General features: G+C 58.8%; 674 protein-coding genes, 3 tRNA genes, 5 pseudogenes and 1 riboswitch (1 of these 683 running past the window's edge). Of the genes and pseudogenes, 409 read left to right on the forward strand and 273 right to left on the reverse strand.

The window, feature by feature from the left end; translation table 11 throughout:
• The 5 genes from ACR1XU_RS05975 to ACR1XU_RS05995 all read left to right on the forward strand — a co-directional run.
• Positions 1-1,076 carry the 3' portion of an ABC transporter ATP-binding protein gene (locus ACR1XU_RS05975; protein ID WP_170615669.1) on the forward strand. The gene continues 454 nt to the left of window position 1, outside the view, so 1,076 of the gene's 1,530 nt are visible here — the last part of the coding sequence; the start codon falls outside the window, past its left edge; its stop codon occupies positions 1,074-1,076.
• 1 nt (position 1,077) lies between these two features.
• Positions 1,078-2,172, forward strand: coding sequence for an ABC transporter permease (locus tag ACR1XU_RS05980; RefSeq protein ID WP_480904195.1), 1,095 nt, complete (start codon positions 1,078-1,080; stop codon positions 2,170-2,172).
• Positions 2,172-3,140 (forward strand): ABC transporter permease, encoded by a 969-nt coding sequence (locus tag ACR1XU_RS05985; RefSeq protein WP_480490855.1) that lies wholly within the window; start codon positions 2,172-2,174, stop codon positions 3,138-3,140. The genes ACR1XU_RS05980 and ACR1XU_RS05985 overlap by 1 nt, the downstream gene beginning before the upstream one ends.
• Before the next feature lie 338 nt (positions 3,141-3,478).
• Positions 3,479-4,399, forward strand: a complete 921-nt coding sequence (locus tag ACR1XU_RS05990) for a sulfite exporter TauE/SafE family protein (protein WP_170615663.1) — start codon at positions 3,479-3,481, stop codon at positions 4,397-4,399.
• 2 nt (positions 4,400-4,401) lie between these two features.
• A complete protein-coding gene (locus ACR1XU_RS05995; protein ID WP_170825255.1) occupies positions 4,402-5,169 on the forward strand; it encodes a TIGR02186 family protein in 768 nt (255 codons plus the stop codon).
• Between the two features lie 4 nt (positions 5,170-5,173).
• Here the strand turns inward: ACR1XU_RS05995 and ACR1XU_RS06000 are convergent, their stop codons facing one another.
• The 4 genes from ACR1XU_RS06000 to ACR1XU_RS06015 all read right to left on the reverse strand — a co-directional run bounded on the left by ACR1XU_RS06000 (position 5,174) and on the right by ACR1XU_RS06015 (position 8,947).
• Complete coding sequence (locus ACR1XU_RS06000; RefSeq protein ID WP_480904191.1) at positions 5,174-5,902, reverse strand: SDR family oxidoreductase; 729 nt, start codon at positions 5,900-5,902, stop codon at positions 5,174-5,176.
• Entirely contained in the window at positions 5,899-7,431 is a 1,533-nt protein-coding gene (locus ACR1XU_RS06005) for an ATP-dependent DNA helicase (protein ID WP_321250349.1), read from the reverse strand. Before ACR1XU_RS06005 ends, ACR1XU_RS06000 begins: the two co-directional genes overlap by 4 nt.
• Positions 7,432-7,491: 60 nt before the next feature.
• Positions 7,492-8,130: an acyl-homoserine-lactone synthase gene (locus ACR1XU_RS06010; RefSeq protein WP_480813656.1), complete on the reverse strand. Its 639-nt coding sequence runs from the start codon at positions 8,128-8,130 to the stop codon at positions 7,492-7,494.
• A 94-nt stretch (positions 8,131-8,224) separates the two neighbouring features.
• Positions 8,225-8,947: a helix-turn-helix transcriptional regulator gene (locus ACR1XU_RS06015; RefSeq protein ID WP_480904186.1), complete on the reverse strand. Its 723-nt coding sequence runs from the start codon at positions 8,945-8,947 to the stop codon at positions 8,225-8,227.
• Between the two features lie 83 nt (positions 8,948-9,030).
• Here ACR1XU_RS06015 and ACR1XU_RS06020 point away from each other — a divergent pair, with 83 nt between their 5' ends.
• Both ACR1XU_RS06020 and ACR1XU_RS06025 read left to right on the forward strand, forming a co-directional pair.
• Complete coding sequence (locus ACR1XU_RS06020) at positions 9,031-9,729, forward strand: glutathione S-transferase family protein (RefSeq protein WP_480904183.1); 699 nt, start codon at positions 9,031-9,033, stop codon at positions 9,727-9,729.
• Complete coding sequence (locus ACR1XU_RS06025) at positions 9,726-10,112, forward strand: DUF1801 domain-containing protein (RefSeq protein ID WP_480904180.1); 387 nt, start codon at positions 9,726-9,728, stop codon at positions 10,110-10,112. The genes ACR1XU_RS06020 and ACR1XU_RS06025 overlap by 4 nt, the downstream gene beginning before the upstream one ends.
• Here ACR1XU_RS06025 and rnr read toward each other — a convergent pair.
• The 3 genes from rnr to dapE are packed head-to-tail and all read right to left on the reverse strand — an operon-like array spanning position 10,103 to position 14,138.
• Positions 10,103-12,361: a ribonuclease R gene (gene rnr / locus ACR1XU_RS06030; RefSeq protein ID WP_480904177.1), complete on the reverse strand. Its 2,259-nt coding sequence runs from the start codon at positions 12,359-12,361 to the stop codon at positions 10,103-10,105. The genes ACR1XU_RS06025 and rnr overlap by 10 nt on opposite strands.
• A gap of 58 nt (positions 12,362-12,419) precedes the next feature.
• Positions 12,420-12,995 carry a TIGR04282 family arsenosugar biosynthesis glycosyltransferase gene (locus ACR1XU_RS06035; protein ID WP_480904175.1) on the reverse strand — a complete coding sequence of 192 codons (576 nt, stop codon included), beginning with the start codon at positions 12,993-12,995 and terminating at the stop codon, positions 12,420-12,422.
• 3 nt (positions 12,996-12,998) lie between these two features.
• Complete coding sequence (dapE, locus tag ACR1XU_RS06040; RefSeq protein ID WP_480904173.1) at positions 12,999-14,138, reverse strand: succinyl-diaminopimelate desuccinylase; 1,140 nt, start codon at positions 14,136-14,138, stop codon at positions 12,999-13,001.
• Positions 14,139-14,346: 208 nt separating this feature from the next.
• Here dapE and ACR1XU_RS06045 point away from each other — a divergent pair, with 208 nt between their 5' ends.
• Positions 14,347-15,405, forward strand: coding sequence for a transporter substrate-binding domain-containing protein (locus ACR1XU_RS06045; protein WP_480527030.1), 1,059 nt, complete (start codon positions 14,347-14,349; stop codon positions 15,403-15,405).
• Here the strand turns inward: ACR1XU_RS06045 and ACR1XU_RS06050 are convergent.
• Genes ACR1XU_RS06050 through ACR1XU_RS06090 form a run of 9 tightly spaced genes read right to left on the reverse strand, consistent with a single transcriptional unit; the run spans position 15,402 to position 23,086 of the window.
• Positions 15,402-15,746, reverse strand: a complete 345-nt coding sequence (locus tag ACR1XU_RS06050; RefSeq protein WP_480904172.1) for a hypothetical protein — start codon at positions 15,744-15,746, stop codon at positions 15,402-15,404. The genes ACR1XU_RS06045 and ACR1XU_RS06050 overlap by 4 nt on opposite strands.
• A 52-nt stretch (positions 15,747-15,798) precedes the next feature.
• Entirely contained in the window at positions 15,799-16,641 is an 843-nt protein-coding gene (locus ACR1XU_RS06055; protein ID WP_480904169.1) for a fumarylacetoacetate hydrolase family protein, read from the reverse strand.
• Between the two features lie 18 nt (positions 16,642-16,659).
• Positions 16,660-17,415, reverse strand: a complete 756-nt coding sequence (locus ACR1XU_RS06060; RefSeq protein ID WP_480904166.1) for an SDR family oxidoreductase — start codon at positions 17,413-17,415, stop codon at positions 16,660-16,662.
• A gap of 8 nt (positions 17,416-17,423) precedes the next feature.
• Positions 17,424-18,926 carry an aldehyde dehydrogenase (NADP(+)) gene (locus tag ACR1XU_RS06065; RefSeq protein ID WP_480904163.1) on the reverse strand — a complete coding sequence of 501 codons (1,503 nt, stop codon included), beginning with the start codon at positions 18,924-18,926 and terminating at the stop codon, positions 17,424-17,426.
• 14 nt (positions 18,927-18,940) lie between these two features.
• Positions 18,941-20,053, reverse strand: a complete 1,113-nt coding sequence (locus tag ACR1XU_RS06070; protein ID WP_480904160.1) for a fumarylacetoacetate hydrolase family protein — start codon at positions 20,051-20,053, stop codon at positions 18,941-18,943.
• Between the two features lies 1 nt (position 20,054).
• The gene (locus ACR1XU_RS06075) at positions 20,055-20,885 is read right to left on the reverse strand and encodes an amidohydrolase family protein (RefSeq protein WP_480904157.1); all 831 of its coding nucleotides are present in this window, start codon (positions 20,883-20,885) and stop codon (positions 20,055-20,057) included.
• Complete coding sequence (locus ACR1XU_RS06080) at positions 20,882-21,310, reverse strand: RbsD/FucU family protein (protein ID WP_480904154.1); 429 nt, start codon at positions 21,308-21,310, stop codon at positions 20,882-20,884. Before ACR1XU_RS06080 ends, ACR1XU_RS06075 begins: the two co-directional genes overlap by 4 nt.
• Positions 21,300-22,352 (reverse strand): aldo/keto reductase, encoded by a 1,053-nt coding sequence (locus ACR1XU_RS06085; protein ID WP_480904151.1) that lies wholly within the window; start codon positions 22,350-22,352, stop codon positions 21,300-21,302. Before ACR1XU_RS06085 ends, ACR1XU_RS06080 begins: the two co-directional genes overlap by 11 nt.
• The gene (locus ACR1XU_RS06090; protein ID WP_480527044.1) at positions 22,349-23,086 is read right to left on the reverse strand and encodes a GntR family transcriptional regulator; all 738 of its coding nucleotides are present in this window, start codon (positions 23,084-23,086) and stop codon (positions 22,349-22,351) included. The genes ACR1XU_RS06085 and ACR1XU_RS06090 overlap by 4 nt, the downstream gene beginning before the upstream one ends.
• An 83-nt stretch (positions 23,087-23,169) precedes the next feature.
• On the opposite strand from ACR1XU_RS06090, the gene ACR1XU_RS06095 reads away from it, so the two are divergent.
• Genes ACR1XU_RS06095 through ACR1XU_RS06110 form a run of 4 tightly spaced genes read left to right on the forward strand, consistent with a single transcriptional unit; the run spans position 23,170 to position 28,285 of the window.
• On the forward strand, positions 23,170-24,723 hold the full coding sequence (locus ACR1XU_RS06095; RefSeq protein ID WP_480904148.1) for a UxaA family hydrolase: 1,554 nt from the start codon (positions 23,170-23,172) through the stop codon (positions 24,721-24,723).
• A 42-nt stretch (positions 24,724-24,765) separates the two neighbouring features.
• Entirely contained in the window at positions 24,766-26,292 is a 1,527-nt protein-coding gene (locus tag ACR1XU_RS06100) for a sugar ABC transporter ATP-binding protein (RefSeq protein WP_480904146.1), read from the forward strand.
• A complete protein-coding gene (locus ACR1XU_RS06105) occupies positions 26,289-27,296 on the forward strand; it encodes an ABC transporter permease (RefSeq protein ID WP_480904144.1) in 1,008 nt (335 codons plus the stop codon). Before ACR1XU_RS06100 ends, ACR1XU_RS06105 begins: the two co-directional genes overlap by 4 nt.
• A 44-nt stretch (positions 27,297-27,340) precedes the next feature.
• Positions 27,341-28,285, forward strand: coding sequence for a substrate-binding domain-containing protein (locus ACR1XU_RS06110; protein ID WP_480904142.1), 945 nt, complete (start codon positions 27,341-27,343; stop codon positions 28,283-28,285).
• Between the two features lie 299 nt (positions 28,286-28,584).
• Here the strand turns inward: ACR1XU_RS06110 and ACR1XU_RS06115 are convergent, their stop codons facing one another.
• Complete coding sequence (locus tag ACR1XU_RS06115) at positions 28,585-30,162, reverse strand: DUF5928 domain-containing protein (RefSeq protein ID WP_480904140.1); 1,578 nt, start codon at positions 30,160-30,162, stop codon at positions 28,585-28,587.
• A 143-nt stretch (positions 30,163-30,305) separates the two neighbouring features.
• Between ACR1XU_RS06115 and ACR1XU_RS06120 the strand changes: the two genes are divergently transcribed.
• Positions 30,306-31,124 (forward strand): sulfotransferase family protein, encoded by an 819-nt coding sequence (locus ACR1XU_RS06120; protein ID WP_480904138.1) that lies wholly within the window; start codon positions 30,306-30,308, stop codon positions 31,122-31,124.
• Between the two features lie 203 nt (positions 31,125-31,327).
• Here ACR1XU_RS06120 and ilvD read toward each other — a convergent pair whose 3' ends face one another.
• On the reverse strand, positions 31,328-33,160 hold the full coding sequence (ilvD, locus tag ACR1XU_RS06125; protein ID WP_480915593.1) for a dihydroxy-acid dehydratase: 1,833 nt from the start codon (positions 33,158-33,160) through the stop codon (positions 31,328-31,330).
• Positions 33,161-33,267: 107 nt separating this feature from the next.
• Here ilvD and ACR1XU_RS06130 point away from each other — a divergent pair, with 107 nt between their 5' ends.
• From ACR1XU_RS06130 to ACR1XU_RS06145, 4 genes are all read left to right on the forward strand, one after another.
• Positions 33,268-33,828, forward strand: coding sequence for an XRE family transcriptional regulator (locus ACR1XU_RS06130; protein ID WP_170681875.1), 561 nt, complete (start codon positions 33,268-33,270; stop codon positions 33,826-33,828).
• A complete protein-coding gene (locus ACR1XU_RS06135) occupies positions 33,828-34,100 on the forward strand; it encodes a CBU_0592 family membrane protein (protein ID WP_170681876.1) in 273 nt (90 codons plus the stop codon). The genes ACR1XU_RS06130 and ACR1XU_RS06135 overlap by 1 nt, the downstream gene beginning before the upstream one ends.
• Before the next feature lie 70 nt (positions 34,101-34,170).
• Positions 34,171-35,025 carry a 3-mercaptopyruvate sulfurtransferase gene (gene sseA, locus ACR1XU_RS06140; protein ID WP_170681877.1) on the forward strand — a complete coding sequence of 285 codons (855 nt, stop codon included), beginning with the start codon at positions 34,171-34,173 and terminating at the stop codon, positions 35,023-35,025.
• On the forward strand, positions 35,025-36,209 hold the full coding sequence (locus tag ACR1XU_RS06145; protein ID WP_321250411.1) for an amino acid aminotransferase: 1,185 nt from the start codon (positions 35,025-35,027) through the stop codon (positions 36,207-36,209). Before sseA ends, ACR1XU_RS06145 begins: the two co-directional genes overlap by 1 nt.
• A gap of 66 nt (positions 36,210-36,275) precedes the next feature.
• On the opposite strand, the gene ACR1XU_RS06150 is transcribed toward ACR1XU_RS06145, so the two are convergent.
• Together ACR1XU_RS06150 and ACR1XU_RS06155 are read right to left on the reverse strand one after the other, a co-directional pair.
• The gene (locus ACR1XU_RS06150; RefSeq protein WP_170615601.1) at positions 36,276-37,601 is read right to left on the reverse strand and encodes an ammonium transporter; all 1,326 of its coding nucleotides are present in this window, start codon (positions 37,599-37,601) and stop codon (positions 36,276-36,278) included.
• Positions 37,602-37,635: 34 nt separating this feature from the next.
• Positions 37,636-37,974 carry a P-II family nitrogen regulator gene (locus tag ACR1XU_RS06155; RefSeq protein ID WP_170615599.1) on the reverse strand — a complete coding sequence of 113 codons (339 nt, stop codon included), beginning with the start codon at positions 37,972-37,974 and terminating at the stop codon, positions 37,636-37,638.
• Positions 37,975-38,232: 258 nt separating this feature from the next.
• Here ACR1XU_RS06155 and ACR1XU_RS06160 point away from each other — a divergent pair, with 258 nt between their 5' ends.
• Positions 38,233-40,416, forward strand: coding sequence for a transglycosylase domain-containing protein (locus ACR1XU_RS06160; protein ID WP_480904131.1), 2,184 nt, complete (start codon positions 38,233-38,235; stop codon positions 40,414-40,416).
• A gap of 52 nt (positions 40,417-40,468) precedes the next feature.
• Here the strand turns inward: ACR1XU_RS06160 and leuB are convergent, their stop codons facing one another.
• On the reverse strand, positions 40,469-41,572 hold the full coding sequence (gene leuB / locus ACR1XU_RS06165) for a 3-isopropylmalate dehydrogenase (protein ID WP_480904128.1): 1,104 nt from the start codon (positions 41,570-41,572) through the stop codon (positions 40,469-40,471).
• A 91-nt stretch (positions 41,573-41,663) separates the two neighbouring features.
• Between leuB and ACR1XU_RS06170 the strand changes: the two genes are divergently transcribed.
• Positions 41,664-42,191: a redoxin domain-containing protein gene (locus ACR1XU_RS06170; RefSeq protein ID WP_480904125.1), complete on the forward strand. Its 528-nt coding sequence runs from the start codon at positions 41,664-41,666 to the stop codon at positions 42,189-42,191.
• Between the two features lie 4 nt (positions 42,192-42,195).
• Here ACR1XU_RS06170 and ACR1XU_RS06175 read toward each other — a convergent pair whose 3' ends face one another.
• Positions 42,196-43,089, reverse strand: a complete 894-nt coding sequence (locus ACR1XU_RS06175) for a LysR family transcriptional regulator (RefSeq protein WP_480904122.1) — start codon at positions 43,087-43,089, stop codon at positions 42,196-42,198.
• 83 nt (positions 43,090-43,172) lie between these two features.
• Here ACR1XU_RS06175 and ACR1XU_RS06180 point away from each other — a divergent pair, with 83 nt between their 5' ends.
• Positions 43,173-44,072 carry a Rossmann-fold NAD(P)-binding domain-containing protein gene (locus ACR1XU_RS06180; RefSeq protein WP_480904119.1) on the forward strand — a complete coding sequence of 300 codons (900 nt, stop codon included), beginning with the start codon at positions 43,173-43,175 and terminating at the stop codon, positions 44,070-44,072.
• 12 nt (positions 44,073-44,084) lie between these two features.
• Here ACR1XU_RS06180 and ACR1XU_RS06185 read toward each other — a convergent pair whose 3' ends face one another.
• From ACR1XU_RS06185 to ACR1XU_RS06210, 6 genes are all read right to left on the reverse strand, one after another.
• On the reverse strand, positions 44,085-45,113 hold the full coding sequence (locus tag ACR1XU_RS06185; protein ID WP_480904116.1) for an endonuclease/exonuclease/phosphatase family protein: 1,029 nt from the start codon (positions 45,111-45,113) through the stop codon (positions 44,085-44,087).
• Complete coding sequence (locus tag ACR1XU_RS06190) at positions 45,110-45,940, reverse strand: hypothetical protein (protein ID WP_170615584.1); 831 nt, start codon at positions 45,938-45,940, stop codon at positions 45,110-45,112. The genes ACR1XU_RS06185 and ACR1XU_RS06190 overlap by 4 nt, the downstream gene beginning before the upstream one ends.
• Before the next feature lie 330 nt (positions 45,941-46,270).
• Positions 46,271-46,876 (reverse strand): 3-isopropylmalate dehydratase small subunit, encoded by a 606-nt coding sequence (leuD, locus tag ACR1XU_RS06195; protein ID WP_480904113.1) that lies wholly within the window; start codon positions 46,874-46,876, stop codon positions 46,271-46,273.
• A gap of 42 nt (positions 46,877-46,918) precedes the next feature.
• Positions 46,919-47,470, reverse strand: a complete 552-nt coding sequence (locus ACR1XU_RS06200; RefSeq protein WP_321250428.1) for an HdeD family acid-resistance protein — start codon at positions 47,468-47,470, stop codon at positions 46,919-46,921.
• A 38-nt stretch (positions 47,471-47,508) separates the two neighbouring features.
• A complete protein-coding gene (gene leuC, locus ACR1XU_RS06205; RefSeq protein WP_170681888.1) occupies positions 47,509-48,912 on the reverse strand; it encodes a 3-isopropylmalate dehydratase large subunit in 1,404 nt (467 codons plus the stop codon).
• Between the two features lie 43 nt (positions 48,913-48,955).
• Complete coding sequence (locus ACR1XU_RS06210) at positions 48,956-49,051, reverse strand: isopropylmalate isomerase (RefSeq protein ID WP_480441683.1); 96 nt, start codon at positions 49,049-49,051, stop codon at positions 48,956-48,958.
• 114 nt (positions 49,052-49,165) lie between these two features.
• Here ACR1XU_RS06210 and ACR1XU_RS06215 point away from each other — a divergent pair, with 114 nt between their 5' ends.
• The 4 genes from ACR1XU_RS06215 to ACR1XU_RS06230 all read left to right on the forward strand — a co-directional run bounded on the left by ACR1XU_RS06215 (position 49,166) and on the right by ACR1XU_RS06230 (position 52,045).
• Positions 49,166-50,518: a mechanosensitive ion channel family protein gene (locus ACR1XU_RS06215; RefSeq protein ID WP_480713930.1), complete on the forward strand. Its 1,353-nt coding sequence runs from the start codon at positions 49,166-49,168 to the stop codon at positions 50,516-50,518.
• Between the two features lie 165 nt (positions 50,519-50,683).
• On the forward strand, positions 50,684-51,043 hold the full coding sequence (gene rsfS, locus ACR1XU_RS06220) for a ribosome silencing factor (RefSeq protein ID WP_058276550.1): 360 nt from the start codon (positions 50,684-50,686) through the stop codon (positions 51,041-51,043).
• Between the two features lie 44 nt (positions 51,044-51,087).
• Positions 51,088-51,558, forward strand: coding sequence for a 23S rRNA (pseudouridine(1915)-N(3))-methyltransferase RlmH (rlmH, locus tag ACR1XU_RS06225; RefSeq protein WP_480904110.1), 471 nt, complete (start codon positions 51,088-51,090; stop codon positions 51,556-51,558).
• 1 nt (position 51,559) lies between these two features.
• The gene (locus tag ACR1XU_RS06230; RefSeq protein WP_480904107.1) at positions 51,560-52,045 is read left to right on the forward strand and encodes a flavodoxin family protein; all 486 of its coding nucleotides are present in this window, start codon (positions 51,560-51,562) and stop codon (positions 52,043-52,045) included.
• A gap of 3 nt (positions 52,046-52,048) precedes the next feature.
• Here ACR1XU_RS06230 and ACR1XU_RS06235 read toward each other — a convergent pair whose 3' ends face one another.
• Positions 52,049-52,396: a hypothetical protein gene (locus ACR1XU_RS06235; protein ID WP_170615572.1), complete on the reverse strand. Its 348-nt coding sequence runs from the start codon at positions 52,394-52,396 to the stop codon at positions 52,049-52,051.
• A gap of 203 nt (positions 52,397-52,599) precedes the next feature.
• On the opposite strand from ACR1XU_RS06235, the gene ACR1XU_RS06240 reads away from it, so the two are divergent.
• The 6 genes from ACR1XU_RS06240 to ACR1XU_RS06265 all read left to right on the forward strand — a co-directional run bounded on the left by ACR1XU_RS06240 (position 52,600) and on the right by ACR1XU_RS06265 (position 58,862).
• The gene (locus ACR1XU_RS06240; protein WP_480904104.1) at positions 52,600-54,039 is read left to right on the forward strand and encodes an FAD-linked oxidase C-terminal domain-containing protein; all 1,440 of its coding nucleotides are present in this window, start codon (positions 52,600-52,602) and stop codon (positions 54,037-54,039) included.
• Positions 54,040-54,095: 56 nt separating this feature from the next.
• On the forward strand, positions 54,096-55,223 hold the full coding sequence (locus ACR1XU_RS06245; protein WP_480904102.1) for an FAD-binding protein: 1,128 nt from the start codon (positions 54,096-54,098) through the stop codon (positions 55,221-55,223).
• 4 nt (positions 55,224-55,227) lie between these two features.
• A complete protein-coding gene (gene glcF / locus ACR1XU_RS06250) occupies positions 55,228-56,553 on the forward strand; it encodes a glycolate oxidase subunit GlcF (RefSeq protein ID WP_170681894.1) in 1,326 nt (441 codons plus the stop codon).
• A gap of 116 nt (positions 56,554-56,669) precedes the next feature.
• Positions 56,670-57,455 (forward strand): trypsin-like serine peptidase, encoded by a 786-nt coding sequence (locus ACR1XU_RS06255; protein WP_321250447.1) that lies wholly within the window; start codon positions 56,670-56,672, stop codon positions 57,453-57,455.
• Positions 57,452-58,270, forward strand: coding sequence for a trypsin-like serine peptidase (locus ACR1XU_RS06260; RefSeq protein WP_480904099.1), 819 nt, complete (start codon positions 57,452-57,454; stop codon positions 58,268-58,270). Before ACR1XU_RS06255 ends, ACR1XU_RS06260 begins: the two co-directional genes overlap by 4 nt.
• A gap of 124 nt (positions 58,271-58,394) precedes the next feature.
• Positions 58,395-58,862, forward strand: coding sequence for an Hsp20 family protein (locus tag ACR1XU_RS06265; RefSeq protein ID WP_170681897.1), 468 nt, complete (start codon positions 58,395-58,397; stop codon positions 58,860-58,862).
• Positions 58,863-59,037: 175 nt separating this feature from the next.
• On the opposite strand, the gene ACR1XU_RS06270 is transcribed toward ACR1XU_RS06265, so the two are convergent.
• On the reverse strand, positions 59,038-59,931 hold the full coding sequence (locus tag ACR1XU_RS06270) for an AraC family transcriptional regulator (protein ID WP_480904095.1): 894 nt from the start codon (positions 59,929-59,931) through the stop codon (positions 59,038-59,040).
• A 168-nt stretch (positions 59,932-60,099) separates the two neighbouring features.
• Here ACR1XU_RS06270 and ACR1XU_RS06275 point away from each other — a divergent pair, with 168 nt between their 5' ends.
• Positions 60,100-61,053 (forward strand): SDR family oxidoreductase, encoded by a 954-nt coding sequence (locus tag ACR1XU_RS06275; RefSeq protein ID WP_480904092.1) that lies wholly within the window; start codon positions 60,100-60,102, stop codon positions 61,051-61,053.
• Between the two features lie 362 nt (positions 61,054-61,415).
• Here ACR1XU_RS06275 and ACR1XU_RS06280 read toward each other — a convergent pair whose 3' ends face one another.
• Positions 61,416-62,891 (reverse strand): NAD-dependent succinate-semialdehyde dehydrogenase, encoded by a 1,476-nt coding sequence (locus ACR1XU_RS06280; protein ID WP_480904089.1) that lies wholly within the window; start codon positions 62,889-62,891, stop codon positions 61,416-61,418.
• A gap of 270 nt (positions 62,892-63,161) precedes the next feature.
• Here ACR1XU_RS06280 and ACR1XU_RS06285 point away from each other — a divergent pair, with 270 nt between their 5' ends.
• The 7 genes from ACR1XU_RS06285 (at position 63,162) to ACR1XU_RS06315 (ending at position 70,527) form a co-directional block, all read left to right on the forward strand.
• Positions 63,162-64,241, forward strand: a complete 1,080-nt coding sequence (locus ACR1XU_RS06285) for a hypothetical protein (protein ID WP_480904087.1) — start codon at positions 63,162-63,164, stop codon at positions 64,239-64,241.
• Between the two features lie 298 nt (positions 64,242-64,539).
• Entirely contained in the window at positions 64,540-65,658 is a 1,119-nt protein-coding gene (locus ACR1XU_RS06290) for a hypothetical protein (RefSeq protein ID WP_480904084.1), read from the forward strand.
• A gap of 57 nt (positions 65,659-65,715) precedes the next feature.
• Complete coding sequence (locus ACR1XU_RS06295; RefSeq protein WP_480904081.1) at positions 65,716-67,647, forward strand: AAA family ATPase; 1,932 nt, start codon at positions 65,716-65,718, stop codon at positions 67,645-67,647.
• Positions 67,647-68,267: a hypothetical protein gene (locus ACR1XU_RS06300; protein WP_480904078.1), complete on the forward strand. Its 621-nt coding sequence runs from the start codon at positions 67,647-67,649 to the stop codon at positions 68,265-68,267. The genes ACR1XU_RS06295 and ACR1XU_RS06300 overlap by 1 nt, the downstream gene beginning before the upstream one ends.
• The gene (locus ACR1XU_RS06305) at positions 68,267-69,604 is read left to right on the forward strand and encodes a DUF6638 family protein (RefSeq protein ID WP_480904075.1); all 1,338 of its coding nucleotides are present in this window, start codon (positions 68,267-68,269) and stop codon (positions 69,602-69,604) included. The genes ACR1XU_RS06300 and ACR1XU_RS06305 overlap by 1 nt, the downstream gene beginning before the upstream one ends.
• Positions 69,605-69,871, forward strand: a complete 267-nt coding sequence (locus ACR1XU_RS06310; protein ID WP_170805816.1) for a hypothetical protein — start codon at positions 69,605-69,607, stop codon at positions 69,869-69,871.
• 11 nt (positions 69,872-69,882) lie between these two features.
• A complete protein-coding gene (locus tag ACR1XU_RS06315; protein ID WP_170805817.1) occupies positions 69,883-70,527 on the forward strand; it encodes a DUF1523 family protein in 645 nt (214 codons plus the stop codon).
• Between the two features lie 30 nt (positions 70,528-70,557).
• On the opposite strand, the gene ACR1XU_RS06320 is transcribed toward ACR1XU_RS06315, so the two are convergent.
• The 6 genes from ACR1XU_RS06320 to ACR1XU_RS06345 all read right to left on the reverse strand — a co-directional run bounded on the left by ACR1XU_RS06320 (position 70,558) and on the right by ACR1XU_RS06345 (position 77,806).
• Positions 70,558-71,652 carry a flagellar basal body P-ring protein FlgI gene (locus ACR1XU_RS06320; RefSeq protein ID WP_480904071.1) on the reverse strand — a complete coding sequence of 365 codons (1,095 nt, stop codon included), beginning with the start codon at positions 71,650-71,652 and terminating at the stop codon, positions 70,558-70,560.
• Positions 71,649-72,656 carry a flagellin gene (locus tag ACR1XU_RS06325; RefSeq protein ID WP_480904068.1) on the reverse strand — a complete coding sequence of 336 codons (1,008 nt, stop codon included), beginning with the start codon at positions 72,654-72,656 and terminating at the stop codon, positions 71,649-71,651. The genes ACR1XU_RS06320 and ACR1XU_RS06325 overlap by 4 nt, the downstream gene beginning before the upstream one ends.
• Positions 72,657-72,658: 2 nt before the next feature.
• Positions 72,659-74,110, reverse strand: a complete 1,452-nt coding sequence (gene flgK / locus ACR1XU_RS06330) for a flagellar hook-associated protein FlgK (protein ID WP_480904065.1) — start codon at positions 74,108-74,110, stop codon at positions 72,659-72,661.
• A gap of 33 nt (positions 74,111-74,143) precedes the next feature.
• The gene (locus ACR1XU_RS06335) at positions 74,144-75,439 is read right to left on the reverse strand and encodes a flagellar hook-basal body complex protein (RefSeq protein ID WP_170805821.1); all 1,296 of its coding nucleotides are present in this window, start codon (positions 75,437-75,439) and stop codon (positions 74,144-74,146) included.
• Positions 75,440-75,537: 98 nt separating this feature from the next.
• On the reverse strand, positions 75,538-76,377 hold the full coding sequence (locus ACR1XU_RS06340) for a flagellar motor protein MotB (protein WP_480904062.1): 840 nt from the start codon (positions 76,375-76,377) through the stop codon (positions 75,538-75,540).
• Between the two features lie 91 nt (positions 76,378-76,468).
• Positions 76,469-77,806 (reverse strand): FliI/YscN family ATPase, encoded by a 1,338-nt coding sequence (locus tag ACR1XU_RS06345; protein WP_480904059.1) that lies wholly within the window; start codon positions 77,804-77,806, stop codon positions 76,469-76,471.
• An 86-nt stretch (positions 77,807-77,892) separates the two neighbouring features.
• On the opposite strand from ACR1XU_RS06345, the gene ACR1XU_RS06350 reads away from it, so the two are divergent.
• From ACR1XU_RS06350 to ACR1XU_RS06390, 9 genes are read left to right on the forward strand one after another with little or no spacing between them, the layout of a single operon-like run.
• Positions 77,893-78,282, forward strand: a complete 390-nt coding sequence (locus ACR1XU_RS06350) for a FlgB family protein (protein ID WP_480904056.1) — start codon at positions 77,893-77,895, stop codon at positions 78,280-78,282.
• A 12-nt stretch (positions 78,283-78,294) separates the two neighbouring features.
• Positions 78,295-78,681 carry a flagellar basal body rod protein FlgC gene (flgC, locus tag ACR1XU_RS06355; RefSeq protein ID WP_170805825.1) on the forward strand — a complete coding sequence of 129 codons (387 nt, stop codon included), beginning with the start codon at positions 78,295-78,297 and terminating at the stop codon, positions 78,679-78,681.
• 11 nt (positions 78,682-78,692) lie between these two features.
• Positions 78,693-78,983, forward strand: coding sequence for a flagellar hook-basal body complex protein FliE (gene fliE / locus ACR1XU_RS06360; RefSeq protein WP_170805826.1), 291 nt, complete (start codon positions 78,693-78,695; stop codon positions 78,981-78,983).
• A 3-nt stretch (positions 78,984-78,986) separates the two neighbouring features.
• Positions 78,987-79,259 (forward strand): flagellar biosynthetic protein FliQ, encoded by a 273-nt coding sequence (locus ACR1XU_RS06365; protein WP_170805827.1) that lies wholly within the window; start codon positions 78,987-78,989, stop codon positions 79,257-79,259.
• Entirely contained in the window at positions 79,259-79,969 is a 711-nt protein-coding gene (locus ACR1XU_RS06370; protein WP_480904052.1) for a flagellar hook-basal body complex protein, read from the forward strand. The genes ACR1XU_RS06365 and ACR1XU_RS06370 overlap by 1 nt, the downstream gene beginning before the upstream one ends.
• Before the next feature lie 24 nt (positions 79,970-79,993).
• On the forward strand, positions 79,994-80,779 hold the full coding sequence (gene flgG / locus ACR1XU_RS06375) for a flagellar basal-body rod protein FlgG (protein ID WP_480904050.1): 786 nt from the start codon (positions 79,994-79,996) through the stop codon (positions 80,777-80,779).
• Positions 80,779-81,195 carry a flagellar basal body P-ring formation chaperone FlgA gene (gene flgA / locus ACR1XU_RS06380; protein ID WP_480904241.1) on the forward strand — a complete coding sequence of 139 codons (417 nt, stop codon included), beginning with the start codon at positions 80,779-80,781 and terminating at the stop codon, positions 81,193-81,195. The genes flgG and flgA overlap by 1 nt, the downstream gene beginning before the upstream one ends.
• Positions 81,195-81,926, forward strand: a complete 732-nt coding sequence (gene flgH, locus ACR1XU_RS06385; RefSeq protein ID WP_480904047.1) for a flagellar basal body L-ring protein FlgH — start codon at positions 81,195-81,197, stop codon at positions 81,924-81,926. The genes flgA and flgH overlap by 1 nt, the downstream gene beginning before the upstream one ends.
• Positions 81,927-81,971: 45 nt before the next feature.
• Positions 81,972-82,424 carry a flagellar basal body-associated FliL family protein gene (locus tag ACR1XU_RS06390; RefSeq protein ID WP_480713919.1) on the forward strand — a complete coding sequence of 151 codons (453 nt, stop codon included), beginning with the start codon at positions 81,972-81,974 and terminating at the stop codon, positions 82,422-82,424.
• Positions 82,425-82,443: 19 nt separating this feature from the next.
• Here the strand turns inward: ACR1XU_RS06390 and ACR1XU_RS06395 are convergent, their stop codons facing one another.
• The 6 genes from ACR1XU_RS06395 to ACR1XU_RS06420 form a co-directional block, all read right to left on the reverse strand.
• Positions 82,444-82,821 (reverse strand): hypothetical protein, encoded by a 378-nt coding sequence (locus tag ACR1XU_RS06395; protein WP_480813705.1) that lies wholly within the window; start codon positions 82,819-82,821, stop codon positions 82,444-82,446.
• A complete protein-coding gene (locus ACR1XU_RS06400) occupies positions 82,821-83,906 on the reverse strand; it encodes an EscU/YscU/HrcU family type III secretion system export apparatus switch protein (protein ID WP_480904044.1) in 1,086 nt (361 codons plus the stop codon). The genes ACR1XU_RS06395 and ACR1XU_RS06400 overlap by 1 nt, the downstream gene beginning before the upstream one ends.
• Positions 83,906-84,676 carry a flagellar biosynthetic protein FliR gene (locus ACR1XU_RS06405; protein WP_480904041.1) on the reverse strand — a complete coding sequence of 257 codons (771 nt, stop codon included), beginning with the start codon at positions 84,674-84,676 and terminating at the stop codon, positions 83,906-83,908. Before ACR1XU_RS06405 ends, ACR1XU_RS06400 begins: the two co-directional genes overlap by 1 nt.
• The gene (flhA, locus tag ACR1XU_RS06410; RefSeq protein ID WP_480904239.1) at positions 84,673-86,700 is read right to left on the reverse strand and encodes a flagellar biosynthesis protein FlhA; all 2,028 of its coding nucleotides are present in this window, start codon (positions 86,698-86,700) and stop codon (positions 84,673-84,675) included. Before flhA ends, ACR1XU_RS06405 begins: the two co-directional genes overlap by 4 nt.
• Positions 86,701-86,770: 70 nt before the next feature.
• Complete coding sequence (locus tag ACR1XU_RS06415) at positions 86,771-87,463, reverse strand: lytic transglycosylase domain-containing protein (RefSeq protein ID WP_480904038.1); 693 nt, start codon at positions 87,461-87,463, stop codon at positions 86,771-86,773.
• A 73-nt stretch (positions 87,464-87,536) separates the two neighbouring features.
• Positions 87,537-87,965 (reverse strand): Lrp/AsnC family transcriptional regulator, encoded by a 429-nt coding sequence (locus ACR1XU_RS06420; RefSeq protein ID WP_170615533.1) that lies wholly within the window; start codon positions 87,963-87,965, stop codon positions 87,537-87,539.
• A gap of 177 nt (positions 87,966-88,142) precedes the next feature.
• Between ACR1XU_RS06420 and ACR1XU_RS06425 the strand changes: the two genes are divergently transcribed.
• The 7 genes from ACR1XU_RS06425 to ACR1XU_RS06455 all read left to right on the forward strand — a co-directional run bounded on the left by ACR1XU_RS06425 (position 88,143) and on the right by ACR1XU_RS06455 (position 92,927).
• The gene (locus ACR1XU_RS06425) at positions 88,143-88,757 is read left to right on the forward strand and encodes a ribonuclease D (RefSeq protein ID WP_480526600.1); all 615 of its coding nucleotides are present in this window, start codon (positions 88,143-88,145) and stop codon (positions 88,755-88,757) included.
• Positions 88,754-89,722, forward strand: a complete 969-nt coding sequence (locus ACR1XU_RS06430; protein ID WP_480904035.1) for a KpsF/GutQ family sugar-phosphate isomerase — start codon at positions 88,754-88,756, stop codon at positions 89,720-89,722. The genes ACR1XU_RS06425 and ACR1XU_RS06430 overlap by 4 nt, the downstream gene beginning before the upstream one ends.
• 12 nt (positions 89,723-89,734) lie before the next feature.
• Positions 89,735-90,334, forward strand: coding sequence for an LPS export ABC transporter periplasmic protein LptC (gene lptC, locus ACR1XU_RS06435; protein WP_170681929.1), 600 nt, complete (start codon positions 89,735-89,737; stop codon positions 90,332-90,334).
• A gap of 3 nt (positions 90,335-90,337) precedes the next feature.
• Positions 90,338-90,829: an LptA/OstA family protein gene (locus tag ACR1XU_RS06440; protein ID WP_170681930.1), complete on the forward strand. Its 492-nt coding sequence runs from the start codon at positions 90,338-90,340 to the stop codon at positions 90,827-90,829.
• On the forward strand, positions 90,829-91,587 hold the full coding sequence (lptB, locus tag ACR1XU_RS06445; protein ID WP_170615523.1) for an LPS export ABC transporter ATP-binding protein: 759 nt from the start codon (positions 90,829-90,831) through the stop codon (positions 91,585-91,587). Before ACR1XU_RS06440 ends, lptB begins: the two co-directional genes overlap by 1 nt.
• 252 nt (positions 91,588-91,839) lie before the next feature.
• The gene (gene hpf / locus ACR1XU_RS06450; protein ID WP_170615521.1) at positions 91,840-92,403 is read left to right on the forward strand and encodes a ribosome hibernation-promoting factor, HPF/YfiA family; all 564 of its coding nucleotides are present in this window, start codon (positions 91,840-91,842) and stop codon (positions 92,401-92,403) included.
• Between the two features lie 59 nt (positions 92,404-92,462).
• Entirely contained in the window at positions 92,463-92,927 is a 465-nt protein-coding gene (locus ACR1XU_RS06455; RefSeq protein ID WP_480904031.1) for a PTS sugar transporter subunit IIA, read from the forward strand.
• A gap of 57 nt (positions 92,928-92,984) precedes the next feature.
• Here ACR1XU_RS06455 and dalA read toward each other — a convergent pair whose 3' ends face one another.
• Entirely contained in the window at positions 92,985-93,500 is a 516-nt protein-coding gene (dalA, locus tag ACR1XU_RS06460; RefSeq protein WP_170615517.1) for a divisome-associated lipoprotein DalA, read from the reverse strand.
• A 168-nt stretch (positions 93,501-93,668) separates the two neighbouring features.
• Here dalA and ACR1XU_RS06465 point away from each other — a divergent pair, with 168 nt between their 5' ends.
• Positions 93,669-94,268 carry a L,D-transpeptidase gene (locus ACR1XU_RS06465; protein ID WP_480813711.1) on the forward strand — a complete coding sequence of 200 codons (600 nt, stop codon included), beginning with the start codon at positions 93,669-93,671 and terminating at the stop codon, positions 94,266-94,268.
• A gap of 139 nt (positions 94,269-94,407) precedes the next feature.
• Positions 94,408-94,590 (forward strand): hypothetical protein, encoded by a 183-nt coding sequence (locus ACR1XU_RS06470; protein WP_010442520.1) that lies wholly within the window; start codon positions 94,408-94,410, stop codon positions 94,588-94,590.
• Positions 94,591-94,662: 72 nt separating this feature from the next.
• Here ACR1XU_RS06470 and hemH read toward each other — a convergent pair whose 3' ends face one another.
• Complete coding sequence (hemH, locus tag ACR1XU_RS06475) at positions 94,663-95,712, reverse strand: ferrochelatase (RefSeq protein WP_480904028.1); 1,050 nt, start codon at positions 95,710-95,712, stop codon at positions 94,663-94,665.
• A gap of 55 nt (positions 95,713-95,767) precedes the next feature.
• On the reverse strand, positions 95,768-96,598 hold the full coding sequence (locus tag ACR1XU_RS06480; protein WP_170681935.1) for a methyltransferase domain-containing protein: 831 nt from the start codon (positions 96,596-96,598) through the stop codon (positions 95,768-95,770).
• Here ACR1XU_RS06480 and ACR1XU_RS06485 point away from each other — a divergent pair.
• From ACR1XU_RS06485 to ACR1XU_RS06500, 4 genes are read left to right on the forward strand one after another with little or no spacing between them, the layout of a single operon-like run.
• Positions 96,597-97,343 (forward strand): double zinc ribbon domain-containing protein, encoded by a 747-nt coding sequence (locus ACR1XU_RS06485; protein WP_480904024.1) that lies wholly within the window; start codon positions 96,597-96,599, stop codon positions 97,341-97,343. The two genes, ACR1XU_RS06480 and ACR1XU_RS06485, sit on opposite strands and share 2 nt — an antisense overlap.
• 36 nt (positions 97,344-97,379) lie before the next feature.
• Entirely contained in the window at positions 97,380-97,637 is a 258-nt protein-coding gene (grxC, locus tag ACR1XU_RS06490; RefSeq protein WP_170615509.1) for a glutaredoxin 3, read from the forward strand.
• Positions 97,637-98,467 (forward strand): carbon-nitrogen hydrolase family protein, encoded by an 831-nt coding sequence (locus ACR1XU_RS06495; protein ID WP_480904021.1) that lies wholly within the window; start codon positions 97,637-97,639, stop codon positions 98,465-98,467. The genes grxC and ACR1XU_RS06495 overlap by 1 nt, the downstream gene beginning before the upstream one ends.
• A gap of 14 nt (positions 98,468-98,481) precedes the next feature.
• The gene (locus ACR1XU_RS06500) at positions 98,482-98,922 is read left to right on the forward strand and encodes a MarR family winged helix-turn-helix transcriptional regulator (protein ID WP_170428429.1); all 441 of its coding nucleotides are present in this window, start codon (positions 98,482-98,484) and stop codon (positions 98,920-98,922) included.
• A 100-nt stretch (positions 98,923-99,022) separates the two neighbouring features.
• On the opposite strand, the gene ACR1XU_RS06505 is transcribed toward ACR1XU_RS06500, so the two are convergent.
• Together ACR1XU_RS06505 and ubiG are read right to left on the reverse strand one after the other, a co-directional pair.
• Positions 99,023-99,604: a hypothetical protein gene (locus tag ACR1XU_RS06505; protein ID WP_480904018.1), complete on the reverse strand. Its 582-nt coding sequence runs from the start codon at positions 99,602-99,604 to the stop codon at positions 99,023-99,025.
• Positions 99,605-99,614: 10 nt separating this feature from the next.
• Positions 99,615-100,361 (reverse strand): bifunctional 2-polyprenyl-6-hydroxyphenol methylase/3-demethylubiquinol 3-O-methyltransferase UbiG, encoded by a 747-nt coding sequence (gene ubiG / locus ACR1XU_RS06510; protein ID WP_480904015.1) that lies wholly within the window; start codon positions 100,359-100,361, stop codon positions 99,615-99,617.
• A gap of 48 nt (positions 100,362-100,409) precedes the next feature.
• Here ubiG and pip point away from each other — a divergent pair, with 48 nt between their 5' ends.
• From pip to infB, 6 genes are all read left to right on the forward strand, one after another.
• A complete protein-coding gene (gene pip / locus ACR1XU_RS06515; RefSeq protein WP_480904012.1) occupies positions 100,410-101,390 on the forward strand; it encodes a prolyl aminopeptidase in 981 nt (326 codons plus the stop codon).
• Positions 101,387-102,208, forward strand: a complete 822-nt coding sequence (locus tag ACR1XU_RS06520; protein WP_480904010.1) for an ABC transporter substrate-binding protein — start codon at positions 101,387-101,389, stop codon at positions 102,206-102,208. Before pip ends, ACR1XU_RS06520 begins: the two co-directional genes overlap by 4 nt.
• A 160-nt stretch (positions 102,209-102,368) precedes the next feature.
• Positions 102,369-102,959 (forward strand): ribosome maturation factor RimP, encoded by a 591-nt coding sequence (rimP, locus tag ACR1XU_RS06525; RefSeq protein WP_170805848.1) that lies wholly within the window; start codon positions 102,369-102,371, stop codon positions 102,957-102,959.
• The gene (gene nusA, locus ACR1XU_RS06530) at positions 102,959-104,572 is read left to right on the forward strand and encodes a transcription termination factor NusA (protein ID WP_170615497.1); all 1,614 of its coding nucleotides are present in this window, start codon (positions 102,959-102,961) and stop codon (positions 104,570-104,572) included. Before rimP ends, nusA begins: the two co-directional genes overlap by 1 nt.
• A 22-nt stretch (positions 104,573-104,594) precedes the next feature.
• On the forward strand, positions 104,595-105,218 hold the full coding sequence (locus ACR1XU_RS06535) for an RNA-binding protein (protein WP_170615495.1): 624 nt from the start codon (positions 104,595-104,597) through the stop codon (positions 105,216-105,218).
• A gap of 8 nt (positions 105,219-105,226) precedes the next feature.
• Positions 105,227-107,701, forward strand: coding sequence for a translation initiation factor IF-2 (infB, locus tag ACR1XU_RS06540; protein WP_170619595.1), 2,475 nt, complete (start codon positions 105,227-105,229; stop codon positions 107,699-107,701).
• A gap of 64 nt (positions 107,702-107,765) precedes the next feature.
• Here the strand turns inward: infB and tdh are convergent, their stop codons facing one another.
• From tdh to ACR1XU_RS06555, 3 genes are all read right to left on the reverse strand, one after another.
• Positions 107,766-108,794 carry an L-threonine 3-dehydrogenase gene (tdh, locus tag ACR1XU_RS06545; protein ID WP_480904236.1) on the reverse strand — a complete coding sequence of 343 codons (1,029 nt, stop codon included), beginning with the start codon at positions 108,792-108,794 and terminating at the stop codon, positions 107,766-107,768.
• 14 nt (positions 108,795-108,808) lie between these two features.
• Positions 108,809-109,993, reverse strand: a complete 1,185-nt coding sequence (locus ACR1XU_RS06550) for a glycine C-acetyltransferase (RefSeq protein WP_480904007.1) — start codon at positions 109,991-109,993, stop codon at positions 108,809-108,811.
• 110 nt (positions 109,994-110,103) lie between these two features.
• Positions 110,104-110,667: a helix-turn-helix domain-containing protein gene (locus ACR1XU_RS06555; RefSeq protein WP_170615489.1), complete on the reverse strand. Its 564-nt coding sequence runs from the start codon at positions 110,665-110,667 to the stop codon at positions 110,104-110,106.
• Positions 110,668-110,784: 117 nt separating this feature from the next.
• Here ACR1XU_RS06555 and ACR1XU_RS06560 point away from each other — a divergent pair, with 117 nt between their 5' ends.
• Positions 110,785-111,960, forward strand: coding sequence for an acetyl-CoA C-acyltransferase family protein (locus ACR1XU_RS06560; RefSeq protein ID WP_480904004.1), 1,176 nt, complete (start codon positions 110,785-110,787; stop codon positions 111,958-111,960).
• Positions 111,961-112,056: 96 nt separating this feature from the next.
• On the opposite strand, the gene ubiB is transcribed toward ACR1XU_RS06560, so the two are convergent.
• Together ubiB and ubiE are read right to left on the reverse strand one after the other, a co-directional pair.
• On the reverse strand, positions 112,057-113,586 hold the full coding sequence (gene ubiB, locus ACR1XU_RS06565) for a 2-polyprenylphenol 6-hydroxylase (RefSeq protein WP_480904001.1): 1,530 nt from the start codon (positions 113,584-113,586) through the stop codon (positions 112,057-112,059).
• A gap of 3 nt (positions 113,587-113,589) precedes the next feature.
• Positions 113,590-114,342, reverse strand: a complete 753-nt coding sequence (gene ubiE, locus ACR1XU_RS06570; protein WP_170615483.1) for a bifunctional demethylmenaquinone methyltransferase/2-methoxy-6-polyprenyl-1,4-benzoquinol methylase UbiE — start codon at positions 114,340-114,342, stop codon at positions 113,590-113,592.
• An 86-nt stretch (positions 114,343-114,428) separates the two neighbouring features.
• On the opposite strand from ubiE, the gene mutM reads away from it, so the two are divergent.
• The 6 genes from mutM (at position 114,429) to recF (ending at position 121,073) form a co-directional block, all read left to right on the forward strand.
• Positions 114,429-115,280 (forward strand): bifunctional DNA-formamidopyrimidine glycosylase/DNA-(apurinic or apyrimidinic site) lyase, encoded by an 852-nt coding sequence (gene mutM / locus ACR1XU_RS06575; RefSeq protein WP_480903998.1) that lies wholly within the window; start codon positions 114,429-114,431, stop codon positions 115,278-115,280.
• 66 nt (positions 115,281-115,346) lie between these two features.
• A complete protein-coding gene (locus ACR1XU_RS06580) occupies positions 115,347-116,123 on the forward strand; it encodes an enoyl-CoA hydratase (RefSeq protein WP_170681949.1) in 777 nt (258 codons plus the stop codon).
• A 231-nt stretch (positions 116,124-116,354) separates the two neighbouring features.
• The gene (gene rpsT / locus ACR1XU_RS06585) at positions 116,355-116,618 is read left to right on the forward strand and encodes a 30S ribosomal protein S20 (RefSeq protein WP_170575014.1); all 264 of its coding nucleotides are present in this window, start codon (positions 116,355-116,357) and stop codon (positions 116,616-116,618) included.
• Positions 116,619-117,176: 558 nt separating this feature from the next.
• On the forward strand, positions 117,177-118,568 hold the full coding sequence (dnaA, locus tag ACR1XU_RS06590) for a chromosomal replication initiator protein DnaA (RefSeq protein ID WP_170805857.1): 1,392 nt from the start codon (positions 117,177-117,179) through the stop codon (positions 118,566-118,568).
• Positions 118,569-118,794: 226 nt separating this feature from the next.
• Positions 118,795-119,916, forward strand: coding sequence for a DNA polymerase III subunit beta (gene dnaN, locus ACR1XU_RS06595; RefSeq protein ID WP_480903994.1), 1,122 nt, complete (start codon positions 118,795-118,797; stop codon positions 119,914-119,916).
• Between the two features lie 59 nt (positions 119,917-119,975).
• Positions 119,976-121,073 (forward strand): DNA replication/repair protein RecF, encoded by a 1,098-nt coding sequence (gene recF, locus ACR1XU_RS06600; protein WP_480903991.1) that lies wholly within the window; start codon positions 119,976-119,978, stop codon positions 121,071-121,073.
• On the opposite strand, the gene ACR1XU_RS06605 is transcribed toward recF, so the two are convergent.
• The gene (locus tag ACR1XU_RS06605) at positions 121,070-121,636 is read right to left on the reverse strand and encodes a carboxymuconolactone decarboxylase family protein (protein ID WP_480903988.1); all 567 of its coding nucleotides are present in this window, start codon (positions 121,634-121,636) and stop codon (positions 121,070-121,072) included. The genes recF and ACR1XU_RS06605 overlap by 4 nt on opposite strands.
• A gap of 100 nt (positions 121,637-121,736) precedes the next feature.
• Here ACR1XU_RS06605 and ACR1XU_RS06610 point away from each other — a divergent pair, with 100 nt between their 5' ends.
• The 3 genes from ACR1XU_RS06610 (at position 121,737) to ACR1XU_RS06620 (ending at position 126,262) form a co-directional block, all read left to right on the forward strand.
• Complete coding sequence (locus ACR1XU_RS06610) at positions 121,737-122,309, forward strand: TetR/AcrR family transcriptional regulator (protein ID WP_480903985.1); 573 nt, start codon at positions 121,737-121,739, stop codon at positions 122,307-122,309.
• Between the two features lie 102 nt (positions 122,310-122,411).
• Positions 122,412-124,829, forward strand: a complete 2,418-nt coding sequence (gene gyrB / locus ACR1XU_RS06615; RefSeq protein WP_480903982.1) for a DNA topoisomerase (ATP-hydrolyzing) subunit B — start codon at positions 122,412-122,414, stop codon at positions 124,827-124,829.
• A 323-nt stretch (positions 124,830-125,152) separates the two neighbouring features.
• Positions 125,153-126,262, forward strand: coding sequence for an adenylate/guanylate cyclase domain-containing protein (locus ACR1XU_RS06620; RefSeq protein WP_480903979.1), 1,110 nt, complete (start codon positions 125,153-125,155; stop codon positions 126,260-126,262).
• A 177-nt stretch (positions 126,263-126,439) separates the two neighbouring features.
• On the opposite strand, the gene ACR1XU_RS06625 is transcribed toward ACR1XU_RS06620, so the two are convergent.
• Together ACR1XU_RS06625 and ACR1XU_RS06630 are read right to left on the reverse strand one after the other, a co-directional pair.
• Positions 126,440-126,832 carry a methylglyoxal synthase gene (locus ACR1XU_RS06625; RefSeq protein WP_480903976.1) on the reverse strand — a complete coding sequence of 131 codons (393 nt, stop codon included), beginning with the start codon at positions 126,830-126,832 and terminating at the stop codon, positions 126,440-126,442.
• A complete protein-coding gene (locus ACR1XU_RS06630; protein WP_480903973.1) occupies positions 126,829-127,752 on the reverse strand; it encodes a GntR family transcriptional regulator in 924 nt (307 codons plus the stop codon). Before ACR1XU_RS06630 ends, ACR1XU_RS06625 begins: the two co-directional genes overlap by 4 nt.
• Before the next feature lie 390 nt (positions 127,753-128,142).
• Between ACR1XU_RS06630 and ACR1XU_RS06635 the strand changes: the two genes are divergently transcribed.
• From ACR1XU_RS06635 to ACR1XU_RS06685, 11 genes and pseudogenes are all read left to right on the forward strand, one after another.
• Positions 128,143-129,123 carry a Bug family tripartite tricarboxylate transporter substrate binding protein gene (locus ACR1XU_RS06635; RefSeq protein WP_366553845.1) on the forward strand — a complete coding sequence of 327 codons (981 nt, stop codon included), beginning with the start codon at positions 128,143-128,145 and terminating at the stop codon, positions 129,121-129,123.
• 72 nt (positions 129,124-129,195) lie between these two features.
• A complete protein-coding gene (locus ACR1XU_RS06640; RefSeq protein ID WP_480903970.1) occupies positions 129,196-129,627 on the forward strand; it encodes a tripartite tricarboxylate transporter TctB family protein in 432 nt (143 codons plus the stop codon).
• Positions 129,628-129,636: 9 nt separating this feature from the next.
• A complete protein-coding gene (locus ACR1XU_RS06645; RefSeq protein WP_480903967.1) occupies positions 129,637-131,181 on the forward strand; it encodes a tripartite tricarboxylate transporter permease in 1,545 nt (514 codons plus the stop codon).
• A 50-nt stretch (positions 131,182-131,231) separates the two neighbouring features.
• Positions 131,232-132,317 carry an isocitrate/isopropylmalate dehydrogenase family protein gene (locus ACR1XU_RS06650; protein WP_480903964.1) on the forward strand — a complete coding sequence of 362 codons (1,086 nt, stop codon included), beginning with the start codon at positions 131,232-131,234 and terminating at the stop codon, positions 132,315-132,317.
• 105 nt (positions 132,318-132,422) lie between these two features.
• The gene (locus tag ACR1XU_RS06655) at positions 132,423-133,067 is read left to right on the forward strand and encodes an aspartate/glutamate racemase family protein (RefSeq protein WP_480915594.1); all 645 of its coding nucleotides are present in this window, start codon (positions 132,423-132,425) and stop codon (positions 133,065-133,067) included.
• 10 nt (positions 133,068-133,077) lie between these two features.
• Complete coding sequence (gene otnK, locus ACR1XU_RS06660) at positions 133,078-134,355, forward strand: 3-oxo-tetronate kinase (RefSeq protein WP_480903958.1); 1,278 nt, start codon at positions 133,078-133,080, stop codon at positions 134,353-134,355.
• Positions 134,352-134,993 (forward strand): 3-oxo-tetronate 4-phosphate decarboxylase, encoded by a 642-nt coding sequence (otnC, locus tag ACR1XU_RS06665; protein ID WP_480903955.1) that lies wholly within the window; start codon positions 134,352-134,354, stop codon positions 134,991-134,993. Before otnK ends, otnC begins: the two co-directional genes overlap by 4 nt.
• Positions 134,994-134,999: 6 nt before the next feature.
• Entirely contained in the window at positions 135,000-135,473 is a 474-nt protein-coding gene (rraA, locus tag ACR1XU_RS06670; protein WP_480903952.1) for a ribonuclease E activity regulator RraA, read from the forward strand.
• A complete protein-coding gene (locus ACR1XU_RS06675; RefSeq protein WP_480903949.1) occupies positions 135,419-136,525 on the forward strand; it encodes an AbrB family transcriptional regulator in 1,107 nt (368 codons plus the stop codon). Before rraA ends, ACR1XU_RS06675 begins: the two co-directional genes overlap by 55 nt.
• Before the next feature lie 399 nt (positions 136,526-136,924).
• Positions 136,925-137,173 (forward strand): annotated as a pseudogene (locus ACR1XU_RS06680) (SLC13 family permease); the annotation flags it as partial.
• A 229-nt stretch (positions 137,174-137,402) separates the two neighbouring features.
• On the forward strand, positions 137,403-138,308 hold the full coding sequence (locus ACR1XU_RS06685; RefSeq protein WP_480903946.1) for a haloalkane dehalogenase: 906 nt from the start codon (positions 137,403-137,405) through the stop codon (positions 138,306-138,308).
• Between the two features lie 203 nt (positions 138,309-138,511).
• Here ACR1XU_RS06685 and ACR1XU_RS06690 read toward each other — a convergent pair whose 3' ends face one another.
• Complete coding sequence (locus tag ACR1XU_RS06690) at positions 138,512-139,399, reverse strand: LysR family transcriptional regulator (protein WP_480903943.1); 888 nt, start codon at positions 139,397-139,399, stop codon at positions 138,512-138,514.
• 104 nt (positions 139,400-139,503) lie between these two features.
• On the opposite strand from ACR1XU_RS06690, the gene ACR1XU_RS06695 reads away from it, so the two are divergent.
• From ACR1XU_RS06695 to ACR1XU_RS06735, 9 genes are all read left to right on the forward strand, one after another.
• Positions 139,504-139,794, forward strand: a complete 291-nt coding sequence (locus tag ACR1XU_RS06695; RefSeq protein WP_480903941.1) for a putative quinol monooxygenase — start codon at positions 139,504-139,506, stop codon at positions 139,792-139,794.
• 26 nt (positions 139,795-139,820) lie between these two features.
• Positions 139,821-140,834: a zinc-binding alcohol dehydrogenase family protein gene (locus ACR1XU_RS06700; RefSeq protein WP_480903938.1), complete on the forward strand. Its 1,014-nt coding sequence runs from the start codon at positions 139,821-139,823 to the stop codon at positions 140,832-140,834.
• Entirely contained in the window at positions 140,835-141,215 is a 381-nt protein-coding gene (locus ACR1XU_RS06705; protein WP_480903935.1) for a VOC family protein, read from the forward strand.
• Positions 141,216-141,360: 145 nt separating this feature from the next.
• Positions 141,361-141,744 (forward strand): nuclear transport factor 2 family protein, encoded by a 384-nt coding sequence (locus tag ACR1XU_RS06710; RefSeq protein WP_480903932.1) that lies wholly within the window; start codon positions 141,361-141,363, stop codon positions 141,742-141,744.
• 136 nt (positions 141,745-141,880) lie between these two features.
• Positions 141,881-142,384, forward strand: a complete 504-nt coding sequence (locus ACR1XU_RS06715; RefSeq protein WP_480903929.1) for an aggregation factor core — start codon at positions 141,881-141,883, stop codon at positions 142,382-142,384.
• A 52-nt stretch (positions 142,385-142,436) separates the two neighbouring features.
• The gene (locus tag ACR1XU_RS06720) at positions 142,437-142,850 is read left to right on the forward strand and encodes a TspO/MBR family protein (RefSeq protein ID WP_480915595.1); all 414 of its coding nucleotides are present in this window, start codon (positions 142,437-142,439) and stop codon (positions 142,848-142,850) included.
• Between the two features lie 65 nt (positions 142,851-142,915).
• Positions 142,916-143,416 carry a CIA30 family protein gene (locus tag ACR1XU_RS06725; RefSeq protein ID WP_480903923.1) on the forward strand — a complete coding sequence of 167 codons (501 nt, stop codon included), beginning with the start codon at positions 142,916-142,918 and terminating at the stop codon, positions 143,414-143,416.
• Between the two features lie 171 nt (positions 143,417-143,587).
• Complete coding sequence (locus ACR1XU_RS06730) at positions 143,588-144,769, forward strand: adenylate/guanylate cyclase domain-containing protein (RefSeq protein ID WP_480903921.1); 1,182 nt, start codon at positions 143,588-143,590, stop codon at positions 144,767-144,769.
• A 161-nt stretch (positions 144,770-144,930) separates the two neighbouring features.
• Positions 144,931-145,629, forward strand: coding sequence for a hypothetical protein (locus tag ACR1XU_RS06735; protein WP_480903919.1), 699 nt, complete (start codon positions 144,931-144,933; stop codon positions 145,627-145,629).
• Between the two features lie 538 nt (positions 145,630-146,167).
• Here the strand turns inward: ACR1XU_RS06735 and ACR1XU_RS06740 are convergent.
• Both ACR1XU_RS06740 and ACR1XU_RS06745 read right to left on the reverse strand, forming a co-directional pair.
• The gene (locus tag ACR1XU_RS06740; protein WP_480903916.1) at positions 146,168-146,728 is read right to left on the reverse strand and encodes a CHAP domain-containing protein; all 561 of its coding nucleotides are present in this window, start codon (positions 146,726-146,728) and stop codon (positions 146,168-146,170) included.
• Positions 146,729-147,175: 447 nt separating this feature from the next.
• Positions 147,176-147,433, reverse strand: coding sequence for a YjhX family toxin (locus ACR1XU_RS06745; protein ID WP_480903913.1), 258 nt, complete (start codon positions 147,431-147,433; stop codon positions 147,176-147,178).
• A gap of 333 nt (positions 147,434-147,766) precedes the next feature.
• Here ACR1XU_RS06745 and ACR1XU_RS06750 point away from each other — a divergent pair, with 333 nt between their 5' ends.
• The 5 genes from ACR1XU_RS06750 to ACR1XU_RS06770 all read left to right on the forward strand — a co-directional run bounded on the left by ACR1XU_RS06750 (position 147,767) and on the right by ACR1XU_RS06770 (position 156,687).
• Positions 147,767-148,063 (forward strand): ArsR/SmtB family transcription factor, encoded by a 297-nt coding sequence (locus tag ACR1XU_RS06750; RefSeq protein ID WP_480903910.1) that lies wholly within the window; start codon positions 147,767-147,769, stop codon positions 148,061-148,063.
• Positions 148,064-148,071: 8 nt separating this feature from the next.
• A complete protein-coding gene (locus tag ACR1XU_RS06755) occupies positions 148,072-148,473 on the forward strand; it encodes a VOC family protein (RefSeq protein WP_480903907.1) in 402 nt (133 codons plus the stop codon).
• A 380-nt stretch (positions 148,474-148,853) separates the two neighbouring features.
• Positions 148,854-155,324 carry a GAF domain-containing protein gene (locus ACR1XU_RS06760; protein ID WP_480903905.1) on the forward strand — a complete coding sequence of 2,157 codons (6,471 nt, stop codon included), beginning with the start codon at positions 148,854-148,856 and terminating at the stop codon, positions 155,322-155,324.
• 3 nt (positions 155,325-155,327) lie between these two features.
• A complete protein-coding gene (locus ACR1XU_RS06765; protein WP_480903902.1) occupies positions 155,328-155,669 on the forward strand; it encodes an Hpt domain-containing protein in 342 nt (113 codons plus the stop codon).
• Positions 155,662-156,687 (forward strand): adenylate/guanylate cyclase domain-containing protein, encoded by a 1,026-nt coding sequence (locus ACR1XU_RS06770; RefSeq protein ID WP_480903899.1) that lies wholly within the window; start codon positions 155,662-155,664, stop codon positions 156,685-156,687. Before ACR1XU_RS06765 ends, ACR1XU_RS06770 begins: the two co-directional genes overlap by 8 nt.
• A 201-nt stretch (positions 156,688-156,888) precedes the next feature.
• Here ACR1XU_RS06770 and ACR1XU_RS06775 read toward each other — a convergent pair whose 3' ends face one another.
• Complete coding sequence (locus tag ACR1XU_RS06775; protein ID WP_480903896.1) at positions 156,889-158,079, reverse strand: NADH:flavin oxidoreductase/NADH oxidase family protein; 1,191 nt, start codon at positions 158,077-158,079, stop codon at positions 156,889-156,891.
• 101 nt (positions 158,080-158,180) lie between these two features.
• Here ACR1XU_RS06775 and ACR1XU_RS06780 point away from each other — a divergent pair, with 101 nt between their 5' ends.
• A complete protein-coding gene (locus ACR1XU_RS06780; RefSeq protein ID WP_170805868.1) occupies positions 158,181-159,086 on the forward strand; it encodes a LysR family transcriptional regulator in 906 nt (301 codons plus the stop codon).
• A 240-nt stretch (positions 159,087-159,326) separates the two neighbouring features.
• On the opposite strand, the gene ACR1XU_RS06785 is transcribed toward ACR1XU_RS06780, so the two are convergent.
• Positions 159,327-161,720, reverse strand: a complete 2,394-nt coding sequence (locus ACR1XU_RS06785) for a 1-deoxy-D-xylulose-5-phosphate synthase N-terminal domain-containing protein (protein WP_480903892.1) — start codon at positions 161,718-161,720, stop codon at positions 159,327-159,329.
• A gap of 14 nt (positions 161,721-161,734) precedes the next feature.
• Complete coding sequence (locus ACR1XU_RS06790; RefSeq protein ID WP_480903889.1) at positions 161,735-162,934, reverse strand: methionine gamma-lyase; 1,200 nt, start codon at positions 162,932-162,934, stop codon at positions 161,735-161,737.
• A 116-nt stretch (positions 162,935-163,050) separates the two neighbouring features.
• Here ACR1XU_RS06790 and ACR1XU_RS06795 point away from each other — a divergent pair, with 116 nt between their 5' ends.
• Both ACR1XU_RS06795 and ACR1XU_RS06800 read left to right on the forward strand, forming a co-directional pair.
• On the forward strand, positions 163,051-163,506 hold the full coding sequence (locus ACR1XU_RS06795; RefSeq protein WP_170805871.1) for an Lrp/AsnC family transcriptional regulator: 456 nt from the start codon (positions 163,051-163,053) through the stop codon (positions 163,504-163,506).
• A gap of 359 nt (positions 163,507-163,865) precedes the next feature.
• A complete protein-coding gene (locus tag ACR1XU_RS06800) occupies positions 163,866-165,167 on the forward strand; it encodes an aspartate aminotransferase family protein (RefSeq protein WP_480903886.1) in 1,302 nt (433 codons plus the stop codon).
• A gap of 19 nt (positions 165,168-165,186) precedes the next feature.
• Here ACR1XU_RS06800 and ACR1XU_RS06805 read toward each other — a convergent pair whose 3' ends face one another.
• On the reverse strand, positions 165,187-166,125 hold the full coding sequence (locus tag ACR1XU_RS06805; protein WP_480903884.1) for a GlxA family transcriptional regulator: 939 nt from the start codon (positions 166,123-166,125) through the stop codon (positions 165,187-165,189).
• Positions 166,126-166,242: 117 nt separating this feature from the next.
• On the opposite strand from ACR1XU_RS06805, the gene ACR1XU_RS06810 reads away from it, so the two are divergent.
• From ACR1XU_RS06810 to ACR1XU_RS06840, 7 genes are all read left to right on the forward strand, one after another.
• The gene (locus ACR1XU_RS06810; protein WP_480903881.1) at positions 166,243-168,711 is read left to right on the forward strand and encodes a CoA transferase; all 2,469 of its coding nucleotides are present in this window, start codon (positions 166,243-166,245) and stop codon (positions 168,709-168,711) included.
• Positions 168,712-169,049: 338 nt separating this feature from the next.
• On the forward strand, positions 169,050-169,493 hold the full coding sequence (locus tag ACR1XU_RS06815) for an SRPBCC family protein (RefSeq protein WP_480903878.1): 444 nt from the start codon (positions 169,050-169,052) through the stop codon (positions 169,491-169,493).
• On the forward strand, positions 169,486-170,190 hold the full coding sequence (locus ACR1XU_RS06820; protein ID WP_480903875.1) for a maleate cis-trans isomerase family protein: 705 nt from the start codon (positions 169,486-169,488) through the stop codon (positions 170,188-170,190). Before ACR1XU_RS06815 ends, ACR1XU_RS06820 begins: the two co-directional genes overlap by 8 nt.
• A complete protein-coding gene (locus tag ACR1XU_RS06825) occupies positions 170,191-172,599 on the forward strand; it encodes a GcvT family protein (RefSeq protein WP_480903872.1) in 2,409 nt (802 codons plus the stop codon).
• Positions 172,600-172,828: 229 nt separating this feature from the next.
• Complete coding sequence (locus ACR1XU_RS06830; protein ID WP_480526103.1) at positions 172,829-174,751, forward strand: DUF3604 domain-containing protein; 1,923 nt, start codon at positions 172,829-172,831, stop codon at positions 174,749-174,751.
• Between the two features lie 162 nt (positions 174,752-174,913).
• On the forward strand, positions 174,914-175,744 hold the full coding sequence (locus ACR1XU_RS06835) for a peptidylprolyl isomerase (RefSeq protein ID WP_321250719.1): 831 nt from the start codon (positions 174,914-174,916) through the stop codon (positions 175,742-175,744).
• Positions 175,741-176,730: a HupE/UreJ family protein gene (locus tag ACR1XU_RS06840; protein ID WP_321250721.1), complete on the forward strand. Its 990-nt coding sequence runs from the start codon at positions 175,741-175,743 to the stop codon at positions 176,728-176,730. Before ACR1XU_RS06835 ends, ACR1XU_RS06840 begins: the two co-directional genes overlap by 4 nt.
• A 184-nt stretch (positions 176,731-176,914) precedes the next feature.
• On the opposite strand, the gene ACR1XU_RS06845 is transcribed toward ACR1XU_RS06840, so the two are convergent.
• The gene (locus ACR1XU_RS06845) at positions 176,915-177,766 is read right to left on the reverse strand and encodes a Hint domain-containing protein (protein WP_321250723.1); all 852 of its coding nucleotides are present in this window, start codon (positions 177,764-177,766) and stop codon (positions 176,915-176,917) included.
• A gap of 304 nt (positions 177,767-178,070) precedes the next feature.
• Between ACR1XU_RS06845 and ACR1XU_RS06850 the strand changes: the two genes are divergently transcribed.
• The gene (locus ACR1XU_RS06850; protein ID WP_480903867.1) at positions 178,071-179,555 is read left to right on the forward strand and encodes a BCCT family transporter; all 1,485 of its coding nucleotides are present in this window, start codon (positions 178,071-178,073) and stop codon (positions 179,553-179,555) included.
• Between the two features lie 272 nt (positions 179,556-179,827).
• On the opposite strand, the gene ACR1XU_RS06855 is transcribed toward ACR1XU_RS06850, so the two are convergent.
• The 5 genes from ACR1XU_RS06855 to ACR1XU_RS06875 all read right to left on the reverse strand — a co-directional run bounded on the left by ACR1XU_RS06855 (position 179,828) and on the right by ACR1XU_RS06875 (position 184,087).
• Positions 179,828-180,850, reverse strand: coding sequence for a DUF2955 domain-containing protein (locus tag ACR1XU_RS06855; RefSeq protein ID WP_480903864.1), 1,023 nt, complete (start codon positions 180,848-180,850; stop codon positions 179,828-179,830).
• Positions 180,840-181,904, reverse strand: a complete 1,065-nt coding sequence (locus tag ACR1XU_RS06860; protein WP_170612212.1) for an HlyD family secretion protein — start codon at positions 181,902-181,904, stop codon at positions 180,840-180,842. Before ACR1XU_RS06860 ends, ACR1XU_RS06855 begins: the two co-directional genes overlap by 11 nt.
• Positions 181,901-182,980: an AI-2E family transporter gene (locus tag ACR1XU_RS06865; RefSeq protein ID WP_170612210.1), complete on the reverse strand. Its 1,080-nt coding sequence runs from the start codon at positions 182,978-182,980 to the stop codon at positions 181,901-181,903. The genes ACR1XU_RS06860 and ACR1XU_RS06865 overlap by 4 nt, the downstream gene beginning before the upstream one ends.
• Before the next feature lie 167 nt (positions 182,981-183,147).
• On the reverse strand, positions 183,148-183,474 hold the full coding sequence (locus tag ACR1XU_RS06870; protein ID WP_170612208.1) for a potassium channel family protein: 327 nt from the start codon (positions 183,472-183,474) through the stop codon (positions 183,148-183,150).
• Between the two features lie 523 nt (positions 183,475-183,997).
• A tRNA-Ser gene (locus ACR1XU_RS06875) sits at positions 183,998-184,087 on the reverse strand.
• 399 nt (positions 184,088-184,486) lie between these two features.
• On the opposite strand from ACR1XU_RS06875, the gene ACR1XU_RS06880 reads away from it, so the two are divergent.
• The 6 genes from ACR1XU_RS06880 to ACR1XU_RS06905 all read left to right on the forward strand — a co-directional run bounded on the left by ACR1XU_RS06880 (position 184,487) and on the right by ACR1XU_RS06905 (position 192,135).
• Positions 184,487-185,368, forward strand: a complete 882-nt coding sequence (locus ACR1XU_RS06880; protein WP_480903861.1) for a FecR family protein — start codon at positions 184,487-184,489, stop codon at positions 185,366-185,368.
• Between the two features lie 69 nt (positions 185,369-185,437).
• Positions 185,438-187,657 carry a CHASE2 domain-containing protein gene (locus ACR1XU_RS06885; protein WP_480915596.1) on the forward strand — a complete coding sequence of 740 codons (2,220 nt, stop codon included), beginning with the start codon at positions 185,438-185,440 and terminating at the stop codon, positions 187,655-187,657.
• A 162-nt stretch (positions 187,658-187,819) separates the two neighbouring features.
• Positions 187,820-188,869, forward strand: coding sequence for a patatin-like phospholipase family protein (locus tag ACR1XU_RS06890; RefSeq protein ID WP_170612152.1), 1,050 nt, complete (start codon positions 187,820-187,822; stop codon positions 188,867-188,869).
• A gap of 137 nt (positions 188,870-189,006) precedes the next feature.
• Positions 189,007-190,035, forward strand: a complete 1,029-nt coding sequence (locus ACR1XU_RS06895; RefSeq protein ID WP_480903855.1) for a catalase — start codon at positions 189,007-189,009, stop codon at positions 190,033-190,035.
• Positions 190,025-190,741, forward strand: a complete 717-nt coding sequence (locus ACR1XU_RS06900) for a hypothetical protein (protein WP_170681703.1) — start codon at positions 190,025-190,027, stop codon at positions 190,739-190,741. The genes ACR1XU_RS06895 and ACR1XU_RS06900 overlap by 11 nt, the downstream gene beginning before the upstream one ends.
• Complete coding sequence (locus ACR1XU_RS06905) at positions 190,738-192,135, forward strand: Dyp-type peroxidase (RefSeq protein ID WP_480903852.1); 1,398 nt, start codon at positions 190,738-190,740, stop codon at positions 192,133-192,135. The genes ACR1XU_RS06900 and ACR1XU_RS06905 overlap by 4 nt, the downstream gene beginning before the upstream one ends.
• Positions 192,136-192,141: 6 nt before the next feature.
• Here ACR1XU_RS06905 and ACR1XU_RS06910 read toward each other — a convergent pair whose 3' ends face one another.
• The 3 genes from ACR1XU_RS06910 to ACR1XU_RS06920 all read right to left on the reverse strand — a co-directional run bounded on the left by ACR1XU_RS06910 (position 192,142) and on the right by ACR1XU_RS06920 (position 197,786).
• The gene (locus ACR1XU_RS06910) at positions 192,142-195,327 is read right to left on the reverse strand and encodes an ATP-binding protein (protein ID WP_480903849.1); all 3,186 of its coding nucleotides are present in this window, start codon (positions 195,325-195,327) and stop codon (positions 192,142-192,144) included.
• Positions 195,328-195,479: 152 nt separating this feature from the next.
• The gene (locus ACR1XU_RS06915; protein WP_480903846.1) at positions 195,480-196,403 is read right to left on the reverse strand and encodes an SMP-30/gluconolactonase/LRE family protein; all 924 of its coding nucleotides are present in this window, start codon (positions 196,401-196,403) and stop codon (positions 195,480-195,482) included.
• A gap of 195 nt (positions 196,404-196,598) precedes the next feature.
• Positions 196,599-197,786, reverse strand: coding sequence for a YcaO-like family protein (locus ACR1XU_RS06920; protein ID WP_480903843.1), 1,188 nt, complete (start codon positions 197,784-197,786; stop codon positions 196,599-196,601).
• Between the two features lie 38 nt (positions 197,787-197,824).
• Between ACR1XU_RS06920 and ACR1XU_RS06925 the strand changes: the two genes are divergently transcribed.
• Positions 197,825-200,326: an adenylate/guanylate cyclase domain-containing protein gene (locus ACR1XU_RS06925; RefSeq protein WP_480903840.1), complete on the forward strand. Its 2,502-nt coding sequence runs from the start codon at positions 197,825-197,827 to the stop codon at positions 200,324-200,326.
• Here ACR1XU_RS06925 and ACR1XU_RS06930 read toward each other — a convergent pair.
• The 3 genes from ACR1XU_RS06930 to ACR1XU_RS06940 form a co-directional block, all read right to left on the reverse strand.
• Positions 200,320-200,763: a hypothetical protein gene (locus ACR1XU_RS06930; protein WP_170805891.1), complete on the reverse strand. Its 444-nt coding sequence runs from the start codon at positions 200,761-200,763 to the stop codon at positions 200,320-200,322. The two genes, ACR1XU_RS06925 and ACR1XU_RS06930, sit on opposite strands and share 7 nt — an antisense overlap.
• Positions 200,764-200,778: 15 nt before the next feature.
• Positions 200,779-202,449, reverse strand: coding sequence for a peroxidase family protein (locus tag ACR1XU_RS06935; RefSeq protein WP_480903837.1), 1,671 nt, complete (start codon positions 202,447-202,449; stop codon positions 200,779-200,781).
• A 338-nt stretch (positions 202,450-202,787) separates the two neighbouring features.
• Positions 202,788-203,774 (reverse strand): LysR family transcriptional regulator, encoded by a 987-nt coding sequence (locus ACR1XU_RS06940; protein ID WP_480440550.1) that lies wholly within the window; start codon positions 203,772-203,774, stop codon positions 202,788-202,790.
• Between the two features lie 80 nt (positions 203,775-203,854).
• On the opposite strand from ACR1XU_RS06940, the gene ACR1XU_RS06945 reads away from it, so the two are divergent.
• Positions 203,855-205,384, forward strand: coding sequence for a trimethylamine methyltransferase family protein (locus tag ACR1XU_RS06945; RefSeq protein ID WP_480903834.1), 1,530 nt, complete (start codon positions 203,855-203,857; stop codon positions 205,382-205,384).
• Here the strand turns inward: ACR1XU_RS06945 and ACR1XU_RS06950 are convergent.
• Positions 205,375-206,121, reverse strand: coding sequence for a sulfotransferase-like domain-containing protein (locus ACR1XU_RS06950; RefSeq protein ID WP_480903831.1), 747 nt, complete (start codon positions 206,119-206,121; stop codon positions 205,375-205,377). The two genes, ACR1XU_RS06945 and ACR1XU_RS06950, sit on opposite strands and share 10 nt — an antisense overlap.
• Positions 206,122-206,168: 47 nt before the next feature.
• Here ACR1XU_RS06950 and ACR1XU_RS06955 point away from each other — a divergent pair, with 47 nt between their 5' ends.
• The 3 genes from ACR1XU_RS06955 to ACR1XU_RS06965 are packed head-to-tail and all read left to right on the forward strand — an operon-like array spanning position 206,169 to position 212,232.
• Positions 206,169-208,535: a GcvT family protein gene (locus ACR1XU_RS06955; RefSeq protein WP_480903828.1), complete on the forward strand. Its 2,367-nt coding sequence runs from the start codon at positions 206,169-206,171 to the stop codon at positions 208,533-208,535.
• Positions 208,532-210,910 (forward strand): GcvT family protein, encoded by a 2,379-nt coding sequence (locus ACR1XU_RS06960; protein WP_480903825.1) that lies wholly within the window; start codon positions 208,532-208,534, stop codon positions 210,908-210,910. Before ACR1XU_RS06955 ends, ACR1XU_RS06960 begins: the two co-directional genes overlap by 4 nt.
• A complete protein-coding gene (locus ACR1XU_RS06965) occupies positions 210,907-212,232 on the forward strand; it encodes an aspartate aminotransferase family protein (RefSeq protein WP_170612124.1) in 1,326 nt (441 codons plus the stop codon). The genes ACR1XU_RS06960 and ACR1XU_RS06965 overlap by 4 nt, the downstream gene beginning before the upstream one ends.
• Before the next feature lie 226 nt (positions 212,233-212,458).
• Here the strand turns inward: ACR1XU_RS06965 and ACR1XU_RS06970 are convergent.
• The 5 genes and pseudogenes from ACR1XU_RS06970 to ACR1XU_RS06990 form a co-directional block, all read right to left on the reverse strand.
• A pseudogene (locus ACR1XU_RS06970) lies at positions 212,459-214,139 on the reverse strand (Na/Pi cotransporter family protein).
• A gap of 195 nt (positions 214,140-214,334) precedes the next feature.
• A complete protein-coding gene (gene pbfA, locus ACR1XU_RS06975) occupies positions 214,335-215,687 on the reverse strand; it encodes a (R)-1-hydroxy-2-aminoethylphosphonate ammonia-lyase (RefSeq protein ID WP_480903822.1) in 1,353 nt (450 codons plus the stop codon).
• A 106-nt stretch (positions 215,688-215,793) separates the two neighbouring features.
• Positions 215,794-217,257: a phosphonoacetaldehyde dehydrogenase gene (gene phnY, locus ACR1XU_RS06980; protein ID WP_480903820.1), complete on the reverse strand. Its 1,464-nt coding sequence runs from the start codon at positions 217,255-217,257 to the stop codon at positions 215,794-215,796.
• Between the two features lie 3 nt (positions 217,258-217,260).
• Positions 217,261-218,505 (reverse strand): phosphonoacetate hydrolase, encoded by a 1,245-nt coding sequence (gene phnA, locus ACR1XU_RS06985; protein WP_480903817.1) that lies wholly within the window; start codon positions 218,503-218,505, stop codon positions 217,261-217,263.
• A gap of 20 nt (positions 218,506-218,525) precedes the next feature.
• Positions 218,526-219,713 (reverse strand): 2-aminoethylphosphonate--pyruvate transaminase, encoded by a 1,188-nt coding sequence (locus ACR1XU_RS06990; RefSeq protein ID WP_480903814.1) that lies wholly within the window; start codon positions 219,711-219,713, stop codon positions 218,526-218,528.
• Positions 219,714-219,833: 120 nt separating this feature from the next.
• Here ACR1XU_RS06990 and ACR1XU_RS06995 point away from each other — a divergent pair, with 120 nt between their 5' ends.
• Positions 219,834-220,718: a LysR substrate-binding domain-containing protein gene (locus ACR1XU_RS06995; RefSeq protein WP_480903811.1), complete on the forward strand. Its 885-nt coding sequence runs from the start codon at positions 219,834-219,836 to the stop codon at positions 220,716-220,718.
• A gap of 28 nt (positions 220,719-220,746) precedes the next feature.
• Here the strand turns inward: ACR1XU_RS06995 and ACR1XU_RS07000 are convergent, their stop codons facing one another.
• From ACR1XU_RS07000 to ACR1XU_RS07035, 8 genes are all read right to left on the reverse strand, one after another.
• Positions 220,747-222,768 carry a putative 2-aminoethylphosphonate ABC transporter permease subunit gene (locus ACR1XU_RS07000; RefSeq protein ID WP_170681671.1) on the reverse strand — a complete coding sequence of 674 codons (2,022 nt, stop codon included), beginning with the start codon at positions 222,766-222,768 and terminating at the stop codon, positions 220,747-220,749.
• Positions 222,765-223,898, reverse strand: coding sequence for a putative 2-aminoethylphosphonate ABC transporter ATP-binding protein (locus ACR1XU_RS07005; protein ID WP_480903808.1), 1,134 nt, complete (start codon positions 223,896-223,898; stop codon positions 222,765-222,767). Before ACR1XU_RS07005 ends, ACR1XU_RS07000 begins: the two co-directional genes overlap by 4 nt.
• Before the next feature lie 132 nt (positions 223,899-224,030).
• On the reverse strand, positions 224,031-225,050 hold the full coding sequence (locus ACR1XU_RS07010) for a putative 2-aminoethylphosphonate ABC transporter substrate-binding protein (RefSeq protein WP_170612111.1): 1,020 nt from the start codon (positions 225,048-225,050) through the stop codon (positions 224,031-224,033).
• A gap of 215 nt (positions 225,051-225,265) precedes the next feature.
• On the reverse strand, positions 225,266-225,406 hold the full coding sequence (locus ACR1XU_RS07015; protein WP_480903806.1) for a hypothetical protein: 141 nt from the start codon (positions 225,404-225,406) through the stop codon (positions 225,266-225,268).
• A 44-nt stretch (positions 225,407-225,450) separates the two neighbouring features.
• Positions 225,451-226,290 (reverse strand): EamA family transporter, encoded by an 840-nt coding sequence (locus ACR1XU_RS07020; RefSeq protein ID WP_480903803.1) that lies wholly within the window; start codon positions 226,288-226,290, stop codon positions 225,451-225,453.
• Positions 226,291-226,557: 267 nt separating this feature from the next.
• Complete coding sequence (locus ACR1XU_RS07025) at positions 226,558-229,020, reverse strand: GcvT family protein (RefSeq protein ID WP_480903800.1); 2,463 nt, start codon at positions 229,018-229,020, stop codon at positions 226,558-226,560.
• Positions 229,021-229,106: 86 nt separating this feature from the next.
• Entirely contained in the window at positions 229,107-229,862 is a 756-nt protein-coding gene (locus ACR1XU_RS07030; RefSeq protein WP_480903797.1) for a DeoR/GlpR family DNA-binding transcription regulator, read from the reverse strand.
• A gap of 907 nt (positions 229,863-230,769) precedes the next feature.
• Positions 230,770-231,423, reverse strand: coding sequence for a GntR family transcriptional regulator (locus ACR1XU_RS07035; RefSeq protein ID WP_170612103.1), 654 nt, complete (start codon positions 231,421-231,423; stop codon positions 230,770-230,772).
• Between the two features lie 208 nt (positions 231,424-231,631).
• On the opposite strand from ACR1XU_RS07035, the gene ACR1XU_RS07040 reads away from it, so the two are divergent.
• The 13 genes from ACR1XU_RS07040 (at position 231,632) to ACR1XU_RS07100 (ending at position 246,559) form a co-directional block, all read left to right on the forward strand.
• A complete protein-coding gene (locus ACR1XU_RS07040; protein WP_480903794.1) occupies positions 231,632-232,714 on the forward strand; it encodes a Gfo/Idh/MocA family protein in 1,083 nt (360 codons plus the stop codon).
• Between the two features lie 100 nt (positions 232,715-232,814).
• Positions 232,815-233,825: a sialic acid TRAP transporter substrate-binding protein SiaP gene (locus tag ACR1XU_RS07045; RefSeq protein WP_170612099.1), complete on the forward strand. Its 1,011-nt coding sequence runs from the start codon at positions 232,815-232,817 to the stop codon at positions 233,823-233,825.
• A 30-nt stretch (positions 233,826-233,855) separates the two neighbouring features.
• Positions 233,856-234,431, forward strand: coding sequence for a TRAP transporter small permease (locus tag ACR1XU_RS07050; protein ID WP_170429693.1), 576 nt, complete (start codon positions 233,856-233,858; stop codon positions 234,429-234,431).
• Positions 234,428-235,723 (forward strand): TRAP transporter large permease, encoded by a 1,296-nt coding sequence (locus ACR1XU_RS07055; protein WP_170612097.1) that lies wholly within the window; start codon positions 234,428-234,430, stop codon positions 235,721-235,723. Before ACR1XU_RS07050 ends, ACR1XU_RS07055 begins: the two co-directional genes overlap by 4 nt.
• On the forward strand, positions 235,723-237,609 hold the full coding sequence (locus ACR1XU_RS07060; protein WP_480903791.1) for a bifunctional sugar phosphate isomerase/epimerase/4-hydroxyphenylpyruvate dioxygenase family protein: 1,887 nt from the start codon (positions 235,723-235,725) through the stop codon (positions 237,607-237,609). Before ACR1XU_RS07055 ends, ACR1XU_RS07060 begins: the two co-directional genes overlap by 1 nt.
• A gap of 1 nt (position 237,610) precedes the next feature.
• Positions 237,611-238,483: a shikimate dehydrogenase gene (locus tag ACR1XU_RS07065; RefSeq protein ID WP_480903788.1), complete on the forward strand. Its 873-nt coding sequence runs from the start codon at positions 237,611-237,613 to the stop codon at positions 238,481-238,483.
• Positions 238,480-239,295 (forward strand): citryl-CoA lyase, encoded by an 816-nt coding sequence (locus tag ACR1XU_RS07070; RefSeq protein ID WP_480490706.1) that lies wholly within the window; start codon positions 238,480-238,482, stop codon positions 239,293-239,295. The genes ACR1XU_RS07065 and ACR1XU_RS07070 overlap by 4 nt, the downstream gene beginning before the upstream one ends.
• The gene (locus ACR1XU_RS07075; RefSeq protein ID WP_480915597.1) at positions 239,285-240,472 is read left to right on the forward strand and encodes a Gfo/Idh/MocA family protein; all 1,188 of its coding nucleotides are present in this window, start codon (positions 239,285-239,287) and stop codon (positions 240,470-240,472) included. Before ACR1XU_RS07070 ends, ACR1XU_RS07075 begins: the two co-directional genes overlap by 11 nt.
• The gene (locus ACR1XU_RS07080; protein WP_170612089.1) at positions 240,462-241,136 is read left to right on the forward strand and encodes a hypothetical protein; all 675 of its coding nucleotides are present in this window, start codon (positions 240,462-240,464) and stop codon (positions 241,134-241,136) included. The genes ACR1XU_RS07075 and ACR1XU_RS07080 overlap by 11 nt, the downstream gene beginning before the upstream one ends.
• A complete protein-coding gene (locus ACR1XU_RS07085; RefSeq protein WP_480903782.1) occupies positions 241,129-242,319 on the forward strand; it encodes a Gfo/Idh/MocA family protein in 1,191 nt (396 codons plus the stop codon). Before ACR1XU_RS07080 ends, ACR1XU_RS07085 begins: the two co-directional genes overlap by 8 nt.
• A 154-nt stretch (positions 242,320-242,473) precedes the next feature.
• Positions 242,474-243,388, forward strand: a complete 915-nt coding sequence (locus ACR1XU_RS07090; RefSeq protein ID WP_170460332.1) for a sugar phosphate isomerase/epimerase family protein — start codon at positions 242,474-242,476, stop codon at positions 243,386-243,388.
• Positions 243,369-244,778 (forward strand): aldehyde dehydrogenase family protein, encoded by a 1,410-nt coding sequence (locus ACR1XU_RS07095; protein WP_480903780.1) that lies wholly within the window; start codon positions 243,369-243,371, stop codon positions 244,776-244,778. Before ACR1XU_RS07090 ends, ACR1XU_RS07095 begins: the two co-directional genes overlap by 20 nt.
• Complete coding sequence (locus tag ACR1XU_RS07100) at positions 244,778-246,559, forward strand: thiamine pyrophosphate-binding protein (RefSeq protein WP_480903777.1); 1,782 nt, start codon at positions 244,778-244,780, stop codon at positions 246,557-246,559. The genes ACR1XU_RS07095 and ACR1XU_RS07100 overlap by 1 nt, the downstream gene beginning before the upstream one ends.
• A gap of 103 nt (positions 246,560-246,662) precedes the next feature.
• Here ACR1XU_RS07100 and ACR1XU_RS07105 read toward each other — a convergent pair whose 3' ends face one another.
• Positions 246,663-246,890, reverse strand: a complete 228-nt coding sequence (locus ACR1XU_RS07105; RefSeq protein WP_170612081.1) for a hypothetical protein — start codon at positions 246,888-246,890, stop codon at positions 246,663-246,665.
• Positions 246,891-247,003: 113 nt separating this feature from the next.
• On the opposite strand from ACR1XU_RS07105, the gene ACR1XU_RS07110 reads away from it, so the two are divergent.
• The 4 genes from ACR1XU_RS07110 to ACR1XU_RS07125 all read left to right on the forward strand — a co-directional run bounded on the left by ACR1XU_RS07110 (position 247,004) and on the right by ACR1XU_RS07125 (position 252,958).
• Positions 247,004-248,332: a MobA/MobL family protein gene (locus tag ACR1XU_RS07110; RefSeq protein ID WP_480903775.1), complete on the forward strand. Its 1,329-nt coding sequence runs from the start codon at positions 247,004-247,006 to the stop codon at positions 248,330-248,332.
• A gap of 157 nt (positions 248,333-248,489) precedes the next feature.
• Complete coding sequence (locus tag ACR1XU_RS07115; protein ID WP_480903772.1) at positions 248,490-250,643, forward strand: hypothetical protein; 2,154 nt, start codon at positions 248,490-248,492, stop codon at positions 250,641-250,643.
• Entirely contained in the window at positions 250,636-251,070 is a 435-nt protein-coding gene (locus ACR1XU_RS07120; RefSeq protein ID WP_480903769.1) for a hypothetical protein, read from the forward strand. Before ACR1XU_RS07115 ends, ACR1XU_RS07120 begins: the two co-directional genes overlap by 8 nt.
• A 274-nt stretch (positions 251,071-251,344) precedes the next feature.
• Complete coding sequence (locus ACR1XU_RS07125) at positions 251,345-252,958, forward strand: recombinase family protein (RefSeq protein WP_480904232.1); 1,614 nt, start codon at positions 251,345-251,347, stop codon at positions 252,956-252,958.
• On the opposite strand, the gene ACR1XU_RS07130 is transcribed toward ACR1XU_RS07125, so the two are convergent.
• The 6 genes from ACR1XU_RS07130 to ACR1XU_RS07155 all read right to left on the reverse strand — a co-directional run bounded on the left by ACR1XU_RS07130 (position 252,915) and on the right by ACR1XU_RS07155 (position 258,071).
• Positions 252,915-252,991, reverse strand: a tRNA-Met gene (locus ACR1XU_RS07130). The genes ACR1XU_RS07125 and ACR1XU_RS07130 overlap by 44 nt on opposite strands.
• 72 nt (positions 252,992-253,063) lie before the next feature.
• Positions 253,064-254,044 (reverse strand): alpha/beta fold hydrolase, encoded by a 981-nt coding sequence (locus ACR1XU_RS07135; RefSeq protein WP_480903767.1) that lies wholly within the window; start codon positions 254,042-254,044, stop codon positions 253,064-253,066.
• A complete protein-coding gene (locus ACR1XU_RS07140) occupies positions 254,045-255,508 on the reverse strand; it encodes a flavin-containing monooxygenase (RefSeq protein WP_480440766.1) in 1,464 nt (487 codons plus the stop codon).
• Positions 255,509-255,639: 131 nt separating this feature from the next.
• A complete protein-coding gene (locus ACR1XU_RS07145; RefSeq protein ID WP_480903764.1) occupies positions 255,640-255,900 on the reverse strand; it encodes a hypothetical protein in 261 nt (86 codons plus the stop codon).
• 11 nt (positions 255,901-255,911) lie between these two features.
• Positions 255,912-257,066: an aromatic ring-hydroxylating oxygenase subunit alpha gene (locus tag ACR1XU_RS07150; protein ID WP_480903761.1), complete on the reverse strand. Its 1,155-nt coding sequence runs from the start codon at positions 257,064-257,066 to the stop codon at positions 255,912-255,914.
• 99 nt (positions 257,067-257,165) lie between these two features.
• Positions 257,166-258,071, reverse strand: a complete 906-nt coding sequence (locus ACR1XU_RS07155; RefSeq protein WP_170805922.1) for a LysR substrate-binding domain-containing protein — start codon at positions 258,069-258,071, stop codon at positions 257,166-257,168.
• Positions 258,072-258,570: 499 nt separating this feature from the next.
• Between ACR1XU_RS07155 and ACR1XU_RS07160 the strand changes: the two genes are divergently transcribed.
• From ACR1XU_RS07160 to ACR1XU_RS07175, 4 genes are all read left to right on the forward strand, one after another.
• Positions 258,571-260,394 carry a BCCT family transporter gene (locus tag ACR1XU_RS07160; RefSeq protein WP_170681632.1) on the forward strand — a complete coding sequence of 608 codons (1,824 nt, stop codon included), beginning with the start codon at positions 258,571-258,573 and terminating at the stop codon, positions 260,392-260,394.
• A gap of 154 nt (positions 260,395-260,548) precedes the next feature.
• On the forward strand, positions 260,549-262,096 hold the full coding sequence (locus tag ACR1XU_RS07165) for a trimethylamine methyltransferase family protein (RefSeq protein ID WP_480891048.1): 1,548 nt from the start codon (positions 260,549-260,551) through the stop codon (positions 262,094-262,096).
• A gap of 61 nt (positions 262,097-262,157) precedes the next feature.
• Positions 262,158-262,889, forward strand: a complete 732-nt coding sequence (locus tag ACR1XU_RS07170; protein ID WP_480903757.1) for an SDR family NAD(P)-dependent oxidoreductase — start codon at positions 262,158-262,160, stop codon at positions 262,887-262,889.
• A complete protein-coding gene (locus ACR1XU_RS07175) occupies positions 262,886-263,623 on the forward strand; it encodes an SDR family NAD(P)-dependent oxidoreductase (RefSeq protein WP_480903754.1) in 738 nt (245 codons plus the stop codon). Before ACR1XU_RS07170 ends, ACR1XU_RS07175 begins: the two co-directional genes overlap by 4 nt.
• Before the next feature lie 6 nt (positions 263,624-263,629).
• Here ACR1XU_RS07175 and ACR1XU_RS07180 read toward each other — a convergent pair whose 3' ends face one another.
• The 4 genes from ACR1XU_RS07180 to ACR1XU_RS07195 are packed head-to-tail and all read right to left on the reverse strand — an operon-like array spanning position 263,630 to position 268,102.
• Positions 263,630-264,970 (reverse strand): NAD(P)/FAD-dependent oxidoreductase, encoded by a 1,341-nt coding sequence (locus tag ACR1XU_RS07180; RefSeq protein WP_480903751.1) that lies wholly within the window; start codon positions 264,968-264,970, stop codon positions 263,630-263,632.
• Positions 264,967-266,463 (reverse strand): aldehyde dehydrogenase, encoded by a 1,497-nt coding sequence (locus ACR1XU_RS07185; RefSeq protein ID WP_480903748.1) that lies wholly within the window; start codon positions 266,461-266,463, stop codon positions 264,967-264,969. The genes ACR1XU_RS07180 and ACR1XU_RS07185 overlap by 4 nt, the downstream gene beginning before the upstream one ends.
• A 3-nt stretch (positions 266,464-266,466) precedes the next feature.
• Positions 266,467-267,384, reverse strand: a complete 918-nt coding sequence (locus ACR1XU_RS07190) for a dihydrodipicolinate synthase family protein (protein ID WP_480903745.1) — start codon at positions 267,382-267,384, stop codon at positions 266,467-266,469.
• Between the two features lie 7 nt (positions 267,385-267,391).
• Positions 267,392-268,102: a GntR family transcriptional regulator gene (locus tag ACR1XU_RS07195; protein WP_170612034.1), complete on the reverse strand. Its 711-nt coding sequence runs from the start codon at positions 268,100-268,102 to the stop codon at positions 267,392-267,394.
• 172 nt (positions 268,103-268,274) lie between these two features.
• On the opposite strand from ACR1XU_RS07195, the gene ACR1XU_RS07200 reads away from it, so the two are divergent.
• The gene (locus tag ACR1XU_RS07200) at positions 268,275-269,225 is read left to right on the forward strand and encodes a GlxA family transcriptional regulator (protein WP_170805929.1); all 951 of its coding nucleotides are present in this window, start codon (positions 268,275-268,277) and stop codon (positions 269,223-269,225) included.
• A 322-nt stretch (positions 269,226-269,547) separates the two neighbouring features.
• Here ACR1XU_RS07200 and trmD read toward each other — a convergent pair whose 3' ends face one another.
• The 13 genes from trmD to ACR1XU_RS07265 all read right to left on the reverse strand — a co-directional run bounded on the left by trmD (position 269,548) and on the right by ACR1XU_RS07265 (position 277,578).
• A complete protein-coding gene (gene trmD / locus ACR1XU_RS07205) occupies positions 269,548-270,363 on the reverse strand; it encodes a tRNA (guanosine(37)-N1)-methyltransferase TrmD (protein WP_480903742.1) in 816 nt (271 codons plus the stop codon).
• Positions 270,360-271,163: a hypothetical protein gene (locus ACR1XU_RS07210; RefSeq protein WP_480903739.1), complete on the reverse strand. Its 804-nt coding sequence runs from the start codon at positions 271,161-271,163 to the stop codon at positions 270,360-270,362. Before ACR1XU_RS07210 ends, trmD begins: the two co-directional genes overlap by 4 nt.
• 11 nt (positions 271,164-271,174) lie before the next feature.
• Entirely contained in the window at positions 271,175-271,678 is a 504-nt protein-coding gene (rimM, locus tag ACR1XU_RS07215; RefSeq protein WP_170681611.1) for a ribosome maturation factor RimM, read from the reverse strand.
• Positions 271,671-271,820 carry a hypothetical protein gene (locus tag ACR1XU_RS07220; protein WP_170612024.1) on the reverse strand — a complete coding sequence of 50 codons (150 nt, stop codon included), beginning with the start codon at positions 271,818-271,820 and terminating at the stop codon, positions 271,671-271,673. Before ACR1XU_RS07220 ends, rimM begins: the two co-directional genes overlap by 8 nt.
• Positions 271,821-271,824: 4 nt before the next feature.
• Positions 271,825-272,460: a 5,6-dimethylbenzimidazole synthase gene (gene bluB, locus ACR1XU_RS07225; protein WP_321250883.1), complete on the reverse strand. Its 636-nt coding sequence runs from the start codon at positions 272,458-272,460 to the stop codon at positions 271,825-271,827.
• Positions 272,461-272,473: 13 nt separating this feature from the next.
• Positions 272,474-272,863 (reverse strand): 30S ribosomal protein S16, encoded by a 390-nt coding sequence (gene rpsP, locus ACR1XU_RS07230; protein ID WP_170681598.1) that lies wholly within the window; start codon positions 272,861-272,863, stop codon positions 272,474-272,476.
• A gap of 66 nt (positions 272,864-272,929) precedes the next feature.
• Entirely contained in the window at positions 272,930-273,226 is a 297-nt protein-coding gene (locus ACR1XU_RS07235; RefSeq protein ID WP_039541590.1) for a chorismate mutase, read from the reverse strand.
• Positions 273,223-273,762, reverse strand: a complete 540-nt coding sequence (locus ACR1XU_RS07240; RefSeq protein ID WP_480903734.1) for a GNAT family N-acetyltransferase — start codon at positions 273,760-273,762, stop codon at positions 273,223-273,225. The genes ACR1XU_RS07235 and ACR1XU_RS07240 overlap by 4 nt, the downstream gene beginning before the upstream one ends.
• Positions 273,759-274,295: a GNAT family N-acetyltransferase gene (locus tag ACR1XU_RS07245; protein WP_480903731.1), complete on the reverse strand. Its 537-nt coding sequence runs from the start codon at positions 274,293-274,295 to the stop codon at positions 273,759-273,761. Before ACR1XU_RS07245 ends, ACR1XU_RS07240 begins: the two co-directional genes overlap by 4 nt.
• Positions 274,292-274,843, reverse strand: a complete 552-nt coding sequence (locus ACR1XU_RS07250; RefSeq protein WP_480812479.1) for a GNAT family N-acetyltransferase — start codon at positions 274,841-274,843, stop codon at positions 274,292-274,294. Before ACR1XU_RS07250 ends, ACR1XU_RS07245 begins: the two co-directional genes overlap by 4 nt.
• Entirely contained in the window at positions 274,840-275,397 is a 558-nt protein-coding gene (locus tag ACR1XU_RS07255; protein ID WP_480903728.1) for a GNAT family N-acetyltransferase, read from the reverse strand. Before ACR1XU_RS07255 ends, ACR1XU_RS07250 begins: the two co-directional genes overlap by 4 nt.
• On the reverse strand, positions 275,394-276,899 hold the full coding sequence (ffh, locus tag ACR1XU_RS07260; protein ID WP_480903725.1) for a signal recognition particle protein: 1,506 nt from the start codon (positions 276,897-276,899) through the stop codon (positions 275,394-275,396). The genes ACR1XU_RS07255 and ffh overlap by 4 nt, the downstream gene beginning before the upstream one ends.
• 160 nt (positions 276,900-277,059) lie before the next feature.
• The gene (locus ACR1XU_RS07265; RefSeq protein WP_480903722.1) at positions 277,060-277,578 is read right to left on the reverse strand and encodes a hypothetical protein; all 519 of its coding nucleotides are present in this window, start codon (positions 277,576-277,578) and stop codon (positions 277,060-277,062) included.
• An 86-nt stretch (positions 277,579-277,664) separates the two neighbouring features.
• Here ACR1XU_RS07265 and ACR1XU_RS07270 point away from each other — a divergent pair, with 86 nt between their 5' ends.
• Positions 277,665-278,195 carry a prolyl-tRNA synthetase associated domain-containing protein gene (locus ACR1XU_RS07270; protein ID WP_170612007.1) on the forward strand — a complete coding sequence of 177 codons (531 nt, stop codon included), beginning with the start codon at positions 277,665-277,667 and terminating at the stop codon, positions 278,193-278,195.
• Positions 278,196-278,355: 160 nt separating this feature from the next.
• Here ACR1XU_RS07270 and ACR1XU_RS07275 read toward each other — a convergent pair whose 3' ends face one another.
• Positions 278,356-278,937 carry an FMN-dependent NADH-azoreductase gene (locus tag ACR1XU_RS07275; protein WP_480903719.1) on the reverse strand — a complete coding sequence of 194 codons (582 nt, stop codon included), beginning with the start codon at positions 278,935-278,937 and terminating at the stop codon, positions 278,356-278,358.
• A 119-nt stretch (positions 278,938-279,056) separates the two neighbouring features.
• Here ACR1XU_RS07275 and ACR1XU_RS07280 point away from each other — a divergent pair, with 119 nt between their 5' ends.
• From ACR1XU_RS07280 to ACR1XU_RS07290, 3 genes are read left to right on the forward strand one after another with little or no spacing between them, the layout of a single operon-like run.
• Positions 279,057-279,935: a LysR family transcriptional regulator gene (locus ACR1XU_RS07280; RefSeq protein ID WP_480903716.1), complete on the forward strand. Its 879-nt coding sequence runs from the start codon at positions 279,057-279,059 to the stop codon at positions 279,933-279,935.
• Positions 279,932-280,870 carry a DMT family transporter gene (locus ACR1XU_RS07285; RefSeq protein ID WP_480903713.1) on the forward strand — a complete coding sequence of 313 codons (939 nt, stop codon included), beginning with the start codon at positions 279,932-279,934 and terminating at the stop codon, positions 280,868-280,870. Before ACR1XU_RS07280 ends, ACR1XU_RS07285 begins: the two co-directional genes overlap by 4 nt.
• A gap of 60 nt (positions 280,871-280,930) precedes the next feature.
• Complete coding sequence (locus tag ACR1XU_RS07290; RefSeq protein ID WP_480903710.1) at positions 280,931-281,344, forward strand: universal stress protein; 414 nt, start codon at positions 280,931-280,933, stop codon at positions 281,342-281,344.
• A gap of 6 nt (positions 281,345-281,350) precedes the next feature.
• On the opposite strand, the gene ACR1XU_RS07295 is transcribed toward ACR1XU_RS07290, so the two are convergent.
• Positions 281,351-281,683, reverse strand: coding sequence for an ArsR/SmtB family transcription factor (locus ACR1XU_RS07295; protein ID WP_170619201.1), 333 nt, complete (start codon positions 281,681-281,683; stop codon positions 281,351-281,353).
• A gap of 83 nt (positions 281,684-281,766) precedes the next feature.
• Here ACR1XU_RS07295 and ACR1XU_RS07300 point away from each other — a divergent pair, with 83 nt between their 5' ends.
• The 6 genes from ACR1XU_RS07300 (at position 281,767) to ACR1XU_RS07325 (ending at position 285,433) form a co-directional block, all read left to right on the forward strand.
• The gene (locus ACR1XU_RS07300; protein WP_480903708.1) at positions 281,767-282,678 is read left to right on the forward strand and encodes a DMT family transporter; all 912 of its coding nucleotides are present in this window, start codon (positions 281,767-281,769) and stop codon (positions 282,676-282,678) included.
• Positions 282,679-282,862: 184 nt separating this feature from the next.
• Positions 282,863-283,195 (forward strand): AtpZ/AtpI family protein, encoded by a 333-nt coding sequence (locus ACR1XU_RS07305; protein ID WP_480903705.1) that lies wholly within the window; start codon positions 282,863-282,865, stop codon positions 283,193-283,195.
• A gap of 2 nt (positions 283,196-283,197) precedes the next feature.
• On the forward strand, positions 283,198-283,956 hold the full coding sequence (locus ACR1XU_RS07310; RefSeq protein WP_480903702.1) for a F0F1 ATP synthase subunit A: 759 nt from the start codon (positions 283,198-283,200) through the stop codon (positions 283,954-283,956).
• Positions 283,957-284,004: 48 nt separating this feature from the next.
• Complete coding sequence (locus ACR1XU_RS07315) at positions 284,005-284,229, forward strand: F0F1 ATP synthase subunit C (protein ID WP_005981269.1); 225 nt, start codon at positions 284,005-284,007, stop codon at positions 284,227-284,229.
• Positions 284,230-284,315: 86 nt separating this feature from the next.
• On the forward strand, positions 284,316-284,867 hold the full coding sequence (locus ACR1XU_RS07320) for a F0F1 ATP synthase subunit B' (RefSeq protein ID WP_170611991.1): 552 nt from the start codon (positions 284,316-284,318) through the stop codon (positions 284,865-284,867).
• A gap of 5 nt (positions 284,868-284,872) precedes the next feature.
• Positions 284,873-285,433, forward strand: a complete 561-nt coding sequence (locus tag ACR1XU_RS07325) for a F0F1 ATP synthase subunit B (protein ID WP_170611989.1) — start codon at positions 284,873-284,875, stop codon at positions 285,431-285,433.
• A gap of 82 nt (positions 285,434-285,515) precedes the next feature.
• On the opposite strand, the gene ACR1XU_RS07330 is transcribed toward ACR1XU_RS07325, so the two are convergent.
• Positions 285,516-286,286: a FadR/GntR family transcriptional regulator gene (locus tag ACR1XU_RS07330; protein WP_480903699.1), complete on the reverse strand. Its 771-nt coding sequence runs from the start codon at positions 286,284-286,286 to the stop codon at positions 285,516-285,518.
• 158 nt (positions 286,287-286,444) lie between these two features.
• Here ACR1XU_RS07330 and ACR1XU_RS07335 point away from each other — a divergent pair, with 158 nt between their 5' ends.
• From ACR1XU_RS07335 to ACR1XU_RS07350, 4 genes are all read left to right on the forward strand, one after another.
• Positions 286,445-287,638, forward strand: coding sequence for an aminotransferase-like domain-containing protein (locus ACR1XU_RS07335; RefSeq protein WP_480903696.1), 1,194 nt, complete (start codon positions 286,445-286,447; stop codon positions 287,636-287,638).
• A 42-nt stretch (positions 287,639-287,680) separates the two neighbouring features.
• Positions 287,681-288,067: a hypothetical protein gene (locus ACR1XU_RS07340; protein ID WP_170611984.1), complete on the forward strand. Its 387-nt coding sequence runs from the start codon at positions 287,681-287,683 to the stop codon at positions 288,065-288,067.
• A 141-nt stretch (positions 288,068-288,208) separates the two neighbouring features.
• Positions 288,209-291,664 (forward strand): chromosome segregation SMC family protein, encoded by a 3,456-nt coding sequence (locus ACR1XU_RS07345; RefSeq protein WP_480903693.1) that lies wholly within the window; start codon positions 288,209-288,211, stop codon positions 291,662-291,664.
• Between the two features lie 53 nt (positions 291,665-291,717).
• A complete protein-coding gene (locus tag ACR1XU_RS07350; protein ID WP_480903690.1) occupies positions 291,718-292,068 on the forward strand; it encodes a hypothetical protein in 351 nt (116 codons plus the stop codon).
• Between the two features lie 74 nt (positions 292,069-292,142).
• Here ACR1XU_RS07350 and ACR1XU_RS07355 read toward each other — a convergent pair whose 3' ends face one another.
• From ACR1XU_RS07355 to ACR1XU_RS07380, 6 genes and pseudogenes are all read right to left on the reverse strand, one after another.
• Positions 292,143-292,820 carry a DUF1194 domain-containing protein gene (locus ACR1XU_RS07355; RefSeq protein WP_480903687.1) on the reverse strand — a complete coding sequence of 226 codons (678 nt, stop codon included), beginning with the start codon at positions 292,818-292,820 and terminating at the stop codon, positions 292,143-292,145.
• Positions 292,821-292,975: 155 nt separating this feature from the next.
• Positions 292,976-293,104, reverse strand: a pseudogene (locus tag ACR1XU_RS07360) (peptidoglycan-binding domain-containing protein); the annotation flags it as partial.
• A 21-nt stretch (positions 293,105-293,125) separates the two neighbouring features.
• Positions 293,126-293,704, reverse strand: coding sequence for a carboxymuconolactone decarboxylase family protein (locus ACR1XU_RS07365; protein ID WP_480903684.1), 579 nt, complete (start codon positions 293,702-293,704; stop codon positions 293,126-293,128).
• A gap of 214 nt (positions 293,705-293,918) precedes the next feature.
• Entirely contained in the window at positions 293,919-295,082 is a 1,164-nt protein-coding gene (locus tag ACR1XU_RS07370; protein WP_480903682.1) for a lytic murein transglycosylase, read from the reverse strand.
• Positions 295,083-295,093: 11 nt separating this feature from the next.
• Entirely contained in the window at positions 295,094-296,014 is a 921-nt protein-coding gene (gene cbiB, locus ACR1XU_RS07375) for an adenosylcobinamide-phosphate synthase CbiB (RefSeq protein WP_480903679.1), read from the reverse strand.
• Positions 296,011-296,976, reverse strand: coding sequence for a threonine-phosphate decarboxylase (locus tag ACR1XU_RS07380; protein ID WP_480903676.1), 966 nt, complete (start codon positions 296,974-296,976; stop codon positions 296,011-296,013). The genes cbiB and ACR1XU_RS07380 overlap by 4 nt, the downstream gene beginning before the upstream one ends.
• Positions 296,977-297,159: 183 nt before the next feature.
• On the opposite strand from ACR1XU_RS07380, the gene ACR1XU_RS07385 reads away from it, so the two are divergent.
• Positions 297,160-297,522, forward strand: a complete 363-nt coding sequence (locus ACR1XU_RS07385; RefSeq protein ID WP_170611970.1) for a response regulator transcription factor — start codon at positions 297,160-297,162, stop codon at positions 297,520-297,522.
• Here ACR1XU_RS07385 and ACR1XU_RS07390 read toward each other — a convergent pair.
• Positions 297,504-298,493, reverse strand: coding sequence for a glutathione S-transferase family protein (locus ACR1XU_RS07390; RefSeq protein ID WP_480903673.1), 990 nt, complete (start codon positions 298,491-298,493; stop codon positions 297,504-297,506). The genes ACR1XU_RS07385 and ACR1XU_RS07390 overlap by 19 nt on opposite strands.
• 210 nt (positions 298,494-298,703) lie before the next feature.
• On the opposite strand from ACR1XU_RS07390, the gene ACR1XU_RS07395 reads away from it, so the two are divergent.
• Positions 298,704-299,057, forward strand: a complete 354-nt coding sequence (locus ACR1XU_RS07395) for a hypothetical protein (protein WP_170681560.1) — start codon at positions 298,704-298,706, stop codon at positions 299,055-299,057.
• Here the strand turns inward: ACR1XU_RS07395 and ACR1XU_RS07400 are convergent.
• The 3 genes from ACR1XU_RS07400 to ACR1XU_RS07410 are packed head-to-tail and all read right to left on the reverse strand — an operon-like array spanning position 299,054 to position 300,642.
• Positions 299,054-299,200: a hypothetical protein gene (locus ACR1XU_RS07400; protein WP_480915601.1), complete on the reverse strand. Its 147-nt coding sequence runs from the start codon at positions 299,198-299,200 to the stop codon at positions 299,054-299,056. The genes ACR1XU_RS07395 and ACR1XU_RS07400 overlap by 4 nt on opposite strands.
• Positions 299,201-299,220: 20 nt before the next feature.
• A complete protein-coding gene (locus ACR1XU_RS07405; RefSeq protein WP_480903670.1) occupies positions 299,221-299,466 on the reverse strand; it encodes a hypothetical protein in 246 nt (81 codons plus the stop codon).
• A gap of 3 nt (positions 299,467-299,469) precedes the next feature.
• A complete protein-coding gene (locus ACR1XU_RS07410) occupies positions 299,470-300,642 on the reverse strand; it encodes a PatB family C-S lyase (protein ID WP_170611962.1) in 1,173 nt (390 codons plus the stop codon).
• Positions 300,643-300,736: 94 nt separating this feature from the next.
• Here ACR1XU_RS07410 and def (ACR1XU_RS07415) point away from each other — a divergent pair, with 94 nt between their 5' ends.
• The 6 genes from def (ACR1XU_RS07415) to speB all read left to right on the forward strand — a co-directional run bounded on the left by def (ACR1XU_RS07415) (position 300,737) and on the right by speB (position 304,068).
• Positions 300,737-301,255 (forward strand): peptide deformylase, encoded by a 519-nt coding sequence (gene def / locus ACR1XU_RS07415; protein ID WP_170611959.1) that lies wholly within the window; start codon positions 300,737-300,739, stop codon positions 301,253-301,255.
• Positions 301,252-301,746 carry a peptide deformylase gene (gene def / locus ACR1XU_RS07420; RefSeq protein ID WP_170611957.1) on the forward strand — a complete coding sequence of 165 codons (495 nt, stop codon included), beginning with the start codon at positions 301,252-301,254 and terminating at the stop codon, positions 301,744-301,746. Before def (ACR1XU_RS07415) ends, def (ACR1XU_RS07420) begins: the two co-directional genes overlap by 4 nt.
• 42 nt (positions 301,747-301,788) lie before the next feature.
• Positions 301,789-302,703 (forward strand): methionyl-tRNA formyltransferase, encoded by a 915-nt coding sequence (gene fmt / locus ACR1XU_RS07425; RefSeq protein ID WP_480903667.1) that lies wholly within the window; start codon positions 301,789-301,791, stop codon positions 302,701-302,703.
• Between the two features lie 5 nt (positions 302,704-302,708).
• Complete coding sequence (locus ACR1XU_RS07430) at positions 302,709-302,945, forward strand: hypothetical protein (RefSeq protein ID WP_170611953.1); 237 nt, start codon at positions 302,709-302,711, stop codon at positions 302,943-302,945.
• A 1-nt stretch (position 302,946) separates the two neighbouring features.
• Positions 302,947-303,183, forward strand: a complete 237-nt coding sequence (locus tag ACR1XU_RS07435) for a GlsB/YeaQ/YmgE family stress response membrane protein (protein WP_480903664.1) — start codon at positions 302,947-302,949, stop codon at positions 303,181-303,183.
• 63 nt (positions 303,184-303,246) lie between these two features.
• A complete protein-coding gene (gene speB / locus ACR1XU_RS07440; RefSeq protein ID WP_480903661.1) occupies positions 303,247-304,068 on the forward strand; it encodes an agmatinase in 822 nt (273 codons plus the stop codon).
• On the opposite strand, the gene ACR1XU_RS07445 is transcribed toward speB, so the two are convergent.
• The 5 genes from ACR1XU_RS07445 to ACR1XU_RS07465 form a co-directional block, all read right to left on the reverse strand.
• Positions 304,065-304,667 (reverse strand): COG3904 family protein, encoded by a 603-nt coding sequence (locus ACR1XU_RS07445; RefSeq protein WP_480490657.1) that lies wholly within the window; start codon positions 304,665-304,667, stop codon positions 304,065-304,067. The two genes, speB and ACR1XU_RS07445, sit on opposite strands and share 4 nt — an antisense overlap.
• Positions 304,668-304,744: 77 nt before the next feature.
• The gene (gene rnhA, locus ACR1XU_RS07450; protein ID WP_480903658.1) at positions 304,745-305,212 is read right to left on the reverse strand and encodes a ribonuclease HI; all 468 of its coding nucleotides are present in this window, start codon (positions 305,210-305,212) and stop codon (positions 304,745-304,747) included.
• On the reverse strand, positions 305,205-305,792 hold the full coding sequence (locus ACR1XU_RS07455; RefSeq protein ID WP_170805956.1) for a class I SAM-dependent methyltransferase: 588 nt from the start codon (positions 305,790-305,792) through the stop codon (positions 305,205-305,207). Before ACR1XU_RS07455 ends, rnhA begins: the two co-directional genes overlap by 8 nt.
• The gene (gene ispH / locus ACR1XU_RS07460; RefSeq protein ID WP_480903655.1) at positions 305,792-306,742 is read right to left on the reverse strand and encodes a 4-hydroxy-3-methylbut-2-enyl diphosphate reductase; all 951 of its coding nucleotides are present in this window, start codon (positions 306,740-306,742) and stop codon (positions 305,792-305,794) included. Before ispH ends, ACR1XU_RS07455 begins: the two co-directional genes overlap by 1 nt.
• A gap of 191 nt (positions 306,743-306,933) precedes the next feature.
• Entirely contained in the window at positions 306,934-307,509 is a 576-nt protein-coding gene (locus tag ACR1XU_RS07465) for a LabA-like NYN domain-containing protein (protein ID WP_170611939.1), read from the reverse strand.
• A gap of 144 nt (positions 307,510-307,653) precedes the next feature.
• Between ACR1XU_RS07465 and folK the strand changes: the two genes are divergently transcribed.
• The 10 genes from folK (at position 307,654) to rnc (ending at position 315,372) form a co-directional block, all read left to right on the forward strand.
• Positions 307,654-308,223, forward strand: a complete 570-nt coding sequence (folK, locus tag ACR1XU_RS07470) for a 2-amino-4-hydroxy-6-hydroxymethyldihydropteridine diphosphokinase (protein ID WP_480903652.1) — start codon at positions 307,654-307,656, stop codon at positions 308,221-308,223.
• A 94-nt stretch (positions 308,224-308,317) separates the two neighbouring features.
• Complete coding sequence (gene rpoZ / locus ACR1XU_RS07475) at positions 308,318-308,671, forward strand: DNA-directed RNA polymerase subunit omega (RefSeq protein ID WP_170611935.1); 354 nt, start codon at positions 308,318-308,320, stop codon at positions 308,669-308,671.
• A 26-nt stretch (positions 308,672-308,697) separates the two neighbouring features.
• On the forward strand, positions 308,698-310,830 hold the full coding sequence (locus ACR1XU_RS07480; RefSeq protein ID WP_170611933.1) for a RelA/SpoT family protein: 2,133 nt from the start codon (positions 308,698-308,700) through the stop codon (positions 310,828-310,830).
• Positions 310,831-310,846: 16 nt separating this feature from the next.
• Positions 310,847-311,545, forward strand: a complete 699-nt coding sequence (locus tag ACR1XU_RS07485) for a DUF2062 domain-containing protein (RefSeq protein ID WP_170611931.1) — start codon at positions 310,847-310,849, stop codon at positions 311,543-311,545.
• Positions 311,538-312,284 (forward strand): pyridoxine 5'-phosphate synthase, encoded by a 747-nt coding sequence (locus ACR1XU_RS07490; RefSeq protein WP_480903649.1) that lies wholly within the window; start codon positions 311,538-311,540, stop codon positions 312,282-312,284. Before ACR1XU_RS07485 ends, ACR1XU_RS07490 begins: the two co-directional genes overlap by 8 nt.
• Positions 312,281-312,904, forward strand: coding sequence for a LysE family translocator (locus ACR1XU_RS07495; protein WP_480903646.1), 624 nt, complete (start codon positions 312,281-312,283; stop codon positions 312,902-312,904). Before ACR1XU_RS07490 ends, ACR1XU_RS07495 begins: the two co-directional genes overlap by 4 nt.
• A complete protein-coding gene (locus ACR1XU_RS07500; RefSeq protein WP_170805961.1) occupies positions 312,904-313,374 on the forward strand; it encodes a hypothetical protein in 471 nt (156 codons plus the stop codon). Before ACR1XU_RS07495 ends, ACR1XU_RS07500 begins: the two co-directional genes overlap by 1 nt.
• 4 nt (positions 313,375-313,378) lie before the next feature.
• Positions 313,379-313,798: a holo-ACP synthase gene (acpS, locus tag ACR1XU_RS07505; RefSeq protein ID WP_170805962.1), complete on the forward strand. Its 420-nt coding sequence runs from the start codon at positions 313,379-313,381 to the stop codon at positions 313,796-313,798.
• A gap of 57 nt (positions 313,799-313,855) precedes the next feature.
• Positions 313,856-314,695: a signal peptidase I gene (lepB, locus tag ACR1XU_RS07510; RefSeq protein ID WP_170681526.1), complete on the forward strand. Its 840-nt coding sequence runs from the start codon at positions 313,856-313,858 to the stop codon at positions 314,693-314,695.
• Entirely contained in the window at positions 314,692-315,372 is a 681-nt protein-coding gene (gene rnc, locus ACR1XU_RS07515) for a ribonuclease III (RefSeq protein ID WP_480903641.1), read from the forward strand. The genes lepB and rnc overlap by 4 nt, the downstream gene beginning before the upstream one ends.
• Positions 315,373-315,486: 114 nt before the next feature.
• Here the strand turns inward: rnc and ACR1XU_RS07520 are convergent, their stop codons facing one another.
• Positions 315,487-316,863: a multicopper oxidase family protein gene (locus tag ACR1XU_RS07520; protein ID WP_480903638.1), complete on the reverse strand. Its 1,377-nt coding sequence runs from the start codon at positions 316,861-316,863 to the stop codon at positions 315,487-315,489.
• Between the two features lie 158 nt (positions 316,864-317,021).
• Between ACR1XU_RS07520 and era the strand changes: the two genes are divergently transcribed.
• From era to ACR1XU_RS07535, 3 genes are all read left to right on the forward strand, one after another.
• A complete protein-coding gene (gene era / locus ACR1XU_RS07525; RefSeq protein ID WP_170825208.1) occupies positions 317,022-317,930 on the forward strand; it encodes a GTPase Era in 909 nt (302 codons plus the stop codon).
• Positions 317,927-318,256 (forward strand): DUF1491 family protein, encoded by a 330-nt coding sequence (locus tag ACR1XU_RS07530; RefSeq protein ID WP_170611913.1) that lies wholly within the window; start codon positions 317,927-317,929, stop codon positions 318,254-318,256. Before era ends, ACR1XU_RS07530 begins: the two co-directional genes overlap by 4 nt.
• 113 nt (positions 318,257-318,369) lie before the next feature.
• Positions 318,370-318,693, forward strand: a complete 324-nt coding sequence (locus ACR1XU_RS07535) for a SemiSWEET transporter (protein ID WP_170611911.1) — start codon at positions 318,370-318,372, stop codon at positions 318,691-318,693.
• A gap of 115 nt (positions 318,694-318,808) precedes the next feature.
• Here the strand turns inward: ACR1XU_RS07535 and ACR1XU_RS07540 are convergent, their stop codons facing one another.
• Entirely contained in the window at positions 318,809-319,027 is a 219-nt protein-coding gene (locus tag ACR1XU_RS07540) for a hypothetical protein (RefSeq protein ID WP_480915598.1), read from the reverse strand.
• 126 nt (positions 319,028-319,153) lie between these two features.
• Here ACR1XU_RS07540 and recO point away from each other — a divergent pair, with 126 nt between their 5' ends.
• On the forward strand, positions 319,154-319,879 hold the full coding sequence (gene recO, locus ACR1XU_RS07545; protein ID WP_170681791.1) for a DNA repair protein RecO: 726 nt from the start codon (positions 319,154-319,156) through the stop codon (positions 319,877-319,879).
• Here the strand turns inward: recO and ACR1XU_RS07550 are convergent.
• The 3 genes from ACR1XU_RS07550 to ACR1XU_RS07560 all read right to left on the reverse strand — a co-directional run bounded on the left by ACR1XU_RS07550 (position 319,863) and on the right by ACR1XU_RS07560 (position 322,806).
• Positions 319,863-320,255 carry an META domain-containing protein gene (locus ACR1XU_RS07550; protein ID WP_480812510.1) on the reverse strand — a complete coding sequence of 131 codons (393 nt, stop codon included), beginning with the start codon at positions 320,253-320,255 and terminating at the stop codon, positions 319,863-319,865. The two genes, recO and ACR1XU_RS07550, sit on opposite strands and share 17 nt — an antisense overlap.
• Positions 320,256-320,305: 50 nt before the next feature.
• Positions 320,306-320,860, reverse strand: a complete 555-nt coding sequence (locus tag ACR1XU_RS07555; RefSeq protein ID WP_480903631.1) for a hypothetical protein — start codon at positions 320,858-320,860, stop codon at positions 320,306-320,308.
• 254 nt (positions 320,861-321,114) lie between these two features.
• Positions 321,115-322,806, reverse strand: a complete 1,692-nt coding sequence (locus tag ACR1XU_RS07560; RefSeq protein WP_480903628.1) for an acyl-CoA dehydrogenase family protein — start codon at positions 322,804-322,806, stop codon at positions 321,115-321,117.
• Between the two features lie 144 nt (positions 322,807-322,950).
• Between ACR1XU_RS07560 and ACR1XU_RS07565 the strand changes: the two genes are divergently transcribed.
• Entirely contained in the window at positions 322,951-323,715 is a 765-nt protein-coding gene (locus ACR1XU_RS07565; protein WP_170805971.1) for a sulfite exporter TauE/SafE family protein, read from the forward strand.
• Positions 323,716-323,719: 4 nt separating this feature from the next.
• Here the strand turns inward: ACR1XU_RS07565 and ACR1XU_RS07570 are convergent, their stop codons facing one another.
• From ACR1XU_RS07570 to ACR1XU_RS07580, 3 genes are all read right to left on the reverse strand, one after another.
• Positions 323,720-324,262 (reverse strand): hypothetical protein, encoded by a 543-nt coding sequence (locus ACR1XU_RS07570; protein WP_480440602.1) that lies wholly within the window; start codon positions 324,260-324,262, stop codon positions 323,720-323,722.
• A gap of 33 nt (positions 324,263-324,295) precedes the next feature.
• Positions 324,296-324,586, reverse strand: a complete 291-nt coding sequence (locus ACR1XU_RS07575) for a hypothetical protein (protein WP_480903625.1) — start codon at positions 324,584-324,586, stop codon at positions 324,296-324,298.
• 372 nt (positions 324,587-324,958) lie between these two features.
• Entirely contained in the window at positions 324,959-326,557 is a 1,599-nt protein-coding gene (locus ACR1XU_RS07580) for a phosphoenolpyruvate carboxykinase (protein ID WP_170681513.1), read from the reverse strand.
• 79 nt (positions 326,558-326,636) lie between these two features.
• Between ACR1XU_RS07580 and ACR1XU_RS07585 the strand changes: the two genes are divergently transcribed.
• The 8 genes from ACR1XU_RS07585 to ACR1XU_RS07620 are packed head-to-tail and all read left to right on the forward strand — an operon-like array spanning position 326,637 to position 332,329.
• On the forward strand, positions 326,637-326,882 hold the full coding sequence (locus tag ACR1XU_RS07585; RefSeq protein WP_170611894.1) for a hypothetical protein: 246 nt from the start codon (positions 326,637-326,639) through the stop codon (positions 326,880-326,882).
• A gap of 21 nt (positions 326,883-326,903) precedes the next feature.
• Positions 326,904-327,608 (forward strand): response regulator, encoded by a 705-nt coding sequence (locus tag ACR1XU_RS07590; RefSeq protein ID WP_170611892.1) that lies wholly within the window; start codon positions 326,904-326,906, stop codon positions 327,606-327,608.
• 33 nt (positions 327,609-327,641) lie between these two features.
• Positions 327,642-329,360, forward strand: coding sequence for a sensor histidine kinase (locus tag ACR1XU_RS07595; RefSeq protein WP_170805973.1), 1,719 nt, complete (start codon positions 327,642-327,644; stop codon positions 329,358-329,360).
• Between the two features lie 4 nt (positions 329,361-329,364).
• Complete coding sequence (locus ACR1XU_RS07600; protein ID WP_480903622.1) at positions 329,365-329,835, forward strand: HPr kinase/phosphorylase; 471 nt, start codon at positions 329,365-329,367, stop codon at positions 329,833-329,835.
• Entirely contained in the window at positions 329,820-330,713 is an 894-nt protein-coding gene (rapZ, locus tag ACR1XU_RS07605; protein ID WP_480903619.1) for an RNase adapter RapZ, read from the forward strand. Before ACR1XU_RS07600 ends, rapZ begins: the two co-directional genes overlap by 16 nt.
• On the forward strand, positions 330,710-331,102 hold the full coding sequence (locus tag ACR1XU_RS07610) for a PTS sugar transporter subunit IIA (RefSeq protein WP_170611883.1): 393 nt from the start codon (positions 330,710-330,712) through the stop codon (positions 331,100-331,102). The genes rapZ and ACR1XU_RS07610 overlap by 4 nt, the downstream gene beginning before the upstream one ends.
• A gap of 17 nt (positions 331,103-331,119) precedes the next feature.
• A complete protein-coding gene (locus tag ACR1XU_RS07615; RefSeq protein WP_170611881.1) occupies positions 331,120-331,389 on the forward strand; it encodes an HPr family phosphocarrier protein in 270 nt (89 codons plus the stop codon).
• A gap of 40 nt (positions 331,390-331,429) precedes the next feature.
• Entirely contained in the window at positions 331,430-332,329 is a 900-nt protein-coding gene (locus ACR1XU_RS07620) for a lysophospholipid acyltransferase family protein (RefSeq protein ID WP_480903616.1), read from the forward strand.
• Between the two features lie 79 nt (positions 332,330-332,408).
• On the opposite strand, the gene ACR1XU_RS07625 is transcribed toward ACR1XU_RS07620, so the two are convergent.
• A complete protein-coding gene (locus ACR1XU_RS07625) occupies positions 332,409-333,284 on the reverse strand; it encodes a 3-hydroxybutyryl-CoA dehydrogenase (RefSeq protein ID WP_480903614.1) in 876 nt (291 codons plus the stop codon).
• 162 nt (positions 333,285-333,446) lie between these two features.
• Here ACR1XU_RS07625 and ACR1XU_RS07630 point away from each other — a divergent pair, with 162 nt between their 5' ends.
• Complete coding sequence (locus tag ACR1XU_RS07630; protein WP_480903612.1) at positions 333,447-334,259, forward strand: DUF6473 family protein; 813 nt, start codon at positions 333,447-333,449, stop codon at positions 334,257-334,259.
• Positions 334,260-334,318: 59 nt separating this feature from the next.
• On the opposite strand, the gene ACR1XU_RS07635 is transcribed toward ACR1XU_RS07630, so the two are convergent.
• From ACR1XU_RS07635 to ACR1XU_RS07660, 6 genes are all read right to left on the reverse strand, one after another.
• On the reverse strand, positions 334,319-335,248 hold the full coding sequence (locus tag ACR1XU_RS07635; protein ID WP_170611876.1) for an electron transfer flavoprotein subunit alpha/FixB family protein: 930 nt from the start codon (positions 335,246-335,248) through the stop codon (positions 334,319-334,321).
• Entirely contained in the window at positions 335,248-336,006 is a 759-nt protein-coding gene (locus tag ACR1XU_RS07640; RefSeq protein ID WP_480903610.1) for an electron transfer flavoprotein subunit beta/FixA family protein, read from the reverse strand. The genes ACR1XU_RS07635 and ACR1XU_RS07640 overlap by 1 nt, the downstream gene beginning before the upstream one ends.
• Positions 336,007-336,292: 286 nt before the next feature.
• Entirely contained in the window at positions 336,293-336,865 is a 573-nt protein-coding gene (locus tag ACR1XU_RS07645; protein ID WP_480903607.1) for a cob(I)yrinic acid a,c-diamide adenosyltransferase, read from the reverse strand.
• Complete coding sequence (locus tag ACR1XU_RS07650) at positions 336,866-337,069, reverse strand: twin transmembrane helix small protein (RefSeq protein ID WP_170611869.1); 204 nt, start codon at positions 337,067-337,069, stop codon at positions 336,866-336,868.
• Positions 337,070-337,144: 75 nt separating this feature from the next.
• Positions 337,145-337,972, reverse strand: a complete 828-nt coding sequence (locus ACR1XU_RS07655; RefSeq protein WP_480903604.1) for an SDR family NAD(P)-dependent oxidoreductase — start codon at positions 337,970-337,972, stop codon at positions 337,145-337,147.
• 69 nt (positions 337,973-338,041) lie between these two features.
• Positions 338,042-338,671, reverse strand: coding sequence for an SH3 domain-containing protein (locus ACR1XU_RS07660; protein ID WP_321251022.1), 630 nt, complete (start codon positions 338,669-338,671; stop codon positions 338,042-338,044).
• A gap of 198 nt (positions 338,672-338,869) precedes the next feature.
• Here ACR1XU_RS07660 and ACR1XU_RS07665 point away from each other — a divergent pair, with 198 nt between their 5' ends.
• The 14 genes from ACR1XU_RS07665 (at position 338,870) to rpmD (ending at position 347,794) form a co-directional block, all read left to right on the forward strand.
• Positions 338,870-341,218: a DNA topoisomerase IV subunit A gene (locus ACR1XU_RS07665; RefSeq protein WP_480903601.1), complete on the forward strand. Its 2,349-nt coding sequence runs from the start codon at positions 338,870-338,872 to the stop codon at positions 341,216-341,218.
• 98 nt (positions 341,219-341,316) lie between these two features.
• Positions 341,317-341,907 (forward strand): hypothetical protein, encoded by a 591-nt coding sequence (locus ACR1XU_RS07670; RefSeq protein WP_170681495.1) that lies wholly within the window; start codon positions 341,317-341,319, stop codon positions 341,905-341,907.
• Between the two features lie 116 nt (positions 341,908-342,023).
• Positions 342,024-343,199: an elongation factor Tu gene (tuf, locus tag ACR1XU_RS07675; protein WP_480903598.1), complete on the forward strand. Its 1,176-nt coding sequence runs from the start codon at positions 342,024-342,026 to the stop codon at positions 343,197-343,199.
• A 307-nt stretch (positions 343,200-343,506) separates the two neighbouring features.
• The gene (gene rpmC, locus ACR1XU_RS07680) at positions 343,507-343,713 is read left to right on the forward strand and encodes a 50S ribosomal protein L29 (protein WP_037311745.1); all 207 of its coding nucleotides are present in this window, start codon (positions 343,507-343,509) and stop codon (positions 343,711-343,713) included.
• 4 nt (positions 343,714-343,717) lie between these two features.
• Positions 343,718-343,948, forward strand: coding sequence for a 30S ribosomal protein S17 (rpsQ, locus tag ACR1XU_RS07685; RefSeq protein ID WP_170613768.1), 231 nt, complete (start codon positions 343,718-343,720; stop codon positions 343,946-343,948).
• A gap of 76 nt (positions 343,949-344,024) precedes the next feature.
• Entirely contained in the window at positions 344,025-344,393 is a 369-nt protein-coding gene (gene rplN / locus ACR1XU_RS07690) for a 50S ribosomal protein L14 (RefSeq protein WP_005621870.1), read from the forward strand.
• Positions 344,394-344,395: 2 nt separating this feature from the next.
• Complete coding sequence (gene rplX / locus ACR1XU_RS07695) at positions 344,396-344,707, forward strand: 50S ribosomal protein L24 (protein ID WP_039523375.1); 312 nt, start codon at positions 344,396-344,398, stop codon at positions 344,705-344,707.
• Positions 344,700-345,260: a 50S ribosomal protein L5 gene (rplE, locus tag ACR1XU_RS07700; protein ID WP_480903595.1), complete on the forward strand. Its 561-nt coding sequence runs from the start codon at positions 344,700-344,702 to the stop codon at positions 345,258-345,260. The genes rplX and rplE overlap by 8 nt, the downstream gene beginning before the upstream one ends.
• Before the next feature lie 19 nt (positions 345,261-345,279).
• Positions 345,280-345,585 carry a 30S ribosomal protein S14 gene (gene rpsN / locus ACR1XU_RS07705; RefSeq protein WP_068340744.1) on the forward strand — a complete coding sequence of 102 codons (306 nt, stop codon included), beginning with the start codon at positions 345,280-345,282 and terminating at the stop codon, positions 345,583-345,585.
• 13 nt (positions 345,586-345,598) lie between these two features.
• Entirely contained in the window at positions 345,599-345,991 is a 393-nt protein-coding gene (gene rpsH, locus ACR1XU_RS07710; protein ID WP_155148687.1) for a 30S ribosomal protein S8, read from the forward strand.
• Positions 345,992-346,002: 11 nt separating this feature from the next.
• The gene (gene rplF, locus ACR1XU_RS07715; protein WP_170467582.1) at positions 346,003-346,536 is read left to right on the forward strand and encodes a 50S ribosomal protein L6; all 534 of its coding nucleotides are present in this window, start codon (positions 346,003-346,005) and stop codon (positions 346,534-346,536) included.
• Positions 346,537-346,547: 11 nt separating this feature from the next.
• The gene (rplR, locus tag ACR1XU_RS07720) at positions 346,548-346,907 is read left to right on the forward strand and encodes a 50S ribosomal protein L18 (RefSeq protein ID WP_010437103.1); all 360 of its coding nucleotides are present in this window, start codon (positions 346,548-346,550) and stop codon (positions 346,905-346,907) included.
• Between the two features lie 116 nt (positions 346,908-347,023).
• On the forward strand, positions 347,024-347,593 hold the full coding sequence (gene rpsE / locus ACR1XU_RS07725; RefSeq protein ID WP_480903592.1) for a 30S ribosomal protein S5: 570 nt from the start codon (positions 347,024-347,026) through the stop codon (positions 347,591-347,593).
• Between the two features lie 12 nt (positions 347,594-347,605).
• Positions 347,606-347,794 carry a 50S ribosomal protein L30 gene (gene rpmD, locus ACR1XU_RS07730; protein WP_170613764.1) on the forward strand — a complete coding sequence of 63 codons (189 nt, stop codon included), beginning with the start codon at positions 347,606-347,608 and terminating at the stop codon, positions 347,792-347,794.
• Positions 347,795-348,044: 250 nt separating this feature from the next.
• Here the strand turns inward: rpmD and ACR1XU_RS07735 are convergent, their stop codons facing one another.
• Entirely contained in the window at positions 348,045-348,524 is a 480-nt protein-coding gene (locus ACR1XU_RS07735) for a class I SAM-dependent methyltransferase (RefSeq protein WP_480903589.1), read from the reverse strand.
• 252 nt (positions 348,525-348,776) lie between these two features.
• Here ACR1XU_RS07735 and ACR1XU_RS07740 point away from each other — a divergent pair, with 252 nt between their 5' ends.
• The 18 genes from ACR1XU_RS07740 (at position 348,777) to ACR1XU_RS07825 (ending at position 366,058) form a co-directional block, all read left to right on the forward strand.
• Complete coding sequence (locus ACR1XU_RS07740; RefSeq protein WP_170613762.1) at positions 348,777-348,992, forward strand: DUF1127 domain-containing protein; 216 nt, start codon at positions 348,777-348,779, stop codon at positions 348,990-348,992.
• A 161-nt stretch (positions 348,993-349,153) separates the two neighbouring features.
• Complete coding sequence (locus ACR1XU_RS07745) at positions 349,154-350,017, forward strand: hypothetical protein (protein ID WP_480903587.1); 864 nt, start codon at positions 349,154-349,156, stop codon at positions 350,015-350,017.
• A gap of 145 nt (positions 350,018-350,162) precedes the next feature.
• Positions 350,163-350,636 (forward strand): 50S ribosomal protein L15, encoded by a 474-nt coding sequence (gene rplO / locus ACR1XU_RS07750; RefSeq protein WP_480903584.1) that lies wholly within the window; start codon positions 350,163-350,165, stop codon positions 350,634-350,636.
• Between the two features lie 109 nt (positions 350,637-350,745).
• Complete coding sequence (secY, locus tag ACR1XU_RS07755) at positions 350,746-352,110, forward strand: preprotein translocase subunit SecY (protein ID WP_170613756.1); 1,365 nt, start codon at positions 350,746-350,748, stop codon at positions 352,108-352,110.
• On the forward strand, positions 352,107-352,751 hold the full coding sequence (locus ACR1XU_RS07760) for an adenylate kinase (protein WP_170613754.1): 645 nt from the start codon (positions 352,107-352,109) through the stop codon (positions 352,749-352,751). Before secY ends, ACR1XU_RS07760 begins: the two co-directional genes overlap by 4 nt.
• 201 nt (positions 352,752-352,952) lie before the next feature.
• A complete protein-coding gene (gene rpsM, locus ACR1XU_RS07765; RefSeq protein WP_170613752.1) occupies positions 352,953-353,321 on the forward strand; it encodes a 30S ribosomal protein S13 in 369 nt (122 codons plus the stop codon).
• Between the two features lie 15 nt (positions 353,322-353,336).
• On the forward strand, positions 353,337-353,726 hold the full coding sequence (rpsK, locus tag ACR1XU_RS07770; RefSeq protein WP_008757289.1) for a 30S ribosomal protein S11: 390 nt from the start codon (positions 353,337-353,339) through the stop codon (positions 353,724-353,726).
• A gap of 114 nt (positions 353,727-353,840) precedes the next feature.
• On the forward strand, positions 353,841-354,857 hold the full coding sequence (locus ACR1XU_RS07775; RefSeq protein ID WP_170678545.1) for a DNA-directed RNA polymerase subunit alpha: 1,017 nt from the start codon (positions 353,841-353,843) through the stop codon (positions 354,855-354,857).
• Between the two features lie 180 nt (positions 354,858-355,037).
• Positions 355,038-355,460, forward strand: a complete 423-nt coding sequence (gene rplQ / locus ACR1XU_RS07780) for a 50S ribosomal protein L17 (protein ID WP_170613748.1) — start codon at positions 355,038-355,040, stop codon at positions 355,458-355,460.
• A gap of 581 nt (positions 355,461-356,041) precedes the next feature.
• Positions 356,042-357,427: a trypsin-like peptidase domain-containing protein gene (locus tag ACR1XU_RS07785; RefSeq protein ID WP_480903580.1), complete on the forward strand. Its 1,386-nt coding sequence runs from the start codon at positions 356,042-356,044 to the stop codon at positions 357,425-357,427.
• Between the two features lie 3 nt (positions 357,428-357,430).
• On the forward strand, positions 357,431-358,744 hold the full coding sequence (locus ACR1XU_RS07790; RefSeq protein WP_480903577.1) for a replication-associated recombination protein A: 1,314 nt from the start codon (positions 357,431-357,433) through the stop codon (positions 358,742-358,744).
• Between the two features lie 109 nt (positions 358,745-358,853).
• Positions 358,854-359,897: an RluA family pseudouridine synthase gene (locus ACR1XU_RS07795; protein ID WP_480903574.1), complete on the forward strand. Its 1,044-nt coding sequence runs from the start codon at positions 358,854-358,856 to the stop codon at positions 359,895-359,897.
• On the forward strand, positions 359,894-360,565 hold the full coding sequence (locus tag ACR1XU_RS07800; protein WP_480903572.1) for an HAD-IA family hydrolase: 672 nt from the start codon (positions 359,894-359,896) through the stop codon (positions 360,563-360,565). Before ACR1XU_RS07795 ends, ACR1XU_RS07800 begins: the two co-directional genes overlap by 4 nt.
• 4 nt (positions 360,566-360,569) lie before the next feature.
• Positions 360,570-361,277, forward strand: a complete 708-nt coding sequence (locus ACR1XU_RS07805) for an ATP12 family protein (protein ID WP_170805989.1) — start codon at positions 360,570-360,572, stop codon at positions 361,275-361,277.
• A gap of 206 nt (positions 361,278-361,483) precedes the next feature.
• Entirely contained in the window at positions 361,484-362,500 is a 1,017-nt protein-coding gene (locus ACR1XU_RS07810; RefSeq protein ID WP_170613734.1) for an amino acid ABC transporter substrate-binding protein, read from the forward strand.
• 128 nt (positions 362,501-362,628) lie between these two features.
• Entirely contained in the window at positions 362,629-363,897 is a 1,269-nt protein-coding gene (locus tag ACR1XU_RS07815) for an amino acid ABC transporter permease (RefSeq protein ID WP_170613732.1), read from the forward strand.
• 1 nt (position 363,898) lies between these two features.
• On the forward strand, positions 363,899-365,254 hold the full coding sequence (locus tag ACR1XU_RS07820) for an amino acid ABC transporter permease (RefSeq protein WP_480812528.1): 1,356 nt from the start codon (positions 363,899-363,901) through the stop codon (positions 365,252-365,254).
• Between the two features lie 12 nt (positions 365,255-365,266).
• Positions 365,267-366,058 (forward strand): amino acid ABC transporter ATP-binding protein, encoded by a 792-nt coding sequence (locus ACR1XU_RS07825; protein WP_170613728.1) that lies wholly within the window; start codon positions 365,267-365,269, stop codon positions 366,056-366,058.
• Positions 366,059-366,104: 46 nt separating this feature from the next.
• On the opposite strand, the gene ACR1XU_RS07830 is transcribed toward ACR1XU_RS07825, so the two are convergent.
• From ACR1XU_RS07830 to rpmH, 13 genes and pseudogenes are all read right to left on the reverse strand, one after another.
• Positions 366,105-366,602: a SixA phosphatase family protein gene (locus ACR1XU_RS07830; RefSeq protein WP_480903568.1), complete on the reverse strand. Its 498-nt coding sequence runs from the start codon at positions 366,600-366,602 to the stop codon at positions 366,105-366,107.
• Positions 366,599-367,312, reverse strand: a complete 714-nt coding sequence (locus tag ACR1XU_RS07835) for a ferredoxin (protein ID WP_480903565.1) — start codon at positions 367,310-367,312, stop codon at positions 366,599-366,601. Before ACR1XU_RS07835 ends, ACR1XU_RS07830 begins: the two co-directional genes overlap by 4 nt.
• Positions 367,249-368,043, reverse strand: coding sequence for a sterol desaturase family protein (locus tag ACR1XU_RS07840; RefSeq protein WP_480904226.1), 795 nt, complete (start codon positions 368,041-368,043; stop codon positions 367,249-367,251). The genes ACR1XU_RS07835 and ACR1XU_RS07840 overlap by 64 nt, the downstream gene beginning before the upstream one ends.
• Positions 368,044-368,100: 57 nt before the next feature.
• The gene (gene argB, locus ACR1XU_RS07845; protein ID WP_170613723.1) at positions 368,101-368,964 is read right to left on the reverse strand and encodes an acetylglutamate kinase; all 864 of its coding nucleotides are present in this window, start codon (positions 368,962-368,964) and stop codon (positions 368,101-368,103) included.
• A 60-nt stretch (positions 368,965-369,024) separates the two neighbouring features.
• Positions 369,025-369,678: a ribosome biogenesis GTP-binding protein YihA/YsxC gene (gene yihA, locus ACR1XU_RS07850; protein WP_170619183.1), complete on the reverse strand. Its 654-nt coding sequence runs from the start codon at positions 369,676-369,678 to the stop codon at positions 369,025-369,027.
• Positions 369,675-370,412, reverse strand: coding sequence for an MOSC domain-containing protein (locus tag ACR1XU_RS07855; protein WP_170613719.1), 738 nt, complete (start codon positions 370,410-370,412; stop codon positions 369,675-369,677). Before ACR1XU_RS07855 ends, yihA begins: the two co-directional genes overlap by 4 nt.
• Entirely contained in the window at positions 370,409-372,238 is a 1,830-nt protein-coding gene (gene yidC, locus ACR1XU_RS07860; RefSeq protein WP_480903562.1) for a membrane protein insertase YidC, read from the reverse strand. Before yidC ends, ACR1XU_RS07855 begins: the two co-directional genes overlap by 4 nt.
• A 126-nt stretch (positions 372,239-372,364) precedes the next feature.
• Positions 372,365-373,906: an EAL domain-containing protein gene (locus ACR1XU_RS07865; RefSeq protein ID WP_480903559.1), complete on the reverse strand. Its 1,542-nt coding sequence runs from the start codon at positions 373,904-373,906 to the stop codon at positions 372,365-372,367.
• 70 nt (positions 373,907-373,976) lie between these two features.
• Complete coding sequence (gene ttcA, locus ACR1XU_RS07870) at positions 373,977-374,870, reverse strand: tRNA 2-thiocytidine(32) synthetase TtcA (RefSeq protein WP_480903556.1); 894 nt, start codon at positions 374,868-374,870, stop codon at positions 373,977-373,979.
• 44 nt (positions 374,871-374,914) lie between these two features.
• Positions 374,915-376,531, reverse strand: coding sequence for an acyl-CoA dehydrogenase family protein (locus ACR1XU_RS07875; RefSeq protein WP_480903554.1), 1,617 nt, complete (start codon positions 376,529-376,531; stop codon positions 374,915-374,917).
• Positions 376,532-376,601: 70 nt separating this feature from the next.
• A complete protein-coding gene (gene yidD, locus ACR1XU_RS07880) occupies positions 376,602-376,847 on the reverse strand; it encodes a membrane protein insertion efficiency factor YidD (protein WP_480903551.1) in 246 nt (81 codons plus the stop codon).
• A pseudogene (rnpA, locus tag ACR1XU_RS07885) lies at positions 376,844-377,270 on the reverse strand (ribonuclease P protein component). The gene yidD and the pseudogene rnpA overlap by 4 nt, the downstream one beginning before the upstream one ends.
• Positions 377,271-377,296: 26 nt before the next feature.
• Positions 377,297-377,431, reverse strand: coding sequence for a 50S ribosomal protein L34 (rpmH, locus tag ACR1XU_RS07890; RefSeq protein ID WP_005980833.1), 135 nt, complete (start codon positions 377,429-377,431; stop codon positions 377,297-377,299).
• 296 nt (positions 377,432-377,727) lie between these two features.
• On the opposite strand from rpmH, the gene ACR1XU_RS07895 reads away from it, so the two are divergent.
• The 4 genes from ACR1XU_RS07895 to ACR1XU_RS07910 all read left to right on the forward strand — a co-directional run bounded on the left by ACR1XU_RS07895 (position 377,728) and on the right by ACR1XU_RS07910 (position 381,423).
• The gene (locus ACR1XU_RS07895) at positions 377,728-378,459 is read left to right on the forward strand and encodes a TVP38/TMEM64 family protein (RefSeq protein WP_170678510.1); all 732 of its coding nucleotides are present in this window, start codon (positions 377,728-377,730) and stop codon (positions 378,457-378,459) included.
• A gap of 3 nt (positions 378,460-378,462) precedes the next feature.
• Positions 378,463-379,881: a dihydrolipoyl dehydrogenase family protein gene (locus ACR1XU_RS07900; RefSeq protein WP_480903545.1), complete on the forward strand. Its 1,419-nt coding sequence runs from the start codon at positions 378,463-378,465 to the stop codon at positions 379,879-379,881.
• A 15-nt stretch (positions 379,882-379,896) separates the two neighbouring features.
• Positions 379,897-381,282 (forward strand): ATP-binding protein, encoded by a 1,386-nt coding sequence (locus tag ACR1XU_RS07905; protein WP_170613802.1) that lies wholly within the window; start codon positions 379,897-379,899, stop codon positions 381,280-381,282.
• Between the two features lie 64 nt (positions 381,283-381,346).
• A tRNA-Arg gene (locus ACR1XU_RS07910) sits at positions 381,347-381,423 on the forward strand.
• A 330-nt stretch (positions 381,424-381,753) separates the two neighbouring features.
• Here the strand turns inward: ACR1XU_RS07910 and ACR1XU_RS07915 are convergent.
• A complete protein-coding gene (locus tag ACR1XU_RS07915; protein ID WP_480903542.1) occupies positions 381,754-381,939 on the reverse strand; it encodes a hypothetical protein in 186 nt (61 codons plus the stop codon).
• Between ACR1XU_RS07915 and ACR1XU_RS07920 the strand changes: the two genes are divergently transcribed.
• The 5 genes from ACR1XU_RS07920 to ACR1XU_RS07940 all read left to right on the forward strand — a co-directional run bounded on the left by ACR1XU_RS07920 (position 381,907) and on the right by ACR1XU_RS07940 (position 387,277).
• Positions 381,907-382,290 carry a phage integrase central domain-containing protein gene (locus tag ACR1XU_RS07920; protein WP_480915602.1) on the forward strand — a complete coding sequence of 128 codons (384 nt, stop codon included), beginning with the start codon at positions 381,907-381,909 and terminating at the stop codon, positions 382,288-382,290. The genes ACR1XU_RS07915 and ACR1XU_RS07920 overlap by 33 nt on opposite strands.
• A gap of 302 nt (positions 382,291-382,592) precedes the next feature.
• Complete coding sequence (locus ACR1XU_RS07925) at positions 382,593-383,543, forward strand: ABC transporter substrate-binding protein (protein WP_480903539.1); 951 nt, start codon at positions 382,593-382,595, stop codon at positions 383,541-383,543.
• Between the two features lie 79 nt (positions 383,544-383,622).
• On the forward strand, positions 383,623-384,660 hold the full coding sequence (locus ACR1XU_RS07930) for a quaternary amine ABC transporter ATP-binding protein (RefSeq protein WP_170678494.1): 1,038 nt from the start codon (positions 383,623-383,625) through the stop codon (positions 384,658-384,660).
• Positions 384,653-386,242, forward strand: a complete 1,590-nt coding sequence (locus ACR1XU_RS07935; protein ID WP_480812539.1) for an ABC transporter permease — start codon at positions 384,653-384,655, stop codon at positions 386,240-386,242. The genes ACR1XU_RS07930 and ACR1XU_RS07935 overlap by 8 nt, the downstream gene beginning before the upstream one ends.
• Positions 386,243-386,296: 54 nt before the next feature.
• Positions 386,297-387,277, forward strand: coding sequence for an arginase family protein (locus tag ACR1XU_RS07940; protein ID WP_480903536.1), 981 nt, complete (start codon positions 386,297-386,299; stop codon positions 387,275-387,277).
• On the opposite strand, the gene ACR1XU_RS07945 is transcribed toward ACR1XU_RS07940, so the two are convergent.
• A complete protein-coding gene (locus ACR1XU_RS07945; RefSeq protein WP_480903533.1) occupies positions 387,274-388,245 on the reverse strand; it encodes an agmatinase in 972 nt (323 codons plus the stop codon). The genes ACR1XU_RS07940 and ACR1XU_RS07945 overlap by 4 nt on opposite strands.
• A gap of 73 nt (positions 388,246-388,318) precedes the next feature.
• Positions 388,319-389,839 carry a trimethylamine methyltransferase family protein gene (locus tag ACR1XU_RS07950; RefSeq protein ID WP_480903530.1) on the reverse strand — a complete coding sequence of 507 codons (1,521 nt, stop codon included), beginning with the start codon at positions 389,837-389,839 and terminating at the stop codon, positions 388,319-388,321.
• Between the two features lie 183 nt (positions 389,840-390,022).
• Between ACR1XU_RS07950 and ACR1XU_RS07955 the strand changes: the two genes are divergently transcribed.
• Together ACR1XU_RS07955 and ACR1XU_RS07960 are read left to right on the forward strand one after the other, a co-directional pair.
• Positions 390,023-392,458: a GcvT family protein gene (locus ACR1XU_RS07955; protein ID WP_480903527.1), complete on the forward strand. Its 2,436-nt coding sequence runs from the start codon at positions 390,023-390,025 to the stop codon at positions 392,456-392,458.
• 89 nt (positions 392,459-392,547) lie between these two features.
• Complete coding sequence (locus tag ACR1XU_RS07960) at positions 392,548-393,519, forward strand: LysR family transcriptional regulator (RefSeq protein WP_480527743.1); 972 nt, start codon at positions 392,548-392,550, stop codon at positions 393,517-393,519.
• Between the two features lie 838 nt (positions 393,520-394,357).
• On the opposite strand, the gene ACR1XU_RS07965 is transcribed toward ACR1XU_RS07960, so the two are convergent.
• Together ACR1XU_RS07965 and ACR1XU_RS07970 are read right to left on the reverse strand one after the other, a co-directional pair.
• Positions 394,358-395,683 carry a GH1 family beta-glucosidase gene (locus tag ACR1XU_RS07965; RefSeq protein WP_480903524.1) on the reverse strand — a complete coding sequence of 442 codons (1,326 nt, stop codon included), beginning with the start codon at positions 395,681-395,683 and terminating at the stop codon, positions 394,358-394,360.
• Positions 395,684-395,685: 2 nt separating this feature from the next.
• Positions 395,686-396,717 (reverse strand): LacI family DNA-binding transcriptional regulator, encoded by a 1,032-nt coding sequence (locus ACR1XU_RS07970; protein WP_480526816.1) that lies wholly within the window; start codon positions 396,715-396,717, stop codon positions 395,686-395,688.
• 209 nt (positions 396,718-396,926) lie between these two features.
• On the opposite strand from ACR1XU_RS07970, the gene ACR1XU_RS07975 reads away from it, so the two are divergent.
• Genes ACR1XU_RS07975 through ACR1XU_RS07995 form a run of 5 tightly spaced genes read left to right on the forward strand, consistent with a single transcriptional unit; the run spans position 396,927 to position 403,251 of the window.
• On the forward strand, positions 396,927-398,285 hold the full coding sequence (locus ACR1XU_RS07975; protein WP_170619181.1) for an ABC transporter substrate-binding protein: 1,359 nt from the start codon (positions 396,927-396,929) through the stop codon (positions 398,283-398,285).
• Positions 398,286-398,340: 55 nt separating this feature from the next.
• A complete protein-coding gene (locus tag ACR1XU_RS07980; RefSeq protein WP_170613680.1) occupies positions 398,341-399,348 on the forward strand; it encodes a carbohydrate ABC transporter permease in 1,008 nt (335 codons plus the stop codon).
• A 3-nt stretch (positions 399,349-399,351) separates the two neighbouring features.
• Positions 399,352-400,500 (forward strand): carbohydrate ABC transporter permease, encoded by a 1,149-nt coding sequence (locus tag ACR1XU_RS07985; protein ID WP_480903519.1) that lies wholly within the window; start codon positions 399,352-399,354, stop codon positions 400,498-400,500.
• A gap of 9 nt (positions 400,501-400,509) precedes the next feature.
• Positions 400,510-402,165, forward strand: a complete 1,656-nt coding sequence (locus tag ACR1XU_RS07990) for an alpha-amylase family glycosyl hydrolase (protein ID WP_480903516.1) — start codon at positions 400,510-400,512, stop codon at positions 402,163-402,165.
• Positions 402,166-402,168: 3 nt separating this feature from the next.
• A complete protein-coding gene (locus ACR1XU_RS07995) occupies positions 402,169-403,251 on the forward strand; it encodes an ABC transporter ATP-binding protein (protein WP_480903513.1) in 1,083 nt (360 codons plus the stop codon).
• A 119-nt stretch (positions 403,252-403,370) separates the two neighbouring features.
• On the opposite strand, the gene ACR1XU_RS08000 is transcribed toward ACR1XU_RS07995, so the two are convergent.
• Positions 403,371-403,949, reverse strand: a complete 579-nt coding sequence (locus tag ACR1XU_RS08000) for a TetR/AcrR family transcriptional regulator (protein WP_480903510.1) — start codon at positions 403,947-403,949, stop codon at positions 403,371-403,373.
• A gap of 86 nt (positions 403,950-404,035) precedes the next feature.
• On the opposite strand from ACR1XU_RS08000, the gene ACR1XU_RS08005 reads away from it, so the two are divergent.
• Positions 404,036-404,509: a cupin domain-containing protein gene (locus tag ACR1XU_RS08005; protein ID WP_170806010.1), complete on the forward strand. Its 474-nt coding sequence runs from the start codon at positions 404,036-404,038 to the stop codon at positions 404,507-404,509.
• A gap of 280 nt (positions 404,510-404,789) precedes the next feature.
• Here the strand turns inward: ACR1XU_RS08005 and ACR1XU_RS08010 are convergent, their stop codons facing one another.
• The gene (locus ACR1XU_RS08010; protein WP_170613667.1) at positions 404,790-405,431 is read right to left on the reverse strand and encodes a TetR family transcriptional regulator C-terminal domain-containing protein; all 642 of its coding nucleotides are present in this window, start codon (positions 405,429-405,431) and stop codon (positions 404,790-404,792) included.
• A 189-nt stretch (positions 405,432-405,620) separates the two neighbouring features.
• Between ACR1XU_RS08010 and ACR1XU_RS08015 the strand changes: the two genes are divergently transcribed.
• From ACR1XU_RS08015 to ACR1XU_RS08045, 7 genes are all read left to right on the forward strand, one after another.
• Entirely contained in the window at positions 405,621-406,484 is an 864-nt protein-coding gene (locus tag ACR1XU_RS08015) for an ABC transporter permease (protein ID WP_480903506.1), read from the forward strand.
• Positions 406,481-407,275, forward strand: a complete 795-nt coding sequence (locus ACR1XU_RS08020) for an ABC transporter permease (protein ID WP_170613663.1) — start codon at positions 406,481-406,483, stop codon at positions 407,273-407,275. Before ACR1XU_RS08015 ends, ACR1XU_RS08020 begins: the two co-directional genes overlap by 4 nt.
• A gap of 19 nt (positions 407,276-407,294) precedes the next feature.
• Positions 407,295-408,410 (forward strand): ABC transporter ATP-binding protein, encoded by a 1,116-nt coding sequence (locus tag ACR1XU_RS08025; RefSeq protein WP_480903503.1) that lies wholly within the window; start codon positions 407,295-407,297, stop codon positions 408,408-408,410.
• Positions 408,407-409,462 carry an extracellular solute-binding protein gene (locus ACR1XU_RS08030; RefSeq protein ID WP_480903500.1) on the forward strand — a complete coding sequence of 352 codons (1,056 nt, stop codon included), beginning with the start codon at positions 408,407-408,409 and terminating at the stop codon, positions 409,460-409,462. The genes ACR1XU_RS08025 and ACR1XU_RS08030 overlap by 4 nt, the downstream gene beginning before the upstream one ends.
• A gap of 91 nt (positions 409,463-409,553) precedes the next feature.
• Positions 409,554-411,620, forward strand: coding sequence for an oxidoreductase (locus ACR1XU_RS08035; protein ID WP_480903497.1), 2,067 nt, complete (start codon positions 409,554-409,556; stop codon positions 411,618-411,620).
• An 8-nt stretch (positions 411,621-411,628) separates the two neighbouring features.
• Positions 411,629-412,828, forward strand: coding sequence for an aromatic ring-hydroxylating oxygenase subunit alpha (locus tag ACR1XU_RS08040; RefSeq protein WP_480903495.1), 1,200 nt, complete (start codon positions 411,629-411,631; stop codon positions 412,826-412,828).
• Positions 412,829-412,853: 25 nt separating this feature from the next.
• The gene (locus ACR1XU_RS08045; protein WP_480903492.1) at positions 412,854-414,422 is read left to right on the forward strand and encodes a trimethylamine methyltransferase family protein; all 1,569 of its coding nucleotides are present in this window, start codon (positions 412,854-412,856) and stop codon (positions 414,420-414,422) included.
• A 212-nt stretch (positions 414,423-414,634) separates the two neighbouring features.
• Here ACR1XU_RS08045 and ACR1XU_RS08050 read toward each other — a convergent pair.
• Positions 414,635-415,682: pseudogene (locus tag ACR1XU_RS08050) on the reverse strand (BCCT family transporter); the annotation flags it as partial.
• Positions 415,683-415,852: 170 nt separating this feature from the next.
• Here ACR1XU_RS08050 and ACR1XU_RS08055 point away from each other — a divergent pair.
• From ACR1XU_RS08055 to ACR1XU_RS08070, 4 genes are all read left to right on the forward strand, one after another.
• Entirely contained in the window at positions 415,853-416,740 is an 888-nt protein-coding gene (locus ACR1XU_RS08055) for an adenylate/guanylate cyclase domain-containing protein (protein WP_480903489.1), read from the forward strand.
• 113 nt (positions 416,741-416,853) lie between these two features.
• Positions 416,854-417,318, forward strand: a complete 465-nt coding sequence (locus tag ACR1XU_RS08060) for a hypothetical protein (protein WP_170619178.1) — start codon at positions 416,854-416,856, stop codon at positions 417,316-417,318.
• Positions 417,319-417,333: 15 nt separating this feature from the next.
• Entirely contained in the window at positions 417,334-421,752 is a 4,419-nt protein-coding gene (locus ACR1XU_RS08065) for a WD40 repeat domain-containing serine/threonine protein kinase (RefSeq protein ID WP_480903486.1), read from the forward strand.
• Between the two features lie 77 nt (positions 421,753-421,829).
• Positions 421,830-423,476: a hypothetical protein gene (locus tag ACR1XU_RS08070; RefSeq protein ID WP_480903483.1), complete on the forward strand. Its 1,647-nt coding sequence runs from the start codon at positions 421,830-421,832 to the stop codon at positions 423,474-423,476.
• A gap of 52 nt (positions 423,477-423,528) precedes the next feature.
• On the opposite strand, the gene ACR1XU_RS08075 is transcribed toward ACR1XU_RS08070, so the two are convergent.
• From ACR1XU_RS08075 to ACR1XU_RS08095, 5 genes are all read right to left on the reverse strand, one after another.
• Positions 423,529-423,912 carry a carboxymuconolactone decarboxylase family protein gene (locus ACR1XU_RS08075; RefSeq protein WP_170613638.1) on the reverse strand — a complete coding sequence of 128 codons (384 nt, stop codon included), beginning with the start codon at positions 423,910-423,912 and terminating at the stop codon, positions 423,529-423,531.
• Between the two features lie 28 nt (positions 423,913-423,940).
• Complete coding sequence (locus ACR1XU_RS08080; RefSeq protein ID WP_170806022.1) at positions 423,941-424,681, reverse strand: sulfotransferase-like domain-containing protein; 741 nt, start codon at positions 424,679-424,681, stop codon at positions 423,941-423,943.
• A gap of 52 nt (positions 424,682-424,733) precedes the next feature.
• Entirely contained in the window at positions 424,734-425,552 is an 819-nt protein-coding gene (locus tag ACR1XU_RS08085; protein WP_170678460.1) for an aspartate racemase/maleate isomerase family protein, read from the reverse strand.
• Positions 425,553-425,616: 64 nt separating this feature from the next.
• Positions 425,617-426,705, reverse strand: coding sequence for an aromatic ring-hydroxylating oxygenase subunit alpha (locus ACR1XU_RS08090; protein WP_480903480.1), 1,089 nt, complete (start codon positions 426,703-426,705; stop codon positions 425,617-425,619).
• Complete coding sequence (locus tag ACR1XU_RS08095) at positions 426,702-427,589, reverse strand: MurR/RpiR family transcriptional regulator (RefSeq protein WP_170613630.1); 888 nt, start codon at positions 427,587-427,589, stop codon at positions 426,702-426,704. The genes ACR1XU_RS08090 and ACR1XU_RS08095 overlap by 4 nt, the downstream gene beginning before the upstream one ends.
• 68 nt (positions 427,590-427,657) lie before the next feature.
• Here ACR1XU_RS08095 and ACR1XU_RS08100 point away from each other — a divergent pair, with 68 nt between their 5' ends.
• Genes ACR1XU_RS08100 through ACR1XU_RS08140 form a run of 9 tightly spaced genes read left to right on the forward strand, consistent with a single transcriptional unit; the run spans position 427,658 to position 437,066 of the window.
• Positions 427,658-430,111 (forward strand): FAD-dependent oxidoreductase, encoded by a 2,454-nt coding sequence (locus ACR1XU_RS08100; protein ID WP_480903477.1) that lies wholly within the window; start codon positions 427,658-427,660, stop codon positions 430,109-430,111.
• The gene (locus ACR1XU_RS08105) at positions 430,111-431,193 is read left to right on the forward strand and encodes an alcohol dehydrogenase family protein (protein ID WP_480903474.1); all 1,083 of its coding nucleotides are present in this window, start codon (positions 430,111-430,113) and stop codon (positions 431,191-431,193) included. Before ACR1XU_RS08100 ends, ACR1XU_RS08105 begins: the two co-directional genes overlap by 1 nt.
• Positions 431,190-431,768, forward strand: a complete 579-nt coding sequence (locus ACR1XU_RS08110) for a dimethylsulfonioproprionate lyase family protein (protein ID WP_480903472.1) — start codon at positions 431,190-431,192, stop codon at positions 431,766-431,768. The genes ACR1XU_RS08105 and ACR1XU_RS08110 overlap by 4 nt, the downstream gene beginning before the upstream one ends.
• On the forward strand, positions 431,765-432,871 hold the full coding sequence (locus tag ACR1XU_RS08115; protein ID WP_480903469.1) for a mandelate racemase/muconate lactonizing enzyme family protein: 1,107 nt from the start codon (positions 431,765-431,767) through the stop codon (positions 432,869-432,871). Before ACR1XU_RS08110 ends, ACR1XU_RS08115 begins: the two co-directional genes overlap by 4 nt.
• Positions 432,868-433,152, forward strand: a complete 285-nt coding sequence (locus tag ACR1XU_RS08120; RefSeq protein ID WP_170613622.1) for a cupin domain-containing protein — start codon at positions 432,868-432,870, stop codon at positions 433,150-433,152. Before ACR1XU_RS08115 ends, ACR1XU_RS08120 begins: the two co-directional genes overlap by 4 nt.
• A complete protein-coding gene (locus ACR1XU_RS08125; RefSeq protein WP_480903466.1) occupies positions 433,149-434,255 on the forward strand; it encodes a mandelate racemase/muconate lactonizing enzyme family protein in 1,107 nt (368 codons plus the stop codon). Before ACR1XU_RS08120 ends, ACR1XU_RS08125 begins: the two co-directional genes overlap by 4 nt.
• Positions 434,252-435,355 carry a mandelate racemase/muconate lactonizing enzyme family protein gene (locus tag ACR1XU_RS08130; protein ID WP_480903463.1) on the forward strand — a complete coding sequence of 368 codons (1,104 nt, stop codon included), beginning with the start codon at positions 434,252-434,254 and terminating at the stop codon, positions 435,353-435,355. The genes ACR1XU_RS08125 and ACR1XU_RS08130 overlap by 4 nt, the downstream gene beginning before the upstream one ends.
• 1 nt (position 435,356) lies before the next feature.
• On the forward strand, positions 435,357-436,628 hold the full coding sequence (locus tag ACR1XU_RS08135) for an aspartate aminotransferase family protein (protein WP_480903460.1): 1,272 nt from the start codon (positions 435,357-435,359) through the stop codon (positions 436,626-436,628).
• A 42-nt stretch (positions 436,629-436,670) separates the two neighbouring features.
• Entirely contained in the window at positions 436,671-437,066 is a 396-nt protein-coding gene (locus ACR1XU_RS08140) for a phosphotransferase-like protein (RefSeq protein WP_480903458.1), read from the forward strand.
• A 3-nt stretch (positions 437,067-437,069) separates the two neighbouring features.
• On the opposite strand, the gene ACR1XU_RS08145 is transcribed toward ACR1XU_RS08140, so the two are convergent.
• Positions 437,070-437,903: a prephenate dehydratase gene (locus ACR1XU_RS08145; RefSeq protein ID WP_480903455.1), complete on the reverse strand. Its 834-nt coding sequence runs from the start codon at positions 437,901-437,903 to the stop codon at positions 437,070-437,072.
• A gap of 119 nt (positions 437,904-438,022) precedes the next feature.
• Between ACR1XU_RS08145 and ACR1XU_RS08150 the strand changes: the two genes are divergently transcribed.
• The 5 genes from ACR1XU_RS08150 to ACR1XU_RS08170 all read left to right on the forward strand — a co-directional run bounded on the left by ACR1XU_RS08150 (position 438,023) and on the right by ACR1XU_RS08170 (position 444,394).
• On the forward strand, positions 438,023-438,532 hold the full coding sequence (locus ACR1XU_RS08150; protein WP_170613798.1) for a c-type cytochrome: 510 nt from the start codon (positions 438,023-438,025) through the stop codon (positions 438,530-438,532).
• 174 nt (positions 438,533-438,706) lie between these two features.
• Positions 438,707-440,617, forward strand: coding sequence for an extracellular solute-binding protein (locus ACR1XU_RS08155; protein ID WP_170806031.1), 1,911 nt, complete (start codon positions 438,707-438,709; stop codon positions 440,615-440,617).
• Position 440,618: 1 nt separating this feature from the next.
• Positions 440,619-441,713 carry a microcin C ABC transporter permease YejB gene (locus ACR1XU_RS08160; RefSeq protein ID WP_480903452.1) on the forward strand — a complete coding sequence of 365 codons (1,095 nt, stop codon included), beginning with the start codon at positions 440,619-440,621 and terminating at the stop codon, positions 441,711-441,713.
• Positions 441,714-442,820: an ABC transporter permease gene (locus ACR1XU_RS08165; RefSeq protein WP_170613606.1), complete on the forward strand. Its 1,107-nt coding sequence runs from the start codon at positions 441,714-441,716 to the stop codon at positions 442,818-442,820. It abuts the gene before it with no gap.
• Entirely contained in the window at positions 442,817-444,394 is a 1,578-nt protein-coding gene (locus tag ACR1XU_RS08170; protein WP_321251197.1) for an ABC transporter ATP-binding protein, read from the forward strand. Before ACR1XU_RS08165 ends, ACR1XU_RS08170 begins: the two co-directional genes overlap by 4 nt.
• A gap of 20 nt (positions 444,395-444,414) precedes the next feature.
• Here the strand turns inward: ACR1XU_RS08170 and ACR1XU_RS08175 are convergent, their stop codons facing one another.
• Positions 444,415-446,343: an elongation factor G gene (locus tag ACR1XU_RS08175; RefSeq protein ID WP_170613602.1), complete on the reverse strand. Its 1,929-nt coding sequence runs from the start codon at positions 446,341-446,343 to the stop codon at positions 444,415-444,417.
• A gap of 181 nt (positions 446,344-446,524) precedes the next feature.
• Positions 446,525-447,880 (reverse strand): oxygen-independent coproporphyrinogen III oxidase, encoded by a 1,356-nt coding sequence (gene hemN / locus ACR1XU_RS08180; RefSeq protein WP_480903450.1) that lies wholly within the window; start codon positions 447,878-447,880, stop codon positions 446,525-446,527.
• Positions 447,881-447,941: 61 nt separating this feature from the next.
• Here hemN and fnrL point away from each other — a divergent pair, with 61 nt between their 5' ends.
• Together fnrL and ACR1XU_RS08190 are read left to right on the forward strand one after the other, a co-directional pair.
• Entirely contained in the window at positions 447,942-448,685 is a 744-nt protein-coding gene (gene fnrL, locus ACR1XU_RS08185) for a transcriptional regulator FnrL (RefSeq protein ID WP_170613598.1), read from the forward strand.
• Between the two features lie 26 nt (positions 448,686-448,711).
• Positions 448,712-448,966: a GlsB/YeaQ/YmgE family stress response membrane protein gene (locus ACR1XU_RS08190; protein ID WP_170613596.1), complete on the forward strand. Its 255-nt coding sequence runs from the start codon at positions 448,712-448,714 to the stop codon at positions 448,964-448,966.
• Between the two features lie 57 nt (positions 448,967-449,023).
• On the opposite strand, the gene ACR1XU_RS08195 is transcribed toward ACR1XU_RS08190, so the two are convergent.
• Positions 449,024-449,863 carry a universal stress protein gene (locus tag ACR1XU_RS08195; RefSeq protein WP_170613594.1) on the reverse strand — a complete coding sequence of 280 codons (840 nt, stop codon included), beginning with the start codon at positions 449,861-449,863 and terminating at the stop codon, positions 449,024-449,026.
• A gap of 197 nt (positions 449,864-450,060) precedes the next feature.
• Between ACR1XU_RS08195 and ccoN the strand changes: the two genes are divergently transcribed.
• The 10 genes from ccoN to nusG all read left to right on the forward strand — a co-directional run bounded on the left by ccoN (position 450,061) and on the right by nusG (position 459,042).
• Positions 450,061-451,668, forward strand: coding sequence for a cytochrome-c oxidase, cbb3-type subunit I (gene ccoN, locus ACR1XU_RS08200; RefSeq protein ID WP_170619174.1), 1,608 nt, complete (start codon positions 450,061-450,063; stop codon positions 451,666-451,668).
• Between the two features lie 14 nt (positions 451,669-451,682).
• Positions 451,683-452,411, forward strand: a complete 729-nt coding sequence (gene ccoO / locus ACR1XU_RS08205; protein ID WP_170613590.1) for a cytochrome-c oxidase, cbb3-type subunit II — start codon at positions 451,683-451,685, stop codon at positions 452,409-452,411.
• Between the two features lie 12 nt (positions 452,412-452,423).
• Positions 452,424-452,609, forward strand: coding sequence for a cbb3-type cytochrome c oxidase subunit 3 (locus tag ACR1XU_RS08210; protein WP_170613588.1), 186 nt, complete (start codon positions 452,424-452,426; stop codon positions 452,607-452,609).
• Entirely contained in the window at positions 452,606-453,469 is an 864-nt protein-coding gene (gene ccoP, locus ACR1XU_RS08215; RefSeq protein ID WP_170613587.1) for a cytochrome-c oxidase, cbb3-type subunit III, read from the forward strand. The genes ACR1XU_RS08210 and ccoP overlap by 4 nt, the downstream gene beginning before the upstream one ends.
• Positions 453,470-453,808: 339 nt before the next feature.
• Positions 453,809-455,236, forward strand: a complete 1,428-nt coding sequence (gene ccoG, locus ACR1XU_RS08220) for a cytochrome c oxidase accessory protein CcoG (protein WP_170678426.1) — start codon at positions 453,809-453,811, stop codon at positions 455,234-455,236.
• A gap of 2 nt (positions 455,237-455,238) precedes the next feature.
• The gene (locus ACR1XU_RS08225; protein ID WP_480526870.1) at positions 455,239-455,697 is read left to right on the forward strand and encodes a FixH family protein; all 459 of its coding nucleotides are present in this window, start codon (positions 455,239-455,241) and stop codon (positions 455,695-455,697) included.
• A 4-nt stretch (positions 455,698-455,701) separates the two neighbouring features.
• Positions 455,702-457,879, forward strand: a complete 2,178-nt coding sequence (locus ACR1XU_RS08230; RefSeq protein ID WP_480903444.1) for a heavy metal translocating P-type ATPase — start codon at positions 455,702-455,704, stop codon at positions 457,877-457,879.
• A 4-nt stretch (positions 457,880-457,883) separates the two neighbouring features.
• Complete coding sequence (gene ccoS, locus ACR1XU_RS08235) at positions 457,884-458,042, forward strand: cbb3-type cytochrome oxidase assembly protein CcoS (protein ID WP_170613579.1); 159 nt, start codon at positions 457,884-457,886, stop codon at positions 458,040-458,042.
• Between the two features lie 67 nt (positions 458,043-458,109).
• Complete coding sequence (secE, locus tag ACR1XU_RS08240; protein ID WP_050605011.1) at positions 458,110-458,307, forward strand: preprotein translocase subunit SecE; 198 nt, start codon at positions 458,110-458,112, stop codon at positions 458,305-458,307.
• 201 nt (positions 458,308-458,508) lie between these two features.
• Positions 458,509-459,042 (forward strand): transcription termination/antitermination protein NusG, encoded by a 534-nt coding sequence (nusG, locus tag ACR1XU_RS08245; protein ID WP_170407498.1) that lies wholly within the window; start codon positions 458,509-458,511, stop codon positions 459,040-459,042.
• 129 nt (positions 459,043-459,171) lie between these two features.
• Here nusG and ACR1XU_RS08250 read toward each other — a convergent pair whose 3' ends face one another.
• Entirely contained in the window at positions 459,172-459,936 is a 765-nt protein-coding gene (locus tag ACR1XU_RS08250) for a hypothetical protein (protein ID WP_170613577.1), read from the reverse strand.
• Entirely contained in the window at positions 459,933-460,793 is an 861-nt protein-coding gene (locus ACR1XU_RS08255) for a hypothetical protein (RefSeq protein ID WP_170613575.1), read from the reverse strand. Before ACR1XU_RS08255 ends, ACR1XU_RS08250 begins: the two co-directional genes overlap by 4 nt.
• Before the next feature lie 313 nt (positions 460,794-461,106).
• On the opposite strand from ACR1XU_RS08255, the gene rplK reads away from it, so the two are divergent.
• On the forward strand, positions 461,107-461,556 hold the full coding sequence (gene rplK / locus ACR1XU_RS08260) for a 50S ribosomal protein L11 (protein ID WP_010440985.1): 450 nt from the start codon (positions 461,107-461,109) through the stop codon (positions 461,554-461,556).
• 1 nt (position 461,557) lies between these two features.
• On the forward strand, positions 461,558-462,256 hold the full coding sequence (gene rplA, locus ACR1XU_RS08265; RefSeq protein ID WP_170678416.1) for a 50S ribosomal protein L1: 699 nt from the start codon (positions 461,558-461,560) through the stop codon (positions 462,254-462,256).
• A 101-nt stretch (positions 462,257-462,357) separates the two neighbouring features.
• Here rplA and ACR1XU_RS08270 read toward each other — a convergent pair whose 3' ends face one another.
• Positions 462,358-463,335 carry a phosphotransferase family protein gene (locus ACR1XU_RS08270; protein ID WP_480903441.1) on the reverse strand — a complete coding sequence of 326 codons (978 nt, stop codon included), beginning with the start codon at positions 463,333-463,335 and terminating at the stop codon, positions 462,358-462,360.
• A 423-nt stretch (positions 463,336-463,758) separates the two neighbouring features.
• Here ACR1XU_RS08270 and rplJ point away from each other — a divergent pair, with 423 nt between their 5' ends.
• From rplJ to ACR1XU_RS08300, 6 genes are all read left to right on the forward strand, one after another.
• On the forward strand, positions 463,759-464,277 hold the full coding sequence (rplJ, locus tag ACR1XU_RS08275) for a 50S ribosomal protein L10 (protein WP_170613569.1): 519 nt from the start codon (positions 463,759-463,761) through the stop codon (positions 464,275-464,277).
• 80 nt (positions 464,278-464,357) lie between these two features.
• Complete coding sequence (gene rplL / locus ACR1XU_RS08280) at positions 464,358-464,735, forward strand: 50S ribosomal protein L7/L12 (RefSeq protein WP_170613567.1); 378 nt, start codon at positions 464,358-464,360, stop codon at positions 464,733-464,735.
• Positions 464,736-464,985: 250 nt separating this feature from the next.
• A complete protein-coding gene (gene rpoB / locus ACR1XU_RS08285) occupies positions 464,986-469,122 on the forward strand; it encodes a DNA-directed RNA polymerase subunit beta (RefSeq protein ID WP_480490563.1) in 4,137 nt (1,378 codons plus the stop codon).
• Between the two features lie 50 nt (positions 469,123-469,172).
• Positions 469,173-473,414, forward strand: a complete 4,242-nt coding sequence (gene rpoC / locus ACR1XU_RS08290; RefSeq protein ID WP_170613563.1) for a DNA-directed RNA polymerase subunit beta' — start codon at positions 469,173-469,175, stop codon at positions 473,412-473,414.
• Positions 473,415-473,619: 205 nt separating this feature from the next.
• Positions 473,620-474,399 carry a methyltransferase domain-containing protein gene (locus ACR1XU_RS08295; RefSeq protein WP_480903437.1) on the forward strand — a complete coding sequence of 260 codons (780 nt, stop codon included), beginning with the start codon at positions 473,620-473,622 and terminating at the stop codon, positions 474,397-474,399.
• A 233-nt stretch (positions 474,400-474,632) separates the two neighbouring features.
• Positions 474,633-475,502 (forward strand): DMT family transporter, encoded by an 870-nt coding sequence (locus tag ACR1XU_RS08300; protein WP_480526882.1) that lies wholly within the window; start codon positions 474,633-474,635, stop codon positions 475,500-475,502.
• Here the strand turns inward: ACR1XU_RS08300 and ACR1XU_RS08305 are convergent.
• Entirely contained in the window at positions 475,487-476,293 is an 807-nt protein-coding gene (locus ACR1XU_RS08305; RefSeq protein WP_480903434.1) for a putative rhamnosyl transferase, read from the reverse strand. The two genes, ACR1XU_RS08300 and ACR1XU_RS08305, sit on opposite strands and share 16 nt — an antisense overlap.
• 368 nt (positions 476,294-476,661) lie before the next feature.
• Here ACR1XU_RS08305 and rpsL point away from each other — a divergent pair, with 368 nt between their 5' ends.
• From rpsL to ACR1XU_RS08330, 5 genes are all read left to right on the forward strand, one after another.
• The gene (gene rpsL, locus ACR1XU_RS08310) at positions 476,662-477,033 is read left to right on the forward strand and encodes a 30S ribosomal protein S12 (protein WP_005621086.1); all 372 of its coding nucleotides are present in this window, start codon (positions 476,662-476,664) and stop codon (positions 477,031-477,033) included.
• Positions 477,034-477,048: 15 nt separating this feature from the next.
• Positions 477,049-477,519, forward strand: coding sequence for a 30S ribosomal protein S7 (rpsG, locus tag ACR1XU_RS08315; RefSeq protein ID WP_039529242.1), 471 nt, complete (start codon positions 477,049-477,051; stop codon positions 477,517-477,519).
• Between the two features lie 18 nt (positions 477,520-477,537).
• The gene (gene fusA, locus ACR1XU_RS08320) at positions 477,538-479,655 is read left to right on the forward strand and encodes an elongation factor G (RefSeq protein WP_480526885.1); all 2,118 of its coding nucleotides are present in this window, start codon (positions 477,538-477,540) and stop codon (positions 479,653-479,655) included.
• Between the two features lie 60 nt (positions 479,656-479,715).
• A complete protein-coding gene (gene tuf / locus ACR1XU_RS08325) occupies positions 479,716-480,891 on the forward strand; it encodes an elongation factor Tu (RefSeq protein WP_480903598.1) in 1,176 nt (391 codons plus the stop codon).
• 237 nt (positions 480,892-481,128) lie between these two features.
• Positions 481,129-482,841: an amidohydrolase gene (locus ACR1XU_RS08330; protein ID WP_480909033.1), complete on the forward strand. Its 1,713-nt coding sequence runs from the start codon at positions 481,129-481,131 to the stop codon at positions 482,839-482,841.
• 218 nt (positions 482,842-483,059) lie between these two features.
• Here ACR1XU_RS08330 and ACR1XU_RS08335 read toward each other — a convergent pair whose 3' ends face one another.
• Positions 483,060-484,316 (reverse strand): surface lipoprotein assembly modifier, encoded by a 1,257-nt coding sequence (locus ACR1XU_RS08335; RefSeq protein ID WP_480909034.1) that lies wholly within the window; start codon positions 484,314-484,316, stop codon positions 483,060-483,062.
• Positions 484,317-484,553: 237 nt separating this feature from the next.
• On the opposite strand from ACR1XU_RS08335, the gene ACR1XU_RS08340 reads away from it, so the two are divergent.
• Complete coding sequence (locus ACR1XU_RS08340; protein ID WP_480909035.1) at positions 484,554-485,492, forward strand: transferrin-binding protein-like solute binding protein; 939 nt, start codon at positions 484,554-484,556, stop codon at positions 485,490-485,492.
• Between the two features lie 131 nt (positions 485,493-485,623).
• Here ACR1XU_RS08340 and rpe read toward each other — a convergent pair whose 3' ends face one another.
• Complete coding sequence (rpe, locus tag ACR1XU_RS08345; protein ID WP_480909036.1) at positions 485,624-486,310, reverse strand: ribulose-phosphate 3-epimerase; 687 nt, start codon at positions 486,308-486,310, stop codon at positions 485,624-485,626.
• A gap of 207 nt (positions 486,311-486,517) precedes the next feature.
• Between rpe and phnC the strand changes: the two genes are divergently transcribed.
• The 5 genes from phnC to ACR1XU_RS08370 all read left to right on the forward strand — a co-directional run bounded on the left by phnC (position 486,518) and on the right by ACR1XU_RS08370 (position 491,262).
• The gene (phnC, locus tag ACR1XU_RS08350) at positions 486,518-487,339 is read left to right on the forward strand and encodes a phosphonate ABC transporter ATP-binding protein (protein WP_480909037.1); all 822 of its coding nucleotides are present in this window, start codon (positions 486,518-486,520) and stop codon (positions 487,337-487,339) included.
• Between the two features lie 66 nt (positions 487,340-487,405).
• Positions 487,406-488,308: a phosphonate ABC transporter substrate-binding protein gene (phnD, locus tag ACR1XU_RS08355; RefSeq protein WP_480909038.1), complete on the forward strand. Its 903-nt coding sequence runs from the start codon at positions 487,406-487,408 to the stop codon at positions 488,306-488,308.
• A gap of 66 nt (positions 488,309-488,374) precedes the next feature.
• Complete coding sequence (gene phnE, locus ACR1XU_RS08360) at positions 488,375-489,256, forward strand: phosphonate ABC transporter, permease protein PhnE (protein ID WP_480909039.1); 882 nt, start codon at positions 488,375-488,377, stop codon at positions 489,254-489,256.
• The gene (gene phnE, locus ACR1XU_RS08365; protein WP_480909040.1) at positions 489,253-490,620 is read left to right on the forward strand and encodes a phosphonate ABC transporter, permease protein PhnE; all 1,368 of its coding nucleotides are present in this window, start codon (positions 489,253-489,255) and stop codon (positions 490,618-490,620) included. Before phnE (ACR1XU_RS08360) ends, phnE (ACR1XU_RS08365) begins: the two co-directional genes overlap by 4 nt.
• Positions 490,621-490,644: 24 nt before the next feature.
• Complete coding sequence (locus ACR1XU_RS08370; protein WP_480909041.1) at positions 490,645-491,262, forward strand: LbetaH domain-containing protein; 618 nt, start codon at positions 490,645-490,647, stop codon at positions 491,260-491,262.
• A gap of 142 nt (positions 491,263-491,404) precedes the next feature.
• Here the strand turns inward: ACR1XU_RS08370 and phnF are convergent, their stop codons facing one another.
• Positions 491,405-492,115, reverse strand: a complete 711-nt coding sequence (gene phnF / locus ACR1XU_RS08375; RefSeq protein WP_170807658.1) for a phosphonate metabolism transcriptional regulator PhnF — start codon at positions 492,113-492,115, stop codon at positions 491,405-491,407.
• Positions 492,116-492,218: 103 nt separating this feature from the next.
• On the opposite strand from phnF, the gene phnG reads away from it, so the two are divergent.
• From phnG to phnN, 8 genes are all read left to right on the forward strand, one after another.
• The gene (gene phnG / locus ACR1XU_RS08380) at positions 492,219-492,680 is read left to right on the forward strand and encodes a phosphonate C-P lyase system protein PhnG (protein ID WP_480909042.1); all 462 of its coding nucleotides are present in this window, start codon (positions 492,219-492,221) and stop codon (positions 492,678-492,680) included.
• Entirely contained in the window at positions 492,677-493,252 is a 576-nt protein-coding gene (gene phnH, locus ACR1XU_RS08385; RefSeq protein ID WP_480909043.1) for a phosphonate C-P lyase system protein PhnH, read from the forward strand. The genes phnG and phnH overlap by 4 nt, the downstream gene beginning before the upstream one ends.
• A 3-nt stretch (positions 493,253-493,255) precedes the next feature.
• Positions 493,256-494,347: a carbon-phosphorus lyase complex subunit gene (locus tag ACR1XU_RS08390; RefSeq protein WP_480909044.1), complete on the forward strand. Its 1,092-nt coding sequence runs from the start codon at positions 493,256-493,258 to the stop codon at positions 494,345-494,347.
• A complete protein-coding gene (locus ACR1XU_RS08395) occupies positions 494,344-494,940 on the forward strand; it encodes an HAD family hydrolase (protein WP_480909045.1) in 597 nt (198 codons plus the stop codon). Before ACR1XU_RS08390 ends, ACR1XU_RS08395 begins: the two co-directional genes overlap by 4 nt.
• A 262-nt stretch (positions 494,941-495,202) precedes the next feature.
• A complete protein-coding gene (locus tag ACR1XU_RS08400) occupies positions 495,203-496,063 on the forward strand; it encodes an alpha-D-ribose 1-methylphosphonate 5-phosphate C-P-lyase PhnJ (RefSeq protein ID WP_480909046.1) in 861 nt (286 codons plus the stop codon).
• The gene (gene phnK / locus ACR1XU_RS08405) at positions 496,060-496,830 is read left to right on the forward strand and encodes a phosphonate C-P lyase system protein PhnK (protein WP_170613527.1); all 771 of its coding nucleotides are present in this window, start codon (positions 496,060-496,062) and stop codon (positions 496,828-496,830) included. Before ACR1XU_RS08400 ends, phnK begins: the two co-directional genes overlap by 4 nt.
• A gap of 24 nt (positions 496,831-496,854) precedes the next feature.
• Positions 496,855-497,538 carry a phosphonate C-P lyase system protein PhnL gene (gene phnL / locus ACR1XU_RS08410; protein ID WP_480909047.1) on the forward strand — a complete coding sequence of 228 codons (684 nt, stop codon included), beginning with the start codon at positions 496,855-496,857 and terminating at the stop codon, positions 497,536-497,538.
• Entirely contained in the window at positions 497,535-498,083 is a 549-nt protein-coding gene (gene phnN, locus ACR1XU_RS08415; RefSeq protein ID WP_480909048.1) for a phosphonate metabolism protein/1,5-bisphosphokinase (PRPP-forming) PhnN, read from the forward strand. Before phnL ends, phnN begins: the two co-directional genes overlap by 4 nt.
• On the opposite strand, the gene ACR1XU_RS08420 is transcribed toward phnN, so the two are convergent.
• Positions 498,065-498,748: a DUF1045 domain-containing protein gene (locus ACR1XU_RS08420; protein WP_480909049.1), complete on the reverse strand. Its 684-nt coding sequence runs from the start codon at positions 498,746-498,748 to the stop codon at positions 498,065-498,067. The genes phnN and ACR1XU_RS08420 overlap by 19 nt on opposite strands.
• A gap of 53 nt (positions 498,749-498,801) precedes the next feature.
• Here ACR1XU_RS08420 and ACR1XU_RS08425 point away from each other — a divergent pair, with 53 nt between their 5' ends.
• Positions 498,802-499,944, forward strand: coding sequence for an alpha-D-ribose 1-methylphosphonate 5-triphosphate diphosphatase (locus ACR1XU_RS08425; RefSeq protein ID WP_480909050.1), 1,143 nt, complete (start codon positions 498,802-498,804; stop codon positions 499,942-499,944).
• 20 nt (positions 499,945-499,964) lie between these two features.
• Here ACR1XU_RS08425 and ACR1XU_RS08430 read toward each other — a convergent pair whose 3' ends face one another.
• Genes ACR1XU_RS08430 through ACR1XU_RS08460 form a run of 7 tightly spaced genes read right to left on the reverse strand, consistent with a single transcriptional unit; the run spans position 499,965 to position 506,464 of the window.
• On the reverse strand, positions 499,965-500,441 hold the full coding sequence (locus ACR1XU_RS08430) for a class I SAM-dependent methyltransferase (protein WP_480812602.1): 477 nt from the start codon (positions 500,439-500,441) through the stop codon (positions 499,965-499,967).
• The gene (locus tag ACR1XU_RS08435) at positions 500,428-501,213 is read right to left on the reverse strand and encodes a polysaccharide deacetylase family protein (protein WP_170678360.1); all 786 of its coding nucleotides are present in this window, start codon (positions 501,211-501,213) and stop codon (positions 500,428-500,430) included. Before ACR1XU_RS08435 ends, ACR1XU_RS08430 begins: the two co-directional genes overlap by 14 nt.
• Positions 501,210-502,352, reverse strand: coding sequence for a glycosyltransferase family protein (locus ACR1XU_RS08440; RefSeq protein WP_480909051.1), 1,143 nt, complete (start codon positions 502,350-502,352; stop codon positions 501,210-501,212). Before ACR1XU_RS08440 ends, ACR1XU_RS08435 begins: the two co-directional genes overlap by 4 nt.
• Entirely contained in the window at positions 502,349-502,933 is a 585-nt protein-coding gene (locus ACR1XU_RS08445) for a histidine phosphatase family protein (RefSeq protein WP_480909052.1), read from the reverse strand. Before ACR1XU_RS08445 ends, ACR1XU_RS08440 begins: the two co-directional genes overlap by 4 nt.
• Entirely contained in the window at positions 502,930-504,006 is a 1,077-nt protein-coding gene (locus tag ACR1XU_RS08450) for a glycosyltransferase family 4 protein (protein WP_480909053.1), read from the reverse strand. The genes ACR1XU_RS08445 and ACR1XU_RS08450 overlap by 4 nt, the downstream gene beginning before the upstream one ends.
• Positions 504,006-505,253, reverse strand: a complete 1,248-nt coding sequence (locus ACR1XU_RS08455; RefSeq protein WP_480909054.1) for a glycosyltransferase family 4 protein — start codon at positions 505,251-505,253, stop codon at positions 504,006-504,008. Before ACR1XU_RS08455 ends, ACR1XU_RS08450 begins: the two co-directional genes overlap by 1 nt.
• Complete coding sequence (locus tag ACR1XU_RS08460) at positions 505,250-506,464, reverse strand: glycosyltransferase family protein (RefSeq protein ID WP_480909055.1); 1,215 nt, start codon at positions 506,462-506,464, stop codon at positions 505,250-505,252. Before ACR1XU_RS08460 ends, ACR1XU_RS08455 begins: the two co-directional genes overlap by 4 nt.
• Before the next feature lie 372 nt (positions 506,465-506,836).
• Between ACR1XU_RS08460 and ACR1XU_RS08465 the strand changes: the two genes are divergently transcribed.
• On the forward strand, positions 506,837-509,218 hold the full coding sequence (locus ACR1XU_RS08465; RefSeq protein ID WP_480909056.1) for a mechanosensitive ion channel domain-containing protein: 2,382 nt from the start codon (positions 506,837-506,839) through the stop codon (positions 509,216-509,218).
• A 189-nt stretch (positions 509,219-509,407) separates the two neighbouring features.
• On the opposite strand, the gene ACR1XU_RS08470 is transcribed toward ACR1XU_RS08465, so the two are convergent.
• Genes ACR1XU_RS08470 through ACR1XU_RS08490 form a run of 5 tightly spaced genes read right to left on the reverse strand, consistent with a single transcriptional unit; the run spans position 509,408 to position 516,631 of the window.
• Positions 509,408-510,763 carry a CoA transferase gene (locus ACR1XU_RS08470; RefSeq protein WP_480915599.1) on the reverse strand — a complete coding sequence of 452 codons (1,356 nt, stop codon included), beginning with the start codon at positions 510,761-510,763 and terminating at the stop codon, positions 509,408-509,410.
• Complete coding sequence (locus ACR1XU_RS08475) at positions 510,760-511,914, reverse strand: ABC transporter permease (RefSeq protein ID WP_170613499.1); 1,155 nt, start codon at positions 511,912-511,914, stop codon at positions 510,760-510,762. The genes ACR1XU_RS08470 and ACR1XU_RS08475 overlap by 4 nt, the downstream gene beginning before the upstream one ends.
• A complete protein-coding gene (locus ACR1XU_RS08480; RefSeq protein WP_170613497.1) occupies positions 511,911-512,939 on the reverse strand; it encodes an ABC transporter permease in 1,029 nt (342 codons plus the stop codon). The genes ACR1XU_RS08475 and ACR1XU_RS08480 overlap by 4 nt, the downstream gene beginning before the upstream one ends.
• 13 nt (positions 512,940-512,952) lie before the next feature.
• Positions 512,953-514,866 (reverse strand): ABC transporter substrate-binding protein, encoded by a 1,914-nt coding sequence (locus tag ACR1XU_RS08485; protein ID WP_480905889.1) that lies wholly within the window; start codon positions 514,864-514,866, stop codon positions 512,953-512,955.
• The gene (locus ACR1XU_RS08490; RefSeq protein ID WP_480905886.1) at positions 514,859-516,631 is read right to left on the reverse strand and encodes an ABC transporter ATP-binding protein; all 1,773 of its coding nucleotides are present in this window, start codon (positions 516,629-516,631) and stop codon (positions 514,859-514,861) included. Before ACR1XU_RS08490 ends, ACR1XU_RS08485 begins: the two co-directional genes overlap by 8 nt.
• Positions 516,632-516,864: 233 nt before the next feature.
• Here ACR1XU_RS08490 and ACR1XU_RS08495 point away from each other — a divergent pair, with 233 nt between their 5' ends.
• Entirely contained in the window at positions 516,865-517,362 is a 498-nt protein-coding gene (locus ACR1XU_RS08495; protein ID WP_480905883.1) for a class I SAM-dependent methyltransferase, read from the forward strand.
• Between the two features lie 24 nt (positions 517,363-517,386).
• A complete protein-coding gene (locus tag ACR1XU_RS08500) occupies positions 517,387-518,016 on the forward strand; it encodes a glutathione S-transferase family protein (protein ID WP_480905880.1) in 630 nt (209 codons plus the stop codon).
• 10 nt (positions 518,017-518,026) lie between these two features.
• Here ACR1XU_RS08500 and ACR1XU_RS08505 read toward each other — a convergent pair whose 3' ends face one another.
• Positions 518,027-518,416 carry a DUF3307 domain-containing protein gene (locus ACR1XU_RS08505; RefSeq protein ID WP_170816776.1) on the reverse strand — a complete coding sequence of 130 codons (390 nt, stop codon included), beginning with the start codon at positions 518,414-518,416 and terminating at the stop codon, positions 518,027-518,029.
• 214 nt (positions 518,417-518,630) lie between these two features.
• Here ACR1XU_RS08505 and ACR1XU_RS08510 point away from each other — a divergent pair, with 214 nt between their 5' ends.
• Positions 518,631-521,627 carry a cyclic nucleotide-binding domain-containing protein gene (locus ACR1XU_RS08510; RefSeq protein ID WP_480905910.1) on the forward strand — a complete coding sequence of 999 codons (2,997 nt, stop codon included), beginning with the start codon at positions 518,631-518,633 and terminating at the stop codon, positions 521,625-521,627.
• Here ACR1XU_RS08510 and ACR1XU_RS08515 read toward each other — a convergent pair.
• From ACR1XU_RS08515 to ACR1XU_RS08555, 9 genes are all read right to left on the reverse strand, one after another.
• Positions 521,624-521,917 (reverse strand): metalloregulator ArsR/SmtB family transcription factor, encoded by a 294-nt coding sequence (locus ACR1XU_RS08515; protein WP_170807811.1) that lies wholly within the window; start codon positions 521,915-521,917, stop codon positions 521,624-521,626. The genes ACR1XU_RS08510 and ACR1XU_RS08515 overlap by 4 nt on opposite strands.
• 112 nt (positions 521,918-522,029) lie before the next feature.
• Positions 522,030-523,262 (reverse strand): mandelate racemase/muconate lactonizing enzyme family protein, encoded by a 1,233-nt coding sequence (locus ACR1XU_RS08520; protein ID WP_170807682.1) that lies wholly within the window; start codon positions 523,260-523,262, stop codon positions 522,030-522,032.
• A gap of 24 nt (positions 523,263-523,286) precedes the next feature.
• Complete coding sequence (locus ACR1XU_RS08525; protein WP_480905877.1) at positions 523,287-524,381, reverse strand: Zn-dependent alcohol dehydrogenase; 1,095 nt, start codon at positions 524,379-524,381, stop codon at positions 523,287-523,289.
• 81 nt (positions 524,382-524,462) lie between these two features.
• Complete coding sequence (locus tag ACR1XU_RS08530) at positions 524,463-525,662, reverse strand: TCR/Tet family MFS transporter (RefSeq protein ID WP_480905908.1); 1,200 nt, start codon at positions 525,660-525,662, stop codon at positions 524,463-524,465.
• A gap of 96 nt (positions 525,663-525,758) precedes the next feature.
• Entirely contained in the window at positions 525,759-526,472 is a 714-nt protein-coding gene (locus tag ACR1XU_RS08535; protein WP_480905874.1) for an alpha/beta fold hydrolase, read from the reverse strand.
• A 13-nt stretch (positions 526,473-526,485) separates the two neighbouring features.
• Entirely contained in the window at positions 526,486-527,274 is a 789-nt protein-coding gene (gene pcaD, locus ACR1XU_RS08540) for a 3-oxoadipate enol-lactonase (protein WP_170807685.1), read from the reverse strand.
• Between the two features lie 59 nt (positions 527,275-527,333).
• Positions 527,334-528,308 carry a threonine ammonia-lyase gene (locus ACR1XU_RS08545; protein WP_480905870.1) on the reverse strand — a complete coding sequence of 325 codons (975 nt, stop codon included), beginning with the start codon at positions 528,306-528,308 and terminating at the stop codon, positions 527,334-527,336.
• Positions 528,305-529,132, reverse strand: coding sequence for an alpha/beta fold hydrolase (locus ACR1XU_RS08550; protein WP_480905867.1), 828 nt, complete (start codon positions 529,130-529,132; stop codon positions 528,305-528,307). The genes ACR1XU_RS08545 and ACR1XU_RS08550 overlap by 4 nt, the downstream gene beginning before the upstream one ends.
• Complete coding sequence (locus tag ACR1XU_RS08555) at positions 529,132-529,818, reverse strand: haloacid dehalogenase type II (protein WP_480905864.1); 687 nt, start codon at positions 529,816-529,818, stop codon at positions 529,132-529,134. The genes ACR1XU_RS08550 and ACR1XU_RS08555 overlap by 1 nt, the downstream gene beginning before the upstream one ends.
• Before the next feature lie 126 nt (positions 529,819-529,944).
• Here ACR1XU_RS08555 and ACR1XU_RS08560 point away from each other — a divergent pair, with 126 nt between their 5' ends.
• Positions 529,945-530,373, forward strand: a complete 429-nt coding sequence (locus ACR1XU_RS08560) for an FKBP-type peptidyl-prolyl cis-trans isomerase (protein ID WP_170678317.1) — start codon at positions 529,945-529,947, stop codon at positions 530,371-530,373.
• A gap of 21 nt (positions 530,374-530,394) precedes the next feature.
• Here the strand turns inward: ACR1XU_RS08560 and ACR1XU_RS08565 are convergent, their stop codons facing one another.
• The 4 genes from ACR1XU_RS08565 to fabA are packed head-to-tail and all read right to left on the reverse strand — an operon-like array spanning position 530,395 to position 533,231.
• Positions 530,395-530,586, reverse strand: coding sequence for a hypothetical protein (locus ACR1XU_RS08565; RefSeq protein ID WP_170613469.1), 192 nt, complete (start codon positions 530,584-530,586; stop codon positions 530,395-530,397).
• Between the two features lie 59 nt (positions 530,587-530,645).
• A complete protein-coding gene (locus ACR1XU_RS08570) occupies positions 530,646-531,437 on the reverse strand; it encodes an enoyl-ACP reductase FabI (protein ID WP_170613467.1) in 792 nt (263 codons plus the stop codon).
• Positions 531,438-531,442: 5 nt separating this feature from the next.
• Positions 531,443-532,672, reverse strand: a complete 1,230-nt coding sequence (gene fabB / locus ACR1XU_RS08575; RefSeq protein WP_480905860.1) for a beta-ketoacyl-ACP synthase I — start codon at positions 532,670-532,672, stop codon at positions 531,443-531,445.
• A gap of 49 nt (positions 532,673-532,721) precedes the next feature.
• A complete protein-coding gene (gene fabA, locus ACR1XU_RS08580) occupies positions 532,722-533,231 on the reverse strand; it encodes a bifunctional 3-hydroxydecanoyl-ACP dehydratase/trans-2-decenoyl-ACP isomerase (RefSeq protein ID WP_170807690.1) in 510 nt (169 codons plus the stop codon).
• A gap of 191 nt (positions 533,232-533,422) precedes the next feature.
• Here fabA and irrA point away from each other — a divergent pair, with 191 nt between their 5' ends.
• Entirely contained in the window at positions 533,423-533,842 is a 420-nt protein-coding gene (gene irrA, locus ACR1XU_RS08585) for an iron response transcriptional regulator IrrA (RefSeq protein WP_480905856.1), read from the forward strand.
• Positions 533,843-533,848: 6 nt separating this feature from the next.
• Here irrA and ACR1XU_RS08590 read toward each other — a convergent pair whose 3' ends face one another.
• Positions 533,849-534,739, reverse strand: a complete 891-nt coding sequence (locus tag ACR1XU_RS08590; RefSeq protein WP_480905853.1) for a LysR family transcriptional regulator — start codon at positions 534,737-534,739, stop codon at positions 533,849-533,851.
• Between the two features lie 85 nt (positions 534,740-534,824).
• Here ACR1XU_RS08590 and ACR1XU_RS08595 point away from each other — a divergent pair, with 85 nt between their 5' ends.
• A complete protein-coding gene (locus tag ACR1XU_RS08595; protein ID WP_170807692.1) occupies positions 534,825-535,622 on the forward strand; it encodes a phytanoyl-CoA dioxygenase family protein in 798 nt (265 codons plus the stop codon).
• Between the two features lie 68 nt (positions 535,623-535,690).
• Here the strand turns inward: ACR1XU_RS08595 and ACR1XU_RS08600 are convergent, their stop codons facing one another.
• On the reverse strand, positions 535,691-536,554 hold the full coding sequence (locus ACR1XU_RS08600; RefSeq protein WP_480905850.1) for a glycosyltransferase family protein: 864 nt from the start codon (positions 536,552-536,554) through the stop codon (positions 535,691-535,693).
• A 120-nt stretch (positions 536,555-536,674) separates the two neighbouring features.
• Here ACR1XU_RS08600 and miaB point away from each other — a divergent pair, with 120 nt between their 5' ends.
• From miaB to trmB, 8 genes are all read left to right on the forward strand, one after another.
• Positions 536,675-537,994, forward strand: coding sequence for a tRNA (N6-isopentenyl adenosine(37)-C2)-methylthiotransferase MiaB (miaB, locus tag ACR1XU_RS08605; RefSeq protein ID WP_480905905.1), 1,320 nt, complete (start codon positions 536,675-536,677; stop codon positions 537,992-537,994).
• Positions 537,995-538,175: 181 nt separating this feature from the next.
• On the forward strand, positions 538,176-538,940 hold the full coding sequence (locus tag ACR1XU_RS08610; protein ID WP_480524926.1) for an outer membrane protein: 765 nt from the start codon (positions 538,176-538,178) through the stop codon (positions 538,938-538,940).
• Between the two features lie 148 nt (positions 538,941-539,088).
• On the forward strand, positions 539,089-540,111 hold the full coding sequence (locus tag ACR1XU_RS08615; protein WP_170619426.1) for a PhoH family protein: 1,023 nt from the start codon (positions 539,089-539,091) through the stop codon (positions 540,109-540,111).
• 36 nt (positions 540,112-540,147) lie between these two features.
• A complete protein-coding gene (gene ybeY / locus ACR1XU_RS08620; RefSeq protein ID WP_480905845.1) occupies positions 540,148-540,642 on the forward strand; it encodes an rRNA maturation RNase YbeY in 495 nt (164 codons plus the stop codon).
• 35 nt (positions 540,643-540,677) lie between these two features.
• Positions 540,678-541,565 (forward strand): hemolysin family protein, encoded by an 888-nt coding sequence (locus ACR1XU_RS08625; RefSeq protein ID WP_480905842.1) that lies wholly within the window; start codon positions 540,678-540,680, stop codon positions 541,563-541,565.
• Positions 541,562-543,067, forward strand: coding sequence for an apolipoprotein N-acyltransferase (lnt, locus tag ACR1XU_RS08630; protein WP_480905839.1), 1,506 nt, complete (start codon positions 541,562-541,564; stop codon positions 543,065-543,067). The genes ACR1XU_RS08625 and lnt overlap by 4 nt, the downstream gene beginning before the upstream one ends.
• Positions 543,068-543,109: 42 nt before the next feature.
• A riboswitch (SAM-SAH riboswitch) is annotated at positions 543,110-543,158 on the forward strand.
• Positions 543,159-543,163: 5 nt separating this feature from the next.
• Entirely contained in the window at positions 543,164-544,345 is a 1,182-nt protein-coding gene (gene metK / locus ACR1XU_RS08635; RefSeq protein WP_170807696.1) for a methionine adenosyltransferase, read from the forward strand.
• A gap of 130 nt (positions 544,346-544,475) precedes the next feature.
• A complete protein-coding gene (gene trmB, locus ACR1XU_RS08640; protein ID WP_170807697.1) occupies positions 544,476-545,183 on the forward strand; it encodes a tRNA (guanine(46)-N(7))-methyltransferase TrmB in 708 nt (235 codons plus the stop codon).
• A 3-nt stretch (positions 545,184-545,186) separates the two neighbouring features.
• Here trmB and ACR1XU_RS08645 read toward each other — a convergent pair whose 3' ends face one another.
• Positions 545,187-545,996 (reverse strand): hypothetical protein, encoded by an 810-nt coding sequence (locus ACR1XU_RS08645; protein ID WP_480905834.1) that lies wholly within the window; start codon positions 545,994-545,996, stop codon positions 545,187-545,189.
• 178 nt (positions 545,997-546,174) lie between these two features.
• On the opposite strand from ACR1XU_RS08645, the gene aroA reads away from it, so the two are divergent.
• Both aroA and ACR1XU_RS08655 read left to right on the forward strand, forming a co-directional pair.
• Positions 546,175-547,521 (forward strand): 3-phosphoshikimate 1-carboxyvinyltransferase, encoded by a 1,347-nt coding sequence (aroA, locus tag ACR1XU_RS08650; RefSeq protein WP_480905831.1) that lies wholly within the window; start codon positions 546,175-546,177, stop codon positions 547,519-547,521.
• Positions 547,518-548,135 carry a (d)CMP kinase gene (locus ACR1XU_RS08655; RefSeq protein WP_480905828.1) on the forward strand — a complete coding sequence of 206 codons (618 nt, stop codon included), beginning with the start codon at positions 547,518-547,520 and terminating at the stop codon, positions 548,133-548,135. The genes aroA and ACR1XU_RS08655 overlap by 4 nt, the downstream gene beginning before the upstream one ends.
• Before the next feature lie 17 nt (positions 548,136-548,152).
• Here the strand turns inward: ACR1XU_RS08655 and ACR1XU_RS08660 are convergent, their stop codons facing one another.
• Positions 548,153-548,632 (reverse strand): YHS domain-containing (seleno)protein, encoded by a 480-nt coding sequence (locus tag ACR1XU_RS08660; RefSeq protein ID WP_480905827.1) that lies wholly within the window; start codon positions 548,630-548,632, stop codon positions 548,153-548,155.
• Positions 548,633-548,848: 216 nt separating this feature from the next.
• Here ACR1XU_RS08660 and ACR1XU_RS08665 point away from each other — a divergent pair, with 216 nt between their 5' ends.
• Together ACR1XU_RS08665 and ACR1XU_RS08670 are read left to right on the forward strand one after the other, a co-directional pair.
• A complete protein-coding gene (locus ACR1XU_RS08665) occupies positions 548,849-549,373 on the forward strand; it encodes a hypothetical protein (protein WP_480905825.1) in 525 nt (174 codons plus the stop codon).
• Positions 549,374-549,687: 314 nt separating this feature from the next.
• The gene (locus ACR1XU_RS08670; protein ID WP_480905824.1) at positions 549,688-551,373 is read left to right on the forward strand and encodes a tryptophan halogenase family protein; all 1,686 of its coding nucleotides are present in this window, start codon (positions 549,688-549,690) and stop codon (positions 551,371-551,373) included.
• A gap of 134 nt (positions 551,374-551,507) precedes the next feature.
• Here ACR1XU_RS08670 and ACR1XU_RS08675 read toward each other — a convergent pair whose 3' ends face one another.
• A complete protein-coding gene (locus ACR1XU_RS08675; protein ID WP_480905821.1) occupies positions 551,508-552,986 on the reverse strand; it encodes a sulfatase-like hydrolase/transferase in 1,479 nt (492 codons plus the stop codon).
• Positions 552,987-553,146: 160 nt separating this feature from the next.
• Between ACR1XU_RS08675 and ACR1XU_RS08680 the strand changes: the two genes are divergently transcribed.
• The 8 genes from ACR1XU_RS08680 to ACR1XU_RS08715 all read left to right on the forward strand — a co-directional run bounded on the left by ACR1XU_RS08680 (position 553,147) and on the right by ACR1XU_RS08715 (position 560,819).
• Entirely contained in the window at positions 553,147-553,473 is a 327-nt protein-coding gene (locus ACR1XU_RS08680) for a DUF6525 family protein (protein WP_480905818.1), read from the forward strand.
• A 244-nt stretch (positions 553,474-553,717) separates the two neighbouring features.
• Positions 553,718-555,394: a 30S ribosomal protein S1 gene (gene rpsA / locus ACR1XU_RS08685; RefSeq protein ID WP_170613425.1), complete on the forward strand. Its 1,677-nt coding sequence runs from the start codon at positions 553,718-553,720 to the stop codon at positions 555,392-555,394.
• 272 nt (positions 555,395-555,666) lie between these two features.
• The gene (ihfB, locus tag ACR1XU_RS08690) at positions 555,667-555,951 is read left to right on the forward strand and encodes an integration host factor subunit beta (RefSeq protein ID WP_037310872.1); all 285 of its coding nucleotides are present in this window, start codon (positions 555,667-555,669) and stop codon (positions 555,949-555,951) included.
• Positions 555,952-555,958: 7 nt separating this feature from the next.
• Complete coding sequence (locus ACR1XU_RS08695) at positions 555,959-556,309, forward strand: LapA family protein (RefSeq protein ID WP_170613423.1); 351 nt, start codon at positions 555,959-555,961, stop codon at positions 556,307-556,309.
• 5 nt (positions 556,310-556,314) lie between these two features.
• Positions 556,315-556,959, forward strand: coding sequence for a phosphoribosylanthranilate isomerase (locus ACR1XU_RS08700; protein WP_480905812.1), 645 nt, complete (start codon positions 556,315-556,317; stop codon positions 556,957-556,959).
• A 47-nt stretch (positions 556,960-557,006) separates the two neighbouring features.
• Positions 557,007-557,342 carry a hypothetical protein gene (locus ACR1XU_RS08705; protein ID WP_170678272.1) on the forward strand — a complete coding sequence of 112 codons (336 nt, stop codon included), beginning with the start codon at positions 557,007-557,009 and terminating at the stop codon, positions 557,340-557,342.
• Positions 557,343-557,409: 67 nt separating this feature from the next.
• A complete protein-coding gene (trpB, locus tag ACR1XU_RS08710) occupies positions 557,410-558,657 on the forward strand; it encodes a tryptophan synthase subunit beta (RefSeq protein ID WP_170613418.1) in 1,248 nt (415 codons plus the stop codon).
• 506 nt (positions 558,658-559,163) lie between these two features.
• On the forward strand, positions 559,164-560,819 hold the full coding sequence (locus ACR1XU_RS08715) for an Ig-like domain-containing protein (protein ID WP_321251383.1): 1,656 nt from the start codon (positions 559,164-559,166) through the stop codon (positions 560,817-560,819).
• A gap of 87 nt (positions 560,820-560,906) precedes the next feature.
• On the opposite strand, the gene ACR1XU_RS08720 is transcribed toward ACR1XU_RS08715, so the two are convergent.
• The 7 genes from ACR1XU_RS08720 to ACR1XU_RS08750 all read right to left on the reverse strand — a co-directional run bounded on the left by ACR1XU_RS08720 (position 560,907) and on the right by ACR1XU_RS08750 (position 566,929).
• On the reverse strand, positions 560,907-561,281 hold the full coding sequence (locus ACR1XU_RS08720) for a DUF2237 family protein (protein ID WP_170613412.1): 375 nt from the start codon (positions 561,279-561,281) through the stop codon (positions 560,907-560,909).
• A gap of 9 nt (positions 561,282-561,290) precedes the next feature.
• Positions 561,291-562,454, reverse strand: coding sequence for a serine hydrolase domain-containing protein (locus ACR1XU_RS08725; RefSeq protein ID WP_480905808.1), 1,164 nt, complete (start codon positions 562,452-562,454; stop codon positions 561,291-561,293).
• Between the two features lie 79 nt (positions 562,455-562,533).
• On the reverse strand, positions 562,534-563,217 hold the full coding sequence (gene pth, locus ACR1XU_RS08730) for an aminoacyl-tRNA hydrolase (RefSeq protein WP_170613409.1): 684 nt from the start codon (positions 563,215-563,217) through the stop codon (positions 562,534-562,536).
• Positions 563,218-563,368: 151 nt separating this feature from the next.
• Positions 563,369-564,019, reverse strand: a complete 651-nt coding sequence (locus tag ACR1XU_RS08735) for a 50S ribosomal protein L25/general stress protein Ctc (RefSeq protein WP_170613407.1) — start codon at positions 564,017-564,019, stop codon at positions 563,369-563,371.
• Positions 564,020-564,267: 248 nt separating this feature from the next.
• Positions 564,268-565,434 (reverse strand): alpha-hydroxy acid oxidase, encoded by a 1,167-nt coding sequence (locus tag ACR1XU_RS08740; RefSeq protein ID WP_480905805.1) that lies wholly within the window; start codon positions 565,432-565,434, stop codon positions 564,268-564,270.
• Between the two features lie 139 nt (positions 565,435-565,573).
• A complete protein-coding gene (trpA, locus tag ACR1XU_RS08745) occupies positions 565,574-566,365 on the reverse strand; it encodes a tryptophan synthase subunit alpha (protein ID WP_170613403.1) in 792 nt (263 codons plus the stop codon).
• Positions 566,366-566,443: 78 nt separating this feature from the next.
• A complete protein-coding gene (locus ACR1XU_RS08750) occupies positions 566,444-566,929 on the reverse strand; it encodes an acyloxyacyl hydrolase (protein ID WP_480905802.1) in 486 nt (161 codons plus the stop codon).
• Between the two features lie 198 nt (positions 566,930-567,127).
• Here ACR1XU_RS08750 and ychF point away from each other — a divergent pair, with 198 nt between their 5' ends.
• Positions 567,128-568,225 (forward strand): redox-regulated ATPase YchF, encoded by a 1,098-nt coding sequence (ychF, locus tag ACR1XU_RS08755; RefSeq protein WP_480905800.1) that lies wholly within the window; start codon positions 567,128-567,130, stop codon positions 568,223-568,225.
• Positions 568,226-568,248: 23 nt separating this feature from the next.
• Here the strand turns inward: ychF and ACR1XU_RS08760 are convergent, their stop codons facing one another.
• A complete protein-coding gene (locus ACR1XU_RS08760) occupies positions 568,249-568,605 on the reverse strand; it encodes a YybH family protein (RefSeq protein WP_480905797.1) in 357 nt (118 codons plus the stop codon).
• Positions 568,606-568,761: 156 nt separating this feature from the next.
• Between ACR1XU_RS08760 and ACR1XU_RS08765 the strand changes: the two genes are divergently transcribed.
• The 3 genes from ACR1XU_RS08765 (at position 568,762) to fdhF (ending at position 574,229) form a co-directional block, all read left to right on the forward strand.
• A complete protein-coding gene (locus ACR1XU_RS08765; RefSeq protein WP_170613395.1) occupies positions 568,762-569,643 on the forward strand; it encodes a LysR family transcriptional regulator in 882 nt (293 codons plus the stop codon).
• 85 nt (positions 569,644-569,728) lie between these two features.
• Positions 569,729-571,432: an NAD(P)H-dependent oxidoreductase subunit E gene (locus tag ACR1XU_RS08770; protein ID WP_170613393.1), complete on the forward strand. Its 1,704-nt coding sequence runs from the start codon at positions 569,729-569,731 to the stop codon at positions 571,430-571,432.
• Between the two features lie 13 nt (positions 571,433-571,445).
• A complete protein-coding gene (fdhF, locus tag ACR1XU_RS08775) occupies positions 571,446-574,229 on the forward strand; it encodes a formate dehydrogenase subunit alpha (protein WP_480905794.1) in 2,784 nt (927 codons plus the stop codon).
• 218 nt (positions 574,230-574,447) lie between these two features.
• Here fdhF and ACR1XU_RS08780 read toward each other — a convergent pair whose 3' ends face one another.
• The 3 genes from ACR1XU_RS08780 to ACR1XU_RS08790 all read right to left on the reverse strand — a co-directional run bounded on the left by ACR1XU_RS08780 (position 574,448) and on the right by ACR1XU_RS08790 (position 581,706).
• Positions 574,448-578,533 (reverse strand): translocation/assembly module TamB domain-containing protein, encoded by a 4,086-nt coding sequence (locus ACR1XU_RS08780; RefSeq protein WP_480905791.1) that lies wholly within the window; start codon positions 578,531-578,533, stop codon positions 574,448-574,450.
• Positions 578,530-580,335, reverse strand: a complete 1,806-nt coding sequence (locus ACR1XU_RS08785; RefSeq protein ID WP_480905788.1) for an autotransporter assembly complex protein TamA — start codon at positions 580,333-580,335, stop codon at positions 578,530-578,532. The genes ACR1XU_RS08780 and ACR1XU_RS08785 overlap by 4 nt, the downstream gene beginning before the upstream one ends.
• 147 nt (positions 580,336-580,482) lie before the next feature.
• Complete coding sequence (locus ACR1XU_RS08790) at positions 580,483-581,706, reverse strand: urate hydroxylase PuuD (protein WP_480905785.1); 1,224 nt, start codon at positions 581,704-581,706, stop codon at positions 580,483-580,485.
• Between the two features lie 96 nt (positions 581,707-581,802).
• Between ACR1XU_RS08790 and ACR1XU_RS08795 the strand changes: the two genes are divergently transcribed.
• Positions 581,803-582,723, forward strand: a complete 921-nt coding sequence (locus ACR1XU_RS08795; protein WP_480905782.1) for a LysR family transcriptional regulator — start codon at positions 581,803-581,805, stop codon at positions 582,721-582,723.
• A 211-nt stretch (positions 582,724-582,934) separates the two neighbouring features.
• Here the strand turns inward: ACR1XU_RS08795 and uraH are convergent, their stop codons facing one another.
• Positions 582,935-583,291 carry a hydroxyisourate hydrolase gene (uraH, locus tag ACR1XU_RS08800; RefSeq protein ID WP_170807815.1) on the reverse strand — a complete coding sequence of 119 codons (357 nt, stop codon included), beginning with the start codon at positions 583,289-583,291 and terminating at the stop codon, positions 582,935-582,937.
• Between the two features lie 169 nt (positions 583,292-583,460).
• On the opposite strand from uraH, the gene puuE reads away from it, so the two are divergent.
• The 3 genes from puuE to ACR1XU_RS08815 all read left to right on the forward strand — a co-directional run bounded on the left by puuE (position 583,461) and on the right by ACR1XU_RS08815 (position 586,852).
• The gene (puuE, locus tag ACR1XU_RS08805; RefSeq protein WP_480905779.1) at positions 583,461-584,879 is read left to right on the forward strand and encodes an allantoinase PuuE; all 1,419 of its coding nucleotides are present in this window, start codon (positions 583,461-583,463) and stop codon (positions 584,877-584,879) included.
• Positions 584,876-585,361 (forward strand): ureidoglycolate lyase, encoded by a 486-nt coding sequence (locus ACR1XU_RS08810; RefSeq protein WP_480905777.1) that lies wholly within the window; start codon positions 584,876-584,878, stop codon positions 585,359-585,361. The genes puuE and ACR1XU_RS08810 overlap by 4 nt, the downstream gene beginning before the upstream one ends.
• Positions 585,362-585,424: 63 nt before the next feature.
• Entirely contained in the window at positions 585,425-586,852 is a 1,428-nt protein-coding gene (locus ACR1XU_RS08815; protein WP_480905774.1) for a uracil-xanthine permease family protein, read from the forward strand.
• A 41-nt stretch (positions 586,853-586,893) separates the two neighbouring features.
• Here the strand turns inward: ACR1XU_RS08815 and ACR1XU_RS08820 are convergent, their stop codons facing one another.
• The 3 genes from ACR1XU_RS08820 to ACR1XU_RS08830 form a co-directional block, all read right to left on the reverse strand.
• Positions 586,894-587,880: a glyceraldehyde 3-phosphate dehydrogenase NAD-binding domain-containing protein gene (locus ACR1XU_RS08820; RefSeq protein ID WP_170678224.1), complete on the reverse strand. Its 987-nt coding sequence runs from the start codon at positions 587,878-587,880 to the stop codon at positions 586,894-586,896.
• A 54-nt stretch (positions 587,881-587,934) separates the two neighbouring features.
• The gene (locus ACR1XU_RS08825; RefSeq protein WP_170613375.1) at positions 587,935-588,258 is read right to left on the reverse strand and encodes a hypothetical protein; all 324 of its coding nucleotides are present in this window, start codon (positions 588,256-588,258) and stop codon (positions 587,935-587,937) included.
• 91 nt (positions 588,259-588,349) lie between these two features.
• Positions 588,350-589,183 carry a bifunctional allantoicase/(S)-ureidoglycine aminohydrolase gene (locus ACR1XU_RS08830; RefSeq protein WP_321251420.1) on the reverse strand — a complete coding sequence of 278 codons (834 nt, stop codon included), beginning with the start codon at positions 589,181-589,183 and terminating at the stop codon, positions 588,350-588,352.
• A 178-nt stretch (positions 589,184-589,361) separates the two neighbouring features.
• Between ACR1XU_RS08830 and ACR1XU_RS08835 the strand changes: the two genes are divergently transcribed.
• On the forward strand, positions 589,362-589,715 hold the full coding sequence (locus ACR1XU_RS08835; RefSeq protein WP_170807724.1) for a hypothetical protein: 354 nt from the start codon (positions 589,362-589,364) through the stop codon (positions 589,713-589,715).
• A 15-nt stretch (positions 589,716-589,730) separates the two neighbouring features.
• Here the strand turns inward: ACR1XU_RS08835 and ACR1XU_RS08840 are convergent, their stop codons facing one another.
• Positions 589,731-590,666, reverse strand: coding sequence for a 2-hydroxyacid dehydrogenase (locus ACR1XU_RS08840; RefSeq protein WP_480905771.1), 936 nt, complete (start codon positions 590,664-590,666; stop codon positions 589,731-589,733).
• A 158-nt stretch (positions 590,667-590,824) separates the two neighbouring features.
• Between ACR1XU_RS08840 and ACR1XU_RS08845 the strand changes: the two genes are divergently transcribed.
• The 3 genes from ACR1XU_RS08845 to ACR1XU_RS08855 all read left to right on the forward strand — a co-directional run bounded on the left by ACR1XU_RS08845 (position 590,825) and on the right by ACR1XU_RS08855 (position 593,262).
• Positions 590,825-591,625 carry a thioesterase family protein gene (locus ACR1XU_RS08845; RefSeq protein ID WP_480915600.1) on the forward strand — a complete coding sequence of 267 codons (801 nt, stop codon included), beginning with the start codon at positions 590,825-590,827 and terminating at the stop codon, positions 591,623-591,625.
• A gap of 75 nt (positions 591,626-591,700) precedes the next feature.
• Positions 591,701-592,348: a DUF1007 family protein gene (locus ACR1XU_RS08850; RefSeq protein WP_480905765.1), complete on the forward strand. Its 648-nt coding sequence runs from the start codon at positions 591,701-591,703 to the stop codon at positions 592,346-592,348.
• Complete coding sequence (locus tag ACR1XU_RS08855; protein ID WP_480905762.1) at positions 592,333-593,262, forward strand: nickel/cobalt transporter; 930 nt, start codon at positions 592,333-592,335, stop codon at positions 593,260-593,262. The genes ACR1XU_RS08850 and ACR1XU_RS08855 overlap by 16 nt, the downstream gene beginning before the upstream one ends.
• Before the next feature lies 1 nt (position 593,263).
• On the opposite strand, the gene truA is transcribed toward ACR1XU_RS08855, so the two are convergent.
• On the reverse strand, positions 593,264-594,031 hold the full coding sequence (gene truA, locus ACR1XU_RS08860; RefSeq protein ID WP_170807729.1) for a tRNA pseudouridine(38-40) synthase TruA: 768 nt from the start codon (positions 594,029-594,031) through the stop codon (positions 593,264-593,266).
• Between the two features lie 113 nt (positions 594,032-594,144).
• Here truA and ACR1XU_RS08865 point away from each other — a divergent pair, with 113 nt between their 5' ends.
• The 7 genes from ACR1XU_RS08865 (at position 594,145) to ACR1XU_RS08895 (ending at position 602,159) form a co-directional block, all read left to right on the forward strand.
• Positions 594,145-595,560: a YcjX family GTP-binding protein gene (locus ACR1XU_RS08865; protein ID WP_480905902.1), complete on the forward strand. Its 1,416-nt coding sequence runs from the start codon at positions 594,145-594,147 to the stop codon at positions 595,558-595,560.
• Positions 595,557-596,012 carry an N-acetyltransferase family protein gene (locus tag ACR1XU_RS08870; RefSeq protein ID WP_480905758.1) on the forward strand — a complete coding sequence of 152 codons (456 nt, stop codon included), beginning with the start codon at positions 595,557-595,559 and terminating at the stop codon, positions 596,010-596,012. The genes ACR1XU_RS08865 and ACR1XU_RS08870 overlap by 4 nt, the downstream gene beginning before the upstream one ends.
• Positions 596,005-596,994, forward strand: a complete 990-nt coding sequence (locus ACR1XU_RS08875) for a YcjF family protein (protein WP_480905755.1) — start codon at positions 596,005-596,007, stop codon at positions 596,992-596,994. Before ACR1XU_RS08870 ends, ACR1XU_RS08875 begins: the two co-directional genes overlap by 8 nt.
• Before the next feature lie 59 nt (positions 596,995-597,053).
• Entirely contained in the window at positions 597,054-597,764 is a 711-nt protein-coding gene (locus ACR1XU_RS08880) for a VIT1/CCC1 transporter family protein (RefSeq protein WP_480905752.1), read from the forward strand.
• A gap of 249 nt (positions 597,765-598,013) precedes the next feature.
• On the forward strand, positions 598,014-601,022 hold the full coding sequence (gene ileS, locus ACR1XU_RS08885; protein ID WP_480905749.1) for an isoleucine--tRNA ligase: 3,009 nt from the start codon (positions 598,014-598,016) through the stop codon (positions 601,020-601,022).
• 134 nt (positions 601,023-601,156) lie between these two features.
• Positions 601,157-601,615, forward strand: coding sequence for a methylated-DNA--[protein]-cysteine S-methyltransferase (locus ACR1XU_RS08890; RefSeq protein ID WP_480905746.1), 459 nt, complete (start codon positions 601,157-601,159; stop codon positions 601,613-601,615).
• Between the two features lie 76 nt (positions 601,616-601,691).
• Positions 601,692-602,159 (forward strand): hypothetical protein, encoded by a 468-nt coding sequence (locus tag ACR1XU_RS08895; protein WP_170613349.1) that lies wholly within the window; start codon positions 601,692-601,694, stop codon positions 602,157-602,159.
• Between the two features lie 2 nt (positions 602,160-602,161).
• On the opposite strand, the gene ACR1XU_RS08900 is transcribed toward ACR1XU_RS08895, so the two are convergent.
• The 4 genes from ACR1XU_RS08900 to fsa form a co-directional block, all read right to left on the reverse strand.
• On the reverse strand, positions 602,162-602,857 hold the full coding sequence (locus tag ACR1XU_RS08900; protein ID WP_170807735.1) for a CDP-alcohol phosphatidyltransferase family protein: 696 nt from the start codon (positions 602,855-602,857) through the stop codon (positions 602,162-602,164).
• Positions 602,858-602,944: 87 nt separating this feature from the next.
• Positions 602,945-603,865: a tyrosine recombinase XerC gene (locus tag ACR1XU_RS08905; protein ID WP_480905743.1), complete on the reverse strand. Its 921-nt coding sequence runs from the start codon at positions 603,863-603,865 to the stop codon at positions 602,945-602,947.
• Positions 603,862-604,569: a DUF484 family protein gene (locus ACR1XU_RS08910; protein WP_480905740.1), complete on the reverse strand. Its 708-nt coding sequence runs from the start codon at positions 604,567-604,569 to the stop codon at positions 603,862-603,864. The genes ACR1XU_RS08905 and ACR1XU_RS08910 overlap by 4 nt, the downstream gene beginning before the upstream one ends.
• Positions 604,570-604,763: 194 nt before the next feature.
• On the reverse strand, positions 604,764-605,417 hold the full coding sequence (fsa, locus tag ACR1XU_RS08915; RefSeq protein ID WP_480905737.1) for a fructose-6-phosphate aldolase: 654 nt from the start codon (positions 605,415-605,417) through the stop codon (positions 604,764-604,766).
• A gap of 88 nt (positions 605,418-605,505) precedes the next feature.
• On the opposite strand from fsa, the gene ACR1XU_RS08920 reads away from it, so the two are divergent.
• The 4 genes from ACR1XU_RS08920 to ACR1XU_RS08935 all read left to right on the forward strand — a co-directional run bounded on the left by ACR1XU_RS08920 (position 605,506) and on the right by ACR1XU_RS08935 (position 610,401).
• Positions 605,506-607,701: a primosomal protein N' gene (locus tag ACR1XU_RS08920; RefSeq protein ID WP_480905734.1), complete on the forward strand. Its 2,196-nt coding sequence runs from the start codon at positions 605,506-605,508 to the stop codon at positions 607,699-607,701.
• 80 nt (positions 607,702-607,781) lie between these two features.
• Positions 607,782-609,014 carry an MFS transporter gene (locus ACR1XU_RS08925; RefSeq protein ID WP_170678188.1) on the forward strand — a complete coding sequence of 411 codons (1,233 nt, stop codon included), beginning with the start codon at positions 607,782-607,784 and terminating at the stop codon, positions 609,012-609,014.
• 66 nt (positions 609,015-609,080) lie between these two features.
• Positions 609,081-609,953 (forward strand): 50S ribosomal protein L11 methyltransferase, encoded by an 873-nt coding sequence (locus ACR1XU_RS08930; protein WP_480905731.1) that lies wholly within the window; start codon positions 609,081-609,083, stop codon positions 609,951-609,953.
• A gap of 103 nt (positions 609,954-610,056) precedes the next feature.
• Positions 610,057-610,401 carry a hypothetical protein gene (locus tag ACR1XU_RS08935; protein WP_170613334.1) on the forward strand — a complete coding sequence of 115 codons (345 nt, stop codon included), beginning with the start codon at positions 610,057-610,059 and terminating at the stop codon, positions 610,399-610,401.
• A gap of 89 nt (positions 610,402-610,490) precedes the next feature.
• Here ACR1XU_RS08935 and ACR1XU_RS08940 read toward each other — a convergent pair whose 3' ends face one another.
• Entirely contained in the window at positions 610,491-610,703 is a 213-nt protein-coding gene (locus ACR1XU_RS08940) for a DUF1127 domain-containing protein (RefSeq protein WP_170613332.1), read from the reverse strand.
• 333 nt (positions 610,704-611,036) lie between these two features.
• On the opposite strand from ACR1XU_RS08940, the gene ruvC reads away from it, so the two are divergent.
• The 18 genes from ruvC (at position 611,037) to ACR1XU_RS09030 (ending at position 627,459) form a co-directional block, all read left to right on the forward strand.
• A complete protein-coding gene (gene ruvC, locus ACR1XU_RS08945; RefSeq protein ID WP_170613330.1) occupies positions 611,037-611,534 on the forward strand; it encodes a crossover junction endodeoxyribonuclease RuvC in 498 nt (165 codons plus the stop codon).
• Positions 611,531-612,208, forward strand: a complete 678-nt coding sequence (gene ruvA, locus ACR1XU_RS08950) for a Holliday junction branch migration protein RuvA (protein WP_480905728.1) — start codon at positions 611,531-611,533, stop codon at positions 612,206-612,208. The genes ruvC and ruvA overlap by 4 nt, the downstream gene beginning before the upstream one ends.
• A gap of 4 nt (positions 612,209-612,212) precedes the next feature.
• Complete coding sequence (gene ruvB / locus ACR1XU_RS08955) at positions 612,213-613,232, forward strand: Holliday junction branch migration DNA helicase RuvB (RefSeq protein WP_480905726.1); 1,020 nt, start codon at positions 612,213-612,215, stop codon at positions 613,230-613,232.
• A 63-nt stretch (positions 613,233-613,295) separates the two neighbouring features.
• Positions 613,296-613,919, forward strand: coding sequence for a hypothetical protein (locus tag ACR1XU_RS08960; RefSeq protein ID WP_480812662.1), 624 nt, complete (start codon positions 613,296-613,298; stop codon positions 613,917-613,919).
• Entirely contained in the window at positions 613,916-614,299 is a 384-nt protein-coding gene (gene ybgC / locus ACR1XU_RS08965) for a tol-pal system-associated acyl-CoA thioesterase (RefSeq protein ID WP_480812663.1), read from the forward strand. Before ACR1XU_RS08960 ends, ybgC begins: the two co-directional genes overlap by 4 nt.
• A 105-nt stretch (positions 614,300-614,404) precedes the next feature.
• Positions 614,405-615,100, forward strand: a complete 696-nt coding sequence (gene tolQ / locus ACR1XU_RS08970) for a protein TolQ (protein ID WP_170807745.1) — start codon at positions 614,405-614,407, stop codon at positions 615,098-615,100.
• Position 615,101: 1 nt separating this feature from the next.
• A complete protein-coding gene (gene tolR / locus ACR1XU_RS08975; RefSeq protein ID WP_170807746.1) occupies positions 615,102-615,578 on the forward strand; it encodes a protein TolR in 477 nt (158 codons plus the stop codon).
• Between the two features lie 9 nt (positions 615,579-615,587).
• Complete coding sequence (locus ACR1XU_RS08980) at positions 615,588-616,682, forward strand: energy transducer TonB family protein (protein ID WP_170807747.1); 1,095 nt, start codon at positions 615,588-615,590, stop codon at positions 616,680-616,682.
• The gene (tolB, locus tag ACR1XU_RS08985) at positions 616,679-617,998 is read left to right on the forward strand and encodes a Tol-Pal system beta propeller repeat protein TolB (protein ID WP_170613314.1); all 1,320 of its coding nucleotides are present in this window, start codon (positions 616,679-616,681) and stop codon (positions 617,996-617,998) included. The genes ACR1XU_RS08980 and tolB overlap by 4 nt, the downstream gene beginning before the upstream one ends.
• An 88-nt stretch (positions 617,999-618,086) precedes the next feature.
• Entirely contained in the window at positions 618,087-618,590 is a 504-nt protein-coding gene (gene pal / locus ACR1XU_RS08990) for a peptidoglycan-associated lipoprotein Pal (protein ID WP_170613312.1), read from the forward strand.
• Between the two features lie 4 nt (positions 618,591-618,594).
• On the forward strand, positions 618,595-619,419 hold the full coding sequence (gene ybgF, locus ACR1XU_RS08995) for a tol-pal system protein YbgF (RefSeq protein WP_170807817.1): 825 nt from the start codon (positions 618,595-618,597) through the stop codon (positions 619,417-619,419).
• The gene (gene tilS, locus ACR1XU_RS09000; protein WP_480905720.1) at positions 619,416-620,669 is read left to right on the forward strand and encodes a tRNA lysidine(34) synthetase TilS; all 1,254 of its coding nucleotides are present in this window, start codon (positions 619,416-619,418) and stop codon (positions 620,667-620,669) included. Before ybgF ends, tilS begins: the two co-directional genes overlap by 4 nt.
• Positions 620,670-620,744: 75 nt before the next feature.
• Entirely contained in the window at positions 620,745-622,661 is a 1,917-nt protein-coding gene (ftsH, locus tag ACR1XU_RS09005) for an ATP-dependent zinc metalloprotease FtsH (protein ID WP_480905717.1), read from the forward strand.
• Between the two features lie 99 nt (positions 622,662-622,760).
• The gene (locus ACR1XU_RS09010) at positions 622,761-623,357 is read left to right on the forward strand and encodes an MOSC domain-containing protein (protein WP_480905714.1); all 597 of its coding nucleotides are present in this window, start codon (positions 622,761-622,763) and stop codon (positions 623,355-623,357) included.
• 144 nt (positions 623,358-623,501) lie between these two features.
• Positions 623,502-625,178 carry a formate--tetrahydrofolate ligase gene (locus ACR1XU_RS09015; RefSeq protein WP_480905711.1) on the forward strand — a complete coding sequence of 559 codons (1,677 nt, stop codon included), beginning with the start codon at positions 623,502-623,504 and terminating at the stop codon, positions 625,176-625,178.
• A 57-nt stretch (positions 625,179-625,235) separates the two neighbouring features.
• Entirely contained in the window at positions 625,236-625,541 is a 306-nt protein-coding gene (locus ACR1XU_RS09020; protein ID WP_170613302.1) for a chorismate mutase, read from the forward strand.
• Positions 625,542-625,593: 52 nt separating this feature from the next.
• Positions 625,594-626,484 (forward strand): bifunctional methylenetetrahydrofolate dehydrogenase/methenyltetrahydrofolate cyclohydrolase FolD, encoded by an 891-nt coding sequence (folD, locus tag ACR1XU_RS09025; protein ID WP_170678158.1) that lies wholly within the window; start codon positions 625,594-625,596, stop codon positions 626,482-626,484.
• A 228-nt stretch (positions 626,485-626,712) separates the two neighbouring features.
• On the forward strand, positions 626,713-627,459 hold the full coding sequence (locus tag ACR1XU_RS09030; protein ID WP_170613298.1) for a LytTR family DNA-binding domain-containing protein: 747 nt from the start codon (positions 626,713-626,715) through the stop codon (positions 627,457-627,459).
• 1 nt (position 627,460) lies between these two features.
• Here the strand turns inward: ACR1XU_RS09030 and pdeM are convergent, their stop codons facing one another.
• From pdeM to ACR1XU_RS09105, 15 genes are all read right to left on the reverse strand, one after another.
• Complete coding sequence (gene pdeM / locus ACR1XU_RS09035; RefSeq protein ID WP_170613296.1) at positions 627,461-628,123, reverse strand: ligase-associated DNA damage response endonuclease PdeM; 663 nt, start codon at positions 628,121-628,123, stop codon at positions 627,461-627,463.
• A 40-nt stretch (positions 628,124-628,163) separates the two neighbouring features.
• A complete protein-coding gene (locus ACR1XU_RS09040; RefSeq protein WP_480905708.1) occupies positions 628,164-630,575 on the reverse strand; it encodes a ligase-associated DNA damage response DEXH box helicase in 2,412 nt (803 codons plus the stop codon).
• Positions 630,576-630,615: 40 nt separating this feature from the next.
• Positions 630,616-631,923 (reverse strand): ATPase, encoded by a 1,308-nt coding sequence (locus tag ACR1XU_RS09045; protein WP_170613292.1) that lies wholly within the window; start codon positions 631,921-631,923, stop codon positions 630,616-630,618.
• A gap of 117 nt (positions 631,924-632,040) precedes the next feature.
• Positions 632,041-632,586, reverse strand: coding sequence for a prepilin peptidase (locus ACR1XU_RS09050; protein ID WP_480905899.1), 546 nt, complete (start codon positions 632,584-632,586; stop codon positions 632,041-632,043).
• A gap of 3 nt (positions 632,587-632,589) precedes the next feature.
• Entirely contained in the window at positions 632,590-633,441 is an 852-nt protein-coding gene (locus ACR1XU_RS09055; RefSeq protein ID WP_480490479.1) for a tetratricopeptide repeat protein, read from the reverse strand.
• Positions 633,442-633,471: 30 nt separating this feature from the next.
• A complete protein-coding gene (locus tag ACR1XU_RS09060; RefSeq protein ID WP_480905703.1) occupies positions 633,472-634,053 on the reverse strand; it encodes a tetratricopeptide repeat protein in 582 nt (193 codons plus the stop codon).
• A 7-nt stretch (positions 634,054-634,060) separates the two neighbouring features.
• Positions 634,061-635,035, reverse strand: a complete 975-nt coding sequence (locus tag ACR1XU_RS09065; protein ID WP_170807758.1) for a type II secretion system F family protein — start codon at positions 635,033-635,035, stop codon at positions 634,061-634,063.
• A 10-nt stretch (positions 635,036-635,045) separates the two neighbouring features.
• A complete protein-coding gene (locus ACR1XU_RS09070; RefSeq protein ID WP_170613284.1) occupies positions 635,046-636,014 on the reverse strand; it encodes a type II secretion system F family protein in 969 nt (322 codons plus the stop codon).
• A 12-nt stretch (positions 636,015-636,026) separates the two neighbouring features.
• Positions 636,027-637,472 carry a TadA family conjugal transfer-associated ATPase gene (locus tag ACR1XU_RS09075; protein WP_170613282.1) on the reverse strand — a complete coding sequence of 482 codons (1,446 nt, stop codon included), beginning with the start codon at positions 637,470-637,472 and terminating at the stop codon, positions 636,027-636,029.
• Positions 637,473-637,496: 24 nt separating this feature from the next.
• Positions 637,497-638,732, reverse strand: a complete 1,236-nt coding sequence (locus ACR1XU_RS09080) for a CpaE/TadZ family protein (protein ID WP_480905698.1) — start codon at positions 638,730-638,732, stop codon at positions 637,497-637,499.
• A gap of 197 nt (positions 638,733-638,929) precedes the next feature.
• Positions 638,930-639,559, reverse strand: coding sequence for an OmpA family protein (locus ACR1XU_RS09085; RefSeq protein ID WP_170807759.1), 630 nt, complete (start codon positions 639,557-639,559; stop codon positions 638,930-638,932).
• Positions 639,560-639,576: 17 nt separating this feature from the next.
• A complete protein-coding gene (locus ACR1XU_RS09090) occupies positions 639,577-640,983 on the reverse strand; it encodes a type II and III secretion system protein family protein (RefSeq protein ID WP_170613276.1) in 1,407 nt (468 codons plus the stop codon).
• A 192-nt stretch (positions 640,984-641,175) separates the two neighbouring features.
• Positions 641,176-642,057 (reverse strand): Flp pilus assembly protein CpaB, encoded by an 882-nt coding sequence (gene cpaB / locus ACR1XU_RS09095; RefSeq protein WP_170613274.1) that lies wholly within the window; start codon positions 642,055-642,057, stop codon positions 641,176-641,178.
• Positions 642,058-642,308: 251 nt separating this feature from the next.
• A complete protein-coding gene (locus ACR1XU_RS09100) occupies positions 642,309-642,548 on the reverse strand; it encodes a hypothetical protein (RefSeq protein WP_170678132.1) in 240 nt (79 codons plus the stop codon).
• A 302-nt stretch (positions 642,549-642,850) separates the two neighbouring features.
• Positions 642,851-643,084 carry a hypothetical protein gene (locus ACR1XU_RS09105; RefSeq protein WP_321251503.1) on the reverse strand — a complete coding sequence of 78 codons (234 nt, stop codon included), beginning with the start codon at positions 643,082-643,084 and terminating at the stop codon, positions 642,851-642,853.
• Positions 643,085-643,434: 350 nt separating this feature from the next.
• Here ACR1XU_RS09105 and ACR1XU_RS09110 point away from each other — a divergent pair, with 350 nt between their 5' ends.
• Positions 643,435-644,301, forward strand: coding sequence for a lytic transglycosylase domain-containing protein (locus tag ACR1XU_RS09110; RefSeq protein ID WP_170613266.1), 867 nt, complete (start codon positions 643,435-643,437; stop codon positions 644,299-644,301).
• A gap of 41 nt (positions 644,302-644,342) precedes the next feature.
• Here ACR1XU_RS09110 and ACR1XU_RS09115 read toward each other — a convergent pair whose 3' ends face one another.
• The 5 genes from ACR1XU_RS09115 to tldD all read right to left on the reverse strand — a co-directional run bounded on the left by ACR1XU_RS09115 (position 644,343) and on the right by tldD (position 651,374).
• On the reverse strand, positions 644,343-644,969 hold the full coding sequence (locus tag ACR1XU_RS09115; RefSeq protein ID WP_480812670.1) for a 3-oxoacid CoA-transferase subunit B: 627 nt from the start codon (positions 644,967-644,969) through the stop codon (positions 644,343-644,345).
• Positions 644,969-645,673: a CoA transferase subunit A gene (locus ACR1XU_RS09120; RefSeq protein ID WP_170613262.1), complete on the reverse strand. Its 705-nt coding sequence runs from the start codon at positions 645,671-645,673 to the stop codon at positions 644,969-644,971. Before ACR1XU_RS09120 ends, ACR1XU_RS09115 begins: the two co-directional genes overlap by 1 nt.
• A 102-nt stretch (positions 645,674-645,775) precedes the next feature.
• Positions 645,776-648,397: a type I DNA topoisomerase gene (gene topA, locus ACR1XU_RS09125; RefSeq protein WP_480905692.1), complete on the reverse strand. Its 2,622-nt coding sequence runs from the start codon at positions 648,395-648,397 to the stop codon at positions 645,776-645,778.
• 172 nt (positions 648,398-648,569) lie between these two features.
• A complete protein-coding gene (gene dprA / locus ACR1XU_RS09130) occupies positions 648,570-649,712 on the reverse strand; it encodes a DNA-processing protein DprA (RefSeq protein WP_480905689.1) in 1,143 nt (380 codons plus the stop codon).
• A gap of 240 nt (positions 649,713-649,952) precedes the next feature.
• Positions 649,953-651,374, reverse strand: coding sequence for a metalloprotease TldD (tldD, locus tag ACR1XU_RS09135; RefSeq protein WP_480905686.1), 1,422 nt, complete (start codon positions 651,372-651,374; stop codon positions 649,953-649,955).
• A gap of 176 nt (positions 651,375-651,550) precedes the next feature.
• Here tldD and coxB point away from each other — a divergent pair, with 176 nt between their 5' ends.
• The 11 genes from coxB (at position 651,551) to ACR1XU_RS09190 (ending at position 661,533) form a co-directional block, all read left to right on the forward strand.
• Positions 651,551-652,462: a cytochrome c oxidase subunit II gene (gene coxB, locus ACR1XU_RS09140; RefSeq protein ID WP_480812672.1), complete on the forward strand. Its 912-nt coding sequence runs from the start codon at positions 651,551-651,553 to the stop codon at positions 652,460-652,462.
• An 84-nt stretch (positions 652,463-652,546) separates the two neighbouring features.
• Positions 652,547-653,503: a heme o synthase gene (gene cyoE, locus ACR1XU_RS09145; RefSeq protein ID WP_170613252.1), complete on the forward strand. Its 957-nt coding sequence runs from the start codon at positions 652,547-652,549 to the stop codon at positions 653,501-653,503.
• Positions 653,500-653,661, forward strand: coding sequence for a hypothetical protein (locus tag ACR1XU_RS09150; protein ID WP_170807768.1), 162 nt, complete (start codon positions 653,500-653,502; stop codon positions 653,659-653,661). Before cyoE ends, ACR1XU_RS09150 begins: the two co-directional genes overlap by 4 nt.
• Complete coding sequence (locus tag ACR1XU_RS09155) at positions 653,661-654,236, forward strand: cytochrome c oxidase assembly protein (RefSeq protein ID WP_480905681.1); 576 nt, start codon at positions 653,661-653,663, stop codon at positions 654,234-654,236. The genes ACR1XU_RS09150 and ACR1XU_RS09155 overlap by 1 nt, the downstream gene beginning before the upstream one ends.
• A gap of 22 nt (positions 654,237-654,258) precedes the next feature.
• Positions 654,259-655,074 (forward strand): cytochrome c oxidase subunit 3, encoded by an 816-nt coding sequence (locus tag ACR1XU_RS09160; protein ID WP_170613246.1) that lies wholly within the window; start codon positions 654,259-654,261, stop codon positions 655,072-655,074.
• A 156-nt stretch (positions 655,075-655,230) separates the two neighbouring features.
• Positions 655,231-655,908 (forward strand): SURF1 family protein, encoded by a 678-nt coding sequence (locus tag ACR1XU_RS09165; RefSeq protein WP_170613244.1) that lies wholly within the window; start codon positions 655,231-655,233, stop codon positions 655,906-655,908.
• Positions 655,905-657,293 (forward strand): threonine synthase, encoded by a 1,389-nt coding sequence (gene thrC, locus ACR1XU_RS09170; RefSeq protein WP_480905678.1) that lies wholly within the window; start codon positions 655,905-655,907, stop codon positions 657,291-657,293. Before ACR1XU_RS09165 ends, thrC begins: the two co-directional genes overlap by 4 nt.
• Positions 657,290-658,552 (forward strand): M16 family metallopeptidase, encoded by a 1,263-nt coding sequence (locus ACR1XU_RS09175; protein ID WP_480905675.1) that lies wholly within the window; start codon positions 657,290-657,292, stop codon positions 658,550-658,552. The genes thrC and ACR1XU_RS09175 overlap by 4 nt, the downstream gene beginning before the upstream one ends.
• Positions 658,552-659,136 carry a GNAT family N-acetyltransferase gene (locus ACR1XU_RS09180; RefSeq protein WP_170613774.1) on the forward strand — a complete coding sequence of 195 codons (585 nt, stop codon included), beginning with the start codon at positions 658,552-658,554 and terminating at the stop codon, positions 659,134-659,136. Before ACR1XU_RS09175 ends, ACR1XU_RS09180 begins: the two co-directional genes overlap by 1 nt.
• A gap of 124 nt (positions 659,137-659,260) precedes the next feature.
• Positions 659,261-660,079 (forward strand): MBL fold metallo-hydrolase, encoded by an 819-nt coding sequence (locus ACR1XU_RS09185; RefSeq protein ID WP_480905672.1) that lies wholly within the window; start codon positions 659,261-659,263, stop codon positions 660,077-660,079.
• A 38-nt stretch (positions 660,080-660,117) separates the two neighbouring features.
• Positions 660,118-661,533 (forward strand): FAD-binding oxidoreductase, encoded by a 1,416-nt coding sequence (locus tag ACR1XU_RS09190; protein ID WP_480905669.1) that lies wholly within the window; start codon positions 660,118-660,120, stop codon positions 661,531-661,533.
• 34 nt (positions 661,534-661,567) lie between these two features.
• Here the strand turns inward: ACR1XU_RS09190 and ACR1XU_RS09195 are convergent, their stop codons facing one another.
• The 3 genes from ACR1XU_RS09195 to ACR1XU_RS09205 all read right to left on the reverse strand — a co-directional run bounded on the left by ACR1XU_RS09195 (position 661,568) and on the right by ACR1XU_RS09205 (position 662,975).
• Entirely contained in the window at positions 661,568-662,050 is a 483-nt protein-coding gene (locus tag ACR1XU_RS09195; protein WP_480905666.1) for a fasciclin domain-containing protein, read from the reverse strand.
• Positions 662,051-662,220: 170 nt separating this feature from the next.
• On the reverse strand, positions 662,221-662,760 hold the full coding sequence (locus ACR1XU_RS09200; protein ID WP_170619414.1) for an adenine phosphoribosyltransferase: 540 nt from the start codon (positions 662,758-662,760) through the stop codon (positions 662,221-662,223).
• An 80-nt stretch (positions 662,761-662,840) separates the two neighbouring features.
• Positions 662,841-662,975 carry a hypothetical protein gene (locus tag ACR1XU_RS09205; protein ID WP_480905663.1) on the reverse strand — a complete coding sequence of 45 codons (135 nt, stop codon included), beginning with the start codon at positions 662,973-662,975 and terminating at the stop codon, positions 662,841-662,843.
• 107 nt (positions 662,976-663,082) lie between these two features.
• Here ACR1XU_RS09205 and ACR1XU_RS09210 point away from each other — a divergent pair, with 107 nt between their 5' ends.
• Entirely contained in the window at positions 663,083-663,256 is a 174-nt protein-coding gene (locus ACR1XU_RS09210) for a hypothetical protein (RefSeq protein ID WP_480905661.1), read from the forward strand.
• Positions 663,257-663,258: 2 nt separating this feature from the next.
• On the opposite strand, the gene ACR1XU_RS09215 is transcribed toward ACR1XU_RS09210, so the two are convergent.
• Together ACR1XU_RS09215 and ACR1XU_RS09220 are read right to left on the reverse strand one after the other, a co-directional pair.
• Entirely contained in the window at positions 663,259-663,888 is a 630-nt protein-coding gene (locus ACR1XU_RS09215) for a LysE family translocator (protein WP_480905658.1), read from the reverse strand.
• A 50-nt stretch (positions 663,889-663,938) separates the two neighbouring features.
• Positions 663,939-664,955 carry a DUF418 domain-containing protein gene (locus ACR1XU_RS09220; RefSeq protein WP_480905655.1) on the reverse strand — a complete coding sequence of 339 codons (1,017 nt, stop codon included), beginning with the start codon at positions 664,953-664,955 and terminating at the stop codon, positions 663,939-663,941.
• 222 nt (positions 664,956-665,177) lie between these two features.
• Between ACR1XU_RS09220 and ACR1XU_RS09225 the strand changes: the two genes are divergently transcribed.
• On the forward strand, positions 665,178-666,038 hold the full coding sequence (locus ACR1XU_RS09225; RefSeq protein WP_480905652.1) for an alpha/beta hydrolase: 861 nt from the start codon (positions 665,178-665,180) through the stop codon (positions 666,036-666,038).
• 2 nt (positions 666,039-666,040) lie between these two features.
• On the opposite strand, the gene ACR1XU_RS09230 is transcribed toward ACR1XU_RS09225, so the two are convergent.
• Positions 666,041-666,913 (reverse strand): S-methyl-5'-thioadenosine phosphorylase, encoded by an 873-nt coding sequence (locus ACR1XU_RS09230; RefSeq protein WP_480905649.1) that lies wholly within the window; start codon positions 666,911-666,913, stop codon positions 666,041-666,043.
• Between the two features lie 219 nt (positions 666,914-667,132).
• Between ACR1XU_RS09230 and ACR1XU_RS09235 the strand changes: the two genes are divergently transcribed.
• Entirely contained in the window at positions 667,133-668,767 is a 1,635-nt protein-coding gene (locus tag ACR1XU_RS09235; RefSeq protein ID WP_170807780.1) for a SulP family inorganic anion transporter, read from the forward strand.
• Between the two features lie 139 nt (positions 668,768-668,906).
• Here the strand turns inward: ACR1XU_RS09235 and ACR1XU_RS09240 are convergent, their stop codons facing one another.
• Positions 668,907-669,512, reverse strand: coding sequence for a flavin reductase family protein (locus tag ACR1XU_RS09240; RefSeq protein WP_480905646.1), 606 nt, complete (start codon positions 669,510-669,512; stop codon positions 668,907-668,909).
• A gap of 73 nt (positions 669,513-669,585) precedes the next feature.
• Between ACR1XU_RS09240 and ACR1XU_RS09245 the strand changes: the two genes are divergently transcribed.
• The 5 genes from ACR1XU_RS09245 to ACR1XU_RS09265 all read left to right on the forward strand — a co-directional run bounded on the left by ACR1XU_RS09245 (position 669,586) and on the right by ACR1XU_RS09265 (position 672,643).
• Positions 669,586-670,080, forward strand: a complete 495-nt coding sequence (locus ACR1XU_RS09245) for a GNAT family N-acetyltransferase (protein WP_170678090.1) — start codon at positions 669,586-669,588, stop codon at positions 670,078-670,080.
• A 53-nt stretch (positions 670,081-670,133) separates the two neighbouring features.
• Entirely contained in the window at positions 670,134-670,880 is a 747-nt protein-coding gene (locus ACR1XU_RS09250; RefSeq protein ID WP_321251549.1) for an EcsC family protein, read from the forward strand.
• Between the two features lie 128 nt (positions 670,881-671,008).
• Complete coding sequence (locus ACR1XU_RS09255) at positions 671,009-671,494, forward strand: NUDIX hydrolase (RefSeq protein WP_170807784.1); 486 nt, start codon at positions 671,009-671,011, stop codon at positions 671,492-671,494.
• Positions 671,495-671,545: 51 nt separating this feature from the next.
• Entirely contained in the window at positions 671,546-672,001 is a 456-nt protein-coding gene (locus ACR1XU_RS09260; RefSeq protein WP_480905642.1) for a DUF1178 family protein, read from the forward strand.
• A 3-nt stretch (positions 672,002-672,004) separates the two neighbouring features.
• Positions 672,005-672,643, forward strand: coding sequence for an SDR family oxidoreductase (locus ACR1XU_RS09265; protein ID WP_480905639.1), 639 nt, complete (start codon positions 672,005-672,007; stop codon positions 672,641-672,643).
• Here ACR1XU_RS09265 and ACR1XU_RS09270 read toward each other — a convergent pair.
• Positions 672,637-672,993, reverse strand: coding sequence for a hypothetical protein (locus ACR1XU_RS09270; protein ID WP_480905636.1), 357 nt, complete (start codon positions 672,991-672,993; stop codon positions 672,637-672,639). The genes ACR1XU_RS09265 and ACR1XU_RS09270 overlap by 7 nt on opposite strands.
• Positions 672,994-673,159: 166 nt before the next feature.
• On the opposite strand from ACR1XU_RS09270, the gene ACR1XU_RS09275 reads away from it, so the two are divergent.
• The 6 genes from ACR1XU_RS09275 to ACR1XU_RS09300 all read left to right on the forward strand — a co-directional run bounded on the left by ACR1XU_RS09275 (position 673,160) and on the right by ACR1XU_RS09300 (position 681,942).
• Positions 673,160-674,398 (forward strand): aspartate kinase, encoded by a 1,239-nt coding sequence (locus tag ACR1XU_RS09275; RefSeq protein WP_170613204.1) that lies wholly within the window; start codon positions 673,160-673,162, stop codon positions 674,396-674,398.
• A gap of 46 nt (positions 674,399-674,444) precedes the next feature.
• Positions 674,445-676,688 (forward strand): phosphoenolpyruvate--protein phosphotransferase, encoded by a 2,244-nt coding sequence (ptsP, locus tag ACR1XU_RS09280; protein WP_480905633.1) that lies wholly within the window; start codon positions 674,445-674,447, stop codon positions 676,686-676,688.
• Positions 676,689-676,807: 119 nt separating this feature from the next.
• Positions 676,808-678,253, forward strand: coding sequence for a glucose-6-phosphate dehydrogenase (gene zwf / locus ACR1XU_RS09285; protein ID WP_170613200.1), 1,446 nt, complete (start codon positions 676,808-676,810; stop codon positions 678,251-678,253).
• 2 nt (positions 678,254-678,255) lie between these two features.
• Complete coding sequence (gene edd / locus ACR1XU_RS09290) at positions 678,256-680,061, forward strand: phosphogluconate dehydratase (RefSeq protein WP_480905630.1); 1,806 nt, start codon at positions 678,256-678,258, stop codon at positions 680,059-680,061.
• Positions 680,062-680,064: 3 nt separating this feature from the next.
• Positions 680,065-680,700, forward strand: a complete 636-nt coding sequence (locus ACR1XU_RS09295) for a bifunctional 4-hydroxy-2-oxoglutarate aldolase/2-dehydro-3-deoxy-phosphogluconate aldolase (RefSeq protein WP_170613197.1) — start codon at positions 680,065-680,067, stop codon at positions 680,698-680,700.
• A gap of 51 nt (positions 680,701-680,751) precedes the next feature.
• Positions 680,752-681,942 carry a pyridoxal-phosphate-dependent aminotransferase family protein gene (locus ACR1XU_RS09300; RefSeq protein ID WP_480905627.1) on the forward strand — a complete coding sequence of 397 codons (1,191 nt, stop codon included), beginning with the start codon at positions 680,752-680,754 and terminating at the stop codon, positions 681,940-681,942.
• Between the two features lie 98 nt (positions 681,943-682,040).
• Here ACR1XU_RS09300 and ACR1XU_RS09305 read toward each other — a convergent pair whose 3' ends face one another.
• On the reverse strand, positions 682,041-683,156 hold the full coding sequence (locus tag ACR1XU_RS09305) for a pyridoxal phosphate-dependent aminotransferase (protein ID WP_480905896.1): 1,116 nt from the start codon (positions 683,154-683,156) through the stop codon (positions 682,041-682,043).
• A gap of 127 nt (positions 683,157-683,283) precedes the next feature.
• Here ACR1XU_RS09305 and ACR1XU_RS09310 point away from each other — a divergent pair, with 127 nt between their 5' ends.
• Positions 683,284-684,066, forward strand: a complete 783-nt coding sequence (locus ACR1XU_RS09310) for a crotonase/enoyl-CoA hydratase family protein (protein ID WP_480905624.1) — start codon at positions 683,284-683,286, stop codon at positions 684,064-684,066.
• Here ACR1XU_RS09310 and ACR1XU_RS09315 read toward each other — a convergent pair whose 3' ends face one another.
• From ACR1XU_RS09315 to ACR1XU_RS09330, 4 genes are all read right to left on the reverse strand, one after another.
• The gene (locus ACR1XU_RS09315; protein ID WP_170678066.1) at positions 684,067-684,399 is read right to left on the reverse strand and encodes a DnaJ family domain-containing protein; all 333 of its coding nucleotides are present in this window, start codon (positions 684,397-684,399) and stop codon (positions 684,067-684,069) included.
• Positions 684,400-684,438: 39 nt separating this feature from the next.
• Positions 684,439-685,602, reverse strand: coding sequence for a benzoate/H(+) symporter BenE family transporter (locus tag ACR1XU_RS09320; protein ID WP_321251568.1), 1,164 nt, complete (start codon positions 685,600-685,602; stop codon positions 684,439-684,441).
• A 137-nt stretch (positions 685,603-685,739) separates the two neighbouring features.
• A complete protein-coding gene (locus ACR1XU_RS09325; RefSeq protein WP_480905621.1) occupies positions 685,740-688,901 on the reverse strand; it encodes a valine--tRNA ligase in 3,162 nt (1,053 codons plus the stop codon).
• A gap of 78 nt (positions 688,902-688,979) precedes the next feature.
• Positions 688,980-689,711, reverse strand: coding sequence for a dienelactone hydrolase family protein (locus tag ACR1XU_RS09330; protein WP_480905618.1), 732 nt, complete (start codon positions 689,709-689,711; stop codon positions 688,980-688,982).
• Between the two features lie 115 nt (positions 689,712-689,826).
• Between ACR1XU_RS09330 and ACR1XU_RS09335 the strand changes: the two genes are divergently transcribed.
• Complete coding sequence (locus ACR1XU_RS09335) at positions 689,827-692,118, forward strand: xanthine dehydrogenase family protein molybdopterin-binding subunit (protein ID WP_480905615.1); 2,292 nt, start codon at positions 689,827-689,829, stop codon at positions 692,116-692,118.
• Positions 692,096-693,172 (forward strand): T6SS phospholipase effector Tle1-like catalytic domain-containing protein, encoded by a 1,077-nt coding sequence (locus ACR1XU_RS09340; RefSeq protein ID WP_170816804.1) that lies wholly within the window; start codon positions 692,096-692,098, stop codon positions 693,170-693,172. The genes ACR1XU_RS09335 and ACR1XU_RS09340 overlap by 23 nt, the downstream gene beginning before the upstream one ends.
• Positions 693,173-693,225: 53 nt before the next feature.
• Here ACR1XU_RS09340 and ACR1XU_RS09345 read toward each other — a convergent pair whose 3' ends face one another.
• Both ACR1XU_RS09345 and ACR1XU_RS09350 read right to left on the reverse strand, forming a co-directional pair.
• Complete coding sequence (locus ACR1XU_RS09345) at positions 693,226-693,906, reverse strand: hypothetical protein (RefSeq protein WP_480905613.1); 681 nt, start codon at positions 693,904-693,906, stop codon at positions 693,226-693,228.
• Between the two features lie 63 nt (positions 693,907-693,969).
• Positions 693,970-694,137: a hypothetical protein gene (locus ACR1XU_RS09350; protein WP_480905610.1), complete on the reverse strand. Its 168-nt coding sequence runs from the start codon at positions 694,135-694,137 to the stop codon at positions 693,970-693,972.
• A 560-nt stretch (positions 694,138-694,697) separates the two neighbouring features.
• Between ACR1XU_RS09350 and ACR1XU_RS09355 the strand changes: the two genes are divergently transcribed.
• The 6 genes from ACR1XU_RS09355 to ACR1XU_RS09380 all read left to right on the forward strand — a co-directional run bounded on the left by ACR1XU_RS09355 (position 694,698) and on the right by ACR1XU_RS09380 (position 701,096).
• Positions 694,698-695,444 carry a porin family protein gene (locus ACR1XU_RS09355; RefSeq protein WP_480812697.1) on the forward strand — a complete coding sequence of 249 codons (747 nt, stop codon included), beginning with the start codon at positions 694,698-694,700 and terminating at the stop codon, positions 695,442-695,444.
• Positions 695,445-695,652: 208 nt separating this feature from the next.
• Positions 695,653-696,231, forward strand: coding sequence for a hypothetical protein (locus ACR1XU_RS09360; protein WP_480812698.1), 579 nt, complete (start codon positions 695,653-695,655; stop codon positions 696,229-696,231).
• A 155-nt stretch (positions 696,232-696,386) separates the two neighbouring features.
• Positions 696,387-697,733 (forward strand): metal-dependent hydrolase family protein, encoded by a 1,347-nt coding sequence (locus ACR1XU_RS09365; RefSeq protein ID WP_480905606.1) that lies wholly within the window; start codon positions 696,387-696,389, stop codon positions 697,731-697,733.
• 367 nt (positions 697,734-698,100) lie between these two features.
• Entirely contained in the window at positions 698,101-698,565 is a 465-nt protein-coding gene (locus ACR1XU_RS09370; RefSeq protein WP_321251590.1) for a phosphate-starvation-inducible PsiE family protein, read from the forward strand.
• 657 nt (positions 698,566-699,222) lie between these two features.
• Positions 699,223-700,122, forward strand: a complete 900-nt coding sequence (locus ACR1XU_RS09375) for a tyrosine-type recombinase/integrase (protein WP_480905603.1) — start codon at positions 699,223-699,225, stop codon at positions 700,120-700,122.
• Between the two features lie 305 nt (positions 700,123-700,427).
• Positions 700,428-701,096, forward strand: a complete 669-nt coding sequence (locus tag ACR1XU_RS09380; protein WP_480905600.1) for a dCTP deaminase — start codon at positions 700,428-700,430, stop codon at positions 701,094-701,096.
• Positions 701,097-701,155 lie beyond the last annotated feature (59 nt).

Below are 701,155 nucleotides of genomic sequence, written 5' to 3' on the forward strand. Positions count from 1 at the left end.
TCCTGAAAGCCCTGTATCGCAAGGCCGAGATTTTGATTCTGGACGAGCCGACCGGCGTTCTGACCCCGGCTGAGGCCGATCAGCTGTTCCGCATCCTTGACCGTCTGCGGGCCGAGGGGAAGACCATCATCGTGATCACGCACAAGCTGCGTGAGATCATGGAGAACACCGATACGGTCTCGGTCATGCGCCGCGGGCAGATGACTGCGACGGTCAAGACTGCCGACACCAGCCCCGAGGAACTGGCCGAGCTGATGGTTGGCCGGAAGGTCCTGCTGCAAGTCGATAAAGTGCCCGCCCAGCCCGGCAAACCGGTGCTGGAGATCGAGAATCTGCGGGTGAGCGATCAGGCGGGTGTCGAGCGCGTCAAAGGTATTGATCTGACGATCCGTGCCGGTGAGATCGTCGGCATCGCCGGTGTTGCTGGCAATGGTCAGTCCGAATTGCTGGAAGTTCTGGGCGGAATGCGACCGGGGCAGGGGTCCATCAAGCTGAACGGCACCCCGCTGGCGCTGAGCGGGCCGGGTTCGGACGGGCGCGCGCGCCGCGATCAGCACATCGCGCATGTCCCCGAAGACCGGCAGCGCGAAGGTCTGATCATGAATTTCCACGCTTGGGAAAACGTCGCCTTCGGCTATCACCGTGACCCCGCCTACAAGCGCGGCATTTTCATGGACAACGCTGCCCTTCGGGCAGATACCGAGGCCAAGATCGAGAAATTCGACGTTCGCCCACCGAACCCGTGGCTGACAGCCAAAAGCTTCTCGGGCGGAAACCAGCAGAAAATCGTCGTTGCCCGCGAGATCGAGCGCAACCCCGACCTGCTGCTGGTCGGCCAGCCCACACGCGGTGTGGATATTGGTGCGATCGAATTCATTCACAAACAGATCGTCGCCCTGCGCGATCAGGGTAAGGCAATCCTGCTGGTCTCGGTCGAGCTGGAAGAGATCTTCTCTTTGTCCGACCGGATTGCGGTGATGTTTGACGGACATATCATGGGCGAACGTCTGCCCCATGAGACAGATGAAAAAGAACTGGGCCTGTTGATGGCCGGTGTGGCGGGAGAGGCCGCGTAGTATGGAAAAAATGCCCAAATGGGCCGATGTCGTCCTGATCCCGCTGATCAGTCTGATATTGGCCGCAATCCTCTCGGCACTGGTCATCCTGGCCATCGGTGAAAACCCAGTCGAGGCCGTGAAGCTCATGGTTTCCGGCGCGCTTGGGTCGACCTATGGCTGGGGTTACACCCTGTATTACGCGACGAACTTCATGTTCACGGGGCTGGCGGTGGCCGTCGCCTTTCATGCGCGCATGTTCAACATCGGCGGCGAAGGACAGGCCATGCTGGGCGGCCTTGGGGTTGCCATCGTCTGCCTCTATGTCCCCTGGCCACACTGGAGCATTGCCCTTCTGGCCGCCTGCGCCGCGTCAATGGTTTTCGGTGCGGCATGGGCTGCGATCCCGGCCTATCTGCAGGCCAAGCGCGGCAGCCATATCGTGATTACCACGATCATGTTCAATTTTATCGCAGCGGCGGTTCTGAACTATGTTCTGGTCAATGTGATGCGCCCCCCGGGGGCGCAGGATCCGGCGACCGCCCGGTTCCCCGAAGCCGTTCATCTGCCTACGTTCCAGTCCATGTTCTCGACGGCCGAAAACGTTCTGTTCAAAGGTGCCCCGGCCAACATCACCTTCTTTGTGGCCGTTCTGGCCTGTTTCGTGGTTTGGGCGCTGATCTGGCGCACTCGACTTGGCTATGAAATCCGGGCCTATGGTCATTCGGAAACCGGGGCTGTCTACGCAGGCATCTCACCCGTGCGCATAACCATCATCGCCATGCTGATCTCGGGCGGGCTGGCGGGTCTGATGGCCATCAACAACGTCATGGGCGAGGCAGAGCGGCTGGTTCTGAACTCGACCGAGGGTGCGGGTTTCATCGGTATCGCGGTGGCGCTCATGGGGCGCTCTCATCCGTTCGGGGTGTTTCTGGCGGCGATTCTTTTTGGCTTCCTGTATCAGGGCGGGGCCGAGTTGGCGTTCTGGACCAGTATTCCGCGCGAGTTGATCGTTGTGATTCAGGCGCTGGTGATCCTGTTCACCGGCGCGCTGGACAACATGGTTCGCATGCCGCTTGAAAAACTGTTCCTGGGTATGCGGAAAGGAGCTGAGTGATGGACACATTCCTGATCATCATCCAGGTCCTGGATTCAACCATCCGCCTTGCAACACCGCTGCTGCTGGCCTGTCTGGCCGGGCTCTATTCCGAACGGGCGGGCGTCTTTGACATCGGACTAGAAGGCAAGATGCTGATGGCGGCTTTCTTTTCCGCCGCCGTGGCAGCCGTGACCGGGTCGGTCTGGCTGGGCTTGTTGGCAGGTGTTGCCGCATCTTTGGTTTTGTCCGCCCTGCACGGCGTTGCGTCGATCACATTCCGGGGCAATCAGTTGATCTCGGGCGTGGCGATCAATTTTCTGGCGGCGGGGATGACCGTTCTTGTGGCGCAAAGCTGGTTCCAGCAGGGGGGGCGAACACCTTCACTGATCGGCGGCGGACGGTTTGGACCGATCGAATTTCCCTTTGCCGAAGCACTAAGCGGTGTTCCGTTCATTGGCCCGATTTATTCCGAGTTGCTGTCTGGCCATTCGATTCTCGTCTACGTCGCCTTTCTGATGGTGCCTGCCACTTGGTGGATCCTGTTCCGCACCCGGTTCGGCCTGCGACTGCGCGCCGTGGGTGAAAACCCCGCGGCGGTGGATACGGCCGGTGTTTCCGTTGTGGGGCTTCGCTATGCCGCTGTTGCCATCTGCGGCCTGCTTTGCGGGATCGCCGGTGCCTATCTGGCCACCGCGCTTCAGGCGGGGTTCGTCAAGGACATGACGGCCGGGCGTGGCTTTATCGCGCTGGCGGCCCTGATCTTTGCGAAATGGAGACCCTGGCACGCGATGGGGGCCTGCCTTCTGTTCGGTCTGCTTCAGGCCATCGCCCTGCGATTCCAGAACATCGATCTGGGTGGGGTTGTCATACCGGTGCAAGTCATGGACGCGTTGCCCTATATCCTGACCGTGGTGATCCTTGCCGGGTTCGTGGGCAAGGCCGTGCCGCCACGCGCCGGGGGCGAACCCTACGTAAAGGAACGCTGATAGGTCCAGTTCGGACTAGTATCTCAGTCCTGTTCGCTGCAGAGCGGCATGCAGAGTTGATTTTGCATGTCGCACCCGCTCTAAAGGGGTATGCAAACGCCCCCTTTCATAACCCGGTCTGCAGACAGGCTTTTTTCGCTTTCCGAATCCTCGGACTCTGGCTCCGGGATTGTTGTGCGGGTCGGTCTGTCTTTGCCGCAGGTGGGTCATAAACAGAGATTGTTCGCCCAGAACGCTGCCAAGACCGTGCCGGTGCGTCGCACTTGCGGCCAGACCCATTGCAATAAGACGGGCTTTGTCACATTACACGAACACACCCAGCCCGTTTAGAGAACATCATGCAGATTTATCTTCCAATCGCCGAAGTATCCGTGAACGCCTTTCTGCTGTTGGGTCTGGGCGGAATGGTGGGCATTCTTTCCGGCATGTTCGGAGTTGGCGGCGGGTTCCTTATGACCCCGCTGCTGTTCTTCATCGGCATCCCTCCCGCTGTGGCAGTTGCGACCGAGGCCAACCAGATCGTGGCGTCGTCGTTCTCTGGCGTGTTGGCGCATTTCCGGCGAAGGACCGTGGACTTTCGAATGGGCACCGTGTTGCTGACCGGAGGTCTGATCGGCGCGGCGCTGGGCGTTGTGGTGTTCAACTACCTCAAAAGCCTGGGTCAGGTCGATTTGCTGGTTACCCTGTGTTACGTCGTGTTTCTGGGTGTCGTCGGTAGCCTGATGTTCATCGAAAGCCTCAACGCGCTGCGCAAGTCGAAGAAGGCCGGAGGTTCGCCTCCCAAGCGACGTCAGCGCGGCTGGGTTCACGCCATGCCGCTCAAGATGCGCTTTCGGACTTCGGGCCTGTATATTTCGGTCATTCCGCCGGCGCTGGTCGGTCTGTGCGTCGGCGTGCTGTCCGCCATCATGGGCGTGGGCGGCGGGTTCATCATGGTGCCTGCGATGATCTACCTGCTGGGTATGCCGACCAAGGTCGTTGTGGGAACATCGCTGTTTCAGATCATTTTCGTGACGGCGTTTACAACAATGCTGCATGCCACCACGAACTACACCGTTGATGTGGTCCTGGCGGTGCTTCTGCTGGTTGGTGGCGTTATCGGGGCGCAGATCGGCACTGTTATCGGATCGCGCATGCCGGCCGAGCAGTTGCGTGTTCTGCTGGCGGCCCTGGTGCTTGCCGTATGTGGAAAACTTGCGCTGGACCTGTTGCTTCAACCCTCCGAGTTGTACTCGTTGGGCGATGCGGGAGGACACTGATCATGATGCGTTATCTGATCGCCGTTCTGTGCCTTATCTGCCTGCCCGCGCATGCAGAGGATGAGCAGGTTGTTCTTGGCCTCAGCCAGGACCGGGTTGCAATCACAGCAAACTTTGACGGTTCCGAAATTCTGATATTCGGGGCGGTCAAGCGCGAAGCGCCGATCCCGCCGGGCCCGCCGCTGGAAGTGATTGTTGCGGTTGCCGGGCCATCCAGCCCTGTAACGGTGCGAAGAAAAGAAAAGCGGCTGGGTATCTGGGTGAACACCGACAGCGTGTTGGTCGATCTGGCACCCAGCTTTTATGCCGTTGCAACCAGTTCACCGCTGAATTCCATCCTGTCGGACGTAGAAGACCTGCGCCACCGGGTTTCGATCGAACGTGCCATCCGGTCGGTGGGTGCCGCGATGCATATTCGCGGCGCGCAGGACTTTGCGGATGCGGTTGTTCGAATTCGCGAGCATGAGGGACTTTACTCGATCCGAGAAAACACCGTGGCTGTGGATGAGCAGACCCTGTTCAGAACCTCGATCGACATGCCTGCAGACTTGACCGAGGGCGACTATGTCGCGCGCATTCTGCTGACACGCGGCGGAGAGGTTGTTTCCCAATTCGAGACGGTGATCGACGTGCGCAAGGTTGGACTTGAACGGTTTCTGTTCAACATGTCCCGCCAACAGCCGGTCTGGTACGGTCTGATGTCGCTTGTCATCGCGATCTCGGCCGGGTGGGGCGCCTCGACCGCGTTCAGATTGCTGCGCGAGAAGTAAACCTTTAGCCCCGGCCGATGTAAGGCATCGTGGTGGCCATCACCGTCATGAACTGAACATTCGCCTCGGGCGGCAGCGAAGCCATATGCAACACAGAGCGTGCCGCATCCTCGACAGACATAGTCGGGTCCGGGGTCGTGCCTTCTGCCATCGCCGTGTCGACCAGGCCCTGCACTATTTGCGTGCGCGCGTTGCCGATGTCGATCTGGCCGCAGGCAATTCCAAAGCTTCGCCCGTCCAATGACAGGCTGCGGGTCAATCCGGTGATCGCGTGCTTCGTCGCCGAGTAGTGGACCGAGTTGGGACGCGGGACATGGGCCGCTATCGAACCGTTGTTGATGATACGCCCGCCTTGCGGCGACTGATGGCGCATGATGCCAAAGGCCGCCCGGGCACACAGGAACATCCCGTTGAGGTTCACGTTGACCGAGTTGTACCAGTCGTCCAGCGCGATCTCGTCAATGGTTCCGCCAGGCGCGAAGATGCCCGCGTTGTTGAACAGCACGTCCAGACGGCCAGCCTGTTTGGTGAAGGCATCGAAGGCGGCGTCGACTGCGTCCGCGTTCGTTACATCGGCAACCAATGGGACAGCGTTTTCGTAAGCCTCTGACAATGCCGTCAGAACATCGGCACTGCGCGCCAGAAGGCCGACGCGCCAGCCTTCTTCCAGAAACAACTCGGCGGTTGCCCGGCCGATACCGGAACTTGCGCCGGTTACGATGATGGTCTTCATGTGTCTTCAGCCTCCAGAACCAGAGAAGCCGCGGGCGCTGTGCGCAGGTCATCAACGCGCAGCGGATGAGTCGGCTTGGACAAGCGGTTGCGCACGACCCAGATCAGCCGTTCCTGCGCGCGGGTAATGGCCACATAAGCCAGGCGCTTCCACAGGGGTTGTCCCGCCTCGGTACGACCCATTCTGGCGGCAGCGTAGATATCGGGCGCAAAAACCTGCACCGTGTCCCATTGCGACCCCTGCGCTTTGTGAATCGTCACGGCAGCACCATGCAGGAAGGTTGCCCCCATGCGGGCGGCATAGGGGATAAACGGTTCTTCCTCGTCCGGTTTCTCGATCTTGACGATCGAGGCGGCGCTGACCTGTGGGTCTTCAGCCCCCATCACATGCAGACGTGAAAAACCCGGTTTGCGCCCCGGACCCAGATAGATGACCTGTGCGCCCTTGATTAGGCCGCGCGCTTCCAGATCCAGCCGCTTCTTGCGGTGTTTCAGCGGCAGTTCCAAACCGTCGCAGATCAGGGGTTCACCTTCGAGCAACTCGGTGTCGGGGGCGCCGTGAACATGCCGGAAGGCGTTGATCAGGCGAATGCGCGTGGCGTTGCGCCAGACCAGAACCGGGCTGCGCGCCATCAGGTCAACCTCGACCCGCTGCCCCCAGACGACGCGGTCATCCTGCCGGGCGGTCTGCTCGACCAGCCTTTCGAAATCCTCGAACCCCATCGCCGGGTCCGCCAAGGCATGGGCAAGATCCAGAATCGGGTTATCCGCATCCTGCCGGTGCACCCGGTGTAGTGTCAGCTTCCGAGGCTCGGGCAGAGCTTCGAATACCATGCTGCCGGACTGGTTCACAGGCGCAAGCTGGGCCGGATCTCCGAACAGCAGCAGGGTGGGAAAAATCTCTTTCAGGTCCTCGAACTGCCGGTCATCCAGCATCGAGGCTTCGTCCACAAACCCGATATCGAGCGGTTCGTCCCGGCGTTTCCACCCGGTAATGAAATCCGAACCCCGGAGCCCGGCAGCGGCTAGCGCCCCGGGGATGGATTTGTTGTTGGCATAGAATGCCGCTGCCCGATCCAGCGCCTCATCCGTCAGCCCCTCGATTTCGGGGCGTTCGTCATTGCCTGCCAGCCATTCGGCAATACGCTCATATTCCGGGTCGTATACAGGCGTGTAAAGGATGCGGTGGATGGTTGTTGCGGGAACCCCGCGCAGGCGCAGAACGCTGGCCGCCTTGTTGGTCGGGGCCAGAATGGCAAGGCTGCGCTTGTCCTTTGACTTACGGCTTTCAAAGTCGCCGGACACGATCTGAACACCGGTTTCGGCCAGCGCCTTGAACAATTCAGCCAACAGCAGTGTTTTGCCTGACCCGGCCTTGCCGATCACGGCCATCGTTTCTGTCTTTCCACCTCCGGGCGGCCTGAGCAGCGCGTCATCGTCAAGGTCAACGCCCGCCGATTTCAGCATCTCGGAAATGCTGTCATAGGCGGCGGCCTGATCATCGGAAAAGGTAACAAGAGGCAAGGACATGGCGCGACCCTACAGGGCCGCGTCAGTCACCACCAGACGCGGAGTCCGCTTTTCACGAATTCAGGCCGAAAGCGCGAACCGATGTTGCGCACTGCCCCCGAACGCTGCACGAAACCACAGCCGGGACAGGTCTCGGGAAACCCCCGCCCGTTCAGCCACCCGGTTGCAGTCCTCGGCTGAATAGGGCCACAGCCCGACCGAGATCTGATCCCGGCCCTTGCCCTGCGACCCCAGCACCACCGGCGAAGACCCTATCAGACGGTAGATCCGGATCATCCTTGCGTCGAAGACACCGGCAATATGGGTCAGGCCAAATCCTTCCATCACTTCGCCACCGCTCAGCATTATGGCACCTGCCGTGTGCGGGCTGGCATTGCGCGACAGGCAGAACCGCGTAACCTCCCAGATCAGCGGGCTGCGGATAGGACTGCCGCCCGTCAGATGACCAAAGACATCGTTTACCATGACCGGGCCGGTTGTCGGCAGTATCCGCATCGAACCGCCATGGCTGCCATCGGGTTCTTCCCAGATGACATAAAGCGGGTTCAGATCGTCATACCGATCCCGTTCTTCGCCGTTTTCGTCGACATCAACATCCCACCCCAGCCGGGTCTTGAACTGATCGGCGCGGTCCAGAAACATCCCCTTGGCCAGTTTTGGAAATTTATGCAGTTCGTCAGCATATACATAACGCAACATGACTTGTTCCCCTCGTCGTCCTGTGCAGGAACGAATGGGGTACAAACCCGTGGTTAATTTCCGGTTTGGTGACCGCGCGTTGCTTAAGTGGCTGTTAGGACTCGCCGTTCTGGTTTTCCCGGCTATGCGCCTCACGGTCTTCTCGGATTCGGGCCAGTGCTTGCCGCAGCAAGGGAACGCGATTGGGGCGAAAGCTTTCTTCCGTGATCTTCATGTCCTGCATCCGGTCCAAGCGGAAAAACCGGAAATCCCGGCGCAGGTGGCACCAGCTCAGCAGAATACTGGCCCGATCCATATAGACGATGCTCAGCGGATTGACGCGCCGCGTGGTGGCATCGCCTTTTGCATCGGTATAGGCGAACTCGACCGTGCGTTCATCCCACGTGGCCTGCCGCAGATCAGGGACATGAATCGTGGGCGTGGCCGGGCGGTCAAAACGTGTTGCTGTCAGCACCGCATGACTTAGCCTGTGGGACTGGCGCTGTGGCAGGCGGCCCTGCAATTTGCGCAGCGCCGCGCTGGCTGCGTCGGACAGGGCAGGGTCCCCGATCTGCTGCACTTCGCGCAGGCCAAGAACAAGGGCTTCAAGTTCATCATCGGTAAAACCGAGCGGGGGCAGGGTCGCGTCTTCGATCAGGGTGAACCCAAATCCGGCCTCTCCGTCGATGACCGCGCCAAGGCCGCGCAATGTGTCGATGTCGCGGTGAACCGTACGGGCCGAGACACCAAGATCCTGCGCCAGTTGTGAGGACGTTCTGGGAGACGGGCCCGAGCGCAGGGCCTGCATCAGTTGGAACAGTCGGGTGGTTCGGGCCATGATGCAACTTAGCCTAAACCTGATGTCAGTTTCTGTCATCAGTCGGAGTTATGCATCGACCATCCCACTTAGGAGCGATTTTGATGCTGACCCTTCTCACCTTCCCATCCGCCTTTGGCCAATACAGCGCCAGCCCCTTTTGCGTGAAAACGGCTCTCATGCTGCAGCACTCCGGCCAGTCGTGGCAGCGGTCGGATCTGCTGGATCCCCGAAAGATGCCGCACCACAAGCTTCCGGTGTTGCGCACACCCGACCGGTTGGTGCCGGACAGTGACCTGATCCGGGACTGGCTGGAGGCGCAGGGCGCCGAATTCGACCGGGGCCTGAGCGACATTCAAAAGGCGCAATCGCGGGCTTTGGTGCGAATGGCTGAAGAACACTTGTATTTTCAGATCGTTCTGGACCGCTGGGGCAATGACGAGGTCTGGCCGATCCTGCGTAACACGTTCTTTACCTCTGTACCGGCTTTGATCCGCAAGCCGGTTTCAAATGCCATCCGAAAATCCGTTCTGAAAGGACTGCAGGCGCAGGGGGTTGGCCGATTTTCGGTTGCTGAACGGATGGAACGGATCGAGCGGGATCTGGAATCCATCGCCGCATTTCTTTGGCAATCTCCGTTCCTGCTGGCGGAACACCCGACATCGGCGGATATGAGTGTTGGTCCAATTCTCGCGGCGATGCGAGCGACACCGGCGAACACTCCGCTGACGCGGCGGATCAAACAGGATAAACTGCTGAACAGCTATATTGACCGCATGGAACAGGCGATCCCACTGGTATGAGACCTTTTGAGAATCCGGCAGTTGCACAGGCTTTCGAGGAACTGCCCCAGGGCACTCGAAAGGGTGCCCTGATTCTGCGAGAGCTGGTCTTTGAGACCGCAAGCGATCTGGAAGCCGCGCAGCCGTTGGCTGAGGCGTTGCGCTGGGGCCAGCCTGCCTACCTGGCGCCCAAGGGATCAACGGTCCGGCTTGGTAGCCACAAATCCGCCAGCTTCGCCCTGTTCGTGCATTGCCAGAGCCGGTTGATGGGCGATTTCACCTCGGCCTTTCCCGGTAAGGACCGGATCGATGGCAATCGGGCCGTGTTGTTCGATGACATTGGCCAGATCGACGAAACCCGTCATGGGTGGCTGATCGCGCGGGCGCTGACTTATCACCTCTGACGGCGTTTGCGTTCGACCTTGCGCTTGATCTTGTCCTTCTTGCGCTTGGTACTGACCGCCTTGCGCCGGGTTGCCCGCTTTGCAGGCCCCCGTCCGCGCGGCAGGGCCTGATCGTCAATCGACAACAACTCCAGCTCCAGCCCGCCGGTCACAGGCGTCGCTTCAATCAGACGAACAGTGACACGCTGACCTATGGCGATGATCAGGCCGGAGTCCGACCCCATCAGGGTTCCGGCCTCGCGGTCGAAGTGGAAGAACTCCCGACCCAGTGAGCGCACCGGCACCAGCCCGTCCGCGCCGGTTTCATCCATCTTCACGAAGGCGCCGAACCGGGCGATGCCGCTTATGCGACCGGTGAACTCATTGCCCACCCGCTCGCTGAGATAGGCGGCAAGATAGCGGTCGGTTGTGTCCCGTTCCGCCATCATCGAACGACGTTCGGTGTCCGAGATCTGGGTCGCGGTCTCTTCCAGGCGATCGATGTCATCCTCGGTCAAACCGTCCTTGCCCCAGCCATGGGCCGAGATCAGCCCGCGATGCACGATCAGGTCGGAATAGCGACGGATGGGCGAAGTGAAATGCGCATAGTTCCGCAACGCCAAACCGAAGTGGCCGAAATTCTCAGGGTTATAATACGCCTGCGCCATAGACCTGAGGGTGGTGAGGTTGATCAGTTCTGCATCCTCGGTTCCGGCAGCGGCGTTTAGCAGCGCGTTCAGGTGGCGTGTTTGCAACACTTGTCCCTTGGCCAGGTTGAGGCCCGCGGCCTGAGCCGTTTCGCGCAGGCTTTCCAGCTTTTCGGGGGCAGGTTCTTCATGCACCCGGAACAATAGCGGCTGGCGCTGGGCGATCAGCGTCTCGGCGGCGGCGACATTGGCGAGGATCATGAACTCCTCGATCAGTTTGTGTGCGTCCAGACGTTCGCGGAAGGCCACGCTCAGCACCTCGCCGGTGTCGCTGAGGACGATCTTGCGTTCGGGCAGGTCAAGTTCCAGTGGTTGCCGTACCGAGCGCGCCTTTTTCAGCGCGGTATACGCAGCATAGAGCGGTTTCAGAACCGGTTCCAACAGGGGTCCGGTACGGTCATTGGGATTACCGTCGATGGCCTCCTGCACTTCGGTGTAATTCAGCGAAGCGGCCGAGCGCATCAGCGCCCGAACGAAGCGGTGGCCGATCTTGTTGCCATCCGCGTCGATCTGCATTCGAACGGCGATACAGGCGCGCGGAACACCTTCGTGCAGCGAACACAGATCACCCGACAAACGATCCGGCAGCATCGGCACCACACGGTCGGGGAAATAACTGGAGTTGCCGCGTTTGCGTGCCTCGCGATCCAATGCTGTACCTGGTTGCACGTAAGCTGCCACGTCTGCAATCGCGACCCAGATGACATGGCCGCCGGGGTTCTTGGGATCGTCGTCGGCATGCGCATAGCAGGCGTCGTCATGGTCCCGTGCGTCCGACGGGTCGATGGTCAGCAACGGCATGTCCCGCAGGTCTTCGCGCCCTTTCAGGCCGACGGGTTTGGCCTTGTCAGCCTCATCAATCACCTTGTCCGGAAAATCATCAGGGATGCCGTGCTGATGGATGGCGATCAGCGACACGGCCTTGGGCGCAGACGGATCACCCAGCCGTTCCACGATCCGCGCACGGGGCAGGCCCATGCGGTTCTTTGGCCCGGCCTGCTCGGCCTCGACCAGTTCGCCGTCTTTGGCGCCCAGCACCGCGCCATCGTGAACCAGCCATTCGGTCTGGCCGGTCTTGTCGATGGGAACGATCCGCCCGCCCTCGGCCCCTTTGCGGAAGATGCCGACGATTTTGCGCGGGTTGGTTCCGATTCGGCGGATCAGTCGCGCCTCGTAATTGTGGTCTTCCTCATGTACCACCGTCAGGCGGGCCAGGATGCGGTCCCCTTCGCCCAGCGCCGGATCGCTGGCGCGGGCAATGATCAGGACAATGGGTTCAACGCCTTCGCCATGCCATTCCAGCGGACGGGCAAACAGATCGCCATCCGCGTTCGGAGCCTTCACCTGCAACACACTGACCGGCGGCAACCGGTCTGGATCGCGATAGCTGCGCTTGCGCTTTTCCAGATGACCCTCGGCCTCTAGCTCCTTGAGTATACGCTTGAGGTCAATTCGGTCCGCGCCCTTGATGCCAAAGGCCTTGGCGATATCGCGTTTCGAGGTCAGGGTGGGGTTCGCCGAGATCCAGTCCAGGACCTCCTGCTTGGTGGGGATGCGAGTCATGAATTCGGCCTAGCACGGGGATGCGACCGCGTCATGACCAAAAAAGCAGTCGTGTGGATCAGGTTTGCAGATCTGCGACGGTATCCACGTCGTTCAGATAATCCAGCAGCGCGAAGCTGCGATCGGGGATCGAGGCGAGCGTGTCCGCCAGCGCGTGTTCCGTCGACCAACGCACGTTGTTGAACAATCCGGGTGGCAGCGCCGCTACGCCTTGCGCACCAACCAGCCAGTACCCGCCATCTGTCGCAGGTCCAAATACCATTTGCGTCGCCCCCAGGGCGCGAAAGGCGCTTGCGATGTGGTTTCGGGTAATGCCCGGTATGTCGGCACCGATCAGGCAGACGGGCCCGTCCGGAGCGCTGCGTAGCATCCGGGCCATGCGGACACCCAGATCGCCTTGCCCTTGCGCGACACGCGGCAAATCGGCGGGCCAGATCCGGCTGGCCAGACCCTCCCGATCGGGTGAAACCGCCAGCATGATCTGCCACCGAGGATCGCGTAGCCGCCGGATCAGAGCCCTTGCCTGATGCCGAAACCACCACGCTGCACCAACCATGCCGATATCCCGACCCAGTCGCGTCTTGACCCGACCCGGGCGTGGTTCCTTGATCATGATAATCAAAGTGCGTTGCATGGATCAGGCGAAGTAATCCCCGAGAATGCGCGTATAAATCGCCTTGAGCTGTTCGATTTGCGCGACTTCGACGCATTCGTCGACCTGATGCATGGTGCGCCCGACAAGTCCAAACTCGACGACGGGGCAATGGTTCTTGACGAAGCGCGCATCCGATGTGCCGCCGGTTGTGGACAACTCGGGAGCGATTCCGGTTTCGGCTTCGATCGCGCGCGAAACCAGATCCGACAGGGCCCCCGGCGGCGTCAGAAAGCTTTCGCCGGAGATTTTGATGCGGGTATCGATTGTGACGCCAAACTCTTCGGCAACCCGGTCCGCTTCGGCGTGCAGCCAGTCACTCAGGTTTTGCCCGGAATGAAAGTCGTTGAAGCGGATGTTCACTGCCCCACGACATTGCGCAGGAATCACGTTCGTGGCCGGATTGCCGGTATCGATTGTGACGACCGCAAGGGTCGATGCATCGAAATGATCCGAGCCCTGATCCAGCTCGTGGCTGGCCAGCCGATCCATCAGCCGGGCGATGGCGGGCACCGGGTTCTTCGCGCGATGAGGATAGGCCGAATGGCCTTGTACCCCACTGACAGTGAACCAAGCGGTCATCGAGCCGCGCCGCCCGATCTTGATCATATCACCCATGCGGTTCGGGCAGGTGGGTTCGCCAACCAGACAGACCGACATACGTTCGTCCGCAGCGTCCATGTAATCCAGCAATGCGGTTGTGCCATCCAGCGCATCGGCTTCCTCATCCCCGGTGATGGTCAGGATGATGGCTCCGTCCGGCGGAGTGTCCCGTACAAAATCAATGGCTGCGGCTGCAAACGCAGCGACGCCGGACTTCATGTCCGTGGCGCCCCGGCCATACATGATCCCGTCGCGTATTTCGGCCCCGAAGGGCGGCATGGTCCATGCTGCCTCATCACCTACAGGAACGACGTCGGTATGCCCGTTGAAGCCGAAGCTGCGCGCATGGCCCTTGCTGCCCCAGCGCGCAAACAGATTGCTGATCCCGCCGCGATCCGCCCGGGTGCATTCAAAGCCCGCGTCCGACAGGACTTTCTGCAACAGAACCAGCGCGCCGCCTTCCTCGGGTGTGACCGATGGGCAACGGATCAGGTCTGCCGTCAATTGTACCGGGTCTGTCATCGCGGGCCTCTTGTCTGTATTGCTGGGCAGGTTCGTGCACAGATTCAACGAATTGGCCCGATTGCCAACCCCAGGGCGCAAATTTTCCAACTGTTTTGCCCACGCATGTCTGGTTGAGACGTCCGGAAAACATGGCGCTTTACCCCGCGATCACCTTGCCGCCCGGTCCAAAACTAAGTTAGAGGGCCGCGAAACAGGTATCTTGTCGATGAAACGCCTATTCTTCGCAGTGATCTGCCTGACTTTCGCCGTTCTTGCACAGCAAAGCCAGGCGCAATCGCTTACGGTCTCGACCGTAACTCGCCCCCCGTTTTCCTATGTCGAGGACGGGGACCAGAGCGGTTTTTCCATGGACTTGCTGGAAGCCCTGTCCAGCGCGCTGGGTTGGGAGTATTCGGTCAACCGGTTGGATGCCTTTGGGGACATGCTGAATTCGGTGCAGGACGGGACAGCCGATCTTGCGATCGCCAATATCTCGATCACCGCGTCACGCGAAACGAGTATGGATTTCAGCCAGCCGATTTTCGAATCCGGTTTGCAGATCATGGTTCCGTCCGAAGCAATGCGCCGGCCATCCCTGCTGCAGGCGCTGTTGTCGCGCGAACTGTTCATAGCGATCGGGCTGGCTTTTGCGATCCTGCTGGGCGGCGGGATGCTGATGTGGAGTTTCGAACGACGTGCGCAACCCTATTTTGACCGCAAGCTGAACGAGGCATGGTTCCCGTCTTTCTGGTGGGCGTTGAATCTCGTGGTCAATGGCGGCTTCGAAGAACGCATGCCCCGCACGCCTTTTGGCCGTTTACTGGGGGTCATTCTGGTTGTTTCTTCACTGTTCATCGTGTCCGTTTTCACGGCCCGGATTACATCGGTCATGACAGTGGACGCGATCACCGGCAGCGTAAACTCGGTCAACGACCTCTATGGCAAGCAGGTGGGCACGATCTCGGGCTCGACCGCCGCCAACTTTCTGAACCGTCGCGAAATTGAGTTTACCGGCTATCCCGGACTGGAAGAGATGCTGACATCCTTCGAGAAAGAGGAACTGGACGCGGTCGTCTTCGATGCACCGATCCTGTCCTATTACGCTTCGCATGAAGGCCGGAAAATCGCCTCGGTGACAGGCGGAATTTTCCTGCGCGAAACCTATGGGATCGCCTTTCCGACCGGCTCGCCTTTGGTCGAGGAAGTCAACCAGGCGCTGCTGTCCCTGCGTGAAGACGGTACGTATTCCGAAATCTACCGCAAATGGTTCGGGGCGCGGAACTAGGACTGTTCCTGATCGCCGAAAAATGGCGTCATCTGCGCGACGATGACCGCGTTTTCATCCAGCGCCCGTTGCATCAGAGCACGTTCGTCAGATTCGATGTCATGACCCTGCGCCTCACGCTCGGCCAGTGTGCCATAGCCGGTAACATCCAGCGGAGCGGTATCGGCCTGTTTCAGAATGGCCACGGTTTCCCGTACCGCTTCCGCCTCGTCCACGCCGCTGGCAAAACACATCAGTGCAGCACCGGTCGCGCCCTCGGGCAGACCGTCACCTTCTTTCCGTCCGATCTGAACCAGCAGCGTATAGACCTGCTGGCGAGAGGGTTTCTTTTGCTTGTCCATATCCGGGCCTTAGCGCCGCACCCGGACATGGTCAAGTTCACGGTTGCCCGGATCAGCCAGCAACGACGTTCTGTTTCTGCACGCCCAGACGTTCGATGCCCAGTTCGATTTTGTCACCGGGCTTCAGATAGGTCTGCGGTGTCTGACCCATCCCGACACCCGGCGGTGTTCCGGTGGCGATCACATCGCCCGGCTGCAGGGACATGAACTGGGAAAGGTATGAAACTACTGTCGCAACGGCGAAATGCATCGTCCGGGTCGATCCGTCCTGATAACGATGCCCGTTCACCTCTAGAAACATCGCCATGTTTTGCGGGTCCGAAACCTCGTCCCGCGTCACCAGCCACGGGCCAATCGGACCAAACGTATCCGCCGACTTGCCCTTGACCCACTGGCCCGAGCGATGCAGTTGAAAATCGCGTTCAGACAGGTCGTTGATCACGCAATAGCCCGCCACGTGGTCTAACGCTTCGGCTTCTGACACGTATTTTGCGGCTTTGCCGATAACCACGCCCAGTTCGACCTCCCAATCGGTTTTGACCGAACCGCGGGGGATTTCCACGTTGTCATTCGGCCCCATAATGGCCGATGTTGCCTTGAAAAAGACGACCGGCTCCTGTGGCAGTTCCATACCGCTTTCTTCAGCGTGGTCGGCATAGTTCAGGCCGATGCAGATGAACTTGCCGACCTGCCCGACACAGGCACCGATCCGGGGGTTCGCATCGGCTTGCGGCAATTGAGCGGGGTCCAGCGCGCGGAGTTTTTGCAGGCTTTCATCGCCCAGCGTTTCGCCGGCAATGTCATCCACAACCCCCGACAGGTCCCGAATTACTCCGGTATCATCCAGAAGGCCCGGTTTTTCCTGACCGACAGGCCCAAAGCGCAGAAGTTTCATCCTGTTTCCCTCATTCGTTCAGATCGTCCAGCCGCCATCGATGGCAAAGGGCTGTCCGGTGGTGTATTTGCTGGCGTCGCTGGCCAGGTAGAGTGCGAGTTCCGCGATCTCTTCAGCGGTTCCGATGCGCCCCATGGGCTGGCGCGCGATGAAATCCGTCATCGCCTGCTGATAGTCGCCGGTTTCGCGCAGGCGGTCATGCAGAGAGGGGCTGTCCACAGTCCCTGGACAGATCGCGTTGCAGCGAACCCCTTGTGTGACGAAATCCGCCGCGACTGATTTGGTGAGGCCAATGACTGCCGCCTTCGAGGCGCAATAGGCAAAGCGGTTCGGCACGCCCTTGATCGACGAGGCAACCGACGACATATTGATGATCGAGCCGCCGCCGTTTTCCAGCATGTTCGGCAAGATCAGCCGGGTCAGCCGATACATGGCCTTGACGTTCAGGTCGAAACTGAAATCCCAGTCGCGTTCCTCGCATTCCAGAATGGACCCGTTTGCAACATAGCCCGCGCAATTGAACAGCACGTCCAGTGCCGGCAGATTCGCGACAGCGGCCTGCACAGCATTGGCATCCGTCACATCCAGTTGCAGCGTTGTCACGCCCGCTGTTCCATCAAGCGAGGCCAACGCATCAGAGTTGATGTCGCATGCAATGACCTGCGCCCCTTCGGCGGCAAAAAGTTCGACTGACGCTCGGCCGATGCCTTGGCCTGCCGCTGTGACCAGGGCGGTTTTCCCGGCCAGTCGCGCTGGTGTTCCTTCGTTCGGCATACTGGACCTCATCCCTGTTCCGGCAGCAATTCGGCTGGAATATTCTGATAGCAAACGGGACGCAGGAAGCGCCGGATCGAAAGCGTTCCCACAGAAGTTGCGCCAAAGTTGGTCGAGGCCGGGTAGGGCCCGCCATGGACCATCGCATCGCAAACTTCGACCCCGGTGGGGAACCCGTTGGCCAGAATGCGCCCGGCCTTGCGCTCCAGCAGAGGCAGGAGCGAACCGGCATCCTGCGCGTCGCCCGCATCCATGTGAACGGTGCAAGTCAACTGGCCTTCGATCGTACGGGCGATATCGCGCATTTCGCTGATGTCCTGAACGCGCACGATGATGCCGAGCGGGCCAAACACCTCTTCCTGCAATCGATGGTCCGATTGCCAGTCTTTGCCGGAAACACTGAACAGCCAAGGCCTGGCCGAGCGTGTCTCGCAGCTTTCGCCCAGGATCCGGGTAACACCGTTGCAGGCCGCCACGCGATCTGACCCTTGCCGGTATGCGTTCGCGATTCCGTCGGTCAGCATGGTTTGGGCAGCAACCTCCTGCAGCGCATTTGCTGTGGCGGCTTCCAGCGCGTCCGCATCCGGACCATCGATCACCACGGCGATGCCGGGATTTGTGCAAAACTGACCTGCACCCATGGTGAGCGAACCGGCCCAGCCCACACCGATCTCCGCGGCGCGGGCAGCTGCCGCATGAGGCAGGATAAACATCGGGTTGACCGACCCGAGTTCACCGAAGAACGGAATAGGCTCGTCCCGTTGCGCGCACAGATCGAACAGCGCCCGCCCCCCGGCCAGGCTGCCGGTGAAGCCAACTGCGCGGATCAATGGGTGCTGAACCAGCCGTTCGCCGACTTCACGTGCGTCACCCTGAACCAGCGAGAAGACACCCGGGTGGACCCCGCGAGCCTTGACGGCGGCGTCGATGGCCTGTGCGACGATCTCGCCAGTGCCCGGATGTGCCGGGTGCCCCTTGACGACAACCGGGCATCCGGCGGCCAGCGCCGCGGCAGTGTCACCGCCCGCAACCGAAAACGCCAGCGGGAAATTGGACGCCCCGAATACGGCAACCGGACCCAGAGGGCGCTGAATCATCCTCAGGTCCGGGCGCGGCAGGGGCGCGCGGTCGGGCATAGCTGGGTCATGGCACATGTCCAGATAGTCACCCTGAAGGATGTAATCGGCGAACAGGCGCAACTGTCCCACTGTCCGCCCGCGCTCTCCTTGCAGGCGGGCTGCGGGAAGGCCGGTTTCCTGGCTGCCAATTTCGGTGATTGCATCCCCCCGGGCATCGATTTCGTCGGCGACCCGGCGTAACAGCTCTGCCCGTTCGGCGCGCGAGGACCAGCCGTAGGTTGCAAACGCCTCTTCGGCGGCGTCGACGGCGGCGTCGACGTGAGATGCCTTTCCTGCCGCAAAGTCATGGGCGGGGCCTTCTGCCGGCTGCGAAGCAAAGACAGTGTCCGCGCCAATCCATTCGCCAGCGATCAGGTGTTTTCCGGTGAGCATATTGTGGTTCTTTCTTACAGCAGGCCGCGCCGGGCCAGGTTTCGCATCAGGTGGGACGCCCCGAAACGCCATTCGGGGCACTCAGTCGCCAGACGCACCGTGTTGGTCAGTGTGCCCAGCTTTTCACTGGCGATGGTTACAACGTCTCCCAGCTTGTGTGTAAACCCTCCTCCGGGTGTTTCCCGATCCTGCGTCGGGGCGAACAGGGTCCCGAGGAACAGCATCAGGCCGTCCGGATACTGGTGATGCCGCCCGATCGTCTGGCAAACAAGATCTGCAGGATCGCGGCTGATCTGGGACATGGAGGAGCTTCCGTTCAGGTTGAAACCTTCGGGACCGTTTACAGTCAGTGTCAGTTCGGCCTGCCGCACATCGTCCAGCGAATAATGGTCATCGAACAGCCGGATCAGCGGACCGATCGCGCAGGACGCATTGTTGTCCTTGGCCTTGCTCAGCAACAAGGCCGAGCGCCCCTCGACGTCGCGCAGATTGACGTCATTGCCCAATGTCGCACCCATGATCACGCCTTGCGAATTCACGGCAAGCACGATTTCGGGTTCTGGGTTGTTCCATTCCGAAATCGGGTGCAGGCCAATCTCGGCCCCATACCCCACCGACGACAGGACCTGCGCCTTGGAAAAGACCTCGGCGTCGGGTCCGATGCCCACCTCAAGGTACTGGCTCCACAAACCTTCTTCGATCAGGGCTTGTTTTGCCTTTGCAGCGGCGTCCGATCCGGGGACGATATCGCTCAGTTTCTTGCCGATGCGGACACCGATCCGGTTGCGAATGCTGTCGGCACGGGCCGGGTCGCCACCGGCCTTTTCTTCGATCACGCGTTCGACCATGGAGCCGGCAAAAGTGACGCCGCAGGCTTTGACGGCCTGCAGATCACAAGGGGCAAGCCAGGCAAATGTATCGCGGACAGGGTCCAGCACCTCACCGTCGGCAGTGCGGACATATTCCGCCGCATCTTCGCGTTCGAGGACATCCCGGACCGTGGGCGCGGTTCTTGATGTGATGTCCATCAGGCTTTCGCCGCGCAAGGTGACAACGCACGGTCCAATGCCGGCCCGTTCGACACGACCCAGCCACACTCCGTCGCGGTCAAATTCAGACAGGTTCATTTCAATCCCTCAGGCTGTAGGCGCGCAGCGCATTGCCGCCCAGAATTGCCGAACGTTCTTCAGGGGTCAGACCCGAAAGCAGTATGTCGGTAACCTCGACCCAACGTTCATACCTGCTGGCAAGAGTGCAAACCGGCCAGTCGCTGCCCCAGATCAGGCGTTCGGGTCCGAACACGTTCAGCAGATGATCCACGACGGGGCGCAGGTCGCCGATGTCCCAGTCGGGCTGCGCTTCGGTCACAAGTCCGGACAGCTTGCAAAACGCATGGCTGTTGCTGGCGATTGCGGTAATGTCATCGGCCCAGTCAGATAGTTGACCGTCCCGGATTGCCGGTTTTGATGCGTGATCCACGATAACCCGCATCTGCGGGTATCTGGCCAGCAAACGGCGCAACGGCCCAAGATGCTTGGGCAAGGTCAGCGCATCAAAGGTCAGTTCGTGATCGATGAGCGCCGCAAAGGCCGGGTGCAGAGACTCCCGCAGCATCCATTCAGGATTCTCGATATCCTGAATCATCGGGCGCAAACCGACGAGGAGTGGGTTTTGTGCCAGCGCCTTAATCTGTTGTGGGGCATCGGATGCTTCGAAATCAACCCAGCCCACGACGCCTTTGACAAAGGAAGTTTTGTCCGCCAACGACAACATGAACTCAGTTTCGGCAACTGTCGGGGCAGCCTGAACCAGAACAGTGCCATCGATTCCGGCACGTTCAATCAGGGGCAGCAGATCGGCGGGCAGAAAATCCCTGTAGATCGGCCCGATCTCGGCTGTCAGCCAGCCGTAATCACCCCGATCCAGAGACCAGAAATGCTGATGAGCATCAATTCTCATCCAATCACGCCTTTTTTCAGGATGATATTGCCGTAAAGCCTGCGCTCGCCGGTCTGGACGATGACGAAAGCTTGGGATGCGCGTTCATAGAATGCAAAGCGCTCAAGGCTTTGTATTTCGACGGGGTTGTCGGCTGTCTGGTGAATGATGGATTGAAAGTCGGCCACCGCCTCGGGGATCGCCTCGGGGTTTCCCACCACCTGCATGGTCAGGGCGGGGTCAGGGACAAAATTATCCAGCGGCATGACCGAGAGAACGGCCCGAAGAATATCACTGGCCGAGGATCCATCCGCCCTCAGGCATTCGGGGCCTACGCTGGAGCCGGGAAAATTGGCGTCAGCGATAACGATGTCATCCCCGTGACCCATGGATCGCAAGGCATGTAGTAGGTCAGGGGAAAGCAGTGGATCGATGTTACGCAGCATGGGCCGTCTCCGATGGCAGGGGGGCATCCGCGCGGATCAGGCCTTCGGATTTCAGGTCCGACCACAGCGAAGCGGGAATATTGCGCTCCAGCAAGGCGACATTCGCATTCACCTCGGCCGCACTGACCGCCCCGGGTACAACAGTTTTGACACATGGATGCCCAAGAACGAACTGCAGGGCGGCCGCAATCAACGGGGTGCCGTGAGCGTCACACACGGCCTCGATTTTGCGCACTTTGTCCATGATGTCCGGTGGCGCATCCACGTAATTGTACTTTGCTCCGGGAACCGCGCCGGTCGCCAGAATGCCCGAGTTGTAGGGACCGCCCAGAATGATGCCGACATCGCGCTTTTCGCAGAGCGGCAGAAAGCTGTCCAACGCCTCCTGTTCCAGCAGCGTGTATCGTCCAGCCAGAAGGAAGCCGTCGAAATCACCCAGACCCAGCAATTTCTCGCACACCTGCCATTCATTGATCCCGGCGCCGATCGCGGCGATTTCGCCCGCCTCACGCAATTCAGTCAGTGCGCGGTAGCCGCCGCCGTCAAAAAGCTCTCGGACCTTCGCGTCGGATGCTTCCTGACTGCCCTGGCTGAACACGCAAACATCATGCACCAGAAGAATGTCGGCATTGGCGACACCGATCCGTTCGCGGCTGGCTTCGTAGGATCGCATGACACCGTCATAGGTGTAGTCGAATACGATTCGTTTCCGGGGAACATCCACGAAAGCTTCGGGTGTGACCTCGTGCGGTTCGCAGTCCACAAGAAGGCGCCCGATCTTTGTGGAAAGCTGAATGTTGTCACGTCCAAAGACCGGGATGGCCTCTCCGAAACGCTCTTCAGACCGGCCCAGCCCGTATTGCGGTGCGGTGTCAAAGAAACGGATCCCAGCATCGAAGGCCGCATGCAGCGCGGCCTGTGCGTCGGCATCGGACACCTTGCGATAGAGATTTCCCAAAGGTGCGCCCCCGAAACCCATGCGGGTCAAAGGAACAGGGCGAGAAGTTCGGTTATTGAGGAGTTCGGTCTGAGAAACGGTCATCCTGCGTCTCGTTCTGGGTGGGAGCTGATGTTGAACAGGTGCGGCTTTTCGCGTTCCAGAACCTCGATGCGCGGCATCAGCTGTCCCAGGTGATGGCGCATCGCCTCCTGTGCGGCTTGTTCGTTGCGGTCCTGAACCGCGTCGAATATCGCGCGGTGTTCCTGCAGCGTTTCCGCAACGCGGCCCGGGGTAGGCAACAGCAGCATGCGTGCACGGCTGACCTGCAGTGAAACCGTTTGCGCCACGTCCGGTAGCCGGACAAAGCCGGTAAAGGCCATCAGCAGGGCGTGAAATTCCTCGTCGGCCTGATAGAACCCGGGGATGTCCTCATCCTCGATCAGCAGTTCCTGCAGCCGCATGTTGCGACTCAGGCGCTTACGCTGGTCTTCGGTAAAATCACGGGCGACCTTGGCGACGGTAGCCAGTTCAAGGGCTTCGCGCAGAAAGACGCCCTCGCGGATTTCCGACATCGAGAAATAGGATACACGCGTTCCCGATTGCGGAACCACATCCACCAGTCCTTCGGCCGCCAGCCGGGCAATCGCCTCGGCCACGGGCGCACGAGAGACGCCAAGCCGCTCACAGATCGGCGCCTTCTTCAGATTTGCGCCCGGCAGGAAATCCAGGGACAGGATGGCCTGCTTGATCGCAAGATAAACACGGTGCGCCAGCGAGCCTTCTGTCACGGCAATTTCAGGCAGCAAGGTTGCGTCGATGTCTTGAGGTCGGTTCATGATTTTCGATCTAGCATACTAACATGTTAGTTGACAAGTGTGGGTTCGCTCATTAGCAATTTGTGCAGGCAAGTGGGAAAACAATGCAAGCACAGCAGAAAAACAAGGGCCTTCAGGGCAAGGCGCAGGACACCGTCAGGCTGAACCCGGATGACAATGTGGTCATTGCGCTGCGGGATCTTTCGGCTGGCGACTGCCCGACAGGAGTGCCTGCGCCTTTGCCGGGTTCAATCGGGCGCGGTCACAAGATTGCCGTGGTGCATATCCCCGCAGGAGCGAATGTCATCCGGTATGGCCAGATCATCGGGCAGGCCAAGTCAGATATTGCGCCGGGCGCGCATGTCCATGTCCACAACCTTGGGATGGGAGAGCATCAGCAGGACTATGCGCATGCGTCTGCCTGCGTGCCATTGCCCGAAATACATCGCACCCGGACCTTTCAGGGGTTTCACCGGGCGGACGGTAAAGTGGGCACGCGGAATTACATCGGCATTTTGACCACTGTGAACTGTTCCGGCTCGGTCGCGCGTTTCATTTCCGAGGCGGCCGAAAAATCGGGCCTTCTGGATGCTTACCCCAACGTCGACGGCATTGTGCCGATTGTTCATGGCACCGGTTGCGGAATGTCCGGCAAGAACGAAGGCTATGCCGCCCTGTTCCGCACATTGGCAGGCTATGCGCAGCACCCGAATTTTGGTGGCATTCTTCTGATCGGTCTGGGTTGCGAAGTCATGCAGGTGTCCGATCTGGTCGGGGGGCGTCCGATCCGTCCCGATGGCGCACTGCGCTACATGACGATCCAGAACGAGGGCGGCACGCGCCGAACCATCGAGCGGGGGCTGGAAGAGTTGCGCGGAATTGCCGAACTGGCCAATCAGGCCACCCGGCAACCCGCGCCCGTCAGTGCAATCACCGTTGGAATGCAATGCGGCGGTTCAGACGGGTATTCCGGCATCACGGCAAACCCGGCGCTTGGCTACGCCTCGGACCTGCTGGTTCGCCACGGTGGCACGACCATTCTGTCGGAGACTTCCGAAATCTACGGTGCGGAACATCTTTTGACCCGTCGTGCCGAAACCGTCGAAGTTGGAGAAAAGCTGATCGCCCGAATCCGCTGGTGGGAGGACTACACCGAACGAAACGGCGGCGAGATGGACAATAACCCCAGCCCCGGCAACAAGCGCGGCGGGCTGACGACGATTCTGGAAAAATCGCTGGGTGCGGTCGCCAAGGGCGGTACGGCGCCTCTGCGCGATGTGTACGAGTTTGGCCAGATCGTCGACAAACACGGGTTTGTTTTCATGGACAGTCCGGGGTTTGATCCCTGCTCGGTCACAGGTCAGGTGGCGTCAGGGTCGAACCTGATTGTGTTCACCACCGGGCGGGGCTCGGTTTCCGGCTATCAGCCGACACCCTGCATCAAGCTGGCCACCAATTCCGAAATGTATGCCCGCATGTCCGACGACATGGACCTGAACTGCGGCGACATCGTCACCGAGGGCGTCAGCATCGAAGCCAAGGGCGAGGAACTGTTCGAGATTCTGATCCGCGTCGCATCGGGCGAACAGACGAAAAGCGAGCAGCTTGGCTTCGGAGGGGTCGAGTTTGTTCCGTGGCAGATCGGAGCGGTGATGTGAACCGGATGCGACACGGGGACTGAGGGATAAATGGGAGGAGAAATGACGAAACTGGTCGAAATGACGGGGATTGAAAAGCACTTCCCCGGCGTGCACGCGCTGAAATCCGTGCAGTTCGATCTGGTGCCCGGCGAGGTTCACGCGCTGATGGGCGAGAACGGTGCCGGGAAAAGCACGCTGATGAAAATCCTTTCGGGCATCTATCAGCGGGACGGTGGCGATCTGGTGATCGAAGGTCGTTCGGTCAGCCCGACCACCCCACGCGAGGCGCAGGATCTGGGTATCGGCATAATCCATCAGGAACTGAGCCTGATGAACGACCTGACCGTTGCACAGAACATCTTTATCGGACGCGAACCCCGCAAAAGCTTTGGCCGTCTGGACGAGGCCGCGCTTAACACGCAGACCGCCGAGATTTTCGCCTCGATGAACCTGTCTCTGGACCCGAAGACTTTGGTTGGCCGCCTGACCATTGCCAAACAACAAATGGTCGAGATCGCCAAGGCGCTGTCCTATCGGTCCAGGGTGCTGATCATGGATGAACCCACGGCGGCATTGAACGACGCTGAGATTGCCGAGCTGTTCGTGATTATCCGCCGCCTCAAGGCCGAAGGCGTGGGCATCGTCTATATCAGTCACAAGATGGATGAGCTGAAACAGATCGCAGACCGCGTCACCGTCATGCGGGACGGGGAGTATGTTGGCACCGTGGACGCGGCGGGAACTCCGATCAGCCGGATCATTGCGATGATGGTGGGGCGCGAGGTGAACGAGGAACCGCTGGTCGTGCCGGATCTGGGCGATGCCGAAGTGTCGCTGCAAGTTTCGAACCTGACACGGGGCAAGGACATCCGCGAGGTCAGCTTCTCGGTTCAGAAGGGCGAAATCCTGGGCTTTGCCGGGTTGATGGGGGCAGGGCGCACCGAAGTGGCGCGCGCCATTTTCGGTGCCGACCCCAAGGATAGCGGGGAAATCCGAGTGCATGGAAAACCCGTGTCGATCAAATCCCCCAAGGACGCGGTGCACGCGGGGATCGGGTATCTGTCGGAAGACCGCAAGCACTTCGGTCTGGCGACGGGCATGAACGTGCGAGACAATATCGCTTTGGCCTCGATGGATTTGTTCACCGGCACCGGGGGCGTTCTGAACGACAGTGAAATCAGCACCACAGCCACAAGCTATATCAATCAGTTGGGCATACGCACCCCTTCGGACGTGCAGGAGGTCCGGTTGTTATCTGGCGGCAATCAGCAAAAGGTCGTTATCGCCAAATGGCTTCTGCGCGACTGCGATATCCTGATCTTTGACGAACCCACCCGCGGCATCGACGTGGGCGCAAAATCTGAGATTTACAAGCTGCTCGAAGAACTGGCAGGGCAGGGCAAGACGATCATCGTGATCTCGTCCGAACTGCCCGAGATCATGCGCCTCAGCCACCGCATCGCCGTGATGTGCGAAGGCCGACTAACCGGCATTCTGCCCGGCGGGAAAGACACCACTCAGGAAGACATCATGCATCTGGCCACCCAACGCAAGGCGGCGATGCAGGTAACAGGGACAATGCAATGACCACAGCCACGGATATCGACAAAAAGAAACCCCTTGCGGGTCTGTCGGAGAGCGGCGCTTATCAAAAGTTGCTGGCGTTTGCCAGTTTGATTGCCTTGCTGATCGGGTTCTCGATTGCCTCGCCGAATTTCATGCAGACCTCGAACATGATCGCCATTTTGCAGGCAACCTCGGTCAACGGGGTGCTGGCGGTGGCCGCAACTTTGATCATCATCACTGGCGGGATTGACCTGTCGCTGGGCACGCTGATGACGTTCTGCGCGGTGATCGCAGGGGTGGTTCTGACCTATCTGGGTATGCCTTTGTTGTTGGGTGTTGCCGCGGCCATTGCGGCAGGGGCGCTGTGCGGGCTGTGCTCGGGCACGTTTGTTGCCAAGATGAAAATCCCACCCTTCATCGCCACGCTGGGCATGATGTTGATCCTCAAGGGCCTGTCGCTGGTGATATCGGGCACGCGGCCGATCTACTTCAACGACACGCCGGGTTTCGACCAGATCTCGCGCGGGTCCCTGATCGGTGAGGTCATTCCGGCGCTGCCGATCCCCAACGGCGTTCTGATCCTGTTTCTCGTGGCCATCGCCGCCTCGTACATCTTGGGGCGCACCGTTCTGGGCCGTTATACTTTCGCGCTGGGCTCGAACGAAGAGGCGGTGCGCCTGTCCGGTGTAAACACCGACATGTGGAAGATGCGCATCTATGCGCTGGCCGGCGCGATCTGCGGCATTGCGGGAATCCTGATCGCCTCGCGGCTCAATTCGGCGCAACCGGCATTGGGTCTCGGGTACGAGCTGGAGGCGATTGCAGCCGTGGTGATCGGCGGCACATCCCTGTCCGGCGGGCGCGGCACCATCCTGGGCACGCTGATCGGCGCGCTGATCATGGCGGTTCTGACCAATGGTCTGCGGGTGCTGTCGGTCGCGCAGGAATGGCAGACCGTCGTGACCGGAGCAATCATCATCCTTGCCGTCTATGCCGACATGGCCCGGCGCAAGAAAACCGGCTGATCATTTCAGAAACGAAAAAAAACGACCAACTGGAGGAGAAAATCATGTTTACACGTCGTTTCATTCTGGGGGCGCTCAGTGCTGCCAGCCTTTCCGTTCCGGCCTCGATGGCCGTGGCCGAGGACGTCTATATCCCGCTGGTGTCCAAAGGGTTCCAGCACCAGTTCTGGCAGGCCGTGAAGGCCGGTGCCGAGCAGGCGGCGAACGAATACAATGTCACCATCACGTTCGAAGGGCCTGACAACGAAACCATGGTGGATCGCCAGATCGATATGCTGGCCGCTGCGCTGGCCAACAACCCCAAGGCCATCGGCTTTGCCGCTCTGGACAGCCAGGCGGCGATCCCGCTGCTGAAACAGGCCAATGACAAGGGCATTCCGATCATCGCATTCGACAGCGGGGTAGACAGTGACATTCCGGTGTCCACTGCGACCACAGACAATCTGGCTGCTGCGGGTCTGGCCGCTGACAAGATGGCTGAAATGCTGGGTGGCAAAGGAAAGGTTGCCGTCGTGGCTCATGACCAGACCAGCCGCACGGGCATCGACCGTCGCGATGGGTTCGTCAATCGCATTGCCGAGAAGTATCCCGATATCGAGGTCGTAACCGTTCAGTACGGACAGGGCGACCATCTGAAATCCACCGAGGTGACAAAGGCGATCCTGACAGCCAATCCAGATCTGAACGGCATTTTCGGAACCAACGAAGGATCGGCGATTGGCGTTGTGAACGGTGTGCAGGAACTGGGCACCGAAGGTCTGGTCATTATTGGCTATGACAGCGGCAAGGCCCAGAAGGACGCGATCAAGAGCGGCCTGATGGCAGGGGCCATTACCCAGAACCCCGTCGGTATCGGATACGAAACGGTAAAGGCGGCGGTGGCCGCATCAAAGGGTGAAATTGTACCAGCCCTGATTGATACCGGGTTTTACTACTATGACGCGTCCAATATGGAAGATCCGGCAATCGCCGCCGTATTGTACGACTAAGTCTAAACGCCCCAAAAAAAGCCCGCCGTTCGGTGGGCTTTTTTCTTCGATGGCAACGCACCGAATAGACACCAAGGCTCAGAAGGATCTGCGCATCGAATAATCCCAGCGCGGTGCGTTTCAATATTGAGTTTGATGTGGATTGTTTCGGCTACGTGCTATCGGGGTCAGCAGGTCTCCGGCGAAAAAGTTGGCTGACATTTTCTGCAACAAAAGGAAACCGGGCGTGGGTGCGATTGATTGATTGCCTGAAGACCTGTCTCGACGTCACCCGGATACGGTCGTCAAGCTGCCGTGGCTCAGTCCAGAAACAGATAGTCCAACTGCATGACCGACCGCGCCTTTTCTCGCGAAATCCTCAGAAACGCGGCGATCGCCGCTTCGTTTTCTTCGCGTTCGGCGGATTCGCGAAGGCGAAAATGGCCCTCAAGCCCTGCACCGCGGATCAGTTCGGATTCGTAAGCCAATGAGTTTCTGAGCGCGGGCAACAGGTGGGCGACCCGCTGCGTCGGCGTGTTTTCCCCGGCCAGTCCGACCCGGCGTGCGTGGCCGATCAGGTACTCATCCGAGTAATCGCATTCGATCTCCAGAACACGCGTCCGGGCCTGATCCGCACAAAAATCCTGAATGATCTCAAGGTTTGCAGGGTCCACGCAAAGGGCCAGCCTGTCAGTTTCAAAACATTCGAAAAGCATGCGCACCACGGCGCGCCGATGACGTCCACGTTTGACCAGGGTGGTTTCAATACCTCCCAGGTCCGGCAAAGGCGAATCCTGTTCGTTGAACAGGTATTCAACGCAGGGAATGTCTGTTTCCGACATGATCTGATCGACCAGCCGCTTGGCGACGTGCCACTTCTTGCAGGCGATCAGGTAGATTTCGCGTCCGGGGTCCAGCGTGTTTCCAGCTTCCCAAAAACGCGGGGCATAACGCCGGCCAACGCGCCCGCGCCCGGCCAGAAAGTCATAAAGGCTGCGCCCTTCATTCGAAATCTGGAAGTCAATGCCGTCGCTGGCATAGAGCCTGCCCAGTCTTTCCTTGAGCTCAAGCGCTTCGGGGCTGATCTTGCGGGCGAACAGATAATCCTGACCTAGCAGCATGTCATAATGGTCGTTATAGAACGTCACCGGCATACCGTAATCCGAGAACATCAGAAAGGTCAGCGTCCGGTTTTCGATTTCCTGTCTTGGGATCAGATGGCGAACAAGCGTTTGAAAAAAGGTCTCGTCGGGAATCCAGGTTGTCGCGAAGAACCGGACAACATCGCGTCTCTGGCGCAGGAAATCCAGGATCTTTTCCACGGTCTGGCGTCGCAGGCACCACCATTGGCTACCGATCATGACCTGCAGGTCTTGCGGTATTTCACGGGTCAGGCCCATACGTTTTTGTATTTCGTATGACGCATAGAACCGCCCGCTTTGCGTACGTTCATTGAAATAGTGTCGATAGATCAGCCGGTCCTCCTTCATGCCGGTCTTGATCCAGTTGCTTTCGAAAAAGTCGTGGCTTTCGATGAAATCCAAATCGTTGCGGTTCAGGAAATCGTGAACGTATTCGGCTGTCTTGATCGCCATGCAGTCGCCTGACAGCATGTAGAAATGCGTTGCGCGCGGAAAACTTTCGACCGCTGCCGAAAGCGCGTGGAGCGTTGCCTCAACCAGCGACCAGGCACCCCAGCCGCATTTGATCCGTTTGACCGCGAATGCGACGTTCGGGTTGTCCTTCAGGGCCGTTTGTATTCTGGCGTAATCTTCAGCCTTTGCACGCGCATCGAAATGGATCGCCATGCAGTCACCGGCCGCAGTCAGTTGCCGGGCCTGCGCGATGATCGCGTCGGGGTCTTTGTGGCACAGCAAAATATAGGCAATCTTTGCCATCTGAGTTACGCGATTTCCGTTTTTGCCTGTTCGCAACCGTGATACTGAGGATGAGCGATTGAATAAACAGAATTTTTTTGCTTCTTTGGGGTCCAAAGCCGACGCGTCAATCTGAGACCCGATCGGATAAGGAGGCACAGCAGATGGGTTTTCCCGGCACCTGGATGACCGAAAGTGAAAGCATGGTTTACCGTGTTGTGCCCAAATGTGCCTGCTCGACCATCGGGCAGATCATGTATTATTCCGATCATGGCAGGTTCTTTGATGGCGACATACATGATGCCAAAGATGGCATGCATAAATGGGCTTTTGGCCCGAGTCAGGACCCGATTTCAACCAATGTCCGCTCGCACGCATCTTACTCCTTTACCTGCGTGCGCAACCCGTACACCCGCGTTCTGAGCTCGTTTTTCGACAAGATCTGCGGCATTCAGCGCAATGGGAAACGGTATCGCGGCAACCTTGTGCCGACGCTGGTGTACAATTACGGCATCGAGGTTGGCGGCGACGACGGCAAGGGAGAGTTCGACCAGATCGCCAGCTTTCGCCGGTTCCTGCTTTTTGTGCGTGATACGATTCGCTGGCGGCGCCCGATGGATCCGGACATTCACTGGTCGGCGATGTCCGGGCATGTCTCGACCTTCATCGTGAATGGCGGCCGGTATGACCGGATTTTCTGGACCGAACGTTTCAACGACGGGATGCAGGATGTTCTGGATCACATCCAGACCCCTCACGCCATAGCATTGTCGGATATTCCCCGGTTCAACGAATCCGAAGGACACGGGCCCAAGCGCGCGCATCCGGTCGAGGCTTATTTCGACGACCTGTCGATGCATCTGGTCTATGAGATCTACAAACAGGATTTCGATCTATTCAAATACGATTTCGAAAACCCGGCAAACAAGATGCCGATCGGTGAAATCGATCTGGACGAGGTTCACGCCAAACTTGGTGATTGACCAAACCGCAAACGCTCCTGCCCATCGTCAGTGCTTCTTGCGAAACACCTCCTTTGGTTGGGCCCGGCGCCGCGCAATGCGCGGCGCCGGGCCCAAATCCGAACGTGGCATCGGCAACGCCGATGATGCGATAGGGTGCGGGAGCTTTTGTTGAGTAGGTAGTCCCGCCGGTTCTTCGTGAAAAGAACCGGCCCGTTTCGGGGTCAAACCTGGCGAACGGCCCCTTTGGCTGCACTGGTAGTCAGCTTTGCGTAGGCTTTCAGCGCGGTTGAAACTTTGCGCTTGCGCGGCTGCGTGGGCACCCAGCCATTCTCGTCCTGTTCCTCGCGACGGGCGGCAAGTTCTTCGTCCGACACGGCCAGATGGATGGAGCGGTTTGGAATGTCGATCTCGATTGTATCGCCGTTCTGCACCAGGCCGATCTCGCCGCCCTCGGCGGCTTCAGGCGAGACGTGACCGATGGACAACCCCGACGTGCCGCCCGAGAAGCGCCCGTCTGTCAGCAATGCGCAGGCTTTACCCAGACCCTTGGATTTCAGATACGAAGTCGGGTAGAGCATTTCCTGCATCCCCGGCCCGCCGCGCGGACCTTCGTAGCGGATGACCACCACGTCACCTTCCTTGACCTTGCCGGTGAGGATATCGTTCACCGCCTGATCCTGGCTTTCGCAGACATAGGCCGACCCGGTGAACTTCAGGATGTCTGCATCCACCCCGGCAGTTTTCACGATGCAGCCGTCGCGCGCGATGTTTCCGAACAGAACCGCCAGACCGCCGTCCTGGCTGAACGCATGTTCTTTCGAGCGGATCACACCACCTTCGCGGTCGGTGTCCAGTTCCTTGTACCGGTTCGACTGGCTGAATGCCTGGGTGGTGCGCACGCCGCCGGGGGCAGCCTTGAACAGCTCCTGCGCCTTGGGGTTGTTGGCGATCTTGATGTCCCAATTGGCAATCGCTTCGCCCATCGTGGCGGAATGGACCGTGCTGCATTCTTCGTGCAACAGGCCTGCACGGCTCAACTCGCCCAGGATCGAGAAGATGCCACCAGCGCGGTGAACGTCTTCCATATGCACATTCTCGGTGTTGGGCGCGACCTTGCACAAACACGGCACCTTGCGGCTGAGGCGGTCCATGTCGGACATGGTGAAATGCACCTCGCCCTCATGCGCGATGGCCAGCAGGTGCAGAACCGTGTTGGTCGATCCACCCATGGCGATATCAAGGCTCATGGCGTTTTCAAACGCGTCGAACGTGGCGATCTCGCGGGGCAGGAAACCTTTTTCGTCCAGATCATAGTGGCGTTTGGTGATCTCGACGATGCGGCGGCCGGCTTCCAGGAACAGATCCTTGCGATCCGCATGGGTCGCCAGGGTCGAGCCATTGCCCGGCAGCGCCAGACCCAGCGCCTCGGCCAGACAATTCATCGAGTTCGCGGTGAACATGCCCGAACACGACCCGCAGGTCGGGCAGGCGTTTTCCTCGATGTGCTGAACCTGTTCGTCGGTGTACTTGTCGTCCGCGGCGGCAACCATCGCGTCCACGAGGTCGATTTTCTTGACGTCCAGATCCGCGATGTCGATCTTGCCGGCCTCCATCGGTCCACCTGAGACAAAGATCGCCGGGATGTTCAGGCGCATCGCAGCCATCAGCATGCCGGGGGTGATCTTGTCGCAGTTCGAGATGCAGACCATCGCATCTGCACAATGGGCGTTGACCATGTATTCAACCGAATCCGCGATCACCTCGCGCGAGGGCAGCGAATAGAGCATGCCGTCGTGGCCCATGGCGATGCCGTCATCTACCGCGATGGTGTTGAACTCTTTCGCAACACCGCCTGCGGCCTCGACCTCGCGCGCAACCATCTGGCCCAGATCCTTCAGGTGCACATGCCCGGGCACGAATTGGGTGAACGAATTGACGATGGCGATGATCGGTTTGCCAAAATCGTCATCCTCCATGCCAGTGGCGCGCCACAAGCCGCGTGCGCCCGCCATGTTGCGGCCATGAGTGGAGGTTCTGGATCGGTACAATGGCATGATGCTGTTTCCCTGTTGCCTCGGGTTGCATAGATCGGGTTTCGTGCGTTATAGCGCACGTATCACATGTGCGCTATAACGCACAAGAGGATTCGCGGGACGCTGACATGAACTCTGACGATATTACACTGAAGCTGAGGGATGTGCGCGCAGCATCCGGCCTCAGCCTGTCCAAAGTGGCCGAAATGACAGGCGTCAGCAAAGCAATGTTGGGTCAGATCGAACGCGGCGAATCCAGCCCGACGATCGCTACGCTCTGGAAAATCGCCAAAGGGTTTCAAGTGCCGCTGAGTGCTCTGATCGACACGGCGATCGGCGATCCATCCGTCTTTCAGACGGTCACGTTTCCCGGCAGTATAGAGGTCAAGATCGTGTTCCCTTTCGATCCCGCATTGGGGGCTGAGACATTCCACGTCAATCTGAACCCGAACCAGAGCCACGAATCGCCTGGACATGCGGTTGGTGTTACCGAGGAAGTCTTTGTTCTGGGCGGAACACTTGAAATTCTGCGTGGTGAGGAATGGGTGCCCTTACATGCCGGACAGGGATTGCGTTTTGCAGCCGACGTGCCTCATGGGTATCGCGCGGGGGCGCAGGGTGCTGCGTTTTTGAATATGCACCATTACGGACAGCTCTCTGACAATTCTGAAAACGGCATGGCTCATTGATGACCGATATTCTGAACACCCTCACGATCGTGGATGCAATCGGTTCGTTTGGCGCCTTGATCGTGGTCGCCGCGTATTTCGCAACGCAAATGCGAATGATGAATTCCGACGATCTGGCCTTTCCGGTGATCAACCTTCTGGGCTCGGTGCTGATCGTCTATTCTCTGGTGCACAATTTCAATCTGGCTTCGATGCTGATCGAAGGGTTCTGGATTTTGATCAGTTTCATCGGAATTATTCAGCATTTTCGCCTGCGCCGCGCGGCGGAATAGCCCTATCCAGCCTTGAACCCCTATGCTGCCGGGTATAGGGAAAAATCAAGCTCGCTCAGGGGAGGCATTGATGCAGGACGATCCGAAAACCCTCGTATCTACCGAATGGCTGGCCGCACATATCAAGGACCCGGATCTGCGGATTCTGGACGGGTCGTGGTATTTGCCTTCGCAAAACCGCGATGCCAGGGCTGAATATGACGCGGGTCACATTCCCGGGGCGCGGTTCTTCGATATCGATGAGATTTCAGACCACCGTTCGGACCTGCCGCACATGGCCCCTCCGGTCGAGAAATTCATGTCGCGCCTGCGGGCGATGGGCGTGGGTGATGGTCATCAGGTCGTCGTCTACGACGGGGCCGGTCTTATGTCGGCGGCTCGGGTCTGGTGGCTTTTTCGGCTTATGGGTCAGGAAAACATCGCCATTCTGGATGGGGGATTGCCGAAATGGAACGCGGAAGGGCGCGATCTCGAGGATCTGCCGCCCGTCATCCGCGACCGCCACATGACAGTCCGGGTGCAGAACCATCTGGTTCGGGACGTCACGCAAGTGTCTGCGGCAGCGAAACTGGCAGATCACGAGATCATTGATGCCCGTTCTGCCGCCCGTTTCGCCGGAACTGAGGTCGAGCCGCGGGAAGGCCTGCGTTCCGGTCATATTCCGGGGTCGCGCAATGTCCCGTTTGGCCAGTTGTTGAACGCCAATGGCACAATGAAATCGCCTGAGGATTGCCGTGCCGTTTTCGAGGCCGCCGGCGTTGATCTGTCGAAACCGGCGATCACGTCCTGCGGATCTGGCGTTACCGCTGCAATCCTCAGCCTTGCGCTTGAACGCATGGGCAAGAAAGATCACTCGCTTTATGACGGCTCCTGGGCTGAATGGGGCGCCTTCCCGACCCTGCCCGTCGCAACCGGAGAGAACTGATGTTCGAATTCCTCAAGCCGCAGCCTGCGGATAAAATCCTGATGCTGATGCAGATGTACCGCGAGGACCCGCGTGATCAGAAGATTGATCTGGGCGTGGGCGTCTACAAAAATGCCGAGGGTGTGACGCCGGTGATGCGCTCGGTCAAGGCCGCCGAGCAGCGCATACTGGAAGAGCAGGAATCCAAAGCCTATACAGGGCTGGCTGGCGATCCGGCCTTTGCAGATGTGATGATTGGCCTGATCTTGGGAACGTCTGTACCGCGCGGTAACATTGCGGCCGTTGCGACCCCTGGTGGGACCGGTGCCTGCCGTCAGGCGTTCGAGTTGATCCGCATGGCCAACCCCTCGGCGCGCGTCTTCGTGTCGAACCCGACATGGCCGAACCACCTGTCCATTCTGAATTATCTGGGCATGGAGACGGTTCAGTATCGCTATTTCGACGGCGATACCCGCGGCGTTGATTTCGACGGCATGATCGAGGATCTGAAAACCGCCAATGCGGGCGACGTTGTTTTGCTGCATGGCTGCTGCCACAACCCGACCGGTGCCAATCTGAACATGGTGCAGTGGCAGGACGTCGTAAACCTGATCAACGAGCGTGGTCTGGTGGCGATGATCGACATTGCCTACCAGGGGTTTGGCGACGGTCTGGAAGAAGACGCGCAGGCGGTCCGGTTGGTGGCGTCATCGGTCAAGGAATGCCTGATCGCGGCGTCCTGCTCCAAGAACTTCGGTGTCTATCGCGAGCGTACTGGCCTGTTGATGGCCGTCAGCGCGGACGCGGGGCAGACCGCTTTGAACCAAGCCACTCTGGCCTTCCTGAATCGCCAGAACTATTCCTTCCCGCCCGACCACGGTGCGCGGGTTGTGACGACCATCCTGATGGACGAAGCGTTGCGTGCTGAATGGCAGACCGAACTGGAAGAAACCCGTCTGTCCATGCTGGGATTGCGCAAGCAACTGGCGGACGAGCTGCAACGCCTGAGCGGATCGGACCGGTTCGGTTTCATCGCTCAGCACCGCGGCATGTTCTCGCGACTCGGCGCCTCGCCGGAACTGGTTGAAAAACTGCGGGTCGACCACGGTATCTACATGGTTGGTGACAGCCGTCTGAATATCGCCGGACTGAACGCAACAACCGTGCCGATTCTGGCCAAGGCGATTGTCGACGTTGGAGCTTGAGTTCGCTTGGTTTTAATAAGAAAACCCGGGCAGAACTGCCCGGGTTTTTTTGTTCCGTCTTGCAGCTTAGCCTTTGGAGAATTCCGGATAGGCTTCCATACCCAGCTCGCCCATGTCGAGCCCGTTGATCTCTTCTTCTTCGCCAACCCGCAGGCCGACCGTGGCCTTGAGAACCGAGAAGAGGACATAGCTGACCACGAAGACGAAGATGCCGATGGCGGCAAAGCCGATGATCTGGGTCACAAAGCTGGCGTCACTGTTGGTCCATGCCACGATGAACGTTCCCCAGAAGCCTGCGATCAGGTGAACCGGAATTGCGCCGACCACGTCGTCGATCTTCATGCGGTCCAGCATCGGGACGGTCAGGACGACGATGACGCCACCGATTGCGCCGATGATCAGCGCCTGGAACAGCGACGGGGCCAGCGGTTCGGCGGTGATCGACACCAGACCAGCCAGCGCGCCGTTCAGTACCATCGTCAGATCGACCTTGCCATACATCAGTTGCGTCAGTATCAGCGTGGCGACGGCACCCGCTGCAGCAGCCATGTTGGTGTTGGCAAAGATGCGGCTGATGTCGGCCATGTCTCCAATGGTGCCCATTGCCAGCTGTGAACCACCGTTGAAGCCGAACCAACCCAGCCAAAGGATGAACGTGCCCAAAGTGGCCAGCGCCAGGTTCGAACCGGGGATCGGAACAACCTTGCCGTCCTTGTTGTACTTGCCGATACGTGGGCCCAGCACGATGGCACCTGCCAGCGCCGCGAAGCCACCTGCGGCATGGACCAGAGTCGAGCCAGCGAAGTCACTGAAGCCCATCTCGGACAGCCAGCCGCCGCCCCACTGCCAGGATGCTTCGATCGGGTAGATGATGCCGGTCAGCACGATTACAAAGGCGAAGAACGGCCACAGTTTGACGCGTTCCGCCATGGTGCCCGAGACAATCGACGCAGTGGTGGCGCAGAACATCAGCTGGAAGAAGAAGTCCGAACCGACGGAGGCATAAGACAGGTCGGTTTCCACTCCGGCAAGACCGACGGGTTCTAGCGATGTGGGTGCGATCGCGCCCAGGAAGCCAGGGATCATCCAGCCATCACCCGGATACATCAGGTTGAAGCCGACCAGCCAGTACATGATGGCGGCAAACGAAAACAGGCCCATGTTTTTGATCAGCTGCATCGCCACGTTCTTGGAGCGCACCAGACCGGCCTCGAGCATGGCAAAACCAGCGGCCATCCAGAACACCAGGAACCCGCCAACCAGGAACAGCAGCGAGGTCAGGATGTATTGCGTGTGCTGCGCGGTCTCGCCAGCGGCGGCCTCTTGCGCAAGGCCCATCTGCGGCAGCACGACAAGCGCGGCAGCAGGGATGAGAGATTTCATCAGGTTCATGTGACTTCCTCGAATGACTATGAGTGGGGACGCCTTACAGCGCCTCTTCGTTGGTTTCCCCGGTCCGCACGCGCAGGGCCTGCTCGACATCGAGGACGAAAACCTTGCCATCGCCGATCTTGCCGGTTTTGGCTGTTTTGGTGATGGTTTCTACGATCTGGTCGGTCATCGTGGCGGGAACCACGATTTCCAGTTTGATCTTGGGCACGAAGTTCACCGCGTACTCGGCGCCGCGATAGATTTCCGTGTGGCCCGACTGCGAACCAAAGCCCTTGATCTCGGTTACCATCATGCCGCGCACGCCCGCTTCGGTCAGTGCCTCGCGCACCTCCTCAAGCTTGAACGGCTTGATTGTCGCAATGATCAGTTTCACGTCTTTCCCCTCTGCTTCCCGGGCAGGCCGGTTTGTTTGCACCTGCAGAAAAAGAGCCTGAGCGGGCGTCATAGGAAACGGTCTGATAACCCGGACGCGAGGGAAATCAGGGCAAAGTTGCACATTTTTTGCACAAAATTTCCGGTATGTTTAATTTTTGGGCGCATCTGAGAGGGAAATTACCGGAATTTCACACCTCTACATGACCGCGTTGCCAAGGTAAGGTGACGCAAAAGCACAATCGGGCAGAGTTTGAGCATGACTGAGTCCAAGCGCCGAAAGCCGCCACTGGTCGCAGAAAAAAGGTATCCGTCGAAGGGCCGTAAGCCCACGGCGACCAAGCGGGCTGCAAAACCCGCTGGCAAGAAATCAAGCGCCCGCAAGACGGCGACGCGCAGGACTGGGCGAAAGAAAACCCGGCGCACCGGCGGTGGTGGCGGCGGCGTGTTCCGTCGCATGTTCCGGTGGGTTTTCCGCCTGCTCTGGGGGCTGACGTGGCGTGTCGGCGCAATCGTCGGGCTGTTGCTGATGTTGGCCGTGGGCGTGGTCTATTCTACGCTTCCGGATGTTGATGCGCTGCTGGACGGTCGCGCGCGTGGCTCGGTCACGCTGCTGGATCGCAACGGCAAGGTGTTCGCCTGGCGCGGTGATCAGTTTGGCGGGGTGATAACGGCCAGCACTGTCTCTCCCCATCTCAAAAACGCCGTTGTGGCGACCGAGGACAAGCGGTTCTATCGCCATTTCGGTGTCAGCCCACGGGGTGTGGCCAGCGCGGTTCGCATCAATCTGAGTGAAGGGCGCGGCCCCTTGTCGGGCCACGGTGGGTCGACCATCACGCAGCAGACGGCCAAGCTGTTGTGCCTGGGTGTGCCTTATGTGCCAAGCGAATGGGAATCAGAGGCCGCATATGAAGCTGATTGCCGGCAGGGGTCACTCTGGCGAAAGGCCAAGGAAGCCATCTACGCGATGGCGATGGAAGTCAAATACTCCAAGGATGAGATTCTCACGATCTATCTGAACCGCGCTTTCCTTGGCGCCGGTGCGCGCGGGTTCGAGGCCGCAAGTCAGCGGTATTTCGGGATATCGGCGGCCGAGGTCAATCCGTCCCAGGCTGCGATGCTGGCCGGGTTGCTGGTCGCCCCGACGCGGTTTGCACCCACCAACGATCTCCAACGCTCGCAGGACCGGGCTCGGCTTTTGGTCGGGTTGATGGAGGCGCAGGGCTACCTGACGGCCTCTCAGGCATCAGTAGCGCGAAATAACCCGGCAGAGCTTTCCGAAGCCGCCGCCGCGCGGGCAGGCGGGTACTTCGCCGACTGGGTCATGGCCAGCGGGCCCGAGTTCTTTACGCGCAATACGACCGAGGACGTGGTAATCCGCACCACCCTGGATCAGCGCCTGCAGAAATCGGCTGAAGAGGCGCTGCAGTACATTTTTCAGGAAAAAGTGCGCGACGGGTCCAAGGCGCAAGCCGCGATCGTTGTGATGTCCGCCGATGGCGCCGTGCGCGCGATGGTCGGTGGTCGCAAGACCCGTGTATCGGGCGCGTTCAACCGGGCGACCCAGGCGCTGCGCCAGACCGGTTCCTCGTTCAAGCCCTTCGTTTATGCGACGGCGCTGGAACTGGGGTATTCCCCGTTGGATATCGTCGTGGACGAGCCCTACTGCATCGACATCCCCGGTTCCGGGCAGTGGTGCCCCAAGAACTATACCAAGAAGTATTATGGCCGGGTCACGCTGGCGGATGCGCTGAAGAACTCTCTGAATATTCCAGCAGTGAAAGTCGCCGAGATTTCCGGGCTGGAAAACGTTCGCACGGTTGCCAGCGGTTTCGGTATCGCCAGCGATCTGGCGCAAGGCCCTGCACTGGCGCTGGGCGCGTCGGAAAGCACGCTGATCGAGATGACGGGAGCATATGCCGGTATCCTGAACGGTGGCTCGGCAGTTGAACCGTACGGTCTGACGGAACTCAAGCTGCTGGGTGATGAAACGCCGGTGATGGTAACGACGACAGGGATTGGTGAGCGTGTGATCCGCGATGACGCGGCCCGGCAACTGACCTGGATGATGGAGCGTGTCGTTTCCGAAGGCACCGGCCAACGCGCCAAGCTGCCGGGTTGGCAGGTGGCAGGCAAGACCGGCACGACTCAGGCAGCGCGTGACGCATGGTTCATTGGCTTTACGGCGGATTATGTGGCGGGTGTCTGGATGGGATATGACGACAACACGCCGTTGTCCGGAGTGACAGGTGGCGGTCTGCCCGCAGAGATATGGCGGGAAACCATGCTGCGCGTGACCGAGGGGATGACGCCGACGCCATTGCCGATGATGCTGCCGGAGCAACCCAAGCAGGTGGCAAAACCCAGAAATCCCAAACGCAAACCCGGTGGTTTTGCCAAAGCGGTGGATAACTTGCTGAAGGATATTTTTGGCGGGAACTGACCCGCGCCAAATTAGGGGAAGGCGGCGACCTACGCGCCGCCTTCGGTGTTTTTCAGACGCTGGCGTCCAGCGCGGCCAGAATGGCGTCGCCCATTTCGGTGGTCGAGACCGGCTCGACCCCTTCTTCGGCCAGCAGATCGGCTGTGCGCACGCCGTCGGCCAGAACTTTCTCGATCGCGGCTTCAAGGCGGTCGGCCTCGGCGCCTTGATCAAAGCTGTAGCGCAGCGCCATGGCAAAGCTGAGGATACAGGCAATCGGGTTGGCTTTGCCCTGACCGGTGATGTCCGGGGCTGACCCATGCACGGGTTCATACATCGCCTTGGGGCGGCCATTCGCCATCGGCGCACCAAGGCTAGCCGACGGCAGCATCCCCAGCGAACCGGTCAGCATCGCGGCGCAATCGGACAGCACGTCGCCGAACAGGTTGTCGGTGACGATTACATCGAACTGCTTGGGTGCGCGAACCAACTGCATCGCACCGTTATCGGCATACATATGGCTCAGTTCGACTTCGGGGTATTCCTGGCCGACGCGGGTCACGACCTCGCGCCACAGAATGCCCGATTCCATCACGTTGGCTTTCTCCATCGAGCACAGTTTCTTGTTCCGGCGCATGGCCAGCTCAAAGGCCGAACGTGCGGCGCGTTCGATTTCGGATTCGGTGTAGCGCTGGGTGTTGATGCCCACACGCTCGTTGCCTTCTTCGAAAATGCCGCGCGGCTCGCCGAAGTAGACGCCCGAGGTCAGCTCGCGCACGATCATGATGTCGAGGCCTGCGACCACGTCCTTTTTCAGCGATGAGAAATCCGCCAATGCGTCAAAGCATTGTGCCGGGCGCAGGTTGGAATACAGGTCCATCTCCTTGCGCAGGCGCAGCAGACCGCGTTCGGGTTTCAGGCTGAAGTCCAGATCATCGTATTTCGGACCACCCACGGCACCCAGAAGAACTGCGTCGACCTCCTGCGCCTTGGCCATAGTCTCATCCGACAGGGGCTTGCCGTGCGCATCAAAGGCCGCGCCGCCGACCAGATCCTCGCTCACGTCAAAGTGAAGGCCGCGGTTTTCGCCGAACCAGTCGATGATTCTGCGCACTTCGGCCATAACTTCCGGGCCAATTCCGTCTCCGGGCAGGATGAGGAGCGAGGGGTTGGACATGAAGGGTCTCCTTGCGTTTTGTCGCAATGGCCCTAGCGTCTGCGCCGCATCGGGTCAATGAGACGAACCCGCCAAATCAGAAGGAAAACACATGTTGATACCGGGAAACGCCGTTCCTGAACTGAAAATCCAGACCGTGGAGCACGGAACGTTCGATCTGGATGCCGACAAGGGCGAAAACGGGACACTGGTGATTCAGTATCGCGGTTTGCATTGCCCGATCTGTATCCGGCGGATGGGCGAGGTGGAAGCTGCGCTGGATGACTTCGCTGCGCTTGGTGTCGAAGTGATCATGCTGAGCACAGACACGGCCGAGCGGGCGGCTGAAACTGTTGGAAAAGCAGGCACCTCGCGGCTAAGGGTCGGGCACAGTCTGCCGCTGCCTGCGGCACGAGATGACTGGGGTTTGTATATGTCCAAAGGGCGCGAAGGCACCGCCGAGGCCGCATTTTTCGCCGAGCCCGGGCATTTCTATATTGCCCCGGACCGGACGCTGTATTTCGCATGGCTGCAATCGACCCCATTTGGCCGGCCGTCGGTTGCGGACATGAAAGGCGGTATCAAATACGCGCTCGACAACAACTATCCGCCGCGCGGTACCTACACAGGGGCGCTCTGATCGCTTACAGGCTGGCCCGCAAACCTTCGGCCAACAGGTCCCAGACCCTGCGAATGCGCGGTGTCTGTCGCATCGCCTGAGGGGCGGCCAGCCACACCGGCAATACCGGAATCTCCACGTCCAGCGGCAGAATCTCGACATCCGGATCCGCTTCAGCCACCTGCACCTGGCTGAAACCGATGCCGCAGCCGGCGCGGATCAATTCCCAATAGGCGCTTTGCAGATCGCATCTTGTGGCAAAGTTGTCCCGATTGGCGGGCCAACCCTTGTTGCGCATCTCGGTGATGATCTGTTCGTTGGCGTCAAATCCGACCAGATCATGCCGGAACAGGTCCTCGGGGGTTTGAGGGCGGCCAGCCCGATCCAGATACGAGCGGGCAGCACAGAAACAAAGCGGCACGTCCCCGAGATAGCGGGATACAATGTCCACCTGTTCGGGCCTGTACATGCGCACAGCGATGTCTGCCTCGCGATACAGCAGGTTTTCGCTGGCGTCCGTGGCAACCAGCTCAAGCTGTATGGATGGCTCCTGTATGCGGATCTGGGCCAGAATCGGCGGCAGAAGGTGATGCGAGGCAAAGACCGAAGCCGTAACGCGGACCGACCCTTCCAATTGCGTCGATTGCCCGGCCGCAGTCAGATTGAAGGCATTCATGGCCGCATGCATCTGCTGGGCCATCGGCAAAAGCTGAGCACCTGCATCGCTGAGGCGCAGGCCTCTTGCATGCCGTTCGAACAAGGAAACACCCAAATCGGCTTCCAGGGTCTGTATCTGCCGTCCGAGCGTTGGCTGACTGCGATTGAGCTGACGCGCCGCAGCCGAGAGAGAGCCGGTTTCCGCCACTGACAAAAAGCTTTGAATCAGCGACCAGTCTGAGTGGGTGAGGGATTTATCCATTCACAGATGAATACATGATCTGCTGTTTTCGGCAATTCCCCATGTGATGTGAATGGATATCTTGGCTCTGACAGGAGAAAGCCATGACAAAAACCGTTCTCATTCTGGGGTCCACAGGCCGGTTCGGCCGAAATGCAAAGGCAGCGTTTCAAGATGCGGGCTGGCAGGTCCGCACCTTCGACCGCAAAACGCAGAGTTTGCAGGCGGAAGCCCAAGGCGTGGATGTGATCGTCAACGCGTGGAACCCGAAATATCCGGATTGGGAAAGACAGGTTCCAAAACTGCACAAACAGGTGATTTCCGCCGCAACGGAAACAGGCGCCACAGTTATCGTGCCCGGAAACGTCTATGTTTTTGACGCCAACGCGCCAGGGCCATGGTCTGCGGACACACCGCATGAGGCAACGAACCCCTTGGGTCGTATTCGGGTCGAGATGGAAGACGCGTACCGTTCTTCGCCGGTTCGCACGATCATCCTGCGGGCAGGTGATTTCATAGATACCTGTGCCTCCGGAAACTGGTTCGATCAGGTTATCGCCAAGCCATTGCAAAGGGGTTGGATCACCTATCCGGGTGATCCGGACATTCCGCATTCCTGGGCCTATCTGCCGGATCTTGCAAGAACCGCGGTAGAGCTGGCGGAACGCAGGGCCAGCCTGCCCAGGTTCTGCGATGTTTCCTTTGCGGGGTATACGCTGACCGGCTCGGAACTGGCGAAGGCACTGTCGCGTGTGACCGGAGCCCAAGTCCTTGTGAAGCCGATGCGGTGGTGGCCCATATATTTGGCCCGCCCGTTCTGGCGGCTTGCGCCGCATCTGATTGAGATGCGGTATCTTTGGAATGTGCCGCACAGTCTGGATGGAACTGCGCTGCGCGACTTGCTTGGGCGGATTCCGCAAACTGATCTGGATGTTGCATTGCGTAATGCATCGCCAGAGTTTCGTGTATCGCAATCCCCGTCATCGCACGCAGTCGGCGCCTGACGGGCGCACGCCTCAGGGCGCAGTCAGGTCGACCCAGACCAACCTGTGCCTGCTGGCGCGTTCTGCGGTTTTGCGAAGGGCCGAGTCTTCTGGTGGCCAGAACATCCCCGACCCTGCAACCGTCAGATCCGAGGATGGCAACACATAGTCTACCCGCAGTTCGCCGACCCCTTTCCAGCGAACTGTGTTGGTGTCACCCTCACTATTGCGAGGGATCGGGTCCTGCAAGCGTGGATCGGCCAGCAGTTTCCGGATTTCGTCGCGATGACCCTCGCCACCTCCGGGGTCCAGATTGGCGTCCCCGGCAATGACAAACGGGGCGGTCGGTGCCGGTCCCAAATGCCCGTCCAGAAGCAGTGACCAGAACCGAAGCTCATCGCGGTTGCGCAATCCGTTGCGGTCTTCAGGGCCGTCGAAGACAGGTGGCGTGGCATGAAACGTGAAAAGGCGCAGTTTGCCGATCGGGGTGTCGACTGGCACGACCCAGTGACCGGTTGATGACAGGCGTTGCACGTCTTGCGCCTGAGCTGAGGGAAATGGCCTTCCTGCCTGTTGTGGCAGTTGCGCCCCTGGCAAATCGCGCCACATCAGCGCAGAGAAATCCAGCGTCTCGGACTGAATGATCTTGTATCGTGACAAGACTGCGAGCCCGCCGTGCCCCGTGAAACGCCCCCAGCCTTGTGCATCGCCGGGTCCTTGCGTTTCGCCATCTCCATCCAGATCGACCTCCGCTTCCAGTCCGGAATTGGGCAGTACCGAATAACTATGGGGGTAGTCGAGGCCTTGGATGCGCAATTGTTCGGTGAACGCAGTCAGGGTCAGGCCGTCCAGATCCCAGTCGATACCTTGCAAAGCCACGATGTCGGGGCGAACCGCGCCCAGAACCTCGACCACTGCCTGAACCTGATCGTCACCCCGCTCTATGTCGCGCAGCAAAAGGCCCGGACCTTCCCGGCTGAGTTCTGTGTTGAAAGTCGCGACGCGTACCGTCTCTGCCTGCGCTGCGAAGGGCAGCAACAACAGGACAAGGGCGCGGATCATGCAGTCTGCGTTGACTCGGCTGTGGAGTATGCGCGGCGCTTTTCGACGATCAGCCCGGCGATGCGCAGGGTCGCCATCCCCCGCATGATCATACTGGCGGGCAGGAAGGCCCACGCACACATGGTCCAGATCAGCGTCTGCGGATTGCTGAGCGAGATGGGATTGGCAAAATCGGTCAATAGCTTGATCAGCGCGGGAATCAGGAACGGCAGAAGGATACCGATCGAGATATTCAGACGACCATCGCGCTGCAGGCGGGTGACGACGTCACCGCCCTTGGTCGGGTCGAACAGCGGCAGATTGGTCCAGACATTGAACGCGCCGTTTCCTGTCGGCCAGCCGCGCAGCTTCACGGCATAAGCAAAACTTGCAATTGTTACCAGGGCCGCGACATAGGCCACACTGGCGGTTGCCCGTACCAGTTCGATCATCGACTGCCCGGCGTCAGCAGGAAGCATCAGAACGATCAGCCGAACCGGTGAATATGGAAAGTCAGCCACGTTGGCTACAGCGAGGCCCATGGAATAGACCGCGCGTGTCAGCTCGGTCGGAGCATACATGTTTTTGCAGATCAGCGTCAGAAACGTGACCATCGACAGCAATCCGACAAAGCGCAGCCGGTTTACCGGCGGTGCATCACGGAATTCAATGAAACTGGGGAAGGCAGAGTTGTATTCTGCAAAGGTCAGGAAAAACGCGAGGATCGCGAGAAAGACGACAATCTCGGTTCCGTTCGTCGAAGATATCGGCAGATATAACGCAGGGGTAAGCACCATCAGTGCCACCAGTATTCCACGTATCGCCGCCCCGGTTGTGCGCGCAATCAATATTCCGAACCCTTTCAAACTGGACCAGTCAGTTCTGTGCCGACTTCATTCCAACTTGTGCCTGCCGAGTGAGTCATCGGCGGATGCCTGTTTTGATGCAAGATGAACAAAACCGGTCAATCAGCTCAAGCCAAGGGGCAGAAAACACGTGCTTTCAGGCAAAATGATGGCGCAACTGGTGCGGGATTGCATCATTTTTGACGCAAATCCGACGTGTATGTCAAATTGATACCTACATGTTGTGGGCCGCGCGTTTTCAACCCCAAGAATGCGAGCGGGGCCGCCTTGGCGACCCCGTCAGGTTGAGTATCCCCAGATTCGTTTCCAGAATCAGACCCAGGGGCGGGACTGGCTGGCATGTTCCTCGAATCTGTCGATGTGATGGTCTTTTTCCATCGTCAGGCCGATATCGTCCAGACCGTTCAGCAGGCAATGCTTGCGGTGCGGGTCGATTTCAAACTCGATGACAACGCCGTCAGAGGTGGTGATCTGCTGATCTTCCAGATGCACGGTCATGCGGGCGTTTTCGCCCTTGTGTGCGTCTTCCATCAGGATCGAGTGATGCTCTGCCTCGACCACGATGGGCAGAATGCCGTTCTTGAAGCAGTTGTTGAAAAAGATGTCGGCGAAGCTGGTCGAGATCACGACCTTGATGCCGAAATCCCTGATCGCCCAGGGCGCATGTTCACGCGACGAGCCGCAGCCGAAATTGTCACCGGCTACCAGAATTTCGGTGTTGCGGTAGGCGGGCTTGTTCAGGACGAAGTCTTCGTTCTCGCCGCCATGATCGTGATAACGCATCTCGTCAAACAGCACGACGCCAAGGCCGGACCGTTTGATGGTTTTCAGATGTACTTTCGGAATGATCATATCGGTGTCGATATTGATCAGCGGCATTGGGGCGGCCACCCCGTGGACTTTTTCAAACTTTTCCATGTTCACACTCCTGCGGGAGAGGGCCGCGCCCATGCCCCGCGTTTAAGCTTCTTTCGCTTCTGTCGTTTCGTTAGGTGCGCCTTTGACGAAGAGCGCCATGAAGACCAGACCGAACCCGTTGAACAGCATCTCGATGCCAAGCAGGATGCCCAGCAACCGCAGCAGAACCGTTGGTTCCGCAGCCGCATAAGACCAGATGATGCCTGCCAGGATGATCGACAAGATCCCCGAAATCAGGGTCGGCCAGAAAAATGACGTTCCGCGCATCTGAAATGAAAGGATGATTCGGGCAATCCCGCCTGCCATGAACAGGATCAGAACAACCGTTGCTAGCGTCAGCGTACCTTCCAGCGGGTTGCCCAGAAAGGACCAACCCAGGAACAGCATCACGGCCCCCATGATGAAGGACAGGATCTTGTTACCCGTTCCTTCGACCGAAAACCCCCCGGCAACCTGCAGCACGCCGGAGATCAGCAACAGCACACCCGTAACCAAAGTGACGGCAATCGACGCCACATAAGGCGCGCCCAGCACAAAGACGCCGAACGCTATGGACAGCAGCCCCAGCAGGAGCCATTTGACCCAATCACTCATTTCAGTCTCTCCCTCAAATATCTAGATATGAGGGTAGCTTACATCAGTTCACGGACGTCTGTCAGCCGTCCTGTGATTGCCGCTGCGGCAGCCATTGCCGGGCTCAGCAGATGGGTGCGCCCACCACGGCCCTGACGACCCTCGAAATTGCGGTTCGAAGTCGCGGCGCAGCGCTCGCCCGGTTGCAATTGATCGGGGTTCATCGCCAGACACATCGAGCATCCCGCCAGACGCCATTCGAAACCGGCCTCTTTGAAGATGTCTGCCAGACCTTCTTCCTCGGCCTGAGCACGGACCAGACCCGAGCCGGGCACGACCATCGCGCGCATGCCGTCCTTGATCTTCTTGCCTTTCAGGATCGCGGCGGCGGCCCGCAGATCTTCGATTCGGCCATTGGTGCACGAGCCGATGAAGACGGTGTCGATTTCCACATCGCTCAGTTTCTGACCGGCTGTCAGGCCCATGTACTCGATCGAACGGCGGGCTGCATCGACCTTGCCGCCCTCGAAATCCTCGGGGTGGGGCACGGTTGCGGTGATCGGCAGAACGTCCTCGGGGCTGGTGCCCCAGGTCACGACCGGCGCGATGTCTTCGCCACGCAGGGTGACGACCTTGTCGAAATGCGCGCCTTCATCGGTGTAGAGCGTCTTCCACCAGTCCATCGCGGCTTCCCACTGCGCGCCTTTAGGGGCGTGCGGGCGGCCTTTGACATATTCAAAGGTGGTCTCATCAGGTGCGATCAGGCCAGCACGGGCACCGCCTTCGATGGCCATGTTGCAGACGGTCATGCGGCCTTCCATCGACAGATCGCGGATCGCTTCGCCGCAATATTCGATGACATAGCCGGTGCCGCCGGCGGTGCCGGTCTCACCGATCACGGCCAGCGTGATGTCCTTGGCGGTCACGCCCGGCTGCAATTTGCCGGTGATTTCCACCTTCATGTTCTTGGATTTCTTCTGGATCAGCGTCTGCGTGGCCAGAACATGCTCGACCTCAGACGTGCCGATGCCGTGAGCCAGCGCGCCAAATGCGCCATGGGTGGCGGTGTGGCTGTCGCCACAGACGACGGTCATGCCGGGCAGGGTCCAGCCCTGTTCCGGGCCAACGATGTGCACGATGCCCTGACGAACGTCATTCACCGGGTAGTAGTGAATGCCGAAATCCTTGGCGTTCTTGTCCAGCGCTTCGACCTGAATGCGCGATTCGGGGTTTTCGATCCCGTTTACGCGATCCGGCGTGGTGGGAACGTTGTGATCCGGCACGGCAATGGTCTTTTCCGGCGCGCGGACCTTGCGGCCTGCCATGCGCAGGCCTTCGAACGCCTGCGGGCTGGTGACTTCGTGCACCAGGTGGCGGTCGATATACAGCAGGCTGGTGCCATCATCGGCTTCGTGCGCGACATGGGCATCCCAGATCTTGTCATAGAGTGTTTTGGGGGACATCGGTCCTCTCCCGTAAGTAATGAGAAATAGCTGGCGAGTTGGCTCAGGCGGCCGATAGGCGCGCCAGGACCGTGCGGGCAGCCCCGTAGAACCGTTCACGCAGACGCGCGCGGTCTTCCAGATTCTGAAGTTGGGCCACATTGAGTCTCATGCGGTTCAGATATAACGGCCACTCACGTCAATCAAGGTTCAATACCGGTGCAGTTCGCGTGCGGGCTTGCATCGCCTCGCACAGATCGCCAATCTGGCGGGCATGAACCAGGATTTGCTACCGGAAACGCTGTCCGAGCTTTACGCGAACATGACGGCGGCTTTTTCAGAACAGCTTGAAAATCTGATCGAATTGATCGTCACGCCGGGCTGGAGGCAGTACCAACTCGTCATCATCCTGTTCCTGTGGTTGTTGGCGTTTCTGCTGAAACTGCTGACACAGAGCCGGTGGGAGGCCTGGGCCCGCGCGCGCTCCGGCTGGCCGAAATGGCGACTGCGCATTCTGGTCCAACTGATGCGGCGCCTGACGCTTGTGTACTTCACGCTGCTGTCCTGGGGACTTTACTGGGGGATGCAGCAGGCGACATGGCCCTCGCGCAGTTACATCATCGGTGTTTTTGCCACATTGGGCCTGGCTTGGCTGGCCATCGCGCTGGTCTCGCGGCTGGTGCGGAACCGCACGCTGCGGCAGATTTTTAAGTGGTCTATGTGGGTCTACGCAACGCTGATTGCCCTGGGGTTGACCGATGATGTGGCCGGGTTCCTGGACGGTGTGGCGATTTCCATCGGCGATCTGCATATCTCGGCGCTGGGGATTATCAAGGCTGTCCTGCTGATCGGCATCCTGCTGACGCTGGCCCGGCTTGGAACACGCGCGGCCGAGCGCGGGCTGAAAAGCAACGACGACATTACGCCCTCGATGCAGGTGCTGCTGGCCAAGGGCATTCAGGTGCTGCTTTACGGCGCGGTTTTCATGGCCGCGATCCGCACGCTTGGCTTCGACCTGACGGGGATCGCGTTATTGTCAGGTGCGATCGGTGTGGGTATCGGTTTCGGGCTTCAGAAAGTGGTGTCGAACCTGATTTCCGGGATCATCATCCTGATGGACCGCTCGATCAAACCCGGCGATGTCATATCGCTGGGCGACACGTTCGGCTGGATCAATGCGCTGGGCGCGCGTTATGTTTCGGTCGTCACCCGAGATGGGCGCGAATACCTGATCCCGAATGAGGATCTGATCACCAATCAGGTGGTGAACTGGTCGCATTCTGACAAGTTCGTTCGGCTGGATCTGAAGTTCGGCACCAGCTATGGCGATGACCCCCACAAGGTACGTGCCACGGCCATCCGGTCCGTGAAAACGGTGGCCCGGGTGCTGAGCGGCGGCTCGCACGAACCTGTCTGCCACATCACCGGTTTCGGCGACAGCAGCGTGGACTACGTGCTGCGGTTCTGGATCAGCGACCCGACCAAGGGGCTGACGAATATCCGGGGCAATGTCTACCTGGCGCTGTGGGACGCGTTCAAGGATGAGGGGATATCAATACCCTTCCCACAGCGTGAGGTGCGCTTGCTTCCCGACGACGCAGACGCGCAACAACTCTCGAAAGAGTGAAAGGGCCGGGCGTCCTGAAATCGCCCATTCATTGAAATGTTGCATTCCCCTTGTTACCTTAATAGTACCCCAGCGCCGGGGTTTTGGCGGCGCGCAGCAAAGGAGGACTATGTCCTGTCTCTACATACACAGGCGGGTTTGCCCGCCGATGATGGTGCCAGCGTAATGGCCCACTCTCAGTCAATCAGCGACAAGCTGCTTGAACGCATCCTTTCCTCACTTTCCGATGACAAGGCCGAAGACGTCGTGCAGATCAACCTGCAGGGCAAATCGTCGGTTGCGGATCACATGGTGATTGCCTCGGGTCGGTCGACCCGTCAGGTCTCGGCCATGGCGGAAAAGCTGACGGATCGCATCAAGCAGGAATTCGGTTTCACCTCGAAGGTCGAAGGCAAGGATGCCGGCGACTGGGTGCTGATCGATACGGGCGACGTGATCGTCCATATCTTCCGTCCCGAAGTGCGTGAATTCTACCAGCTGGAAAAGATGTGGCTGCCTCAGGGCGGCAGCGCCTCGGCGAACTGAGGCGCCATCCCGGCCCGCATTAACGGGCCGGAGGCGAGAGAGACATGCGTATCAGCATAGTTGCGGTCGGGCGATTGCGCGCCGGACCGGAGAAGACCCTGCTTGACGATTATCTGACCCGATTTGACCGGACCGGCCGCGCGCTGGGCCTTGGTCCTGTGCGGGTGATCGAAGTTGAAGACAAGAAAAACGCCGGTATGGGCGCCGAGGGCGCGCTTCTGCGCAAGGCACTGCCCAAAGGGGCTGTAAACTGTACGCTGGATGAGCGGGGGCAGGTGTTGTCCTCTCCCGATTTTGCGCGGAAGTTGGGCAACTGGCGGGATGCCGGGCGACAGGATCTGGCGCTAATTATTGGCGGGGCGGACGGAATAGATCCGGGTCTGCGCGCCGAGGCCGACTTTTCCATTTCCTTTGGGGCGATGGTCTGGCCTCACATGTTGGTCCGTGTGATGTTGGCCGAACAACTCTACCGGGCCGCAACTATTCTGTCGGGCGGCCCCTATCACCGGGTCTGACATGGCACAGCTTCTGATCGTTTATCATTCACGCACCGGCGGTAGCCGCCAGATGGCCGAGGCTGCGGCAGAGGCGGGGCGGGCTGAGGCAGATGTGGTGTTGAAAACCGCCTGTCAGGCTGTGCCTGAGGACCTGCTGCGCGCCGATGGATACATCTTCTGCGGACCCGAGAATCTGGCGGCGATTTCGGGTCAGATGAAAGAATTCTTCGACCGCAGCTACTATCCGGTTCTGGGAAAAATCGAAGGCCGTCCGTATGCACAAATGATATGCGCCGGGTCCGATGGCCAAAATGCCGCCCGTCAGATCGCAAGGATCGCAACGGGATGGCGATTGAAAGAGGTGCAGCCCCATTTGATTGTTTGCACCCATGCCCAGACGTCCGAGGCTATACTGGCCGAAAAGACCATCCCGGCCGACCAACTGGACAAATGTTCCGAGGTTGGGGCAGCCATGGCCGCCGGCATCAGTCTGGGTGTGTTCTGATCGTCACTTCAACTGGACGATTGTCGTCTCGGCGTTCCAGCCGTCTACGCTGCAACGGGCCTGCACCTGAACCTGCGACGTGCCCGCCGGTATCGTGATGCCGCTCAGGGATCGCGTGAAAGGCTGCTCGGTCTCGTGTGGATGGTGCAGAACGCGAATGCCAATCTGTTCGCCGTTCATGTTGAGAATACGCCAGCCATCCGCGTAGTGATCCCAGCCGGTGTCAGGGTGACGGATGGTGACATCAAAACGCCACGTATCTCCGTTGCTGCTGGTCGAGACATTTTCGATCACGGGCGGGTCGGCGAGGGCTGGCGCAGCCAGGAGAAGGTTGAGAATCAGGTATCGCATGGTCCGAAGCTACGGTTTTGTAAGCGGATTGTTAATCACGTCTGTGTGTCTGTCCGACCGGTTGTCAGCGCAATGTGAAGAGCTGATCGGTGTGACGGTGCGTTTGGGCGGTACTGTTCATGTGGGGCCGAAGCTGCCACCAGATGAATGCTTGTCAGCTCTCCCTTTTGGTAATATTATTTTACCAAAAGAGAGGGTTCGCCATGGAAATGCCACTGCCTGATCCGGACGTGATTTCACGAAAGCACAGGATCACAATGCGTCTGCAACAGGTTTTGCCAAGCGATGCGATCATTCACGATCAGGCTGAAACCCGGGCCTATGAATGCGACGCCCTGACGGCATACAGGTGCCCTCCGATGCTGGTGGTTCTGCCATCAACCACTCAGGAGGTATCGGAGGTTCTGCGTATTTGCCATCAGGAAGGCGCGCCGGTTGTCCCGCGTGGCGCGGGGACGTCTCTGGCCGGAGGCGCCCTGCCAACCGCCGACTGTGTCATTCTGGGCGTCGCACGTATGAACGATGTGCTGGAGGTAGACTACGACAACCGTTTCATCCGGGTGCAGACGGGCCGAACGAACCTGAGTGTTACCGGTGCAGTCGAAGCCAATGATTTCTTCTATGCCCCGGACCCCTCATCGCAACTGGCCTGCGCGATTGCCGGTAATATCGCAATGAATTCGGGTGGGGCGCATTGCCTGAAATATGGGGTGACGACCAACAACCTGCTGGGCGTGAAGATGGTAATGATGGACGGCAGCGTTGTCGAAATCGGCGGGGCGCATCTGGATTCAGGCCGACTGGACCTGCTTGGCGTCATCTGCGGCTCGGAAGGGCAATTGGGTGTCGTGACCGAGGCAACGCTGCGCATCCTGCGCAAACCGGAAGGCGCCCGGCCTGTTCTGATGGGTTTTGACGATAACGAAGTCGCCGGGCAGTGCGTGTCCGACATAATAAAGTCAGGCATTCTGCCGGTGGCAATCGAATTCATGGACCGTCTGTGCATTCAGGCCTGTGAGAACTTTGCCAAAGCCGGGTATCCGGATTGCGAAGCCCTGCTGATTGTCGAGGTCGAAGGATCCGAGGCAGAAATCGACAGCCAGTTGTCCAAGATCGTCGAGATCGCCAAACGTCACAACCCGGTCGAACTGCGCGAAAGCCAGTCCGCCGAGGAAAGCGCCCGAATTTGGCTGGGGCGCAAATCGGCCTTTGGCGCGATGGGGCAGATGAACGATTATATGTGTCTCGACGGCACGATCCCGGTTTCATCGCTTCCAAAAGTGCTGCGACGTATCGGCGAGATGAGTAAGGAATTCGGACTTCCTGTCGGCAACGTGTTTCATGCAGGCGACGGCAACATGCATCCGCTGATCCTGTTCGATGCCAACAAGCCGGGCGATCTTGAGAAATGCGAAGCGTTCGGTGCCGAAATACTGAAGCTATGCGTCGATGTCGGGGGATGTCTGACCGGCGAACACGGGGTCGGAATCGAAAAGCGCGATCTGATGACGCATCAGTACGGGGCGCAGGATCTTGAAGCGCAGATGGCGGTCAAGGATGTGTTCGATCCGAACTGGCTGCTGAACCCGGCCAAAGTGTTTCCACTGGATGTTTCGGCAACGCGCCGAATTGCTGCAGAGTAGGGGGCACTGCCCTCGTCGCGCGATCGCCCCGAGGATTTTGGAACAGAAGAAGAGACATGAGACCTGAAACAGAGGCCGAATTGGCCGAAATGGTGGCCGGGCTGGCGCAGCCAGTGCGAATTGCCGGGGGAGGTACCCGCGGTGTGACCGGGCCGGATGCGGACCTGAAGGTGTCGGGTTTGCGCGGGATCACCCTTTATGAGCCGGGCGCGCTGACATTGGTCGCCCGGGCCGGAACTTCGGTAGCGGATATCAATGCCGCGCTTGATGCCGAAGGCCAGAGGCTTGCGTTCGAGCCGATGGATCATCGCGCGCTGATGGGCACAACAGGCGAGCCGACAATAGGGGGCGTGGTTGCCGCCAATGTCTCGGGGCCGCGCCGCGTGCAGGCGGGGGCGTGTCGGGATTTTCTTTTGGGCGTGCGCTATGTCGACGGTTTGGGGCAAGTGATCCGAAACGGTGGCCGGGTGATGAAAAACGTCACCGGATACGATCTGGTCAAGCTGTTGGCCGGGTCGTGGGGGACGCTTGGCGTGTTGACCGAGGTCTCGCTGAAAGTTTTGCCGCGCTCGGAAAGTTCGGCAACTCTGGTGTGGAGCGGGTGCGACTGGTCACAATCCCTGAAACTGTTCAGCGAGGCGCTGGCGTCCCCTTTCGAAGTCACGGGTGCCGCGCGACTGCCGGGCGGATCACAGATGAAACAAACAACGTCCGAGACGGTCATTCGTATTGAAGGGTTCAGCGATTCAGTTGCGTATCGGGTTGGCAAACTGGCAGAAATGTTCAACCATCAAAAGCCCGACCGAATAGTGACCGACGCTGCGGAAAACGAGGCGATCTGGAAGGCTGTTCGTGATGTCGAGCCCTTCGCAGACACTGCGGGAAATGTCTGGAAAACGTCCGTCAAACCGACAGACATGCTGCGCGTCGTAGACCAGCCGGGCTGCACTCATCTTCTGGATTGGGGCGGAGGGCTGATCTGGACGCTTGCGCCCGAAGGGTTCGATCTTCGGGCCGCGCTGGAGGGGGTTCCGGGACATTCCACGCTTGTTCGGGGCCGCGATGCTGAAATCGCACAGTTTGGTCGTTTTCAGCCCGAACCTGCAGGGGTGGCCGCGCTGACGCAGGGATTGCGACAGCGGTTTGACCCGAAGGGTTTATTCAATCCGGGCCTGATGGGGTAGGGTAATGCAGACAACCTTTTCCGAAGAACAGTTGCAGGATCCCGCGATCCGAAGGTCCAACGACATCCTGCGGAGTTGCGTGCATTGCGGTTTTTGCACTGCGACCTGCCCGACCTATCAGGTTCTGGGGGATGAACTGGACAGCCCGCGCGGGCGTATCTACCTGATCAAGGACATGTTGGAGAACAATCGCGTTCCGGACGAAAAGACCGTCAAACACATTGACCGTTGTCTGTCCTGTCTGGCTTGCATGACCACCTGCCCGTCGGGCGTGCATTACATGCATTTGGTCGATCACGCGCGCGAGTATATCGATACGAACTACAAGCGCCCCTTCATGGATCGTGCACTGCGCTGGATGCTGGCGCAGATCCTGCCTTACCCGATGCGGTTCAGGTGGGCTTTGATCGGGGCAAAGCTGGGGCGGCCATTTCGCTTTCTGATGCCTGATGCGCGTTTGCGTGCAATGCTGGATATGGCACCAAAACACATCCCGCCAGTTAGCCGAAACGATGATCCGCAGTGCTTTGAGCCCAAGGGCGAACGCAAAAAGCGCGTGGCGTTGATGACAGGTTGCGCACAAAAGGCGCTGAACACCGATATCAATGACGCCACAATCCGCCTGTTGACCAGATTGGGGTGCGAGGTCGTGGTCGCAGATGGCGCCGGTTGCTGTGGAGCGTTGACCCATCACATGGGCAAGACGCGCGAAAGTCACGCTTCTGCCGCGACCAACATCCGGGCCTGGACGCGCGAGATGGACAGCAAGGGACTGGATGCCATCGTCATCAATACATCGGGCTGCGGGACAACCGTGAAGGATTACGGTCACATGTTCCGCAACGACGCGCTGGCTGCGGATGCGGAACGTGTATCTGCAATTGCCATGGATGTCAGCGAGCTTCTGATGCAGCTGGAACTTCCCGAAAGTGAAGGCCGGGGCATGAGTGTGGCTTATCACGCGGCCTGTTCGCTGCAGCACGGGCAAAAGATCAAAACCTATCCCAAGGATTTGCTGAAGCGCGCAGGTTTCACCGTGTCCGAGCCGGCTGACAGTCATCTGTGCTGTGGCAGCGCCGGAACCTATAACTTGTTGCAGCCTGAAATTTCGGCCCAACTCAGACAACGCAAAGTGCGGACACTGGAAGCGAAAAAGCCCGACGTGATCGCCGCCGGAAATATTGGGTGCATGATGCAGATCGGTTCGGGAACAGGTACGCCCGTCCTGCACACGGTCGAGTTGCTGGACTGGGCGACTGGCGGCCCAATGCCCAGGGCCTTGCAACAAAGCCGAACAGCCGACGGCGGTGACGTACCCATTCTGAAGTAGTCGCGGTTGATGCAACGCTGCCTCAATTGTGATGGAAAAACCCCGGCTGGGCCTGCGCCCTATTTTCGCCGCACCGTTTGCGTAACAAACTGTCTTTAGCAATGCCGGAGACATGCGTGCGAAACTGGATCAGGGCCATAGCGTTTGCTGTGTTGCCAATGGCAGCCATGGCGCAGGACACGGGGCTGAAAAGCCTTGAGACTTCGGATTCCGGGCGCGAGTGGATGGCCGTCGGGCGGTTGGATATCGCCGGTACCGGTTTTTGCACCGGGACACTGATTGCACCCGGACTGGTTCTGACTGCAGCGCATTGCCTTTTCGACAAATCGACGCGCCGTCGGATTGACCCCGCGTTGATCGAGTTTCTCGCTGGTTGGCGCCTGGGCCGCGCATCGGCGTACCGCGCTGCCCGGCAGGTCGTAATCCACCCAGAATACCGTTTTGACGGCGGAACCCCGTCAGAACGTGTCCGGCATGATATCGCGCTGATCGAGTTGTGGCAGCCGGTCCGGAACACAACGGTCATTCCTTTCGAAACTGGTGAACGCCCTGTGCAGGGCGAAGAAGTGGGTGTTGTGTCCTACGCACAGGACAGGGCCGAGGCACCATCCCTGCAGGAGGTCTGTTCTGTCGTGACCGGGCAGGGGGGTGTTCTGGTGATGTCCTGCGACGTGGATTTTGGCGCTTCAGGCGCGCCGGTGTTTTCCTTTGCTGGTAATCGTCCCCGCATTGTCTCGGTCGTTGCGGCCAAGGCGATGATGGGCGGCAAGAGTGTCGCGATCGGTACGGCGGTTGAGGATGCGCTGCAATTGTTGCGTGCAGAACTGTCGGCGGGGCGCGGATACGGCTCTAAAACCGGTGATTCAGGCAAAAACATCGGGGCTAGGTTCGTAAGGCCATGATCAGGTTTCTGCTGTTCTTCCTGTTTTGTCAGTCCGTTCTGATCGGTGCAGCATCCGCCCAGACATCAAGCAAACGCACGCTGGTGGACCGCGATGATCTGTATGGATGGGAAGCGGTCGGACGATTGGATGTGGGGTCGCGGTCGTTTTGTACCGGAACGCTGATTGCGCAGGACCTGGTGCTGACGGCAGCGCATTGCGCCCTGGACAAGAAAACCGGCAAACCTTACCGGTCTGGCGAGGTGGTTTTCCGCGCCGGGCTGAGCAACGGCAAGGCGTTGGCCGAACGCAACGTGGTGCAGATCGCCGCCCATCCCGCCTATGGCGCGAATGAACCGCTTTCGCCTGAAGCGGTTCGCGCCGATGTCGCGCTCATGCGTCTGGAAAAGCCAATCCCTTACACGATTGCCGATCCCTTCGCCTTGCATGGCGGGCAAATTCTGAACAAGGAAATCACCATTGCCTCATACGGGTTGGGCCGGTCCGAGGCGATCATGCGCGAGCGTTCGTGCCGAATTCTGGAACGACGTCTGGGTCTGATTACCTTTGATTGCGATATTACCTTCGGGTCATCCGGTTCGGCCATACTGGCGAAAAATGGCCCGCGCTGGCAGATCCTGTCCGTGGTGTCCGCCGTCGGAGTCTATGACGGAAAAAAGGTCGGATTTGGTATGGAACTGGCCGGCGTCGTGTCCGAACTCAAGGCGATCATGCGGCGGGATGCGCCGCAACCCAAGGCCTCGATCCGCCGGTTGCAGGTGGGATCGGGCAAGTCCAGCTCGGGTGCGAAATTCATCGGTGCTGGCGGGTCTTGAACTCGGCGAAATCGCTACCCATGTGAATTGTACCGGATCGCCACAACGGGGTTCGGAAAACATCACCGCCCGTCCGAACGGAGGGCAACAAATCGTGAATCGCTCAAACATGAGGATACGACACATGCGTACATTTGATTTTGCACCGCTGCACCGCGCCACCATCGGTTTCGACCAGATCGCCGACATGATGGACCGCGTTCTGACCAACGACGTGGCTCAGCCCAGCTACCCGCCCTATAACATCGAAAAAACCGATGCCGACACCTATCGGATTTCCGTCGCTGTCGCCGGTTTTTCGGAAGATGACCTGTCGGTCGAAGTGAAGGAAAACGCGCTGATCGTCGCCGGTAAGAAAGCCGCCGAAGACAAACAGCGCAGCTACCTGCACCGCGGCATCGCCACGCGCGCGTTCGAGCGCCGCTTTGCGCTGGCCGACCATGTCCGTGTCACCGGTGCCAGCCATGAAAACGGCATGCTGAACATCGACCTGAAGCGCGAAGTGCCTGAAGCACTGAAACCGCGCCGGATCGAGATTTCTTCGGCGAAAGCCATCGAGAAGGATGTGGTTGACGCCAAGGCCGTGAACTAACGCGCTTTAAGATCCTGCGACGGTCTCCTCCTCCCGGACCGTCGCAACACCCGCCCCGCGTTCCTCCAGACGCGGGGCGTTGTTTTTTTGGGGGGTCAGTGAGTGGCCGTAATGCGGACAAAGCTTCCGTTCGCTGCGGTGGCTCCAAGGTCCGCTCCGCTCCCGCAAGTCAGCTTCATGCAACATCGACCGGAAGTTGATTTGCCTCTCCCCATTGCCTCGGCGATTGCCCATACGTGCGCTTGAACTCGCGACTGAACTGGGACGGGCTGACATAGCCAACGTCCATCGCGGCTTCGTTCACAGGCATCCCGCCCGCGATCTTCATGGCGGCGTTGTTGAGCCGCATCGACTTAACGAACTGGATTGGGGCCATCGTCGTAACCTGCTTGAATTTGCGATGGAAGACGGCCCGGCTCATACCCGCTCGGCTTGCCATATCGTCAATCGAGATCGGCGCATCCAGATTTGACGACACGTGCGCAATGGAACGTGCGATGGCGTTGCCAGCACCGAATGCCTGTCGGGCGAAGGTGCCAGCTTCTCCCTTCAGGATCGAATAGAGCACCTCACGCAATCGCGCCTCGCCGAGAACCGCTGTATCCGTCTCGCTGTATCCGAGGCGCAGTAGCCGCAGCAGCGCATCAGTAAAACCATCGTCCCATCGCGCGAGTCTAATTCCGGGCTCCCGCAGTTCTCTTTTGACCGAAGGCAGAACGCCCCCGGCATTTTCCATCTCCATCGCCAGCTCGGCCATAACACGTTGTTCCAGTGAGATCATAACCCCGTAGAGCGGGTTGTCATGCGAAGCCAAAGGCGTCCCCGCCTTGACCGGCATCGACATCGGACAGCAGAGATACTGGCTGCTGTCGTATTCGTATCTTCGGCCATCCAGGACGGCTTCTTTCACCCCGCTGACAATGGCCACGACACAGGGCTCATAAACAGCGGGAACACAAGGAATTGAAAGCGTGGCGCGAAACAGCCGTACACCCTTGATGCCCGTCTCGGTCAGGCCGTCCATTTCGGTTCGGTCTGCAATGATTTGCTTGATCTGATCCTTGCTCATAAGAGGGATGTAATGGCTCCAGATCGATGCTGGCAACTACTTTGATACAATCGGGCAAGTATTTGTGATGATTTCGCCTGTTTCCGCGTTCTAGCGAGAATTATCTGCATCTCCAAGTTGAAACACAATTCGCTCGGCCCCTGTGCCAACGCAGATAGGAGACAAAAGATGCCAGATACCACATTCGGACCCAAAGGCTGGATGCCCGCGCGCCTCGGCGACCTCTCCGGCAAGACCTATCTCATCACGGGTGCCAACGCCGGTGCCGGGTTCCAAGCCGCGCGGACGCTTCTAAAGAAGAAAGCTAAGGTCGTGATGTTGAACCGCTCGGCTGAGAAGTCTCAGGCAGCTGTTGCAGACCTGAAGAGTGAGTTCGGCAGTGAAGCAGAAGTGATCTTCATACGAATGGACCTGGCTTCGCTCGCAAGCGTGCGTGAAGCTGCGGACGAGGTTCTGAATTCCGTTCCCCGGATTGACGCGCTCATCTGCAATGCTGCGATCGCGCAGGTGCCAACCCGTAAACTGACCGTGGATGGGTTCGAGAGCCAGCTTGGCACCAACCATTACGGTCACTTCCTACTCTGTGGTCTTCTGTTCGAGCGGATCGAAGCCTCGAAAGGTCGGATCGTTGTTGTTGCCAGTCTTGGCTACAACATGGGATTGAAGACGATCAATTTCGACGACATAAACTGGGAAGAGGGTTACGGGCCTAATACCGCATACTCACAAAGCAAGCTCGCGCAAATGATGTTCGCCTATGAACTACAGGACAGGCTTGCAGCCGCAGGGCGAACCAAGGTCGAGGTCTATGTCTGCCATCCCGGCTCGTCGGCAACGTCACTGATCAGTACAAGTGGCAGCCGGACGATGCGGTTCATCTGGTGGCTTATGACCATGACGCCGATGGTTCAAACGGCCGAGCAAGGGTCCTATCCCGAAGTCATGTGCGCCACCGAAGAGAATTTGACCGAACAACGCGCGCTCTACGGACCAACAGGCCGCTTTGAAGCCGTTGGCCCGGTCGGCAAGGGTACATTGAACCCACACGCGTATGACAAACACGTCATGACAAGGCTTTGGGACGTGACTGAACAAGAAACAGGCTTCAAGTGGGAGATTTGATCCAACGGGCCCCGTGCGGCTGGTGAAGCTTCACCCACCATCGGACATTCGTGCTCCGTGCAGCATTTAGTAGAATTGGCTCAAGGCCGACAAAAAAAGAAAAGCCCCGCGCAAATTTCGCACGAAGCACATCTTACTCAGTGTTTGAAAGTTGGATCCTCGACCACCAACCCGATCGACTAGAACACCGTGTCGCCCGCGGGCAGGATGGCCTGTCCTTCGATCTTTTCCAGAAGCTAACCGCCGGTCGAGGCCAGGAAAGGCAGCAGGTCGCGTTGGAAATCAGCAACGCCTATTGAAGGAAGATGACGCTTTGGGTGCGCTATTGTGGCAAGCGCACCCAAATACCAGACCGCGCCGTATCAAACCGACAGGCAGACGTATTTCATCTCCAGATAGTCTTCCATGCCGTGGTGGCTGCCTTCGCGGCCCAGGCCGGATTGCTTGACTCCGCCGAACGGGCCAAGCTCGGTCGAGATGATGCCGGTGTTAACGCCGACGATGCCGTATTCAAGCGCCTCGGCCACTTTGTAGACGCGGCTCAGGTCTTTGGCGTAGAAGTAGGAGGCCAGACCAAAGATCGTGTCGTTGGCCATGGCGATCACATCGTCCTCGTCCTCGAACTTGAACAGCGGCGCGAGCGGCCCGAATGTCTCGTCCTGCGCGACCATCATGTCCTGCGTCACACCGGTCACGATTGTCGGCTGGAAGAAGGTGCCACCCAGGTCATGCGGCAGACCGCCGGTCAGAACTGCACCGCCCTTGTCGGTGACATCCTTGATGTGTTCCTCAACCTTGGCGACAGCTTCGGCGTTGATCAGCGGACCGGTCGTGGTGCCCGCGGTCAGACCGTCGCCGACTTTCAACGCTTCGACCGCTGCTTTTAGCTTGGCTGCAAACTCATCGTAGACACCGGCCTGTACGTAAATCCGGTTGGCGCAGACACAGGTCTGGCCGTTATTGCGGAACTTGCACAGCATGGCACCTTCGACGGCTGCATCCAGATCGGCGTCGTCGAACACGATGAAAGGCGCGTTGCCGCCCAGCTCCATCGAGCACTTCATGACCTGATCGGCGGCTTGGCGCAGCAGGATGCGTCCCACCTCGGTCGAGCCGGTAAAGGTCAGCTTACGCACACCCGGGTTTTCGCAGAACTCCTTGCCGATCTCGCTGGCACGCGAGGACGGCACGACGTTGAACACACCCGCAGGGATGCCGGCCTTTTCGGCCAGAAGGCCAAGAACCAGCGCGGATAGCGGTGTTTCGGCTGCAGGGCGGGCGACAAACGCGCAGCCAGCGGCCAGCGCGGGTCCTGCCTTGCGGGTGATCATCGCGTTGGGGAAGTTCCAGGGCGTGATCGAGGCTGCAACGCCGATCGGCTGTTTCAGAACCATGATCCGCTTGTCGCGCTGATGGCCGGGGATCGTCTCACCGTAAACGCGCTTGGCCTCTTCGCCGAAGAACTCGATGAAGGATGCACCATAGGCGATCTCGCCAACGGCCTCGGCCAGTGGCTTGCCTTGCTCGGCGGTCAGGATTTTGCCCAGATCCTCGGAGTTTTCCATCATCAGGTCGTACCAGCGGCGCAGGATCACGGCGCGCTCCTTGCCGGTCAGCTTGGCCCACTCTTTCTGCGCGGCCTCCGCCTGTGCAATCGCACCAGCGACCTGAGCGCGGCTGAGATCCGCAACCTCGGCGACCACATCGCCGCGCGCGGGGTTGGTCACTGCAAAGGTGCCATTGTCACCGTCCACCCACTGGCCGCCAACATAGGCTTTGGTCACCAGCAGATCGGGGTTTTTCAGGATTGATTTGAGGTCGGTTGTTGCGTCCAGCATGAGTCAGTCTCCGGCAGGAAAAGATTTGCGCGCACCCAACCATGTGCCGCGGGTTTTGTCCATGGCCACTCCGGAGGACGGATCAATCCAGAATATGGACAACAGAACGTCAGGGTCGGCTGATAATACAGCTTTGGATTGTATCGCCGCGCCTATCTTTTTCTGATTGATTTTGCCAAAGTTCTGGTGATTTCGAGACCCATGGGGATGTAAATTGTCATAACATCCACTATCTCATTGGGTAGATAAGAAAAAACAAGGATAGGACAGATGTCGAACCAACAGTTCGAGGCATTGATTCAGGAAACTCAGACCAAAGTGCGTGAAAGTCAGTCACAGATCGAAGGGCTGACCTCGCGGATTGAGGCCGCGCGCGCCAAGATCGGCACTGCCGAGGCGGATATCGACATCGAGAACGCGACGCTTGAGTTCGTGCACGCCCATACTGAGGTGATGAATGCGAATATCGCCGAGCTGATCATGGGCCTGGACGACGTGACCAACGCCTTTTCCAAGGATTTCGACGAGATGCGCTCGAAAACCGGGTGGGAGAGCTTTGTCGGCATCTTTGCCAAGGCCAAGTCCGAGTCGATGCGGCAAGAGAGGATGCGCACGGCCAATATCGACGACAAGCTGCAGGACCTGATCGCCAAATCCGACGTGATCGTGAAATTGCTGGAAGGGCAGCTATCTGTGCTGGAGGAACAGCGCGTCAAGGTCGAGAACAACCTGACCGGTACATTGGATGACCGTGAGGCGACTGTTGCCGAACTGGAAGCCTTGCGCGCTGAAATTCAGAATATGGACCCGACGATTATCACGCTGGAGAACAAGATTTCGGTCGAACAGGACGCCGCCGCGCGCACCCAGCTGGAAACCGAACTGGCCGAGCTGAACAAGCAATACAACGCCAAGGTTCAGGAAGAACAGGTCAAGCTGGCCAAGTCGCAAACGCTGGAGCGCTATATCGAAAAGGGCAAGACTTGGGTCGATTCACTGCAGAACCAGGCGGCGACGCAGATGGTGCTGATCAACAAGCTGCAGACAGACACGCAACAGCGCGTGGTTCTGTATGACGCGCTGACCAAATCTCTGAAAACCGCGCAGCAGCAGGACGTAGCCCACCGCATCAACGAGATCGGCGTGCAGACCGATCAAGAGGCGCAAACCGCCATGGCCGCCATCGGCACCGCGACCAACCAGAAAATGGCCGACATGCTTGAGGCGCATGAGGACCACATGGTCTTTGCCCGCGACGTGCTGGAGAAAAAGGCCAAGGCGGATGAACGCTTTGCCCGCCGGTTCGCCTCGATTGTCGAGAAGCATGATAAGAATTTGTATGGTGGGTAATGCTCAGAAACCCCGTAATCAAATACGTCGGAGTTTTGGCTGCCTTAGGCTTGTCGCTTTACTTTGCGTACTTGGCCAAGGACATTCCAGCGTTCCAACTTGAGGGTTCTGCCCAGTACCTTTGGTACATTCCCGCAGCGATCTGGACGATCGGTTTTGCTTATTTGTTTGTACAGACTTGGTTTGGGATGGTTTGGCTGTTTGTTACCTTCCAAAAAATCTTGGACAGAATGACGGCTAGTTGGCCCCGATCCTTGAGGGATTTGTTTGGTATCCACGACTTTGGGTCGAGAAGAAAATGACTAACCCCACCCAAGACCATGTTGGCTTGACCGATACCTTCGCCTCGCGCCGCTATTTCCGCAAATTCGAGGTGATCACCGTCCACCTCCTGCGCGTGGCCGCGACGATGGAGGCGGAGGGCGCGATCAGCAAGCAAGAGGTGCGGATCGTGTCGCGCTACCTCTCGGGGCTGCTCTACACCTTCCGGGCGCTTTCCATGAAATACCTGCTGGTCGGGCGCGATACCGGGCGGTTCTTTGGCAGCCTCGCCATGGACAAACGCGACAGCGGATTTCCTGTGGCGGCCGAGTTGCTAACCATGGCCAATGACGCGCAGCAGGCGCAGGTGCATCTGGCGAATATGCCCTCGGAAGATGACCTGAAAACCGACATGGTGCGGACCATCATCGGGGATCAGGAAATCCCCACCAAGCTGCAATTCGCGCTGTCCCAAAGGCTCTATTACGAGGAATTGCTGAAAGGTCAGCTGTTCTGGGCCCGCAACGATCCCGAATGCCACTGGATCGGGAATGAGGGGGATCGGCGCAGGTTCATGATCCACTGGGCGGTCTATGACAGCCAGATCAACCTGCCGGTTATCTACCTGATGCAGTTAGAGGATAGCGGCAAAACCGCCCTGCCCAAGGACCAACGCCGCTGGCCCGAAGTGCAGGCTCATCTGATGGCGCAGTCCTTAGGCGGGTTGAAACTGGTGACCATTGCCAAGGGATTTGATCAGGACTTTGACGACCTCCACCCCAAACACCTGCGCCGCATCCATGTGGGACCGATGTATTCCTCGGCCTATACCGAGCAATCAGGCCCCCTTCGGCAGGTGTTGGAGGACGCGCAGGCGCCCGAAGGTCATGACTGGGCACTGGCCTGGACCACGGAAGAGCTGGAAAGCGAAGAGGTCATCGAAGAACGCGCCGGGTGGTTTTCTACCGTCGAGCGCGAGGTTTTTGCGCTGGACCCGTTCGGCGGGCAGGGGGCCGAGACCGGGGCCACGCGTACCCAACGTTCCATCATCCTGCCCCAGCGCCCGTTTCAAGTGCTGGCCGAGCGCAACCCGCCAGGCTTTGCCGATGTGCGCAAGTTCGTCGTCAGTAAAGCCGGGCAGGTGTTGAGGTATTAGATTCTGTGCCTCCGGCGGGAATACTTTTGAAAAGATGAAGCAAGGGCGGTTTTTGAGATGAGTTTGACATCAGATCAGATTGAATTGCGTGAGGCGGATATTCGCAAGCATTATCCGGCGGCGACCGCTTTGCTGAACGGTTTCGAACACGCGCCTCGGATTGCCAATGTGGTAGGGGCGGCAGTTGAGCGGTCTCCGGGTGTATCGACAGGGCGACGGTTTCGGTCGACGACACCGGGTTTGGTGACGCGGCGCACGGTGCGCGCCGACGGGGTGCATCTGGTTGAACGGATCGAAGCCTCGGATGATGGCGATGCATTGGTCTCGCCACCGCAGGCTACAACGCAACAAGCTATTCGACGGGCGATTGCCATCGCTTTGGCCGTGGCCGAGGCCTACGCGGAACAGACCCCGTTAGCCGATCTAAAGCGTGCGAATTTGACCGGGGATTTGCCCGCTGCACGCAAGACCGAGTTCTCGGAACTGCTGACGGCGGAGGCTCTGATCACGTCGCACGTATTCGGCAATGCTTTGGCTTACCTCATGTCATCGCATCTGGGTGAGACCACGGTTGATATCGGCGAGATTGAGGAAGTTCTGACTGACAACGGCCAACTCGCTCTGCATGGCGCGTTGTGGGAACTGGACCAGACCTTTGCCAAACACGCTCCCGATGATGCGCATTTGATCGCCGCAACCAGCGCCTATGCCGAGCAACTGATGGAGAAGGCCGCCCTGCGCGCGCAATCGGCTGGCCATCTGGCCCCGTTCCAGAACGCTGCCTGGCATATCGAGTCTGACGACCTGACGATCCGGGGGTTTGAGCCAGCCTCGAAGGCCAAATCCACCACCCTGACCATGACCTTCAAGAAACCGAACGAAGTGGTCGGCAACCATATCGCCAAATATCAGGCGATGAAGCTGGCCAAGATGCTGATGGCCTATGACTTCGACCGCCGCCTGAACCCGTTTGCCGAGCTTGGCGGGTTCATCTTTACCTTCATGGGTGATGGCAAACCAGGCACCGGCAAGACAACCCTGATCCAGATGATCGCCGGGCTGATCAACGATTATTGCCAGAACGCGGGCTATCCGTTCCGCTATCAGAACCTGAGCACCGACAATATCGACAGCTATCAGGGCAAATCCGGTCAGAACGCCAAGGCGTTTATCAACACGATCATCGACCCCTCGGTTATCGGTTTTGGCACCATCGACGACATCGACCAGCTGGCGGGCAAACGCGGCGACCGGCAGTCGTCAGCCGGTCAACTGGAAATCACTGCCGTGCTGATGGAGAGCTTTGCGGGTGCCAACACCGTCGTGCGCGGCAACTGCACCTTTGGCATGTTCTCGAACTACCCCGAGAATGTGGACGACGCATTGCGCCAGCGAGCAGGCGCGCGGTTCCTGGTGGACGGGCCGCAGACGCGCGAGGATTACATCGACATCCTGCATCTGCTGATGGGCCGCAACCACGACATCCCGCTGGGCGAACACGAAGCTTATGCCGCGCAGGAAATCAAAAAGGCTGTCGCCGCCAGTTTCGAAAGCCACTCCCGCCCGCATGAGGACGCTCTGCTGCAGGTCTATGACCGGGTGTCCGGTGAAATCGGCCAGATGGATACGATTGCCAAGCTGGGCACCTACCTCAAGGCGATCCAGCAGGCGGATGAGCGCTTTACCGGTCGTGCGATCAAGAACATCACCGACGCGGTCAAGGTCCGCGCGATGGATTTCGAACTGCCTGACGAGTGGATGGAGAACCCCGACCTGTTCCTGTTCCGCGACTACGACACCAAGAAAGCGATGATCGAGGACCTGCGCCAGCCGATCACGGTCGAGATGGTGATGCAGGAAATCAACCGCTACGCCGACAGCGAGTTCCGCTATGCCGACAAGAGCGACGAGGTCGCCATCGAGAACGCCGTCCGCGAGATGGGCCGGATGGAGGAGGCCAAGCGGCGGTATCTGGAGGGGAAAGACTAATGGGCGCAGACGGGTGGATGGCACTTGCGAATGTCATTATGGCAATTGCGGCAATCTTTGCAGCAATGGCAGCGTGGGTGGGTTTGCGAACTTGGAAAGCACAGATTTCTTTTCAAACAGATCACAAGCTCGCGACAGATATTCTGAAACTGATTTTTAGGCACAAAGATGCTGTCGCAACGGTACGTCATCCGGCGATCTGGGGTGCAGAAACTGAAGCAGCAATTGAAGGTAAAGAAGAGCCGGATGAAAGCGACTTTGAAAAGAAAAGATTTTTTGAAACCGCCGCAGTCTACGAAAAGAGATGGGAAAAGATCGTGGACGTTCGATCTGACCTCTATCCACTTCTTCTGGAAGCTGAAGCTATTTGGGGGTCCAGTTCTCGAGATCTACTAAATCCCCTTTTTGAGCTAGAAACGGAGTTGAGAATAATTGTTCAAAATTTCCTCCGTGCTTCAAACCCTTCTCTGAGCGAAGGAGCACGAAGTGCTGCCGAGAGGAGCCTCAGAAAAAAACGAGATATTATGTATGATACATTGGCCGAAGACGATGAATTCCGTAAGGACTATGAGAGAGCAATGACCCCCATTGAGGACTTTCTCCGAAAGAAACTCAAATAATGATCCGCCTCATCGAAAAAGGCCTGATGTTCGGCAATCTCGTCCACATCTCCAGCCCGGCTCTGGTCGAGCGGTATAACCGCGCGCTGCAGCATCTGGCGGGCAAGACCACGGAGCTGACGGATTTTCATGTCGATATCTCGGGGTATTCGCCCGAGGTTGGGATTGAGCTGGAGGATGAGCTCTACCTCAACCCCAACGGGGTCAACCGGCAGTTTATCCTGCTGACGACCGAGCAGAAACGCGCGCCTTTGCTGAACGTCAAATTCTCGACCTCGCGCGATATCCTGCGTGAATTCATCGAGATGAACGAGGCGCAGCTGTTCGCTCTGACCGCCACCGATGCGGTGGCCGGAGAGCTGGTGAACTCGGTCATCAAACTCACAACGCCGCGCGATCTGCTGAACCTGCGCAAGATCGAGATTGAGGCCGACACCGCAGGCGGCACTCTGCGCAAGGCACAGCAACTGGCGGGGATGGTCGAACGGTTCAAAACCGAAGAGGATGCCTGGTTCGATGATGTTCTGATCGCGAAGATGATCGAGACAGCCAAGGAGACGGGGGACGTCACGCGCAATCCCGTCCGCCTGCGCCACACCGCATTCGAGCAGCGCAACTTCTGGACGGCGCATTTCGGCGGGCTGTATCTGTTCCCGGATCTGGACCACCCGGCGGCGATTTGCATGGGGGACAGGCCGGATGGCCTGCCGATCAAGTACATCTTTGGTCCGTCGCAGCGGAACCAGATTGCAAAATTTCTCGACTACAATGATCTGGTCGAACCCATCGTCAAGGCGCGCGGCGTGGATGCCGCCGCAATCCTGCAGCAGAAGATGGATTTCCTGACCATCGATGCTGCTGCGGATGCCGATGTCGATCTGACCGGGCTGGACCGCAGCGACATGCGACGTCTGGCGCGCAACAATTCGGACCGTCTGCCCGAGGCTTACCACGGTCTGGCGCAGTTGCTGCGCTGGGCGACGGACGGCGGGCCCTGGCCGCGTATAACTTCGGATCATCCGGCCTATTTCTATACTTTGCGCGCCGCCGATACGCTGCACCGCGATCTGGTGAATATGCTGTTGGCCGAACTGGCCCCGCTGGATCCTCGCCAGATGTTCATTTGCCACAAAGAGCTGTTCTACCGCACTTATTCGACATGGCCGGAAACCAAAAAAGCCTATGTTGCCGAGTTCCTTGCGCGAGAGTATCAGGTGGACAAGGCAGGCGCCCGGGCCGCGCTGTTTGGGCATGAGCCGGACATGAGTGGCAGTGATCGGGTCAGCGATGATATCATCGCGCGCGTTGGTCCCTGGGGCGCAGTAGGGAGAAGTTAAATGTTGGTCGCACTCCGCTTTCTGATCCCGTTGCTGATCGTTCTGACCGTCCTTTACGTTGGCGTGTCGATCTATTCCCGCCGGGTGCGACGCAGTAAACTGATCGCACATTGGGAGAAAAAGGGCATGACAGGCGACAGGGACGCCTTTGTCCAGCGCGGGTTGAAAAAGTACGACGGATCGTTTCGCCGCAAACTGATCCTTGGGATCTATGTCGTGCCGCTGGGCCTGATCGCGATCCTGATTTATGTTTCGAATTTCATGTGAGGGTTTGACTAATGCGTTATGTCAAATGGGCCATCATCATCCTGTTCTGGGGTACGATCGCGGCGGTGTTGAACTACACCCTGCCGCAGCATGACGTGGTTCGGATCTCGGACACCTATGAAAAACGGATCGACCCCGGTGAGAACAGCATCTTCTGGTCGGTTCATGATGTCGGCAGCGACCCGACCACACCGAACCGTGATGTGTTCTTCATCCAGACCCGCAAGACCAACGGCAAGGTCATGGTCTATCGGAACGAGGATACAGGCTGGGGCTGGCCGCCTTACTTCAAGCTGAACTCCTCGAACCTGCAGGCAGAAGCGGCAGACCTGAAATCAACAACCGAGGCGCCGCGTTGGGTGGTGGTACGTCACTACGGCTGGCGCAGTGAATTCCTTTCGATCTTTCCGAACGCCGTTAAGATATGGCAGGTCGACAGCCCGGATGTGCGGATCATTCCATGGTTCAACATCATCTTCCTGACTGTTTTCTTCGCCCTTGTTTGGGCCATCTGGGTGCGCTGGCGCAGGTTCCGAGAAGCCCGCATCGACCCAATGATGGAGAATGTGGAAGACGGCCTGTATGCCGCAGGCGACGCGATCGAGGAACGCAGCAGCAGGTTTCGCAGGTGGCTGAACAGTTGGAAGTCAAAGTAGGGGCCGAATATGACTGGGCCGGCCTTGGTGTCAGCGAACAATGAATTCAGCATGCAGCGCACCGGCGGCTTTGATCGTCTTCAATATGTCGATCATGTCCCGTGGAGAAACGCCCAATGCGTTCAAACCTGCCACCACTTCTGACAAGGTTGTCGCTTCGGGTATTTCTGCCAGCCCGGTGCCTTCTTCTTCGTCAATACCGGCGACGGTTCTGGGAACGACCACCGTTTCGCCACGCGCGAACGGGTTGGGTTGGATTGCGATCGGAGCCTCTTCGACGGTGAGAATCAGATTGCCTTGGGATACCGCCACCCTCGAGATACGCACCTCCTGACCCATCACGATGGTGCCCGAACGTTGATCAACCACGACACGAGCCTTGGTTTCCGGCTCTACCAGGATGTTTTCGATGCGCCGAAGTGCATGCGCAGCTGATCGTGCGCCGGTGGCAGGAATGCTCAGTTCCACCGTGCCGGAATCTCTCATGATGGCCACGGCCTTTCGGAATTCTGAATTGACTGCAGTTTCGATTCGTTCAGCCGTTGTGAAATCCGGTTCTCGCAGGGCCAGGCGGATTTGACTGAGCGACGACAGATCAAATTCGATTTCACGTTCAACCCGGGCGCCGGACGGAATGACGCCAGACGTCGGAACTCCGCGCACAACGGATGCGGCCTCGCCCTCTACCACAGCGCCGCCGGCCAGTACCGTGCCTTGAGCCACTGCATAGATCTGACCGTCCGCCGCGTTAAGCGGTGTCATGATCAATGTCCCCCCAAGCAGGCTTTTTGAATCCCCGATGGCGGATACGGTCACGTCAATCTGTCCACCGACTCGTGCAAATGGGGGCAGGCTGGCGGTGACGAGAACAGCGGCGACGTTTTTGGGGCGAAAGTCTTCTCCGGTAACGTTGACGCCCAGCCGTTCTAGAATGTTGGACATGATCTCTTCTGTGAAAGGCGCATTTCTCAGCCCGTCACCGGTTCCGTTCAGGCCGACGACAAGGCCATAGCCGACAAGGTCATTGCCGCGGACCCCATCGAAATTGACAAGATCTTTCAATCGTATTGCACCTGCGGAAACCATGCCCGGCAACAGAAGCAAAAGGAGAACCAGAGTTTTCATCGCAGGAAGTTCACCAGCGACAGGTTGGCGTTGCGAACCGTAACGGAATAGAGGCTTTCGAGCTGAAACTGTACGGTCTGTAATCGCGCTGCGGTTTCATAGGGATCGGCAGCTATCAGTTGATTCCGGCTGTATTCCAGGCTTGTCCTTGCGGCAGCGTTGCGCGATGACGCCTGGTCGACGCGGGCCTCGGCTGCGCCCACCTGCGCGCGAAGCGTCACGGCGTCGTCACGTGTATTGGCCAAATTGACACCCAATTGCGTGAACAGCGCAGTGCGTTGATCGGGTGCCAGTGCCAATGAAGCATCCGTAGCCAGCGCCGCAAGCGCAATGTCTTTCAAAGCGGTTTTCAAGGATGGGTCCGTTGCTGTTACGGGCAGGGAAATACGTTCGTTTTCCGAAATTTGCATGGGCGCAAGGGGTGTTGCGGAGCCCTGAAAAATGACGGCGTCGAAGCCGAGAGGGTCGTTGAACCAGTTCTCGGCCGCCAACATGATGTCAGATGCCGTGACCTGACCGGCCACTTCCGTGCGAAGCGCTGCCAGCAACGTTTCAGCCGACGGCAGCGGAGAAGTGTCCGTAGCGGTCCCTGAAAACAGGCTGCGTCCACCAATCCTTGTATTCAGCGCCGAAATCATCGTGTCCAGTTCGTTCTGGGCCTGAACCGAAGCCTGTTCATGCGTCACAGTGTGACTTGCGCTGCCGAACGCCAGCAGCGCGTTGGACATTTCTCCGACCGAGTTGCTGAACATGGTCAGGCTTTTCTGCATGGCATCCGCAAAAAGGCCAGCTTCGGCAGTTGCGACTTTGTAAGCGTCAAGCCGGGTCAGTTTGTTCTCAAGATCCAGTAAGTGTGAATAGTCACCGCCCAGTCGGTGCGACATGTTCTGCACTTTTCCACTCGACATCTCATATGAAAGATTTTCGATCTGGGTTTTGATTTCCGTCGCACGAGAGCGAAGCGTCATGCCCCGCGCCAAATCGCCAATGGCAGTCAAATTCATGATTACAACCTCAGCAATGTGTCCATCAATTCGTCCACGACCGAAATCAACCGGGCGTTCGCGGCGTAGGCCTGTTCGATCTGCATCAGGCGTTGCAGTTCCTGATCTGTGTCTACGCCTTGTTCAGCCTCGATCTTTGCCATCTCAAGCTGTGCGTTTGTTGCAAAGACCAGGCGTGCGCTGGCTGTGTGTGCTTTGGCACCGACACGAGAGGTCATCGCTTCGGAAATCTCGGTGGCCCGCATGTTTCCGGTTCCGAACGGTGAACCTGCGACCGGGCGCGCGGTTTCCAGAATCGCTCCAAAAGCCTGTAGTTGAGTGGAATCCCCGGGAGCACCCGGAAGGGTGGCGCCCAAACCGGCGCGCAGTTTCCAACTTGCACCACCCGCGTCAGGGTCAGCGATAGTATTGAACCCTACGCGGGACGCGAGGCCTATGGTGAGCGCTGGGTTCAGACGCACGCCGTCATCGGTGAACAGGCCGGGATCTGTCGGCAGCACGGTTGGATCCAGGCCCGGGGTTTCGAAACGCTCGACAAGGTCGCGCGCGACGGTGTCCAGATCATTCTGTGCGTCGATCGACAGTTCATCGCGGATCTGGAATTGCGCCATCAGCGCACCGCCCCGAATTTGCGCCGAGTCACCGCTGGTGCGTACAGGATTTCCATTCATTTGAAGGCCTGACAACAGTCCGTTCGCCACCGTCATGTGCGGCTTGGTATCACCCGTCGTTGCAAACGAGAATATTGCCGCGCTTCCTTCCAGCAGGATCAGACCACCTCCGGAATAAAGCGAGATTTGACCGTTCTCCCGGGGAACAGAGTTGACGGGGACCAGTTGATTGACCTGATCGACCAGAACCTGTCTTTGATCCAGCAGCGCCCCGATATCGCCGCCTGAATATCGAATTGCAGGGATTTTGGCGTTCAGGGCCTCGATATCTGCAAGCATCTGGTTCAGCTTACTTACATGACTGCCGATCGTGCGATCTGCATCCGACCGAAGTTGCTGAAACCCTTCCGACGCTGCGTTAAGCCCTGCGGCAAGATCCCGTCCGGCCCGGGCGACCTGGTCCAGTCTTTCGGCAGAGTCCGGCAGGCTGGCGGCAGTGATAAGGCTGCCTTCAAACGTTGCAAGACGAGCGGTTAAGGAAGACATGTTGTGGGGCTTTCCGACAAAGGTTTCGAGCCTTGCGTGAAAGTCCGAAATCGCGGTTTGGCGCGCAAGATCGGCATCCGTGACGCGGCGGTTCGCAGTGATCACGGGATCATGGTGGCGGACAACGCCAACTGTTCGGACGCCATTTCCTGAAACCGGGCTGGTCGTCAGTTCAAGGGTTCTGCGTGCGTATCCCGGTGTCAACGCGTTTGCGATGTTTCCCGACACGACTGCGGCCCCGCGGCTTGCGGCCGTCAACCCGCCAAGGGCGTTGTTCAAAGCGGTCGACATATTCATCTGGCAGGTCCTTTCAATCAGCCGTTACAGGGATCAGCGTTTGATATTCGTGGTCTCCTGAAGCATTTCATCCACGGTCTGGATCACCTTGGCGCTGGAGGAATAGGCACGCTGCGTCTGGATCATAGAGGTCAGTTCGGTTGCCACATCCGTCGTCGATTCCTCACGCGCGAATGAGACCAGATCGCCCGTCGGCCCTTCGCCTGCGTTCCAGAGGAAAAAGGTGCCGCTATCGCGGGAAGGCGCGTAGGTCTGGCTGTCCAGGGCGGTCAATCCGTTGGGGTTCGGGACGTCGACCAGCGGGATCTGAAACATGCGGCGACTGACGCCTGTGTCGTAGAAAGCGTAGACATATCCATTTTCGTCAACCTGAACGCTGGTCATCGTGCCGACAGCGGAACCGTCCCGTGTTATCGATACCGGGGCAAACGTGTCGGACAACTGCGTGATGCCGTCCGTATCGCCAATCCGTCCGATATTGATCTCCATTGGACCGCCCGCAACGTTGACGACAACGCTGCCCGTTGCGGGATCATAGGCGCCTCCTGAAACCGCCGTGACACTGGCCAGCGTTCCGCCGGCCGTGCGACTGTCGGTAAAGGTCAGCGTGTACTCTCCGATAATGGTTCCGCCGGACGCGGTATCGCGCAAGGTCATGGTCCATTCGTTGCTGGACCCGGTCGCTGGAACAGTCGGGGCAAGTTCGATATCCACGTTTTCAGACTTACCCAGATTGTCAAAATACTCGACCGACAGGGGCTGGGTATCGCCTGGTGCCCCTGCATCCGTCGCGGTTGCGGGCAGGTTCATGCGCAGGTTCATCTGCGTGGTAGGCGCCCCCGAAAGCTGATTGACGCTAAGCTGGATGGGTTCCAGCGCAGCGGGGGTGTCGCGGGGAACACTGGGGATCGAACCATCGGGTCCGGCACGCCAGCCCAGCAGGACAAGGCCGGATTCCGTGACCAGATATCCCTGATCGTTCGTTCGAAAGGATCCTGTGGTTGTCAGCAGCATCTCATTTGAACTCGACCCGATCTGTGAACTGGAGCGCACGGGCAGCATGCCACGGCCTCGGACGGCCAGATCGGTTGAATTGTTCGTTGTCACCAGCGAGCCGCGCTGATCAATCAGGCGCTGACTGGTGGTTCTGACGCCGCCTGCTGAATAACTGCCGCCCCGACCGGATGTGACCATCGAGTGAAAGTCCGTCTCGACCCGCTTGTATCCGAAGGTGGAAGAATTGGCGATGTTGTCCGAAATAGTGGCCAATCTGTTCGCATTCGCCTTCAATGCAGCCACACCGGCGTTCAGGGATGAAGAAATTGACATTGAAACGCCCTTCTGTTGCGTCAACCGTTGATGCAACACCTAGCGCGCGGCCTCTTAACAGCGCGCTAACAGGTAAAATGCGACCTATCCTTTTGCGGTCATGACCTGCGAAGGAATATGATTTCAACGCGGTTGTTGCGCGTGGCCATGGGGTTTTCGCTGACCAGTTCGCGGTCCGCGTGGCCAGTAACGCGATCCAGCCGGTGCGTTGCCACGCCCTTGTCCTGCAGCATCCTGCGCACGGCTTGAGCACGTGTCGTGGACAATTCCCAGGCGGGGTTATGTGCCAGCACCACCGGCGACGACGCGACATGGCCTTCGGCAGCAATTGCATTGGTCACAAGGTCCGAGGATCTGGCCACCAGCAGCATCAGGGCTCGCAGGACGGGTGTTGGATTGTCCGTTCCCGTTTCGAACAGGGTCTGGTCGTCAGTATCGAACAGCTCCACCACCAACCCTTCATCCGTGACGTGGGTCACGATATGTTTGAGGACCTCGTCCGAGACCAGGCTTTCGCCGGTGCGTCCAAGCAGTTTCGCTTCGAGCGAGGTGAAATCCTCGAATGCGCCCTTGCTTCCGCCGCGGGCATCCACGCCGCTTGCGCCGCGGGCCTGTCTGGCAATGGTAGGCTGTCGGCTGCTGGCACCCGAGCCGTCCATTACCATGGTCTTTTCCGAGAACATGTTGTTGCCGCCAAAAGCGCCGTCGCCACCGCCAGAAACCGGATTCACCGGTATTGTGGGCGAAAAATAATCCGCCAACCCTTTGCGTTGTTTTTCTGTTGTTGCATTCAGCAGCCACATCAACATGAAGAACGCCATCATGGCCGTGACAAAGTCGGCATATGCGACTTTCCACGCGCCACCGTGATGGCCATCGCCACCCGAAACACGTTTCTTCTTGATGATGACTGGCGCCGCATTGGATTGCGCACCCATCTTCACCACCTTTTATCACCCACAACCGGGTTATCAGGGCAGGTCTTAATGGCCGCTTAACACTTAAAACTGTTCCGAAATCTGGCGTCGTTCAACGCATCAATCCGCCAGCGGCGCGGCGTAGGATCAGGGAAAGACGGTTAAAGCTGTTCTCTATCCCTTCGGGATCGGGTCTTGCGAAAAACGCATCCAGATCTTCATGCGCGCGAACGGCCTGATCCAGCAGCGGGTCGGTGCCTTCGGTATAAAGCCCAGCTTTGATCATGATCTCGGATTGCTCATAGCTGCCGACGAGCTTGCGGGTTTCCGAGATCAGCCTGTTTTCGTCTTCTGACGCGGCTTCGGGCAGGCAGCGCGAAACCGACCGGCTGAGGTCGATTGCCGGAAACCGGCCACGTTCCGCGATGTCTCGGCTTAGGACGATATGCCCGTCCAGAACACCGCGCAGAATGTCGGCAACCGGTTCGTCCATGTCGGACCCGGCAACCAACACGCTGAAAACCGCGGTGATATCTCCTTGCCCGGCAGTGCCGGGCCCGGCCCGTTCGCACAGACCGGCAATCAGTGGTGTGACGGATGGTGGAAACCCGCGCAACGATGGCGATTCGCCCGTGGTGACGGCGATTTCACGATGAGCCTCGGCAAATCGCGTAATGGAATCCGCCAAGAACAGAACGTGCAACCCCTGATCGCGCATGTATTCGGCAACCGACATCGCTGCCCAAAGGCAACGCCGTCGAGCAAGGGCGGACTGATCAGAAGTGGCTGCGACGACAACAGACCTTTTCATCGTCTCAGGACCCAGAGCTTTGGCGACAAACGCGTTCACTTCACGGCCCCGTTCCCCGGCCAGAGCGACTACAACCACATCTGCCTGCACTGATTTGGCAAGCGTCGCCAGCAATGTGGATTTTCCGACCCCGGAACCGGCGAACAACCCGATTCTCTGGCCCTGCACGATGGGAAGAACCGTGTTCAGCATCGACAGCCCGGTTTCCAGTCGCTGCCCCAATCCCCGGCGTTCAACGGCGGGAGGGGGAGATTGAACAATGTTCCTCTCCTGCGAACCGCTCAGCAAGGGCTTGCCGTCCAGCGGCTTGCCGAACGGATCGACAACCCGGCCCAGCCAGTGCGTGTCCGGCGCGAAAACTGGTGACGGTTCAAGCTGCACCCGATCCCCAAGGCTGACCCCGTCCGGTGCCGATTCGGGCAGCATGTAAATATGGTCGGCATCCACACGCAGTACTTCACCCGCCAGATCCGGACCTGGCCGGCGCTGCAATGTCAGGGTGTCTCCGATCCGGGCGTGACCCGTCAGACCGGCGACTTCGATCACACCGCCAGAGACGCCTCTGACAAGCCCGACGTTTCGGACGGCCGACATCCGGTCGAATTCACATTTCAGAAGCGTTGGTTCGATCTCGGGCATGGCCGGCCTCCATCCTGGTTCTGAAAACGCTTTCTAAAGGAATCGGGGTTAAGCCTTGATTGAAACGGATCGAGGGAGAAGCCCCGATGTTCTATGACCTGAACGTCTTTAAGACAGCGTACGCAATGGCAACCCATGCCGGGCAAAGGCAGGCTGTCATCTCGCGCAATATGGCCAACGCGGATACGCCGGGATTCCAGCCCCGCGACATTGAGGCCTTTCACACAGCGTATGACAACACAGACCGTGAATCGGTCATGTCTGCGACCCGTCCGGGCCATTTGCACGGAACGACCACCGGTGATCACCTCTGGTCAGAGTACAAGGCAGAACCGACCGGCGACCCCAACGGCAACGGTGTCTCGCTGGAGGAGGAGATGCTGAAAGCCGTCGAGGTCAAGCGCCAGCATGACCGCGCGCTGGCGATCTACAGATCCTCGATGAATGTCCTGCGCGCCAGCCTGGGCCGGTCGTAAAGGGGCGAAGACATGAGTGATTTTTCACATTCCCTGACAGCCTCGGCCAGCGCATTGCGAGCACAGGCGGCTCGTTTGCGCCATGTTTCGGAAAACATATCCAACGCGGATACTCCGGGGTATCGCCGCAAGACGGTTCCGTTCGAAGCGGTTGCGCAAGGCGGCGGGGAAACGGTTCAGGCCGGGCGCGTCAGGCTCGACCGTCGCGACCTTAGCCGGATCTACGATCCTGGCCATCCGATGGCGGACGAGACCGGGCACTACCGGGGGTCGAACGTCGATCTGATGATCGAAATAGCCGACGCGCGCGAGGCGCAGCGCAGCTACGAAGCCAACCTCAAGATGTTCGACCAGACCCGTCAGATGTCGTCGAGCCTGATGGAACTACTCAGAAAATAAAGGAAGCCAGAATGGATGTCCGCTCAATAACCGCCGCCCAGAACTACGCCGTTGCGCGCCCAGCCACTCAGGCTGCCACAGACCACGTTGGAATGGCGCAAGGCTTGCGGTCAACGTTTCAAGATTTTGCGGAAACCCTGAAACATAGCGAGCAGGTGGCAGAGGCTTCGATGGTCGGGCAGGCCGACCCGCACGCGCTGGTGCAGGCCCTTGCGCAGACCGAGCTTGCCGTGGAAACGGCGGTTATCGTGCGTAACAAAGTCGTCGAAGCCTATCAGGAAATCCTGCGGATGCCGGTCTGATCGATGCTGAGCGAGGGGCAGTTCTACGACATCCTGCGGCAGGCACTGTGGGTTGCGGTTATCACGTCTGTGCCGATTCTGGCGGTGGCGCTGGTATCGGGGCTGGTCGTGGGCCTGTTTCAGGCACTGACATCGGTGCAGGAGATGACACTGACCTTTGTCCCCAAGCTGATCGCGATAGTCGTCGTGTTCTGGATTTCCATGGGCTTCATGACCCAAACCCTCGTGACGTTCTTCTCGTCGACACTCATCCCTCTGATCGCAGGAGCCCGCTGATGGATACCGCCTATGTCACCCTGTCCCGCCAATCCGGGCTGATGAACGAGATGCGGCTGGTGGCCAACAATATCGCCAACGCAAACACGACCGGCTACAGGCAGCAAGGCCTGGTGTTTTCCGAGTACGTGAGGGACATGTCAAACGATCCTTCCCTCTCCATGAGCAGGGCCGAAGTCCGCAATACATCGCTGCAACAAGGCGTTCTGACCGAGACCGGCGGGCAGTTCGACTTTGCAATCGAAGGTGACGGGTTCTTCATGATCGAAACGCCCGACGGCAATCGCCTGACCCGGGCCGGGAGCTTTTCGCCCAACGCGGATGGCGATCTGGTGACGATGGACGGGCTGCGGGTACTGGACAGCAACGGCGCCCCCCTGTTTATTCCGCCGGATGCCGCAACACTCGATGTCGGCGGCGACGGCACTCTGAGCGTCAATGGCCAGCTACTGGGGCAGATCGGGGTGTATCAGGTGGCCGACACAGGGGGGCTTATTCGCGAAGGCAGCACCCGGTTTCGCCCGGCGGGCGACGTTGAGCCGGTTTACGAACCCGTAGTCCTGCATCGGTTCCTGGAAGGTTCAAATGTCAACGCGATAGATCAGGTCACTCGGCTGGTCGAAATTCAACGGGCCTATGAGCTGGGACAGAGCTTTCTTGAGGCAGAAGACGAGCGGGTTCGTGGGGCTCTCAAGGCCTTGATGCGCTGATTATTAACCAGGGGAGATTTTGAAATGCGCGCTTTGAAGGTTGCCGCCACCGGAATGACGGCACAACAGATGCGGGTCGAGACCATCTCGAACAACCTCGCGAACATGAACACAACCGGTTACAATGCGCGGCGGGCCGAATTTGCGGACCTGCACTATCAGCAGATGACCCGCGCGGGCGCGGTGAATGCCTCTGACGGCACGGTCTTGCCAACCGGTGTCCAGTTAGGTTTGGGCGTTCGGCCCGCAGCCGTCACCGTCCAACTGGCGCAAGGTGCCTTGTCCGCAACTGGCAACGATCTGGATGTCGCTATCGAGGGGCGAGGCTATCTGGAAGTGACCCTGCCGGGCGGCCAGTCCGCCTATACCCGCGATGGTAGCCTGAAACGATCGCCCGAAGGCCTGATCGTGACTTCGGACGGTTTTACCGTCGCTCCCGAGATTACCATCCCCGATGATGCGCGGTCGATATCCATCAACGCATCCGGCGAAGTATACGCCTATTTCGATGACACAGCCGAGGGTCAGTTGCTGGGAGAATTCACCTTGGCCAGCTTCTCGAATGCCAAGGGGCTGGAGGCGACCGGCAGCAACCTGTTCAAGGAAACCGAAGCCTCTGGTGCACCGGTGACGGGTCCGCCGGGTGAGGACGGGTTGGGAACTTTGCGTCAAGGGTACCTGGAGGACAGTTCGGTTGATGCCGTGCGACAGGTCACGGAACTGATCGAAGCTCAGCGTGGTTACGAAATGAACGCCAAGGTCATATCCGCCGTCGATCAGATGATGGGCGCGACAACTCAGGTGCGATGATGCGCAGTGTTCTTTGGGTGCTGATAGTGATGTCTCCCATGGCTGTTCAGGCCGAGATAGTCGTGCCGACCAGAACCATTCGTGCGAAGGAGATCATTGTGGCCTCGGATCTCGAGCTGACAAACACCGAGGTTGACGGCGTTGTCATGGATCCCGGTCTTTTGATCGGCCAGGAAGCCCGTGTTGCGCTGTATCCGGGTCGCCCTATACGGGAAACGGACGTCGGTCATCCGGCCATTGTGGACCGGAACGATCTGGTTGTCCTGGTATTCAACCGCCAGCCGCTGTCGATCACGGCAGAAGGCCGCGCACTGGGACGCGGGGCTGCAGGTGACCGCATTCGGGTCATGAATTTGTCGTCCAGAACGACTGTAACCGGGCATATCCGGCCCGACGGTCAAATTGAGGTAAGATAATGCCCGTAGAGCCTTACAAACTGCTTGTCACTTTGATTGCCCTGTCCGCGTGCGGGCGCGTGGACCACCTGGGCAAACCGCCGAGCTTTACGCCCACTGATGAGTCTCCGGAACAGGTGGCCATGCTGTGGCCAGGCCTGCCAACACACACTCAGCCGCAGCGGAGTGTGGATCGCGCCTCGCTTTGGAGCGGTGGGCAACAGTCGCTGCTGGGAGACCAAAGAGCGATCAAAAAAGGTGACATCATGACGGTTGTGATCGAGCTGGACGAAAAAGCCGAGATTTCGAATGATACGAAACGATCGCGCGCCGGATCTGAAAGTCTGGCCGTTCCGGGATTGTTCGGCCTGCCCCAGCGCGTGGCAGACAAGTTGCCTGAAGGTGCCTCGATGGATGACGCCGTGTCCATCGATTCCTCATCGGACAGTTCGGGAAAAGGCTCGGTCAAGCGTAAGGAAAAACTGACCCTGCGGGTGGCTGCTACGGTGATTGATGTTCTGCCCAACGGTGTTTTGTCGATTTCCGGTTCACAGGAATTGCGTGTCAATTTCGAACTGCGGGAACTGCTGGTCACCGGCTATGTTCGACTGCAGGATATCTCCCGCCAGAACGAGATCACTTATGACAAGATCGCCTCGGCGCGGGTTTCTTACGGGGGCCGGGGGCAAATCACGGATGTGCAGCAACCACGTTACGGCCAGCAGATCCTCGATTCGCTTCTGCCGTTCTGAGGTGCCGCTGTGGTCAGGAAACTTGTACCGCTGATTTGTCTTGTCTTGGGGCTGGCCGCAGGTATCGGGGCCGGGGTCTTCCTCGGACCGAAAGAAAGCGACAACAGCAAGGCCGCGACAGCAGAGGCTGAAAAGCCAAAAGAAACGAAAGCAAGTCAGAAGGAGGGTGAGGGAGAGTTCGAATATCTCAAGCTCACCAAGCAATTCGTGGTTCCGGTGGTTAAGAAGGACCAGATATCAGCTCTGGTGACGGTGTCCTTGAGTTTGGAAACCACGCCTGGGCTTTCGGAAACGTTTTATGCGATTGAACCGAAACTGCGCGACAGGTTCCTGCAGGTGCTGTTTGACCATGCCAATATCGGCGGCTTTGACGGTGCCTTTACAGAGTCCGGCAACTTGAATGCGTTGCGCAAAGCGTTGCTGGACGTTGCGCGTAAGGATTTGGGCGAAGACGTTTCTCAGGTTCTGATTATGAGTGTCAATCGTCAGAACACCTGACGACTCAGTCGGTTGTGGATCAGAAGCCCTTTGACTGGTTGCAAAACTGATCAGCCATAAGCGACTCCGACAGGCTTTCAACAGCACGTTTGCGCCCGAACGAAAGGCGCAGCGCGTCCAGAGCGCTCAGCTTCTGCACTCGGATGCGCGCCAGTTCCATGTTCAACTGGCGGCGTGTTGCGGCTTCCCAGCCGTTCCACAAGATATCGGTTCCTGTGATTTTGTAGCCTTGGGACTGCGCACTGTCGTGGCGCGCCGCTTTAACCTGCGTGTCCAGCTTCCTCAGCTTCCTCAGAACCAATGTCTCGGCCTCGACCAAGGGGCGAATGGCCTGAAATTCCTTTTGGAACGCGGCCTCCGTCACCCGCACCAATGCTTTGATCTGCGTTTGTCGCATTATACCTGCTTCTTTGCTCGTTTACGCATGGCTTCGGCGAACCGGATAGCGGCGGCAACGGATCGATAGTGCTCTTCCTGGATCTCCTGCCCGATATCGACGGTGCCGTGAAGCGCCCGCGCGGTCGGCGGATCGGAATGGATCGGAACCCCTGCCTGCCCGGCTGCCGACCGGATCGTGGCGGCGATTTCGTCCACGCCCTTCGCGACGCAAACCGGTGCGGTACCGACCGCCCGCGACCATTTCAACGCGACCGCAAAATGCGTCGGATTGACTATGACAACGTCTGCTTCAGGAACCGCCGCCATCATCTGGTTTGCCGCAATGTCCTGTGCGCGCTGCCTGCGCTGTTGTTTGACATGAGGGTCGCCTTCAGCATCCTTGGTTTCGTCCTGAATCTCTTTGCGCGACATACGGTTTTTGCGCATGTGCTCGGAGTTTTGCCAAAGGTAGTCCGCTGCGCCGATGGCCAGAGCGATGACAATCACGATAAACAAGAAGCGAAACAACAGGTTCATCATCAACAGGATTGAAGATTGGGGTGGTGCCGTACCGGCAGACAGGATTTCCGCCAGATTGGCGCGCAGGAAAACGGCAAGGCATGTGCAATAGATTGTCAGTTTGACAAAGGCCTTAAGGAATTCGAACAATCCACCCCGGCCGAACTTGTTCTTGGCGTTCGACACAACGGAAACACGCGACAGCTTGGGTTTGAGTTTGGACGGCGCAAAGACAAGTGCTCGCTGCGCCATGAGGCTGAGCAGGACCGCAGCCGCCGGAATAGCAAAGAGAATCCCGATGGCGACCAGGGTCGCTTTTAGAACGCCGCCGACCGGGCCTGCAGACGGGCCATCGATCATAAGGCGGGACAGGTCGTCGGCCTGATCGATCATTACAAGAAAAAGCGTACCAAGCTTTTCCACGCCGTGGTGACCGACTGTTACCAGCGCGACGAGCAACCCGGAATAACCCGCAACCACCGACAGATCGGCGGACTTGGCCACTTCGCCCTTTTCACGGGCTTTCTTCAGTTTCTGCGGTGTCGGGTCAAAAGACTTGTCGCTGTCGTCGTCTGCCGCGCTCATCAGTTGGTTCCAATCGGGTTGGTTAGAAAACTGTTGAGTGCGTCCGACCAGGCGGACAGGACCAAGGGTGCTCCGGCGAACAAAAGAAAGAGACCGGCAAAGGTGATTGCCGGGGCACCGACAAAGGCGACCATTAATTGAGGCATCGCCCGGTTTATGACCCCAAGCGCAAGATTGTAGATCAGCGAGGCGATGACGAAGGGCATTGCCAGCGCAAAAGCCAGCGCAAAGCTGTGCGCAATTCGTCGCACACCCCAATGGGACAGATCCGCAGCCGCAGGGGGCTGTCCCATTGGAATCAGGGTGTAGCTATCAATCAAAAACTGCGCCGCACGAATGTGCAACCCCATAAGAACTGCCAGAGTGATTCCGGCCAGGGTCAGCAGATATCCCATGGCCGGCACTGGGTCTGCTGCCGCCCCGCCCAGAAGCTGGGATAGCGATGTCGCCTGAGCGGCAATTGATCCTGCTGTCTGAAGGGCAAGCACGAAAAGCCTCAAGCTTAAGCCAAGTGCCAGACCCGTCAGGATTTCGGTGCCGATCAGCCGCACTACGGGAAACAGTCCAGACATCGCCTCGGACGGGTCAATTGCGGAAGAAACCACGAGCGTAAATGCCACTGCTATCGCCAGCTTTACGCGGGCCGGAATGCTGCGCTCTCCGAAGGCAGGCAGAAGGGAAACCAAAGCGGAAACCCGCAGGAAAACGGCGAACAAGTGCTCAAGCTCGCTACTGATAAACGGCAGCAAGTCGGGGGGCAGGTCGATCACGCGGGCACCGTACCGACAAGTGCCGGCCTGGCTTCCAGGCCGATTTCTTCAAATGACAGAACCGGGTTCGAGATGCCGCGTGCGTGCAGGATCGTGCGCAGCAACCTGCGTCGACGGGTCGAAGTCACAACGGCCGCAAACACGCCCCGATCCGCGGTTTGCGCAACGCTTTGCACGACACCGTCTGCAAGCTTGTTGAACAGGTTGGGCGGAAGCGCGACGTCGAGACCTGCGCTTTGGGCGTCGATTTGGTAAGTGGCGAACGTGTCCTCCCACTCCGGTGCCAGTTGGATCAGTGGGATCGACCCATCTTCGCGCTTCATGTCGGCGACCAGCTGGAACCCGAGACGTTGGCGCACCAGTTCGCAAATCCCTTCGGGCAGAGTTGTGGTCAGCCGAGCCTCGGCCACGGTTTCCAGGATCAGGGCCATGTTTCGGATGGACACCCGTTCGTTCAGCAGCAGCCGCAGAACGGAATGTAATGTATCGATCGGGACCTTGTCCGGGATCAGTTCGTCCAGCAACTTGCGGTTGGCCTCGGCCCGGACCGGATCGCTCAGCCGAGTCATTTCGGACAAAAGACGCCGCAGCGACTTGAGTGTCAGCAGTCGGGAGAAGTTCTGCTTGATGATTTCGAGCAGATGGGTCGCCAGGATTTCGGGGGGCGAGACGATCGTTGCGCCGCTCAGGGCCGCAGCCTCCCGATCTTTGGGCAGGATCCAACGGGCAGGTGCGCCGTAGACGGGTTCGGTCACATCATTTCCGTCCGGCAGAATGTCCGGCCCTTCCTGAACCAGCGCCAATACAAGGTCGGGGTTCAGAACACCGCGCGCCTGTTCGACGCCCTGAACTTTGATAACGTAAGTGCCGGTTGGAAGATCGGCGCGATCGGTCAACCGAATTTCGGGCAGGATCAGACCAAAGCCAGAGGCGACATATGTCCGCATATTGGCGATCCGCGCGTCCAGACCGGTGCCTGGGTTTAGAACCATGCTGACCAGATCCGGCGCGAATTCCAGATGAACGTCGTCCAGGTCCAGGATGTCTCCGATGGCCTGCGGGGTCGGGGCATCGGTCTCGGGTGCCGGTGAGTGCGCTTTTGTCAGCTCGGATTTTTGTTTGCTGTAAACGCTGTAGGCTGAGTATCCCAAAACCCCCGCGCCTAGAATGAAGGGCAGAAACGGCAGGCCTGGCACCAACGCAAACAGGGCCATCAGCAGCGAGACTGTGCCCAGCGCAGCCGGGTGCCGCCCCAACTGCGAGAAGATGGCGCTGTCGGTTGCCCCCTGCGTGCCGCCCCGCGCCAGCAGCAGGGCGGACGCGATTGAGATAATGACCGCAGGGATTTGTGAGACCAGCCCATCACCAACCGTCAGGATCGCATAGGTTTCGAAGGCGGATGCAACCGGCATACCATGCACGATCACGCCCATGATCAAACCCATCACAAGATTCAGCAAGGTGATCAGCAACCCGGCAACGGCGTCGCCCTTGACGAATTTGGACGCACCGTCCAGCGAGCCGAAGAAAGTCGTTTCCTGCTGTTCTCTTTCGCGCCGTTCCTTGGCTTGCTGATGGTCGATGGCCCCTGCGGACATGTCGCTGTCAATTGCAAGTTGTTTGCCCGGCATCCCATCCAGCGCAAACCTGGCTCCGACCTCGGCCATGCGGGCGGCGCCCTTGGTGATCACCATGAAATTCACGATCAGCAAAACGCCAAACACGACGAGACCCAGAAAGATGCTTCCGCCCATGACGAATTGGGCAAACCCCTCGATCACATCACCTGCGGCGTTGGTGCCCGAATGTCCCTGACCGATGATCAGCTTGGTGGACGAAACATTCAGCGACAATCGTAGCATCAGGGATGCCAGCAGGATCGTTGGAAAAGAGGAGAAATCCAGCGGGCGTTCGATAAACAGGGTCAAGGTGAAGATCAGAATAGCCAGCGCAAACGACGCTGCCAGCCCCACATCCAGAACCCAGGCGGGCATTGGCAGGATCATCATCACGATGACCGTCATCAGGGCCAGCGCCAGCAAGACGGTCGGCGAGAACACAGAGCGGGCATCGAACCTGAACACGATCACCCCCTTAGTTGAAGACGATAAAGGCGGGGGCACTATCCGCTACCGGAACCAGAGACCCCAGCATTACCCGTTTTGGCGCGGCAGATCGCGATGGAAGCAGTGGAGCAGAGGACTGTGTAAAAGGATCGCGGGCAACTGCCGCATACCTTGTCGGCTCGTCCTCGTTGAGGCGCGCCAACTCGGTCTGAAAACGCTCGGAATAGGTCTGGGCCAGAGCGGGAGTGCGAGAGTGATAAGCTCCGGCCGCTGCGGGCCACGATGCAAACTCTGCAAACAGGCCCTTCAGAAAACGGGCGGCATATCTGGCGTTCTGATCCGGGTCGAACATTTCGTCAATCGACCGGAATGCCTGCCCGTGCCAGCGATAGTTGATCTGGAAGCAGCCGATGTCGAAACTGCGTGCGCCCGCCTTGAAGATTTGGAAAACATGGGATTTTGCCTCGACCTCGGTGTCAAACCAAAGACCTTGCCCCTCGACATTGATCGCCCACGGCCATGGACGCAGGGTGCCAGCGACATTAAGACCGGATTCCACGCGCGCGATGGCCCGTAGAACATCCAGAGGAACCCCTTCCGACAAAGCGGCTTGCCTCATGGCCTGATCACACAGATCGGCGGTTCTTGCGTCAGGTTGTGCATGCAGCGAACGCCCGGCAAGAAGCAGAATCAGAAGAAAGGTGAATATTCGATGGGGCATTCTGCCGGTCCGGGATCTTGATCAGTCCGGGGCAGGCTAGCCGCGCATCGGTTTACATAGGGTTATCGCAGCATCAGTTCCGGTCGATCCGGCGGCCAAACACAACGCTTGTGTTGGTTCGCATGACGCCCGGGATCTTGGCGAGTTCGTCGACGAGGATGTCCAGATCTTCGATATGCGGTGCTTCGGCACTCAGCAGCAGGTCGAATTCTCCGTTAATGGACAGGCACAGTTTGACCTCGGGATAGGCTTCAAGACGTTTGATGATGCGGGCCGTTTCTTTTTGCTGCACTTCCAGCAGAACGATGACTTGTACACGCGGTGTGTCTTGCGGGCTGTGCAAAACCACGGAGTACCCTGCAATTACACCGCGATCTTCCATGCGGCTGATACGCTCGTGAACGGTGGTGCGCGCCACGCCCAGCTTTGCTGCGATCCGGGTAGTTGATTCACGCGCGTTCTGCTGAAGTGCGGCAACGATATTTCGATCAAGTTTGTCCATGGTGGCCAAGGTTTAGAGCATTAGCATACAGATGCTCAAGTTCCTGCTGACCTCATTTGTGTCGCGGCAAAATCCCGTCCCGGCAGCGCCTGGTCACAATGACGCCCGATGGATGGCGTTGAGTTTGCGGACCAAACCTCCTATCTCGTGGTTTGAGACCGAACAAAGGAAAAATCTGTGGCGAACCACTTGTACAAAAACGACCTGCCGGATGGGCTGGATCTGGGCCCGGTCGTGGCGATCGACTGTGAAACCATGGGTTTGAATCCACATCGGGACAGGTTGTGCGTCATCCAGATGTCGGGTGGCGATGGGCACAGCCATATCGTTCAGGTCAAAAAAGGGCAGACATCAGCGCCGAACCTGTGTGCCATGCTGGAAAATCCCGATGTGCTGAAGCTGTTTCATTTCGGGCGATTTGACATCGCGGCCATGTACCACACATTCGGTGCGCTGGCGGCGCCGGTCTATTGCACCAAGATCGCCAGCCGACTGGTACGCACCTATACAGACCGACACGGTCTGAAGAACCTGTGCCAGGAACTGATCGGCGTCGACATCTCGAAACAGCAGCAAATGAGCGACTGGGGTGCGGAAACCCTGACCGAGGCTCAGCTGGACTATGCCGCCTCGGACGTTCTGTACCTGCATCAGTTGCGCGATGCGCTGAACGGGCGTCTGGCACGCGAGGGCCGGACCGAGATGGCGCAGGCCTGTTTTGATTTCCTGCCGATGCGTGCCAAGCTGGACCTCGCCGGCTGGCCTGAAACGGACATTTTTGCGCACTCATGACTGACAACGAATCCTTTCTGAAAACTGCGCGGCAGGTCATCACTGACGAAGCCCGTGCGCTTGACGTTCTGGCGGACGGCCTGGATGAGAATTTCGCCACTGCCGTGCAGATGATCCTGCAGGCAACCGGTCGGATCATTGTCAGCGGGATCGGCAAATCGGGCCATATCGGTCACAAGATCGCGGCAACGCTGGCGAGTACCGGGACACCCGCCTATTTCGTGCACCCGGCCGAGGCAAGTCACGGCGATCTGGGCATGGTGTCGAAGGGCGATGTGGTTCTGGCGATTTCGAACTCGGGCGAGGCACCGGAACTGGCCAATCTTCTGGCCTTTACCCGGCGGTTCGGCATTCCGCTGATCGGTCTGTCCAGCAAGCCCGAAAGCACGTTGATGAAACAGGCGGACGTGCATTTGCTGATCCCGTCGATGGGTGAGGCCTGCGGCTTTGGCATGGTGCCTTCGATTTCGACGACACTGACGCTTGCAATGGGGGACGCGCTGGCGATCGCCTTGATGAAGTACCGCGATTTCCGGCCTGAAAACTTCCGTGACTTCCACCCCGGCGGCAAGCTCGGTGCGCAGCTCAGCAAGGTTCGCGATCTGATGCATACCGACACGCCGATCGTTTCCTCGGGCACGCCGATGAGCGAGGCGTTGCTGGTCATGAGCCAGAAGGGTTTTGGCGTTGTCGGCGTTAGTGATGCCGAAGGGCAGTTGCTGGGCATCGTAACCGATGGCGACCTGCGGCGGCATATGCAGGGTCTCCTTGACCTGACCGTCGATCAGGTGATGACCGCGAACCCGCGTACCATCGGACCGGGTGAACTGGCCGAGAGCGCCGTGGCTCTGATGACGATGCAGACGCCCAAGATCACCTGCCTGTTTGTGGTCGATCCGGCCTCGGGCGGGCGGGCTGAAGGCATTTTGCACATTCACGATTGCCTGCGCGTCGGGTTGGGCTGAAAGGTGGCAACTGTGGACCGCTATTCCCGCATGGTACAGTTCTTGAAGGTGCTGCTGCCGTTGGTGGCCATTCTGTTGCTGTCCACGGTGTTCCTGCTGTCGCGCAGCATCGAGACAGACGTGTCGGTTCCATTCCCGCAAACGGAAATCAACGATCGCCTTGCCGACCAGGTTATTACTCAGCCCGACTACCGGGGCATAACCCGCAAGGGTGAAGACGTGCATATCAAGGCCATACAGGCGGCAAAAGGGGCTGAAGGATCTGTCCCGACCGCGGCCGAGTTTCGTGGGCGCCTGGGGCTGTTGAATGGCGGTGTCATAAAACTGGATTCAAATTCGGGCATGATCCGACCTGACAAAAAGACGGCAACTTTTGTCGGCGATGTTGTCATAACCACTACGGACGGCATCCAGGTCACCACGGATTTGCTGAACACCTCGTTGGATGAAATCCGCGGGGATACACCGGGTCAGGTTAACGGAACCGGACCGATCGGTGATTTCTCGGCTGGGCGCATGACGTTTGGGACTGAAAAAAAGGACGGACCGGTCCATATTGTTTTTACAGATGGCGTAAAGCTGGTGTATGAGCCGGCAAAAGCAGAAAGATGAAGTGTGTTTGATTTTCGAATTGCCCTTGTTTGCATCGCTCTGGTGACGAGTGCCGTTTCCGCGACCGCGCAGGAAACGCAGGTGGCGTTTGGGTCGACCAAGGCGGACCCCAGTTTGCCTGTCGAAGTGACGTCGGAAACACTCAACGTCAATCAGGAAAACGGGTCGGCCGAGTTTCTGGGAAATGTCATCGTGATTCAGGGCGAAATGCGTCTGACTGCAGAACGGGTTCTGGTCATCTACAACAACGAGCGTTCGGCGATCGAGCGGCTAGAGGCCACGGAAGACGTGGTTCTGGTAAGCCCTCCCGACGCGGCGCAGGGGGATTGGGCCGAATACACGATTGATTCCGGTGTGATCCTGATGAAGGGCAATGTTCTTCTGACACAGGGGCCAAGCGTCATCAGCGGCGATCAGATGAATGCCAACCTGACCACCGGTACCGCAACCATGACCGGTCGGGTGAAAACGATCCTGCAACAGGGCAACAACTGATGGCACGACCCAACCTATCCGTTGCCGACGGCACCTCGGGTCTCAGAATCGAGAAACTGCGAAAGTCCTATCGCAAGAAGACCGTGATCCGGGATGTTTCGATGACACTGGGCCGGTCCGAAGTTGTGGCTTTGCTTGGTCCCAACGGGTCGGGCAAGACGACGACGTTCTATTCTGTCGCCGGGCTGGTTTTCCCCGAGGCGGGCACGGTCACGCTGGACGGGCACAATGTCACGACTTTACCGATGTATCGGCGAGCCCGGATGGGGATCGGTTATCTGCCTCAGGAGATGTCGATTTTTCGCGGCATGAGCGTCGAGGACAATATCGCCGCTGTGCTGGACATAACCGTCAGCCACGCCCATCGCCGCAAGGAACGTTTGGAAGAACTTTTGTCCGATTTCTCGATCGAGCATTTGCGGCGGGCCCCGGCCCTGGCTTTGTCAGGGGGGGAAAGACGCCGGGTGGAAATCGCCCGCTGCCTGGCTGCCGATCCCAAGTATTTGCTTTTGGATGAACCGTTTGCGGGTGTGGATCCTATCAGTGTTGGGGATATCCGGCATTTGGTTGCCGACCTGAAAAAGCGCGGAATTGGTGTTTTGATCACGGATCACAACGTCCGCGAAACGCTGGAAATTGTGGACAGGGCCTACATCCTGCATGACGGAAAGATGCTGATGTCCGGCACGCCGGACGAAGTTGTTGAAAACGAGAATGTGCGCCGCGTGTATCTGGGTGAAAACTTCAGGATTTCATAAGCTTGCGCTGATCTGCACTTGCTGCATGTCGGAAATTACACAAATACGGTTTTGTTTTGATTGACTCTTCCGCCGCCTCTTGGCTCAATTGGCTCATGGCAGTTTTGCGGTTCCAGTCTGGATCACGATATCCCTTCTCCGAAGGGCGCGATGGCAGACAACCACAAAACATGTCGCTACCCCCCACCCGATAAAAACAAGCTCGCCGCGTAACGCGGCGTCAGAATGGGTGTGAATTGTGAAGGAGATCACATGCGTTACCAAATCAGCGGAAAACAGATCGACATCGGCGCGGCGCTGCAGACCCACGTGCAGACCGAGCTGGGCGAGGTTGTGGGTAAGTACGCCCAGCGCCCGACGGACGCCGCCGTCGTCTTTTCCCGTTCAGCGCATGAATATGTATGCGAGACCACGGTGCATCTGTCGACGGGCCTGACCGCCCAGGCCAAGGCCCACGCAATCGAGATTTATGCGGCATTCGAGGCTTGCTGCGACAAAATGGAGACACAACTGCGCAGATACAAGCGCCGCCTGAAAGACCACCATAAGGATCGATCCGAGCCGGTTGAACTCTTCGGCGCGTCCTCATATATCCTCGCCTCTAATGAATCGGAGACGGCTGACGAACCCGAATCGCTGCAGCCCATGATTGTGGCTGAGATGGAAACAAAGATACCATCTCTCAGCGTTGGCGAAGCTGTTATGCAAATGGAACTTGCAGGCGCCCCGGTGCTGGTGTTCCGTAATGAAAACAAGGACGGATTGAATGTCGTGTATCGCCGGGATGACGGCAATATCGGTTGGATCGATCCGTAACAGGCAAGATTGAAAGACGGGCCCCGGTTTTAGCCGGGGCAACGTCATGGAGCGTGATCATGGAGCTGTCGAGCATACTGAAGCCCGAAGCCGTACGTGTATTGTCATCTGCTTCCAGCAAGAAGCGGTTGTTTCAGGAAATCAGCGATGTCGCTGCCGCCACCCTTGGGCTGGACGCGCAGGAAGTTGTGGACAACCTGCTGGAGCGTGAAAGCCTCGGCCCGACCGGGGTTGGCCATGGTGTGGCGCTGCCACATGCGAGATTGCCGCAGCTTCAGGCCGTTTCTGGCGTATTCGTCATGCTGGAAAAGCCTATTGATTTCGGCTCGGTCGACCGTCAGCCAGTCGACATTGCCTTTTCGTTGTTTGCGCCGGAGGAAGCGGGTGTCGATCATCTCAAGGCTTTGGCGCTTGTGTCGCGGACCTTGCGTGACACATCTGTCTGCGCAAAGTTGCGGGCAAATCCTGACCCCGTCAAACTTTATGCCATTCTGACCGAAGCGCAGTCGATGCAGGCTGCGTAACCTGGCTCTATTGAAAAAGCCCCCGCTATCCGGAGGCTTTGTTGCGGCCCGAGGCGATCAGCCGCCTGTGCCCATTTCCAGTGTCCACCAGATTTTGCCGCCTTTTTCCTGATGCCAGGCAAAGCCCATCTGGCTTGCCTTCGGATCCATGATGACGGCGCGCGGGCCGGGCTCCTGCATCCATGCGGCCAGGGTTTCGGTCTCGGTCTCGTAGGTTTCCGATATCGCTTCGCCCAGGAAGGTTCCGAAGTAGCCTGCGCGCGCGGCGCGATCGATGGGCGAGGATCCGTCCGATCCGAAATGCCAGGGGCGGTTCTGACGGGCCATGTCTTTGGAATGAGTGGCTGCGGCCGCATTCAGTTGGGCATTCAGTTGAACCGGTTGCAGGCCCGAGGCCTGACGGAGCGCGTTCACCGAATCCAACATGCGGAATTGTAGTTTATCGGTGCTGCCGCGAATCTTATAGACTGTCGGCAGCGGCCGCCCGTCGGCCCCCAAGGCTGTGGTTGAGGTGTCCGTGCATGCCGCCAGCGCGACAAGGCAAATAACTAGCAGAGAAAGGATACGCGTCATGGTCGACCTGATAATTGTGTTATCAACGGGCATAGCGTGACTGAACGCGCTGGGCAAACGTACAATGGCCACAACCCGCGTGATTCTGCCGGTTTGATTTGCGACTGAAGCATTCTGGCAATAAAATGACCGAAATTTCCAAGTCACCTAAGCAAAGGACCCTTTGTCATGGTCAAAAAACGTATTCAGCCCTCGACCCGCCGCGGATTTCTGGCAGGTGCGACGGCCGTGCTGGCCACGCCGGCAATCGCCCAGTACATTCCCGGAGACCCATTGCGTCCTGCTCCGGAAGCAGAACCGGCGGTTCGCCGCAATGTTTCGGGCTTCCGGGCGTTGGACTGGCAACCCTATTTTTCCAATACCAGAAACGGTGCCATTTTGGTCGATACCGTCTCGCGGGCGCTGCATTATTGGTCAGATGATCAATCTGTATACAAACTCTACCCGTCTTCGGTTCCATTGACCGAAGAACTGACCCGCCGCGGACGGACGAGCGTGATCCGGAAGGTCGAAGGCCCAAGCTGGTCGCCGACGCCGTCGATGAAGAGGCGAAATCCGGAATGGCCCGACTATATCCCGCCTGGTCCGGATAACCCTTTGGGAACACATGCTTTGTACCTGAGCTGGAAATACTATCGCATTCACGGCACCCACGACACGCGCAAAATCGGGCGCCGGTCTTCAAACGGGTGTATCGGCCTGTTCAACGAGGACATTGCCGAGCTGTTTTCCATGGCGAAGGTTGGCACGCAAGTGTTGCTAATTTGACGACATTTTCATGCACGAACCCGCTTAGCGATCAAGTTGCAATTGCAATCCCTGCGCATTGCTGATTAGAAAAAAACACGAGGTAAGTCTTAGATGTGTGGCTCCACTAATCGGAATCACGCAAATTCTGGAGGTTAATATGAAAAAACTCGTTCTCGCCGCTGCTCTGACCGCTGCTGCTTCGACTGCCTATGCTGGCAACCTGGAAGAGCCGGTTGTAGAGGCACCTGTCGTTGTCGAAGAAACCCAAGGTTCGTCGCAGGGTATCATCCTGCCGCTGATCCTGCTGGTTGTTGTTGCCGCAGCTGTTGCAGCAAGCTAATTCGACAAGCTGATCAAAGAAAAGGCGGTGGATTTATCCATCGCCTTTTTTTGTGTCCGGTCTGTGGGTCGTTCAGTCCAGCCAGCCCCTGAGATTGTCTTCGATCACCGCGCCAAGTGCGGCGATATGCGAATCATCGGCGTTGAGGCATGGGATATAAGTAAATCCCTCGCCGCCGGCCTCCTCAAAGCTTTCCCGAATTTCTTCGTTGATTTCTTCCAGCGTTTCGATGCAGTCGGCTGAAAAGGCCGGGGCGATTACCGCGATGTTCTTTTTGCCCTGCCGCGCCAGATCGGCGACGTGATCGACGGTGTAGGGCTTCAGCCATTCCTCGGGTCCGAACCGGGACTGGAACGTCGAAACCAGCTGATCGTCTGTCCAGCCCAGCCGCTCTTTCAGCAATCTGGTCGTTTTTGCGCATTGGCAGTGATAGGGGTCGCCTTGCTGCAAATAGCGTTCCGGCATCCCGTGATAGGAACAGACGAGAATGTCGGGCTTCGTCGCCATCTCTGCATAAGCGCGCTCAACCGACCCCGCCAATGCGTCGATGTAGGCAGGTTTGTCAAAATACGCGGGTACGGTCCGGGTGGCCGGTTGCCAGACCTCCTCCATCAGCGCCCGGAAGAACTGATCATTTGCTGTTGCTGTCGTGGCTCCCGCGTATTGCGGGTAGAGCGGGAAGAACAGGATGCGGTCACAGCCCGCCGCCACCATCTCGTGTACTTTGGACTTGGTCGAAGGGTTGCCATAGCGCATGCAGAAATCGACCATCACCTGATCGCCGTAACGATCTTGCATCGCGTTGCGCAGCTTGGCTGTCTGGTCCTTGGTGATCGTCATCAGCGGGCTTTCGCCCTTGTCGTGATTCCAGATCGATTTGTAGGCCTCACCCGAACTGAACGGGCGCTTGGTCAGAATAATCCCCTGCAGGATCGGTTGCCACTTCCACTTTGGATAGTCGATCACGCGTTGATCCGACAGAAACTCGTTCAAATAACGCCGCATCGGCCAATAGCTGTAGTCATCCGGCGTGCCCAGATTTGCCAGCAGGAGTCCGACGCGACCCGTTTTGACCTTTGGGTGGTCGGCTGGTGCATGGGCGGGGCGGGTTGCGTCAGTCATTTGAGCTTCCTGAGTTTCTGTGGTCCGGCCTGAGATAAACGGAAATGCCCGGCGGTCAATCGGACAGTTTGCCTTCTTTCGTCCCTAAAGCTTCAGCTAGTCGCATGCGGGCGGACCCGGGGCGCAACGGTTGCGGTTGGCTGTCGTGCGGGGACCAGCCTGTCAGGCAGATCAATTCGAACGTCGCCAGCAGACGGCCCTGAGGCGACGCAAAGTGGCGGTTGTAGATGGTCTGGGCTTTGTCAAAGACAAGGCGCTGAGTCGGGTATTTCAGACGGGCGATCAGAATATTGGTCTCACCCATTGCGCGAAGATCGTGCATCAGGTGCATCAGGTCACGGTATTCCGCTGTCACGGTTGCCCTGTCGGCCACGGGCAATGCAAAACCGGCCCGCTGCAATAGCCCACCCAGATCGCGCAGTTCTGCCATCGGGGCGATGCGGGGGCTGAGCCCCCCAGTTACTTCGATCTCGGCCTGTCCTAGGGCTGCACGCAGTTCGTGCAGGGTTTCACCACCGGGACAGACGCCCAGCAGAAGCCCGTCCGGGCGCAGGGCGTGACGGCATTGGATCAATTGCCCGACCGGGTCATTGGTCCAGTGCAGCGCCATCGCGTGAATAACCAGATCATGTGATCCGCGCTCCAGCTCCAGAACCTCATTATCCGCGATGATGGTGGCAGCGGGCAGAAAATCACGCCAGAGATGCGGGAACGGAGTGATAATCGCCGGTGCCGTAAAGCTTCTGTTAACCATCAAAAGCCGATCCTGCACCTCATCCATGGCAGCGTGATGCAAGAACAACGCATCGTCCCGGGCACGGGCGCGGCGCATGGTCAGTATCGAGCGATCAAACGGCGAGGGTGCAGTGTCGGCAGGCAGTTTCATGGGTCGCAAGTATCGCATGTGGCAGCGGATTCAAACCGTTGTTGCACTGATCTACCCGCCGCGTTGCCTGGGATGCGGCGTATTGACGGAATCCGACTTTGGTTTGTGCGGCTCCTGTTGGCGTGACACGCCATTCATCGGCGGGACCGTCTGCGAAACCTGCGGAATGCCGATAGAGGGCGAGGCGGATGGTCACAGAATCGAGTGCGACGATTGTCTGGCGAGCCCCCGACCATGGAGGGGCGGGCGCGCAGCGCTGTTGTATCAGGGTCAGGCACGATCGCTGATCCTGAGCTTCAAGCACGGTGACAGGCCCGAACTGGCCCGAACAGCGGCCCTTTGGATGGCGCGGGCAGGCCAAGATCTGTTTCGCGACGAGATGCTGATCGCACCTGTCCCGTTGCACTGGTCGCGCCTGCTGAAACGGCGATACAATCAGTCTGCCCTGCTGGCGCAAAGTCTGGCCCGTGAAACCGGCCTGGACATGTGTCCGGACCTGCTGGTGCGTCGAACAAAAACCCCGGTTCTGGATGGCAAAACCGCAGCGGAACGGGCGGACATCCTGTCAGATGCGATCGCAGTTCACCCCAAGCGGCGAAACCTGCTGACAGGCCGCGATATCCTTCTGGTGGATGACGTGATGACATCCGGCGCGACTTTGGCAGCCTGTACCCGGGCATGCCAGATCGCGGGGGCAAATCATATTTTCGTGTTGGTACTGGCGCGCGTTGCCAAGGATGCCTAATTCGCTCAAGATTGCGCGAAATCTAGGGAACGGAACATGAAGCCGGTAGAAATCTACACCTCGCCGCTATGCGGCTTTTGCCACGCTGCCAAACGCCTGCTCAAGCAGAAGGGTATCGATTTCAAGGAAATCGATGTCCTGATGGACCCCAAGCGAAAACCAGAGATGATCAAACGGGCCTCGGGTAAACGCACGGTGCCTCAGATCTTTGTAGGTGACATCCATGTCGGCGGTTGCGATGACCTGTACGAGCTGGATCGGCAGGGCAAGCTGGACCGACTGCTGGCGGCCTGATGAAAACGGCGCTGTTGCAAATCACTTCGTCGGATGACCCGGCAGAAAACCTCATTATGGTGCGCGCCATGATGGCCGATGCGGCAGCGCAGGGCGCGCAGTTTGTCCTGACGCCCGAGGTCACGAATTGCGTCTCCACCAGCACCACGCGGCAGCGCGAAGTCCTGCAGTATGAAGAAGACGACCAGACGCTTGCTGGCCTGTGCGATCAGGCGGCCGCGCTGGGCGTCTGGTTGCTGATCGGGTCGCTGGCTATCAAAACGCATGATGTGGACGGTCGGTTTGCCAACCGCTCCTACATGATCGACCCGCAGGGACAGATCCTGGCGCGGTACGACAAGATTCACATGTTCGACGTGCAGGTCACCGAGACCGAGACCTTCCGCGAATCGAAAAACTACCGCCCTGGTGATAAGGCGGTAATTGCCGACACCACATTCGGCAAGGTCGGCATGACCGTCTGTTATGACATCCGGTTTCCTGCGCTCTATGCGTCGTTGGCGCAGGCGGGTGCACGTATCCTGACAGTTCCGGCGGCGTTTTCGCCGGTGACCGGGGCCGCGCACTGGGAATCGCTGCTACGCGCGCGGGCGATTGAAACTGGCTGTTGGGTTTTGGCACCCGCCCAGACCGGTGAGCATCCCAAAACACGCGGAAAGACGCGCCATACCTATGGCCACAGCATGGTCGTTGCCCCGTGGGGAGAGGTTGTCATCGACGCAGGGACCGATCCGGGCATTCACATTTTCGATTTGCATGATAGTTCTGTGTCTGAGGCGCGCCGTCGCGTGCCCTCTTTGACTCACGTCCGTCGCTTTGACGGGCCCTGATCCAGAACCGGACCATGACTGACGAACACAATGCCCTTGCGGTCACGCTGTTCAGCGAAATCCTGACCGCCGATCAACTATTGCGCAACCGGCTTAGCCGGGTGCTGCCCAAGGGTATGGAGATCTCGCACTTTTCAGTTCTGAACCATCTGGTTTTTGTCGGGGGCGAACGATCTCCCGCGCAACTGGCCAGCACCTTTCACGTCACCCGAGGGGCGATGACCAACACTTTGGCCAAGCTTGAATGGGCCGGATACATCCACATCCGCCCCGACTGGGACGACGCCCGCCGCAAGATGATCGCCATCAGCCCAGCCGGTCGCCGCGCGCGCGATCAGGCGATTTCCTCGATTGCCCCGCTGATCAACCGTGTCGTCGGAGAGCTGGGGCTGGAACGGGTGCGCAGCACGTTACCCGTGCTGCGGGATTTGCGGTTGCAGTTGGAGGGGGAGTAGGGATCAGCGTACCGTTGTCCCAAGGTGGATCCAGGACTGGTGTGGTCGGGCGCTGACAGGCTTGATGCTCATGCAATGTGCCGCGGACTAAACGGCCACTTCAATCTAAGAGCATTCTATCCAAAAGCTGCCGTAAATCACGGGGATGCAAAACTGGAACATCAGCCAACCAAATTCCGGCCGAAGCCGCCGCCGCGAATAGAAGGCAGGATTCTATTCCATCCACGCCCTCGAATTCACCGCCATGGATAAGCCATATCAAATACTCACCTTTTACATCTTCATTAGTAGAACTTATTTTTCCTACGTTGCATCCTTCGTCAGAGAGTTCGTGTTTGGAAAATGGTTCTGTCATCTCCTCCGTCAGTTCTATTTCGACTGGTTTCACAAACTTGCCATCCGAAACTATCTCGGGGTCAATAAAGACGAAAAAATACAACGCCCTTACCAGATCATAGTTGTTCGAGTTCGAACCCAAGTACCGATCTGCTATTTCCTGAGTCGCCTCAGAAACTTTAGGATCGCTAATGTAGCCAAGAAGCGGAACGCCTTCATGTTCGTACACGAACACGCCCGCATTCTCTTCTGCTGTGGCTAGCGTGTTATTGAACAAGGTAGCAGCGGAAATTGCCGCACCAAAAAATACCGCGCGCCACGGCGCGTAACTTAAAGATCGAGTCAAAAAATCTTCCTTAATTCGGCTTCACACTCGCCGTCACATAATTCACGCTCAGGTCGCGGTCCGAGAGCGACCAACTCCACAGGATCGGGTTGAACACGAAACCCTTGCGGTCCACCGGGTCCAGCCCGGCTTGGCGCAGCAGGTCGAACAGCTCATCGGGGGTGATGAACTTGTTCCACTCATGCGTGCCGCGGGGCAGCCAGCGCATGACGACCTCGGCCCCGAAAATGGCCATCGCATAAGATTTCGGATTGCGGTTGATGGTCGAGCATATCAGCAACCCGCCCGGTTTCAGTAATTGCTGCGAGGCTGTCAGGAATCCCAACGGGTCGGCCACATGCTCGACCACTTCCATGTTCAGCACCACGTCGAACTGTTCGCCTGCGGCGGCCATGTCCTCGGCGGTGGTGTGGCGGTAGTCGATCTCCAGACCGGATTGTTCCGCGTGGATGCGCGCGACGGGCAGGTTGCCTTCGGCGGCATCCGCTCCGACCACTTCGGCCCCCAGTCGTGCCATTGGTTCGCTCAGCAGCCCGCCGCCGCAGCCGATATCCAGCAAACGCAGACCCTCGAACGGCTTTGCGGCCTTCAAATCGCGATCGAATTCGCCTGCAATCTGCTGTGTGATATAATCCAGCCGACAGGGGTTGAGCATGTGCAGTGGTTTGAATTTTCCATGCGGGTCCCACCATTCTGCGGCCATCGCTTCGAATTTTGCGATCTCAGAAGGGTCAACCGTGTTCGGATGCGCTTGCATTCCTGTCTCCGTATGCTCTTTTACGCTTAAGGACTATATAGGGCCATAATGGACAAGTACCCGGACCAAAAGCGCGCAGTTCAATATCTGTACCCGCCGATCGACCCATTCGATCAGCGGATGGTCGATGTGGGCGACGGGCATCGCATCTATATGGAACAATGCGGCAATCCCGACGGGATACCGGTCGTGGTTTTGCATGGCGGCCCGGGTGGCGGCTGTAGTCCGGCGATGCGCCGCTATTTTGATCCCGATGTTTACCGGGTGATTCTTTTTGACCAGCGCGGCTGTGGCCGGTCCCGGCCCCACGCTGCGGTCGAGGACAACACGACATGGCATCTGGTTGACGATATCGAACGCTTGCGGGTTTTGCTGGACATAAATGAGTGGATCGTTTTTGGCGGCAGCTGGGGGGCCACGTTGGCGCTGATCTACGCGCAGGCCCATCCGGATCATGTTGCCCGTCTGGTGCTGCGTGGCGTGTTCCTGATGACAAAGGCCGAACTGGACTGGTTCTATGGGGGCGGGGCCGGAAAATTCTGGCCCGAGCAGTGGGCGAAATTCACGTCCCTGCTGCCCGAATCTGAACTGCACGATACGATCACCGCCTATCACAAACGCCTGTTTTCAGGCGATCGCGCGACCGAAATCCTGTATGCCCGCGCCTGGTCCAGTTGGGAGAATGCGCTGGCTTCGATCCATTCCAACGGATCGACCGGGGAAAGCCCTGGAGAGTATGCGCGCGCCTTTGCTCGGCTTGAAAACCACTATTTCATGAATGGTGGATTTCTTGAGAAAGACGGCCAGATTCTGGATCGGATGGATCGGATCGCACATATTCCCGGCCATATCGTTCAAGGTCGCTATGACATGATCTGCCCGCCGCAAGCTGCCTGGAAACTGGCCGACCGCTGGCCCAACGCCGAGCTGAAAATGGTGCGGCAGGCAGGCCACGCCCTTTCTGAGCCCGGTATCAGCGCCGAACTGGTCCGTATCATGGACCGTGTTGCCGAGGAGGCTGTAGCATGACACGGATCGACCGCCGAGCCCTGTTTGCGTCGGGTGCCGCTGCCGCTCTGCTGGCGGCGACCGGAGCTTCGCTTGCGGATACGCCGAAATCGGGCGGGGCCTTGAGGTTGGCCGTGCCCCGTGATGACAGCCTCGAGCAAGTGGCGCGCGGCGCGGTGTTCGACACGCTGACCGAGATTGCGCCGGATGGCACCTTGCGTGCAGAACTGGCAACCAGTTGGCAAACCGATGCCGAGGCGCGCGTTTGGAATTTCGAGCTGCGCCGGGACGTTCTGTTTCACGATGGCGCGGTTTTGGAAATGGGTGATGTTCTGGCCGTTCTGGAAGAAGTCGGACAGGCCAAAGCGCTTTCCCTGACTTCGATACGATTGGAATTGGCCGCGGCCAATCCGGGCCTGCCGTTTCTTCTGGCCGACAGTCGGTTTGTCATTACACGCAAGGGGCAGGGGGTCACGCCACTGCACGCCGCGAACGGGACGGGGTGTTACCGTGTCGAGCGTGCCGAGGATGGCCGCCATTTCCTCGGGCGCAAGGTGAACGGTCACTACAAGGACGGACGGGCCGGTTGGGCGGACTCCGTGGAAATCATCGTCATTCCGGATCCAAATGTCCGCGCTGAAGCCTTGCGGGACGGATATGTCGACATCGCTGCCTTGCCTGCCTCGGAGGGGCTGAAGGGCCAGAGAGGTTTGCGGTTTTATCCCGCCGAATCGGAGATGGCACTGTCGCTGGCTGCTCATGTGGGAATGCCCCGCCAGATCGGAATGGGCCGCGCGCTGGACGACGGACGCATCGCCGAAAGGTGGTGGGTGGCGTAATTCCGTTCAGTGTGACCTGCCGGGGGTTGCAGTTTCGGGAAACCCTGCGTATATGCAGTTTCAACAGCGGCGTGTCGGGCTAGGGTCCGGGGCTCCACCGGAAAAGATCGACGGGCCGCGCGCCCGTTTTTTTGTGCCCGATTCATGGGTAGAGAACCTGATGACAAACGACCTGATAGCCAAAGCTGCCATCGATCGGCGACTTGCCGAGATCATTACCCCCGTGATCGAGGATCTGGGGTATGAGCTGGTCCGTATCCGCCTGATGAGCGGCAAACAGACCACGCTGCAAATCATGGCCGACAAGCCCGATGGTGGTATCGAAGTGGATGATTGCGCCGAGATTTCAAACGCGGTCAGCGCCACGCTGGATGTCGAGGATCCGATCCTTGACGCCTACACGCTGGAAGTGTCCAGCCCCGGTATCGACCGCCCTCTGACCCGTCTCAAGGATTTTGAGACGTTCGAGGGGTATGAGGCCAAGATCGAAACCGCCGAGCTGATCGACGGCCGCCGCCGCTTTAAGGGTGAGTTGGCCGGGATCGAAGGGGAAGAGGTTCTGATCAACATTCCCGAGGGGTCAGAAACGATCACCATCGGTCTGCAGTTCGACTGGCTGAGCGACGCCAAGCTGGTCCTGACCGACGACCTGATCAAGGAAATGCTGCGCCAGCGCAAGGATGCCGGTGCCCTGAACGAAAACGCTTTCGACGAGATTGAGACCGAAGGGTCCGAAGAGGAGACGAACTGATGGCAATCACCTCAGCCAACCAGCTGGAGCTGCTGCAGACCGCCGAGGCCGTGGCCCGCGAAAAGATGATCGACCCCGGTCTGGTTGTCGAAGCGATGGAAGAATCGCTCGCCCGCGCCGCCAAGAGCCGCTACGGCGCCGAGATGGACATTCGCGTCAGCATCGACCGTAAGACCGGCAAGGCCACCTTTACCCGCGTTCGTACCGTGGTCGAGGATGACGAGCTGGAAAACTATCAGGCCGAGTTCACCGTCGAGCAGGCCAAACAGTACATGGAAGACCCGCAAGTCGGTGACGTCTTCGCTGAAGAAGTGCCGCCGGTTGAAATGGGCCGTATCGCGGCGCAGTCGGCGAAACAGGTGATTCTGCAGAAGGTCCGCGAGGCCGAGCGTGATCGTCAGTACGAAGAATTCAAGGATCGCGCCGGAACCATCATCAACGGTGCCGTCAAGCGCGAAGAATTCGGCAATGTCATCGTCGATCTGGGTGGTGCCGAGGCTGTTCTGCGCCGCAACGACAAGATCGGCCGCGAAAGCTATCGCCCGAATGATCGTGTCCGCGCCTATATCAAGGAAGTCCGCCGCGAGGTTCGCGGCCACCAGATCTTCCTGTCGCGTACCGCGCCGGAATTCATGGCCGAGCTGTTCAAGATGGAAGTGCCGGAAATCTATGACGGCATCATCGAGGTCAAGGCCGTGGCCCGTGACCCCGGCTCGCGCGCGAAGATCGCGGTTATTTCCTATGACGGCTCAATTGATCCCGTCGGTGCCTGCGTCGGTATGCGCGGCAGCCGCGTGCAGGCCGTCGTGAACGAGCTGCAGGGCGAAAAGATCGACATCATCCCGTGGAACGAGGACCAGCCGACCTTCCTGGTGAACGCTCTGCAGCCCGCCGAGGTTTCCAAGGTGGTTCTGGACGAAGAAGCCGGCAAGATCGAGGTTGTGGTCCCCGAGGAACAGCTATCGCTTGCCATTGGCCGCCGAGGTCAGAACGTGCGTCTGGCCAGCCAGCTGACTGGTCTGGACATCGACATCATGACCGAGGCCGAAGAGTCGGCGCGTCGTCAGAAGGAATTCGAAGCCCGCACCAAGCTGTTCATGGAAAGCCTGGATCTGGACGAGTTCTTTGCCCAGTTGCTGGTCTCAGAGGGTTTCACCAACCTCGAAGAGGTTGCCTATGTCGAGATCGACGAACTTCTGGTCATTGACGGTGTTGACGAAGGCACCGCGCAGGAACTGCAAACCCGCGCGCGGGAATTCCTGGAAGCACAGGCCAAGGCCGCGCTGGATGCTGCCCGCGCCCTGGGCGCCGAGGATAGCCTTATTGAATTCGAAGGCCTGACACCCCAGATGGTTGAGGCGCTGGCCAAGGACGATGTGAAGACACTGGAAGACTTCGCGACCTGCGCGGACTGGGAACTGGCCGGTGGCTGGACCACGGTCGACGGCGAACGCATCAAGGATGACGGTGTTCTGGAGCCTTTCGGCGTCACGCTGGAAGAAGCACAGGATCTGGTCATGACGGCCCGCATCATGCTGGGTTGGGTTGACCCGGCCGAACTGGAACAGGCCGAAGAAGACAGTGAAATTGCAGACGAGGAGGCCGAGGCCTGATTTCAGGCCTCGGGTGGCGTGAATGGGTCGCGGTGGCGTCCATAAAGACCGGTCCGAAGGACCTGAACGCAAGTGCATCGCCACGGGCGAAGTTCAGCCTAAATATGGGTTGATACGCTTTGTGACGGGGCCGGACGGTCAGGTCTATCCGGATGTCGCGGCGAAACTGCCGGGACGTGGGGTCTATGTGGCGGCGGATCGCGCCGCACTGGACCGGGCCGTGGGCAAGAAACTGTTTGCACGCGGGTTCAAGGCTCAGGTGACCATACCGCAGGATCTGGCGGATGAGGTCGAGCGGCAGATTTCGCGCCGGGTGATTGAACTGCTGAGCTTGGCCCGCAAGTCCGGCGATGCGGTCGCCGGCTACGAAAAGGTCAAGACGTGGCTGGACCGGGAAGAGGCCCAGGTACTGATTCAGGCCACCGATGGATCGGGGCGCGGCAAGTCGAAACTGAGCACGCCGCATTTTGGAAAATACATCGGTTGGCTGACGGCGGACGAGTTGGGACAGGCATTTGGGCGCCAAACCGTGATTCATGCGGCTCTGGCCTCTGGCGGACTCGCCAAACGTGTTGTAGAGGAAGCGCAGCGCCTGCGTGGCTTGCGCGAAACGGATGACGGCGGCAAGGGCCGCTCGGAAGGGTAAGAAGCTTTATGAGCGATAGTGACGGCAAAAAGACATTGGGTCTTCGTGGCGGGGCACGCCCCGGAAATGTGAAACAGAGTTTCAGCCACGGACGCACCAAGAATGTCGTGGTGGAAACCAAACGCAAACGCGTGGTGGTTCCCAAGCCGGGTGCCAGCAAGCCAGGTGGCGGCGCTGCGCCGTCGGGTGATCCTTCACGTCGTCCGGCCGGCATCTCGGATGCCGAAATGGCGCGCCGCATGAAGGCATTGCAGGCCGCCAAGGCGCGCGAGGCCGACGAGGCTGCTGCCCGCGAGGCGGAAGAAAAGGCGCGTGAAGAAGAACGCGCCCGCCGCCGTGCCGAGCAAGAGGCCAAGGAACGCGAACAGCGTGAGGCCGAAGAACGTGCGCGCCAGAAGGCAGAAGACGAAGAGCGCAAGCGCAAAGAGGCGGAAGAAGCCGCCAAACGCGCCGCTGAGGCCCCGACCCCCGAAGAACCCAAGGCGGCCCGCAGCCCGGCCAGCAAGCCTGCGCCAGCGGCGACTCCGCGCAAGCAGGATCGCGAACGCGAACAACGTGGTCGCGGCAAAGGGCGTGACGACAACCGCAGGTCCGGCAAGCTGACACTGGGTCAGGCCACCGGTGGCGAAGGTAACCGTCAGCGCTCGATGGCGTCGATGAAGCGCAAGCAGGAGCGTGCGCGTCAGAAAGCCATGGGCGGCCCGGTCGAGCGCGAAAAGGTGATCCGCGACGTACAGTTGCCCGAAGCGATCATGGTTTCGGAACTGGCGAACCGTATGGCCGAGCGCGTGGCCGATGTAGTCAAATCCCTTATGCAGATGGGCATGATGGTGACGCAGAACCAGACCATCGACGCCGATACAGCCGAGCTGATCATCGAAGAGTTCGGCCACAAGGTCACCCGTGTTTCCGATTCGGATGTCGAGGACGTCATCAAAGAGGTCGAAGACAGCGAAAAAGATCTGCAACCGCGCCCGCCGGTCATTACGATCATGGGTCACGTTGACCACGGTAAGACCTCGCTGCTGGACGCGATCCGCGATGCGCGGGTCGTCGCAGGCGAGGCCGGTGGCATCACCCAGCATATCGGCGCCTATCAGGTCGAAACTGATGGTGGCACGACGCTGACCTTCCTGGATACTCCGGGCCACGCGGCGTTTACGTCGATGCGCTCGCGCGGTGCCCAGGTCACGGATATTGTGGTTCTGGTGGTTGCGGCCGATGACGCGGTGATGCCGCAGACGATCGAGGCGATCAACCACGCCAAGGCGGCCGAAGTGCCGATGATCGTGGCGATCAACAAGATCGACAAACCGGACGCAAATCCGGACAAGGTCCGCACCGACCTGCTGCAACACGAAGTGATCGTCGAGAAGATGTCGGGTGAAGTTCAGGACGTCGAGGTGTCCGCCATCACCGGTCAGGGTCTGGACGAACTGCTGGAAGCCATCGCGCTGCAAGCCGAGATTCTGGAACTGAAAGCCAACCCCGACCGCGCCGCCCAGGGCGCCGTAATCGAGGCGCAGCTGGATGTGGGCCGTGGTCCTGTGGCCACTGTTCTGGTTCAGAACGGCACGCTGCGTCAGGGCGATATCTTCGTTGTGGGTGAACAGTACGGTAAGGTCCGTGCGCTGATCAACGACAAGGGCGAACGCGTCAAGGAAGCTGGCCCCTCGGTTCCGGTCGAAGTCCTGGGCCTCAATGGTACGCCCGAGGCCGGTGACGTTCTGAACGTGACCGAGACCGAAGCACAGGCCCGTGAGATCGCAGCCTACCGCGAACAAGCCGCCAAGGACAAACGCGCCGCCGCCGGTGCCGCGACCACCCTTGAGCAGCTGATGCAGAAAGCCAAGGAAGACGAGAACGTGGCCGAGTTGCCGATCCTCGTCAAAGCCGACGTGCAGGGTTCTGCCGAAGCCATCGTTCAGGCGATGGAGAAGATCGGAAACGACGAAGTGCGCGTGCGTGTACTGCACTCGGGCGTTGGTGCGATCACCGAGACGGATGTCGGCCTGGCTGAAGCCTCCGGCGCGCCGGTCTTTGGTTTCAACGTTCGCGCCAATGCGTCAGCCCGGAATACGGCGAACCAGAAGGGTGTTGAGATCCGCTATTATTCGGTGATCTATGACCTCGTTGATGACGTGAAAGCGGCCGCATCGGGTCTGCTGAGCGCCGAAATTCGCGAGAAGTTCATCGGCTACGCCGAGATTCGCGAAGTCTTCAAGGTCACCGGTGTTGGCAAAGTTGCTGGCTGTCTGGTCACCGAAGGTGTTGCCCGTCGTTCCGCAGGCGTCCGTCTGCTGCGCGACAACGTGGTGATCCACGAAGGCACGCTGAAGACGCTGAAGCGCTTCAAGGACGAAGTGGCCGAAGTCCAGTCGGGTCAGGAATGTGGTATGGCATTCGAGAACTACGATGACATCCGCCAAGGCGACGTCATCGAAATCTTCGAACGCGAAGAAGTTACCCGCACGCTGGACTGATCCAGACACAATCAGACAAAGAAAAACAGCGGCTCATTCGGGCCGCTGTTTTCGTTTTGTCACTTCAGGTCCAGTCCAGTACCACTTTGCCGGATTGACCGGATTTCATGGCCTCAAACCCTTTGGCGAAATCGTCGACGTTGAACCGATGAGTGATGACCCGGCTGACATCCAGGCCGTTCTGAAGCATGGCTATCATCTTGTACCAGGTCTCGAACATCTCGCGGCCATAGACGCCTTTGATGGTGATCGCCTTGAACACGATGCGCGACCAGTCGACCGGGGATTTGCCGGGCGGGATACCCAGAAGGGCAATCTTGCCGCCCATCACCAGCGCTTCGACCATCTGATCCAGCGCGGCTTGTGAGCCTGACATCTCCAGGCCCACATCGAACCCCTGTTGCATTCCAAGCGCAGCGATAACGTCTTTCAGGTCTTCGCGACTGACATCGACGGCGCGCACTGTGGGTACGACATGTTCGGCAAGCTTCAAACGATCCGGGTTGATATCGGTGATCACCACATGCCGTGCCCCGGCATGACGGGCGACCGCAGCAGCCATGATGCCAATGGGACCCGCTCCGGTAATCAGAACATCCTCTCCCAGCAAATCAAAGCTGAGCGCCGTGTGCACCGCATTGCCGAGCGGATCAAGGATCGCTCCGATTTCATCCGGGACGTCGTCCGGCAAGGGCACAACGTTAAAGGCGGGCAGCTTCAGGTATTGGGCAAACGCCCCCTGTTCGTTTACCCCGATGCCGCGCGTGCCGGGGTCGAGGTGAAACTTGCCTGCGCGGCTCTGTCGGCTGTCGGTCCCGATCAGATGCCCTTCCCCCGAGCACCGCTGGCCAACCTCAAGACCCGTCACGTTGCGTCCGATCTCAACAATCACTCCGGCAAACTCGTGGCCGGTGATCATCGGCACCGGAACAGTATGCGCGGCCCATTCATCCCAGTTCCAGATATGAATATCGGTGCCGCAGATACCGGTCTTGTTGATCCTGATCAGCACCTCATCAGGGCCGATTTCCGGCACCGGAGCCCGCACCATCCAAAGCCCTTCCTCGGGTCTGGACTTCTCGAGCGCTTTCATTGTGTTGGGTCGCATCAGATCACTCCCAGCTCCTTGCCGACCTTACCAAAGGCCGCCAATGCGCTGTCCAGTTCGTCCCTGGTCAGGGCCGCATTCATCTGGGTTCTGATCCGCGCCTTTCCGCGTGGCACGACAGGAAAGAAGAAGCCCGAAACATAGACGCCTTCGTCAAACAGACGTGCGGCCATGTCCTGCGCCAACTGCGCTTCTCCCAGCATCACAGGGATGATCGGGTGCTCGCCGGGCAGCAGGTCAAATCCCAGCTTTTCCAGACCCGCGCGCCAGTATTTCGCATTGCCGAACAGCTGAGCGCGCAGCATGTCGCCCTGTTCGACCAGACGGATCGCTTCCAGACCGGCAGCGACGATGGAAGGCGGCAGCGAGTTTGAGAACAGATAGGGCCGCGCCCGCTGCCGCAGCAGGTCAATCACTGGCTGCGGCCCGGCGATATAGCCGCCGATTGCCCCCCCAAGTGCCTTGCCCAGAGTTCCCGTCAGAATGTCCACGTCGACACCGAAGTGATCCGGTGTTCCGGCACCGTTCGGCCCCATGAAGCCGGTGGCGTGGCAGTCATCTACCATGACGATGGCATCGTACTTGTGCGCCAGTTCGCGAATTTTTGGCAGGTTGGCCAGATAGCCGTCCATGGAAAACACGCCATCAGTAGCGATCATGACATGCCGCGCCCCGTCCTCGCGCGCCTGTTTCAACCAGGCTTCAAGGTCGTTCATATCATTGTTCATGTAGCGATAGCGCTTCGCCTTGCACAGCCGCACGCCGTCAATGATCGACGCGTGGTTCAGACTGTCCGAGATAATGGCGTCTTCCGGGCCTAACAAAGGTTCGAACAGTCCGCCATTGGCGTCGAAACAGGCTGCAAACAGGATGGAATCGTCCTTGTTCAGGAACTTCGCCAACGCCTGTTCCAGTTCCCGGTGAATATCCTGCGTACCACAGATGAAACGCACCGAAGCCATACCGAACCCTTTAGGTCCCATCGCGTTCGTGGCAGCCCCGATCAGCGCGGGGTGATCGGCCAGACCCAGGTAATTGTTTGCACACAGGTTGATAACCTGCCTGTCGCCCACCGTAATCTCACCGCCCTGGGGCGAGGTGATCATTCGTTCGCGTTTGTACAGGCCTTCTGCTTCGATCTGCGCAAGGGTGTCCGTGATGTGGGACAGGAATGCATCTGCCATGGCGACCTCCGTTCATCTGAGTCGCGTTTCTAACATAGCGGACAAGATTCCCAAATAGGGGAATTACAGTATGAAGGAAAAATTTCCGTGAAGGCGGAAATCTGCTGATGTCAGGCGTTTTTCACGATCAGGAAAACCCGTGCCGGGCCATCGGCGGAAATGGAATGCGCAATATCCGCCGCATACCGGGCGGTATCGCCTTGCTTCAAGTCCGAAACGGCGTTCCCCGAAGTGACCCGGACGGCGCCTTCCAAAACGGTAAGCTGTTCCCGTGCGCCCCGCTTATGGGGCTGGCTGTTCAACGCACCGCCGTCTTCGAACTGAATATCGTAAACTTCGTGCCCACCGGCCTCTTCCGGCGGCGACAGGATGTGAATCCGGCATCGCTCGCCCATGTTATCGATACTTGGCACTTCGGTCTTCTTGAGCACCTCGATTTGATCCTTGGCTTTGGAGTCTTCCAGAAGGCCCGCAAAATCCACCTGCAGGGCGCGGGTCAGGTTCCACAGTGTCGAGATGGTCGGGCTGCTTTCGCCCCGTTCGATCTGGCTGACCATGGACCGGGAGACGCCGCTTAAGTTGGCGACCGCTTCGAGGGACAGGCCCTTGGCCCTGCGTGCCTCTTTCAGGCGGGCGGGGAGGCGTGTCAGGATATCGTCTGTGTTTTCCGTCATGACGGAATTTCATGCGCGCTGAGCGGAGCATTGTCAATTCCGTCCGTGACGGGACGTCTTGCGCGACATCATCATTCTGCGTGTGCATACTGCGGTCAAATTCAGGAGGAGTGATCCATGACCGACATCGTAATTCTCGATGGTGCTCGCACCGCGATTGGCACCTTTGGCGGGGCTCTGGCCTCGACCGCGCCGATTGATCTGGCGACCGTTGCGACCGAGGCAGCGCTGGAGCGGTCCGGGGTCGAAGGCGCGCAAATCGGGCATGTGGTTTTCGGTCATGTGATCAACACCGAGCCGCGTGACATGTATCTGTCGCGGGTTGCTGCGATGCAGGCAGGAATTCCAAATGGCACCCCCGCAATGAACGTGAACCGGCTGTGCGGGTCTGGCGCGCAGGCGATCGTGTCGGCGGTGCAGTCGCTGATGTTGGGCGATGCGGAATTCGCCGTTGCAGGCGGCGCCGAAAGCATGTCGCGCAGCCCCTATATCATTCCGCAGGCGCGGTGGGGCGCAAAGATGGGTGATGTCACCTCGCTGGATATGATGCTGGGAGCACTGAACTGTCCGTTCGGAACCGGGCATATGGGTATCACCGCCGAGAACGTCGCGGACGAGCACCAGATCAGCCGTGAGCAGATGGACGCATTTGCAATGACCAGCCAGACCCGCGCGGCGGAAGCGATCGAGGCGGGTTATTTCGAAAGCCAGATCGCGCCAGTGCAGGTCAAGGTCAAGCGCGACATGGTCGACTTCAAGGTCGATGAGCACCCGAAAGCAACCTCGCTTGAGGCGCTGTCAGGTTTGCGACCGGTGTTCAAGAAAGACGGTCGTGTTACTGCCGGAAATGCCTCGGGTATCAATGACGGGGCAGCGGCTATGGTTCTGGCGACGGCAGACGCCGCCGAGAAAGCCGGATTGAAGCCCAGGGCGCGCGTATTGGGATATGCCCATGCCGGGGTTCGGCCCGAAGTGATGGGGATCGGACCGGTTCCGGCGGTTCAGAATCTGCTAAAGAAGACCGGGCTGTCCGCCGAAGAGTTTGATGTCATTGAAAGCAATGAGGCGTTCGCTGCGCAGGCTTTGGCTGTCAATCAGGAGCTTGGGCTGGACGCATCGAAGGTTAACCCCAACGGTGGTGCGATCGCTTTGGGCCACCCGGTGGGCGCGACCGGTGCGATCATCACTTTGAAGGCCCTCTACGAGTTGGAACGCACCGGTGGTTCCAAAGGTCTGATCACCATGTGCATAGGGGGCGGTCAGGGGATTGCCATAGCAATCGAGCGCCTTTGATCTGAGATCGGGCAGGGGGGCTGTCTGCCCCCCATCGCGCCATGGCGCGATTTCCCCCGAGGATATTTTTGGCCAGATGAAGCAGGCGGGCCGGAGTTAACCCAATACTGTAATCAAAAGCACCGCCGCCGCACCGAAAGCGGCGCCAATTGCGGCGGTCAAAAGTGACGCCACGACTCCGTTGCCTTTGGTTTCTTCCTGCTGGGTCTGCGCAATCAGCGCGTTTTCAACCAACCCAGGCAGGCGTGGGCCAAACCGGGCCAGAACCATTGCTGTCTTGCCGAAGTCCCGCATAACGGCGCGCGGGCCGATTGACTGTTTGATGTAATCTTCAACCACGGGACGCGCGACCTCCCAGATGTTCATGTGGGGGTCCAGTGACCGCGCGACGCCTTCGACCACAACCATGGTGCGTTGCAGCAGGATCAGTTCCGTCCGGGTTTCCATCCCGAACCGTTCGGTTACTTCGAACAGGTAGCTCAGCAAACGCCCCATGGAGATATGCGTAGCGTCCATACCGAAGATCGGCTCTCCGACCGCGCGCAGGGCCCGGGCGAACTCGTCAACGTCCTGATTGGCGGGGACATAGCCCGCCTCGAAATGCACTTCGGCCACGCGCTTGTAGTCGCGACGGATGAAGCCGAACAGGATCTCGGCATAGACCCGGCGGGTGTATTCGTCGATATGGCCCATGATGCCATAGTCATAGGCAATGATGTCGCCGTTTGCCGCGACTTTCAGGTTTCCCTGATGCATGTCGGCATGAAAGTAGCCGTCGCGCAGGGCATGCAGCAAAAACAGGCGCAAGACCCGCTGGGCCAGATCGTTGCGGTTGTGATCCGCTGCATCCAGGGCCTCGTTGTCGCCAAGCGGGATTCCATCTGCCCAGCTGAGCGTCATCACCCGGCGTGCGGACAACGACCAAACCACGGGCGGCAGCCAGAAGCCCGCATCGTCTTTGGTGTTGGCGGCGTATTCCGAAGCAGCCGCGCTTTCCAGACGCAGGTCTAGTTCGCCGCGTACGATTCCGTCGAAATGCTCGATGACCTCCATCGGGCGCAACCGGCGCGCGCCGGGGGCAAAGAGATCAACAATGCGGGCGGCAAAATAGAAAGCGTCGACATCCTTTTTGAAGGCGCGTTCGATGCCGGGGCGAAGGACCTTGACGGCGACATCTTCGCCCGTGCTGGTCAGTTTGGCCTTGTGAACCTGTGCGATCGAAGCGGCGGCAATCGGATCACTGAATTCACTGAAGATTTCGGCCACCGGCTGCCCCAGTTCCTTTTCCACTTCGGCCATTGCTGCTGCGCGGGAAAAAGGGGGAAGTTTGTCCTGTAACACACGCAGCTGGCTTGCCAGTTCGTTGCCTACAACATCCGGGCGGGTCGACAGCACCTGGCCAAACTTTATGTAGGCCGGACCCAGCGCGGTCAGGGCACGCGTCGCTGGCGGCATCTTGGGATTGCCTTTGTAACCCAGCCATTGGAAGGGTTTGCCCAACGTATGCGCCAGGATGCGCACGGCACGCGGAGCTTCGAACGCGTCCAGCACGACATTCATGGCACCCGTGCGCTCTAACGTGGCGCCTGTGCGGATCAGGCGGATGATATTATGAGGGCCGCGCATAGGTCAGATCTTCCATCCGGAATGCAGCGCCGCGATGCCCATGCTCAGGTTGCGGTATTTGGCATTCTCAAATCCCGCTGCGCGGACCATGTTCAAAAAGGTTTCCTGATCCGGGAATTTGCGGATCGATTCGACCAGGTACTGATAGCTGTCGTAGTCATTGGCGATCAGCTTCCCCATGCGCGGGATGACGTTGAAACTGTAGAGATCATAGAGCTTTTGCAGCCCGTCATTGGGCAACTGGCTGAACTCCAGCACCATCAGGCGGCCACCGGGTTTGAGAACACGGAACGCTTCGTTCAACGCCTCTTGCGGGCGGGTGACGTTCCGGATTCCGAACGAGATGGTGTAGACGTCAAACGTGTTGTCCTCGAAAGGCAGTGCCATGGCATCACCGACCACCCAGTTGAGGCTGTCCGACATCTGGTCGGCTTCGGCGCGCTGGCGGCCTTCGATCAGCATCGGTTCGGTCAGATCCAGAACGGTGGCGTGGCCGTGGCCCGCGCGTTGTAGGAAGCGAAAAGAAATATCGCCCGTGCCGCCCGCCACATCCAACAGCCGCTGACCGGGGCGCGGAGCCAGCCAGTCCATCATCGCGTCTTTCCAGACCCGGTGGATGCCCATCGACATGACGTCGTTCATCACATCGTATTTCGAGGCGACCGAGTTGAACACGCCCTGTACGCGCCCGGCTTTTTCAGCCTCGCGCACGGTTTCGAACCCGAAATGTGTGGTCTTGTCGCTGTTGTCGGACATTTGCCTTGCCGTTTGTCGAATTTCGCCTCTGTTATAGGGCTCTGGAACCGGGGCACAATGCGGCCCTTTGGATTAGGAGCCGTGTAATGCCGGAATTGCCCGAGGTCGAGACAGTAAGACGCGGCCTGACCCCTGCGATGGAGGGGGTGGTGATCGAAAAGGCGGACGTGAACCGACCGGATCTGCGCTGGCCGTTTCCGGAACGCATGGCCGAGCGACTGACGGGCCAGCGGGTTGACCGGCTGCGACGGCGGTCCAAATACCTTCTGGCCGATCTCGGCAGTGGCGAGACGCTTTTGATCCATCTGGGCATGTCCGGGCGGATGACCGTCTCGGGCGATCCGCTTGGGCAGTTCGTGCACGAGCATCCGATGCCGGCAAAACACGATCACGTCGTGTTTCACATGGCCAATGGCGCGCGGGTGACCTTCAACGACCCGCGCCGGTTCGGGGCAATGGATCTGCTGCCGACGGCCACGGCTGAGGAACACAAACTTCTGTCGGTTCTGGGGCCGGAACCCCTGGGCAATGATTTTCACGAGCAACACTTGGTCGATGCGTTTCGCGGAAAGAACACACCGGTCAAATCTGCATTGCTGGATCAGGGAATCGTTGCCGGGCTCGGCAATATTTACGTCTGCGAGGCGCTTTATCGTACCGGGGTGTCGCCACGTCGCAGGGCCGGGCAAATTTCTGCGGCGCGGGTCGCGGCGCTGGTTCCTGTTATCCGGCAGGTGCTGCAGGAGGCGATTGAGGCGGGTGGATCGTCGCTGCGGGATTTCCGCCAAGCTGATGGAGAACTTGGATATTTTCAGCACAACTTTGATGTCTATGGCCGAGAGGGCGAGCCCTGCCGGACCGAAGGTTGTGACGCCGTGATCAGGAGAATCACCCAGTCCGGTCGCTCATCCTTCTATTGTGCGCAATGCCAAAGATAGCTTGATCCAAGTTTTTCGCATGGTAAGGAATCGTACTTGAACGGAACAACCGGAAGCTTACATCCCATGGCTTTTGAGACGATCATCGTCGAAATCGAAGACCACGTTGCCCTTATCAAGCTCAACAGACCGGACGCGATGAACGCGCTGAACACCCAGTTGATGGGTGAGCTGTACACCGCGCTGGAAGAGGCAGATGAAAACGACAAGGTGCGCTGCATCGTCATCACCGGCTCGGAAAAGGCCTTTGCCGCGGGCGCGGATATCAAAGAGATGTCCGAGATGAGCTTTGTCGATGTCTACAGTCAGAACCTGTTTGGCGAGGCCAATGATCGCGTCTCGGCTATTCGTAAACCGATCATTGCTGCGGTGGCAGGATATGCGTTGGGTGGCGGCTGTGAACTGGCGATGCTGTGCGATTTCATCATCGCCGCTGATACTGCCAAGTTCGGCCAGCCCGAGATCAATTTGGGTGTCATTGCTGGTATCGGCGGCACGCAACGCCTGACCCGCTTTGTCGGCAAGTCCAAATCAATGGACATGAACCTGACCGGGCGCTTCATGGATGCGGAAGAGGCCGAGCGTTCGGGGCTGGTCAGCCGTGTTGTTCCGGCAAAGAAGCTGATCGAAGAGGCGATAGGGGCCGCGCAGAAGATCGCGGAGAAATCGCAACTGACGGCGATGGCGGCAAAAGAGGCCGTGAACCGCAGCTATGAGTTGCCACTGAGCGAGGGAATGCTGTTTGAACGGCGCGTGTTCCACTCGATGTTTGCGACAGAAGACCAAAAAGAGGGCATGGCCGCGTTTCTGGAAAAACGAGCGGCGCAGTTCCGCGACAAGTAAGCGGTGCCCTGACCAGATCGGAACAGGCGGGCCTTTGCCCGCCTTTTTCATACCTGCCTTGCGCATTAAAAGAATCGGCTTGGCAAACCTCGCCAACTTGGATAGTAAGCGCCGCTATACATGCGCGTGCGGCCCGCTCGGCCCGACTCACACTCGTGATTTTTGATCCGGTGCGGATGTTTCCGTGGCGCGCAACCCTAGATAACCGTACCGAACAAAGGTCAGAAACACATGGCTAACTCGCCTCAGGCAAAGAAACGCGCACGTCAGAACGAAAAGCGTTTCGCTGTAAACAAAGCACGCCGTTCGCGCATCCGCACCTATCTGCGCAAAGTTGAAGAAGCAATCGCATCCGGCGACAAGGACGCTGCAACCGCAGCCCTGCGCGCAGCCCAGCCCGAACTGATGCGCGGCGTCACCAAAGGTGTCTTCCACAAGAACACTGCTGCCCGCAAAATGTCGCGCCTGTCGTCGCGCGTAAAAGCACTGGGCTGACGCCGGTGCCTGACCTAGCGTCAGGTAAACAAGGCTGATCCATTTCAGAAGGCGTCGCAATGTGCGGCGCCTTTTTGCTGTTGCCGATATATCGCGCCTTCACAAAACCGAGAGATTCTTTCCGCCGGATTCCTGAGTCAATATCAGAGATTCATTGCCGCCGGCCGTTCGGTCTTGTTACCACTGTTCCAGCGATTCACTCGCTTGGGGGGACAGGCTGTCCTTGCGATCGGACTGACGGGCATCAGGAAGATCCATGGACGAATGTCGGCGACCGGTCTGGCCGGTTTGGCGATCTGCTTCGGGTCTCGGGAAACCGAGGTGCTCAGTCCTGTCTAAAATTGGAAGGTGATGCGTAACCTGGTTTTCGGGCGCGCTCCGGCTGTTGGAGCGTAGCAGTATCAGCGATGCGCAGAAAAAGAAAATCTTACCGCCGTTCTATTTGGTTCGGCGCAAGGGTGCCTTTTGCGTGAGTGAACGCCCAGAAGACCGGGTGATCCGGACAAATTCAAAAAAAGGCCTGAAGGCCTATAAAGAATGGGATGCGTGAGGCGCTGAATGACACAAGAGAAATGGGGACTGCTGCGTAACAAGTTGCTGAAGGTTGTTGGCCGGAACAACTACACCACCTGGATCGAACCTCTTGAATTTCAGGAGTTGGAGGACGGTGTAGCGGTGTTTTCGGTGCCGACGAATTTCATGGGCAACTACGTAAGTCAGAATTTTGCGGATCTCATTCTCTATGAACTGAACACCTCCGGTGAACCGGTGGAGCGTCTGGCTTTTCGCGTCGCGGCCAACTCGCCCGCGCGACCGGCAGTGGAACCCGCAACGGCAGCGCGGGAAATGGCGGAACCCAAAAGGGTCGATCAGTCCTATCAGGATGATGGCAATGGTGCCCTGGATTCGCTGCAGGCGGCACCGTTGGATGCCCGCTTTACGTTTGACAGCTTTGTGGTCGGTAAGCCCAACGAGCTGGCCCATGCCGCGGCGCGCCGGGTTGCAGAAGGCGGGCCGGTTACTTTCAATCCGCTGGTCCTTTATGGCGGTGTCGGGTTGGGTAAAACGCACCTGATGCACGCCATCGCCTGGGAGCTTAAAACCAAGCGCCCTGAGTTGAATGTGCTCTATCTGTCGGCCGAACAGTTCATGTACCGCTTTGTACAGGCTCTGCGCGAGCGCCGGATGATGGATTTCAAACATCTCTTCCGGTCGGTTGATGTTCTCATGGTCGACGATGTCCAGTTCATCGCGGGCAAGGATTCAACTCAGGAAGAGTTCTTTCACACTTTCAACGCATTGGTGGACCAGAATAAGCAGATCATCATCTCGGCCGACCGCGCCCCGGGCGAAATCAAGGATCTGGAGGACCGTGTGAAGTCGCGTCTGCAATGCGGCCTGGTCGTCGACCTGCACCCCACCGACTACGAATTGCGCCTTGGTATCCTGCAGAACAAGGTGCAGCAGTACAGCAGCACATATCCGGATCTGACCATCGCGGACGGTGTTCTGGAATTCCTCGCACACCGCATCTCAACCAATGTGCGCGTGCTTGAAGGGGCTTTGACGCGTCTCTTTGCGTTTGCCTCGCTGGTAGGGCGCGAGATCGATATGGAACTGACTCAGGATTGTCTGGCCGACGTCCTGCGCGCGTCCGAGCGCAAGATCACCGTTGAAGAGATTCAGCGGAAAGTTTCGGATTATTACAACATCCGCCTGTCCGACATCATCGGTCCGAAGCGCCTGCGTTCATACGCGCGTCCGCGTCAGGTTGCGATGTATCTGTGCAAGCAGCTGACCAGCCGCTCGTTGCCCGAGATCGGCCGCCGCTTTGGCGGGCGTGACCACACCACGGTCATGCATGGCGTCAAGCGGATCGAAGAGTTGAAGCTGACCGACGGTCAGATCGCGGAAGACGTTGAAATGCTGCGGCGGTCTTTGGAAGCCTGATTGCAACCCAAGTTTTTCATCAACGCCTCGGTTCACCAGGACCGGGGCGTAATCGTGTGCGCTATTTTCCACGCCTGGCCGGGAACTGTGCTTTGGAAACCACGCGGCCCTTGACGTGTTGGGCAATCCGACCCAGAAAACCATAAAAAATCCTTGTGCCTCAGGGTGGAACCGCTAACGTGCCAGTCCCGCCCATGTCGGCACGCAAGTCAGAGGAATTGAGGGTATGAAGATCAGCATCGAACGCGGCACCCTTCTCAAGGCCGTTTCGCAGGCCCAATCCGTTGTGGAACGCCGCAACACAATTCCGATCCTGGCCAATGTACTGATCGAGGCGGAAGGCAACCAGGTGCAGTTCCGCGCCACCGATCTGGATATCGAAGTGGTGGACAAGGCCCCTGCGCAGGTTGAAAAAGCCGGGGCGACCACGGTGGCGGCAACGACCCTGCACGAGATCGTGCGCAAGCTGCCCGACGGCGCGCTGGTCACGCTGACGGCTGACAGTGCCGCGGGTCGCCTGACGGTTGAGGCCGGGAGATCCAACTTCTCGCTGGCGACATTGCCGAAAGAAGATTTTCCGGTGATGGCTTCTTCGGAGTACCAGTCGAATTTCAAAGCCTCCGCAGCGTTGCTGCGCCGGTTGTTCGACAAGTCCAAATTCGCCATTTCGACTGAAGAAACCCGGTACTACCTGAACGGTGTTTACATGCATGTGGCGGATGGGTCCGAGGGCGGCAAGGTTCTGCGCTGCGTGGCCACCGATGGACACAGGCTGGCGCGCATTGATGCTGACCTTCCGGATGGGGCGGCGGGTATGCCGGGAGTCATCGTGCCGCGCAAGACCGTGGGCGAATTGCGCAAGCTGCTGGACGATGATGAGATGGATATCGCCGTCTCGGTCAGTGAAACCAAGGTGCGTTTTGCGACACCGGATATCACGCTGACCTCGAAGGTGATCGATGGCACGTTCCCCGACTACACCCGTGTCATTCCGCAGGGGAACACTCGCAAGTTGGAAGTCGACGCTGCCGAATTCGCGCAGGCTGTGGACCGTGTTGCAACCGTTTCATCAGAGCGGTCGCGGGCGGTAAAGCTTCAGCTGGATGCGGACAAGCTGGTCCTGTCGGTGAACGCGCCGGATAGCGGTGCTGCCGAGGAAGAACTGGCCGTAGCCTATGGCGACGAGCGGCTGGAGATCGGGTTCAACGCGAAGTACCTGCTGGAGATCGCTTCTCAGGTGGATCGCGAGAATGCGGTGTTCATGTTCAATTCGGCTGGAGACCCGACGCTGATGCGTGAAGGCAATGACCAGAGCGCGGTCTACGTTGTCATGCCGATGCGTGTCTGATCGCGCTGGCGCGCGATGCCTCCGGCGGGAGTATTTTTGAAAAGATGAAGGGAGGGGTCATGGCTTTGGCCCTGACCGAACTTACGGTCTCGCATTTTCGGTCCCACAAACTGGCGCGTTTGTCTTTGGATGGGCGGCCCGTGGCGATCCATGGACCGAACGGGGCCGGCAAGACCAATATCCTAGAAGCGGTTTCATTGTTTTCGCCGGGTCGTGGAATGCGACGGGCGAGCGCGGCAGAGATGACTCGGCGGCCCGAGGCGCTGGGCTGGAAGCTGGCCGGGCTGTTGCAGGCGCAGGGACAGCAATACGAGATTGAGACCTGGTCGGAAGGTGGTGCGGCGCGGCAGGTTCGGATTGACGACAAGGCCGCCAGTCAGATCGATCTGGGCAAGCTGGCGCGGGTGGTCTGGCTGATTCCGTCGATGGATCGGTTGTGGATCGAGGGCGCCGAAGGGCGGCGCCGGTTCTTGGACCGGATCGCGCTGAGTTTCGACCCAAGCCATGCCGAGGCATCGTTGATCTACGAAAAATCCATGCGGGAACGGAATCGCTTGCTGAAGGAGCAGGCGAGGGATGCCCATTGGTATGCCGCCCTGGAAGGTCAGATGGCGGAGATGGGGCACCGGATAAATGTAGCCCGGTTATCGGCGCTGGACCATCTGCGGGCAGCGCAGGATCAGGCAGAAACGGCATTTCCGTCTGCTGAACTGGAGCTGGTGCAGACCGAAGGGACGATGCCCGGGACGGCGGAAGACTTGCGTTACGCATTGAATGAAAGCCGCTTTCGCGATTTGGCGGCGGGGCGGACTTTGGTTGGGCCGCATCGGTCGGATCTGTATGGGGCGTATGCGGCCAAGGGCGTGCCTGCCAGGGATTGTTCAACCGGCGAGCAGAAGGCGCTTTTGGTTTCGCTGATCCTGTCCAACGCGCGGGCTTTGGCCGGGATGGTGGGTGCGCCGCCGATCGTGTTGCTGGATGAAGTTGCCGCCCATCTGGATGCCACCCGACGGGCCGCGCTTTTTGATGAGATCTGCGCGCTTGGTGCTCAGGCCTGGATGACGGGCACCGGGCCTGAGTTGTTTGCGGAATTGGGTGAGAGGGCCCAGACGCTGGTTGTCACGGAAGGCGACGAAGGCTCGGTCGTGACGCCTTAGGCGGGTTCGCTGACCTTGCGTTCCCAAAGGAAGCCGCGCATGACTTCATCCACAGGTGTTTTAGCCATGTGATTGACGTAGTTCGACATGGTCTTCTGAGCCAGACCCAGTACCACGTCCAGAACAGCACGGTGTGAGTAGCCCGAATCAAAGAAGGTTTGCAATTGCGCCTCGGAGACGTTGCCGCGGGTTTGCATCATTTGCAGGGTAAAGGTGCGCAGTGCTTCGAGTTTGGCATTGGGCAGCGGGGTTTCGTTGCGAAGCGCTTCGGTGATCTCATCCGAAACCTTCATCATCTTCGCGATGCCGGTATGAGCGGGCACACAGTAGTGGCATTCATTTTCAACATTGATGGTCTGCCAGACGACGGTTTTCTCGTCATTGTCGAAATCGGTCTGCATGAACAGGCCGTGCAGGACCTGATAACCTTCCAGATGCTGGGGGCTTTCAGCCATCACCTTGTGCAGGCCGGGCAAGCGGCCAAACGCGGCCTGGGATTTCTCGAGAAGCGGTTTGGATCCTTCTGGTGCGGATTCGAGGTCGTGGGAGGGGAAGTTGGCCATGTCGGAACTCCTGTTTTCTGGCGACTGAGTCCGAAATAGTCTTTCTTGAGTGATCACTCAAGTATATATTTGAGCGAGCGCTCAAGAATAGGTGAAGAAGATGCCCCGCAAACCCGCATATGACCGAGACGCTCTGATCGCGAAGGCCAGGGATATTTTTTGGCGTCAGGGCTGGGCCGGGACGTCGCTGAAGGATCTGGAACGCGAACTTGGCCTCAAACCGGGCAGTTTTTATGCGGCATTTGGGTCCAAGGATGCGCTTTATGCGCTGACGTTGGAACGGTACGCGCAGGATGGTGTGGCGCGCCTTATGGCGCTGGCCGAGGAATTAGGGCCGCTTGAAGCATTGAAGGCGCAGCCACGGATCGTGATCGATTCTGCCCAGATGCCTGCAAGGGCCTGCATGTTGGCCAAAACCTACGCCGAGTTGCAGTCGAAGGATCACGAACTGGCCGAAAAGGCGAGCCGTCATATGGCGGATATGAAAGTGTGTTTTGCAACGCTGTTTCGCCGCGCGCAGGAGGCCGGAGAAATCGGCGCGGATCGTGATCCGGACCGTCTTGCGGCGCGGTATCAATCCGACCTGTTGGGGCTGCGTTTGTCAGCCGAGCGCAGCGATGTGAATGCCCTGGAAATCGCGGCGGATATCGCGGCGGATATCGACCGGCTTTGATCTGCTGAAAAAACCAAGTTCCGCCACAAAATGTGGGGGGATCGCGTGACATTCCCCACCAGAAAACGTATAAGTTACCAAAATAATATAGGTACTAACGGCATGTCCGAAGACGCACAGGCATCACAAGAATACGGCGCGGATTCTATTAAAGTTCTCAAGGGCTTAGAGGCCGTCCGCAAGCGCCCTGGCATGTATATCGGTGATACCGATGATGGCTCGGGTCTGCACCACATGGTGTACGAAGTTGTCGATAATGGAATTGACGAAGCTCTGGCCGGTCATGCCGACCATGTGACCGTAAAAATTCACGCCGATTCCAGCGTTTCGGTCAGCGATAACGGGCGCGGGATTCCGGTCGATATCCACCCCGAAGAAGGCGTGTCTGCCGCCGAGGTCATCATGACCCAGTTGCACGCGGGCGGTAAGTTCGACAGCAACTCGTACAAGGTGTCGGGCGGTCTGCACGGCGTGGGCGTATCGGTGGTGAACGCGTTGTCCGACTGGCTGGAACTGCGGGTCTGGCGCAACGGAAAAGAACATATTGCCCGGTTTGAAGGTGGCGAGACAGCCGAGCATCTGAAGGTCGTGGCCGAGTGTGGTGGCCGCACCGGGACCGAGGTGCGGTTCCTGGCTTCGACCAATACGTTTTCGAATCTGGAGTATTCCTTCGAGACGCTGGAAAAGCGCCTGCGCGAGCTGGCCTTCCTGAACTCGGGCGTGCGGATCATCCTGATCGACGAACGTCCGGCGGAGCGGCTTGAGACCGAACTGTTCTATGAGGGCGGCGTAAAAGAATTCGTCAAATACCTGGACCGTTCGAAAACTGCTGCGATGCCCGAGCCGATTTATATCAAGGGCGAGCGCGATGATATCGGTGTCGAAATCGCCATGTGGTGGAATGACAGCTACCACGAGACGGTTCTGCCCTTCACCAACAACATCCCGCAGCGCGATGGCGGGACACATGTGGCCGGATTCCGGGGCGCGCTGACCCGGACGATCAACAACTACGCGCAGTCCAGCGGAATCGCCAAAAAGGAAAAGGTCAGCTTTACCGGCGACGACGCGCGCGAAGGCCTGACCTGTGTGTTGTCGGTGAAAGTGCCTGATCCGAAGTTCTCGTCCCAGACCAAGGACAAGCTGGTCAGCTCCGAAGTACGCCCGGCGGTCGAAAGTCTGATGAACGAAAAGCTGGCCGAGTGGTTCGAAGAAAACCCGAACGAGGCCAAGACCATCGTAGGCAAGATCATCGAGGCTGCTCTGGCGCGCGAGGCTGCCCGCAAGGCCCGCGAACTGACCCGTCGCAAGACGGCGATGGACGTGAACTATCTGGCGGGTAAACTAAAGGATTGCTCCGAGAAAGATCCGTCCAAGACCGAAGTCTTCCTCGTCGAGGGGGACTCGGCTGGCGGTTCTGCTCAGACGGGCCGGGATCGTCTGACTCAGGCCGTTCTGCCCTTGCGCGGGAAGATCCTGAACGTCGAGCGTGCCCGGTTCGACCGGATGCTGTCTTCTCAGGAAATCGGCAACCTCGTCATGGCGCTGGGCACTGGTATTGGCCGCGATGAGTTCAACATCGAAAAGCTGCGCTACCACAAGATCGTCATCATGACCGATGCCGACGTGGACGGCGCGCATATCCGAACCCTGCTGCTGACCTTCTTCTATCGGCAGATGCCGGAGCTGATCGAGGGCGGGTATCTCTATATCGCGCAGCCGCCGCTCTACAAGGTTTCGCGTGGTAAATCAGAAGTTTACCTGAAGGATCAGGCCGCGCTGGACGATTATCTGATCAATCAAGGGGTTGAGGGCGCGGTGCTGAAACTCGGTTCGGGGGAAGAAATCACCGGCCAGGATCTGACCCGCGTGGTCGATGAAGCACGGCAGTTGAAACGTGTACTGGATGCGTTCCCGACCCACTACCCGCGCCATATACTGGAACAAGCTGCCGTTGCCGGGGCCTTTGTGCCGGGCGCGGTTGATGCTGACCTGCAAGGGGTGGCCGACAAGGTCGCCGCCCGTCTGGACCTGATCGCGCTTGAATATGAACGAGGGTGGCAGGGCCGGATCACGCAGGACCACGGCATTCGGCTGGCTCGCATCCTGCGCGGTGTCGAAGAAGTGCGCACGCTGGATGGCCCCATGCTGCGCTCGGGTGAGGCGCGCAAGACGGGCAGCTTCACGCAAAGCCTGCAAGAGGTTTACAACACCCCTGCGACCCTGATCCGCCGGGACCGTATGCAATCGATTCACGGTCCACTGGACCTGCTGCGCGCAATTCTTGAAGAAGGCGAAAAGGGCCTGTCGCTGCAACGGTACAAAGGTTTGGGTGAAATGAACCCCGACCAGCTTTGGGAAACAACGCTGGACCCCGACGCACGCACACTGTTGCAGGTGCGGGTGGATGATATGGTCGAGGCGGATGATCTGTTTACCAAACTGATGGGCGACGTGGTCGAACCGCGGCGGGAGTTCATCCAGAAAAACGCGCTGAGTGTTGAGAACTTGGATTTCTAGTTAGGTGTAGGTTTGCGCATAACGCTTCACGCACCCCATAAGTTTGCACAGTTTCGCGATAATAGTGCAGAGGAAATCGGGCAAGTCGCCTTATGCGGGTGTGGAGGGATAGACTTCAGTTTCTCAAAGATTGAACATCTGTTCGCGATGCCAGGTCAGGTTTTCCTTGTGCCTAGCATTTAGTCCGGAGATTTACCTGTAATGTCCGGGCTAGAGCTAAGTTTCTTTGATCCTCTTGTCCAAGCGACTAGTTTGAGAACATGGCCTCCGTAGCGCAACTAACCGACTGGATGATTACCGAAGGGCGCCGCTCAGGCGACCCCGTGAAAGTGGTTTCTCATTTCTGCTCCTCCTTAATTGAGGAAGGTGTACCGCTCTGGCGGGTCAATATCGGTCAGCGCTTCGCCAATCCGCTACTCATTGCATGGGGGGTCGTTTGGACACCTGATGGGACCGACAGCTACGACGTAACTCATGAAACGATGTTGACAGAAGGCTACGTTGGTAGCTCATTTGAGTACATTTTAGAGCACAGAAAGCCTCTTCACAAAAGTCTGCGACAACTGAACCCAAAGACTGAGCATTCATCGTATCTTGAATTCGCTGGGTTAGGTGGCACAGATTACTATGCCACTTTGATGTATTATGGCGATGGATCCCTGCACGGCTGCACGTTTGTCACGCAGGAACGAGACGGCTTTTCACCACGACATCTGGATATGATAGAGGCCGCACTGCATGCTCTGTCTTGCGCTTTGGAACCTGTCACGATGCGCAAGTCCGCCAAGGGTCTGTTGCGAACATATCTTGGCGATGGGCCCTCCGACGCCGTGTGGAACGGGCGGATCAAGCGAGGCGAGCGAACGACCCTTGATGCAGTAGTCATGTTTTCTGATTTACGAGGTTTCACGGCACTTTCAGAAGTCGCACCAGAGGCAGATGTTTTTGACGCGTTGAGCAGCTACTTTGATCTGGTTGTTCAGTCTGTGGAAGATAACGGTGGCGATGTTCTCAAGTTTATGGGTGACGGGATTCTCTCGATCTTCACGATCGCCACTCAGGCTGATCACGCTGACCGATGCCGAAAGGCAGCACTGGCCGCACAAAGTGTGCTGGTCGGTTTGGCGGCCCTCAACCGTCGCCGCGTTGAGGTTAAAAGGCCGTCATTGGATGTTGGGATCGGGATCAATGTTGGGCAAGTCAGCTATGGTAACATAGGCAGTCCTGGAAGACTTGATTTCACGGTTCTCGGGGGCGCAGTGAACGTTGCCAGTCGAATAGAGGGTTTGACCAAATCTATTGGCCACAGAGTGCTGGCGACATCAGCGATTGCTGAGGCCTCCCCTGATCTGTTTTCCCCTTGTGGGTTTCACGAAGTTAGTGGCCTTGTTCGTCCTATCGAGTTGTTTTCTCTTGTCGAAGGAGAGCTTTGATACGGTGTTGCATTTCCTGGGCTGCATCGCAAAAAGCAGGAACCGGATATCGGGTGCCAAGTGTCAAAAGGCTGGTTTGTCCCGCACAGCGGTCGCTCGAGATACTCAAGCGAACGTCTGCGTCGAGCCCAAAGCAATCATTGTTCCTAGTTGAACTGCCGTTTCGCTTCGTTTGGACTAAACCTCGCTGATGACCTTCGACGCAGTCGCTTCATTGATAGCCAGAACAGTGTTGTACAGCGTAGCCAGTCGAAGAAGTGATTTTACGTCGACGTCGTGTGGTAACGCTGATAGTGGATCAATGAAAAAGATCAGTGTGTCGAGCTTCCCTTCGGCAATCATGGCGCCGATTTGAGCGTCGCCTCCCAGCGGACCACTTTTGAGACGCTTGATAGGCAAGCCGACTTCTTCCGCAATTCGCCCGCCGGTCGTGCCAGTCCCCAAAAGCTCCATTTTGCTCAGTGCGGTTTTGTGGGATTTGGCCCACTCGACCATTGCGTCTTTCATCTGATCATGCGCCACAAGCGCGACTCGTTTGCGGCTGTTCGGGCCGTCGCTCCCATTGCTCATGGTGTTGCTTTCCTCGGTGTTAAGGTGTCCGTAGCCCAACTCCATGCCAGCGGAGATTTACGCTTGAGTGCGCCACTCAAATGCTGCCGCATTCTGTAGGAGGCATCCACGGTGTTACCGGATTCCAGGAGTGTAAGGATCTCAAGATGCTCAGTACATTGTTCTATCAATCGTTGATGGTTCACTTCGGCTCGATACTCCATAAGGCGTCGCATTCTATTCACGCGTTGGAGTGCCATGAGAAAGAACGGGTTTCCGGACAACTTGATGAGCTCCTCATGGAACAAAGCCCCGCTTTCTAGCAGCGCTTCTCCATTCACGGCGTCCATATCCATATCAAGCATTCCCTGCTGAATACGCCGCTGTTCATCCAGGACTTTGTGATCGAGTTCAAACGAGGGCTCCAGCATGGCGGCTGGCTCTATCGCCATTCTAAACCGATAAATCTCATCAAATGCCTCGGGTGTTTTTGCAACCGGAAGAAACCGCCAGCCGTAGCCTTCTTTGCGCTCAGCCCAACCTTCTCGAGAAGCGCGGATCAACAGTTCTCCGACCTTAGCTTTAGTCCAGCCGTACTTCTGCTTTAAGAACTGCTCAGTAACTTCTTCTGGAATTTCATTTGTTAGCCAATCGTTTGCAAGCAGTTGGTATTCGTCTAGCTCGCGCGGGTCGACAGTATCCAGGTTTTCTTTGATAGCCGGAGGCAACTTGTCGGCCACAAAGTACCCGCGGTTTTCCAGGCGGATGAGAACATCTTTTTCCTCTAAAGATATCAGCGCCTCGCGCACTGGGGTTCTGGATACGCCATACCTGTCGGCGACTTGCTGAGCGCTTATATGCTGGCCAACTTCAAGTGTACCCGCAACGATGTCATGCAAAAGACGGTTTGATATCTTCTTTGATAATTCGCTGGCTCGCATGGGTACGCCTGACTCCTCTTGCCACTCTCACCTACGTAGATTGCATCTGACAGCTAACATACAGCCAAATTTTAGGTTTTCTATACGTAAAAAGCCAAAAGTGGGCGGGTTTTACACTGCTTTGACGATGTTGTTTGCGTAAGTTGAATTGGTTTTATGACCGTTTGAGCGAAGTTCTTTCCTTTCAGGTGATTGTCGATTCTTCGAAAATACACAATAAAACATATACTTGAAAAGTATCGGGGAACAGCATGTTCAATCAATTTGGTTTTTTCGATTATAAAAAGCAAAATAAGATTGGCTTTTTGCATGCTAATATGCAATCAAAATAGCCAGTGCGGGATTCGCGCTGAAAAACACTTGGAAAACTGGGGAGGATTACCCGTGTTCATGAAATTTACTCGCATCGGCGTCATTGCTGCTGCGGCAGCCGTCGCCGGCGTGACTGGCGCGTCCGCCGAATTCAAAGCTGAAAGCCCGCAGTGCATTGCGCCCTCAAATCCCGGTGGTGGATGGGACTTTATCTGTCGCACAACGGCGAAGTATCTCTTCGATCTCGGGATCATCGAGGATTCGATGCAGGTTACCAATATGAGCGGTGGGGGCGGCGGAGTTGCGTTCGCGCATGTCACGAAAGAGCGCAACGAAGACAACAACCTTATCGTCGCGGCCTCTATGAGTACCAGCGCTCGAATTGCGCAGGGCATTTACGAAGGCGCCCAACAGGATGACGTTCACTTTCTTGCCACGTTCGGAGCTGAATATGGAGCCATCGCTGTTCCCGCGGACTCCAAGTACACCTCTCTGTCTCAGATGATGGAGGATATTGTCGCAGATCCAAAATCAGTTGGGATCGCGGGTGGTTCGTCTGTGGGCAGTTTTGACCATATCAAGCCTATGTTGGTCGCCCGCGAAGCTGGCCTCGAAGATGTAACCCAGATGAAATATGTATCGTTCGATGGTGGCGGTGAAGCCATGACCGGCCTGCTTTCTGGTTCGGTCGAGGCGTTGTCTGGAGATTTCTCCGAGATGCTGGGCTTCCTGGAGTCGGGTGATATCCGGGTAATCTCGATCCTAGCCCCTGAGCGTCTGAAGAATTATCCGGATATTCCTACTGCAAAGGAGGAAGGCTTCGACGTTGTTGGCGCGAACTGGCGCGGCCTTTACATGCCGGCTGGTGCAACTGACGAAGCTAAAGAGTTCTGGAAGAACGCGATCATTACGCTGACCGAGGATCCTGGCTTCCAGGCAGAGCTCGAAGCAGCTGCCATTGAGCCGTTCAACAACTTTGGCGACGACATGTACACCTTTGTTGAGGGCAGTATTGCGGACGTGACCAAGCTCTCGAAAGAGATCGGTATCATCCAATAAATGTCATGTGTGCCCAACCGGTCGCATCTGGTTGGGCACCTAAAATAAATTCCGGAAATCTGGGAGGAAACTATGAGTGACCGCATCTTCGGCGGTTTCGGGCTGGCCCTTGCGATATTCTATATTTGGGCCGCATCGATCATCAAAGACAGTTTCATGGTCGATGTCGTGGGTCCGCGCGCCTTTCCTTACATCGTGGGCACCGTGTTAGGCCTTACGTCGCTCTACTTCATAATCCGCCCGGATGAAGAGCCTAAGTGGCCAGGGTTGCGCGACTTTGCCGAGATATTGTTCGCCACTGCTGTGATGTTTCTGTACGCATGGTCTCTTTCCGAGATTGGGTTTGTTATCGCGACAACCTTTGCAACTGCCTACCTAACCTGGCGACTGGGAACCGCTCCGCTTTGGTCGCTCGTCGTAGGCCTGCTGACAGCCATCGGTATCTACGTCGTTTTTCACCTAATCCTAGGCCTTGCTTTGGCCGAAGGACCATTGGGGTTCTGAGGGGTCGCCATGGAAACGCTTGCACTTCTTGTTGATGGATTCTCGGTTGCGTTGTCACCGCAAAACCTGTTCCTTGCTGTCGTTGGATGCTTCCTCGGCACTTTGATGGGAGCATTGCCTGGCTTGGGCCCGGCAAATGGGGTCGCGATCCTCATTCCGATTGCCTTCTCGCTCGGGCTTGGGCCCATCCCATCTCTCATCCTTCTTACGAGTGTCTACTACGGCGCCATGTACGGAGGTCGAATTAGTTCGATCCTGCTAAACATCCCGGGCGATGAACCCGCGATGATGACGTGCCTCGATGGATATCCGATGGCAAAGAACGGTCAGGCCGGCGAAGCCTTGTCTTTAGGTGGCATCGCATCTTTCATTGGGGCGTTTGTCGCAACAATTGGCCTGGTGATTTTGGCACCACAGTTGGTCAAAATTGCGCTGCTTTTCGGACCAGCTGAGTACTTTGTCCTCTTTACAGTCGCATTTGCGACACTGGGTGGTGTTTCCTCTACGAACCAAGCCAAATCTGCATTCGCAGCTGCACTAGGGCTGGGTATCGCGATGATTGGCAGTGATAGCCAAACAGGGTCGCAGCGCTTCACCTTTGGTGAAATCCACCTCTTCGATGGCATCGACTTCTTGATCGCTATCGTTGGTTTGTTCGCCTTGAGTGAAGTGTTGATTTTTCTCGAACATCACCGTGGCGGTGCCGTTGGATCAGCTGGCGCGACAAAGGTTGGACGCATCTTGCCTGACTTCGGCATGATCAAGCGTTGTATGCCGTCAATCGCTCGAGGCACTGGTCTTGGTTTCTTTTCAGGCGTCTTGCCAGGTGCCGGAGCATCGCTGGGGTCATTCCTTGCGTACTCACTGGAGAAACAAAGCGTCGACCGCGATGGGAAATCCTTTGGAAAGGGCGATCCACGCGGTGTTGCAGCCCCGGAGGCAGGCAATAATGCGGCCGCTGGAGGCGCGTTGGTGCCGATGCTTTCGTTGGGCGTACCGGGCTCGGGCACGACTGCCGTTCTGTTGGCTGTTTTGTTGCAACTTAACATTACCCCGGGACCACTGCTCTTCACAAAGAATCCGGACGTGGTTTGGGGGCTGATCGCGGCCTTGTTCATCGGCAACATCATTCTGCTTTTGATGAACGTTCCGTTGGTCGGGTTGTTCACGCGCGTGTTGCTGGTGCCGACGCGCATTCTGATGCCTGTCGTCGCCATGATCTCGTTCGTTGGGATTTACTCGATAACGGGCTCCACCTTCGATGTAATGCTCATGGTTGGTTTCGGCTTTGCAGGCTGGCTTCTACGCAAGCTCGACGTGCCGCTGGTGCCAGTCATCTTGGGCATCCTTCTTGGCAACCAGATGGAAGTGAACCTTCGCCGCGCAATGACGATTTCGGACGGGGATTGGTTGGCGCTAGTGGGAAGTCCCCTCGCAATAATCCTCTGGCTTATCGCAATCGCCGGTTTCGTGTTGCCCATGTTTGTTGGCCGTCGGGTTAAGGACCGCATGGATGCGCAGCGCCATGACGAAGAGGCATCGGTGGGGGATTAAACCCACCGGATTTCAAGAATGACTGGCTTCGGCCAACAAGGAGACAAAAGATGCGTATCATGACATTGCCCTGCGACGGCATCGGACCTGAAATCATGGCGGCGACTTTGGAAGTCGTTGAGGCCGCCAACAAGAAGTACGATCTAGGATTGACGTTTGAAGAAGAGGAGTCCGGTTTTACCAGCCTTAGGAACCACGGCATCACTCTGCGTGACGACGTGCTGGAACGTGCACGAACTGAGTTCGATGGAGTCATTTTAGGGACGCAGTCCCATATGGACTACCCGCCAGTCGTTGAAGGCGGTCGCAACGTTTCGGCCGGATTCCGTATCGGGCTCGATCTTTATGCGAATGTGCGGCCGGCCCGCAGCCGTGACTTTCTACCGAACAAAGCGCCCGGGATGGATCTTGTGATCATGCGTGAGGCGACGGAGGGATTCTATCCTGACCGCAACATGTACAAAGGCGTCGGAGAAATGATGCCCGATCCGGACATGGCTTTGTCGGTTCGCAAAATTACGCGACACGGATCAATGCGGATTTGCAGAGAGGCTTTCAAACTGGCCATGCAACGGAAGAAGAAAGTCGCCGCGATACACAAGGCCAACTCTTTTCTCATGACCGACGGCCTGTTCCTGGAATGTTTCCGCGAGGTGGCGAAGGATTACCCTGAAGTCCAAACCGAAGAATTGATTGTTGACGCATTTGCAGCGCTGCTGGTTCGAAAACCGCACGAATATGATGTTGTCGTCGCGACTAACTTCTACGGCGATATTCTCTCGGACCTTGCCTCTGAACTGTCAGGGTCTTTGGGGCTCGCTGGGTCGATCAATGCAAACGCTGAAACGGGCTTATGCTGCGCACAAGCACAGCATGGTTCTGCCCCGGACATCCAAGGGCAAAACGTTGCGAACCCGACATCACTTATTCTTTCCGCCGCTATGATGCTCATCTGGCTCGGCGAGCAGAAGGGTAGTCCGAAGCTTATGGAGGCTGGGCAAGCCATTGCGGATGCAGTTGATGCCGTCATCGATGATCCTGCAAAGCGCACCCGTGACCTTGGTGGCACCGTAAACACCGACACCTTCGGGACGCTTGTGGCCGAAATGGTCTCCAAGGAAACGATCCCGGCGTGATTGGATCTCCCGGTGGGCAAGCGTGCCCACATCAACTGGTGGCGTCGCTTCTTGCGGCGTCACCCGTCTTGAGCTGGAGCAATTATGAGACGACCAAGATTAGCGTTGATCCATGCAACCCGCGTTGCGATTGATCCAATCGAAGTTGCGGCACGCGAGCACTGGCCGGAAGCAGAAACCATTTCGATCCTAGAAGAGGGGTTGTCTTTAGACAGGTCTAAGCAAGTCGAATTGTCCGCCGATCTTTTCCGGCGCATCGTAGACCTTTGCCGGTATGCGGAAGGCGCTGACGCAGATGGTGTATTGTTCACGTGCTCAGCATTCGGAGCCGCAATCGAAAGAGCAAATTTCGAGGCGCTCATCCCAGTCATGAAGCCGAATGAAGCGATGTTCGATGCGGCTTTCTCATACGGTGATCGCATCGCAATGATTTATACGTTTCCTCCAGCTGCGGCAGGTATGGAAGAGGAATTTCTAGATGCTGCTAGGGCGCGCGGCAGCAATGCGGAGATTACGTCATACTATTGCTCCGGCGCGTTGGCTGCAAAGCAAGCGGGTGAAGATGAAAAACACAATCGCCTGATTGCGGAAACCGCATCAAGTATCGACGACGCTGACGTTATTCTTCTAGCCCAGTTTTCGATGTCTGACGCCGTTGAGGATGTCCGTAAGGCAGTACAGATTCCAGTGTTGACCAGTCCACAGGCGGCGATTCACGAAATCCGACGGCGCGTCGAAGGCAATCAGTGAGGGCGGTTCAATGTTAATCGGTGTCATAGCGGACGATTTTACCGGTGCGAGCGATATTGCGAACACCTTGGCGAAAGGCGTTGAGCCGGAGGGTGGATTGCGAACGGCTCAGTTCCCAAGTATTCCAACGACCCCAGCCGACGATGAGATCGAAGCGGGTGTGATCTCACTCAAGAGCCGCACCGCACCGACTGAGGAAGCGGTAGCGGACAGCTTGCGTGCTCTGCGGTGGCTTAAGGATCAAGGATGCCAGCAGTTCATCTTCAAGTATTGCTCCACCTTCGATTCCACTAAAGAAGGAAACATCGGCCCCGTTGCGGAAGCACTGGCCAATGAACTGAGTGCGCAAAAGGTGGTTTTCTGTCCGGCCTTTCCCACCACGGGGCGTACCGTCTATCAAGGTCATCTTTTTGTGCTCGGCAAGCTGTTGCACGAGTCCGGGATGGAAACTCACCCTCTTACTCCGATGACGGACGCCAACATCAAGCGCTGGTTGCAGCATCAAACCGAAGAAGCGGTTGGGTCGGTGCCAGTTGACACCGTGAAGCAAGGGCCAGAGGCGATTGCTGATGCGGTGCAGAACGCAAACGAACGCTTTGTAATCGGTGATGCGATCTCGGACGAGGATTTGCTGGCCTGGGGCGAAGCTCTAAAGGATGCCAAGCTCATCACCGGGGGATCGGGTATAGCACTGGGGCTACCACGAAACTTCCTGAGAAAGGCTTCATCCAAAAGTACTGGCAAAGTGTTCACCGGTATCGCTGGGCCTGCCGCGATCCTTGCCGGGTCGTGCTCGGGTGCGACCCGAGAGCAGATTGATGTTCATGCGAAATCCCATCCGACGTTCGCCATTAACGTTCCGGGTGTCATGTCCGGGCATGTGACCACGCAGACGCTTCTGGATTTCTTTGAAACGCATCCGGGTCAGGCACCGCTCGCATATTCATCGGGAAGCCCGGATGATGTGCGGGCGATCCAAAACAAATATGGTCAGGAAGCTGTGGCGGAAAAGCTGGACAATCTCTTTGCTGAAACTGCCCGGGAACTTGTCCAAACGGGCTATAAGCGCCTTGTCGTTGCCGGAGGGGAGACGTCGGGAGCTGTTGCCAAGGTCGTATCTGAGGCACTGGGGTCTCCTGCCATGTCAATTGGTCCAGAGATCGACCCGGGCGTACCTGTCCTGAGAGTCGGAAAAGCTGAACCCATTGCGCTGGCCCTAAAGTCTGGAAACTTTGGCTCTCCAGGCTTCTTCGCTAAAGCGCTCAGAATGATGGAGGCAGGCAAATGAGTTCGGATGAATCGGCTTTGCGGCAGCAGATGTCAGAGCTATGCGCCTCGCTGTTTGTGCGTGGATTTTCCGTCGGCACTGCGGGCAATGTCTCCGCGCGTTTACATGACGGGATCCTCATGACGCCAACGAACTCGACCTTGGGTGATATCGACCCCGAACGCATCGCCAAGATTAGTTTGGATGGGCACCACGTCTCCGGCGACAAGCCGACCAAGGAGGTTTTTCTGCATCAAGCCTTCTATGAGACAAGACCAGACGCTGGCGCCGTGGTGCATCTGCATTCGACCTGGGCCACTGCTCTGTCGTGTCTGGAAGACACCGATCCCAATGACTGTATTCCACCGCTTACACCATACGTGGTCATGCGCGTCGGCACGGTCAAACTTGTTCCATACGTCAAGCCGGGTGACCCGAAATCCGGTGATTTGGTCCGCGAACTGGGCGGCAAGTACAATGCGGTTCTGTTGGCCAATCATGGCCCGGTCGTGTCGGGAAAGGACCTCTTCTCTGCTGTCTGTGCAGCAGAAGAGCTGGAAGAAACAGCCAAGCTGCTAGTGGCTTTGCGCGGCCTGCCAACCCGGTTGCTGGATGTAGCTCAAGTTGCAGAACTCAAAGATACTTTCGGAAGGATGTAATCCATCATGAAAACCGCTGACCTTATCGATCACCATGCGCCAGAGCTTACACTTGTCCACCTGCCGTTTCGGCAGTTCGGGATAAAACCGTTCTTTGCGGCGCAAATACAGACAGTGAAGTGCTTCGAAGATAACACGGAACTTAGGGCGCAACTGGAAACACCCGGTGAGGGGCGCGTTTTGGTTGTCGACGGCGGAGCATCAACGCGAATTGCAATTCTTGGCGATATGTTGGCTGATCTTGCGATCAAAAATGGATGGGCTGGTCTTATCCTGAACGCCGCAATTCGAGACAGTGCCGAAATCAATCAAATGGACACTCTGGTATTCGCCTTAGCGACCAGCCCCGTCAAAAGCGCGAAACGAGGGTGGGGCGTAGTCGGGGAGCCGGTGACCTTCGGTGGGGTTCAATTCCATCCTGGTGATTGGGTTTACGGCGATGCGGACGGTGTGTTGCACAGCAAGAAGCGATTGGTCTGATTTCAAGTTTAGCCAAGTTCTCACAGCATGGCGCTGTCATAGTCACGGCAGCTGTTGCAGGCTGGCTTGTATCGCTCACAGGCATTCCACTGGGGTGGATGATCGGGTCAATGTTGGTGACCATCGCCGGGTCGTTGAAGCAGTTTCCTGTCAAACTACCGGGCCCTATGTTGGACCTGGTAAGAGCAACTGTAGGTGTGATGTTGGGCGCATCCTTTACGCCCGAGTTGCTTTCCTCTTTTGGTGCCTGGTGGGTGTCACTGACCTTCTTACTGTTAGCCCTTGGAATAATGTACGTCCTTGGTTTCTACCTTTTACGACGTATTTCGCGCTTTGATGCATTGACAGCTACTTTGTGCGCAAGGCCGGGTGGCATTGCCGAAATGGTGTTGCTGTCCGAGCAAAAGGGTGCGGATCAGGCTCGTGTCGCTATCGTTCATGCGTTGCGCATTGCATTAGTAATTTTGCTGATTCCGCTACTAATCACCCTGATCGCAGACTTCGAAGTCATTCCAACCGAAGCGCAAACACAGCTGGCTTCGATCACGATCACCGATTGGGTTTGGATCATCGGATGCATCGTTGCGGGAATGCTAACACGGGGTAGGGTGAAGCTGCCGGCACCTATTGTGGTGGTGCCGATGATATTCAGCGCGTCCGTTCACTTGCTAGGATGGACAGAATTCCAGATCCCGGTCTCTGTGACTGCGTTGGTACAGGTCTTCATAGGCATTAGTGTTGGTGCACGCTTTCCCGGAGTGCTCATCAAAGCTCTGATCGCAGCTTTAGGTGCAGCGGCCATGGTTGTCGCTCTCCAGATTTTTGTGGCCTTCTCAGGTGCATTGGCTGTTGCGAACGTGTTGGAGACAGACCCGTTCGCACTCGTCTTGGCCTATTCACCTGGAGGCTTGGCGGAGATGTCAATCATAGCGGTGAGCGTTGGTCGCGATGTTGCGTTCGTCGGCGTGCATCATATTTTTAGGGTCTTGGCGGCGCTTGTTTTGGCACCTGTCCTCGTAGCGGCTCTGTCAAAGCGGGATATCAAGCACTGATGCATCAGATGGAGTTCACTTGCTCAGCAATCGATGCCGCCTTTACTGCAAAGCTTGTATGTCGCCAAAGTACTAGTTGGCCGCCTGCGAGAAGGCCGACCGAGCCGCGCTTCATTGAAAGGGATCTACGAAAACTTCGCAATTGAGTTGTGTTGTTCGGTTTTGGGTTGAATTATTCCAGCCAAAATGCACTTTTGATTGAATTTTGGTGCGTTCAAGTTGATCGAGCTACGCTAAGACAATCGACAATTGAGCGCGTATGGTGAACCGTGCAAACTTACGGGCAAATCGTGCAAACTTATGCGCAATTGCTGTGCAAAATTATGGGCGACAACACCCAGATTTTCTAAATAAAATCAATGATAGGAATGCAGCGTTTTGCGCGTCCCTACATTAGGTGTAGGCGCAACTGTCCTGCTGGTGCTGCTGGCGGTTTCTATTGCCGTATCGGCGGGTGGTAACCCGGCTGTGTTTGCTCTCACCGTAGCAATTTCAACGTCCAACTCATTTTTGATCCCAACACACCAGGTGAACGCGTTGATCATGGGCCCAGCGGGCTACCGGGTGGTGGATTTCGTTCGCTCCGGTGGAATTATGACTCTCCTTTTCTTGGTTGTCTCAATGACCGGGCTTGCGATTTTCTTCTGAGCCGCCTCTCGGCGATCCGTACAGATGAACTCATAATATAAGGTTTTTGAGACCAAATTTTTTGGCGCAGATTCAAAACGTCTGCAAAAAGGGCCTCCTCCGCGAGGGACCGAAGCAATGTGTCCAACTCAACCAAACCTGAAGTCGGTATACGCTGGAACTGGACCGTTTTGGTTTTATCGATCACTGTTGTTGGGCCAAGACCTTCGGCATTTTTGGAGAGTTCACGATGAAGTTCCTTCGTACACCGGACCATCGGTTTGACGGGCTGCCAGATTTCAACTTTGGCCCGAACTATCTTGATGTGGATGATTCCGAGGGCGGTCTTCTCCGACTGCACTATTTGGACGAGGGACCGGCACAGGCACCACCGGTATTGTTGATGCACGGAGAGCCAACTTGGTGCTTCCTGTATCGGCACATGATTCCGTTATTCAAAGATGCGGGCCATCGAGTTCTGGCTCCTGATTTGATTGGGTTTGGACGGTCGGACAAGCCAACTGAGCGATCCGACTACACCTACCAACGGCATGTAGACTGGATGTCCGAGTGGTTGCGGAAAGTTGACTTGACGGGCATCACATTGGTTTGTCAGGACTGGGGCGGACTCATTGGTTTGCGGTTGGTTGCAAGTATGCCCGAGCGTTTCTCTAGTGTTGTTGTGGCGAATACGGCCTTGCCCACCGGTGACGTGCCCTTGGGTGAGGCATTTCTTTCATGGCGGGATTACTCGCAATCTGTGCCTGAATTTAATTCGGGCCGTATTGTATTCGGCGGTACAACATCCAAAATCTCCAATGAAGAGGTTGCAGCCTATAACGCACCGTTCCCGGATGCGCGCTATCTGGCAGGTGCTCGACAGTTTCCAATGTTGGTGCCCGACAAACCCGACAACCCAGCTTCAGAAGCCAACCGAGCCGCATGGAAAACCCTCAAGACCCTCAATACTCCGTTTCTGACCGTTTTTGGAGAAGATGACAGGGTTATGGCGGGCGTAGAAAAACTGTTCCAAAAGTCGATCCCTGGGGCAGTTGGTCAAAATCTTACCGTTTTGCCAAAAGCCGGGCATTTCATTCAAGAAGATGCCGGAACAGAATTGGCACACGCGACTCTGAAATTCATCGAGCAAACCTAGCGGCTATCAGTCGGTGCAACCCTTTGGAATGCTCGCCTTGAAAAGATGTTCGATTGCGGAACAGTTCCCGGGCCGTACGCGGCTGCCGAAAGCTCTACTGCATTACAGCTAAGATGACTCCTTCGATTCAATTGCTTTGCTGATAGCGAGGACTGTACATCGTAGCCAACTGAAGAAGCGATCTAGTGATTGCTCTCGCGGCCTCAACACACACCAAATTTGCGACGCAAATGCTCAGCTAAGGCTGTTATGCGACGTGGTTGGGCTCGGCTCGGCGGAAACATCATTTGCAAAGGTTTCGGTGGTGGGAGGAAGTCGCGCAAGACAGAAATAAGTCTGCCAGATCGAACATCGTCGCTGACATCCAGCTCGGACTTCAGTACGACCCCATGGCCTGCAATCGCCCAATCGCGAATGAGTGAACCATCATTGACTATTCGGTTTCCATTTACCGATACCCGCTGGGCATTTGGTCCTGATCCAAACTCCCAAACGTTGTCGATCATGTCGCCAAACCTCATGACCAAGCAGTTGTGGTTTAAAAGATCTTCTGGTTTTTCAGGCGTTCCGAATAAGGCTAGGTAACTTGGGGACGCACATACGAAACGTTGGTAGCTTCCTAAATTTCGTAATCTGAGCGAGCTGTCTGTGATGTTGCCGAAGCGAACGGCGAGGTCAAAACCCTGGCCTACGAGGTCGACATAGCCGTCTGAGAGGGACAGTTCGATTGAGACGGCAGGGTTCTCTTCGGTGAATTCGGCAATAACCTCGGAAACAAAGCTCCGCCCCAAATCGATGGGCGCGCTTATGCGAATTGGACCAGACAAAGTTTCGGCGCCGTGCCGAACAAGTGTGTCCAAATCCGCAACCTCACTGAGTACGCTTCTTGCTCCGTCGGCTAGTGTACGGCCTTCTTCGGTCAGGCTAATAGAACGAGTGGTGCGGTTGAACAAAACCACTCCGTAGTGTGCCTCCAGAGCCGCGAGTCGCTCGGACACTGTCGTGCTCGACATCCCTGTTGCGCGCGCCGCGGCCACAAGACTGCCTTTCTCGGCTATGGTCAGAAACAAGCGAAGATTGTCTAAGAGCATTAAACGGAATTTCCGGATTATATGTTCGATCTCGCCCTGTTTATCCCGAAAAGACTGCGGCGTAAATCTAGGGCATCGCTCAAGAACACAAGGGACCTATTCCAATGGCCAAGCTGACAATTGTCGCCAACATCAAAGCCAAGCTCGACAAGATCGACCTTGTAAAGGCCGAGTTGATCAAGCTCATCGACATAACCCGTGCCGAAGAAGGTTGCATTAACTACGACCTGCATCAGGACAACGACAATCCGGCTCATTTCATGTTCTACGAAAATTGGGAAAGCCGAGAGCTTTGGCAAACCCACATGGGTGCTCAGCACCTTTCGGCTTACCTGGAAGCGACAGAGGGCGCCGTCGCAGAATTCACGCTGAATGAAATGACAGTCATCGGTTGATACAGAACCGAACAAAGGAGCACGTTATGAAAGCCGTGGGATACCTTGAGACAGGGTCGATTGATCGGGCCGACGCCTTAATCGACTTCGAGGCCGACAAACCGACGCCGAAGGGGCATGACTTGTTGGTGAAAGTGCAGGCCGTTTCAGTGAACCCGGTCGATACGAAAATTCGGCAAAAACGTGCTCCTGTAGGTCCAGCACCTGATGTTTTGGGGTGGGACGCAGTAGGCATCGTCGAAGCAGTTGGCGAAACGGTTGAGACTTTCCGTCCGGGAGATGCAGTTTGGTATGCCGGGGCAATAGACCGACCGGGAACCAATGCCGAGTTTCATCTGGTGGATGAACGTATTGTCGGAGCCGCGCCAAAATCCATACCGGCGAAAGCGGCTGCGGCGATGCCGCTAACGACGCTTACTGCCTTTGAGATGCTGTTCGACCGCTTGCGAGTCCAAGATGCCGTTTCCGGCGGAACCAATACGTTGCTGGTTATTGGTGGCGCAGGCGGTGTCGGGTCAATCACCATTCAATTGGCGCGGGCTCTCACTGACTTGACAGTGATAGCGACGGCGTCCCGACCCGAGACACAAGACTGGGTTCGAGGGCTGGGCGCACACCATGTCATCAACCACGCAGAACATTTTGGCACACAACTCGAGGCTCTGGGTATCGAAAATGTGGATTTCGTCTATTCAACAAACCATTCCCAGCTTTATGCGTCTCAAGCTGGAGAGGTGATGACACCTCAAGGTCGCTTTGGGTTGATTGATGATCCTGAAACCTTCGACATCGCGCCGTTCAAACCCAAATCGATCTCATTGCATTGGGAGTTCATGTACACTCGGTCGCTTTTTGGGACTGGCGATATGAACCGTCAAAGCGAAATCCTGAATCAGGTCGCCGCGTTGATAGATGATGGAGGGATCAGATCTACAGCGACCGAAACACTTGGTAGGATCAATGCTACAAACTTAATAAAAGCGCATGCTATCCTCGAAAGCGGCAAGGCCAAAGGAAAGCTCGTGCTTGAGGGTTTTTAGATGAGAATTGAGCGACTGGATCATGTGAATATCGTGACCACAAGGTTGCCTGAGATGGTTACTTGGTATGAAGAGGTCCTGGGTTTAAAACTCGGGGCCCGCCCTGATTTTCCGTTTCCCGGAGCCTGGTTGTATGCGGGTGATCACGCCGTGGTTCACCTTGTGGGTCACGAAGGAACGCCTAATGTCGGCTCCGAAGTGAAACTCAAGCTCGAGCATTTTGCGCTCTCAGCCACAGGGTTGAGAGCATTCGAAGAAAAGCTGATCTCGTGTCAGATCCAGTATCGCAAATCTGATGTCCCGGGGGCTGGAATGGTGCAAATCCATGTGGCCGATCCTGATGGAAATCATATTCATATTGACTTCGAAGAAACCGAATAAGGGGCTAACCCTCAAAATAGTCGCAACGCAAAATCAAGCTCGTAACTTCTTGCCGATTAGGGATTGAGGTCCTTGACGGGTTGCTTCCAAAACTTGCGTGGGCCAACATTTTTTGGGCGGTGCAAACGTCGATTTGGAGATCAGTATGCCGGACCTCAAAACAAACAAGAAAAACGTCATCGCTTTCTACGAAATGATGTTCAACGCGTGTAGACCAGCCGAGGCCATCGCAACCTTTGTTGGCGAAACCTATACGCAGCACAACCCGCATGTTGGCGACGGCAAGCAAGCCTTTGTCGAGTATTTCGAGCGCATGGCCACCGAATACCCGGGAAAGCGTGTGGATATCAAACGTGCCTTTGCTGAAGACGACCACGTTATTCTGCATTGCCAACAGATCTGGCCCGATGGTCTCGAGTACGCAGGGATAGATATTTTTCGCCTGGACGTTGACGGTAAGGTAGTCGAGCACTGGGACGTTCTTCAGGAAGTTCCAGCAAACAGCGAGAATGACAATGGCATGTTTTGACTTATTCGTTCTGACAGCGGTGCATGGAACTGCGAAAGCTCCTGTCGGCTAAACCACGATAATTAAACGGTATAAGTCTGATCCAAGAAACCCGCCGTAGCGTACCTATCAAGAACCCATTAGGAAGGATATAAATATGCTCCCGAAGAGTATTCTTGCGGCGACCCTCGGACTTTCCACAGCTACCTCGCTTCAAGCTGGTGTTCAAATTCGTTTCATAGAAGGCGCACCCAAGGACCGTTTTGTTCTGACAAACCTCGGAGCTTGCGAAGTAGAAGCTTCGACCCTCAAAATTGACTTGTCGCAATCCGCCGGACGTCTGATTTTCGACGTTACCGAAAAGGGTGCGGGTGTAGAGGTCTTCCAACCGCTTGAATTCGTTGAGGGTGCGGATGCTCTGCGGCAAATTCCAGCTGTCGTAGACGGGCAAGAAACAATTGAACTTGAGATCGCCTCCCTCGCAGCCGGGGGCAAACTCGCCTTTACCATCGATGTAGATGACACTATCGGGCAACGCGAAATCACCGTAACAGGGTCGGAGATCGAAGGCGCCACCGTGTCATATACCGATGCGAATGAGACCAGTACTGCGACCTTCTCTTCCGAAGCACTTGTTAAAGTGACGACCAAGGACTGCTGAAAGCTATCCAACAATGTCGAATTGGTTGATCCGCATAGCATTCCTCGCGCTGATGGTGGGAGGCGGCATCCTCGTCGGGACACTGACCGCACCTGGCGAATGGTATGCGCAGCTCTCCAAGCCGGCTTTCAATCCACCAAATTGGATTTTTGGGCCGGTTTGGACGGTGCTCTATGTTTTGATTGCTGTGGCGGGTTGGCGCCAGTTTGAAACAGACCGAAGCTCGACCGCCATGAAGCTGTGGTGGGCACAGATGGGTCTGAACTTTTTGTGGTCCCCGACCTTTTTCGTACTGCAACTGCCTTGGTTTGCCCTTTTGGTCATTGTCGCGTTGTTGGCTGTCATCGTTGTGTTCATCGTTAAGGTCAGGAATTCGGATCGGATTTCTGCACTAGCCTTCCTGCCGTACTTTGCATGGGTCGCATTTGCCACTGTCTTGAACCTTTCTATTGCAATACTGAACTGAGAAAGAACAATATGCGTGGAAACTTTGCTGGGCTCGTTTCAGGTCTATTTATCATCGGATCTATAATGGCACAGGCTGACGGAAATCTTACTGACGACTTCTCCGATTCTCCGGAGAAGCGTTGGGACTTCGTTGCCGACACCGTCATGGGAGGGGTTTCTTCTGGGCAGGTGCAGTTTCGATCGGAAGGTGATGTTGCATTCGCACGGTTGACCGGAACCGTCAGTACAGAAAACAACGGCGGCTTCATCCAGTTCCGACGCAAGTTTACTGACAGGCCAGATGCAAGTGTATCAGGCGTCAGGCTATTGGTCCGGGGGAACGGCGAGCTGTACTTTGTTCACCTCAGAACACGTGGCACGGTGCTTCCGTGGCAATACTATCAGGCCGAGTTCGCAACTTCTGACGAATGGACCGAAGTCTATTTGCCTCTGTCAGGCTTCAAGGCATCAGGTGCCATGTTACGCGCTATTCCCGTTGCAGACGCAATCACTTCAGTTGGAGTTGTAGCCTTCGGGCGCGATCACGAGGCCCGCGTAGATGTAAGCGAGATTGGTTTCTACTGAAGGTCAGGTTCCTAATTTTACCTCTGTTGCCAGCCAATGTGAAACTTGAGGTTGTTTTGTCTGACGGCGCCGATTTCGCGGAAACGTCGACCGTCCGGCTGCAGGGTTGGCGGTTTTGACGCAACCTCATTTCGAACGTACTCTGGTAGCAGCCAAGCGCAAACGAGGACCATGTCTGATCCCGAGAACAGAAATGAATCCGTCGCGGAACCTAGGTCGCACGCTGTAGCCGATGGTATCGGAAGGGCAACGGAGGAATTCAGAATTTCGATGCCAATGGGGATCGGGGCCGTTTTGGCTGCACTTGCCTCTTTGGCCACGTGCTATTCCGGGATACTGGTGACTTATTTGGTTGGCTATGAAGCGCTTTCCATAAACCCACATGTGCAAGCGGTGCTCATGTGGGTGCTTGCTTTGTTGGCGGTCAGTTTCTTGTGGAGAGACCGTAAACGACATGCCAAAGAGCTTCCACTCGTCCTTGGTGGGATTGCTGCCCTTATTTTGATTATCACGCTGTATTTCGGCTATGACGAACGCGTCGAAGCGCTCGCCTATGTACTTTTGGTGATTGCAGCTTTGCTAAACCAGAACTTTATACTCGATGCGTTAAACCACAAGGTTCGTGACCAGACGCATGAAATAGAGGCGTTAAACGAAAGGCTGACAGAGAAGGTGAAGCGCCAGGAAGGCGAAATTGACAGGCTGGGGCGACTTAAACAATTCCTTGCTCCTCAGGTGGCGGAGCTTGTCGTAGAAGAAAATTCTGAAGAACTTCTTAAAACCCATCGTCAATACATCTCTTGCCTATTCTGCGACATCCGAAATTTCACCGCCATTTCCGAGGCGATTGAACCGGAAGATGTCATTACCCTTCTCCAGCAATTCCACGATGAGGTCGGTCAATTAGTTGCCCAACACAAGGGGACGATTGGATACCGAGCTGGAGATGGTTTGATGGTCTTCTTCAATGATCCGGTTCCCTGCGAGCAACCCGTCCTGCAAGCCGTGCGGTTGGCTAAAGCAATAAGCGAAGCCTTTGACAGAATTCGAGCACCCTGGCAGAGGCTTGGGCATGCGATGGGTTTGGGTATCGGGATCAGCAGCGGTTACGCAACCCTTGGTCTTATCGGGTTTCATGGTCGTGCCGACTATACCGCTATCGGCGGTGTGGTGATCACTGCATCGAGACTTTGCGATTTTGCCAGCGACGGACAGATCCTTTTGAACCGACGGGCGCTTTTAGACATAGAAGAATATGTGGAGACAGAAGAACTGGGAGAAAGAGAGCTGAAGGGCATCGGTAACCCCGTGCAGATTTTTCGTGTTCTCAGTCTCTCTGATCAGGCAAGTTGATGCGCGTTGTCGTTAGGAGGTCACGCGTTCTTTGTTTTATTCGCTGCACTGCCATGTTCCCTAATTCGTGAGCGCTATTCGGTGGACCCAAATAGAGCTTACGACTGGCATCAGAAACTATGCAGCACGAAAGTAACTACACAGCAAGAAGGGAGACACACATGTCGAAGCTCACCAAACGAACAACTGCCCATGGGGTTGCTGCACTCTTAATCTGCTGTTTCGCAACGGCTGCACAGGCGCAATCGGCGGGTGAGGAGATGTCGTTTTTCATCACTAGTGTGGGCAAGGGGGACGGGGCTAATCTAGGCGGCCTCGAAGGCGCCGATGCCCATTGCAATGCACTCGCTTCCGCGGCCGGTTCTTCCAAGACATTTGCGGCCTATTTGAGTACCTCAATGTCCATTGATCGCAGCACCGACCCGATGACAATCACCAATGGCATTTCTGCACGCGACCGGATCGGATCGGGCCCCTGGCATAATGTCAATGGAGAGCTCATCGCCAACAATGTTGAAGACCTGCACAGCGACAGCGTGAACATTAGTCTACAGACTGCGCTCGACGAAAACGGTAACCCCGTCAACGGGCGTGGTAGCCGGCCAAACAAACATGATATTCTGACCGGCTCCGATTCTGCGGGATACTTCTCTACGGCAGGTGGTGACACGACTTGCAGTAACTGGACTTCGAATAGCGAGGACGGATCTGCGATTGTCGGACACCATGACCGTATCGGTCTCAATGACGCTCGAAACATGGTGTCCTGGAACTCATCGCACGGCTCGCGTGGATGCGGAGAAGAGCATCTGCCGCGTTCTGGCGGGGCGGGCCTATTTTATTGCTTTGCAACTGACTGATCAGGCAGCATTGGTACGCGCGTCGTCCGTGTTGCACCTGGTATTCCCAGGTCAGTTGTTGGGGTCGCGATTATAAGGGTTTTGCGAATTCTTTTGGGAATTCAGTGCGAACTTCTTTGGGCATCTGATGCGGAAATTTCGCTTGAATTCTGGAAGCTGCTGCGAACGCGTTTTCGGTGTCCTACATCAGGTGTAGGTGCTCCCAAAGCTTTGCATTTCGCCCAAAGCTTTGCATCTTTGGCCCAAAGCTTTGGCCACGGTAACCTCCCATTGTCGGAGATCAAAGCTCAATAAATGTCGGCGAAGTTTTGTCTGGTTGCCTTCTGGTAACGCCGTTCGGGTGAAAACTTACCAATTGCTATTGCCGGACCGAAGCGGGTGTTACAAATCAAGCTTTGCATGTTTCGAGATGTCGAACGACGCCACCGTTCGTCTTCTGTGCGAGGACGGTCAGTGACCGCGCTTAACGACCGGGATGAGAATTGTGCGCGGGGTATTCTACGGGTTTACGGCGAACGAGAAGAGAAATTAGGTTGGGCTACTTGGTAGCGATCGGATATATGAATCCGTTCACTGGGTAGAAACTGCCATACCGGCCCGGCTGACTTTCGACCCGGACCAGCGTCCAGTCATTGTTTTTGGATACGTCCCTGACGCCCATTTTCAATGACACCTTATTGCGGTGCCAGTTCGCGTGGTTCACGATAACTTCCCGCTCGGTGACAATATCGGACACGACAGCCACATGGCCCAACGGCATTCCTCGGGTAGCCCGAAACGACATCACCGCACCGACAACCGGTTCATTGCCCCGCTGAAAAATATTGTGCGCCTTGCCCCACCAGTCCTTGGCGTTGCCGCGAATTTCGATGCCGCTGAGGCTTCGTGCATAGGGTACGCACCACACCCTTTGCCCCCGGGCCTGCTTTTGTGAAACCTCGCGCAACGCCATTGACTGACGTTCCGGATTGAGTTCCCGTTCGGATGGGTTTTGGGCGCAGGCAGAAACAAGAATGAAAAGCCCCAACGCAATCGCGGTTCGGGCAGTGCCGAGCAAAATCGGCCGGTTCGTATTCGTTTTGCGGGCGCTGGTGTGCAAGTCGCTTCTTTGCCTGTTCGAAGACTTTCGAGGCTTTTACGGTGATCCAATCCGAAATGAAAAGAGGGTTGCCAATTCCCCGGCAAGATTTTGCCAATTCCCTGCACCGAGTTTAGGCCAAGAGCCGAAGTGGAAGAGTATTTCCCAAAAGAAGATTGAGCACTGTGTAGCCGAAAGAACCCTCCGCCAATTGGATGGCGAAGGGTATGTGCAGACTACAGAGCCTAACCAAAGATTACTTTGTCATCTCCGGCTGCATGATCAGTGCGACCGCAATCGCCTTGCCATTGAGCAGCTTTGCGGTTCCGGGCCTCAGCTCAAGCTGCATCCAGAATTGCGACAGGGTTATAAGCTCAGAAGTACGGTGTCTGCTTGTTTATCGGAACTAACTTGAACTTGGGTAAAAAGCCCGATGACCTCGATTTTCATATGGTTCATTTTTCTTTCCTATCTTTGGTTCATTTGCGCACGCACGGATTTGATCCCCAACGCGGATGCGCGGTAAGGACTGCCGTTTTTCGAGCGAATGAAGCGGCGCTTCAAAAGGCGTTTGAAGACGCCAAGGCTGCAGTCGGTCAGGACATGACCGTCGCGCGTGTAACAAGTGACGTCGTGGATTTTGCCGTTTTCCAGGCGCTCATGATGGATCGACCCGCCAAGGGCGAGTTCGTGCAAAACACGCTGTTCGTGCTTTGATATATTCATTGGGATGTCTCGATCTTACGAAATCACAGAAACAAGTTCACTCAGCATCGCGCGTGAGTGTGCCTATCAATGTTGTGTTCCTGAATTTGGGTCGCCAGGAACGGGCGTTAGGCCCGGGTCTCTTTCATAAAATCTCCGTTGCACGAGGCGGTATGCCTCAGGCGGTTGTCGACTTAGTCATCCGCCCGTCATGTGTCAAGTCGTATGAAAAATAGTCCTGGTGCGCCCAATTCTGGCATTTTCGCAGGACTCGCGAACGTTTCTTCCGGCGCAAGAAACATGCAGTAATATTGCTGCACTTTACATGCAGTAATATTACTGCATATTGAGGTCATGAAAGATGATCAGCTCGACCTAATCTTCAAGGCACTTTCCGACAGCACCCGCCGCCGCATCATCGACCGTCTGAGCAGGCAACCTGCCCAGTCGCTGTTCGAAGTTTGCGCCGCATCGGTTGCGGAGGATGGTGTCGCGTTGTCCCGACAGACGGTTTCCCAGCATCTGGTGGTGTTAGAGAAGGCAGGCTTGATCGAAATTGAATGGAAGGGCCGGACAAAAACGCACTCTTTGCGCGTGAGCGATGAGCACATCGCGGCCGCATCATGGCTTACAAATTACAAACCAAATTGATCCAAGACATGAAAATCTACGTAACCAGCATATTTGTTGATGACCAAGACAAAGCTGAGAAATTTTACACTGAAACCCTGGGGTTCAAGGTCAAGCACAATATCTCATTGGGCGAAAACCGTTGGTTGACGGTCGTATCAAAGGAAGATCCCGAAGGGACTGAGTTGCTGCTTGAACCAAGCGACCACCCGGCGGTGCGGCCTTACAATGCAGCCCTTGTTGCAGACGGCATCGCCGCACATTCATTTCAGGTCCAGGACCTTGATGCTGAGTACAAGAGGCTGAAAAATCTGGGCGTGGATTTCGTCACCGAACCGATGGATGCGGGGGCAGTTCACATGGCTGTTTTTGATGACACGTGCGGAAATCTCATTCAGCTCATCCAAATGAAGGACGTCGCCTCCGCCTGAGGCTCGTGCGGATCAGTTTGCGATAGGCGCGAACGACGGAATACCTTTCTCCCGAAGATGATGGGATCGCTGTTGCCAACACAATTCAACGCGCGCATGTCGAGCACACGCATCGACAAGTCCCAAACGCTTTCTTTGTTGAATCCAGATTTTTCAATGAAGTGCTAACAGAACACCTGAAAAAGGTGCCGACGGCAGCTCGCTTCGTCATGTGTGTTTTGGCACGGCTCATCTGAAATGATCGGATCATGTGGCCTTGGGCTGTTTGCGGGGCAACGCTGATTCCGGGACCCGCGAAGAAAACTCAGTGACTTCTATCTCATGCTCTCTAAACTCGAACCTGGTACTTTTCATGAGTTGACTGGGGAGCTTAACCTCACGTGGGTGAAAAAAGACCATCAGGAGAGACGGCAGGTCCTGCGTCGTCATCCGCGCAAAGTGAGGGGTTCAGCGTCGCTGATCAGCAGGCGCGGTTCGAAGCGACTGCGCGGGTTATGCAGGCAATCTCCGAGACCAAGGACGACGTGCAGCCGGTCTGCGATCTGATTGTAACGCTGGCAAAAGATCTCTGCGACGCTTTCTTCGCCGGTCTGGTTCTGGGGCGAGAAGGGGATGCCCTTCAGCAACTGGTGGCCAGCGTTAATCTGCACCCGGACATTCAACAGCTCTGGCTCGACGGTAAGTACACCATGGAGCCGGGCAATTCCCTTGTGACCGATACCATTCTCAGCGGCGAGACCAAACGCGTTGTCGATATGGGAGATACCGACTTTCACAAGTCCGGTGATGAGCGTTTTAAGCTGATTGTCGACACACATGGATGCCGCAGCAATCTGTTTGTTCCATTGAAACTGGATGGCTCGGCAATCGGTTGTTTGATGTTGGCGCGCAACGAAGTGCGCCCATACACCGATGATCAGGTTCGGCTGGTGGAAACATTCGCCGCGCAAGCCGTGATCGCAATCGAGAATGTTCGCCAATTCCGCGAATTGCAGACCCGCCTGGCGCGCGAGGGCGCCACGCGCGAGGTGCTTGAGGTAATTAGCCGTTCTCGGGAGGATGAAGCTCCGGTCTTTAAGACGATCCTCGAAAACACCGCCCGGCTGTGTGAAACCGATGTCGCGACGCTGAGCCTCTTGAATGAAGCGGGAACGCATCTAGAATACGCCGCCCATTACGGCGATCAATTGGCCACGTACGAGGTCGGTGTTGATCGTTGGCCGTTGGACTCAAATCTTCAGATTGCCGAGTCTGTGCGGGAAGCGCGCGTTATTCACAACGTCGATTTACGCCTGACAGACCATTACATTAACGAGGACCCTTGGCGCCGTCAGTTGGTTGATGAAGAAGGTGTCCGTTCGTTTCTGACAGTCCCTCTGATTTCAGTGGACGGCGACCCGGTCGGGGTAATCGGGATTTATCGGCGCGAAGTACGCCCTTTCACCGATGACGAGATTGCTTTGGTCGAGAGCTTTGCAGCTCAGGCTGTCATCGCCATCGACAATACACGCCAAATGACAGAGCTGCATACTCAGTTGGAACGCCAAACGGCGACGCGGGAAGTTCTGACAGTGATCAGCAAAAGCCGGGACGACGATGCGCGGGTCTTTGAGGTGGTTCTTCAGCAGGCCACTCAGGTTTGTGGTGCGGATCAGGCCGCACTCATTCTGGTAAACTCTGCTGGAACCTGCGGAAGGCTCGTGGCGGCTTGGGGTCACCAAAAAGAAGGGGCTGAAATAGGAACGGAGTGGCCTCTCGAAGGTTCGTTTACAGCCGCTATCGCGATAAGAACAGGTCAGGTAGTTCGCGTCGACGATATAGCTGATACAGATTACTATCGCTCGGGCAATCCAACGGCGGTTGCGATGGTTGAGGTGGAAGGCATTCGGTCCCGCGTCGCAGTTCCGTTGATGCAGGGGGGGCAGGCCATCGGGGCCATCGCGGTCAGCCGCCGCGAGGTGCGTCCATTCGCCGACCCTGATGTGCAGCTAATCGATGAATTCGCCAGACACGCGGTGATTGCAATCGAGAACACGCGCCAGTTTCGCGAAGTTCAGGAACGGCTTGAGCGGGAGAAAGCGTCGCGAGAAATCCTTGAAGTCATCAGTCGCAGCCGCGACGACGACAAGCCGGTCTTCCACAGCATTCTCGAAAATGCCAGCCGTTTGTGCAAGGCACCGCTGGCCTTCTTGTGTGTCGCTGATCACGAACGCGGGCTTGCGACGATCCCGGCCAATATTGGCGCGAGAACCGATTTTGATGAAGCGCTCAGGGAATTCACCGAGCCTTTGACACGTACGGAACTGATCGCAATCAGGCCCATGGTCGATGGGCAGGTCATTCGTCGGGACAACATCGCCGATGATCCGCTTTATTACCGGGACCGCGACCCGAAACGGGTTCAGATGGTCGAGATCGAAGGCGCCCGCTCGGTTCTTGCGGTTCCGTTGATGAAAGGCGGCACCGGACTTGGGGTGATCGTGCTCTATCGCCGAGAAGTTGCACCGTTCTCAGATGACGACATCGCACTGGTCCAGACATTTGCGGCCCAGGCCGTGATAGCAATGGAGAATGTTCGCCAGTTTCGGGAGGTCCAGGACCGCACGGCGGAAGTTACGCAAGCGCTGGAATACCAGACGTCCACTTCTGAAGTGCTGCGGGTTATTTCGGCGTCACCAAACGAGTTGTCGCCCGTTCTCGATGCCATCCTCAAAGAGGCGTCGCGTATCTGCGAGTTGCAGGATGCCTATGTTGCGATGTTGAATCCGGACGACGGGCTCTTCCATGTTCACTCGACACTCACTCAGGACACGGTTTTTGCGGACTACGTCAAATCGCACCCTATTTCGCCCAGTGAGAGCGGTGTAAGCGGGCGGGCCATTTTGTCCAAACGCACAATCTATATCGAAGATGTCGAAGCGGACCCGTCCTACACATGGATGGAAGAAAGCGGCGTCGGTGAATACAAATCACTGCTTGGGGTGCCGTTGGTCAAGAACGGCAAGGTCGTGGGCGTATTATCGCTCGGGTCGCCGGAAGTTTCCGGGTTTTCCAAGAAACAGATTCAATTGCTTCAAACTTTCGCAGACCAGGCCATTATCGCCATCACAAACGCGAACCTATTCCGCGAGGTTGAGAAACGCACTGCGGAAGTAGAGCAAGCGCTGGAATACCAGACCGCCACGTCAGACGTATTGTCGGTCATATCGCGCTCTCCGAACGAGTTGGAGCCGGTACTTGAGGAAATCCTGAAGGTCGCAAGCCGGATCTGCGAACCAAAATACACTGCGATTTCGATCCTCAATCCGGAAGATAACCTTTACCACACGGACATCATGCTCGATTTTGACAGTGTTTTCATGAAGTTCATGAAGGCCAACCCTGTTCCGGCCGGCCACGGGAGCGGAATTGGCCAAACAGCAGCCCGAGGGGAAACAGTCTATTACAAGGACACGGAAGCTGACGAATACGCATGGAAAGAGGCAGCTCGCATCGGAAAGTACCGTTCGCTGCTAGGTGTCCCGCTGATCAAGGGCAAAGTGGTGGTCGGCGTGATCGTGCTCTGCCACGACAAGGTCGCGCCATTCAATTCAAAGCAGATCTCTCTTTTAGAGACTTTTGCGGCCCAGGCCGTGATTGCGATCAACAATACCCAGTTGTTCGAAGAAGTTCAGGCACGTACGGCCGAAGTGGAAGAGACACTGAAGTACCAGACAGCCACGTCAGAAGTGCTGGATGTCATCTCCCGCTCGCCCAACGATCTGCCGCCGGTGCTGGATGCCATCCTCGAGGTTTCTTCGCGCATATGTTCGCCGGAATATGCATTCTTCGCGATGCGGGACCCAGACGACGGGCTGTACCGGGTGGTCATGTCCCACAACGTGAGCGATGCGTTTCTGAAGTTCCTGTCAGACAACCCCATAGCTCCCGAAGAAGGCTCGTGCATCGGGCGAACGGCGTTGCACGGAAAGACGGTCTACATCGAGGATACGCGCAACGATCCGACTTACACATGGAAACAAGCGGCCGAGATGGGCGATTACCTGACCACTTTGGGCGTTCCGCTTGTCAAGAACGGTCTGACGCTTGGGGTCATCGTCATGGCGCACCGGCAGGCTTCGGCGTTTAACGACAAACAGATCAGCCTTTTGGAAACCTTTGCGTCTCAGGCACTGATCGCCATCAACAACACGCAGCTTTTCGAGGAAGTGCAGGCGCGCACTGCGGAAGTCGAAGAGGCCTTGCAATACCAGACTGCCACGACCGAAGTTCTCGAGGTGATTTCCCGATCTCCTGACGCATTGGAACCCGTGCTGGAAGCGTTGCTGGCGGTTTCGTCCCGTATCTGCCGTCTTCAGGATGCCTTCGTCGCCTTGAAGAAACCAGAGGACGGGAAGTATCATTTCTTTGCGGGGCACAACCTGTCAGACGGATTTACCGAGTTTCTGAAGGCGCACCCGTTTGAACCGGGGAACTCATCGGCGACCGCGCGTGCACTTCTTCGTGGACAGGCCGACTATGTCGAGGATACGCAGGCAGACCCTCTTTATGATCCGGTTCTGAAGTCCAACCTCGAAGGGTATCGATCCGTTCTTTCCGTGCCTCTGATACGTGACGGCGCCACAATTGGTGTCATCAGCATGGGCAGCCGAACGGCTGCTGCTTTTGACGAAAAGCAAATCAAGCAAATGGAGACATTCGCGTCGCAGGCGATTATCGCGATCCAGAATTCTCAATTGTTCAATGACACGCAAACTGCGCTCGCGCGTCAAACGGCGAGTGCTGATGTACTACGGGTGATCAGCCAATCGCCTACGGATACAACGCCTGTTTTTGAGATGATCGTAGAGTCCGCGACCCGGCTTGTTTCGTGTGATATGGCGATTGCAACCTTGGCCGATGAGTCATCCTGGTGGCAAGTGGCCGTGGCTTCACCGCACGGGTTGATACGCGACTTCGGACAGTCCCGTCACCCGCTTGATCCACAAGACAATTTCCAGTCATCGGTCTTAATGTCGGGAAGAACACGGCATGTTTCCGATTTTTCATCACATGAACTGCCGAGATTAGCAAAAAAACTGCATAAGGAAAACGGAACCGAGGCTTACCTGGGTGTTCCGTTGATGCGTGCCGGCACCTGCCTGGGTGGCCTTGTGTTCATCAGGAAAACGAAAAAGCCATTTTCGGATGACGATATCGCCATGGCGGAATCTTTTGCCGACCAGGCCGTCATAGCAATTGAGAATGTGCGCCTATTCCGAGAGGCCGAAGAAGCGCGCAAGGCCGCGGAAGAGGCCAACGAAGCCAAAAGCGCCTTCCTGGCCACCATGTCCCACGAAATCAGAACCCCGATGAATGCCGTGATCGGGATGAGCGGGCTTTTGATGGACACCGAGTTGGATGCGGAGCAGAGCGATTATGCCAATACGATCCGCGACAGTGGCGATGCGCTATTGGGTATCATCAACGAGATTCTCGATTTCTCAAAAATCGAGGCCGGGCAAATGGATATCGAGAACCATCCGTTCGACTTGCGTGAATGCATAGAAAGCGCGCTGGATTTGATCAGCGGCAAAGCTGCCGAAAAACAGCTCGATTTGGCCTATGAGTTCGACGACGCTCTGCCCCCGGCGGTCAGCGCCGACTTGACCCGATTGCGGCAAATTCTGCTGAACCTTCTGTCTAACGCCGTAAAGTTCACCGAAAGCGGCGAAGTGGTTCTGTCCGTTGAACGATCAGCCAAGGAGCAGGGCGCGTTGGAACTCACGTTCAAAGTTCGCGACACCGGTATAGGCCTGTCTGACAAGGGCATGCGCCGTCTGTTTCAATCTTTCAGCCAGGCCGACAGTTCAACGACCCGCAAATATGGTGGCACTGGTCTGGGTCTTGCGATCTCCAAGCGTCTTGCAGAGCTTATGGGCGGGACAATGTGGGCGGAAAGCGAAGGCGAAGGGCGTGGTTCTACCTTTGTGTTCAAGATCCGGGCCAAAGCGGCGAAACCAGTGAAGTCATCATCTCGCAATCTGGTTGGCGTTCAGCCCGAGCTTGAGGGCAAACGCATTCTGATGGTGGACGACAACGCCACCAATCGCAAAATCCTGGCTCTCCAAACCGAGAAGTGGGGCACCCAAACCACGACGTGTGAAACTCCGTCCGAAGCGCTGGGCCTGCTCGGTAACACCGACCGGTTCGATCTGGCCATCCTCGACATGCATATGCCGGAAATGGATGGTGAGGAACTTGCAGGAAAGATCCGCACAAAGCAGCCGGCACTGCCGATGATCCTCTTCAGTTCACTCGGCCAGCGCGACATGGATCTTGAGGATGGGTTGTTTGCCGCCAACCTTGCCAAACCGTTACGTCAATCGCAGCTATTCGATACGTTGGTCACATTGTTTGCGACCCAAAAGGTGCAAATAAAAGCGGCCAAGCCCCCGGACAAACCCCAAACAGACCCCGATATGGCAAAGCGCCACCCCCTGCGCATATTGCTGGCGGAAGACAATTTGGTGAACCAGAAACTCGCCCTCCGCCTGCTGGAGCAGATGGGGTATCGCGCGGATTTGGCCAGCAACGGCGCTGAGGCTGTTGAAAGCGTGAACCGGCAAACATACGACGTCGTGTTCATGGATGTGCAGATGCCTGAAATGGACGGGTTGGAGGCGTCCCGCCGGATCAACAAGGCGTTCCCCGATGGCAGCCGTCCTCGCATAATTGCCATGACTGCGAACGCGATGCAGGGCGATCGCGAGATGTGTCTGGACGCCGGTATGGATGATTACATCACCAAACCGATCCGAGTCCCCGTTTTAATTGAAGCCCTTTTGAACTCCCCCCGAACAAGAAGGTGATCCATGACAGATAGCCCAATTGATCATGAAATCTTCATGGAACTCAAAGACGCGACCGGCGAAGACTTTGCTGTCGAGCTTGTGAACACCTTTCTCGACGAAGCCCCCGGAATGATTAGCGAATTGAAAGCAGCTGCGGGTGCGGCCGATGCCGACAGATACCGTCGGGCCGCACATTCCATCAAATCCAATGCAAACACATTTGGTGCAACGGCGCTTGCTGAACTGGCCAGGAAAGTCGAGCTTGGAAAGCCGTCCGTGGCCGGCGATCTTACGGATGCGAACGCGTTGGAGGCGGCCCTTAACTCCGCAGCAGCGGCGCTTCGGAGCTTGATTGATGACTGACGCCCCCGGACATCTGCTCATTGTCGACGACAACAAGGTCAATCGCTTGCTGTTGTCCCGGAATGTCGAGCTTTTGGGTCACCAGGCTTCGGTGGCGGAAAACGGTCGGGTTGCAATGGAGATGCTGTCCAGTCAGCCTTTTGACCTGCTTCTTCTCGATATTGAAATGCCGGAAATGGACGGATTCCAGGTTCTTGAGGCGATCAAGTCGGACACCGACCTGCGCGATCTGCCAGTGATTGTGACCTCATCTGTCGAAGGGCTCGACAATGTGGTGCGCTGCATTGAATTGGGGGCCGAAGACTACTTGCCGAAACCGGTCAACAAGACGCTTCTCAGTGCACGCGTTTCCAGTGGCCTCGAAAAGAAAAGACTGCGGGACGAACAGAAACGTCTGCTTGAACGCTTTGCAACCACCGAAGTAGCCCAGGACCTGCAAGCGTCTGGCTTTGCCATCGGCGGAAAACGTGCCAACGCGTCGGTTTTGTTTTGCGATATCCGCGGCTTCACGACGTTGTCGGAAAACCTCGCGCCGGAGGAAACCATTGATCTGCTCAATACCTTCTACACTTTGATGTTCGAGGCTGTGACCAGCAATGGAGGCATTGTCAGCCTGATGCTGGGAGACGGTTTGATGGCGCTTTTCGGGGTTCCGCAACACCTGCCCAACTCTGCGCAAAGTGCCGTGGCGGCGGGGCATGAGATGCACAACATGATCGAAATGTTAAATCTCGAACGGCGCGCGGAAAGGAAAGATGCCTTGAAGATCGGCATCGGAATCGCAACCGGCGAGGTTGTTGCCGGATATGCCGGCACGGACAACCGGGCGACGTATACTTGCATCGGATCGACCGTAAACCTTGCGGCCCGTCTTGAAGCGGAAACCCAGCGAACCGGTAGCCGGATTTTGATAGATCAGGAAACACTGGGGCTGTTGGAAGGCGCCCATGTGGAAAAGACATTCGGCGGAACGAAGATAAAAGGTTTCTCTGATCCGTTCGACATTCACGCGCTATGACCACCCTTGCAAACCTGCGGCCAATGCTTTTTTTTTGATTGGTTTCAGAGGTGTGATGCCAACATTGTGGACGTTCCCAAAACATCTGTTGGATAGACGGTAGTTTGCGATGTTGGCGCTTTTCGGAATAGATCGGCGTAGAAGCCACGACAGTATCTGCGCCCTCGTCGATTATGCCCGGCGTGTTCGGAGGCAGGGGGGTCAAGCAAACCTCTCGTTCCAAATCCCTACGCGCCGATCGTCGCGGTTTTCATATTCGGCGATAGCCTCGAAAATATCCCTATCCACCGGCCCGTCCCGATCTTCTCCGTAATCCGTCATTCGCATGGTGAACCATGCGGTCATCCCACCCGGCGGCAAAGTGGCGAAGCGAGGGAAGACCGGGTCACTTTCCCCAGCCTGCCAAGTGCTGGGCAAATCAGGGTCCAGGATGAAACCGCGTGCCATGCCGACCGCATCCACATCCCCTGATTTGACTGCCGCGTCTGCTTCCGCGCGATGCTTGAACCCTCCGGTCACCATGAGTGGGGTCTTGGTTAACCGCCGCGCGGCGCGCGCGAAGTCGAGGAAGTAGGGACCTTTGGTTGCCCGTTCGGAACTAGATGGCGCGCCGGGAAAATAGGTTCCTCCGCTGATGTCCAGCAGATCGACGCCTTTGCCGTCCAACCCTGCAACCACCCTGAGCGCGTCTTGTTCCGTCAGTCCGCCGTCAAGCTGGTCAGTGGCGTTCAGTTTGACCGCGACTGTGAAGTCAGACGGCACTGCGGCGCGCACAGCGTCAACGGTTTCGATCAGCAACCGCATCCGCGCTTGGATCGGGCCACCATAGGCATCCGTTCGACGGTTGAAGAGGGGAGAGAGGAACTGGCTCAACAAAAATCCGTGCGCTGCATGGATCTGGACACCGCCAAACCCCAGATCGGCAGAGCGACGGGCTGTGCGGGCAAATTTTTCTGGAATGGTCCTGATCTCGGAAAGCGACATTTCTTCGCTGCTGAAATCAGGGAAATCGATTGCGCTTGGGCCTTTGGGGTAACCGATCGGTCGATGCGCGAGCGCCCCGGCGTGGCCAAGTTGCAGCCAAAGCTGTGCCCCGTTGACCGAGCCACGGCGGGCCAGATCCCGGAAAGCCGCCATATCGGCGGCCTCATCGAGCACGAGATTACCCGGTTTTTCGGGGTAACGCGGATCCCCTTGCACTTCACCGATGATCGACGCCGCCAAACCACCCTCGGCCCAGCGTTCATAGAGACGCATCTGGGCGGCGGTCGGGTTGCCCCGGCCATCCGCCAGCGAATCCGACATGGCCGATTTGACGATCCGGTTCTTCAAAACACGCCCGTTCGGCAGGGTGAACGGGCTAAAAAGGGAGGTGTTCGAAGCGATGGGCAAGGTATTTCTCCTTGGTTTATTGGCCTCCACCATAGATAATTTGGAAAGTTTGCGCCGATAATCCGGTATCTTGGATCAACTTTTAATAGTTTTTGGAATAAATGTCGCAAAAAACGGAACTGGAAATCCTTCTGGCCGTGGTTGACCACGGCAGTTTTTCGGCCGCGGCCCGCGTGTTGGGGTACACCCCGTCTGCGGTGGGCAAACGGGTGCACTTGTTGGAGCAGAGGTTGCGGGTGCCGCTTCTTGTCCGCTCGACCCGGCGCATGGCATTGACGGAGGCCGGACAACGATATGTAGAGGAAGCGAGGGATCTTCTTGCCCGCCTGACAGCCTTGGAAGAGGACATTGCCGATGATGCCGGTAACTTGCGCGGTGTGATCCGTGTGACAAGCTCGGCGGCTCTTGGCCAATTACATGTCGTCCCTCTGGTGATCGAATTCATGGAGCTTAATCCCGAGGTCGAAATCGAGCTGTTGCTGACGGACAAGATCATTGATCTGGTGGGCGACGGCTTCGATCTCGCAATCCGCAGCGGCATCTTGCCGGACTCGTCCCTCGTGTCACGGAAACTGATGGACAATCAGCGGATCCCATGTGCCGCGCCCGGTTATCTTGAGCGGAGCGGAGTTCCACTGGAACCCGAGGACCTGACTGCGCACAGATGCCTGCGCCTCGGGCCGGAAAAATATCTGTCGGATTGGGGCTTCAAACGAACGGGTGGCGGCATGTCGCGGCTCGGGTCGGGGTTTTCCTGCAATAGTCTGGAAGCGCTCCGTTCGGCGTGCTGTGCGGGACGCGGCATAGCGTGGTTGCCGGAGTTTCTGATATCCGACGACTTGCGCACAGGTCGCCTGTGTCCGGTTCTGTCGGATCACGCGGAGCCTAGCGCCGGCGGTGGGGTCTTCGTACTGCGACCGGAAATGCCCTTCCTGCCACGGCGCGTTCGGACCCTGATTGACTTCCTCGTGGATGGTTTCGCGGACAAGGAATTCGGTCACGGATAGCAGGTTGAAAATTTGGCTGGCCTTTTCAAATTGATTTCCGAACAGCAACAGCCCGGTTGCCGTCGGATTGGAGATGGTTTCCGGGATCAAGAAGAAGACCCAGAGGTCCGGTCCGAATTGCAAGGATCGGCGCAAGCTGGTCAAAATCAAACCGGCAATACTTGGATCGCAATTTCGCGCCGGGGTGAGACGTCTTTGACCAAGGGGCCTCACCCTGCAAAACGCTGCGATCAGAGGGTGTTAGTACCTAACAAAGCTGATGCTCGGTTGGTGCATTGGTTTACCATCAGTCAATCCGCTCACCTTTTCGATGATGGCATCGGCGTCAATGCCGTGGTGACGATAGAGGTCGCCGATCGTGCCGGTCTGACCGAAGTGCTCGACACCCATTGGAATCGTCGGATGTCCATGCACGGACCCCAGCCAGGACAGGGTCGCAGGATGCCCGTCGATCACCGTGATCAGTTTGCAGTGACGCGGAAGGTCAGACATCAGGGCTTCGATGTGGGACAGCGCCGCCTTGTTTCCGCGTGACCGTGCCCGTTGGGCGGCGGTCCATCCGGCATTCAACCGATCGGCGGACGTGACGGCCAGAACACCGATGTCCCGGCGGCCTTCACCAATTGCTCCTGCGGCTTTGATCGCCTCTGGCGCAATTGCCCCCTGATAGGCGATTACGACCTCGCAATTGGGTCCAGGTTTGCGTAGCCAATACGCTCCATCGATCGCACCCTGACGGAATTCGTCGTCCACGCGTTTGCCGGGCTGTTCGATCGGGTTGGTCGTCAGGCGCAGGTAGATCGACCCTCCGGTTTCATCACGCAGCCAGGTGCGCTCGTCCGGTTGTCCCTCGCCGTCGCGCTGGATGTAGTCGAAGGCCCATTCCATGATCACCGCCAACTCGTCGGCAAAGGCGGGTTCAAATGCGGCCAGCCCATCCTGGCTCATCCCGATCAGGGGGGTGCCGACGGACTGGTGCGCCCCACCTTCCGGAGCCAGTGTAACCCCCGACGGCGTGCCCACCAGTATGAAGCGCGCGTCCTGGTAGCAGGCATAGTTCAATGCATCGAGTCCGCGGCAGACAAAGGGGTCATAAACCGTTCCAATCGGGATCAGCCGCTTTCCAAACAGGGAATGCGAAAGACCCGCCGCGCCCAGCAACAGCATCAGGTTCATTTCAGCGATCCCGAGCTCGATATGCTGCCCTTCCGGCGTGAACTCCCATTTTGCCGTCGAGGGGATACGATGTTCGACAAAGGCGTCGGTCTGTTCGGAACGTGCGAAAAGCTTGCGACGGTTCACCCACGGCCCAAGATTGGTGGTGCCGGTTACGTCAGGCGACGTTGTCACAATGCGTTCGGCCAGTTGGCTATCGCCCTTGGACAAGGCGTCCAGAATCTTGCCGAAAGCCATCTGGGTTGAAATCTCGCGGCTGATGTCGATCCCTATTGGTGGCACATCCAGCTTGTCATCCAGATAGCGCCGCGGACCTTTGGCAAAGAATGGCACTTTGGACAGGAAGTCTTTCAGGGCTTCAGGGTCCTCGACTGCAGCGAGCGGATTCCATTCCTCACCCTCAAGCACGCCCATATGGGCCTGCCACGCGGCAAACTGACTGTTGTTCATCAACCCGCCGTGGTTGTCCTTGTGACCGGCAATGGGCGTGCCCCAGCCCTTTACCGTATAGGCTAGAAAGCAAGTCGGTCGATCATGTTCGATCGCGGCAAATGTCCGGGACATGGTCTCGACGCAGTTGCCGCCGAGGTTTTCCATCAAGGCCGCCAGTTCCGCGTCCGTGCGCCGTTCGATAAGCGCCGTAACGTCTCCCTGATCACCCAGATCATCCATCAGGCGCTGGCGCCACACCGCACCTCCCATGAACGTCAGGGCCGAATAGTCCTGATTGGGGCAGGCGTCGATCCAGTTCCGCAACCGGTCCCCTCCGGGCTCTTCGAATGCAGCGCGTTGCAGGACGCCGTATTTCACGCGAACGACATCCCAGCCAAAAGCATCAAAGATCTTCTCGATCCGCTCGAACAGCCCTTCGCGTACGATCCCATCCAGTGACTGGCGATTGTAGTCGATGATCCACCAGGTGTTGCGCAGGTCGTTCTTCCACCCTTCCTGCAACGCCTCGTAGATGTTGCCTTCGTCCAGCTCGGCATCGCCGACCAGTGCAACCATGCGACCCAACGGGGCGTCTGCGCCCCAACTTTTGGCCTTGATGTAATCCTGAATGATCGAGGCAAACGAGGTGATCGCTACACCCAGACCCACTGACCCGGTCGAGAAGTCTACGTCATCGATATCCTTGGTTCGGCTGGGGTAGCTCTGAACGCCGCCAAATCCGCGGAAGTTTTCCATTTTCTCGCGGGTCTGGTTGCCCATGAGGTACTGCATCGCGTGAAAGACCGGCGACGCGTGGGGTTTGACGGCGACCCTGTCCTCCGGCCGCAGGGCCGAGAAATAGAGCGCCGTCATGATCGATACCATCGAGGCGGACGAGGCCTGATGGCCACCGATCTTGATCCCATCCACCTTTGGTCGGACATGGTTGGCATGGTGGATCATCCAATGCGACAACCACAGCAGGCGTTGTTCAACGATTTTCAACTGGGTGGGATCAATGTGCATGGCGGTCTCCGGGTTCAGGCGGCGCTGCGGGCAGGGTAGGGCAAAGCCTGCTCCAGGTCTGCAAGGATGTCTTCGACGTCTTCAAGCCCGACTGACAGGCGGATCAGGCCATCGCTGATTCCATGCTCGGCCCGCTCTTCCGGGGTGTATGTCGAATGGGTCATCGAGGCCGGGTGCTGGATCAGGGTTTCCGCATCACCCAGCGAGACTGCGCGCTGGATCATGGTCAGTCGGTTCATGAATTCGATCCCGCCGGACAGGCCGGATTTGATTTCAAACGCAATCATGGCTCCGGGCTGCGACATCTGGCGCTGCGCAACATCATGTTGGGCAAAACTCTTGAGACCAGGGAAAGATACGTTACCGACAGCGGGGTGGGCCTCGAGATATTCAGCGACAACTTCAGCCGATGCGCAGTGACGGTCCATCCGCAAATTCAGGGTTTTCAGCCCTCGCAGGATCAGCATCGCATTGAAGGGTGCCATCACCGCGCCGGTCATGTCCTTCATCCCGACCAGGCGGATCTCGGCAATCTGTTCCGCCGTGCCCACAACCAGGCCAGCAACCACGTCTCCGTGCCCGCCAAGGTATTTGGTGGCGGAATGCAGAACGATGTCGGCACCGTGTTCAATCGGTCGGGTCAGATATGGGCTGGCATAAGTGTTGTCGACCACGACCTTTGCGCCGACCGTGTGTGCGATCTTTGAATGGGCGGCAATATCCACAAGCCGCATATTCGGGTTTGCCGGCGTTTCGAAATAGACCACACGCGTTTTGTCCGACACAGCGGCACGCAGGTTTTCAGGGTCCGTCATATCGACATGCGTGATCGTGACGCCCCATTTCGCCAACCCGTGGCGCATGAACGCAAAGGTGCAGCCATAGAGTGTCTTGTCGACGATAACTTCGTCGCCTGGCGACAGCAGGGTCCAAAGCACTGCGGTAATGGCACCCATGCCGCTGGAAAGGGCCAGCCCGGCCTCAGCCCCTTCGAGCACCGCAATCCGGCGTTCCAGAAGATCGCATGTGGGGTTCGAAATACGGCTGTAGATATGGCCTTCGCGTTCACCCGCGAACATCTCGCCGCCGGCCTCGGCCGTTTCGAAGGAAAATGTCGAGGTCAAATGCAACGGCGGGGTCAGCGCGCCGTCATTCTCCAACGGGTTGTAAGCATGGTGGATGGCGCGGGTAGCAAAGCCGGTTGAACGGGTCATGACAAACTCCTGATTCCAGTTGAAGTCAGTTTGCGCCTTTACTTTGGGTGAAGGGTTGCGAATTATACCAACATTGAGATCAAAATTGGCAGGATCTGCCAATCGTGGGAAGGAAAATGGACGCCAAGGACAGACAGATCATCCGTGCCCTCCAACGGGATGGGCGCATGACCAATCAGGATCTTGCGGATGCGGTCAGCCTCTCTCCGTCGCCCTGCCTGCGCCGGGTCAAGAACCTTGAGGCCAGTGGGATCATCAAGGGATACAGCGCCGATGTGGACGCCGCCGCATACGGGATGGCCATTACCGTCTTTGTGCGTATCCGGCTGGAGCGGCACAACGAAACGGATGTCCAGAATTTTGAAGGTCGGATTCGGATGATCGAGGAAGTTCTCGAATGCCACGTGCTGACCGGTGCCATGGACTATCAGTTGCGCGTTCTTGTTTCGGATCTCGAGGCTTACGAAGACTTTATCCGCAATCGCATACACCCGATTGGCGGTATCGCCTCCATCGATACCAGCTTTGTCTATGGAACTGTAAAGAAGACAGCCGTTTTCCCATCCACCTGATCGGCAACGCTCTGTCCGTTTCGCGCCCACGTAGATGCGCGCGCCTCACATCGGGCTGTGGCCAAGAGCTTTGTAAGCCAAGCCTGCCTGGTCCGTTCTGCAGCACCGGAAGGCCGGAGAACCCGTTACCGAAAAGTCGTCTTGCCCGATTGTTTCCTTGTCGCCAGAGTGGCTGAAAAGCAGGAGGGTGGCGTGGCTGGTCACATATGCGATGCGATCGTTGGTGCGGGCGCAGTCGATTGTTCGACATCGCGGCATCTGGCTGAGGCCGCGCGAGCCGACGCTGCTGGAAAGAAACGTGCTGGCTGCCGGGTCCACTCGGCGCGGCGGGCAAATTTGGTGAAGGGCAAGAAGGACAGATGACCAAATCCAGCGACCTGTTTCAGCAAGCCCGTCAAACGATGCCCGGGGGCATCTCGCACCGCTATCGCTGGCGCTTGCCGAACCCGATCTATATCACCCGTGCGCTGGGCGCGCATAAGTGGGACGCTGACGGCAATCGATATATCGATTTCAAGATGGGTGCGGCCAGCCAGATGATGGGCCATTGCCACCCCGAAATTGTCAAAGCCCTGCAGGCGCAAGCGGAGCAAGCGATCTTTGCGGCTGACTGCAACCCGATCGAGGTCGACTGGTCACGCAAGATCTGCGATCTGATTCCGTCAGTAGAGCGGGTCCGCTTCACCGCGTCCGGAACCGAGGCAACGATGCTGGCCCTGCGCATCGCCCGCGCCTTCACTGGCCGTGACAAGATCCTTCGCGTGGACGGGCACTACCATGGCTGGCATGATCACGTTCTGAAGGGGTCAAAACCGGGATCGGATGTGCCACCATCACTGGGCGTTCCCGCAGCCGTCGCAGCGCTGACCGACATCTGCCCGCCTGATGCGGACATGTTGAACAGGATGCTCGCCACCAAGGACTATGCTGCGGTGATTGTCGAAGCCTCGGGCGCCAATTACGGTGCAGTGCCGATGGCGCAGGCGGTTCTGGGAGCCGCCAAATCCGCCGCTCATCGAAATGGCGGCCTGCTGATCCTGGACGAGATCATCACTGGCTTCCGCTGGTCCCCAGGTGGGCGTCAGGCGCTGGCCGGAACCACGCCCGACCTGACGACCATGGCCAAGATCGTCACCGGCGGTATGCCGGGAGGTGCCGTCGGCGGCACGGCCGAGGTCATGGCGATGCTCGACCCGTCCGTCACGACCCGGGGACATACCCCGGCTGTGCTGCACCAGGGAACCTTCAACGGAGCGCCCATCGTGGCCGCAACCGGATCGGTGATGATGGACCTTTTGGCGGATGGTTCGGCCCAGGCCCATGCGGACAGGATCGCGGCGGATATTCGGAGTGGCGTGAACGCGCTGTTCTCCAAACACGGAATCGAAGGGCTGTGCTATGGCGAAAGCTCGACGTTCCACCTTTGGTTCGGGCCGCACGAAGGGTCGATGGACGGGATACCCGCCGCGACCATTCGCGGACCCGCACCCAAGCTGGTCGCGGGGCTACAGGATGCTCTGAACCGCAACGGCGTTGACCTGATGTCCGCGATGAGCGCCGTGACATCGGCCGCGCATAGTGACGATGATGTCACGGACACCCTGAATGCGTTCGACCGCGCACTGGAAGAGATCAAGCCGGTTCTCAACGAGACGCAGTAGCGTCACCGTACCGGGCAGATCACCACATTTGCTTGTGCTTGCGCGTCGATCCGATGCTGACGCCGAACTGCCGCGAAAACGCCTTGGACAAAGACTGTGCGGAGGAATAGCCACAGCGCATCGCAACCTCTTCCAGAACAAGGTTCGTGTGTGCAACCAGGTCGCGGGCGCGCGACAGGCGCATCAACTGGTAATAGCGTTGGGGCGGCATCCCAAGCTCTTTGACAAAGATGCGCGAGATGGACCGAACCGAAAGGTTGGCCCGCCGCGCGAGGTCCACGATTTGCATCGGAGCCTCGACATTTTCTGCCATTATGGAAATGCAGCGCCGCAGGTTTTCCGACCCTTTGGGTTGCATGGCGCTGTGGCCAAGCCCATCGAACCGCGCACCGTCATGCAGGAACATGCTGGCCGCATCATGCGCCAGCGCGTCACCGTATCGTTCCGAAATCAGGGCGATCATCAAATCCATGGCCGTCGACGCACCGCCGCAGGTCCAGACCGAACCGTCGCGGACAAATCTGTCCGGCAGGGTCTCGACATTTGGAAACGCCTCCGAAAACTCAGTCAGTGTTTGCCAGTGCAGGGTTGCCCGACGCCCGTCCAGCAATCCCCAGGAAGCAAGAAACCACGCTCCGGTGTCCGCCCCGATGACCGTCTCCGCCTGTCTGGTCAGCGCGACGCATTTTCTGCTGGCCGGCTTCGAGGCGTTCTGCCTGAACTCGTCTCCGCCGACCACCATCAACAGATCGCAGGCGCCCGCGTCAACCAAGGTGACGTCCGGCGAAAGACGCAGACCACTGGAGCTGCGAACTGCATCGTCGTCAGGTGTCACAATAGACCAGTGGATGTCGGCGCCGGTCTGATCCCGAACAACGCGCAGCGGCTCCAACAGGCAGGCCAGCAGCATGTTGGAAAATTTATCAAACAGCAGGACGTTGATTTTGAGTGCCAGCATTTCGTCCGATTTGGGATGTTTTTTGGCAAATTAGGACAACGCCCGCTGAAAATTCAAGACTACGCTTTCCCCAATTTGCAGTCGAACCAACCACAACGGCAAAAGGGCCTGACCACCATGCGCGACCGACCGCTTTCGAACATTCGGGTTCTTGATTTCGGCCAATATCTGGCCGGGCCGCTGGTCGGGATGATGTTGGCCGATATGGGGGCGGATGTGATCCGCATCGATCCTCCGGGCGGGCCGCGCCTGAAATCACCTTCATCGGATATGCTTTCGCGTGGAAAATCCAACCTGGAATTGGACGTGAAATCACCAGGCGGTCTTCAGACAGCCCTGCAACTTGTTCAGCGCGCCGATGTTATCATCGACAATTTCCGGCCGGGTGTGATGAAACGTCTTGGTCTGGGACCGGACGCCCTGCGGCAGGCAAATCCCGCCATTGTTTCACTATCGATGCCCGGCTTTGCCTCGACCGATCCGGAACTGGCCGATATTGCAGCGTGGGAGGCAGTGATCGCCGCGCGCACAGGGCAGTTCACGGATATGGGCCTGAACCGCCGGCTTATGGGGATCAACCCATCCTTCACTCCGCTGGGGCTGGCTTCGGCCTACGGGGCAACGTTTGGCGCCATGTCGGTGCTGTTTGCACTTCGCGCGCGGGGCAGAAATGGCGGGGATCATATCGAGGTTCCGCTGGCCTCGGCCCTCCTGGAGGGGCTGGTCTACAATTGCCAGCAAATCGAGGATTATCCGGACCGCTACAAGTCCCCGCGAGAAGTTGAACTGGAACGGCGCGCGGCAGAAGGTCTGCCGCTGAATCTGGAGTTTTCGGAATTGTCGGAATTCCTCGACCCGTTCTACCGGACCTACCCCTGCGCAGATGGCCGGGGTTTTTATGTTGTGGCATGCAGCATCAAGGGTCATCCTGAACGCGCGCTTCAGACGCTTGGGCTTGGCGATATGGTTGAAAGCCTGCCAGATTTCGACGCCTATCTGGATCAGAAAGACTGGCCCGCGGAATGGTCTACACGCAACTATCCGGTCGGCGTTTCGGACCGCGCCCGCGTATCCACCGCGGTGAAAGAGGCCTTTCTGACCCGTCCGGCCCACGAGTGGGAGGCGCTGTTCGGGGCATCGAAAGCACCGGCAACGGCCCAGCGATCCTCACAGGAATGGCTGAATGATCCGCACGCGCTGGCTTCGGGCCTTGTGCTGGAAGTCGAACATCCCGTGCACGGCAGGATGCGCCAGATGGGCAATGTCGCGTGGCTGGCAGAAGATGCCGAGGCTCCGGTCAAGCACGCGGCCAAACCTGCCGACCTTGCCGCGCTTCTGTCCGAAGCGCCCCGGGCCTCGGCGGTCTTTGATACCGCCGGACAGGGCTGGCTGGACGGGCTGAAGGTTCTGGACCTGACCAACGTCATCGCCGGCCCCACCATCGGCTCGACCCTTGCACGGTTCGGAGCCGAAGTCACTCTGGTACAACCGGTCGACCCGTCGGTAGACCCCTGGAATGCCGTTGTCTTTGGCATGCACGCGCATCGCGGCAAGAAGAGCATCCTTTTGAACCTGCGCAGCGACGAAGGGCAAGAGGCACTGGCGCGCCTGATCGCTGAATCCGACGTCATCACCATGAACGGCACCGATGCGCAGCGCGATACGCTGGGGTTGTCGCCGGACCGGTTAAAAAGCATCAATCCGAAGCTGATCCTGGTTCAGCTGGACGCATTTGGCGGGCCGAAGATCGGGCCGAAGTCCAACCACCTTGGCTATGACGATCTGGCCCAGGCGGCCACCGGTGTCATGGTGCGTTTCGGCGGCGGCATGGAAACGCCGGAAGAGCACGCGCATTTTGGCACGATCGACGTTTTGACCGGGTACTGTGCCTGCGTGGCGCTTGGTGGGGCGCTGATGCGGCTGGACCAGACAGGAGAGGGCGGCATTGCGCGCGCCTCGCTGGCGGCTGCGGGCAACCTGATTCAGGCCCAGTTCATGTATGATTATGACGGGCGGGCGTCGTTTGACGAACCTTCGGGGCGTCAGGCGCTGGGCTGGGGGCCGTTCTATCATTGCTATAAAGCGGCGGACGGCTGGATATTCTTCGCCGCCCCAACCGAGCGAGAGAAGGCTTTGGCGAATATCCCCGAACTTGCCGACCTGGCCAATCTATCGGAGTGTGAAGTGCAGGCCGACCTGGCATCGCGCTTCCGCGAACGTCCCGTGGCCTTTTGGAAAGCAGCATTCGCCGCTTCGTCCAGCGCCGTTGTTCCATTAGGGTCGCTGCACGAAACCCGCGATGCCGCCCTGCAACCGGAAAGCGGTGGAGAGGTTGATCTGTCACAGGCGACATTCCGTGTGATCCGCCACGACCGGCATCCGATGGGCCGCTGGACCGATCTGGTGGCGCCAAATGCGGTGCGCCCGGAAAAGGGCCGTATCACAGTGCCTTCGCACATGCCAAAATATGGGGCCCACACGCGCGAAATCCTGGCGCGGATCGGGTTGGCCGAAGATGCAGTTGATCACATGATCAAGACCGGGGCAGCGGCAATGCAGTGGTCCGACAAATACCTTCCCGAATAAGGGCAGAGAGTCCCGAGAGGTCGGACTGACCTCGGGCAAGCGGAGTGGGCTATTGGGTCATCTAACGGACATCGGTCCGATGCGCGCTCGACGCAGCGCTTTCGGACCAGCAACCTGTCGACCAAGGTAAGTGTCACATGATCGTGGTGCGAAAGCGTAAGGCCCATGAGTGTCCAGTTCCACGACTGTCGTCGTTGACTCGCAGACCGCCCGAGCGTGGACGATTGGCGCGAAGTTGGTGCACAATCAATATGGGATCGCGCGCTCACATCCCCGTTGAACGACACAAGGGAAATTCACGCGATTTACCACTCGCTTGGGTCACTGAAAGGGAAAAGATGCACGTTTTTCGCAGTATGATCATAGATGCAAATATCGACCGGGTCTGGCGGGCCGTCCGAAACTTTGACGGGTTAGCAGCCTGGAACCCCGGAGTAGATAAGGCCACATTGGAAAATGGAGCGCCGACCGCGACCGGGTCAATTCGCAGCCTGCAAATTCGCGACGGGACGGTGTTTCGCGAGACCCTGCTTGCGCATTCCGACATCGACCACTTCTATACCTACGACATTCTCGACAGTCCGCTTCCCGTCCAAGGATACGTGTCGACTCATCGATTTGTCCCGATATCACATACCGATCAGACCCTGGGCATTTGGGAAAGCCGATTTAACTGTGCGCCTGATGTCGCAAACGAGATGGACAGTATCGTGGGTGACGCAATCTACATTGGTGGCATGGAAGGTTTGAACCGATATCTCAGGGAGAACCAGCATGACTGACACGCTCGCGCCCCGCGCCATTGTCGGTGTGATGACCCCGGCGATGAATACCGTCGTGCAGCCGGAGCTGGAGCTTTTGCGACCGAACGGTGTGACCAACCAGATTCAGCGCTTTCGCCTTGGTGGGGACACTGTGTCGGATGATCTGCCTGACGAAGCGGCCAAGCTGATGGATTGTAACCCCGGGGTAATTGCCGTGGGGCTGACAACGGATGCAGGGGCGGGCGGGCCGGACAAGCTGGCGGCCCGGTGCTCGGAAGTCTCTGACCAGGTGGGCGTGCGTTTGCTGGGCGCTTCGCAGGCCAACTACGCGGCGCTTCGCGCACTTGGGGCGGTGCGGGTCGGAGTTGTCACCCCGTTCAGCGCAGAGGTGGATGCGGTTGTAAAAGCCAATACCGAGGCCGCCGGATTTGAGGTTGCCGCGATCAAAGGAACGGCGGCGCCGACACTCCCCGAGATTTGCGAAACACCGCTTGACGATATTCGCGCCGTCTTCTCTCAGGTGGCTGCATCGGACTGCGATGTCATCCTTCAGGTCGGTACCGCGTTGCCCGTGGTCTCACTGATCGCCGAATTGGAAGCGCGCTATAAAAAACCAATCGTTGCATGCAATGCGGCCGTGTATTGGCAAGCGCTTCGCGCCATCGGCATCAAGGATGCGATACCGGGCTACGGCACATTGCTGGAGAAACACTGAATGCAGGACCACGTGCAGGTCGCCGTCATCGGTGGCGGCGCCGTAGGGACGGCTATCCTTTACCATCTTGCCAAGGCGGGCATTGCCGATGCGCTGCTGCTCGAGAAAAATGAGCTGACGGCTGGCTCGACCTGGCATGCGGCAGGCAACATTCCCACTTACGCCAACTCGTGGCTGGGGATGCGCGCGGGCAACTACGCCTGGCGTCTTTACAAGGAACTTGCAACCCACCCGGATGCACCGATTACTTACCGCCACACCAAGGCAATCTGGCCCGCACACACGCCAGAGCGGATGCAGCTGTTTCAGCATTTGTGTGGCGTGTCGCGATCCGCGGGGTTCGAGCTTTCGATGCTGGAACCGTCGGACATTGAGAAGATGCACCCTTACTGGAAGGCGGGGAATGACGTTCTGGGCGGCATTCTGGACCCCTATGAAGGTGATATCGATCCCAGCCAGTTGACGCAGGCCTTGGCCAAACACGCGCGGGACATGGGAGCCGAGGTGCGCCGCTATACCAAAGTCAACGGCCTCAGACAGCGCAGCAGCGGAGACTGGGAGGTCGAAACATCGGCTGGCAGCCTGATTGCGGAAACCGTAATCAATGCGGCGGGGTCTAGCGGCGCGCAGATCGCCGCGCTTGCCGGAATGAACCTGCCTGTCGTGACCCTGGAACACCAATACATGGTTACGAGCGCCTTGCCTGAGCTGGACGCGGACAGTGATCTTTTCCCGCTGATCCGGGACCCGGATCTAAGGTTCTACCTGCGCCGGGAACGGAACGCGTTCCTGCTGGGGTCTTACGCGCATGAAGGTCGACCGGTCTGGATGGATGGTGTTCCCGGGGATTTTGACCATCAGCTTTTTGCCGACGATGTCGACGGGATGATGGCGGTGTTCGAGGCTGCATGCAGCCATGTCCCGCTGCTGGAACAAGCCGGGGCACAACGTTTCGTGAATGGCCCCATTCCTTATGCGCCGGATGCTCTGCCGCTTGTCGGCCCGGCAAGTGGCGTACGAAATTTCTTCCACGCGACAGGTATTCAGATCGGAATCACGCATTCAGCCGCGATTGGCAAGGCAATGGCCGAATGGTTGACCGCAGGCGAAACCGAATGGGATCTGAGCGCTTGGGATCCGCGACGCTTTGGCGACTGGGCATGCGGGGATTATGCGGCGCGCCGGGCGTCGGAGCATTACGATCTGCAATATGCGATCCCTTACCCCCACCGCATTCTGACCTCAGGGCGACCCGTCAGGCAGTCTCCGCTTTACGACCATCTGGTTTCACAGGGCGCGGTCATGGGGCAGATCGGCGGTTGGGAACGTGCCTTCTGGTTTAATCCGGCACCTGGTTCAGAGGCTCATGATCTAAGCTTTGGCGAAGAAGCATGGAATGAGCCGGTCCGCAAGGAATGCGAGGCCGTTCGGGATGCGGTCGGTATCATGGATCATGGCGGCTTTACCAAATTCACGCTCGAAGGTCCGGATGCGGCCGCGGTTTTGAACAGGGTCTTCTGTAGTTCCCTGCCGGACGTTGGACGGGTGCGCCTGTCTTACATGCTGACACCAAACGGAAAGATCTGGTCTGAGGCAACGATCGCCCGGCTAGCCGATGACCGCTTTCTAATTTGCGGTCCGACACTTGCCTTGGACCGTGACTACGACTGGATCGCGGGACAGATAGGCGACGCCGATGCCACGCTCACCCGGCAGTACGAACGGGATGGCGCACTTCTGGTCATGGGGCCGAAATCCCGCGCGCTTCTTGAGCCTTTGACAGACGGCGACCTGACCCGGCCCTGGATGAGCGTTACCGAGACGACGATCGCCGACGTACCAGTCACCGCCCTCAGGGTGAGTTACGTGGGTGAATTGGGTTGGGAGCTTCATGTCCCTTCCGAGCATCTGACAACGCTTTATCAGGCCATTTGGGAGGCCGGGCAAAACCACGGTATTCGAAATTTCGGCTCCTACGCGCTGAACGCAATGCGGGTTGAAAAGGGATATCACGGCTGGGCTGCTGATTTTGGCGCGGAATACACACTCTTTGACGCGGGGCTGGCGAGTTTTGCCAACCTGAACAAGGGGCCGTTCACAGGGCGCGAGGCTGTCATACAGCAAAAGCGCGAGGTGCCAGCCTGGCAATTCATCGGACTTGAAATTACGGATCCTGGCCCAGATCCGTTGCCGTCTGATCCCATTATCCTGGGCGACCGAGTAATCGGTTACCTCACATCCGTGTCGATGGGGTTCCGAAGCGGTCGTCTTATCGCGCTGGGTTATGTGGAAACGGGAACTCTGGACATTGGCCAAAGCTGCCACGTTCAAGCCTTTGGTGCACTTCGATCTGCCGTTCGTCACAACCACCACGTCTATGACCCAGAGAACAAGCGGTTGCGCGCCTGAGTTCCGCAAGCACTGGTTCCTAGTCACGAGCATGGGCGAAAACCGTAAAACGTTCGCAGGTGGAAACTTCGAATTGGAAACGGATCGATTCCCTTTCAAGCACCACGAAAACCGTGGTCCGGAAAATTCCTCACGGAAATCGACACGCTGTGATATAAACAAAATCGAATATTAAGGGGCTGCGAAAAGTTCCTCCATTCTGTTGGAATAGTTGATTTGGGAGGTCACTATGTTTCGGATATCCGCGTGTTTTTTCTCATTGGTGTTTGCGCCGACAATTGCACTTTCTGACGCCGTGCCAAGCAAAGAAGCGGCCGAAGACTTGTTCTCGGACCGACCGTTTTCTCCATATGCCAACCGGACTTTTCCCGAACGCCCGCTTTGGGGGGACACGCACCTTCACACGGGGCTTTCCTTGGATGCGGGCGCCTTCGGGAACACCCTGCTGCCGGACGACGCATGGCGTTTCGCAAAGGGTGAGCAGGTCATTTCGTCCACCGGTCAACCTGTCCGGCTGGCCCGGCCGTTGGATTGGATGGTTCTGACGGATCACACGGACCTGATGGGATTTGCCCCGGATCTGCAAGCAGGCAAGCCCGGTGTTCTTGCCGATCCAAAAGGTCTGGAATGGTACGAGGGCTACAAAGCCGGCGGTGAAGAGGCCGGGAAAACGGCGTTCGACATTATTACCAACTTCTCGCAAATGACGTTGCCGGAAGTTCTTCTCGAGTCCTACAGCCCGGGTGCCGACGCTTTCGCGTTCACCTGGGAGAATATTGTTCTGGCGGCCGAGCGACATAACGACCCCGGCGACTTTACCGCTTTCATCGGGTTCGAGTGGACCTCGGTACCGAAGGGTTTCAACTTGCATCGAAACGTCATGCTGCGCGACGGGCCGATCAGAGCGCTTCAGATGGTGCCCCCGGTGACGCAGCCGCCTTACGGCGATACGGATCCGAAGGCGCTATATGCGTGGCTTGAAGAATATCAGGAAAAAACCGGGGGGCGCGCAGTTGCCTTTGCCCATAACGGCAACCTGTCAAACGGGTGGATGTTCCCGACCGAAGATACATATCACGGCGGCAAGGTCGATGAGGAATACGTGGCGGCCCGTGCGAAATGGGAGCCCCATTACGAAGTCACGCAGATCAAGGGTGACGGCGAAGCGCATCCGTTCCTGAGCCCGGATGACGAATTTGCAGACTACGAAAACTGGGATGTAGGCAATCTGGATATCACCGAGCTGAAGACCGATGACATGCTGGCCGGTGAATACGCCCGAGAAGCACTGAAGCGCGGTCTGTTGCTGGAAGAAAAGTTCGGCGTTAACCCCTATAAGTTCGGTATGGGCGGCGCGACGGACAGCCATACGTCTCTGGCCACTGCCGAAGAAGACAACTTCTTTGGAAAATCTGTCAGTGTTGAACCTTCGGCCACGCGGATCAAACATCCTTTCATTGCCAATGATCTGGGTGAAATTCCCGGCGACCTTCTGGTCGCTTCCGGCTACACGGCCGTTTGGGCGACCGAAAACACACGCGCTGCGATCTTTGACGCGTTCAAGCGGCGCGAGACTTATGCAACAACCGGTCCCCGGATAGGACTGCGGTTCTTTGGCGGATGGGATTTCAATGACGCGGACGTAGAAACCCGTTTCCTTGCAGATGTCGGTTATACCAAAGGGGTCCCTATGGGTTCGGACCTGCGCCCCCGCGAAGGAGATGGTGCGCCCGCATTCCTGATCGCTGCGCTGCGCGACCCGGTTGGTGCCAATCTGGACCGCGTGCAAGTGGTAAAGGGATGGCTCGATTCCGACGGAGCCTTGCAGGAAAAGGTCTACGATGTGGCGTGGTCGGGTGATCGTGTTGCTGATGAAAACGGCAAGGTTCCCGCGGTTGGAAACACCGTGGATGTAGACACCGCAAGCTGGACCAACACAATCGGAACCGCCGAACTGGTTACGGTTTGGTCTGATCCTGATTTCGATCCGAATGCACGGGCCTTTTACTACGTGCGCGCCATCGAAATCCCTACACCACGCTGGGTGCTGTACGACAAGCTGAGGTTCGGTGCCGAATTGCCGGAAGACGCGGTTCTGACGCATCAGGAGCGCGCGTATTCCTCTCCGATCTGGTACACGCCGGAAGAGTGATCCAATTTGGGGACGGAATTGGAAGCCGGGGCAGGTACCTCTGCCCCGGTGCTGTCATCAACTTTCTGAAACACACAGGGTGTTCGTTTCTTGCAAAACCCAACCGGGTGATGCCAGCATCGATACATAGAACCGGATCGTGTTTTTCTTGCAGGAGCCTTCATGCGATTGTTGAAAGAACCTCTGTTCCATTTCTTCTTGATTGGAGCGGCGATTTTCGTTTGGTTCCATTTGGTTGCGCCGGAAGCCGAGGCTGTTGAAGACATTGATACGATAGCAATCGACGAAAACGATGTTGCGCTGCTGTCAGCTCAGTTTGAAGCAAGGTGGAAACGCAGACCAAGCGACGCTGAGTTGCAAGCCTTGGTCGATGCATCCATTCGCGAAGAGGTGCTGGTCAGAGAAGCGAGAAAGCTTGGCCTTGATCGCGGCGATACCGTCATCAGGTCCCGGCTGAGCCAAAAGATGGATTTTCTGTCTGAAGCGATCGCCACATCAGTTGTTCCGGATGACGAAGAACTAGAGGCTTTTCTGCAGGAGAACTCTGAACGCTACGCAACATCTGCCAAAGTGGCCTTCACTCAATTTTTTTTGGGTGAAAAGCCAAGCGAAGCAGAAATCGAGCAGGCTCTGACCGCGCTGCGGGCCGAGCGGGAGCCTGATGGCCTTGGAGGTTCGACATTGCTGCCCGCTTCAATGCCCATGACCGCGACAAAAGTCATCGACTCGGTGTTTGGAAATGGGTTCTCCGAAGGTCTGACAACGCTGGATGTGGGTGAATGGACCGGACCGATCCGGTCGGGATATGGGGTGCATCTGGTCAAGGTTGTCGCCATCGAACCCAGCCAACTGCCGCCGTTGGCAGAAATCCACGGTGTGGTACTGCGGGATTGGCGTCGCGCTGCGAGCGAAGATCTGGCGCAGGCGCAATATGAGGCTCTTGCCCGAAACTATGAAATCGTAGCTCCCTATCTTGCAGGCCCGGCCAAATGAGAGCGGTTGTCTGTCTTGTTTTTGCTCTGCTGCTTGCCTTGTCGGCAGGTAAGGCTACTGCACATGCGCTTGATCCGGGTTATCTGGAAATTCGCCAAATCGCTTCAGACACGTGGAGCGTTCATTGGCGAAAGCCGGATGTGAACGGTCGACCGATGGCGATTGATGCGGTCCTACCGGATGGCTGCGCCCCGGCGCGGGGCCCGGACCCGGTTTCAGACGGCAGAGCCTGGGTATCTTCATGGGTTGTCGAGTGCGGGGCAGGTATAGCTGGCCAACCCATTGCGATAGAGGGGCTAGAGACTCAAAAGAACGACGTCTTAGTGCGATTGCACCCTCTGCAAGCCGAGCCGACGACCCTTCGTTTCACTCCTGATGCCGCCATCCAGAAAATACCTACCGAACAGACGACGTGGTCAGTCTTTTCCGCATATTTCCTGTTGGGGTTTGAACACATACTGGAAGGTTGGGATCACCTGCTGTTTGTCTTCGCGCTGTTCATTCTGGTTCGTGACCCATGGAGGCTGGTTGGCGCTGTAACGGCTTTTACACTTGCGCACTCCATAACTCTGGCGCTTGCAACTTTCGGTGTCCTGAATGTTCCCGGTCCACCGGTCGAGGCTGTAATCGCGCTTTCCATCGTTTTCCTCGCCATGGAGATTGTGAAGGGCGGCGAAGGTCGGTTCCGGCTGTCAAAACAGAAACCCTGGATCGTATGTTTCGGATTTGGGCTTTTGCACGGCCTTGGCTTTGCGGGAGCATTGGCCGAGATCGGACTGCCCTCAAGCGATATTCCGGCCGCGTTGCTTGCCTTCAATGTCGGCGTCGAGGCAGGCCAGCTCAGTTTCATTGGCGCTTTGGCTCTTCTCATAGCGGCGGGGCGATTCATAGCGGTTCCGATTGGTCAAACGGCGACAACTGTTACCGCTTATGGCATCGGCTCAGTGTCGATGTATTGGCTTATCGAACGCGTAAGTGGCTTCTGAATATGTTGGCTGCGGTGTGTGGGCAGGTTATCACGCGCGTTGCATCCATCTTTGGAAGCTGGGCCTGATTTGAGCTCATCGTAGTCCTTCATTCAGTCGCAGCGAAAACTGCTTCGCCAACAATACGAAGTCAGCAGGTCCAAGGGTAGAGCAAAGCCAGTCTTTCCTGCTAGCGCAAAATGGATCAGGCAAACATCACCATTGCTTCGCGACGAGAAACCATGGGCTTTGCTGCTCTGACAGTTCTTAACTCGCAGAACAAATCCGGAAACAGGAGTTTGATTTCATCGGTTTCAGTGCGCCCAAGCTGGTCACCAAGAAACAGACTTTCCGATGGAACTCCATTTGCGAAGACCACCTCGTGTGTTTCCAGCAACAGATGGTAGTAGGTGAACGTCGAACGGGAGTAATCGAAACTGACGCCCGGAAATCCAATAAGCGCCTTGGCGGGCATCAGGACCTCTCGCTCACCAAAAAGAAGTTCCGCTTTGTAGCCAGATACCAGCAATCTGTGTTGCTGGGAAATCACCAGGGGCCGGTCGTTCCCAAGGACGCCTGTGTCTATTCTCAAAGGTTGCAATGACGGATTGCGAAGCAGCATGGAGGGCATGACCTGTCGGCCGCCGATCCAAAGAATTGGCATGTGTCCGCCTGATGCCGTTGTAACCAATTCTCCCGCTTGCAGGTGTTCAACCAGGACTTCGCCTTGTGGTGTCTGGATCAACGTGCCGCCAACAAAGCAGGGAGGATTGCTGGGATCGAGGTCCCCTTCCGTAATTTTCCAGTTGCCCGTCTGCATCGGGCCGGTGGGATTCGTGGTGTTATAGGCATAGACCTGTCCGCCAACTCTGATGAATTCGCCGGACTCACCGGTGCCGCGATAGTTGCCCTGACCGAGATACGTGTAGGCTTGGAACGTCTGCCCACCGTCGAAAGAAATGGTCGAGCCGCTGATTATCGCAGGCATCGTGGTGTTTTGAACAATCAGATCACCTTGGCCTGTCTCATTGACAGTATGCGCCAATATATCAAACACCGCCGACTTCCCCCGTTCACGCCGTTCAATGCTATATTAGGGCATTATATTCACTTATAGTGATTTTTTGAAAAGTATTGTTTGCACAATACGGGTTCGACACGTCTGTCCATCGGTTCTTTGATCGTTTTCTGTGCGGACCAAGCCGTGATCAGCCACGATGCGGCAGGGGGCGGACGAAAACGGCCACTGCGAGGGCAGGATAAGCATCGGCTTCTCGTGGCAATCCACGTTTGCGACTTTGTGTGACGGTATTTTGTGATTACGGTGCCAAGGCAGACGCACTTCTTCAGATTGGCGAGCGATGAAAGTTAACGCGCTATTGGTATCGGCACTTCTGGTCAGCAGCGGCATTGCCATTTGGGGCATTGTCGATCCACAGGGCTTGGGATCCGTTTCTTCCACAGTTGTTTCGATTCAATTCGAAAGCCGGGGCTGGTTCATTATGCTGGAAGCCAGTGCACTTTTGTTGCTGTCGATCTATCTCGCGCTGTCCAGGTTCGGTTCGATACGAATTGGTCCCGAAGGATCGGAGCCCGAGTTTTCCACTGTCGCCTGGATAGCAATGCTGTTTGCGGCGGGTATGGGCGTTGGACTGCTGTTCTTTGGCGCGTCAGAGCCTCTCACGCACTTTTCGGTTATTCGCAACTTCAGCGCCGACCCGGAAGCGGCCAGCCTGGCCATATTTGTCACCTATTTGAACTGGGGCTTTCATGCCTGGGCGATCTATGGCGTCGTCGGGCTGATTATTGCGTATTTTGCATTTCGGCGAGAGCGCTCCTTGCTATTGAGTGCACCGTTGCTGGACGTTTACGGGGACAAAGCCTGGACCCGGGCGTTGGCGTGGGTTTTCGATTTCTTGTCGGTTGTTGCCATCGCCGTCGGGCTGGCAGGCTCATTGGCGATGGGGGTGTTCCAGATTCAAACGGGATTGGCAGGGGTCCTGGGAATACCAAGCTCGTATTCGCTGACCGCGATTATCTTTGTCGTCATGTGCATTGCATTTCTTATCCCACTTCGGCGCGATCTGGGTGAGGGGATGTCCAGGCTGTCCAATCTGGCCATGAGTATTGCAATCGCCCTGCTGGTTTATTTGCTGCTTGTTGGTCCCACGTCCTTCGCGATGAATTCCATCGTTTCCGGTTTTGGCCGGTACGTTTTCCACGTCATACCCGCCGGGTTTTCGACAACCGAGTTTTTCGACGAAACCGTTTCCACATGGTTTCAGGACTGGACGCTGAACTACATGATCTGGTGGCTTGCATGGTCCCCGTTCGTCGGGATTTTCATTGCAAGAATTTCGCGCGGCCGCACGATCCGCGAGTTTCTGACCGGCGTCATCATCGCGCCGACTTTGTTCTCGATCTTCTGGTTTGGCGTTTTCGGCGGGATTGGTATCTTTGACGTTCTGGATGGAAGCGGCCATCTTCTGGAGGTGAACGCCGAAAGCCTCGATGCGACGACATTTGCTTTGTTGCAAGAGTTTCCTCTGCAATACGTGACACAGATCGCAACAATCGCGGCCGCGTTCCTGTTTGTGGTCACCAGTGTTGTCAGCGCCGGATTCACGCTTGCAATGATTGGAACGGGCGGAGATGAAAACCCTTCCCCTGGTGTGCGTACCATCTGGGGCGTGGTACTGGGCGGCCTGGGGCTGGCGATGATTTTTGTGAACGACGTGGCGCTCGTTCGATCCATTATCGCACTGTCAGCCATCGCGTTTGTCTTTATTGTGCCTGTCCTTGTTATTTGCCTTCTCAAGTCGCTGATGAAGGAGGTCACGAAATGACGGGATCAATCGTCGATACGGTGCTGAATGTAACAGTTTTCGCCTATATCGGTTTTTTGATTTGGCTTGCCCTGTACCGCGTTTAGCGCGGTGCGGAGGTAAGAAAACAGTGTCGGTTAAGCGGATTGGGGTGCGTTCGACATAGGCCGAGTTTCGGTATCCGCTGAATTGCTATCTCGCTGTTTTGCGGGCAATACCGACATCCAGAGTTTTGGGCAGACCACATATGTGACCATGCGCTGGCCTGTTATTGGCCGTGACGCCTGTTCCCGTCAGGCCGCGTTGTTTTGACTGGTCTGGCGTTGCTTTTCCGGCCAGAACTCATCCACCACGACGTAGGCTATGATCACAAAAAACGCAGCGCTGGCGACTTGCAGAACACGCGTGATGCTTTTGACGTCGGCCTCGTCGGAAAACGGTGCAATTGACCCGCCATACACAATCAATGCTGTTGTTATTGCAGACCCGGCAGCGGCAGCCAGTGGAACCTGAGTTTTGCCGAGCGCCCCAAGCGTCAGACAAAAGAACAGACAGAGCAGTATAGGCGTCAGAATGACCGGGGCGATCACGTTGATTTCATAGCAGATGATCGACACCGCCGCTCCAAGCAGGTTTGCTGTCAGCATAGCCTTGGCAACGGTCTTCCCCGCCGCGGGCATCGCAGCCAATTGCTGACTGAGAAGCGCCACAAAGAACAACACCAACAACGCCGACGCGCCGGACACGAAAAACGCCAAAGCAAACGGAACCGTGACAAGCGACATCCTGACGATCCGACGATGCGGGTCAAATTCAGGCGATGACGCTGCTTTTTTTTCAGCAGGCGTTGGGGGTTCAGCGGGGATCAGAACAAACATCAGTGTGGATACGAACCCCGCAAACAGAAGGTTCAGTGGGATCCAGAACACCAGCACCAAGGCCAAATCCTGCGATTGCAGCACAAGGTTCGGGATCATCAATGCCCCCATTAGGGCAATGACCCCGGGCAATACTCCTGCGCCTGACACCGACCATATGAACGACAGGATTATTCCGATCGCAACCAGAATCAGAAATACGACGGGATATGGTGCGAATACCGATGACAGCAGAAACGAAAGAAACATCAACCCGATCGAGAAGACAAACAGCTTTGCAAACGCCGCCAAAGGCAACGCGGCCGGCGCTTGAAGAAACAAGGCCGTGAACACGGCACCAACAACCGCAAGGGGCCAACCCAGGAACAGGCCCAACGAGAAGACGCCTGTTACCCCCAATGCAAGCCGGATGACCGAGTTTCTGTCCTCAGTACGCATAAGACAGGATCGAAACCAAACGAATGTAGGTGCGGCCAACCACGTTCAGTAGCGAGTTTTCGCTGAGATACATGATCACGTCCGCCTGCCCGTTGAGTTGAAAACGCAGGTCGTCCTCGGCGCTTCCAGCCTCATACCCGGGCAACACGATCCGAACCGGGAACCGTTCCGGCTCGCGCAGAAAACCCTTGGTGCTTGGCGGGCTTGCCAATTGGCCGGGCTCATCTCCACCGCTCAGGGAAACAGCTGCGCTGAAGCTTTCGATTACACCCGGGACAATCTTGCCGGGATGCATGTCCAGCACCACGTCGACGGGCGAGCCTACAGACGCTCTGCCAAGGTTGTTTTCGGTAAAATACGCTTCGATCCAGACGTCGGTCGCATCCAGAAAGGTCAGCAGGTCCTGCCCGGAGCGCGCATATGTTCCGGGCGCGATCAGTAAGTTGGAGATCACACCTGTTGCCGGCGCGCGCAGCTCGGTCCATTCAAGATTAAGCTCTGCATCTGCCAGTGCCGCCAGTGCGCGCTGAATCTTGGGGTTTTCCACTCCCTCGCTGCCGAGCCTCTGCTTGGCTTTCTCCAGATCCGCTTTGGCGTTCTCGAAATTCGCCTCTGACTCTGCCAGTTGCCCTCGCGCGTCATCCGCTTTTGAAACCGCGATCAGTCCTTTCTTTTCAAGCGCAAAAACCCGCTCTGTCTGTATGCGCATCGTGTCGAGGTCACTTTGCGCCCTAGCCAGTTTGGCCTGCGCCGCACTTACCTCGGCCGAGGAAGCGCCCACTTCCTGTGTTGCAGCTTCCAGATCCGCTTCTGCCTTTGCGCGATCGATTTCATATGGTCTGGCGTCAATCCGAACCAGCACGTCACCAGCTGAGACGACCTGACCGTTTTCGACCAGAACTTCGGTCACCGTGCCAGTGACCTGCGGCACGATCTGCGTTGCCACGGCCTTGACTCTGGCATTTCCCGTAAACGGAGTTTTCCGGTCGGCAACCAGATACCACACAAGAAAAACAAGAATGACGGCAAGTGTCGTCCATATTGTTTTTCTCATTTTGCCGCTCCTTCAGCAGCGTCTTCCGTTTCGGGTGAGGCGTCGATCCAGACCTTGAACAGCTCGTAGAAGACGGCGAACAGAACCGGTCCCATGAAAATGCCGATCAAGCCGTAGGCCATCATGCCACCGAGAACCCCAATCAGGATCACCAGCATTGGTGTCTCAAGACCTTTTGAGATGAATACCGGACGTAGGAAGCTGTCCATGATGGCGACAGGGATGGCCAATATGGTGAACACCAAAGCCGCACCACCGGACATCGAGCTCCATGCGTAGATAACCACAGGCAATAGCACCAGACCGGGCCCGATCTGAATGATGGACAGGATCAGGCAGATAAACGCCAGCGTCGCCGCGGAACCAATGCCAAACAGAACCAACAGCAACCACACGACGACAGCTTGAATCGCCGCCACTCCGATGACGCCCTTTGTGACATTTCGGATTGTTGCGCCCGCCAAAGTTACGAACTCACCCCCGCGTGGCGCAAACACACGGTTGGCAAATCGTTGCAGACCCTGAACCAGGTTCGGGCCGGGGCTGAACAGGGCTCCCATGATCAAAACCGAAAGGGCCAGTCCCAAAAGCCCGATCCCGATACCCAGAACCTTACCAAAGAGGGATTTGGTCACTTCCAGGATTTGTGTGCCATATTTCGCCAGCGCGCCGTCCAGGTTCCTTTCGAACATCCCCCAGACTTCGGCGATCTTGTTCCCGACCAGGGGCAGCTCCTTGAGACCTTCAGGCGCCGGCGGGACTTTCAATTCACCGCTGTCCGCCTGTTCCGCAAACTCGCCTCCAAGCTCTGCTGCGCCCGATACTGCAGTTGCGACGGGCCCCAATGTCAGAACCAGACCCAGCAAAACCAGAATGGTTGCGGCCAGCGACTTGCGTCCGCCCAACTTGGACTGAAGCCAATCAAAAACCGGATAAAGCGCGACGCAGAGTATCGTCGCCCAGATCACCACGCTTGCCAGCGGCGCGATCATGACCAATGCGCTGTAAAGGAATAACCCAAGAAAAAGCAAGCGAATTGCCAGATCCACAATTCTTGCGTCTTGTGTCTTTTCCATACCGTCCCTCCATTATTCGTTTTCCAAACCTTACACTCAAAAAACGTGATATGTACATTTTTTCAAACATCGTCGCTTGGTATGGGTTTGATGAAGCGTCGAAAAAACGAACTGCGGCTTCAGCACTGCAGTTGTTTTTTGAGCGCAGCGTCAGGGCTACGGTCGTTTTACTCGTCTGCTTTTTTGTCATCCTGAGACAGGATCGTGTCCGCAATCGTGGTTGCCGCAGTCACAAAGACACCCAGTCCGACAATGATATAGACCATGGTAAAAATCTTACCTAACGCGGTCTCGGGCGAGAAGTCACCGAATCCGACGGTCGAGATTGTCACTACGGAAAAGTAGATGGAATCCAGCCAACTCCAGCCTTCTACATAGTGATAAAAAACAGACGCCCAAAGGATCATGCCTATGGTGAAGGCCAAAAGACTCTTCACCCTGCCGTCCTTCAAGGCGACGCCGATCCCGCGTGTTATTCTGGTTAGTGAGTTCATTACGCCCCCGCCCGCAAAATAAATTCATACATAACAGTATTGGAATGAAATACAAAATTTTGATGAGAGTGGGCCTGTGCTGGCTCAAAACTTGCGTTCAGGTTCTTCGCGAACACGCCGCGCAGGAAACCTTCGCATTGGGATCGGATCGGTGTTTGTCGGGTTTTGGCCGAACTGTCCGGTGGCGGAGCCAGCGCTGCAGTTGCTCGCTCCAGAAGTTTCTGCCGCGCGTCACTATGGCCGACACGCAGTCAGGTCGCTTGCTTCAAACTCCAAGTCGGACGCAAACCGGGAAGCGTTCGTCTTGTAACCGCTCCGGTTGAGGTTTGGCACAAAAGAAGCTCGAGCGAGGGAAGATTCCCAACCGAAGGAATCCGACAGTGCGATCCAAAGCCTAAGGTGGGTAGACGTCCACGGCTAAGGTGAGTTGAATCATCCGACGCGTCGAACTTCAATTACTAGCGTCCATTGTCGCGGGTTCGGTCGACAAAACCCCGAAACATCATCTGGTTTCAATGTTGTATGGCGGAGACGAAGGGATTCGAACCCTCGAGACGGTTTCCCGCCTACTCCCTTAGCAGGGGAGCGCCTTCGACCACTCGGCCACGTCTCCGCCGACGGGTATATCCGTGCCTGTCACCAAGATACAAGGCGATTTTCCTGCTAAATGGCAAAATTCTGCAAACCGCTGCAAATCAGAATTCCGGGGGGCCGTACATGTGACAGTCTTCGTCGAATAACAGCTGTTTTCCTGGCAGGGAGTGCCGGACAAAAACGACGGTTCAACACGAGGCCGCCGTCATCTGACCACAGTCGTTTTTTGGGGCTGTGATATTAAACTTGCCAAAAACATAAGCATTACTGCATATTTGCCTATATTTAGTCTGCAGATTTATTCTGTTTGTTGTGAGGCATCAATCGGGCTTGGGGTGGTGTGTACCCGGCAGGAACCTTTGGGGGAAAGGGGCTTGGATTGGCTTGGTTAAAAGTGTGTTTGGCAGTTTGCCTTATTGTGATTCTGCCGTCGCAGGTCGTCGCAAATATCGGAAAAGTCGTCAGCGCCAAGCAAGGCGCTCAGGTGACGCGTGCCGGAGAAACACAAGCGTTGCGGACGGGGATGGAGGTCGACTCGGGTGATGCGATCGCGACTGACGGATCAGGCGTGGTTCAGCTTGTGTTTGTCGATGACACGAAAATAGCCATCGGCCCAAATGCGCGTATGGTCATTGATGTCAAAATGCTGCGGAACAACCGCAAGGCCAAGTCCTTTGCGGTACAGGCACTGGGTGGCAGCTTCCGGTTCATTTCCGGAAAAAGCAGAAAGCGGGCTTACTCCATTTCGACGCCATCAGCGACCATGGCGGTGCGCGGAACGACTTTCGATCTCTGGATTGCTTCCGGCGACCAAAGCGCGATGCTGGTTCTGGAAGGCACTGTTCGAATGTGCAGCCTGAACGGGTCGTGCCGATCCACAGGGAGACAATGCAGCCTTTTTGCGAACAGTAAGGGTGGCGGCGTCGGACGGCCGGTGGATCGCGAGCAATACAGGAAGGCGCTGGAAAGCGGTTTCCCGTTCGCGCGGTCGCAGGAAGGGCTGCTTCCGCCGCTTCAGGTCGAATTCGGCGGCTGTTCCGAAAACGCCAGGCCGGTTCGCTTCTTTGCATCACCCGGTCGGTCTGAACCCCGCCCTGCGCCGCCCGGTGAAACGAGTACCAATGAGGCGCGTGCTGTGTCAGATCCCACCCCGCCAGACAACCGCCCGGATCCGCCATCCCAACCAGACCGTGACCCGGAGCCTGAACCCGAGCCCGAGCCTGAACCCGAGCCGGAGCCTGAACCTGAGTACGATCCTGAGCCTGAACCAGAACCCGAGCGTGATCCTGAAGTCGAATAGGGTCTCCCGGGAAAACGACTCGGACCGTATTGTCGGAACAACGTGACCCCCTTGCGCCCGGAGGCAGAGGTGACAGCAAGAACAAGGGATAAAAACAGCCGAAAATGGGCATTCCGTCTATTCGGAATTGTTTTGATCCTGTTCGGTTGCTTGGTTCGTTCGATGGACCCCTATCCGGTTCAGATGTCCCGTCTGATCTACTTCGACATCCTGCAAAGACTGTCTCCACGCGAATACAATCCCGACTTGCCGGTGCGCGTGGTCGATATCGATGAAACTTCCCTGGCCAATTGGGGGCAATGGCCCTGGCCACGCACGTTATTGGCGCAAATGGTGGAAAACCTGGGTGAATATGGCGCGGCGGTCATCGCCTTCGACATGCTCTTTGTCGAGCCGGATCGGTTTTCGCCTTCCCGTCTTCTCAATGACCCGGCGCTTGAAGGGTTGGTTGATATCGAACCAGGTGCAAAGGCACTGGATAACGATGTCTTGTTCGGGTTCGAAATGGCCCATTGGCCAGTCGTGCTGGGCGTCGCGGCGCGCCTGACAGGTGGCGACCGCGAGGTGCCACCCAAAACGGGCATTGTCGAAATTGGCGACTCGCCGACGACCGGTTTGATCTCGGTTCCACACTGGGCGCCCCCCGCCGAGCCGCTGGATCGCGCCGCGGCTGGCATCGGAGGGGTCAATGTCTCGCCCTTGGGCGGAACCGGGGTGGTCCGGCGCGTTCCGGCACTGTGGCGCGGACCTGATGGAGTGATGCCGGGGCTGGGAATCGAGGCGCTGCGGATTGCACTGGATGAACCCATCATTCTGGCAGAGGGGTCTCAGGACGAACCCGGAATAATGCTGGGCATCGATGTTGGGGGCTACGCGGTGCCTACAACGGAACACGGTGAGATCTGGGTGAAATACCGGCGCGACAATCCAGACCTTTATCTGTCGGCAGACCGCGTCATGCGTTCGGCCGACGATCCGGATCTGCAGAAAAAAATCGAAGGCCGCATCATTCTTGTCGGCACCTCGGCAGCTGGTCTGTTCGACATTCACCAGACGTCCCTTGGGGAATCGGTGCCCGGGGTGTCCATTCATGCGCAGATTCTGGAACAGATCCTGACAGGCGATATGTTGAACCGGTCAGATGTCATCGCGGCGCTGGAATTGATCGCATTTGTCATTCTTGGGCTGGTGGTCACGGCAGTCATGTCGAGCTTTGGAGCCGTTGCGTCTTTTGTCGCCGGCGGCATTGCGGCGGCGGTTGTGATGGCGGTTGGCTGGCTGGTCTTCCAGAACCAGCAGATCCTTTTTGATGTGACGTTCCCGATGATTGGCGGAATGGCGAATTTCGGGTTGTTGGCGGGCTACATGTTCATTTCGACTGAGCGGGAAAAACGCGCCATTCGAAAAGTGTTTTCGCATTATGTAGCGCCCGAAATTCTGGATGAGATGGAAGCAACCGGCCATCAGTTGCATCTGGGCGGTGAAATTCAGGAAATAACCGTTATGTTTTCGGATATCCGCGGGTTCACGCCGCTGTCCGAAGGGGTGACCGCCACCGACCTTGTCGCCCTTCTGAATGAGCTGTTCTCTGAAGTCGGGGACCAGATCCTTCTCGAGCGTGGGACGATCGACAAATTCATCGGTGACGCCGTCATGGCATTCTGGAATGCGCCCCTGCCGGTCAAGGATCACCCGCATCGCGCCGCGTTGGCGACATTGAACATGCGCAAAGCACTGGCTGAATTCAACAGATCTGACATCATGAAAGATCGTCCTCCGCTTGCCCTGGCAACCGGATGTGCGACGGGTTGGGCTTGTGTCGGCAATATCGGGTCGCGCAGCCGGTTCAATTACACCGTCATTGGCGATGTGGTGAACGTTGCGGCGCGCATCGAACAGAGTTGCCGCAATGTCGACTATGATATTCTGGTCTCGAACTCGGTACAGGAAGCGACTGAAACGACCCTTGCCACTCTGCGGGCCGGGTTTGTCGATCTGAAAGGCAAATCCCACCCGGAACCCGTATTTGCGCTGGTAGGCGATCAGGAGCTGCTAGAAAGCGAACAATTTCAGAAACTCAGCGCAGAGCATTCGAACCTGCTGGAAGCCATTCGCAACCGGCAGCCGCATCTCAGGATCATGGAAATGTGCGATAAATGCGCGACGCTCGCGAAACCCGTTGAGCCAGGATTGCTGAGTTTCTACCGCGCGCTTCCAAGGCGTGCAGCAGACTTCCGGCTTGATTTCCCTACCGACAAGATCCTGTTCTCGCACAAAGACCGCGCCTGATTACCAGACGCGCCCATTGTCTGCCAGGTGCTTGTACCCCGGTGAAAATTTTCTGATGATATGGGAAAGAACGAAAACGAAGCAGTCAGACAGGCTCGCGGAGGGGTGATACTTCGACCCGGTCCGCAACCCTTCTCTGAAGACAATAACGGGGTAAATCGGATGCCATTCAAACTGGTTTCCTGCGACGGTGGCGGAATTCGTGGATATCTGACGTGCCGTATTCTGCAGAGTTTGCACGAGGAAACTCAGCTTCTGGACAAGGCGGACGGTTTTGCGGGCACGTCAACCGGTGGACTGATCGCGGTGGCATTGGCCGACGGCCGGACCCAGGGCAAAGATATGGCCACGCTGATCGAAAAGCTGGCCGCACACTACCGGGACGACGCCGCCACGATTTTCCGCGAAAACGAACGCAGCCTGCTGGACAAGGTGGCGGACAGGGTGCTGCAGAAATTCAAGCTGGGCGGCGGACCGGGCATTACGGCGGCGCAGTACAATGCCTCGGGTCTGGCGGAAATCGGGCTGTCGCTTGTCGGCGACCGGACCATATCTTCGCTATCACGCGATCTGGTTCTGGCGGTCAACACTGTGTGCCTCCATCGCAGTGACAAGGTAGGCTGGGCGCCGTTCACCATCACAAACCATGACGTCGAGCGCGACGCCTGGCTGGACATGAGTGCGGTCAAACTGCTGGACGTGGCCATGGCCAGTTCAGCGGCGCCGTCCTATTTTCCGCCGCACCTGATCAGGGCAGAGGGGGTTGATTACGGCTACTTTGCCGATGGCGGCGCTTTTGCCAACAACCCGGTGATGAACGGAATTAACGTTGCCATCGCTGCGGGCCGGGCGCCGGGGTTGGACCAGATCGAGGCCCTGTCGATCGGCACCGGGCAACAGCCCACCGACATCTCGGAACAGATGATCCGGGATCCCGACGACTGGGGGCTGCTCAAGTGGTTTGGCGTCACTTCCAACGCGCCCAAGGGTGCCTTGATCGAATTGCTGCTGACGACATCGGCTGAGAACCTGTACTGGATGGCCCACTTGGTTTTGAAAGACCGTCTGGTCCGCATAAACCCGCCACTGCCGAAAATGGTCGGATTGGCGACGCACAAACCGTCGTCTTACACCCTGATGGACCAGGCATTCGAGGCCAGCAAGCAAGGCAGGGATTGGGCCAAGGCCGTCGAGATGGCGCGCCGCTGGTAAGGATTGCATCACGTTCCTGCCGTCAGGGAACCGCGACCCAAGCGCGTGTACATGTGACGTTTTTATTGCCTTTGGGGCCGCAGCCGTTAAGGTTAACACATAGGTATTAGTGATTAATTAACGCTCAGGGGGGAAATATGAGCGCTCCCGGCATTGCCGAGCAGCTGGTTCATGTATTGCATCGACCAGATGGCGATCCCAAGCTGCGACCGGTTCATACAATAGGCATCAGCGCGACAGGTTTCTTCAAGCCCTCTCCGATTGCCCGGAACTTCTGCGCCGCCGACCATTTCCGTTCCGACAAGACGGATGTCATCGTTCGGTTCTCGAACGGCTCGGGATGTGCCGCCGTACATGACGGCTGGTCCGACGTGCGCGGTATGGCTGTCCGGTTTCACCTTTCGGATGGCACCGACACCGACTTGATCGCCATGACGCTGCCCGAGTTCTTTTCGTCGACGCCCGAGAACTTTCTGGATTTCGCCGAGGCGGCGAAACCCAAAATGTACTATGGCGAGTCGCCGTGGCGGAAGATCATCAACCTGCTGCAATTGATCCTGCCAAAACGGGATCCCTACCCGAACGAAACCATCAGCCCGGATGACGGTGCCATCAAGTTCGCGGACGAGAATGCCGAGGCACAATTAGGCGTTCTGCAGGCGGCAGCCATCGGCGCGCCCGTCAGCTATGTTCGCGCGGCTTATCATGCGGTTCATACATTTATTGTCACCGGCGAGGATGACGTAAAGCGCTGGGTCCGTTTTTCATGGCAACCGATCGCCGGTGTTCTCAAAACCGATCCCGCGGAAACCCCGGACGATGACTATTTGCGGCAGGAGCTGAAAGACCGGCTGGCAGTCGAACCCGCACGGTTTTCACTGATGATGGCCATTGGTGAGGTGGGCGACGATTTCGAAAATTCGGCCCGGCCATGGCCGCCGCACCGCAAACGCATCATGATGGGCACACTGACGCTGGACGCGGTGCCCGAGGATCAGATCGCGAATGCGGAAAAGCTCAGCTTCAATCCGGGCCTATTGACGCCCGGGATCGAGGTTTCAGAGGATCCGGTTCTCAAGATCCGCATTGAATCCTACGAATTCTCCAGCCAGCTGCGGGACGCGACTCCCTGCCCATTCCCCAAGAGGCCATCCGATGACACGTAAGGACAGCTGGTTCAATCGCTACGTCAACAGCCTGCCCGAGCGGGGATGGTTCAAGTTCCTGTCGCGCTACGTCGTGGTGCCGTTCTGGATCTGGAAAGAGCCCAAGCCCAAGCTTCCGGGCGGGCCCAGACCTTCGCCACAGCCCAGTGAAAACGTCCAGCGCATGATGAACCTGATCATGCCGCTCAAGGATCCTTCGCCGGCCGGAAGGGCGCATGCGACGCTGGCGATTGCACAGAATGTGGACGAGATCTTTGCCGGGCTGGACAATGTCGGAACCGTTCATTTCGCGCGTTTCCTGCTGATCGAAGACAAGATTTGCATGATCTCGGTCTATGACGGTGATTTCAGCAACTACATCCGCGATTTCATCACCACCATCGGCAGTGTTTTCAACGATGTTATTTCGCTGGTGGACGGTGCCGAACACCTGATCCCGACGGAACACAACGTCGAGGAGTTCATCGACTGGGTGCAGGAACATGACCTGTTCCAGGCCGCCGATTTCCCGACTGATCTGTTCGGGCTGCAGGACGCCGCAAAAGGGCTGCCGCCGAACCAGCCGCCGCACAAACTGGCGACGTTGCCGCGTGAGTTCGTTCTGCAATTGCACGCGAACCGCAATCTTTCGTTGGGAGGAGGCTATCGCGCCTATCCCGGAGTTTCCGCCGCGCAGGTGCGCCAGAAATTTGGACAGGGCTGGTGAACACAAAATTCAACCTCGCAGACATTCAAGGCAATATCCTGCGTGGATATCGCCGCAATCTTGTACGTCATCTGGTTCTTGAGGTCAGCGACCGCGTAGCGGCCCGGCAGTTTCTAGCAGCAGCAGTGGATGACAGCCACGGCGACGTTCCGGCGATTACCCGCGATGTTACCTGGACCGTCAGGCCGCCGTTCTGCTTCAACATCGGAATTTCCTTTGAAGGGCTGCGCGCTCTGGGCACGCCGGCTGAGCATCTTAAGACCTTCCCGACGGAATTCGTTCAAGGGATGACCAAACGGGCGATCAAGATCGGGGACTTTGGCAAAAGCGCGCCCGAAAACTGGCCTGCTCCGTTTGACAAGCCCGAGCGGATACACCTGATTGCATCGGTTCATTCCGACACCGAAGACCATCTTGATCAGGTCGAGGCGCAAGTTGCCAAGGCCTTCACCATTCTCGGTGTGCGCAATGGGCGGAATCTGCCCGAAGGGAAAGTGTTCTTCGGGTATGTCGACGGTATCTCGCAGCCGCGCTTCAGGCATGTCACCGATCCAGATCAGGTGGGTGTGGATGAACCCATGGACCCGCTCGGCACGGCGCTGCTGGGATATCCCACCAAACAAGAAGGCGTGCTGTTCCGCGTTCCGTCCCCGCACGAGCTGGGATTCAACGGGTCTTTCAATGCCTTCCGGGTGCTGCAACAAGACGCCGCCGGATTCGAGGCCTATCTGGACAACGCCGCTACGGAACTGATGAGCCATCCCAAAAGGGACCTTTTGGCGGACCCGAAGAAACTGCATCTCATCGTCAAAGACCCGGATATGCATGGCGCCCTTCGCGAAGTGGTCGCGGCGCAGATGTGCGGGCGCTGGCGCAACGGGACCCCATACGAATTGTCGCCAAACGCCCAATTTCCCGAGGAAGAAGTCTCACTAACCAATTTCGACTATTCGCACGGCTCACGCTGCCCGGCCGGATCGCATTTGCGGCGCGGCAACCCGCGGGGCGGGCCGATCGTTCAGCGCATTGCGAACTACACGCGGCGACTGGTCCGACGCGGCATGTCTTATGGCCCGGACTTTGACCCCCAAAATCCCGATGCCGCGGAACGCGGTCTGTTGGGCAGCTTCATTGGTGCCAATATTGGCGCGCAATTCGAGGCCGTCATGTGCGACTGGATCAATCTCGGTCTGCAGGACCCGAACATTACCGGCGCAAACGATCCGCTGCTGGGTGCGAATACGCCCGAAACCAGCTGGTTCGATATGACCCTGCCGGATGGTGACACGATCCGCCTGCGCGGTTTTCCGCGCCTGATTTTTGCACGGGGCGGTGCCTACACGTTCCTGCCAAGCCTCGCGGCGATCAAGTACCTGTCCGAGTTGAACACCTGAACCGTCTTAACCAAGATCCGCCAACGCCGCGTCTATTCGGGCCAGCATTGGCGTCTGCCCGGCCGTTTCAACAATGACGCGGGCTTTGGTCAGGTGTTCGAAGGCCAGTTGACGCTTTTTCCGGGCCTTGTACAGAAGCCCCATGATCATGTCGCAACGGGCGATGTAGTGGCCCTTGTCGTCAAACTGAGGGTTTTTGCGAATTTCCGCGATCATCTGGATCAGCTTCTTCTCGCCAAAAATCATGACCCAGACAACCGAGCGGAAGTTCTTCATGAACACGCCAAGCGAGCTTTCGCCTTCGCCGGTGAGTATGGCCAGATACAATTCGCACAGGAACAGCCGGGCCCAGTCGGCAGACACCTGCGTTCCTTCATCCGTGCGCTTCCGGATCGCATTCTCGACCTGTTGCAGCCCGGCAGCCACCTGGCCGTTCAATGCGTAGGCCACGCCCAGCATTGTCGCCGGGCCCATCGTGAACAGGGTCCATCCCTTTTCGGCGCAGTTGTCTATGTGTTTCTGAACAATCTCGATGGCCCCGGGCTTTTGCAGCGGCACCATGGCTGCGACCCGGGCCGCCTCGGCAATGGCGAGTTCAAATTCCACCTGTGAAGCCTTGCGCGCCTCTTCGGCCATTCGAAGCGCCAGTTCGTGGTCGTCCGTGACCATCGCAATCAGCGCCTTCATCGCGGTTCCGTAACCCAGCGAACGTGGGTCATTCTTGGATGTCCCGATCGCAATCATCCGGTCGGATGCCGCATGCGCACGCGCAACACGGCCCCGGGTCAGTTCGTTCCAGCCCATCGTTGCCAGAAAGAAGTTCTGGATATACGCGTCATCGATCTTGCTGAGAATGTCCTCCACCTCGCGCGAGCGGGCGTCGAATTCCGTGTTTTCAATGGGGGCAAAATATATGGAAACCGAAAGCTCGTTCACCATGGCATATGCCTGCGAGGCCGGGTCCCCCAGTCGTTTCGCCATGGCGGTCAGTTCCTGCTGAACCCAATGCGCTTCGCGGTATTTGCCGTTGCACACCAGGCAGGACACATAGTGGTGCAGGAACAGCGCGTGATGAGGGTTGTCACCGACCTGCGCAAGAATGGGCCGCACTGTCCCGGCCAGTTCGATAATCGTCTTGACCCGCAAGGAGATGTTCGAACAAAGCGCGAAACTGGACAGAAAGCGGGCAAAATGCTCTTTCGTGGCTATATCGGGGTCGCGCTGATAAAGCTCCAGCGCGGAATCGAAATACCGGTTGGCTTCGTCCAGTGAATAAACGCCAAGGCTCTTGTCACCCGCCATCACGTTATAGCGGAAGGCCTGATCTGTCCGATCGGTCTGCCCGTAGTGAAAGGCCAGCGTGTCCGCCGCTTCCTGCAACCTGTTCGCGTTTCGTAACGCCAGATTATCGGCAATCGCAAGATGCAGTTCAGACCGGCGCGAAGAGACAAGGCTCTGGTAAACCGAATCCCGCAACATCACATGTTTGAAAATGTAATCTGATGAGTTGGGTTCGCGATACAGTACATCCTGTGCCTGCAAACGCTTCAGTGCCGCCCCCGTTTCTTCCGAGTTCTCGACGAGTTGCGACAACAGCCCCGGATCAAACCGCCGTCCAATGACGGCTGCGGCCTGCAATACCGGTCGGTCCTCAGCCAACACCCGCTCCATTCTGGCGGTCAAAAGGCTGCGCATTGTGACGGGCAATCCGCTTTTGCTGATGTCAGCATCAAAACTGGCTTTGCGCCCCTCGACACGCAACGAACCCTGATCCAGCAGAAAGCCCAGAATCTCTTCGCCAAACAACGGGTTTCCTCCGGCCCGTTCCACCAGTTGCGCGGCAAAGCCGTCCGGAAGAACATCGACACCTAGCCGGTGTCGCGCCAGTTGAGCGAAATCTTCGGTATCCAGAGGTTTCAGGGCAACAGTCGTAACGGACACTTCGTCCAGCCATGGCGGCGTGTATTCCGGTCTTCGGGTCTGGATGAGCAGTAGATTCTTCAGGTCGTCCCGAAGGATCAGAGCACGCAGCAGATCCTCGGTCGCGCTGTCCATCCAATGGGTGTCTTCGATCAGAAGGATCACCTGCTCCTTTTCGCAGCGTGCCTTCAACAACAGTGGCAGCAGTTCTCGCGTGCGCAATCCGATCAGAACGCCGTCCAGTCCATCCAGCGATCCGGCAGGCGGCGTGAGGCCCAACAGGTTCAGAAGAAGTCCCAGGTGTTCATCGCTATACTGATCCCAGATCCTGAGACCCGACTCCACTTTGTTGGCAACTTTGACGGGATCATCGCCGTCGCTGATTAGGAAAGCCTTTCGGACAATTTCCAGAATTGGCAGAAACGGAACATGTTGGCCGTCGGCAAAGCAGTATCCCGTCAGAACCGTCGCACCCTCGCTGCCGATCCGTTGCAGGAACTCGAACACAAGGCGGGTTTTGCCAAGCCCCGGCTCGGCAACCAGATCGATCGCCTGAAGCCTGCCTTCCGTCCGCGCCAGCGCCGCTGACATCACATTCAACTCGTTGGTGCGACCGACATAGCTACTGAGACCCTTGGCCATTGAGGCGTCGAACCGGGTGGCATCATCGTGAATGCCCTGCAGTTCCCAGAGCTTTTGCGGAGCCGAGAACCCCTTGACCTCTTGTTCGCCGAAAAAGCTGAGCTCTGTCACCCACTCGACCAGTCCCCGCGTTGTATCGCAAAGCAAGGTGCCGCCGGGCGGGGCGAGGTTTTCCAACCGTGCCGCCAGATTTACCGTACTGCCCACCGCGGTCGTTGGGCCATCGTCGCCCTGAACGGCCGCCATCAGGACGTTGCCGGAACTGATACCAACGCGCATGTGGGGGCGAACGCCGAACCGGGCCTCGATACTGTCAGCCTCGGCATGAAACGAGGCATGGATCGTTTTGGCCGCCCGACAGGCCCGCAGCGCGGGGTCTTCCAGCGCGTCAGGGATTCCGAACAAGGCCATGATACTGTCGCCGGCGAATTCGCGCGCTGTGCCGCCATGCTCTTCGACGCCTTTCACCAGCATGTCGTAAACCAGCCGAACGAACTCCAGCGCTTTTTCTTCGCCCAGTTCAGCAACGATTTGGGTATAGCCGACCATGTCCGCGAACAGTACGCAGACCTGGCGCCGTTCCCCCAGATCAACCGGTCGACGCGTTCTTATGTTGCTGACATCCCCCATTTTGACAGAATGTTTACAACACCTTGGCATCTCTCGCCAGCATTAGGCATCACCTTGCCGTTAAGGCAAGCGTGGCTGGCAGCCAAAATGTCACGGGAAATGCCACCGTGGGTTGTGTTCGGCGCGCGTAGGTTGGATTCCGTGCGAAACCTTCAGGCAGTGAAGGCCAGTTTCAGCCCTGGGCGCGGCCATCTGGTTTTGTAGATCTTGCCGGTGCTGGACGCCGTGATCCACAGATCACGCATATCCGGCCCCCCAAAACACATGTTGGTTGTAAACAGATCCGGCACCGGGACATGCTCGGTTGTCCCGTCAAGGTTGAACACCGTAATACCACCATTGAAAATCGTGCCGACGCAAACGCGCCCGTCTTCTTCCACCCTCAGACTATCCAGCCACTGATATCCGGGCAAGGTTTGCACGACATTGCCGGGCATGCCGGGAATCGGTCCCGGTTTGACTTGCCCCGGTCCGGTGATTTCCATCGCCCAAAGCCTGCCGAATACGGTGTCCGAGACATAGACCGTCTTGCCGTCCGGCGACAGTCCGACCCCGTTTGGCATTGGGATTGTCGCCGCTTTGATCAGGGTTTTTCCGTCGATTGAGGCATAGTACAGTCCGCCATAACGCGTCGACTCTTCATCCTCGATACCGGTATCGGTGAACCAGAAGCCGCCAGATTCATCAAAGACGATGTCGTCCGGGGCGATCAGCCGCTTTCCTTCGTAGGAATCGAACAATTGCGTGACGGCACCGGTTTCCAGATCAACGCGGTGAACCGACCCGCCCTGATAGTGCGGACGAATGGGAGCGGGAACCGTGATCTGGTCAGGACCAAATGGAACGAAACTGTAAACGCCTCCGTTATTGCAGACATAAGCGGCCCCATCAGGTCCGATCGCGACGCCGTTTGGTCCGCCTGGAATTTCGGCAACCTTGGCAACTTTGCCATCCGTGCCCAGTCGAACCAACGTCTGTTCCTTGATGTCGACGAACAGAACCGATCCGTCGTTCATTGCCACGGGACCTTCCGGAAACCCCAGTCCGCTGCATACTTCTTCCAGTTTCAATGACATTCTCAAACCCCCTGTTCACGCCAGTTCTGTCGACTGTCATAAATTGTATGACGATGAAATAACGTTACTTTTCAATCTACGAGCCCAGCACGTCAAGACAAACCGTACACAAGGATGGTCCTTCCTGACGGGTCCGTGACGTAAGGCAGCCGTGCCAGATGGGTAGGACATTCTCGCAAGACAGGCCTGTACCGCTCACAACCGCAGGACGACCTTGTTCGGGGTCTTGGCGATCGGGGAGAGGTCCAATGCGTCGGCTTGCATCAGGCGCGGAATTCCAAAGCGGGGTTTCCAGTGGCACAAGTCGGGCGAAATGGCTCGCCAGACAGGCAGGTTGAATTCCGGCCTGGTCAGGTCGACAAACGCAACGCGGATCCCCGCGGCAGACAGCCTGTTTCCAATGCTTCGTGGTTCGTTAGGCAAGGGCGACGGGGCCGGCGATGCAGATGATATAGGGGGCGTGTCGATAGAAACCTCGGATAACCAGCGCGCCAATCCCGGTCGTCTGTGCGCTTCCTGTGCGCCGTTCTTTATCACCAGAAACATTTGCGCCATCTCGCACAGCGCGCTGAGCGCAGCATGTCGATACGTTGGTGCCGAAGCAAAACCAAATGCGATATGCCCCCGGGCGCTGACACCCGTCGCGGCCACGCTGGGAACTTCCAAGTCTGTGGTTATGTTCACAAGCGTCGGAGCCATGTCGTGGCTTTTACAGCGCTCGATAAATGCTTCAACTTCACTTCCCAGCAGGCGCGCTTCTATTGTGGGCCGCGACCGGCAACCGTACCACCATCGCCCGGTCGCATCGCGTTCTATCAATTCGAACAAGGCAGCACTTCTTGCTTGGTTGTCGGTTTGTCCTGCCGCACAACCGTTTGTGTCTGTTCTGGAAAACACCTGTGTGGACTCGTCATTGATGAAAACCGAGTCTGCCGGAAGCCAGATTGGTTGGCCTTGCAATCCCACGCCCTGTATCCAATCAATTTCCTCGGATTGGGCATCAAGGATTTCATCGACACCGGAATAGTTCGCGTTGAATTTGTCAGGGCGCGACAACTGAGTTTCAGAAAACCCGCAAAGCATGCGGGGATTCCAAACCTCGCCGGAAAGCTGATCTTCCCTGGCATGCGCAGTTACCAGATCAGGCCACCGGCATGCGCTTGCCAGTTCGATTGCCGACCCGACCCCGCTTTCTATCGAAAGTCCGTGCGTCAATCCCCTGCCAGAGCCCGCGCGCCCGGCACCCAGTAACGCGGATTCAGGCCAAAGCGGAAAAGCGTTCAGTGATGTTTCGTTGGGGTGGACCAGATTGCAATAGGCCGGCCAGCCATCCGGCGAAACGCGAACTTCATCGAAATACTTTGAAAGTTCATCTATACTCATGAGGCTAATTGTAAAGAATCCGTAGTGTTTCTGCCATAATGGAACAGATTGAACGCATAACGCCTGTTGTTTTGACCCCGTCGAACAGCGCCTCTGCGGATGTGTCCATACTTTTCCTGGACATGGTGTCCTACAGCCGTCGCGTCGCTGAAAACGAAGCCAAGACACTGGACTTCATGTCAAACTGCTTCGATGCGATCCGTATTCTAGCGCGCCGATTTCGCGGTGAGTTGGTCAAGACAATGGGCGATGGCGCGTTGCTGTACTTCTCAGACGTGGAATGTGCTGTTGATTTTGGGCTGGAACTTCACCGGATAGTTGACAAACAGCAGGTTGAGGAAGCTGAACCGTTCTTGTTCCGTGTCGGAATTCATATTGGGGAAGTAAGGTTCAAAAATGGGGACGTCTTCGGGCAGACCGTCAATATTGCGTCCCGTCTTCAAAGTATCGCAGAACCCGGCGAATGCATAATATCGAAGGACGTTTTTTCCACACTATCGGACAAGAGCAGCCTTCAGTTTGAATCCATTGGCGTTCCGAAGCTCAAGAACATCACAGCCCGAATCCCGGCGTATCGTGTTCTGGACCCGTTGCAACGCAATCGTTTGACTGATTTGCACCGGTTCACTGGCCTCAATCTCATCGGAACGGACGGTGCCGACCCCGCCGCGACATCGAAACCGCTAGGGACCAGGGCGCGCGGTATTCTGGCATATCTTGCGTTGAATTCGGGCGGCTACGAGACGATCGAACGCATCGAAACGCTGTTTGGCGGTAAGGAAGTCGTCAGTGCCGCGCTCACTGAGCTGGCGGAAAGCGAAACTGGTCTTGATGTTCAGGTTTTTCCCGATAGCGCGTTGATCCATCTTGATGTGGAACTGGATCGCACGGACCTTGGGGGAATGCTTGGCGATCTAAGGCAAAACAAGGTTCCGGAAAGATTGATCCTGGAGGCCAACTGGCCGCAGGAAATCCTTGCAGGTCTGGACGATATTACCCCACTCCTCGACAGCTGGCTCAGGATTACACGCGAGCGCTGGAAATGGTTGCTGCTGAGTGAAATGGAGCGTTTTCTTGAGCGCACCGATCCCGGAAACGAGCAGCGAGAGCAAGTTGCCCAGATCATCCTGTTACAGGAGCCTGGGCACGAAAGCGCGTCACTTGCGAAGATCGAATGCCGACTGGAACACGAAGACCGGGGTGGAGCGCTCGAGGAATTCAAAAGGCTCAAAAAGTTCCTGTTCGAGCATTACGGGATCTCGCCGGGTAAGCGCATTCGGCAGTTGATACAGGCGATACGAGGGAAAGCACCGGCACCGGAACAGCCACGCACAAGCGACATTCCGTCAAATATCGGACTTAAGATAGTCGTACACACATTCCAAGACGAATGCGTGGATTCAACTGCTTGGGAAGTCTCTTCATTTCGAGACGAGCTAATTGCCAACCTCTCCCGTTTCCGCGACTGGTCGGTTTTGGATGGGTCGGCAAGTTCATCGGACTCAACGAGAGCGTCGGGAAACATGATTTACGATGTCGAGGGACGGCGCCACATGTCCGGAGACCAGCCCATGATGGCTCTTATTCTGAAAGAGGCCGAAAACAGCAGGGTGATATGGTCCGAGGAGTTTTGCTTGTCCTCAGAGAACTGGCACGATGTACAGCACGAAGTTCTCCGATCAATTGCTGCCAAAGTAAGAAGTTACATTTCACTCGACCGAATTTCTTCGACACTCGGTACGTCTGCCGGAGGCAAAGACGTCACGGACATGTGGTTGCGCGCCGATCGTGCGCTGATGGAGTGGACCGCAACCGGGGCGGAAAACGCAGATGCGATTTTTCGTGAAATATTAAGAAACCACCCTGACCACGCACCGTCTTTGTATCGTATTGCCTCGATTTCGAACATTCAGCATGTGATCTGGCCCGGCCGGGTACGCGATCAAAGTGAAATAGAAGAGGCGGACAGTTTTGCCGCACGTGCCGTTGCCATCGACCCGCTCGATGCCAGGGTTCAGCGAACGGTCGCCTGGACGGCCGCAATGAACGGCGCTTTTACACGGGCATCGATGCACCTGGAACTGGCTGCCAAACTCAACCCCTCAAGTCCAGCCACGTTGGCCAGTTGTGCCATGGGCTTCGCCTGGTTCGGCGACTATGACAAAGCCAAATCGACCCTGACACAATGCGAAGCCTTGTCCGAATTATTGCCGTCCTGGTGTTGGGCCTACCACGCCTCAACGTATTTCTTCCTCGACAGACTGGAAGACGCCCTGCGGGCCGCCGAGTTGGGGGGCGACAGTATCCCGGACACACAAGGCTGGCTGGCTGCTGTCCATGCCAGAAGGGGTGACATGGATAGAGCTGGACGTGCATTCCAGGCCTTTTGGCAAAAGGTTTCGGAACATTGGACGGCACAAGATGAGGCGACGCCAGAACGGGTCGCCACGTGGTTCGCCCAGGCCTTTCCGATCAAAGAGCTATCCGACCAGCAAAAGCTTGGCGATGCAATTCAGGCGGCGCGATTGGCGGCTTATTGACAGCGGTTCAGGAAAATCACCGCGAGCAGATACTTTTTGGCCGCGGTTGAGGCTGAATTGCCACCCGAAAGTTCGACAATCTGATCTGCAACCGTCCCGACATAGGTGTCGATGATATTCGAACTCTTCCTGGGGATAGGAATAGTCATGTTGCAATTGTTGCCGGTCTTCCTATCATCCACCGGGCGTATTGTAAGCCCTCCACCGGAGAAATTATAACGCAACTGGTTTTGCTTTGTTAGTTGTTTGTCGTGTCCGTCCCTAATGGTGACTAAATTGCCATTGCTGACCATCTGGTCAAACAAATCCTCAAAGAAATTTCGGTGGTCTTTTCCAGTTCCGCCGTAATCTTGCATCCAGGTGTTTATGTGATCCCCGGCGTCAACCATACCGGCTTTGAGGTCGTTATTGCCATCTTTGACCAATATGTGTGTCATATTATTTCTCCCTTGCTATTGCGGTCCGTAAACAAATTTAACAATGTCGGTTAGGGTTATATGCGAATTAGTTTCTGATTGAGTTGGAATGCGGATTTTGAAGTCGAGATTGGCATTGTTATCCATAAATCTTAGAATACCTTCATGATCGGCATCCAGCGCCGCATGGAATGTTTCCATAACGACCCTAGCCGCAACGGGCCCCAGTTTTCCTTCCGGTGAACCCTCTGCCTCGGCAAGGGTATAGAACCACAAAGGGGTATGTTCGTGAAGAATTGAAGAGCTGGCCACCTCAGCGAACCGAGGGTCTTTATCCAAAAAGGCTTTGACGTCCAGAGTTTGTTTTTCTCCAAGAAACTCTGCCACTTCTTGTCCGCTCTGGAGTGAAAACTTCGATCCGCGCAATAAGGTCTGCAGCGGTAAGTTGAATATTTCGCCGTCGGTTTTTATGTGCGGGAAGTTTGCTTTAGGTATCTTGCCGAGATCGGAATTTATCCTAGTCGAAATTGGAGCCGCGAAAACATTGTTATTTTCTTTCCCCACCAGCTTCATGTCTACCCAATGGCGCCAAAATTGCCCCCAATAATATTCCAAATGGTTTTTGGTTATTTCACCACTAGATGTGTAATGAAGCAGGGTGCCAAGAGACGCGGACTCCTCGGGGTATTGATCAGGTGCGCCAATTGGCCAGGACAAGCCCCATGGACTATAAACTTTACGAACCATGCTGTGCCCAAATCGGAAAACCGCGGCTGCAAACTCAAGCGGGACCAGAAAATCAGCCGCGTCGTCCGGGGCGACAACGCGGCGACCCTCTGCCAAGACGGAATGATAGATGTCGCTGGGAATTAGTCTGGGCAAGTAATCAGTCAGTACGACGGCCTGAATGTGGCGCTTGGTTTCCAACTTTGCGTCCTGCTCAGTCGCCTCTAAAATCTTTGCAAGTTTTTGATGAAAACGAACCAGCAGAACATGCATTTGGGCCAATGCGAGATTGCTGTCAGCACGGGAGTCCACACACCTAGGTTGACCGTTATTAATATCTCGGGGCAGGTCAAATGTGGGTTCGATTTGTGTCGGTATATTTTGGTTTTGTCCCAAACAAGCGCCAGCCTCATTTATCCAATTGGCTGAACTCTGACCTTCGGCATGTAGCGTTCCAAAAAGTGACTCGAAGGTCAGCGCGTGATTGCTTGCATTAACCCAAACCGTCTCGTTATCGCCGTTTTCCTGCTTCTTCATATGTGTCAGATCGTGAGCCAGAAACTGGCCGAAGTAGGTGTAGGCGGCAGGTAATTCGGAGGCTGGGTCACTGTCATCCAGCATCGCCTCCGCCAGTGCCTTGAGCGTTTCCTCATCCGGCTGCTCTCTGTCACTGGTGTCGCCAGGTATGAGTCGGCTGTAATAGTTTATCTTTTCCGAGTCAGCCTGGCTGAATGTTTCTGCGAGGTTTTGCGCGCTGAGCAAGTCTGGGTGGTTGCATTTGCATTGTTCCAGGAACTTTTGAAGCTTGTCGAACGTCGTTAGTCTGGGTGCCGGGTGTCCGTCTTTGTCAGGAACAAGCGCGAGCTTGTTGCTTCCATCCTCGAGACTTTCGAAGAAACGCCAGGACGTGTTTTCTATTTTTTGCGGCGGTTGTTTTTGATCGGGCACATAATGAAACCCACCGCCGTGTGTTTCAACCATGGTACAATCCAATTAACCTACGGCATTATGCTTGCACATATAGCGGCTTTTACAAAGGAGATTCTAGATTCCCATTATTGGTCATTTGTTTGGGGTATCGCGTTCGGTTCGTTTCAACGCGCATTTTACCCAAGGAAAGGCGGTCTGAAGTTATTGTGGTCCGATCTCCTCCATACCATCTTGGGCGTGCCCGTCCTCGAAGTGAACCGCTATGACCGCGTGTAAGATAAGTGCTCAAACAAGAAGCTTTCTGTCTTCCTGCACAAGATCGCTGCCCAGAATGTCCGCTGAAATCGTCTGGAGCCGTCAATAGTTCGCCGACGGAAGCCCGGCCTCGTTCAGTTATTTACCAAGTTTTCGGCCAAGTCATATTCCACGTTTGTTGTTCCGACATCTCCCATATGCTTGGCAATTTGCTGTGTCAGCTTCTGTTTGGACATCTCAGCAAGCGCTTTTGGAAAACTCTGAAGCTCTTCTTTTCTGGCGACAACTGTCAGGGTGCGCGAGAGGCCGGAGACTGGAAGCTCTTTCAATCGCAAGCTCATGTTCTCCACCAATCCATCAATCAGCAAAGTTGGTGTCAAAAGGCTGAATCCCTGACCGGCAGAAACACAGGACGTAACCATGCTTGAACGGTCCGCCTGAATGACCTTGTCGGGTTCAAAACGCAAACGGCGCAAGTGTTGTGCAATTTGGCGGCCGGCGTTTGTTGTATCTCCGAACCGAACCAAGGGCAGCCGCGTCTGGATCGCCTCAAGACTATCTGTCGGGCCATCATATGTTTCGGGCAGAACCAGAAGGTATCTTTCGGTCAGAACGTGGTGGCGCTCAAGGCCATCCATGTCCAGAAAAGGATTTGAGGTGATCGCCAGATCCGCTTGCTTGGTCCTCAGCAAATGCTCGTGGTTGCCGCTTTGCCCGGCATGCAAGGTGATATCTTCGACGTTGAACACACGTTGGGCCAGGTCAATCAATGAAGGCGTCAGGGTCGTGGCGATAGAGGCTTGAATACCGACCCGAAGCAGGGTCAGGGATTTCTGGCCGACGTGGCGCAATTCGGTTTCCATGTCGGAAAACGCATCCAGAATCTTCTGCGCTTTGCTGTGCAGGCGCACGCCCGCGTAGGTCAGCCGGGCCGGACGTGTACTGCGATCCAGAAGCAGGGTGCCAAAGGCCTTTTCCAACGCGGTGATGTGCTGGGATGCCGCCGGCTGCGAGAGATTGAGCAGCTTCGCGCCCGCCCGCATTTGACCTGTTTCCGCAACGGCGACGAAGATTTCGAGTGAGCGCATCAGGCTTGGCGACAGTTTGCGACGATCCAGCATAGCTCATCCTTAGTATAAATGATGATTATACTGTTGGGATTTTCTTGGTTTCCGTCAAGCGCCGGGTCAACAGTTTTGCCATGACACGTTCGCGCCCATCCCGCCGTCGCAGGGCGACGGAAATTCGCACCTCTGCCGAGATGCGTGCGCCGTTTATTCTGCGAAAGCTCTCGACCTTCAATGTGCTCAGCGAAGCGGGGCTGGAGCAGATCGAGGCCAATGCGGACACCATCCTTGCCGAAACCGGAATGGAGTTTCAGGATGACCCAGAGATTCTGAAGATCTTTGCAGATGCAGGCTGTGACGTAAACGGAACGCGCGTGCGGTTCGCACCCGGCTTTTGTCGAAAAATGATCACTGCAACCGCGCCCGCGCAGTTCACGCAACATGCCCGCAATCCGGCCAACAGCGTTCAGCTTGGCGGAGAAGCCAGTGTGCTTTGTCCGGCTTGGGGGCCGCCTTTTGTGCACGATCTGGATCGCGGTCGTCGCTATGCATCGCATCAGGATTTCATCGATCTGATCAAGCTGCATCATAGCCTGCCGTGGCTTCACCACTCGGGTGGTGTGGTGTGCGAGCCGGTGGACCTGCCAGCCAACAAACGCCACCTCGATATGCTATATGACCACATTCGCTATTCTGATCGGGCCTTCATGGGGGCCTTTATCGGGGCCGAGCGGGCAGGCCACGCGATCGACATGGCGCGGATCGTTTTCGGTGAGGATTTTGTGGCCGAAAACGCCGTCCTCTATTGCGTGTCAAACACCAACGCGCCCCTTGTGATGGACAGCCATATGTCGGGTGCATTGAAGACCTATGCTCGCGCCGGGCAGCCGGTTGCCTGCACGCCTTGGGTTCTGACCGGGGCCATGTCGCCGTCCACTGTGGCAGGGACGTTGGCTCAGGTGTTGGCTGAAACCATGGCTGCAATGACTTTGACCCAATTGGTAAACCCTGGGGCACCCTGCATGATGGGCAGTTTCGCCTCGACCATGTCGATGAAGTCCGGCGCACCCACCTTTGGCACACCCGAGGCCGGGTTGATGGTATTGGCGGCCGGACAGCTTGCCCGCAGGCTGAATGTACCCTTGCACACGGTTGGTACGCTCAGCGCCTCAAAAGTTCCGGACGCCCAGAGCCAGCAAGAGGCTACCTGGGGTCTGATGATGTCGATGTTCGCGGGCGCAAACCTGATCAACCACGCCACCGGTTGGCTGGAGGGCGGGTTGGTAACCTCGTTCGAAAAAACGATCCTGGATCACGATCTGTGCGGCAAGATCGGGCGTTTCTTTGAAGGAATCGACATGAGCGAGAATGCCCAGGCGATGGAGGCGATCGCGGCGACAGGTCCGGGTCGGCATTTCCTCGGGTCCGAACACACGCAGGCCAATTTCATGTCCGCTCTGTTCCGGCCCTGGACCCCGGATGACAATTCGTTCGAACAATGGCACGCGGCGGGGGAGAAGGATGCCGCAACCCGCGCCAATGCAATTTGGAAAGAGCAGCTTGACGCATATGAAGATCCTGGTCTGGACCCGGACATTGACACGGAATTGCAAGACTATATCGCACGGCGAAAGGCCGAGAAACCCGATCGGGACTATTTCTGATGAGCTTGGGTTTCAGCGATGTCACGCATCTGAGTGTAGTACGGCAGGTGATGCGCCACGTGGTCGGCATATGGCTCGCCAAGCGCATCCAGTTCCGCCCGCACGTCCGTGACCACGGGCGCCTGGATCGCGCCGCTTTGCAGTACTTCGGTATGCCAGCTTTGCACCGATTGCCAGCCGTCCGGTACACTGCTGTCCCAGGAAAACGCATGCGCGAGATAGGGCAGCCCGACATGCGCCCAATAACGGCGCAGCGTCGCTTGCGGATCGCGGCGCAGTTGATCGACGGTGATGACCAAAGGGTCAAGTCCCAGCTCTTTCAGCGCGGTGTACAGTCGGTACTGGGCTTCATGTCCCAGTTCCAATCGGGTGAATTCGGGATCCCGTTTAGCATAAGACAGCGCCGCTTCGGCCGGGTCGCGCAGCAAAAATGCGTGGCTCATCTGATGAGTAAATTCGGGATCCAGCGGCAAGGCTTCGGTGACATAGTAAGCCATATCCTTGAAAAACAAGGGGTTGATTGCAGCCTTTGCGCGGATCATGGCCCGAATATCGTCGTATGTCGCAGGGTGCCCGGGTTCGGGCGTGAAACCCGGAAACAGCCGGTCTTTGGTGGTCAGATAGTGATGGTACATGAACGGCTCGTGCAGCACGGTCAGATCACCGCGCTCGCGCATGACACGTTCAAAAGCGGTCGAAACCGAGCGGGGATGGCACCACAAAGCATGTATCGTCATGCGCCGACCCTAAGTTCGGTGCCTTTGTCGCGTCAATGGAGGGCAGCATGACCCGTATCCTGATCATCGGGGGCGGCGCGATTGGTCTCAGCCTGGCCTACCATCTGGCCAAGCGCGGTGCTGAAGATGTCACCGTCCTGGAGCGAAACCAACTGACCTCGGGCACGTCGTGGCACGCGGCCGGGATCGTTGGTCCCTTGCGGGCAACTCCAAACATGACGCGGTTGGCGATGGCCGCACTCGAGGTATTTCCAGCCCTTGAGGCCGAAACCGGAATGTCGACCGGCTACCGCCAGACCTCAGGCTACTGGCTGGCACGCGATCCCGCTCGTCTGGACGAGTTGCACCGGATTGCGGATCTTGGTCAGACGCTGGGATTGAGCCCGCGCATGGTCTCGGCCTCGGACGTACCCCTGACGCAGCTTAATCTGAGCAGTCACGTCGGCGCCCTGTTTGTGCCTGAAGATGCCAATGTGAACCCGGTCGATTTGTGCATGGCTTATGCCAAAGGTGCGCGCGACAGTGGTGTAAAGATCCATGAGCACACCGGTGTTCAGGCCCTCCGCAAGTCGGGCACTCGAATCATTGGCGTAACCCTGACCGATGGAACCGAACTGGACGCAGATCAGGTGGTCATCGCCACCGGTGCCTGGTCACGCGAGCTGGCGGCCAGCGTGGGCGTGGCGCTGCCGTTACAGGCGGTCGAACACATGTATGTGGTCACTGAACCCATGGCCGGCCTGCCAAACCCATTTCCGGTGATCAGGGATCTGGACCGGGGCATCTACATCAAGGGCGACGCGAGCAAGCTGGTGATCGGCGGCTTTGAACCCAACGCCAAATGCTGGGACGCCTATGGCCCCGAAGGCGACCGCCCATTCCTTGAGATGACCGAAGATTGGGACCAGTTCACCCCCTTCATGGAGGCCGCGTTGGAGCTGTGCCCCAGCCTTGAAACCGTGGGCATCCAGCATTTCATGAATGGCCCCGAAAGCTTTACGGCGGACACCCGGCCACTTGTAGGTGAGACCTCGGTTGATGGCCTGTTTGTGGCCGCTGGCATGAATTCGGTCGGGGTGATGTCTTCGGCAGGAATTGGACGGGCACTGGCGGATTGGGTGATCGACGGCCACCCCTCCATGGATATGTGGGAGGTCGATGTGGCCCGGGTCGACCCCGCTACGGCGACTGCCGGGCACATGGCACAACGCATGGAAGAGGCCGTCGCGGATCTCTTTGCCTTGCACTGGCCGTATAAGCAGCCCCAAGCTGGGCGGGGTTTGCGGACCACCCCCTTGCACGACCGCTGGGCCGGGGCCGGGGCACATTTCGGGCTGACAGCAGGTTGGGAGCGTGGGCTCTATTACGGCCCGGCACAGGATTATTCCATAGCCGATCAGGGGTGGTGGCCTCTGGCCGAGGCGGAAGCGGCTGTCATGAGTCATGGCACCGCCCTGATCGAGTTGAGCCCGTTTACCAAACTGGAAATCACCGGCCCGGAGGCTCTGGTGGCGCTGAATCGCCTCACCACCGCGCAGATGGACGTGCCTTTCGGTCGGGCTGTCTACACCCAGATACTCAATGCGCGCGGCGGCATCGAGATGGACGTGACCATCACGCGGCTGCGCGGGGATGCGTTTCACCTGACCTCGGGCGCGGCCACACGCAGACGCGACCTGACGTTTCTGCGCCGCCACCTGAAGGGCGACGTCATGGTTCAGGACTTGACCGAGGCGTTCTGCACCATCGGTGTGATGGGGGCAGGCAGCCGGACTGTTCTGCAAAGCCTGGGTGACCTTCCCGAGATACCCTTTGGCCACGCCGCCACCGCCGAATTGGCGGGCACTTCATGCCGTGCGACCCGCGTCAGTTTTGTCGGAGAGCTGGGCTGGGAACTGACAGTGTCCAATGCGCAGGCCCCCAAGCTGTTCGATGCGTTGCGAAACGCAGGCGCAACCCCATTGGGTCACTACGCCGTGGATGCATGCCGATTGGAAAAGGGTTTCAAACATTGGGGGCATGAGCTTGGCCCCGAGATCACTCCGCTTGAAGCCGGTCTGGGGTTCACCATCGATTGGTCCAAGGAGTTTGTGGGTAAAGCGGTGTTGGAACAGCAAAAACACCAGGGGCTGCATCGACGTCTTGTCCTGCTGCAGGTTCAGGGCGCGGCCCTGCTGCTGCATGACGAACCGGTGTTCGAGGACGGCACCTATGTCGGGTTGACAACTTCGGGTGGACGCGGGCTACGAACGGGGCTGAACCTGTGTTTTGCCATGGTATCGGTCCGGCCGGGCGAGACATTGGACGAGACATGCGGCCGAATTTTCAAAATTCGGGTCGCAGGGCAGGACTATTCGGCGCAGCCCCTGCGCCGCCCGCCCTTTGATCCCTCAGGCGAAAGGATGCGCGCATGATCAAGGCGCAGGTAACGATCATCGGCGGTGGGGCCATGGGCGTCTCGCTGATGTATCATCTGGTCAAGGCGGGTTGGTCCGACGTTTTTCTGGTCGAGAAGAACGACCTGACCCATGGGTCGACCTGGCATGCGGCCGGGCTCTGCACCCATTTCGCGCACAATCCCACGATTCAGGAACTGCGTGCAACTTCTGTCCGGCTTTACCGGGATATTTTACCGCAGGAAACCGGGCGCGATTGTGGGTTTCATCGCTCGGGTGCGATGCGGATCACGCGCAACCCCGACCGGATGGACGAGTTCCGCCACGTGGCCGGCCTGTCCGAGTTCACCGGCTATCCGCTGGAGGTGCTGACACCGGAACGGATCGCCGAACTGTTCCCCCTGGCAAAACTGGATGGGTTGATCGGTGGGATTTATGAACCCGATGACGGCCACGTAGACCCAACGCTTGCAACCCACGCGATGGCCGAAGTCGCCCGACGTGGCGGCGCCCGGATCCTGCGCAATTGCGCGGTCATCGCGGTTAAGCGCCAGCAGGATCATTGGTGGATCGAAACCGAGAAAGAGACGATCGAGACTGTCCACGTGGTCAACGCCGCAGGCACTTGGGGCTGGGAGGTTGGCCGCATGATGGGGCTCAACATCCCCTCGGTTCCTGTGCTGCACCAATATCTGGTGACGGACACGGTCGACGCCGTGTCGTCCCGGATAAAGGAGGGCTTGCCCGAGTTGCCGATCATTCGAGACCCCGAGGAAAGCTGGTACGTCAGACAGGAACGCGACGGGTTGATCCTTGGGCCGTATGAAAAGGACGCCAAGGTCTGGTCAGTCGACGGTGTACCGCCGGATTTCGGCGCGGACCTGATGCCGCCGGATCTGGACAGTGTCGAACACATCATCATGGCCGCGATGGACCGTATTCCGGCGCTGGAAACGGGTGGCGTGAAATCGGTGATCAACGGCCCCATTACATTCACACCGGACGCCAACCCCCTGATCGGGCCTGCGCATGGCCTGGAGAACGCCTGGCTGCTGACCGGCTCGTCCATGGGCGTGATGGAGGGCGGCGGCGCAGGCTGGTTCCTCGCCCACTGGATGACCCATGGCGCGCCGCCAATGGATGCGCTGGCAGTGGACAGCCGACGCTTTGGCGTCTGGGCGGATCGTGACTATCGCGTGGCCAAGGCCATCGAATGCTTCGGTCTGCAATTCGGTGTGCACTACCCGCACGAGGAACGCCCCGCCGGGCGCGGCCTGCGCCTGTCTCCGCTGCACGACCTGATGGTCGAGCGCGGCGCGGTAATGGGGGCGGCCTATGGTTGGGAGCGACCGAACTGGTTTTCGGACATGCCCGGGGCTGTGGCCGACGAAACCTTCCGCCGCGCCAATTGGTTCGAACATGTGGCGCGAGAGGTCGACGCCGCGCATAACCGCGTTGCGATGGCAGATTTGTCGGTTTTCTCGAAATTCGACGTCACCGGCCCGGATGTTGTCCCGTTTCTGGAGGCGCTGGGCGCAAACCGCGCACCCGCGCCGGGCCGGATTGCCCTGACCCACGCATTGACATCGGCAGGTGGTGTACTGTCGGAGTTCACCGTCACGCGTCTGACCGAAGACCGCGCATATCTTACCAGTGCCGCTGCGGCGGAGCAGATCGATTTTGATCTGCTGACACATGTCGCCGAAGGTTTTGACGTCATGGTTCGAAACGTCTCCGAGGATCTGGCGGTCATCGGTGTCATGGGCCCGAAGTCGACTGACGCTCTACCCGAGTTGGTCGATATGCCCTGGCTGACCGCGCGCGAGACCCACGTGGCGGGCATCCCCCTGCGCGCCCTGCGTGTGTCCTATCTGGGCGAATGCGGTTGGGAGTTGCATGTCGCCAATAAGCATGCGGCAAGGCTCTTCGTAATGCTTGAGGAGACCGCGAAACCTCATGACCTTGGGTTTTATGGGGCCTATGCCGCAAACTCCATGCGTCTCGAAAAAGGTTATCGTGGCTGGGGCAGTGACCTGACGACCGAGCGCAGCCCTCTTGAGGCTGGGCTGACCCCGTTTGTCCGCAACGACCTGCGCACCAAGCTGGCCCGCGACGACGCGTGGGACATGGTGCTGCTGGATGTCGAAGCCGGTCAGGTCGATCCGTTCTACGCGCACACGATATGGAAAGACGGGGTGCCGGTAGGGATCGCCACCTCGGGGGCCTATGGTCATCGCACCGGCAAGGTCCTTGCCTTGGCCTACCTGCGTGACCCGACCGCGCGCGAGGGGCTGACCATCTCGATCCTGGGTCAGCACCGTGCCGCGACCATCCTGCCGGAAGCCCCCTTTGACCCCAATAACCATCGACTGAAAACCGGAGGTTCCAAATGACTGACCACCCCCTTCACACCGACTGGGACTTCTCGAATACCGCCGCGCGACGGGACCGGTACTATGCCGCTTCGCTGACGCGGTTCACGCCCTTCCGCGAGCCCATTGTGTTCAAAAAAGGCCAGGGCCAATACCTGTGGGACACGGACGGGCGGAAATATACGGACTTGTTGGGGATGAATGTCTGTATCTCGGTCGGGCACTCGCACCCACGCGTGGTGGCAGCAGCAAGCGCGCAGGCGCAGGAACTGACCCACTGCACGACAATGTTCTACCACCCGACACCCGCACATCTGGCCGAGGAACTGGCCGCGACCATGCCCAAGGGCCATGACTGGGTGGTGCATCTGACCAACTCTGGGTCCGAGGCGATTGATCTAGCGATGACCATGGCGCGCACCTATACCGGCAATCTGGACCTGCTGGCGTTGCGCACCGCTTATCACGGCCCCACTGCCGCAGCGCAGTCGATCACAGGTATTGCCGGGTGGCGCCACCCGGGTATGCCCGGCAACGTCGCCTTCGTTCCCGAACCCAACCAGTATCGCGGCATCTTCGGGCCAGGTACCCAGCCGTATCTGGAAGAGATCGACCGCACCATCGCCACAGCGACATCCGGTCAGGTGGCGGGCATCTTTGTGGAAAGCGTGCAGGGCTATGGCGGCATCATCGAAATGCCGCCGGGCTATATGTCCGGCGCAGCAGATCGCGTGCGCGCGGCAGGGGGGCTTTACATTGCCGATGAAGTTCAGTCAGGCTTTGGCCGCACCGGCGAAAACTTCTGGGGGTTCGAGGCAGACGGCGTTGTCCCCGACATCATTGTCATGGCCAAGGGTCTTGGAAACGGCTTTCCGATCGGAGCGGTTGTGGCCAAAAAACAAGTTGCGGCGCCGATGGCCGAAAGGTTCATGTTCCACACCTACGGCGCCAACCCGACCTCGGCCGCCGCCGCCCGTGCCGTACTGGCCGTTATGCGAGACGAAGGGCTTCAGGAAAACGCCCGTATTGTGGGCGCAGCGCTGTTGGAACGGCTTAATGACCTGAAAGACAAGTACAAGGCCATCGGTGATGTTCGCGGCAAGGGTCTTATGCTGGCGCTGGAATTCGTGAAAGACCGGGACAGCAAAGCGCCTGACAAGGAGATGACAGCAGAGGTCTTCGAAGCCTGCCGCGCGCAGGGGATCATCCTGTCAAAGTCCGGTCCTTTCCAGCAATGCCTACGGATGGTGCCGCCACTTTGTTTGTCCTTGGAAGATGTGGACCAGGTGGCAAACAGCCTCGACCAGGCGCTCGAAATGGCTGAAGGTACTGCCCATGGATAAAGGATAGCCCTGTGAAACTGCTGAAAGCGGTGGCGCGACAAGGGCCCTTTTGAGGGACCCGCCAATGTCGATTGGCTAGGTGGAGTTCGAGCCTAGGATGTTGATTGGTTCAGGCAAGCTCTGACCGACAAGGGTGCGCATCTGTATCCGGGGTCGGAACCAGCGCAAGGCCACCGTAAGACTTTGCGAACACCGCTATCAAAAAGGCAAACGAGTTGAGACGATCTCACGGACCGCTTGGCTCGTCGGCAATTTCCTTGATCAATCGCGTCTCCAACAATTGCCCATAGCGGTACAGGACCGGGTAGGCGACAGAGGCGATGTGACTGTTGAACTCTCGAAACGCACGCAAAGTCTCCAGATGCATATCGCTGGTCTCGAAGCTTTCCGTTGTCCCATGTTGCAATCGGCGCAGGTGCCGCTTGCGGCTGTCACGTTCCACCCGTTTTATTTCGGTTTTTTCAAGGCTCAGCAGCCGCGCGCTTTCCAGATCGTCTGAAATAAGCACATTCGAAGCCAGTTTCATATTCGACAGAATGCTCTCGTGCATGTGGACGAGTTCCGACCAGCCCTCTTGCGAGAAACTTGAACCCTTGGCGCGCATTTCGCCCGCCAAAACAGTCAGGCGTTTGGCAACAACATCCCCGGCCGTTTCAAGCCGAATAGCGAACTCCATCAGATCGCGCGCGGTTTTGGCATCCTGTTTTTCGTATAATTCAGCCGGTATCGCTGCAACAAAGGTTCGAATACCCGAGAGGCACTGGTTCACTTCCTCGTCAATCGCCTGAACAGACCGGATCTGTTCCTTATCACCGTGTCGGTACAGTTCCAGCACCGGGCGGAACATGGTCTCGAGAAGATCGCTCATCCGCAGAAGTTCCCGCTTCAGGCTCGGCAGCGCTTGGTTTGGGTTCGAAACGCATCTGATGTCCAACGCACTGACCGGCCTTGCGGGTTGCGGCTTCTGTTCTTTTTGGGGGGTCTGGCAAAAGCGTTTCGAACAGTGCCTGCAAGCGCCCGCAAAACGGAAGCGCCAGAACCAGCAGTGACAGGTTGAATGCAAGATGCACATTGACGAGCATCTGTCCCCCCTGCGGTTCGCCCAATAGCCCGGTTCGCAGGGCCAGGTTCGCCACAAACAGGGTCACCAAAGCCCAACTGCCCCGCAGCGCCAGGTTTGCGTAGGGGATGCGTCGTGCCGTCACAGGCATTCCCCGGGTCAGCCAGACCGGAATGAAGGCCGAGCCAAAATTCGCGCCAAGAACCAATGACATACCGGCGGCAAAAGGGATTGCGCCGATCTGTACAAGCGTCACGCACATAAGGATGGCCGCGACCGACGAGTGCATGACAAAAGCCAGGGCACCCCCGACAAGGAAGGCCGTGATGTAATCGCGCGCCAGATAATCGGCGACGGCGGGCAGAAATGCACTATCCCGGATGGGGTCCATCGCCTCGCGCAGGAACCTCAGCGAGATCAGGATAAATGCCACGCCCATCAGAATGCGCCCAAGCTGCCGTGCTTTCTTGGCTTCGGTCTTGACGAACAGATAGCCGCCAATTGCCAGTAACAGCGGCACAAGCCAGTCCAACCGAAAGGACAGGATCTGAATGATCAACGCCGAGCCCAGATCGCCACCCAGTACAATCGCTAGACCGGCTGGAAAGTTCAGCATTCCACTGGCGGCAAACCCGGACGTCAGCAAAGCCACGGCGGCCGAGCTTTGCAACACGACCGCCATCATCAGCCCAACCACCGAGGCATGCAGGTAGCTGCGCTGTTGCGTCATCACCCGTTGGAACGACGCGCCGTAACTGCGTTCGATTCCAGTGCGCACCATGCGTACTGCGTAAAGCAGAAGCATGGTTGCCCCGGCCAAACTGATCAGGAAGGTGACAATTGCCATGCTTCACTCCGGCTTCAAAACAGGTATTTGCACCGCAGTTTGTGTGCGATCCGCTGCAGATGGCTTTTGAGTCTTAGGCGACGGCAAACAAGGACGGGAAATCCGGTCTATTTTGCAGCATCTTATTGGGTTGCGCCAAGTGTGCCCGTTACCGAGCCAATTGGGCGATCTTGCCCGCCGCCATGGCCCGTCGGCTCAGTTTGCCTCTGTGATTGCGGCAACAACGATGTCGATGGCACGATCCAGTTCAGTTTGCGAAATCGTCAGCGGCGGCGACAGGGTCAGAACGCAACCCTGGCTGATCTTATAGCTCAACCCCGCTTCGAGACAGGCATAGTAGATCTGTTCCGCGCGCGCATTTCCGGGCGTCTTGCTGGAACGGTCCTCGACAATCTCGATACCGAACATAAGGCCGCGGCCCCGGATGTCACCGACGATGGGAACATTCTGAAGGGCGTCGACCAGGCGCCCCATCGCGTATTCGCCCAACTCAGCCGCGCGCTGGACCAAGCCCTCGTCTTCTATGATTTGAAGTGTCGTCAAAGCGGCCCGAGAGGTTACGGGGTTCTTTTCGTGCGTGTAATGCCCAATGGCAAAGTCCCCGCAAACATCCAGTTTTTTCCGGGCGATGCAGGCGGCGATTGGCAGGATACCCCCGCCCAGCGATTTGCCGATGGTGACAATGTCGGGGATGATTTCATCATGCTGGAACGAGAACATCTGCCCGGTCTTGCCCAGCCCGGTCGGAATTTCATCCAGGATCAGCAATGCGCCGTGCCGGTCGCAAATTTCGCGCACCCGTTTCCAGAAACCTGGCGGCGGCACGATGGGCACGGCACGCATCGCCTCGGCCACGACGGCGCAGATGTCGCCTTCGCGTTCCAGCACATAGTCGATCATGTTGGCGCAGGCTTCGGCGCTGGCTTCAAGCGTTGCGTGTCCATAGGGGCATCGGGTGGGGTGGAAGGGTGCTACATGCTCGGTTCCCGGCAAAAGCGGCCCGGCGATGTGGCTGCGGAAAGTGGCCTCGCCGCCAACGCTTGCCGCGCCAAAGCCCGCTCCGTGGAAGGCGTCCCAGAAGCTCAGAGTCTTGAAACGGCCCGTCGCGGCGCGGGCGATCTTGAGCGCGACTTCATTGGCGTCCGAACCGCCGGTGGTGAACAGTACCTTGCCCAGATCGCCCGGGGTGATGGCCACCAGCTTTTCGGCCAGTTCCACCGCCGGGTCATTGGTGAAACGGCGTGGGGCAAAGGGCAGGTCGTCCAGCTGATCCTTGATCGCCTGCACCAGAAGGGGATGGCCATAGCCAATGTGATGTACCGAATTGCCATGGAAATCCATGTAGCGGCGGCCGTCGAGATCCTCGATCCAGATACCTTCGGCTTTGGCAATCGTGCTGACGCAGGGGCTGGACAGGGACTGATGCAGGAACACATCCGAGTCGCGTTTCAGCAGCGGCGACGACTTGGGCCCGATGGACTTCTTCAGCCAGGCTTTGCGGGCTTCCGAGGTATTCGATTCCCCTTCTGTATGGACAATCTGTGGCATATCCGTTTCTCACTGTCGTTTTGGAAAAGGGGCGGGCCCCGAAGGGTCCGCCAGTTCCGGGGAGAAATTTCCTGGACCCCTCCTGTTTGCAGAAGGGGCAGGGACGTCAGCCAGGCCAGGGCAGCGAATAAGTCTTCACGTTGGTAAAGAACTTCATCGCTTCGATAACGCCTTCCTTCACGCCGTTTCCGCTGTCCTTGATACCGCCGAAGGGCGACATTTCGATCCGGTAACCCGGCTGTTCCCAGATGTTGCATGTGCCCACGTTCAGCCCGTTTATATAGGCTATGGCGCGGTTCAGATCGTTGGTGCATACGCCTGAGGACAGGCCGAACTCGGTCGAGTTCGAGATTGCCATCACCTCTTCGTCGTTGTCGGGCACACGCACAATGGGGACGATCGGGCCAAAGGTTTCCTCCATCACCAGTTCGCTGTCATGGGGCACCTTGTCGACCACGATCGGCGGCAGAAGCGCGCCCTGACGGCCCGGATGATAAAGGATTTCCGCGCCCTCTTTTTCGGCCTGATGAACACGGTTCTCAAAGACTTCCGCCGCCTTGTCGTGGATGACGCAGCCCAGTTCGGTTTCAGGATCCTGCGGATCGCCGAATTTGATCTTTTTGGCCTTCTCCAGAACCAGCGGCACAAATCTGTCGGCCACGCTTTCCTGCACGAGGATCCGCTTGACTGCCGTACAGCGCTGGCCGGAATTGCCGGTGGCACCTGCAACCGCAATCGTGGCAGCCTTGTCCAGATCAGCGTCGCTGAGGTCGTTGAGGACGATCAGAGGATCATTGCCACCAAGTTCCAGCGCCTGACGTTTGTAAACGCCCTTCTCGGCAATCATCTTGCCCACAGGCACGCCGCCGGTGAAGGTGATGATGTCGATATGCTCGTTGGTGATCATCTCGTCGCCGATGTCAGCGGGCCAGCCGGTGACAACCTGGAACATCTCGGGCGGCAAGCCCGCCTCGTACAGAATATCCGCCAGGGTCAACGCGGTCAGCGGGGTCAATTCCGTCGGTTTGCAGACCATGCAGTTGTTGGTGGCAATCGACGGCGCGATCTTGTGGCTGACCATGTTAAGCGGGTGGTTGAACGGTGTGATCGCGCTGATCGCCTTTACCGGCTCGCGCATTGTAAAGATCTTGCGGGCCTTGCCGTTATGGGTCAGATCGCACGAGAAAATCTCGCCATCATCCTTCAGTGCCTCGGCGGCAGCGAACTGATAGACATCCTGCGCGCGCTTGGTCTCGTAGATCGCGTGCTGGTGGCAGATGCCCAGTTCAAGCGTCAGCCACTTGGCCAGATATTCGCGTTTCTCCCCGATCAGTTCACCCGCGCGCTGCAGGATCTGGCTGCGTTCATATCGGGTGAGCTTTGGTTTGTAGTTTGCCGCAATCTCGAAAGCCTTGCGCGCATGTTCGGCGGTTCCGGCCGGAACGTACCCTACAACTTCGTTGGTATAGGGGTAGTGCACCGGAACGGTTTCTTCAGTGAAGACAATTTCACCGCCGATCCGCATTCCTTCGTTTCGTATTTCGATGTTCGACATGGTCTGATCTTTCATGACTTACTGTGCCGCTGCTGTGGTTGCGTAAAAGAAGGCGTCGAAATTACGCAAAACCGGTTGGTTGGGCAGGTCGATGACGCGGTTCACGATGAACGGAACTTCTTGCTCGGTCAAACCGCCATGGCTGCGCAGGGGTTCCTTCAGGGCCGCCAGATCGTGACGGTGCTCGGACGTGCCAATGCAGATGTTCTCGCCCGAGACCATCACGATGTCGCCAATCCGGTCGCCCGGCAACTCGAACTGCTCGATGGCTTCGGCCTTGGTCAGCACGTGGGTTATACCCTCGGTCGCTTTGAGTTTTGCTATGATTTCATCCTGATCCGCGCCTTCCGGCAGATAGGCGGTCGCGAAAGACCCCAATGCGCCGTGATGCACGACATAAGGATCGGTAATCGGCAGGATGACCCGCGCGGCGTCCTTGCCCAGCCACTCGTCCATCAGATCCTGCGCATAGACAACGGCGGGCGAGCCATCAGGCAAGTGCTTTGGCTTCATGCCGTGGTCGGCGGTCACCACGATGGCGGCACCCAACGCGTCCAGTTCGCCCAGATAGCGATCGAACATCGCGTAGAAATCCAGCGCGCCTTGCTGTTCGGGTGCAAACTTATGCTGAATATAGTCAGTGGTCGACAGATACATTACGTCGGGCTTGAACTCTTTCAACAGCTTGACGCCGGCAGCAAAGACAAACTCGGACAGTTCGGCCGAGTAAACCTCGGGGACGTCCATGCCCAACCATTTGCTGGCATTGTCGATGCCGTGCTCAGCCATGGTCGTCTCGCCCGAACGTTCCGAGGAAAAGGCGACTGCACGGCCTTCGTCGAACTTCAGCCCCGCACCAAGAAGCGCACGCAGTTTGTCCTTGGCGGTGACCATGGCGACGCGGAACCTGGCATCGTAGAATTGCGAGAAGATCGTCGGCGCGCGCAGGAAACGCACGTCATTCATCATGACTTCTTCGCCGCTGTCCGGGTCAATCAAGTAGTTGCCACAGATGCCATGCACGATGGGCGGGCGTCCGGTGGCGATCGACAGGTTATTGGGGTTGGTGAAGGACGGGATCACGGAATGGGCCAGCCGGTCAGTGCCTTCTTCGCGCATCCGCTTGAGGTTGGGCATCAGGCCCTTGGCAATTGCAACCTCCAGATATTCAGGCTCGCACCCATCCAGGCAGATGGCGACTGCGGGGACCTTGGGCGTTGGATAGACGCGTTCGTTTGCTACAACGGGGGTTTGGATGGTCATCTTGTCATGTTCCTTGATAGTTAGGCAGCCAGTTTGGCGCGTTCTTGCAGTGCCCGGAGGGGAGGTGCCGCGTTGGTCACGCCCATCTCCTCCAATGATTCCTTTGCGGCGGTCACGACCATTCGCATGACGTGTTCGTCCATTTGGCCGATGCATCCGACGCGGAAGCTGTCGACCACCGTCAGTTTGCCCGGGTAGATGATGAAGCCCTTGGATTTCATCAGGTTATAGAACTGATCAAACACGAAGTTTTCGTCCGCGGGACAGAAAAAGGTGACGATAATTGGGCTGAGCCAGCGATTGTCCAGCAACGTTTCAAAGCCCAGCTCTCGCATTCCGGCGACCATGACATCGCGATTACGGGTGTAACGCCCGCCACGGCCAGGTACGCCCCCTTCGGCGGCGTGTGCCCTGAGTGCCTCGATAAAAGCGGCAACCACATGTGTTGGCGGTGTGAACCGCCACTGGCCGGTCTTGTTCATGTGCGCCCACTGCGCGTGCACATCCAGAGACAAGGAATGGCTGTTGCCCTTCGCGGCTTCAAGCTCGGATTTGCGGGCGACGATGAAGCCGAAACCGGGCACGCCTTCGATACATTTGTTGGCCGACGACACCATCGCCTCGTAGCGGATTTCGGTGGGTTTGAGTTCCACCGCGCCAAACGCCGACATCGAGTCGATCAGAAGTTTGCGCCCGGCGGCATAGGTGACTTCGGATATCTCCTCGACCGGATTCAGAATTCCCGAGCTGGTTTCGCAGTGAATGGCGACCACATGGGTGATGTCTGGATCCTCGGCAAGAATGCGGGCAACTTCCTCGCCTCTGGGCGGCAGGTAATCCCCTTTGTCCAGAACGACATGATCGCGGCCCAGATATTCCAGGGTCTGCGCAGATCGTTGCCCGTAGGCGCCATTTGCAAGAACAAGTGCCTTGCCATTGGCGGGAATAAACGACGCAAGCATCGCCTCGACCGAGAACGAACCACTGCCCTGCATGGGGACGCAATCGTAGTCGTCAGCCCCTTCGCCAAGCAACGCCAGAAGGCTGGACCGCACTTCGCGTGTCATGGCGCGAAAGTCGTCATCCCAACTGCCCCAATCCTTCAACATGGCTTCTTTTACAGCATAGGACGTTGTCAAAGGACCGGGTGTCAGAAGATATGGTTCACCGAGGCGAGGAGGTTCGATTTTTGCGTTGGAAGGCGTCATATCCATGCTCCAGAAAAGCGTTTTCAAGAACACAATTGCAGCAACGGTTGCTATATGTGAAATTGCAATTATCGATCTAATTATAAGCTCAGCCTATGTAATGGGAAACGGGGATACGCGATGCGGCACAGTCAGCTTAAAGCCTTTCATTTCGTGGCTAAACACGGTGGTTTTTCGCGTGCAGCAGAAGCCTTGTATCTGACACAGCCGGCCATTTCCGAGCAGGTGCGAAAGCTGGAACAGGATCACGATTTGTTGTTGTTCCAGCGCGAACGGAAACGTGTGACCCTGACCCGTGAAGGAGAGCAGCTTTACAGATACACCAAACAATACTTCGAGATCGAAGATCAGATCGAGGACTACCTTTCCGAGACCAAGGCCGTGGTTGATGGAGAGTTGCGCATCATCGCCGACTCAGCTCACCACCTGACAGCATTTCTGGGGGCCTTTCAGAAGAAGAATCCGAACGTCACAATCACCGTGCGCTCGGGCAATACCGAGGAAATCCTGGAGGAACTCCGGTCCTATAATGCGGAGATCGGCGTTGTCGGTAGCCTGTCGCCGGGCAAGGACATGGAAATTCTGAGCCTTGGATCCACCGAGATCGTTGCCTTTGCGGCCCAGGGTTTGCTTTTGGCGTCCAAACCGACCCTGTCCCTGGAAGAGTTGTCAAAGCTGCCGCTTATCTTTCGCGAGACCGGGTCAAAAACGCGCCAGAAACTGGAAGATGAGGCCAAAAAGCACGGGATCATGCTTAAACCGGCGATCGTTGCCGAAGGGCGTGAAGCAATTCGGGAACTTGTGGCCTCCGGCGCCGGCATCGGTTTTGTTTCGCAGGCGGAATACGGGCATGATGACCGGCTGCGGCAGATCAAGTTGCAGGGGATCAATCTGCAAATGGGCGAGAGCATCATTTCGCTTTCGCAACGCCGCGAGGTGAAGATCATCCGCGCCTTCATGGAGTTCGTGCAGCGGACTTTGAATGAAAACCCCGCCAATAGCTGATTGGCGGGGCAGGGTGTCAAAATGGCCGCTAGCGACTTCGCCAGGCTTGAGTGCGTTTCAGAATGCCCTTGGACGCTATCTGATGAATGATCCGGGCCGCGGCATTTGTATAGAAGATCATCATCCCCATTGCCGCCGCCGGTGCGATATCTCCGGCATCATCCATATTCAGGACAGCGATTGAGGCGAGCGTGGTCTTGGGGGAGTACAGAAACACCACCGCCGACACGGTCGTCATCGCGTTGACGAACAGATAGATGGATATGTCCAGAACCGCTGGCAGGCAGACCGGAACCGTCACCCGTGCAAACAGCTTCATCGTCGGTTGCTTGAGCGACGCTGACACGGATTCGAACTCGCGGTCCATTTGCTTAAGGGCCGTCACCGCCGTCAGGTGCGATACGGTGTAGAAGTGCGTCACCGTACAGATCACCAAAATCGCCATTGTGCCGTAGATGCCGTTCAGCGGGTTTGACGGGTTATTGAAGAAAAAGATGTAGGACAGCCCCAGCACCATGCCCGGAATGGCCATCGGCAACATCGCGAACATCTGAAAAATCGATCTGCCGGTGCGGAACCCTTGTGATTTCTCAACCAGGTAGGCCCCGAAGAACACAACCGCCGTGCCAATGATTGCAGTCAGCAGGGCCAGCCGGATCGAATTGAAATAAGACCCCCAGCCGCCGCCATCCATCTTGTCGAACTGATAGTTCCTCAGGCTCAGGCTCAGATCATAGGGCCAGAACTTGATCAGGGCAGCGAACTGGCACACTGCCAGAAGGCCAACGATGAACAGGCCGACCGCGCTGCAATAGGCCAGAAACAGGCGATCAGCTTTCGGGTTCGGGGTTGGCTGATACGGCACCGACCGGGCCGACAGCAACGCCACCTGTTTGGACTGAACCATGCGGTCGATCGCAAAAGCCAGGATCGCCGGTATCACCAGAACCACGGACACAACCGCGCCCATCTCAAAGTTCTGCTGGCCGATCACCTGCTTGTAGATGTCCACCGCAAGCACGTTGAACTGCCCGCCGATGACTTTGGGCAGGCCAAAATCGGTGATTACCAGATTGAACACAACAAAGGCGGCAGAGATCAGGCCGTAGCGGGCACCCGGAACGGTGACTGTCCAGAACGTGCGCCAAGGGGTCGACCGCAGGCTTGCGGCGGCCTCGTAGAGCCGCGCATCCGAAATCGCCAGCGCTGTTGAGATGATCAGGAAAGCGTGCGGGAAGGTGAAGAAAACCGATCCGATCACAATGCCGATCGGGCCATAGATGCTGGCACCGAACAACAGCTCCTTGATCATGCCCTGATTGCCGAAAAGATATACCAGTGCAATGCCCGGCAACAGCGAAGGAACCAGAATGGGTGCCATTGCGATCAGGCGAAAGACACCTTTGAAACGCATACAGCTGCGATTGAGCGCGTAGGCGAACCAGAAGGCCAGCGTCACGGTGACGATCGTGCTGACAACCGAAATCCAAAGCGAATTCTTGATCGAATTGAACAGCGCGGGCGTCGAGAAGTAGTTTACAAAATTGTCCAACCCCCTGGACTGGACGGGCCGAAGTTGAACCCGCCGAAAGGTATTGGAATCCAGCTCGACCCAATCGGTTCCTTCCTGCAGCGTCGATCCGACCAGGAACCGCCCGGTATCCGTCGTGTTCCGGATCTGATACATCACCGGACTGCGGAAACTGAAATCCGGGAAGAAACCTGTAACAGGCAAGCGCCCGTCCGAACCCGTCACAAGATCGGTGTCGGCAAATGCTCCGGTTTCGCGGTTCAGCGCATCGCCCGACAGGATCGTTCCATCAAAACTCCCTGCGTCATCGCTGACCTGAAACTCGTATTGGGACAGTTCCACCCGATAGGTGGAAAACGACTTTGAGAGCATCGTGTATAGCGGAAGCGCCAGCGTCACGATCAGATACAGCACGATGACCATCATGCTTCCGCGCATCAGGATGTCGTCGCGGCTGAGCTTGGGTTTGATGATTGGGCCGGGGGGCAAAGTGTTACTGTTGGTAGAAGCGGTACTCATGCCCCGGCCTCCGGTACGTCAAAGGCCATCAGGCGGTCTTCGGGAAGCTCGATCATCATCGTCCGCCCTTCTTCCAGCTCAAGGCGACGTACGGCATTGATCGAGAAATCCGCGATCAGCTCCGAAGTGCCGAACCGCTCATTGCTCAGGCGGCACCGCCAGAACGAACCAAGGAACTCCATCTCGGTGATCTGTACTTCGAAGGCGTTTTCCGGGGTGGTAATTGTATCCGGCGCACCGGGAGACCGCGCGCCCTCGCCATGCGGAATGACATCATCGGGTCGGACAGCAGCTATGACGCGGCTTCCTTTCTGATGCGAATGCCGCGTGCATTTCAGCACGGACCCGCCCAGTTCTATCGTCTGAGGGTCACCGGCAACTGCCGACAGCTGGTTCATCTCGCCAATGAAATCGGCGACAAACAAGTTCCTTGGATGGCGGTATATCTCGGTGGGCGATCCCACCTGTTCAATCACGCCATGGTTCATGACCACGATCCGGTCCGCCATGGCCAAGGCCTCTTCCTGGTCATGCGTCACCATCACGGTGGTCACGCCTAGCTTGCGCTGTAACTCTTTGATTTCATGTCGCAAATGGACGCGTACTTTTGCATCAAGCGCCGAGAGGGGCTCGTCCAGAAGCAGCAGGCCGGGCTTGGTTGCGATGGCACGGGCCAGGGCAATCCTTTGCTGCTGCCCACCCGACAACTGTGCCGGATATTTTTTGCCCTGATCCGGCAGGCCGACGAGATTAAGCAACTCATTCACACGTACAGCGATTTCAGATTTGCTGTGGCCCGAGTTTTCCAGGCCGAAGGCAATGTTCTTTTCAATGGTGAGGTTCGGAAACAGCGCATAGGACTGAAACACGATCCCGAAATCACGCTCGGACGGGGGCAGGTTGGACACGTCCTTGCCGTCCTGCATGACTGTCCCCTTGGTCTGCAAATCCAGACCGGCGATAGCGCGGAGCAGGGTCGTTTTCCCGCAACCCGACGGGCCCAGAAAACAAACGAATTCGCCATCGTTGATTTCCAGCGAAATATCCTTGAGAGCGAGAAAGCTGCCGAACGCCTTCCACAAGTTCTGGATGCTGAGATACAGTTCACCGGGAGGTGTTTTCTGAAGCACGGGAGAGGTCCTCACATCTGCACCTCGGGCATGGCTGATCCGGGCTGGGCATTGCCAGGTGCGCAGGTCACGTTTTTGGGAAAAAGAGAAGGGCGCGCAGGAGAAGCAAAAGCACCTCTCCTGCTATCGTGTTTATTTCGCTTCCGACTTTCCGTCATAGCGAGACTGCCATTCCTTCAGGATTGCCGCACGATTATTCGCGGCAAACTCAAAATCATTGTCAATCATGGCATCCAGAAGACCCTCTGGGAAGTGCTCAACCGGTTTTGCGATGCCGGGGTAGGCCACAACCGCATAGCCGGTGTTGTACATTTCGTTGGCTTCCTTGGTGACTGTGAAATCAACCAGTTTCTGAGCCGCTTCCAGATTTGCCGTTCCGGCGACAATTGCGGTGGCTTCCATGTCCCAGCCTACGCCTTCGGACGGGACGATAATCTCAAGAGGCGCGCCATCCGCCTTGGACTTGGCGCCGCGGAAGGCAAACGAGATACCGATCGGGATTTCGCCAGCTGCCGCCAGCTTGCAGGGTTTGGACCCTGAATGCGTATAGCGCGCAATATTTTCGTGCAGCGCGTCCATGTACTCCCAGCCGCCTTCTTCACCGAACATTTGCAGCCAGCTTGAAACGTCAAGGAACCCGGTGCCTGACGAGTTCGGGTTCGGCATGATAACCTGATCCTTGTACATCGGGTCAGTGAGGTCTTTCCACGAGGTGGGTGGCTTCAGCCCGGCCTTTTCGGCCTCGACCGTGTTGTAGCAGACGGATGCAACCCAGGCATCCATGCCAACCCATGCGGGTGGATTGTCACCATCGACAAACTTGGGATCCAGATTCTCGACGCCGGCGGGCGCGTAGGGTTCCAGCATGCCTTCCGATTTGAGAAGCAGCAGCGACGTGGCCGCAAGCCCCCATACGACGTCTGCCTGGGGGTTGTCCCGCTCAGCCAGCAGTTTGGCGGTGATGATCCCGGTCGAGTCGCGAACCCAGTTGATCTTGATGTCAGGGTTGCTTTGGTTGAACGTCTCGGCATAGCGGGCCAGATCTTCCGCCTCGACGGCGGTGTACACTGTCAATTCTGTTTCCGATGCCGCAACCGTCGCGGTCATTGCGCTGACGGCCAGAGCGGCAAGAAATGATGTCGTGTGTTTCATTGTTATCCTCTGTTGGTGATTTCTTGACGGGTTCGCCATTCTTGCGCGGCGTTCTATTCAGATTTGTATCAACAGTTTGACAGATAAAAACTTCAAGAAAAATCGATTATATCTTCAACATCATAAGCGCATCCTATGGAAAAGCAGCTATGGATTGCCGACGGTTGCGATCAATTCCGGCAACGGAGCGGCAGGGCCTAACCGTTTGAAGCCGCTTATTTTGCATACTTTTGGTGCCGTCCAGCAGTGTCATCCCCTGCGCGGACCAGAGCCTGAACACAGGCGGGCTCGGTATTGTTCCTGCGGTGGTCCGGCATCTCGCCGGGATTTGTGATGAAGATCAGTACTTCTTTCATGCGTGTTTCCGGGTTCTGCGTCCGAAATCTGCCCTCAGATTTCGTCATCTCGCCATCGCCAAAACCAAGATGCCGAGCGCCACGATTGTCGCTGCAAGAAGCCTGTTGGATTTGGGCCCTTCGCCAAACCACATGACGCCAATTATCGACGCAAAGATCACGGAACTTTCTCTGATTGCCGACACCACGCCCAAAGGTGCAATCGTCTTGGCATACAGCACCAGTCCGTAGGCCAGGCCGGAAATGACGCCGCCCGCCAGACCTGCCCAGACAAAGCGTCTGGGCAGTGCCACAAGGCGCTGCCATCGTGTTGTGAAGATGAACCCAGCAACAATAATTTCGGCGACGAACAAGGCCGCGATGTATCCCAATGCGTTCTCGGACAGCCGAATGCCGACACCGTCGACAATCGAATAGGACGCAATCATCAGGCCCGTGCCAAGGGCTGCCGCTATGGCGATCCAGTTCGTTTGTCTGCCCAACCCGGCAAGGGACAGGCACCCGATACCTGCCGAGATGCAGAGTATGCCGATCCATGCGACCGTCGAAAGAAGCTCTCCTGCAAACAAAATTGCGCCCATCGCGACCAGAATAGGCGTGATCCCGCGAGAGATGGGGTAAACCATCGACAGGTCGCCATGTTTATATGCGGTGTTCAGAAACCAGTAATACCCCCAGTGGATCAGGGTCGAGCCAACGATAAAGGGAAAAGCCGCCCAAACCGGCAACCCGAAGAACGGCAACGCAAACAGCGCAGGGATTGCGTGGCCAAGCGACACCAGACCCAAAACGATTGCTTTGTCGGGCGCCCCTTTGACAACCGCATTCCAGAGCGCATGCAAAAAGGCAGCGGTCAAAACGATAAGAAGCGCCGAGGTTGTCATTGCGAGCCGAAGGAATGGTTTGGTTTGTTGGCGTGCATCAGAACTCCGACCTCAATGCGCTGATACGCGCGCGCGTTTGGTTTGCCGGCGCAAGTGCGTGGCACGCGACCGACAGAACCGAACCGGAGGTCTGTTCGTCAAGGACAAGCTGGTCCAATGGCAAACTATCGCAACGCAGAAAACCGAATTTGGAGGTTTGGTTCGCTTCGGGCCCGATAACCGAACGGTGTTTCATCCAGGTTCATTTCGGCAGAGTGTCATCCAAGACTAGCCGTCCATCTTCGGCCGCTCGCCAGTGGTATCGTACGGGGCTCGCATATAGGCTGTTGCCGACAACCGGATTCCGGCAAGGTCGATTTCAATGGTCCCGTCGCGGATAAAATCGGCCGTTACCGGGCGGGGCGCGTCCAATTGGCAAAGTGCAACGGCCGCGCCCAGCGTATGGCCATAAGCGGCTGAGCGGACCTCGCCGATTTCGACCCCGTCATACAACACGGCCTCACCACCCCACAGTTGTGCCGAGCCATCATCAAGCACCAGTTGCACGATGCGTGTTTTCAGGTGATCGGGGTCCTCTTTTGCCGCCAGCAGCGCGTCTTTCCCGATAAAGCCGCCGGGCTTTTCGAGATCGACCGCAAAACTCAACCCTGCCTGCAACGGTGTGATATCGGGCGTCAACTCTCGGCTCCAGGCGCGGAAACCCTTTTCCAGGCGCAGCCCTTCCAGCGCGTAGTATCCCGCATCGCGGATGCCGAACTCCGCCCCGGCGCGCATCAGATCCTCGTATACGCCAACGGTGAATTCGACCGGCACCACCAGTTCCCATCCCAGTTCACCCACATAGGTCATGCGGTTGGCCAGAACCGTGGCATAGCCCAGATCGATTTCCTGATGGGTGGCAAACGGGAAGGCCGCGTTGGACAGATCGGCCTTGGTCAGTTTTTTCAGAGCCGCGCGGGCTTTCGGCCCCATGACCGCCAGAACCGACCAGGCGGCCGTGACATCGGTCAGGAACACGTGGGCATCCGCGTCGAAATTCTTGCGAATCCAGTCCGCATCATGCACCGCCTGGGCCGAGCCGGTGATCAGAAGGAACTCCTGCTCTTTCAGGCGCAGCACTGTCAGGTCGGATTCGTACCCGCCGCGTTCATTCAGCAGACCGGTGTAGACCGTGCCTCCGATCGGGACGTCGACATTTGCCGCGCAAATGCGGTTCAACTGTACACAGGCATCCCGGCCCTGAACCAGCAGCTTCGCGAACGAGCTTTGATCGAAGATCGACACGCCCTCGCGGGTGTTCTTGTGTTCGGCCGCAACTGCGTCATGCCAGTTCTGGCGGCCAAAACTGTATTGAATCCTGGGTGTCTCGCCTTCTGGTGCAAAGAAATTCACCCGCTCCCAGCCCATCTTTGATCCGAACACAGCATTTTTTGCCGCCAAGCGGTCGTAAAGGGCCGAGCGGCGGAACGGGCGCGGGGTGTCCAGCTCGCGATTGGGCCAGGGCATGGCATAGTGAAGCCCCAGCGTTTCCTTGACCCGATCGTGCAGCCACGTCGGGTTGTTGTTGAAGTTTGCGAACCGCCGGATATCGACAGCAAACAAATCCGAAGTCGGAGCCCCCTCAACAATCCATTCAGCCAAAGCACGCCCAGCCCCACCGGCGCTGGCAATTCCCATCGAGTTGAACCCGGCCCCCACAAAAAAGTTCCTCAGTTCGGGCGCCTCGCCCAGAAGGTAGTTGTTGTCGGGGGTGAAGCTTTCAGGCCCGTTATAGAATTTGCGCACGCCGGCGTCGGCCATCTGCGGAACCCGGATCAGCGCGTTTTCCAGCAGGATTTCAAACTGGTCCCAATCATCGGGCAGAAGCTGGAAGAAGAACTTGTCGGGGATGCCGTCCATTGCCCATGGCTTGGCTTCGGGTTCGAACCCGCCCATCACCAGACCGCCGGTTTCCTCTTTGAAATAGATATAGCCGTCCGGGTCGCGCAGCACCGGCAGGCCAGGCTTCACGCCTTCGATCTGTTCGGTCACGATGTACATATGCTCGGCCGAATGTAGCGGTACGTTGACGCCGCACATTTTGCCCAGTTGGCGCGCCCACTGACCGCCGCAGTTCACCACAATCTCGGCTTCGATGGTACCATGGTCGGTCACGACACCGCTGACTGCCCCGTCTTTGGTCAGAATATCGGTAACCTTGATGCCTTCTATGACTTTGGCGCCGCCCATGCGCGCGCCCTTGGCCAGTGACTGTGTCAGATCGGTCGGGTTGGCCTTGCCGTCGCCGGGCATCCACAGCCCACCCTTGACGTCATCCACCTGCATCACAGGCCATTTATCCTGCGCCTCCTGCGGGGTGATGACCTGTACCTCGACCCCCTGCGCGCGGGCTGCGGCCGCCGTGCGCAGCAGCATTGTCATACGGTCCTCCGTGCGTGCCACGGTAACGGAACCACATTCCATCCAGCCTGTGGCCAGCCCGGTCTCCGCCTCAAGCTGAGAATACAGTTCGGTCGAATAGCGGATCAGATTGGTCATTGCAGGCTGGCTGCGCAACTGACCAACCAGACCCGCCGCGTGCCAGGTGGTGCCGCAGCTCAGCTGTCCCTGTTCCAACAGCACCACATCACGATGCCCCATCTTCGTCAGGTGATACGCGACCGAGCAGCCAACAATACCGCCCCCCACAATGACAGTTTGCGCGCTGTGCGGAAGTTGGGTGCTGGCCATTGCCTTGCTCCGTGCAGAAGGAATCGGATCTGCACTCACCTTATCGGTAGTTTGCAAAAGTTGGCAAATATTTTCTTTTCTTTGCGTTATACCCGCACAATGTCCATTGGTTGGGTTTCCAGCGCTTCGGAAATGTCCTTGGGCAGTTCACCGTCAACAACAAGGGTCACGTCAAAGGGCAAAGCTTTCATGGCGATCTGTCCAACCACCCCGAACTTGCTGCTGTCCGCCAAAAGGAAAGGGTGCTGTGCCCGTTCCATCATCATGTGGCGCAAGTTGGCGCCTTCCAGCGAGAAATAGGTGAGCAAGGCCCGCGCGCTGATCCCGCCAACCCCGACCAGCGCGTATTCCGCGTTGTATCTGGAAAGGTGTTCCAGCGTATCCAGACCCATTGTCGCATTCTCGGAAAAATCCAGCCGTCCGCCCAGCAATGTGATCTCTGCCGCTGCAGGCGTCAGAACCGAGGCAACTGTTAAGTCATTGGTGTATATCGTTAATTCACGGCGGGTGGCCGCCAGAGCCTGAGCTGCGGCAAGTGTCGTCGACCCATTGTCAATGATCACGCTGGCCCCGTCCGGGATCGCGCTGGCGACATAGGCTCCAATACGCTCCTTGCCCGCACGGTTGGTTTGGGTGCGGTCAGTCATAGGAGGTTCATGCCTGTGCACTCTGGTTGCCCCGCCACGCACCTGGTTGAGCTTGTTTTCCTGGGCCAACTGCTCGATATCCTTGCGCACGGTTTCCCGTGATACGCCAAGCCGTTCAGTCAGAGAACGAATAGAAACCGCAGGCTGGCGCGAAACTTCTTCGAGAATGATTGCATAACGTTCGGATGGCAGCACGAGAGACCCTCAATGATAGCATGGGGCTACAGAATGCCAAATTTCGCAAAAAAATCCAGCCGGGAGTTGCAAAAGCGACTGCGCGATTTGTTAAAGGGCTTCGGGGCGCGGCGTTCGTGGATCCCGGATAGCTCTCTGCTGTTCATCGAAACGTGTCGCGATAAGCCAAACGTTCTTTCGCTGTCACAGCAGTGCCCAGCCAGCCGCGCGGCTGCAGGAGCGAACGGTCCCCGCCAATACGCTTCGTGCGCAATTGGGCGGTCTGACTTCCCTCAATTCAGGGAAAGCCTGCTGTTCAGGTGTTTCAAATACCCGAAATCAATGCGCTCGCTGCTCCAACAAATCCAGCGCCGGCCACGACGCTTGCGAGTACAATACAAAAAACTTCTAATGCGCTGAGTTTCATTTTTCTGCCCTGCCCAAATGCCCCGCTCGACTTAAAGCATCTCATGAGTTTCAAAAAGAGAGCCGTGGTTGACGTGGCGGAATGCTGCTACAAGCGCGGCGTGTTTTCGCTCAGCAGTGAGTTTTGGTCGTTCGGATCGGATACCGTTGGGGGTGTCAGAAGCTTGATCTGTAGGGGCGCGCATTACGGCCGTTCGCCCGAGTTGACGGATTCCGGCGCAATTTTGTGACGCAATTTGCCCCCTGGAATCATGGTCCGGAGCGACGGGCTGGCTCAACCTTGATGCAAGTGATTGATTTTAGTGGTAGCGGAGGTCCGTCTTGGACACAAACCCCACACATTAACACTCTGTAAAATACGGGTGCCGCGACCTTCGAGGGGTAAGCTGAAAGGTCAATTGTCGTAGCGGTACCCTGACTGGCGAATTCGATCAAAAGATATTGGACTTCACCGCGTTGCTCCGAGTTGGAGGCCGCCGCAATTGCGGCACGGCGGAATGGCCTACATAGCCTCCAACGTGTGGGCGAGGCCATTTCGGATGTGATCTTCCAACAACTTCTTGGCCATATTCGCGTCTCTGGCCAATGCGGCATCGAACATGTGTTTGTGTTCTTTGGCTGCTACCTCACCTCGATAGGTCAGTACGAGCATCTGGTAACGAAGATATTTGTCATAGATGATTGAGTGAAGGGATAGAAGATTCTTGGAGTTGCAGGCTGCTATCATTGCTTGATGAAACTCCGAGTCGTACCTCTTCCAGGTTTCTTTCTCAGAGTCATCTCCTTTGAGAAGCCGTTGCTCCATCAAATGCAGCTTATGATGCGCGGCGACGAGGTTCCCCTCCCAATCCGTGTCACCATTCTCGATGGATAACTCCAACGCATGGCATTCCAACAGGACACGCAGCTCTGATATCTCGATCAGGTCTTCACGGGAGACCGGTGTAACCAGGAACCCCCGTTGCTCAGGAGCTTCGACAAATCCGTCGCTGGCGAGCCTGTTCAGCGTTTCACGAAGTGTCGAAAGGCTTGCCGAGTAGCGTTCCTTCAAGGCGTCCAGCTTCAGTTTGGAGCCGGGCTGCAACTCCCCGAAGATGATGTCCCGCTTGATGCGCTGATAGGTACTTGCACCTATCGTAGACGGCTGTTTCGCCATGCGTTTCACCCGATATTATCAGTTTCCTCGTTCAATTAGCATTTTTCAGAGACATCAGCAATCCAAACTGATGTATGGTAAAAATAAAAATATCATACATTATTGCGGAATCGCGAAAACCCCAATACGGTCGTAGCCAAGTTGGGCAAAGCAGCCCGATCGCAATCATCGGTTTCGGGATTTTCCGGACCCTCCGGAAGGAAGCAAAGTGTCTAAGAACTTTCGCATTGCCATTGTCGGCATCGGCCTTGTTGGACGCCGCCACGCAGATGCTATCCGAGCGTTGCGCCATGTTGATCTCGTCGCGGTGGTCGACCCCAGCGATGAAGGCCGTGCTTACGCCGTTGAGCATGCGGTTGCATGTTACGAAACCCTCGAGGAAATGTTTGCAAATCAGACGCCAGACGGAGCTGTTCTGGCGACCCCGACCACGCTTCATGTCGAACAAGGCCTCACGTGTGTTCGACATGGTTGTCCTGTTCTTGTCGAAAAGCCGATCGCCGTGGAAGCCACCGCTGCACTTGAGCTTGTTCAAGCAGCGGAGAAGGCCAATGTGCCACTGATGGTCGGACATCATCGTCGACACAATCCTCTGATCCGGTCGGCTAAGGAAGCCATTGTCGATGGGAAGATTGGAGATGTGCGCGCTGTCCATGCGAATTGCTGGTTCTATAAGCCAGACGAGTATTTTGATGCTGCGCCCTGGAGAAAGAAACCCGGTGCAGGGCCCATCTCGGTCAATCTTGTCCACGATGTGGATCTGCTGCGGTACCTGGCCGGAGAAGTCGTGACCGTTCAGGCTCAGTCGGCTTCATCGCAGCGGGGTTACGACAACGAAGATGTCGCCGGCGCGCTGTTGACGTTTGAAAGCGGGGCGATCGGGACCATAAGTGTGTCCGACAGCATCGTTGCTCCATGGAGCTGGGAGATGACGTCTCAGGAATATCCAATCTATCCGTCGACCACTGAGAGTAGCTACATGATAGGTGGCTCTCATGGTTCGTTGTCCGTTCCCGATCTTCGATTGTGGAGTTACCAGGGTGAGCAAAGGGACTGGTGGACGCCAATCTCATCAACCGCGCTGAAAAAGGGTGCGTCTGACCCTCTGGTCAATCAGCTTAGGCACTTTGTTGAAGTAGCTCGACACGAAGCAGAACCGATTGTGTCTGGATGGGAGGGTTTCAGAACGCTTCAAGTTATTGAAGCTATTCAGAATTCCTGCAGAACAGGTGAGACGGTCAGGATCAAAAACTCACAAAAAACACCAATGGTAGATATGACAGCAATATAAAATATCAGATATTTTGTAAAAAATCTTGCAAAATGTCCAAAATAGGTCAAAACTCTGAATCGCAAAAAAGAAGCATCATGATGTCTCAGGGAGGAGCAAAGTGATTACCAAACTTACTCGCCGGGCTGCTGTGTCAGCCTTGGTCGCAACCGGTGTTCTGTTTAGCGCAACAAGTGGTGCGCTGGCGGAAGACAAAGTGCAACTGCGGCTCGCAACATCAGGATCGGAGACCGATCAGCGCTCGGTCGCAATGGCCGAGGTTTTCGCACCCATGGTCGCTGAATTTGCGACGTATGAGCCCAGCTATAACGGCACAATCTTCGCCCAAGGCACCGAGTTGGACGCCATCAGCCGGGGCAACCTGGAAATGTCGATCACCTCGGCGCAGGAACTGGCACAGTTCTTCCCCGAGTTTTCGATCTTTACAGCAGGCTATGTCCACCAGGACGCCGCGCATCAGGTGGCTGTCTTCAACGATCCCTTGATGGATGCCTTTAAGCAAAAGGCCGAAGAAGAACTGGGCGTCAAACTGCTGTCGGTCATGTATCTGGGCCGTCGTCAGGTGAACCTGCGCCAACCCAAGGAGGAACTGACTGTCAGCACCCCGGCTGATCTGGAGGGTGTGAACCTGCGGATGCCGGGCACAGATGCGTGGCAGTTCCTTGGCAAAGCGCTGGGTGCTGCCCCGACACCAATGGCGTTCTCAGAGGTTTACACAGCTCTGTCGACCGGTGCCGTTGACGGTCAGGACAACCCATTGCCAACCGTGGTTGATGCCAAATTCTACGAAGTGACCAATCAGATCATCCTGACATCGCACTTGGTCGACTTGAACTATATCGCTATCGGCAAAGAGGTTTGGGACGGGCTGACACCGGAACAGCAAGCCAAGGTTCAGGAAGCTGCGGACGCAGCAGCTGAATCAGGCCGTCAGAAGCAGCTTCAGAAAGAAGAGGATCTTGTCAGTTTCCTGAAAGAGCAGGGGATGGAGATCTATGAACCCGATCTCGCTGCGTTCCGCGATCAGGTACAGTCTATGTATCTGGAAAGCGAGTTCGCAGGCTCATGGCCCGAAGGCGTTCTGGATCAGATCAACGCTCTGGGTAACTGAGCCCGGCAAGACAAGGGAGGGAGAACCATAATGAAAGCCTTTATGAAGGGGTTCTCCCGACTGACCGAAGCGATTGCCGGCGGGATGCTGGCGGCAATCTTCTTGATCTTTCTATTGCAAATACTCTTGCGCTACTTCTTTACCCCCGCCGGATGGACGCTTGAACTCATCGGCATTCTGTGGGTCTGGGTGATCTTTTTTAGCTGCGCCTTCATCGTGCGCGAACGGGATCACGTGAAGTTCGACATCATCTACCTTTCCGTGCCGATGCGCGTGCGGCAGGTCTTTGCGATGCTGGCGGCCGCAGCGATCGTGGTCGGAATGCTCTACAGCTTCCTTCCGACGTGGGACTACATCGACTGGATGAAAATCCGCAAGACATCGACTGTCCGCAACCCGTTCTCCGGTGAGAAGATACCGCTGCGCACAGTATTCTCGATTTACGCGGTATTCATGCTGGTCGTCGCAGCGCGCTACGCGTGGCTATTCTTCGACGTCATGCGCAATGGCCCGCCAAAGACAGAGTTGGAACTGGTCGTTGGGTACAACGTGGTTGACGACCATCCCCGTGTCGACGTCGAAGAGGACGAGGAAGTTAAGAAATGAGTTTTGAACTTCTTTCCTGCCTGCTCGCTCTCTTTCTTCTGGCAGGCATCGGGACACCTATCGGCTATTCCATCCTCTTGGCCTCATTAGTGTACTTGGGCATGGCCGGACTGGACGTCGCCCTCGCAGGTGAGAAGATCCTGCAAGGCTTCTACAAAAGCACGATCCTGCTTGCCGTGCCTTTGTTCATTGTCGCCGCGAATATCATGAACGCCGGTTCGATCACGGACCGTCTGCTGAACTTCTGCGTTGCAGCTGTCGGTCGTTTCAAGGGCGGCCTCGGGCACGTCAACGTGGTTGCGTCGTTGATTTTCTCCGGCATGTCCGGTTCGGCCGTCGCGGATGCTGCCGGGATCGGCAAGATCATCATTGAGATGATGACCAAGGATGGCCGCTACAGCCGAGGCTACGCAGCCGCAATTACGGCGGCGTCGGCCACAATCGGTCCGATCATTCCGCCCTCGATCCCGATGGTTTTGTACGCGCTGGTGTCAAAAGCCTCCATCGGGTCGCTGTTCTTGGCCGGTATTCTTCCGGGCCTGATCATGGGCGTCGTTCTTATGGCGATGAACTACTATCTGGCCGGAAAGCGGAACTTTGCATTGGAAGAACCTGTTCCGCTGCGCGAGTTGCCGGCTAAAACCGCCAACGCGTTCCCGGCACTGCTAATGCCCGCAATCCTGCTGTACGGCATATATGGCGGCGTCACCACTCCGACCGAAGCCGCCGCAGTCGCTGCATTCTACGCCCTGCTTCTGGCAGCGTTGTTCTACCGCGCGCTGACCTTCCGTGGCCTTTATCAGGTCTTCGTCGACAGCGCGCGCTCTTCCGCAGCCGTCGGGGTGGTTATTGGGGGCGCGTTCATTCTGAACTTCATCGTTATTCAGGAGCAAATACCGCAGTCTATCTCGGCGCTGCTGGAGGGTTCTGATGTCAGCCCGATTGTGTTCCTGATCCTCGTAAACCTGCTGATCCTCGCGCTGGGATGCGTTTTAGACGCAACAACGATAATCCTGGTGATTGTTCCCCTTTTCATTCCGACCTGCGAAGCGCTCGGGATTGATCTTGTGCATTTCGGAGTTCTGGTCGTCGTGAACTCGATGATCGGTCTGATCACGCCTCCCTATGGCATTCTACTCTTTGTGATCAACGCTGTGACGGACATTCCGCTGCGCGAAATCATCTCGGAAATCTGGGCCTTCCTCGCGGTTCTCATCTTCGCCTTGGTGATCATGATGCTGATGCCGGATCTGGTCCTGTGGTTGCCGCGTATGTTTGGATATCAGGGATAATGTGCCTCTCGGTTTCGACAACGTCGATCCCCGGTGATCTGGCTGAAAAGCTGAGTGCTATCGCTGACGCGGGATTCGGGGGTGTCGAATTACACGAACCGGATTTGACCGCTTTTGACGGATCGCCATCGCAAGTCCGCGAAATTGCATCGGACTTCGGCCTGAAGATTTGCCTGCTACAACCCTTCCATAACCTTGAAGGCCAGCCCGATGCCGGACGTGAGCGCGCCTTTGATCGACTGAAGCGCAAACTCGACCTGATGAGCGAGTTGGGAACGGAATTGCTGCTTATCGGATCTGCCTTCGAGGTCGATGTCGCCGCGACCGAAGAACAGGTAATCGCAGATCTTGGCGAGGCGGCCCAAATCGCTAAAGAAATGGGGATGCGTCTGGCCTATATGGGCTTGCCATGGTCGGATCTTATTCACTCGGATGAGCAGGCGTTACGCGTCGTCGAAGCAATTGACAGCCCTCATTTTGGGTTGGCCTTGAATTCCTTCTTCTCGCTTGCCGACGGGTCCAAACCAGCCCGCCTTCGGGACATTCCCGGCGATCGGCTGTTCCATGTGCAACTGTCCGATGCACCCCGGCTTGAGATGGATATACGTCGGCTCAAGCGGCACTTTGGGCTTCTGCCGGGGCTTGGGTCGCTGAACCTTGCGGGCTTTGTGCGCGTGCTTGCCCGCGCCAGATACAAAGGGCCTTGGTCAGTTGCACGTGTCAACGAAGCAGCTCCTCAACCCGGTGGCCGAACACTGGCCCGAGACAGCTACAGGTCGCTGGTGAACCTCCTGGATGAGGTATCCCGGACCGAGCCGGGAACCGATTTCGGCATCCCGGACCTGCCGGAACGCGTCTATGCGTCAGGCTTCGAATTCGTCGAATTCACAGCCGACGAAACAAGCGGTGCGCAGCTGGCAGATATGCTGTCAGCAATGTGTTTTCGAATGGAGCGAAAACACGTAAGCAAGTCCGTCGAGCTATGGCGGCAGGGCGCGATAAACATCGTCGTGAATACCGAAAAGGAAGGATTTGCCCATTCGGCGTTTCTGGGTCACGGCCCCTCCGTTTGTGATATGGGGTTGCGTGTCAAAGATGCGGATCAGACGGTTCAGCGAGCGACCGCGTTGGGCGCGCCGAATTTCTCACAGCCGGTAGGGACCGGGGAACTGGACATCCCGGCCATCCGAGGTGTTGGTGGCAATGTTGTCCATTTCATAGATGAGAAATCCGATCTGCATCGGGTTTGGGACATCGAGTTCGAGCCAGTCGCCAAGACCAAAGCGACCCAGCCCGCCGGTCTGCGCCGCATCGACCATCTGGCACAGACGATGCGTAACGATGAGATGCAAAGCTGGCTGCTCTATTACATTTCGACTTTTGAGATGGCAAAATCCCCGATCGTGAACGTTGCCGACCCGTCGGGTGTTGTGCAAAGCCAAGCCATCGAAAGCCCCGAGGGCGAAGTGCGATTAAACCTGAATGGAGCAGTTGGGCGTCGAACACTGGCGGCTTCATTCCTTGAAGACGGTTTTGGCGCCGGTGTTCAGCACATCGCCTTCCAGTCGGACGACATATTTGAAACCTCGGCCCAATTGCGGAAGTCCGGCTTTCCCAGTCTGTCCATCCCAGAAAACTACTACGCTGATCTGCAAGCGACATTCGGGTTAAGTGAAGACCTGATCGCCCAAATGCGCAGGGATAACATACTCTACGACCAGGCGGCGGGTGCCGAGTATTTTCAGATCTACAGTCGCCCCATCTTTAACGGCTTTTTCTTTGAAATTGTTGAGCGCCGAACTGGTTACGCCGGCTTTGGCGCGCGTAACGCTGCGTTTCGATTAGCGGCGCAAACGCGACACCACGTGGCAGAAGGAACAACCTAATATGAAGGCCGCACTAATCGGACAAGGGATTTCTGGCTCCATGACGCCTGAGATGCACGAGGCGGAGGGCCGGGCGCAGGGTATCGATCTGAGCTACGGTAGGATCGACACGGCAAAAGAGCCATTTCGTGGAATGTCGGTCGCTGATTTATTGCATTATTCAGTTGAATTAGGCTGTGCGGCGGTCAACGTGACACACCCCTACAAAGCATCAGTCATTGATCATCTCGATGAGCTTTCCAAAACCGCTGAGGAGCTTCAAGCTGTAAACGCGGTGGTTTATTGTGACGACCGAATGGTTGGCCACAACACCGACTACATAGGTTTCCACAGTGCCTTCGGAGATTTTTTGGGATCATCGAAGACTGAAACGGTCCTCATGTTTGGTGCTGGAGGCGCGGGCAGTGCAGTCTCTTTGGCTTTGCTTGATTCAGGTGTTCGAAACCTGGAGATCATCGATCCTGACTTCCACCGAGCGCAGGCGCTGGTCAGTCGACTAAAGGTCTTGCGCCCTTGTGCAAAGCTTCAGGGTTCCCCCTCGATTTCGTTGGAACGGGTCAAATTTGTGGACGGAGTGGTCAATGCAACACCGCTCGGGATGGATAAGTACCCCGGGTCGGTGATTGATCCATCATTGTTGCGGCCGGATGCTTGGGTGGCAGATATAGTATATTTCCCGCTCGAGACACACCTTCTGAGAAGCGCCCGCACAACTGGGTTAAAAGTGATGAATGGTGCTGGAATGGCAGTTCATCAGGCTGCAGCGTCTTTTGAAATCTTCACCGGCTGCACCGCCTCAATCAGTCGTCTTCAAAGCGTTTTCGATTCACTTCGTCAGCAGCGCATGCGCGAGTTTAGAGGTGCAACGGTATGACAAACGACGAGCAAGCTATCCGCCAATGGTGGCGTACCTCCATCATCGACATGAAGCCCGGTCAGATCGCTTTTCGTGGCAACGCCATAGAGGACCTGATCGGGAACGTATCTTTCCCGCAGATGATCTGGCTGATGGTGCGGGGCGATCTGCCGAGCGACGCACAGGCGCGCCTGTTCGAGGCTGCTTTGGTCGCAGGCGTGGATCACGGTCCGCAGGCCCCCTCGATCGCGGCTGCGCGTATGGCTGCCACCTGCGGGGTAGGTCTCAATAATGCGATGGCGACTGCGGTGAACATGCTGGGCGACGTGCACGGCGGGGCAGGAGAGCAGTGTGCAGAGCTGTACTATGATATCGCAATCCGCATGGAAGCGGGAGCTTCGCTGAATGACGCTGTTCGGGATGGCTTGGGCAATTGGCGCGAGACCTACGGCAAAATCGTATCGGGCTTTGGTCACAGGTTTCACAAACCTGTCGATCCACGCGCACCCCGATTGATGCAACTTGTTCGAGATGCGGCGGCAGAAGGCACAGTTTCTGGCCGGTTTGCCGATATCGGAGAAGAGGTTCAAGCCGAACTCGGTCGTCAACGCGGCGGTCGGCCAATTGCCATGAATATTGACGGCGCGACAGCTGTGATCTTCTGCGAACTTGGCTTTCCTGCGCCCTTGTCGCGAGGGCTGTTCTGCCTGTCCCGCTCGGTCGGAATACTCGCCCACGCTTGGGAACAGATGAACCAGGGTGGCCGCAACAAAGGGCCGATGCCCCCGAATTACTTACCCCTCTACGAAGACAGGAATGATGACACGTGAGACATCGAAATCCTTCCGGGTCGGCCTTATCGGCTGTGGTCGTATCAGCGATATCTATCTAAAAACACTATCCAAATTCTCAAACGTCAAGGTAGTGGCTTGTGCAAGCCTCGACCCTTTGGAAAGCCGAGCCAAAGCGGATCAATACGGCATCGCCAAGGCCTGCACGCCAGATGAAGTGATTGACGATCCGACGATTGACTGCGTTCTGAATCTGACAATTCCGGCGGCGCATGCCGAAATCAGCTTGCGTGCGTTGGAGGCGGGCAAGCACGTTTATTCCGAAAAGCCACTGGTCATGAACCGAACGGATGGCAAGGCGATTCTGCACATGGCCTCTGAAAAGGGGCTACTGGTCGGTTGCGCCCCCGACACGTTTCTGGGCGGTCGTTGGCAAACCGTTCGGCGCTTGATCGACGAGGGTGCCATTGGCAAACCGACAGGGGTTTTTGCCCATGTTGGTACCCACGGGACAGAACGCCACCATCCCAACCCGGATTTCTACTACCAGGCCGGTGGCGGGCCCTTGCTGGACCTTGGGCCATACTACCTGACCGCCATGATCTGCTGTCTTGGACCAATTGACCGTGTCGCCGGAATGGCGCGGCGGACATTTGACCAGCGGATGATCGAAAACGGCCCTCGCAGCGGCGAATGGATAGATGTCGAGGTCGACACGCACTCTCTAAGCCTGCTGCAGTTCTCTTCCGGCGCTATAGGGTCGATGACCATGAGCTTCGACATCTGGGACAGCGAAACTCCGCGGTTCGAGATCTACGGTGAAAACGGCACCATCAGCATCCCAGACCCTGACCCGGTTCATGGTGCCAATATCTTTCAAGGGGATGTCTGGCTGAAAACGCGGGAGACCTCGCGCTGGTCTCATCAGCCGCGCCCAACCGGTCGCGAAGGCTGGCAGGTGGTCGACAACAAACATGGGTTCAATGAGGACAGCCGTGGTCTCGGCCTTTTGGATCTGGCCCTGGCGGCGCAAGATGGACGCCAACCCCGTGCAAGTGGAGCGCTCGCCTACCACGTTTTCGAGGTCATGGACGCGATCGAACGGGCACCGAAATTTGGCGCCTATCAGACGATAGAAAGCCGTTGCGCGGTTCCGGAACCTCTGCCGGTCGATTTCCTATTGAATGAGAGGAAGGAGTTGGTTCATGCCGATTGAGACACTCGACTTTGCCCAGCCATTCTTTCGCGTCCAGCACATCACCAGTGAAGACAGAATTTCTATCGAGGGTCGCGCCATCGTCCTTAACCTTGGGGGGCGAAATCTCTCTGTCGAGGATCAGACCATTGCACCGCTTTCCTCTGTTATCGTGCAAGATAGCTCACTCAAAGGTGTGGAACGCGCAGTAATTGTCCACGGGTTCGACGCCCATGCCGATGAGAACGAGTTGTTCGCATGGGTGAAAGATACATGGCCATCTGCATTTGATGTTCGCCAAGAGGAGCGTCTGCGCGGTGTCAGCCACTACATGTCGCCAAAGGTCTTCGTGGGTAACGTTGGACTGACCATGTACCATTCAGGTTCGGTCCCATTGAATGTCGGATTGCACAAGGATCATCCGTTCTGCCCGGTACCGGGGTTTCGCGAAGTGCATACGCAAATCGTAGGCTTTGGCAAAATGCAGCAATGCCGTGAGCGGGATGTTGAAACCCTTTACCTCGAAGAATTCATGGCCCCTGGCACGACGCACAAACCGATGTATGACGCCGAAGGCAACTATCCTTGGCATCAATACGAGACGATTACCCCCAGCATTTTCATGGCGGTGGAAATGCTGCCGAAAGGCGTACGGGTCTCGGAAATGGAGATTCAGAATGGCTGAGAGACTTTTACCCCAAGACCTGAACTTCGACCGCCCTTTCCCTCGGTTGTCTCGCCGTTTGCGGCTGGGTGTTGTTGGCGGAGGACGGATCTCCGTCACGCAAGCAACGGCTGCGCGGATGACCGACCTGTGGGAGGTCGTCGCTGGCGCGCTCAGTTCTAACGCTGCGCGCAGCAAGGCGCGTGGGGTCGAGTGGTTTCTGCCGGCCGACCGGTGCTATGCGTCATTCGCCGAGATGGCAAAGGCCGAGGCGGCGCGCCTGGATGGCGTGGATGCCGTAATGATCACTACCCCGAACCACGTTCATTTCGAAGCGGCCAAAGCGTTTCTGGAGGCGGGTATTGACGTGCTGTGCGACAAGCCGCTGACCAACGAAGTCGACGAGGCCGAGGGGCTTGAGGAGATTACCGCGCGCACGGGACACATCTTTGCTGTCGGCTATGCGATGTCGTGTTTTCCAGTAATCCGTCAGGCCAAACAAATCGTGGCGGAAGGCGGCATCGGTAAAATCAACCAAATCCACGTCGAGTTCATGCAAGACTGGATGACGCCTGATGATGTTGCTGATGCGCCCCACGTCAAATGGCGGCTGGACCCAAAGATTTCTGGTCCAACCAGCTGTGTCGGCGATATCGGCACCCATGCCGCGCATCTCGCCAGCTTTGTCTCGGGTCTGCCCTTGACCGACCTGAGGGCCGAGTTCCATGTTTGCGGCGCGCCAAAGCCTTTGGAAGACACGGTGTTCATGTTCACCCGCTACCAAAATGAAATTCCGGGAACCTTGATGGCAACACGCCTTGCCCCGGGAAATCGGGGTGGGTTGAGGTTGCGGATATTTGGGAGCGAAGGCGGCCTCGAGTGGGATTTAGAGAATTCGGAGCAGCTGAAGTTCAATCGGTTTGGTGAACCGGATAATATCATAAGCCGAGGTCACGGGCATGGCATCGGCCCCGGCGCAGAACGTCTGATCCGTACCGCGCGCGGCTTCCCCGAAGGGATTATCGAAGCCTGGGCCAACCTCTATACGGAATTTGCCATGGCCGTAGCCGCGCGCCGGGATGGCGTCGCGATTCCGGCCGATTGGCTGACCTATCCCAGTGTCAATCAAGGCGCAGACGGTGTCCGATTCATTGATGCCTCCGTGCGCTCTCACCAGTCTGGAGGGGACTGGGTCACTCTCTAAGGCTCTGCCAACACAATTGAAAAACACGCCCAGGCCGTTGCTTGGGCGCTTTCATTTCCGGCTAACTATTAGAAGTTGATATTTTTAAAAATATCAGATATTTTTTACTACGTGTGATGAATTTTAGATTCGCAGACACGTGGAGCTGTCATTCATGGTGAAACCTGAAGAGGCTGGCGCAAGCCCCTCTCTCTATTCCTTGGCGCATTTGACGCTGATTGGCTGTACGCCGCCCGAGTTGGTCTATATCGCCGCGCGGGCCGGTTACGATGCCGTCAGCCCCCGATTCATTCCGATGCATGTGCCCGGTGAATTCACTCAATCCCCAATCGACAGGGCACAGGTGCAGGCCACCAAAACTGCTCTCTCTACCACTGGCTTGAAAGTCCTCGATGTCGAACTTGCGCGCATCACGGAAGACGTCGATCCGCGCAGTTTTGAACCTTCTCTTGAGATCGGTGGGGAATTGGGCGCTAAACGCATGATCATGAGCGCGTGGACCAATACCCGCGATGATCGTGACTTCCTGATCGACGTCTATTCTGAAACCTGCGAACTGGCGGCGCCCTACGGGCTAACAGTGGACCTGGAGTTCCCAAGCTTCTCTCGCTTGCGCACTCTGGATGAGGCCCTGGATATTGTCCGCGCCTCTGATCAACCGAATGGCGGTATTCTGGTCGATACGCTTTATCTGCACCTCAGTCGCGTTGATCTGGGAGAGTTGCTACACGTCCCCTCGGACCTGTTTCACTTCCTGCATATCTCTGATTGCCTGCCCGGCATCGCCGATACGCGCGAGGGCATGATCCAGCTGGCGCGCGATGCGCGGCTCTATCCCGGCGAAGGCTGGATTGACTTCACCGGCATCATCGAACGGATGCCGCCCGTCGACTATTCCATCGAACTGCCCAACCAAAGCCGCGTTGCCGAGTTGGGATATGAAGAACACGCGCGTCGCTGTCTCAGCCACGCCAAGCGAACATTTGGCGAGGCGCGGTCACAGCGTCGTGTGCCCGATGCTGCAATTCTAAAACACCAAGAGGATCATCATGGGCAAAGAGCTCACTGAAAACGACCGCAACATGGCCGCCGATATGCTGGCACGCGCTCGCGCTGCCATGGCCGAGATCGAGGATTGGGATCAGGACAGGTTGGACCGCCTTTCTCAGGCCATTGCGTGGTATGCGGGTAATGAGAAAACCTTCACGCGTTTGGCTCAACAAGGCGTGGACGAGAGCGGCATCGGAGATCGCGCAGGGCGCCCTGCGAAGCGTTTCAAGATTCACATGGTGCTGCGAGACGTCTTGCGTACGCCCTCGACGGGGATCGTCGAAGTCGACGAAGAAAAGGGGCTCGTGAAATATGCCAAACCTGCCGGTGTGATCGCCTCCCTGATCCCGATGACCAACCCGGCGATGACGCCACCGGTGACCGGCGTGTCCGCCGCAAACGCCCGGAATGCGGTCATCTTCAGCCCGCACCCGCGAACCGCCCATACCACCTTCGAAATGGTCGAGGTTATGCGAGCAGCTTGTCGTGCTGCCGGTGCCCCCGAGGACTTGTTCCAATCCATTCGCAAACCGTCGATCCCATTGACGCAACATCTGATGGAGATCTGCGACCTGACTTTGGCGACGGGTGGCAAACCCATGGTCAAAGCGGCGTACAGTTCTGGGCGCCCGGCCTATGGCGTCGGCGCGGGCAATTCGTCCATCGTCATCGATGAAACCGCCGATCTGGACATCGCCGCGCAGAATACGCGTATTTCAAAGACCTCTGATTTTGGGTCCGGTTGCTCAGCCGATGGCAACATCATCATCCAGCGCTCAGTTTACGATGATATGGTCAAGGCACTTCAAGCCGAGGGCGGCTACCTGTGTTCGGATGAAGAGAAGGCCTTGCTCGAAGCGGCCATGTGGGACGAAAAGGGCAACCGTACGTTTCCGACCATCGCTTGTCCGCCGCAGCAAACGGCCAAGGTCGCCGGTTTTAGCATCCCCGAGGATCGCAAGTTTCTGATGGTTGAAAATCAGGGGCAAATCGGCCCGCAGCACAAGTTCTCCAAGGAAAAACTGACCACTCTGATGGCGCTTTATCACTTCGACACGTTCGATGACGCGCTGGAAACGGTCAGCCAGATCTACAACACCGGGGGCAAAGGTCACTCCTGCGGCATCTACAGCCACAACGACGATCACATCGATCGGTTAGCGCGCTTGGCCCCGGTTAGCCGCATGATGGTGCGACAGCCACAATCGAAGGCCAACGCAGGTGCCTGGACCAACGGCATGCCTATGACCAGCAGCCTGGGCTGCGGCATCTGGGGCGGCAACATCACCAATGAAAACGTCACCATGAAACACATGATGAACTACACCTGGGTCAGCCGTCCCATCCCCGAGGATCGCCCCTCGGAGCAGGACTTGTTCGGTGAGTTCTACGGACAGGAGGTCGCGTGATGGACGGAGCTAAATTGGAAGGCAAAACCGTTGCTGAGCACATCGTCGATTTTCTTGAGCGTCGTGAGGTCAAACATGTGTTCGGTCTATGCGGTCACACGAATATAGCGGTTCTGGCCGCGCTGGCGGAAAGCCCCATCGATTTCGTCACCGTACGGCACGAACAAATAGCCAGCCACGCGGCGGACGCTTATGCCCGCGTGACGGGCAAGGCCTCGGTGGTGTTGTCCCATCTCTCCCCGGGTCTGACCAATTGCGCCACCGGGGTCGCCAACGCCGCACTGGACTGTATCCCGATGGTCGTGATTGCGGGCGATATTCCTACGCACTACTACGGCAAACATCCACATCAGGAAGTGAACCTCCATGCCGACGCCGCCCAGTGGGAGATCTATCGTCCCTTCGTAAAACGCGCCTGGCGGGTCGACCGTGCAGATTTAATGGCCGAGATTCTTGAAAAGGCGTTCCATCTGGCTGAAAGCGGCCAGCCCGGGCCGGTACTGGTCAATGTTCCCATGGACATCTTTTCAGAGGTGATCCCCTCGGACAGTTTCGACCGTATTCGCGACAACACGCGCGCTCTCAAGAAACCGTCAATTGACGACGAGACAGCGGGCGAGATTGTCGAAGCGTTGGCTAAAGCCGAAAGCCCAGTCGCTTATGTCGGAGGCGGTATTCTTCTGGCACAGGCCAGCGAGGAGTTGCGAGAATTTGTTGAACATATGGGCCTTCCAGTCGCGCATTCCCTGATGGGTAAAGGCGCGTTGCGAGACGACCACCCGCTTGTGCTGGGAATGACCGGGTTTTGGGGCACCGAGTTAGTCAACCAGTCCTGCTTGAATGCGGACTACATCTTTGCCGTGGGCACTCGGTTCAAAGAGGCTGATTGTTCAAGTTGGTACCCGGGCTACACGTTCAACATTCCCGGATCGAAGGTCATTCATATCGACATTGAGCCGCAGGAGATCGGTCGGAACTATCCCACTGAGATCGGAGCCGTTGCTGACGCCAAGGCCGCATTGCGCGTCCTCAACCGGGTCGCCCGCGAGATGTATCCGGACGGCTTCAAGCGCCCCACGCTGGAGCAGAAGATCGCTGGCTTCCGGACGGACTTCAAAGCGCGCAACGAGGAAATGGCGACCTCATCGGCCTTTCCGATGATGCCCGAGCGTATTCTGGCGGATACCCGCAAGGCACTGCCTGAGGATGCCATCATCACCACGGACGTTGGCTGGAACAAGAACGGTGTTGGGCAACAGTTCGATATCCTGACACCCGGTTCGATCCTGACTCCGGGCGGGTTCGCGACGATGGGCTTTGGCCCTCCGGGAGCGATCGGCGCAAAACTGGCAACCCCTGACCGTGTGGTGATAAGTCTTGTTGGCGATGGGGGGTTCGGTCAGAATCCGTCGATGCTGGCAACCGCGGTCGAGCTTGATCTGGGCATCATCTGGCTGGTTATGAACAACAACGCCTTCGGCACTATCGCGGGCCTTCAAAAGGCGCATTACGGATTGACCTATGGAACCACGTTCCCCGGATCAGCCGCCGCACCCACAAACGGACCGGGCTATGCCGACATAGCGCGAGCCTACGGCGCGGAAGGGCACAGACTCAGCGCTGCCGACGAACTGTTGCCCGCATTGGAAGCGGCAATCGCCAGTGGCAAGCCAACCGTGCTGGATGTGCCAATGATCAACAACCCAACACCAACGACCGGTCATTGGAACATCCTGGACATTTATTCGCCGGACAAGGATGTTTCTCACGTCGCGACCTGACGATACTGAGCGCGGTAAGCCGCGCCAGTCTTTTACTTTCAATAGGCCCAAGTCAGCCAACCCTTCTGAGAGCCTTCGGTGCCGCAAGAAGATCTAACTGGGTTTACAGCCCTAACAGCTCTCGATCTGAGTCGCGTGAGATACGTTCGTGCAGAAGCTTGAGCAACCGATCAGCTTTGTCTCTCTCAATTTCCTCGAGAAGCTTCAAAACAGCAGCGCCATAGATAATCTTCTTGCGCGTTTCATTACGTCGTCGTTGTTTGCCCGCCCTGGCCTGAAGGTCCCTGAGTCTCGCGCGCGCATGTTCGATTTGTTGATCCAGGTCCGCCATTTCGTTCTCCATTGATTGAGGTGGTCGAACAGGAAATGCGGTCTGTATCCCGGCTTCGCCACCGGGGCGCGAAAATGTGGCTCCGCCAGGCCGCCGTGTGAGCGGCCGTCCGCATGCCCGCTGGGCAATGCGCGCAGTTACGCAAACTTGGGGTTTGCCTGCGCGCCTGCCGCGGGCTTTTTTGTGCGGAGATCGGGTTGGGGCCCGATGTCCTTTACATGATACACCCCGCCAGCAGACTCGAAGTCATCCTGCATTCTCGTGCCGACGGTCGCTCCGCCGTCAAATCCGCCGCTTACACCGCGCGCACCACCTTCCGGGATGCGCGGGTTGGACGACGGTTTTCGCCGGGCAGAAAGGGTGGCCTCCTGTCGCATGAATTGATCAACTGGACAGGAAACGCCGAGGAGCTATGGAACGCAGCCGAGCTTTCTGAGCGCCGAAGGAATGCAAGAGTCATCCGCGAACTGCGCCCATCCTTGCCACGCGAGCTACCGCTTCTCGAGCAGGTTGGGCTTGTCCGCGGCTTTTGCCTCTGGCTTCGCGATGAATACGGCGTTGCCGTTCAAGCCGACATTCACGCGCCGCGTTTCCTGTGTCCTGAGGAAGAGAAACGGCACAATGCGGGCAAACTCGAACTGATGCGAGAAGACTACGAGCAGAGGCTCTTCGATCCATCGAAGACCAACCTGAATTTCCACGCCCACATCCTGATGACGACGCGGAAGGTTGATAGGATCGCGGGCGATTTTGGTGAGAAAACGCGTGTTCTTGATGACAGAACTTCAGGCCCCGGAGAAATCAAGCGTATCCGCGGAGAATGGGAAAAGCGGACCAACGCGGCCCTGCGCAAGATTGGCTCTCCAGCGCGGGTTGATCTTCGTTCGTATGCCGAGATGGCCAAGACAGGCGATGCACCGCAAGGCCTGGCAAGACAAGATCATGTCGGGCCACGCAGATCCGCCAGGTCGCGCCGCAGAATGCAAGAAAGCGGAAGCGACGACACAGTTGCCGGAGTACGGCGCCAGGCTGTCCAAGAACTCAATTCAACACTCTGGCACTCTTGGTTGCAGCTGCGCGCCCTGGAGCGTCAGAGAGATGACCTCGAAGCGGATCGTATCGCGCGGGAGAGAGAGGCTGCCCGCAAGAAAACGGCCAGCAATGAGAAACGTCGAATGCTGGAGGCGCGATCCGAGCGCGAAGTGAAAGCAGCGCTGGAAGCTTCGTCGCAAATTGAATGTCTCAGAACTGAAACAGCATACCAGAAAGCGGTGCGATGGGCGACAGAAGGCATAGAAGCCGATCCATTAGATACCCTCGATGAGGAATTCTCCTCTGATGTCGACCTTGAGGCGTATCACCTACCTCAGCTCCAGCAGAATGATCGGGTTTCCAACATACCGCGTGTAAGAACACGCAAGCCGCGTCAGCGTACGCGATGACACCGAAGCCAGTTTTTGCAGGGCACAACACTGGATGCGATCTACATAATTTGGATTCGTGCCGTTGATCGGTTGACGAGCATGGGGCATCACCCGGGCCTTGCCTTTCTTTGCTTGGATTTTTCTATACCTACAACCGTGGAGCCAATTCCCACGGATGAAGCACACCAATCCGCGCGAATTTGCCCCGCATTCAGATGACATCCACACCGTTTCGCCAGAGGAATACGTTCGACTCCTCCATCCCCTGGGTGCGGTCGGTAGACCTGCCGTTCTGATCAAGAATTCCGAGGAGGCAAGCCAACAATTCACACGCTCTCCGGATGGAATTGTAGCGTGTCTTCATGCGCTGCTGGATCGGACATCGTTCATCTCGCTGAACCGGTTCAAGGACACGCGTAGTAATTCAAGCTTGGTCAGTCTGAATGCACTCTATGTCGATTTGGACTTTCACAATGATCCCAGCTGGCGCGCTGAGGGTGAAGAAGACGTTCAGGCAGCAGTCGCGGGTCATCTTCTGATGCGCGGTGTCTCTGAGCCATCATTCTATTTGCGGACGGGACGAGGACTGGCCGCAATCTGGCTGATCCATTCCATGCCACTTGCTGCATTGTCCCGCTGGCAGGCGGCAATCAGGGCAATGGTGGATCTACTTGTTCACTTTGGCTCGGACCGTTCTTGCACCGACCCAGCTCGCGTCTTTCGCATTCCCGGCACTCGAAACGAGAAGTCTGGACGGGTCGTACGGGTATCGGGAGGGAATTACAAACGCCAAGATTTTGATGTCCTTGCTGATCAGATTTTTGCCGCCGTCGGGCGGTCCACCCGTTCCGAGCTTACGGAGCGCCGCAAGCAGCGTCAGGATCGGGAGCCGGGTAGTCAGACAATGCCGCGGGGATTGACCCAAGCTGAGCGATTTGAACAGATACGCAAAGATCTCGAGGCTTACCGGATTTACCATGGTGGGGTGATCCTGGTGGGGCACCGAAACACCTGGCTGCACTTCTATGCCACCTGCCTGACCCATCAGTCAGACACCAAAGGCATCGAAGGTCACATTCAACAAGCGGCAGACATAGCAACGCCCGGGCTATGCCAGAACGAAACGAACGCAATCATCAAGCAGGCTCTTGCGAAGTCAAAGCTGCAAGCTTGCGACAATGCACGCGAGAGCGAGAGATATTGTTACCGCGGCTCGACTGTTGCGGAGCGTCTCGACGTATCAGCGGATATGGCGCGTCAGTTGAGCATGCGTCAGGTGATGCCAGCGGAAGAGCGCCACCATAGAAAAGTTGAACGGGAACGAGCGCGACGTGCCGTGCGAGGGAGTGCCTCGCGAGATCAGTACCTGATGGAAAACAGCGCGTCGAGAAACAAGCCTTGGACGAACTACGGCCTGGGTCGGTCTCAGTATTACGCGCGCAAGAAGGCAGGAACACTCCCAGAACTGCCCGTTGCTCCGGATCGGACAGGTCCATGTCCACTACAGGGGAACCATTCTGGACACAGAGAATTCTGTGGACCTCCAACAGAGGCACAGCGGTCGGAAGGACCCGTCGACCGAGCCATTGGAAACACTTCGACTACGCTGGTGACAGATCGGAAAACTGCAACAGACCATACGACAGCGCACGGACGAGAACCGAAACAGCGGAAAAGGCAGGTCGCCCACCTTCGACTGCGCAGTCCGGATGTCGCGCAGCCGAAAGTGGGAACCAGCCCAGACACGGCGGAAGACGCGGCTCTTTGCAACTTCGATGAAGGAAGTCCCATGACACTTCAAACTGAAATCGCGCTGCCCTCCGAGAACTGGAAATCCCGTTTGAAAGTTGGCGATGTCGTCGCGTTTCGCTTTCCCCATGAAACGATGGGAGAGGATGATCCCAAGGTTCGCCCATCGCTGGTAATTGATGTCGAGGAAATGGCGGGTGAGCGCTTTGCGGTTCTGGCCTACGGCACGACGAACCCGTGTCCACGCAAACAGGCCTATTGCGTCGATGTGCGGTCGGAAGAGGAGCGCGAACAGGCATCATTGCGGGCGCCGACACGCTTCAATGCCGCTCGACGCGTCTCCGTCTCCGTCAACAACAGCGGCTTCGACAGAAACTCCGCGGGGACGCCCGTATTAGGTGAACTCGCTGACGCAGCGCTGGATCGACTTCATCGCGTTCGCGCACGACTACATGCAGAACGCGATATCCGGCGCTCCCGAAGGTTCGGATGCAGAGGCTCGGGTCGTAAGATACGCGCCGTCACGGTTGAAACGCGTCGCAAGGGACGGCCGGATACGCGGGAGGTGCGCTATGTATGATAGCATCGCGCAGCAGTTATTGCCGATCGAAGCGGCGGTCCTCGAAGCGCTGAACATGGTGCCCTCGGCGTCGAAGGCACTCGACATGCTGATCGACAATCTGGAACCCAGAGGCGCGCGCATAGCCTATCGTTTTGGCTCGCGCCTCCGTACGGGCGAAATGTTCGGTGATCGCGATCTCGACGACCTCGAATCTCTGCTCCAGCCTGTTCTAATTGAGATAGAAGGCGGATGGGTGAGCGAGGTGATTGCAGACGAGCATTGCCCTGACGGTGCCTGGATCAACAAGCGGCTGACAAATCGGGCAGCCGAATTGAACCGTACGGTTGAACCTCTGGTAACGCTTCGCAGGCGTCTTCAACTCATCCAGAATCTGCGCCGGGCCGACCGAATAACACGCCGAGTGATCGCTGAAGCGCAGACTTAGCCTGCAGCTTTCGGAGAGCGTTTCTCGCTCTCCGAACCGTTCGGATTAAACTGCGTTTCTAAATTTTCTAAAAGAGACCGATCTCACGCTCGTTGAAACATAAAGCGAGCACTATGACAGTTCAAAAAACGATCCAAACCGATTTTTCGATTTGTGAAGAGATCACCAAGTCCCCAGCAGCAAAGCAAAACCCGACGCCAGATGTTGGTTTGCTTGAGCTCGTCCGGGAATTGGCCCGGGCGGCAGCACAACAAGACGCGAGGAACTCGAGAGAATGCAACGCCGCGCTGCGATCTACGCCCGCTATTCGACCACGCTCCAATCGGAGCGCTCCATTGAAGATCAGGTGGAGCTTTGCCGAAGCTACCTGAGACGCGAGAAATACCGATTAGTGCAAGTTTTTGAAGACAAGGCCATGTCATCCGCGACCCTGGTCGGGCGAGTTGGCCTTGCCAATCTTCTCGAAGCAGCGAGAGCTGGCGAAATTGATGCATTGGTTGTCGAATGCGTCGACCGAATTAGCCGAGATATCGGAGATCTTCAGTATGTGCAAAAGCAGCTTAGCTTCGCAGGCGTCGATATCATCTCTGCCAGTGAAGGGGTTCAGTCCGAGCTTCAAATCGGTTTCCGCGGCCTTTATGGTACGATGTTCCTTAAGGACCTCCGTGAAAAAGTTCATCGCGGAATGTCAGGCAACATTGCCAAGGGTTTGAGTGCCGGCGGCAAGGCTTATGGCTACTCACCCATATCGGGGAAACCCGGTGAGCTTCAGATCGAAGCACACGAAGCGAAAGTTATACGCCGAATTTTTTTGGCCTACTCTAAAGGAGCCTCCCCGCGAGATATTGCTCATGATCTCAACGCTCAGGGTGAGTTGCCGCCACGTGGGCCAAAGTGGAACGCTTCCACGCTGAACGGCAATAAGAAGCGCGCTTATGGAATCCTCCGCAACTCACTCTACGCGGGCATCCTCGTCTGGGATCGCGTCAAGATGGTGCGCGATCCGACAACAGGAAAAAGAGTCAGCCGCGAAAAGCCGGTCGAAGACTGGAAGTATGCAGAGGTTCCGCATCTACGTTTAATCGATGAGGAACTGTGGGATGCGGTTCAGAAACGGTTGGCCAAGCAGTCCGAAAATAAGCGCTCCGGAAAGTCGACTCGCAAACCCTTGCGTCCTTTCTCGGGCCTGCTTAGGTGCGGTTGCTGCGGTGGTGGCATGTCTATTCATGACCGAAACGGCAGTGCTATCCGGATCCGTTGCTCTGCAGCTAAAGAGAGTGGCTCATGCAACAATAATGGGAAGGTTCGCCTCGACAAGATCGAAAGCGCCCTGCTGGCCGAACTAAGAAAAGAGCTGTCGATGCCAACCTGCATCAATGAATTCATCCGTGCCTACAATGAAGAACGTCGCGAACTCAACGCAGCCGGCAAACCAGACAGGAAGAAACTTGAACGCACGGTAGCAGAAGCCAACAAGCTGCTATCGCGTCGTATCGAACTTTTCGAGATGGGTATTCTTGAAGGAGTCGAAGGAGAGGCAAAGTTGACTGAGGCCAAAGAACGCGCTTCGGTTGCCATGGATGTGTTGGCCAGCTTTGACGAGAAGGAGCAGCCGTTCGAGTTCAATCCAGCAACAGCTTCCAAGTATGTCACGGCCCTGGATGAAATGATCTCTTCTATGCAGGCGCACGACGGCAATCCGAATCCAAAAACACGTGATGCGGTGCGCGGCTTGATTTCGGAGATCGTTGTGTCTCCGACCGAGGAAGACGGCGTGCCGGTCGAGGTGAAGGGCCGCCTTAGCGCCTTGGTTTCAAACCGTTCCAAAAAGGTGGGGGGTTTGGTGGTAGCGGAGGAGGGACTTGAACCCCCGACACGCGGATTATGATTCCGCTGCTCTAACCAACTGAGCTACTCCGCCACGAGTGAGAGGCGATTTAAGGGAGGGGTCCGGCAGGGTCAAGAGGGAAATGGCGGTCCGTGGCGGAATCTTTCACTCTTTGGTCTGACCTGCCGATTCCAATCGGGATGAGCGGCAATTATCGGCAATCTTTCGGATGAACGATGCGCAAATTTCCGGGATGGTGATGAGGATCATATGGCCGTGCTTGCCAGTTTCCTCGTAGGTCAGGCCGAATTCTGTCATCGGAGGGCCGTGCTGCGCGGCTGAGAGGATAGCGTCCTGAGCGCCGTAAAGAATACCGCCCGGCACTTGCAGTTCCGGGTAGCGGCGGCATTGGTCCCCGATGCTGGCATCCACTCCGACCACGTCCTGCGAGGCTGTGATGAAGGCCGATGGGCGCAGCCCCAGGGCGCCGCCCGCCCGGTCCAGGAAATCCGCCGGGGCGGGCTCGGGCTCAAAAACGGCGCTCAGAACATGGGGCGCTGTCTTTGCCGCCAGCGGCACGGCGATCGTATTTCCGATCAGGTTGCGCAACCAGGCAGTCCGGATTTCCAGCGGTTTGAAAACCTGTGGCGGCGCGGGCATTTGCTGTGTCAGCGGGGCCAGCAACGCGAGCCCCGCAATCCGGTCGGGATATTCAAGGGCCATCGCCAGCGACACCGCCCCGCCCAGAGAATGCCCGACCAGAATGACGTCGGTGACCGATTTTTGGTCCAGAAACTCCTGTATCATCCGGGCCTGCTCCGGAAGGGTGCTCAACGACGGGTCGTCCCGGGTGGAATACCCGCAGCCAGGGCGATCAATGGCAATGACGTGGAAATCGTCCGTCAATTCGTCCATCAGCGCATAGGTGTAATGCTGTAGCTGCCCCGACAGACCGTGGATCATCACGATGGTCTGGTTGGCGGGATCTCCACGCTCGACATAGTGGATGCTGCCGCCATTAACCGCGACCAACTGACCCGGTTGAGGCACCCTTTCGAACCCCTTTTTGGTCAGCCTCCGCGTCCAAAGGTTCATGGCCAGCAGAAAGAGGCCCAATGCGCCCAGCAAGATCAGGATAGTCGTCATCTACAATTCTCCATTCGGCGTGGGCACTGGCCGGTATTGTTCCAAACCCGCCTGCGCCATCCTCTTTTCGTACTCCGCCACGGTGCCGGGCCACAGCGTGGTGTTGCGCCCTTGCGCATCCTGATACCACGATGTGCAGCCGCCGGTCTGCCAGACACTGTCGGTGTGCCGTTCGCGCATCTCGCGTGTGAACTCATCCTGTTTCGCGGCGTCCGGCATGATTGCCTTCAACCCTTTTTTCTTCATCTGCGCCAGAACGCGGCCAATGTGTTTCACCTGGGCTTCAATCATCAGAACAACCGAGTTGTGCCCCAGCCCGGTATGCGGCCCCAGCAATATGAAGAAGTTCGGGAAACCGGCGATCGCGGTGCCCAGATTGGCCTGCATTCCGTCGCCCCAGGCTTTGTGCAGTGTAATTTCGTTGACGCCCGAGATGTCCAGCCGCTGCACCACATCCGTGACGTGAAAGCCGGTTCCCCAGATCAGAACGTCAGCCTGAACCGTGCTGCCATCTGTTGCGATGATCTGGTCGGACTCAATGGATGCCACCCCTTGCGCAACAAGATGGACGTTGTCGCGGGCCAGTGCCGGGTACCAGTCGTTCGAGCTCAGGATACGTTTGCACCCGATCCGATAACCGGGCGTCAGCATCTTCTGCTTGGTAGGATCCGGGATCGCGCCAGTCAGTGATTTACGCCACATTTTCATTGCGAAATTCACCATGCGCGCCTCGCCGCGAAATACTTTGTGGCGGTACTCAAAAATCATGTAGATCAGCTTGCGCCGCAGGCGTGGCAGCAGGGGGACGTGACGGTAGAGGCGACGTACCCATGGTGCAATTGGGCCGTCAGGGCGCGGCAGGACATAAGGCGGGCTGCGCTGGAAAACGGTGACATCCGCCGCGGATTTGGCGATCTCGGGCACGAACTGAACCGCGGATGCGCCAGTGCCCACGACCGCGACGCGTTTGCCGGCCAATGGGACGTCGTGATCCCATTCGGCGGAATGAAAGCAAGGGCCGGGAAAGCTCTCGGCGCCGGGGATATCCGGAATGTTCGGCACATGCAGCGCACCAATTGCCGAGACCAGAAACCTTGCGGTCCAGTGCTGACCTTCATGTGTTTCGACCTGCCAGCTTGTGCCGTCCCAACTGGCAGATTTCAGGCTTTGGTGAAAATGGCACAGATCGTACAGGCCCTCGGCGCGAGCGATCTTCTGCAGATAGGACTGAATCTCGGCACCGCCCGCATAGGCCCGACTCCAGTCCGGGTTCGGGTGGGTGGCCATTGAATAGAGATGCGAGGGGATATCACAGGCAACGCCGGGATAAGTATTCTCGCGCCAGGTCCCGCCGATATCGCCTGCTTTTTCAAGGATGGCGATGTTGGTAACTCCGCGCTTTCGCGCCTCCAGCGCCATGGTGAGCCCGGAAAACCCGGCGCCGACGATCAGCATGTCAGTCACGTTTTCCAACGTTTGCCCCTCCGGTGACGGTCCGATTGAAGCCCCGGGCAGGATAGAAGTTTTATCGCGTGTGTGAACAGGGCGACGTTAGGGCAGTGTAACGGCGGGGCAAGTTACCGTCGACGGTTGGCTTAAAACTCCAGCCGTTCCGTGCGCCCGTGCTCAAACAGCCGGTAGTTCAGAACATCAGCTTCCGGGGCGCCGGATTCCAGCGCAAAGACAAAGGCATGGGTCAGATAGAAACAGGCCGCGTCCAGGTCGCGAACGGCTTCACGCTCGTCCGCGGCCTGTGTGTAATAGCGGACAAGGTCTACGTGGTCGCCTCGGGAATGTGCATCCAGCAGCAGCCGATCCAGCGTAGCCCGTTGATCTTGATCTGTCCGATCCGTCACCCGGCCGTTCCTCAGACTGTCCGGCCGTTTTCGATCTGCGTGGCCACCCAGTGGTGAAAGCAATGGGTCGGTCCGTCCATCGCCGGCGAAAACCGCCCGCCGTCAAACAGAACGCCGTGCCGACCTTTCTGCATGCCTTCCACGACGAAAACATCCTCTTCAAAAACGGTTTTCCATAGCTGCGCGTTCGAGGCGCGCAACCCGTCATGCTCGGGCGTTTCGGCTTCGCTCTTGGCGTAATACAGCTCGATATGTTCCACCGTGTTCTCCTGATCGACAGGCTCGAGAACGATGGCAAAGCTGTGGTCGCGCTGGACGCCCAACAGCACGTTGGGATACAGCGCGACATATTCCGCGCCCTCATCCCACTTGTCGCTCAGGCCGGCAAAATCCTGCAGCGTGGCACCGTCCTGATCTGTCAGTTGACGGTAAACCAGCGTTCCCTGGCCCGAGTAGTGGTTGCGCGCTTCGATATTATAGTGATCTTCCAGGCGGGAATAGCTGTTGAGACCGGGATGCACCCACGGCAAATGATAGCTTTCGCAATAGTTCTCGACTGCGAGCTTCCAGTTGGACTTGATCTCAAGCTTGAAGGACGATGTCTCGCCGCCGTGAAAGATAGGCTGTTCAAATTCGCCCCAGCGTTCCATCAGCGGGCCGTGGACCTCTTCGAAATCGGGTGCGTTGCCGCTGACATTGACGAAAATCACGTCACGCCAGACGTAAGACCGAATCCGAACCAGCCCCAGATCGTCCTTGTCGATATCTTCATGCTTGTTCTGTCCCGGCCCCCCCACATGAGGCGTCGCATGCAGCTTGCCTTTCAGGCTGTAGCACCAGCTGTGATAGGGACAGCGGATGGCACCGCCGATTTTTCTGGGCGTATCCACCAGGATCATTCCACGATGCCGGCAGGTGTTCTGAAACACGCCGATCTCGCCGTCGCGGTCGCGAACGATCAACAGGGGCATACCCAGAAAGTCCACTGGTTTGGCGTCTCCTTCCTCGGGGACGTCCTTGCCAAACCCGATACCAGACCAATTCGAAAACAGGACCGACTGTTTCTCTTCGGCAAAAACCACCGGGTCGATATAATGTTCGTTCGGCAGGCCGTTTGCGATATTCACATCGTTCAGAACGGATGACAGAACACTATGCTTGTTCATCGGGCTCTCCTGACTCTTGGCTGGATGCATTTCGATCGTTTTGACGGAACCGCCGCCCCCGCTTCAATATCAGAAATCCTCATCACAGCTTGACCTGATCTAATCCGAATTCTGACGCACTTCCTGAATGATCCAGTTCTTGAGCGCGCGAGCGTTCTCGGTCAGTTCCTCTTCCGGTCGGCCGACCAGGTAGAACTGGTTGGGGGCCGTCAGGCGATGCGGGCCGATCGGAACCAGTTTCCCGGATTGCAACATAGGCCTGATCAGGCGTTGCCATCCAAGCGCCAGTCCTGCGCCCTTGCGCGCAAGCTGCAAGGCCACCGAGTAGCTGTTGACGCGTGTTTCCACCGGGATGTTTCCTGAATAACCCAGAATTTGAAACCAGTCCGGCCATGTCGTCCAGGTCTGATCCTCTGAATCCAGATGAATAAGCCGCTGGGCGGCCAATTGTTCCAAATCCGCACCCGCAAGTCTTTCGGCCATGTCCGGGCTGCCGACCGCGATCAGCTGATCTCGGTACAGCGGGGTATGCGACAGCGTAGGGTCATTGTCCTTGCCGTATCGGATGAAGAAGTCAATCTCGGGCCGGTTCCTGAAGGGACGATCCTGCGAGATCTGATCGACATTGACTTCAGGCGTTTCCCGCCAGAACCGGATGATGGAGGGTGACAGCCACAATGCGGCGACGGCCGTTGTTGACCCGACGGTCACCTTGCCGCCCGACGTGCGGTCGCGGATCGTCGCCAGCGTCTTTGAGATGCGCCCGAAGGACGTGGACAATGCCTCGTACAATGCCCTTCCGTCCTCGGTCAGGTCCACACCGCGATGCTTGCGTTGAAAAAGCGCTGTATCCAGATCGCCTTCCAGCGCCTTGATCTGATGGCTGACTGCGCCGGGTGTGACTGACAATTCCTCGGCGGCGTTCTTGAAGCTCAGATGCCGTGCTGCTGCCTCGAAGGCGGAAAGGGTGGTCAAAGGCGGCAGTTTATAATGGCGTCTGGACATGCGTAATCAGTACTCGGTTTAGGATCATTCAAGTGAATAATAGATTTTTCTCGGTTGTAGAACTGATTTTGCTAAATAATAGATGCATCTGTCAGTCACAAATGGCGGCTGGGGTCGGCAATGGGTCGGATAGTGTCGGTAAACGCCGAATACGACCGAAATCGACCTTGTATGCAGACGAACCAATGAGGGTCGAGTACAATGGGCTGCAAAAGACGCCGTTGAACAGGTCCTCAGACAGTTTCGGGTTCCGTGCCAATTCTAGGCGCCACCCGTATGAAAAAAACTGGAAGGCCAGGGCGCAGCACGTGTTTTCGGACCAGGTTGCGCTGAAATCTGTGCGTATGGGAGCGCGCGTTGGGACTTCCCGGGGTTGAAAGGGTTTCATGTGTACCCCGGCCGCATGCGCGGTCGTCAGCTACAGCAGGACGTCGGCGCGAAGGCGCAAACGCAACCACGCAGACCCCCAAAATAATGACATCGCCATGGAGGAGAGAATATGTCAGTACCCGAACCGTTCACGGATCTCGAGATAGAAACGGCGGATGCCGGTTTCTACGAGAACTACAGCGTCCCGATCGCCCTGATCAGCAAAGGGATCATGGTCGCGCTCGTACTTTGGGCGCTGGTGTTCCCGGCCAATGCGAACAGCACGCTCGGCAGCTGGAACGGCAGGCTGCTTGAAGTATTCAACAGCTTCTACGTTATCATCGTCGGGCTGTTCTTCTTCTTCCTTGCCATCGTTGCGATCCTGCCATCCACCGGCCGGCGGATCATGGGCACACCGGGTGAGAAGCCCGAATTCTCGAATTTCTCGTGGTTCTCGATGATGTTCGGCGCGGGTCTGGGTGTTGGCCTGATGGTGTTTGCCACCGCCGAACCTCTGGGTCTATGGGGCTCGAACCCCGTGGTGGTCTCGGGCGCGGTCGAGGGCAACTCGCCTGAGGCGCTGCAATCCGCATATCGCTTCACATACCTGCACTACGGCTTCCACGCCTGGGCGATCTACGTGGTAACCGGGCTGTCGCTGGCGTATTACGCCTATACGCGCAACATGCCCCTGACGATCCGCTCGGCGCTGACGCCTCTGTTTGGCCGCCTGATGAACGGGTTTCTGGGCCACACCGTGGACGTTCTGGGTGTTGTGGCGACTATTCTGGGTGTCTCGGTCACCATCGGCTACGGCGTCAGCCAGTTCATCGACGGTCTTTATGCCATCACCGGCATGCAGTGGATCATGGATATGGGCGGCGAGGTGCCGACCCCCAGCAAAGTCGGTCTGATTTCGGGCCTGGTCGTCATCATGGGCCTGTCGATCATTTCGGCGGTTTCCGGTGTTGGCCGGGGCGTCAAGTACCTGTCGAACCTGAACCTTGTGCTGTCGATCATCCTGCTGGGCACGTTCATCGTCTTCGGCTCGTTTGTCTTCGCCATGACCACCTACGGCTCGGCGATGGTGGACTACATCCTGCACTTCCTGTCGCTCAGCTTTAATGCCTATGGCCCGCTGTCGGCCGAAGCTTTTGCAGCAGCTCTGCCCGCCGAGGCGCAGGCGCATGCGGCTGACCTGATGGGCGGCGCAACCAATGCCTGGGGCAGCTTTGACGGCTTCAAGGGCGGTCTGGAAGGTGCAGCCGCCGAGCTGGACGAAGCCACCCTGACCGCGGCTTATGCAGCAGGCGAGCAGGGCCGTCAGTTCGGCTGGCAGGCAGGCTGGACCACATTCTACTGGGCCTGGTGGATCGCGTTCTCGCCCTTCGTGGGCCTGTTCCTGGCGCGCATCTCCAAGGGTCGCAGCGTGCGCGAGTTCATCCTGGGTTGCGTCTTCGCACCGGCACTGGTCTGCTTTGCATGGATGACCGTTCTGGGCGGCACCGCGATCGATCTGGAACTGGCAGGCGCGGCGGAAGGCGCGATCATCGGGGCGTCGAATACGAACAAACTGTTCGTGACGCTGTCCTACATGATCGACGGCGGGCTGCTGTCCATGCTGAACGTCATGTGCGTGATCCTGATCATGACCTTCCTGGTGACCTCTGCGGACTCGGGCATTCTGGTAATGAACACCATCATGTCCGGCGGCAGCCAGGAAACCGGTATCAAGCACCGCATCATCTGGGGTGTGATCCTGACGGCCGTGATTGGCGCGCTGGTCCTCGCTGCGGGTGAAAACAACCCGATGGATGCGCTGCGCAATGCGATGATTATCGGTGCACTGCCCTTTACCATGGTGATGGGCCTGATGTGCATCGCGCTGGGCAAGGCGTTGTTCCGCGACGGACAGCGTGAAAAGCACGGTGTCTCTACCCAAGCCGCCGAATAATCGGATAGCGACAGACAAGATCAGGCGCCGCCCCGACAGGGGCGGCACTTTTGGTTTTGAAACGGTGTCGGTTCCTGCAAACAGATTTCGGAATCAGTGAGGTGCGCGACCTGCGAATCCCCCATTCTGTCTAACAAGATTGGAGGATTGCCCCATGAACATTCGTACCGCAACGCGCTCGGGCGGACGCTCGGCCCGCCGCGCCAAGCGAACCGCGCCAAACTTTGAGATGTTGCCCGGACTGACCCGGGGCATCCCGCTATGCGAGGTGATGGACGGCGCCCAGGTTGAGCGCATCGACAACGCCTCGATGGACATTCTGGAAAATGTCGGAGTGCAGTTCCGCGACCCCATTGCGCTGGAAGACTGGAAAAAGGCCGGTGCCAGGGTCGAGGGAGAGCTGGTCTATCTGGATCGCGGATTGGTTCGTGAACTGATTGCCACAATCCCTTCGGATTTCACCTATCACGCCCGCAACCCGCAAAAGAACGTGCGGCTGGGTGGCCGACACTCGATCTTCGTGCCGATGACCGGCGCGCCGTTCCTGCGTGATCTCGACGACGTGCGCCGCAATCCGACGCTGGACGATCTGGCCATGTTCCACAAGCTGAGCCACATGATGCCGGCGCTGCATTCGTCGGCCCATCATATCGTGGAACCCTACGATCACCCGATCAGTCAGCGCCACCTGCGCATCACCTATTCTTCGATGAAACATTCGGACAAGACGTTCATGGGCATGACCACCAGCCCCAAGAACGCCGAGGACGTGATGGACATGTGCGCAATCCTGTTCGGGGAAGAGTTCCTTGAGGATCACCCCGTCACCACCGGCAACTGCAACGGCAACTCGCCATTGGTCTGGGACGAAACCATGCTGGGCGCGATGCGTGCCTTCTGCCGCCGCAAGCAGCCGGTACTGTGCTCGCCCTTCGTGTTGGGCGGTGCCAACACGCCCGCCAGCGTACCCGCAACCGTCGCGCAGCTGAACGCCGAGGCGCTGAGCGCGCTGGCCTACACACAGGTGATCCGCAGGGGCGCGCCCGCGATTTACGGCCACTACCTGTCAACCGTGTCGATGAAATCCGGCGCACCGATGGCGGGCACGCCCGAAATCAGCCTGATGAATTTCATGATCGGTCAGATGGCGCGGTACTACGACGTGCCGTGGCGTACCTCAAACACGCTTGGCGGGGCCAAGACCTTCGATGCGCAGGCCGGTTACGAATCTGCCACGACCCTGCAGGCTGTGATCCATGCCGGGGCCAATTACATCTGGCACTCGGCAGGCTGGAACGAGGCCGGGATGCACTGTTCGGTCGCCAAGTTCATCGTGGATGCTGAACAATGCGCCATGGCCTATCGCATGGCCGAAGGTCCGAAATGGCACGATTTCGATCAGGCTCTGGCCGCGGTGCCGGATGTGGGGCCGGGCGGTCACTATCTGGGTCATCCGCACACACAGGACAATTTCCAGACCGCGTTCTTCATGCCCGAAATGTTCGACAACAATTCGATCGAGCAATGGACGGCTGAGGGCGAGGTTGAGATCACCGAACGCGCTCTGAACCACGCCCGCAAGCTGCTGGCCGAATATCAGGAGCCCACGCTGGATCTGGCCAAGAACGAGGAACTGCTGGACTACATCGCGCGCCGCGAACGGGAAATACCGGCAGCGGACGAACTGAATCAGACGTATTGATCATCTCTCCCCCACTGGCCCGCCTGAAATCGGCGGGTCTTTTTTTGATCGGGAAATTGAAATGGAAATGAATGGAAGAAAGGCGCTGGTTACCGGCGCTGCCGGAGGGATAGGCGCAGCAATTGTCCGCAAATTGCGGCAAGCCGGCGCGCAAGTTGCCGTGGCGGACAGATCAGTTGACGGGATCGAGGCCGAAGCGCACCTGCCCGGTGATCTCAGGGACGCTTCGTACAGCGACGCGCTTCCCCAAGGGGCCGCGGACCTTCTGGGCGGGTTGGACATCGTGATCAACAATGCGGGCGTGATAACGCGGGGCACCGTCACCGAAACCACGGATGATGATTGGTCACTGTCCCTGTGTGTCAATGTCGAAGCACCGTTCAGAATCTGTCGGACCGCGATTCCGATCCTGGCCCAATCGGGGGGCGGGGCAATCGTCAATACGGCATCGTGCTGGGGCTTGCGGCCGGGGCCAAACCATGCGGTCTATTGTATGACCAAGGCGGCCATCGCCTCGCTGACGCAGTGCATGGGAATGGACCACGCGCATCAGGGCATTCGCATCAACGCGGTGTGCCCGAATGAAGTGAATACGCCCATGCTGCGGTCCGGTTTTGCAAAACGCGGGTTCGATCCGGATACTGCCGTGGCCGAGTTGGGGGCGACTGTCCCCCTTGGACGGATTGCCGAGCCCGATGACATCGCAGATGTCGTCCTGTTTCTTGTCTCGGACGCGGCGCGTTATGTCTGCGGCACATTGGTTGAGGTCAACGGAGGTAAGCCAGTCACATGAACCGATTCCAAGGCAAGGTTGCCCTCGTCACAGGCGGCCGCAGCGGTATCGGCCGTGCCATCGCGGTCAGGCTGCAGCAAGAAGGCGCGCGCGTCTTCACGGCCCAGCGTGGGGCGGACACCGAATTTGAAGGCATCGCCGCGGACTTTACCAGACCTGACAGTCCGGCGCAGGTGATCGATGAACTGATTGCGAAGACCGGGCGCCTTGATGTTTTGGTCAACAATGCAGGGATGATGCAGGAAGCCTCGGTCGAGGACATGAGCCTGGACGACTGGCAGCGGACCCTGACGGTCAACCTGACGGCACCGTTTCTCATGATCAAGGCCGCTTTGCCGCACCTGCGAAAAACGCATGGCAATATCGTCAACACCGGCTCGATCGAAGGTCTGGGCAGCAACCCCGGACACGCGGCCTATGGGGCCTCCAAGGCCGGACTGCACGGGCTGACCCGCGCGGTCGCGGTCGATCACGGGCCCGAAGGCATCCGGTGCAACGCAGTCGCGCCGGGTTGGATCGACACGGACCTGAACGAGGATTTCATCGCCTCGATGCCGGATCCCGAAGCATTTCGCCGGAATATCGGGCGCATCCACCCCGTGTCCAGAGCCGGAGCACCGGAAGAGGTTGCGGCCCTTGTCGCATTTCTGGCATCAGACGACGCGGCTTTTGTCACCGGACAGGTCTATACCGTTGACGGTGGACGCATGGCAAAGCTGAGCCTGCCGGGATAGGGCAGATCATTCCTTGCCTGACCGCCATTCCTTCCACATCAGGTAGGTGTTGGCGCCCAGCGAGGCGAAGGGCTCGGGCGGCAGGCGCGGCAGCTCCGGTTGGGCCAGAAAATGACTGGCAGTGTCCGACCCGCCCTGCAGGATCAGCTCGGCAATGCCCATTCCCTGCAATGTCCCGCGGGCAATGCCCAGTCCGTTTTGGCAACAGGCGGAATAGACCCTGTCATCCAGCTCGCCAAAAGCGGCCGCGCCATTGCGGCTGAGGCACAGCATTCCGGCCCAGCGGTGTTCCATTTTCACGTCCGGCAAATGCGGAAATCTCTCGCGGAACTTGCGGTCATGCACCCAGCCCGCATTGCGCAGGCGCATGTTTGTCGTCTCGATCGAAGGATGAAAGCTGGAACAGGTCCGGATCAGGATCCGGTCGCCATAACTACCCGAGATGCGCCGCACGGATGTTCCCATCGGATCCGCCGGTGTAACCGACCAGCGCGATAGCCCACCCAGTGTTTTGATCTGAGCGTCGGTCAGAGGCGCTGACAGTGACGCGTAAAGGCAAATATGCATCAGCCGACGTTGGTAGAACCCAAAGCTTTCGACATGCCCATTGTTGGCCAACACAATCCGTCCGGTCGTCACCCGGGCTTTTGGGGTCGTGACAACCCAGCCGTTTCCCTGTTTTTCAAAGCCTGTAACCGGCGAGTTTTCGAACACATCAACCTGCCCGGCCAGATGTGCTGACAAGGCCCGGACATAGGCTGCGGGTTGGATCATGACAGTCCCCGGCGCAAACAGGCCCGAGGTGTAATGTGGACTGCCAGTGAGTTCCTGCATCTGTTGCTGATCGAAAAGGGTGCAGGGTTCGCCCAACCGTTCCAGATGCGCGGCATATTCGCGGTTGTGCAGATCGCCTGACGGGGTGGCAGCGGCGTTGAATTTGCCGCAGGGATCGAACACCTCATCGGACAGGACACAGTCCTCGGCCACCTGCTGCGCAAAAGCTATGGCCTTTCGGTTCAGCGCGATGGTGGCCCTGTCGGCCTCAAGCCCGTCGCCCGCGTAATTGTCCGAGGCCAGATCATGCGGCAAATCGATCATGAAGCCCGAATTCCGCCCGGCTGACCCTTCCGCGAACCGCGCGGCCTCAAGCACGGCAATCTTCAGGGAAGGATCAAGCTGGTGCAGGCGTCGCGCCGTGCTGAGGCCCGCAAACCCGCCGCCAACGATGGTGAAGTCGGTGCTCAGGTCCTGATGCAGCTCAGGGTGCGGTGTCTGAGCGGGCAGAATGGCATTCCACCCCGCCGCGCCGGTTTGGCGCGGCAGCCGTTTTGCTTCGTACCGGCTCAATCCACTGCCTCGTCCGCATCGTCGGCCAGATCGATCCAGATTGTTTTTAACTGAGTGTACTGGTCGTGTGCGTGGACCGAGTTGTCGCGGCCGCCAAAGCCCGACTGCTTGTATCCCCCGAATGGTGTGGTGATATCGCCTTCGCCAAAGCTGTTCACCGTGACTGTTCCCGCCCGGATTGCCCGCGCGCCACGAATGGCGCGTTTGGCATTGGCTGTGAAGATCGAGGCGCACAGACCATAATCGGTGTCGTTGGCGATCTTGATGGCCTCATCAAAGCCCGACACTTCGATTACCGACAGAACCGGGCCAAAGATTTCTTCCCGTGCCAGGGTGGCGTCGTTGCCGGGGACTTCGACGACCGTGGCTTCGACAAAACCCTTTTCCGCCTTTCCGCCAATCACGACGCTATCGGCCTGATCCAGATAGCTGCAAACCTTGTTGTAATGGCCTTCGCTGACCAGCGCACCCATGCGGGTTTCCGGGTCCAGCGGGTCGCCGATGTTCCATTGTTTGGCGTGATGGGCGATGCGCTCCAGCAGCTCGGCCTTCACATCCTTGTGCACGATCAGACGTGACGAGGCCGAGCAGTTCTCGCCCATATTCCAGAACGCGCCATTGACCACGTGCGCCGCCACGCGGTCGAGGTTTTCGGCATCCTCCATCACGATAGCGGGGTTTTTGCCGCCCATCTCCAGCACCACTTCCTTGGTGTTGCTTTCGGCCGAATAAGTCAGGAACCGCTTGCCGGTGGCGGTGGAGCCGGTGAAAGACACCATGTCGATATCCATATGCCGCCCGATGGGCTCGCCCACGTCGGCGCCGCCACCCGGAACGATGTTCAGAACACCGCGTGGCAGTCCGGCCTCCATCGCCAGTTCGGCCAGGCGCAGCGCGGTCAGCGTGGTTTCTACCGCCGGTTTCACCACGACCGAACAGCCCGCCGCCAAAGCCGGCCCGATCTTCCACGCCAACATCAGCAGCGGGAAGTTCCACGGCAGCACCAAGCCCACAACACCGATCGGTTCACGCACGACCATGGCAATGTGATCGTCGCTGGCGGGGCTGACCTGATCGTAAATCTTGTCGATCGCCTCGGCATGCCATTTCAGGCAGTGGATGGTTTCAGGCACGTCCACGGTCTCGCAGTCATAGATGGTCTTGCCGCTGTCGATGCTCTCCATCACCGCCAGTTCGCGGGCGTTGCGCGTCATCAGCTTGCAAAGCCGGATCAGTACGTCCTTGCGCTGGGACGGGTGCAGTTTCGACCAGCGCCCATCGTCAAACGCCTCGCGCGCCCTTTCGACGGCAAAATCCACGTCCGCAGTTCCGCAGGCCGCGATATCGGTCAGCTTTTCGCCGGTGGCCGGGTTTACGGTCTCAAACGTCTTGCCGGACATCGCCGGGCGGAATGCGCCATCAATGAACGCGCCGGTCGGCAGCTCCAGATTGGCAGCAATGGATTTGTATTCGTCCCTAGTGAGCAATCCCATGCCTTAACCCTCCGCCACAATGTCTGCGATTTTTTGTCTGAGAACACGCGTCACCTGTTCCAGCGCGCGCTTGTCGTCCTTGTTGAGACCCTTCAGCGGAGGCCGCATCGCGCCCGCGTCGATCCCGTTCATGGTCACGCCATGCTTGATGGTTTGGATAAACTTGCCACCCTGTTCCAGCACTCGCATCAGCGGCATCATCGCGGACATGATCCGGCGGCCCTTGGCAAAGTTGCCTTCGATCACACAGGCGTTGTAGAGCGCAACATGCTCGGCAGGCAGGAAATTCGACCCACCACAAACCCAGAACGGTGCACCCCAGGCAAAGAACTCGAGCGCCTGATCGTCCATGCCGCATCCTAGCTGGATATGCGGATAGTCCCGCGCCAGCAGGTGGACCCGGTTGATATCGCCCGAACTTTCCTTGATGCCGCAGAAATTCCGGCTGCGGCCGACGCGGTCGAGGAACTCTTCGCCCATCATCGTGCCGGTGCGATGCGGATAGTTGTACAGCATCACCGGCAGGTCTGCCGCCTTGTCGATGGCCAGTGCGTTCAGCGCGTTTTCGCGGTCGGTCGGTACCGAATAGGGCGGGCTGGCCAACAGGATGGCGTCTGCGCCAATCTCGCGCGCGCCCGCGGCCAAAGCGATTGAATCCGGTGTCAGCATCGCACCGGTGCCGACCACAAGCGGCAACCGGCCTTTCAACTGCTCATGCGTGAACTTCGCCAGCTCAAGACGCTCGTCAACGGTCTGCGCATAGTTCTCGCCGGTCGAGCCGCCCGAGATCAACCCGTGCACGCCATGTGCGATCAGGTAGTCGATCACGTCGGACAGGGCGTCCCAGTTGACCCGGCCATCTGCGTGGTAGGGGGTTACGACAGGGGTGTAGATCCCCTCAAATCTGAAAATCGGGTTCATTCCGTCCTCATGCAGGTTTCGACAGGGGCGGGGCACCCATCGGGACATTCAGCGCCTCAGGCATCACAAAAAGTTCGATCTGATCGCGCGACAGGTTCCAGTGATCGGTCGCCAGCTGCGAAGCAGCCACTTCATCGCGCGCTTCGATGGCGGCGATGATAGCGTCATGCTGGCGGCTCGCCTCGGACAGGTTTTCGGTCATTTCAACGCTTTGGGGGCGATAAAAGGTCATACCGATGCGGGCGTGATCGATCAGCAGCCGGTTGAACGACGGCAGCAGATAGACATTCGCCGACATCTCGCCGGTCACTTCGTGAAAGCGGTTGTTGGCCAAGGCACGATCCTCGGGCGACCCGGTCCGCAATGCCTCTTTGAACTTTTGCTGCGCCACCTTTAGGTCATCGATCTGCCGGGGCGTTGCGTTCAGGGCCGCCAGACGCAGAATTGCCCCATAGACCATCGGCGCGGCCAGAAAGAAGTCGCGCAGGGTGGTATAGGACATCTCGGACACGCGCGCGCTGCGGTTGGTGCGCAGATCCAAATACCCTTCGCCCGCCAATTGCCTGAACACCTCGCGCAGCGGGGTCCGGGACAGGCCAAAGGCATCCGACAGATGCGCCTCGTCAAGATCGGCACCGGGACGCAGGCGCAGGGTCAGAATGGACACCTTCAGGTGCTCCCTCAGGTCTGCCTTGCGTGATTTGCCGTCTTCTTTCATCCCAAATCCTTTGCCAAGCCCCGATGCATACCCTTGCGAATCGCGCGGGCGCCGAGTAGCCGGCCGATTTGTATTCGATAAAAATACAACTTGTATACAGTAAAAAATAGTGCAGCATCACCTAAACTTCGCCACGGGGTCGCAGGCCGACGCCCAGCAAACGGAAACCGACATGCAGCAGACGCAGCACATCACCTTCATATTGGTTGAGGAATTTTCGCATCTGGCGTTTTCATGTGCCGTCGAGCCATTGAGAATCGCCAATCTGGAAAGCGGGAAAGACCTGTACGAATGGTCCTTTGCCTCGGAACATGGCGAACAGGCGGTATGTTCAAACGGGTCGGTGACGCTGGTCCATTCCGGGCTGGATAAACTGCCCAAGACTGATCAGTTGTTCGTCTTGTCCGGTATTCACATGCGCAAACACGTCACGCGCCCGTTGCTGGCTGCATTGCGTCGCGAGCGTGCCCGGGGAACGCGGATCGGCGCGCTGTGTTCAGGCGCCTGGGTGCTGGCCGAGGCCGGATTCCTGGATGGAATGCAGGCTGCCATTCACTGGGAATATCACGACGCTTTCATGGAAGCCTTTCCCGAGGTGAATCTGGTGCGCAGCGTGTTTACGGCTGACGAAAAGCACATCACGGCATCGGGTGGCACCGCCACTGCGGACCTGATGCTGCACCTGATCGAAAAGGAGCATGGCCGGGAACTGTCAGTCGCCGTTGCCGATCAGATGGTCTACAACGCAGTGCGTAATGCCACCGCAAGACAGCGCGTTTCGCTCCAGTCCCGCAACGGGATGCGAAACGCCCATCTGGCCAGGGCAATACGGATCATGCGCGACAGTATCGATGCACCGGTTTCGCCCTCGCAAATCGCCGGAGAAATCGGGATTTCCGCACGCCAGTTGGAGCGGTTGTTCGGGAAATACCTGAACACGTCCCCCAAGAAGTACTACATGGAGCTGCGCCTGGAACGGGCCCAGAACCTGCTGCTTCAGACCGAGGCCTCGGTCACCGAGGTTGCGTTGGCCTGCGGGTTCGAAAGCCCCGGGCATTTTTCGCGCGTGTACCGATCCAGTTTTGGCGTAACCCCGCATATGCAAAAGACAAAAATCAACTGATTACAAACAACGGCCGGTGCGCCTCGGACGGAATGGAGAGGATAATTGGGCGGGGGGAGCCTCATGACCAGATGACAATCAGACCGGTCAGGCGCTCACCCCCTGACCCTGCCCAGTTACCCCCTCGTTAAAACTGTACTGGTCAAATGGCAGGCAGGATTGATTGTTTTTGTCTCAGGAAAGGGGCGCAACTATTGCCAGATCGTGTCAGTTCTATGTAATTTTTTGTCGTATTTCTTCGAACTGTGGCATCCTCTTAAGAAATGCAGTCAGAAATTGAATAAATGGCCTTCGTTTCGCGCACGCAGTTGGGCGAGACGGGTCACTCCGCTTCAGAATCGCCGCTCTTGGATTTGCTGTAGCTCTCCCAGATATCCGGACGCCTGTCCCGAGTCAGCTTCTCGGCCATGCTGTGACGCCATTCAGCGATTCGGCCATGGTGTCCGGACATCAGAACGTCGGGGATCGGCCGCCCCTTCCATTCGGCGGGGCGGGTATATTGTGGATGTTCCAGCAGCCCCGACGAAAAACTCTCATCCTCGGTCGAAGCCTGATTGCCCAGCACGCCGGGGATCAGCCGGACAGTCGCGTCAATCAGGGCCTGTGCTGCAATCTCGCCCCCGGTCATGACGAAATCACCAAGCGAAACCTCCTGAACGCCGTAATGCTCCAGCACCCGTTCATCGACACCTTCGAAGCGGCCACACAGCAAGGTCATGCCGTCACATCGCGCCAGCGATTGCATCATGGCCTGGTTCATCGGCCGGCCGCGCGGGCTGAGGTAGATCAGGGGCCAGTTGCCCTGAACGCCCGCCATCGCGTGTTCAATCGCCTCGCCCAGAACATCCGGGCGCAGGACCATTCCGGCCCCGCCGCCGGCCGGCGTGTCATCGACATTGCGGTGCTTGCCGACCCCAAACAGGCGCAGATCGATCGTTTCCAACTGCCACAACCCCTCTTGCAGGGCTTTGCCGGTCAGGCTTTCGCCCAACACGCCGGGGAAGGCCGACGGGAACAGCGTGATGATCCTGGCTTTCCACACGCCATGCAGATCGGGTGTCGGCGTTATCAATTCGCGTGGTTTCAGCGTGGGCCGGATCGCCTTGCGACCATGGGATTTGTTGGGCTTGTCAGTCATGGGGTCCCGTAGATCTCGTCCTGCACAGATTCGATGATCGCTGCTTTCTGACGGGTCAGCGCGGCCTCGTCCAGTCGTGACCGGTTCAACGCCAGAAGCTCGGTCAATGTGTCTTCCGGCAGGCTGGGATTGACCTTGTTCGGCGGTACAATCCGGGCGGTTTTGTCTCGTGACAACCTGAGGAACTCTGCAAATGGCGCACCGGGGCCAAAACGGCGCTGTAGCATGTCTTCCAGCCACTCCGACTGCACGGTGACCGATGGCAGCTTGTCCCGAATGCTGTTCACCGTGTCCTCAAGCGAAGGCAGTTGATCAAGGTTGGCACGGAAGGTTTCGAAATCCTGCACCATCCGCGTGCGTTGCAAATCATGCGCCCACAGGCTGCGCAGCCATGCGCCGCGCTGGCGCAGCGACAGATAGAGCGTTATGTCCAGATCCTCTCCGACCAGCCGCTGTCGGATCGAATCGACGATACACGCGGCCAGATCCGGGGCCGCAGCGTAGCCCTGGCTCAGGTTGCGACTGGGGCGCAGGCCGCTGAAGTTCTCTTCGCTCAGGATCAGCCCGCGTTTGGTTCCGAATTCCAAAGTATCCAGAAACTCGCGCATCTGGCCGCCAAACTCGGCCAGCGTTCCCACTGTCCCATAGACCGAGTGACGGGTGGCCGCACCGGACAGCCCTGTCTTGCGGGTCTTGTAAGGCAGCACCAGCGCGAAATGGGGCCAGATCAACTCGCGGTTTTCATACAGGAAGGACTGCGCCGCAGTGGTGCCTGTTTTGTGCAGACCTAAATGCAGCATTATCCGCCGCATTACAGCAGACCCTCCGGCGGGTCGGCGATGATACGACCCTGATCCAGATCGACCGTCGGCACGACCTCAAGCGTGAAGGGCAGCAGAACCGTGGTGTTCATCCCCGACCCCTGCAGTTCCAACAGGTCTGCCGCGCCATGGTTCTGCACCGATTTCACCCGGCCCAGAAGCGTGCCGCCGGTGTCATAGACCTCAAGCCCGATCAGGTCCGTATGATAAAACTCGTCATCCGGCAGCGAGGGCAACTGGTCACGCCGCGCAAACAGGCGCAGACCCTTGATCGCATCCGCCTGCTCCTTGGTTTCAATTCCGCCCAGTCGCGCGGCAAAGCCGTTCTTGATCGTCCGGGTCAGCACAAGCGGATACCGTTCCGCGCCGCTTTCGTCGGTCAGCGGAGAATATGATTCGATGTCTTCGGGGGTCGCGCAGTAGCTTTTCAGCCGCACTTCGCCCCGCACGCCGTAAGACCCGGCGATACTGCCTACACAGATCAGATCAGTCATTGGACCCTTCCACCGTCACACAAACTCCGTCCTGCCAGTCTCCGCGCGTGGCACAGGCGTCGCGCTGATTGCTGCGTTCGAAAAACACGCCGACAATAAAAGCGATCATCAGCAGGATGGGAAGCCGCATCAGCCCAAACATAAGTCTATCGCACCTCGACGGTCAGACTGTCCTGACGATTTTCCCAACCGGCACGCTCCAGTTCCGGCGTGTCTGACAACGCCTCGGGCCAGCCGATGCAGAAATACCCGATCAGGCGCCAGCTGTCCGGCACTTTCAGGTCCTGCGTCAACCGGTCGGGGTCCAGAATGGACACCCATCCCAGCCCCAGCCCCTCGGCCCGAAGGGACAGCCAGAACAGTGTGATCGCGGTGACCACGGAATACCGACGCATTTCGGGCATCGTGCCTGCGCCCAGCCCCAGACCCTTGTCCGTGGCATCGTCGCAGAAGACAGCCAGTTGCACAGGGGCCTCGCGCATGCCCGACAACTTGAGGCTGCTGTAAAGCTGCGCCTTCTCGCCGGAATATCCGGCAAGGGCCTCGGCATTCGCGGTCTGGAAATTCTCAAGCGCCGCAGTGCGGGCTTTATCGCTTTCGACACGGATCACGCGCCAGGGTTCGCTCAGCCCCACCGATGGGGCCAGCCGAAACGTGTCGAGGCAGCGCGTCAGCACTGCCTCGTCCACGGCATCGGTGCGGAACCGGCGCACATCGCGCCGGAGCCGCATCAGCAGATCGAACTGCGTGCGGAAATCATCACTGAAGGTCTGATCCTGCACGCGCCCGCCTTGCTTATTCTTCAGCAGCAGCTTCTTCAGCCGGTGCGGCAGCGGCTTCGGCAGCTTCAGCAGCCTTTGCAGCTTTCTCTTCCGCGCGCTCCTGGGCTTTCTTGCCCGGGGTACCCTTATTGGGGTTGTTGCGCTCGGCCTTGTCGCGTGCGCCGGCTGCTTCCAGCATGCGTGCAATACGGTCGGTGGGCTGAGCACCCTGGTCCAGCCAGTACTGAATGCGCTCCATGTCCATTTTCACGCGCTCTTCGCTGTCTTTCGGCAGCAGCGGGTTGTAGGTGCCCAGTTTCTCGATGAAACGGCCGTCGCGGGGCATGCGGCTGTCAGCAGCCACGATGCGGTAGAAAGGACGCTTTTTCGAGCCGCCGCGGGCGAGACGAATTTTCATTGCCATGGTGGTATCTCCTTTGAATGGCATCACGCCAAAGGCGTGTCTTGTGAAAGCCGGGACAATCCCGGTTTAGTTCTGGTGTTTCTTATGGTGTCGGATGACTTCCTGAATGATGAAGTTCAGGAAAGCCTTGGCGAAATCGGGGTCCAGATCGGCCTCTTTCGCCAGGTCTTCTAACCGTGCGATCTGCGCAGCCTCGCGCGAGGGATCGGACGGGGGAAGGTCGTGTGCGGCCTTGAGCTTTCCAACGGCCTGCGTGTGCTTGAACCGCTCGCCCAGCGTATAGACAAGGATCGCGTCCAGCCGGTCGATGCTCTCGCGGTGATCCTTCAGCAACGCAGCAGCCTGTGTCACGGGGTTGGTCATTGGCCGGTCCTTTCGGAGGTCATTGGGTCAATCTGCGGGTGGCGCCAGATCTGGGCCTTTTTGCCCAGCAATTCACCGTCGCGCTCGTAGGTGGCCCCAAGCCGCTCGGCCAGGGTGCGCGAGCGGTCGTTCGCGTGGGCAATGTACGAAATGACGCCGTTCAGGCCCTGGTGCCGCGCCGCATAGGCACGGGCCGCGTTCGCAGCCTCATAACCCAGACCTTTGCCTTCGGCCTCGGCCATCAGGGTCCAGCCCAGTTCGGGTTCGGCCCAGCCGGGGACATCGATCATACCGGCCCATCCCACGAAGGCGCCACTGGCCTTTTCGGTCAGATGCCACAGGCCATAGCCTCTCAGTGCCCAGTGCCCCAGCCGGTGTGCCAATGAGCTCCAGCAGGCAAATTCATCCTTGGGTCCGCCAACCATATGGCTGCGTTCGGTCGCAAAGAATGCGGTCATTGCGGGCAGATCATCCAATTCGGGCGCGCGCAGGATCAGGCGCTCGGTTTCAATCGATGGGATGGTGAATGTCGTCATGCGAGCCCCTCCGAAATCTGGTCGGGGCCGGGATGGCGGTACACCAGTTCGGTGCCGTGCGAGACGTTTTCGAAACTGCGCTCGTACTGCGCGCCCAGCCGCTCGGCCAGCGCGATCGAGCGTTCGTTGCCCGGAAAGATGTTCGAGCTCAGCGTTTCGAACCCCAGAACCTCATAGGCATAGAGGCGCGCCTCTTGAGCGGCCTCACGGGCATAGCCTTTGCCTTCGCTTCCGGCGAACATGACCCAGCCCAGTTCCGGTTCGGGCCAGCCCTCCGGCGACCACAGTCCGACAAAGCCCACGGGCTGGCCGTCATGCGTTTCAACGGTCCAGAAGCCGTAGCCGTGCAGAACCCAATGGCCGATCATGCTGGCAAACCAGCGCCACGCCTGATTGCGGTCCAGCGGGCCGCCAAAGCCCCAGCTGCGGTCCTTGTCGGCAAAGAAATCCGCGACATTGTCGAAATCCCGTGCTTCTGGTCCGCGCAGGATCAGGCGCTCGGTTTTCAGGGTGGGAATGCAGAGGTCCATCATGCGTAGGCCTCCATCCCGCCATTCACCAGATCAGCCGGGGCAGGGTGCCGCCAGATTTCGGTTTTGCCGAATTTGGGGTGGTCATAGTGATATTCGAACTGCGCCCCCAGACGCTGGGCCACCGCCTTGCTAGCGTGATTGTCCAGATCGATCAGCGAAATCGCCGTTTCCCATCCCAGCACGTCATAGGCATATGCCCGAGCGGTCAGCGCGGCTTCGGTCGCATAGCCCTTGCCGGTGGCGTGGTTCATCAGCGTCCAGCCGACCTCGGGCTCGGGCCAGCCTTCCGGACACCAAAGACCGATCCGCCCGACATAGGTGCCGGAGTCCTTTTCATCGACACTCCAGTACCCGTAGCCGCGCAACGCCCAATGGCCCAGAAGCGAGGCGACCAGACGCCATGTCTCATCCCGGCGCAGCGGACCGCCGACATATCGCGCGGCATCGCTGGCGAAGAACGCTGTATCGGCGTCAAGATCCGCTTCCGACGGCGCACGCATAATCAGGCGCTCAGTCTCAAGGGTGGGTATGGCCAACGCAAGTGTCATGCCTGCACCTCGCCATAACGCCAGACATGCTGATCCGCGCCAAACGCGTGCTCTGCATTCACGTCCCGCACAGCGCCCAGCCGTTTGGCAAGTGCATTTGATCCGGTGTTGGATGCCGACACATAGCTAACGAAGCAACCCGATCCGAGAAGATCAAAGCCGAAATCGCGAACCGCGGCACAAGCTTCGGTCGCATAGCCCTGCATGCGATGATCGGCTGAAAACAGATAGCCAAGCTCGGGTTCCTGATCGTCCCATTCGAGACCCAGAACGACAAAGCCAATGGCCACTTCCTGATCTCTCAATGCGGCCGTGAACAGGCCATGGCCATGCAGAAGCCAACCGGATGAATAGTACGAGAACTCGGTCCAGGCTTCCTGGTCGGTATCGCCAAAGCTTTCCTTGCAGATCGCTGTCCATACCGGCAGATCATTCAGGGTAGGAGCACGCAGAACCAGCCGCCGGGTCTCAAGGACTGGCAGAGCCGCGCGATACTGCGCTGCTGCCATCGCCGCCTTTCCGGACGGGGGCTGGGTGCAGCGTGCTGGCGTCACTTTTTCTTTCCGAACCCGCTCAGGCCCGGGGGCAGAGCCATGCCGCCACCCATTCCAGGCATTCCGGGCATCTTGCCGCCCATTGCCTTGGCGGCCTGTTCCAGCGCCTTGGGGTCCATGCCAGCGGCCATTTCTTCGGGCGAGGGGCCACCTTTGCCGAACATGCCCTTCATGGCTTGTTTCAGCATCTTGCCTTTGCCCATCTTACCCATCTTCTTCATCATGTCCGACATCTGCCGGTGCATTTTGAGCAGCTTGTTGAGGTCGCTGACCTCCATCCCCGAACCGGCGGCGATGCGCTTTTTGCGGCTGGCCTGCAGCAATTGCGGGTTAGCGCGTTCGCGTTTGGTCATCGACTGGATCATGGCGATCTGCTGGCGCAGGATCTTGTCGTCCAGACCGGCCTGATCCATCTGCTTGGCCATCTTGCCCATGCCCGGCATCATGCCCATCATGCCCTGCATGCCGCCCATCTGGATCATCTGTTCCAGCTGCATCCTCAGGTCGTTCATATTGAACTGACCTTTGACCATGCGCTTCATCATGCGCTCGGTCTGTTCCATCTCCATCGTTTCCTGGGCCTTTTCGACCAGGGCAACGATGTCGCCCATGCCCAGAATACGACCGGCAATCCGATCCGGCTCGAAGGTTTCGAGCGCGTCCATCTTCTCGCCCAGACCGACGAAACGGATCGGCTTGCCGGTGACCGCGCGCATCGACAGCGCCGCACCGCCGCGCCCGTCACCGTCCATCCGGGTCAGGACCACGCCCGAGATGCCAACCTTGGCGTCAAATTCTTCCGCCACTTCAACAGCGACCTGACCGGTCAGACCGTCGACAACCAGCAGGGTCTCACGCGGGTCGACCACGTTGCGCACCTGCTCGACCTCATCCATCAGCACTTCGTCTATATGCAGACGGCCCGCGGTGTCGAGCATGTAGACGTCATAGCCGCCCAGCGTTGCCTGCTGTTTGGCCCGCTTGGCGATGTCGACCGGCTTCTGACCGGGAACGATCGGCAGGGTGTCGACGCCGACCTGAGTGCCCAGAACCGCAAGCTGATCCATCGCCGCCGGGCGATAGACGTCCAGCGAGGCCATCAGGACTTTCTTGCCCTCTTTCTCTTTCAGACGCTTGGCGAGCTTACCGGTGGTGGTCGTTTTACCCGAGCCCTGCAGACCGACCATCAGGATCGGGGCAGGTGGGTTGTCGATCTTCAGCTTGCCGGGGTCTTCTTCGCCACGCAGGGTATCGACCAGTGCGTCATGCACGATCTTGACGACCTGCTGACCGGGGGTGATCGACTTGGTAACAGCCTGCCCGGTCGCCTGTTCCTGCACCTTCTTGACGAATTCGCGGGCCACCGGCAGCGAGACGTCGGCCTCAAGCAGCGCAACTCGGACCTCACGCAGGGCGGTTTTGACGTCTTCTTCGGACAGAGCACCCTGTTTTGTCAGCCGGTCAAAGACGCCGGAAAGGCGTTCGGATAGATTTTCAAACATGCCTTCGGCCTCCTTAGCCGGTTATCTGGTGGCGTCTCCTAGATAGGATGCGCCGGTTAAATGCACAAACGCCCCCACGGGCGAAACTCGCTGGTGGGGGGCGATCCCTAAACGACTCAAGGGACCGGAAGATCAGACGCTTCCGGATGTTTGCGGCGATTTAGGCCGATTGGCTGGCAGAGTCAACCTTGCGCGCGGGCAGCCAGTCATTGACGGCATCCACCAGTCGCTGCGCGCCGTGTCCGCTGACATAGGCTTGGACAATCGGGTGGCGACCGGCACTCATGCCTTTTTCAAGGATCAGAACGGGGCGATGCACCTTGGATGTGGTCCTATCGCGGCGCGAGGTGGTGGTCTCCGCCTCGGCATGGGACAGGTTCGACAGCTCATGTTCCACGGTGTCATATCCAAAGACCGATTGGCGACGGATCACAATGCTATTGCTGTCGCGGTCCAATATAACCTGAACGCGGCGCACAAAGACACAGAATGCGCCGATCCCCATACCGCCACCGAACAGGGCAAAGAACAGGCCGAACAAAATGCCCTCGCCGCCTTCGCTGACCATGAACAGGCCGGCACCGATAAAGGCGAGGATGAAGAAGACCAGCATAACACCAATAAACCAGGGCGTGTTGGACAGGATCAATTGGTCCGGGGTATTGCGCGTCACCTTCATGGCGGCACGCTAACACCGAATTCTGGCACTGTCGTGGCTTGAATTTGCCCTCGTGTTGCGCGATGAGCGCCAAACAGGAGGTTCCCATGGACGCATCATCCGCCTTTCAGGACACGCTACCGCTCAGCTCTGACGCGTTGCTGGCGCAGTTGGATGATTGGGGGCTGTCCTACCGCCTTCATACCCATGTGCCACTGCGCACGGTCGAGGAGTCTCAGGCGGTCGAGGACCAGTTCATGATGCCGGGTGAAAATGCACTGCGGCTCAAGAACCTCTATCTGCGCGACAAGAAAAAGCGGAACTATCTGGTGACGCTGGAACAAAGCCGCGAGATCGATCTCAAGGCGCTGGGCGCCGAGCTTGGTATCGGGAACCTGTCCTTTGGCTCGGCGGATCGCCTGATGCAGAACCTTGGCATCCGCCCCGGCGCGGTCAGCCCGCTGGCGATGATCAATGGCGTTCAGAACAACGTTCGGTTTTTCATGGATGGCGCCGCGCGGCAGGCCGATGTGATCTACCTGCACCCGCTGGTGAACGACCGGACTGTGGCCATGGCGCGCGCCGACCTGATGGCGTTCTTCGACAGGATCGGCTGCCAGGTCACCTGGCTGCCCTGAGCGCAGGCCCGACGGCGCGGGCTTCCGGCAAAGGAACTAGGGAACAGAAAAAGCTAAGGGCTTTTTGCGGCGGGCTCGCGGTTTCTGTCCATCAAAAAATGTCCGGCCTAAGCTTTTTGGACGAAGGCCGGACGTCTCGTTTGCGGCGGGCGACGGCCGGTCAGGCTGCTAGTTCCTGAACCGCCTTGTGGGCGTTGCTAAGCGATGTTTCGGCGTCCAGAGCCAGTTGGTCGGCGGCAACGACATCGACGTCATGGATGCCGACAAAGCCCAGCACATGCTTGGCGTAGTCGGTGGCAAAGTCGATCTCGGAGCCGACGGCAGTACCGCCCGAAGCAATGGCCAGAATGGCACGCTTACCGTCCAGCAGGCCTTTTGGACCGTTTTCGGAATACGAGAAAGTAAGCCCGGCTCTGGCAACCAGATCGATCCAGGCTTTGAAAGCGGCCGGAACCGAAAAGTTGTAGATCGGCAGGCCAATCACGATGATGTCGGACTGCTGAAGTTCGTTCACCAGTTCGTCCGACAGGGCCAGTTGGTCACGCTGGACCGCGTCACGCTGATCGGCGGGGGTGAAGTTGGCATTGATCCAGTCTTCGGTCAGCAGCGGCAGCGGCGAGGCCAGGTCGCGGCGGATGACGCGGCCGGCCTTCAGGTGGTTGACGATCCGGTTTGACAGGTCGCGGGTGGCGGATCCTTCGCGGCGGGCCGAGGCGTCGATATGCAGGATGGTCTTGGTCATGTCAGGGTGTCCTATTGATGTGGAATTCGCGTCTGCCGCCAATATGAGCGTTGCGTGGGTGAACAAAACTCTGATAAGCCAACAGTCATTGTTGGAATTTGCACAGTGGATTTGATGCAGTGGACAATTGGGACGAAGTCAGAACCGCCTATCAGGTGGCACGCATGGGCACGGTCAGTGGCGCGGCAGAAGTTTTGGGTGTGCATCACGCAACCGTCATCCGTCACATCGACGCGATCGAGGCACGGCTGGGTGTAAAACTGTTCCAGCGTCACGCGCGCGGCTATACGGCAACGGATGCGGGCGAGGATCTTCTGCGCGTCGCACAGGCGACCGAAGATCAGTTCAATCAGCTGGTCGGGCGGATGAAGGGGCGTGGCGACGACGTCTCGGGCGAACTGGTGGTGACGTCGCTGGCCTCACTGGCGCCGCTGGTCGTTCCCGCCTTGACCGAGTTTCAGACTGCGCATCCGGGCTTGATCGTGCGTTACCTCACCGGCGACCGGCTGTTTCGGCTGGAATACGGCGAAGCGCATGTGGCCATTCGTGCCGGCGCCGCCCCGGATCAGCCGGACAATGTGGTGCAGCCCTTCATAACGCAGGAGGTGGGGCTTTATGCCAGCAAGTCTTACGTAGAGCGGCATGGCAAACCGGCAGGTATCGAGGATTTTGCTGAACACTTTTTTGTCAGCACCGACGATGAAAACAGCCGTGCTCCGTTTTCGAAATGGTTGCGCGCGACAGCTCCGGCGCAGGCGATCACCTTTCGCTGCACCAACAACTTCTGCATGCGCGAGGCGGTTCTGTCCGGTGCCGGTATCGGCTTTATGGCCCGGTGGGAAGCATCGCGCGATCCGGAACTGGTCGAGGTTATGGAACCGCTGCCCGAATGGTCCGGCAAGCTGTGGCTGGTCACGCATGTCGACCTGCATCGCACAACGAAGGTGCAGGCGTTTTTGTCCTTCCTCAAGGAGCAGGCCAAAGGCTGGCAGCCGTGACGCTTCAGGCCCGCGGCCATCTGGCGATGCTTGTGTTTTCCATGCTGGTGGCCGGCAGTTTCTCGCTGGGCTCACTCATAGCCAACCAGATTGCGCCTTCGGCGATAACGGCGGCCAGGTTCGCCATTGCGGCACTGGTGATCGGTGCCGTGGCGATGGCGACAACCGGCCTGCCACGCAGCGCCGCGCGCGCACCCTGGCGGTATTTCGTGCTGGGCGGGCTGTTCGCCACCTATTTCGTGCTGATGTTTTACGGCCTGAAAACCGCACCGCCTGTCAGCGCTGCTGCGGTGTTCACCCTGACACCGGTATTGTCCGCGATCGCGGGTTGGTTTCTGTTGCGCCAGATCACCACGCCCCGCATGGCGCTGGCCCTGGCGGTTGGGGCCGTCGGGGCGCTTTGGGTGATATTTCGCGCCGACTGGCAAGCGTTCCGGGCCTTCGAGATCGGCGGCGGAGAGATCATCTATTTCTGGGGTTGCGTCGCACATGCGGTCTACACCCCGATGATACGCCGCCTCAACAGGGGTGAACCCGCCGTGGTCTTCACCTTTGGCACCCTTGTCGCGGGTTGCCTGATCCTGACGGTCTACGGCTGGTCCGACATACGGGCGACGGACTGGGCAAACCTGCCTGCCATTGTGTGGATCGGGTTGCTCTATGTCTCGCTTTTTGCCACTGCCGCCAGTTTTGTGCTGGTGCAGTTTGCCACGCTGCATCTGCCGTCGGCCAAGGTGATGGCCTATACCTATCTGACACCCAGTTGGGTCATCCTGTGGGAGATCGCGCTGGGCAACGGCACCCCAGTTGCACTGATCCTTGTGGGCGTGGTTATGACATGTGTCGCGCTTTTGATGTTGCTGAGGCCGGAAGAACCCGCCGGCGCGGTGCCTGCGACGGACACGGACGCAAATCCGGGCAAAACCGGCCCTTGAGGCAGATCAAGGTACATATATTCAAATTTCCCCATGCTTTTGGGCAAGGAGGAAATCATCATGTACAACCACATCATGTTCCCCGTCGATCTGCATCTGCCGCCCGAGGTCCGCAAGGCAGCTGACGTCGCCGCGCAGGTCGCCCAATGGCAAGGGGCCAAAATCACCATCGTCAGCGTGACAGGAACCCAACCGGGCGAACCCGGTCAGTCCGAGGCGGCCATCAATCAGGACCTGCAGGATTTTGCCAGTCAGTTGGCCGAGAAAAGCGGTGCCGAAGTGGCGTTCCGCAATATTCATTCCGTTGATGTCGGCGCTGAACTGGACGGTGATCTGACCCGTGCAGCCGACGAGATCGGCGCGGACCTGATTGTGGTGGGCACCCATGCCCCCCGGATCATGGACTATATCTTTTCAAGCCACGCCGGCTATCTGGCAAAACATGCCAGCGTGTCGGTGTTTGTCGTCCGGTAAGCTGGTTTAGTCCTCGGGCGTGGGCAGTTCAATCTCCAGAAATCGTTCGAACGCATCCAGGTTGACCGGTTCGAACTGCCCGAAACCCTGCATCCAGACGGATGCCGCCCGCAGCGCATCGGGTTCCAGCTTGCACCATTTCACGCGGCCCCGTTTCTCCTGCGAAATCAGCCCGGCCCTGGTCAGGATGACCAGATGCTTCGAGATCGCGGCCAGCGACATCTCGAACGGCTCAGCCACGTCTGTGACCGCCATATCATCCTCCAGAAGCATCGCCAGAATGGCGCGCCTGGTCGGGTCGGCGAGGGCAGCAAATACGGTGTCGAGTTGGTCGGACATTTGTCTTTCCTAATACGCCGCATCCGGTTTGACAATTTCCGCCAAACCGTCACTGTGCCCCGGCGACCGGACGGGGGAATGCAATGGCGCTCAGATACTGGCTGGTGATCAGCATCCTTGGCATCGGCTGGGGCATGTCCTTCATGTTCAACGCCATATTGCTGCGGGAACTGGGGCCGCTTTCGGTGTCGATGGGCCGGGTCGCCTTCGGTGCGCTGGGGTGCTGGGTTTACGTCGCGGGCGCCCGCCTGCCGGTGCATCTGACCGCAAGGAGGGCGCTTGGGCTGTTGGGCTTTGGTGCGCTCAGCTATGCCGGACCATTCGCGTTTTACGCACTGGCGCAACAGCATATCGCCTCAGGCGTTGCCGGGATCGTCAACGCGACGACACCTGCCTTTGCGGTCATCGTCTCGCATTACTGGCCGGGTGGTGAACGCGCGACATGGCTGAAATCTCTCGGGGTCGTCTGCGGCTTTTCTGGCATTGTGCTGCTGTCATTGCCTGTACTGCGCGCCGGGGCGACGTCCGAGTTCTGGGCCATCCTGCTGACCGTTTGCGCCCCGATCTGTTATGCGTTCTCCTTCAATCTCGCGCGGGCTTTCCGCGACATGCAACCCGTGGTGCTGGTTGCGCTGGCCCTGACAGGTGCGACGCTGGCCATCACACCGCTTGCGCTGTGGCAGGAAGGGCTGCCACATGTGACGCGGACCGAGACATGGCTGTCGCTGATGATGATCGGATTTGTTCTGACCTCGGCCGCCTTTATTGCCTTCTACTGGCTGTTGCCCAAGGTCGGACCCACCAACATGTCGACCGTGACGCTGGTTGCACCGGTCTCGGCGCTGGTGCTGGGAACTTGGGTGCTGGGAGAGGTGCTGCTGCCCGAACATCTGATGGGCATGGCGGCGATCCTGCTGGGCCTGTTGCTGATCGACGGGCGTATTGTTCGGCGCTGGCGGTCCGGGGTGCAGGACAAAGATCAACCAACAGGTTGAATATGCGGAATCCGGCATTTTGCCGGGGATTGGGCAATTCGCGACGATCATGCGGGATTCTAATTTGAAAATATTATTAATGATAACAGTAACTTGAGTGGCAAAATGCTGACCCTTCAAGATCGTTGACTCTGCGCCCCGTGCGCCTTAGCACCATGCCCAAGACTGTGCGAGGAAAACGCCCGTGACCGATGACGACCAAAAGCAGCGTATGGCGCAGCTGGAGGCCAAGATCGATGCGGCGAAAAAGGCCAAACAGCCAAAGGCTCGCGCAGATGCTGACATATCCGGAGGCGAGCTTGCCTGGAGGATGGTCATCGAAATGGTATCCGGTCTGGGGATCGGATTTGGCATCGGATACGGGCTGGACAGCCTGCTCGGGACGATCCCGATCTTTCTGGTGCTGTTCACATTGCTGGGCCTTGTCGCGGGCGTGAAGGTTATGCTCCGCAGCGCGAAAGAGGCTCAAGAGAAACAAGCGGCGGCGACGGCTGTCGAGAAGGACGAGAGGGACTGAACGTGGCGACTGAGACCACCGCAGCACAAGGCAGCAGCCTGGTATTCCACCCGATGGACCAGTTCATCGTCAAGCCGTTGTTCGGCGACGGTGCGGTGGGCATGTTCACAGTCACCAACGTGACCCTGTGGCTGTTCTTCGCAGTGCTGGCTGTTGCGGCTCTGCTGGTTCTGCCCACATCCAAACGCGCGATTGTGCCCAGCCGGATGCAGTCGATCGCCGAGCTGACCTACGGCTTCATCTACAAGATGCTGGAAGACATCTGCGGCAAGGAAGGCGTCAAGTTCTTCCCTTATGTCATGACCTTGTTCATGTTCATCGTCTCCGCGAACTTCCTGGGCCTGATCCCAACCTCGTTTACAACCACGTCGCACTTCGCGGTCACCATCCCGCTGGCGCTGGCCGTGTTCCTGACCGTGACCATTCTGGGTTTCGTCAAGAACGGCGCAGCCTTCCTGGGCCTGTTCTGGGTCTCGAGCGCGCCGCTGGCACTGCGCCCCATTCTGGCGATCATCGAGCTGATTTCGTACTTCGTGCGCCCCGTCAGCCACTCCATTCGTCTTGCCGGTAACGTCATGGCAGGCCACGCGGTTATCAAGGTGTTCGCGGGCTTTGCCGCGGTTGCCGTGATCTCGCCCGTGTCCGTTCTGGCGATCACCGCAATGTACGGCCTCGAGGTCCTGGTGGCCTTCATCCAGGCCTACGTATTCACCATTCTGACCTGTGTTTATCTGAAAGATGCGCTGCATCCTTCGCACTAAGGTCCGATACCCCAACATCGAAACTTCCAATTCGTAAGGAGATACATCATGGAAGGCGATCTCGCACACATCGGCGCAGGCCTGGCAGCAATCGGTTCCGGCGCAGCCGCAATCGGGGTGGGCAACGTTGCAGGCAACTTCCTGGCCGGCGCCCTGCGCAACCCTTCGGCGGCTGCTTCGCAGACCGCAACCCTGTTCATCGGTATCGCATTCGCAGAAGCCCTGGGGATCTTCGCATTCCTGGTCTCGCTGCTGCTGATGTTCGCCGTCTAATCTGCGGAACCTGATCCTTACGCGCAGGTGGGTCCAAGCCATAGCGGCCCACCTGTTGTAAAGACAACGTTCCGACGGAGGACATCATGGCGACTGAACCCATTAGCGAAGAAGTAGTTGGCTCGTGCGTCGACTCCTATGGCTCAGCCATCGGGATGCCGCAGCTCTGCTTCGATTGGTTCCCCAACCAGATTTTCTGGCTGGTCATTACGCTGGTCGTCATCTTTCTGGTCCTGTCCCGCGTGGCTCTGCCCCGCATCGCGGCAATCCTGGCTGAACGCCAGGGGACCATTACAAATGACCTGGCTGCGGCCGAAGATCTGAAGGCCAAAGCGGTCGAGGCTGAAGAGGCCTATAACAAGGCGCTGGCCGATGCCCGTGCCGAAGCGCAGCGTATCGCTGCCGAAGCACGCGCCGAAATCCAGGCCGATCTGGATGACGCGATTGCCAAGGCGGACGCGGAAATCGCTGCAAAGGCGGCTGAATCGGAAAAGGCAATTGCCGACATCCGTGCCGGTGCGCTGGAAAGCATTCAAGTGGTTGCCAAGGATACGGCAGCTGAACTGGTTACCGCACTGGGCGGCGAGGCGGATGCCAAAGCCATCGACGGTGCAGTTGACGCACAGATGAAAGGATAAGTGACATGCGCAACACTCTTGCTCTTATCCTGACCCTCGGTGCCGCCAGCCCGGCTCTGGCCGCGAGCGGCCCGTTCTTCTCGCTTGGCAATACCGACTTTGTCGTCCTTCTGGGCTTTATCGTCTTCATTGCGGTCCTGTTCTACTTCAAGGTTCCCGGCCTGATCGGCGGTGCCCTGGACAAACGGGCCGAAGGCATCAAGTCGGAACTCGACGAAGCCCGCGCCCTGCACGAAGAAGCCCGCAGCCTGCTGGCCTCGTACGAGCGCAAGCAGCGCGAGGTGCAGACTCAGGCAGACGCGATTGTGGCGGCTGCGAAAGACGATGCGGCACTGGCGGCGGAACAGGCCAAGGTCGATCTGGAGAAGTCCATTGCACGCCGTCTGGCAGCTGCACAGGATCAGATCGCATCGGCCGAAGCGTCGGCCGTGAAGGAAGTCCGTGATCAGGCCATTACGATTGCGGTTTCCGCCGCGAACGCCGTTCTGGCCAAGCAGATGACTGCGACGCAGGCCAACAAGCTGATCGACGCATCCATTGCCGACGTTGGTGAAAAGCTTCACTAACCGTATCACATTGTGATCAAGGAAAACCCGAAAGCCGCTGGCCTTCGGGTTTTTTGTTTCCGTACAGTCCCGAGTTAAGCCGTCAGGGCTTGCCGGTTTCATACTCCAGTCGCTGTTGGGCGATTGCCTCGTTCCGCAGCGCTTTCTGCTGATCCGCCAGACATTGTTCAACAAAGCTCAGATGCTGCTCGACCGCCTGCCGCGCGCCCTGCGGATCGCGGTCCTGCAGCGCGGTATTGATGGCGCGGTGCTGTTCCAGAATGGCCTCTCGGTTGGTGCGTTGCTGGAACATCACCTGTCGGTTGTAGAAGACGCCCTGACGCAGCAGATCGTACATCGACCGCATCATGTGCAGCATGACCACGTTGTGGCTGGCTTCGATGATCGCCATGTGGAACTGCGCGTCCAGATTTGCCTCTTCCTCGGCGGCGTTGCGGGCATGGGCGGCTTCCATCTTGTCGATGATCGCCTGCACCACCTTCAGATCGCTTTCTGATCCCAGCCGGGCCGCGCGCTCGGCCGCCAGCCCCTCCATATCCCGCCGAAACGACAGATAGTCGAACACGGCCTCGTCATGGCTGCCGAACAGACGGATCAGACCCGGCGAGAAGGCCGAGCCCAGAACATCGGCAACATAAATGCCAGATCCCGCTTTGGCCGTCAGCAACCCCTGATCCTGCAATTCCGATATCGCGTCACGCAAAGACGGGCGCGAGACACCCATCCGGTCTGCCAGTTCCCTCTCCGCCGGCAGGCGCTCTCCGGGGCGCAGGATTCCGCGCAATATCAGCAATTCGATCTGCCGGACCACGGCCAGAGACAGCTTTTCGCTTTGAACTTTGTGAAAGGGCATCGGTCATCACGTGAAATTGGTCAACTAACATGACCACGTATTCGGCCCATGTGCAAGAATGTGCCATCACGATGATTGAAATAATAGGTCAGCAATATTGACTTTAATGCAAACGTGAATAGCGTGCCGCCGTAACAGGGCTGAGGAGGTCGATTGCCATGGACAAGCTTTATGCCACCCGCGCATCCCGGATGAAGGCATCCGAGATCCGCGAATTGCTGAAACTGCTGGATCAGCCGGACATCATTTCCTTTGCCGGCGGCATACCGGACCCGGCGCTGTTCCCGGCGGACGCCTTTGCACAAGCCTTTCAGGCAGCGTTGTCCCCCGCACAAAGGGCGCAGGCCCTGCAGTATTCGGTCAGCGAAGGCTACGTGCCGCTGCGCCAGTGGCTGGCGGATCATATGCGTGCAATCGGGGTCGAATGCGGCATCGACAACATCCTGATCACCTCGGGGTCGCAGCAGGCGCTGGATTATCTGGGTAAGCTGTTCCTGTCACCCGGGGACACGGCCCTCGTCGGGTGGCCCACCTATCTGGGCGCGCTGGCGGCTTTCAATGCCTACGAGCCGCGTTTTGACCAACTCAGCATCAATGGCAACCGCGGGGCCGACGAGTATGCAGCGGCAGCAAGTCAGGGCGCGGTCAAGTTTGCCTACCTGTCCCCGGATTTTGCCAACCCCACCGGCGAAACGGTCGACCTGCGTGGGCGCGAAACCCTGCTGGATCTGGCCGAGGATCTGGACTGCGCGATAATCGAGGACGGCGCCTATCAGGCCCTGCGCTATGACGGCGATCCGATCCCGCCCGTTCTGGCGCTGGAACTGGCCCGCAAAAGGTCGATCGAGGCGTGCCGCACCATCTATTGCGGAAGCTTCTCGAAAACCCTGTCGCCGGGCCTGCGCATGGGTTGGGTGGTGGCGGCCAAACCGGTGATTTCACGGCTGGTGCTGATGAAACAGGCCGCAGATCTGCATTCGGCCACGATCAACCAGATGGCGGTGCACCAGGTGGCACAAGCCTGTTTCGACACGCATATACCCTTGCTGCGCCGCGTCTATGGCGCGCGTCGCGATGCGATGCTGGCGGCGCTGAAGGAGCACATGCCTGAGGGTGTCGCATGGACCCGCCCCGAAGGCGGCATGTTCATCTGGCTGACCCTGCCGAAAGAGATCAACGGCGCCGACCTGCTGGCGCGGGCATTGGAGACGGTGAAGGTTGCCTTTGTGCCGGGGCACGCGTTTTTCCCCGACGGCTCTGGCACAAACACCATCCGCCTCAGCTTCTCGAACTCGGACGAAGAGACCATCCGTGAAGGCGTACGCCGGTTGGGCGAGGCCCTGCGCGCCTGATCCGGAAAGGAAACGTTAACCAGATTGCCGCAAGACTGCGGCATGATCCGTTTGCTTGCCCTGTTGCTGCTGGCGGCCTGTTCGGCTGGCACGCCCTATTTTCGCAACCTCCCGGCCACTCGTGTTGCCGTCAATGGCAGCGTGTTCGATGTGCGTGTGCGCAACGAACTGGCCGAAGCGGTGCGGGTGAACACGCAATACGCCCCGCGTCTGGGACCGATCCGCGATCGCGCGGCGCTGGCCATGGCGCAGGTATCGGGCTGCCCGATCCTGGACGTGCTGGGCGATGCCGCAGTGACGGTCGGCGTTCTGGGCTGCGACCGGGAAATGGGCGAGCGGCTATTGCTGACGGCGATCTCGCGTCCGAACTATGAGTGTATCAGCTATGGGGGATTCGACTATGCGGTGTATGAATGCACCCCTTATTGAAACGCGCGGATTGTCGCGAGATTTGGCAAGATATTGTGGATAACTCGGAACATTGGTCCATATACTGCGTATCTCCGTTGACACCTCCCCCTTCGGTTGCGCAGACTTCCTACTCATAGGAATCACGGGACCCAGCGGCCATTGCGCTTTAGCAAACTCAAACTGACCGGCTTCAAAAGCTTTGTTGATCCGACCGATCTGATCATCGCGGACGGGTTGACCGGTGTGGTGGGTCCGAATGGATGCGGCAAGTCCAATCTGCTCGAGGCACTGCGCTGGGTCATGGGGGAAAACCGCCCGAAATCCATGCGCGGCGGCGCGATGGAGGATGTGATTTTTGCCGGCGCTGCCACGCGCCCCGCCCGCAATTTCGCTGAAGTGGTCCTGACCATGGACAACTCGGAACGTCTGGCGCCATCCGGGTTCAACGAGAGCGACCAGCTTGAGATCGTCCGCCGCATCACCCGCGATGTGGGCAGCGCCTACAAGACCAACGGCAAGGACGTGCGCGCCCGTGACGTGCAGATGCTGTTCGCCGATGCCTCGACCGGTGCACATTCACCGGCGCTGGTCGGCCAAAACCGCATCGCCGAACTGATCAACGCCAAACCCCGCGCGCGCCGCCGCATTCTTGAAGAGGCGGCGGGTATCTCGGGCCTGTATCAGCGCCGGCACGAGGCCGAGCTGAAATTGAAAGGAACCGAAGCCAACCTGACCCGGGTCGATGATGTGCTGGAACAATTGGGCACCCAACTGGCGCAACTCGCCCGTCAGGCCCGCCAGGCCGCCCGCTATCGCGAGATCGGCGAACAACTGCGGCAGGCTGAAGGGATGTTGCTGTATCGTCGTTGGAAAGAGGCCGACATGGCCCGCCAGCAGGCCGAGGAAAAACTGCGCGACCGCATCACCGAAGCCTCGCGCGCCGAGGCCGAAGCCCGCGCGGCTGCCGCCAAACGCGCCGAGATCGAAGAAACCCTGCCACCGCTGCGCGAGGAAGAAGCCATCGCCGCCGCCGTCCTGCAGCGCCAGCAGGTTCAGCGCGACCAGCTTTCCGATCAGGAATCCCGCGCACGCCAAACCATCGAAACCCTGACCAACCGCATCAAGCAACTTGGCAACGATATCGAACGCGAAGCCGGGCTGAACCGCGACGCGGGCGAGATGATCGAGCGTCTGGAATGGGAAGCCCGTGAGCTGGCCAAAGCGACCGAAGGTCATGACGACAAAGTCTCCGAGGCTGCCGAAATCGCGCGCGAAGCCGCATCCGTGCTGCAGGACCGCGAGGATCACCTGTCGCAGGAAACCGAGGACATGGCCCGCCTCGTCGCCCGCCACCAGTCGGCGCAGCGGCTGGTCGAGGACAGCCGCAAGACCCTGTCCCGCTCTGAGGCCGAAGAAGACAAGGCGCGCGCCGCCGTGGATGAGGCCAAAGCTGCCCTGACCCGTGCCAGCGAAGCCTTTGAGGCCGCGCAAGACGGTGAGGAAGAAGCCCGCGAAGCCGCCGAAGCCGCCGAGGAAGCTCTGGCCTCCGCTGACGAGCTGCGCAACGACACGCAGGCCCGCGAAGCGGAAGCCCGCGCGCAAAGGTCCGAAGCCGAAGGGGAGTTGGGGGCCATTCGCGCGGAAACCATGGCGCTGGCCAAACTGGTCGAACGGGATACGGCCGAAGGCGGGCAGGTGCTTGATCTGCTGCGTGTGGCGCCGGGCTATGAAAAGGCGCTGGGGGCTGCGTTGGCCGACGATCTGCGCGCGCCCCTGGTCGAAGGCGACGGTCCTTCCGGCTGGGTTCAGGTTGCGGGATATGACAATGATCAGCCCTTGCCCGACGGTGCGGAACCGCTGGCGCTGCATGTCTCGGGGCCGGATCGCCTCAGCCGCCGGATTGCGCAAATCGGGTTGGTGGATGCCGATCTGGGCGCGCGACTGCAAGCTTCTCTGAAGCCCGGCCAGCGGTTGGTGTCGCGGTCCGGCGATTTGTGGCGCTGGGACGGTTTCAGGGCCTGGGCCGAGGATGCGCCAAGCGCCGCGGCCCTGCGGCTGGAACAGCTCAACAAGCTGGAGGCGCTGAAGCAGGAACTGACCCGTACCGAAGCGCAGGCCGATGGTGCCCGCGCCGCGCACGAGGCACTGTCTCGGAAACTGGCGGACGTGACCGAAGCCGATCGACGCGCGCGCGAAGCCCGCCGTGCTGCCGATCAGCGCATGGCCGAAACCGCCCGCCTGCTGAGCCGGGCCGAGGCCGATCGCAACCTGGCGCAGGGCAAGCTGGAAACCCTGTCCCTTGCCGTGGATCGCCATAAAGAGGACGCCATGTCCGCCCGGGTCCAGCTGCGCGAGGCCGAGGGTGCATTGAGCGGTCTGGGCGACCTCGACAGTGCTCGAGCGCAGGTCGAGGACATCAAGCAGACGGTCGAGGCGGCGCGGATCACCATGCTGACCCACCGTTCGACCCATGACGAATTGCGCCGCGAGGGCGAGGCGCGGACCCGGCGCTCGCAAGAAGTGACGAAAGACCTCAGCGGTTGGAAGCACCGTCTGGAGACGGCGGAAAAACGTATTTCGGAACTGGCTGAACGCAAGGAAAGCTCCGAAGAGGAGCTGACCGAGGCAATGGCCGCCCCCGGCGAGATTGCCGAGGCCCGCGAGGAACTGAACGAACTGATCGAAGCGGCCGAGGCCCGCCGGGCCGAGGCCGCCGACAAACTGGCTGAGGCCGAGACCCAGCAGCGCGAGGTGGTCCTGGCCGAGCGCGAGGCGGAACGCCATGCCTCGGAAGCCCGCGAATCCCGCGCTGCCGCCGAGGCGCGCTGTGATGCGGCGAAAGAAAGCGTCGTGGCTGCGGCCGAACGCATTGCCGAGGATCAGCAACTGACCCCGAACCAGCTATTGAACCAGTTGGACACCAACCCCGACCAGATGCCCGCCGCAGATGCGCTGGAGGCCGAAGTGAACCGCCACAAGCGTCAGCGCGACGCGATGGGCGCAGTGAACCTGCGTGCCGAAGAGGACAGCAAGGAGGTTCAGGAGGAGTTCGACACCCTGAACAGCGAAAAGGCCGATCTAGAAGAGGCCATCAAGGCCCTGCGCAGCGGCATCGCCAGCCTCAACCGCGAAGGGCGCGAACGGTTGCTGACCGCATTCGAACAGGTGAACGCGAACTTCGCCATGCTGTTCAAACACTTGTTTGGCGGCGGCGAGGCCAATCTGGTCATGGTCGAAAGCGACGATCCGCTGGACGCGGGGCTTGAGATCATGTGCCAGCCGCCGGGCAAGAAACTCTCGACCCTCAGCTTGCTGTCGGGCGGTGAACAAACGCTGACGGCGACGGCGCTGATCTTCGGCGTCTTCCTCGCCAACCCCGCACCGATCTGTGTGCTGGACGAAGTTGACGCGCCGCTGGATGACGCCAACGTCACGCGCTTCTGCGATCTGCTGGACGAGATGTGCCGCCAGACCGACACGCGCTTCCTGATCATCACCCACCACGCGGTGACCATGGCGCGGATGGACCGGCTGTTTGGCGTGACCATGCAGGAGCAGGGCGTCAGTCAGCTGGTCTCGGTCGACCTCAAGAAGGCCGAGCAGATGGTCGCCTGATCCATCACTGCAATGTCATGCCCATTTCAGACCCGCGCAGGGTAGGGTGGGGCATGACCCGTTTTCTGATCATTGCCCTGCTGACCGCCAGCCCGCTTGCGGCTGCAGAATGGACCACCAAACCCGGAGACGTCCCCCTGAGCGCGCAGGAATTGGACGCATTGGCGGGCCGCACGCTGACATTCTACGACGACGGAAAATCGAAATACTCGGTGGGAGGGGCCTATTCCTACACCTACGCCAGCGGCGAATCCGCGTTCGGCACCTATTCCATCGCCGAGGACGGCAGCGTTTGCATCGCCTATCGCAACGGCTTCAGCCGCTGTGACCTGTATGTCCGCAGTGGTGAACGGCTGATCCTGATTGATCAGAAAGGGAACCGCTATCCGGTGCGGCCGGAGTGAGAGCGAGGTGTGCACCGTTGATCGCTTCCTCCACTCGCTGCCAGGCGGGACTACGCTACCATGCGCTCTATTTGCTATCGCGTTGCAAGCAGCTGATCTTGGAGTTCCCGTAGCAGCTTTCTCTTCATGGCCCGCGCGTAGTCAGCATACCCGTTCGCGATTTCTACAAATGCGCCGGGCCCAGAAATTACATGGTTCGCATAGTAGGCTTGAACCTCTGTCTCGGCACCTTCGATCACTAGCCCGTTGACAGTCACGCGCTCGAAAGGAAAGTGTCTGTAAGCGCTTTCTGGCGGGTAGCGGTGGTTGTGGATGCCATCACCGGACACATCGAGAACAAGCCGGTCGCACCAAGACACCTCACTAAGTTTAGTCGCTCCGAAACTAAGCGCAGCCCCTATTGCAGTCGGATATTCGGCCGCTCCGCGCTGATGGACGAACAAGCGCTCAATGAACCCGGACAAATCCTGTTCGTTGCGGATAAATTTCCAGGGAGAGATGATCGTTTGCTGGTGGTAACCACTCCATTCGTAGGCCATCAGCGCAACAGCTCTGGACAGGATCACGCTTCGTACTGATGGGTCGGACAGTGCGGCAGCCAGGCCTTCACGCTGCATTTTGTATTCGGCATCGTCCACGCTGACCGAAACATCGAGTGCAAAAGCAAGGGCAGTCGAGCATTCTGGTTCTTCTGCTGTTGCCGGGCAGGTCGGCAGCAGCGCCAATAGGGCAATGCGTGCCAAAGGGATCATCGTGAAGCGCTCCTTTGCAACGTGTTTGATGAAAGAACGATAGCATATCGCCCGGGATTCGTCAGAATCGGCGTTGCCAGAACACTTGAAGCTTCGGAACATCCTTCTGTGCTATGGTCCGGTCTGGGCCCTAATCAGACACTTTATCACTACCGCTACAACAACTCCGCCGTTGGCCACGCATCCGCAGGCAGCCCCAAGCGGACCTGTTCGGCCTGCGCTGCTGCCCGCGTTCCGGCAACCAGAATGCCATCGATCATGCCCACGTCATGCCCGCGCGCCTTCCAAGCGCTTGCAGAAAAAGGCTATTTGCGACCAACAGCCAGTTCAGCCCGGATCGCCGTGTCTGAGTCTAAAAAAGCTGCTTCGGGGGAAGCGCCGACAGCATCGAAGTAGCGGCTCAAGAAGTTCCGGAATGAAGCTGCGAGTGCGATGTCAGCGATGTTGAGGTCGCTGAAACCTAACGCTTTGAGCTTGTCGATGTCCTGCTCCGAGACCATTGACGAGTTTCTGGTTATCTTCTCGGCATACTCTAACATCGCAACCTGTCGCTCGCTCAATCCGGCATTTCGATAATCCCGATGAACCGCAATCGCAGTCTCACGATCAAGCATCTCCGAAAGAACCTTGAAATATACGTGCGAACAATAGCTTGAAGGAACGTGGCGCGCCGCGACAAAGGTAATGAGACGGAAATCGATCAGGTCGAGAGAGAAACCATCCCGGATCTGGTGCAAGAGAGACTCGACCGGGACGATGATGTCGGGGCGGGCCGACCAACACTGGGTCGCCTCCATGACACGTCCCATCGATGCAATTTCTGCATTGTAGAGCTCCGCGATTTCTCCAGTTGCCTCGTTTGGCTCGATTGTCTTGATGTACATGTACAGCTCCCGGCAGCCGCGGTCAGAAAAACTCTACTACCCCCCCTCTGTTTTCTGGCAATCCTGAAAGCGCTTATCGGTCAATTCGATAAGCGCCCGGTCCGGCCAAAGAACGTCTCTTGCGAAACGGCCTCGTCGACAATTGAGGTCAAACCATGGGGACATTCGATTCCATTAGTAGCATCGTCAGAATGGGCTCAAAGCAGAGATTTCATCACAACCGCCCCAGCAATTCCGCCGTTGGCCACGCATCCGCAGGCAGCCCCAACCGGACCTGTTCGGCCTGCACCGCAGCGCGTGTCCCAGCGCCCAGAATGCCATCGATCTTGCCCACGTCGTGCCCGCGCGCCTGCAGCTTGCCCTGCAACTGCTTCATTTGCGCACCGGACAGGCCCTGCGCCGGATTGCCCGCATTGTAGATCTGCGCGCCTTCCAGACGTGTACCGAAATAGGCGGCGGTCAGAACATAGACAAAGCTCTGGTTCCATTCGAAATAAACGTCGAAATTCGGATAGGCCAGAAAGGCCGGGCCGTTGTGACCCTGCGGCAGGATCAGCGAGGCGGGCAAATCCGCCAACGTCCCATCGCGCGCCTGAACGCCCATCGCCTGCCAATCTGACACGGGCCGCGGTTTGCCGGGGCCGGATAGCGACCAATCCATCTGCGCTGGTACCGTGACTTCCTGCAGCCACGGCTGACCCGGTTGCCAGCCCAGATGCGACAGCATCTTGGCCCCCGACATCAGCGCATCGGGCGCGGATGTCTTCAATGAGACCTTTCCGTCGCCGTCCCCATCGACACCGTTTTCCAGAATGTCACGCGGCAGCATCTGCACCATTCCGATCTCGCCCGCCCAGGCGCCGGTGGTGCGGGCCGGGTCGAAATTGCCTTGTTGGTACAGCTCGATTGCCGCGAAGATTTGCGGCCGGAACAGTTCGGGACGGCGGCAGTCATGGGCCAGCGTCACCAGCGCGTTGCGGGTGTTGAAATCGCCCTGAAACGCGCCGTAGTCGGTCTCGAACGCCCAGAACGCCAACAACACCCCGCGTGAGACGCCGTATTCCCGTTCGATCCGGTCGAACACAGCATCGTATTTTCCTGACATGGCCTTGCCCCGGTCGATCCGGTTCTGCGAGATCAGGCGGCGGGAAAACTCGATGAAGGGTTTCTGGAACACGCCCTGCGCCCGGTCAGCCTTCAGCACTGCGCCATCCTGCTGAACGCCATTGAAAAAGCCGTCCACGGTGGATGTGTCGAATCCCTGCTCAATGGCTTCGTCTTTCAGGCCCTTTACAAAGGAATTGAACCCGCCGCCGCATTGGGCAAAGGCAGGGGCGGCAAACAGGGTGGCGGCGATCAGGCCGGAAAGAAAACGCATGAGTGTGTCCGTCAGAAAATAAAGTTAAGCCCAACCCACACCGACACGAGGCCCAGTGCAAGCCCCCAAACCCGCCAAAGCATGTCACATGCGCTGAAAACCTCTGTCGCGCCGATCTCGCGCGGGGCTTCGCCATTGACCCAGGCCAGATCGCGCACCTGCCCGTCGTAGCTGCGCGGTCCGGCCAGTGCCACGTTCAGCGCCCGCGCCATAGCGGCTTCGGGCCAGCCTGCATTGGGCGAGATGTGTCGGTGTGCATCCCCTGTAATTTCAGGCCAGCGGTTCCATTGTGCCGACAACGCCACGATCATCAGACCGGTCAGCCGGGCCGGGATCAGGTTCAGCAGATCGTCGAACCGGGCCGCGGCCCAGCCGAATTCCCGATATTTGTCGTTGCGATAGCCGATCATGCTGTCGGCGGTGTTCACGGCCTTGTAGATCAGCAGGCCCGGAAGCCCCGCGACCAGAAACCAGAAGGCCGGCGCGATCACCCCGTCGCTCAGGTTCTCGGCGGCGCTTTCGATGGCCGAGCGTGCAACCTGCGCCTCGCTCATGTCGCGCGTATCACGCGACACGATCATCGCGACCTTCACGCGCCCTTCGGGCAGGGATACTCGCAACCCGTCCGCCACGTCCTTCACATGCGACACCAGCGATTTCTGCGCCAGCAGGATCGCGCAGATCACGACCTCGGCCATCCATCCCAGAAGCGAGAGCGCCCAGGCAATCAGGACCGACGCAACAACCAGCAGGGCGACAACCCCGACACCCTTGAGCCGTCGTCTGGCCCCATGGTTCAGGCGCTTGTCCAGCCAGCCGATTGCATTGCCGATTACCACTGCAGGGTGACGCAACCGCGACCACAGCCAGTCCGGTTCACCCAGCGCAGCGTCCAGGGACATGGCGCAGATCAGCACGAACGCGCCAGTCACAGCGCGGCCTCAAGCCTGTCCCAGCCGTTGGCGGGCGGCAGGCCAAGACGCAGATAGGTTTCGGAATAGGGAAAGATGCGGCTCCAGATATGGGCGTGGGCCAGACGGTCCTGCCAGGCGGCGGCATTGTCCACCTCGTAGAGGCGGAACAGGGTCGTTCCACCGACCAGCCTTGCGCCCTTGTGCGTGACCAGCCTGTCCAGCTGTGCGGCTTCGTCACTCAATCTTGCACGGGTGGCCTCGGCCCAGCCGGTGTCCTGCAGCGCCCGGGTTCCGATACGCAGGGCCGGACCCGATACCGCCCATGGTCCGGTCAGATCGTTCAGTCGGGCGATCATGTCCTTCGGACCGACGGCAAAGCCCAGCCGCAACCCCGCCAGCCCCCAGAACTTGCCGAAGCTTTTCAGAACGATTGTGCCGGGACGGTCCGACAGACGGATCAGTGAGGCGCCGGGTGTGACGTCGCAAAAGCTCTCGTCAATCACAGTTAGCGGAGAATCGGCGTCGCGCTCGGCCCAGATCCGGCCATCCGGGTTGTTGGGGTGCACGATCACCCGGGCCTCGGCCGCGCCGTCCCCGGTGACTGACCAGCCCTGTGCGGCAAAGGCCGCCGCGTGTTCATTATAGGTGGGCATCGTGATCCGGACCCGCCCCGTTGCTGCAAGCGCGGGAATGCGGGCGATCAGGGCCGACGCGCCGGGCGCGGGCAGAATCGCGGCCTCATCGGGAACCGACCAGAACTGGCGCGCAGCCTGGGTCAGACGCTCGAACGCGCCGTGATCGGGCAATTCGGTCCAGTCCGATGGCACCAGCCCGGAAGCTTCGTAGGGATGAGGGTTGATCCCGGTCGACAGATCAATCCAGTCGCTGCGCGTGCCACCATAGCACCGGATGGCCCCGTCCAGCCCGCCGCCGTGATCCCGGGTGCTGCGCGGGTTCAGGTTGTTATCGCCGCCGATCATGTGAATTCTGCCCCAAAACGCCCGATTCAGCCCGCTTCAAGCGGATTTTTGCCATTTTGACAAGCAAATCCGCGTGATCGGGGTCCCTCAAGGCCGTCATTAACACTTTGTTAAGGAAATCGCGTGATCACGAATTACGGGGGTCGGCACCGTTCACCTTATCAAGTGCCGAGGTTGTTGCAAATGAATGTTCTGATTGTTGAGAGTAACCCCGACCTTGGTCGGGTCTGGAAAAGGCATCTGGAAAGACAAGGCGCGATCGTTACGCTCGTCGCCGGCCAGGAGGCTGCGATCCTTGCGCTTTACGGAACGGCCTTTGACGTTATCGTTCTTGACTTGGTTCTGGAAACCGGCAGCGCGCTGGCGGTTGCGGATTTCGCCAGCTATCGCCGCCCCGAGGCGCGGGTGATCTTTGTCACCAACACCACGTTCTTCTCGGACGGTTCGATCTTTGCCCACAGTCCCAATGCCTGCGCTTATGTGCAAAGCGAAACGCCGCCAGAGGATCTGGCGGCGATGATCGAGCATTACGCGGCGGGTCGCTGATCGCGCCGGTGCGGTTCTGAATAATCCAGCTCCGGGTTCACGGGAATGATGCGATGCGGGTTTATGCTGTCGTGGCTATAGTGATAGTGGCGCACGATGTGGTTCATGTTCACCGTCTGTGCGACGCCCGGCCACTGATAAAGTTCGCGCGTATAGGCCCAGAGGTTCGGGTAATCGATCAGCCGCCGTTTGTTGCACTTGAAATGCAGATGATAGACCGGGTCGAACCGGATCAGGGTGGTGAACAGACGCCAGTCGGCCTCGGTCACGCGGTCGCCCATCAGATAGCGGCTTCGGGTCAGCCTCTCCTCCAGCCAGTCCAGCGTGTCGAACAACGGATGCACGGCCGCGTCATAAGCTTCCTGTGTGGTGGCAAAGCCTGATTTGTAGACACCGTTGTTGACGTCGGAATAGATGCGGGCGTTGACCGCTTCAATCTCATCCCGCATCGCCTCGGGCCAATAGTCATCGGTATTGCCGGTGATCCCGTTGAAGGCGCTGTTAAACATCCGGATGATTTCCGAGCTTTCGTTCGACACGATCGTCTCCTGCGCCTTGTCCCAAAGGATCGGTACCGTCACACGGCCCGAATAGGCAGGATCGGCTTTGGTGTAGATTTGATGCGCATGGGTCAGACCATAAAGCGTGTCGCCCGTGGCACCTTGCGCGTCCGGTTCGAATGTCCACCCCTGATCCAGCATGTCCGGGTTGACCACAGACACAGAGACATGATCGCGAAGACCCTTCAGTTCCCGAAAGATCAGCGTGCGGTGCGCCCAGGGGCAGGCAAAACTGACATACAGGTGATAGCGCCCGCTTTCCGCCGCAAACCCGCCCTTGCCCGACGGGCCGGGGCTGCCATCGGCGGTCAGCCAGTTGCGAAACTGCGCGGCCGAGCGTTTGAAAGCTCCGCCGGTTGATTTGGTGTCATACCAGGTGTCATGCCACGTGCCGTCGATCAACAGGCCCATATCGGCTCCTCCATTTGCAGTTCCCCAAAACATATGATGCCGCGCCGGACCTTCCTACGTCACCAAGCGCGCAACCGGTCTGCGCCGGTGCACATCCGGCGCTGGGATTTTCGTGCAACAGATCATTGGCAAGCCGCGCCATGTGACCCGGTTCACTGGATTTTTACATCCATGCCCTCACAATAAAGGGCACCGAAGGGGAATTTTTGTATGAGTACGTATGTTTCAAAGGAAATGCGCGCCGAGTTGGACGCCGCGCGAATCGCCACATTGAAGAAAACCAGCCGTTTGCGGGTGGAGATGGGCGACAATTACTTCAAGATCCTCAAATTGTGGAAAGACGGTTTCTCGGTTGAGGCCGCGACGACTCCGCGCCTGCGCGGGCTGGTCGACATCTATGACGGCGCGACCCACCTGTACCAATGCCTGATCATCGCCGACGAAGAGGAAGCGGGCGAAATGCGCTATGAATTCAAGCGCAACACAGTTGCCGCCGACAGCGCTCCGCTGGATTTCTACCGCTCCCCCGATGCGCCGATCGCACTTCTGGGGCATGAGGACTAGGGGCGGATTTCCACCGTCCTACCGTGTTCCGTAAGGCTCCAAAACTGCGCTATCTCGATATTGGAGGTCGCAATGCAGCCTGCTGTCCAATCGCCGGGTAACGTCGGCCCGACAACGCCGATGGATTGCCAGTGGATGAAAATATCGCCACGGGGATCAACCCCTACTGCCGCGCAAGAGCGATGCCCTTTGGTTGCGGATAATCAATCCCAATGGACAGGTGAAATGCGCTTTGCGGATTGTCGCGATTGACGGCGAAATTACCCTCGGGCGTATTGCCGTCGCCTCCCCCTACCTTATCGCCATCCGCTGCAAACCCCAGCGCGATATCGGGCTGCATCACCACCGCGCCCATCGGAGTCGCGGTCAGGCGCTGGGCAGATTCCTCGATCAAAAAGGCTCGGCGCACCTGTTACTGCAAGTCGCCAAACGCCCGTTTCAGCCGGGCGCAGGCGTCTTCGACCCGTGATTTCTGGGTCGCCAGATTGAACCGCTCAAACGTTTCGCCGCCCGTGCCGAAACCGGGCCCCGATGAGGTCGCGATCTTTGCATCCTCGCGCAGGCGGCGGACAAATTCGGCGTGATCCATCCCGGTGCCCGAGAAATCGACCCAGGCCAGATAGGTCGCCTGCAACGGCATCGACCACAGTCCGGGAATTTCGGCGATGGCGGCATCGAACAGTTTCCGGTTGTCGATCAGATGCGCGATCTGCGCATCGACCCATTCCGCCCCCGCAGGGGAATAGGCGGCGGTAACCATGGCAACACCCAGAGCGGATGGATCATAGTCCAGCGTGTAAAGCCGGTGCCGCATCGTGGCGCGCAGCTTGTCGTCGGGGATGATCAGGTTGCCGGTGCGTTGACCCGCGATGTTGAACGTCTTGGACGCCGCCGTCAGCGTCACCGTCCGGGGCCGTGCCTCGGGGGCGGCGACATCCATCGGCACGAAGGTGTTTCCAGGATAGACCAAATCGTGGTGAACCTCGTCTGAAACCAGAAGTAGCCCGTTGCGTTCTGCAAAGGCGGCAACAGCCCGCAGTTCATCCGGCGTCCAGACCCGGCCCGACGGGTTCTGCGGCGAACACCACAGCAGCAGCTTCTCGGATCCGTCCAGCCGCGACTGCGCATCTTCCAGATCCAGCGCGTATGTATCGCCGTCGCGCACCAACGGGCATTCCACGACGCGCCGCCCGGTCTTGTTCACCTTATGGGCAAACTCGTGGTAAACCGGCGGGAAAATGACCACGCCATCGCCCGGTTCGCTCCAGACATCCAGACACAGTGCAATGGCATTACCCAGGCCTTGCGCGGACAACACCCAGTCAGTGTCGATTTGCCAGTTGTGCCGGGTTTTCATCCACCAGGCGATGGCCTCAAGGTATTGCGGGTGCTGCCAGGAATACCCGAAAGTCCCTTGATCGGCCGCCGCGCGCACCGCTTCGATCACGCAAGGCGCGGTGGCATAATCGGAATCCGCCGTCCACATCGCCAAACCGTCCCGGGGTGAAACTCCGTACAATTGTTCCATCTTGTCCCACTTGGTACAGTTGGTTTCGCGGCGGTCGATCGGGTCGTTGAAAGTCATGTCTGCTCCATTTGTCACGCCGAAAGCTAGCCACTATTGACACAAGCGCAAGGGGGGCGTTGCGGCTGGGCTCGCGTTGCCCTAAATCAGCCTCATGAAACGTGATATTCTGATCCATCCCGATCCCCGCCTGAAAAAGGTCTGCGCGCCTGTGGCCGACCTGACGGACGCGCTGCGCACGCTGGCCGACGACATGCTGGAGACGATGTATGATGCGCCCGGCATTGGCCTTGCCGCGCCGCAGATCGGCGTGCTCGAGCGGCTGATCGTGCTGGATTGCGTCAAGGAAGAGGGCGAAGCGCCGCGCCCGCTGATCATGTTCAACCCGGAAGTCATCGCCGCCTCGGAAGAAACCAATGTCTATGAGGAAGGCTGCCTGTCGATCCCTGAACAGTATGCCGAAGTGACCCGGCCCAAGGTGGTGGACGTGGCCTGGATGGACGAGAACGGCAATGCACGCACCGAAACATTTGACGGTTTGTGGGCAACCTGCGTTCAGCATGAGATCGACCACCTGAACGGAAAGTTGTTCATCGACTATCTCAAACCGCTCAAACGCCAGATGATCACCCGCAAGATGCAGAAGCTCAAACGCGAACGGGCCCGGACATGACCGTCCGCACCTGCCTGCCCTGGCCGGACAAGCGCCTGCGCACAAAGGCAGATGACGTCACCGAGATCACCGACGAAATTCGCGCCATCTGGAACGACATGATCGACACGATGGAGGCGATGCCGGGCGTTGGCCTCGCTGCGCCTCAGATCGGCGTCATGCTGCGGCTGGCCGTAGTCGATGGCTCGACCGAGCGGGGCCGGGCGATCCGGCTGGCAAACCCGGAAATCCTGCACAGTTCCATTGAGCTGCGCGAGCATGATGAGGCCAGCCCGAACCTGCCCGGTGTGTCGGCCAAGGTGAAGCGTCCGCGCGCGGTGACGGTGAAATACATCAATGAACAGGGCGTCGTCGACCGCCGCGACTTTGTCGGGATCGAGGCGACAAGCGTTCAGCATCAGATCGACCACCTGAACGGACGGATGTATTTCGACCGCCTCAGCAAGGTCAAACGCGACATGCTGCTGCGCAAGGCCAAGAAACTCACGTAGGCCGGGCTTCAGCCCGGCACCCCAGCACCTCCGGAGCCGACGATGCGCATAATCTTCATGGGAACCCCTGATTTCTCGGTCCCGGTGCTGGATGCGCTGGTCGAGGCCGGGCACGAGATCGCCGCCGTCTATTGCCAGCCGCCGCGCCCGGCCGGACGTGGAAAAAAAGACCGTCCGACCCCCGTACATGCCCGCGCCGAGGCGCTGGGCCTGACCGTCCGCCATCCCGTTTCGCTGAAATCAACCGAAGAACAGGCCAAATTCGCGGCACTGAAGGCAGATGTGGCCGTTGTTGTCGCCTATGGGCTGCTCCTGCCGCAACCCGTTCTGGATGCGCCCGCGCGGGGGTGTCTGAACATCCATGCCAGCCTGCTGCCGCGATGGCGCGGCGCCGCCCCGATCCACCGGGCGATCATGTCGGGGGATGCGCAGACCGGTATCTGCATCATGCAGATGGAGGCCGGACTGGATACCGGCCCGGTCCTGCTGCGTCGGGCAACTGATATCGGGTCCGAGGAGACGACGGCCCAATTGCACGACCGGCTGTCCGGCATGGGTGCCGGGCTGATTGTCGAAGCGCTTGCCAAACTGCCTGATCTGACACCCGAGCCGCAGCCCGATGATGGCGTGACCTATGCCACCAAGATTGACAAGGCCGAGGCGCGCATCGACTGGGCACGGCCCGCCGTCGAGGTTGATCGCCAGATCCGCGGCCTGTCACCGTTTCCCGGCGCATGGACGGAAATCAGCGGCGAGCGCATCAAGCTGCTGGGGTCGCGTCTTGCCGAAGGGCAGGGCGCACCCGGCGAGGTTCTGGATGCAACCCTGCGCGTGGCCTGCGGTGACGGGGCGGTCGAACTGCTGCGCTTGCAAAGGGCGGGCAAAGGCGCGCAGGATAGGGAAACCTTTCTGCGGGGCTGGCCGATCCCAACCGGCACCCGGATGTCTGCGGAGTAAGCTGAATGTTCATGATCTTGATGGGCACCGTCGTGATCGCCGGAATTGTGGGGTATCTGGCTGAAAAGACGGGCTTTACGCATAACGGATATCTGCCCTCGATCATCATCTGCGTTGGCGGGGCTTTTCTGTTCTATTTCGTCCGTATCATGTTCGGCATCAGCTTTGGCCCGCCCGGTCTGGACGCAATGCTGTCCTCCATCGGGGCCCTGATCATCGTGCCGACGCATTGGAGGAAATGACATGCCGGTTGTCGCCTTGATCGTGATCGGAGCCGCCGCAGGTTTCCTCGCCACGCGATTGATGCGGATCGAGGCCGATATTCCCACCACCATGCTGATTGGCATCGTTGGCGCTCTGATTGGCGGCTTTGTGTTGCGGATGCTGGTGACTGTGATGGGCTGGCTTTCCGGCTTCGTCGGCGCTTTTTTGGGCGCGCTTCTGGTGATCTGGCTGTGGCAGAATTACCTGCGGCGCTGATGTCTTGACCTTTCGGTGCGTTAAGGGCCAGATCACGGCCGATCCGCAACGTAAGGAAGTCCAATGCCGCATGATCTGAAACCGGATGACGTCGCCCTGATGGGTGTCCCGCTGGACCTGCATTCCTCATTCCTGCAAGGTCCGGCCTTTGCCCCGGGCCGCATCCGCGAGGCGTTGCATTCCGGTGCCGCCAATCTGACCGCCGAAGACGGCACCGATCTGGGCGCGACCGACCGGTTCAGGGACACGGGCGATCTGGACGTGTTCGAGATGCGCGGCCAGGAACCCATTGACCGGATCGAAACAGGGGCAGCCGAGCGCATCGCCACAGGCGCGCGGTTGTTGTCGCTGGGCGGCGATCATTCGGTCGCCTTTCCACTGATCAAGGCGCATTCCGAACGGTACGAAGGGCTGAACATCCTGCATATCGATTCACACCCCGATCTGTATGACGAACAGGATATCGGCCCGCTTGGCCATGGATGCCCCTTTGCCCGCGTGATGGAAAGCTGCCGGATCAACCGTCTGGTGCAAGTTGGCATCCGGACGATGAACACCCATCAGCGAGAGCAGGCCGAAAAGTTCGGGGTCGAGGTCATCGACATGCGCAACTGGCGATCCGACCTGCAGATTTCTTTCGAAGGTCCGGTCTACCTGTCGCTGGATCTGGACGCGCTGGACCCGGCCTTTGCGCCCGGTGTCTCGCATCACGAACCCGGTGGTCTCAGTACGCGCGAGGTCATCGACCTGATTAACCGGTTTCAGGGCCAGCTGGTCGGTGCGGATATCGTGGAACTGAACCCTCATCGCGACCCCTACGGCATGACGGCCATGGTCGCGGCCAAGTTTGTCAAGGAAATCGGCGCGCGCCTGCTGCGCCGTTAGCGGTCGTCACAAACCTCGGCTGATCCAAGCCGCGGGGCGGTGCCGGTCGTCATGCCAAACAGTTCGGTCTCGGCCGCGGTCATCCAATGCATGCCCTCGGCCGGGGCTGCGGCCAGCGTGAACCAATAGAACTCCTCGGGCGCGCCGATATCGCGGAAATAGTCCAGATAGCGGTCGTGTTCGGGGTCGGTGGTTGGAATTTCGGTCGCAACGATGCCTGCCCCGCTCCAGCTGTGAACGCCGACGCAGGCGCCCGGCTGCAAAATGCGCCGCTTGCCGGCCAGGAACAGATCCGTTCCGCCAGACGCAATCAGCCCGTTTGACGGAACGATGATGTCGAACCCTGCATCATGCACCGCGCGGCTGAACACCACATTGGCGTCATCGTCCGCCGACCCTTCGATATTCAACAACACCAGCGTCCGGATGTCCGGGTTGCGCGCGACGACCTTTTCAAAGGCGGCAAGCGTGGTGTCATCGATTGTGCCGGTTGCGATGATCTGATCATCCCGGGCGACAAACTGCACAGGCTGGTAAAACGTGCCGCATGACGCCAGCAGGCTCAGGCAGGTGCAAATAATGACTGGCCTGGTTTTCATCCGGAAACTCGCACTGTGATGGCCATGAGGTATCAGCGCGAAGATGGCCCGTCCACCGGTCAGGGCGACACTGCGGCTCAGGCCTGCGCCTTCTTGGGTTTGAACGGGGCCATTCCGGCACGGGCCAGTTCATCGGCACGTTCGTTCTCGGGGTGTCCGGCATGACCTTTGACCCATTCCCAGGTCACGTTATGGCGCGACTGCGCTTCGTCCAGCCGCTGCCACAGATCGACATTCTTGACCGGTTTCTTGTTCGAGGTCTTCCAGCCGTTTTTCTTCCAGCCGAATATCCAGCCGGTGACGCCGTTTTTGACATAGGCGCTGTCGGTCACGATGGTGATTTTCGACGCCCGCTCCAGTGTTTCCAGCGCACTGATCGCGGCCAGCAATTCCATCCGGTTGTTGGTGGTTTCGGCCTCTCCGCCGTTCAGTTCACGCTCTTTCAGAATGCGTTCGCCATCCACCGCGCGCAAAAGAACACCCCATCCGCCGGGGCCGGGATTTCCCGAACACGCACCATCGGTGTAGGCAAACAGATCAGGCATGGGCGAAAACCAGAACGAACCCGTCATAGGACCCGGCCAGGCCTTTTCCCATCCCGGTCACGCAACGACCCAGCGTGAAACCGGCATCGGCAAGCGCCGTTTCGATCTCGGGTTGCGAATAATAGGTGTAGTACCGGTCCAGATCGTCGCGATGTTCGCCCGTACCCAGCTTCATGCCCAGAAACAACTGGCCGCCGGGTTTCAGCGCCCGGTGGATCGCGCTCAGATGCCGGGGGAAATCGGCGCGTGGGGCGTGCAGCAGGGAAAAGCTGGCATAGATGCCGTCATATTCAGCCTCTTCGGTGACGTCCTCGAACGTGCCCAGATGCGCATCCACCCCGTTTTCGCGGGCATGGTCCACAAAGGCTGGCGTGGCATCCAGCGCCCTGACCTTCAGGCCCTGCCGCATCAGAAACGCACTGTCCGATCCGGGGCCCGAGCCCAGATCCAGCACGTATCCGCCTGCGCCGACCGCGTCGGCAAAAGCCTGTCGTGCCTCAAGCTGTTCGGCAGGCAGCGGCATCTGCAGATAATCCGATACCCGGCTGGTATAAGCGTCGATCGTTTTCCGGTCTGGCATCACGCAGGCTCCCTCAGCACGCGCGGCACTTTGAACTCCACGTTTTCCACGGCGGTCTCAACCAGTTCGACGGTCACGTTGTAATGATCGCGGAAGGCATCAATCACCTCGTTGACCAGCACTTCGGGGGCCGAGGCTCCGGCGGTGATGGCGATGCTGGAAATCCCCTCAAGCGCGCGCCAGTCGATCTCGGTCGCGCGCTGCACCAGCTGTGCGTAGTTGCACCCCGCGCGCGACGCGACCTCGACCAGACGGCGCGAGTTGGACGAGTTCGGTGCGCCCACCACCAGCAGGGCATCGGATTTCGGCGCCACCGACTTGACCGCTTCCTGCCGGTTGGTGGTGGCGTAACAGATGTCTTCCTTGTGCGGACCGACAATGGCGGGGAACCGCGCCTCAAGGGCTGCAACGATATCCCGCGTGTCATCCACCGACAGGGTGGTCTGCGTGACAAATGCCAGCTTGCCCGGGTCGCGCACCTGTACCTGCGCCACATCGTCGACGGTTTCCACCAGCAGCACCTCGCCATCGGGCAGTTGCCCCATGGTGCCAACAGTCTCGGGATGGCCCTTGTGGCCGATCATGATCATCTGCAGCCCGGCATCCGCGTGGCGCTGTGCCTCGACATGGACCTTGGACACAAGCGGGCAGGTGGCGTCGACATAGATCATCTCGCGCTGGGCGGCCGTGGCGGGAACCGATTTTGGCACACCATGGGCGGAGAAGATCACCGGCCGGTCGTCGGGGCATTCGTCCAGCTCCTCGACAAAGACCGCGCCCTTGTCGCGCAGCCCGTCGACCACGAATTTGTTGTGCACGATCTCGTGGCGCACATAGACAGGCGCGCCCCATTTCTGCAGCGCCATTTCCACGATCTTGATCGCACGGTCCACACCGGCGCAGAAGCCCCGCGGGGCAGCAAGGTAGAGTGTCAGGGGCGGCTTGTTCATTGGGCGGTCTCCTTACGGCACAGGTATTTCTTTTCCTGGCCTTGGTCCAGACAGAACCGCGTCATCGATCTGACATGAATCGGTGTTACCAAGATGGTGTTTCAGCACCTGTTCCTAGTTAAAGAAAGCGCGGCCAGGATCCAGATCCTGACCGCGCATATTTTTTCCCCATCAAGAAAACGTTGGCCGGGTTAGTGCCCGCCAGCGACCGCGACACTGCGCGTCTCAGCGGGCATCTCGCGCGGAGGGCGGCCGATCACGTCGCGCAGGTCCTCAAGTTCGATGAAGTTGTCGGCCTGTCGACGCAGCTCGTCCGAGATCATCGGCGGCTGGCTACGGATGGTCGAGACCACCGAAACGCGCACGCCCTGGCGTTGCAGGCTGGCAATCAGCGGGCGGAAATCCCCATCGCCCGAGAACAGCACGATATGATCTACGCGCGGTGCCAGTTCCATGGCATCGACGGTAAGCTCGATATCCATGTTCCCTTTTACTTTCCGACGCCCCATGCTGTCGGTGTATTCCTTGGCCGGCTTCGTCACCATGGTGAAACCGTTATAGTGCAGCCAGTCGACCAGCGGGCGGATGGGTGAGTATTCGTCGTTTTCCAGTAGCGCCGTGTAATAAAAAGCTCTAAGCAGTTTGCCTCTGCGCATGAATTCCTGACGCAGCAACTTGTAGTCGATATCAAAGCCGAGTGCTTTTGCGGCCGCATAAAGATTCGAGCCGTCGATGAACAGCGCCAGCCGTTCGTCCTTGTAAAACATAAATAGGTCCTTCCGGTATAATCCAGAGCGCCGCTTGTTACGTGAGTGAGCGAGTGAGAAAAATTATGGGCACCCCGATACCCCATAATTTAGTGCTTTTAATGTGTATCGCAAGTATGCAATTCGCCGAATATAGGGGGTGTAATGGTTAATTCTTCGTTAATCGCGGTTGTAGCGCTGGGTGCCAATCTCAGTCTGAGAGGAGCCGTGCCGGAAATGACCCTACGTCAATCTCTGGATGCGCTGGCGCACCGGGGTGTGGTGATTCGCTCTGTCAGCCGCTTTTTTGCGACCCCCTGTTTTCCCGCAGGTGCGGGTCCGGATTACGTCAATGCGGCAGCTTTGATCGAAACAGATTTGGCACCGGAGGACCTGCTTCAGATCCTGCACGAGGTCGAGCATGAGTTCGGGCGCGAACGCGCGCAGAGGTGGGGGATGCGGACGCTGGATCTGGATCTGATCTGTTACGGCGACCAGGTGCATCCGGACCGGGCGGAGCATGACCGCTGGCGCACCCTGCCGACGCAGGACCAGGCCCGTCAGGCCCCCGACCGTCTGATCCTGCCGCACCCACGCCTTCAGGACCGGGCTTTCGTTCTGGTTCCGATGGCTGATGTGGTGCCCGACTGGCAGCATCCCGTATTGGATCGGACAGTGACCGAGATGGTCGCAGCTCTGCCGCCTGAAGACGTTGCGCAGGTTACGCCGCTGTGATCCGCGCATTTTCGGTATTTCCCGCTTGTCAATGCCGGGATTCGCGCTTAGATAATCCCCTTCCTGACATGGATTCAGTAACGGAGAGCGCTCAATGGCCCGCGTGACGGTTGAAGACTGCGTAGACAAGGTACCGAACCGGTTCGAACTGGTGATGCTTGCCGCCCATCGTGCGCGCGAGATTTCCGCCGGTGCGTCGATCACCGTGGATCGCGACAACGACAAGAACCCCGTCGTGTCGCTGCGCGAGATTGCCGACGAAACCCAAAGCGCGGATGACCTGCGCGAGCGTCTGATCGAAGCCAACCAGACCCAGATCGAGGTTGATGAGCCGGAAGAAGATCAGATGGCGCTGCTGATGGGTGCGGAATCGGACAAGCCTGCCGATGACGACATGTCGGAAGAAAAGCTCCTGCGCGCTCTGATGGAGGCACAGGGTCAGGGGTAAGCCCAAAGAATGAGGGTGCGGACCGGATGATTTCTGCTGACGACCTGATTGCGCTGGTCCGCAACTACAACCCAAAGACAAATGCTGATCGCATCGCCCGCGCCTATGAGTTCGGGATGCAGATGCACGAAGGGCAGTTCCGCCACTCCGGCGAGCCCTATTTTTCCCATCCCGTTGCCGTTGCCGCCATCCTGACCGAACAGCGTCTGGATGATGCAACGATCATCACGGCGCTGCTGCACGACACGATCGAAGATACCAAGGCCAGCTATGGCAAGGTCTCGGAACTGTTCGGCGACGAGGTCGCCAAATTGGTCGACGGCGTCACCAAGCTGACCAACCTGCAGCTTTCCAGCCGCGAAACCAAGCAGGCCGAGAATTTCCGCAAGCTGTTCATGGCCATGTCCAAGGACCTGCGGGTCATTCTGGTCAAGCTGGCTGACCGACTGCACAACATGCGTACCATCAAGGCGATGCGCCCGGAAAAGCAGGTGCAGAAAGCGCGCGAGACGATGGATATCTATGCGCCGCTTGCAGGCCGCATGGGGATGCAGTGGATGCGCGAGGAACTCGAAGACCTCGCCTTCCGCGTCCTGAACCCCGAAGGCCGCCAGTCGATCATTCGCCGCTTCATCACCCTGCAACGCGAAACCGGCGACGTGATCCACCGCATCACCGGCGACATGCGCCACGAACTGGAAAAGGCCGGGATCGAGGCCGAGGTCTTTGGCCGCGCCAAGAAACCCTATTCGATCTGGCGCAAGATGCAGGAAAAGGATCAGGGCTTCTCGCGCCTCTCGGACATCTACGGATTCCGCATCATCACGCCCAGCGAGGAAGACTGCTATCGCACCCTCGGGGCCATTCACCAGCGCTGGCGCGCGGTGCCCGGTCGGTTCAAGGATTATATCAGCCAGCCGAAATCGAACGGCTACCGCTCGATCCACACCACGGTTTCGGGGCGTGACGGCAAACGGGTCGAAGTTCAGATTCGCACCCGCCAGATGCATGACGTTGCCGAAACCGGTGTCGCCGCGCACTGGTCCTATCGCGATGGCGTGCGCTCGGAAAACCCGTTTGCCGTCGACCCGGCCAAATGGATCGCCAATCTGACCGAACAGTTCGACAACGAGGATGATCACGAAGACTTCCTCGAAGCAGTTAAGTTGGAGATGTATTCCGACCAGGTGTTCTGCTTCACCCCCAAGGGTGACGTGGTGAAACTGCCGCGCGGGGCGACACCGATCGACTTTGCCTATGCTATCCATACCCGCATCGGGCATGCCTGCGTGGGGGCAAAGGTCGATGGTATCCGGGTGCCGCTGTGGACCCGGCTCAAGAACGGACAGTCGGTGGACATCATCACCGCCGATGGCCAGACGCCGCAGGTCACATGGCTGGAGATTGCCGTCACCGGCAAGGCGCGCACCTCGATACGGCGCGCCCTGCGCGAGGTTGACCGCGAGCGGTTCATCAAACTGGGCAAGGAACTGGCCCGCGCCGGGTTCGAACATGTGGGCCGCAAGGCCACTGACAAGGCGCTGGACACTGCCGCCAAGCACCTGCGCCTGAAGGATCGTCATGAATTGCTGGCCCGTCTGGGCAGCGCCGAACTGACCGCGCACGAGGTGGTCAGCGCCGTCTATCCCGAACTGACCCAGGACGACGGCGATGCCATCCCGCTGCGCCGCGCGGTCATCGGACTTGAGGCGGGGCAGAAATTCGACCGCGCACCCTGCTGCCAGCCGCTGCCGGGTGAACGCATCGTTGGCATCACCTATCGCGGCAAGGGCGTGGTGGTCCATGCCATTGACTGCGACCGCCTGTCCGAATTCGAGGATGAGCCCGAGCGCTGGGTTGATCTGCACTGGCATCACGGCACCCATCAGGCGGTTTATGGCGCGACACTGGATCTGACCATCGGCAATGATGCCGGTGTGCTGGGGCGAATCTGCACATTGATCGGCGAGAAAAAGGCCAATATCTCGAACCTGGAATTTGTCGACCGAAAACCGGATTTTTACCGCCTGCTGATCAATGTCGAACTGCGTGATCTGGAGCAGTTGCATTCGCTGATGCTGATGCTCGAAGCGGAAAGCGACGTTGCCGCGGTGGAGCGTTTCAGGGATCGGACTAAAACCGCAGTGGCGGCTGGTTGAGAGAGGGTGATCACGAGTGGTTTTCAAGCGCCGAGACCGACGCTCGCCTGCCCGGATCGCTTCGGAATTTGTCTATCCCCGTGGGGGCTGGACCCGTGCCTTTCACTATGTCAAACACCGCGTCCGTCGCCTGCCTGACACGCCCGAACGCATTGCGCGCGGTATCGGGGCAGGGGTCTTTGCCGCATTCACCCCTTTCTATGGTCTGCACTTTCTGGTTGCGGCGGTCGGCGCGCGGCTGATCAACGGCAATATCCTGGCCTCCCTTAGCGGTACGTTTTTCGGCAATCCTCTGACTTATGTCCCCATCGGTGTGATCTGCCTGCAAACCGGGCATTTCCTGCTGGGAACCGAGTTCGAAAAAAGCGAAACCCGTGGTCTGATGGGCAAGTTCGCCGATGCCATGGGCGATCTGAAGGACAATTTCTTCGCGATGTTCACCGACCGGGTCGCAGACTGGGACGGACTGAGTATCTTCTATAGCGAGGTATTTTATCCCTACATGATTGGAGGCGTACTCCCGGGCCTTCTGGCCGGGATAATCTGCGGGTATCTCAGCTTGCCGCTGATCCGCAAATACCAGCAGCGCCGCCGGGCGAAGATCAAGGCGAAATTTGAAGAAATCAAACGGCTGGCCGGCGCAAAGACTGCCGTTCCCGAAACAAAGCCTCTAGGCTCGGGCCAAAACCAGAAAAAGGAATCGCGTGATGTCTGACAACTATCTGCGTCTGGGCGTGAATATCGACCACGTGGCCACCGTGCGCAACGCACGTGGTGGGGACTATCCCGACCCTCTGCGCGCCGCAAGGATCGCGGAAGAGGCGGGCGCGGACGGCATCACCGCGCATTTGCGCGAAGATCGCCGCCATATCTCGGACGCCGATATCGACGGGCTGATGGAGGTTCTGTCGGTGCCCCTGAATTTCGAAATGGCCGCGACCGACGAGATGCAGAAAATTGCCCTGCGCCACAAACCGCACGCAGTGTGTATTGTCCCGGAAAAGCGCGAGGAACGCACCACCGAAGGCGGGCTCGAAGTCGCGCGCGAGGAAAACAAGCTGGCCCATTTCATCGCCCCCCTGCGGGATGTCGGCTGCCGCGTGTCGATCTTCATCGCCGCCGACAAGCGCCAGATCGACGCCGCCCATCGCATCGGTGCCGAGGTGATCGAACTGCATACCGGCGCCTACTGTGATTTCCACGCCGAAGGCCACATGGAAGACGCCGCGCGCGAGTTGGAAGCGCTGCGCGAGATGTCCACATACGCCCATTCGCTGGGGCTTGAAGTTCACGCGGGCCATGGCCTGACCTATGAATCCGTCAAACCCGTTGCCGCTTTCCCCGAGGTGCGCGAACTCAATATCGGCCATTTCCTGATCGGCGAGGCGATTTTCCGGGGCCTAACACCAGCGATTGTCGAGATGCGCCGCCTGATGGATGAGGCGCGCGCATGATCACGCCCGCCTTTGTCGCCATCTGGTTTGCCTGGCTGATGGCCGGCGGCTCTCCGGGTCCGGCGACGATGGGCATCGCGGGCACCGCCATGAACGAAGGCCGCCGCGCGGGCTTGGTGTTTGCATTGGGCATCTGCGCCGGGTCCGCTGCATTGGGCATCGCGGCAGCGCTCGGGCTGTCGGCGATCATGCTGGCCAATGTCTGGGTATTCGAGGTGATCCGTTATATCGGCGTGGCCTATCTGGGCTGGCTGGCCCTCAAGGCCCTGCGCCGCGCCTTGTCCGCGGATGAGGTCGCGCTGGGCAACCCGGTCACTGGCTCGCTGCAAGCAATATTCGCCAAAGGTGCCGCCATCCACCTGACCAACCCCAAGGCGATCCTCAGCTGGGGCTCGATCTACGCCATCGTCGCCCCGAATGACGCCAGCCTTCTGATGTTGCTGGGCTATTTTGCAATGCTCTACGCAGGCTCACTGCTCATCTTCGTCGGCTACGCCTTCCTGTTCTCCTCCGCTCGCATGGTCCGCGCCTACCGCCGCGCCCGCCGCTGGTTCGATCTGGCCTTTGCGGGGTTCTTCGGGCTGGCGAGTTACAAGATACTGACGGTAAGGGTGTCGTGATGAACCTATGGGCACCCGAGCAGAAAATCTTGTTGTTTAATCGAGTTGGATACATAGCGTTGTTCATACTTTTTCTTATGACGTATGTGAATGCAGGTGTTGGTACAGAAAAACTGGGTCTGGATGGTGTGTATTTCTTTCCGCTCGATGTCTTGGTACTCCCGGTTGTTATGGCGTCGTTGATCCAAACACATCCATGGTCCAAACGACTTACTGCAGCGACCCCAAACGCTACCTTATGGTACAACGCCACCTACATGGTTGGACTTTCGGTATCGGTTTTGTGGGCGGCGCAACTCTCAGCATTGGTTTACGGATTCAGGTATTGGCACAGAATTGATATCTGGGATTTTATCCTGAGAAACGTCATTCTTCTGTTCTGGGCACTGGTTGCCATAGCCATTTGTCGCGCTGTGTTAGGGCAGGCTATACAGGCAAAGAAAACTCTCTTCGGCGACAAAAGAAATTGAGAAAATGATCCTGGGCATCGGCACTGACCTCGCGAATATCGACCGAATTCAGGGTACGCTCGACCGGTTCGGTGACCGGTTCCGTAACCGCGTCTTCACCGACACCGAACAGCGCAAGGCCGAACGTCGCGCCGATACTGCGGGCACCTATGCCAAGCGCTGGGCCGCAAAAGAGGCGTGTTCCAAGGCGCTGGGCACCGGTCTGCGCATGGGCATTGCGTGGAAAGACATGGCCGTGACCAATCTGCGCACCGGCCAGCCCATTATGCACGTCACCGGCTGGGCCGCTGAACGGCTGAAGGAAATAACGCCCGAAGGTTATGAGGCCATCATCCACGTCACCCTGACGGACGACCACCCCTGGGCGCAGGCCTTTGTTGTGATCGAGGCGCGCCCCGTTCAAGATCGCCCCGCACAGCCTTGACTTGCCCCCGGCCGACCCGCATGTAGCAACCCAATAAGCCAAGGACCGGAGAGCAGTATGGCCGAGGAAGCCAAATCAGGTAACGCCGTCTGGGAGACGATCAAAACCATCGTCTATGCCCTGCTGATCGCGGGCATTTTCCGTACCCTGTTCTTTCAGCCCTTCTGGATCCCGTCCGGCTCGATGAAGCCCACCTTGCTGATCGGCGACTTCCTGTTCGTGAACAAGATGGCCTACGGCTACTCCTACGCGTCCTGCCCCAGCGTGATCATCCCCAGCGTCGGTCTGAACATCGATGCCGAGGATATCTGCGGCTGGATGCAGGGGGATGACAATACACGCATCTGGGGAGGCGAGCCCGATCGCGGCGATGTCATCGTCTTCCGCCACCCCGTCACAGGGCGCGATTTCATCAAGCGGCTGATCGGCCTGCCCGGCGACCGCATTCAGGTCCGCGACGGTGTAATCATCCTGAACGGCACACCCGTGCAGCAAACACCCGACGGCGTGTTCACCGAAATTGCCGAACCGCAAGGCCCGCAGGGTCTGCGCCCGCGCTGCGAAAACGGCCCTGTCGGCATTGGTGGCGCCTGTGAAAAAAGCCGCCTGATCGAAACTCTGCCGAACGGTGCTTCCTACGAGGTGCTGAACATCCGCAATCAGGGGTCCGACAACACCGGCATCTACACCGTGCCTGAAGGCCACTATTTCTTCATGGGCGACAACCGCGACAATTCCAGCGACAGCCGCGTGCCACAGTCCGCAGGCGGTGTCGGCTATGTTCCTTATGAAAACCTGATCGGCCGCGCCGACCGGATCATGTTCTCGTCCGCTGGCCGTTCGATGCTGTTCTTCTGGACCTGGCGGGGCGACCGCTTCTTCAAGGCGGTCAATTGAAGCTTTCAGCCGAAATAAAAGCCTTCCAGCGGCGTTTGGGGTACGAATTCAAAAGCCTCGAACTGCTGCTGCGCGCGCTGACCCACGGATCGGTGTCCTCGACGACCCGGCCCGACAATCAACGGCTCGAGTTTCTGGGCGACCGGGTCCTGGGCCTGGTGATGGCCACCGCCTTGCTTGAGGCGGACAAGAATGCCTCCGAAGGCCAACTGGCCCCGCGATTCAACGCACTTGTTCGCAAAGAGGCCTGCGCCGACGTGGCCCGCCAGATTGATCTGGGCGCGGTCCTGAAACTGGGCCGGTCCGAGATGCTGTCCGGCGGGCGCCGCAAACAGGCCTTGCTGGGCGACGCGATGGAGGCGGTGATCGCCGCTGTCTACCGCGATGCGGGGTTTGAGGCTGCCCGCGATGTCATCCTCGCGCTCTGGGGCGATCGTATTCACAAGGTCGAGGCGGACGCCCGCGACGCGAAAACCGCGCTGCAGGAATGGGCGCAGGCCCGCGGTCAAAAGCCGCCCGCTTACGTCGAAGTCAAGCGCAGCGGTCCGGATCACGCCCCGGTCTTCACCATCGCGGCCCGTCTGCAGGACGGAACCGAAGCACAGGCCACCGCCGGGTCAAAGCGGCAGGCGGAACAGGCGGCAGCCAAGGCGCTGCTTGAAGACCTCGCGAAATAACCCCACAGGGATCCGTCTTCATCTGGCCGAAAATATCCCGGGGGTGAGCCCGGATGATTTCCGGGCGAGGGGGCTGGCCCCCTACCGGCCGGATTGGCGCGGCCGATCCGGCGCTTAAACCACTCGGATATACGCGGTCAGCCCGGTTTTCTGATGCTCGATTACATGGCAATGAAACGCCCAGTCGCCGGGATTGTCCGCGATCAGCGCGATCTCGGCCACCTCGTCCTTCAGCAACAGCATAGTGTCGGTCATCAGGGGTGGCAGTTGGCGCAGGTTTGATTTCAGCGGCACAAAGGCCAGCCCGTGTAGGTGGATCGGATGCAGATTGGGCGATTCATTGCGCAGCCGAAGCACATAGGTATTGCCCATCTCCAATGTGGCCAGCGGGCCGACACCCTGGGCCGCATCGCCTGGCCATGGGGTCCTGTTGACCGACCAGAAATTGTAACCCAGCGAACCGCAGAACCCGTTATTGGGCGCGCCGCCCTCGGGTGTCCAGCCAAAGACGAATTCGTGCACCTCGGCCCGCGCCAGATCCGGCCTGGCGACCGGGTTGATGGGTAGGGGACGTAGGTCCCGCAAGTCCCGCGAAAGCGTGGCTCCGACAGACCGCAGTCGCGCCATGGCAACCGGTGCACTTCCCGGCAGTTTCGCCATCAGATCGACGGTTCGCCCCTCACCGGCAGGCATCGCAACGGCAAAATCGACCCGTTGACCGGGACCGACCAGCAAGGGGTCTTCCACGCTTGGCATCGGCAGCGGGATTTCGACCGGATGACCGTCCCAGGCGATAATCCGCGCCTCGGCCCCCGCCAGATGCAGCTTGTAGATGCGGGTCGTATCCGAATTGATAACCCGCAGCCGCACCAGGCTGCCCGCCGGATGATCATAGGCCGGCCCCGTTAGCCAGTTCGATGTCTGAACATTTCCGAACGTACCCGCCCGCGCGGCCCCGCGCTCGGTAAAGGCAGGCAGAAACTGCCCGTCTTCGCCCAAGCGGAAATCCCGGAGGTTGACCACTTGCTCACTATCAAAACCGGGGCTCTCTGCTTCGGCGATGATCATCACCCCGGTCAGCCCATGGGCCATCTGCTCCATCGTCATGCAATGGGGGTGGTACCAATACGTCCCCGCGTCCGGGGGTGTGAACTCATAGGTAAAGACCTCATCCGTTCCGATCGGCATCTGGGTCAGGTAAGGCACCCCGTCCATCTGGTTGGCAATCCGCACCCCGTGCCAGTGCATGGCGGTGTAATCTGGCAGAGTGTTGCGCACCGGCAGGCGCATCATCTCACCCTGCGTGCCAAACAGAACCGGCGGCGGTGCGTCGGGTGACAGGCTGACCATGCCCGTGGTCACCTGATCCTTAAGCGCAAAGCTGGCCGGTTGAATGACCAGTTCCTGCGTACCTGCTGCCAGTCCCAATCCACCCAGACTCAATGCGCCTGCGGCAGCCCCACTGCCCAAAAGAAACTCACGGCGTTTCATATGTGCCTCATTTTCGGATTTGATCGCCTGGCTGGGTTCGGCTGAGCGCACGGTATTCGTGCCATCCCGGACGCATGGCGGCAATGCGACAAATCCCTCTGGCCCGCATGGCCAATCTGCTATAGGGATGCGCAGTTGCAAACAGGATCGCATTGAACATGACCACACGCGCCGGATTTATCGCCCTGATCGGAGAGCCCAACGCAGGCAAATCCACCCTGCTGAACCGCATGGTCGGGGCGAAGGTTTCCATCGTGACACACAAGGTGCAGACCACCCGTGCCCGAATTCGCGGCGTGGCGATGGAAGGCGACGCGCAACTGGTCTTTGTCGACACGCCGGGCCTGTTCAAGCCCCGCCGCCGCCTGGACCGCGCCATGGTCGCCGCCGCTTGGGGCGGGGCGGCGGATGCCGATGGCGTCGTGCTGATGGTCGAGGCCCATCGCGGCATCACCGAAGGGGTCGAGCGTATCCTCGAAGGTCTCGAGGAGATCGGTCAGGGCCGCATCGTTGCGCTGGCAATCAACAAGATCGACAAGGTGCCGTCCGAGAAACTTCTGACCCTGACAAGCGATCTGAACGCACGCTATCCGTTTGCCGAAACCTTCATGATTTCGGCGGAAAAGGGCCATGGCGTCGATGACCTGCGCAAATGGCTGGCTTCGGAATTGCCCGAAGGCCCGTGGCTTTACCCCGAGGACCAGATCGCCGATCTGCCCCTGCGCATGATCGCCGCCGAGATGACGCGCGAGAAACTGACCCTGCGCCTGCATCAGGAACTGCCGTACCAGCTGACCGTCGAGACCGAGAACTGGGAAGAACGCAAGGACGGTTCCGCCAAAATCGATCAGGTCATCTATGTCATGCGCGATGGCCACAAGGGCATCGTGCTGGGCAAGCGCGGCGAGACGATCAAGGCCGTCAGCCAGGCCGCGCGGGCAGAGTTGGAAGAGTTCCTCGACCGCAAAATCCACCTGTTCCTGCAGGTCAAAGTCCGACCCAACTGGCTGGAAGAATCCGAACGCTATTCGGAAATGGGTCTGGATTTCAAAGACGGCAACGCATGACCCGACTGACGGCGGAATTCTGGGTCCATGCCTATCTGGCGCGGCTTCGCTTTCAGGAAATTCCTGCCTTCGTCGTGGCCCATGGCGACGACACGGCAGGCGCGGTGCTGATCAAGCTGAACACGCTTGACGGGCAGGCCACGGCCTTCCAGCGCAGCTTTGATCTGATGAGCGGCGAACGCAAATGGGTCGAACTGTCCGGCGGCCCCGAGCCGGACGTGGACGCCGCCATCCAGCGCCAACGCAGCTTTGACCCCGATCTCTGGGTGATCGAGGTCGAGGACCGGCAGGGCCGGCATTTGTTGGGGGAAGAGGGGTTGGAATGATCCCTGCTTCGAAGGGTCTTTGACGCACGGATCAAAGCGTCTATTTTGAACCTGCTCCTGGCCAGAACGGACTGGCCTATCCGTGGAACAACACAAGACGATGAGGTGTTTGCGTGGCTGAAACACTCGCTGAGAAACTGGAAAAATCCGAGCTTGGCCACTGGATGCAGCGGTTCGAGGGCTTCATGGTTTTCGTCGGGGTCTTTGGCCCGTTCGCCACCCTTCCGCAATTGATCAAGCTCTACTTTACTCACTCCCAGCACGCCACCGGTCAGTCGCTGCTTTCGTGGTCGCTCTATGCCGGTCTGTCGTTTCTGTGGTTCGCCTACGGGCTGGTGGTCGGCAAACTGCCGATTTACGTGGGCAACGGAATCTCGATGGTGCTGAATCTGCTCATGGTCATCGGCATCCTGATCCACGCGGGCGTGACGTTCTGACCCCGCATTCTGTGGAACCACTCTGGCCCTACCACCCGCCGCTTTTCTGCGTGATATCGTGCCCGGTGGCGTTGAGCGTATCACCGGCAAACATTTTCACCTTGGGCGCAAACGCCTAAAAATATGGCTGCGATTGCACATGGGCCAATGTCTCGGCACTGTCCCAGCGTCCCCAGTGAAACCGGGACACACCATCATCGGCCACCGCGACCTGATAGGTGAACTTCCCCGCAGCCTCGGGGTCGGCGTCGATCGCCGCGATGAACGTGTTTATGGCTTCCAGCCATTCAGTCTCGTCGCCATCGTAGCGATATGTGATTGTAATTCCGCGCATCGGATCGCATCCTTATTTAACTCTAGTGTTAATTAGGGAGTGATATCGCCTGCACGTCAAGCTTTCTTAGTTGCGGTCCTGACCCGCCACAGGTCAAATGGGCACAGCAAACGGCACGGGGCCCATTTGGACTGGCGCGATCACGGCATACTTCTGACCTCTCGCCGCCACGGCGAAACGGCGGCGATTATCGAGGTCTTTACCCAGACCCATGGACGTCATGCCGGTGTCGTACGTGGCGGGGCCAGCCGCAAGATTGCGCCGATCCTGCAGCCCGGCGCGCAGCTGGATGTGCTGTGGCGGGCGCGGCTTGAAGAACATATCGGAACCTTTCAGGTCGAACCCCTGCGATCGCGCGCGGCGGCGGCCTTTTCCGGACGTCTGGCGCTGGCCGGGCTGAACACGGTGTTGTCGCTTCTGTCCTTCTGCCTGCCCGAGCGGGAACCGCATCCGGGCATCTACAAGCAGACCGAACAACTGATGGATCTGCTGGGGCAGGATGACATCTGGCCACTGGCCTATCTGCGCTGGGAGCTGGCCCTGCTGGAAGAACTGGGTTTTGGCCTCGACCTGTCGGCCTGTGCGGCGACCGGCGCAACCGAAGGGTTGATCTATGTCTCGCCTAAATCGGGCCGGGCCGTCAGTGCCGCTGGCGCCGGAGAATGGGCCGACCGGTTGTTGCCGCTGCCCCCCTGCCTGCGAGGCGAAGGGCAGGCACCGGATGCCGAGATCGTCGAAGGGCTGAAAACAACGGGCTATTTTCTGGAACACCGCGTGGCGCCTGCACTGGGCCACCACCCTTTGCCAGCGGCCCGGGCGCGGTTTCTGGATCAGCTCACTCGACGGCTTTGAATACCATCTCGTGCCCGTCCTCATTGCGCAGGATCAGCACATCACCCGACACCTCGGACTGGGTCATCGCCAGCAGGGCCGCGAAAAAAAACCCTTCGGCCTCAAGCCCCGCACAGGCCGCGCGGGTTGCGTTCAGGTCCGTGACCTCGAACCACGGATAAGGCGCGTTCAAGGTGCCGCTGTAGCTGTTGCAAGGTGCGTTGCCTTCGATCCTGCCCTCTTCGGGGAACCGCAGCAGGGCGCTGGCTTCAAATGACTGCCCGTCGATTTCCTGCAAGGTCCATGTGCGGTCCGCCGCGCCATAGGCGGCCACGGATTCGTCCTTGTTGCATTGCAGCAACGCCAGCAGGGGCAGAGTCAGGATCAGGCGTGTCATGACGGTATCTTATCCTCTTGCGCATGTTGGCGAAACCTGTGTGATCCAGATCAATAAGGTATCTCGCCGCTCAGCAATTCAGCGCGCACCTCGCTTCGGGGCCGCCAGTTATACTTGGTATCCTCGCGCACCGGTGCCCAGTGCAAGGCGCCGCTGTTGCGCCACGGGTCTAGGATAATGCCGTCATACAACGACGCCCCCGTGGCGCTGATCGATGCCGAATGGTGGATGATCCGGAACGCCGTCGGCGGAGATGTGGCCCAGTTCAGGTCAAGCGTGCGGAAATCCTCCTGCCGCAGCCGCTTCGTCATGGCCTCGGCCCAGTCATTGCACAACCCATATTCGCGAAAACCGTTGATGACCTTGGCGTTGTGGATGATGGCCGGATCCTCGACCTGCCATTCCCGCGCCAGACGCTGCGAATAGGTGTAAGCGATTGTGGCGGCCCTTTGCGCCTCGGCCGGGTCAACGTCGGGGCCGAGGCCTCCGATCGCTTGCGCCAGCGCGTCGATGTCGCTTTGGCCCGCTGTCGGCTGCGTGGTCGCGCAGCCGCTCAGGGCGATCGCGGTCAGGGTCACCCAAAGTGCAAAAAATATTCTGGTCATTCTTTGTTTACCAACTGCCCGTGTGGTTCCGTCTGTTCCGCGGGATGCTTTACCCCAGTTTCGCGCGGAATCAGAGGGGGAAATTCTCATGCCCCTATTCAGTGGCAAATCCTGGTCCGCACCCGGCCAATGCCAGTTTGCGCATGTGAAATACGAACAGCCGGAAGGTCCAGGCGCGTGCAAATCCGACAAAACAAGAAAAGACCCGGCGCAAGACCGGGTCCAGTTGGGGAAACAGAGATGCCGAAAACCGGTCAGCCGAGCAGGCGTCGCGCGATAACCTGAGCCTGAATTTCGGCAGCTCCTTCGAAAATGTTCAGAATGCGCGCATCACACAGCACGCGGCTGATCTTGTATTCCAGCGCAAAGCCGTTGCCGCCATGAATTTGCAGCCCGTTATCCGCTGCCGCCCATGCGACACGCGCGCCCAGCAGCTTGGCCATTCCGGCCTCAAGATCGCAGCGCTGGCCATGGTCTTTTTCCCAGGCGCTGAAATAGGTCAGCTGTCGCGCGATCATGATCTCGACCGCCATCATGGCCAGCTTGCCCGACACACGCGGGAAGTTGATCAGAGATTTGCCAAACTGCTTGCGGTCCTGCGCGTATTGCATGGCAATATCCAGCGCGCATTGCGCCACACCAATGGCGCGTGCCGCCGTCTGGATACGCGCGGATTCGAAGGTTTCCATCAACTGCTTGAAGCCTTTGCCTTCTTCGCCGCCCAGCAGGTTCTCGCCCTTGACGTGGAAGCCGTCAAAACCCAGCTCGTATTCCTTCATGCCGCGGTAGCCCAGCACCTCGATCTCACCGCCGGTCATGCCGGGGGTGGGGAAGGGGTTTTCATCCGTACCGGGCGTCTTTTCCGCCAGGAACATGGACAATCCGCGGTGATCGGTGGTGTCGGGATTGGTGCGCGCCAGCAGGGTCATCACATGGGTGCGCGCCGCATGCGTGATCCAGGTTTTGTTGCCGGTGATCTTGTAATCACCGTTCTCGTCCTTGACCGCACGGGTGCGCAGGCTGCCAAGGTCCGAGCCGGTGTTGGGTTCGGTGAACACGGCAGTCGGCAGGATCTCGGCGCTGGCGATCTTGGGCAACCATTGCGTCTTTTGCTCATCCGTGCCGCCCGCAATAATCAGTTCAGCCGCGATCTCGGACCGGGTTCCCAGAGAACCAACGCCGATATAGCCGCGTGACAGTTCCTCGGACACCACGCACATCGAGGCTTTGGATAGACCGAACCCACCGAATTCTTCGGGAATGGTCAGGCCGAAGACGCCCATTTCCGCCAGTTCTTCAATGATCTCGATCGGGATCAGTTCATCCTTGAGGTGCCAGTCATGCGCGTTCGGTTCGACCTTTTCCTGCGCATAGCGGCGGAACTGGTCGCGGATCATTTCAAGCTCTTCGTCCAGACCCGAGGCGCCGAACATGGTGGCGCCGGACTGATCCTGCATCAGCGCGACCAGACGGCTGCGTGCGGCCTGTGAATTGGCCTGTGCCATCAGGGTTTGAACTTCGGAACACTGGAACCCGGACAACGCGTCCCAGCCCAGCCCCAGATCCTGCAGGCGCACAACCTCGCCTTGGTTCATCGGAATGCCGCCCGCGACCTGATGCAAGTATTCGCCAAAGGCGATCTGGTGTAGCAGCTGTTCGATTTCACCGAACTTGCCGTCGGCCTCCAGCGTTTCGGCCCAACGCTGCATCTGTTGCAGGGATTGATTATAGGTAGCCAGCCATGCAAGGCCGTGCGCGGCGGTCTGGTTGGCTTCGATCAGTGCCCCCGAAATCTTACCGTCAGCGCTGACCATATCGCGGACGGATTCCCGCGCCCGTTCAAAAACCGCCTCGACCGCCGGAACGGCAGCTCGGGTCAGGGTCAGCAGATCGGGCAAAATCGCAGGTGTCGTCATCTGGGTCATATCCTGTCCGTCATGGGCCATGAATCACGTCCTTCTCTGGGTCGTCTGGTCATATCATGCTGCACATGCAGCGCAACAAAAATACGAAATTTGCGGGTAAAAAGTTCAAAAATTACCCGATGAGTTTTGCGGTGCAGAGAAATCTGGGAGTGGTATCAACGACGCATGACATGGTTTTCAATACTGTCGACACAGGATCTGGCGCTGGCCGTTTCGATTGCCTTTCTTGCCGGTTGCATCAAGGGAATGGTCGGATTTGCCATGCCCATGGTTCTGGTTTCGGGACTGAGCATCTTCCTGCCGCCCGAATGGGCCGTGGCCGGGCTGATCCTGCCAACTTTGGTCACAAACGGAGTTCAGGCGTTGCGCGAAGGTGTCCCCGCAGCGGTGTCGTCCATCCGAAGGTTCCGTGTGTTTCTGATCGTGGGGCTGCTGTTTTTGTTGGCGGGTGCCCAACTGGTCAGCCTGGTTCCGCCGCGAACGCTGTTGCTGATGATCGGCGCGCCGGTGACGTTCTTTGCGCTGATTCAGGTCTTGGGATCAAAGCTGACATTGTCGAAACCTTCAGCCTGGATTGAGGCGGCGATGGGTTCGGTTGCCGGTTTCGTGGGCGGTATGTCAGGCATCTGGGGGCCGCCGACCGTGATGTACCTGACGGCCCTCAACACGCCGAAGGCAGATCAGATGCGGGTTCAGGGCGTCGTTTACGGGCTGGGTGCGGTGGCGCTGGTTTTTGCCCATCTGGGATCAGGCATCCTGCGCATGGAAACGGCCGCATTTTCCGGTTTTCTGATCGCACCGGCGGTCATTGGGTTGTGGGCAGGGCTGAAGCTCCAGGCACGGATTGATCAGGCTCGGTTCCGCAAGGTGACGTTGATCGTGTTGCTGATCGGCGGTCTGAATCTGCTTCGCCGGGGGCTGACGGGTTGAAGGATCAGGCCCGGCTGTCCGCGTAGCGGAACGAGAAGTAGAGGATCAGCATCAGGAAAAACAAACCAGAGATATCGCCAATCAAGAAGGCGATGTATTCCGCCGTGGCGCTGCCAAAGGCCATGTTGGTCAGGATCGACACCAGAAACGACGTGACAATCCCCACACCCATGACACAGGCCCAGCATGGCCGTTTGCCGGGCCGGGGAAATAGGTCCCAACCAAGCCCCTTACACAGATAAAACACCGCAGGTGCGGTCGCGACGGCGATGACCATCGCCATCAGGCGGCTGGGCAGGAACACGTCCCATCCGCCGACATAAGCGAAGACGATGAAAACACCCGGCAGCAGTGCAAAAACGGCGCGCCATCCCAACAGCCAGGCGGCCAGAACCCGTACGCCATGCGGCAGAAACAACAGGCTGGCCCGGCTGGGGTATTCAGGAAAAAACACGTTCTGAAGGGGCATCAGAACCTCAAACGTGAGGAACGATACCACCACATAGGCCAAAGAGGCGTAGAAGGTTTCGGTAGCCCATTTGCGCACGACAATCAGCCGTCGTCACGAAACGCAGCGGCTTCATCTGGGTGCATGAACGATATACCGCCCCCGGTTGGCGCTGCCGCTTTGTGACAGATACCCTTTCTGGACCAGCGATTTCAGCGCGCGGAAGAATGTCGGGCGCGAAACGCTTTTGACAAGGGTGTGTTCGATCAAACCGAAAGTGCGCACTTCCTCGTCGGATTTGGACAGTTCCTCGGCGGCATAGTAGATATCGCGCTCAACCGGAGAGAGCTTCTCGAGGCCCAGCGTTCGTTCCATGCTCTGCATGAGTTTGCGCAATTCAGTGAGTTTCGAAATTTCCGTCATGATTTTCCGTTTTCCCCTTAGTCAGGTTTCAGTCACCCGTGGTGATGAGAAACATGCAGTGTGGTGCTGTATTTGGCATGTCTCATATTGACACTCATCCCTCTGGGACTAAACTGGTTTCCTGATTAGGCTGCTCAATTTCCAAGGTGAGTGAGTTCTTGAGAGCTGCCCAAAAGTTCTTTCAGTTGCGGCCCGGTGCGTTTCGTGCCGGGCATTTTTTTGACCTTAATGAAAACGTGGGTAGCGCAATTCGCTGCATCAGGCAATGCAATTGCCAACACATATGGGTGAATACATCTATATGGCGAGCAGTGCCGCGCCTTTCACCCGGGTCCGGATGAAATCAGGGGCGCTGCGGCCCCTGAAATTGCCTTATCCGATCGCGACAGCTTTGATGTCTTCGTCGATAAAGGGCAGATATTGCTCAAAGTTTTCGGCAAACATCTGCACCAGTTTTTCAGCCTGTTTGTCGAAGGCCGCCTGATCGTCCCATGTGCGGCGCGGGTCCAGCAAGACTTCGGGCACACCGGGAACCGAGACCGGAACGTCAAAGCCAAAGCTGGCATCCTTGCGGAATTCCGCATCCGCCAGCGACCCTTCCAGCGCCGCAGTCAGCAGCGCGCGGGTTGCCTTGATGGGCATCCGGCTGCCAACGCCGTAAGCGCCTCCGGTCCAGCCGGTGTTCACCAACCAGCAGGTCGCGCCGTGCTGGGCAATCTTGTCCCGCAGCAGGTTGCCGTAGGCCTCGGGGCGGCGCGGCATGAAAGGTGCGCCAAAGCAGGTCGAGAATGTGGGCTGAGGCTCGGTAATGCCACGCTCGGTACCGGCGACTTTCGACGTGAAGCCTGACAGGAAGTGATACATCGCCTGCGCCGGTGTCAGCCGCGCAATCGGGGGCAGAACACCAAATGCGTCGCAGGTCAGCATGATGATATTCTTTGGATGGCCGCCCAACGCCGATTTCGATGCGTTCGAGATATATTCCAGCGGATAGGCGCAACGCATGTTCGCTGTCAGGGAATCGTCGTCGAAATCCAGTTTTTTGGTCTCGGGATCGAAGACCATGTTCTCGATCACCGTGCCGAATTTCGTGGTGGTGGCGTAAATCTCGGGTTCTGCCTCGGCATTCAGGTTGATGGTCTTGGCATAGCAGCCACCTTCGAAGTTGAAAGTGCCGCGGTCGGACCAGCCGTGCTCGTCATCGCCGATCAGCACGCGGGACGGGTCGGCGGACAAGGTGGTTTTGCCGGTGCCGGACAGGCCGAAGAACACGGCGGTATCAACCGGGTTGCCCACAGCATGGTTGGCCGAGCAGTGCATCGGCATCACGCCCTTTTCGGGCAGCATGTAGTTCAGCAGGGTAAAGACCGACTTTTTGTTCTCACCTGCATATTCTGTGCCGCCGATCAGGATCAGCTTGCGGTCGAAGTTCAGCGCAATCACGGTCTCGCTGCGGCAGCCGTGCTTTTTCGGGTCTGCGCTGAAACTGGGGCAGTTGATGACGGTGAAATCCGCGGTGAACTCGTCCAGGTCAGCGCGGTCCGGCCGTCGCAGCAGGTGGCGGATGAACAGGTTGTGCCAGGCCAGCTCGGTGACCATGCGCACGTTGATCGAATAGGCGGGATCGGCGCCACCGACGAGGTCCTGCACGAAATAGTCGCGACCCTTCATATGGGCCAGCATATCTTCATATAGCGCGTCAAAGCCCTGGGGGGTCATTGCGGCGTTGTTTTCCCACCAGATGGTGTCGGCGACGCTGTCGGTCTTGACAACATGCTTGTCTTTCGGAGACCGGCCTGTGAATTTGCCAGTCGTAACCAGAAACGCGCCGCCATTGCCCAGCGTGCCCTCGCCGCGCTTCAGCGCCTCTTCGATCAGCGCCGGTTCCATGAAGTTGTAATAGACATTGCCCAGACCCTCGATGCCCTGATCCTCGAGGCGGAATTGCGGGTTAACCCGTCCAGATGTCATGTGTGTCTTCTCCTGTGGCGGCGCGAAGGCTGTTTGGCCTTATGCGCTCTTGGGGCAGTATGCCGGGAAAAACCGGCGGATGGGCGGGTCTTATCACGGTCATTTAGGGCATGAACAGGACGGTTTGGCGCAGTTAGCGCAACCAAGTACAAGTTTAGCGCCACCAAGAATTTTCCGCCAAAAATCTGGGCGGCAATTTGCGGGCAGCAAGGCAAATTTGCCGCAAGCTTGCCCCAAGAAAGGCACGATTCGCAGTTACGGATTGATTCGGCGTCCTAAAAACGCCAACAATGCCTTACAAATAAGCCAATTATTGCAAGAGTGAGCAGGAATAGGGATGAACCCGATGTCAAAGATTGCACTGGTGGATGACGACAGGAACATTCTGACGTCGGTATCCATGACGCTCGAAGCCGAGGGTTTTGAGGTCGAAACATATAATGACGGGCAAGCTGCCCTGGATGCATTCAACAAGAAATTGCCGGACATGGCGGTGCTGGACATCAAGATGCCCCGCATGGACGGCATGGACCTGTTGCAAAGGCTGCGCCAGAAAACTCAGATGCCGGTGATCTTCCTGACATCCAAGGATGACGAGATCGACGAGGTTCTGGGCCTTCGCATGGGCGCGGATGACTATGTCAAAAAGCCTTTTTCACAGCGTCTTCTGGTCGAACGTATCCGCGCGTTGCTGCGCCGGCAGGAAGCGACCGAGGGCGATGTGTCCGCTGCCGCCTCTGGCGACGCCAAGGTCATGGAGCGTGGCGAGCTTCGGATGGATCCGCTGCGCCACGCCGTAAGCTGGAAGGGCACCGATGTTTCGCTGACAGTGACCGAGTTCCTGTTGTTGCAGGCGCTGGCGCAGAGACCGGGGTTCGTCAAAAGCCGCGATCAGTTGATGGATGTGGCCTATGACGATCAGGTTTATGTCGACGACCGCACCATCGACAGCCACATCAAGCGGCTGCGCAAGAAAATGCGCGCGGCAGATCCTGAGTTTTCGGCCATCGAAACCCTGTACGGCATCGGGTACAGATACAACGAAGAATAAGAACAGCCTTCTGATAAGGGGTAGCCGGGTCTCGTGCGCGATACCGAACAAGCCAATGCGCTGCGCGACGGAGATGTCGTTCTGGGGGATGACTGGGTCATCCCGCATGATCCCGAGTCCCATGAACTCAGGGCAACGCGGTCGCGACGCAATCTGTTTTCTCTGCGCGGCTCTCCTCTGGCGCGCAAGATTATCACGTTCAACCTGATCGCCCTGGTCATTCTTGTGACCGGGTTGCTGTATCTGGACGATTCACGCAAGGAGCGGGTCCAGCAGACGGCGCGCAATCTGGTGGGTGATGCCCAGCTGGTCAGCAACGTGTTCGAAACCCAGCTGCGTCAGGCGGACTCCGACGGCCCCCGGGACGCTGCTGATCTGGATGTCAGGGACACGCTGTCCGGACTTACACTGCCCGATGGCGGCGAGGTCTTCATTTATGATGCCCAGGGCACCCTGATCGGCTGGACCCGAGGCGCTTCGCTGCCGGCGCAAATGCCTCTCGGGTTGGAAGCAGGGGCCGATGCGCCAACCGGCAGTACAGTTATCAGTGACGGTCTCAATGCCGTCTGGATGGGTCTGACGACAGTATTCACGAAACCGCAGGAAACCGATCCACCGACGCTTGCACAACGCGTACAGGAAATCATCCCGCAGGCATTGCTGGGCAATGTTCAAATGCAGGCGGTTCAGGATGATGCAGGGGAAACCGCAATCGTGGCGGCTGCGCCCATTCTGTTTGACGGAAGCCCGGTCGGTGCCGTTGCCATGGCCGGTCCGGCCGGTGAGATTGATGCGCTTGCCCGGCAGGAGCAGGAGCGCATTCTGCAGATGTTCGTGGTGGCCCTGCTGGTGTCCGTCGGCCTGAGCCTTGTTCTTGCATCAACCATCGCCAACCCGCTTGCGGATCTGGCGGCGGCTGCCGAGATGGGCAGGGACAGGGGGGCTGGTGTCAATCCGGGCCGCATTCGAATTCCCGACCTCAGCGCCCGCCCCGATGAAATCGGGCAGCTCAGCGGAGCGCTGCGAGGGATGGTGACCGCGCTTTACAACCGGATCGATGCGAACGAGCAGTTTGCGGCGGACGTGGCGCATGAAATCAAGAACCCGCTTGCAAGTCTGCAATCGGCAGTCGGGACGCTTCGCATGGTCAAACGCGACGACCAGCGCGAGAAACTTTTGGGCGTGATCGAACATGACGTGCGGCGCCTGGACCGGTTGGTCAGTGATATTTCCAACGCATCCCGACTGGATGCCGAACTGGTTAAGGAAGAAGAGCAGCCCTTTGATCTGCTCAAGCTGCTGGGCAATCTTGGGCAGTATCTGGGCGAAGACGCGCGGTCGAAAGGGATCGACTACATCACCGATCTGCCGCCCGATCCGATTGTGATCAACGGGCTTGAGGCGCGACTGGCACAGGTTTTCGTCAATCTGATCACCAATGCGATTTCCTTCTGCGAGGAAAGCGATGCCATTCGGGTCTGGGTACGACAGCGCGAGAACCGGGTTCTGGTGGTGGTGGAAGATACCGGTCCGGGCATACCCGATCAGGCGCTGACCAAAGTGTTCAAACGCTTCTACTCGCAGCGCCCGGTCGAGCATTTCGGGAACAACTCCGGCTTGGGACTTGCGATTTCAAAACAGATTGTCGAGGCCCACGGCGGCGTGATCTGGGCGGAGAACATCCGTCCGACCGAAGCGGACATAACCTCGGATCCTTTGGGCGCCCGGTTTGTTGTCGGGCTTCCTTTGTAGGCATATGTCCAGCCCGACCCTTTCTGCCATCGAACAACAGAACACAGCTTGTATCCATGCCGCTTGCGTCAGCGTCGAAGGGCACGGCCTTCTGATTGTGGGGCGTTCGGGCGCGGGCAAGTCGTCACTGGCGCTGCAGATGATGGCGCTGGGGGCGAGTTTTGTTGCGGACGATCGGGTCAATCTGCATGCACGGGATGGCCATGTGATCGCCGACGCCGTTCCGGAGCTGCGGGGCGTGATCGAGGCGCGTGGTATCGGCCTGTTGCGCGCAGACTCTAAGGGTCCGGTTCCTGTCAGCCTCGTTGCGGATCTGGACCAGAGCGAACCCGCACGTCTGCCCGAGCCACGGATGGTGGTTCTGCTGAGGCATCCTGTTCCCTTGCTTTGGGGCGGTGAAGTCCCCAATTTGGCCGCAGCATTGGTACAATTTATGAAAATGGGACGAATGGATCCGGAATGGCCCGGGAACTGACAGCACAGCGGCGTATCGTTCTGGTCACCGGGCCTTCGGGTGCCGGACGTTCGACCGCAATCCATGTTCTCGAAGATCTGGGCTTTGAAGCCATCGACAACCTGCCCATGGGGCTGTTGACACGCCTTCTGGATGGCCCGGAAAGCGACCGGCCCATGGCGCTTGGGATCGACGCGCGCAACCGCGATTTTTCAACCATCGGATTCATTGAACTGGTGGCGAAACTCAGCCGGATGGAACAGGTCGATCTGACCACCCTTTATCTGGATTGCAGCGATGACGTGCTGCTGCGACGCTTTTCCGAAACCCGCCGGCGGCACCCGGTGGCAAGGGATTCCAGCCCCGAATCCGGCGTACGCCAGGAAAAGGAGCTTCTGGACCCGATCCGCGAAATTGCCGATACGCTGATCGACTCGACAGCACTGAATGTCCATCAGTTGCGCGATGAGGTCGAGCGATGGTTCGCACCTCAGGGCGGCCGACATCTGGCGGTGTCGATTGAATCCTTTTCGTACAAGCGCGGCCTGCCAAGGGGACTGGACATGGTGTTTGACTGCCGGTTTCTGGCCAATCCGTACTGGCGCCCTGAATTGCGCGCGGCCGATGGTAGAAACCCGGATGTTGCAAGCTATGTTCAGTCGGATATGAACTACGGACCGTTCTTCGACAGGGTCGTCGATCTGCTCAGGCTTTTGCTGCCGGCCTTCCGGGCCGAGGGCAAGGCGCATCTTTCGGTTGCGTTTGGCTGCACAGGTGGGCAACATCGCTCGGTCGCGATGGCCGAAGCGGTCGCAAAAGCCCTTGCGGAAGAGGGCCAGCAGGTGGCAATCAGACACCGCGAAATGGAACGACGCTCGTTGAATGTGAGGCCGGATTGATCGGGATCGTAATTGTAGCGCATGGCAGGCTGGCCGAAGAATACCTGGCCGCGATGCAGCACGTGGTCGGGACACAGCCGGGTCTTGTCGCGATACCGATCGAGGCCGATCATGATCGCGACGCCAAACAAAGCGAAATATGCCGCGCTGCGGATCAGGTCGACGCTGGCGATGGTGTCGTTGTCGTGACTGACCTGTTTGGCGGCAGCCCGTCGAATCTGAGCATGCGGGCCTGCGCCCCGCAGGATCGTCGCATACTTTACGGCGCAAACCTTCCCATGTTGATCAAACTGGCCAAAAGCCGCCACTTGCCCGTCGGCGATGCCGTCCGGCAAGCGATTGAGGCTGGACGAAAATATATCAATGCGCAGAATGTCACGTTGGACTAAAATCGGATTAATAGCCCATGACCACCCGAAGCTTGAAAATTATTAACGAAAAGGGCCTACACGCCCGTGCCTCAGCCAAGCTGGTCGAGGTGGTCGAGGGATTTGATGCCAGTGCCGAGGTTTCGCGGGACGGACTTTCTGCATCCGGTGACAGTATAATGGGCCTTTTGATGTTGGCAGCATCGCGCGGAACCACTATTGACGTCGAGACGTCCGGACCGGATGCTGAGGCGTTGGCGGAAGCCTTGGAAACTTTGGTGAACGACAAGTTCGGAGAGGGATTCTGAGCCGGTCCTGCCAGGACAGGAAGAACGGGAAAACCAGGAATTGGCGGAAACAACGCACGAGACCAAGACGAACCCGGTGGTAGATGGGGCCGGTGAACAAGGCGAAATCTATGATCGCAGAACGCTGACCTACGCCAACTCGTTTGACGATGCCTGGACTTCGGCTGCCATTCGGGTCATCGAATGGTGCACCGGAAAACTGACCATTTTGCGAATGGTCAATAAATTCGAAAAAAAGAACGAGTTGTATCGCGGCCAGCGTTTCTGGGGCGGCGCGCTCGAGGTGATGGGCATCAAACTGACCACGCCGCAGGAACAGATCGATCGCATTCCCAGGGAAGGCCCGGTCGTTGTGGTCGCCAACCACCCCCATGGCATGGTTGACGGCATGATTTTTGCCGAACTGATCGGCCGTGTGCGCAGCGATTATCGCATCCTGACCCGCTCGGTTCTGACCGGCCTGGATGAAGCTGCGACATCGTTCATGATCGCGGTTCCGTTTCCGCACGACCCTGAAGCCCAGGCCAAGATGCTGGAAATGCGCGGCAAGGCGATGGAACACCTCAAGAATGGCGGCGTGGTAGCCTTGTTCCCTTCGGGCGTGGTGATGTCTTCGGACAGTTGGTTCGGCCCCGCACAGGAACGGGAATGGAACGTCTTTACGGCGAAGATGATCCGCCGGTCCGGTGCTCAGGTCGTGCCGATCTTTTTTCCTGGTTGCAACTCGCGCTGGTATCAGATCGCAAACCGTGTTTCCCCGATCCTGCGTCAGGGGCTACTGCTGCATGAGATCGTAAGGTCCTGCAACAAACCGCAGTCTCCGGTCATCGGTGATCCGGTATCGCAGGACGACATGCAACTGCTCGAAAAAGACCCGCGCGGGTTCATGGCATGGCTTAGAAAGCACACCTTGGCTCTGGGCGGTGGGACCAGGGCCTGATCCGCGTCTTCATCTGGCTGAAAACATCCCGGGGGTGAGCCCGGATAAAATCCGGGCGAGGGGGCTGGCCCCCTGTGCGTCAGCGCGTTGGTATTGGGACTTCCCCACGATAATCATAGAACCCGCGCTCGGTCTTGCGCCCCAGCCAGCCGGCCTCGACGTACTTTGTCAGCAGTGGACACGGACGGTACTTGGTGTCGGCCAGACCCTCATGCAACACATTCATGATCGCCAGGCAGGTATCCAGGCCGATGAAATCCGCCAGCTCCAACGGGCCCATCGGATGATTGGCGCCCAGCTTCATTGACTGGTCGATGGACTGAACACTACCGACACCCTCATACAACGTATAAACCGCTTCGTTGATCATCGGCATCAGGATCCGGTTCACGATGAAGGCCGGAAAATCTTCGGCGCTGGCTGCGGTCTTGCCCAGCCGGTCCACAACAGCTTTGCAGGCCTTGTAAGTCGTTTCATCCGTTGCGATGCCGCGGATCAATTCGACCAGCTGCATGACTGGAACAGGGTTCATGAAGTGAAACCCCATGAACCGTTCCGGACGGTCGGTCCGGCTGGCAAGACGCGTGATCGAAATGGAAGAGGTGTTCGAAGTCAGGATCGTATGGGGCTGCAGATGCGGTTGAAGGTCCTCGAAAATGGCCTGCTTGATCGTTTCGCGTTCGGTCGCGGCCTCGATCACAAGATCGGTTTGACCCAGTTTAGGCAATTCAAGCGTGGTATCGATGCGCAAAAGGGCGGCCTGCATGGCCTCGTCGGTGATCTTTCCGCGGGACACCTGCCGGGCAAGATTCCCTTCGATCGTCGCCAGAGCATTGTCCAGCGCCTCCTGGCTGACGTCGGTCAGAAGGACGTCATATTCCGCCAGCGCCAAAACATGGGCGATGCCATTGCCCATCTGGCCCGCGCCGATCACTCCGACTGATTTTACATCCATGTTCAGGTGCCTTTGTCCCATAGGTTGATCCGACACTATCGGCAGATCGGGGCGGGCGGCAAGGGGTTGGATCAGGCTGAATTTGCTTCAAATGCGCACATTAGGGTTTTATCAATTCCTGCGGCCGCAAGAAGGCACCCGGGTGAAAAACAGGTGGGTGTTATGAGCTATCTTCAGGTCGGCTCGGGCCGGGTCGATGTTGCCGTTTGCCAATATGAACAATCCAGGCTCTGGTTTCGCGGGCCTGAGAAGCGACCGGACAAGTCCTCAGTGGTTTGTGTTGGCGGCGAGGAAACATTCGGGCGGTTCGTGGATCAGCCGTTCCCTTCAGTGCTGGAAGGGCGTGTGGGAAAGTGTTGTGTCAATCTGGGCAGCCTGTTTGCCGGGGCCGAGGCGTTGGTGCGCGATCAAGGGATACTGAACCTGGTGAATGGTTCCGGGCTGTGCGTGTTGCAGATCCCCGGACTTGCCGGTCAGTCGAACCCATTTTACCGGGTGCATCCCCGCCGAAATGACCGCTTTATTGAGCCGACGCGTAAACTCGTAGACCTTTATCCCGAAGTTGATTTCACAGAGTTTCACTTTGTGAAGCATCTTTTGACGCGGCTATTGGATCTTGGGGCCGCCCGGTTTGCGGTGTTAGCCCAGGGTTTGCAGGATCAGTGGTGCAAAAACCTGCAGTCCTTTCTCGAGCGTGTTGGACCGCCAGTGATCTTGCTGTGGCTGCGCGTGCACAGGCAATCGCCATGCGATGTTGGCGGGCAATTGCTGGTCGACAGGCCAATGGTCGAGCAATTCCGATCGCATTGCGCGGGCATTGTCGAGTTGTCGGTCAGCGTTGCCGGCGCTTCAGACGCACTTGAGGACGTGCTGTTCGGAACATTGCAGCAGCCCATGGCAGAGCACATGATCGGCCCGGCCGCACACAGGGCCATCGCGGATGCTCTGGTGCCGGTTATACAAGATCTGAACTGAAAAAGGCTCGCCTTGCGGCGGGCCTTGAAGATTTCTCGTCGAAAAAACTGTGTTCTTGATCAGCCAAGCTTTTCGGTCAGTTCCGGAACGGCCTGGAACAGGTCGGCAACCAGTCCGAAGTCGGCGACCTGGAAGATCGGCGCTTCTTCATCCTTGTTGATTGCGACGATGACCTTCGAGTCCTTCATGCCAGCCAGGTGCTGGATCGCGCCCGAGATGCCGACGGCAACGTACAGGTCTGGAGCCACGACCTTACCGGTCTGACCCACCTGCCAGTCGTTCGGAGCGTAACCCGAGTCGACCGCCGCGCGCGATGCGCCAACAGCAGCACCCAGCTTGTCAGCCAGAGCTTCGATCAGTTTGAAGTCTTCTTCGGAGCCAACACCGCGGCCACCTGAAACAACCACGCCAGCCGAGGTCAGCTCGGGGCGGTCGCTGGCCGCAACCTTGTCCTCGACCCAGGACGACAGGCCCGGGTTTTCGCCGACCGAGATGGTCTCGACCGGGGCCGAACCACCTTCACCCGCCGCGTCAAAGCTGGCAGTCCGCAGGGTGACGACCTTTTTGGCGTCGTTCGATTTCACGGTCTGGATCGCGTTGCCTGCATAGATCGGGCGTTCGAAGGTCGAACCGTCCACAACGCCGGATGCATCCGAGATCACCATCACGTCAAGCAGGGCTGCAACGCGCGGCATCACGTTCTTGGCGTCGGTGGTGGCAGGGGCAACGATGTGTTCGTACCCGTCGGCCAGACCCACGATCAGCGCTGCGGTGGATTCCGCCAGGCGGTGGCCCAGCGAAGCGTCTTCGGCAACCAGAACCTTGGAAACGCCGTCGATCTTGGCAGCAGCTTCACCAGCGGCAGCGGCGGAACCGCCAGCGGCCAGAACGGTCACATCGCCCAGAACTTTCGCGGCATTGACGGCCTTGGCGGTGGCGTCCAGCGACAGCTCACCATTGTTGACTTCAGCGAGAAGAAGAACAGCCATTACACAGCCCCCGCTTCTTTGAGTTTCTCGACCAGCTCGTCGACCGAGCCCACGATGATGCCCGCAGCGCGCGCCGGCGGCTCTTCGGTTTTGACGACTTCCAGACGCGGGGTGACATCGACGCCGTAATCGGCGGCGGTTTTCTCATCCAGCGGCTTTTTCTTCGCCTTCATGATGTTGGGCAGCGACGCATAGCGCGGCTCGTTCAGACGCAGGTCAACGGTCACGATGGTCGGCATCTTGACGCTGATGGTCTGCAGGCCGCCGTCAACTTCGCGGGTGATCTTGGCGGTGTCGCCTTCAATGTCCAGCTCGGACGCGAAGGTGCCCTGGCTCCAGCCCAGCAGGGCCGACAGCATCTGGCCGGTGGCGTTCATGTCGTTGTCGATCGCCTGCTTGCCAGCCAGAACGATGCCCGGCTGTTCTTCCTCGACCACTTTGGCCAGGATCTTGGCGACGGCCAGCGGCTCTATGTCCTGATGCACGTCATCGGCAGCAACGACCAGAATGGCGCGGTCCGCGCCCATGGCCAAAGCGGTCCGCAGCGTCTCCTGCGCCTGCTTCACGCCGATCGAGACGGCCACGACTTCCTCAGCCTTGCCAGCCTCTTTCAGGCGGATCGCCTCTTCCACTGCAATCTCGTCGAACGGGTTCATCGACATCTTTACATTGGCGAGATCAACACCGCTCCCGTCCGCTTTCACGCGAACCTTCACGTTGTAGTCAATCACGCGCTTGACAGGCACAAGTACCTTCATTTTTGCGTACGCTCCTTACAAAAACGGCAAGCCGCGTCGCGACTCCACCAATGCTCTCGGGGTGTAGATAGCGTCTCAATCCGCGCGACAACAGAGCAAAATCGTCACGTCGTAAGCTTGAGACGTCGCGTTTCATGATTTTTTTACGTAACGGTAGTGTCGCAGTGGGAACGGGTTAGTGCGCGACGGGACGAGTGGCGGACCGGAACAGACGCTTTACTGTGATTGTCGGGCCGAGGCCTCACCCTTCCGGTCTCCACCGGGTCTACTGGACACCGTGCCGCTTTCAGCGGTTCGCGCCCGGAACCCACAAAACGTCAGCCTGGCCGTCGTTGTTGGCGCAGCGGGCGGCGACGAAGAACCAATCGCTCAGCCGGTTCAAATATTTCACTGCGACTTCGTTGACGGGCTCCATATTGGACAGTTCGACCACCAGCCGCTCGGCCCGCCGCGACACCGTGCGACATACATGCAATTGCGCCGCCAGCCGGGTGCCGCCCGGCAGGATGAAACTGCGCAGCGGCTCCAGCCGTTCGTTCATGGAGTCGATCTCGGCTTCCAGCCGGTCGATCTGTGCCGGAGCGATCCGCAATGGCGGGTAATCCGCCTCGGCATCCTTTTCCATATCGGGACGGCACAGATCAGCACCCAGATCGAACAGATCGTTCTGGATGCGCGCCAGCGCTGTTTCGACATCGCCATTGGCTTCCGCGCGGGCGACGCCGACAAAGGCGTTCAGTTCGTCCACCGTGCCATAGCCAGCCACACGGCCCGAGTATTTGGCGACCCGTTCGCCATTGCCAAGCGCGGTTTTGCCATCGTCGCCTGTGCGCGTGTAGATTTTGTTCAGAACAACCATTTATTGCCCTCCCTGCCCGCGCAGATAGACGTAGAGCACAATCAGCACCACGGCAATGAACTGAAACAGGATGCGCAGGCGCATCATCTTGTTGCTTTTGTGGGCCGCTTCGGTCCCACCTTTGCCAAAGTTTGCAATGCCCAAAGCCAAAACGACGACAACTGCCGCCATGGCCAAAAGCAAGACCAGCATGATCAGGTCCATGGAGCCCTCGTCCGCGTTTGTTTTCACGCCTCCATCTAGCGGGCGCAGCGGCAAAAGCGAATGGGTTTTTGTGTCTCAGCCCAATGACAGAATGCGATCTATGGTTTTTGTGGACAAAACCCGGCGCAGATACCCGGCGATGTAGGTAGGCGTGGTGACATAATAGCGCGCGCGCGGTCTTTTCGCGCTCACGGCAATGGCGAGTTTGTCGGTCACGGCTGATGCGGGCAGTTCAAACCGGTCGGGGCCAGAAGAATCGTAGAGTCGCGTCAGCAGCGAAGTTTCGTATTTTTCCCGCAATGCCGAGTTTTCCCAGTCGATGAACCGTTCAAACACCGGGATCGAGTTTTCCCGAATCTTCGAAGTGATCGGCCCGGGTTCGATCAGGACGACCTTAATATCGGTATCTCTAAGCTCCAGCCGCAGGGTGTCGGTCAGACCCTCGATCGCGTATTTCGTCGCGACATACGCACCGCGCCAGGGGAACGCGACCAGCCCAAGCACCGAGGAGCATTGTACAATGCGACCGTAACCCTGACGCCGCATCACCGGGATGACCTGCCGGGTCAGCTCGTGCCAGCCAAATACATTGGATTCGAATATGACGCGCAACCCATCCGTCGGCACGTCTTCTATCGCACCGGGCAATCCATGTGCACCATTGTTGAACAGTGCATCCAGCGTGCCGCCGGTCGACTCAAGCACCTGTGCCAGGCCTGTTCGGATACTATCCGCATCTGCATAATCGATTCGCGGACTGTCAAAGCCCTGTGCCCTCAGCCTGTCGCAGTCGCGCTGTTGGCGGCAGGCCGCGAAGACTCGCCAGCCGCGGGCGCGCATCCCATGAGCCGCATCCAGGCCAATACCGGAAGAGCAGCCTGTGATCAGAATGGATTTCTGCATGTCATCCCCGAGATGTTCTTTTGCCAAAAGCTATGGCGCGGTCCCGGTCAGGACAATGACATCGCTGTGTCAGTTTTCTGTTTTTCGGATCAGTGAGGCGGAAATCCATCCGATCTGTTGCCCGGGCAACACGCGCAGCCGCAGCCAGCCGGTTCCCGAATCGCCAATCACTTCGACCTTCTGTCCGATCGAAACCTTGCCAACGACCGGATAGATCGTGCCGGGCCCATCGCGCATGTTGACGCGGGTGCCCGTAACTTCGCGAATGTCTTTTGCGGGCTCGGTGGGGGCAACGGTCTGCGAAACCCCGTCAGGCACCTCAGGTGTGATCTGACGCAGCGCTGCCGCACCCTGATCCAGAGACGCCAGAGAGAATGTCGCGGCCTGATCACCAAACAGGGACAGGTCTGAACTCAGCCCAACAGCAACCTGCGTCAGCTGCGCCTGAGTATCGACCTGAACAGGCGCCGGTTCAGGTTCCGGCTTTGGCTTCTCGGGTTCGACCGGCTTAATAGCGGCTTTTTTCACAAGGTCTTCCGCCGGGGCCGGGGCAATCGGCTTTGGTGCGGGTTTGGGAACTGACGCCACTTGCACAGGTTTTTCCGCGCGCAGGCCGCGCGGCTCGAAATCGGGGCCGCCGCTCATCACGTAGAAGCTCCATCCGAGCAGAGCAAAGGTAACAAGTATAAGGCGCGTCATGACGCAATCCCCCGGGTAATCGCAACAACAAACAGGCAGCATTCAATTGATGAAAGTTTAGCATAGCTTGGGGATTGAGTCGAAAGATGGGGGAAATCCGGGGCTTGCCTCCCCGTGTTGCAAAAAGCGCGACTTGTCCCCAGTAAATTGCGCGCTGCTTGCTTTACCACGCCGCGCTTGCGTCGTATCACATCATATATGAACGACACGATCGACGACCCCAACATGGAGACCCCCGGCAACGGGGGTGAGGTAGCCGAACCGCTGCGCCGCGCGATTGGCGAACGCTATCTGACCTATGCGCTGTCCACCATCATGCACCGGGCGCTGCCCGACGCGCGGGATGGTCTGAAACCGGTGCATCGGCGAATCCTCTATGCGATGAGAGAGCTGCGACTCAGCGCAACCGGAGGTTTCAGGAAATCGGCCAAGATTTCCGGCGATGTGATGGGCAACTATCACCCGCATGGCGACGCCGCGATCTACGACGCGATGGCGCGTCTGGCGCAGGACTTCAACGTCCGTTACCCGCTGGTCGACGGGCAGGGGAATTTCGGCAATATCGACGGCGACAACCCGGCGGCCTCGCGCTACACCGAGGCGCGGATGACCATCGTGGCCGAGGCGCTGCTAGAGGGTCTGAACGAGGACGCCGTCGATTTCCGCGACAACTATGATGGCACCCTGACTGAGCCGGTTGTGCTCCCCGCGCAGTTCCCGAACCTTTTGGCCAACGGTGCCAGTGGTATCGCGGTGGGGATGGCCACGAACATCCCGCCGCACAACATCTCGGAACTCTGCGACGCCTGTCTGCATCTGATCCGGACACCCGACGCCCGCGACGACACGTTGTTGAACTATGTTCCCGGCCCGGACTTCCCGACCGGCGGCGTGATTGTCGAGCCGCCCGAGAATATCGCACAGGCCTATCGCACCGGGCGAGGTTCGTTCCGTCTGCGCTGCAAGTTCGAGGTCGAGGATCTGGGGCGAGGTCAGTGGCAGATCGTTGTTACCGAGATCCCCTATCAGGTTCAGAAATCGAAACTGATCGAAAAGATCGCCGAACTGATCCAGACCAAGAAAATCCCGATCCTCGCGGATGTCCGCGACGAATCTGCCGATGACATTCGCCTGATCCTGGAACCACGCTCCAAGAACGTGGACCCCGAGGTGCTGATGGGGATGCTCTATCGCAACTCGGATCTTGAGGTGCGGTTCAGTCTGAACATGAACGTGCTGATCGACGGCGTAACGCCCAAGGTTTGCTCGATGAAGGAGGTGCTGCGCGCTTTCCTTGATCACCGGCAAGAGGTGCTGATCCGCCGCTCGCGTCACCGTCTTGGCAAGATCGACCACCGGTTGGAGGTGTTGGAGGGCTTTATCGTCGCGTTCCTCAACCTCGACCGCGTGATCGACATCATCCGCTACGATGACGACCCTAAGGCCGCGCTGATGCGTGAGGATTGGGGCATTGATCACGTCCGCGCGACCAACGAGGCCGACTACGTATCGCCCAAGCCGGGAGAAGGCGAACTGTCCGAGGTTCAGGTCGACGCGATCCTCAACATGCGCCTGCGCAGCCTGCGCCGTCTGGAAGAGATGGAGCTGGTTCGCGAACGTGACGAATTGATGCTGGAGCGCGCCAACCTCGAAGACCTGCTGGCCGATGAGGGCCTTCAATGGGACAAAATCGCCGAGCAACTGAAAGAGACCAAGAAGACATTCGGCAAAGACTACGAAGGCGGCGCGCGCCGGACGCGGTTCGCCGAAGCGGGGCAGGTCGAGGAAGTGCCGCTTGAGGCGATGATCGACCGCGAGCCGATTACGGTCGTCTGCTCTCAGATGGGGTGGATTCGCGCCATGACCGGCCATATCGACCTGAAGCGTGAACTGAAGTTCAAGGATGGCGACGGCCCACGATTCATTTTCCACGCCGAAACGACTGATCGCCTGCTGGTGTTTGCCTCGAACGGGCGGTTCTACACGGTCAGCGCTGCGAACCTGCCCGGCGGGCGGGGCATGGGCGAGCCGCTGCGCCTGATGGTCGACCTGCCGAATGAGGCGCAGATCATCGACATTTTCATTCACAAGCCAGGCCGAAAGCTGCTTGTCGCATCGGATGCGGGCAACGGCTTTATGGTGCCCGAGGATGATGTGCTGGCCCAGACCCGCAACGGCAAACAGGTGCTGAACGTCAAAGGCGACGAAACCGCGATGATCTGTAAACCGGTGGATGGGGATCACGTGGCCGTTGTGTCTCAGAACGGCAAGTTCCTTGTGTTCCCGACTGAAGACCTGCCCGAGATGACACGCGGCAAGGGCGTGCGCCTTCAGAAATATAACATGGCACGCGGCCGCCAGGGCACGCTGGAGCTGGATGGCGGGTTGTCCGACATCACCACTTTCAACTGGGAAGAGGGCCTGAAGTGGTCGATGGGTGGTGACAAGACCCGGCACGAGGCCGATATGTCCCAGTGGCTGGCTAAACGGGCCAGCGTTGGTAAAAAACCACCCTATGGCTTCCCGCGCGACTATAAATTCTCGTGATCAGGGCGCGCTTGCGGGTGGATTTCTGCCGATACGACTTGGCACAGGCCGTATCGGTGCGCTAGATCAAAGAAAAACAGGCCTATCGAGACGAGAACATGTTGCGCATTCTGACCCTGATCACCGGATTGGCCCTGATGGCCGCCTGCACCCAGACGCAGGTTTATGAAGAGCCAGAATCGCTGGGCGAATTCAAGCTGCGGGTCAACTATGCTTTTGCCGAAAAGGCGGTGCAGGGCCCGGTGTCGCGGGATGCGACGCCTGATGAATGGACCGCAGCCATTCAGAACGCGGTCGACATTCGCCTGGGTCGCTACTCCGGTGCACAGGAATATGACATCGGTATCAGTCTGGAAGGCTATATGCTGGCGCCTCCGGGCATTCCGGTAATCTACAATCCCAAAAGCACGGCGATTGTTCTGGTAAACGTCTACGACGTGAACAAGAAAGAGTTTCTGGCCAAGGGCAAACAGTTTCAGGTTCTTGAGGACACGACCGGCGGAAGTGCCCTGAAAGGTTCGGGACACGAGCGGACCAAAGAAGAGCAGATGAGCGGGCTTGCCCTGAAAGTCGCCGACCGGGTTGAGGAGTGGCTGGCCGAGGAACACAAGGACAATGGCTGGTTTGATCGGCGGCCCGATCTGATCCGGCCGCTCGAATCCGGGGATGTTACGCAAAATCCGGCATAAGGGGCCGCTTTTCCCTCAGGATGTGCTTGATTTTCCCCTTTGAACCAAATATCTCGCGCGCGCAGATGTAACCACGGGACCAAGGGTCCCCCAAATCGCAAAAGGGCGCCTGAGGAATGGCAAAGGAAAAGTTTGAGCGTACAAAACCGCACGTCAACATCGGCACGATTGGGCACGTTGACCACGGCAAGACGACGCTGACCGCAGCAATCACCAAGTATTTCGGTGACTTCAAAGCGTATGACCAGATTGACGGTGCGCCGGAAGAGAAAGCGCGCGGCATCACCATCTCGACCGCCCACGTGGAATACGAGACCGATGCGCGCCACTATGCGCACGTTGACTGCCCCGGCCACGCCGACTACGTCAAGAACATGATCACCGGTGCTGCCCAGATGGACGGCGCGATCCTGGTTGTGAACGCCGCTGACGGCCCGATGCCGCAGACCCGCGAGCACATCCTGCTGGGCCGCCAGGTTGGCATCCCGAAGATGGTCGTGTTCATGAACAAGGTTGACCAGGTCGACGACGAAGAGCTGCTGGAACTGGTTGAGATGGAAGTTCGCGAACTGCTGTCCAGCTACGACTACCCCGGCGACGACATTCCGATCATCGCAGGTTCGGCTCTGGCGGCGATGGAAGGCAACAACCCGGAAATCGGCGAGAACAAGATCCGCGAACTGATGGCGGCTGTCGACGACTACATCGACACCCCCGAGCGCGCTGTTGACCAGCCGTTCCTGATGCCGATCGAAGACGTGTTCTCGATCTCGGGTCGTGGTACCGTTGTGACCGGTCGTGTTGAGCGTGGCGTGATCAACGTTGGCGACGAGATCGAAATCGTTGGTATCCGCGACACCGCGAAAACCACCTGCACCGGCGTTGAAATGTTCCGCAAGCTGCTGGACCGTGGTGAAGCCGGCGACAACATCGGCGCCCTGCTGCGCGGTGTTGACCGTGACGGTGTTGAGCGTGGCCAGGTTCTGTGTAAGCCGGGTTCGGTGACACCGCACACCAAGTTCGAAGCCGAAGCCTACATCCTGACCAAGGAAGAAGGCGGCCGTCACACCCCGTTCTTCGCGAACTACCGTCCGCAGTTCTACTTCCGTACGACGGACGTGACCGGCACCGTGACCCTGGCCGAAGGCACCGAGATGGTCATGCCCGGCGACAACGTGTCGTTTGGCGTTGAGCTGATCGCGCCGATCGCGATGGAGAACGGTCTGCGTTTCGCCATCCGCGAAGGCGGCCGCACCGTCGGCGCCGGCGTTGTGTCGAAAATCATCGAGTAAATCGCATCTGCGAAAAGCTACGGAAAGGGCGTCCCACGGGACGCCCTTTTTGCTTGGTGCCCAACAGAGATTGTACAGGGAACAACCTCGGGAAGCATTGGTTTGGACACCAGGCTTGAAGCTTACGATTTGGCTGCATGCATTGGTCAAAACTTTCCCTTGCCACCCACCCCTCAAACCCTTATACGGCGGCATCCTGCAAGTCCCCCGGCTGAGTCGGGGGATTCGCATGTCTGTAATTCATCCACCAGGTCCAAGGTGACCCGTTTACGGGGCCTTCTGGTGTTTTGAGCAAAGGAAAAAGGCGATGAACGCCCAAGAACTGCGTGACAAGACCCCTGACCAGCTCCGCGAGGAACTGGCCAACCTGAAGAAAGAAAGCTTTAACCTGCGCTTTCAACAGGCAACCGGTCAGCTGGAAAGCACAGCCGGCATCAAAGCGGCCCGCCGCAACGCTGCCCGCGTCAAAACCATTCTGAACGAAAAGGCCGCTGCCGCGGCATCCGAGGAGTAATCAGATGCCCAAGCGTATCCTGCAAGGCACCGTGACCAGCGACGCCAACGAACAGACCGTAACCGTATCGGTCGAGCGCCGCTTCAAGCACCCGCTGCTGCACAAAACCGTCCGTAAGTCCAAGAAGTACCGGGCTCATGACGAAAAGAACGCCTTCAAGGTCGGCGATACAGTCCGCATCATCGAATGCGCGCCGAAATCGAAGACGAAACGTTGGGAAGTTCTGGAAGCGTAAGCTTCCGGGATTTTTCCATTTGTCGAAACCCTGGGGGATTTAACAAGACCAGCCCCCACAGGTCGGGAGAAACCACATGATCCAGATGCAGACCAATCTGGATGTCGCTGACAACTCCGGCGCACGCCGAGTTCAGTGCATCAAGGTCCTGGGTGGTTCCAAGCGTAAATACGCCTCCGTCGGCGACATCATTGTCGTCTCGGTGAAGGAAGCCATCCCGCGCGGCCGCGTAAAGAAAGGTGACGTCCGCAAGGCCGTCGTCGTACGCACCGCCAAGGAAGTCCGTCGCGAAGACGGTACCGCGATCCGCTTTGATCGCAACGCCGCCGTTATCCTGAACAACAACAACGAGCCCGTAGGTACCCGTATCTTTGGCCCGGTTGTTCGTGAACTGCGCGCGAAGAACTTCATGAAAATCATCTCGCTCGCTCCGGAGGTGCTGTAATCATGGCTGCCAAACTCCGCAAAGGCGACAAGGTCGTCGTGCTGGCCGGCAAGGACAAGGGCAAAGAGGGAACCATTTCCTCGGTTGACCCGAAAGCCGGCAAAGCAGTTGTAGATGGCATCAACATCGCCATCCGCCACACCCGCCAGTCGCAAACCTCGCAAGGTGGTCGTCTGCCCCAGGCAAACCCGATCGACCTGTCGAACCTGGCTCTGCTGGACAAGAACGGCAAAGCAACCCGCGTTGGCTTCCGCATGGAAGGCGACAAGAAGGTCCGCTTCGCCAAGACCACGGGAGACGTGATCGATGCTTGATTCCGCAAAATACACCCCGCGTCTGAAAGCTCAGTACGTTGAAACCATCCGTGCCGCGCTGAAAGAAGAGTTCGGCTACAAGAACGACATGCAGCTGCCCAAGCTGGAAAAGATCGTTCTGAACATCGGGTGTGGTGCTGAGGCCGTCAAGGACTCGAAGAAAGCGAAAGCCGCTGTCGAAGATCTGACCGCGATTGCTGGTCAGCAGGCCGTTGCAACCAAGGCGAAGAAGTCGATCGCGGGTTTCCGCGTCCGTGAAGAAATGCCGCTGGGCGCGAAAGTGACCCTGCGCGGTGACCGGATGTACGAATTCCTGGATCGTCTGATCACCATCGCGCTGCCGCGCGTTCGTGACTTCCGCGGTGTTAAGCCGTCTTTCGATGGCCGTGGCAACTTTGCCATGGGTATGAAAGAGCACATCGTGTTCCCGGAAATCGACTTCGACAAGGTCGACGAGGTCTGGGGCATGGACATCGTAATTGCCACCACAGCGAAAACCGACGCTGAAGCGAAGAGCCTGTTGAAAGCATTCAACATGCCGTTCAACGCGTAAGCGCCGGGAGGATTGAGACATGGCTAAAAAAGCAATGATCGAACGCGAGAAAAAGCGCGAACGCCTGGTGGCCAAATATGCCGCAAAGCGTGCCGAGCTGAAAGAAATCGCAAATGACGAGAGCCGCCCGATGGAAGAGCGCTTCAAAGCGCGTCTGAAACTGGCGAAACTGCCGCGCAACAGCTCGGCGACCCGTCTGCACAACCGCTGTCAGCTGACCGGCCGTCCCCACGCTTACTACCGTAAGCTGAAGGTCAGCCGTATCGCGCTGCGCGAGCTGGGTTCTGCTGGTCAGATCCCCGGCATGGTGAAATCGAGCTGGTAAGGGAGACATAGATATGAATGATCCTATCGGCGATATGCTCACCCGTATCCGCAACGCGCAAATGCGCGGCAAGTCCACCGTTTCCACCCCGGCTTCCAAGCTGCGCGGTTGGGTTCTGGACGTGCTGGCGGACGAAGGTTACATCCGTGGCTACGAAAACACGACCGGTGAAAACGGTCACCCGGCCATCGAAATCAGCCTGAAGTACTACGAAGGCACCCCTGTAATTCGCGAACTGAAGCGGGTCTCTAAGCCCGGCCGCCGCGTATACATGGGCGTCAATGACATTCCGCAGGTCCGTCAGGGTCTGGGCGTGTCGATTGTCAGCACTCCGAAAGGTGTGATGTCGGACGCAAACGCTCGCTCCAACAATGTTGGTGGCGAAGTGCTCTGCACCGTCTTCTAAGGAGGTCTGCAATGTCTCGTATTGGTAAAAAGCCGGTCGAGCTGCCCAGCGGCGTTACCGCCTCTGTGTCTGGCCAGACCATCGAAGTGAAAGGTCCGAAAGGCACCCGCAGCTTCACCGCCACCGACGACGTGACGCTGTCGGTTGAAGACAACGTGGTCAAGATCGACCCCCGTGGCATGTCCAAGCGTGCCCGTCAGCAGTGGGGCATGAGCCGCACAATGGTTGCCAACCTGGTAACCGGTGTGACGACTGGCTTCAAAAAAGAGCTGGAGATCCAGGGTGTTGGTTACCGGGCTCAGATGCAGGGCAACACCCTGAAGCTGAACCTGGGCTACAGCCACGATGTTGATTTCACTGCTCCGGAAGGTGTCACCATCACCGCGCCGAAGCAGACCGAGATCGTTGTGGAAGGTATCGACCAGCAGCTGGTGGGCGAAACCGCGGCCAAAATCCGCGAGTGGCGCCGTCCCGAGCCGTACAAAGGCAAGGGCATCCGCTACAAGGGCGAGTTCATCTTCCGCAAGGAAGGCAAGAAGAAGTAAGGACGCAGACAATGGCAAACAGCAAAAGAACCCTGTTTCTGAAGCGCCGCCTGCGCGTTCGGAACAAACTTCGCAAGGTCAACGCGGGTCGTCCGCGTCTGTCCGTACACCGTTCGAACAAGAACATCAGCGTTCAGCTGATCGACGACGTACGTGGCGTGACCCTGGCATCTGCCTCGACCCTGGAAAAAGACCTGGGTGTTGTTGGCAAGAACAACGTCGAAGCGGCCACCAAGGTGGGCGCGGCCATCGCCGAGCGTGCCAAGAAGGCAGGCGTCGAAGAAGCCTATTTCGATCGTGGCGGCTTCCTGTTCCACGGCAAGGTGAAGGCAGTTGCCGACGCTGCGCGTGAAGGTGGTCTGAAGATCTAAGACCTGCGGGCGGGTTTCGATCCGCCCCGATGATTCGGGGGCCTCGGCAACAGTCGGGGCTCACTTGGATTGAAGAAAACGGCGCCGTATGCGCCACATGAGAAAAGGGATGCCAAATGGCAGAACGTGAAAACCGTCGGGGCCGTGGCCGCGACCGTGAAGAAGCACCGGAATTTGCAGATCGTCTGGTCGCAATCAACCGCGTGTCGAAAACCGTAAAAGGTGGTAAGCGCTTTGGCTTCGCCGCTCTGGTGGTTGTCGGCGATCAGAAAGGCCGCGTTGGCTTTGGCAAAGGTAAAGCGAAAGAAGTACCTGAGGCCATCCGTAAGGCGACTGAACAAGCCAAGCGCCAGATGATCCGCGTGCAGCTGCGCGAAGGTCGTACCCTGCACCACGACATCGAAGGCCGTCACGGCGCTGGTAAAGTGGTTATGCGCACCGCACCTGAAGGTACTGGTATCATCGCCGGTGGTCCGATGCGTGCCGTGTTCGAAATGCTGGGCGTCAAGGACGTTGTGTCCAAGTCGCTGGGCTCGCAGAACCCGTACAACATGATCCGCGCCACCATCAACGGCCTGCAGAAAGAGCAGAGCCCGCGTTCGGTTGCCGCACGTCGTGGCAAAAAGGTTGCCGACATCCTGCCCAAGCGGGACGAAGCACCGTCCGCTGCTGAAGCAGAAGCGTAAGGAGAGCGAACCATGGCAAAAACCATCGTCGTCAAGCAGGTCGGTTCCCCGATCCGCCGCCCCGCTGAACAGCGCGCGACCCTGATCGGTCTGGGCCTGAACAAGATGCACAAGACCCGTGAGCTGGAAGATACCCCTTCGGTTCGCGGCATGATCCGCAAGATCCCGCATCTGGTAGAGATCGTCGAAGAGCGCGGCTAAGCGCGAAACCTTCGAATGAATTGAAACGCCCCTGACTTCGGTTTTGGGGCGTTTTTTTTGCACCTTTGGTTTGCGGTTAAATCCGCAAATAGACTTGGATCAGGCTCGCGTTACATCGACTGCGTAATGACTGCTTGCCGTCTGCCCTGTGGGCGGCGTTCAAAGACGACCACGCTGTCGTAGAAAGTTATACTGTCTGTAGTCCTGGTTATGTTGGTCACCTCAAAATCCTCTCGGACATGTTGAGCGTTCAATTCGTCAATTTTCGTTTTGGCAAACTCAATAAATGTGCCCTCGCGCCGAAGACCTCCACCAAATAGACACCATTGGAGGAAACACGCTCGTACAACGTGTCAAACGTCTTGATGACGTGAGAGTTCACGTGACTTCCGTCGTCTATGACGATGTCAAAGCCCTCATATTGGTCAGCAACTTCAGCCAGGAAATTCTCGTCGTCCCGACTGCCGATATGTACATTGATGTTTTCACCGGTGTGTTTTTCGCATTCGGGATTAATGTCTATCCTGACAATTCTCGAATTCCTGTGAAAATATTTACGCCACATACGCAGCGAGCCGCCTCCGTGAACCCCAATTTCCAGAATCTTAATAGGTCGATCGCGAAACCGGTCGAAATGGCACTCGTAAATGTCAAAATAGTGCAGCCACTTGTGCAGGCGCTGTTCACCGTTTTTCAAAAAGTGCCGGTGTAGCAATCCCTTGCTGTTCATTCGGTCAAATTCCTTGATTAGAGTTTGCTGGACTTTGCCGTTCGCGGGGCTGATTTTCTACAGCAAATACTTTGAACTTTGAGACCTTGCGCCTCGTACTTTGTGACCGTGGGGGTTATTCCAAAAACGCATACCGGCTAGACCGAAACTTGCGTTGTTAGCGTTATCCTCTGCGCCTATCTGAGCCTTGTCCCAAAAGGAACAAGACAAGCAACTCCGGGGAATACGCCCCGGTCAGAAAGGAACTCAGAAATGGCACATACCGCAACACTGACACATAACGGTTTCAACTTCTCCACCCGCTTCGCAAACTTCGTTGAACGCGTGAAGGCAGCCCGCGCGCAGGCGGCCGAATACAACCGGACCTATGCCGAACTTCAGCGCCTGACCAACCGCGAGCTGGACGATATCGGCATTCGCCGCTGCGACATTGCGGACATCGCGCACAAGCACGCCTACTGCGTGTAAGACCACGCACCACCCGATCCGGAGGCGCCGCTATGGCGCCTCTTTTGTTTTGGGAGCCACGTATGCCACAGGAGCAGGTTATTTCCTGAACCCCGTTGCGAAAGCGTGCGGGATAGGTCAAGTGCTGAAAGGGTCGTTTCAGTTTGACGGAAAGGCCGGGCATGGCGCGGGAATTTCAGATCGGTATGCTGTGGGTCGATGGCCCGCTGAGCTTTCTGGAGCAGCTCTGCATCAAATCGTTTCTGGACGCTGGCCAGCACGTGCGCCTTTACACGTACGGCGATGTGCCCAACATTCCCGACGGAGCCGAACGGCGCGATGCGCGGGAGGTCATGCCCGACGAAAACATCATCACGCATAAGCGAACCGGCAGCCCCGCAGTACACGCGGACAGGTTTCGTTATCGTATGCTGGCGCAGCATCAAGATCTGATCTGGGCGGATACCGATGCGTATTGTGTCAAGCCGTTCACTACGGAAAACGGCCATTTCCACGGCCGCCTCGCCGCGCATGAGATCAACAATGGTGTTCTCAGGCTGCCGCCGGACAGCCCGACACTCTATGATCTGATCGACTACACTGAAAACCCGTATCGTATCCCACCGTGGCTGCCGTCGAAACTGCGGGCCGAGCTGATCCGCGATGCCCTGGACGGCAACCCCAAACATGCCGGTGAAATGCCCTGGGGCGTTTGGGGCCCCCGAGCACTGACCTGGCTGTTGCAGCAGAATGGCGAGGATCGTTTCTCGTTTCCCACTCAAGTCCTTTACCCGGTATCTTATAAAGAACGGCGCGTCATGAGCCGGGCCAATGGTGGTGCCGAGCGTTTCATCACGGACGAGACGATGTCGATCCACTTCTACGGCCGTCGCATGCGGTCATTCATCTTCAACAGGTTTTCCGGCATTCCGCACCCCGAAAGCCTGGTGGGTCAGCTTGTGAAAAAGCATGGCATCGATCCACATGCGGCGCCGCTCCGGCCGAAGGGCGTTATTGAGGACGAAATGGCTGAGGGTGAGGAATGACATCCGACCCGGCCCGCAGGCTTGCCAACTGACATTAACGGGCCTATACGCCTGCGGTGGCCTTGCGCCATACGAATCAAAACCAAGAAATGCCGTGTTTGGCCCATCACGCTTCGGGGGCCACATCCGGCTTAGGAGAAGCGAAATGAAACTGCACGAATTGCGCGACAATCCTGGCGCCACACCGAAACGCACCCGCGTTGGCCGTGGTCCGGGTTCCGGCAAAGGTAAAATGGGTGGCCGTGGTATCAAAGGCCAGAAATCCCGTTCGGGTGTGGCCATCAATGGCTACGAAGGCGGCCAGATGCCGCTGTACCAGCGCCTGCCCAAGCGCGGCTTCAGCAAGCCGAACCGCAAGGAATTCGCCGTTATCAACCTGGGCCTGATCCAGAAGTTCGTCGAAGCCGGCAAACTGGACACCAAGGCTGCGATCACCGAGGACGCACTGGTTGCTTCCGGTCTGGTGCGCCGCAAGCTGGACGGCATCCGTGTTCTGGCCAAGGGCGAAATCAGCGCCAAAGTGAACCTGGAAGTCACCGGTGCTTCGAAAGCTGCCGTTGAGGCAGTTGAAAAAGCGGGCGGTTCACTGACGGTCACAAAAGCCGCTGCGGCAGAGTAAGCGCTTGTGAGCGGGCAAAGACCCGCTTACATAGACCTCAGAGTTTTCCAAGACGCCGCCCGAGCCGGAAAACGGTTCCGGGCGGTGTTTTCATAAGAGAGACCGATTTATGGTATCAGCAGCAGAACAAATGGCAGCCAACACAAGCTGGGCTGCCCTTGGCAAAGCCACCGATCTGCGCAACCGCATCCTGTTCACGCTGGGTTTGCTGATCGTCTATCGTCTGGGCACCTTCATTCCGGTGCCGGGGATCGACGGTCAGGCGCTGCGCGAGTTCATGGAGCAGGCGGGGCAAGGCATCGGCGGCATGGTTTCGATGTTCACCGGCGGGGCGCTTGGGCGGATGGGCATCTTTGCCCTCGGCATCATGCCCTATATCTCGGCCTCGATCATCGTACAGCTGCTGACCTCGATGGTTCCCGCGCTCGAACAGCTCAAGAAAGAGGGCGAGCAGGGGCGCAAGAAGATCAACCAGTATACCCGTTTCGGCACCGTGGCGCTGGCCACGGTTCAGGCTTATGGCCTTGCTGTTTCGCTGGAATCGGGGGATCTGGCGACCGATCCGGGTCTCTATTTCCGTATGTCGACCATGATCACGCTGGTTGGCGGCACCATGTTCCTGATGTGGCTGGGTGAACAGATCACCGCGCGCGGCATCGGCAACGGTATCTCTCTGATCATCTTTGTCGGCATTATCGCCGAAGTTCCGGCCGCACTGGCGCAGTTTTTTGCCAGCGGACGCAGCGGTGCGATCAGCCCCGCCGTGATCATTGGTGTAATCGTGATGGTCATCGCCGTGATCACCTTTGTGGTGTTCATGGAGCGGGCCCTGCGCAAGATCCACATCCAGTATCCGCGCCGTCAGGCTGGCATGAAGATCTATGAAGGCGGTTCCAGCCATCTTCCGGTCAAGGTGAACCCGGCCGGCGTTATCCCGGCGATCTTCGCAAGTTCGCTGCTGCTGCTGCCGGTGACGATCTCGACCTTCTCGTCGGGTGCGGCCAGCGGTCCTGTGATGTCGTGGTTGCTGGCGAATTTTGGCCCCGGGCAACCGCTCTACCTGCTGTTCTTTGCGTCGATGATCGTGTTCTTCGCGTATTTCTACACCTTCAACGTGTCGTTCAAACCGGACGATGTGGCGGACAACCTGAAAAAGCAGAACGGCTTTGTTCCCGGCATCCGTCCGGGCAAGAAAACGGCAGAGTATCTGGAATACGTGGTTAACCGCGTGCTGGTTCTGGGTTCTGGCTATCTGGCGGCGGTCTGTCTGCTGCCTGAAATTCTGCGGGGTCAGTTCGCCATTCCGTTCTATTTTGGCGGCACCTCGGTTCTGATTATCGTCTCTGTGACCATGGACACGATCCAACAGGTCCAGAGCCACTTGCTGGCGCATCAATACGAAGGGCTTATCGAAAAGTCCCAACTGCGCGGCAAGGGCAAGAAACGCGGCAGGAAGGGACCATCTCGTCGATGAACATTATTCTTCTTGGCCCCCCCGGGGCAGGTAAAGGGACGCAGGCGCGTCACCTGGTCGAGACACGCGGCATGGTGCAGCTGAGCACCGGCGACATGCTGCGCGAAGCGAAAACCTCGGGCACCGAGATGGGTAAGAAAGTTGCCGCGATCATGGACGCCGGCAAACTTGTCACCGATGAGATCGTGATCGGCCTGATCGAAGAGAAACTGACCACCGAAACAGGGGCCGGTTTCATCTTTGACGGGTTCCCGCGCACGCTGGCGCAAGCCGATGCGCTGTCGGCATTGCTGGCCAAACTGGGCCAGTCGCTGCACACCGTAATTGAGATGCGCGTCGATGACGAAGCGTTGGTATCCCGGATCACGGCACGTTCGACCTGCGGTGGGTGTGGCGAGGTCTATAACGACATCACCAAACCGATCCCGGCGGATGGAAAGTGCACCAATTGCGGCAAGGAAAATGATTTCCAGCGTCGCGCGGATGACAACGAAGACAGCCTGCGCACGCGCCTGATGGAATACTACAAGAAGACCTCGCCGCTGATTGGTTATTACTATGCCAAGGGTGATCTGCGGCCGGTCAATGGCCTGGCTGAAATCAAAGAAGTGACAGCCTCGATCGAGGCCATCCTGGGCTGATTTCAGGTTGGGGCTTGACGGCCCCTTCAAAAGCCCATATCGACCCCCATCCCTATAGGGAATCAAGACCGCAGGCGGGATTCGTTCCGTTTGCCCCGACCACCTCAAATAATGCTGGACCCTCTGGCGGCACTGCCACGGTCAAGCGTTGTGAAAAAAGGTTCTGGAGTTACGGAACCGCAACGAAAAGGAAAGTGACACGTGGCACGCATTGCCGGCGTAAACATCCCGACTGCAAAGCGGGTACCAATCGCCCTCACATATATCACCGGTATCGGAAACACCTCGGCGCAGGCCATCTGCGAAGCCGTGGGCATCGAAGCGCACCGTCGCGTCAATGAACTGTCCGACGCCGAAGTTCTGGCCATCCGTGAACACATCGACGCCAACTACACCGTCGAAGGTGACCTGCGTCGTGAAGTTCAGATGAACGTCAAGCGCCTGATGGACCTGGGCTGCTACCGCGGTCTGCGTCACCGCCGCAACCTGCCGGTTCGCGGTCAGCGTACCCACACCAATGCTCGTACCCGCAAAGGCCCCGCAAAGGCCATCGCTGGTAAGAAGAAATAAGGGAGGGTCTGACTGATGGCACGTGACAAGACTCGCGTTAAGCGCAAAGAGCGTAAGAACATCGCATCGGGCGTTGCCCATGTGAACTCGACCTTCAACAACACCAAGATCCTGATCTCGGACGTACAAGGCAACGCCATCTCGTGGTCGTCTGCCGGTACCATGGGCTTCAAGGGATCGCGGAAATCGACCCCATACGCCGCTCAGATGGCTGCAGAAGACGCAGGCAAGAAGGCGCAGGAACACGGCGTCAAGACGCTGGAAGTCGAAGTTCAGGGCCCCGGTTCGGGTCGTGAATCGGCTCTGCGCGCACTGGCTGCAGTGGGCTTCAACATCACGTCGATCCGCGACGTGACACCGATCGCTCACAACGGTTGCCGCCCGCCGAAGCGCCGCCGCGTCTAAGCGATTTTGAATTTGGCTGGGGCTGTGTTTCTGCACGGCCCCAGCACGTCATTTTGAACCTCGGGCGTCTGCACCTTGTTGGTCATGGGGCGCGGACAGGAATGGAGGGATTACATGATCCACAAGAATTGGGCAGAATTGATCAAGCCGACCCAGCTGGAAGGCAAGCCGGGCAACGACCCTGCGCGTCAGGCGACCCTGGTTGCCGAACCGCTGGAGCGTGGCTTTGGTCTGACCCTGGGCAACGCGCTGCGCCGCGTCCTGATGAGCTCGCTTCAAGGTGCGGCCATCACCAGCGTCCAGATCGACAACGTATTGCACGAGTTCTCGTCCGTGGCGGGCGTTCGTGAAGACGTCACCGACATTATCCTGAACCTCAAGCAGGTCGCCCTGCGCATGGAAGTCGAAGGCCCCAAGCGCCTGTCGATCAATGCCAAAGGCCCCGCTGTCGTCACCGCTGGCGACATCAGCGAAAGCGCCGGCATCGAGGTTCTGAACCGCGATCACGTCATCTGCCACCTGGACGATGGCGCCGACCTGTTCATGGAACTGACCGTCAACACCGGCAAGGGCTACGTCTCGGCTGAAAAGAACAAGCCGGAAGACGCGCCCATCGGCCTGATTCCGATCGACGCGATCTATTCGCCGGTCAAAAAGGTTGCTTACGACGTTCAGCCGACCCGCGAAGGTCAGGTTCTGGACTACGACAAGCTGACCCTGAAGATCGAAACCGACGGATCGATCACTCCGGATGATGCGTTGGCCTTTGCCGCTCGTATCCTGCAGGACCAGCTGTCGATCTTCGTCAACTTCGACGAGCCGGAATCGGCTGGCCGCCAGGACGAAGACGATGGTCTGGAGTTCAACCCGCTGCTGCTGAAGAAAGTGGACGAGCTGGAGCTGTCGGTCCGTTCGGCAAACTGCCTGAAGAATGACAACATCGTCTATATCGGCGACCTGATCCAGAAGACCGAAGCCGAGATGCTGCGCACCCCGAACTTCGGCCGCAAGTCGCTGAACGAGATCAAAGAAGTGCTGTCCGGCATGGGTCTGCACCTCGGTATGGATGTCGAGGACTGGCCGCCCGACAACATCGAAGATCTGGCGAAGAAATTCGAAGACGCCTTTTAAGGCGGTGCCGGGCTGAAGCCCGGCCTACTTCAGACTACATCGTAGGGCGGGCTTCAGCCCGCCACGCGAAAGACAAATGCCCGGACGACCGGGGACAACAAGGGCACTTCCGCCCCAAGGAGAGCCGGTGACACGCATCGCCGGCCAGACAAAGCAAAACGCGAAAGAAGGAACTAGAAAATGCGTCACGCACGTGGTTACCGCCGCCTGAACCGTACTCATGAGCACCGCAAGGCGCTGTTTGCGAACATGGCTGGCTCGCTCATCGAGCATGAGCAAATCAAAACAACTCTGCCGAAGGCAAAAGAACTGCGCCCGATCATCGAAAAGCTGGTCACGCTTGGCAAGCGCGGCGACCTGCACGCCCGGCGTCAGGCAGCTTCGCAGCTGAAAGAAGACAAAGACGTCGCAAAGCTGTTCGAAGTTCTGGGCCCCCGCTACGCGGAGCGTCAGGGCGGTTATGTCCGCATCCTGAAAGCTGGCTTCCGCTATGGGGACATGGCGCCGATGGCGATCATCGAATTCGTTGATCGTGACGTCGACGCCAAAGGCGCGGCCGATAAGGCCCGCGTTGCCGCCGAAGAGGCCGCAGACGAAGAATAAGAAAGCAAGGCTTTCTGATTTCTACCCCCGCGTTTCGGACGCGGGGGTTTTTTGTTTTGAAGGCTGGGTTACTTGATCCACCCACGCTCCCGATAATATCGGGCGGCACCCGGATGCAGCGTGGCGAGCAGGCTGTCGCGGATCATATCCGACGGTTGCAATCCATTCAGCGCGGGATGTTTTCGCGCCAGCTACGGCAGGTTTTTTGTTGGCCCATCCGTCGACCGGGCGCGGCATTTGTAGCCACCGGTTCCTTGCGCAAAGGAGCTGCAGAGCAGATCGCCGACATGGAAATTGTAACCCCCTTTTCCGTCAGCCCCGATCGTCATCCGGGTGTCCGCAGCCTGAGACACAGGCGCGATGAGTCCGAGGAACGCCGTCAGCATCATGGTGGAATGTTTGGGCAATACAGGCCTTTTCAGGCGGAAGGTCTTGAGCACGGTAAATCTGTTCCTGTTGGTGTGAACTGGCCGACCATTTCACCGGTTACAACCTTGGTTAATATATCGGAGGCTTTAACGCGCTTGCATTCCCGGCACGGGCCTCGCATATCCGAAGGGCAGTTAATCGACGGAAAGATCATGCGGAAAACTTTGTGTTCACTGCTGCTGGCAACTCTTGCCGTTACAGCCCATGCCGAAACGAAAGTACCGACTTCGCAGGCCGAAATAAGCCTGGGATTTGCCCCGGTGGTCAAACAGGCTGCTCCGGCCGTCGTTAACATCTACGCCAAGATCGTAACGCAAGGCCGTGCCAATCCGTTTTTCTCGGACCCGTTCTTTCAGGAGTTCTTCGGCAGAGGATTTGCCGAACCGCAGCCGCGGGTTCAGAACTCGCTGGGGTCCGGCGTCATTCTGTCTGCGGACGGCTATGTTGTGTCAAATTACCATGTTGTCGGCATGGCGACGGAAATCCGTGTGGTGACAACGGACCGGCGCGAGTATTCAGCGCAAGTGGTTCTGGGCGATCAGGAAAGCGACATTGCCATTCTTCGGCTGGAAGAGGCCGCTGAACTGCCGCATCTGAACTTTCGCGATTCCGATCAGGTCGAGGTGGGCGAACTGGCGCTGGCCATCGGCAATCCGTTTGGTGTGGGTCAAACCGTATCGTCCGGCATAATTTCCGGGCTGGCACGAACCGGAACAGCTACGGGAAATGCGCGCGGGTACTTTATCCAGACAGATGCGGCGATCAATCCGGGTAACTCCGGTGGGGCGCTGATCGACGTGAACGGTGATCTGATCGGGATCAACACCTCGATCCTGACCCGGTCGGGCGGATCCAACGGCATTGGCTTTGCCATTCCGGCAAATCTGGTTGCCGAGTTCCTGCGGCAGGCGAAGTCCGGCAACGAGAGCTTTGTCAGCCCCTGGGCCGGGATGGCGGGCCAGCATATGAGCGCCGATATCGCCGAATCGCTGGGTCTGGCCATTCCGCTGGGCGTGGTGATCTCGGACCTGCATGACCTCAGCCCGCTGGCTGCGGCCGGGTTGCGGGTTGGCGATGTTGTCACCCATGTTGACGGGGATGAGGTAAATTCGCCTGCCGAGATGAAATTCCGGATGTCGGTTGCCGGTGTCGGGGGAACCTCGGTTCTGACCCGTCTGCGCGGAGACAAAAGCGCGGATGTGATAGTGGATTTGGTCCGCGCTCCGGACAGTCCGCCCGCCGATGAGACCACATTGGATGACAAAACCGTTCTGCCCAACCTGACCGTCGCCCGGATCAATCCCGCATTGATCTCGCAGTTGGGATTGGTTCTGTCACAGACCGGCATTGTTGTGGTTGATCCGGGCTCATTGGGAGCACGCGCCGGTCTGAGGCCCGGAGACGTCCTGAGCAGCATCAATGACACTGAGATTGAGCAGCCCGGCGATGTCGTCGAGGCGCTGACTGACCCCGGGCGCCGGGTGCAAATGAACGTTCAGCGCGGTGGACGCGCGGTTTCGTTGCGGTTTCGGCTCTGACCCGTGAGTGATCTGTTCGATACCGGGGCACCCGAGCCCGCAACCGCGCCGCATCGCCCCTTGGCGGACCGGCTGCGTCCTAAGACGCTGGGTGAGGTGATCGGACAAGAGCAGGTGCTTGGCCCGGACGCACCCCTTGGCGTCATGCTGGCCGCTGGCAGCCTGTCGAGTTTGGTGTTCTGGGGGCCACCGGGGGTAGGCAAGACCACGATTGCGCGGTTGCTGGCACAAGAGACTGATCTGCATTTTGTCCAGATCAGCGCGATTTTCACCGGTGTTCCGGACCTGAAAAAAGTGTTCGAGGCAGCAAGGATACGGCGTCAGAACGGTCAGGGCACCCTTTTGTTCGTTGATGAAATCCATCGGTTCAACAAGGCCCAGCAGGACGGGTTTCTTCCGCATATGGAGGATGGCACGATCCTTCTGGTCGGGGCGACCACGGAAAACCCTTCGTTCGAACTGAATGCGGCTGTTCTCAGCCGTGCACAGGTGCTGGTGCTCGAACGGCTGAGCCTTGCCGATCTGGAGCGTCTGGCGCAGCGGGCCGAAAAAGATCTTGGCCGCGCCTTGCCCCTGACTCCTGCCGCCCGGGATGCCTTGCAGGAAATGGCGGACGGAGACGGACGCGCGTTGCTGAACCTGATTGAGCAGGTTGCGGCGTGGGGGGTCGATGGGCTGCTTGACCCGGATGCACTGTCCACGCGGTTGATGCGGCGTGCCGCGAAATACGACAAATCGGGGGACGAGCATTACAATCTGATCTCGGCCCTGCACAAATCAGTTCGCGGTTCGGATCCGGATGCGGCGCTGTATTGGTTTGCACGTATGCTGACCGGGGGCGAGGATCCAAGGTATCTGGCCCGCCGGATTACCCGGATGGCGGTTGAGGATATCGGACTGGCCGACCCGCAGGCGCAGTCGATCTGCCTGCATGCGTGGGAGGTATACGAGCGGCTGGGCTCTCCGGAAGGAGAATTGGCCCTGGCGCAGGCGCTGGTCTATCTGGCGCTGGCGCCAAAATCGAACGGCGCCTATGTCGGCTACAAGGCGGCGATGCGTCTGGCCAAACAATCCGGCAGCGAGCCGCCGCCAAAGCACATCCTGAATGCGCCCACGACACTGATGAAGGATCAGGGCTATGGGGCTGGCTATGCCTATGACCATGATGCCGAGGATGGATTCTCGGGCCAGAACTACTTTCCGGAAACGATGAAGCGGCCGATGCTGTACCAGCCGGTCGAGCGGGGATTCGAGCGGGAACTGAAAAAGCGGCTGGACTATTTCGCAAAGCTGCGCGCGCAGCGGAACGAGAACTAGGGCTGGCTTGACTCTTGCTGCTTTGCGCGCGACAGACGCGCATGTTTTCTAACACACTGACATCGGTGAAATCCGGGCGGGCCAGTCGCGCGGTGCAAGGGGCAATGGCATGAGTGGCGTACAGATGATCACCGTCGCAGAGGACGACAGCGACCAGCGGCTGGACCGTTGGTTGCGCCGCATGTTCCCGCATGTTGGGCAGGGCCGTATCGAAAAGATGTGCCGCAAGGGCGAGCTGCGGATTGACGGCGGTCGGGCCAAGGCCTCGACCCGGCTTGAGGCCGGGCAGGTCGTGCGGGTTCCGCCCTTGCCGGACGCTGATCACAAGCCGGTTGAGGTCAAACGCCGGATCTCGGATGCCGACGCAAAGATGATCCAATCCTGCGTGATCTACCGCGACGATCACGTTCTGGCCCTGAACAAACCCCATGGATTGCCGGTGCAGGGCGGCAGTGGTCAGACCCGCCATGTCGACAGCCTGTCCGAGGCGCTGCGGTTCGGCTATGAGGAAAACCCCCGTCTGGTACACCGTCTGGACAAGGACACCTCGGGCGTTTTGCTTTTGGCAAGAACGCGCGAAGCGGCCAAAGGTCTGACAGCCGCGTTTCGTCACCGCGACACGCGCAAGATTTACTGGGGCCTGGTCGCCGGGGTGCCGACTCCGTATCTGGGTGAGATCAAAACCGGTCTGGTAAAAGCCCCGGGCCACGGCAAGAAAGGTGAAGGCGAGAAGATGATCGCCGTTCACCTGAACGACCTTGACGGTACTCCGGGCGCGAAGCGGGCGCATACCCTATACGCGACGCTGTACCGGGTTGCCGGGCGCGCTGCCTGGGTTGCCATGGAACCCGTCACAGGCCGGACCCATCAGCTGCGCGCGCATATGGCCGCCATCGGGCATCCGATCATTGGCGATGGCAAATATGGCGGTTCGGGTCAGGAAAATCTTGGCGATGGCTGGGGCGCGCAATTGGGCGGGATTATCAGCAAAAAGCTGCACCTGCATGCTCGGCAGGCGTCGTTTGAACACCCGGTGACGCGCAAGACCATCACCGTCAAGGCCCCGTTGCCGGATCATATGAAACACAGCTGGGATACCTTCGGCTGGACCGAGGATCTGGCCTCGGACGATCCCTTTGAGGAGTTGCAATGACCTCACCATTGCGGCTGGTCCTTTTCGATGTCGATGGTACGCTTGTCGACAGTCAGGGAAGTATCATCTCGGCCATGACCGCCAGTTTTGACGCTTTGGGCCTGACTGTGCCGGATCGTTCCGCGATCCTGTCGATTGTCGGGTTGTCGCTGCCGGTCGCTCTGTCCCGTCTGGCGCATGATCACCCGGTTTCGGTTCAGGAAAAACTGGTGGATGGATACAAGGAAGCCTATCACGACCAGCGTCTGAGGCAGGGTGCTGCAAACTCGCCCCTCTATCCCGGTGCCCGGGAGGTGCTGGAGGCGCTGCACGGAATACCCGAGGTCTTGCTGGGGGTCGCCACCGGAAAGTCGCAACGCGGGCTGGATGCGTTGATCGAGGCGCACGGTTTGGAGCGGTTCTTTGTCACCCGTCAGGTGGCAGATCATCACCCTTCGAAACCGCATCCGTCGATGATCGATACAGCGCGCGCGGAAACCGGTGTCGACCGGCGAAATACGGCCATGATTGGCGATACCCGCTTTGACATGGATATGGCCAGCGCGGCTGGCGTGACAGGTATCGGTGTGGCCTGGGGATACCACGACACCGCAGAACTGGAACACGCTGCGCAGGTGATCGAAACATTTGATCAGCTGCCGCCGGCGCTGCACAGTATTTGGGGATGACGGTATGAGCGACTGGAAACCGAAACGGTTCTGGACCGAAAGCGCGGTGGCTGAAACCGAAGAAGGCTTCACCGTCGAACTGGACGGGCGTCAGGTCAGAACCCCGGCCAAGGCGGCGCTGGTTCTGCCGACGCACGCAATGGCAACCGCTGTGGCTACGGAATGGGACGCGCAGGAAAAAGAGGTTGATCCGACCTCGATGCCGTTTACCCGATCAGCAAATGCGGCAATCGACAAGGTCCGCCATCAGCATGCCGAAGTGGCTGACATGCTGGCCGACTACGGCGATTCGGATTTGTTGTGTTACCGCGCCACGCACCCGCTGGAGTTGCAGCAGCGGCAGGCGGGGCAATGGGATCCAGCGCTGGACTGGGCGGAAAAGACCTTATCCGCGCGGCTTGTATCCTTCGAGGGAGTTCTGCATCAACCGCAATCCGACGATGCGCTGGCGACTCTGCGGCGGCAGGTTCATGAGCTTGGTGAGTTTCAACTTGCCGCGTTTCACGACCTTGTGAGCCTGTCCGGATCCTTGATTCTGGGTTTTGCCGCAGCGCGGAATTGGCGCAAACCGGACGAGATATGGCGCATTTCGCGATTGGACGAAATCTGGCAGATCGAGCAATGGGGTCATGACGACGAGGCGCACGAAGCCTCGGAGGTCAAGAAATCCGCCTTTTTACACGCCAAACGCTTTTTCGATCTATCGGTTTGATCCTTCAAAGACAGTATTTTAGTGCGTCGCGCCCGGCCGCGCGGCGTCTGATATCGTTTTCGCTGATCCAACCCTTGACGTTTGTTTATGAATGCGACCAAACTCGTGGCCACTAAAGGGGAGACACCTTTGGGGTAACCTTTCCGGCAAAATGCTGCCGGACAGAACCGCCCCCGAGTGGGGCGGACAATCAGGAAGAGGTAAAAATGAAAAAATCCGTAATCTTGGGCGTGGCGACGATTGCTGGCCTGGCTGCTGGCGCCGCCGCGGCAGGAACCGCAGATGACGTCAAGGCACGCGGCAAACTGAACTGTGGCGTGGCAACCGGTGTACCCGGTTTCGCCAGCCCGGACGCCAATGGTGAGTGGCAAGGCTTTGACGTGGCCGTGTGCCGCGCCGTAGCAGCCGCCGTTCTGAACGACCCGACTGCAGTTGAGTTCATTCCGACCACCGGCAAGACACGCTTTACCGCGCTGGCTTCGGGTGAGATCGACATGCTGGCCCGGAACACCACCTGGACCTTCAGCCGCGATGTCGACCTGAAATTCGAATTCGTCGGCGTCAACTACTATGACGGTCAGGGTTTCATGGTTCCCAAGGCACTGGGCGTAAGCTCGGCCAAGGAACTGGACGGTGCGACCGTCTGCATTCAGACCGGCACCACAACCGAGCTCAACCTGGCGGATTTCTTCCGCATCAACAACATGAGCTACGAGCCGGTTCCGATCGAAACCAACGCCGAAGCGCAGCAACAGTATCTGGCTGGTGCCTGTGACGTCTACACCACCGACGCATCGGGTCTGGCTGCCACCCGCGCCACATTCGAGAATGCCGGTGATCACGTGATCCTGCCGGAAATCATCTCGAAAGAGCCGCTGGGTCCGCTGGTGCGTCACGGCGACCACGAGTGGGGCGATGTTGTCCGCTGGACTCTGAACGCGCTGATCGCAGCTGAGGAAATGGGCGTTACATCGGCCAATATCGATGAAATGTCCGCTGGAACCGACAATCCGGAAGTGAACCGTCTGCTGGGCAGCGAAGGCACTCTGGGTGAAATGCTGGGTCTGGACGCTGAATGGGCCCGTCGCGCCATCAAGGTCGGCGGCAACTACGGCGAAATCTTTGCCAAGAACATCGGTGAGGAAACCCCGATTGGCCTGGCACGCGGTCTGAACGCACAGTGGATCGAAGGTGGCCTGCTGTACGCACCGCCTTTCCGCTAAAATCCACGGAAAAGGGCGCAGGGCAACCTGCGCCCTTTTTCAATCAAGAAGAAACACGCCCGGAAACGTCCGAGCAGAGATCAACTCTGCCGACAAAAGACCGGGATGCACGGGGATAAACATAGGTCATGACGACTCTCACTGACCCGCCGAAGGAGCAGTTCCGGCTGTCCATGCTCCTTTACGATACGCGGTACCGATCTGCGACCATTCAGGTCATTGCTATGATCGGTTTCATGCTTCTGGCAGCCTGGATTATTAACAACACCATTCAGAACCTCGAAACGCTGGGCAGAACAGTCGGTTTCGACTTTTTCGCCGAACCAGCCAGCTATGACATCAACCAGCGTCTGCTGGAATATGACTCGCAGGATACCCATCTGCGCGCGGCCTTTATCGGGCTGCTGAACACGCTGGTTGTTGCAGTTCTGGGCTGTATTACGGCAACAATCATCGGTGTCATGGTTGGTGTTCTGCGTCTGTCGAATAACTGGCTGATCGCGCGGATTATGACGGTTTATGTCGAAATGTTCCGCAACGTTCCGGTCCTGCTTTGGATCGTGTTCGCCATGGCGATTCTGATTGAAAGCCTGCCTGCGCCGCGCGCATTCCGGGGTGAAAATCCAGAAGCCACGATGGATCTATTCGGCACTGTTGCTGTGACCAACCGCGGGGTCTACATCCCCGAGTTTCTGTTCTCGCGCAGCCTTGGCGACATCCACCTGTTCGGGACATCAAGCCTGCGTTTTGACGTCTCGCTGGACCTGATCGCTTTCCTGATCGTGCTTGGCGGCAGCATCTTTGCCATGCGCAAAGTGTCGGCCTGGGCCAATGCCACGCAGGAAAAGACCGGTGACCGTCCGACCATCTGGTACATCCAATTGGGCCTGCTGTTCGTGCCATCGGCCATCCTGCTGGGCGCGCTGGGCTTCCATCTGGGCTATCCCGAGCTGAAGGGCTTTAACTTCACCGGCGGCACCCACCTACGGAACTCGCTGATCGCCCTGTGGTTGGCCCTGTCGCTGTACACTGCGGCTTTCATCGCCGAGATCGTTCGTGCCGGTATTCTGGCCATCTCGAAGGGTCAGACCGAGGCCGCATCCGCACTGGGTCTGCGCCCGGGCCGGACCATGCGTCTGGTGATCCTGCCGCAGGCGTTGCGAGTGATCATCCCGCCGATGATCTCGAACTATCTGAACTTGACCAAGAACTCGTCGCTGGCGATCGCGGTCGGATATATGGACATCACGGGGACGCTGGGCGGTATCACCATGAACCAGACCGGCCGCGAGCTGGAATGCGTTCTGCTGCTGATGCTGGTCTACCTGACCATCTCGCTGAGCATTTCGGCGGTGATGAACTGGTACAACAACCGTGTCAAACTGGTGGAGCGGTAATATGAGTGATGTTTCATTTGTCCGCACGGAAATGTTGCCGGAACAGGCACCACCCGCATCCGAGGTCGGTGTGCTGGGATGGATCAGGCACAACCTATTCTCAAGCTGGCTGAACGCCATCCTGACGCTCATCTCGCTGTTCTTCATCTACTATGTGCTCTCCAACATCCTGTCATGGACGTTCGAATCTGTTTGGAACGCCAATTCCCTGTCGGAATGTCGTGAGATCATGATGGCGACCTGGGGCGATACTCATGGTCATGCCTGCTGGGGCGTGATCAAGGACCGGTGGCTGCAGTTGCTGTACGGTTTTTATCCGCCTTATCCGGCGCACCCGGACGCGACATGGTCTAATCCGCCTGAATCGGGTGGCTGGCCGGCCTATTTCCGGCCGAACCTGACCTTCATCCTGTTGTTGGTTGCGATTGCGCCGGTGTTGTTCACCAAAGTGCCGCGCAAGCTGTTGATCGTGACGGCGGCTTATCCGTTCCTGCTGCCTTGGCTGATGTGGGGCGGGTCGATCTGGGGACCGCTGATGGTCGCTGCCGGGTTCGCAATCGGTTATTTCGCCTACAAGGTTGTGCTTCCAATGGCGGGGTCCCTGACGGCGTTAATCCTTGCAGTCGCGCTGCCCATTCTGTGGTGGTTGTTTGCTGCTGGCGCAGTTGCTGACGCGGTCGACTCTGTCATTCCAATTGGTATAGCGACTGTCGAAAGCCGCGACTTTGGTGGTTTCATGCTGGCGATCCTGCTGGGTGTTGTGGCCATTGGCGTCTCGCTTCCCATCGGCATCGTGCTGGCGCTCGGTCGTCAGTCTGATCTGATGATCGTCAAATATCTCTGCGTGGGCTTTATCGAGTTCATTCGGGGCGTGCCGCTGATCACCCTGCTGTTCGTGGCCTCGCTGCTGCTGAACCTGTTCCTGCCGCCGGGGACCAACTTTGACATCATCCTGAGGGTGATGATCATGATGACCCTGTTCTCGGCCGCTTATATGGCCGAGGTGATCCGGGGTGGTCTGGCGGCGCTTCCGCGGGGTCAGTACGAAGGGGCTGACAGTCTTGGACTGAACTACTGGCAGGCGCAGCGGCTGATCATTATGCCGCAGGCACTGAAAATCTCGATCCCGGGCATTGTGAGCACGTTCATCGGTATCTTCAAGGATACGACACTGGTTTCGATCATCGGTCTGTTCGACGTGATCGGTCTGACCAACGGCATCCGCGCCGATACCGCCTGGAACGGCGTCTACTGGGAACTGTTTGCCTTTATCGGCGTTCTGTTCTTCGTCGTCTGCTTCTCCATGTCCCGTTATTCCATGTATCTGGAGCGCAAGCTTCAGACTGGCCATCGTTAAGGAGTTCAACACATGTCTGAACTTGCAATTGACCGTGAAATCGATCGCTCGAAAATGCAGGTGAGCGACGAGGTCGCCATCGAAATCACCAACATGAACAAATGGTACGGGGCCTTCCACGTGCTGCGCGACATCAATCTGACCGTCAATCAGGGCGAGCGGATCGTGATCGCGGGGCCTTCGGGGTCGGGCAAATCCACCCTGATCCGCTGCCTGAACGCGCTGGAGGAACACCAGCAGGGCAAGATCGTTGTGGATGGAACCGTTCTGTCGAATGACCTCAAGAACATCGACAAGATCCGGTCCGAGGTTGGCATGGTGTTCCAGCACTTCAACCTGTTCCCGCACCTGACCATTCTGGAAAACTGCACGCTGGCCCCGATCTGGGTGCGCAAGACGCCCAAGAAAGAGGCCGAAGAGCGCGCCATGCATTTCCTGGAAAAGGTCAAGATTCCGGAACAGGCCGACAAGTATCCCGGCCAGCTGTCCGGTGGACAGCAGCAGCGTGTGGCGATTGCCCGCTCGCTGTGCATGATGCCTCGGATCATGTTGTTCGATGAACCGACATCGGCGCTGGACCCCGAGATGATCAAAGAGGTGCTCGACACCATGATCGAGCTGGCCGAAGAAGGCATGACCATGCTGTGTGTGACCCACGAGATGGGCTTTGCCCGTCAGGTCGCAAACCGCGTGATCTTTATGGATGCCGGCCAGATCGTGGAACAGAACGAACCGGAAGAGTTCTTCAACAACCCCAAAAGCGAGCGGACCAAGTTGTTCCTCAGCCAGATTCTGGGGCACTGAACCTGCAATTAAATCCGGAAAAAGGCGGGGTCTGGCCCCGCCTTTTTCAGTTCAACAGTTCGCGCGGGATTGCGAAGCCCAGGACTTTGCCGCTGTGCCGCTGCAAGCCTCTCCAGGTGTTGATGTCAAATCGAATAACCGTCGTCGCGCAGGTGGGATAGTCGTAGAACCGCACATGGTCTGGTGGGTATTTCACAATCTGATCCGCAAAGGCGGCAATACCGGGATTATGACCCAGCAACAGTACGGTGCGTCCGGTCGCCTGTTGCAATACCTTCATCATTTCAGCGGGATCGGCCAGATACAGGTCGCGGGTGAAGGTGGTCCTGGCAGCAGTCAGCCCCATCCTGTCCCAGGTTTCGCGGGTCCGGGTGGCCGAAGAACTCAGAACTTCATCCGGAAGCCAGGCGTTCCGTGACAGCCATTTCCCGACGGCCGGGGCTGATTTACGCCCGCGCTTGTTCAGCGGGCGATCATGGTCGTTGCTCAGCGGAATGTCCCAACTGGACTTGGCGTGACGGGTCAGGATCAGGGTGCGGGTCATGATGGGTGAAACGCCTTCATATGATGCGCAGATTGTTCTGCCAGCCGCCCGGCACCCGCACTTAGCGGGCAGGCAAGTCGCGCGAGACAACCGCCAGCCATGCAGGTCTGGCCTTCCGGCGTGGTCAGATGTGCATGGCAGGTGTCGACGTCGTAAAAGCTGTAGGTCGACAAAGCGCCCACCGGGCAGGCCGACGTGCAGGGGGCATGGCAGGTGGCGCAGGGGCTTGGCCCTTCGGCGGCAGGTATCGGGAACTCATCGGCAAAATGCAGCGCACCGCGGAACGAGATCATCATGCCGACGGCGTCATGCACCAATGCGCCAACCGGACTTTGAAACGTGCGCCCGGACTTCAAGGCCCAGTCGATGAACGGTGTGTAGGGCGGCCCGCCGAACGGATAGTACGGCGTGGCACCCAGCGCGCCAGCCATCGCGCCGACAACCCGCAAGGACCATCTGTCGACCGGGTCCGCCTGCCCATCCGCCCATTCGGGCGACGCCTTCAAAACCGGCCAGAATGTCTGCGCCGCGCCCAGCAGGATCAGGGTGCCGCCATCCAGCTGCTTGGCGCCGCTATGCCGGGGGTGCTGCGCACCCATCACGACCAGGCCCGACCGATCAGCGGCTGCTGTCACGTCGGAGTATGTCACTTGCGCCGAAACGGCAGTGTCAAGCTCCATCCCAGCCGGGTTGGTTGTTCGTCCCGCCATTGCAGTCCCACCTTCATCCTGTCATGCCCGTCACCTGGCTGCGCCACATAGGTGCCCATCAATCGATCCCAGACTGACAGCGCAAAGCCGTAATTGCTGTCGTGTTCTTTCCTGTGCACCGAATGGTGAACCCGGTGCATGTCAGGTGTCACAAGAACCCTACGCAACACCGCCTCCACGGCAAGGGGGAGTTTGATGTTGGAGTGATTGAACAGCGCGGTTCCGTTCAACAGAACCTCGAAAAGAACAACGGCAAGTGCACTGGGACCCAATGCATAGACCAGCGCGATTTTCAGTATCATGGACAGTGCGATTTCGATGGGATGAAATCGCACGGCGGTCGTTACATCCATGTCCCTGTCCGCGTGATGCACCCTGTGCAGCCGCCAGAGGATCGGCACCTTGTGTGTCACCAGATGCTGCAGCCAGATCGCATAGTCCAAGATCAGCACGCTCAGAAGAATTTCCAGCCATCCGGGCCAGTCGGTCCTGTTAAAAAGCCCAATCCCGTGATGACCGGCGTCCACCGCCGCCCCTACGGCCAGCAACGGGACCCAGATTGCCATAAACCTCAGCGTCAGGGTGTTGAGAAGCGTTATGGTAAGATTGGTTTGCCAGCGCCGTCGTTTCGAGCAATCTAGCGAACGTCTGGGTGCAAATGTCTCGGCAATTGCGAAAACCGCAAAAAGCCCAAGGAAAATTCCCAGCCGAATAATGGATTCGTACTCCATATATTCACATTCAGGCATATTAAAGCCCGAGACAAGACCTGGAATTTCACATAGGCGTCAGTCCGGCCGGATCAGTGAGCCCGCACCGTGTTCGGTGAACAATTCCAGCAATACGGCATTTGGGGCACGGCCATCCAGGATGACAACCGCCCGAACGCCACTGTGCAGCGCGTCCAGAGCGGTTTCCGTTTTTGGGATCATGCCGCCGGCAATCGTGCCTTCGCGGGTCATCTCGCGGATCTGTCCGGCTTTAAGCTCGGTCACCACCTCTCCGGCTGCATTCTTGACGCCGGATACATCGGTCAGCAGCAACAGTCGATCCGCCTTCAGGGCCGACGCGATGGCTCCGGCAGCGGTATCGCCGTTCACGTTGAAGGTTTCACCGTCTTTACCTGCTCCGAGCGGCGCAATCACGGGGATTACATCATGCGAGAAAAGATCATGCAGCAGTTTGGGATTCATCTCGGATGGTGTGCCGACGAAGCCCAACGAGGAATCCGTCTGCTCGCAAACCATCAGATTGGCGTCCTTGCCGGACAGCCCGACCGCCGTTCCGCCCTGACGGTTGATGGCCTGCACGATCCGTTTGTTGACAAGGCCAGACAGCACCATCTCGACGACTTCGACCGTGGCCTTATCGGTGACCCGCTTGCCATTCACGAAATCCGACTGGATGTCCAACTGATCAAGCATCGCGTTGATCATGGGTCCGCCACCATGCACGATGACCGGGTTTACCCCGACCTGCCGCATTAGCACGACATCGCGGGCAAAGCTTTCCATCGCCTCGTCGCTGCCCATGGCGTGACCGCCCAGTTTGATCACGACGATCGCGCCGTCATACCGCTGCAGGTAAGGCAGTGCGCTATTCAAAGTGGCGGCGGTGGCAATCCAGTCCCGGTTCATGTCTCGTGTCTTCATGGCTTAGGTCCTTCTGGCGAACCGTGTTAGGGCCTTTGGATGGTGCTGCCAAGGGCGAAGCTACTCAAGATGTGCAATGATCGAGCGCAGGGTCGGTATTCCGTCCCCTTTCTCGGAGGAGGTCAGCACAATCTCGGGGTAGGCGGCAGGGTGTTTAGACAGCGCGGTGCGGACCTGATCCAGCACCTTCTCACGCTCCTTGGCCTTGACCTTGTCGGCCTTGGTCATGACGCATTGAAAGGTCACGGCGCTGGTATCCAGCAGCTTCATGATCTCGTCGTCCACAGGTTTTACTCCATGGCGCGAGTCGATCAATACAAAAGCGCGGCGCAGGGTTTGACGTCCGCTGAGGTACTGTTTCAGCAGTCGCTGCCATTTCTCGACTACTTTGACCGGCGCGTTGGCATAACCGTAACCGGGCAGGTCAACCAGATAGAGGTCGGGCCCTTGCGTGAAAAAGTTGATCTCCTGCGTGCGGCCGGGCGTGTTCGATGCGCGCGCCAATCCCTTGGTCCCGGTCAGCGCGTTGATCAGGCTGGATTTCCCCACGTTCGAGCGGCCCGCAAAACACACCTCAAGCCGGTCGGGGGCGGGCAGGCCGTCCATGGCAACCACGCCTTTGACGAATTCGGACGGGCCAGCAAACAGCTTGCGCCCGGTTTCCTGCGCAATCGCATCCGGCGCGTCCGCCATTGGAAAAGGAAGCGTGCTCATACCGGTTCTACCTTGTCGCCGACACGGATATCTCCGCCCTGGATAACTTCGGCGTAGACGCCAAAATCCTGATGATCCCAAGCGTTCAGGGCGCCCAGCGTGTCTGCATCCCGCGTGCCGGTTTCCGGGTTGGCGGTCGTGGCCAGACAGCGCGTGATACGTTCCCGAACGCGCAGAACGGCCTGACCGATGCGAATGTCGCGGTTCAGCCAGTCAAACTCTTCCCACAGGGGCAGCCCGTCGAACCAGATGTTGCCGCGCCAGCGGACAAGGGATAGATCCTGCCCCAGCTTCTGCTCGACCGCCCGGTGCGAGGCCATATTGCACAGGCTGATCGAGGGGAAGTCACTGTCGGTCATTCCCCGTCCCGGAACCCGGATAATCCGTGCCGACGCAGCCCTGTCGACGGGCATCAGCGGTTTGACCCAGTCCAGAAAATCATCCTGCTGCGTGTCGGGATCGAAGCTGATCTCGGGGCGCCGCGGGTGGTTGAGCGTCACGGTGCCGCCGTTCATCCGGGCCGATATGGCCGCCAGTTGCGGGGCTTTGGAGCAGCGGCTGAAATTGGCACAGGGCGCCCATTCCGAACCATCGGCTTTTGACGCCTCGTGTGCGACGGCCCAAACGCGATCCCCGGGCATTGTCTGCCCGGGGGTCACGGTTACATCACTCAGGCTTTCCCGCCCGTGACTTTTGATTGGATGCCGCCAGAGGCTGGTGACAGACCCGCTCATTTGTCATCCGTCTTCGGGGTCCGCTTGAACCCGGACTTGATGTTGCCGAACACGTCCGGCGTGTAGCCCTGGCTGCGCATGATCAGGTACTGCTGCGTGAACGTGATCGTGTTGTTCGCAATCCAGTAAACCACCAGGCCGCTGGCAAACCCGCCCAGCATGAACATGAAGACCCACGGCATCCAGGCAAAGATCATCGCCTGTGTCGCATCCGTTGGTGCCGGGTTCAGTTTCTGCTGCAGCCACATCGAGATACCCAGCAGCAGTGGCAAGATACCGATGAACATCAGCGCCATCAGCGTATCAGGCTGCGGTCCGGCCCAGGGCAGCCAGCCAAAGAAGTTGAAGATCGAGGTCGGGTCCGGCGCGCTGAGGTCCTGGAACGGGCCAAACCAGGGGGCCTGACGCAGTTCAATGGTGACAAAGATCACTTTATACAGCGAGAAGAAGATCGGGATTTGCATCAGGATCGGCAAACAGCCAGCGGCCGGGTTCACCTTTTCCTTTTTGTACAGCTCCATCATGCCCTGCTGCATCTTCTGGCGGTCATCGCCGGCTGCCTCTTTCAGGGCCTCCATCTGCGGCTGAAGTTCCTTCATCTTGGCCATCGAGACGTAGGACTTGAACGCCAGCGGGAACAGGATCGCCTTGATGATCAGGGTCAGGCCGATAATCGACCACCCCATATTGCCGATCAAAACGTTGATGTTGTGCAGCAGCCAGAAAATCGGTTTGGTCAGGAAGTAAAACCAGCCCCAATCGATGCTGTCCACGAACTTCTGCACACCTTCCGCCTGATACTCGCGGATGGTTTCCCATTCCTTGGCGCCTGCAAACAGGCGGGTGGTGACTTCCTCGGTCGCGCCGGGCGCAACGGACAGGGTCGGCAGTACGGTTTCAGTTTGATAAATCTTGCGGCGCGCGTCGTATTTTGCCGCCGCCTTGAAGGCCGAACCTTCAGCCGGGATCAGGGTGGTCATCCAGTAGTGATCGGTAAAGCCGACCCAGCCACCTTCCTTGATCTGAAAGACTTCGGCTTGCGCGCGTTCATTCGGATCAATGTCGAAGTCGCGGACATCGCCATAATCGATCTCGTCCAGAACGCCGTCCGCCATGACCATGACGCCTTCGTGCAGGATAAAGAAGTTCTTCAGGCCCGGCAGGTCACCATCCTCACCCATCCCGTGGCGCGCCAAAATGCCATAGGGCGCCATGCCCACTTCGGACTGCGTGGTATTCTCGACCGATTGCGTGACCGAGAACATGTAGTCTTCATCAACCGACACGGTGCGTCGGAAGATCAGGCCCTTACCGTTGTCCCAGACCAGTGTGACCGGGCTGTCGACGGTAAGCGTGTCGCCTTGTTCAGTCGACCAGAGCGTGTTCGGCCCAGGGACATCCGCGCCGGCAACGCCCGCCCCGGGCGCCCAGCCATACAAGGCGTAATAGGCAGAATCGGACCCGACGGGCGAAAGCAGCTCGACGATCGGGGCGCCTGCTTCGATCGAGACCTTGTAGTCTTTCAGAAACAGCTCATCGATGCGCCCGCCGGCCAGGGACATGCTGCCAGACAGGCGAGGCGTGTCGATCTGAATGCGCGGGGCCTCGGTATCGGCTTGTGCTTCTTCGGTGACAGCAGATGCATCGCCGACGGCTGTGTCACCCGCTGCGCTCGGAGTCTGAAGCTCACTGCCCTCGGAGCCGCTGACTTCCACCTGATCCGGTGTCGGCGCCTGTTCCGGGGGTGGGAAAAGGACGAACCAGATGAGGATCACCAGAAAGCTGAGCGCGGTTGCGAGGATGAGATTCTTGTTCTGATCGTCCATCTGGGACAGCCACCTTGAGCTGGGAAACACACCGGAGGTGTTCAACAGAGTGCAGCCCCAAAGGTCAAGTGGAATCGCCCGTCAATTTGCCACCGGAAGGGATTGCGCCTTGCAAAATCCCGGATTTCATCCGGTTTGCCGTCCAATCCCGGGAACCTTGTTCACTTTTGCGCGGTGCGAAGCGATCCAGTCGAGCGTCTGCTCGAATGGCATCGGCTTGCCAATTCCGAACCCCTGCACATGATTGCAGCCAAGCTGCGCCATCAGGGCATGCTCACCCGGGGTTTCCACCCCTTCGGCCAGTGTTTCCAGGTTCAACCGTTCCGCCATCGTCAGGATGGCACTGGCCAATTGTTGCTGACCGGGATCCCGATCGGATTTTGTCACAAAGGACCGGTCGATCTTGATCCGCGAAACATCAAAGCGCTTGATGGACGCGATCGAGGCATGACCGGTGCCGAAATCATCCAGATCGATACAGCATCCCAGCGCGGCCATTCCGGTCACATTGCGGGTGATGACGTCATCGGGCCGTTTGGCAAACACCGTTTCCAGAATTTCGACCGCAAGCCTGTCCGGAGACAGGTCAAACTGGTCCAGTTCCCATTTCAGGCGATCCATGAGCCCCGGATCGCGGAGTTCATCGGACGAGAAATTGACACCGATCCGTGGAATCATAACGCCAGCCCGGTCCCAGGCCCGCATGGCAGTGAACGCATGGTGGCGCATCGTATGGCCCAGCCGTTCCAGCAGTTCCGCCTGTTGGGCGAAGGGTAGAAACACCTGCGGGCCCAACACACCTTTTTGCGGATGCTCCCACCGGGCCAGTGCCTCAAAACCTGTGACGCGCCCTGTGTCCGTCGAGATTTGAGGCTGAAACCAGGGGCGAATTTCACCATTGTCCAACGCTGCCTCGAAATCCTTGCGCAGGTTTGTGCGGATCCGGGACCGGCGGCGCGTTTCGGCGGAATAGGCCCGAATGGTCGAAGGGCCGTTTCTTTGTGCTTCGGCAAGTGCGGCGTTCGCCGCCTCGATCCCGTCGGTTGCGTCGCCGTCGAAGTCATGAGGCATCAGGCAAAACCCGATCGAGCACGAGACGTAAAGCCCGGCACCATTCAGCATGATCGGTTCTTCGATTGCAGTTTGGATACGGCCGGACATCTGAATGCAGGATTCCAGGTCAAGATGCGGAGATGCCCCAAGACCCAAGGCGATTTTGTCTCTGCCGTCTCGGGTCACGATGTCCTGGGCCCGGATCGTGGACAAGGTCCGGCTGCAGGCCAGTTCGGCGATATGGGCGGCCGCCGCCTGCCCGTGCAGGTCTAGCAGCGACGCATAGTCATCCAGTGAAATCACGAAACAGGCCGAGCTTTCCATATTTTTCCTCGCCCGATCCAGAAGGAGCCCCAATCTGGTACGAAACACCTGATCCGGCATCATCCCGCCAGAGTTGTCGCGAAGTGAATTCCCAATCGCAGGCCAGATATTTGCAGCGCTTGCTCCGGCAAGGATCAGGGGCAAGCCCAATGCGACGATTAACAGCACTTGCTCTCCGCCGATCCAGAAGGCTGCAAGGCTGAGTGCCGGTATGAAGGCCAGTGCGGAAGGGCCGCTCAGGCCCGCGACAATCCTGTTGAGGACTCGTTTAAAGATCAATCGGTTCCGCATTGGTTCTAACGGCCTTCAGCTTGGACTCAGCGCGCAAGCCCAACCGTAGGAAACCAAACTGAGTCAGTCGTTAACGCAGACGCGGAATTTCGTCCGATTTTTCGTTTTTTTGACCCGGATCAAGCGAAAGATTCGCGAAATCGAACAATTTCGGGTCCAGCAGATGCGAGGGTCGCGCGTTTGTCAGGGCTCGGAACATCACCTGACGCCGGCCGGGGCTGTTCTTTTCCCACTGATCGAGAATCTGTTTCACCTGTTGGCGCTGCAAGCCGTCCTGACTGCCGCAGAGGTCACAGGGGATGATGGGATAGTTCATGGCGGTTGCGAATTTCGCGCAATCGGCCTCGGCCACATGGGCGAGGGGGCGGAAAACGAACAGGTCGCCTTCTTCATTCACAAGTTTAGGCGACATGGTGGCCAGACGCCCGCCGTGGAAGAGGTTCATGAAGAAGGTTTCGAGGATGTCGTCACGGTGATGACCCAGTACCACGGCCGAGCAGCCCTCTTCGCGGGCGATGCGATACAGGTTGCCGCGGCGCAGGCGTGAACACAGCGCACAATAGGTGCGGCCCTGCGGAACCTTGTCCATCACGACGGAGTAGGTGTCCTGGTATTCGATGCGGTGAGGAACTCCCATGCGTTCCAGAAACTCGGGTAGAACAGTGGCGGGAAAACCCGGCTGACCCTGATCCAGATTGCAGGCCAGAAGGTCGACCGGCAGCAGTCCGCGCCATTTCAACTCGTGGAGAACCGCAAGAAGGGTATAGCTGTCCTTGCCGCCTGACAGGCAAATCAGCCAGCGGGGCGGTTTGCCATCCTTGTCATGGGCGGACGGGTCCACCATCCCGTAATGCTCAATGGCCTCACGGGTCTGGCGCACGATGCGCTTGCGCAGCTTTTTGAACTCGGTGGTCGAGGGCGCACCAGCAAAAAGCGGGTGGAAATCGTCAGCTTCGTCAAACATGGGCTGCCCCTACAGCAGTTGCGGCAACCGGGCAAGTGGGCGGGTCAGCCCAGACGCGCCAGCAGGGCGTCGGTGTCCAGTCCTGTGACCGATCCTGGGATGCGACCGCTTTCACCTGACAGACGCGTGGCAATGAAGCCGTCGGCAACCGCGCCGGGGGCATGTCGCACCAACTGCGCCGCCGCCAACAAAAGTGCTGTACGCTCGGCGAACCACCGTGCCTCTGCCTCGGGTGGCAGGTCGGGCCAACGGTCGCGATGCGCCTTCAACGCTGCGTCATAGCCCCGGTCTGCGCCTCTTGCGGCGTCCAACTCGGCTTGCAGTACCTCGGCGGCCAGCGGTTCTCTGATCAGGGTGCGCAGAATGTCGAGGCAGATCACGTTGCCTGACCCCTCCCAAATGCCGTTTAGCGGGGCTTCCCGATAGAGCAGGGGCAGAGGGGTATCCTCGACATAGCCCATGCCGCCCAGCACCTCCATCGCCTCGGCCACGACAACCGGACAGCGCTTATTGTTCAGGAATTTGGCCAGTGCGACGCTGATGCGGGCAAAGGCCCTGTCTTCGGGCGACCTGCCATCGAATGCCTTCGCAACCCGCATCCCCAACGTCAGAGCGCTCTCCCAATCCAGTGCCAGGTCGGCCAGCACGGCGCGCATCAGGGGCTGGTCGATCAGACGGCGCTGAAACGCGGTTCGGTGGCTGACCCAATGATGTGCCTCGGACAGGGCGGCACGCATCAGTCCGGCCGGAGCCATGGCAGTGTCCAGCCGGGTGTGGTGCACCATTTCGATGATGGTCTGAACGCCAGCGCCTTCGTCGCCCAGCTGATAGGCCAGCGCGTCGTGGTATTCGATTTCGGCAGAGGCGTTGGATCTGTTGCCCAGCTTATCCTTCAGACGCATCAGATGGATCGCGTTGCGCTCGCCCTCCAGCCAGCGGGGAACAAGGAAACAGGTCAGCCCACCCGGCGTCTGCGCCAGCGTCAGGAAGCCATCCGACATCGGGGCCGAGCAGAACCATTTGTGACCGCGCAGACGCCAGTGATTGCCATCGCGGGTGGCAATGGTGGTATTGGCGCGCACGTCCGAGCCACCCTGTTTCTCAGTCATCGCCATGCCCAACGTGGCGCTGGCTTTTTGGTCGATCGGGCGCGTCGACGGATCATAGCTGTGCGCCATGAGTCTCGGGTGCCAGACCGAGGCGATCTGCTGATTGACCTCAAGCGCCGGGATCGCCGCATAGGTCATGGTCATCGGGCAACAATGCCCCGGCTCGACCTGTCCCGCCAAGTAGACCATGGCTGCGTGGGTGGCGTGCCCACCAGGCTGACCGTCCCAGGCCATTGCGGCGTAACCGGCGGACTGGCTGATCTGCATCATCTGGTGGTAGGCGGGGTGAAACCGCACCTCGTCCAGACGCCGCCCGCCCTGATCGAATACCCGGAGTTCGGGCGGCTGTCGGTTGGCTTCGCGCCCCAACTCTCGTGTCTCGGCGCCTCCAAGTGTTTTGCCGAAAGCCGCCAAAGGCGCTGCACGCGCGCCGGACGTGTTCACCGTGTCTCGAAGCACCGGGTCGCAGGCCCACAGGTCAATGTCACCACGAATTTGCGGTTGGTTGTGGACGGTGTGCGTGGGCAGAGTGCGGCGCGCGTCTGGTGACATCAGAACCTCGGGTTGGACTGATCCGAATGTTGAGCGCAGGTTCAACCGGGTCAAGTCTGACCGGGGGTCATTACGTTCTGCTCTGCTCGTCAGGGCTTTCCGGCACGGGGTCGTAGCCGTCACCGCCCCAAGGGTGGCATCGGCCGATCCGTCGTGCGGCCAACCACGCGCCCTTGAACGCACCGTGTTTTTCCAATGCTTCAAGCGCATAGGCCGAACACGTGGGCTGATAGCGGCAGTTGAACCCGACCCAGGGGCTGAAAATCAGCCGATAAGCCCTGACAGGCAGGGCAAGGATATGAGAGAACAGGGTCATTTCCGCGCACCGTGGATTTTGCGCAGCGCATAACGGAGGTCATCCAGAAGGGCGTCAAACGGGCGCGCGGCGGTCACTTCAGCGCGACCGACCAGTACATAGTCCCACCCATCAAGCCCACTGACGGGCAGCACCGCGCGGGCGGCCTCGCGTAAACGCCGCTTGGCGCGATTGCGGGCAACGGCATTGCCGACCTTCTTTGAACAGGTAAACCCGACACGCATTCCGGTCGCCTCGTCAGGTGCGCGTTTGCGGGCCTGCACCATCATCGAGGATGTGCCCTGTCTGCGCGCACGGGCGGCTTGCAGAAAATCGGATCGTTTCGTGAGAACGGTCAGAGTTTCAGGCGCGCAAACGGACGCCGCCGGGGGCGTTTCCCCGGGCTGGTTCTTACCATCCACGAGGGGCCTCCGGCGGCGTCATGTTCATAACCTGACAGGTCGAGCGGTTTACGCGCTCAGCGACTTGCGGCCACGAGCGCGGCGCGCGTTCAGGATCTTGCGGCCGGCCTTGGTGGCCATGCGCGCGCGGAAACCGTGGCGGCGTTTGCGAACCAGGTTCGAAGGCTGATAGGTGCGTTTCATCGCTCCGTCTCCAATCTATGCGGTCGGGTGCGGCGCGGATTCGCCTGCCCGTGGTGTTCGAAGCCCGTCCTCTACTGGGTAGCGGGGGGTAAGTCAAACCCCAAGGTGGGGGTTTTGGCGGCTTTTGCAACAATTCTGTAACCCAGCCCGTGAAAAGGTTTCAAAAAGACGGGTCAGCGGCGCCAAACCCTCACATTCCCGGACAAAAACATCAAGGCAGCGTGAGGCCCCTGTTGCCGAGGCGCCATGCGGCGCATGTTGTTTGAAGAATGAAACACACGAAACCGGACAGCCACATGAGTGATGCAACTCAGGCCCCGCGCAGAGGGCTTGCGCGACATATGCCGTTGCTGGTGATTCTTACCGTTGCAGCGGTGGGGTTTTTCACGCTGGGCGACTATCTGACATTCGAAACTCTGCGCGACAACCGCGAGGCGCTTTTGGCGTGGCGTGATGCCAATTACTGGGCAATGGCCGGTGCTTTCGTGACGATTTATATTGTCATCGTGGCATTTTCGTTGCCGGGTGCGGCGGTGGCCTCGATGACCGGCGGGTTCCTGTTCGGACTGATCGCCGGAACCGTCTTCAACGTATTTGCGGCCACGGTCGGTGCATCGGTGATCTTTCTGGCCGCGCGCTGGGGGTTGGGCGAAGCCCTGACGGCTCGCCTCGAATCTTCGGAGGGCAGCATCAAAAAGCTCAAGGACAGTTTGCGCGAGAATGAAATTCCGGTGCTGTTTCTGCTGCGCCTTGTACCCGTCGTGCCGTTTTTCGTGGCCAACCTTGTGCCCGCTCTGGTGGGCGTGAAATTCCGCAATTTTCTGATCACCACGGCGCTGGGCATTATCCCCGGAGGGATTGTGTACACCTGGATCGGCGTGGGGCTGGGCGGTGTGTTCGACCGGGGCGAGACGCCTGACGTTTCGCTGCTGTGGGAACCCTTTGTCATAGGTCCCATCATCGGCTTGTGTGTGCTGGCCGCTTTGCCGATTGTCATCAAATCCGTTCGAGGCCGAAAGGACGCCTGATTCATGCAAGATCTGAAAGCCGATATCCTGGTGATCGGAGCCGGGTCAGGGGGGTTGTCCGTGGCCGCAGGGGCCAGCCAGATGGGGGCAAACGTCATCCTGCTGGAAGGTCACAAGATGGGCGGCGATTGCCTGAACTTCGGATGTGTTCCGTCCAAAGCCCTGATCGCCAGCGCCAACGCAGCCCATGCGCAGGCCCATGCCTCGGCGCTGGGCGTGGCGGATGTGGCTCCGCAGGTGGATTATGCTGCGGCCAAGGATCACGTCCGGGACGTTATCGCCCAGATCGAACCGATGGACAGCCAGGAGCGGTTCGAGGGTTTTGGCGTCAAAGTTATCCGAGAATATGGCAGTTTTGTTTCTCCGACCCATGTGCAGGCGGGTGGTCACCTGATCACTGCGCGTCGTGTGGTGATCGCGACGGGTTCGTCCCCTTTGGTGCCGCCGATCCCCGGGTTGGATCAGGTGCCGTATTTCACCAACGAGACCATCTTTGACCTGCGCGACAAGCCCGATCACCTTCTGATCATCGGCGGCGGGCCCATCGGCATGGAAATGGCGCAGGCCCATATTCGGCTGGGATGCAAAGTCACTGTGATCGAAGGGATGACAGCACTGGGCAAGGATGACCCCGAAGCGGCCGCGGTTGTTTTGGAGACTTTGCGCGCGGAAGGCGTGGTGATTCACGAAATGGCATTGGTCGCGCAGATCAGGGGCAACGCTGGTACGATTGAGGTAGTGACCGAGAATGGTGACGTCTTCTCGGGCTCGCATCTGTTGCTGGCGGCGGGCCGCAAGGCAAACACAGACCGCCTGAACCTTGAAGCCGCCGGGATCGAGCTGACCCCTGCCGGGATTAAGGTTGACGAGGCGTTGCGGACCACCAATCGCAAGGTCTATGCCATCGGTGACGTCGCTGGTGGGCTGCAATTCACCCATGTGGCCGGATATCACGCCGGGATTGTCATCCGCTCGGCGCTGTTCGGCCTGCCGTCCAAAGCGAAGACGGCGCATATCCCGTGGGCCACCTATACTGATCCGGAACTGGCGCAGGTGGGTCTGACCGAAGCGCAGGCGCATGCACACCATTGTGACAAGGTCGAGGTCGCCCGTTTTGACTATCATCACAATGACAGGGCGATTTCCCAGCGGAAAACGAAAGGCTTCATTAAGGTCATGGTCGTAAAAGGCCGGCCCGTGGGCGTTACAATCGTGGGTCATCAGGCGGGCGAACTGATCAACTTGTGGTCGCTGGCTCTGGTCAATAATCTGAAGATGGGTCAGGTCGCCGCGATGGTGTCCCCCTATCCGACGATCGGAGAGCTTAACAAACGCGCGGCGGGCGCTTATTTCTCGCCAAGGCTGTTTGAGAATCAGGCAGTTAAACGAGTGGTCAGGTTCGTCCAGCGCTGGATCCCCTGACCGGGAAAGGAGCGCATATTGAACTCGCTGTCGGGCCGATTTCTGATCCTGACGACGGTCTTCGTGATGTTGGCCGAGGTGCTGATCTTTGTCCCATCGATTGCGCGGTTCCGCGAAGATTTCCTGCTGAACCGGCTTGAACGGGCGCAGATCGCCTCGCTGGCGTTGCTGGCTGATGACATGCTGGCCGAAGATCTGGAGGCCGAACTTCTGGCCAATGCGGGCGTCTACAATGTGGTGTTGCGGCGTGACGAGGTGCGTCAGCTGATGCTGTCCTCACCGATCCCCGAGCCGATCACCAAGACGTACGATCTGCGCGACGCGAGCCCTTGGGTTCTGATCCGGGACGCGATGGCCCGGCTGTTCACTCCGGAAAACGAAGTCATCCGAGTGATAGGCGAGCCGGTCAAGGGTGCCGGGCTGCTGATCGAAGTGACGATCGACAGCGCGCCGCTGCGCATGGCGATGACGGACTACGGCCTGCGAATTCTGGGGCTGTCCTTCGTGATTTCCATCATCACCGCCTTTTTCCTGTTTCTTGCGGTGCGTGTCGTTCTGGTGCGTCCGATCAAAAGCGTGGTCGGATACATGCAGCGTTATGCCAGCGCACCTGAGGATGCGCGCGGCATCATCTCGCCGGATTCCCGGGTGACGGAACTCAGGGAAGCCGAGGAGGCCCTGCAAATGTTGCAGAAGGAGCTGACGCAGGCCCTGAAACAGCGTGAACGCTTGGCTCAGTTGGGTGGGGCCGTGGCCAAGGTCAGTCACGATTTGCGCAACATCCTGACCTCGGCACAATTGTTCACGGACCGCATCGAAGCCAGTGACGATCCGGTGGTTCGGCGTCTGGCCCCCAAGCTGGTGAATTCGATCACCCGTGCGGTGTCCTTATGTGAAAGCACGCTGGCATTTGGCCGCGCCGAGGAACCGGCACCCACATTGACCATGGTCCGGTTGCGCGATGTCGGTGAAGATGTTGTGGCCAGTGAAAGGCTGGCGGTTGCCGATTCTTGCGTGGAAATTGTCAACAACCTGCCGCAGGACCTGATCGCCCGCGCCGACCCCGAGCAGATGTTCCGGGTCATGATGAATCTTGTTCGCAACGCGCGTCAGGCGCTTGTCGCCTCGGGCAAGCCCGGGAAGATCACGATAGAAGGCCGTGAAGACGACGACAGCTGGTGCGTTGAAATCCGCGACAACGGTCCGGGCCTGCCCCCCAAGGCGCGGGAAAACCTGTTTACCCCGTTTCAGGGCGGCGTCCGCAAAGGAGGTTCGGGCTTGGGCCTCGCGATATCGCAGGAACTGGTGCGCGGACATGGCGGGGATCTGGTGCTGAAGCACACAGGTCCTGACGGAACCACCTTTGAAATAAGCCTGCCACGCGGCGACCGGACTTTTTGAAAGTTTTTTTGAGAATCGACTTGCACGTCCCCGGACCTGGGTCTAAATACCGCCTCACCAACGCGGACCGATAGCTCAGCTGGATAGAGTACTTGACTACGAATCAAGGGGTCGGGGGTTCGAATCCTCCTCGGTCCGCCACTTGGTGATTTCCCTGAATTTTGTTGAACAATACTAGGTCGCTAAAACCTTTGCGTTATATGATTGTAGCCGCGCTAGCGGGTTTCATTGAATTTTCGCCAATGACACCAGTATACTTTCATTAAGTGGTATTTTTTGTCGTAGTTTCATGTCGGCGCTCAGCGGAATACTGGCAAAGAAGCTGGTAGATAATCTTGGTCCGGGACGACACGGTGACGGTTCTGGCTTGTATCTTGTTGTAGATCCATCGGGCGCACGGTTTTGGATCGTACGTGTTACGGTCAAAGGGCATAGAACCGCACGGGCGCGCCGCTTCGAACGGAATTCGGTTTAGGCGGCGCGGATGTCGTCAAACTGAACCAGGCTCGAGAACGAGCCCTCGAATAGCGGCGAATAGCGAAAGCCGGGTGGAACCCGCGCTTCAACGCCAAGCGCGAAATTCCAACTTTTAAAGAACTCAGCCGGCTGGTTCACATTGGCCGCCTGCCAACATGGAAGAATGCCAAGCATCGCCATCAATGGCTCAACACTTTGCGCGATTATTCGTTCCCCAAGATGGGCCGTATGCCCGCAGATAGCATCGATCAGCCCGAAGTGCTGATGTGCCTGTCGCCCATCTGGACCGAGAAACACGGAACCGCAAAGCGACTGTCGTTGCGGATAAGGACGTTACTCGACGTGGCGAAGTCCAACGGCTTTCGCTCGGGCGAGAACTCGGTGACCGCAATCCGCGAAGGTAAGATGCTGCCCAACGTCAAAGCCAAGGTCCAGCACCATGACGCGATGCGTGGCGAGAGGTGCCCGCGTTCTAAACCGAGTTGCAGACCCGCTCTGCTGTGGCTGCCAAGGCGCTCATATTTGCCTTAAAACAGCGTTCGATGTGTTCTGTGTGACATACAAAAGCCGGCTTCGGGTTACTCGTGACATTACTTGCGAATCCTAAATAGTCGAAACTATTTTGCGATAATTTCCAATACAGGAACTAGAATAACGTATCTCTTGATGGGCAGCGCGCTCGCGTGCTTCACTTTTGTGGCTATGTCAGCCTCAAGTTTCGCTGGCCAAAAAGGACCGGAAGGCACGACCTTCCCGAAAAAAATTCCAAGCGCACCACCGTCCGAAAGGGTGAGAAAAACAAGCGCGGAAGTTTCCCAATATGGAGATACCAGATGAAAAGAATTGCAACGCTACTAGGAAGTGCTTCGGTCGCGATTGCCGGCCCGGCTATGGCCGCAGATATCGTGATCGGTGTGCCGAACTGGGCCTCGGTGAATGCCACGGCACATATTCTTGAGGTGGTGATCGAAGAAAACCTTGGTCTGGACGTGGAACTGCAAAACGGCACGAATCCGATTGTCTTCGAAGCCATGGACAGCGGCTCGATGCACGTCCACCCAGAAGTGTGGATGCCCAACCAGCAAAACCTGCATGACACATATGTCAAAGAAAATGGCACGGTTGTCATGAACCAAAACCCGGTTCAGGCCGAGCAGGGCATGTGTGTCCCGACCTACATCGCTGAACAGCATGACATCAAGTCAATTGACGACCTGAGTGACCCGGACAAGATGGCGATCTTCGATACAGACGGGAATGGTGCGCCTGAGGTCTGGATCGGTGCTCCGGGCTGGGCTTCGACCGTTGTCGAGAAGATTCGGGCCAAATCTTATGGCTATGATCAGATATTCGACCTGACGGAATACGAGGAAACCATCGCCTATGCCAACCTGGCAAACGCGACCAAGGCGGGCGATCCGTGGATCGGGTTCTGCTACAGCCCCCACTATATCTTCGTGACCCAAGACCTGACGGTTCTTGAAGAGCCGGCTCATGACCCTGCCACCTGGACAATTGTTCAGCCAACCGATGACCCGGATTGGCTGTCGAAATCCGAAGCGTCCACGGCCTGGAACGGCGCAACTCTTCACCTGCACTACGCGAAAGAGCTGGAAGAGAGTTATCCTGAAGTGGCCGCTCTGTTCAGCAACTATCAGATGTCAGGAGATGATCTGAGCGCGATGGGCAAGGCTCTGGCTGTAGACAACGTCGAAGCCGCGGATTTTGCCAAGCAGTGGGTGGCAGAGAACGAAGATACCGTGATCGGCTGGCTAACCAACTAAACTACGACCTTGCGGGCCGTCGCGGAAAATCGCGGCGGCCTTTTTTCTGTTGGGCAGGGCTATGCCCTGTGGGGGATAAATGGACGAACCTGTCGTAAAACTGGAAAACGTTTGGAAGATCTTCGGCGCACGTGCTGAAGAGGCAATGCAAGCTGTCCGAGACGAAGGAATCGGCAAGCCGGAAGTTTTGGAACGGTTCAACTGCGTTGTCGGTGTTCAGGGTGCCACATTCGAAGTGCCGCGTGGCGAAATTTTCTGCATCATGGGGTTGTCCGGTTCGGGCAAGTCCACGTTGGTACGACACGTGAACAGATTGATCGAGCCGACGGCCGGCCGGATCGAAATCCTGGGTCACGATGTATCGAAACTATCGGAATCCGAATTGCGCCGCATTCGCGCCCAGCAAATCGGCATGGTCTTTCAACATATGGCGCTTATGCCTCATCGTTCCGTCCGCGATAACGTGGCTTACCCCCTGGAGATCAGAAAGGTCCCGAAATCCAAACGTTGGGCTGTATCGGATCACGCTTTGAGCCTGGTAAACCTAACGGGTTATGAGGACCGCCTGCCCAAGGAACTTTCCGGCGGTATGCAGCAACGTGTGGGGATCGCGCGGGCGCTGGCGTCGGACCCTGAAATCCTGTTGATGGATGAACCCTTTTCCGCCCTTGACCCTCTGATCCGCCTGCAGTTGCAGGACCAGTTCAAGGCGCTTGTGGCGCAGCTAAAAAAGACCACGCTGTTCATCACTCATGATCTGGATGAAGCCATTCGCATAGGTCACCGAATTGCGATCATGAAAGATGGGGTGATCGTACAGATCGGCACGCCGGAGGATATCGTCATGAACCCATCAGACGATTACGTGCGCGAATTTGTTCAGGGCATCTCCAAGCTCAAACTGGTCAAAGCGCATTCAATCATGGAACCAATGGACAGCTATTCAGGGCCACTCGACGGTGCGCCTAGGGCGGACGAAGGCGCGGATCTGGACCAACTGATCGATCTGGCCGTGAATTCCGAATTGCCGGTCGTCATTACGGATGCGGGCAGTGACGTGGGTGTCGTGACCAAGCCACGCCTGTTGCGTGGTATTCAGGGGGGCAAAAATGACTGACGCAACTTCTGAGCTTAAAGTAACGGCCGCTTCTGACATCGAGGTTGATCGCGAGGCTCTTGATATTTCAATCAAGAAGTTCGCTGGTCCGAACGGAGCCTACTACGTCAGCGCCTTTCACAAAATCCACGATGCCACCAGTGCAATTCCCAACACGTTCAACACGTGGGCGGCGGTGCTGGGGCCGTTCTGGTCCGCGTCACGGGCCATTTGGGGCATGTTCTGGACGTTTCTGATCCTCGAGATCATCGCTTGGGTCCAAATTGGCAGAGGTGCGTGGGGCAATCCGGGTGCGGATTTTGCAGAGCGTGCCGCACGCCAGCAAGAGCGCGCAGCCGAACTGCTGGCCCGAGCGGCGGACGCAACTGAAAAGGCGGATATCGACCGGTTCACCAAGCTGGCTGAGAACATTCAGAAAGCGGCTGATACCAGCTTGGAAAGGGCCGCTGCTGCCCAGTCCGAGGCCACGGGTATTCTTATCACCGGGTTGCTGATGTTGCTGGTTTTCAAGGTGGTTCAGGGTTTGTATGCCGACCGTGTCTACGAAAAACAGTATTCAAACTGGCGTATCGATCCGGGCAGCACGGAAAGCGGACGCTCGACCCGAAACACGGTTTTGGGCGCAATCCTTGTCGCCGCCATTGGTCCCTTGATCGTTTACAAGTTCACCGTAAACGCGTCGCTTCCACTGTTGGATGCCTTCCCCGAGCAGCAGGTGTCCGCGATGATATTGGGAGAGGGCAACGGCACGTTGTTCTCAAACCTGGCTGGCTGGATGGAAGAAAAGATAGACGCAGCCGCCGCAGCGGGGGGTGACGTCTTCGACGGGATTGTAGCCGGTGTGCGTTCTGTTCTTGATGCGTTGACCGTCGCACTAATCGGCTCACCATGGCCGGTTGTCATGCTGGTCATTTGTGTGACGGCATGGCGCGCGGCGGGACCAAGGGTTGCCATTTTCACGGCAGCTTCGTTGGCCTATATCGCTTTGCTGGGATATTGGGACGTGGCGATGGAAACCGTTGCGCTGGTGGGTGCAGCGGTGTTGCTCTGCGTTGTCTTCGGCATTCCGCTGGGTATCTGGTTTGGCAAGTCTAAGCGCGCTTATCGCGCGGCGGAACCGGTGCTGGACTTGATGCAGACCCTTCCGGCCTTCGTTTACCTTATCCCGATCATCGCCTTCTTTGGCACGGGCAATCCGCCTGGCATTCTGGCAACGATCATCTTCGGAATGCCGCCGGTTATTCGACTGACGGCGCTGGGCATGCGTGGGGTTCCGGAGAGCATCAAGGAAGCCGCCGTCGCCTTTGGTGCCTCGAAATGGCAGTTGCTGAAAGACGTGGAAATCCCGCTTGCCTTGCCATCGATCATGACAGGTGTGAACCAGACGATTCTGATGTGCCTGTCCATGGTTGTAATCATCTCGCTGATCGGCGGCGGCGGCCTGGGCAAAGAAATCCTGGAGGCACTGCAATATGCTGCCAAGGGGCCGGGCCTGCTGGGCGGCTTCGCAATTCTGTTTCTCGCCATGGTCATGGACAGGATCGTGCAAGGCGCATTCCGGCGAGAAGACGAGAAAATCTAACCATCTGCGCCCCCGGTTCTTTCCGGGGGCGTTTTTCATTGACCGGAGAAAACAATGGCGGATCGCTACGAACAGTCCATGATGGACAATCTGTATTGGTGGGGCGTGCCTACTCTGTTTCGTTGCCCCAACGTGGGGCCCGACGGGCAGGACATTGCATTGGCAGGCGTGCCGCACTCAACTGGAAACGGCACGACCGAGAGGGACCAGCATTTGGGCCCACGCGCCTTGCGGCACGTCTCGGCCGTTCAGCGCAGGGTGCATTCAGTTTTTGAGATCGACCCATGGAAAAGCGCGCGGATTGCCGATGTGGGGGATGTGCCGTTCCCGAAGGCGAACGACAATGAGGATTGCATCGAACGGATCACCGAATTCTACAAGGACATCGACGCGGCCGGTGCACGCCCGGTTTCTGTCGGCGGAGATCACTCCATCACTGGTGGGATAGTACAGGCGTTGGGATGTGGAAAACTGGCCGGCGGAGAACCTGTCAGTTTCCTGCATCTGGACGCCCATACGGATGTTTTTACCAAGGTTGACCACTTCCTGGGGGCCAAGAAATCAGCGGCACACTGGGGGGCTTATCTGGCCGATCAGGGGCAGGTCGATCCGACCCGTTCGATGCAGATCGGGTTGCGGGGCCACCCACGCAGTCTGGACTGGCTGCAACCTTCTTACGACTACGGCTACAACATCGTGACAATGCGCGAGTTTCGTCAGCGTGGGCTGGAGGACGTTGTGGCCCAAACCCAAGAGGTGCTGGGCGACCGACCGGTTTACATCACCTTCGATCTGGATTGCCTTGATCCAACCGTTGCGCCTGCAGTCTCTAATCTTGAGCCGGGTGAAAAGGGGTTTGACATCGATGAGGCGGTTGGAATCCTGAGGGCGGCGCGCGGGCTGAACATCGTGGGCGGTGATGTGGTTTGCATGATGCCCACAAAAGACAGCCCCAACAACATCACTGCCCTGACCGCCGCAGCAGTGATGTTCGAGATGATTTCGATGATTGCCGAAAATGTCGCCGAGGATTAACTGCGGCGCGCCTCGACAGCTTGGGCCAGAACACAAAGCAATTCGAACATCAGCGAGATACCTAGCCACGCTGTCCCACCCTCAGGATCGAAGGGTGGCGACACTTCGACAAGATCGGCGCCGACAAGGTTCAGGCCAGACATCTTGCGAATGACCTGCTGGGCCTGAAAACTGTTGGGCCCGCCTATTTCCGGTGTGCCGGTGCCGGGCGCATAGGTCGGGTCCACAAAGTCGATGTCATAGGTGCAGTAGGTCGGCTCCGTTCCGACAATGCTGCGCACTTCATTCATCACATCGTCGATGCCCCGGTCGAACAGTTCTTCGATTCGGATGATACGGATGCCCTGCGCTTCACCCCATTCGATGTCTTCGGTGTTGTAAGCTGTGCCGCGGATTCCGACCTGAACAAAGCGTTTGGGGTCCACCAACCCTTCCTCAACAGCGCGGCGGAACGGAGTGCCGTGCGTGAATTTGTGGCCGCCGAAATAGGTGTCGAACAAATCCGTGTGACTGTCGAACTGGATGAGACCAACCGGGCCCGAGGCGGCCAGGGCACGCAGGACGGGCAGGGTGGTCAAGTGATCCCCTCCGGCGGTCAATGGCGTGATTTTGCGCGCTTTCAGCTTCGAGTAGAAGCTCGTGACCCGATCCAGCGTGTCTTCTATGTCGACCGGATTGGGGGCGACATCTCCTAGGTCCGCGCAATTCACCTGCGAGAACGGCGCGACGCCCGTGACCGGGTTCATCGCCCTGATCATCGTGGAGTAATCGCGCAGTTGCCGCGGGCCATGCCGTGCGCCCGGCCGATTGGTGGTACCGCCGTCCCAAGGGATGCCGACAAGGCCCAATTCGACGTCCGAGATGCGTTCGTGGTCCATATCCAGAACGGGCAGGCGCATGAATGACGGTATGCCCGCAAACCTGGCAAGCTCCATGGCTGAAACCGGTTGAAAAAATGAATCGGCCATGGCTTCCCATCCTCTGCAAGTTTCTTCAGTGACCCTAGCGGTTCAGCAACGGGCTGGGAATGCCTGTAAGACTTCAGGTCAGGATTCGAAAACGTCGGCGAATTTCGGCGTCCTGCTCGGCGGTGAGATACTCGGGGTGATGCGAGCTCAAAACCTCTCTGGCGACTTGCCGGGCGGATGACCATGCGTCCATCGCACCTTCGGTTTCCCATGTGCGCGGCTCCCGGCGATCAGCGAGCTGAGGATAAAAGTAATCTCTCTCCATTGCTTCATATGTATGTGCGCTGCCCAGAAAGTGCCCGTCACCCAAAACCGATTTGCAAATGGCGTCAAAGCCGAGATTCGCTTCGGTGACCTCGATCCCGCGCAAGACCCGATAGGTGTGAGAGTGCATTTCGTTGTCCAGCACAAAGGCCTCGAAACTTGCACCCAACAGGGACGCAGTCATGCCTGAACTTTCATATATCAGGTTGCCACCGGCCAATGCGGCTGCAAGCGACGTGATGCCTTTTTCAGCCCCGTACTGGGCATCAATGGCCTTGGCATCTGCCATCGAAGCGGCCACGCCCGAAGGCAGTCCTAGCCAGTTCGTGATCTGCGCCGAGGCGGCATTCAGGATCGCTGTCTCGCCGCTGCCGCCTGCAAATGAACCGGTTCTGAGGTCTACGATGAAGGGCCAATTGGAAAAAACCATCGGAAAGCCGGGTTTGATCGTGTTGACCATCACGAGACTGGCAAGCGTTTCGGCCAGTGACTGCGCCAGAAATCCGGCCAGAGTCGCCGGAGCGGTTGCGCCCGCTTGCGCAGCCGTGATGCAGGACATTGGTATGTTATGGGCGATGCACTCATAAACGACGTCCACTGCGTCTTCGCCATATCGCATCGGTGAAATGACCGGGCTGATGTGCGCTTTCAGGAAAGGGCGTTTGGCGAACTCACCGACCCCTCCGGCGACGATGTCCAGCATCTCGACAATGGGTCGGACATGTTCGGCCAATGTGAAAGAGGTGGCCACCGGCTTGGTCGTATTCCGAACCAAGGCGTAGACAGTATTGACGTCCAGATCGAACACGTCCGGGACATCCGTTGCCACGCAGCACCGGGTGAACCAACTGACATTGGCCAGTGTGTCCTGTAATCGGGTGAAGTCATGCAGATCAACCAATGTGGAGGGGCGATAAAGCCCACTGTCAATGTCGAGCGTCTGAACAGCCGCGCCGCCAGTGCCAAAATACACACGATCCCCGCCCACATCGATAGACCGGCTTTCATCCCGGCCATGGAACATGAAACTTTTGGCAGCGGAATTAATGACTTGCTGGACCATTGAACGTGGGAATACCAGCCGCCCCGGTTCCCGGTCCCGTGCCCCTGCGGCCCTTAGGTCGGCGGCAAGCCTATCCGGTACATTGCCCATGCCCAGCTCTTCCAGGAGCCGCAGGGCGGTATCAAATACCTGTTCTATTTCCGAGTGATTTAAAGGCTTGTACGCACCACCTGTCTGACCGGGTGGACAGGGATCGAATGCGGGCTTGGCTGCACGCTGTGCGTGCCGCGCTTTCCGACCGCTGCGTTTGGAGCCCTCCGATGACATGTATCCCAATCCCTTTGCATCTTCGTTGCACCGTAAGGCGCAAAACACACGGGCATCAAAGGAGAATTGCCGTTTTCAGAATCCGAAATTGCGGTTTCGATTTTACAGTACCGGCGACTGCCCTGTTGTCTGCCCAACCCGTTATTCAGCAAGACTTGTGCCGAAACCGAGGGAGCACAGCCAATGAAGTCGCGTACCAGAGTCGTTGTGATCGGAGGCGGGATCGCTGGATGTTCGACGCTGTACCACCTGACCCAAGAGGGTTGGACAGATGTGGTTTTGGTTGAACGGAACGAACTGACCTCGGGCACGACCTGGCATTCGGCAGCACAGGTCACAAATTTCGGGATGAACCAGACCATGGTGGGTCTGAAGTCTCATTCGATCCGCCTGTACAAGGAACTGGCCGATGACCCGGATTACCCGATCAATTATCATCACGGAGATGGCGGGATACGTCTGGCGAATACAGAAGCGCAGATGCAGGGCTACCGGCACTTCGCGTCCATGGCGCGGGGCATGGATGTACATTTCGAGGTCATCGATGCGGATGAATGCGCCCGCCGCCACCCTTTGATTTCGACCGACAACCTTATCGGTGGGCTATGGGATCCGTTCGACGGTGACATAGACCCGGCCCAACTGTGTCAGGCCCTTGCGCGACGGGCGCGCAAAGCCGGTGCGCAAGTGTACAGAAACACGCCTGTCACAGCTTTGACGCAGTGCAACGACGATACCTGGACCGTGCATACCGAGCACGGAGACATCGACTGTGACATAATCGTCAACGCCTGTGGTTACCGGGTCAACGAGGTTGGCACCATGATGGGAGTTCATCATCCCGTGTCCTCCATGGAACATCAGTATTTTCTGACCGAAGAGATCGAGGCCATCCGGGATGCCGGGCACCGGATGCCGCTGCTGCGCTGCCCAATCAGCGACTACTATTGCCGTCAGGAAAAGAACGGTCTCTTGCTCGGGTTCTACGAGCAGGGGTGCAAAACATGGGGTATGGACGGGATCGATCCAAACTTCGTGAACGCACTTTGTCCGGATGATCTGGACCGTGTAACTGATGTGCTCGAGGGTGCATTTGCGCGGATGCCGGCCTTGATGGAGGTGGGCATTCACACGGTCGTAAACGGGCCGATCACTTATACGATTGATGGCGCCCCGATGGTTGGGCCGATCCCGGGCAAGCGCAATGCGTACTGCATCATTGGTCTGCGAGCCGGGTTGGGCGAAGGCGGCGGGCACGGGTGGCTGTTGGCACAGCAGATCGTGCATGGTGAGGCATGTTATGACACTTGGTGCCTCGACCCGAGGAGGTTTACAGGGCACGCGAACGTAGAACTCACTGCTCTGAAGGCGATTGAGGATTATCAGAACGAATTCAGGTTCCACTTTCCACATGAACACCGCCCAGCCGGCCGTCCCGCCAAAACGACGCCTCTGACGCCTGTTCTCGCATCCGAAGGGGCGGAGTTCACGGTAGTCAATGGATGGGAAAGGGTGGATTACATCAAACCTCACCCTGATTTCGCGCCGTCACTCAGTTTCGATTTTGACGAAACCTTCGATCTGGTTGCTGCCGAAGTCGATAACGTTCGCACTGGTGTCGGATTGGCGGAAGTAAACGGGTTCAACCGGATTGAGATCACCGGAGTGGACAGGCACGCGTTTCTGGATCGGATGTTTTGCGGAGTTGTGGGTAAGCGCGAAGGGCGTGTTGGGTTGGGCTATCTGCTGAACCAACACGGTATGGTCAAGGCGGAAGCAACTGTTGCCAATCTCCCTGCCAGTGATCGCGGTCCAGCACGGGTTTGGTATGGCTCTGCCGCAGCCAGCGAGTATCACGATATGGACTGGCTACAGAAGCATCTGCGCAACGATGAAGACGTTCAGATGCGCAGCTTGACGAATGACCAAACCATTCTGGTTTTGGCTGGCCCCAAGTCGCGCACTGTGCTTTCTGACTGTGCCAGAGGTGATTGGTCTGCGGACGCATTCCCCTGGCTCAGCGTACGAGAGTGCTTTGTCGGCATCGCTCCTGCCACGGTAATGAACCTTAGTTTCTCGGGAGAGTTGGCCTATGAGATCCATGTCCCAAACGCCTCTCTCTATGCGGCCTATCTTGCGCTGCGGGAGGCGGGCGAAGGGTACGGGCTGAACCTGTTTGGTGCCAGAGCGGTTGACTCGATGCGCATGGAAAAAAGCTTCCTGCACTGGAAAGCCGATTTGATCACCGAATTTGATCCTTGGGAAACGGGGCTGGAGAGGTTTGTACGTCTGGACAAGGGCGAATTTATTGGGCGTGAGGCGCTGTTGAAGCGGCAGTCAGAAGGGCTTCGCCGCAAGCTGGTTCCCCTGCGCATTGATGCAACGCGTGGTCCGGCGCATCCCGGCGCGTCTGTCATGCTGGGCGATAAGGTCGTGGGGACTGTTACCTCTGGGGAATGGGGTCATCGTACAGGATTGAACCTGGCGCATGCATTTGTTGATCCGTTCATCTCTGAGGTTGGCAGCGAAATGGAGCTGGATAGTTGCGGGCAGCGTTTTGGCGCGACTGTCATAACGTCCAGCCCGTACGATCCGGATTTTGCCCGTATGAAAGCTTAGAAACGACATCTCAGCCAACTTCATTGTTGCCGCAAGGGCGAATCTTTGCTTCGCTAGTTTCGAACAAATCGAAACAATGGTCAGTTGCCGTGTCCAAATCGCTGAGCCTTAGGTGGCTGGAAGTTTTTCAGTTGATCGCCAAGTCCGGATCGATTCAGAAGGTCGCATCTGAAACGGATTTGTCGATCAGTACAGTATCCAACCATCTGCGCAGCCTTGAAAACGCGCTGGGCATCGAATTGGTCGACCATGGACGCCGTCCAATGGGGCTGACACCGGCAGGAGAAGTGTTTGCCCGCTACGTCCGTGAAGGCCTGACCGTATTGAAACGTGGCGAAGCCGAGATTCGTACGGGCAACTGGCAGCATGCGACGGACCTGCGATTGGCTTTGATTGACGATTTTGACAATCAGATCGCGCCCGATCTCGTCCGGTTTTTGGCTCAGGCTCTTCCGCGCTGCAATTTCCGGCACTTCACACGCCCCAGTCACGAGATCCTCGCCAAACTACAAGAGCATAAATTGGACGTAGGCGTTGCCACACGGCCGCCGGGACGCACTGAGGGGCTGATCGAATACCCTTTGATGCGTGATCCCTTCATCGTCGTTCTTCCCAACAAGTTTGAAGGTTCGCCCGAAGAGTTGTTTACACCAGAGGCGGAATTGCCTTTGTTAAGGTACTCGCGTGACTACGTGATCGGCAAACAAATCGAAATTCAGTTGGCCCGAAGCAAGTTCAGCCTGCCCAACCGGTTTGAACTGGAGTGTAATCAGTCCATCATCGGCCTGGTTGCACAGGGCAGCGGATGGGCCATCACAACGGCGGCGTGTTTCCACCGAACGCAGCGGTTTCACAACAGTGTCAAAGCCATGCCATTTCCTGGCAGGAACTTTGTGCGGACAGTGTCGCTTTTTACGACCGAAGTGTACCCGGCGACTACATCACTGCTGATCCAGAAGGCCATGGGAAAACTGATCCGGCAGCATTTTACAAGACCGATGTGCGCCAGGCACACCTGGTTAAAAAACGAATTCCGCACCATGGAAATGGAGAGTGCCTAACCACCATCAATGACTGGCAGTTCTGGCATTCCAAAAAACAAAACGCGGTTCTGATACCGGCCCGTTGGCATCTTCTGTGGTTCCGTTTGAGAACCCGAAAACCTCCCATGGGTCCAAACCAGAACCCGTCAGATCGATTTCCCGTCGGTCCTTCGGTTCTGAAACGGAACACTGAAAATTACCACTCCCTGCTACGTTAGGCAGGCATCCTAGAATACCGCGCGCTGCTGCAGCCATCGGACAATTTGGAATTCAGCACAGGACCGGGACCAAGCTTAACTATGAATGTCCGCTCTGTTCGCGACTCGGTAGTTTCTGTGGAATTGTCGAACGTTTTCTCAATGATATCGAAGCTACAGTCGAGAATTGGGTTTGTTTCTGGGTGCTGATGCCAAGCCGATATAAAAGTTACTTGTGTCAATGGGCCGCCCAAGTCCAACATGACGTGGTACTTTTGGTAGTATGGCAAGAAAATTTTTCAGAAATTCATCCAATAGATATATGTATAGCGGAAAATTTAGGCTCCTCCTCGGTCCGCCACTTGGTATTCTGTAAGGCACACATGGTTCTGGCGCCAGCGACAAAGCCTCGCCGTTTTCACCTCATTCCTTTCATCCAGCGTCCAAAAACCGAATTCATAGATCCTGACTTCCTAGTAGCAAAATCAGGGTCGACATGCGGATCAGGCTGGCACCGATTCATCCTAATAAAGAAATCCAGAACTTGGCTCGTCAGAAGTGCTCGGCGGCAATCAATGCACGGCAAGTTGACCTGTGCGAACGTCGCATTTGGTGGAGAGCTACCATCAACAAAATAGCCCCGAAGCACCAGAACACAGTCATCTGGCAGCGGTATTGTAAGTGGACAGCATCTTCTTCAAGGCGAAGTATGAGGCTTTCGGAGTACGTTTCATCGTATCGAAATCCACATCAACCAGACCGAAGCGTTTTTCGTACCCCAAGGCCCATTCGTAATTGTCCAGCAGAGACCAAACAAAGTACCCCTTGACGGAAACGCCCTGATCGAGAGCCTCCTGAACGGCGGCAAAGTGCTGATCCAGATAGCTGATACGATCATCGTCTTGTTGGCGCTCGGGGCTGGCCATGCCGTTTTCGGTCACATAGATCGGAAGGTCGCCAGTGTATTCTTGCGCTGTGCGGATCAGGAACCGGCTCAGCGCGGCTGGGTCGATTTCCCATCCCATTTGGGTCTTGGGCAAGGGCCCGGGGATTTCGGTCAGACCGGGCCAGGCGGTGTCCGCAGGGGCGATCAGTTTGCGGGTGTAGTAGTTCAATCCGCACCAGTCGACAGGAGCGCCGATGATGTCGAAATCATCCTGCCAGCCGGGCGGAAGGTGGGGTGCCAACCCTTCCAGCACATTTTGAGGATAGGCCTTGTTGAACACGCCCCCCAGGAAGAACCGGTTATAGATTCCATCATAGAGATCAGCGGCCTGCCGCGCTTGCGGGCTATCATCGGCGGGTTCGGCCCATTCAAGATTGAACACACCGCCCAGATTGGACATGCCCAGACTGCGCATTGCCTGAATCGCGTGGCCATGGGCCAGCAGGACGTGATGCATGGCTCGAGCTGTGGCCCGAATGTCCCGCAATCCCGGGGCATGAAGTCCTTCGAAATGACTCAGCCAACTGACGCACCAAGGCTCATTGATGGGGGCAACGCTGTACATTCGGTCGCCGATCCGGCCCATGATGACCTCGGTGAAATCGGCAAACCAACTGGCGATGTCCCGGTTGCGCCAACCGCCCAGGTCAGCCAGAGCCGACGGCAGTTCCCAGTGATAAAGCGTCGCGCACGGGCGGATGCCACGCTCCAGCAGCGCATCAGTCAGCCGGTCGTAATAGTCCAAACCTTCCTGATTGATCGGTCCGCGCCCCTCGGGCATCACGCGTGCCCAGCTGGTCGAGAAGCGATAGCAATCAAAACCTGCGTTGCGCACAAGATCGAAATCCTGTTCAAACCGGTTCAGGTGATCGCAGGCCAGATTCCCATTTTCCCCCCGCACGACGTTGCCGGGCGTCGCGGCAAATGTATCCCAATGGGTGGACCCTGCACCGCCTTGGGCGTGACCTTCGATTTGATAGGCCGACGTGGCGACCCCAAACAGGAAATCAGACGGAAAATCGTTTCGCGTAAAGTTCATCTTCAGAACCTGTCGGGTGCAGGGCCGGTTGACTTGCCGACAACCAGCTCCGCCTCAAGCAATCTGGTTTTGACCGGGTCCTCAGGCGATTTGATCCGCTCGATAAGCATCTCGGCGGCCAGTTCTCCTGCGTGTCGCACTGAAGAGCGCGTGGCTGTGAAAATGGGGACGTCCTGCCCGTTCTTTAGGTAAGAAAGGTCATCGTCATGAGCGATGACCGAGACATCCCGACCGATCCGGAGGCCCGCCTCGTCCAGCGCCCGCCGTACTCCGATCGCTGAAATCATCGAGGACGCCAGAATGGCAGTCGGCGGTTCATCCAATTGCAGCATGTCGTGGGTTTCGCGGTGGCCGTAGACTTCGGTCATCTCGGCGCTTCGCATCAGTTGCGGGTCCGAGGTCAAGCCTGCCTGTTCCAAGGCCTGCTGGTACCCTGTACGGCGTCGTTGCGCGAAATCCATATCTTCAAGCCCGTTGATCAGGGCGATCCGGCGATGCCCTAAATCGATCAGGAACTGTGTGGCGCGCAGGAACGAGCTTTTGTTGTTTACGTCAATCCAGTCGTATTCCACATCCGCCCCCGTCGAACGCCCATGCACGATGAACGGCACCGCCATCCGCGACAGAAGATCAATTCGGTGTTCGTTGACTTTGGGGCCCTGCAAAACGACGCCATCCACGGCACCGCGCTGAAACAAACTGCGATAGGCCCCTTCGATCGACGTATCATCGGCGGTGGTGAACATCATGTCGTAGCCATGCGCCGCGTATGTCCGAGCGGCACCAGCAACAAAGTCACCGAAGATTGGGTTCACCATCTCGTGCTGGGACGAACTGGGGATGACATGCCCGATCACCATGGATTTGCCGGTCGCCAGCCCCTTGGCGCGGATGTTCGGGCGATAGCCATGTTTGGCAGCAGCAGCCTGAACGCGCATCCGGGTTTCCTCGCTCACTTCGGGGTAGCCGTTCAGAGCGCGGCTGACCGTCGTTTGCGAAAGGGCAAGAATTTCCGAGAGCTGCTTCAGGTTCATGATTGTTTCAAAGCGCCTTCAAGTTTTGGCTGTTACCTGTTGTGTGGTCAAATGCTCGTTCCGTCAACCCGTTTCAATCAGCCTTTTGATTATTAGCGTTTTGCAACGCGAATATTGACAGGCGGGAAATGTTAGCGGATAAACTGCATATCCAAAGCGCTTTGGATGCTGAGTCTCTGTGGCGCAAGGAACTGTTGGGAGGAAAATTCATGAGAAACGCGCTTTATGCAGGTGTGGCCACATTTGCTTTGCTGTCCGGAGGCGTCCAGGCGCAGGGCGAGATGATCCACGCCGTGGGCGAGGGCGGCTTTGACTGGGACGGCTTTCAGGCCTTTGCGGACGCCCATGACCTGGCCGGTCAGGACCTTACCATTTTCGGGCCGTGGCTTGCGGGCGAAGGGAAGTCATTCGAAAATCTGGTCGCCTATTTTGATGAGGCCACCGGAGCGAATTCCAGCTATGTCGGATCGGACTCGCTGGAGCAGCAGATCCTGATTGATGCGGCCGCTGGCTCCGCTCCGAACTTGACGGTTTTCCCGCAGCCGGGTCTCGCCGCGAACATGGCCAAGAACGGATACCTGACGCCGCTTGCCGAAGGGTCGGCGGACTGGATCAAGGACAATTTCGCTGCCGGCCAGTCCTGGGTCGATTTGGGAACCTTTGAAAACGCCGATGGCGCCAAAGATTTCTACGGCTTTTTCTTCAACGTCAACGTGAAGTCGCTGGTCTGGTACATCCCGGAAAACTTCGAAGACTTCGGGTACGACGTCCCGCAGACCATGGAAGAGTTCAAGGCGCTGATGGATCAGATGGTCGAGGATGGCGAGACGCCGCTTTGCGTGGGGCTTGCATCCGGCGGTGCGACCGGGTGGCCCGCGACCGACTGGGTCGAGGACCTGATGTTGCGTACACAGCCGCCCGAAGTCTACGACCAGTGGGTCTCGAATGAGATGAAGTTCGATGATCCGCGCGTGATCGCGGCGATTGAGGAATACGGCAGCTTTACCCGCAACGACGACTATGTCGTGGGCAACGCCGACGACACCGCCGCGATTGACTTCCGCGACAGCCCCAAGGGTCTGTTCGACAGCCCGCCTGCCTGCATGATGCACCGTCAGGCGTCGTTCATTCCCGCCTATTTCCCGGAAGGGACCGAATTGGGTGTAGATGCCGATTTCTTCTACTTCCCGGCCTATGCCGAGAAAGATCTGGGAACTCCGGTTCTGGGTGCGGGCACGTTGTTCACGATCACGAACCCGAACCCGGCGGCCGAGGTGTTCATGGAGTTCCTCAAAACGCCCTTCGCGCATGAGATCATGATGTCTCAGGACGGATTCCTGACGCCGCATCTGGGGGCAAATCCCGAGAATTACGCCAATGATACCCAGCGGGGACAGGGTGAAATCCTGACCAACGCAACCACGTTCCGCTTTGACGGGTCGGACCTGATGCCGGGTGCGGTCGGCGCGGGTACGTTCTGGACCGGTATGGTCGACTATTCCTCGGGTGCGAAGGACGCAGCCACAATTGCCGGAGAAATCCAGTCTTCGTGGGATGCTGCGAAGTAAGTGACGGCTGGGGCGGCCCTGACGCCGCCCCAATTTCCAAACCAACGAGGGCATCATGACACCGGCACTTCAGGGCCTGCTGACCATCGCCATCGGTGTGTCGGGTTGCGTGGGCTACTTCTACCTCTCCAACCAGTTTCTGGACAAAGTCCTGTTCCCGCCGCGCGGGCCCAACGCAGGGCGCAACATCAACCGGGCGAACATGATCCGGCCCTGGTTGTTCCTGTTCCCGGCACTTGCTGCGCTGGGCTTGTACCTGGCATACCCGGTGGTCGAGACGCTGCGCCTGTCGCTCACTGAACGCGTGCCCGGCGGTGGGTACAGATGGGTAGGCCTTGATAATTACACCCAGATGGCCAAAGAGCCGAAATTCTGGGAGGCCATGCGCAACAACATGTTCTGGCTGATCGTTGTGCCGGCCATGTCCACCGCTTTCGGCCTGCTGGTTGCACAACTGACCGACCGCATCCGATGGGGTAATTTTGCCAAATCGCTGATCTTTATGCCAATGGCGATTTCATTCGTCGGCGCTTCGGTGATCTGGAAACTCGTCTATGACGCGCGCCCGGCGGAACAGGACCAGATCGGCATCCTGAACGCGCTTTATATCTTCTTTGGCGGCACCGAACCGCAGACATGGCTGACGGTTCCGTTCTGGAACAGTTTCTTCCTGATGATTGTTCTGGTTTGGATTCAGACCGGGTTTGCCATGGTGATCCTGTCGGCCGCCCTTCGCGGCATCCCCGAAGAAACTGTCGAGGCCGCCATCCTGGATGGCGCGAACCCGTTTCAGATTTTTTTCAAGATCAAGGTGCCGCAGATCAAAACCACGATTCTGGTCGTCTGGACGACGATCACCATTACCGTGCTGAAAGTCTTCGACATCGTCTTTGCCATGACCAACGGCCAGTGGGAGACACAGGTTCTGGCCAACTACATGTATGACAAGCTGTTTCGCGCCAACGACTGGGGGGTGGGCTCGGCCTCGGCCATGGTGATCATGTTGCTGGTCACACCGATCCTGATCTGGAACGTGCGCAATGCGCGCAAGGAGATGGAGTAGGCCATGAACGATATTGCGGGAACCAGACCGGCGCTGCGCTGGGTCGTTCATGCCTCGGTCGTCTTTCTGGTGGTCCTGTGGATCATTCCGACGCTTGGTCTGCTGATCTCATCCTTCCGGACGGCGGACCAGATTTCCAGCAGCGGTTGGTGGCGGTCTCTCTTTCCGTCCGAGCAGAATCTGACACTGCGCAGCGCGGCACCCGAAACGCAGGTGTTGGAGAATGAGCTTTACGTAATCCAGGGGCAGCTGTTTGGCGATGAAGAGCAAATCAGGATTTCAGGCTGGGGCATCAGCGCACGCGAAATTGACGCCTTCGCCCCCGGTGAAACCGCCGAGCTGCGCGGAGGCGGCACAATCACAGTCGATGCAGACGGCAACTATCGGATGGAGAATACCGAAGAATTCAGCGGCAAGCGCGGCGCGCGTGTATTTGTGACGGCTGAATTGCCGCCTGAGTTTACATTGGACAACTACAAAAAAGTTCTGTTGGACCAAAGCAGTACGGACAGTATGGCAAAGGCGTTCTTCAACACGCTGACAGTCACAATTCCCGCGACGATCATTCCAATCCTTGTTGCAGCCTTTGCAGCTTATGCCCTGGCGTGGATGGAGTTTCCGGGCCGAGCCTTGCTGATCGCCGCTGTGGTTGGCCTGTTGGTGGTTCCGTTGCAACTGGCGTTGATTCCGCTGTTGAAATTCCACCTGAGTATCGGGGTTGGGAAAGGTTATCTGGGCGTTTGGTTGGCGCATACGGGCTTTGGCATGCCGCTGGCGATCTACCTTCTGCGCAACTATATGGCTGGATTGCCGCGTGATCTGATCGAGAATGCGCGGGTCGACGGGGCGACCGAGTTCCGGATCTTCACCAAGCTGATCCTGCCGCTTAGCTTCCCGGCGCTCGCGTCCTTCGCAATCTTCCAGTTCTTGTGGACGTGGAACGATCTTCTGGTGGCCAAGGTCTTCCTGATCGACGCAACCGGCCAGACCACGGTGATGACCAACCGCATTGTAGAGCTTTTGGGCACCCGTGGCGGCAACTGGGAAATTCTGGCGACCGCAGCCTTTGTGTCGATCTTTGTGCCATTGGTCGTTTTCTTCGCAATGCAAAAATACCTGGTCCGGGGCCTGCTGGCCGGGTCCGTTAAATAGAGGCGTCTGATGAACGTGCAGAACACTGTGGAACTTTCCAAATCAACAAAGGCCACGTCAGACTGGTGGCGCGGCGGAGTGATCTATCAGATCTATCCGCGCAGTTTTCAGGACAGCAATGGCGACGGCATCGGAGACCTGAAAGGTATCACCCGGCGTCTGGATTACATCGCTTCGCTAGGTGTTGACGCGATCTGGATTTCGCCCTTCTTCAAATCTCCGATGAAGGATTTCGGCTATGACGTCAGCGATTACCGCGACGTTGATCCGATGTTCGGGTCATTGCAGGATTTTCGCGAACTGCTCGATCAGGCCCATGCCAAGGGGCTGAAAGTGATGATCGATCTGGTGCTTTCACACACATCAGACCAGCACCCGTGGTTCATCGAAAGCCGTGCCAGCCGGGAAAACCCGAAATCCGACTGGTATGTTTGGGCCGATCCGAGGCCGGATGGCACACCGCCCAACAACTGGTTGTCGATCTTTGGCGGATCAGCGTGGCAGTGGGACCCGCGCCGCCTGCAATACTATTTTCACAATTTCCTCACGTCGCAGCCGGACCTGAACTTCCACAATGCACACGTTCAGGACGCCTTGCTGGATGTTGCCCGGTTCTGGCTTGAGATGGGCGTGGACGGTTTTCGTCTGGACACGATCAATTTCTATTTCCACGACAAACAGTTGCGCGACAACCCGGCGCTTCCGATCGAAGAGCGCAACGCGTCAATCGCGCCAGCGGTGAACCCCTATAACCACCAAAACCACCTGTATTCCAAAAGTCGGCCTGAAAACATTGCCTTCCTTGAACGCTTGCGGGCGCTGACAGACGAATATGATGGTCGCGCCTGCTTGGGCGAGGTCGGCGACGCGCAGCGTGGGTTGGAAATCATGGGAGAGTACACGTCCGGCGACAAGCGGATGCACATGTGCTACGCCTTCGAGTTTCTCGAAAAACGCGCACTGTCGGCTGATTATGCGAAACAGGTTTTTGATCAGCTTCAGGCCAAAGCCGGGGATGCATGGCCGTGCTGGGCGTTCTCGAACCACGACGTGCCTCGCCACGCCTCGCGCTGGGGCCTGGACGATGCAGCCATTCGACAGCACGCAGTCTTGATGATGTGCCTGCGCGGTTCCGCCTGTCTGTATCAGGGTGAGGAGCTGGGCCTGCAAGAGGCCGATGTTCCGTTTGAAAAACTGCAAGACCCTTACGGCATCGAGTTCTGGCCCGAATTCAAGGGCCGGGATGGCTGCCGTACGCCGATGGTCTGGACGGCGCAAGACGAACAGTCGGGCTTTAGTACGGGTGAGCCGTGGCTGCCGGTCAGTCCCATGCAATCCGAACGGGCCGTGGACCGGCTGGAGGTGGACGATCAATCGATGCTCCACCACTATCGCCGCGCAATTGCGTTGCGCCATGCTCATCCTGCGCTCGCCTCGGGCACGCAATCCGATATGAACCAGGTCGGTCCGGCCCTGACGTTCTACCGCGAAGACGCTTCTGAAACTGTGTATTGCGCGTTCAACCTTGGAACAGAAGCAAGACAGATCGAACTGCCAGAAGGCAACTGGCGGGTCATCGGGCAAGACCTGGGCGGTGTTGATGGCGAACGCGTCGTGACGCTGCAACCTTCGCAATTCTGCCTGATGGTTAAGGACAAGGGGTAAACCATGTCGGAACTCAAGCTTACAGATGTGGCGAAGTCCTATGGTCCGGTCGATGTACTGAAGCATATCGATCTGGACATCGAGAAAGGCGAGTTGATCGTCTTCGTCGGCCCTTCGGGGTGCGGCAAATCTACCTTGTTGCGGATGATTGCCGGGTTGGAAAAGATTACTGGAGGAACGCTGGAAATCGAAGGGCAGGTCATGAACGATGTGCCGCCCGCCCAGCGAGGCATCGCGATGGTGTTTCAGTCCTACGCGCTCTATCCACATTTGACCGTGCGCGAGAACATGGCGTTTGCGCTCAAGATCGCCAAGATGCCCGCCGCCGAGATCGATGCCGCCGTCGAACGCGCCGCACAGACCCTTCAGCTGGATCCGCTTCTGGATCGACTGCCCAAGGCCCTGTCGGGAGGTCAGCGCCAACGTGTCGCCATCGGGCGGGCCATTGTACGGGACCCCAAGGTCTATCTGTTCGACGAGCCGCTCTCAAATCTTGACGCTGCTTTGCGCGTCGCAACCCGTATCGAGATCGCGCGACTGAAAGAGGCAATGCCCGACAGCACCATGATCTACGTGACCCATGATCAGGTCGAGGCGATGACCCTGGCCAGTCGGATCGTGGTTCTGGCCAACAAGGGCATTGCGCAGGTGGGCACACCGCTGGAACTGTACGAAACACCGGACAACGAATTCGTGGCGCAGTTTATCGGCTCGCCTTCCATGAACTTGATGCCCGGCAAAATATCCGGGACCGGGGCACAGACATCGGTCAAACTTGATGCGGGCGGCACGGCAGTTTCATCCATTCCAACCAATCCCGATCAAATGGGTCTGCTGGTAAACGTTGGCGTACGCCCCGAAGACTTTTTCGCCGACGATGCCTCTGGGTTTCTGGGCGGCAATGTCGATTTCATCGAAGCCTTGGGAGAAGTCACCCTGCTGTATTTGGCCAGTAGGGCAGGGGCCGAAGGCATCGTCGCCAAGTTTCCGGGTGTCGAACGAAGTCTGCGTGGACAAAATGTCAAACTGAACGCTGATCCGGGCAAGGTGCATCTATTTCACAATGGCCTGTCTTTGCGGAAATAATGATCGGCCACCCAATCAATGTTGTGAGAATGGGAGCGCAATTCATCTGGGCCTGACGTTGCCCACTTGGCTTGGCCAATGCATCCATCATCAAAGCACAGAGAAAAGTCGAGAATTTTCTAGTCTGGCAAATATCGTTCAAGCAGAGCATCTACCAGCCCTTCTTGAAGGCGGTAGCCTGTCGCCTGGTCAACACGCAGAATGTCTTCAATGATTATAAATTGCTCCATGCCAGTCGTCATGGACAACCGCATCGCCAAGTCTTTAATTTCCTTGGGTTTCATAGATTTTTGCGCTGGTTCAAGTGCCTCAGCAAAAGCAGCAACCCGTCTCGCGCCCCGCATTTTCGTCGTACCCTGCTCAAGCGATGCTTTCAGAGACTCTGCAAGAAACTGCCGGAAATAAGCTTCATGTTCGCGCGAGAAATCCAGATAGTAACGCGCGACAGCATGTACTCGATCCCGGGCATCATGAACCCCCCGAAGCAGCTCAGACGTTGGTTTGACTTCAATGTCCAGAGTCGCATCCAAAGCCAATACGCCCGGATCGGAAAAGTATCGGTAGACCGTCGCACGACTGATTTTGGCATGTTCAGCCACTTTTGCCAGCGTCACTTCCTGTCCCTCCGACATCAGTTCACGGGCGGCCGAAAGAAGCGCATCACGAGTTCGTTTGATTTGATTTGTTCGGCGGGCCAAGTTAACTCCTTTTATAATACACTTGTCTCATAAGTGGATTTATGTATCATAATGGTATTGGATTTCGAGTAAAGGGAGTAGCTGCAATGACTGAACCTCGCCCTCGGGTTTATCATCTTCTTGGAAATCTTTTGACATTCCATGCTTTTCCCAGCGAAACAGGAAATCGATGTACAATTGTCGAGATCAAAACGGCGCCGGGGGCCGGCGCACCGCCCAACCATCATGCCGGTGAAGATGAAAGCTTTTACGTGCTTGATGGTGAATTCGAGTTTCTTGTAAACGGCGAAACCCACAGTGTAGAGAGTGGTGACTTTGTAAAAGTGCCGGACGGTGCCGTTCACGCCTTTACATGTACCGGAGCGAGGCCCGGTCGATTGCTCTGCATTAATGCCCCTGGCGCTATGCATGACACGTTCTTCACTGAAGCTGGTGAAGCCATGCCCGACGGAACAACAGACATTCCTGCCCCGGATGGACCACCGGATATTCCCGCAATCATGGCCGTAGCCGACAGGATTGGAATGACGATTCTGGTGCCCACCGAAGTCCCGAGCTAACAGAATTTCAGTTTGGACCTGGAAGGAGCTTATCAGATGCTTCCGGGTCCAAACTCGCGCATGCATTGGTCTCTAGTTGCTCGCTCGCCTCGCCATGCGTGAGCTTCTGCTACGCATTGCCTTGCGGAGGGTCATTTCTCAAGGGGAAAGGTCGTCGTTAGATGAGCCAAAATTGAATCCAATTTTGCTTAGATTGACCTTCTGCACCCGGTTCACGCTCTGACTTGCCAGTCGGGGACTATTCCTATCGACTGCAAGCTGACACATTTGGTCGCAACAGTCATTTTGGCGACAATGCGCCGCCAAGGTCGAAGTGGTTTGGAAACATTGAGCTCAAGAAGCGGAAGATGATCCTTATTGCCTCGGTTCGGTCAAAAGAATCCGGGTGCAGCAGGTAATCGGTCCACATCCCTTCCAGCATAGCAAGCGTGCCATGAGTTGCGTCACGTGCAACCTGATTGGGGTGTTCGATTTCAGCTTCCTTCGCAATCCGGGCGAACGCGTTGAAAACAAGGTTCCGTAGCTTCGCGTCCCGCGTGTCGGAGAAGGCGGCTATCGCCGCTCGGTTTCTGGCCTCACCGCGAAACGCGTACCAAATTGAAACGCTTTTCTTGTTGAGGATGGTTTCACCCAAATCACCCCGAACAATCATCTCGATATGCTCCTGGCCAGTTTGCCCGGTCGTTTCCAGCAAGGCATAAATGCCATTGTAGTATTGCTCGGACGAATAACGGGCGGCTTCGTTAACCAGGTTGTCCTTGCCGCCGAAATGAAGGTGAATCATGCCGCGGGACAGCTCGGCGCGCTGGATGATTTCGCTTACGGATGTCTCTGAAATACCCTTCTCTGCGACCGAGTCGAGCACCGCTTCGATCAGGGACAGGCGATTTCGTTCGCGTATTTCTTGTCGTCTTCCGGTCATTTGGTCAGGCGGTTCTGTTTCTTTTCAGCTTCTTGCGTGCCTTCTAGCGGCGCTTGTGACCTTGGTCAGCCCCGGTTGTGAAATTAACTGTTGACACAGCTGGCCTGAAAATTCCAGATTTAAATGGACGATTGTCCATTTTTTGATGTATGTCGTCGCACCACCGCAAGCAAAACTCAGCAGGGAAGCATGGCTGGAGTCATAAGAAGCGAAACGGGCAAGGGCCTGGCACTGAGCGCGCCTGCGACGCTCTATGTCGGCCTGCTTGTTGCTGTGCCTCTTTGCATTCTGGTGGCCTACAGCTTTTGGACCCAGACCTATGTCGAGATTGATCGCACCCTGACCTGGGCGAACTACCAAGAGGCGTTCACCGACCCCTTGGTGCGGCACCTGATGATCCGGTCGGTTGCAATAGCGGGGGCGGTGACGCTGGCGACGGTGTGTTTGGCCTATCCCATCGCCTATTTCATTGCGTTTCGGACGCAGAAGAAGACCCTGTGGCTATTGCTGATCACCATCCCCTTTTGGAGCAGTTACCTGCTGCGGGTGTTCAGCTGGAAACTGATCCTTGGATTTAACGGCGTGATGAATTCGGCCCTGATTTCGCTGGGGCTGATTCAGGAACCGCTGACATTCCTGCTCTACAATGAGTTTGCCGTTGTTCTTACGCTTGCGCATGCCTGGGCGCCGTTTGCGATCCTGCCGATTTATGTGTCTTTGCAAAAGATCGACCGCAGCCTGTTGGAGGCCGCGACCGACCTGGGATGCAGCAAACTTGAAAGGTTTGTTCGTGTGACGCTGCCCCTGACGGTGCCGGGGATCATCGCGGCCTGCCTGATCATTTTCATCCCGACTGTGGGCGACTATGTCACCCCGGCTCTGGTCGGTGGATCGCAGGGTAAAATGGTGGCGAACCTGATCCAGGTACAGTTTGGCGCCGCCAATAACTGGCCGTTGGGCGCAACCCTGTCTCTGATGGCCATGCTTTCAGTCGGCTGCGTCGCGATCCTGTTCGTGGTGGTCGTCACCGCCTTGGTGCGGAGGATTCGATGACCAAGGCATTTCGTATCCCATGGCTGCTTGTTTATGCCATCGCCTACCTGGTGTTTCTCTACCTGCCGGTTCTGCTTTTGCCGCTGTTTTCGTTCAATGACGGAACCATCGTGGCCTTCCCGCTAAAGGGTTTCACGTTGAAATGGTACGCGCAGTTGGGTCAGCAGGACACGCTGTTGCAGGCGATGGTGAACTCGCTGATCGTGGGCAGCGTGACCGCCCTGCTGGCAACGTCCCTGGGCCTGTTCGCCGCGCGCGCTTATGTCCGGTATCGCTTCACGGGGCGGGAGTTGTCCGAGGGACTGGTCATGCTTCCTTTGGTCATCCCCGGCATCATCGTTGCCAGTTCGATGCTGGTTCTGTTCATCAGCATCGGGCTGAAACCATCGCTGACCACCGTAATTCTTGGGCATGTTTTCGTGGCTCTGCCCTTCGCAGTGTCGATCATGAAGTCCGCCTTCGACGATTTCGACCAGTCATTGGAGGAGGCCGCCTTCGACCTTGGCGAAAGCGTTGTCGGGACGTTTCGGCGCGTCACTCTGCCAATTGTTGCTCCGGGCATCATCGCCAGCTTGCTGGTCACGTTCACCGTGTCCTTTGACGAATTCGTGCTGGCCTTCTTCCTGTCCGGCAACAGCCCGACACTGCCGGTCTATATCTGGAGCCAGATCCGGTTCCCCGCAAAGCTGCCCAACACGCTGGCCCTGGGATCGCTGCTTTTGCTCTCGTCGGTCCTGCTGCTGCTGATTGCCGAATACTTCCGCCGCCGCTCCACGCAATCTTCGGATTGAAGCCAAAGGAACAAACAAGATGAGCGAACAGAACATCATCGAGATTAAGGGCGTCGAAAAACGCTTTGGGTCCTTTGTGGCGGTGTCCGATCTGAACCTGACTTTGAAAGAGGGTGAGTTCTTTTCGCTGCTGGGGCCATCGGGTTGCGGAAAGACAACGGCTTTACGCATTATTGCGGGCTTTCAGGATCATGAAGAGGGTGAAGTCCGGATCGATGGACGCACCATGGGCGAGGTGCCTGCAAACAAGCGGCCTACCAACATGGTGTTCCAAAGCTATGCGATCTTTCCGCATCTGAATGTGGGCGACAATGTAGGGTTCGGTTTGCGCAAGACAAAGCTGTCGCGGAAGGAAATCAAGGAACGCGTTGCCGAAGCGCTTGAGATGGTGGAACTCGGCGGGTTGCAGGACCGCAAGGCCAACGAGTTGTCGGGCGGGCAGCGGCAACGTGTGGCGCTTGCACGGGCGCTGGTCATGCGGCCAAAGGTGTTGTTGCTGGATGAACCACTGTCCGCGCTGGACAAAAACCTGCGCGAAGCGATGCAGTTGGAAATGCGCCGCCTGCAGCAGAAGCTTGGCATTACCTTCGTGATGGTGACGCATGATCAATACGAAGCCATGACCATGTCCGACCGCATCGGTGTGATGTTCGCCGGTCAGCTCAAACAGGTCGACAGACCCGAGGTGCTGTACTCGCAGCCATGCAACCGGGAAGTGGCCGCTTTCATCGGCGGTATGAATTTCCTGAATGCTGACGTGACTGCTGAAAACGCCGACACGCTGGACGTGAATGTTCAAGGGTTTGGCTCGATGACAATTGGGGTGAACCCGAATGTTCAGGTGCATGACAAAGATCTGCTGGTCGGCGTTCGGCCTGAGCAGTTGGAAATCAGCGCGGAAAAACCGGATGGATATGACGCGAATGTTAAGGGCAAGGTGTCGGACGTCGCCTTCTATGGCGAAAGCGTCCACTATTATGTGCGCGTCGACGGGTTGCCGGAAAGCATCGCCGTTGCAGTGCCAAACTACTTTCACACAGTCGATCACAACCGGGGCGATACTGTCTGGCTTGGCGTTCAAAGCGCCTCAGTGATCGACTTGGGCAAACGTGAATCTTTGGGAGGAGAGAAATGAATAAAGCAGCATCAATCGCCGCAGCAGTGTTTGCCACCTTTACCGCCAGCCAAGCGCTGGCCAACGCGGCGGACCTGACCGTCTTCGACTGGTCCGGATACGAGGATCAGGGGTTCTACGGCGACTATGTCGAAAAGTACGGCGGCGCGCCCAGCTATACTTATTTCGGCAGCGTGGAAGAAGCGTTCACCAAGCTTCAGTCCGGGTTTGAAGCAGATCTGGCCCATCCCTGCACGGATGCGCTGAGGAAATGGGTCGCGGCGGATATGCTAAAGCCGATCGACACCAGTAAGCTTGAAAACTGGGACAAGCTGATGCCCAAGATCAAGGAAGTCGATGGCATCACGATCGACGGGCAGACCTATATGGTGCCGTTCGAATGGGGCAACACCGGCCTGATCTATCGCACCGACATGATTTCGGCGGATGATGTGTCGCTGCAACTGCTCGCGGATCCTGCCTATCAGGGCAAGGTTGCCATTCCGGATGCCGCCTCCAGCGCATTTGCCATGGCCGCATTGGCGACAGGGGCCTCCAGCTATACCGATATGAGCGACGAGGAATTCCAGAAGGCGGCGGATTACCTGCGCGCGATTCATCCCAATGTGCGCTTCTACTGGTCTGACGCAGGCCAGCTGGATCAGGCGATCGCCAGTGGCGAGGTGACACTGGGTTGGGGCTGGAACCAGTCGGAACTGAACCTGATCTGGAACGAAACCCCGGCCGTCATGATGCGGGATGTGGACAAGGGCATCGCCACCTGGGTCTGCGGCTATGTGCATCTGAAATCCGCCAAGCAGTCGGATGAGCAGGTCTATGACATGCTGAACGCGCTCAGCTCTGCCGCCAGCGGCAAGTACATCATCGAAAGCTGGGGGTATGCTCATGCCAACGAGGACGCGTTTGCACAAGCAGACCCGGAGCTGATCGAAACCTACGGGTTCTCGGACGTGGACAGCTTCTTTGAGGGCAGCCTGTTCTTCGATGCGGTCAACCCCGAGCTGGAAGCCAAGATGCTGAAAGAGTTCGAGCGAATCAAAGCGGGCTTCTAAGCAGACCTTAACAACGCAACCGGGAATGGCGGGACAGACGGTCCCTCCATTCCCACGACAACATTTCCAATTTTCTGGAGGAAGCGCGGCAATGTCAGGCGCTGAAGGATATTCTGTTCTTTTCGAACCGGTTCGGATCGGGCCAGTGACGGCCCGAAACCGGTTCTACCAGGTGCCCCACTGCAATGGTATGGGGCATCTCAGACCTCAGGCCGAGGCTGCCATGCGGGCGATGAAGGCCGAGGGTGGTTGGGCTGTCGTGTCCAATCAAGAGACGGAAATCCATCCGACGTCCGACCTGTCGCCTTTCGCCGAAAACCGGCTCTGGGATGAGCGGGATATTCCCGCCCTGCGCCTGATGACCGAGGCGGTGCACGAGAAGGGCTCGCTGGCGGCCATCGAACTGGCGCACAACGGCCACCATGCGCAAAACCACCTGAGCCGCGCGCCCTTGCTGGCCCCCTCAGAACTCGCCCTGCAAACCGCGTATCCCAAGCAGGCCCGCGCGATGGACAAGTCTGACATCCGCGAGTTTCGCAAGTGGCATCGTGCGGCGGCGCGACGCTCGCGTGAGGCGGGTTTCGATATTGTTTACATCTATGCCGGTCATCACATGACCCTGCCGCATCACTTTCTGTTGCCGCAGTTCAACGACCGGACCGATGAATATGGCGGTTCGTTGGAAAACCGGGTGCGCCTGACCCGGGAGCTTTTGGAAGAAACCAAAGAAGAGGTCGGCGATGATTGTGCCATCGCCCTTCGGTTCGCGGTCGACGAAATGCTGGGGCCCGACGGGATGCAGGCGCAGGAAGAAGGCCGTGCCGTTGTTGAACTGCTGGCAGAGCTGCCGGATCTCTGGGACGTCAACGTCGCGAATTGGAGCAATGATTCTGCGACAACCCGTTTTGAGCCCCGCGACGGTTTTCAAACCTCGTATATCGAATTCGTCAAACAGGTCACGTCCAAGCCGGTTGTTGGTGTCGGGCGCTTTACGTCTCCGGACCTGATGGCGTCGCTGGTCAGGAAAGGTATCCTTGATTTCATCGGCGCGGCACGACCGTCCATTGCCGATCCGTTTCTGCCCAACAAAATCAAGGAAGGTCGCATCGAAGAAATCCGTGAGTGCATTGGATGCAATATCTGCGTTTCAGCGGATTCCTTGGGAGTGCCTATCCGGTGTACTCAGAACCCGACTATGGGCGAAGAGTGGCGGCGTGGTTGGCATCCTGAAATCATTGAGCGCCGGGGAAAAGAGGAAGCCGCGCTTGTTGTTGGCAGCGGGCCAGCCGGGCTGGAATGCGCCATGCAACTGGCGCGGCGCGGCTACGACGTAACTCTGGCCGAAGCAAAGCAAGAGCTAGGCGGCCGCGTGTTGCAGGAGTCCGGTCTGACCGGCCTGTCTGCCTGGAAACGCGTGGCAGACCACAGGATTTACGACCTGCAACAACGCGGGAACGTCCAACTGTTCACCGACAGCCGCTTGTCGGCGAGTGAAGTTGTTGAACTGGGCATTTCCAACGTCTTTCTGGCAACCGGTTCAACTTGGCGGCGGGATGGTCGCGGGAAATCCGCATTTCGCGGCATAGCTATAGAGGCTGGCACCCGGGTTTTCACTCCGGACGACATCATGTCAGGGCAGGAGCCGCAGGGCGGTCCTGTTCTGATCTATGACGATGATCAGGCCTATCTTGGTGGCGTGCTGGCGGATCATCTGGCTCAGGCCGGGCATGAGGTTGTTTTTGTGACCCCGGCCTCGATGGTTTCGCCATTTACCGAATTGACGTTGGAACAGATCAAAGTTCAGCGCAGTCTGTTGGAAAAGGGCGTTAGATTGGTTCTGTCCAAGACCTTGGCCAGTATCGCGCCCGGTCAGGCAAAAATAGAATGCGCCTATACCGGCCGAGAACAATCCATCGAATGCAGTTCTGTGGTTTTGATCACGCAGCGAACGCGAGAAACCGGCCTTTATGATGAACTTCGTGGTTTGACCGACAGCCCGCTGACAAAGCTGGAACTGATCGGCGACGCGGCAAACCCCGGTTTAATCGCGGACGCTGTATTCTCGGGTCACATGGCTGCCAGGAATTTCGAACGCGACGCGGGCGACATCGACCGCGAGTATTTCCGCCGGGAAATCGTTTCACTTGAAACTGAATGAGGTGCGCCATGCCAAAAGATGACTTGCAAGTAATGCGCGATTTGATGGAGGCGCAGCGGGAAGGGTTCGCCTTGCCGCGCCATTTCTATACCTCTCAGGCGGTTTACGACAACGACATCAGTACGTTCTGGAACCGCAACTGGATCTGGGTCGGGCATGTCAGCCAGATCGCTGAACCGGGTGACTATTTCCTGTTCGATTACGGCCCCGAGTCCGTGATCATCGTTCGGGATCGCGAGGGTGAGGTGCGCGCGCATCTGAATGTCTGCCGTCACCGGGGATCGCGGGTTTGCATTGAACAGAAAGGCAAGGCGCGCAGTTTCATTTGCCCCTATCACGCGTGGACCTTCGACCTGAACGGCAAGCTGCGAAACGGGCGATCAATGGGCCCGGACTTTGATCCCGGCCAGTACGGGTTGTTCCCGGTTCAGGTTAAGATTTTCCAGGGCCTGATTTTTGTCTGTGTCGCTGAAGACGCCCCGCCTTTGGATGCAGCGCTGGAAAGGCTGGCCCCGCTTTCAAAGCCATTCAACCTAGAGAACCTGAAGGTCGCGCATGAAGCCTCATATCCGGTTCCGGCAAATTGGAAGCTGGCCTTGGAGAACTATCTGGAATGCTACCACTGCGCGCCATCCCATCAGGATTATTCCCGCAGTCATTCCCTGAAAGACCCGGCGCAAGTTCTGGAATTCAGCGGGGCACTTCACGAGCGGATGGAAGAAGCCAGAATTCCCGCTGAACAACTGGACCTCACCGGGGAAAATGCAGCTGCGCCCGGCGCAGATGTCTATTGGCGGCGCTACCCGCTGTTCCCCGGCTACATGACGGGCAGCAAGGATGGCGGACCTCTGGCGCCACCCTTGGGTGATCTGAAAACTCACGATGGGGGCGCCACCGATCTGGGAATCGGGATGCTCAACTACTTCCTCGTCTACGCAGATCATGTAGTTGGTTATCGGTTCGTCCCACGCGCCCTTCAGGAAACGGACATTCAGATCGTCTGGTACGTGCGCGGCGACGCTGAAGAAGGTCGCGACTATGACAAGGATGCACTGACGTGGCTTTGGCATGTCACGTCGCTCGATGACGAACGGATCATCCGCCACAATCAGGAAGGCGTGAATTCACACCATTTCGTCCCGGGGCCGCTGTCCGAGATGGAATGGAGCATTCCCGGCTTCTATCGCAACTACTTCAGCATGATCTAAGACGCGCAAAATTCGGAGAAGAACGATGACAGAAGTTACGCAGCGCAGATCACGACGGCGCGGGGGCGGGCGTGAAGCACGCGCGGCCGTGCGGACCAGCAATACCGCCTCGCAGGCAATCTGGCCCGGCATCCCCGGTGGCCGGTACAAGCCGCTGTCAGACGCCGATATGGAACGCATCCACGAAGCCGCGCTCGGCATTCTGGAACGCACAGGCGTCGGTGATCCCACGCAGGAAGTCCTTGATCTTGTGATGCCCAAGGGGGCGACAGTGAACGAGCACGGCAGGCTGTGCTTTCCGCGCGCCCTGATGGAGGACCTGTTGGCCAAGGCGGCCAGTGAATTCTATGTCCACGCACGCGGATCGCGGGCCGGCAAGGACGACATGCATTGCACTAAGGACAAGGTGTATTACGCAAACTCCGGCACCGCTGTGACAACGTTCGACGCCGAAACGCGCAGTTACCGGCCATCAACCCTCAAGGACATCTACGATTTCACCCGTCTGGTGGATCGGCTCGACAATATTCACATGACCGGCGACACGGTTCTGGCAACGGATGTTCCGCAGGATTATGAGCATGACATGAGCATGCTCTATGCCATCCTGGCGGGTAGCGAAAAACCGTCCTGCCTGACCTTCCGCACGCGCGAGCATATTCAGGACGCGATCCATCTGTTCGATCTGGCTTCGGGTGGGGAGGGCAAGTTCCTTAAAAAGCCCTCGGTCATCTTTGGTGGCTGCCCAATCGTTTCTCCCCTTCGCTTTGGGCGTGAAAATCTGGAAATCCTGATCGATACCGCGAAAATGGGTCTCGTCTGCGATCTTGCCGTTCCGCCGCAAGCTGGGGCCACGTCGCCTGCGCCGTTGGCTGGCACGCTAGCGCAGGCGGTGGCCGAGACCTTGTCATGCGTCGCCATTGCTAACCTGATCAACCCGGGCACACCGGTCGTCTTTGCGGCCTGGCCTTTCATCACCGACCTGCGCACCGGGTCGTTTACGGGTGGCAGCGGTGAACAGGCGCTGATTTCGGCCGCAGCCATTCAGATGGGCAATTTTTACAACCTGCCGACCAGCGTCGGATGTGGCATGACGGATTCCAAGATCCCCGACGCGCAATACGGTCTGGAAAAGGCGCTGACCTTCGCCTTGGCGGCCCATGCCGGGGCCAACCGGCTCTGCGAATTTGGCGGGATGGTCGGCAGTCTGATGGGGTGCAGCTTCGAGTCCATGGTCATCGACAATGAGGCCGCCGGAATGATCTCGCGAACGCTCCGTGGAATTGAAGTGAGCGACGACACGCTTTCCGTGGACGTCATCCATGAATGTGCGATTGACCCCGGCCACTTCCTCGGCAACGCGCAGACCTTGCAATACATGGAGACCGAATATGTCTATCCGACCCTGTTAGACCGGGAACTGACCGACACATGGGAAAAAGCCGGGCGTCAGGACATGTTTGAACGCAGCCGCTCGGTGGTGGATGACATTCTGTCCAATCATTACCCGAACTACTTTGGCAGCAAGGCCGATGCGGAAGTGCGTTCGAGGTTCCCGATCAAACTGCCGCTTGAGGCGATGCGGGCGGGGTGAACTCTGCGGTTAACAGCAAAGGCATCGCAACGTGCAGGATTGCGATGCCGCGCTGTGGTCGTACCTAAGTCCAAAACGCTCCCTTGTGCGTCAGGTCTTCGATTTCCAGACAGCCTCCAATTTCAAGAAGGCCGAACGCCTGGTTCAACTCGCCTGCTTACTTGCCAAATCCAACCACCCTTTTTCGGGTTCTGAAGCGTAAGGAAAGGCAATCATGAACCCGCCGGCCCCTCCGGTTGCGTCTCGTGGTTCAAGCGACGCAGGTCGTTTATCATTGCTTTGGCCAGCGAGATGCACATGAGCAGTAACACTACGCTGAACGGTAGCGCGCCAATGATCATCGAATTGGTCAAAGCCTCTAACCCGCCGCCACCGGCAATCAGCAAGGTTCCAATGACAAGCGTCAGCAGCGCGCCCCAGATAACGCGATGAAGCAAACCGGTGTCTTCAGACCCACCGGACATGATCGTGTTCATCACGAGAATGCCAGAGTCGGCGGACGTGACGAGGAAGGTCATGGTCAACACCACACACATGACACTTATGATGATGAGGAAGTCGCCCGAAATCATTTCGCCCAAGGTGACAAACAGTGTCGCTGTTGTTGATGCGGCAAGGATTGCCCCGTTGGCGTCCTCATTCAGCTCCATATCGATAGCGGCCCCACCCAGAATGGCCATCCAGGCGAAGCACACAAGGGACGGAGCAATAACCGCGCCAAGTATGAATTCGCGCACTGTGCGCCCCTTCGAGATACGCGCCAGAAAAAGACCCACGAAAGGCGAGAACGCGATCCACCACGCCCAGTAGAAGGTTGTCCATCCGGCCTGCCATTCAAACAAGCGCCCCTGTGTGCCCGCGTTATAAGCCGTAGTCTTGGTCGCTTCGGAAAGATTGGCGGTATCGACCAGTTGAGAAACGCCGTAAACGATTGTCACAGCCACGCCGAGTATCGTCGCCACGACGCCGAGTATATCGATCACATGGCCCGCGATTCCGTTGGAGTATTCTCTGAGCAACGGGGTTAGCGCCGCCCGAATTGTCAGGGGCATGCCTCGGGTATTGGCGTAGTAGGCAAGGCACAGGCCGGTGACCACGTGTATTGCCCAGGCGTGAAAACCGATGTGCAAAAACGTGTAGCGGTAAGCGTCTTCAATTGTCTCTTCACTTTTTGGAGCAACTTGCCCGGAAACGGTCAGTGGATTTGTCTCCCACAAACCCACCGGTTGCGTAGACCATAAGCCCCACGGCCAGACCCGCGGCCAAACTCCAATCTGAAACGACCATTAGGGATCAAATCAAACGCCATGGGAAGGCGGAACTTGTTCGCCTCATAATCAAATCGATCGGGTGCGTAACAAACCCGCTCGGTTCAGGCCGCCATGTGCCATAATATATCGGACCACAGTCACTCAGATGCGATCGACACATTGGATACCAAGCTCGCCACCACGATTATTGCCGATATCTCGGACAGCACTCCGTTCTATGAGTCGATGGAGGATGATCAGGCGCGGAAGCTGATACAATTCGAGATCGACCGACTGCGCGAAGTGACAAGAAAATTTGGCGGAATTGACGTGGGGCAGAAAGGGGATGACGTCCTTTGCTATTTCTTCGATCACGACGCCGCCGTTCATGCGGCGCTTGAGATGGTCAGCAAGCCCCCGGGAACGGTGCTGTCCGTTCATGCAGGGGTCCACAAGGGCCCCATCGTCATTGCCGAGAACGACATATTCGGCGAAACCGTAAACCTGACGGCGCGGCTGGCGGCGGCGGCCAACCCGGGCGAGGCCTGTCTGAGCGAAACCGTTGTGACCGGATTGCGATCGAACATCCGAAAGCAGGTGATCCCGATTGGAGCGCTGCGCCTGAAAGGCGTCAGCGATCCGGTCAGGGCTTATTCTATGGTTGCAGCTACAGACGGTCTGAGTACGGTCATGCATGCGCCAACCCGATCCGGCGATGTTCAGCTGGGACAACAGGGCGAGAGTTTCACGCTTGTGCTGTATCACGACGACCAGTCCTGGAGGTGCAGGGAGGGCGAAGAGCTTAGCATCGGAAGGTCCAACCAGTGCGACGTGATATTGCCTCAGCCCTGGGTTTCGCGGCTGCATGCCGTATTCAGCGTCAAAAGCGGCAAGCTTACGCTGACCGACCGAAGTTCGTCCGGAACCTTTGTTCAGATCGAAAACGCAAGGGAAATCCAGCTGAAGCGAGAGACCGTCATGCTGGCGGACAGCGGGCTGATATCGCCGGCGCTACCTGTCCTGCACACCGATGCGCGCCCGTTGGAGTTTGAAATCGTCCGCCGCTGAATATGATCTGTGTACCGTATTCCCGCTTCTGTGGCGAAAGTCTCAGAAGGAAACCTGCATTTATGTTAGGATCGGCGCGAAAGGTTGTTCTCAGCAAACTTCAGGAGGGAAAGATGTATTTGAATTCTTCTGGAAACCAAGTGCGCCGGGGCTGTCTTATCTTTGGGGCGATCACCTTGTTCGGCAGCATGACCGCCTATGCGCAGTCCACGATGCCCAACGCCTGCCCGGTGGACGGGTGCGAGGTTCAGATTGTTTCGGTCGAAAAAAACGGTGAAGAACTGGTGGTTACCTACGAGGCGAATTTCACGCCTGATGTGTCAAAGAACCACTTTCACGCCTGGTGGGGTGACAGCTATTCGGTCGAACAGGTTGGCCGCAATGCCCAGAGCGATTTCAAAGTTGAACAGGGCCGCTGGCACCGGCATGACGAATACCCGAGCTATGTCACCAAAGAGGCGGCTTCCACGGCAGCGCGCGACGGAGGCACGATGATGTGCGTGACTGCCGCCGATCGGGACCACAATATCCTGGATGCGACCAAGTTCCATTGCGTTGACGTGAAAGAGCATCTCTAAGACGCAGACCGCAACATGAGTTTTCCTGCGTTCATTGGCCGATATGCCGTCGAAAGGGAAATAGCCAGCGGAGGTTTTGCGGCAGTTGTCCTGGCGCGGGACGAGGAGCTGGAGGTTCCTGTAACCCTCAAGATCCTCCATTCGAATCTGGCCGCCAATGAAAGCGTCATAGCGCATTTTCTTGAGGAGGCGCGCTTGCTGCGGCGCATCCGGTCACCGCGTGTCGTGTCGGTTCATGACGTAGGGCGGCTGGAAGACGGTCGTCCTTATTTTGTTATGGATTATGCGGACCGTGGGACTCTGGCCGAGCGGCTTAAGCAATTGGACCCCGCCGTGCTGGCAAGGCGCGAGGGTCTGGGCACTCTGATCGATGCACTGGCGGATGGCTTATCGGCGGTTCACGAGGCGAATGTCGTTCATCGTGATGTCAAACCCGCGAATGTTTTGCTGCAAAGGGTCAAACGCAGCAGGGACAACGGCAACTCAGCCTCGTTTGAAGCACTGGTAGAGCCGGACGAACGCGTCTTTTTAGCCGATCTCGGCATCGCCAAGGATCTTGCGATCGATGTGACCGGCGCGACCATGATGGCCGGCACCCCGTTGTATCAGGCCCCGGAACAGGCTGAACATGGGCATCCTGTCACGCCGATGACGGATATCTATTCCGCCAGCGCGTTGATGTGGCATGTCTTGACCGGCAGGCCGCCGCCGCCGTTCCATCGTGTTTCTGAACACATTTCCGGGCTGCCGGACATGTGGCGCGACTGCATTGAACACGGCATGGCGATGGACCCCGAAGCCCGGTTTCAGGAAATGTTATCCTGGCGCAGTGCAATGAACGATGCGCTGGATCGCGACCGGCGCGAGGCCGCATCCGAAGCTGTGACCCAGATTTCGGAAAGCCGGGTGGAATGCCCCTATAAAGGGCTTGCTGCCTTTCAGCCCGAAGATTCAGGTTACTTCTTCGGGCGAGAGGATCTGGTCGAGGGCCTCGTCAGTCGGCTTCAAAAAAGTCGCATTCTGGTGTTGGGCGGTTCGTCGGGCAGTGGCAAATCCTCGGTCCTGCGGGCTGGTCTGCTGCCGGCGGTTGCTGCAAATGCGATATCGGGCAGTGAAAACTGGCGGGTTTGCATCTTTACGCCAGGTCGGGATCCGATGACTGATCTGTATTTTCAGCTGATCGGGGACAATTCGCATCTGACGGCCCAGATTTCCCTGAACGATTTTGTCGCCTATCCCAGCGCCGCGCGCCGTCTGGCAACCGCCAACAAGGGCGAGCTACTGATTTGTATCGACCAGTTTGAAGAACTGTTCACGCTGGTCACGCAAGAGCGCAGAGGCAAGTTCATCGAAGCCCTGTCGGCGATGACCGATCCAGCCGACAGCCGCGTGCGCATCGTGCTGACAATCCGGGCGGACTTCTATGCGTCCTGCGCTGAAATCCCCTGGCTTGCTGATCGCATTTCCGACAACCAGTTGCTGGTCGGCCCCATGACGCGCCCCGAGTTGCGCAGGGCGATCAGCGAACCTGCGCGCGCGGCCGGGTTACATATGGACAGATCTCTGATCGACGCCATTGTTGATGAGGCCGGGCGAGAGGCCGGTTCGCTGCCACTGGTGGCGCATTCCCTCTATGAAACGTGGAGCAGGCGCAAAGGCGCGGTTATGTCACTGGACGGCTATCGGCAGTCTGGCGGGGTCACGGGCGCGATCAGCCAGACGGCCGAGACGCTTTATTCGAACAGTTTTGACAAGAAACAGCAGGCGGCAACGCAACGGCTGTTTCTGCGTTTGGTCACTCCGGGCGAAGGCACACCCGATACGCGCCGGTTGCTGCCGATAGACGATGTCGAGCGTGACATTGATCCAGACACGACGCGGCGGGTTGTCGAGGCTTTGACGGATGCACGGCTTTTGACGGTGGATGAAAAGTCCGTGCAGATCGCGCATGAAGCGCTGCTTCGAACCTGGCCACGATTGGAGTCGTGGATCGAGGACAGCCGCGACGATCTGCGCATGCGCCAAAGGATTCAGCACGACGCGGCAGAGTGGCAGGCGGAAGACCGAGAACCGGATCTGCTGTATCGCGGAACCCGGTTGCTGGCTTCGCTGGAATGGTCCGAAAGCCATGAAAACGTGCTGGGCGGTCAGGAACGCGATTTTCTGGACGCGGCGCGGGAGGCGCGCGAACGGGCTCTGGCCGTCTCCAACCAGCGCAGGATGCGGCGGCGGCGTATCAACCAGATTGCGGTGGGCGCTCTTGCCTTGCTCGCCGCAGGCGCGACGGCAGCTTCTTTTCTGGCGCTTCGCGCCTCGCAGCTTGCAGAAAGCAATCGTGAGATGGCCGTTGCAGCCACTGCCGAAGCCAACGAGCGGTTTGCCCGCGCGTTGGGTGCGGCCGCGAACGGCTTGTCGCAAACCGATCCGCTGCTTGCCCTTTCCCTAAGCGCCGAGGCCATCGCCCGCGCCAAATCCGCCGGTTCCACGTCCGAGGCGCGGACCGCAATGCTGATGGCGCGGCAGCAACTTGAAAGACCCGGCCTGATCCCGTTGGGCAGCCCGCTGACAGTTGGCGATGCTCAGACCATGGCATTTGACCCTTCGGGCCTGAGAGTTGCCGTGGGGCTGCGCGACGGGCGTATCGTTCTCCACAGTTCCAGCGCAGACGAGGGTGTTCTGGCGGAACTTGTGGGGCATTCGGGTGGAATCAGAGACCTCGCCTTTTCACCCGACGGAACGTTGCTTGTTTCTGCGGCGACCGATGGGGATGTCCGCCTGTGGAATGTCACCCCATCCCGGACCGGCCCGGTCACGACACTGTTTTCCGGCGATGACGTGGCATTTGGCGTGGCTTTCGATGCAAGCGGCCAACGGGTCGCCTCGGCCACCGGCGACGGCACTGTCCGGCTGTGGGATGTCTTGACGGGGATGCAGATCGGCGCACCGCTGGCAAAAATGCCGCTGGGGTTCAAAAGGGTGGCGTTTTCGCCTGTGTCCGACGGGTTGGTCGCAGGAAATGTGGATGGTGCCATTTTCGGCTGGGTTGACCAGAAAGGCGCCCCGGCGTTTCTGCCCATCCCGGGCGGCCCGCTTGGACCTGATCCGGATCATCTGTCCTTTGACAGCACCGGAAGTTCCTTCGCCGTATCACACACCAACGGCAAGGTTTCGACAATCGGGTTTCCGCAAGGCGCGCCGATCATCGAACGGTTCCCGGATGCAGGACCCATTGTTGCAGCCACTTTCTCGGGTCCTGAAAACGTTTTGATTGGCGCCAGTGCCGATGGAACACTGCGCATGGAAAGTGCAGCCCTGTCGCCATTGGGTGACGTGGTGCAGGCGCACAGTCAGAGTATCGTGGATATCGGAGTGGCGCGCGAAACGCCGGTGTTGGCGACATTGGGCCGGGATCAGCAGGTTCGTCTGTGGCGGGTCAACCCGGAACCAGGCGATGGCGATATGCTGGCCTTGCCGGACGGGACGAAAGCGCTGGGGGTAGCGTACAGCCCGAATGGCACGTCGATTGCCGTGGGCGACGACAACGGCAAAGTCTGGATCTGGCATGTCGGGTCGGCGATGAAACCCATGTTGCTAAGGGGGCACGGCAATCAGGTCTGGGCCGCGGCGTTTTCAGCTGATGGAAAGATGCTTGTTACAGGTGACAGAGACGGCGATATTCGTGTCTGGGATACTGCGACCATGCAGTCAAAGCAGCGTTTTAATCTGGGCAAAACGCCGGTCTGGTCGGTAGCGGCTGCGGGACCTTCTGCGTTCTTCGCGGCAACTGGGTCCGGACTGTTTCGCTTGGATGTGTCTGAAACCATCGCCGTCAACCCGGTTGAACCGGGCGAAATCGCCCTGAACCGTGTTGCGGTTTCGCCCGACGAAACCCGCGTTGCTGCCGCGTCACCTGACGGAAAACTCTACATCTGGACGATTGCCGACAATCAGTTGGAACAGGTTATAGAAGCGGACGATAATACCGTGTGGAGCGTTGCTTTCAGTGCCGACAGCGCGCGGATCGCATCCGCCTCGAGCGACGAGGTGGTCAAGATCTGGGATGTGCAAACCGGTACTGAAATGGCCTCATATGGTGGCCATAAGGGCGGCGCGACCGATCTTGCCTTTCTGGCGGATGGCGCAACATTGGTCGCCATCGACAGATCCGGTGAGCTTCATTGGTGGGATACGGTTGCCAATTGGCGGCTCATGCCTGTCCAAAGGGTACATAAGGGACCAAGCTGGCGTATCGCTCTGGCGCCCGGCGGCCAGACCTTTGCGACATCGGGTGAAGAGGGAACCGTCCGTATCTGGGACAGGCTGAGCCTGGAGATTGCCTGTGCGCTGGGCGGCCCGACTTTCGACAAAAGGCGCAGGGGACAGTATCTGGGCAGCGCGGAACCATCGACAAGTTGCGATCGACCGGAGCGTTAGCGCGTGTCTGGCGGCTCACTTTCTTCAAAACGCCCGATGTAGTAGTCTGCGCCAATGGGAAGAAGGAGGCCGCTGCAATGGACTACTACGACCTTGGAAATTACTCCCGGCCGGTTTCGACCACGTCAAACGAGGCGCAACTTTGGTTCGACCGGGGCTTGGCCTGGACGTATGCCTACAATCACGAAGAAGCAATCGCGTGTTTTCGTAAAGCCGTGGGCGCTGATCCCGGTTGCGCCATGGCCCATTGGGGCATCGCCTATTGCATCGGCCCCAACTACAACAAACCCTGGGAGGCTTTCGAGGAAGAGGAAAAGCCTGACTGCATCGATGTGGCCGGTGCCTCGGTCAAGACCGCCTTGGCGTTGCTGGATGATGTTACCCCGGACGAACGAGCCCTGATCGAAGCGCTGTCGGTGCGCTATCCCGAGACGGCAGAGATTGCGGACTTTGCGCCTTGGAATGACGCCTTTGCCAATGCCATGCGCGAGGTCCATGCAAAACACCCAAACGATCCGGACATCTGCGCGATTTTCGCTGAGGCGATCATGAACCGGACGCCTTGGCAGCTTTGGGATTTGCCGACAGGACAACCGGCCGAGGGTGCAGACACCGAAGAGGCCATCGCCGTTCTCGACAAGGCTTTCGAAACGCTTCAGGGTGCCTGGGCACATGCCGGGCTGTTGCACATGTATATTCACCTTATGGAGATGTCTCCGCACCCCGAGCGGGCATTGCGCCATGGCGATGCGCTGAGCACTTTGGTGCCTGATGCGGGCCATCTGTTGCATATGCCGACCCACGTGGACGTGCTTTGCGGGGATTACATGAATGTGGTGCTGCGCAACGAAACGGCAATTGTGGCGGACCGGAAGTTTCTGAAACGCGAGGGAGCGAACAATTTCTATTCGGTCTACCGGTGTCACAACTACCATTTTAAAATCTACGGCGCGATGTTTCTGGGTCAGCCCACTGCCGCGCTCGAAGCGGCCGATGAACTGATCGCGACCCTGCCGTCAGAAACGCTGCGCCCGATGGCAGACTGGTTCGAGGGTTTCATCCCGATGAAACAGCACGTGTTGATCCGGTTCGGGCGATGGCAGGATATTCTGGATCAGTCTTTGCCCGACGATGAAGAGCTGTACAGCGTCACGCGCGCTATGATGCGCTACGCGCGAACGGTGGCGTTGGCCAATACTCAGCGTCTGGAGGAGGCGGAAACGGAACGAGACCTGTTCTATCAGGCGCTGGATCGGGTGCCGGACAGCCGGATGCTGTTCAATAACACCTGCCGCGATATCCTGATGGTGGCCGAACAGATGATGCTGGGCGAGCTGGCCTATCATCAGGGGCAGTTTGAAGAGGCCTTTGAACACCTGCGCAAATCGGTCGGGATCGACGATAACCTGCCATATGACGAGCCGTGGGGCTGGATGCAGCCGACCCGCCATGCGCTGGGCGCGCTGTTACTTGAACAGGGGCAGGTCGAAGAAGCCGAGGCGGTTTATCGTGCCGATTTGGGGCTTGATGCAACGCTCAGTCGGGCCTGTCAGCATCCGGGCAATGTCTGGAGCCTGCATGGTTTGCATGAATGTCTGACGCGGCGTGGTGAAACGGTGGAGGCAGCGCATATCAAGCTGCAACTCGACAAGGCGGTTGCGCGTGCGGACATTCCGATCCGCGCGTCCTGCTACTGTCGTCAGAAAAACCTGGCCGCCGCGTAAGAACCTCGGTGTCGAAGGTGTGGGGCAAACCGGCCCCACACTGCTGACGGACTTAGCCTTGTTCTATGACTTTGCGCGCCACCCGGAAACACTCCAGCGCCTGCGGTACGCCGCAATAAATGCCGATTACGTGAATGATTGCCCGAATCTCTTCGGTGGTGACACCGTTGTTGATGGCACCCCGGCAGTGGATTTCCCATTCATGCATCTTGCCGAGCGCGCCGATCATTGAGAGGTTCATCATCGAACGCGTCTTTGCGTCGATGACGTCATCACCCCAACCGAACCCCCAGCACCACGCGGTCATGGCTTCCTGAAAAGGGCGGGTAAAATCGTCGGCGGCTGCCAGATTTTTCTCGACATATTCAGCGCCCAGCGTTGCTTTTCGCTGTTCCAGCCCTATCAGAAAAAGGTCTTCGTCAAAGATGTTCGCCATTCGGAACCTCCGGTTGGTTTGGGTGAATTCAGGGCTTCAGGCGATGCCTGTACAGGTGATCATAATGCGGTTTCATCCGGCGATGAACCTGCCGGACCCTTTCGGGTGCATCTTCGATCGAGATGTGCTTGCGTGGCTGTGGCGCAAGGCCGGTGGAGTTTGCCAGATTGGCGTGAAACGATCCGCCATCCCACCAGCTATGGGCAGACGGATCGCCGCCAGCCTCCCAGGTCAGAGCGTCTTCAATGAATGGTATGCCTATGGAATCGCAAAACTTTTGCGTCATGCTGTGCGGATCTTCCAGCAAGTCGTCGCTGTCGATCACGGGCGGCGGGGTGCCGTTTAGCGCTGTCAGCAGATCAAAAAGGGCGCGTTGTTCGGGGAAGCCGACTTCGCCTTCGGCAAAGTCCGGCCATTGCCGGTACATGGAAGTGATCGTTTTAGCAGGATCGCGGATCAGGAAAGCGTGAGTGAAATGAGACAGCAGCTCAGCATCCCACATGTGGTTGATATAATGCGGAAAATCCTTGAGGAACACCGGCCCCTTGCGGGCGCGCGCCCGGACGTCTTCCCAGACACTTTCAAGGGTCAGGCCCGGCGTGGTCTTTTCGCCCGGCCGAAAGCGATGCCAAAGCGGTTCTTCGCCCTGATACCACGCTTCACCAAAGGGTTCGTGCAGGCAATCGAGATCGCCGCGCTGGCGCATCATCCACTCGAAGGCCGTCGAGGTTGACCGGGGTACAGCCCAGAGCGCGAAGATTTGGTGCATTTGAACGACCTTTCGACTGCCATTCTTGTCTTCGTACAAGGCAAAATCCCGGCTACAGACGCCGCAGAAGCTGCCCGTGAGGTGTTTGGGGTGCGATGCCAAGCGATTTGAAGATGCGCCAGTACAGCGCGATGTCGTGGCCGATCACGGGCTTGCCGATTGCGGCCTCGAGATCATCGGCCAGATGCAAGGGACGTTGCGGAAGACCGCCCGGACCGGTTCTGAAATTGCACATGCCGTTGATCAGGATCGCGTCGGCCTTCGGGGCTTTTTCGGCAACATATTCGAAACTGCGGCGGGCCAGATCGCCGTCGAACACCCAGCGATGACTGTTGACCTCTTCCTGGCTGGAAAACCAACCCTGATCGTGAAAATTGCCGGCCCAGACCACGTCAAACCCGGCCTCGCGCAGGAAGCCGACGGTGCCCTGCCACCATTCGGGCCAGTGATAGGCCGCGTTCAGGGCGACCTTCTCGATGTTCATGTCACGAAGCGCTTCGACCATGGCATAGCCTGCCATGTGAAATTCCGTGCCGTGTTTGTCGGACAAATCAGCACAGTGCTGCCGCACCCCGTCGACACCCAACCCGCAGGCATGGACCCAGTTCGACCCGACCTGACCGCAGACATCCACGCCATTGCGTGACATGCAATGCACGAAATCTTCGAGCATGCCGAAGTTCTTTTTCCGCTGATCCAGCCCGTGGACGTAATCCGGGTCATGCAGCATCCAGCCATGCACGCCGACGGTTTCGGGGCACATGCGCAGGAAGTCCGATGGCGCGGCATCGAAATCGAACGGCGGAGAGGTGAAGCCGACCTGATAAGGAAAAAGCTTGTGTTCAGGCCGCCATTCTCCGGGCATCAGCATAATCGGCCTGTCCTTTCGAAGACTGAGAATATTCGACGCATTCTTTGGGACAAAGGCACCGGCGTCATTCGACGGCCTCGCGCATCCATTGTTGCAATTTGGCGATCGAATGTTCCGACATCACGCCGCAACCCGGGTCCAGCACCAGCGGGCCGGGACGATAGCCGCGCGACTTGAGCCCGCGGTGCACGGATTCGACAAGGCGGATGTCTTCCTCGACCGTGGTTTCCCGGTCCTGTACGGCCAGTTGTCGGATCACTGCGCTTTCCGAACCGCCCTCGGTATACCAGCCCCGCCAGACGGTGCAGTGGTCGGCGTCGACCGCGCGCCAGTGATAGGTGTTCAGCACGTTGCCCGGGTAGCACTGGAACGAGAACATCGGCCACAGAAACCATGACTGGTAATCGCCCGCATGCGGTACTGACAGGTCAATAGGGTAGGTCATCTTTTCCAAGCTCTGACATTCGGTCGTGTGACGCAGCACATAGCCGCCGCTTGCGTCGGGTTGAATGTCATAGGTCTCGGGCTTGACCACGCCTTCGGCAAAGGTCGGGTGATTGGTCGGGCAGTGGTAGCATTCCGAGTAATTCTCGATACTGACCTTCCAGTTGCAGTTTTCCGGAATTTCCACCCATTCCAGCGGTTCCAGATTGTCGATGTTCGGAACAAAGGCGCGGATTTCTTCGCGCACACCGGGATACCATTCATCCATAGGCGCGGCGTCATCATCGAGGTTGACGAAGATGAAACCGTTAAACACTTCGGTCCGGACAGAGGTCAGGCAGATGGCGCTGCGGTCAAAGCCGGGGACGGATTTGATGTTGGGACCGGCGCGCAGTTGGCCGGACAACTCGTAGGTCCAGGCGTGATAGGGGCAGACGACGACGCGCGTGTTGCCCGCGCCGGTGACCATCTCGTGCGCACGATGCTGGCAGACGTTGTAGAAGGTGCGGATTTCGCCATCGCGGCCGCGGATGCAGAACAGGCTTTGCCCGGCGATCTCGAAGGCGAAGTAATCCCCGGTCTCGCGGACCTGCGCGATGTGGCCCGCGAACTGCCACGTTCGGGCCAGCAGACCCTGCAACTCCTGCCCGAATATGGCGGGATCGGTATAGTATCGGGCGTCAAGGGAATGGGTCAGGGGGGCGTTCATTCGGGCTCCTCCGCGTAGAGGCCAAGTTGGTGTCTGCGTTGGTGAAACCGTTCCACCCGTTCAACGATCTCATCGCTGGACACCGCGATCACGAAGGACAGCAGCGTTTCCAGAAGCGCGATGGTTGAAACGGAGGACGGGAAGAACTGTGGTGTGTCGGCGGCGACGACAAAACCGTGATGTGCGTTCAGGATCACCGGGCTGGCCGGGCTGTCCGAGATGCCAACGACGGTCAGGCCTTGCTGGCGGGCCAGCTTGATCGCTTCGATCACCTCGGTCCGGTAGGGGCGGCAGGTGATCGCGATCAAAACGTCCTGTTCATCGGCCCAGGCCAGATCATCCACCGGGGTCGAGCCGGGTCGCGGGATGGCGTGGAACTGTTTCATCCCTGTCGAGGCCAGATAGGTGAAATTGCGCGCGTTCGAGTTGTTGACGCCGACGCCCAGCGTGAAGATCTGGCGGCTGTTCCAGATGTCTTCTGCGGCAGCTTTCAGCTTTGTGGCGTCGATACCGGCAAAGGTTTCTTCGATGTTGCGAATCGCGGCGCCGACCATATCGGCGTAAAGCCCGCCCAGTTCGCCCGACTTGCCAATGTCCTGCAACCAGCGGGCACGGTCGGGAAACGACACGCTGCCCTTGCGAATCGCTTCGCGGAAGGGCGCGCGGAAATCCTCGTACCCATCGAAGCCGACCTGACGCGCCATGCGGACAAAAGTGTTGGGCTTCACTTTTGCCGCTTCGGCAATCTCGCGCACGGTCGAGACCCCAACGTCGCTTGGGTTTTCCAGCACATAACGCGCGGCCTTCTGCGCCTCGGGGGTGAGAGCGTCCCACTCCTGACTCAGGCGGTTCAGAACGATTGATGATACATTTGTGTCATTCATGATTGACGATGGTACATTTGTGGAATTAGCCTGTCGAGCAGAAACGCGACTCGGGAAGAGGAAAAATCATGTCCGGGAATGAATTGCCGTCACAGGCCCGTGTGGTCATCGTCGGAGGCGGTGTTATGGGGGTCGGTCTGGCCTATCATCTGGCGCATGAAGGGTGGGGCGGTGATACCGTCCTGCTGGAGAAGGCTGAACTGACCAGCGGCAGCACCTGGCATGCGGCGGGCCAGATCACGCATTCGACCTCGAGCTTTGGGCTGGGCAAATGCGTGGACTACAACATCGGCCTGTATTCCGGCCAGCTGGAGACTGAGACCGGCCAACCCGTCACATGGCATGGCTGCGGCTCGTTCCGGCTGGCCTATACCGAGGACGAGATGGACTGGTTGCGCCACACGTTGTCGGTGGGCCGGTCGCTGGGGTTCAACATCGAGCTGGTCGGCCCCGAGAAGGTCGCCGAGCTGCATCCGTTCTATAATCTCGAGGGCGTTCTGGGTGCGCTCTATACGCCAGATGACGGGCATGTGGATCCGACCAATGTAACAATGGCGATGGCGACCGGCGCGCGTCAGAAAGGTGTACGCATCTTCCGCAACTGCCGTGCGACCAACATCACGCAAGCGCAGAATGGCGAGTGGGTGGTCGAGACCGAAATGGGTACCATCACCTGCGAGCATGTGGTGAATGCGGGTGGCACCTATGCGCGGCAAATGGGTGAGTGGTCAGGGTTGCAATTGCCGATGACCTCGATGACCCACCATTACTTCGTGACCGAACCCGTGCCCGAATTTCAGGGGCTGGACAAGGAACTGCCGGTGATCCGCGATGACCGCAAGGTCTCGGGCTATATCCGGATGGAGCAGCAGCGCGGGCTGATCGGGATTTATGAGAAGGAAAACCCGAACTCGGTCTGGCACGATCATTGCCCGTGGGAATACGAGAACTGGCTGTTCGACGCGGATTATGACCGGGTGATGCCGTGGCTTGAGGAAAGCCTGAACCGGATGCCGATTTTTGCCGAGCTGGGTATTCAGCGCGATGTGCATGGGGCGATCTCGCATCCGCCGGATGGCAACCCTCTGATCGGGCCCGCGCCCGGTGTTCGGAACTACTGGTGTTGCTGCGGGACCCAGATCGGGATCGGCTGGGGGCCGGGTCTGACCCGCGAACTGGCGCGCTGGATGGTGCATGGCGCTGCTGATATTTCGATGCGCGAGTATGACCCGCGACGGTTTGGCAGCTATGCCAACAAGGACTGGCAGGTGATCAAGGCGGAAGAGGACTATTGCCTGCGTCACGAAGTACCCTTTCCGCATTTCAACCGTCTGGCGGGGCGCCCGATCAAGCCGTCCCCTTTGTATGAGTTGCTGAAATCCAAAGGCGCGGTGCACGAGGAGGTCTATGGTTTCGAACGCCCCCGCTGGTTCGCGCGGGACGGCGTGGAGCAGCGCGATCACTATTCCTTCCGCCGTACACCTGCCGATGACATGGTCGCGGCTGAAGTCAAAGCGGTGCGCGAACGCGTGGGTATCATGGATGTCACCGCCTTCACCAAGGTCGAGGTTTCGGGGCCAGATGCCTACGCCCTGCTGGACCGGCTGACCGCCAACCGGATGCCGCAGAAGGTCGGCTCGATCACGTTGACCCATATGTTGAACCGGCGTGGGCGGATCGAGTTGGAGACGACTATTGTCCGTATGGCCGAGGATCGGTTCTATCTGGTCTGCGCGGCGTTCTTCGAACAGCGCCTGCTGGATCATCTGGCGCAACAGCGCGCAGTTGAGGATGTGCAGATCACCGCATTGTCCGCAGACTGGTCGGCCCTGTCGCTGAACGGCCCCCGCTCGCGGGACGTGTTGGCGCGTTGCACCGACGCCGATCTGTCCAATGCCGGGTTCCGCTGGCTGTCCGCGCAGGAAATCACCATAGCGGGCCACAAGGTCTGGGCCTTCCGTATGTCCTATGCCGGTGAGCTGGGCTGGGAACTGCACATGCCCAACGCCGCCTGCCTGGATGTCTACAACGCGTTGTGGGTGGCAGGCGAGGCCCATGGCATCACCGATTATGGCAGCTTTGCCATGAACGTGATGCGGATGGAGAAGGCCTTCAAGGGCGCGGGTGAACTGACCAACGAGGTCACGTTGGCCGAGGCAGGCGTGCTGCGCTTTGCCCAGACGGACAAGGACTATCTGGGTAAGGACAAGACCCTGAACACTGACCTGCCCTGGGTGTGTGCATATCTCGAAATCGAGCCGGATGGTGTTGCGGATGGCCATGGTGGAGAAGCTGTGGTGCTGGACGGGCGTGTCGTGGGGTCGACCGCTTCGGTGGTCTATGGTCACACAGTCGGTAAGATCCTGGCCTTTGCCTATGTCAAACCCGACGCGGCCGCGCCCGGAACCGCAGTAGAGGTCGTGATCCACGGCAAGCCCCGCGCGGGCCGGATTCTTGGTCAGCCGGCCTATGACCCCGAAAGCCTGCTGCCCCGCACAGACGCAATAATGGAGACCGCGTGATGAGCCTGCCCGATACGATGAAAGCCATGGTCACGATGGGCCACGGCGGGCTGGAGCAGATGGTGCTGCACACGGACTGGCCGCGCCCGGACCCCGCTGCCGGAGAAGTTCTGATCAAGGTCGCCGCCTGCGGGTTGAACAACACCGACGTCAACACGCGATCCGGCTGGTATTCCAAGACCGTGACTGATGCGACAACCGGCGGCGCCTTCGAAGAGGTTGGCGAAGAGGACCCCACTTGGGGTGGCAATCCCATCACTTTCCCCCGTATTCAGGGCGCGGATATCTGCGGACACATCGTGGCCGTGGGCGAAGGTGTCGACCCCAGGTTGATCGGCGAACGCGTCATTACCGATGGATGGCTGCGCGATCCGGCGGACCCGGGTAATATGGACAAGACCGGGTATTTCGGATCCGAGCGGGATGGCGGTTTTGCGGAATATGCCACGACACTGGCCATGAACGCGGTGCCGATCACTTCGGATCTTTCGGATGCAGAACTGGCAACGTTTTCATGCTCTTACTCGACGGCCGAAGGGATGCTGACCCGGGCCAACGTGACCGAAAAAGACACGGTGCTGGTGCCCGGCGCGTCCGGCGGTGTAGGGGGCGCTCTGGTTCAGTTGGCCAAGCGCCGCGGTGCGCGCGTGATCGCGCTGGCGTCGGAGGCCAAGCATGCCGATGTGGCGGAACTTGGCCCCGACGTGATCCTGCCCCGCGGACCGGAAAACCTGCGGGCGGCGCTGGGCGACGAGAAGATCACTGTGGTTGCCGATGTGGTGGGCGGACCCTACTGGCCGACCCTGATCGACATTCTGGAACGAGGTGGTCGGTATACCTGTTCCGGCGCCATTGCGGGCCCGATGGTCGAGTTTGACCTGCGGACTTTCTATTTGCGCGACCTGACCTTTACCGGCTCGACCGTGATCGACCCGCAGGTGATGCGGAACCTTGTGAAGTATATCGAAGCCGGTGAGATCAAGCCCGCGTTGGCCGCGACCTTTCCGCTGGAAAAGTTGCGCGAGGCGCAGGCCGCCTTCATCGCCAAACAACACACCGGCAATATTGTGGTGATCCCATGACACTTGATGACGTACTGGAAGCGGCCCGGCTGGTGCATCAGGCGCATCCTGATCTTGCCGCTTTCGGGGTCTGGCCCGATGATCTGACCCCCACCGGTCTGCAGCCTGCGCCCATACCGGCGACCGATCTGGTGCGAGACTTTGCCGAGGACGGCGGGGAGCCGACCCGCGATCTGGTCGCGGCGATCAAGGCGACGGCGCATCTGGCGCAGTGGAAGCTGACCTATACCGAAGAGGAGGTCGGCGCGGATTTCCTGAACCGCTTTGGGTACTACGAACTCTTTGGTCCGACAGGGCATTTCCACTCGACTCAGCTGCGGGGCTACGTCGCGTATTGGGGTGCCGGCCTGAACTATGACTGGCATAGCCATCAGGCTGAGGAGCTGTATCTGACCCTGGCGGGCGGGGCGGTGTTCCGGGTCGACGGAAACGAGGCCTTCGTCGGCCCTAACGAAACGCGGCATCACGAAAGCTGGCAAAGCCACGCCATGACCACGACAAAACAGCCCATCCTGACCTTTGTCCTGTGGCGCGGCGACGGGATGGGCGATCTGCCCAGAATGGACGCTGCATGAAGATCAACCGTATCCGCGTCTTCCAGACCGGGCTGCCCTATGTAGGTGGCACGTATGTCTGGGGTGCGGGCAACGCGATTGAAACCGCTATTGCGTCGGTGGTCGTGATCGACACCGATGCCGGATTGCAGGGCTGTGGGGAGTTCACGCCCTGCGGCGAGAACTACATGGTGGCGCATTCCGAAGGTGTTCCTGCACTCGCACGTCTGGTGGCACCAAAGCTGTTGGGGGAAGACCCGCGTCAGGTCGGGCGGATCGAACGGCTTCTGGATCACCTGGTACAGGGACATGGCTATGCCAAGGCCCCGTTCGATGCGGCATGCTGGGATATTCTGGGGCAGGCCTGTGATCAGCCGGTGTGGATGCTGCTGGGCGGTAAGCTGACCGACGGTGCGCCGATGTACCGGGTGGCCCCACAAAAGGCGGTGGACGAGACCGTGGCCGAGATGGATCGCTACCGGGATCAGGGCTATCGCCAGTTTCAGGTCAAAGTCGGCGGCGATTGGGTCACCGATATTGACCGTATCCGCACCACGGTGCCGCTGTTGGAGCCGGGTGAAAAGGCGATGGCCGATGCCAATCAGGGCTGGAGCGTGGACAATGCGATCCGGGTGGCGCGTGCCACGCGTGATCTGGATTTCATTCTGGAACAGCCCTGCCGCACCTATGAAGAATGCCAGCAGGTGCGCCGTGTCGCCGAGCAGCCGATGAAGCTGGACGAATGTCTGACCGGCATCCACATGGCGCAGAGGATCGTGGCGGATCGCGGGGCCGAGATCTGTTGCCTGAAGATCTCGAACCTCGGGGGGCTCAGCAAGGCGCGGCGCGTGCGGGATTATCTGTTAGATAACCGAATTCCGGTGGTCAGTGAGGATACCTGGGGTGGCGAGATCACATCCTCGGTCGTGGCGCATTTCGCGGCCTCAACCCCGGCAGAGTATCTGCAGAACACCACCGATCTGATGAACTACAACACGCGGTCGACCGGAATCGGCGGTCCGGTGTCGCAGGATGGCAAGCTTTACGCCTCTGATACGCCAGGTCTGGGCGTAACCCCTGATTTCGAAAGCCTCGGCGCGCCGATAGAGGAGTTCCGCCTATGAGACCACAAGCAACGGCAACTCAAATGATTGACGACGCCCGTGTTCGGGTGACGCGATTTGACTTTGCGCCCGGTGGGGAAACCGGGTGGCATCGGCACGAGATGGACTATGTCATCACCGCCATCTCCGATTGCCATATGCGGCTGGAATTGCCCGATGGCTCGGTCAATGACGTGACGGTCCCGGCCGGATCCGCGTATCGGCGCGATGAAGGGGTCGAGCATAACGTTATCAATATCGGGGACAGCCCCATGTCCTTTGTCGAAGTGGAACTGAAATGAAGATCACCCGGATATCGGTCTATCACGTCGATCTGCCGTTGGAGCATCCCTATTGGTTGTCCGGCGGGCGGCTCAAGTTCGAGGTGCTGGATGCAACGCTGGTCAAAGTCGAAACGGATGAGGGCCTGACCGGCTGGGGCGAGGGCACGCCCTGGGGTCACACGTACGTGCCCGCGCACGGGCCAGGTATCCGCGCCGGGATCGAGACGATGGCGCCCTTCGTTCTGGGCCTGGATCCGCGCAAAGTGTTGGATGTGGAACGTGCCATGGATCTTGCCTTACCCGGACATCTCTATGCCAAAAGCCCGATCGACATGGCCTGCTGGGACATCGCCGGTCAGGCGGCGAGCCTGCCCATTGCCGACCTTATGGGCGGCGGATCACGAACACCGCGTCCGATTGCTTCGTCCGTGGGTGCGAAGACCGTGGAGGAAACCCGCGCGGTGATCGAGCGCTATCGCAGCCGGGGCTACATCGCCCATTCGGTGAAAATTGGTGGAGATGTCGAACGCGACATTGCCCGTGTTCGCGATGTCGAAAGCATCCGGCGACCGGGTGAGATCATCCTTTATGACGTCAACCGGGGCTGGACCCGGCAACAGGCGCTGCGGGTGATGAGTGCCTGCGAGGACCTGAACGTCACGTTCGAACAACCCGGCGAGACGCTGGATGATATCGCCGCTATCTCGGGCCGTCATGCCTCGCCCGTGTCAGTCGACGAAAGCCTCGTCACCCTGCAGGACGCCGCCCGCATTGCCCGCGATGGCCTGGCCGAGGTGTTCGGGATCAAGCTGAACCGTGTCGGCGGCCTGACCAAGGCGGCGCGGATTCGTGATATCGCGCTGGCCCATGGTATTGACATGTTCGTGATGGCCACGGGCGGGTCGGTTCTGGCGGACACCGAAGCGCTGCATCTGGCCGCGACCATCCCGGATGACAACTGCCACGCGGTCTGGGCCTGTCAGGATATGATCACCCTCGACATCGCTGGCGGGCGCGGTCCGCGTAACATTGATGGCTACCTGCATCTGCCCGAAACGCCCGGCCTTGGTGTTTCGCCGGACGAGGATGCGCTGGGCGATCCGGTCGGAGCCTACCAATGAGGATCACCAAGATAACGCTCTGGTCCGTCGACCTGACAAGTCACGAAACCTATCACATGGCCGAGGGCAAGACCTGCGCGACAGTCAAAAGTCATATCCTGTGTCTGGAAACGGATACCGGCTTGAAAGGCTGGGGCGAGGTCTGCCCGATCCCGCATTACCTTCCCGCCTATGCCGATGGGGTTCCCGCAGCTGTGGCCGAGATGGGGTCGGAAATTCTTGGCATGTCTCCCTTCGGGGTCGATGCGCCCATGCGCAAGCTGGATGGGTTTCTGCAGGGGCATCTCTATGCCAAATCCATTGTGGATCTGGCGCTGTGGGACCTGTTTGGCAAGGCCTCGGGGCAGCCGGTCTATGCGCTGCTGGGCGGGCGGACACAGGCGGATATGCCGCTGTACCACTCGATTACCTGCATCGCGCCAGATGACATGGCGCGGATCGCCAAGACCGCTTACCAGACCGGCATTCGCCAGTTTCAGGTCAAGCTGGGCGTCGAGGGCGATTGGCAAGCCGACGCTGAGCGGCTGTCCAGGGTGCGCGAGGCCGTGGGCCCGGGACCGCTGGTTTATGGCGACTGGAATTGCGGGGCAACGCGCTTGCAGGCGACGCGTACGGGCCGGGCGGTGGCGCATCTGGATGTGATGCTGGAACAGCCCTGCAAAACGCTTGAGGACTGCGCGGCGGTGCGTCAGGCGACCGGCCTGCCGATGAAGATCGACGAAAACGCTCATGATCTGGCCTCGCTGTTGCAGGCGCATGCGCTGGGCTGCATGGATGCCGTCGCTTTGAAAATCTCGAAATTCGGCGGGCTGTCGGCCATGCGCCGGGCGCGGGATCTGACCGTGCATCTGGGGGCCGAGATTTGCGCCGAATGCACCTGGGGGTCGGATATCGTGACGGCCGCGGCGCTGCATTTCGCGGCGTCGACACCGGCTGCGTCGCTGATGAATACCTGCGACCTGTCTTCCTATGTCTCCCCGCGCGTCTGCCCGGACGCACCAAACCGTGAAAATGGCCGGATTGCCCCGCCTGAGGGTCCGGGGTTAGGTGTTACACCGGACCCGGAGGTTCTTGGCTCCCCGATATTGGAGATCGTTTGAGATGCTGAAAATCAATACTCAATCCGAATGGATCGCCCGCGCGAACGAGGTTCTTCCCGCCGGCGGGTTTGGCAATTTCGATCCGGGTATCATCATCGCCCGCGGCGAAGGCAGCCGCGTCTGGGATGAGGATGGCAAGGAATATGTCGATTACCTGATCGGCTCGGGGCCGATGCTGCTGGGCCATGGCCACCCCGAGGTGATGGAGGCCGTGATGGAGCAATTGCCCAAGGGCATGACCTTTTTTGCCAACAATGCAAAGGGTGTCGAGCTGGCCGAAGCGATTGTTGATGCGGTGCCGTGTTGCGAGCAGATCCGCTTTGTCGCCTCGGGCGGTGAGGCGGATATGTATGCGATCCGATTGGCCCGCGCCTATACCGGTCGCGACAAGATCCTGAAATTCGAAGGCGGTTATCACGGGATGAGCGCCGAGGCGCAGATGAGCCTGGCCCCCAGCCGCGAGGTCAACTTCCCGCAGGCCGTGCCCGACAGCGCGGGTATCCCGCAGGGCGTGGCCGACCAGATGCTGATCGCGCCTTTCAACGATCTCGAGGCGGTGTCGAACCTGTTGAATGAACATGACGACATTGCAGCCATCATGGTCGAGCCGCTGCAGCGGATCATCCCGCCTGAACCGGGTTATTTGCACGGGCTGCGCGATCTGTGCGACAAGCACAGTGTTCTGCTGATCTTCGATGAGATCGTGACCGGGTTTCGTCTGGCCTATGGCGGTGCGCAGGAGAAATACGGCGTGACGCCCGATATCTGCACGCTGGGCAAGATCACCGGTGGCGGTTTTCCCCTGGCGGCTCTTGGTGCCAGCGCCGAGATCATGAAGCATTTCGACAAGGCGAAGGTGGGCGAAGAGGGCTGGCTCATGCAGTTGGGCACGCTGTCCGGCAATCCGATCGCGTCCGTGGCCGGTTTGAAAACCATGGAGGTTCTGCGCCGTGACGGTGTCTATGACAAGCTGCGCGCAACCGGAAAGGCGCTGCAGACCATGCAGTCCGAGGCGCTGAGTGCCGCCGACATCCCACACCGGATTTGCGGCGATGAGACACTGTTCGACATCTATTTCACCGCCAACACTTGCCGGGACTACCGCAGCGCGAAACATGACGACCCCCAGCGCAACGTCGTCTACAACGCCGCCTTGCGCGAGGCGGGTATCTTCAAGGCACCGGGTAAGCTGTACCCGTCGCTAGCCGTGACCGAAGCCGATCTGGAGCATACGCGCGCGGCGGTGGCAAAGGCGGTTGCGGCCATCGCCTAGGGGTTTTGACGCCCTGCGATCAGGTTTGCCCGGGCTTGCGCAATGGCCGATGGTCTGCGCAAGTCGCACCTGAGCAGTGTTCCGGGATACCGCTCTTCAGGATCGAACCCAACAAGCTTGGTCCCCAGGAATGTCGCAGATCATATTCTGCACCCGCCGGACTGGGCCGAAGCCATGAAACAGGGGCTGAGACACCATGACATGCTGTTTGTCGGCGTGCACTGCCCGGTGCCTGAGCTGATCCGCAGAGAGGCAGCCCGCGGTGACCGCCCGTCCGCTAGCGCGGAACGAGACCAGCGGACAATTCACAAAGGCCGGCAATACGATCTGGAGGTTGATGCGATGGACGGGGTGGATGCCAACGTGGACGCGATCCTTGCGCCGTGGCGCAGTGGCACGCGCAAATCAGAGATTGCGATCTTGCGTTGGGGGGCTTGACGTTTAGCCGCGCGGCTGCGCCGCCGGGTAGACGCCCAGAATTTCAACGTTGGTCGTGAAGTGTTCCAGCTCGTCCATGGCCAATTGCACGTTGCGGTCCTCGGGGTGTCCAACGATGTCGGCGTAGAACTGGGTCGCGGTGAACGAGCCGTCGATCATGTAGCTTTCCAGCTTGGTCATGTTGATGCCGTTTGTCGCAAAACCGCCCATCGCCTTGTAAAGGGCGGCCGGGATGTTGCGCACCTGAAACACGAAGCTGGTGATCATGCCGTGATCCCCGCGCGGCGTCAGGTCGGACTGCCGGGACATGACCAGAAACCGGGTGGTGTTGTTGTCGCGGTCCTCGATATGGCGGGCCAGCACGTTCAGGCCGTAGATTTCTGCCGCAAGCTCGCTGGCAAGGGCCGCCGAATGCAGCTCGGCCTGTTCTGAAACCTCGCGCGCGGCGCGGGCGTTGTCGGGGCTGACACGGCCGCGAATGCCATGTTCCTTCAGAAATCCCGCGCATTGCGGCAGCAGCACCAGATGGGAATGCGCCTCGGTGATGTCTTCAAGCTTTGCGCCCGGCAAGCCCAATAGGTTGATGTGGACGCGCACGAAGGCCTCATCGATGATGTGCAGCCCGCTGTGCGGCAGCAGCCGGTGAATGTCGGCCACCCGGCCATAGGTCGTGTTCTCGACCGGCAACATCGCCAGATCCGCGTCACCGGCGCGAACCGATTCGATCACATCTTCGAAAGTTCGGCAGGGCAGGGCCTCCATATCGGGGCGCGCGTTGCGGCAGGCTTCGTGGCTGTAGGCGCCGGGTTCACCCTGAAATGCGATGCGATTGGTCATTTGGTCGATTCCGTGCAACAAGTTCTTGATTTGGGCGTTTAGTCGCGGTGTCTATACCTTGCCTCTTGCAAGGGGAAGCCTTAGACACCCCGCAGACAGCTGAAATGGACTCGCGATCAATGTTCGACACGATGACAGTTACCAAGGCCGCCGCAGGCCTGTTCGGCACCTTCCTGGTGCTTCTTCTGGCCAAATGGGGGGCAGATGTTCTCTATAGTGTAGATGCCCATGGCGCCGAAGCCGCCTATGTCATCGAAACCGAAAGCTCGGGCGAGAGCGCCGACGGCGAAGAAGTGGTATTCGAGGACATGCTGGCAGCCGCCGATCCTGAAAAGGGTGCGAAGGTATTCCGCAAGTGCACCGCCTGCCACAAGCTGGAAGACGGCGCCAACGGCACTGGCCCATATCTGTACGCGATTGTGGATCGTCCGGTTGCGTCCGCCAAGGGCTTTACCGGCTATTCCGCATCCATGCAGGCCCATGGCGGCAACTGGACGCCAGAGGCGCTGGATGCCTTCCTGACAAGACCCAGCAGCTACATTTCCGGCACCTCGATGAGCTTTGCCGGCCTGAAGAAGCCGCAGGAACGTGCCGACCTGATTGCCTATCTGCAGACCATCGGCAACTGATCGGCCGATCGGATGAACCGAATTCAAAGCCGCTGCCCCGTGCAGCGGCTTTATTTTTTGTCTAAGGACAACTTCACAATCCGTTCACGCGTTCTAAACTTGCAACTTACAGTTCTGGCCTTTTAGCTGTCGGTCACAACAATGAAGACGGAAACGACCAAGAGGATGAGCACCATGAAATCCCTTCTGTCCAGTAATCTCAAATTGCACGCCCGGTCCTGGGCTGCCGTTGTGGGGGTTTCTGCCGCTCTGGTCGTGGGGGCCGCGAATCTGGCCGGGGCCGTTGAGGAGGGCGTGACGCGCAGCCACGGGTATTCCTATTTTGGCAATCTCGACTACCCGCCCGATTATCCGCATCTGAACTATGTCAATCCCGAAGCCCCCAAGGGGGGCGAGCTGTCGCTGGCGGGGTCTGGCACCTTCGACTCGCTTAATCCTTATTCGCGCAAGGGCCGCGCCGGGGCGCTGACGTCGATCCAGTATGATGCGCTGATCGACAGCGCGTCAGACAGTGTGGGGCAGTATTACGGTCTGCTTGCACACAGCATGGAGTATGATGAAGGGCGCAATTACGTGATTTTCCACATGCGACCGGAGGCGACTTTTTGGGATGGAACACCGGTGACAGCCGAGGATGTGGTCTACAGCCATCGCCTGTTCATCGAGCAGGGGTTGCCATCTTATGCGCAGGCCGTCGGTCGCATGGTGACAGGGGCCGAAGCGCTGGACGATCACACGGTGAAATTTTCCTTTAGCCCGGAAGTGACGCGCCGCGGGCTGATCGAAACGGTCGGGTCGACGCCGGTATTCTCGAAAGCCTGGTTCGAGGCTGACGAATCCCGCCGTCTGGACGAGCCCCGGCTTGAGGTTGCCGTGGGGTCCGGGCCTTACAAGCTGGACAGTTACGACATCAACCGGCGCATCGTCTACAAACGCCGGGACGACTACTGGGGCAAGGATCTGCCGATCAACGTTGGCCGCAACAACTACGACACCATTCGTATCGAGTATTTCGCCGATCAGACTGCCGCGTTCGAGGGGTTCAAGGCCGGTGAATACACCATGCGGATCGAAAGTGACCCCAAGCTTTGGGCCTCGAGCTATGATTTTCCGAAGCTGACCCAAGGAACGGTTGTCCGCGACGAGATTGCGGATGGCAGCCCGCCGACGCCTTCCGGGTTTGTGTTCAATCTGGGTAAACCGCAATTCGAAGACAAGAAAGTGCGGCAGGCGCTGGCGCTGGCCTTCAACTTTGAATGGGCCAATGAATCGCTGATGTTCGGCTTGAACGCACCGCGCAATTCCTTTGTTCAGGACACCCATATTGAGGCCAAGGGGCCGCCGGAGGGGGCTGAACTGGCCTTTCTGGAAAGCCTTGGCGATATCGTGCCGGATGAGGTTCTGAGCGAACCGGCCCTGGTGATGCACGAGTCCAGTTCGGCGCGCCTGAACGATCGGCGAAACATGCGGGCGGCCTCGAAGCTGCTGGATGAGGCTGGCTGGCCGGTTGGAGATGGCAATCTGCGCCGAAACGAACAGGGTCAGACGCTGAAGGTGAACATTCCCTATTCTTCCAGCATTCCGACCTCGACCGCGACGATGATCGAGACCTTTGTGCAGAACCTGCAGGCCATTGGTGTGGATGCAACGGCGGAAAAGGTGGATCCGTCGCAATACACGCTGCGCCGGCGCGAGCGGGACTATGACATGATCCATTCCACACAGTATGGGGCGTTCCTGTCCACCGGCGGGGGGCTCAGCCAGATGTACGGCTCGAAAGAGGCTGCGTTCAGCCTTTTCAACCCGGCTGGTCTGGCCAGCCCATTGGTGGATGCGGTGATCGAAGCCTCGTTCGATACCACGAATCAGGCAGAACAGGACGCGGCGTTGATGGCGCTTGACCGCGTGTTGCGGTATGAGTTCTTCGTGATCCCGGATGGATACGTTGCGGACTATTGGACGGCTTACTACGACATGTATGAATACCCGGAAAACCTGCCTCCGTTCAGCCTTGGTTATCTGGATTTGTGGTGGATCAATCCGGAAAAAGAGGCGGCTCTGAAAGCGAAAGGCGCGCTGCGATAACATGGGCGCGTATATTCTAAGACGCCTGTTGCTGGTCATTCCGACCCTTCTGGGCATCATGATTGTTAACTTCACGCTGGTGCAGTTCGTGCCGGGCGGGCCGGTTGAACAGATCATCGCCCAGATCGAAGGGCAGGGCGATGTGTTTGCCGGATTTGCAGGCGGTGGCGATTCCGGGGCGGCCTCGGAACCTGCCGGGGGCGCCTTTGAGGACAAATATGTCGGCGCGCGGGGGCTGCCGCCTGAATTCATTGCCGAACTGGAGAAAGAGTTCGGCTTCGACAAGCCTCCGCTCCAGCGCTTTCTGAGCATGATGGGCAACTACCTGACGCTGGATTTCGGCGAGAGCTATTTCCGGTCCATCAGCGTCATCGATCTGGTGCTGGAAAAGATGCCGGTTTCGATCTCGCTGGGTCTTTGGTCGACCCTGATCGCCTATCTGGTGTCGATCCCGCTGGGCATCCGCAAAGCCATCAAGGACGGATCGACCTTTGATACCTGGACCAGCGGAACCATCATTGTGGCCTACGCCATTCCCGGTTTCCTGTTCGCCATCCTGCTGCTGGTGCTGTTTGCGGGCGGATCCTACTGGCAGATATTCCCGCTGCGTGGGCTGACATCTGACAATTGGGACAGCCTCAGCCTGATTGGCAAGATTGCGGACTATTTCTGGCACATTGCCCTGCCGATCATTGCGCTGACGATTTCGGCGTTTGCAACGCTGACGCTGCTGACCAAGAACTCGTTCCTGGATGAAATCAAGAAGCAATATGTGATGACCGCCCGCGCCAAGGGCCTGAGCGAGCGCAAGGTTCTGTACGGTCATGTGTTCCGCAATGCGATGCTGATCGTTATTGCGGGCTTTCCGGCGGTGTTCATCGGGGTGTTCTTTGGCGGTTCAATCATCATCGAGACCATATTCTCGCTGGACGGGCTGGGCCGTTTGGGGTTCGAGGCCGCGGTGGCAAGGGATTATCCGGTGATATTCGGCACACTGTTCATCTTTGGTCTGATGGGGCTGGTGGTCGGCATCATCAGCGATTTGATGTACGTGGTGGTCGACCCGCGCATCGATTTCGAAAAGCGGGAGGGGTAAATGGCGCTGTCCCCTCTCAACCAGCGCCGCTGGCGCAACTTCCGGCGCAATGGTCGCGCGTTCTGGTCGCTGATCATCTTCTCGGTACTGTTCGGCCTGTCGCTGTTCGCCGAGTTCATCGCCAACGACAAACCGATTCTGGTGAAATACCGGGGCGAGTTCTTCACGCCGGTGTTCAATTTCTACGCCGAAACCGAATTTGGCGGGGATTTCCAGACCGAAGCCATTTATCGCGACCCCGAGGTGAGATGCCTGATCGACAGCGGTGGTCTTGATCAGTGTTTTGACGACCCCGAGCGGATCATCGAAGAGATCGATGCCGGCACTTTTCAGGCGGACGGGTTCGAGCGGGGCTGGGCGATCTGGCCGCCAATTCCGTACTCCTACAACACCAGCGTTGATCGGCCGGGTGCGGCACCACTGCCGCCGAACGGGCAGAATCTGCTGGGCACCGACGACACCAAACGTGATGTTCTGGCGCGCGTGATCTACGGGTTCCGGCTGTCTATCCTGTTCACGCTGGTCGTCACCGGCGCGGCCAGCCTGATCGGGGTGTTTGCAGGGGCCATCCAGGGCTATTTTGGCGGCTGGCTGGATTTGATCTTCCAGCGGATAATCGAGATCTGGTCCGCGACACCGTCGCTCTATGTCATCATCATCATGTTTGCGGTTCTGGGACGAAGTTTCTGGTTGCTGGTCATCCTGATGATCCTGTTCAGCTGGACCGGGCTGGTCGGGGTTGTGCGGGCGGAATTCCTACGTGCGCGCAACCTTGAATATGTCCGCGCCGCCAAGGCGCTCGGCGTCGGCAACATGACGATCATGTTCCGGCACATGTTGCCCAACGCGATGGTGGCCATGCTGACCTTCATGCCATTTATCGTTACCGGCACCATCGCGGGTCTGGCCAGTTTGGATTTTCTGGGCTTCGGCCTGCCGTCCTCGGCCCCGTCACTGGGCGAACTGACCTTGCAGGCAAAACAGAACCTGCAGGCGCCGTGGCTGGCCTTCACCGCGTTCTTCACCTTTGCCATCATGCTGTCGCTGCTGGTCTTCATCTTTGAAGGCGTGCGGGATGCGTTTGACCCCAGAAAGACGTTCTCATGAGCTTGTTGGATGTGAATAACCTCAGGGTCTCGTTCCGGCAGGACGGGCAGGTTTCCGCGGCGGTCAGGGGCGTGTCCTTCACCGTCGACCGGGGCGAAACGGTCGCGCTGGTTGGGGAATCGGGGTCGGGCAAGTCTGTCACGGCGCTGAGCACGGTTTCGCTTTTGGGTGACAGCGCGATTGTCGAAGGCTCGGTCACGTATGAAGGTCAGGAAATGATCGGCGCGTCCGAGGACAGGCTGATGGATGTGCGCGGCAACGATATCAGTTTCATCTTTCAGGAGCCGATGACCTCGCTCAACCCGCTGCACACGATCCAGAAGCAGATGGCCGAGTCGCTGGCCCTGCATCAGGGTGTAACCGGCGACGAAGCGCGCGAGCGGATTGTGGAACTGCTGATCAAGGTTGGCATCCGCGACCCGAGGGATCGGCTGGACAGTTATCCGCACCAGTTGTCTGGCGGACAGCGCCAGCGGGTGATGATCGCGATGGCGCTGGCCAACAAGCCGGACATCCTGATCGCGGATGAGCCGACAACCGCGCTGGATGTCACAATTCAGGCGCAGATCCTGGAGTTGCTGGCTGACCTGCAGAAATCGGAAAACATGGGGATGCTGTTCATCACCCACGATCTGGGTATCGTGCGGCGGATCGCCGATCGGGTGTGCGTGATGAAGGACGGCGAGATTGTCGAAACCGGCGAAACCGCCGAAATCTTCGACAACCCGCAGCATCCCTACACGCGCAAGCTGCTGGCGGCGGAACCGTCGGGCGAACCCGATCCGGTGGCCGCCGATGCCGAGGAAGTAGCGCGGACGAACCACCTGAAAGTGTGGTTTCCGATTCAGCGCGGGTTCTTCAAGCGGACGGTGGGCCATGTGAAGGCCGTCAACGACGCGACGCTGTCGGTACGTGCGGGTGAGACGCTGGGGATCGTGGGCGAAAGCGGGTCGGGCAAGACGACGCTGGCGCTGGCGATCATGCGGCTGATTGCCTCTGAAGGCGGGATTACATTCCGCGATCAGGACGTGCGCCGCTGGTCCACGCGTGAATTGCGCCGCCTGCGCAAGGATATGCAGATCGTGTTTCAGGACCCGTTCGGCAGCCTCAGCCCCCGCATGACCTGCCAGCAGATCATTGCCGAGGGCTTGGCGATCCACAACGTTGACCCGCACCGCGCGCCGCGCGAACTGGTGGCCGAGGTGATGGCCGAAGTCGGTCTGGACCCGGCGGCGATGGACCGGTATCCGCACGAGTTTTCCGGCGGTCAGCGCCAGCGCATCGCCATCGCGCGGGCCATGGTGCTGCGGCCCAAACTGCTGGTGCTGGATGAACCTACCAGTGCGCTGGATATGACAGTGCAGGTGCAGATCGTTGACCTGCTGCGCGATCTGCAAAAGAAATACGGGCTGGCCTATCTGTTCATCAGCCACGACCTGAAGGTGGTACGCGCCATGTCGCACAACGTCATCGTCATGCGAAATGGCGACGTGGTCGAGATGGGCCGGGCCGAGGACCTGTTCGAGAATGCCCAGACCGATTACACCCGAGAACTGATCGCGGCGGCGGGCTGAGAGCAGCCCGCCACGGTGCGTCAGGCGTTGGCCGTTTCACGCGATGCCGATTTCGGCACCGGTCCGCGCAGTTCCTGATAGTGATCGAAGCTCAGCTTGACCCAGCCGGTACCGCGCGTGGCACTGGCAAGGGTGCGGTGCAGCTCATCCTCGGCCACGGCGGGAAGTTGAGCGTTGAAGATCTCCCACCCCGAGGCGTTGGGGTTGCCTTCGAAACCCAGAACCTGCCCCTGGAGCGAGCTGATCGTCGGCACCAGGTCGCCCACAAAATCCGACGGCAGGTGGATCTCGGCGTTCAGGATCGGTTGCAGGACAACGGGTTTGCCCTGCGGCAGTGCCTCGCGCACGGCATTCTTGCCGGCAGTACGGAAGGCATAGTCCGAACTGTCCACGTTGTGGTGCTTGCCATCGCTCAGCGTGACTTTGACATCGACAACGGGAAAGCCTTCGGGGCCTTCAACCAGCGCGTCTTTCGCGCCGTGTTCAACCGACGGAATGTAGTTCTTGGGAACTGCGCCGCCTTTGACAACCTCTTCGAACTGAAAGCCCGATCCGCGCGGCATGGGCGCGACAGTGATCACGACGTCAGCGAACTGACCGGCACCGCCCGATTGCTTGCGGTGTCTGTGACGATGTTCAACCGGTGTCCGGATAGTTTCGCGATAGGCAGTTTCGACCTGATCCGCCTCGATTTCGATCCCAAAATCCTCGGCCAGCTTGGCGGTGACGCGTCGCATATGTTGAGGGCCCTGCGAGCCTAGAATCGCGTGGCCACTCAGTTCGTCCTGTTCGAGGGTCAGGCCGGGATCGATTTCGACCAGGCGGCTCAGCGCGTTGGACAGGCGTACGTCATCCCGTTCATGCGCCGGTGAGACGATCTGCCGATGCGCCGCGGGACGCGAGGTGGCCCAGTCTGGCAGAGGCGTGGCGGAGGAACTGTCGTAAATGTTGCCCGGATTGAGGTGATCGGACTTGACGGCGAGACCGATCTGACCGGCCTCAAGCGCGCCGATCTGGGTCTTGGCGTCCAGCGTGGTCAGGTTGCCGACGGTTTCGCCGCCCAACGCCTCATGCGCGGTGACGCCTTCGCCAAGGCCGCGCAGCACGATGATCTTGCCAATGTGTTTTTTCACGTCGGCGAACCCGGCAATGGCGCGGGCATTGTCTGCGGCCTCATCCCGCCCGGCGGCGATGTCGAACTCGGGCGCTTCGTGGCGCAGGGCTTTCATCAGGCGGGTCAGGCCGTTGCCGTGGCTGGCGGCGCCCAGGCAAGCGGGGATCAGCTGGTGGTTCTGCAGAACCTGTGCGGCCAGTTCAAAAACCTCTTCGTTGGGGGGCTGCTTGTCCTCAATCAGCTGTTCCAGCAGCTTGTCGTCGAAGTCGGACAGGGTTTCCAGTAATTCCGTGCGCGCTTCCTGTTCGCGGTCCTCGACCGATTGAGGCAGTTCGATCAGGGCCGAGGGCTGGCCTTCCTGATATTTCCACGCCCGCTCGGATATCAGATCAACCGCGCCGATGATGGCCTCGCCGTCGCGAATGGGCACCTGCCGTAGCGCGATATGATGGGTGCAATAGGTTTGCAGGGCCGCGATGATATCGCGGATGCGGCCGTTGGGGTTGTCCATCCGGTTGATGAACAGGAAGCAGGGAATCCCGGCTTCTTCGACCAGTCTGAGATAGGGGGCGCACAGCACTGCGGCGTCCGGGTCGGGCGGAACCACCACAACCGCCGCGTCCGAGATTGCCATGGCAGGACCGACATAGGCCAGGGAATCCCCGCCGCCATCCACGTCGATGGCGCACCACGGCTCGTCCAAATAAGAAAAACCGTGCAGATGCACGGTTCCGGATACGTCGAATGTTGTTGGCCGACCATCAAGGCGGCTGATGGCCTCGACCAGGGTGGATTTGCCCGATTGACTGGGGCCGAGGACGGTGAAAACGCGCATGAGTGCTGTCCCTCTTTCAGGTTTAAGAACGACTGCGCGATATCGGCTGCCTTGCGCTGACGCGCAGGGGTCAATTGCCTGAAAACGGATCTGCCTCGGGGTTGGGGCGGCTTGCCGCCCGCGTTCTTAAGTTTGCGGAATACCCCCTGTCTGCGTCAACCCCCCCTCTGTCCGAAGTCAATCAGATGGCCGAACTGTGGCCTGCCTTGCTGAGGTCATAGGCGTCAAAGCTGCGGGCGATCATCCGGGTCAGGGCACGGGCCTCGGGCGGGATGAAAAGACCGTCCCCGGTCACCTGCAGCAACCCGTCGAACGCATCGTTGGCCGTGTTGAACATGCCCTGCAGTTCCCCGACCGAGATGTCGTGGTCACGCAGGATTTCAGCCGAATCGATCCGGAAATCACACATCAGCGCCTCGATCAGGCGGGCGCGCAGGATGTCCTGCCCCTTGAACAGGTGCCCGCGCGAGGTCGAGAACTGGCCGTTCCGGATGGCCTTGGTATGCGCTGACGTCGCTGGCGCGTTCTGGGCGTACCCTTGCGGAAACTTTGAGATCGAGCTGGCACCAACGCCGATCAGAACCTCGGCCTGATCGTCGGTATAGCCTTGAAAGTTCCGTTTGAGCTTTCCGGTCTGCAGTGCACGGGTCAGCCCGTCATCCTGCGTCGCGAAATGGTCGATACCAATCTCGGCGTAATCGTCCCACATGAACAGGCGGCGCGCGGTATCGAACAGGTCAAGCCGCTGTTCCGGCGTCGGCAGCGCGTCCGAGGGGATAAGCTGCTGGCGTTTGGCCATCCAAGGCACATGGGCATAGCCATAGAGCGCCACGCGGTCCGGGCTGAGCGACAGCAGCTTTTGTACGCTTTCGGTCATCCGGGTCTTGGTCTGATGCGGCAGCCCATACAGGATATCGGCGTTCAGGCTGGTGATGCCGCGTGCGCGGATCATGTCGATTGCCTTGCGCGTTGTGTCGTAGCTTTGGATGCGGCCGATGGTTTTCTGGATTTCGTCGTCGAAATCCTGCACCCCGATCGAGGCGCGGTTCATGCCCGCCGCGGCCAGAGCGTCCAACCGTGCTTCGTCGATTTCGTTCGGGTCGATCTCGACCGAGAACTCTGCGTCCGGGCCCAGCGGCACGATGTCCAGAATCCGCGCTGCCAGATCGCGCATCAAATCGGCGTTCAGCAGGGTTGGCGTGCCGCCGCCCCAGTGCAGCCGGGACAGGGTGACGCCCTCGGGCAGGCGCGCGGCCAGCAGATCAAGCTCGGCCTTCAGAACGTCGACATAGGCGATGACGGGGTTGTCGGTCTGTGTTCCCTGGGTCCGGCAGGCGCAGAACCAGCACAGTCTGCGGCAAAAGGGGACATGGATGTAAAGGGACACGGCGCTTCCGGGCTGAATGCCCGAAATCCAGTCGCCAAACATGCCTGATCCCACATCGTTGCTGAAGTGGGGCGCTGTCGGGTAGCTTGTGTAACGCGGAACTTTAGCGTCAAATAGTCCAAGCTGTGCTAATTGTGGTTTCACTATCATGGCGATACCGTTAAGGGACGGCCTTCAACAAGACCTTGACTGAGATCAAGTGGAAACGCGAATGAACCTGAATTCCCAATTTGACCACTCGAATTGTGCGGACTGCCCGATCCGGCATCGTGCCGTGTGTGCCCATTGCGAACCCGACGAGCTTGTGGAACTGGAAGAGATCAAGTTCTACCGCAGTTTCGAGGCCGGGCAGACAATCATCTGGTCCGGCGATCAGATGAATTTTGTCGGCTCCGTGGTTTCGGGCATCGCCTCGCTGACGCAGACGATGGAGGATGGCCGGACCCAGATGGTGGGCCTGTTGCTGCCCAGCGACTTTGTGGGCCGTCCGGGACGCGAAACTGCGCCATATGATGTTCAGGCCACAACTGATCTGGTGATGTGCTGCTTCCGCAAGAAACCGTTCGAAGAATTGATGAGCACAACCCCGCATATTGCGCACCGGCTGCTGCAGATGACGCTGGATGAGCTGGATGCGGCCCGCGAGTGGATGCTTGTCCTTGGGCGCAAAACCGCGCGCGAGAAGATTGCCAGCCTGTTGTCGATCATCGCGCGGCGCGATGCTTCGGTGGCCCAGAAAAGCAACTCCGGTCCAATGGTGTTTGATCTGCCGCTCACGCGTGAGGCGATGGCGGACTATCTGGGGCTTACACTGGAAACGGTCAGCCGCCAGATGTCGGCGCTGAAAAAGGACGGCGTCATTACACTGGACGGAAAACGCCACGTGACCATTCCGGACATGGCGCGCCTCATGGATGAGGCCGGCGATGATGCGGACGGCGGTTTTCTGGTCTGACACCCGATACGCAAAAGGAGATTCGGATGGAGTTCACCAGCCTGCTTGCAATGTTGTTCATCGGCGCAATCGCCGGATGGCTTTCAGGCAAGATCATGGAAGGCCGGGGTTTTGGCCTGTTCGGCAATATCATCATCGGGATCGTCGGCGCGTTTCTTGCGGGCGCGATTTTCCCGGCCTTGGGCTTTTCGGTTGGCGGCGGGCTGTTCTCGTCGATCTTTTTCGCCACCATCGGTGCGGTGATCCTGCTGTTCGTGATCGGCCTGATCCGGCGCAACTAGTCTAGAATACTGCCCCGATGAAAGGGGCAGTATCTGCAAGCCGCACGTCTTTTCGGATCAATGGGCCAAAAAGACCGGCACAACGGATTGTTCCAGCATGTTCCGGGTGGCACCGCCCAAAATGGCCTCGCGGAACCGCGAATGGCCATAAGCGCCCATGACGATCAGGTCAGCCTCGGTATCGCCGGCATGGCGGTTGAGGATGTCCGAGACGCGGGTCATGGTTTTGCTCAGCACGTCAATTTCGCATTTCACCCCGTGCCGGGCCAGCATTTGTGACAACAATCCGCCCGGGTCCGAGCGGTCTGGTCCGTGGCGCGGCGGATCGATGACGACGATGCGCACCAGGTCCGCCTGTTTCAGGAAGGGCAGGGCGCGGCGGATGGCCCGCATGGCCTCGACGCTTTCATTCCATCCGATCAGAACGGTTTTGGGTTTCTCGAACGGCGTCACATCATCGGGCACAACCAGAACCGGGGCGTGGCCTTCGAACATGGCGGCTTCTATGATGGGCTCAGCCTCGGCCGCGCGATCCTCGCCATAGGGCTGCGGCAGCACAACCAGATCGGAAAACCGTGCGCGATGGGCCACGTGGCGGCCGATATCGGCAATCTGGGCCACGCCGTTTTCCGCGGACCAGCGGATCCCGGTTTTGCCCAGGTAGTTCTTTGCATACTCCAGAACAGCGTCAGAATCGGCATTGGCGCGGCTGAGCGTCTCCTGAAGGATCAAGGCGTTTGCGCCAGCGTAATAGTAGCCGGTCTGGCTGCGATCAACGCCGAGGCACAGCGCTTCGACATGCGCGTCCTGCGCGTTTGCCAGAGCTACAAGCTGGGCCAGTGCCGCGTTCGCCTGCTTTGTCTCTGTCATGACTGTTAGAAGGGATTTGTAAGCCATTTTGACCTCACTCGATGTGCGCGGGGGGCAAGCTGCGACCAGTTAACCCACTCAATTGTTTATCACTGCCACGGAAAACAGGCTATTGTCTTGACACAGATCAAAGCAGCTATGGCCCTTGTCAGACAGAACAGCGGCCAGTCAAATGGGTTTCGTGCGGCGTCAAGAATCGCACGGGGCATGCAAAGGGACGCAATATGTCAAATTACATCAAGCTGATCGTGCTTGGTCTGATCGTGATTTTTGCCGCGATCGGGTCCAACTATGCACGGGATTTGGCGTATCAGGTGCACGCGATTCTGGTGATGCTGATCGCCGTTGGATTGTTCATCTGGACGCTTCGAAACACAGATGAGCCAGATATTCTCGTAGACCGCTCGGCCGAGTACATGGATGACGTGATCCGCTATGGCGTGATCGCAACTGCCTTCTGGGGCGTGGTCGGGTTTATTGCAGGAACTTTCATTGCGTTTCAGTTGGCCTTTCCGGCACTGAATTTCGAATGGGCCCAAGGATATCTGAACTTCGGCCGTTTGCGTCCGCTGCACACATCGGCGGTGATTTTTGCCTTTGGTGGCAACGCCTTGATCGCAACCTCGTTCTATGTTGTGCAGCGCACCAGCGCCGCGCGCCTGTGGGGTGGTAATCTGGCGTGGTTCGTCTTCTGGGGCTATCAGCTGTTCATCGTGCTGGCGGCAACCGGCTATGTCCTTGGCGGTACGCAATCCAAGGAATACGCCGAACCCGAGTGGTATGTTGACCTGTGGCTGACAATTGTCTGGGTCGCCTATCTGGCCGTTTATCTGGGCACGATCATCAAGCGGAAAGAGCCCCACATCTACGTGGCCAACTGGTTCTATCTGGCGTTCATCGTCACTGTCGCAATGCTGCACCTGGTGAACAACATGACCATCCCTGTCAGCATCTGGGGTTCGAAATCGGTCATCGTCTGGTCGGGTGTTCAGGACGCCATGATCCAGTGGTGGTATGGCCACAACGCCGTGGGCTTCTTCCTGACTGCGGGCTTCCTGGGCATGATGTACTACTTCATCCCGAAACAGGCCGAGCGCCCCGTGTTCTCGTACAAGCTGTCGATCATCCACTTCTGGGCGCTGATCTTCCTGTATATCTGGGCCGGTCCGCACCACCTGCACTATACCGCGCTGCCTGACTGGGCGTCGACGCTGGGTATGGTGTTCTCGGTGATCCTGTGGATGCCGTCCTGGGGTGGCATGATCAACGGTCTGATGACCCTGTCGGGTGCATGGGACAAGTTGCGTACAGACCCGGTGATCCGCATGATGGTGATCTCGGTCGGTTTCTACGGCATGTCCACCTTTGAAGGCCCGATGATGTCGATCCGCGCGGTCAACAGCCTGTCTCACTACACTGACTGGACCATTGGTCACGTGCACTCGGGTGCGCTGGGTTGGAACGGCATGATCACCTTTGGTGCGCTGTACTTCCTGGTGCCTGTTCTGTGGAAGCGGGAACGCCTGTACTCGCTGCAGATGGTCAGCTGGCACTTCTGGCTCGCGACTATCGGCATCGTGCTCTACGCCGCGTCGATGTGGGTGACCGGTATCATGGAAGGCCTGATGTGGCGTGAAGTGGATGCCAACGGCTTCCTGGTGAACTCGTTCGCCGACACCGTGGCCGCCAAGTTCCCGATGTATGTGGTGCGTGCTCTGGGTGGCGTTCTGTTCGTCGCTGGCGCTGTGATCATGTGCTACAACCTGTGGATGACTGTGCGGAAAGCGCCGGCCAAAGAGGCCAGCCTGACCGTCGCGGTCCCGGCTGAATAAGGAGGGCCGGAGCTATGGCAATTCTCGACAAACACAAGATCCTCGAGACCAACGCGACCCTCCTGCTGATCTTCAGCTTTCTGGTCGTGACCATCGGCGGCATCGTGCAGATCGCGCCCCTGTTCTACCTTGAGAACACCATCGAGAAGGTGGAGGGCATGCGTCCTTACACCCCTCTCGAGATGGCGGGGCGCGAGATCTACATCCGCGAAGGCTGCTATACCTGCCACAGCCAGATGATCCGTCCGATGCGGGACGAGGTCGAACGCTATGGCCACTACTCGCTGGCGGCTGAATCGATGTATGACCATCCCTTCCAGTGGGGGTCGAAGCGCACCGGGCCCGATCTGGCCCGTGTCGGCGGCCGGTATTCGGATCAGTGGCAGGTGGACCACCTGCGTGATCCGCAGTCGGTGGTGCCGGAATCGGTGATGCCGAAATACGGCTTCCTCGAGCATCGCAAGATCGATGGCAAATACATTGGCGACATCATGAAAGCGAACGCGATGGTCGGCACGCCCTACACCGACGAGATGTTGGAAAACGCCGTGGCGGACTTCCGCGCTCAGGCCGATCCGGACAGCGACTATGACGGGCTGCTGGAACGCTATGGCGACAAGGTCAACGTGCGGAACTTCGACGGTCAGCCCGAACTGACCGAAGCCGATGCGCTGGTCGCCTATCTGCAGATGCTGGGAACGCTGGTCGATTTCTCGACCTTCACCCCGGACGCAAGCCGCTAAGGGAGGATCGTGATGGAAGAGTACACCCTTCTCAGGCAGTTCGCGGACAGCTGGATGCTGCTTGTGCTGTTTGTCTTCTTTGTGGGCATCATCATCTGGGTTTTCCGCCCCGGTGCCAGCAAGGAATACAATGACACCGCCAACATCCCCTTCCGGCATCAAGACAAACCCGCCACATCCAAGGAGGCGCGGCAATGAGCAAGACACCTGAAAAACAGCCGGGTGATCCGAACACCACCGGCCACAGCTGGGACGGGATTGAGGAATTCGACAATCCGATGCCGCGCTGGTGGCTGTGGACCTTCTACGCCACCATCGTCTGGGGTGTGATTTACACGATCATGTATCCGGCATGGCCTCTGGTACAGTCGGCAACCGCCGGTGTCATGGGCTGGTCTTCTCGGGCGCTGGTGCAGCAGGAGATGGTTGCGTTCGAAGAAGCAAATGCGCCTTGGAACGCCAAGCTGGTGGAAACGCCGCTGGAAGACATCGCCAAGGATGCCGAATTGCAGCAATACGCCGTCAACTCGGGTGGCGCCGTGTTCCGCACGTGGTGCGCGCAGTGCCACGGCTCGGGTGCGCAGGGTGCGCCGGGTTTCCCGAACCTGTTGGATGACGCCTGGTTGTGGGGCGGTTCGCTCGAGGATATCGAGTACACTGTGGCCTATGGCATTCGAAACGAAGAAAGCGACGATGCGCGTTATTCCGAAATGCCTGCCTTTGGTGAAATCCTCGAAGCGGAAGAGATCACGCAGGTGGTTCAGTATGTCATGTCCCTGACCAACGCCCAGACCGACGATGCTTCGGCACAGGCTGGCAAGGTCGTGTTCGAGGACAACTGCGCGTCCTGCCATGGCGAGGACGGGACCGGCGACGTCACGCAAGGTGCACCGAACCTGACCGACGCGATCTGGCTGTTCGGCGGCTCGGAAGAGGCGCTGACCGAGACGGTTACGTACAGCCGCTTCGGGGTCATGCCAGCGTGGGAAAACCGCCTGACCGAGGCACAGATCCGCGCCGTTTCGGCTTACGTCCACCAGCTGGGTGGCGGTCAATAAAGATAAGTGAACACCTTCGGGCGGTTCGCCGCCCGAAGGCTTAGGCACCGGCTGTTCCATCTGTTCGCGCGTTTCCTGAACAGCCGGTGCCGACTTTCCCGAGAATAGAACCAGGACTTGCCCGGGTCCAGTTTCCGGTGTGGCCATCTTCGTCGGATGTCACCGATTAACCTGCCGGTTTTCCGGTTTGCGGCCTATCCTTTCTTCGCTGAAACCGACCGAAAATGTGCTAGGTGTGACAAAAGGTGTCTGCCTGATGCGCATTTGACACATGTCAAAGTTGGTCAGCGCATGATCTGGGAAAAGACGCCTGATCAAAGCCAGACGTGGAGCCAGCCCGTGAGCGATTCCGACCCTGCCCCCAGCCTTTATGCAGCACGTGAGCCGATTTTCCCGCGGCGCGTGTCGGGTCCATTCCGTAACCTGAAATGGATCATCATGGCTGTGACCCTGGGGATTTATTACATCACCCCATGGTTCAGATGGGACCGGGGTCCCAGCCTGCCGGATCAGGCCGTGTTGCTGGATCTTGCGAACCGGCGATTCTATTTCTTCTGGATCGAAATCTGGCCGCACGAGTTCTATTTTGTCGCCGGCTTGCTGATCATGGCGGGGCTTGGACTGTTCCTGTTCACCTCGGCCCTGGGCCGGGTCTGGTGCGGATATGCCTGCCCGCAGACGGTGTGGACCGACCTGTTCATTCTGGTCGAGCGCTGGATCGAGGGCGACCGGAACGCACGTTTGCGGCTGCATCGGCAGAAGAAACTGGATTTCCGCAAGGCCCGCCTGCGGGCGACGAAATGGGGGGCGTGGTTTCTGATCGGACTGGCCACCGGCGGGGCCTGGATCTTTTACTTCGCGGATGCACCGACACTGGCGCGCGATCTGGTGACGGGCAACGCGCATCCGATCGCCTACACAACCATGTTGATCCTGACAGGTACGACTTTTCTGTTCGGCGGGTTTGCCCGTGAACAGATCTGCATTTACGCCTGCCCCTGGCCCCGTATTCAGGCGGCAATGATGGATGAAGACACGCTGGTCGTCGGCTACCGCGAATGGCGGGGCGAGCCGCGCGGCAAGGGCAAGCGGACCGCTGACACGGAATTGGGCGATTGTATCGACTGCATGGCTTGCGTGAATGTCTGCCCGGTTGGCATCGACATCCGCGACGGTCAGCAATTGGAGTGCATCACCTGCGCGCTCTGCATTGATGCCTGTGATGACATGATGGCCAAAATCGGCAAGCCGCGCGGCCTGATCGATTATATGGCGCTGAGCGACGAGGCGCATGAACGCTCGGGCCAGCCGGCCAAGAATGTTTGGAAGCACATCCTGCGCCCGCGCACGATCATGTACACCGCGCTGTGGGCGCTGGTTGGGTTCGGCCTGTTGTTTGCCCTGTTCATCCGTTCCGACATCGACCTGACCGTGGCGCCGGTACGCAATCCGACCTTTGTCACCCTGTCAGACGGCACAATCCGCAATACCTATGACGTGCGTCTGCGAAACAAACATGGCGAGGATCGGTTGTTTAAACTGTCCCTGACCGGAGACCCGGCCATGCGGCTGGAGATTGAAGGCACGATCATAGACACTGTGAATGTAAGCGCGGATACGGCACAATTGAGCCGCGTTTACATCACCGCCCTGAAGGACACCGACCCAGCCAACACCGACGCGACGCCGGTTCGTATCTGGGTCGAGGATCTGATCAGCGGTGAACGCGCGTACAAGGACACCACGTTCAACGGACGAGGGAACTGAGAATGGCAGAACGACAGTTTACCGGAAAGCACGCGCTGGCCGTGTTTGTCGCCGCCTTCGGCGTGATCATCGGTGTTAATCTTGTACTGGCCTACAGTGCGGTCAAAACCTTTCCCGGGCTCGAGGTCAAAAACTCGTATGTCGCCAGCCAGGAGTTCAACGAGCGTCTGCAGGAACAGCAGGCGCTGGGTTGGGACGTGCGGGCCGAGACCAAGGGCGGCTTGTTGATCCTGCACATCAACGACGCGCAAGGCGCGCCGGTCAGGGTCGATCAATTGCAGGCCGTTGTGGGGCGGGCGACCCATGTGCGCGAGGATTTCACCCCCGACTTTGTGTTTGACGGAACCGCATACTCCACCCCGGCGACCCTTGGCGAGGGCAACTGGAACATCCGGCTTGTCGCCAAGGATGGCGAAGGGGCCACCTTCTCGCAGCGTATTCCGCTTTACGTCAAAGGCTAGGCTGATGACAGCGCAACCCTCACCCGGAACCATGGCTTGTCCCGGCTGCGTCGCGGCCACGGCCGAGCCTGCCCTTCCGGTTCCCGAGGACATCCAGATCGCCCTGTCCTTGCCGGGAATTCACTGTTCGGCCTGCATCTCGACGGTCGAGCGGGAACTGAACGCGCTTCCGGGCGTCGAGGATGCGCGGGTCAACCTGACCCTGAAACGGGCGATGATTAAGGCCGCGCCAGACATCCGCGCCGCCGATCTGATCCCGGTGCTGGAACAGGCAGGTTTTGAGGCGCATGAACTGGATACCGGTGCGCTGTCGGCTACGCAGACGGACAAGGCGGGCCGGGATTTGCTGATGCGGCTGGCGGTGGCCGGGTTTGCGTCGATGAACGTGATGCTGCTGTCGGTTTCCGTCTGGTCCGGGGCCACGGACGCGACGCGCGACATGTTCCACTGGATTTCGGCGGCCATCGCGCTGCCTGCCATCGCCTTTTCGGCGCAGCCGTTTTTCGTCAATGCCGGGAGCGCACTGCGTGTGCGCCGTCTGAACATGGATGTGCCGATCGTGCTGGCCATCCTGCTGGCGCTGATCACCTCGCTTTGGGAAACTGCGCTGAGCGGCAAACATGCCTACTTCGACGCTGCGCTGACGCTGACATTCTTCCTGCTGGCCGGACGGTATCTCGATTATCGCACGCGCGCCGCTGCCCGGTCCGCGGCCGAGGAACTGACGGCGCTTGAGGTGCCGCGCGCCATCCGGCTGGTCGACGGCACAGAAGAGGAAGTGGCCGTCGCGACGCTGACCGTCGGTGACCTAATCCTCGTTCGGCCCGGTGGCCGTATGCCCGTGGACGGAGAGATCATTTCGGGCCGGTCGGAACTTGACCGCTCGTTGCTGACCGGGGAAACCCTGCCGGTTTTTGCCGAAGCCGGGCTGACAGTCAGCGCGGGCGAGGTCAATCTGACCGGCCCCCTGACGATCCGGGCGACAGCGGTGGGCGAAGACACTTCGCTGCACCGGATGGCCGATCTGGTGGCCATCGCTGAATCGGGGCGCTCACGATACACGTCGCTGGCTGACAAGGCGGCCAAGCTGTATGCGCCCGGGGTGCACATCCTGTCGGCGCTCAGCTTTCTGGGCTGGTACATCTATTCCGGCGATATCCGCACCGCACTGAACATCGCGGCGGCGGTTCTGATCATCACCTGCCCCTGTGCGCTGGGGCTGGCGGTGCCTGCGGTGACGACGGCGGCGTCGGGGCGGCTGTTCCGCAAGGGAATGCTGATCAAGCACGCCACAGCGCTGGAGCGTCTGGCCGAGGTGGACACTGTTGTCTTCGACAAGACCGGCACGCTGACATCGGGTGCGCCTGAACTGACCAATCTGGCGGATCATACCCGTTCCGATCTGGAAGTTGCGCTGGCGCTGGCCGAGGCGTCGGCGCATCCGCTTTCCGTCGCGCTGGCCAAAGCGGCGCGTGACGCGGGTATCAGGCCGGCCTGCCTTGACGCTGTGGTCGAAGTGCCAGGTTTTGGCACCGAAGGCGAACATAAAGGACAGCGCGTTCGGCTGGGCCGGGCGAATTGGGTCGGAGCCGAACCCGGCACCCAGACGTCAGCATGGCTTGCGGTCGGGAGCTGTAAACCCGTGCCGTTCGTGTTCGCGGACGCTCTGCGACCGGGCGCGGCCAGCGCGGTTGAGGCGTTTAGGAAAGCGGGCAAGGATGTGATCCTGATTTCAGGCGATACACGGGCTGCAGTGGAAAAGCTGGCTGGAAATCTGGGTATCGCAAACTGGGTGGCCGAAGCGCTGCCACAGGACAAGGCGCAGCGTGTTCAGGACCTGCGCGACAACGGGAAAAAGGTTCTGATGGTGGGGGATGGCCTGAACGATACCGCCGCCCTTGCGGCGGCGCATGTGTCGATCTCGCCCGCCTCGGCGCTGGATGCGGCGCGGGTTGCCTCGGATATCGTGCTGTTGGGCAACGACCTGTCGCCCATCGCCGATGCCTGCGACACGGCCACAAAAGCGACCAGGCGGATTCGTGAAAACTTCCAGATTGCAACCGTGTATAATGTCATCGCGGTGCCCCTGGCGGTGGCCGGGCTGGCAACGCCGCTGATCGCGGCGCTGGCGATGTCGACCTCGTCCATCACCGTGTCCCTGAACGCCTTGCGGCTGAGGTGATCTGATGGAAGTTCTGGCCTATCTCATTCCGATTTCGCTGCTTTTGGGCGGTGTCGGTCTTGTAGCCTTTGTCTATACCGTGCGGTCGAACCAGTACGACGATCCCGAAGGCGATGCCCGGCGGATTCTGAGCGACGAATGGGACGACAAGCCCAAGCCCTAACCGCCCTTGAAATTGCCGCAATGCCCGGCTATGTCGGGCGCATCCGCTAGCAGAGAGACAAAGCCTCATGGCCACCACAAACCCGATCCAGTTCATCCAGCAGGTCCGTGCCGAAGTATCCAAGGTCGTCTGGCCGACCCGGCGCGAGGTGCTGTTGACCACGGTCATGGTGTTCATCATGGCGGCGCTGACGGCCGTGTTCTTTGCGCTGGTGGATCTGGGCATTCGCGGCGGGCTGCAGCTGATTCTGGGCGCGTTCAGCTAAGACGGGACGGGCAGTGCGGAAACGCGGCTGCCCCCTTGCGCCGCGCGCAATGTCAGAGTAGTTCACGCGGAACTATCCGGAATGGGCGTGCGGCGATTCGGGCTGCGCGCCGCTTTTTGTTCCGGGTCTCGTGACAGAATTTCAATGACGGTACATCCGGATGTGCGGATGCGACCTAAGGCAAACAAGGACGGCAGGTTCATGGCGAAACGGTGGTACTCGGTCAGCGTTCTTTCGAATTTCGAAAAGAAGATCGCAGAGCAGATCCGCACGTCGGTGGCCGAGCAGGGCCTTGAGGACGATATCGACGAAGTTCTGGTGCCCACCGAAGAGGTGATCGAAGTGCGCCGGGGCAAGAAGGTTACGACCGAGCGCCGCTTCATGCCCGGCTATGTGCTGGTGCATATGGAAATGTCCGATCAGGGCTACCACCTGGTCAACTCGATCAACCGCGTCACCGGTTTCCTGGGCCCGCAGGGCCGCCCGATGCCGATGCGCGACGCCGAGGTGAACCAGATTCTGAACCGTGTTCAGGAAGGTGAAGAAGCGCCCAAGCTGATGATCACTTTCGAGATCGGCGAAAAGGTCAAGGTCAACGACGGCCCCTTCGAGGATTTCGACGGCATGGTCGAAGGCGTGGACGACGAGAACCAGAAGCTGAAGGTCTCGGTCTCGATCTTTGGCCGGGAAACCCCGGTCGAGCTGGACTTCACGCAGGTGACCAAGCAGAGCTGACAAGCTCGCCAATGTAATTAGAAGCGCCGCGATGCCTTGGGCAACGTGGCGTTTTTTTGTGCCGGACCAGTGGAACTGGCCCAGGCAAAAACTGCAGGTTACTTCCCCGGCAATGAAAGCGCTTTACGGTTATGGTCGGCCGGGTATCAGTTGTTGTTCCTGAAGAACCGTCAGAATGTCGAGAATGGTCGAAGGGCTGACATCCACCGATCCTTCCAGAAAAACACCAAGCCCACCCTCTCCGATCTCCTTTGGACCGCCATTGTCGTAAGTGGGGTCAAGGGACGCGAGTTCGGGGGGTAATTCCGGGCACAAGGGGGTTTCGTTCAATACAAGGTCAACAGCGGCCAGCATAAGTTCCTTGGCAGATTCGAGCGTGTCATCCTCCAGAAGCTGTTCGCGCTGTTCTTCCGGGGCCGCAAGCGTCAGATCGATGAGTTTGAAGTAGGCACAATTGTCACGCAGTTCGACGGTCGCTTGGGTGGCCATGTTCGCCAGGATTGCCCTTTTCTGTTCACCCCGCTGAAAGTCGCGTTCACTGGTCCGGCTGCATTCGAAAATCGTGATGGTCACGTCGCCATCCAGATTGATCGCATCGTCCAGAGCTTGCAGGCTCAAATCGTCCAGGCGCACTTGCAGACCACAATTGTCGATTATGGCATTGTCCGCCAATCGCTCGGGCACCGTTTTTTGGATTTCGCGAAGATCGAGAAGGGCGCCCACCCCGATCCGAGTGGGCGCAACAGCGTTCAGGCTCAGATCAAGCTTGTATGGCAGTTCGGTTTCCCGGACCTGCTGGGTTGCATCGATGACAAAAGTCACTTCTTGTGCGCCGGACGAATGGGCACCCAGCGCAGCGGCCATCAGGGCCGGGAAAACCAACCAACGTCTCATTTGGCAAACTCCAATACGCCGAGGTCCTGCAGCCCACCAAGGACTTTGACGATGGTCTCTGCGCTGACATCAGCCGATCCGGTGATGGCTGCGCCCAGCCCGCCGGGCGCAATCTCGCGCGTGCCTCCGGATTCGTAATTCGGGTCGAGAACCGTGAATTCTTCGGGCAAGGGCGGACAGACCGGATTGGCCGCCAAAAACTCGCCACCCTTTTCAAGGACGGCTTCATTGATGCGGCTGGTCAGGCCGAAGAGGTTGGAGACAGCGCCGATGAACCCGCGCGGGTTCAGATCAACGTCTTCGATACTGAATGTAAGGCACTGGCCTTTCACCTCTGCCTTGGCGACCGCAACCGCGTCCACGGTTCCCCCGAAATAACGAAAGCCCGGTTCCTGGCGCCGGTTGCAGGTTGTAAACCGTGCACGGGCCGAGCCTTCGACCCTGACGGTGTCATCCTTGGCAGTGACATCCCGAATCTCGAGGTAGATTTGGCGTTTGCAGCTTTCTTCAAGCGGGCCCGTCAGTATCTGGGGGGCCTTTTCCTGCAAGCCGCGCAAGTCCATGAACGCCCTCAACCGCAAGCGGGTAGGGCTGGCTTCTTCTAGGCCGCTGTAGACCGTGAAAGGCACCGGAATGTCGCGAACGGGGACTTCCTTGGTGAACTTGATCTGAAACCGACCGGCGTAACTGGCGGGGTCGATCCCTGTTGCGCCGGAGGACGCCGTGCTGTTGATGCCGTCGGTTTGGGTTGCCGATCCAGACCCTTCGCCCTGATCCTGAGCCCTGCTGCCACAGCCCGGCAGCATGGCAAAAAGAACGCAGATCAGTAATCCCTTGTTCAGCCGAGATGATCCCATCCCTGACCACCTCTTTTGTGTCCAAGTTTCACCAAGATACCCACCTGCGTCTCCGACGCAACTTATGTATTCAACAAAATCATTTTGTTCCGTCAGTTCCCTGGCCTCACCGAAGCCCGACCGGTATACAACTGGGTTACTTGGGAATAGGGTGCCAGCCACTTGCCAACCCCTCCGTTCCGCTGTACATGCCGCCTCTATCGTCTTCGGGCGAGATTCTCTCGTGGGAGATTGCAGGGATCGCGATCCCGGATCGGACCACGCAACATAATCTGGGTGAGACGCGTTTCACCTAAGTTGAAAGGAAAACCAAATGGCCAAGAAGCTTGCTGGTACAATGAAGCTGCAGGTTCCTGCAGGTCAGGCGAACCCGTCGCCGCCAGTTGGTCCGGCGCTGGGTCAGCGCGGCATCAACATCATGGAATTCTGCAAGGCGTTCAACGCCAAGACCGCAGACATGGAGCCCGGCGCTCCGTGCCCGACCGTGATCACCTACTATCAGGACAAGTCCTTCACCATGGACATCAAGACGCCGCCCGCGTCTTACTACCTGAAAAAAGCGGCTGGCCTTAAGCCGGTTGGCAAGCGTAACCGTCCCCGCGGCGCGGAAAACCCCGGTCGTGAGACCGTGGCAACCGTGACCTCGAAGCAGGTTCGTGAAATCGCCGAAGCCAAAATGAAAGATCTGAACGCCAACGACGTAGAAGGCGCAATGCAGATCATCCTGGGCTCGGCCCGCTCCATGGGCATCGAGGTGAAATAAGATGGCAAAACTCGGTAAACGTACCCGCGCTGCGCGCGAAGCTGTCGCCGGCAAGGAAAACCTGTCGGTCGAAGAAGCCGTTGCCCTGGTCAAAGGCAATGCAACCTCGAAATTCGACGAGACCATCGAAATCGCTCTGAACCTGGGCGTTGACACCCGTCACGCAGACCAGATGGTGCGCGGCGTTGTCGGCCTGCCGAACGGCACCGGCAAAGACATGCGCGTTGCTGTGTTCGCTCGCGGCCCCAAGGCTGACGAAGCGAAAGAAGCAGGCGCAGATATCGTCGGTGCAGAAGACCTGATGGAAACCATTCAGGGCGGCACCATCGATTTCGACCGCTGCATCGCAACCCCGGACATGATGCCGATCGTTGGCCGTCTGGGTAAGGTTCTGGGCCCCCGCAACCTGATGCCGAACCCCAAGGTCGGCACCGTGACCATGGACGTGAAAGCGGCCGTGGAAGCAGCCAAGGGCGGTGAAGTTCAGTTCAAGGCGGAAAAAGGCGGCGTTGTGCACGCCGGTGTTGGCAAAGCGTCGTTCGACGAAGCCAAGCTGGTCGAAAACGTCCGCGCATTTGTCTCGGCTGTTGCCAAAGCCAAGCCGTCGGGCGCCAAAGGCACCTACATGAAGAAAATCGCGCTGAGCTCGACCATGGGCCCGGGCGTGACTGTTGATGTTGCGCAGGCTTCGGGCGAATAAGCCTCAGCCTCAGCCTCTGCAAAAGCACAAAATGACCCGGGTGGTTCCAGCCACCCGGGTTCTTTCGTTTTTGGATCGCTTGAATTCCAGTAGATGCCGGATCAACCTGAACTTCGGGGCAGGTTGAATGCCTGTTTAAGTCGTATCTCCAGCCGGGTGCGCCGGTGGTCTTCGAATTCGCTGCAAACATGGCTTGGCTGGCTGAGAAACAGCCAGTCCTTGAGCAGGCGTCCGCGAATGCAGAAATCCAGAATGTCCATATTGATCGGATGGCGGTACAGGCGGAAGAACATGTCCTTGTTTCGTTTCAGGATGCCGCTGCGATCCACATCTGACGGCTGACTGTCGCGGAATATGTCGGCCTTCAGGAAGTCGACGATGTCGTATACGGCCAGCTTTTCGCGTGCCTCGGTGAAATCCAGCCCGATGGTTTTCCCTTGCCCCATGATCAGGTTGAGACCGTGAAAATCGCCATGCGCGAACACCTGAATATCCGGCGCCCCTTTCAGGCGCGCGGCCTCGGCCAGCATCGTGTTGATCATTCGCTGACTTGTGCCGGCAAGATTGGCGGGCAGGTTTTCCGACTGGTCCCGGATGCTGTCGGTCATCCATTTCGGCCGGAACCCATAGTCTTTTGGTGGGCGAAACCCGTGCAGATCGTTCAGCCATGCTCCGGCGCGGCGATAGACCTGGGCGACCTGATCGTTGTCGGGGCTGTTGTAGATCAGATCGACGGCGGTGGGGCGTTTGATGTATTCGGTGACCATGAAGTCACCTGCGGAGGAGAGGTAGATCGGACGCACAACCTGCGACGTCTTCTTGTCGTCGAAGTATTCGGCAAGCTGACAGAGCAAATTATACTCCTTGCGTAGCCGGTCGGTTATGGGGGCTTGGGTGTCGGCCTTCAGCGCGTACATCGCCCCTTGGGTTTCAAGCTTAAGAACAAGCCGAGTTTCGGGGAAATCGTGAGACCGGTAGATACAGGAATGTTCGCGGATGGGGTCGATCTTGCCACTTCGGGAAAGCTGATCCAGATATTGGGATGTCCGGTCGCGCTCTTGTTGAGAAAGGATCAGCATTTTAAGGACGCGCGCCAGTTCGGATCGGGATCGGGGTTATAGACATTGACAGGACCGCAGCGCGTCCTTGGTGTCAATGAGTGGTTGGCGCGATTTATCCGTGTTAGAACCGATGACGCCACAGCCCGCGAAACCCGTTTTTCGTGCAATTTACCTCTTGGAAACCGAGCGTGTCTGCCCTAAGTAGGGCTACGAAGTAAAGCGTGCGATTCGTCGTGCGCTTTATTTTGTTTCGTCCAAGACGGTGGGTGGGGCCATGCGGTTCCTTAATTCCCTGCCTGAGACGGGTAAGACCAAAGAATTCTGAGGGTCCCACCCTCGGGCGAGTTTTGGCCAATCCCGTAACAACGGACCTGAACGCCGGGGCGCAAGCCGCGGCAAATATGAGCCGGGATGTCTGACATCCCTAACTTGGAGAGAACTGTGGATAGAGCCCAGAAAGAGAAAGTGGTCGAGGAACTCGGCCAAATCTTCGAAAGCTCTGGCGTCGTAGTGGTTTCGCACTACGCCGGTCTGACAGTTGCCGAGATGCAGGACCTTCGCGCACGTGCTCGTGACGCGGGTGGCTCCGTGCGTGTTGCCAAGAACAGGCTCGCCAAAATCGCCCTTGAGGGTAAGCCGTGTGCAAGCATGGCCGACCTGCTGACAGGGATGACCGTTCTGACCTATTCCGAGGACCCCGTGGCAGCAGCCAAGGTGGCCGAGGACTTCGCCAAGGATAACAAGAATTTTGAAATCCTCGGCGGTGCAATGGGCGAGAACGCTCTGGACCGCAAAGGCGTTGAAGCCGTTTCGAAAATGCCGTCGCGTGAGGAGCTTATTGCTTCGATCGTGGGCTGCATTGGCGCACCTGCTTCGAACATCGCCGGCGCGATTGGCGCACCTGCAAGCAACATCGCAAGCATCCTTTCCACCATCGAAGAGAAGGCGGAAGCTGCGTAAGCGGTTGGCACTGAATGATCTGCGTGGGGCATTTGCCCTGACGTTGGAACACACACTGTAAAACGGAAAGAGCTAATACAATGGCTGATCTGAAAGCACTCGCAGAAAGCATCGTGGGTCTGACCCTGCTGGAAGCACAAGAACTGAAAACCATCCTCAAAGACGAGTACGGCATCGAGCCCGCAGCAGGCGGCGCAGTTGTCATGGCAGCTGGTGGCGACGCCGCCGGTGGCGCAGCTGAGGAAGAAAAAACCGAATTCGACGTCGTTCTGAAGAACGCCGGCGCTTCGAAAATCAACGTGATCAAAGAAGTTCGCGGCATCACCGGTCTGGGCCTGAAAGAAGCCAAGGAACTGGTCGAAGCCGGCGGCAAGATCAAAGAAGGCGTGTCGAAAGACGAAGCCGAGGAAGTCAAAGGCAAGCTGGAAGCAGCTGGCGCAGAGGTCGAACTGGCCTAAGCCCTTTGTCTGGTGCGTCGCTGATGCGCCTGAAAATTTGGCTGGGTCCGGAGAAATCCGGGTCCAGCCGAACCTGTCTTAGAAAGGGCCTCATGGGTTGGGGCGTTTTCTAAGACACGGTTGTCGGATCGGGAGGCCGCCTTCGGGACGGTGGCCATGAATTGATCCGGACGTGTCGTCTCGAATGTGCAAGATGCCGGGGCCCGACGGTGTCTTTGCCCGCTGAGAACATCGAAAGGTGACATCTGACATGGCTCAAACGTTCCTTGGCCAGAAACGTCTTCGTAAATATTACGGCAAAATCCGCGAAGTGCTGGAGATGCCGAACCTCATTGAGGTGCAGAAATCTTCTTATGATCTTTTCCTGCGCTCCGGCGATGCAGAGCAGCCCACAGACGGCGAAGGCATCAAAGGTGTGTTCCAGTCGGTCTTCCCGATCAAGGATTTCAACGAAACCTCCGTTCTGGAGTTCGTGAAATACGATCTGGAAAAACCCAAATACGACGTCGAAGAGTGCATGCAGCGCGACATGACCTACAGCGCTCCGCTGAAGGTAACCCTGCGCCTGATCGTGTTTGATGTCGACGAGGACACTGGCGCCAAGTCGGTCAAGGACATCAAGGAACAGGACGTGTTCATGGGCGACATGCCCCTGATGACGCCGAACGGAACGTTCATCGTGAACGGTACCGAGCGTGTGATCGTGTCCCAGATGCACCGTTCGCCCGGTGTGTTCTTTGACCACGACAAGGGCAAGACCCACTCCTCGGGCAAGCTGCTGTTTGCCTGCCGCATCATCCCGTATCGCGGCAGCTGGCTGGACTTCGAGTTCGACGCCAAGGACATCGTGTTCGCCCGTATCGACCGCCGCCGCAAACTGCCTGTGACAACCCTGCTGTATGCGCTGGGTCTGGATCAGGAAGCGATCATGGACGCGTATTACAACACCGTGTCCTATAAGCTGGACAAGAAGAAGGGCTGGATCGCACCGTTCTTCCCCGAGCGTGTGCGTGGCACCCGTCCGACCTATGACCTGATCGACGCGAAATCCGGTGAAGTGATTGCCGAAGCGGGCAAGAAAGTCACGCCGCGCGCGGTCAAGAAACTGATTGACGAGGGTGCCGTCACCGACCTGCTGGTTCCGTTCGATCACATTGTTGGCAAATTCGTCGCCAAGGACATCATCAACGAAGAAACCGGTGCGATCTATGTCGAAGCCGGTGATGAACTGACCCTGGAATACGACAAGGACGGCGACCTGATCGGCGGTACCGTCAAGGAACTGCTGGATGCGGGCTTCAAAGACATCCCGGTTCTGGACATCGACAACGTCAACGTCGGCCCCTACATGCGCAACACTATGGCGCAGGACAAGAACATGGGCCGCGAAAGCGCGCTGATGGACATTTACCGTGTCATGCGCCCGGGCGAGCCGCCCACCGTCGAAGCTGCGTCGGCCCTGTTCGACACCCTGTTCTTCGACAGCGAGCGTTATGATCTGTCCGCCGTTGGCCGTGTGAAGATGAACATGCGTCTGGCACTGGACGCGCCGGACACCCTGCGCACACTGCGCCGCGAAGATATCGTGGCCTGCATCAAGGCACTGGTTGAACTGCGTGACGGCAAAGGCGACGTGGACGATATCGACCACCTCGGCAACCGTCGTGTCCGTTCGGTCGGCGAACTGATGGAAAACCAGTACCGCGTTGGGCTGCTTCGCATGGAGCGCGCGATCAAAGAGCGTATGTCGTCGGTCGAGATCGACACCGTCATGCCGCAAGACCTGATCAACGCGAAACCGGCTGCGGCTGCTGTTCGTGAATTCTTCGGCTCGTCGCAGCTGTCGCAGTTCATGGACCAGACCAACCCGCTGTCGGAAGTCACCCACAAACGCCGTCTCTCGGCGCTTGGCCCCGGTGGTCTGACGCGTGAGCGTGCAGGCTTTGAGGTTCGTGACGTACACCCGACCCACTATGGCCGGATGTGCCCGATTGAAACGCCCGAAGGTCCGAACATCGGTCTGATCAACTCGCTGGCCACCTTTGCCCGCGTGAACAAGTATGGCTTCATCGAAACACCGTATCGTGTCGTCAAAGACGCCGAGGTGACCGATGAGGTTCACTACATGTCCGCGACTGAGGAAATGCGCCACACCGTGGCGCAGGCGAACGCGACGCTGGATGAGAACGGCAAGTTCATCAACGATCTGGTTTCGACCCGTCAGGCCGGTGACTACACCCTTGCCCCGCGCGAGAATGTGGACCTGATCGACGTGTCGCCGAAACAGCTGGTTTCGGTCGCTGCATCGCTGATCCCGTTCCTTGAAAATGACGACGCGAACCGCGCTCTGATGGGCTCGAACATGCAACGTCAGGCGGTTCCGCTGCTGCGCGCCGAAGCGCCGCTGGTCGGTACCGGTATCGAGGAAAAGGTTGCGATTGACTCGGGTGCTGCGATTCAGGCGAAACGCGCCGGTATCATCGACCAGGTCGATGCCCAGCGTATCGTTATCCGTGCCACCGAGGATCTGGAACTGGGCGACGCTGGCGTTGACATCTATCGTCTGCGCAAATTCCAGCGTTCGAACCAGAACACCTGCATCAACCAGCGTCCGCTGATCAAGGTGGGTGATACCGTCCAGAAGGGCGAGGTCATTGCCGACGGTCCGTCGACCGATATGGGTGAACTGGCCCTTGGTAAGAACGTGGTCGTCGCGTTCATGCCGTGGAACGGTTACAACTACGAAGACTCGATCCTGATCTCGGAACGTATCGCGCGTGATGACGTCTTTACCTCGGTCCATATCGAGGAGTTTGAAGTCGCTGCCCGTGACACGAAGCTGGGCCCGGAAGAGATCACCCGCGACATCCCGAACGTCGGTGAAGAAGCGCTGCGCAACCTCGACGAGGCGGGCATCGTTTACATCGGTGCGGATGTTGAGCCGGGCGATATTCTGGTCGGCAAGATCACTCCGAAGGGCGAAAGCCCGATGACCCCGGAAGAAAAGCTGCTGCGCGCCATCTTTGGTGAAAAAGCATCTGACGTGCGCGACACCTCGCTGCGCGTGAAGCCGGGCGATTACGGTACGGTCGTTGAGGTTCGCGTCTTCAACCGTCACGGCGTCGAGAAAGACGAGCGTGCGCTGCAGATCGAGCGTGAGGAAGTCGAACGTCTGGCCCGTGACCGGGACGACGAGCTGGCGATCCTTGACCGCAACATCTATGCGCGTCTGCAAGGTCTGATCCTGGGTAAAACCGCTGTCAAAGGCCCGAAAGGTGTCAAGGCAGGGTCGGTGATCACCGAGGACCTGCTGGAAACCCTGACCCGTGGTCAGTGGTGGCAGCTGGCGCTGGAAGGTGAGCAGGACGCACAGATCGTCGAGGCTCTGAACGAACAATACGAAGTGCAAAAGCGTGCTCTGGACGCCCGTTTCGAGGACAAGGTCGAGAAAGTCCGCCGTGGCGACGACCTGCCGCCGGGTGTGATGAAAATGGTCAAAGTCTTCATCGCCGTGAAGCGTAAGCTGCAGCCGGGCGACAAGATGGCCGGTCGTCACGGGAACAAAGGTGTGATCTCCAAGGTTGTTCCGATGGAAGACATGCCGTTCCTGGCCGATGGTACTCCGGTAGATTTCTGTCTGAACCCGCTGGGTGTGCCTTCGCGTATGAACGTCGGTCAGATCCTTGAAACCCACATGGGTTGGGCCGCGCGCGGTCTGGGTCTGAACATCGACGACGCTCTGGGTGAATACCGCCGTTCCGGCGACCTGACCCCGGTGCGCGAAGCGATGAAGCTGGCCTATGGCGAAGATGTCTACGAAGAAGGCATCACCGGTCTGGACGAGGATGGCCTGATCGAGGCTGCGGGCAACGTGACCCGCGGTGTTCCGATCGCAACCCCGGTCTTTGACGGTGCCAAAGAGGCTGACGTCAACGACGCGCTGGTGCGTGCGGGCTTCTCGGAAAGCGGTCAGTCGGTTCTGTTCGACGGTCGTACCGGTGAGCAATTCGCGCGTCCGGTGACCGTGGGCATCAAGTACCTGCTGAAACTGCATCACCTTGTGGACGACAAAATCCACGCGCGTTCGACCGGGCCGTACAGCCTGGTTACCCAGCAGCCGCTGGGTGGTAAGGCGCAGTTCGGTGGTCAGCGCTTTGGTGAGATGGAGGTCTGGGCTCTGGAAGCTTACGGCGCCGCCTACACCCTGCAGGAGATGCTCACCGTGAAATCGGATGACGTCGCCGGCCGGACCAAGGTCTATGAGTCGATCGTCAAGGGCGAGGATAACTTTGAAGCGGGCGTACCGGAATCGTTCAACGTTCTGGTGAAAGAAGTCCGTGGCCTCGGCCTGAATATGGAACTCCTGGATGCGGAGGTTGAGGAGTAAGGGCGCTGCCCTTTCTCCCGTCCCCCCTTCCGCAAGATTTGAGGTAACAAATGAACCAGGAAATCACCAACAACCCGTTCAACCCGCTGACGCCCCCGAAGGTTTTCGACGAGATCAAGGTCTCGTTGGCGTCGCCCGAGCGGATCCTGTCTTGGTCCTATGGCGAGATCAAGAAACCCGAAACCATCAACTACCGGACGTTCAAGCCCGAGCGTGACGGTCTGTTCTGCGCGCGTATCTTTGGCCCGATCAAAGATTACGAATGTCTGTGCGGCAAATATAAGCGGATGAAGTATCGCGGCGTTGTCTGCGAGAAATGCGGTGTGGAAGTCACCCTGCAGAAAGTCCGCCGCGAGCGTATGGGCCACATCGAACTGGCCGCGCCTGTCGCTCACATCTGGTTCCTGAAATCGCTGCCGTCCCGCATCGGTCTGATGCTGGACATGACGCTGCGCGATCTGGAACGCGTTCTGTACTTTGAAAACTATGTCGTCATCGAGCCAGGTCTGACCGACCTGACATACGGCCAGATGCTGACTGAAGAAGAGTACATGGATGCGCAGGATGCCTATGGCATGGACGCGTTCACCGCGAATATCGGTGCCGAAGCCATTCGTGAGATGCTGGCCCAGATCGATCTGGAAGCCGAAGCCGAGCAGCTGCGCGCTGATCTGGCTGAAGCAACCGGCGAATTGAAGCCCAAGAAGATCATCAAACGTCTGAAGGTTGTTGAATCTTTCCTCGAGTCGGGCAACCGCCCCGAGTGGATGGTGATGACCGTGATCCCGGTCATCCCGCCGGAACTGCGTCCGCTGGTTCCGCTGGATGGTGGCCGTTTCGCGACCTCGGATCTGAACGATCTGTATCGCCGCGTCATCAACCGGAACAACCGTCTGAAGCGTCTGATCGAACTGCGTGCACCTGACATCATCGTCCGCAACGAAAAGCGGATGCTGCAGGAATCCGTGGATGCTCTGTTCGACAACGGCCGCCGTGGCCGCGTGATCACCGGCGCCAACAAGCGTCCGCTGAAATCGCTGTCGGACATGCTGAAAGGGAAACAGGGCCGCTTCCGTCAGAACCTTCTGGGTAAACGCGTCGACTTCTCGGGCCGTTCGGTCATCGTGACCGGTCCGGAACTCAAGCTGCACCAGTGTGGTCTGCCCAAGAAGATGGCGCTGGAACTGTTCAAGCCGTTCATCTATTCGCGCCTTGAAGCCAAGGGTCTGTCTTCGACCGTGAAACAGGCGAAGAAACTGGTCGAGAAAGAGCGTCCCGAAGTGTGGGATATCCTCGACGAGGTGATCCGCGAACACCCTGTCATGCTGAACCGTGCGCCGACGCTGCACCGTCTTGGTATTCAGGCGTTCGAGCCTGTCCTGATCGAAGGTAAAGCCATCCAGCTTCACCCGCTGGTCTGTTCGGCCTTTAACGCCGACTTCGACGGTGACCAGATGGCGGTTCACGTTCCGCTGAGCCTTGAGGCCCAGCTGGAAGCCCGTGTTCTGATGATGTCGACGAACAACGTTCTGTCGCCTGCAAACGGCGCACCGATCATCGTTCCGTCGCAGGACATGATCTTGGGTCTGTACTATGTGACTCTGGAACGCGAAGGCATGCCGGGCGAAGGCAAGGTCTTTGGTTCGATCGACGAGGTTCAGCATGCGCTGGACGCGGGTGAGGTGCATTTGCATTCCAAGATCACCGCGCGGATCACGCAGATCGACGACGAGGGCAACGAAGTTCAGAAGCGCTATGAAACCACTCCGGGCCGTCTGCGTCTGGGTGCCTTGCTGCCAATGAACAACAAAGCGCCGTTCGAGCTGGTCAACCGCCTGCTGCGGAAGAAAGAAGTGCAGCAGGTGATCGACACCGTCTACCGCTACTGCGGTCAGAAAGAGTCGGTCATTTTCTGTGACCAGATCATGTCGATGGGCTTCAAGGAAGCGTTCAAGGCGGGCATCTCGTTCGGTAAGGACGACATGGTCATCCCGAACGACAAGTGGGGCATCGTTGATGACACCCGCAACCAGGTGAAAGACTTTGAACAGCAGTACATGGACGGCCTGATCACTCAGGGCGAAAAGTACAACAAGGTTGTCGATGCCTGGTCGAAGTGTAACGACCGCGTCACCGAGGCGATGATGAGCACCATCTCGGACGTCGCCAAGGCCGAAGACGGGTCGGACATGGAGCCGAACTCGGTCTACATGATGGCCCACTCGGGCGCGCGTGGCTCGGTCACTCAGATGAAACAACTGGGCGGTATGCGTGGCCTGATGGCCAAGCCGAACGGTGACATCATCGAAACGCCGATCATCTCGAACTTTAAAGAAGGTCTGACCGTGCTCGAGTACTTCAACTCGACCCACGGTGCCCGTAAGGGTCTGTCGGATACCGCTCTGAAGACGGCGAACTCGGGTTACCTGACCCGTCGTCTGGTGGACGTGGCGCAGGACTGCATCGTGCGCGAGATCGATTGCGGCACCGACCGCGCGATCACTGCCGAAGCGGCCGTCAACGATGGTGAGGTCGTCGCCTCGCTGGCCGAGCGTATTCTGGGCCGTGTGGCTGCTGACGATATCCTGCGTCCGGGTACGGAAGAGGTGATCGTGGCTGCTGGTCAGCTGATCGACGAGCGTATGGCCGACACCATTGATGAGGCCGGCGTTCAGTCGACCCGCATCCGCTCGCCTCTGACCTGTGAGTCCGAGGAAGGCGTTTGTGCCACCTGCTATGGTCGTGACCTGGCGCGCGGTACCATGGTGAACACTGGCGAAGCTGTCGGCATCATCGCAGCCCAGTCCATCGGTGAACCCGGTACGCAGCTGACGATGCGGACCTTCCACATCGGTGGTGTTGCGCAAGGTGGCCAGCAGTCGTTCCAGGAAGCCAACCAGGAAGGTGTTGTCACATTTGAGAACCCGCAGATTCTGATCAATGCCGCAGGTGAAAGCCTGGTCATGGGCCGGAACATGAAGCTGGTGATCAACGACGAACATGGCGAAGAGCGTGCCAGCTTCAAACTGGGCTACGGTTCGAAGCTGTTCGTCAAGGACGGCACCAAGGTGGCCCGTGGCGACAAACTGTTCGAGTGGGACCCGTACACCCTGCCGATCATCGCCGAGAAAGCCGGTACCGCAAAGTACGTCGACCTGGTTTCGGGCCTTGCCGTCCGCGACGAGACCGACGAAGCAACCGGCATGACCCAGAAGATCGTGATCGACTGGCGCGCGGCCCCCAAAGGCAGCGACCTCAAGCCCGAGATCATTCTGGTCGGTGAAGATGGCGAGCCGGTCCGCAACGATGCGGGCAACCCGGTTCACTATCCGATGTCGGTGGATGCGATCCTGTCGGTCGAAGACGGTCAGAAGATCGAAGCCGGTGACGTCGTTGCGCGTATCCCGCGCGAAGGCGCCAAGACCAAGGACATCACCGGTGGTCTGCCGCGTGTGGCCGAACTGTTCGAAGCCCGTCGTCCGAAAGATCACGCGATCATCGCAGAAGCCGATGGTTACGTGCGTTTTGGACGCGACTACAAGAACAAGCGCCGCATCAGCATCGAACCGGCTGATGAGTCACTGGAGCCGATCGAGTACATGGTGCCCAAGGGCAAGCACATCCCGGTTGTGGAAGGTGACTTCGTCCAGAAGGGCGACTACATCATGGACGGCAACCCGGCACCTCATGACATCCTGTCCATTATGGGTGTCGAGGCTCTGGCGAACTACATGATCGACGAAGTGCAGGACGTTTATCGTCTGCAGGGCGTGAAGATCAACGACAAGCACATCGAGGTTATCGTGCGCCAGATGCTGCAGAAGTGGGAGATCCTGGATTCAGGCGACACCACCCTGCTGAAGGGCGAGCATGTCGACAAGCAGGAGTTCGACGCGGCGAACGAGAAGACCATCGCCCGCGGTGGTCGTCCGGCACAGGGCGAGCCGATCCTCTTGGGGATCACCAAGGCCTCGCTGCAGACGCGTTCGTTCATCTCGGCGGCGTCGTTCCAGGAAACCACCCGCGTGCTGACCGAAGCCTCGGTTCAGGGCAAGAAGGACAAGCTGGTTGGCCTGAAAGAGAACGTCATCGTCGGCCGCCTGATCCCGGCCGGTACCGGTGGTGCCACCCAGGCCGTTCGTCAGGTTGCCCAGTCGCGCGACAATGTCGTGATCGAAGCCCGCCGGGAAGAGGCCGAAGCGGCCGCTGCCCTGGCAGCGCCGATGATCGACGACGACATGGTTGGCGACGAGCTTGACGTGCTGGTGGAAACACCGGAAAGCCGCGAGTGAGCGCCATAAAATGCTGAAGATCAGGCCCTGCGAAATCGCGGGGCCTTTTTCTTTGTGAGGCCACCACCGCCATTTTTCTTAAGTCTCAAGAACGCGTCGGGCTTTGGCGCTGGCAAAATTTTTCTAAGTTTTGGGTGGTCTTGCAGATATTCAATAAGGCCGCGCTGCAATGTGGTAAGCTTAAGACTTGATGCTGGGGGCGAAAATGCTCAAGTTTGACCGGGAAACCGCCAAGATATTGGACGTTGCCTATCAGGGTGCCGACATTATTCGAAGAAGACGCGCTTCCTTTGATGCTCTCAATCCAAGTCCGGGCGAGACCATCTTGGATATTGGTTGCGGAAATGGTCTGCTGACCGCAGAGCTCGCGCGCGCGGTTGGCCCGTCGGGTCGGATCGTGGGCGTGGATCCAAGTAAAGATATGCTGGCGGTCGGAAAGAACAGATGCCTGGATTACTCCTGCGTTGAGTTTCTTGAAGGTGTTGCCGGCAATCTGCCACTTGCGGATGAAATCGCTGACAAAGCTGTTTCTGTTCAAGTATTTGATTATGTTGAAGATATCGGGGCGGCCTTCGACGAGGCGATGCGTTGCCTCAAACCTGCAGGGCGGTTTGTGATCAGCGATCTTCATTTCGGCAGTCTCATTTGGTTCAGCGATGAACCAGAGAGAATGCAGCTTGTGCTTTCCATCTGGAACGAACACTTCGCTAGTGGAACAGTTCCGGAACGACTGCCAGCCCTAATCAGGGAAAGCGGGCATAGTGTGGAGGATGTCGTATCGATCACGATGACGGATCATCAGTTAAAGCCGGATGGGATTGCTATCATGATGATGCATCTCATGAAGCAATTTGTAGTGAACAGTGCAAAAATTGAGTCAGCTGTCGCACAAGCTTGGTTCGACGAACAAGTCAGACTTGCGGAGCAGGGTCGCTTTTTCTTTTCGGTTACGCAGTTTGTAGTCGTGGCGCGGAAATCAAGCTGAACCGTGAAATTGAGTGCGAGCGCGCGCGGTCGTCGCATGAACATGAACTTCGATAAGCGGCCGCCAACTTTGGGCTGCAGTCAATTGGTGTGTTTTTCAAGCCTCCGCAGGGGAATGCTGAACCCTGGTTGCCAACGCAGCCCGATGACCTTTCGGCGTCACTGGTATGAGTTGACAAAACTGGTCCCAAAAGCGCCAATGCCTCGATTGATTTGAGACCGGGCCTGATTGAAATGACCCCAAACCTAAAAGGCGCTTTGCTGATGATGGGCAGCATGGCTGCGTTTACCGTGAATGACACGCTGGTGAAGGTGGCGCTTGATGATTTGCCGCTGTTTCAACTGGTTGCGTTGCGCGGGTTGCTGGCCTCGTGTCTGGTGTTCATTCTCGCCCGGCATCTTGGGGCGTTGCACCTGAATTTCTCGCACCATGACAAGTGGCTGGTCGCGCTGCGCTGTCTCAGCGAATTGTCGGCAACGTTCTTTTTCCTGACAGCGCTGAAGCATATGCCGCTGGCGAATGTCACTGCCGTGTTGCAGGCGCTTCCGCTGACGGTCACCCTTGGCGCCGCGCTTTTCTTTTCCGAACATATCGGTTGGCGGCGTATTACCGCGATCGCCATGGGCTTTGCCGGAATGTTGCTGATCGTCCGTCCCGGCCCGGACGGGTTCAGTATCTATGCGCTTTATGCGCTGATCGCTGTTGCTTCGGTCACGGCGCGCGATCTGATCACGCGGCGTATGTCGGCGGATGTGCCATCGATGGTTGTGACATTGGCGACATCGTTTTCGATCACGACCGCGGCTGCGGTTGCTTCGGTCGTTGAAGGATGGGTGCCTGTCACGGCCGGCTCTGGCCTGCTGGTTGCATCGGCCGCGGTATTTGTTCTGATGGGTTATTTGTTGAGCGTCATGGTGATGCGGGTTGGTGAGGTCGGATTTGTCGCGCCCTTCCGATATTCCAGCCTGCTCTGGGCCCTGGGGCTGGGCTGGACCGTTTTCGGCGACTGGCCGGATGCCGTGACAATGCTTGGCGCAGCTCTGGTCGTGGGCGCGGGCCTGTTCACACTGTTCCGCGAGCGGTCGCATCAACCGGCGGAGTGAACCCGCCGAACGACGTTTTGGTCAATGGCAAATCGCGCAATAAACTCGCCTTCCTGTTCGGGGCTGAGGTCTGACAGACCGGCCTTGCTGTTGCGGGTCTGGGGCGAGTCGTTGAACTGATTCAGTGAACGCACCCACATGGGCGCGTCCGGACAGCTGACAACGGGCATGCGCCGAGCGATCTTGTTGTGGGCGAAATTCATGATCGTCAGCGGGCAACCGCCCTGAACGTGCATTCCCAAACCGGCGGTGACGAGATCGCTGTATACATTCAACGCCCGAATACCTGTCGCATCCATGCGGGCCAGAAATCCGTTGTTAAAATCAATGCCGACCGCAAGGTTGTTTTCAAGAAGTCCCCGGCAATCCTGCGCCGCAAGGCGAAGGCGTTCGACGAAGTCGACGGAAACAGCGTCATCGTCATCGTGGCGAAACTGCAGGCAGGGCTGGTCCGGGTCCTGACGTGCAGCGTTCAGGATTTCCTGCATGACTTTGCGATGTCGGGCAGGCTGTCTTTCGATGATCCGGACTTGGCGGATCTTGGCGGTCAGGTCGCGCAGCCGGTCACGGGCCTGTGTGGGCAGGCAATCCCCGATCACGATCAGAAGTTGGAAATCTTCATCGGTCTGCTCGTGAAAACAGGGCAGGGTGCTGGATTCGAACAGCCTGAACCGTTCTTCCAGCCGCCTGGGACTGTAAAGATAACGCCGCCTGTCCTCCAGGCTCTCGTGTTCGATCTGAAAACCGCCGAGGGCGGGATAGGAAAAACGGCACAGGCCGATGACTTGCATTGGATGTCCGGAAACTAGGATCTTGCCGGGACTATGCCCCTGCATTAGGTGTATCGCAAGCGGCGGCCCGCTCCTTTGTCGCGGCCGCGAAAGCCGGTTGGACAGGGCACTGTTGACACTTGGGCCGACTCCCCCTATTACGCGCGTCATCTCGGTATCGGGGGCCGCCCCATAACCGATTTCAGTAATGAACTGGTCAAGGCCCGGACAATTTTGCAGTTCGCGCCCTCTGATAACAAACCGCGACGTTCACCTCGGAATGGGAACGCTCGCGGGTTTTGCGCTTGTGGACGCATGAGTGCAGCAAGTTTAACCGCACGCAACGCGCGTGCATGTCATGTGTGTTGCAAAACGGGGAAGAAACCGGAATGCCAACTATTCAACAGCTGATCCGCAAGCCGCGGCAGCCGAAAGTAAAACGCTCGAAGTCCATGCACCTGGAGCAGTGCCCGCAGAAACGCGGCGTCTGCACACGTGTTTACACCACCACACCGAAGAAGCCGAACTCGGCTATGCGTAAGGTTGCCAAGGTGCGCCTGACCAACGGGTTCGAGGTCATCTCGTACATCCCGGGTGAAAGCCACAACCTGCAGGAACACTCGGTTGTTCTGATCCGTGGCGGCCGTGTGAAAGACCTTCCCGGTGTGCGTTACCACATCCTGCGCGGTGTTCTGGATACTCAGGGCGTCAAAGACCGTAAGCAGCGTCGTTCGAAATACGGCGCGAAGCGTCCCAAGTAAGAAGGAGAGGCTGATATGTCACGTCGTCACGCCGCCGAAAAACGCGAAGTCCTGCCTGACGCCAAATTTGGCGACAAGGTACTGACCAAATTCATGAACAACCTGATGATCGACGGCAAGAAGTCGGTCGCAGAGCGCATCGTTTACAACGCGTTTGACCGCGTTGAGAACAAGATCAAGCGCGCCCCGGTCGAAGTGTTTCACGAAGCGCTCGACAACATCAAACCGTCGGTCGAGGTTCGCTCGCGCCGGGTTGGTGGTGCAACCTATCAGGTTCCGGTCGAAGTGCGCCCCGAGCGCCGCGAAGCTCTGGCCATCCGCTGGCTGATCACCGCCGCCCGTGGCCGCAACGAAAACACCATGGAAGAGCGCCTTGCAGGCGAACTGTTGGACGCCGTTCAGTCCCGCGGTACCGCCGTCAAGAAACGCGAAGACACCCACAAGATGGCCGAGGCGAACAAAGCCTTCAGCCATTACCGTTGGTAATCCCAGAGGCTTATCCAAATGGCACGCGAATATCCGCTCGAACTATACCGCAACTTCGGTATCATGGCGCACATCGACGCAGGTAAGACCACCTGCTCGGAGCGTATCCTGTATTACACTGGTAAATCCCACAACATCGGTGAGGTGCACGATGGTGCAGCCACCATGGACTGGATGGAGCAGGAGCAGGAACGCGGCATCACCATCACTTCGGCTGCGACCACCACCTTTTGGGAGCGCACCGAGGACGGTCAGACCGCCGATACCCCAAAGCACCGCCTGAACATCATCGACACCCCCGGCCACGTTGACTTCACAATTGAAGTTGAGCGTTCGCTGGCGGTTCTCGACGGTGCCGTCTGCGTTCTGGACGCAAACGCCGGTGTTGAGCCCCAGACCGAAACCGTGTGGCGTCAGGCTGACCGCTACAAGGTTCCGCGTATGGTTTTCGTCAACAAGATGGACAAGATCGGCGCAGACTTCTTTAACTGCGTTCGCATGATCGAAGACCGCACCGGCGCACGCGCTGTTCCGGTTGGTATTCCGATCGGCGCCGAGTCCGAGCTGGAAGGCCTGATCGACCTGGTCACCATGGAAGAGTGGCTGTGGCAGGGTGAAGACCTTGGCGCAAGCTGGGTCAAGGCCCCGATCCGTGACAGCCTGAAAGACATGGCTGACGAATGGCGCGGCAAGATGATCGAAGCGGCCGTCGAAGAAGACGACGACGCGATGATGGCCTACCTGGAAGGCGAAGAGCCCGACGTTCCGACCCTGCGCAAACTGCTGCGCAAGGGCACGCTGGCGCTGCACTTCGTTCCGGTTCTGGGTGGTTCGGCGTTCAAGAACAAAGGCGTTCAGCCGCTGCTCAACGCTGTGATCGATTATCTGCCCAGCCCGCTGGACGTTGTCGATTACATGGGCTTCAAACCCGGCGACGAGGAAGAAGTTCGTAACATCGCACGTCGTGCCGACGACAACATGGCCTTCTCGGGCCTGGCGTTCAAAATCATGAACGACCCCTTCGTCGGTTCGCTGACCTTCACCCGGATCTATTCGGGTGTCATGAACAAGGGCGACTCGATCCTGAACTCGACCAAAGGCAAAAAAGAGCGCATCGGTCGTATGATGATGATGCACTCGAACAACCGGGAAGAGATCGAAGAAGCGTTTGCAGGCGACATCATCGCGCTGGCGGGTCTGAAAGACACCACCACCGGTGACACCCTGTGTGACGCGAAGGATCCGGTGGTTCTTGAAACCATGACCTTCCCGGACCCGGTGATCGAGATCGCGGTCGAGCCCAAAACCAAGGGCGACCAGGAGAAGATGTCCCAGGGTCTGGCCCGTCTGGCCGCCGAAGACCCGTCCTTCCGCGTGGAAACCGACCTGGAATCGGGTCAGACCATCATGAAGGGTATGGGCGAACTTCACCTGGACATCCTGGTGGACCGCCTGAAGCGCGAGTTCAAGGTCGAGGCGAACATCGGTGCGCCGCAGGTGGCTTACCGTGAAACCATCTCGATGCCTGTTGAGCACACCTACACCCACAAGAAACAGTCGGGTGGTTCGGGTCAGTTCGCGGAAGTCAAGCTGGAGATCCAGCCGACCGAGGCGGGCGAAGGCTATTCGTTCGAAAGCCGCATCGTTGGTGGTGCCGTTCCGAAGGAATACATCCCCGGTGTCGAGAAAGGCATCAACTCGGTCATGGATAGTGGCCCGCTGGCTGGCTTCCCCGTGATCGACTTCAAGGTTGCCCTGCTGGACGGTAAGTTCCACGACGTTGACTCGAGCGTTCTGGCGTTCGAAATCGCATCTCGGATGTGTATGCGTGAAGGCATGCGCAAAGCCGGCGCGAAACTGCTGGAACCGATCATGAAGGTCGAAGTGATCACCCCGGAAGAATACACCGGCGGTATCATCGGCGACCTGACCTCGCGTCGGGGCCAGGTGTCTGGACAAGAGCCGCGCGGCAACGCAATCGCAATCGACGCGTTTGTTCCGCTGGCGAACATGTTCGGCTACATCAACACCCTGCGTTCGATGTCGTCGGGCCGTGCCCAGTTCACCATGCAGTTCGACCACTACGATCCGGTTCCGCAAAACATCTCGGACGAGATCCAGGCGAAATACGCATAAGCGAAGATTTGAGGGAGCTCGGATAACGGGCTCCCTTCATTACCGAAAAAGGAGGCCATCATGGCAAAGGAAAAGTTTGAGCGTACAAAACCGCACGTCAACATCGGCACGATTGGGCACGTTGACCACGGCAAGACGACGCTGACGGCGGCAATCACCAAGTATTTCGGTGACTTCAAAGCGTATGACCAGATTGACGGTGCGCCGGAAGAGAAAGCGCGCGGCATCACCATCTCGACCGCCCACGTGGAATACGAGACCGATGCGCGCCACTATGCGCACGTTGACTGCCCCGGCCACGCCGACTACGTCAAGAACATGATCACCGGTGCTGCCCAGATGGACGGCGCGATCCTGGTTGTGAACGCCGCTGACGGCCCGATGCCGCAGACCCGCGAGCACATCCTGCTGGGCCGCCAGGTTGGCATCCCGAAGATGGTCGTGTTCATGAACAAGGTTGACCAGGTCGACGACGAAGAGCTGCTGGAACTGGTTGAGATGGAAGTTCGCGAACTGCTGTCCAGCTACGACTACCCCGGCGACGACATTCCGATCATCGCAGGTTCGGCTCTGGCGGCGATGGAAGGCAACAACCCGGAAATCGGCGAGAACAAGATCCGCGAACTGATGGCGGCTGTCGACGACTACATCGACACCCCCGAGCGCGCTGTTGACCAGCCGTTCCTGATGCCGATCGAAGACGTGTTCTCGATCTCGGGTCGTGGTACCGTTGTGACCGGTCGTGTTGAGCGTGGCGTGATCAACGTTGGCGACGAGATCGAAATCGTTGGTATCCGCGACACCGCGAAAACCACCTGCACCGGCGTTGAAATGTTCCGCAAGCTGCTGGACCGTGGTGAAGCCGGCGACAACATCGGCGCCCTGCTGCGCGGTGTTGACCGTGACGGTGTTGAGCGTGGCCAGGTTCTGTGTAAGCCGGGTTCGGTGACACCGCACACCAAGTTCGAAGCCGAAGCCTACATCCTGACCAAGGAAGAAGGCGGCCGTCACACCCCGTTCTTCGCGAACTACCGTCCGCAGTTCTACTTCCGTACGACGGACGTGACCGGCACCGTGACCCTGGCCGAAGGCACCGAGATGGTCATGCCCGGCGACAACGTGTCGTTTGGCGTTGAGCTGATCGCGCCGATCGCGATGGAGAACGGTCTGCGTTTCGCCATCCGCGAAGGCGGCCGCACCGTCGGCGCCGGCGTTGTGTCGAAAATCATCGAGTAAATCGCATCTGCGAAAAGCTACGGAAAGGGCGTCCCACGGGACGCCCTTTTTTGTTTTTGCTAAGCCTTCTGTAATGCTAACTTCTTTCGTATTGAGACATTGCAATTAGAAAGAGATCATAAGATGCATTTTTCGGCGCGTTCATTTTGTCTTGTCGTAGCAGTTGTTTTCTCATCTACCTCAGCGTCTTCACAACAGATTGCGGATAAGATCTATCACGGAGGGCCCATCGTAACGATGAACGATGGGGCTCCGTCCGCCGAAGCTGTCGCAGTTAAAGATGGGCGCATTCTTGCCGTTGGGTCGCTGTCTGACTTGTCGGCGCATCAGGGTGAAGAAACCGAAACCTATGATCTGGAAGGGCGCGCGATGCTTCCAGGTTTCGTAGACAGCCACGGGCATGTCGTTTTGGGGGGGGTGCAGGCTTTGTCCGCCAACCTTCTTGCGCCACCGGATGGAGAGGTCTCTGATATCGCCAGTCTGCAATCCACACTGACAGACTGGGCCGAGGAGAATGCGCAGGCTGTTGAAAAGGTCAAAATGATCATCGGCTTCGGTTACGACAATGCCCAATTAAAGGAACTGCGCCACCCTACGCGGCAGGAGTTGGACGTGGTGTCCGAGGACCTGCCGGTCGTCATTATTCATCAGTCTGGGCACCTGGGTGTGGCAAACTCGAAAGCCCTGGAGTTGGCAGGTATCACAGCGGCATCAGAGGCTCCTCCGGGCGGTGTCATTCAACACGATGAGGCCGGGGAACCAAATGGTGTTCTGGAAGAATACGCGTTCTTTTCGGTTCTGGTGCCGATATTGGGGAATCTGGGCGAGGAAGGTCTGGCAGCATTTGCCCGAGCCGGAACCAAACTTTGGGCAAAGTTTGGATATACGACCGGGCAAGAAGGCCGGTCATCGGGTGAAATCGTCGAAGCTCTCAAGAAAGTTGCCGCAGAAGAAGGGCTTCCTATCGACGTTGTCGCGTTTCCAGATGTTCTCGAGTCGAGGGAGTATATTGGCGCAAACACCTCGGCGGACTATGACAACCGGGTTCGGGTAGGTGGCTGCAAGTTGACAATTGACGGATCGCCGCAGGGCTTCACGGCTTTGCGGGATCGACCCTATTACGATCCGGTTGGCAACTATGCCGCCGGGTATGCAGGATACTCCGCCATCACAATGGAGCAACTCCAGGATGCCGTGAACTGGTGTTTCGAGAACGGTTTCCAGATCCTCGTGCATTCCAACGGTGAAGGGGCATCGGACATGCTGATTGCGGCCCTCGAAGAGGCGCAGATCAAGTATGGGAATCCGGGCAACCGCCCTGTTCTGGTTCACGGTCAGTTTCTGCGAGAGGACCAGGTTGCCAGCATAAAACGGTTGGGAGTGTTCCCGACGCTTTTCCCTATGCACACATTTTACTGGGGTGATTGGCACCGGGAACACACAGTCGGTCCAGTGAATGCCGACAATATCTCTCCAACAGGGTGGCTGCATGAGCGGGACATGATGTTCGGCACGCATCACGATGCCCCGGTCGCCTTTCCGGACAGTATGCGTGTCCTTGCGGCGACGGTTACACGTCGAACACGGTCTGGTGACATTCTTGGGCCGCACCAGAGGGTTGATGTGATGACTGCGTTGAAAGCCATGACAATTTGGCCCGCCTGGCAACATTTCGAAGAAGATCAGAAGGGCTCAATCGAAGTTGGAAAAGTCGCCGATTTCGTCATTTTGTCCGACGATCCAACTGCTGTTGATCCCGAGAAGCTGGCCGAACTTGAAGTACTTGTGACCATAAAGGGGGACGAGGTTGTCTATGAGGCCGAAGACGGTATCAGGGAAGGCAATCTGCAATTCTCGCCGTTTTCGAATGATCCAGTAATCGCGCATCTTTTTCTGCATGCGGTTTATCAAGGGATGAAGGTCGAAACCCCATGGCTCGTGCGGAATTAACATGAGTTTTTTCGCGGAAAGCTGAGGCGTTTTGTCGAAGATCATCGAGTAAATCGCATCTGCAAAAAGCTACGGAAAGGGCGTCCCGCAGGACGCCCTTTTTTGCTTCGTGCACGGCCGAGACTACTTCGCGAATGATCTCGGGGTGCGGACTCTGCTGAACATAAGGCCGTTCCACTCCTGCAAGCGGTTTGCCCTGCGGACGTGACCGCCCATTTTCAGAAACGCCGCTCGAAGCCCAGCTCAAACTCGGTTTCCGTATAGCTGTAGGCCCGGATATCAGACTGAGTTCGGTTGTATTCCAGTTGCAGGAACGGCGAGAAGCCGTTGCCGAAAAACAGATCGTTTTTTTCGACCCTGACTGCCGTACCCCATGACGTCTCGTCCGGTGAAGCGGTGAGGATCGGGCTAGGGGTCTGGAATGTCTTGTTTTCAAGATAGACGGACGGACGAAACGTGAAGCCGCCGCGTGTGTCCACCTGACCAAACAGGGTCAATCGCTTGCGCAAATAATTGTCCTGATCGCCTTCCACCGACTTGTCCTGGATCAGTGCGCTCAACCCGATGGATCCCCGCCCGCCGATGGACCGGCGAACACCAAGCTCGGCCTGAAACTCATGACCGTCCAGCGCGCTGTTTGTCGGGTTGTGCAGGCGCGACGCGGACAGCAGGCCAAAAACGGATCCCCCGAGCAGGTTTCTGCGTTCGAATGCGGTTTCCAGAGCGATGCGGTTTTCGAACACATTGCCGCCGACAAGTCGGGTCGAGAGGGCCGGTCCGAAAGACACGGTGGTAAACGGGGCGAGGGTGCGCAGACCGAACCTTCCAACGAAAATGTAGTCATCGTAGTTCGAGGTTCGCGCCTCGGTCACGTCAAACGCCAATGATGCAAATGCAACGGTATCGAGGTTGGAAAAGGACAGGTCGACCGGTTTGCGGAAATTCGCAGCTCCGGTGACGCGCAGGCCGAGTTCGGTCGAGGTGTCGCGGTCCAACGTGAACGGCAGATTCAGCCCGAACAGGTTCAGTGTGATCTGGTCCGTGTCGTATTTGCGCGGATTGCCGACGGTGGTCAGGCCGAGGCTGAGATCCCAGTCGAACCCCCGGCGGGCGTCGATCTGCCGGATGTAGCTGAGAACACGGGCGCGCACAGGGTCCGGCAGATCGCCGGAAAGAACGACAAAGAACTCGTTTCGTGCCCGGTCCCACTGACGGGCCAGAAAGAATGCGCGGGCCAATTCCAGCCTGACCCGCACGAGATTCGGATTGGCCGCCAGTATCGAGGAGAACTTTTCGATTGCAGCTTGCGGTTGTCCGCGTTGCAGATCCGCAAGGCCGCTTAGAAACAAAGCTTCGATTTCCGTTTCGTCGACGAACGCAGCGACTGGAACTTTGTTTTCTGACTGGGCGCGGACGTCGGTATTGGGCAACAGGACAAACAGTAAGCTGAAGGCGGTAAGCAGAATACGGGTCAAGAACAAGCCTTTTTGAACGTCATCCGGCGCCAGAACGAAATTGAGTGGCGCGGTCTATTATTGTTGTTGCGGGAAACCATTTTTGCCGTAAAAACAAACTTGTGCGTCAATTCGGCCCACGGTGCCTGTCGCATTTTCAACAACAAAAACATTTCCTATAGATTGCACGGACGGCATCACTTGCGCCGTATGGGTGAGTAACTAATGTGCCGTTTCAGATTTGACTATGGAGCAGTTATGAATTCCCAAACACGTTGCCTGATTGCAGCATTCATCCCCGTATTATTCCTTGGCGCATGCGGCGGAGCCGCCGGTCTTGATTTTGATGGTGGCGGCGGTGGTGATTCGTCCTCTGGTGGTGGAAATTCTGCCGAAGGGCCGATTTCAACAACGCCGGCGCAGAAAATCAATCTGCCGCAGGATGGCACCGCAACTTTGAACGGCAGGGCAGTCGTGCAGGCGTATTCGTCAAATCAGGCCAATGGTCAGGTCATCGTTCAAAACCAGACTGGCCCCATTCCATCGGATCTGACGCTGATTACAAGCGGCGGAAACATCGTTGCGGCGACGGCTGTTTCGGGGGGATCCAGTTTCATTCTGGACAGCCGCAATGGTGACAGGATTGATCAGGGTACGGCAGCGGTCACCTTCAACTCTCCGGATTTGAACTCTGGCGCAACCATTCTGGACCCAGCCCGGACAAGGTTCGAGTATCAGACATTTGGCGCGTGGTTGCATGACCGGAACCAGCCGTCCGGTACCGCGGGCGCCGGGTCCTATGGTTCGGTTACGCCGACCGCCGACATGCCGCGCGGGCAGACCGCCAGCTATCAGGGTGCAAGCACCGGGATTGCACGGCGCGCCGATGGAACCCACTATCAGACGGTTTCCGAAGTCAATGTGTCGACAGATTTCTCCACCGTTTCGATGAGCAGCACCAATACCGTGGCAGACAGCCTGCTGGTCGGAGGGAGCACCGGTCTCGCCCCAGAGCTGGATTTCGCAGGTACCGGCAGCGTTTCGAACTCGGGGTTCGTGGCGAATGTCGCCGGTTCGGGAACCCGCGGTCAGGCACATGGTGTTTTCTACGGCCCCAATGCGGAAGAAGTTGGCGGGACATTCCAGACCACTGGCGCGAACGGTGTGTCTTATATTGGAGCGTTCGGCGCAGATTGATCACCCTGCAAGAGCCTTCCTGTATAAAGGCTCTTGCTGTCAGGGCTGAATGCCGGTGTCCCAAGCCTGTTACATGCGGGCTTGGGTTTCGTTGCCAAGAGTTCCCCAGGGTTCTCTGGCCGCGATGACGCCTAGAGTGCGGAGTTTGCGGCCGCCCGGACTGCCTGAATGTTTGCACCGTAAACTTCGGATCTGGAGACCGAGCCGCCCTTGAACACGGCGGAACCGGCGACCAGTACGTCCGCCCCGGCGGCAGCGACCAGTGGTGCGGTCTGGGGATCAACGCCGCCATCAATCTCGATGTGAACCGGGCGATCACCGATCATCTGCCGCAGGCGGCGGATCTTTGCGGTCATATCGATGAATTTCTGGCCACCAAATCCAGGGTTCACCGTCATGACGCAAACGAGGTCCGTCAGGTCCAGCAGATGCTCGACCGCCTCGGCAGGGGTTCCCGGGTTCAGCGCAACGCCAGCCTTCATCCCGGCGGCCCGGATCGCCTGCAAGGTGCGGTGCGTATGTGGGCCCGCCTCGACATGGGCGGTCAGGATGTCGGCTCCTGCATCGGCATATGCCTGAATGTAGGGATCGACTGGCGTGATCATCAGGTGCACGTCCATCACGGTCTTCACATGCGGGCGGAATGCCTTTACCGCAGGCGGACCAAAGGTCAGGTTCGGCACAAAATGACCGTCCATCACATCGACATGCACCCAGTCGGCGCCCTGGGCCTCGATCGCCTGAATCTCTTGTCCGAAATTGGCGAAATCGGCGGACAGGATGGATGGGGCAATCTTGATGGAACGGTCAAAGCTCATGGCTGGCCTCGTGCTCAGGTAACGTGTTGCCCGCGCATATAGCCGCGATTGATGTCAAAGGGTAGGCCCAATCCCGCATTTGCGGGGCTTGGAGCCGGGTGGCCGATACTTGCAGCACGGATCGCAGTTACAAAACTTTCATCGAACCGACACATCCCCGTTGAGTGCCGTCTGTAGCTGGCCACCAACACGATTTGGGGGTGGCACGTGCTGCGTATCGAAAAACTGACCAAGCGATTTGGTGACAACGTTGCTGTCGATGCGGCAACGCTGGATGTGGACAAACCTTGCATGATCGGGATCATCGGCCGGTCCGGGGCGGGTAAATCGACGCTGTTGCGAATGCTCAACCGGTTAACCGATTCCAGCGATGGCCGCATCCTGTACGAAGGCCGGGATGTTACCCGGCTGAAAGGCCGGGAAAAACGGTCCTGGCAGGCCGAGTGCGCGATGATTTTCCAGCAGTTCAATCTGGTGCCGCGCATGGATGTCGTGTCGAACGTGCTGCACGGGACGCTGAACCGACACTCGACACTGGCGACGATATTCAACCTGTTTCCGATGGAGGATATCCATCGCGCTATCGACATACTGGATCGTCTTGGCATTGCCGAACATGCGCCAAAGCGGGCTGAGGCCCTGTCGGGGGGGCAGCAGCAACGCGTCGCCATCGCACGTGCCCTGATGCAGGACCCCAGGATCATACTGGCGGACGAACCCATCGCCTCGCTGGACCCGATGAATGCGCAGGTCGTGATGCAGGCCCTGCGCCGTATCCACGAAGAGGACGGCCGCACAGTCATCGCAAACCTTCACACGCTGGATACTGCGCGCCGCTATTGCGACCGCGTGGTTGGTATGCGCGACGGGCGCATCGTGTTTGACGGGTTGCCCGAGCAGCTGACCACCGGGGTTGCCCGCGAAATCTATGGCGCCGACGCCAGCTTCTCGGAAGAGGCGACATCGACCGAGATCGAAACGCTCGACGCCACCCAGAAGGCCCTGATGGAAGCCGAGGCGACCATCTGAGTCACACACCCCCTTTCATCGCCCGGCCCGATGAAAGGTCGGGGTAACCAAACTGGAGAGAGACAGATGAAAAAACTAATGGCTGCCCTTGTTGCGACCACTGCCATGGCCGCACCTGCAATGGCTCAGGACATCAGCGAATTCCGCATCGGTATTCTGGGCGGCGAAAACGCTCAGGACCGTCTGAACAACAACGAGTGCCTGCGGGAATACACCGAAGAGGCGCTGGGCGTTGAGACCAAGCTGTTTGCCCCTGCCGACTATAACGGCGTTATTCAGGGTTTGCTCGGCGGCACCATCGACATGGCATGGCTGGGCGCGTCGGGCTATGCCAAAACCTATCTGAGCGATCCTGAGGCGGTTGAGCCGGTTCTGGTCAAAGTGAATGTCGACGGCGGCTACGGCTACTACTCGATCGGGTTTGCCCACAAAGATAGCGGCATCACCTCGCTGGATGACATGAAAGGCAAGACCTTTGGTTTCGGCGATCCAAACTCGACCTCGGGCTATCTGATCCCGTCGATCGAAATCCCGCAGGCCACGGGTGCGACCATGGATTCGGGCGACTATTTTGGTAAAGTGATGTTCACCGGCGGTCACGAGCAGACCATCGTTGCGGTCAACAATGGCGACGTTGACGGGGGCGTTACCTGGGCTGACGGTCTGGGCAACTGGGAAGACGGCTACAACTCGGGCGCCCTGCGCCGTGCTGTTGATGCCGGTCTGGTCGACATGAATGACATGGTCGAAATCTGGAAATCCAAGCCGATCCCGGAAGGTCCGGTTGTTCTGCGCACCGCGCTGCCTGCGGATGTCAAAGAAAAGATGACTGCCCTGATGGCTGGCCTGCACGAGAAAGATCGCGACTGCTTCTACGGTGTTGCAGCGGGTGAGGCAAAAGCGTTCGAGCCGATCACGCATGACGCGTACGAAATCATCATCGAAGCACGCAAGCTGAAGTCCAACTAAGCCTGCCTATCCAATGATCGGGGTCTGGTATTGAACCGGACCCCGTTTTCCCCTCAGGAGCATTCCATGACAGACCTGACTGCAGGGTCCCAAAGCGTCGATCAGATCCGCGACGAATATACAGCGATGACACGACGCAAGAGGGTCTATGGTGGTATCCTTCTGATCCTGTTCGTGGTTTTGATGGCGGCGGGATTCCGCACCGCTGACAGCCGCAATGCAGGAAGCTTCACCGACGGCTGGCATCGCATTCTGGACTATCCGGCCGAGGTGTTGTCGGAAGCCTGGGAAAAGATCGGCGCGATGCCTGCGAATCTTGTCGAGTTTTTTCCCGCATTGATCGAGACATTGAACATCGCGGCGGCGGCAACTTTGGTCGGGACGATCGGTGGAACGTTTCTGGCGCTGATGTCGACGCGGGGCATGGCGCTTTGGCCATCACTGATCCCGGTCTTCCGCCGGATTTCGGACATCTTCCGCGCCATACCAGAGATCGTGATTGCGCTGGTTTTGATCTTCATTCTGGGTGGTGGTCCGATCCCGGCGATGATCGCCATTGCCATTCACACGGCGGGAGCGCTGGGCAAGCTGTTCTCTGAGGTCAATGAAAACGCCTCGCTCAAACCGGTGGAAGGATTGCAGTCGGTCGGGGCCAACTGGTCGCAGCGCATGCATCTGGGCGTGATCCCGCAGGTCGGGCCGAACTATGTCAGCTATGCGCTATTGCGGTTTGAGATCAACATCCGCGCATCGGCTATTCTGGGCTTCGTCGGTGCGGGTGGTCTGGGTTATGAGCTACGTAATGCCATGTCCTGGGGACAGGGGCGTTACGATGAGGCTGCGGCCATCTTCATCCTGCTTTTTGTCACCATCGTTATCGTGGATCAGCTGTCCGGGTTGCTGCGCGACCGCCTGACCCACGGGTCGGAAAAAGGAGCCACGGCATGAGTACCTTTGCCACCGACCTGTCGATAGATGACCTAAAGGCCGAGGCCGACCGCCTGTTCAGCCGCAAGCGTATCGTGAACTTTGGATTGCCGGGATTGATTGTCCTGTACCTGATCTATGTTTTCTTCGCCTTTGACGTGCCCGGGCTGGCCGAACGCGCCAATTGGGAAAACGGCAAGACGTTGATTTCGGACAGCTACAGCTACAAGACCCATGTCGAGCGCGACAACCGCAATGGTGAAGTCTCGGTTGCCATCGAGGGCGAGCGTAAGGGTGCCTATCCCGAGGGGACCGCGCCGGATTGGGTCGCGTTGGGTGAGACGACCGTGATCGATCTGGAAGACGGACACGTTGTGCGCTTTGGTCCTGAGACGGTCGAGTACGACATCCCGGGTTATGGTAGGGTACGCGCGACACCCAGCCGATCCGCTGGCGTGCAGGCGGAATTGCCGTCAGAGGATGTGCCTGAATGGATCAAAGTCTCCAAGAATCGTTTGGCGATCACGACGGATGCGGGCCGTCTGACGGTCACCCGCAATCGCTCTGAGGTATTCCGCTATTTCACAGGTTGGGAATTGTTCTGGTTTACGCTGGATAGCCCTTATTATGGCGAGTCTTTCTCGGAGTTGATGGGGCGTGCCGCATCAGGCGAAGCCGGTGCGATCTTCAATGACTTCTGGACCAACAAGATGTGGCGGCATCAGGATGTGGCCTGGGCGATCTTTGAGACCATTCTGATGGCCTTTCTGGGAACCCTCGGGGCCGGCCTGATCGCATTGCCGCTGGCCTTCATGGCGACGCGCAATTTCAATCCGTTGCGGTCGGTACGCTTTGTCACGCGCCGGGTGTTCGATTTTGTCCGTGGCGTGGATGCGCTGATCTGGACAGTTGTTCTGGCTCGGGCCTTTGGTCCCGGTCCGCTGACAGGGGCGCTGGCCATTCTGGTGACGGATACTGGCACATTCGGCAAGATTTTCTCGGAGGCGCTGGAAAATGTGGATCAGAAGCAGATCGAAGGTGTGCAATCTACCGGAGCAAACGCGCCACAGCGCTATCGCTTTGGGGTGATCCCGCAGATCACTCCGGTGTTGTTGAGCCAGTTGCTTTACTTCCTCGAATCCAACACCCGCAGTGCCACCGTGATCGGTGCGATTACCGGCGGCGGGATCGGTCTGCTGCTGACGCAGGCCATCATCACGCAAAAAGACTGGGAAGAGGTCGCCTACTACATCGTCCTGATCATCTTGATGGTGATGCTGATGGATTGGTTCTCGGGCTGGCTGCGCCGACGTCTGATTCAGGGTGAAACCGGAAAGACGCGCAAGCCGCGGGATCGCAAGGGCAAGCCGTTCCTGTTGCCGTGACCTGAGAACAAGGACAAAAAGACCATGGCGCGACTGCGTTCTGACCAGCCGTTCATCCATAGCGATTGCCAGATTACCGGCAGCACCTTTGGCGAGTTTGTCGAGATCGGTGCCGGTACCCGCGTAGCGAATTCCGAGTTCGGCGACTACTCCTATTGCGACCGAACCTGCGACATCGCCAATGCCCGGATCGGTAAGTTTGCGAACATCGCCAGCTTCACCCGGATCGGGGCGACCGATCATCCGATGGAGAAAGCCTCGCTGCATCATTTCCACTATCGTTCAGCTGACTATTGGGACGATGCCGAGGACGATGCCGACTGGTTTGCCCATCGCGCGGGTCGCACGGCGTTTATCGGCCATGACACGTGGATTGGTCATGCCGCGATCATCAAGCCCGAGGTTACCATCGGCCATGGCGCGGTCGTCGCCTCTGGTGCGATTGTCACCAAGGATGTAGCGCCATACACGATTGTTGCTGGTGTGACTGCACAACCAGTGTGTCGTCGCTTTCCCGAGGATATTGCAGATCGCATGATGGCACTGGCCTGGTGGGATTGGGACAACAGCAGGCTTCGTATTGCCCTGCCAGATTTCCGTACCATGTCTGCCGAAGCATTTCTGGAAAAACACGAGGCGTGATCCAGTCAGCCAAGACGGCTCCCGCGCCCGCAGGGACATCGGCTGCGCCGATACCCTTTGGCAGCCTTGGGCATAGCGCGGCGCTATGCCCAACGGGATGAGGCCTCCGTCAGGAGGTTGAAGACGGGCGGGAGCAATCCAGTTATTCATCGCTTAGGGTAAGTGTTACGCGCTCACCCGCGAATACGGTTTTGCCATATTCAACGGGCTGTCCGTCAGGATCAGCGTTTATCCCCAGCGAATGCAGCACGGGGGCGCCTTCGGTCAAATGCAGGTGCAGTGCCTGCGTTGCGCTGGCGGATCGCGCGGTCAGGCGGGTCGAAATACGGGTGTAATCTGGCACACCGCAGGTTTGCAGGGCCTTTGTCACCGATGCGTTTTCGGACAGGGCGTCCAGCAGGTCGGGAAATCGCTCTGCCGGAAAGACGCTCTGAAACAGACCCACAGGTTGCCCGTCAGCCAGAGACAAGCCGTCGTAGACATGCACCGGGTCACCTGTTTGCAGGCCGAGCGCTTCCGCTTCGGCCTCATCAGATGCGCGGGTCGTCAGGGCCAGTACCCGTTTGCCCGGGATCTTGCCGCTGGCCGAGATGTTCTTGTGATATCTGACACGTTTGCCAATCGGGTAGTCGGTGGGGCGGGCCGAAACAAACACGCCTGCACCGCGCCGGGCGTGGACCAACCCGTGCTCGGCCAGATCGGACAAAGCCCGTCGGACGGTATGCCGGTTTACGCCATGGGTTGCGGCCAGTTGTGCCTCGGTCGGCAGGCGGTCGCCGGTGTTGTATCGGCCCTCGGCTATGTCCGAGGTCAGGGTCAGGGCGATGCTTTTCCAGATCGGTGTTTTGCTCATGTCATAAAAACTTCACGGCTGCGGAGATTGCGACTCGAGGTCGACAGGTGTAATATTTGTCTAGTTGTATAGTAATAATAGACAACCTGGCCAAGAGGCTATGATGGTGGAACAGACAGATAAATCAGCCGAAACCAGGCAGGCATGGATGGGTGTGCTGGCCCGGGCGCCGCAGGATGCCCTGATGGCGCTATGGGACGGCCTGCAGCTGAACCCGACATATGAATGGCTGCGTGCGCCCGAAATCGGTGGCGTCATGGTGCGCGGTCGCACGGGTGGCACGGGTGCCCCGTTTAATCTGGGTGAGATGACAGTGACGCGATGCTCACTGGTGCTGGAGGATGGCACGGTCGGGCACGGCTATGTTCAGGGCCGATCCCGGGATAAGGCCCGAACGGCGGCTCTGGTCGATGCGCTGATGCAGACCGGGTCTGCCGACATGGTCCGGGCAAAAGTGATTGATCCGCTTGCACGGGAGATGCAGGCCACCAAGACGGCACGTGCGGCCAAGGCAGCGGCCACCAAAGTCGAGTTCTTCACCATGGTACGCGGAGAAGATCAATGAGCGCGCAAACCCAATTCTCGGGCGGTTTGCGAAACGCCCCGGTTGATGCCGCACATGCCTTTCGTGCGGCAATGACCGTCATGGCGCGACCTGGAGAGATTCGTGACCTGACTGGTGCTGAACCTCCTGCACCTTTGTCCATAGCGGCGGGTACGTTGCTGTTGACCCTATGTGATCCTGAAACCCGCGTTCACCTTGCCGGGGAGGCTGATACCGAAGCGGTGCGGAAATGGCTGACCTTCCATACCGGCGCGCCGATTGTTCCGGTGGCCGAGGCCGATTTTGCGGTTGGTCGCTGGGAGGATCTCATGCTGATGAAAACCTACCGGATCGGAACGCCGGAATATCCGGACCGTTCCGCCACGCTGATCGTGGAATGCGATGCGCTCGAACAGCAGGGCGCGGCACTCAGCGGGCCGGGCATCAAGGAGGTGGCGCATCTTTCGCTTCCGGATATCGCTATCCTGCAAGGCAATGCGGCGCTCTACCCACTGGGATGCGACTTCTTTTTCACCAGCGGAAGGCAAGTCGCGGCATTGCCGCGCAGCACGCAGATCAGGGCAGAGGGTTAAGCGATGTATGTTGCTGTCAAAGGTGGCGAGAAGGCCATCGAAAACGCCCATTCCTGGCTGGCCGAGGAACGGCGCGGATCAACGGATGTTACCGAGCTGAGCCTTGCGCAGATCCGAGAACAACTGAGCCTCGCCGTGAACCGCGTGATGGCCGAAGGGTCCCTGTTCGATCCTGATCTTGCGGCGCTGGCGATCAAACAGGCGCGCGGTGATCTGATCGAGGCGATTTTCCTGATCCGGGCCTATCGCACGACACTGCCGCGGTTTGGTTATTCCAATCCGGTTGAGACGGGTGGCATGGCATGTGATCGCCGCATCTCGGCCACCTTCAAGGATGCGCCGGGCGGGCAGGTGCTGGGCCCGACTTTTGATTACACGCACCGTCTGCTGGATTTCAAACTGGCTGCCGACGGAGAGGTGGCTGCTGCGCCCGAAGGTTCTGCCAGGCAGGAGGCAACACCGCATATCACCGAATTCCTCAAGGGTGAGGATATCATTCAGGACGAACCGCCCAGCGACGAGACACCGGGAGACCTGACACGCGAGCCGATGGAGTTCCCGTCGAACCGGCCACTGCGCCTGCAATCCCTAACGCGCGGGGATGAGGGGTTTGTGCTGGGCATGGCTTACTCGACCCAGCGCGGTTATGCCCGCAATCATGCGTTCGTAGGAGAGTTGCGGATTGGGAGGGTCGCGGTCGAGATGGACATCCCAGAGTTGGGCTTTTCCATCGAGATTGGCGAGGTCGAACTGACCGAATGCGAAACGGTGAACCAGTTCAAAGGGTCCAAAACCGAACCGCCACAGTTTACGCGCGGCTATGGTCTGGTCTTCGGCCAGTCCGAGCGAAAGTCCATCGCAATGGCTCTGGTTGACCGTGCCCTGCGCTGGAAAGAACTGGGCGAGGACGATCTGGGCGCCCCGGCCCAGGACGAGGAGTTTGTTCTGAGCCACGCGGACAACATTCAGGCCACGGGCTTTCTCGAGCATATCAAGTTGCCGCACTACGTGGATTTCCAGTCTGAACTGGAATTGGTGCGGAAACTGCGCCGGGAAGCCGAAGAACGGATTATTGGGAAGGAGGCGGCAGAATGAAAGCGGTTGTTTTTGATATTGGCGGTGTACTGGTCGACTGGAAACCGCATCTGGCCTGGGTCGAGGCGCTTGGGTCGGAAGACGCCGCACATGCGTTTGTCGAACGCACGGATTTCCTGGCGCGCAATGCGCGTGGAGACAATGGCGAGCGTTTTGCCGATCTGGCACAGGAACTTGATGATCCGCAGGACCAGCGCCTTTTTGCGGCATATGTAGGATTGTACACGCGTACCGTTGAAAACGCGATCCATGGAACCTGGGATGTTCTGGACCGGCTCAGGGCGCAGGGTACGCCGGTTCATGCCATCACCAACTGGTCAGCCGAAACCTGGCCTGAAGGACTGAAGGTGCACCCGCGTCTGGGCGAGGTGTTCGGAACATTGGTCGTTTCGGGGCAGGAGGGCGTGATGAAGCCCGATGCGCGAATTTTCGAACTGCTTTGCGCTCGCGCCGATATTGCGCCCGAGGAGTGTGTGTTCATCGATGACGGTCTGCACAATGTCGAAGGCGCGCGTGCGGTTGGCATGGATGGTATTCACTTTACGACGCCGCGGGCGCTGGAGGCAGAACTGACCGAAAGGGGTTTCCTGTGACGGGGTTCAGGATTGTCCGTCCGGGGCGAAGTGAGCTTGGGAACGCTCCGGTGTATCCGCGCGGGCTGGCGGATTTTTGCCGAGAGAGGTCTGCGTCGGCGCGCCGATCGCGCTCCATTCGTCTGTTGGGTCGCGTTGTTGCGCCTCACGTCGCCGTTTTGCATGGCGCGTGTGCCAAAGCAAATAGAAGAAAACGATCAATAAGAACGAACCAATTAACATTACGTCCACAAAAACACCAAAAAACAAAACGATACGCCAAATGACTGAGTATAACTTCGCATATCTGGACGAACAAACCAAGCGAATGATACGCCGGGCCATCCTCAAAGGCCTTGCCATTCCGGGCTATCAGGTGCCGTTTGCCAGCCGTGAAATGCCGATGCCTTACGGCTGGGGCACCGGGGGTGTGCAGGTTTCAGCGGCGACGTTGACGCCTGATGACACGTTCAAAGTGATCGATCAGGGCGCGGATGACACGACGAATGCGGTGTCGATCCGCAAGTTCTTCGAGAATACGGCGGGCGTCGCGACAACCGAAGAGACGGCCAAGGCCACAGTCATTCAGACCCGCCACCGCATCCCCGAGGCGAAGCTGACCGAAGATCAGATACTTGTCTATCAGGTACCGATCCCGGAACCGCTGCGCTTTCTGGAGCCGCGCGAGACAGAGACGCGCAAAATGCACAGCCTTGAGGAATACGGGCTTATGCATGTGAAGCTGTATGAGGATATCAGCCAGCACGGCGCGATTTCGACCGCGTATGCCTATCCGGTCAAGGTGTCGGGCCGCTATGTCATGGACCCGTCGCCGATCCCGAAATTCGACAACCCCAAGCTTGAAATGGATGCGATCCAGCTGTTTGGCGCGGGCCGGGAGCAGCGAATCTACGCGGTCCCGCCGCACACCAAAGTCGTGAGCCTCGATTTCGAAGACCATCCGTTTGAAGCGACGAAGGCCGACCATCCCTGCGATCTATGCGGGGCCGAGGACAGCTATCTGGACGAGGTGATCATGGATGATGCGGGCAACCGGATGTTTGTCTGTTCTGACACTGACTATTGCCGGTCACGCCGTGAGGCAGGCCATGTGGGCCGATTGGCTGAGGAGAGCGCGGCATGACCCCTTTGTTGCAGGTCAAAGGCATCCGGAAACGCTATGGTGCACGGATCGGGTGCATGGATGTAAGCTTCGACCTCTACCCTGGCGAGGTGATGGGGATCGTGGGCGAAAGCGGGTCAGGCAAGTCGACCCTTCTGAACTGCCTGGCGGGGCATCTGGAACCGGATGCGGGTCAGGTGATCTTTGAAACTCGGGCGAATGGACCGGTTGACACCGTTACCATGTCGGAACCCGAACGTCGGATGCTTGGCCGTACCGACTGGGCTTTTGTGCATCAGCATGCGCGGGATGGTTTGCGCATGTCGGTCAGTGCCGGCGGCAATATCGGCGAGCGGCTGATGGCGGTCGGCGATCGTCACTACGGCAATATCCGCCACAAGGCCATCGACTGGCTGGGCCGGGTCGAAATCGAGGCAGAGCGTGTCGATGACCGCCCGACCGCGTTTTCGGGCGGGATGCAGCAGCGGTTGCAGATCGCGCGGAATCTGGTGACCGGACCGCGCCTGGTGTTCATGGATGAGCCAACCGGCGGACTGGATGTCTCGGTTCAGGCGCGTCTGCTGGATCTGCTGCGTGGGCTTGTGCGTGAAATGGGGCTGAGCGCCATTATTGTCACCCATGATCTGGCCGTGGTGCGCCTGCTGGCAGACCGGCTGATAGTGATGAAGGATGGTCGCGTGGTCGAAGCCGGGTTGACGGATCAGGTGCTGGACGACCCGCAACACGCCTATACGCAGCTGCTTGTGTCGAGCGTTCTGCAGGTTTGAGTATTTGGGAAAAGATGAAGTGCGATGATTGAGTTAGTCAACGTGAGCAAGAGCTTCACCCTGCACAATCAGGGGGGCGCGGTGATCCCGGTGATGGAAGGTGCCTGTCTGCAAGTCGGACCGGGTGAATGCGTGGCCCTGACCGGAGCCTCCGGAGCGGGCAAGTCGACCCTGATGCGGCTGATCTACGGAAATTATCTGGCCGCCTCGGGTCAGGTGCGGGTCGGCGGGGTGGATGTGGCGCGTGCCGAGCCGCGCGAGATTTTGGCGTTACGGCGAGAGACGTTGGGCTATGTCAGCCAGTTCCTGCGCGTGGTGCCGCGGGTGCCGACGCTTGACGTTGTGGCCGAGCCGTTGTTGGCGGTTGCCTGCGACAAGCACGCGGCCTTGGACCGCGCGGCCGGGTTGCTGCGGCGTCTGAATATTCCCGAACGCCTTTGGACACTCAGCCCGACGACATTTTCGGGCGGCGAACAGCAGCGGGTGAACATCGCGCGTGGTTTTGCGCATGAATATCCTGCCATGCTGCTGGACGAGCCTACAGCCAGTCTGGATGCGCAAAATCGTGAAACCGTCCTGTCGCTGATCCAGGAGGCGAAGGAGCGCGGCGCTGCGATTGTCGGGATTTTCCACGATGTCGCGGCGCGGGAGCGGGTGTGCGATCGCGAGGTCAACGTCTCGGATTTCACGCCGGGGGTGGCTGCATGACCTTGGCCCCCGTCATAGCGATTGTCGGCCCTTCGGGTGTGGGCAAGGACAGTGTGATGGAGGCGTTGGAGGCGCGGGTGGACGGCATTCAGCGGGTGCGGCGGGTGATCACGCGACCCGAAGGCGAAGGCGGTGAAGATTTCGAACGTGTTCCGGTCGAGATGTTCCGACAAATGGCACAGGATGGCGCATTTGCGCTGCATTGGTGCGCCCATGGGTTGCAGTACGGAATTCCGGGCGGGGTCGCGGATCAGCGCCGCGGGGCCGAGGCGTTGCTGGTCAACCTGTCGCGTGCGGTCCTGTTGCAGGCGCAGGATGTGTTTGGTGAGCTGATTGTCGTGACGCTGACCGCAGATCCGGACGTTCTGGCACAACGCCTGTCGGCGCGCGGACGTGAAAGTGCAGCGGAACAAGCGCGTCGTCTGGGTCGGGCGGAGGCTCCGCTGCCCGAAGGTTTGAACCGGGTGATCGAAATCGACAACTCAGGGCCCCTTGATGCCACAGTGGATGAGATCCTGTCCCGGCTTCAGCCGGAAAGAGCGTAGCGATGGATCAGATGGAACCGACCGTCTTCAGCCTCGCCCACCAATGCCAAGTCGTCGATCCGAAACGGGGTTGGCAGCATTGGGCCAAGGTGTGTTGCAAGTGCCGCCTGAACGCTGCGAAGCGTGGGTTTGTCCAGTTTGCCACTAAGCGTGATGTGAAATCGGAACGAATCCAACACGTAAGGGTAGCCCCAGTTGACCAGATTGGCGTCCTGTTCCGGCGTCAGGCCGTTGGCGCGACGGTGGGCCAGATCCGCGCCGGTCGCTGGGGCGCGGAACGTATCGAGATCGCGAACACAAGCGGCGGCCAGTTCGCCAAGTTTCGCGGTGTCTCCCAAGGGGCACAGGGCGAGGAAGCGGCCGAGCCGCGCAATCTCCAGACCCTCCAACGTGACCGGAGCGAAGGATGCCGCCAGTCGTATGCAGGCGTCCTGCAGTTCTGCGGCTGTTCGGGTTTTGTGCAGGCGGAAGGGCGGTTTCATCGTCGCATGCAGGCCGTATTTGCGCGGAACCTCGGTCACGGCGGCTACGTCTACGCCGTCGACGTCGGGATGCGCCGCCACGGAGCCCGTTTCCATGTTCCAACCCAGCCAGCTTGTTGCGAACCTTGTCCAGTCCGCGTCGCCGGATGGCGCAAAATAGATCGCGTATCGCGTGAATGTCACATTGGCCTCCTACCTGTGTGGCCGATCCATAGCCCAAACTGCGTGAAGTTCAGATGACAGAAGAATTGATCCTTGCCAATGCGACGCTTGTTTTGCCCGATGAAACGGTTACGGGCAGCATTCGCATCCTTGGCGAAACCATTGCTCAGGTCGATACTGGGGTGGCAGTCCCCAAGGGGGCGACGGATTGCGAAGGCGATTACATCAGCCCCGGTCTTGTCGAATTGCATACCGACAATCTGGAGCGTCACATTCAGCCGCGTCCGAACGTACACTGGCCGCACGCCGCGGCCATCATTGCCCATGATGCGGAACTAGCCAGCACCGGCATTACGACCGTCTTTGATGCCATGCGCGTGGGTTCCATCCCTTCGGGCGCGGGGCGTTATGGGGAATATGCCCGGGGATTGTCGCGCGAGCTGTGGCAGTTGCGCGAGCAGGACGCATTGAAGATCAGCCATTTTCTGCATTTGCGGGCCGAGGTCTGTTCGGAAACTCTGATCGAGGAACTGGCCGAATTCGGCCCCGAAGATCGTGTCGGGCTGGTCTCGCTTATGGATCATACGCCGGGGCAGCGGCAGTTCCGCGACATGAACAAGCTCGAAGCCTATCTGAAGGGCAAATACGCGATGGATGACGCGATGTTCACGCGTCACGTGGCCCAGCTTAGGGGGTTGCGGGAACGCAATGGTGAAAAACACGAAACCGAGGCGGTCAAGGCGGCGCGCCGGTTTGGTGCGGTTCTTGCCAGCCATGACGACACCACAGCAGATCAGGTTCGTATCTCAGCCGGTCACGGCATTCGTCTGGCCGAGTTTCCCACAACGGTCGAGGCCGCGCAGGCCTGCCATGCGTATGACATCAAGGTCATGATGGGCGCGCCGAACGTGATCCGGGGTGGGTCGCATTCGGGCAATGTGGCCGCTCGGGATCTGGCCGAGCTTGGGCATCTGGATATTCTGTCTTCGGATTACGTGCCGTCGGCGCTGCTGCTGTCCGCCACGATGCTGGGTGAGCTGTGGGGCAACATGGCGCAGGGCCTGAAGACAGTGACACAGACCCCCGCGCAGGCCGCCGGTCTGGCCGATCGGGGTGAACTGCGCGCGGGTTTGCGTGCCGATCTGATCCGCTTTCGCCTGCGCGATGGTATTCCGGCGCTGAGCGCGGCTTGGTCGCGAGGGCGCCGCGTCGCTTAGAGCGGCAGGGCAAAGGCCGCTCAGGTCCTGTAGAACAGATAGCGGTCCGGGGCGATGGTCTCGGGTCCGGCAAATTGCTGGAATCCCACCAGGGGCTGGCCGGAGATCAGCAATCCGCCCGGCAGCATGACCCGCGCGATCAGCGGGCTGAGGCGGGCGGCCTCGGCAACATCCTCTTCCTTGATGCCGCGTCCGAAATCATAGTGGGCCATGGCGATGCAGGGGCCGTTTTCTGCCAGCTTTTCCAGCATCGGTTCTGCCTCGCCCTGTAGAAAATCTTCGGCCGGGGGTGTGCTGGAGGGATGGCATTGCAACACGCGATCCATGACCCAGATGCGCCGGTCGGGCAGGATCTCCCGCAAATGGTCATAGGTCCGGCCATTGCCAAGTCCCATATCCAGAATATCCCCAGGTGTTTCGGCGATCCGGGCTGCAGCCCAGTTCAGACCGTCGCGTTGCGCGGTCAGGCGGCGCAGCATGGAATCAAGTCGGCTCATCGGGTACTCCGTGGGTGTTTCGAATGTGGGGCGCGGCCCAGATCTCCGTGGGTCCGTCCTGCAATCTGGCCAGCAGGGTTTCGGTAAATCGCCAGATGCCTGGATCGTGCACCAGGTGATGGGTCAGCACGCCAAACGGTTCGGCATTGTCCGCGCGACCTTCGCGCCGGTCGCGCAGCAAACCTGCGGTTCGGGTGATCAGTATGTCCGGATCAACAAGTCCCCGTGTCCCACGCCAGTCGATCGGGTCCAGATGGGTGTTCACCTGTTCCAGCCCAGGCGCGGCCAGCCTTGACGCACGCGGCGTTGCCGTTGACAGAATGCGATAGCCGAGATCGGGCAAAACCTGCGCCACTTCGGGCGCGATGCGGTTCCACGGCGGAACGAAAACGGGCCTGAGCCGGTCGCCGAACAGTTTGTGCAGAGTCGAAATTCCAGCCCCCGCGTCCTGCGCAATTTGCGCCATTGGACGGTGCAGGCGGAATTCAGCTTTTTTCTCGGTGGCCGGAGCGTGGTTTTGATGGGACCACCCGTGCACCACCGGGACCAATTCGGAATGCTGCGCGACATAATCGACCAGGGCTTGGTCTGCGTCGCGGGGGATTACGGCAAGATGTACGGGCAGGCCGATGCGGCAAGACAGAGCCGACAGGGTTTCAAGCTGCGGCGTCACGGTTACCGCATCGTCGTCCCGCCACCAAAGCGGCAGGGTCAACTCTGCATCCGACCAGAGTTTCAGTTCGTGTGTCAGAGGGTTCCAGTTTGCGGTCATCGGCACCGCTCCAGCAGCGTTTTCGTGATCTCGACCGCTTCCCGCGCCCCGTCGAACCCCTGTGTTGGAACCTCCCGTGCACCGTCTGACAAGACTGTGCCGACAGCCTTGGCCAGAGCAGTGCCGCTTAACCGGGCGCTGGGCAGCACCCCGATGCCCGGAAGATCCGCAAGGCTTTGAGCGCGCAAACCCTGTTCGACCTCATTGCCGTCGTCAAAGGGTATGAAAACCGCCGGCGTTCCGCTTTGCAGAATATCCAGCGCAGTGTTGTAACCGCACATGCTGACCGAAGCGGCGGCAATTGGAAGCATTTCACGAAAATCCGGCCGGACCGGTTCCAGCGTGATGTTGGTGCCTTCGGCCTGTTTCGACAGATCGGCGATGCGCGCGCTTGCGTCCCGTCCGCCGACCAGCAGGCGCCAGCGCCTGTCTGGCATCTTTCGGGCGGCCTCGATGGCCGCGCGAAAGATCGGCTGGCCCACCGATCCGCCACCGGCGCTGACGATGACCTCGTCCCGACCAACGCCGTCCGTGTGCGGTTGTGGTGCCGGTGGGGCAACAAAACCGGTGTAGTGCAACCGCTCGGACAGCTCAGCCGTGACAGGCCAACTGACATCCAGTTTCGTGAATTTTGGGTCCGAGTGGACAAGGATGCCGTCATAGTACCGCATCACCATCGCAAGTGCGCGATGAGCTTTCTCTGGTTTGGAGGGCGGCGCAAGGATGTCGCGGATCGACCCCAGAATCAGCGGGCGGCGCGGCAGGCCATGCGCTGCTTCAAGGGCAGCCGTGAACTCTCGGGCCAGCGAGCGCCGACCAAACGGAAACAGTTCGGTGATCAGCACATCCGGCTGAAAACGCTGAACGGCCTGCGTCAGCGCGACGATCCGGGCTGACAGATATGTGTCGTCCGCAACAGAGCCTGTTTCGGTCAGAAGTCGCGCGAAGTCCGTTCCATCCGACCGCAGGGGCGGCAGCCCAAAAAGCGTCAGCCCCGCACTGTTCAGTTGCGGTGCGGGCATCCCGCCAGATACGACCAACACCTCAGCCCCGTCCCCCGCATAGGCGCGCCCAAGTGTCAGGGCACGGCTGAGATGACCAGTGCCCAACAGGTGCGTGACTACGATCAGAACCTTCATGAATTGCCCTTCGGGCGCAGCAGGCGAACCGGTTCGGGATCAGGGTGCATGTTTTTCATGTCGACGATATACAGCCGGTTGCGCTTGATTTTGAAGGGTGCGGGGCCGTTAAAGTCCCACGCCCAGGCCTGCGCCAGAATGACCCGCATGATACCGATATGGCAGACGGCGATTGTGTCCCTTTGCAGGCCAGACAGCCAGGGGGCCAGACGGGCCCGGACGTCGGACGGGCTTTCTCCGTTGGGGGGGCGGAAATCCCACCCCCAGTCCTCGATATGACGGTAACCGCTGCTGGCATCTGCGATCAGGTCAACGCCACGCTTACCCTCCCAGGCGCCCCAATTCATCTCGATCAGGGCGTCTGACGTCTTTGGCGCGCGTCCAGACACCAGTCGCGCCGTTTCGCTTGCACGCATCAACGGGCTGGACCACAGCTCGGCCGTGTCCCACGGGGAAGGGAGTGCGGAACCGGAAAGCTCGGCGTGCGCGTCGTCATCCAGTGCAATATCGCTGCGCCCCTGAATGCGCCCCGCACGATTCCAATGCGTGTGGCCATGGCGAAGAAGGGCGAGCCGGGTCATGCAGGCGCCCCCGATAACGGGCGGGCGTGTTGCCAGAAGCGCCTGGTGGCTTCGGGCATCAGGTTGCGCGCTGCCACATGCGCGCGCGCGTTTTCTCCAAGCGTGCGGCGCAGGACCGGGTCTTTCAGCAACAGCTGCATCCGGTCGGCGAGGCCTTGGGCGCCCGCTTCGACAGTCGGGTGGTCCGAGGGGGCCAGAACATCGCGCACTCCGGGTCTGTCCTGCGCAACAACCGGAAGGCCACAGGCCTGAGCCTCAAGATAGATCATGCCATAGGCTTCGTTCACGCCGGGCCAGACAAGAAAGGACGACTTTAGGTAGGCAGCTTGGACCCCGGTCCGGTCCAGCAGACCCAGAATACGCACCTTCCCGTCAAACCGGGCCATCAAGGCTTCAACATCGGGCCGGGCGGGCCCATCGCCAACGATATTCAAGGCCCATTCCCCGTTTAACCGCGCCAGTGCGTCGGCAAGAACCCGGTACGAGGCCAGCTTGTCGCCATGCCGCATCATGCCTACCGCCAGCATGGGGCCGTTGCATTCCGAAACGGGGGGCAGATCTGTAATGGGCAGAAACGGCGGCAGCTCGGCCAGGATTTGATCGCCAAATCGGTCCCGCTCCAGCGTGATCAGGTCGTTGGCGGTGTGATAGTAGATCACCCGCGCCGCATCGCAGGCCCGGTGCGCAGCGCTGGCAAAATCGGCCCAAGGGCCGTTCAGCCGGCTGGAGGCGCGAGTGCTTTCCAATTGCACATACGGAATACCCCGGGCCTTGCAGACCCGTGGGCCCAGCAGATCGGGGGCCTTGTAATAATTATGATAGGTCACCCACAGAGCCGTTTCGGCTGGCATCGTGTCCAGAACGCGTTCCACTTCGACCCGTGCCGCGGTATGCAACGCCTGCTGGGTTACGGTATCTCCGGTCTTGTCATAGATGCGGAGCGTGGAAATGAGGTCGACCTTGTCCCCCTGCGCGCCGATCGCCTTCATCAGATTGCGCGCCATTTCGCGGTCGCCCGAGGGAACCGGGCTGTCCGGAGATTTCATCGGAGCATAAAAGGCAACCCGTGCCATCAGGCAGGTTCCAGACACAAGGCGTTCAGGCGGGCGGACAGCCGGGCAATGCCGGGATCCATTTGGAATTCTGTGATCAGGCGGTTGTATGCCGCCGCAGCCATTCTGGCCGCATCTTCCGGATCGGCGGCAACACCGGACATTGCGGATGCCAGCGCTGCGGGATCATCGTCCGCCAGAATACCGTGCACGCCGGTCTCGATGAACTCGGGAATGGCGGAAACCGGGGTGGACAGGATTGGTAACTGCTGAGAGGCCGCTTCCATCAACACGTTGGGCAAACCATCACGGTCGCCGTCCACCGCAATCCGGCTGGGCAGTACAAACAGGTCGGCACGCCGCATCGCCTCGATCACTTCGGGCTGATCGCAGGCACCTTTCCAGGTGATCCGGTCCGCCAAACCCGCAGCAACGGCCCGTTCCTGCAGCTTTTTGTTCAATGAACCGCCCCCGATATGGGTCCAGTGCCAATCCAGCCCATCCGGTAACAGGGCGAATGCGTCGATCAGTCGGTCAAACCCTTTTTTTTCGACCAACCGGCCGACGGACAGCATGTGAAACGGGTCGTTTGCGGCCCGGATCATTCGGTCAGGAGGGGACGGGAAGCGCGACAGATCCAGCCCGTGATAGATCAGTTCGATTCGTGCGGGATCATCAGAAAGCCCACGCAGGTGTTTTGCGCCAATGGCGGTGCAAGTGGCCCCGAAGGTGGCACCAAACGTGTCGGCCCGCAGTTTTTCCCGCTTTTCCCATTCAGGTGAGGTCCAGATGTCTTTGGCGTGGGCGGAAAAGCTCCACGGCAATCCCCGCATGATCGCGGCATATCGCGCGACTGAGGAAGGCGTGTGCATGAAATGCGCATAAAGCGCCAGCGTTTGCTCCGGCAGTTCGGCGGCCAGAACGCAGGCCTGCCCGAAGCGCCGGATGCGATTGTGACTAGGGTCGCGGCGAAGATCATCGCGCCAGACCCGGTAAGCCTGCTTGTAGCCAGGCAAAGCCCGCGCCACATGACGGGCAGCCCAGACACGGCCGGGTTCTTCGTACAAGTACTCGGGCAGGTAATGGACACGACCCTGAAATCGGTCGTGCAGAGGGTGGCGTTTGACATCCGTTGGGTGGCGCAGGGACCAAATCTCAAAGCGGTGGCCAGCCTCTTGCAGGGCCACCAGTTCCTGGGCGATGAACGTCTCGGACAGGCGCGGCCAACCTTTGACCAGCACCGCCAGTTTCGGCAGGTCTGCGGTCATCCGGTGGCCCGTTCCCGTTTGCGGCCCAGCAGAACCTCAATGCGATCGGTCACGTAATCCAGACCGCCCAACAATCCGCCCCGGATGGCTTCTGACGGCAGCGGCTGGTGCGGAATATTGCGAATGGCCTGGATCATTGCCTCGGTTGTCAACCCTTCCCGGCGTTCGTCCAGCATGCGGATCAGGCCCAGGTTTTCGGCCCGGGAAGCCCGGATCCACTGTTCCAGGCGCGGTGTCGTGCGCGGTACGATGACCGCGCGTTTGTCAAAGGACAGAACCTCGCAAAAGGTGTTGTAACCACCCATGCAGACAACTCCGGTGGCGCCGGCAAACAGGGTTTCAATCTGCGATTCAAATCCTACCGCGGTAACACGCCCATCGAGCGCGGCAACGCGCGTTTCGAACTCTTCCCGCAATTCGCCCGACAGGAACGGTCCGTAGACCAGCACCGCCCTTGGCGACAGGTCGGGGTCGCTTTCGTAAGCGGACAGCACCAGATTGACGAGCGCCTTGCCGTCACCGCCGCCGCCGGGCGTGATCAGCACGTAAGGCTGTTTGGGTGGGTCGCCAACGGGGCCAAGATCGCGCCGAAGATAACCTGTCCAGTGAATACGGGACTGCGCCGCCGGGCTGAGCGGCAGCCCCTTGGTCGGATCGTAGACCGAGCGCAAGCCGTACACCCAGATTTCGTCGTAGAACCGCTCGGTCGCGGCCACTGCGTCCTTTCTGGCCCACTCGGCGGCCAGAACTTCGGGCTCGTCCAGAACATCCCGCAGACCCAAGACAAGCCGTGTCCGGCGCGAACGTTCAAGGGATTCCAGTGTGCGCAGCAACTCGCCCCGAAACCCTGTCGGCTCTTTGTCCACGACAAAGACGTCGGGATCGTATTGCTCGACCGCGGTCTGAATCAGACGGGCGCGCAGCTCCGTGACTTCTTCGATGCCCATGCCAATGGTCTGCGAGGCATATGAACCGTCGGCCCGCTTGGTGACGCCGGGCAGGCGCACATGGTCGACGCGGCGTGGAAACGTAAACCGCCCCGCCACGGGCGAGCCCGTCAGGATCAGCGCGGAGGCCGTCGGATCTGCCTGGGTGATTGCGGCGGCCAAAGCACGGGAACGGCGCAAATGTCCCAACCCGAACGTATCGTGGCTGTAAAACAAAATGCGCGGCGCGCGGCCGGATATCTCACTATGTCGTTCTAGGCTCATGCCTTCGCCCGTTTTTTGTCATTTCGGTGCAGTATCCGCGCAAATGCACCCGTATCTTATTGTTTCAGTCTCTGCCCGCCAAACGAGCGCTGCCCGACCTGCAAATGCGCCATGCATTGCGATTTGGCAACATCAATTCCAGAGCAGAACAGGCGCGTGGCACCGGATTGTCCCGCCCAAACCGGTCTGACGGTGTTCACTTGTTACAGGATTGGTCATATTCAGTTTTTGTCAGGTTGAAAACAGCCTTGTCCAAAACTGTGCGCCAGGAACACGGCTGGACACTTTATCGAGATGGGAAGGTTGGATAATTTGAACACCTGTAAACGCTTGAGTATTCTGTGCGGCAACATGCGAACTGGACCTAAACCCATGCACTTCAAACTGTTTGCCGCGCTGGTTTTCACTTTCTGGGCAGTGCTTGCTGCCGGAACGGGGGCCGTCGCTCAGACATCTTTGATTCCGGGATACCCGACTGCTGGCGACACCAGTGCCGAGACGAGCGCCGACGGAGACATAGCCGCAGCCATCCGCGCCGCGACCGAAGCTGGCGCAAGCGTGATCGTGATCGACAGCGCCGGGCAGGTCGCAACTGCCGGAACCACCGGAGCCGCCGGTGCGGCTGCGGGCGACGAGAACGACCCGATGGGTGAAGGCTCGCAACTGATGAAGGCGCAGGAGAGGTTCAGGACTTTCCGGGAGTCGGTTCAGTCGCGGCTGGAGGCGTTGCCCTATTCGATCTTCGAAGTGCAGTACATTCTGCGCCAGACCAGCCCGGACGGGCGGATCATGACCTATGTCGAGGTTCTGGCCTGGAATGTCCTGTTCCTGCTGCTGGGACGGTGGCTGTCCATCGAGATCTACGGCAAGCGTATCGCGCGACGTATCGTGGTGGCGCGATCCAAGGACAACCCCCAGGGGTACCGTGAGAAGATGCCGTTCCTGGTGTTCCGTTTCCTGATGGGGATCGGGGCCACCGTGTTTGCCATGTTGCTGGCGCTGATCGTGGGGTATCTGTTTCTTGGCGAGGCCGAGGACATCTCGATCCAGTTCACGGTCACAGCCATCTTCACGGCGTTCTTCCTGTCGCGGACAGTGTCGGATCTGTGGCGGATGGTCCTGTCGCCCTACCTGAGCCAATACCGACTGCCACCCTTTTCCGACAGGGACGCAAAGCGGTTGTACATCTGGGCTTCGGCCATCGCGACCTATGACATTTCGGTCGTTCTGTTTTCCACCTGGGTTGCCGATTTCGGGCTGAACTACAACGTCTACGCGATGGTCTACGGAAGTCTGACGATGCTGGGCGCTGTCGCCAATGTCTTCATGATCCTGTTCAATGCCCGTGCGATCTCGAACGCCATTCGCGGCGGACGCGCGCCGGATCAGGTGTCGTGGATATTGCGGTTCATCTCGTTCGCCTGGGCTCCTGTGCTGATCGTGTATCTGGTGTTCAGCTGGCTGAAACTGGCCGTGGATCTGTTGCTGGAAAACCAGAACTCCATACCGATTGTCGCCAGCAGCTATCTCATTTTCATGTCCGTCGTGATTGCTTACGGCGCCATGAACTATCTGTTGGAGCGGTATTTCGACCGTAACCGTCAGATCGAGGAAATGAACGCCCGCGCGGAAGAGGCCGAAACCGAAGAGGGGCAAGGCGCAGCGGAAACACCTGAAGCTGAGCAGAGAAAGCACACCATCCTGACCTACGAGGATCTGGCCCGGCGCGTTGCGGGCATTCTGGCCTTTGTGGTTGGTGCCTACGCACTGGTGGTGATCTGGAACCCGGACGCCAACTGGAGCGAGGATCTTCCGATCGAGCGGGTTCTCGATGTGATGGTAATCATCTTCATGGGCTATATCCTGTTCCATTTCTTCCGCATCTGGATCGATTCCAAAATCGCCGAAGAAGAGGTCGATGTCGGCGAAGCGGAACTGGGCGATGAAGGCGGCGAAGCGGGGCAAAGCCGTCTGGCCACCCTGCTGCCGCTGTTCCGCGGTGCGATCCTTGCAGTTGTCGTCGTGACCATAATTCTGATTGTGCTGATGGAGCTGGGCATCAACGTCAGTCCGCTGTTCGCGGGTGCCGGTGTTGTTGGTCTGGCCGTCGGGTTCGGCTCGCAAACGCTGGTGCGGGACATCTTCTCGGGCGCGTTTTTCCTGATGGATGATGCCTTCCGTAAAGGCGAATATATCGATATCGGCGACGTGAAGGGGACAGTTGAGAAAATCTCGGTCCGGTCCTTCCAGCTGCGCCACCATCTTGGGGCGCTCAACACCATTCCGTTTGGCGAGATCAAGGTGCTGACCAACTACTCGCGCGACTGGGTGATCATGAAGCTGCCGCTGCGTGTGACCTATGACACCGATGTCGAGCAAGTGCGCAAGCTGATCAAGAAGCTGGGCCAGCAGTTGCTGAGCGATCCGGTGATCGGCGAGAACTTCATTCAGCCATTGAAATCGCAAGGCGTGATCGAGATGCAGGATTCGGCGATGATCATCCGGGTCAAGTTCATGACCAAGCCGGGTGACCAGTGGTTGGTGCGCAAAAAGGTCTATCAGGAAATTCGCGAGCTGTTCGCGCGCGAGGGCATTCGTTTCGCCCACCGCGAGGTCACCGTGCGTCTGGCCGATGACAAGAATGCCGAGGACCTGACGCCCAAGCAGCGCGAGGCCGTAACAGGCGCAGTGCAGGCGGCGATTGATGAAGACTATCTTGACGATATTGGCCCGGGCGGCGGCGATGACAGATAGCGCATCCTCCCGCCCCTTTGACCGGCGTCTCTGACGAGACGCCAGCAAAGAGTTGGGCTGGGCCGCGCGTCCCGCGCGGCGGTGGCTCTTTGGATGAGTGGGATAAACTGACACGCCTTTGAGCCACGGCGGGCCGAGAACGTGCAGAGCGGTTGGGGTTTTTGCGAGCGAGGGTCTGTCGGAAAAGCGTCAGGCAGACAGACCAGCCCACTGCGGCGGGGAGGTGCCAAGCCTTGATGCGGGCAGCGGCCAGTGCATCCTGGCAGTCCCGACGCTCAGCGCGGATTTCAGGCGGTGGCCAGGCCCCCAACCCGAAACCTCGGTAGCCTGGGCATAGTCCTGCGGGGTGGCACCCTGCATCTCGACCTCGGGGTCGGATTTGCTGAGTGCCACCAGCAACTCTGCGGTGCGTGCAAGTGACAGTTTGGCGTGCATCACCGGGTTCCCCCGCGCGGCCTGCGCAAGCGCCGACAGGATTGATGCGGCCATCAGGTAACCGGTGGCGTGATCCAGCGCCTGCACGGGCAGGGGGGTAGGCTTGTCCGCCTGCGCCCAGATGCGCCCGGCATCGGCGATCCCGGCGCTCATCTGGACAAGGCTGTCAAACCCGCGTCGGGTCGACCAGGGGCCTTGCCACCCATAGGCGTCCAGTGTCACCTCAACCCGGTTCGGGGCCAGTTCATCCCGTTTGGTTTTGGTCAATCCAAGCGCGTCCAGTGCGCCGGGACGATAGCCGTGAACAAAGACGTCCGCTTCGGCCAGTAGGTCATGCAACTTTTGACCCCCGGCAGGAGATTTCAAGTTCAGATAGGTGCATCGTTTGCCCAGCGAGATGTCGGGAATGACCCCGGGCTCGTCCCAACCGGGGGGATCGATCCGCAGCACTTCCGCGCCGAATCCGGCGAGGGTTCGGGTGGAAACCGGGCCAGCCAGAACGCGGGTCAGATCAAGGACCCGCAAGCCAGCGAGTGGCCGGTCCGCCGTGGCATTTGGCCGGTCGCGCAGGGTGACGATTCGCGGGTTTTCCCAGGTAATCAGCGGGTCGCGCGACACGGCACGGCCCTGAGGATGTTCAAGCCATTCCACCCGGCTGCGCATGGCCGCCGCAACACCGCCTTCGGCAACAATTGCGCTTTCAAGTTCCGAAATCGCCCACTGCCTGACCGCCTGGGATACGGCTTCCCGATCTGCGGGTGTATCCAGAACCTTGAGGGCCGCGTTGCGATGATGCGGCAGGTTGGTGTGCAACCGGATCCAACCGTCCGATGCCCTGTAGTTGCCGGCAACCGCATCCCACAGTTCCGGCATCTGCCAGCCATCGGGTTTGAACGAAAACCCGAACCAGAGCGATGCCAGGCGGTGATCGACGGTGATTTCCGGTAGCTTCGCGGACAGGTTCAGGGCGGAAGTCAACGAAGCAAGCTCCTGCCCGACGGCGGCAAAGCTGGCCGTGGCCAGCTCTGACACCGCAAACACGCTTGAAAGTGCGCCGTTCCCGGTAGTCCGATAGCTGTCTGCGGCGGGAAGGGACGACAGCAGGCTCATTGCTGATAGGGGTCCAGACTGTCGCGCAGCCCGTCGCCAAGGAAGTTGAAGGCCAGCACCACGACGATAATCGGCAGCATCGGGATGGCGGTCCACGGGTAGATCTCGATCGAGGCGAGGTTCTGCGCATCGTTCAGCATCACGCCCCAACTGACCGCCGGTGCCCGCAGGCCAAGGCCGAGGAAACTGAGCGCCGTTTCCCCGAGGATCATTGCCGGGATCGACAATGTGGCCGAAGCGATCAGATGTGACATGAAGTTCGGCAAAAGGTGCTTGCGGATCACCCGCCCCGAGCTTGCGCCCATCATTTCCGCCGCGCGTACGTATTCCTCTTCGCGCAGGGACAGGAACTTGGCGCGAACGGATCGGGCGAGACCGGGCCAGTCGAGAATGCCGAGAATGATCGAGATGATGAAGAACACCGCCACCGGGCTCCAGTTCGACGGGACCGCAGCGGACAAGGCCAGCCACAGGGGCAGTTCCGGCAGCGAGCGCAGGATTTCGATCACCCGGTTGATGGTCCAGTCGATCCTGCCGCCGAAATATCCCGCCATCGACCCGAACAGGATACCCAGAAAGAACGACACCGAAATACCGATGAGGCCCACGGTCAGCGACAGTTGCGCGCCGTAAAGGATGCGGCTGAACACGTCCCGGCCCAGCCGATCCGAGCCCCAAAGGAACAGCGTGGCGCCCTCGGGGGCGCAGAACAGGTGCCTGTTTGTTTTGATCAGTCCTGCCAGCTTGTATTCGGACCCTTCACAGAAGAACCGGATCGGGCGTGGGTCTTCGGTGTCGGGGACGAATTTCCACTGAAAGGTCTCAAGATCAGCTTCGGCTACAATGGGATAGACGTAAGGCCCGACAAATTCACCTTCGTGGAACCAGTTGACGCTTTGGGGCGGGGCATAGAGGTGTTCGCCATTGCGGTCGTTCGGCCCGTAAGGCGCAATGAAGCCGGCGAAGGGCAGCATCAGATAGCATAGCAGCAGGAAGATACCCGAAATCAGGCCCAGCTTATGGGTCCGGAACTTGCGCCAGACCAGAACCCAGTTCGGCGCGTCCAAATCCGCGCGTTCGAGTTGTTGGATCGAGGCTTCGGGATCGAACGGGGCGTCGTCGACATAGCGGCCGTCAGGAAGTTTGCTCATGCTTCACGGCCCTCGTATCGGATGCGCGGGTCCAGCATGACCAGCAGGATGTCAGAGATCATCGTCCCGATCAGGGTCAGCAGGGCGACGAACATCAGGATGAAGGCCGACAGGAACTGATCCTGTGTCTTAAGCGCCGTCAGCAGGGTCGGGCCAATGGTTTGCAGGCCCAGAACGACCGACACAAGTACCGATCCCGACACCATCGAGGGCAGCAGGTTGCCGATGTCCGCCACAAACGGGTTGAAGGCAACGCGTAACGGGTATTTCGTCAGCATCCGCGACGGGGCCATGCCCTTGGCGATGGCGGTTTCGACATATGGCTTGCCCAACTCGTCCAGCATATTGGCCCGCAAACGCTGCATCATCGCGGATGCCCCGGAGGTGCCGATGACAAAGGTCGGAACAATCAGGTGGACAAGAATGGACTTCAGCTTGTCCCAACTCATCGGCTGGCCTTCGAAGGATGGGTCCATCAGCCCGCCGATGGGCAGGTTGAAATAGCGGTGGCCGTAATAGAACAGGATCAGCGCCAGAAGAAAGTTTGGCGTAGCGAGGCCAAGATAGCCGACAAAGGCCGAGGTGTAGTCGATCCAGGTCCGCGACTTTGCAGCAGCCAAAACACCCAGCGGCAGCGCCACTGCATAGACGAAAAGGATCGCGGCCAGATTGACCACGACCGTCAGCCACAGCGTGTCACCCACGATTTCGGACACGGGGCGGTCGAATTCAAAGGACCAGCCGTAATTGCCCTGCAACAATCCTTCGAACCCGTGGGGACCGGGCCAGAACCCCATCCAGATCAGGTATTGCTCCGGCATCGACCGGTCCAGCGCGTATTCCTTGCGCAGAAACTCGGCCTTGGCCACACCAGCCGACTGGCCCGAGGCCTGCAATTCAGCAATCTGGTTGCTGAGATAGTCGCCCGGCGGCAGGTTGATGATCACGAAGATCAGAACTGACACCACCAGCAGTGTCAGCAGCATCGTGAAAAAGCGGTACACCGCGTAGCGCAGCATGATCATTTAGCTGCTCCTGTCAGTCGGCGAAAAAGAACTCGTCTGGCCGGTGGACGCCGAAATGCGCACCGGGTTCCCACGCCCACATGGCTTGCTGAGGTACATTGCGCAGACGGTTCGAAACCACGATCGGTTGCGGTGCACCGTTCAGAATACCGATGGCGTAAAGCTGATCGGCATGAATTTTCAGCATTTCGGTCCAGACCGCCTGACGCTCTTCGTCGGTTGTGGCGATTTCCCATTTGTGGGCCAGTTCCATTAACCGCTCTGCCTCAGGCATGTCTGGTGACTCGCCCGCTTCGCCACCTGTCTGATGATACTGCCCCCATTTCGGCCACGCCAGAAACACCTGATCGGTCGGGGCCAGATAGGCGGGGGAAGTGTGATTTTGCGGGATACCGTCATCCCAGCCAAACCAGACGGATGCCATCGTATTGCCCGAGAAGACGCGGTTGCGCAGGATGTCACGGTCCAGCGGGCGCATGACCAGCTTGACGCCAACTTCGCGCCAGGTGTCGGTGACGATCTGCAATGCGTTTTCAACCTCTTGCCGTTCGCCAGCGGTTTCGATCACCAGTTCCATCGGACGTCCGTCAGGCAGCAATCGGATTCCATTGTTATCCCGCTTGTCTAGCCCGGCCTCGTCCAGAAGGGCATTGGCCTGCTCGATGTCGAACTGTGCCCAGGCCTGTGCATTTTTTTCGTTGTAGAAAGGTGAGGCAGGCAGCACCGACATGGCACCGGGCTGGGCCAGTTTGAAATAAAGCGCCTGGTTGATCGTCTGGCGGTCAATTGCGAGTGAAAGGGCGCGGCGCACGCGCACATCGCGCAACACTTCGCGCCAGCCATCATCCGAGTAATTCAGGTTTGGGTAGATTGCGATCTGTGACGCCACCCCAGTTTTCCAAAGCAGTGTCTTGTAGTTCCCCTTCTCCTCGCCCTTTTTCAGGATTGATGCGTCACGGAAAGCCAGCCCGCGCCCCTGCAAATCTGTCTCACCCGCGTTGGTCTTGGCTGCAACAAGGCCGGGGGCGACGATCTCCATCTCGACCACATCGATATAGGGCAGTTGCACACCCTTGGAGTCGATGCGGTGATAGTAAGGGTTTCGGACAAAGTTGTGCCGGATCTTCTTGCCCGAGCTCGCGTTCAGCCAGGGCTGCAGGGTTGGCAGTTCGTGGTTGTCGAATTTATAGAGGTTATCCAGCTTGTTGTGCAGCGCGGCCCAGCTTTTGACCCTTGCATCGTCAACCTGAAAGGCCAGATCTTCTGCATCTGCAAACTTCTCATGATATTGCTTGAGGAAGGCGGACGGGCGGTAAATGAAGGGGGGGCGGGCCTGCGCCAAAGATTGTAGGAAATTCGGGTTAGGATCGTCCCATTCGTACACGATTGTCCGTTCGTCCGGGAAAGTCACGGTCGGCAACTTGCCTTCGACTTGCAGGAAATCCGGCGGACCGGAGGGGCTGAGGAGTTCATTGTTGGCCACATCCTCCCACCAGTAGCGAAAATCTTCCGAGGTGAAGGGTGAGCCGTCGGACCATTTGTGCCCTTCGCGCAGATGCAGCGTGAACTTGCGGTTGTCTTCATTGTCGAACGAGGCCAGCAGGTCCGGGACAATTTCATAATTCTGGTCGAAACCGACCAGGCGGGCATACCCATAGACGACCATTTGGCGGATATCCTTGGACCGCGTCACCATCGTGCGCAAAGTTCCGCCGGGTGTGCCGAATTCACGCCCCTTTGCGGCCAGATCAACGATCAGGGGGTCCTTTGGCAAACGCTCCTGAACCGGGGGCAGGTTGCCTGCGTTGACTTCAGTGGCCCAGAATTCGCTTTCCTGGGGTGTCGGAACGGTCTCTGCCGTGGCGGGCAGCATCCAGGTCAGGGCCAGCGACGCGGCCAGAAACAGGGGACGAGTGGTTTTAAACATGGCAACGTACCTTATGGCCGGGCTCCAGCTCTATCAATGAGGGTACCACGGTGTCAGAGAAACGAAAGGCTTCTTCCCAGCTGCTCGGTGCCCCCGCGCCCAAAGCGACCAGTTTCAGGTCGATGGGGCGGTTGATGTCAGGTTCCGGTTGAGCGGCAATCAGCGCTTTGGTGTAAGGGTGGCGGGGATTGTAAAACAGGGTCTCAGGTGGGGCTTGTTCGACGATCAGTCCCCGTCGCATCACGGCGACCTCATCAGCGATGCGCGCCACGACGGCAAGGTCGTGGGAGATGAAGAAATAGGACAGGTTCAGACTGTCCTGTAGATTCTCCAGCAATGTCAGGATCTGTTCCTGCACCGACACGTCCAGTGCTGAGGTCGGCTCGTCACAGACGATCAGCAACGGGTCCAGCATCATGGCGCGGGCAATCGACAGGCGCTGGCGCTGACCACCGGAAAACGCATGCGGGTAGCGTTTGAGCATGTCCGCGTTCAAACCGACCCGTTGCAGCATCTCGGCCGCCTTGTCCCGCTGTTCGGAAACAGACCCGATGCGGTGGATTTCCAACGGCTCGGTCATGGCGTCCTGAATGCGCATGCGCGGGCTAAGCGAACTGTAGGGATCCTGAAACACCATCTGCGCATTGCGTTGAAACGCGGTGCGCTGGGCGCGTGTCATCTTGTGGACGGTGATCGGATCCGCACCTGCGGAAGTTCGGAACAGCACTTCGCCGCCCGGATCAGGTAGCTCGGCGCCCAAGGCGATGCGGGCGGCGGTGGTCTTGCCTGACCCGCTTTCGCCTACAACGGCCAGCGTTTTGCCCCGGGCCAGCTGCAGATCGACACCCTGACAGGCGAAGATTTTCTTGTCGTCCTGCCAACCCTTGCTTGAACGCATGGTGTAAGTCTTGCTGACGTCCTTCATCTGCAGGATCAGATCATCCTGCGGCATCGGCAGGCCGACGGCATCCTTGTCCGGGATTTCCGGTGCGGCATCAAACAGTTGCCGCGTGTATGGGTGCGCGGGCGCATTCAGCATCGGCTCGGCCGGACCGGCCTCCATCACGCGACCCTTGTGCATGACGACAACCTGCTCGGCCATGTTGGCGACAACGCCCAAGTCATGCGTGACCAGGATCAGCGCCATGCCGGTTTCTTTCTGTAGCTCCTTGATCAGCCCCAGAACCTGCGCCTGCGTCGTCACGTCCAGCGCGGTGGTCGGTTCATCTGCGATCAGCAATTCGGGTTTCGAGACCATCGCCATGGCGATCATCGCCCGCTGCCGCATGCCGCCGGACAATTCGAAAGGGTAAGAATCATATGCCCGCTGAGGGTCGGGAAACCCGACGCGCTCGAACTGGGTCAGAACCTCTTTGCGAGCCTGCGCCTCGGACGCACCGCGATGCAGCCAGAGAACCTCGCTGACCTGATTGCCGATCTTGTGCAATGGAGAGAGGGATCGCATCGGCTCCTGAAATATCATCGAAACGCGATTGCCGCGAATATCGCGCATCTGGCGTTCGTTGATTCGGGTCAGATCCACCAGACCCTTGGAATCATTCAAGGTAATTGTTCCGCTGCGAATCTGGGCCGTGCGCGGTAGAATGCGCAACGCTGCCCGGCAGGAAATGGTTTTGCCCGATCCGGATTCTCCGACCAAAGCAAGCGTTTGCCCCGCCTCGACGTCAAAATTCACGCCTTTGACAACAGATTCCGCACTGCCAAAGCCAATGCTGAGGTCTTGGACAGACAACAACGCATTCATGCAGGTTTACCACCTGTTTGACCGAAGGTCGGCATCGGCTTGTTCAACTCCCTGTGTTTTTTGGCTCAGTTTCGCGCGGTTAGTGCCGCATAGTCAAACCGTTCTTGGGCCCAAACGTCGCGGAAACGTGAAACCGGGGGCAATTTATCTACACAAAATCTTGAGTTCTTGTCATCTAGGGCAGTGTCGGCCACATCTTGTCTGTCGACTGCCATCAAGGAGAGATTTGCCCCGTGTCCGACAATCAAAGCCGTCTGGATCTGTTCATCGACCGCATGGTGTCACAGCGCGCCTGCCTGGATTTTGCCATTGCGCAAACCCGCAGCATGCCGGGTCCCGTGTTTGAGCTCGGGCTGGGCAACGGGCGAACCTATCATCACATGATCGGTCGTATTCAGGATCGCCCGGTTTATGTTTTTGAACGGGCGGTTGCGTCGCACCCGGAGTCCACACCGCCCGACGATCGGGTGATCCTTGGCGACGTGCGGGAAACTCTGCCCGCGTCGGTCGACCGTTTTGGCGCATCGGCCAGCTTGATACATGCGGATCTGGGCGGGCATAACAGGGCCAAGAACGATGCGTTCGCACGATTTGTATCGCCGCTGATCGAGCCGCTGCTGGCCGAGGGCGGATTGATGGTGTCCAGTGATCGCATGTATTTCGAGGCTCTAACCGAAGTGCCGCTGCCGGCAGGTGCTGTGGAAGGCCGCTGTTTCATTTATCGCCGCTGATCCGGACCACAGGAAAGAGCGCCAATGCTGTTTTATGACTGCTCAACCGCCCCCAACCCGCGCCGGGCCCGCATGTTCATCGCTGAAAAAGGGCTTGATATTGAAACCCGGCACATCTCGATCGCTGATCGAGAGCAGTTGAGCGACGATTTCAAGGCGGTAAATCCATGGGCAACGGTGCCGGTTCTGGTGACGGATGACGGCACAGTCCTGACCGAAAACCTTGGAATCGCTGCCTATCTTGAAGCGCGCTTTCCCAATCCGCCTTTGTTGGGCCGTGGTCCGGACGAAAAGGGACTTGTTTTGATGTGGAACAGTATTGTCGAGCAACAGGGCGGCGCCCCGATTGCCGAGGTGCTGCGCAACACCAATCCCTTCTTTCGGGACCGGGCGATCCCAGGACCGGTCAACTACGCGCAGATCCCCGAACTGGCGCAGCGCGGCACCGACCGTGTAGCACAGTTTTTCGATCTTCTGGAGCAGCGCTTGCGAAACAGCGCATTCTTGGCCGGGGCAGAGTTTTCACTGGCGGATATTTCGGCTTTTGTTTTTGTCGATTTTGCGCGGGTCATCAGAACGCGCATACCTCAGGAAAACACGGCGACGCTGGCATGGTTCGAGGGGATCAAGGAACGACCCGGCGCCAACCTTTGAAGCCAAGGTTTTAGGAAGCGTAGACCACCCAGGCCCAGACCATGGCGACGTAAGTCAGGTTGTGCATGAACTGATCCAGCCCGGCAGCCCGCCAGAATGCCGCCTGATTGGGTTGCAGTTGCCGCTTGTCCGAGTACCGGGCCTTGGCAAAGTCTATGTTGAAATGCACGAACCATTCCAGAACGGCGATAACAAGGATGAAAGCTATCGCGGTCCCGAACAGCAGAAACACAATAGCAGACCCCGCCGCATGCACCGCTGCATGCTGCGCGCGTCCCAAATGCATATATTCCCCGCGGCCCGACAGCATTTTTGCTGTCTGGAGATAAAAATCCGCGAACATATGTTTGACCTGCAATAAGCAGATCATCAGCAACACCGCGCCAAGTGTAGCAGTCAAAATCGCCTTCCCCATATCAGTCTGTCTCAAACTCTAGGTGCTAAATTGGGCTCGCGCAAATGAACTAGTTCACACAAGGGGGGAATTTTCGATCAATTGGAAACTATTTGCGTCTTTTGTTGGGATTGCGGTAAATTCGTACTGCTGAATTTAAAGATTACCATGACGTACGGGTCGATGACCTGAAGTAGGGGCGGGTTCAATAGAAAGAACGATTTTCCGGTTTATTTGGAAGTACTCCAAACGCGATCAGCTGGTGCTGCTGGCCGTGACGGCGACGCTGTTTCCATTGCTTTACCTGACGCTGGAACTGCCCAAGCGCATCATCAATGACGCCATCGGCGCAACCAGCAGCGTGGTCGAGGTCTGGGGCTACAGCCTGACGCAGACCAATTTCCTGATCATCCTGTGCTTTGCATTCCTGGCCTCGGTTCTGGCGCATGGTTTGATGAAGATGCGCATCAACACGATGAAGGGGATCCTTAGCGAACGGATGTTGCGCAGGTTCCGCTATCAGCTGATCAACAGCGCGCTGCGTTTTCCGCAACCTTATTTCGAGCGGGTCAGCCAGGGTGAACTGGTCTCGATGGTCACAGCCGAAAGCGAGCCGATGGGCGGGTTGATGGGCGATGCGATCAGCCAGCCGGTGTTGCAGGCCGGACAGATGATCACGATCCTGTCGTTCCTGTTTCTGCAAAGCGTCTGGTTCGGATTGGCAGCAGTGGCGCTGATCCCCTTGCAGGCCTGGCTTATCCCGCGCCTGCAGCAGCAGATCAACCTGCTGAACAAGAAACGCATTCAGGAAGTGCGCGTGCTTGCGGCCCAGATTGGTGAAAACGCGGCGGGCGCATCGACATTGCGGTCAAACGGCGGCTGGCGGTATCGTCGCGCGATGGTCTCGGATCAGCTGGGGCGGCTGTTCGGAATCCGGTTCGAGATCTACCAAAAGAAGTTTTTTATGAAATTCATAAACAACTTCATCTCGCAGCTGACGCCGTTCATGTTCTATCTGGTTGGCGGGCTTCTGGTGCTTCAGGGGTCGGTCTCGCTGGGGGCGCTGGTCGCGGCCTTGGCTGCCTACAAGGACCTGAGTTCCCCGTGGAAGGAACTGCTGACCTATTACAACCAGACACAGGACATGTCCCTGCGCTGGGACGTGGTGGTCGAACGCTTTGCACCTTCGGGAATGCTGGATGAAAGACTTTTCGACGGCGAACCTGAAACACGCCCGCATCTGAACGGCGATATCCACCTGAACCATGTCTCGGTGCGCGATATGGATGGGAATCAGGTGCTGGACGATCTGAACCTGACGTTTCCGGGTGGAAAGACAATTGGTATTTCGGCCCCCAGCGAGGAAGACCGGCGTGCATTGGCGGAACTGCTGACACGGGAAATCCTGCCAAGTGCCGGGCGCGTTGAAATCGGGGGGCAGAACCTGGCCGACATGCATCAGGGGGTTGTGGCGGCTCGGATCGGGTATGCCACGTCGCGGCCCGTGATGTTTCAGGGAACGCTGGGCGACAACGTCATGATGCCGATGCGGTTCAAGCCATTGTCGGACGGGCCGACCGATCCCGGATTTGCCGAAACCCAGCGCGCCGGAAACAGCCCCGATCCATTCCGGGCAGATTGGCTGGATCCGTCACTGGCCGGTCTGGACAATGCGCAGGCACTGCGTGCGTGGTGGCTGCAACTGGTCGAGGGCATGGGCTCGGGTGCGGCCCTGTTCCAGCGGGGCAGCGAGCAGACATTCGATGCAGCCGAGCACCCCGAGCTGGCGGCAAAACTGGTCGAACTGCGCCCGGTAGTGCAGCAGGCCGTTCAGCAGAATGGTCTGGAACAGCAAGCGCTGATTTTCGGTCGGGATACCTATAACCCGGCTTTGCCCGTGGCCGAAAACCTGCTGTTTGCCACCCCTCGCGTCCGGGTCACGCAGGATCTTCTGGCGCGCCAATCCGTGTTTCTTGGGCAATTGCGCGAACTGGGGCTGGATGAAACACTGGTCAGCCTGACCCGGGACGTGATCGACATGCTGCGCCAGATCTTTGGGCTGGATGGAACCGATCACCCTCTGTTCCGCAAACTTGGCCTTGAAGCCCAGACCTATGAGGCCGCGGTCGAGCTGATAGACCGCACCCGGGACGAAGGCGCGACAGGGCTGAACGATGAACAGCTGGCAAACCTGCTGGCGGTGCCGTTGGTGATCTCGGCCGAACAGATCGGGCCGGCCTTTACCAATGAACTGAAGGACCGGATTCTCGAGTTGCGTCACAGCCATTCTGACAAGCTGCTTGAGACATTGCATGACGTCTTCGTGCCGCTGGATGAAGGCGAGTTTGCACCGGGGCTGACCGTGATGGAGAACGCCCTTTTTGGCAAGGTCAGCCAGGTTGGAGGGGCCCGGTCCGACGAGTTGCGCAAGGTGATTGTCGATGTGCTGTCCGAAAACGGCGCGCGCCCTCTGGTGATCGAACTGATCTACAACGTTCCGGTTGCCCTCGGCGGGCAGAACCTTCCGGCGGTTTTCGCCGAACCTTTGGCCTTTACCCGTGCAACGATCAAGAAGCCGGACGTTCTGGTTCTTGAGAACGCGCTGGCCAGTTATGACATGAAAACGAAAGTGGCGGTCTACAAGAACCTGCGCGAGTTGTTGCCGGACACCACAGTTGTCTACCTGAATGATCAGTTCCAGAATCCGGATGCATTCGACATGCATGTGGAAATCAGGCAAGGTCGTGTCGTTTCAGGGGAGGGACCGATCGACGTGGAGGAAGACAGCGCCGCCTCAGCCGACCTTGCGCGCAAACTGCGAGCATTGGAGCAGACTCCCCTATTCTCGGGTCTGAACCGCAGACAGCTGCGCCTGCTTGCGTTTGGTGCGCGCTGGTTCGAGGCCGCGAAAGGCGAGGTGATCTTTCTGAAGGACGACCAGCCGACGGATGGGGCCTACGTTGTTCTTGAGGGCGAGGCGGGTTTGTATCTGCCGCAAAAGGACGAACCGGATCAGCTGATCACCAAGGTCGGACCCGGCGCGCTGGTTGGCGAACTTGGCCTGATCCGCAAAGAGCCGCGCGCGCTGAGCATGATTGCCGAAACCGATCTGTCCTGCCTGCGTATCGGTGAAGAAGAATTCCTTGCCGTCGTCGAAAACGATGCCGCAACCGCGTTCAAGCTGTTGCAGGTCATTGCCGGTTACGTTTCGAACTAGATGCCGCCGTCGGGTTTGCAGAACAGGTCATAGAGCAACGTGATGACCTGTGCGGTGTTGCCGTCTTTCAGTGTGTAGTAGATTGTTTTGCCATCCCGGCGGGTCGAGACCAGGTTTTCCTCGCGCAAGCGGGCAAGCATCTGACTGACTGCCGCTTGCCTTAGCTGCAACAGCTCCTCCAGTTGCCCTACAGATTTTTCGCCATCGCCCAGATGGCACAGGATCATCAATCGGCCTTCATGGGCCAGCGTCTTGAGAAATGCGGCCGCGCGGGCGGCGCTTTCGCTCATATCCGCAGGTTTTTCAGGGCTCAGTTGTTGGGACTGCACTTCGTTGAACGTCACGCGCGACCTGTCTACTAGTCTGTATTGTCAGCATTATGCCTGATTACAGTCGTGATTGTCACCCCTCGACAGCCGGGGCGCCGCCCTGAAAGGCGTTGCCGTTGACGTAGTCACAAGGTGCCTCCTGCATCTGCAGGTGCAGGCCATCCCCGGTATAGGGGTGCGCGCGGGCCAGTTCTTCATTGACGTCGATCCCGAGGCCGGCAGCAGTGGGCGGGATCACGAATCCATTGTCCACCTGCAAACTGCCGTTGATCAACTGGTTGTGGAACGGGGTTTCAATGGTTTCCAGCAGCAACAAGTTGGGTATGGATGCGGCCAGATGGATATTCGCGGCCCATTCCACAGGCCCCGCGTATAGGTGAGGTGCCATCTGTGCGTTGAAGATCTCGGCCATGGCGGCGACTTTCTTCATCTCCCATATCCCACCTGCGCGTCCCAGCGCGGGTTGCAGGATTTCTGCCGCGCCAGCCCGCAGAACCGCCCCGAACTCGGCCTTTGTGGTCATCCGCTCGCCTGTTGCCACCGGAATGCGGACGTTGCGGGCAACGCGCGCCATGTCTTCGATCATGTCCGGCGGTGTGGGTTCTTCGAACCAGAGCGGCGAATACGGCTCGAGCGCCTGACCCAGTCGGATGGCCCCCGCTGTGTTGAACTGGCCGTGGGTTCCGAACAGCAGGTCGGCCTTGTCCCCGACCGCCTCGCGTATGGCTTTACAGAACGCCACCGACATCGAGATATCGGACATCGCCGGCATATGGCCTCCGCGCATCGTGTAAGGACCAGCCGGGTCGAACTTAACCGCGGTGAAGCCGCGCCGGACCATTTCGGCCGCGCTTTCCGCCGCCTGATCGGGTGACGTCCAGAAATCGGTCAGATTGTGCCGGGGCAGGGGGTACAGATATGTATAGGCGCGAATGCGTTCATTCATCAGCCCGCCTAGCAGGGCGTAAACCGGGCGGTCCCGGTCCTTGCCCAAGATGTCCCAGCACGCGATTTCAAGCCCGGAGAACGCGCCCATGACCGTCAGGTCCGGACGCTGGGTGAAGCCGCTTGAATAGGCGCGGCGGAACATCAGCTCGATGTTCTCCGGGCTCTCGCCCAGCATGTGCCGTTCGAACACGTCCCGGATGACATGTTTCATGGCCTCCGGGCCAACCGACGAGGCGTAACATTCCCCCCAGCCGGTGATCCCGGTATCGGTCGTGACCTTGACCAGTATCCAGTACCGTCCGCCCCAGCCGGGGGCCGGAGGGGCCGTGACGATAATATCGAGATCCTGCAGTTTCATCAGCTGCCCTCCTGCCGGGTCGCGTTAGTTCTGGTCGAAGATAATGACGTTGCGTTTGGCCGAGCCGGTCTTCGTGTCGGCAATCGCCTCGTTGATCTGGTCCAGCGTCCAGCGCCCCGAAATCAGTTCATCCAGCTTCAGCCGCCCCTGTTCGTACAGGTCGATCATCCAAGGGATATCGCGCTGAATGACCACATCGCCCATTTTCGATCCGACCAGGCCCTGTCCCAATGCGGCAAGGATGACGGGTTCATAGGTAGACTGATCGCCGGAATGCGGCATACCGATCATGACGGCCTTGCCGCCGCGCCCAAGGTAACGCGGGGCCTGATCATAGGCCGGTATCGCGCCGACGGTAATCAGAACAGCATCCGCCCCGCGCCCGCCCAAAGCCTTGTATGCAGCCTTCCACGGCTCGTCCAGGCTGCCCAGCACGCCATGAGTCGCGCCAAACTCTTTGGCGATTTCCAGTTTCTCTTCGGTCATGTCCACAGCCACGATGCGCCGCGCCCCGGCAAGCCTTGCGCCCTGTATCGCGTTCAGGCCTACGCCCCCGGCGCCTATCACGACCACGTCCCGACCCGGGCGCAAACCGGCTGCGTTGACGGCTGCGCCAACGCCTGTGATCACGCCGCAGGACAACAGGCTGGCAACGTCCTTGGGCAGCGTTTCCGGGATTTTGACGATCTGCCTGTGGCTGACGACCACCTTTTCCGCAAAAGCGCCGCAGGCCATGGCCTGTTCAAGCGGACCGTTATCGGCTGTACGTAGCGGACCCTTGACCGTGTCGTAAGGGGTTTCACAGATCGTGGGTTTGCCACCTGCGCAGGACGGGCAGGACCCGCAGGCCCGGATCAGCGTGACAACGACCGGGTCGCCGACCTGGAACCCGCCTGCGTCCTTGCCCACCGCCGATATGATGCCAGCCGCCTCGTGCCCGTAAACGGCAGGCAGAAACCCGCCCCAGGCGCCACTGGCGTATGTTATGTCGGAATGACAGATCGCGACGGCGTGCAGGGTCACTTCGACCTCGCCATTGCCCGGAGCTGAAATCCGGACATCTTCAATGACAAGCGGTTCCCCGAACGCATGGCATACAGCGGCTTTGATGGTTTGCATTGTTGTTAACTCTCCCTTTCGCACACGGTGGCGTTATGGCGCGCAGGCTGCAAGGCGGAATCCGTCATCGCGATGTCGTTGTTACGCCACAAGAGGGCGCGCCCGGGAAAACAGCACGAAACCTGCAATCATCAGCACAAGGGCAAGAAGAAACGGCGCACCGGGCAAATAGATAGCTGTGTCCGGTCGCACGAAATGCGCGAATACGCCGGTCATCAGCAACGGAGAGATAATCATCGACAGAGCATGGAGTGAGGTCAGAACGCCCTGCAGTTCGCCCTGTTGGGAATCCGGTGTGGCCCGCGACATCATGGCCTGCAGGGCCGGGGTAATCACGGCGCCAAAGGCCGTGATCGGGATCAGGATCAGGGCGACAGTTCCGTTGGTCAGAAACGCCAACAGCAAGAAACTGATTATCTCGAATCCCATGCCGTAGATGATGGTTGCCCGCTCGCCCAGATATCGCGTGGCCGGGCGGATCAGACCGCCCTGCACGGCCGCCATGGCCATGCCGTAGACCCCAAGCGACACCCCGATCATCTGCGGTGACCAGCCAAAGCGCTCAGTCGTGAAATACGACCAGATTGCGGGATAGACATAGATTGACACCGAATACAGGAAGTAGACCCACAACAACGGTCGAATTCCCGGCAGTCCGGCGATAGCGCGCAACGAATTTGCGGTATTGGCACGTCGCCAGCTGAATGCGCGCCGGGTCTTGTCCGTGATCGTTTCCGGCATGACGAACAGACCGACGACGAAGGTCAGCGCAGACAACCCCGCCGCCGCCCAGAACGGCGCGCGGGTTCCGTATTCACTCAGCACACCGCCCAGAACTGGCCCAAGCACGAAGCCAACGCCAAAGGCGGCCCCGATCAGCCCGAAATTGGCGGCTTTCTCGTGCGGTTTTGACACGTCCGCCATGAAAGCCGCCGCGGTTGCGTGGGTGGCCGCGGTGATGCCGCCCACGATGCGCCCGGCAAGAAGCAACCAGATACTGCCTGCAACCGCCATGACCACGTAGTCCAGTGCCATGACAAACAGCGACACCAGAAGAACCGTGCGCCGACCATAAGAATCAGAAAGATTTCCCAAAATGGGGCTGAACACAAACTGCATTGCAGCGAATGCGGTGCTGAGAATCCCGCCCCAGATCGCAGCACTTGCCAGCGTTCCTGCCTGAACTTCGAGGATCAGTTCGGGCATGATGGGCATCACCAGACCGATGCCCATGGCGTCGATCATCACGATGCTGAGAACAAACAGAAATGGCAGACGCATGAGTACCGGTTTCATTGGTTTCTGCGCGGACCCTAGCGACCGGCCGCAGGGAAGGGAACATCCCTGTACCGTGTCGTGACGTCCGGTCAGCCGGGTTCAGAGTCCATGCTCGATCTCGCTCAGCAGTTTGGCCAGCTTTTCCGGCTGCGCGAAAAACGGTGAATGCGAACTGTCGATGGTGTGACGCAGGTTCGGTGGCGCGCAGTGGCTCATCGTTTCCTGGTATTCGGTCGGTATCGTATGATCGTCGGTTGTACGGATATATGCCTTTTTGACGCCGGCGTATCTTTCGGACAGCGGCAAAGGGGTGTCCTGAGGCCGGATTGGCTGAGGGCACATTCGTGCCAGCGCATATTGGGTCGTGCCGGTCGGGCAGTCGTGATAAAACAGATCCTGCACCCGGTCTGGATGAACGGTGTAGGACAGGCCGTCGGCAGATTTGTCCACGGCGTCAACAATCAGTTGCCGGGGCGCGCGTTTTCGCATCTCGACCATCGACAAGCCGTCATGCGGCACATACGCGCAAAGATAGATCAGGCCCCGCATCGCGTTTGGCTGAGCCTCGGCGGCGGCGCTGATCGGATATCCGCCCCAGGAATGCCCGACGATGAGTGTTTCCGGTGTTGTGGCCGCCAGAACAGCGTCCCGACACCCGTCCAGCGTAACGTCGCAGATGCGGGTCGGGTCGGAACCGTGGCTGGGCAGATCGATGGCATGGGCGGAATGCCCCAGACGTTCAAGTGCGGGGATAAGATCGCGCCAGCACCATGCGCCATGACAGGACCCGTGGGTCAGCAAAAAATCCGCCACAGTCGTCTCTCCTTCAGATATGTCCGACATCGGACAGGAAGCGTCGCAACAAGGCGGCGTATTGCTTGGGGTGTTCGACACAGGGCAGATGTCCCGCCTTGCGCATCAGTTCAAACCGGGAGCCGGGGATCAGGTCAACTGTTTCTCTGACCAGATCGGGCGGGGTCGAGCCGTCCTCGCTGCCGGCGATGCCCAATGTGGGCAGGCGCAATCCGCTGGTCGGCGTATAGAAATCGGTGCCCGATATGGCGGCGCAGCACCCCAGATAACCTTCGACCGGTTGGCGAACCATCATGTTGCGCCACAGCAGATGATCCGCCGATGTGCGATAGGCCTTCGAAAACCACCGTTCCATCGTTGCGTCGGCCAGTGCTTCGATCCCGCCAGCTCGCACCGCGGCCATGCGATCCTGCCAGATGGCCGGGATCGCGATTTTGGCGGCGGTGTTTGATAGAACCAGCGCGCGGATTTGATCCATCCTTTTGACGGCCAGGCCTTGGGCGATCATGCCGCCGATGGACAAGCCGACGAATACGCAATCCCGGACACCAAGATGGTCCAGAAGGGCCTCGGTATCCCTTATCAAGGCGCCCATCGAATACGGGCCGGGAGGCTGCGAAGACAATCCGTGACCACGCTTGTCGAAACGGATGATCCGCAGGCCATCCGGCAGATGCGGCAGGACGCTGTCCCAAAGGCGCAGATCGGTCCCAAGGGAATTGGCAAACACGATCGGTGCCCCGTCCGGGTTGCCGTCCGTTTGGTAATGCAGTTGCACGTCACCAAGATCGGCGATTTGCATGATTTCGGTCCCTGTCGATTCAGAGTTCGGGGTCAACTTGCACGGATTGCCGCCTGCTGTCAGGTCAGGAATTCCAACGCCTGGCCAAAAACTTGCGGATCGGCATTTCCGCCGGATGCCACTACAATGACCGCGTCGCCCTGAATCTCGTCCTTTCGGAACAAGGCTGCCGCCAATGACACGGCCCCGCCCGGTTCCAGCGCGATCTTGAGGCGCAAAAAAGCCTGCGCCATTGCCCGCAGGGCTTCTTCCTCGGATACCGCCAGCCCGGGACCGCACAAACGCTGAAGGATCGGGAAGGTGATCCGGCCGGGTTGGGGGGTCAGGATTGCATCGCACAGATTGCCCGCTGCCGCCGTGTTCTTTTCGATGCGGCCGCTTTCCAACGATCGTTTGACATCATCAAAGCCTTCCGGCTCGCACGGGCGAACCCGCAGGTCAGGCGCGTGTTTTTCCAAAGCCAAGGCAATGCCCGATGACAGGCCGCCGCCGCCGCAACACACCAGAACGTCCGCATTGGCAACCCCGGCTTCGGCTGCCTGACGAGCAATCTCAAGCCCCGTGGTGCCCTGTCCGGCGATTACTTGCGGTTCGTCGTAGGGCCGGATCAGCGTCAGCCCACGTTCCTGCGCCAGACCTTCTCCGATCTCCTCGCGACTTTCTGTTGTGCGGTCGTAGAGAACAACCTCGGCCCCCAATGCGCGGGTGTTTTCGATCTTCAGCCGTGGCGCGTCTGAGGGCATGATGATGACCGATGATATCCCGTTCCGGGACGCGGCCAGCGCAACCCCCTGCGCATGGTTGCCCGAGGAATAGGCAATGACGCCGCGCTGCCGGTCACTTTCTTCCAGCGCCGAGATTGCCGACCATGCGCCGCGAAACTTGAAGCTGCCGGTATGTTGCAGGCATTCGGGTTTCACCAGCACACGCCGGCCTGCGATTTCGTCCAGAAAGGGCGAGGTCAGGATCGGTGTTTCCCGCACATGTCCCCGCAGTCGGGTGGCGGCGGCTTCGATCAAATCAATGGTGCTCATGCGGCGTCCAGTACTTTGCGAATGACGGTCAGCGAAGGGGGCTCGTCCAGAAAGGGAACATGCCCACGGTCCGGCACCTCAGCCACGATAAGTCCGGGGTGACGAGTTTGCATTTGGGTAAGTGTTTCCCTTACCAGAATGTCCGAGTTTGCGCCACGGATGACACCAACCGGCAAATCGCGCAAGGCCTCGAACAACGGCCACAAATCCGGCACCACACCGGCAGCGGCTTGTTCGATCAGCGCGGTCCGCAAGGCGGGGTCGTAGCGCAACGACAGATGCCCGCCCTGATCTTCGTACTGAAACTCGGCCTGCCGTCGCCAGATGCTCAGAGGGACACCGGGGAAATGAGGGTCCATAGCCTGTTTCAGTTGCCGTGCCGCCTGATCTAGTGTTCTGGAAACCGGCGGTTTGCCAACGTATTCCATGATCTTGGCAATGCCTGCAGGTTCAATGACCGGGCCGACATCGTTCAGGATAACGCCGGCCAGCCGGTGGCGATGGCTGATTGCCAGCGCCATCGCGATCAAACCGCCGCGGGACGTCCCCAGAATGACCACCCGGTCGAGGGCCAGATGATCCAGCAATTCGATTGCGTCCAGCGCCTCGCGCTGGATGTTGTAGTTTGTGTGGTCCGGGTCATGATCGGAACGACCGCGCCCGCGATAATCCATCGTGATCATGCGGCAATTGGCCATGTGGGGCGCAAGGAAAGAAAAATCCCGACCATTGCGCGTCAATCCGGCCAGACACAGGACCTGAGCGCCTGTGCCGTTGTCCTCATAATAAATGCGCTTGTTGTCCGAGGTCGTGAAAAACGCCATCAAAGACCGGCCAGCTTTGGGATCGAAGTCAGGTCGGGCAGGACATGAGCGGGCGTCCACGGCAATCGGTCCTGGGGTTCGCCTGCACGGTTGACCCAGGCAGTCACGAATCCGTATCCGCTGGCGCCGGCAGCGTCCCAGCCATTGGAGCTGACGAACAGGACCTGATCGCGTTCACAGCCAAAGCGTTGCTGCACAAGGTCGTAGACTTTCGCATGTGGTTTGAAGACACCAACAGTTTCGACCGACAGCACGTCGTCCAGCAGATCGCCGACGCCGGCCGACTGCACGGCACCTTCCAGCATCGGCGGAGATCCGTTGGACAGGATGGCGGTCTGTAAACCACCCGCTTTCAATGCCTTCAGCATCTCGGGCACTTCCGGATAGGACTGCAGTTGCCAGTACAAATCCAGTAGCCTCTGTCGCAGGGCGGCATTGCCATCTAGCCCCGTGGCTTCCAATGCCCAATCAAGCCCGTCCTGCGTCACGTCCCAAAAATCGGCATGCGCCTCTGTTATCGCCCGCAACCAGGTATATTGCAGCTGTTTCAGGCGCCAGAAATTGGCCAGCTCGGGCCATTTCTGCCGTAGCGCCTCGAACTCCGGTTCACCTGCGGCCTGCCTTGCGGCGGCGGTGACATCGAACAACGTACCATAGGCATCAAAAACACAGGTGGAAATTACCATCGGACCCTCACTGCCATTCGGCGGCAGGTTGGCACAGGAGTTTCGTGGGTTAAAGGGGCAAGGGTTTACATTATCGTGTCATACCCTAGGTTGACCGGTTCATTCCTTACCCGGTCGGAGTTCAAAATGACTGAAATCAAACAAGGCGACACAGTGCGCATCCATTATACCGGCACCTTGCTGGACGGATCCGTCTTCGACAGTTCCGAGGGGCGCGATCCGCTTGAGTTCGTCGTTGGCTCGGGCCAGATCATTCCCGGTCTCGACACGGCCATGCCGGGTCTGGCGGCAGGCGACAAGAAACGGGTCGAAATCGCCTGTGTGGAAGCCTATGGGCCGATCAACCCGGCGATGCGCCAGGCCATCCCGCGCGAAGGCATCCCGGATGATATTCCGCTGGAGCCTGGTACTCAGCTGCAGATGCAGACGCCTGACGGGCAAGCCTTGCCTGTTACCGTTGTCGATGCAGATGAGGCCACTGTTACTCTTGACGGGAACCATCCCCTGGCGGGACAGGACCTGATCTTTGAGATTGAGGTGGTTTCGGTAAACTGACCGGAAAAGGCGAAAAGACCGTCAGCCTGCAATCATGCCGATAAGGCGGTCCACAGCTTCACGCACCGGTGGCTGAGTCAAAAAGACAAACAGCACCAGAAGGGATGTCAGCGTCAGTAACATGACACGACCCCGATTGGTCAGGAGTCCCGACTTGCGCCGGACCTGAGGTCCGCGCGCGTTGTTTGCAATGATCTGGTCTAGCTTGCTCATAAGCCAATCCCTGCCGCCGAAAAATGGTCAAATCTAGGCGTCGGCAGGGAAAGATATGGTCACATCGCCTCGGGCTGCGGCATTCCAAGGATATGGAAACCGCCATCTACGCGGATGATCTCACCTGATGTGCAGGACCCGGCGTCCGACGCCAGATAAACCGCAGTGCCGCCCACAGCCTCAAGCGTCGCGTTCGATCGCATCGGCGCGTTCTGATCGCAGAACTTGTAGGTCTTGCGCGCGCCGCCAATTGCGGCCCCGGCCAGCGTTTTCATCGGCCCGGGAGAGATTGCGTTGACGCGAATACCGTCGGGGCCCAAATCGTTGGCCAGGTAGCGGGTCGCCGATTCCAGTGCCGCCTTGGCCACACCCATCACGTTGTAGTTGGGAACAACCTTGTTGGACCCCTGATAGGTCAGGGTCAGCAAGGTGCCACCATTGTCCTTCATAAGCGGATATGCGCGGCGCGCGACCTCGATAAATGAATAGGCCGAGACATCCAGCGAGTGTTTGAAGTTCGCACGGGTCGTGTTCAGAAACCGGCCGGTCAGTTCGTTCTTGTCGGAATAGGCGATGGCGTGCACGACGAAATCGATGGTCGGCCAGCGCTCACCCAGCTCGCCAAAGGCGCGGTCCAGCGATGCGTCATCGGTAACATCCGCATCTACCATGAAATCGCTGCCGAGGCTTTGTGCCAGCGGCTCCAGCCGCTTTCCGAACGCCTCACCCTGATAGGTGAACGCCAGTTCGGCACCGGCTTCATGCATCGCCTTGGCAATGCCCCACGCAATCGAGCGGTCATTCGCCACGCCCATGATCAGGCCGCGTTTGCCCTTGAGAAGATCCGACATCATAGTCACCCGTTATACCTGGACAGGATCATGGAGCCGTTGGTGCCGCCAAAGCCGAAGCTGTTGGTCATCACGCTGTCCAGGCCTGCGTTTTCAACCACCTGAGTTGCAATTTCACCGGGCAGGATGCCGTCGGAAAGTGTGTCGACATTGATCGACGGAGTAATGAAGTCATTTTGCAGCATCAAAAGGCAGAAAATCGCCTCAAGCGCGCCGGCTGCGCCTTGCGCATGGCCCGTCATCGATTTGGTCGACGAAATCGGCGGTACGCTGCCCTCACCGAAGATACGGCGGACCGCCTCAACCTCGCCCACATCGCCGACCGGGGTCGAGGTGCCGTGGGCGTTGATGTAATCGACCTTACGGCCTTCGGGCAGGGTGGACAGGGCCAGGCGCATCGCACGCTCGCCGCCTTCACCGGACGGTGCAACCATGTCATGTCCGTCGGACGTCGCGGCATAACCCGTGACCTCGGCATAGATATTCGCGCCGCGTGCCAGTGCATGTTCCAGGTCTTCCAGAACCACGATGCCGCCGCCGCCGGAAATCACGAAACCATCGCGGTTCTGATCGAATGCACGCGAGGCTTTTTCGGGGGTGTCGTTGTATTTGGAGGACATCGCACCCATCGCGTCGAACAGACAGGACAGGGTCCAGTCCAGTTCCTCGCCGCCGCCTGCAAACATCACATCCTGCTTGCCCAGCATAATCTGTTCCGCCGCGTTGCCGATACAATGCAGCGACGTCGAGCAGGCCGACGTGATGGAATAGTTGATACCCTTGATCTTGAACGCTGTCGCAAGGTTCGCCGAAATTGTCGAGCACATGCATTTCGGCACCGCAAATGGGCCGATCCGCTTTGTGGCACCGTTTTTCAGCACAGTCTGATGCGCTGTCAGCATGGCGCTGGTCGATGGTCCACCGGAACCGGCGACAAGACCCGTGCGCGGGTTGACGACCTGGTCTTCGGTCAGGCCGGCGTCTTCGATCGCCTGGCTCATGGCGATGTGCGCGTATGCGGCACCAGGGCCCATGAAACGAAGGGTGCGCTTGTCCACATGCTCGGCCACGTCGATCTTGAGCGTTCCGGCGATCTGGCTGCGAAATCCGTGTTCGACCATCTGTTCGTTGGCTTCGATCCCGGATTTACCTGCCTTGAGCGAGGCGAGGACCTCTTCGGCATTGTTGCCGATCGAGGAAACGACCCCCAGACCGGTGACGACGACGCGACGCATATGCGTACTCCTGTATTCCGTTCCTTGTTACCAGTCCGTCAGCCGGGGTTCAGCTTTCGGACAGCGCAACCTTCATGTCCTTGACCTGATAAATCACTTCGCCGTCGGCTTCGACCCGGCCATCCGCCACACCCATGGTCAGACGGCGGGTTTGCACGGCTTTGGTGAAATCCACGTAATATGTCAGCATCTTGCGGTCGGGGCGCACCATTCCGGTCAGCTTGACCTCGCCCACACCCAATGCGTATCCGCGCCCCTGCCAGCCGCGCCAGCCCAGATTGAAGCCGGTCAGCTGCCACAGCCCGTCCAGACCCAGACAGCCTGGCATGATCGGGTTGCCGGGGAAATGGCAGTCAAAGAACCACAGGTCAGGATTGATGTCGAATTCTGCCACCACATGGCCTTTGCCATGTTCGCCGCCATCGCCGGAAATGTCTGTGATCCGGTCCATCATCAGCATCGGTGGGGCAGGTAACTGCGCGTTTCCGGGGCCGAATAATTCGCCACGGGCGCATTTCAGCAGATCATCCTTGTCAAAACTGCTCGGGAATTGGGCCATTCTGCCGCCTCTCCTGCCAGGGGTCCGTTCGTTATATCTGGCCTCGTCTAGCACCCGTTTGCAAGGGCCTGCAAGAGTTGTGGTCCATATCATGTCGCGCTCAGCCCATTCTTTGCGAATGAATTTCATTTGAAATTGTGGGGGCGAAGCACTTATATGTAAGTCAGCCAGAATTGTGGGTATCGGAAATCATGACACCTCAAAGCCAGAAAAGAGCCACGACTTGGCTTGTAGACGCCGGATTGCGCCCGACGCGCCAGCGTGTCGCTTTGGCCGAGCTGCTTGTTGGCGACGGAAGACACCGTCACGTCACCGCCGAAAGCCTGTTTGATGCGGCCAAGAAAAATGGCGACGCGGTGTCGCTGGCGACCGTGTACAACACGCTGCGCGCCTTTTGCGACGCCGGTGTTCTGCAGGAAATCACCGTGGACGGGTCAAAAAGCTATTTTGACACCAACACGCATGACCACCCGCACTTCTTCTGGGAAGACGAAGGGAGGCTGAGCGATGCGCCCTCGGATCAGTTGGTGATCCAGCGTCTTCCCGAAGCGCCTGAAGGGGTCGAGATCGCGTCGGTTGACGTTGTTATCCGCCTTCGCAAAACGCAGTAACACCTCTCAATCGCCGAGTTCAGCCAGAGCCTGTTCCGCCTTTTGAACATTGCTGTCCGCCGGACCGATTCCGTGACGTGCCAGAACCACGGGTTCTGCCGCTTCCGGGTTGGATATCGGCTTGCTGGTTAGCGGTCGCCCGTCATAGCTGAAATGGCTGTGCGGGATGGCATAGCTGATTGCGATTCCCTCGCCGTGGGCGGCAAGGCTGCGCTGGATTTCCAGCGAGGCCGCGCGGTGCGCGACGGTGGGCGACAACCCGTTTTGCCGGAACAGGCCCAGCACATGCTGCGCCGACAAACCCTCCTGAGACAGGATTAGGGGGTGCGATTCCAAATCCTTCAGTGAAATTGTGCCGTTGCCCGTCAGAATATGCTCGGGCGGCATCACCGCGTGGGGGATGTTGTCGAACAGGATGCGCCGCGAGAACCCTGCATCCATGCTCAGCCCATAGGTCAGGGCAACGTCAATGCGCCCATCTATCATTCCCGAAATCAGTCCCTCGAATCCGTCCACCTGATAAGTGATCGCGACGTCAGGCAGGGCATTCCGAAGTAGGTGCAAGGCCGGAGCCATGAGGAAAGGGGCCAGGTCCAAGAAACACCCGATCCGCAGCGTCGCCGCGCCGGTGTTGGTCTGGTCCGACGATTCCAGCCGCGCGGCACGGTCCAGCAGCGCCTCAGCCTCGCCGATAAACCGGCGGCCCTGTGGCGTGACGGCCATCGCGGCGCCTCGTTTGCGGGCAAAAAGCGGATACCCCAATTGCGACTCGACCCGCGTCAGGGCGGTGGACAGCGCGGGTTGCGAGACATTGAGTTGCTGAGCCGCCGCAGACAGGCTGCCGTAGCGGCCGATTGCGCAGATATATTCATAATGTCGGAGCGTAACGTATAACATGCCATTAATTCTAGGTTCGAAAGATATTATTTGAACAGAATTAATTTCCATGTGCAGATCGGGCAGGGAACGCACGGAGATCGAGATGACACACCCCCTTGTTACACAGGAAATGATTGACACCTTTCAGGAAGACGGCGTGGTCCTGATCAAAGGGCTATTTGCCGATCACGTGGAAGCTCTGCGCGACGGAGTGGCCGCAAACATGGCCGAGCCTGGACCGTATGCGTCCGACAACCATAAACAGGGCGAGACCGGACTGTTTTTCGACGATTACTGCAACTGGTCGCGAATCGGACAGTTTGAAGACGTGATCCGAAACTCTCCGGCTGCCGAGGTGGCTGCAGACCTGATGCAGTCGCGCAGTGTTCAGATGTTTCATGATCACGTGCTGGTCAAGGAACCTGGAACCTCGATGGCGACCCCATGGCACCAGGATGGTCCCTATTACTTTGTTGATGGCCAGCAAACGATCAGCTTCTGGTCGCCACTTGATCCGGTCAAGCAGGCAACCTTGCGCTGCGTTGCCGGGTCGCACCGGTGGGAAAAAGAAGTCCTGCCGACACGATGGGTTTCCGAGGAAGGGTTCTTTGCGGATGAAGGCCAGTACATCCCCGTGCCCGATCCGGATGCCGAAGGCATGCGGGTCGTCGAGTTCGAGATGGAGCCGGGAGATGCGGTCGCCTTCAATTACCGCACACTGCATGGAGCGCGGGGCAATCAGTCGGACAGCCGCCGCCGGGCGTTTTCGTTGCGGCTGGTCGGTGACGACGCACGCTATGTCGAGCGCCCGGGCCGAACTTCGCCCCCGTTTCCGGGGCATGACATGCAGCCGGGGCAACGTCTGCGCGAAGACTGGTTTCCGGTCTTGTTGCAGCGGTAGGGGACTCTGCCCCCATCGCCACAATGCCGCGCTTCCACTGCGGCATTTTCAAACAGACGAAAAGCTTGTCAGAACCATTGTCCCGATTCCATCAGGCCCAGATCGAGCAATTGCTGCGAGGTCCATTCAAACGGCACTGAATTCTGCCAGCGGAAGGTCGGGATATCGAATGTGGAACCGGCATTGCTTTTAAGGGCCTTGGCAGCGCGGAAGGAACAAATCGCGGCCGTCAGGTTATGATGCCAGGGGCACGAATACGTGTTGTATTCCGCCTCGTTAAAGCTGTGGTCCGGCAGAAGCGTCAGGGTCTTTTTCGCCTTGAACAAGGAAATCCTGTCAATGCGGCGGCGTTCGTAGGGGATGTGATCCTCGAACCGCCACCGCAGGCCACCTGACATGTCCAGTTGGCGCTCAAGCGGATGTCCGTCAGCATCGTGGCGGGCGTGCGCGTAGTATCCGGTTCGGTCCAGCATGGCGTGATCGGGGGCTACACCGTTGGGATATACGGCCAGGTCCTCGGCATAAAGGTCGATCACGTGGCACAGCATCGCATTGCGTCGCTCTTCGGTGTGGAACGTCAGCATTTCGCCGATGCTTCGGGTCTCGCAAAACGGAAAGAACAGGTACTCGGCGTTGTAGCAGTAGTACAGCCACAACCCCGGCGCGGCCTGGATGATCCGATTGAGGGCGTCAAAGACAACGGTTCTTGGCGCGCAGGTCTGATCCACCCGGTGAACGCGTTCGGACAGTTCCGGGTCCAGTTGAAACTCCGGCGGCATCAAAGCGATCAGGGATTTGAAGCCAAGGTTCAGATGGTGGCGGATGGTTCCGTCAAGTTCGACGTCGTCCTCGGCGATGATCAGGGCAACGGGTCCCTTGGCGAGGGCAGCGCTGCCGGACTGCAGAAATGTGTCGAGGGTCTTGTAGTGCATCGCCTGTCTTGATCCGCCGTGCTGGAATTGCCGGCCAAAATCGGTTAATCGCGTCGGCATTGCAAGCGGCGTTCTATGGGTATAGACGACGCCGATCCCGCGAACGCAAAGGCCGTTTTCATGTCAGAACCCAAGAAGCTGTACATCAAGACCTATGGTTGCCAGATGAACGTCTACGACAGCGAGCGTATGGCCGAAACTCTGGGTGGGAAGGGCTATGTCGAAACCAAAAGCCCGGACGACGCGGATATGATCCTGCTGAACACCTGCCATATCCGGGAAAAAGCCGCCGAAAAGGTCTATTCCGAATTGGGCCGGTTCAAGGGGCTGAAGGCCGAAAAACCCGATCTCAAGATTGGCGTTGCGGGCTGTGTCGCCCAGGCCGAGGGTGAAGAGATCATGCGCCGCCAGCCTCTGGTCGATCTGGTTGTGGGGCCGCAAAGCTATCACCGCCTGCCCGAGATGGAGGCGAAGACCCGCGCGGGCGAAAAGGCGTTGGATACGGATTTTCCGGAAGAGGACAAGTTCGAGAAGCTCAAGAACCGTCCAAAGGCCAGCCGTGGGCCAACTGCATTTCTGACCGTTCAGGAAGGTTGTGACAAGTTCTGTGCCTTCTGCGTTGTTCCCTACACGCGGGGGGCCGAAGTCAGCCGGCCTGCGGACCGTATCATCCGCGAGGCGCAGGATCTGGTTGACCGCGGCGTGCGCGAAATCACCCTGCTGGGACAGAACGTCAATGCCTATCACGGTGCGGGCCCGAACGGGGATGTGTCTCTTGCCGACCTGATCTGGGAGTTGAACAAGGTCGACGGACTGGAGCGTATTCGCTTTACCACATCGCACCCCAATGACATGGCGGATGACCTGATCGAGGCGCATGGAACCTGCGAAAAACTGATGCCGTATCTGCACCTGCCAGTGCAGTCGGGATCGGACAGGATCCTCAAGCGCATGAACCGCAGCCATACCGCCGAAAGCTATCTGCGCCTGATCGAACGTATCCGCGCTGCGCGGCCGGATATCGTCATGTCCGGCGATTTCATCGTGGGCTTTCCGGAGGAAACCGAACAGGATTTCCAGGAGACCATAGAACTGGTCGAGCAGGTCCGGTATGGATATGCCTATTCTTTCAAGTATTCGACGCGCCCCGGCACACCGGCCGCCGAGCGGCAACAGGTCGACCCGCAAGCGGCGGATGATCGTCTGCAGCGTCTGCAGGCGCTGATCACCCGCCATCAGCGCGAGATCCAGGATGACATGGTCGGCAGAAAAGTACGGGTTTTGTTTGAAAAACAAGGGCGTTTGCCGGGCCAGATGGTCGGAAAATCCGAGTATCTGCATTCGGTTCACGTTACGGGCACCGATATTGTGGCGGGCGATCTGAGGGACGTGCTGATCACCGAATCCGGTGCAAACTCGCTTGCGGGCGAAGTGATCTGAGGCCGTCGTAATCCATGGCGCAGACACCATAACTGGTGTTTGTTTCCAAAATTTACCCTTGATTTATCGTTGCGAACTATGGTCGAGGAAACCCAGTCTTTCCTTGGGGCGGTTCCCACGCGCCTTTTTGGAGCGGATATGCGTTGGTCCGATGGTTCGTTCGGCGCAAAGGAGGGTACGAGTGAAAAAGCGAGCACATTCGGTTTCACCCAGGTTTTGGGCAGCATTGCCTTTGGCCCTTTTGATGGTGTTTCAAGCCGGTTCCAGCCCCGCCAGCGATCGCAACGGCGATGTTGCTGATGCTGAAGTGATCAGCGCAAAACGGTACGGCGATGATGTCAGCGCGTTCTACCTCGGGCTCAGTGCCGGATACGGGGGCGAGGGGGATGACAGGTTTGGCCTCAGAACTCCTGCCGGCACCACGACTGTCGGCGATCTCACCCTGAGCGGTTCTTATGGCGGAATTCGGGGCGGGTGGCGCGGCAGCCTGCCTATCAGCGGTCGGCGCAACTATGTCTACGGGTTAGAGCTCGGGTACGATTTCGGATCATTGGAAGACAGTGTTTCCACTCAAGTTGGGTCCGTTGCCGTCACGGGCAGTTCCGAAATTTCCGATATCCTGTCGGTCCGGTTTCGTAATGGCGTGACAAACCGGGGCGGAAATATTCTGTATTTCGTGTCCCTCGGGTACGTGCAGGGCGATGTGACCACCTCCAACAGCTTTGGCCCCGTATCCCGCATTCAGTCCTTTGAGGAAAGCGACCAGCGCGGCGGGTTCTCGGTCAGTGTCGGTGCAGAGCACTTCCTGTCCGATAACTGGTCGATTACCGGTGAATATGAATTTGTTCAGTTCCAGTCGAAAGACGTGACGTTCGACTCGGGCTTTTCCACAAAATCCACGCCCAAGTATCAGGGGCTTCGGTTCGGTCTGAATTACCGGTTCTGAGGGCGCATTCCACCAAACGCGACCCAAGGCGCAAGGGGACGGTCGGCGGCGCTTTTGCAATGCGTCGGGGAAAATTTGAAACTCTGTCTTGCGCCCGACAAGAATTGTTGTCTACGCTGATTTTGAAACGCCAAGACAGGAGAACGGATTGGCCATCGGTGCCCTGACCCCACCGCAAAATGACATGCCCCGGAACGAGGCGCTTGTTGAATTTCCCGACAACCGACTGTTGATTGATCTATGCGGCGAATATGACCGCAATCTGGCCGATATCGAACAGAAGCTATCTGTTCAGATCGTGCGCCGGGGAAATCAACTGGTCGTGATGGGCGATGAAGATGCGCAAAAGCAGGCCCTCGAGGTGCTGCAGGCCCTGTACACCCGGTTGGAAGGCGGGCGCGAGGTCATGCCGGCCGATGTCGACAGGGAATTGCGCATGGGCAATTCCGAGGCCGAGACCGGAACGCGCGACGGCGATCAGCTTGAAATGTTCAAAGGCGGCACTGTCGAGATCAAGACGCGCAAGAAGCTGGTCGAACCGCGCACTGATGCCCAAAAAGCCTATGTCCGCTCGTTGTTCAACAACGAATTGGCCTTTGGAATCGGGCCTGCGGGAACCGGCAAGACATACCTTGCTGTCGCCGCCGGGGTGTCGATGTTCATCGGCGGGCAGGTCGACCGGATCATCCTCAGCCGACCCGCAGTCGAGGCCGGTGAAAAGCTGGGCTATCTGCCGGGCGACATGAAGGACAAGGTAGATCCTTACATGCAGCCTCTGTACGACGCGCTGAATGATTTCCTGCCCGGCAAGCAACTGGCCAAGCTGATCGAGGAAAAGCGAATCGAAATCGCGCCGCTGGCGTTCATGCGGGGTCGCACATTGGCCAATGCCTTTGTGGTGCTGGACGAGGCGCAGAACGCGACCACCATGCAGATGAAGATGTTTTTGACCCGACTGGGCGAAGGCAGCCGCATGGTTATCACCGGGGACCGGTCTCAGGTGGACCTGCCGCGCGGTGTTCAGTCGGGTTTGCGGGATGCGGAACGGCTGCTCAAGTCGATTCCCAACATCAGTTTCAACTATTTCACTTCCAAGGACGTTGTCCGCCACCCGCTTGTCGCCGCCATCATCGAAGCGTATGAGGCCGACGCGGGCCGGGACACAGAGTGACCTAGGCGCCCGCTGCACAGGCATTGGGTGAAAGGCATGAACCTGGAAATAACGGTCGAAGACACGCGCTGGTCAGAACTGGAGCCTTTGGCGCAAAGGGCGGTCTTTGGCGTTCTGACCCATTGCGGGCTTGAGCCTGATGAGTGTGAAATCAGCCTGCTGGGATGTGATGACGCCCGAATTGCCGATCTGAATTCGGAATTTCGGGGAAAGCCGGTGCCGACAAACGTGCTGAGCTGGCCCGCCGAGGATCTTTCACCGGCGGACCCAGGCGGAATCCCCGCGCAACCAAGTCCGGACTTCACGGGTGAGATCGTGCTGGGGGATATCGCCATAGCCTTCGAGACCTGCCAGCGCGAGGCCGCAGAGGCGGGCAAATCCATGGGCGATCACGTGACACATCTGATCGTTCACGGTGTGTTGCATTTGCTGGGGTATGATCACATTCGTGACCCCGACGCCACTTTGATGGAGGCGGTCGAAGTCGAGATACTTGGCAAAATGGGTATTGATGACCCATATAATGTATGAATGGGGCCTCGGGCCCGCACAGTTGGAACAGGATAATGGGCGATACAGACGGCAGTTCTATGGCGGCGCAAAGCGCGCAACCAGAGGATGGCAACATTGAAAGTAAAGATAAATCCGGACTTTTTTCCCGGATCGTGGATGCATTTACATCGCAGAGTGACGACACCGCAAGCGTGGCCAACGGACATGACACCGACATGGTTCAGCCCCGCGGCATGATCAACCTGCGCCGTATGCGGGTCGAGGATGTTGCAATCCCGTCTGCGGATATCATCGCGGTCCCGTCAACGATCAGCAAGGATGAACTGGCGCAGTTGTTTCGCGACAGCGGATTGTCACGGATACCGGTTTACGACGGGACCCTGGATACGCCCTTGGGGTTTGTGCACCTCAAGGATTTTGCTCTGACCCACGGGTTCAACGGCGGGTCGGCTGAATTTGACCTTGTGTCGATGCTGCGCACGCTTCTTTTTGTGCCGCCATCGATGCCGATCGGGGTTCTGCTGACAAAGATGCAGACAGAGCGACGCCATATGGCGCTGGTGATCGACGAATACGGTGGGGTTGATGGCCTGCTGACCATCGAAGACCTGATCGAACAGGTTGTGGGTGAGATCGCCGACGAACATGATGCCGATGAAAGTCAGTTGTGGGTTCAGGAGAAGCCCGGCTGCTATGTCGTTCAGGCGAAAGTCCCGCTTGAGGATTTCGAGGCCGAAATCGGACGCTCGCTGACCAGCCACGAAGATGTCGATGAGGAAGAGATCGATACGCTGGGCGGTCTGGTCTTCATGTTGTCCGGGCGTGTACCGACGAGGGGAGAGGTCGTACTGCACCCCGAAGGCCCCGAGTTCGAAGTCATCGACGCCGATCCCCGGCGCATCAAGCGATTGCGTGTCATGTTGCCGGATCAGGTTGCATGAACCCTGCCAAAGGCTGGCCCTTCCTGTTGAGGGTTGCGCTGGCCGGTTTGCTTGGGGCGCTGGCCGCGTTTGGCCTAGCGCCATTCGGATATTGGCTGGCAACTCTGGTCGCCTTGGTATTGATCGCGCCTTTGTTTTTGACAACAGAAACAAGGGCGCGCGCCTGTTGGATGGGATGGGCCTTTGGCACCGGCTATTTCGCGCACGCGCTGTCCTGGATTGTCGAGCCGTTTCAGGTTGACGCCGCGCGCCACGCCTGGATGGCGCCCTTTGCGCTGGTATTCCTGGCCGGCGGGCTGGCGTTGTTCTGGGCTTTGGCGTTTCGTGTCTCGCGGCACCCCGGCGCTCCGGCAATTTCGCAGGCGTGTTTGCTGGCGACCGCAATTTCATTGGTGGAACTGGCACGCGGATATGTGCTCACAGGTTTTCCCTGGGCAGGGCTGGCGCAGATCTGGGTCGGTACACCTGTGGCGCAACTGCTGTCGCTGATCGGGCCTTACGGCTTGGGCGCGATGACTCTTTTTGCCACCCTGCCTTTGGGCGCGGGCCTGACCAAGCGCGAAGACACTCGGTACCAGGCAGTGCCAATCGCGATGACGGCTGGGCTTGCGATTCTGGCCGGGGTATATGCGCTCAGCAGGCCCAATGTGACTGACACCGATCACGTCGTGCGTTTGGTGCAGCCCAATGCACCGCAACACCAGAAATGGGATCCGGATTTCACGCAGCTGTTTTTTGCGCGGCAGGTAGAATTTACCGCCGCTGAACCGCGCCCCGATCTGATTGTCTGGCCCGAAACATCCGTACCGGCGTGGCTGAGCGGGGCGCAACCTTATCTGAACGCCGTCGCAGATGCCGCCCAGGGTGTCCCGGTTGTTCTGGGTATCCAGCGCAGTGATGGTGCCCGTATCTACAATTCCATGATCTTGCTGGATCAGGATGGCCAGCAGCAGGGGCTGTATGACAAGCATCACCTTGCGCCATTCGGGGAATATGTGCCTTTCGGGAATCTGATGGCTCGTTTCGGAATTTACGGCATGGCCACGACTACGGGCAACGGTTTCAGTTCCGGACCCGGGCCAGCCCTGATGGATACGGGCATGCTCGGCCGGGCGTTGCCGCTTATCTGTTACGAGGCGGTGTTTACTCAGGACGTCCTGTCGGCCCCCGGGCGCGCGGACTACCTGCTGCAAATCACCAACGACGCGTGGTTCGGAACACGATCCGGACCTTACCAGCATCTGACGCAGGCCCAGATGCGCGCGATTGAGATGGGTCTGCCGATGATGCGGTCAGCCAACACCGGAGTATCGGCCATGATTGACCCGCTGGGACGCATCACACGCGCATTGCCCCTGGGGAAGGCAGGCTACGTGGATGCACGGCTACCGGCCCCCCTGACGGAAACTTTTTATTCGCGCATTGGGGATAGTCCGGTGCTTTTGGCTTTATTGGCCATGTTTTCGGTGTCCTGGCTGCTTGCCAGGCGGGCCGGATCATAAATGCGGATTGACCCTTCTGGCCGGGCGATTTATGCATCCTGATGCCTGTCACAACGGCTTCCTGGCGTGATGGGGAAATCTTAATGGAGCACTTTCATGTCCCGACAAAACTATACCTTTACTTCGGAGTCTGTTTCCGAAGGGCACCCGGACAAGGTCTGCGACCGCATCTCCGATGCTGTGCTTGATGCATTTCTGAACGAAGAACCCGAAGCGCGTGTCGCCTGCGAGACATTCGCGACGACCAATCGCGTTGTAATCGGAGGCGAGGTCGGTCTTTCAGATCAGGACCGTTTGCACGAATATATGGGCCGTATCGACGAGATCGCGCGCGCCTGCGTAAAGGATATCGGGTACGAGCAGGACAAGTTTCACCACGAAACGGTCGAAGTCACCAACCTGCTGCACGAACAATCCGCGCATATCGCACAAGGAGTGGATGCGTCGGGCAACAAGGATGAAGGCGCCGGTGATCAGGGGATCATGTTCGGTTATGCCACCACCGAAACGCCTGCGCTGATGCCTGCACCGATCCAGTACTCGCACGCGATCCTGCGTCGTCTTGCGGAGGTTCGCAAAAATGGCACCGAGCCTGCGCTTGGGCCGGATGCAAAATCACAACTGTCGGTGATTTATCGCGACGGCCAGCCGGTCGGCGTCAGTTCCATCGTATTGTCGACACAGCACCTGGACGAGGCGCTGTCTTCGAACGACATCCGCGCCATTGTCGAACCTTACATCCGGGAAACACTGCCCGAAGGCTGGTTGTCGGCTGACACAGAATGGCACGTTAACCCCACGGGTAAATTCGTCATTGGCGGACCGGACGGTGATGCGGGGCTGACGGGTCGCAAGATTATTGTGGACACCTATGGCGGCGCCGCGCCGCATGGGGGCGGGGCGTTTTCGGGCAAGGATCCGACCAAGGTCGACCGCTCGGCAGCCTATGCCGCGCGCTATCTGGCCAAAAACGTCGTTGCCGCCGGAATGGCCGAGCGCTGCACAATCCAGTTGAGCTATGCGATCGGTGTTTCAAAACCCCTGTCTATCTATGCCGATACTCACGGCACTGGCGAGATCGAGGATGCAGTGATCGAAAATGCCGTCGGGCAGGTCATGGACCTGACGCCACGCGGTATCCGGACGCATCTGGAACTGAACAAACCGATCTACCAGCGCACCGCGGCCTACGGTCATTTCGGGCGCGAGCCGGAAGCGGATGGCGGTTTCAGTTGGGAGCGCACCGACCTGGTGGATGCGCTGAAAGCCGCGGTCTGACCGGAAATTAACGGGGGACGCGCCCATCAGGGCGCGTTCTTTTTTGTTTGAAGACACCTCGGGGGTGTAGGGTCTGGCCTTCGCCCTCTGACCCTTGCAATGCCCGGGCACGGGCAGTATGGGCACGGCCATGAGCACCGAGACCCCGCAACGCCCGCGCAGAAACTTCTATGGCCGCTTCAAGGGCAAGACCCTGAAGCCCAGCCAAAAGACCTATCTGAATGAAGACCTCGCAGCATTGTCACCTGGTGCGGTTGACTGGGACACCAACCCCGAACGGAACCCTCTGGACTTGCAGGCGCTGTTTGGCGGCCGGGACGTCTGGCTTGAAGTCGGGTTTGGCGGCGGTGAACACCTGGTTCATCAGGCCCAAAACAACCCCGGTGTCGGCATCATCGGGGCCGAGCCCTACATTAACGGCGTTGCCATGCTGCTGGGGAAAATTCGCCGGGCCGAGGTTGAGAATCTCGCCATCCATCCCGGCGATGCGCGTGATTTGTTCGACGTGCTGCCCGAGGCAAGCATCTCGCGCGCCTTTCTGCTTTACCCGGACCCGTGGCCGAAAACCCGGCACCACCGCCGCCGCTTCGTCACGCCTGAACATCTGGAACCCTTGGCGCGTACCCTCAAGCCGGGGTCGATTTTTCGCGTGGCGACTGACATTCCGGACTATGTGCGGCAGACACTCGAGGAAGTTCCGCGCGCCGGTTTCGAATGGCTGGCGGAACGCCCGCAGGACTGGCGTATGCCATGGGACGACTGGATTTCCACCCGGTATGAACAAAAAGCCCTGCGCGAGGGGCGTACGCCGCATTACCTGACGTTCCGCAAAACCTGAGCGCTAAGGCGCGGGGTCCCGCAGGTTGGGAAAGGCCCTGCCTTTGGCAAACCACGCCAGCCCGAACGCCCAAAGCGCGATGGTTTCCACAAAGAAGGTCAGATTGTGGGACTTCCACCCTCTCTGGGCGCCTTCGCCGGAAAACGCGACAATTCCCAGCACCAGAACGCACAGCAGGATCGTGATGCCGCACAACGTATACAACGTGTTGCGCCGTCTTTTTGTCTCGATCAATTGACCGTTTTTGATGTGACGCTCGGGAACCACGCGGCGCAGAACAAACAGACAATAAAGGCCCAGATAGATAAACAAGATACCGGCAGACCAGGCATGCAAATGCGGGGCACCGGAAAACAGCGTGAAAAATGCTTCGGGATCGGGGTCAGACAAGACCGGTGGCGGTGTTTGGTTCACATCGGCAAAAATACGCGACTGGAAGCTGACCGGTTCTTCGCAGCCAGACCCGCTTGTCGGGAATACCGCAACAAAGCAGGCACCTAATCCGGCAATAAAGGACCCAAGATCCTCAAGCCAGTGGTCACCGGTATAAGCGATCAGAAAACCACCGATGAATATCAGTAATCCGACAAAAATCGCCCCCAGAAACTGGGCGTAATAAAAGTGGCTGATGCTGTCACGAAAACAGCTGCCGCCAAATATTGCGCCACTGGCAAGAATTATTGGCAGGCCGAAGGCGACCAACCCGACCAGAAAGGCCAGGCGCATCTGCAGAACACTGTCAGTCTTCAAGGGGTCTTCGGGCTGAAAGTAGGTTTCGGTTCCCTTGGAAAGCATGGATCGAAGCTGTGACATGATTAGACCTCGGAGTGATTTGTGTGAATCAAAACGAATGCGTCCTAAATGTCGCCACAATAGCCTGAAACTTGCTGATGCCCCAAATTCTGTTCAATCTTGCGGTCGCATTGCCGCTGGACCAACCGGCCCCAATTCGCTAATCGGCTTGAGCACTGATAGCGCAAAAGGAGACCCCATGTCCGGACACGGAACGCCCATCCCGATGACGTCGCATCCCTGCGGCCCGCTGACCGGCACGGCAGAGGTGCCCGGCGACAAGTCGATCTCGCATCGGTCGCTGATTCTGGGCGCGATGGCGGTTGGCGAAACAAGAATTTCGGGTTTGCTGGAGGGCGAGGATGTTCTGGACACCGCCAAGGCCATGCGGGCCTTTGGGGCCGAAGTCACGGATCACGGCGGCGGCGAATGGACCGTGCATGGCGTCGGGGTTGGCGGCTTTGCCGAGCCCGATCAGGTTATCGACTGCGGCAACTCGGGCACCGGAGTGCGCCTGATCATGGGGGCGATGGCGACGTCGCCTATCACCGCGACCTTTACCGGCGACGCCAGCCTGAACAAGCGTCCCATGGCGCGGGTCACCGATCCGCTGGCGCTGTTTGGCACGCAATCTGTCGGTCGTTCCGGCGGGCGTCTGCCGATGACAATCGTGGGCGCGGCCGAGCCAGTGCCGGTTCGCTACGAAGTTCCCGTCCCCTCGGCTCAGGTCAAGTCGGCCGTCCTGCTGGCCGGTCTGAACGCACCGGGCAAGACCGTGGTGATCGAAAAAGAAGCCACCCGCGACCATTCCGAACGGATGCTGGCCGGTTTCGGAGCGGAGATTACGGTTGAGGACACGGACGAGGGTCGCGTGATTACGCTGACCGGTCGCCCCGAGTTGAAGCCGCAGGTTATTGCCGTTCCGCGGGATCCGTCCAGCGCGGCCTTCCCGGTTTGCGCGGCGCTGATCACGCCCGGTTCTGACGTACTGGTTCCAGGTATCGGTCTGAACCCGACCCGTGCGGGGCTGTTCACGACTTTGCGCGAGATGGGCGCAGACCTGACATATGAGAATGAGCGCGAAGAGGGCGGCGAACCAGTCGCCGATCTGCGCGCCAAATATTCACCCAACATGAAGGGCATCAACGTGCCACCGGAACGCGCGGCCTCGATGATCGACGAATACCCGGTGCTGTCTGTGGTAGCGGCCAATGCCACCGGCACCATGATGATGGGCGGCGTCAAGGAACTGCGCGTCAAGGAAAGCGATCGCATCGACGCCATGGCGCGCGGGCTGCGCGCCAATGGCGTGGCAGTGGACGAGGGCGACGACTGGTGGTCGGTCGAGGGCCTCGGCATCGGTAACGTCCCAGGCGGCGGCACATGTGAGAGCTTTCTCGACCACCGCATTGCCATGTCTTTTATGGTCATGGGCATGGGTGCGAAATCTCCAGTATCTGTCGATGACGGCGGCCCAATCGCGACCTCATTCCCGATTTTCGAACCACTGATGGCGGCCTTGGGGGCGAAGGTCGAGCGTACATGAGTTTTACGGTCGCCATAGACGGTCCTGCGGCGGCGGGTAAGGGCACGATTTCCAAGGGTGTCGCTGAACATTTTGGCTTTGCGCATCTGGACACGGGGCTGCTGTATCGTGCCGTGGGCAGGCACACGCTGGTTGGTGTGGACCCGGTTGCGGCGGCGCTTGCGTTGACCGCTGAAGAACTGGCTCAGGGTGATCTGCGAACGACCGAGATTGCACAGGCGGCCTCGAAAGTTGCGGTGATCCCCGAAGTGCGCGCCGCATTGGTGGATTTCCAGCGCACCTTTGCCCGCCGGGCGGGAGGGGCCGTGCTGGACGGTCGCGATATCGGAACCGTGATATGTCCGGCGGCGGAAGCGAAACTGTTCGTCACCGCCAGTGCTGAGGTGCGCGCAGAGCGTCGCTATCTTGAACTCAGCGCAAAAGGGGCTGATGTCACACGCGATCAGGTCCTTGCGGATGTACGGGAGCGTGACGCGCGGGATGCGGAACGCAGTGCGGCGCCGATGAAGCCCGCAGATGACGCGGTTTTGCTCGATACCTCTGATCTGAGTATCGCAGCTGCATTGGAGCAGGCCATAGAGGTCATCAAACAAAGACGACCCGCGACACCGTAGTGCCGCGGGCTGCCTGATTACAGTTCGCCGACGGCGATGCTTTTGATGCTTGCCCACTGGTCGTCAGCTGTTTTTGCCGTGGCGGTGACGTCCTTCAGGAACGCTGAGCGGGTGTCGGCGTTCAGGAACAAGTACAGTTTTCCATCAGCCACCAGATACTGATCCGGGTCGCCGTCGAACTTCTTGCCCACGGACACGCCATACGAGCAGAACCCGCCATGCTGCGGCAGATAGGCGGCCGGGTTGGCCTCGAACGCCTCGCGGTTCACGGCGCTGGTGAAGTAGTACGACGCTCCGTCATAGGTGGCGGAATGGGTTGCAAAACCCTCTACCGGGTTGCCGTCATTGACCAGCGCGACCAGATCGACGCCATGGGCCGCCAAAGGTGCGCCCGCTGCCGAGATTCCGTTCGAAACGTTGATTTCATCGGCGGCAAAGGCCGGGGCAGCGATCAGCGGCAGGGTTGCGATCAGGGTGGTCAGGACCAGATTTTTCATTGCATTTCCTTTCGTGTTCAGGTTCGGGCTGGCTGGTGCGCCAACCGCTGAAACAAAGATAGGCGGCTGTTCTTGTACGAACTATCGCAGGAAGGCCGTCAGATTTTGCAGATCGTTCAAAGATAGGGCTTGCCGGGAATACTCTTCACCAAGCTTTGTTTGGCCAGTGAAAAGGTGGCTTTCTATTGTGAAGGAATACCCTGCAGGAGAAGTGCCATGATCCGACTAGCCGTATTGCTGATTTTTCTGGCCGGAAGACTGGCAGCTCAGGACGGGGAGACGCCCGAGCCTGCAATGGACTACGAGCGTCTGGGCAAGATCATCTTTGCGCTCGACCCAGAAGCGCAACCGCAGGGCCCCGGATTTCAGATGACGGTTGCGGATTATCCGATGTTGGTGGTGACAGACATTAATGCCGACCGGATGCGCGCCATGGTCCCGATCCGCAGCGCCGAGGGGCTGTCGGATGATGATCTGCGGCGCATGATGCAGGCCAATTTCGACAGTACGCTGGATGCGCGTTACGCGATCGCCAATGGCACTTTGTGGGCTGCGTTCATCCACCCGTTGTCTTCACTGAGAAAAGACCAGTTGATCTCGGGGCTGGCCCAGACCGTGAACATCGCCGCGACCTACGGCACCCTTTATACCGGTGGTGCGGCAGAGTTTGGAGGCGGTGACAGTACCGACCTGCAGCGCGCCCTGATCGAAGAGCTCTTGAAGAAGGGCGAGGAAATCTGATCCGCGCCGGAAACTGGCGTTTTTCCTGATACTGCTCTGTTTCGCAGGGACCCACTTTCTGAAGACGATGTGCAGCACCGTGGCGACTGCTGTGCCAGGGTTTCATTTGGTGGCGGGGACAAAACGATGAGTGTTTTCTGTTGCGATTTCGGACGCATGGACGGGTCTGAATGCCATATTTTCATAGGCTCTAGCTGAAAGCAGGAAAACTGCTATAGTTTCCCGTAGCGAAAAGGGAAGGCTGCCACACAAGCCCAAAAACAAAAAAGGGCAGGCAGCCAAAAAATCCCCCAAGCCAACAGGGACAGAAATACATGAATAATCGTTTAAGTAAAATCACCATCGTAGGTGGTGGTACGGCTGGTTGGATGACCGCCTTGGTTCTGGAAATGGTGCTTTCACGCACGTCAGCACCCAAGGATCGCCCGCGTATCTGCCTGATCGAAAGCCCGAATATCGCCACCGTTGGTGTTGGCGAAGCCACGGTTCCGCGCATGCCCGTCACGCTCCGGCAGGCAGGCATATCAGAGCGGGATTTTTTCCGCGAGACCAACGCATCGTTCAAGCTGGGTGTGAAATTCTGCAACTGGAACAAGGACTCCAAGGGCAATCGCATCGACTACGTGAACCCTTTTGCCCATGGTCAGATGCTGGAGGGGTTGGAGGCCGCCGAATATTTCCTGCGCTTTGGCAACGGGGATCGGGACTTTACGCAATCAATCTCGCCACACGATGATCTGGCCCGATTGTGTAAAGGCGCACGGCAACTGGGTCAGCCGGAATTTGAACAGCGCTTTGGCTATGCGTATCATCTGGATGCCGTAAAGTTTGCAGGCATGCTGACCAAGGTCTGCACCAAGCGTGGTGTGGAGCATATCCAGGATGAAGTGCAGTCAGTAGAGCTGGATGAACAGGGCAATGTCAGCCACCTGATGTTGGACCGCAAAGGCCGCCATGACGTCGAGATGGTCGTCGATTGTACCGGTTTTCGCGGGTTGATCATCAACAAGGCACTTGGCGAGCCGTTTATGGATTATTCGGATTATCTGCCAAACGACCGTGCCATGGCGTTGCAGATCGAGCATCCCAACCCCGAAAAGATCGAAAGCGTTACGCGGTCTACCGCACTGGGCGCAGGGTGGACATGGCGGGTGCCGCTTTATAACCGTGTGGGCACCGGTTATGTGTTCTCGTCGGCACACCGCACGGATGATCAAGCGGCGGATGAATACCTCGAATGGCTAGGGGACAGCGGCAAGGGGGCGACGCCACGCGTGATCCCCATGCGCATCGGTCGTGTGCGCAACGCCTGGGTCAAGAACTGTGTGGCGATCGGTCTGTCCGGTGGTTTTATTGAGCCATTGGAAAGTACCGCGATCCATATGATTGATCATGCAGTGCGCTGGTTCGCCGAACACCTGCCCACACGTGACATGGAGCCGTCCTTGCGCGCCAGATATAACCGGCAGATGGACAAGCTTTATGGCGAAGTTCTGGAATTCATCTGTCTGCATTACCAACTGGGCAACCGCACGGACGACCAATACTGGATCGATGCACGCACCGAGATGAAAGTACCGGATCGGTTGGCCGAGAACCTGGAATTGTGGCAGCACCGGCTTCCGATGCAGCACGATGTCGAGTTTGCAACGCTGTTTGACCACCGGGTCTATCAGACGGTTCTTTTGGGCAAGCAGGTCTATGATACGGGCTATGGTGAGGGCATCCGTGATCGGCTGCGACCGTTGAACCGACCGATTTGGTTCCAGTGGTGGAAGGGCGCGAAGGGGCACCTTGCACAGATCCTCAAAACGATGCCGGATCACAAAACGCTGCTGCGCGATATCCGGGGAGAACTGGAGAGACCAGCCTTTGGAAAGGCGGCTGCAATGAAACCCACAGTGGCCATGCCGGGTGCCGTCCCGGCTCCGGCGGTGATCCACAACATGCCCAATTTTGCCGAAATCCAAAGCGGCGCGAAGGATTTGCAGCTGTTCTAAAATTCCCCGCCTCTCAGAAAGAGGGGTTGGAAGAACTTATCAGGGGCAGAGCTTCGAAACTCTGCCCCTGTTGCGGTCACTCGGGTGTTATTAGGACCGCCATTATCGGAGCCGCCGAGCGAAGTGATCTGACGCTATAGCGCGGATCCCTCGCGCATCTCGTCCTGTTCGGTCGGCGTCGGCGTGTGGTTGAAGACGAAGGCCGTGCGGCAAGCGTCTTCCCCTCCCAGCGCTTCGATCTTGCGGCGCTGATCGGCAAAAGCACGGGCGTTGACTTCTTCCGGATCGCAGATTTCGCGCAAGCGGCGCGCACCCTCAACCAGCGCGGCGGCAACGTCGGGGTCGTTTACCCGATCCACCGCGCGGTTCACCAGTTCGTGCGGGTCGGTTTCCAGATCGAATAACTGCGGTGGTTGACCAACGTAGTGGACATATTTCCAGCGGCCCCAGCGCACCATGAAACTGCCGGTTTTTGAACCGCCATCATGGTACTCGCTGAAACCGGTACGGTTCGGGTCGTCTGGCGCATTGGCGATGGTACGCAGCGACAGGCCGGGCTGGCCGGCGTTCCCTTCATCGTCGGCAACACCACAGACCTCGCGCGCGGTGGCGGCTATATCGGTCAGGTTTGTGCAGGTCGAAACGGTGCGGCCTGCGGGAATTCCGGGACCGGCAGCAATCATAGGCACACCGGCGCTGGCTTCGTACATGACCATCTTGGTCCAGAATCCCTGATCCCCCATCATGTCGCCATGGTCCGACACATATAGGATAACGGTATTGTCCAATTGTCCGCTGGCATCCAGCGCGGCAACCACGCGGCCGACGCAGTGATCCATGAACGAGGTCAGGCCGTAATAGGCAACCTTTGCTTCGCGCATCTTCCGTTCATCGAAATAGTCCTCGTAGTTGAAGAAGGCGGCGATATTGCGCAGCTCTTCATGGTCAGGCAGGCCTTCGCCGTAACCGACCGGCAGGTCCATGTCGGCGGGGTCGTAAAGGTTGTACCATTCCTCAGGGCAGGTCAGCGGGTAATGCGGGCTGACCAGCGAAACAAAGGCGGCCCAGGGCTGCTCGCGGCGCTTGGGATCCGCCAGCCAAGCCTCGGCGGCGTTTGTGACGCCCCTGTCGTATTCGGTATAGGTGCTGCTGCCGGCACCTACGTCGCCTGCCAGTTCAGCGGCTGAATCGTAAGGCGGTGGGTTTTCCCGTAGCAGACCGACGGGCCATCCGACGCCGCCGACCACGTGCATTGGAATGATTTCTTCCGAAAACCCGTTGTCATCGTCGGCCGACCGAAAATGAAGTTTGCCGATGGAAACCACTTCGCGCCCGGCGTCGCGCAGCTGCCGCATCCAGCTGCGAGGCTCTCCAGCGTAGGGCGAGGCGCTGTCCCAATTGCCGGTGCGGTGCACCCATTCACCTGTGGCCAGCGCTGCGCGGGTCGGGACACACATTGGCGACGGCGTGTAGGCGGCCCGGAACATCGTGCCCCGTGCGGCCAGCGCATCCAGATGCGGAGTTTTCACGATCGGGTGCCCTGCGCAACCCATGGCATCCTTGCGATGTTCGTCCGAAATGATGACAAGAAAATTCGTATTTTGCTGAGTCATGGGGTCCTCCGCCTCACTTCATACCGTCGGGTCGGGCCTGGTCGCAGGTTTGATTGCGACATTCCGGGAAAGTGATTTGGGGCCATCTGCGCAGTTGCGTCCTTCTGTACGAAATGTAATGTCATAACATATCGTACAATTTTCGAGCAAAGGCGGAATTATGGGCGCGACTTCCTCTGGGGGTGTCAGCCGGGGCAGGCACAGGCGGCGAAATCAAAACACCAGTCTCCATCGCAGGATAAGAGGCGGTTCACCAATGCGGGCTTACGACGCGCTGCCGCCTGAATTGCGTCAATGGCTTGCAGCCGCCTGCCTTCCGTGGAGCCCGGCGTCCGCAAAACGAATCTGGATTCGTGCAGGCGGAACCCATAATCCGGAAGCGGCGAAAACCCGGCTGGATGCAATTGAAAGGGCAATGCTGAAGCGGGACGCCCGGATCTGGAAGCCAAAATTCGATCAGCCGGAGCAGCAGGATCGCGCCCAATAGGCCATTTACCTTGGAAATATGGGCTTTCCACTTGCGCCGGTCAGCAAATCCGCCTATACGCGCGCTGTCTGAACAAGGGCGGTCAACGTCCGGATGACGTATCTGAGCAGGGCCGGGTCACCTCGGCCCTTTGTGTTTGTGTAATCGGATGCGCCCCGGATCACGCGATCAGGCATTACGAAACAAGACCGGCGGAGACAACCGCTCGGCCAGCAAAAACGTATGTAAAGGAAAACAACGCCACATGGCTAACGCATCCATGGAGGAATTCGAAGCCCTCCTTAATGAAAGCTTCGAAATGGACACGCCCGAAGAGGGTTCTGTTGTCAAAGGCAAGATTCTGGCGATTGAAGCCGGTCAGGCCATCATCGACGTCGGCTACAAAATGGAAGGCCGCGTTGATCTGAAAGAATTCGCAAATCCCGGCGAAGCTCCTGAAATCGCTGTTGGTGACGAGGTCGAAGTATACCTGCGTGCCGCAGAAAACGCCCGTGGCGAAGCCGTGATCTCGCGCGAGATGGCCCGCCGTGAAGAGGCATGGGACCGTCTGGAAAAAGCATATGCCGACGACCAGCGCGTCGAAGGTGCAATCTTCGGTCGCGTCAAAGGTGGCTTCACCGTCGATCTGGGTGGCGCAGTTGCGTTCCTGCCCGGCTCGCAGGTTGACGTTCGCCCCGTGCGCGACGCCGGCCCGCTGATGGGTCTGAAGCAGCCGTTCCAGATTCTGAAAATGGACCGCCGCCGTGGCAACATCGTTGTCTCGCGCCGCGCTATCCTGGAAGAATCGCGTGCCGAACAGCGCGCCGAGGTTATCGGCAACCTGTCCGAAGGTCAGACCGTCGAGGGTGTCGTCAAGAACATCACCGAATACGGTGCATTTGTTGACCTGGGCGGCGTTGACGGCCTGCTGCACGTCACCGACATGGCATGGCGCCGTGTGAACCACCCGTCCGAGATCCTGACGATCGGCGAAACCATCAAGGTTCAGGTCATCAAGATCAACAAAGAGACCCACCGCATCAGCCTGGGCATGAAGCAGCTGCAGGAAGATCCGTGGGATCTGGTTGCTGCCAAGTACCCGCTGGGCTCGGTCCATCAGGGTCGCGTCACCAACATCACCGACTACGGCGCGTTCGTCGAGCTGGAAGCTGGTGTCGAAGGTCTGGTGCACGTGTCCGAGATGTCCTGGACCAAGAAAAACGTCCACCCCGGCAAGATCGTTTCGACCAGCCAGGAAGTCGACGTCATGGTTCTGGAAATCGACGGCGCCAAGCGTCGCGTGTCTCTGGGCCTGAAGCAGACTCAGCGCAACCCATGGGAAGTGTTTGCAGAAACACACCCCGAGGGCACCGAGGTCGAAGGCGAAGTCAAGAACATCACCGAATTCGGTCTGTTCATTGGCCTCGAAGGCGACATCGACGGCATGGTTCACCTCAGCGACCTGTCCTGGGACGAGCGTGGCGAGGATGCGATCCAGAACTACCGCAAAGGCGACATGGTTTCGGCCGTCGTTTCGGAAGTTGACGTGGAAAAAGAGCGTATCTCGCTGTCGATCAAAGCCCTGGGCGGTGACAAGTTCGCCGAAGCCGTGGGCGGCGTGAAGCGTGGCTCGGTCATCACCGTTGAAGTCACCGCGATCGAAGATGGCGGCATCGAGGTGGAATATGAGGGCATGAAGTCCTTCATCCGCCGTTCGGATCTGTCGCGTGACCGTGCCGAGCAGCGCCCCGAGCGTTTCTCGACCGGTGACAAGGTCGACGTCCGCGTCACCAACGTCGACAGCAAGACTCGCCGTCTGGGCCTGTCGATCAAAGCACGCGAGATTGCCGAAGAGAAAGAGGCCGTGGAACAGTACGGTTCCTCCGACTCGGGCGCATCGCTGGGCGATATCCTGGGTGCAGCGCTGAAATCCGGCGACTAAACCTCAGGCTGTTCGAAGCAGTCGAATTTCCGCCCCGCACGTCAGTGCGGGGCCGTTTTTGTTGCGAATCAATATGTTCTGATTTCCAGGCCCAACTCGGGCAACAGGCGTTCTTTGGAGCCCGGAATCAGGCTCGCAGGCAAAAAATTGCGTGAGAATATGGCAAAATGATGCCTCGGCACGCGGAGTTTGCGTTCCCCCGTTCCGCGTTTTTTCTTATACTGTCCAAAACAATAGACATGGTAATCCGGTCGCCTGGGAGGGTAATGCCTATGATCCGTTCAGAATTGATTCAGAAAATCGCCGACGAGAACCCGCATCTTTATCAGCGTGACGTTGAACGGATCGTGAATACCGTTTTCGAGGAAGTGACCGATGCTATGGCCCGCGGCGACCGGGTCGAACTGCGCGGATTTGGCGCTTTTTCTGTCAAACAGCGGGATGCACGCGTCGGCCGCAATCCCAGAACCGGTGAGACCGTGCAGGTCGAGGAAAAATGTGTACCGTTTTTCAAGACAGGCAAGTTGCTAAGGGATCGTTTGAACGGTAAAGCCTGACCTTATGATGCGCTACATTCGATATGCTTTTCTTGCGGTCCTCGGGATCACCCTGATCTCGATTTCGCTAGCCAATCGCGAAATGGTTGAACTCAAGCTTATGCCGGATGCCTTGTCCGAGCTGGCTGGCTTCAACCTCAGCACCTCGTTGCCGCTGTTCCTAGTTGTCCTTGGGGGCGTGGTAGCCGGGCTGGTCATAGGCTTTCTTTGGGAGTGGCTGCGCGAGCACAAGCACCGCCGCGACGCGACGGCCAGCAAAGGCGAAGTGCGCAAACTTGAGCGTGAGGTCAAGAAGCTCAAGAAAAAGCAGAATCAAGGTCAGGATGAGGTTCTGGCTCTGCTGGACGAGGCCAGCTAAGCGGCATGTCTACTGAAATTAGTGTGAAAATCTGCGGCTTGACCGCCCCGGCTCAGGTGCGCGCGGCCGTAGATGCTGGTGCACGATACCTGGGATTCAACTTCTTTCCCAAGTCGCCCAGATATGTCACGCCCGAACAGGCGGCTGCGTTGATGGCTGACGTGCCGGTTGGCGTGGCCAAGGTGGCCCTGGTCGTGAACCCCTTGGACGATCTGCTGGACAGTATCACTCAGGCCGCGCCCTTCGATATGTTGCAATTGCACGGCAGCGAAAGCGCCGAGCGTGTGCGCGAGGTCAAGGAACGGTACGGCTTGCCGGTGATGAAGGTCATCGGTGTGGCAGATGCCGAAGATCTGGCCGCAATCGACATCTACAGCGACGTCGCGGACCAGCTTCTGATTGATGCCAAAGCACCCAAGAACGCGGTCTTGCCGGGCGGCAACGGGCTGGCGTTTGACTGGCGGTTGCTGGCTGGGCGCAAATACTGGCGTAAGCCATGGATGCTGGCCGGCGGTTTGAACCCGGAAAACGTGGCCGAGGCCATTCGGATGACGGGAGCACGACAGGTAGATGTCGCCTCAGGTGTTGAAAGTGCTCCGGGGATCAAGGATTCGGGCCTGATCAACGCCTTTATCGAAGCCACCCGGTGATCTGATCGGGCCGCCATCGCGTATCTCCTGTTAAGGAGTATGAATGGATGCTGGCCGCAATCGGTGGAGTTGCCCTGAGAAACTGGTATCACGCGCCCGAGTTTTTCTGGCGCGCGCGCCAGGCTTATTTGCAAGCCCGTGACGATCCGCTGTGCCTGCGAGTGGAACTGTTCCCACATCAGGGCCTGTATTTTTCGCTGAGCGTCTGGCACGACGCCGAGGCCATGCTGACATTCGCCCAGTCCGGTCCGCATCGGCGCGTTGTGCAGGCGGCCTCCCGGTTGGCGGAGGTGCATGAGTTCCATCATTTCAACTGTATTGCCGTGCCAAGCAGGGACCAGGCTCTGCGGGTTTGGTCTCAGCATGTTCATGCGGCTGAATGATACGTTTTGCCATGGCAAATCCCGCCGCCACCTCCTATGAACAACGGGTACGACGAGGGAGACACCCATGGCCAACGATCTTTTCAATTCCTTCATGTCCGGCCCCGACGAACAGGGCCGTTTCGGCATCTTCGGCGGACGGTTCGTCAGCGAAACGCTGATGCCCCTGATCCTGTCGCTGGAAGAGGAATATGAGAAGGCCAAGGACGATGCGACCTTCTGGGCCGAGATGGACGATCTGTGGGCCAACTATGTTGGCCGCCCGTCGCCGCTGTACTTCGCGGAACGCCTGACCGAACATCTGGGTGGTGCAAAGATATACCTGAAGCGTGACGAGCTGAACCACACCGGCGCGCATAAGATCAACAACGTGCTGGGCCAGATCATTCTGGCGCGGCGCATGGGCAAGACCCGGATCATCGCGGAAACCGGGGCAGGGCAGCACGGCGTGGCCACCGCCACCGTCTGCGCCAAGTTCGGATTGAAGTGCGTGGTCTACATGGGGGCCCATGACGTGCAGCGTCAGGCCCCGAACGTGTTCCGCATGCGCCTGCTGGGGGCCGAGGTGATCCCTGTGACTTCGGGTCGCGGGACACTGAAAGATGCAATGAACGACGCGCTGCGCGACTGGGTGACCAATGTGCGCGATACGTTCTACTGCATTGGAACGGTTGCTGGTCCGCACCCGTACCCGGCGATGGTGCGCGATTTTCAGTCGATCATCGGCAAGGAAGCCAAGGAACAGATGATGAAGGCCGAAGGCCGTCTGCCCGATACGATCATCGCCGCCATCGGTGGTGGGTCGAACGCGATGGGCCTGTTCTACCCATTCCTCGACGACAAGTCCGTGAATATCATCGGCGTCGAGGCGGGCGGTAAAGGCGTGAACGAAAAGATGGAGCATTGCGCCTCGCTGACCGGTGGTCGTCCGGGCGTTTTGCATGGCAACCGAACCTATCTGCTGCAGGATGACGACGGCCAGATTCTTGAAGGCTATTCCATTTCCGCTGGTCTGGACTACCCAGGCATCGGGCCAGAACATTCATGGCTGCACGAGGTAGGGCGTGCGCAATATGTCTCGATCACGGACAAGGAGGCGCTGGAAGCGTTCCAGCTGTGCTGCGCAACCGAAGGCATCATCCCGGCGCTGGAACCCAGCCACGCACTGGCCCATGTGATGAAGATCGCCCCGGAACTGCCCAACGATCACCTGATCTGCATGAACATGTGCGGACGCGGCGACAAGGATGTTCAGACGGTTGCGAAATACCTGAACTTTGACATGTCCGATACCGAAGGCCGCGAGGCAATCTAAGCCTCTGATTTCGTCAGCGTAAGCCAGACAGATGTTGCACGGCGGTGGGTCCGAGAATCATTGGACCTGCCCCGGTCGCCATACTGCTTTCACTGTCTCGCAATTGCGGAAAATGAAGCGCTTTGGTGCGGATTGTCTGGCTTTTACCGGGTTAGCTTGCAGTGCCGAAACAGCCCTCCTGTAAGGTCTGGTTAGAAAGCTGCTGTGTTTTCCCAGGATTTTTCTTCCAACCCTCAGAATTATTTGTCAAATAGGTGCCGGGATGACCCTCGCCGCAAGCGCCAGATTCGGCGCATCTGGCAAATTCGATACACGCGAAATAATTGAGATTTGGTGAATCTGTACAGCGTTTTGAATTTGAATAAACTCACTGTCAATTCGCAACTTCTGGTTGCTAATCATAATGTGCCCCGGACGGTGTCAGAACTCAGTTGCGCGTTCGGAATGGCATGTCATAAGGCGCATATCCATGTGTTATGCCCCTATCGGGTTTGTTGGAGGTTGGGATGGTTAACTCCTTTTTTCGCAGGCTGCTTGGCCTTGTCTGTTTGGTTTCAGTCGTTCTGTTCGGCAGCAGTAAGGAAGGCGCGGCCTTTGGTGGGGCTACCTTCTTCAATACACCCATTGCGTCACCTAATGGCGGTTCCGTCCAGTTTACCAACATCCCCGGCGCAACGACTGCATTTGTCGCCCTCAGCGGCAGCGGCCAGGCACCGGGCGGTGCGATTTACTTTGGTGGCGGGATCACGCCGTCTCCGATCATCACTCCGGCCGGATTGACCAACCTCGGTTGGCTGAACCCAACCATTCTCAGTCAGGACGGCGCAGACAGCACATATGCCGCCGACGGTTACATGGGGATCATTTTCACGGCTCAGGAAGCGCCCGGTGGGCCGCTTTACAGATACGAACTGGCCCTGTCGGGTGTGACGAACACGCAGATCATCAGCACCCGGACGCTGGTGGATACGACCCAGCCCACGGCTTCGGTCGGGGCGCTGACTGCGACCGGGAACGGCACCTTTACCGCGACAATCACCCTCAGCGAACCCAGCACTGACTTTGTTGCCAGTGATCTCTTGGTGGTGAACGCAACCGCGACCATGACCGGTTCGGGTGTGGATTACGTTGCTACGCTGACCCCGCAGAACAACGGTACAATCGAGCTTTCCGTTCCGGCCGGAGTTTTCACCGACGCCGCAGGCAATCTCAATCTGGCGTCGAACACTGTGACAACAGTGCAGGCCGCAACAAACACGCAGCGTTTGATTCAGGCCTTTCAGAATGCCCGCGCGAACAGCCTGGTCTCCAACCAGCCGAACCTGACGCGGTTTCTGCAACAGTCCGGCGCGGGGGCATTCGATGCGTCCGTATCTCAGGGCGCCGGGTTCCTGAACTTTGCCAGCGATCCGACCTTGCCCATCTGGCTGAACGTTACAGGCAACTGGAGTTCGCAGGACGACTTTGACAGCAGCTATGCTTTGGCGGTTCTCGGGGCGCACCATCAGGTTAATCAGAACCTGTTGGTCGGTGCGATGCTGCAGTTGGACTATGCCGAAACAGAAAACGGCGCGTCCGAGATTGACGGCACCGGGTGGTTTGTTGGCCCGTATGTCGTGGCGAAACTGCCCGAGCATCCGATTTATTTCGAAGGACGTGCGCTTTACGGGAAAGCTGACAATGAGGTTTCGCCTCTGGGCACATACTCGGACAAATTCGACAGTGACCGCTGGCTGGTGCAGTCGCGGGTCACAGGCGAAATCCAGCGCGGGGCGCTGACCCTGATGCCGCTTCTGGATCTGAGCTATGTCAGCGATGATGCCGAGGCCTATACGGACAGTCTGGGCAATCCGATTTCGGCCCAGGATTTCAGCCTGACGACCGTTCAGTTGGGAATGGATTTCAGCCACCCGATCTCCGTCGCACGTGGCAGCATGATTCTGACGGGCGGTCTGTCCGGCGTCTGGAGCAGCACATCAGGCACCGGCACCGTGCCGGGCGTCGCCCCGATCGGGGACACCACACGCGGCAGGGTCGATCTGGGTCTTGATTACAGGTTGCAGAACAACAGCCTGCTTGCGGCAGGTGTGTTTTACGACGGCATCGGCGAAAGCGGATTTGAAAGCTACAGCGTCGATCTGACGTGGCAGATCAACTTCTGACCGACACATTCCTTAAAGCCCCGGATCCGTCCGGGACTTCTTTTTCTAAAAAATAAGCCGAAACGGATTCTAAAGACCGACGAAGGGTCAGGACCCGACTTTGTGCTGCTGCAGGATGTCCAGCGGCACAATGTCCAATGCGCGTTGATGCGTGGCCTCAAGATGAACCCTCGGGGCGCAGCCCTCGTCATGGGCCTGAAGGAACCGACCCGCACACAGACACCAGCTATCGCCGGGCTTGAGGCCCGCGAAATCGAATTCGGGGCGTGGGGTGCTCAGGTCATTTCCGACATATTTGGAATAGGCGAGGAATTCGGCTGTCATAACAGCACAAACCGTATGGCTGCCCTGGTCTTCGGGGCAGGTATTGCAGGCCCCGTCCCGGAAGAACCCGGTCAGCGGATCACGCGAACAGGGGGCAAGGACACCCCCCAGCACATTGATGCTGTCCTGTTTTTGCATAGAGGCATCCTACAGGTTTTGGGCGATCTTGCGGAACATTTCTATATTCTGATCGCTGACACCGGGTTCGCGGAATTTGCGATCGGCTCCGGTGGTGACAATCAGGACATCCCGCGGCCGATCGAAATAGATGTATTGCCCATAGACACCGCGCGCCAGAAATTCGCCCTCATGCGCGTTTTTGGGGATCCACCATTGATATCCATAGCCGATCTTGCCGGTTTCGGTCGGGGCACTTGGCCATGTCGACTCGGCAATCCAGTCGGCGGGAACAATCTGCTTGCCGCTTCGGGAACCGTCTTGCAGTATCATCTGTCCGAACCGGGCAAAGTCGCGGGTTGTAAAGTTCAACCCGCCAAGAACAAACGCGACACCGGCCCCATCCGTGATGTAGTACCCATCGCGTTCCAGCCCCAAAGGCTGAATGATCCTTTCGGTCAACAGCTCGGTAACACTGCGCCCGGTCGCGCCGCGAATGACCATACCTATCACATGCGTGTCGATTGATACATATTGCCAGGTGTCACCCGGCGCGGCAAAGCTGTCCTTCAGGGACGCGGCGAAGTCGTCCAACTCCCCCCCCAGCGCCACGACACGGCCCATCCGATTGATGTCCGAGTTGTAATCCAGATAGTCCTCGTCAAATGTCACGCCGCTGGCCATGTTCAGGACATTGCGGATCGTGGCGCCGTCATAAGCGCTGCCGGCCAGTTTGGGCGCATATTTCACCACGGGATCGTCCAGCGAGTCGATTGCCCCCTCGGCCAACAGAATGCCGAACAGGGCGGACAGATAGCTTTTGGCGACGGACCACGATATCCGCTGATCGTCCGGGCCGGTGTCCAGATAGTATTCTTCGAACCGGATCTGGCCTTTCTGCATCACCAGCAGGGATGTCACAGCGCGCTCCCCGATCCATTGATCGGTTCCCTCAGGCAGATCAAAGCCCGGTCCATAGGGCAGTTCCCATGTCGGGCCGCTCCCGCGCGGCAGATCGACCGTCAGAAAGGCGTCGCTCATGTGCGAGAAATTGTGAACGATCCGCTCTTCCGAGAACAGGGAATTGACCGCCAGAAGCCGCTCGAGCTCTTCCCGTTTCCACAGGCCAACGACGACGGCCGCCAAAACCAGCGCCAGAACAATGCGCAACAGCCATCTGAATACAGTTCTCATTCGTCCCCTCCACCTGATCAACACAATAGAAAAGAGGTCCGGGACCTTTCGCAATCCGAACGTTGCGGCAGCAGGTGATTTACCGAAACTTGTCCAACAGCTTTTGCATCGGTGACCGGTCATCCGGATCCGGAATAGGCTCAGGGTCGGTCGCAGCTTTTGGTGTGGGCCTTTCCGGTGTTTTTGACGACCGCGCAGGCACCGTCCGCAAAGCGACGGCATTCATGAATTTCCCGCTTTCCCCTTCGGCAAGATATTGGGCCCCGTCCGAAACGCCCCGCAGGACGTCTTCCAGCCAGTTGGCGTCAGCCTTGGCAAAATCGCTTAGCACATAGGCCGAGACCATTTCCTTGCGCCCCGGATGGCCAATCCCTAGCCGTACCCGGTCATAGGCAGGACTGATGTGTTCGTGGATGGATCGCAGCCCGTTATGCCCCGCGTGACCACCGCCGGCCTTGACCCGCACCTTTCCGGGGGCCAGGTCCAGTTCATCATGAAAGACGGTCACGTCAACCGACTCGAGCTTGTAAAACCGCATCGCTTCACCAACGGACTGGCCGGATCGGTTCATGAAGGTTTGCGGTTTCAGCAGCAGAATTTTGTCCGTGCCGAGACGACCTTCGCAGACCTCGGCCTGAAACTTTGAACGCCAGGGACCAAACCCGTGATCCTCGGCGATGCGGTCCAGTGCCATGAAGCCGATGTTGTGACGGTTTCCAGAGTATTTTGAACCGGGATTCCCCAGGCCGACAAACAGCTTCATCATTTCGTCCTTACATGTCGCGGGCCAATACCTGAATACGTATCAGGTTCATCGCACGGTTCGCCACCGCCTTTCCAGTCCCGCCCGGCCAAAAGAAAAACGGGGCTCTGAAAGAACCCCGTTTCATATCCAGAACCAAAAGGTTCCGAAATTATTCTTCAGCGCCGATTACTTCGACTTCGTCGGCTGCAACTTCGCCCTCTTCGCCGTCTTCATCGTCGCTGGACGTCAGACCGGTCGGAGCCGAAATGTTCGCGATCACGAAGTCACGGTCGATGGTCGGCTTGGTGCCGGCCGGCAGGTCAACCGACGAAATCGTCACAACGTCGTTGATGTTCAGACCGGTCAGATCGACGGTGATCTTTTCAGGAATTTCACCGGCGGTGCACATCAGTTCGACTTCCGGACGAACAACGGTCAGAACGCCGCCCTTCTTGATGCCGGGCGCTTCTTCTTCGTTGATGAACTCAACCGGAATGAACAGAGCGATCTTGGTGGTCCGGCGCAGGCGCATCAGGTCCAGGTGGGTCGGCAGGTCTTTGACGACGTCACGCTGAACGTCGCGGCAGATGACACGGACGTCTTCGTGGCCTTCAACCTTCAGGTTCCACAGGGTCGACTTGAACCGGCCGGCTTTCAGACGCTTGAACAGGACGTTGAACGGGATCTGGATCGGCAGCGGCTCTTTGTCGCCACCAAAAACAATGCCCGGAACCATGCCGTCGCGGCGTGCCTGACGAGCGGCGCCCTTGCCTGTCCCCGTCCGTTCCAGAGCTACGAGATCAGGAATCTCTCCAGCCATGATAATTCTCCAATGTTAGGGCGGGCATCCTCCAAGGCTGTATGCCCGCGTGAAGCCGCGTCCTTAGCTTGATTCATTGGGTTTGGAAAGGGGTTTTTGACGGATTGTCATTTTGCGAGGCTCTGCCTCGCGCTCCGGGATATTTGGGGCCAGATGAAAAACGGATCCGGTCTTCATCTGGCTAAAAATATCCCGGGGGAGACGCCCGTAGGGCGGCGGGGGCAGAGCCCCTGACAACAGCGGCCCTCTCAGATCTGCCAGCGACCACCGAAGTCTTCTGGGATCAGCAGGTTGTGGCGCCCCAGATTGCTAACATTGCGTTCGCCGCACAGCGCCATGGTGGTGTCCAGTTCCTTGTGGATGACGTCCAGCGCCGTGGTTACGCCTTTCTGACCCATCGCCCCAAGGCCATAGACAAAGGCGCGGCCGATATATGTACCCTTGGCCCCCAGCGCCAGTGCCTTCAGAACGTCCTGACCCGAACGGATGCCACTGTCCATATGCACTTCGATGTCTCCGCCAACGGCGTCCATGATCTGCGGCAGCATTCGGATGGAACTGAGCGCACCATCCAACTGGCGACCGCCGTGGTTCGAGACCACAATGGCATCCGCCCCGAGCTTTGCGGCCATCTTCGCATCTTCGGCATCCAGAATACCTTTCAGGATAACCTTCCCGCCCCATTGCTCCATCAGCTTTTCGACCTTGCCCCAATCTAGGCTTGGGTCGAATTGTTCGGCAGTCCAGGCCCCCAGCGAGGATGCGTCAGAAACGCCATGCGCATGTCCGACGATATTGCCGAACTCGCGTCGGCTGGCGCCCAGCATCTCGATTCCCCAGGCCCACTTCGTCATCAGGTCGGCGATTGTTTTGGCCGTCAATTTCGGCGGGGCGGACAAACCGTTCTTGAGGTCCTTGTGCCGCTGGCCGAGGATTTGCAGGTCGAGTGTGATCACCAATGCCGAGCATTTGGCGTCCTTGGCCCGCTGGATCAGGCGATTAATGTAGTCCTGATCCTTCATCGTATAAAGCTGGAACCAGAACGGCTTGCCCGTGTTCTCGGCCACATCCTCGATAGAATTGATTGACATTGTCGATAGGGTGAAGGGTACGCCGAAATCTTCCGCTGCCTTGGCCGCTTTTATTTCGCCATCTGCGTGTTGCATGCCGGTCAGCCCCACGGGCGCCAGCGCGACCGGCATCGCTACGTCTTGCCCGATCATCTGCGACGCGGTCGAACGCCCGGACATGTCTACTGCAACCCGTTGGCGCAGGCGGATGTCCTCGAAATCCGAGGTGTTTTCGCGAAAGGTCTGCTCGGTCCAGCTGCCGCTTTCAGCGTAGTCGTAGAACATCCGTGGCACGCGGCGTTCATAGATGCGTCTGAGGTCTTCAATCGTTGTAATGACTGGCATGATTCCGGGCCCCGGTAGCTTTGGTTAATTTTCTTTACCAATTTCTCTTGCGCTCTGCAACGTATCTCTGGCAGCAAAAAAAACCGCAGCTCGCAAAGGCGGGCTGCGGTTGACGCATGAGACGAGTTTTGTCGGCGGATCAGGCCGAATGTGCACCGTCCGCCAGTGACCGGACGAAGCTTAGGATCTGGTCGACCGGCTTTCCCTCGGCAATCTGGCTGACAATGGCTGAACCGACCACGGCGCCATCAGCTATGCTTGCGATTGCCTTCGACTTTTCGGGTGTATTGATGCCAAAGCCCACAATAACCGGCAGATCTGTCTCCGATTTGATCCGAGCCACCTCAGGACCGACATTGGTGGCCTGCGCCTCGGCAGCGCCGGTGATGCCGGTGATCGAGACGTAATACACAAAGCCCGATGTATTCTGAAGGACGCGGGGCAGGCGCTTGTCGTCGGTTGTGGGCGTTGCAAGCCGGATAAAGTTCAGGCCGGCGGCCTGCGCGGGCAGGCACAGTTCGGCATCCTCTTCCGGGGGCAGGTCTACAACGATCAGGCCATCGATTCCGGCGGATTTAGCCTCGGCCAGAAAGTCGTCGACACCTCGGCTGTAGATCGGGTTGTAGTATCCCATCAGGACAATCGGGGTCGTATCATCTGTTTCCCGGAAAGCCCGCGCCAGATCCAGAGTGCGCTGCAGGGTCATTCCCCCGTCCAGCGCGCGCTGGCCTGCAGCCTGAATCGTAGGGCCATCAGCCATCGGGTCCGTGAAGGGCAGGCCCAGTTCGATCACATCGACACCGGCGCCCGGCAGACCTTTCACGATCTCAAGCGAGGTGTCGAAATCGGGATCCCCGGCCATGACGTAGGAAACAAAGGCCTTCCTGCCTTCGGCCTTGAGGGCGGCGAACTTGGCGTCGATACGGGTCATCTTCTGTCCTTGCATTCAGGTTTGAACCTGATGTGCAGAAACTTTGCCCGGAAATCAATCCCGCCAAGGCTGAATGGTTCAGAACGCGTAATGATATCTGACCAGGGCCGAGTTGACACCCGGGTTGTCGTCCTGGGTGCTGGCGTTGGATTTGTGGGTAATCGCGAAGGACAGCTTGTTGCCATTGTTCAACGTATATCCAAGGCCAACAAGGCTGCGGATCTGGAACTCTCCGCCCAGATCGTTCAACGAGTCGCCTTCGGAAAAGTACCCTGGCATGACGCTGCCTTCAACGAACCATCGGTCAGCGAAGGTGTAGAACCCGATCAACCCGATCCCGATATGAACATCACCAGCGGTATCCACAGTCAGGGCGCTGCCCCAGGTCGCGGACACGCGGGTGTCTTCGTAAAAGGGGCGGTGCTGGTACTCGAGCGAGAAAGCGGCTTCATCGTCTGCGTCGCTGTCGGAGAAATCCGAATACCCAGCGCCAAAGATGATGGTTTGAGCGTACGCTGCCGGAGCGGCCATTATCAGCACAAGTGCTGCAACAAAACTCTTCATAACTGTTGATCACTATCTGGTTGTTTGCAACGTCTTACATGGTGAGCTTAGAGCGCAGGATTCAATGCGGGCAAGATCACGGATGTCGAACGATTTCGTGATGTTGCATTTTGGACCAGGCCGCCATCTTTCGCTCTGGCTTGCGCATTGACCCGGACCTGCATAGAAGCACCCCTCGAATGGCATCAGGAGACCGTCATGGGCTTTAAAATGGGAATCGTGGGTTTGCCGAATGTGGGTAAGTCGACCCTCTTCAACGCGCTGACCAAAACCGCGGCTGCACAGGCTGCGAATTTCCCGTTCTGCACGATCGAACCCAATGTGGGCGATGTTGCCGTGCCCGATGATCGGCTGGACAAGCTGGCGGCGATTGCAAGCTCGAAACAGATCATTCCCACGCGGATGACCTTTGTGGATATCGCCGGTCTGGTTAAGGGAGCCTCGAAAGGCGAGGGGCTTGGAAACCAGTTTCTGGCCAACATTCGGGAAACCGACGCCATTGCCCATGTGTTGCGCTGTTTCGAAGACGGAGATGTGACCCATGTGGATGGCCGTGTCGATCCGGTAGCTGATGCGGACACGATTGAGACCGAGCTGATGCTGGCCGATCTGGAAAGCATCGAAAAGCGCCGCGCCAATCTGGTGCGCAAGCTGAAAGGCAGTGACAAAGAGGCACAGCAACAGGACCGCTTGCTGGCCCAAGCGCAAGCGATGCTGGAAAGCGGCAAGCCCGCGCGTCTGGTTGAAGTGTCAGGCGAAGATGCCAAGGCCTGGAAGATGCTGCAACTGCTGACCACCAAGCCGGTGCTCTATGTTTGCAACGTGTCCGAAGAAGAAGCTGCCGAAGGTAATGAGTACTCGGCGAAGGTGGCCGAAATGGCCGCTGCTCAGGGTAATGCTCACGTTATCATCAGCGCCAAGATCGAAGAAGAGATCAGCCTGCTGGAAGCGGACGAAGCCCAGATGTTCCTTGAGGAAATGGGCCTGGAAGAACCCGGTCTCGATCGTCTGATCCGAGCAGGTTACGACCTGCTGAAGCTGGAGACCTATTTCACCGTCGGCCCGAAAGAGGCCCGCGCCTGGACCATCCGCACCGGCACCGCCGCACCGCAGGCCGCTGGCGTGATCCATGGGGATTTCGAAAAGGGCTTCATCCGCGCCGAGACCATCGCCTATAACGACTACATCGCTGCCAATGGCGAGCAGGGTGCGAAAGAGGCCGGCAAGATGCGGGCCGAGGGCAAGGGCTACATCGTCAAGGACGGCGATGTGATGCACTTCTTGTTCAACACGTAAATCAATCAGGCTGCGGCAAGTTTTCAGAGCGCTTCGTTTAAGCTGCACTGGGTGATCAGCCACCTGCCGTCAGCTTGCTTATATAGGATATTCAAAGAGGTACCCTGGCCGGTCGTACCTTCGCTGTAACGAGCGAGGCACCAACCGACATTGTCATTGATATCAGCGTGCACAATTGCGATGACCTTGTCTTCGCCGCCGTCCTCCACCCACTCCGAATGGATATCTTCTATGGCTTGTCGCCCGATCGCTGGTGGGCCATAGGGTGAAAACAACTCTGCGTTTTCTGTAAAGTACGACGCGCATCCGGCGGCGTCATTTGATCGATATCTATCGACGTATCCGTCATACAACTCTTGAAAAACGTCCTTTGCCGTCATTATGCGCTCCGTGCGTTCGTACGCTCGTTCCATTAGAGGCAAGTTGACCAGGCGAGGCAAGAACTCTGTATTGCCGGGTCGCAGGCAGAGACGGCGCTTTTCCTTTGGAAAAATGCGGTTAGAGTGTCATTTTGCCCGACGTTGGAATGCTAAAGCATGATCGAAATCCGCGACCTTCAACTCCTCAGCGCCTTGGCGCGGCAACGCCATTTCGCCAAGGCGGCCGAGGAATGTGGGATTTCTCAACCCGCGTTTTCCATGCGCATCCGCAATCTCGAAGATCGGCTGGGCGTTTCAATTGTCCGCCGGGCCAACCGGTTTCAGGGCCTGACCGAAGAGGGCGAGATGATCGTCCGCCGCGCACGGCGTATCCTCGATGACGCAAAGGCGCTGGAACAGCAGGTGCTGGCCGCGCGGGGTGAGATTACGGGGACGTTGATTCTGGGCGTGATCCCCACCGCGATTGCCTTTACCGGACGCCTCATCAAACGCCTCCAGCAAGCTCATCCACGCATTTTGTCGCGGATCGAAACCATGTCGGCCTCGGCCATTCAGCACCGGCTGGACGAAGGCAGTCTGGATGCGGGCATCACCTACGGCGACAGTATCGGCACCGACTTGCGGCAGGTGCAGCCGCTGTATGAAGAAACCTATGTGCTGCTTGTCCCGTCCCACATGATCGAAGAATCCGGCCCTATTCCATGGGCTCGGGTGGCCGAATTTCCGATCAGCCTTCTGGAGCCGCAGATGCAGAACCGACGCATTCTAGACCGGATTTTCGCCGAACAGGGCCTGCATCCCCACGTTGTCGCCGAAACCAGCGGCTTTACCGCATCGATGGTGATGGCGCGCGAGGGGCTGGCAGCTACGGTTGTGCCTCGGGTTCTGGTCCGGGCGTTGGGCGATCTGAAGGGAACCAAAGTGCTGCCCTTAGTCGACCCGATTGTCAGCAAACCGATTTGTTTGGCGACCCTTAGTCGTGACCCGGAATTGCCAACGGTCGAGGCTTTGCGTGCCGTGGTGACGTCTTTACGGTGATAAACTGTCGTTATCGTGCGATTGAATTTGGCGATTTGACGATATGCTATTCTGATGAGACACGGAGCCTCAATCGGAGGGCATCATGGCACCATTAGACACCAAGCCATCAGGCGCACCCAAGGGCGTCTGGAAGTCAGGTAAAGGCAAAGGGCGGCACACGCCCAAAGGCCGTCAGTTCACGGATGAGGCGCAGGCGGAGATTCATCGCCTGCTGGGCGATCGCCCGCGCCGCCGCGACCTGCTGATCGAATTCCTGCATTTGATTCAGGACGAACACGGCCATATCAGCGCCGACCACATCGCCGCGCTTGCGGTTGAGATGCGGATCGGACAGGCCGAGATTTATGAGACGGCGACCTTCTACGCCCATTTCGATGTTGTGAAAGAAGGCGAGACCCCTCCGCCTGCGCTGACGATCCGTGTCTGTGATTCCCTGTCCTGTGAAATGGCCGGTGCCCAGCAGCTGCAGAAGGCGCTGGAAGACGGTCTGGACCCGGCAGAGGTGCGTGTGGTGCGCGCGCCGTGCATGGGCCGTTGTGATACCGCGCCGGTGCTCGAAATCGGTCACAACCATATCGACCATGCGACCCCCGAAAAGGTGCAGGCTGCGATTGCTGCGGGCGACACTCACGCCCATCTGCCCGGCTACGAAGCCTTCGCTGCTTATGAGGCAAACGGCGGTTACGCCAAGCTGAAAGAGCTGCGCGACGGTGGTGACTGGGAGAAAGTGCAGGAAGACATCCTGTCCTCGGGCTTGCGCGGCCTGGGTGGTGCTGGCTTCCCATCCGGCAAAAAGTGGGGCTTTGTTCGAATGAACGAGGGCACACGCTATCTGGCCGTGAACGGGGACGAGGGCGAGCCTGGCACGTTCAAAGACCGCTACTATCTGGAACGCACGCCGCATGTCTTCCTTGAGGGCATGCTGATTGCCGCCTGGGCGGTCGAGGCCGAGACCTGCTTCATCTACATGCGCGACGAGTATCCGGCGGTACTGGAAATCCTGGCCCGTGAGATTGCCGCGCTGGAACAGGCCGGGATCGTCGAAAAAGGTTACATCGACCTGCGTCGCGGTGCTGGCGCATACATCTGCGGTGAAGAATCCGCGATGATCGAGTCGATCGAAGGCAAAAAGGGCCTGCCGCGCCACCGTCCTCCATTTGTGGCGCAGGTAGGGGTCTTCAACCGTCCGACCTTGGTGCACAATGTCGAGACGCTGTATTGGGTCTCGAAGATCTGCCGTGAGGGGCCGCAGATTCTGAATTCAGTTGAAAAGAATGGTCGCAAGGGCTTGCGGAGCTACTCGGTCTCGGGCCGAGTAACCAACCCCGGTGTTTACCTGCTGCCTGCGGGTTCGACCATTCTTGACGTGATTGATGCCGCCGGCGGCATGGCCGAAGGTCATGCGTTCAAGGCGTATCAACCGGGCGGGCCGTCGTCAGGTCTTCTCCCCTCTAGTATCGACGACGTCCCGCTCGACTTTGACACCCTGCAGCCGCTGGGCACGTTCATCGGGTCCGCTGCCGTGGTGGTTCTGTCCGATCAGGATACCGCCCGTGATGCGGCCCTGAATATGCTGCGGTTCTTCGAGGATGAAAGCTGTGGTCAGTGTACGCCCTGTCGGGCGGGCTGTGAAAAGGCGGTGAAGCTGATGCAGGCCGACAAGTGGGATCAGGACCTGCTGGAAGACCTGTGTCAGGTCATGGGCGATGCTTCGATCTGCGGTCTGGGGCAGGCAGCCCCGAACCCGATCCGCCTGGTCATGAAACACTTCGCTGACGAAATCTGAGGGAGACAGAGCCATGCTTGATGCAAGCCCAAACAAGACCGTCACCTTCAACCTGAACGGCGAAGATGTCACCGTGCCTGAGGGCTGGACCATCTGGGAAGCCGCCAAGGGGCAGGGGTTCACTATTCCGCACCTGTGCCACAAGCCGCAGCCGGGCTATCGCCCGGACGGCAACTGCCGCGCCTGTATGGTCGAGGTGGAGGGCGAGCGTACGCTGGTCGCCTCGTGCATCCGCCCTGCGGCGGATGGGATGGTCGTTAAGACCGACTCGGAGCGTGCCGAGAAATCGCGCGCCATGGTTATGGAGCTGCTGGTTGCCGACCAGCCCGAGGCAGCGCACGACACCTCGAGCCACTTCTGGGACATGGCCAAGCTGACCGATGTCAGCGACAGCCGTTTCCCGGCGAAAGAGGCCGATAAAATCCCGCTGCTGGATGACAGCCACGTTGCGATGCGCGTCAATCTGGATGCCTGCATCAACTGCAACCTCTGCGTCCGGGCCTGTCGCGAAGTGCAGGTCAATGACGTGATCGGCATGGCCGGTCGTGGCCATACGGCGCAGGTCGTGTTCGACCAGAACGATCCGATGGGCGCGTCGACCTGTGTGGCGTGTGGCGAATGCGTTCAGGCCTGCCCAACCGGGGCGCTGATGCCCGCGACCGTGCTGGACGATCAGCAGCACGGCGACAGTAAAGACTACGATAGCGACACCGAAAGCGTCTGCCCGTTCTGCGGCGTGGGCTGTAAAGTCTCGCTGAAGGTCAAGGATGGCAAGGTCAAGTATGTCGAGGGTATCAATGGCCCCGCAAACGAAGGCCGTCTGTGCGTCAAAGGGCGGTTCGGCTTTGACTACATCCACCACCCGCACCGCCTGACCAAGCCGCTGATCCGGCGCGAGGATGCGCCTGCCAAAGGTCTGAACGTCGATCCGGGCAACCTGTCGACCCATTTCCGCGAAGCGACATGGGAAGAGGCGATGGATCTGGCCGCCACCAAGCTGAAAACACTGCGCGAAGAAGATCCGCGCAGCGTTGCAGGCTTTGGTTCGGCCAAGTGCACCAACGAAGAAGCGTATCTGTTCCAGAAGTTCATCCGTCAGGGCTTTAAGCACAACAACGTCGACCACTGCACCCGCCTGTGCCATGCGTCGTCGGTGGCTGCACTGATCGAGAACGTGGGTTCAGGCGCCGTGACAGCGACCTTCAACGAGATCGAAAACGCGGATGTGGCGATCATCATCGGCTCGAACCCGATCGAGAACCACCCTGTCGCGGCAACCTACTTCAAGCAGTTCGCCAAGCGCGGCGGCAAGCTGATCGTGATGGACCCGCGCGGCGTCGGTATGCGCAAGTTTGCCGACGAAATGCTGCAGTTCCGTCCGGGTGCTGATGTCTCGATGCTGAACGCGATCATGAACGTGATCGTCGAGGAAGAGCTGTATGACAGCCAGTACATCCACCGCTGGACCGAGAACTGGGAAGCCGAGAAAGAGCATTTGCGCCAGTTCACGCCCGAGGCGATGTCGCCGATCTGCGGCATCGAACCGGATCAGCTGCGTCGTGTCGCGCGCACCTTTGCGCAGGCCAAGGCCGGTCTGATCTTCTGGGGTATGGGCGTCAGCCAGCACATCCACGGCACCGATAACTCGCGCTGCCTGATCTCGCTGGCTCTGATGACCGGCAATGTTGGTAAACCCGGTGCGGGTCTGCATCCACTGCGGGGTCAGAACAACGTGCAGGGCGCGTCCGATGCGGGCCTGATCCCGATGTTCCTGCCGGATTACCAGACCGTGACGGACGATGGCATCCGCGCCAAGTTCAACGAGGTCTGGAACTCGGACGACTTCTCGAACGAGAAGGGCCTGACCGTGACCGAGATCATCGACCAAGCCTATGCGGGCAACATCAAGGGCATGTACATCATGGGTGAAAACCCGGCCATGTCCGACCCCGATGTGAACCACGCCCGTGACGCGCTGGCCAAGCTGGACCTGATGATCGTGCAGGACATCTTCCTGACCGAAACGGCGAACTATGCTGACATCATCCTGCCCGCCTCGGCGCTGTATGAAAAGAACGGCACGGTGTCGAACACCAACCGTCAGGTGCAGCGGGTGCGGCCGGCTGTGACCCCTCCGGGTGAGGCGCGCGAGGACTGGAGGATCACCGTTGATCTGGCGCAGCGGATCGGGCTGAACTGGGACTACACGGACGTGTCTCAGGTGTTTAATGAGATGAAGCTGACCATGGCGTCGCTTGACAACATCACGTGGGAGAGGCTTGAGACCGAAACCATCACCTACCCGTCGCTCAGCGAGACCGATCCGGGGCAGGCGATTGTATTCGGTGACGGATTCCCGCGCGCGGATGGCCGGGCCCGGTTTACCCCGGCCAGCGTCATCCCGCCGGATGAAGCGCCGGATGACGAGTACCCGATGATCGCCACCACCGGCCGTCAGTTGGAACACTGGCACACCGGGTCGATGACTCGTCGGTCGAATGTTCTTGACGCTGTTGAGCCGGAAGCGAACTGTTCGATGAATCCCCGCACGCTCAAGCTGATGGGGATCGAGCCGGGTGAGATGATCCGGCTGACCACCCGGCGCGGGACGATTGACATCATGGTTCGAGCCGATCGGGCGATCGCCGAAGACATGGTCTTCATTCCGTTTGCCTATGTTGAGGCGGCGGCGAACATTCTGACCAACTCGGCCATCGACCCCTATGGGAAAATCCCCGAGTTCAAATTCTCGGCCATTCGCGTTGAAAAGATTGGGGATGCCATCGCAGCGGAGTAGGCGCCGCGCACGACAAAAATTCAAGGGCGGTTCTGATCAGAGCCGCCCTTTCGCGTTTCACACCATCCTGTGCCGGTCATGCCTGTCCAAAACTGTGCAGCGTCAGTTGCGCCTCAACGCGCCGCAGTCGCCAAGGAGCAAGGCGAAAAAAAGCGCTTTGGCACAGGACAAAACAAACTTACACACTTGTCCCGATGGTTCTGGAACCGCACCTGGCCCTAGTAGTCGCGTTCGAAAAAGACGCCCAAACCTGTTTCACCACGCCCGTCGACCGTTCCTCGCACGGTGAAACTGTCAGTAACATCCAGATTCAGGTTCACTTCGGTGTCGCCTTCGGTGTTGACCGTGAAATCAGTGTAGAGGTTGTCGCTCAGATAAGCGCCTGCGCCCAGACGGCCCGCACCGCCCTCCGAGGCGCCAATGTCGACGGTATCCACGCCCGTCGCATCGCGCAGCCCTTTGGTTGCGTCCCCGCCTGCACCGCTGAGTTGCGCCAGCGACGCTGCCATTTGCGCGATCACAAAGGGTGAAAGTTCGGAAAAGCGATTGCCGAACAACAATATCGCCAGGGCCTCTTCCGCAGGGCGTTCAGGGTCGGAAAATATGTCGACCTGAGGCGCATCCAGTGGCCCCGCAATTTCAATTGTGGCAGTGCCGTCCGACGTGCTGGTTGAGGATTCGAACTCGATATAGGGTGTCAGGTCGCCCTGAAGTGTCACGACACCCTTGGTCAGCGCCAGCCTGCGCCCCAGAATGTCGAAGTTGCCCCGGATCAGCTCAATCTGACCGGACGGCACGATGGATGCCGTGGTTCCACCGATGTTGATTCTGCCCCCAAGTTCAGCGTTTACACCGCGGCCGCGCACAAACACGGCTTTGGGGGCCAGCAGGCTGACGTCCAGCGCAATCCGCGAATCGCTTTTGGCTTTGTCGCCGGTCACGACCAGCTGCGCGCGTTCCCGGGTCAGGAAGCCAGCCGCGCTTTCGTTGACATGCGTGATGTTGGGAATGGGTGCCGCGCCCACCGCGCCGGAGGCTGCGGCGAGATTGATATTGGTCTCGTCGAATGTGATCTGCCCGGCAACCGAGCTGTTGCCCGCCAAAGCGCCGGTCATGGCGACCTGGCCGTTCAGCGTCGTTTCATATAGCAGCCTGTCCGTCAGCACGAGGCTGTTGAGAACGGTCGTGATGTTGGCATTGAAGGGTGGCGTCAAGTCTATTGGGCCGTTGACCGTAAAGGACCCGCCAGCCTGCATCCCGCCGTTCAGCGCGACGGTAGCGCGACTTTGCGCCAAGTCGACCGATCCGCTGATCCCCGTCACGGTCTGTCCAGCCGCGGGAATGGCCAGAGCAGTACCTGAGGTTGTAACCGTTCCGCTTAAGGCTGCCAGTGACGGAGCGCCTTTCAACGAAAGATCAAACCGCGCCTGACCATCGATCTTGTTAGGTGTGATAAACACATTGGCGACGCCAAGGTTCAAACCACCTTGCGCGGTCAGGTCGGCCTGACCGGTGGTCTCGCTAAATGTCCCCGAGACATCGCCGCTGATTTCCGCAGGTCCATCGGCCTTGGCGCTGATGGTCCAGACGCCGTTGTCTCGTTTTGCCGTACCCTTGGCCGCAATTGTCCCCGGAAACTCGGGCACAAACCGTTCGATTTTGTTGAACCGGGCGTCAAATTCCAGATCGGCGTTTCCGTCCAGTCCAACATTGCCGTCCAGACTGGCATAGGAGCTGTCAGGGCCTCGCAGGCTAACGGTGCCTTCCAGCCCTGAACCGTCGGGTGCCACATTTCCGGTCAGGGTCAAAGGACCGGAGAGGGTGCTTGCCAACCTGGCCAGGTCATCCAGTCTGACGTTGAAGGTCAATCCCCCGTTTTCGCGGTTTAGTTCACCGGATGCGTCCGCGGACAAGGCCGTTCCCTGCAGACGGAATGCCCGGATATCGACGGTTTCTTCGGTTTTCTCGGCGTCCACCGTCAAAGTCGTGCGGCCCTGAATCAGCTTGTCCAGCGCTTCGATACCGGTCTGGATGTCGCGCGCATCCAGATCGCCCTTGATGTCAAAAGTCCGGTTGGCCAGCGCGGCGGTCCCATTGGCGTCGGCCTGCACCGAACCCGCCAGATCGCGTTTTGCCAGGCCGGAGAACAGCGACAGATCCGGCGCGTTCAATTGCGCCTGTCCATCAACGGACAGATCCCCTGTCGGATTCTGAACAATCGCCGAGACCTGCGCGTTCAGTGCGGTGCCGTTTACCGTGGCGTTACGGATATCAATTTTGTCGGCGGTCCGGGCGCCATCCCACTCGATAGTGGTCCGACCGGTCAAAAGCGGATCGATGTCCGAAAGCCCGGTTGTGATGTCTTGTCCGATTACGCTGGCTGTTCCGTCAAACTCCAGCGTTTGCACGGTTCCCTGCCCGTCGAGGGTGGCCTGAACTGCGCCGCTCAGTTCGCGCTTTGCCAGACCCGAAAAGACGGAAAGATCCTGCGCGTTGACGCTGGCCTGACCGTCGATGGTCAGGTTTGCGTCCGGTGTCGTGACCTCACCGCTGGCCGCCGCCTGCAAGGTTTCGCCGTTTACTGTAAGGTCACGGATGGTGACGCCGTCCGTGTCGCGCTTTGCATCCACCACAATGGTCGTTTCGCCGGCAATCACCGGATCGATATCGTCCCGGCCCGTCAACAGATCGCGGGCCTCGACGTTCAGCTTACCGTCAAAGCTGCCTTCCAGCGGTGATCCATTGCCCTCGACCCGGGCCGAGACCTGTCCGCCCAGATCAAGCTTGGCCAGTTCCGAGAACCGGGACAGGTCCGTTGCGTCTAGGGTCGCCGTTCCGTCAATCGTCAGACCGCTGGCCAAACCGCTGATCAATGCGTCCGCCCCAAGCGTATAGTCCGAACCCACCAGTTCCACCCCTGACAGGGTCAACGACTGATCACTACCGTAGCTGAACAATCCGTCCAGTGTGATGCGATCGCCGAGTGCCGCGTTCAGCCCGGCATCCGCCAGATCGATCCCGTCCAGCGCGGCCTGAATGTCACCTTCGAATTGTAAGGATGCACCTTGTTCCAGTGTTCCCTGGCCGGTGATCTGCGCCCGCTGCAACCCGATTTGCGGCGATTTGAAAGCGTTTGTTGTTAGGCTCAAATCCCACAGGTTGCCGTTCTTCTGATCGAACAGCGCTGAAATCTGAGCCGCTTCGATAGATGTTTGACCGCCTGAGACTGGCAGCACGACAGTTTCGCCATCCGGCGGCGTAATCCGCCCTTGAAGGGCCGCCAGTTGCAGTACACCGCCAGGGGCAAGCTGCAGCTCTCCTTTCAGCTTCAGCGCCTGCGAGGAAAACTCGAGATCGGAAATGTCCAGCGCGCCGTCCGGCTGCGTCCGGCCATCGACAAACAGACGCGTGTCAGGGCCAAAGAACGTGTCCATGTTTTGCGCCAGAAATGGCGTCAGGTCGCCTTTCAGATCGGTTGTAAAGGCGATGCCGTCACTTGACGCGCCACCTGCCTCCGTGGCCGACCGCAACCGGACCTGTCCTGCGACACGCTGCTGGTTGTCACTGCTCAGGCCAATATCCGCTGTGAAATCCGTAAGGGGACCCGACCCGGTGGCGGTCAGACCGATCGGAGGGCTGTCGGGTATCTTCAGCGCTGTCGAGATCAGTCCGCCCGAATCCTCGACCACTTTCAGATCCAGACGGATTTCACTGCTCGCGTTCTCAAACCCGGCGGACAGGCTGATCTGGTCGCCGGCCCGGTCCAGTCGCGTGACATCCAGTTTGGTATCCAGCGTGCCGTCTGCCAGCGACAGATTTCCATTCACGGCAAGCTCGGCCGCGACGCCGATCAGCGGTTGGCCCAGCGACAGCTCGTCTACCCGGATTTCACTGATTTGGATGGCAACGGGCAATTCAGGCAGCTGGAACGGTTTGGTTTCAGCCGATGGTGCGGGGGTGTCCTTGGTGGTTGCCCCGGGCGCGCGTGCGATGTCGATTTCCTGCGCAGTCAAAGCGTTGACCGAAAAACGGCCGCGGATCAATGCAAGCCGGTTCCAGTCCAGCACTGCATCCTTGATGGTCAGCCAGACGCCTTCGTCATCGGCCACGGTGATTTCTTCGATGGTCGCCCGCGAACTCAGCGCGCCCTGAAGGCCCTTGACCCGGACGTTCTGGTCGTCGCCGGACAGGGTGTCCTGCAGGAAATTCTCCAGCATGCTGCCGCCGCTATCTTCCTGCGCGGTCACGGGCGATGTGATCAGCACCGCGCCGATCAGAACGGGATATGAAAGCCGCCGGATCAAAACGCCTGTCCAATCCCGATATAGAACTGCAGCCCGCTGCCGGTGTCGCCCTGAATCGGCCATGCCAGATCAACGCGCAACGGGCCGAACCCACCCAGATCGTATCTGGCACCGATACCGGCACCGGCATGATACTCGGCACCACTGCCGATGAAGGATGACGTGTCGACCGTGCCGTAGTCGTAGAACCCGACCAGAGACAGTGAGTCGGTGACCTTGCCACGCACCTCTCCGGACAGGCCGAGAAAGGACTTGCCGCCCGCCACGCCGGTTCCCACCGGGATGCCGAGGCTTTCAAAAGGTTGCCCGCGCACGGTTCCCGCGCCGCCCGAGAAGAACAGAAAATCCGGTGTCACTCCGTCCGGTGACGGCCCCAGAACCGACCCCAGCTGCACACGGCCGGCCAGCACCAGCCTGCCGCCGGTTCCGAAACTGGTATAGCCGCGCCCGTCCAGAAAAATGCGCAGGCCGGACTCGGTTTCTGACAGTCCGGCAAAAGGCATGGCATTCGCATCCAGATAGAACCCCCGTGTGGCGCTGACCTTGCTGTCGCGCTGGTCCCATTCCGACCGGAAGGGGAGGATGAAATATCTGAACTTGCGCCCAGAGCCGTAGGCATCATCCGCATCCGAATACTGGAATCCTGCTGATGCCTCGGCATAAAGCTGGTCCGAGAAGGTGCGCCGCGCACCATATGCCACTGAGGCCACGGTAACGTTGTAGTTTTCGGTGTCGCGCCGCTCCAGCAGGGCGCTCCAAAAGGTGCTGTCGTCGGGGCCCAGCCTGTCTGGCTGATCCAGTCGCAGGCCAATCCGCCCATCGATATTCTCGGCCCCGCCAATGTTGCGGATCGCGGCCTCGAACCTCAGCCGCTGCGCGCGCCTGAACACATTTCGATGGGTCCATGTCGCGGTCAGATCAAGACCATCGCGCGAGGCAAGCTCGCCCCCGAGTGTTATGCGACGCGGGGGCAGATCCTCGAACGTGGCATCAAAATCCAGCGAGCCATCAGGGTTGGGTTCTTCCCGCTCCTTGATCGAGACAACATTGAACGTCCCCGTGCGGCGCAGACGGGTTCCGACTTTCTGAACTTTTTGCGGGGAGTAGACTTCGCCCGTGGGAAAACCCGCGATCTTTTCTATCGATCTGTGCCGCACGGTGGTGTCGCCGTCGATGAACATCCTTCCGAATGTCAGGCGCGGGCCGGGCGCCAGATCGATCTCGGCATCCAGCTTGGATTGTTTGTGCCGGGCGACGACCTTTTGTCCAGCAACGTCCGCCTTTGCGTGCCCGGCGTCTTTCCATGCCTCAACACCTGTGGACGTGGCCTGCTGGATCGCGCCTGTTGTCGCACGTTTGCCGGTGGCAAATTCCTGGGGCAATACGGTCAGCGGGGCCAACGGCTGCACAAGCGCTGTTCCGAAGGTAAAGACCGGGCCCGTGTTCACAGTGATGACAGCGCGCTTGATCTGGCTTGGAACGCTCAGCGAACTGAGATCGGCCGCTTCCTGTCCATCCAGTTTGATGCTGACGACCGGGCTGAAATACCCCTCGTCATACAGGATCTGGACGATGGTGCGGTAATCCGAAAGAGCCGCGGACAGAATTTCCAGCGGAGTGTCCAGCCCGCGCGATTTGGCTGTTGTTACCGAAGAGTTTTCCTTGAGGCGGTCCACCACTTCTTTCGGCGCTCCGGGCGCCGTCAACGTGGTTTCCAGCGCCGCCAATGTGGTCGGCGCGATGGCCACGACAACGCCAAACATCCAGCACTTAAGAATGGCGCGCGGCCTTCTTCCCTGCATCAAATGGCTCCAACTGCCCCAACTCGAAATCACTTTGGCCGCCTTGTACGGTTCGGCGGCTGTTCGACTTCATGTTAGACCATCTGATGGGGTGCAGGAAAAGGGAAATGACGTGCGAATTGCGATTTGTGGCAATCTTTTGTGGGGTCAAAGACCCGCATTGCGGAACCAGCGGATCAGGGCGTCGCGGTCCTCGGGCTCCATGAAGGTGACATTTGCAGGCGGCATCGCATGACTGACGCCTGCCTGCAGATAGATCTGCTTTGCGTTTCTTGCGATGTCGCCTTCGGTTTCCAATAGCACGCCCTTGGGTGCCCACAGGATACCCTCCCAAACCGGTTCGCGAGCGTGGCACATGGAGCAGCGGCCCAGAACGATGTCATGCGCCTCTTCGAACCCGTCTGCGGCGGCGAACTTTTGTTCATAAGGCGTCAGCGGCTGCGCTTCGGCCTCTTCCAGCGGTTTGTACATCGGCGCGGTGGACAGCCACATGATGGCGATGAACAGCAGGGCGGTAACCAGCCAGGTCCAGGTCGGGTTACCGGCACGGGCATGGCGGGTGTTGAAATAGTGCCGGATGGTGACACCCATCAGAAAGACCAGCGCCGCGATGATCCAGTTGTATTCGGTCGCAAAGGCCAGTGGATAGTGGTTCGACAGCATCAGGAACACGACCGGCAGCGTCAGGTAGTTGTTGTGCGTGGACCGCAGCTTGGCGATTTTGCCGTATTTCGGGTCCGGTGTGCGCCCGTTCTTCAGGTCGTCCACCACGATGCGCTGGTTGGGCATGATTATGAAGAACACGTTCGCCGTCATGATTGTGGCTGTGAAGGCCCCCAGATGCAGCATCATTGCACGGCCGGTGAAGATCTGGTTGTACCCCCAACCCATTGCCACCAGCAGCACGAACAGCAGCACCATCAAAAGGGTGGGGCGTTCGCCAAGACCGGATTTGCACAGGTTGTCATAGGCCAGCCAGCCCACGGTCAGCGAGGCGGCCGAGATCAGAATCCCCTGCCACAGCGCCAGATCGGCCTTTTGCGCGTCGATCAGATACAGCTCGCCGCCGACCCAATAGACGATCATCAGAAGCGCCGCCCCGCTGAGCCAGGTCGCATAGCTTTCCCATTTAAACCAGGTCAGGTGGTCCGGCATCCGCTCGGGCGCGACCAGGTATTTCTGAATGTGGTAGAAGCCACCGCCATGCACCTGCCATTCCTCGCCATCGGCGGGGCCGGGGATGTCGCGGTTCAGTCCAAGATCCAACGCTATGAAATAAAAGGATGATCCGATCCACGCGATGGCAGTGATCACGTGCAGCCAGCGCACAGCAAAGGCCATCCAGTCCCAGAACACGGCGAGGTCATACATGCAAGAAGTCTCCGATTGCTTGCCGTCACACTAGGCAAAAGGGATTTTCTTCGGTATTCCCGTATATTGTCAAACTGTATCAAAAAAATCGATAAGATGTCCTATCTCGAGAACATCCGTACCTTTGTCCGTGTCTATGATCTGGGCAGCATGTCCGCTGCCGGCCGAGACCTGCGGATCTCCCCTGCCGTAACCTCGGCCCGGATTTCCCAGCTTGAGGATCATCTGGGCGTGCGTCTGTTTCAACGCACCACGCGAAACCTCAGTCCGACCGAACAGGGTCGCGCCTTTTATCCCGGTGCGGTCGCGGTTCTGGATGCGGTGGATGAGGCCGAGGCGCAAGTTGTCCATCTGACCGAAGCGCCAAGGGGATCGCTATTCGTTGCGGCGCCGTTGGGGGTTGGCCGCCGGTTGCTGGCTCCGCATGTGCCTGATTTTCTGTTGGAATACCCTGAGATTGACGTGCGCCTGCGGCTGACGGACAGGTCGGTTGATCTTACCACCGAGGGCCTGGATCTGGCATTTTTCATTGGCCAGCCCGAGGACAGCACCCTGCGGATCAGAAAGATCGCGGATTGCCAGCGGGTGCTATGCGCCGCGCCGGATTACGTGGAACGCAGGGGCATGCCGCAGACCGGCGCGGACCTGGTTTCGGACAAGCATGAATGTCTGAACCTTCGTTTCCCCGGCGCGACAGAGTTCCAATGGCTGCTGGAAACACCCGAGGGCCCGAAGCGATACGCTGTATCAGGTCGCTTCGAATGCGATGACGGCGATGTTTTGACCGATTGGGCGTTGTCCGGGCAGGGGATTGCGATGAAACCCGCCTTTGAAGTGGCGGAGCATCTGAAAGCGGGCCGTTTGGTGGCCGTTGCGATGCAGACGCCGCCGGTGCCTGTGCAGATGGCATGCCTCTATACCCATCGCCGCCATCAGGACCCCAAGGCGCGGTTGTTTATGGATTTCATGATCTCGCGTATCGGCAAGGTCGTGCGCAGCTCGCAAGCGACGGGATGAGCCGATGCTCCCGCCACGGTTTGCGCCTTGCAGGCGCTGAACTGCGTTGGGCGTGGCGCCGCGGCAAGGCCGCGGCGCGGTTGCGACCCCTACCAAGCCGGGTACAGTTTTTCAGGGCTAGTCCGCGCTGCACCTGCAAGGGGCAGTGCCCGGCCCAACGGAAGGCGACCCTGAAAGGGTCGGCGGCGGGCGGCAGGCGCGCGGAAAGCGGTCAGCTGCCCCGGTAAGTCGAATACCCGTAGGGGGAAAGCAGCAGCGGTACGTGATAATGTGCCTCGGCATCGGACATGCCGAACCGAATAGGAACCTGATCCAGAAACAGCGGATCCTCTGCCGCCTGCCCGGTTCTGTGCAGGTAGTCCCCAGCAAAAAAGATCAGCTCGTAAGTTCCGGTTTCAAAGTCTTCCTGCGGCAGGATGGGGCTGTTGGTGCGCCCGTCGGAATTTGTCTCCATCTCGACCAGTTTGCGATGGGAGTTTCCCGACACCTGATACAGTGCGATTTTCAGACCTTCCGCCGGGCACCCGCGCGCCGTGTCCAGAACATGGGTTGTCAGGTAGCCTGCCACAGTGATCTCCTTTGACTGTTTCATCGGGTTTGCCACAGTGTGGCGCAAACATCAAAATGGTGGAAATGCCGAAACAACCGGAAACAGCGTTCGGATTGATTTGATAATCGGATACGAATTTTTAGGCTATTGCATTAATCAGGAAGTTAAACCCGGAACGGAAGACGACATGCAGCCCCCTCGTTACCCCCGCGATATGATCGGATACGGAGCCACCCCGCCCAATGCCAATTGGCCCGGTGGTGCAAGGATCGCGGTGCAGATCGTGCTCAACTACGAAGAGGGCGGCGAGAACTGCGTATTGCACGGCGACAGCGCGTCCGAGGCCTTCCTGTCCGAAATCGTCGGCGCTGCGCAATGGCCGGGGCAGCGTCACTGGAACATGGAATCGATCTATGAATACGGATCACGGGCCGGGTTCTGGCGCCTGCACCGATTGATGAAAGATTTGCCGATCACGGTTTATGGGGTCGCTACCGCACTGGCCCGCTCACCCGATCAGGTGGCCGCGATGAAGTCGGCAGGGTGGGAGATTGCGAGCCACGGATTGAAATGGGTGGAACACAAGGACATGCCCGAGGCCGAGGAACGGGCCCAGATTGCCGAAGCCGTGCGCCTGCATACCGAAGTCGTGGGTGAGCGCCCGCGCGGCTGGTACACCGGTCGGTGCTCGGAAAACACAGTAAGGCTGGCGGCAGAAGAGGGCGGGATGGCCTATGTCGCGGATACCTATGCCGATGACCTGCCGTACTGGGTTCGGTTCGGTGATCGGCATCAGTTGATCGTGCCTTACACTCTGGACTGCAACGATATGCGCTTTGCAACGCCGCAAGGGTTCAATTCAGGCGATCAGTTCTTCTCCTACCTCAAGGACAGCTTTGATGCGCTTTATGCCGAAGGCGGGGCCGGGGCGCCAAAAATGCTGTCGATTGGGCTGCACTGCCGGTTGATCGGGCGTCCGGGTCGGGTGATGGCCCTTAAACGGTTCCTGGATTACGCGCGCGGGTTTTCGGATGTGTGGTTCGCCACGCGCCTGCAGATCGCAGAACACTGGGCCGCGCATTACCCACCCATACCGCGCGCAAGGCCGACCGAGTTGAGCCGGGAGGACTTTGTGGCCAGCTATGGCGGCATTTTCGAACACTCAGCCTGGATCGCCGAGCGCGCCTTTGATCTGGAACTGGGTCCGGCGCATGACACGGCGGGCGGCCTGCACAATGCCCTGGCCCGCATGTTCCGCTCGGCCACTGAAACGGAAAGGCTTGGCGTGCTGACAGCGCATCCCGATCTCGCGGGCAAGCTTGCGCAGGCTAAACGTCTGACCCAGGAAAGCACGACCGAGCAGGCCTCGGCCGGGCTGGATGCGCTGACCGACGATGAACGTGCGACTTTCACGGATCTGAATCAGACCTACACGGACAAATTCGGATTTCCGTTCATCATCGCGGTTCGGGATCACGACAAGGCATCGATCCTGGAAGCGTTCAAACGGCGGATCGGGCAGGACCGGGACACTGAATTTGCGGAAGCCTGCCGACAAGTCGAACGGATCGCCGAATTCCGCCTGCGGGATGTGTTGCCGTCATGAGCAATCGGATCAGTGTTCAGCCGCTGACCGCTGATGCGTTTGCCCCATACGGCGATGTGATCGACGTTGCGGGCGAGCCGGACAAGATCATAAATCAGGGCCAATGTGGTCGGTATCATGACAGGGCAGCTCTGGATTTTGCCGACGGGCGCGCCGGGATCAGCCTGTTCAACGCCAATCCACGGGCACTGCCCTATACGCTCGACATGGTCGAACGGCACCCCGAGGGCAGCCAGGCCTTTATCCCGATGACCCGCCAGCCCTTTCTGGTGATCGTCGCGCCGGACGCCGATGGCAAGCCCGGGCGACCGCTGGCTTTTGTGACCCGGCCGGGGCAGGCGGTGAATTACCATCGCGGCACCTGGCACGGGGTCCTGACGCCGCTCCACGCCCCCGGCCTGTTTGCCGTCGTCGACAGGATCGGCGCAGGCGCAAATCTTGAAGAATTCTGGTTCGACACGCCCTATCAGGTCGTGCCGTAGCCAGTTGAAGCCGCAGGATAAGCGGTAAGACCCCCATGAAATCTGACAGGGAGGACAGTACTCATGGCCGACACTTCGATCGGTACGCCCGAACAGCTTCGGGATCCGAACTATACACCCGCATTACACAAGGCGGTTCCCCTTGGGATACAGCACGTTCTGGCGATGTTCGTGTCCAATGTGACGCCCGCGATCATCGTCGCGGGCGCGGCGGGATTCGGATTTGGATCAAATTCGCCCGATTTCCCGGAACTTCTTTATCTGATCCAGATGTCCATGCTGTTTGCCGGGGTCGCAACCCTGCTGCAGACGGTGACACTTGGTCCGGTCGGGGCGGCCTTGCCCATCGTTCAGGGAACAAGCTTTGCCTTTCTGCCCATCATGATCCCGCTTGTGGCCGGTAAGGGCGTCGATGGGCTGGCTGGCCTGTTCGGCGGCGTTCTGATCGGTGGCCTGTTTCACGCCAGCCTCGGGGCGGTGATCGGCAAGATCCGGTTTGCGCTGCCGCCTCTGGTGACGGGGCTGGTCGTAACCATGATCGGTCTGGCGCTGGTCAAGGTAGGTATTCAATACGCGGCTGGCGGCGTTCCGGCGATTGGCACGCCGGAGTACGGCTCGGCCCTGAACTGGTCGGCGGCTCTGGTCGTGATCTTCGTGACCCTTGCGCTCAAGTTCTTTACGCGCGGGATGCTGTCGGTTTCGGCGGTGCTGATCGGTCTGGCTGTCGGCTACGTATACGCGCTGATGGTTGGCATGGTGACATTTGAGGCAATCGGTTCAAGCTGGAGCCGCGCCTCGGCCTTCGCATTGCCGATGCCGTTCAAATACGGGTTCGAGTTTTCGTTCGCTGCCGTGATCGGGTTCTGTCTGATGGCCTTTGTTTCGGCCATCGAAACCGTGGGCGATGTGTCCGGTGTGACCAAGGGCGGTGCCGGGCGTGAAGCCACCGACAAGGAGATTGCCGGTGCAACCTATGCGGATGGTTTTGGCTCGGCGGTTGCCGGAGTGTTCGGCGGGTTGCCCAACACGTCGTTCAGCCAGAATGTCGGGCTGATCGCCATGACCGGCGTCATGAGCCGCAATGTCGTGACCATTGGTGCGCTGTTTCTGATCCTGTGCGGGCTGGTCCCCAAGGTCGGGGCCATCATCCGCACCGTTCCGATCGAAGTGCTGGGCGGCGGTGTGATCGTCATGTTCGGGATGGTTGTGGCCGCCGGTATTTCCATGCTGTCCGATGTGGACTGGAACCGGCGCAATATGGTGATCTTTGCCATCTCGTTGTCCATCGGATTTGGGCTGCAACTGGAACCGGATGCGGTCCAGCACTTGCCGGAAACTTTGGGCATCTTGATGAAAAGTGGGCTTTTGCCTGCTGCGGTCATCGCAATTGTGCTGAATCTGATCCTGCCCGAAGAACTGGCGGATGAGGCCACCGAAGAGGTGTCAGGCGGAATGGCCGGGCATGGCTCGGGCAGCTTGCCCCACGACTGATCCGTGAATCGCAGCCCGCCGTTTGGCGGGCTGCGTCGACTTCAGCTTGCCGCCATCAGGCGCGCGACATCCAGCATTCGGGCCGAAAAGCCCCATTCATTGTCATACCAGCCAAACACCCTGACCTGCCTGTTTCCCACCATGCGAGTTTCGGGGCCCGCGATCACAAGCGACTCGGGTCGCGTGCGCAGATCGGATGAGACCAGAGGCAGGTCCGTCCAGCCCAGAACAGGCGAGTTTTCGGCCGCTGCGCGCAGCTTTGCGTCAAACACCTCGGGGCTCATCTCGTTTTCCAGGGTCACGATCAGGTCTACGGCCGAAACGCTGGCGGTGGGTACGCGCACCGCGGCGCCCGAGATGCGACCGGCCAGATGAGGCATGACTTCGTCAATCAGATGCGTGGCACTGGTTGTGGTTGGAACCATGGACAGCGCACCCGCACGCGAGCGTGCAAGATCGCCGCGCGGCGCGTCCACCATCGGCTGGCTGTTTGTGTAGCAATGGATCGTTGTCATATGGGCCGCGGTGATGCCGCCGATCCCATCCAATACCCGCACCAGCGGAGCCAGCCCGTTGGTGGTACAGGACGCGTTCGAAACGATCCGGGCGTTGCCCAGCTGGTCTTCGTTTGCGCCCAGTACGATGGTGACTTCGGTCGCGGGCGAGGGGCCGGAGATCAGCACCTTGCTGGCCCCGGCAGTCAATCCTCGGCTGGCCACATCGGACGTGCGTGCGATGCCTGTGCAGTCCAGCAGGACATCGACCCCGGATAGATCCACACGGGTCAGATCCTCGCTGTGGGTCATCGGAACCCGGTGCCCGTCCACGATCAGGGTGTCACCTTCAGCCAGGACCGTTCCGGCGTAAGGGCCAAAGGTGCTGTCGTATTTGAACAGATAGGCGCAGGTCTCAAGCGGGGCGATATCGTTGATCAGCACCAGCTCGACATTGCTGTCTTCCGGCAAGGCCAGAACCTGCCGCAGAATTGTGCGGCCGATACGGCCGAATCCGTTGATCGCGAGTTTCATGGGCAAGCTATGGCAGGCTGACCGGGCGATCTCAATGCCCGTTTCGATACCGTTCTAACCGCAGGAGACCTGCGAGAAAAACTGGCCCGAGATGTTCTGATACATGCTTGAGCGGATAACCTTGCAACCCGTTGCCTGCTGGATCGCCGCTATGGCTTGTATCGTCCGCAGGCGCGGCGGCGGACCAAAGGGGTTCAGATTGTTGTTGTCCCGTGTGGCGCGGTAAATGACCGGAGCGTCTGAAACCTGTGTCACAGCCCATGTACGGCTCATGACAAATACGGATTTGGTTTCTTCCCTGGCCGCAACAGGTGCGGCATCGAACGCCGTCAGGCCGATAACGGCCGCAAGCGCAAACATCGTTCCGCGAAATAACATGGTGCAATCTCCAGTACTATAACCCGAGGATATTTCACCAGATTCAGACGCTTCTGTGAACCCCTGACAGGCAAATGACCATTCTACCCGTTTAACGCCGCGACAGGTTCAGCGGCATGTGCCGGTTAACGTCCTTGTAAAGCAGATAGCGGAACCGCCCCGGGCCGCCTGCGTAACAGGCTTGCGGGCAGAAAGCGCGCAGCCACATGTAATCTCCGGCCTCGACCTCGACCCAGTCTTGGTTGAGCCTGTAGACGGCCTTGCCCTCCAACACGTAAAGCCCGTGCTCCATCACGTGGGTTTCGGCAAAGGGGATCACGCCGCCGGGTTCGAAGTTGACGATGTTGACATGCATGTCGTGGCGCAGATCCTGCGGGTCGGCAAAGCGGGTCGTCGACCAGCGCCCTTCGGTGCCGGGCATTTCGATGGGGACCACGTCGCGTTCATTGGTGATGATTGGATCGGGCACGGGCAGGCCGGGGACGGCCTCGTAAGCCTTGCGGACCCAGTGGAATCTGGTCACTTCATCTGCTCGGTTGTGCAGCGTCCAGTCCGAACCCGGCGGGATGTAGGCGTAGCCACCGGTTTCAAGGACATGAACATCGCCGCCAAGGGTCAGTGTGACCGTGCCCTCGACCACAAAGATCACCCCCTGGGCCTGCGCGTCGGTTTCGGGGCGATCAGATCCGCCGCCGGGCTGAACCTCCATAATGTACTGCGAAAAGGTCTCGGCAAATCCGCTGAGCGGGCGCGAGAGCACCCATAGACGCGTGCCTTCCCAGAATGGCAGGTAACTGGTGACGATGTCGCGCATGGTGCCCTTGGGGATCACCGCGTATGCGTCGGTGAACATGGCGCGGTCTGTCAGAATCTGGTCCTGGCCGGGATGCCCGCCGGATGGGGCGTAATAAGTCGGATGTGCCATCGAATGCCTCTGGTTCGTATCGGTCGCACTATGCTGGCAATAAACCGGCGGTCCTAGCGCCTGTGTTGCGATAGGTTTGTTCGGGATAATTTGAAGGTGCGCGCCGTGGGGGGCTTGGCCACGGACCAGCGCGAGTATAGTCTTGGGACTAAATCTATTTCAGAACGGTGAGGCGAATATGAAGCCCAGGAAATTGGCAACCTTCGCAGCGGTAATGAGTTTTGGTCTGGGCGTTGCCGCAGACGCCAAACCGCTGTCCCGCATCATATCGGAGATGGGGCTGACCCCTGCGGATTTTGAAGTGGTAAATGCCACGGCGGACCAGTTGCTGACAGGCAGCGCGCGGGCCGGAGATGAACGCAGCTGGGTCAATGACGCCACGGGATCAAAGGGAACGATCCGGGTCCGGGATGTTCGCGGCAACTGCGTACATCTGCAACATTTCATTCAGCCCGAAGGCGCCGAGAGTTCCCGCGAGGTCAGAACGCGCAGATGCAAGGACGCCAGCGGCAACTGGATTCTGACGCCCTGACCATTTTGCGGCAGATCAGTAACCGCGCGCCCTGTCGACTTCGTGCAGCAGAGGCTGACCGCTGGTCAGGCGCCGGAAATTCTCGGCCACATCGGACAATGCGTTGCCCAGATGCCAGCCCGACACATGCGGGGTGATCGTCACTTGGGGATGCCGCCATAACGGGTTGTCCGAAGGCAGGGGTTCTTGCGAGGTGACGTCCAGAACTGCATGACCCGGTGTGCCGCGATCCAGCGCCGCCATCAGCGCGGTTTCGTCGATCAGATCACCGCGTCCGGCATTCAGCAACTGGCTTCCGGGCTTCATCGCATCCAGAAGCGCGGCATCGAACAATCCGATTGTCTGAGGTGTCGATGGCAGAATGGCACAGACATGATCGCACTGGCTCAGCAGGTCGGGCAGCATGTTCTCGCCATGCAGGCAGGTCACGCCCTCAATCTGCTTGGGCGAACGGCTCCATCCCATGACCTGGAACCCGACATCGCGCAGCATCCGGGCGGTTCGCGCACCGATATGGCCCAGCCCCAACACTCCGACCACCGTATCGGGGCTGAAGCCGGGCGCGCGCGGCACCCATTCGGCGCGGCGTTGGGCGGCTTCATAGATTGCCATGTGCCGCTGCCGGCGTAGGACATACGCCAGAAACCATTCGGCTATGCCCTGCGCGGGAGCATCGGGTTTCAGGCGGGTAATGCGGACATGATCGGGCAGGCCAGGATTGCTGACGATTGTCTCAACCCCGGCGCCGAGTTTCTGCACGAGTTTCAGGTTCGGATAGCGCTTCGGCTGATCCTGGCGCAGGCTGACAAGCGCGATCATCGTGATGTCTGCGGCATCGCCAATCGAATCCGGGGTGCGCACGTCCGCGTCCGGATCGTGTCGCCGGATTTCGCGCGCAATATCATCATCGCTGATCCAGTCGGACAATCCGGTTTCAACCAACAATGCCATTTCGCACCCCCATGTGTTTCGATTTGAACGAATGACGTTCCGTCACCCAACTGGACATCTTTCGGGCAGCTAAGTCATTCTCGGTCCAAAGGTAAAGCCCGGTCCGTCGTCGGATCGCGGAAACATGATCGACAAATGACCTGTGGGATCCGACACCGATGACTGCCATGCCCAGCCAAAAGGCTTTCTTTGACCTTGACCCGGATGGCGTGTTTGTCGGCAACGACCCGGCGCGCGGACCATGGTCCGCCGATCATTGTCATGCCGGCCCCGTTGCCGGCCTGATCGTCCGCGCGGCCGAGGCTGAAACAGGCCCCGAAAAGATGCTGACCCGGCTGACGGTGGACCTGATCCGGCCATTGCCGCTGGCGGGGTTGCGGGTTGCCGCCGAGACCACCCGGCACACACGCACATTGGCGACAACATGGGTCACGGTGCATGATCTGGACAACACGCTGTGCGCAACGGCAACAACAATGCATCTTGTGCGCAAGGATCTGGGCGAGGTTCCCACGGCTGAGGTTCACACACCTGCATTTCATGATCTCGTGACCGGGGATTTTCCCTTGATGGAGTTGCGGCATGACCTGCACTGTTTTGCGCAGGCCGTGGACGTGGCCTATCCAAAAGGCGGCAATCAGGGCCTTGGTCCCAAGACGATCTGGTTGCGAACGCCGCATTTGCTTGGCACTGAACAGCCTTCGCCTGTTCAGTCGCTGTGTCCGCTGGCCGATTGCGGCAACGGTATCTCGTGCAACGTGCAACCGTCCGGCATGGGGTTTATGAACACGGACCTGACGCTGCACATCCACCGCGAACCTGTCTCGGACTGGTTGGCGGCCGAGTCGGCCTCGCACTGGCAGCCGAACGGAATCGGAATGTCGCAAGCGATCCTGTATGACACGCAGGGGCCAGTGGGTACGGCGTTGCAGACACTCGTTCTGCTTCCACCGCGCTAGCGCATACCCTTCGGATGTTTCGATCCGTGTTGGAAGTGCATTGCCGCAGCGGCCTTCGGCCCCTATGTTCTGGCCATGCGCTGGCTGATTACATTGTTAACCTGTTGCCTGCCGGTTTCGGCAATTCCGCACCCGCATGTCTATATCGACACCGGGCTGGAGTTCATTGTCGATGAGACGGGCCAATTGACTCATGTCCGCGTGACCTGGGTCTATGACGAATTCTATTCCCTTCTGGTTCTGGAAGACCTGAAACTCGATCAGGATGCAGACGGCGTGCTGTCCGAGGCCGAGCAGAAAGTTCTGACCGGTTTCGACATGCAATGGGTCGCAGGCTACAACGGCGATCTTGTAATCGCCGCAGGTGGAACGCCGGTTTCATTGACGGGGCCGTCAGAGCCGTCCGCGACCACCGAAGACGGGCGTATCGTGACAACTCATTTGCGCGAGGTCGAATCTGGCGGCGTATCGGCGGCTGACCTGTCCGCCAAACCTTTCGATGAAACCTTCTACACGGCTTACGAGGTCACGCGCCCGGTGACGATTTCCGGGCCGGATGGCTGCCACATCGATCGGCGGGAACCCGATATCGACGGACAACTGGCGCAGATGCAGGCGTTTCTGCTGACATTGGATGCAGATGTCGACCTTGAAGAAAATGATATCCCCCTTGTCGGGGAAAGCTTTGCGACCGAGATCCGCGTTTCATGTCCAAATTCCTGATCATTCCGGTCGCGCTGGCCTGTGCCTTGCTGTTGTGGTTCTGGGGCAGCGGCGGGTTCGACCATCTTGCTGCCTGGGCTGCCGGTGAACAACGGGACTTCCAGAACCAGATCGCGCGTTCCCTGCGCGCCGCGCGCGCGGAAAAGCCGGAAGCTGTCGCGACCCTGCTGACGGTTTGTTTCGCCTATGGGTTTTTCCACGCGATCGGCCCGGGACACGGCAAGGTTCTGATCGGCGGCTACGGGCTGGGCCGTCAGGTCGCTTTCTGGCGTTTGTCCGCCATCAGTGTTCTGTCCAGTCTGGGGCAGGCGGTAACGGCGATCGTTCTGGTCTATGCCGGGGTGCTGGTGTTTCAGATGTCGCGCGAGTCTCTGATCGGGACAACAGAACAGGTGATGGCTCCGATCAGTTATGGGGCCATTGCGGCGATCGGGATATGGCTTGTCCTGCGTGCGGTTCGCAGTTTCGCCCGACAGCATCGAAACTCACAGTCTTCCGCGCGCCATCATCATGACCACCATGATCACCACCACCACGATCAGGGGGAGTGTTCCGAGTGCGGTCACCGCCATGGCCCAAGCCCCGAGGAAGTGGCGAATGTTGGCAGCCTGCGCGAGGCGTTGGTGCTGATCGCGGGGATTGCTGCGCGTCCCTGCACCGGCGCGCTGTTCGTGCTGATCCTGACTTGGCAGATGGGTATCGCAATGGTCGGCATCGCCGGGGCATTTGCCATGGCGCTGGGCACTGCGACGGTCACAACCCTTGTGGGCTGGACATCCTTCGGCTTGCGCGGGGGGCTTCTGGCTTCGGCCTCGGCCACGCGGTTCGTTTCCGTGCTGGCCCCGACCATCGAACTGGTGGCGGGTCTGATTATTGCAGTGATCGCAAGCGGGTTGCTGATGCGCGCGCTATAGGTCAGTCGAACACCGGTTCAGGGTATCCGACCCGCGCCAGGTAAAGGCCTTGCGGCGGGCAGACCGGGCCACAGGCAGCACGGTCAGCGGCCTGCAGCGCATCGCGCACATCTTCTGGTGTCCATGATCCCGCGCCGACCCGTTCCAGCGTGCCGACAAAGCTGCGCACCTGATTGTGCAGGAACGACCGCGCGCGCACGTGGAAGTGCACTTCGGGCCCTGAAAAGCCCTGAACCCGTTCAACCCGCAACTCATCCAGAGTTTTGACCGGGCTGGCCGCCTGACAGATCGACGAGCGGAAGGTCGTGAAGTCATGCCGCCCGACCAGCATGTCCGCACCCGCCTGCATCGCGTCGACATCCAGTTGGTGGTTGATCTGCCAGACCTGCCCGCTGTCATGGGTAGCCGGGGCGCGGCGCATCAGGATACGGAACAGGTACTGCCGTTCGAGTGCTGAAAACCGGGCATGCCAGTCGTCATCCACCCGCGCAGCCTTCACGATGGCCACGGGTTGAGGCTTGAGGTGATAGTTCAGCGCCTCGGACAGGCGATACGGATCCCAGTCTTTCACCAGGTCGCAATGCGCCACCTGTCCCAAAGCATGAACGCCCGCGTCTGTCCGCCCGGCGGCGGCAATTGTGTGCTCGCCCGGCTGGATACGCGACAGTGCGGTCTCGATTGCGCCCTGCACGGACGGCAGGTCCTTTTGCCGCTGCCATCCGGCAAACGGTTCCCCCTGATATTCGACTTTCAGCGCGTATCTTGGCATGTGGCGCTGGTATCGCGCCGCGCCGGTCCGGGCAAGAGCCGGATTGGGAAAAGCTCTGGCAACCTCGGGGCTTGCTACCTATCTTGAGCAAAACAACCATGCGGGGCGGCGGATTGGTCATCTCATCACTGGCAGACAGTCTTGTTCGCGGTGTCGAATCCGTGGGCGACCGCGTGTCTGAAACCCTGTTCGAGCCTGTCATACGTCTGGGCGTCACCGGGCTGGCGCGGTCCGGCAAAACGGTGTTTATCACCTCGCTTGTGGCCAATCTTCTGGATCGGGGCCGCATGACGGGGCTTGTCGCCCAGCAGGAGGGGCGGATCAACGCCGCCTATCTGCAACCACAGCCTGATGACACGGTGCCCCGGTTCGACTTTGAATCTCATCTGTCCGACCTGACCGGCCCCGCGCCGCACTGGCCCGAGAGCACGCGCGCGGTGTCCGAACTGCGCCTGTCATTCAAGGCGCGCGCCGCCGGTTTGCTGGCCGGGTTGCAGGGACCGCGCACCGTTCATCTTGATATCGTGGACTATCCGGGGGAATGGCTGCTGGATCTGGCCCTGTTGGAGAAATCCTATGCGGAATGGTCGCAGGACACGCTGACTCGCATCGAAGACCGGTCCGAAGCAGCGGTTTTCCTGTCACAGATCGGGGCAACCGATCACACTGAGAACCACTATGAGCCGACGGCTCAGGCACTGTCGGCGGCGTTCACGGATTATCTGAACAGGGCGCGGGACAGCGGGTATTACGACTGCACACCGGGGCGGTTCCTGTTGCCGGGCGACCTGGCCGGATCACCGGTTCTGACCTTTGCGCCGTTGCCGGTTGACGGCCCGTCGCGCAGGCGCTCGCTGCACCGCGAGATGGAACGGCGGTTCGAGGCGTACAAGTCGCAGGTGGTCAAACCGTTCTTCCGTGATCATTTCTCGCGCATCGACCGGCAGGTTGTGTTGGTCGACGCGCTGGGCGCAATTCACAAGGGCCCGAAGGCGGTCGAGGACATGCGCCGCGCGATGGCAGATATCCTGTCGGCTTTCCGTCCCGGCCGAAATGCGTGGCTCAGCCAGCTGCTGCTGGGCAAACGGGTCGAGCGTATTCTCTTTGCTGCCACCAAGGCCGATCATCTGCACCACTTGCAACACCCACGCCTGACCGCGATCATGGAGGCGCTGACGCGCGAAGCGCAGAACAGGGCCAAATTCGCCGGAGCCGAGACCGCCGCCCTGTCGCTGGCGTCGCTGCGTGCCACGACGGAAGAAATGCGCAATCACAACGGGTCGGAACTGCCCTGCGTGCGTGGCACTCTGTTGGATACCGGGAACCAGGCTGCCTTTTATGCCGGGGATCTGCCGTCAGATCCCGCTCATCTGCTGGGCCCGGCCCGCGACGGGGCTGAGAACTGGCTGAACGATGATTTCGGTTTCATGACATTTGCCCCGGCGCATCTGACCCTTCGCCCCGGGGACGGGCCGCCGCACATCCGGCTGGACCGGGCCGCCCAGTTTTTGATCGGAGACCGCCTGTGACCGTAAAACTCCGCCCCGCCCGCAGTACGGATGCCGGCACGACCGGTGAAATCCTGCATGGATTCGCGCGCGAAAACGACTGGATGCCCGAGCTGCATTCCTGCGCTGAAACCATCGCGTTTTGCGGCAGGATGATCGATCAGGGTTGGGTCACTGTGGCCGAGACGGACAAGGGCGTCGTGGGGTTTCTGGCGCGTCATGGTGACGAGGTTCATTCCCTCTATCTCGCCGCTGCGGCGCGGGGGCAGGGGATTGGGCGGAAATTGCTGGACCGAGCCAAAACCGAACGATCTCAGCTGTCGCTGTACGCGTTCGAGGCAAACGGGCCCGCGCGCAGGTTTTATGCGCGTCACGGATTTGTCGAGGTCGCGCGCGGCGACGGATCGGACAACGATGAAAACCTGCCGGATATCAGGTTTGTCTGGAATGCGGAGGGCGGCAACAATGGCTAAAGGCCCGGTTCTGATTGATCTGGAAGCGGATGAACCCGCTGCCGACGTAGCACAGGCGCCACCCGTTCCCGATGTTGCGCAGCCGCAAGGTCAGGCAATGCAGGCCGCGGCCCGGCTTGCGGCCCGAAAGCCTTCTACCCTGTCCCGGTGGTTCTGGGGGCTGGCGCTGGCCGTTGTGGGCGCGGCGGTTTCGATTGCAGCGTGGGATTTTGCAACGTCGCTGGTGGCGCGTTCGCCTGTTTTGGGGTGGATCGTCACCGGGCTGATTGCGGCGCTTGTACTGGTGACGCTGATCATCGTGATCCGTGAACTGGCAGCTATTGGACGATTGTCGCGCGTGGATGGAATGCGCCGCGCCGCCGATGCCGCGCTGGCCGAGGCTGATCTGGCGCAGGCGCGGGCGGTCACGAACCGGCTGGTCGCGTTCTACAAGGGCCGCGAAGACACGAGATGGGGCCGCGACAGGCTGGCCGAGCGCATGAGTGAGCAATTCGATGCCAGCGGTCTGCTGTCCCTTGCCGAGGACGAATTGCTTGCCCCGCTCGACGCTGCCGCCAGCCGTGAGGTCGAAGCCGCGGCCAGGCAGGTGGCCACCGTGACCGCGCTTGTACCGCTGGCGCTGGCGGATGTCGCAACGGCGATGCTGGCGTCCCTGCGGATGATCCGGCGCATTGCCGAAATCTACGGAGGCCGCGCCGGTTTTTTTGGCGGATGGCGTTTGACGCGGGCCGTCTTTGTGCATCTGGTCGCCACGGGCGCCGTCGCTGTGGGTGATGATCTGCTGGAGCCGGTCCTGGGCGGCTCAGTCCTCAGCAAACTGTCCCGCCGTTTTGGTGAGGGTCTGGTAAACGGCGCGCTGAGCGCCCGTGTTGGCGTGGCCGCGATGGAAGTCTGCCGTCCGTTGCCTTTTTCCAAACGGCACAAGCCGTCGACCCGCGGCATGATCCGCCGTGCGCTGAGCGGCCTGTTCTCGAAAGATTGATCTGACGCAAGGCCATAGTGCTATCCTTCCGCCAAGCTAATGGCGACGGAGGGCCAGCCATGATCGACCACGGTCACAGCCAGAAAGAGATTTCCGCCCGGATCAATGCCCCGCCCGGTCGCGGCGTCCTGCGGGATCTTGTCTATGGCGGGCTGGACGGGTCGGTCACGACCTTTGCCATCGTGTCCGGTGTCGCCGGGGCGGGTCTGTCGCCCTTTGTCATCGTGGCGCTTGGCCTTGCGAACGTGCTGGCCGACGGGTTTTCGATGGCGGCGGGGAACTATTCGGGCACCAAGGCCGAACTGGACAATATCCGCCGCATTCGCGCGGTCGAGGAACGCCATATCGACCTTTATCCCGAAGGCGAGCGCGGCGAAGTGCGTGAGATTCTGGCTCAGAAAGGACTTTCGGGCCGCGTTCTGAACGAGGCGACGGATGCCATCACCGATAATCGGGAAAACTGGATCAACCTGATGATCGAAGGCGAATACGGTCTGGGCAGTGTCGAGCCTCATCCGCTCAAGGCTGCAATGGCGACGTTCCTCGCGTTTCTGGTGGCCGGGATGGTTCCGCTGGTTCCGTTCCTGGTGTCCGTCCAGAATGCCTTTGCGGTCTCGGTTTCACTGACCCTTGCGGTTTTCTTCGCCATCGGTGCGATGAAAAGCCGTTGGTCGCTGGCCCCTTGGTGGCGGTCGGGGATTGAGACCTTGTTGATCGGCGGAACGGCGGCGTTGATTGCCTACCTTGTTGGGTCCCTGTTTCACCCCTGATGACCTGTTTGGCCGTGTGGAATTGGTGTTGAAAATGACACGCTCGCCGCTCTTCACCCCGGGCGGCAGAACCTCTGGACCATTGCGGGAAGGCGTCTTATAAGCCTGCCATGCATGACCGTCTGGCCATCATTATTCGAATTATATCCCCGGCGCTCTGACCCTCTGAGACGCCGGGCAAAGGTGTTTGAGACTTCGCACCGAACGCTTCGATCCTAGTAAGACCAGATCATCCAAGGGACGCCCCAAATGTGCGCCGACACGATCCAGACACCTGATTACAAAGACACGCTAAACCTGCCCAAAACCGACTTCCCTATGCGCGCCGGCCTGCCCAAGCGCGAGCCCGCATGGCTGGAGCGGTGGGAAACCATCGGCGTCTATGACCGCTTGCGTGAAAAAGAGGGCCGCACGCCCTTTACGCTGCATGATGGCCCTCCTTACGCGAACGGCCACCTGCATATCGGTCACGCGCTGAACAAAACCATCAAGGACATGATCGTGCGATCCCATCAGATGATGGGTTTCGACGCGCGTTACGTGCCCGGCTGGGACTGTCACGGCCTGCCCATCGAATGGAAGATCGAGGAACAGTACCGCAAGAAGGGCAAAAACAAGGATGAGGTGAACATCGTCGACTTCCGTCAGGAATGCCGCAAGTTTGCCGAGGGCTGGATCGACGTCCAGCGCGAAGAGTTCAAGCGCCTTGGCATCACAGGCAACTGGCCCGATCCCTATATCACCATGGACTATCATGCCGAGGCTGTGATCGCGGATGAGTTCATGAAGTTCCTGATGAACGGCACGCTCTATCAGGGCTCCAAACCCGTGATGTGGTCGCCCATCGAGAAAACTGCGCTGGCCGAGGCTGAGGTCGAATATCACGACAAGGAAAGCTTCACCATCTGGGTGAAGTTTAAGGTTGCTGAAATCGAACCAACGCCGCCAGAACTTGATGCATTCCTAGACAATGAAGAAGCCTCTCAAGCCGACCTACATGCCCGCGCCGAGACTCAGCGTCAGTTAATGACCAAGCTTCACGATGCCTATGTCGTGATTTGGACGACCACGCCCTGGACAATGCCATCGAACAAGGCGGTCGTTTTCGGAAAGGACATCTCCTATGGATTGTACGAAGTCACGGGAACTCCTGACGAATGCTGGGCCAACGTCGGCGACAAATTTTTGCTTGCAGACAATCTGGCCGCTGACGTACTGGGTCGTGCTCGCCTGAATGACGACCAATGGGAACGCGTGGCTGACGTGCCGGCGTCTATGCTGGAAGGCGTGCAACTGACCCACCCGCTGGCCGGCGCCGAGGGTAGCAATGGTGAATGGGACGACATCCGCGACTTCCGCGCTGCTGAGTTTGTGACCGATACTGAAGGTACCGGTTTCGTCCACTGTGCGCCTTCGCACGGGATGGAAGAATTCGAGCTGTACCGCGATCTGGGGATGCTGGAACAGGTCATCACCTACAACGTGATGGACGATGGCTCATTCCGCGCTGACCTGCCGTTCTTTGGAGGCAAATTCATCCTGTCCCGCAAGGGCGGTGAGGGTGACGCGAACAAGGCCGTGATCGACAAGCTGGTCGAGGTCGGCGGCCTGCTGGCGCGTGGCAAGATCAAGCACAGCTATCCGCATTCGTGGCGCTCAAAAGCTCCGATCATCTATCGCAACACGCCGCAGTGGTTCGCCTCGGTCGACCGCAAGCTGGATGACGGCATGGGCGAGATGGGCGACACCATCCGCGAACGGGCCCTGCGCTCAATCGACGAACTGGTGAAGTGGACCCCGCAGACCGGCCGCAACCGCCTGTATTCGATGATCGAAGCGCGCCCGGACTGGGTTCTGTCCCGCCAGCGCGCCTGGGGCGTGCCGCTGACCTGCTTCACCAAGAAAGGCGCTGTGCCCACCGACGCGGATTACTTGCTGCGCAACGCAGACCTGAATGCGCGTATCAAAGCGGCGTTCGAGGCAGATGGCGCGGACGTCTGGTACACCGAGGGCTTCAAAGAGAAGATCCTGAACGGCATCGCCAACCCCGATGACTACGATCAGGTGTTCGACGTGCTGGACGTGTGGTTCGACTCGGGCTCGACCCACGCTTTCGTTCTGCGTGATCGCGAGGACGGCACCGAAGACGGCATTGCAGACGTCTACATGGAAGGGACCGACCAGCACCGCGGGTGGTTTCATTCTTCCATGCTGCAGGCCTGCGGCACCAAAGGCCGGGCGCCTTATCGCAACGTTGTGACCCATGGCTTCACGCTGGATGCCAAGGGCAACAAGATGTCCAAATCGCTGGGCAACACCATCGTGCCGGAAGAGGTCATCAAGCAATACGGCGCCGACATCCTGCGTCTGTGGGTGGCTCAGACCGACTATACCGCCGACCAGCGGATCGGGCCGGAGATCCTGAAAGGCACCGCCGACAGCTATCGCCGCCTGCGCAATACCATGCGGTTCATGTTGGGTTCGCTGGCTGACTTCTCCGAGGCAGATCGCGTCGCGCCCGAGGATATGCCGAGACTGGAACGCTGGGTCCTCAGCCGTCTGGCCGATCTGGATAGCCAAGTGCGCAAAGGTTACGCCGCGTTCGACTTCCAGGGCGTGTTCAGTGCCGTCTTCACCTTTGCGACCGTCGATCTGTCATCGTTCTATTTCGATATTCGCAAGGATGCGCTGTATTGCGATGGCGACACGCTGCGCCGCCGGTCCGCGCGCACCGTGCTGGATACCCTGTTCCACCGCCTGACCACCTGGCTGGCGCCGGTCCTGGTCTTCACCATGGAGGAAGTCTGGCTGGAACGGTTCCCGGGCGACGACAGTTCGGTCCATCTGGTGGACTTCCCCGAGACGCCTGCCGACTGGCGCAACGCCGAGCTTGAGACAGCCATGGCCAAGATCCGCCGGGTGCGCCGTGCCGTGACCGCTGCGCTGGAAGTGCAGCGCCAGGACAAGGTCATCGGCTCCAGCCTGGAGGCGGCGCCGATCGTGTATATCGAAGACTCCGAAACGCGCGATCTACTGGCAACGTTTGATGTGGATGACATGTGCATCACCTCTGGCCTGTCGGTGACCGGCGATCCGGCCCCGGCCGAGGCGTTTCGCGTGCCTGAGATTGAAGGCGTCGGTGTGGTGTTCGAAAAAGCGGAAGGCGCGAAGTGCCAGCGGTGCTGGAAGATCCTGCCTGACGTGGGCCGCCACGCGCATGACGACGTCTGCGGGCGCTGCGACGAAGCGCTGGGCTGATCCGTTACCGGCGGATATGGGGCAGGGCCTTTAGTGAGGCTCTGCCTTTCTCCGAAAGGTATTTTGAACAAAAGACGGGCGAATTGTCTGGATTCGGGTTGCGGTGGCTGTGACCTGTCTGTCAGCATGACCGAATGGGAACGATTGCGGTAGACACACGGTTTGGACGCCTTGGCATCGTCGAGGAAGACGAGGCAATCACGGGGCTGATTTGGGACGGGTCCGACGATGCCCCTGATACGCCGTTGCTCCGCGAGGCGGCGGCGCAGATGCGGGCCTACGACCAGAAACGCCTGCAAAGGTTCGATCTGCCCTATCGTATAAAGGGATCAGAGTTTCAGCGCCGGGTCTGCGACGCAATGTTCGCGATCCCGCTGGGTGAGACCCGGACTTATGGCCAGTTGGCAGAGGAGCTGGGCTATTCGGCGCAGGCGGTGGGGCGCGGCTGTGGCGGCAATCCGATCCCGGTGATCATCCCGTGCCACCGCGTTTTGGGGGCAAATGGAAGGATGGTCGGGTTTTCCGGGTGCGGGGGTGTCGAGACCAAGGTTGCCCTGTTGCGCCATGAAGGAGCCGCCAGCCTGCTTATCTGAACAGTGGAAACCTGTTGCAATCGCCCGGATTGCGGCCCAACTTATATTCGATACTGAATTTGAAGGACCGCATTGAATGACCACTGAAGCAGACCTTGCAGCCCGCAAGAAGGCAATTATCGACCGGCTGATGTCGCTTGAAGCGCAGGAGCTTGCCACGGCGCAGGCGCATTATGATGCGTTTCTGAAAGATTCGCAGCTGGATGACCGTGAAGGACATGACAAGGACGACATCGCTGCCTCGCGCGAGAATGCAGATCTGGCGGCAGCTTTCGACGCGCCGGTCCATGCCCATCATGCCAAGATCGACGTGATCGAAAACACTGATTTCAGCCTGACCGACACGGTGCAGCCCGGCGCGGTGATCAAATTCAACAACCGGCGGTTTGTTGTGTGTGTTTCAACGACGCGGTTTGACGTCGACGGCAACACCTACATGGGCATTTCCATGCAAAGCCCGATCTACCTAGCCATGGCCGGCCTGCAGGAGGGTGATGTGTTCACCCATAATGGCACCGAATTCGAAGTGCAGGAGGTCCTGTAATTTCAGCTATCGCGCGCGGGTACCATCTGCTGAGCGATGCCCGCGAAGGTCAGGTACAGGCTGGTGACGACCAGCCCCCAGTGCGCCCAGCTTTCGGGATGGAAATCGACCCAGGCTGCCCATCCGGCAAAGAACGTCCAGGCCAGGGCCATTGGCAAAGTCAGGTTGCGCCAGCGTTCGGTCCGGACCGGGTGAACGAATTTCAATGGCAGAAACATTGCCAGCGATAGCAGTGTCACCAGCAGCAGAATTACCCAGAAATTCGGTTCGAGCGCGAAGATCACGATAACGAACATGTTCCAGCAGCCGGGAAAGCCGGAAAAGGAGTTGTCCTTGGTCTTCATTCGGGTGTCGGCAAAGTACATCGCGCTGGCAAATGTGATGACAATGATTGCGAACCAGCCGGTCCAGCCATCCATCAGCCCCGATTTGAAAAGTGCAAAGGCGGGAATGAACACGTAAGTCAGGTAGTCGATTATCAGGTCTAGCAGGACGCCATCGAACTCGGGCGCGTTTTTCTTGACGTGGTAGTGGCGGGCAAGCGGGCCGTCGATACCGTCCACGATGAACGAGACCACAAGCCAGAGATACATCAGGCTCCATTTTTCTTCGACGGCGGCCAGCATGGCCAGCATTGCGAAAACGGCACCGGTGGCGGTGAACAGATGAACGCTAAGGGCTTTGAATCTCAATGTCATGGGGGTGTCATGGACGATGCGGCCACGAGATGCAAAGCAAAAAGTCTCCAATGACCAAACGCCGGCGAATGGCTGTGGTGATCCGGTTCAGGCTTTGGGATGAGCCCGGTTGTAGACTTCCATCAGGCGCGCGCTGTCGACTGCCGTGTAGGTCTGCGTGGTTGAAAGCGACGCATGCCCCAGCAACTCCTGAATTGCGCGCAGATCACCACCCGCCGACAGAAGATGTGTGGCAAAGCTGTGCCTGAGCGCATGTGGGGTGGCTGTGGCAGGCAGGCCCAGCTGCATCCGTGCCTTCGCCATGACGCCCTGGATTGCGCGTGGGTTCAGCGGTCCGCCCCGCACACCGCGAAACAGCGCTTCCGAGGGCAACAGGGAATGAGGACAAAGCGACGTGTACCGTTCCACGGCCTGCCGGGCGACTGGCAGAACTGGCACGATCCTCTCCTTCCCGCCCTTGCCCAGAATCCGCAGTGTTGCTGGCAGAGGCACATCCCTGCCCGTCAGGGACAGGGCTTCGGATATCCGCAATCCGCACCCGTAAAGCAGTGTGACCACCGCCATGTCCCGGGCCGCGACCCAATCCGAGCTGGATTGCAGTTCGACCGTATCAATCATCGCGCGCGCCGCATCTTCGGCAAGCGGACGGGGCAGTTTTTGGGTGTATTTGGGCGCGCGGGTCGACAGAACGGCGGTGGGTTCAAAGCCTTCGCGCTCGGCCAGCCAGCGATAAAAGCTTTTGACGGCCGACAATTTGCGTGCCAGCGACCGCGCCCCCACGCCGCTACCGCGCTGATCCGCCATCCAGGCCCGCATGTCCGATACAGTGATCCGTTCAAGCGTGGCCAGCCCCTGCTGCCCGTTGTGGTGCAGGGTCATGAAGGACAAAAAGTCGGTGACATCGCCGCGATAGGCGGATTGCGTGTTCTCCGACCGTCCGGCCAGCGCGGCAAGCCCGTCAAGCCAGTGCTGCAGCGCATCGCGGCAGGCCGGAGAAATCAGGCTCACGACAGCCAGTGGCGCATGGAGCGTTCAAATACGCCGGCAAAAAAGGTCAGAAGGTCGGTGCCCAGTTGTGGAGTGAAATGTCGTGGATCCCGGGCGCCCATAACGATCATGCCCGGCAGGCGACCCGTGCCCAGGTTCAGCCGCAGGCAGGCTTCGGACCGCAAATGCCCCGCCTGCGCACCATAGATCCTGCGGCTGTGTTGCCGGGTTTCGCGCAAAATGACATCCCGCGTGGATCTGCTGCGATCACTGTTGAGGTACGCGTCGACAAAGCCGGGCTCCACCACAGCCAGAACGCCCCCCAGCTTTTCGATGGCGGGATCGTTTTGTTCGATTGTGGTTTCCAGAACCAGAGTGATCTGGTCCACGCGCAAAATATCGGCCACGTCACTGCCCAGGGCGCGCAGGAATTCTTCGAACTCGACGGGCTCCAGCAGGCGCAGAATGGCGCGGTGTACCTGATTTGTGCCCGCAAGGTTCTCGTAAGCCGCCGCGATGACCGAGCGGTGGGTGTCTTCCAGCCGGTCCAGCCGCGCCTCAAGCCGCTGCATGGCGATGCCGCGCAGGTCGATGACATTTTCGCCACGCGCCTGTTCGTTCGCGGCCACCAGGGCCTGCATCAGGTCCTTGTCATCCAGCACGGCGTCTGGTTCAGCCAGAATCGCGGCGCGAAGGCTATCCTCGAGTTTGGGGTTACTGCTCATATCCCGTCCGGTCTTTTTTTGTTGTGCCGGACTATAACATGGCTTGCCGCGATTGCCTTGGAAAAAATGCAGCTTTGACGGGTTTTCTCAGGTCTGATGCGGGGGCTCCCGCCTGCCTGCGCTTGATCGGGGATCAGGCCTCGGCCGTTGGGCCGGGCGCGGCGCCAGACGGCGCCGCGCGGTTGTGCAATGGATCAGAGGATTTTCTGGCCGGTCTTGGCCCAGTCGGCCAGGAAGGTCTCGAGACCCTTGTGGGTCAGCGGGTGATCGGCCAGTTTCTTGATGACGGCGGGCGGTGCTGTGATCACGTCGGCACCGATGCGCGCGCTGTCGGTCACATGGTTCACGGTGCGGATCGAGGCGGCCAGAATTTCAGTTTCGAACCCGTAATTGTCATAAACCTGACGGATGTCGGCGATCAGATCCATGCCATCGAGGTTGATGTCGTCCAGACGTCCGATGAAGGGCGAGATGAAGGTCGCACCAGCCTTGGCTGCCAGAATGGCCTGGTTGGTGGAGAAGCAGAGAGTCACGTTGACCATCTGGCCTTCGTCGGTCAGCGTTTTGCATGTTTTCAGACCAGCCCATGTCAGCGGCACTTTTACAGCGATGTTGGGGGCGATCTTGGCCAGCTTGCGGCCTTCGGCGATCATGTCGTCGGCTTCGGTTGCGACCACTTCGGCAGACACAGGCCCGTCGACCAGATCGCAGATTTCCTTGGTCACTTCCAGAATGTCGCGGCCCGACTTCAGGATCAGCGACGGGTTGGTGGTTACGCCGTCCACCATGCCCAGATCGTTCAGTTCGGCGATGGCATCGATCTCGGCGGTGTCTACAAAGAATTTCATGAGGGCAGTCCTTTGATGGGTTGGCCTTGGTTGCGGATGGCTTTACCTCAAAGAGACCCATGCTGGAACCCCCTGCGAAGGATATGCCGTGAGCGCTAACGGATTTTTCGACGAAGGAGACCTGGTTGCGGTGCTGACGACGCAGCCGCTGGACCGGACGTTGGACTATAAGGCGCCCGAGGGTGGGTGCTTTCTGGGGGCGTTTGTTGAAGTACCATTGGGGCCGCGCAAGGTTCTTGGCGTCGTCTGGGGGCCGGGGCAGGGGGGCTTTGACCTTGCCAAGGCGCGGTCGGTCATACGTGTGCTCGAGGTTGCGCCGATGCGAGAGGAGATGCGCGTGTTTCTGGGGCGGGTGGCCGATTACACGCTGACGCCGATGCCCGCGATGCTGCGTCTGGCGACCCGCGCGCCGGGGCTGGGTGATCCTCCGTCTATGCGCAAGATATATCGCCTTGGCGAAGGTCAACCTGACCGGATGACGGATGCACGTACCCGCGTGCTGGAAGTGTTGCGCGACTATGGCGGGCTGGCCTTTACGCTGAAGGAGCTGGCTGAACAGGCGGGGGTGACGTCCTCGGTCGTCAAGGGCTTGGTCAAGCAAGGCGCAGTTCGGGAAGAGGACAGCCCGCGAGATCTGCCCTATCCGCGTCTGGACCCGGATTTGCCGGGAAAGGAGCTGACAGATGATCAGGCAGAGGCGGTCGCGCGGCTGCAAGCGGGGCAGCGGACGGGGAATTATGGCACGACGTTGCTGAAGGGCGTGACCGGGTCCGGCAAGACCGAGGTGTATCTGGAAGCGGTGGCCGAGACTTTGCGGCAAGGGCGGCAGGCGCTGGTCTTGCTTCCAGAGATTGCCCTGACTGCCGAGTTTCTGACCCGGGTCGAGGCAAGGTTCGGCGCGCGGCCGGCCGAATGGCACTCGGGTGCGACCATGACCGAACGCCGCCGGGTCTGGCGGATGGTCGGGCAGGGGGATGCGCAACTGGTGGTCGGCGCCCGGTCGGCGCTATTCCTGCCGTTCCGCAATCTGGGCCTGGTTGTTGTAGATGAGGAACATGATACCTCTTACAAGCAAGAGGATGGCGTGCATTACAGCGCCCGCGACATGGCGGTCCTGCGCTCGGCCATCTGTGGCGCGCGGGTGATTCTGGCCAGTGCCACGCCCTCATTGGAAAGCTGGGCCAACGCCGAGGCCGGGAAATACGAGCGTCTCGATCTGACGTCGCGGTTCGGGTCGGCAGTCCTGCCCGAGATGAAGCCCATCGACATGCGCGCCGAACAGATGCAGGCAGGGACGTGGATTTCCCCGTCCCTGCGGCAGGCCGTGCGGCAGCGGATCGAGAAGGGTGAGCAATCGCTGCTGTTCATCAACCGCCGTGGCTACGCGCCGGTGACGCTCTGCCGCGCTTGCGGTGAACAGATTGCCTGTGATCACTGTGACGCGCGGATGGTCGAGCATCGCTTTTTGAAACGCCTGATGTGCCACCAATGCGGCGAAACCAAACCGATGCCCGAGACCTGTCCGTCCTGCGGGGCCGAAGGCAAGCTGGCCCCGGTAGGGCCGGGAATCGAGCGGCTGGCGGAAGAGGCCGAAGCGACCTTTCCCGAGGCGAAGATCGCGATGCTCAGTTCCGACCTGTTCGGCTCGGCGCGGGCGCTGAAGGCCAAGATTGAAGAGATTGCCGAAGGCGACGCGGATCTCATCATCGGGACACAGCTGGTGGCCAAAGGGCACAACTTTCCAAAGCTGACGCTGGTCGGAGTTATCGACGCGGATCTCAGCCTGCATGGCGCAGACCTGCGGGCTGCCGAGCGGACCTTCCAGTTGATGCGGCAGGTTGCGGGTCGAGCCGGTCGGGCTGACAAGCCCGGGCAGGCGCTGTTGCAGACCTTTCAACCGGAACATCCTGTCATCCGCGCCATTCTGTCCGGCGATGAAGAAGGTTTCTGGAAGGCCGAGGCCGCCGGGCGGCAGGCGGCAGGCGTGCCGCCTTATGGCCGCATGGCTGGAATTGTTCTGTCGGGCCCAGAGGTCGGCCCGGTTTTCGACATCGGCAATGCCATGGCCCGCAATGACGCGCCGCTGCGTGACGTGGGCGCGCAGGTGTTTGGTCCGGCCCCGGCGCCCATCGCCCGCATCCGTGGCCGCCACAGGGTGCGGCTGCTGGTCAAAGCACCGAAGGGTGCGCCCATTCAGGACGCCATCGCGCGCTGGATCGCGCCTTTGCGCCTGAAAAGCGATATCCGACTTTCCGTGGATATCGACCCGCAAAGCTTCTACTGACGTCTGCATCTGCGCAGGCCTGCTGTGCGCATGCCGCTTCCCTCTCGCCAAACTGATCAAATGGGCGTAGAGGGAGTCCCATGCTGAAACCCATGCCGCTTTCTGAGGCGCAGAGCCTTCCGTTCTGGCGCCGTCCGGTCACGCTCCTTTTCGTGATGGCATTGACCATGCCCATCGCGTTCAACGCGTGGAGCGCGCTGTTGAACAACTTTGTCATCGAGGTGGCGAATTTCGACGGTGCGGATATCGGTCTGCTGCATACGGTGCGGGAAATTCCGGGCTTTCTGGCCGTCGGCGTGATTGCCGTGATCCTGTTCATTCGCGAACAGGTGCTGGCGATGATCTCGCTGATGCTGCTGGGTGTTGCAACGGCCGTCACCGCTTGGTTTCCCAGCCTTGGCGGGTTGTTGTTTGTGACGCTGTTCAGTTCGATCGGCTTTCACTACTACGAAACGGTAAACCAGTCGCTGCAACTGCAATGGTTGCCCAAAGACCGCGCGCCGCAGGTGCTGGGATGGCTGGTGGCGATGGGGTCTGCCTCGACTCTGGTGGTCTACGGCCTGATCGTTCTGACATGGGACCGGTTCGATCTGTCCTACAACACGGTATTCATGGCGGCCGGGGGGCTGACGGCGCTGCTCGGCTTGTTGTGCCTGGTCGCTTACCCGCAATTCGATGCGCCGACGCCGCAGACAAAGAAGATAATTCTCCGCCGCCGGTATTGGCTCTACTATGCGCTGCAATTCATGGCCGGGGCCCGGCGGCAGATCTTCATTGTTTTTGCCGGCTTCATGATGGTCGAGAAATTCGGTTTTGACGTGCACGAACTGACAGGGCTGTATCTGATCAACCTGCTGATCAACATGACCGCTGCGCCCATGTTGGGCAAAGCGGTGGCGATGTTCGGCGAACGCCGCACGCTGATCTTTGAATATACCGGCCTGGCGATCGTGTTCGCGGCCTATGGCGGCATCTACTGGTTTGGCTGGGGCGTACTGTTGGCCGCAATCCTTTATGTGATCGACCACGTGCTGTTCGCGCTCGCGCTGGCACTGAAGACCTATTTCCAGAAGATCGCCGACCCGGCGGATATTGCGCCTACGGCGGCGGTGGCTTTCACGATCAACCATATCGCGGCCGTGTTCCTGCCTGCGTTGCTGGGTCTCTTGTGGGTTGTCTCGCCCGGCGCCGTTTTCGGGCTGGCTGCTGCCATGGCGCTGGTCTCGCTGGGTCTGTCCCTGCTGATCCCGCGTCACCCGGAACCGGGCAACGAAACCATCCTGTCGAAATACGCACCCGCCCCCGCCGAATAGGCGCCAGCGCTTGACCTTGGCGGCCGGTGGCCCTAGGCGCAGTGCGAGATTGGACAGGAGGCCCCGATGCCCACATTCACTGCGCTCACGACACTGAACGGGAAGAAAGCCGCCGAAAGCCTGGGCGAAGCGATGGAGCGTCTGGACCCGGAACCAACCGGTGTGGGCGTGTTCGAGGTCGAAGACGACTCGGGCCTGTGGGAGGTCGGCGGTTACTTCACCGAAGCCCCCGATGAAACCGCGCTGGCCGTTCTGGCCGCTGCGTTCGGGGCGAAGCCCTTTGTCGTTTCGGAACTGCCCGAAACCGACTGGGTCGCGCATGTCCGCCGGGAACTGGCACCTGTCGAGGCGGGGCGGTTCTTTGTCTATGGCAGCCATGATGCGGACAAGCTGCCCGAAGGTCGTATTCCTCTGCTGATCGAGGCCGCGATGGCGTTTGGCACGGGGCACCATGGCACGACCCTTGGATGCCTCAAGGCGTTGGATCGGTTGCTTGACGAAGGGTTCTCGGCGGCGAAAGTGGCAGATATCGGCTGTGGCACCGCTGTTCTGGCAATGGCCGCCGCGCGGGTCTGGAACGGGCAGTTTCTGGCCAGCGATATTGACCAGGTCGCGGTTGACGTGGCCGAGGCTAACCTGAAGGCAAACGGGATGTCCGGTCAGGTGCTCTGTGTCGAGGCGGCGGGCTTCGATCACCCCGAACTGCAATCGCATGCGCCCTATGACCTGATCTTTGCGAATATTCTGAAAGGTCCGCTGGTGGCTCTGGCACCGGAAATTTCAGCGAATCTGCGCTCCGGAGGCTACGCGATTCTGTCAGGGATTCTGAACGAACAGGCCGATGACGTCGTTTCCGTTTATTTACAAAATGGGTTCAATACCCATCATCGCGGCCAGATTGGTGACTGGACGACGCTGATCTTAAGCAAACAGGTCTAATTCAGGGCCATTTGCAGGAGTTTTGTGGTTTTTTGCCTCTTTTTTGTCGCAATCTGTTTCTACCGTCATTCAAGTCAGCGGGGGGCGGTTTTAGGAGGCTGCCATGACGGTAAAACAACTGGAGTTCGATCAGCGCGTCAATCGCCTGAACAAGAAGCACAGCAAGATGAGCCACGGCTATCGTGCGACGATGCGCAAGGATGGTCTGGTGGTGATGAAACCACAACGCGTCAGATCGGCGATCCCTGCAAAGGTTCTGCTGTTCTGCATCTGCGGGTTCTTTGCCTTCAAGGCGTTTCTGCTGTCCAGCCTTGGTCCGAACGGTTATGACCACCGCATTGACACCCTAAGCCAGGGCACCTCGGTTGAGCAGGCAGGAGCCTGGATCATGCAGGTGGACCCGATGACAGAGTTTCTCTCGGTTCAGCTTAACAAAGTCCTCTACTGACTTGGCCTGAATCAAAAAACACCGCGCTGCTTCTGGCTGCGCGGTGTTTTTTTGCTCCGTAAAGAAGCTGTGAGTGGGCGTTTGCCGTCTTAGCGGCGGCCTTCGGCAACGACGTCGATGTCGCCGCGGCACAGGCCGATATCTTCCAGTTCACGGTCGGTCAGACCGCTCAGCGCGTTGCGGGTAACGCGGGCGTCATTCCATTCGACAACGGCGTTGACGACCGCTGCGAAAGTTTCGCCGATACGGCCAACGAGGCCGAACGAGCCAGTGGCGGTGCGGGTTGTGTCCAGTGCAGCCATATCCTGTTTCCTTCTGGTTTGTGTTACTGTCTGATCTTGCGATCTGCCGGGCATCTAGTGATGTCATATCGCCGGCACAAGAGCGGAATTTGCATGTGTCCTATGCAATTTCTGCAGAGCTCGAATTTCATTAAGATCCCTTAAATCATTGATGAATTTCCCTTTCGTTAGGTGGCGGAAACAGGATATTTCGGGTCGCAAAAAGGGTCCATCTGTCGCCGTTGAGACAGGTCTGTCGTTTTTGGCCTTTGGGTCAATTCGCTTGGAAAATGTTCTTGCTTCGTGCTAGTTGATAAAAAAATCACACGAACCCGAGCAGGCCAAAGGCACAACATGCGAATTCTAGGCATTGATCCGGGGCTGAGAACCCTGGGATGGGGCATCATCGAATCGCATGGCAGCCGTCTGAGCCATGTCGCCAACGGGTTGTGCAAGTCGGACGGGGACGATCTGGGTGAACGCCTTTTGTCCCTGCACAACCAGATCGTCGAGGTCATAGCCGAGTATCGACCGGATCAGGCCGCGATCGAGCAGACTTTCGTCAACAAGGACGGGGCCGGAACGCTGAAGCTGGGTCAGGCGCGCGGCGTGGCGTTGCTGACGCTGGCGAAGGCCGGTTTGACGGTCGGGGAATACGCGCCCAACCGGGTCAAGAAAACCGTGGTCGGTGTGGGTCACGCCGAAAAAGAGCAGGTGCTGCATATGGTCAAGCTGCAACTGCCGGGGTGTCAGCCCAAAGGGGCGGACGCGGCAGATGCGCTGGCGATTGCTATCTGTCATTCCTATTACGGCGCGGCGCCTCAGGCGCGGATGAAAGAGGTGCGGGCATGATCGGAAAACTCACCGGGCGGCTGGACTATCGCGCGGCAGACCACGTGCTGATTGATGTGCGCGGGGTCGGCTATATCGTCTACTGTTCGGACCGGACCATGGCGGCACTACCGGGTGTGGGTGAGGGCGTCTCGATCTACACCGACATGGTCGTGCGCGAGGACCTCATGCAGCTTTACGGGTTTCTGTCGCTGGTCGAAAAGGAATGGCATCGCCTGCTGTGTTCGGTGCAGGGCGTTGGGGCCAAGGTCTCGCTAGCCATCCTGTCCGCACTGGGACCGGACGGGGTCAGCCGAGCCATTGCGTTGGGTGACTGGGGTGCGGTCAAGGCGGCCAAGGGCGTCGGACCGAAGACGGCGCAGCGGATTGTGCTGGACCTCAAGGACAAGGCACCAGGCGTGATGGCAATCGGCGGCACGGTGACCGAGGCGATGAGCGGTCCCGAACTGGAAGTGGTCGAATCGTCCGAACCTGCACCAGTCGCCAAACCGGCGGTCAGGCCAGTCTCGGGTTCGGCTGCTGCTACTGCAGGGGCTTTGTCGGCCCTGTCCAACTTGGGGTATGGACCGTCCGAGGCAGCATCGGCCGTGGCCGAAGCCGCAGCCAACCTGCCCGACGCGGGTGAGGCGGAGCTGATCCGGGCCGCTTTGAAACTGCTTGCTCCGAAAGGGTGAATGAATGGTAGACGCCGATCCCGCCCTGCGCCCTGACCCGTTGCCGGAAGACAATGACCGTGCGCTGCGTCCGCAGGGGCTGGACGAATTTATCGGTCAGGCCGAGGCAAGAGCCAATCTGCGCATCTTCATCCAGTCAGCCCGCCAGCGAGGCGAGGCGATGGATCACACGTTGTTCCATGGCCCGCCGGGGCTTGGGAAAACCACGCTGGCGCAGATCATGGCGCGCGAGCTGGGGGTGAATTTCCGCATGACTTCGGGTCCCGTGCTGGCCAAGGCGGGCGATCTGGCGGCGATCCTGACCAATCTGGAATCGCGGGACGTGTTGTTCATCGACGAAATCCACCGCCTGAACCCGGCTGTTGAAGAGGTGCTGTATCCGGCGATGGAGGATTTCGAGCTGGATCTGGTGATCGGTGAAGGCCCTGCGGCGCGCACCGTGCGGATCGAATTGCAGCCGTTCACTCTGGTGGGCGCTACGACTCGCATGGGGCTTCTGACCACGCCTTTGCGCGACCGGTTTGGTATTCCAACGCGGTTGCAGTTCTACACGGTCGACGAACTGCACGAGATCGTCACCCGTAACGCGCGCAAGCTGGGTGCTCCGGCTGATGATGAAGGCGCGCGCGAGATTGCCCGGCGTTCGCGCGGAACCCCGCGGATCGCCGGGCGGCTGCTGCGGCGCGTGGTCGATTTTGCCATTGTCGAGGGCGATGGACGGATTACACGCGATCTGGCCGATGGTGCCCTGACGCGTCTGGGTGTGGACAACCTGGGGCTGGATGGCGCGGACCGGCGTTATCTGAAGCTGATCGCAGAGAATTTCGCGGGCGGCCCCGTGGGAATCGAAACCTTGTCAGCAGCGCTGTCAGAAAGCCGGGATTCGCTCGAAGAAGTGATTGAGCCCTATTTGTTGCAGCAGGGCCTGATACAACGCACACCGCGTGGGCGGATGCTGGCGCAGAAGGCATGGACCCATTTGGGAATGGCGGCGCCCCGGGGGCAGAGCGATCTGTTTGGTTGATGCGGTGCGCCATGGGTTTTATGCCTTCGGCGAGAGTATTTTTGAAAAGATGAAGGGTCGGCCGTGACACCGGAAGAAATCGAAGCACTTTTTACGCGTGAAAGCGGCGAGTTCCTGTTCGCGCGTTGGGGGCGACCGATCGTGCCGATCGTCTTTGGCGTCGAAGATGATACGCTTTCCGTGATCAAGGGCGCGTTCGAGGCGGTTGTCGCGCTAGCTGGCCACAAGATGGCCGAGACCGATCCGGAACTGGGCGCGAACTGCATGGTCTTCTTTTTTCGCGACTGGCAGGAATTGCTGGAGGTGCCCGATCTGGACCGTCTGATCCCTGATCTGACCCCTCTGGTCGGGCGGCTGATGGACGCGGACGCCAACCAGTACCGTATATTCCGGTTCGAGGAGGACGGGACCATCCGGGCGGCGTTCGTGTTTTTGAAGATGGATGGCGAATTGTCCAAAATTCCTGCCGAAACGCTTGCGCTGGGGCAGGTGGTACAGACCGTTTTGTTGTGGTCCGATGCTGCGTTCCGGTCGCAGTCTCCGCTGGCCGTAGCTGGCGGAACGACAATTCTGCGCCCTGAAATCGCTGCGCTGATCCGGGCCGCCTATGATCCGGTTTTGCCGGGAATGGCGCAGGATGCGTCTCACGCATTGCGATTGTTTGCGCGTCTGGAGCAGCCACAATGAAGCACGTCTTTCCCATCCGGGTCTATTACGAAGACACCGACATGGGCGGTGTTGTCTATCATGCGAATTACCTGCGTTTTATTGAACGGGCACGGTCGGACTGGGTGCGCAACCTCGGCAATGACCAGAACGCGATGCGGGATCAGGGGATTGTCTGGGTCGTGCGCCGGATCGAGGCGGATTATCTGTCGCCGGCCAAGTTTGATGATGAACTGATCGTCGAAACCGAGATGGTTTCGATTTCAGGAGTGCGCCTGACCATGGCGCAGCTTGTCCGGCGCGGCGAAACCGAGATTTTCCGCGCCACCGTGACCGCCGTTTGCATCAATAGCGAGGGCAGGCCGATCCGTCTTCCGGCAGAGATTCGCGCATTGATGTAACAATTTACTCAGCCGGGGTGGTTCTGTTGGCTTTTCGATACCAACTGCGTTAGCGTTTGGCAAAACAAGGCCAAATGGCTGTCAGGCAAAACAAAGAGCAGGTTCATGGAAGCTGAAACGCTGGCGCTGGCGCAGGAGATCGACTTCTCCATGTGGGGGCTGTTTGCCCGCGCGACATTTATCGTCAAACTGGTGATGCTGATACTGGTCGTCGCATCGTTCTGGTCCTGGGCGATCATCATTCAGAAACTGATCAATTACCGCGCAGCGCGACGCGAAGCGCAGGTTTTTGATGAATCCTTCTGGTCCGGCAATCCGCTGGATGAGCTGTTCGAACAGATCGGGACGCGACCGGACGGCAGTTCCGAGAAGATATTCGCCGCCGGCATGATCGAGTGGCGCAGGTCACACCGAAATGACGGCGGCTTGATTGCCGGCGCGACGGCACGGATTGACCGGTCGATGGATGTGGCCATCGCAAAAGAGGCGGAAACACTGCAAAAAGGTCTGCCCATATTGGCCACGGTCGGCTCGACCGCGCCATTTATCGGTTTGTTCGGCACCGTATGGGGCATCATGAACGCCTTTATCGAGATCGCCGAGCAGCAGAACACCAACCTTGCCGTTGTTGCGCCCGGTATTGCCGAAGCGCTTCTGGCCACCGGTCTGGGCCTGCTGGCCGCGATCCCGGCGGTGATTTTCTACAACAAGCTCAGCGCGGACAGTGATCGGATCGTTGGCGGGTATGAAGCGTTTGCCGACGAATTCGCCACCATCCTGTCGCGGCAGTTGGACAGCTGAGATGGGTGCGGCGGTTCAGCAACCCTCGGGCGGAAACGGCCGCAGGCGGGGGCGGCGGCGTGGTCGCGCCCAGCCGATGGCTGAGATCAACGTGACGCCATTTGTAGATGTCATGCTTGTGCTGCTCATCATCTTCATGGTGGCGGCCCCGCTGCTGACCGTGGGGGTGCCCGTGGACCTGCCCAAGACGGCGGCCAGTGCCCTGCCGGGTGACAATGAGGAACCGCTGACCGTCACACTGACAGCGGACGGGCGGGTGCAGATCCAGACCACGGACGTCGCGCGTGCCGATCTGATCGGAAAACTCAGGGCCATTGCGGTTGAGCGTACCAGTGACCGGGTGTTCCTGCGGGCGGACGGCGCAATTCCCTACGCGCAGGTGATGCAGGTGATGGGGGCGCTGAATGCCGGCGGGTTTTCGAATGTGGGCCTTGTGACCGATACCGGCGGGCCGACATTTGACGAAGGTGGAGAGTGAGGCCGCGCGGTGGATACCGGCACCAAGATCTCGGCGATTGCCCACGTAGGTCTGATCGGATGGGCGCTATTTGGCGGCACGTTCCGGTCCGAGCCTTTGCCTATGGCCGTTCAGGAGGTATCTGTGGTCACGGCTGAACAGTTTGCTGCGATGACCGCGCAACGCGACGCGCCCCAGGTTCCGTCGCCGCCCGCTGATTTGCAGTCGCCTGAAGAGCCCGAAGTGGCCAACGCCCCTGAACCGACACCCGAAGAACAACCAGAACCCGAGCCGATTGTCCCGTCCGAGCCCGAGCCTGATCCTTTGCCCGAGCCGGTGGAAGCCCCGCCCGAGCCGGAAGTGATCGAACAACCCCCGACGCTGGACCAGCCTGATACGGAAGTCGCTGCGTTGCCGACGCCGGGTCCGGAATCCCTGCCCAATTCCGCTGACAAGGTTGCGCCCGAGCCGGTGGCCCCGCCGCCGCCTGAGGCAAAACCGGATGACATCGAAACCCCCGCCGTATCCCTGGATGAAGGGGCCGAGACCCAGCAGGAGCAACAGGATCAGACCGCGCCCGAGGAAGCCACGGATCAGATCGTGACCGAGGCGGAAGAGACGCAGGAATTGTCGCCCCAGACTTCCCCGCGCCCCCGAACGCGTCCCAGCCGCCCGCAACCTCCGGCCGAACCCGTGGTGGCCGAAGCCCCGGAAGCCCCCGAAGAACCGGCGCAAAGTGACCAGCAGGCCATCGAGGATGCGCTGGCCGATGCGTTGGGACAGGATGACGCGCCATCGGGGCCACCGCTGACCAGTGGTGAAAAGGACGCGATGCGGCTGGCGGTATCGAAATGCTGGAATGTCGGATCGTTGTCGACGGACGCCTTGCAGACCGTCGTTGTGGTCGGCTTTTCTCTGACCCCGGATGGTAAGGTTGTTGGCGGCAGCTTGCAGTTGCTCGACAGCTCAGGCGGCTCTTCAGGGGCTGCAAAACAGGCCTACGAGGCCGCTCGGCGCGCTATTTTGCGTTGCGGAGCCAAAGGATACGACCTGCCTGCTGACAAATACGCGCAGTGGCAGGATATTGAGATTACATTCAATCCCGAGAGGATGCGGATCAAATGATGAAACTTCTGACCAGCCTCTTTATTGGCCTGACGCTTCTGTCGGCGCCGGTTTTTGCACAAAGCGGGCCGCTGCGGCTGGAACTGGATCAGGGTATTATTGAACCCTTGCCATTTGCCGTTCCAAATTTCGTACCGGACAGTCCTACCGCGGCGCAATACGCGCAGGACATCTCGCGCGTTGTTGCGGCGGATCTGACCGGCACCGGGCTGTTTCGCGAAATCTCATCGGATGCGTTCATCAGCCAGGTTACAAGCTTCGAGGCCCCGCTTCAGTTTGCGGACTGGAAGGCCATCAATGCCGAAGCGCTGGTGACGGGCGCGGTCAATGTGTCAGGCAAAAAGCTGACCGTCCGTTTCCGGGTCTGGGATGTATTCTCGGGTCAGGAACTGGGCAGCGGGTTGCAGTTTGCAGGCACCACGGATGGCTGGCGGCGCATGGCGCATAAAGTGGCCGATCAGGTCTATAGCCGGGTGACAGGCGAGGGCGGATATTTCGACAGCCGGGTTGCGTTTGTGTCGGAAAGCGGCCCCAAGGACCAGCGCCTGAAACGGCTGGCGATCATGGATTACGACGGAGCCAATGTTCAGTATCTGACCGACAGCTCTGCCATCGTTCTGGCCCCGCGCTTTTCCCCTACCGGCGAGCAGTTGCTTTACACAAGTTACGAAAGCGGCAGCCCCCGGATTTACGTTCTGGACGTGGGCCGGGTCAAACGGCGTGAACTCAAGACGCAGGACGGCACAATGAGTTTCTCGCCGCGCTTCTCGCCGGATGGGCGCTCGATCGTCTATTCGCTGATTCAGGGCGGTAATACCGACCTTTGGAAGATGGACCTTGCGTCGGGCCAAAGCGTCCGCCTGACGAACACGCCAGCAATCGAAACCGCCCCCAGCTATTCGCCGGACGGTTCGCAGATCGTGTTCGAAAGCGACCGCTCGGGCACGCCGCAACTCTACATCATGCCCGCCGGCGGGGGTGAGCCGACACGCATCAGTTTCGGGCAGGGCCGGTATGGCACGCCGGTCTGGTCGCCGCGTGGTGACCTGATCGCCTTCACCAAGCAGAACAAGGGCCGTTTCCACATCGGTGTCATGCGTACGGACGGCAGTGAAGAACGCTTGCTGACCTCGTCCTTCCTGGACGAAGGCCCCACATGGTCGCCCAATGGTCGCGTGATCATGTTCACCCGCGAGACCCAGGGCGCAAGCGGACGGGCGACGCTGTATTCGGTGGATATTTCGGGCCGGAACCTGCGCCCGGTCCGCACGCCGGATGGCGGCAGCGACCCGTCCTGGGGGCCTTTGCAGAATTGATCGGGTCAGCGGATCGGCAAAGTTCACATGAAACTCTGGCTGTGCTAAAGAGACGGCAATAAACAAACAAATCCACGAGGCACCTGAAATGAACGTATTGGGCAAAATCCTGGCCTTGGGCGCGCTGAGCGTGATCGCGGCATGTACCAACAATGATCCATCGGCACTGGGCGGCGGCGCAGGCGGCAGCGGTTCGATCCTGCCGGGATCGCCAAGCGACCCACGCTCGCCTGCCTATTTCCAGCAAACGGTCGGGGACCGGGTGCTGTTCGAGGTCGACCAATCCACCCTGACCGCCCAGGCGCAGACCGTTCTGCAGGGGCAGGCCGACTGGCTGATGGCAAACCCGGATTTTGTGGCGATGATCGAAGGTCACGCCGACGAACAGGGCACACGCGAATACAACCTTGCGCTGGGCGCGCGCCGGGCGAACGCCGCGCGTGAATATCTGATCTCGCGGGGGGTTGCGGGTAGCCGTCTGACCACGGTCAGCTATGGCAAGGAACGCCCGATCGAGATTTGCAGCACCGAGGATTGCTATTCCAAGAACCGCCGCGCGGTGACGGTGCTGACCGGCTCAACACTGGGGTAAGATGATGCGAATTGCAGGATGGGTTCTGGCGGCGGTCGTGCTGAGCGCCGGCGTGGCAAAGGCGCAGGATCAGCAGACGCTGGCGGATATCCGGCAGGAACTGACAGTGCTACACGTGGAAATCCAGCGCCTCAAGCGCGAGTTTTCGACCACCGGCTCCCCGGCTCCGAACCTGTCCGGCAGTTCCGTACTGGAACGCGTTGACGCCATCGAGGCCGAGTTACAGCGCCTGACCCGGCAGACCGAACAGCTGAACCAACGTATCCAGAGCGTTGTGACCGATGGCACCAATCGAATTGGTGACCTGGAATTCCGGCTGGTCGAACTGGAAGGGGGCGATCTCAGCACGTTGGGCGAAACGTCGACCCTAGGCGGGGAAACCGCGACCGATGTCGCCGTCGCCCCTGCGCCAATTGAGCCGACCAACTCGGGTCAGGGTGAACTTGCCGTGGGTGAACGCGCTGATTTTGATGCAGCGTCGCAGGCGCTGGCTGATGGTGACTTTCAGTCTGCCGCAGATGGATTCGCGCAATTCGACACCTCATATCCCGGCAGTCCGCTTGCACCCGAGGCGCACTTGAAACGCGGCCAGGCGCTGGAAGGTCTGGGCGATACCCGTGAAGCCGCCCGGGCATTCCTGGCGAGCTTTACCGGTGATTCCGAAGGGGCCTTTGCCCCCGAAGCGCTGTTTGAACTGGGGGCCGCGCTGGGGCGATTGGGACAAACCGATCAGGCCTGTATCACGTTGGGCGAGGTTGGGGTGCGTTTCCCATCCTCCAGCACGGTCTCGGACGCCACGCAGGAAATGGCGTCTCTGGGTTGTTCTTGACCCGAAGTGCAGCTTCTCTGACAGCTCAGATCCGCGAGCGACTGCCGAAAACACTGCCGCGCCGTATCGGTGTGGCGGTTTCGGGCGGCGGCGACTCGGTTGCGCTGATGCATCTTCTGCATGGCATAGCACAGGCAGAAGGGGTGACAGTTCTGGCAGCAACCGTGAATCATGGCCTGCGGCCTGAAGCAGCGGCCGAGGCAGAAACGGTGGCCGCGCAGGCAGGAAGCCTTGGGCTGTCGCATGATACTCTGCTCTGGCAAGGGTGGGATGGCAGCGGAAACCTGCAGGATCAGGCCCGTCAGGCGCGTTACGCGTTGCTGACGGAATGGGCCGGTCGCAATGGGGTGGAGGCCATTGCCCTTGGGCACACGGCAGACGATCAGGCCGAAACCGTTCTGATGAGGCTGGCGCGCGCGGCCGGCGTCACCGGCCTGTCATCGATGCCGTCTGTTCGCGCACGAGACGGGGTTTTGCTGCTTCGACCGATGCTGGATATCTCGCGTCAGGAACTGCGCACTTATCTACGCGAGATCGGCGCTGATTGGATCGAGGACCCGTCGAATCACGATACGCGATTTGACCGGATCAAGGTGCGGCAGGCTCTGGCAAGCCTTGAACCGATTGGCATCACCGCGCAGTCTCTGGCCCGAGTGGCAGAAAATCTTGCACAAGCCCGTGATGCTTTGGCGCGGTATACGCAGGAATCCGCCCGCAAGATCACCGAAGTGAAAGACGGCGCTGTCTGCATTGATCCCGCAGGCTTTGCGGCGTTGCCGCGCGAGATCCAGCGCCGCCTTCTGGTCGCGACCATCAACTGGATCGCGGGAGAGGGGTATCCTCCGCGCCAGTCAAATGTGGATCAGGCGCTGGAAGCATTATTGAATCGCCGGACCAGCACCATCGGAGGCTGTCTGGTCTTCACAGAACGCGATAATGCGTGGATTTGCAGGGAACTAAAGGCGCTTCAGGGTGTATCGGCCGCGTGTAACCAGCCTTGGGACCGACGCTGGGTGGTGTCCGGCCCCACAATTCCAGATGCCGAAATCCGCGCGCTGGGCGAGGACGGGCTGAAACAACTGCTGGATTGGCGTGAAGCACGCTTGCCCCGGCGCGCACTGATGTCCACGCCTGCGGTCTGGACAGGCGATACGGTCGTGTCTGCCCCGCTTTCCGGATCCGCAAATGGCTGGCATGCCGAAATGATGCCAAATTGGCCCGAGTTTTATGCTATGATTTTATCGCATTGAACCTGCCACAATCCTCTCTATTTTAAGGAGCAAGCGGCGGATCCTCACCTGCCGAAATCTGTTGGGAGATTTTTCTTGGGCAACGCTCGTAATATCGCTTTCTGGGTCGTTCTTTTTCTGCTGATCCTGGCATTGTTTAATCTGTTCAGCGGACCGGGCGGTTCGCTTCAGAATAACGAAAGAACCTATTCCGACTTTGTCAGCGCAGTTGAGGGCGGCGAAGTCAAGAATGTGACACTGGACGGCGAGCAGATTCGCTATACCACCCAAAGCGGTGCCAGCTATGTTACCATCAAGCCCGGCGATGCCGAAGTCACCAAACTGCTGATCGACAAGAACATCCCCGTGCGCGCTGAAAAGCAGCAACAGTCGGGTTTCCAGTCGTTCCTGATCACTCTGCTGCCCTTCCTGCTGCTGATCGGTGTCTGGGTCTATTTCATGAACCGGATGCAGGGCGGCGGCAAAGGCGGCGCGATGGGCTTTGGCAAGTCGAAGGCCAAGATGCTGACAGAAAAGCATGGCCGCGTGACATTTGACGACGTGGCGGGCATCGATGAAGCCAAGGAAGAGCTGGAAGAGATCGTCGAGTTCCTGCGCAATCCGCAGAAATTCTCACGTCTTGGCGGCAAGATCCCGAAAGGCGCGCTGCTGGTTGGCCCTCCGGGTACCGGTAAAACGCTGTTGGCCCGTGCGATTGCAGGTGAGGCGGGTGTGCCATTCTTCACCATCTCGGGTTCAGACTTTGTTGAAATGTTCGTGGGTGTCGGCGCGTCCCGTGTGCGCGACATGTTCGAGCAGGCCAAGAAAAACGCGCCCTGTATCGTCTTCATTGATGAAATCGACGCCGTGGGTCGCCATCGTGGCGCCGGTTATGGCGGCGGTAACGACGAACGCGAACAGACGCTCAACCAGTTGCTGGTCGAGATGGACGGGTTCGAGGCCAACGAAGGCGTGATCATTCTTGCGGCCACCAACCGTAAAGACGTTCTGGACCCCGCGCTGCTGCGTCCGGGCCGTTTCGACCGTCAGGTCACTGTGGGTAATCCGGACATCAAGGGTCGTGAGAAGATCCTGGGTGTCCACGCCCGCAAGACTCCTCTGGGCCCCGATGTCGACCTGCGTATCATTGCACGCGGTACGCCGGGCTTCTCGGGTGCTGATCTGGCGAACCTTGTGAACGAGGCGGCCCTGATGGCTGCCCGTGTGGGCCGCCGCTTTGTCACCATGGAAGATTTCGAGAACGCGAAAGACAAGGTGATGATGGGGGCCGAGCGCCGCTCGATGGTTCTGACACAGGACCAGAAGGAAAAGACCGCTTATCACGAGGCCGGTCACGCCGTGGTCGGCCTGACCCTGCCGCTGTGCGATCCGGTCTACAAGGCGACGATCATCCCGCGCGGTGGTGCGCTGGGTATGGTGGTTTCGCTGCCGGAAATGGACCGCCTGAACTATCACCGCGATGAGTGTGAGCAGAAGCTGGCCATGACCATGGCGGGCAAAGCCGCCGAGGTGATCAAATACGGTGAAGACCATGTGTCGAACGGTCCGGCCGGTGACATCATGCAGGCCAGCCAGCTGGCGCGCGCCATGGTGATGCGCTGGGGCATGTCCGACAAGGTCGGCAATATCGACTATGCCGAGGCGCATGAGGGGTATTCGGGCAACACGGCCGGATTCTCGGTTTCCGCCCACACCAAGGAACTGATCGAGGAAGAGGTGAAGCGCCTGATCCAGCAGGGTTATGAGCGCGCGCTTGAAATCCTGAATGAGCACGGTGAAAGCTGGGAACGCTTGGCTCAGGGCTTGCTGGAATACGAAACGCTGACGGGTGACGAGATTAAGCGCGTCATGAACGGCGAATCGCCCGGCGAGGGGGATGACGAAGGCGACAACACCGATGAGGGAAGCGCACCCAGTGTCACCGCGATCCCGAAAACCAAGGTCAAGAAGTCTCCACCCGAAGGCGGGATGGAGCCGGAACCTTCGGCATAACAACACGGACCCGGGCAATGTCCCGGGTCTTTTTTCTTTCCAATCACCTGAAACTGGGTTTCTGTGCCGCGTTATCGTACACAGCCTGAAAGGGGTGACATGCCCGTATTGCGCCAAACCGAATACACCGCCGAAGTTACCTGGCTGGGGCACGTTCCTGCCGGCAATAGCATTCGGGCCAAGTCGGTCGAGAGGCTGGATCTGGATTTCGCGGGTGATCCCGGCGCGCGGCACGAAGGTGTGAACCGGGCCTCCTGCGTTCGCATGACAAACCTCTATCCGAAGGGAACGGAAATTCGAAATGTCCGGCAGTTGTCGGTATTGTCAGCCGAGCAACTGGACGAGATTGCTGCGGAGATGAGCCTGACCCTGCTGGACCCGTCCTATCTGGGCGCCAGCCTGGTGTTGCGCGGAATTCCCGATTTCACCCATGTGCCGCCAAGTTCCCGCCTGCAGGCCGCAAATGGCCTGACGCTAACGATCGATATGGAAAACCGTCCCTGCATCATTCCGGGACGCGAGGTGGAAGCCGACCTGCCGGGACATGGCCCTGCCTTCAAACCGGCGGCGCAGGGGCGCAGGGGCGTGACCGCCTGGGTCGAACGTCCGGGTCAATTGAAGCTGGGTGACAGCATGAAACTGTTCGTGCCGGATCAGCGGGCCTGGGCACCTTCCGGTACCGGCGTTTCCGATTAGAAACGCGGTAAACACCCCGACGCCGTTTCGCGGCACAATTATGTCGGAATCCATAGCCATCCGTTTTGTACACGACGGTATGGATTGCACAGCGCCGACGCTCAGCGTCGGTTTTGCACGGCATTCAACCAGGGACCCTGCCCAATGAGCTACAAATCCGACATCGAAATCGCCCGCGAAGCGAACAAGAAGCCGATTCAGGAAATCGGCGCTAAAATCGGCATCGAGTCCGCAGACCTGCTGCCATACGGTCACGACAAAGCAAAGGTCAGCCAGGACTTCATCAACTCGGTGCAGGACCGTAAAGATGGCAAGCTGATCCTGGTGACCGCGATCAACCCGACCCCGGCAGGTGAAGGCAAAACCACCACCACCGTTGGTCTGGGCGACGGCCTGAACCGCATCGGCAAGAACGCGATGATCTGTATCCGCGAAGCCTCGCTGGGTCCGAACTTCGGGATGAAGGGCGGCGCTGCAGGTGGCGGTTACGCGCAGGTTGTTCCGATGGAGGAAATGAACCTGCACTTCACCGGTGACTTCCACGCCATCACCTCGGCTCACTCGCTGCTGTCGGCAATGATCGACAACCACATCTACTGGGGCAATGAGCAGGCTATCGACATGCGCCGCGTCGTGTGGCGCCGCGTGGTCGACATGAACGACCGCGCTTTGCGTCAGATCACCTGCTCGCTGGGCGGTGTCTCGAACGGTTTCCCGCGTGAAGCAGGCTATGACATCACAGTGGCGTCTGAAGTCATGGCGATCCTGTGCCTGGCAAACGATCTGAAGGACCTGGAGAAACGCCTGGGCGACATCATCGTCGCTTACCGCCGCGACAAGACGCCGGTCTACTGCCGCGACATCAAGGCTGAGGGCGCAATGACCGTTCTGCTGAAGGACGCCATGCAGCCGAACCTGGTGCAGACGCTGGAAAACAACCCGGCCTTCGTTCACGGCGGTCCTTTCGCGAACATCGCGCATGGCTGTAACTCGGTCATCGCCACCAAGACCGCTCTGAAAGTCGCCGACTATGTCGTGACCGAAGCGGGCTTTGGTGCCGATCTGGGTGCCGAAAAGTTCATGAACATCAAATGCCGCAAGGCGGGCATCGCCCCGTCTGCCGTCGTGCTGGTTGCCACCGTGCGCGCGATGAAGATGAACGGCGGCGTTGCCAAGGCCGATCTGGGTGCCGAGAATGTTGATGCCGTGAAGTCGGGCTGTGCCAACCTGGGCCGCCATATCGAGAACGTGAAGTCCTTCGGTGTGCCGGTCGTCGTCGCGATCAACCACTTCGTCACCGACACCGACGCCGAAGTGCAGGCCGTCAAGGACTATTGCGCCGAGCACGGGGTTGAGGCGGTTTTGTCCCGTCACTGGGAACTGGGCTCGGAGGGATCCGAGGATCTGGCCAAAAAGGTTGTGGAAATCGCCGATGCCGGTACTGCGAACTTCTCGCCGATCTATCCGGACGACATGCCGCTGTTCGAAAAAGTCGAGACCATCGCCAAGCGCATCTACCGCGCTGACGAGGTGCTGGCGGATTCCAAGATCCGCAACCAGCTGAAGGAATGGGAAGCCGCCGGTTACGGCAACTTGCCGGTCTGCATGGCAAAAACCCAGTATTCGTTCTCGACCGATCCGTCCCTGCGTGGCGCGCCCACCGGCCACTCGGTTCCGGTGCGCGAGGTTCGCCTGTCCGCGGGTGCCGGTTTCATCGTGGTTGTCTGTGGTGAGATCATGACCATGCCCGGTCTGCCGCGCAAACCCGCCGCGGAAACCATCTGCCTCAATGACGCAGGTGAGATCGAGGGCTTGTTCTAAGCCGCTGAATGAGACATCTCGTGGTCCGGGGAATCCCCGGGCCATGAGGAGATTGCGATGCCCACTCTGACACTGCCGCAAGACTGTCTTTCCATGCAGGAATTGCGGGTTCAGATCGACAAGCTAGACCGCCAACTGATTGAGATGTTGGTGACGCGCGCAACTTACATTGACCGCGCGTCCGAGCTGAAACCGGGCGAGGGTCTTCCGGCCCGAATTCCTGATCGAGTTGAAGATGTGGTGCAAAAGGTACGTGTGAGCTCGGACAGACTGGGTATGGACCCTGATCTTGCCGAAAATCTGTGGCGTATCTTGATTGATTGGTCGATTGCACGCGAAGAAAGTGTGCTCGGCCCTGACTGAATGACCGGGCGCTTCTGGCGCCCGATCCGCTTTTGAAAGAAGGGATCAAAGGATGGTAGCTCAAGTCATCGACGGCAAGGCCTTTGCGGCCAAAGTCCGCGCGCAGGTGGCCGATCAGGTTGCAAAGCTGAAAGAGGAAAACGGCATCACGCCCGGCCTGGCCGTGGTTCTGGTGGGCGAGGATCCGGCCAGTCAGGTCTATGTCCGCTCAAAGGGCAAAATGACAGTCGAGGTCGGCATGAACTCGTACGAGCACAAGCTGGATGTCGAAACCTCCGAGGCAGACCTGCTGGCGTTGATCGACAAGCTGAACAACGATCCCGCCGTGCACGGGATTCTGGTTCAGCTTCCGCTGCCCAAGCATCTGAACGAGGATCTGGTGATCAACTCGATCGACCCGGCCAAGGATGTGGACGGGTTCCATATCTCGAATGTGGGCCTGTTGGGTACCGGTCAGAAGTCGATGGTGCCCTGCACCCCGCTGGGCTGCCTGATGATGCTGCGCGACCACCATGGGTCACTGTCGGGTATGGATGCTGTTGTGATCGGCCGGTCGAACATCGTCGGCAAGCCGATGGCGCAACTGTTGCTGGGTGACAGCTGCACCGTGACCATCGCGCATTCGCGCACCAAGGACCTGCCGGACGTCGTGCGCCGCGCCGATATCGTGGTTGCCGCCGTGGGCCGCCCCGAGATGGTGCCGGGCGACTGGATCAAGGAAGGGGCGACCGTCATCGACGTGGGCATCAACCGAATCGAGCGCGACGGCAAGAACAAGCTGGTCGGAGACGTCGACTATGCCAGCGCGGCCGAACGCGCTGGTGCGATCACGCCGGTTCCGGGCGGCGTTGGCCCGATGACCATCGCTTGCTTGCTGGCCAACACGCTGACAGCGTGCTGCCGCGCGAACGGTTTACCTGAACCCGAGGGTCTGACCGCCTGATCGCGAAAGATTCCGCGCAATTTCAGCGCGCAACCGATGCTTTGGAACGGCCGGGCAGGGGAAACCTTCCCGGCCGTTTCCTCATTGAGAGACAACATTAATTTTGAATAAACGGGTTTGAATGTGATCAAATCGGTGATAAGTTATTAAATCCAGTTGGTTAAATGCGAAATGCATGCCGCTCGAAGTGATTGTAACGGACCTCAGCGGATTGCCCGTCGGAACAATATGAAGTCAAAACTGAACCTGATCATAGCCGCTTGCACCCTTCAACGCGTGGTGGCTGGATTGGTTTTCGTTCCGCTGCTGGCTTACACTTTTCCACCTTTTTTGGACGTCGCATTGCCGTTCGGCATGCGATTGACATTCTGGGCCGGTGTCATGGCACTGGCAATCGCCGCAACATGGCTTTCCAGAAAGTTCATCTATGAACATCTGTCTCAGGACTATCTTTCGGCCCGAGACGTTGTCTTCTCTGCCGTCATCCTGATCCTGTTTACACCGGCATTGTGGCTTTTGGCCTGGCTGCTGTTCACGATTGGCGGACAGGAAGCCCCAGGTGCGCTGGCGGTCTTACCTTACGGGGTGCTGTTCTCGACCGGCCTGATTCTGGTCGGCCGGACCGAACCCGGACATCCAAAGCCGACCGGAGTGCCAGAGCAGATGCCGCGTCTGGTCAGACGTCTTCCGGCGGGTTTTCAGGGCCGGATTTATCGTCTGACGGTTCGGGATCACAATGTGGATGTCGTCACCTCTGAGGGTACGTTTACCATTCGATCGCGTTTTACGGATGCGATCGACGAGATGGAGCCGATCCCCGGTCATTGCACGCATCGATCCCATTGGGTGACTGATGATGCGATTGTCAGCACCGAACGGACCGACGGAAAGACTTTCGTCCGGCTGCGTAACGGCGACCTTGTGCCGGTCAGCCGAAAATACAGACCCATGTTGGAACAGGACGGGCTGATCTGAACTAGCGCGGCATGGGAATGATCTGTGGCTGTGGCCCGGTCAGAATGGCTTTGGCCTGTTTGTCCATCAAGCCGGCCAAGGCCGCGTCGGTACTGCGCAGACCGCCCGTAAACGTACCGTAGGCCGGCATTATCAAACGCGCCTGATCCAGCAGGAACGCCGGCCGGGTGATGGACCGGCCACGCACGCGTAAGCTCGCCTTGGGGTGGTAGTGGCCCGAAACCTCGGCCCGGCCAGAGGGTTCGGCGATGTGGCGGAATACCAACGGTCCAAAGGAGCACTCGGACAGATGCGTTCCGCCCAGTTCGACAGGTCCGGGATCGTGGTTGCCTTCGATCCAGATCCAGTCCCGGCCAGCCTGCAGGGTGACGATCTGCAATTGATGGTCCGGGATCAATGACTGTGCGGCGTCCAGATCGTCGAAGCTGTCACCCAGGCAAATGACCGTCTCGGCGCGGGTGTGGTGCAGGTCCGCCGCCAGCCGCGTCAGCGTGTCCTGTGTATCATAGGGCGGCAGCGCGGCCCCGCCGCGCCGGGCCATCCGCTCGGACTTGCCCAGATGCAGGTCGGACACGCACAGCAATTTCCGATCGGGCCACCACAACGCCCCGGACCCCAAAGCGTGCAGGGATAGACCGGCAAAGGTAAACAACAGGCTGTTCATGATCCGTTCTTTGCCTGTTTCCCGACCCAAGGCAAGCGGATTAACCGCTCTCTAATCCCGCAGCCTGCAAAAGCCGCGCGCTTTCCTCGGCCAATAGCCGTTCTTCGGCGGCACCTTTGACGGGCACTTTGCCGACCTCAAGAAACAGCGGCGCGGCCAGGGGGGAGACTCTGTCCAGCCGAAGAAGATCGAGGCGGTCGCCGATGCGCGCAATCATTTCCTCGATCCGTCCGAAATCTACCAGACCACGCATGGCCTCTTCGCGCGTGATCTGCATCAGCAGGTGGTCCGGGTCATATTTCAGCAGCGTGTCATACAGTATGTCAGACGAGAACGTTGCTTGCCGCCTGCTCTTGCGCTGGCCGCCGGTGTTCCGTTCGATCAGCCCCGCGATTGTCGCCGAGGCGCGAAAGGTACGCTTCATCACCGCGTTGCCCGCCAGCCATGTCTCGAGCCCCGCCCGCAATGCTCTGTGTTCGAACAGGGGGCGCGGATCGGTCACCGCATCCAGTCCCCAGATCAGCGTGGCATAGTCGGTGGCGACAAAGCCCAATGGTGCCAGCCCGGTTTCCTCCATCCGTTTGGTCAGCAGCAGGCCCAGCGTTTGCTGGGCGTTTCGCCCGGCAAATCCGTAGACACACAGATTTTCGCGCCCGTCATTGGGAAAGCTTTCGATCAGCAGCCTGTCGCGCTGGGGCAGTCGGGACATGTTGCGTTGCAGGGCCAGCCACTCGGCGGTGTGTGGCGGCAATTGCGGCCAGTCGTCCTGGGCAAACATCCGCAGGATGCGGTCGCTCAACTGCGTGGAAGTGGCAAATTTCGTACCAGAAAACGTTGCGATCTTTGGTTTGCGATCAGCGCGGCGACTGACCTCGACAACCATTTCGCGCAGGCCTTCATAGCGGACGATTTGCCCGCCGATCAGAAAGGTATCACCCTGCGTCAGCGAAGCGGCAAAGCCCTCTTCGACCTCACCCAGGGGTTTGCCGCCCCGGTTGCGTTTCAGGCGCACTTTCAGGGTGTCGGTATCCTGAATCGTGCCCAGATTCATACGGATACGCTGCGCGGCGCGCGGGTCGCGCAGTTGCCAACGGCCATCGGGGCGCTGCTGCAGTCGTTGCCAGCGGTCATAGGCGCGCAGGGCGTATCCCCCAGTGGCACAGAACTCCAGACAGGCGTCGAACTCAGGACGTGACACTTGGGCAAAAGGCCCTGCCATCGTCATTTCCGCATAAAGGTCGTCCGCATCGAACGGCCCTGCGGCGGCGGCAATTAGAATGTGCTGGCACAACACGTCCCTTGGGCCGCGCCCGCGCGGTTCGCCATCCAGATCATGCGCCTGGACGGCTTCAAGCGCTGCAACGCATTCAACAACCTCGAACCGGTTGGCAGGCACCAGCAAAGCCTTGGAGGGGGCGTTGTATCGATGATTGGCGCGACCAATGCGTTGCACCAGTCGCTTGACGTTCTTGGGCGCGCCGATCTGGATCACCAGATCCACATCACCCCAGTCGATGCCCAGATCCAGGCTGCCGGTACAGACAATGGCGCGCAACTCTCCGCGTACCATTGCGGCTTCAACCCTTTCGCGTTGCTGCCGGTCCAGACTGCCATGATGAATGCCGATGGGCAGACCCTCGTCATTTGCGAGCCACAGGTTGTGAAAGAAGATTTCCGCCTGTGCGCGGGTGTTGTGAAAGATCAGTGTCGTCTTGTGAAGCCGGACCTGCTCCAGCACGGCCGGAATGGCATAGGCCGCGCCGCCGCCGGACCATGGTGGCATCTCGGTTGTTTGCAGCATCGAGATATCCGGGTCAGGGCCGGGGTCGGCCTGAATGATCCGGCAGGTGTCAGGGTGGCGGGCAAGAAACCGGGCGATGGCATCGGGGTCTTCGACAGTTGCTGACAGGCCCACGCGGCGTAGGGCAGGGCACAGGCTTTGCAGGCGCGCCAGTGCCAGCATCAACTGATCGCCGCGTTTGCTTTCGGAAAGGGCGTGAACCTCGTCCACGATCACCCGCTGGACGCCTTTGAACATGCGCGGCGCGTCCTCGTACGAGGTCAGCAGCGCCAGACTTTCGGGCGTCGTCAGCAGGATATGCGGCGGATCCACGCGCTGGCGTTTCTTTTGCGTGGCCGAGGTGTCGCCGGTCCGGTCTTCGATCCGGATCGGCAGGCCGATTTCGTCCGCCGGGCCACGCAGATTGCGCCGGATATCGGCCGCCAGCGCCTTGAGCGGCGAGACATAGAGTGTGTGCAGGCCCTCATGCGCGCCATCGGCCAGTTCCGCCAGCGTCGGCAGAAAGCCGGCCATGGTCTTGCCGCCACCTGTGGGTGCGATCAGCAATGTCGCCGGGTCCTGTGCCCGGTCGAACATGTCCTGCTGATGCGGATGGATGGACCAGCCTTTGGCTGAAAACCAGTCGGTGATCCGGGCGGGAATCTGCGTCATTTGCGCAGATTAGCCGCCCTCGCGCCTGATTGGCACGGCGTTATTTGACGATTTTCTCGTCCTTGACGAACATGTTTGCCCAGGCCCGGTCGATCAGGTCGGGGCTCATCTGATAAGGAATGCCTTCGAATTCGCAGATTGCGATCATCTGGTCGATCAGGAAAATCGGCTGATAGTTCGCATAGATGTTATTGATCGTCGGGTATTTGACCTTCAACAGATGCACCAGCGCGGCCTCGTCCAGCGGCATGCCGCGTTTGCGGGCAACCATGGCGAAGATTTTCAGGAAGTTTTCCTGGTTCGGACCGTCGATCTTGATCTTGAAGAAGATCCGGCGCAGGGCGGCCTGGTCAAAGATCTCGTTCGGGTGGAAGTTGGTCGAGAAGATGACCAGCGTGTCAAAGGGAACTTCGAACTTTTCACCCGATTGAAGGCCAAGGATGTCCTTGTTTTCTTCCAGCGGAACGATCCAGCGGTTGACCAGCGCCTGAGGTGGTTCCGCCTGACGGCCAAGGTCGTCGACGATGAAGATGCCACCTGTCGATTTCAACTGCAGCGGCGCCTGGTAGGTGCGCGCGGTCGGGTTGTAGACCAGATCAAGCATGCTGAGAGACAGTTCGCCCCCGGTCACAACCGTCGGGCGCTCGCACTGAACATAGCGCGAGTCGAACCGTTTGCGGCGGCGCAGGCTGTTGGGGTCATCGGGTTCCTGTTCGATGGCGGTATGGACGATCGGGTCATAGACGGTGATCACCTGCCCGGCATATTCGATGGCCCAGGGCACATAGACATTGTCCCCCAGCGCGTCGCGGATACCGTTCGAGATCGAGGATTTACCATTGCCCGGCGGGCCATACATCAGGATCGACCGGCCGGCGCTGACCGCCGGGCCCAAATGGTCAAGCAGGCTGTCGGGCAGAACCAGATGACCCATCGCACCGGTCAGTTGCTCACGCGTGACCTGAATGTTGCGAATCGACTGGCGCTTGACCTGCTCGCGATACACGTCCAGCGGTACTGGCATGGCGCCGAAATACTCCGACTGGCTCAACGCGTCCAACGCACGTGCCTTTCCCGCATCGGTCAGTTGGTACCCCATTTCGTTGCCGCTGTTGGCGTTCAGGGTGCCGGTCGCCTCAAGCAGTTTCTGATCGCGGGTGATATCGACCAGTTCCTGCGTAACGGAACCCGGAAGACAGATGGCTGCGGCGATCTCGGACACGGTGTCGACGTTCTTGCGAAAGATCGTCTTGAGCAAAATGTCCCGCATCATCACCAGCGGAAGCTGCATTTCACCCAGCCCCTTTGGGGCGGGGGGGGCCATAACGGAAGTGGTCTGCATATTCATGAGCGTGGCTCGTCTATCCCGGTTTCACGTCAACCGGCCCTGAACGGGCCGCTTGCGGAAAATTTGGCCCGCCTTTGTGGCAGGACCAAGGCGGGGGCAAGGCGCGCTGATGATAGTTCACGAACCGTAAACAGTTCCCAAAATCAGATACATGGCCAAAGCGCCTGCCAGGGCCAGACCCATTGGAAATTGCCGGCCACGGTCCCAGCTTTCCCAATGCGGTGCGATGCTGCGCAGACGGGTGTTCTTGGCCAGACGATGGGTTGCCACGGCGGCCAGAAGGGTCGCTGTCAGAACGGCCAACAGGATAAAAGCGTCGGTAAACCAGACGAAAGGAGAGGCCGCAGCAAGGAACTTGGCGTCTCCCGCACCCATGACCCCTGCCGCGTTCAGGACGATGCCAACAAGCAGAACAATGACAATATGAAGCAGTTGCCACAGATAGAGGGGCAAAGTGACGGATAAGGGGCCAATATTCCCGCTTAACCACTCCTGCGACCACGGCGGCAGGACAAACAGTCCGATGACGACATAGACAATCGCCAGCGCCAGAACCGCGTGATTCTTGATCCGCATTTCACGCATATCAGTGAAAGCGACGTAAAAGCAGATTGGCAGCACAAATGGCAGGAACCACGCAGCTGCAACCGCAGGGATATGCATCAATCAGGCTTCCTCGAGCGCACGCAGCGAACGGACGGCTTCGTCGAAATGTTGCGGGTGGGTGGCAATGGCCTCGCGGAACAGGTTCTTGGCCGTGTTCACATCCCCTTGCTTGACCGCCGAGATCCCCATCGTATTCAGCAACTGGGCGCGCTCGATCTGGGTCATCGGAATAACCGGCATGGTGTAGTTTCTCTGGGCCGATCTGGCCAGAACAAGGTTGTTCTTGGCAGTGAAAAGGGATTTGTCGTGCCGGATCGCTTCAGTAAACAGGCGTTCGGCCTCGGCATACTGGCCGCGTGTCAGCTTGGAATAGCCCCAGTTGTTCATCACACTGCCCGGGCGCGTCGTCAGGCCTACGGCGGTTTCGTAGAAATGATCTGCCCGCTTCCAGCTTTCCTGCGAATCCGCCACCAACGCCTCGAGACGATAGCGCTTGAATGTCTCAAATGTGGGGGGGACTGAATCCAGCACGGCCTCGGCCTCTTTCCAATTGCCGCCGCGAACCAGAGCGTCTGCATACTCGACCTTGTCCGCGTTGGTCGAGCCTTTCATGCCTGTGACCTTCTTCCAGGCGGCAGAAGCTTCGGTTGTGCGTTTGGCGCGTGAAAGAGATATCGCCAGACCCCGCTGCAGGTCGATGCGATCAGGGTTCTTGGTGGCCGCATTGTGGAAATATGTGACCGCCTCGTTCGGGTCGGCCGCACTCAGCAACACGTCATTCAGATTGGTTTCATCAATGACGTTTACTTCCTGAAATGTACGCTCGACCTTTTCTTCTTCGGTCTCTTTGGCGCATGCCGATACAATCAATCCGCATATGACGATCGACGGAATCAAGAATTGTTGGCGCATTTTTGCGTCCTTTACTGCTCTTGCCTCTGGTTACGGGAGCTTGCGAAGCGTAAATTGCCCGTCGCCTTGCTGCTCCAGCGTATATTCTTGTTCTTGTGAGGTATTATTATCAGGATTTTCCATTTTTGCGAGTGCTAACCGCAGATTGTCGCGGATTGCGTCACTTTCGCCATTGTCCAGCGCATAAGCGCGCTGAAACACCTGGGCCGCTTCGGGATATTGCCCGGTTTCCATCAGCAGAACGCCCAGATTATTCCACGCCACCGGCCAATCGGTATCATCCTTGACGGCCCGTCTCAGCAGGGTTTCGGCTTGGCCAAGGCGCTTCAGGCCCAGATTTGCCGTGCCCATCGATGTCAGGATTTGCGGTGTCATCCCCTGTTCCAGAGCGGCGCGGGTAAAGGATTTGAGCGCCAGTTCGTACTCGCCGGCGGCCATCAAGCGGTTTCCAACCTCAATTTCGTCTTCGGCCTGTCCCCCGGCGTCAATGCCCGGAGCCTCCAGATCGCCGGAACGATCGGTCTCTGTGCAAGAGGCCACCATGGTGAAAACCAGGGTGGCCTGAAAGATGCGGCGGAGCCCGGTCCGGGCGCAGCAGCGAAATGGGTTCATCAGGTTACTACCGGCCGAAATTCGAAATGACGTTTGCCGAAGGCCCGACAAGAATAACCAGCAAAGGCGGAACTGTCAGTCCCATTGTGACAAGCGTCATTTTGGTCGGCAGCTTGTTCGCAGCCTCCTCAGCGCGCATGACGCGCTTGTCGCGCATCTCGCCCGCATACACCCGCAGAGCTTCAGCAATTGATGTACCAAAGGTTGCCGACTGGATCATCACCGTGACGAACGAGTTGACGTCCTGCACGCCACAACGGGTGCCAAAGTCACGCAGGACGGTATCCTTGTCCTTACCCGCTTTCATTTCGTAAGCGACGATCTCGAACTCCTGCGAAATGTCGGGGTACGAGGCTTTCATTTCGTTTGACACCCGGACTATGGCCTGATCGAGGGACTGACCGGCCTCCACACAAACCAGCATCAGGTCAAGCGTGTCGGGAAAGGCTTGCGTAATCTTCTCTTTCCGCTCTTCGATGCGGCGCGTGATCCAGTATTTGGGGATCATGTAGCCGACACCGCCGGGCACCAGCACGCGCACCAGAATTTGCTGGGTGGTGAATTCCTGCGTTCCCGCGAACACCGTTACCAGCAGAACGCCGACAATGATGCCGATGATCCCAAGGGAGAACTGTGCAAAGTGGAAAAACCGCACCGCGTCCTTGGTCTGGTACCCTGCCTGCCGCAGCTTGAGCTGCATTGCCGACAGTTCTTCCTGATCTTTCGGTTCCAGAAAGGTCGCGAATTTTTCAAGCTGCTCGTTCCGACCGGCGTTCCGCAACTGGTCTTTCTTGGCCTTCTTTTCCTTCTTGGGCGCGGCATTCGAACGCTGCAGCTTTTTGAGCGGATCCTCGGGCTGGTTCAGCATCAGAGGGATAGTGACCAGGATCATGAACAACCCCAGAACACCGACCACGATCAGTGGTCCGAACTCGCCCAGATGCTCGGTCAGCAAGTCATTGATGCGGGTCAGGAATTCCATTGCCGTGCCCTCAAACCTTGATGTTGGTGATGATTTTCATGACGATCAAGTTCAGCGTCAGCGTGATGCCAACAAAGAAACACATCGGAATGAACCAGGGATGGTCGAGAACGCCGTCATAATAACCGGGATCCTTGACCAGTATGAAAGCCAGACAGCCCAGCGGGAAGGCCGACAGGAATTTACCGGACCACTGTGCCTCGGCCGTGATCGCCTTGACGCGGCGAAACAGGCGGAATCGGGCACGGATAACCTGTGCAAGACCGGCCAGAATCTCTGCGAGGTTACCGCCGGATTGCTGCTGGATGCCCACGGCAACCGCCAAAAACCGCAAATCCTGCATGTCCAGACGTTCGGCCATGTCTTTCAAGGCTTCGCCAACGTCGCGGCCATAGGCGCATTCATCGGCGATGACGCCAAACTCGGTTCCCAGCGGGTCCTGAACCTCGGAAGCAACAACCTGAATCGTTGAGACGAAGGGGTTGCCGACACGCAGCGAGCGAACCATCAGTTCCACGGCTTCGGGCAATTGTTCTTCGATCATGCCCATGCGTTTCTTGGCCTTTTGGTTCACCCACGCATAAACGCTGCCAACACCGATTGCGACGGAAATGGCCGCCCGTAAGGCGGTATCGGTGGCTGTGCCGATGCTAAGCCCCATGAACGCGACCCCGGATACAAGGCACATGATCATGATCAATTGCCGGGGCGAAAACGCAATCGCCGCCTTCTGCGCCTTGTCGGCCAGAAGGGAATAGAGCGGGATGCTCTGCGATTTCATATGCTGCTGCATTTCCTTGCGCAGCTGTTCCAGAACCTGTTCACGCCCGACACCTTTGTCGAGCATGTCGAGGCGGCGGTTTACCCGGCTGTTAAGGCTGATGGATTTGCCGAACGCGACCAGGTAGATACCTTCGACCAGGGCCAGAACGCCCACGAAGATCGCGACATAGATCAATGCCTCCATAGGCAGTTGCATATCCTTGATCTCCTACATTGTGGTTGGGTCGTAAATGGACGCGGGCAGGTCAAAGCCCCACAGGCGGAAGCGCTCGGAGTAGTGGCTGCGCACGCCGGTTGCGGTGAAGTGACCGATAATCTTGTTGTCAGGTGTCAGGCCAACACGTTGAAAACGAAAGATTTCCTGCATGGAAATCACATCGCCTTCCATCCCGGTGATCTCGGTGATCGATGTCATGCGGCGCGAACCGTCCTGCAAGCGGCTGGCCTGTACGATCAGGTTCACAGCGCTGGCAATCTGGCTGCGCACGGCCTTGATCGGCATCTCGATCCCGGCCATCGCGATCATGTTTTCCAGACGCGAGATCCCGTCGCGGGCCGAGTTGGCGTGGATCGTAGTCATTGACCCGTCGTGGCCAGTGTTCATGGCCTGCAACATGTCGATCACCTCGGCACCACGCGTCTCACCCACGATGATACGGTCGGGGCGCATCCGCAGGGCGTTTTTGAGACAGTCGCGCGGGCTGACTTCGCCTTTGCCTTCCACGTTGGGCGGACGACTTTCCATCCGGCCCACATGGGTCTGCTGCAGCTGAAGTTCTGCTGTATCTTCGATCGTCAGGATGCGTTCGGCGTCGTCAATGAAGCTGGACAGGGCGTTCAGGGTGGTCGTTTTACCGGAACCAGTACCGCCCGAGACGATAACGTTCAGGCGCGTAGACACCGCAGCTTGAAGATAGGCAGCCATTTCTTCGCTGAACGCACCGAAATTGACCAGATCATCGATGCCCAGCTTGTCCTTTTTGAACTTACGAATGGATACCAGAGATCCGTCGACCGCAATCGGCGGCACCATGGCGTTGAAACGCGATCCGTCAGCAAGACGGGCGTCAACATAAGGGTTGGATTCATCGACCCGGCGACCCACGGCGGACACGATCTTGTCGATGATCCGCATCAGGTGCTTTTCGTCCTTGAAGGTGATGTCGCTGAGTTGCAGCTTGCCGTCGCGTTCTACGAAGATCTGCTGCGGACCGTTCACCAGAATATCGTTGACCGTGTCATCCTGCAGCAAGGTCTCCAAAGGCCCAAGCCCTGTGACCTCGTCATAAAGTTCCTTGTTGAGCTGCGAACGGTCTTCGCGGTTCAGAACGATGTTGCGCGATTCGAGAACTTCGCTGGCAATGGCGCTGATCTCAGCCCGAAGCTCAGCCTCGGCGGCTGATTCCAGCGCCGAGAGGTTCAGGTTTTCAAGCAATTCGCGATGCAGATCGATCTTGATTTCACTCAAGCGTTCCTTGCGCTTGCGGTCACGGTCGGAAGATGAGGCCTCGGCGGCCTTTTTCTGCACCGGTTTGCGGACAACCGCCGTTGTGGCAGAGGCAGGAGCGTTTGCCGCGGCCGGGGCGGCCTCGGGGGCTTTGGCCGCTGTCTTGACCGGCTGCGCATCAGGCTGCTTCTTGTATCTCGAAAACATGACGGCTGTCCCCTTGAGAAGTTGTTACGCGGCTTCCGCGTTGCTCGAGCCCAGGCTGTGAAGCGACTTGGCCAGTTTGGCGATTTCCCGCCGCAGTGGGTTCTTGGCGGCAGATTTTGCAAGCGGCAGGCCGTGATCGCCGGCTTGCAGAACAGGTTTACCACCTTCGGGCAGTTGCAGATCGATGGAGATTCCCAGGCTTTCGCCCATGCGCTTGACCCGGCCCTTGCCGTTCAGATCCGTGAATTTTGGCGCACGGTTCAATGCAAAGCGCAGCTTGTTGAAGGGCAGTTCCTCGGCCTGCAAGGCACGCTTCAGGCGCAGCGCGTTCTGGGCGGACCGCATATCCAGCTCGATCAGTGCAAAATAGACATGCGCCGCCGCCAGCACCGTTTCGGACCAGTGCACCAGTGTTTTTGGCATATCCACGACCACATAGTCGAAATGTTTGCGCGCGGTGTCGATGACGCGCTGAATATCCTCAGGCGTAATCAGGTCCAGCGGAACAATGTCGGAAGGCGAGGTCAGAACCTGCAGTCTTTCTTCATATGTCTGCAGCGCCTGGGAAAAAACATCGTCGTCCATGGACGCCGTGTCCGACAGCATTTCGAACACTGTCTCGCGACGCGGCAGGTCCAGATATGTGGAAACTGTGCCAAATTGCAGATCCAGGTCAATCAGGCACACGGTCGGTGCTTCTTTGTCCGAAACCGTAGCCAGTTCCCAGGCAAGATTGACCGCCAGAGTGGTCGAGCCTACGCCTCCGGCCAGGCCGTGCACCACAAACAGCGCGCCTTCTTTTGATTCGCCCTGGGTCAACGGAACTGCCGCCGCCTGGGGCGCGGCAACCGGATCGGGCTGTTTCATGCGCTCGATGGCCTCCTGCAACTCGCCTTCGGGCAGCGGGTAGGGGACAAATTCATCGGCACCTTTGCGCAGCAGCTGATGCAGCGACGCAGGTGTGACATCTTCGGCGATCAGAACAACTTTGATTTTCTTGTCCTTGGCGCGGGTGATGATTTCACCCATCAGCGTCAGGTTGTCTTCGTCTTCCCCGTCGATTGCAAGTGCCACAAATTCAAGAGAATCTGCCTCGGGCTGGCTGAAAAAAGCCAGTGCCTCAGCAAATCCAAGATCGCCCCAGCGTTCACCCAGCGCAACTTCCATGTCTTCGATCAACAGATCGAAATTCTGGACATCACGGCTGATTGTGCAGGCCAGAATGGCGTTATTTTCGTCTTGCGGCGTGGCGCTTGTCATTAACACAATCCTCGTAGTGAGGGCTTGGCAAATCTTACAAACACAAGCGGTCTGGTCGGATTGGCTGTCGCCCCGATGCGGTCAAATCTGGCCGCAGGTCACCCAATTGTTGACAACGTCTCTTGGAAGTTGGGCGAGAATTGGGCGTAAAAGAACAAATTGTAGGGAATTGGGCGACGATGCCGCCCAATTGCGCTTTATTGTTCTGATGTGGTGCCAACACTCGTCTCGGATGCCAGGCCCGAGGGTGGAATGGCGCTTTCCACGTAGCTGCGATAGATAACCTCGGCGTATTTGCCGTCCAGCAGGTTGGGGTGGTTATCTACAAATCCGGACACTTCGGTCACGGTACGCCGGTTGCGGCGGTCGCGATTCGGCGTATCGATCAAAGGACGTGACTTGCCGAAAGAGACCACTGCTTCAAGCCGGGACCGGGAAACGCCCTGATTGACCAGGAATGCAACCGCTGAGTTTGCACGGCGCTGTCCCAGGCTTTGGTTATAGGAAGCGGAACCGACCCTGTCGGTGTGACCATAGACCCGGAACCGGGCTTCGGGGAATTGCTTGATCCAGGCCGCCTGCTGCGCCAGGATCCGCTGTGCCGAAGCATCCAGTTGCGAACTGTTGAAGGCAAAGTTGATCTGGGTTGGAACCTCTGCCGCAAACCGCTGAGCCAGGATCTGGGCATAGGACAACTCACCGTTCATCACCTGGATATTGTTGAGAGTTGCGTTGCCGAAAGCGCCCGAATCGATTTCGTAGCCCGCTTCCCGTGTACAGCCTGCGACAGCGACCGACAGACATAGTGTCATCATCCACTTTTGCATGGGTCCTATCCTCCTCATCAATCCAGGACGTAGCCGTAAGAGCTGCCATAGCCCTGTTTGGCCACTTCTGTTGCGGCACCTGCACCGGCACGTGTTGTCCGGGCGGTCTTGCCATTCACGAACAGATCGAATTCGCTGGGCGGTTTGACCCGATCGGTGGGCAGAGCCAGGGCTTCACCTCGCGTCGGCGACACAAGATGTGCAGTGATGATAATAACCAGTTCGCTTTGTTCGCGCTGATATTCGGCGCTGCGGAACAGGGCGCCCAGGACCGGTACGTCGCCAAGCCACGGGATCTGGTTGTTCAGGTCGGCAAAGTTGTCCTGGATCAGCCCGGCGATGGCAAAGCTCTCTCCGTCGCGCAGTTCAACCGTCGTGCTGGTCTGGCGTGTGATAAAGCTTGGAACGTTGTCGCCATTGATCGTGAAGTTCGAGCTGTTGTCGATCGCCGAGACAGACGCGGCCATCTCCAGATTAATTAGCTCGCCGTCGACAACACGTGGGATGAAGTCGATTTCAACACCGAAGGCCTTGTATTCAATGGTAACGACACCATCGTCCTGCGGAACCGGGATAGGCACTTCACCGCCGGCCAGGAATGTCGCTTCTTGCCCGGACAGTGCAGACAGGTTGGGTTCAGCCAGGCTGCGGGCTAGGCCTTTGGCCTCAAGGGCCTCCAGCAACAGGCGAACCTGGGTCGAACCTGCGCCAAATCCAAACAGGATGGCACCCGTGTTGGACTGCACGGCGGGAATGTTGTTGCTCAGTGCGTTCTGCAATGCCAACGAGTTGTTCAGCGTGTTGATACCACCGGTCACATCGCCGCCTCCGAAGCCCAGCGATGCTGACAGGCTCTTGGCGACCGAGCGGTTCATCTCTGCAAAGCGGACTTTCAGCATGACCTGCTGCACGCCGCCAACGCTCATAAGGTTCGAAACGCGATCCGGGGCATAACGTTCTGCCAGTTCCAGCGCGCGGGCCAGCTTTGCCGAGCTGGACACGGTGCCGGACAGCACGATGCCGTCATTTGCCGTACGTACCTCGACCCGCTCATCGGGCAGGATCTGGCGCAGCCTTTCCTTGAATTCGGTCACATCCGGTGCCACACGAACGCGAACGTTCGTGATCAGATTGCCGACGCCATCGAACAACGTCAGCGTTGTGATGCCAGGAGCCTTACCAAGAACATAGATCGTGCGGTCCGAAAGCGACGAGATGTCGGCGATACCCGCGTTGGCGATGCTCAGTTCTGCGAACGGCTCTTCACTCTCAACAACAATTGCGCGATTCATAGGGACATCCAGCGTTTCCGCCGTGCCCTTTTTCACCACGCGAAGATTCTGTGCCCAGGCGGCATCGCCGACCGGGCTCACAACAAGCGCCAACCCCAGCAGGGTTGCGCTGATCCAGGAACGTATTGTCATGTGACCTGCCTCTCCGATCACGCCTCGTTTTTGGGTCTATCGCCCTCTGATACGAAACACTGCGCGAATTCAGAATTTATTGCAATAATCAATGGTTTCCGGATTGTTCCTTATGTGGGGAATGGGCAACAATCAAAATAGAAAGAGCCGCGCAGACTGCGCGGCTCAAGTCCGTAACGCTCTGATTTAACGTCAGTTTGTGCAGGGAATTGGGGTTTCGACGATCTCTCCGCCGCGGCGGGTCCGGATCGTACACACTCTTTCCTGGGCTTTCTTCGGAGCGGGAGCCGCCTCTTTAATACCCAACAGTTTTCGCTGGTCGACTTCGATTGCCGCGGTGATGGCCTCGTCCTCGACCCCAACCAGGGCGAGGGACAGGCGACCGGTGCTCTGGGCCTGGGCCAGCGAGATCGCCTGTTCCGGTGTAACGGCAACCGTAACTGTACGTGCAATTGTTGTGCCTGTGACGTCCGAGCCTGCGGACTGATCAATGGCAACCAGTCTGATACTGGGAAGAATCAAACGCGTGAGTTCACCGCTGGCACCCTCGACCGCGCCCCGCAACGAGCCGGTCCAGATAATGTCGACGTCGTCTCCCGGGCGCAGAAATCCGGATACGCCGGACGCAACATCAACGCTGATGGCAAAGGCCCGCTTGCCTTTTTCCAGGCGCGAGGTCAGACCCGCGGCTTCGCCCGGCCGGGTAATCTTGACCTCCATGATCGCTTCGTCTTTTTCCATGGCCCTCATGACATAACGCTCATTGTCTCCGGTCTCGGGGAACAGGACGGTCATTTCCGTGAATGTGCCCTCGGGGATCGCGTTTTCCGGCCAATCGACGATACGCACATCTTCTTCCTTCACGCGTTCGCCATACTTTAGCGAACGGTTGGACACGATGACGCTGACGGTCGGAATTACATTGACGTTCGCGTTTGCCAAAGCTTCCTGGGCTGCCAAACGCTCGCGTGCGAGAGCATCCTGATAGGCGGTGATATAGTTGCGCGCCATGTAAACCGCGCCGCCGGCCAGAGCCACCCCGACGATCAGAACAAGACCAAACACAGCTCGCATGCGTGCACCTCATATTTTCGGTGGCCAGAGTCATTTCGGCCAGTGGGAAACTTTGAAACAGCTTATTTCCTAAACAGGAATTGTGTCGAAATGTAGGACAAAGAAGACATTTCTATCACTGTTCCACGATTGTAGGGCGAGTTAGCAACACACTCAGGTCAAGCGCAGGCCCCCGGGGGGCTACGTTTCAAACGTCCAGCGTGAAGAGCCCAGAGTTGGCTGAACTATGCTTGGAAACCTTAGACAGTAGCTCAGCTACCGCCGCCCGCGGTCCCTGAAACAACGATCCCGCCAGGTGCGTTGTTGGATCCGGTACTGATGGTCGCGCTGGACATCGCCGAGCTGGTGTTCCCACTCAGGCTGATGGTTGCTGTCTGGATACCGAAGTAAATCAGTGTCGCAAGCGCAATGATTATTGCAGTCAGAACGACCCAGTCGACGGTGACAGCACCGTCTTCAGAGGTGATAAAGGTTTTCGTGAACCTGATCATTCCGGGTCACTCCAGTAAAGCAGGGTCGGGGCAGAACCGACCAATAGAATCTGTTTATGCACAACCTTTGCTGATGCACTCATTATGTTTTGCTTTGCCGGAGTGGCAGGAATTGGGCAAAACATTGAATTATAGGACGTATTTGGATTTTTTGTGGTGCGCCTGGCCGTGACCGCGCCTGATTTTCGCTCGGTTGCCAAATCGCCGGTGCCTTGCCTGGCCGGTCCTTGAACTCACGGTTCCAAAAGAAAAGCCGCGCCAATTTTGGCGCGGCCTGTTTCCCGTTCCGGGAACTATTTGGCTTAGTTGGTACCCGAAGTGGTGATACCGCCGGCTTGGGTGCCATCGCTTGTGCCGGTGTTCAGGGTTGCGCTGCTCAGCGCGGTGTTCACGTCGGTTGCCATGCCCTGTGCGCCGTTGGCGATCTGCTGGTAGGCCACGGTGCCCAGACCGATGACTGCTGCGGTCAGAACAACCCAGTCAACTGTTACGGCGCCGTCTTCGTCTTTGCGGAAGTTCTTGATGAACTTGATCATGTTACGTCCCTCCTAAAGGATCTAAGTCAATTAACCTTGGCGTCTTTCAGAGCTTTCTCTCTCAGTCCGCTCATGACCGTCTCGGTATGGATATATGTTTGACTGTTGTGCGTGGCAGGAATTGGGCCAAACACAGTTTTTTTGCGCTTCGTCTTAACTTTTTGGTGACGAATTATGTATCTCATTGAAAAAGAACAAATAAAATTTTCAAAGTGACGGTGATGACCTTCGCAAGAGATGCAAAATTGCGCCAAATGAGGCGAAATTGCCCCAATTCGCTTTGTTTTTCTGGCCTTGCGGCCGGATTCGAGGTTCAAATTCATCAAAAGAAAACAAGAGGCAGGCAAAAAATGAATCTCCGGTACGCAATCACATGCGCCGGCGTGTCGGCATTTCTGATATCGGGCACGGTTCCGGTGATCGCCGCCGATATCGAGCCGAGAGGCGTCTATAAAAGGATCAAGGCGCCAAAGCCCGGCGCGCGCCCGCGCATCACCGTTCAGATCACGGCTGAAGAACATGCATCCCAGCCTTTTGCCCCCAGCACCGGGGCCGAGCTTGAAACGCCTGAAGTGGTCAAGCGCACCGCGCTTCCGCCTGAGAACCTGCCGGGGTCGAACAGCCCTGAAAAACCCGTCGGTTCCTACACCGCCTTCTGGGACAAGATCTCGCCGGAACTGGCTGAAGCCGGCGCAGGGCGGCTGGATATGGCGATCAATGCGCTTTCATCCACAAATGTTGCTTCACCACGTTTGCAGACCCTTCAAAACATTGCACAGCTGCAGGGGATCGACATTCTGCGCTCGACAGTGGGAACGAAGGTTTCCCCGGCACTTGTCCTTGCGGTGATTTCCGTGGAATCGGCCGGTCGGGCGGATGCTGTCAGTTCAGCCGGTGCGCAAGGGTTGATGCAACTGATGCCCGCTACGGCCGAAAGGTTCGGTGTCGAGGACAGTTTTCAGCCCTCGCAGAATATCGCGGGCGGTGTGAAATACCTGAACTGGCTGATGGGTGAATTCAAAAACGACCCGATTCTGGTTCTGGCCGGATATAATGCGGGCGAAGGGGCCGTTCGCAAACACAGTGGTGTGCCGCCTTATGCGGAAACCCGCGATTACGTGCCAAAAGTGCTTGCAGCGTTTCAGGTGGCGCGCGCGTTGTGCTCGACCCCGCCGGAACTGATCTCGGATGGCTGCGTATTTCAGACGCTAAACTGAAAATGGCCCGCGTGTTGGCGGGCCATTCAATATCAGGTCAATCAGTCGACGATCGTGGCCAGGGTCGAGGCCCGCATATCGTCTTCACTGACACCGTCGGCCAGTTCGACAATCTTCAGGCCGCCTTCAACCACATCCAGAACGCCCAGATTGGTGATGATGCGATCAACGACGCCCTTACCTGTCAGCGGCAAGGTGCATTCCTTCAGCACTTTTGAATCGCCATGTTTGTTGGTGTGATCCATGACCACGATCACACGACCGACGCCGGCGACCAGATCCATCGCGCCGCCCATACCCTTGACCAGCTTGCCCGGGATCATCCAGTTGGCCAGATCGCCCTTTTCGTCCACTTCCATGGCACCCAGAATCGCCGCAGCGATCTTGCCGCCCCGGATCATGGCAAAGGACGTGGCGCTGTCGAAGTAGGACGTGCGGGACAGTTCGGTGATCGTCTGCTTGCCCGCGTTGATCAGGTCGGGGTCTTCTTCACCCTCGAACGGGAATGGACCCATGCCCAGCATGCCGTTCTCGGATTGCAGTGTGATGTCCTTGTCGCCCACGTAGTTCGCCACCAGCGTCGGAATGCCGATGCCGAGGTTCACATACATGCCATCTTCCAGCTCTTCCGCCGCGCGTGCGGCCATCTGATTGCGGTCCCAGGGCATTATGCGTCCTCCTTCTTGCGGGTGGTGCGCTGTTCGATGCGCTTTTCGTGACTACCCTGAATGATGCGGTGCACGTAGATGCCGGGCAGATGGATCCCATCCGGGTCGAGCGAGCCGCGCGGCACGATCTCTTCAACTTCGGCGATGCAGATCTTGCCGCAGGTCGCGGCAGGTACATTGAAGTTGCGTGCAGTCTTGCGGAAAATCAGGTTGCCGGTGTCATCGGCCTTCCAGGCCTTGACGATGGCGAGATCGGCAAAAATGCCTTCCTCCATGATGTAGGTCTCGCCGTTGAAGTCCTTGTGTTCCTTGCCGTCGGCAATCACGGTACCCACGCCGGTCTTGGTGTAAAAGCCGGGGATGCCCGCGCCGCCTGCGCGCATACGTTCGGCCAGAGTGCCTTGTGGGTTGAACTCCAGCTCCAACTCGCCGCTCAGGTACTGGCGCATGAATTCGGCGTTTTCACCGACATAAGAGCTGATCATCTTTTTGACCTGCTTCGTCTGCAGCAGGATGCCGATACCGAAATCGTCGACCCCGGCGTTGTTGCTGGCAAAGGTCAGATCCTTGGCGCCCGATTCCCGGATTGCCTCAAGCAGCAGTTCGGGAATACCGCACAGGCCGAAACCGCCCGCCGCAATCAGCATGCCATCCGACAGCACCCCATCGAGCGCTTCAGTGGCATTGGCATAGATTTTCTTCATGGAAAACTCCCCCAATGACATGGTGATGCGGCAGGTTGTGCCGCCACGTCACGGGGAAGTCAATGAAACCAGAGGGCAATGGTATTTCTACCTAACCCCGTCTCAGCCCGCCTTCTTGGCTGTCTTATTCGCAGCGGCCTTTTTCTTTGGCGCCGCTTTTTTCTTGGTGCCCTTCTTGGCCGCACGCTCGTTGACCAGTTCAACGGCCATTTCCTGCGTCACGTCTTCCGGCTTGATGTCCTTGGGAATGGTCGCGTTGACTTTCTCCCATTTCACATAAGGCCCGTAACGCCCGTCCAGAACCTGCATCGCGCCGCCATCGGGATGATCGCCCAGTTCCTTCAGCGGTTTGGCTGCCGCACTACGGCCCCGACCGGGGTTGGCCCGTTTTTCGGCCAGCAGTTCAACGGCCCGGTTCATCCCGATCTCGAACACGTCGTTGGGGTCTTTGAGGTTGGCGTAAACCGGTTTGGCTTCATCGGCCAGTTGATGCATCAGGTAAGGCCCGAAGCGACCGAAATTCGCGCTGATCATTCCACCTTCGGGGTGTTCGCCGATCTGGCGGGGCAGGCTGAGAAGGGTCAGCGCCTTGTCCAGATCCATGTCATCCTTGCTCCAGCCACGCGGCAGCGACGCACGGGGGGGTTTCTTGTTCTCCGGCGTCGGCTCGCCACGCTGGACATAAGGACCAAAGCGGCCGGATTTCAGCCAGATCTCATCACCCGCATCCTCGCCCAGAAGACGTTCGTCGCCTTCCGCGCCTTCACCGGCGATCGGACGGGTATACGTGCATTCCGGGTAGTTGCCGCACCCGACGAATCCGCCGGTGCGCGACGTCTTCAGATGCAATTGCCCCACGCCGCATTTCGGGCAGATACGCGGATCCGACCCGTCCTCGCGCGGCGGATAAAGCTGCGGTGCCAGCGCTTCGTCCAGCTTGTCCAGCACTTCCGAAATGCGCAGCTCCGAGGTCTCGCCGATTGCAGCCGAAAACTCGCGCCAAAACTTGCCCAACAGATCCTTGTAGTCGCGATCCCCGGCGCTGACGTCGTCCAGCTGTTCTTCCAGATTGGCGGTGAACTCATAGCCCACGTACTGACGGAAGAAATTCAGCAGGAAGATGGTGACGATGCGACCCTTTTCTTCAGGGATCAGCCGGTTCTTGTCCTTGCGCACATATTCCCGGTCCTGGATCGTCGTGACAATGCTGGCGTAGGTTGAAGGGCGCCCGATCCCCAGCTCCTCCATCCGCTTCACAAGGGTAGCCTCGGTATAGCGCGGGGGCGGCTGAGTGTGATGTTGCAGGGCCAGAACGGCTTCATTCTCGGACAGGATGGCGGCCTTGTCATCGCTCGTGGCCTTGGTGTGCTGATCCCGCAATGAGGTCTTGGCAAACGGGGCAGGGTCCCCCTTCATGATCTGAGGCAGGCGTTTTTCGTCGTCATCCGTGACGTCATCGCGGCCCTCTTCATAGACGCGCATGAACCCGTCGAACAAAACCACCTGCCCGGTGGCGCGCAGACCGACCTGACCGTCGGCGCTGCCAATCTCGACCGTGGTCCGCTCCAGCCGGGCGGCGGCCATCTGGCAGGCGATTGTACGTTTCCAGATCAGATCATAAAGCTTGCGCTGATCCTCATCCGTGACCTTCAGCGCCTTGGCATCGCGGGTCATATCCGTCGGGCGGATACATTCATGCGCTTCCTGAGCGTTCTTGGCCTTGTTCTTATACATGCGCGGGCTGTCTGGCACGTATTCTGCGCCATATCGGTCGGCGATGGCGTCGCGGGTGGCAGTCACAGCTTCTGGCGCCATGTCGATGCCGTCAGTCCGCATATATGTAATGTAACCCGCCTCATACAGCCGCTGCGCCACCTGCATCGCGTGGCGGGCTCCCATGCCGAACTTGCGGCTGGCTTCCTGCTGCAGCGTGGATGTCATGAACGGCGCGCTTGGGTTGCGGGCGGCAGGCTTGGCCTCGACTGATGTCACGCTCAACGCGCGGCTGGTGATGGCCTGAACTGCCAATTCGGCTTGTGTCGAATTGGTCAGATCGTGCTTGTCCAGCTTTTTTCCGGCCAGCGTGACCAGCCGGGCCTCGTAGGTCTGGCCGCGGGGCGTTTCGAACAAGGCCCGCACCGACCAGTATTCGACCGGCTTGAACGCCTCGATCTCCATCTCGCGCTCGACGATCAACCGCAGACAGACCGACTGCACCCGGCCAGCCGACCGCGCGCCGGGCAGCTTGCGCCACAGAACGGGTGACAGGTTGAACCCCACCAGGTAATCCAGCGCACGGCGGGCCAGATAAGCCTCGACCAGCGGCATGTCCACCTGACGCGGGTTCTGCATCGCCTGCGTCACAGCCTCTTTGGTGATGGCGTTGAATGTAACCCGGCTGACCGGTGTGTCTTTCTTGATCGAGCGCCGCTTGGTCAGCGCTTCCTGCAGGTGCCAGCTGATTGCTTCGCCCTCGCGATCGGGGTCAGTGGCCAGGATCAGCGCATTGTCGTCCTTAAGTGCGTCGGCGATGGCCTTGACGTGCTTGCGGCTGTCATTTCCGACTTCCCATTTCATCGAGAATTCATGCTCTGGATCAACCGATCCGTCCTTCGGCGGCAAGTCGCGTACATGGCCGTACGAGGCCAGAACGGTGTAGTCGGGGCCCAGATATTTGTTGATTGTCTTTGCTTTGGCCGGAGATTCTACAACAACTACAGGCATTTAAGATGAATCCTTGCTCGACAGGCTTTGCGCTTTGTATGGCGGTGCAAAATGTGTGCGGCAAGATCGAATTGTCAATGCGTACCTTGCCGCATCTTGTTTTTCCCGCAATTTCAGCGCTCTGGCCGGGCCAAATTTCTTCAAACAGAAGGGGCCGCGCAAAAGCCGGTGATCAGGCTACTCGCGAAAGCAGGCCGCCCGCCTGCCGCTGGATTCGTCCGTCCAGTTCCAGATCCAGCAAGGCCGGGGCGATGGCCTCGGCCGAGGCGGCAATGTCCCGGATCAACTGGTCTTCGGCCACCGGCGAAGGACCCAAGCGCGCCAGAATTTCGGCCTGCAAGACTGACGCCTCGGGCATTGCAGGTGCGTCAGACGAAGGTTGATGGCTTAGCGGAAGTTCCGGCGCCTCCGCCACTGATTGTTGCGGCGGTAGCGCGTCAATCACGTCTTGCGCGGAACGGACCAGCGTCGCGCCATCGCGGATCAGCAGGTTGCACCCGGCGGCGCGGGCATCGAACGGGTGGCCGGGTACGGCCAGAACCTCGCGCCCCTGATCCAGCGCGTCCCGCGCCGTGATCAGACTGCCGGATTTTGCCGCCGCCTCTACCACCACAACCGCCTGCGCGAGGCCCGAGATGATGCGGTTGCGCCGAGGGAAATGCCGTGCCTGCGGCGTCACCCCCATCGGCTGTTCGGACAATCGCAGGCCCTTGCGTGCAATATCGTTCGCAAGATCGGTATTTTCCGCCGGATAAACAACGTCGACCCCGCCTGCCAGAACAGCCACCGTTCCGGTGTCCAGCGACGCGATGTGCGCGGATGTGTCGATGCCGCGCGCCATGCCTGAGACGACCGTATAACCGCACGCCCCAAGCTCTTTCGCCAGGTTCCGGGCCATGCGCCCCCCGAGGGACGAGCAGTTGCGCGCGCCGACCAAAGCAATTGCCGGTTTTGCCAGTACGCTGATGTCACCGATTGCCCACAGCATCGGGGGTGCGTCAGACAGGGTCGACAGGGAAGCGGGGAAGTCAGCGGCCCCAAGGCACAGAAGCCGCGCTTTTGCGGCTTTTGCAGCCCTGAGTTCCGCCTCAATCACGCCGGGTGGGCATATTTCATAGTCTTCGATCCCGGCGGCGCGTGCCATTTCCGGCAACGCGGCCAGCGCATTCTGCGCCGAGCCATGTTCGCACAACAGTCGCCGGAATGTTGCCGGGCCAACCTTGCGTGAGCGCAACAGACGGAGCCAGGAAAACCGGTCCTCTTCCGTGGTGGGTGGGAGTGGGGGGTGATAGGAAGAAAGCTGCTCTTCAGTCATCCGTTGCTCCGCCTGATTGCAGAACTGGTTTACGGGATGCGGGGTTAACAGCCTGTGAATCGTTGAAAATTAGATGCCATTTTCACAGGTGGTGTACTTTGGTTGCGGAATAACAATTGGAAAGTAAAAAGAAAATCCGAGATATCTTTCCTTGCGCAGTTCGCGGTCATTCCAATGCAGAAATCAAAAAATCAGGCGCAGTGTTAACCCTGCGCCCTTGAGTTTCCAATTGATTCCCGCTCAGGCGGCCGATCCGCCCACGGTCAGGCCATCCATCAGAACGGTTGGTTGGCCGACCCCCACAGGCAACCATTGCCCGTCCTTGCCGCAGGTTCCCATGCCCGGGTCCAGCTCCATGTCATTCCCAAGCCCGCGAATGCGCTTCAGGGCCGAAGGACCATCCCCGATCAGCGTCGCGCCCTTGACCGGTGCACCGATCTTGCCGTTCTCGACCCGATACGCCTCGGTGCAGGAGAAAACGAACTTGCCGTTGGTGATATCCACCTGACCACCGCCGAAGCCCACGGCCCAGATTCCGTCCTTGATGTCCGAAACCAGGGCAGCAGGGTCCGCATCGCCTCCCAGCATGATCGTGTTGGTCATGCGTGGCATTGGCTTGTGCGCATAGCTTTGCCGCCGCCCGTTGCCGGTGGGCGCAACATTCATCAGCCGTGCGTTCTGGCGGTCCTGCATATACCCCGTCAGTATTCCGTCTTCGATCAGCACCGTGCGGGAACTGGGCGTGCCTTCGTCGTCCACAGTGATCGAGCCACGCCGGTTCGCGATGGTGCCGTCATCGACCACAGTCACACCCCTGGACGCGATCTGTTGCCCCATCAGCCCGGCAAAGGCCGAACTGCCCTTGCGATTGAAATCCCCTTCAAGCCCGTGCCCAATCGCCTCGTGCAGCAGGATACCGGGCCAGCCCGGGCCGAGGGCCACTTCCATCACACCGGCCGGGGCAGGGACTGCGTCCAGGTTGACCAGAGCGATCCTCAATGCCTCGCGCGCCTTGTCCTGCCAGTCCGCCGGATCAATCAGCCCATCCAGACCGACACGGCCACCGCCGCCTGCCGAACCGCTTTCGCGGCGTCCGTTCTGCTCCGCGATGACCGAGATGTTCAGACGGGTCATCGGGCGCACGTCGCGCACCAGAACGCCATCAGGGCGCAGAATCTCAACCTCCTGCACTGCGGCTGCGATGGTTGCGCTGACCTGAACCACCCGGGGGTCGAGATCGCGGGAAAACGCATCAATCTCGCGCAGCGTCTCGATTTTGACCGGAAAGCTGGCGGTTTCGATCGGATCCTCATCTGTGTAAAGCCGCTTGTTGGTCGCCCGCGGTGCCTCGGCCAGCGTGCCACCGCCATCCCCGACCGCCAGCCGCGCGGTCTGGGCTGCCCGTTTCAGTGCGGGGATCGATACGTCCGTGGAATGCGCATATCCGGCAACTTCACCCTGCACGGCCCGCAGTCCGAACCCTTCGGACGCATCATAAGACGCGGTCCGCAGTCGACCGTCATCAAAGACCAGAGATTCGGATTTACGGCGTTCCACGAACAGCTCGCCATCCTCGGCGCCCGCCGTTGCCGATTGCAGCACCGCAAGCGCTTCATCATGCGGAATTGCGGTTTCAAAGGGGCGAAACGGGTCGTTTGACATGGCTTGGGACCTTTCCGGTTTGATCCAGATCAAAAATAGCGTCTGTTTGACGCAAGCATTTTGCTTTATCTACCCGCAGGAATATGGTTTTTAACGCGGCCAAAGACAACGGGAGAGGTGTGGCCGATTCACACCTTTTCGCCAGGGACGCAAAGATCAAACGATCAGGACAGAAAATGAAGAATGCTTTGATGCTTTCGGGGTTTATGACAGCCCTCTCCAGCCTTCCCGCCATGGCTCAGGAGCTTGAGATTATCGGCAAGCCGGTCGATGGTGGCATGGGTTTCCAGCCCCCCGCCACCAGCCTGGCCGAAGGGATTCGGGATCTGGATGGGATGATTCTGGTCATCATCACCGCCGTTTGTTTGCTGGTTGGTGGCCTGCTGCTTTATTGCATCGTGCGCTACAATCAGCGCGTTAACCCGAAGCCAGCCGGTTTCTCTCACTACACCCCGGTCGAGATCGCCTGGACGCTTGGCCCGATCCTGATTCTGGTCTTCATTGGCGCCTTCTCGTTGCCGGTTCTGTTCAAGCAGCAGGAGATTCCCGAAGGCGACGTGGTGATCAAGGTTGTCGGCAACCAGTGGTACTGGACCTATGAATACGTCGATCACGACTTTGCGTTCGACAGCTACCTGCTGGGCCACCCGGCCACCCTGGACGAAGGTGCCCGCCCAGCTGACGCTGACGTGACGCCGTTTGTTTTGGACGACGCGATGCGCGCCAAGCTGGCCGATTCCGGATACAGCGACGATGAATGGCTGTTGGCCACCGACACTGCGGTTGTCGTACCGGTGAACAAGGTCGTCGTCATGCAGGTGACCGCATCCGATGTGATCCACTCGTGGACGATCCCGTCCTTCGGCGTGAAGCAGGACGGTGTACCCGGTCGTCTGGCCGAGCTGTGGTTCGAGGCCGACAAGGAAGGCATCTATTTCGGCCAGTGTTCGGAACTGTGTGGCAAAGACCACGCCTATATGCCGATCACCGTCAAGGTCGTCAGCCAGGAAGCCTATGATGAATGGCTGAAGAGTGCGATCGACGAATACGCAGGCCTGCCGCAATCCTATCAGATTGCTGCCAAGTAAACGCGACAGGGCGGGCTGGCCCCGCCTGAAACAACATGCAGGCTGCGCGTTAATCGCGCAGCTTTCGCCCACAAAGGACCGGAAATGAGCGACGCAAGCTTCAATGCCAGCACCGTGACCGCGAAGGGATACGCGGACGAGGCCAGCTTTGGCGATTATTTCGCCCTACTGAAGCCGCGTGTGATGTCTCTGGTCGTGTTCACCGCGCTGGTCGGTCTGCTGGCGGCTCCGGTTTCCGTGAATCCCGTGGTCGGTTTTTGCGCCATTCTGTTCATTGCCATCGGTGGCGGTGCGTCCGGCGCGCTGAACATGTGGTGGGATGCGGATATCGACAAGGTGATGAAGCGCACCAAGGGTCGTCCCATCCCGTCCGGCAAGGTTGAACCGGGCGAGGCGATGGCGCTAGGCCTAGCGTTGTCGGGCATGTCAGTCATCATGCTGGCGCTGGCTACGAACATCTTTGCCGGTGCGTTTCTGGCCTTTACCATCTTTTTCTATGTCGTGATCTACACGATGTGGCTGAAGCGCCTGACGCCGCAGAACATCGTGATCGGCGGCGCGGCCGGAGCGTTCCCGCCGGTGATCGGCTGGGTTGCCGCCACAGGCTCCATGACGCTTGAGCCGTGGCTGATGTTCGCTCTGACCTTCATGTGGACGCCGCCGCATTTCTGGGCGCTGGCATTGTTCATGCGCACGGATTACGACGATGCCGGTGTTCCGATGCTGACGGTCACTCATGGGCGACGCGCGACCCGTGTGCATATCCTGATCTATACTGCGCTGCTGGCCATTCTAGCGGTTGGCACGGCCTTCTCGGGCATTGGCGGCCCGGTCTATCTGACCGTCGCCCTTGTTCTGAATGCGCTGTTCCTGCGCGGCGCATGGCGGATTTCCCGCCGCACCGAAGACGATGCCGAGGCGGACAATTTCAAGGTCGAGCGTGGCTTTTTCAAACTGTCGCTGTTGTATCTGTTCCTGCATTTCGGCGCCATTCTCGTGGAAGCGCTGCTGAAGCCCTATGGGCTGGGAGGCTGGTCATGAGCCTGCGCAAGAGCCACGAGCTGCATCAGCGCCGTTTCAGCCGCAATCTGGGCGTGGGGCTGACCCTCGCCGCATTCATCGTGATCATCTTCGGCCTGACCATCGCCAAGGTTTCCAGCAGTTCCTTCACGGGTCCCGCTGTCGAGGTGCAGAACTGATGGCGATGTCGGGTCCTCAAAAAACGGTTGTGCAACTGGTCGGTGTGGTCGTCCTGATGGGCGGTTTGGCCTGGGCTGCGGTGCCGTTTTACAACTGGTTCTGCAGGGTTACAGGATTTGGCGGCACCACCGGCGTCGCCCAGCAAGCCCCTGATGCCATTCTCGACCGCATGGTCACGATCCGTTTCGACGGCTCCAAGGCCAAGGGCATGCCGTGGGAGTTCAAGCCCGTCGAACGCGAGATGAAGGTCCGCATCGGCGAAACCGGGCTGGCCTTTTACGAGGCATATAACCCGACCGACAAACCCATTGCCGGGCAGGCGTCCTATAACGTGACGCCGTATTCGGCTGGCGGGTATTTCCAGAAGATCGCCTGCTTCTGCTTTGATGAGCAGGTTCTGCAGCCGGGTGAGCGGGTCGAGATGCCCGTGACCTTCTTTGTCGACCCCGAAATCGTCGAAGACCCCGAAGCGCAGTATGTTCATACGATCACTCTTTCGTATACATTCTACGAAATCGACCTGCCCGAGGGCTATGCTGCCCTTGACGTGCAGGCAGACACAAATACGAACTAACGCCTTAAGGTGAGGGACACTGATGGCACACGCTAAAGACCATGACTACCACATTCTGAACCCCTCGATCTGGCCGCTTGTTGGCGCCGTCGGTGGTTTTGTGATGCTGTTCGGAGCCGTCCTGTGGATGCACGGAATCACTCCGTGGATATTCTGGGCCGGTCTGGTGGCCGTTCTCTACACCATGTTCGCCTGGTGGTCCGAAGTGGTGGTCGAAAGCCGTCAGGGCGACCACACGCCGGTTGTCCGTATCGGTCTGCGCTATGGCTTCATCCTGTTCGTGATGTCCGAGGTGATGTTCTTCTTTGCCTGGTTCTGGTCGTTCTTCAAACATCGGATGTACCCGATGTACGACTATGCCGGCACCGAATACATCCAGCCGGACATCCACGCGGTTGACCCGTTCCACCTGCCGCTGATCAACACGCTGGTTCTGCTGTTGTCGGGCTGCGCGATCACCTGGGCGCACCACGCGCTTGTGCACGGCAATGACCGAAAGGCGCTGGTGCAGGGTCTGGCAATCGGTATCGCGCTGGGTATTGCGTTTACCTTCCTGCAGGGTTTCGAATACTACGAACTGCTGGCCCACGGTGGTTGGGAATTTGGCGGCGATCAGTTCTATTCGAACTTCTTCATGGCAACCGGGTTCCATGGCGCACACGTGATCATCGGCACCATCTTCCTGACGGTCTGTCTGATCCGCGCACTGAAAGGCGATTTCACGCCCGAGAAACACGTCGGTTTCGAAGCGGCCGCCTGGTATTGGCACTTCGTGGACGTTGTCTGGCTGTTCCTGTTCTTTGCCGTCTACATCTGGGGTCAGGCCCCGCTGATGTAACTCCGCTTTGGTTATCCAATTGCAAAAGCCGCCCTTTGGGGCGGCTTTTTCTCTATCCGGGGCGCAAGATTGCGCCCCATACAATTGCGTGGTTGCAATTCGGGTCGCACGGCCCTTAACAAGACGCCGGTTCCTGCAATGAGGTTTGCCCAAGCCATGCGCCGCTTTCTGTTTCTGCTGATCTTCGGCCTTGCCGGTCTGGGCGTGCTGGTGTCGCTGGGCGTCTGGCAGGTGCAGAGACTTGCGTGGAAACAGGGGATCCTGGCCGAGATCGAAAGCCGGATCTCAGCCGAGCCCGTTGCTTTGCCTCCGCAGGTTTCGGAGGATGCCGACAAGTACCTGCCGGTCACTGTCTCTGGCGAAATGGAACCGGGCGAAATCCATGTTCTGGTTTCGGTCAAGCAGGTTGGGGCCGGGTATCGCATCATCCAGTCCTTCAGTACCGCGGATCGGACAATTCTGGTGGACCGGGGTTTCGTCCGGACCACTGCCAAGCAGGCGGAGCGTTCGACCGGGCCTATGGAGATCACCGGCAATCTGCACTGGCCCGATGAGATCGACAGCTATACGCCCGATCCGGACATCGATGACAACATCTGGTTTGCCCGGGATGTGCCAAATCTGGCCGCAGCGCTGGGAGCGGAGCCGGTGCTGTTGATTGCCCGTACGAAAACCGACCCGAATGTAACGCCTTTGCCGGTGGATGCGGCGGGTATCCCGAACGATCATTTGCAATATGCAATCACCTGGTTTGGTCTGGCTCTGGTCTGGGCCGCGATGACCGGGTACTTCCTGTGGCGCAGCCGTGCCAATACTGAGAGTGACGCGACATGAAATACATCTCGACCCGTGGCCAAGCGCCTGAACTGACCTTTGAAGAGGCGATGCTGACCGGACTGGCCCGCGACGGCGGCTTGTACCTGCCCGCCGAGATTCCGGTGATGTCGCAGGATGAAATCGCAGCGCTCGCCGGTCTGCCCTATGAGGAAATCGCGTTCCGCGTGATGTGGCCTTATGTCAGCGGATCGTTTGCCGAAGATGAGTTCAAGGCCATCATTGCCCGCGCCTACGAAGGGTTTGGTCACGACGCGCGTGCGCCGCTGAAGCAACTGAACGAAAATCATTTCCTGCTGGAATTGTTCCACGGGCCGACACTGGCGTTCAAAGATTTTGCGATGCAGCTGATCGGCCAGCTGTTTCAGGTGGCCCTGAAGCGGCGCGGCGACCGAGTGACCATCGTCGGCGCGACCAGCGGTGACACAGGTTCGGCGGCGATTGAGGCGTTCCGGGGGCTGGACGCGGTGGATGTATTCATCCTGTTCCCGCATGGCCGCGTGTCCGAGGTGCAGCGCCGCCAGATGACGACGCCTGCGGACAGCAATGTTCATGCTCTGGCCGTAGACGGCGACTTCGACGACTGCCAAGCCGCGCTGAAGGATATGTTCAACGATTTCGACTTCCGTGATGGTGTCAAACTGGCCGGTGTGAACTCGATCAACTTCGCCCGTGTGCTGGCGCAGATTGTTTATTATTTCTCGGCAGCTGTCAGCCTCGGAGCCCCGCACCGCAAAGTCAGCTTTACCGTGCCCACCGGCAATTTCGGTGACATCTTCGCGGGCTATCTGGCCAAGCGCATGGGCCTGCCCATCGACCGTCTGGTCGTGGCCACGAACCAGAACGACATTCTGCACCGCTGCCTGTCGGGTGAGGGATACTTCAAAGGCGACACGATCCCCTCGATCAGCCCGTCGATGGATATTCAGGTCAGCTCGAACTTCGAACGCGCGCTGTATTATGCCTATGGCGAAGACGGCGCCGCAGTGGCCCAATTGATGGACGAACTAAAGACGGGCGGCTTCAACGTCAGCCAGGGCGCGATGGAGGCCTTGCGTGAAAGCTTCGACTCCGGTCGCGTGTCCGAAGACGAAACGCTTGCGACGATCAAGAACACGCTCGCCCACAGCGCCGAGCTGGTTTGCCCGCATACCGCCGTCGGCGTCAGGGTCGCCGAAGCGCACCGCACGGCGGACGTGCCGATGATCACACTGGCCACCGCGCACCCGGCGAAATTCCCGGCTGCGGTCGAGAAGGCGAGCGGCGTGCATCCGCCTCTTCCATCCCGCATGTCTGATCTGTATGAACGTCCGGAACGGGTGACCCGCATTGCCAACGATCTGGGTGCCCTCGAGGATCATATCAGAAGGCATATTGCTGAGTGACTGTCAGACAGGACCAACTGAAGAACGGGTTTCGTATCGTCAGTGAACATATGCCGGGGCTGCAATCGGCGGCCATCGGTATCTGGGTAACCGCCGGCGGGCGGCACGAGCGGATCGAGCAGAACGGCATCGCCCATTTCCTTGAACACATGGCGTTCAAGGGAACCAAGCGGCGTTCCGCACTGCAGATCGCCGAGGCGATCGAAGATGTGGGCGGCTATATCAATGCCTACACCTCGCGCGAAGTAACGGCCTATTACGCACGTGTCCTGAAAGACGACGTGGCGCTGGCCATGGATGTCATCGGCGACATTGTCCTGAATCCGGTTTTCGACCCACGCGAGATCGAAGTCGAGCGCGGCGTCATCCTGCAGGAGATCGGTCAGGCCTATGACACGCCCGATGACGTGATCTTTGACTGGTTGCAGGAGCAGAGCTATCACGACCAGCCCCTGGGCCGGACCATTCTAGGTCCCACCGAGAGGGTCAGTTCGTTCTCGCGCGAGGATCTTTCGGGCTTCGTGGCAGAGCATTACGGCCCGGATCAGATGATCCTGTCCGCCGCCGGCGCTGTGGATCACGATGCGCTGATGAAACTGGCCGAGGAGATGTTTGGCCATCTGACACCCAGAACCGGCCTGATCGCCGAGCCTGCGCGGTTCACCGGCGGTGAGGCGCGGCAGGAAAAAGCACTGGAACAGGCCCATTTCGCACTGGCGCTGGAAAGCCCCGGCTATCGTGACGATGCGATCTATACCGCACAGATCTACTCGACCGCACTGGGTGGCGGCATGTCCTCGCGTCTGTTTCAGGAAGTGCGAGAGACGCGCGGGCTTTGTTACACCATTTTCGCACAGACCGGTGCCTATGCCGATACCGGGACAACCACGATCTATGCCGGAACATCGGCCGATCAGGTTGGCGAACTGGCAACGATCACCATCGACGAGATGAAGCGCGCCGCCGAAGACATGAGCGAGGAAGAGGTCGCTCGTGCCCGCGCGCAGATGAAGGCAGGCATGCTGATGGGGCTGGAAAGCCCCTCGAACCGGGCCGAGCGTCTGGCGCGGCTGGTGCAGATCTGGGGCAGGGTTCCCTCGCTCGAGGATACCGTCGCAAAGATCGACGCCGTCAGCACCGAGGACGTCCGCGTCTTCGCCGAACAGATGGCCGTACAGGCCCCGGCAGCGCTGGCGCTCTATGGCCCTGTCTCGGGCGCGCCCACCCTGGCGCAATTGCAGGAGAGGCGTGCGGCGTGATGCTGTTGGGCAGACGCAAGCTGAAACTCGAAACCGAGCGGCTGAGCCTGCGTCCGCCTGTGCATTCCGATTTCAATGACTGGGCCGCGTTGCGGCGGGCGTCGCGAGATTATCTGACCCCGTGGGAGCCGATCTGGGCCCAGGATCACCTGAGCCGCAAATCCTTCACCAACCGGGTCTACTGGGCGCAGCGCTCGGTCGGCAGCAGTACGGCGATCCCGTTGTTCCTGTTTCGCCGCAGCGACAACGTACTGCTGGGGGCGATCACGCTGGACAACATCCGACGTGGCCCGGCGCAGGCCGGAACGCTTGGCTATTGGACGGGTCAGGCGTTTGCCCGGCAGGGGTACATGCGGGAGGCCATCGGCGCGGTTGTGCACCACGCCTTTACCCGCCTTGACCTGAGCCGGATCGAGGCCGCCTGCCTTCCTGAAAACAATGCCTCGCGCGGGTTGCTGGAAAGCTCGGGGTTCAAATACGAAGGCGTGGCGCAGTCGTATCTGCAGATCAACGGGCGCTGGCGGACGCATGTTCTTTATGCCAGCCTGCGTTCGGACCGGCGCGGCAAGACCGACGCCGGGTAGGTGGCCCCAAAGGGGCCATCGGGGGCTCTGCCCCCGGCCGCGGCAAGCCGCGTCTCCCCCGGGATATTTTCGTTCAGATGAACAAGGGGCATGACTTGGTGGCGTTCTGCGCTACACTCTCCTCATGCGCTGGGTGGTTCTGGCATTGATGGTAATCTCGGGAGCGGTGTCGGCGCAGGAGCGGCGACCGAGCCATTGTATTGCTATTGCAGACGCGGCACCGGGCATTGAGTATCTGCACAAGGCGGCGTGGACCGACCCGGTGCCCGAGTTTTCGGTGCGCATCAGTTACATTGCCCACGCATCCTTTCTGATCCAGACGCGGGGCGGCTTGAATTCGGTCACCGATTTCACCGGTTTCATCGGCAGCGCCGATCTGATCCCCGACGTGGTGACGATGAACCACGCCCACAATACGCACTGGACGGCGCATCCGGATCCTGCCATCCCCAATGTCCTGCCGGGTTGGGGCGAATTCGGGCAGGGGATCGAACATTATCTTGATCTTGGTGAATTGGTGGTGCGCAACGTGTCGACCGATATCCGATCGACCCTGGGTGGGGTCGAGACCAAGGGCAATTCTATTTTCGTATTCGAGGTCGAAGGCCTGTGCATCGGCCATCTGGGGCATCTGCACCATGTCCCCTCGGACGAGCAGTTTGCCGCGTTGGGACGTTTGGATGTGGTGATGGCGGCCGTGGATGGAGGCACGACCATGCCCCTGCCCGAGATGATCACTGTCCTCAAGCGCCTCAAAAGCTCGGTTATCATACCGATGCACTGGTTCTCGGGGTTTTCGCTGGATCGGTTCCTGGTCGACATCCGGGATACATTCCCGGTGGAGCGTGACGGGGTTTCCGAAGTCACGGTGTCCCTCAAGACGCTGCCCGACCGGCCAACTGTCGTGGTGCTGGAGCCGCAATACCTGATTGATCTGGAATAAGACTTGTTGCAGCCGCGTGAGTTGGGCAAGGAAGGGGCATGACACTTTATCCCGCCGATGAAACCCTTGCCCGAAGGATCGAGGCTGAACTGGGTGACGCGATCCTGCGCCCTGTCGCAGCGCGGTATCTGGAAGAACCGCGCCGCCGGTTTGCCGGGCATGTCGGCCTGCTGGCCGCGCCGCGCACGGTTCACGAGGTGGCGGGCCTGATCCGCATCGCATCCGACGCACGGGTGTCGGTTGTCCCTTATGGCGGCGGAACGGGACTGGTCGGCGGGCAAGTGATGCAAGACGGGCCGCCGCCGCTGCTAATATCGCTTGAGCGAATGACGGCCATCCGGGCGGTCTATCCGTCCGAGAACGTTCTGGTGGCCGAGGCTGGGGCGATTCTGGCCGATGTCCAGGCGGCTGCTGAAAGCGCCGACCGCCTGTTCCCTCTGTCCCTTGCCGCGCAGGGGTCTTGTCGCATCGGCGGGAATCTCGCGACCAATGCAGGCGGGGTGAACGTACTGCGCTACGGCAATGCGCGTGATCTGTGTCTGGGTCTTGAGGCGGTGCTGCCGAACGGCGACGTCTGGAACGGGCTGAGCCGGTTGCGCAAGGACAACACCGGCTATGATCTGCGCAACCTGTTGATCGGGTCGGAAGGGACGCTGGGGATCATCACGGCGGCCGCACTGAAGCTGTTTCCGCGCCCGGCCGGTATTGGAACCGCAATGCTTCAGGTGACGTCTGCGCAGGCCGCCATCGATCTTCTGGCGCTTGCGCGGGACCAGGTCGGCGAAGCGGTATCGACGTTCGAACTGATCCACCGGCAGGGGCTGGAGTTTCTGTCCGAAGTTCTGCCCGCCATCCGGCAACCCTTTGCGGTGCCGCCGGAATGGTGTGTGCTGATCGAACTGGGCTTGTCGCGCGGGCTTTCTCCGACAGACACGCTTGCGGACCTTTTTGAACAGGCAAGTCAGCGCGGTTTGGTCAGCGATGGTGTGATTGCACAGAACGAAACACAGCGTCACGAGTTGTGGTCAGTGCGCGAAGACATCCCCGAGGCGAACCGGATGATCGGCTCGGTCTCCAGCCACGATATCTCGATCCCGATTTCGCGTGTCCCCGAGTTCATTCGGCGCGGCGCGGAGATTGTGGCCGGGCTTGGGCCGTACCGGATCAATTGTTTTGGACATCTCGGGGACGGGAATCTGCACTATAACGTGTTCCCGCCAAAGGGCCGAGACAGGTCCGACTTCGACGCGCAACGGGCCGAGGTAAAGCATGCGGTGCATGAGCTTGTGCACGAATTCGAAGGATCGGTCAGCGCTGAACACGGGGTGGGTCGACTGAAAACGGGTGATCTTGAACGCTATGGAGATCCCGCCAAGCTAACAGCAATGCGTGCGATCAAGGCGGCGCTTGATCCTAAGGGGATCATGAACCCGGGCGCTGTCCTGAAGATATAACTGCGGCCCGCGTGATACGGGCCGCGAACTGCACTTACGAGCCAGGCAGGATGACCTTGTCGATAACGTGGATGACGCCATTGGACGTCTCGATATCGGCCTGAACAACATTCGCATCGTTGATCATCACGCCATTGTCCAGATCGATCGTGACCTCGCCACCCTGAACGGTTGCGGCTTTCATGTCGTCGGACAGGTCACCGGACATCACCTTGCCGGGCACCACGTGGTAGGTCAGAACGGCGACAAGCTGGTCTTTGTTTTCGGGTTTAAGCAGGGTCTCAACCGTGCCTTCGGGCAGGGCGGCAAACGCCTCGTCCGTGGGGGCGAAGACGGTGAATGGCCCATCACCTTTCAGCGTGTCGACCAGCTCGGCGGCCTGAACGGCTGCGACGAGGGTTTCAAAGCTTCCGGCGCCGACCGCTGTGTCAACGATGTCCTTGGAATGGCCGTCAGCGTAAGCAGCTGTTCCGACGAAAAGGCTTGCTGCGCCGGCGATTGCGAGTTTGCGAAACATGGTCTGTAATCCCTTGATGGAATGCCGTTGTTGGCATCTACCGGGCTACGGGCCGCTCTCAAGAAGAGATCATTGAATATGTCGATAAGTTTGGGTTGAACACAACGGGAACCGCGCTAAGCCGGCGCGGTCGCATATTTCCATTCACGGTTTTGTGATTGAACCGAGGCTCACAGCCCCTCGAATTCACACAGGACGTGGACATCCATGCCCATGCCTTCCAGCACCTTGCGACCGCCCAGATCGGGCAGGTCGATGATGAACGAGCATGACACGATCTCGCCGCCCAGCCGTTCGATCAGCTTGATGCCGGCAGCGGCGGTGCCGCCGGTGGCCAGCAGGTCATCGACGACAAGGATCTTTTCACCGGGCTGAATGGCGTCGTCATGGATTTCGACGATCGCCTCGCCGTATTCCAGTTTGTAGTCTTGGCTGATCGTTGTTCCGGGCAGCTTGCCTTTCTTGCGGATCGGGACAAATCCGACGCTCAGCTGATGCGCTATCGCTCCGCCCAGGATGAATCCGCGCGCCTCAAGTCCCACGACCTTGTCGATCTGTTCGCCCGCATAAGGGTGCAGCATCTGGTCGATGGCCATACGAAACCCGCGCGGGTCCGCAAACAGCGTGGTGACGTCCCGGAACATGATCCCTTCATGGGGGAAATCAACGATGGTGCGGATATAATCCTTGACCGTAGTGTGTTTGGGCATGCGCGACCCCTTGCCTCGTGCTACGCGGGGTGTTTGGCCTATCCGTGCCTTTCACGCAAGCAAAGTTTGGCTTTTCGGGCTCACCTGCGGCGCTTTGGCAGCGCCATGGGAAGGCCGTAGTAGCAGTAACGTCCCACAGGCAGCCACGACAGATGCGGCTTGCGCCAGTTGCGTTGATCTTTCAGGAGAAACGCCTGAGCGACGTTAAGGTTCATTGCTACAAGTCCTGTTTTATTGTTATGCACACGATATCTACATTCTCTATGCAATGTATATACAATGCGCAGCTAAAGGAATCGAGAATTTGACAGGGTCCAGAGGCGTGGCACAGAAAATCGGTAAAGGTTCTACCAGGAAAAACAGTCAGTTGGTCCTGCGGCTGGACAGGGATGAGCGTGACGCTTTTGTCGAGTTATGTAAAGAGCTGGACACCTCGGCCGCGCGCGAAATCCGACGCTTCATTCGTGGGTTCATGAAGGAACGCGCCGAGGGGTAGCGTCAGGCAGGGCGGCGCAGAATGGCGGTTGCAAATCCCATTCCGATCAACGCCAATCCGCCGAACCGGGTCATTGCGGTGATGACACTGGCACGTCCGATCATCAGGCGCAGTCGGTCGGCCAGCAGCGCATAGGCCAGCGCGTTCAGCCAGGCCAACCCGACAAATGTAGCAATCAGGATCGTGAACTGCGGGCCCAGCGGGTCATCCGGGCGCAGGAACTGCGGCACAAAAGCGATGAAAAAGGCGATGGACTTGGGGTTCAGCGCCGTCACGGCCGCCGCATGGCCAAAAACGCCGCGCGCCGTCACCTCGCGCTCGGTGCGGACGGTGTTCAGCCCGCCTGACGGGGCGCTGCGCAGCAGTTTGATACCCAGCCAGACCAGATAGGCCGCCCCGACCCATTTCAGAACGGAAAACAAGGTGGCCGAGGCAAGAACCAGCGCCCCAAGTCCCAGCAGGGATGCCGTCATCGCCAGCAGATCGCCAAGTGCCACGCCAGTGGCCGAGGCGACGGCGACACTGCGTCCTTTCGACAAGGCGTAGCTGAGTATCAGCAAAACCGTCGGCCCGGGGATCAGCAGCAGGGCGGTGGAAGCGGCGACAAAGGCCAGCCATAGATCTGTCGACATGAGGCATCCTGTAATATCGTCTCACAGAAAGACTTGCCGCGCGGCTGCCGTCAAGCCTTACGTGGTTCGATTGCCCATCGCATCAGCGCCTCAAGCGGGCCCCGCTTGAAGCGGCGGAACCACATCAGGGTAAAAAGCGACGATGCGGCGCAGAACAGCAGTGCGTATCCGACGATCTGCGGCGCGGTCAGGGAGCCGTCCAGCAATCCGGCCTCATCAAGAATGCCCATCCCGATCAGGATATGCGCCATGTACAGGGTCAGGCTCTGCCTGCCCGGCGCTACCAGGGCAGGGGCCAGTTTTGCCCGCTCTATCACTGGCCATAGTTTGAGTGACAGCCCGATAATCAGACATGCCGTCCCCGCGCCCGCCATGACATAGAACGGACCGGGCGGGATGGATTCGGTGCCCAGCCAGGCCTTCAGTTCGGGGTCGTGGATCAGCATTTGCGGAAACAGCGCCAGAACGGCGGCGGCCAAACCCCAGATGATCAGGCGATGTTGAATGCACAGGGTTTGCAATTGTGTCCTCCCGATCGCCATCCCGATCAGCAAGAACGCGGCCCAGGGCAGGACCGGATGCCAGCCATTAAATAGCGCGTTGCGCAGGAACCCGGGCATGGTCCACAGGTCGGTGTAGGTCAGGGTGGCCCAGTCCCAGCCCCGGTCATAGTCGAAACTGAGCATCGCCAGCACCGACAGTGCGACAATCCCCAACGCGCCCAGCCACAAGCCGCGCGTCGGGGTGGTCAGGGACGCCGCGCCGACAACAAAATACAGCGCGTAGAAATGCAGGATGTCCGCGTCGAACACGGTCATGTTGATCAGGCCCAGCCCGAATAGAAATGCGGCGCGGCGCAACAGCAGGCTGGCAGAAATTTGCGACAACCCGATGCCAACCCCGGCCAGCACCACAAACAGCGCAGCCGCGCGCCCCTCAAGCGCGTCGACCAGGGCCGAGGCCCAGTCACGGCCCGGCTCCACGCTGGCTGCAATGCGGAAATTGACCAGCACCATGCCGCAAAAGGCCAAGTAGCGGGCGGCATCCAGCGCCTTGAGACGTGTCATCGGTCCTCACATTTGGCGGTGTCCGGCTAAATATTTGCCGCCACACGATAATCTTCGTCAACATGGAGAGGTCGCCGCGCGTTTCAACCATGTAAAGTGCGAAACCTGCGCTGGCTGGCTTCGTGGCAACAAATTAAGATTCAATAAAGCACTGTACCCGAGCCTTGAAATACGGCTCAAAGCGTCAGACCTGTAATGCAAGCCTGAGTGTCGGAGGGGCCAATGGTACAGACGCAACACGCAAAACCGGATGCAAAAGATGCCGGGCCGGGTATCGCCCGGATCCGGCGCGCTTTGACCTGGCTCGTTCTGGCCGGGGCCGTTCTGTACATCGGCGCGGTCAGCTACATGTACCTCAACCAGAAGTCACTGCTGTTCAAGCCCGAGGGCGAACTGCCCGAACCTGCTGCGGTCGGGCTGGCGGATGTCGACGTGATCTCGCTGCCGATGTCCGATGGCACGGTATTGACGGCCTGGTCCGCGCCTCCGGCCATCGACGGCGCGCCGACCGTTCTGTTCTTTCATGGCCAGTCCGGGAACCTTGGTGACCGGTCCGAACGGTTTCGCGAAATCCTGAACAGCGGATACGGGCTGCTTGCGCCCAGCTATCGCGGGTTTCCCGGAAGCGGGGGCGAGCCATCCGAACAGGCGCTGATTTCCGACGGGGTGCACCTGTTCGACAGGCTGAGCAGCGCTGGCGAGACCGTTGTCCTGCATGGCCAAAGCCTTGGAACCGGGGTCGCGGCTGCGGTGGCCGAACAACGCCCGGATGCCAGACTGCTCGTGCTTGAGGCGCCGTTTACTGCAACGGTCGACGTCGCGGCCGAGCGGTATCCTTGGTTGCCAGTCTCAACCCTGATGAAAGATCAGTTCGCGACGCGGGACATCATCGACGATGTTACCGTGCCGACCCTGATCTTCCACGGCACGATGGACGAAACCATCCCGTTGAATCACGCCCAGGCATTGGCGGCTCTGGCCGGGGATACGGCGCAGCTTCATGTGATCCCCGACGGCACACATAACGATCTCTGGTCGCGCGGCCTTTGGGACGTGGTCGAACAGAGCCTGACAAAAAACTGACGTCAAAGGATCCGCCCGGCGACCGCATCCAGTTTGGCCAGCAAGGCCGGGTCGCGCTTTTCCGGTGCGGTCAGAATCGCAAACTCCAACGCCCGGTCACAGCCATGCGGGCAGGGCGCACGCTCGGCCCCCAGCAAGGCCGGCAACCCCTTGACCAGCGCGCCACCCTTTTCCGCATTGCCGGTTAGGGTGGAAATGATCGTGGTCACATCCACCTCGCCGTGATCCGGATGCCAGCTGTCATAGTCCGTGACCATGGCAACGGATGCGTAACAAAGCTCGGCCTCGCGGGCCAGTTTGGCCTCGGGCATGTTGGTCATGCCGATGACATCACAGCCCCAGTGCTCGCGATACATCTTCGATTCCGCCAGCGAGGAGAACTGCGGCCCCTCCATCGCCAGATAGGTGCCGCCGCGATGCACGGTGATGCCTGCCGACTTGCCCGCGGTCTCGCACGCATCGCCCAGACGCGGGCAGGTGGGATGGGCAACGCTGACATGGGCCACGCAGCCGGTTCCGAAGAAGCTCTTCTCGCGCGCAAAAGTTCGGTCAATAAACTGATCTACAATAACAAAATCGCCGGGTGCCATGTGTTCGCGAAACGAACCGCAGGCCGAAACCGAGATCACATCCGTCACGCCCAGCCGCTTGAGCGCGTCGATATTTGCGCGATATGGCACCTCGGTCGGCGAATGCACATGCCCCCGTCCGTGCCGGGGCAGGAACGCCATCTCGATCCCCTCAAGCGATCCGGTCAGAATCTGGTCCGACGGTGCCCCCCATGGCGTTTCGACACTAACCCATTGTGCATTTTCCAGCCCGTCAATGTCATAAATGCCCGATCCGCCAATGACGGCAATCTTTGTCTGGGTCACGTCGTTTCTCCGATCCAAAATTTCTTTCCTGAAATTTCTGAGCCGCCAGCGGCCATTTGACAAGTGGTTTCAACCGATTGTGCGCCTGACCCTGTGGACCGTGATCTCGCTATGTGCTCAGCGCATGGCAGGTTCCCGCCAGATGCTGTACCTCGCGGGGGAAATGGCGGGTACAAGGCGCGCTTCGCGCGAACCAATCAAAACCGACAGGACCGTCCAATGCCCCGAGCCTTGCTGGCAAGTTTTGCCAATCGCCTTGCCATACCCGATCTGCGCTGGATGCCGGACGAAGGCTTCACCCTGTCGCGTATCCGGATCGAGCTGCTTTCGGGTCTGACCGTCGCCCTGGCACTGGTGCCCGAGGCCGTGGCTTTTGCCTTCGTTGCTGGCGTACACCCCCTGGTCGGGTTGTACGCCGCGTTCCTTGTCGGTCTGATCACCGCTCTGATCGGCGGCCGCCCCGGCATGATCTCGGGTGCAACCGGCGCTCTGGCCGTGGTCATGGTCGCGCTGGTGGCGGAGCACGGGGTCGAGTACTTGTTCGCCACGGTTGTTCTGATGGGTATCCTGCAGGTCATTGCGGGGGCGATGCATTGGGGGCGGTTTATCCGGCTGGTGCCGCATCCGGTGATGCTGGGCTTCGTGAACGGACTGGCGATTGTGATTTTTCTGGCCCAGATGGGGCAGTTCAAGGTGCCGGGAACCATGGAAAACACCGGTCACGGCATGGGCGGCGGTGAATGGCTGTCGGGCATGCAACTTTATACCATGCTGGGCCTTGTTGCTCTGACCATGGCGGTCATCTGGGTGATGCCACGCATCACGCGTATTGTGCCGGCCCCGCTGGCTGGAATCGTGGTTGTCGCCGCACTGGTGATCGGCTTTGGGCTGGACGTGCCGCGCGTCGGCGATCTGGCCTCGATCGAAGGCGGCTTGCCCGCCTTCCACATCCCGATGGTGCCGTTGAACTGGGAAACCTTCGAGATCATTCTGCCTTATGCAGTCATTCTGGCCGCGATCGGATTGATCGAATCCCTTCTGACCCTGAACCTCGTGGGCGAGATAACCGGCAAGCGCGGCGGCGCCTCGCAGGAATGTATCGCGCAGGGCGCAGCCAACGTCGTGACCGGTTTCTTCGGCGGCATGGGCGGCTGTGCAATGATCGGCCAGTCGATGATCAACGTGAAATCCGGAGGGCGCACACGTGTCGCGGGGATCGCTGCCGCCCTGTTCCTGCTGGTGTTCATCCTGTTTGCCGCCCCCCTGATCGAACAGATCCCGCTGGCGGCACTGGTGGGTGTGATGTTCATGGTCGTGATCGGCACCTTTGCGTGGAACTCGTTCAACATCATGCGCAAAGTGCCTCTGACAGACGCGTTTGTGATCGTACTGGTCACCGTCGTGACAGTGATGGAGGACCTTGCGGTCGCCGTTGTCGTCGGCGTGATTGTCTCGGCGCTGGCCTATGCCTGGAACAACGCCAAACGCATCCATGCGGTCACCCGCGATTCCGAGACTGAAAAAGGCGCCAAGGTCTATGAAATTCAGGGGCCGCTTTTCTTTGGGTCGTCGGAAGGCTTCCTTGAAATCTTCGACGTGCAGAACGACCCCGAAACCGTGATTATCGATTTCGCCGCCAGCCGGGTTGTGGATCAGTCCGCCTTGCAGGCCATCGAGAATATCGCGGCCAAATACGAGGCGGCAGACAAGCGGGTCATGCTGCGCCACCTGAGCCGGGATTGCCACAAACTGCTCAACAAAGCCGGACATCTGATGGTCGATAGCGACGACGACCCGGATTACGAACTGGCGGTCGACTATTCGGTCCGTACCGGCATATTGGGCGGCCACTGATTTTTGCGAGGCTCTGCCTCGCGCTCCGGGATATTTGGGGCCAGATGAATGAAGGATCCGTTTCTTCATCTGGCCGAAAATATCCCGGGGGAGTCGCGGCTTGCCGCGGCGGGGGCAGCGCCCCCCTTGTTCTGCGCCCTCAATCGTCCGGGCGTTCGAGCGCGAACAGCTCAGTAACAACCGAGTAGTCCCGATATCCAAGACGGGCCAGCGGTTTGAACGAGGTGACGTCAAATCGCCCGTCGCGGATATGCGCGTCATCGAGATGAACACCGATGACTTCTCCGAACACCACCCGGTTGGCCTCTCCGGGCAGGGTCACGATCTTTGTCAATCGGCATTCCAGAGCCGCAGGCGCGCCCTTGATCCGGGAGCAGGGGATGGTTTCACACTCGATCGGTGTCAGCCGGGCATGGGCGAATTCGTCAATTTCCTTCGGCAGACCTGCCGAACTGGCATTCATGGCATCCTGGTGGGCATGCGCCACGACGTTCACGCAGAAAACGCCGGTGGCCTCGATATTGGCAATACTGTCCTTGCCGCCATCCTGATCGTGCTTGGTGCCGGTCGTGGCAAACATCACCTGCGGCGGCGTATAGGCGACCCCGTTGAAGAAAGAATAAGGCGCCAGGTTGTTGACCCCTTCCGCATCGCGCGTCGAAATCCAGCCGATCGGGCGGGGGGTGATGATGGCGTTGAACGGGTTGTGCGGCAGGCCGTGGCCGTCTTCGGGGCGATAGAACATCAAGGTCTCCAAGCGTTTGCCCAAGGCGTATCGAAGTGCTAGGGCGAATTCCAGCAAGGAAAAGAGGGCGCGCGTGCAGCAATTCAAGATCAGGCCGGAACAGCCGGATGACTGGTGGGAGGTCGAGGCGCTTTATGACCTGTGCTTTGCCCCCGGTCGCGAGGCTCTGTCTTCCTATCGTTTGCGCGATGATGTGCCACCGGTGGCGGGCCTGTCGCTTGTTGCCCGCGACGGGCAGGGTATTTTGGCCGGTGCGATCCGGTTCTGGCCGGTCCATGTCGGCGATCATGATGCATTGTTGCTGGGTCCGGTGGCAGTTCACCCGACCCATCAGGGCGAGGGTCTTGGCGGTTTCCTAATCCACGAGGGGTTGCAGGCCGGGCGCGAGAAAGGCTGGGCGCGGGTCATGCTGGTGGGGGACGCGCCCTATTACTCGCGGTTTGGTTTTTCGCTGCTGAAGCATGTGGAAATGCCGCCGCCAACCAATCCTGACCGTGTTTTGGGGCTGGAACTTGTGCCCGGCAAATGGGGCGGGGTGCAGGGCCTCGTATCACGCTGGACCCGCTGAACTATTGAAACTGCCCTGCTGAGTGCCGATCTTTCTGACTGAGGAGGAGGCAGATGCAGAACGTGGTTCTTGTTGAAGAACTGGATGCCGACGCTGAACTGGATCGGCTTGCAGCGCATTACCGGTCCGCCGGTGGCGCGGGGGTGAAACTGCTTAATGCGCTTGGCGGATCAGCAGAATCTCTGCTGGATCAGTTGCCTGAGCCCGTGCGTCTGGGTCTGACCGGCGCGACAGAGCAGGCGCTTTGGATTGCCATGCACGCCGCAGAAGGATCACGCCGGGCGATACCCGACCAGCAACCTTGGGTGAATACCGTCGTCAGCACGGCCATGGGAGCGGCAGGTGGTATGGGCGGTCTGTCGACGGCCCTGATGGAGCTGCCCGCGACAACGGCCATGCTGCTGCGTGCCATTCAGGGGGCCGCTGCCCGAGAAGGATTTGACCCGTCCGAAGAAGGTGTGAAATTCGATTGCGTCCGGGTCCTGTCTGCCGCAGGGCCCCTGTCAGATGATGACGGGGCTGATCTGGGGTTCTATTCCGTGCGCCTGACGTTGACCGGACCGGCCATGCAGCGCCTGATCGCGGCGGTTGCACCGCGCCTGTCGGTGGTTCTGGGCCAGAAACTGGCGGCCCAGTCCATTCCGGTTCTGGGTGCTTTGGCCGGAGGCAGCACGAACTATGTCTATTCCCGTTACTATCAACAGATTGCCCGTGTCCATTTCGGATTGCGCCGACTGGCGGTGGATGCTGACATCCCGCATGACGAACTTGTGCGCCGCTTGGCTTCGCGAATGAAATAACGCCCGACTTTTGCAGTCCCGCTTGGTAAGTACCGCATCATGTGGTATGTTTACCCTCAGCAGACCCAAAATAAGAGCAGAAATTCGGTCTGAAAAACAGGCGTTAATACCATTTGAAAGGCGGTAGCGTGAACAACGCGAAGCATTCGCCAACTTCTCGGCGCAAGGCCGGGGCTTGTCCTGTGCATTCACAGGCGGCAGCGCTGTGCTACCGGATTCATCAAAACCGGCCCGAGATCCTTTTGATTACCACCCGCCGTTCCGGGCGCTGGATCATACCCAAAGGCTGGCCTATCCTGGGGCTCAGCCCGTCAGAAACCGCCGAGCGGGAGGCGTGGGAAGAAGCGGGCGCCGTCGGTCGGTGCGACAAAAAGGCGATGGGGCGGTATACTTACATCAAGCACCGTTCCAAGAAACGGACACTTCTGTGCGAAGTTGATGTGTTCGCGATGCTGGTAAGCTCACTGGCTTCGGATTTCCCGGAAAGCGACGAGCGCAAGCGGGAATGGTGCGTTCCGGAAAAGGCTGCTTTAAGGGTCAATTCGCCGGAACTTTCCGTATTGTTGCGGGATTTTGGGCAATATCCCTGCCAACTTCTGGCCGGAAGGGCTTGATATTACGGTATTGGTCGGTATCTATTTTGTAACACGTATTTTGGGCGAAACATGATTCAGTACGCATTGAAATGCAGCAACGGCCATACATTTGAAAGTTGGTTTCAATCGGCCGCCGCCTACGACAAACTTGCAGCTGCGGGCATGGTGACATGCGCGGTTTGCGGCTGTGTGCAGGCGGAAAAGGCGATCATGACCCCCCGTGTCCGGCCCGCCCGCAATGCCGTGGCGCGCCCGGAACCCGCGCCGGCCGAGCCCGCGCCGATCAATGTTGCAAAACCATCGCTTGAGATCGAAAAGATCCTGACGCAACTGCGCCGCCAGGTAGAAGAGAATTCGGATTACGTCGGTAAGGACTTCGCATCCGAGGCCCGCAAGATCCACCTCGGCGAAGCGCCCGACCGTGCCATCTATGGCGAGGCCAAGGCGGAAGAGGCCAAGGCCCTGATCGAGGACGGTGTTCCGGTCGCCCCGCTGCCATTTGTTCCCAGCCGAAAGACGAACTGACCGGTGCGCGTTGTGATCACCGGGGCCAATCGCGGTATTGGAAAGGCGCTGGCCGAAAGGTACCGGAACAGGGGTGATGACGTCATCGGAACCGCGCGCGATGACAGTGCGCAGATTAAGCTGGACGTCGCAGAACCCGCTCATCACGCTGCCATGGCTGAACGGCTGATTGGTCAACCTGTTGATCTGCTGATCTGCAATGCAGGCGTCTATCTCGACAAAGGACATGGCATCGAAAAATATCCGGCAGACATGTGGGCGCAGACATTCGCGACCAATGTCACCGGCGTCTTTCTGACGGTCCAGTCCCTGTTGCCGAACCTGCGTGCGGCCAGAGGCAGGATCGCAATTCTGTCCTCGCAAATGGCTTCGCACACGCGCGCGCCCGGTGGCAGCTACATCTACCGTGCATCCAAGGCCGCCGCGCTGAATCTGGGGCGGAATCTGGCGGCAGATCTGCAGGGTGAGGGCATTGCCGTCGGCATCTATCACCCCGGCTGGGTGCAGACCGATATGGGTGGCTCGGCGGCCGCCATCACCGTGGATCAGGCCGTTGAGGGCCTGATCGAACGTTTCGACACGCTGAACCTGGACAGTTCAGGGTGTTTTGAAACCTATGACGGTCAGGCGCACCCTTACTGAGTGGCCAGTGCCGCCTTGGGAATCTCGTAAACCTCGCCGGGATCGATGAAGATCACCATCATGTCGCCACGCGTTTCGGAGGTTATTTTCGATGTCGAGCTGCTGGAATCCGGTTCGCCATTGGTGAAATAGATCTGCCGCACTTCGCCGGTGCTCAGTTGAACGGCCAGTGTCGCGGTTCCATCGTCGCGGCGACGCAGCTCGGCGTTGCACGAGCGCAGAGGTTCACCGGCAATGGCGGCGCAGGGAACGGTACCCAGTGCGTTCTTGCCATCGGTTCCGGCCAGTGTCGCGGATTGAGCAAGAGCGGACGAGGACAAAAGGGCAAAGGCAGCAGCAAGACGGTACATGAAAAAACCTCGTGAAGGATGTGTCAGACGCAGGCTGGCACCGCAGGAACCCATTGTAAAGTCGGCCTGCGCGCCAATCAGGACATCTTTGCGCCCTTGCCCTTGTGCCCCCCCTCGCTTATGAGGCTCGGGACCAGAAATAAAAGGCGCGGAGACACCTGCCCCCATGCCCGTACTCGTGATGAAATTCGGTGGCACTTCGGTTGCCAATCTCGACCGCATCCGCCGCGCGGCCAAGCGCGTGGGCGTTGAAGTGGCAAAGGGCTATGACGTGATCGTCATTGTCTCGGCCATGTCGGGCAAGACCAACGAACTGGTGGGCTGGGTCGACGAAACATCGCCGTTGTACGACGCGCGCGAATATGATGCGGTCGTATCTTCAGGGGAAAACGTTACTGCTGGCCTGATGGCGCTGACACTGCAGGAAATGGACGTGCCCGCGCGCAGCTGGCAGGGCTGGCAGGTTCCGCTGCTGACCACAAGCGCACACAGTCAGGCCCGGATCGAAGACATTCCGACCGGCAACATCAACCAGAAATTCGCCGAAGGCATGAAGGTTGCCGTGGTTGCAGGCTTTCAGGGCATCAGCCCCGAAGGTCGGATCACCACGCTGGGCCGGGGTGGTTCGGACACCACGGCAGTGGCCTTTGCCGCAGCCTTCGATGCCGAACGCTGCGACATTTATACGGACGTGGACGGGGTTTACACCACGGATCCGCGCATCTGTGAAAAAGCGCGCAAGCTGGACCGGATCGCGTTCGAAGAGATGCTGGAACTGGCCTCGCTGGGGGCGAAGGTCTTGCAGACCCGTTCGGTCGAACTGGCCATGCGTTACAAGGTGAAACTGCGCGTTCTTTCTAGTTTCGAAGAACAATCCGACGAGGCCGGCACTCTGGTCTGCGACGAGGAGGATATCATGGAATCCAATGTTGTGGCCGGTGTGGCCTATTCCCGCGACGAAGCCAAAATGACCGTGGTGTCCGTGGCCGACCGCCCCGGCATCGCCACGACCATCTTCACCGCGCTCAGCGACGAAGGCGTGAATGTCGACATGATCGTTCAGAACATTTCGGACGAAGGCCGGACCGACATGACGTTCTCTTGCCCGACCGACCAGGTTGCCCGCGCCGAAAAGGCATTGCATGCCATCAAGGAAAAGGGCGAGCTGAACTACGCCGAGCTGGTCACCGACAATGACGTCTGCAAGGTATCGGTTGTCGGTATCGGTATGCGTTCGCAATCGGGTGTGGCAGCGAAAATGTTCAAGGTACTCTCGGATGAGGGGATCAACATTAAGGTCATTACAACCTCCGAGATCAAGATTTCTGTTCTGGTCGACCGGAAATACATGGAACTTGCTGTTCAGGCACTGCATGATGCCTTTGAACTGGACAAGGCGGCCTGAGCATTTCAACCAAGGGTTTTGCCTGACACCGTAAATTGGTTTGGCCATGGCGGACGGCACCGAAACTGAATCCCGCAAGCTGCTGGGGCGGCTGCGCGAAGAAATGGCGAGCGAGGCCGCCGGTCAGGAACGTCTTGACCGGATCACGCATCTGATCGCCGACAGTATCCGGGCCGAGGTCTGCTCGATCTACCTGTTCCGCGATCAGGAAACGCTGGAGCTGTGCGCCACCGAAGGGCTGTCGCCCGAGGCGGTGCACAAGACCCGCATGCGCATGGGCGAAGGTCTGGTGGGCCGGGTGGCGAAATCGGGCAAGGTGGTCAACACTGCAAACGCTCCTTCGGCGAAGGGCTTCCGCTATATGCCGGAAACGGGTGAGGAGCGGTTTTCGTCCTTCCTGGGCGTTCCGGTGCAAAGGCTTGGCGAAAAACTGGGCGTGCTGGTCGTGCAATCACGCGAGGCGCGCGAGTTTTCCGCCGACGAGATTTATGCGCTGGAAGTGGTCGCAATGGTTCTGGCCGAGATGGCCGAGCTTGGCGCCTTTGTCGGCGAGGGCGCGGCCCTGTCGCCGCTGCACCAGCAATCGGTCCAGCTGACCGGTGGTCCGGCGCAGGAAGGATCTGCCGAAGGCCATGTCTGGCTGCATGAACCGCGCGTTGTCGTGACAAACCCGATCGCGGACGATCCCCACCGCGAACGCGAGCGCCTGACCGAAGCGGTCGATGAATTGCGCGTGGGCGTCGACAAGATGCTCGAAATCTCGCAGGGCGGCGACAAGGAACAGTTGCAGGTTTTGGAAGCCTATCGCATGTTTGCCAACTCCAAGGGCTGGATGCGCCGGATGGAGGAAGACATCGCCCGCGGTCTCAGCGCCGAAGCTGCGGTGGAAAAGGAACAGTCTCAGGCCCGCGCGCGGATGGAGCAGGTGACAGACCCGTACTTGCGTGAACGGCTGGCCGACCTTGACGATCTCAGCAATCGGCTGCTGCGCATTCTGACCGGACAGGGCAATACCAACGGGGCGGACCTGCCGCCCGATCCGATTCTGATTGCCCGCAATATAGGTCCCGGCGATCTGCTGGAATACGGGCGGTCGCTGAAAGGCATCGTTCTCGAGGAAGGCTCCGTCGGCAGCCACGCCACCATCGTCGCCCGGGCACTGGCGATTCCGCTTGTGGTGCATGTCGGTCGCATCACGACCGAGGCCCTGAACGGAGACCACATTCTGGTCGACGGCGACAACGGCGTCGTGCATCTGCGCCCCGAAGACACAGTAGTCAGCGCCTTCCGCGACAAAATCGCCATGCAGGCCAAGGCGCAGGAACGCTACGCCTCGATTCGCGATACACCGACCGTTACCCGCGATGGAGAGCGAATACACTTGGTGATGAATGCGGGCCTGATGGCCGACCTGCCGTCGCTGGGCAACTCCGGGGCCGAAGGCGTGGGCCTGTTCCGGACCGAGCTGCAATTCCTGATCCGCAACCAGATGCCCAAACGATCGGAGCTGGTGACGCAATATCAGCGTGTGCTGGATGCGGCGGGGGAAAAGCGCGTTGTGTTCCGCACGTTGGATATCGGGTCCGACAAGGTTCTGCCTTACATGAAGCACGTGGCCGAACCGAACCCGGCTTTGGGTTGGCGTGCGATCCGCGTGGGTCTGGACAAGCGCGGCGTGATGCGCATGCAGCTGCAGGCGCTGCTGCGCGCTGCCAACGGCCGCCCGCTGACCATCATGTTCCCGTTCGTGGCGCAGGCCGACGAGTTCCGCGAAGCCCGCTGGGAGGTCAACAAAACCATCGAGCGGGAGAAACGTCTGGGCCATGTCCTGCCTGAGACGCTTGAAGTGGGCGCGATGCTTGAAACGCCGTCGCTGGCCTTCGCCCCGCAAAAATTCTTTGACGAGGTCGATTTCATTTCGATCGGCGGCAACGACCTGAAACAGTTCTTCTTTGCGGCCGACCGCGAAAACGAACTGGTGCGCCGCCGTTATGACACGCTGAACGTCAGCTTCCTCAGCTTCATCGAACGTATTGTCGAGCGTTGCAACATCTCGAACACACCACTCAGTTTCTGCGGTGAGGACGCCGGACGCCCGGTCGAGGCGCTGTGCCTTGCGGCCATGGGCATCCGGTCGCTGTCGATGCGTCCGGCCTCGATCGGCCCGGTCAAAAGCGTTCTGCTGCGGGCAAACCTGCAGGAAGTGCGCAAGATCATCGCCGATGCCCGGCATCGCGGCGAACAGTCGGTGCGGGCCTCGGTTATGGAGTGGTTGCGAAATCAGGGTTGATCTTTGCGCCTGCTTTGCCTATTCACCTCACGAGTGTTAGCGATAACATAATCTACGATACCGGTATTGCAGCGATCTGGTGCTAAGGTGATCCGAATGTGTTCTGAAGGAGCCCGGTCATGGTTTCACGTGTAATTCCCGTCAACCCGTTCGACCTTGTGCTGTTTGGTGCATCAGGCGATCTGGCGCAGCGCAAGATCCTTCCGGGCCTGTATCACCGTTTCGAAGTCGGGCAGATGCCGGACGAGGCCCGGATCATCGGCACCGCCCGTACGGAAATGGACAGCGACGGTTTCCGCGATCAGGTGCGCGCGTCGATGCAGGAATTCGCGCCCGAGTTCAAAGCAGAAACGCTGGATCGTTTTCTCGAGCGGGTGGAATACGTGCCAGTCGACGCGCTGGGCGAAAAGGGCTGGGACAAGCTGGGCAAGGTCCTGCGCGACGATGTTGTCCGGGCGTTCTATCTGTCGGTGGGCCCCAGCCTGTTTGCCGGGATTGCGCAGCGGCTGCAGGATAACGGCCTGGCCACACCGGACAGCCGTATCGTGGTGGAAAAACCCTTTGGCCACGATCTGGCCTCGGCCCGCGCCCTGAACGAGGGGCTGCGCGCCTGTTTCGAGGAACATCAGATCTATCGGATCGACCATTACCTGGGCAAGGAAACCGTGCAGAACCTGATGGCCCTGCGCTTTGCCAATTCCCTGTTCGAGCCGCTCTGGAACTCCACCCATATCGATCACGTTCAGATCACCGTGGCCGAAACGGTAGGGGTCGAGGGGCGCGGTGCGTACTACGATCAGTCCGGCGCCATGCGGGACATGATCCAGAACCACTTGGTTCAGCTTCTGTGCCTGACCGCGATGGAACCGCCTTCGAAATTCTCGCCCAATTCGGTACGTGATGAAAAAGTAAAGGTGATTGAGGCGCTTGAACCCGTCGCACCGGCCGACATTGCCCGCGGTCAATACCGGGCGGTTCATGGCAAAGGTGGCTATGTCGATCATGTCGGCAACCCAGCCAGCCGCACCGAAAGCTTCATCGCGCTGAAGGTCCATCTGGGCAACTGGCGCTGGGCGGGCGTGCCGTTCTATCTGCGCACCGGCAAACGCCTGCGCGCCCGAGAATCCGAGATCGCGGTGTTTTTCCGTGACCCGCCACACACGATTTTCCCCAATGTCGGTCACTTGCGCGGCAATGTATTGGTGATCCGCCTGCAACCGGACGAAGGCATTACACTGCGAACCACCATCAAGGATCCCGGTCCGGGCGGTTTCCGCCTGTCGGATGTGGCGCTGGACATGAGCTTTGCTGACGCCCTGGGCGCCGAAGCACAAGCGCCGGACGCGTACGAGCGTCTGGTGATGGACGTCATCCGAGGCGACCAGACCCTGTTCATGCGCGGGGACGAGGCCGAGGCCGCCTGGGCCTGGGTCGACCCTATCATTCAGGGCTGGGAAAACCGCGGCGACCGCCCGGCGCGTTACGATCAGGGCAGCTCTGGTCCCGAGGAAGCATTGATGCTGATGCATCGCGATGGCCGCCGCTGGCGTCAGATCGGAGGTTAAACATGGTTCACTCTGTCATCACCGATGTCACCCAACGGATCATTGACCGCAGCGTGCCCCTGCGCGGTCCTCATCTGGATCGGATGGAGCAGGCAAGATCAAAAGGCCCGGCCCGCGCACATCTGTCCTGCAGCGGTCAGGCCCACGCCTATGCGGGCGCGGGACCGGATCAACAGGCCATGGTCACCGGAACCGCTGGAAATCTGGGGATCGTTACCGCCTATAACGACATGCTTTCCGCCCATCAGCCGTTTGAGCGCTACCCCTCCCTGATCCGCGATGCGATCCGCGCAGCGGGTGGCACGGCGCAGGTCGCGGGCGGTGTACCGGCCATGTGCGACGGCGTCACGCAGGGCGAGGCCGGAATGGAGCTGTCGCTGTTTTCCCGCGATGTCATCGCGCTGGCCACAGGTGTCGCCCTCAGCCACAACACGTTTGACGCTGCCGTCTTTCTGGGGGTGTGTGACAAGATCGTCCCCGGTCTGGTGATCGGTGCGCAATCATTCGGCCACCTGCCGGCGGTCTTCCTGCCAGCCGGTCCCATGACCAGCGGGTTGCCCAACGACGAAAAAGCCAAGGTCCGCCAACAATTCGCCGCCGGCGAGGTCGGGCGCGATGCGCTCATGGCCGCTGAGATGGCCGCTTATCACGGCCCCGGCACCTGCACCTTCTATGGCACCGCCAACACCAACCAGATGCTGATGGAGTTCATGGGCCTGCATCTGCCGGGCTCCAGCTTCGTCAATCCCAACACGCCCCTGCGCGACGCCCTGACCGAAGAAGGCGCCCGTCGCGCCCTGTCGCTGAGTGCGCTGGGCAACAACTACACGCCGGTCTATCAGATCCTGGACGAGCGCGCCTTTGTGAACGGCATCGTCGGGCTGATGGCCACCGGCGGCTCGACCAACCTGCTGATCCATCTGATCGCGATGGCGCGGGCAGGCGGTATCGTTTTGGATTGGCAGGATTTTTCCGACATTTCCGCCGTCGTTCCCCTGGTTGCGCGGGTCTATCCAAACGGTCTGGCCGACGTAAACCATTTCCACGCCGCAGGCGGTCTGGGCTATTGCATCGGAACCCTGTTGGAAGACGGCCTGCTGCATCCCGATACGCTGACCGTTGCGGGACAGGGTCTGCACAACTACACCAAAGAACCCAAGTTGGTCGGTGGCGAACTGATCTGGGAAGACGGCGTGGGCCACAGCCTGAACGAAAAGATCGTGCGCCCGGCCAAAGACCCGTTCCAGCCCACTGGCGGCTTGTCCCGCCTGACCGGCAATCTGGGTACCGCCGTCATGAAGGTCTCCGCCGTCGCCCCTGAACACCAGGTGGTCGAGGCCCCGGTCCGCGTGTTCCACGATCAGGACGAGGTCAAAGCCGCCTTCAAGGCCGGAGAATTCACCGGTGACGTCATTGTCGTCGTCCGCTTTCAGGGTCCAAAGGCCAACGGCATGCCCGAACTGCACTCGCTGACGCCGATCCTGTCGATCCTGCAGGGCAGGGGACAAAAGGTGGCGCTGGTCACCGATGGCCGCATGTCCGGTGCGTCCGGCAAAGTCCCGGCTGCGATCCATGTCTGCCCCGAGGCACTGGATGGCGGTGCCATCGCGTATCTGCAGGACGGCGACCTGCTGCGCGTCGACGCAGTGAAGGGGGATTTGGAGATTCTGACCCCCGGCGTTCTGGACCGCACACCAGTCACCGCCGACCTTTCGGCCAACCAACACGGCACCGGGCGGGACCTGTTTGCGGCGTTCCGCGGCAACGTCGGCTCAGCCGATGCTGGCGCCAGTATTTTCGGAGCCTGAGCCATGACATCCAAAACCCAACGTACCCGCGAAATCTGCGCCCTCGCACCCATTGTCCCGGTACTTGTGATCGACGATGCGGCACAGGCCCGCCCGCTGGCCGAAGCGCTCGTGGCCGGTGGTCTGCCCGCGCTCGAGGTTACCTTGCGTACGCCTGCCGCGTTGGACGCCATCCGCGCCATGGCGCAGGTGCCCGGCGGTGTTGTTGGCGCGGGTACGCTGGTCACACCCGATGACGTTCGTGCGGCGAAAGAAGCGGGCGCTCAGTTCGGCGTCTCGCCCGGTGCAACCGACGCCCTGATCGCCGCCTGCGAGGCCGAAGGCCTGCCCCTGCTGCCCGGCGCCGCCACCGCCAGCGAAGCGATGCGCCTGCTGGAACAGGGCTACGACATGCTGAAATTCTTCCCGGCCGAGGCCTCGGGCGGCGCGCCTGCGCTGAAAGCCATCGGTGCGCCCCTGCCGCAGATCAGCTTCTGCCCGACCGGTGGCGTCTCGCCCGCGAATGCGCGCGATTACCTGTCGCTGTCCAACGTTGTCTGCGCCGGCGGCAGTTGGGTTGCGCCAAAGCAAATGGTGCTGAATGGCGACTGGGCAGGTATCGAGTCACTTGCGCGCGAGGCCTCGCAACTGGTGGATTGACGCGGCCGCAACCTGCGTTAGGTTAGGCGCCAATTCAGGCAAGGCGACCTAATGACACAGCAAGTTTCCCTCGCGCGGGGGCGCGAATATCTGGCCATTCCCGGCCCTTCGGTCATGCCCGATGCGGTGCTGCAGGCCATGCATCGCCCATCGCCCAATATCTACGACGGCGAACTGATCGACATGATGCCGGCGCTGACCGCCGACTTGCGCCGCGTCGCGCGCACGCAGCATGACGTGGCCATCTATATCGCCAACGGCCACGGCACGTGGGAGGCCGCGCTGTCCAATGTGATCGCATCGGGAGAAACCGTTCTGGCCCCTGCGTCGGGCCGGTTTACCCATGGCTGGGCCGAAATGGCCGAGGGCATCGGAGCGCAGGTCGACCTGATCGATTTCGGAACCGCCTCGCCGTGGGATTTTGACCGCATCGCCGAAGCTCTACACGCCGATAAAGAACACCGCTACAAGGCGGTGCTGGCGGTTCATGTCGATACCTCCAGTTCGGTGCGCAACGACATCCCGGCCCTTCGCGCTCTGCTGGACGAACTTGACCACCCCGCGCTGCTTATGGCCGATTGCATCGCCTCGCTGGGCTGCGAACGGTTCGAGATGGATCACTGGGGGGTCGATGTCATGGTCACGGCCTGCCAGAAGGGCCTGATGACCCCCGCCGGTACGGGCTTTGTTTTCTTCAATGACAAAGCACAGGCCAAACGCGCAGCCATGCCTCGCGTGTCGCAATACTGGGACTGGCAGCCGCGCGCCAATCCCGACCTGTTCTACCAGTATTTCAACGGCACTGCGCCGACGCATCACCTTTACGGCCTGCGCGCCGCGCTGGACCTGATCCATGCCGAAGGGCTCGACCAGGTGTGGGTCCGCCACGAACGCCTTGCACACGCGATCTGGAGCGCTTGTGAGATTTGGGCGCAGGGCGGTGCGCTGCAGCTCAATGTCGCCGACCGCGCCTTTCGCAGCCACGCCGTCACGGCCCTGCGCCTGACCGACGGTCAGGGCACGACGCTGCGCAGCTTTACCGAGCGAGAGCTGGGTTTGACCTTGGGAATCGGTCTGGGGATGGAGGACTGGGACGGCTGTTTCCGGCTTGGCCACATGGGCCATGTGAACGCTCAGATGGTTATGGCGATGCTGGGCGGAATGGAAACCGCCATGGCCGCCCTGAATATCCCGCGCGGCAAAGGGGCGCTCGAAGCTGCGGCAGCAACGCTGGCGGGCTAGTCCGAAAAGAACCGTCTCTTCATCTGGCCAAAAATATCCTCGGGGGGGATCGCGCCTAGGGCGCGATTGGGGGGCAGACAGCCCCCCGGCACAGCGCTTCAGGCCGGTTCCGCCCTAGCCGCTGCAAGCGCCCCGGGCAGCGCGGCCGCAAAGGCATCCAGATCGGCCGCCGCGCCGCAACTAACCCGAATGCAGCGGTTCTGTGGTGCGGCAAAGGGCATCCGCACAAAGATACCTTGCGCCACCAGCGCATCCAGAACCGCTTTGGCAAAAACCCCATCCCGCCCGCAATCGATGGCAACAAAATTGGTGGCTGAGGGCAGCGGGCCCAACCCGTTCTCCCGCGCGATCGCGCCAATCCTGTCGCGCGCCTCGGCAATCTGCCCCTGAACGTTGGACAGCCATGCGCCGTCCCGCAACGCCGCCAACGCCCCGGCCTGCGCCGCCCGGTTCATTCCGAAATGATTGCGCACCTTGTTGAAGGCCGCAATCAGCCCCGGTGCCGCGATGGCGTACCCGACCCGCGCGCCGGCCATGCCATAGCCTTTAGAAAAAGTCCGCATCCGGATCACGCGCGGATCATCCGCCGCGACGGGCGCTGCCGTTGCTTCCGGTGCGCATTCGACATAGGCCTCATCAAGCACCAGCAGGCAGCCATCGGGCAATCCGTCCAGCGCGGTCACGATATCGGCACCCGCATGCCAGCTTCCCATCGGATTGTCGGGATTGGCCAGGTAGACCAGCTTGGCATCCACTTCTGCCGCCTTGGCAAACAGCGCCACCGGATCTTCTTTATCCTTCGCGTAGGGCACCTTGTGAAGCACGCCGCCAAAGCCTGCGACATGGTAATTGAAGGTCGGATAGGCCCCGTCCGAGGTCACAACCGCATCCCCCGGCTCGACAAGCAGCCGAACCAGATAGCCCAATAGCCCGTCGATCCCTTCACCCACCACGATATTCTTCACGGACACGGCGTGGTGATCGGCCAGGGCGTGGCGAAGCTCGTGGTTTTCGGGATCGCCATACATCCAGATCTCGCTCGCGGCACGTTGCATCGCCTCAATGGCGCGGGGCGAGGGGCCAAACACGCTCTCATTCGCGCCCAGTCGGGCCACGAACGGGGCACCGCGATCACGCTCCTGCGTTTCGGGCCCGACAAACGGGACGGTGGCGGGCAGGGATCGGGCAAGCGGGGTGTAGCGCGGATCAGTCATATGCGCAGATAAGCGTAGGGCGGCGGGTTGGGCAAGCATCAGGTCAGATGATCTGCCCTCACGTCGTGGTGGAACTGGCCATGCCTTTCAGGGCATGATCGGCGAAACAGGATCTGGGAGGCCTCGCATGGCGCGCGTATCCGTCGAATATAAAGACCACATTGCCCACGTCACGCTGACCCGGGGCGACAAGATGAACGCGCTGGATGATGCGATGATCAAGGCGATCCTGGCCGCCGGTCAGGAAGTCGCGGCCTCGGACGCAAGGGCCGTTGTTCTGTCGGGCGAAGGCAAAAGCTTCTGCGCAGGTCTCGACATGGCAAGCTTTGCCAAGATGGCCCATATGGACCCGACTGAATGGCTGATGACACGCAGCCACCATGACGCCAACGAGATGCAGGAGCTTGCGCTAATCTGGCGGCGGGTGCCGGCGCCGGTGATCTGCGCCATTCAGGGCGTGGCCTATGGCGGCGGTCTGCAAATCGCCCTGGGCGCGGATATCCGTATCGCCCATCCCGAAAGCAAGCTGGCCGTGATGGAGATGAAATGGGGCATTATCCCCGACATGGGCGGGATGGTCCTGTTGCCGCAACTCGTCCGCTCGGACGTGTTGCGCCTGCTGACCTATACAGCCCGCCCCATCGGTGCCCAGCAAGCCGCCGATTGGGGGCTTGTTACCAGACTGTCGGATGATCCAATGACCGAGGCGCTGGCTCTGGCCGAAAATATCGCGGGCAAAAGCCCCTCGGCCATCCGTGCCGCCAAGCGACTGATCGAAGTGGCCGAATGCAAGGCTCGCGCCGAGGTGCTGCTAGAGGAATCGGCGGAACAGGTGGAACTGATCGGCAAACCGGATCAGATCGAGGTCATCTCGGCCCAGATGCAGGGCCGCAAGCCCGAGTTCAAGTGATCACCGCATGAACGCCCGGCGCGCATCACGGGCCATGTTGTAACGCATCTCAAGATCGGCGATGCGCGCCATGGCCGCTTTTCGGTCTGCGGCATCGGTCAGACCGGCATAGGCCTGTCGGGCCGCGTCCAGTTCTTTTCTGATGCCGAATTCTTCGGGCAGCACACCGGCCTGCGCCATGATCCGGTGCCCGGCCGCAATGGCCGGATCGCTCTGGGCCTCGGTCGAACGATCGGGCAAGGGCTGACCTTCGCCGTCCAGCCCCTCTAACTGACCTTCCGCCTGCGCCTTTTTGATCTGGCGTTCCACCAGTTTTCCAAGTGATCCAAGCATGGTCGGACTATACGCGACCATTGTTGCAGACGAAAGCATTTACCGGGTCCGTTTCGTAACCAGATACGCAATGCCGCCTGCCGCCAGACCCCAGACCGCCGCGCCCAAGCCGAACACGGTGATACCGGAAGCAGTGATCGCAAATGTCAGGATCGCCGCTTCCCGTTCGGCAGGAACTTCCAGCGCCGCAGAGGTCGCGTTTGCCATGACACCGATCAACGCAACCCCGGTCAGCGTTCCCATCAGCAGCGGGTCGGCATGGGCGGCAAACCCGGTGATCGCCACGGCAAAAACGCCGAACAGACAGTAGAATAAGCCTGCCATGACCGCGGACCAGTAGCGCAGATTCCGGTCCGGATGGCTGTCCTCGTTCGAACACATGGCGGCGGTGATGGCGGCCAGACAGGTGGCAGGGGCTCCGAATGGCGCGGAAAGAATACTGGCCCCGCCGACGGCCGAGAACAGCCTGCCAGCTTCGGGTGCATAACCAAAACTGCGCATCACCGCGATGCCGGGGATATTCTGCGTGGCCATGGTCACGATGAACAGCGGAAGGCCTATGCCTATGGCCGAGGCCCCTGAGAACGTCGGCATTGTCCAAACAGGGGCAGCCACCAGATGCTCGGGCCGGACCGAGCTGTCGCCCGCGTTCAGAAAAACGACAATCGCCGCCGCGATAACCGCAGCAGGAACTGCGATCAACCGATTGATCCGGCCGGCGACAAACCACGTTACGATGACCGGCAATGCCTGCCAGGGCAGCTCAACCGCCGCCTTGAATGGCACAATACACAGCGGCAGCAGAACCCCACCCAGCATGGCTTGGGCCAGCGTTGTCGGGATCGCAGCCGCCAACCGCCCCAAAGGACGCCACAGGCCTGCCAGAACGGTCAGCGCTCCGGCGCACAGAAACGCGCCGACAGCCCCTGAAAAACCGGCGGCAGGGGTGGCAGAAACCGCCAGCAACGCAGCGCCCGGCGTGGACCAGGCCACGCTGATCGGCTGCCGATACCAGAGGCTGAGGACTATGGCTGCCAGCCCCATCGCAACCGCAGCCATCATCAGGCCGGAGGCAGCCTCAGTTGCCGAGGCACCCATGGCGGCAAGGCCTTGTAACACAATCGGGAACGAGCTGAAAAACCCGACCACCGCCACCACCAGGCCGGTCGAAATCGTCTGCACGGGGGGATGGGAATGCGCCATTTCTGCCTCGGGGTTGCTTGGGCAAATTGCTAACAATTGCAAGCAGTCGGGAACAAGGGGAAAGCCGCGTCACCAAAAGAAAACCCCGCCGACAGGTGGCGGGGCTCGGGATTTGAGTATTTGGGAAAAGATGAAGATCAGGCGATTTCTGCCAAACGGGCAAGGGCCTCGTTCAGTTTTGCCTCTTCTTCTTCGCGGGCGGCGAGGTTGGCTTTGGCTTCCTCAACCACTTCTTCCGGGGCCGAAGCCACGAATTTGGGGTTGTTCAGGCGCCCACGCAGGCCCCCCAGTTCCTTGGCCAGCTTGCCCTTGGCTTTCTCAAGCCGTTCCTTTTCCGCGCCGATATCGATGATATCCGCCAATGGAAGACCGAAAGACGCGCCGGGGGCGGCGATTGAGATGGTGCCTTTGGGCAGTTCATTCGCCTTGGTCAGGCTGTCAATGCGGGCCAGACGCTTGATCAGCGCCTCATTTCGATCCCAAGCGGCTTGGCCGTTGGCGTCGATCTCGGTCACCAGCATCGGCACATAGAGGCCCGCCGGAACGCGCATCTGCGCGCGGGCCGAGCGGGTGTTTTCGATCACCGAGATCACCCAGTTCATCTCACGATCCGCATCCGCGTCGATCAGGTCCGCGGCGGCATAGGTCGGCCAGTCGGCGTGGACCACCATCTTGGCGCGGTTGCCTGTCAGGCCCCAGAGTTCCTCGGTGATGAAGGGCATGATCGGGTGCAGCAGAACCATGCACTGATCCAGAACCCAGCGCATGGTGGCGCGGGTTTCGGCCTGTGCCTCGGCGTCGTCGCCCTGAAGCAGCGGCTTCGACAGTTCCACGTACCAGTCGCAGACCTTGCCCCAGACAAACGAATAAAGTCCGTTGGCCGCATCGTTGAAGCGATAGCTTTCCAGCGCCGCGTCAACCTCTTCGCGTACGCGGGCGGTTTCGCCGATGATCCAGCGGTTTACGGCGGCCTTGGGTTTCAGGTCGGCCACGTCCAGTTGCGGCACGGCGTCGGTGAAGACCTCGTTCATCTCGGCAAAACGGACGGCGTTCCAAAGTTTGGTGCCGAAATTGCGGTAGCCGGTGATGCGTTCGCGCGACAGTTTCAGCACGCCGCCAATCGCTGCCATCGAGGCGTTGGTGAACCGCAGCGCGTCGGCGCCGAATTCGTCCACGATTTCCAGCGGGTCGATGACGTTGCCGGTGGTCTTGGACATCTTCTTGCCCTTCTCGTCGCGGACGAGCTGGTGCAGGTAGACGGTGTGGAACGGAATTTTGTTTACCACGGCCAGTTGCATCATCATCATCCGGGCGACCCAGAAGAACAGGATGTCGAAGCCGGTGATCAGAACGTCCGTCGGGAAGTAGCGTTCCAGTTCCTCGGTCTGTTCGGGCCAGCCCAGCGTGCCGATGGGCCAGAGGCCGGAGGAGAACCAGGTGTCCAGGACGTCAGGGTCGCGCCAGACCGGGTAAACCAGCTTAGTCGGATCCTGTTCGATTGCATATTGTGCAAGGCTTTCGGCGAATTGATGAATCGCCTCCTGCTTGTCGGCGACTTCGATAACTGTCGCGTGGCTCAGCGGGCTGGGGATGTTGGCAATGTCGTCCAGGAATTTCTCGGTAACCGCTTCAAGGCTGGACGCGCATTCCATGACGTTGCCACGGTGCAGCATGCCGCCTTCGTTCAGCAAACGGCCCATCTCGACCAGATCAAGGTTGCCGTCGTTTTCGTCGTCGATGAAGTCTTCGGCGGACAGGTCAAGACCATACCAAACCGGAATCTGATGCCCCCACCACAGTTGGCGCGAGATGCACCAGGGCTCGATGTTTTCCAGCCAGTGGTAATAGGTTTTCTCGCCCGATTCAGGGATGATCTTGACCGTGCCGTCCTTGACTGCATCCAGCGCGGGGCCGACGACTTTGGCGGCGTCGACGAACCACTGGTCGGTGAACATTGGCTCGATGACCACTTTCGAGCGGTCGCCAAAGGGCTGCATGATCGGTTTGCTCTCGACCAGCGGCACCAGCTTGTCCGCGCCTTCGTGCTCGGGCTTCAGCGCCGTCGAGCCCAGACGCGGATCATCCGCGCGGCACATGACGGCCAGACCGTCGTTGGTGATCTCTTCCACCACTTTCGCGCGCGCCTCGAACCGGTCGAGCCCGCGCAGGTGATCGGGGATCAGGTTGATCGCGTCGATCTCGTTCTCGGTAAACTCACGCCCGCGCGCGTATTCCTGCGCCTTGTCTGCCTCTTCGGCGTAAGGAGCCCCATCGGCCCGCATTGCGCCTTTGGTGTCCATCAGGCGGTACATCGGAATGCCGCCGCGCTTTGCGACCATGTTGTCGTTGAAGTCATGCGCACCGGTGATCTTCACCGCGCCCGAGCCGAAATCGGGATCGGGATACTCATCGGTGATGATCGGGATCTGACGGCGATGCTCTTTCGGCCCAACCGGGATTTCGCAGAGTTTCCCGACGATTGGCGCATAGCGCTCATCCGAGGGATGAACCGCAACCGCGCCGTCGCCCAGCATGGTTTCGGGGCGGGTTGTGGCGATCGAGATGTAGTCCCGCTCTTCGCGGAAGGTCACATTCCCATCTTCATCTTTTTCCAAATACTCATATGTTTCACCGCCCGCCAAGGGGTACTTGAAGTGCCACATATGACCCGCGACCTCGATGTTCTCGACCTCAAGGTCCGAGATCGCGGTCTCGAAATGCGGGTCCCAGTTGACCAGCCGCTTGCCGCGATAGATCAGGCCCTTTTCGTACATGTCGACAAAGACTTTGATCACCGCGTCGTGAAAATTCGCAGAGTTTTCGTGCCCCGTGCGCGGGTCGCGCGGCGCGCCTGCCATGGTGAAGGCATTGCGCGACCAGTCGCAGGATGATCCCAGGCGCTTTAGCTGCTCGATGATCGTGCCCCCGTATTCGCCCTTCCATTCCCAGACCTTGTCCAGAAATGCTTCACGCCCCAGCTCGCGGCGCCCCGGCTGCTGGGTGGCGGCCAGCATCTTTTCCACCTGCATCTGCGTGGCGATGCCGGCGTGGTCCTGACCGGGCTGCCACAGCGTGTCAAAGCCACGCATCCGGTGCCAGCGGGTCAGAATATCTTGAAGGGTGTTGTTGAACGCATGACCCACATGCAGCGCGCCGGTGACATTGGGCGGCGGGATCATGATGGTAAAGCTTTCGTCGCGCGAGCGGTTCGCGCCTGCCTTGAAGGCTCCGGCCTGTTCCCAGGCCTTGTAGATGCGGGCCTCGGCCTCGGCCGCGTTGAATGTCTTTTCCATCGCCATGGGATGCGTCCTGCGTCAACAAAATCGGGTCAGCGCTTGCAATAGCGAATGCACGCAGGAAGGGGAAGGGCGTCTGTGCTACCCGGCCATCTCAAATCGGTCTTTGAAATAGGTATCAACGCGCTGGTAGGCTGGATCGTGGAAATCCAGCGTCAGCAGCGAATGGTCCTTGCCCGGATACTCAACCGTTTCAAGGTTCTCGCCAAAGGCACTTTCCAGCGCCTGCATCAGTTTTTGGGGCGACAGGTTGTCTTTGGCGTACCGCATGGCCAGACCGGGACCTTTTTGCGCCATGCCCAAACGTGCATCCGAAATGTCCTGCGCGCTCATATGCAGCTTGTCGCCGCCAAAGATCGGCAATGCGGGCTGACTGGCCACGCCTCCAAGAACCGCGTCGTCGGCCATCAAGGTCAGAGCAAAGCTTCCGGTCAGGCACATGCCGATGACACCAACGCCCGCGCTGCCTTCCTGATCCCGGATATGACCCGCCAGCGCCCGCATCCAGCCCGCAACCGGGCTTTGACGCCCTTTCATGAACATGTTGATCTCGCGCCGGACGCAGAACAGCCGGGCAAAGTTCCTGCCCGTCTGAGTTTTGCCGAACGTACCGAACAGGTGCGGCAGATACACCCGGAACCCCGAGTCGTTCAGCCGCTGCGCCAGTTCCAGCGTTTCCGGCCCGATCCCCGGCAGTTCCTGCAGGATCATGATCGGTGGACCTTCGCCCCCGACATAAACGTCATGCGTGGTTTCTGTGCCGGTGCTGAGCGGGGCGGTGAACGGGAATACGGCGTCATGTGTCCAGGTCATGGCGCCGACGCTATACCATTGGGATGCCGCTGGAAATCGAATTTCTTCGCGATCGACTGGACATCGCATATGCGGGGGCTAACCTCGCAGCCACAGTAGCCTGAAAGGGACAGCAATGGAAAAGTTCGGCAAAAGCCAGCCGGTCAAACGGACCGAAGATCACCGCTTTCTGACCGGGCAGGGGCGCTACATGGACGATGGCGTGCCGGACAATGCCATGTATGCGGCCTTCTTCCGCAGCCCGGTTGCGCATGCGCGGATCATAGCGCTGGATCTGGATGCTGCGCGGCAGGCGGATGGGGTCCGCCTGGTCATGACGCTGGACGATCTGGCCGCAACCGGGATCGACACTGTGATGAACGCGGCGATCATGCCCAACCGGGATGGCTCGCAAGGCGCGGCGCCACAGCGGCACATGCTTGCCAAAGACCGTGTGCGCTTTGTGGGTGAGCCCGTTGTTGCAGTGATTGCCGAGACGCAGCTTCAGGCGCAGAACGCGGTTGAGCTGATCTGGATGGAGACCGATGATCTGCCCGCCAAGCTGGATGTGGATGCGGGCGGAGAGCCGCTGCATCCCGAAGCCCCGGATAACCGCGCATTTGACTGGGGGCTGGGCGATGAAACCGCGACCGAAGCCGCCTTTCAGTCCGCCGCCCATACCGTGGCGCTGAATGTGGCCGACAACCGGGTCATCATCAACTCGATCGAGCCGCGCGGCTGTCAGGCCAGCTGGTCGGACGGCCGGCTGCACTTCGCCTATGGCGGTCAGGGTGTCTGGGCGATGCGGGCGCAGTTGGCGCAGAAACTGAAGCTTGAAACCGAGGCGATCCGTGTCACCACGCCGGATGTGGGTGGCGGGTTTGGCATGAAGGTGATGCCCTATCCCGAATATTTCTGTGTCTGCGTTGCCGCCATGAAATTGGGGCAACCCGTGCATTGGATGTCCGACCGGTCCGAAGCGATGCTGTCCGATCATCATGGCCGCGATCTGACTTCTTTGGCCGAACTGGCTTTCGACGAGAATCTCAGGATCACGGCTTACCGGGTCCACAGCAAGGTCAACCTTGGCGCCCATAACAGTCATTTCGGGCAGGCCATCCAGACCAGCCTGTTCAGCAAGGTGCTGATGGGTGTCTATGATGTTCAGACCACATATCTGCGGGTCGAAGGGTTCTACACCAACACCACGCAGGTCGACGCCTATCGCGGCGCGGGCCGGCCCGAGGCGATCTATGTCCTCGAACGGGTCATGGACCGCGCCGCGCGCGAACTGGGTGTCGATCCGTGGGAACTGCGGCGCAGGAACTTCATCAAACCTGCGGACTTCCCCTACAAAACCGCAACAGGGGAAACCTATGACGTCGGCGATTTCGACATGGTTCTCAGCCGCGCTGGCGAGCAGACCCGAGGCTTTGCCGCCCGAAAGGCCGCCGATGCTGAACGAGGCCTGATCCGGGGGCAGGGGCTTTGTTACTATATCGAAAGCATTCTGGGCGACCCTTCCGAAAACGCGAAGATCGAGTTCCGCGAGGATGGAATGGTGAACATGTGCGTTGGCACTCAATCGAATGGGCAGGGACACGAGACGGCCTACACTCACTTCCTGTCGGATCAGACCGGGATACCAATGGACCGCATCGTGGTGGTCCAGGGCGATACCGACCGTCTGGCGCATGGCGGCGGGACGGGCGGATCCCGCTCGGTGACGGTGCAAAACACGGCAACACTGGCCACAATCGACATCATGATCGCCGCATTCACGCCTTATCTGGCCGGTAAGATGGGGGTCGAGGAAACCCAAGTGATTTTTGACCACGAAACCTTTCGGGCGCCGGGGTCCAACCTGACACCCACCCTGATCGAGGCCGCCGAGATGGCCCGCGCCGATGGCCGTACCGACCTGTTGCAACACACGGCACGCGCCGATCTGGAAGCGCGCAGCTATCCCAACGGCGCACATGTTGCCGAAGTCGTGATCGATTCTTTCACCGGGGAAACCTGGGTCGACCGCTATACGGTGGTTGATGATTTCGGCAACCTTATCAATCCGATGCTGGCCGAGGGGCAGGTGCATGGCGGGGTGGTGCAGGGCATTGGCCAGGCACTGAACGAACGTGTGGTGCATGATGCGCAGGGGCAACTGCTCACGGCTTCGTTGATGGATTACGCCTTGCCCCGTGCCGCCGGGATACCCATGATTAAGTTTACCTCGGCGCCGGTTCCGTCAACTTCCAACCCGATGGGGATGAAAGGATGCGGTGAGGCCGGGACCGTGGGCGCGCTGGCCGCTGTTGCAAACGCGGTTCAGGATGCGCTCTGGGATCATGGGGTACGGCAGGCGGACATGCCTTTCACACCTCACAGAGTATGGGAGATGCTGACACATGGTTCTGTCGCGGCTGAGTAGAAAGGTTCTGGGATGGCTCGGACGGCCGCTTCGCTCCGAGCACTCGGCCGAGGCGCTGCATCGCGAGCCAATCAGCCATGTCATCATTCTGGACGGCACCATGTCCACGCTGGAGCCGGGCCTTGAGACACATGCCGGTCAGACCTACCGCCTGTGCCGGGAAATGGGCAGCCAAGTCTCGGTCTTTTACGAATCCGGTGTGCAATGGGAAAGCTGGAAGTCCTCGCTGGATGTGATGATGGGGCGCGGCATCAATCGCCAGATCAGGCGTGCCTACGGCTATCTTGCCTCGCGGTACAAGCCCGGCGACCGGATCTACTTCATCGGATATTCCCGTGGCGCGTACGGTGTGCGTAGTCTTGCCGGTGTCATCGACATGATTGGCCTACTCAAGGCCGAGCATGCCACCGAACGCAACATCAAACAGGCTTATCGCCATTATGAATGCAATCCAGGCGGAGCAGCGGCAGGTGATTTCCGGCGCAAGTTCTGCCATGACGAAATTGCGATAGAAATGGTTGGCGTCTGGGATACGGTCAAGGCGCTGGGCCTGCGCCTGCCCATGCTGTGGCGTTGGGCCGAGGATCGGCATGCCTTTCACCACCACAAGCTTGGTCCCTCGACCCGCCACGGCTATCACGCCCTGGCGCTGGATGAGACGCGCGAAGTGTTCGAACCGGTCCTGTGGAAATGTACGCCCGAGTTCCGCGGCCATGTCGAACAGGTCTGGTTCCGCGGCACCCATGGCGATGTCGGCGGGCAACTGAACGGCTTTGAAGATGCGCGCCCACTCAGCAACATCTCCCTGATCTGGATGCTGGACAAGGCAGAACTGCATGGTCTGCCCTTGCCGGACGGTTGGCGCGAGCGTTTCCCGGTCGATGCGTCCGCCAGATCAGTCGGGACATGGAGAGGCTGGGGCAAGATCTTCCTTCTGCGCAAGCATCGCAAGGTCGGTCGGGACCGCTCGGAACATCTGCACGTGTCGGTTTCACCGGATGATCTGCCGGGCTGGGTGCCCATGCCCAACTTGCCCTCTCATCCGGCGCAATAACCGCGACCGGCCATCCACCGCCGTCGGCGCTACAAAATGTTGAATGCCCCTAATCAATCGCCTGGATCACGCAGCGACACTGTCACGTCATCCATGACATAGAACCTGTTCTGATCTGCCGAGGCGCTGACGGAAACATCGACGAACCCTTCGTTGTCAGGGGTGCCGTCAAGGTCGCGCAGGTTCGCCTCGGCAAATGGCGCCTCCAATGAAGCATCACCAAAGACGGCGAGGCGATAAACCATGTTGTCCGGAAACATCGAGATCAGAACCGTGTGCCTGTCGCCGATGCTGTAGCTGCCCACCGGTGTATCAAACATGGAAATCTGGCCATTGTTGAAAACGACCCGGCCGACATACCGCCCCACGACACCGCTATCTACGATCATTCCGCCATCATCCAGAATCTGCCCCTGCCACGTGATGTAGATCGGCGCGGTTTCGTCGCTGATCGGTGACGTCCGGAAAATGATATGGTCGCCGGACGTCTCTGTTGCAGGTGTCCGCTCTCGGATGCTCAGGGAAAGATCGCCGGCAATGGCGTCTTCGGCGGATACGAAGAAGAACTCTTCTGATCCGACACTGATACTGTCGCCGGCGGGTGGCCCTGGCGGGTTGGACAGTGGCGACTGTCCGGGCGTCCCGCTCTCGAAATCCGTGTGAAAAATGGTGCTGCAAGATGTCGGCAGAAGGGCGGCGCAAAGGATGAGTGTGGAAGAATTGATAAATTTCATAGGACACTCCGAAACAAGAACGGATCCCAAGCGGACTCAATACAATGCCGCCGGTGGATGCCTTCAGAATACCACAACCTGCATCGACCCGCCCAACGCCGCCCAAGAGCTGACCTGTTCCGGCTTCCGCGCGAATTTGCCACGCAGTGTCATGTCGCCCTTGGTGCTGTGGTGTGACGCGCCAAACTCGTACCCATCAGCAATCGCAGAACACACCAGAACGCGCCACATCTGCCGATTAGCCGCGCGCTCTGTCTGAATTATGTCGGAAGGATTAAATTGCCCAACTACGGGGAACCCCCAATACCGCAGCCCCGCTCGATTTGTTAGTTATCAGACAACGGAGCAACCACACACACCTCCGTCCAACACTACACGGGGGGCTGGCCGAATAGACCCCCTCACTCATGCCAGCCCCTCAACCCTTTCCCAAAGCCAAAGTGTATATGCCAGGCATCGGACGTCCGGTTGCAGGTTGCGCCCGATCGAAACATCCCGGACACTTTCGAAGCTTCAACCTCAGCGCTCAGAGAGAATTTTTCCGGGCACTAGACGTCCCTCTTGGTTCTCCGTTTCTTCAGCACAACCGTGGGTCCACTCAGATAGGCAGTTAAAGAGTAGCCCGCCAGATAAGCCATTGGTTGAAATGCTGATTGAACGAAGCACGATCAGATAATCCTTTTGACTCGGATCACCGCCATCGCCATCATTCACATAAGAATACCAGAATGCGATTTTGGCCCCTCCCTGCTGTGAAAGTTCATGCAGTCGGCATGTTATAGGAGGAATTTATGAACAGATTACCCACATGGACAGCCGCGATCCTCAGTCTGGCAGTCTCCGCGCTTCCCGTCGCGGCGCAGTCGAGCGACTGGAACTACGAAGCTACGATTTATCTGTTCATGCCTGAGACCAAGACGTCACTGGATTCCCCGAACGGCAACATCGACGCAACGCTCAGTTTTTCGGACGCGCTCAGCAAGCTGGACCTCGCCTTCATGGGTGCCTTCGCGGCCAGTAACGGCCGGTGGAGCCTGTTGACCGATTACAACTATACCAAGCTTTCCATTGACAACGACCTGTCCGGGCCTGCGTTCTCCGGCGTGGAAACGTCCCTCAAGACGCAGTTCCTGAGCGGCTACGTTGGTTACCGCGTCTACGAAGACCCAACTTTGAAACTGGATCTGGCAGGAGGGTTCAGGTGGTTCAACACGGAAACCGAATTCACGCTGTCCCCGGGGGCATTGCCTGGGACGACCAGTACCGTAGACGCCAGTTGGACAGACCCTGTCATAGGTCTCCGCGCCCGCTATGCGATTTCTGATCGCTGGTCCGGTACGGCCTTTCTGGACTACGGAGGGTTCCGAAGTGGCAGCGAGACCTGGCAGATTTTGCTGACGGCGGATTATGCCATAAACGACCGATGGATGATCAGAGGCGGATACCGCCATATTGCATTTGATCACAAAGTGAATGGTAACGACTTTGACTTCAGCCAGTCCGGCCTGCTGATCGGCGCGACATACGCTTTCAATTAGGTGTTCCTGTGTGGGGCGGATAGATTTCGCTTTTGATTTCAGCAGGTCGCTTCAATTGTTTCGCTGTGGCCATCTCCCGAAACGAAGCGCAGCTCTTTTGTGGTGCAAGTGCGTGAAGTCGTGGCACTGAGGTGCCCGACCATTGGTTAGCGATCAGGTTATCAAGGCGACCGGGTCGAGCGCGCGAAGGCCGAAGTAGGTATTAATCATGAGTGGAATTGGTAGGCGTTTGAAAAGAGCAGTAAGGGACATCGCCGACGGCGATTATGAGAACGCGGCGACAGCAATCTTCCAGGCGTTGGATGCGACGGCGAGAAAACGATACCCGTCAAAAGGCCCCGGTGCGAGGTTCAAGAAGCTGCTCGTTGATCAAGAGGAGATTGTTTGGGAGTTTGCCTTCCGCGTTAGAGTAATTGGCACAAAATTTGAAGGCCTTACGATGCCGGAAGCGGTGTGGAAATTGGCTAGCAACCCCATCGTGCACGAAGGTGAGTTCAGTAAGCGCATTAGTTTTGAGGGTGGTTATGAGCGGCTCTCAGTGGGAGAGAATTGGAACCTGCCACCAAGCTTTCTGACAGGCCTGGCAACTGCTGCTATATCGGCTAAGGAAAATTCGGACGAGCAAGAAGATTTGGCCTGTAAGTTCAATTTCTTTTGCCGGGATATTCCTGCCCAGAGTTTGTGGGGCGCCGTAGAATGGATCAGGGCCGAGTTAGAGAATATTCACCGCCGCAAAGCAGAAAAAGTTGCACTGCGCCGAGCTGATGAACAATCCCACAAACGCTGACCAACAATAAGGAGGATCAGGTCTGAAACTCTGACGGATCTGGAGCAGCATGTCAGGTGCACTCCAGGCCAGTTTTGAATGCTCATCGAAAAACTGTGTATCATGGTGTGCGAACGGGGACACTCGCGCTCTGTGAACTGGAAAATAGGGAAATAATGCTGATTAAGCTTGCACATGTATTGAGCCTACTTACCGCGGTGACCGCTTTTTCGCCTGCGATCGGGCAAACCCCTCAGTCTTCGACTCTTTTTTTAAACGTCGATGTTTTTGACAGTCGAAATGCAACTGTGATCGAAAATGCTAACGTCCGGGTCACGGGCAACCTTATCGCCGAGGTTTCGACCGCTGAGTTGCCACCCGAAGGCGCAACTGTAATTGACGGCGGCGGGCGCATGCTCGTTCCCGGTCTGATCGATGGGCACAATCACATCATGCTGGGTGCCAGTCCCATTGCACTCGCCTACAATCTGCATTGGACCTATGTCGGCGCGTTGGCGACGCGGGAGGCTGAGGCCATGCTGATGCGCGGCTTCACGACCCTGCGGGACGCCGGAGGGCCTTGCTACGGTATTGCTCAGGCCATTGATGAAGGCATCATACCTGGGCCGCGCATATTTTGTTCCGGGCATTTCATAGGGCAGACGTCCGGGCATTTTGACTTTCGTTTGTACAACGAAACCCACCCGAGGCAGCGTGGCGAGCGTAGTTTTTTCGAGACGCAGTGGTCATTCATCGCAGACGGTGTGCCGGAAGTTCGTGCCATGACCCGCGAGGCGTTGCGGCTAGGGGCGACCCAAATCAAGCTAAGCCTGGGAGGTGGCAACTCCAGCCCCTATGACCCACTGGATACCACGCATTACTCAGTCGAGGAGATCCGTGCTGCGGTGGATGCGGCCGAGGATTGGAATACCTATGTTCTGGTGCACGCATATTCAGACGAGTCGGTTATGCGAGCGCTGGCCGGCGGTGTAAAAAGCATTGATCATGGCAATTTGATCAAGGAAGAAGCGACCATCGCGGCAATTCGAGATGCGGGTGCCATCCTCAATCCACAGTTCCTGATCTTCACACCAGACGATGAGATGCTTGCAGGAGGAGACCCGGACACCATCGCCAAGGGCGCACCAGTCCGAGACAATGTGGAGACCTTCGTCTCGCTCATCCAGAAGTACGACCTGCCGATTGCCTTTGGGGTCGACCTATTTGGCTCACCGGCGCTTCTTGCTATGCAGAATCTGGAGTTCGAGCGTCGCGGAAGATGGTGGTCAGGAGCGAAAGTTTTGCAGCAAGCGACATTCAACACCGCTGAACTCCTTGCCCTCTCCGGGCCACGAAACCCTTACCACGAAGGCAAACTCGGAGTTATTGAACCCGGGGCTTATGCCGATCTTGTGCTGGTGGATGGCAACCCGGTGGAGGATATCACTCTGATGGTCGATCCCGAGACCAACTTCTCGGTTATCATGAAGGATGGTGTGATCTACAAAAACAGTCTTGAGTGAAGCGGCCCCTCAGACGCAATGTACGATTTGAACGCAAGATTCAGTCAAGTCCGTGGTAGGTGTACACACTCAGTACGAAAGTTTGGCAGTGAATAGCAGTGAGAGGGCTCAAAAATCCAACCAGACGCGGTGACAATGGAGAACCGCCGTCAATGAACCGAGGCTCGTCGACCGCTTATCCCGAAAAGAGGCATTTGCCCCGATTAGAAAATGAACTCACAGAGCCCAACAGAGTGCTTTGAAGACCTAAAGATCGGCCTGGAAGACTACACGCGTTTCATGGGAAAACTCGGTCCAAGCCGAAGTGAGCGATGCAACACCATGAAATTTCTCACGCTTGCGAATGAAGTCGGAATTGGAGATTACAGTGAGTGGTGAAGAGAACAAACCCATCCCAGCACATGTGGAACTAGACCCCGATCACGAAGATGCCATTGTTCGGTGGTGCAACCGCATGATCCGCCACGGTGTCAGGGCATTGTCGGTGCTGATGCTCGGAATCATTCTGATGGCAATTATTGACGCCGGTTTCACAACCTACCAAAAGTTGCTGGAACCACCTGTCTACATCTTGGAAGTCAGTGACCTTCTCACGGTTTTCAGCGCCGTGCTGGTCGTTCTCATTGCGATAGAGATCTATACAAATATTACACTATATTTGACCGCCGACGTCATCCACATCAAGCTTGTTGTCGCAACAGCTTTGATGGCTGTAGCTCGAAAAATCATCACGCTAGACGACAAAAATTTGGAACCTCAGTACTTTCTTGGTTACGCAGCAATCGGTCTTGCGCTGGGCGTAACCTACTGGCTTATAGCCAGAAAACCATGAGTCACTCGGATCTTTTGTTGCCATCGCTTCTGTGAAGCTGTTTCCTGAACATGAAATAGAAACCTCGTCAGCCCATGCGTTCCTGATTAACCCCCGACTAATCCGTGGAATAACCGGACTTTGCCAACATAAACCCTAATGCCGGAAGCAAAGAAGGTCAGCTTGGTTGTTGCAGCACCATTGGCGGGCGGCTTATTCTGATCGTTTAATAGGTCCAGAGCCTGCACGCCGTTTGAAGCAAAGCGGCGAACGAAACGCCTGCTTAAAGGATTTCTGCTATCTTGAGCACTCTCCATTTTCTGGAAGCGCCGCAAATTACAGATTCCCCTCTCGAAATGACGCTTATTGGCTGCACCGCGTTTGCACGCATTTTGCACGTTGCAGAAACAATCTTGCCGGCGAATGCAGCACTTTGCAGTGCTTTCTTGCGGTTTGACTGTTTGGGAGAAGCCTAATTTTTAATTATTATCAGGAGGTTATGGTGCTGCTGGAGGGCACTGAAACCCCATATGTAGATGTCTCATAAAATCTCAGATAGAGATTAAGTGTATGAAAAATATTAACTTATCTCCCTCATTCGGCCTCAATTAATCTCGACTAGCGGCAGTACATACCATACCTAGAGGTGGACCAATAGGTGGGCTGGTGGAGCGCTATATGGCGAAAAACAAACTGAGCGTGCGCTGCGTTATCGCGTTAGAGGCTGGAAAGTACTGCGATGGCGCTGGGCTCTGGCTTGTGAAGGCAGATTCCAAAAGCGGTAAGTGGGTTCTTAGACTGACGGTTTTCGGTAAGCGACGGGAAATGGGCCTCGGGCGCTGGCCGGATGTTGGCTTGGCGGAGGCGCGGGAAACAGCTGACGCAGCCCGACGCGAACTGCGGGAAGGCCGAGATCCGATCAGAGAGCGGCAGAAACGACGTGTAGAAGCCCAGCGCAACTTGCATCTGTTTAGAGACGTCGCTCGGGACGCGTTTGAAGCGCGGAAGTCTGAGTTGCGGGGTGGCGGAAAAGCGGGGCGCTGGTTTAGTCCGCTGGAGCTACACGTCATACCCAAACTCGGTCATGTGCCGGTTGCTGAAATTACTCAGATCGATCTGCGGGATTGCCTTGCGCCTATCTGGCATGAGAAAGCCGAGACTGCTCGGAAGGCGTTGACACGGACATCTATTTGTCTGGAGCATGCAGCCGCGCTGGGCATTGATGTTGACTTGCAGGCCCCCAGGAAGGCACGTGCATTGCTTGGCAAACCGCGTAAGGCCACCACCAACATTCCGTCGCTTGCCTGGAGTGAAGTGCCTGAGTTCTACAAAAGCTTGGACGAAGGTACAGTCACACACCTTGCTCTGAAACTTCTAATTTTGACCGGGGTACGGTCACGGCCAATACGGTACTTGAGGGAAGAGCAGATCGACGGTGATGTCTGGACAGTCTACGGGTCCGAAGTCTGCTTCCGGCCGAGCGAAGATCGCCGAGGCCCAACGCAAACGGTGGGCAAAACAGAGAGCCGAAACTTAACCAAGTGTTTGTGGTACCGTGGCAGAGTCCCCCGACGATAACGCGACCACTGCAAGCGACACGCTGTGACAAACTCTGATGCGATCAGCCGGCAAGGATTATTAATACGGTAATCCCATAGGCGGGAAGCAGAGCAAAGTTCTCAAACAGCTCGGGTGCGAATAGCCATGCGTAGCATACTCGCAACTTTCAACAGAGGTACCGAGTCCTCCCGCTTGCATGCTACCCCCGCCTGTTAGGGCCCCGGCACCCCAACCTTCCAGTCTTGCTATCCGCTTAGGATGCCGCGAAAAGACTGCCCTTAAGTGGTTCACGCCTCACTACTGCGTTTAACTGGAGATACGCGATGCAGACTTATTTCGGCCTACTGTCGGATCAAGATCTCGTAGAAGCACTGTCATCAGGTGAGATCCGAGTCGAGCGATTACTTGAAGATCAAGAAACATATGAGGACTTTAAGCCTTCTCTGGAAGATCTCGACAATAAGAGATGCGCCGTGCAGCCTGCGTCCATCGACTTTACGATCGGTCGCATCTACGCTCCCGATGCCGACGATAGCGAAATTGTACCGGCAAGAGCCGGTTTGGACTTGCTTCCTGGTCATACTGTAATCGTGGAAACGCGTGAGCGGGTCACGCTTACTCGAAGCGTTGCAGCATTTGGGTTTCCTCCTGCTGGCGTATCAATAAATTCCATACTCATGACTAACCCCGGTCATATTGACCCAGGTTATTTCGGGCATCTCCGATTTACGCTAATAAACATGGGGCGACGCCCGTATATTTTGAGCCAGGGTGATCGCATTGGATCCATGTTATTTTTTCGAATGCCAAGGCCAGCATTGAAAGACTACGCAGAGCGCAGGGGAGGGAAAATCGAGCCACCTGTCATTGATTCAGTTCTTAAAAAGCTTTCTCCTGATTTTGCCAGTTATGGTTCACGTATGGAAAGCGCTGCAGCCAAAGCAGTAGATGAGGCAAAATTGTCTGACGTCAGCACCAATGGGACAGTTTAAGTAGATTTGATAAGAGAGGGTTTCTGGCTCATCGTAACCGCCAAGGAGTGGAGATGAGA

This window comes from Ruegeria sp. D1(2025) (assembly GCF_056536425.1).

What these genes read in the sequence shown, in the direction of transcription:
- ACR1XU_RS06400 (WP_480904044.1), bottom strand. Translation starts at nt 83,906, where the DNA reads ATGAGCGCGGCAGACGACGACAGCGACAAGTCTTTTGACCCGACACCG.
- ACR1XU_RS07825 (WP_170613728.1), top strand. Translation starts at nt 365,267, where the DNA reads ATGTCTGAACTTGCAATTGACCGTGAAATCGATCGCTCGAAAATGCAG.
- ACR1XU_RS09240 (WP_480905646.1), bottom strand. Translation starts at nt 669,512, where the DNA reads ATGTTCTATCGCCCCGAAGACGGCCACGGCCTGCCGCACAACCCGTTC.
- ACR1XU_RS07670 (WP_170681495.1), top strand. Translation starts at nt 341,317, where the DNA reads ATGTTGCGCATTCTGACCCTGATCACCGGATTGGCCCTGATGGCCGCC.
- ACR1XU_RS07465 (WP_170611939.1), bottom strand. Translation starts at nt 307,509, where the DNA reads ATGTTTTACAAGGACGAACGGCTGGCGCTGTTCATCGACGGCTCGAAT.
- ACR1XU_RS08305 (WP_480903434.1), bottom strand. Translation starts at nt 476,293, where the DNA reads ATGCAAGTCATCGGCCTGTGCCGTTTTTCCTATCCCGCCCTCGGCGGT.
- irrA (WP_480905856.1), top strand. Translation starts at nt 533,423, where the DNA reads ATGACACCTCAAAGCCAGAAAAGAGCCACGACTTGGCTTGTAGACGCC.
- ACR1XU_RS07125 (WP_480904232.1), top strand. Translation starts at nt 251,345, where the DNA reads ATGCAACGCCGCGCTGCGATCTACGCCCGCTATTCGACCACGCTCCAA.
- ybgC (WP_480812663.1), top strand. Translation starts at nt 613,916, where the DNA reads ATGAAGCACGTCTTTCCCATCCGGGTCTATTACGAAGACACCGACATG.
- ACR1XU_RS07555 (WP_480903631.1), bottom strand. Translation starts at nt 320,860, where the DNA reads ATGACCAGAATATTTTTTGCACTTTGGGTGACCCTGACCGCGATCGCC.
- era (WP_170825208.1), top strand. Translation starts at nt 317,022, where the DNA reads ATGACCACACGCGCCGGATTTATCGCCCTGATCGGAGAGCCCAACGCA.
- ACR1XU_RS06990 (WP_480903814.1), bottom strand. Translation starts at nt 219,713, where the DNA reads ATGACGCCTTCCAACGCAAAAATCGAACCTCCTCGCCTCGGTGAACCA.
- ACR1XU_RS08425 (WP_480909050.1), top strand. Translation starts at nt 498,802, where the DNA reads ATGACAGAAGAATTGATCCTTGCCAATGCGACGCTTGTTTTGCCCGAT.
- ACR1XU_RS06295 (WP_480904081.1), top strand. Translation starts at nt 65,716, where the DNA reads ATGAGTTTGACATCAGATCAGATTGAATTGCGTGAGGCGGATATTCGC.
- ACR1XU_RS06925 (WP_480903840.1), top strand. Translation starts at nt 197,825, where the DNA reads ATGGAACAGATTGAACGCATAACGCCTGTTGTTTTGACCCCGTCGAAC.
- ACR1XU_RS07735 (WP_480903589.1), bottom strand. Translation starts at nt 348,524, where the DNA reads ATGAACAGCAAGGGATTGCTACACCGGCACTTTTTGAAAAACGGTGAA.
- ACR1XU_RS06805 (WP_480903884.1), bottom strand. Translation starts at nt 166,125, where the DNA reads ATGCTGGCACTCAAAATCAACGTCCTGCTGTTTGATAAATTTTCCAAC.
- ACR1XU_RS09225 (WP_480905652.1), top strand. Translation starts at nt 665,178, where the DNA reads ATGGTACAGACGCAACACGCAAAACCGGATGCAAAAGATGCCGGGCCG.
- ACR1XU_RS06640 (WP_480903970.1), top strand. Translation starts at nt 129,196, where the DNA reads ATGAGTGACCGCATCTTCGGCGGTTTCGGGCTGGCCCTTGCGATATTC.
- ACR1XU_RS08390 (WP_480909044.1), top strand. Translation starts at nt 493,256, where the DNA reads ATGTATGTTGCTGTCAAAGGTGGCGAGAAGGCCATCGAAAACGCCCAT.
- ACR1XU_RS07800 (WP_480903572.1), top strand. Translation starts at nt 359,894, where the DNA reads ATGACCTCACCATTGCGGCTGGTCCTTTTCGATGTCGATGGTACGCTT.
- rplK (WP_010440985.1), top strand. Translation starts at nt 461,107, where the DNA reads ATGGCCAAGAAGCTTGCTGGTACAATGAAGCTGCAGGTTCCTGCAGGT.
- ACR1XU_RS07990 (WP_480903516.1), top strand. Translation starts at nt 400,510, where the DNA reads ATGAACGTGCAGAACACTGTGGAACTTTCCAAATCAACAAAGGCCACG.
- ACR1XU_RS06065 (WP_480904163.1), bottom strand. Translation starts at nt 18,926, where the DNA reads ATGCTCACCGGAAAACACCTGATCGCTGGCGAATGGATTGGCGCGGAC.
- tolQ (WP_170807745.1), top strand. Translation starts at nt 614,405, where the DNA reads ATGGAAGCTGAAACGCTGGCGCTGGCGCAGGAGATCGACTTCTCCATG.
- ACR1XU_RS08560 (WP_170678317.1), top strand. Translation starts at nt 529,945, where the DNA reads ATGACTGAAATCAAACAAGGCGACACAGTGCGCATCCATTATACCGGC.
- ACR1XU_RS07385 (WP_170611970.1), top strand. Translation starts at nt 297,160, where the DNA reads ATGAATGTTCTGATTGTTGAGAGTAACCCCGACCTTGGTCGGGTCTGG.
- ACR1XU_RS06635 (WP_366553845.1), top strand. Translation starts at nt 128,143, where the DNA reads ATGAAATTTACTCGCATCGGCGTCATTGCTGCTGCGGCAGCCGTCGCC.
- ACR1XU_RS07840 (WP_480904226.1), bottom strand. Translation starts at nt 368,043, where the DNA reads ATGGAGTACGAATCCATTATTCGGCTGGGAATTTTCCTTGGGCTTTTT.
- ACR1XU_RS06090 (WP_480527044.1), bottom strand. Translation starts at nt 23,086, where the DNA reads ATGAACCGACCTCAAGACATCGACGCAACCTTGCTGCCTGAAATTGCC.
- ACR1XU_RS06850 (WP_480903867.1), top strand. Translation starts at nt 178,071, where the DNA reads ATGAAAGTTAACGCGCTATTGGTATCGGCACTTCTGGTCAGCAGCGGC.
- ACR1XU_RS06650 (WP_480903964.1), top strand. Translation starts at nt 131,232, where the DNA reads ATGCGTATCATGACATTGCCCTGCGACGGCATCGGACCTGAAATCATG.
- flhA (WP_480904239.1), bottom strand. Translation starts at nt 86,700, where the DNA reads ATGACGGTCATCGTGATGATGATCCTGCCAATGCCCGCCTGGGTTCTG.
- ACR1XU_RS07660 (WP_321251022.1), bottom strand. Translation starts at nt 338,671, where the DNA reads ATGACGCGCCTTATACTTGTTACCTTTGCTCTGCTCGGATGGAGCTTC.
- ACR1XU_RS07120 (WP_480903769.1), top strand. Translation starts at nt 250,636, where the DNA reads ATGTATGATAGCATCGCGCAGCAGTTATTGCCGATCGAAGCGGCGGTC.
- pth (WP_170613409.1), bottom strand. Translation starts at nt 563,217, where the DNA reads ATGAAGCTGTTTGTCGGCCTGGGGAATCCCGGTTCAAAATACTCTGGA.
- ACR1XU_RS08660 (WP_480905827.1), bottom strand. Translation starts at nt 548,632, where the DNA reads ATGAAAAATCTGGTCCTGACCACCCTGATCGCAACCCTGCCGCTGATC.
- ACR1XU_RS07160 (WP_170681632.1), top strand. Translation starts at nt 258,571, where the DNA reads ATGTCAGTACCCGAACCGTTCACGGATCTCGAGATAGAAACGGCGGAT.
- mutM (WP_480903998.1), top strand. Translation starts at nt 114,429, where the DNA reads ATGCCGGAATTGCCCGAGGTCGAGACAGTAAGACGCGGCCTGACCCCT.
- rplL (WP_170613567.1), top strand. Translation starts at nt 464,358, where the DNA reads ATGGCTGATCTGAAAGCACTCGCAGAAAGCATCGTGGGTCTGACCCTG.
- ACR1XU_RS06120 (WP_480904138.1), top strand. Translation starts at nt 30,306, where the DNA reads ATGGGTTTTCCCGGCACCTGGATGACCGAAAGTGAAAGCATGGTTTAC.
- ACR1XU_RS07020 (WP_480903803.1), bottom strand. Translation starts at nt 226,290, where the DNA reads ATGACAACCTCGGCGCTTCTTATCGTTTTGACCGCTGCCTTTTTGCAT.
- ACR1XU_RS06840 (WP_321250721.1), top strand. Translation starts at nt 175,741, where the DNA reads ATGAGAGCGGTTGTCTGTCTTGTTTTTGCTCTGCTGCTTGCCTTGTCG.
- ACR1XU_RS06770 (WP_480903899.1), top strand. Translation starts at nt 155,662, where the DNA reads ATGACTGACGCCCCCGGACATCTGCTCATTGTCGACGACAACAAGGTC.
- ybeY (WP_480905845.1), top strand. Translation starts at nt 540,148, where the DNA reads ATGAACCTGGAAATAACGGTCGAAGACACGCGCTGGTCAGAACTGGAG.
- ACR1XU_RS08400 (WP_480909046.1), top strand. Translation starts at nt 495,203, where the DNA reads ATGACTGAGTATAACTTCGCATATCTGGACGAACAAACCAAGCGAATG.
- ACR1XU_RS08110 (WP_480903472.1), top strand. Translation starts at nt 431,190, where the DNA reads ATGACACTTGATGACGTACTGGAAGCGGCCCGGCTGGTGCATCAGGCG.
- ACR1XU_RS08475 (WP_170613499.1), bottom strand. Translation starts at nt 511,914, where the DNA reads ATGAGCAAACTTCCTGACGGCCGCTATGTCGACGACGCCCCGTTCGAT.
- ACR1XU_RS07915 (WP_480903542.1), bottom strand. Translation starts at nt 381,939, where the DNA reads ATGGCGATGCTTGGCATTCTTCCATGTTGGCAGGCGGCCAATGTGAAC.
- ACR1XU_RS06260 (WP_480904099.1), top strand. Translation starts at nt 57,452, where the DNA reads ATGATCAGGTTTCTGCTGTTCTTCCTGTTTTGTCAGTCCGTTCTGATC.
- ACR1XU_RS06765 (WP_480903902.1), top strand. Translation starts at nt 155,328, where the DNA reads ATGACAGATAGCCCAATTGATCATGAAATCTTCATGGAACTCAAAGAC.
- ACR1XU_RS09275 (WP_170613204.1), top strand. Translation starts at nt 673,160, where the DNA reads ATGCCCGTACTCGTGATGAAATTCGGTGGCACTTCGGTTGCCAATCTC.
- ACR1XU_RS06130 (WP_170681875.1), top strand. Translation starts at nt 33,268, where the DNA reads ATGAACTCTGACGATATTACACTGAAGCTGAGGGATGTGCGCGCAGCA.
- ACR1XU_RS06955 (WP_480903828.1), top strand. Translation starts at nt 206,169, where the DNA reads ATGACCCGTATCCTGATCATCGGGGGCGGCGCGATTGGTCTCAGCCTG.
- ACR1XU_RS08210 (WP_170613588.1), top strand. Translation starts at nt 452,424, where the DNA reads ATGGAAGAGTACACCCTTCTCAGGCAGTTCGCGGACAGCTGGATGCTG.
- ACR1XU_RS07190 (WP_480903745.1), bottom strand. Translation starts at nt 267,384, where the DNA reads ATGAACCCGATTTTCAGATTTGAGGGGATCTACACCCCTGTCGTAACC.
- zwf (WP_170613200.1), top strand. Translation starts at nt 676,808, where the DNA reads ATGGTTTCACGTGTAATTCCCGTCAACCCGTTCGACCTTGTGCTGTTT.
- ACR1XU_RS06000 (WP_480904191.1), bottom strand. Translation starts at nt 5,902, where the DNA reads ATGAAGACCATCATCGTAACCGGCGCAAGTTCCGGTATCGGCCGGGCA.
- ttcA (WP_480903556.1), bottom strand. Translation starts at nt 374,870, where the DNA reads ATGTTTGACGAAGCTGACGATTTCCACCCGCTTTTTGCTGGTGCGCCC.
- tuf (WP_480903598.1), top strand. Translation starts at nt 479,716, where the DNA reads ATGGCAAAGGAAAAGTTTGAGCGTACAAAACCGCACGTCAACATCGGC.
- ACR1XU_RS07775 (WP_170678545.1), top strand. Translation starts at nt 353,841, where the DNA reads ATGATCCACAAGAATTGGGCAGAATTGATCAAGCCGACCCAGCTGGAA.
- ACR1XU_RS08895 (WP_170613349.1), top strand. Translation starts at nt 601,692, where the DNA reads ATGACCACTGAAGCAGACCTTGCAGCCCGCAAGAAGGCAATTATCGAC.
- ACR1XU_RS06335 (WP_170805821.1), bottom strand. Translation starts at nt 75,439, where the DNA reads ATGTCAATTTCTTCATCCCTGAACGCCGGTGTGGCTGCATTGAAGGCG.
- ACR1XU_RS06145 (WP_321250411.1), top strand. Translation starts at nt 35,025, where the DNA reads ATGTTCGAATTCCTCAAGCCGCAGCCTGCGGATAAAATCCTGATGCTG.
- ACR1XU_RS06730 (WP_480903921.1), top strand. Translation starts at nt 143,588, where the DNA reads ATGTCTGATCCCGAGAACAGAAATGAATCCGTCGCGGAACCTAGGTCG.
- ACR1XU_RS06100 (WP_480904146.1), top strand. Translation starts at nt 24,766, where the DNA reads ATGACGAAACTGGTCGAAATGACGGGGATTGAAAAGCACTTCCCCGGC.
- ACR1XU_RS06685 (WP_480903946.1), top strand. Translation starts at nt 137,403, where the DNA reads ATGAAGTTCCTTCGTACACCGGACCATCGGTTTGACGGGCTGCCAGAT.
- ACR1XU_RS06625 (WP_480903976.1), bottom strand. Translation starts at nt 126,832, where the DNA reads ATGAGCAATGGGAGCGACGGCCCGAACAGCCGCAAACGAGTCGCGCTT.
- ACR1XU_RS05990 (WP_170615663.1), top strand. Translation starts at nt 3,479, where the DNA reads ATGCAGATTTATCTTCCAATCGCCGAAGTATCCGTGAACGCCTTTCTG.
- ubiB (WP_480904001.1), bottom strand. Translation starts at nt 113,586, where the DNA reads ATGCGCGGCCCTCATAATATCATCCGCCTGATCCGCACAGGCGCCACG.
- ACR1XU_RS08010 (WP_170613667.1), bottom strand. Translation starts at nt 405,431, where the DNA reads ATGACCGGAAGACGACAAGAAATACGCGAACGAAATCGCCTGTCCCTG.
- ACR1XU_RS08825 (WP_170613375.1), bottom strand. Translation starts at nt 588,258, where the DNA reads ATGTTATTTCGCGGAACGATGTTTGCGCTTGCGGCCGTTATCGGCCTG.
- ACR1XU_RS06855 (WP_480903864.1), bottom strand. Translation starts at nt 180,850, where the DNA reads ATGCGTACTGAGGACAGAAACTCGGTCATCCGGCTTGCATTGGGGGTA.
- ACR1XU_RS07645 (WP_480903607.1), bottom strand. Translation starts at nt 336,865, where the DNA reads ATGGTTGTTCTGAACAAAATCTACACGCGCACAGGCGACGATGGCAAA.
- ACR1XU_RS08530 (WP_480905908.1), bottom strand. Translation starts at nt 525,662, where the DNA reads ATGCGTCTGCCATTTCTGTTTGTTCTCAGCATCGTGATGATCGACGCC.
- ACR1XU_RS06060 (WP_480904166.1), bottom strand. Translation starts at nt 17,415, where the DNA reads ATGCCGAACGAAGGAACACCAGCGCGACTGGCCGGGAAAACCGCCCTG.
- ACR1XU_RS09355 (WP_480812697.1), top strand. Translation starts at nt 694,698, where the DNA reads ATGAACAGATTACCCACATGGACAGCCGCGATCCTCAGTCTGGCAGTC.
- dnaA (WP_170805857.1), top strand. Translation starts at nt 117,177, where the DNA reads ATGACACAAGAGAAATGGGGACTGCTGCGTAACAAGTTGCTGAAGGTT.
- ccoO (WP_170613590.1), top strand. Translation starts at nt 451,683, where the DNA reads ATGGCAATTCTCGACAAACACAAGATCCTCGAGACCAACGCGACCCTC.
- ACR1XU_RS06705 (WP_480903935.1), top strand. Translation starts at nt 140,835, where the DNA reads ATGAGAATTGAGCGACTGGATCATGTGAATATCGTGACCACAAGGTTG.
- ACR1XU_RS08435 (WP_170678360.1), bottom strand. Translation starts at nt 501,213, where the DNA reads ATGACCGCAAACTGGAACCCTCTGACACACGAACTGAAACTCTGGTCG.
- ACR1XU_RS08820 (WP_170678224.1), bottom strand. Translation starts at nt 587,880, where the DNA reads ATGAAACTCGCGATCAACGGATTCGGCCGTATCGGCCGCACAATTCTG.
- ACR1XU_RS09010 (WP_480905714.1), top strand. Translation starts at nt 622,761, where the DNA reads ATGCCCGTATTGCGCCAAACCGAATACACCGCCGAAGTTACCTGGCTG.
- ACR1XU_RS08135 (WP_480903460.1), top strand. Translation starts at nt 435,357, where the DNA reads ATGCTGAAAATCAATACTCAATCCGAATGGATCGCCCGCGCGAACGAG.
- ACR1XU_RS06010 (WP_480813656.1), bottom strand. Translation starts at nt 8,130, where the DNA reads ATGTTGCGTTATGTATATGCTGACGAACTGCATAAATTTCCAAAACTG.
- ACR1XU_RS06895 (WP_480903855.1), top strand. Translation starts at nt 189,007, where the DNA reads ATGAGCGCTCCCGGCATTGCCGAGCAGCTGGTTCATGTATTGCATCGA.
- ACR1XU_RS07135 (WP_480903767.1), bottom strand. Translation starts at nt 254,044, where the DNA reads ATGACGACTATCCTGATCTTGCTGGGCGCATTGGGCCTCTTTCTGCTG.
- ACR1XU_RS07930 (WP_170678494.1), top strand. Translation starts at nt 383,623, where the DNA reads ATGGACGAACCTGTCGTAAAACTGGAAAACGTTTGGAAGATCTTCGGC.
- ACR1XU_RS07350 (WP_480903690.1), top strand. Translation starts at nt 291,718, where the DNA reads ATGACCCGTTTTCTGATCATTGCCCTGCTGACCGCCAGCCCGCTTGCG.
- ACR1XU_RS07815 (WP_170613732.1), top strand. Translation starts at nt 362,629, where the DNA reads ATGACGACTCTCACTGACCCGCCGAAGGAGCAGTTCCGGCTGTCCATG.
- ACR1XU_RS06455 (WP_480904031.1), top strand. Translation starts at nt 92,463, where the DNA reads ATGGAGCTGTCGAGCATACTGAAGCCCGAAGCCGTACGTGTATTGTCA.
- ACR1XU_RS07940 (WP_480903536.1), top strand. Translation starts at nt 386,297, where the DNA reads ATGGCGGATCGCTACGAACAGTCCATGATGGACAATCTGTATTGGTGG.
- ACR1XU_RS07895 (WP_170678510.1), top strand. Translation starts at nt 377,728, where the DNA reads ATGAGTGATGCAACTCAGGCCCCGCGCAGAGGGCTTGCGCGACATATG.
- ACR1XU_RS06245 (WP_480904102.1), top strand. Translation starts at nt 54,096, where the DNA reads ATGAGACCTGAAACAGAGGCCGAATTGGCCGAAATGGTGGCCGGGCTG.
- ACR1XU_RS08470 (WP_480915599.1), bottom strand. Translation starts at nt 510,763, where the DNA reads ATGAGCCTGCTGTCGTCCCTTCCCGCCGCAGACAGCTATCGGACTACC.
- ACR1XU_RS05985 (WP_480490855.1), top strand. Translation starts at nt 2,172, where the DNA reads ATGGACACATTCCTGATCATCATCCAGGTCCTGGATTCAACCATCCGC.
- ACR1XU_RS08720 (WP_170613412.1), bottom strand. Translation starts at nt 561,281, where the DNA reads ATGCAAAAACAGGACAGCATCAATGTGCTGGGGGGTGTCCTTGCCCCC.
- ACR1XU_RS06920 (WP_480903843.1), bottom strand. Translation starts at nt 197,786, where the DNA reads ATGAGTATAGATGAACTTTCAAAGTATTTCGATGAAGTTCGCGTTTCG.
- fabB (WP_480905860.1), bottom strand. Translation starts at nt 532,672, where the DNA reads ATGCGTCGCGTCGTCGTCACCGGTCTGGGGGTCGTTTCCTCGATCGGC.
- ACR1XU_RS08880 (WP_480905752.1), top strand. Translation starts at nt 597,054, where the DNA reads ATGATCGACCACGGTCACAGCCAGAAAGAGATTTCCGCCCGGATCAAT.
- ACR1XU_RS08655 (WP_480905828.1), top strand. Translation starts at nt 547,518, where the DNA reads ATGAGTTTTACGGTCGCCATAGACGGTCCTGCGGCGGCGGGTAAGGGC.
- ACR1XU_RS06495 (WP_480904021.1), top strand. Translation starts at nt 97,637, where the DNA reads ATGAAAACGGCGCTGTTGCAAATCACTTCGTCGGATGACCCGGCAGAA.
- def (WP_170611959.1), top strand. Translation starts at nt 300,737, where the DNA reads ATGAAACGTGATATTCTGATCCATCCCGATCCCCGCCTGAAAAAGGTC.
- ACR1XU_RS06715 (WP_480903929.1), top strand. Translation starts at nt 141,881, where the DNA reads ATGCTCCCGAAGAGTATTCTTGCGGCGACCCTCGGACTTTCCACAGCT.
- trpB (WP_170613418.1), top strand. Translation starts at nt 557,410, where the DNA reads ATGGCCAACGATCTTTTCAATTCCTTCATGTCCGGCCCCGACGAACAG.
- ACR1XU_RS06940 (WP_480440550.1), bottom strand. Translation starts at nt 203,774, where the DNA reads ATGCTGGATCGTCGCAAACTGTCGCCAAGCCTGATGCGCTCACTCGAA.
- ACR1XU_RS09365 (WP_480905606.1), top strand. Translation starts at nt 696,387, where the DNA reads ATGCTGATTAAGCTTGCACATGTATTGAGCCTACTTACCGCGGTGACC.
- ACR1XU_RS06950 (WP_480903831.1), bottom strand. Translation starts at nt 206,121, where the DNA reads ATGACGATACATGCTTTGTGGTGCCATCCCCGCTCGGTTTCGACCGCT.
- ACR1XU_RS06935 (WP_480903837.1), bottom strand. Translation starts at nt 202,449, where the DNA reads ATGGTTGAAACACACGGCGGTGGGTTTCATTATGTGCCCGATCAAAAA.
- ACR1XU_RS07875 (WP_480903554.1), bottom strand. Translation starts at nt 376,531, where the DNA reads ATGTCACCAGACGCGCGCCGCACTCTGCCCACGCACACCGTCCACAAC.
- ACR1XU_RS08090 (WP_480903480.1), bottom strand. Translation starts at nt 426,705, where the DNA reads ATGAACGCCCCCCTGACCCATTCCCTTGACGCCCGATACTATACCGAT.
- ACR1XU_RS07445 (WP_480490657.1), bottom strand. Translation starts at nt 304,667, where the DNA reads ATGAAAACCAGGCCAGTCATTATTTGCACCTGCCTGAGCCTGCTGGCG.
- ACR1XU_RS07155 (WP_170805922.1), bottom strand. Translation starts at nt 258,071, where the DNA reads ATGTCCAGACGCCATTATAAACTGCCGCCTTTGACCACCCTTTCCGCC.
- ACR1XU_RS08340 (WP_480909035.1), top strand. Translation starts at nt 484,554, where the DNA reads ATGAATTCCCAAACACGTTGCCTGATTGCAGCATTCATCCCCGTATTA.
- ACR1XU_RS06045 (WP_480527030.1), top strand. Translation starts at nt 14,347, where the DNA reads ATGAAACGCCTATTCTTCGCAGTGATCTGCCTGACTTTCGCCGTTCTT.
- ACR1XU_RS07000 (WP_170681671.1), bottom strand. Translation starts at nt 222,768, where the DNA reads ATGAGTACCGCTTCTACCAACAGTAACACTTTGCCCCCCGGCCCAATC.
- ACR1XU_RS08705 (WP_170678272.1), top strand. Translation starts at nt 557,007, where the DNA reads ATGCTGGCCGCAATCGGTGGAGTTGCCCTGAGAAACTGGTATCACGCG.
- trpA (WP_170613403.1), bottom strand. Translation starts at nt 566,365, where the DNA reads ATGACCCGTATCGACGCCAAGTTCGCCGCCCTCAAGGCCGAAGGCAGG.
- ACR1XU_RS07600 (WP_480903622.1), top strand. Translation starts at nt 329,365, where the DNA reads ATGTCCAGCCCGACCCTTTCTGCCATCGAACAACAGAACACAGCTTGT.
- ACR1XU_RS08155 (WP_170806031.1), top strand. Translation starts at nt 438,707, where the DNA reads ATGAAATCCCTTCTGTCCAGTAATCTCAAATTGCACGCCCGGTCCTGG.
- hemN (WP_480903450.1), bottom strand. Translation starts at nt 447,880, where the DNA reads ATGATAGTGAAACCACAATTAGCACAGCTTGGACTATTTGACGCTAAA.
- phnK (WP_170613527.1), top strand. Translation starts at nt 496,060, where the DNA reads ATGACCCCTTTGTTGCAGGTCAAAGGCATCCGGAAACGCTATGGTGCA.
- ACR1XU_RS06465 (WP_480813711.1), top strand. Translation starts at nt 93,669, where the DNA reads ATGGTCAAAAAACGTATTCAGCCCTCGACCCGCCGCGGATTTCTGGCA.
- ACR1XU_RS06995 (WP_480903811.1), top strand. Translation starts at nt 219,834, where the DNA reads ATGCGGCACAGTCAGCTTAAAGCCTTTCATTTCGTGGCTAAACACGGT.
- rpsK (WP_008757289.1), top strand. Translation starts at nt 353,337, where the DNA reads ATGGCACGTGACAAGACTCGCGTTAAGCGCAAAGAGCGTAAGAACATC.
- rnr (WP_480904177.1), bottom strand. Translation starts at nt 12,361, where the DNA reads ATGACTCGCATCCCCACCAAGCAGGAGGTCCTGGACTGGATCTCGGCG.
- fdhF (WP_480905794.1), top strand. Translation starts at nt 571,446, where the DNA reads ATGCTTGATGCAAGCCCAAACAAGACCGTCACCTTCAACCTGAACGGC.
- rnhA (WP_480903658.1), bottom strand. Translation starts at nt 305,212, where the DNA reads ATGCCTGATCTGTTTGCCTACACCGATGGTGCGTGTTCGGGAAATCCC.
- ACR1XU_RS06550 (WP_480904007.1), bottom strand. Translation starts at nt 109,993, where the DNA reads ATGGCAGATGCATTCCTGTCCCACATCACGGACACCCTTGCGCAGATC.
- ACR1XU_RS08700 (WP_480905812.1), top strand. Translation starts at nt 556,315, where the DNA reads ATGTCTACTGAAATTAGTGTGAAAATCTGCGGCTTGACCGCCCCGGCT.
- ACR1XU_RS07390 (WP_480903673.1), bottom strand. Translation starts at nt 298,493, where the DNA reads ATGGGCCTGTTGATCGACGGCACGTGGCATGACACCTGGTATGACACC.
- ACR1XU_RS06890 (WP_170612152.1), top strand. Translation starts at nt 187,820, where the DNA reads ATGCCATTCAAACTGGTTTCCTGCGACGGTGGCGGAATTCGTGGATAT.
- ACR1XU_RS07110 (WP_480903775.1), top strand. Translation starts at nt 247,004, where the DNA reads ATGCCCGCTGGGCAATGCGCGCAGTTACGCAAACTTGGGGTTTGCCTG.
- ACR1XU_RS06865 (WP_170612210.1), bottom strand. Translation starts at nt 182,980, where the DNA reads ATGGAAAAGACACAAGACGCAAGAATTGTGGATCTGGCAATTCGCTTG.
- ACR1XU_RS08145 (WP_480903455.1), bottom strand. Translation starts at nt 437,903, where the DNA reads ATGACCAATCGCATCGCATTTCAGGGTGAACCCGGCGCCTACAGCCAC.
- rplO (WP_480903584.1), top strand. Translation starts at nt 350,163, where the DNA reads ATGAAACTGCACGAATTGCGCGACAATCCTGGCGCCACACCGAAACGC.
- ACR1XU_RS08565 (WP_170613469.1), bottom strand. Translation starts at nt 530,586, where the DNA reads ATGAGCAAGCTAGACCAGATCATTGCAAACAACGCGCGCGGACCTCAG.
- yidC (WP_480903562.1), bottom strand. Translation starts at nt 372,238, where the DNA reads ATGGACGATCAGAACAAGAATCTCATCCTCGCAACCGCGCTCAGCTTT.
- ACR1XU_RS09085 (WP_170807759.1), bottom strand. Translation starts at nt 639,559, where the DNA reads ATGCAAAAGTGGATGATGACACTATGTCTGTCGGTCGCTGTCGCAGGC.
- ACR1XU_RS07240 (WP_480903734.1), bottom strand. Translation starts at nt 273,762, where the DNA reads ATGACGACATTCACCATCCCATCGATTGAAACCGAGCGCCTGATCCTG.
- ACR1XU_RS07965 (WP_480903524.1), bottom strand. Translation starts at nt 395,683, where the DNA reads ATGAACTTTACGCGAAACGATTTTCCGTCTGATTTCCTGTTTGGGGTC.
- ACR1XU_RS08555 (WP_480905864.1), bottom strand. Translation starts at nt 529,818, where the DNA reads ATGGTAATTTCCACCTGTGTTTTTGATGCCTATGGTACGTTGTTCGAT.
- ACR1XU_RS06055 (WP_480904169.1), bottom strand. Translation starts at nt 16,641, where the DNA reads ATGAAACTTCTGCGCTTTGGGCCTGTCGGTCAGGAAAAACCGGGCCTT.
- phnA (WP_480903817.1), bottom strand. Translation starts at nt 218,505, where the DNA reads ATGACCATCCAAACCCCCGTTGTAGCAAACGAACGCGTCTATCCAACG.
- rlmH (WP_480904110.1), top strand. Translation starts at nt 51,088, where the DNA reads ATGCGTATCAGCATAGTTGCGGTCGGGCGATTGCGCGCCGGACCGGAG.
- ACR1XU_RS08195 (WP_170613594.1), bottom strand. Translation starts at nt 449,863, where the DNA reads ATGGCTTACAAATCCCTTCTAACAGTCATGACAGAGACAAAGCAGGCG.
- ACR1XU_RS08095 (WP_170613630.1), bottom strand. Translation starts at nt 427,589, where the DNA reads ATGAATGACACAAATGTATCATCAATCGTTCTGAACCGCCTGAGTCAG.
- infB (WP_170619595.1), top strand. Translation starts at nt 105,227, where the DNA reads ATGAGCGATAGTGACGGCAAAAAGACATTGGGTCTTCGTGGCGGGGCA.
- ACR1XU_RS06930 (WP_170805891.1), bottom strand. Translation starts at nt 200,763, where the DNA reads ATGACACACATATTGGTCAAAGATGGCAATAACGACCTCAAAGCCGGT.
- ACR1XU_RS07380 (WP_480903676.1), bottom strand. Translation starts at nt 296,976, where the DNA reads ATGATCGGCGGCGATAACAACCTGAACCCGCGCAGCACCCGGGATCAC.
- fliE (WP_170805826.1), top strand. Translation starts at nt 78,693, where the DNA reads ATGGATGTCCGCTCAATAACCGCCGCCCAGAACTACGCCGTTGCGCGC.
- ACR1XU_RS08855 (WP_480905762.1), top strand. Translation starts at nt 592,333, where the DNA reads ATGTCCAAATTCCTGATCATTCCGGTCGCGCTGGCCTGTGCCTTGCTG.
- ACR1XU_RS08815 (WP_480905774.1), top strand. Translation starts at nt 585,425, where the DNA reads ATGGCCGACACTTCGATCGGTACGCCCGAACAGCTTCGGGATCCGAAC.
- tldD (WP_480905686.1), bottom strand. Translation starts at nt 651,374, where the DNA reads ATGTCAAACGACCCGTTTCGCCCCTTTGAAACCGCAATTCCGCATGAT.
- ACR1XU_RS06180 (WP_480904119.1), top strand. Translation starts at nt 43,173, where the DNA reads ATGACAAAAACCGTTCTCATTCTGGGGTCCACAGGCCGGTTCGGCCGA.
- ACR1XU_RS07330 (WP_480903699.1), bottom strand. Translation starts at nt 286,286, where the DNA reads ATGCCCTTTCACAAAGTTCAAAGCGAAAAGCTGTCTCTGGCCGTGGTC.
- ACR1XU_RS07035 (WP_170612103.1), bottom strand. Translation starts at nt 231,423, where the DNA reads ATGGCGAAACAGCCGTCTACGATAGGTGCAAGTACCTATCAGCGCATC.
- ACR1XU_RS06415 (WP_480904038.1), bottom strand. Translation starts at nt 87,463, where the DNA reads ATGCCCCATCGAATATTCACCTTTCTTCTGATTCTGCTTCTTGCCGGG.
- ACR1XU_RS06160 (WP_480904131.1), top strand. Translation starts at nt 38,233, where the DNA reads ATGACTGAGTCCAAGCGCCGAAAGCCGCCACTGGTCGCAGAAAAAAGG.
- ACR1XU_RS08835 (WP_170807724.1), top strand. Translation starts at nt 589,362, where the DNA reads ATGAAGCCCAGGAAATTGGCAACCTTCGCAGCGGTAATGAGTTTTGGT.
- ACR1XU_RS08770 (WP_170613393.1), top strand. Translation starts at nt 569,729, where the DNA reads ATGGCACCATTAGACACCAAGCCATCAGGCGCACCCAAGGGCGTCTGG.
- ACR1XU_RS06015 (WP_480904186.1), bottom strand. Translation starts at nt 8,947, where the DNA reads ATGGCCCGAACCACCCGACTGTTCCAACTGATGCAGGCCCTGCGCTCG.
- ubiG (WP_480904015.1), bottom strand. Translation starts at nt 100,361, where the DNA reads ATGCAAGCGCATCCGAACACGGTTGACCCTTCTGAGATCGCAAAATTC.
- ACR1XU_RS06150 (WP_170615601.1), bottom strand. Translation starts at nt 37,601, where the DNA reads ATGAACCTGATGAAATCTCTCATCCCTGCTGCCGCGCTTGTCGTGCTG.
- ACR1XU_RS08675 (WP_480905821.1), bottom strand. Translation starts at nt 552,986, where the DNA reads ATGACTCAGCAAAATACGAATTTTCTTGTCATCATTTCGGACGAACAT.
- aroA (WP_480905831.1), top strand. Translation starts at nt 546,175, where the DNA reads ATGTCCGGACACGGAACGCCCATCCCGATGACGTCGCATCCCTGCGGC.
- ACR1XU_RS08750 (WP_480905802.1), bottom strand. Translation starts at nt 566,929, where the DNA reads ATGAAGAGTTTTGTTGCAGCACTTGTGCTGATAATGGCCGCTCCGGCA.
- ACR1XU_RS07970 (WP_480526816.1), bottom strand. Translation starts at nt 396,717, where the DNA reads ATGAACCTGAAGCAGCTCTCGGAAATTCTTGCCCTTTCGCAAACGACG.
- ACR1XU_RS09380 (WP_480905600.1), top strand. Translation starts at nt 700,428, where the DNA reads ATGCAGACTTATTTCGGCCTACTGTCGGATCAAGATCTCGTAGAAGCA.
- ACR1XU_RS06095 (WP_480904148.1), top strand. Translation starts at nt 23,170, where the DNA reads ATGCAAGCACAGCAGAAAAACAAGGGCCTTCAGGGCAAGGCGCAGGAC.
- rraA (WP_480903952.1), top strand. Translation starts at nt 135,000, where the DNA reads ATGAAAACCGCTGACCTTATCGATCACCATGCGCCAGAGCTTACACTT.
- ACR1XU_RS06105 (WP_480904144.1), top strand. Translation starts at nt 26,289, where the DNA reads ATGACCACAGCCACGGATATCGACAAAAAGAAACCCCTTGCGGGTCTG.
- ACR1XU_RS08595 (WP_170807692.1), top strand. Translation starts at nt 534,825, where the DNA reads ATGACACACCCCCTTGTTACACAGGAAATGATTGACACCTTTCAGGAA.
- ACR1XU_RS07745 (WP_480903587.1), top strand. Translation starts at nt 349,154, where the DNA reads ATGGCGCGGGAATTTCAGATCGGTATGCTGTGGGTCGATGGCCCGCTG.
- ACR1XU_RS06080 (WP_480904154.1), bottom strand. Translation starts at nt 21,310, where the DNA reads ATGCTGCGTAACATCGATCCACTGCTTTCCCCTGACCTACTACATGCC.
- ACR1XU_RS06755 (WP_480903907.1), top strand. Translation starts at nt 148,072, where the DNA reads ATGAAAATCTACGTAACCAGCATATTTGTTGATGACCAAGACAAAGCT.
- ACR1XU_RS08740 (WP_480905805.1), bottom strand. Translation starts at nt 565,434, where the DNA reads ATGCCAGTCATTACAACGATTGAAGACCTCAGACGCATCTATGAACGC.
- ACR1XU_RS08125 (WP_480903466.1), top strand. Translation starts at nt 433,149, where the DNA reads ATGAAGATCACCCGGATATCGGTCTATCACGTCGATCTGCCGTTGGAG.
- ACR1XU_RS06020 (WP_480904183.1), top strand. Translation starts at nt 9,031, where the DNA reads ATGCTGACCCTTCTCACCTTCCCATCCGCCTTTGGCCAATACAGCGCC.
- ACR1XU_RS06340 (WP_480904062.1), bottom strand. Translation starts at nt 76,377, where the DNA reads ATGGGTGCGCAATCCAATGCGGCGCCAGTCATCATCAAGAAGAAACGT.
- dprA (WP_480905689.1), bottom strand. Translation starts at nt 649,712, where the DNA reads ATGACTGAAGAGCAGCTTTCTTCCTATCACCCCCCACTCCCACCCACC.
- ACR1XU_RS06305 (WP_480904075.1), top strand. Translation starts at nt 68,267, where the DNA reads ATGATCCGCCTCATCGAAAAAGGCCTGATGTTCGGCAATCTCGTCCAC.
- ACR1XU_RS07495 (WP_480903646.1), top strand. Translation starts at nt 312,281, where the DNA reads ATGATCACGCCCGCCTTTGTCGCCATCTGGTTTGCCTGGCTGATGGCC.
- glcF (WP_170681894.1), top strand. Translation starts at nt 55,228, where the DNA reads ATGCAGACAACCTTTTCCGAAGAACAGTTGCAGGATCCCGCGATCCGA.
- ACR1XU_RS08300 (WP_480526882.1), top strand. Translation starts at nt 474,633, where the DNA reads ATGACCCCAAACCTAAAAGGCGCTTTGCTGATGATGGGCAGCATGGCT.
- ACR1XU_RS08160 (WP_480903452.1), top strand. Translation starts at nt 440,619, where the DNA reads ATGGGCGCGTATATTCTAAGACGCCTGTTGCTGGTCATTCCGACCCTT.
- ACR1XU_RS07050 (WP_170429693.1), top strand. Translation starts at nt 233,856, where the DNA reads ATGAAAGCCTTTATGAAGGGGTTCTCCCGACTGACCGAAGCGATTGCC.
- rplF (WP_170467582.1), top strand. Translation starts at nt 346,003, where the DNA reads ATGTCTCGTATTGGTAAAAAGCCGGTCGAGCTGCCCAGCGGCGTTACC.
- ACR1XU_RS07980 (WP_170613680.1), top strand. Translation starts at nt 398,341, where the DNA reads ATGACACCGGCACTTCAGGGCCTGCTGACCATCGCCATCGGTGTGTCG.
- ACR1XU_RS06430 (WP_480904035.1), top strand. Translation starts at nt 88,754, where the DNA reads ATGACTGACAACGAATCCTTTCTGAAAACTGCGCGGCAGGTCATCACT.
- ACR1XU_RS08890 (WP_480905746.1), top strand. Translation starts at nt 601,157, where the DNA reads ATGGGAACGATTGCGGTAGACACACGGTTTGGACGCCTTGGCATCGTC.
- ACR1XU_RS09220 (WP_480905655.1), bottom strand. Translation starts at nt 664,955, where the DNA reads ATGACACGTCTCAAGGCGCTGGATGCCGCCCGCTACTTGGCCTTTTGC.
- trmB (WP_170807697.1), top strand. Translation starts at nt 544,476, where the DNA reads ATGAGCACCGAGACCCCGCAACGCCCGCGCAGAAACTTCTATGGCCGC.
- ACR1XU_RS09205 (WP_480905663.1), bottom strand. Translation starts at nt 662,975, where the DNA reads ATGAACCTTAACGTCGCTCAGGCGTTTCTCCTGAAAGATCAACGCAAC.
- speB (WP_480903661.1), top strand. Translation starts at nt 303,247, where the DNA reads ATGCCGCATGATCTGAAACCGGATGACGTCGCCCTGATGGGTGTCCCG.
- phnF (WP_170807658.1), bottom strand. Translation starts at nt 492,115, where the DNA reads ATGAGCAAAACACCGATCTGGAAAAGCATCGCCCTGACCCTGACCTCG.
- phnL (WP_480909047.1), top strand. Translation starts at nt 496,855, where the DNA reads ATGATTGAGTTAGTCAACGTGAGCAAGAGCTTCACCCTGCACAATCAG.
- ACR1XU_RS06135 (WP_170681876.1), top strand. Translation starts at nt 33,828, where the DNA reads ATGACCGATATTCTGAACACCCTCACGATCGTGGATGCAATCGGTTCG.
- ACR1XU_RS07210 (WP_480903739.1), bottom strand. Translation starts at nt 271,163, where the DNA reads ATGCTGCATTTAGGTCTGCACAAAACAGGCACCACTGCGGCGCAGTCC.
- ACR1XU_RS06750 (WP_480903910.1), top strand. Translation starts at nt 147,767, where the DNA reads ATGAAAGATGATCAGCTCGACCTAATCTTCAAGGCACTTTCCGACAGC.
- ACR1XU_RS08845 (WP_480915600.1), top strand. Translation starts at nt 590,825, where the DNA reads ATGACTGCCATGCCCAGCCAAAAGGCTTTCTTTGACCTTGACCCGGAT.
- ACR1XU_RS06695 (WP_480903941.1), top strand. Translation starts at nt 139,504, where the DNA reads ATGGCCAAGCTGACAATTGTCGCCAACATCAAAGCCAAGCTCGACAAG.
- ACR1XU_RS08810 (WP_480905777.1), top strand. Translation starts at nt 584,876, where the DNA reads ATGAGCAATCGGATCAGTGTTCAGCCGCTGACCGCTGATGCGTTTGCC.
- ACR1XU_RS09235 (WP_170807780.1), top strand. Translation starts at nt 667,133, where the DNA reads ATGCCCCGAGCCTTGCTGGCAAGTTTTGCCAATCGCCTTGCCATACCC.
- rpoC (WP_170613563.1), top strand. Translation starts at nt 469,173, where the DNA reads ATGAACCAGGAAATCACCAACAACCCGTTCAACCCGCTGACGCCCCCG.
- ACR1XU_RS09045 (WP_170613292.1), bottom strand. Translation starts at nt 631,923, where the DNA reads ATGAATATGCAGACCACTTCCGTTATGGCCCCCCCCGCCCCAAAGGGG.
- lepB (WP_170681526.1), top strand. Translation starts at nt 313,856, where the DNA reads ATGGCCGAGGAAGCCAAATCAGGTAACGCCGTCTGGGAGACGATCAAA.
- ACR1XU_RS07455 (WP_170805956.1), bottom strand. Translation starts at nt 305,792, where the DNA reads ATGCCAGACCGGAAAACGATCGACGCTTATACCAGCCGGGTATCGGAT.
- ACR1XU_RS08520 (WP_170807682.1), bottom strand. Translation starts at nt 523,262, where the DNA reads ATGAAACTGCAGGATCTCGATATTATCGTCACGGCCCCTCCGGCCCCC.
- ACR1XU_RS07220 (WP_170612024.1), bottom strand. Translation starts at nt 271,820, where the DNA reads ATGTTTGGGCTGATGCGGCTTCCCATCCTGCTGATGATCGCTTTTATT.
- ACR1XU_RS08020 (WP_170613663.1), top strand. Translation starts at nt 406,481, where the DNA reads ATGACCAAGGCATTTCGTATCCCATGGCTGCTTGTTTATGCCATCGCC.
- ACR1XU_RS07855 (WP_170613719.1), bottom strand. Translation starts at nt 370,412, where the DNA reads ATGAGCGGGTCTGTCACCAGCCTCTGGCGGCATCCAATCAAAAGTCAC.
- pip (WP_480904012.1), top strand. Translation starts at nt 100,410, where the DNA reads ATGGACAAGTACCCGGACCAAAAGCGCGCAGTTCAATATCTGTACCCG.
- ACR1XU_RS09190 (WP_480905669.1), top strand. Translation starts at nt 660,118, where the DNA reads ATGACACTTTATCCCGCCGATGAAACCCTTGCCCGAAGGATCGAGGCT.
- ACR1XU_RS07975 (WP_170619181.1), top strand. Translation starts at nt 396,927, where the DNA reads ATGAGAAACGCGCTTTATGCAGGTGTGGCCACATTTGCTTTGCTGTCC.
- ACR1XU_RS07010 (WP_170612111.1), bottom strand. Translation starts at nt 225,050, where the DNA reads ATGAAACACACGACATCATTTCTTGCCGCTCTGGCCGTCAGCGCAATG.
- ihfB (WP_037310872.1), top strand. Translation starts at nt 555,667, where the DNA reads ATGATCCGTTCAGAATTGATTCAGAAAATCGCCGACGAGAACCCGCAT.
- ACR1XU_RS06910 (WP_480903849.1), bottom strand. Translation starts at nt 195,327, where the DNA reads ATGGGGGATGTCAGCAACATAAGAACGCGTCGACCGGTTGATCTGGGG.
- ACR1XU_RS08670 (WP_480905824.1), top strand. Translation starts at nt 549,688, where the DNA reads ATGAATAATCGTTTAAGTAAAATCACCATCGTAGGTGGTGGTACGGCT.
- ACR1XU_RS08665 (WP_480905825.1), top strand. Translation starts at nt 548,849, where the DNA reads ATGATCCGACTAGCCGTATTGCTGATTTTTCTGGCCGGAAGACTGGCA.
- ACR1XU_RS07175 (WP_480903754.1), top strand. Translation starts at nt 262,886, where the DNA reads ATGAACCGATTCCAAGGCAAGGTTGCCCTCGTCACAGGCGGCCGCAGC.
- flgH (WP_480904047.1), top strand. Translation starts at nt 81,195, where the DNA reads ATGCCCGTAGAGCCTTACAAACTGCTTGTCACTTTGATTGCCCTGTCC.
- pcaD (WP_170807685.1), bottom strand. Translation starts at nt 527,274, where the DNA reads ATGCAAATCGCCGATCTTGGTGACGTGCAACTGCATTACCAAACGGAC.
- ACR1XU_RS09110 (WP_170613266.1), top strand. Translation starts at nt 643,435, where the DNA reads ATGAATCTCCGGTACGCAATCACATGCGCCGGCGTGTCGGCATTTCTG.
- ACR1XU_RS08065 (WP_480903486.1), top strand. Translation starts at nt 417,334, where the DNA reads ATGAGTTTTCCTGCGTTCATTGGCCGATATGCCGTCGAAAGGGAAATA.
- ACR1XU_RS07480 (WP_170611933.1), top strand. Translation starts at nt 308,698, where the DNA reads ATGATTTCTGCTGACGACCTGATTGCGCTGGTCCGCAACTACAACCCA.
- pal (WP_170613312.1), top strand. Translation starts at nt 618,087, where the DNA reads ATGAACGTATTGGGCAAAATCCTGGCCTTGGGCGCGCTGAGCGTGATC.
- miaB (WP_480905905.1), top strand. Translation starts at nt 536,675, where the DNA reads ATGTCAGAACCCAAGAAGCTGTACATCAAGACCTATGGTTGCCAGATG.
- ACR1XU_RS06900 (WP_170681703.1), top strand. Translation starts at nt 190,025, where the DNA reads ATGACACGTAAGGACAGCTGGTTCAATCGCTACGTCAACAGCCTGCCC.
- ACR1XU_RS08790 (WP_480905785.1), bottom strand. Translation starts at nt 581,706, where the DNA reads ATGTATGACCTCGCCGTGTTCTGGGACTGGATGGCCTTTGCTGTGCGC.
- fmt (WP_480903667.1), top strand. Translation starts at nt 301,789, where the DNA reads ATGCGCATAATCTTCATGGGAACCCCTGATTTCTCGGTCCCGGTGCTG.
- ACR1XU_RS09250 (WP_321251549.1), top strand. Translation starts at nt 670,134, where the DNA reads ATGCAGAACGTGGTTCTTGTTGAAGAACTGGATGCCGACGCTGAACTG.
- ACR1XU_RS07025 (WP_480903800.1), bottom strand. Translation starts at nt 229,020, where the DNA reads ATGGCCAGCACCCAACTTCCGCACAGCGCGCAAACTGTCATTGTGGGG.
- ACR1XU_RS06720 (WP_480915595.1), top strand. Translation starts at nt 142,437, where the DNA reads ATGGTGGGAGGCGGCATCCTCGTCGGGACACTGACCGCACCTGGCGAA.
- ACR1XU_RS06005 (WP_321250349.1), bottom strand. Translation starts at nt 7,431, where the DNA reads ATGTCCTTGCCTCTTGTTACCTTTTCCGATGATCAGGCCGCCGCCTAT.
- ACR1XU_RS07320 (WP_170611991.1), top strand. Translation starts at nt 284,316, where the DNA reads ATGGCGACTGAACCCATTAGCGAAGAAGTAGTTGGCTCGTGCGTCGAC.
- ilvD (WP_480915593.1), bottom strand. Translation starts at nt 33,160, where the DNA reads ATGCCATTGTACCGATCCAGAACCTCCACTCATGGCCGCAACATGGCG.
- ACR1XU_RS07540 (WP_480915598.1), bottom strand. Translation starts at nt 319,027, where the DNA reads ATGCGCGGAATTACAATCACATATCGCTACGATGGCGACGAGACTGAA.
- ACR1XU_RS07245 (WP_480903731.1), bottom strand. Translation starts at nt 274,295, where the DNA reads ATGATGGACCTCTGCATTCCCACCCTGAAAACCGAGCGCCTGATCCTG.
- ACR1XU_RS06520 (WP_480904010.1), top strand. Translation starts at nt 101,387, where the DNA reads ATGACACGGATCGACCGCCGAGCCCTGTTTGCGTCGGGTGCCGCTGCC.
- rpsT (WP_170575014.1), top strand. Translation starts at nt 116,355, where the DNA reads ATGGCTAACTCGCCTCAGGCAAAGAAACGCGCACGTCAGAACGAAAAG.
- ACR1XU_RS06790 (WP_480903889.1), bottom strand. Translation starts at nt 162,934, where the DNA reads ATGACCCGTTCAACCGGCTTTGCTACCCGCGCCATCCACCATGCTTAC.
- ACR1XU_RS08440 (WP_480909051.1), bottom strand. Translation starts at nt 502,352, where the DNA reads ATGAAGGTTCTGATCGTAGTCACGCACCTGTTGGGCACTGGTCATCTC.
- ACR1XU_RS06325 (WP_480904068.1), bottom strand. Translation starts at nt 72,656, where the DNA reads ATGAATTTGACTGCCATTGGCGATTTGGCGCGGGGCATGACGCTTCGC.
- ACR1XU_RS06500 (WP_170428429.1), top strand. Translation starts at nt 98,482, where the DNA reads ATGACTGACGAACACAATGCCCTTGCGGTCACGCTGTTCAGCGAAATC.
- ACR1XU_RS06745 (WP_480903913.1), bottom strand. Translation starts at nt 147,433, where the DNA reads ATGAATATATCAAAGCACGAACAGCGTGTTTTGCACGAACTCGCCCTT.
- ACR1XU_RS07820 (WP_480812528.1), top strand. Translation starts at nt 363,899, where the DNA reads ATGAGTGATGTTTCATTTGTCCGCACGGAAATGTTGCCGGAACAGGCA.
- ACR1XU_RS07355 (WP_480903687.1), bottom strand. Translation starts at nt 292,820, where the DNA reads ATGATCCCTTTGGCACGCATTGCCCTATTGGCGCTGCTGCCGACCTGC.
- ACR1XU_RS09335 (WP_480905615.1), top strand. Translation starts at nt 689,827, where the DNA reads ATGGAAAAGTTCGGCAAAAGCCAGCCGGTCAAACGGACCGAAGATCAC.
- ACR1XU_RS07740 (WP_170613762.1), top strand. Translation starts at nt 348,777, where the DNA reads ATGGCACATACCGCAACACTGACACATAACGGTTTCAACTTCTCCACC.
- ACR1XU_RS08270 (WP_480903441.1), bottom strand. Translation starts at nt 463,335, where the DNA reads ATGCTGATCCTTTCTCAACAAGAGCGCGACCGGACATCCCAATATCTG.
- ACR1XU_RS06115 (WP_480904140.1), bottom strand. Translation starts at nt 30,162, where the DNA reads ATGGCAAAGATTGCCTATATTTTGCTGTGCCACAAAGACCCCGACGCG.
- ACR1XU_RS06085 (WP_480904151.1), bottom strand. Translation starts at nt 22,352, where the DNA reads ATGACCGTTTCTCAGACCGAACTCCTCAATAACCGAACTTCTCGCCCT.
- ACR1XU_RS08115 (WP_480903469.1), top strand. Translation starts at nt 431,765, where the DNA reads ATGAAGATCAACCGTATCCGCGTCTTCCAGACCGGGCTGCCCTATGTA.
- gyrB (WP_480903982.1), top strand. Translation starts at nt 122,412, where the DNA reads ATGTCCGAAGACGCACAGGCATCACAAGAATACGGCGCGGATTCTATT.
- ACR1XU_RS07500 (WP_170805961.1), top strand. Translation starts at nt 312,904, where the DNA reads ATGAACCTATGGGCACCCGAGCAGAAAATCTTGTTGTTTAATCGAGTT.
- ACR1XU_RS09115 (WP_480812670.1), bottom strand. Translation starts at nt 644,969, where the DNA reads ATGCCCTGGGACCGCAATCAGATGGCCGCACGCGCGGCGGAAGAGCTG.
- ACR1XU_RS09050 (WP_480905899.1), bottom strand. Translation starts at nt 632,586, where the DNA reads ATGCATATCCCTGCGGTTGCAGCTGCGTGGTTCCTGCCATTTGTGCTG.
- ACR1XU_RS09055 (WP_480490479.1), bottom strand. Translation starts at nt 633,441, where the DNA reads ATGCGCCAACAATTCTTGATTCCGTCGATCGTCATATGCGGATTGATT.
- dapE (WP_480904173.1), bottom strand. Translation starts at nt 14,138, where the DNA reads ATGACAGACCCGGTACAATTGACGGCAGACCTGATCCGTTGCCCATCG.
- ACR1XU_RS08060 (WP_170619178.1), top strand. Translation starts at nt 416,854, where the DNA reads ATGTATTTGAATTCTTCTGGAAACCAAGTGCGCCGGGGCTGTCTTATC.
- ACR1XU_RS08545 (WP_480905870.1), bottom strand. Translation starts at nt 528,308, where the DNA reads ATGAGCACCATTGATTTGATCGAAGCCGCCGCCACCCGACTGCGGGGA.
- ACR1XU_RS08070 (WP_480903483.1), top strand. Translation starts at nt 421,830, where the DNA reads ATGGACTACTACGACCTTGGAAATTACTCCCGGCCGGTTTCGACCACG.
- ACR1XU_RS07580 (WP_170681513.1), bottom strand. Translation starts at nt 326,557, where the DNA reads ATGACATCTGGACGGGTTAACCCGCAATTCCGCCTCGAGGATCAGGGC.
- tdh (WP_480904236.1), bottom strand. Translation starts at nt 108,794, where the DNA reads ATGAAAGCGCTCGAGAAGTCCAGACCCGAGGAAGGGCTTTGGATGGTG.
- ACR1XU_RS07395 (WP_170681560.1), top strand. Translation starts at nt 298,704, where the DNA reads ATGAGTACGTATGTTTCAAAGGAAATGCGCGCCGAGTTGGACGCCGCG.
- ACR1XU_RS06485 (WP_480904024.1), top strand. Translation starts at nt 96,597, where the DNA reads ATGGGTCGCAAGTATCGCATGTGGCAGCGGATTCAAACCGTTGTTGCA.
- ACR1XU_RS09325 (WP_480905621.1), bottom strand. Translation starts at nt 688,901, where the DNA reads ATGGCGATGGAAAAGACATTCAACGCGGCCGAGGCCGAGGCCCGCATC.
- ACR1XU_RS08430 (WP_480812602.1), bottom strand. Translation starts at nt 500,441, where the DNA reads ATGAGCCGACTTGATTCCATGCTGCGCCGCCTGACCGCGCAACGCGAC.
- ruvC (WP_170613330.1), top strand. Translation starts at nt 611,037, where the DNA reads ATGCGAATTCTAGGCATTGATCCGGGGCTGAGAACCCTGGGATGGGGC.
- ACR1XU_RS07340 (WP_170611984.1), top strand. Translation starts at nt 287,681, where the DNA reads ATGATCCGTTTGCTTGCCCTGTTGCTGCTGGCGGCCTGTTCGGCTGGC.
- ACR1XU_RS07900 (WP_480903545.1), top strand. Translation starts at nt 378,463, where the DNA reads ATGCAAGATCTGAAAGCCGATATCCTGGTGATCGGAGCCGGGTCAGGG.
- ACR1XU_RS07560 (WP_480903628.1), bottom strand. Translation starts at nt 322,806, where the DNA reads ATGGCCCATGACGGACAGGATATGACCCAGATGACGACACCTGCGATT.
- ACR1XU_RS09360 (WP_480812698.1), top strand. Translation starts at nt 695,653, where the DNA reads ATGAGTGGAATTGGTAGGCGTTTGAAAAGAGCAGTAAGGGACATCGCC.
- ACR1XU_RS06230 (WP_480904107.1), top strand. Translation starts at nt 51,560, where the DNA reads ATGGCACAGCTTCTGATCGTTTATCATTCACGCACCGGCGGTAGCCGC.
- ACR1XU_RS06365 (WP_170805827.1), top strand. Translation starts at nt 78,987, where the DNA reads ATGCTGAGCGAGGGGCAGTTCTACGACATCCTGCGGCAGGCACTGTGG.
- secE (WP_050605011.1), top strand. Translation starts at nt 458,110, where the DNA reads ATGGCCACCACAAACCCGATCCAGTTCATCCAGCAGGTCCGTGCCGAA.
- ACR1XU_RS06870 (WP_170612208.1), bottom strand. Translation starts at nt 183,474, where the DNA reads ATGAACTCACTAACCAGAATAACACGCGGGATCGGCGTCGCCTTGAAG.
- ACR1XU_RS08525 (WP_480905877.1), bottom strand. Translation starts at nt 524,381, where the DNA reads ATGCAAACCATCAAAGCCGCTGTATGCCATGCGTTCGGGGAACCGCTT.
- ileS (WP_480905749.1), top strand. Translation starts at nt 598,014, where the DNA reads ATGTGCGCCGACACGATCCAGACACCTGATTACAAAGACACGCTAAAC.
- ACR1XU_RS07015 (WP_480903806.1), bottom strand. Translation starts at nt 225,406, where the DNA reads ATGAAAGAAGTACTGATCTTCATCACAAATCCCGGCGAGATGCCGGAC.
- grxC (WP_170615509.1), top strand. Translation starts at nt 97,380, where the DNA reads ATGAAGCCGGTAGAAATCTACACCTCGCCGCTATGCGGCTTTTGCCAC.
- ACR1XU_RS08130 (WP_480903463.1), top strand. Translation starts at nt 434,252, where the DNA reads ATGAGGATCACCAAGATAACGCTCTGGTCCGTCGACCTGACAAGTCAC.
- ACR1XU_RS08175 (WP_170613602.1), bottom strand. Translation starts at nt 446,343, where the DNA reads ATGCGCGTTTTCACCGTCCTCGGCCCCAGTCAATCGGGCAAATCCACC.
- ACR1XU_RS06580 (WP_170681949.1), top strand. Translation starts at nt 115,347, where the DNA reads ATGGCTTTTGAGACGATCATCGTCGAAATCGAAGACCACGTTGCCCTT.
- ACR1XU_RS08490 (WP_480905886.1), bottom strand. Translation starts at nt 516,631, where the DNA reads ATGAATGCGTTGTTGTCTGTCCAAGACCTCAGCATTGGCTTTGGCAGT.
- ACR1XU_RS06050 (WP_480904172.1), bottom strand. Translation starts at nt 15,746, where the DNA reads ATGGACAAGCAAAAGAAACCCTCTCGCCAGCAGGTCTATACGCTGCTG.
- ACR1XU_RS06300 (WP_480904078.1), top strand. Translation starts at nt 67,647, where the DNA reads ATGGGCGCAGACGGGTGGATGGCACTTGCGAATGTCATTATGGCAATT.
- ACR1XU_RS09105 (WP_321251503.1), bottom strand. Translation starts at nt 643,084, where the DNA reads ATGATCAAGTTCATCAAGAACTTCCGCAAAGACGAAGACGGCGCCGTA.
- ACR1XU_RS07615 (WP_170611881.1), top strand. Translation starts at nt 331,120, where the DNA reads ATGACCACCCGAAGCTTGAAAATTATTAACGAAAAGGGCCTACACGCC.
- ACR1XU_RS06235 (WP_170615572.1), bottom strand. Translation starts at nt 52,396, where the DNA reads ATGCGATACCTGATTCTCAACCTTCTCCTGGCTGCGCCAGCCCTCGCC.
- ACR1XU_RS07410 (WP_170611962.1), bottom strand. Translation starts at nt 300,642, where the DNA reads ATGACTTTCAACGACCCGATCGACCGCCGCGAAACCAACTGTACCAAG.
- ACR1XU_RS06270 (WP_480904095.1), bottom strand. Translation starts at nt 59,931, where the DNA reads ATGAGCAAGGATCAGATCAAGCAAATCATTGCAGACCGAACCGAAATG.
- ACR1XU_RS07315 (WP_005981269.1), top strand. Translation starts at nt 284,005, where the DNA reads ATGGAAGGCGATCTCGCACACATCGGCGCAGGCCTGGCAGCAATCGGT.
- ACR1XU_RS07115 (WP_480903772.1), top strand. Translation starts at nt 248,490, where the DNA reads ATGAAGCACACCAATCCGCGCGAATTTGCCCCGCATTCAGATGACATC.
- ACR1XU_RS08450 (WP_480909053.1), bottom strand. Translation starts at nt 504,006, where the DNA reads ATGGCACGGGTTGCCTTTTATGCTCCGATGAAATCTCCGGACAGCCCG.
- rplN (WP_005621870.1), top strand. Translation starts at nt 344,025, where the DNA reads ATGATCCAGATGCAGACCAATCTGGATGTCGCTGACAACTCCGGCGCA.
- ACR1XU_RS07935 (WP_480812539.1), top strand. Translation starts at nt 384,653, where the DNA reads ATGACTGACGCAACTTCTGAGCTTAAAGTAACGGCCGCTTCTGACATC.
- ACR1XU_RS06610 (WP_480903985.1), top strand. Translation starts at nt 121,737, where the DNA reads ATGCCCCGCAAACCCGCATATGACCGAGACGCTCTGATCGCGAAGGCC.
- ccoN (WP_170619174.1), top strand. Translation starts at nt 450,061, where the DNA reads ATGTCAAATTACATCAAGCTGATCGTGCTTGGTCTGATCGTGATTTTT.
- ACR1XU_RS07185 (WP_480903748.1), bottom strand. Translation starts at nt 266,463, where the DNA reads ATGGGATTGCTCACTAGGGACGAATACAAATCCATTGCTGCCAATCTG.
- ACR1XU_RS06725 (WP_480903923.1), top strand. Translation starts at nt 142,916, where the DNA reads ATGGCACAGGCTGACGGAAATCTTACTGACGACTTCTCCGATTCTCCG.
- ACR1XU_RS07655 (WP_480903604.1), bottom strand. Translation starts at nt 337,972, where the DNA reads ATGCAGAAATCCATTCTGATCACAGGCTGCTCTTCCGGTATTGGCCTG.
- rplA (WP_170678416.1), top strand. Translation starts at nt 461,558, where the DNA reads ATGGCAAAACTCGGTAAACGTACCCGCGCTGCGCGCGAAGCTGTCGCC.
- rpoZ (WP_170611935.1), top strand. Translation starts at nt 308,318, where the DNA reads ATGGCCCGCGTGACGGTTGAAGACTGCGTAGACAAGGTACCGAACCGG.
- ACR1XU_RS08015 (WP_480903506.1), top strand. Translation starts at nt 405,621, where the DNA reads ATGGCTGGAGTCATAAGAAGCGAAACGGGCAAGGGCCTGGCACTGAGC.
- ACR1XU_RS07055 (WP_170612097.1), top strand. Translation starts at nt 234,428, where the DNA reads ATGAGTTTTGAACTTCTTTCCTGCCTGCTCGCTCTCTTTCTTCTGGCA.
- ACR1XU_RS08930 (WP_480905731.1), top strand. Translation starts at nt 609,081, where the DNA reads ATGCCCACATTCACTGCGCTCACGACACTGAACGGGAAGAAAGCCGCC.
- ACR1XU_RS08850 (WP_480905765.1), top strand. Translation starts at nt 591,701, where the DNA reads ATGCGCTGGCTGATTACATTGTTAACCTGTTGCCTGCCGGTTTCGGCA.
- rplE (WP_480903595.1), top strand. Translation starts at nt 344,700, where the DNA reads ATGCTTGATTCCGCAAAATACACCCCGCGTCTGAAAGCTCAGTACGTT.
- ACR1XU_RS08085 (WP_170678460.1), bottom strand. Translation starts at nt 425,552, where the DNA reads ATGCTGATGCCCGGAGAATGGCGGCCTGAACACAAGCTTTTTCCTTAT.
- ACR1XU_RS06800 (WP_480903886.1), top strand. Translation starts at nt 163,866, where the DNA reads ATGACCAAATCCAGCGACCTGTTTCAGCAAGCCCGTCAAACGATGCCC.
- rpsE (WP_480903592.1), top strand. Translation starts at nt 347,024, where the DNA reads ATGGCAGAACGTGAAAACCGTCGGGGCCGTGGCCGCGACCGTGAAGAA.
- ACR1XU_RS09100 (WP_170678132.1), bottom strand. Translation starts at nt 642,548, where the DNA reads ATGATCAGGTTCACGAAAACCTTTATCACCTCTGAAGACGGTGCTGTC.
- ACR1XU_RS08840 (WP_480905771.1), bottom strand. Translation starts at nt 590,666, where the DNA reads ATGGCATTGTTGGTTGAAACCGGATTGTCCGACTGGATCAGCGATGAT.
- flgG (WP_480904050.1), top strand. Translation starts at nt 79,994, where the DNA reads ATGCGCGCTTTGAAGGTTGCCGCCACCGGAATGACGGCACAACAGATG.
- ACR1XU_RS09160 (WP_170613246.1), top strand. Translation starts at nt 654,259, where the DNA reads ATGGCACACGCTAAAGACCATGACTACCACATTCTGAACCCCTCGATC.
- ACR1XU_RS08875 (WP_480905755.1), top strand. Translation starts at nt 596,005, where the DNA reads ATGGCTAAAGGCCCGGTTCTGATTGATCTGGAAGCGGATGAACCCGCT.
- ACR1XU_RS08485 (WP_480905889.1), bottom strand. Translation starts at nt 514,866, where the DNA reads ATGTTTAAAACCACTCGTCCCCTGTTTCTGGCCGCGTCGCTGGCCCTG.
- tolR (WP_170807746.1), top strand. Translation starts at nt 615,102, where the DNA reads ATGGGTGCGGCGGTTCAGCAACCCTCGGGCGGAAACGGCCGCAGGCGG.
- truA (WP_170807729.1), bottom strand. Translation starts at nt 594,031, where the DNA reads ATGCCAAGATACGCGCTGAAAGTCGAATATCAGGGGGAACCGTTTGCC.
- ACR1XU_RS08735 (WP_170613407.1), bottom strand. Translation starts at nt 564,019, where the DNA reads ATGGCTGGAGAGATTCCTGATCTCGTAGCTCTGGAACGGACGGGGACA.
- ybgF (WP_170807817.1), top strand. Translation starts at nt 618,595, where the DNA reads ATGCGAATTGCAGGATGGGTTCTGGCGGCGGTCGTGCTGAGCGCCGGC.
- puuE (WP_480905779.1), top strand. Translation starts at nt 583,461, where the DNA reads ATGCAGCCCCCTCGTTACCCCCGCGATATGATCGGATACGGAGCCACC.
- ACR1XU_RS06025 (WP_480904180.1), top strand. Translation starts at nt 9,726, where the DNA reads ATGAGACCTTTTGAGAATCCGGCAGTTGCACAGGCTTTCGAGGAACTG.
- ACR1XU_RS07200 (WP_170805929.1), top strand. Translation starts at nt 268,275, where the DNA reads ATGCAGCAGACGCAGCACATCACCTTCATATTGGTTGAGGAATTTTCG.
- ACR1XU_RS06320 (WP_480904071.1), bottom strand. Translation starts at nt 71,652, where the DNA reads ATGAAAACTCTGGTTCTCCTTTTGCTTCTGTTGCCGGGCATGGTTTCC.
- ACR1XU_RS07835 (WP_480903565.1), bottom strand. Translation starts at nt 367,312, where the DNA reads ATGGCGGGACGAACAACCAACCCGGCTGGGATGGAGCTTGACACTGCC.
- ACR1XU_RS08075 (WP_170613638.1), bottom strand. Translation starts at nt 423,912, where the DNA reads ATGGCGAACATCTTTGACGAAGACCTTTTTCTGATAGGGCTGGAACAG.
- ACR1XU_RS07925 (WP_480903539.1), top strand. Translation starts at nt 382,593, where the DNA reads ATGAAAAGAATTGCAACGCTACTAGGAAGTGCTTCGGTCGCGATTGCC.
- dnaN (WP_480903994.1), top strand. Translation starts at nt 118,795, where the DNA reads ATGAAGATCAGCATCGAACGCGGCACCCTTCTCAAGGCCGTTTCGCAG.
- ACR1XU_RS09075 (WP_170613282.1), bottom strand. Translation starts at nt 637,472, where the DNA reads ATGTTTTCGAGATACAAGAAGCAGCCTGATGCGCAGCCGGTCAAGACA.
- lnt (WP_480905839.1), top strand. Translation starts at nt 541,562, where the DNA reads ATGAACCCTGCCAAAGGCTGGCCCTTCCTGTTGAGGGTTGCGCTGGCC.
- ACR1XU_RS06795 (WP_170805871.1), top strand. Translation starts at nt 163,051, where the DNA reads ATGGACGCCAAGGACAGACAGATCATCCGTGCCCTCCAACGGGATGGG.
- ACR1XU_RS07275 (WP_480903719.1), bottom strand. Translation starts at nt 278,937, where the DNA reads ATGACCAAGACCATCCTGCATATCGACGCCTCGGCCCGCCGCGAAGGA.
- ACR1XU_RS08460 (WP_480909055.1), bottom strand. Translation starts at nt 506,464, where the DNA reads ATGAGCCTAGAACGACATAGTGAGATATCCGGCCGCGCGCCGCGCATT.
- tuf (WP_480903598.1), top strand. Translation starts at nt 342,024, where the DNA reads ATGGCAAAGGAAAAGTTTGAGCGTACAAAACCGCACGTCAACATCGGC.
- ACR1XU_RS09305 (WP_480905896.1), bottom strand. Translation starts at nt 683,156, where the DNA reads ATGACTGATCCGCGCTACACCCCGCTTGCCCGATCCCTGCCCGCCACC.
- ffh (WP_480903725.1), bottom strand. Translation starts at nt 276,899, where the DNA reads ATGTTTGAAAATCTATCCGAACGCCTTTCCGGCGTCTTTGACCGGCTG.
- dalA (WP_170615517.1), bottom strand. Translation starts at nt 93,500, where the DNA reads ATGACGCGTATCCTTTCTCTGCTAGTTATTTGCCTTGTCGCGCTGGCG.
- ACR1XU_RS07805 (WP_170805989.1), top strand. Translation starts at nt 360,570, where the DNA reads ATGAGCGACTGGAAACCGAAACGGTTCTGGACCGAAAGCGCGGTGGCT.
- ACR1XU_RS08715 (WP_321251383.1), top strand. Translation starts at nt 559,164, where the DNA reads ATGGTTAACTCCTTTTTTCGCAGGCTGCTTGGCCTTGTCTGTTTGGTT.
- ACR1XU_RS07945 (WP_480903533.1), bottom strand. Translation starts at nt 388,245, where the DNA reads ATGGCCGATTCATTTTTTCAACCGGTTTCAGCCATGGAGCTTGCCAGG.
- ACR1XU_RS08225 (WP_480526870.1), top strand. Translation starts at nt 455,239, where the DNA reads ATGGCAGAACGACAGTTTACCGGAAAGCACGCGCTGGCCGTGTTTGTC.
- phnH (WP_480909043.1), top strand. Translation starts at nt 492,677, where the DNA reads ATGAGCGCGCAAACCCAATTCTCGGGCGGTTTGCGAAACGCCCCGGTT.
- ACR1XU_RS07095 (WP_480903780.1), top strand. Translation starts at nt 243,369, where the DNA reads ATGGGCAAAGAGCTCACTGAAAACGACCGCAACATGGCCGCCGATATG.
- ACR1XU_RS08900 (WP_170807735.1), bottom strand. Translation starts at nt 602,857, where the DNA reads ATGACATTGAGATTCAAAGCCCTTAGCGTTCATCTGTTCACCGCCACC.
- ACR1XU_RS09155 (WP_480905681.1), top strand. Translation starts at nt 653,661, where the DNA reads ATGGCGATGTCGGGTCCTCAAAAAACGGTTGTGCAACTGGTCGGTGTG.
- ACR1XU_RS08445 (WP_480909052.1), bottom strand. Translation starts at nt 502,933, where the DNA reads ATGACCCGGCTCGCCCTTCTTCGCCATGGCCACACGCATTGGAATCGT.
- ACR1XU_RS06470 (WP_010442520.1), top strand. Translation starts at nt 94,408, where the DNA reads ATGAAAAAACTCGTTCTCGCCGCTGCTCTGACCGCTGCTGCTTCGACT.
- ACR1XU_RS06960 (WP_480903825.1), top strand. Translation starts at nt 208,532, where the DNA reads ATGATCAAGGCGCAGGTAACGATCATCGGCGGTGGGGCCATGGGCGTC.
- ACR1XU_RS06780 (WP_170805868.1), top strand. Translation starts at nt 158,181, where the DNA reads ATGTCGCAAAAAACGGAACTGGAAATCCTTCTGGCCGTGGTTGACCAC.
- ACR1XU_RS09150 (WP_170807768.1), top strand. Translation starts at nt 653,500, where the DNA reads ATGAGCCTGCGCAAGAGCCACGAGCTGCATCAGCGCCGTTTCAGCCGC.
- ACR1XU_RS06785 (WP_480903892.1), bottom strand. Translation starts at nt 161,720, where the DNA reads ATGCACATTGATCCCACCCAGTTGAAAATCGTTGAACAACGCCTGCTG.
- ACR1XU_RS07565 (WP_170805971.1), top strand. Translation starts at nt 322,951, where the DNA reads ATGACATGGTTTTCAATACTGTCGACACAGGATCTGGCGCTGGCCGTT.
- ACR1XU_RS07950 (WP_480903530.1), bottom strand. Translation starts at nt 389,839, where the DNA reads ATGTCATCGGAGGGCTCCAAACGCAGCGGTCGGAAAGCGCGGCACGCA.
- ACR1XU_RS07105 (WP_170612081.1), bottom strand. Translation starts at nt 246,890, where the DNA reads ATGGCGGACCTGGATCAACAAATCGAACATGCGCGCGCGAGACTCAGG.
- ACR1XU_RS09350 (WP_480905610.1), bottom strand. Translation starts at nt 694,137, where the DNA reads ATGTGGCGCGTTCTGGTGTGTTCTGCGATTGCTGATGGGTACGAGTTT.
- ACR1XU_RS09065 (WP_170807758.1), bottom strand. Translation starts at nt 635,035, where the DNA reads ATGGAATTCCTGACCCGCATCAATGACTTGCTGACCGAGCATCTGGGC.
- ACR1XU_RS06240 (WP_480904104.1), top strand. Translation starts at nt 52,600, where the DNA reads ATGGAAATGCCACTGCCTGATCCGGACGTGATTTCACGAAAGCACAGG.
- ACR1XU_RS09300 (WP_480905627.1), top strand. Translation starts at nt 680,752, where the DNA reads ATGACACAGCAAGTTTCCCTCGCGCGGGGGCGCGAATATCTGGCCATT.
- ACR1XU_RS08625 (WP_480905842.1), top strand. Translation starts at nt 540,678, where the DNA reads ATGGGCGATACAGACGGCAGTTCTATGGCGGCGCAAAGCGCGCAACCA.
- ACR1XU_RS07640 (WP_480903610.1), bottom strand. Translation starts at nt 336,006, where the DNA reads ATGAAGGTACTTGTGCCTGTCAAGCGCGTGATTGACTACAACGTGAAG.
- ACR1XU_RS08830 (WP_321251420.1), bottom strand. Translation starts at nt 589,183, where the DNA reads ATGGCACATCCGACTTATTACGCCCCATCCGGCGGGCATCCCGGCCAG.
- ACR1XU_RS09040 (WP_480905708.1), bottom strand. Translation starts at nt 630,575, where the DNA reads ATGACGCAGATTCCCGCCCGGATCACCGACTGGTTTTCAGCCAAAGGC.
- ptsP (WP_480905633.1), top strand. Translation starts at nt 674,445, where the DNA reads ATGGCGGACGGCACCGAAACTGAATCCCGCAAGCTGCTGGGGCGGCTG.
- ACR1XU_RS06820 (WP_480903875.1), top strand. Translation starts at nt 169,486, where the DNA reads ATGACTGACACGCTCGCGCCCCGCGCCATTGTCGGTGTGATGACCCCG.
- ACR1XU_RS06830 (WP_480526103.1), top strand. Translation starts at nt 172,829, where the DNA reads ATGTTTCGGATATCCGCGTGTTTTTTCTCATTGGTGTTTGCGCCGACA.
- ACR1XU_RS08250 (WP_170613577.1), bottom strand. Translation starts at nt 459,936, where the DNA reads ATGAGACGTTGGTTGGTTTTCCCGGCCCTGATGGCCGCTGCGCTGGGT.
- ACR1XU_RS06275 (WP_480904092.1), top strand. Translation starts at nt 60,100, where the DNA reads ATGCCAGATACCACATTCGGACCCAAAGGCTGGATGCCCGCGCGCCTC.
- phnD (WP_480909038.1), top strand. Translation starts at nt 487,406, where the DNA reads ATGAAAAAACTAATGGCTGCCCTTGTTGCGACCACTGCCATGGCCGCA.
- rpsA (WP_170613425.1), top strand. Translation starts at nt 553,718, where the DNA reads ATGGCTAACGCATCCATGGAGGAATTCGAAGCCCTCCTTAATGAAAGC.
- ACR1XU_RS06110 (WP_480904142.1), top strand. Translation starts at nt 27,341, where the DNA reads ATGTTTACACGTCGTTTCATTCTGGGGGCGCTCAGTGCTGCCAGCCTT.
- ACR1XU_RS07435 (WP_480903664.1), top strand. Translation starts at nt 302,947, where the DNA reads ATGCCGGTTGTCGCCTTGATCGTGATCGGAGCCGCCGCAGGTTTCCTC.
- tolB (WP_170613314.1), top strand. Translation starts at nt 616,679, where the DNA reads ATGATGAAACTTCTGACCAGCCTCTTTATTGGCCTGACGCTTCTGTCG.
- ACR1XU_RS08465 (WP_480909056.1), top strand. Translation starts at nt 506,837, where the DNA reads ATGCACTTCAAACTGTTTGCCGCGCTGGTTTTCACTTTCTGGGCAGTG.
- rplQ (WP_170613748.1), top strand. Translation starts at nt 355,038, where the DNA reads ATGCGTCACGCACGTGGTTACCGCCGCCTGAACCGTACTCATGAGCAC.
- folD (WP_170678158.1), top strand. Translation starts at nt 625,594, where the DNA reads ATGGTAGCTCAAGTCATCGACGGCAAGGCCTTTGCGGCCAAAGTCCGC.
- ispH (WP_480903655.1), bottom strand. Translation starts at nt 306,742, where the DNA reads ATGAACAAGCCGCCCCTGACACTCTACCTTGCTGCCCCGCGGGGCTTC.
- ACR1XU_RS09310 (WP_480905624.1), top strand. Translation starts at nt 683,284, where the DNA reads ATGGCGCGCGTATCCGTCGAATATAAAGACCACATTGCCCACGTCACG.
- fnrL (WP_170613598.1), top strand. Translation starts at nt 447,942, where the DNA reads ATGAACCTGAATTCCCAATTTGACCACTCGAATTGTGCGGACTGCCCG.
- ACR1XU_RS07365 (WP_480903684.1), bottom strand. Translation starts at nt 293,704, where the DNA reads ATGTACATCAAGACAATCGAGCCAAACGAGGCAACTGGAGAAATCGCG.
- ACR1XU_RS06075 (WP_480904157.1), bottom strand. Translation starts at nt 20,885, where the DNA reads ATGAGAATTGATGCTCATCAGCATTTCTGGTCTCTGGATCGGGGTGAT.
- rpoB (WP_480490563.1), top strand. Translation starts at nt 464,986, where the DNA reads ATGGCTCAAACGTTCCTTGGCCAGAAACGTCTTCGTAAATATTACGGC.
- ACR1XU_RS07195 (WP_170612034.1), bottom strand. Translation starts at nt 268,102, where the DNA reads ATGAAAGAAGACGGCAAATCACGCAAGGCAGACCTGAGGGAGCACCTG.
- ACR1XU_RS06070 (WP_480904160.1), bottom strand. Translation starts at nt 20,053, where the DNA reads ATGAACCTGTCTGAATTTGACCGCGACGGAGTGTGGCTGGGTCGTGTC.
- ACR1XU_RS06280 (WP_480904089.1), bottom strand. Translation starts at nt 62,891, where the DNA reads ATGCTGGACGCAACAACCGACCTCAAATCAATCCTGAAAAACCCCGAT.
- ACR1XU_RS07760 (WP_170613754.1), top strand. Translation starts at nt 352,107, where the DNA reads ATGAACATTATTCTTCTTGGCCCCCCCGGGGCAGGTAAAGGGACGCAG.
- leuC (WP_170681888.1), bottom strand. Translation starts at nt 48,912, where the DNA reads ATGTCCCCCAAAACACTCTATGACAAGATCTGGGATGCCCATGTCGCG.
- ACR1XU_RS09200 (WP_170619414.1), bottom strand. Translation starts at nt 662,760, where the DNA reads ATGCCCAAACACACTACGGTCAAGGATTATATCCGCACCATCGTTGAT.
- ACR1XU_RS06310 (WP_170805816.1), top strand. Translation starts at nt 69,605, where the DNA reads ATGTTGGTCGCACTCCGCTTTCTGATCCCGTTGCTGATCGTTCTGACC.
- ACR1XU_RS08255 (WP_170613575.1), bottom strand. Translation starts at nt 460,793, where the DNA reads ATGGGATCATCTCGGCTGAACAAGGGATTACTGATCTGCGTTCTTTTT.
- ACR1XU_RS06535 (WP_170615495.1), top strand. Translation starts at nt 104,595, where the DNA reads ATGGGTCGCGGTGGCGTCCATAAAGACCGGTCCGAAGGACCTGAACGC.
- pbfA (WP_480903822.1), bottom strand. Translation starts at nt 215,687, where the DNA reads ATGCCACAGATTGTCCATACAGAAGGGGAATCGAATACCTCGGAAGCC.
- leuB (WP_480904128.1), bottom strand. Translation starts at nt 41,572, where the DNA reads ATGTCCAACCCCTCGCTCCTCATCCTGCCCGGAGACGGAATTGGCCCG.
- ACR1XU_RS07295 (WP_170619201.1), bottom strand. Translation starts at nt 281,683, where the DNA reads ATGTCCGACCAACTCGACACCGTATTTGCTGCCCTCGCCGACCCGACC.
- flgK (WP_480904065.1), bottom strand. Translation starts at nt 74,110, where the DNA reads ATGAATATGTCGACCGCTTTGAACAACGCCCTTGGCGGGTTGACGGCC.
- ACR1XU_RS08370 (WP_480909041.1), top strand. Translation starts at nt 490,645, where the DNA reads ATGGCGCGACTGCGTTCTGACCAGCCGTTCATCCATAGCGATTGCCAG.
- nusA (WP_170615497.1), top strand. Translation starts at nt 102,959, where the DNA reads ATGGCAATCACCTCAGCCAACCAGCTGGAGCTGCTGCAGACCGCCGAG.
- rplX (WP_039523375.1), top strand. Translation starts at nt 344,396, where the DNA reads ATGGCTGCCAAACTCCGCAAAGGCGACAAGGTCGTCGTGCTGGCCGGC.
- ACR1XU_RS06605 (WP_480903988.1), bottom strand. Translation starts at nt 121,636, where the DNA reads ATGGCCAACTTCCCCTCCCACGACCTCGAATCCGCACCAGAAGGATCC.
- ACR1XU_RS08910 (WP_480905740.1), bottom strand. Translation starts at nt 604,569, where the DNA reads ATGAGCAGTAACCCCAAACTCGAGGATAGCCTTCGCGCCGCGATTCTG.
- ACR1XU_RS09270 (WP_480905636.1), bottom strand. Translation starts at nt 672,993, where the DNA reads ATGTACCGTCTTGCTGCTGCCTTTGCCCTTTTGTCCTCGTCCGCTCTT.
- ACR1XU_RS07810 (WP_170613734.1), top strand. Translation starts at nt 361,484, where the DNA reads ATGAAAAAATCCGTAATCTTGGGCGTGGCGACGATTGCTGGCCTGGCT.
- ACR1XU_RS06265 (WP_170681897.1), top strand. Translation starts at nt 58,395, where the DNA reads ATGCGTACATTTGATTTTGCACCGCTGCACCGCGCCACCATCGGTTTC.
- ACR1XU_RS06690 (WP_480903943.1), bottom strand. Translation starts at nt 139,399, where the DNA reads ATGCTCTTAGACAATCTTCGCTTGTTTCTGACCATAGCCGAGAAAGGC.
- ACR1XU_RS07150 (WP_480903761.1), bottom strand. Translation starts at nt 257,066, where the DNA reads ATGAACAAGCATAGTGTTCTGTCATCCGTTCTGAACGATGTGAATATC.
- ACR1XU_RS06215 (WP_480713930.1), top strand. Translation starts at nt 49,166, where the DNA reads ATGAACCAGGATTTGCTACCGGAAACGCTGTCCGAGCTTTACGCGAAC.
- rpmC (WP_037311745.1), top strand. Translation starts at nt 343,507, where the DNA reads ATGAACGCCCAAGAACTGCGTGACAAGACCCCTGACCAGCTCCGCGAG.
- ACR1XU_RS06945 (WP_480903834.1), top strand. Translation starts at nt 203,855, where the DNA reads ATGACACGTTCGCGCCCATCCCGCCGTCGCAGGGCGACGGAAATTCGC.
- ACR1XU_RS06560 (WP_480904004.1), top strand. Translation starts at nt 110,785, where the DNA reads ATGACCGACATCGTAATTCTCGATGGTGCTCGCACCGCGATTGGCACC.
- ACR1XU_RS06420 (WP_170615533.1), bottom strand. Translation starts at nt 87,965, where the DNA reads ATGGACAAACTTGATCGAAATATCGTTGCCGCACTTCAGCAGAACGCG.
- ACR1XU_RS07085 (WP_480903782.1), top strand. Translation starts at nt 241,129, where the DNA reads ATGGCTGAGAGACTTTTACCCCAAGACCTGAACTTCGACCGCCCTTTC.
- ACR1XU_RS09165 (WP_170613244.1), top strand. Translation starts at nt 655,231, where the DNA reads ATGCGCCGCTTTCTGTTTCTGCTGATCTTCGGCCTTGCCGGTCTGGGC.
- ACR1XU_RS07985 (WP_480903519.1), top strand. Translation starts at nt 399,352, where the DNA reads ATGAACGATATTGCGGGAACCAGACCGGCGCTGCGCTGGGTCGTTCAT.
- argB (WP_170613723.1), bottom strand. Translation starts at nt 368,964, where the DNA reads ATGAAGACACGAGACATGAACCGGGACTGGATTGCCACCGCCGCCACT.
- hemH (WP_480904028.1), bottom strand. Translation starts at nt 95,712, where the DNA reads ATGACTGACGCAACCCGCCCCGCCCATGCACCAGCCGACCACCCAAAG.
- ACR1XU_RS08005 (WP_170806010.1), top strand. Translation starts at nt 404,036, where the DNA reads ATGACTGAACCTCGCCCTCGGGTTTATCATCTTCTTGGAAATCTTTTG.
- rpsQ (WP_170613768.1), top strand. Translation starts at nt 343,718, where the DNA reads ATGCCCAAGCGTATCCTGCAAGGCACCGTGACCAGCGACGCCAACGAA.
- flgC (WP_170805825.1), top strand. Translation starts at nt 78,295, where the DNA reads ATGAGTGATTTTTCACATTCCCTGACAGCCTCGGCCAGCGCATTGCGA.
- ACR1XU_RS07080 (WP_170612089.1), top strand. Translation starts at nt 240,462, where the DNA reads ATGCCGATTGAGACACTCGACTTTGCCCAGCCATTCTTTCGCGTCCAG.
- rsfS (WP_058276550.1), top strand. Translation starts at nt 50,684, where the DNA reads ATGGCCCACTCTCAGTCAATCAGCGACAAGCTGCTTGAACGCATCCTT.
- ACR1XU_RS06810 (WP_480903881.1), top strand. Translation starts at nt 166,243, where the DNA reads ATGCGCGACCGACCGCTTTCGAACATTCGGGTTCTTGATTTCGGCCAA.
- ACR1XU_RS08645 (WP_480905834.1), bottom strand. Translation starts at nt 545,996, where the DNA reads ATGTCACAGCTTCGATCCATGCTTTCCAAGGGAACCGAAACCTACTTT.
- ACR1XU_RS09260 (WP_480905642.1), top strand. Translation starts at nt 671,546, where the DNA reads ATGATTCAGTACGCATTGAAATGCAGCAACGGCCATACATTTGAAAGT.
- ACR1XU_RS06370 (WP_480904052.1), top strand. Translation starts at nt 79,259, where the DNA reads ATGGATACCGCCTATGTCACCCTGTCCCGCCAATCCGGGCTGATGAAC.
- ACR1XU_RS07370 (WP_480903682.1), bottom strand. Translation starts at nt 295,082, where the DNA reads ATGCGTTTTCTTTCCGGCCTGATCGCCGCCACCCTGTTTGCCGCCCCT.
- rpmH (WP_005980833.1), bottom strand. Translation starts at nt 377,431, where the DNA reads ATGAAACGCACCTATCAGCCTTCGAACCTGGTTCGCAAACGCCGCCAC.
- topA (WP_480905692.1), bottom strand. Translation starts at nt 648,397, where the DNA reads ATGCCTGTAGTTGTTGTAGAATCTCCGGCCAAAGCAAAGACAATCAAC.
- ychF (WP_480905800.1), top strand. Translation starts at nt 567,128, where the DNA reads ATGGGCTTTAAAATGGGAATCGTGGGTTTGCCGAATGTGGGTAAGTCG.
- rpsN (WP_068340744.1), top strand. Translation starts at nt 345,280, where the DNA reads ATGGCTAAAAAAGCAATGATCGAACGCGAGAAAAAGCGCGAACGCCTG.
- fsa (WP_480905737.1), bottom strand. Translation starts at nt 605,417, where the DNA reads ATGAAATTCTTTGTAGACACCGCCGAGATCGATGCCATCGCCGAACTG.
- ACR1XU_RS06185 (WP_480904116.1), bottom strand. Translation starts at nt 45,113, where the DNA reads ATGATCCGCGCCCTTGTCCTGTTGTTGCTGCCCTTCGCAGCGCAGGCA.
- ACR1XU_RS07170 (WP_480903757.1), top strand. Translation starts at nt 262,158, where the DNA reads ATGGAAATGAATGGAAGAAAGGCGCTGGTTACCGGCGCTGCCGGAGGG.
- ACR1XU_RS06170 (WP_480904125.1), top strand. Translation starts at nt 41,664, where the DNA reads ATGTTGATACCGGGAAACGCCGTTCCTGAACTGAAAATCCAGACCGTG.
- rimM (WP_170681611.1), bottom strand. Translation starts at nt 271,678, where the DNA reads ATGACTGATCTGATCTGTGTAGGCAGTATCGCCGGGTCTTACGGCGTG.
- ACR1XU_RS08105 (WP_480903474.1), top strand. Translation starts at nt 430,111, where the DNA reads ATGAGCCTGCCCGATACGATGAAAGCCATGGTCACGATGGGCCACGGC.
- ACR1XU_RS07865 (WP_480903559.1), bottom strand. Translation starts at nt 373,906, where the DNA reads ATGCGGAACCGATTGATCTTTAAACGAGTCCTCAACAGGATTGTCGCG.
- ACR1XU_RS09195 (WP_480905666.1), bottom strand. Translation starts at nt 662,050, where the DNA reads ATGTTTCGCAAACTCGCAATCGCCGGCGCAGCAAGCCTTTTCGTCGGA.
- ACR1XU_RS06645 (WP_480903967.1), top strand. Translation starts at nt 129,637, where the DNA reads ATGGAAACGCTTGCACTTCTTGTTGATGGATTCTCGGTTGCGTTGTCA.
- ACR1XU_RS09020 (WP_170613302.1), top strand. Translation starts at nt 625,236, where the DNA reads ATGCCCACTCTGACACTGCCGCAAGACTGTCTTTCCATGCAGGAATTG.
- ACR1XU_RS08925 (WP_170678188.1), top strand. Translation starts at nt 607,782, where the DNA reads ATGCTGAAACCCATGCCGCTTTCTGAGGCGCAGAGCCTTCCGTTCTGG.
- ccoS (WP_170613579.1), top strand. Translation starts at nt 457,884, where the DNA reads ATGGAAGTTCTGGCCTATCTCATTCCGATTTCGCTGCTTTTGGGCGGT.
- ruvA (WP_480905728.1), top strand. Translation starts at nt 611,531, where the DNA reads ATGATCGGAAAACTCACCGGGCGGCTGGACTATCGCGCGGCAGACCAC.
- ACR1XU_RS08330 (WP_480909033.1), top strand. Translation starts at nt 481,129, where the DNA reads ATGAACGATGGGGCTCCGTCCGCCGAAGCTGTCGCAGTTAAAGATGGG.
- ACR1XU_RS08170 (WP_321251197.1), top strand. Translation starts at nt 442,817, where the DNA reads ATGAGCTTGTTGGATGTGAATAACCTCAGGGTCTCGTTCCGGCAGGAC.
- ACR1XU_RS08100 (WP_480903477.1), top strand. Translation starts at nt 427,658, where the DNA reads ATGTCCGGGAATGAATTGCCGTCACAGGCCCGTGTGGTCATCGTCGGA.
- ACR1XU_RS07520 (WP_480903638.1), bottom strand. Translation starts at nt 316,863, where the DNA reads ATGAAACGCCGTGAGTTTCTTTTGGGCAGTGGGGCTGCCGCAGGCGCA.
- pdeM (WP_170613296.1), bottom strand. Translation starts at nt 628,123, where the DNA reads ATGAACAGCCTGTTGTTTACCTTTGCCGGTCTATCCCTGCACGCTTTG.
- rpsG (WP_039529242.1), top strand. Translation starts at nt 477,049, where the DNA reads ATGTCACGTCGTCACGCCGCCGAAAAACGCGAAGTCCTGCCTGACGCC.
- ACR1XU_RS07290 (WP_480903710.1), top strand. Translation starts at nt 280,931, where the DNA reads ATGTACAACCACATCATGTTCCCCGTCGATCTGCATCTGCCGCCCGAG.
- ACR1XU_RS09295 (WP_170613197.1), top strand. Translation starts at nt 680,065, where the DNA reads ATGACATCCAAAACCCAACGTACCCGCGAAATCTGCGCCCTCGCACCC.
- ACR1XU_RS08150 (WP_170613798.1), top strand. Translation starts at nt 438,023, where the DNA reads ATGTTCGACACGATGACAGTTACCAAGGCCGCCGCAGGCCTGTTCGGC.
- ACR1XU_RS07635 (WP_170611876.1), bottom strand. Translation starts at nt 335,248, where the DNA reads ATGGCTGTTCTTCTTCTCGCTGAAGTCAACAATGGTGAGCTGTCGCTG.
- ACR1XU_RS07575 (WP_480903625.1), bottom strand. Translation starts at nt 324,586, where the DNA reads ATGACGGAAATTTCGAAACTCACTGAATTGCGCAAACTCATGCAGAGC.
- ACR1XU_RS07625 (WP_480903614.1), bottom strand. Translation starts at nt 333,284, where the DNA reads ATGGATGTAAAATCAGTCGGAGTGATCGGCGCGGGCCAGATGGGCAAT.
- fabA (WP_170807690.1), bottom strand. Translation starts at nt 533,231, where the DNA reads ATGGCCCAATTCCCGAGCAGTTTTGACAAGGATGATCTGCTGAAATGC.
- ACR1XU_RS05980 (WP_480904195.1), top strand. Translation starts at nt 1,078, where the DNA reads ATGGAAAAAATGCCCAAATGGGCCGATGTCGTCCTGATCCCGCTGATC.
- ACR1XU_RS08025 (WP_480903503.1), top strand. Translation starts at nt 407,295, where the DNA reads ATGAGCGAACAGAACATCATCGAGATTAAGGGCGTCGAAAAACGCTTT.
- otnC (WP_480903955.1), top strand. Translation starts at nt 134,352, where the DNA reads ATGAGTTCGGATGAATCGGCTTTGCGGCAGCAGATGTCAGAGCTATGC.
- ACR1XU_RS07585 (WP_170611894.1), top strand. Translation starts at nt 326,637, where the DNA reads ATGGGCGGGTCTTATCACGGTCATTTAGGGCATGAACAGGACGGTTTG.
- ACR1XU_RS07795 (WP_480903574.1), top strand. Translation starts at nt 358,854, where the DNA reads ATGAGTGGCGTACAGATGATCACCGTCGCAGAGGACGACAGCGACCAG.
- ACR1XU_RS08455 (WP_480909054.1), bottom strand. Translation starts at nt 505,253, where the DNA reads ATGACCGCAGACCTGCCGAAACTGGCGGTGCTGGTCAAAGGTTGGCCG.
- ACR1XU_RS07335 (WP_480903696.1), top strand. Translation starts at nt 286,445, where the DNA reads ATGGACAAGCTTTATGCCACCCGCGCATCCCGGATGAAGGCATCCGAG.
- ACR1XU_RS07235 (WP_039541590.1), bottom strand. Translation starts at nt 273,226, where the DNA reads ATGACCAACCCCGTGACACAGGCTGCTGCGTTGCTGAAGGATCACCGC.
- phnE (WP_480909040.1), top strand. Translation starts at nt 489,253, where the DNA reads ATGAGTACCTTTGCCACCGACCTGTCGATAGATGACCTAAAGGCCGAG.
- ACR1XU_RS09330 (WP_480905618.1), bottom strand. Translation starts at nt 689,711, where the DNA reads ATGACCTGGACACATGACGCCGTATTCCCGTTCACCGCCCCGCTCAGC.
- rpmD (WP_170613764.1), top strand. Translation starts at nt 347,606, where the DNA reads ATGGCAAAAACCATCGTCGTCAAGCAGGTCGGTTCCCCGATCCGCCGC.
- ACR1XU_RS09320 (WP_321251568.1), bottom strand. Translation starts at nt 685,602, where the DNA reads ATGGCGCATTCCCATCCCCCCGTGCAGACGATTTCGACCGGCCTGGTG.
- ACR1XU_RS07325 (WP_170611989.1), top strand. Translation starts at nt 284,873, where the DNA reads ATGCGCAACACTCTTGCTCTTATCCTGACCCTCGGTGCCGCCAGCCCG.
- ACR1XU_RS06710 (WP_480903932.1), top strand. Translation starts at nt 141,361, where the DNA reads ATGCCGGACCTCAAAACAAACAAGAAAAACGTCATCGCTTTCTACGAA.
- ACR1XU_RS07060 (WP_480903791.1), top strand. Translation starts at nt 235,723, where the DNA reads ATGTGCCTCTCGGTTTCGACAACGTCGATCCCCGGTGATCTGGCTGAA.
- ACR1XU_RS06480 (WP_170681935.1), bottom strand. Translation starts at nt 96,598, where the DNA reads ATGAAACTGCCTGCCGACACTGCACCCTCGCCGTTTGATCGCTCGATA.
- ubiE (WP_170615483.1), bottom strand. Translation starts at nt 114,342, where the DNA reads ATGTCCGACAACAGCGACAAGACCACACATTTCGGGTTCGAAACCGTG.
- ACR1XU_RS07530 (WP_170611913.1), top strand. Translation starts at nt 317,927, where the DNA reads ATGACCCGACTGACGGCGGAATTCTGGGTCCATGCCTATCTGGCGCGG.
- ACR1XU_RS09180 (WP_170613774.1), top strand. Translation starts at nt 658,552, where the DNA reads ATGCTGTTGGGCAGACGCAAGCTGAAACTCGAAACCGAGCGGCTGAGC.
- ACR1XU_RS08760 (WP_480905797.1), bottom strand. Translation starts at nt 568,605, where the DNA reads ATGACGGCAAAGGACGTTTTTCAAGAGTTGTATGACGGATACGTCGAT.
- ACR1XU_RS08500 (WP_480905880.1), top strand. Translation starts at nt 517,387, where the DNA reads ATGCTGTTTTATGACTGCTCAACCGCCCCCAACCCGCGCCGGGCCCGC.
- ACR1XU_RS06630 (WP_480903973.1), bottom strand. Translation starts at nt 127,752, where the DNA reads ATGCGAGCCAGCGAATTATCAAAGAAGATATCAAACCGTCTTTTGCAT.
- ACR1XU_RS06315 (WP_170805817.1), top strand. Translation starts at nt 69,883, where the DNA reads ATGCGTTATGTCAAATGGGCCATCATCATCCTGTTCTGGGGTACGATC.
- ACR1XU_RS08080 (WP_170806022.1), bottom strand. Translation starts at nt 424,681, where the DNA reads ATGCACCAAATCTTCGCGCTCTGGGCTGTACCCCGGTCAACCTCGACG.
- ACR1XU_RS07250 (WP_480812479.1), bottom strand. Translation starts at nt 274,843, where the DNA reads ATGACACTTGCGTTGGCCATACCCACCCTTGAGACTGAGCGCCTGATT.
- phnE (WP_480909039.1), top strand. Translation starts at nt 488,375, where the DNA reads ATGACAGACCTGACTGCAGGGTCCCAAAGCGTCGATCAGATCCGCGAC.
- rplR (WP_010437103.1), top strand. Translation starts at nt 346,548, where the DNA reads ATGGCAAACAGCAAAAGAACCCTGTTTCTGAAGCGCCGCCTGCGCGTT.
- ACR1XU_RS08590 (WP_480905853.1), bottom strand. Translation starts at nt 534,739, where the DNA reads ATGTTATACGTTACGCTCCGACATTATGAATATATCTGCGCAATCGGC.
- cpaB (WP_170613274.1), bottom strand. Translation starts at nt 642,057, where the DNA reads ATGCGAGCTGTGTTTGGTCTTGTTCTGATCGTCGGGGTGGCTCTGGCC.
- ACR1XU_RS08725 (WP_480905808.1), bottom strand. Translation starts at nt 562,454, where the DNA reads ATGAGAACTGTATTCAGATGGCTGTTGCGCATTGTTCTGGCGCTGGTT.
- ACR1XU_RS09340 (WP_170816804.1), top strand. Translation starts at nt 692,096, where the DNA reads ATGGTTCTGTCGCGGCTGAGTAGAAAGGTTCTGGGATGGCTCGGACGG.
- ACR1XU_RS08940 (WP_170613332.1), bottom strand. Translation starts at nt 610,703, where the DNA reads ATGGCTGCACTGGACACAACCCGCACCGCCACTGGCTCGTTCGGCCTC.
- ACR1XU_RS06285 (WP_480904087.1), top strand. Translation starts at nt 63,162, where the DNA reads ATGTCGAACCAACAGTTCGAGGCATTGATTCAGGAAACTCAGACCAAA.
- ACR1XU_RS06815 (WP_480903878.1), top strand. Translation starts at nt 169,050, where the DNA reads ATGCACGTTTTTCGCAGTATGATCATAGATGCAAATATCGACCGGGTC.
- ACR1XU_RS07075 (WP_480915597.1), top strand. Translation starts at nt 239,285, where the DNA reads ATGACACGTGAGACATCGAAATCCTTCCGGGTCGGCCTTATCGGCTGT.
- ACR1XU_RS09185 (WP_480905672.1), top strand. Translation starts at nt 659,261, where the DNA reads ATGCGCTGGGTGGTTCTGGCATTGATGGTAATCTCGGGAGCGGTGTCG.
- def (WP_170611957.1), top strand. Translation starts at nt 301,252, where the DNA reads ATGACCGTCCGCACCTGCCTGCCCTGGCCGGACAAGCGCCTGCGCACA.
- ACR1XU_RS08570 (WP_170613467.1), bottom strand. Translation starts at nt 531,437, where the DNA reads ATGTCGGATCTTCTCAAGGGCAAACGCGGCCTGATCATGGGCGTGGCG.
- ccoP (WP_170613587.1), top strand. Translation starts at nt 452,606, where the DNA reads ATGAGCAAGACACCTGAAAAACAGCCGGGTGATCCGAACACCACCGGC.
- ACR1XU_RS09120 (WP_170613262.1), bottom strand. Translation starts at nt 645,673, where the DNA reads ATGAAGAAAATCTATGCCAATGCCACTGAAGCGCTCGATGGGGTGCTG.
- ACR1XU_RS06290 (WP_480904084.1), top strand. Translation starts at nt 64,540, where the DNA reads ATGACTAACCCCACCCAAGACCATGTTGGCTTGACCGATACCTTCGCC.
- rapZ (WP_480903619.1), top strand. Translation starts at nt 329,820, where the DNA reads ATGGCCCGGGAACTGACAGCACAGCGGCGTATCGTTCTGGTCACCGGG.
- ACR1XU_RS07590 (WP_170611892.1), top strand. Translation starts at nt 326,904, where the DNA reads ATGTCAAAGATTGCACTGGTGGATGACGACAGGAACATTCTGACGTCG.
- rpsP (WP_170681598.1), bottom strand. Translation starts at nt 272,863, where the DNA reads ATGGCAATGAAAATTCGTCTCGCCCGCGGCGGCTCGAAAAAGCGTCCT.
- ACR1XU_RS09015 (WP_480905711.1), top strand. Translation starts at nt 623,502, where the DNA reads ATGAGCTACAAATCCGACATCGAAATCGCCCGCGAAGCGAACAAGAAG.
- ACR1XU_RS08040 (WP_480903495.1), top strand. Translation starts at nt 411,629, where the DNA reads ATGCCAAAAGATGACTTGCAAGTAATGCGCGATTTGATGGAGGCGCAG.
- ACR1XU_RS07430 (WP_170611953.1), top strand. Translation starts at nt 302,709, where the DNA reads ATGTTCATGATCTTGATGGGCACCGTCGTGATCGCCGGAATTGTGGGG.
- ACR1XU_RS06700 (WP_480903938.1), top strand. Translation starts at nt 139,821, where the DNA reads ATGAAAGCCGTGGGATACCTTGAGACAGGGTCGATTGATCGGGCCGAC.
- ACR1XU_RS08395 (WP_480909045.1), top strand. Translation starts at nt 494,344, where the DNA reads ATGAAAGCGGTTGTTTTTGATATTGGCGGTGTACTGGTCGACTGGAAA.
- ACR1XU_RS07785 (WP_480903580.1), top strand. Translation starts at nt 356,042, where the DNA reads ATGCGGAAAACTTTGTGTTCACTGCTGCTGGCAACTCTTGCCGTTACA.
- ACR1XU_RS08600 (WP_480905850.1), bottom strand. Translation starts at nt 536,554, where the DNA reads ATGCACTACAAGACCCTCGACACATTTCTGCAGTCCGGCAGCGCTGCC.
- ACR1XU_RS08140 (WP_480903458.1), top strand. Translation starts at nt 436,671, where the DNA reads ATGGCCGATGGTCTGCGCAAGTCGCACCTGAGCAGTGTTCCGGGATAC.
- ACR1XU_RS07650 (WP_170611869.1), bottom strand. Translation starts at nt 337,069, where the DNA reads ATGGACCTGATCATGCTGGTCTTGCTTTTGGCCATGGCGGCAGTTGTC.
- ACR1XU_RS08045 (WP_480903492.1), top strand. Translation starts at nt 412,854, where the DNA reads ATGACAGAAGTTACGCAGCGCAGATCACGACGGCGCGGGGGCGGGCGT.
- ACR1XU_RS08230 (WP_480903444.1), top strand. Translation starts at nt 455,702, where the DNA reads ATGACAGCGCAACCCTCACCCGGAACCATGGCTTGTCCCGGCTGCGTC.
- metK (WP_170807696.1), top strand. Translation starts at nt 543,164, where the DNA reads ATGTCCCGACAAAACTATACCTTTACTTCGGAGTCTGTTTCCGAAGGG.
- phnN (WP_480909048.1), top strand. Translation starts at nt 497,535, where the DNA reads ATGACCTTGGCCCCCGTCATAGCGATTGTCGGCCCTTCGGGTGTGGGC.
- rpsH (WP_155148687.1), top strand. Translation starts at nt 345,599, where the DNA reads ATGAATGATCCTATCGGCGATATGCTCACCCGTATCCGCAACGCGCAA.
- ACR1XU_RS09345 (WP_480905613.1), bottom strand. Translation starts at nt 693,906, where the DNA reads ATGAAATTTATCAATTCTTCCACACTCATCCTTTGCGCCGCCCTTCTG.
- secY (WP_170613756.1), top strand. Translation starts at nt 350,746, where the DNA reads ATGGTATCAGCAGCAGAACAAATGGCAGCCAACACAAGCTGGGCTGCC.
- ACR1XU_RS06350 (WP_480904056.1), top strand. Translation starts at nt 77,893, where the DNA reads ATGTTCTATGACCTGAACGTCTTTAAGACAGCGTACGCAATGGCAACC.
- ACR1XU_RS08120 (WP_170613622.1), top strand. Translation starts at nt 432,868, where the DNA reads ATGAGACCACAAGCAACGGCAACTCAAATGATTGACGACGCCCGTGTT.
- phnG (WP_480909042.1), top strand. Translation starts at nt 492,219, where the DNA reads ATGGTGGAACAGACAGATAAATCAGCCGAAACCAGGCAGGCATGGATG.
- ACR1XU_RS07550 (WP_480812510.1), bottom strand. Translation starts at nt 320,255, where the DNA reads ATGACACGCCTGATCCTGACTCTGCCCCTGCTGGCGTTGCTGCAATGC.
- hpf (WP_170615521.1), top strand. Translation starts at nt 91,840, where the DNA reads ATGCGTTACCAAATCAGCGGAAAACAGATCGACATCGGCGCGGCGCTG.
- ACR1XU_RS07830 (WP_480903568.1), bottom strand. Translation starts at nt 366,602, where the DNA reads ATGACCCGCACCCTGATCCTGACCCGTCACGCCAAGTCCAGTTGGGAC.
- yihA (WP_170619183.1), bottom strand. Translation starts at nt 369,678, where the DNA reads ATGAGCACGCTTCCTTTTCCAATGGCGGACGCGCCGGATGCGATTGCG.
- ACR1XU_RS06825 (WP_480903872.1), top strand. Translation starts at nt 170,191, where the DNA reads ATGCAGGACCACGTGCAGGTCGCCGTCATCGGTGGCGGCGCCGTAGGG.
- ACR1XU_RS08165 (WP_170613606.1), top strand. Translation starts at nt 441,714, where the DNA reads ATGGCGCTGTCCCCTCTCAACCAGCGCCGCTGGCGCAACTTCCGGCGC.
- ACR1XU_RS06860 (WP_170612212.1), bottom strand. Translation starts at nt 181,904, where the DNA reads ATGAGAAAAACAATATGGACGACACTTGCCGTCATTCTTGTTTTTCTT.
- ACR1XU_RS07665 (WP_480903601.1), top strand. Translation starts at nt 338,870, where the DNA reads ATGAACGACACGATCGACGACCCCAACATGGAGACCCCCGGCAACGGG.
- folK (WP_480903652.1), top strand. Translation starts at nt 307,654, where the DNA reads ATGGTTAATTCTTCGTTAATCGCGGTTGTAGCGCTGGGTGCCAATCTC.
- ACR1XU_RS07165 (WP_480891048.1), top strand. Translation starts at nt 260,549, where the DNA reads ATGAACATTCGTACCGCAACGCGCTCGGGCGGACGCTCGGCCCGCCGC.
- ACR1XU_RS09215 (WP_480905658.1), bottom strand. Translation starts at nt 663,888, where the DNA reads ATGTCGACAGATCTATGGCTGGCCTTTGTCGCCGCTTCCACCGCCCTG.
- ACR1XU_RS08550 (WP_480905867.1), bottom strand. Translation starts at nt 529,132, where the DNA reads ATGGCGTTTTTCACGACCTCGGACAACAAGCGCATTTATTATGAGGAC.
- ACR1XU_RS09060 (WP_480905703.1), bottom strand. Translation starts at nt 634,053, where the DNA reads ATGAACCCATTTCGCTGCTGCGCCCGGACCGGGCTCCGCCGCATCTTT.
- ACR1XU_RS08785 (WP_480905788.1), bottom strand. Translation starts at nt 580,335, where the DNA reads ATGCAGGGAAGAAGGCCGCGCGCCATTCTTAAGTGCTGGATGTTTGGC.
- ACR1XU_RS09070 (WP_170613284.1), bottom strand. Translation starts at nt 636,014, where the DNA reads ATGCAACTGCCTATGGAGGCATTGATCTATGTCGCGATCTTCGTGGGC.
- flgA (WP_480904241.1), top strand. Translation starts at nt 80,779, where the DNA reads ATGCGCAGTGTTCTTTGGGTGCTGATAGTGATGTCTCCCATGGCTGTT.
- lptB (WP_170615523.1), top strand. Translation starts at nt 90,829, where the DNA reads ATGGCACGACCCAACCTATCCGTTGCCGACGGCACCTCGGGTCTCAGA.
- sseA (WP_170681877.1), top strand. Translation starts at nt 34,171, where the DNA reads ATGCAGGACGATCCGAAAACCCTCGTATCTACCGAATGGCTGGCCGCA.
- ACR1XU_RS07955 (WP_480903527.1), top strand. Translation starts at nt 390,023, where the DNA reads ATGAAGTCGCGTACCAGAGTCGTTGTGATCGGAGGCGGGATCGCTGGA.
- ACR1XU_RS07070 (WP_480490706.1), top strand. Translation starts at nt 238,480, where the DNA reads ATGACAAACGACGAGCAAGCTATCCGCCAATGGTGGCGTACCTCCATC.
- ACR1XU_RS08765 (WP_170613395.1), top strand. Translation starts at nt 568,762, where the DNA reads ATGATCGAAATCCGCGACCTTCAACTCCTCAGCGCCTTGGCGCGGCAA.
- ACR1XU_RS08295 (WP_480903437.1), top strand. Translation starts at nt 473,620, where the DNA reads ATGCTCAAGTTTGACCGGGAAACCGCCAAGATATTGGACGTTGCCTAT.
- ACR1XU_RS08190 (WP_170613596.1), top strand. Translation starts at nt 448,712, where the DNA reads ATGGAGTTCACCAGCCTGCTTGCAATGTTGTTCATCGGCGCAATCGCC.
- ACR1XU_RS09375 (WP_480905603.1), top strand. Translation starts at nt 699,223, where the DNA reads ATGGCGAAAAACAAACTGAGCGTGCGCTGCGTTATCGCGTTAGAGGCT.
- ACR1XU_RS06915 (WP_480903846.1), bottom strand. Translation starts at nt 196,403, where the DNA reads ATGTCATTGAAACTGGAAGAAGTATGCAGCGGACTGGGGTTTCCGGAA.
- thrC (WP_480905678.1), top strand. Translation starts at nt 655,905, where the DNA reads ATGAAATACATCTCGACCCGTGGCCAAGCGCCTGAACTGACCTTTGAA.
- ACR1XU_RS07100 (WP_480903777.1), top strand. Translation starts at nt 244,778, where the DNA reads ATGGACGGAGCTAAATTGGAAGGCAAAACCGTTGCTGAGCACATCGTC.
- recF (WP_480903991.1), top strand. Translation starts at nt 119,976, where the DNA reads ATGGCTTTGGCCCTGACCGAACTTACGGTCTCGCATTTTCGGTCCCAC.
- ACR1XU_RS05995 (WP_170825255.1), top strand. Translation starts at nt 4,402, where the DNA reads ATGATGCGTTATCTGATCGCCGTTCTGTGCCTTATCTGCCTGCCCGCG.
- ACR1XU_RS09090 (WP_170613276.1), bottom strand. Translation starts at nt 640,983, where the DNA reads ATGACAATACGTTCCTGGATCAGCGCAACCCTGCTGGGGTTGGCGCTT.
- ruvB (WP_480905726.1), top strand. Translation starts at nt 612,213, where the DNA reads ATGGTAGACGCCGATCCCGCCCTGCGCCCTGACCCGTTGCCGGAAGAC.
- ACR1XU_RS07300 (WP_480903708.1), top strand. Translation starts at nt 281,767, where the DNA reads ATGGCGCTCAGATACTGGCTGGTGATCAGCATCCTTGGCATCGGCTGG.
- leuD (WP_480904113.1), bottom strand. Translation starts at nt 46,876, where the DNA reads ATGGAAAAGTTTGAAAAAGTCCACGGGGTGGCCGCCCCAATGCCGCTG.
- phnY (WP_480903820.1), bottom strand. Translation starts at nt 217,257, where the DNA reads ATGAAAGATCAGACCATGTCGAACATCGAAATACGAAACGAAGGAATG.
- otnK (WP_480903958.1), top strand. Translation starts at nt 133,078, where the DNA reads ATGTTAATCGGTGTCATAGCGGACGATTTTACCGGTGCGAGCGATATT.
- ACR1XU_RS08480 (WP_170613497.1), bottom strand. Translation starts at nt 512,939, where the DNA reads ATGATCATGCTGCGCTACGCGGTGTACCGCTTTTTCACGATGCTGCTG.
- rimP (WP_170805848.1), top strand. Translation starts at nt 102,369, where the DNA reads ATGACAAACGACCTGATAGCCAAAGCTGCCATCGATCGGCGACTTGCC.
- nusG (WP_170407498.1), top strand. Translation starts at nt 458,509, where the DNA reads ATGGCGAAACGGTGGTACTCGGTCAGCGTTCTTTCGAATTTCGAAAAG.
- ACR1XU_RS07630 (WP_480903612.1), top strand. Translation starts at nt 333,447, where the DNA reads ATGAGCTATCTTCAGGTCGGCTCGGGCCGGGTCGATGTTGCCGTTTGC.
- ACR1XU_RS08795 (WP_480905782.1), top strand. Translation starts at nt 581,803, where the DNA reads ATGTCCTATCTCGAGAACATCCGTACCTTTGTCCGTGTCTATGATCTG.
- edd (WP_480905630.1), top strand. Translation starts at nt 678,256, where the DNA reads ATGGTTCACTCTGTCATCACCGATGTCACCCAACGGATCATTGACCGC.
- ACR1XU_RS07265 (WP_480903722.1), bottom strand. Translation starts at nt 277,578, where the DNA reads ATGAAGGTGACGCGCAATACCCCGGACCAATTGATCCTGTCCAACACG.
- ACR1XU_RS08515 (WP_170807811.1), bottom strand. Translation starts at nt 521,917, where the DNA reads ATGAGCGAAAGCGCCGCCCGCGCGGCCGCATTTCTCAAGACGCTGGCC.
- ACR1XU_RS06035 (WP_480904175.1), bottom strand. Translation starts at nt 12,995, where the DNA reads ATGCAACGCACTTTGATTATCATGATCAAGGAACCACGCCCGGGTCGG.
- acpS (WP_170805962.1), top strand. Translation starts at nt 313,379, where the DNA reads ATGATCCTGGGCATCGGCACTGACCTCGCGAATATCGACCGAATTCAG.
- ACR1XU_RS06395 (WP_480813705.1), bottom strand. Translation starts at nt 82,821, where the DNA reads ATGCGACAAACGCAGATCAAAGCATTGGTGCGGGTGACGGAGGCCGCG.
- ACR1XU_RS08695 (WP_170613423.1), top strand. Translation starts at nt 555,959, where the DNA reads ATGCGCTACATTCGATATGCTTTTCTTGCGGTCCTCGGGATCACCCTG.
- rpe (WP_480909036.1), bottom strand. Translation starts at nt 486,310, where the DNA reads ATGAGCTTTGACCGTTCCATCAAGATTGCCCCATCCATCCTGTCCGCC.
- ACR1XU_RS06735 (WP_480903919.1), top strand. Translation starts at nt 144,931, where the DNA reads ATGTCGAAGCTCACCAAACGAACAACTGCCCATGGGGTTGCTGCACTC.
- ACR1XU_RS07065 (WP_480903788.1), top strand. Translation starts at nt 237,611, where the DNA reads ATGAAGGCCGCACTAATCGGACAAGGGATTTCTGGCTCCATGACGCCT.
- cyoE (WP_170613252.1), top strand. Translation starts at nt 652,547, where the DNA reads ATGAGCGACGCAAGCTTCAATGCCAGCACCGTGACCGCGAAGGGATAC.
- ACR1XU_RS09080 (WP_480905698.1), bottom strand. Translation starts at nt 638,732, where the DNA reads ATGACAAGCGCCACGCCGCAAGACGAAAATAACGCCATTCTGGCCTGC.
- yidD (WP_480903551.1), bottom strand. Translation starts at nt 376,847, where the DNA reads ATGACCCTGTTCTCTCATATCCTTGCCCTGCCTGTCAGGGCTTATCGG.
- ACR1XU_RS07490 (WP_480903649.1), top strand. Translation starts at nt 311,538, where the DNA reads ATGTCTGACAACTATCTGCGTCTGGGCGTGAATATCGACCACGTGGCC.
- rpsL (WP_005621086.1), top strand. Translation starts at nt 476,662, where the DNA reads ATGCCAACTATTCAACAGCTGATCCGCAAGCCGCGGCAGCCGAAAGTA.
- ACR1XU_RS06345 (WP_480904059.1), bottom strand. Translation starts at nt 77,806, where the DNA reads ATGCCCGAGATCGAACCAACGCTTCTGAAATGTGAATTCGACCGGATG.
- ACR1XU_RS09030 (WP_170613298.1), top strand. Translation starts at nt 626,713, where the DNA reads ATGAAGTCAAAACTGAACCTGATCATAGCCGCTTGCACCCTTCAACGC.
- ACR1XU_RS09315 (WP_170678066.1), bottom strand. Translation starts at nt 684,399, where the DNA reads ATGCTTGGATCACTTGGAAAACTGGTGGAACGCCAGATCAAAAAGGCG.
- ACR1XU_RS07090 (WP_170460332.1), top strand. Translation starts at nt 242,474, where the DNA reads ATGGTGAAACCTGAAGAGGCTGGCGCAAGCCCCTCTCTCTATTCCTTG.
- coxB (WP_480812672.1), top strand. Translation starts at nt 651,551, where the DNA reads ATGAAGAATGCTTTGATGCTTTCGGGGTTTATGACAGCCCTCTCCAGC.
- ACR1XU_RS06965 (WP_170612124.1), top strand. Translation starts at nt 210,907, where the DNA reads ATGACTGACCACCCCCTTCACACCGACTGGGACTTCTCGAATACCGCC.
- ACR1XU_RS08030 (WP_480903500.1), top strand. Translation starts at nt 408,407, where the DNA reads ATGAATAAAGCAGCATCAATCGCCGCAGCAGTGTTTGCCACCTTTACC.
- ACR1XU_RS06200 (WP_321250428.1), bottom strand. Translation starts at nt 47,470, where the DNA reads ATGAGTGATTGGGTCAAATGGCTCCTGCTGGGGCTGCTGTCCATAGCG.
- ACR1XU_RS07270 (WP_170612007.1), top strand. Translation starts at nt 277,665, where the DNA reads ATGGACGCATCATCCGCCTTTCAGGACACGCTACCGCTCAGCTCTGAC.
- ACR1XU_RS08680 (WP_480905818.1), top strand. Translation starts at nt 553,147, where the DNA reads ATGGGCGCGACTTCCTCTGGGGGTGTCAGCCGGGGCAGGCACAGGCGG.
- ACR1XU_RS07995 (WP_480903513.1), top strand. Translation starts at nt 402,169, where the DNA reads ATGTCGGAACTCAAGCTTACAGATGTGGCGAAGTCCTATGGTCCGGTC.
- ACR1XU_RS06175 (WP_480904122.1), bottom strand. Translation starts at nt 43,089, where the DNA reads ATGGATAAATCCCTCACCCACTCAGACTGGTCGCTGATTCAAAGCTTT.
- ACR1XU_RS08935 (WP_170613334.1), top strand. Translation starts at nt 610,057, where the DNA reads ATGACGGTAAAACAACTGGAGTTCGATCAGCGCGTCAATCGCCTGAAC.
- ACR1XU_RS06555 (WP_170615489.1), bottom strand. Translation starts at nt 110,667, where the DNA reads ATGACGGAAAACACAGACGATATCCTGACACGCCTCCCCGCCCGCCTG.
- trmD (WP_480903742.1), bottom strand. Translation starts at nt 270,363, where the DNA reads ATGACTGACAAGCCCAACAAATCCCATGGTCGCAAGGCGATCCGGCCC.
- ACR1XU_RS08035 (WP_480903497.1), top strand. Translation starts at nt 409,554, where the DNA reads ATGTCAGGCGCTGAAGGATATTCTGTTCTTTTCGAACCGGTTCGGATC.
- ACR1XU_RS06835 (WP_321250719.1), top strand. Translation starts at nt 174,914, where the DNA reads ATGCGATTGTTGAAAGAACCTCTGTTCCATTTCTTCTTGATTGGAGCG.
- fusA (WP_480526885.1), top strand. Translation starts at nt 477,538, where the DNA reads ATGGCACGCGAATATCCGCTCGAACTATACCGCAACTTCGGTATCATG.